This window comes from Salmonella sp. 32010601201800023SM (genome assembly GCF_017572235.1).
GTDB lineage: Bacteria > Pseudomonadota > Gammaproteobacteria > Enterobacterales > Enterobacteriaceae > Salmonella > Salmonella enterica.
Window position 1 is genome coordinate 57,672 of sequence record NZ_JAGEQS010000001.1, and the last position, 922,746, is coordinate 980,417.

Annotated in this window: 895 protein-coding genes, 12 tRNA genes, 3 other RNA genes, 29 pseudogenes, 3 riboswitches and 3 other annotated features (2 of these 945 running past the window's edge); of the genes and pseudogenes, 506 read left to right on the forward strand and 433 right to left on the reverse strand. The window is 51.3% G+C overall.

The window, feature by feature from the left end:
- The 5 genes from sanA to J4617_RS00290 form a co-directional block, all read right to left on the reverse strand.
- Positions 1-168 carry the 5' portion of an outer membrane permeability protein SanA gene (gene sanA, locus J4617_RS00270; protein ID WP_000920081.1) on the reverse strand. It extends 552 nt beyond the left edge of the window, so 168 of the gene's 720 nt are visible here — the first part of the coding sequence; the start codon lies at positions 166-168; its stop codon lies beyond the left edge, outside the window.
- A 176-nt stretch (positions 169-344) separates the two neighbouring features.
- The gene (cdd, locus tag J4617_RS00275; RefSeq protein ID WP_000553526.1) at positions 345-1,229 is read right to left on the reverse strand and encodes a cytidine deaminase; all 885 of its coding nucleotides are present in this window, start codon (positions 1,227-1,229) and stop codon (positions 345-347) included.
- Positions 1,230-1,382: 153 nt separating this feature from the next.
- On the reverse strand, positions 1,383-2,078 hold the full coding sequence (locus J4617_RS00280) for a CidB/LrgB family autolysis modulator (protein ID WP_000989296.1): 696 nt from the start codon (positions 2,076-2,078) through the stop codon (positions 1,383-1,385).
- Positions 2,075-2,473, reverse strand: a complete 399-nt coding sequence (locus J4617_RS00285; protein WP_000045719.1) for a CidA/LrgA family protein — start codon at positions 2,471-2,473, stop codon at positions 2,075-2,077. The genes J4617_RS00280 and J4617_RS00285 overlap by 4 nt, the downstream gene beginning before the upstream one ends.
- A gap of 131 nt (positions 2,474-2,604) precedes the next feature.
- A complete protein-coding gene (locus tag J4617_RS00290) occupies positions 2,605-3,513 on the reverse strand; it encodes a LysR substrate-binding domain-containing protein (protein WP_000024658.1) in 909 nt (302 codons plus the stop codon).
- A gap of 125 nt (positions 3,514-3,638) precedes the next feature.
- Here J4617_RS00290 and J4617_RS00295 point away from each other — a divergent pair, with 125 nt between their 5' ends.
- From J4617_RS00295 to dusC, 6 genes are all read left to right on the forward strand, one after another.
- The gene (locus J4617_RS00295) at positions 3,639-4,997 is read left to right on the forward strand and encodes an aromatic acid/H+ symport family MFS transporter (RefSeq protein ID WP_000194218.1); all 1,359 of its coding nucleotides are present in this window, start codon (positions 3,639-3,641) and stop codon (positions 4,995-4,997) included.
- A gap of 11 nt (positions 4,998-5,008) precedes the next feature.
- A complete protein-coding gene (gtdA, locus tag J4617_RS00300) occupies positions 5,009-6,046 on the forward strand; it encodes a gentisate 1,2-dioxygenase (RefSeq protein ID WP_001289853.1) in 1,038 nt (345 codons plus the stop codon).
- A gap of 15 nt (positions 6,047-6,061) precedes the next feature.
- The gene (locus J4617_RS00305; RefSeq protein ID WP_000170621.1) at positions 6,062-6,763 is read left to right on the forward strand and encodes a fumarylacetoacetate hydrolase family protein; all 702 of its coding nucleotides are present in this window, start codon (positions 6,062-6,064) and stop codon (positions 6,761-6,763) included.
- Between the two features lie 8 nt (positions 6,764-6,771).
- Positions 6,772-7,416: a maleylacetoacetate isomerase gene (maiA, locus tag J4617_RS00310; RefSeq protein ID WP_000781183.1), complete on the forward strand. Its 645-nt coding sequence runs from the start codon at positions 6,772-6,774 to the stop codon at positions 7,414-7,416.
- A gap of 14 nt (positions 7,417-7,430) precedes the next feature.
- Entirely contained in the window at positions 7,431-8,624 is a 1,194-nt protein-coding gene (locus tag J4617_RS00315) for a 3-hydroxybenzoate 6-monooxygenase (protein ID WP_000150103.1), read from the forward strand.
- Between the two features lie 108 nt (positions 8,625-8,732).
- A complete protein-coding gene (gene dusC, locus J4617_RS00320; protein ID WP_017465876.1) occupies positions 8,733-9,671 on the forward strand; it encodes a tRNA dihydrouridine(16) synthase DusC in 939 nt (312 codons plus the stop codon).
- Positions 9,672-9,728: 57 nt separating this feature from the next.
- On the opposite strand, the gene yohP is transcribed toward dusC, so the two are convergent.
- On the reverse strand, positions 9,729-9,812 hold the full coding sequence (gene yohP / locus J4617_RS23155) for a small membrane protein YohP (protein WP_000698460.1): 84 nt from the start codon (positions 9,810-9,812) through the stop codon (positions 9,729-9,731).
- A gap of 317 nt (positions 9,813-10,129) precedes the next feature.
- Here yohP and mdtQ point away from each other — a divergent pair, with 317 nt between their 5' ends.
- Both mdtQ and J4617_RS00335 read left to right on the forward strand, forming a co-directional pair.
- Positions 10,130-11,566: a multidrug resistance outer membrane protein MdtQ gene (gene mdtQ, locus J4617_RS00330; protein WP_001081457.1), complete on the forward strand. Its 1,437-nt coding sequence runs from the start codon at positions 10,130-10,132 to the stop codon at positions 11,564-11,566.
- Between the two features lie 65 nt (positions 11,567-11,631).
- Complete coding sequence (locus tag J4617_RS00335) at positions 11,632-12,393, forward strand: SDR family oxidoreductase (protein ID WP_000169608.1); 762 nt, start codon at positions 11,632-11,634, stop codon at positions 12,391-12,393.
- A gap of 47 nt (positions 12,394-12,440) precedes the next feature.
- Here the strand turns inward: J4617_RS00335 and J4617_RS00340 are convergent, their stop codons facing one another.
- Positions 12,441-13,010 (reverse strand): DedA family protein, encoded by a 570-nt coding sequence (locus J4617_RS00340; RefSeq protein WP_001523476.1) that lies wholly within the window; start codon positions 13,008-13,010, stop codon positions 12,441-12,443.
- Between the two features lie 158 nt (positions 13,011-13,168).
- Between J4617_RS00340 and J4617_RS00345 the strand changes: the two genes are divergently transcribed.
- The gene (locus J4617_RS00345; RefSeq protein WP_001017057.1) at positions 13,169-13,756 is read left to right on the forward strand and encodes a Yip1 family protein; all 588 of its coding nucleotides are present in this window, start codon (positions 13,169-13,171) and stop codon (positions 13,754-13,756) included.
- 165 nt (positions 13,757-13,921) lie between these two features.
- On the forward strand, positions 13,922-14,869 hold the full coding sequence (pbpG, locus tag J4617_RS00350) for a D-alanyl-D-alanine endopeptidase (protein WP_000911555.1): 948 nt from the start codon (positions 13,922-13,924) through the stop codon (positions 14,867-14,869).
- 58 nt (positions 14,870-14,927) lie between these two features.
- Here pbpG and dld read toward each other — a convergent pair whose 3' ends face one another.
- Complete coding sequence (gene dld / locus J4617_RS00355; RefSeq protein WP_000095232.1) at positions 14,928-16,658, reverse strand: D-lactate dehydrogenase; 1,731 nt, start codon at positions 16,656-16,658, stop codon at positions 14,928-14,930.
- A 266-nt stretch (positions 16,659-16,924) separates the two neighbouring features.
- On the opposite strand from dld, the gene bglX reads away from it, so the two are divergent.
- The 5 genes from bglX (at position 16,925) to J4617_RS00380 (ending at position 23,148) form a co-directional block, all read left to right on the forward strand.
- Positions 16,925-19,222 (forward strand): beta-glucosidase BglX, encoded by a 2,298-nt coding sequence (gene bglX / locus J4617_RS00360; RefSeq protein ID WP_000871560.1) that lies wholly within the window; start codon positions 16,925-16,927, stop codon positions 19,220-19,222.
- 180 nt (positions 19,223-19,402) lie between these two features.
- Positions 19,403-20,320: an ABC transporter substrate-binding protein gene (locus J4617_RS00365; protein WP_000155876.1), complete on the forward strand. Its 918-nt coding sequence runs from the start codon at positions 19,403-19,405 to the stop codon at positions 20,318-20,320.
- A gap of 3 nt (positions 20,321-20,323) precedes the next feature.
- A complete protein-coding gene (locus tag J4617_RS00370; protein ID WP_017465875.1) occupies positions 20,324-21,493 on the forward strand; it encodes an ABC transporter permease in 1,170 nt (389 codons plus the stop codon).
- The gene (locus J4617_RS00375) at positions 21,486-22,433 is read left to right on the forward strand and encodes an ABC transporter ATP-binding protein (RefSeq protein ID WP_000569168.1); all 948 of its coding nucleotides are present in this window, start codon (positions 21,486-21,488) and stop codon (positions 22,431-22,433) included. The genes J4617_RS00370 and J4617_RS00375 overlap by 8 nt, the downstream gene beginning before the upstream one ends.
- The gene (locus J4617_RS00380; RefSeq protein WP_000824854.1) at positions 22,417-23,148 is read left to right on the forward strand and encodes an ABC transporter permease; all 732 of its coding nucleotides are present in this window, start codon (positions 22,417-22,419) and stop codon (positions 23,146-23,148) included. Before J4617_RS00375 ends, J4617_RS00380 begins: the two co-directional genes overlap by 17 nt.
- On the opposite strand, the gene J4617_RS00385 is transcribed toward J4617_RS00380, so the two are convergent.
- Positions 23,129-23,236, reverse strand: a complete 108-nt coding sequence (locus J4617_RS00385) for a protein YohO (protein WP_001261696.1) — start codon at positions 23,234-23,236, stop codon at positions 23,129-23,131. The two genes, J4617_RS00380 and J4617_RS00385, sit on opposite strands and share 20 nt — an antisense overlap.
- 59 nt (positions 23,237-23,295) lie before the next feature.
- Positions 23,296-24,027 carry an HTH-type transcriptional regulator MlrA gene (mlrA, locus tag J4617_RS00390; protein ID WP_001240418.1) on the reverse strand — a complete coding sequence of 244 codons (732 nt, stop codon included), beginning with the start codon at positions 24,025-24,027 and terminating at the stop codon, positions 23,296-23,298.
- A 222-nt stretch (positions 24,028-24,249) separates the two neighbouring features.
- Between mlrA and J4617_RS00395 the strand changes: the two genes are divergently transcribed.
- From J4617_RS00395 to J4617_RS00405, 3 genes are read left to right on the forward strand one after another with little or no spacing between them, the layout of a single operon-like run.
- Entirely contained in the window at positions 24,250-25,935 is a 1,686-nt protein-coding gene (locus tag J4617_RS00395) for a sensor histidine kinase (RefSeq protein WP_000272850.1), read from the forward strand.
- The gene (gene btsR, locus J4617_RS00400; protein ID WP_000598637.1) at positions 25,932-26,651 is read left to right on the forward strand and encodes a two-component system response regulator BtsR; all 720 of its coding nucleotides are present in this window, start codon (positions 25,932-25,934) and stop codon (positions 26,649-26,651) included. The genes J4617_RS00395 and btsR overlap by 4 nt, the downstream gene beginning before the upstream one ends.
- Before the next feature lie 46 nt (positions 26,652-26,697).
- Complete coding sequence (locus tag J4617_RS00405; protein ID WP_000950413.1) at positions 26,698-27,165, forward strand: DUF1456 family protein; 468 nt, start codon at positions 26,698-26,700, stop codon at positions 27,163-27,165.
- A gap of 56 nt (positions 27,166-27,221) precedes the next feature.
- Here J4617_RS00405 and J4617_RS00410 read toward each other — a convergent pair whose 3' ends face one another.
- From J4617_RS00410 to metG, 3 genes are all read right to left on the reverse strand, one after another.
- Entirely contained in the window at positions 27,222-27,752 is a 531-nt protein-coding gene (locus J4617_RS00410) for a YehR family lipoprotein (protein WP_017465874.1), read from the reverse strand.
- 171 nt (positions 27,753-27,923) lie between these two features.
- On the reverse strand, positions 27,924-28,382 hold the full coding sequence (locus J4617_RS00415) for a YehR family lipoprotein (RefSeq protein ID WP_000703143.1): 459 nt from the start codon (positions 28,380-28,382) through the stop codon (positions 27,924-27,926).
- Between the two features lie 240 nt (positions 28,383-28,622).
- On the reverse strand, positions 28,623-30,656 hold the full coding sequence (gene metG, locus J4617_RS00420) for a methionine--tRNA ligase (RefSeq protein ID WP_000195330.1): 2,034 nt from the start codon (positions 30,654-30,656) through the stop codon (positions 28,623-28,625).
- 164 nt (positions 30,657-30,820) lie between these two features.
- Here metG and apbC point away from each other — a divergent pair, with 164 nt between their 5' ends.
- The 6 genes and pseudogenes from apbC to J4617_RS00450 all read left to right on the forward strand — a co-directional run bounded on the left by apbC (position 30,821) and on the right by J4617_RS00450 (position 37,596).
- The gene (gene apbC, locus J4617_RS00425) at positions 30,821-31,930 is read left to right on the forward strand and encodes an iron-sulfur cluster carrier protein ApbC (protein ID WP_001005424.1); all 1,110 of its coding nucleotides are present in this window, start codon (positions 30,821-30,823) and stop codon (positions 31,928-31,930) included.
- A 277-nt stretch (positions 31,931-32,207) separates the two neighbouring features.
- A complete protein-coding gene (locus J4617_RS00430; RefSeq protein WP_000760403.1) occupies positions 32,208-32,489 on the forward strand; it encodes a DUF2574 family protein in 282 nt (93 codons plus the stop codon).
- A gap of 278 nt (positions 32,490-32,767) precedes the next feature.
- Positions 32,768-33,301: a fimbrial protein YehD gene (gene yehD, locus J4617_RS00435; RefSeq protein WP_017466141.1), complete on the forward strand. Its 534-nt coding sequence runs from the start codon at positions 32,768-32,770 to the stop codon at positions 33,299-33,301.
- Between the two features lie 61 nt (positions 33,302-33,362).
- A pseudogene (locus tag J4617_RS00440) lies at positions 33,363-34,043 on the forward strand (fimbrial assembly chaperone).
- Between the two features lie 28 nt (positions 34,044-34,071).
- Complete coding sequence (locus J4617_RS00445) at positions 34,072-36,558, forward strand: fimbrial biogenesis outer membrane usher protein (RefSeq protein ID WP_017466143.1); 2,487 nt, start codon at positions 34,072-34,074, stop codon at positions 36,556-36,558.
- 15 nt (positions 36,559-36,573) lie between these two features.
- The gene (locus J4617_RS00450; RefSeq protein WP_017466144.1) at positions 36,574-37,596 is read left to right on the forward strand and encodes a fimbrial protein; all 1,023 of its coding nucleotides are present in this window, start codon (positions 36,574-36,576) and stop codon (positions 37,594-37,596) included.
- 43 nt (positions 37,597-37,639) lie between these two features.
- On the opposite strand, the gene rcnB is transcribed toward J4617_RS00450, so the two are convergent.
- Complete coding sequence (rcnB, locus tag J4617_RS00455) at positions 37,640-37,954, reverse strand: Ni(II)/Co(II) efflux transporter accessory subunit RcnB (protein ID WP_000837534.1); 315 nt, start codon at positions 37,952-37,954, stop codon at positions 37,640-37,642.
- A 281-nt stretch (positions 37,955-38,235) separates the two neighbouring features.
- Positions 38,236-38,332: riboswitch (TPP riboswitch) on the forward strand.
- Positions 38,333-38,363: 31 nt separating this feature from the next.
- On the opposite strand from rcnB, the gene thiM reads away from it, so the two are divergent.
- From thiM to J4617_RS00470, 3 genes are read left to right on the forward strand one after another with little or no spacing between them, the layout of a single operon-like run.
- Complete coding sequence (gene thiM / locus J4617_RS00460) at positions 38,364-39,161, forward strand: hydroxyethylthiazole kinase (RefSeq protein ID WP_017466145.1); 798 nt, start codon at positions 38,364-38,366, stop codon at positions 39,159-39,161.
- The gene (gene thiD / locus J4617_RS00465) at positions 39,148-39,948 is read left to right on the forward strand and encodes a bifunctional hydroxymethylpyrimidine kinase/phosphomethylpyrimidine kinase (RefSeq protein ID WP_001749141.1); all 801 of its coding nucleotides are present in this window, start codon (positions 39,148-39,150) and stop codon (positions 39,946-39,948) included. The genes thiM and thiD overlap by 14 nt, the downstream gene beginning before the upstream one ends.
- A 35-nt stretch (positions 39,949-39,983) precedes the next feature.
- Positions 39,984-40,730: a GntR family transcriptional regulator gene (locus J4617_RS00470; protein ID WP_001728489.1), complete on the forward strand. Its 747-nt coding sequence runs from the start codon at positions 39,984-39,986 to the stop codon at positions 40,728-40,730.
- On the opposite strand, the gene J4617_RS00475 is transcribed toward J4617_RS00470, so the two are convergent.
- The 3 genes from J4617_RS00475 to J4617_RS00485 are packed head-to-tail and all read right to left on the reverse strand — an operon-like array spanning position 40,704 to position 43,938.
- A complete protein-coding gene (locus J4617_RS00475; RefSeq protein ID WP_001012671.1) occupies positions 40,704-41,669 on the reverse strand; it encodes a PfkB family carbohydrate kinase in 966 nt (321 codons plus the stop codon). The two genes, J4617_RS00470 and J4617_RS00475, sit on opposite strands and share 27 nt — an antisense overlap.
- Positions 41,666-42,670 (reverse strand): ADP-ribosylglycohydrolase family protein, encoded by a 1,005-nt coding sequence (locus tag J4617_RS00480; RefSeq protein ID WP_000642793.1) that lies wholly within the window; start codon positions 42,668-42,670, stop codon positions 41,666-41,668. The genes J4617_RS00475 and J4617_RS00480 overlap by 4 nt, the downstream gene beginning before the upstream one ends.
- A complete protein-coding gene (locus J4617_RS00485; protein ID WP_000858692.1) occupies positions 42,667-43,938 on the reverse strand; it encodes a nucleoside permease in 1,272 nt (423 codons plus the stop codon). The genes J4617_RS00480 and J4617_RS00485 overlap by 4 nt, the downstream gene beginning before the upstream one ends.
- A gap of 253 nt (positions 43,939-44,191) precedes the next feature.
- Between J4617_RS00485 and fbaB the strand changes: the two genes are divergently transcribed.
- Positions 44,192-45,244, forward strand: coding sequence for a class I fructose-bisphosphate aldolase (gene fbaB, locus J4617_RS00490; RefSeq protein WP_000129590.1), 1,053 nt, complete (start codon positions 44,192-44,194; stop codon positions 45,242-45,244).
- Between the two features lie 52 nt (positions 45,245-45,296).
- Here the strand turns inward: fbaB and yegS are convergent, their stop codons facing one another.
- On the reverse strand, positions 45,297-46,196 hold the full coding sequence (gene yegS / locus J4617_RS00495; RefSeq protein WP_001273393.1) for a lipid kinase YegS: 900 nt from the start codon (positions 46,194-46,196) through the stop codon (positions 45,297-45,299).
- 561 nt (positions 46,197-46,757) lie between these two features.
- On the opposite strand from yegS, the gene steD reads away from it, so the two are divergent.
- Together steD and J4617_RS00505 are read left to right on the forward strand one after the other, a co-directional pair.
- On the forward strand, positions 46,758-47,093 hold the full coding sequence (steD, locus tag J4617_RS00500; protein ID WP_001533113.1) for a type III secretion system effector SteD: 336 nt from the start codon (positions 46,758-46,760) through the stop codon (positions 47,091-47,093).
- A gap of 121 nt (positions 47,094-47,214) precedes the next feature.
- The gene (locus J4617_RS00505) at positions 47,215-47,631 is read left to right on the forward strand and encodes a CesT family type III secretion system chaperone (RefSeq protein WP_001540404.1); all 417 of its coding nucleotides are present in this window, start codon (positions 47,215-47,217) and stop codon (positions 47,629-47,631) included.
- Here the strand turns inward: J4617_RS00505 and J4617_RS00510 are convergent.
- Positions 47,617-47,819, reverse strand: a pseudogene (locus tag J4617_RS00510) (hypothetical protein); the annotation flags it as partial. The gene J4617_RS00505 and the pseudogene J4617_RS00510 overlap by 15 nt on opposite strands.
- 450 nt (positions 47,820-48,269) lie before the next feature.
- Positions 48,270-49,631, reverse strand: coding sequence for a tRNA 5-hydroxyuridine modification protein YegQ (gene yegQ, locus J4617_RS00515; protein ID WP_001517981.1), 1,362 nt, complete (start codon positions 49,629-49,631; stop codon positions 48,270-48,272).
- Between the two features lie 163 nt (positions 49,632-49,794).
- Here yegQ and J4617_RS00520 point away from each other — a divergent pair, with 163 nt between their 5' ends.
- The 15 genes and pseudogenes from J4617_RS00520 (at position 49,795) to J4617_RS00585 (ending at position 59,306) form a co-directional block, all read left to right on the forward strand.
- A complete protein-coding gene (locus tag J4617_RS00520) occupies positions 49,795-50,412 on the forward strand; it encodes a hypothetical protein (RefSeq protein ID WP_000977164.1) in 618 nt (205 codons plus the stop codon).
- A gap of 654 nt (positions 50,413-51,066) precedes the next feature.
- A complete protein-coding gene (locus J4617_RS00525; RefSeq protein ID WP_001279045.1) occupies positions 51,067-51,486 on the forward strand; it encodes a hypothetical protein in 420 nt (139 codons plus the stop codon).
- Between the two features lie 548 nt (positions 51,487-52,034).
- On the forward strand, positions 52,035-52,478 hold the full coding sequence (locus J4617_RS00530) for a hypothetical protein (RefSeq protein WP_000646716.1): 444 nt from the start codon (positions 52,035-52,037) through the stop codon (positions 52,476-52,478).
- Positions 52,479-52,868: 390 nt separating this feature from the next.
- Positions 52,869-53,139 (forward strand): annotated as a pseudogene (locus J4617_RS00535) (ISAs1 family transposase); the annotation flags it as partial.
- Positions 53,140-53,660: 521 nt separating this feature from the next.
- Positions 53,661-54,305: pseudogene (locus J4617_RS22855) on the forward strand (RHS repeat-associated core domain-containing protein); the annotation flags it as partial.
- Between the two features lie 11 nt (positions 54,306-54,316).
- A complete protein-coding gene (locus tag J4617_RS00545; RefSeq protein ID WP_017466204.1) occupies positions 54,317-54,685 on the forward strand; it encodes a hypothetical protein in 369 nt (122 codons plus the stop codon).
- An 87-nt stretch (positions 54,686-54,772) separates the two neighbouring features.
- Positions 54,773-54,949: pseudogene (locus tag J4617_RS22860) on the forward strand (RHS repeat-associated core domain-containing protein); the annotation flags it as partial.
- Positions 54,950-55,003: 54 nt separating this feature from the next.
- A complete protein-coding gene (locus J4617_RS00550) occupies positions 55,004-55,459 on the forward strand; it encodes a hypothetical protein (protein ID WP_223227885.1) in 456 nt (151 codons plus the stop codon).
- Positions 55,459-55,800 (forward strand): hypothetical protein, encoded by a 342-nt coding sequence (locus tag J4617_RS00555; protein WP_022544660.1) that lies wholly within the window; start codon positions 55,459-55,461, stop codon positions 55,798-55,800. The genes J4617_RS00550 and J4617_RS00555 overlap by 1 nt, the downstream gene beginning before the upstream one ends.
- 117 nt (positions 55,801-55,917) lie before the next feature.
- Positions 55,918-56,140: pseudogene (locus J4617_RS00560) on the forward strand (RHS repeat-associated core domain-containing protein); the annotation flags it as partial.
- A gap of 149 nt (positions 56,141-56,289) precedes the next feature.
- Positions 56,290-56,664 (forward strand): sel1 repeat family protein, encoded by a 375-nt coding sequence (locus tag J4617_RS00565; RefSeq protein WP_045900535.1) that lies wholly within the window; start codon positions 56,290-56,292, stop codon positions 56,662-56,664.
- A gap of 371 nt (positions 56,665-57,035) precedes the next feature.
- The gene (locus tag J4617_RS00570) at positions 57,036-57,413 is read left to right on the forward strand and encodes a hypothetical protein (RefSeq protein WP_017466227.1); all 378 of its coding nucleotides are present in this window, start codon (positions 57,036-57,038) and stop codon (positions 57,411-57,413) included.
- A gap of 199 nt (positions 57,414-57,612) precedes the next feature.
- Positions 57,613-58,110: a hypothetical protein gene (locus J4617_RS00575; RefSeq protein WP_022544658.1), complete on the forward strand. Its 498-nt coding sequence runs from the start codon at positions 57,613-57,615 to the stop codon at positions 58,108-58,110.
- Positions 58,111-58,249: 139 nt separating this feature from the next.
- A pseudogene (locus tag J4617_RS00580) lies at positions 58,250-58,444 on the forward strand (IS1-like element transposase); the annotation flags it as partial.
- A gap of 130 nt (positions 58,445-58,574) precedes the next feature.
- Complete coding sequence (locus J4617_RS00585; protein ID WP_170908845.1) at positions 58,575-59,306, forward strand: hypothetical protein; 732 nt, start codon at positions 58,575-58,577, stop codon at positions 59,304-59,306.
- A gap of 127 nt (positions 59,307-59,433) precedes the next feature.
- Here the strand turns inward: J4617_RS00585 and J4617_RS00590 are convergent, their stop codons facing one another.
- From J4617_RS00590 to mdtA, 10 genes are all read right to left on the reverse strand, one after another.
- The gene (locus J4617_RS00590) at positions 59,434-60,153 is read right to left on the reverse strand and encodes a tetratricopeptide repeat protein (RefSeq protein ID WP_000586678.1); all 720 of its coding nucleotides are present in this window, start codon (positions 60,151-60,153) and stop codon (positions 59,434-59,436) included.
- A gap of 4 nt (positions 60,154-60,157) precedes the next feature.
- Positions 60,158-62,269, reverse strand: coding sequence for a DUF4034 domain-containing protein (locus J4617_RS00595; RefSeq protein ID WP_017466020.1), 2,112 nt, complete (start codon positions 62,267-62,269; stop codon positions 60,158-60,160).
- A gap of 10 nt (positions 62,270-62,279) precedes the next feature.
- Entirely contained in the window at positions 62,280-62,996 is a 717-nt protein-coding gene (locus J4617_RS00600) for a DUF1266 domain-containing protein (protein WP_017466019.1), read from the reverse strand.
- Complete coding sequence (locus J4617_RS00605; RefSeq protein WP_017466018.1) at positions 62,996-64,198, reverse strand: hypothetical protein; 1,203 nt, start codon at positions 64,196-64,198, stop codon at positions 62,996-62,998. Before J4617_RS00605 ends, J4617_RS00600 begins: the two co-directional genes overlap by 1 nt.
- A gap of 268 nt (positions 64,199-64,466) precedes the next feature.
- The gene (baeR, locus tag J4617_RS00610; RefSeq protein WP_000137854.1) at positions 64,467-65,189 is read right to left on the reverse strand and encodes a two-component system response regulator BaeR; all 723 of its coding nucleotides are present in this window, start codon (positions 65,187-65,189) and stop codon (positions 64,467-64,469) included.
- Positions 65,186-66,589 (reverse strand): two-component system sensor histidine kinase BaeS, encoded by a 1,404-nt coding sequence (baeS, locus tag J4617_RS00615; RefSeq protein WP_000870073.1) that lies wholly within the window; start codon positions 66,587-66,589, stop codon positions 65,186-65,188. Before baeS ends, baeR begins: the two co-directional genes overlap by 4 nt.
- Positions 66,589-68,001 (reverse strand): MFS transporter, encoded by a 1,413-nt coding sequence (locus J4617_RS00620; RefSeq protein WP_000137821.1) that lies wholly within the window; start codon positions 67,999-68,001, stop codon positions 66,589-66,591. The genes baeS and J4617_RS00620 overlap by 1 nt, the downstream gene beginning before the upstream one ends.
- Positions 67,998-71,078 carry a multidrug efflux RND transporter permease subunit MdtC gene (gene mdtC, locus J4617_RS00625; RefSeq protein ID WP_017466017.1) on the reverse strand — a complete coding sequence of 1,027 codons (3,081 nt, stop codon included), beginning with the start codon at positions 71,076-71,078 and terminating at the stop codon, positions 67,998-68,000. Before mdtC ends, J4617_RS00620 begins: the two co-directional genes overlap by 4 nt.
- Positions 71,079-74,201, reverse strand: coding sequence for a multidrug efflux RND transporter permease subunit MdtB (mdtB, locus tag J4617_RS00630; RefSeq protein WP_208290666.1), 3,123 nt, complete (start codon positions 74,199-74,201; stop codon positions 71,079-71,081).
- Positions 74,201-75,442: a multidrug efflux RND transporter subunit MdtA gene (mdtA, locus tag J4617_RS00635; protein ID WP_000678816.1), complete on the reverse strand. Its 1,242-nt coding sequence runs from the start codon at positions 75,440-75,442 to the stop codon at positions 74,201-74,203. The genes mdtB and mdtA overlap by 1 nt, the downstream gene beginning before the upstream one ends.
- 282 nt (positions 75,443-75,724) lie before the next feature.
- Here mdtA and ibsA point away from each other — a divergent pair, with 282 nt between their 5' ends.
- Complete coding sequence (gene ibsA / locus J4617_RS00640; RefSeq protein WP_074430376.1) at positions 75,725-75,784, forward strand: type I toxin-antitoxin system Ibs family toxin; 60 nt, start codon at positions 75,725-75,727, stop codon at positions 75,782-75,784.
- Between the two features lie 98 nt (positions 75,785-75,882).
- Here ibsA and yegD read toward each other — a convergent pair whose 3' ends face one another.
- Complete coding sequence (gene yegD, locus J4617_RS00645) at positions 75,883-77,235, reverse strand: molecular chaperone (protein ID WP_000469628.1); 1,353 nt, start codon at positions 77,233-77,235, stop codon at positions 75,883-75,885.
- 133 nt (positions 77,236-77,368) lie between these two features.
- On the opposite strand from yegD, the gene alkA reads away from it, so the two are divergent.
- Positions 77,369-78,238: a DNA-3-methyladenine glycosylase 2 gene (alkA, locus tag J4617_RS00650; RefSeq protein ID WP_000494704.1), complete on the forward strand. Its 870-nt coding sequence runs from the start codon at positions 77,369-77,371 to the stop codon at positions 78,236-78,238.
- On the opposite strand, the gene J4617_RS00655 is transcribed toward alkA, so the two are convergent.
- Entirely contained in the window at positions 78,206-81,196 is a 2,991-nt protein-coding gene (locus J4617_RS00655) for an MASE1 domain-containing protein (RefSeq protein WP_017466015.1), read from the reverse strand. The genes alkA and J4617_RS00655 overlap by 33 nt on opposite strands.
- A 330-nt stretch (positions 81,197-81,526) precedes the next feature.
- Here J4617_RS00655 and udk point away from each other — a divergent pair, with 330 nt between their 5' ends.
- The 3 genes from udk to asmA all read left to right on the forward strand — a co-directional run bounded on the left by udk (position 81,527) and on the right by asmA (position 84,735).
- Positions 81,527-82,168, forward strand: a complete 642-nt coding sequence (gene udk, locus J4617_RS00660; RefSeq protein ID WP_000132082.1) for a uridine kinase — start codon at positions 81,527-81,529, stop codon at positions 82,166-82,168.
- A 90-nt stretch (positions 82,169-82,258) separates the two neighbouring features.
- A complete protein-coding gene (dcd, locus tag J4617_RS00665) occupies positions 82,259-82,840 on the forward strand; it encodes a dCTP deaminase (RefSeq protein WP_001234783.1) in 582 nt (193 codons plus the stop codon).
- Positions 82,841-82,878: 38 nt separating this feature from the next.
- The gene (asmA, locus tag J4617_RS00670) at positions 82,879-84,735 is read left to right on the forward strand and encodes an outer membrane assembly protein AsmA (RefSeq protein ID WP_017466014.1); all 1,857 of its coding nucleotides are present in this window, start codon (positions 82,879-82,881) and stop codon (positions 84,733-84,735) included.
- Between the two features lie 85 nt (positions 84,736-84,820).
- Here asmA and J4617_RS00675 read toward each other — a convergent pair whose 3' ends face one another.
- On the reverse strand, positions 84,821-86,401 hold the full coding sequence (locus tag J4617_RS00675; protein ID WP_000454713.1) for a TerC family protein: 1,581 nt from the start codon (positions 86,399-86,401) through the stop codon (positions 84,821-84,823).
- Between the two features lie 674 nt (positions 86,402-87,075).
- On the opposite strand from J4617_RS00675, the gene J4617_RS00680 reads away from it, so the two are divergent.
- The 31 genes from J4617_RS00680 to wzzB all read left to right on the forward strand — a co-directional run bounded on the left by J4617_RS00680 (position 87,076) and on the right by wzzB (position 124,066).
- Complete coding sequence (locus J4617_RS00680) at positions 87,076-88,215, forward strand: polysaccharide export protein (protein ID WP_000978077.1); 1,140 nt, start codon at positions 87,076-87,078, stop codon at positions 88,213-88,215.
- Between the two features lie 5 nt (positions 88,216-88,220).
- A complete protein-coding gene (gene wzb / locus J4617_RS00685) occupies positions 88,221-88,670 on the forward strand; it encodes a low molecular weight protein-tyrosine-phosphatase Wzb (protein ID WP_000482224.1) in 450 nt (149 codons plus the stop codon).
- Entirely contained in the window at positions 88,667-90,826 is a 2,160-nt protein-coding gene (gene wzc / locus J4617_RS00690) for a tyrosine-protein kinase Wzc (protein ID WP_000136406.1), read from the forward strand. Before wzb ends, wzc begins: the two co-directional genes overlap by 4 nt.
- A gap of 86 nt (positions 90,827-90,912) precedes the next feature.
- The gene (wcaA, locus tag J4617_RS00695; RefSeq protein WP_000205695.1) at positions 90,913-91,755 is read left to right on the forward strand and encodes a colanic acid biosynthesis glycosyltransferase WcaA; all 843 of its coding nucleotides are present in this window, start codon (positions 90,913-90,915) and stop codon (positions 91,753-91,755) included.
- 2 nt (positions 91,756-91,757) lie between these two features.
- Complete coding sequence (wcaB, locus tag J4617_RS00700) at positions 91,758-92,246, forward strand: colanic acid biosynthesis acetyltransferase WcaB (protein ID WP_000888724.1); 489 nt, start codon at positions 91,758-91,760, stop codon at positions 92,244-92,246.
- A complete protein-coding gene (wcaC, locus tag J4617_RS00705) occupies positions 92,243-93,460 on the forward strand; it encodes a colanic acid biosynthesis glycosyltransferase WcaC (RefSeq protein ID WP_017466013.1) in 1,218 nt (405 codons plus the stop codon). The genes wcaB and wcaC overlap by 4 nt, the downstream gene beginning before the upstream one ends.
- Positions 93,435-94,649, forward strand: coding sequence for a colanic acid polymerase WcaD (wcaD, locus tag J4617_RS00710; RefSeq protein ID WP_000091392.1), 1,215 nt, complete (start codon positions 93,435-93,437; stop codon positions 94,647-94,649). Before wcaC ends, wcaD begins: the two co-directional genes overlap by 26 nt.
- Positions 94,650-94,661: 12 nt before the next feature.
- Positions 94,662-95,408, forward strand: a complete 747-nt coding sequence (gene wcaE, locus J4617_RS00715) for a colanic acid biosynthesis glycosyltransferase WcaE (protein ID WP_000480128.1) — start codon at positions 94,662-94,664, stop codon at positions 95,406-95,408.
- A gap of 15 nt (positions 95,409-95,423) precedes the next feature.
- On the forward strand, positions 95,424-95,978 hold the full coding sequence (gene wcaF / locus J4617_RS00720; protein ID WP_001153603.1) for a colanic acid biosynthesis acetyltransferase WcaF: 555 nt from the start codon (positions 95,424-95,426) through the stop codon (positions 95,976-95,978).
- 23 nt (positions 95,979-96,001) lie between these two features.
- A complete protein-coding gene (gene gmd, locus J4617_RS00725) occupies positions 96,002-97,123 on the forward strand; it encodes a GDP-mannose 4,6-dehydratase (RefSeq protein WP_000048159.1) in 1,122 nt (373 codons plus the stop codon).
- Between the two features lie 2 nt (positions 97,124-97,125).
- Positions 97,126-98,091, forward strand: a complete 966-nt coding sequence (locus J4617_RS00730) for a GDP-L-fucose synthase (RefSeq protein ID WP_001041701.1) — start codon at positions 97,126-97,128, stop codon at positions 98,089-98,091.
- Between the two features lie 2 nt (positions 98,092-98,093).
- A complete protein-coding gene (locus tag J4617_RS00735; protein WP_001521534.1) occupies positions 98,094-98,567 on the forward strand; it encodes a GDP-mannose mannosyl hydrolase in 474 nt (157 codons plus the stop codon).
- Positions 98,564-99,787: a colanic acid biosynthesis fucosyltransferase WcaI gene (gene wcaI / locus J4617_RS00740; protein WP_023198570.1), complete on the forward strand. Its 1,224-nt coding sequence runs from the start codon at positions 98,564-98,566 to the stop codon at positions 99,785-99,787. The genes J4617_RS00735 and wcaI overlap by 4 nt, the downstream gene beginning before the upstream one ends.
- On the forward strand, positions 99,784-101,226 hold the full coding sequence (cpsB, locus tag J4617_RS00745; protein ID WP_208290667.1) for a mannose-1-phosphate guanyltransferase: 1,443 nt from the start codon (positions 99,784-99,786) through the stop codon (positions 101,224-101,226). The genes wcaI and cpsB overlap by 4 nt, the downstream gene beginning before the upstream one ends.
- 110 nt (positions 101,227-101,336) lie before the next feature.
- Positions 101,337-102,707 carry a colanic acid biosynthesis phosphomannomutase CpsG gene (gene cpsG / locus J4617_RS00750; RefSeq protein WP_022544655.1) on the forward strand — a complete coding sequence of 457 codons (1,371 nt, stop codon included), beginning with the start codon at positions 101,337-101,339 and terminating at the stop codon, positions 102,705-102,707.
- A gap of 53 nt (positions 102,708-102,760) precedes the next feature.
- On the forward strand, positions 102,761-104,155 hold the full coding sequence (gene wcaJ / locus J4617_RS00755) for an undecaprenyl-phosphate glucose phosphotransferase (protein ID WP_000183163.1): 1,395 nt from the start codon (positions 102,761-102,763) through the stop codon (positions 104,153-104,155).
- Between the two features lie 101 nt (positions 104,156-104,256).
- Entirely contained in the window at positions 104,257-105,735 is a 1,479-nt protein-coding gene (gene wzxC, locus J4617_RS00760) for a colanic acid undecaprenyl disphosphate flippase WzxC (RefSeq protein WP_000058677.1), read from the forward strand.
- 21 nt (positions 105,736-105,756) lie between these two features.
- Positions 105,757-107,037, forward strand: a complete 1,281-nt coding sequence (gene wcaK, locus J4617_RS00765) for a colanic acid biosynthesis pyruvyl transferase WcaK (protein WP_017466183.1) — start codon at positions 105,757-105,759, stop codon at positions 107,035-107,037.
- On the forward strand, positions 107,034-108,254 hold the full coding sequence (gene wcaL / locus J4617_RS00770; protein ID WP_017466182.1) for a colanic acid biosynthesis glycosyltransferase WcaL: 1,221 nt from the start codon (positions 107,034-107,036) through the stop codon (positions 108,252-108,254). Before wcaK ends, wcaL begins: the two co-directional genes overlap by 4 nt.
- Before the next feature lie 10 nt (positions 108,255-108,264).
- On the forward strand, positions 108,265-109,668 hold the full coding sequence (gene wcaM, locus J4617_RS00775) for a colanic acid biosynthesis protein WcaM (protein WP_017466181.1): 1,404 nt from the start codon (positions 108,265-108,267) through the stop codon (positions 109,666-109,668).
- Between the two features lie 177 nt (positions 109,669-109,845).
- On the forward strand, positions 109,846-110,739 hold the full coding sequence (gene galF / locus J4617_RS00780; RefSeq protein ID WP_000981471.1) for a GalU regulator GalF: 894 nt from the start codon (positions 109,846-109,848) through the stop codon (positions 110,737-110,739).
- A 462-nt stretch (positions 110,740-111,201) separates the two neighbouring features.
- Entirely contained in the window at positions 111,202-112,203 is a 1,002-nt protein-coding gene (locus J4617_RS00785) for an EpsG family protein (protein WP_109177088.1), read from the forward strand.
- Positions 112,203-113,204, forward strand: coding sequence for a glycosyltransferase family 1 protein (locus J4617_RS00790; RefSeq protein ID WP_000924685.1), 1,002 nt, complete (start codon positions 112,203-112,205; stop codon positions 113,202-113,204). The genes J4617_RS00785 and J4617_RS00790 overlap by 1 nt, the downstream gene beginning before the upstream one ends.
- Positions 113,188-114,195 (forward strand): glycosyltransferase, encoded by a 1,008-nt coding sequence (locus J4617_RS00795; protein WP_023198580.1) that lies wholly within the window; start codon positions 113,188-113,190, stop codon positions 114,193-114,195. The genes J4617_RS00790 and J4617_RS00795 overlap by 17 nt, the downstream gene beginning before the upstream one ends.
- Positions 114,182-115,381 carry a glycosyltransferase gene (locus J4617_RS00800; protein WP_000415708.1) on the forward strand — a complete coding sequence of 400 codons (1,200 nt, stop codon included), beginning with the start codon at positions 114,182-114,184 and terminating at the stop codon, positions 115,379-115,381. The genes J4617_RS00795 and J4617_RS00800 overlap by 14 nt, the downstream gene beginning before the upstream one ends.
- Entirely contained in the window at positions 115,378-116,796 is a 1,419-nt protein-coding gene (locus J4617_RS00805; protein ID WP_000632420.1) for a mannose-1-phosphate guanylyltransferase/mannose-6-phosphate isomerase, read from the forward strand. Before J4617_RS00800 ends, J4617_RS00805 begins: the two co-directional genes overlap by 4 nt.
- 14 nt (positions 116,797-116,810) lie before the next feature.
- Positions 116,811-118,181, forward strand: coding sequence for a colanic acid biosynthesis phosphomannomutase CpsG (gene cpsG / locus J4617_RS00810; protein WP_022544653.1), 1,371 nt, complete (start codon positions 116,811-116,813; stop codon positions 118,179-118,181).
- A gap of 285 nt (positions 118,182-118,466) precedes the next feature.
- The gene (locus J4617_RS00815) at positions 118,467-119,993 is read left to right on the forward strand and encodes a hypothetical protein (protein ID WP_022544652.1); all 1,527 of its coding nucleotides are present in this window, start codon (positions 118,467-118,469) and stop codon (positions 119,991-119,993) included.
- Between the two features lie 136 nt (positions 119,994-120,129).
- Positions 120,130-121,536, forward strand: a complete 1,407-nt coding sequence (gene gndA / locus J4617_RS00820) for an NADP-dependent phosphogluconate dehydrogenase (RefSeq protein WP_017465511.1) — start codon at positions 120,130-120,132, stop codon at positions 121,534-121,536.
- Positions 121,537-121,773: 237 nt separating this feature from the next.
- Positions 121,774-122,940, forward strand: coding sequence for a UDP-glucose 6-dehydrogenase (ugd, locus tag J4617_RS00825; RefSeq protein WP_000704825.1), 1,167 nt, complete (start codon positions 121,774-121,776; stop codon positions 122,938-122,940).
- 142 nt (positions 122,941-123,082) lie between these two features.
- Positions 123,083-124,066 carry an LPS O-antigen chain length determinant protein WzzB gene (gene wzzB / locus J4617_RS00830; protein WP_017465513.1) on the forward strand — a complete coding sequence of 328 codons (984 nt, stop codon included), beginning with the start codon at positions 123,083-123,085 and terminating at the stop codon, positions 124,064-124,066.
- 80 nt (positions 124,067-124,146) lie between these two features.
- Here wzzB and hisIE read toward each other — a convergent pair whose 3' ends face one another.
- The 9 genes from hisIE to hisL all read right to left on the reverse strand — a co-directional run bounded on the left by hisIE (position 124,147) and on the right by hisL (position 131,479).
- Positions 124,147-124,758, reverse strand: a complete 612-nt coding sequence (gene hisIE, locus J4617_RS00835; RefSeq protein ID WP_000954847.1) for a bifunctional phosphoribosyl-AMP cyclohydrolase/phosphoribosyl-ATP diphosphatase HisIE — start codon at positions 124,756-124,758, stop codon at positions 124,147-124,149.
- On the reverse strand, positions 124,752-125,528 hold the full coding sequence (gene hisF / locus J4617_RS00840) for an imidazole glycerol phosphate synthase subunit HisF (RefSeq protein WP_000880125.1): 777 nt from the start codon (positions 125,526-125,528) through the stop codon (positions 124,752-124,754). Before hisF ends, hisIE begins: the two co-directional genes overlap by 7 nt.
- The gene (hisA, locus tag J4617_RS00845) at positions 125,510-126,247 is read right to left on the reverse strand and encodes a 1-(5-phosphoribosyl)-5-[(5-phosphoribosylamino)methylideneamino]imidazole-4-carboxamide isomerase (protein ID WP_000586406.1); all 738 of its coding nucleotides are present in this window, start codon (positions 126,245-126,247) and stop codon (positions 125,510-125,512) included. Before hisA ends, hisF begins: the two co-directional genes overlap by 19 nt.
- Positions 126,247-126,837 carry an imidazole glycerol phosphate synthase subunit HisH gene (gene hisH / locus J4617_RS00850; RefSeq protein WP_001103591.1) on the reverse strand — a complete coding sequence of 197 codons (591 nt, stop codon included), beginning with the start codon at positions 126,835-126,837 and terminating at the stop codon, positions 126,247-126,249. Before hisH ends, hisA begins: the two co-directional genes overlap by 1 nt.
- Positions 126,837-127,904, reverse strand: a complete 1,068-nt coding sequence (gene hisB, locus J4617_RS00855) for a bifunctional histidinol-phosphatase/imidazoleglycerol-phosphate dehydratase HisB (RefSeq protein ID WP_000080044.1) — start codon at positions 127,902-127,904, stop codon at positions 126,837-126,839. Before hisB ends, hisH begins: the two co-directional genes overlap by 1 nt.
- The gene (hisC, locus tag J4617_RS00860; RefSeq protein WP_000102710.1) at positions 127,901-128,980 is read right to left on the reverse strand and encodes a histidinol-phosphate transaminase; all 1,080 of its coding nucleotides are present in this window, start codon (positions 128,978-128,980) and stop codon (positions 127,901-127,903) included. The genes hisB and hisC overlap by 4 nt, the downstream gene beginning before the upstream one ends.
- Positions 128,977-130,281 carry a histidinol dehydrogenase gene (hisD, locus tag J4617_RS00865; RefSeq protein WP_000009622.1) on the reverse strand — a complete coding sequence of 435 codons (1,305 nt, stop codon included), beginning with the start codon at positions 130,279-130,281 and terminating at the stop codon, positions 128,977-128,979. Before hisD ends, hisC begins: the two co-directional genes overlap by 4 nt.
- A 102-nt stretch (positions 130,282-130,383) precedes the next feature.
- Positions 130,384-131,283, reverse strand: a complete 900-nt coding sequence (hisG, locus tag J4617_RS00870) for an ATP phosphoribosyltransferase (protein ID WP_000886604.1) — start codon at positions 131,281-131,283, stop codon at positions 130,384-130,386.
- Between the two features lie 46 nt (positions 131,284-131,329).
- Positions 131,330-131,453 (reverse strand) — a sequence feature (His leader region).
- Positions 131,429-131,479: a his operon leader peptide gene (hisL, locus tag J4617_RS00875; protein ID WP_001364200.1), complete on the reverse strand. Its 51-nt coding sequence runs from the start codon at positions 131,477-131,479 to the stop codon at positions 131,429-131,431. It overlaps the preceding feature by 25 nt.
- 162 nt (positions 131,480-131,641) lie before the next feature.
- On the opposite strand from hisL, the gene J4617_RS00880 reads away from it, so the two are divergent.
- From J4617_RS00880 to plaP, 4 genes are all read left to right on the forward strand, one after another.
- Complete coding sequence (locus J4617_RS00880) at positions 131,642-132,466, forward strand: SDR family oxidoreductase (protein ID WP_000754712.1); 825 nt, start codon at positions 131,642-131,644, stop codon at positions 132,464-132,466.
- 45 nt (positions 132,467-132,511) lie between these two features.
- Entirely contained in the window at positions 132,512-133,426 is a 915-nt protein-coding gene (locus J4617_RS00885; protein ID WP_017465514.1) for a LysR family transcriptional regulator, read from the forward strand.
- Positions 133,427-133,659: 233 nt separating this feature from the next.
- Entirely contained in the window at positions 133,660-133,722 is a 63-nt protein-coding gene (gene yoeI, locus J4617_RS00890) for a membrane protein YoeI (RefSeq protein ID WP_096335044.1), read from the forward strand.
- A complete protein-coding gene (plaP, locus tag J4617_RS00895; RefSeq protein WP_001519005.1) occupies positions 133,712-135,070 on the forward strand; it encodes a putrescine/proton symporter PlaP in 1,359 nt (452 codons plus the stop codon). The genes yoeI and plaP overlap by 11 nt, the downstream gene beginning before the upstream one ends.
- A 135-nt stretch (positions 135,071-135,205) precedes the next feature.
- Here plaP and sbcB read toward each other — a convergent pair whose 3' ends face one another.
- Entirely contained in the window at positions 135,206-136,636 is a 1,431-nt protein-coding gene (sbcB, locus tag J4617_RS00900; protein ID WP_017465515.1) for an exodeoxyribonuclease I, read from the reverse strand.
- Positions 136,637-136,795: 159 nt separating this feature from the next.
- Here sbcB and J4617_RS22865 point away from each other — a divergent pair.
- Positions 136,796-136,873 (forward strand): annotated as a pseudogene (locus J4617_RS22865) (hypothetical protein); the annotation flags it as partial.
- 129 nt (positions 136,874-137,002) lie between these two features.
- Here J4617_RS22865 and sopA read toward each other — a convergent pair.
- Positions 137,003-139,351 carry an SPI-1 type III secretion system effector HECT-type E3 ubiquitin transferase SopA gene (sopA, locus tag J4617_RS00905; protein ID WP_017465516.1) on the reverse strand — a complete coding sequence of 783 codons (2,349 nt, stop codon included), beginning with the start codon at positions 139,349-139,351 and terminating at the stop codon, positions 137,003-137,005.
- A gap of 266 nt (positions 139,352-139,617) precedes the next feature.
- Here sopA and J4617_RS00910 point away from each other — a divergent pair.
- From J4617_RS00910 to J4617_RS00945, 8 genes and pseudogenes are all read left to right on the forward strand, one after another.
- A pseudogene (locus tag J4617_RS00910) lies at positions 139,618-139,710 on the forward strand (heavy metal-binding domain-containing protein); the annotation flags it as partial.
- A 259-nt stretch (positions 139,711-139,969) separates the two neighbouring features.
- Positions 139,970-142,246: a thiosulfate reductase PhsA gene (gene phsA / locus J4617_RS00915; protein WP_000028228.1), complete on the forward strand. Its 2,277-nt coding sequence runs from the start codon at positions 139,970-139,972 to the stop codon at positions 142,244-142,246.
- Between the two features lie 14 nt (positions 142,247-142,260).
- Positions 142,261-142,839 carry a thiosulfate reductase electron transport protein PhsB gene (gene phsB / locus J4617_RS00920; protein WP_001016236.1) on the forward strand — a complete coding sequence of 193 codons (579 nt, stop codon included), beginning with the start codon at positions 142,261-142,263 and terminating at the stop codon, positions 142,837-142,839.
- Positions 142,836-143,600 (forward strand): thiosulfate reductase cytochrome B subunit, encoded by a 765-nt coding sequence (gene phsC / locus J4617_RS00925; RefSeq protein WP_001092559.1) that lies wholly within the window; start codon positions 142,836-142,838, stop codon positions 143,598-143,600. The genes phsB and phsC overlap by 4 nt, the downstream gene beginning before the upstream one ends.
- Before the next feature lie 123 nt (positions 143,601-143,723).
- Positions 143,724-144,896, forward strand: coding sequence for a serine-type D-Ala-D-Ala carboxypeptidase DacD (dacD, locus tag J4617_RS00930; protein WP_000925042.1), 1,173 nt, complete (start codon positions 143,724-143,726; stop codon positions 144,894-144,896).
- 152 nt (positions 144,897-145,048) lie between these two features.
- Positions 145,049-145,516 (forward strand): DNA gyrase inhibitor SbmC, encoded by a 468-nt coding sequence (gene sbmC, locus J4617_RS00935; protein WP_000384326.1) that lies wholly within the window; start codon positions 145,049-145,051, stop codon positions 145,514-145,516.
- 118 nt (positions 145,517-145,634) lie between these two features.
- The gene (locus J4617_RS00940; protein ID WP_001200858.1) at positions 145,635-146,693 is read left to right on the forward strand and encodes an FUSC family protein; all 1,059 of its coding nucleotides are present in this window, start codon (positions 145,635-145,637) and stop codon (positions 146,691-146,693) included.
- Between the two features lie 244 nt (positions 146,694-146,937).
- A complete protein-coding gene (locus J4617_RS00945; RefSeq protein ID WP_000450405.1) occupies positions 146,938-147,273 on the forward strand; it encodes a DUF496 family protein in 336 nt (111 codons plus the stop codon).
- A gap of 33 nt (positions 147,274-147,306) precedes the next feature.
- On the opposite strand, the gene pduX is transcribed toward J4617_RS00945, so the two are convergent.
- The 21 genes from pduX to pduA all read right to left on the reverse strand — a co-directional run bounded on the left by pduX (position 147,307) and on the right by pduA (position 164,082).
- Entirely contained in the window at positions 147,307-148,173 is an 867-nt protein-coding gene (gene pduX / locus J4617_RS00950; protein ID WP_001808089.1) for an L-threonine kinase PduX, read from the reverse strand.
- A 93-nt stretch (positions 148,174-148,266) separates the two neighbouring features.
- Entirely contained in the window at positions 148,267-149,481 is a 1,215-nt protein-coding gene (pduW, locus tag J4617_RS00955) for a propanediol utilization propionate kinase PduW (protein ID WP_000120657.1), read from the reverse strand.
- Positions 149,466-149,918, reverse strand: coding sequence for a propanediol utilization protein PduV (gene pduV / locus J4617_RS00960; protein WP_000826277.1), 453 nt, complete (start codon positions 149,916-149,918; stop codon positions 149,466-149,468). Before pduV ends, pduW begins: the two co-directional genes overlap by 16 nt.
- Before the next feature lie 4 nt (positions 149,919-149,922).
- Positions 149,923-150,273, reverse strand: coding sequence for a propanediol utilization microcompartment protein PduU (pduU, locus tag J4617_RS00965; protein ID WP_000441103.1), 351 nt, complete (start codon positions 150,271-150,273; stop codon positions 149,923-149,925).
- Positions 150,273-150,827: a propanediol utilization microcompartment protein PduT gene (gene pduT, locus J4617_RS00970; RefSeq protein WP_000075772.1), complete on the reverse strand. Its 555-nt coding sequence runs from the start codon at positions 150,825-150,827 to the stop codon at positions 150,273-150,275. The genes pduU and pduT overlap by 1 nt, the downstream gene beginning before the upstream one ends.
- A 2-nt stretch (positions 150,828-150,829) precedes the next feature.
- Positions 150,830-152,185 carry a cobalamin reductase PduS gene (gene pduS, locus J4617_RS00975; RefSeq protein ID WP_017465517.1) on the reverse strand — a complete coding sequence of 452 codons (1,356 nt, stop codon included), beginning with the start codon at positions 152,183-152,185 and terminating at the stop codon, positions 150,830-150,832.
- A complete protein-coding gene (gene pduQ, locus J4617_RS00980; RefSeq protein ID WP_017465518.1) occupies positions 152,182-153,294 on the reverse strand; it encodes a 1-propanol dehydrogenase PduQ in 1,113 nt (370 codons plus the stop codon). The genes pduS and pduQ overlap by 4 nt, the downstream gene beginning before the upstream one ends.
- An 11-nt stretch (positions 153,295-153,305) precedes the next feature.
- Entirely contained in the window at positions 153,306-154,700 is a 1,395-nt protein-coding gene (gene pduP / locus J4617_RS00985; RefSeq protein ID WP_017465519.1) for a CoA-acylating propionaldehyde dehydrogenase PduP, read from the reverse strand.
- Entirely contained in the window at positions 154,697-155,707 is a 1,011-nt protein-coding gene (gene pduO, locus J4617_RS00990) for a two-domain cob(I)yrinic acid a,c-diamide adenosyltransferase PduO (RefSeq protein ID WP_001029486.1), read from the reverse strand. The genes pduP and pduO overlap by 4 nt, the downstream gene beginning before the upstream one ends.
- Before the next feature lie 9 nt (positions 155,708-155,716).
- Positions 155,717-155,992 (reverse strand): propanediol utilization microcompartment protein PduN, encoded by a 276-nt coding sequence (gene pduN, locus J4617_RS00995; protein ID WP_000549825.1) that lies wholly within the window; start codon positions 155,990-155,992, stop codon positions 155,717-155,719.
- Positions 155,993-155,995: 3 nt separating this feature from the next.
- On the reverse strand, positions 155,996-156,487 hold the full coding sequence (gene pduM, locus J4617_RS01000) for a propanediol utilization microcompartment protein PduM (RefSeq protein ID WP_017465520.1): 492 nt from the start codon (positions 156,485-156,487) through the stop codon (positions 155,996-155,998).
- The gene (gene pduL, locus J4617_RS01005) at positions 156,484-157,116 is read right to left on the reverse strand and encodes a phosphate propanoyltransferase (protein WP_017465521.1); all 633 of its coding nucleotides are present in this window, start codon (positions 157,114-157,116) and stop codon (positions 156,484-156,486) included. The genes pduM and pduL overlap by 4 nt, the downstream gene beginning before the upstream one ends.
- Positions 157,116-157,598: a propanediol utilization microcompartment protein PduK gene (pduK, locus tag J4617_RS01010; RefSeq protein ID WP_001284393.1), complete on the reverse strand. Its 483-nt coding sequence runs from the start codon at positions 157,596-157,598 to the stop codon at positions 157,116-157,118. Before pduK ends, pduL begins: the two co-directional genes overlap by 1 nt.
- A gap of 3 nt (positions 157,599-157,601) precedes the next feature.
- On the reverse strand, positions 157,602-157,877 hold the full coding sequence (gene pduJ, locus J4617_RS01015) for a propanediol utilization microcompartment protein PduJ (RefSeq protein ID WP_001057755.1): 276 nt from the start codon (positions 157,875-157,877) through the stop codon (positions 157,602-157,604).
- Between the two features lie 19 nt (positions 157,878-157,896).
- The gene (gene pduH / locus J4617_RS01020) at positions 157,897-158,247 is read right to left on the reverse strand and encodes a propanediol dehydratase reactivase beta subunit PduH (RefSeq protein WP_017465522.1); all 351 of its coding nucleotides are present in this window, start codon (positions 158,245-158,247) and stop codon (positions 157,897-157,899) included.
- A complete protein-coding gene (gene pduG / locus J4617_RS01025; RefSeq protein WP_017465523.1) occupies positions 158,237-160,069 on the reverse strand; it encodes a propanediol dehydratase reactivase alpha subunit PduG in 1,833 nt (610 codons plus the stop codon). Before pduG ends, pduH begins: the two co-directional genes overlap by 11 nt.
- Before the next feature lie 15 nt (positions 160,070-160,084).
- Positions 160,085-160,606 carry a propanediol dehydratase small subunit PduE gene (gene pduE, locus J4617_RS01030; RefSeq protein ID WP_001090598.1) on the reverse strand — a complete coding sequence of 174 codons (522 nt, stop codon included), beginning with the start codon at positions 160,604-160,606 and terminating at the stop codon, positions 160,085-160,087.
- A 14-nt stretch (positions 160,607-160,620) separates the two neighbouring features.
- Positions 160,621-161,295 carry a propanediol dehydratase medium subunit PduD gene (pduD, locus tag J4617_RS01035; protein WP_017465524.1) on the reverse strand — a complete coding sequence of 225 codons (675 nt, stop codon included), beginning with the start codon at positions 161,293-161,295 and terminating at the stop codon, positions 160,621-160,623.
- A gap of 10 nt (positions 161,296-161,305) precedes the next feature.
- Positions 161,306-162,970, reverse strand: coding sequence for a propanediol dehydratase large subunit PduC (gene pduC, locus J4617_RS01040; RefSeq protein ID WP_001256896.1), 1,665 nt, complete (start codon positions 162,968-162,970; stop codon positions 161,306-161,308).
- Positions 162,971-162,988: 18 nt separating this feature from the next.
- Positions 162,989-163,801, reverse strand: a complete 813-nt coding sequence (gene pduB / locus J4617_RS01045) for a propanediol utilization microcompartment protein PduB (RefSeq protein ID WP_000097500.1) — start codon at positions 163,799-163,801, stop codon at positions 162,989-162,991.
- The gene (gene pduA / locus J4617_RS01050) at positions 163,798-164,082 is read right to left on the reverse strand and encodes a propanediol utilization microcompartment protein PduA (RefSeq protein WP_001183618.1); all 285 of its coding nucleotides are present in this window, start codon (positions 164,080-164,082) and stop codon (positions 163,798-163,800) included. Before pduA ends, pduB begins: the two co-directional genes overlap by 4 nt.
- Before the next feature lie 524 nt (positions 164,083-164,606).
- Here pduA and pduF point away from each other — a divergent pair.
- The 23 genes from pduF to ldtA all read left to right on the forward strand — a co-directional run bounded on the left by pduF (position 164,607) and on the right by ldtA (position 184,632).
- Positions 164,607-165,401, forward strand: coding sequence for a propanediol diffusion facilitator PduF (pduF, locus tag J4617_RS01055; protein WP_001000023.1), 795 nt, complete (start codon positions 164,607-164,609; stop codon positions 165,399-165,401).
- A gap of 216 nt (positions 165,402-165,617) precedes the next feature.
- Positions 165,618-166,529 (forward strand): regulatory protein PocR, encoded by a 912-nt coding sequence (gene pocR / locus J4617_RS01060; protein ID WP_000622326.1) that lies wholly within the window; start codon positions 165,618-165,620, stop codon positions 166,527-166,529.
- Positions 166,530-166,854: 325 nt separating this feature from the next.
- A riboswitch (cobalamin riboswitch) is annotated at positions 166,855-167,030 on the forward strand.
- Between the two features lie 96 nt (positions 167,031-167,126).
- The gene (locus J4617_RS01065; RefSeq protein ID WP_000741253.1) at positions 167,127-168,506 is read left to right on the forward strand and encodes a cobyrinate a,c-diamide synthase; all 1,380 of its coding nucleotides are present in this window, start codon (positions 167,127-167,129) and stop codon (positions 168,504-168,506) included.
- Positions 168,503-169,462: an adenosylcobinamide-phosphate synthase CbiB gene (gene cbiB, locus J4617_RS01070; protein ID WP_000153649.1), complete on the forward strand. Its 960-nt coding sequence runs from the start codon at positions 168,503-168,505 to the stop codon at positions 169,460-169,462. Before J4617_RS01065 ends, cbiB begins: the two co-directional genes overlap by 4 nt.
- 10 nt (positions 169,463-169,472) lie before the next feature.
- Complete coding sequence (locus J4617_RS01075) at positions 169,473-170,105, forward strand: cobalt-precorrin-8 methylmutase (protein WP_000558988.1); 633 nt, start codon at positions 169,473-169,475, stop codon at positions 170,103-170,105.
- Positions 170,105-171,244: a cobalt-precorrin-5B (C(1))-methyltransferase CbiD gene (gene cbiD, locus J4617_RS01080; RefSeq protein WP_001292914.1), complete on the forward strand. Its 1,140-nt coding sequence runs from the start codon at positions 170,105-170,107 to the stop codon at positions 171,242-171,244. Before J4617_RS01075 ends, cbiD begins: the two co-directional genes overlap by 1 nt.
- Positions 171,238-171,843 carry a cobalt-precorrin-7 (C(5))-methyltransferase gene (locus tag J4617_RS01085; RefSeq protein WP_000958841.1) on the forward strand — a complete coding sequence of 202 codons (606 nt, stop codon included), beginning with the start codon at positions 171,238-171,240 and terminating at the stop codon, positions 171,841-171,843. Before cbiD ends, J4617_RS01085 begins: the two co-directional genes overlap by 7 nt.
- The gene (locus J4617_RS01090; protein WP_000650985.1) at positions 171,833-172,411 is read left to right on the forward strand and encodes a decarboxylating cobalt-precorrin-6B (C(15))-methyltransferase; all 579 of its coding nucleotides are present in this window, start codon (positions 171,833-171,835) and stop codon (positions 172,409-172,411) included. The genes J4617_RS01085 and J4617_RS01090 overlap by 11 nt, the downstream gene beginning before the upstream one ends.
- Entirely contained in the window at positions 172,395-173,168 is a 774-nt protein-coding gene (locus J4617_RS01095) for a cobalt-precorrin-4 methyltransferase (protein WP_017465525.1), read from the forward strand. The genes J4617_RS01090 and J4617_RS01095 overlap by 17 nt, the downstream gene beginning before the upstream one ends.
- Positions 173,149-174,204: a cobalt-precorrin 5A hydrolase gene (cbiG, locus tag J4617_RS01100; protein WP_020839248.1), complete on the forward strand. Its 1,056-nt coding sequence runs from the start codon at positions 173,149-173,151 to the stop codon at positions 174,202-174,204. The genes J4617_RS01095 and cbiG overlap by 20 nt, the downstream gene beginning before the upstream one ends.
- On the forward strand, positions 174,204-174,929 hold the full coding sequence (locus tag J4617_RS01105) for a precorrin-3B C(17)-methyltransferase (protein ID WP_000953637.1): 726 nt from the start codon (positions 174,204-174,206) through the stop codon (positions 174,927-174,929). The genes cbiG and J4617_RS01105 overlap by 1 nt, the downstream gene beginning before the upstream one ends.
- Entirely contained in the window at positions 174,926-175,717 is a 792-nt protein-coding gene (locus J4617_RS01110) for a cobalt-precorrin-6A reductase (RefSeq protein ID WP_001001975.1), read from the forward strand. The genes J4617_RS01105 and J4617_RS01110 overlap by 4 nt, the downstream gene beginning before the upstream one ends.
- A gap of 2 nt (positions 175,718-175,719) precedes the next feature.
- The gene (locus J4617_RS01115) at positions 175,720-176,514 is read left to right on the forward strand and encodes a sirohydrochlorin cobaltochelatase (protein ID WP_000709777.1); all 795 of its coding nucleotides are present in this window, start codon (positions 175,720-175,722) and stop codon (positions 176,512-176,514) included.
- Complete coding sequence (locus J4617_RS01120) at positions 176,511-177,224, forward strand: cobalt-factor II C(20)-methyltransferase (RefSeq protein ID WP_017465527.1); 714 nt, start codon at positions 176,511-176,513, stop codon at positions 177,222-177,224. Before J4617_RS01115 ends, J4617_RS01120 begins: the two co-directional genes overlap by 4 nt.
- Positions 177,221-177,958 (forward strand): cobalt ECF transporter S component CbiM, encoded by a 738-nt coding sequence (gene cbiM / locus J4617_RS01125; RefSeq protein ID WP_000764336.1) that lies wholly within the window; start codon positions 177,221-177,223, stop codon positions 177,956-177,958. The genes J4617_RS01120 and cbiM overlap by 4 nt, the downstream gene beginning before the upstream one ends.
- A 1-nt stretch (position 177,959) precedes the next feature.
- The gene (locus J4617_RS01130) at positions 177,960-178,241 is read left to right on the forward strand and encodes an energy-coupling factor ABC transporter substrate-binding protein (RefSeq protein ID WP_000753212.1); all 282 of its coding nucleotides are present in this window, start codon (positions 177,960-177,962) and stop codon (positions 178,239-178,241) included.
- Positions 178,228-178,905, forward strand: coding sequence for an energy-coupling factor ABC transporter transmembrane protein (locus J4617_RS01135; RefSeq protein WP_017465528.1), 678 nt, complete (start codon positions 178,228-178,230; stop codon positions 178,903-178,905). Before J4617_RS01130 ends, J4617_RS01135 begins: the two co-directional genes overlap by 14 nt.
- 8 nt (positions 178,906-178,913) lie before the next feature.
- Positions 178,914-179,729, forward strand: coding sequence for an energy-coupling factor ABC transporter ATP-binding protein (locus J4617_RS01140; RefSeq protein WP_000881542.1), 816 nt, complete (start codon positions 178,914-178,916; stop codon positions 179,727-179,729).
- Entirely contained in the window at positions 179,726-181,246 is a 1,521-nt protein-coding gene (locus tag J4617_RS01145) for a cobyric acid synthase (RefSeq protein ID WP_017465529.1), read from the forward strand. The genes J4617_RS01140 and J4617_RS01145 overlap by 4 nt, the downstream gene beginning before the upstream one ends.
- Entirely contained in the window at positions 181,243-181,788 is a 546-nt protein-coding gene (gene cobU, locus J4617_RS01150) for a bifunctional adenosylcobinamide kinase/adenosylcobinamide-phosphate guanylyltransferase (RefSeq protein WP_000973194.1), read from the forward strand. The genes J4617_RS01145 and cobU overlap by 4 nt, the downstream gene beginning before the upstream one ends.
- Positions 181,785-182,528 (forward strand): adenosylcobinamide-GDP ribazoletransferase, encoded by a 744-nt coding sequence (cobS, locus tag J4617_RS01155; protein WP_017465530.1) that lies wholly within the window; start codon positions 181,785-181,787, stop codon positions 182,526-182,528. The genes cobU and cobS overlap by 4 nt, the downstream gene beginning before the upstream one ends.
- A gap of 26 nt (positions 182,529-182,554) precedes the next feature.
- Positions 182,555-183,625, forward strand: a complete 1,071-nt coding sequence (gene cobT / locus J4617_RS01160) for a nicotinate-nucleotide--dimethylbenzimidazole phosphoribosyltransferase (RefSeq protein WP_001193983.1) — start codon at positions 182,555-182,557, stop codon at positions 183,623-183,625.
- A gap of 77 nt (positions 183,626-183,702) precedes the next feature.
- Positions 183,703-184,632 carry a L,D-transpeptidase gene (ldtA, locus tag J4617_RS01165; protein ID WP_001252816.1) on the forward strand — a complete coding sequence of 310 codons (930 nt, stop codon included), beginning with the start codon at positions 183,703-183,705 and terminating at the stop codon, positions 184,630-184,632.
- Between the two features lie 148 nt (positions 184,633-184,780).
- Here the strand turns inward: ldtA and J4617_RS23160 are convergent, their stop codons facing one another.
- Complete coding sequence (locus J4617_RS23160) at positions 184,781-184,966, reverse strand: Arm DNA-binding domain-containing protein (RefSeq protein WP_001624696.1); 186 nt, start codon at positions 184,964-184,966, stop codon at positions 184,781-184,783.
- Between the two features lie 413 nt (positions 184,967-185,379).
- Between J4617_RS23160 and J4617_RS01170 the strand changes: the two genes are divergently transcribed.
- From J4617_RS01170 to arsB, 5 genes are read left to right on the forward strand one after another with little or no spacing between them, the layout of a single operon-like run.
- Entirely contained in the window at positions 185,380-185,754 is a 375-nt protein-coding gene (locus tag J4617_RS01170; protein ID WP_001041816.1) for a helix-turn-helix domain-containing protein, read from the forward strand.
- Positions 185,751-186,227: an arsenate reductase ArsC gene (locus tag J4617_RS01175; protein WP_017465531.1), complete on the forward strand. Its 477-nt coding sequence runs from the start codon at positions 185,751-185,753 to the stop codon at positions 186,225-186,227. Before J4617_RS01170 ends, J4617_RS01175 begins: the two co-directional genes overlap by 4 nt.
- Before the next feature lie 33 nt (positions 186,228-186,260).
- Positions 186,261-186,623, forward strand: coding sequence for an arsenite efflux transporter metallochaperone ArsD (gene arsD, locus J4617_RS01180; protein WP_000849417.1), 363 nt, complete (start codon positions 186,261-186,263; stop codon positions 186,621-186,623).
- 43 nt (positions 186,624-186,666) lie between these two features.
- Complete coding sequence (gene arsA / locus J4617_RS01185) at positions 186,667-188,427, forward strand: arsenical pump-driving ATPase (RefSeq protein ID WP_017465532.1); 1,761 nt, start codon at positions 186,667-186,669, stop codon at positions 188,425-188,427.
- 17 nt (positions 188,428-188,444) lie between these two features.
- Positions 188,445-189,494 carry an ACR3 family arsenite efflux transporter gene (gene arsB, locus J4617_RS01190; protein ID WP_001276040.1) on the forward strand — a complete coding sequence of 350 codons (1,050 nt, stop codon included), beginning with the start codon at positions 188,445-188,447 and terminating at the stop codon, positions 189,492-189,494.
- An 18-nt stretch (positions 189,495-189,512) separates the two neighbouring features.
- On the opposite strand, the gene J4617_RS01195 is transcribed toward arsB, so the two are convergent.
- Positions 189,513-189,815, reverse strand: a complete 303-nt coding sequence (locus J4617_RS01195; protein WP_001219031.1) for an Arm DNA-binding domain-containing protein — start codon at positions 189,813-189,815, stop codon at positions 189,513-189,515.
- A 164-nt stretch (positions 189,816-189,979) separates the two neighbouring features.
- A tRNA-Asn gene (locus J4617_RS01200) sits at positions 189,980-190,055 on the reverse strand.
- A 159-nt stretch (positions 190,056-190,214) separates the two neighbouring features.
- Between J4617_RS01200 and J4617_RS01205 the strand changes: the two genes are divergently transcribed.
- From J4617_RS01205 to J4617_RS01220, 4 genes and pseudogenes are all read left to right on the forward strand, one after another.
- Positions 190,215-191,672 carry an EmmdR/YeeO family multidrug/toxin efflux MATE transporter gene (locus J4617_RS01205; protein ID WP_001538409.1) on the forward strand — a complete coding sequence of 486 codons (1,458 nt, stop codon included), beginning with the start codon at positions 190,215-190,217 and terminating at the stop codon, positions 191,670-191,672.
- Between the two features lie 140 nt (positions 191,673-191,812).
- Positions 191,813-191,888: transfer RNA gene (locus J4617_RS01210), tRNA-Asn, on the forward strand.
- A gap of 419 nt (positions 191,889-192,307) precedes the next feature.
- Positions 192,308-192,771 (forward strand): annotated as a pseudogene (locus tag J4617_RS01215) (STM2901 family protein).
- A complete protein-coding gene (locus J4617_RS01220) occupies positions 192,765-193,091 on the forward strand; it encodes a DUF1493 family protein (protein ID WP_000228159.1) in 327 nt (108 codons plus the stop codon). Before J4617_RS01215 ends, J4617_RS01220 begins: the two are co-directional and overlap by 7 nt.
- Here the strand turns inward: J4617_RS01220 and J4617_RS01225 are convergent.
- The gene (locus tag J4617_RS01225) at positions 193,080-193,241 is read right to left on the reverse strand and encodes a hypothetical protein (protein WP_031624760.1); all 162 of its coding nucleotides are present in this window, start codon (positions 193,239-193,241) and stop codon (positions 193,080-193,082) included. The genes J4617_RS01220 and J4617_RS01225 overlap by 12 nt on opposite strands.
- 45 nt (positions 193,242-193,286) lie before the next feature.
- Here J4617_RS01225 and J4617_RS01230 point away from each other — a divergent pair, with 45 nt between their 5' ends.
- The gene (locus J4617_RS01230) at positions 193,287-194,741 is read left to right on the forward strand and encodes an AMP nucleosidase (protein WP_000428191.1); all 1,455 of its coding nucleotides are present in this window, start codon (positions 193,287-193,289) and stop codon (positions 194,739-194,741) included.
- A gap of 242 nt (positions 194,742-194,983) precedes the next feature.
- On the opposite strand, the pseudogene J4617_RS22870 reads toward J4617_RS01230, so the two are convergent.
- Together J4617_RS22870 and J4617_RS01235 are read right to left on the reverse strand one after the other, a co-directional pair.
- Positions 194,984-195,082 (reverse strand): annotated as a pseudogene (locus J4617_RS22870) (DUF4102 domain-containing protein); the annotation flags it as partial.
- A 180-nt stretch (positions 195,083-195,262) separates the two neighbouring features.
- Entirely contained in the window at positions 195,263-195,436 is a 174-nt protein-coding gene (locus J4617_RS01235; RefSeq protein ID WP_000957535.1) for a hypothetical protein, read from the reverse strand.
- A gap of 47 nt (positions 195,437-195,483) precedes the next feature.
- Between J4617_RS01235 and J4617_RS01240 the strand changes: the two are divergent.
- Positions 195,484-195,588: pseudogene (locus tag J4617_RS01240) on the forward strand (DUF520 family protein); the annotation flags it as partial.
- 57 nt (positions 195,589-195,645) lie between these two features.
- Here J4617_RS01240 and J4617_RS01245 read toward each other — a convergent pair.
- From J4617_RS01245 to mtfA, 9 genes and pseudogenes are all read right to left on the reverse strand, one after another.
- A complete protein-coding gene (locus J4617_RS01245; RefSeq protein WP_017465535.1) occupies positions 195,646-197,376 on the reverse strand; it encodes a hypothetical protein in 1,731 nt (576 codons plus the stop codon).
- Between the two features lie 56 nt (positions 197,377-197,432).
- Complete coding sequence (locus J4617_RS01250) at positions 197,433-199,127, reverse strand: SEL1-like repeat protein (RefSeq protein WP_077907191.1); 1,695 nt, start codon at positions 199,125-199,127, stop codon at positions 197,433-197,435.
- Positions 199,128-199,810: 683 nt separating this feature from the next.
- Positions 199,811-200,089 (reverse strand): annotated as a pseudogene (locus J4617_RS01255) (transposase); the annotation flags it as partial.
- An 85-nt stretch (positions 200,090-200,174) separates the two neighbouring features.
- Positions 200,175-200,642: pseudogene (locus J4617_RS01260) on the reverse strand (phage integrase N-terminal domain-containing protein); the annotation flags it as partial.
- 473 nt (positions 200,643-201,115) lie between these two features.
- Positions 201,116-201,589: a peptidase gene (locus J4617_RS01265; protein WP_017465538.1), complete on the reverse strand. Its 474-nt coding sequence runs from the start codon at positions 201,587-201,589 to the stop codon at positions 201,116-201,118.
- Between the two features lie 162 nt (positions 201,590-201,751).
- Positions 201,752-201,827: transfer RNA gene (locus J4617_RS01270), tRNA-Asn, on the reverse strand.
- A gap of 421 nt (positions 201,828-202,248) precedes the next feature.
- A pseudogene (locus tag J4617_RS01275) lies at positions 202,249-202,554 on the reverse strand (Arm DNA-binding domain-containing protein); the annotation flags it as partial.
- Positions 202,555-202,721: 167 nt separating this feature from the next.
- Positions 202,722-202,797, reverse strand: a tRNA-Asn gene (locus tag J4617_RS01280).
- A 100-nt stretch (positions 202,798-202,897) separates the two neighbouring features.
- Positions 202,898-203,695 carry a DgsA anti-repressor MtfA gene (gene mtfA / locus J4617_RS01285; RefSeq protein WP_017465540.1) on the reverse strand — a complete coding sequence of 266 codons (798 nt, stop codon included), beginning with the start codon at positions 203,693-203,695 and terminating at the stop codon, positions 202,898-202,900.
- A gap of 88 nt (positions 203,696-203,783) precedes the next feature.
- On the opposite strand from mtfA, the gene J4617_RS01290 reads away from it, so the two are divergent.
- The 5 genes from J4617_RS01290 (at position 203,784) to J4617_RS01315 (ending at position 207,020) form a co-directional block, all read left to right on the forward strand.
- Positions 203,784-203,873: transfer RNA gene (locus tag J4617_RS01290), tRNA-Ser, on the forward strand.
- Positions 203,874-204,463: 590 nt separating this feature from the next.
- Positions 204,464-204,883 carry a translesion error-prone DNA polymerase V autoproteolytic subunit gene (locus tag J4617_RS01300; RefSeq protein WP_000394197.1) on the forward strand — a complete coding sequence of 140 codons (420 nt, stop codon included), beginning with the start codon at positions 204,464-204,466 and terminating at the stop codon, positions 204,881-204,883.
- A gap of 2 nt (positions 204,884-204,885) precedes the next feature.
- Positions 204,886-206,154: a Y-family DNA polymerase gene (locus J4617_RS01305; RefSeq protein ID WP_017465541.1), complete on the forward strand. Its 1,269-nt coding sequence runs from the start codon at positions 204,886-204,888 to the stop codon at positions 206,152-206,154.
- A 454-nt stretch (positions 206,155-206,608) separates the two neighbouring features.
- Positions 206,609-206,821 carry a cold-shock protein gene (locus J4617_RS01310; protein WP_000208509.1) on the forward strand — a complete coding sequence of 71 codons (213 nt, stop codon included), beginning with the start codon at positions 206,609-206,611 and terminating at the stop codon, positions 206,819-206,821.
- A 10-nt stretch (positions 206,822-206,831) separates the two neighbouring features.
- Positions 206,832-207,020, forward strand: a complete 189-nt coding sequence (locus J4617_RS01315; protein WP_024131163.1) for a hypothetical protein — start codon at positions 206,832-206,834, stop codon at positions 207,018-207,020.
- Positions 207,021-207,279: 259 nt separating this feature from the next.
- Here the strand turns inward: J4617_RS01315 and ompC (J4617_RS01320) are convergent, their stop codons facing one another.
- Positions 207,280-208,491: a porin OmpC gene (gene ompC / locus J4617_RS01320; RefSeq protein ID WP_017465542.1), complete on the reverse strand. Its 1,212-nt coding sequence runs from the start codon at positions 208,489-208,491 to the stop codon at positions 207,280-207,282.
- Between the two features lie 649 nt (positions 208,492-209,140).
- On the opposite strand from ompC (J4617_RS01320), the gene drpB reads away from it, so the two are divergent.
- From drpB to J4617_RS01340, 4 genes are all read left to right on the forward strand, one after another.
- A complete protein-coding gene (drpB, locus tag J4617_RS01325; protein ID WP_000107439.1) occupies positions 209,141-209,452 on the forward strand; it encodes a cell division protein DrpB in 312 nt (103 codons plus the stop codon).
- 79 nt (positions 209,453-209,531) lie between these two features.
- Positions 209,532-210,227 carry a phosphohydrolase gene (locus J4617_RS01330; protein WP_000377042.1) on the forward strand — a complete coding sequence of 232 codons (696 nt, stop codon included), beginning with the start codon at positions 209,532-209,534 and terminating at the stop codon, positions 210,225-210,227.
- A gap of 73 nt (positions 210,228-210,300) precedes the next feature.
- On the forward strand, positions 210,301-211,731 hold the full coding sequence (locus tag J4617_RS01335; RefSeq protein ID WP_001157305.1) for a DNA cytosine methyltransferase: 1,431 nt from the start codon (positions 210,301-210,303) through the stop codon (positions 211,729-211,731).
- A complete protein-coding gene (locus J4617_RS01340; RefSeq protein WP_000785978.1) occupies positions 211,712-212,182 on the forward strand; it encodes a very short patch repair endonuclease in 471 nt (156 codons plus the stop codon). The genes J4617_RS01335 and J4617_RS01340 overlap by 20 nt, the downstream gene beginning before the upstream one ends.
- Here the strand turns inward: J4617_RS01340 and yedA are convergent.
- Positions 212,171-213,091, reverse strand: coding sequence for a drug/metabolite exporter YedA (yedA, locus tag J4617_RS01345; protein WP_001212266.1), 921 nt, complete (start codon positions 213,089-213,091; stop codon positions 212,171-212,173). The genes J4617_RS01340 and yedA overlap by 12 nt on opposite strands.
- Before the next feature lie 169 nt (positions 213,092-213,260).
- Between yedA and J4617_RS01350 the strand changes: the two genes are divergently transcribed.
- From J4617_RS01350 to dgcQ, 3 genes are all read left to right on the forward strand, one after another.
- Complete coding sequence (locus J4617_RS01350) at positions 213,261-214,178, forward strand: DUF808 domain-containing protein (protein ID WP_085920526.1); 918 nt, start codon at positions 213,261-213,263, stop codon at positions 214,176-214,178.
- A gap of 76 nt (positions 214,179-214,254) precedes the next feature.
- On the forward strand, positions 214,255-214,440 hold the full coding sequence (locus J4617_RS01355) for a YodC family protein (RefSeq protein ID WP_000232161.1): 186 nt from the start codon (positions 214,255-214,257) through the stop codon (positions 214,438-214,440).
- Between the two features lie 164 nt (positions 214,441-214,604).
- Positions 214,605-216,317 (forward strand): cellulose biosynthesis regulator diguanylate cyclase DgcQ, encoded by a 1,713-nt coding sequence (dgcQ, locus tag J4617_RS01360; RefSeq protein ID WP_001119828.1) that lies wholly within the window; start codon positions 214,605-214,607, stop codon positions 216,315-216,317.
- On the opposite strand, the gene J4617_RS01365 is transcribed toward dgcQ, so the two are convergent.
- Both J4617_RS01365 and yodD read right to left on the reverse strand, forming a co-directional pair.
- A complete protein-coding gene (locus tag J4617_RS01365; protein WP_000948794.1) occupies positions 216,296-217,111 on the reverse strand; it encodes a mannosyl-3-phosphoglycerate phosphatase-related protein in 816 nt (271 codons plus the stop codon). The genes dgcQ and J4617_RS01365 overlap by 22 nt on opposite strands.
- Before the next feature lie 309 nt (positions 217,112-217,420).
- Positions 217,421-217,648 carry a YodD family peroxide/acid resistance protein gene (gene yodD, locus J4617_RS01370; RefSeq protein WP_000844798.1) on the reverse strand — a complete coding sequence of 76 codons (228 nt, stop codon included), beginning with the start codon at positions 217,646-217,648 and terminating at the stop codon, positions 217,421-217,423.
- Between the two features lie 128 nt (positions 217,649-217,776).
- On the opposite strand from yodD, the gene dsrB reads away from it, so the two are divergent.
- On the forward strand, positions 217,777-217,971 hold the full coding sequence (gene dsrB / locus J4617_RS01375; RefSeq protein ID WP_000867218.1) for a protein DsrB: 195 nt from the start codon (positions 217,777-217,779) through the stop codon (positions 217,969-217,971).
- A gap of 38 nt (positions 217,972-218,009) precedes the next feature.
- On the opposite strand, the gene rcsA is transcribed toward dsrB, so the two are convergent.
- The 14 genes from rcsA to fliF all read right to left on the reverse strand — a co-directional run bounded on the left by rcsA (position 218,010) and on the right by fliF (position 229,527).
- Positions 218,010-218,633, reverse strand: coding sequence for a transcriptional regulator RcsA (gene rcsA / locus J4617_RS01380; RefSeq protein WP_000103971.1), 624 nt, complete (start codon positions 218,631-218,633; stop codon positions 218,010-218,012).
- Positions 218,634-218,914: 281 nt separating this feature from the next.
- Entirely contained in the window at positions 218,915-219,709 is a 795-nt protein-coding gene (gene fliR / locus J4617_RS01385) for a flagellar biosynthetic protein FliR (protein WP_000616953.1), read from the reverse strand.
- 8 nt (positions 219,710-219,717) lie between these two features.
- Positions 219,718-219,987 carry a flagellar biosynthesis protein FliQ gene (gene fliQ / locus J4617_RS01390; protein WP_000187354.1) on the reverse strand — a complete coding sequence of 90 codons (270 nt, stop codon included), beginning with the start codon at positions 219,985-219,987 and terminating at the stop codon, positions 219,718-219,720.
- A gap of 9 nt (positions 219,988-219,996) precedes the next feature.
- Positions 219,997-220,734 (reverse strand): flagellar type III secretion system pore protein FliP, encoded by a 738-nt coding sequence (gene fliP, locus J4617_RS01395; protein ID WP_001253407.1) that lies wholly within the window; start codon positions 220,732-220,734, stop codon positions 219,997-219,999.
- Positions 220,734-221,111 carry a flagellar biosynthetic protein FliO gene (gene fliO, locus J4617_RS01400; protein WP_000978276.1) on the reverse strand — a complete coding sequence of 126 codons (378 nt, stop codon included), beginning with the start codon at positions 221,109-221,111 and terminating at the stop codon, positions 220,734-220,736. The genes fliP and fliO overlap by 1 nt, the downstream gene beginning before the upstream one ends.
- Positions 221,111-221,524, reverse strand: coding sequence for a flagellar motor switch protein FliN (fliN, locus tag J4617_RS01405; protein ID WP_001282115.1), 414 nt, complete (start codon positions 221,522-221,524; stop codon positions 221,111-221,113). Before fliN ends, fliO begins: the two co-directional genes overlap by 1 nt.
- Positions 221,521-222,525, reverse strand: a complete 1,005-nt coding sequence (gene fliM / locus J4617_RS01410; RefSeq protein ID WP_000502811.1) for a flagellar motor switch protein FliM — start codon at positions 222,523-222,525, stop codon at positions 221,521-221,523. The genes fliN and fliM overlap by 4 nt, the downstream gene beginning before the upstream one ends.
- Before the next feature lie 4 nt (positions 222,526-222,529).
- Positions 222,530-222,997, reverse strand: a complete 468-nt coding sequence (fliL, locus tag J4617_RS01415; RefSeq protein WP_000132169.1) for a flagellar basal body-associated protein FliL — start codon at positions 222,995-222,997, stop codon at positions 222,530-222,532.
- A 104-nt stretch (positions 222,998-223,101) separates the two neighbouring features.
- The gene (gene fliK, locus J4617_RS01420; protein ID WP_017465544.1) at positions 223,102-224,325 is read right to left on the reverse strand and encodes a flagellar hook length control protein FliK; all 1,224 of its coding nucleotides are present in this window, start codon (positions 224,323-224,325) and stop codon (positions 223,102-223,104) included.
- The gene (fliJ, locus tag J4617_RS01425; RefSeq protein ID WP_000046981.1) at positions 224,322-224,765 is read right to left on the reverse strand and encodes a flagellar export protein FliJ; all 444 of its coding nucleotides are present in this window, start codon (positions 224,763-224,765) and stop codon (positions 224,322-224,324) included. The genes fliK and fliJ overlap by 4 nt, the downstream gene beginning before the upstream one ends.
- Before the next feature lie 21 nt (positions 224,766-224,786).
- A complete protein-coding gene (gene fliI / locus J4617_RS01430) occupies positions 224,787-226,157 on the reverse strand; it encodes a flagellar protein export ATPase FliI (RefSeq protein ID WP_000213257.1) in 1,371 nt (456 codons plus the stop codon).
- Positions 226,157-226,864, reverse strand: coding sequence for a flagellar assembly protein FliH (gene fliH / locus J4617_RS01435; RefSeq protein WP_017465545.1), 708 nt, complete (start codon positions 226,862-226,864; stop codon positions 226,157-226,159). The genes fliI and fliH overlap by 1 nt, the downstream gene beginning before the upstream one ends.
- Entirely contained in the window at positions 226,857-227,852 is a 996-nt protein-coding gene (gene fliG, locus J4617_RS01440; RefSeq protein WP_000067735.1) for a flagellar motor switch protein FliG, read from the reverse strand. Before fliG ends, fliH begins: the two co-directional genes overlap by 8 nt.
- On the reverse strand, positions 227,845-229,527 hold the full coding sequence (fliF, locus tag J4617_RS01445; protein ID WP_001276834.1) for a flagellar basal-body MS-ring/collar protein FliF: 1,683 nt from the start codon (positions 229,525-229,527) through the stop codon (positions 227,845-227,847). Before fliF ends, fliG begins: the two co-directional genes overlap by 8 nt.
- Before the next feature lie 216 nt (positions 229,528-229,743).
- Between fliF and fliE the strand changes: the two genes are divergently transcribed.
- Positions 229,744-230,058: a flagellar hook-basal body complex protein FliE gene (gene fliE / locus J4617_RS01450; protein ID WP_017465546.1), complete on the forward strand. Its 315-nt coding sequence runs from the start codon at positions 229,744-229,746 to the stop codon at positions 230,056-230,058.
- 120 nt (positions 230,059-230,178) lie between these two features.
- On the opposite strand, the gene J4617_RS01455 is transcribed toward fliE, so the two are convergent.
- The 3 genes from J4617_RS01455 to yedE all read right to left on the reverse strand — a co-directional run bounded on the left by J4617_RS01455 (position 230,179) and on the right by yedE (position 232,322).
- Complete coding sequence (locus J4617_RS01455; protein ID WP_000639596.1) at positions 230,179-230,565, reverse strand: hypothetical protein; 387 nt, start codon at positions 230,563-230,565, stop codon at positions 230,179-230,181.
- 264 nt (positions 230,566-230,829) lie between these two features.
- Positions 230,830-231,063: a sulfurtransferase-like selenium metabolism protein YedF gene (gene yedF / locus J4617_RS01460; protein ID WP_000790504.1), complete on the reverse strand. Its 234-nt coding sequence runs from the start codon at positions 231,061-231,063 to the stop codon at positions 230,830-230,832.
- On the reverse strand, positions 231,060-232,322 hold the full coding sequence (gene yedE, locus J4617_RS01465; RefSeq protein WP_322958618.1) for a selenium metabolism membrane protein YedE/FdhT: 1,263 nt from the start codon (positions 232,320-232,322) through the stop codon (positions 231,060-231,062). The genes yedF and yedE overlap by 4 nt, the downstream gene beginning before the upstream one ends.
- Before the next feature lie 128 nt (positions 232,323-232,450).
- Here yedE and yedD point away from each other — a divergent pair, with 128 nt between their 5' ends.
- Positions 232,451-232,864 (forward strand): lipoprotein YedD, encoded by a 414-nt coding sequence (gene yedD / locus J4617_RS01470; protein ID WP_000754694.1) that lies wholly within the window; start codon positions 232,451-232,453, stop codon positions 232,862-232,864.
- A 39-nt stretch (positions 232,865-232,903) separates the two neighbouring features.
- Here the strand turns inward: yedD and amyA are convergent, their stop codons facing one another.
- The 4 genes from amyA to fliD form a co-directional block, all read right to left on the reverse strand.
- The gene (gene amyA / locus J4617_RS01475; RefSeq protein ID WP_017465547.1) at positions 232,904-234,388 is read right to left on the reverse strand and encodes an alpha-amylase; all 1,485 of its coding nucleotides are present in this window, start codon (positions 234,386-234,388) and stop codon (positions 232,904-232,906) included.
- A gap of 71 nt (positions 234,389-234,459) precedes the next feature.
- Entirely contained in the window at positions 234,460-234,828 is a 369-nt protein-coding gene (gene fliT / locus J4617_RS01480; RefSeq protein ID WP_000204899.1) for a flagella biosynthesis regulatory protein FliT, read from the reverse strand.
- Positions 234,828-235,235: a flagellar export chaperone FliS gene (gene fliS / locus J4617_RS01485; protein WP_000287764.1), complete on the reverse strand. Its 408-nt coding sequence runs from the start codon at positions 235,233-235,235 to the stop codon at positions 234,828-234,830. The genes fliT and fliS overlap by 1 nt, the downstream gene beginning before the upstream one ends.
- A 14-nt stretch (positions 235,236-235,249) precedes the next feature.
- The gene (gene fliD, locus J4617_RS01490; RefSeq protein WP_000146802.1) at positions 235,250-236,653 is read right to left on the reverse strand and encodes a flagellar filament capping protein FliD; all 1,404 of its coding nucleotides are present in this window, start codon (positions 236,651-236,653) and stop codon (positions 235,250-235,252) included.
- Positions 236,654-236,909: 256 nt separating this feature from the next.
- Between fliD and J4617_RS01495 the strand changes: the two genes are divergently transcribed.
- The 9 genes from J4617_RS01495 (at position 236,910) to sdiA (ending at position 245,687) form a co-directional block, all read left to right on the forward strand.
- Entirely contained in the window at positions 236,910-238,397 is a 1,488-nt protein-coding gene (locus J4617_RS01495; protein ID WP_017465548.1) for a FliC/FljB family flagellin, read from the forward strand.
- 78 nt (positions 238,398-238,475) lie between these two features.
- Complete coding sequence (fliB, locus tag J4617_RS01500) at positions 238,476-239,681, forward strand: flagellin lysine-N-methylase (RefSeq protein ID WP_017465549.1); 1,206 nt, start codon at positions 238,476-238,478, stop codon at positions 239,679-239,681.
- A 196-nt stretch (positions 239,682-239,877) separates the two neighbouring features.
- Positions 239,878-240,597 (forward strand): RNA polymerase sigma factor FliA, encoded by a 720-nt coding sequence (locus J4617_RS01505; RefSeq protein WP_001087453.1) that lies wholly within the window; start codon positions 239,878-239,880, stop codon positions 240,595-240,597.
- A 58-nt stretch (positions 240,598-240,655) separates the two neighbouring features.
- On the forward strand, positions 240,656-241,207 hold the full coding sequence (fliZ, locus tag J4617_RS01510; RefSeq protein ID WP_000218080.1) for a flagella biosynthesis regulatory protein FliZ: 552 nt from the start codon (positions 240,656-240,658) through the stop codon (positions 241,205-241,207).
- A gap of 146 nt (positions 241,208-241,353) precedes the next feature.
- Entirely contained in the window at positions 241,354-242,154 is an 801-nt protein-coding gene (tcyJ, locus tag J4617_RS01515) for a cystine ABC transporter substrate-binding protein (protein ID WP_000761630.1), read from the forward strand.
- 153 nt (positions 242,155-242,307) lie between these two features.
- The gene (gene dcyD / locus J4617_RS01520) at positions 242,308-243,294 is read left to right on the forward strand and encodes a D-cysteine desulfhydrase (protein WP_001128188.1); all 987 of its coding nucleotides are present in this window, start codon (positions 242,308-242,310) and stop codon (positions 243,292-243,294) included.
- A 20-nt stretch (positions 243,295-243,314) separates the two neighbouring features.
- Positions 243,315-243,983, forward strand: a complete 669-nt coding sequence (gene tcyL, locus J4617_RS01525; protein WP_001158234.1) for a cystine ABC transporter permease — start codon at positions 243,315-243,317, stop codon at positions 243,981-243,983.
- Positions 243,980-244,732, forward strand: a complete 753-nt coding sequence (gene tcyN, locus J4617_RS01530; RefSeq protein ID WP_001273033.1) for an L-cystine ABC transporter ATP-binding protein TcyN — start codon at positions 243,980-243,982, stop codon at positions 244,730-244,732. The genes tcyL and tcyN overlap by 4 nt, the downstream gene beginning before the upstream one ends.
- Before the next feature lie 232 nt (positions 244,733-244,964).
- Complete coding sequence (sdiA, locus tag J4617_RS01535) at positions 244,965-245,687, forward strand: transcriptional regulator SdiA (RefSeq protein WP_017465550.1); 723 nt, start codon at positions 244,965-244,967, stop codon at positions 245,685-245,687.
- A 66-nt stretch (positions 245,688-245,753) separates the two neighbouring features.
- Here the strand turns inward: sdiA and J4617_RS01540 are convergent, their stop codons facing one another.
- Together J4617_RS01540 and J4617_RS01545 are read right to left on the reverse strand one after the other, a co-directional pair.
- Positions 245,754-245,978, reverse strand: coding sequence for a DUF2594 family protein (locus J4617_RS01540; RefSeq protein ID WP_000106483.1), 225 nt, complete (start codon positions 245,976-245,978; stop codon positions 245,754-245,756).
- Complete coding sequence (locus J4617_RS01545; protein WP_000546186.1) at positions 245,975-246,130, reverse strand: hypothetical protein; 156 nt, start codon at positions 246,128-246,130, stop codon at positions 245,975-245,977. The genes J4617_RS01540 and J4617_RS01545 overlap by 4 nt, the downstream gene beginning before the upstream one ends.
- A gap of 311 nt (positions 246,131-246,441) precedes the next feature.
- Here J4617_RS01545 and uvrY point away from each other — a divergent pair, with 311 nt between their 5' ends.
- The 10 genes from uvrY (at position 246,442) to J4617_RS01595 (ending at position 253,661) form a co-directional block, all read left to right on the forward strand.
- On the forward strand, positions 246,442-247,098 hold the full coding sequence (gene uvrY, locus J4617_RS01550) for a UvrY/SirA/GacA family response regulator transcription factor (protein WP_000611323.1): 657 nt from the start codon (positions 246,442-246,444) through the stop codon (positions 247,096-247,098).
- The gene (uvrC, locus tag J4617_RS01555; protein ID WP_017465551.1) at positions 247,095-248,927 is read left to right on the forward strand and encodes an excinuclease ABC subunit UvrC; all 1,833 of its coding nucleotides are present in this window, start codon (positions 247,095-247,097) and stop codon (positions 248,925-248,927) included. The genes uvrY and uvrC overlap by 4 nt, the downstream gene beginning before the upstream one ends.
- Positions 248,928-248,983: 56 nt before the next feature.
- The gene (pgsA, locus tag J4617_RS01560; RefSeq protein WP_001160192.1) at positions 248,984-249,532 is read left to right on the forward strand and encodes a CDP-diacylglycerol--glycerol-3-phosphate 3-phosphatidyltransferase; all 549 of its coding nucleotides are present in this window, start codon (positions 248,984-248,986) and stop codon (positions 249,530-249,532) included.
- A gap of 151 nt (positions 249,533-249,683) precedes the next feature.
- Positions 249,684-249,759 (forward strand) — tRNA-Gly (locus J4617_RS01565).
- Positions 249,760-249,811: 52 nt separating this feature from the next.
- A tRNA-Cys gene (locus tag J4617_RS01570) sits at positions 249,812-249,885 on the forward strand.
- Between the two features lie 11 nt (positions 249,886-249,896).
- Positions 249,897-249,983: transfer RNA gene (locus J4617_RS01575), tRNA-Leu, on the forward strand.
- Positions 249,984-250,232: 249 nt separating this feature from the next.
- The gene (locus J4617_RS01580; RefSeq protein ID WP_001521174.1) at positions 250,233-250,565 is read left to right on the forward strand and encodes a hypothetical protein; all 333 of its coding nucleotides are present in this window, start codon (positions 250,233-250,235) and stop codon (positions 250,563-250,565) included.
- Between the two features lie 213 nt (positions 250,566-250,778).
- On the forward strand, positions 250,779-252,218 hold the full coding sequence (locus tag J4617_RS01585; protein WP_077905360.1) for an SH3 domain-containing C40 family peptidase: 1,440 nt from the start codon (positions 250,779-250,781) through the stop codon (positions 252,216-252,218).
- Between the two features lie 212 nt (positions 252,219-252,430).
- Positions 252,431-252,757: a hypothetical protein gene (locus tag J4617_RS01590; protein ID WP_017465552.1), complete on the forward strand. Its 327-nt coding sequence runs from the start codon at positions 252,431-252,433 to the stop codon at positions 252,755-252,757.
- Between the two features lie 238 nt (positions 252,758-252,995).
- Positions 252,996-253,661 (forward strand): YecA family protein, encoded by a 666-nt coding sequence (locus J4617_RS01595; RefSeq protein ID WP_000781521.1) that lies wholly within the window; start codon positions 252,996-252,998, stop codon positions 253,659-253,661.
- Positions 253,662-253,735: 74 nt separating this feature from the next.
- Here the strand turns inward: J4617_RS01595 and tyrP are convergent, their stop codons facing one another.
- Positions 253,736-254,947 carry a tyrosine transporter TyrP gene (gene tyrP, locus J4617_RS01600; protein ID WP_001562965.1) on the reverse strand — a complete coding sequence of 404 codons (1,212 nt, stop codon included), beginning with the start codon at positions 254,945-254,947 and terminating at the stop codon, positions 253,736-253,738.
- Positions 254,948-255,173: 226 nt separating this feature from the next.
- Between tyrP and J4617_RS01605 the strand changes: the two genes are divergently transcribed.
- The gene (locus tag J4617_RS01605) at positions 255,174-255,413 is read left to right on the forward strand and encodes a YecH family metal-binding protein (protein ID WP_000377238.1); all 240 of its coding nucleotides are present in this window, start codon (positions 255,174-255,176) and stop codon (positions 255,411-255,413) included.
- A gap of 45 nt (positions 255,414-255,458) precedes the next feature.
- On the opposite strand, the gene ftnA is transcribed toward J4617_RS01605, so the two are convergent.
- Together ftnA and J4617_RS01615 are read right to left on the reverse strand one after the other, a co-directional pair.
- Positions 255,459-255,956 (reverse strand): non-heme ferritin, encoded by a 498-nt coding sequence (ftnA, locus tag J4617_RS01610; RefSeq protein ID WP_000920611.1) that lies wholly within the window; start codon positions 255,954-255,956, stop codon positions 255,459-255,461.
- Between the two features lie 239 nt (positions 255,957-256,195).
- Positions 256,196-256,531 (reverse strand): YecR-like lipofamily protein, encoded by a 336-nt coding sequence (locus tag J4617_RS01615; RefSeq protein WP_000803229.1) that lies wholly within the window; start codon positions 256,529-256,531, stop codon positions 256,196-256,198.
- Positions 256,532-256,786: 255 nt separating this feature from the next.
- On the opposite strand from J4617_RS01615, the gene J4617_RS01620 reads away from it, so the two are divergent.
- Positions 256,787-257,425, forward strand: a complete 639-nt coding sequence (locus J4617_RS01620; protein ID WP_017465553.1) for an RpiB/LacA/LacB family sugar-phosphate isomerase — start codon at positions 256,787-256,789, stop codon at positions 257,423-257,425.
- A gap of 178 nt (positions 257,426-257,603) precedes the next feature.
- Here the strand turns inward: J4617_RS01620 and J4617_RS01625 are convergent, their stop codons facing one another.
- Positions 257,604-258,107, reverse strand: coding sequence for a non-heme ferritin-like protein (locus J4617_RS01625; protein ID WP_000741707.1), 504 nt, complete (start codon positions 258,105-258,107; stop codon positions 257,604-257,606).
- Positions 258,108-258,657: 550 nt separating this feature from the next.
- On the opposite strand from J4617_RS01625, the gene J4617_RS01630 reads away from it, so the two are divergent.
- From J4617_RS01630 to otsA, 4 genes and pseudogenes are all read left to right on the forward strand, one after another.
- The gene (locus tag J4617_RS01630; protein WP_000754800.1) at positions 258,658-259,215 is read left to right on the forward strand and encodes a DJ-1/PfpI family protein; all 558 of its coding nucleotides are present in this window, start codon (positions 258,658-258,660) and stop codon (positions 259,213-259,215) included.
- A gap of 111 nt (positions 259,216-259,326) precedes the next feature.
- Positions 259,327-259,508 (forward strand): annotated as a pseudogene (araH, locus tag J4617_RS01635) (L-arabinose ABC transporter permease AraH); the annotation flags it as partial.
- Positions 259,509-259,730: 222 nt separating this feature from the next.
- Entirely contained in the window at positions 259,731-260,534 is an 804-nt protein-coding gene (gene otsB / locus J4617_RS01640; RefSeq protein ID WP_000840114.1) for a trehalose-phosphatase, read from the forward strand.
- Entirely contained in the window at positions 260,509-261,930 is a 1,422-nt protein-coding gene (gene otsA, locus J4617_RS01645; protein ID WP_208290668.1) for an alpha,alpha-trehalose-phosphate synthase, read from the forward strand. The genes otsB and otsA overlap by 26 nt, the downstream gene beginning before the upstream one ends.
- Before the next feature lie 17 nt (positions 261,931-261,947).
- Here the strand turns inward: otsA and uspC are convergent, their stop codons facing one another.
- Together uspC and J4617_RS01655 are read right to left on the reverse strand one after the other, a co-directional pair.
- Positions 261,948-262,376, reverse strand: a complete 429-nt coding sequence (gene uspC, locus J4617_RS01650) for a universal stress protein UspC (protein WP_000122606.1) — start codon at positions 262,374-262,376, stop codon at positions 261,948-261,950.
- A complete protein-coding gene (locus tag J4617_RS01655; RefSeq protein WP_001617301.1) occupies positions 262,373-262,489 on the reverse strand; it encodes a hypothetical protein in 117 nt (38 codons plus the stop codon). Before J4617_RS01655 ends, uspC begins: the two co-directional genes overlap by 4 nt.
- Positions 262,490-263,171: 682 nt before the next feature.
- Here J4617_RS01655 and flhD point away from each other — a divergent pair.
- The 15 genes from flhD (at position 263,172) to J4617_RS01730 (ending at position 278,787) form a co-directional block, all read left to right on the forward strand.
- Positions 263,172-263,513: a flagellar transcriptional regulator FlhD gene (gene flhD / locus J4617_RS01660; RefSeq protein WP_001518146.1), complete on the forward strand. Its 342-nt coding sequence runs from the start codon at positions 263,172-263,174 to the stop codon at positions 263,511-263,513.
- Positions 263,510-264,094, forward strand: a complete 585-nt coding sequence (gene flhC, locus J4617_RS01665; protein ID WP_000605987.1) for a flagellar transcriptional regulator FlhC — start codon at positions 263,510-263,512, stop codon at positions 264,092-264,094. The genes flhD and flhC overlap by 4 nt, the downstream gene beginning before the upstream one ends.
- Before the next feature lie 125 nt (positions 264,095-264,219).
- A complete protein-coding gene (gene motA, locus J4617_RS01670) occupies positions 264,220-265,107 on the forward strand; it encodes a flagellar motor stator protein MotA (protein ID WP_000906312.1) in 888 nt (295 codons plus the stop codon).
- On the forward strand, positions 265,104-266,033 hold the full coding sequence (gene motB, locus J4617_RS01675; protein ID WP_000795653.1) for a flagellar motor protein MotB: 930 nt from the start codon (positions 265,104-265,106) through the stop codon (positions 266,031-266,033). The genes motA and motB overlap by 4 nt, the downstream gene beginning before the upstream one ends.
- Positions 266,034-266,037: 4 nt before the next feature.
- Positions 266,038-268,053 carry a chemotaxis protein CheA gene (gene cheA, locus J4617_RS01680; protein ID WP_000061302.1) on the forward strand — a complete coding sequence of 672 codons (2,016 nt, stop codon included), beginning with the start codon at positions 266,038-266,040 and terminating at the stop codon, positions 268,051-268,053.
- 20 nt (positions 268,054-268,073) lie between these two features.
- Positions 268,074-268,577, forward strand: a complete 504-nt coding sequence (cheW, locus tag J4617_RS01685) for a chemotaxis protein CheW (RefSeq protein ID WP_000147295.1) — start codon at positions 268,074-268,076, stop codon at positions 268,575-268,577.
- Between the two features lie 236 nt (positions 268,578-268,813).
- Positions 268,814-270,475 carry a methyl-accepting chemotaxis protein II gene (gene tar, locus J4617_RS01690; RefSeq protein WP_017466081.1) on the forward strand — a complete coding sequence of 554 codons (1,662 nt, stop codon included), beginning with the start codon at positions 268,814-268,816 and terminating at the stop codon, positions 270,473-270,475.
- A gap of 153 nt (positions 270,476-270,628) precedes the next feature.
- Entirely contained in the window at positions 270,629-271,495 is an 867-nt protein-coding gene (gene cheR / locus J4617_RS01695; RefSeq protein WP_000204362.1) for a protein-glutamate O-methyltransferase CheR, read from the forward strand.
- Positions 271,492-272,541 carry a protein-glutamate methylesterase/protein glutamine deamidase gene (gene cheB / locus J4617_RS01700; protein WP_000036389.1) on the forward strand — a complete coding sequence of 350 codons (1,050 nt, stop codon included), beginning with the start codon at positions 271,492-271,494 and terminating at the stop codon, positions 272,539-272,541. Before cheR ends, cheB begins: the two co-directional genes overlap by 4 nt.
- Before the next feature lie 17 nt (positions 272,542-272,558).
- Entirely contained in the window at positions 272,559-272,948 is a 390-nt protein-coding gene (gene cheY, locus J4617_RS01705) for a chemotaxis response regulator CheY (RefSeq protein ID WP_000763861.1), read from the forward strand.
- A 10-nt stretch (positions 272,949-272,958) separates the two neighbouring features.
- A complete protein-coding gene (gene cheZ / locus J4617_RS01710) occupies positions 272,959-273,603 on the forward strand; it encodes a protein phosphatase CheZ (protein WP_000983586.1) in 645 nt (214 codons plus the stop codon).
- A gap of 193 nt (positions 273,604-273,796) precedes the next feature.
- A complete protein-coding gene (gene flhB, locus J4617_RS01715) occupies positions 273,797-274,948 on the forward strand; it encodes a flagellar biosynthesis protein FlhB (protein ID WP_017466080.1) in 1,152 nt (383 codons plus the stop codon).
- A complete protein-coding gene (gene flhA, locus J4617_RS01720; RefSeq protein WP_000002386.1) occupies positions 274,941-277,019 on the forward strand; it encodes a flagellar biosynthesis protein FlhA in 2,079 nt (692 codons plus the stop codon). Before flhB ends, flhA begins: the two co-directional genes overlap by 8 nt.
- Positions 277,019-277,411, forward strand: a complete 393-nt coding sequence (gene flhe, locus J4617_RS01725; RefSeq protein ID WP_001233619.1) for a flagellar protein FlhE — start codon at positions 277,019-277,021, stop codon at positions 277,409-277,411. Before flhA ends, flhe begins: the two co-directional genes overlap by 1 nt.
- 236 nt (positions 277,412-277,647) lie before the next feature.
- Entirely contained in the window at positions 277,648-278,787 is a 1,140-nt protein-coding gene (locus J4617_RS01730; protein WP_000989909.1) for a glycoside hydrolase family 105 protein, read from the forward strand.
- 53 nt (positions 278,788-278,840) lie between these two features.
- Here J4617_RS01730 and mrdA read toward each other — a convergent pair whose 3' ends face one another.
- Both mrdA and argS read right to left on the reverse strand, forming a co-directional pair.
- Positions 278,841-280,712, reverse strand: coding sequence for a penicillin-binding protein 2 (gene mrdA / locus J4617_RS01735; protein ID WP_000142855.1), 1,872 nt, complete (start codon positions 280,710-280,712; stop codon positions 278,841-278,843).
- Positions 280,713-280,900: 188 nt separating this feature from the next.
- Positions 280,901-282,634: an arginine--tRNA ligase gene (argS, locus tag J4617_RS01740; protein ID WP_001025358.1), complete on the reverse strand. Its 1,734-nt coding sequence runs from the start codon at positions 282,632-282,634 to the stop codon at positions 280,901-280,903.
- A gap of 236 nt (positions 282,635-282,870) precedes the next feature.
- Here argS and J4617_RS01745 point away from each other — a divergent pair, with 236 nt between their 5' ends.
- Together J4617_RS01745 and cutC are read left to right on the forward strand one after the other, a co-directional pair.
- On the forward strand, positions 282,871-283,440 hold the full coding sequence (locus tag J4617_RS01745; RefSeq protein WP_017466079.1) for a VOC family protein: 570 nt from the start codon (positions 282,871-282,873) through the stop codon (positions 283,438-283,440).
- 19 nt (positions 283,441-283,459) lie between these two features.
- The gene (cutC, locus tag J4617_RS01750) at positions 283,460-284,206 is read left to right on the forward strand and encodes a copper homeostasis protein CutC (RefSeq protein WP_001185768.1); all 747 of its coding nucleotides are present in this window, start codon (positions 283,460-283,462) and stop codon (positions 284,204-284,206) included.
- Between the two features lie 235 nt (positions 284,207-284,441).
- Here the strand turns inward: cutC and cmoB are convergent, their stop codons facing one another.
- From cmoB to J4617_RS01775, 5 genes are read right to left on the reverse strand one after another with little or no spacing between them, the layout of a single operon-like run.
- The gene (gene cmoB, locus J4617_RS01755; RefSeq protein WP_000569026.1) at positions 284,442-285,413 is read right to left on the reverse strand and encodes a tRNA 5-methoxyuridine(34)/uridine 5-oxyacetic acid(34) synthase CmoB; all 972 of its coding nucleotides are present in this window, start codon (positions 285,411-285,413) and stop codon (positions 284,442-284,444) included.
- Positions 285,410-286,153 carry a carboxy-S-adenosyl-L-methionine synthase CmoA gene (gene cmoA, locus J4617_RS01760; RefSeq protein ID WP_000019612.1) on the reverse strand — a complete coding sequence of 248 codons (744 nt, stop codon included), beginning with the start codon at positions 286,151-286,153 and terminating at the stop codon, positions 285,410-285,412. Before cmoA ends, cmoB begins: the two co-directional genes overlap by 4 nt.
- A gap of 40 nt (positions 286,154-286,193) precedes the next feature.
- Positions 286,194-286,589: an MAPEG family protein gene (locus J4617_RS01765; RefSeq protein ID WP_000252975.1), complete on the reverse strand. Its 396-nt coding sequence runs from the start codon at positions 286,587-286,589 to the stop codon at positions 286,194-286,196.
- 52 nt (positions 286,590-286,641) lie between these two features.
- Entirely contained in the window at positions 286,642-287,460 is an 819-nt protein-coding gene (locus J4617_RS01770; RefSeq protein WP_000639226.1) for a DUF72 domain-containing protein, read from the reverse strand.
- Positions 287,457-288,023, reverse strand: coding sequence for a hydrolase (locus tag J4617_RS01775; protein ID WP_000916144.1), 567 nt, complete (start codon positions 288,021-288,023; stop codon positions 287,457-287,459). Before J4617_RS01775 ends, J4617_RS01770 begins: the two co-directional genes overlap by 4 nt.
- A 324-nt stretch (positions 288,024-288,347) precedes the next feature.
- Here J4617_RS01775 and aspS point away from each other — a divergent pair, with 324 nt between their 5' ends.
- From aspS to ruvC, 4 genes are all read left to right on the forward strand, one after another.
- A complete protein-coding gene (gene aspS / locus J4617_RS01780; RefSeq protein WP_001258629.1) occupies positions 288,348-290,120 on the forward strand; it encodes an aspartate--tRNA ligase in 1,773 nt (590 codons plus the stop codon).
- Between the two features lie 102 nt (positions 290,121-290,222).
- Positions 290,223-290,675, forward strand: a complete 453-nt coding sequence (gene nudB, locus J4617_RS01785) for a dihydroneopterin triphosphate diphosphatase (protein WP_000653693.1) — start codon at positions 290,223-290,225, stop codon at positions 290,673-290,675.
- Between the two features lie 29 nt (positions 290,676-290,704).
- Positions 290,705-291,445, forward strand: a complete 741-nt coding sequence (locus J4617_RS01790; protein ID WP_000907242.1) for a YebC/PmpR family DNA-binding transcriptional regulator — start codon at positions 290,705-290,707, stop codon at positions 291,443-291,445.
- Between the two features lie 36 nt (positions 291,446-291,481).
- Positions 291,482-292,003 (forward strand): crossover junction endodeoxyribonuclease RuvC, encoded by a 522-nt coding sequence (gene ruvC, locus J4617_RS01795; protein WP_000022509.1) that lies wholly within the window; start codon positions 291,482-291,484, stop codon positions 292,001-292,003.
- 1 nt (position 292,004) lies between these two features.
- Here the strand turns inward: ruvC and J4617_RS01800 are convergent, their stop codons facing one another.
- Positions 292,005-292,604 (reverse strand): YebB family permuted papain-like enzyme, encoded by a 600-nt coding sequence (locus tag J4617_RS01800; protein WP_000716750.1) that lies wholly within the window; start codon positions 292,602-292,604, stop codon positions 292,005-292,007.
- Positions 292,605-293,286: 682 nt separating this feature from the next.
- Complete coding sequence (locus J4617_RS01805) at positions 293,287-294,183, reverse strand: DUF4034 domain-containing protein (RefSeq protein WP_001597478.1); 897 nt, start codon at positions 294,181-294,183, stop codon at positions 293,287-293,289.
- A 419-nt stretch (positions 294,184-294,602) separates the two neighbouring features.
- Between J4617_RS01805 and ruvA the strand changes: the two genes are divergently transcribed.
- Together ruvA and ruvB are read left to right on the forward strand one after the other, a co-directional pair.
- Positions 294,603-295,214, forward strand: coding sequence for a Holliday junction branch migration protein RuvA (gene ruvA / locus J4617_RS01810; RefSeq protein ID WP_000580335.1), 612 nt, complete (start codon positions 294,603-294,605; stop codon positions 295,212-295,214).
- An 8-nt stretch (positions 295,215-295,222) separates the two neighbouring features.
- A complete protein-coding gene (gene ruvB / locus J4617_RS01815; protein ID WP_000568504.1) occupies positions 295,223-296,233 on the forward strand; it encodes a Holliday junction branch migration DNA helicase RuvB in 1,011 nt (336 codons plus the stop codon).
- A gap of 78 nt (positions 296,234-296,311) precedes the next feature.
- Here the strand turns inward: ruvB and znuB are convergent, their stop codons facing one another.
- Complete coding sequence (gene znuB, locus J4617_RS01820) at positions 296,312-297,097, reverse strand: zinc ABC transporter permease subunit ZnuB (protein WP_000571508.1); 786 nt, start codon at positions 297,095-297,097, stop codon at positions 296,312-296,314.
- The gene (gene znuC, locus J4617_RS01825) at positions 297,094-297,849 is read right to left on the reverse strand and encodes a zinc ABC transporter ATP-binding protein ZnuC (protein ID WP_000203023.1); all 756 of its coding nucleotides are present in this window, start codon (positions 297,847-297,849) and stop codon (positions 297,094-297,096) included. Before znuC ends, znuB begins: the two co-directional genes overlap by 4 nt.
- A gap of 78 nt (positions 297,850-297,927) precedes the next feature.
- Between znuC and znuA the strand changes: the two genes are divergently transcribed.
- The 3 genes from znuA to lpxM all read left to right on the forward strand — a co-directional run bounded on the left by znuA (position 297,928) and on the right by lpxM (position 301,303).
- On the forward strand, positions 297,928-298,872 hold the full coding sequence (gene znuA, locus J4617_RS01830; protein ID WP_000939597.1) for a zinc ABC transporter substrate-binding protein ZnuA: 945 nt from the start codon (positions 297,928-297,930) through the stop codon (positions 298,870-298,872).
- A 15-nt stretch (positions 298,873-298,887) separates the two neighbouring features.
- Positions 298,888-300,207: a murein DD-endopeptidase MepM gene (mepM, locus tag J4617_RS01835; protein ID WP_001184028.1), complete on the forward strand. Its 1,320-nt coding sequence runs from the start codon at positions 298,888-298,890 to the stop codon at positions 300,205-300,207.
- Between the two features lie 124 nt (positions 300,208-300,331).
- On the forward strand, positions 300,332-301,303 hold the full coding sequence (lpxM, locus tag J4617_RS01840; protein WP_000448401.1) for a lauroyl-Kdo(2)-lipid IV(A) myristoyltransferase: 972 nt from the start codon (positions 300,332-300,334) through the stop codon (positions 301,301-301,303).
- A 72-nt stretch (positions 301,304-301,375) separates the two neighbouring features.
- Here the strand turns inward: lpxM and pyk are convergent, their stop codons facing one another.
- Positions 301,376-302,818 carry a pyruvate kinase gene (gene pyk, locus J4617_RS01845; RefSeq protein WP_000091156.1) on the reverse strand — a complete coding sequence of 481 codons (1,443 nt, stop codon included), beginning with the start codon at positions 302,816-302,818 and terminating at the stop codon, positions 301,376-301,378.
- Between the two features lie 123 nt (positions 302,819-302,941).
- On the reverse strand, positions 302,942-303,811 hold the full coding sequence (locus tag J4617_RS01850) for a MurR/RpiR family transcriptional regulator (RefSeq protein WP_001056720.1): 870 nt from the start codon (positions 303,809-303,811) through the stop codon (positions 302,942-302,944).
- Between the two features lie 341 nt (positions 303,812-304,152).
- On the opposite strand from J4617_RS01850, the gene zwf reads away from it, so the two are divergent.
- From zwf to kdgA, 3 genes are all read left to right on the forward strand, one after another.
- Positions 304,153-305,628, forward strand: a complete 1,476-nt coding sequence (zwf, locus tag J4617_RS01855; protein WP_000301711.1) for a glucose-6-phosphate dehydrogenase — start codon at positions 304,153-304,155, stop codon at positions 305,626-305,628.
- Positions 305,629-305,862: 234 nt separating this feature from the next.
- The gene (gene edd, locus J4617_RS01860) at positions 305,863-307,674 is read left to right on the forward strand and encodes a phosphogluconate dehydratase (protein ID WP_017466119.1); all 1,812 of its coding nucleotides are present in this window, start codon (positions 305,863-305,865) and stop codon (positions 307,672-307,674) included.
- Between the two features lie 37 nt (positions 307,675-307,711).
- Positions 307,712-308,353 carry a bifunctional 4-hydroxy-2-oxoglutarate aldolase/2-dehydro-3-deoxy-phosphogluconate aldolase gene (kdgA, locus tag J4617_RS01865; RefSeq protein WP_000800494.1) on the forward strand — a complete coding sequence of 214 codons (642 nt, stop codon included), beginning with the start codon at positions 307,712-307,714 and terminating at the stop codon, positions 308,351-308,353.
- A gap of 99 nt (positions 308,354-308,452) precedes the next feature.
- On the opposite strand, the gene purT is transcribed toward kdgA, so the two are convergent.
- Positions 308,453-309,631, reverse strand: a complete 1,179-nt coding sequence (gene purT / locus J4617_RS01870) for a formate-dependent phosphoribosylglycinamide formyltransferase (RefSeq protein WP_000173419.1) — start codon at positions 309,629-309,631, stop codon at positions 308,453-308,455.
- Between the two features lie 130 nt (positions 309,632-309,761).
- Here purT and yebG point away from each other — a divergent pair, with 130 nt between their 5' ends.
- The 4 genes from yebG (at position 309,762) to ptrB (ending at position 313,490) form a co-directional block, all read left to right on the forward strand.
- Positions 309,762-310,052, forward strand: a complete 291-nt coding sequence (gene yebG / locus J4617_RS01875; protein WP_000257723.1) for a DNA damage-inducible protein YebG — start codon at positions 309,762-309,764, stop codon at positions 310,050-310,052.
- A gap of 67 nt (positions 310,053-310,119) precedes the next feature.
- Positions 310,120-310,473 (forward strand): protein YebF, encoded by a 354-nt coding sequence (gene yebF / locus J4617_RS01880; RefSeq protein ID WP_001042123.1) that lies wholly within the window; start codon positions 310,120-310,122, stop codon positions 310,471-310,473.
- Positions 310,474-310,566: 93 nt separating this feature from the next.
- The gene (locus J4617_RS01885; RefSeq protein WP_000024707.1) at positions 310,567-311,226 is read left to right on the forward strand and encodes a tellurite resistance TerB family protein; all 660 of its coding nucleotides are present in this window, start codon (positions 310,567-310,569) and stop codon (positions 311,224-311,226) included.
- Between the two features lie 212 nt (positions 311,227-311,438).
- Positions 311,439-313,490, forward strand: coding sequence for an oligopeptidase B (gene ptrB, locus J4617_RS01890; RefSeq protein ID WP_000936990.1), 2,052 nt, complete (start codon positions 311,439-311,441; stop codon positions 313,488-313,490).
- Between the two features lie 36 nt (positions 313,491-313,526).
- Here the strand turns inward: ptrB and exoX are convergent, their stop codons facing one another.
- The 3 genes from exoX to J4617_RS01905 all read right to left on the reverse strand — a co-directional run bounded on the left by exoX (position 313,527) and on the right by J4617_RS01905 (position 315,243).
- Positions 313,527-314,225 (reverse strand): exodeoxyribonuclease X, encoded by a 699-nt coding sequence (exoX, locus tag J4617_RS01895; protein ID WP_000944282.1) that lies wholly within the window; start codon positions 314,223-314,225, stop codon positions 313,527-313,529.
- Between the two features lie 23 nt (positions 314,226-314,248).
- Positions 314,249-314,905 (reverse strand): carbon-nitrogen hydrolase family protein, encoded by a 657-nt coding sequence (locus tag J4617_RS01900; RefSeq protein ID WP_000100249.1) that lies wholly within the window; start codon positions 314,903-314,905, stop codon positions 314,249-314,251.
- 107 nt (positions 314,906-315,012) lie between these two features.
- Positions 315,013-315,243: a DNA polymerase III subunit theta gene (locus J4617_RS01905; RefSeq protein WP_000856224.1), complete on the reverse strand. Its 231-nt coding sequence runs from the start codon at positions 315,241-315,243 to the stop codon at positions 315,013-315,015.
- 137 nt (positions 315,244-315,380) lie between these two features.
- Here J4617_RS01905 and yobA point away from each other — a divergent pair, with 137 nt between their 5' ends.
- Genes yobA through J4617_RS01920 form a run of 3 tightly spaced genes read left to right on the forward strand, consistent with a single transcriptional unit; the run spans position 315,381 to position 317,001 of the window.
- Complete coding sequence (gene yobA, locus J4617_RS01910; protein ID WP_022544651.1) at positions 315,381-315,755, forward strand: CopC domain-containing protein YobA; 375 nt, start codon at positions 315,381-315,383, stop codon at positions 315,753-315,755.
- Positions 315,756-316,631, forward strand: a complete 876-nt coding sequence (gene copD, locus J4617_RS01915) for a copper homeostasis membrane protein CopD (protein WP_017466156.1) — start codon at positions 315,756-315,758, stop codon at positions 316,629-316,631.
- Positions 316,632-316,647: 16 nt separating this feature from the next.
- Positions 316,648-317,001 (forward strand): YebY family protein, encoded by a 354-nt coding sequence (locus J4617_RS01920; protein WP_017466155.1) that lies wholly within the window; start codon positions 316,648-316,650, stop codon positions 316,999-317,001.
- 392 nt (positions 317,002-317,393) lie between these two features.
- Here J4617_RS01920 and J4617_RS01925 read toward each other — a convergent pair whose 3' ends face one another.
- Together J4617_RS01925 and J4617_RS01930 are read right to left on the reverse strand one after the other, a co-directional pair.
- Entirely contained in the window at positions 317,394-318,473 is a 1,080-nt protein-coding gene (locus J4617_RS01925) for a tyrosine-type recombinase/integrase (protein ID WP_017466154.1), read from the reverse strand.
- A 32-nt stretch (positions 318,474-318,505) separates the two neighbouring features.
- Positions 318,506-319,657 (reverse strand): annotated as a pseudogene (locus J4617_RS01930) (exonuclease VIII); the annotation flags it as partial.
- Here J4617_RS01930 and J4617_RS01935 point away from each other — a divergent pair.
- Both J4617_RS01935 and J4617_RS01940 read left to right on the forward strand, forming a co-directional pair.
- Positions 319,646-319,837: pseudogene (locus J4617_RS01935) on the forward strand (glycoside hydrolase family 19 protein); the annotation flags it as partial. The pseudogenes J4617_RS01930 and J4617_RS01935 sit on opposite strands and share 12 nt — an antisense overlap.
- 53 nt (positions 319,838-319,890) lie before the next feature.
- Positions 319,891-320,424: a DUF2514 domain-containing protein gene (locus J4617_RS01940; RefSeq protein ID WP_001050883.1), complete on the forward strand. Its 534-nt coding sequence runs from the start codon at positions 319,891-319,893 to the stop codon at positions 320,422-320,424.
- Between the two features lie 256 nt (positions 320,425-320,680).
- On the opposite strand, the gene J4617_RS01945 is transcribed toward J4617_RS01940, so the two are convergent.
- On the reverse strand, positions 320,681-320,848 hold the full coding sequence (locus J4617_RS01945) for a lytic enzyme (protein ID WP_000789530.1): 168 nt from the start codon (positions 320,846-320,848) through the stop codon (positions 320,681-320,683).
- A gap of 307 nt (positions 320,849-321,155) precedes the next feature.
- Here J4617_RS01945 and J4617_RS01950 point away from each other — a divergent pair.
- The 4 pseudogenes from J4617_RS01950 to J4617_RS22885 form a co-directional block, all read left to right on the forward strand.
- A pseudogene (locus J4617_RS01950) lies at positions 321,156-321,416 on the forward strand (DUF1441 family protein); the annotation flags it as partial.
- A 1-nt stretch (position 321,417) separates the two neighbouring features.
- Positions 321,418-321,633, forward strand: a pseudogene (locus J4617_RS22875) (tail fiber protein); the annotation flags it as partial.
- Positions 321,631-321,975: pseudogene (locus J4617_RS22880) on the forward strand (macro domain-containing protein); the annotation flags it as partial. The pseudogenes J4617_RS22875 and J4617_RS22880, both read left to right, overlap by 3 nt.
- A gap of 9 nt (positions 321,976-321,984) precedes the next feature.
- Positions 321,985-322,455: pseudogene (locus J4617_RS22885) on the forward strand (tail fiber assembly protein); the annotation flags it as partial.
- 96 nt (positions 322,456-322,551) lie between these two features.
- On the opposite strand, the gene J4617_RS01960 reads toward J4617_RS22885, so the two are convergent.
- Complete coding sequence (locus J4617_RS01960) at positions 322,552-322,752, reverse strand: PagK family vesicle-borne virulence factor (protein ID WP_031608121.1); 201 nt, start codon at positions 322,750-322,752, stop codon at positions 322,552-322,554.
- Positions 322,753-323,154: 402 nt separating this feature from the next.
- Positions 323,155-323,320, reverse strand: a pseudogene (locus J4617_RS22890) (IS3 family transposase); the annotation flags it as partial.
- Between J4617_RS22890 and J4617_RS01970 the strand changes: the two are divergent.
- Both J4617_RS01970 and J4617_RS23165 read left to right on the forward strand, forming a co-directional pair.
- Entirely contained in the window at positions 323,320-323,445 is a 126-nt protein-coding gene (locus tag J4617_RS01970; protein ID WP_000457876.1) for a hypothetical protein, read from the forward strand. The pseudogene J4617_RS22890 and the gene J4617_RS01970 sit on opposite strands and share 1 nt — an antisense overlap.
- A gap of 588 nt (positions 323,446-324,033) precedes the next feature.
- Positions 324,034-324,266, forward strand: a pseudogene (locus J4617_RS23165) (helix-turn-helix domain-containing protein); the annotation flags it as partial.
- A 326-nt stretch (positions 324,267-324,592) separates the two neighbouring features.
- On the opposite strand, the gene J4617_RS01985 reads toward J4617_RS23165, so the two are convergent.
- From J4617_RS01985 to J4617_RS02000, 4 genes and pseudogenes are all read right to left on the reverse strand, one after another.
- Complete coding sequence (locus J4617_RS01985) at positions 324,593-325,207, reverse strand: disulfide bond formation protein B (RefSeq protein WP_017466152.1); 615 nt, start codon at positions 325,205-325,207, stop codon at positions 324,593-324,595.
- Positions 325,208-325,216: 9 nt separating this feature from the next.
- Positions 325,217-325,375 carry a DUF5993 family protein gene (locus tag J4617_RS01990; RefSeq protein WP_000480735.1) on the reverse strand — a complete coding sequence of 53 codons (159 nt, stop codon included), beginning with the start codon at positions 325,373-325,375 and terminating at the stop codon, positions 325,217-325,219.
- A gap of 132 nt (positions 325,376-325,507) precedes the next feature.
- On the reverse strand, positions 325,508-326,422 hold the full coding sequence (locus J4617_RS01995; RefSeq protein ID WP_001233445.1) for a DMT family transporter: 915 nt from the start codon (positions 326,420-326,422) through the stop codon (positions 325,508-325,510).
- Between the two features lie 1,083 nt (positions 326,423-327,505).
- A pseudogene (locus J4617_RS02000) lies at positions 327,506-327,928 on the reverse strand (tyrosine-type recombinase/integrase); the annotation flags it as partial.
- 69 nt (positions 327,929-327,997) lie between these two features.
- Here J4617_RS02000 and J4617_RS02005 point away from each other — a divergent pair.
- Positions 327,998-329,192: pseudogene (locus J4617_RS02005) on the forward strand (IS256 family transposase).
- A gap of 145 nt (positions 329,193-329,337) precedes the next feature.
- Here the strand turns inward: J4617_RS02005 and J4617_RS02010 are convergent.
- A complete protein-coding gene (locus J4617_RS02010; RefSeq protein ID WP_001617922.1) occupies positions 329,338-329,478 on the reverse strand; it encodes a hypothetical protein in 141 nt (46 codons plus the stop codon).
- Between the two features lie 165 nt (positions 329,479-329,643).
- Positions 329,644-329,913 carry a hypothetical protein gene (locus J4617_RS02015; RefSeq protein WP_001752421.1) on the reverse strand — a complete coding sequence of 90 codons (270 nt, stop codon included), beginning with the start codon at positions 329,911-329,913 and terminating at the stop codon, positions 329,644-329,646.
- A 369-nt stretch (positions 329,914-330,282) separates the two neighbouring features.
- Here J4617_RS02015 and J4617_RS02020 point away from each other — a divergent pair, with 369 nt between their 5' ends.
- Positions 330,283-330,702: a GNAT family N-acetyltransferase gene (locus J4617_RS02020; RefSeq protein WP_000354407.1), complete on the forward strand. Its 420-nt coding sequence runs from the start codon at positions 330,283-330,285 to the stop codon at positions 330,700-330,702.
- Positions 330,703-331,074: 372 nt separating this feature from the next.
- Here J4617_RS02020 and J4617_RS02025 read toward each other — a convergent pair whose 3' ends face one another.
- Entirely contained in the window at positions 331,075-331,551 is a 477-nt protein-coding gene (locus J4617_RS02025; protein ID WP_000030934.1) for a hypothetical protein, read from the reverse strand.
- 329 nt (positions 331,552-331,880) lie between these two features.
- Complete coding sequence (locus J4617_RS02030) at positions 331,881-332,276, reverse strand: DUF1398 domain-containing protein (protein ID WP_000422882.1); 396 nt, start codon at positions 332,274-332,276, stop codon at positions 331,881-331,883.
- A gap of 683 nt (positions 332,277-332,959) precedes the next feature.
- Here J4617_RS02030 and sopE2 point away from each other — a divergent pair.
- The 4 genes from sopE2 to pphA all read left to right on the forward strand — a co-directional run bounded on the left by sopE2 (position 332,960) and on the right by pphA (position 335,005).
- Positions 332,960-333,682: an SPI-1 type III secretion system guanine nucleotide exchange factor SopE2 gene (sopE2, locus tag J4617_RS02035; protein ID WP_000182072.1), complete on the forward strand. Its 723-nt coding sequence runs from the start codon at positions 332,960-332,962 to the stop codon at positions 333,680-333,682.
- A 284-nt stretch (positions 333,683-333,966) separates the two neighbouring features.
- The gene (locus J4617_RS02040) at positions 333,967-334,131 is read left to right on the forward strand and encodes a membrane protein (protein ID WP_001134856.1); all 165 of its coding nucleotides are present in this window, start codon (positions 333,967-333,969) and stop codon (positions 334,129-334,131) included.
- Entirely contained in the window at positions 334,122-334,337 is a 216-nt protein-coding gene (locus J4617_RS23170; protein ID WP_001574231.1) for a hypothetical protein, read from the forward strand. Before J4617_RS02040 ends, J4617_RS23170 begins: the two co-directional genes overlap by 10 nt.
- A gap of 17 nt (positions 334,338-334,354) precedes the next feature.
- Positions 334,355-335,005 (forward strand): protein-serine/threonine phosphatase, encoded by a 651-nt coding sequence (gene pphA, locus J4617_RS02045; protein WP_017465643.1) that lies wholly within the window; start codon positions 334,355-334,357, stop codon positions 335,003-335,005.
- An 18-nt stretch (positions 335,006-335,023) separates the two neighbouring features.
- On the opposite strand, the gene J4617_RS02050 is transcribed toward pphA, so the two are convergent.
- The 5 genes from J4617_RS02050 to yebS all read right to left on the reverse strand — a co-directional run bounded on the left by J4617_RS02050 (position 335,024) and on the right by yebS (position 341,082).
- Entirely contained in the window at positions 335,024-335,215 is a 192-nt protein-coding gene (locus J4617_RS02050; RefSeq protein ID WP_000457838.1) for a DUF1482 family protein, read from the reverse strand.
- A 110-nt stretch (positions 335,216-335,325) separates the two neighbouring features.
- Complete coding sequence (locus J4617_RS02055; RefSeq protein WP_024131108.1) at positions 335,326-335,562, reverse strand: YebV family protein; 237 nt, start codon at positions 335,560-335,562, stop codon at positions 335,326-335,328.
- A gap of 117 nt (positions 335,563-335,679) precedes the next feature.
- Complete coding sequence (gene rsmF, locus J4617_RS02060; RefSeq protein ID WP_024137249.1) at positions 335,680-337,119, reverse strand: 16S rRNA (cytosine(1407)-C(5))-methyltransferase RsmF; 1,440 nt, start codon at positions 337,117-337,119, stop codon at positions 335,680-335,682.
- Between the two features lie 77 nt (positions 337,120-337,196).
- Positions 337,197-339,830, reverse strand: a complete 2,634-nt coding sequence (locus tag J4617_RS02065) for a PqiB family protein (protein WP_001535256.1) — start codon at positions 339,828-339,830, stop codon at positions 337,197-337,199.
- Positions 339,799-341,082, reverse strand: coding sequence for a membrane integrity lipid transport subunit YebS (gene yebS / locus J4617_RS02070; protein ID WP_001207293.1), 1,284 nt, complete (start codon positions 341,080-341,082; stop codon positions 339,799-339,801). The genes J4617_RS02065 and yebS overlap by 32 nt, the downstream gene beginning before the upstream one ends.
- Positions 341,083-341,210: 128 nt before the next feature.
- On the opposite strand from yebS, the gene J4617_RS02075 reads away from it, so the two are divergent.
- The 4 genes from J4617_RS02075 to htpX all read left to right on the forward strand — a co-directional run bounded on the left by J4617_RS02075 (position 341,211) and on the right by htpX (position 345,635).
- Positions 341,211-341,708 (forward strand): GAF domain-containing protein, encoded by a 498-nt coding sequence (locus tag J4617_RS02075; protein ID WP_001518229.1) that lies wholly within the window; start codon positions 341,211-341,213, stop codon positions 341,706-341,708.
- A gap of 97 nt (positions 341,709-341,805) precedes the next feature.
- A complete protein-coding gene (proQ, locus tag J4617_RS02080) occupies positions 341,806-342,492 on the forward strand; it encodes an RNA chaperone ProQ (RefSeq protein ID WP_000431401.1) in 687 nt (228 codons plus the stop codon).
- Between the two features lie 19 nt (positions 342,493-342,511).
- Positions 342,512-344,560 (forward strand): carboxy terminal-processing peptidase, encoded by a 2,049-nt coding sequence (gene prc / locus J4617_RS02085; RefSeq protein ID WP_001091237.1) that lies wholly within the window; start codon positions 342,512-342,514, stop codon positions 344,558-344,560.
- Between the two features lie 193 nt (positions 344,561-344,753).
- The gene (gene htpX, locus J4617_RS02090; protein WP_000984498.1) at positions 344,754-345,635 is read left to right on the forward strand and encodes a protease HtpX; all 882 of its coding nucleotides are present in this window, start codon (positions 344,754-344,756) and stop codon (positions 345,633-345,635) included.
- A 47-nt stretch (positions 345,636-345,682) separates the two neighbouring features.
- On the opposite strand, the gene J4617_RS02095 is transcribed toward htpX, so the two are convergent.
- Positions 345,683-347,056, reverse strand: a complete 1,374-nt coding sequence (locus J4617_RS02095) for an MFS transporter (protein WP_000416139.1) — start codon at positions 347,054-347,056, stop codon at positions 345,683-345,685.
- A 175-nt stretch (positions 347,057-347,231) separates the two neighbouring features.
- Here J4617_RS02095 and kdgR point away from each other — a divergent pair, with 175 nt between their 5' ends.
- A complete protein-coding gene (gene kdgR / locus J4617_RS02100) occupies positions 347,232-348,023 on the forward strand; it encodes a DNA-binding transcriptional regulator KdgR (RefSeq protein ID WP_001262195.1) in 792 nt (263 codons plus the stop codon).
- A gap of 211 nt (positions 348,024-348,234) precedes the next feature.
- Here the strand turns inward: kdgR and yobH are convergent, their stop codons facing one another.
- Entirely contained in the window at positions 348,235-348,474 is a 240-nt protein-coding gene (yobH, locus tag J4617_RS02105; protein WP_001236777.1) for an invasion protein YobH, read from the reverse strand.
- A gap of 157 nt (positions 348,475-348,631) precedes the next feature.
- Between yobH and mgrB the strand changes: the two genes are divergently transcribed.
- The 6 genes from mgrB to rlmA all read left to right on the forward strand — a co-directional run bounded on the left by mgrB (position 348,632) and on the right by rlmA (position 352,987).
- Positions 348,632-348,775: a PhoP/PhoQ regulator MgrB gene (gene mgrB / locus J4617_RS02110; RefSeq protein WP_000714547.1), complete on the forward strand. Its 144-nt coding sequence runs from the start codon at positions 348,632-348,634 to the stop codon at positions 348,773-348,775.
- Between the two features lie 70 nt (positions 348,776-348,845).
- The gene (locus J4617_RS02115) at positions 348,846-349,133 is read left to right on the forward strand and encodes a YebO family protein (protein WP_001000660.1); all 288 of its coding nucleotides are present in this window, start codon (positions 348,846-348,848) and stop codon (positions 349,131-349,133) included.
- Positions 349,134-349,781: 648 nt separating this feature from the next.
- The gene (locus tag J4617_RS02120) at positions 349,782-349,925 is read left to right on the forward strand and encodes a DUF2627 domain-containing protein (protein WP_001537930.1); all 144 of its coding nucleotides are present in this window, start codon (positions 349,782-349,784) and stop codon (positions 349,923-349,925) included.
- Positions 349,926-349,937: 12 nt separating this feature from the next.
- Positions 349,938-350,147: a transcription antiterminator/RNA stability regulator CspE gene (gene cspE / locus J4617_RS02125; protein WP_001062678.1), complete on the forward strand. Its 210-nt coding sequence runs from the start codon at positions 349,938-349,940 to the stop codon at positions 350,145-350,147.
- Positions 350,148-350,366: 219 nt separating this feature from the next.
- A complete protein-coding gene (ftsI, locus tag J4617_RS02130; RefSeq protein ID WP_000730322.1) occupies positions 350,367-352,112 on the forward strand; it encodes a peptidoglycan glycosyltransferase FtsI in 1,746 nt (581 codons plus the stop codon).
- Between the two features lie 65 nt (positions 352,113-352,177).
- Positions 352,178-352,987, forward strand: a complete 810-nt coding sequence (gene rlmA / locus J4617_RS02135) for a 23S rRNA (guanine(745)-N(1))-methyltransferase (RefSeq protein ID WP_017465645.1) — start codon at positions 352,178-352,180, stop codon at positions 352,985-352,987.
- On the opposite strand, the gene mntP is transcribed toward rlmA, so the two are convergent.
- From mntP to manX, 5 genes are all read right to left on the reverse strand, one after another.
- The gene (gene mntP, locus J4617_RS02140; protein ID WP_001518359.1) at positions 352,984-353,550 is read right to left on the reverse strand and encodes a manganese efflux pump MntP; all 567 of its coding nucleotides are present in this window, start codon (positions 353,548-353,550) and stop codon (positions 352,984-352,986) included. The two genes, rlmA and mntP, sit on opposite strands and share 4 nt — an antisense overlap.
- Positions 353,551-353,661: 111 nt before the next feature.
- Positions 353,662-353,763, reverse strand: a riboswitch (yybP-ykoY riboswitch).
- A 196-nt stretch (positions 353,764-353,959) separates the two neighbouring features.
- On the reverse strand, positions 353,960-354,418 hold the full coding sequence (locus J4617_RS02145; RefSeq protein ID WP_000156280.1) for a DUF986 family protein: 459 nt from the start codon (positions 354,416-354,418) through the stop codon (positions 353,960-353,962).
- A 57-nt stretch (positions 354,419-354,475) separates the two neighbouring features.
- Complete coding sequence (locus tag J4617_RS02150; protein ID WP_001518647.1) at positions 354,476-355,327, reverse strand: PTS mannose transporter subunit IID; 852 nt, start codon at positions 355,325-355,327, stop codon at positions 354,476-354,478.
- A 12-nt stretch (positions 355,328-355,339) separates the two neighbouring features.
- The gene (gene manY, locus J4617_RS02155; RefSeq protein WP_000406918.1) at positions 355,340-356,140 is read right to left on the reverse strand and encodes a PTS mannose transporter subunit IIC; all 801 of its coding nucleotides are present in this window, start codon (positions 356,138-356,140) and stop codon (positions 355,340-355,342) included.
- 52 nt (positions 356,141-356,192) lie between these two features.
- Complete coding sequence (gene manX / locus J4617_RS02160) at positions 356,193-357,161, reverse strand: PTS mannose transporter subunit IIAB (RefSeq protein ID WP_000150521.1); 969 nt, start codon at positions 357,159-357,161, stop codon at positions 356,193-356,195.
- Positions 357,162-357,633: 472 nt separating this feature from the next.
- Here manX and yoaE point away from each other — a divergent pair, with 472 nt between their 5' ends.
- On the forward strand, positions 357,634-359,193 hold the full coding sequence (yoaE, locus tag J4617_RS02165) for a CNNM family cation transport protein YoaE (RefSeq protein WP_000421820.1): 1,560 nt from the start codon (positions 357,634-357,636) through the stop codon (positions 359,191-359,193).
- A 21-nt stretch (positions 359,194-359,214) separates the two neighbouring features.
- On the opposite strand, the gene J4617_RS02170 is transcribed toward yoaE, so the two are convergent.
- The 4 genes from J4617_RS02170 to pabB all read right to left on the reverse strand — a co-directional run bounded on the left by J4617_RS02170 (position 359,215) and on the right by pabB (position 364,528).
- Positions 359,215-360,816: a cyclic diguanylate phosphodiesterase gene (locus tag J4617_RS02170; RefSeq protein ID WP_017465646.1), complete on the reverse strand. Its 1,602-nt coding sequence runs from the start codon at positions 360,814-360,816 to the stop codon at positions 359,215-359,217.
- A 137-nt stretch (positions 360,817-360,953) separates the two neighbouring features.
- Positions 360,954-362,318, reverse strand: a complete 1,365-nt coding sequence (sdaA, locus tag J4617_RS02175; RefSeq protein ID WP_001529324.1) for an L-serine ammonia-lyase — start codon at positions 362,316-362,318, stop codon at positions 360,954-360,956.
- A gap of 263 nt (positions 362,319-362,581) precedes the next feature.
- Positions 362,582-363,160, reverse strand: coding sequence for a CoA pyrophosphatase (locus tag J4617_RS02180; protein WP_000381544.1), 579 nt, complete (start codon positions 363,158-363,160; stop codon positions 362,582-362,584).
- 3 nt (positions 363,161-363,163) lie between these two features.
- Positions 363,164-364,528 carry an aminodeoxychorismate synthase component 1 gene (gene pabB / locus J4617_RS02185; RefSeq protein ID WP_017465647.1) on the reverse strand — a complete coding sequence of 455 codons (1,365 nt, stop codon included), beginning with the start codon at positions 364,526-364,528 and terminating at the stop codon, positions 363,164-363,166.
- Positions 364,529-364,608: 80 nt separating this feature from the next.
- On the opposite strand from pabB, the gene J4617_RS02190 reads away from it, so the two are divergent.
- Positions 364,609-364,788 (forward strand): YoaH family protein, encoded by a 180-nt coding sequence (locus J4617_RS02190; protein ID WP_000457328.1) that lies wholly within the window; start codon positions 364,609-364,611, stop codon positions 364,786-364,788.
- Positions 364,789-364,793: 5 nt separating this feature from the next.
- Here the strand turns inward: J4617_RS02190 and J4617_RS02195 are convergent, their stop codons facing one another.
- Positions 364,794-365,138: a RidA family protein gene (locus tag J4617_RS02195; RefSeq protein ID WP_000029550.1), complete on the reverse strand. Its 345-nt coding sequence runs from the start codon at positions 365,136-365,138 to the stop codon at positions 364,794-364,796.
- A gap of 131 nt (positions 365,139-365,269) precedes the next feature.
- Here J4617_RS02195 and J4617_RS02200 point away from each other — a divergent pair, with 131 nt between their 5' ends.
- The 5 genes from J4617_RS02200 to rnd all read left to right on the forward strand — a co-directional run bounded on the left by J4617_RS02200 (position 365,270) and on the right by rnd (position 371,676).
- Positions 365,270-367,180 (forward strand): ATP-dependent DNA helicase, encoded by a 1,911-nt coding sequence (locus tag J4617_RS02200; protein ID WP_000128807.1) that lies wholly within the window; start codon positions 365,270-365,272, stop codon positions 367,178-367,180.
- Positions 367,181-367,237: 57 nt separating this feature from the next.
- Positions 367,238-367,933 (forward strand): tRNA (adenosine(37)-N6)-threonylcarbamoyltransferase complex dimerization subunit type 1 TsaB, encoded by a 696-nt coding sequence (gene tsaB / locus J4617_RS02205; RefSeq protein WP_001221017.1) that lies wholly within the window; start codon positions 367,238-367,240, stop codon positions 367,931-367,933.
- A 71-nt stretch (positions 367,934-368,004) separates the two neighbouring features.
- A complete protein-coding gene (locus J4617_RS02210) occupies positions 368,005-368,586 on the forward strand; it encodes a Slp family lipoprotein (protein WP_000290594.1) in 582 nt (193 codons plus the stop codon).
- 204 nt (positions 368,587-368,790) lie between these two features.
- Positions 368,791-370,476: a long-chain-fatty-acid--CoA ligase FadD gene (fadD, locus tag J4617_RS02215; RefSeq protein WP_023198598.1), complete on the forward strand. Its 1,686-nt coding sequence runs from the start codon at positions 368,791-368,793 to the stop codon at positions 370,474-370,476.
- 72 nt (positions 370,477-370,548) lie between these two features.
- Positions 370,549-371,676 carry a ribonuclease D gene (gene rnd, locus J4617_RS02220; RefSeq protein ID WP_001109124.1) on the forward strand — a complete coding sequence of 376 codons (1,128 nt, stop codon included), beginning with the start codon at positions 370,549-370,551 and terminating at the stop codon, positions 371,674-371,676.
- A 121-nt stretch (positions 371,677-371,797) separates the two neighbouring features.
- On the opposite strand, the gene minE is transcribed toward rnd, so the two are convergent.
- The 3 genes from minE to minC are packed head-to-tail and all read right to left on the reverse strand — an operon-like array spanning position 371,798 to position 373,611.
- Entirely contained in the window at positions 371,798-372,064 is a 267-nt protein-coding gene (gene minE / locus J4617_RS02225) for a cell division topological specificity factor MinE (protein WP_001185666.1), read from the reverse strand.
- 3 nt (positions 372,065-372,067) lie between these two features.
- Positions 372,068-372,880 (reverse strand): septum site-determining protein MinD, encoded by an 813-nt coding sequence (minD, locus tag J4617_RS02230; protein WP_000101047.1) that lies wholly within the window; start codon positions 372,878-372,880, stop codon positions 372,068-372,070.
- Positions 372,881-372,903: 23 nt separating this feature from the next.
- Entirely contained in the window at positions 372,904-373,611 is a 708-nt protein-coding gene (minC, locus tag J4617_RS02235; protein WP_000072527.1) for a septum site-determining protein MinC, read from the reverse strand.
- A 125-nt stretch (positions 373,612-373,736) separates the two neighbouring features.
- Here minC and J4617_RS02240 point away from each other — a divergent pair, with 125 nt between their 5' ends.
- The 5 genes from J4617_RS02240 (at position 373,737) to J4617_RS02260 (ending at position 376,132) form a co-directional block, all read left to right on the forward strand.
- The gene (locus tag J4617_RS02240; protein ID WP_001525604.1) at positions 373,737-374,030 is read left to right on the forward strand and encodes a YcgL domain-containing protein; all 294 of its coding nucleotides are present in this window, start codon (positions 373,737-373,739) and stop codon (positions 374,028-374,030) included.
- A 49-nt stretch (positions 374,031-374,079) separates the two neighbouring features.
- Complete coding sequence (locus J4617_RS02245) at positions 374,080-374,739, forward strand: fumarylacetoacetate hydrolase family protein (RefSeq protein WP_001519895.1); 660 nt, start codon at positions 374,080-374,082, stop codon at positions 374,737-374,739.
- A gap of 92 nt (positions 374,740-374,831) precedes the next feature.
- Positions 374,832-375,278 (forward strand): YcgN family cysteine cluster protein, encoded by a 447-nt coding sequence (locus J4617_RS02250; RefSeq protein ID WP_001285703.1) that lies wholly within the window; start codon positions 374,832-374,834, stop codon positions 375,276-375,278.
- A gap of 351 nt (positions 375,279-375,629) precedes the next feature.
- Complete coding sequence (locus J4617_RS02255) at positions 375,630-375,767, forward strand: hypothetical protein (RefSeq protein WP_001519337.1); 138 nt, start codon at positions 375,630-375,632, stop codon at positions 375,765-375,767.
- 191 nt (positions 375,768-375,958) lie between these two features.
- The gene (locus J4617_RS02260; RefSeq protein ID WP_001083582.1) at positions 375,959-376,132 is read left to right on the forward strand and encodes an addiction module toxin, GnsA/GnsB family; all 174 of its coding nucleotides are present in this window, start codon (positions 375,959-375,961) and stop codon (positions 376,130-376,132) included.
- Between the two features lie 71 nt (positions 376,133-376,203).
- Here the strand turns inward: J4617_RS02260 and J4617_RS02265 are convergent, their stop codons facing one another.
- From J4617_RS02265 to nhaB, 3 genes are all read right to left on the reverse strand, one after another.
- Complete coding sequence (locus J4617_RS02265; RefSeq protein ID WP_000018967.1) at positions 376,204-376,545, reverse strand: DUF1971 domain-containing protein; 342 nt, start codon at positions 376,543-376,545, stop codon at positions 376,204-376,206.
- A 108-nt stretch (positions 376,546-376,653) separates the two neighbouring features.
- The gene (gene dsbB, locus J4617_RS02270) at positions 376,654-377,184 is read right to left on the reverse strand and encodes a disulfide bond formation protein DsbB (protein WP_000943475.1); all 531 of its coding nucleotides are present in this window, start codon (positions 377,182-377,184) and stop codon (positions 376,654-376,656) included.
- A gap of 141 nt (positions 377,185-377,325) precedes the next feature.
- Positions 377,326-378,870: a Na(+)/H(+) antiporter NhaB gene (nhaB, locus tag J4617_RS02275; RefSeq protein WP_000406444.1), complete on the reverse strand. Its 1,545-nt coding sequence runs from the start codon at positions 378,868-378,870 to the stop codon at positions 377,326-377,328.
- Between the two features lie 219 nt (positions 378,871-379,089).
- Here nhaB and fadR point away from each other — a divergent pair, with 219 nt between their 5' ends.
- Positions 379,090-379,809 carry a fatty acid metabolism transcriptional regulator FadR gene (fadR, locus tag J4617_RS02280; RefSeq protein WP_000234826.1) on the forward strand — a complete coding sequence of 240 codons (720 nt, stop codon included), beginning with the start codon at positions 379,090-379,092 and terminating at the stop codon, positions 379,807-379,809.
- Between the two features lie 46 nt (positions 379,810-379,855).
- On the opposite strand, the gene J4617_RS02285 is transcribed toward fadR, so the two are convergent.
- On the reverse strand, positions 379,856-381,388 hold the full coding sequence (locus tag J4617_RS02285; RefSeq protein WP_000190833.1) for a SpoVR family protein: 1,533 nt from the start codon (positions 381,386-381,388) through the stop codon (positions 379,856-379,858).
- 322 nt (positions 381,389-381,710) lie between these two features.
- Between J4617_RS02285 and J4617_RS02290 the strand changes: the two genes are divergently transcribed.
- Positions 381,711-383,009 carry a D-amino acid dehydrogenase gene (locus J4617_RS02290; RefSeq protein ID WP_001266937.1) on the forward strand — a complete coding sequence of 433 codons (1,299 nt, stop codon included), beginning with the start codon at positions 381,711-381,713 and terminating at the stop codon, positions 383,007-383,009.
- A gap of 13 nt (positions 383,010-383,022) precedes the next feature.
- Positions 383,023-384,093 carry a catabolic alanine racemase DadX gene (gene dadX, locus J4617_RS02295; RefSeq protein ID WP_017465649.1) on the forward strand — a complete coding sequence of 357 codons (1,071 nt, stop codon included), beginning with the start codon at positions 383,023-383,025 and terminating at the stop codon, positions 384,091-384,093.
- Between the two features lie 62 nt (positions 384,094-384,155).
- Here dadX and J4617_RS02300 read toward each other — a convergent pair whose 3' ends face one another.
- A complete protein-coding gene (locus J4617_RS02300) occupies positions 384,156-385,889 on the reverse strand; it encodes a potassium/proton antiporter (RefSeq protein ID WP_000338376.1) in 1,734 nt (577 codons plus the stop codon).
- 96 nt (positions 385,890-385,985) lie between these two features.
- A complete protein-coding gene (gene ldcA, locus J4617_RS02305) occupies positions 385,986-386,900 on the reverse strand; it encodes a muramoyltetrapeptide carboxypeptidase (RefSeq protein WP_017465650.1) in 915 nt (304 codons plus the stop codon).
- A gap of 170 nt (positions 386,901-387,070) precedes the next feature.
- Here ldcA and emtA point away from each other — a divergent pair, with 170 nt between their 5' ends.
- The gene (gene emtA, locus J4617_RS02310; protein ID WP_000776974.1) at positions 387,071-387,682 is read left to right on the forward strand and encodes a membrane-bound lytic murein transglycosylase EmtA; all 612 of its coding nucleotides are present in this window, start codon (positions 387,071-387,073) and stop codon (positions 387,680-387,682) included.
- A gap of 13 nt (positions 387,683-387,695) precedes the next feature.
- On the opposite strand, the gene ycgR is transcribed toward emtA, so the two are convergent.
- Positions 387,696-388,430 (reverse strand): flagellar brake protein YcgR, encoded by a 735-nt coding sequence (gene ycgR, locus J4617_RS02315; protein ID WP_000017418.1) that lies wholly within the window; start codon positions 388,428-388,430, stop codon positions 387,696-387,698.
- Between the two features lie 168 nt (positions 388,431-388,598).
- Here ycgR and J4617_RS02320 point away from each other — a divergent pair, with 168 nt between their 5' ends.
- Positions 388,599-388,853: a GlsB/YeaQ/YmgE family stress response membrane protein gene (locus J4617_RS02320; protein ID WP_000511320.1), complete on the forward strand. Its 255-nt coding sequence runs from the start codon at positions 388,599-388,601 to the stop codon at positions 388,851-388,853.
- A gap of 62 nt (positions 388,854-388,915) precedes the next feature.
- On the opposite strand, the gene J4617_RS02325 is transcribed toward J4617_RS02320, so the two are convergent.
- The 11 genes from J4617_RS02325 to hyaA form a co-directional block, all read right to left on the reverse strand.
- A complete protein-coding gene (locus tag J4617_RS02325; RefSeq protein ID WP_000612825.1) occupies positions 388,916-390,628 on the reverse strand; it encodes an alpha,alpha-trehalase in 1,713 nt (570 codons plus the stop codon).
- Between the two features lie 213 nt (positions 390,629-390,841).
- On the reverse strand, positions 390,842-392,116 hold the full coding sequence (locus J4617_RS02330; protein WP_001519734.1) for a Glu/Leu/Phe/Val dehydrogenase: 1,275 nt from the start codon (positions 392,114-392,116) through the stop codon (positions 390,842-390,844).
- Between the two features lie 394 nt (positions 392,117-392,510).
- Positions 392,511-392,600: a cytochrome bd-II oxidase subunit CbdX gene (cbdX, locus tag J4617_RS02335; protein WP_000270301.1), complete on the reverse strand. Its 90-nt coding sequence runs from the start codon at positions 392,598-392,600 to the stop codon at positions 392,511-392,513.
- A gap of 12 nt (positions 392,601-392,612) precedes the next feature.
- The gene (appB, locus tag J4617_RS02340; RefSeq protein ID WP_000888118.1) at positions 392,613-393,749 is read right to left on the reverse strand and encodes a cytochrome d ubiquinol oxidase subunit II; all 1,137 of its coding nucleotides are present in this window, start codon (positions 393,747-393,749) and stop codon (positions 392,613-392,615) included.
- Between the two features lie 11 nt (positions 393,750-393,760).
- A complete protein-coding gene (gene appC / locus J4617_RS02345) occupies positions 393,761-395,305 on the reverse strand; it encodes a cytochrome bd-II oxidase subunit 1 (protein WP_000263619.1) in 1,545 nt (514 codons plus the stop codon).
- A gap of 74 nt (positions 395,306-395,379) precedes the next feature.
- On the reverse strand, positions 395,380-396,228 hold the full coding sequence (locus tag J4617_RS02350) for a hydrogenase expression/formation protein (RefSeq protein WP_000063363.1): 849 nt from the start codon (positions 396,226-396,228) through the stop codon (positions 395,380-395,382).
- A complete protein-coding gene (hyaE, locus tag J4617_RS02355) occupies positions 396,225-396,629 on the reverse strand; it encodes a hydrogenase-1 operon protein HyaE (protein ID WP_001262580.1) in 405 nt (134 codons plus the stop codon). The genes J4617_RS02350 and hyaE overlap by 4 nt, the downstream gene beginning before the upstream one ends.
- The gene (gene hyaD, locus J4617_RS02360; protein WP_000993793.1) at positions 396,619-397,215 is read right to left on the reverse strand and encodes a hydrogenase 1 maturation protease; all 597 of its coding nucleotides are present in this window, start codon (positions 397,213-397,215) and stop codon (positions 396,619-396,621) included. Before hyaD ends, hyaE begins: the two co-directional genes overlap by 11 nt.
- Positions 397,212-397,943, reverse strand: a complete 732-nt coding sequence (gene hyaC, locus J4617_RS02365) for a Ni/Fe-hydrogenase b-type cytochrome subunit (RefSeq protein ID WP_000147036.1) — start codon at positions 397,941-397,943, stop codon at positions 397,212-397,214. The genes hyaD and hyaC overlap by 4 nt, the downstream gene beginning before the upstream one ends.
- An 18-nt stretch (positions 397,944-397,961) precedes the next feature.
- Positions 397,962-399,755, reverse strand: coding sequence for a Ni/Fe-hydrogenase large subunit (gene hyaB, locus J4617_RS02370; RefSeq protein ID WP_000070982.1), 1,794 nt, complete (start codon positions 399,753-399,755; stop codon positions 397,962-397,964).
- Positions 399,752-400,870: a hydrogenase 1 small subunit gene (gene hyaA / locus J4617_RS02375; protein WP_001058310.1), complete on the reverse strand. Its 1,119-nt coding sequence runs from the start codon at positions 400,868-400,870 to the stop codon at positions 399,752-399,754. Before hyaA ends, hyaB begins: the two co-directional genes overlap by 4 nt.
- Positions 400,871-401,364: 494 nt before the next feature.
- On the opposite strand from hyaA, the gene J4617_RS02380 reads away from it, so the two are divergent.
- Positions 401,365-402,630 (forward strand): DUF4427 domain-containing protein, encoded by a 1,266-nt coding sequence (locus J4617_RS02380; RefSeq protein WP_017465651.1) that lies wholly within the window; start codon positions 401,365-401,367, stop codon positions 402,628-402,630.
- 158 nt (positions 402,631-402,788) lie between these two features.
- Here the strand turns inward: J4617_RS02380 and ychF are convergent, their stop codons facing one another.
- Positions 402,789-403,880, reverse strand: a complete 1,092-nt coding sequence (gene ychF, locus J4617_RS02385) for a redox-regulated ATPase YchF (protein WP_000505850.1) — start codon at positions 403,878-403,880, stop codon at positions 402,789-402,791.
- 116 nt (positions 403,881-403,996) lie between these two features.
- Positions 403,997-404,581 carry an aminoacyl-tRNA hydrolase gene (gene pth, locus J4617_RS02390; protein WP_000985595.1) on the reverse strand — a complete coding sequence of 195 codons (585 nt, stop codon included), beginning with the start codon at positions 404,579-404,581 and terminating at the stop codon, positions 403,997-403,999.
- 275 nt (positions 404,582-404,856) lie between these two features.
- Between pth and ychH the strand changes: the two genes are divergently transcribed.
- Complete coding sequence (gene ychH, locus J4617_RS02395; protein WP_000823879.1) at positions 404,857-405,135, forward strand: stress-induced protein YchH; 279 nt, start codon at positions 404,857-404,859, stop codon at positions 405,133-405,135.
- A gap of 44 nt (positions 405,136-405,179) precedes the next feature.
- Here ychH and dauA read toward each other — a convergent pair whose 3' ends face one another.
- The 4 genes from dauA to lolB all read right to left on the reverse strand — a co-directional run bounded on the left by dauA (position 405,180) and on the right by lolB (position 409,674).
- Positions 405,180-406,865 carry a C4-dicarboxylic acid transporter DauA gene (gene dauA / locus J4617_RS02400; protein ID WP_001037181.1) on the reverse strand — a complete coding sequence of 562 codons (1,686 nt, stop codon included), beginning with the start codon at positions 406,863-406,865 and terminating at the stop codon, positions 405,180-405,182.
- A 124-nt stretch (positions 406,866-406,989) separates the two neighbouring features.
- Entirely contained in the window at positions 406,990-407,937 is a 948-nt protein-coding gene (prs, locus tag J4617_RS02405; RefSeq protein ID WP_001518537.1) for a ribose-phosphate diphosphokinase, read from the reverse strand.
- Positions 407,938-408,202: 265 nt separating this feature from the next.
- Positions 408,203-409,054 carry a 4-(cytidine 5'-diphospho)-2-C-methyl-D-erythritol kinase gene (ispE, locus tag J4617_RS02410; RefSeq protein ID WP_017465652.1) on the reverse strand — a complete coding sequence of 284 codons (852 nt, stop codon included), beginning with the start codon at positions 409,052-409,054 and terminating at the stop codon, positions 408,203-408,205.
- Positions 409,051-409,674 (reverse strand): lipoprotein insertase outer membrane protein LolB, encoded by a 624-nt coding sequence (lolB, locus tag J4617_RS02415; protein WP_000174486.1) that lies wholly within the window; start codon positions 409,672-409,674, stop codon positions 409,051-409,053. Before lolB ends, ispE begins: the two co-directional genes overlap by 4 nt.
- Before the next feature lie 313 nt (positions 409,675-409,987).
- On the opposite strand from lolB, the gene hemA reads away from it, so the two are divergent.
- The 6 genes from hemA to kdsA are packed head-to-tail and all read left to right on the forward strand — an operon-like array spanning position 409,988 to position 415,291.
- The gene (hemA, locus tag J4617_RS02420; protein WP_000173208.1) at positions 409,988-411,244 is read left to right on the forward strand and encodes a glutamyl-tRNA reductase; all 1,257 of its coding nucleotides are present in this window, start codon (positions 409,988-409,990) and stop codon (positions 411,242-411,244) included.
- A gap of 40 nt (positions 411,245-411,284) precedes the next feature.
- Positions 411,285-412,367 carry a peptide chain release factor 1 gene (gene prfA / locus J4617_RS02425; protein WP_000804703.1) on the forward strand — a complete coding sequence of 361 codons (1,083 nt, stop codon included), beginning with the start codon at positions 411,285-411,287 and terminating at the stop codon, positions 412,365-412,367.
- Complete coding sequence (gene prmC, locus J4617_RS02430; RefSeq protein ID WP_000347310.1) at positions 412,367-413,200, forward strand: peptide chain release factor N(5)-glutamine methyltransferase; 834 nt, start codon at positions 412,367-412,369, stop codon at positions 413,198-413,200. Before prfA ends, prmC begins: the two co-directional genes overlap by 1 nt.
- The gene (gene sirB2, locus J4617_RS02435) at positions 413,197-413,586 is read left to right on the forward strand and encodes an invasion regulator SirB2 (protein ID WP_000150667.1); all 390 of its coding nucleotides are present in this window, start codon (positions 413,197-413,199) and stop codon (positions 413,584-413,586) included. The genes prmC and sirB2 overlap by 4 nt, the downstream gene beginning before the upstream one ends.
- Before the next feature lie 3 nt (positions 413,587-413,589).
- Positions 413,590-414,399: an invasion regulator SirB1 gene (sirB1, locus tag J4617_RS02440; RefSeq protein ID WP_001257065.1), complete on the forward strand. Its 810-nt coding sequence runs from the start codon at positions 413,590-413,592 to the stop codon at positions 414,397-414,399.
- A 37-nt stretch (positions 414,400-414,436) separates the two neighbouring features.
- Positions 414,437-415,291, forward strand: a complete 855-nt coding sequence (gene kdsA, locus J4617_RS02445) for a 3-deoxy-8-phosphooctulonate synthase (protein ID WP_000811046.1) — start codon at positions 414,437-414,439, stop codon at positions 415,289-415,291.
- 53 nt (positions 415,292-415,344) lie between these two features.
- Here kdsA and chaA read toward each other — a convergent pair whose 3' ends face one another.
- Entirely contained in the window at positions 415,345-416,445 is a 1,101-nt protein-coding gene (gene chaA, locus J4617_RS02450; protein ID WP_000148422.1) for a sodium-potassium/proton antiporter ChaA, read from the reverse strand.
- A gap of 266 nt (positions 416,446-416,711) precedes the next feature.
- Between chaA and chaB the strand changes: the two genes are divergently transcribed.
- Positions 416,712-416,942 (forward strand): putative cation transport regulator ChaB, encoded by a 231-nt coding sequence (gene chaB / locus J4617_RS02455; RefSeq protein ID WP_001146392.1) that lies wholly within the window; start codon positions 416,712-416,714, stop codon positions 416,940-416,942.
- A gap of 79 nt (positions 416,943-417,021) precedes the next feature.
- Here chaB and J4617_RS02460 read toward each other — a convergent pair whose 3' ends face one another.
- Positions 417,022-417,375, reverse strand: coding sequence for a DsrE/DsrF/TusD sulfur relay family protein (locus J4617_RS02460; RefSeq protein ID WP_001179794.1), 354 nt, complete (start codon positions 417,373-417,375; stop codon positions 417,022-417,024).
- Between the two features lie 176 nt (positions 417,376-417,551).
- Here J4617_RS02460 and J4617_RS02465 point away from each other — a divergent pair, with 176 nt between their 5' ends.
- The gene (locus J4617_RS02465; protein ID WP_024137251.1) at positions 417,552-418,976 is read left to right on the forward strand and encodes a YchO/YchP family invasin; all 1,425 of its coding nucleotides are present in this window, start codon (positions 417,552-417,554) and stop codon (positions 418,974-418,976) included.
- Here J4617_RS02465 and narL read toward each other — a convergent pair whose 3' ends face one another.
- Both narL and narX read right to left on the reverse strand, forming a co-directional pair.
- Positions 418,977-419,627 (reverse strand): two-component system response regulator NarL, encoded by a 651-nt coding sequence (gene narL, locus J4617_RS02470; protein WP_001064598.1) that lies wholly within the window; start codon positions 419,625-419,627, stop codon positions 418,977-418,979.
- Complete coding sequence (gene narX, locus J4617_RS02475; protein ID WP_000476242.1) at positions 419,620-421,416, reverse strand: nitrate/nitrite two-component system sensor histidine kinase NarX; 1,797 nt, start codon at positions 421,414-421,416, stop codon at positions 419,620-419,622. Before narX ends, narL begins: the two co-directional genes overlap by 8 nt.
- Positions 421,417-421,756: 340 nt before the next feature.
- Here narX and narK point away from each other — a divergent pair, with 340 nt between their 5' ends.
- The 6 genes from narK (at position 421,757) to J4617_RS02505 (ending at position 431,973) form a co-directional block, all read left to right on the forward strand.
- Complete coding sequence (narK, locus tag J4617_RS02480; RefSeq protein ID WP_000019848.1) at positions 421,757-423,154, forward strand: nitrate transporter NarK; 1,398 nt, start codon at positions 421,757-421,759, stop codon at positions 423,152-423,154.
- A gap of 388 nt (positions 423,155-423,542) precedes the next feature.
- A complete protein-coding gene (locus tag J4617_RS02485; RefSeq protein WP_000032881.1) occupies positions 423,543-427,286 on the forward strand; it encodes a nitrate reductase subunit alpha in 3,744 nt (1,247 codons plus the stop codon).
- Entirely contained in the window at positions 427,283-428,818 is a 1,536-nt protein-coding gene (gene narH, locus J4617_RS02490) for a nitrate reductase subunit beta (RefSeq protein WP_000702629.1), read from the forward strand. Before J4617_RS02485 ends, narH (J4617_RS02490) begins: the two co-directional genes overlap by 4 nt.
- On the forward strand, positions 428,815-429,525 hold the full coding sequence (gene narJ / locus J4617_RS02495) for a nitrate reductase molybdenum cofactor assembly chaperone (protein WP_000571667.1): 711 nt from the start codon (positions 428,815-428,817) through the stop codon (positions 429,523-429,525). Before narH (J4617_RS02490) ends, narJ begins: the two co-directional genes overlap by 4 nt.
- Complete coding sequence (gene narI / locus J4617_RS02500; RefSeq protein WP_000545594.1) at positions 429,525-430,202, forward strand: respiratory nitrate reductase subunit gamma; 678 nt, start codon at positions 429,525-429,527, stop codon at positions 430,200-430,202. Before narJ ends, narI (J4617_RS02500) begins: the two co-directional genes overlap by 1 nt.
- 241 nt (positions 430,203-430,443) lie before the next feature.
- Positions 430,444-431,973: a tetratricopeptide repeat protein gene (locus tag J4617_RS02505; RefSeq protein ID WP_208290669.1), complete on the forward strand. Its 1,530-nt coding sequence runs from the start codon at positions 430,444-430,446 to the stop codon at positions 431,971-431,973.
- A 102-nt stretch (positions 431,974-432,075) separates the two neighbouring features.
- Here the strand turns inward: J4617_RS02505 and J4617_RS02510 are convergent.
- The 6 genes from J4617_RS02510 to J4617_RS02535 form a co-directional block, all read right to left on the reverse strand.
- Positions 432,076-432,206, reverse strand: a non-coding RNA gene (locus J4617_RS02510) — RtT sRNA.
- Between the two features lie 43 nt (positions 432,207-432,249).
- Positions 432,250-432,334: transfer RNA gene (locus J4617_RS02515), tRNA-Tyr, on the reverse strand.
- A 34-nt stretch (positions 432,335-432,368) separates the two neighbouring features.
- A non-coding RNA gene (locus J4617_RS02520) (RtT sRNA) lies at positions 432,369-432,494 on the reverse strand.
- A 44-nt stretch (positions 432,495-432,538) separates the two neighbouring features.
- Positions 432,539-432,623: transfer RNA gene (locus J4617_RS02525), tRNA-Tyr, on the reverse strand.
- 158 nt (positions 432,624-432,781) lie between these two features.
- On the reverse strand, positions 432,782-433,624 hold the full coding sequence (purU, locus tag J4617_RS02530) for a formyltetrahydrofolate deformylase (protein ID WP_001191156.1): 843 nt from the start codon (positions 433,622-433,624) through the stop codon (positions 432,782-432,784).
- A 50-nt stretch (positions 433,625-433,674) separates the two neighbouring features.
- Positions 433,675-434,133 carry a YchJ family protein gene (locus J4617_RS02535; RefSeq protein WP_001540172.1) on the reverse strand — a complete coding sequence of 153 codons (459 nt, stop codon included), beginning with the start codon at positions 434,131-434,133 and terminating at the stop codon, positions 433,675-433,677.
- A gap of 110 nt (positions 434,134-434,243) precedes the next feature.
- Between J4617_RS02535 and rssA the strand changes: the two genes are divergently transcribed.
- The 3 genes from rssA (at position 434,244) to galU (ending at position 437,364) form a co-directional block, all read left to right on the forward strand.
- The gene (gene rssA / locus J4617_RS02540; protein WP_023198595.1) at positions 434,244-435,149 is read left to right on the forward strand and encodes a patatin-like phospholipase RssA; all 906 of its coding nucleotides are present in this window, start codon (positions 434,244-434,246) and stop codon (positions 435,147-435,149) included.
- Positions 435,150-435,239: 90 nt separating this feature from the next.
- A complete protein-coding gene (gene rssB / locus J4617_RS02545) occupies positions 435,240-436,253 on the forward strand; it encodes a two-component system response regulator RssB (RefSeq protein WP_000193432.1) in 1,014 nt (337 codons plus the stop codon).
- A 202-nt stretch (positions 436,254-436,455) separates the two neighbouring features.
- Positions 436,456-437,364, forward strand: a complete 909-nt coding sequence (gene galU / locus J4617_RS02550) for a UTP--glucose-1-phosphate uridylyltransferase GalU (RefSeq protein WP_000729450.1) — start codon at positions 436,456-436,458, stop codon at positions 437,362-437,364.
- Positions 437,365-437,495: 131 nt separating this feature from the next.
- Here the strand turns inward: galU and hns are convergent, their stop codons facing one another.
- Complete coding sequence (gene hns, locus J4617_RS02555; RefSeq protein WP_001287383.1) at positions 437,496-437,909, reverse strand: histone-like nucleoid-structuring protein H-NS; 414 nt, start codon at positions 437,907-437,909, stop codon at positions 437,496-437,498.
- A 662-nt stretch (positions 437,910-438,571) separates the two neighbouring features.
- On the opposite strand from hns, the gene tdk reads away from it, so the two are divergent.
- Positions 438,572-439,189: a thymidine kinase gene (gene tdk, locus J4617_RS02560; RefSeq protein ID WP_000068095.1), complete on the forward strand. Its 618-nt coding sequence runs from the start codon at positions 438,572-438,574 to the stop codon at positions 439,187-439,189.
- 196 nt (positions 439,190-439,385) lie between these two features.
- Here the strand turns inward: tdk and adhE are convergent, their stop codons facing one another.
- Positions 439,386-442,064, reverse strand: a complete 2,679-nt coding sequence (gene adhE, locus J4617_RS02565) for a bifunctional acetaldehyde-CoA/alcohol dehydrogenase (protein ID WP_000301678.1) — start codon at positions 442,062-442,064, stop codon at positions 439,386-439,388.
- Positions 442,065-442,540: 476 nt separating this feature from the next.
- Here adhE and J4617_RS02570 point away from each other — a divergent pair, with 476 nt between their 5' ends.
- From J4617_RS02570 to J4617_RS02600, 7 genes are all read left to right on the forward strand, one after another.
- A complete protein-coding gene (locus J4617_RS02570; protein ID WP_000615840.1) occupies positions 442,541-443,188 on the forward strand; it encodes a YchE family NAAT transporter in 648 nt (215 codons plus the stop codon).
- A 763-nt stretch (positions 443,189-443,951) separates the two neighbouring features.
- The gene (oppA, locus tag J4617_RS02575; protein ID WP_001521098.1) at positions 443,952-445,583 is read left to right on the forward strand and encodes an oligopeptide ABC transporter substrate-binding protein OppA; all 1,632 of its coding nucleotides are present in this window, start codon (positions 443,952-443,954) and stop codon (positions 445,581-445,583) included.
- A 121-nt stretch (positions 445,584-445,704) separates the two neighbouring features.
- Entirely contained in the window at positions 445,705-446,625 is a 921-nt protein-coding gene (gene oppB, locus J4617_RS02580) for an oligopeptide ABC transporter permease OppB (protein WP_000911097.1), read from the forward strand.
- A 14-nt stretch (positions 446,626-446,639) separates the two neighbouring features.
- Complete coding sequence (gene oppC / locus J4617_RS02585) at positions 446,640-447,548, forward strand: oligopeptide ABC transporter permease OppC (protein ID WP_000979653.1); 909 nt, start codon at positions 446,640-446,642, stop codon at positions 447,546-447,548.
- 11 nt (positions 447,549-447,559) lie between these two features.
- The gene (locus J4617_RS02590; RefSeq protein WP_000058857.1) at positions 447,560-448,567 is read left to right on the forward strand and encodes an ABC transporter ATP-binding protein; all 1,008 of its coding nucleotides are present in this window, start codon (positions 447,560-447,562) and stop codon (positions 448,565-448,567) included.
- The gene (gene oppF / locus J4617_RS02595) at positions 448,564-449,568 is read left to right on the forward strand and encodes a murein tripeptide/oligopeptide ABC transporter ATP-binding protein OppF (RefSeq protein ID WP_000994698.1); all 1,005 of its coding nucleotides are present in this window, start codon (positions 448,564-448,566) and stop codon (positions 449,566-449,568) included. The genes J4617_RS02590 and oppF overlap by 4 nt, the downstream gene beginning before the upstream one ends.
- 47 nt (positions 449,569-449,615) lie before the next feature.
- On the forward strand, positions 449,616-450,452 hold the full coding sequence (locus tag J4617_RS02600) for an ion transporter (protein ID WP_000059074.1): 837 nt from the start codon (positions 449,616-449,618) through the stop codon (positions 450,450-450,452).
- A gap of 47 nt (positions 450,453-450,499) precedes the next feature.
- Here J4617_RS02600 and J4617_RS02605 read toward each other — a convergent pair whose 3' ends face one another.
- Together J4617_RS02605 and cls are read right to left on the reverse strand one after the other, a co-directional pair.
- Positions 450,500-450,829: an HI1450 family dsDNA-mimic protein gene (locus J4617_RS02605; RefSeq protein ID WP_000425070.1), complete on the reverse strand. Its 330-nt coding sequence runs from the start codon at positions 450,827-450,829 to the stop codon at positions 450,500-450,502.
- Positions 450,830-450,862: 33 nt separating this feature from the next.
- Positions 450,863-452,323: a cardiolipin synthase gene (gene cls, locus J4617_RS02610; RefSeq protein WP_000206886.1), complete on the reverse strand. Its 1,461-nt coding sequence runs from the start codon at positions 452,321-452,323 to the stop codon at positions 450,863-450,865.
- Positions 452,324-452,465: 142 nt separating this feature from the next.
- Between cls and J4617_RS02615 the strand changes: the two genes are divergently transcribed.
- Positions 452,466-452,639, forward strand: coding sequence for a YciY family protein (locus J4617_RS02615; RefSeq protein ID WP_001531561.1), 174 nt, complete (start codon positions 452,466-452,468; stop codon positions 452,637-452,639).
- A gap of 43 nt (positions 452,640-452,682) precedes the next feature.
- Here J4617_RS02615 and J4617_RS02620 read toward each other — a convergent pair whose 3' ends face one another.
- On the reverse strand, positions 452,683-452,979 hold the full coding sequence (locus J4617_RS02620; RefSeq protein WP_000967605.1) for a YciI family protein: 297 nt from the start codon (positions 452,977-452,979) through the stop codon (positions 452,683-452,685).
- 223 nt (positions 452,980-453,202) lie between these two features.
- Here J4617_RS02620 and tonB point away from each other — a divergent pair, with 223 nt between their 5' ends.
- Complete coding sequence (gene tonB, locus J4617_RS02625) at positions 453,203-453,925, forward strand: TonB system transport protein TonB (RefSeq protein WP_001531563.1); 723 nt, start codon at positions 453,203-453,205, stop codon at positions 453,923-453,925.
- Between the two features lie 58 nt (positions 453,926-453,983).
- Here tonB and yciA read toward each other — a convergent pair whose 3' ends face one another.
- The 4 genes from yciA to J4617_RS02645 form a co-directional block, all read right to left on the reverse strand.
- Positions 453,984-454,385, reverse strand: a complete 402-nt coding sequence (gene yciA, locus J4617_RS02630; RefSeq protein WP_000210317.1) for an acyl-CoA thioester hydrolase YciA — start codon at positions 454,383-454,385, stop codon at positions 453,984-453,986.
- A 160-nt stretch (positions 454,386-454,545) separates the two neighbouring features.
- Entirely contained in the window at positions 454,546-455,085 is a 540-nt protein-coding gene (locus J4617_RS02635; protein WP_000808682.1) for a septation protein A, read from the reverse strand.
- A gap of 56 nt (positions 455,086-455,141) precedes the next feature.
- A complete protein-coding gene (locus J4617_RS02640) occupies positions 455,142-455,885 on the reverse strand; it encodes a YciC family protein (RefSeq protein WP_000028507.1) in 744 nt (247 codons plus the stop codon).
- 25 nt (positions 455,886-455,910) lie between these two features.
- A complete protein-coding gene (locus J4617_RS02645; RefSeq protein WP_000114955.1) occupies positions 455,911-456,315 on the reverse strand; it encodes a YkgJ family cysteine cluster protein in 405 nt (134 codons plus the stop codon).
- A 337-nt stretch (positions 456,316-456,652) separates the two neighbouring features.
- On the opposite strand from J4617_RS02645, the gene ompW reads away from it, so the two are divergent.
- A complete protein-coding gene (gene ompW / locus J4617_RS02650) occupies positions 456,653-457,291 on the forward strand; it encodes an outer membrane protein OmpW (protein WP_000714800.1) in 639 nt (212 codons plus the stop codon).
- Between the two features lie 81 nt (positions 457,292-457,372).
- On the opposite strand, the gene J4617_RS02655 is transcribed toward ompW, so the two are convergent.
- The 10 genes from J4617_RS02655 to trpL all read right to left on the reverse strand — a co-directional run bounded on the left by J4617_RS02655 (position 457,373) and on the right by trpL (position 466,773).
- Positions 457,373-458,251 carry a manganese catalase family protein gene (locus J4617_RS02655; protein ID WP_000488354.1) on the reverse strand — a complete coding sequence of 293 codons (879 nt, stop codon included), beginning with the start codon at positions 458,249-458,251 and terminating at the stop codon, positions 457,373-457,375.
- Between the two features lie 19 nt (positions 458,252-458,270).
- Positions 458,271-458,777: a ferritin-like domain-containing protein gene (locus tag J4617_RS02660; RefSeq protein ID WP_001109977.1), complete on the reverse strand. Its 507-nt coding sequence runs from the start codon at positions 458,775-458,777 to the stop codon at positions 458,271-458,273.
- Positions 458,778-458,850: 73 nt separating this feature from the next.
- Positions 458,851-459,354, reverse strand: coding sequence for a ferritin-like domain-containing protein (locus tag J4617_RS02665; RefSeq protein WP_001022822.1), 504 nt, complete (start codon positions 459,352-459,354; stop codon positions 458,851-458,853).
- 89 nt (positions 459,355-459,443) lie between these two features.
- Positions 459,444-459,626 (reverse strand): general stress protein, encoded by a 183-nt coding sequence (locus J4617_RS02670; RefSeq protein WP_000807657.1) that lies wholly within the window; start codon positions 459,624-459,626, stop codon positions 459,444-459,446.
- Positions 459,627-460,105: 479 nt separating this feature from the next.
- A complete protein-coding gene (gene trpA, locus J4617_RS02675) occupies positions 460,106-460,912 on the reverse strand; it encodes a tryptophan synthase subunit alpha (RefSeq protein WP_000443029.1) in 807 nt (268 codons plus the stop codon).
- A complete protein-coding gene (gene trpB, locus J4617_RS02680; RefSeq protein WP_000209485.1) occupies positions 460,912-462,105 on the reverse strand; it encodes a tryptophan synthase subunit beta in 1,194 nt (397 codons plus the stop codon). The genes trpA and trpB overlap by 1 nt, the downstream gene beginning before the upstream one ends.
- Positions 462,106-462,114: 9 nt before the next feature.
- Positions 462,115-463,473: a bifunctional indole-3-glycerol-phosphate synthase TrpC/phosphoribosylanthranilate isomerase TrpF gene (trpCF, locus tag J4617_RS02685; RefSeq protein ID WP_017465598.1), complete on the reverse strand. Its 1,359-nt coding sequence runs from the start codon at positions 463,471-463,473 to the stop codon at positions 462,115-462,117.
- A gap of 3 nt (positions 463,474-463,476) precedes the next feature.
- Positions 463,477-465,072 carry a bifunctional anthranilate synthase glutamate amidotransferase component TrpG/anthranilate phosphoribosyltransferase TrpD gene (gene trpD / locus J4617_RS02690; RefSeq protein WP_017465597.1) on the reverse strand — a complete coding sequence of 532 codons (1,596 nt, stop codon included), beginning with the start codon at positions 465,070-465,072 and terminating at the stop codon, positions 463,477-463,479.
- The gene (locus J4617_RS02695; RefSeq protein WP_001194386.1) at positions 465,072-466,634 is read right to left on the reverse strand and encodes an anthranilate synthase component 1; all 1,563 of its coding nucleotides are present in this window, start codon (positions 466,632-466,634) and stop codon (positions 465,072-465,074) included. Before J4617_RS02695 ends, trpD begins: the two co-directional genes overlap by 1 nt.
- Before the next feature lie 22 nt (positions 466,635-466,656).
- Positions 466,657-466,752: a sequence feature (Trp leader region), on the reverse strand.
- A complete protein-coding gene (gene trpL, locus J4617_RS02700) occupies positions 466,729-466,773 on the reverse strand; it encodes a trp operon leader peptide (protein ID WP_010989026.1) in 45 nt (14 codons plus the stop codon). Its footprint overlaps the feature before it by 24 nt.
- Positions 466,774-466,894: 121 nt before the next feature.
- On the opposite strand from trpL, the gene rnm reads away from it, so the two are divergent.
- The 3 genes from rnm (at position 466,895) to rluB (ending at position 469,380) form a co-directional block, all read left to right on the forward strand.
- Positions 466,895-467,776: an RNase AM gene (gene rnm, locus J4617_RS02705; RefSeq protein ID WP_017465596.1), complete on the forward strand. Its 882-nt coding sequence runs from the start codon at positions 466,895-466,897 to the stop codon at positions 467,774-467,776.
- 7 nt (positions 467,777-467,783) lie between these two features.
- On the forward strand, positions 467,784-468,404 hold the full coding sequence (locus J4617_RS02710; protein ID WP_000077250.1) for an L-threonylcarbamoyladenylate synthase: 621 nt from the start codon (positions 467,784-467,786) through the stop codon (positions 468,402-468,404).
- Positions 468,405-468,504: 100 nt separating this feature from the next.
- On the forward strand, positions 468,505-469,380 hold the full coding sequence (rluB, locus tag J4617_RS02715) for a 23S rRNA pseudouridine(2605) synthase RluB (RefSeq protein ID WP_001291233.1): 876 nt from the start codon (positions 468,505-468,507) through the stop codon (positions 469,378-469,380).
- An 86-nt stretch (positions 469,381-469,466) separates the two neighbouring features.
- Here the strand turns inward: rluB and cobO are convergent, their stop codons facing one another.
- Together cobO and J4617_RS02725 are read right to left on the reverse strand one after the other, a co-directional pair.
- Positions 469,467-470,057 carry a cob(I)yrinic acid a,c-diamide adenosyltransferase gene (gene cobO, locus J4617_RS02720; protein ID WP_001278865.1) on the reverse strand — a complete coding sequence of 197 codons (591 nt, stop codon included), beginning with the start codon at positions 470,055-470,057 and terminating at the stop codon, positions 469,467-469,469.
- Positions 470,054-470,815: a YciK family oxidoreductase gene (locus tag J4617_RS02725; protein ID WP_000559310.1), complete on the reverse strand. Its 762-nt coding sequence runs from the start codon at positions 470,813-470,815 to the stop codon at positions 470,054-470,056. Before J4617_RS02725 ends, cobO begins: the two co-directional genes overlap by 4 nt.
- A gap of 237 nt (positions 470,816-471,052) precedes the next feature.
- Here J4617_RS02725 and sohB point away from each other — a divergent pair, with 237 nt between their 5' ends.
- Complete coding sequence (sohB, locus tag J4617_RS02730) at positions 471,053-472,099, forward strand: protease SohB (RefSeq protein WP_000422082.1); 1,047 nt, start codon at positions 471,053-471,055, stop codon at positions 472,097-472,099.
- Between the two features lie 41 nt (positions 472,100-472,140).
- Here the strand turns inward: sohB and J4617_RS02735 are convergent, their stop codons facing one another.
- Positions 472,141-472,392 carry a YciN family protein gene (locus J4617_RS02735; RefSeq protein WP_000548616.1) on the reverse strand — a complete coding sequence of 84 codons (252 nt, stop codon included), beginning with the start codon at positions 472,390-472,392 and terminating at the stop codon, positions 472,141-472,143.
- A 402-nt stretch (positions 472,393-472,794) separates the two neighbouring features.
- Between J4617_RS02735 and topA the strand changes: the two genes are divergently transcribed.
- The 5 genes from topA to acnA all read left to right on the forward strand — a co-directional run bounded on the left by topA (position 472,795) and on the right by acnA (position 480,430).
- Positions 472,795-475,392, forward strand: coding sequence for a type I DNA topoisomerase (gene topA / locus J4617_RS02740; RefSeq protein WP_000513592.1), 2,598 nt, complete (start codon positions 472,795-472,797; stop codon positions 475,390-475,392).
- Between the two features lie 411 nt (positions 475,393-475,803).
- Positions 475,804-476,778 carry an HTH-type transcriptional regulator CysB gene (gene cysB, locus J4617_RS02745; protein WP_017465594.1) on the forward strand — a complete coding sequence of 325 codons (975 nt, stop codon included), beginning with the start codon at positions 475,804-475,806 and terminating at the stop codon, positions 476,776-476,778.
- 280 nt (positions 476,779-477,058) lie between these two features.
- Positions 477,059-477,199, forward strand: coding sequence for a YmiA family putative membrane protein (locus J4617_RS02750; protein WP_213083640.1), 141 nt, complete (start codon positions 477,059-477,061; stop codon positions 477,197-477,199).
- Between the two features lie 280 nt (positions 477,200-477,479).
- Positions 477,480-477,572, forward strand: a complete 93-nt coding sequence (gene ymiC, locus J4617_RS22900) for a small membrane protein YmiC (RefSeq protein ID WP_223195402.1) — start codon at positions 477,480-477,482, stop codon at positions 477,570-477,572.
- A gap of 182 nt (positions 477,573-477,754) precedes the next feature.
- Positions 477,755-480,430, forward strand: a complete 2,676-nt coding sequence (acnA, locus tag J4617_RS02755; protein WP_017465592.1) for an aconitate hydratase AcnA — start codon at positions 477,755-477,757, stop codon at positions 480,428-480,430.
- A gap of 55 nt (positions 480,431-480,485) precedes the next feature.
- On the opposite strand, the gene ribA is transcribed toward acnA, so the two are convergent.
- Entirely contained in the window at positions 480,486-481,076 is a 591-nt protein-coding gene (gene ribA / locus J4617_RS02760) for a GTP cyclohydrolase II (RefSeq protein ID WP_001176284.1), read from the reverse strand.
- Between the two features lie 195 nt (positions 481,077-481,271).
- On the opposite strand from ribA, the gene pgpB reads away from it, so the two are divergent.
- The 5 genes from pgpB to yciH all read left to right on the forward strand — a co-directional run bounded on the left by pgpB (position 481,272) and on the right by yciH (position 484,924).
- Positions 481,272-482,036 (forward strand): phosphatidylglycerophosphatase B, encoded by a 765-nt coding sequence (pgpB, locus tag J4617_RS02765; protein ID WP_000948636.1) that lies wholly within the window; start codon positions 481,272-481,274, stop codon positions 482,034-482,036.
- A gap of 149 nt (positions 482,037-482,185) precedes the next feature.
- Entirely contained in the window at positions 482,186-482,494 is a 309-nt protein-coding gene (locus J4617_RS02770) for a LapA family protein (protein WP_000876301.1), read from the forward strand.
- Positions 482,495-482,500: 6 nt separating this feature from the next.
- The gene (gene lapB, locus J4617_RS02775; RefSeq protein ID WP_000891378.1) at positions 482,501-483,670 is read left to right on the forward strand and encodes a lipopolysaccharide assembly protein LapB; all 1,170 of its coding nucleotides are present in this window, start codon (positions 482,501-482,503) and stop codon (positions 483,668-483,670) included.
- A gap of 190 nt (positions 483,671-483,860) precedes the next feature.
- Positions 483,861-484,598: an orotidine-5'-phosphate decarboxylase gene (pyrF, locus tag J4617_RS02780; RefSeq protein ID WP_023193180.1), complete on the forward strand. Its 738-nt coding sequence runs from the start codon at positions 483,861-483,863 to the stop codon at positions 484,596-484,598.
- Entirely contained in the window at positions 484,598-484,924 is a 327-nt protein-coding gene (yciH, locus tag J4617_RS02785; protein ID WP_001285199.1) for a stress response translation initiation inhibitor YciH, read from the forward strand. Before pyrF ends, yciH begins: the two co-directional genes overlap by 1 nt.
- A gap of 119 nt (positions 484,925-485,043) precedes the next feature.
- Here yciH and osmB read toward each other — a convergent pair whose 3' ends face one another.
- From osmB to J4617_RS02830, 9 genes and pseudogenes are all read right to left on the reverse strand, one after another.
- Positions 485,044-485,262 (reverse strand): osmotically-inducible lipoprotein OsmB, encoded by a 219-nt coding sequence (osmB, locus tag J4617_RS02790; protein WP_000481166.1) that lies wholly within the window; start codon positions 485,260-485,262, stop codon positions 485,044-485,046.
- Between the two features lie 258 nt (positions 485,263-485,520).
- Positions 485,521-486,273, reverse strand: coding sequence for a DNA-binding transcriptional regulator YciT (locus tag J4617_RS02795; RefSeq protein ID WP_001088594.1), 753 nt, complete (start codon positions 486,271-486,273; stop codon positions 485,521-485,523).
- Between the two features lie 86 nt (positions 486,274-486,359).
- Complete coding sequence (locus J4617_RS02800; RefSeq protein ID WP_001279854.1) at positions 486,360-486,539, reverse strand: hypothetical protein; 180 nt, start codon at positions 486,537-486,539, stop codon at positions 486,360-486,362.
- Between the two features lie 121 nt (positions 486,540-486,660).
- Positions 486,661-488,643, reverse strand: a complete 1,983-nt coding sequence (gene pdeR / locus J4617_RS02805) for a cyclic di-GMP phosphodiesterase (protein ID WP_023245456.1) — start codon at positions 488,641-488,643, stop codon at positions 486,661-486,663.
- 261 nt (positions 488,644-488,904) lie between these two features.
- Positions 488,905-490,839, reverse strand: coding sequence for an exoribonuclease II (locus tag J4617_RS02810; protein ID WP_017465589.1), 1,935 nt, complete (start codon positions 490,837-490,839; stop codon positions 488,905-488,907).
- Between the two features lie 244 nt (positions 490,840-491,083).
- Positions 491,084-492,061 (reverse strand): annotated as a pseudogene (locus tag J4617_RS02815) (CMD domain-containing protein); the annotation flags it as partial.
- A gap of 199 nt (positions 492,062-492,260) precedes the next feature.
- Entirely contained in the window at positions 492,261-493,049 is a 789-nt protein-coding gene (gene fabI / locus J4617_RS02820) for an enoyl-ACP reductase FabI (RefSeq protein ID WP_000506501.1), read from the reverse strand.
- Between the two features lie 117 nt (positions 493,050-493,166).
- Entirely contained in the window at positions 493,167-493,466 is a 300-nt protein-coding gene (locus tag J4617_RS02825) for a hypothetical protein (protein ID WP_031624766.1), read from the reverse strand.
- The gene (locus J4617_RS02830) at positions 493,441-493,620 is read right to left on the reverse strand and encodes a hypothetical protein (RefSeq protein WP_031624765.1); all 180 of its coding nucleotides are present in this window, start codon (positions 493,618-493,620) and stop codon (positions 493,441-493,443) included. Before J4617_RS02830 ends, J4617_RS02825 begins: the two co-directional genes overlap by 26 nt.
- Before the next feature lie 34 nt (positions 493,621-493,654).
- On the opposite strand from J4617_RS02830, the gene steC reads away from it, so the two are divergent.
- Together steC and J4617_RS02840 are read left to right on the forward strand one after the other, a co-directional pair.
- Positions 493,655-495,028 (forward strand): SPI-2 type III secretion system effector kinase SteC, encoded by a 1,374-nt coding sequence (gene steC, locus J4617_RS02835; RefSeq protein WP_208290670.1) that lies wholly within the window; start codon positions 493,655-493,657, stop codon positions 495,026-495,028.
- A gap of 465 nt (positions 495,029-495,493) precedes the next feature.
- Positions 495,494-496,201, forward strand: coding sequence for an EAL domain-containing protein (locus J4617_RS02840; protein WP_001268403.1), 708 nt, complete (start codon positions 495,494-495,496; stop codon positions 496,199-496,201).
- Positions 496,202-496,216: 15 nt separating this feature from the next.
- On the opposite strand, the gene sapF is transcribed toward J4617_RS02840, so the two are convergent.
- From sapF to pspF, 6 genes are all read right to left on the reverse strand, one after another.
- A complete protein-coding gene (sapF, locus tag J4617_RS02845; RefSeq protein ID WP_000230462.1) occupies positions 496,217-497,023 on the reverse strand; it encodes a peptide ABC transporter ATP-binding protein SapF in 807 nt (268 codons plus the stop codon).
- 1 nt (position 497,024) lies between these two features.
- Complete coding sequence (gene sapD, locus J4617_RS02850) at positions 497,025-498,017, reverse strand: peptide ABC transporter ATP-binding protein SapD (protein ID WP_001128869.1); 993 nt, start codon at positions 498,015-498,017, stop codon at positions 497,025-497,027.
- Positions 498,017-498,907, reverse strand: coding sequence for a peptide ABC transporter permease SapC (sapC, locus tag J4617_RS02855; RefSeq protein ID WP_001146150.1), 891 nt, complete (start codon positions 498,905-498,907; stop codon positions 498,017-498,019). The genes sapD and sapC overlap by 1 nt, the downstream gene beginning before the upstream one ends.
- Positions 498,894-499,859, reverse strand: coding sequence for a peptide ABC transporter permease SapB (gene sapB, locus J4617_RS02860; protein ID WP_000583298.1), 966 nt, complete (start codon positions 499,857-499,859; stop codon positions 498,894-498,896). The genes sapC and sapB overlap by 14 nt, the downstream gene beginning before the upstream one ends.
- A complete protein-coding gene (sapA, locus tag J4617_RS02865) occupies positions 499,856-501,505 on the reverse strand; it encodes a peptide ABC transporter substrate-binding protein SapA (RefSeq protein ID WP_001241622.1) in 1,650 nt (549 codons plus the stop codon). Before sapA ends, sapB begins: the two co-directional genes overlap by 4 nt.
- A 111-nt stretch (positions 501,506-501,616) precedes the next feature.
- Entirely contained in the window at positions 501,617-502,597 is a 981-nt protein-coding gene (gene pspF, locus J4617_RS02870; protein WP_023198592.1) for a phage shock protein operon transcriptional activator, read from the reverse strand.
- A gap of 170 nt (positions 502,598-502,767) precedes the next feature.
- Between pspF and pspA the strand changes: the two genes are divergently transcribed.
- The 8 genes from pspA (at position 502,768) to tyrR (ending at position 509,003) form a co-directional block, all read left to right on the forward strand.
- Entirely contained in the window at positions 502,768-503,436 is a 669-nt protein-coding gene (gene pspA / locus J4617_RS02875) for a phage shock protein PspA (RefSeq protein WP_000510996.1), read from the forward strand.
- A gap of 59 nt (positions 503,437-503,495) precedes the next feature.
- A complete protein-coding gene (pspB, locus tag J4617_RS02880) occupies positions 503,496-503,720 on the forward strand; it encodes an envelope stress response membrane protein PspB (RefSeq protein ID WP_001274953.1) in 225 nt (74 codons plus the stop codon).
- Positions 503,720-504,079: an envelope stress response membrane protein PspC gene (gene pspC, locus J4617_RS02885; RefSeq protein WP_000508938.1), complete on the forward strand. Its 360-nt coding sequence runs from the start codon at positions 503,720-503,722 to the stop codon at positions 504,077-504,079. The genes pspB and pspC overlap by 1 nt, the downstream gene beginning before the upstream one ends.
- A gap of 22 nt (positions 504,080-504,101) precedes the next feature.
- A complete protein-coding gene (pspD, locus tag J4617_RS02890; RefSeq protein WP_001097607.1) occupies positions 504,102-504,320 on the forward strand; it encodes a phage shock protein PspD in 219 nt (72 codons plus the stop codon).
- A 75-nt stretch (positions 504,321-504,395) separates the two neighbouring features.
- Positions 504,396-504,710 carry a thiosulfate sulfurtransferase PspE gene (gene pspE / locus J4617_RS02895; protein ID WP_000913430.1) on the forward strand — a complete coding sequence of 105 codons (315 nt, stop codon included), beginning with the start codon at positions 504,396-504,398 and terminating at the stop codon, positions 504,708-504,710.
- Positions 504,711-504,858: 148 nt separating this feature from the next.
- Complete coding sequence (locus J4617_RS02900) at positions 504,859-506,256, forward strand: YcjX family protein (protein ID WP_000825858.1); 1,398 nt, start codon at positions 504,859-504,861, stop codon at positions 506,254-506,256.
- Complete coding sequence (locus tag J4617_RS02905; RefSeq protein WP_001294479.1) at positions 506,253-507,314, forward strand: TIGR01620 family protein; 1,062 nt, start codon at positions 506,253-506,255, stop codon at positions 507,312-507,314. Before J4617_RS02900 ends, J4617_RS02905 begins: the two co-directional genes overlap by 4 nt.
- A 147-nt stretch (positions 507,315-507,461) precedes the next feature.
- Positions 507,462-509,003 (forward strand): transcriptional regulator TyrR, encoded by a 1,542-nt coding sequence (tyrR, locus tag J4617_RS02910; RefSeq protein ID WP_001235493.1) that lies wholly within the window; start codon positions 507,462-507,464, stop codon positions 509,001-509,003.
- Positions 509,004-509,092: 89 nt separating this feature from the next.
- Here the strand turns inward: tyrR and tpx are convergent, their stop codons facing one another.
- A complete protein-coding gene (gene tpx / locus J4617_RS02915) occupies positions 509,093-509,599 on the reverse strand; it encodes a thiol peroxidase (RefSeq protein WP_000084401.1) in 507 nt (168 codons plus the stop codon).
- A gap of 115 nt (positions 509,600-509,714) precedes the next feature.
- Here tpx and ycjG point away from each other — a divergent pair, with 115 nt between their 5' ends.
- Positions 509,715-510,680, forward strand: coding sequence for an L-Ala-D/L-Glu epimerase (gene ycjG, locus J4617_RS02920; RefSeq protein ID WP_001258067.1), 966 nt, complete (start codon positions 509,715-509,717; stop codon positions 510,678-510,680).
- Here the strand turns inward: ycjG and mpaA are convergent.
- A complete protein-coding gene (gene mpaA / locus J4617_RS02925) occupies positions 510,655-511,383 on the reverse strand; it encodes a murein tripeptide amidase MpaA (protein ID WP_000219108.1) in 729 nt (242 codons plus the stop codon). The genes ycjG and mpaA overlap by 26 nt on opposite strands.
- 189 nt (positions 511,384-511,572) lie before the next feature.
- On the opposite strand from mpaA, the gene J4617_RS02930 reads away from it, so the two are divergent.
- On the forward strand, positions 511,573-513,186 hold the full coding sequence (locus J4617_RS02930) for a peptide ABC transporter substrate-binding protein (RefSeq protein WP_017465587.1): 1,614 nt from the start codon (positions 511,573-511,575) through the stop codon (positions 513,184-513,186).
- A gap of 96 nt (positions 513,187-513,282) precedes the next feature.
- Here J4617_RS02930 and J4617_RS02935 read toward each other — a convergent pair whose 3' ends face one another.
- Positions 513,283-514,212 (reverse strand): aromatic alcohol reductase, encoded by a 930-nt coding sequence (locus J4617_RS02935; protein ID WP_000814362.1) that lies wholly within the window; start codon positions 514,210-514,212, stop codon positions 513,283-513,285.
- 118 nt (positions 514,213-514,330) lie between these two features.
- Here J4617_RS02935 and J4617_RS02940 point away from each other — a divergent pair, with 118 nt between their 5' ends.
- Together J4617_RS02940 and J4617_RS02945 are read left to right on the forward strand one after the other, a co-directional pair.
- Positions 514,331-515,236 carry a LysR family transcriptional regulator gene (locus J4617_RS02940; protein WP_000359210.1) on the forward strand — a complete coding sequence of 302 codons (906 nt, stop codon included), beginning with the start codon at positions 514,331-514,333 and terminating at the stop codon, positions 515,234-515,236.
- Positions 515,237-515,512: 276 nt separating this feature from the next.
- Complete coding sequence (locus J4617_RS02945; RefSeq protein ID WP_000456780.1) at positions 515,513-516,382, forward strand: aldo/keto reductase; 870 nt, start codon at positions 515,513-515,515, stop codon at positions 516,380-516,382.
- A gap of 90 nt (positions 516,383-516,472) precedes the next feature.
- On the opposite strand, the gene bdcA is transcribed toward J4617_RS02945, so the two are convergent.
- Positions 516,473-517,186, reverse strand: coding sequence for an SDR family oxidoreductase (bdcA, locus tag J4617_RS02950; protein WP_000171957.1), 714 nt, complete (start codon positions 517,184-517,186; stop codon positions 516,473-516,475).
- Positions 517,187-517,263: 77 nt separating this feature from the next.
- Between bdcA and J4617_RS02955 the strand changes: the two genes are divergently transcribed.
- Entirely contained in the window at positions 517,264-517,854 is a 591-nt protein-coding gene (locus J4617_RS02955; RefSeq protein ID WP_000208474.1) for a TetR/AcrR family transcriptional regulator, read from the forward strand.
- Between the two features lie 128 nt (positions 517,855-517,982).
- Positions 517,983-518,219 (forward strand): YgdI/YgdR family lipoprotein, encoded by a 237-nt coding sequence (locus J4617_RS02960; protein ID WP_017465586.1) that lies wholly within the window; start codon positions 517,983-517,985, stop codon positions 518,217-518,219.
- A gap of 213 nt (positions 518,220-518,432) precedes the next feature.
- Here J4617_RS02960 and J4617_RS02965 read toward each other — a convergent pair whose 3' ends face one another.
- Both J4617_RS02965 and J4617_RS02970 read right to left on the reverse strand, forming a co-directional pair.
- A complete protein-coding gene (locus tag J4617_RS02965; RefSeq protein WP_065680814.1) occupies positions 518,433-519,542 on the reverse strand; it encodes a hypothetical protein in 1,110 nt (369 codons plus the stop codon).
- A 391-nt stretch (positions 519,543-519,933) separates the two neighbouring features.
- Positions 519,934-520,791, reverse strand: a complete 858-nt coding sequence (locus J4617_RS02970; protein WP_012543356.1) for a GyrI-like domain-containing protein — start codon at positions 520,789-520,791, stop codon at positions 519,934-519,936.
- 293 nt (positions 520,792-521,084) lie between these two features.
- Between J4617_RS02970 and zirU the strand changes: the two genes are divergently transcribed.
- From zirU to J4617_RS02990, 4 genes are all read left to right on the forward strand, one after another.
- Positions 521,085-521,930, forward strand: a complete 846-nt coding sequence (gene zirU, locus J4617_RS02975; protein ID WP_017465584.1) for a two-partner-like secretion system exoprotein ZirU — start codon at positions 521,085-521,087, stop codon at positions 521,928-521,930.
- 74 nt (positions 521,931-522,004) lie between these two features.
- Positions 522,005-523,987 carry a two-partner secretion translocator ZirT gene (gene zirT, locus J4617_RS02980; protein ID WP_017465583.1) on the forward strand — a complete coding sequence of 661 codons (1,983 nt, stop codon included), beginning with the start codon at positions 522,005-522,007 and terminating at the stop codon, positions 523,985-523,987.
- Between the two features lie 26 nt (positions 523,988-524,013).
- Positions 524,014-524,838 (forward strand): ZirS family two-partner secretion-like system exoprotein, encoded by an 825-nt coding sequence (locus tag J4617_RS02985; RefSeq protein ID WP_001652734.1) that lies wholly within the window; start codon positions 524,014-524,016, stop codon positions 524,836-524,838.
- A 95-nt stretch (positions 524,839-524,933) separates the two neighbouring features.
- The gene (locus tag J4617_RS02990) at positions 524,934-525,491 is read left to right on the forward strand and encodes a peroxiredoxin (RefSeq protein ID WP_001119109.1); all 558 of its coding nucleotides are present in this window, start codon (positions 524,934-524,936) and stop codon (positions 525,489-525,491) included.
- Between the two features lie 106 nt (positions 525,492-525,597).
- Here J4617_RS02990 and J4617_RS02995 read toward each other — a convergent pair whose 3' ends face one another.
- Both J4617_RS02995 and J4617_RS03000 read right to left on the reverse strand, forming a co-directional pair.
- A complete protein-coding gene (locus J4617_RS02995) occupies positions 525,598-525,936 on the reverse strand; it encodes a hypothetical protein (RefSeq protein WP_017465582.1) in 339 nt (112 codons plus the stop codon).
- A 27-nt stretch (positions 525,937-525,963) separates the two neighbouring features.
- Entirely contained in the window at positions 525,964-526,650 is a 687-nt protein-coding gene (locus tag J4617_RS03000; protein ID WP_017465581.1) for a B3/4 domain-containing protein, read from the reverse strand.
- Positions 526,651-526,693: 43 nt separating this feature from the next.
- On the opposite strand from J4617_RS03000, the gene J4617_RS03005 reads away from it, so the two are divergent.
- Positions 526,694-527,296: a helix-turn-helix domain-containing protein gene (locus J4617_RS03005; RefSeq protein WP_000163366.1), complete on the forward strand. Its 603-nt coding sequence runs from the start codon at positions 526,694-526,696 to the stop codon at positions 527,294-527,296.
- An 85-nt stretch (positions 527,297-527,381) separates the two neighbouring features.
- Here J4617_RS03005 and J4617_RS03010 read toward each other — a convergent pair whose 3' ends face one another.
- Complete coding sequence (locus J4617_RS03010) at positions 527,382-528,413, reverse strand: mechanosensitive ion channel family protein (RefSeq protein ID WP_000493670.1); 1,032 nt, start codon at positions 528,411-528,413, stop codon at positions 527,382-527,384.
- A 238-nt stretch (positions 528,414-528,651) separates the two neighbouring features.
- On the opposite strand from J4617_RS03010, the gene J4617_RS03015 reads away from it, so the two are divergent.
- Positions 528,652-528,906, forward strand: a complete 255-nt coding sequence (locus tag J4617_RS03015; protein WP_000605645.1) for a DUF2534 family protein — start codon at positions 528,652-528,654, stop codon at positions 528,904-528,906.
- 54 nt (positions 528,907-528,960) lie between these two features.
- Here J4617_RS03015 and uspE read toward each other — a convergent pair whose 3' ends face one another.
- The 3 genes from uspE to ogt all read right to left on the reverse strand — a co-directional run bounded on the left by uspE (position 528,961) and on the right by ogt (position 531,522).
- A complete protein-coding gene (uspE, locus tag J4617_RS03020) occupies positions 528,961-529,908 on the reverse strand; it encodes a universal stress protein UspE (RefSeq protein ID WP_001262138.1) in 948 nt (315 codons plus the stop codon).
- A gap of 150 nt (positions 529,909-530,058) precedes the next feature.
- Positions 530,059-530,811, reverse strand: coding sequence for a fumarate/nitrate reduction transcriptional regulator Fnr (gene fnr, locus J4617_RS03025; RefSeq protein ID WP_000611914.1), 753 nt, complete (start codon positions 530,809-530,811; stop codon positions 530,059-530,061).
- Between the two features lie 195 nt (positions 530,812-531,006).
- Positions 531,007-531,522, reverse strand: a complete 516-nt coding sequence (gene ogt / locus J4617_RS03030) for a methylated-DNA--[protein]-cysteine S-methyltransferase (RefSeq protein ID WP_017465580.1) — start codon at positions 531,520-531,522, stop codon at positions 531,007-531,009.
- A 257-nt stretch (positions 531,523-531,779) separates the two neighbouring features.
- Here ogt and smrA point away from each other — a divergent pair, with 257 nt between their 5' ends.
- The 4 genes from smrA to dbpA all read left to right on the forward strand — a co-directional run bounded on the left by smrA (position 531,780) and on the right by dbpA (position 536,879).
- A complete protein-coding gene (gene smrA / locus J4617_RS03035; protein ID WP_001046799.1) occupies positions 531,780-532,343 on the forward strand; it encodes a DNA endonuclease SmrA in 564 nt (187 codons plus the stop codon).
- A gap of 392 nt (positions 532,344-532,735) precedes the next feature.
- The gene (locus tag J4617_RS03040) at positions 532,736-533,890 is read left to right on the forward strand and encodes a methyl-accepting chemotaxis protein (RefSeq protein ID WP_000945621.1); all 1,155 of its coding nucleotides are present in this window, start codon (positions 532,736-532,738) and stop codon (positions 533,888-533,890) included.
- Positions 533,891-534,035: 145 nt separating this feature from the next.
- Complete coding sequence (zntB, locus tag J4617_RS03045) at positions 534,036-535,019, forward strand: zinc transporter ZntB (RefSeq protein WP_000387373.1); 984 nt, start codon at positions 534,036-534,038, stop codon at positions 535,017-535,019.
- A gap of 486 nt (positions 535,020-535,505) precedes the next feature.
- On the forward strand, positions 535,506-536,879 hold the full coding sequence (gene dbpA / locus J4617_RS03050; RefSeq protein ID WP_000123701.1) for an ATP-dependent RNA helicase DbpA: 1,374 nt from the start codon (positions 535,506-535,508) through the stop codon (positions 536,877-536,879).
- Positions 536,880-536,922: 43 nt separating this feature from the next.
- On the opposite strand, the gene ttcA is transcribed toward dbpA, so the two are convergent.
- Positions 536,923-537,858, reverse strand: a complete 936-nt coding sequence (gene ttcA, locus J4617_RS03055; protein WP_001156217.1) for a tRNA 2-thiocytidine(32) synthetase TtcA — start codon at positions 537,856-537,858, stop codon at positions 536,923-536,925.
- Between the two features lie 105 nt (positions 537,859-537,963).
- Positions 537,964-538,112, reverse strand: a pseudogene (locus J4617_RS03060) (tyrosine-type recombinase/integrase); the annotation flags it as partial.
- Here J4617_RS03060 and J4617_RS23175 point away from each other — a divergent pair.
- Both J4617_RS23175 and J4617_RS03065 read left to right on the forward strand, forming a co-directional pair.
- Positions 538,068-538,220, forward strand: a complete 153-nt coding sequence (locus J4617_RS23175) for a hypothetical protein (protein ID WP_000089155.1) — start codon at positions 538,068-538,070, stop codon at positions 538,218-538,220. The pseudogene J4617_RS03060 and the gene J4617_RS23175 overlap by 45 nt on opposite strands.
- The gene (locus J4617_RS03065; protein WP_000159240.1) at positions 538,213-538,551 is read left to right on the forward strand and encodes an SMR family transporter; all 339 of its coding nucleotides are present in this window, start codon (positions 538,213-538,215) and stop codon (positions 538,549-538,551) included. The genes J4617_RS23175 and J4617_RS03065 overlap by 8 nt, the downstream gene beginning before the upstream one ends.
- A gap of 49 nt (positions 538,552-538,600) precedes the next feature.
- Here the strand turns inward: J4617_RS03065 and uspF are convergent, their stop codons facing one another.
- The 3 genes from uspF to J4617_RS03080 all read right to left on the reverse strand — a co-directional run bounded on the left by uspF (position 538,601) and on the right by J4617_RS03080 (position 543,413).
- Positions 538,601-539,035, reverse strand: coding sequence for a universal stress protein UspF (uspF, locus tag J4617_RS03070; RefSeq protein ID WP_001082296.1), 435 nt, complete (start codon positions 539,033-539,035; stop codon positions 538,601-538,603).
- A 481-nt stretch (positions 539,036-539,516) separates the two neighbouring features.
- Positions 539,517-543,041, reverse strand: coding sequence for a pyruvate:ferredoxin (flavodoxin) oxidoreductase (nifJ, locus tag J4617_RS03075; protein ID WP_017465578.1), 3,525 nt, complete (start codon positions 543,039-543,041; stop codon positions 539,517-539,519).
- Between the two features lie 60 nt (positions 543,042-543,101).
- Complete coding sequence (locus J4617_RS03080) at positions 543,102-543,413, reverse strand: hypothetical protein (RefSeq protein WP_031602436.1); 312 nt, start codon at positions 543,411-543,413, stop codon at positions 543,102-543,104.
- On the opposite strand from J4617_RS03080, the gene J4617_RS03085 reads away from it, so the two are divergent.
- Entirely contained in the window at positions 543,317-543,583 is a 267-nt protein-coding gene (locus J4617_RS03085) for a DUF333 domain-containing protein (protein WP_001200680.1), read from the forward strand. The two genes, J4617_RS03080 and J4617_RS03085, sit on opposite strands and share 97 nt — an antisense overlap.
- A 43-nt stretch (positions 543,584-543,626) precedes the next feature.
- Here J4617_RS03085 and hslJ read toward each other — a convergent pair whose 3' ends face one another.
- Together hslJ and ldhA are read right to left on the reverse strand one after the other, a co-directional pair.
- The gene (gene hslJ / locus J4617_RS03090; protein ID WP_000725242.1) at positions 543,627-544,037 is read right to left on the reverse strand and encodes a heat shock protein HslJ; all 411 of its coding nucleotides are present in this window, start codon (positions 544,035-544,037) and stop codon (positions 543,627-543,629) included.
- Between the two features lie 110 nt (positions 544,038-544,147).
- A complete protein-coding gene (ldhA, locus tag J4617_RS03095) occupies positions 544,148-545,137 on the reverse strand; it encodes a D-lactate dehydrogenase (protein ID WP_000762206.1) in 990 nt (329 codons plus the stop codon).
- A gap of 239 nt (positions 545,138-545,376) precedes the next feature.
- Here ldhA and J4617_RS03100 point away from each other — a divergent pair, with 239 nt between their 5' ends.
- From J4617_RS03100 to J4617_RS03115, 4 genes are all read left to right on the forward strand, one after another.
- Entirely contained in the window at positions 545,377-548,013 is a 2,637-nt protein-coding gene (locus J4617_RS03100) for a YdbH family protein (RefSeq protein WP_017465577.1), read from the forward strand.
- A complete protein-coding gene (locus tag J4617_RS03105; RefSeq protein WP_000784063.1) occupies positions 548,013-548,204 on the forward strand; it encodes a YnbE family lipoprotein in 192 nt (63 codons plus the stop codon). Before J4617_RS03100 ends, J4617_RS03105 begins: the two co-directional genes overlap by 1 nt.
- A 7-nt stretch (positions 548,205-548,211) precedes the next feature.
- Positions 548,212-548,535: a YdbL family protein gene (locus J4617_RS03110; RefSeq protein WP_000760414.1), complete on the forward strand. Its 324-nt coding sequence runs from the start codon at positions 548,212-548,214 to the stop codon at positions 548,533-548,535.
- A gap of 142 nt (positions 548,536-548,677) precedes the next feature.
- Positions 548,678-549,127, forward strand: coding sequence for a GFA family protein (locus J4617_RS03115; protein WP_001531579.1), 450 nt, complete (start codon positions 548,678-548,680; stop codon positions 549,125-549,127).
- Here J4617_RS03115 and azoR read toward each other — a convergent pair.
- Positions 549,124-549,729, reverse strand: coding sequence for an FMN-dependent NADH-azoreductase (gene azoR, locus J4617_RS03120; RefSeq protein ID WP_000048924.1), 606 nt, complete (start codon positions 549,727-549,729; stop codon positions 549,124-549,126). The two genes, J4617_RS03115 and azoR, sit on opposite strands and share 4 nt — an antisense overlap.
- Positions 549,730-549,929: 200 nt before the next feature.
- Between azoR and hrpA the strand changes: the two genes are divergently transcribed.
- From hrpA to cybB, 3 genes are all read left to right on the forward strand, one after another.
- On the forward strand, positions 549,930-553,832 hold the full coding sequence (hrpA, locus tag J4617_RS03125; RefSeq protein ID WP_023198619.1) for an ATP-dependent RNA helicase HrpA: 3,903 nt from the start codon (positions 549,930-549,932) through the stop codon (positions 553,830-553,832).
- Positions 553,833-553,895: 63 nt separating this feature from the next.
- Positions 553,896-554,696 (forward strand): YdcF family protein, encoded by an 801-nt coding sequence (locus J4617_RS03130; RefSeq protein ID WP_001098498.1) that lies wholly within the window; start codon positions 553,896-553,898, stop codon positions 554,694-554,696.
- A gap of 116 nt (positions 554,697-554,812) precedes the next feature.
- The gene (gene cybB, locus J4617_RS03135) at positions 554,813-555,343 is read left to right on the forward strand and encodes a cytochrome b561 (RefSeq protein ID WP_000527273.1); all 531 of its coding nucleotides are present in this window, start codon (positions 554,813-554,815) and stop codon (positions 555,341-555,343) included.
- 270 nt (positions 555,344-555,613) lie between these two features.
- Here the strand turns inward: cybB and J4617_RS03140 are convergent, their stop codons facing one another.
- The 6 genes from J4617_RS03140 to J4617_RS03165 all read right to left on the reverse strand — a co-directional run bounded on the left by J4617_RS03140 (position 555,614) and on the right by J4617_RS03165 (position 561,275).
- A complete protein-coding gene (locus tag J4617_RS03140; protein ID WP_001522619.1) occupies positions 555,614-556,276 on the reverse strand; it encodes a class I SAM-dependent methyltransferase in 663 nt (220 codons plus the stop codon).
- Between the two features lie 463 nt (positions 556,277-556,739).
- Positions 556,740-558,290 (reverse strand): glycosyltransferase family 39 protein, encoded by a 1,551-nt coding sequence (locus tag J4617_RS03145; RefSeq protein WP_023198618.1) that lies wholly within the window; start codon positions 558,288-558,290, stop codon positions 556,740-556,742.
- Between the two features lie 136 nt (positions 558,291-558,426).
- A complete protein-coding gene (locus J4617_RS03150) occupies positions 558,427-559,107 on the reverse strand; it encodes an amino acid ABC transporter permease (RefSeq protein ID WP_000560165.1) in 681 nt (226 codons plus the stop codon).
- Positions 559,104-559,835 carry an amino acid ABC transporter ATP-binding protein gene (locus tag J4617_RS03155; RefSeq protein ID WP_001196340.1) on the reverse strand — a complete coding sequence of 244 codons (732 nt, stop codon included), beginning with the start codon at positions 559,833-559,835 and terminating at the stop codon, positions 559,104-559,106. The genes J4617_RS03150 and J4617_RS03155 overlap by 4 nt, the downstream gene beginning before the upstream one ends.
- Before the next feature lie 24 nt (positions 559,836-559,859).
- Positions 559,860-560,507, reverse strand: coding sequence for an amino acid ABC transporter permease (locus tag J4617_RS03160; protein ID WP_000094446.1), 648 nt, complete (start codon positions 560,505-560,507; stop codon positions 559,860-559,862).
- A 6-nt stretch (positions 560,508-560,513) separates the two neighbouring features.
- Positions 560,514-561,275 (reverse strand): transporter substrate-binding domain-containing protein, encoded by a 762-nt coding sequence (locus J4617_RS03165; protein WP_000949370.1) that lies wholly within the window; start codon positions 561,273-561,275, stop codon positions 560,514-560,516.
- A 906-nt stretch (positions 561,276-562,181) separates the two neighbouring features.
- Here J4617_RS03165 and J4617_RS03170 point away from each other — a divergent pair.
- Positions 562,182-562,526, forward strand: a complete 345-nt coding sequence (locus J4617_RS03170; protein ID WP_000281185.1) for a DUF1294 domain-containing protein — start codon at positions 562,182-562,184, stop codon at positions 562,524-562,526.
- Positions 562,527-562,646: 120 nt separating this feature from the next.
- Here the strand turns inward: J4617_RS03170 and sseJ are convergent, their stop codons facing one another.
- The gene (gene sseJ, locus J4617_RS03175; RefSeq protein ID WP_001131430.1) at positions 562,647-563,873 is read right to left on the reverse strand and encodes an SPI-2 type III secretion system effector SseJ; all 1,227 of its coding nucleotides are present in this window, start codon (positions 563,871-563,873) and stop codon (positions 562,647-562,649) included.
- Positions 563,874-564,298: 425 nt separating this feature from the next.
- Between sseJ and J4617_RS03180 the strand changes: the two genes are divergently transcribed.
- The gene (locus J4617_RS03180) at positions 564,299-565,015 is read left to right on the forward strand and encodes a membrane protein (protein WP_000997195.1); all 717 of its coding nucleotides are present in this window, start codon (positions 564,299-564,301) and stop codon (positions 565,013-565,015) included.
- Between the two features lie 128 nt (positions 565,016-565,143).
- Here J4617_RS03180 and steB read toward each other — a convergent pair whose 3' ends face one another.
- The gene (gene steB / locus J4617_RS03185) at positions 565,144-565,545 is read right to left on the reverse strand and encodes a type III secretion system effector SteB (protein ID WP_001540100.1); all 402 of its coding nucleotides are present in this window, start codon (positions 565,543-565,545) and stop codon (positions 565,144-565,146) included.
- 522 nt (positions 565,546-566,067) lie between these two features.
- Here steB and J4617_RS03190 point away from each other — a divergent pair.
- The 3 genes from J4617_RS03190 to J4617_RS03200 all read left to right on the forward strand — a co-directional run bounded on the left by J4617_RS03190 (position 566,068) and on the right by J4617_RS03200 (position 569,287).
- The gene (locus J4617_RS03190; RefSeq protein WP_001120770.1) at positions 566,068-566,343 is read left to right on the forward strand and encodes a metal/formaldehyde-sensitive transcriptional repressor; all 276 of its coding nucleotides are present in this window, start codon (positions 566,068-566,070) and stop codon (positions 566,341-566,343) included.
- Positions 566,344-566,374: 31 nt separating this feature from the next.
- A complete protein-coding gene (locus J4617_RS03195; RefSeq protein WP_000842141.1) occupies positions 566,375-567,493 on the forward strand; it encodes an S-(hydroxymethyl)glutathione dehydrogenase/class III alcohol dehydrogenase in 1,119 nt (372 codons plus the stop codon).
- A gap of 168 nt (positions 567,494-567,661) precedes the next feature.
- Positions 567,662-569,287, forward strand: a complete 1,626-nt coding sequence (locus J4617_RS03200; RefSeq protein ID WP_017465917.1) for a methyl-accepting chemotaxis protein — start codon at positions 567,662-567,664, stop codon at positions 569,285-569,287.
- Between the two features lie 60 nt (positions 569,288-569,347).
- Here J4617_RS03200 and J4617_RS03205 read toward each other — a convergent pair whose 3' ends face one another.
- Positions 569,348-570,271, reverse strand: coding sequence for a LysR substrate-binding domain-containing protein (locus J4617_RS03205; protein ID WP_017465916.1), 924 nt, complete (start codon positions 570,269-570,271; stop codon positions 569,348-569,350).
- A 292-nt stretch (positions 570,272-570,563) separates the two neighbouring features.
- Here J4617_RS03205 and J4617_RS03210 point away from each other — a divergent pair, with 292 nt between their 5' ends.
- From J4617_RS03210 to J4617_RS03230, 5 genes are all read left to right on the forward strand, one after another.
- The gene (locus J4617_RS03210) at positions 570,564-571,907 is read left to right on the forward strand and encodes a VOC family protein (protein WP_000024092.1); all 1,344 of its coding nucleotides are present in this window, start codon (positions 570,564-570,566) and stop codon (positions 571,905-571,907) included.
- Positions 571,908-571,955: 48 nt separating this feature from the next.
- Positions 571,956-573,464 (forward strand): carboxylesterase/lipase family protein, encoded by a 1,509-nt coding sequence (locus tag J4617_RS03215; RefSeq protein WP_017465915.1) that lies wholly within the window; start codon positions 571,956-571,958, stop codon positions 573,462-573,464.
- A 219-nt stretch (positions 573,465-573,683) separates the two neighbouring features.
- Entirely contained in the window at positions 573,684-575,339 is a 1,656-nt protein-coding gene (locus tag J4617_RS03220) for a glucan biosynthesis protein (RefSeq protein ID WP_017465914.1), read from the forward strand.
- Between the two features lie 195 nt (positions 575,340-575,534).
- The gene (locus tag J4617_RS03225) at positions 575,535-576,110 is read left to right on the forward strand and encodes a YceI family protein (RefSeq protein ID WP_017465913.1); all 576 of its coding nucleotides are present in this window, start codon (positions 575,535-575,537) and stop codon (positions 576,108-576,110) included.
- Positions 576,111-576,121: 11 nt separating this feature from the next.
- Positions 576,122-577,324: a lactate oxidase gene (locus J4617_RS03230; RefSeq protein ID WP_017465912.1), complete on the forward strand. Its 1,203-nt coding sequence runs from the start codon at positions 576,122-576,124 to the stop codon at positions 577,322-577,324.
- 54 nt (positions 577,325-577,378) lie between these two features.
- Here J4617_RS03230 and aac(6') read toward each other — a convergent pair whose 3' ends face one another.
- The 8 genes from aac(6') to J4617_RS03270 all read right to left on the reverse strand — a co-directional run bounded on the left by aac(6') (position 577,379) and on the right by J4617_RS03270 (position 583,376).
- Entirely contained in the window at positions 577,379-577,816 is a 438-nt protein-coding gene (gene aac(6'), locus J4617_RS03235; RefSeq protein WP_017465911.1) for a cryptic aminoglycoside N-acetyltransferase AAC(6')-Iy/Iaa, read from the reverse strand.
- Positions 577,816-578,607, reverse strand: coding sequence for a DeoR/GlpR family DNA-binding transcription regulator (locus tag J4617_RS03240; RefSeq protein WP_024137271.1), 792 nt, complete (start codon positions 578,605-578,607; stop codon positions 577,816-577,818). The genes aac(6') and J4617_RS03240 overlap by 1 nt, the downstream gene beginning before the upstream one ends.
- Before the next feature lie 15 nt (positions 578,608-578,622).
- A complete protein-coding gene (locus J4617_RS03245) occupies positions 578,623-579,255 on the reverse strand; it encodes a ribulose-phosphate 3 epimerase family protein (RefSeq protein WP_017465910.1) in 633 nt (210 codons plus the stop codon).
- Between the two features lie 11 nt (positions 579,256-579,266).
- Positions 579,267-579,704: an SgcA family PTS sugar transporter subunit IIA gene (gene sgcA / locus J4617_RS03250; protein WP_017465909.1), complete on the reverse strand. Its 438-nt coding sequence runs from the start codon at positions 579,702-579,704 to the stop codon at positions 579,267-579,269.
- A gap of 131 nt (positions 579,705-579,835) precedes the next feature.
- Positions 579,836-580,642, reverse strand: a complete 807-nt coding sequence (gene sgcQ, locus J4617_RS03255; RefSeq protein WP_000118615.1) for a BtpA family protein SgcQ — start codon at positions 580,640-580,642, stop codon at positions 579,836-579,838.
- Positions 580,643-580,655: 13 nt separating this feature from the next.
- Entirely contained in the window at positions 580,656-581,969 is a 1,314-nt protein-coding gene (gene sgcC, locus J4617_RS03260; protein ID WP_000460835.1) for a PTS sugar transporter subunit IIC SgcC, read from the reverse strand.
- Positions 581,970-581,979: 10 nt separating this feature from the next.
- Positions 581,980-582,261 carry a PTS sugar transporter subunit IIB SgcB gene (gene sgcB, locus J4617_RS03265; protein WP_000976132.1) on the reverse strand — a complete coding sequence of 94 codons (282 nt, stop codon included), beginning with the start codon at positions 582,259-582,261 and terminating at the stop codon, positions 581,980-581,982.
- Positions 582,258-583,376, reverse strand: coding sequence for a M42 family metallopeptidase (locus tag J4617_RS03270; protein WP_000144621.1), 1,119 nt, complete (start codon positions 583,374-583,376; stop codon positions 582,258-582,260). The genes sgcB and J4617_RS03270 overlap by 4 nt, the downstream gene beginning before the upstream one ends.
- Positions 583,377-583,592: 216 nt before the next feature.
- Here J4617_RS03270 and rimL point away from each other — a divergent pair, with 216 nt between their 5' ends.
- Positions 583,593-584,132, forward strand: coding sequence for a 50S ribosomal protein L7/L12-serine acetyltransferase (rimL, locus tag J4617_RS03275; RefSeq protein ID WP_000229306.1), 540 nt, complete (start codon positions 583,593-583,595; stop codon positions 584,130-584,132).
- On the opposite strand, the gene ydcK is transcribed toward rimL, so the two are convergent.
- Entirely contained in the window at positions 584,129-585,109 is a 981-nt protein-coding gene (gene ydcK / locus J4617_RS03280; protein ID WP_000599091.1) for a YdcK family protein, read from the reverse strand. The genes rimL and ydcK overlap by 4 nt on opposite strands.
- A 106-nt stretch (positions 585,110-585,215) precedes the next feature.
- Here ydcK and tehA point away from each other — a divergent pair, with 106 nt between their 5' ends.
- The 3 genes from tehA (at position 585,216) to J4617_RS03295 (ending at position 587,636) form a co-directional block, all read left to right on the forward strand.
- On the forward strand, positions 585,216-586,229 hold the full coding sequence (gene tehA / locus J4617_RS03285) for a dicarboxylate transporter/tellurite-resistance protein TehA (RefSeq protein WP_001243998.1): 1,014 nt from the start codon (positions 585,216-585,218) through the stop codon (positions 586,227-586,229).
- Complete coding sequence (tehB, locus tag J4617_RS03290) at positions 586,216-586,812, forward strand: tellurite resistance methyltransferase TehB (protein ID WP_000218277.1); 597 nt, start codon at positions 586,216-586,218, stop codon at positions 586,810-586,812. The genes tehA and tehB overlap by 14 nt, the downstream gene beginning before the upstream one ends.
- 155 nt (positions 586,813-586,967) lie before the next feature.
- Positions 586,968-587,636 carry a DUF3313 domain-containing protein gene (locus tag J4617_RS03295; protein ID WP_001259025.1) on the forward strand — a complete coding sequence of 223 codons (669 nt, stop codon included), beginning with the start codon at positions 586,968-586,970 and terminating at the stop codon, positions 587,634-587,636.
- Between the two features lie 53 nt (positions 587,637-587,689).
- Here the strand turns inward: J4617_RS03295 and J4617_RS03300 are convergent, their stop codons facing one another.
- The gene (locus J4617_RS03300) at positions 587,690-588,868 is read right to left on the reverse strand and encodes a benzoate/H(+) symporter BenE family transporter (protein WP_001238501.1); all 1,179 of its coding nucleotides are present in this window, start codon (positions 588,866-588,868) and stop codon (positions 587,690-587,692) included.
- 91 nt (positions 588,869-588,959) lie between these two features.
- Between J4617_RS03300 and J4617_RS03305 the strand changes: the two genes are divergently transcribed.
- Together J4617_RS03305 and J4617_RS03310 are read left to right on the forward strand one after the other, a co-directional pair.
- Positions 588,960-589,496, forward strand: a complete 537-nt coding sequence (locus J4617_RS03305) for an XRE family transcriptional regulator (RefSeq protein ID WP_000369553.1) — start codon at positions 588,960-588,962, stop codon at positions 589,494-589,496.
- 78 nt (positions 589,497-589,574) lie between these two features.
- Positions 589,575-591,539 carry a U32 family peptidase gene (locus tag J4617_RS03310; protein ID WP_017465908.1) on the forward strand — a complete coding sequence of 655 codons (1,965 nt, stop codon included), beginning with the start codon at positions 589,575-589,577 and terminating at the stop codon, positions 591,537-591,539.
- Here the strand turns inward: J4617_RS03310 and J4617_RS03315 are convergent, their stop codons facing one another.
- Both J4617_RS03315 and sifB read right to left on the reverse strand, forming a co-directional pair.
- Entirely contained in the window at positions 591,540-591,770 is a 231-nt protein-coding gene (locus J4617_RS03315; RefSeq protein WP_000956438.1) for a DUF2554 family protein, read from the reverse strand. It abuts the gene before it with no gap.
- A 273-nt stretch (positions 591,771-592,043) separates the two neighbouring features.
- A complete protein-coding gene (sifB, locus tag J4617_RS03320; RefSeq protein ID WP_001122931.1) occupies positions 592,044-592,994 on the reverse strand; it encodes an SPI-2 type III secretion system effector SifB in 951 nt (316 codons plus the stop codon).
- A 536-nt stretch (positions 592,995-593,530) separates the two neighbouring features.
- Between sifB and J4617_RS03325 the strand changes: the two genes are divergently transcribed.
- From J4617_RS03325 to patD, 5 genes are all read left to right on the forward strand, one after another.
- Positions 593,531-593,929 (forward strand): hypothetical protein, encoded by a 399-nt coding sequence (locus J4617_RS03325; RefSeq protein ID WP_000747895.1) that lies wholly within the window; start codon positions 593,531-593,533, stop codon positions 593,927-593,929.
- A gap of 32 nt (positions 593,930-593,961) precedes the next feature.
- Positions 593,962-594,192: a hypothetical protein gene (locus J4617_RS03330; RefSeq protein ID WP_001597849.1), complete on the forward strand. Its 231-nt coding sequence runs from the start codon at positions 593,962-593,964 to the stop codon at positions 594,190-594,192.
- A gap of 258 nt (positions 594,193-594,450) precedes the next feature.
- On the forward strand, positions 594,451-595,221 hold the full coding sequence (locus J4617_RS03335) for a M15 family metallopeptidase (protein ID WP_000237715.1): 771 nt from the start codon (positions 594,451-594,453) through the stop codon (positions 595,219-595,221).
- Positions 595,222-595,356: 135 nt separating this feature from the next.
- Positions 595,357-596,781 (forward strand): GntR family transcriptional regulator YdcR, encoded by a 1,425-nt coding sequence (gene ycdR, locus J4617_RS03340; RefSeq protein ID WP_000760692.1) that lies wholly within the window; start codon positions 595,357-595,359, stop codon positions 596,779-596,781.
- Between the two features lie 114 nt (positions 596,782-596,895).
- On the forward strand, positions 596,896-598,341 hold the full coding sequence (patD, locus tag J4617_RS03345; RefSeq protein ID WP_023198616.1) for an aminobutyraldehyde dehydrogenase: 1,446 nt from the start codon (positions 596,896-596,898) through the stop codon (positions 598,339-598,341).
- A 104-nt stretch (positions 598,342-598,445) separates the two neighbouring features.
- Here patD and yncL read toward each other — a convergent pair whose 3' ends face one another.
- Positions 598,446-598,541: a stress response membrane protein YncL gene (yncL, locus tag J4617_RS03350; protein ID WP_001103198.1), complete on the reverse strand. Its 96-nt coding sequence runs from the start codon at positions 598,539-598,541 to the stop codon at positions 598,446-598,448.
- Positions 598,542-598,739: 198 nt separating this feature from the next.
- Between yncL and J4617_RS03355 the strand changes: the two genes are divergently transcribed.
- Positions 598,740-598,913 (forward strand): GhoT/OrtT family toxin, encoded by a 174-nt coding sequence (locus tag J4617_RS03355; protein ID WP_000171943.1) that lies wholly within the window; start codon positions 598,740-598,742, stop codon positions 598,911-598,913.
- 44 nt (positions 598,914-598,957) lie between these two features.
- Here J4617_RS03355 and srfC read toward each other — a convergent pair whose 3' ends face one another.
- From srfC to srfA, 3 genes are read right to left on the reverse strand one after another with little or no spacing between them, the layout of a single operon-like run.
- Positions 598,958-601,102, reverse strand: a complete 2,145-nt coding sequence (gene srfC / locus J4617_RS03360; protein WP_017465906.1) for a virulence-associated effector SrfC — start codon at positions 601,100-601,102, stop codon at positions 598,958-598,960.
- Positions 601,099-604,080: a virulence factor SrfB gene (locus J4617_RS03365; RefSeq protein ID WP_017465905.1), complete on the reverse strand. Its 2,982-nt coding sequence runs from the start codon at positions 604,078-604,080 to the stop codon at positions 601,099-601,101. The genes srfC and J4617_RS03365 overlap by 4 nt, the downstream gene beginning before the upstream one ends.
- Before the next feature lie 4 nt (positions 604,081-604,084).
- The gene (gene srfA / locus J4617_RS03370; protein ID WP_017465904.1) at positions 604,085-605,410 is read right to left on the reverse strand and encodes a virulence-associated effector SrfA; all 1,326 of its coding nucleotides are present in this window, start codon (positions 605,408-605,410) and stop codon (positions 604,085-604,087) included.
- A 223-nt stretch (positions 605,411-605,633) separates the two neighbouring features.
- On the opposite strand from srfA, the gene J4617_RS03375 reads away from it, so the two are divergent.
- Positions 605,634-605,867 (forward strand): YdcY family protein, encoded by a 234-nt coding sequence (locus J4617_RS03375; protein ID WP_000018720.1) that lies wholly within the window; start codon positions 605,634-605,636, stop codon positions 605,865-605,867.
- Positions 605,868-605,871: 4 nt separating this feature from the next.
- Here the strand turns inward: J4617_RS03375 and J4617_RS03380 are convergent, their stop codons facing one another.
- Positions 605,872-606,321, reverse strand: a complete 450-nt coding sequence (locus J4617_RS03380) for a DMT family transporter (protein ID WP_001076571.1) — start codon at positions 606,319-606,321, stop codon at positions 605,872-605,874.
- Positions 606,321-606,836, reverse strand: a complete 516-nt coding sequence (mddA, locus tag J4617_RS03385; protein ID WP_000155373.1) for an L-methionine sulfoximine/L-methionine sulfone acetyltransferase — start codon at positions 606,834-606,836, stop codon at positions 606,321-606,323. Before mddA ends, J4617_RS03380 begins: the two co-directional genes overlap by 1 nt.
- Before the next feature lie 223 nt (positions 606,837-607,059).
- On the opposite strand from mddA, the gene J4617_RS03390 reads away from it, so the two are divergent.
- Positions 607,060-608,097 carry an NADP-dependent oxidoreductase gene (locus J4617_RS03390; RefSeq protein ID WP_017465903.1) on the forward strand — a complete coding sequence of 346 codons (1,038 nt, stop codon included), beginning with the start codon at positions 607,060-607,062 and terminating at the stop codon, positions 608,095-608,097.
- 333 nt (positions 608,098-608,430) lie between these two features.
- Positions 608,431-609,096: a colanic acid/biofilm transcriptional regulator McbR gene (gene mcbR / locus J4617_RS03395; RefSeq protein ID WP_001119592.1), complete on the forward strand. Its 666-nt coding sequence runs from the start codon at positions 608,431-608,433 to the stop codon at positions 609,094-609,096.
- A 55-nt stretch (positions 609,097-609,151) separates the two neighbouring features.
- Here mcbR and pqqU read toward each other — a convergent pair whose 3' ends face one another.
- Positions 609,152-611,272 carry a TonB-dependent receptor PqqU gene (gene pqqU, locus J4617_RS03400; RefSeq protein ID WP_017465902.1) on the reverse strand — a complete coding sequence of 707 codons (2,121 nt, stop codon included), beginning with the start codon at positions 611,270-611,272 and terminating at the stop codon, positions 609,152-609,154.
- A gap of 263 nt (positions 611,273-611,535) precedes the next feature.
- Here pqqU and J4617_RS03405 point away from each other — a divergent pair, with 263 nt between their 5' ends.
- Both J4617_RS03405 and J4617_RS03410 read left to right on the forward strand, forming a co-directional pair.
- A complete protein-coding gene (locus J4617_RS03405; RefSeq protein ID WP_000550636.1) occupies positions 611,536-612,597 on the forward strand; it encodes a YncE family protein in 1,062 nt (353 codons plus the stop codon).
- A 144-nt stretch (positions 612,598-612,741) separates the two neighbouring features.
- Positions 612,742-612,963 carry a YgdI/YgdR family lipoprotein gene (locus J4617_RS03410; RefSeq protein ID WP_000732362.1) on the forward strand — a complete coding sequence of 74 codons (222 nt, stop codon included), beginning with the start codon at positions 612,742-612,744 and terminating at the stop codon, positions 612,961-612,963.
- 76 nt (positions 612,964-613,039) lie between these two features.
- Here the strand turns inward: J4617_RS03410 and ansP are convergent, their stop codons facing one another.
- A complete protein-coding gene (gene ansP / locus J4617_RS03415; protein WP_000857101.1) occupies positions 613,040-614,533 on the reverse strand; it encodes an L-asparagine permease in 1,494 nt (497 codons plus the stop codon).
- 507 nt (positions 614,534-615,040) lie between these two features.
- Here ansP and steA point away from each other — a divergent pair.
- Both steA and nhoA read left to right on the forward strand, forming a co-directional pair.
- Entirely contained in the window at positions 615,041-615,673 is a 633-nt protein-coding gene (gene steA, locus J4617_RS03420) for a type III secretion system effector SteA (protein WP_017465901.1), read from the forward strand.
- A gap of 281 nt (positions 615,674-615,954) precedes the next feature.
- Positions 615,955-616,800: an N-hydroxyarylamine O-acetyltransferase gene (nhoA, locus tag J4617_RS03425; RefSeq protein ID WP_017465900.1), complete on the forward strand. Its 846-nt coding sequence runs from the start codon at positions 615,955-615,957 to the stop codon at positions 616,798-616,800.
- A gap of 35 nt (positions 616,801-616,835) precedes the next feature.
- On the opposite strand, the gene J4617_RS03430 is transcribed toward nhoA, so the two are convergent.
- The 7 genes from J4617_RS03430 to J4617_RS03460 all read right to left on the reverse strand — a co-directional run bounded on the left by J4617_RS03430 (position 616,836) and on the right by J4617_RS03460 (position 626,760).
- Positions 616,836-617,729 carry a PhzF family isomerase gene (locus tag J4617_RS03430; protein WP_000804283.1) on the reverse strand — a complete coding sequence of 298 codons (894 nt, stop codon included), beginning with the start codon at positions 617,727-617,729 and terminating at the stop codon, positions 616,836-616,838.
- A gap of 105 nt (positions 617,730-617,834) precedes the next feature.
- A complete protein-coding gene (gene narI, locus J4617_RS03435; protein ID WP_000617106.1) occupies positions 617,835-618,515 on the reverse strand; it encodes a respiratory nitrate reductase subunit gamma in 681 nt (226 codons plus the stop codon).
- Positions 618,512-619,207, reverse strand: a complete 696-nt coding sequence (gene narW / locus J4617_RS03440; protein ID WP_001166287.1) for a nitrate reductase molybdenum cofactor assembly chaperone — start codon at positions 619,205-619,207, stop codon at positions 618,512-618,514. Before narW ends, narI (J4617_RS03435) begins: the two co-directional genes overlap by 4 nt.
- Entirely contained in the window at positions 619,207-620,751 is a 1,545-nt protein-coding gene (gene narH, locus J4617_RS03445; RefSeq protein WP_000702603.1) for a nitrate reductase subunit beta, read from the reverse strand. Before narH (J4617_RS03445) ends, narW begins: the two co-directional genes overlap by 1 nt.
- The gene (locus tag J4617_RS03450; protein ID WP_001748399.1) at positions 620,748-624,488 is read right to left on the reverse strand and encodes a nitrate reductase subunit alpha; all 3,741 of its coding nucleotides are present in this window, start codon (positions 624,486-624,488) and stop codon (positions 620,748-620,750) included. Before J4617_RS03450 ends, narH (J4617_RS03445) begins: the two co-directional genes overlap by 4 nt.
- Positions 624,489-624,579: 91 nt before the next feature.
- Positions 624,580-625,968: a NarK family nitrate/nitrite MFS transporter gene (locus tag J4617_RS03455; protein ID WP_000198258.1), complete on the reverse strand. Its 1,389-nt coding sequence runs from the start codon at positions 625,966-625,968 to the stop codon at positions 624,580-624,582.
- A gap of 213 nt (positions 625,969-626,181) precedes the next feature.
- Complete coding sequence (locus J4617_RS03460; RefSeq protein ID WP_017466200.1) at positions 626,182-626,760, reverse strand: TetR family transcriptional regulator; 579 nt, start codon at positions 626,758-626,760, stop codon at positions 626,182-626,184.
- A gap of 117 nt (positions 626,761-626,877) precedes the next feature.
- Here J4617_RS03460 and smvA point away from each other — a divergent pair, with 117 nt between their 5' ends.
- Entirely contained in the window at positions 626,878-628,365 is a 1,488-nt protein-coding gene (gene smvA, locus J4617_RS03465; RefSeq protein WP_017466201.1) for a methyl viologen efflux MFS transporter SmvA, read from the forward strand.
- Between the two features lie 24 nt (positions 628,366-628,389).
- Here the strand turns inward: smvA and J4617_RS03470 are convergent, their stop codons facing one another.
- The 3 genes from J4617_RS03470 to yddG form a co-directional block, all read right to left on the reverse strand.
- A complete protein-coding gene (locus tag J4617_RS03470) occupies positions 628,390-628,770 on the reverse strand; it encodes a GFA family protein (protein WP_014343841.1) in 381 nt (126 codons plus the stop codon).
- Between the two features lie 143 nt (positions 628,771-628,913).
- On the reverse strand, positions 628,914-630,002 hold the full coding sequence (ompD, locus tag J4617_RS03475) for a porin OmpD (RefSeq protein ID WP_000769037.1): 1,089 nt from the start codon (positions 630,000-630,002) through the stop codon (positions 628,914-628,916).
- A gap of 524 nt (positions 630,003-630,526) precedes the next feature.
- A complete protein-coding gene (gene yddG, locus J4617_RS03480) occupies positions 630,527-631,408 on the reverse strand; it encodes an aromatic amino acid efflux DMT transporter YddG (protein WP_000203795.1) in 882 nt (293 codons plus the stop codon).
- Positions 631,409-631,685: 277 nt separating this feature from the next.
- Between yddG and fdnG the strand changes: the two genes are divergently transcribed.
- The 3 genes from fdnG to fdnI are packed head-to-tail and all read left to right on the forward strand — an operon-like array spanning position 631,686 to position 636,280.
- Positions 631,686-634,733, forward strand: coding sequence for a formate dehydrogenase-N subunit alpha (gene fdnG, locus J4617_RS03485; protein ID WP_001574320.1), 3,048 nt, complete (start codon positions 631,686-631,688; stop codon positions 634,731-634,733).
- Between the two features lie 13 nt (positions 634,734-634,746).
- Positions 634,747-635,631 (forward strand): formate dehydrogenase subunit beta, encoded by an 885-nt coding sequence (fdxH, locus tag J4617_RS03490; RefSeq protein WP_000061599.1) that lies wholly within the window; start codon positions 634,747-634,749, stop codon positions 635,629-635,631.
- Positions 635,624-636,280 carry a formate dehydrogenase-N subunit gamma gene (gene fdnI / locus J4617_RS03495; protein WP_000045634.1) on the forward strand — a complete coding sequence of 219 codons (657 nt, stop codon included), beginning with the start codon at positions 635,624-635,626 and terminating at the stop codon, positions 636,278-636,280. The genes fdxH and fdnI overlap by 8 nt, the downstream gene beginning before the upstream one ends.
- A 90-nt stretch (positions 636,281-636,370) precedes the next feature.
- On the opposite strand, the gene adhP is transcribed toward fdnI, so the two are convergent.
- From adhP to bdm, 4 genes are all read right to left on the reverse strand, one after another.
- A complete protein-coding gene (gene adhP / locus J4617_RS03500; protein WP_000642447.1) occupies positions 636,371-637,381 on the reverse strand; it encodes an alcohol dehydrogenase AdhP in 1,011 nt (336 codons plus the stop codon).
- Positions 637,382-637,666: 285 nt separating this feature from the next.
- Positions 637,667-639,364, reverse strand: coding sequence for an NAD-dependent malic enzyme (locus J4617_RS03505; protein WP_017465716.1), 1,698 nt, complete (start codon positions 639,362-639,364; stop codon positions 637,667-637,669).
- A gap of 176 nt (positions 639,365-639,540) precedes the next feature.
- Positions 639,541-639,684 carry a stationary-phase-induced ribosome-associated protein gene (gene sra / locus J4617_RS03510; RefSeq protein WP_000841559.1) on the reverse strand — a complete coding sequence of 48 codons (144 nt, stop codon included), beginning with the start codon at positions 639,682-639,684 and terminating at the stop codon, positions 639,541-639,543.
- A gap of 94 nt (positions 639,685-639,778) precedes the next feature.
- Positions 639,779-639,994: a biofilm-dependent modulation protein gene (gene bdm / locus J4617_RS03515; RefSeq protein ID WP_208290671.1), complete on the reverse strand. Its 216-nt coding sequence runs from the start codon at positions 639,992-639,994 to the stop codon at positions 639,779-639,781.
- Positions 639,995-640,505: 511 nt separating this feature from the next.
- Between bdm and J4617_RS03520 the strand changes: the two genes are divergently transcribed.
- The 6 genes from J4617_RS03520 (at position 640,506) to glgX (ending at position 649,114) form a co-directional block, all read left to right on the forward strand.
- The gene (locus J4617_RS03520) at positions 640,506-640,937 is read left to right on the forward strand and encodes an OsmC family protein (protein WP_000152297.1); all 432 of its coding nucleotides are present in this window, start codon (positions 640,506-640,508) and stop codon (positions 640,935-640,937) included.
- A 349-nt stretch (positions 640,938-641,286) separates the two neighbouring features.
- Entirely contained in the window at positions 641,287-641,616 is a 330-nt protein-coding gene (gene hdeB / locus J4617_RS03525; protein ID WP_001032161.1) for an acid-activated periplasmic chaperone HdeB, read from the forward strand.
- A gap of 142 nt (positions 641,617-641,758) precedes the next feature.
- Positions 641,759-642,544 (forward strand): OBAP family protein, encoded by a 786-nt coding sequence (locus tag J4617_RS03530; protein WP_000698599.1) that lies wholly within the window; start codon positions 641,759-641,761, stop codon positions 642,542-642,544.
- Positions 642,545-642,672: 128 nt separating this feature from the next.
- Positions 642,673-644,457, forward strand: coding sequence for a malto-oligosyltrehalose trehalohydrolase (gene treZ / locus J4617_RS03535; RefSeq protein ID WP_017465715.1), 1,785 nt, complete (start codon positions 642,673-642,675; stop codon positions 644,455-644,457).
- Positions 644,454-646,982 (forward strand): malto-oligosyltrehalose synthase, encoded by a 2,529-nt coding sequence (treY, locus tag J4617_RS03540; RefSeq protein WP_000613148.1) that lies wholly within the window; start codon positions 644,454-644,456, stop codon positions 646,980-646,982. Before treZ ends, treY begins: the two co-directional genes overlap by 4 nt.
- A 56-nt stretch (positions 646,983-647,038) precedes the next feature.
- Entirely contained in the window at positions 647,039-649,114 is a 2,076-nt protein-coding gene (gene glgX, locus J4617_RS03545) for a glycogen debranching protein GlgX (protein ID WP_017465714.1), read from the forward strand.
- Positions 649,115-649,226: 112 nt separating this feature from the next.
- Here glgX and J4617_RS03550 read toward each other — a convergent pair whose 3' ends face one another.
- The 3 genes from J4617_RS03550 to J4617_RS03560 form a co-directional block, all read right to left on the reverse strand.
- Entirely contained in the window at positions 649,227-650,429 is a 1,203-nt protein-coding gene (locus tag J4617_RS03550) for a MalY/PatB family protein (protein ID WP_017465713.1), read from the reverse strand.
- Between the two features lie 12 nt (positions 650,430-650,441).
- Positions 650,442-651,893 carry a Na+/H+ antiporter NhaC gene (nhaC, locus tag J4617_RS03555; protein WP_001276631.1) on the reverse strand — a complete coding sequence of 484 codons (1,452 nt, stop codon included), beginning with the start codon at positions 651,891-651,893 and terminating at the stop codon, positions 650,442-650,444.
- Between the two features lie 143 nt (positions 651,894-652,036).
- Positions 652,037-653,044, reverse strand: a complete 1,008-nt coding sequence (locus J4617_RS03560) for a LacI family DNA-binding transcriptional regulator (RefSeq protein ID WP_000201074.1) — start codon at positions 653,042-653,044, stop codon at positions 652,037-652,039.
- A gap of 257 nt (positions 653,045-653,301) precedes the next feature.
- On the opposite strand from J4617_RS03560, the gene J4617_RS03565 reads away from it, so the two are divergent.
- The 6 genes and pseudogenes from J4617_RS03565 to J4617_RS03590 all read left to right on the forward strand — a co-directional run bounded on the left by J4617_RS03565 (position 653,302) and on the right by J4617_RS03590 (position 657,398).
- Positions 653,302-654,768: a hypothetical protein gene (locus J4617_RS03565; RefSeq protein ID WP_000987828.1), complete on the forward strand. Its 1,467-nt coding sequence runs from the start codon at positions 653,302-653,304 to the stop codon at positions 654,766-654,768.
- A 301-nt stretch (positions 654,769-655,069) separates the two neighbouring features.
- Positions 655,070-655,360: a hypothetical protein gene (locus tag J4617_RS03570; protein WP_000742001.1), complete on the forward strand. Its 291-nt coding sequence runs from the start codon at positions 655,070-655,072 to the stop codon at positions 655,358-655,360.
- Positions 655,361-655,712: 352 nt separating this feature from the next.
- Positions 655,713-656,168: pseudogene (locus tag J4617_RS03575) on the forward strand (helix-turn-helix domain-containing protein); the annotation flags it as partial.
- A 147-nt stretch (positions 656,169-656,315) separates the two neighbouring features.
- Positions 656,316-656,564: a type II toxin-antitoxin system Phd/YefM family antitoxin gene (locus tag J4617_RS03580; RefSeq protein WP_000885424.1), complete on the forward strand. Its 249-nt coding sequence runs from the start codon at positions 656,316-656,318 to the stop codon at positions 656,562-656,564.
- Positions 656,554-656,838 (forward strand): type II toxin-antitoxin system RelE/ParE family toxin, encoded by a 285-nt coding sequence (locus tag J4617_RS03585; protein ID WP_000221343.1) that lies wholly within the window; start codon positions 656,554-656,556, stop codon positions 656,836-656,838. The genes J4617_RS03580 and J4617_RS03585 overlap by 11 nt, the downstream gene beginning before the upstream one ends.
- A 170-nt stretch (positions 656,839-657,008) precedes the next feature.
- The gene (locus J4617_RS03590) at positions 657,009-657,398 is read left to right on the forward strand and encodes a RidA family protein (RefSeq protein WP_000194089.1); all 390 of its coding nucleotides are present in this window, start codon (positions 657,009-657,011) and stop codon (positions 657,396-657,398) included.
- A 51-nt stretch (positions 657,399-657,449) separates the two neighbouring features.
- Here the strand turns inward: J4617_RS03590 and J4617_RS03595 are convergent, their stop codons facing one another.
- A complete protein-coding gene (locus J4617_RS03595; protein WP_017465711.1) occupies positions 657,450-658,529 on the reverse strand; it encodes an S-adenosylmethionine:tRNA ribosyltransferase-isomerase in 1,080 nt (359 codons plus the stop codon).
- A 192-nt stretch (positions 658,530-658,721) separates the two neighbouring features.
- Positions 658,722-659,210, reverse strand: coding sequence for a MarR family winged helix-turn-helix transcriptional regulator (locus J4617_RS03600; RefSeq protein ID WP_017465710.1), 489 nt, complete (start codon positions 659,208-659,210; stop codon positions 658,722-658,724).
- Positions 659,211-659,254: 44 nt separating this feature from the next.
- On the opposite strand from J4617_RS03600, the gene J4617_RS03605 reads away from it, so the two are divergent.
- From J4617_RS03605 to J4617_RS03625, 5 genes are all read left to right on the forward strand, one after another.
- On the forward strand, positions 659,255-660,763 hold the full coding sequence (locus J4617_RS03605) for an FAD-dependent oxidoreductase (protein WP_017465709.1): 1,509 nt from the start codon (positions 659,255-659,257) through the stop codon (positions 660,761-660,763).
- Entirely contained in the window at positions 660,753-661,994 is a 1,242-nt protein-coding gene (locus J4617_RS03610; protein ID WP_001095731.1) for an MFS transporter, read from the forward strand. The genes J4617_RS03605 and J4617_RS03610 overlap by 11 nt, the downstream gene beginning before the upstream one ends.
- Before the next feature lie 69 nt (positions 661,995-662,063).
- Positions 662,064-663,620, forward strand: a complete 1,557-nt coding sequence (locus tag J4617_RS03615; RefSeq protein WP_017465708.1) for a PhoPQ-activated pathogenicity-related family protein — start codon at positions 662,064-662,066, stop codon at positions 663,618-663,620.
- A 176-nt stretch (positions 663,621-663,796) separates the two neighbouring features.
- On the forward strand, positions 663,797-665,083 hold the full coding sequence (locus J4617_RS03620; protein WP_000824240.1) for an MFS transporter: 1,287 nt from the start codon (positions 663,797-663,799) through the stop codon (positions 665,081-665,083).
- Positions 665,058-666,083 (forward strand): zinc-binding alcohol dehydrogenase family protein, encoded by a 1,026-nt coding sequence (locus J4617_RS03625; RefSeq protein WP_000864928.1) that lies wholly within the window; start codon positions 665,058-665,060, stop codon positions 666,081-666,083. Before J4617_RS03620 ends, J4617_RS03625 begins: the two co-directional genes overlap by 26 nt.
- A gap of 58 nt (positions 666,084-666,141) precedes the next feature.
- Here the strand turns inward: J4617_RS03625 and J4617_RS03630 are convergent, their stop codons facing one another.
- Together J4617_RS03630 and J4617_RS03635 are read right to left on the reverse strand one after the other, a co-directional pair.
- Positions 666,142-666,933, reverse strand: a complete 792-nt coding sequence (locus tag J4617_RS03630) for a FadR/GntR family transcriptional regulator (protein WP_001518759.1) — start codon at positions 666,931-666,933, stop codon at positions 666,142-666,144.
- Positions 666,934-666,978: 45 nt separating this feature from the next.
- A complete protein-coding gene (locus J4617_RS03635; RefSeq protein WP_017465707.1) occupies positions 666,979-668,070 on the reverse strand; it encodes a linear amide C-N hydrolase in 1,092 nt (363 codons plus the stop codon).
- Positions 668,071-668,497: 427 nt separating this feature from the next.
- On the opposite strand from J4617_RS03635, the gene J4617_RS03640 reads away from it, so the two are divergent.
- The 9 genes from J4617_RS03640 to hypA are packed head-to-tail and all read left to right on the forward strand — an operon-like array spanning position 668,498 to position 675,728.
- Positions 668,498-669,601: a hydrogenase small subunit gene (locus tag J4617_RS03640; RefSeq protein WP_001194448.1), complete on the forward strand. Its 1,104-nt coding sequence runs from the start codon at positions 668,498-668,500 to the stop codon at positions 669,599-669,601.
- Between the two features lie 2 nt (positions 669,602-669,603).
- The gene (locus J4617_RS03645; RefSeq protein ID WP_017465706.1) at positions 669,604-671,406 is read left to right on the forward strand and encodes a nickel-dependent hydrogenase large subunit; all 1,803 of its coding nucleotides are present in this window, start codon (positions 669,604-669,606) and stop codon (positions 671,404-671,406) included.
- Positions 671,357-672,100 carry a Ni/Fe-hydrogenase, b-type cytochrome subunit gene (gene cybH, locus J4617_RS03650; protein WP_000924456.1) on the forward strand — a complete coding sequence of 248 codons (744 nt, stop codon included), beginning with the start codon at positions 671,357-671,359 and terminating at the stop codon, positions 672,098-672,100. The genes J4617_RS03645 and cybH overlap by 50 nt, the downstream gene beginning before the upstream one ends.
- A gap of 5 nt (positions 672,101-672,105) precedes the next feature.
- A complete protein-coding gene (hybD, locus tag J4617_RS03655; protein WP_017465705.1) occupies positions 672,106-672,714 on the forward strand; it encodes a HyaD/HybD family hydrogenase maturation endopeptidase in 609 nt (202 codons plus the stop codon).
- The gene (gene hypC, locus J4617_RS03660; protein WP_000334904.1) at positions 672,714-673,013 is read left to right on the forward strand and encodes a HypC/HybG/HupF family hydrogenase formation chaperone; all 300 of its coding nucleotides are present in this window, start codon (positions 672,714-672,716) and stop codon (positions 673,011-673,013) included. Before hybD ends, hypC begins: the two co-directional genes overlap by 1 nt.
- Positions 673,010-673,420: a hydrogenase gene (locus J4617_RS03665; protein ID WP_000155986.1), complete on the forward strand. Its 411-nt coding sequence runs from the start codon at positions 673,010-673,012 to the stop codon at positions 673,418-673,420. The genes hypC and J4617_RS03665 overlap by 4 nt, the downstream gene beginning before the upstream one ends.
- A 17-nt stretch (positions 673,421-673,437) precedes the next feature.
- Complete coding sequence (locus J4617_RS03670; RefSeq protein ID WP_001016746.1) at positions 673,438-674,499, forward strand: hydrogenase expression/formation C-terminal domain-containing protein; 1,062 nt, start codon at positions 673,438-673,440, stop codon at positions 674,497-674,499.
- Positions 674,487-675,374, forward strand: a complete 888-nt coding sequence (locus tag J4617_RS03675; RefSeq protein ID WP_001189401.1) for an ATP/GTP-binding protein — start codon at positions 674,487-674,489, stop codon at positions 675,372-675,374. The genes J4617_RS03670 and J4617_RS03675 overlap by 13 nt, the downstream gene beginning before the upstream one ends.
- A gap of 12 nt (positions 675,375-675,386) precedes the next feature.
- On the forward strand, positions 675,387-675,728 hold the full coding sequence (hypA, locus tag J4617_RS03680) for a hydrogenase maturation nickel metallochaperone HypA (RefSeq protein ID WP_000544772.1): 342 nt from the start codon (positions 675,387-675,389) through the stop codon (positions 675,726-675,728).
- A 140-nt stretch (positions 675,729-675,868) separates the two neighbouring features.
- On the opposite strand, the gene ompC (J4617_RS03685) is transcribed toward hypA, so the two are convergent.
- Positions 675,869-676,987: a porin OmpC gene (ompC, locus tag J4617_RS03685; protein WP_000758335.1), complete on the reverse strand. Its 1,119-nt coding sequence runs from the start codon at positions 676,985-676,987 to the stop codon at positions 675,869-675,871.
- Positions 676,988-677,703: 716 nt separating this feature from the next.
- Between ompC (J4617_RS03685) and J4617_RS03690 the strand changes: the two genes are divergently transcribed.
- Entirely contained in the window at positions 677,704-678,246 is a 543-nt protein-coding gene (locus J4617_RS03690) for a nuclear transport factor 2 family protein (protein WP_000513126.1), read from the forward strand.
- 55 nt (positions 678,247-678,301) lie between these two features.
- On the opposite strand, the gene J4617_RS03695 is transcribed toward J4617_RS03690, so the two are convergent.
- The 4 genes from J4617_RS03695 to sad form a co-directional block, all read right to left on the reverse strand.
- Positions 678,302-679,216: a bestrophin family protein gene (locus J4617_RS03695; RefSeq protein ID WP_001675544.1), complete on the reverse strand. Its 915-nt coding sequence runs from the start codon at positions 679,214-679,216 to the stop codon at positions 678,302-678,304.
- Between the two features lie 255 nt (positions 679,217-679,471).
- On the reverse strand, positions 679,472-679,831 hold the full coding sequence (locus tag J4617_RS03700; RefSeq protein WP_000992448.1) for a DUF4186 domain-containing protein: 360 nt from the start codon (positions 679,829-679,831) through the stop codon (positions 679,472-679,474).
- A complete protein-coding gene (gene glsB / locus J4617_RS03705) occupies positions 679,831-680,757 on the reverse strand; it encodes a glutaminase B (protein WP_000090081.1) in 927 nt (308 codons plus the stop codon). The genes J4617_RS03700 and glsB overlap by 1 nt, the downstream gene beginning before the upstream one ends.
- A gap of 72 nt (positions 680,758-680,829) precedes the next feature.
- Positions 680,830-682,218: a succinate-semialdehyde dehydrogenase gene (gene sad, locus J4617_RS03710; protein ID WP_017465704.1), complete on the reverse strand. Its 1,389-nt coding sequence runs from the start codon at positions 682,216-682,218 to the stop codon at positions 680,830-680,832.
- 102 nt (positions 682,219-682,320) lie between these two features.
- On the opposite strand from sad, the gene J4617_RS03715 reads away from it, so the two are divergent.
- Positions 682,321-683,193 carry a LysR family transcriptional regulator gene (locus J4617_RS03715; RefSeq protein WP_000366539.1) on the forward strand — a complete coding sequence of 291 codons (873 nt, stop codon included), beginning with the start codon at positions 682,321-682,323 and terminating at the stop codon, positions 683,191-683,193.
- 115 nt (positions 683,194-683,308) lie between these two features.
- Entirely contained in the window at positions 683,309-684,499 is a 1,191-nt protein-coding gene (locus tag J4617_RS03720) for a sugar transporter (RefSeq protein WP_000154617.1), read from the forward strand.
- A gap of 46 nt (positions 684,500-684,545) precedes the next feature.
- On the opposite strand, the gene J4617_RS03725 is transcribed toward J4617_RS03720, so the two are convergent.
- Positions 684,546-685,211: a MarC family NAAT transporter gene (locus tag J4617_RS03725; protein WP_000968968.1), complete on the reverse strand. Its 666-nt coding sequence runs from the start codon at positions 685,209-685,211 to the stop codon at positions 684,546-684,548.
- A gap of 258 nt (positions 685,212-685,469) precedes the next feature.
- Here J4617_RS03725 and marR point away from each other — a divergent pair, with 258 nt between their 5' ends.
- Genes marR through marB form a run of 3 tightly spaced genes read left to right on the forward strand, consistent with a single transcriptional unit; the run spans position 685,470 to position 686,551 of the window.
- Positions 685,470-685,904 carry a multiple antibiotic resistance transcriptional regulator MarR gene (marR, locus tag J4617_RS03730; protein ID WP_000843434.1) on the forward strand — a complete coding sequence of 145 codons (435 nt, stop codon included), beginning with the start codon at positions 685,470-685,472 and terminating at the stop codon, positions 685,902-685,904.
- Between the two features lie 19 nt (positions 685,905-685,923).
- Complete coding sequence (gene marA, locus J4617_RS03735) at positions 685,924-686,307, forward strand: MDR efflux pump AcrAB transcriptional activator MarA (RefSeq protein ID WP_000091194.1); 384 nt, start codon at positions 685,924-685,926, stop codon at positions 686,305-686,307.
- A 28-nt stretch (positions 686,308-686,335) separates the two neighbouring features.
- Positions 686,336-686,551 carry a multiple antibiotic resistance protein MarB gene (gene marB / locus J4617_RS03740; protein ID WP_000783049.1) on the forward strand — a complete coding sequence of 72 codons (216 nt, stop codon included), beginning with the start codon at positions 686,336-686,338 and terminating at the stop codon, positions 686,549-686,551.
- Between the two features lie 118 nt (positions 686,552-686,669).
- Here the strand turns inward: marB and eamA are convergent, their stop codons facing one another.
- On the reverse strand, positions 686,670-687,572 hold the full coding sequence (gene eamA / locus J4617_RS03745; RefSeq protein WP_000987750.1) for an O-acetylserine/cysteine exporter: 903 nt from the start codon (positions 687,570-687,572) through the stop codon (positions 686,670-686,672).
- Between the two features lie 227 nt (positions 687,573-687,799).
- On the opposite strand from eamA, the gene ydeE reads away from it, so the two are divergent.
- Both ydeE and mgtS read left to right on the forward strand, forming a co-directional pair.
- Positions 687,800-688,987 carry an efflux MFS transporter YdeE gene (gene ydeE, locus J4617_RS03750; protein ID WP_001068056.1) on the forward strand — a complete coding sequence of 396 codons (1,188 nt, stop codon included), beginning with the start codon at positions 687,800-687,802 and terminating at the stop codon, positions 688,985-688,987.
- A 247-nt stretch (positions 688,988-689,234) separates the two neighbouring features.
- A complete protein-coding gene (mgtS, locus tag J4617_RS03755; RefSeq protein ID WP_000901531.1) occupies positions 689,235-689,330 on the forward strand; it encodes a protein MgtS in 96 nt (31 codons plus the stop codon).
- Between the two features lie 347 nt (positions 689,331-689,677).
- On the opposite strand, the gene J4617_RS03760 is transcribed toward mgtS, so the two are convergent.
- Positions 689,678-690,070 carry a YdeI family stress tolerance OB fold protein gene (locus J4617_RS03760; protein WP_000776348.1) on the reverse strand — a complete coding sequence of 131 codons (393 nt, stop codon included), beginning with the start codon at positions 690,068-690,070 and terminating at the stop codon, positions 689,678-689,680.
- A gap of 426 nt (positions 690,071-690,496) precedes the next feature.
- Between J4617_RS03760 and J4617_RS03765 the strand changes: the two genes are divergently transcribed.
- Positions 690,497-691,024, forward strand: a complete 528-nt coding sequence (locus J4617_RS03765) for a 2-oxo-tetronate isomerase (protein ID WP_001235357.1) — start codon at positions 690,497-690,499, stop codon at positions 691,022-691,024.
- Between the two features lie 119 nt (positions 691,025-691,143).
- Here the strand turns inward: J4617_RS03765 and J4617_RS03770 are convergent, their stop codons facing one another.
- Both J4617_RS03770 and dcp read right to left on the reverse strand, forming a co-directional pair.
- Positions 691,144-691,326, reverse strand: a complete 183-nt coding sequence (locus J4617_RS03770) for a general stress protein (protein ID WP_000807642.1) — start codon at positions 691,324-691,326, stop codon at positions 691,144-691,146.
- 343 nt (positions 691,327-691,669) lie between these two features.
- Positions 691,670-693,712: a peptidyl-dipeptidase Dcp gene (gene dcp, locus J4617_RS03775; RefSeq protein ID WP_000106263.1), complete on the reverse strand. Its 2,043-nt coding sequence runs from the start codon at positions 693,710-693,712 to the stop codon at positions 691,670-691,672.
- A 138-nt stretch (positions 693,713-693,850) separates the two neighbouring features.
- Between dcp and ydfG the strand changes: the two genes are divergently transcribed.
- The 3 genes from ydfG to ydfZ all read left to right on the forward strand — a co-directional run bounded on the left by ydfG (position 693,851) and on the right by ydfZ (position 695,797).
- Complete coding sequence (ydfG, locus tag J4617_RS03780; RefSeq protein WP_000636564.1) at positions 693,851-694,597, forward strand: bifunctional NADP-dependent 3-hydroxy acid dehydrogenase/3-hydroxypropionate dehydrogenase YdfG; 747 nt, start codon at positions 693,851-693,853, stop codon at positions 694,595-694,597.
- A 129-nt stretch (positions 694,598-694,726) separates the two neighbouring features.
- Positions 694,727-695,413 (forward strand): GntR family transcriptional regulator, encoded by a 687-nt coding sequence (locus J4617_RS03785; protein ID WP_000215563.1) that lies wholly within the window; start codon positions 694,727-694,729, stop codon positions 695,411-695,413.
- Between the two features lie 180 nt (positions 695,414-695,593).
- Complete coding sequence (ydfZ, locus tag J4617_RS03790; protein WP_000989267.1) at positions 695,594-695,797, forward strand: putative selenium delivery protein YdfZ; 204 nt, start codon at positions 695,594-695,596, stop codon at positions 695,795-695,797.
- Positions 695,798-695,863: 66 nt separating this feature from the next.
- Here the strand turns inward: ydfZ and J4617_RS03795 are convergent, their stop codons facing one another.
- From J4617_RS03795 to J4617_RS03815, 5 genes are all read right to left on the reverse strand, one after another.
- Positions 695,864-697,330, reverse strand: a complete 1,467-nt coding sequence (locus J4617_RS03795) for a mannitol dehydrogenase family protein (RefSeq protein ID WP_017465703.1) — start codon at positions 697,328-697,330, stop codon at positions 695,864-695,866.
- A gap of 143 nt (positions 697,331-697,473) precedes the next feature.
- Positions 697,474-698,853, reverse strand: a complete 1,380-nt coding sequence (locus J4617_RS03800) for an MFS transporter (RefSeq protein ID WP_000192118.1) — start codon at positions 698,851-698,853, stop codon at positions 697,474-697,476.
- Between the two features lie 53 nt (positions 698,854-698,906).
- Positions 698,907-699,926: a Zn-dependent oxidoreductase gene (locus J4617_RS03805; RefSeq protein ID WP_000836488.1), complete on the reverse strand. Its 1,020-nt coding sequence runs from the start codon at positions 699,924-699,926 to the stop codon at positions 698,907-698,909.
- A 10-nt stretch (positions 699,927-699,936) separates the two neighbouring features.
- Positions 699,937-701,151, reverse strand: coding sequence for a starvation-sensing protein RspA (gene rspA / locus J4617_RS03810; RefSeq protein ID WP_017465702.1), 1,215 nt, complete (start codon positions 701,149-701,151; stop codon positions 699,937-699,939).
- Positions 701,152-701,272: 121 nt separating this feature from the next.
- The gene (locus J4617_RS03815; protein WP_000921389.1) at positions 701,273-701,599 is read right to left on the reverse strand and encodes a YnfA family protein; all 327 of its coding nucleotides are present in this window, start codon (positions 701,597-701,599) and stop codon (positions 701,273-701,275) included.
- A gap of 151 nt (positions 701,600-701,750) precedes the next feature.
- Between J4617_RS03815 and J4617_RS03820 the strand changes: the two genes are divergently transcribed.
- Together J4617_RS03820 and speG are read left to right on the forward strand one after the other, a co-directional pair.
- Positions 701,751-702,092: a DUF1283 family protein gene (locus J4617_RS03820; protein ID WP_001066440.1), complete on the forward strand. Its 342-nt coding sequence runs from the start codon at positions 701,751-701,753 to the stop codon at positions 702,090-702,092.
- Between the two features lie 35 nt (positions 702,093-702,127).
- On the forward strand, positions 702,128-702,688 hold the full coding sequence (gene speG / locus J4617_RS03825; protein WP_000199997.1) for a spermidine N1-acetyltransferase: 561 nt from the start codon (positions 702,128-702,130) through the stop codon (positions 702,686-702,688).
- Positions 702,689-702,728: 40 nt separating this feature from the next.
- On the opposite strand, the gene J4617_RS03830 is transcribed toward speG, so the two are convergent.
- Complete coding sequence (locus tag J4617_RS03830; RefSeq protein ID WP_017465701.1) at positions 702,729-703,439, reverse strand: YnfC family lipoprotein; 711 nt, start codon at positions 703,437-703,439, stop codon at positions 702,729-702,731.
- A 103-nt stretch (positions 703,440-703,542) separates the two neighbouring features.
- On the opposite strand from J4617_RS03830, the gene J4617_RS03835 reads away from it, so the two are divergent.
- From J4617_RS03835 to clcB, 11 genes are all read left to right on the forward strand, one after another.
- Entirely contained in the window at positions 703,543-703,851 is a 309-nt protein-coding gene (locus tag J4617_RS03835; protein ID WP_000975516.1) for a DUF1161 domain-containing protein, read from the forward strand.
- Between the two features lie 156 nt (positions 703,852-704,007).
- Positions 704,008-706,446 (forward strand): selenate/tellurate reductase subunit YnfE, encoded by a 2,439-nt coding sequence (ynfE, locus tag J4617_RS03840; protein ID WP_017465700.1) that lies wholly within the window; start codon positions 704,008-704,010, stop codon positions 706,444-706,446.
- Positions 706,447-706,544: 98 nt separating this feature from the next.
- The gene (gene ynfF / locus J4617_RS03845) at positions 706,545-708,980 is read left to right on the forward strand and encodes a selenate/tellurate reductase subunit YnfF (RefSeq protein ID WP_000705289.1); all 2,436 of its coding nucleotides are present in this window, start codon (positions 706,545-706,547) and stop codon (positions 708,978-708,980) included.
- A 10-nt stretch (positions 708,981-708,990) separates the two neighbouring features.
- Entirely contained in the window at positions 708,991-709,608 is a 618-nt protein-coding gene (gene dmsB / locus J4617_RS03850) for a dimethylsulfoxide reductase iron-sulfur subunit DmsB (RefSeq protein ID WP_000213055.1), read from the forward strand.
- A gap of 1 nt (position 709,609) precedes the next feature.
- Entirely contained in the window at positions 709,610-710,467 is an 858-nt protein-coding gene (locus J4617_RS03855) for a dimethyl sulfoxide reductase anchor subunit family protein (RefSeq protein ID WP_017465699.1), read from the forward strand.
- A 42-nt stretch (positions 710,468-710,509) separates the two neighbouring features.
- Positions 710,510-711,124 (forward strand): Tat proofreading chaperone DmsD, encoded by a 615-nt coding sequence (gene dmsD, locus J4617_RS03860; RefSeq protein ID WP_022544647.1) that lies wholly within the window; start codon positions 710,510-710,512, stop codon positions 711,122-711,124.
- Positions 711,125-711,428: 304 nt separating this feature from the next.
- Positions 711,429-712,139 carry an osmoprotectant ABC transporter permease OsmY gene (gene osmY, locus J4617_RS03865; RefSeq protein WP_000557304.1) on the forward strand — a complete coding sequence of 237 codons (711 nt, stop codon included), beginning with the start codon at positions 711,429-711,431 and terminating at the stop codon, positions 712,137-712,139.
- A gap of 28 nt (positions 712,140-712,167) precedes the next feature.
- Positions 712,168-713,070 (forward strand): osmoprotectant ABC transporter substrate-binding protein OsmX, encoded by a 903-nt coding sequence (osmX, locus tag J4617_RS03870; RefSeq protein WP_001211193.1) that lies wholly within the window; start codon positions 712,168-712,170, stop codon positions 713,068-713,070.
- Between the two features lie 9 nt (positions 713,071-713,079).
- Complete coding sequence (osmW, locus tag J4617_RS03875; protein WP_000379677.1) at positions 713,080-713,727, forward strand: osmoprotectant ABC transporter permease OsmW; 648 nt, start codon at positions 713,080-713,082, stop codon at positions 713,725-713,727.
- Positions 713,727-714,875 (forward strand): osmoprotectant ABC transporter ATP-binding protein OsmV, encoded by a 1,149-nt coding sequence (gene osmV, locus J4617_RS03880; RefSeq protein WP_000593094.1) that lies wholly within the window; start codon positions 713,727-713,729, stop codon positions 714,873-714,875. Before osmW ends, osmV begins: the two co-directional genes overlap by 1 nt.
- Positions 714,876-715,010: 135 nt before the next feature.
- Positions 715,011-716,300, forward strand: a complete 1,290-nt coding sequence (gene clcB, locus J4617_RS03885; protein ID WP_017465697.1) for a voltage-gated ClC-type chloride channel ClcB — start codon at positions 715,011-715,013, stop codon at positions 716,298-716,300.
- Here the strand turns inward: clcB and bioD are convergent.
- The 3 genes from bioD to J4617_RS03900 form a co-directional block, all read right to left on the reverse strand.
- Positions 716,256-716,951, reverse strand: coding sequence for a dethiobiotin synthase (bioD, locus tag J4617_RS03890; RefSeq protein WP_000919210.1), 696 nt, complete (start codon positions 716,949-716,951; stop codon positions 716,256-716,258). The two genes, clcB and bioD, sit on opposite strands and share 45 nt — an antisense overlap.
- 125 nt (positions 716,952-717,076) lie before the next feature.
- Positions 717,077-718,297 (reverse strand): sugar metabolism global transcriptional regulator Mlc, encoded by a 1,221-nt coding sequence (mlc, locus tag J4617_RS03895; RefSeq protein WP_000225087.1) that lies wholly within the window; start codon positions 718,295-718,297, stop codon positions 717,077-717,079.
- Between the two features lie 127 nt (positions 718,298-718,424).
- Positions 718,425-719,324, reverse strand: a complete 900-nt coding sequence (locus J4617_RS03900; protein ID WP_001019577.1) for a LysR family transcriptional regulator — start codon at positions 719,322-719,324, stop codon at positions 718,425-718,427.
- 119 nt (positions 719,325-719,443) lie between these two features.
- Between J4617_RS03900 and J4617_RS03905 the strand changes: the two genes are divergently transcribed.
- Complete coding sequence (locus tag J4617_RS03905; protein ID WP_000091796.1) at positions 719,444-720,697, forward strand: MFS transporter; 1,254 nt, start codon at positions 719,444-719,446, stop codon at positions 720,695-720,697.
- Between the two features lie 66 nt (positions 720,698-720,763).
- On the opposite strand, the gene J4617_RS22910 is transcribed toward J4617_RS03905, so the two are convergent.
- Positions 720,764-720,856: a hypothetical protein gene (locus J4617_RS22910; RefSeq protein WP_001068154.1), complete on the reverse strand. Its 93-nt coding sequence runs from the start codon at positions 720,854-720,856 to the stop codon at positions 720,764-720,766.
- Between the two features lie 235 nt (positions 720,857-721,091).
- Between J4617_RS22910 and asr the strand changes: the two genes are divergently transcribed.
- Entirely contained in the window at positions 721,092-721,340 is a 249-nt protein-coding gene (gene asr, locus J4617_RS03910; RefSeq protein ID WP_000756314.1) for an acid resistance repetitive basic protein Asr, read from the forward strand.
- 268 nt (positions 721,341-721,608) lie between these two features.
- Entirely contained in the window at positions 721,609-722,430 is an 822-nt protein-coding gene (locus J4617_RS03915; RefSeq protein WP_000549649.1) for a serine protease, read from the forward strand.
- Positions 722,431-722,469: 39 nt separating this feature from the next.
- Here J4617_RS03915 and mdtI read toward each other — a convergent pair whose 3' ends face one another.
- A complete protein-coding gene (gene mdtI, locus J4617_RS03920) occupies positions 722,470-722,799 on the reverse strand; it encodes a multidrug/spermidine efflux SMR transporter subunit MdtI (protein WP_001183821.1) in 330 nt (109 codons plus the stop codon).
- On the reverse strand, positions 722,786-723,148 hold the full coding sequence (mdtJ, locus tag J4617_RS03925) for a multidrug/spermidine efflux SMR transporter subunit MdtJ (RefSeq protein WP_000500278.1): 363 nt from the start codon (positions 723,146-723,148) through the stop codon (positions 722,786-722,788). Before mdtJ ends, mdtI begins: the two co-directional genes overlap by 14 nt.
- Before the next feature lie 417 nt (positions 723,149-723,565).
- Here mdtJ and J4617_RS03930 point away from each other — a divergent pair, with 417 nt between their 5' ends.
- The gene (locus J4617_RS03930) at positions 723,566-724,600 is read left to right on the forward strand and encodes an AI-2E family transporter (RefSeq protein ID WP_001118268.1); all 1,035 of its coding nucleotides are present in this window, start codon (positions 723,566-723,568) and stop codon (positions 724,598-724,600) included.
- 174 nt (positions 724,601-724,774) lie between these two features.
- On the opposite strand, the gene pntB is transcribed toward J4617_RS03930, so the two are convergent.
- Entirely contained in the window at positions 724,775-726,163 is a 1,389-nt protein-coding gene (gene pntB / locus J4617_RS03935; RefSeq protein ID WP_000014056.1) for a Re/Si-specific NAD(P)(+) transhydrogenase subunit beta, read from the reverse strand.
- A 10-nt stretch (positions 726,164-726,173) separates the two neighbouring features.
- Positions 726,174-727,703, reverse strand: coding sequence for a Re/Si-specific NAD(P)(+) transhydrogenase subunit alpha (gene pntA / locus J4617_RS03940; protein ID WP_001219362.1), 1,530 nt, complete (start codon positions 727,701-727,703; stop codon positions 726,174-726,176).
- Positions 727,704-728,229: 526 nt separating this feature from the next.
- Here pntA and ydgH point away from each other — a divergent pair.
- Both ydgH and J4617_RS03950 read left to right on the forward strand, forming a co-directional pair.
- A complete protein-coding gene (gene ydgH, locus J4617_RS03945) occupies positions 728,230-729,174 on the forward strand; it encodes a DUF1471 family protein YdgH (RefSeq protein ID WP_000769294.1) in 945 nt (314 codons plus the stop codon).
- Between the two features lie 298 nt (positions 729,175-729,472).
- On the forward strand, positions 729,473-730,855 hold the full coding sequence (locus J4617_RS03950; protein ID WP_000412353.1) for an amino acid permease: 1,383 nt from the start codon (positions 729,473-729,475) through the stop codon (positions 730,853-730,855).
- A 61-nt stretch (positions 730,856-730,916) separates the two neighbouring features.
- On the opposite strand, the gene J4617_RS03955 is transcribed toward J4617_RS03950, so the two are convergent.
- Positions 730,917-731,252: a GlpM family protein gene (locus J4617_RS03955; RefSeq protein ID WP_000524877.1), complete on the reverse strand. Its 336-nt coding sequence runs from the start codon at positions 731,250-731,252 to the stop codon at positions 730,917-730,919.
- A 126-nt stretch (positions 731,253-731,378) separates the two neighbouring features.
- Here J4617_RS03955 and rstA point away from each other — a divergent pair, with 126 nt between their 5' ends.
- The 5 genes from rstA (at position 731,379) to tus (ending at position 738,018) form a co-directional block, all read left to right on the forward strand.
- Entirely contained in the window at positions 731,379-732,110 is a 732-nt protein-coding gene (gene rstA / locus J4617_RS03960; RefSeq protein ID WP_001080048.1) for a two-component system response regulator RstA, read from the forward strand.
- Positions 732,111-732,589: 479 nt separating this feature from the next.
- Positions 732,590-733,741 (forward strand): porin OmpS2, encoded by a 1,152-nt coding sequence (gene ompS2 / locus J4617_RS03965; protein WP_000824321.1) that lies wholly within the window; start codon positions 732,590-732,592, stop codon positions 733,739-733,741.
- Between the two features lie 152 nt (positions 733,742-733,893).
- Positions 733,894-735,600 (forward strand): amidohydrolase, encoded by a 1,707-nt coding sequence (locus tag J4617_RS03970; protein ID WP_072100723.1) that lies wholly within the window; start codon positions 733,894-733,896, stop codon positions 735,598-735,600.
- Between the two features lie 111 nt (positions 735,601-735,711).
- Positions 735,712-737,013: a two-component system sensor histidine kinase RstB gene (gene rstB / locus J4617_RS03975; protein WP_017465960.1), complete on the forward strand. Its 1,302-nt coding sequence runs from the start codon at positions 735,712-735,714 to the stop codon at positions 737,011-737,013.
- Positions 737,014-737,088: 75 nt separating this feature from the next.
- Positions 737,089-738,018: a DNA replication terminus site-binding protein gene (tus, locus tag J4617_RS03980; protein WP_000092497.1), complete on the forward strand. Its 930-nt coding sequence runs from the start codon at positions 737,089-737,091 to the stop codon at positions 738,016-738,018.
- On the opposite strand, the gene fumC is transcribed toward tus, so the two are convergent.
- The gene (gene fumC / locus J4617_RS03985) at positions 738,015-739,418 is read right to left on the reverse strand and encodes a class II fumarate hydratase (RefSeq protein WP_000259121.1); all 1,404 of its coding nucleotides are present in this window, start codon (positions 739,416-739,418) and stop codon (positions 738,015-738,017) included. The two genes, tus and fumC, sit on opposite strands and share 4 nt — an antisense overlap.
- 167 nt (positions 739,419-739,585) lie before the next feature.
- A complete protein-coding gene (fumB, locus tag J4617_RS03990) occupies positions 739,586-741,232 on the reverse strand; it encodes a class I fumarate hydratase (protein ID WP_000066609.1) in 1,647 nt (548 codons plus the stop codon).
- Between the two features lie 199 nt (positions 741,233-741,431).
- On the opposite strand from fumB, the gene manA reads away from it, so the two are divergent.
- Both manA and J4617_RS04000 read left to right on the forward strand, forming a co-directional pair.
- The gene (gene manA / locus J4617_RS03995; protein ID WP_001170622.1) at positions 741,432-742,607 is read left to right on the forward strand and encodes a mannose-6-phosphate isomerase; all 1,176 of its coding nucleotides are present in this window, start codon (positions 741,432-741,434) and stop codon (positions 742,605-742,607) included.
- Positions 742,608-742,709: 102 nt separating this feature from the next.
- Positions 742,710-744,218 carry a YdgA family protein gene (locus J4617_RS04000; protein WP_017465961.1) on the forward strand — a complete coding sequence of 503 codons (1,509 nt, stop codon included), beginning with the start codon at positions 742,710-742,712 and terminating at the stop codon, positions 744,216-744,218.
- A 57-nt stretch (positions 744,219-744,275) separates the two neighbouring features.
- Here J4617_RS04000 and J4617_RS04005 read toward each other — a convergent pair whose 3' ends face one another.
- Positions 744,276-745,304, reverse strand: a complete 1,029-nt coding sequence (locus J4617_RS04005; protein WP_000951918.1) for a Mal regulon transcriptional regulator MalI — start codon at positions 745,302-745,304, stop codon at positions 744,276-744,278.
- A gap of 172 nt (positions 745,305-745,476) precedes the next feature.
- Between J4617_RS04005 and malX the strand changes: the two genes are divergently transcribed.
- The 3 genes from malX (at position 745,477) to add (ending at position 749,470) form a co-directional block, all read left to right on the forward strand.
- A complete protein-coding gene (gene malX / locus J4617_RS04010; RefSeq protein ID WP_000208903.1) occupies positions 745,477-747,069 on the forward strand; it encodes a maltose/glucose-specific PTS transporter subunit IIBC in 1,593 nt (530 codons plus the stop codon).
- Positions 747,070-747,078: 9 nt separating this feature from the next.
- The gene (locus tag J4617_RS04015; RefSeq protein ID WP_023198609.1) at positions 747,079-748,251 is read left to right on the forward strand and encodes a MalY/PatB family protein; all 1,173 of its coding nucleotides are present in this window, start codon (positions 747,079-747,081) and stop codon (positions 748,249-748,251) included.
- Positions 748,252-748,468: 217 nt separating this feature from the next.
- Complete coding sequence (add, locus tag J4617_RS04020) at positions 748,469-749,470, forward strand: adenosine deaminase (protein WP_000565571.1); 1,002 nt, start codon at positions 748,469-748,471, stop codon at positions 749,468-749,470.
- Between the two features lie 73 nt (positions 749,471-749,543).
- Here add and J4617_RS04025 read toward each other — a convergent pair whose 3' ends face one another.
- Complete coding sequence (locus J4617_RS04025; protein WP_017465963.1) at positions 749,544-750,584, reverse strand: oxidoreductase; 1,041 nt, start codon at positions 750,582-750,584, stop codon at positions 749,544-749,546.
- Positions 750,585-750,791: 207 nt separating this feature from the next.
- On the opposite strand from J4617_RS04025, the gene blr reads away from it, so the two are divergent.
- From blr to gstA, 12 genes are all read left to right on the forward strand, one after another.
- On the forward strand, positions 750,792-750,917 hold the full coding sequence (gene blr, locus J4617_RS04030; RefSeq protein ID WP_001708800.1) for a division septum protein Blr: 126 nt from the start codon (positions 750,792-750,794) through the stop codon (positions 750,915-750,917).
- Positions 750,918-751,213: 296 nt separating this feature from the next.
- Positions 751,214-751,429 (forward strand): transcription modulator YdgT, encoded by a 216-nt coding sequence (ydgT, locus tag J4617_RS04035; protein ID WP_000217946.1) that lies wholly within the window; start codon positions 751,214-751,216, stop codon positions 751,427-751,429.
- Positions 751,430-751,517: 88 nt separating this feature from the next.
- Positions 751,518-751,958 carry a DUF2569 domain-containing protein gene (locus tag J4617_RS04040; RefSeq protein ID WP_000214061.1) on the forward strand — a complete coding sequence of 147 codons (441 nt, stop codon included), beginning with the start codon at positions 751,518-751,520 and terminating at the stop codon, positions 751,956-751,958.
- A gap of 76 nt (positions 751,959-752,034) precedes the next feature.
- Complete coding sequence (gene rsxA, locus J4617_RS04045; protein WP_000133179.1) at positions 752,035-752,616, forward strand: electron transport complex subunit RsxA; 582 nt, start codon at positions 752,035-752,037, stop codon at positions 752,614-752,616.
- Positions 752,616-753,194 carry an electron transport complex subunit RsxB gene (gene rsxB, locus J4617_RS04050; RefSeq protein WP_017465964.1) on the forward strand — a complete coding sequence of 193 codons (579 nt, stop codon included), beginning with the start codon at positions 752,616-752,618 and terminating at the stop codon, positions 753,192-753,194. Before rsxA ends, rsxB begins: the two co-directional genes overlap by 1 nt.
- On the forward strand, positions 753,187-755,394 hold the full coding sequence (rsxC, locus tag J4617_RS04055; protein ID WP_047020805.1) for an electron transport complex subunit RsxC: 2,208 nt from the start codon (positions 753,187-753,189) through the stop codon (positions 755,392-755,394). The genes rsxB and rsxC overlap by 8 nt, the downstream gene beginning before the upstream one ends.
- Positions 755,395-756,453 (forward strand): electron transport complex subunit RsxD, encoded by a 1,059-nt coding sequence (gene rsxD, locus J4617_RS04060; RefSeq protein ID WP_000231891.1) that lies wholly within the window; start codon positions 755,395-755,397, stop codon positions 756,451-756,453.
- 3 nt (positions 756,454-756,456) lie between these two features.
- Positions 756,457-757,077, forward strand: a complete 621-nt coding sequence (gene rsxG / locus J4617_RS04065) for an electron transport complex subunit RsxG (RefSeq protein WP_000920822.1) — start codon at positions 756,457-756,459, stop codon at positions 757,075-757,077.
- A 2-nt stretch (positions 757,078-757,079) separates the two neighbouring features.
- Positions 757,080-757,772 carry an electron transport complex subunit E gene (locus J4617_RS04070; protein WP_001289628.1) on the forward strand — a complete coding sequence of 231 codons (693 nt, stop codon included), beginning with the start codon at positions 757,080-757,082 and terminating at the stop codon, positions 757,770-757,772.
- A complete protein-coding gene (gene nth / locus J4617_RS04075; protein WP_001030318.1) occupies positions 757,772-758,407 on the forward strand; it encodes an endonuclease III in 636 nt (211 codons plus the stop codon). Before J4617_RS04070 ends, nth begins: the two co-directional genes overlap by 1 nt.
- A gap of 601 nt (positions 758,408-759,008) precedes the next feature.
- Entirely contained in the window at positions 759,009-760,514 is a 1,506-nt protein-coding gene (gene dtpA / locus J4617_RS04080) for a dipeptide/tripeptide permease DtpA (protein ID WP_000100911.1), read from the forward strand.
- Positions 760,515-760,618: 104 nt separating this feature from the next.
- Positions 760,619-761,224: a glutathione transferase GstA gene (gene gstA, locus J4617_RS04085; protein ID WP_000765727.1), complete on the forward strand. Its 606-nt coding sequence runs from the start codon at positions 760,619-760,621 to the stop codon at positions 761,222-761,224.
- Between the two features lie 58 nt (positions 761,225-761,282).
- Here gstA and pdxY read toward each other — a convergent pair whose 3' ends face one another.
- From pdxY to anmK, 5 genes are all read right to left on the reverse strand, one after another.
- A complete protein-coding gene (pdxY, locus tag J4617_RS04090) occupies positions 761,283-762,143 on the reverse strand; it encodes a pyridoxal kinase PdxY (RefSeq protein WP_000789736.1) in 861 nt (286 codons plus the stop codon).
- A 59-nt stretch (positions 762,144-762,202) separates the two neighbouring features.
- Positions 762,203-763,477: a tyrosine--tRNA ligase gene (gene tyrS / locus J4617_RS04095; RefSeq protein WP_000168626.1), complete on the reverse strand. Its 1,275-nt coding sequence runs from the start codon at positions 763,475-763,477 to the stop codon at positions 762,203-762,205.
- A 126-nt stretch (positions 763,478-763,603) separates the two neighbouring features.
- Complete coding sequence (gene pdxH / locus J4617_RS04100; protein ID WP_001282334.1) at positions 763,604-764,260, reverse strand: pyridoxamine 5'-phosphate oxidase; 657 nt, start codon at positions 764,258-764,260, stop codon at positions 763,604-763,606.
- A 58-nt stretch (positions 764,261-764,318) separates the two neighbouring features.
- Positions 764,319-764,648, reverse strand: coding sequence for a C-type lysozyme inhibitor (mliC, locus tag J4617_RS04105; RefSeq protein ID WP_001132086.1), 330 nt, complete (start codon positions 764,646-764,648; stop codon positions 764,319-764,321).
- 87 nt (positions 764,649-764,735) lie between these two features.
- A complete protein-coding gene (gene anmK, locus J4617_RS04110; RefSeq protein ID WP_000835028.1) occupies positions 764,736-765,857 on the reverse strand; it encodes an anhydro-N-acetylmuramic acid kinase in 1,122 nt (373 codons plus the stop codon).
- A gap of 271 nt (positions 765,858-766,128) precedes the next feature.
- Between anmK and slyB the strand changes: the two genes are divergently transcribed.
- Complete coding sequence (slyB, locus tag J4617_RS04115; protein ID WP_000597179.1) at positions 766,129-766,596, forward strand: outer membrane lipoprotein SlyB; 468 nt, start codon at positions 766,129-766,131, stop codon at positions 766,594-766,596.
- Positions 766,597-766,643: 47 nt separating this feature from the next.
- Here slyB and slyA read toward each other — a convergent pair whose 3' ends face one another.
- The gene (gene slyA / locus J4617_RS04120; RefSeq protein WP_000764551.1) at positions 766,644-767,084 is read right to left on the reverse strand and encodes a transcriptional regulator SlyA; all 441 of its coding nucleotides are present in this window, start codon (positions 767,082-767,084) and stop codon (positions 766,644-766,646) included.
- Between the two features lie 194 nt (positions 767,085-767,278).
- Here slyA and J4617_RS04125 point away from each other — a divergent pair, with 194 nt between their 5' ends.
- From J4617_RS04125 to J4617_RS04135, 3 genes are read left to right on the forward strand one after another with little or no spacing between them, the layout of a single operon-like run.
- Entirely contained in the window at positions 767,279-767,515 is a 237-nt protein-coding gene (locus J4617_RS04125) for a DUF1656 domain-containing protein (protein ID WP_000649755.1), read from the forward strand.
- A 2-nt stretch (positions 767,516-767,517) separates the two neighbouring features.
- Positions 767,518-768,378 carry an HlyD family secretion protein gene (locus J4617_RS04130; RefSeq protein WP_001520441.1) on the forward strand — a complete coding sequence of 287 codons (861 nt, stop codon included), beginning with the start codon at positions 767,518-767,520 and terminating at the stop codon, positions 768,376-768,378.
- Positions 768,378-770,417 carry an FUSC family protein gene (locus J4617_RS04135; protein ID WP_017465966.1) on the forward strand — a complete coding sequence of 680 codons (2,040 nt, stop codon included), beginning with the start codon at positions 768,378-768,380 and terminating at the stop codon, positions 770,415-770,417. The genes J4617_RS04130 and J4617_RS04135 overlap by 1 nt, the downstream gene beginning before the upstream one ends.
- On the opposite strand, the gene sodC2 is transcribed toward J4617_RS04135, so the two are convergent.
- The 3 genes from sodC2 to J4617_RS04150 all read right to left on the reverse strand — a co-directional run bounded on the left by sodC2 (position 770,393) and on the right by J4617_RS04150 (position 772,180).
- Entirely contained in the window at positions 770,393-770,914 is a 522-nt protein-coding gene (sodC2, locus tag J4617_RS04140; protein ID WP_017465967.1) for a superoxide dismutase [Cu-Zn] SodC2, read from the reverse strand. The genes J4617_RS04135 and sodC2 overlap by 25 nt on opposite strands.
- Before the next feature lie 79 nt (positions 770,915-770,993).
- On the reverse strand, positions 770,994-771,890 hold the full coding sequence (locus J4617_RS04145; protein WP_000250717.1) for an aldo/keto reductase family oxidoreductase: 897 nt from the start codon (positions 771,888-771,890) through the stop codon (positions 770,994-770,996).
- Between the two features lie 50 nt (positions 771,891-771,940).
- Positions 771,941-772,180: a DUF1289 domain-containing protein gene (locus J4617_RS04150; protein WP_001519323.1), complete on the reverse strand. Its 240-nt coding sequence runs from the start codon at positions 772,178-772,180 to the stop codon at positions 771,941-771,943.
- Positions 772,181-772,282: 102 nt separating this feature from the next.
- Here J4617_RS04150 and J4617_RS04155 point away from each other — a divergent pair, with 102 nt between their 5' ends.
- The 4 genes from J4617_RS04155 to rnt all read left to right on the forward strand — a co-directional run bounded on the left by J4617_RS04155 (position 772,283) and on the right by rnt (position 775,262).
- Complete coding sequence (locus J4617_RS04155; protein ID WP_001041832.1) at positions 772,283-772,882, forward strand: TetR/AcrR family transcriptional regulator; 600 nt, start codon at positions 772,283-772,285, stop codon at positions 772,880-772,882.
- Between the two features lie 58 nt (positions 772,883-772,940).
- Positions 772,941-774,038 (forward strand): alkene reductase, encoded by a 1,098-nt coding sequence (locus tag J4617_RS04160; RefSeq protein ID WP_017465968.1) that lies wholly within the window; start codon positions 772,941-772,943, stop codon positions 774,036-774,038.
- Between the two features lie 68 nt (positions 774,039-774,106).
- Positions 774,107-774,514: a lactoylglutathione lyase gene (gloA, locus tag J4617_RS04165; protein WP_017465969.1), complete on the forward strand. Its 408-nt coding sequence runs from the start codon at positions 774,107-774,109 to the stop codon at positions 774,512-774,514.
- A gap of 100 nt (positions 774,515-774,614) precedes the next feature.
- Positions 774,615-775,262 (forward strand): ribonuclease T, encoded by a 648-nt coding sequence (rnt, locus tag J4617_RS04170; protein WP_001282272.1) that lies wholly within the window; start codon positions 774,615-774,617, stop codon positions 775,260-775,262.
- Between the two features lie 77 nt (positions 775,263-775,339).
- Here the strand turns inward: rnt and grxD are convergent, their stop codons facing one another.
- Entirely contained in the window at positions 775,340-775,687 is a 348-nt protein-coding gene (grxD, locus tag J4617_RS04175) for a monothiol glutaredoxin 4 (protein WP_000108176.1), read from the reverse strand.
- Positions 775,688-776,021: 334 nt separating this feature from the next.
- Between grxD and J4617_RS04180 the strand changes: the two genes are divergently transcribed.
- Together J4617_RS04180 and sodB are read left to right on the forward strand one after the other, a co-directional pair.
- Positions 776,022-776,843: a C40 family peptidase gene (locus tag J4617_RS04180; RefSeq protein WP_001520344.1), complete on the forward strand. Its 822-nt coding sequence runs from the start codon at positions 776,022-776,024 to the stop codon at positions 776,841-776,843.
- A 126-nt stretch (positions 776,844-776,969) separates the two neighbouring features.
- On the forward strand, positions 776,970-777,551 hold the full coding sequence (sodB, locus tag J4617_RS04185) for a superoxide dismutase [Fe] (protein ID WP_000007299.1): 582 nt from the start codon (positions 776,970-776,972) through the stop codon (positions 777,549-777,551).
- Positions 777,552-777,633: 82 nt separating this feature from the next.
- On the opposite strand, the gene J4617_RS04190 is transcribed toward sodB, so the two are convergent.
- The gene (locus tag J4617_RS04190; RefSeq protein ID WP_000102277.1) at positions 777,634-777,723 is read right to left on the reverse strand and encodes a YnhF family membrane protein; all 90 of its coding nucleotides are present in this window, start codon (positions 777,721-777,723) and stop codon (positions 777,634-777,636) included.
- 295 nt (positions 777,724-778,018) lie between these two features.
- On the opposite strand from J4617_RS04190, the gene purR reads away from it, so the two are divergent.
- Complete coding sequence (gene purR / locus J4617_RS04195; RefSeq protein ID WP_017465970.1) at positions 778,019-779,044, forward strand: HTH-type transcriptional repressor PurR; 1,026 nt, start codon at positions 778,019-778,021, stop codon at positions 779,042-779,044.
- On the opposite strand, the gene punR is transcribed toward purR, so the two are convergent.
- Positions 779,041-779,973: a DNA-binding transcriptional activator PunR gene (punR, locus tag J4617_RS04200; RefSeq protein ID WP_000269513.1), complete on the reverse strand. Its 933-nt coding sequence runs from the start codon at positions 779,971-779,973 to the stop codon at positions 779,041-779,043. The two genes, purR and punR, sit on opposite strands and share 4 nt — an antisense overlap.
- Before the next feature lie 112 nt (positions 779,974-780,085).
- Here punR and punC point away from each other — a divergent pair, with 112 nt between their 5' ends.
- Together punC and cfa are read left to right on the forward strand one after the other, a co-directional pair.
- Positions 780,086-781,291, forward strand: coding sequence for a purine nucleoside transporter PunC (gene punC / locus J4617_RS04205; RefSeq protein ID WP_001182315.1), 1,206 nt, complete (start codon positions 780,086-780,088; stop codon positions 781,289-781,291).
- A 289-nt stretch (positions 781,292-781,580) separates the two neighbouring features.
- Positions 781,581-782,729 (forward strand): cyclopropane fatty acyl phospholipid synthase, encoded by a 1,149-nt coding sequence (cfa, locus tag J4617_RS04210; protein WP_017466103.1) that lies wholly within the window; start codon positions 781,581-781,583, stop codon positions 782,727-782,729.
- 41 nt (positions 782,730-782,770) lie between these two features.
- Here the strand turns inward: cfa and J4617_RS04215 are convergent, their stop codons facing one another.
- The gene (locus J4617_RS04215) at positions 782,771-783,412 is read right to left on the reverse strand and encodes a riboflavin synthase (RefSeq protein ID WP_017466104.1); all 642 of its coding nucleotides are present in this window, start codon (positions 783,410-783,412) and stop codon (positions 782,771-782,773) included.
- A gap of 216 nt (positions 783,413-783,628) precedes the next feature.
- Between J4617_RS04215 and mdtK the strand changes: the two genes are divergently transcribed.
- The 3 genes from mdtK to J4617_RS04230 all read left to right on the forward strand — a co-directional run bounded on the left by mdtK (position 783,629) and on the right by J4617_RS04230 (position 785,317).
- Entirely contained in the window at positions 783,629-785,002 is a 1,374-nt protein-coding gene (gene mdtK, locus J4617_RS04220) for a multidrug efflux MATE transporter MdtK (protein WP_001175077.1), read from the forward strand.
- A 151-nt stretch (positions 785,003-785,153) separates the two neighbouring features.
- Positions 785,154-785,230: transfer RNA gene (locus J4617_RS04225), tRNA-Val, on the forward strand.
- 10 nt (positions 785,231-785,240) lie between these two features.
- Positions 785,241-785,317, forward strand: a tRNA-Val gene (locus J4617_RS04230).
- A 157-nt stretch (positions 785,318-785,474) separates the two neighbouring features.
- Here J4617_RS04230 and ssaU read toward each other — a convergent pair.
- From ssaU to spiC, 30 genes are all read right to left on the reverse strand, one after another.
- Positions 785,475-786,533 (reverse strand): SPI-2 type III secretion system apparatus protein SsaU, encoded by a 1,059-nt coding sequence (gene ssaU, locus J4617_RS04235; RefSeq protein ID WP_001291716.1) that lies wholly within the window; start codon positions 786,531-786,533, stop codon positions 785,475-785,477.
- Entirely contained in the window at positions 786,530-787,309 is a 780-nt protein-coding gene (gene ssaT, locus J4617_RS04240; RefSeq protein WP_017466105.1) for an SPI-2 type III secretion system apparatus protein SsaT, read from the reverse strand. The genes ssaU and ssaT overlap by 4 nt, the downstream gene beginning before the upstream one ends.
- A complete protein-coding gene (gene ssas / locus J4617_RS04245; RefSeq protein WP_000999982.1) occupies positions 787,310-787,576 on the reverse strand; it encodes an SPI-2 type III secretion system apparatus protein SsaS in 267 nt (88 codons plus the stop codon).
- Complete coding sequence (gene ssaR, locus J4617_RS04250; RefSeq protein WP_000056368.1) at positions 787,573-788,220, reverse strand: SPI-2 type III secretion system export apparatus protein SsaR; 648 nt, start codon at positions 788,218-788,220, stop codon at positions 787,573-787,575. Before ssaR ends, ssas begins: the two co-directional genes overlap by 4 nt.
- Before the next feature lie 67 nt (positions 788,221-788,287).
- Positions 788,288-789,256, reverse strand: coding sequence for an SPI-2 type III secretion system cytoplasmic ring protein SsaQ (gene ssaQ / locus J4617_RS04255; protein ID WP_000944187.1), 969 nt, complete (start codon positions 789,254-789,256; stop codon positions 788,288-788,290).
- Positions 789,237-789,611, reverse strand: coding sequence for an SPI-2 type III secretion system apparatus protein SsaP (gene ssaP, locus J4617_RS04260; protein ID WP_001223304.1), 375 nt, complete (start codon positions 789,609-789,611; stop codon positions 789,237-789,239). The genes ssaQ and ssaP overlap by 20 nt, the downstream gene beginning before the upstream one ends.
- On the reverse strand, positions 789,592-789,969 hold the full coding sequence (gene ssaO, locus J4617_RS04265; RefSeq protein WP_000449089.1) for an SPI-2 type III secretion system apparatus protein SsaO: 378 nt from the start codon (positions 789,967-789,969) through the stop codon (positions 789,592-789,594). The genes ssaP and ssaO overlap by 20 nt, the downstream gene beginning before the upstream one ends.
- A 2-nt stretch (positions 789,970-789,971) precedes the next feature.
- Entirely contained in the window at positions 789,972-791,273 is a 1,302-nt protein-coding gene (gene ssaN / locus J4617_RS04270; RefSeq protein ID WP_000787210.1) for a SctN family type III secretion system ATPase SsaN, read from the reverse strand.
- Positions 791,263-793,308, reverse strand: coding sequence for an SPI-2 type III secretion system apparatus protein SsaV (gene ssaV, locus J4617_RS04275; RefSeq protein WP_001258231.1), 2,046 nt, complete (start codon positions 793,306-793,308; stop codon positions 791,263-791,265). Before ssaV ends, ssaN begins: the two co-directional genes overlap by 11 nt.
- Positions 793,293-793,661, reverse strand: a complete 369-nt coding sequence (gene ssaM / locus J4617_RS04280) for an SPI-2 type III secretion system apparatus protein SsaM (RefSeq protein WP_000383702.1) — start codon at positions 793,659-793,661, stop codon at positions 793,293-793,295. Before ssaM ends, ssaV begins: the two co-directional genes overlap by 16 nt.
- Before the next feature lie 57 nt (positions 793,662-793,718).
- Positions 793,719-794,735 carry an SPI-2 type III secretion system apparatus protein SsaL gene (gene ssaL, locus J4617_RS04285; RefSeq protein WP_000238879.1) on the reverse strand — a complete coding sequence of 339 codons (1,017 nt, stop codon included), beginning with the start codon at positions 794,733-794,735 and terminating at the stop codon, positions 793,719-793,721.
- Positions 794,701-795,375 carry an SPI-2 type III secretion system apparatus protein SsaK gene (gene ssaK, locus J4617_RS04290; protein WP_017466106.1) on the reverse strand — a complete coding sequence of 225 codons (675 nt, stop codon included), beginning with the start codon at positions 795,373-795,375 and terminating at the stop codon, positions 794,701-794,703. Before ssaK ends, ssaL begins: the two co-directional genes overlap by 35 nt.
- Positions 795,372-795,920, reverse strand: coding sequence for a type III secretion system domain-containing protein (locus J4617_RS04295; protein ID WP_001526945.1), 549 nt, complete (start codon positions 795,918-795,920; stop codon positions 795,372-795,374). The genes ssaK and J4617_RS04295 overlap by 4 nt, the downstream gene beginning before the upstream one ends.
- A 17-nt stretch (positions 795,921-795,937) precedes the next feature.
- A complete protein-coding gene (gene ssaJ, locus J4617_RS04300; RefSeq protein ID WP_000862874.1) occupies positions 795,938-796,687 on the reverse strand; it encodes an SPI-2 type III secretion system apparatus lipoprotein SsaJ in 750 nt (249 codons plus the stop codon).
- Positions 796,684-796,932 carry a SctI family type III secretion system inner rod subunit SsaI gene (ssaI, locus tag J4617_RS04305; RefSeq protein ID WP_001574409.1) on the reverse strand — a complete coding sequence of 83 codons (249 nt, stop codon included), beginning with the start codon at positions 796,930-796,932 and terminating at the stop codon, positions 796,684-796,686. The genes ssaJ and ssaI overlap by 4 nt, the downstream gene beginning before the upstream one ends.
- An 11-nt stretch (positions 796,933-796,943) precedes the next feature.
- Complete coding sequence (locus tag J4617_RS04310; RefSeq protein WP_000444713.1) at positions 796,944-797,234, reverse strand: EscG/YscG/SsaH family type III secretion system needle protein co-chaperone; 291 nt, start codon at positions 797,232-797,234, stop codon at positions 796,944-796,946.
- Positions 797,212-797,427, reverse strand: a complete 216-nt coding sequence (ssaG, locus tag J4617_RS04315) for a type III secretion system needle filament protein SsaG (protein WP_000350226.1) — start codon at positions 797,425-797,427, stop codon at positions 797,212-797,214. The genes J4617_RS04310 and ssaG overlap by 23 nt, the downstream gene beginning before the upstream one ends.
- 93 nt (positions 797,428-797,520) lie before the next feature.
- Positions 797,521-798,210, reverse strand: a complete 690-nt coding sequence (gene sseG, locus J4617_RS04320; protein ID WP_000805846.1) for a pathogenicity island 2 effector protein SseG — start codon at positions 798,208-798,210, stop codon at positions 797,521-797,523.
- Positions 798,207-798,989 (reverse strand): type III secretion systems effector SseF, encoded by a 783-nt coding sequence (sseF, locus tag J4617_RS04325; RefSeq protein ID WP_000690720.1) that lies wholly within the window; start codon positions 798,987-798,989, stop codon positions 798,207-798,209. Before sseF ends, sseG begins: the two co-directional genes overlap by 4 nt.
- Positions 798,990-799,004: 15 nt before the next feature.
- Positions 799,005-799,439 carry a SycD/LcrH family type III secretion system chaperone SscB gene (sscB, locus tag J4617_RS04330; RefSeq protein ID WP_000979963.1) on the reverse strand — a complete coding sequence of 145 codons (435 nt, stop codon included), beginning with the start codon at positions 799,437-799,439 and terminating at the stop codon, positions 799,005-799,007.
- A 51-nt stretch (positions 799,440-799,490) separates the two neighbouring features.
- Entirely contained in the window at positions 799,491-799,907 is a 417-nt protein-coding gene (sseE, locus tag J4617_RS04335; RefSeq protein WP_017466107.1) for an LcrR family type III secretion system chaperone SseE, read from the reverse strand.
- A 2-nt stretch (positions 799,908-799,909) separates the two neighbouring features.
- Positions 799,910-800,497, reverse strand: coding sequence for an SPI-2 type III secretion system translocon protein SseD (gene sseD / locus J4617_RS04340; protein WP_000388323.1), 588 nt, complete (start codon positions 800,495-800,497; stop codon positions 799,910-799,912).
- A gap of 15 nt (positions 800,498-800,512) precedes the next feature.
- Positions 800,513-801,967 (reverse strand): SPI-2 type III secretion system translocon protein SseC, encoded by a 1,455-nt coding sequence (gene sseC, locus J4617_RS04345; protein WP_017466108.1) that lies wholly within the window; start codon positions 801,965-801,967, stop codon positions 800,513-800,515.
- Positions 801,968-801,969: 2 nt separating this feature from the next.
- Entirely contained in the window at positions 801,970-802,443 is a 474-nt protein-coding gene (sscA, locus tag J4617_RS04350; RefSeq protein WP_000711024.1) for a SycD/LcrH family type III secretion system chaperone SscA, read from the reverse strand.
- Complete coding sequence (sseB, locus tag J4617_RS04355) at positions 802,440-803,030, reverse strand: SPI-2 type III secretion system translocon protein SseB (protein WP_000094422.1); 591 nt, start codon at positions 803,028-803,030, stop codon at positions 802,440-802,442. Before sseB ends, sscA begins: the two co-directional genes overlap by 4 nt.
- A gap of 6 nt (positions 803,031-803,036) precedes the next feature.
- Complete coding sequence (sseA, locus tag J4617_RS04360) at positions 803,037-803,363, reverse strand: SPI-2 type III secretion system chaperone SseA (protein WP_000972855.1); 327 nt, start codon at positions 803,361-803,363, stop codon at positions 803,037-803,039.
- Between the two features lie 263 nt (positions 803,364-803,626).
- On the reverse strand, positions 803,627-803,869 hold the full coding sequence (gene ssaE / locus J4617_RS04365) for a YscE family type III secretion system co-chaperone SsaE (RefSeq protein WP_000210202.1): 243 nt from the start codon (positions 803,867-803,869) through the stop codon (positions 803,627-803,629).
- Between the two features lie 7 nt (positions 803,870-803,876).
- Positions 803,877-805,088, reverse strand: a complete 1,212-nt coding sequence (ssaD, locus tag J4617_RS04370; protein WP_000323791.1) for a SctD family type III secretion system inner membrane ring subunit SsaD — start codon at positions 805,086-805,088, stop codon at positions 803,877-803,879.
- Positions 805,069-806,562 carry an SPI-2 type III secretion system protein SpiA gene (gene spiA, locus J4617_RS04375; protein WP_000261279.1) on the reverse strand — a complete coding sequence of 498 codons (1,494 nt, stop codon included), beginning with the start codon at positions 806,560-806,562 and terminating at the stop codon, positions 805,069-805,071. Before spiA ends, ssaD begins: the two co-directional genes overlap by 20 nt.
- A gap of 1 nt (position 806,563) precedes the next feature.
- Positions 806,564-806,965: an SPI-2 type III secretion system protein SpiC gene (gene spiC / locus J4617_RS04380; protein ID WP_001738217.1), complete on the reverse strand. Its 402-nt coding sequence runs from the start codon at positions 806,963-806,965 to the stop codon at positions 806,564-806,566.
- 400 nt (positions 806,966-807,365) lie between these two features.
- On the opposite strand from spiC, the gene J4617_RS04385 reads away from it, so the two are divergent.
- The 4 genes from J4617_RS04385 (at position 807,366) to mlrB (ending at position 812,835) form a co-directional block, all read left to right on the forward strand.
- Complete coding sequence (locus tag J4617_RS04385) at positions 807,366-810,128, forward strand: two component system sensor kinase (RefSeq protein WP_022544646.1); 2,763 nt, start codon at positions 807,366-807,368, stop codon at positions 810,126-810,128.
- 30 nt (positions 810,129-810,158) lie between these two features.
- Positions 810,159-810,797, forward strand: coding sequence for a two component system response regulator (locus J4617_RS04390; RefSeq protein WP_000666335.1), 639 nt, complete (start codon positions 810,159-810,161; stop codon positions 810,795-810,797).
- A gap of 178 nt (positions 810,798-810,975) precedes the next feature.
- The gene (locus J4617_RS04395; RefSeq protein WP_000122320.1) at positions 810,976-811,704 is read left to right on the forward strand and encodes a MerR family transcriptional regulator; all 729 of its coding nucleotides are present in this window, start codon (positions 810,976-810,978) and stop codon (positions 811,702-811,704) included.
- A 171-nt stretch (positions 811,705-811,875) separates the two neighbouring features.
- Complete coding sequence (gene mlrB / locus J4617_RS04400; protein ID WP_001060729.1) at positions 811,876-812,835, forward strand: transcriptional regulator MlrB; 960 nt, start codon at positions 811,876-811,878, stop codon at positions 812,833-812,835.
- A gap of 95 nt (positions 812,836-812,930) precedes the next feature.
- On the opposite strand, the gene fumD is transcribed toward mlrB, so the two are convergent.
- The 3 genes from fumD to ttrS all read right to left on the reverse strand — a co-directional run bounded on the left by fumD (position 812,931) and on the right by ttrS (position 815,614).
- A complete protein-coding gene (fumD, locus tag J4617_RS04405) occupies positions 812,931-813,143 on the reverse strand; it encodes a fumarate hydratase FumD (RefSeq protein ID WP_000165779.1) in 213 nt (70 codons plus the stop codon).
- Positions 813,144-813,240: 97 nt separating this feature from the next.
- The gene (gene ttrR, locus J4617_RS04410; RefSeq protein ID WP_000190927.1) at positions 813,241-813,861 is read right to left on the reverse strand and encodes a tetrathionate respiration response regulator TtrR; all 621 of its coding nucleotides are present in this window, start codon (positions 813,859-813,861) and stop codon (positions 813,241-813,243) included.
- Positions 813,836-815,614 (reverse strand): tetrathionate respiration histidine kinase TtrS, encoded by a 1,779-nt coding sequence (gene ttrS, locus J4617_RS04415; RefSeq protein WP_017466120.1) that lies wholly within the window; start codon positions 815,612-815,614, stop codon positions 813,836-813,838. Before ttrS ends, ttrR begins: the two co-directional genes overlap by 26 nt.
- Positions 815,615-815,795: 181 nt before the next feature.
- Here ttrS and ttrB point away from each other — a divergent pair, with 181 nt between their 5' ends.
- The 11 genes from ttrB (at position 815,796) to J4617_RS04470 (ending at position 828,229) form a co-directional block, all read left to right on the forward strand.
- Entirely contained in the window at positions 815,796-816,530 is a 735-nt protein-coding gene (ttrB, locus tag J4617_RS04420) for a tetrathionate reductase subunit TtrB (RefSeq protein WP_001523928.1), read from the forward strand.
- Positions 816,531-817,553: a tetrathionate reductase subunit TtrC gene (gene ttrC, locus J4617_RS04425; protein ID WP_000149760.1), complete on the forward strand. Its 1,023-nt coding sequence runs from the start codon at positions 816,531-816,533 to the stop codon at positions 817,551-817,553.
- Positions 817,546-820,608: a tetrathionate reductase subunit TtrA gene (gene ttrA / locus J4617_RS04430; protein ID WP_017466121.1), complete on the forward strand. Its 3,063-nt coding sequence runs from the start codon at positions 817,546-817,548 to the stop codon at positions 820,606-820,608. Before ttrC ends, ttrA begins: the two co-directional genes overlap by 8 nt.
- A 322-nt stretch (positions 820,609-820,930) precedes the next feature.
- On the forward strand, positions 820,931-822,157 hold the full coding sequence (locus J4617_RS04435) for a PfkB family carbohydrate kinase (protein WP_000471810.1): 1,227 nt from the start codon (positions 820,931-820,933) through the stop codon (positions 822,155-822,157).
- An 11-nt stretch (positions 822,158-822,168) separates the two neighbouring features.
- Positions 822,169-822,906, forward strand: coding sequence for a glutamine amidotransferase (locus J4617_RS04440; protein ID WP_017466122.1), 738 nt, complete (start codon positions 822,169-822,171; stop codon positions 822,904-822,906).
- Positions 822,907-822,964: 58 nt separating this feature from the next.
- Positions 822,965-823,858, forward strand: coding sequence for a proline iminopeptidase-family hydrolase (locus J4617_RS04445; protein ID WP_001000508.1), 894 nt, complete (start codon positions 822,965-822,967; stop codon positions 823,856-823,858).
- Positions 823,859-823,879: 21 nt separating this feature from the next.
- Complete coding sequence (locus J4617_RS04450) at positions 823,880-825,223, forward strand: APC family permease (protein WP_000756089.1); 1,344 nt, start codon at positions 823,880-823,882, stop codon at positions 825,221-825,223.
- 401 nt (positions 825,224-825,624) lie between these two features.
- Entirely contained in the window at positions 825,625-827,037 is a 1,413-nt protein-coding gene (pykF, locus tag J4617_RS04455) for a pyruvate kinase PykF (RefSeq protein WP_000751447.1), read from the forward strand.
- Between the two features lie 310 nt (positions 827,038-827,347).
- Entirely contained in the window at positions 827,348-827,584 is a 237-nt protein-coding gene (gene lpp, locus J4617_RS04460) for a murein lipoprotein Lpp (protein WP_001082307.1), read from the forward strand.
- 82 nt (positions 827,585-827,666) lie between these two features.
- On the forward strand, positions 827,667-827,909 hold the full coding sequence (locus J4617_RS04465) for a major outer membrane lipoprotein (protein WP_024137281.1): 243 nt from the start codon (positions 827,667-827,669) through the stop codon (positions 827,907-827,909).
- 80 nt (positions 827,910-827,989) lie between these two features.
- Positions 827,990-828,229, forward strand: a complete 240-nt coding sequence (locus J4617_RS04470; protein WP_017465453.1) for a major outer membrane lipoprotein — start codon at positions 827,990-827,992, stop codon at positions 828,227-828,229.
- 65 nt (positions 828,230-828,294) lie between these two features.
- Here the strand turns inward: J4617_RS04470 and J4617_RS04475 are convergent, their stop codons facing one another.
- The 7 genes from J4617_RS04475 to sufA all read right to left on the reverse strand — a co-directional run bounded on the left by J4617_RS04475 (position 828,295) and on the right by sufA (position 834,970).
- Positions 828,295-829,296 carry a L,D-transpeptidase family protein gene (locus J4617_RS04475; RefSeq protein ID WP_000817060.1) on the reverse strand — a complete coding sequence of 334 codons (1,002 nt, stop codon included), beginning with the start codon at positions 829,294-829,296 and terminating at the stop codon, positions 828,295-828,297.
- Between the two features lie 154 nt (positions 829,297-829,450).
- Positions 829,451-829,867 carry a cysteine desulfuration protein SufE gene (gene sufE, locus J4617_RS04480; RefSeq protein WP_017465452.1) on the reverse strand — a complete coding sequence of 139 codons (417 nt, stop codon included), beginning with the start codon at positions 829,865-829,867 and terminating at the stop codon, positions 829,451-829,453.
- A gap of 12 nt (positions 829,868-829,879) precedes the next feature.
- Positions 829,880-831,100 carry a cysteine desulfurase SufS gene (sufS, locus tag J4617_RS04485; RefSeq protein ID WP_017465451.1) on the reverse strand — a complete coding sequence of 407 codons (1,221 nt, stop codon included), beginning with the start codon at positions 831,098-831,100 and terminating at the stop codon, positions 829,880-829,882.
- Positions 831,097-832,368, reverse strand: coding sequence for a Fe-S cluster assembly protein SufD (gene sufD, locus J4617_RS04490; RefSeq protein ID WP_000907941.1), 1,272 nt, complete (start codon positions 832,366-832,368; stop codon positions 831,097-831,099). Before sufD ends, sufS begins: the two co-directional genes overlap by 4 nt.
- The gene (gene sufC, locus J4617_RS04495) at positions 832,343-833,089 is read right to left on the reverse strand and encodes a Fe-S cluster assembly ATPase SufC (RefSeq protein ID WP_017465450.1); all 747 of its coding nucleotides are present in this window, start codon (positions 833,087-833,089) and stop codon (positions 832,343-832,345) included. The genes sufD and sufC overlap by 26 nt, the downstream gene beginning before the upstream one ends.
- A gap of 16 nt (positions 833,090-833,105) precedes the next feature.
- On the reverse strand, positions 833,106-834,593 hold the full coding sequence (sufB, locus tag J4617_RS04500) for a Fe-S cluster assembly protein SufB (RefSeq protein WP_000089383.1): 1,488 nt from the start codon (positions 834,591-834,593) through the stop codon (positions 833,106-833,108).
- Between the two features lie 8 nt (positions 834,594-834,601).
- Positions 834,602-834,970, reverse strand: coding sequence for a Fe-S cluster assembly scaffold SufA (gene sufA, locus J4617_RS04505; protein ID WP_000418970.1), 369 nt, complete (start codon positions 834,968-834,970; stop codon positions 834,602-834,604).
- A gap of 426 nt (positions 834,971-835,396) precedes the next feature.
- Between sufA and J4617_RS04510 the strand changes: the two genes are divergently transcribed.
- Positions 835,397-836,743 (forward strand): L-cystine transporter, encoded by a 1,347-nt coding sequence (locus J4617_RS04510; RefSeq protein ID WP_017465449.1) that lies wholly within the window; start codon positions 835,397-835,399, stop codon positions 836,741-836,743.
- A 286-nt stretch (positions 836,744-837,029) separates the two neighbouring features.
- On the opposite strand, the gene J4617_RS04515 is transcribed toward J4617_RS04510, so the two are convergent.
- From J4617_RS04515 to J4617_RS04525, 3 genes are all read right to left on the reverse strand, one after another.
- A complete protein-coding gene (locus J4617_RS04515) occupies positions 837,030-837,218 on the reverse strand; it encodes a YdiH family protein (protein WP_001537749.1) in 189 nt (62 codons plus the stop codon).
- Positions 837,219-837,316: 98 nt separating this feature from the next.
- On the reverse strand, positions 837,317-837,727 hold the full coding sequence (gene menI / locus J4617_RS04520; protein ID WP_000637926.1) for a 1,4-dihydroxy-2-naphthoyl-CoA hydrolase: 411 nt from the start codon (positions 837,725-837,727) through the stop codon (positions 837,317-837,319).
- On the reverse strand, positions 837,724-840,780 hold the full coding sequence (locus tag J4617_RS04525) for an FAD-binding and (Fe-S)-binding domain-containing protein (RefSeq protein WP_017465448.1): 3,057 nt from the start codon (positions 840,778-840,780) through the stop codon (positions 837,724-837,726). Before J4617_RS04525 ends, menI begins: the two co-directional genes overlap by 4 nt.
- A gap of 264 nt (positions 840,781-841,044) precedes the next feature.
- Between J4617_RS04525 and ydiK the strand changes: the two genes are divergently transcribed.
- The 9 genes from ydiK to J4617_RS04570 all read left to right on the forward strand — a co-directional run bounded on the left by ydiK (position 841,045) and on the right by J4617_RS04570 (position 850,580).
- Entirely contained in the window at positions 841,045-842,163 is a 1,119-nt protein-coding gene (ydiK, locus tag J4617_RS04530) for an AI-2E family transporter YdiK (protein ID WP_000248615.1), read from the forward strand.
- 182 nt (positions 842,164-842,345) lie between these two features.
- An RNA gene (gene rprA, locus J4617_RS04535) (antisense sRNA RprA) lies at positions 842,346-842,453 on the forward strand.
- 166 nt (positions 842,454-842,619) lie between these two features.
- A complete protein-coding gene (locus tag J4617_RS04540; RefSeq protein ID WP_000980455.1) occupies positions 842,620-842,979 on the forward strand; it encodes a YdiL family protein in 360 nt (119 codons plus the stop codon).
- A gap of 140 nt (positions 842,980-843,119) precedes the next feature.
- A complete protein-coding gene (locus tag J4617_RS04545) occupies positions 843,120-844,331 on the forward strand; it encodes an MFS transporter (RefSeq protein ID WP_000797669.1) in 1,212 nt (403 codons plus the stop codon).
- 363 nt (positions 844,332-844,694) lie between these two features.
- Complete coding sequence (locus J4617_RS04550; RefSeq protein ID WP_000081211.1) at positions 844,695-845,930, forward strand: MFS transporter; 1,236 nt, start codon at positions 844,695-844,697, stop codon at positions 845,928-845,930.
- Positions 845,931-845,996: 66 nt separating this feature from the next.
- Positions 845,997-846,863 (forward strand): quinate/shikimate dehydrogenase, encoded by an 867-nt coding sequence (gene ydiB, locus J4617_RS04555; RefSeq protein WP_000383488.1) that lies wholly within the window; start codon positions 845,997-845,999, stop codon positions 846,861-846,863.
- A 44-nt stretch (positions 846,864-846,907) separates the two neighbouring features.
- A complete protein-coding gene (gene aroD / locus J4617_RS04560; RefSeq protein ID WP_017465447.1) occupies positions 846,908-847,666 on the forward strand; it encodes a type I 3-dehydroquinate dehydratase in 759 nt (252 codons plus the stop codon).
- A gap of 153 nt (positions 847,667-847,819) precedes the next feature.
- Positions 847,820-849,415 (forward strand): acyl CoA:acetate/3-ketoacid CoA transferase, encoded by a 1,596-nt coding sequence (locus tag J4617_RS04565; RefSeq protein WP_000700599.1) that lies wholly within the window; start codon positions 847,820-847,822, stop codon positions 849,413-849,415.
- Between the two features lie 13 nt (positions 849,416-849,428).
- Positions 849,429-850,580, forward strand: coding sequence for an acyl-CoA dehydrogenase (locus J4617_RS04570; RefSeq protein ID WP_000347819.1), 1,152 nt, complete (start codon positions 849,429-849,431; stop codon positions 850,578-850,580).
- A gap of 75 nt (positions 850,581-850,655) precedes the next feature.
- On the opposite strand, the gene J4617_RS04575 is transcribed toward J4617_RS04570, so the two are convergent.
- A complete protein-coding gene (locus J4617_RS04575; protein ID WP_000284832.1) occupies positions 850,656-851,546 on the reverse strand; it encodes an AraC family transcriptional regulator in 891 nt (296 codons plus the stop codon).
- A 462-nt stretch (positions 851,547-852,008) separates the two neighbouring features.
- On the opposite strand from J4617_RS04575, the gene J4617_RS04580 reads away from it, so the two are divergent.
- The 5 genes from J4617_RS04580 (at position 852,009) to fadK (ending at position 857,241) form a co-directional block, all read left to right on the forward strand.
- Entirely contained in the window at positions 852,009-852,773 is a 765-nt protein-coding gene (locus J4617_RS04580; protein ID WP_000692095.1) for an electron transfer flavoprotein, read from the forward strand.
- 21 nt (positions 852,774-852,794) lie between these two features.
- The gene (locus J4617_RS04585; protein ID WP_001015885.1) at positions 852,795-853,730 is read left to right on the forward strand and encodes an electron transfer flavoprotein subunit alpha; all 936 of its coding nucleotides are present in this window, start codon (positions 852,795-852,797) and stop codon (positions 853,728-853,730) included.
- 56 nt (positions 853,731-853,786) lie between these two features.
- The gene (locus J4617_RS04590; protein ID WP_017465446.1) at positions 853,787-855,073 is read left to right on the forward strand and encodes an FAD-dependent oxidoreductase; all 1,287 of its coding nucleotides are present in this window, start codon (positions 853,787-853,789) and stop codon (positions 855,071-855,073) included.
- Complete coding sequence (locus J4617_RS04595; protein WP_000093362.1) at positions 855,070-855,363, forward strand: ferredoxin family protein; 294 nt, start codon at positions 855,070-855,072, stop codon at positions 855,361-855,363. The genes J4617_RS04590 and J4617_RS04595 overlap by 4 nt, the downstream gene beginning before the upstream one ends.
- A 237-nt stretch (positions 855,364-855,600) precedes the next feature.
- Positions 855,601-857,241: a medium-chain fatty-acid--CoA ligase gene (gene fadK / locus J4617_RS04600; RefSeq protein WP_000117492.1), complete on the forward strand. Its 1,641-nt coding sequence runs from the start codon at positions 855,601-855,603 to the stop codon at positions 857,239-857,241.
- Positions 857,242-857,282: 41 nt separating this feature from the next.
- Here fadK and ppsA read toward each other — a convergent pair whose 3' ends face one another.
- Positions 857,283-859,661, reverse strand: coding sequence for a phosphoenolpyruvate synthase (gene ppsA, locus J4617_RS04605; RefSeq protein ID WP_000069340.1), 2,379 nt, complete (start codon positions 859,659-859,661; stop codon positions 857,283-857,285).
- Positions 859,662-859,997: 336 nt separating this feature from the next.
- On the opposite strand from ppsA, the gene ppsR reads away from it, so the two are divergent.
- The 3 genes from ppsR (at position 859,998) to hemP (ending at position 862,381) form a co-directional block, all read left to right on the forward strand.
- Entirely contained in the window at positions 859,998-860,831 is an 834-nt protein-coding gene (ppsR, locus tag J4617_RS04610) for a posphoenolpyruvate synthetase regulatory kinase/phosphorylase PpsR (RefSeq protein WP_000370992.1), read from the forward strand.
- A gap of 155 nt (positions 860,832-860,986) precedes the next feature.
- Complete coding sequence (gene aroH, locus J4617_RS04615; protein ID WP_001082196.1) at positions 860,987-862,033, forward strand: 3-deoxy-7-phosphoheptulonate synthase AroH; 1,047 nt, start codon at positions 860,987-860,989, stop codon at positions 862,031-862,033.
- 156 nt (positions 862,034-862,189) lie between these two features.
- Positions 862,190-862,381 carry a hemin uptake protein HemP gene (gene hemP, locus J4617_RS04620; protein WP_000089115.1) on the forward strand — a complete coding sequence of 64 codons (192 nt, stop codon included), beginning with the start codon at positions 862,190-862,192 and terminating at the stop codon, positions 862,379-862,381.
- A gap of 35 nt (positions 862,382-862,416) precedes the next feature.
- Here the strand turns inward: hemP and selO are convergent, their stop codons facing one another.
- The 16 genes from selO to J4617_RS04700 all read right to left on the reverse strand — a co-directional run bounded on the left by selO (position 862,417) and on the right by J4617_RS04700 (position 876,652).
- Positions 862,417-863,859 carry a protein adenylyltransferase SelO gene (gene selO, locus J4617_RS04625; protein ID WP_017465445.1) on the reverse strand — a complete coding sequence of 481 codons (1,443 nt, stop codon included), beginning with the start codon at positions 863,857-863,859 and terminating at the stop codon, positions 862,417-862,419.
- 61 nt (positions 863,860-863,920) lie between these two features.
- Positions 863,921-864,631, reverse strand: a complete 711-nt coding sequence (ydiV, locus tag J4617_RS04630; RefSeq protein WP_000561992.1) for an anti-FlhDC factor YdiV — start codon at positions 864,629-864,631, stop codon at positions 863,921-863,923.
- 313 nt (positions 864,632-864,944) lie between these two features.
- Positions 864,945-865,409: an NlpC/P60 family protein gene (locus J4617_RS04635; protein WP_001213256.1), complete on the reverse strand. Its 465-nt coding sequence runs from the start codon at positions 865,407-865,409 to the stop codon at positions 864,945-864,947.
- A 76-nt stretch (positions 865,410-865,485) separates the two neighbouring features.
- Positions 865,486-866,235 carry a vitamin B12 ABC transporter ATP-binding protein BtuD gene (gene btuD, locus J4617_RS04640; protein WP_000080607.1) on the reverse strand — a complete coding sequence of 250 codons (750 nt, stop codon included), beginning with the start codon at positions 866,233-866,235 and terminating at the stop codon, positions 865,486-865,488.
- A complete protein-coding gene (locus J4617_RS04645) occupies positions 866,235-866,786 on the reverse strand; it encodes a glutathione peroxidase (protein WP_050190878.1) in 552 nt (183 codons plus the stop codon). The genes btuD and J4617_RS04645 overlap by 1 nt, the downstream gene beginning before the upstream one ends.
- Before the next feature lie 91 nt (positions 866,787-866,877).
- Positions 866,878-867,858, reverse strand: coding sequence for a vitamin B12 ABC transporter permease BtuC (gene btuC / locus J4617_RS04650; RefSeq protein WP_000954984.1), 981 nt, complete (start codon positions 867,856-867,858; stop codon positions 866,878-866,880).
- Between the two features lie 202 nt (positions 867,859-868,060).
- Positions 868,061-868,360, reverse strand: coding sequence for an integration host factor subunit alpha (gene ihfA / locus J4617_RS04655; RefSeq protein WP_001229266.1), 300 nt, complete (start codon positions 868,358-868,360; stop codon positions 868,061-868,063).
- A 4-nt stretch (positions 868,361-868,364) separates the two neighbouring features.
- Positions 868,365-870,752 (reverse strand): phenylalanine--tRNA ligase subunit beta, encoded by a 2,388-nt coding sequence (gene pheT, locus J4617_RS04660; RefSeq protein ID WP_000672402.1) that lies wholly within the window; start codon positions 870,750-870,752, stop codon positions 868,365-868,367.
- A 15-nt stretch (positions 870,753-870,767) separates the two neighbouring features.
- On the reverse strand, positions 870,768-871,751 hold the full coding sequence (gene pheS, locus J4617_RS04665) for a phenylalanine--tRNA ligase subunit alpha (protein WP_000018570.1): 984 nt from the start codon (positions 871,749-871,751) through the stop codon (positions 870,768-870,770).
- A gap of 62 nt (positions 871,752-871,813) precedes the next feature.
- Positions 871,814-871,937, reverse strand: a sequence feature (Phe leader region).
- Entirely contained in the window at positions 871,888-871,932 is a 45-nt protein-coding gene (gene pheM, locus J4617_RS04670) for a pheST operon leader peptide PheM (protein WP_001386830.1), read from the reverse strand. It overlaps the preceding feature by 45 nt.
- A gap of 115 nt (positions 871,938-872,052) precedes the next feature.
- A complete protein-coding gene (gene rplT, locus J4617_RS04675) occupies positions 872,053-872,409 on the reverse strand; it encodes a 50S ribosomal protein L20 (RefSeq protein ID WP_000124850.1) in 357 nt (118 codons plus the stop codon).
- A 50-nt stretch (positions 872,410-872,459) separates the two neighbouring features.
- Positions 872,460-872,657: a 50S ribosomal protein L35 gene (gene rpmI / locus J4617_RS04680; protein ID WP_001124225.1), complete on the reverse strand. Its 198-nt coding sequence runs from the start codon at positions 872,655-872,657 to the stop codon at positions 872,460-872,462.
- 95 nt (positions 872,658-872,752) lie between these two features.
- Positions 872,753-873,295, reverse strand: coding sequence for a translation initiation factor IF-3 (infC, locus tag J4617_RS04685; protein WP_001574431.1), 543 nt, complete (start codon positions 873,293-873,295; stop codon positions 872,753-872,755).
- Positions 873,296-873,298: 3 nt separating this feature from the next.
- The gene (gene thrS / locus J4617_RS04690; protein ID WP_001144219.1) at positions 873,299-875,227 is read right to left on the reverse strand and encodes a threonine--tRNA ligase; all 1,929 of its coding nucleotides are present in this window, start codon (positions 875,225-875,227) and stop codon (positions 873,299-873,301) included.
- Positions 875,228-875,486: 259 nt separating this feature from the next.
- Positions 875,487-876,341, reverse strand: coding sequence for a DNA/RNA non-specific endonuclease (locus J4617_RS04695; RefSeq protein WP_001044085.1), 855 nt, complete (start codon positions 876,339-876,341; stop codon positions 875,487-875,489).
- Complete coding sequence (locus J4617_RS04700) at positions 876,338-876,652, reverse strand: hypothetical protein (RefSeq protein ID WP_000916617.1); 315 nt, start codon at positions 876,650-876,652, stop codon at positions 876,338-876,340. The genes J4617_RS04695 and J4617_RS04700 overlap by 4 nt, the downstream gene beginning before the upstream one ends.
- 142 nt (positions 876,653-876,794) lie before the next feature.
- On the opposite strand from J4617_RS04700, the gene J4617_RS04705 reads away from it, so the two are divergent.
- Positions 876,795-877,754: a lipid A deacylase LpxR family protein gene (locus J4617_RS04705; protein WP_001046438.1), complete on the forward strand. Its 960-nt coding sequence runs from the start codon at positions 876,795-876,797 to the stop codon at positions 877,752-877,754.
- Positions 877,755-877,802: 48 nt separating this feature from the next.
- Here the strand turns inward: J4617_RS04705 and J4617_RS04710 are convergent, their stop codons facing one another.
- A complete protein-coding gene (locus J4617_RS04710; RefSeq protein ID WP_000770981.1) occupies positions 877,803-878,561 on the reverse strand; it encodes a YdiY family protein in 759 nt (252 codons plus the stop codon).
- Positions 878,562-878,849: 288 nt separating this feature from the next.
- Here J4617_RS04710 and pfkB point away from each other — a divergent pair, with 288 nt between their 5' ends.
- The 3 genes from pfkB (at position 878,850) to J4617_RS04725 (ending at position 881,136) form a co-directional block, all read left to right on the forward strand.
- Positions 878,850-879,782 carry a 6-phosphofructokinase II gene (gene pfkB / locus J4617_RS04715; RefSeq protein WP_000251707.1) on the forward strand — a complete coding sequence of 311 codons (933 nt, stop codon included), beginning with the start codon at positions 878,850-878,852 and terminating at the stop codon, positions 879,780-879,782.
- A gap of 96 nt (positions 879,783-879,878) precedes the next feature.
- Complete coding sequence (ghoS, locus tag J4617_RS04720) at positions 879,879-880,169, forward strand: type V toxin-antitoxin system endoribonuclease antitoxin GhoS (protein ID WP_000146133.1); 291 nt, start codon at positions 879,879-879,881, stop codon at positions 880,167-880,169.
- Between the two features lie 106 nt (positions 880,170-880,275).
- A complete protein-coding gene (locus J4617_RS04725) occupies positions 880,276-881,136 on the forward strand; it encodes a fructosamine kinase family protein (RefSeq protein ID WP_000267686.1) in 861 nt (286 codons plus the stop codon).
- A 42-nt stretch (positions 881,137-881,178) separates the two neighbouring features.
- Here the strand turns inward: J4617_RS04725 and J4617_RS04730 are convergent, their stop codons facing one another.
- Complete coding sequence (locus J4617_RS04730) at positions 881,179-881,715, reverse strand: YniB family protein (protein ID WP_000222158.1); 537 nt, start codon at positions 881,713-881,715, stop codon at positions 881,179-881,181.
- A 148-nt stretch (positions 881,716-881,863) separates the two neighbouring features.
- Here J4617_RS04730 and hxpB point away from each other — a divergent pair, with 148 nt between their 5' ends.
- The 3 genes from hxpB to tcyP all read left to right on the forward strand — a co-directional run bounded on the left by hxpB (position 881,864) and on the right by tcyP (position 884,797).
- The gene (gene hxpB, locus J4617_RS04735) at positions 881,864-882,532 is read left to right on the forward strand and encodes a hexitol phosphatase HxpB (protein ID WP_000106856.1); all 669 of its coding nucleotides are present in this window, start codon (positions 881,864-881,866) and stop codon (positions 882,530-882,532) included.
- Between the two features lie 137 nt (positions 882,533-882,669).
- Positions 882,670-883,269, forward strand: coding sequence for a metal-dependent hydrolase (locus J4617_RS04740; RefSeq protein WP_000505804.1), 600 nt, complete (start codon positions 882,670-882,672; stop codon positions 883,267-883,269).
- A gap of 136 nt (positions 883,270-883,405) precedes the next feature.
- Entirely contained in the window at positions 883,406-884,797 is a 1,392-nt protein-coding gene (gene tcyP, locus J4617_RS04745) for a cystine/sulfocysteine:cation symporter (protein ID WP_001010662.1), read from the forward strand.
- 101 nt (positions 884,798-884,898) lie between these two features.
- Here the strand turns inward: tcyP and cedA are convergent, their stop codons facing one another.
- On the reverse strand, positions 884,899-885,141 hold the full coding sequence (gene cedA / locus J4617_RS04750) for a cell division activator CedA (RefSeq protein ID WP_000977510.1): 243 nt from the start codon (positions 885,139-885,141) through the stop codon (positions 884,899-884,901).
- Between the two features lie 216 nt (positions 885,142-885,357).
- On the opposite strand from cedA, the gene katE reads away from it, so the two are divergent.
- A complete protein-coding gene (gene katE, locus J4617_RS04755; RefSeq protein WP_017465444.1) occupies positions 885,358-887,610 on the forward strand; it encodes a catalase HPII in 2,253 nt (750 codons plus the stop codon).
- A 43-nt stretch (positions 887,611-887,653) separates the two neighbouring features.
- Here katE and chbG read toward each other — a convergent pair whose 3' ends face one another.
- From chbG to osmE, 7 genes are all read right to left on the reverse strand, one after another.
- Positions 887,654-888,412, reverse strand: a complete 759-nt coding sequence (gene chbG, locus J4617_RS04760) for a chitin disaccharide deacetylase (RefSeq protein WP_000442730.1) — start codon at positions 888,410-888,412, stop codon at positions 887,654-887,656.
- A gap of 12 nt (positions 888,413-888,424) precedes the next feature.
- Positions 888,425-889,780, reverse strand: coding sequence for a 6-phospho-beta-glucosidase (locus tag J4617_RS04765; RefSeq protein WP_000078780.1), 1,356 nt, complete (start codon positions 889,778-889,780; stop codon positions 888,425-888,427).
- Between the two features lie 124 nt (positions 889,781-889,904).
- Positions 889,905-890,747 (reverse strand): transcriptional regulator ChbR, encoded by an 843-nt coding sequence (gene chbR / locus J4617_RS04770; RefSeq protein ID WP_000983393.1) that lies wholly within the window; start codon positions 890,745-890,747, stop codon positions 889,905-889,907.
- A gap of 10 nt (positions 890,748-890,757) precedes the next feature.
- Complete coding sequence (gene chbA, locus J4617_RS04775) at positions 890,758-891,105, reverse strand: PTS N,N'-diacetylchitobiose transporter subunit IIA (protein ID WP_000459883.1); 348 nt, start codon at positions 891,103-891,105, stop codon at positions 890,758-890,760.
- A 50-nt stretch (positions 891,106-891,155) separates the two neighbouring features.
- Positions 891,156-892,514 carry a PTS N,N'-diacetylchitobiose transporter subunit IIC gene (chbC, locus tag J4617_RS04780; RefSeq protein ID WP_000073067.1) on the reverse strand — a complete coding sequence of 453 codons (1,359 nt, stop codon included), beginning with the start codon at positions 892,512-892,514 and terminating at the stop codon, positions 891,156-891,158.
- Positions 892,515-892,596: 82 nt separating this feature from the next.
- On the reverse strand, positions 892,597-892,917 hold the full coding sequence (gene chbB, locus J4617_RS04785; RefSeq protein ID WP_000412161.1) for a PTS N,N'-diacetylchitobiose transporter subunit IIB: 321 nt from the start codon (positions 892,915-892,917) through the stop codon (positions 892,597-892,599).
- A 300-nt stretch (positions 892,918-893,217) separates the two neighbouring features.
- Complete coding sequence (gene osmE / locus J4617_RS04790; RefSeq protein WP_208290672.1) at positions 893,218-893,559, reverse strand: osmotically-inducible lipoprotein OsmE; 342 nt, start codon at positions 893,557-893,559, stop codon at positions 893,218-893,220.
- A 217-nt stretch (positions 893,560-893,776) separates the two neighbouring features.
- Here osmE and nadE point away from each other — a divergent pair, with 217 nt between their 5' ends.
- On the forward strand, positions 893,777-894,604 hold the full coding sequence (nadE, locus tag J4617_RS04795) for an ammonia-dependent NAD(+) synthetase (protein ID WP_000174981.1): 828 nt from the start codon (positions 893,777-893,779) through the stop codon (positions 894,602-894,604).
- A gap of 120 nt (positions 894,605-894,724) precedes the next feature.
- Positions 894,725-895,606 carry an excinuclease Cho gene (cho, locus tag J4617_RS04800; RefSeq protein WP_001643892.1) on the forward strand — a complete coding sequence of 294 codons (882 nt, stop codon included), beginning with the start codon at positions 894,725-894,727 and terminating at the stop codon, positions 895,604-895,606.
- Positions 895,607-895,680: 74 nt separating this feature from the next.
- On the opposite strand, the gene spy is transcribed toward cho, so the two are convergent.
- The 6 genes from spy to J4617_RS04830 form a co-directional block, all read right to left on the reverse strand.
- Positions 895,681-896,166, reverse strand: a complete 486-nt coding sequence (gene spy, locus J4617_RS04805) for an ATP-independent periplasmic protein-refolding chaperone Spy (RefSeq protein ID WP_001229001.1) — start codon at positions 896,164-896,166, stop codon at positions 895,681-895,683.
- A gap of 335 nt (positions 896,167-896,501) precedes the next feature.
- A complete protein-coding gene (astE, locus tag J4617_RS04810) occupies positions 896,502-897,470 on the reverse strand; it encodes a succinylglutamate desuccinylase (protein ID WP_017440993.1) in 969 nt (322 codons plus the stop codon).
- Positions 897,463-898,806 carry an N-succinylarginine dihydrolase gene (gene astB / locus J4617_RS04815; protein WP_000123949.1) on the reverse strand — a complete coding sequence of 448 codons (1,344 nt, stop codon included), beginning with the start codon at positions 898,804-898,806 and terminating at the stop codon, positions 897,463-897,465. The genes astE and astB overlap by 8 nt, the downstream gene beginning before the upstream one ends.
- Positions 898,803-900,281 (reverse strand): succinylglutamate-semialdehyde dehydrogenase, encoded by a 1,479-nt coding sequence (gene astD, locus J4617_RS04820; RefSeq protein ID WP_001748365.1) that lies wholly within the window; start codon positions 900,279-900,281, stop codon positions 898,803-898,805. The genes astB and astD overlap by 4 nt, the downstream gene beginning before the upstream one ends.
- The gene (gene astA / locus J4617_RS04825; RefSeq protein WP_001263889.1) at positions 900,278-901,312 is read right to left on the reverse strand and encodes an arginine N-succinyltransferase; all 1,035 of its coding nucleotides are present in this window, start codon (positions 901,310-901,312) and stop codon (positions 900,278-900,280) included. The genes astD and astA overlap by 4 nt, the downstream gene beginning before the upstream one ends.
- Positions 901,303-902,529, reverse strand: coding sequence for an aspartate aminotransferase family protein (locus J4617_RS04830; protein ID WP_017465442.1), 1,227 nt, complete (start codon positions 902,527-902,529; stop codon positions 901,303-901,305). The genes astA and J4617_RS04830 overlap by 10 nt, the downstream gene beginning before the upstream one ends.
- A gap of 445 nt (positions 902,530-902,974) precedes the next feature.
- Here J4617_RS04830 and xthA point away from each other — a divergent pair, with 445 nt between their 5' ends.
- Both xthA and J4617_RS04840 read left to right on the forward strand, forming a co-directional pair.
- Positions 902,975-903,781 carry an exodeoxyribonuclease III gene (gene xthA / locus J4617_RS04835; protein WP_000673954.1) on the forward strand — a complete coding sequence of 269 codons (807 nt, stop codon included), beginning with the start codon at positions 902,975-902,977 and terminating at the stop codon, positions 903,779-903,781.
- Between the two features lie 72 nt (positions 903,782-903,853).
- Positions 903,854-904,270 (forward strand): pyrimidine (deoxy)nucleoside triphosphate diphosphatase, encoded by a 417-nt coding sequence (locus J4617_RS04840; protein ID WP_208290673.1) that lies wholly within the window; start codon positions 903,854-903,856, stop codon positions 904,268-904,270.
- Here J4617_RS04840 and J4617_RS04845 read toward each other — a convergent pair.
- Positions 904,230-904,505: a YnjH family protein gene (locus tag J4617_RS04845; RefSeq protein ID WP_017465441.1), complete on the reverse strand. Its 276-nt coding sequence runs from the start codon at positions 904,503-904,505 to the stop codon at positions 904,230-904,232. The two genes, J4617_RS04840 and J4617_RS04845, sit on opposite strands and share 41 nt — an antisense overlap.
- A 238-nt stretch (positions 904,506-904,743) precedes the next feature.
- On the opposite strand from J4617_RS04845, the gene gdhA reads away from it, so the two are divergent.
- Complete coding sequence (gene gdhA, locus J4617_RS04850) at positions 904,744-906,087, forward strand: NADP-specific glutamate dehydrogenase (protein WP_000372865.1); 1,344 nt, start codon at positions 904,744-904,746, stop codon at positions 906,085-906,087.
- Positions 906,088-906,116: 29 nt separating this feature from the next.
- Here the strand turns inward: gdhA and topB are convergent, their stop codons facing one another.
- From topB to J4617_RS04865, 3 genes are all read right to left on the reverse strand, one after another.
- Entirely contained in the window at positions 906,117-908,066 is a 1,950-nt protein-coding gene (gene topB, locus J4617_RS04855; RefSeq protein ID WP_001235873.1) for a DNA topoisomerase III, read from the reverse strand.
- Between the two features lie 4 nt (positions 908,067-908,070).
- Positions 908,071-909,114 carry a selenide, water dikinase SelD gene (gene selD, locus J4617_RS04860; protein WP_001294900.1) on the reverse strand — a complete coding sequence of 348 codons (1,044 nt, stop codon included), beginning with the start codon at positions 909,112-909,114 and terminating at the stop codon, positions 908,071-908,073.
- Positions 909,115-909,231: 117 nt separating this feature from the next.
- Positions 909,232-909,783 (reverse strand): NAD(P)H nitroreductase, encoded by a 552-nt coding sequence (locus J4617_RS04865; RefSeq protein ID WP_000339311.1) that lies wholly within the window; start codon positions 909,781-909,783, stop codon positions 909,232-909,234.
- Between the two features lie 173 nt (positions 909,784-909,956).
- Between J4617_RS04865 and sppA the strand changes: the two genes are divergently transcribed.
- From sppA to pncA, 3 genes are all read left to right on the forward strand, one after another.
- On the forward strand, positions 909,957-911,813 hold the full coding sequence (gene sppA / locus J4617_RS04870; protein WP_001259874.1) for a signal peptide peptidase SppA: 1,857 nt from the start codon (positions 909,957-909,959) through the stop codon (positions 911,811-911,813).
- A 95-nt stretch (positions 911,814-911,908) separates the two neighbouring features.
- Positions 911,909-912,925 carry an asparaginase gene (ansA, locus tag J4617_RS04875; protein WP_001170134.1) on the forward strand — a complete coding sequence of 339 codons (1,017 nt, stop codon included), beginning with the start codon at positions 911,909-911,911 and terminating at the stop codon, positions 912,923-912,925.
- A gap of 26 nt (positions 912,926-912,951) precedes the next feature.
- Positions 912,952-913,608, forward strand: a complete 657-nt coding sequence (gene pncA / locus J4617_RS04880; protein WP_000184707.1) for a bifunctional nicotinamidase/pyrazinamidase — start codon at positions 912,952-912,954, stop codon at positions 913,606-913,608.
- 351 nt (positions 913,609-913,959) lie between these two features.
- Here the strand turns inward: pncA and J4617_RS04885 are convergent, their stop codons facing one another.
- Both J4617_RS04885 and msrB read right to left on the reverse strand, forming a co-directional pair.
- Positions 913,960-914,238, reverse strand: a complete 279-nt coding sequence (locus J4617_RS04885; RefSeq protein ID WP_001046864.1) for a YeaC family protein — start codon at positions 914,236-914,238, stop codon at positions 913,960-913,962.
- Positions 914,239-914,279: 41 nt separating this feature from the next.
- Positions 914,280-914,693: a peptide-methionine (R)-S-oxide reductase MsrB gene (msrB, locus tag J4617_RS04890; protein WP_001519539.1), complete on the reverse strand. Its 414-nt coding sequence runs from the start codon at positions 914,691-914,693 to the stop codon at positions 914,280-914,282.
- Between the two features lie 341 nt (positions 914,694-915,034).
- Here msrB and gapA point away from each other — a divergent pair, with 341 nt between their 5' ends.
- Entirely contained in the window at positions 915,035-916,030 is a 996-nt protein-coding gene (gapA, locus tag J4617_RS04895; protein WP_000153505.1) for a glyceraldehyde-3-phosphate dehydrogenase, read from the forward strand.
- Positions 916,031-916,364: 334 nt separating this feature from the next.
- Positions 916,365-917,249 carry a D-hexose-6-phosphate mutarotase gene (locus J4617_RS04900; RefSeq protein WP_000608662.1) on the forward strand — a complete coding sequence of 295 codons (885 nt, stop codon included), beginning with the start codon at positions 916,365-916,367 and terminating at the stop codon, positions 917,247-917,249.
- 98 nt (positions 917,250-917,347) lie between these two features.
- Here J4617_RS04900 and J4617_RS04905 read toward each other — a convergent pair whose 3' ends face one another.
- From J4617_RS04905 to J4617_RS04915, 3 genes are all read right to left on the reverse strand, one after another.
- The gene (locus J4617_RS04905) at positions 917,348-918,205 is read right to left on the reverse strand and encodes an aldo/keto reductase (protein WP_000843751.1); all 858 of its coding nucleotides are present in this window, start codon (positions 918,203-918,205) and stop codon (positions 917,348-917,350) included.
- A gap of 96 nt (positions 918,206-918,301) precedes the next feature.
- Positions 918,302-919,498 (reverse strand): anaerobic sulfatase maturase, encoded by a 1,197-nt coding sequence (locus J4617_RS04910; RefSeq protein WP_017465440.1) that lies wholly within the window; start codon positions 919,496-919,498, stop codon positions 918,302-918,304.
- A gap of 289 nt (positions 919,499-919,787) precedes the next feature.
- Positions 919,788-920,534, reverse strand: a complete 747-nt coding sequence (locus tag J4617_RS04915; protein WP_000163762.1) for a MipA/OmpV family protein — start codon at positions 920,532-920,534, stop codon at positions 919,788-919,790.
- A gap of 427 nt (positions 920,535-920,961) precedes the next feature.
- On the opposite strand from J4617_RS04915, the gene yeaG reads away from it, so the two are divergent.
- Positions 920,962-922,746, forward strand: the 5' portion of a protein-coding gene (yeaG, locus tag J4617_RS04920) for a protein kinase YeaG (RefSeq protein WP_001518010.1). The gene runs 150 nt beyond the window's last position; 1,785 of the gene's 1,935 nt are visible here — the first part of the coding sequence; its start codon is at positions 920,962-920,964; its stop codon lies beyond the right edge, outside the window.

Genomic DNA, 922,746 nt, shown 5'->3' on the forward strand with positions numbered 1-922,746 from the left:
GTATTTGGCTGTCCCTAACACGACGCCAACCTGGCGGTAGGGGAGATCCTGTAGCTCGTCATAGATATAGGGCGCTGTTTTCCAGCTCATCCACCGATCGAGGCCAAGCACCGTCAACAGCAGCAAGCCTACCAGGACCAACAGGCTGTAAAACACGCGCTTTAACATGCAGGAAACTCGATACCAGGATGAAAGTACGATCAGGCTACTGTACCCGAAGACGTAGCGCAAGAAACCGCCGTCTGATTGCGGAGATTTTCAGCATGATTTCCCTTGTATCGGGTCGCGGAAGAGGAGAGTCAGGCCGGATAAGACGCCAGTGCGTCGCTATCCGGCACATTTGCTTAGCCGAGAAGCACGCGGTCAATATTATGGCAACCTAACGCTTTCAGCGTTGCGGCGGTGGCATCCCATTGAATTAATGCTGCATCGCCTTTTTCCGCCAGAATCGCGCGCTGAATATCCGCATAGTCATAGCCATTGAGACTCAGCAGGTTTAGCGCGCCTTGCAGCGGGGGAAGCGTAGGGTTAAAGGCGGCGTTTTCCGCATAGCTGCCGGTGAAAATACGGCCATCTTTACATTCCAGCGCCACGCCGCTCGGTGAGTGGCTATAAGGCATATGGCTCTTATTGGCTGCCGTTATCGCCGCTTGCGTTAGCGTATCGCCCGTTAACGTAAAGCCATGATCCTGCTCGTCCATCAGCAGCGTTTTGATCTCCAGATCTTTTGGCCCGAAAGCGTCAGGCAGATAATCGCGTAACGTATGCGGCGCGCGGCCCGGCAGATGAATGCGCAGATCCAGACCGCTGTTCAGCTCGTTCATAAACTGGCGACAGTGGCCGCAAGGCGTGTAGTTAACGGTGACGGCGGCGAGCCCTTTTTCGCCGCGTAGCCAGGCGTGGCTAATCGCGCTTTGTTCAGCATGCACAGTTTGTTGCATGGTGGCGCCCAGGAACTCCATATTCGCGCCGAAATACCAGTTGCCGCTAACGCCGCGCGCAATCGCGCCGACGTTAAAATGGGACAAATCGGTACGGGCGCAGGCCGCCGCCAGAGGTAACAGTGCGAAAGCCAGCGCGTCTTCGTCCAGTCCCGCCGTATTTTTAAGCGTCGAGACCTGCTCTGCGGTCAGCATGGCGGGAAAATGGTGGTCCGCCAGGATAGGGGCCAGCGCTGATTGCAAATTATCCGCAAGCTGGGCAAAAGCAGTTTGAAAACGTGGATGCATGGCGTTGCCTCATAACAATGTAATGGAACCGTAGTTTACGGGCCTGCTATGTCTTAATATGTGATCTAAATCTCATTGCTTATGCAACTTGTGAAACTTAAATAAAAAATGCGCGACGTATCGCAAATTTTAACCCGGTCTTTTGTCCCGTCGTTAGCGCATTACCGCCAGAATGAGCGGAAACAAAAAGGGCGCTACCAGCGAGGTAATAATGCCGCAGATTACCAGCGCCAGGGAGCTAAACGCGCCTTCCTGGTAATCCAGCTCGGCGCAGCGCGCAGTACCGAGCGCATGTGAGGCGGTCCCCATTGCCAGCCCGCGTGCGGCCTTAGTACGGATGTGCATCGCGTTTAACAGCGTGTGGCCAAACACCGCGCCCAGAATACCGACAAAAATTACGCATACCGCGCTGATCGCAGGGATGCCGCCGATGCTGCCGCCCACCGCCATCGCGATAGGCGTAGTCACGGATTTAGGCAGTACCGATGCCGCGATTTCAGGCGTTGCGCCCATCAGCAAGGCAACGGATGTTCCGGTAATCATCGCTACCAGACTGCCGACAAAACAGATGCTAATAATGGATTTCCAACGCGCGCGAATCTGGTGCAATTGTTCATAAAGGGGATAGGCCAACGCCACCACCGCCGGTTGCAGCAGATCGTTAAGTACTTCGCTGCCTTTGAAGTAGTGCTCGTAGGGAATACCGGTCAGCAACAGAAAAGGAATAATGACTACCATTGCCACCAGCAGCGGATTCAGCAACGGCATTTTAAAATGCGCCGCCAGTCTGCGGGCGGCGAAAAATACCGCCAGCGTCAGCGGTAACGACCACCAGATATATGTCATCATTTTTTCGTTCCCTTCTGCCCAACCACTTTACGCTCACCGTGTATCAGATGTGAACTCCAGCTTACGACCACAAAAACGACCAGCGTACTGATAGCGCAAGAGACCACCACCGGGCCGAATTGCGCGCGCAGTAAATCAAAATATTGCATGACCCCAACGCCAATCGGCACAAACAGCAACGCCATATAACGAATCAGCACATAACAGCCGGGGTTAACCCACTTTGCCGGCAGAATTTGCAGCGCCAGCAATACAAACAGAATTAACATCCCGATAATGCTGCCGGGAATAGTGATAGGAAGCAGTGATGCAAGAAAAATGCCTGCGTACAAACAGGCATAAATCAATACAAAAGCGCGTATATATTGCCAGATAATATTCAGTGACTTACTCATGTTTAAAGCCCTTGATGAGATGGATTCATCATACAATTAAACGTTAAAACGTGCTACCGATCACATCATGAATTCTTAGCATAGTGGGTATAGACAGCAGGAACATCGGGCAATGCCCCTGGTCGGCGGTGTTAAACCTGGGCTAAAAAATACAAAAAGCGACTCAGGGCCAAAGACGGCGTCTCATTCTTACGCCAGAACATCCCTACGCTGCCTTTTTGCTCAATTTTTGGCAAGTTTAAAATCGCCAGTTGCCCCTGGCTGGCATAGCGTTGCGCCAGCCGTAAAGAAAGAATAGAGATCATATCGCTGCTTTGCAGCAAATTGGTGCTGACGTTCATTGACGCCGATTCAATGGTGTTTTCCGGGAGCATGACGCCATTATCGACGAGGGCGTTATCAATACTGATGCGAATAGGGGTGCCGGTTGGCCAGACTATCCACCGCCAGTGTGCCAGATCGCTCCAGGCGATCTGCGCTCGCGCGGCCAGCGGATGGTGCGGACGCGCCACAAAGCAGACCGGCTCGGTATAAAGTACCTGATAATTAAGCGGCAGTTGCAGGGCGCGGCCGCCGACACGCCCTACCACCACATCCACCTGACCGGCAAGCAAATCGTGCAGCAGCGGCGTCATTACCTTTTCTTCAATATTCAGATGCAGCGTCGGCATTTCGTTAAGCAGGCTCAGAATCGCCTGTGATACGCAGTCAGTCGCCACGGGCGAACAGCCGATCTTCAGGCTGCCAACCAGGCCGCCCTGCTTGAAACGGGCGATTTCATACTGTGAACGCTCCAGATCGTTAATTAGGCGCTGGGCGTGCTGGAGCAGTAATTTACCGCCTTCCGAGGGCCGTAGTCCTTTACTGTGGCGCTCAAAAAGCGTGATGCCTATCTCATCTTCGAGTTGAGATAACCACTTCGATAGCGCCGGCTGGGAGATATTCATCATCCGGGCGACATGCGTCAGGTTGCCCTGTTCGCCCAGCGCAACCAGCGTTTGCAGGTGATGTAATTTCAATTTCTGCGCCCAGTTCGCCATTCGCTATAACCTCCAGGTTATGTCTCTGCCTGAAAAGCCATTGTACATTTTATCGCTCACTCTACAAACTCGTAACATAGCAAACATAAAAACAACATCTATCTCCCTGCACTGAGGCATTAGCTATGACTCAACGACGTGATCTACAAGCCCTTATTGATGCCGCGCCCGTCGGCAAAATGCAGTGGCGCGTTATCATCTGCTGTTTTCTGGTGGTTATGCTCGACGGTTTCGACACCGCCGCGATTGGCTTCATCGCCCCGGATATTCGTACTCACTGGCAGCTAAGCGCCAGCGAACTTGCGCCGCTGTTTGGCGCAGGGCTGCTGGGGCTTACGGCCGGCGCGCTGCTATGCGGGCCGCTGGCGGATCGCTTTGGCCGCAAGCGGGTCATTGAGCTTTGCGTGGCGCTATTCGGCGCATTGAGCCTGCTTTCCGCTTTCTCGCCGGATATAGAAACCCTGGTGTTGCTGCGCTTCTTAACCGGTCTGGGACTGGGCGGAGCGATGCCGAATACCATCACCATGACGTCGGAATACCTTCCCGCTCGTCGACGCGGAGCGCTGGTCACGCTGATGTTCTGCGGTTTTACCCTGGGGTCGGCGATGGGCGGGATTGTGAGCGCGCAACTGGTGCCGCTGATTGGCTGGCACGGAATTCTGGCGCTAGGCGGCATCTTGCCTTTGATGCTGTTTTTCGGCCTGCTGTTCGCGCTGCCGGAATCTCCCCGCTGGCAGGTACGCCGCCAACTACCGCAAGCCGTTGTCGCCCGGACGGTCAGCGCCATTACCGGCGAGCGCTATCACGATACGCAATTCTTTCTGCATGAGACGGCAGCCATCGCCAAAGGCAGTATTCGCCAGCTTTTTGCCGGGCGACAGCTTGTCATTACCCTGATGTTATGGGTGGTGTTCTTTATGAGCCTGCTCATTATCTATCTGCTTTCCAGCTGGATGCCGACGTTACTTAACCATCGCGGTATTGATCTGCAACAGGCGTCGTGGGTGACTGCCGCATTCCAGGTTGGCGGCACGCTTGGCGCGCTGTTACTCGGCGTGTTGATGGACCGGCTTAACCCGTTCCGGGTACTGGCGGTGAGCTATGCGCTGGGCGCAGTTTGCATTGTCATGATAGGCCTGAGCGAAAACGGCCTTTGGCTGATGGCGCTGGCGATTTTTGGTACCGGCATCGGTATTAGCGGTTCCCAGGTAGGGCTTAATGCTCTGACGGCGACGCTGTACCCCACCCAAAGCCGGGCGACGGGCGTGAGCTGGTCGAACGCCATTGGACGCTGCGGGGCGATTGTCGGTTCGCTCTCCGGCGGCATGATGATGGCCCTCAATTTCTCTTTCGATACGTTGTTTTTTGTCATTGCTATTCCGGCGGCTATCAGCGCGGTAATGCTTACCCTGCTGACGGTGGTTGTCCGCCTTTCGATTTCTGTACCTGACGACCTGCCGCGTGCCAGCGTCGTAAACGAATAAGGAGAATCTCCATGTCTGAAATAAATCAGAACGTAAAAGATAGCCGTCAACAGTATTACCAGCATATTTCCGGGCAGAATCTGACGCCGCTGTGGGAGTCGTTACATCACCTGGTACCGCAGACGCCAAACGCCAACTGCGCGCCGGCCTACTGGAATTATCAGGAAATTCGTCCGCTACTGATGGAAAGCGGCAATGTCATTGGCGCGAAAGAGGCGATCCGCCGGGTGCTGGTGCTGGAAAATCCGGCATTGCGCGGTCAGTCGTCGATTACGGCGACCTTATACGCTGGTTTACAGCTGATCCTGCCCGGCGAAGTCGCGCCGAGTCATCGCCATAACCAGTCGGCGCTGCGTTTTATCGTCGAAGGTAAAGGCGCATTTACCGCGGTGGACGGCGAGCGCACGCCAATGCATACCGGCGATTTTATCCTGACGCCGCAGTGGCGCTGGCACGATCATGGTAATCCGGGATCAGAGCCGGTGGTATGGCTGGATGGTCTGGATCTGCCGTTAGTCAATCTCCTGGGCTGTGGTTTTGCGGAAGACTATCCCGAAGATCAGCAGCCGGTGACGCGAAAAGAGGGCGATTATCTGCCGCGCTATGCAGCGAATATGCTGCCGCTGCGCCACCAGCGCGGGAACTCGTCGCCGATTTTCAACTACCGTTACGACCGCAGTCGCGAGGCGTTGCACGATCTGACCCGTATGGGCGATCCGGATGAGTGGGAAGGTTACAAGCTGCGTTACGTTAATCCCGTCACCGGCGGTTATCCGATGCCGTCGATGGGCGCGTTCCTGCAACTGTTGCCAAAAGGCTTTGCCTCGCGTGTGGCGCGGAGCACCGACAGCACTATCTACCACGTCGTTGAAGGGGCAGGACTGGTCACTATCGGCAACGAAACTTTTCATTTTTCCGCAAAAGACATTTTTGTGGCGCCGACCTGGCATGAGGTGTCGTTTCGCAGCAGCGAAGACACAGTGTTATTCAGTTTTTCGGACAAGCCGGTTCAGGAAGCCCTGGGGCTGTTCCGCGAAGCACGTTATTAATTAGGGAGAGAGAACATGACCAAATATGTATTCCAGCCGCAGGCTCCGGTAACAGTACCCGTGGCGGGCAGTGATGAGCAGTTTCCGGTACGTCGCGTTTACTGCGTGGGTCGCAACTATGCCGCCCATGCCCGTGAAATGGGCTTTGATCCCGACCGCGAACCGCCGTTCTTCTTTTGTAAACCAGCGGACGCTGTCGTCCCGGTAGCGGCGGGGGATACCCTGGAACTGCCGTATCCGGCGCAGACTGATAACTACCATTATGAAATTGAGCTGGTGGTGGCGATTGGTAAAAAAGGGAGCGATATTCCGCTGGAAAAAGCCCATGAATATGTCTGGGGATACGCCACCGGTCTGGACATGACGCGTCGCGATCGTCAGATGGAAATGCGTCAGATGGGACGCCCGTGGGAAATCGGCAAAGCGTTCGATCTCTCCGCGCCCATTGCGCCATTACACAAAGCCGCTGAAACGCATAATGTGGATAACGCCCCTATTTGGCTACAGGTTAACGGCGAAGACCATCAGCGCAGCGATATTCGTCATCTGATTTGGTCGGTGAATGAAACCATCAGCTATTTGTCCGGCTTCTTTGAATTGCAGCCAGGCGATTTGATTTTCACCGGTACGCCAGAGGGGGTGGGCGCAGTGGTGAAAGGGGATGTCATCACCGGGAACGTAGAAGGTCTGACGCCGATTGCTGTGAAAATTGTCTGAGGTGAACGATGAAGCTGTACAGTTTCTTTAATAGTTCGGCGTCTTATCGTGTACGTATTGCGCTGGCGTTAAAGGGGATTGATTACCAGACAGTGGGCGTCAATATTCGTATCGGCCAGCAGAATGCGCTGGCCTACCGACGGATGAATCCGGTAGGCCTGGTGCCGACGCTGGTCACTGATGACGGCGAATCGTTGGGGCAATCACTGGCCATCGTCGACTGGCTGGACCGACATTTTCCGCAAACGCCGCTGCTGCCGACGAGCGACCCGGCGCGCAGCCAGGCGCTGGAAATTGTCTACGCTATCGCCTGCGATATACACCCAATCAATAACATGCGCGTGTTGCGCTACCTGACCGATGAGCTGAAGGTTAGCGAGGAGGATAAAAAACGCTGGTACGCCCACTGGATACAACAAGGGTTAAGCGCGGTAGAGCAGCTATTGCGTAAAAGTCAGTCCGGACGATTCTGCGTGGGCGACGCGCCAGGACTTGCGGACTGCTGCCTGATTCCTCAGTGGGCGAATGCGCTCAGGATGGGCTGCGATTTATCAGGCTATCCGCGCTGTAAAGCCGTTTATGACGCCTGCGTACAGCTACCGGCGTTTATTGCCGCCGCGCCGGAAAATCAACAAGATAAAATCCCGGCCTGAAAAGGAGAATGACCATGACTCACGTGACAAGCGCAATTATTGTAGGTGGCGGAATCGGCGGCGCGGCGACCGCGCTGTCGCTGGCGCGCCAGGGAATAAAAGTCATGCTGTTGGAAAAAGCGCACGAAATTGGCGAGATTGGCGCGGGTATTCAGCTTGGGCCGAACGCTTTTTCGGCGCTGGATAGTCTCGGTGTGGGCGATGTTGCCCGCCAGCGTGCGGTGTTTACCGATCACATTACCATGATGGATGCCGTGAATGCCGAAGAAGTGGTATGCATTGAAACCGGGCAGGCGTTCCGCGACCATTTTGGCGGGCCGTATGCGGTAATTCACCGGGTAGATATTCATGCAACGGTATGGGAAGCGGTGCTGACGCACCCTGGCGTGGAGTATCGTACCTCGACCCATATTGTCGATATCCGCCAGACGCCGGATGACGTTACGGTGTTTGATGAGCAGGGAAATAGCTGGACGGCGGATATTCTCGTGGGCTGCGACGGCGTTAAATCGGTCGTGCGGCAAAGTTTACTCGGCGATGCGCCGCGCGTAACGGGGCATGTAGTTTATCGGGCGGTGATTGATTGCGACGATATGCCGGACGATTTACGTATTAATGCGCCGGTGCTGTGGGCAGGCCCGCATTGTCACCTGGTCCATTATCCGCTGCGCGGAGGCCAACAGTACAATCTGGTGGTGACATTCCACAGCCGCCAGCAAGAAGAGTGGGGCGTGAAAGACGGCAGTAAAGAAGAGGTGCTCTCTTATTTTGCCGGCATTCATCCCCGCCCGCGCCAGATGCTGGATAAGCCGACCTCCTGGCGCCGCTGGTCGACCGCCGATCGCGAGCCGGTCGCGAAATGGGGAACCGAGCGTATCACTCTGGTGGGCGACGCCGCGCATCCGGTGGCGCAATATATGGCCCAGGGCGCCTGTATGGCGCTGGAAGACGCCGTCACGCTGGGCAAAGCGCTGGAACGCTGCGACGGCGACGCGCAGCAGGCATTTGCGCTGTATGAGTCGGTGCGTATTCCCCGCACGGCGCGTATCGTCTGGTCTACCCGCGAGATGGGGCGTCTCTATCACGCCGCCGGGGTGGAGCGTCAGGTGCGTAATCTGCTGTGGAAAGGGAAATCGCAGGAGGCGTTTTATCGCGGTATCGAATGGCTGTACGGCTGGAAAGAAGATAACTGTCTTGAGCCGCGTTGAGCGCCTTACGTGACGTAGCGTAGCGTTTGCGCCGCCACCCGGCAAAAAGTTTTGCTCATCGCAGAGAGGCGTTATGATAGCGCCTCTTTTTTTGCTGTGGATACCGATATGCGTGTTTTACTGGCGCCGATGGAAGGCGTGCTCGACGCGTTAGTGCGCGAGCTGCTGACCGAAGTGAATGATTACGATCTGTGCATCACCGAATTTGTGCGCGTGGTGGATCAGCTGCTGCCGGTAAAAGTGTTTCATCGCATCTGCCCGGAGTTGCATCACGCCAGCCGCACGCCGTCCGGCACGCCGGTGCGTATTCAGCTTCTGGGCCAGCATCCGCAGTGGCTGGCGGAAAACGCCGCGCGGGCGACGGCGTTGGGATCGTATGGCGTGGACCTGAACTGCGGCTGTCCGTCAAAAGTGGTGAACGGCAGCGGCGGCGGCGCGACATTGCTCAAAGATCCCGAACTCATCTATCAGGGCGCGAAAGCGATGCGGGCCGCGGTACCGTCGCATCTGCCGGTGACGGTAAAAGTGCGTCTCGGCTGGGATAGCGGCGATAGAAAATTTGAAATCGCCGATGCGGTGCAGCAGGCCGGCGCCAGTGAACTGGTGGTGCATGGCCGTACCAAAGCGCAGGGCTACCGCGCCGAGCATATCGACTGGCAGGCGATCGGCGAAATACGCCAGCGTCTGACTATTCCGGTTATCGCTAATGGCGAAATCTGGGACTGGCAGAGCGCGCAGGCATGTATGGCGACCAGCGGCTGCGATGCGGTGATGATTGGCCGCGGGGCGTTAAATATTCCTAACCTGAGCCGGGTGGTGAAGTATAACGAACCGCGTATGCCGTGGCCGGAAGTGGTTGCGTTATTACAAAAATATACCCGACTCGAAAAGCAGGGCGATACCGGTTTATATCATGTCGCGCGTATTAAACAGTGGCTGGGATATTTACGTAAGGAATATATTGAGGCGACGGAACTCTTTCAGTCGATTCGGGCGTTAAACCGTTCGTCCGAGATTGCGCGGGCGATTCAGGCTATTAAAATCTAATCTCTACAGCGTCCAGAACGTGTGCCGGACAGATACTATCACTGCCCGGCGCAGGAATCAGAAAATCATCTTAAACACGCCCGTTACCACCAACAGCCCAATCAGAAAAATAATTAAGATTGCCCATAGAAGAATTTTCATTGTTTGTCCCTTTATTGGTAAATACAAACAAAGTATAGGAAAGTATTAAGCCATCTGCTGCCTTGTTGGGCGCGGCGACGTTTAACTCATGAAGGCTGCTGGCGCGTATTGCAGCAAAATCGTTCATTTATGAACGGGTTAGTGGGACTTTTCATTGAAGTATTACATCAAAAAATGTATCAGATGAAATTATTTGCTAATCATATAAATTTCAAAATATGTCTTTTGTTGTCTGATGATGTATTGCCACGCGTAACTAAAAAATAGATCGCCGTAAGACGTACTCTCTGCGCACCTTTTTTTATCAGAACACCTCCATGAATCGTAATTCTTTCCTTGCCGCGACAGCGAGCTTACCGCTTTTTATTTTGCTGGCGGGCTGCGCCCCTATGCACGATACCCGCCAGTCGCTGACCCAGCAGACGCCCTCTTCTCATGTTGATTCCAGCCTGCCGGCGGCATTGAAAAACGGTTGGCCGGATAGCCAGTGGTGGAAGGCGTATCACGATGCGCAGCTTGACGCGCTGATTGATAATGCCATACAGCATTCGCCGGATATGCAGGTGGCTGAACAGCGTATTCAACTGGCGGAAGCGCAGGCGAAAGCGGTTGAGGCGCAGGACGGCCCGCAGCTCGACTTTTCTGCCGACATTGAGCGCCAGCGAATGTCCGCGGAAGGGCTGATGGGGCCATTCGCGATTACCGACCCCGCGGCGGGAACGACCGGGCCGTGGTATACCAACGGTACATTCGGCCTGACGGCGGGCTGGGATCTGGATTTATGGGGGAAAAACCGCGCTGAAGTTACCGCGCGGATCGGGGCGGTCAAAGCGCGCGAAGCGGAGCAGGAGCAGACCCGACAATTGCTGGCAAGCGGCGTGGCGCGACTCTACTGGGAGTGGCAGACGCAGGCGGCGCTGAAAAATGTGCTGATGCAAATCGAGCATGAGCAGCAAAACGTGGTGACGGTAAACCGGGAGCTGTATCAACACGGCATTACTTCTTCTGTTGAAGGGGTCGAGACCGATATCGACGCCAGCAAAACCCAGCAGCAGTTGAATGACGTTAACGGTAAAATGAAGGTTATTGAAGCGCGGCTCAGCGCGTTAACCAATACGCAATCGGCGGCGCTCAAGCTGCGTCAGGTGAGTCTCCCCGCCGTTGAAAGCCAGTTACCGTCGCAACTGGGGTATTCGTTGCTGGCGCGCCGGGCGGATCTACAGGCCGCGCACTGGTACATTGAATCCTCGTTGAGCAGCATTGACGCCGCGAAGGCCGCGTTTTATCCCGATATCAATCTGATGGCTTTTTTACAGCAGGATGCGTTACATCTGAGCGATCTGTTCCGTCATTCCGCACAGCAATATGGCATTACCGGCGGGCTGACGCTGCCGATTTTCGACAGCGGCAGGCTGAATGCCAACCTCGATATCGCCAAAGCGCAAAGCAACCTTTCTATCGCCAACTACAACAAAGCGGTGGTAGATGCGGTTAATGATGTGGCGCGCGCCGCCAGCCAGGTAGAGACGCTGGCGCAGAAAAATCAGCATCAGCAGCAGATTGAGCATGACGCGCAGCGTGTGGTCGGTCTGGCGCAAGCGCGCTTTAATGCCGGCATTATTGCGGGTTCCCGCGTGAGCGAGGCCAAAATCCCGGCACTGCGCGAGCAGTGTAACGGCTTGCTGTTGCAGGGCCAGTGGCTGGATGCTTCTATTCAGCTTACCAGCGCGCTGGGCGGCGGTTATCATTCCTGATTTTTCCGGATGATTCAGACAGGGTTCCTATACTTAGGCTGTGTATGAATCATCCGGAGAGGAATATGACCAAAGTCGCAATTGTAACGGCATCAGATTCGGGAATTGGCAAAGCGTGTGCATTGTTATTAGCACAAAACGGTTTTGATATTGGTATCACCTGGCATTCCGATGAACGCGGCGCGCAGGAGACGGCGAAAAAAGCGGCGCAGTTTGGTGTGCGGGCAGAGACCATTCATCTTGACCTGAGCCAGTTACCCGAGGGCGCGCAGGCCATTGAACATCTTATCCAGCGCCTGGGGCGCGTTGACGTGCTGGTCAATAATGCCGGGGCGATGACCAAATCCGCGTTTATTGATATGCCGTTTACGCAGTGGCGGCAAATTTTTACCGTGGATGTCGATGGCGCGTTTCTCTGCGCGCAGATCGCCGCCCGGCATATGATTAAACAAGGAGAGGGAGGGCGCATTATCAACATCACCTCCGTCCATGAGCATACGCCGCTTCCGCAAGCCAGCGCCTATACCGCGGCGAAACATGCGTTGGGGGGATTGACTAAATCCATGGCGCTGGAACTGATTGAGCATCATATTTTGGTCAACGCCGTCGCGCCAGGCGCTATCGCCACGCCGATGAATGATATGGATGACAGCGACATTGAGCCGGGATCGGAACCCTCGATCCCTATCGCCCGACCGGGTTCTACGCATGAAATAGCCAGCCTCGTCGCCTGGCTGTGTTCGGAAGGCGCAAGCTATACCACCGGTCAGTCGCTGATTGTCGACGGCGGGTTTATGCTGGCGAATCCGCAATTCAACGCAAAATAAACGCCGGGGCCGGATGGCGGCGTTATGCCATCCGGATACCATCGGGTTTAACGGGCCTCCGCTTTGCCGCGTCTTTTCAGCCACCAGCGCACGCCCACCACCAGGACGATGGCCAGAATCAGCCAGACTCCGTGCCTGAGATGCTGATCGAGGTCGTGCAGCCATGGCGCGATCACCTCGCCGCCAAGATATCCCAGCGTGGTAAACAGCAGCGCCCAGATCAGCGCGCCTACAATATTCAGCGGCAGAAAAATTTTAGGCGGCAGGCGGCTGGCGCCAATCAGCAGCGGGCCAACCACCCGGAAGCCGTACATAAAACGCGTGCCGATCACAAACAGATACGGATGGCGTTGGATCATTTTCTGCGCGCGACGAATCTTCGTATGATAACGGGGGAAACGACGCAGGATCTTCCCGCCATAGCATCGTCCTAACAGATAAAGTAGCTGATCGCCCATCATCCCTCCCAGCGCGACAGCCGCCGCCACCAGCGGAAACTTGAGCAATCCCTGATGCGCCGCGACGCCCCCCAACAGGGTGACGGTTTCACCTTCGGCCATACTGCCGATAACCAGCGCCGCATAGCCATAATGCGTAATAAGCGTGTTGATATCCATGCGTAAACCACCTCCGGCATTAAGCATACACCCTGGCAAGAGGCGTGCGCGGCAAAGCCGACGTTTTGCCGGAGACTATTTTGCCATTGCTCATAAAATAACCAGAAACTGAATTATACTTGAACATACTGGCATCTGAGGCAGCAGAAGGGGGCAGTATGAACCATGTATGGGGGCTTTTTTCCCATCCCGATCGGGAAATGCAGGTGATCAAAAGCGAAAACGAAACCGTTTCGCATCACTATACGCACCATGTTTTGCTGATGGCGGCGATTCCCGTCGTCTGCGCCTTTATCGGCACGACGCAAATCGGCTGGAATTTTGGCGACGGCAACGTGTTACAACTCTCGCTGTTTACCGCTTTTGCGCTGGCGGTCTTGTTCTACGGCGTGATGCTGGCGGGCGTCGCGGTGATGGGACGCGTCATCTGGTGGATGGCGCGAAACTATCCGCAACGGCCATCGCTTGCGCGCTGTATGGTTTTTGCCGGCTATGTCGCAACGCCGCTGTTTTTAAGTGGTCTGGTGGCGCTCTATCCCCTGGTATGGCTATGCGCACTGGTCGGCGCTGTCGCGCTTTTTTACACCGGCTATTTGCTGTATTTGGGTATTCCGACTTTCCTTAACATTAATAGAGAGGAGGGATTAAGCTTCTCCAGTTCGACGCTCGCTATCGGCGTACTGGTCCTGGAGGTGCTGCTGGCGATCACCGTGATCCTGTGGGGATATGGCTACCGCCTGTTCTGATGCGAAAAAGGGCTGGCGCAAAAGCCAGCAATGCAGCATTTGCTGACGATTCTTCTGTAGCGGCAACGCTGGCGTGCCGCTATGATGCCACTGCTAGCTTGAGTATAATCTTAGCTCAGGCGGTGTGCGTTACGACGCGCGTGAATCATTATCAGAAATCTCATCATGCTGAAATTCCGAGCTTCATTCCTGAGCCTTGCTCTGATGTTGGCCGTTCCTTTTGCCCCGCAGGCTGTGGCGAAAACGGCAGCGACAACCGCGGCGTCTCAACCTGAGATTGCCTCCGGTAGCGCAATGATTGTTGATCTCAACACCAATAAAGTGATCTATTCGAACCACCCGGATCTGGTGCGTCCGATTGCCTCGATAACCAAATTAATGACAGCGATGGTCGTGCTCGACGCGCGATTGCCGCTGGATGAAATACTGAAGGTCGATATCAGCCAGACGCCGGAAATGAAAGGGGTTTACTCCCGCGTGCGCCTGAACAGCGAAATTAGCCGCAAAAATATGTTGCTGCTGGCGTTGATGTCATCCGAAAACCGTGCGGCGGCAAGCCTGGCGCACTATTATCCCGGCGGTTATAACGCATTTATTAAAGCGATGAATGCGAAGGCGAAAGCGCTGGGCATGACGCATACCCGCTTTGTTGAGCCGACGGGGCTGTCGATTCATAACGTCTCGACCGCGCGGGATTTAACAAAATTGCTGATTGCCACGAAGCAATACCCGCTGATTGGCCAGCTAAGCACCACGCGCGAAGATATGGCGACATTCTCGCATCCGGCGTATACGCTGCCGTTTCGCAATACCAACCATTTGGTCTACCGTGATAACTGGAATATCCAGTTAACGAAAACCGGCTTTACCAATGCGGCGGGGCATTGCCTGGTGATGCGTACCGTGATCAATAACAAACCGGTCGCGCTGGTGGTCATGGACGCGTTCGGCAAATATACCCACTTTGCGGACGCCAGTCGCCTGCGTACATGGATTGAAACCGGTAAAGTCATGCCCGTTCCGGCTGCCGCGCTGAGCTATAAAAAGCAAAAAGCCGCGCAAATGGCGGCAGCCAGCGCCAGCGCCGGAGCGCAAACCGCACAGAACGATTAAGTCGCCGCAGGCCCGGCAGGCATCGCGCCGCCGGGCATTCACGGTAAACCACACCGTGTTAATGCGTTTCGTCGGGCGTATTTTCCTGCCAGAATTTCCGCTTACTCGTTTTGCCGATACCGGGGTTCATACTGTTGGTTGGGTCATTTTGCCGATAAAAACGCGTCAGCGTTTCCGGCGCTTTATACAGATGTCCAACGTTGTGCTCCGCCGGGTATTGTGCCCCGCGCGCCTGCAACAGCTCCAGCATTTGCGCTTTCAGCGCATGGACGTCGACGCCTTTCTTCACGATATAGTCCTGATGAAAAACGTGGCACATAAAGTGACCGTAATAGAGTTTATGTACCAGTTGGCTGTCGATTTCCGGCGGCAGATGCTCGAACCAGTCGGTATCGTTGCGGCGCAGAGCGATATCCAGCGCCAGGATATCTTCCACTTCATCAGCGTGTACGGCCTGGTAACGAATCGCTGCGCCAGCAGCGGCGAAGCGGTGCAGGAAGGCTTTGCTGCCTTCTTCCGGCGTACAGGTAAAGAAACCGCCCTCAGCGGATTTAAAAAATTCATTCAGCCAGCGTTGCGCTTCTGCGACGCCGTCTCCCGCCATTTTTAACAGCAGATGATGCTCATATTTATCGCGCCAGTTTTTCATTCGCGGCGGCAGATGGCTGGGAAACAGGTGGCCGAATTTCTGCATCGCGCGGTCGGTGAAATGCGGTCGGAAAAATTTTACTTTTTCCAGCATCGCATCGGTTCGGCCTTTTAGCGTGAAAAAGAATGGCATCTTGTCGGTGCCGAGTTTATCGATCATCAGAAAGGTATCTTTACCGTACTGCTCCGCAATATCGTAGATATCGCGATGCATATATTCTCCCGCCACTGGCAGATTGTCGAAGTTCGCCAGAATATGCCGACGGATTTCAGTCAGTACCGCGGGCTGATTGGTGCCGATATAAAAAACCTGCTGATTTTTTTCCGCTGCAAAGGTATCAAGGCGAACGGCAAAAACCGCCAGTTTTCCGGCGCAGCCGGAAGATTCAAACAAACGGTCCGGGTCGGCGTTATAGCGGGCGGGCGTATCGGCGTTGATATCTCGTACCCGCGTCACGTAGTCGTGATCGTGCGCATGACGACCATCGTGGCGCACATCCTCATCTTTAATCCGTTCGTCATCCAGCTTGCTCAGGATCTGCTCCGGCGTATGCCCAAGATCGATACCCAGATGATTGACCAGTTGCAGTTTGCCTTGGTCGTCAATACGGGCAAAGAGCGACATCTCGGTATAGGCCGGGCCGCGCTGCACCAGCGAGCCGCCGGAGTTATTACAGATACCGCCGATGACCGACGCGCCGATGCACGACGAACCAATCACCGAGTGCGGTTCACGGCCCAGCGGTTTAAGCGCTTTTTCCAGCGCATAGAGCGTCGTACCGGGCCAGGCCAGAACCTGTTGGCCGTTATCCAGTAAGTGCAGCTTATCCAGCCGCTGGGTGCTGATAATCACAATATCGCGATCGTAGTCGTTGCCGTTCGGCGTGGAGCCTTCCGTCAGACCGGTGTTGGCGGCCTGCATCAGAATAATTTTGTCAGCGTTAACGCAGGCGTTGAGCACACGCCACAGTTCCAGTAATGAACCCGGGAAAACAACGGCCAGCGCGTCGCCCTGACCGGAACGGAAACCCTTGCGATAGCGGGCGGTTTTGGCGGGGTCTGTCAGCAGGTGAGAATGGCCTACCAGGCGGGCCAGCTCATTCAGGAACGTTTTATTATCAGTCATTGTTATGGAAGACATTCTCCACTCCTTGTGGTGGGACAAAATATCAGCGTTAAGCATAGCGCTTTGTATGACAATACGCTTTCTCATTCAAATTGTTTCTGTGTTGGTGGTATTCATTTGCCGCCTTGATACCATTTGCTGGCGGTTGTGTATTCGACTGTGCGGAAAATTAGGAGAATAACCTTCGCTTTCTTCTCCTCTCGCGTTTAGGCTTATGGCAAACTGCGGTTTTTATTCTGTTTTTACCACCTCGTCGGGATAAAGATAAAGAGAGACTCAACATGAAATGGTTATGTTCAGTAGGTGTTGCTGTGAGTCTGGCGATGCAGCCAGCATTGGCGGAAAACCTGTTTGGCAATCACCCGCTGACGCCCGAAGCGCGCGACGCGTTCGTCACGGATTTACTCAAGAAAATGACTGTCGATGAAAAAATTGGTCAGTTACGTCTGATTAGCGTCGGCCCTGATAACCCGAAAGAAGCGATTCGCGAGATGATCAAAGACGGGCAGGTAGGGGCGATTTTCAATACCGTCACCCGCCAGGATATCCGTCAAATGCAGGATCAGGTGATGGCATTGAGCCGCCTGAAAATTCCTCTCTTTTTTGCCTATGACGTGGTACACGGCCAGCGAACCGTCTTCCCAATAAGCCTCGGTCTGGCTTCTTCTTTTAATCTGGATGCGGTAAGAACCGTAGGACGCGTATCGGCGTATGAAGCGGCGGACGACGGTCTGAATATGACCTGGGCGCCGATGGTGGATGTCTCCCGCGATCCGCGTTGGGGACGCGCCTCCGAAGGCTTTGGCGAAGATACATATTTAACCTCCATCATGGGCGAAACCATGGTGAAAGCGATGCAGGGCAAAAGTCCGGCGGATCGCTATTCGGTGATGACCAGCGTGAAACATTTTGCCGCCTATGGCGCCGTTGAAGGCGGTAAAGAATACAACACCGTGGATATGAGTTCCCAGCGTCTGTTTAATGACTACATGCCGCCGTACAAAGCGGGGCTGGATGCGGGGAGCGGCGCGGTGATGGTGGCGCTGAACTCGCTGAACGGCACGCCTGCGACGTCAGATTCCTGGCTATTGAAAGATGTCCTGCGCGATGAGTGGGGCTTTAAGGGAATTACCGTTTCCGACCACGGCGCTATTAAAGAACTGATTAAACACGGTACCGCGGCCGACCCGGAAGATGCGGTGCGCGTGGCGCTAAAGGCAGGGGTGGATATGAGCATGGCGGATGAGTATTACAGCAAATATCTGCCGGGTCTGATTAAGTCGGGCAAAGTGACGATGGCGGAACTGGACGACGCGACACGCCATGTGCTCAACGTAAAATATGACATGGGATTGTTTAACGACCCCTATAGCCATCTGGGGCCGAAAGAGAGCGATCCGGTGGACACCAATGCCGAAAGCCGCCTGCATCGTAAAGAGGCACGGGAAGTGGCGCGGGAAAGTGTGGTACTGCTGAAAAACCGGCTGGAAACGCTGCCGCTGAAAAAATCGGGCACCATTGCCGTTGTTGGGCCGCTGGCCGACAGTCAACGTGATGTAATGGGAAGCTGGTCTGCTGCTGGGGTCGCGAATCAGTCAGTGACGGTGCTGGCGGGTATTCAAAATGCCGTCGGCGACGGGGCGAAGATCCTCTATGCCAAAGGGGCGAATATCACTAATGATAAAGGCATCGTCGATTTCTTAAACCTGTATGAAGAGGCGGTGAAAATCGATCCGCGCTCACCGCAGGCGATGATTGATGAGGCGGTGCAGGCGGCGAAACAGGCCGATGTGGTGGTCGCGGTGGTAGGCGAGTCGCAGGGGATGGCGCATGAAGCCTCCAGCCGTACCAATATCACCATTCCGCAGAGTCAGCGCGACTTAATCACCGCTCTGAAAGCCACCGGTAAGCCGCTGGTACTGGTATTAATGAACGGCAGACCGCTGGCGCTGGTAAAAGAAGATCAACAGGCCGATGCGATTCTGGAGACCTGGTTTGCCGGGACGGAAGGCGGCAACGCCATTGCCGATGTGCTGTTTGGCGATTACAACCCGTCAGGCAAACTGCCGATCTCCTTCCCGCGTTCGGTGGGACAAATTCCGGTCTATTACAGCCATCTCAATACGGGACGCCCGTATAATCCTGAAAAGCCAAACAAATACACCTCACGCTATTTTGACGAAGCGAATGGCCCGCTCTATCCGTTTGGTTACGGTCTGAGCTACACCACATTTACGGTGTCTGACGTCACGCTCTCCTCACCGACAATGCAACGCGACGGCAAAGTCACGGCCAGCGTAGAGGTCACGAACACCGGTAAACGCGAAGGGGCAACGGTCATCCAGATGTATTTACAGGATGTCACGGCATCAATGAGCCGCCCGGTGAAGCAATTAAAAGGCTTTGAAAAAATCACCCTCAAGCCTGGCGAACGTAAAACCGTGAGTTTCCCGATTGACATCGAGGCGTTGAAGTTCTGGAATCAGCAGATGAAATATGACGCGGAACCCGGCAAGTTCAACGTCTTTATCGGCGTGGATTCCGCTCGCGTTAAACAAGGATCGTTCGAGCTACTGTAAGCCTGCCGTCAACAGGGCGCGATAGCTGCGCCCTGTCTGGCAATGGCTTTTCCTGTCCCCCCTTTTATTGCCTGCCACGTCACTTAAACTGCCAGAAAATCCCAGGTTAAACGCAGACTTTTCAACTATGCTTTTTTCTCAAGTCTCTGAAAAAGGCCGTAAAAGGATGAGGAAAGCATCATGACGATCTCAAAGCTATGGGTAAGTTCGCTGGCGTTGCTGGCGACGGTGAGTTTACCTCTACAGGCGGCATCGCCCGTGACGGTCGGGTCAAAGATTGATACCGAAGGCGCGCTGCTCGGCAACATGATTTTGCAGGTACTGGAAAGCCACGGCGTTAAAACGGTCAATAAAATTCAGCTCGGGACGACGCCAGTCGTTCGTGGCGCGATTACCGCCGGAGAGCTGGATATCTATCCGGAATACACCGGTAACGGGGCGTTCTTTTTTAAAGATGAAAACGATCCGGCATGGAAAAATGCAAAGCAAGGCTTTGAGAAAGTCAAAAAACTGGATGCGGAGCAGAATAAGCTGGTCTGGTTGACGCCTGCGCCGGCAAATAACACCTGGACCATCGCGGTACGTCAGGACATCGCGGAAAAAAATAAACTCTCCTCGCTTGCCGATCTCAGCCGTTATCTGAAAGAGGGCGGCACTTTTAAACTGGCGGCGTCTGCGGAATTTATCGAACGGGCGGATGCGCTGCCGGCATTTGAAAAAGCCTATGATTTTACCTTGAATCAGAACCAGCTCTTGTCGCTGGCGGGCGGCGATACGGCGGTCACGATCAAAGCCGCCGCGCAACAAACATCCGGCGTTAACGCCGCGATGGCGTATGGCACCGACGGCCCTGTCGCCGCGCTGGGTCTGCAAACCCTGAGCGACCCGAAAGGCGTCCAGCCTATCTATGCCCCCGCGCCGGTAGTGCGTGAATCGGTGTTACAGGCCTATCCGCAGATAGCCGACTGGCTGCAGCCCGTTTTCGCCAGCCTTGATGAGAAAACGCTGCAACAGTTGAACGCCAGAATCGCCGTAGAAGGGCTGGATGCGAAAAAAGTCGCCGCAGATTACCTCCGACAAAAAGGGTGGGTGAAGTAATCTGTGAGTGATGCTGCCAAAAAAATTACGGTTAATCGTGTGCTGTTGCTGTTGGTTGTTCTGACCCTGCTTGCTGTCGCGCTACCTTTCATTAATTACGCCCCGAATCGTCTGGTGAGCGGCGAGGGGCGCCAGTTATGGGAGATCTGGCCGGCGGCCATCTGGATGCTGACTGGCGCGGGATGCGCGCTGTTTACGCTGTGCTTTGTACCCGGTAAACGCGGTAGCGTACTGACGCTGATGATGGCGCAGACGCTTTTTATTGTCATGCTGTGGGGAGTCGGCAGGGCGGCGACCCAGTTGGCGCAGGAGGGCAGCCCGCTGGCGCGTACCAGTCTGGGAAGTGGATTGTGGCTGGGCCTCGGTCTGATGCTGCTGGCCTGTAGCGATGCGATCCGCCGTATTACCGTTGGGCCGCTGTGGCGCTGGTTGCTGCACGCGCAAATTGTCATTGTCCCGCTGGCGCTGCTGTTTTCAGGCACGTTCGACAACCTCTCGCTTCTGAAAGAGTATACCAACCGCCAGGATGTTTTCGATGCCGCGCTGGTGCAACATTTAATGTTACTGGCGGGCACGGTGCTGCCGGCGCTGGCGATCGGATTACCGTTGGGCGTCTGGTGTTATTTTTCCGCCTCGCGCCAGGGGCCGGTGTTTACCGTACTGAATGTGATCCAGACTATCCCTTCCGTCGCGCTGTTTGGCCTGCTGATCGCGCCGTTGGCCGGGCTGGTGAAACAGTTTCCGTGGCTTGCCGCATTCGGCGTCGCGGGAACCGGCATGACGCCTGCGCTGATAGCTCTGGTGCTCTATGCGTTATTGCCGCTGGTGCGCGGCGTGGTCGCCGGGCTCAATCAGGTGCCGCGCGATGTGCTGGAGAGCGCAAGAGCAATGGGAATGAGTAGCGGCCAGCGCTTCAGGCATGTGCAACTGCCGCTGGCGCTGCCGGTCTTTTTACGTAGCCTGCGGGTAGTAATGGTCCAGACAGTGGGAATGGCCGTCGTCGCCGCGCTGATTGGCGCGGGAGGTTTCGGCGCCCTGGTGTTTCAGGGGCTATTGAGCAGCGCCATTGATTTAGTCCTGTTGGGCGTCATTCCGGTGATTGCGCTGGCGGTAGTGATCGACGCGCTGTTTGATTTATGGATCGCGTTTTTGAAGGGAGCAACCGATGATTGAATTTAACCATGTCAGTAAAACCTTCGGCGATCAACAGGCTGTTAGCGACCTCAATTTGCATTTTAGCGAAGGCAGCTTTTCGGTGTTAATTGGCACCTCCGGCTCGGGAAAATCGACCACTCTGAAGATGATTAACCGGCTGGTAGAGCATGATAGCGGAACGATCCGTTTTGCCGGGGAAGAGATCCGCAGCCTGCCGGTGCTTGAACTGCGCCGTCGCATGGGCTATGCCATTCAGTCTATCGGCCTTTTTCCCCACTGGACGGTGGCGCAAAATATCGCCACCGTACCGCAACTACAAAAGTGGTCGCGTGCGCGGATTAACGATCGTATTGATGAACTGATGGCATTATTGGGTCTGGAAAGCGCGCTGCGCGATCGCTATCCGCATCAGCTTTCCGGCGGGCAACAGCAGCGGGTCGGCGTTGCGCGGGCGCTGGCTGCCGATCCGCAGGTATTGCTGATGGACGAGCCTTTCGGCGCGCTTGATCCGGTAACGCGCGGCGCATTGCAGCAGGAGATGACCCGCATTCATCAGCTACTGGGGCGCACCATCGTACTGGTGACGCACGACATCGACGAGGCGCTACGCCTCGCCGACCATCTGGTGCTGATGGACGGGGGCAATGTTATCCAACAGGGATCGCCACTTTCTATGCTGACCTCGCCGGAAAATGATTTCGTGCAGGCGTTTTTTGGCCGCAGCGAGCTGGGCGTAAGGCTGCTTTCGTTACGTAGCGTAGGCGATTATGTACGTCGGCATGAACAGCTCAGCGGCGATGCGCTGGTGGAAGAGATGACGCTACGCGATGCGCTATCGATGTTTGTCGCCCGTCGGTGCGACGTCCTGCCGGTGGCGAATCAGCAGGGCGAGCCCTGCGGTACGCTCCATTTCCGCGATCTGCTTTCGGAGACGTCCCCCCGTGAAACGACTGTGTGATCCGCTTCTCTGGCTTATTGTTCTGTTCTTGCTTCTGCTGTTTGGATTGCCTTATAGCCAGCCGTTCTTCGCCGCGCTGTTTCCCGATTTACCGCGCCCGGTCTACCAACAGGAGAGTTTTGCCGCCCTCGCGCTCGCCCATTTCTGGTTGGTGGGCATCTCAAGTCTGTTTGCCGTCGTGGTGGGCGTCGGCGCAGGGATTGCGGTCACGCGAGAAAGTGGGAAAGAGTTTCGTCCCCTGGTGGAGACTATCGCCGCCGTCGGGCAGACCTTTCCGCCGGTCGCGGTACTGGCGATCGCGGTACCCGTCATGGGTTTTGGTCAGCAACCGGCCATTATCGCCTTGATCCTGTATGGGGTGCTGCCCATCCTGCAGGCGACCCTGGCCGGGCTGGGCGCGGTGCCTGCCAGCGTGATGAGCGTTGCCAGCGGTATGGGAATGAGCCGTCGCCAACAGTTGTATCAGGTTGAGCTGCCGCTGGCCGCGCCGGTGATTCTGGCGGGCATCCGAACCTCGGTGATTATCAATATTGGTACGGCGACCATCGCTTCAACGGTGGGGGCCAGTACGTTAGGCACGCCGATCATTATCGGGCTTAGCGGCTTTAATACGGCCTATGTTATCCAGGGGGCGCTGCTGGTGGCGCTGGCGGCGATCATTATCGATCGCCTGTTTGAAAGGCTGACGCGCGCGCTTACCCGGCACGCAAAATAAAACTGTAACCTGCCAGCATCACGCCGCCGATACCGCCAATAGCCATCAGCAGGAAAAGGGCGATCACCCCGATTTTCGCTACGCGCATTATGTACTCCTTATGTTAATAAAAGGAGTATACATTAAAGCGAATTTGTTAGCTGCTGTTTAAACGCCAAGGGGATGAATGTCGCGTCCCTGGGCGCGCCAGGCCAAAAGTTGCTGCTGCTGCGCCAGCGTCTGGTTTTCTCCGCACCATACCAGTAACGTCTTGCCGTCAAACAGTTCCGGGCGGAACTGGCTAAGCGAATGCGCCAACACGTCGATTCGCCATCCCTGTTGGCTGGCGACCCAACCTTCCAGCCACAGGCGGGTGGTATCATGGATATTCCAGCCGATCACCAACGCATCTTTTCCCTGTTTCTTACGCGCAGACGCCAGGCAGAGCGCAATATAGTTGATCAGGATACCGTCAAGAATGCCGAGCAGCGCCTGAAGGGCGGGTTGTTGGCACTGTAATCGTCGCCGCAGCGGGACGAACAGGTTAGTGGTCAATGTTTGGGCTGGATAATCCTGACCGCGTTCTTTGACCCATAACCGTAAACTGTGCAGATTACTGCTTTGCAGATAGTGCAGCAGGATCTCCTGCTGTTCGCGCCAGCCGTTAGGTTGTTCGCTACTGTCGCTACTGAGCAGCACTTTGACTTTGCTGACCTGGACGCCGTTATCTATCCAGCGCTTGATTTCGCGGATTCTGTCGATATCGGCATCGTTAAACAGACGATGACCGCCATCCGTTCGCTGTGGTTTTAAAAGTCCATAACGTCTCTGCCACGCGCGCAACGTGACAGGATTGATATCACAAAGCAAAGCCACTTCACCAATTGTGTAAAGCGCCATCGTTTCACCCTTGCTCGCGAGGTCCCGGTTTAACTTTAGACGCTCTTTTAGGAACCAGGAAGTTTTGCCTGTTTTTTATGCATTAAAACGCGAAGTAGCGGGTTGCAGCGCGGCGTTTAAGTGATCGTATTCACGAATTCATATTTTTATGCAACAGTTCAAAGAAAGTTAATCGTACTCAATGTATGTTACGCGCTTTTAATTGAAGTGTGGTTTGCGGGTATGTACGAGTTTAATCTGGTGTTGCTGCTGCTTCAGCAGATGTGCGTGTTTCTGGTCATTGCGTGGCTAATGAGTAAAACGCGCCTGTTCATCCCGCTTATGCAGGTCACGGTTCGTCTGCCGCACAAGCTTCTGTGTTACGTCACGTTTTCTATCTTCTGCATTATGGGCACTTATTTTGGGCTACATATCGAAGATTCGATTGCCAATACCCGCGCGATTGGCGCGGTGATGGGCGGCCTACTCGGCGGGCCGGTCGTCGGCGGGCTGGTCGGCCTGACCGGTGGGTTACATCGGTATTCTATGGGCGGCATGACGGCGCTGAGCTGTATGATTTCCACCATCGTCGAAGGGCTGCTGGGCGGGTTGGTACACAGCGTTCTCATACGTCGCGGACGCCCGGACAAAGTGTTTAGCCCGCTGACGGCGGGAGCAATTACGTGTGTTGCCGAACTGGTGCAGATGCTGATCATTTTACTGATAGCCAGGCCGTTTGACGATGCCCTGCATCTGGTCAGTAATATTGCCGCGCCGATGATGGTGACGAATACCGTTGGCGCCGCGCTGTTTATGCGTATTTTGCTCGATAAGCGCGCCATGTTCGAAAAATATACTTCGGCATTTTCTGCTACCGCGCTGAAGGTCGCCGCGTCAACGGAGGGGATTCTGCGTCAGGGATTTAACGAAGTGAACAGTATGAAGGTGGCGCAGGTGTTATATCAGGAGCTGGATATTGGCGCCGTCGCCATCACCGATCGCGAAAAACTGCTGGCTTTTACTGGTATTGGCGACGATCACCATCTACCGGGCAAACCCATTTCATCAGGTTATACGCTGAAAGCAATTGAAACCGGAGAGGTGGTTTATGCCGATGGCAACGAAGTGCCGTACCGCTGTTCGCTACACCCGCAGTGTAAACTCGGCTCGACGCTGGTGATCCCGCTGCGTGGCGAAAATCAGCGAGTCATGGGCACCATTAAATTGTACGAAGCGAAAAACCGGCTGTTTAGCTCAATTAACCGCACCCTGGGAGAGGGTATTGCGCAGCTTTTATCCGCGCAGATCCTGGCCGGGCAGTATGAACGGCAGAAGGCGTTGCTGACGCAGTCAGAGATCAAGCTGTTGCACGCGCAGGTGAACCCGCATTTTCTGTTTAACGCGCTCAATACCATTAAAGCGGTGATTCGCCGCGACAGCGAACAGGCCAGCCAACTGGTGCAGTACTTGTCGACCTTTTTTCGCAAAAATTTAAAACGCCCGTCGGAAATCGTCACGCTGGCGGATGAAATTGAACACGTAAACGCTTATCTGCAAATTGAAAAAGCGCGTTTTCAGTCGCGTCTGCAGGTGCAGCTTGATGTTCCATCGACGCTTTCACGTCAGAAATTGCCTGCGTTTACATTACAGCCGATTGTTGAGAACGCCATTAAACATGGCACGTCGCAACTGCTTGATACCGGCAACGTCGCTATTCGCGCCCGGCGCGAAGGGCAGCATTTGATGTTAGATATTGAGGATAATGCGGGACTGTATCAGCCTTCCGCCGGCAGTAGCGGGCTGGGGATGAGTCTGGTTGATAAACGTCTGCGCGAACACTTTGGCGATGATTATGGTATTAGCGTGGCCTGCGAGCCGGACTGTTTTACCCGAATTACATTACGACTTCCACTGGAGGAGGACGCATGATTAAAGTGCTGATTGTGGATGATGAGCCGTTAGCGCGGGAAAATCTGCGGATTTTGCTCCAGGGGCAGGATGACATTGAGATTGTGGGAGAGTGCGCGAACGCGGTAGAAGCGATTGGCGCTGTACATAAGTTGCGACCTGATGTGCTGTTTCTGGATATTCAGATGCCGCGTATCAGTGGACTGGAGATGGTAGGAATGCTTGATCCGGAACACCGCCCGTATATCGTTTTTTTAACCGCGTTTGACGAATACGCCATCAAAGCCTTTGAAGAACACGCTTTTGATTATCTGCTCAAGCCGATAGAGGAGAAACGGCTGGAAAAAACATTACATCGTCTGCGTCAGGAGCGCAGTAAACAGGATGTTTCGTTGTTGCCGGAAAACCAGCAGGCGCTTAAATTCATTCCCTGTACCGGACACAGCCGGATCTATTTGTTGCAAATGGATGATGTCGCCTTTGTCAGTAGCCGTATGAGCGGCGTTTATGTGACCAGCAGTGAAGGGAAAGAGGGGTTTACCGAGCTGACGCTGCGCACGCTGGAAAGCCGGACGCCGCTACTGCGTTGTCATCGTCAGTTTCTGGTGAATATGGCCCATTTGCAGGAAATTCGGCTGGAGGATAATGGGCAGGCAGAGCTGATTTTACGCAACGGCCTGACGGTGCCGGTAAGCCGTCGCTATCTGAAAAGTTTAAAAGAGGCGATTGGCCTGTAAAAGACTGTTAGAATATCGTTTTGCCATAGAAACGACCGAAGGCCTCATGCTGAGTAACGATATTCTGCGTAGCGTGCGCTACATTTTAAAAGCTAATAATACCGATCTGGCGCGTATCCTGGCGCTGGGTAACGTTGATGCTACGCCGGAGCAGATTGCAATCTGGTTGCGCAAAGAAGAGGAAGAGGGGTTTCAGCGTTGCCCGGATATCGTGTTGTCCTCATTTCTCAATGGCCTCATTTATGAAAAACGCGGCAAAGATGAGGCGGCGCCTGCATTGACGGCGGAACGTCGTATCAACAACAATATTGTGCTGAAAAAGCTGCGTATCGCCTTTTCGCTAAAAACAGATGATATCCTGGCGATACTTACCGGTCAGTTGTTTCGTGTCTCAATGCCAGAGATCACCGCGATGATGCGCGCGCCGGACCATAAGAACTTCCGCGAATGCGGCGATCAGTTTATGCGTTATTTTCTGCGCGGTCTGGCAGCCCGTGAACACGCGGCGAAGTAATTCTGCGGTATTGTTCCCGGCAGCGTCCTGTCTGACCGGGAAAACGCATTATTATACTAATTGATTCTATGATATCCGCTCTCTTCCAACAGTTTCTGCGAGCGAATCATTGACAGATAGTACGCGGAACAGTTGTCAATTGATGATCCTGGCAATTTACAGAGGTCGCTTATTTTTGCCTGGGTAAAATCAATATCCACATATTCCGTAGCATAGCTATCATAATAGTCGATTCGTTCAGTCAAACCCGGCATACCCTGATAAGCTTCGCCGACTTGACTCAGCATTTTTTGTGCTTCTTCTTTATTATTGGCTTTCAGGGTCTTATAAAGTAGTTTATGTTCAGATATTTGACGTAAAACGATATCCCCTTTGTAGTAATAGGTTAACTTGATTTCAATACCGTTGAGATTACCTACATAGCGTTGTGTTTCCTCTGACTCTTTGCTAGCGGCTATCTTCTTGATAAACGCTGTCATGTTATTTTGCTTTTCCTGGGGAGTATCGTTTTTCTGATCGCAGCCAGTTATGCTAACCGATAGAGAGAGCGCGAATAGTGGCAGTGCCATAAGGCGTAGAACCCGCATAACAATTCCTTGTCGTTAAGTATTGGTGTGGCCAGGAATTCAGGGATTATAGGCTTTGGCGAGGGGACTTACAGCGAGGCTGTCTTTTTTCGGAATTCATAAAGAAAAGACGCTGCCGAAGCAGCGCCCTGAGCGACTTTACCAGTCGATGCAATACATTATGCCTGCCAGTTATTTCGCTTCTTTAAAACCAGCAGCTTCCAGCAGCGTCTGGGTTTGTTTCATGCTGATACCTTTGCTGGTATCGCCGGACACCATCGTCCCTGAGATTTGCTGTAACGCTTTAAAGTCCACTTTTTCCATATCCACAGAGACGTTTTCCTGGGCATAGGTATCTTCATAGGTTAATTTTTCTTCCACTCCGGCGATATTTTTATATTTCGCGCTCAGCGGATCGAGAATTTTGGCGGCATCTTCTTTCGTTTTAGCGCCTACAGTGGCATAGCTGATTTTACTTTCAGACGTCTGCTTAATGATTTTGTCACCTTTATAGGTGTAAGTAATTGAAATTTCTGTCCCCGCCAGGTTTGCGTTAAAGGTCTTTGATTCTTCTTTATCGCCACAGCCAGTAAGAGAGAACACCAGTACGGAAGCCAAAGCCGCGGACAATAACTTGCCAGAAATTTTCATCTAAAACTCCATTTTATATAATGATTGGGTTTTTAAAATAATTTCAATGAATTAATTTAACCCAGTAATAGCAATGTATCAGGGAGAGATAGAATATGACTTTTAGCCGTTATTTAGCAGTCCGGATATGGAGTCTTAACGCTATTGCTTATTAAGGAAAAAGTTAAAACACGCGGATGGGGTGATATGCCAGTCAGGATTAAGCGGTTAAAAAAGCCGGAGCATGCTCCGGCTTGTTGCTTATTTCACCTGTTGGCCAGGCTTCGCGCCGTCATCAGGGCTTAACAGGAAGATATCTTTCCCGCCAGGTCCTGCGGCCATCACCATTCCCTCGGAGACGCCAAAGCGCATTTTGCGCGGCGCGAGGTTGGCGACCATTACCGTCTGGCGGCCAATCAGCGCCTGCGGGTCCGGGTAGGCGGAACGAATGCCGGAGAAGACGTTACGCTTCTCGCCGCCCAGATCCAGCGTCAGGCGCAGCAATTTGTCAGAACCGTCTACGAACTCAGCATTTTCAATCAATGCTACGCGCAGGTCAATTTTGGCGAAATCGTCAAAGGTGATGGTTTCCTGAATCGGGAAGTCGGCTAACGGGCCGGTAACCGGCGCAGCTGCGGCTTTCACCTCTTCTTTAGACGCTTCAACCAGCGCTTCAACTTGCTTCATGTCGATGCGATTGTAGAGCGCCTTAAAGGTGTTGACCTTGTGACCGAGCAGCGGCTGTTCGATGGCATCCCAGTTCAACTCACTGTTCAGGAAGGCTTCAACGCGTTCAGAAAGCGTCGGCAGTACCGGTTTCAGATACGTCATCAGCACGCGGAACAGGTTGATGCCCATTGAGCAAATGGCCTGCAGGTCCGCGTCGCGGCCTTCTTGTTTAGCCACCACCCACGGCGCTTGCTCGTCAACATAACGGTTAGCGATGTCGGCCAGCGCCATAATCTCACGGATAGCTTTACCGAATTCACGGCTTTCCCATGCTTCGCCAATCACCGCAGCGGCGTCAGTAAAGGTTTTATACAATTGCGGATCGGCCAGTTCAGCCGCCAGCACGCCGTCGAAACGCTTATTGATAAAACCGGCGTTACGCGAGGCCAGGTTGACTACTTTATTGACGATATCGGCATTGACGCGCTGGACAAAGTCTTCCAGGTTCAGGTCGATGTCATCAATGCGTGAAGAAAGCTTCGCGGTGTAGTAGTAGCGCAGGCTGTCGGCGTCAAAGTGTTTCAGCCAGGTGCTGGCCTTAATAAAGGTGCCGCGAGACTTAGACATTTTCGCGCCGTTCACCGTCACGTAACCGTGAACGAACAGGTTGGTCGGCTTACGGAAGTGGCTGCCTTCCAGCATGGCAGGCCAGAACAGGCTGTGGAAATAGACGATGTCTTTGCCGATAAAGTGGTACAGCTCGGCATCGGAGTCTTTTTTCCAGTACTCATCAAAACTGGTCGTGTCACCGCGCTTATCGCACAGATTTTTGAAGGAGCCCATATAGCCAATCGGCGCGTCCAGCCAGACGTAGAAATATTTGCCCGGCGCGTTCGGGATTTCGAAACCAAAATACGGCGCATCGCGGGAAATGTCCCACTGCTGGAGGCCGGATTCAAACCACTCCTGCATTTTGTTCGCCACCTGCTCCTGCAGCGCGCCGCTGCGGGTCCACGCCTGCAGCATTTCGCTGAATGACGGCAGATCAAAGAAAAAGTGCTCGGAGTCACGCATTACCGGCGTCGCGCCGGACACCACGGATTTCGGTTCGATAAGTTCGGTCGGGCTGTAGGTCGCGCCGCACACTTCACAGTTATCGCCGTACTGGTCTGCGGATTTACATTTCGGGCAGGTGCCTTTCACAAATCGGTCCGGCAGGAACATGCCTTTTTCCGGATCGTAGAGTTGAGAGATGGTGCGGTTCTTAATAAAACCGTTCTCTTTCAGGCGCGTATAAATCAGCTCGGACAGCTCGCGATTCTCGTCGCTGTGCGTTGAGTGGTAGTTGTCGTAGCTAATATTAAAACCGGCGAAATCGGTCTGGTGCTCCTGGCTCATTTCACCGATCATTTGCTCCGGCGTAATACCAAGCTGCTGCGCTTTCAGCATGATCGGCGTGCCATGAGCGTCATCGGCACAGATGAAGTTAACCTCATGGCCGCGCATTCGCTGGTAACGGACCCAGACATCAGCCTGGATGTGCTCCAGCATATGGCCGAGGTGGATAGAGCCGTTGGCGTACGGCAGCGCGCACGTTACCAGAATTTTCTTCGCGACTTGAGTCATAGTGGGTATTACTTCTTCTGTTGTAAAAAAGGGCTTTGATAGTACCAAAATGGTAATTACTGCGCCAATCGATAAGGGCATTTATCCGTAAATGAATAATTGTTACCGCTGGAGTAAACTACAAAGTTACAATCGTACTTTTCAGAACTACAAAAGGAGTCGGGATGAACGAACAATCCCAGGCCAAATCACCAGATACCCTGCGAGCGATGGTCGCCGGGACGCTGGCGAATTTTCAGCACCCAACCCTGAAGCATAACCTCACCACGCTTAAGGCGTTGCACCACGTCGCCTGGATGGATGATACGCTGCACGTTGAGCTGGTCATGCCGTTCGTCTGGAACAGCGCGTTTGAGGTATTAAAAGAGCAATGCAGCGCCGATCTGTTACGTATTACGGGCGCAAAAGCGATCGACTGGAAACTGTCGTACAACATTGCGACGCTGAAACGCGTCAAAAATCAGCCTGGCATTAATGGCGTGAAAAACATCATTGCCGTGAGCTCCGGTAAAGGCGGGGTGGGGAAATCGTCCACGGCGGTAAACCTGGCGCTGGCGTTAGCGGCTGAAGGCGCAAAGGTCGGGGTTCTCGATGCCGATATTTACGGTCCGTCGATCCCAACCATGCTTGGCGCAGAAGATCAGCGCCCAACATCGCCAGACGGTACGCATATGGCGCCGATTATGTCTCACGGCCTGGCGACCAACTCGATCGGCTATCTGGTGACTGACGATAACGCGATGGTATGGCGCGGCCCAATGGCCAGTAAGGCGCTGATGCAGATGTTACAGGAGACGCTGTGGCCGGATCTGGATTATCTGGTACTGGATATGCCGCCGGGAACCGGGGATATTCAGCTAACGCTGGCGCAGAACATTCCTGTTACCGGCGCGGTGGTGGTGACTACGCCGCAGGATATCGCGCTAATCGACGCCAAAAAAGGTATCGTGATGTTCGAGAAGGTGGAAGTGCCGGTGCTCGGCATTGTGGAAAATATGAGTATGCATATTTGTAGCAACTGCGGCCATCACGAACCGATCTTCGGCACGGGCGGCGCGCAGAAGCTGGCGGAAAAATACCATACTCAGCTTCTGGGTCAGATGCCGTTGCATATTAGTCTGCGCGAAGATCTCGATCGTGGTACGCCGACGGTGGTTAGCCGTCCGGAGAGCGAATTTACCGCGATCTATCGCGAACTGGCCGATCGCGTTGCGGCACAGCTTTACTGGCAGGGTGAAGTGATTCCGGGAGAAATCGCCTTCCGCGCGGTGTAATCCTCCTGACGTATTCCAAAGAGAATATGACATTCACTGCATTAATATATATTGATGCAGTGAATGTATTAATAAAATAATAGCCCCCGCATTGTTAATTCCTGCTTAAACAGACAGGTGTTTATCTGAAATAATCGGCAAAAACATTATTTGAATTGATCATACCTATCCTACTGATTTATTTTTTCAATTGGTTTTAAGGTATCGATACGTTCATACTGCTCATCAGGACGGCCTGCATACTGTTTGACGTTCACCAGAGGAACAATTGCTCACTATGAAAAAATATTTGCTGATGGGAATTATAGTTTCGGCTTATGGGATAAGCGTACCCGTTTTTGCCTCCGACACCGCAACATTAACCATCAGTGGAAAAGTGACCGCGCCAACGTGCAGTACAGAAGTGGTAAACGCGCAGTTGCAGCAGCGTTGCGGCAACACTATCCACGTTTCAACGCTGCAAACACCCGCCGCTACGCCGATGAGAGGTGTGACAACGCAGCTATACACGGTGCCTGGTGATAGCACCCGACAGATTATAGTTAATCATTACGACTAATTCTTATTAATTCCGCAGGCCCATATCATTGATATCAATGATATGGGCTTTTTTATTTGTTGTGTTTATATTTAAGGGCAGTAAATTTCGGAAATTAATAAGTTTACAAAATAATGATAAGCAATGATTATTTGTTGCAATTATATTGCAATCTGTAAATTGTTTTAAATCAACAAAACATCGTGTTTACATTGCGATAACCTCCTGTCTATGAGAATTTTCTTTGCAAGGGTTAATAACTCTTAACAAATAGAAATTACTTCATTAAGGAAGAGATTATGAAACGTTCACTTATTGCTGCTTCTGTATTGTCTGCTGTATTTATGAGCGTAGGGGCTTTTGCTGCTGATGAAGATATGGGGGAATTAAAAATCAACGGAGAAGTGGTAGGAACATCCTGTACGTTCGAAGGCGCAAATAGCGCGACTATTGAATTATCCCAGGTAGGTGTTGATAGATTGACTGACTTAAACCCTGGCGATATATATACAGGATACACTAGTCCAGAAGCGATTTTAAAAGTAAAATGTTCGAATACAGCTAATCCACGAATTAGTTTTAACCGTTCTCAATTTGTGGATAATATGCAAATCACCAAAAATAATGCTACTAATAATGGTGCGGGCTTCGCTGTTTATCTTGATGGTATTCAGGTGAAACCGGATGAGTCGGGGAATTACACTCTGAATTCAAGTAAGTTTGAAAATGGTGTATATACCCTGAACTTTTCTGCCCGCTATGCCGCCGTTGAAAATACTGTAACACCTGGTTCTGTTGAATCTGTACTGACAATGACGGTATTAACTGATTAACAATCGTTTTTTGGCGGCTAAGCTTTTAGCCGCTTGTATCTCTTTTATAAGGTTATCGGCCATGAAACGGATGATTGCACTATGCCTGGCTTGTGCCGCTATGCCTGCGTGGAGCGGCATTTATATATATGGTACACGTATTATTTATCCGGCGCAGAAAAAAGATATTACCGTACAATTAATGAATGACGGTAAGCGAAGCTCACTCATCCAGGCGTGGATTGATAACGGTGATACCAGCCTGCCGCCAGAAAAACTACAGGTTCCATTTATTATGACCCCACCTGTAATTAGAGTCGCGGCAAATTCAGGTCAGCAGTTAAAAATAAAAAAACTCGCTAATAACTTGCCTGGCGATCGTGAAAGTCTTTTCTATCTCAATGTACTGGATATTCCACCAAATTCAGACGAGAACAAAGATAAAAACATCATTAAATTTGCGCTACAAAACCGGATAAAGTTGATCTATCGCCCACCGGGGGTACAGAAAGTCGATAAAGCAACATTTTCCCGCTTGCAGTTGCTTCGTGCGCCAGGGAGTATTAGCGTGAAAAATAATTCCGCAAACTGGATCACTATTCCAGAAATTAAAGCAAAAAGTAAAGTAAATAAATAAACCTTATTACTGGCTCCATGGTCATCGCAGAGTATCACCACAACGGTAGTCGTAAATAGCTATACCGTGACGCTAATTGATGATTCTGGTAATTATTTAAACGAGACTGTCAAAATAGAAAATTAAAAGCGGGGAATCCACCTAAGGATAGATAATGGAAAAGTTAAACGCCATCACGCTGTCACTTTTTGCAGCATTACTTATTTCACCCGCCTGGGCTGAAGAAGAAACATTCGATACTAACTTTATGTTCGGTGGGTTGAAAGGTGAAAAGGTGTCCCGTTATCAGATTGATAGCACCAAACCCATGGCTGGCGTTTATGAAATGGACGTTTATGTCAATAAAGAATGGCGTGGAACTTATGAGGTTAATATTCAGGATGACCCCGATAGCACCTGTATTTCTCCGGACCTGATCGCCAGCCTGGGAATTAAATTTACCCCGCAGAGTACAACAGTAGAAAATGAATGTATTGCGCTGAAAACGGTGGTTCATGGAGGTAGTGTTTCTTATGACACTGCCGCTTTTAACCTTTATCTGAGCGTCCCTCAGGCTTATGTGCTGGAATATGAAGCGGGCTATGCGTCTCCAGAGACATGGGACCGTGGAATTAACGCTTTTTATACATCGTATTATGCCAGCGAATATTACAGCCATTATAAAAGCGGCGGTAGTGAGAAAAATACTTACGCAAATTTTGTCAGCGGATTGAATCTGCTTGGATGGCAATTACATTCTAACGCTAATTTTTCCAAAAGTGAAAATTCAGCTGGCAAATGGCAGAGCAATACTCTGTATCTGGAACGTGATTTCCCGGCGGTACTGGGGACAATGCGTCTGGGGGAACAGTACACCAGCGGGGATATGTTTGATACGGTGCGCTTTCGCGGGGTGCGCTTCTGGCGTGATATGCAAATGCTGCCGCACTCTAAGCAAAATTTCGCTCCGGTTGTGCGTGGCGTGGCGCAAAGTAACGCCCTGGTGACGGTTGAACAGAATGGCTTCATTGTTTATCAAAAAGAAGTTCCGCCTGGCCCCTTTGTATTTGAAGATCTTCAGCTGGCAGGGGGGGGAGCCGATCTGGACGTGAGCGTTAAAGAGGCTGACGGTACTGTTTCACGGTTTATTGTTCCGTATTCTTCCGTTCCCAATATGGTGCAGCCCGGCGTAGCAAAATATGATTTCGCCGCCGGACGAAGCAGAATTGAAGGAGCCTCTCAGCAAACTGATTTTCTCCAGGGAACCTATCAGTACGGGGTCAATAACCTGCTAACGTTGTATGGCGGAACGATGTTAGCCAGCGATTATCGCTCATTTACCCTTGGCACAGGATGGAACACGCTGATTGGCGCGGTATCTGTCGACGGTACGTTGTCTCATAGCAAGCAGGATAATGGCGATGTTTTTGATGGGGAAAGCTACCAGGTTGCCTGGAATAAATATCTCCCGCAATCGGCCACCCATTTTTCTCTGGCAGCGTATCGCTACTCATCACGTGATTATCGCACTTTTAACGATCATGTCTGGGCTAATAACCGGGATAACTATCGTCGCGATGATGACGATATTTATGATATTGCTGATTATTATGAGAATGACTTTGGGCGTAAAAATACTTTCACTCTCAATATTAATCAGACGTTACCCGATGGGTGGGGATATTTTACTGCCAGCGCTCTGTGGCGCGACTATTGGGGGCGTAGCGGCACGGGAAAGGATTATCAGTTAAGCTACAGTAATACCTGGCAGCGGCTCAGTTTTACGCTATCGGCAACTCAGACGTATGACAGCAATAACCGTGAAGATAAGCGCTTTAATATCTATTTATCGATTCCCTTAACATGGGGATTAAAGGAGAATGGGGGAAATCGTGATATCCATTTATCGAATTCCACCACCTTTGACGATCAAGGTTATGAGGCGAATAACACCAGCCTTAGCGGCACGTTCGGTAATCGCGATCAGTTTAATTATACGACTAACCTCAGCCAGCAGCGACAGGAACACCAAACGACATTCGGGGGATCGGTAACCTGGAACGCCCCGCTGGCGACAGTCGGCGGCAGTTACAGCCAGTCCAATAAATACCATCAGGTGGGCGGAAATATTCAGGGAGGGCTGGTTGCATGGGCCGATGGCGTGCATTTAGCCTCTCGCCTTAATGATACTATCGCGATTATTAACGCGCCGTACCTGGAAGGCGCGGCGGTGCAGGGGCGTCCCTATTTACGTACCAATGCAAAAGGTTATGCCGTATTTGAAGCATTGACGCCATACCGGCAAAATTTTATCTCTCTTGATGTCTCTGAGAGTGAAAGCGATGTCGCCCTGTTGGGAAATCGAAAAGTTACAGTGCCTTATCGCGGAGCCGTAGTATTGGTTCATTTTGAAACAGAGACCAGTAAACCTTTTTATTTCCTGGCGCGGCGCGCAGATGGCGAGCCTTTAACGTTTGGTTATGAAGTGGAAGATGACGAGGGAAATAATGTAGGACTGGTAGGTCAGGGGAGCCGGGTATTTATTCGTACTGAAAAGGTTCCCGTTTCGGTAAAAATCGCAACAGATAAACAACAGGGTCTTTTCTGTAAGATCACTTTTGATAAACAGATTGATGAAAATAACGTTTATATTTGTCGGTAATCTTTAGGTGACGCCATGAAAAGACTACTATTTTTATTAATAATGATGCAGTTTACGCAGTTGGGTTACGCGGCGTGTAATGCGACCTTAACCAACACGAAGGATTATACGATTCAATCCGATAGCTTAATGCTGGGGGGGGAGGAGTCAGCCATTATTACAAATGGTTTCACTGATGCCAATTGTTCTAATAGTGATGTTGTGACTAAATTAGAGACATCCGATCATATTATCGGTATGGGGCCGAATGATAGTGTTAAGTTAAAATTAAAAGTTGAATGGCAAAGCAGTAGTGCGATAAATATGCGCAACCAAAACGGTGTAATTGAAGCCCCCTATAAGATAACGATTTCAGAAATAAACTCATTGGAGGCGGTGACTGTGTCTGCCAGGGGGGGGTACTCGGTTACGATAGATAATATAACGGTGATGTCGGGTGCAAAGAATCAATGGAGCGGTAGCGATTGGGTGGTATTTATTTTAAAGTATATTGGCTGTTGGGGGAATAGAGAGTGTGTTGCAAACGTTATCACTGATCTGAATGGGAAAGGCGTTTATAAAGCCAATTTAACGATAAATTACAACCGTAAAGAAACTACCTGCGCCCCCCAGAATCTCACCATCACACTGGACCCGGTGCCTATGACTAAACTCCGTGCTAAAGGAGAGGTTAGTGAGTTTTCTAAGCAGGGTGATATTATTCTGGATTGCAAAAATCAGGTGCGGAATGCGATGCTGACATCACGGCAAATAGCGGTAAATCTACGTAGTGATTTAGTCTGGGATGAGAATGAAGCAGTCCTGAAACCGGATAACGATAATGGCGTTGGGTTTATCTTAAGAGATTCAAATCGGAGCCTGCTTAAAATAAACAAAGGAGCAACAATAAACAGTATTTTCAAAACCTATGCCAAAGGCAGCGCAGTGAATTCGGTGGAAGCTATTCCTGTCTTTGCCACATATTATGTTCTCGATCCTGCAAAAGTTAAAGCGGGGCCATTACAATCGAAAGCATTAATCGTGGTATCTTATAATTAATTTTATGCTGTACGCACTCTTTATACAAAGAGTGCGTACATCATTATCGATGATAAAAAATCTCGCCATCATAGGCTTTGATAATTTTTCCATCGGTATCGTTAATCAGTACATACGCGCCGCCCATATAGGTCCAGTGAGTACCGGCATCTGGCGCGGGCAGATTACGTAATTTCCACTGTTTAATATTGTACTCATCGGTGCGGTACATCTGCGGAACGGTATCGCCGGGCTTGAAGTGGGTGAAGTCGGCGATAAAGCTTTTTAACTCATATTGATCAATGCCCGTTGTCGCGGGGGCGGCCCATGCAAAACTGGTTGCAAGCAACAGCGCGCAAGGCAGCAACTTACTTTTCATACTTTTACCCTCCACATATGCGGGTCAGTTAACATCGTGTGTATCATTTCTGCTGGTGGCGTATCTGACAAGCGCTATTTTGTTATCTCACGCCCCTTTTCGTAAAAAGTGTAAACGAAAGCGTCGTGCAGCAACATATCCGCCAGCAAGTTTGCCAGAACCGAATAGGTTTTGAGAACTATCTGATAACGCTGAAATTATCGTCCGCGGCTGGCTGTAAATTTACATTGTCTGGCGCAGACAGTATGCTTAATAGCGAAACCCCGCTTAACACGGTGGGGCTTGACGACTCGGGGTGCCCTTCTTTGTGAAGGCTGAGAAATACCCGTACCACCTGATCTGGATAATGCCAGCGTAGGGAAGTCTGACACTGCTCGTGTCCCTTCTTCACGCGGGCAGGAGCTGAACCATGCAGCCTGACCTGCACTGCCGCACGCTTGCGGCGCATACGTTAAAACACTTTCGCGCGCTCTCCCCGCTTACGCACTGTATGACGAATGACGTCGTACAAACGTTTACCGCCAATACGTTGCTGGCGCTGGGCGCTTCACCCGCCATGGTGATTGATCCTGTCGAGGCCAGACCGTTTGCCGCCATCGCCAACGCCTTGCTGATTAATGTCGGAACATTAACTGCCTCACGCGCTGACGCGATGCGTGGGGCGGTAGAAAGCGCTTATGATGCCAAAACGCCGTGGACGCTTGATCCTGTCGCGGTGGGCGCGCTGGAATTTCGTCGGCGATTTTGCCTGGATCTCTTGTCCCTGCGCCCGGCGGCAATACGCGGCAACGCCTCGGAAATCCTGGCGTTATCCGGCATGGCGCTGGGCGGACGCGGCGTAGATACCACCGAGGCGGCGTTGGCCGCACTGCCTGCGGCGCAGGCGCTGGCGCGTCAGATAGACTGCATCGTTGTGGTTACCGGAGAGATAGATTACGTCACTAATGGTCAGCGCACGCTGAGCATTCCCGGCGGCGATCCGTTAATGACTCGCATTGTAGGCACCGGCTGCGCGTTGTCGGCGGTCGTCGCCGCCAGTTGCGCGTTACCGGGCGCCGCGCTGGACAATGTCGCGTCGGCCTGCTGCTGGATGAAACTGGCTGGACAGGCCGCGGCAGAGCGTAGCGAAGGACCGGGTAGCTTCATCCCGGCTTTTCTTGATGCGCTCTATCATCTGGATGTGGAGGCGGCCAATGCAACGAATTAACGCGCTGACGATTGCCGGTACCGATCCCAGCGGCGGGGCCGGTATCCAGGCGGATCTCAAGACCTTTTCCGCGCTGGGCGCGTATGGCTGTTCGGTCATCACCGCGCTGGTGGCGCAAAATACCTGTGGCGTACAGTCGGTGTACCGGATAGAGCCGGGCTTTGTCGCCGCTCAACTTGATTCCGTGTTCAGCGATGTGCGCATTGATACCACGAAAATCGGGATGCTGGCGGAAACCGATATTGTCGAGACCGTGGCGGAACGGTTACAGCGTCATCATGTACGTAATGTGGTGCTGGATACGGTGATGCTGGCGAAAAGCGGCGATCCGCTGCTCTCGCCCTCTGCGATAGAAACATTACGCGTCCGGCTGTTGCCGCAGGTATCGCTGATTACGCCTAATTTGCCGGAAGCCGCAGCGTTGCTGGATGCGCCCCATGCGCGTACGGAACAGGAGATGCTGGCGCAGGGGCGGGCGTTACTGGCGATGGGGTGTGAAGCGGTATTGATGAAAGGCGGGCATTTAGAGGATGCGCAAAGCCCGGACTGGCTCTTTACCCGTGAGGGCGAGCAACGTTTTAGCGCGCCGCGTGTGAACACCAAAAATACGCATGGGACGGGCTGTACGCTGTCGGCGGCGCTGGCGGCGTTACGGCCCCGGCATCGCTGTTGGGGAGAGACGGTAAACGAGGCGAAGGCATGGCTTTCGGCGGCGTTGGCGCAGGCGGACACGCTGGAAGTGGGGAAGGGCATTGGTCCGGTACATCATTTCCACGCGTGGTGGTAGTATACTGCCTACAGACCCGTCGTCAGGAAAGATAAATGGAACAAGCGCATACCCGGCTCATCGCGCAACTGAATGAACGAATTTCAGCGGCGGATAATACGCCGCTATACATGAAATTTGCCCAGACGGTAAAGGATGCCGTGCGCAGCGGTATTCTTGAGCACGGTAATATTTTGCCTGGCGAACGCGATCTCAGCCAGCTTACCGGCGTCTCGCGTATCACGGTACGGAAAGCGATGCAGGCGCTGGAAGAAGAGGGTGTCGTCACGCGCGCCCGCGGCTACGGTACGCAAGTCAATAATATCTTTGAATATTCCCTGAAAGAGGCGCGGGGATTTTCTCAGCAGGTTGTCTTGCGCGGCAAAAAACCGGATACGCTATGGGTTAACAAACGCGTGGTAAGTTGTCCGGATGAGGTCGCGCAGCATCTGGCGATCCCCGCAGGCAGCGACGTCTTTTTACTCAAACGCATTCGTTATGTTGATGAGGATGCGGTATCGATTGAAGAGTCCTGGGTGCCCGCGCATCTGATTCATGATGTCGACGCGATTGGCATTTCGTTGTATGACTATTTTCGTCGCCAGCACATTTACCCTCAGCGTACCCGATCCCGCGTCAGCGCCCGGATGCCGGATGATGAGTTTCAGTCGCATATTCAAATGGATGGTAAAGTGCCGGTGCTGGTGATTAAGCAGGTGGCGCTCGATCAGCAGCAGCGGCCTATTGAATACAGCATCAGTTATTGTCGTAGCGACCTATACGTTTTTGTGTGCGAGGAGTAGCGCCTCGCGCGTGGGCGCGCAGTCGCCGCCGCGATGCCCGACCACCCAGCTTGCCACCGCATTTCCCAGCAGTACGGCATCCGCGAGCGGCCAGCCTGACGCCAGTCCTGCCAGCACGCCGCCAGCATGGCTGTCGCCTGCGCCGATGGTATCCACCACGGTTGCCGGAAACGCTGGCACAACGCCGGAAGATTGCGCGCTAAAATACCACGCTCCGTCTTTATCGTGGCGCACCACCAGCGGCGCGGAAAAGCGGTTTACCCATGCTTCGCCGAAAGTGCGCGTATCGGTCGCAAGCCCGGCGCGTTCCGCAGCGATGATGGCTTCCTGGCGATTGAGGGAGACGATGGGTCGGCAGGCCATAATGCGCGCCATTACATCGTCTGTAATATCACCGATTCGTGGGCCAAAATCGATAAAAGGCGTGACATCGTCGACGGTTTCCAGCCACTGGATCAGTGGCTCGCCACAGGACGAGGCCAGTTGATAGCCGGACAGGTAGACAAGACTGCCCCGCGGTGTCCTGAGCTGCGACAGCCAGTCCGCATTCCACTGGTTTTCCACGCCGCTAAAAGACATAAACGTGCGTTCGCCATCCGGTTCGACTAACGCCAGACACCAGCCGTTATCTCCTTCAACCGCGTCAATCACGCTGGATAATCCCTCTTTTGCCAGACGGCGGCGAATTCTCTCCGCCCACACGCCCTGGCCCAGCGGCAGCGCATTGCTGGCGTCAATCCCCAGCCGTTTCAACGCCACGGCAATATTCAGCGCACAGCCGCCGACATTGACGCTTTGTTGTTGCAGTTCAAGATCGCCTCCGCGACGCGGCAACGTCCAGGCGTCGGCAATGATATCGATTACTGCCGCGCCGATAACGGTGAGCGGACGCCGGGTATGCAGGGTCGGTAATAATGTCAGCAACCGTGCGCCGTTCATAGTGCCTCCCGCCGTTGACGATAACTCGCCAGCGCAACGGCATAGCGCGCAAAATCCAGCTGATTAACCTCGTCCAGCGTTTGCTTTAACTGGGGGTTAATGGCGCTTACCCCGTGCAACGCGCCGCAAATGGCGGTAGCCATCGCGCCGATAGTGTCGGTATCGCCGCCGAGGTTAGCGCACAGCACGGCACAGCGGTTAGGATCGGTATTCGCCAGCTCCACCATGGCGATAGCGCAGGGAACCGATTCAATGGTGCTGGTTCCCGCGCCGATGATCTGATAGAGCTGTTCGCTGGCAGATTCGACGCCGTCGGCGTGGCGGACAATGTTTAGCGCCAGTTCCAGACGTGCCGATAGCGAGGCGCTAAACGTGGTAATACGCGCTGTCTGCGCCTGATGGGCGACGGCGGGGAGCGAGTCGGCAATACTTTGCCACGTGTCGCCGTTAACCGCTCGCGAGACGGCCCAGGCGACAACCACGGCGCCAGCCACCGCCAGATCGGATTTATGCGTCGGGCTGGAGGCTAACGCTACTTCTGCTATAAAGGCTGTCAGGTTAGTTGGCGGCAACAGGCAGCCCAACGGCGAAACGCGCATGGCCGCGCCGTTAGTCACGCCGTTGTTTTCCAGCGCCGCGATGGGTTTGCCGTCGCGAATCGCGTTCAGCGCAATTTTTGACGTCGGGCCGAGTACATTTTTATTGAACGCATCAAAGCGTTCCGCCCAGGCGAGGATGTTACGCCCAATAATCTCGGGATCAATGTTGCCTTCGCATTCGAGTAGCGCGTCGGCCAGGCAGAGCGCCATTGCGGTATCATCCGTAAACTCCGCGCGGTTAAAATAGCAGGCGGCATTATTCTCTTTTGGCCCGGGCAGAAAGCGGTCAATCCAGCCGAAATGCGCTTTGACGCGCGTTCTCGGCCACAGCTCAGAGGGCATTCCCATCGCATCCCCTAACGCTTGCCCGTAAAGAGCACCGAGAATACGTTCTGCTTTCATTTTACTTCCCCTTGTGTCAACGCAATATCGCGATCGTCAATAGCAGTGATCTCTTTGTCCGATTCGCGAAAGAAAATCATAAACAGTAGCGCGATGACGGCAATCATCACTGCGCCAAACGTCCACATGCCCGCCCAGTTGAATGTCAGACCGTTAACCGGTTGCGGATAAGCAAACATTTTTTCCATCATCACGCCGCCGAGACGATAGCCCAGCAGGCTGCCGAATCCCTGACAGCAGAGGGTGATAAGCCCTTGCGCAGCGGTACGCATATGAACCGGCGCTTTTTTATCGACATAAATGTAGGCGGTGACGTAGTAGAAATCGTAACTTACGCCGTGCAGCAAAATACCGAGGAACAGCAGGGCGTAAGTGAAGTACGTCTCCGCGCCGCCATAGACAAAAAAGCCGTAGCGGATCGCGGCGGTAATAAGACCAAGTAATAATACCTTTTTAATACCAAAGCGCTTAGTGAAAAAGGGTAGCGCCAGCATAAAGAAGATTTCAGAGAACTGGCCGAGCGTCATCCAGCCGGTGGCGTTTTTCATTCCCACTTCTGTCAGATAGCCGTTAGCGAAGATGTAGTAGAAGGCCAGCGGCATCGCAAACAGGAAGGAACAGAAGAAGAAAACGAGAAAGTTTTTATCGCGCAGCAGAACCAGCGCATCCAGCCCCAGCATCACTTTAATATCCATCTTGCCGGTGCTTTTTGGCGGCGTGTCTGGCAGACAGAACGCAAATACGCCCAGCAACGCTGAACTTGCGGCGGTTATGAGCAGTGGAATGTTGGTGGGGGAAATATCGTTATAGCCTAACATTTGCGGCAAGAATCCACAGGCGAGGCCGGAGGCAATCCACCCAATGGTTCCCATAACGCGAATGCGTGGAAAATCGCGTTCAACGTCCGGTACGTTAGCGAAGGCAATGCTGTTTGTCAGCGCGATGGTCGGCATATAGGTCAATGAATAGGCCAGGAGCAGCGGAAAGAATCCGGCAAAGGTGGTTTGCTGTGCCGCGAAATACATCAGTACGGCACCCGCAAACATCAGTACCGCCAGGACTTTTTGCGCCGAGAAAAAACGGTCGGTAACGGAGCCGACCAGAATCGGCGACAGGATCGCCGCAATGGCGGTACAGGCATAAGACCAGCCTATTTCACCGGCGGAAAACCCGCTTTTATTTAGCCATAGCCACAGGGGGACGAACCAGGCGCCCCAGATAAACCACTCCACGAACATCATGAACGACAGTTTAAAGGTCGTTTTCATTTTTGAATCCTTCATGACAGGTAAGGTACGCCATGACAATACCATTTAATAATACCTTTTAAATACCATTGAGCGTTAATTTTGACCGAACTAACACTTTTTCGGACGTGAATCGAGTCAGCAGATAGCGCCGAAAAAATGCGCTAAAGTTGGCAAAAATGGTCGGTCAGTACCAGGCTTATTGCGACCCGCAATCTGCGGGGCAGGACTATTCACCTTCCGATACCCTATCGGAACTTACGGGAGCATAGCTATGACTGATATTGCGCAGTTGCTTGGCAAAGACGCCGACAGCCTTTTACAGCATCGTTGTATGACCATTCCTTCCGATCAGCTTTATCTACCCGGCAAGGATTACGTTGACCGGGTGATGATTGACAATAATCGTCCACCAGCCGTTCTGCGTAATATGCAGACGCTCTATAATACTGGACGTCTGGCGGGAACAGGATACCTTTCGATACTGCCCGTCGATCAGGGAGTGGAGCACTCCGCCGGCGCCTCTTTTGCGGCCAACCCGCGCTACTTTGACCCAAAAAACATTGTTGAATTGGCGATTGAGGCCGGCTGTAACTGCGTGGCCTCTACCTACGGCGTACTGGCCTCGGTTTCACGGCGCTATGCGCACCGTATTCCGTTTTTGGTCAAACTGAATCACAACGAAACATTGAGCTATCCGACAGAGTACGATCAGACCCTGTACGCCAGCGTTGAGCAGGCGTTCAATATGGGCGCCGTGGCGGTAGGAGCGACGATCTATTTCGGTTCGGAACAGTCCCGTCGCCAGATTGAAGAGATCTCCGCCGCTTTTGAGCGTGCGCATGAGCTGGGTATGGTGACCGTATTGTGGGCTTACCTGCGTAATTCTTCCTTTAAAAAAGACGGCGTCGATTACCATGTATCCGCTGACCTGACGGGGCAAGCCAACCATCTGGCCGCTACGATTGGCGCGGATATCGTGAAACAGAAAATGGCCGAGAATAATGGCGGTTATAAAGCGGTCAACTTCGGCTATACCGACGACCGCGTGTACAGCAAACTGACCAGCGATAACCCGATCGATTTGGTACGTTACCAGTTGGCGAACTGCTATATGGGACGCGCCGGGCTTATCAACTCCGGCGGCGCGGACGGCGGCGACACTGATCTCGGCGACGCGGTTCGTACCGCGGTGATCAACAAACGAGCCGGTGGAATGGGGCTAATTCTGGGACGTAAAGCCTTTAAGAAATCGATGGCTGATGGCGTGAAGTTGATTAACGCCGTACAGGATGTCTATCTGGATAGCAAAGTCACCATCGCCTGAGTTCAACGAAGAAAAGCCGGATGTGAACGCATCCGGCCAGCGGCAGGTGTTATTAACGTAGCAACGGGCAGTCTGGTGGCAGTCGACAGCGTAATGCGCCAGGCAGCACCTCAATATGAAATTCTTGTCCGCTGAGTGGTTCGCCATCCAGATTAAACGTGATTTCATGCGGCGCATGAATATCAAACCACGCCGAGGCGCCGTCAATAATATTCGGATTGTCATCTGACTGCGTGAGTGTGGAAAACAGCGCCGGCAGCAGTTCTTCGCCGGTAAAAATCCGTAGCTGTAACAGTCCGTCGTTAATCAGCGCGGTGGGACATAATTGCTGCCCGCCGCCGGCCTGACGACCGTTGCCGATGCCGATCACCAGCGCATCTCCCTGCCAGTGAAAGTTTTCGCCACGTATTTCGCAGCGGTCAGGGGTCAGCGTATCCATTCTCATCAGACCGTGAATAAGATAGGAGACGCCGCCCAACGCGGCTTTAAGTTTTTCCGGCGTTTCGGTGGTAATGCGGGTGCCAAAACCGCCCGTCGCCATATTGATAAAACAGGTTTTATCATTGACCCTGGCCATATCAATTTCCATCGCGTTTCCGGCAATCGCCAGTTTCAGCGCTTTGTCCAGCGCTTCAGGAATACCGGCGCTGGTGGCAAAATCGTTGGCAGTGCCGAGCGGCAAAAGGCCCAGTGCAGGGGCTACGCCGTCGCGGATCTGGATGAGCGCGGTCGACACTTCATTAATGGTACCGTCTCCGCCGCCGGCAATCACCGTTTCAACGCCCAGTCTACGGGCTTCATCAACGTAACGCTGCGCGTCGCCTTTTTCCCAGGTTACCCGAACGTGAATCTGTATGCCTTCGTCGCGAAGTAGAGTAATGGCCTCACGTAGCGGCTGGTTATCAGCGCTTTTGCCATTGAGGATCAGTAAGCTGGCGGGAAAGTTAGCCATCCGTTATGCCTTAATAGGTTGAACAACAATCTCCAGAAAGTGTATAGCAGAAATGAAAAAGCGAGGTCAGAACAGGATGAAAATTGAAATGTTGCGCACTTATTGCTTTACCGTTTTTCTTCCTACTGTACGCAGCGGTAAGCGAAGCATGGTTTAAGGCAAATGGCGACAAGAGAGATGCCGGTATGCGCATTGAGTATCGCTTGTAAGAGTGCAAGGAAACCACAAGGGGTAGTCAGACGCTTTCCGATATAGCGCCTTTAATAACGAAACGGAGAATTAACAAGACGAACATACGTCAGTTATCAGTATTAATTTCAAACTTCATAATATCAGATAAAAACCTGATATTTATTACCAAACATACTTTTTAATAGCATAAAATCGAAATGTTCTTTAGACTCTTTAGCAGAAACACGGCGCACTATTAGAAGCACGCTACTATATATCAAATAAAACCTATTTAGATGATGGCTTAGCGCGGTGTCCTATAGTCGTACCGTTGCCTGATGTATCGCTTTTCTCATAAACATAAACAGGCATGTGCATGAAGAGGTTTATATGAATGTCACTTCAGGCGTGAATGCGCAAACGCCATTGCTCCCTCCTTCTGAACGGGGTAATGACGAAAAACCGGTAGCTGAAATCGTTGATTTTAACGCTTACGGCAATAAACCCAGATGTTTAATGTGCCTGGGAACCACGGCATTGTTTACAGGTGTTTTCAGTGGGGTATGCTCAGGGGCTGTCGCCAGTGTCAGTAGTGGTACTGCATATACTACCGCCCTGACGGTTTTAGGCGCATCGTTTGGCATGGGGGGAATTGGTATGATGGGAATATGCGCCGGACTATACCTTAGCGCAAATGGCATCAGAACCCGGCCAGCCTGGCCATAAATGAGCAAACACAGCAAGTCATAGGGAAAAGACGAATTCCGACGATGACACGGGGTGTTAAGCGTCCAGACCAGAGGCTTATGACTTATATAGGAACGCTTTAGATAGAGTATGGGGTGTTATGTATTCAAGAGCCGATCGCTTATTAAGACAGTTTTCACTAAAATTAAATACCGATTCAATTGTCTTTGACGAAAACAGATTATGCTCATTTATTATAGATAACCGTTACCGTATCTTACTAACAAGCACTAACAGTGAGTATATAATGATATACGGTTTTTGCGGAAGACCTCCGGATAATAATAATCTTGCTTTTGAATTTCTCAATGCTAATTTATGGTTTGCAGAGAATAATGGACCACATTTGTGTTATGATAATAACTCACAATCATTATTACTGGCTCTCAACTTCTCACTCAATGAAAGTTCTGTAGAGAAACTTGAATGTGAAATTGAGGTAGTTATTAGATCAATGGAGAATCTGTATCACATTTTACAGGATAAAGGAATAACTCTGGATACTGATTATACGTGACGGTGGGAAGGGGATTTGGTGATCTGGTGGCAATAGAGGATAATCAATCCCAGCAAAACTTACATGGCCTGATGAAGGTGGACTGAGCGTAGGTGCGATGGTTTGAGTATTACTTTGACATGAAATCAAACCTCTAATCCGGGAAACATTATTTTAATCCTTGTAAAAGCGGCATTAAAACGTGCCATACCTTTGCACGCTTAAATTATCAGTTTTTAACCTTAATTTAATAATCTGGAAACTTTTTGTGTAAGTTCTCACAAAGCAGTTATTGATTTAATTCACTGATGTTAAACGTAAACGTCAGAATGCTAAGTCCTGAGTCCGACCGGATGCGGGGAGGATTGTGACTTGCTGGCTGGCAATGGATAGGGGAGGTCTCTAAACCTAAGCGCCCATTTGCGCTTTGGTTAGTGTGGTCAATTTTGGATATGGCGGGAAGTACCACTTTTTTATGGATTATACGCAAAAAATAAGCCTGCGTAAGGGAGATTACGCAGGCCAAGGAGGTGGTTCCTGGTACAGCTAGCATTTATGGGTTATGTTTTTCAGCGCGTTGAATAATACCCGCATTGAGCGAAGCGGTATGTGATCAATTTCTAAGAATCTTCCCGCCATGAAAAAATAACCGCAATTAACTACTTAGCATGGGGGTTACGCGTTGATTCGCCTGAGAAATTACGCATCAATAGTGCGTAATCCAGCGTAACGTCCTGCGGGACGGGCATCCAGACGGTATAGCCATCGCCAGGTGCCACCGGCATAGCGTCGCCTTTGGCGTTCTCCATCTGTTCCAGGGTGAAATTGATATTTCCCTGCGGTGTCATCAGCTCCAGACTATCGCCAACGGAGAATTTATTTTTCACCGCCACGGCCGCCAGTTGGCCTTTACGCTCGCCGGTGAACTCGCCGACAAATTGCTGGCGTTCGGAAACGGAGTACCCGTACTCGTAATTCTGGTAATCGTCGTGCGTATGGCGACGCAGGAAACCTTCGGTATAGCCGCGATGAGCCAGACCTTCCAGCGTTTCCAGCAGCGTAGGGTCGAAGGGTTTACCCGCGGCGGCGTCGTCGATGGCCTTACGGTAGACCTGCGCGGTACGGGCGCAGTAATAAAAGGATTTGGTGCGGCCTTCGATTTTCAGCGAGTGGACGCCCATTTTCGTCAGGCGCTCCACGTGGGCGATAGCGCGTAAATCTTTTGAGTTCATGATATAGGTGCCATGCTCGTCTTCGAACGCGGTCATGTATTCGCCCGGTCTTTGGGCCTCTTCTATCATAAACACTTTATCCGTCGGCGCGCCGATACCGAGCGTCGGCTCAACGTTCTGTACCGGAATCGGTTCGTGCTTATGCACGATGTTGCCGACAACGTCTTCTTTTCCTTCCTGCACGTTATATTCCCAACGGCAGGCATTGGTGCAGGTGCCCTGGTTCGGATCGCGTTTATTGATGTAGCCGGAAAGCAGGCAGCGGCCGGAATAGGCCATGCATAGCGCGCCGTGGACGAAAATTTCTATTTCCATATCCGGCACCTGCTGGCGAATTTCCTCAATCTCTTCCAGTGACAGCTCGCGGGAGAGAATCACACGGGTCAGCCCCATCTGCTGCCAGAATTTTACCGTCGCCCAGTTTACGGCATTAGCCTGTACCGACAGGTGAATCGGCATTGCCGGGAAGTGCTCGCGTACCAGCATAATCAACCCTGGATCGGACATGATCAGCGCATCCGGGCCCATCTCGACGACGGGTTTCAGGTCACGGATAAAGGTTTTGAGCTTGGCGTTATGCGGGGCGATGTTCACCACCACGTAGAATTTTTTTCCGAGCGCGTGGGCTTCGTTGATGCCAAGCTGCAAATTTTCGTGATTGAATTCGTTATTACGCACGCGTAAAGAGTAGCGCGGTTGGCCCGCATAGACGGCATCGGCACCGTAAGCGAAAGCGTAACGCATATTTTTCAGCGTTCCCGCCGGCGAAAGAAGTTCTGGTTTAAACATCATTTTCTCGTTCTGATGACAGGTCAGATCCGCCTCACCTGATGAGGCGGCTTGAGGAGAGTCCTCACTTTAAGGGCGGGCATTGTACGCTTACGGACAGGCCGAGTAAATATTGCGAGAGTATATTGGCGCTAATAGAACACCGGATGTTAATGGAGAGCCAATGATGAAAATGAGCCGCACGGCCATCGCGTTGAGTCTGCTGGGAATGGTCGCGCATCCCGTTTGTGCCGCTCCGTCGTTTGAAGAGACGGCAAGACAGGTGATTATCGCTTTTCAGCAGCGAGACAACGCGAAAATTAATGCCCTGATTGATAAAAAAGTCGGGATGTATGTGCTGTACCGAATTGGGGCTGGGTTTGATTATAAGTGGATGAAAAAATTTGATATTAATAAACCGATACCTGACTTTAACTACCTGTTAGGGCAGGTAGGTTGGTTTTCAGAGCATATTCCTGTGGATAACGAATTTGATCACCACACGGAGGCTGAGTACGTTTGTGAAAAGGGATGGGATCACGCCGGTTTTTTTGTCAGCTATACCGGTACTAATAATGCGCTGCTGACGTTTAGCATGGTGAATGGAGCGGATAGTGGGGATCAGGCGTCGGATACCCGTATAGCAAACGCTAGGCGGCTTGAGCTGCAATCAGAGCGAGTGGTGGCAGTGCCGAAAAAATGGGGTGATGGTTTGATTTTTCATCTGAGCGAACTTCATGGCTTGGGCAAAGGGTGGAGTTTAACGCTGCTGGATTTGGTCACGGAAGATTGTAGTGCGTGAGGCATATATGTTTAATCAGGGTAAATAGCTGCTTATTTATATCTTTCTGCTATCAGGATGTTATGGCACCCCCTCAATATTCAGAATTTAAATAAAGCATTTCCTGAATATGAAACTAATTCACTAAAAAATAAAGGTGAAATCACCTCGGCAACATGCATTAAAGAAAATACAAAAGGTCATTTGACTTATTATAGCGTCAGTGATCCCGTCTTTGACTAATTTGGCTCACGTTATGTATCCACTATGGGGAATCTTTATATATTCCGAAAAAAAACACAATGATATTCTTAATGTAGATAAGAGAGTAATCTTAGGGGGTGCAGGTTTGTAAACCAGGGTATGGCGGTAGCGTTATTTTTTTACGAGATATCATCAGAGATGCAATTAATGATCGCAGACATACTCAGTACTAAGAGGAAATTAGGTTGAGGTTGAACAGAAAATGTTAATTACGTATTGATAAGATGGAATCCATTTAATCTACTTATTAGTATATTTTATTATGAAAATATATTTTTCTTGATGTTTTTTACGCATTGCGCAATAGCAAATCATTGCCGCCTTGATGCAACTTGAGTGATTTTGTGTATAGTGTGACAATGCTGAATACTGAATTGATACCTTCTACATATTAAATCAGGGGTTAGTGGTATGAGCGATTTTATAAAATATCTATTTATTTTTCCTTGCTTATGGTGCGCAAATTCTTTTGCAATTACTCAAACTCAATGGGATGGTAACTTTAGAGTCGAGGAACTTGGCGAGCAGTTAAATGATGGGAGTCAGGTTTTTTTACAATATAATTTAAAGATAGATAGTAAAAATAATCGTGCTTCTTTATCCATGACAACCTGGCATGCGGGGATAACATGCATTGGTGACTACTCTTTAAAAATCAATTCTGGTGTTTTGGCATTATACTATAACGGCGACGAGGAAAATGCATGTCCATATCCATCACCGCAATTTGAGATAAGCAATAAAGGAAAAGCATATTATATAAAAGGAAAAATGTTTTCATATTCTCAGCCTGGTAAGTGGTTGCCACTCAAACGTATTACACTAAAATAATTCTATATTTCATAAATTATGATGATGAAATTGATGATGGTATGAAATATTAATTGGATATGTCGTGAACATATTTTTGTTATATGTTTTCAATGTGTATAACAAGAAAATTTGCATGAAAACATTATATGAGACGATTTGAAAGATGAATGAAGTTTACATAAAAGCAAGGTCATTCTGAAACGAATTTGTCAAATTTACTGAATTGTATATGAATAATTCCTGACTATCGACAATAATGTAAAATCGAGTACAAACTCACGGATTTGTAGTAATTAGGCAAAGAACAAGTCAGGTAAAAGTTTCTCATTATTTAATCAAAAAGCAAGTGCAAACTGTTATTTTGAATTTGTACTTCTTCATAGAAGTGTTGAATAATATTGACGTCAAACATGTTCTGCCTTTTTTTACTAAACTGAGTAAGATAACTTTAATATTATAATTGCAATGATACGAAATCACATCAATATATAATGAGGAAAATTATATGCCCGCCGTCGCTCGACTAAACGACAAAGGTATGCGTTCGACCTGGATAGGGTGTTAATATGAAAGCGAATAATGTGATTATTTTTGTGATTCTATTTTTATCCTCTGTGAGTTATTGTTTTGCTGATATGAAGATATTAAAAATAAATCAGTCCCATTATATGAGTCCTTATAATAAAGAGTCTGGGGATAGAAACTTATGCAATAAATGGGTTTTAAATGCAAGTCAGATAGAAAAAATATTTTCGTTAAGTGATAAATATAAGGAAATGAGTGATACCATGACTGGATTTTGGCTCTGGTTTCCTTGTGAAATAACGGGTGAGTTGATTTATAATAAGAAAAATTGGCATTTTTCTATTAATGCTGCTGCCACGGCAGAATGGTCCGATGGTAAGGAAACGATATACTGGGGGTGTTCCAGGGAAAAATGTGATGACATGTTTATACTTCCATATCCAGGCCGGAGTTATATAGGTGGTGGTGGCAAGTTGATTTGGTGACGAGGTAGATCTTCATCCTGGTTTTAGCCTTTTAAAATGAATTAAATTTAACCTTCAGCATCATGACGAGAGTATGAAAGTATATTTTTGTACACACCGGGATAAAGAATAAAATAACCAGGAGTCGTATATTTATCACGTTAAATACAACTTTTTAAATACAAGTCAGTGCTGGATTTTACAGATCAATGTTGCGTTATTACTAAATTCATAAATTAATGTTTGAGTTATGGTTGTTATGATCTTTCCCTGATAGAACAGTGCTTTCAGGCAGAGGTGGCATTACCACCAACAAACATAATGTTCATTTTTATGGGCGTAGGGGATTCACCCTTATTTAAAGATTACAAAGAGATATATTTCTCATTGAATGTTAAATAACATGTGACTCATATTGTCAGTGATGTTCCGGATGAGCTAATTTCTTTTACATTTGAATGGAAGGGTTAAAAAACTATGTGTGACGGTATCTTTTCGTTCAGAGAAACATAGCGGAAAGAAAGAACCGGAAATGTTGGGTGAGATATTATATAAGTTCAGCGGATTTAACAGCAGAAAAATTTGCTAATGCGATGAGAAGTCATTGGGATGTGGAAAATAAATTGCACTGCGTTTGGATGTGGCGATGAATGAAGATGATTGCAGAATAAGAAGGGAAAATGTCAAGAGCTTTTTTGAAATAATAAAATCGGGTGAATATGAAATTTGGGGATGTGAGATAATGAGATGGATAAGAATAAATATACTTAAATGTACGTTAGTATTTTGCCTGGCTTGTGGTTTTTCATTTGCAAAAACACCATGTACTAATATGTCTGATAAATTGAGTGCTACACAAAGAGATTCTTTGCAAAATAATATCAAAAGGCAACTAAAAACAGAACGATTAAATATACTCGAATTTTTTAAAGAGCAAAATAGTTCAATCGTCTATATAGAAACATATGGTGCCGATGAGGCGTTTGTTTTTTATTCTGGAGATGAGTTTAAGGATGATTTTATCACAATATGGAGTGGTGCGGCTGAGATATCAGAGGAAAAAAATATAGAAAAATGGGTAAAAGATCATGTTCCATATATTCCAGATAGGTTGGCTCGATGTTTCGCATGGTACACAATCTATAGGCATGACTGATCTGAGATTTAAGATAACTTTGTCGACGTGCGGAAATATGGTGAATAGGGAACCTGTCGGGTGAGGAAAATCCGGCGTACCTGGAGCAGGTGATACGGCTGCCGGGGCAGCAATACGATGAGGAGTCGGGGCTGTATTATAACCGGCACCGTTATTACAATCCGGAACAGGGAAGGTACATCAAGCAGGATCCGATTGGGCTGATGGGAGGATGGAACCTGTACCAGTATCCACTAAATCCGATTAGCAGAAGTGACCCTTTGGGGCTGGTTAACCTTGGACAAGGTATCCCTGGGGCTAATGGTCCTACTTCGGTACATGCGAACCCTGGCCTGGAGGCCACAGATTTTCGGCCTGACCATGCTCCAGATCATATTCACTTAGCGAAAAATGATGGTCCTCGTGTAAGTACCGATACATGGAAACCTCTTTCTGAAGCAGATTCAACTAAAATGACAAAGGAACAAAGCTCATTTTGTAGAAAACTATCTGATGCAAGTAAGAAAATTCTAACTGCCAGGCAGAAGATGATTTTTAAATTTGGTAAGTTATTGAGTGCTGACCTTTTACTATTACAATATATATCAATGGGGGCTGCTCGAGAAGGGTGTTTGCGTGGGGATGTGTCGATGTGTGAGATATTCGAAAGGTTAGGTGGAGAAATTAAATATACTGGTGCGGATCCTGTTTAATAAGGTGGTTTATGAACAAAATAGAGTTTATAACATTAATGTCTTTTCCAATGGAGTGGTTAGACCTTGATATGTATCCTGATTTATTGTTTTTAAAACAACTTAATGGATATGAGGTTGGTCATGAGGATAGTTCGGATCATGATCGGAATGGCGCGTTTCATTGGTGGTTAAAGAAGAAACCATCTAAAGATGAATTGATGAAATTAGTTAGGTTGGCACTTATTGATCCCGACCAATTTTTATCGGAAGATATCATTCGATATATAAAAAAGTCATCACACTTTGATCGTGATGTCGATGCCCTTATCGAAAAGTTACGTGATGAAAAAACGCAGCAAACGAGGAGAGCCAGTAGAGGCATGCATCGTGACCAGTAGGTAAAAACCACCTATATTATCGTGGTTATTAGAGACTATCGCAGATGTTAATCGGCGTTAATAGAAGTATTGTATAAGTTAGTAGCATTTAATGAATGGGAAAACCTGTCGGGTGAGGAAAACCCTGAGCACCTGGAGCAGGTGATACGGCTGCCGGAGCAGCAATACGATGAGGAGTCGGGGCTGTATTACAACCGGAATCGTTATTACAATCCGGGATAGGGAATATATATCACGCAGGATCCTATCGGATTAGCCGGGGGATGAAACCTTTATAAATATCCGCTGAAGCCGGTCACAGATATAGATCCATTAGGATTGGAAACACTAAAATGTACTAAACCATTGCATTCACTAGGAGGTACGGGTAAAACAAGTGGCCCTGATATATGGGGTAATCCTTTATATCATCAATATCTTTGTGTTCCTGACGGGGAAAATGGATATGTTTGTGGTAGTCAGGATCAACGAGGAGAATGGCCAACTGATGGAATGTTAGGACCAGGAAAAGCGAGCAACGATACGAGAGAAGGTGCTATCCGGTGCGAATCGGTCGAACCAGATAATGATTGTATTGAAAGCTACCTAAAAGAAAAACTTAAAGGAGCAAGGCCTTTTTATACCGTATTACCCGACTGGATGTTCCCGATGAAATTTGGATTGGTCAATAATTGTCAGGATTGGTCTAATGATACTTTAAAAACATGTCAGATGAAATGTTCCGGGAATAATGCAGGACGGCTTATGAGATTTATTTTAACTGGAGTGTTATAATGAAACACTTTATTAGAAGTATAAAAATGATCTGGATAATAATGTCAATCTCTATATTATGTGTTTCTTTACTTAGACTTTCTCAGTTAGATTCAAATTACGATATAAGTGAACTGAATAGTATTATGATGTATGGGATGGTAATAATATCATTTCCGACAGGAATAATATTTGCTATTGTTTTGTTTTTATTTTTATTGTCTTTTGGTTTTATTTTTACAACCATTCACAGTGAATATGTTTTGACAGTGGCAATATGGGGGTGGTTTTTATTTGGTGGATATGTTCAATGGTTTTTTTTGGTGGGGAAAATGATAAAAAACGAGGAGTATCACAAGTGATAAATACGTACATACCTTATTCCTCACATCAAATTAAATAATAAAAGGAATTGAGTGATGAGCGGAAAACTAGCGGCGCGCCAGAACGACATGACTATGAAGGGCGGGAAAATCGTCCAGGGTTTAGCGGGGGCGCTGATTACCCCGGACAATACGGTGGCGTGGCGCGGGGAGTATGATGAATGGGAAAACCAATTGGGCCAGGAAAATCCGGATCACCTGGAACAACTGATACGGCTGCCGAGGCAGCAATATGATGAGGAATCGGGGGCTGTATTATAATCGGCACCGTTACTATAATCCGGGGCAGGGAAGATATATTACGCAGGATCCGATAGGGTTTATGGAGGGATTAAACCCGTATCAACGACCACTGGAACGCTTCAGAAAGCAGGAGATATAAAATAAATTTATATGATGAGGAAATAAATGCGATTTGTTATTATATTTATAATGTTAATAGTATCATTTTACACATTTGGTGGCAAAATGGCTAAGTCTAGAGACGGTAATAAATGGAGGTCGGAATCCACTTCCACCATCTATAATCTAACGGATGGGCAAAAATTCGAGCTTGAAAACAAATCGAAAGATGGAGACTCGGAAGCATCATTTCGATTATATCAATATTATTGCTTCACCATAAATAACATTGACGAACAATTAAGGTATTTGGAGATATCTGCATCTCAAGGAAATATCATAGCTCAATATAATTATGGTATTTATTTATCCAATACAAATCCAGCCTTTTCAAAGTATTATGATTTGGACAAAGCTATTTATTGGATGGGATTGGCTTCAAAAAATGGTGATATAGGTGCTCAAAACAAGCTACAAGAACTGAAAAAATTAAAGAATTAGCGATGATGTAAATATTTTTTATTATCAATGAGTTGTGTAAATTTTAGTCAAGAGGGACGGGCTGACGCCGGAGCAGATGACGGGGCAACTGGAGTCACACCATGAGCCGGAGAGAAAACTCCACCTTTGCCACTGTGACCATATTCTGATGGAAAAGTAGAGCATTGGGGGGGGGGATGTTGGTCCAAACAAGAAATGGATACAACTCAACCAGGGTCAATCTGGCCGGGATCTCAAAAAATGCATTGAACTAAAATGGGACTATTTGCAGAAGCACTGCGGATGCTGTGCTTTATGAATTGTCTACTGGTGAGAAGGTCGGCGGCAGAGAATATATTGAAAGATTTACAGCGAGCTTTAAGGGGAGAGTAATGGATAAAATGATTGCTGACTATGTGGATAAATTTAGTTCTTTTTCGGACTCTATATCAGAAACAATTGGGTCCGTTAATGAGTATTGGATTCCTGATGAGTCACCGTTGATTATGCTATTTTCGCAGATTGGTAAGTCTTTGGTAGCGATATTTTCTGAACTTGATTGTGTTAAAAAAGAGTTATTGTTTAAATATATTGAAGATGGAATAACTTCAGATAATGATGAATTAGCCACTGCCATAGCAACAGGTCTTGTTGAGGCAATAGTTACATCGACAGACGCCAATCAATATTTATGGGGGGAAATAGAGGGGTTGTTGGGAGTAAAATCTAAGGAACATGCTCTGGCTTGGAGGAATTTTGAGACACCATGATGGTATTTATTTAAATATGTAGAATCCGGTGATGACGCAAATTTATTGATAGTGATTGATTGTCAGATACCAGCTAATGATCTTATCGTGCCGTGCATTTTTTCTGACTTTGAAATATTGGTTTTGAAAAGGATGCCTATGCGACAGGGAATAAAATAAAATCTGATATGAAAAAAATAACTGATGCAGGTGATAATTTATGTCAAAAAAATTTTTCTCTATAATTATGGTCATATCATTCGTTGCGGCGATAACAGCTTGCCAGTCTTCCATTCCTGAATATGTCAGGAGTATCCTCAACGGGCACTCTATCCAGGATGTTTTGGTGTATATGAAGGGATTGCCTTTAGATAAAAGGTATGATTTTTATTATTATGGTACACGTGCTAAAAGACCATATCCATTATGGATGGCTGATGGTATTGCCCCTATGGGATCGAAGGCTATTCCTCTATTGAGAGACAAACTTTCAACCACAAATAGTTCTTTTGAAAAAATGACAATTATATATTTGTTATCTGTGATGTCAGTTCATGGTTGCTATGATGTTAAGTCTGACAGCGAATTGTTTTCGTTGGTTATGCAGAAGGAACGTGAATTAAATGATGATAATTATCATGATTATATCACTAATATGAACGATTTTTATGAGTTTGGAAGTTCTTTAAATAGTACAGAAAGAATAAAGTGTGAATAATGTGGTGTTTTGTAAACGACTCCATCCTCTGGGGCAACGTTTTGTGGAGGATGCAGGGGTAATGCCTTCAATCGATAGAGTTTATGGTAATGTACTGTTATTTTAGGTTTTCTATGGTTACTGTTGTCATTCAGATGAAATTTATCGTCATGGTCATAGTTCTTCCCGGCACGAGAGCTTTCGTTGCCGGTCATGTAGACGCGTTTTCCAGTTGTCTTATACCTGTGAAGCCCGTACGCCCGGCGTCAAAGAACACATTGTTGATATGGCCTTTGATGGTGCTGACGTGCGCGATACAGCAAAAACGCTAAAAATTGGTATCAACACCGTCATCTGCACATCTTAATAATTGACGCTTATTTAGCAATCATATCATGAGTTTTTTAATTGAAAAATACAATAATGCATGATGACAATATTTTATTATATAGTTTTCTACATATAACCCAATATTACTGCCGACTATGAATAGTTATAGATTAACTTTTTCTTTATGTTTACTGCGTTCGGCCATATTGTTTGGCATTATTTTAACAAGTGTTGGTTGTAATAATCAAAAGAGTAAGGCGTTGCTTCTACCTGTTGATTCTACGCAGTTTGCACAATTGGCTTGTTATTATAAAGATATTAATTCCGATGATAATATAATGGAGTTAAAATTACCAAGTGAATATAAAGAGAAAACTAACTTATTTAATCAACAGGAAATTAAGGTGCCGGTAAAAGGTGAGAATTTTCTTTCTCCGTATATTGGTGATGGTGTCCATTATTATGAATTAGGGTACTTTGAACATGATGGTAATACTTACAAATTGATAATTTATAATAAAATTGGAGAGTCTGATACGTTATTGCTTAATGTACAAATAAATAGTTATGATGCAAAAGGAAACCTGGTGGATGCTTTATTGCTTAGTAGCTTTTTTGCTTATGAAGATATCGTGCGTTTTTCTGATTTTGTCATCCGCCAGGATTACACAATAAGCATTGATAGTTGTGTTATATATAGGTGGTATGAGGACAGCAAAGATGGTCATCTTGTAACTATAAAGTTTAAAGATCAGGCGCCTCAGATTTATATAAAGGAACAATATCAAATGGAAAATGGTCGGTTCAAATTGATATCCAGAAATGAAGTATCACAGGGTAAAAAAAAGAAGCGAGCGTTAAATATACCATGCTTACGACATGAATAATTGTAATGGAGGTGTTAAGGTAATATGGATAGCAGGAAAGAATGAGGAACGTTATGAGAATTATAAATAGATTGTTAATTTCAATTGAACTCAGGTTAATCATAAAATTTCAGTTTCCGCGCCAGATTTATTCAACGCGCAGATAGTGCCCGTCGGCGCGGACATTTGCGCCAAAACCGCAGTCCACAAACGTATCGGTGCTGGCATCAATGGTTTCAGAAGAAAAAGCCAGCGAAATGTCGCAGTGAATATCATCGCCTTCCCGAAGCGCCACGATGGTTTTATCGTTTTCCAGCGTTACCGTTGCGGAGAACTCGCCGATATTGGGGCCGAAGTAGATCCCCATTAAACCGAACCAGTAACCCTGAAAATTAACCTGATAGCGTGATGGGGTGGGTAATGCCTTCACGCTAAGCACGTTCCAGGAGGCGCGCCCGGCATAGCGCCAGTATTCACCCGCCGCAAAAACCGGTGGCGGCAGGGCCGATTGCTTATCTTTGATCAGTTTCAGGTTGTAGATCGACTTGCTATCATTCGGCCTTAGCATCAGCCAGGCGCGGGCTTTACGCCACTCGCCTTCGCGTATCCAGGTTAGCGCCACGTTGTTGTAGGCCGTCGCGATGGCGCTGTCGTCAAGGGCGCAGCTTTCGCTCCATGCGGCCTGCTGTTCAAAAGCGTCGCGCGCTTTGGCATATTTTTGGGTCTTGTAAAGCTGTTCGCCCTGGCTGGCCAAAACTGGAATTTTTGCGCAGTCGGCCTCGATCTGCTGCTCCGTAATTTCAGCCCTGGCGGTGGCGCAGAGTAGAAGCAGGGCGCAAAGAAATAGAGATTTTCTTTGTATTATCACTCCATTACACCATTGAGTTGACCTGTCCCGGCAGCTCTGAATTCGGGATACGGACGGTATACCAGGCGAAACGAAAGCGTTTCCAGAAAGAATCGAAATGCAGGTGGTCCAGGCAGTCCATAACGATTTCATTATCCGGGTAAAGCGTGAAGGCAAAATGCGCCCAGCGTGCGCTTAGCTTCATATTAAACAGCGTTCGATCGTGTTTATTACCGTGCAGGCGCGATAGGGTCACCATAGCGTGTAGCGTGCCTTTGTTGGCCTCTTGTTGCACCAGTTCCAGATGCTTATGCGCCAGCGTAATATCCTTCACTTCAAAAATATTCAGCAGGAACAAGCCCCAGGCCTCTTTATGCCCGTACTGATGCGCCAGCCAGAGATTATCGAGCAGTTCTTTTTCATAAGCGGAACGTTTTTCGGTATCAGGTTCTTGTTTACTCAGACGCTGGTTGCAGATGCCGATGCTGAAATGAATATTTTGCAGGTCATTTTCATAGTCGGTATAGCCTCCGTTATCTATTAATTTGTACGGGGTGCTCTCGCGCAGCGCTAACTGCCGGTACAAAATCTCCGCCGCGCGCTGAAAATACCCTAACGCGATGGCAGGATCGTAAGGTAGTAGGCCGTTGTTCTCTTTATTATTATGTTCAAGGCCCAGCAGGTTTAGCGCGGCGGGTATATTTCTTTGTGCGCCCAGCTCTGCCAGCGGCACAAAATGTTCCGGGAGCCCGAACCAGTCGAAATTTTTAATCGCCGCCCGCCAGTTATGGTTATATTGAATGTCGGCGACGCTATCGAGCCAGGCGAGGCCTTGCGCCTCATCCTTTTCGAAACCCAATAACCCGGCGTACTGAAAGTAGCCACGACGGATTTTCGGCACTGCGAATTCCGTTTGCTGCGCATTCTGACAGAGAAAATTATACATCCACCAGGTGTCAGGAAAATCGCGCAGGGCGAACTTTATCGTGTCATCAGAGAAGTAATTGTTGAACTTAACTTTTTCCACGATCGAACGCTGAAGGGTTCGCCAGAGCGCGTCATTATCGTCCAGATCGCTATAGCAGACCCGCAGCCACTTCAGCGCGTTGTGGCGAGATTCCTGGATATGCGCTCGCAGGCTAATCTCTTCGGCTTTGGCGATAATGCGTTCCTGTTCTGCCGGGGAGTCAACCTCTTTGATGCGCAGATCGCGGTGATCGTCCCACCAGATCAATAGCTCCAGATGTTCACGTTCTGCGGCAGAAAGGTGATCGCATACGCTTGATTCCAGAAATTCGCGGATTTCCTCGTGAGACCCTCCCCAGCGCGGCATACGAAACGGGATATATTCATCCAGCACGTAAAATGCCGTCGGGAAAATAGCCAGGCAGACGGCGAGCCAGTATTTTTGTCCGGCATCGTCATTGCACTCCGGCAGCACGGACGGGCGCGGCAAATTTGGGCAAACCGCGTCGGCAAACGACAGCCCGGAATGGGCCATCAGCGCGTCCACCTCCTGCGGTGAATGGCGATGATATTCAGCCAGATCTTCCATTAATGGCTGCCCGGCAACATCCGCGCCCTCGAGGAACTCAACCAGCCAGTCGGGCTGGCCGAAGACTTTTGAGTTGGTGCTGGTCAGGGCCGCCGCCATCCACTGGCGCGGTTCACAGTCGATAGCATTGAGCACGGCGATGACCATCCGTTCGTTGCAGGCGGCGGCGCAGATCCACATCGCTCGGGTGGTTTCTCTCGCCCAGCCATAGCTGCGATACAGCCACGCACGGTGATTCCAGTATTGCGCCTCGGCAAGCCAGGCGTGAGTGGAGCGGGGACGAGCGCGCTGCCAGTTTTTGATCAGCGCTAATCCTTGCGGCCCAGCCTCAACCAGCGTGTCCATATCGTAAAAAGGGTTGTCCATTTGATTCCAGGCGAAGAAATAGCGCTTTTCCGCTTCGCGGCTGGTAAAGCTCTCCGTCAGCGCCTGGTTGTAGCGTTCGTCCAGTTCGTCATAGCGTTCTTCGCGCAGCAGGCCGGAAATATCGGCGATATGCCACTCTCGTTGCCCGTCATTGAGGGGATTTTTGTGGTTGCACATCTCAAACATAGCGTTGAGCAGACGATCATCCTGTTCCATAAAGCGTCCTTTAAATCGGCTCGAAAATTTTGAATTCATTCCACGGCAGTTGTCGCCAGCGGCTGACAGGGTCTTGCAGATAATGGGTGGCTTCCTGTAAATCCCGTCCGGCAAGCGCTGTTGGCGTGTCACGTAGCGTGAGCCATACCCGGCGGGCACGAACGTAGGCGGTGGCGTAATCCTCCCAGGAATCAAAACAGTCCTGAGCGCGCTGGGCGTTGAGCAATAGCACCAGCCAGGCCTCGTTTTCGTTACACCAGCCGAGCCCGGCGATACAGCGGGTCAGAAAGGCGGTGCGCATACAGTCGAAGGCCAGCGCGTCGCGGACCTGGCCCTGGGCCGCCAGATGATGATAAAACGTGCGCGGCGAGCTGCCGATGCCCGCAGGCCAGCGGCGTAAGATATCCTCAACCTTGTGGCGTAACGCCGCGCCGTCGAGGTTTTCGCTCAAGCCCAGCTCTTTTTTTACCTGCTGCGCCAGATAGCGGCGTTTGTCATCGTCAAGTTTAAATACCAGCTCAACGCCTTTGATCGGTAGCCCGTTGCGCCGGGCGAGGATATCAGCTAGCGCCAGCGCCCGTTGCCGCCGTCGGGTATCGCGACGCAGGTCTTTCAGGCGATCTTTTTCTTTCTCCTCGGCGATACGGGCCGCAATCAGCGGTTTGTTTTTTTTGTAGTTGCGCCAGCTAAAAAATAGGGCGGCAATAATAAGAACAATCCAGAACATTATTGCACCTCCTTGATGACAGGAAGGTAACGCGTGGTTTGTAGCGTCAGGCTTTCAATTTCGAAAGGTTCGCTACTGGTGTTTTTTCCGGCAAGCGTAGGGTGCCATTCATGCCGTGGAAACAGCATTTCCGCAGCCGTCGCCACGTTAGGGTCAACAACCTGAAGGTAGCGCAGCGCCTCCGGGGCGCTGTGCAGCAGCAGCCACTGTAAAGCCACCGGAGGCGTAGGGAAGTGCTCCATTAAATGAAAATTGTCATGCAGCACATTGAGCAGAAAATTGAGGTCATGAATATGCGTAATAAATTTCCAACCTGAATATTCCGGCGTCGATTCATAAACTATTCCCATCCCTTCGCAATCGGCGTGGCGCTCAGGAAGTGGTTGCAGATGGCGTAACAGAGATAAAACATCGTTAGCATATTTCTTAATAGGATGGCGATTTTGCTTACCTTTAATCTGATCAATGCTCAGGCCGTTATTACCAACCACCAGGCTTATTGTAACGTGGGGAATATTATTGCCGTCGCGCAGGCTGAACAGGCGAAGTTTCTGTTGTTCAATTTGCCGGGCGTAGTAATTGCCGTAGCCGCCGGAAAGCGCGCCTTTATTATCAAAATCTCCGACGCAGTGTTGCATATGCCAGGATTCATACGCCATCTCACTGCGCAGGCCGGGGTTTGTTGCATCAAGCTCAACCAGTACGCCGTTATTCACCGTCATCACCGGTTTTAGCGCCTCGCTGTTGGAGGGATACCAACCTTGTTCACGCAGGCGCTGCATTTTTTGATGCTCCGCTTCGCGCATTGCCAGCACGGTAAAGCAGTTGATGCGCTGTAGTTTAGTTTCCAGCCGCGTTCCTTCCTGACGCAAAAGAAATTCCACTAAATCTCTTTCCATTGCCACGAGTTGCGGGTGCTGAACGTTAAGGTAGTAAAAGCGCTCATCGCCACCCAGCTTTGGCGCCAGCCAGGCGGGGATTTCTGCATCAGCGCTAAAATAAACGGCATAATCGGCGACGGAACGCACAGGATAAACATGAGGAAAGTCACCGATGATCCAACGATAAAAATGGTTGCTTAACCAGCGCTGGATAATTTCGCTGTCGCCGCGTTGTTGGCTCCGGGAAAAAATAGACGATTTTACATTTGGCGCATTTATTATATTGCGTGGTTTATAGCGGTGAGATGACGTTTCTGTCATAAAAATCCATGTATAATTAAGCTGGTATTATGTTTATGTATTTTTAGATTCACTTAATGAATTAATGCGCAATAAGTTTAAAAAACTACTCACAGTATATCGGTAAACTAAAAAGAGCGGCCAAATAATTTATTGTCCCCGATCGCGTTCGTCGTGGTTTTCGGGATACCGCTCGGCCAAAGGAAAGAGGACTGTGTGTTAATTCCGCCAGAATAGCGTTGGCGGAAAATATCGTCTTACGACCTTGTTATTGTTATGCCAATAATCATTATACCAGGCGACACGCATCCGCTTCCCAGCGATATCCCACCCCGTAGACCGCGCGGATAAATGACTGTTCGGCATCCAGCGATTCCAGCTTGCGGCGCAGGTTTTTAATGTGGCTGTCGATAGTACGATCGGTCACCACACGGTAGTCGTCGTAGAGGTGGTTTAGCAACTGCTCGCGGGAAAAAACTTTACCCGGTTCAAGCGATAAGGTTTTTAGCAGGCGGAATTCAGCGGGGGTTAAATCCAGCGCTTTACCACACCAGGAGGCCTGAAAGCGGCTTTCATCAATCATTAACGGGCTTTCGGCATCCTGCTGCTGGAGTTCGCGCTGCGGTTTACAGCGGCGCAAAATGGTTTTCACGCGGGCCACGACTTCGCGCGGGCTGTAAGGCTTACAGATATAATCATCGGCGCCGATTTCCAGCCCAAGCAGCCGGTCGATCTCTTCGATTTTGGCCGTGACCATCACAATGGGGATGTCGGAAAAACGGCGAATCTCCCGGCATAGCGTCAGACCATCGGTACCCGGCAGCATCAGATCCAGCAGGATCAGATCCGGCGGCGTTTGACGCACATACGGCAGTACCTTGTCGCCGTGATTGATGAGCGTGGGGGCGTAACTCGCCGCGCGTAAGTAGTCAATAAGCAGCTGTCCCAGCTTGGGTTCATCTTCAACAATCAAAATGCGCGGCGTGTTTTCATCAATGGGTAATTCAGTCATACTTCTCTCTGTAAATCGCGATCCAGCGGTAACTCTACTGTAATGCTAACCCCGCCAAAAGGCGAATGAGCGGCGTGAAGATGACCGTTATGCGCGTGTACAATATTGACGCATATCGCCAGCCCCAGTCCAGAACCGCCGCTGGCGCGGTTACGGGACACTTCCGTGCGGTAAAAACGGTCAAAAAGCTTTTGCAACTGTTCATCGCTGACGCCCGGTGCAGAATCGGCAAAGGTCAGGAATAATGATTTGTCGCGTTGTTCGGCGGAAATATGCAGGCCGCCGCCGCTGTCGGTGTAGCGCAGACTGTTTTCCAGTAGATTATTAAACAGTTGCATCAGGCGATCCGGGTCGCCGAAGACGGTCATACTATCCGGCAACGCGTAATGTAGCGTTAGCCCCCGGCTGGTAAAGCGCTCTCTGAACGCGCCGCCAGCGACTTCCAACAGGGGAACAAGATCGACGGTCGTTTTTTGATAAGCCAGCGCGCCCTCGTCAGACAACGACAGCTGATGCAGGTCGTCAACCAGTTTGGTAAGCGTACCGACTTCCGCCTGTAGCGAGGTAACCGATTCTGGCGTGAACTGGCGAACGCCATCCTGAATGGCTTCCAGTTCGCCGCGCAATACCGCCAGCGGCGTGCGCAGTTCGTGGGAAATATCCGCCATAAAGTCGCGGCGCATCTGCTGGTTTTTTTCCAGCGTACTGGCAAGCTGGTTAAAGTCCTGCGCCAGTTTTCCCAGCTCATCGGCGCTGGTTGGGGTCACGCGCGTGGTAAAATCCCCCGCCGCCAGTCTGTGCGTACCCTCGACCAACCGTTTGACCGGGGCGAGCAGGCCACGCGCCAGCAAAAACGTCGCCAGCGCGGCCAGCAACGTTGATAACGCCACGATCATCCAACTGGCGCGCCGCTGCTGCATATCAAAATTAATATCCGTATTGCGCGTCAGCCGCTCGACAGGAGAGGCGATAATCGCGCCGACTTCGGCGCCATTGACCAGAATGGGGCGGCGAGTACCGTCATGCGGCACCGGACCGCGTGGGCCGACCAGCACCCGGCCATTTTGATCGACGACCCAGAATTGGGTGCGCCAACCGTGCGGCGGCATACCGGGGCCGGGTTTATCGCGGTCGTTGTCATGCTCAAATGAACGCAAAATCTGGAAAACGAAGCGATCGTTGTTGCGTAAAAAACGCCAGTTGCCGTGTTGCTGGTACTGGTCGCCCAGCGCATCGCCCAGCATTTGTAGCCGCTGCTCGTTGCCGTGTTTGATATAGTCAATAAATCCGCGTTCAAAACTGACGCGCACGGCCCAATGCATACTGATCAGCAGCACGATGCAGGTGGCGAAAATCGCCAGAAACAGCTTGCCGGTGATTCCGGGCCGCCAGACTTTCATTACAGGCTCCTTTTACGCCGTGAAATGACCATGTTTTGCTGTGTATCGTTCGGCACGCGGGCAAAAATTATCGCCGGTAGCGCGATAATAACCGCCATACATAACCAGGTGTACATAAAGACGTGATGTGTGGCGCTACTGTCTATCCCGATATGCTGTTGGCCAAACATACCCAGCAGCATTCCGGCAATAGTGACGCCGATACTCATCGAGAGCTGCATAATCATCGATAATAAGCTATTGCCGCTGCTGGCCAGCGTATCGGGAAGGTCTTTTAGCGTTAAGGTGTTCATGGAAGAAAAGCGCGCCGAGTTCACCATTCCCTGCAAAAGCAGTACCAGCGGCAGGAGATAATACCAGCCGAGCAGCGCGACCGACATAAACAACAGGCTAACCAATGCCAGTCCGAGCGTAGTCGCCACCAGAACCCGACGATAGCCAAAACGGTTAACTATCTGCACTACAATCCGCTTCATTCCCATGCTGCCCAGCACCATGGGGATCATCATCAAACCGGCATGAAACGGTGAAAAACCAAGACCAATTTGCAAAAAGACCGGCGTCATAAACGGCAGCATACCGCTGCCGATACGCCCGGCAAAACTGCCCAGCAACCCCAGTGAAAACGTGGGCGTGCGGAACAATCGCAGGCTGAATAACGCGCCTGAGTTTTTTTTGGCATGGAGGAGATAGAGCAGAATGGCTGCCGCGCCGCCCGCAGCAAGTCCGGCTAATGTCCAGGGCGAGATCCCCATGCTTTTACTACCGTCCAGCGCCAGCGTGAGTACCGCCATGCCGATAGCTAACAGCAGGAACCCCGGCAGATCAAAGCGCCGGGTCTCTATGGTGTAGTTTGGCATCAGCATAAAGGTTGCCATAGCGCCGACGATTCCCACCGGGATATTGATCAGAAAGATCCAGTGCCATGAAGCATATTCCACCAGCACCCCGCCCAGCGCGGGGCCGAGTAATGGCCCGATCTGTCCCGGTAGGGTGACGAAGGTCATTGCCGCCATATATTGCGCGCGCGGCACGATTTTCATGACCGTCAGGCGTCCGACCGGCACCATCATCGCGCCGCCTACGCCTTGTAAAACCCGCGCTAATACCAGTTGATTAAGCGTGCCGGAGAGGGCGCAAAACAGCGAACCCAGCGTGAACAGCACAATGGCGGCAAAGAAAATATTACGCACGCCGATTTTATCTGCCAGCCAGCCGCTGGCGGGGAGCATCACGGCGACGGTAAGAACATATGACACCACTACCATGTGCATATGCAGCGGGCTTTCCCCCAGGCTTTTCGCCATGGAGGGCAGCGCAGTGTTGACGATGGTGGTATCCAGCGACTGCATAAAAAAGCCGAATGCCACAATCCAGAGTTGCCAGCGGGTGTTGTCAGGAAGTTCTGTCATATCTCTACTACCGGTTTGCTATTTTTACGCGAAAAACGCAGCCGCAGACGGTCGAAAAAGAGGTACACCACTGGCGTGGTATAGAGCGTCAGAAGCTGGCTCATGACCAAACCGCCGACAATGGTTATCCCCAACGGCTGCCGTAATTCCGAACCGTCTCCGCCAGATAACACCAATGGCAGTGCGCCGAACAGCGCCGCCAGCGTGGTCATCATTATTGGACGGAAGCGTAACAAGCAGGCCTGGAAAATGGCTTGTTCCGGCGTCAGGCCGCCGCTTCGTTGCGCTTCAAGCGCAAAATCGACCATCATAATGGCGTTTTTCTTCACAATGCCAATTAATAGCATGATCCCTATCAGGGCGATTAGGCTGAAAGGGGCATTGAAGAGCTCCAGCGCCAGAAGCGCCCCAACGCCCGCCGATGGCAGAGTAGAGAGAATGGTCAGCGGATGGACGTAGCTTTCGTACAGTATCCCCAGCACAATGTAGACGGTAGCGATCGCCGCCACTATCAAAATAAGCTGCGAATTCATGGTCTGCTGGAAGACTTGCGCCGTTCCGGAAAAACTGCCGCGTACCGTCGAGGGGACGCCAAGCTGCGTCATGGTGCGATTAATGGCCTCCGTCGCCTGCGATAACGATGTGCCGGTCGGCAGGTTAAAGGCAATCGTGGACGCCGCGGAAAGTCCCTGATGGTTCACCGACAGCGGCGCATTGGCGGGCCGCCATTGGGCGAAATAAGAGAGGGGGATCGCTTTTCCGTCACGGTTGATAACGAACATTTTCTCCAGCGCGCTGATATCCTGGCTATAGCGCGGATCGACTTCCATCACCACTTTATACTGGTTCATCGGCTGATAAATGGTGGAAATTTGCCGCTGGCCGAAAGCATTATTTAACAGACTGTTTGCGGCCTGAACATCAATGCCCAGCCGTGACATGGTGTCGCGGTCGTAGATAAGGTTCATCTCCGCGCCATTATCCTGCTGGTCGGAGTTTACGTCCGCCAGTTGCGGCAGGGCCGAGAGCGCTTTGCGTATTTTCGGCTCCCACTCGCGCAGCTCCGCCAGAGAGTCAGACAGCAATGTGTATTGATAACTGGCGTTAGCCTGCCGCCCACCGACGCGAATATCCTGTACCGCCATCAGAAACAGCCTGGCGCCGGGTTCTTTTGCCAGTTTGACCCGCAGTCGATCAATGACCTGCTGCGCCGTCTCTTTGCGTTCGCCGCGCGGCTTCAGCGTAATAAACATCATGCCGCTATTCACCCGCGATCCGCCGGTAAAACCAGTGACATTATTCACCGCCGGATCGTCGCGAATAATTTTCATAAAATCCTGCAGCTTGCCGCGCATGGCCTGGAAAGAGATGCTCTGGTCAGCCTGAATACCGCCCATCAACACGCCGGTATCCTGCTCCGGAAAGAATGTTTTAGGGATGGCGATATAAAGCCAGATGTTCAGCGCAACGGTGCCAAGAAAAACCACACCGACAAGACGCGTATGGTTAAGCACCCATTTTAACGACGTGCCGTAACCCTGTTGCAAGGCGACCAGCAAACGGCCAACGCCCCGTTTACGCGGTTGGGTGCGCGGTTTGCTTGATTTAAGCATCCAGCCGCACATCATCGGCGTCAGCGTGAGCGAGACCACCAGCGAAATGCCAATCGCCACCGAGAGGGTAACGGCGAATTCCCGTAATAATCGCCCTGGCAGGCCGCCCATTAACAGCAGCGGCAGAAATACCGCCACCAGCGACAGACTCATGGAGATGACCGTAAATCCAACTTCTCGCGTACCCTGTAATGCCGCCTGCAAAGGTTTCATTCCCGCCTCCAGATGGCGGGCGATATTTTCCAGTACCACAATGGCATCATCAACGACAAATCCGGTCGCGATAGTCAGCGCCATCAGCGACAGATTGTTGAGGCTGAAGCCGCACAGATACATGGCGGCGAAGGTGCCGATGAGCGAAACGGGAACGGCGACGGCGGGGATTAGCGTGGCGCGCCCGGAACGCAGGAATAAAAACACCACCAGGATCACCAGCGCGACAGAGATAGCCAGCGTCTCTTCTACTTCTTGCAGCGACGCGCGAATCGTCGGCGAACGATCCTGGGCGATTTGTAAATCGATAGCGGCGGGGATCATTGCCCGCAGTTCCGGCAGTTTTGCCCGGATGCCGTCGACCGTCTGAATAATATTGGCCTCCGGCAGCTTGCGGATCATCAACAAAATAGCGGGTTTAGCGTTCGTCATCCCGGCGTTACGGACATCCTGCACCGAGTCGGTGACGCTGGCGACGTCGCCCAGGCGTACCGCCGCGCCGTTGTTATAGTGAATAATCAGCGGCTGGTATTCGGCAGCGGTTTTCAGTTCGTCGTTGGTCTGGATTTGCCAGCGGTGGACGCTATCTTCAATTGCGCCTTGCGGTCGGCGTACGTTGGCGCTGTCGATCGCTTCGCGGACCTCATCCAGCGAGACGCCCTGGTTAAAGAGCGCCTGCGGGTTTAAGCCTACACGTACTGCGGGCAGGGAGCTGCCGCCGACGTCAACATCGCCGACGCCGTCAATTTGCGCGATGGTTTGCGCCAGTTGGGTAGAGGCGAAATCATACAGTTTGCCCTGTGACCAGCTCTCTGAGGTGAGCGTTAAAATCATAATCGGCGCGTCGGACGGGTTGGCCTTGCGATAAGTCGGGCGGCTGGGCATTCCGCCTGGCAACAAGCTTTGCGCGGCGTTAATGGCGGCCTGCACGTCGCGCGCCGCGCCGTTAATATCGCGATCGAAATTAAATTCGAGAATAATGCGCGTACTGCCGAGCGAGCTGCTGGAAGTCATTTCATTGACGCCTGCAATGCGTCCCAAAGAACGTTCCAACGGCGTCGCCACCGACGAAGCCATGGTTTCCGGCGAGGCGCCCGGCAGCGAGGCACTAACCATAATCACCGGGAAATCGACCTGCGGCAGCGGGGCGACCGGCAGCAGACGAAAGCCCAGAATGCCGCACAGCGTAATGGCGGCGGCAATCAAAATGGTGGCGACCGGGCGGTAGATGAAAAGGGCGAAAAAGCGCATCTACGCCTCCTCTTTATGGCGCGGAAAGCGGCTTTTCACGTACAGCGACAGGCGGTCAAACAGGAGATAAATCACCGGTGTGGTAAACAGAGTTAATACCTGGCTGACCAGTAGGCCGCCCACCATCGCGATCCCCAACGGGCGACGTAATTCCGCGCCAACGCCGGTACTCAACATTAATGGCAATGCCCCGAGCAACGCCGCCAGCGTGGTCATCAGAATCGGTCGAAAACGCAGCAAACAGGCCTGGAAGATAGCGTCGCGCGGACTCATCCCCTGTTCGCGTTCAGCGGCGAGGGCGAAGTCAATCATCATGATGGCGTTTTTCTTCACGATGCCGATCAGCAAAATAATGCCGATAATGGCGATAATATCGAGCTCGCTACCAGCGATGATCAGCGCCAGCAGCGCGCCGACGCCCGCCGTCGGCAGCGTTGAGAGAATCGTGATCGGATGGATAAAACTCTCATACAGCACGCCGAGCACGATATACATCGCCACCACGGCGGCGACAATAAGCCAGACGGTGCTGCCTAGCGCCGCCTGGAAGGCGAGCGTACTACCCTGAAACTGCGTTGTAATATCCGCTGGCAGGGCGAGCGTTTTTTCCGTATCGAGAATCGCCTGCACCGCATCGCCGAGCGAATAGCCCTCCGGCACGTTAAACGAAAATGTCGTAACCGGGAACTGATCTAAATGATTGATGGAGAGCGGGGCGAAGCGCTGCTCAATGCGGGAAATCGCGCTGAGCGGTACGGTGCCGCCGTCGCGGCTCGTCAGGCGAATCGTCTCCAGCGCCGCCAGGCCCGGCGTGCTGGCGGTATTATGTTCCAGCACGACGCGGTACTGGTTCGCCTGGGTATAAATCGTTGAAATCAGGCGTTGTACGAACGCGTTGTAGAGCGCGTTATCCACATCCGCCATGCTGATACCCAGACGGCTGGCGCTGTCGCGGTCGACATTCACCCAGGCCGCTAATCCCCGATCTTGCCAGTCGCTGCTTACCTCAGAGAGCTGTGGCAACGACTGTAGCGCGTTCTGCAGTTTTGGCACCCAGTGGCTGAGCGCATCGAGCGTCGTGGCCTGCAGGGTAAACTGATACTGCGTGCGGCTGACCTGCGTGTCGATGGTTAAATCCTGCGTCGGCTGGAGATACAGCGCCACGCCGGGAATCGTCGCCACGGCGGTTTGCAGCCGGGAGATCACCTGCTGCACGCGGTCATCACGCGCATCCAGCGGCTTGAGGTTAATTTGCAGGCGCGCGCTATTCAGCGTGGGATTAGCGCCGTCTACGCCAACAAAAGTCGTCAGGCTTTGCACCGCCGGGTCCTGTAATATCCGCTCCGCCACCTGGCGCTGACGTTGCGCCATACTGGCATACGATGATGATTGCGGCGCCTGCAGCGTCCCCTGGATAATGCCGTTATCCTGTACCGGAAAGAACCCTTTCGGGATGACTATCCACAGCATAACGCTGAGCAGGAGCGTGGCGAATGCCACGCTCAATGTAAGCCACGGATGGTTGAGCACTTTCGCTAATCCACGTCCGTAGCTGGCGATCACGCGGTCAAACATCCGCTCGCAGGCGCGGGAAAAGCGGTTTTGTTTACGCAGAGACTGCTGGCTGAGCATACGCGCGCACATCATGGGCGTGAGCGTCAAAGAGACGACGGCGGAGATTAAAATCGCTACCGCCAACGTCACCGCAAATTCGCGGAACAGTCGACCAACAATATCGCCCATAAAGAGCAACGGGATCAGCACCGCAATCAGTGAAAAGGTGAGGGAAATAATGGTAAAGCCGATTTCGCCCGCGCCTTTGAGCGCCGCCGCCAGCGGTTTTTCTCCTTTTTCGATGTAGCGCGAGATGTTCTCGATCACCACAATCGCATCGTCCACCACGAAACCCGTGGCGATAGTGAGCGCCATCAGCGTCAGGTTATTAATGGAAAAATCCAAAAATACCATCACCGCAAAGGTGCCGATAAGCGACAGCGGTACGGCGACGCCGGGAATAATTGTGGCGGGAATGTTACGTAAAAACAGATAGATAATCATGACGACCAGCGCGATCGCCAGCATCAGTTCAAACTGGGTATCGCGCACGGAAGCGCGAATATTGGTAGTGCGATCGGACAGGACCGTGACCTTCACCGATTTCGGCAGGCTTTCGGTAAGCTGGGGCAGCATCTGGCGAATGCTGTCCGCTGTCGCAATGATATTGGCGCCAGGCTGGCGTTGAACGTTCATCACGATAGCCGGCGCTTGATTCGCCCATGCGCCGAGCCAGCTATTTTCCGCCCCCTGTTCGACGGTGGCGACATCGCCCAACCGTACCGGCGCGCCGTTTTGATACGCGATGATAAGCCTGCGGTATTCGTCGGCAGACTGCATCTGATCGTTAGCAGAAAGCGTCACTGCCCGTTCGGGGCCATCCAGACTGCCTTTCGCCGAGTTGACGTTGGCGCCGGTAATTGCGGTACGGATCGTTTCGCTGGTCAGACCGAGCGCGGCGACAGCCTGAGCATTCAGTTTTACGCGTACCGCAGGGCGCTGCCCGCCGGCAAGCGTCACCAGCCCGACGCCGGAGACCTGCGAGATCTTCTGCGCCACGCGGGTTTCTACCATGTCCTCTACCTGGGTCATCGGCATCGCGTTTGAGGTGACGGCAAGCGTCATAATCGGCGGGTCCGCCGGATTGACTTTGCTGTAAATCGGCGGATTCGGCAGGTCGGAAGGCAATAAATTGGTGGCTGCGTTAATCGCCGCCTGTACTTCCTGCTCGGCAACGTCCAGCGGCAGCGTCAACTGAAACTGTAGCGTTACCACCGACGCGCCGCCGGAGCTTTGCGACGACATCTGCTTCAGTCCTGACATCTGGCCGAACTGGCGCTCAAGCGGCGCGGTGACGGCGGAGGTCATGACATCCGGGCTGGCGCCAGGGTAGAGCGTAACAACCTGAATAGTGGGGTAGTCGACCTCCGGCAAAGCGGCGACGGGCAGGAAGCGATAGCCGATAATCCCGGCGAGTAAAATCGCCGCCATCAGCAGAGTGGTGGCCACGGGGCGCAGAATAAACAGACGCGAAGGGCCGCCCGTGCTGCCCGGAGGTAATACCTGCATCAGGCGCGCGCTCCTTTTTGACCTTCATGGCGGGAAGGGGATTTTTCATCCGCCACGGTGGTTTGCGGCTCAACGACCTCGACTTTTGCGCCTTCCGTCAGCCGATCAATACCATCGGTAACGACGCGATCGCCTGCCGATAAGCCTGCGCTGATCACCACGTTTCGGTTATCCTGAATACCGATTTTTACCCGCTTCTTGCTGACGTTATTTTCGTCGTTCAGCACCCACACAAAGTGGCCCTCATTGCCCATTTGCACCGCCGCGGCAGGCACCACAACGGCATTTTGTTCGGTATCGACCAGCATCCGGGCGTTCACAAATTGATTGGGGAATAGCGTATCGTCCTGATTGGTAAAGCGCGCTTTAATTTTGATCGTTCCCGTCGTGGGATCAATCTGGTTGTCCAGACTGAGCAACACACCTTCGCTCAATTTGTGCGAGTTAGTCCGATCCCAGGCTTCTACGACCAGCGTTTTCCCCGCTTTCTGCGCCTGAACCACGGTCGCGATATCGCTTTCCGGCAGAGTAAAAATGAGATCAATCGGGTGCGTTTGCGTAATGACGACAATACCTGCGGTATCGCTGCTGGAAATCTGGTTGCCGACATCCACCTGTTTCAGACCCACGCGTCCCGAGACCGGGGCCGTGATACGACTCCAGTCGAGCTGTAACTGCGCGCTGGCGACATTAGCTTCATCCGCTTTAATGGTTCCTTGGGTTTCGTTGACCAGCGCCTGTTGCGCATCCAGTTCCTGACGGGAAACCAGATTGGTTTTTGCCAGTTGCTGATAGCGCGCCAGATCACGACGCGCATTCGCCAGCGTAGCGTTATCTTTCGCCAACTGTCCCTGAGCCTGCGCCAGGGCGACCTTAAACTGGCTGGGATCGATTTGCGCCAGCAGATCGCCTGCGTTGACCTGCTGACCTTCCTGAAAGTGCAGGGCGATGAGTTGACCGTCCACGCGGCTACGCACCGTAACGGTATTCGCGGCGGTTACGGTACCCAGCCCGCTCAGATAGCGCGGTACGGCCTGCGTGGTCGCGGTCGCGGCCTGTACCGGCGCCAGAGGGCCGTCGCGCATACCGCGGCGACCTGCGGCGGCGGTATGCGGCGCTTGCGCGGCGACGCCCGGCGCGGCGGTCGGGCTTTCGCTACGGCTATGCCAGAACCAGAATGCGGCGGCGGCCACTACAACCCCAATCGCGATTGCCCAGCGGAAAGTATTACTGCCTTTCATCGGTATAAGTTTCTCATCCTGAAACGTTTTGCGGAATGTTGCTCCCTCTATTGTAGTCAGCAGGGAAGGGAGAAAAATGGAGGAATTATGGAACACGGTCGGGATTATTCTGAATGGCGACCCGCTTTGCGAGGCGCTACGCAACTCTCATCGGTGAAAATCGTTAACGCGCCGGAGTGCGGTAAAGTGGCGGCACGGCAATGAAGGTAAGCCACCGATTTCAGCAGGACGCTGAAACGGGAAAGCCCCTCCCGAGGAAGGGGCCAAAATAAGGAAAGGGTTATGATGAAGTTAGTCATCATACTGGTGATACTCTTAGTGATTAGCTTCCAGGCTTACTAAGACACCAGGGGGAGGAGGAATCCTCCCTTACCCTCACTCCTGACGTTAAGCCACATCAAAAATAATGTCAATCCATCAGCGCTGGGCTTGCGAGGCGCTTAGCGGAAAACGACCTCTGCCCAGCGCGCCAGTCCTGCGGTGACGGAGCCGAAATCATCGCCGCCAGCGACGGGTATGCCCGGTAACTGTTCGGAAAGCGCTTTTTTAATCAATGGCGAACGGGCGCTGCCGCCGGTCAGATAGATGACATCCGGTTTTTCCTGCGCGCTGTCCAGCGCCAGTTGCACCTGTTCCAGAATACGCGCCAGCGGTTGATCCAGCGCCGCTTCCAGTCCTTGCTGGCTGATAGCGACCGCCAGGTCGTCGCTGATAAATGGCAGCCTCGCCGTAACATCCGCCTGGCCGGAAAGGGCGATTTTGCTCTCTTCCGCGCAGCGTACCAGGCGGTAACTAAGCCGCTGACGCCAGACCTTGAGCAGCAACGCGACCTTGTCTGCTTCACGCGCGTTGCGAACCAAATCGTTCAACAGACGACCATTCGCGCTACTGTAAAAATCGCTTTGCGCCGGGACGTCGTTAATCGCGACGGCGTTCCACCACGGCAGCACCGGCAGGGCGATACCTTTTTCGGTTTCGCCGCCCATGCCCAGCAAAGGCATCAGATTTTTAAAGGCCAGCGCGATATCCAGATCGTTTCCGCCCACGCGGCAACCGCTGTGCCCCAACAGGCTGTTTTCACGATCGGCGCGCTGACGCCACTGCGGCCCCATCAGCAGCATGGAACAATCGGTGGTGCCGCCGCCAATATCCACGACCAGCACACGCTTCTCTTCCCGCAGCGTAGCTTCGTAGTCCAGGCCCGCCGCAACCGGTTCATACTGGAATACCACCTCCTGAAAACCGGCGCGTTTTGCCGCCCGCTCCAGAATACCCTGCGCCTGGCGGTTCGCGTCATCGCCGCCCAGTCCCTGAAAGTTGATCGGGCGACCGATCACCGCCTGGGTAATGGCCTCCGGCAATTGGCTGTGCGCCGTATGACGAATATGTACCATCATGGCGCAGACCAAATCTTCAAACAGCGCGACCTGCTGCGGTTTCAGGCCGCTGGCGCCTAAAAAGGATTTCGGCGATTTGACAAACCAGACCTCCTGGGGATCGTCAATATAGTGCGCCAGAGACGCCAGACCAAACTGTACGCTTTGCGCCCCAACCTCAATATCTTCCTCGCGGTTGTAGCGTATCGCGCGGCGTAGCAGCGCCTGGGTTTCTTCGTCCGTTGCCGGCACATCATGATGGCGATACAGCCACTCGCTCACCGCTTCGCGCGTCGGCGCGCACAGCATAGACGGCAGTAATGCGCTGTTATTCTCCATTGTCAGCAACTGTGGATGCCCGTCGCGCATAATGGCGACCGAGCAGTTTGCCGTACCGTAATCAAATCCGATAAACACCTTAAAATCCCCATGCCAGTGAAGAAGGGGCGTGACTTTAGCGAAATGTCGTCGCGGCGACAACTGGAATATGAAAGCAAGGCGTTACGTGCGATTAGCGTTTATGCTGAAAGGTCAAATAAAGGAGAAAAGTATGTTTACCCTGAGCTGGCAGCCGCCTTACGACTGGTCGTGGATGTTGGGCTTTCTTGCCGCGCGTGCGGTGGACGGCGTGGAAACGGTAGGCGAGGGCTTTTATGCGCGCAGCCTGGTGGTGGGCGAGCATCGCGGACTGATCAGCGTGAGCCCCCATCTGCCCACCCACACTGTGCAGGTCAGCGTGAGCGCCGGATTACTTCCCGTCGCGCCGGCGTGTCTGGCGAAGGTTTCGCGTCTGTTTGATCTTGACTGCCAGCCCGCGCAGGTTGCCGCCGTGCTGGGGCCACTGGGCGAGGACAGACCGGGGCTGCGTTTACCGGGATCGGTTGATACGTTTGAACAAGGCGTGCGGGCGATACTGGGGCAACTGGTGAGTGTCGCGATGGCGGCAAGGTTGACGGCGAAAGTGGCGCGCCGCTATGGCGAGGCGTTGCCGGATGCGCCCGATTATGTCTGTTTTCCCGGTCCGGAAACGCTGGCGTTGGCCGATCCGCTGGCGCTGAAAGCTCTGGGGATGCCGCTGCGGCGCGCCGAAGCGCTGATTCATCTGGCGCAGGCGACGCTGGCGGGAAAACTGGCGCTCGCCGCGCCGCCGGATATTGAGCAGAGCGTTAAAAATTTACAAACGTTTCCGGGAATTGGCCGCTGGACGGCGAACTATTTCGCCCTGCGCGGTTGGCAGGCAAAAGATATCTTTTTACCCGATGATTACTTAATTAAGCAGCGCTTCGCCGGGATGACGCCCGCACAGATCCGTCGCTACGCGGAGCGCTGGAAACCGTGGCGTTCCTACGCGCTACTGCATATCTGGTATACCCACGGCTGGCAACCGTCAATGGATAGCGAAATAGCTGGTATTCAGTAACAAATCCAGCGGTTGCGCTTCGGCGATAGTGTCGCCATAAATTAGATCCACGCCAATACGGGAGAGCGTATCCAGCACCTGTGGGTTTTGTACCGGCCCGGCGAGCGTTTTGATGTCCAGATGCTGGGCGTGTCCCTGGATGATCGAGGTCAGCATTTCATCCATTAAACTTTCATGAACGTTGGCGATAAGGTCGCTATCCAGCAGTAAATAATCGACGATATGCAGGGGCAGTAAATTAAACAGCTGTAAATCGCGCCCGACATGGCTGAGAATCACTTGGCAGCCGCGTTGCCGCAGTTTTCGCAGAGTCGCAGCGGCGGTCTGCGCCTGCTTAACGATAACGTCAGCCGGGATAATCAGGTGTAATAACCGTGGCGGCAGTGGACTATGCTCCAGTTGTTCCAGCAGCTCATCAATAAGGGTCGCGCTGTATAATCCCGCGGCGGACAGCGGCAGCGCAACGCTTAATCCCTTGCTGGCGACGGCGGTCGCCGCATGGTGGAAAAATTCATGGAATACCCGTCGGTCAAGCGCGTGATGCAGCGCGGAGTCGGCTAACCCTGCCCGGAACGCGCGCTCTTCCATCACTTCCCCTTCGCTGGTCCACAGCCTGAGTGAGACCAGCCAAAAGCTGGTGGCCTCCGGCGTACGCGGCGGCGCGACGTTTCTGGCAAGCATCAGCAGGTGGTTATTTTTAATCATATGCCACTGTTCTTCCAGCGGCATCATTCCCTTTGAGGAGGTTAATGCGTGCTGCGGTTCGTACACGGTCAGACGGCCTCGACCGCTATTTTTCGCGGCGTAGCAGGCAATATCGGCCTGAGACACGACCTCTGTGAGCTGGCAGTTATGTTCATTTATCATTGTGATCCCGGCGCTGGCGCCGATCCGATGCAGGCGTCCTTCCCACATAAAGTGATATTCATTAATGGCGTTGATAAGCCGCGTCGCGATAAAGCGCGCGCTGTCACTATTACAATCCGGCAGCAACAGGCCAAACTCATCGCCACCCAGACGGGCCAGGAGATCGCCGGATCGAAGCATACTGAGCATCAGTGACGCGAGCTCGCGCAATAAGGCGTCGCCGGCGGCATGCCCCGCGCTGTCGTTAACCGCTTTAAAACGGTCCAGATCGATAAACACCAGCGCATGATGTTGAGGCGATTCCTGTATTGTTTGCAGGCGCTGTTGCAGCTGTTTTTCAAAACTGGCGCGGTTGGCAAGTTGGGTGAGGGCGTCATGCGTTGCGCTGTAGCTGAGCTGGCGTAACATTTTTCGTGATTCGGTAACGTCCTGGATAACCAGAACCGAACCAATCTTATCGCCGTCAAGCGTACTGAGCGGCGTGATACTGTAATGAATATCGTAGCTGCCGCCGTTATGGCAATGGAGCACTATCTCCTGTTCCATGTCCGATCGCGACCTGTCGGCGCGATAAATATCCTCCAGCAGCGGCCCCTTATCACCTGACGTAATGCGCAGAACCGTTAATAATGGCGCGCCTAAAGCATCCTCTTGCCGCCAGCCGCTCATCTTCTCGGCGATCGGGTTCATAAAGGTGATATTCATCGCGACATCAATACACACCACCGCTTCTCCGATAGAGTCAAGCGTGATGTGCAACCGTTCTTTTTCCTGAAACAGCGCCTCGTTCGCCTGTGTAATACGCTCCATCAACCGCTGGTTTTCCTGCTCGCTTTGCTTGAGATCGTTAATATCTTCGATCTGAGCAATAAAATAGAGAGGTTTATTGTCTTTATGACGAACCAGCGAGACGGCCAGTAGCGCCCAGACGACATCGCCGTTGCGGGTGTAGTAGCGTTTTTCCATGGAATAGCTATTGATGTCGCCGCGCACCAGCATGTTTAGCTGTTCAAGGTCATTATTCAGGTCTTCCGGCCAGGTCAATTGCTGAAATGTCATCGTGCGTAATTCATCCTGGCTATAGCCAAGAAAATGGCTCAGAGATTTATTGACCTGTAGCCACTGACCCTCCGTACCGACCAGCGCCATACCAATGGCGGAATACTCCATCGCGTTGCGAAAGCGGGATTCGCTCTCGGTGATATGTTTACGCTCCGTGCGAAACGCGTACATCACCATCGTCATCATATTGGCAGGCAGCAGGATCATTAAAAAAGGCAGCCACGGCATATTGACCATCACGTCGGTTTTCGGCGTGGCGAGCAGCGTGGGGTCATTGGCCAGCATGAGCGAGACCACGATAACGGTAGCTAAAAAAATTAAAAACGCCTCCATTCGCGGCAGGCGCACCGCACTCCACATCAACAGGACGATAACGCACGTAAACGGCCACGGAATATAGCGCATAGCGAGCCAGCTTAGCGCCAGCGTAATGACCAGCGTCAATAGCGTTTCCAGCAACAGATGCGGGTCGCGATGACGCAACAGATAGTGTGGTTTAAACAGTAAACCTAACGGCACCAGCGTCAGCGCGCCGATGGCTTCCGATAATACCCAAATCAGAAACGCTTTCGAGGCGACCGCTTCCGGCGCTATTAGCCAAAATAACAGGCCGCCGAGTAGCGGCGGAATCACGGCGCTGCCGATAGCCAGACGAAACCAGTCATTCAAATTTTGTAAGGGGTTGTAGCTGGGGAGCAGTTTTCGCAGCAGTATCGCGCCAGTGGCCGCCTCGATAATATTTATTGCCGTCCAGCTAAAGTTAAGCGAGGCGGCAGGAAATAAAGTCAGTGAGGCGCCGATGCTGCCGAGTGAGCAGGCGACCGCGATCCCTGGCCACAGACGGCCCGCATGGCGGTAAAACGCGACCATCATAATGGAGGTGGGGAACCACAGCGGCGCGAGTTGGGTGCCGACACGCGATAATACGAGCGAAAAGAGCGTAAAAACAAACGCGACCAGGCCTAAACTGACCAGACGCAATAGCGGGTGGGGGACGGTAACGAAAACATGTTGGGATGGTTTACTCATTACCACTCTATCCGAATCGCCGGTAACGTCGCGGAATACCGGACGCGTCAGTTTACTCTGTGATTATGCTAGTATAAACGCGTAATGATTTATACGCTGGCTGAATATAAATTGTGGCTCCCGGCGTATTCCTCCTCCAGACGGGTCGATAAATCCGCTGTCCGCGTTAAAACTGAACGCTTTTACGTCGCGACGTCGAATGCGCCGCCAACAAATTCACCGTGGCATAGCGCCGGACTGGTATCGCGCTGCTGAAATCCCTATAATTGCCGCGTTTGGCGTTTCGGCGCCCCCCTTCCTTACATCCAGGTTAATCAGGTCGCTAAATTTATGACTGATCAGTCTCATCAGTGCGTCATTATCGGTATCGCTGGCGCATCGGCTTCCGGCAAGAGTCTTATTGCCAGTACCCTTTACCGCGAATTGCGTGAACAAGTGGGTGACGAACATATTGGCGTTATTCCCGAAGACAGTTATTACAAAGATCAAAGCCATCTGTCGATGGAAGAACGCGTAAAAACCAACTATGACCATCCGAATGCGATGGATCACAGCCTGCTATTTCAGCATCTTCAGGCGCTCAAGCGCGGTTCGGCGATTGAATTACCGGTATACAGTTATGTTGAGCATACCCGTATGCAGGAAACGGTTCGCGTAGAACCGAAGAAGGTGATTATTCTTGAAGGTATTCTGTTACTGACCGACGCGCGTTTGCGTGAAGAGATGAACTTCTCTATTTTTGTCGATACGCCGCTGGATATCTGTTTGATGCGCCGTATCAAACGCGATGTGAACGAGCGTGGTCGCTCAATGGATTCGGTGATGGCGCAATATCAGAAAACGGTGCGTCCGATGTTCCTGCAATTTATTGAGCCTTCCAAACAATATGCGGATATTATCGTGCCGCGCGGCGGTAAAAACCGCATCGCTATTGATATTCTGAAAGCGAAAATCAGCCAGTTCTTTGAATAAATCTGGCGAATTGTGTACCGTTCAGTGATAACCTGGTTAGCCCTTGATGTGCTTGATTTAAGGGCTTGATGCGCGAAAGGAGAAAGTGCCATGCGTTTATGCGACCGAGATATTGAAGCCTGGCTGGATGAAGGCCGTTTGTCTATCACCCCGCGACCTCCCGTAGAGCGCATTAACGGCGCGACGGTCGATGTACGTCTTGGCAATAAATTTCGAACCTTCCGTGGCCATACGGCGGCGTTTATCGATCTGAGCGGGCCGAAAGATGAGGTCAGCGCGGCGCTGGATCGCGTGATGAGCGATGAAATCGTTTTGCCGGACGGCGAGGCATTTTATCTGCATCCGGGCGAGTTGGCGCTGGCCGTCACCTTTGAATCCGTTACCCTGCCGCCGGATTTAGTGGGCTGGCTGGATGGTCGCTCCTCGCTGGCGCGTCTGGGATTGATGGTGCATGTGACGGCCCACCGTATCGATCCCGGCTGGTCGGGCTGCATTGTGCTTGAGTTTTACAACTCCGGGAAGCTGCCGCTGGCGTTGCGTCCGGGTATGCTCATCGGCGCGCTGAGCTTTGAGCCGCTGTCCGGCCCGGCGGCGCGGCCTTATAACCGCCGTCAGGATGCCAAATATCGCGATCAGCAGGGCGCTGTCGCCAGCCGGATTGATAAAGACTGAGCCATTCGGCGCAATACTGCCGGTCCATTGAGGGTAGCATGAGACGATTTCTGACGACGCTGATGATTCTCCTGGTCGTGCTGGTGGCCGGATTCTCTGCGTTGGTATTGTTGGTCAATCCGAATGATTTCCGCGCCTATATGGTGCAGCAGGTTGCCGCGCGTAGTGAATATCAGTTGCAACTGGACGGGCCGCTGCGTTGGCACGTATGGCCGCAACTCAGCATCCTTTCCGGGCGAATGACGCTAACGGCGCGAGGCGCCAGCGAACCGCTGGTGCGGGCTGACAATATGCGCCTGGATGTCGCTTTATGGCCGCTGTTGAGTCATCAGCTTCATGTTAAGCAGGTGATGCTGAAAGGCGGGGTGATTCAATTGACGCCGCAAACGGAAGCGGTACGCAGTGATGATGCGCCGGTCGCGCCGAAAGATAATACCTTGCCGGACGTAGCGGAAGATCGCGGCTGGTCGTTTGATATTCGTAGCCTGCGCGTTGCCGACAGCGTGCTGGTTTTCCAGCATGAAAATGATGATCAGGTCACGGTGCGCGATATTCGTCTGAATATGGAACAAGATGCCGAGCATCGCGGCACGTTTGATTTTTCGGGACGCGTGAACCGCGATCAGCGGGATCTTACTTTATCGTTCAGCGGAACGGTGGATGCTTCCGATTATCCGCATAATTTAACCGCGGGTATTGAGCAACTGCGCTGGCAATTGCAGGGCGCGGATCTACCGGCGCAGGGGATTGAGGGGCAGGGACAATTGCAGGCGCAGTGGCAGGAGGCGCAAAAACGTCTTTCATTTAACCACTTAAATTTAACGGCGAATGACAGTTCGCTGACCGGGCATGTTCAGGTAACGCTGGCGGAGCAGCCGGAATGGCAAATTGACCTCCGGTCCAGCAAGCTTAATCTGGACAACCTGTTGCCGCATCATAGCGCCGTGGCGCAGACGGGCGGCGCGGTGTCGCAGGGGCAAAATACGCTCCCCCTGACCAGGCCAGTTATCGCGTCGCGTGTTGGTGCGCCGCCTTATCAGGGGCTGCAAAGCTTTACGGCGGAGATTGCTTTACAGGCGGATTCAGTTCGCTGGCGGGGAATGGACTTTACCCAGGTTTCGACGAAGATGTCTAATCAGGCCGGATTGCTGGATATTACCGAGTTGCAGGGGAAACTGGCCGACGGAGAGATGTCGCTGCCCGGCACGCTGGACGCCCGCACCGCCAGTCCGCGCATCGAATTCCACCCTCGCCTCAACCATGTTGAGATTGGGACTATCCTGAAAGCCTTCAATTATCCGATTAGCCTGACCGGTAAGATGTCGCTGGTTGGCGATTTCTCCGGGGCGGATATTGACGCGGAGGCATTTCGCCACAGCTGGAAAGGAAAAGCGCATGTTGACATGAGCAATACGCGCCTCGAAGGAATGAATTTCCAGCAACTGGTGCAGCAGGCCGTAGAGCGAAGCGGCGGCGACGCGCAGCAGTCGCAGGAAAATATGGACAACGCGACCCGACTGGATCGCTTCACGACCGATCTGACGCTAAATAAGGGCACGCTGACGCTCGACGACATGGTCGGGCAATCTTCTATGCTGGCGTTAACCGGCAGCGGAACGCTGGATCTGGTTAAGCAGAGCTGTGATACACAATTTAATCTGCGTGTGCTGGGCGGCTGGAACGGCGATAGCAACCTGATCACCTTCCTGAAAGAGACGCCGGTGCCGTTGCGCGTCTATGGCAAGTGGCAGGAGCTGAACTATACCCTGCAAGTGGATCAGTTATTGCGTAAGCATTTACAGGATGAGGCGAAGCGTCGGCTCAATGACTGGGCGGAGCGCAATAAAGATACCCGTAACGGTAAAGATGTGAAGAAGCTGCTGAATAAGCTTTAGTTTTTGGCCAAAGGGCAGAGCCGGATGGCGAGGCTAACGCGCCTCCGGCCTGCCTGGTAAGCAGGCCAGGGCAGGCGAACAGACGTTACATCTCCTGGTCTGGCTCGCCGTTATGCAGCGGAATTAACTGCACTTTCTGCACTCGATGGCTTTCTACCTGCAATGTTTTCAGCAAATAATCGCCCACCTGAACCTCTTCACCGGTTTGCGGTATGCGCTGCAAATATTCCATCAATAATCCGGCAATCGTATGGTATTCCCGTTTTTCATCCAGCGGTAGCGGCACGTACTGCACCAAATCCTCCAGCGGCATATGGCCGTTTGCTGTCCAGGAACCGTCCGGGTTCTTCTGAATATCGTGGCGGGCGTCAATTTCCTCGACTTCATTCGGCAGATTACCGGCGATAGTCTCCATGACATCGCTTAATGTCACAATGCCTTCAACCGAGCCAAACTCATCTACGACAAAGGCAAAATGGGTTCTGGCGTTACGGAACTGCTCCAGCGCAGGCAGCAGCGGCAATGTTTCCGGGAAAACCAGCGGTTGGCGAATCAGCGCCCGCAGGTTGAGCGGTTCGCCGCGCAGCGATTGTTGCAACAGATCGATGACGTGGACGACGCCGAGTAAATCTTCCTGTTCATTTTCACCCGTCACGACCAGACGCGTATGCTGGTTCTTTTCCAGCAGAGCGCGGATTTCCGCTTCCGGCGCGTTGAGATCGATATGCTCGATATCGTGACGCGACGTCATGATGCTACTTACGGTGCGCTGGTTGAGATTCAGCACCCGCTCAATCATCCTGCGCTCCTGCGGATTAAAAATCTGGCTGTCGTCATGGTCTGCCAGCATCGCGGCGGTTTCCGCATCCAGTTCGGCATCCTCTTTTTTACCGCTAATCAGCCGCATCACGGCCTCCGTTGTGCGCTGGCGCAGCGTATGGTTAGCGGAAAGAAAACGGCGGCGGTTAAAAATAGCCAGTTGGTTGAGCGCCTCGATCATCACCGAGAAGCCGATAGCCGCGTACAGATACCCTTTCGGAATGTGGAAACCAAACCCTTCCGCCACCAGGCTAAAGCCGATCATTAGCAGGAAGCTAAGGCACAAAATGACAATGGTGGGATGGTTGTTCACAAATCGGGTCAGGGACTTGCTGGCGAGCAGCATCAGGCTAATGGCGATTATCACTGCCGCCATCATGACCGCCAGGTGATCGACCATCCCCACGGCGGTAATCACGGAGTCGAGAGAAAAGATAGCGTCCAGCACCACGATTTGCGCGACCACCGCCCAGAATTTCGCCCCCTTACGCTGGGTAGGGTTGGCGCTATCTTTCCCTTCCAGCCGTTCGTTGAGCTCCATGGTGGCTTTAAAGAGCAGGAAGAAGCCGCCGAACAGCATAATCAGATCGCGGGCGCTGAAGCTTAACGCCTGTACGCTAAAGAGCGGCTTAGTCAAGGTGACCAGCCACGAGATTGACGCCAGCAGCAGCAGGCGCATGATCATCGCCAGTATCAGGCCGGTAATGCGCGCGCGGTCGCGCTGCCCCGGCGGTAGTTTTTCAGCGAGGATGGCAATAAAGACCAGGTTATCAATGCCGAGAACAAGTTCGATAACGATTAACGTTACCAGTCCGGCCCAGATTGACGGATCGGCAATCCATTCCATAGTAAGAGCAATACCTTCTGTAATATGACAATTGTCACAATTCGATCATGGATAATACGGCGGAAAAATGCAATGCCGCAGAGCAATTTATCTTTGTTACGCGGCTATAAAATAACTTTAAAATAGCCGTAATGTTTCTGTCGGAAACTAAATAATGTCAAGAATATATTTAGGAAATATCGCAGGTGGAGTGGGGTAAATAAATATTGTCAACATCAATAAAATCCTAAAATCATCTGTTAATTCATTTAATATTAATCTTAAAAATATAGAATGGCGGGTTTGTTACCTTGCCTGTCATTAGGTTAGCTGCAACAATTCTTGCAGGATTAAGATAGCGCTCTTAAATATCCTGTCACGACATCGAGAAAACTATTAATACGTAACCTTTATTTCGCTGAAGATTTTTATCTGAACGAGGATGAAATCGGAGGGGAATGCGAAAATTTAGAATAATCAGTGTATTGGTAGCTAAAAAGCCAGGGGCGGTAGCGTGCCTGAAAGCCTGAATATAAGCCTTTATTATTCTGTCAATAGCCTGCGGATGAATTGATTTTTTTTCAGAATGATGCCAGTTAATTTTCTCTGCTATTAACTGCAAGGTAAATGTGCACGGACGAAGCCGCTATTTAAATTGCACAGGATAATGACTCTGCCAAAGTGATAAATAATCAATGATGAAATCCAAAATGAAATTGATGCCATTATTGGCGTCGCTCAGCTTGATAAGTGGTTGCACAGTACTTCCGGGCAGCAATATGTCTACGATGGGGAAAGATGTGATCAAACAGCAAGACGCTGACTTTGATCTCGACCGGATGGTCAATGTGTATCCGCTGACGCCACGGCTGGTTGAGCAATTACGCCCGCGGCCCAATGTCGCGCAACCGAATATGTCGCTGGACCAGGAGATCGCCAGCTATCAGTATCGCGTCGGGCCTGGCGATGTGCTGAATGTCACCGTCTGGGATCACCCGGAATTGACCACGCCAGCAGGCCAGTACCGTAGCTCAAGCGATACCGGCAACTGGGTACAGCCGGACGGCACCATGTTTTATCCCTACATTGGCAAGGTTAGCGTCGTCGGTAAAACTTTGTCAGAGATTCGCAGCGATATTACCGGGCGTTTAGCGAAATACATCGCGGACCCGCAGGTGGATGTCAATATCGCCGCTTTCCGCTCGCAAAAAGCGTATATCTCCGGCCAGGTGAATAAATCCGGTCAGCAGGCCATTACTAACGTCCCGCTAACCGTCCTGGATGCGATTAACGCTGCGGGCGGCCTGACCGATATGGCGGACTGGCGCAACGTCGTGTTGACGCACAACGGCAAAGAACAGCGCATTTCGCTACAGGCGCTGATGCAAAATGGCGATCTTAGTCAGAACCGCTTGCTCTACCCTGGCGACATTCTGTATGTGCCGCGCAATGACGATCTGAAAGTCTTTGTCATGGGCGAAGTGAAAAAACAGAGCACCCTCAAAATGGATTTCAGCGGCATGACGCTCACCGAAGCATTAGGCAATGCGGAAGGCATTGATCTGACCACCTCCAACGCCAGCGGCATTTTTGTGATTCGTCCGCTGAAAGGCGAGGGGGGACGCGGCGGCAAGATCGCCAATATCTACCAGCTTGATATGTCTGACGCCACGTCATTGGTGATGGCGACGGAATTCCGACTTCAGCCTTACGATGTGGTGTACGTCACGACCGCGCCGGTTGCTCGCTGGAACCGTCTGATCAATCAGTTGCTGCCGACCATTAGCGGTGTCCGTTATATGACGGATACGGCCAGCGACATTCATTCCTGGTAATCGTTATGTTTAACAAAATCTTAGTGGTCTGTGTGGGGAATGTTTGCCGTTCCCCGACGGCAGAACGTTTGCTAAAGCGCTTTCATCCTTCGCTGACGGTAGCGTCCGCCGGGTTAGGCGCGCTGGTCGGCAAAGGCGCCGATCCTGCGGCGGCGAGCGTGGCGAGCGCCCACGATCTGTCTTTGGAAAATCACTGCGCAAGGCAAATTTCCGCGCGTCTGTGCCGGGAATATGACCTGATTCTGACGATGGAGAAACGTCACATCGCCGCCCTGTGCGACATTGCGCCGGAAATGCGCGGCAAGGTAATGCTGTTTGGTCACTGGGACAGCGAGCGTGAAATACCGGACCCGTATCGCAAAAGCCGCGATGCGTTTGAGGCGGTGTACACATTACTGGAAAGGTCTGCCCGCCAGTGGGCGCAGGCACTGAATGCAGAGCAGGGAAAACCATGACAGAAAAAGCAAAACAATCTGCGGCGGTTACGGGTAGCGATGAAATCGATATCGGGCGCCTGGTCGGAACGGTGATTGAAGCGCGTTGGTGGGTGTTGGGGACGACGGCCATATTTGCGCTGTGCGCGGTAATTTATACGTTCTTCGCCACGCCCATCTATAGCGCCGATGCGCTGGTGCAGATTGAACAAAACGCCGGTAATTCGCTGGTACAGGATATCAACAGCGCATTAGCGAATAAGCCGCCGGCTTCCGATGCGGAAATTCAGCTCATTCGATCGCGCCTGGTGCTTGGGAAGACCGTTGACGATCTGGATCTGGATATTGCCGTCACCAAAAACACCTTTCCGCTGTTCGGCGCCGGGTGGGAGCGGCTGATGGGGCGTCACAATGAAATGGTGAAAGTCACGACATTCACCCGACCAGAGACGATGAGCGGACAGATCTTCACCCTCAAAGTGCTGGGCGACAAACGTTATCAGTTGGTTAGCGACGGCGGATTTAGCGCGCAGGGCGTTGTGGGCCAGCCACTCAATAAAGACGGCGTGACGATGCGGGTAGAGGCGATTGACGCCCGTCCTGATACAGAATTTACGGTGAGTAAATTCTCAACGCTTGGCATGATTAATAACCTGCAAAATAACCTCACCGTAACGGAAACCGGCAAAGATACCGGCGTTCTGAGCCTGACGTTCACGGGAGAGGATCGCGACCAGATCCGCGAAATTCTCAACAGTATTACCCGTAACTATCTGCAACAGGATATTGCGCGGAAATCTGAAGAGGCGGGGAAGAGCCTGGCGTTTCTGGCAAAACAACTGCCGGAAGTCCGCAGCCGTCTGGATGTGGCGGAAAACAAGCTAAACGCTTTCCGCCAGGATAAAGACTCGGTGGATTTACCGCTGGAGGCGAAGGCGGTGCTCGATTCGATGGTTAATATCGACGCCCAGTTGAATGAGTTGACGTTTAAAGAGGCGGAAATTTCCAAGCTCTTTACCAAAGCGCATCCGGCTTACCGCACCCTGCTGGAAAAACGTAAAGCGCTGGAAGATGAAAAAGCCAAACTGAACGGGCGGGTGACGGCAATGCCGAAAACCCAGCAGGAGATTGTGCGTTTGACCCGCGATGTGGAGTCCGGCCAGCAGGTTTATATGCAACTGCTTAATAAACAGCAGGAGCTGAAAATCACCGAAGCCAGCACCGTTGGCGATGTGCGCATCGTTGACCCGGCGATTACCCAGCCGGGCGTGCTGAAGCCGAAAAAGGCGTTGATTATTCTCGGCAGCATTATTCTGGGATTAATGTTATCGATTGTCGGCGTGCTGCTGCGCTCGCTGTTTAATCGCGGTATCGAAAGCCCGCAGGCGCTGGAGGAGCACGGGATCAGCGTCTATGCCAGTATTCCGCTGTCGGAATGGCAAAAAGCGCGCGATAGCGTCAAAACCATTAAAGGGATTAAGCGTTACAAGCAGAGCCAACTGCTGGCGGTGGGCAATCCGACCGATCTGGCGATTGAGGCGATTCGCAGCCTGCGCACCAGCCTCCATTTCGCCATGATGCAGGCGCAAAATAATGTACTCATGCTCACAGGCGTCAGCCCCTCTATCGGTAAAACCTTTGTTTGCGCCAACCTGGCGGCCGTCATCAGCCAGACGCATAAACGGGTATTACTGATCGACTGCGATATGCGCAAGGGCTACACCCATGAACTGCTCGGCACCAATAACGTGGACGGCCTATCTGACATTCTGGCGGGCAAAGGCGAGATAGCCTCCTGCGCGAAACCTACGGCGATCGCTAATTTTGATCTTATTCCGCGCGGTCAGGTGCCGCCTAATCCATCGGAACTGCTGATGAGCGAGCGCTTCGGCGAGCTGATCGCCTGGGCAAGCAGCCGCTACGACCTGGTATTAATCGACACGCCGCCGATTCTGGCCGTGACGGACGCCGCGATTGTGGGTCGCCACGTCGGGACGACGCTGATGGTGGCGCGTTATGCCGTCAACACCTTAAAAGAGGTGGAAACCAGTCTGAGCCGTTTTGACCAGAATGGCATTCAGGTCAAAGGCGTCATTCTCAACTCCATTTTCCGCCGGGCGACGGGCTACCAGGATTATGGTTATTACGAGTATGAATACCAGTCAGATTCCAAATAAAAAATAAGGCGTGCCGGATGGCGCGGCCTGTGACTGTAGGCCGGACAAGCGTAGCGCCATGCGGCAAAACTATCTGGGGAATAAGCATGACAACAGACAATCCGCTGATCTCAATTTATATGCCAACCTGGAACAGGCAGCAGTTGGCTATCCGGGCGATTAAATCAGTACTACGTCAGGACTACCGCCACTGGGAGATGATCATCGTGGATGATTGCTCCTCGTCTTATCAGCAGCTACAACAATTTGTTGAGGAGCTGAACGACCCGCGCGTCCGTTATACCCATAACGCCAGGAATACCGGCGCCTGCGCGGTTCGCAACCAGGCCATTATGCAGGCGCAAGGACACTACATTACCGGTATTGATGATGACGATGAATGGACGCCAAACCGTCTGAGCGTGTTTCTGGCCCATAAACACCAGTTGACTACGCACGCCTTTTTGTATGCCAACGACTATGTGTGCGAGGGCGAGGTCTACTCTCAGCCTGCCAGCCTGCCGCTGTATCCGAAATCCCCTTATTCGCGCCGCTTGTTCTACAAGCGCAATATTATTGGCAATCAGGTTTTTACCTGGGCCTGGCGTTTTAAAGCGTGTTTGTTCGATACCGAACTCAAGGCGGCGCAGGATTACGACATTTTTCTGCGTATGGTGGTGGAATATGGCGAACCGTGGAAAGTCGAAGAGGCGACGCAAATTTTACATATCAACCACGGCGAGATGCAGATTACCTCTTCGCCGAAAAAGTTCTCCGGCTATTTCCATTTTTATCGTAAGCACAAAGATAAATTCGATCGCGCCAGCAAAAAATACCAGCTTTTTACCCTGTACCAAATTCGCAATAAGCGAATGACCTGGCGCACGTTGCTGACGTTGCTCTCCGTGCGTAACAGCAAACGCCTGGCGGCCGGGCTGCGGGGGCGATAACGATGCTGGAAGACTTACGCGCGAATAGCTGGAGCTTACGCCCCTGTTGCATGGTGCTGGCCTACCGTATCGCTCATTTTTGTTCCGTCTGGCGCAAAAAGAATGTGCTGAATAATCTGTGGGCCGCGCCGGTGCTGGTGCTGTATCGCGTGATCACGGAATGCCTGTTCGGGTATGAAATCCAGGCCGCCGCGACCATTGGTCGGCGGTTCACTATCCATCATGGTTACGCGGTAGTGATTAACAAACATGTCGTCGCCGGCGACGATTTTACCATTCGCCACGGCGTCACCATTGGCAATCGCGGCGCGGACAGCCTGGCTTGTCCGGTGATTGGTCACGGCGTTGAGCTGGGGGCGAATGTCATCCTGCTTGGCGATATTACTATTGGTAATCACGTCACGATTGGCGCGGGTAGCGTGGTGCTTGACAGTATTCCGGACCATGCGCTGGTGGTGGGAGAAAAAGCACGGGTGAAGGTCAGCACATGAATATTCTGCAATTTAATGTACGGCTGGCGGAAGGCGGTGCGGCGGGAGTGGCGTTGGATCTCCATCTGCGGGCATTGCAAAAAGGGCTGACGTCACGTTTTGTCTATGGTTATGGCAAAGGCGGAAAAAAAAGCGTCAGTCACCACCGCTATCCGCAGGTGATAAAACAGACGCCGCGCGGCACGGCAATCGCTAATATCGCGCTGTTTCGTTTCCTGAATCGCGATCTGTTTGGCAATCTCGACAATCTTTACCGCACGGTTATCCAGACATCCGGCCCGCTGGTGCTGCATTTTCATGTTCTCCACAGTTACTGGCTAAACCTGGCGGACATCGTGACGTTTTGCGAAAAAGTCAAAGCGCAAAAACCAGACGTCACGCTGGTCTGGACGCTGCACGATCACTGGAGCGTCACCGGGCGTTGCGCCTTCACCGACGGTTGCGAGGGTTGGAAAAGCGGCTGCCAAAAATGCCCGACCCTAAGCAATTATCCGCCGGTCAGGGTGGATCGGGCGCACCAGCTTATTGACGGCAAACGTCAGCGCTTTCGGGACATGCTGCGGCTGGGCTGCCAGTTTATTTCGCCGAGCCAGCACGTGGCCGAGGCCTTTAACAGCGTTTATGGCGCGGGGCGCTGCCAGATTATTAACAACGGTATCGATCTGGCGACCGAGGCGATTCTCGCGCAGCTATCACCTGTGCCGCTGAATCCGGGCAAACCGCGGATCGCCATTGTGGCGCATGACTTGCGTTATGACGGCAAAACTGACCAGCGTCTGGTACACGACATGATGGCGCTGGGCGAAAAAATTGAACTGCACACCTTCGGTAAATTTTCGCCTTTTACCGGCCAAAACGTTGTTAATCACGGTTTTGAAACCGATAAGCGCAAATTAATGAGCGCACTCAATGAGATGGATGCGCTGGTCTTTAGCTCGCGGGTCGATAACTATCCGCTGATCTTGTGTGAAGCGCTCTCGATCGGCGTACCGGTGATCGCCACCCACAGCGAGGCGGCGCAGGAGGTGCTGGCGAAATCCGGCGGCCAGACCTTTGCCGCTACAGATGTACTGCGCCTGGCGCAGCGGCGTAAGCCAGAGATTGCTCAGGCGGTATTTGGCGCCACGCTGGACGCCTTTCGTATGCGTAGCCGCGTCGCGTACAGCGGTCAACAGATGCTGGAGGAGTATGTCTCGTTCTATCAGAATCTGTAGCTATCTGCTGCTGCCGCTGATCTACCTACTGGTCAATGTCAAGATTGCCCAACTGGGGGAAAGCTTTCCCATTACCATCGTCACTTTTTTACCGCTGTTGCTGCTGTTATTTGTGGAACGCATTAGCGTAAAAAAATTAATGATCGCCTTAGGCATCGGCGCGGGGCTTACGGCATTTAACTTCCTGTTCGGCCAGTCGCTGAATGCCGGTAAATATGTCACGTCCACGATGCTGTTTGTCTATATTGTGGTCATTATCGGGATGGTCTGGAGTATCCGATTCAAAACCATTTCCGCGCATAACCACCGAAAGATTTTGCGTTTTTTTTATCTGGTGGTGGGTATAGTGGTCGCGCTCGCCGCGGTTGAGATGGCGCAAATTATCCTTACTGGCGGCAGCAGTATTATGGAAGGAATTTCGAAATATCTCATTTACAGTAATAGCTACGTACTGAACTTCATAAAATTTGGCGGTAAGCGTACCACTGCGCTTTATTTTGAACCGGCATTTTTCGCTTTGGCACTAATCTCAATTTGGCTGAGCATCAAACAGTTTGGTATCAAAACACCGAAAAGCGATGCTATGATTCTGGCAGGGATAATATTATCAGGATCATTTTCAGGGGTAATGACCTTTATCCTGTTTTACCTTCTGGAGTGGGCGTTCCAATATTTGAATAAGGATGCGATAAAGAAAAAACTTCCACTGGCGCTGGTCTCATTAACCCTGTTTTTGGTTGGGGTAATTATTGCATTTCCTTATATCGCGACACGACTTGGCGATTTGGGGACGGAAGGCTCATCTTCTTATTATCGTATTGTGGGCCCGTTAGTCATGGTCGGATATTCCTTGACCCATATTGATGGTGTAGTCAGATTTGGCTCACTTTATGAATATGTTGCATCATTCGGAATCTTTAACGGTGCGGATGTCGGGAAAACCATAGACAATGGATTGTATCTGCTGATTATTTATTTTTCCTGGTTCGCAGTGCTAATGACGCTGTGGTATATGGGGAAAGTTTTAAAAATGGCGCTAAATGCGTTTGGCGATAATCGTAATTTTCGGGTGCAGCTCTATCTTTTTACGCCGGTGTCGCTGTTTTTTACCGGTTCAATATTTAGCCCGGAATATGCTTTTTTAATCGTCTGTCCGTTCATTTTGCGCAAGGCGTTAAAAATTTCATAACGGGGTGGTGGCATGTTTTTAAGCGTCGTTACCGTCGCCTTTCGCAATTACGAAGGGGTGGTAAAAACCTGGCGCTCGCTGCGCAATCTGGCGCGCGATCCGGGCCTGTCATTTGAATGGATCGTAGTGGATGGCGGTTCGGAGGACGGCACGCGCGAATTTCTGCAAAAACGTCACGGTGAGTTTAACCTGCGTTTTATCAGTGAAAAGGATCACGGTATTTATGATGCCATGAACAAAGGCATTGCCTTGGCGCAGGGGCGCTATACCCTGTTTCTTAATTCCGGTGATGCGTTCCATGATGATGCCGCGCTGTTTGTCCGCCAACTGGCGCGACAAAAGGGCGAGGCGATGTATATTGGCGACGCGCTGCTGGATTTTGGCGGCGGGCATAAAATACGCCGGAAGGCTAAACCCGGGTATTATATCTACCATAGTTTGCCAGCCAGCCATCAGGCGATATTTTTCCCGACGGCAGCGTTAAAAAAGTATCCTTATGATCTGCAATATCATGTCTCTTCAGATTATGCGCTGGCGGCCCGTCTCTATAAAGCAGGCTATCCTTTTCGGCGAATTAACGGACTGGTATCTGAATTTTCAATGGGCGGCGTGTCAACCTCGAATAATCTGGAATTATGTCAGGATGCAAAAAACGTACAGCGAAAAATATTACGTGTGCCAGGATTTTGGGCGCAATTATCCTATTTATTACGTCTGAAAACGACGGGTAAAACAAAAGCGCGGTATAACAAAGTCTAATCACCGGGAGTTATTATGCAGGATCTTAGCGGCTTTACGGTGCCGAAGGGGTTCCGCGGCGCTAATGCGCTAAAAGTACAATTATGGTGGGCGGTACAGGCGACATTATTCGCCGGGTCGCCGCAAATATTGTATCGCTGGCGAGCCTTTTTGCTGCGTCTGTTTGGCGCCAAAATTGGAAAGAATGTGGTTATTCGACCGTCAGTAAAAATTACCTATCCGTGGAAATTAACCGTTGGCGATTATGCCTGGGTAGGCGACGACGCTGTGTTATATACGTTGGGTGAAATTAATATTGGCGCACATGCGGTCATTTCACAAAAAGGGTATTTGTGCACCGGTAGCCATGATTATACCAGCGCCCATTTCGATATTAACGCCGCGCCGATTGTTATTGGCGAAAAATGTTGGCTGGCGACCGATGTTTTTGTCGCGCCCGGCGTGACGATAGGTCATGGCACCGTCGTCGGCGCGCGCAGCAGCGTATTTAAATCATTACCGGCAAATGCGATTTGTCGGGGCAATCCCGCAGTGGTAACGCGCCAGCGCGTTCAGAAAGTTACTCCCTAACGGGACTATTTGAGGAAATGAAAATGTCAAAAGTCGCTCTCATTACTGGCGTAACCGGACAGGATGGGTCTTACCTGGCAGAATTTCTGCTGGAAAAAGGGTATGAGGTGCATGGTATCAAGCGCCGCGCGTCATCGTTTAATACCGAGCGCGTGGACCATATTTATCAGGACCCGCACAGCTGCAACCCGAAATTTCATCTGCATTATGGCGACCTGACCGACGCCTCCAACCTGACCCGCATTTTACAGGAAGTGCAGCCGGATGAGGTCTACAACCTGGGCGCGATGAGCCATGTGGCGGTGTCGTTTGAGTCGCCGGAATATACCGCCGATGTGGATGCGATGGGCACGCTGCGCCTGCTGGAGGCGATCCGCTTCCTCGGTCTTGAAAAGAAAACGCGGTTCTACCAGGCCTCCACCTCTGAACTGTACGGGCTGGTGCAGGAGATCCCGCAGAAAGAGACCACGCCGTTCTACCCGCGTTCCCCCTATGCGGTGGCGAAACTGTACGCCTACTGGATCACCGTCAACTACCGTGAATCCTACGGTATTTACGCCTGTAACGGCATTCTGTTTAACCACGAGTCCCCGCGTCGCGGCGAAACCTTCGTCACCCGTAAGATCACCCGCGCCATCGCCAATATTGCGCAGGGACTGGAGTCCTGCCTGTATCTCGGCAACATGGACTCGCTGCGCGACTGGGGCCATGCGAAAGATTACGTACGGATGCAGTGGATGATGTTACAGCAGGAGCAGCCGGAAGATTTCGTGATTGCCACCGGCGTGCAGTATTCCGTACGCCAGTTTGTGGAGCTGGCGGCGGCGCAACTGGGGATAAAACTGCGCTTTGAAGGCGAAGGCATTAATGAGAAAGGGATCGTGGTATCCGTTACCGGACACGATGCGCCGGGCGTGAAACCGGGGGATGTGATTGTGGCCGTTGATCCGCGTTATTTCCGTCCGGCGGAAGTGGAAACCCTGCTGGGCGACCCGTCCAAAGCGCATGAGATACTGGGCTGGAAACCGGAAATCACCCTGTCGGAGATGGTCTCCGAGATGGTGGCGAACGATCTGGAGGCCGCGAAAAAACACTCACTGCTGAAATCTCACGGTTACGAGGTGGCCATCGCGCTGGAGTCCTGAGAATGAATAAGCAACGAATTTTTGTGGCGGGCCATCGCGGGATGGTGGGCTCCGCCATTGTACGGCAGCTTGCGCAGCGCGGCGACGTGGAGCTGGTGCTGCGCACCCGCGATGAGCTGGATCTGCTCGACGGGCGTGCGGTACAGGCGTTCTTTGCCGGGGCGGGTATCGACCAGGTTTATCTGGCGGCGGCGAAAGTGGGCGGCATTGTCGCCAACAACACGTATCCGGCGGATTTTATTTATGAAAACATGATGATAGAGAGCAACATTATTCACGCCGCGCACCTGCACAACGTGAACAAACTGCTGTTTCTCGGTTCGTCCTGTATCTATCCGAAACTGGCAAGGCAGCCGATGGCGGAAAGCGAGCTGCTGCAGGGGACGCTGGAGCCGACCAACGAGCCGTATGCCATCGCCAAGATCGCCGGGATTAAACTGTGCGAGTCCTACAACCGGCAGTACGGTCGCGACTACCGTTCGGTGATGCCAACCAACCTGTACGGCCCGCATGACAATTTCCATCCGGACAATTCACATGTGATCCCGGCGCTGCTGCGCCGCTTTCATGAGGCCGCGCAGAGCCATGCGCCGGAGGTGGTGGTGTGGGGCAGCGGCACGCCGATGCGCGAATTTCTGCATGTTGACGATATGGCGGCGGCCAGCATTCACGTGATGGAGCTGGCGCGCGAAGTGTGGCAGGAGAACACCGCCCCGATGCTGTCGCACATTAACGTCGGCACTGGCGTGGACTGCACTATCCGCGAACTGGCGCAGACTATCGCAAAGGTGGTGGGTTACCAGGGCCGGGTGGTGTTCGACGCCGCGAAGCCGGACGGCACGCCGCGTAAATTGCTCGACGTCACGCGCCTGCATCAGCTTGGCTGGTATCACGAAATTTCACTGGAGGCAGGGCTTGCCGGTACTTACCAGTGGTTCCTTGAGAATCAGCAACGGTTCCGGGGGTGACAATGTTTTTACGTCAGGAAGATTTCGCCGCCGTGGTGCGGGCCACGCCCCTCATCTCCCTCGATTTCATTGTGGAAAACGGCCAGGGGGAAATTTTACTGGGCCAGCGTCTCAACCGTCCGGCGCAGGGCTACTGGTTTGTGCCTGGGGGGCGGGTGTGCAAAGACGAAACGCTGGAGGTCGCCTTTGCACGCCTGACGCAGGCGGAACTGGGCGTGCGTCTGCCGCTGGCGGCAGGGACGTTTTATGGCGTCTGGCAGCACTTCTATGACGACAACTTTTCCGGTGAGGATTTTTCAACTCACTACATCGTGCTCGGCTTTCGTCTGCGCGTGGCGGAGAGCGATTTACGCCTGCCTGACGCGCAGCATGGCAGTTACCGCTGGCTGACGCCGGAACAGCTTCTGGCAAGCGACAATGTTCATGAGAACAGTCGGGCCTACTTCCTTCCTGACGCGCCGGCGGTGGGCTTATGAAGATCCTGGTCTATGGCATTAACTATTCGCCGGAACTGACCGGTATCGGCAAATATACCGGCGAAATGGTGGCGTGGATGGCGCGGGAAGGCCATGAGGTGCGGGTCATTACTGCGCCGCCGTACTACCCGCAGTGGAAGGTCGGCGAGCGCTATTCCGCCTGGCGCTATCGCCGGGAAGAGGGCGAGGCTACCGTCTGGCGCTGCCCGCTGTATGTGCCGAAACAGCCCTCCACCTTAAAACGACTGCTTCATCTGGGGAGCTTTGCATTGAGCAGTTTTTTCCCACTGATGGCGCAGCGTCGCTGGAAGCCGGATCGGATTATCGGCGTTGTACCGACGCTCTTTTGTACGCCGGGAATGCGCCTGCTGGCGACACTCTCCGGCGCGCGTACCGTACTGCATATTCAGGATTACGAAGTGGACGCCATGCTCGGCTTAGGAATGGCGGGAAAAGGCAAGCGCGGCAGCGTAGCGCGGTTAGCGACGGCCTTTGAACGCAGCGCGCTGCGTAACGTTGATAATGTTTCGACCATCTCTCGCTCCATGATGAATAAAGCGCGGGAAAAGGGCGTCGCGGCGGAAAAAATCCTCTTTTTTCCGAACTGGTCGGAAGTGGCGCGCTTTCAGGACGTTAATGACGCTGACGTGACGGCTTTGCGTCAGCAGCTTGGCTTGCCAGAGGGCAAAAAAATTGTGCTCTATTCCGGCAATATCGGCGAAAAACAAGGGCTGGAAAAGGTAATTGACGCCGCGGAACGATTACGCGATCGACCGTTGATTTTTGCGATTGTCGGCCAGGGGGGCGGCAAGGCGCGGCTGGAGAACATGGCCCGCGAACGCGGCCTGGCAAATATTAAATTCCTCCCGCTGCAGCCTTACGACGCCTTACCCGCGCTGCTGAAAATGGGCGACTGCCATCTGGTGGTGCAAAAGCGCGGCGCAGCGGATGCGGTACTGCCCTCCAAGCTGACCAACATTCTGGCGGTCGGCGGTAATGCGGTGATTACCGCTGAGCCGCACACCGAATTAGGACAACTTTGCGCGCGCTATCCGGGCATCGCCGTTTGCGTGGAGCCGGAGTCGACCGACGCGCTGGTCGACGGGATTAGCCTGGCGCTCGCCATGCCGAAAAACAACACGACGGCACGTGAATACGCCGAACGCACGCTCAATAAAGAGAACGTGCTACGCCAATTTATTGCAGATATTCGGGGATGATAATGCGTCAGACAAAACTTTACCCGGTTGTGATGGCCGGTGGCTCCGGTAGCCGATTGTGGCCGCTTTCTCGCGTGCTTTATCCAAAACAGTTTTTGTGCCTGAAAGGCGATCTCACCATGCTGCAAACCACCATTTGCCGTCTGAACGGCGTGGAGTGCGAAAGCCCGGTGGTGATCTGCAACGAACAGCACCGTTTTATCGTTGCCGAACAGCTCCGCCAGCTCAATAAGCTGACGGAGAACATTATTCTTGAGCCCGCCGGGCGCAATACCGCGCCGGCGATTGCGTTGGCGGCGCTGGCGGCGACGCGCCAGCATACGGACTGCGATCCGCTGATGCTGGTACTGGCGGCGGATCATGCGATCGCCAATGAAGAGGCCTTCCGCGACGCGGTGCGCGGCGCCATGCCCTATGCCGACGCGGGCAAACTGGTGACCTTCGGTATCGTGCCGGATCTGCCGGAAACCGGCTATGGCTATATCCGGCGTGGTGATGTCGTGCCGGGCGCGACGGATGCGATGGCTTTTGAGGTGGCGCAGTTCGTTGAGAAGCCGGGGCTGGAAACCGCCCAGGCCTACGTCGCCAGCGGCGATTACTACTGGAACAGCGGCATGTTTCTGTTCCGCGCCGGACGCTATCTGGAAGAGCTGAAAAAGTTCCGCCCCGATATTCTGGCCGCCTGTGAACAGGCGATGCGCGGCGTCGATCCGGATCTTGACTTCATTCGCGTGGATGAAGAGGCCTTCCTCGCCTGTCCGGAAGAGTCCATTGACTACGCGGTGATGGAGCGGACGGCGGACGCGGTGGTGATGCCAATGGACGCGGGCTGGAGCGATGTCGGCTCGTGGTCCTCGCTGTGGGAAATCAGCGCCCACACCCCGGAGGGAAATGTCCACCACGGCGACGTCATCAGCCATAAAACGGAAAACAGCTACGTTTACGCCGAATCCGGCCTGGTGACCACCGTCGGCGTGAAGGATCTGGTGGTGGTGCAGACCAAAGACGCCGTGCTGATTGCCGATCGCCACGCGGTGCAGGACGTGAAAAAGGTGGTGGAGAAGATCAAGGCCGACGGACGCCATGAGCACCACATGCACCGCGAGGTTTACCGTCCGTGGGGCAAATACGACTCCATCGACGCGGGCGAGCGCTATCAGGTGAAGCGCATTACCGTTAAGCCGGGGGAAGGACTGTCGGTGCAGATGCACCATCACCGTGCCGAGCACTGGGTGGTGGTGGCGGGGACCGCCAGAGTCACCATCAACGGTGAGGCTAAGCTGCTCGGTGAAAACGAGTCCATCTATATTCCGCTGGGGGCGACCCACTGCCTGGAAAATCCGGGAAAAATACCGCTCGATTTAATTGAAGTGCGTTCCGGCTCGTATCTCGAAGAGGACGACGTGGTGCGGTTCGAGGACCGTTACGGGCGGGTCTGACGCCTGCAATTATGCCCGGTAAGCGCAACGCGCCATCCGGCAATGAATAACAATAACGATGCTGGCCATTTACGGTCAGGGCTAACTGTTGCCTGAAGAAGGGTAAGAACATGACAAAATTAACCTGTTTCAAGGCCTACGACATTCGCGGCAGGCTGGGCGAAGAGCTCAATGAAGATATCGCGTGGCGGATTGGCCGCGCCTACGGCGAATATTTAAAACCGAAAACCATCGTGCTGGGCGGCGACGTGCGCCTGACCAGCGAGGCGCTGAAGCTGGCGCTGGCGAAAGGGTTACAGGACGCGGGCGTCGACGTGCTGGATATCGGTATGTCCGGCACCGAAGAGATTTACTTCGCCACCTTCCACCTCGGCGTGGACGGCGGTATTGAAGTGACCGCCAGCCATAATCCGATGGACTACAACGGTATGAAGCTGGTGCGCGAGGGCGCCCGCCCGATAAGCGGCGACACCGGTCTGCGCGACGTTCAGCGTCTGGCAGAAGCGGGCGACTTCCCGCCGGTGAACGAGGCCGCGCGCGGCAGCTACAGACAAATCAGCCTGCGCAACGCCTACATCGGCCACCTGCTCGGCTATATCAGTGTTAACAATCTCACCCCGCTGAAGCTGGTGTTTAACGCCGGCAACGGCGCGGCGGGGCCGGTCATTGACGCCATCGAAGCGCGCCTGAAGGCGCTGGGCGCGTCGGTGGAGTTCATCAAAATCCACAACACCCCGGACGGCACCTTCCCGAACGGCATTCCCAACCCGTTGCTGCCGGAGTGTCGCGACGACACCCGCAAGGCCGTTATTGAACACGGGGCGGACATGGGCATCGCCTTTGACGGCGACTTCGACCGCTGCTTCCTGTTCGATGAGAAAGGGCAGTTTATCGAGGGGTACTACATCGTCGGGCTGCTGGCGGAAGCGTTTCTGGAAAAACACCCGGGGGCGAAGATTATCCACGACCCGCGCCTGACCTGGAACACGGAGGCAGTGGTGACGGCGGCGGGCGGGACGCCGGTGATGTCAAAAACCGGGCACGCCTTTATCAAGGAGCGGATGCGTACGGAGGATGCCATTTATGGCGGGGAAATGAGCGCGCATCACTATTTCCGTGATTTTGCCTACTGCGACAGCGGGATGATCCCGTGGCTGCTGGTGGCGGAGCTGGTGTGCCTGAAGGGGCAGTCGCTGGGTGAACTGGTCCGTGACCGGATGGCGGCGTTCCCGGCGAGCGGGGAAATCAACAGCAGGCTGGCGGAGCCGGCGGCGGCCATCGCGCGGGTGGAAGCGCACTTCGCGGAAGAGGCGCAGGCGGTGGACCGCACGGACGGCCTCAGCATGTCGTTCGCCAACTGGCGTTTCAACCTGCGCTCGTCAAACACCGAACCGGTGGTGCGCCTGAATGTGGAATCACGCGGCGATATACCGCTGATGGAAGCGCGAACACGCACTCTGCTGGCGCTGCTGAATCAGTAACGTCAGATCTCCCCTTACCGCCTGCGGGTAAGGGGCCAATCACAGGAACAACGATGACAAATCTAAAAAAGCGCGAACGAGCCAAAACCAATGCATCGTTAATCTCTATGGTGCAACGCTTTTCAGATATCACCATCATGTTTGGCGGGCTGTGGTTCATCTGTGAAGTCAGTGGACTGCCATTCCTGTACATGCACCTGTTGGTGGCGCTGATTACGCTGGTTGTTTTTCAAATGCTGGGCGGGATGACCGATTTTTATCGCTCCTGGCGCGGCGTCAAAATGTCGACAGAGTTAACGCTGTTACTGCAAAACTGGACGCTGAGCCTGATCTTCAGCGCCGGTCTGGTGGCGTTTAATGATGACTTTGACAACCGCCTCGCCACCTGGCTGGCCTGGTATGCGCTGTCCAGCCTGGGCTTAGTGTTATGCCGTTCATTTATTCGTTTCGGCGCGGGCTGGCTACGCAATCGTGGTTATAACACTCGCCGGGTCGCCGTCGCCGGAGATTTGCCTGCGGGTCAGGCGTTGCTGGATAGCTTCCGTAATGAGCCGTGGCTGGGTTTTGAGGTGGTGGGCGTCTATCACGATCCTAAACCGGGCGGCGTCTCTGCTGACTGGGCCGGGAACTTCGAGCAGTTAATTGACGATGCGAAAGCCTCGCGAATTCACAATGTTTATATCGCCATGTCAATGAGCGACGGCGCCATGGTGAAAAAACTGGTGCGCGAGCTGGCCGACACCACCTGCTCGGTGATCCTTATTCCCGATGTGTTCACCTTTAATATTCTCCACTCGCGCGTGGAGGAGATGAGCGGCGTTCCGGTCGTTCCGCTATATGACACGCCGCTGTCAGGGATTAACCGTCTGCTTAAACGGGCAGAAGATATCGTGCTGGCGTCGCTGATTCTGCTGCTCATCTCACCGGTACTGTGCTGCATTGCGCTGGCGGTCAAATTGAGCTCGCCCGGGCCGGTGATTTTCCGTCAGACGCGCTACGGGATGGACGGCAAGCCGATCAAAGTCTGGAAGTTCCGCTCAATGAAGGTGATGGAGAACGATAAGGTCGTTACCCAGGCGACGCAAAACGATCCGCGCGTCACCCGGGTAGGTAACTTTTTGCGTCGTACCTCGCTGGATGAATTGCCGCAGTTTATCAACGTATTAACCGGCGGGATGTCCATCGTCGGTCCTCGCCCGCACGCGGTGGCGCATAACGAACAGTATCGTCAGTTGATTGAAGGTTACATGCTACGCCACAAGATGAAGCCGGGCATCACCGGCTGGGCGCAAATTAATGGCTGGCGCGGTGAGACCGATACGCTGGAGAAAATGGAAAAACGCGTGGAATTCGACCTGGAATACATCCGCGAATGGAGTATTTGGTTCGATATCAAAATCGTTTTTCTGACGATTTTTAAAGGGTTTGTTAATAAAGCGGCGTATTAAGAACCTGACCCACAAGGCTATTTTACTTGCCATATTGCACCAGGGCAGTGCTCAATCTGGCTGCGCCAATGACGCCTTGTGAACAGGTTCTGGAGAAAAGAATGAGTTTACGACAAAAAACGATCAGCGGCGCTAAATGGTCGGCTATCGCCACGATAGTGATTATCGGTCTGGGGTTAATTCAGATGACGGTGCTGGCGCGGATCATCGACAACCACCAGTTTGGCCTGTTGACCGTCTCGCTGGTGATTATCGCGCTGGCCGACACGATCTCGGACTTTGGCATCGCGAACTCGATTATCCAGCGTAAAACGATTGGGCATCTGGAGCTGACCACGCTTTACTGGCTAAACGTTGGGCTTGGGATTGTGGTATTTGCGGTGGTCTTTTGGCTGAGCGATGCGATTGCCCATGTTTTGCATAATCCGGATCTTGCGCCGTTAATCAAAACGTTGTCGCTGGCGTTTATCGTGATCCCTCACGGGCAGCAGTTCCGCGCGCTGATGCAAAAAGAGCTGGAGTTCAATAAGATCGGCATGATCGAAACGACCTCCGTGCTGGCGGGGTTCACCTTTACGGTGATTAGCGCCCATTACTGGCCGCTGGCGTTAACCGCGATTCTCGGCTATCTGGTGAACAGCGCGGTGCGAACGCTGCTGTTTGGTTACTTTGGCCGCAAGATTTACCGTCCGGGGCTGCATTTTTCGCTGGCATCGGTGTCCACGAACCTGCGTTTTGGCGCGTGGCTGACGGCGGACAGTATCGTCAATTACATCAACACGAATTTATCGACGCTGGTACTGGCGAGAATTCTCGGCGCAAGCGTCGCCGGGGGATATAACCTCGCGTACAACGTGGCGGTTGTGCCGCCGGCGAAGCTTAATCCCATCATTACTCGCGTGCTATTTCCGGCATTCGCCAAAATCCAGGACGATACCGAGAAGCTGCGCGTCAACTTCTATAAGTTGCTTTCCGTGGTGGGAATTATCAATTTTCCCGCGCTGTTGGGCCTGATGGTAGTGGCGAACAATTTTGTGCCGTTAGTGTTTGGCGAGAAGTGGAACAGCATTATCCCGATCCTGCAATTGCTGTGCGTGGTGGGGCTGTTGCGCTCGGTCGGCAACCCGATTGGTTCGCTGCTGATGGCGAAAGCGCGCGTGGATATCAGCTTTAAGTTCAACGTCTTTAAAACGTTTCTGTTTATCCCGGCAATTCTCATTGGCGGCCATCTGGCGGGGGCGATTGGCGTGACGCTGGGGTTCCTGGTGGTGCAAATCATCAACACCATTCTGAGCTATTTCGTGATGATTAAGCCGGTACTCGGCTCCAGCTATCGTCAGTATATTCTCAGCCTGTGGCTACCGTTTTATCTCTCATTGCCAACATTTATTACCAGCTACGGCGCAGGAAAGCTGGCCGACGGCTATTTACCGTTGTCAGGGGTATTCGCACTACAGGTTATGGTCGGTATTTTGAGTTTTATTTTGATGATTATTTTTTCACGCAATGCGCTGGTGATGGAAATTAAAAATCAGCTTGTTGGCAGTGCAAAAATGAAAAAGTTATTACGTGTCGGATGACGGGGATATAAGAGGCTATTTATGAAATTATTAATTTTAGGCAACCACACATGCGGCAACCGTGGTGATAGCGCCATTATGCGCGGTTTGCTTGATGCCATCCGTCAACAGGCGCCGGAGGCGGAGATGGATGTGATGAGCCGTTTCCCGGTGAGTTCCGCCTGGTTGCAGGGGCGCCCGATTATTGCCGACCCGCTGTATCAGTTAAGCCAGAAACAGCAGGCGGCGGCAGGGCTTAACGGTCGGGTGAAAAAAGTATTACGCCGTCGTTTTCAGCATAAAATTTTATTGTCTAAAGTCGCCCAGGAAGGATCGCTGCGTAATTTTGCTATCGCGCCGGAATTTGCCGAATTCGCGCAATTTATTGCGCAGTATGACGCCGTCATTCAGGTGGGCGGTTCAAACTATGTCGACTTATACGGTTTGACTCACTTTGAATATCCGCTGTGCGCGTTTATGGCGAACAAACCAATTTATATGGTGGGACATAGCGTCGGCCCTTTCCAGAACCCTGACTTTAACCAGCTCGCCAATTATGTTTTTGGGCGCACCCGTGCGCTGATCCTGCGTGAAACCGTCAGCCGCGATCTGATGACCGCCGCGCAGATCGATACCCGGAAAGTGGAGCTGGGGGTGGATACTGCCTGGTTAGTCGAACGCCGTCACGACGAGTTTGTCGCCAGTTATGCTGTGCAGCACTGGCTGGACGTCACCGCGCGCCGCAAAACCGTCGCGATTACGTTGCGCGATCTGGAGCCGTTTGATAGACGCCTGGGCACCACTCAGCAGGCCTATGAGCAGGCATTTGCCCAGGTCGTGAATCGCCTGATTGCGGACGGTTATCAGGTACTGGCGCTGTCAACCTGCACCAGTATCGATCGCTATAACCGCGATGACCGGATGGTTGCGTTACGGATGGCGAAGTATGTAAACGACTCAGAGCATTTCCATATCGCGATGGACGAACTCAATGACGTGGAAATCGGAAAGATCCTCGCATCCTGCGTACTGACCATCGGGACGCGCCTGCATTCCGCCATTATCTCCATGAATTTTGGCACGCCCGCTATCGCCATTAATTATGAACATAAATCCGCCGGGATTATGCAGCAGCTAGGCCTGGCGGAATTGGCTATCGATATCCGTCACTTGCTGAACGGTTCATTACAAAGCGTGGTGGCCGATACGCTCAATCAATTGCCTGCGCTAAAGGCAAAAGTGGCTAACGCCGTTACCGAGGAGCGGGCGAAAGGGTTCACGATGATCAAATCCGTTCTCGACAGAATTCGGGAGGAACAATGAAAGTCAGCTTTTTTCTGCTGAAATTTCCACTCTCATCGGAAACCTTTGTGCTGAATCAAATTACTGCGTTTATTGATATGGGCCATGAGGTGGAGATTGTCGCGTTACAAAAAGGCGATACCCAACATACTCACGCCGCCTGGGAGAAGTATGGCCTGGCGGCGAAAACCCGCTGGTTACAGGATGAGCCCCAGGGACGGCTGGCGAAACTGCGCTACCGGGCATGTAAAACGCTGCCGGGGCTGCATCGGGCGGCGACCTGGAAAGCGCTCAATTTTACCCGCTATGGCGATGAATCACGCAATTTGATCCTTTCCGCGATTTGCGCGCAGGTGAGCCAGCCTTTTGGGGCGGATGTGTTCATCGCACACTTTGGTCCGGCGGGCGTGACGGCGGCCAAACTACGCGAACTGGGCGTGCTTCGCGGCAAAATCGCGACTATTTTCCACGGGATTGATATTTCCAGCCGCGAAGTGCTCAGTCATTACACGCCGGAGTATCAGCAGTTGTTTCGTCGTGGCGATCTGATGCTGCCCATCAGCGAACTGTGGGCCGGTCGCCTGAAAAGTATGGGCTGTCCGCCGGAAAAGATTGCCGTTTCGCGCATGGGCGTCGACATGACGCGTTTTTCCCATCGTCCGGTGAAAGCGCCAGGGATGCCGCTGGAGATGATTTCCGTCGCGCGCCTGACAGAAAAAAAAGGCCTGCATGTGGCGATTGAAGCCTGTCGGCAACTGAAAGCACAGGGCGTGGCGTTTCGCTACCGCATTCTGGGGATTGGCCCGTGGGAACGTCGGCTGCGCACGCTCATCGAGCAGTATCAGCTAGAGGATGTCATTGAGATGTCGGGGTTTAAACCGAGCCATGAAGTGAAGGCGATGCTGGATGACGCCGATGTTTTTTTGCTGCCGTCGATTACCGGTACGGATGGCGATATGGAAGGTATTCCGGTGGCGCTGATGGAGGCAATGGCGGTAGGGATTCCCGTGGTATCTACCGTGCATAGCGGTATTCCGGAACTGGTGGAGGCCGGCAAATCCGGCTGGCTGGTGCCGGAAAACGATGCGCAGGCGCTGGCGGCCCGACTCGCTGAGTTCAGCCGGATTGACCACGACACGCTGGAGTCGGTGATCACGCGCGCCCGTGAAAAAGTGGCGCAAGATTTTAATCAGCAGGCGATTAATCGCCAGTTAGCCAGCCTGCTACAAACGATATAAACGAGGTGGTATGCCCGCGACTAAATTCTCCCGACGTACTCTCCTGACGGCAGGTTCCGCGCTTGCTGTTCTTCCTTTTCTGCGCGCCTTGCCGGTACAGGCGCGTGAACCTCGCCAGACCATCGATATTAAGGATTATCCGGCGGATGACGGTATCGCCTCGTTCAAACAGGCCTTCGCCGACGGACAGACCGTGGTCGTACCGCCAGGATGGGTATGTGAAAATATCAATGCGGCGATAACGATTCCGGCGGGAAAAACGCTGCGGGTACAGGGCGCGGTGCGTGGGAATGGCCGGGGACGGTTTATTTTGCAGGACGGGTGTCAGGTGGTGGGGGAGCAGGGCGGCAGTCTGCACAATGTGACGCTGGATGTTCGCGGGTCGGACTGTGTGATTAAAGGCGTGGCGATGAGCGGCTTTGGCCCCGTCGCGCAAATTTTCATCGGTGGTAAGGAACCGCAGGTGATGCGTAATCTCATTATCGATGACATCACCGTTACCCACGCCAACTACGCCATTCTCCGCCAGGGATTTCATAACCAAATGGACGGCGCGAGGATTACGCATAGCCGCTTTAGCGATTTACAGGGGGACGCCATTGAGTGGAATGTCGCGATTCACGACCGCGATATCCTGATTTCCGATCATGTCATCGAACGCATTGATTGTACCAATGGCAAAATCAACTGGGGGATCGGCATCGGGCTGGCGGGTAGCACCTATGACAACAGTTATCCTGAAGACCAGGCAGTAAAAAACTTTGTGGTGGCCAATATTACCGGATCTGATTGCCGACAGCTTGTGCACGTAGAAAATGGCAAACATTTCGTCATTCGCAATGTCAAAGCCAAAAACATCACGCCCGATTTCAGTAAAAATGCGGGTATTGATAACGCAACGATCGCAATTTATGGCTGTGATAATTTCGTCATTGATAATATTGATATGACGAATAGTGCCGGGATGCTCATCGGCTATGGCGTCGTTAAAGGAAAATACCTGTCAATTCCGCAAAACTTTAAATTAAACGCTATTCGGTTGGATAATCGCCAGGTTGCTTATAAATTACGCGGCATTCAAATTTCATCCGGTAACGCCCCCTCATTTGTTGCCATCACCAATGTACGGATGACGCGTGCTACGCTGGAACTGCATAATCAACCGCAGCACCTCTTTTTGCGTAATATCAACGTGATGCAAACTTCAGCGATTGGCCCGGCGTTAAAAATGCATTTCGATTTGCGTAAAGATGTCCGTGGTCAATTTATGGCCCGCCAGGACACGCTGCTTTCCCTCGCTAATGTTCATGCCATCAATGAAAACGGGCAGAGTTCCGTGGATATCGACAGGATTAATCACCAAACCGTGAATGTCGAAGCAGTGAATTTTTCGCTGCCGAAGCGGGGAGGGTAAGTACCGCTATTTTTACGAAAATTCCTGGGAAAAAGTTGTTCATACTTAATGTCATGGTGCCGACTAAGACGTAATGTAGAGCGTGCCATCATTATCCCTGGCAGCAGAGTAATTCATGCTGGCGAAAACAAGCTAAAGAGCTATAATTCAGCAACCATTTTACAGGTGGAAGAAACAATGATGAATTTGAAAGCAGTTATACCGGTAGCGGGTTTGGGTATGCATATGTTGCCTGCCACCAAGGCAATCCCAAAAGAGATGCTACCGATCGTCGACAAGCCAATGATTCAGTACATTGTCGATGAGATTGTGGCTGCAGGGATCAAAGAAATCGTGCTGGTGACTCACGCGTCTAAAAACGCCGTTGAGAACCACTTCGACACCTCTTATGAACTTGAATCACTTCTTGAGCAGCGCGTTAAGCGCCAGCTTTTGGCGGAAGTGCAATCTATCTGCCCACCGGGCGTGACGATTATGAACGTTCGCCAGGCGCAGCCGTTAGGGCTGGGGCACTCTATTCTGTGCGCGCGTCCGGTCGTGGGCGATAACCCTTTCATTGTGGTACTCCCGGATATTATTATTGATGATGCTACCGCCGATCCGCTGCGCTATAACCTTGCGGCGATGGTGGCGCGTTTCAATGAAACGGGTCGCAGCCAGGTGCTGGCGAAGCGCATGAAAGGTGATTTATCGGAGTATTCCGTTATCCAGACGAAAGAACCTCTGGATAATGAAGGCAAAGTCAGCCGGATTGTGGAGTTTATCGAAAAACCGGATCAGCCGCAGACGCTGGATTCCGATTTGATGGCGGTAGGCCGTTATGTGCTTTCAGTCGACATCTGGGCGGAACTGGAAAGAACCGAACCGGGCGCCTGGGGCCGTATCCAGCTCACCGATGCCATTGCAGAACTGGCGAAAAAACAGTCGGTTGACGCGATGCTAATGACGGGTGACAGCTATGACTGCGGTAAAAAAATGGGCTACATGCAGGCATTTGTGAAGTACGGGCTGCGCAACCTGAAAGAAGGAGCCAAGTTCCGTAAGAGCATAGAGCAGCTTTTGCATGAATAAGTATTAACAACCGTGATAAATGGTTGGTGATAAACATAATAACGGCAGTGAACATTCGAAGCGGCAAGTTGGCTGAAACGAATGTTGACTGCCGTTTTAGTTTTGTATAAAGGGCTTAAGTAACAAGGGGTTATCTGGAGCATTTTAATGCTGATTTTATAAGATTAATCCTTGTTTCCGGATGCAATTAATAAGACAATTAGCGTTTAAGTTTTAGTGAGCTTTGCCCTGCCGGGCGAGGTCTGTAACAAGTCGATATGTACGCAGTGCACTGGTAGCTGATGAGCCAGGGGCGGTAGCGTGTCCTGAATAATTATAATATCGTATTTATAAAGATTATTTTTAGAAAACAATAAGAATAATTTTTTATTTGAGAGACTTAGCATGATATATTATATTTTTATTGTAATTTTTCCGTTCTTTTCATTTGTTAAGAATAAAAATATAAAAATTTACGCCTTGATGCTAAGTTTTTTATTTCTTGTCTCGTTTTGTTCTTTACGTTGGCAGACTGGTACTGATTGGCTCCCCTATTACGATGATTTCATGAGTCCAGGGAATCGACATGACTTTGAAATCGGGTATGTATTATACGTCAAATTAATAAGATATTTGACAGATAATTATACATTGTTTCTATTCACTACATCAATTATTCCTATCGCGTTAATATTCTGGGGATGCCTGAAAACACAAAAAAATATATCATTAACTATTCTGTCTGTTTGTGTTTTTTATAGTTATTATTATCTGGGGTCTTTTTTTGGGGCCGAAAGAAGAATTATTGCAATTGGGTTATCTTTTTTCGCTTTAATCCAATATAAAAGTAATAAAAAGGTGCAATCGCTTATTCTTATTCTATGTGCGTCGACATTTCATATCTCGTCTTTAGTTACCTTATCTGTTTTTTTAATCAATAAGTTATCTTTAAACTTATATAAAATATTACTTGTGCTTGGTGCCATTCTATCATTGCCTTTGTCACATTATTTATCAGATATAATTTCTTCCGTTATTAGTCTAATTCCTGTCGAAATTGTTCGCTATAAACTCACTGTTTATACTCAAAATGCACAAGAATATGGTTCCATAAGTATATCTGGAATTTTAAAAAGGGTGGTAATTTCTGCTATTTTTATTTACACATTATCTTTTGATATAAAAAATAATAAGGCAAATTTATTTTTGGTAAAAACATATTTATTTGGAACTATCATATATTTATTTTTATCTCCGATCTCAGCCATGTTCTCAGTAATTAGTATATATTTTACTATAGTCGAAATATTGTTGATTCCTGCAGTATTAGTGCGTGTAGGAATTTTTACACGGATTCCTGCTCTGATTTTTATAGTGATTTTTTATTTTGGCTATCAAGTTTACTCTATACTAGGGTCTTATCCTGAACTTTTCTATCCTTACATATCGGTATTTTCAGAAATTCAGCGTCAAGGTATTTACTAATGTTATTAATATATACGGGTTCGTATCCAGATGATAAATGTGGAGTAGGTGATTATGTTTATAATCTAAACCAAGAAATTAAAAAGAATTATACAGTTAACGTTGTCAAACTATCCTTATTCGAATTAATCTATAAAATAGTTTCTAATAGAAAAATTATCAAACTTATTAATATTCAATATCCATCGATTGGATTTTCGACAAACAAAATTGCGGCTTTTAAACCTCATGTTGCATTTATCTTAGCTAAGTTAGTTGGCTTAAAAACATCGATAACGCTACACGAATTTAGTAGTTTATCAAAGAGAGCTCAATATTTCCTAAAAATTTTTAAGCTTGCTGATTATATAATCTTTACAACTCAGTATGAGAAGAATATAGGTGAAAAAACATTATTTAATTCTGCAAAAACAAGACTAATTCCTATCGCATCTAACATACCTTCTTGCCAAAAGAAAGAAAAAAAATTTGATCTTGTTCATTTTGGTATAATTTCCAAAGGAAAGGGAATAGAAGAATTTATCTGGATTATTAAAGAACTTAATAAGAAAAATATTAAATTCCGCTCTGCCTTGATTGGTTATGTTCCTGGTGCTGACAATAGTTATGCCAATTTAATTATAGAACAGTGTACAGAACAAAAGTGCGAGTTACTTTTAAATAAATCAGCAGCCGAAATATCAAATCTGCTAGCTGAAACTGACATGGCTATATTACCATATCCCGATGGCATCTCAGAACGGAGAGGTACTGCCCTTGCTGCGATGATTAATCGAGTATTAGTATTTTCCCTAAGGGGGCAGTTTTCGTCTGAATTTGAAAATATTGCCGTATTAGGGAACGATAAAAATGATCTTTTGAGTAAGGTTTTATATTATATAAATAATACAGATAGCTTTGCCAAAATTAATGATAGTGCCTATGAGTACTCTGAAAAAAGAAATTGGCAGTCGATCGCTCAACTGTATATAGGACTAATAAACAATGATAGTAATAAATAATTATTTTAGTGGTGTTTTAAAAAGAGGAATACCGATTTATACTGAAGAGTTAGTTCTTCAAATGAAAAAGGACTCTATGCAAGTCTGTGAATTAACTTGTCCAAAAGTCCTATACCCTTTACCTGCTTTTATACATAATTTTTTATTCATATTCTATGAACAAATACTTACTCCGCTTATTGGACTTATATTAAAGTCAAAATTTAATATCTATCCATATAATAGTACATCAATTATAGACGCGTACTTGGGTAAATCAGTGGTTATTATTCATGATCTAATAAGCTTAAGAAAAAAGAACCATTCTTTATCCGCGAAATATGTGTCATATTGTATGCTCAAAGCATCACAATTAAAAGCCGATTATATATATATATCAAAAACAACTAAGCGTGTTATAGATAGCATTGAACTCTTTAAAAATTGTAAAGGCTATTATTTCCCAAACACATTTTTTCGTTTCGAGGAAATTGCGAAAAAAAATACGATTCTTGATCTTGAATATATATTATTGGTAACAGGGGTGGGTGATAATAAAGATCTCGATGGTGCTTTGAAATTATATTCATCTATTAGCAAGGATGAACGATTGCCGCTTAAAATATTAGGCTGTGGAAATGCCATAGAGAGGGTAAAAAAAATAATTGATGACCATAGAGTCCAAAGTGAAATTGAAGTTATTCCTTTCCTGGATCTTGATGATGTTGTAAGTCTTTATTGTAACTCTACCTTTATTTGGGCACATTCGAAATATGAGGGTTATGGAAGAGCTGTAGCAGAGGCTAAGTTGTCCCATAAAAAGATTTTATGTACACAAATATCAGCCTTTATGGAACAAAAAGATGAAAATGTATATCTTTATACTAATCAAAATGACTTTCACATCCAATATAAAGCTGTGTTAGCTAGCAAGTATAAAGATATCCATGGACAATTGATAGAACATGAAATTTTTAAATCCCAACTCGAGTTTTTATATGGAAAAAAGTAAAATACTCATCCTCACCCCACGATTTCCGTATCCAGTGGTAGGAGGGGATAGGTTAAGGATATATCGCATTTGTAAGGAATTGTCTAAATACTACACATTAGATTTGCTAAGTCTATGCGATAGTATCGAAGACTTAAATTTTATAGTAAAAAATGATCACGTCTTTGATAAAATTTTCCGGATCTATCATCCTAAAATAAAAAGTTATTTTAATGTATTAAAAGCATTACCTGGTAGAAAACCACTTCAGATAGCTTATTATAAAAATACTGAATTTGAAAATAAACTTAATGAGATAATTGGGAATTATGATTTGACTCTTTCTCATCTCATTCGTGTTGGTGATTACACTTTAAATAAGCCTGGCTTGCATATTCTTGAAATGACTGATGCAATTTCCTTAAATTATTCGCGTATAAAAAAAGAAGCTCCGAAAAATTCTTTAAAAAGCATCATTTACTCTATCGAACAAGAGCGATTATTAAAATATGAAAAAGAAGTTTATGGCCGCTATTCACTCATATCGTTAATATCAGAGGTTGACAAAAAATTCCTTTTTGGGAATAGGAATGATAACATTTTGGTTTGTAATAATGGAGTTGATCTTGAGGATTATCCTTTTACAAAGAGAGTCATTGAAAATACCAATATAATTAATCTTATTTTTATTGGGAACTTGTGTTCATTCCAAAATTTTGACGGAGTGAAATGGTTCGTAAAAAATATTCTACCATCAATAAATAAAAATAATAACGGTAAGAAATATATTTTCCACATTTTAGGTAAAATAAACAAAAGTGATAAACTATATTTACAAGGTTTTGAAAATGTTGTGGTGAGTGGCAGCGTTACAAATATGGCTGATGCGGCTAAAATAGGACATATCGGAATTTGCCCAGTTCGGTTTGGTGCAGGTGTACAAAATAAAATATTAGAATATATGGCTCTTGGACTTCCAACTATCACATCCCGAATGGGTTATGAGGGTATAGAAGCAAATATTGGTGAAGAGATATTAATTGCTGATAATAGTGATGAGTACTTGAAGTCGTTAGAAACTTTGAGTGAAAATTCTGTATATCAAATGATTGCTAAGAATGCGCGAAATTTTGTTGCGGAGAAATTTAATTGGTCAACGCGTTTATCAGTTTTGGTGAAAAATATTGAGAGGTTAACAGGAAAATGATTACACCAATAATTATGGCTGGGGGAAATGGAAGTCGGTTATGGCCACTTTCTCGAACGTTATATCCTAAACAGTTTTTATGTTTAGATGGCTCTCAAAGTATGCTTCAGACCACAATTACGCGAATTAATAATTTGAATGCTTCAGATCCTATTGTTATTTGTAATGAGCAGCACAGGTTTATTGTTGCAGAACAGCTTAAAGAATTATCTAAATCATCTGGCGATATAATTTTAGAACCTGTTGGACGTAACACGGCCCCTGCAGTAGCCTTGGCAGCTTTAAAATGCCTTAAGAAAAACGCTTTACTGTTAGTATTGGCTGCTGACCATATAATTAAGGACGAAGAAACGTTTTGTAAGACTATACAAGACGCTAGAAAATATGCCGAAGCAGGAAAATTAGTTACGTTTGGTATTGTACCTACCATGCCAGAGACAGGTTATGGTTATATACGGCGTGGGCAAGCTCTTTTCTCTGCAGAAAATGATTGTTCTTTGGCGTTTAGGGTGGCTGAATTTGTCGAAAAACCCAATCTAGAAACGGCTCAGAGTTATCTTGATTCTGGTGAGTATTACTGGAACAGCGGTATGTTTTTATTTAGGGCAGATCGATATATTGAAGAGTTAAAAAAATTTCGCCCTGATATTTATAAAGCTTGCTCATTAGCGATGGAATCTGCTGTTACGGATCTCGATTTCATTCGAGTGGATGAAGATTCATTTTGCGCTTGCCCGGATGAATCAATTGATTATGCAGTGATGGAAAAGACGAATGACGCGGTTGTCGTACCTTTAAATGCGGGTTGGAGTGATGTCGGTTCGTGGTCTTCTCTTTGGGAGATAAGTGATAAAGATAGTAATGGTAATGTGACTAAAGGCGATGTATTAAGCCACAATGCAGATAATTGCTATCTCCATGCAGAAACGGGTTTGGTAACCGCTGTTGGTGTCAAAGATCTTATAGTCGTGCAAACGAAAGATGCCGTTTTAGTTGCAAACACAAACTGTGTTCAAGATGTTAAGAAAATTGTTGAGAAAATTAAATTAGAAAATCGTCATGAGCATATAACTCATCGGGAAGTTTATAGACCATGGGGTAAATACGATTCAATCGATTTCGGTGAGCGTTATCAGGTAAAGAGAATCACTGTAAAACCCGGAGAAGGAATTTCAGAGCAGCAACATTATCATCGCGCGGAACACTGGATTATCGTTGCAGGTACCGCAAAAATAACCATAAAAGGTGAAGTGAAAATTTTAACTGAAAATGAATCCGTATATATTCCTGTCGGTGTTAAGCACTGCCTTGAAAACCCAGGGAAAATTGCACTTGAACTTATTGAAGTAAGATCCGGCGCATATTTAGGGGAGGATGATATTGTTCGTTTTTCAGATAAGTATGGTCGTAATTAAGGAATAACGTAATAATGAATAATTTAACTTGTTTTAAGGCCTACGACATTCGCGGCAGGCTGGGCGAAGAGCTCAATGAAGATATCGCGTGGCGGATTGGCCGCGCTTACGGCGAATATTTAAAACCGAAAACCATCGTGCTGGGCGGCGACGTGCGCCTGACCAGCGAGGCGCTGAAGCTGGCGCTGGCGAAAGGGTTACAGGACGCGGGCGTCGACGTGCTGGATATCGGTATGTCCGGCACCGAAGAGATTTACTTCGCCACCTTCCACCTCGGCGTGGACGGCGGTATTGAAGTGACCGCCAGCCATAATCCGATGGACTACAACGGTATGAAGCTGGTGCGCGAGGGCGCCCGCCCGATAAGCGGCGACACCGGTCTGCGCGACGTTCAGCGTCTGGCGGAAGCGGGCGACTTCCCGCCGGTGAACGAGGCCGCGCGCGGCAGCTACAGACAAATCAGCCTGCGCGACGCCTACATCGGCCACCTGCTCGGCTATATCAGTGTTAACAATCTCACCCCGCTGAAGCTGGTGTTTAACGCCGGCAATGGGGCGGCGGGGCCGGTCATTGACGCCATCGAAGCGCGCCTGAAGGCGCTGGGCGCGCCGGTGGAGTTCATCAAAATCCACAACACCCCGGACGGCACCTTCCCGAACGGCATTCCCAACCCGTTGCTGCCGGAGTGTCGCGACGACACCCGCAAGGCCGTTATTGAACACGGGGCGGACATGGGTATCGCCTTTGACGGCGACTTCGACCGCTGCTTCCTGTTCGATGAGAAAGGGCAGTTTATCGAGGGGTACTACATCGTCGGGCTGCTGGCGGAAGCATTTCTGGAAAAACACCCGGGGGCGAAGATTATCCACGACCCGCGCCTGACCTGGAACACCGAGGCAGTGGTGACGGCGGCGGGCGGGACGCCGGTGATGTCAAAAACCGGGCACGCCTTTATCAAGGAGCGGATGCGTACGGAGGATGCCATTTATGGCGGGGAAATGAGCGCGCATCACTATTTTCGTGATTTTGCCTACTGCGACAGCGGGATGATCCCGTGGCTGCTGGTGGCGGAGCTGGTGTGCCTGAAGGGGCAGTCGCTGGGTGAGCTGGTCCGCGACCGGATGGCGGCGTTCCCGGCGAGCGGGGAAATCAACAGCAGGCTGGCGGAGCCGGCGGCGGCCATGGCGCGGGTGGAAGCGCACTTCGCGGAAGAGGCGCAGGCAGTGGACCGCACGGACGGTCTCAGCATGTCGTTCGCCAACTGGCGTTTCAACCTGCGCTCGTCAAACACCGAACCGGTGGTGCGCCTGAATGTGGAATCACGCGGCGATATACCGCTGATGGAAGCGCGAACGAAAGAAATTCTTCAGCTACTCAATTCATAAAAAGCAGCCCTTCTTTATGGAGGGCTAACTTTTCGGATATTCTCTAACCAATTCGTAGTATAAAGCCAATAAATATTAAGTGTGTTTGATTGTTGTTGGTTTCCATTTCTAATAAATATAAGGTTTTCGCTATGTTCTTTTCGGACAGTATAAATAATCATTGATGTGATTATTTATTTTACCTTCCTAGTAATATTAATTATTATGGGGCTAATAATAATTGATGTAATCCTGTAATTTCCCACGAATATTTATTTACTTTAAGTTTACATCCGGAAAGTAAAAATGCGAACTATAAAAGCGATTAACAACTTTAAAGTTGATTTATTTATTACTTTTTTTCTTATTGCGCTAGGATTTTATCTTCGAACTATATTTGTCTCTAAGATGGGCGCTGATTTAACAGGTGTGATGTTGTTATTTACACAGCTGACTGCTTATTTAAATCTCGCCGAGCTTGGCATAGGGGTGGCTGCAGCAAGCCTTTTATACAAGCCGCTGAGTGAGGGGGATTATGCAAAAATAAAATACTTAACTTTATTGCTGACCGCAATCTATAGATATATTTCGTTTTTAGTTTTATTGATAGGTATAGTAATTGGCTTTGGTATTTACTTTTTCATCGATTCTGTTAATGCAGTAAGTCACGTTTTTATTTATTGGGCATTTTTTGTAATAAATACATCTTTAACTTATTCTTATGCAAAGCATTCAACTCTATTAACTGCAAATCAGCAATATTCAGTCGTCCGTAAAGTACAGGGTGGCGGGAAAATATTAATTATTGCGCTGCAAATATTGCTATTAGTCACCACACATAATTTCTTACTCTATTTGCTTGTTGAAACTATTGGCGTGATAGTACAGTATTTTATATTTAAAAATATTATTAATAACGACATCCATTTTAAGGTAGTTCCACAATCTATTAGCGATGATGAAAAAACAACATTAAAAAATGAATTAAAAATAAAAATAAAAAACATGTTTTTTCATAAGATTGGTGGTGTGTTAGTTTTAAATACTGATTATTTGCTAGTTTCAAAATTTCTTAATTTAAGCTACGTCACGATTTATGGAAGTTATATGATGGTCTTCCAGGTTGTGACTGTGCTTATGTCCAGTTTTGTTAATGCTATTACAGCTAGTGTGGGTAATTTTTTAATCAATCAAAATGATGATGAAGTTACCAGTATTGCAAAGCAATTTAACACAGTATTTATAGCATTGGCTACCTTCATTTCTTTGAATATGTATTTTTTGGTTAATGACTTTATTACCAGCTGGATAGGCGAAAAATTCATACTAGGTAATGGTATTGTTATATTAATGCTTGTTAATGTATTTATAAGTGTCATTAGAATTCCTTGTGATATTTTTAAAAACGCAACTGGTTTTTTTGGGGATGTATATTATCCTTTGCTTGAGGGAGTGGTTAATTTATTTTTTTCCGCGCTCCTGGCTTTTTATATTGGTCTTCCCGGTATTATTATTGGCACGATTATATCTAATGTATTAATTACATTAATTGCAAAGCCATTATATCTATATGGTAAAATGTTTGGTAGATTTAATGCATTAAAAAAGTACTTGTCATTTGTACTGAAACCTTTAATATTCTCATTTGTTATTTTTGCTGTTTTTTATTTTACAAGAGAACAAATAATTTTCTTTAAAGTTTCCAACTGGTTTGACTTTATAAGTAAGCTTACTATTGTATCGCTGGTAAGTATGATTATAGTTTTTGCGGTTTTTTATGCAGATGCTAACTTTAGGTCTTTTGTTAAAAGAATTTTACGCGTGGTATTTTAAGTTAACCAAGCGGGAAAATATCCGCCGAACCACAATGTGCTATTAATGGACAAGTATTTAATATGCTTTACGCTGTAAAATTTGTAGCACATAATGGTGAAATATATGTAACTTCCACACCTGACAGGAGTATGTAATGTCCAAGCAACAGATCGGCGTCGTCGGTATGGCAGTGATGGGGCGCAACCTCGCGCTCAACATCGAAAGCCGTGGTTATACCGTCTCCGTTTTCAACCGCTCCCGTGAAAAGACCGAAGAAGTGATTGCCGAGAATCCCGGCAAAAAGCTGGTGCCTTATTACACGGTGAAAGAGTTTGTTGAATCCCTCGAAACGCCTCGTCGTATCCTGTTAATGGTGAAAGCGGGCGCAGGTACTGATGCAGCTATCGATTCGCTGAAACCGTATCTGGAAAAAGGCGATATCATTATTGATGGCGGTAACACCTTCTTCCAGGACACAATCCGTCGCAATCGCGAGCTGTCTGCGGAAGGTTTTAACTTTATCGGTACCGGTGTTTCCGGTGGTGAAGAGGGCGCGCTGAAAGGGCCATCTATCATGCCTGGCGGTCAGAAAGATGCCTATGAACTGGTGGCGCCGATCCTGACGAAGATTGCTGCTGTGGCAGAAGATGGCGAACCGTGCGTGACCTATATCGGCGCCGATGGTGCTGGTCACTACGTCAAGATGGTCCACAATGGTATTGAATATGGCGATATGCAGCTTATCGCTGAAGCTTACTCCCTGCTGAAAGGCGGCCTGAATCTCAGCAATGAAGAGTTGGCGAACACTTTTACTGAGTGGAATAACGGCGAGCTGAGCAGCTATCTGATCGACATCACTAAAGACATCTTCACTAAAAAAGATGAAGACGGAAACTACCTGGTGGATGTCATTCTTGATGAAGCCGCCAACAAAGGGACCGGTAAATGGACCAGCCAGAGCGCGCTGGATCTGGGTGAACCGCTGTCGCTGATTACCGAATCCGTCTTTGCGCGTTACATCTCTTCGTTGAAAGCGCAACGTGTTGCCGCATCTAAAGTGCTCTCCGGGCCGAAAGCGCAGCCGGCAGGCGACAAAGCTGAATTTATCGAGAAAGTGCGTCGCGCGCTGTATCTTGGCAAGATCGTCTCCTATGCGCAGGGCTTCTCGCAGCTACGCGCCGCGTCTGATGAATATCACTGGGATCTCAACTACGGCGAGATTGCTAAGATTTTCCGTGCGGGCTGTATCATTCGCGCTCAGTTTCTGCAGAAGATCACTGATGCTTACGCAGAAAACGCCGGTATCGCTAACTTGCTGTTAGCGCCTTACTTCAAGAAAATTGCTGATGAGTACCAGCAGGCGCTGCGTGATGTCGTGGCTTACGCGGTGCAGAACGGCATTCCGGTGCCGACATTCTCTGCGGCAGTGGCCTACTATGACAGCTATCGCGCCGCAGTACTGCCAGCTAACTTAATTCAGGCGCAGCGTGACTACTTTGGTGCGCACACCTATAAACGTACTGATAAAGAAGGCATTTACCATACCGAATGGTTGGAATAATTTCTGCAAAAATGTTTAAGCCCGGTTTAATACCGGGCTTTTTTTTTATCTCTATTCTTATTGATTTATCGCTTTTGCTTAATATTAACTTAATAATCTGTGTTTATCGTAATGAAGATAATCTGAATTGTTTTCGTCTGCGTTGCACTTTATATACTCAGGCGTTAAAACTTTAATATCTTATCAGGATGCGAAATACATCATGATTCATAATTAAGTTAATTCTGAGAGCGAATAATGAAAATCACGATATCCGGGACGGGTTATGTTGGCTTGTCTAATGGTTTGCTTATTGCACAACATCATGATGTGGTGGCGTTAGACATTGTTCCTTCCCGTGTTGAACTGTTAAATGATCGGATATCTCCGATTGTTGATAAAGAAATTCAGCAATTTTTAAAGGAAGATAACATCAGATTCAGGGCAACGCTGGATAAGTTTGATGCGTACCAGAATGCAGATTACGTCATCATTGCTACGCCTACGGATTACGATCCCAAAACCAACTATTTTAATACGTCCAGTGTGGAATCGGTCATTCAGGATGTGATCAGCATCAACCCCGCAGCCGTGATGATTATTAAGTCTACGGTGCCGGTTGGCTTCACGGCGGCAATGCGTCAGAAGTTTGCGACAGAAAATATCATTTTCTCTCCGGAGTTTTTACGTGAAGGTAAAGCCCTTTACGATAACCTTTATCCCTCCCGTATCGTGATTGGGGAACAGTCTGAGCGCGCCAGAGAATTTGCCGCATTACTCCAGGAAGGCGCTATTAAACAGGAGATTCCAACGCTGTTTACGGACTCCACTGAGGCGGAAGCTATTAAACTTTTCGCCAATACTTATCTCGCTATGCGAGTCGCTTATTTTAATGAATTAGACAGCTATGCTGAAACGTTAGGATTAAATACCCGACAAATTATTGAAGGGGTGTGCCTCGACCCGCGTATTGGCAATCATTATAATAATCCCTCTTTTGGTTATGGCGGATATTGTTTGCCAAAAGATACCAAACAGTTGCTGGCCAATTATCAGTCGGTGCCTAATAATATTATCTCCGCTATCGTTGAAGCAAACCGTACGCGTAAAGATTTTATTGCCGACGCTATCCTCGCCAGAAAGCCTAAAGTGGTGGGCATTTATCGCCTGATTATGAAGAGTGGCTCCGATAACTTCCGCGCCTCATCGATTCAGGGGATTATGAAGCGCATTAAAGCGAAAGGCGTAGAGGTCATCATCTATGAGCCGGTAATGGAAGAAGATACTTTCTTTAACTCACGTCTTGAACGTGATTTGCACTGCTTTAAACAGCAGGCGGATGTCATTATTTCCAACAGGATGGCGGCAGAGCTTTTGGATGTCGCTGAAAAAGTGTATACCCGCGATCTTTTCGGTAGTGATTAATAAGGCAATCGGGGCTGATGAGTCCCGATGATTTATTGACCAAATGGAAATAATGTCTGATTTTTATCATTAATCCTATGGCATATATTTGCTTTATGGCTACACTGTCTCCAGCTTCATCCTTTTTTTAGTTAGGGTATCTATGACAGTGGATAGTAATACGTCTTCCGGGCGTGGGAACGATCCGGAACAGATTGATTTGATTGAGTTATTGCTACAGTTATGGCGTGGGAAGATGACCATTATTGTAGCCGTTATTATCGCCATTTTGCTGGCTGTAGGCTACCTGATGATAGCCAAAGAAAAATGGACATCCACGGCGATTATTACCCAACCTGATGCCGCGCAGGTTGCCACCTATACCAACGCGCTCAACGTCTTGTATGGTGGGAATGCCCCCAAAATCTCTGAAGTGCAGGCGAATTTTATAAGCCGCTTTAGCTCTGCGTTTTCCGCATTATCGGAAGTGCTGGATAATCAGAAAGAGCGGGAAAAGCTTACCATTGAACAGTCGGTAAAAGGGCAGGCGCTGCCACTCTCGGTTTCTTATGTGAGTACTACCGCTGAAGGGGCGCAGCGTCGGCTGGCGGAATATATCCAACAGGTGGATGAAGAGGTCGCTAAGGAACTGGAAGTTGACCTGAAAGATAACATCACGCTGCAAACCAAAACGTTGCAGGAGTCCCTTGAGACGCAGGAAGTTGTGGCGCAGGAGCAAAAAGATCTGCGTATTAAGCAAATCGAAGAAGCGTTGCGCTATGCGGATGAGGCCAAAATCACGCAGCCGCAGATTCAGCAAACCCAGGATGTTACCCAGGACACGATGTTCCTGCTGGGGAGCGATGCGCTAAAATCGATGATACAGAACGAAGCGACGCGTCCACTGGTCTTTTCTCCGGCCTATTACCAGACGAAGCAGACACTGCTGGACATTAAAAATCTGAAAGTGACTGCCGATACGGTGCACGTCTATCGTTATGTAATGAAGCCGACGCTGCCGGTCCGTCGCGATAGCCCGAAAACAGCCATTACCCTCGTGCTGGCTGTGTTGCTGGGCGGGATGATCGGCGCCGGGGTTGTGCTGGGGCGCAATGCGCTACGTAGCTATAAGCCAAAAGCCTTGTAAGCTTCTTTGCCGGATGGTGGTCGGCTTCGAAAGGTAAAATTTCTCATTAAAAAACCGGGCATTGCCCGGTTTTTTTACGCTTATTGATGACGCTTACGAAGATTGTCGATCACGGTGGTGAGGTTGAGATCCTGATCCTGCAACAGCACCAGCAGGTGGTACATCAAGTCAGACGCTTCATTGGTCAGCTCAACACGATCGTTAACGGTGGCCGCCAGCGCGGTTTCCACACCTTCTTCGCCAACTTTTTGCGCAATACGTTTAGTACCGCTGGCGTACAGTTTCGCCGTGTAAGAGCTGGCCGGATCGGCGGTTTTGCGCTCTGCCAGTAGCTGCTCCAGTTGATACAGGAATAACCACTGATGGCTGGCGTCGCCAAAGCAGCTGCTGGTACCTTTGTGGCAGGTCGGCCCGACAGGATTTGCCAGCACCAGCAGTGTATCGTTGTCGCAATCCGGCGCAATGCTGACGACATTCAGCACATGGCCTGAGGTTTCGCCTTTGGTCCATAAACGCTGTTTCGTGCGTGAGAAGAACGTGACATGGCCGGATTCAATGGTTTTGTCCAGCGCTTGTGGGTTCATATAGCCCAGCATCAATACTTCGCCGGATACCGCATGTTGCACGATGGCTGGCATCAGGCCATCGGTTTTTTCCCAGTCCAGCTCGCGGCGTTGTTGCTCTGTTAACATATCCTGATCTCCACGCCCTGGCCTGCCAGGTACGCTTTTAATTCGCCAATATTGATGATTTGCTTGTGAAAAACGGAGGCGGCAAGCGCGCCGTCGACATCGGCATCACGGAATGCCTCAAGAAAGTGTTCCATCGTGCCCGCGCCGCCGGAGGCGATCAGCGGCACGCGGCAAACGTCACGGACTTTTTTCAACTGCGTCAGATCGTAACCGTTACGCACGCCGTCCTGGTTCATCATATTCAGGACGATTTCCCCCGCGCCGCGCTGTTGTACCTCTTGCACCCAATCCAGCGTCTCCCACTGCGTCACGCGGGTACGGTTTTCATCGCCGGTATACTGGTTAACATGATATTTCCCCGTGGCGTCGTCAAACCAGGTATCAATCCCGACGACAATGCACTGTACGCCAAAACGGTCAGCCAGACGGGTAATCAGCGTTGGGTCAGCCAGCGCCGGGGAGTTGATAGAGATCTTATCCGCCCCGAAAGAAAGAATTTTGGCGGCGTCGTCAATTGACCGGATACCGCCCGCTACACAAAACGGAATGTCGATCACCTCGGCAACGCGCGCCACCCAGCTTTTATCGACTACGCGGCCATCGCTGGAGGCGGTAATGTCATAGAACACCAGTTCGTCCGCGCCTTCGTCGGCATAGCGTTTGGCCAGCGGAACGATATCGCCAATGATCTCATGGTTGCGAAACTGTACGCCTTTCACCACCTGACCATCACGAACATCCAGACACGGAATTATACGTTTTGCCAGCATTGGATGGCCTCCTTAACGGTAAATTTCCCTTCCAACAGCGCGCGTCCGACAATCACGCCGCGCACGCCGGTGCCGCGCAGGGCGGCAATATCATCGATATCGCCAATACCGCCGGAGGATTGAAAGGCGATCTGCGGATATCTGGCGCATACCTCTTCATACAGCGACACGTTAGAGCCCGCCAGCGTGCCGTCGCGAGAAATATCGGTACACAGTACATGTTTCAGACCGACGGGGAGATAGGTCTCCACCAGTTGTTCCAGCGAGACGCCGGAATTTTCCTGCCAGCCGCTAACCGCCACCTGCTTGTTGCCGTGTTCGTCTATGCGAACGTCCAGCGCCAGTACCAGCGCCTGCGCGCCAAAACGTTCAAACCAGCCTTTCACCACGTCAGGGGATTTCACCGCCGTTGAACCGATGACCACACGGGCAACGCCAGCTTTCAGTAATGCCGCAACGTCTTCTTCGGTACGCACGCCGCCGCCGACCTGAACAGGCACGTTCACGCCCGCGACCAGGGTTTTAATCAGCGGTATCTGTCGCTTAGCCGGATCTTTAGCGCCGGTCAGATCTACCAGATGCAGCACCCCGGCGCCCTGGGCGGCGTAATCCTGCAAACGGGGCAGGGGATCGTTACCGTAATCCCGCTGCCGGGCGTAGTCACCCTGGTGGAGACGCACCACGGTGCCGTCAATTAAATCTAATGCCGGAATAATCATTACATCTCCAGGAAGTTTTTCAGCAACTGTGCGCCCGCCGCGCCCGAACGTTCCGGGTGGAACTGTACGCCGAAGAAATTATCTTTCTGTACCGCCGCGGTAAACGGCTCGCCGTAATTGCACTGGGCGATAGTCCACGGGTTGACCGGCATCGCGTAGCTGTGAACAAAGTAAAAATAGGCGCCATCTTCAATGCCCTGAAACAGCCGGTTGCCCGCCTGCGGATACACGCGATTCCAGCCCATGTGCGGCAGCGGCAGACCAAAGTCGGTCATTTTCGGCACGTCTTGTTCGATAATGTTCAGCAGATCCACGCCGCGCGTCTCTTCGCTGCGACGACCCAGCAGTTGCATCCCTAAGCAGATACCCAGTACCGGCTGAGTACACGCTTTAATTAAGTCGATCAGTTCACGTTCGCGCAGTTGATCCATAGCGGCCTGCGCCGTGCCGACGCCGGGCAGAAAGAGTTTGTCAGCGCGTAATACGATTTCCGCTTCGCGGCTGACCACCGGGGTGTAACCGTGGCGCGCCACGGCGGATTTTACCGAGCTTAAATTGGCGCAGCCGGTGTCAAGGATGACGACGTTCATCACAGCACTCCTTTCGAGGACGGTAATGTATCGCCCTCCACGCGAATAGCCTGGCGTAGCGTCCGACCAAAGGCTTTAAACAAACTTTCGACACGGTGGTGATCGTTCTTACCTTTAGTCTTGAGATGCAGAGTGACGCCCATCGTGTAAGAGAGTGAGCGGAAAAAGTGTTCAATCATCTCTGTGCTCAAATCGCCCACACGCTGGTAGGTAAATTCAGCTTTATATTCCAGATGCGGACGACCGGAAATATCCAGCGCGCAGCGCGCCAGACATTCATCCATCGGTAGTACAAAGCCAAAACGGCAGATACCGCGCTTGTCGCCGAGTGCCAGTTTTAATGCCTCACCGAGCGCCAGTCCGGTATCTTCTACCGTGTGGTGATCGTCGATATAGAGATCGCCCTTAACGGTAATCTCCATGCGAAAGCCGCCGTGGGTGGCGATTTGATCGAGCATATGGTCAAAGAAGCCGACGCCGGTATTAATCTTGCTGTTGCCTTCGCGATCCAGCCAGACGCTGACATCAATCTGTGTTTCTTTGGTGTTGCGGACCACATGCGCATAACGATCGCGTTTCGTTAGCTGTTCGCCAATCATCGTCCAGTTCAGCGTTTCACGGTGATAGCGTAAACCAGTAATGCCCATGTTATCAGCGAGCTGGATATCGGTCGCACGATCGCCAATCACATAGCTGTTGGCGCTATCCATCGCTTGTTCCGCAAGATAACGCTCCACCAGCTTCACTTTGGGCTTGCGGCAGTCGCAGTCGTCTGCGGGCAGGTGAGGGCAGATCAGCACCTCATCAAAGCATACGCCCTGAGAGGTGAAAATCTGCATCATCAGGTTGTGCGGTCCGTCGAAGTCCGCCTGCGGGAAGCTTTGCGTGCCAAGTCCATCCTGGTTAGTGATCATCACCAGCTTAAAACCGGCTTTTTGCAGCTTCAGCAATACGGGAATCACCTCTGGCTCAAAGGCCAGTTTATCAAAGCGGTCTACCTGAAAATCGCTCGGCGGTTCGGAAATTAAGGTTCCGTCCCGGTCGATGAAAAGATACTTCTGACTCATACTGGCTCCGCACGTAAGGCGTCAATGACGCGCTGGTTTTCCTGGCGGGTGCCGACCGTAATCCGCAGGCAGCCGCTTAAAGAAGGTTGTTTATTCTGATCGCGTAAGATAATGCCCTGATCCCATAAGGATTTAAACACGCTGCTGGAGGCGGTAAACCGCGCCAGAATATAGTTGGTTTCAGAGTCAAAGACGTGTTCTACGCAGGCGGTCTGTTGCAGGGCATTCACCAGATACTGACGTTCCTGCACTGTCTGCGCCACGCGATCGCGCATTGCGTTTATTCCCTGCGGGCTCAGCGCCTGGGCGGCGATATCCGCCACTGGCGTAGAAAGCGGATAAGGGGCGATCACTTTTAACAGCAGGTTGATCACCTCTTCATTAGCCAGTGTAAAGCCGCAGCGCAGACCCGCCAGCGCAAAAGCTTTCGACAATGTGCGCAGGATAACCAGATGAGGATATTCAACCAGCCAGCCTGTCAGCGTGGCCTGCGGGCAAAACTCAATATAAGCTTCGTCGGCGACGACTATCGCTTTACCGCGTGTCAACTCCAGCAGCGTGCGCAGATCCTGCGGGTTGATAAGTTGCCCGGTGGGGTTATTGGGGCTACAAACGAACACCACTTTTGCGCCGTCAAGGTTGTCGGAAATCCCCTGTAGATCCAGCTGCCAGTTTTCAAGCGCGGGAACCGTCCGGCGCTCTACGCCAATGGTTTCGGCGCTGACGCTGTACATACCATAAGTGGGCGGACAGTAGAGAATGGCGTCTTTCCCCGGTTCGCAGAAGGCGCGGATCACCAGTTCGATCCCTTCATCCGCGCCGCGGCTGACCAGCACCTGCTCCGGCTTTACGCCAGCATATTGCGCGTAGTTTTCAATCACGGCCTTTGGCTGGCATTCCGGGTAGCGGTTAAGCGTTTGTTGGGTGAGCTGAAACTCCACCGCTGTCGGGAATTCATTCGCGTTCAGCCAGACATCGCCGTTACCGCCCAGACGGCGGGCGGACTGATACGGTACCAGGTTGCGGACATTTTCACGGGCTAAGTCAGCGACGCTGAGAGTGTTTTCAGTGCTCATGCTTGCTCCTTGAGGGCGTTTACGCGCAGGGTCACGGCATTTTTATGGGCGGTCAGACGTTCTGCCGCCGCCAATGTTTCAATGGTTGATGCCAGAGCGGAAAAGCCCGCTTTCGACAGTTCCTGAACGGTCATCCGTTTCTGGAAATCCGCTAACCCAAGGCTGGAACAGGTAGCAGTATAGCCATAGGTCGGTAAAACATGGTTGGTTCCGGAAGCGTAATCACCGGCGGATTCCGGCGACCAGTCGCCGAGAAATACCGAGCCTGCGCTGGTAATCGCATCCACCAAATCGCGCGCATTGCGCGTCTGGATGATTAAGTGTTCCGGCCCATACTGATTAGAGATGGCGACGCACTGCGCTAAATCTTTGGTCACAATCAGACGACTGGCGCTCAGGGCCTGCCGGGCGGTGTCCGCGCGCGGCAGTTCCGCCAGTTGACGTTCTACCGCCTCCGCCACCTTGCGGGCAATGTCAGCATCAGGCGTCAGCAGGATCACCTGCGAATCCGGACCGTGCTCAGCCTGGGAGAGCAGGTCAGACGCGACGAAATCCGGTGTTGCGCCGCTGTCGGCGATCACCAGTACTTCAGACGGCCCGGCTGGCATATCGATAGCCGCGCCGTCGAGGCGCTGGCTGACCTGACGCTTGGCTTCGGTTACAAAGGCGTTGCCGGGACCAAAAATTTTATCCACTTTCGGTACGGACTCGCTGCCGAAGGCCAGAGCGGCAATCGCCTGCGCGCCGCCGACGTTAAAGATTTCCTGCACGCCACACAGTTGCGCCGCATAGAGGATTTCATCAGCGATGGGCGGCGGCGAGCACAGAACCACGTTCTGACATCCCGCAATGCGTGCTGGTGTTGCCAGCATCAGCACCGTTGAGAAGAGCGGAGCCGAGCCGCCGGGAATATACAGACCGACAGACGCGACGGGACGCGTAACCTGCTGGCAACGCACGCCTGGCTGGGTTTCCACATCTACAGGCGGTAGCGTCTGCGCGGAATGGAACGTTTCAATATTTTTGACGGCAGCGGCCATCGCCTGTTTTAATTCGTCGCTCAGACGCGCGCCGGCGGCGGCGATCTCTTCAGGGGTGACGCGTAGCGCTGTCACTTCTGTTTTATCAAATTTAGCGCTGTATTCACGCAGGGCATCGTCACCGCGCGTTTTTACATTATCCAGAATATCGCTGACCGTCCGGGTAATACTGTCAGAGGCGGAAATCGCCGGACGCGTCAGCAGCGCACGCTGCTGTTCAGGGCTACAGCTGTTCCAGTCAATCAGGGTATTGAAACTCATGGTCTTTACTCCATCACAGGGTTCCGCCTTATCTGGCCTACAGAACCCAAAATATCAACGCATTACGTAGGCCTGATAAGCGCAGCGCCATCAGGCGTCAGATCACTCCATCATCTTCTCGATCGGCAGTACCAGAATCGAGCTGGCGCCAAGCGCTTTCAGTTTCTCCATGGTTTCCCAGAACAGCGTTTCGCTGCTGACCATGTGCATCGCCACGCGCTGTTGCTCGCCCGCCAGCGGCAGAATTGTCGGCCTTTCAGCGCCTGGCAGCAGGGCGATAACCTCTTCCAGGCGTTCACTTGGCGCGTGCATCATGATGTATTTCGATTCGCGCGCCTGAATCACGCCCTGAATACGGGTCAGCAATTTATCGATCAGCTGCTGCTTGCTCTGTGCCATCTCACCGTCGCGCTGAATCAGACAGGCTTTAGAGCGGTAGATAACTTCGACTTCACGCAGGCCGTTAGCTTCAAGCGTCGCGCCGGTAGAGACCAAATCGCAGATAGCGTCGGCCAGCCCCGCGCGCGGCGCGACTTCGACAGAACCATTTAACAGACACGATTTAAAAGAGACGCCTTTCTGGTCGAGGTAGCGTTTGAGGAGGTGCGGATAAGAGGTAGCGATACGTTTACCGTCCAGCGCCGCCGGGCCGTCCCAGGCTTCGTCAACCGGCGTTGCCAGTGATAAACGGCAGCCGCCGAAGTCAAGACGGCGCAGGGTTAAATAGCGTGGATCTTCGCCCTGCGCGCGGCGGTTGAGTAGCTCTTCTTCCAGCACGTTTTCGCCGATAATGCCGAGATCGACCACGCCATCCATCACCAGACCCGGAATGTCATCATCACGCACGCGCAGGATATCAATCGGCATGTTTTCCGCCATCGCAATCAGGCGCTGAGTGTGTAAATTAATTTTTATGCCGCAGCGGGCCAGCAATTCTCGTGAATCATCGCTTAAACGGCCTGATTTCTGAATAGCTATGCGTAAGCGGGTGTTGTCTAACATTCTGCGTTCCTCTTTATCCTGTCTGAACCGGTCTGTATCGCGCGCCAAAAAAAAGCCCCCGGAAGATGATCTTCCGGGGGCTTTCTCATGCGTTCATGCACCACTGGAAGATCTGAATGTCTTCCAGCACACATCGCCTGAAAGACTAGTCAGGATGATGGTGATGATGGTGGTGTTTAAATTGAACGCGTGTCATAAAAATTCCGATGAATGCTTATTCATTTGATACCTTTTAACCTAAACCACTTTTACGCCTTAAAGCAAGCGCTTTTTTCATTTCGCATTTATAGTATGAATTGTCAGTCACGGCGGGCTGGCGTAGCCTTATGTATAAGGCGTTAAAGTCAGGAGAAAATGGATGAAAAAGGTCGCAATTGTCGGTTTAGGTTGGTTAGGCATGCCGCTGGCAATGTCGCTGGCAGCGAGAGGCTGGCAGGTTACCGGCAGCAAAACCACCCTTGACGGGGTGGAAGCGGCCCGTATGAGTGGAATTGAAAGCTATCCGCTGCGTCTGGAGCCGGAGCTGGTCTGTGAGGCGGACGATCTTGACGCTCTGCTGGATGTCGATGCGCTGGTGATAACACTGCCCGCGCGCCGTAGCGGTCCAGGAGAGGATTTTTATCTGCAGGCGATGCAGGAGCTGGTCGACAGCGCGCTGGCTTATCGTATCCCGCGTATTATTTTTACCAGTTCGACGTCTGTTTACGGCGATGCGCAAGGCGTGGTGAAAGAGAATACGCCGCGTAATCCGGTCACGGCCAGCGGGCGTACCCTGAAGGAACTGGAAGATTGGCTGCATAATCTGCCGGGCACGTCAGTAGATATTCTGCGGCTGGCGGGGTTGGTCGGGCCCGGGCGCCATCCCGGTCGTTTCTTTGCCGGAAAAACCGCGCCGGATGGTCAACACGGGGTCAATCTGGTGCATCTTGAAGACGTGGTTGGCGCAATTACCCTCTTGCTACAGGCGCCAAAAGGGGGGCACATCTATAATATATGTGCGCCGGCGCATCCAGCCCGCAACGTGTTTTATCCGCAAATGACGCGCTTGCTGGGAATGGCGCCGCCGCATTTTCGTGACGCACCGGACAACGGCAAAGGGAAGATTATCGACGGTAGCCGGATTTGTAATGAGCTGGGATTTGAATATCAATATCCCGATCCGCTGGTGATGCCGATGGAGTGAGTCGCTGTCCAGCAGGTGGTCGCCATATAGCGCAAGGGGACGAGTATGAAACCACTGCTGGACGTTCTGATTATTCTTGATGTGTTAGAAAAAGAAGGCAGCTTCGCGGCGGCGTCGGCAAAATTATTTAAAACGCCGTCCGCCCTCAGTTATACCGTTCATAAGCTGGAAAACGATCTTAATATCCAACTGCTCGACCGTAGCGGGCATCGCGCGCGATTTACGCGAACAGGTAAGATGCTACTGGAAAAAGGCCGTGAAGTGCTGCACACCGTCCGCGAGCTGGAAAAGCAGGCGATTAAACTGCATGAAGGCTGGGAGAACGAACTGGTCATCGGTGTGGATGATACCTTTCCCTTTTCTCTTCTGGCCCCGCTTATCGACGCTTTTTATCAACGCCACAGCGTGACGCGCCTTAAATTTGTTAATGGCGTTCTCGGCGGTTCATGGGAGACGCTGACGCAGGGAAGGGCGGATATCATCGTTGGCGCCATGCGCGCGCCGCCGCCTGACACCGGCTTTGGCTTTGCAAGACTGGGCGATCTTGAACTGGTGTTTGCTGTCGCTCCGCATCATCCGCTGGTTCATGAAGAGGAACCGCTTAGCCGCCAGACGATCAAACGTTTTCGCGCGATTGTGGTTGGCGATAGCGTCCATTCCTCGCGATCAATAGGGTCTGAACTGCTCGACGCTCAGGAAGCGATTACCGTGTTTGATTTTAAAACCAAGCTGGAGCTGCAAATTAGTGGCCTGGGATGCGGCTATTTACCGCGTTATCTGGCGCAGCGATTTTTGGAAAGCGGCGCGCTTATAGAGAAGAAAGTTGTGGCGCAAATCGTCTATGAACCGGTGTGGGTTGGCTGGAATGAACAGACCGCCGGGCTGGCCAGCGGCTGGTGGCGGGATGAAATTTTAGCAAATAATGCTATTGCTGGGGTGTATGCAAAATCGCCGGTTTAAAAATCAATCGCTTATGAAAAATAATTTTTTGAACGCGCTCGCATTCTCTTGTCATTTCACTTCAATTTAGGGCAGAATACGCCGCTTGCAAAAAATGACACTAACCGACGTTTTAATACGCGTCGGTTATTTTTTTGCTTCAAACACATCATTCAATACCAAGAGGCCGGGCTTCGTACCGGATAGATACTTACTTAAAAATCGACAGTTGTTGTCGCTGAGGAATCCAGAAAATGGGGCAATTTTTTGCTTACGCGACGGCATTCGCCGTAAAGGAGAATGACCATGTCGCATAACGTTACTCCAAACACCTCTCGCGTGGAATTACGTAAAACGCTTACGTTAGTTCCGGTTGTAATGATGGGTCTTGCCTATATGCAGCCGATGACGCTGTTCGATACATTTGGTATCGTTTCAGGCCTCACTGACGGTCACGTACCGACGGCGTATGCATTCGCGTTAATCGCGATTCTGTTTACGGCGTTAAGCTACGGGAAACTGGTGCGTCGCTACCCTTCCGCGGGTTCGGCGTACACCTATGCCCAGAAATCCATCAGCCCGACCGTTGGCTTTATGGTGGGTTGGTCTTCTCTGCTCGATTATCTGTTCGCGCCGATGATCAACATTCTGTTGGCGAAAATTTATTTTGAAGCGCTGGTGCCCTCCATTCCGTCATGGGTGTTTGTCGTGGCGCTGGTGGCCTTTATGACGGCCTTTAACCTGCGCAGCCTCAAATCGGTCGCTAACTTCAACACCGTGATTGTAGTGCTACAGGTGGTGCTGATTGCGGTCATTCTGGGCATGGTGGTTTATGGCGTATTTGAAGGCGAAGGCGCCGGTACGCTGGCGAGCACCCGTCCGTTCTGGTCCGGCGATGCGCACGTTATCCCGATGATTACGGGAGCGACGATCCTGTGCTTCTCCTTTACCGGCTTTGACGGCATCAGTAACCTGTCGGAAGAGACCAAAGATGCTGAGCGCGTGATCCCGCGTGCGATTTTCCTGACCGCGCTGATTGGCGGCCTGATCTTCATCTTTGCAACCTATTTCCTGCAATTGTACTTCCCGGATATCTCTCGCTTTAAAGATCCGGATGCGTCTCAGCCGGAAATCATGCTGTACGTGGCGGGTAAAACCTTCCAGGTGGGCGCGCTGATCTTCTCTACTATCACCGTGCTGGCTTCCGGTATGGCTGCGCATGCAGGCGTAGCGCGCCTGATGTACGTAATGGGGCGCGACGGCGTATTCCCGAAAAGCTTCTTCGGTTACGTTCATCCGAAATGGCGTACGCCAGCGATGAACATCATCCTGGTCGGGGCGATCGCGCTGCTGGCGATTAATTTTGACCTGGTGATGGCGACGGCGCTGATTAACTTTGGTGCGCTGGTCGCGTTTACCTTTGTTAACCTGTCGGTGATTTCGCAGTTCTGGATCCGTGAGAAGCGTAATAAAACGTTGAAAGATCACTTCCAGTATCTGTTCCTGCCGATGTGCGGCGCGCTCACGGTTGGTGCGTTGTGGGTTAACCTGGAAGAGAGCTCAATGGTACTGGGCCTGATCTGGGCGGGTATCGGGCTGATTTATCTGGCGTGCGTAACTAAAAGCTTCCGCAACCCGGTTCCACAGTACGAAGACGTCGCGTAATCGCGCGTATTATCGGCAATAGTAAAACCGGAGGCAGTGCCTCCGGTTTTTTGTCTGTCATCCAGCACGTTTGCCGGATGGCGATGTCACTATTTATCCGCTCTGGATTAACAATGCCCGTCAGGCATTGGTCAATTACACAATCTCGGTTGCGTACTGCCACAGTGATTTCAGCAACCCCAGCTTCGTTTTATCTTCCGCATACTGCTGAGAAAGCATCTGCAATTCATTGGCATACTGTTGTAAAAACTCCGGCGTCAGCACCTGACGGCGATGCTCCAGCCAGCGCTGCTGCTCTGCGTCATCCAGCGTACCGGGAAAATTGCGTGCGCGGTAATTAAACAGCAGCTTCTCAATGCGCTTATCGACAAAGGTAATATCCAGCGCGGGCAGGTTACGCGGCTCGGTTTCGAGTACGATTTTCATGGCTGCGCGATCGGCATCGCTGAAAAAACCATCATAGAGCTGGGCATCAACGTTATCCGAGGCGGCAAAAGGTTCGGCTTCGGCAAAAATCGCCACCACTTTGTCGCGGACCTGCGGGTTTTCACGCAACACTTTCAGGTTATCCAGGCAGTGCTGGCGGTTAATTCCCAGCCGGTCGGCATCCTCCGGGCGCAAGGTATTCGCCTGCGCCAGTACCGGACATTTATTGATATGCACCAGCTTTACCGGCACTGCGACGTGATCGCCAAGATCGGCTTTGGCCATATAAAGCCGCTCGCGAAGGGTGTCGCTGTCCAGCTCAAGAAGAGGAGAAATATCGCCTGCTAAATCGACCATGATCACCGCGTTACGGTTTTCAGGATGCCACGCCAGCGGCGCGACCCAGCTTGTATTACCGCGCCACGCGCCAAACATGCCGGAGACATGCACCAGCGGCTTCATCTGCGGAACGTCAATCAGCGCCGCCAGTTTATGTTTACTGCGGTGGCTATAAAGATAATCAAACAGTCGCGGCTGGCGTGTTTTCACCAGTTGCGCCATCGCAATAGTGGCGTAGACATCCGCCATCGCATCATGCGCGTTGCTGTGTTCGATCCCGTTCGCCTGGGTTAAATGTTCCAGACGAAAGCTGGGCAGGCCGTCGTCGTTTTCCGGCCAGTTAATTCCCTCCGGGCGCAGCGCATAACAGGCGCGCATGACATCCAATAGATCCCAACGTGAATTATCATGCTGCCAGCTCCAGGCGTAGGGATCGTAAAAGTTGCGATAAAAAATATTGCGAGTGACTTCATCATCAAAGCGCACATTGTTGTAGCCCACAACGCAGGTTTTAGGAACGGTAAACAGCGCATGAATGCGTCTGGCGAAAGCGGCTTCGTTTTCTCCTTTCTCACGCGCTTCCTGCGGCGTGATGCCGGTAATCAGCACTGCGCCGGGCTGCGGTAGATAATCATCGGCGGGTTTGCAATAAAACACCTCCGGCTCGCCAATAACGTTGAAGTCGTTATCCGTACGGAGCGCGGCGAATTGCGCAGGTCTGTCGAGGGCCGGATGCGTACCGAAGGTTTCGTAATCGTGGAAGAGGAATGTGCTCTGTATGCTGTCGTTTTTAACTGTCACTTGATGTACACGCCTGATGTTATATGTATATGAAATATTTTATTCTTTTATTTTGTCGTTGATTGATTGTATTTGTACACCAATTGATATTGTTGCTAATGTTCGTACATGCGATGGTGAGTACATAAACATTAAAATCATTGAGTACAAAATACTAAAATGACCATCAGCGACACTAAGCTACGCTCCCTCTATGGTAAACCATATTCCGGTCCATCTGAAATTACTGATTCTGATTTAGTACTGTATGGAATTTAGGCCAGGGGCAATCTGGCCGGGATCTCAAAAAATGCATGGACTAAAACGGGTCTATGTACAGAGGGACACAACGCTGTGTCCCTTAATTCCATGCGGGTTGAGGCTGGACTACGCCCAGGCCAGTGGCAGGATGGATGACAGAACACTCGGGAAATATTTTCTGGCATGACGTTGCATACTATCCGCCACAACGCTGGTACAGGTAAAGGCGCCATGGAGGCCGTGAAAACGGTCGGACCACTCGGTAAACTGTTCGCTGGATGGGAATATCGCCGGAGACAGCTCCCAGGCTTTCTGCATCAGCGCCTCCGCATAGCCTCTCAGGGCCGGCGGAGAGTCATGCTCAGTGCCGAAAATGGCGCTGGAGGAATAGCGTGCGAATGCGGTACTGAGACAGAACAGGGTTTCCGCCTGCTTCTGTGGGGTGGCGTCCGTCAGGTGATAAGCACTGAGGATGTGCTGGTAGTGTGCCGGGCTGAGTTTGCCTTCAGGAAGCAAGGGGTCAAAAATGGTGGCCAGACGCGACACTGAGGCATCATCAATCAACTTCACGGTGGAATGTTTCTGGTTCGTGGCGGCAATAAACTGCTGGTTCAGCTCCCCGTGCTCTTCAGTGCTGAGGATGATATCAATCAGCTCCCCAAAGCGTCGCTGCGTGGCCTGCTGATTAAATGCGGCGAGAAACACCGGAAAGTCATGACGGAATAACTCTACCGGAGAGATTTGCGCGGTGGAAACGTTCTCTCCGGCTCGCAGCAGGTAAAAGTTGTCCCATGTGGTGTCAGGAGTAGGGTTTAGCATTGTTAACAGCGTGTCAGTGGAGAGCATCATCGCCGTGTCTGAATCTTGGGAGGAAAGCAGCAGGAAATTATCTGCAGCGCGGGTTGTCCAGTCCGGGCTGCCATCATAATTGCCGAAGAGCCCATTATGGATGTGGGGAGACACCGCCGGGTGAGCAAGATACTGTTCATAAAGCGCTGCAGCTTTCTGGCGGGTGCCATCAGTGCAGTCCACGCCTGTCATACAGTGTAAAATCACCTGATTAAAGAGTCCGCTGTGAGTGGTCATGGCGGCGCTGTTCCTGTCAAACGAATCCAGCAACACAGGCAGTATGCGCTGCTGATAATATGTGTCAGGAGCCGGCAGGGGAACGTCATTATAGGTCTGGCACTGGTGGGCAAAAAAACGTTCCTGAACAGGCCCGAGCCACTCGCTGATAAGCGCACTTTGCGTATAGGGGGGGTGGGCCAGTACGCTTACCAGCGAACTTTCAACTGGCCGGATACATGCCTCTGTTAAGCGGCCACCCCGCAATGACTTAACCAGGTCTTCCATTGCCTGGACTTTTTCCTGACTGTATTTATCGGGCAGGCTGTCAATGGTCATCAGAATACTTTTACCATTATTGTGCTCATGATTTAAAAATCCATCCACAGCGTTCTCAGTCCAAAGGAGTGGCATTTGCAGCCAGATATCACCTAGACGAATAAAATTTCCGCCCCCTGACACTGACGGAGGTGATGAATTATCCGGTTCATTTAAAATAACGCCAGAGAGGTTGGCTTTGTGACGTATAAGCGTATTTTTTAATGTTGTATCAATAAACGAGGGCTGTTGTTGTGTAGTAATTGAATACTGTAAAAACACTTCATTCATGTCTGAATTACTAAATTTCGTATTACTGCAGACTACATCACTCAGTGTCGAATAAGTGAATCGGCATTCGTCAAAATGTAAATGAGATATATCAGAATAAGTAAATTTTGAATTTGAAAAGTTGAACCCCTTAATAATATCGCCGTCTCGCTCCATGAAGCTGGGGGGCAATATTTTGCTGAATGTAATATTACGGAAATCTGCGTTTGAAAAATCGCGATCTGCGGCCGTAAGGGTTTCTCCGGCTTTCTGTCGTAAAACTGCATCCGTGAGTTTCTTAGCCCAGTCGGCAGGTGATGACGGGGAAGAGGTAGCCTGAAGTGAGAGGGAGGGGGATACTGGTGGTGTTCTACCTTCAGAAACCGTGGGCCTGTTATTGGCTGATACAGAGACTCCACCGGGGAGCGGGGCCGCACCTGTCATTCTGTAATTATAATCACATGTTTGATTTGCAATATGCTTACGCATGAATGCTGCATTCATTTTTGAGACATCTTCTGCTGAAATATTTTTCTTGCCTGCATTATTTGTATCTTTAATATTTTTAACAGTAATCAATGTTTTGTTTAAGGTGTTTTTATCTTTCGGCTGAAAGAAGTCTTTTATTTTTTGTGGTAACGCGAACTCAATCGGTGAGTCCTTTCCTGTTTTAAATTTTTCATTTAAAGATGTATGCGTGTTTTTAACACTGGTTATTTTTGAGGTGAGCCCGTTTTTCGTATGTTCACGAATAGAGGTAATTAATTTTTTAACCTGGTTAGGAATAGTAGAAAAATTAATTGCGCCTGATGATATCTTCATTAGAATTCCTTATCAACATCATTATGGAAAAACGGTCTGGATTTTTAACGCCTTAAAAGTAAGCTTCATATGTCGGTATGGCGATGGAGATCACAATTCACCATGTTATCTGGCAGGTTTCTTTCAGAAAGTGTCCATCCTGTCATCATGTCACCGTATTGTGGGACGCTGACGTATCTGCGGAAAAATCAAGGCATAAGGGAGCGGGTCGGGTAACGAAGCCCGTGTGCACGCAAAAGTAAACCCGCTTCGATGCTCAACCAGCGTTTTTCGCCGGCATTCGGGATATCGTCGGCGGACGTTCCGGCGCGTATGAGAAAGAACTGCGTAAAGCGCGTGAAATCGCTTTTCAGGAAATAATCGTTTTCTTTTAAATATTATTACGTGTTATTGGAATTGTATCATTTTTATAATTAACAGCGGGTTGTTTGGTAATTCTGCTGATTATTCAATGACAGTCCATGTGCGTGTTCAGGAAATGTAAAATATTTATAAAATAAAAGGTTTTATCGTGTTGACATGCTCATTTTAACAACTATTTCAAATTGTGATTGAAGCCGATATTTCATAATACAAATTAAATATAATCTTCAGCTATATCTAATAACAGGAGGTTATATGAGCATTAGTCGTCGTTCTTTTTTGCAGGGGGTAGGCATCGGCTGCTCTGCCTGCGCGCTGGGCGCTTTTCCGCCCGGGGCGCTGGCGCGCAACCCGATTGCCGGCATTAACGGTAAAACCACGCTAACGCCAAGCTTGTGCGAAATGTGTTCCTTTCGTTGCCCTATTCAGGCGCAGGTAGTCAATAACAAGACCGTTTTTATCCAGGGCAATCCTTCTGCGCCGCAGCAGGGGACGCGCATATGCGCCAGGGGCGGGAGCGGCGTCAGCCTGGTCAATGACCCGCAACGGATTGTAAAACCTATGAAACGCACCGGGCCACGCGGCGACGGTGAATGGCAGGTGATTAGCTGGCAACAGGCTTACCAGGAAATCGCGGCGAAAATGAATGCCATCAAAGCGCAGCATGGCCCCGAGAGCGTGGCTTTCTCTTCCAAATCGGGCTCGCTCTCCAGCCATCTTTTCCATCTGGCTACGGCCTTTGGTTCGCCTAATACCTTTACGCACGCCTCAACATGCCCTGCCGGGAAAGCCATTGCGGCAAAAGTGATGATGGGCGGCGATCTGGCGATGGATATCGCTAACACGCGCTATCTGGTTTCGTTTGGCCACAATTTGTATGAAGGGATTGAAGTTGCCGATACCCATGAGTTAATGACCGCGCAGGAGAAGGGGGCCAAAATGGTGAGCTTCGATCCGCGTTTGTCGATATTTTCCAGCAAGGCGGATGAGTGGCACGCTATTCGTCCCGGGGGGGATTTAGCGGTTCTGCTGGCGATGTGCCACGTCATGATTGATGAACAGCTCTACGATGCGTCTTTTGTTGAGCGTTATACCAGCGGATTTGAACAGTTAGCACAGGCGGTAAAAGAGACGACGCCGGAATGGGCCGCCGCGCAGGCCGATGTCCCAGCCGACGTTATTGTCCGGGTGACACGCGAACTGGCTGCCTGCGCGCCTCACGCTATTGTCAGTCCTGGTCATCGCGCGACGTTCTCGCAGGAAGAGATCGATATGCGGCGTATGATTTTTACGCTTAATGTGCTGCTCGGTAATATTGAGCGCGAAGGCGGGCTATATCAGAAAAAAAACGCGTCTGTTTACAATAAACTGGCCGGAGAAAAGGTCGCGCCAACGCTGGCGAAACTCAACATTAAAAATATGCCGAAACCGACGGCGCAACGCATCGATTTGGTCGCACCGCAGTTTAAATATATCGCCGCTGGCGGCGGCGTGGTGCAAAGCATTATTGACTCGGCGTTAACCCAGAAGCCTTACCCGATAAAGGCGTGGATTATGTCGCGGCATAATCCTTTCCAGACCGTCACCTGTCGTTCGGACCTGGTAAAAACCGTTGAGCAACTGGATCTGGTGGTCAGCTGCGATGTCTATTTGAGCGAGAGCGCGGCATATGCCGACTATCTGCTGCCGGAATGCACCTATCTCGAACGGGACGAAGAGGTATCCGATATGTCGGGACTGCACCCGGCTTACGCTCTGCGCCAACAGGTCGTAGAGCCGATTGGCGAGGCGCGTCCGAGTTGGCAAATCTGGAAAGAACTTGGCGAGCAGTTGGGATTAGGGCAGTACTATCCGTGGCAGGATATGCAGACGCGCCAACTCTATCAGTTGAACGGCGACCATGCCTTAGCGAAGGAACTGCGACAGAAAGGGTATCTCGAATGGGGCGTTCCGCTGCTATTACGCGAACCAGAATCCGTTCGTCAGTTTACGGCGCGTTACCCCGGCGCTATCGCGACGGACAGTGACAACACCTATGGCGAACAGCTTCGCTTCAAATCGCCCTCCGGCAAAATCGAACTTTATTCCGCAACCCTGGAGGAATTGCTCCCTGGCTACGGCGTTCCGCGCGTTCGTGACTTTGCGCTGAAAAAAGAGAATGAGCTTTACTTCATTCAGGGCAAGGTGGCCGTGCATACCAATGGCGCGACGCAGTACGTACCTTTACTCAGCGAGCTAATGTGGGATAACGCGGTCTGGGTTCATCCGCAAACGGCGCAAGAAAAAGGCATTAAGACCGGCGATGAGATCTGGCTGGAAAATGCCACGGGTAAAGAGAAAGGTAAGGCGCTGGTGACGCCCGGTATCCGCCCGGACACGCTTTTTGTCTATATGGGATTTGGCGCTAAAGCTGGGGCCAAAACGGCGGCGACGACACACGGTATCCACTGCGGAAATTTACTGCCGCACGTGACGAGTCCGGTATCCGGTACGGTAGTGCATACCGCAGGCGTGACGCTGAGCCGGGCATGAGGGAGGAGGGAACCATGAATCATTTAACGAATCAGTACGTCATGCTGCATGATGAAAAACGTTGTATCGGCTGCCAGGCGTGTACCGTTGCCTGCAAAGTGCTTAATGACGTACCGGAGGGATTTAGCCGCGTACAGGTACAAATTCGCGCCCCTGAACAGGCATCCAACGCACTAACCCATTTTCAATTTGTCCGCGTCTCCTGTCAGCACTGTGAAAATGCGCCATGTGTCAGCGTTTGTCCTACCGGAGCGTCATATCGTGATGAAAACGGGATCGTGCAGGTGGATAAATCGCGCTGTATTGGCTGCGATTATTGTGTTGCCGCGTGTCCTTTCCATGTGCGCTATTTGAATCCGCAAACCGGTGTCGCCGACAAGTGTAACTTCTGCGCCGACACGCGGTTGGCGGCTGGCCAGTCTCCGGCGTGCGTATCCGTTTGCCCAACGGACGCGCTGAAATTCGGCAGACTGGATGAGAGCGAGATCCAGCGCTGGGTCGGTCAGAAAGAGGTCTATCGCCAGCAGGAGGCGCGTAGCGGCGCGGTCAGTCTGTACCGTCGTAAAGAAGTCCATCAGGAGGGTAAAGCATGAATACTATCTGGGGAGCGGAACTACATTATGCGCCAGATTATTGGCCGCTGTGGTTAATTTACGCAGGCGTCGTGGTGCTGCTCATGCTTGTTGGGCTGGTTATCCATGCGTTATTGCGCCGGATGCTGGCGCCAAAAACGGCGGGCGGTGAAGAACATCGTGACTATCTCTACTCGCTGGCGATTCGCCGCTGGCATTGGGGAAATGCGTTACTGTTTGTTTTATTACTGTTAAGCGGTTTATTTGGTCATTTTTCTCTCGGCCCTGTAGCGCTAATGGTACAAGTGCATACCTGGTGTGGTTTTGCCTTACTGGCTTTCTGGGTCGGGTTTGTGCTGATCAACCTCACCACAGGTAACGGGCGTCACTATCGGGTAAATTTTTCCGGACTGGTAACGCGCTGCATACGCCAGACGCGTTTTTACCTTTTTGGCATTATGAAAGGGGAAGCGCATCCGTTCGTGGCAACAGAGCAGAATAAGTTCAATCCACTGCAACAACTGGCATATCTGGCGATTATGTACGCGCTGGTACCGCTGTTAATCATCACCGGTTTGCTGTGTCTCTATCCGCAGGTTGCGGGTCTGGGCCCTGTGATGCTGGTGCTGCATATGGCGCTTGCTATCATCGGCTTACTGTTTATTTGCGCGCATCTCTATCTGTGTACTCTTGGCGACACGCCGGGACAAATTTTCCGTAGCATGGTTGACGGCTATCATCGTCATCGTACCGCGCCGCGCGGGGATAAGTCCGCCGTCTGAGCGTATCCATAAAATAATGTCAGCAAGAAAATGTGCCTTGTGTCACATTTTCTTGCAATTTATCCATGTTTGTTTAACTGAACTTCCGTAAAAAGAACGGCAAATAGAGACCATCCTGAGGACATGCTGTTGAAACGCCGTTTGTTTATTGCCGCTTCTTTATTCGCGATGCACCTTTCTCCTGCGCTTGCGGCCGATGCCGTAAGTTTTGCTCCCCAACCGCCAGCCATTGATGCAGGCGCCTGGGTGTTGATGGATTACACTACGGGACAGGTTCTTACCGCCGGTAATGAACACCAGCAACGTAATCCCGCCAGCCTTACCAAGCTAATGACGGGCTACGTCGTCGATCGCGCCATCGATAGTCATCGTATCAGCCCTGACGATATCGTCACCGTTGGGCGCGACGCCTGGGCGAAGGATAATCCGGTGTTTGTCGGCTCCTCGTTGATGTTTTTAAAAGAAGGGGATCGCGTGTCGGTACGCGATTTAAGTCGTGGCTTAATTGTGGATTCCGGTAACGATGCCTGTGTGGCGCTGGCGGATTATATCGCGGGCGGGCAACCGCAGTTTGTGGCGATGATGAACAGCTATGTGAAAAAACTCAATTTACAGGATACCCATTTTGAAACCGTCCACGGTCTGGATGCGCCGGGACAACATAGCTCCGCGTATGATCTGGCCGTACTCTCCCGGGCGATTATTCACGGCGAACCTGAATTTTATCACATGTACAGCGAGAAAAGCCTGACCTGGAACGGCATCACGCAGCAGAACCGCAACGGCTTGTTATGGGATAAGACCATGCATATCGATGGGCTTAAAACCGGACACACATCGGGGGCGGGATTTAATCTTATCGCATCGGCGGTGGACGGGCAGCGCCGACTTATCGCCGTCGTGATGGGAGCGAAAAGTTCGAAAGGTCGTGAGGAACAGGCGCGAAAACTGTTGCAGTGGGGCCAGCAAAACTTTGCGACGGTGCAGATTTTGCACAGCGGTAAAAAAGTGGGCAGCGAGCGAATCTGGTATGGAGACAAAGAAAAGATTGCGCTGGGTACGGAACAGGATTTCTGGATGGCGCTGCCCAAAGCGGAAATTCCGCATATCAAAGCAAAATATGTGCTGGATAGAAAAGAGCTGGAGGCGCCAATCGCCGCTCATCAACAGGTAGGTGAAATAGAGCTCTACGATCGGGATAAACTGATCGCTCAGTGGCCGCTGGTCACTCTGGAATCGGTGGGTAAAGGCGGTATGTTCTCTCGTCTGAGCGACTATTTTCAGCATAAAGCGTAAGCCGTTGTCACACACACCGTTCACCGTCATCTGAGGTGTCAAAAGGGCGGGATTGCGAGGTTGCTCACAAAATGATCACGCTGTCCTTGTGACCGTAAAAGGCTGTAATTATACTGTACATTCATACAGTATGGTGAAGTGACGGAGGCAGCATGGATTACGAAATCAGGCAGGAACAAAAACGCAAGATAGCCGGTTTCCACATGGTCGGTCCATGGGAACACACCGTGAAGCAGGGTTTTGAACAACTGATGACGTGGGTGGATCGACAGCGGATCGTGCCAGTTGAATGGATTGCCGTCTATTACGACAATCCAGATGTCGTACCTGCAGAAAAACTCCGCTGCGATACCGTGGTGTCCGTGGCAGAGAATTTCATCCTGCCGGACAATAGCGAAGGCGTAATCGTGACCGCCATTGAAGGCGGCGAATATGCCACTGCTGTCGCGCGAGTGGAAGACCGTGACTTTGCGAAGCCGTGGGAACGGTTTTTTGACGTCCTCGAGCAGGATAGCGCTTATCAGATAGCCTCTGCGCCCTGTTTTGAAACCTATCTGAATAACGGCATGGAAGATGGATACTGGGATATTGAAATGTATATTCCGGTACAGCGGAAGTGATCGACTGGTTTCCTGGCTGAAAAGAGCGGACGGATAATGTGTTCCGTCCGCCAGTGCGCTATTTTTGCTATAAAGCAGGTACAATGCATTTTTTGCCATTCCCGTAAGGAGCGCAAGCGTGCGTGCCGATAAGTCATTAAGCCCTTTTGAAATACGGTTGTACCGTCATTATCGCATCGTGCATGGCATACGTATCGCCCTGGCGTTCATTCTTACCTTTCTGCTGGTTCGTCTGTTTTCTATTCCCGAGGGCACATGGCCGCTAATCACGTTAGTGGTGATTATGGGGCCCATCTCATTCTGGGGAAATGTAGTGCCTCGTGCTTTTGAGCGCATAGGCGGTACGATTCTGGGCGCGGCGTTAGGGCTGGTGGCGCTACGCCTGGAGCTCTTTTCCTTACCGCTGATGCTGGTGTGGTGTGCGATAGCGATGTTTTTGTGCGGCTGGCTGGCCTTAGGGAAAAAACCGTATCAGGCGCTACTGATAGGCATAACGCTCGCCGTTGTTGTCGGCGCTCCCGCTGGTGATATGAATACGGCATTATGGCGTGGCGGGGATGTGATTTTGGGGTCGCTACTGGCAATGTTGTTTACCGGCATCTGGCCCCAGCGCGCCTTTTTGCACTGGCGCATCCAACTGGCGCATTGCGTCACGGCGTATAATCGGGTGTATCAGGCAGCGCTGTCGCCGAATTTGCTGGAGCGCCCCCGGTTGGATAAACATTTGCAACGGTTGCTGAACGATGTCGTCAAAATGCGCGGGCTGATAACGCCAGCCAGTAAAGAAACCCGGATACAAAAATCTATTTTCGAGGCCATTCAGACCATCAACCGCAATCTGGTTTGTATGCTTGAATTACAAATCAATGCCCACTGGGCGACGCGCGCCAGCCATTTTGTGATGCTTAACGCGCACACATTGCGTGAAACCCAGCAGATGACGCAGCAAACCTTGCTAACGATCGCCCACGCGTTGTTTGAAGGCAACCCGCAGCCGGTACTGGCAAACACCGGTAAACTGAATGATATTGCTGCCGAGTTGCGGCAGCTAATGAACGAGCAGCAGGGCGACGCGGTGGCTGAAACCCCCATCCACGGCTATGTTTGGCTAAGTATGGAAACTGCCCGACAGTTGGAACTGCTTTCACATTTGATCTGCCGGGCTTTGCGCAAATAAAAAGCAGATGGGGCGAATGAATTTGTTGCTGCTTCGATTCAGCAAAGATTAAGAGTATGATACTAATATAAGGATAAAATGAGTGCTACTGGCAACGATTTTATCCCCGAACCTTCAGGTTTCCCCAGACGGCGACGTAACGGTGTTTCCTCTGGCGGCTTGAAGTATGACGGGGATAAACGTAATGTTTATCCACTAGCAGTTGCTTAACGAATCCGAATCTCACATTATCAGGGGTGTAAAAATGGAAACAACCAAGCCTTCTTTCCAGGACGTGCTGGAGTTTGTTCGTCTGTTCCGTCGTAAAAATAAACTGCAGCGTGAAATTCAGGACATTGAGAAGAAGATCCGTGACAACCAGAAGCGTGTGCTGCTGCTGGACAACCTGAGCGACTACATCAAGCCAGGTATGAGCGTTGAGGCGATTCAGGGTATCATCGCCAGTATGAAAAGCGACTATGAAGATCGCGTTGATGACTACATCATTAAAAATGCCGAAATCTCCAAAGAGCGTCGCGACATTTCCAAAAAGCTGAAAGCGATGGGCGAAATGAAACACGCCGATGTAAAAGCCGAATAATGCGCTACGGCAGTGGGAGCGTATATCAGGCTCTCACTGCAGTTTGACCCCGCCTGTGACCATCTTGAGTAAATGTTGTTTTGGCCAGTGTCGGGTAAGTTTTTTCTCTGCCAGCTTACCTTTCAGGCGCGCAATATCATGACGTTTTCGGTCCAGCATCAGACCCACCACGCTACCGCTATGTGCCACGTTCAATCCGTATAAATCACACTCTTCGACCAGCGACAGCAGGGCGGTAAATCCTGGCTTAGGTAACAGCGTCTGGCTGGCGATAGCGCTAAGCGTAGCCGCCTCACCCAGTCGGAGCGGATTTTGCGTTATACAGGCTTCCTGCACCAGATTCCAGGCCTGCTGCAAGGTTGGTGAACTTGCTATTAATTTCTGCTGGCGAGGGAGACGGTGGTAATCTTGCGTGCGCAGTGTGACCGGGCTTTCCAGTACCAGCAAATCGATTGGCGGCGGTGGCTCGCAGGCGATTTGCGTGGCCGCATTATTATGATCAAACAGCGTTAACTGATGAAAAACGGTGCTATCGGTGGGTTCGATTGAGACGCAAAGCTGTGCAAGGGTGGTTTCATCCAGCGAATGGCCAAGATGATGTGCCGTTGCCACTGCCGTAGCGGCAATATCTGCGGTGCTGCTGGCCATGCCTTTGGCAACGGGAATTGACGAACGCACATCGACGCGAATCTCGTTACTCCAGTGCGCAGGATACTGCCAGTGCGCCAGAACTCGCTCCACCATCGCCCGCGACAATGGACGCTCGTTTACCAACGGCGGCGCAGCCGTGACTGCTACGGTGCTGTACCAGTCAACGGGGCAGGAGACCAGTTTCTCACTGCCCAGAATCCATCCCTGGATAAGTTCCCCGCATGAGGCGGGGCATTGCGCAACAGCCACGTTATCACCTTTCAGGTACGAATAGTGTGCGCGCATAGTGTCATGGTAAAAGCGTTATTACCATGACTTGCCGCAATGCGTCGTATAACCCTCTCAGGCTGGTACACAAAGCCCTTCCGTGGCCGGTAGCGCAATGCGCATAACGTCTTGTGCGATCATTAACTCTTCGTTGGTGTTGATGACGGCGACTTTCACCAGGGCGTTCTCCGTCTGGATAAATGTTGCATTACGCTGATTTTTCTCTTCATCAACGGCTAAGCCTAAAAATTGCAAATTATGGCAAACCGCCGATCTGGCGCGCGCTGAGTTCTCGCCAATGCCCCCAGTGAATACCAGCGCATCCAGTCCTCCCATTTGCATAATATAGCTGCCAATGGTGGCGCGAATGCGTTCGGCAAACAGAGTGAGAGCGAGTTTAGCCTGCCGGTTACCGGTATTGGCTGCCTGTTCGACATCGCGGTAATCAGACGACACGCCAGAAACGCCCAGCAAGCCTGACTCATTATTTAATAACTGATTCAACTGTTGCGGCGTTTTGCTTTCGCGCTGGGCTATCCACGGCAGAATAGAGGGATCAATATCTCCGCTACGGGTGCCCATCATCACGCCTGACTGCGGCGTAAAGCCCATCGACGTATTGACCGAACGTCCGTTCTTGATGGCGCAGATGCTGCTACCGTTTCCAAGATGACAACAAATCACCCGTAATGCGCTGAGTGGTACACCCAGTTTTTCCGCCAGAACGCCGCTGACATACTTATGGCTGGTGCCATGAAAGCCATAACGGCGAATCCCCAGTTCCGCGTAATAATGCCAGGGAAGCGGGTAAATATAGGCGGGTTCATCCAGCGTCTGGTGAAATGCCGTATCAAACACGGCTACGGAAGGGGCATCAGGCAACAGTTGACGAAAAACGTGAATACCCAACGCGTTTACCGGGTTGTGAAGCGGGGCCAGTTCAGCAAGACGTTCGATTTGCGCTAACGTTTCATCCGTGACCAGCGTCGAGTCTTTAAAAAACTCACCGCCGTGCGCCACACGATGGCCCACCCCATCAATGTCCCGCAGACTGTTAATGATTTGATAACCCTGCAGCTTTTCCAGAAGCAGCGTTACCGCATCGCGATGATCGGCAACGGGGACGGTTTCCTGCCATTTTTGGCTGTGCGTCTTAATTGTCACCTGCGCATCTGCCATACCGATACGCTCAATCAGCCCCTGACAGAGCATGTCGCCCTGCGGCATCTCCAGCAGCTGAAATTTTAACGATGAGCTACCGGCGTTAATGGCCATTATTTTGTAAGACATAAAGGTTCCTTCGAATTCAGAAAATCCAGCACGGCGTCGAGACCCGAGTTATTCAGCGCGCTGGTAATAAAAATCTGCTGTGCGCCAGCCTGCGTAAGCCATTCCGCAACCAGCGAAATACGCTGCGGCTCGGCGAGATCGGCCTTGGTGACCAGGCCAATCGTCGGGCGGTTCATCGGGGCGGTAAACCCCGGAGAAAAGGGCGACCACTGGGCGTCGGCATTTAACACCAGGGCGATAACGTCGGCCTCGCAGGCGCTGGTTAGCAGGGCGCTGTACAGGCAGCGGTTCTCTAGGTATTCGCCCGGCGTGTCGATGGCCATCGGCGACCATTCAATGGCCTGGGTTTTCTTATAATGGAGCGCTTCGCCGCGCAGGCTTTGGGTCAGCGAGGTTTTTCCGCACTGGCTGGGGCCGATAAACATCAAACGCTTCATGACGTTACGTCCGGGTGATCGAGCAAGTGGTGAACTGCATCATTTCGCCCAGCGTGCGCGTTACCTGCTTGAGGGCATACTCGACGGCAGAAACGTCGCCGGTCAGCACCACGGCACCGGTAAAGCGATCGAGAAAACCAATTTCCACCGCGCCGGATTTGGTGGCGATATCGCAGGCGATAATCGATGCTTCGCTCGGCGTGATGGTAAGGATGCCAATGGCGGACACCGCATCCTGCAGGCCCAGCTTCTTAAAGAGATCTTTCCCTGGATTAGCAATCAGGTGCGCGAGAGTGACCTGTTTCCCCGGCACGTATTCCTGAATCATGCGATCCGTTGTCGGTTGTCTTTCCATTACCCCTCCACCATCTGTCGCCACATGGCTTCATGCGGGCGTGGGATCACCGAACGGTAAACCAACAACCCTTTCTCGCCCGCGCTTTCGCTGGCAACCGTCACGGCGTTATTGACGTCAGAAACGTCGCCCGCCACCACCATGTAGCATTTACCGCCGATACCGAAGGCCATATGCACCCGCACCAGGGTGACGTTTGAGCCTTTCACCGCCCGGTCTGCGGCGCTAATGCAGGCCGCCACGCTCCAGGTTTCGACGATACCTACCGCCTGGCGCTTATCGACGCTGTTCAGGCCGCTGATGGCCGGAAGTACGCTGGGATGAATATTCGCCAGCACCAGGCTGTCGACGAGCATCTCGCCGGCCTGCGACGTACCGGTTTCAATGGCCTGCTGGATAGCGCCGATATCGCCGCCCAGCATCAGTAAAAACTTCCCCGGACAGATGGTCTTGCTGACCAGTAGATCGACGTTGGCGCTTTTCAGCATCGCATCGCCGAGTTCCATCCCTTTGGCGATGCTGGTGAGTTCTAAAATTCCTATAGCCTGAGACATGGTTAACCTCTTACAACCGTGATGGCCTGTTCGCTGATGACCGATACAACGCCGTCGATGCTGGCGTGAATGGGTGCGCCGAGCGCGCCAGGCGGGACATCAGCAACGCATTGCCCGCGCGTCACGCGTTCTCCCACCGCAACGTTCGCTACCGCGCTGGCACCAATATGCTGGCGCAGCTGCAAAGTGACTTTTTCTACTGACGGTTCTTCTTCAACCAGCGGCGCTTCCTGGTACCAGGGGCTTAGTCCCAGTTTGGCGATCAGCTGCTTCACCGGCACGAGGCGATATTTCGCCATCTCGTCGGCCGGATTCAGCGGCCCTTCGTAGCGCTGGTTTTGCGCCCGTAGCTCGCGTTTTAACATGCGGTTGATGCGCATCGGCGAGATCCCCACCGGACAGGCCACGCTTTCGCAAACGTTGCATTCCGAACAGGTAAGGGCGCTCAGCAGCAGCTGCGGCGTGGCAGCCTGATGAAAGTTCACCGCCCGCACCAGCAGGTGCGGAGAGAGTTCGTGGCCGATCAGATGCCGTGGGCAGAGATCGGTACACAGTCGGCACTGCTCGCAGACCGTGCGCGCCACGGAAAGCACCGTGCGCTCGTCCTGCATCCTGCGCTGGATAAGCGGATGGCTTTTGGGGAGCACCAGCAGGCCGCCGGTGGTTTTTGTTACCGGGTTATCAAGAGAAGTAATCAGGCCACCCATCATCGGGCCGCCGTTAATAAAACCAGGGTCGTCGACCGTTGCGCCGCCCGCCAGTGCCAGCACTTCATGCAGTGACATGCCGACAGGAACGGTAACGGTCAACGGTCTGGCGACTGCGCCGTTCACGGTCAACGTGCGACGAGTGACCGGAAACTGCTGCTCAACCGCCCGGGCAATATTCAGCACCGTTTGCACGTTATTGACGGCCACGCCGACGCTGGCCGGTAGCGCAGCCGGGGCGACCCGGCGGCCGGTTGCCATCCAGATAGTCAGCACCTCATCGCCCGCGGGATATACATCCGGCAGGATATGCAGGCGGATACCGGCTGGCAGTAGTGGGGTGAGGGCGTCGATGGCCCGGCGGTATTTTTCTTTCAGGGCTATCACCCCTTCGCGCGCGCCGGTTGCCGTCATCGTGTACTGCACGCCGCGAACAAGACGCGCGGCCTGCTGCCACATCAGTTGCTGGTCAACTTTGAGCATCGGTTCACACTCGGCGGCGTTCACCAGAAAAATCTCTACCTGCGCCTGTAGTTTGACGTGAGCGGGAAAACCTGCGCCGCCCGCGCCGACAACGCCCGCTGCGCGAACGCGCTCGCGAATTTCATCAGCGCTATAAGACATTTCAACGACGTTGACGGCGGTACTCATAGCAGTTCCTCCAGCAGTTCGCGAATTTCCTCGGCGTTGGCCGGGCGCGGGTTGGTGCGCAACGTGATGTCCGCCAGTGCAGCCTGCACCATCGCCGGAATGCGTGCGGAAAAGTCGGATCTTCCTTCTTTAAGCGCAACGGCCAGTGAGGGAAGGGCGCAGCGTTGCTTAAGCAGTTCGATTTGCTGAATCAGCGCATTGATTGCCGCGATATCATTGGCTTCTGCCGGGCAAAAGCCGCAGGCTTTGGCCATCCGCGCGTAGCGTTTGGCGGCGCGTGGAACTCCGGCGTTAAAACGGATCACCGCCGTGAGCAGCAGCGCATTGGCCAGCCCGTGCGGCAGATGAAACTGTCCGCCAAGCTGGTGGGCGATAGCGTGGTTAAGCCCCAGCCCCGCCTGGCTGAAGGCCATCCCGGCGAGCGTTGAGGCGTTGTGCATTTTTCCTCGTGTCGCCACGCAGTCGCCTTTTTCCACCGCCGTGGGCAGATACTGGAACACCAGTTTGGCGGCTTTTTCCGCCAGCGCGTCGGTAAAGTCGCTGGCGTGCGGTGACACCCACGCTTCCAGGGCGTGGGTCAGCACGTCCATACCGGTGTTGGCGGTAATCTGCGGCGGCACGCTGACCACCAGCTCCGGGTCGAGGATCGCCATATCCGGATACAGCGCATTGTTGAACAGCGGATACTTGATGCCTTTATCCGGGTCGCTAATTACGCAGGCGCTGGTCACTTCCGAGCCGGTGCCGCTGGTGGTCGGGATCGCCACGCAGGTTTCGATGTTGATCCCGCTCTGCTGGCTAAACCAGACAATCGCTTTCGCCGCGTCCATTGCCGAGCCGCCGCCAAAACCAATCACCACCTGCGGTTGCAGAGCCTGCATTTGCGCAATGCCCTGAACCACTGTGTGGATGGTGGGGTCCGGCGTTATCTCGCTAAAGACGCTGATGCGGTTATCTGCGGGCAGCGCGTTACGCAGGGTATCCAGCAGCGGCGAGCGAGCCAGAAAGCCATCGCAGATTATCCAGATGTGCTTATTGGTAAAGCGCTTGAGCACCGCCAGGCTGCCCTGACCGCTGTACAACCGCGTTTGTAGTGAGAAGGTATTCATCGCGACCTCAGTTAGCGAATAGAAAAGCCGTTGGTCAGTACGCAGCGCCGGGAACGGGCAAAAGTACGCGCTGACGTGGTCCCTTCACCGGTTGGCGTGGCGATAGTGAAGGTGGTAAAGCCTTCGCCGCCGACGCCGATCCCGGCATAAGAGGGGCCGTTTTTGACGAATATCGAGGTTTGCAGGGTGCGGGCCGCGAGGTTCAGGCGCGACACGTTCTGCGAGTGCATAATGGCGGTATGATGCAGTCCCTCTTCAACCTTCAGGGCCAGTGCCAGCGCGCTATCGAAATCGTTAACTTTTACCACCGGCAGCATCGGCATCAGCTGTTCGCTGGTGACCCACGGATCGTCAGTGTTAACCAGCGCAATCAGCAGACGCGGCGCTTTTGCAGGGACAGCGATCCCGGCGGCTTCCAGCATGGCCGATGGGCTCTTGCCGACCAGTTTTTTATTCGCCTGGCCTTCTGGCAGGCAGGCGGCGCGGAGTTTGTCGGTATCGGCAGGGCTTAGCAGCAGCGCACCGAAGGTTTGCATTTGCTGCACCAGACGCTCGGCGACGCTCTCCACTACGATCAGGCTCTTCTCGGCAATGCAGGGCAGGTTGTAATCGAATGACGCGCCGTTAATGATATCTTCCGCCGCTTTCACCAGGTCCGCTGTTTCATCGACGATGCAGGGCGGGTTACCCGCGCCCGCGCCAATCACCTTCTTACCGCTCTTCATGCCCATTGCCACAATGCCCGGACCACCGGTAATCGCCAGTACTGCGATGCGCGGGTGGGCCATCATCTGCTGGGTCGCTTCGAAGGTGGGTTCAGCTACAGTCACCACCAGATTGCGGATGCCGCAGCAGCGGAAGGCAATCTCTTCAATCAGGCTAATCAGCTTCAGAGAGACCTTTTTCGCGCCCGGATGCGGGCTAAAGTAAATACTATTGCCCGCCGCCAACATGCTGATGCTGTTATTGATGATGGTTTCCGTCGGGTTGGTGCTTGGGGCGACCGAACCGATGACGCCAAACGGCGAGTATTCAAAGAGCACCATGCCGCCGTCACCGGTCAGCGCGGTGGTGGTGAGATCTTCTACGCCCGGCGTGTTGTCCAGCGCAGCCTTGTTTTTGAGAAATTTATCTTCTTTGTTGCCCATCCCCGTTTCATTGGCGCTCTCTTCCGCCAGGGGCGCCAGCAGCGGCGTCAGCTCCTGACGCATCGCGCTGATAATGGCGCTGCGGGTTTTTAGCGGGCACTGCTGATAACGTAAGAACGCCTGGTGCGCGGCGTCGATGGCCTCGCTCACGGACTGGAAAATCCCTTTGCCCTGAGGCTGGACCGGCGTTTGCGCCGGCGTGGTTAATTGCTCGCTAAGAATGGTGCGAATCAGGGTTTCGAGTTCAGAAGTATTCATTGATGAGTTCCCACGTTAATAGCCGCGATGGCGGTCTGTGCTATGTCCATGTCCTGCTCAACGCTGCCGCCGCTGATGCCAAGACCCCCAATTAATATGCCGTCGCGCCACAGGGCGTAACCGCCGCCAAAGGTGACCACTTTTCCCTGTAAATGACTTTCCAGACCGTAAAGCGCGGCGCCCGGCTGAACGACATCGCTCAGCTCATGGGTCGCCGTTTTCATCGCCACTGCGGTCCAGGCCTTTTTCGGCGCCAGCTCGCTGCTGACCAGCAGGGCGTCCGGCATCCGCCAGGTCACAGTTTCCGTGCCGTGCGCGTCAACGATGCTGACGACTACCGGAACCTGCAGTTGCTGCGCGCGTTCAACGGCGGCGCGGGTGAGCTGGTGCAGATCGTGGAATGAGAGGGCCACGGGCGTTGTCTCCTTGCTGCGGGTCGGCTGGCTGGCAGCCAGATAGCGCTTGCTAACTTCGCGGATGATGTTGGCCTGGTGCGCATCGCTATCTTCCGCGCGGGCCAGGGCGTACAGGCAGTCCGATAAGCGGTTGATGTAGCGCATCAGCACCTGGCGTACGTTGACTTCAGTTGCCAGTTCAACCAGACGGCGTTCGGCGCGGCGCGCCAGCGTGCGGGCAAAATGTAATCGGCTCGCGGCTTCGCAGCGTCCGGGTAAAATAAAGCTGTGCAGCGGTTCGACGCGGGCCATTGCCCGATCGATAGCGGCTTCCAGGGCCGAAATCTCTTCGCTGCTGATGTAGCGCTGTTTGGGCGACGGCTGCTCGCTGTCGCTGGCCAGCTCTGCGCTAAACCAAAAAAGTTGCTGCTGGATGGCCTCGAGTAAGGTGCGGTGATTTTCATCCGCAGCGGCGCAGGCGCACAGGCTCAGCGCGGCGTTCAGCTCATCCAGCGTGCCGTAGGCTTCAACCCGCGGGTGGGTTTTGCTCACCCGCTGGCCGGTAAACAGTGATGTGGTGCCAGCGTCACCTGTTCGGGTATAAATCGCCATAACCGCCCCTTAACGCGAAAGCGTATCTACAATGCCGACAACGGCGAGGTCGATGGCCTCATTTGGCCCGGAAAAAACGTGCCTGGCGCTGGAGCCGCCGCTGAGCAAAACCAGTTCGCCGACGCCCGCGCCGACGGAGTCCACGGCCACTTCATCGCCGGAGGTGGGCGAGGCGGGGAGTTCGCCATCGGCGCTGACCCGACGCACCAGCAGCAGCTTTTTCCCAATCAAAGAAGGTGATTTTTGCGTGGAGACAACCGCGCCCGTGACTCGTGCCAGATGCATGATTTACTCCTGCTTAATTAATTGAATATTCCGCGCATTGGCCGCGTCACGCGCCATGGCGGTCACGATGCATTTGCGGTGGACAACCAGACGCCCCCGGCTTAGCAGCGCGACATCGTGATAGCTCAGCACCGAACCCGCATGCAGAACCAGCGGCAGTCCGTGCTCGTCGGTGAATACCAGCGGCAGACGAGCCAGTTTTTTTACCGGGATAACCGGCAGCAACTGGCTGTGCAGGCTGAGCTGTACGCGGATGCCAAACGCCAGCGCGTCGTGAATTTTCCGGGCGGCGGCATCGTCGGTTTCTGCATCCGCAAGCTGACCCAGCAGCGGCAGGTCGACGAGCAGGATGCGCAGCGACGCGTGCTGACAGAACAGTGCTGGACAGTCGGCATCGCGAAGTTGCGTAACGCTCAGCGTCGCCGTGCTCTGGGCACGGCGATGCAGCCGGGAGACAATCTCCTCGACAATGCGCTGCAGGGTTTCGCCGTTCATCGCGGGCCTACCAGCCGGGCAAAGGCATGCGGGTTATCGGCACCAGCGGCGTTGGCTTCATCGGTATCAATGTGCATTTCGAGGCGCATGTCCGGTGAAACGCGAATCGCCACGTTGTTGAAAATCAGCCCGCGATCGTCGCCTTCAATCGCCACGGAGACCATATCGCCGTGGGAAACCCGCAGGATCAGCGCATCAAGCGGCGACATATGGATATGCCGCTGCGCGACGATAACCCCGGAAGGCAGCTCCAGTTCGGCAAAGGGGCTGACCAGGCGGATGCCCGGCGTCCCCTTCAGGTTGCCGGACATTCTCAGCGGCGCGGCAATCCCCAGCGTTCTCGCATCGGTACGCGAAATTTCCACCTGGCTTACCGAGCGCAGCGGGCCGAGCAGGCGCACATTTTTGAGCTGTCCTTTCGGCCCTACCAGGGTGACGGTTTGCTCCGCAGCATATTGTCCCGGCTGCAGTAGCGCTTTTTTTTCGCTGATGGGATGGCCAGGAAATAGCTGCTCATAATCCTGCGCGGACAGGTGGATATGACGATTTGAGACGCCCAGCGGAATAGGACGCTGGCGCATCTCGTCAAGAACTTTACTGACCGTTGATTGCAGAAGCTCTTTATCCATTACGCTTCACCTCGCTTGCCAGAATGAATGCAAAGCGTACGAGGTTCGCCCTTCTGGCGCGGACATTTTGGATCCAGACACAGATTGCAGCTGACCAGTTCTGATTCCTGCGGGGCCTCTTCGGCTGGCGCTTCAGAAACGACATCAGCTATCTCTGACGCTTCAGGCTCAGGTTCAATGACGGAGGGAGAGGGTGTCTCTGCGAGCAGGATCCCTTCTCCGGGCCTGGCGATAACCTTGTGGGCCACCAGACCATTCCGCTGTTCGGCAAATTGCGCACCGGTGGTGATGGCCGCCTGCACGGAGGCCACATCACCGGTAATTTTAATCACCATCCAGCCTGAACCATTGGTCTTTTCGAGGGCGAGCAGCGTGATAGAAGCGGATTTCGCCATGATATCGGCGCAGCTGATAGCCAGTGCCAGACCACAAACTTCAAGTAATCCCAGTGATTGCTTCACGCGGTGCTCCTTATTCGCCATCGATTAGGCTGATTTCGGTAAAATGGCCTCAACATCACTGTGCGGACGCGGGATAACGTGGCAGGATTTCACTTCACCCACTACGCTTGCCGCCGCGCTGCCGGCATCTACGGCTGCTTTAACCGCGCCGACGTCGCCGCGAACCATGACGGTAACCAGGCCAGAACCAATTTTTTCGTAGCCCACCAGCTGTACGTTGGCGGATTTCACCATGGCGTCGGCAGCTTCAATGGCGCCTACTAACCCTTTTGTTTCAACCAGTCCCAGTGCGTTATTCATACTGCAGTTCTCCTGTTGCTTAGCTATTCAGATCCCGGAAAGGGATCCCTTTGACCAGCCGTGCCGCGTTATTACCGGTGTTGCGTTGGGCCTGACTGTCCTGATGATGCATCAGCGTAAAAAGCGGCGCCGATGCGGGTAAATTCTTGTAATGCACGACCAGCGAGTGTCGATCGCAGGCAATGCCGACCAGCAGCGGCGAGCTGCGCGCCGCCTGCCAGGCGCTGTCAACGATATCTCCAGCCGGGTGATGCTGAAGCAGGAAAGGGATGCCTTCCTCTTCGATACCCAGCAGCACTTCGTGCCAGAGGCTGGCGCAGTCGTTGATAACGGTAATGACGATGGCCGGGGCGCTGTGATTACTGTCCATGTGCAAACTCCTTGTGCCAGGAGAGAATCAGGCCGGTGGCCACCGCGTTTCTTGGGCCTTCGCTGCCGCGAATATTTCCTCGCCCGGCGACCAGGCGGTAGTGCGCCAGCGCATCGGTGACCAGCTGCGGAACTTCGAAATCCAGCGACGAGCCGCCGACCAGCACCACGAACGGAATATCGCGAATGTTGCCGGTTGGACTGACCTGGCGCAGCGCGCGCAGGGCGTTGGTGACAAAGACGCGTTCTTTAGCGCTGCGGCGAATGGCGCGCACTTTTTCCAGCGCTAAGTCGCCGGGAAGCGGCACCAGTTCGTCCGGTTTCACCACGCAGACGCGGGCGAACACCGTAGGAGGCAGCGGCGTCGGGAAGAACTGGACGCTGCCATCCTCGTGGCGTAAGTGGAACAGGCTTTCGACCTTCGCCAGCGGGTATTTTTTGATCTCTTCCGCCAGATAGCGGTCTTCCAGCCCCAGTTCGCGGGCAATAATCATCGTGACCATGTCGCCTGCCCCGGCGAGATGGGTGGCGATGATTTCGCCTTTAGGGTTGATGATGGAGGCATCGGTGGAGCCCGCGCCGAGGTCGAGGATCGCCAGCGGTCGGGTGGTACCCGGCGTGGTCAGCGCGCCCAGAATGGCGGCTTCAGCCTCAGCGCCGCCGATCTGCACGTCGATATTAAGCTTCTGCTCAATTTCACGGGCAATCATCGCCATCTGCAGACGGTCTGATTTCACCATCGAGGCGATGCCGACGGCCTGCTCCAGCGAGAACTCCCCGGCCAGACCGCCGGTGACGCTCACCGGAACCGAGGTGTCAACGGCCAGAAGATCCTGAATGAAAATCTCGCTGCTGGGCTTATTGGTTAGCTCGGCCATGGTCTGGCGTACGTGCTCCAGCATGCCGCCGATATTGGTCCCGGCCTCGCCGGTGACGTTGTCGAGCTTGCCGCAGCCGTCCACCGCTTTCATGATAGCTTCGGCACCGGCGGCAACATCCACGCGCACGGTACGACCCTGCGCCTGCAGCTCCAGGTTACCGGCGGGTATTGCGCGCGCTTTGACGTCGCCGGATGGCGTTTTAACCACCACGGCGGAACGGTTGCCAATCAGCGCGCGCGCCATCGGGACGATGTTTTTCGTCTCATCGGCGTTGAGGTTGAATACGGTGGCGATGCCGTAAGGGTTGGAGAGGGTCTCGATAACCTTCCCCGGCACGGCGACTTCAATCGCCGCCAGCATCCCCAGAGGAATGCGGTCGATGTACAGAACCTCGTCAACGATCGGCAGCGATTTTTCCAGCCGGTTGCTGACTAGTACGCCATCGTCGCGCTGCAAAATGACGCCGGTAATCTGGTATCCGGCACGCATTGAGGCGTTGATAACATTGGCGATGTCGGCAAAATCGAATGCCGATGACACCACCAGAATATAGGACGAGTCCGCCGGGCGGGTTAACAGCTCCTCCGGCGTAATCGTGATACCCACACCAAGGCCTACTCCGCCCGGCGTTTTTGGGTTATGGCCGATCATTGTCGATTCGGTGATGATGGTTTCGGTAATGGTTTCCATCGCCACATCGCCAATCACCGGCGTGGCTTCGTTAATGCGGATGAGCGAAATATCGCTGACATTGATCCCCGCGCGCTTTGCGACGAGGGCGAGCGCTTCCTGAATGCCGAACACGTTACGCAACGTGCCTTTGATCCCGGTGGTTTCCGCCAGCGCGCTGTGCGTAATCGTCAGTGCGCCAGTCTCATCTTGCCGCGCCAGTGCGACTTCCGTTGATGAGTTACCGATGTCAATGCCAGCTATATATCGCATTGTCTACCCCTAAAGTTAATCGTCGCCTTTGAGTTTTTTACGCTCGACATACAGCGTTGCCGCTTCGCGAACGAAAGCTGCGCAGATCTTCGCCTGATAGCGGTTTTCGAGATCGTCGGCGATAGCGAGCAGCTCTTCTTTCGTTGAACGATACGGACGAAGGGCGTTGTAGATTTCAAGAATGCGATCGTCCGGTACCGCGGTCAGTTCGGCGGCGCGTTCGAAGTTCATCGCCAGCCGGTCGCGGCCCGCATCTTTGGCGATAGACGCCTGTAAGCGCAGGGTTTCCGGGGTAATGCGCATATCCTGAGCGGTGACTTTATTGCTCAGCACGTTTTCCAGCGTAAAGTCGTCCAGCGTTTTATTGGTGGCGGTTTTCACCCATTCCGGGTGTTTGTTCGCCAGCGGGTAGTCGCTGACCTTTGCGCTGCGGGACGTGCCGCCTGCCGCAGGAGCCGCTGCTGGCGCATCGCCCTGCAGGCTGTTCATGCGGCTCAATACGTCCCGAACCATCGATTCAATTGCGTCGGTATTCATGGAGTTATCCTTTATCAAAGCGCCACGCGCAGTTCCTGCGGGTTTTTGCCCGTCACGACGTACTTGGTCTCTTTAATGTGCAAAATGGCCGACTTTGCCTGGTACTTCGGGCGTGCCATCTGGTCATTGAGCGTAGGGACCGGCTGTGGTGATTCGCGTTTCGCATAACGGGCGGCGTTTTTACCAATCTGACGGTAGGTTTCCAGCGTCAGCAGCGGCGCCTGTGGGAACAGTTCCAGGTTGGAGAGCGGCGGTAGCCCCTGCTGGTGGATAACCGTAGTGCCTTTCGACTGGATGCCGATGGAGATGCCGGAGCCGCTCAGGCGGTTACCTTCCACGGCGACGAACGCCACGTCGGAAGATTTAAAGCAGCGAATCACGCGCGCCCTGATACCTTCTTCTTCAATACCGGCAATGACTTCGCGCAAAATGCTCTTATGCGGTAAGCCGACGATATTGACGGTTTGCGCCAGGCCAAATGCCGGGCCGACGGCGATAATGACTTCGTCCTGCTGAGTGCCCTGGCGCGCTTCGCCCACTTCGGTCAGAAAGCCGTCGCCCGCAGGCGCAGCGGTCTGTGGTGCTGTGGATACCGTAGGCGCATTAAACGAGACGGGTTTATCGCTGCCCTTCATATCGCGAAGCACGTCTTCAATTATCTGGCGCAGCAATTTTTCATTAATTTCCATTTCTCACCCCTTAATCAATCTCGTTGGGATCAAGAGCGCCAGGGATGTTTTTAATCTCTTCCCAGCGTTCTCCCTGCAGGCGATAACCTGTTGCCGGACCGGCATAGTCATTGACGTCATTAACCGCAGAGAGCACTTGTCCGTCGCCGACGATAATGGCGGAGGTGTGCAAATAGTCGCCGGTTAGCTTGGCTTTCTGGATGTTGAGCATGTCCTGGGCCACGTCGGTAAACCCGCCCTGCGCCAGCGCTTTAACGACTTCCAGACCGTTGCGGTTTTTATTGATGATTTCCTGGGCGAACTTGATGTCTTCGACGATGTTACGCTCCGGCATATCTTTCGAACCGTGGGCATAGGTCGCGGCTTCAACTTCTTCATCGGTAATCGGCGGTAGTCCCATTCCGGCAAACACGGCCTGCAGCGCGCGGGCGGCTTTGTTACGGATGGCGATAACGTCCTCTTCACGAACCGGGCGCAGACCGCCGTCCACTTTCAGGTCACGCTGGATAACGTTGTAGTCGTCAAAGTCTTCCGCATCTTCGTTGGAACCGGCGAACATGTTGTCGTAGTTCGGCACCGCGGAATAACCGGAGGAGATAAAGTCGGTACCCGGCAGGAACTGCATCAGCAGGCGCGCGGTACGACGCATATCGGAGTGGGTGAAGGTCTGGTCGTTACTGGAGGCGCATTCCAGATCCAGCGAAGAGCAGATCAGGTTTTCCGCCAGCACGGCACGAATGCCTGACGGCACGGCAGACGGTACGCCGATACAGCTTACGGAGCCGTTTTGCAGACCCTGAACGCCAGCCGCTTTGGTGATATAGATGCAGCGCGCTTCCAGATACAGCATGGATTTGCCTTCGGCGTAGCCCATCTGCACTTCGGATCCGGAGCCGGAGGTGAAGCGCATTTTCAGGCCGCGAGAGGCGTAGGAAGAGGCTAAGAAGCCTTTCGACCATGGCGTATCGTCACCGTCGGTGAAGACCGGCTCGGTGCCGTAAACGGAGATGGTTTCGGCGTAGCAGGTGTGGCCCAGCATGCCGAGCTTCAGCTCGGTGGCCTCTTCCAGGGAGCACTGCGTCAGTACGCCCGGACGACCAACCTGAGAGCCGACCAACAGCGCGATGGCGTTGAACGGCGCGTAGCGTGCTACCGCAACAGTGGTTTCTTGTTCGTCAAACCCGCGCCATGCGCCTTCGGCGGCATCGGCGGCAATTTGCACCGGGTTGTCTTTAACGTTGGTGACGTGCGCCTGTTGAGATGGAGTACGGCGGGCGCGCATTTTCTGCATCGCCATCATCATCTCAACCACGTTCATATGCGAAACTACTTCAACAATTTTCGCCGGGGTCATCGCGGTGGTTAGCGGAACGATTTCGCTGCGCTTGACGTTAGGATCGCACAGCATATTGGCCAGCTTGACCGAATCCATCGCCATCACTTCTTCGGCGCGGTTCAGGTTGATGCCGTAGCGGGCGATAAAGTGGTCGATCAGGTCGAATTCGCTAACCGGTTTTCCGTCCAGCTCGGTTACCGCGCCGTTAACGATTTTAATCGACGGTTTCGGATCGTTCGGGCTTTCCATTGCGATAAAGCCTTCTTCGATCCACTCCTTAACAAAGCCGTCCTGATTCACAGGGCGTTTCGCCAGTGCTTCAAATCTTTTCGATCTCATGAATCAGCCTCGTGGGTATCAGATGTAGGACGGGCGATCGTTTTTCGGTTCAGAACCGAGGGTCGCAAGGACGGTTTTGCCGATTTCGCGGGCGGAGGTCACTGCCTGACGGACCGCGCCGGAGTCGCCGGAAATCACCAGAATGGCTTCGTTACTAAAGCTGGTGCCGTGCGCCGGAGAGCTGTACGCCACGACTTCAACGTTGGCTGACTTCAGGGCGGTATCGGCCATCAGTACGCCAACGGAAGCCGGAGCGCCGACGATGACGCCGCAGGCACGGCCAATCGGCGCGCCGAACGCTTTTTCCAGGGCGTAGCTGGCGCGAGCGGTGTACTGCAGCTCGATATGCCCGGCTTCGTTGCCGTAAACATCGCCGAAGGTGCGGTCCAGCTCTTTCAGCGCGACTTCGATACCGCGCTTGACATCGGATACATCGTTACCGCCTAAAATAATCAGCGAACCGTGGCCCGCTCCGCCTTTGGTATCGCGCGGCAGCTCAATGCTGACCACTTCGGTGTTGGTGGCTTTCACCGCTTCGTCCGCCGCCATAATGTGCGGGCCTGCGCCGGTGCGGGCGCCGAGAATGCCGATGGAACGATAGCGCTTCTCAAGCTTCATCGCGTCCAGCAGGGCGGTATCGACGTTGGCGATAACCAGGCCCAGGGTATCGCCAATGGCGGTCCCGACAAATTCCGTTAAACTGCAGCTTTTTTCTGCCATAGCCGTCTCTCGTATAGGTTGGGGTTGACCAGGGATGGCCTGTTGTTCCGGCGTTGCCACACGGGCAATCACCTGCGCCATGATCTGTTCCACCAGCTCATTGCTGCTCATTGGCTAATTCCCTTCGGTAAGATTTTTTCTACATCGGTGTGAGGGCGTGGGATGACGTGTACGGCTTTCACTTCACCCACGTTGCGTGCGGCTGCGGCACCTGCATCGGTGGCCGCTTTGACCGCGCCAACATCGCCGCGCACGATGACGGTTACCAGCCCGGAGCCAATCTTTTCATAGCCCACTAACATCACATTGGCTGACTTAACCATTGCATCAGCGGCCTCTATGGCTGCGGTTAAGCCTTTGGTTTCTACCATTCCTAGTGCTTCTTGTTGCATAAAGACCTCGCATGGAGTGTTCCGATAGTTGGGACTATAAGAAGATGCGAGGAAAAAGAATGGCTGACTTGCTGTTGAGCATCAGAAAATAATGGGAAAGCAATATGACTAAATTGTCTTTTGCTTTTATAACTTATTGATAAATTACATTTAATTTATTATTGTCTATATGATTATTTTGTTTTTATTATTTCATTTTTACATTTTTGTTAGTGACGAGAGTATTTTTATTTGATATGGCGAAAGACGCAAAATGTGATGCTTATTCGAAATTGATAAGTTGGCTTGTGCAATATTTTATTATTTTCACAGGCGTATTTTATAGCTCGAATCTCCCGTATGATGGGCTGCTAAAAATATCGGAAAAGCAAAATTTTGCTATCGCAACACGATTTTTCCGGGAGACAGGTTCGCAGGTTGCCAACAATTTACAGGCGGCACTTTTTATAGTGAGGTTAGCTGTACTCTACCGCCAGCCGAAACTTGCGCTGGCCAGGACACGAACTTTGCTCAGAAGGTGTCACATGAATGATTCTCTAAAGGCGCAATGTGGTGCGGAATTTTTAGGCACCGGACTCTTTTTGTTTTTTGGTATCGGTTGTTTGAGCGCGCTCAAAGTCGCAGGCGCCAGCCTCGGATTATGGGAGATTTGCATTATTTGGGGGCTTGGAATTTCACTGGCCGTTTACCTTACTGCCGGAATCTCCGGCGGACATCTTAACCCTGCGGTGACGATTGCGCTGTGGCTGTTTGCCTGCTTCCCCAAACAGAAAGTATTGCCTTATATTATTGCCCAGTTTGCCGGCGCTTTTGGCGGCGCTCTGCTGGCGTATGTGCTTTATAGTAGCCTTTTTACTGAATTTGAGACTGCGCATCATATGGTGCGCGGTAGCGTCGAAAGTTTGCAATTAGCCAGCATTTTCAGTACCTATCCGGCCGCAGCGCTAAATGTATGGCAGGCTGCGTTGGTGGAAGTGGTCATTACGTCGATTCTGATGGGCATGATCATGGCATTGACGGATGATGGCAATGGCATTCCTAAAGGGCCGCTTGCGCCTTTGCTTATTGGGATACTGGTTGCCGTTATCGGCGCGTCTACTGGACCCCTTACCGGTTTTGCAATGAACCCGGCGCGTGATTTCGGTCCCAAACTGTTCACATGGTTAGCGGGGTGGGGGAACATGGCGATGAGCGGTGGGCGAGAGATCCCTTATTTTATCGTGCCGATTGTCGCGCCTGTTATCGGCGCCTGTGCCGGAGCAGCCATATATCGCTATTTTATTGGTAAGAATTTACCTTGTAACCGCTGTGAACTGTAAGAAAATGCGAACCAGATTCACAGCAATGATGTATCGTAAAAACAGGTGAGATAATTTCGTGATCTGCTTTCACGAACTGATCAAAACGTCTCCCAGCAATGGGAGACTTTTGATATTGTCATTGTACTTTTTATCAGGGCCAGGATAATGCTAATAAAAAGTGAATGTAAATAATGTGTTTTGTTTATAACAATAAATTAACTGAGGGGTTTTATCATGATTTCTGCGAGCGCTCTGAACTCAGAACTCATTAATAAAATCGCACAGGATTTTGCACAAGCCACCGGTCTGGCGGTTGTGGTTGTCAATATTCATGGTGATGAAATATCTGAGCTATTCAATTTCACGCCGTTTTGTCAGTTGATGCGGCAGCATCCCCAGCATAGTACACGTTGTCGTATGAGCGATCGCTGCGGGGGACTGGAGGCATCGAAGTCCGATCAACCCTGTATTTATCGTTGTCATGCCGGTCTAACGGATTTTTCTATTCCGCTGGTAATCGCAGGGCATTTAGTTGGCTTTGTTTTATGCGGGCAGGTTCGTTTAAGTAATGACGTGGAGCTGGTAAACATTCTTAATGTTGACGATCGCTGGCAGGCTGACCCTGAGCTCTTGAATGAATTTCGGAATGTGCCAGAGATGGACTATTCACGCGTTATCGCTTCCGCCGATCTTCTTAAACTGATTGTTGAGAATTGCCTGAAAAAACAGCTCAATTTCGTGGTTATCAAAGACAATCCGCAGCAATCGGAGGCAAATAAAACCACTCGTGGTCCCACTCCGCATGACAGTAAAATGAAAAAAGCGCTTCGCTATATTGATGCGCATTTGTCCGACGATCTTCGTCTTGAGGATGTCGCCTCACATGTCTATCTCAGCCCCTATTACTTCAGTAAGCTATTCAAAAAATATCAGGGAATCGGATTTAATGCGTGGGTAAACCGCCAGAGAATGGTTAGTGCCAGAGAATTGCTTTGCCATAGTGACTGGAGTATTGCCAGTATTGCGCGTAATTTAGGCTTTTCGCAAACCAGCTATTTTTGCAAAGTCTTCCGCCAGACCTATCAGGTTACGCCGCAGGCTTATCGCCAGCAGATAAATGAGAATTCTCATCCTCCATCGTTATGAATAGCAATATTTTGCTATTGCCGATTTTTGATAGTCTTTTGTATCTTAATCATTTCAGAAAGAAAATTTATCTGGTGTAACAATAAATTGTCATAGCGCAACAAAATAATAAAATTTAGGGCATAAACTGCATCAGTTTTTATTTTTGTGATGAAGTACAGTGTCAGGAAAGATAAGTTTTATTACGCTTTGTCGATACGTTTTATCGTCAATATACCGGTAAGGATGAGTAGATTAACGTCAGATGAGCAACCGCTCAGGCTATTGCTCACAGAAATGTAAAACGTAGCACATTATTAATTGCCGTTATGGGTGTGCCGTACAGCCATAACGTAAACCAACAGGTTTGCCACATTTGTGGTAGGGAAGGGGGTGAAAATCCCCCGCAGCCCCCGCTGCTGTGATGCTGACGACCCCGTAAAGACCACTGATCGCAAGATTGGGAAGGACGGGCGAGGAGGACGCTAAGCCAGAAGACCTGCCTGTCGGTGATAACCAACAACTTCGGTGGGAAGTGGGTTGCGAAGACGCGTACAGTCGAAAGACTGAACATGCGCGTACCTGTATACCCCTACCACCCTGAACAGGATCAGGGTAATGGCGGCAAGGCATCACGCATTTATTCTTGCAGGCACAGGAAGCGGTTGCGGCAAAACCACGGTGACGCTTGGTTTGTTGAGGCTGCTGCAAAAACGCGCGCTGCGCGTACAGCCGTTTAAAGTTGGGCCAGATTACCTTGATACCGGCTGGCATACCGCTATCTGTGGCGTGGCGTCCCGTAATCTTGACAGTTTCATGCTTCCTCCTCCTGTTCTCAACGCCTTATTTTGCGAACAAATGCGGCAGGCGGATATCGCTGTCATTGAAGGCGTCATGGGGCTGTATGACGGCTATGGCGTCGACCCCAATTACTGCAGCACAGCCGCGATGGCCAAACAGCTTGGTTGCCCGGTCATCCTACTGGTGGACGGCAAGGCTGTTTCAACGTCGCTTGCGGCTACCGTTATGGGATTTCAGCACTTCGACCCGACCCTCAACCTCGCGGGCGTGATTGTGAATCGCGTCACTAGCGACGCCCACTATCAGCTCCTCAAAAATGCCATTGAACATTATTGCTCACTGCCGGTACTGGGGTATGTCCCTCCTTGCGACGGCGTCGCATTACCTGAACGCCACCTGGGGTTGATTACCGCCAGAGAATCCCTCGTCAATCAGCAATCATGGCATGATTTTGCCGCCTCGCTGGAACAAACAGTGGATGTGGATGCGCTACTCTCGCTGAGCGTGTTATCAGCGCTTCCGACGGGAATGTGGCCTGAGCGCCCCGATAACACAGCGGGGGCAGGGCTGACGCTTGCTCTGGCGGATGATGAGGCCTTTAACTTTTATTATCCCGATAACATCGATTTGCTGGAGCGTGCCGGCGTTAACATTGTGCGTTTTAGCCCACTGCATGACCGCGCATTGCCTGATTGTCAGATGATCTGGCTGGGCGGTGGATATCCTGAATTATACGCCGCGGATCTGGCGGCAAATACGGCGATGTTAAAACATTTGCGGGCGGCGCATCAGCGCGGCGTGGCGATTTACGCGGAGTGTGGCGGTCTGATGTATCTGGGGAGCACTCTGGAGGATAGCGGTGGGGAAATTCATCAGATGGCGAATATTATCCTCGGTCACAGCAAAATGGGTAAGCGACTTACCCGCTTTGGCTACTGTGAGGCGCAGGCTATGCAGCCAACGCTATTGGCGGCGCCTGGCGAGATAGTGCGCGGCCATGAATTTCACTACTCAGATTTTATCCCCGAAACACCCGCCGTTATGGCCTGTCGTAAGGTTCGCGATGGCCGCGTGTTACAGGAATGGACTGGCGGCTGGCAGACAGGCAACACGTTTGCCAGCTATCTGCACGTCCATTTCGCCCAGCGTCCGGAAATGTTGCAGCACTGGCTGGCGGCGGCGAGGCGCGTATTATGACGATTCTTGCCTGGTGTATCGCCTGGGTGCTGGATTTTATCATCGGCGACCCTCAACACTGGCCCCATCCGGTACGCTGGATAGGTCGTTTAATCACGTTTGTGCAGCGTATTGTGCGTCGCTATTGTCCCGGCGATAAAGCGCTGCGGATTGGCGGCGGCGTAATGTGGGTTGTGGTTGTCGGGGCGACCTGGGGCGTGGCATGGGGCGTACTGGCGCTGGCGCAGCGGATTCACCCCTGGTTTGGCTGGAGCGTCGAAGTCTGGATGATCTTTACCACGCTGGCCGGACGCTCTCTGGCCCACGCCGCGCAGGAGGTTGAACGACCGTTACGGAAGAACGACCTTGCGGAAAGCCGAATAAAACTCTCCTGGATCGTCGGGCGCGATACGTCGCAACTTCAGCCAGCGCAGATCAATCGCGCCGTGGTGGAAACGGTTGCAGAAAACACCGTTGACGGCATTATCGCGCCGCTCTTTTTCCTCTTTCTCGGCGGCGCGCCGCTGGCGATGGTCTACAAAGCCGTCAATACCCTGGATTCAATGGTGGGCTACAAACATGAAAAATACCGGGCGATTGGTATGGTCAGCGCCCGTATGGACGACGTAGCGAACTATCTTCCTGCCCGACTGAGCTGGCTGTTGTTGGGCATTGCGGCAGGACTGTGTCGCCTGAGTGGTTGGCGGGCGCTGCGTATTGGCTGGCGTGACCGTTATAACCACAGTAGCCCAAATTGCGCCTGGTCGGAAGCGTGTGTGGCCGGCGCCTTAGGAATCCAGCTCGGTGGCCCAAATAACTACTTTGGCGAGCGTGTGGACAAGCCCTGGATAGGCGACGCGCAGCGCGATATTTCCGTGGACGATATTTCCCGAACGATTCGATTGATGTGGGTCGCTTCAACCCTGGCGCTGGCGCTGTTTATTGCGGCGCGGTGCGGGTTATCTGGCGTGGCCTGAGGACGACAGTATGCATTATATCCAGCAGCCACAAACCATTGAGGCCAACAGTTTCACCATTATTAGCGACATTATTCGCGAAACGCGTCCTGATTACCGTTTCGCCAGTCCGCTCCATGAGGCCATTATCAAGCGGGTTATTCATACCACCGCCGATTTCGACTGGCTGGACATTTTGTGGTTCTCTGCCGATGCGCTGGAGCAGCTTTGTGATGCGTTACGCCATCCGTGCATTATTTATACCGATACCACGATGGCGCTGTCCGGCATTAATAAAAGATTACTGGCGACGTTTGGCGGCGAGTGTCGCTGTTATATCAGCGATCCGCGCGTGGTGCGCGCCGCACAAACGCAGGGGATTACCCGTTCAATGGCCGCCGTCGATATCGCTATCGCCGAGGAGGAGAAAAACAAGCTCTTTGTTTTCGGTAATGCGCCGACGGCCCTGTTCCGTTTACTTGAACATAACGTGACGGTGAGCGGCGTGGTGGGCGTACCGGTAGGCTTTGTCGGCGCGGCGGAGTCCAAAGAGGCACTCACCCATAGCCATTTCCCCGCGGTTGCCGCGTTAGGGCGTAAAGGCGGCAGTAACGTGGCTGCCGCTATCGTCAATGCGTTGCTCTATCACCTCCGGGAGGCCTGATGAGCGAGCTTTCTTTTGACGCGCCGGTCTGGCACCACGGTAAAGCGTTACGTAAAGGATATACCACCGGTTCCTGCGCGACGGCGGCGGCAAAAGTCGCCGCGCTGATGGTATTACGTCAACATCTGATTCATCAGGTCTCCATCGTCACGCCGTCGGGCGTCACGCTATGCCTGAACGTGGAGTCGCCGCACATTGAAGGCCAGCAGGCGATAGCCGCAATTCGTAAAGATGGCGGCGATGATGTGGATGCCACGCACGGAATGCTGATTTTTGCCCGCGTTACGCTCAACGACAGCGGTGAGATTACGCTCACTGGCGGCGAAGGTATTGGTACGGTAACGCGTAAAGGGGTTGGACTGCCGCTCGGGAGCGCCGCCATCAATCGTACGCCGCGCCATACCATTGAGTCAGCGGTGCGCGAAGCGATAGGCCCGGCGCGTGGGGCCGATGTGGAGATTTTTGCCCCGGAAGGCGAAGCGCGGGCGCAAAAAACATATAACTCGCGGCTTGGCATTCTTGGCGGCATTTCCATTATTGGCACTACCGGCATTGTGACGCCGATGTCGGAAGAAAGCTGGAAACGCTCGCTATCGCTGGAGCTGGAGATCAAACGGGCGTCAGGATTAACGCGGGTGATACTCGTGCCGGGCAACCACGGCGAACGGTTTGTTCGCGAGCAAATGGGCGTCGACACACAGGCGGTCGTCACCATGAGCAATTTTGTCGGCTACATGATTGAAGAGGCGGTACGGCTGGGATTTTGCCAGATAGTGCTGGTGGGGCATCCTGGAAAATTGATCAAAATCGCCGCCGGGATTTTTCATACCCATAGCCATATTGCCGATGCGCGCATGGAAACGCTGGTCGCGCATTTAGCTTTACTGGGCGCGCCGCTGGAGTTACTCACCCTGGTCGGCGATTGCGATACCACTGAAGCGGCAATGGAGCACATTGAAGCATATGGCTTCGGGCATATCTATAACCATCTTGCCAGGCGCATTTGTTTGCGAGTCATGCAGATGCTGCGTTTTACCAAAACGCCGCCTGTCTGCGACGCCATCCTGTTTTCTTTTGATAACCATATTCTCGGCAGTAATCGTCCCGTCGACGAGATTGCTAAGGAGCTGCAATGCTAACGGTCGTGGGAATGGGGCCCGCCGGACGGCATTTGATGACCCCTGCGGCGCTGGAAGCGATAGACCACGCCGATGCGCTGGCAGGCGGTAAACGGCATTTGGCGCAGTTTCCGGCGTTTGGCGGCGAACGATTTACGCTGGGCGCGGATATTGGCGCGTTGTTGTCCTGGATTGCCGCCCGCTGGGATAAAGGGATCGTGGTGCTGGCCTCCGGCGATCCGCTGTTTTATGGCATCGGTACACGCCTGGTGGCGCATTTTGGTATCGAACAGGTTCGCATTATCCCTGGCATCAGCGCCGTACAGTATCTGTGCGCACAGGCTGGAATTGATATGAATGACATGTGGTTGACCAGTAGCCACGGTCGTTGCGTCAGCTTCGAGCAGTTGGCGAACCATCGCAAAGTGGCGATGGTCACGGATGCCCGCTGCGGGCCGCGGGAAATCGCCCGGGAACTGGTCGCGCGCGGTAAAGGGCATCGCTTAATGGTGATTGGTGAAAATCTGGCGATGGAAAATGAGCGGATCCACTGGCTACCCGTCAGTGCGGTCAACGCCGACTATGAAATGAATGCAGTGGTGATCCTGGATGAAAGATGAGCTTTTTCTGCGCGGCGAGAACGTGCCAATGACCAAAGAGGCGGTACGGGCGCTGGCGCTGTCGAAACTTGAGCTTCACCGCGCCAGTCACCTGATTGACGTCGGGGCGGGAACGGGAAGCGTCTCAATTGAAGCGGCGCTGCAATTTCCTTCGTTGCAGGTGACGGCTATCGAGCGTAATCCTGCCGCGCTACGGCTGCTTGATGAGAATCGTCAGCGCTTTGCCTGCGGCAATATCGATATTCTCCCCGGCGAAGCGCCAATGACCATAACCGGGAAAGCCGATGCGGTGTTTATGGGCGGCAGCGGCGGGCATCTGACGGCGCTGATTGACTGGGCGATGGGCCATCTGCATCCCGGTGGCCGTCTGGTGATGACCTTTATCTTACAGGAAAACCTCCATAGCGCGCTGGCGCATCTTGCGCACATCGGCGCATGTCGAATGGACTGTGTACAGCTTCAGCTTTCATCGTTAACGCCGCTGGGGGCGGGACACTATTTCAAACCGAACAACCCTGTTTTTGTTATCGCCTGTCAGAAGGAAGAAAACCATGTCAGAGACATTTGATCCACGCTGTGTATGGTTCGTCGGCGCCGGGCCGGGCGATCGCGAGCTGATCACGCTTAAAGGCTACCGCCTGCTGCAACAGGCGCAGATAGTTATCTATGCCGGTTCGCTGATCAATACCGAACTGCTGGATTACTGCCCCGCGCAGGCAGAACGCTACGACAGCGCCGAACTGCATCTTGAGCAGATTATCGAGCTGATGGCCGCGGGCGTGAAAGCGGGAAAAACGGTGGTGCGGTTGCAAACGGGCGATGTCTCGCTGTACGGCTCCGTACGTGAGCAAGGCGAAGAGTTAACTCGCCGTGGTATCGACTGGCAGGTAGTGCCTGGCGTCAGCGCGTTTCTCGGCGCTGCGGCGGAGCTGGGTGTGGAATATACCGTACCGGAAGTATCGCAGAGTCTCATTATTACCCGTCTGGAAGGGCGTACGCCAGTACCGGCGCGGGAACAACTGGAGGCTTTCGCCAGTCACCAGACGTCAATGGCGATTTATCTCTCCGTTCAGCGTATTCACCGGGTGGCGGAACGTCTCATTTCAGGTGGTTATCCGGCAACTACGCCTGTCGCGGTCATCTATAAGGCTACCTGGCCGGAAAGCCAGACCGTTCGCGGCACGTTAGCGGATATTAGCGACAAAGTACGTGATGCTGGCATCCGTAAGACGGCGCTGATTCTGGTCGGGAATTTTCTGGGTAAGGAGTATCACTACTCAAGACTTTATGCAGCGGACTTTAGCCATGAATACCGTAAAGCCTGAATCCATTGCGTTGTTTTGCCTGACTCCCGGCGGCGTGGCGCTGGCAAAGAGACTCGCCGCGATGCTGCCGTTAACCTGCTTTACCAGTGAAAAACTGCGGGAAGAGGGATTTATTCCCTTCGATGGCGGATTCGCTAATACCGCCCGGCAGGCTTTTACCACTTATACCGCGCTTATTTTTATCGGCGCGACCGGCATTGCCGTTCGTGTCCTGGCGCCGTTAGTGAACGACAAGTTCAGCGATCCGGCGGTGGTCGTCATTGATGAACGTGGTCAGCATGTCATTAGCCTGCTTTCCGGTCATGCGGGCGGGGCCAATGCCTTGACGCGCTACCTGGCAGGAATGTTAGGCGCCGATCCGGTGATTACCACGGCAACGGATGTCAATGAGATGTCCGCGTTGGACACCTTAGCTTTCCAGCTTAACGCCCGCATGACCGATTTTCGCACGGCGGTAAAAACCGTTAACCAGATGTTGGTCAGTCATCAACGTGTGGGGTTATGGTGGGATGCCGAACTAACGGAAGAGATCGGCCAGTGTGATATTCGCGGTTTTATCCCTGTTGATGATTTGCAGCGGCTGCCTGAACTGGATGCGCTTATCTGCGTCTCTTTGCGTAATGACCTCCCTGAGCTTCCCGTACCGCACTGGAAACTGGTGCCCCAGCGCGTGGTGGCGGGAATTGGCTGTCGCCGCGATACGCCATTTCCCCTGTTAGCGACATTACTGGCGCGCCAGCTTGAAGCGCAGAAACTCGATCCGCTGGCGTTAAAAGCGATTGGCAGCGTCACGCTCAAAAAAGGGGAGCCGGGGCTTATTCAGCTCGCCTCCTGCTGCCGCGTGCCTTTTAAAACCTTTACCGCCGAAGCGTTGCGCGAATTCGAACACCATTTTCCCGGTTCTGGCTTCGTCAGAAAAACGGTGGGCGTTGGCAGCGTATCCGGCCCGGCTGCGTGGTTATTAAGCCAGGGACAATTGTTAGGCGAGACCCTGCGAGAACAGGGCGTCACTATTACTTTAGGAGTTGCACACTGATGTTGAGCGTAATTGGTATTGGCCCCGGCTCGCAGGCAATGATGACGATGGAAGCGATTGAGGCGTTACAGGCGGCGGAAATCGTCGTGGGCTACAAAACCTATACCCATCTGGTTAAAGCATTCACCGGCGACAAACAGGTGATCAAGACCGGCATGTGTAAGGAAATTGAACGCTGCCAGGCGGCTATTGAACTGGCGCAGGCCGGGCATAACGTCGCGCTGATTAGCAGCGGCGACGCCGGTATTTACGGCATGGCGGGTCTGGTGCTGGAACTGGTCGGCAAGCAGAAACTGGACGTCGAGGTGCGGCTCATTCCTGGCATGACCGCCAGCATCGCCGCCGCCTCTTTACTGGGCGCGCCGCTAATGCATGACTTCTGCCATATCAGCCTCAGCGACCTGCTGACCCCGTGGCCGGTTATTGAAAAACGCATCGTTGCCGCCGGAGAGGCAGACTTTGTTATCTGTTTTTACAACCCGCGCAGCCGCGGGCGCGAAGGGCATCTGGCGCGCGCGTTTGACCTGCTTGCCGCCAGTAAAAGCGCGCAAACGCCGGTTGGCGTGGTGAAATCCGCCGGACGTAAGAAAGAGGAAAAATGGCTGACTACGCTCGGCGATATGGATTTTGAACCGGTAGATATGACCAGTCTGGTCATCGTCGGTAATAAAACGACCTATGTTCAGGATGGGCTGATGATAACGCCGCGAGGTTACACGCTGTGAATGAGGGGGATGTGCTGGTGGTGGGCGGCACCAGCGATGCGCGCGCGTTATGCCGACAACTGGATGCGGCGAACGTCGCGTACACCTTATCCGTGGCGACGCCAGCCGGAAAAGCGCTGGCGGGCGACATTAAAGGGCAGGTGCGCTGTGGTCGTCTGGAGTACGGGCAGATGGTCGCCTGGCTAAAAGAAAACCGTACTCGCTGGGTAATAGATGCATCGCATCCTTATGCAGAAATGGTCAGCCATAACCTCCTTCGCGCCTGTGAAACGGCAGGCGTGTTGTTAAGTCGTTATCAGCGTCCGGAGCAGCTTAGCAATCTGACGCATCCGCTTCTCTATACGGCGCGCAGTATTGCCGATGCCTGCGAGATAGCGAGGCGTTTTGGTCCGCGCGTGTTACTGACGACCGGCAGTAAAGATCTGGCCGTCTGGCGTGCCGGGCTGGCGGAAAAAACGTTGCTGGCGCGCGTACTGCCCGTGGCGGAGGTGATTCAACGCTGCAGCGAACTGGGGTTCGGCGTTGGAGAAATTTTCGCTCTGTGTGGGCCGTTCAGCGCTGATTTTAACGCCGCGTTTTACCACCAGTGCCGGGCCGACGTAGTCATTACCAAAGCGTCCGGCGCGGAGGGGGGATATCAGGAAAAAGTTCAGCCCTGTCTGGATGCGGGCATTCCCTGCATCGTTATTGCGCGCCCGACGCCGCTTGTGACGGGTGATGAGTTACTGGAAAGCCAGGCCGCCTTTGCGCAGCGTTTATCGCGCTGGCTGGCCGCAGCTAAGGAGTAAAAATGAAAAAAGCGCTTCTGGTAGTCAGTTTTGGCACCAGCTATCACGACACCTGTGAAAAAAACATTGTGGCGTGCGAACGTGATCTGGCGGCGTCCTGTCCCGATCGCGACCTGTTTCGCGCCTTCACTTCCGGAATGATCATTCGCAAGCTTCGCCAGCGTGACGGTATCGACATCGATACGCCATTACAGGCTTTGCAAAAGCTTGCCGCACAGGGATATCAGGACGTGGCGATTCAGTCGTTGCACATTATTAACGGCGACGAATATGAAAAAATTGTCCGTGAAGTACAAATCTTGCGTCCGTTATTCACTCGCCTGACGCTGGGTGTGCCGCTACTGAGCAGCCATAACGATTATGTTCAGCTAATGCAGGCGTTGCGACAACAGATGCCATCGCTCAGACAAACGGAGAAAGTCGTTTTTATGGGCCACGGCGCCAGCCATCACGCATTCGCAGCTTATGCCTGTCTCGATCATATGATGACCGCGCAGCGCTTTCCGGCGCGCGTCGGCGCCGTAGAAAGCTACCCGGAGGTCGACATCCTGATCGACAGCCTGCGTGACGAAGGCGTCACCGGCGTACATTTGATGCCATTAATGCTGGTGGCGGGCGATCACGCCATTAATGATATGGCTTCAGACGACGGCGACTCATGGAAAATGCGCTTTAACGCGGCGGGCATTCCGGCGACGCCGTGGCTGAGCGGGCTGGGAGAAAACCCGGCTATCCGGGCGATGTTTGTCGCGCATTTGCACCAGGCGCTGAACATGGCGGTGGAGGAGGCGGCATGAACGGTAAATTATACGCATTAAGTACCGGGCCAGGCGCGCCCGACCTGATAACCGTCCGCGCAGCGCGGATTCTTGGCTCGCTGGACATTCTGTATGCGCCCGCCGGTCGTAAGGGGGGCGATAGTCTGGCGTTGTCGATTGTGCGCGACTATCTCGGCGAGCAGACGGAAGTACGTTGTTGCCATTTCCCTATGAGCGCTGACGGCGCCGAGAAAGAAGCGGTCTGGAACGAGGTTGCCGCCGCGCTTACCGCAGAGGTGAAAGCGGGTAAACAGGTCGGTTTTATTACCCTGGGCGATGCGATGCTATTCAGTACCTGGATTTTTTTACTCCAGAGAATCGGCTGCCCGGAGTGGCTGGAGATTGTCCCCGGCGTCACGTCCTTCGCCGCGATAGCCGCCCGCGCGAAAATGCCGCTCGCCATAGAACGGCAATCGCTGGCGGTTATTTCTTGTACCGCGCCGGAAGCGGAAATAGCCCAGGCGCTACAACAGCATGATAGCCTGGTGTTGATGAAAGTGTATGGCCGATTCGCCCGTATTAAAGCGTTGCTGGCGCAGGCTGGCCTGCTGGAATGCGCCTTAATGATGTCCGAGGCCACGCTGCCCGGCGAGCAGTGCTGGCGCCACCTCCACGAGGTCAACGATGATCGAGCGTTGCCCTATTTTTCGACCATTCTGGTCAATAAACAGTGGGAGTATGCAGAATGAAACTTGAACAGCAGCTTAGACAGTTGTCTTTCAGTGGACTGGCTGCAGCGCTATTGCTGATGGTTGTCCCGCAACAGGCGTTTGCGATGCATATCATGGAGGGCTTTTTACCGCCAGTGTGGGCGCTGGCCTGGTGGTTACTGTTTTTACCCTGCTTGTGGTATGGGCTGGTACGCTTACGGCGTATTGTGCAGGAGGATAATCATCAGAAGGTACTGCTGGCGCTGTGCGGCGCGTTTATTTTTGTCCTGTCCGCGCTCAAAATTCCGTCGGTAACGGGGAGTTGTTCACATCCGACCGGCGTTGGTCTGGCGGTTATCTTGTTCGGGCCTGGGGTGGTGGCGATTCTCGGCGCGGTTGTGCTGTTGTTTCAGGCGCTATTGCTGGCGCACGGCGGCCTGACGACGCTTGGCGCAAACGGAATGTCGATGGCGGTGATTGGCCCGGTTGTCGGTTATCTGGTGTGGAAAATGGCCTGCCGTGCCGGACTGCGCCGCGATGTCGCCGTTTTTCTGTGCGCGATGCTGGCGGATTTGGCAACCTATTTTGTGACTTCAGTCCAGCTTGGCGTTGCGTTTCCCGATCCCCATGCCGGAGCGACAGGGTCTGTTGTGAAGTTTATGGGGATTTTCTGCCTCACACAGATTCCTGTCGCTATTGCTGAAGGTTTATTAACCGTCATGATTTATGACCAGTTAACCAAACGGCAAGTGATTACCGTACAAGGACATTAAAATGAAAAAAACGTTGATGTTGTTAGCGATGGTGGTGGCGCTGGTGATTCTGCCGTTTTTTATTAACCATGGCGGTGAATATGGCGGTTCAGACGGCGAAGCGGAAAGCCAGATTCAGGCTATTGCGCCGCAGTATAAACCCTGGTTTCAGCCGTTATATGAACCTGCCAGCGGTGAAATTGAAAGCCTGCTGTTTACCCTTCAGGGCTCTCTTGGCGCGGCGGTGATTTTTTATATCCTGGGGTATTGCAAAGGTAAACAACGCCGTGATGACCGGGCTTGATCGACTCAGCTATCAAAGCCGCTGGGTACACGTTGCGCCGCAGCGCAAGTTTTTGCTGTGGCTGGCGATGATGATACTGGCGTTTGTTCTGCCGCCTGTAGGGCAGGGCATTGAGCTGCTGATCATTGCCGGATTGAGTTGTTGGCTATTGCGCATATCCCTCTGGCGCTGGTGTCGATGGATGGCGATACCTTTTGGATTTTTGTTGGTCGGCGTGATAACGATTATCTTCAGCATCAGCCGCGAGCCGCAAATGCTGCTGGCTGGCATCTCTGTCGGGCCGTACTGGATCGGGATTACCCGTGCGGGCGTGGTTACGGCGAATGAAACGTTCTGGCGTAGCCTGACGGCGCTGTCCGCGACGTTGTGGCTGGTGATGAACCTACCGTTTCCGCAGTTAATTAGCTTGCTTAAGCGCGCGCATATTCCACGCCTGCTTACCGAGCAAATCCTGTTAACGTGGCGCTTTCTCTTTATTCTTCTGGATGAGGCGGTGGCAATCCGTCGTGCGCAAACGCTGCGTTTTGGTTATTGCAGCCTGCCGAACGGCTATCGATCTCTGGCAATGCTGACTGGACTCCTGTTTACGCGGGTGTTAATGCGTTATCAGCAAATGACCACCACGCTGGATATCAAACTGTATCAGGGTGATTTTCACCTGTAAGGACTATTATGCTTGCCACTTCAGACCTGTGGTTTCGTTATCAGGATGAGCCGGTACTTAAAGGGTTAAATCTGGATTTTTCGCTCTCGCCTGTTACCGGTTTGGTGGGCGCGAACGGTTGTGGGAAGTCTACGCTTTTTATGAACCTGAGCGGCCTGTTGCGTCCGCAAAAAGGGGCCGTATTGTGGCAGGGAAAACCGTTGGATTACAGCAAGCGCGGACTACTGGCGCTGCGCCAGCAAGTTGCGACGGTTTTTCAGGACCCTGAACAGCAGATTTTTTATACTGATATCGATAGCGACATTGCGTTTAGTTTACGTAATTTGGGGGTGCCGGAAGCGGAAATCACGCGTCGCGTCGACGAGGCGCTAACGCTGGTTGACGCCCAACATTTTCGCCATCAGCCCATTCAGTGTTTGAGTCATGGGCAAAAAAAACGTGTGGCTATCGCCGGAGCGCTGGTGCTACAGGCGCGCTATCTATTGCTGGATGAACCCACTGCTGGTCTCGATCCCGCAGGGCGCACTCAGATGCTTGCTATCATCAGGCGGATTGTGGCGCAGGGAAATCATGTCATTATCTCCAGCCATGATATCGATCTTATTTATGAAATTAGCGATGCCGTATACGTATTACGCCAGGGCCAGATCCTGACGCATGGCGCGCCTGGCGAGGTTTTCGCGTGTACGGAAGCGATGGAACAAGCGGGGCTAACCCAGCCCTGGCTGGTCAAACTTCATACTCAACTGGGACTGCCGCTGTGTAAAACAGAAACGGAGTTTTTTCATCGAATGCAAAAGTGCGCATTCAGGGAGGCGTCATGACGCAGGCAGTTATGTTGCAGGGGACGGCATCCGACGTCGGCAAAAGTGTGCTGGTGGCCGGTTTATGCCGCATTTTTTATCAGGATGGTCTGCGTACCGCGCCGTTTAAATCGCAAAATATGGCGCTTAATTCTGGTATTACGCCGGATGGTAAAGAGATGGGGCGGGCGCAAATTTTTCAGGCGGAAGCCGCGGGGATCACGCCAGATGTGCGTATGAACCCGGTGCTGCTCAAACCGACCAGCGATCGCCTGGCGCAGGTCGTGCTGATGGGGAAAGTGGCGACCAATATGGATGCGGTTAGTTACCATGACTATAAACCGCGTTTGCGTGAGCAAATCCTTGCGGTCTATAACAGCCTGGCGCAGGAATATGACGTTATTGTGCTGGAAGGCGCCGGAAGCCCGGCGGAAATCAATCTGCGCGATCGCGATATCGTCAATATGGGAATGGCGGAAATGGCCCAGTGTCCGGTTATTCTGGTGGCGGATATCGACCGGGGCGGCGTATTCGCCGCTATTTATGGCACGCTGGCGCTGCTGCATAAACAGGAGCGTGACAGAGTAAAGGGCGTCATTATCAACAAATTCCGCGGCGACGTGGCGCTACTCTATTCCGGTATCGAACAAATCGAATCGCTTACTGGCGTCCCGGTCCTGGGAGTGATGCCATGGCTGGATGTGGATCTGGAAGATGAAGATGGCGTCGCGCTGCAAAACGATAAATATCGCGGTAACGCCCCCCGTGATATCACTATTGCCATTGTGCAACTGCCACATATTTCTAACTTTACGGATTTTAACGCTCTGGCGGCGCAGCCGGATGTGCGCATACGCTATATTCGCCGCCCGGAAGCGTTGACTGACGCTGATCTGGTGATCCTGCCGGGCAGTAAGAATACGCTGAGCGACCTCGCCTGGCTGCGTGAAAGCGGGATGGCGGATGCGGTATTGCAGACACATCGGCAGGGCGTGCCGGTGATGGGGATTTGCGGCGGCTACCAGATGCTGGGCGACACCATTGTGGATGAGGTGGAGTCGGGGCTGGGTACGCAGCCGGGCCTGGGGCTGCTTAATACGATCACTCGCTTTGCACAGGATAAAACCACGACGCAGGTTAACGCGACAATGTCAGGCGAGCTGCCCGGCTGGCTGGCTGCCGCGGCGGGGCTACCGGTACGCGGTTATGAAATTCACATGGGGGAAACGGTGCTGCAGGAAGGATGCTGTACGGCCATGACGTTACAGAAAAATGGATGCTCTGTGGCGGATGGCGCGGTCACCGCCGACGGACTGGCGTTTGGCACTTACCTTCACGGCCTGTTTGACAGCGATGCGTTTACCCGTGCGGTGGTCAATGGGTTACGGGCGCGAAAAGGACTTGCGCCGTGGGAAACGACTTTTTGTTATGCGGAGCATAAAGCGCGGCAATTTGATCTGCTGGCGGAAGCGATGCGGCAACATATTGATATTGATGAAATTTATAACATCATGCAACAACATCAGGAGCCGGTATGATGATTCTGGTGACGGGCGGGGCGCGTAGTGGTAAAAGCCGTCATGCTGAAACCTTAATTGGCGATGCGCCGCAGGTACTGTATATCGCCACCTCGCAGATTCTTGATGACGAGATGGCGGCGAGAATTCAGCATCATAAAGATGGCAGGCCGGCACACTGGCGGACCGCAGAATGCTGGCGGCATCTTGATACGTTGATTACCGCGGATCTTGCCCCTGACGACGCGATTTTGCTGGAATGTATTACCACCATGGTGACGAATCTGCTGTTTGCGCTGGGAGGCGAAAACGATCCCGAACAATGGGATTATGCAGCGATGGAGCGCGGCATTGACGATGAAATTCAGATTTTAATTGCAGCCTGCCAGCGCTGCCCGGCGAAAGTGGTACTGGTGACAAATGAGGTGGGAATGGGGATCGTCCCGGAAAACCGTCTGGCGCGCCATTTTCGTGATATTGCCGGTCGGGTCAACCAACGACTGTCGGCAGCGGCGGATGAGGTCTGGCTGGTGGTCTCAGGTATTGGAGTCAAAATTAAATGAGTAAGCTGTTTTGGGCCATGCTCGCTTTTATTAGCCGCTTGCCCGTGCCGTCACGCTGGTCGCAGGGACTGGATTTCGAGCAGTATTCGCGTGGGATCGTGATGTTTCCCTTTATCGGGTTGATTCTGGGGGGCGTAAGCGGCCTGATTTTCATCCTCCTGCAACCCTGGTGCGGTATTCCGCTAGCGGCGTTGTTCTGTATTCTGGCGCTGGCGCTGCTGACCGGTGGTTTTCACCTGGATGGGCTGGCCGATACCTGCGATGGCATTTTTTCCGCGCGCCGCCGTGAGCGAATGCTGGAGATTATGCGCGATAGTCGTCTGGGAACCCATGGCGGGCTGGCGCTTATTTTTGTGCTCCTGACAAAAATTCTGGTGGTCAGCGAACTGGCGTTACGTGGAACGCCAATGTTGGCGGCGCTGGCAGCGGCCTGTGCGGCCGGACGCGGCAGCGCCGTTTTATTGATGTACCGTTATCGCTACGCCCGTGAAGAGGGGCTTGGCAATGTATTTATCGGTAAAGTCAGCGGACGGCAAACCTGCATTACTCTGGGATTGGCGATAATCATCGCCACGGTATTACTGCCTGGTATGCAAGGACTGGCCGCAATGGTGGTCACATGCGCGGCGATTTTCATCCTTGGCCAGTTGCTTAAACGTACGCTTGGCGGTCAAACCGGCGATACGCTGGGCGCGGCGATCGAACTTGGCGAATTGATCTTTCTGCTGGCTCTGTTATGAGCCGATTATTACGGACGAGACATCTTATGCAGACACTACACGCTTTACTCCGTGACATTCCTGCGCCGGACGCCGAGGCGATGGCGCGTGCGCAGCAACATATTGACGGCCTGCTCAAACCGCCGGGCAGCCTGGGCAGACTGGAAACCTTAGCCGTTCAGCTCGCGGGTATGCCGGGTCTTAACGGTACGCCGCAGGTAGGTGAAAAGGCGGTGCTGGTGATGTGCGCCGACCATGGCGTCTGGGATGAAGGCGTAGCGGTTTCGCCCAAAATCGTGACGGCGATTCAGGCGGCGAATATGACGCGGGGAACAACCGGCGTATGCGTGCTTGCCGCTCAGGCCGGTGCGAAGGTGCATGTCATTGATGTCGGTATTGATGCCGAACCTATTCCTGGCGTAGTTAATATGCGCGTCGCGCGCGGCTGCGGAAATATTGCCGTTGGCCCGGCGATGAGTCGCTTGCAGGCTGAGGCGCTTTTGCTGGAGGTTTCCCGCTACACCTGCGACCTGGCGCAACGCGGCGTGACCTTATTTGGCGTAGGGGAGCTGGGAATGGCGAACACTACGCCAGCCGCCGCGATGGTCAGCGTTTTTACAGGAAGTGATGCAAAAGAGGTGGTGGGGATTGGCGCGAATCTTCCGCCTTCCCGCATCGATAATAAAGTGGACGTCGTGCGGCGGGCGATTGCGATTAATCAGCCCAATCCGCGCGACGGCATTGATGTGTTGTCGAAGGTGGGTGGTTTTGATCTGGTCGGGATGACCGGCGTGATGCTTGGCGCGGCAAGGTGTGGCTTACCCGTATTGCTGGATGGCTTTCTTTCCTACTCGGCAGCGCTGGCGGCCTGTCAGATTGCGCCTGCGGTGAGACCTTATCTGATCCCGTCGCACTTTTCGGCGGAAAAGGGCGCCCGCATCGCGCTCGCGCATTTGTCTATGGAACCCTATTTGCATATGGCGATGCGGTTAGGTGAAGGAAGCGGCGCGGCGCTGGCGATGCCGATCGTGGAAGCCGCGTGCGCCATGTTCCACAACATGGGGGAGTTGGCGGCCAGTAATATTGTCCTGCCGGAGGGGAACGCAAACGCAACATAACCCGGGCGCACAACACCAGCCATGTGAGAAAAAAGCTATACTTAACGCACACCTGCCGCGACAAAGGAAGGGATATAATGCGTCGTATCACACCTTTTTTTCCGTTTTTCGTCTTGTTGGTAAGCCATTTCTCGCTGGCTATAAGCTATCCGTTGCCGCCCGAAGGCAGTCGTCTGGTAGGACAGCCTGTCACAATCGCCGTACCGCAGAACAATACTCAGCCCTTAGAGTCATTTGCCGCCCGCTATGGTCAGGGGCTGAGTAATATGCTTGAAGCGAATCCCGGCGTGGATGTGTTTTTACCTCAGTCTGGTTCCACACTGGTAGTGCCGCAGCAGTTGATTCTGCCTGACACCGTTCGTGAAGGTATTGTGGTAAACGTCGCCGAGATGCGCCTTTATTATTATCCCGCAGGCACGAATACGGTTGAGGTGCTACCCATTGGTATTGGTCAGGCTGGCCGTGAAACGCCGCGCAACTGGGTAACTGCGGTTGAACGCAAACAAGATGGCCCGGTTTGGGTGCCAACGGCTAATACGCGTCGGGAATATGCTAAAGAGGGAAAAACGCTGCCCGCGATGGTGCCTGCGGGGCCGGATAACCCTATGGGGCTATACGCAATATATATCGGCAGGTTATATGCCATCCATGGCACTAACGCTAACTTTGGCATTGGCCTTCGCGTCAGTCAGGGCTGTATCCGTTTACGCAATGACGATATTAAATATTTATTCGACCATGTTCCTGTAGGAACCCGCGTTCAGATTATCGACAGGCCCGTTAAATTTTCGGTAGAGCCGGATGGCAGTCGTTGGCTGGAGGTACACGAACCGCTTTCTCGCAACCGTGCTGAATTTGAGTCAGACAAAAAAGTTCCATTGCCCGTTACGCCAGTGCTGCGCACGTTTATCAAAGGGGATGACGTTGATACTTCGCGGGTTAATGAGGTGCTGGAGCGCCGTTCCGGAATGCCGGTCAACATTAGCGCGGGCAGGCCTGGCCTTTAAATATCCTGCCACATTGCTGGTTTTCATGGGCTGGAGCATCTGTATTAGTAGTGAGTGTCATGGCAGGGGCTCCATTTCTCAGCGAACCGCGAGCCCTCCGATTAAGCTCAAAGTCATAAATCTTTTCTCCGGCATCGCCGGAGGTTTTTTATATGCGTCTGCAAGGCTCTCTTATCCACCGCGCCGAGTATTCTTTTCGGTCGAAATGATATTTGAGATACCAGAGGCATGAACCGCCCGGACTGACAAGCAGATACAGACCGTGAGAAGCGGTCAGTTTAAAGGGAGTTGGTGAAGGTTTAGTAGCGCGGATTTTACTGTCAGTAAGGGGCATGTGGTGATCACTCCTTTATCTAACTGAAATGACCCCAAATCAGACCACCAATTTGTCCCGATGCGGAGAGATAAATCAATATGCACTGAGACAGTTTTCTACGCTAACTCTCTGAATCAAAATACTATTGAGACATGCTGAGATGCCTGAAAACAGGAATTTGGCTCCTCTGACTGGGTGCGTTTTTTATCTCATTGAATAATAAAATATTTATTTTCTAAATTCAAAATAAGGCCCTTATAAAAGCCCCGATCGTAATGATGCACTAAGAATGTGATTTTTATCACATTTTAAAAGTGGGATTATTTCCCCCCATCTTGCCATTTCCACTAGATATTATTAACGGATACTTGAATTAATTCGATTATTCAATAATGATTGAAATATTGAATCATAGAGGGCCGCCCCACATTATGAACAAACAAACTGCCACAACCATCTTTGAATCCCTCTCCTCCGGTGTACGTCTGGACGTATATCGCCTACTGATAAAAATGGGTACCGAGGGCATGGTTGCCGGGGAGATCGCTTCAACGCTGGATATCCCGCCGACTAACTTATCGTTTCATTTAAAGGCGCTGACGCAAGCCGGGATGCTGACGGTAGAACAGGAAGGTCGTTACCAGCGTTATCGTGCCAACATCCCACTGATGCTGGATTTAATCGGCTGGCTGACCGAGGAGTGCTGCTCAGGCCACCCGGAACAATGCGCGGATTTTCGTTCGGCTTCTTCCTGCTCAGAAGCCGTTTTACCACCACTCAACACCACGAAAAAGAGTAAATCATGAACGTACTTTTTCTCTGTACCGGCAACTCCTGCCGTTCCGTGCTGGCCGAAGCCACGTTTAACCATCTGGCTCCTGCCGGATGGCGCGCCATGAGCGCAGGCAGTCACCCGGCGGGTTACGTACATCCCCGAGCACTGGCGTTGTTGGCGCGGGAAGGCATTTCAACAGAAGGCTATTTCAGCAAATTGTGGGATGGCCTGCCGCAGACGCCGGATATTGTCGTGACAGTCTGTTCAAACGCTGCCGGAGAAACCTGTCCGGCCTGGCTCGGTAACGTGATGCGTACCCATTGGGGCGTTGACGATCCGGCTCGTGCTACCGGTAGCGATGCCGAAATCGATACGGCTTTTGTCACTGCTTACCAGACATTACGTGCGCGTATTGAAGCTTTTCTGGCGCTGCCGCTGAATGAATTGCTGCACGATCGCGCTCGTCTGAAAGTTGAACTGGATCGTATTGGCGAAATTTTTTAACGACCTGTATTTCAATAATTGATGGAGAGTCAAATGAAGACGATTCAGATTTTCGATCCCGCATTATGCTGTTCTTCCGGCGTCTGTGGCCCGGAAACCGATCCGGCGCTGGTCGCATTCGCCGCTGATTTTGAGTGGGCCAGAACGCAGGGCGTCAATATTGAGCGTTTCAATCTGGCGCAGCAACCATTGCTCTTCGCACAGAACGAAATCGTTAAAGGCTTTCTGGCCCGTTCCGGCAAAGAGGCGCTACCGCTGATTCTGGTGGATGGTGAAGTCGCACTGGCTGGTCGCTACCCTCGCAGAGAGGAACTGGCGCGTTGGATGGGGCTTACCGTCTATTCGAGTTTTACGCCAGCGGCTTCCTCCTGTTGCGGCGGCGATAAGTGCTGCTGACGGACTGATTTCCCGCTTTATTTAATTTAAAGGAGTCTTTTTTATGCTGATGCTTCGGCAGGTGCCCCCCTTTTTGTTTTTTACCGGTAAAGGCGGTGTGGGTAAAACATCGCTGGCCTGTGCTACCGCGATTCATCTGACCGCCTCTGGCAAACGTGTACTGTTGGTCAGCACCGATCCGGCTTCCAATGTGGCGCAGGTATTTGAACAGACTATCGGTCATCAGATAACCCCGATTGCAGCGGTTAACGGACTGGCTGCGCTGGAAGTCGATCCGTCCGCTGCCGCAGCGGCATACCGTGAGCGCATTGTTGGACCGGTGCGTGGAATTCTGCCGGACGACATCGTAGCGGGTATTGAGGAGCAGCTTTCCGGTGCCTGTACCACCGAAATAGCCGCCTTTGACGAATTCACCGCGCTGCTGACTAATCAGCAACTGCGCGATGAGTACGATCATATTGTGTTCGACACCGCGCCAACCGGGCATACGCTACGAATGCTGCAACTGCCCGGCGCGTGGAGCGGTTATCTCGACAACAGCCAGCACGGTGCGTCCTGTCTCGGACCGCTGGCCGGGCTGGAAAAACAGCGCAGCCAGTATCGTGCCGCCGTAGACGCACTGGCGAATGCGGAACTGACGCGAATGGTGCTGGTCGCCAGAGCGCAAACCGCAACATTGAAGGAAGTATCGCGCACTTATGACGAACTAGCCGCCATCGGCCTGACGCAGCAGTATCTGGTCATTAACGGCCTGTTGCCTGATCAGGAAGCCGCACACGATAAGCTGGCGCAGGCACTGTATCAACGTGAACAACAGGCGCTGCAACATTTACCTGATAACCTGCGAGCATTGCCTTGCGATCGCCTGCCGCTAAAACCGTTCAATATGGTGGGTCTGGTGGCATTACGTGGCCTGCTGGACGACAGCGCAACAGGCGCGCCGGTGGAAAGCGGAGATATACCGCCCGTTGACCTCCCTTCGCTGTCATCGCTAATCGATGGGTTCGCATCTCAGGGACATGGCCTGATCATGCTGATGGGCAAAGGTGGCGTGGGGAAAACCACGCTGGCGGCGGCTATTGCCGTTGAACTGGCCCGTCGCGGTTATCCGGTTCACCTGTCCACATCCGATCCGGCGGCGCACCTGACCGACACGCTGGATGGCTCATTCGACGGTCTGACCGTCAGTCGTATCGATCCACTGGCCGAAACCGAGCGTTACCGGCAGCAGGTGATGGCTGAGCAGGGTAAAAAACTCGACGAACAGGGTCGTGCCGTTCTTGAAGAAGATCTGCGTTCTCCCTGCACGGAAGAAATTGCCGTGTTTCAGGCTTTCTCCCGCATCATTCAGGAGGCAGGTAAGCAGTTTGTCGTCATGGATACCGCACCAACCGGCCATACGTTGCTGCTGCTTGACGCTACTGGCGCTTACCACCGTGAGATTGCCCGACTGGCCGGGGAACACGGTCAGCCCGTACTGACGCCCATGATGCGCCTACAGGACAGCGAGCAGACGAAAGTTCTCATCGCCACGCTGGCGGAAACCACGCCGGTGCTGGAAGCCGCTCATTTGCAGGACGACCTGCGTCGCGCGGGGATTGAACCGTGGGGCTGGGTCATTAATAACAGCCTGATCAATACGCCGACTACATCGCCGCTGCTGCGCCAGCGTGCCGAACGCGAACGGTCGCAGATTGATGCCGTCTGTACCCACCATGCCCGACGCTGTGCGCTGGTGCCGCTACAGGCGGAAGAGCCTGTCGGTGTGGAACGTTTGCTACAACTGAGCACAACGGGAAAATAAACCTAAAGGAGCCTGCTATGTCCGCACAAACCCAGGCCGCTCCGGCCATGAACCTGTTTGAACGTTACCTGAGCGTCTGGGTTGCGCTCTGCATCGCCATCGGTATTCTGCTCGGGCAGGTAATGCCGGGCGTCTTTCGCGTTATCGGCGGTCTGGAGATTGCCCGCGTCAATTTGCCGGTCGGTTTGCTTATTTGGGTAATGATTATTCCTATGCTGCTGCGCATTGATTTCGGGGCATTGGGGCAGGTCAAAGCGCACTGGCGCGGGATCGGCGTAACGTTGTTTATCAACTGGCTGGTTAAACCATTCTCAATGGCGCTGCTCGGCTGGCTGTTCATCCGTTATTTATTCGCGCCGTGGCTGCCAACCGATCAGCTTGACAGCTACATCGCCGGGCTTATTCTGCTGGCCGCCGCGCCCTGTACGGCAATGGTGTTTGTCTGGAGCCGACTCACCAACGGCGACCCTTATTTCACGCTGTCGCAGGTGGCGCTGAACGATGCCATCATGATTTTCGCCTTTGCGCCGATTGTTGGGCTGCTACTCGGCTTGTCCTCAATCATCGTGCCGTGGGCCACCCTGTTAACCTCCGTGGTACTGTACATCGTTGTGCCGGTTATTCTGGCCCAGCTCTGGCGTAAGGCCCTGCTACGCAAGGGGCAAGCGGCATTCGATAATGCGCTGACGAAAATCGGCCCGTGGTCAATGGCGGCATTACTGGCAACGCTGGTGTTACTGTTTGCGTTTCAGGGCGAAGCCATTCTGCAACAGCCGCTGGTCATTGCCCTGCTGGCGGTGCCAATTCTGATTCAGGTGCTGTTTAACTCGGCACTGGCCTATGGGTTGAATCGACTGGTGGGCGAAAAGCACAATATTGCCTGTCCATCCAGCCTGATCGGCGCATCGAACTTCTTTGAACTGGCTGTCGCAGCGGCAATCAGCCTGTTTGGTTTTCATTCCGGTGCGGCGCTGGCGACCGTGGTTGGGGTGCTCATTGAGGTGCCGGTGATGCTGCTGGTTGTGCGAGTGGTGAATCGTTCGAAAGGGTGGTATGAGAGAGCTTAGCGGAGATATTATCCCTCTCTAATTATCCGTTCGCGGCAAACATTCAGACAGTTTCTCAAGGGGCAGGGCCGGGTAATGCTGTGTTTCAGGCGGCGTGAACTCACCATCCAGATTTTGCGCAGGGTTCGACCTGATTAACTGTTTTTTCACCGCATAGGGGCCAAAAGCCAGCTTCTTCTCTTTCTCGTCAATGCGGTACTTCATGTACCAGAGTTTCGAGCCGTTGGGTTTGATCAGCAGGTAGAGTCCTGAACTGTCGGTAATCTTGAAGGATTTCTCGGTGGGTTTGATCTTGCGGATAGCGGTATCGGTTAATGCCATCGGCGGGGGCTCCATTTCTCAACGAACCGTGAGGCCCCCGATTAAGTCCCCAAAAACTATAGGTGTCAAAAAACCCGGCAAACCTTATCAGGTTAACCGGGTAAAGATAAGTTCTTGTTTTTTAAACATCTCCGGACTCACCAGGATGTCCCGAAACTAAAATCTGGCTCCTCTGACTGGACTCGAACCAGTGACATACGGATTAACAGTCCGCCGTTCTACCGACTGAACTACAGAGGAATCGTGTGGGGTCGTATATTAGCGGCGGAAAAATTTTTGTCAAACCCCATTTAACCTCTTACAGATTCGATTGCGGGTTATCTCATCACTTTGTTGCATTTGCAGACATTTTTTCTGCAAAAAGCTTTGCAGCCTTACGATTTCTCGCTCATTATTGAAATGTGGTTTCAACTCTCTTCTTTAAGGTCCATTTTGAACGTCTCCACTGCCTTACGCCAGGCTGTCGTCCGTACGCCCTGGTATGCCAAACGCAAGAGCTACAAAGTGTTGTTCTGGCGTGAAATCACCCCACTTGCTATCCCCATTTTTCTGGAAAATACCTGTGTTTTGCTAATGGGCGTGCTCAGTACTTTTCTCGTCAGTTGGCTGGGCAAGGAAGCAATGGCGGGCGTGGGGCTTGCCGACAGTTTTAATATGGTAATTATGGCTTTTTTTGCGGCTATCGATCTTGGTACTACGGTGGTGGTCGCCTTTAGCCTCGGCAAGCGCGACAGGCGACGCGCAAGAGCAGCGGCGCGCCAGTCGCTGGTGATTATGACGCTATTTGCCGTTGTGCTGGCAGTGGTCATTCATTATTTCGGCAGTGAAATTATTAATATTGTCGCAGGCGAGGCGACGCCAGAAGTAAAGGGGCTGGCGTTAACGTACCTTGAACTGACGGTGCTGAGTTATCCGGCTGCGGCAATTGCGCTAATCGGTAGCGGCGCGCTGCGTGGGGCAGGGAATACGAAAATCCCGTTGATGATTAACGGCGGGATGAACATTCTCAATATTATCATCAGCAGCATCCTGATTTACGGGGCTTTCTCCTGGCAAGGGCTGGGTTTTGCCGGCGCGGGGCTGGGATTAACCATTTCGCGCTACATCGGCGCGGTAGCGATTATTTGGGTGCTGATGATTGGTTTTAATCCGGCGCTGCGCATTCCGCTGAAAAGCTATCTGAAGCCGCTGAATTTCGGCATTATCTGGGAAGTGATGGGTATCGGTATTCCGGCGAGCATTGAATCAGTGCTGTTCAACGGTGGCAAGCTACTGACGCAAATGTTTGTCGCAGGAATGGGCACTAACGTTATTGCGGGCAACTTTATTGCCTTTTCCGTGGCGGCGCTTATCAACCTGCCGGGTAACGCCCTTGGTTCGGCGTCGACTATTATCACCGGTAAGCGTCTTGGTACCGGGCAAATTGGTCAGGCAGAGCGTCAACTGCGCCATGTATTCTGGATGTCGACTATCGTACTTACGGCAATTGCGTGGGGGACGGCGCCGTTTGCGGGTCTGTTTGCCTCATTTTATACCCAGGAGCAGGACGTAAAAGAGGTAGTTAAAGTTCTGCTCTGGCTTAATGCTGCCTTTATGCCAATTTGGGCGGCCGCGTGGGTGCTGCCGTCGGGTTTTAAAGGCGCGCGCGATGTGCGATTTGCGATGTGGGTATCGATGCTGGGGATGTGGGGCTGTCGCGTTGTGGCAGGGTATACGCTTGGTATTGTGCTGGGTATGGGGGTTGTAGGGGTTTGGCTGGGGATGTTTCTTGACTGGGCCGTGCGCGGCGCGCTGTTTTACTGGCGTCTGGTAAGCGGGCGCTGGCTGTGGAGATACCCGCGCGTAAAGAGGGAGTAAGCGCTTTTTGCTGTGAAAATCATCAGGAAACGGTGAATTTTAACCGAAGTGTGGAATAAAGCAGCAAACGAACTTTTTTTGTGAAAACAGGCTTTGACAAGCCAGGGGCACCTCGTTAATATTCGCCCCGTTCACACGATTCCTCTGTAGTTCAGTCGGTAGAACGGCGGACTGTTAATCCGTATGTCACTGGTTCGAGTCCAGTCAGAGGAGCCAGATTTTAGTTTCGGGATATCCTGGTGAGTCCGGAGACGTTTAAAAAACAATAAATTATCTTTACCCGGTTGACCTGAGAAGGTTTACCGGGTTTTTTGACATCCATAGTTTTTAGGGGCTTAATCGGGGCCTCGCGGTTCGCTGAGAAAATGGAGCCCCCACCTATGGAATTAACCGATACCGCTATCCGCAAGATCAAACCCGTATCAGTATGCTGACATATAGATGTGTTCGGTTCAAACGGAGCGATCACACAAGCTTGCCAGGTGATGCCCCTAGTGGGAATCGCGACTGCCTCTTTCATCTGATTTCAGATATTTCCAGTGATCTTGATCCGTTCTTTCCCAAAAGATTGATTTCTTTCATTCGAAACAAGGATGTACAATAAGTAAACCAAAATAGTAACTATAGAGTTTCTAATGGATACAGTAGAAGAACTAAATGGAACATACTTCTATGCAGGAAAATCCAATCTGACTGCTGCCGAACTTCTGTTATGATTTTCTGTGAGAATACCGCAAGCCAGTTTGGGATTGGTGTTGCAGATTTCGGGGCTGTTGTTGCTTTGGCATCAGGTCGTAATAATCTTTGGACAAGGGCGAAACCCGCTGGAGCGACTAAAGGCACATCATACGCGTCCAGGACTGCACGTGCAGTGTTTAAAAAGTCAAAATTTCCCTTTGGAATATCCCTTCCGACATGGTTAGGCGGTTACACCCCGTGGACAGCCAGACGTGTTATGGTTCGTAACATTGCGCCGTTTGTTGGACGTTTCATTCCTTTGATCGGGGAAATTATCCTTGCCGCAGATGTGTCACAAATAACATATCGCACTATACGCGACTACAATACCATTGTTCGGGGCAATGATAAGTTATGGTAGACAATATTGAACAGCAAGTTTACGAGCTTGTACGGCCTTATGCTGGCACATATCTGTTCAACATTAAGCAAGTGGAATTAACACCAGAGATTGACCTTGATACTGATCTGAGCATTGATGAACTTGAAGCCGAAGATCTCATGAATAAATTCTTCGAGAAACTCAATGTCGAGCGAGGTAACTTCAGAATAGAAACCTATTTTCCTAATCACCCTTTTTCATGGCATCCGTTCAAGAAAACGGAACCTGTACCCGTCCCAGATTTCACTATCAGCATGCTGATCGAGTCAGCAAAAGCCGGGAAATGGTTATATGACTAATTGTAATGAACTTAACAAATGGCTGTACCAGTACCCTTCTTTTTGAGCGATGATGGTGGCGCTAAGATAGTTCTCTTTTCTTTTTAAAGGGTTCATGTTTACTGCCGTCGCCCTTACGCTAACCCCTTTAGTTTCCTCCTTTGCTGTCATACTATCGAATGACGTGCCTCACCTGTGAACGCTAAGGAGAATAATATGGAAAATAAAGGCACAAACCTAACGCCCGAGCAGGCGCTGGATCGCCTGGAGGAGCTATACGAGCAGTCGGTTAACGCGCTCCGTGAAGCCATCGCTGACTATGTTGATAACGGTACGCTGCCCGATCCCCACGCCAGGCTTAACGGACTGTTTGTTTATCCTTCGCTGTCTGTAAGCTGGGATGGCGCGACACCGAACCCGCCTAAAACACGCGCTTTTGGACGCTTTACTCATCCCGGCTGTTATACCACTACCGTTACGCGGCCTGCGCTATTTCGCGCTTATCTTCTGGAACAGCTTAACCTCGTTTACCATGATTATGGCGCGCATATTGCGGTAGAGGCCTCGCACCATGAGATCCCGTATCCTTATGTGATCGATGGCTCGGCTCTGACGCTGGATCGTTCTATGAGCGCCGGGCTAACGCGCCATTTTCCTACCACAGAACTGGCGCAGATTGGTGATGAGACGGCAGACGGTCTGTTCCACCCCGGCGAATTCTATCCGCTATCGCACTTCGACGCGCGTCGTGTTGACTTCTCGTTGGCCCGGTTACGGCACTATACCGGTACGCCGGTTGAACATTTTCAGCCCTTCGTTTTGTTTACCAACTACACCCGCTATGTCGATGAGTTTGTGCGCTGGGGATGCAGCCAAATTCTTGATCCTGACAGTCCCTATATCGCGCTTTCCTGTGCCGGCGGAATTTGGATCACGGCAGAAACGGAAGCGCCGGAAGAGGCTATTTCCGATCTGGCCTGGAAGAAGCATCAGATGCCCGCCTGGCACCTGGTAACGGCAGATGGGCAGGGGATTACGCTGGTAAATATCGGTGTCGGCCCTTCAAATGCTAAAACGATTTGCGACCATTTGGCCGTGTTGCGGCCTGACGTCTGGCTTATGATTGGGCACTGTGGAGGGTTACGAGAAAGTCAGGCGATTGGTGATTATGTGCTGGCCCATGCCTACTTACGCGATGATCATGTGCTGGATGCCGTTCTGCCGCCTGATATTCCTATTCCAAGCATTGCGGAAGTACAGCGTGCGCTGTACGACGCTACCAAAGCGGTTAGCGGAATGCCCGGTGAAGAGGTGAAACAGCGACTGCGCACGGGAACGGTCGTCACCACGGATGATCGTAACTGGGAGCTTCGTTATTCCGCATCGGCGCTGCGATTCAACCTTAGCCGCGCGGTCGCGATTGATATGGAGAGCGCGACGATTGCAGCCCAGGGCTATCGCTTCCGCGTGCCTTACGGCACGCTGCTTTGTGTTTCTGACAAACCTTTACACGGTGAAATTAAACTGCCCGGGCAGGCAAACCGGTTTTATGAGGGGGCTATTTCAGAACATTTGCAAATTGGTATTCGTGCTATTGATTTACTACGCGCAGAAGGTGATCGTTTGCACTCACGTAAATTACGCACGTTTAATGAGCCACCGTTTCGCTAACGAAATGAGCTGTCGCCTGCTGCTGGACAGGAGTGGAAGAGGCGTATTTATGTGATATGGAAAGCGGCTGAATGAAGCCTTAGCGGGAGGCGATTCTGCATCCCGCTAAGGCCTTATTGTGCCGCGAGCTTCATCACCATCGCCGGATACCTGTCGCCGATAACCGCGTCTATGCCAGGAAACGCGCCGGAAGGCGAAAACATTGCGCCACACTTCACGCTCCTTGAGCGCCTGACCCACAAGCCCGGATTAACAAGCAGATACCGACCGTGAGAATCGATCAGCTTAAAGGGGTTATCAGAAGGCTTGATACTGAGGATTTTCGCGTCGGACAGGGATATAGGGTGGTCACGCCATTATCGAACTCATAGCGCCACGAGTGGCGCGGAAAGCCTTCATCATCATAGTGGCGCACGTCGGTAAAGCGCACCAGCCGGTGCTCGCCGTTCCATTCAAATCGGTGCTCCCGGCACTGCGCCTTGCCCCAGCGGTCAGCGATGGGATTGCCGAACTCGTCGTACTCATAGTGGTGGTCTGCCCTGTAGCAGCAGGCGGTCGCCTTTGACTTTCGCCTGATGCTCGCCACCTTCGGGCGGCATGTTCATGCCCAGCAGGTTGTCGTCGTCGTCAAAGCTGAACTCCTCGTGCAGGGCGTTCCAGCGCGGGTCTTCCGGCAGGCGGTGTTGGGTCAACATTAATATCTTGCGGTAATCTCTGTGGGTTTGGATTCGAATTTACGTTAGTGCGTGTGACCGGTAAATCCCGCGACGATCTGCAGGCAGCGATGGTGCTGATGCGCGGCGGCAATCTGGGCCAGCCGTTCCAGTTCAAAAACTTCCGCGATTGATTTTTCCCGCCCGCCGCCTTCCCGCATGTGAGAAAGGTGGCCGGGCGGGTAAATCGATTAAGGCGTGGCTTTTTTAGGCTCTGCGGCCTTGTTATACAACGCCTGAATCAGCGTCTGCTGTTCCGCTCCCGGTATGATACCCAATCTGTGAAAAATATTCCCAATCTGATAAAGCTGCTGATTACCGGTGTCGTCCTGGCGGGTAATCGACGCCTGCGTGGTTAATTTTTTCAGCGTAAAGGTAATATGTTCCTGACACTCGGGCGTGTTTTCAGAACAAATATGGCGTAACAGCATCAGGTTTTTATTATCGACCCTATCTGCGTTAATCATCAATTCCCTTGCCTGACTCCACTGTTTTGCATTCATGTAGTGGTCGATCATCGCCTCCTCTTCGAGAGAGGGAACGTGCTGGTGTAACACCCGTTTGGCATTCACCGTGTCGTTGCCATAGCCGTAAAGCTCTGCAAGTCTTTGAAAGGAAAGCGACATATCTTCATCAGGCCAGGCTTTTGCTTGGCTGAGGTAAATCGCCTCGGCGCTGACGGCTAATTTTTGCGCTGCCTCAGGATGACCAATTGCTTTGAGTACTTCACCCATTTCATTTGTTGCATCTTCCCATTCGGCGAACGTCAGGGTTTGCGCCTCGGCGGAGAGGGTTGCGATATGCTTTTCCGCCACAGCATTCTGCTTATGCTGAAAGAGATTCTTCAGCGCTTTGATTTTGTACTCGTAGCAATACCTGTCGTCGTAGCAGGTATATTCCGGCGCGCTCATCAGCAAATCGATACGCTTATTCATCAGCGCAACATCATCAAGCTTGCTTAATAAATCAATCAGCTCCATTTCAATGCGCGGCGAAGGGGCAAAATTGAATATTTTATCGACCTGCGTCACATAGGTTGAAAGCGTCTCCTGATAATTCTGTGTCAGCTCGTTTTTCTTATAAAAAGAGAGCAATCCCGGTAATGAATACTGGAAATAGCTTCCTTTATTGCCGGTTGCTTTGCGCAATCTCGCAGACAACGCCATCGCTTTCTCTTTATTACCCGTGGCGTAATAGATCTCCATCAGGTCGAGATACTCCTGATAACGGTAGGCTTCAGCACTCGGTTGTTGAGCAATAGCCGTATCAAACATTTTCAGCGCGCTATCTGCGTAAACCAACGCCTTTGCGGTGTCACCCTTGGCATGGTACTGCTTCGCAATAATAAGCAGCATTTTTAGCTGAGTATAAGGAACAACAATTTTATCAGCATAATTTTCATTATAAATAGCGGCGGTTTTATCAGGATCTGAGTGCCAGGATTTTAAAACCGTGGCTAAATAAAAATTCCTCGCGTCGGCATTTTTGCTAAGAAGGGCTAAGGCTTTTTCAGGCTGTTTGCGATTAACCCAGCCATCAACGTAGCTCTCGTAGGCGGTAATGCTCGACGGTTTATCGAGACCAATTTTGGACAGGAAAACCATCGCGGCATCCGGGCTATTATTTTCAGCGATCCACGAGGCCTCATGGTTTAGCGAAAACTTCGCATCATTCGATTGTGTGTCCAGCTTTTTCAGTAATGCATCCGCACGGCTCATCGGGCCGTACATAAACAGTTCCCTGTGTAATTCAAACCAGGCTGCCTGCGATTTAAAAGTGGTGTTTTCATTTAAAGGGACGGCATTTTGCAGTTTCTGTTCGACAACTGACCAGACATCAGGCGATTGCTGACTTTGTGCAACGCTCTGATAAGAGTAAAAAACCGTGGCGGCTGTGAGTAATGTGGCGAATTTAAATTTCATAGCAACGTGTATCCTTTCAGTTCCGTTTGAATAGCCTCTTTACAGCAAAGTCATATTTACTTAGTTTGAGGCGTTAATTCCTTTAAGGCTGCCAGTGCAGGTTTGACGCCGCCTTTTACCGCCGCTGTAAGATGAAGTTTGGCTTTGTTGAGGTCTTTCTCAACGCCATCACCATTCCTGTACATGAGTCCAAGGTTATAGTGCGCCTGAGCATTTCCCTGGTCAGCGGATTTTTTAATCCACTTATAGGCTTCCGGCAGGTTTTTCGGCATTCCTTCGCCGATAAGATTTAAATATCCCACTTCTAACTGCGCATCACTTTCGCCAAGCTCTGCCGCTTTGAATAAATAGGAGAGATATTTTTTGCTGTCTTGCGTTACGCCATCACCGTCGTTGTACGCATAGGCCAAAAAGAGAAGCGCGCCGGGATGATTTTGCTCTGCGGACTGAGTTAACCATTTCATCGCCGCATCGTAGTTTGTGCATTCAAACTCATACTTACCTAAATGATATTGCGCAGTGCTGTCACCCTGCTTTGCCTTATTGGTGACGTCAGTCGGCGCATATAGCTCTGAAAGCTCTTCATCGTTGTGGTAACAACGGATGTATTTTATGCCGTCTTCATCATAGGCTTCTTCTGTACCTTCCTTGTCGCCATCGACATAGGGCAGCGCACTTAAGACCTTACCCGTACGATCGTTAAACTCTCTTTTCAGGCCGTTTCTTTCATCATTAGCAAACATAACCTCTTCAACAAGTTTACCGGTACGTTCGCTCCAGCGGCGATCGGCTCCCTGCTTTTTATCGTCTTTATATTCGGTGGTATAGGTGAGTTTGCCCTGTTCATTCCAGTGCTTAGCATCCCCATTTAGCATACCGTTTTTATAGGGATAGACTGATTCGCGGTGACCATTTTCGTACCACTTTTCGGAATCCCCGTCTAACACATCATGTTTATACATTTTGGATGAGGCAGGCTTTCCGTTGCTGAACCATTCTTTGACCGCACCATGTTTACGGCCTTCACTATCAAAAGAGGATTCTTCTTTGGGATGCCCATTTTCATACCAGCTCTGAGCAGAAAGCTGTTTGCCATTTTTATAGGTCGCTTTAGAAAGGAGTTTGCCCTCTTCACTGTATTGTTCGAACGTTCCGTCGTTTTCACCTTGGTTATTTCTGTGGTAAACACCACGAATTTTACCGGTAGAATAATATTCCGTACTGGTGCCGACAATGGTGCCTTTACTGTATGAATATTTCCCCTTTATTTTCCCATCAGGGAAATATTCAAATGCCGGGCCTTCCAGTTTCTGATTTAAATAGCTGTGTTTTTGTTTTAAAACGCCGTTATCATAAAAATGTGGGCATTCGCCATCTTTAATTTTACCTTGGGCAAAGTAACGTTTACTTTCAACGGCTCCGTTTTCATGGTATACGATGTATTCCCCTTCGGGTTGACCATCTTTAAACGTCAGCGTTTCCGCTATTTTGTCTTTTTCATCAAAGTAAGTTTCAGCTTTTCCGTCACGCTTATTTTGCGCATTATAATGATAAATACTTTTGAGATTGCCGCTTTCATAGAAAGATTTAAATACAGAAACACGTTGTCGGTTAGCGAAGTTTTCTTCGTTGGTATAGCCTTCAAAGGCTATCTGTTTACTCTGCATCACCTCCCCTGTTTCTTCTGAGGATTCCAGATACCAGCCGGTGACTTTCCATAATTTTTTCTCTTTGTCATAGGGGAGGGGCATATGGACTACTGTTGTTGCCTGACGTTTAACCGTCGGTTGCAGTTCATCATCCAGCCACAAGTCAGACGATCTTTTCATGTATTCGGCACCGCACAGCGCTTCGGTACATAGCTCGATTCCAGTCAGCATGGGCGTGCCGCCAGCATCGCACTGATCGACCGTCAGGTAAAAATAACGGTCATCGAGAATAGCCGGTCTTAAACTGCGTATTTTATTAATATATTCTTCTGTCGTCAGTCCCATTGATTCTGCGCGCGCAGAAAGGGTATTAGTATTACAGGGTGTTTTATCTTTAAAATAATAACGGTCGGCGAGTAAAAGTTTCAGGTCACTGCTAATGGCGGTTTTATTAAAATCGATATTTTCAATTTGGGCGATGAAATTAACGGGTTTGGATTCTGTACTGGGGGATTGTTTTGCACATATATTCGCGCAATATAATGAAACTATAATTGTTATGAATATTTTCTTCAAGATGTTCTCCTTGTATGAATAATAACTCCCTGAAACTTATTTCATGCTATAGAAACAAAGAGTTAATGTAAAGGATGCGAGGAGCATATTCTGGCAGGAGAGAGTTTTCTTCAGTTACCAGTAAGAATAATTTAAGTATTACGAGCGCGTTGTTTTTAATTTGATAATAACGCGCTGATGATTATTAACGATTATATATCCAATAAACCTCAAGATGCGGGAGTGAGCACCTGAAAGTGATCTTTAATTCGGGATGTCAGTGAGTCCGCTATATCCGGCAGCGTCTGGTTAAAAAAGACAGATATTGCGTCCCTGAACTCTCGCGTACTGCTGAAGTAGCGATTATTCCGGGCATGTTCGTTCATTAATTTCCACATTCGTTCTATCGGATTCAGGTTTGGACTGTAAGGGGGAAGGTAATGCAGCCTGATATTTACCACCTCCGCCCAGTCTTTCACTAACTGTGAACGGTGGTAACCTGCTCCATCCGCTGCTCGCTCTTAGCCAGCTGTCAAATTTGCCCATACACCTGCGCCACATACCGCCCACGCCCGTCCCCATGCCCCAGATCCATTGCACGCTCTGCACCGCTTCCTGTGAACGTAAGCCCATCAGCCTCGCCAGTTCCAGCGCCGCCGCCAGTCCCGGATCTTTCATGCGGGCCGTCTCCAGCACATGATGATAATGTTCCGGCGTGATCGCCTGTCGCGTACCGTTGCGCGATGCACCAGACAAACCCAGCGATTTATTAGTCAGCCACTCATGCTCTGCCACCTGTTTACGCCCGGCCTGTTGCAGAACAGCGCGCAGCGAGGCCATTTCATTTTGCAGCGTGCGTTTGCCGATCCCCTGCGCCAACCTTTCATGAATATAGCTTTCAATGTGGCGCACCTTAATCTGCGCAACCCGCTGGATATGGACGTTCAAAGCCCGTAAGTGGTGATCGAAACGCTGCACGATATGAATGCGATCGTGCACCGTTTTATGGCTACCGCCACAGTGCTTTGCCAGTGCCTTCATTTCACCACCTAACTTGCCCATACACTTCTCCTGTGATTTTGAGAACACAAACAGTCTCCGGCGTATGCTTTTTGGCTGCGCCAGAACGATACCTTTACGCCGGAGTGGCAGTTTGTTGAGGTACAGGGAGTTTCAGACTGTACGCGGTACAGGCTGCCTGCGTGAGCAGGAATTCTCCGGGGCATCATGCCCCCCTCGGTATCGATCTTTTTCTCTTCTTTCTTGCTGACAGCGGCCCCAAAAAGGCGTGTCAGATTCGGGAATGAACGCCGGAACCCCGAAAACAGGGGCATGGCGCGGTGTAGTGGTTGTGCGTCACTTTGTCGCTTTGCGCGACGAAAGTGACGCACCGGTTGAGTGCCGGGCGCGAAAGATCGCGGATTCTGGCGCAGATTGACGGTCACGCGGCAGCAAAGCCGGACGTCTTTGCAGGCCGCAGCCCGTAAAGTAAAAGGCGCTGATGTGGTAACAGGTGCCGGGTGGAATCGCTTCCGTCACGGTGCAGCATTGACCAGAGATCTGGCGCAGGTACCATCGAGATACTCTTTCAGTTCTTTGGTACCGAACGTGTCGATAGCCCGCTGAGCTGCGCCGAGATTAGACGCCAGCTTGTCACCGCCAATGTCTTTATCGGCTTTAACTGCCGCAGTCCAGTCTTCGGTTTGCTTCTGCCATGACTCCGCTTGCTGTTGTTGCACTCCCGCCAGCACTTTCGGATAGACGTCCACCAGCTTCTGCGCCTGCTCTTGCGTCAGGTTCAGTTCACGCGCCACTGGTTCGAACTGCGCCAGCGCGCTGGTATCGAGTTCCTGACCTTCAGGGGCGGTGAACGCGTATTTCTCCGGCGCGCCGGGCGGCGTTTCTTCTTTCGGTGGAGTGGGCTTATTGGGATCGGCGGGTGGATTTTCTGACGGTTTTCCTGTACCCGGATCGGTCTGCGTGCCGCCAGCGGTATCGGTTAATGCCATAGGAGGGGGCTCCATTTACTCAACGAACCGTGAGGCCCGATTAAGCCCCAAAAACTATGGATGTCAAAAAACCCGGCAAACCTTATCAGATCAACCGGGTAAAGATAAATTCTTGTTTTTTAAACGTCTCCGGACTAGCCAGGATGTCCCGAAACTAAAATCTGGCTCCTCTGACTGGACTCGAACCAGTGACATACGGATTAACAGTCCGCCGTTCTACCGACTGAACTACAGAGGAATCGTGTGAACGGGGCGCATAGTAACGATGTGCGATCGGCTTGTCAAAGGGGGAAATAAGGTTGCGCGTTTGTTTGCTGACAAAAACAACAAAGCGTTGAAGTTTTGATCTAATTCCTACTTTGCTCCGGCATGGCGCAACTTTGTCTGTAATTGCACAAGTCAAATGCTGTGACCTTACCGCAATGGCTATGTACCAGCGTCTGATGAAACGTGAAAAACTGGCAGGCACTTGGCAAATAATTCTGAGACATAACGCCGTAGAGATTAAGGGCAGGGAGTAGAATGAACTTTAGACGTGAAATATTTTGTGAAAATGATTGATACAGGCAGTCTGACGCCGGTAGCGGAAATGGCAGATAAATTTCTGGTGCAGGCGAAAAGATTTCCGTCAATATCATAGGCAGAATTATGGTGCATCAGCTTTTGGCGACGACACGGAACGAGCGGGTTTTATCGCGCTTTTCCTGAAGGATTTTTTCATCAGCCTGTTTTTTGCGTTCGGGTCAATCCCCTGATCCAGCAGCCTTTTGACCTCGTCACGGCGTTGTCTGGCATCAGCAAGAGAAACCGCAGGGTAAACCCCAATAGAAAACACCTTCTGTTTGCCATTAAAGCGATAGCCTGACTGCCAGTATTTTGAATCGATAGAGGCCAAACCCGTCAGCGAGCTTGACGGCCTTTTCCGCTGGTCTGGCATTTTTTACTTTAGTATCAGTCAGTGACATGACGGTTCCCTCCGCGTGCTGGTAAAACGCAAATCGAACCAGCTTTACCAGCAAAAGGGTATAGCTTCGAGTGGTTTTTAGTAAACGAGAGTGAACCTGAAGAAGGGGTTAATCAGTTGATATAAATGCAGAAAGCAGACGTCAGTGAACGTCTGCTTCCCTAAATTTGGCTCCTCTGACTGGACTCGAACCAGTGACATACGGATTAACAGTCCGCCGTTCTACCGACTGAACTACAGAGGAATTGTTTCAACGAGGCGCATAATACTGGGCCGGCTATAACGTGTCAACAGTAAAATTAACGCGCCAATTCAATTGGTTAATTAACCCACAAAGTGAGGAATTAATGTTCGGATTCCTCGCCGTAGTCGCCTTCGGCAGCGCTTACCCGTAAGCGCTGAGAAGGATCCTGGCGATAGAACTGGCAAAAACGCTGCCATAGTGCCGGGAAACGTGGAGCAAACAGTTCTGGCGCGCTGAAAAAATACTCTGACAACACGGCAAAACATTCTGCAGGGTCGGTGGCGGCATAGGCATCTATACTGGCAGCGCTTTCGCCAACAAGGTCGATTTCATCCTGAATATTATTCATTGCCGCGTGGAGATCGTGTTCCCAGCCAGCCACATCGCGCAACGGGATGAAAGGGATGCCGCTGGCGCGATCGCCATTACGCATATCCAGTTTGTGCGCGACTTCATGAATAATGAGGTTGAAACCCGAAGCATCGAACGAGTCCTGGATATCCAGCCAGTTCAGAATGATGGGCCCTTGTTGCCAGCTTTGCCCCGACTGTACGACACGCTGGCTGTGCACCAGACCTATGTCATCTTCCCATTCATCATCTACCACAAAGGGCGCGGGATAAATGAGCACTTCATGAAAACCATCAAGCCACTCAATACCGAGCTCCAGGATCGGTAAGCAAAAAATTAACGCAATACGTGCACTTTTTAACGAGTCGAGCTCAAATCCCTGTAGCGCTACCAGTCTTTTCTGCTGCAAAAAACGTTCGGCTAGCGCAATAAGCCGAGCCTGTTCTTGCGCGGTGAGGTTTACCAGAAGAGGTATAGCCAGCGCATTATCCCACGGCCAGTCTTCGTTCTGGGTTATTTCTTGTGCTTTCCAGGGCCACTTAATCATCGTTTTGCTCGTAAACTCGTCACTTGAACAAAATTACCCGAATAGGGTCTGTTAAAATGCCAAATTACCTGGCATCATTGCAATATACGGAGAGATGCCGGAGCGGCTGAACGGACCGGTCTCGAAAACCGGAGTAGGGGCAACTCTACCGGGGGTTCAAATCCCCCTCTCTCCGCCACAATTCAAACACTTAGCTCATCTTCTTTCAGCGATCAGTCTCACACTTAGAATACACTTAGAATATTCTGTTAGAATATTACGTGAAAAACGTATCGCCATCTTATGCTTTTTCTGCCAGAAGAGGGGGCCAGGGATAGTGTTATTTTTACTTTTCGATCATAAGTCAACTCCTGGTTTTCTGCCCCGCTCTTTCGCCGTACCCCATCTGGATTAATATTGATGTCACTAGCGGCGATTTAACGCCGTCGTCCTCGGTAATCGTCGCACCCGGCCTGTTGCCCGACATGTTCCCCTGTAGACATGGGCGCAGGGCGAAAGATTAATTGCTGTCAGGGAAACGCGCTGGCGCGTGGCGATAACTTACGCTGCGGGGCTGTCGACGCTGTACAGAAAATGTGGCCTCCAGACTGGCTAAAATATGCACACATGACAATACAACCGGAAAATTTACAAAACGCATAATTTGAACTGAGAGAGAAACTTACAAACGAAGCGACGAAGATTTCAACAGCCGCAGCGACTCCAGTATCTTGCGCGCATGTTTAAATAATACTACTGTATATAAAAACAGTATTCGAGGTATGGATTATGGAATTTTTCAGACCTACAGAGTTGCGCGAAATTATTCCTCTCCCATTTTTCAGTTACTTAGTGCCGTGTGGATTCCCCAGCCCTGCAGCGGACTACATTGAGCAGCGTATCGATCTTAATGAGTTGCTCGTTTCTCATCCCAGCTCAACATATTTTGTCAAAGCCACGGGTGATTCAATGATTGAAGCAGGCATCAGCGACGGCGACCTGCTGGTGGTGGATAGCTCACGGAACGCTGACCACGGTGACATTGTAATTGCGGCAATTGAAGGAGAGTTCACCGTAAAACGGTTGCAGTTGCGCCCGACAGTGCAGTTAATCCCCATGAACGGCGCCTATCGACCTATACCTGTCGGCAGTGAAGACACGCTCGACATATTCGGGGTGGTGACCTTTATCATTAAAGCGGTCAGTTGATTATGTTCGCGCTCTGCGATGTTAATAGCTTTTACGCTTCCTGCGAAACGGTCTTTCGTCCTGATTTATGTGGCCGACCGGTGGTGGTGTTATCAAACAATGATGGCTGCGTTATCGCGTGTAGCGCCGAGGCGAAGCAGCTCGGTATCGCACCAGGTGAGCCATACTTCAAACAGAAAGAACGCTTCCGGCGATCCGGTGTTGCTTGCTTCAGCAGTAATTACGAGCTTTACGCTGATATGTCGAACCGGGTAATGACCACACTCGAGGAGATGGTGCCGCGGGTAGAAATTTACAGCATTGATGAGGCTTTTTGTGATCTGACGGGAGTACGAAACTGCCGGGATCTGACAGATTTCGGGCGCGAGATAAGAGCGACGGTCCTGAAGCGCACGCACCTGACTGTCGGTGTAGGCATTGCCCAGACGAAAACCCTTGCCAAGCTGGCTAACCATGCTGCGAAAAAGTGGCAGCGCCAGACCGACGGGGTGGTTGACCTGTCGAACATCGATCGCCAGCGTCGGCTGCTGGCCCTGATACCCGTAGAGGATGTCTGGGGTGTCGGCAGACGCATCAGTAAGAAGCTAAATTCCCTGGGCATCAAGACTGCTCTCGATCTCTCTGAACAAAGTACCTGGATCATCAGGAAACACTTCAATGTCGTGCTGGAGCGTACCGTGAGAGAGCTTCGCGGAGAGCCATGTCTGGAGCTTGAAGAGTTTGCGCCGGCAAAGCAGGAAATCGTTTGTAGCCGCTCTTTCGGCGAGCGGGTCACAGACTATGAGGAAATGCGCCAGGCTGTTTACAGCTACGCTGCGCGCGCGGCAGAAAAACTCCGCGGCGAGCACCAGTACTGCCGTTTCATTTCAACATTCGTCAAAACATCACCCTTTGCCCTGAACGAGCCCTACTACGGTAACAGCGCCGCGGTGACGCTTCTCACCCCCACGCAGGATTCACGTGACATTATCAATGCGGCTGTGAAATGCCTGGATAAAATCTGGCGCGACGGCCATCGCTACCAGAAAGCGGGGGTGATGCTGGGTGACTTCTTCAGTCAGGGCGTAGCGCAACTCAACCTTTTCGACGATAACGCGCCGCGCGCCGGTAGTGCGAAGTTGATGGAAGTACTGGACCATCTTAACGCAAAAAACGGGAAGGGGACGCTGTACTTCGCCGGGCAGGGGATGTCGCAACAGTGGGCTATGAAGCGAGAAATGCTTTCGCCTCGGTACACCACAAGATACTCTGATCTACTGCGTGTTAAGTAACTTGTGCGATCAATGCCTGAGATAGTTGCCAAATCATCCCCGTTCTCTAACCGGTTTTGGTCACACAAGATCACTGGAACCTCTCACGATGAGGCGCATGTATCCTGGTTTACGACATCAGGAAATGTGGCGCGTTTATTGCCAGGTAGGCGTTGTGAGACGTCACTTATTTACGCCAGGTTTCAGCCGTAGCGATGGGCATGGATAAAAAGAGTATGGCAATCAGTGTGATAATGCTAAAAAACAATTAATATTTTTTTAACAAAACTAAAGCTTGCTATGTTCAGTTAACCATGCGTTAATGGTTGTGCGGTTTGATACAAACTTATCTGAAGTAGTGATTGTAATATTTCTCATCATTTGTTCCTCTTGAGATCTCCTTTAGGTTTTTTTCTCTCTGATAATTTTCTTCAGGCCATTTTGCCCAAGGGCTCATTCGAAAGGTAACAATATTATGACGACGAAAATCACTGGTTTAGTAAAATGGTTTAACCCTGAAAAGGGCTTTGGTTTCATTACGCCTAAAGATGGCAGCAAAGATGTGTTTGTGCATTTTTCAGCCATTCAAAGTAATGAATTCCGCACTCTGAATGAAAATCAGGAAGTGGAGTTTTCAGTAGAGCAGGGACCAAAAGGTCCATCAGCGGTTAACGTTGTGGCGCTTTAAGGCAACTGATATTACTAATAAAATTCACTTCCGGTGTCCATGTTGCCATGGTTCACAATACAGAACATCGACATTCGATGTTACTGAGCAAAACCCGTTTGGCGCGAAATGTATTTTTTGTAAGTCAACCATGATCACTTTTGATAATGTTGGATTATACATTCGCTCAGGGCAGGTTCCGCTAGATTTTAGAAAATAATTCATATTAGCTCCGTACAGGAGCTTTTTTATGCCCGGATGATTATCATCTATAGACGCTGACATCCATCATCTATAGTGGCATTTACCTTTCCCCAAAGGTGTTATTTCTCTTGCAGACAGCGCCTGAAAAAAGCGACGTTGTCCTCATCTATCCAATGAAACCAGGTCACCTGTCTTTGCGCCGTTATCCGTTATTTAATTCTTGCCCTATAATAACAAGCCCGCGCTAAGCACGGGCTTGACTAACATAAGGCGTCTTAGAACTGGTAGACCAGACCAACACCTACGATATCATCGGTTGCAATACCGTTGTTTGCGTAGAAGTCATCATCTTCGTCCAGCAGGTTGATTTTATAATCAACGTAGGTGGACATATTTTTGTTGAAGTAGTAAGTCATACCAACGTCAACATATTTAACCAGATCTTTGTCGGTGTAACGATAGTTACCATGGCTATCCATATCCTGGCCGCCTAAATCTTTGCCCTTAGACTGCAAGTAGGCGATGGACGGACGCAGACCGAAATCGAACTGATACTGCGCAACCACTTCAAAGTTCTGGGTTTTGTTAGCGATACCGCCGCCACCCAACTTACCGTCTGCAGAGTGATAGTCGCTGTCTCCATAAGAGGTCATATTGCGGGTTTCAGAGTACATCGCCGCCAGGTATACGTTATAGGCGTCATATTTGACACCTACGGTCCAGGCTTCGGCAGTTTCACCGCCGGCATCATTGTTGCCATAGTAACGATGACCATCACCATATCCATTACCTACTTGGGCATCGGTACGGTCAGAACTTGAATAAGCAGCTCCCAGGCTTAACCCGAAGTCAAAGTCATAAGAGGTAGAGAGGCCGAAACCGTCACCGTTTTCTTTATTTGTACCGCGGTTAGTTCCATTACCGGAGCCTTCCTGGCCAAATCCGTTATTGCCACTTTCGTTATTACCCTGGTATTGCAGCGCGAAGTTCCAGCCTTCCACCAGGCCGAAGAAGTCGGTGTTACGATAGGTGGCCAGGCCGTTAGCACGCTGAAGCATATATACATCGGTCTGGGTATAAGTATCACCGCCGAATTCCGGCAGCACATCGGTCCAGGCTTCAACGTCGTAGATAACACCATAGTTACGGCCATAATCGAAAGAGCCGTACTCGCCGAATTTCAGACCGGCAAAGCCCAGACGAGTCCAGGACGTATCCCTGTTACCTTCAGTGCCACTCGCCTGCATGTTGTATTCCCACTGACCATAGCCGGTCAGCATATCGTTGATCTGCGTTTCGCCTTTAAAGCCAATACGGGCGTAGGACTGGTCGCCGTCGCTGCCTGCATCGTCAGAGAAGTAACGCAGACCATCAACTTTGCCGTACAGGTCGAGTTTGTTGCCATTTTTATTATAAACTTCAGCCGCATTTGCTGCGCCTGCCACTAATAACGCCGGGACAAGCAGTGCCAGAACTTTTCTGTTCATTATGTATTCCCTTATGATAATAATTTATATGAATATGTAGCCACTTCAACAAAACTACAAATTGATACTATTCTATGAAGTTCATGGAATTTAAAAAATAACATGTAACAAAGGTATTTAAAATATTTCAATTTGTTTCTGTTTGGTTTTTTATAATACATGCTATATAAGTAATTAAGAATATATATTCTATAATTATCATTTTTTATCAATGGGTTATGTGTTTTGATTTGATGGTTGTTGGCGTGAATATAATTTGTTTTTTATATGTATTTGATGCTTTGATTATGAAAAAGAATAAAAAAAACCGGCATAAATGCCGGTAATGTGGGTAATGATAAAATAAATGATAAAAGGCTAATAACCGAATCATTCTGACACTTAATGCTAATAAAATAAAACGCTATCGCGGTGCGTAAAAATAAGTTGTTCTGGTTATGGGTTATTCTGCATTAGAGTGCGATTCAATCACCATTCCCTTATTTAACAGCAGGTTCAGCGCCAGACGTAACATTAACTGAGAATAAACTATTTGTGGAATGAATAGCCAGAACAGGTGGATGAGGTATTCCATGGTCGAAATGTGATTAATATCACATTATAATGTAATTAATGTCATATGACTTACATCACAAAAGCGGAGTAAAGTTTGAGTACCAGGGAGGACAACGCCACCCGTAGCATGGGCGGCAAATTAGCGTTATGGGTTTTTTATACCTTTTGCGGCTACTTCATCTGGGCGATGGCGCGTTGCGTGTGGCTGATGTCCGCCATACAAACCGAGCCGGTTCTCGGCCCAATCAGCACTCCTGGCAGCACAACGGAAAAATGGCTTAACGCGCTTTCGCTGGGCGTCGTCTGGCTTATTCTGGGGAGTATTGCCTGGTACACCCGGCCTCGCAAAAACAGGGGGTATCCCGCCGACACTCAGCCAGAAACGCGCAAGCACGCAGGGATGTAAAGTGGTGGCGGATATGTCAGGATAGCGAACCCTGTGCTCAGGCATGTAATAAAAATGGTCTGCTATAAAGAGAGGGCGTATGGACTCAGGATACTGGCAATCGCAGTTTGAAGACTGGCTACGTCACCACCACCAGGAACAGGATGCCGCCCATGACATCTTCCATTTTCGTCGTGTTTGGGCAACCGCGCAAACGCTGGGGGAAAACAGTCCTGTCGACTGGCTGGTGGTGCTATCGGCATGTTATTTCCATGACATCGTCAGCCTGGCGAAAAATCATCCGCAGCGGCATCGTTCTTCCATTCTGGCGGCGGCAGAAACCCGGCGTATTTTTCTGCGGGATTTTCCTGACTTTCCGGCAGAAAAACTGGCGGGCATTTGTCATGCTATCGAAGCGCATAGCTTCAGCGCAAAAATTGCGCCCACCACGCCAGAGGCAAAAATCGTACAGGATGCAGACAGGCTGGAGGCGTTGGGCGCCATTGGTCTGGCGCGGGTCTTCGCGGTTTCCGGCGCGCTGGGCGTCGCGCTGTTTGATGCCGACGATCCCTTTGCCGACAGACGGCCTCTTAACGATAAGCAATTCGCGCTCGACCATTTTCAAACCAAACTGCTGAAACTGCCGCTGACGATGCAGACTGAACGGGGCAAGTACCTGGCGCAGCGTAATGCGGATTTTCTGGTGTCGTACATGGCGAAACTGAGCGCTGAGCTGAAAGGCGACTATGAAACACGGGATGAGGCGGTCATCCAGATGTTTGCTACGCATCAGTAACCCCTGCCGCTGAAACGTAAACCGCGTCATTTTATGTTAGTCTGTCGGCAATTATTTTTGGCCGGTTAAATGTATGCAGGAAAATATTTCAGTAACACACGCCCGGAACCTCATCGCCGACGACGCCGGAAGCGAGATCCAGGCGATGCTGAGTCAATTGCTGGAAATCTACGATGTTAAAACGCTGGTGGCGCACCTTAACGGCCTGGGCGAACAGCACTGGAGCCCGGCCATCTTCAAGCGCGTAATGATGAACGCGGCATGGCATCGCTTGAGCGACAATGAACTCACCTGTCTTAAAACAGGGTTGCCGACGCCGCCAGCGCATCATCCGCATTACGCCTTTCGTTTTATTGATCTCTTCGCGGGCATCGGCGGCATTCGCCGCGGATTTGAAGCGATAGGCGGACAGTGCGTGTTTACCAGCGAATGGAATAAGCACGCGGTACGGACATATAAAGCGAACTATTTTTGCGATCCGCTGCAACATCGCTTTAATGAAGATATCCGCGATATCACATTGAGCCACCGGGAAGGGGTCAGCGATGATGAGGCGGCGGAACACATTCGCCAGCATATTCCGCAACATGATGTCCTGCTGGCGGGCTTTCCCTGTCAGCCATTTTCTCTGGCGGGCGTTTCCAAGAAAAATGCGCTGGGCCGCGCCCACGGCTTTGCCTGCGAGACTCAGGGGACGTTATTTTTTGATGTCGTAAGAATTATCGACGCTCGCCGCCCCGCGCTGTTTGTGCTGGAAAACGTGAAAAACCTTAAAAGTCACGACCAGGGCAACACTTTCCGCATTATTATGCAAACGCTCGATGAACTGGGATATGACGTGGCGGATGCCGCTGACAATGGCCCGGACGATCCGAAAATTATCGACGGGCAGCACTTTCTTCCTCAGCATCGGGAACGTATTGTGTTGGTGGGATTCCGCCGCGATTTAAACCTGAAAACCGATTTTACGTTACGCAATATCGCCCGTTGTTATCCACCGCGCCGTCCGACGCTGGCAGAACTGCTGGAGCCCGTCGTCGAAGCCAAATATATCCTGACGCCGGTGCTGTGGAAATATTTATATCGCTACGCGAAAAAGCACCAGGCGCGGGGAAACGGTTTTGGCTATGGCATGGTTTATCCTGACAATCCGGAAAGTGTGGCGCGCACGTTATCTGCTCGCTACTACAAAGATGGCGCCGAAATTCTGATCGATCGTGGTTGGGATATGGCGAAAGGCGAAGTGAATTTCGACGATGCTGGCAACCAACAACATCGTCCCCGCCGACTCACGCCGAGAGAGTGCGCGCGTTTAATGGGATTTGAGGCGCCGCAAACGTACCAGTTCAGGATACCTGTCTCGGATACGCAGGCCTATCGCCAGTTTGGCAACTCCGTGGTGGTGCCGGTATTTGCCGCGGTAGCAAAGCTGCTGGAACCCAAAATTCACCAGGCGGTGACGCTGCGTCAGAGAGAGACGGTAGATGGCGGACGTTCACGATAAAGCCACGCGCAGTAAAAATATGCGCGCGATAGCGACCCGCGATACGGCTATTGAAAAACGTCTTGCCGGCCTGCTAAGCGCGCAGGGGATTACGTTTCATACTCAGGACGCGACATTACCGGGCAAGCCGGACTTTGTGGTGAATGACTATGATTGTGTGATTTTTACTCACGGCTGCTTTTGGCATCATCACCACTGTTATCTGTTCAAAGTACCGGCCACGCGAACGGCTTTCTGGCTGGAAAAAATCGGTAAGAACGTTGAGCGCGATGAGCGCGATATTCAGCGTTTACAGGCGCTTGGCTGGCGGGTGCTGATCGTCTGGGAGTGCGCCTTGCGCGGGCGAGCGAAATTGAGCGACGCGGCGTTGGCGGAGCGCCTGGAAGAGTGGATCTGCGGCGGCGGCGCCAGCGCGCAGATCGACACCCAGGGGATTCATCTACTGGCGTGAATCTTCCGTTTTACACGGCGTGACCACCGCCCTGGCGGGAAACAGGTACTTACCCAGAGTCACCAGCACTACGGCAAACACAATCACACCCAGCGCGGCCCATTCAACGGGCGATAACCTCTCACCGCCCAGGCCAGTGCCAAGCAACACGGCGACAACCGGATTCACATAGGCGTAGCTGGTCGCCAGCGCCGGACTGACGTTGCGAATCAGGTACATATAGGCATTAATGGCGATAATAGAACCGAACAACGCCAGGTAGCCGACGGCCATAAGCCCCGATAAACCAGGCAGCGTGGCGAGCTTTTCGCCGGAAAGAAACGCCGCGCAAAGCAATACCACGCCCGCCGCCAGCATTTCAATCGCGCCCGCCATCATGCCCACAGGCAGGGCGATGCGCGAGCCGTAAACGGAACCAAATGCCCAGCTCATCGAACCTATCAGGATCAAAATCGCGCCCCACGGATTGCCGCTTAAGTTGCCGCCGCTGTTCAGCAGAATAATCCCGGCAAGTCCAATGGCAATCCCCACCCATTCTAATTTGCGCGTTTTAATACCAAAAAAGTAGCTAAAGCACAGCGTAAATAGCGGGACAGTGGCGACCACGACGGCAGCAATGCCCGATGGCACGTTTTGATGCTCCGCCACCGTCACCAGGCCGTTACCCACCGCCAGCAGCAGTAGACCAATCAGCGCGGCGTTGATGGTCTGGCGCAGCGGCGGAAGTTTTTCGCCGCGCAGCAGCAAAAACGCCATGAGCAACATCCCCGCCGAGAGAAAACGTACGCCTGCCATCATCAGCGGCGGCCAGCTTTCAACGCCTATGCGGATAACAAAATAGGTAGACCCCCAAATGATGTACAAGGCAAAAAGCGCGCCAAAAAGAGGTAATAACTGCCGGAAACGCATAATCACTCACGGTGAAATAAAAAGGGTGAATATAGTAAACGTCAAAATTATTATGCTGGCGAGCATTATAATTGTCCTTTTGGAATAAAAAGGCGTTGACCCGCGCCGCCGGTTTCGGCATTACGCATTTTGCTACATACTTAACGTCTTAGAAGAAAAGACCGAGGAAATCATTTTGGCAGGAAGTAGCTTACTGACATTACTCGACGATATCGCCACGCTGCTGGACGATATTTCGGTAATGGGCAAATTGGCCGCGAAAAAAACCGCGGGCGTACTGGGGGATGACCTGTCGCTCAATGCGCAGCAGGTGACCGGCGTTCGCGCTAATCGCGAGCTGCCAGTGGTATGGAGCGTGGCGAAAGGATCATTAATCAACAAGGTTATTCTGGTGCCGTTGGCGCTGTTGATAAGCGCATTTATCCCGTGGGCCATTACGCCTTTATTAATGTTAGGCGGCGCGTTTCTCTGCTTTGAAGGGGTAGAAAAAGTCCTGCATACCTTTGAGGCGCGAAAACACAAAGAAGACCCGGCGGAGCGGCAAAAACGTCTTGAGGCGCTGGCTGCGCAAGATCCTTTGGCCTTTGAAAAAGATAAAGTAAAAGGGGCGGTCCGTACCGATTTCATTCTGTCCGCTGAAATTGTGGCCATTACCCTGGGGATTGTCGCGCAGGCGCCGCTGCTTAATCAGGTGTTGGTACTGGCGGGGATTGCGTTGGTTGTGACTATTGGCGTGTATGGCCTGGTGGGTATTATTGTCAAACTGGATGATATGGGGTACTGGCTGGCGGAAAAGCGTAGCGTGCTGGCGCAGGGCGTCGGTAAAGGATTACTGATTATCGCGCCCTGGTTAATGAAAGCATTATCCATTGTCGGTACGCTGGCGATGTTTCTGGTTGGCGGCGGAATTGTCGTACACGGTATTGCGCCGCTACACCATGCCATTGAACATTTTGCGCAGCAGCAGGGGGCTTTCATGGCGCATACGATCCCTGCGGGGCTGAATCTGGTGCTCGGCTTTATTATCGGCGCCATTGTGGTGGCGCTGGTGAAAGGTGTGGCGAAAATTCGCGGTGTTTCGCACTGATTTTCTACAATGAATTATGCAAAATTGTCCATCCTCGTCTAAGGTGAAAACGTTTCATCTGATACAGGAGGCAGGTATGGTCTTTTCTGTCAGTGAGGAAGTTACCGTGAAAGAGGGTGGGCCCCGGATGATCGTCACCGGTTATTCCAGCGGAATGGTAGAGTGTCGCTGGTATGATGGTTTTGGCGTAAAGCGGGAGGCATTCCATGAGAATGAGCTCGTGCCAGGCAAGGAAAGGCGCGTGCGGGACGAAGCCCGATGACAAAACGCCCGGTTAATGCCGGGCGTTTTGCTGTGGAGAAAAAGAGTCGTCGCGCTGCGACATGCTGCTACCTGGTTATGCCAGGATTGAGTGGTATCCCTTGATGAGGTCTGGCTACCGTAAGCCATCAGGGGGCGTTGTATCAATAACCAGGAGTTACCAGGGTGCCGCACGAAACACTGTTAGACAATCAAGGCTGGTTTAAAAAGCTGGCGCGGCGTTTTGGTCCCGGTCATGTCGTCAACACCTGTTTTCTGATCGTGATGCTGTTCTCGACGCTACTTACCTGGCGGGAAGTGATGATACTGAAAGACGCGTATGTCGCCAGTCAGCGCAATCATCTGGGGAGCGTCGCGAATGTCCTTGACCGCCAACTGCAATTCAACATGGACAGGTTGATCTTTTTACGCAATGGTATGCATGAAGCGCTGGTGGCGCCGCTGGCTTTTTCCGCATTGCAAAGCGCGGTGACGCAGTTTGAGCAACGACGCGTCAGACATTTCTGGCAACTGGAGTTGGATAAGCGGCGGACATTGCCGTTATATGGCGTTTCCGATCAATTTGTCGCCCGGACGACGCTTCTTTCGCGGGAGAGTCGTGACCTGGCAAATGAATTAACCGCCACTCTGGAGTTAGGGTATCTGGCGCGTCTGGCTCGCTCATCCGCCATGCTGACGCTGGAGACGATGTATGTTTCTCGCTCAGGGTTTTACCTCTCAACTCTCCCTACGGCGTACGGTAGCGATATTGTCTCCCGTTACTATCAGTACGTGACCCAGCCCTGGTTTATCGAGCAAAGCCAACGGCGTAACCCACAGCGCGGCGTGCGGTGGTTTACCTCCGCACAGCCCTATGTTGCTGACGAGCAGAAAAAAGTGACAGCCAGTCTACCGCTGGATCACGATAATTACTGGTATGGCGTACTGGCAATGGATATTCCCGTCGCGTCATTACAGCGGTTCCTGCGCGATGCGGCCGAAAAGGATATTGAAGGGGAATATCAGCTATACGATAACCATCTCCGTTTGTTGACGGACTCCGCGCCGGAACAACAAACCGCGAATACGTTAAATGACCGTGAGCGCGCCTTACTGGCGCGTGAAATAGAAAAAGATACCCTGGGCGGGCTGCGTTTAGGAACGCATTATGTAAGCTGGGAGCGGCTGGATCATTTTGATGGCGTCCTGCTGCGCGTGCATACATTACGTGAAGGCATACAAGGGAATTTTGGCAGTATTAGTATCGCGCTGACGCTGTTATGGGTGCTTTTTACGGCGATGCTGTTGATCTCCTGGGGCGTTATTCGACATATGGTCAAAAACATGTTTGTTCTGCAAAATTCGCTGCAATGGCAGGCATGGCACGATCCGCTGACCCGGCTATATAACCGTGGCGCGCTGTTTGAAAAAGCGTCCAGGCTGGCAAAGCGCTACCGGGAAGCCCGCCAGCCATTTTCTGTGATACAGCTGGATTTAGATTATTTTAAAAGCGTTAATGATCGCTTTGGTCATCAGGCAGGCGATCGCGTGTTGTCCCATGCCGCTGGGCTCATTGGCAGCACCATTCGAGCGCACGACATCGCCGGACGGGTAGGGGGCGAAGAGTTTTGTATCGTGCTGCCCGGCGCGACGAAAGCGCAGGCGCTGCAGATTGCCGAACGCATACGCCAGCGCATTAATGACAAAGAGATTCTGGTGACGAAAAGCACGACGCTTCGTATCAGCGCGTCAATGGGGATCAGTAGCGCGGAGGAATACGGCGACTATGATTTTGAGCAGTTGCAGTCGCTGGCCGACAAACGGCTTTATTACGCCAAACAGTCCGGACGTAACCGTATTTGCGCCAGCGACGCGACTCAGGAGCGGGAAAAGAAATAGTCCATTCCTTCGCGCCAGCCATCCGGCCCTTCGTTCTGGCTACGGTAGACGCGCTGAGGATCGTCGTTACGCAAATGTACGCCCTCCCGGTTTAGCCCTTTAACGACAACCGCATAATCCATTACATCCAGTAAGGGCGCATCATTGGGGCCGTCTCCCAGTCCCAACGTCAGAGGACGCGCGCGCCACTGCCGACGATATGCTTCAATCAGCCAGTTGGCAGCCTGATCTTTACCGGCGGAGGCGTCCAGCACATGCCAGAAACGGGCGCCATGGACAAATTGCAGTCCCAGGTCATTTAAACGGGCGACAAACTGCGCCATGCGTTCATCGCTATCGCGCCAGATCAGCGACACCGACGCTTCATGCAGACGGGTTAGGGCAGACTGTGCCCGGTTTAGGCCCGTCCATTCGCTTATCACCTGATCGTCAACGTCATCAAACGTGGTGAACTTAAACTGTTCCTTTTCACGCAATTTATGCAGGACGAGGCGGATTTCGTTGTGAGAAATACCGGCTATCAGGCGGGGATAGTTGGGATGGTCTTCCCAATGAACGTCCAGTTGGATCACCGCGCCGTTTTCCGCAATCAGCGGCAGTCCCTGTAGATTTAACGTCGTCTGGAGCTGGAGCATTTCAGCCGCGGTTTTACTGCTACAGAGGATCACGGGCACGCCGCTTTCATGCAGGCGTGTAAGCCAGGGGGCCGCGGGCTGCCACTCAAACGTGTGGCTGTTCAGCAATGTGCCGTCCAGATCGGTAAAAATCAGCAAGGGGTCATGGATTGAGAGCATTTTTTCCTCATTTTCCGTTGCAACGGCGGGCTTATTTCCAGGAAAAGTCCTAAAGCACACCCGAAAGAAGTCGAACGCTAACTGGAACCGATCCCGTCGCTTCCAGGCAGCACATGCGTTGTCACACTTTTGCTACCGAACTATTAGCGTGCTTAATCATTCATGTAAAAAATATTTACTTGTCATGCAAAAAAATTGCAGATAAGGTAAATCTCACATCAGATTTCCTGGTGTAACGAATTTTCAAGTGCTTCTTGCATAAGCAAGTTTGATCCCGACCCGTAGGGCCGGGATTTTTTTCGGCCATTTTTAACGGTTTACTTCTGTTACACTAAAATCATGAATATCTAGCTCGAATGCTTCAGCTAATTCATGCCATGTATGATATTCCCGTCCGTCTACGCTCACCCGCTCAGGATCTTCCTGGCTACGGTGAACCTCGCTTTCGCTGATTTCATTGATGGCCGCCAGTAGCGCATCTACATCGACGCTCACTTCGCGCTTGGCCGTATCACTGTACTCTTTTGCCGTTTTCATCTTCACTACCTCACGGGTTCCTGACAGCCTAAGTATAGACCGTTGAGAAAACCAGCAAACACGCCGGCAAGGCGCTGTCAGACGCAGAAAATTGTTCTACACTGGCACAAAGCGACAGGAGGAAAATGATGAAGGTGAATGATCGGGTAACCGTTAAAACGGACGGCGGTCCCCGCCGACCGGGTGTGGTACTGGCAGTGGAAGAATTTAGTGAAGGCACAATGTACCTGGTTTCGCTGGAGGATTACCCGCTCGGCATCTGGTTCTTCAATGAGTCAGGTCACCAGGATGGTATTTTTGTCGAGAAGGCGGAGCAGGACTAATTGAGCCGGACTGGAGGTACATTGCCAGTCCGGATTTCTCAGCGCATGTTAACAAAAATGCCGTTAGTGACGTTATCTGTCAGCCGCACTACGTGATAGATCACTTGTTTATTATGCGTTTTTATCTTTCTTTTTATATTCCCCTTATGGGAGGATACTGTTTTTGCTTTAATATTCATTCTGTCAGAAATCTGAATGGTTCCCTGACCTTCCATCCACATTCGCAACATGCTGGATTCAGTTCGACTTAACGACAATGTTGGTAAATTTATGGTTCCTGAAATACCCGACTCTTTTTTCAGAATATCGCCAAGAATGGTATCCAGCGAGTCAGGTTTAATCGATTTCGAGCTAATCAATAAGTTTTTTCTTACTAATAAATATTCATCAAAATGCACATTAGCAATTGCCATAAAAACAATAAATAACGTGTCAGGATGTTGATTAATGATTTGCTTTATTTGTTGACTGTCTGAAGGCGTATGAATGAAACAGTCCTCATTAATAAACACCACCGAAGGCTGATGCGCGCCACAAGCGATAGCGAGTTCGTCAACGGTTTCGATGTCGTTGATTTCCCTTTTTTTCACCCCTCTGCTGACCAGATACCCGCTTAACCCTAGCCGGGTGTAACTGCATAAATCCATAATAATCGTTGACATGGCATACCCTCACTCAATGCGTAACGATAATTCCCCTTACCTGAATAACTCACCATAATCAGACGGAACACGAATAGTCACCTTAGACAACGCTTACGCGGTTTTTCAGGCGAACTTACTATCCCGTAAAGTTACATATAATTTGCCAGGAATCATCTTAAAGTAAAGTGAATGTTGCGTTATGTGAGTGAAGTAAAAACAAATAAGGGGCAGCGGATATATCCTGGTGAATGTTTTTTAAAATTTATTTTCGGATAAACCTTAGTAAAACAGGATAAAAATTATGGGTTATTATTTATCGGCATCTCGCTAACAATATCAGCAAGCAAATTGAAAATTTCGCTGAATAAATGTTCGCAAAACGGCGCAATTAATGGCATTAGCGCGGCCATCAGCATAATGCCGACGGTGAGGGTAAGCGGGAAACCGATAACAAATATCGAGAGCTGCGGCGCCATGCGGTTTAATAGCCCCAGCGCCAGGTTGAGCGTAAGCAGGAGGGTAATGACCGGCAATGCCAGCATTAGTCCGTTTAAGAAAATGAGCCCTCCGGCCCTGGCGAGCGCCATAAATGCATTACTGTTCACCGGGTTACTACCGATGGGCAGAGTGTGGAAGGTATCGACCAACAGCGAAATAAGCCATAAATGGCCATTAAAGGTGAGAAATAGTAGCATGGCGAGCATATCCATAATACGCGCCAGAACCGGCATATTCAGGTGGCTGCCTGGGTCGACGAAGGTGGCAAAGGAAAGCCCCATTTGCAGACCGATAAACTCACCTGCGGTACGCACCGCCGCAAAGGCGAATTGCATGGTAAATCCCAGCGCAATACCGATCAGAATTTGTTGCATCGCCAGCCATAAGGCGGCAATAGAAAAAAGCGGCGTATCGTTTGCCGGTAGCGACGGCGCGATAACGAGGGTAATCATTATTCCCAACCCCAGTTTTACCCGCTTGGGAATAGCGCGCTCGCTGAGAATGGGTGCCGTTGAAATCAGCGCCAGTACGCGCAGCAAAGGCCAGAAATAGAGATGCAGCCAGTATAGCCATTGCTCGCTTGTAACCTGTATCATCGTTCTGTTTATCCGATGATATAAGGTAAATTGCTGAACAGAGTGCGTACGTAGTCCAGCAGCAGGTTGAGCATCCACGGGCCGGCAATGATAATTGCGATGAATACCGCGACGATTTTAGGGATAAACGACAGCGTCATTTCATTAATCTGAGTCGCGGCCTGCAAAATACTGATAATGAGGCCGGTAATCAGCGCGACGAGTAACAGCGGCGCAGCCAGGGCGAGAGCGACTTTCATCGCCTCGGTCCCCATCATCATGACGGATTCAGGAGTCATTTTGCGCCTCTAACTGTAAAAGCTTTGGGCCAGCGACCCCACAAGCAATTGCCAACCATCGACCAGCACAAACAGCATCAGCTTAAACGGCAGGGCGATTGTCGCTGGCGGCACCATCATCATCCCTAACGCCATCAATACGCTGGCGATCACCAGGTCGATAATCAAAAAAGGGATGAAAATCGTAAAACCGATCTGAAACGCCGTCTTTAATTCGCTGGTGACATAAGCGGGCAGGAGGATACGCATCGGTACTGCTTCCGGTCCCTGTAACGGACCGCTATTGGCCAGACGGGCAAACAGCGCCAGATCGGCTTCGCGGGTTTGGCGCAGCATGAACGCGCGTAACGGTTGCGCGCCTTTATCCAGCGCTTCCTGCATAGAAATTTTCTGCTCGCTAAACGGCTGGTAAGCATCCACGTAAATCTTGTCAATGACGGGCGACATAATAAAAAAGGTCAAAAACAACGCCAGTCCGAGTAACACCTGATTTGGCGGTGCCGAGGGCGTGCCCAGCGCGTTACGCAACAGGCCAAAAACAATGATGATACGCGTGAAGCTCGTCATCATCAGTAAAATCGCTGGCAGAAACGTCAGCGAGGTGATGAAAACCAGCGTCTGGACGGATAATGACCAGCTTTGGCCTCCGCCCGCTAATGGTTGGCTGATAAGCCCCGGCAGTTGCGCAGCGGCGGCGGGGCTAAAAAACCACAGACCCGCCAGAGAAAGGAATAACAAACGGCGCATCAGGATCTCCCGGAACGCTTGAGTAAGCTCTTCATCATGTTCTGGAAATCCGCCGGTGGGGCAACGGGTGCTTCCGTGTCATTCTCCGCGGGCGGCAGGGTGTGCAGCAGGTTGATCTGCGAGGCGGTCACGCCCAGTACCAGGCGCGCATTTTCGACCTCGACAATCACCACGCGTTCGCGCGGGCCAAGCGAGGCGCTGGCTGACACCTTCAGTCCCCGGACGCTATTTCCTTTGGGCGCGAATCCCATACGCTTAATCACCCAGGCCGCCGCCAGAATGAGCGCAATAATGCCAATTAATGCGCCGCTCACCTGCATGAGCGGCGATCCGGCTGGCGCGGTGGGCTGAGAAACCGTGGCTTCTGTCTTCATCATTAACGACTCAAACGACGCATACGCTCGGATGGCGTAATAATATCGGTGATACGTACGCCGTATTTATCCGCCACGACGACCACTTCACCCTGGGCAATCAGGTAGCCATTAATCAGGATATCCAGCGGCTCGCCCGCCAGCCCGTCCAGCGCGACGACCGACCCCTGCGTCAGACGCAACAGTTCTTTAATGGTCATTCGCGTGCGGCCCAGCTCTACGGTCAGTTTGACCGGGATATCCATAATCAGATCGATATCCTGCATAGCACCGCTGACATCGCCGCCGCCAAGCTGTTGGAAAACCGCGTCGGCGGCGCTTTTAGTGGTGGTCGCTTTTTGCTCGTTTAACGCGTCAGCCCACAGATCATCCAATGCGCCAGTATTCTCATCGGACGGATTATTCATGTCACTCATTTGGGCTGTTCCTCATTCAGCGAATTCAAAATTGGGTTGATCAAATGTTCTACGCGTAGCGCATACTGTCCGTTTACGGTGCCATATTGGCTGGTGAGTACCGGAACGCCGTCCACATGAGCAATAATGCGGTCGGGTTTTTCAATCGGCAGTACATCGCCGGGTTTCAGCTTCAAAATCTGGGAAAGACGTAACGGAATATCGGCAAAATTGGCCACCAGCTCCAGTTCAGAGTGCTGAACCTGGCGTACCAGGTTATCACGCCAGTTCTGATCTTCATGGCGCGAGTTTTCCAGCGGCGGATTCACCAACAGCTCACGCAGCGGCTCGATCATGCTAAATGGCAGACAGATGTTAAATTCACCGGTCAGATTGCCGATCTCCACATGAAACGGCGTATTGACGACGATATCGTTCGGCGAGGTGGTGATATTGGTAAATTTCACCTGCATTTCGGAACGCACATACTCCACTTCCAGCGGATTAATGGCTTTCCATGCGTCGCTATAGCCTTCCAGCGCCAGTTTCAGCATACGGTTGATGACACGCTGTTCCGTATGGGTAAACTCGCGGCCCTCGACTTTGGTCGGAAAACGACCGTCGCCGCCGAACAAGTTATCGACGGCAATAAACACCAGACTCGGCGAGAACACCACCAGCCCGGTGCCGCGTAGCGGCTTCAGGTGGATCAGGTTCAGGTTAGTCGGTACCGGCAGGTTACGCGCAAATTCGTGATACGGCTGAATACGTATGGCGCCCACGGTAATATCCGGGCTGCGGCGCAGCAGGTTAAATAATCCCATCCGGAACTGGCGTGCGAAACGCTCGTTAATAATCTCCAGCGCCTGCAAGCGTTCACGCACGACGCGACGCTGGGTATTGGGATCGTAAGGGCGAATATCGCTATCGCTTGCGATACCGGGAGTGGGTTCGTCTTTGGTGTCGCTGTCGCCGTTCAACAGCGCATCGATTTCAGCCTGAGAAAGAATACTATCGCCCATATCGTTACCGCAGAATAAAAGCTGTATAAAGCACGTCAGTGACGACCTGTTTTGGTTGTCCGGCAACGAGCGGCGCGGCCAGCGTCTCTTTAATGGCGGCAATCAGTTTTTGTTTGCCAGCTTCTGTTGAGAGCTCGGCGGCATTCTGACGGGAAAACAACAGCAGCAGACGGCTGCGCACTTCCGGCAGATATTCATTTAATCGTGCGCGCGTCGCTTCGTCTTTCAGACGCAGGGTCACGCCGATATACAACACGCGATCCGCATCGCCCAGATTGACGGTAAACGTATCCAGCGCAAAAAATACCGGCGCGGGCGGCGGAGCCGGTTCCGCTTTAGCGTTCGTGGTCGGTTGCTGCTGCATACGCCAGTAGCTATAACCGGCGGTCGCGCAGGCGGCGAGGGTAATCAACACCAGCAAAGGTATCCAAATCGAGCGTTTGCTCTTTTTGTTAATCGCGGAGTCAGTCATCTGATACGGGCTTCCTGTTTCGGTACTGCTTATTGGCTGATTATCCCGTGTCCTGTCCACGACAAAGCGTGGAAAAGACGCGGATAATCATGCTACCTCTGGCGTTAGGCGAAGATATCCACTGCGCCATTGCCGCGCGCGGCGGCCTGAAGCGAGGCCGGCGCCGCTAACGCTATGTCATCTTCAGCGCCAAACGCGTCCGTGTGTTGGGCGCGGGAAGACTGTTGTTGCGACGAAGACTGCTGCTGTCCGGCAAAGCTTTCGCTACTGATACTGCTTTGTCCCAACTGAATGCCGCTTTCCGCCAACTGGGTGCGCAACATGGGCAGGGCGGCTTCCAGCGCGGCGCGGACATGGCTGTGCGGCGATACCATCTGGAGCTGCGCCTGATTGTCATCCAGCTTGAGCGAAATATGCACCTGACCTAACTCTTCCGGATGCAATCGAAGCTGCGCGCTTTGCTGTCCCTGACGCGTAAATAACATGACCTGCTGACTGAACGTTTGCTGCCATTCATGGCTGCCTAACGGCGCGCTGAGTACCGGGGCTGAGGCGACAGGTAGCGGTTGCGGTTGCGCCGTGGCGCTGCTGAGCGTCGGCATTGCCGCGCCATGCGTTACTGGCGCGGGCGGGCTATCCACCTCCACTTTCGCGCTGGTCGCGGCGGCAGCGACTACCAGCGGCGTCAGTGCTGGCCCCGTGGCGCGATCGTCGCTGGCGCGCGCAAGCGACGCCTCGGTTTTCCCTTTTTCATGCTCGCTAAAAGAGAGCGTATGTGTCTCTTCCTGCGGCGCCGATGGCATGTCGCCGCGTAACAGTGACGGCAAGGCGATGTGATTTTCAGCCGGCGTTTCTCCGGCGACAGGCGTCGCGACAGGTTGTCCGGGCAGCATGGCGAATAAGGCGCTCAGACTGGCAAGATCCTCATCGCTCAGCGCGGGCGTTTTCTCATCATGCTGCGCCGTCTTACTCAGTGCGGCCAGAGCGCTGGTTTTCAACGATGGCGTTAGCGTAGACAGTAGATGCTGCGCTTGTGTCAGATCGGTAAGCGTTTCATCCGTCGCATTCGCTTTTTGCGCCAGCAGGTCGGCAAGCTTCACCGCCTGGACTGGCTCGCCATGTTGGGTCAGTAGCTCTTTCGATAACTTGCCGCCTGCCGCCTGTAAATCGGCCAGCGTGATGCGGGCGTCTTTGCCCTGTGCGCCGTCTGCGCCTAACGCGCCCGCCAGGAGCGCCAGAAAGTCCTCGGCTGAACCGGTGGTTTTTCCTGACGTCAGACCCGCGGTCATGTCGGTATCGGTGGTGATCAGTTGGGGCAGGGTGATCATTCGGGTTTCCTCATTGCTGCACGCTGAGCAAATTCATCCATCTTTTTCTGATCCATGCGGTTTTCAGCTAACAGCGCTGCCGCGGTTTGTCGGTCCTGTAAGGTTTGCCAGGCCTGAAGTCGCTGCTTTTTCTCACGCCAGCTCTTCAGCGCCAGGTCGACTTTTTGCGTCCACTGCGTAAGCTGGAGGCGATGCTGCTCTATCGCCTTTTCCAGTGTCTGAATAAACTGCTGATAGTTGATCCAGCGATTACTGGCGATGCCGTTGCCCATATCGGTGTTCAAATTACTGCGATACTCATTCTGATAATCGATCAGCATTTTGAGCTGTTCTTCCGCCTGTTGGCAGCCGCGACGCATTTCGCCCAGTAAACGCGCCGCGTCATCTACCTCTTTTTCGGCCAGATCTTTGAGTGTTTCCAGAGCGCCATGTTGTGCCATGATCGTCGCCCTCCTGCTTTATCACACCGTCGGGAAAATTAAATCGAGCGCCTGCAGAGAGTCTTCCCAGTCGGCCCGTTCAAAAATGCCTTGCTGTAAAAACGCTTCCAGTTGCGGCCATAAGGTAATGGCTTTATCGAGCATCGGATCGCTGCCTTTGGCATAGGCGCCGACGCTGACCAGATCGCGGTTACGCTGGAAACTGGAAAGCAACTGTTTAAATAGCCGTACCCGCGCATAGTGCTGCTCGGTAATGAGCGCGGTCATCGCCCGGCTGATTGACGCCTCGATATCAATGGCCGGATAGTGCCCGGCCTCCGCCAGACGGCGGGACAAGACAATGTGCCCGTCGAGGATTGCGCGTGCCGAGTCGGCAATGGGATCTTGTTGGTCGTCCCCCTCGGTCAACACGGTATAAAACGCGGTGATAGAGCCGCCGCCATGGATGCCATTACCGGCACGCTCGACCAGCGCCGGCAGCTTTGCGAACACTGAGGGCGGATAACCTTTGGTGGCTGGCGGTTCGCCGATTGCCAGCGCAATTTCACGCTGCGCCATCGCATAGCGCGTCAGCGAATCCATAATCAGCAACACATGCTGTCCGCGATCGCGAAAGTCTTCGGCGATGCGGGTGGCATAGGCGGCGCCCTGCATTCGCAGCAGCGGCGAAACATCAGCCGGGGCGGCAATCACCACCGAACGCGCGCGACCGTCGGGGCCGAGAATATTTTCGATAAAATCTTTAACTTCGCGGCCACGTTCGCCGATAAGTCCCACGACAATCACGTCCGCCCGCGTGTAGCGCGCCATCATGCCAAGCAGAACCGACTTACCGACGCCGGAACCGGCAAAGAGTCCCATACGCTGACCGCGCCCTACGGTTAACAACGCGTTGATAGCGCGTACGCCGGTATCCAGCACATGTTCGATTGGCGTTCGCTGTAGCGGGTTAAACGGCGGCGTGATTAACGCGCCGGTTTCCAGCGTATCCGGCGCAGGCAGTCCGTCGAGCGGTTTACCGCCGCCATCCAGCACCCGACCAAGCAGGGCCGGGCCGAGCGGTAGCTGTTTGCCGCTTTGCAGACCGTCGCCATGCCCGTTACGGGCGTAAACGCGGGCACCGGGCAGAATGCCTTCGACCTCTTCCAGCGGCATTAAAAACAGACGCTGGCCGTTAAAACCGACGACTTCCGATTCCACCTCTTTGGTTTCAGGGCCGTCCTGGCGCTCAATAATGCAGGTGGCGCCCAGCGGAAGCTGGAGACCGGTGGCCTCCAGTACCAGGCCAGTGGCGCGGGTTAAACGTCCATAACGACGCACCGCCGGCAATAACGCCATTTTGGCTTCAAAGTTGTCGAGCGCGGTAAGCCAGCGGGTCAGGCGCGTGGTCATCAGAGCACTCCCGGCGCCGCCAGGCGACACAACTCTTGCCAGCGAGTAGCGACGCTGGCGTCCAGATCGCCCTCATCGGCAGAGACTTTACACCCGCCGTGATGCAACGTTGGGTCCCCGCGCAACCGCCATCCGTGAAGACTGAGCGTGGCGCCCAGCATCTCTTCCACCCGCTGTAAGTCGTCCGGATGCACGCGCAACTGCGGCTTGCCGCTAAAGAGCGGCTCTTGCTGCAACAGTTGTTGGATCTGTTTAATCAGCGCCGAGTTGTCCACCGCCGGCGTTTGGCCGATGACCTGACGCGCAGCCTCCAGGGCCATTTGCATCAGCCGTGAGGCGATAACGCTATCGAGCGCGTCAAGTGTGTTCTGAAACTCGCTCACTAACTGCTGCATACGGGCATGAATCGGCGCCTGCTGCGTCTGCGCCTGGGCTTGTCCTTGCTCCAGCCCCTGCGCTAACCCTTCCTGGTATCCCTGCGCGTGTCCTTTTTGCCGTCCCTCCGCCAGCCCGGCGTTATAACCTTGTTCATGGGCCTGTATTTTTAGCTGCGCCAGCTCCTGCTCCAGCTGCTGTTCGGCAGTGAGTTCGGGCTCCGGCGTATCGTCTGTCAAGGTCACGTTATCAGCCTCAACCGGCACAAACGTCTCCGGCGGCGGGGCGAGATCGTCGGGGGTCCAGACTTGCCACGACAATTCATTAGACATAGGTATCCTCGCCGCTGCCAATCACCATTTCGCCGGTTTCCGCCAGACGACGCACAATAAGCAGAATCGCTTTCTGCTCGTTTTCCACCTGAGACAGACGAACCGGGCCACGGTTGGCAAGGTCGTCGCGCAGGATATCGGCGGCGCGCTGGGACATATTGCGCAGGAACTTCTCGCGTAATGGCGGTTCGGCGCCTTTCAGAGCGATCAGCAGCGATTCGGAATCCACTTCCTGCAACAGACGCTGGATACTGCGATCGTCCACATCCACCAGATTTTCGAACAGGAACATCTCGTCGATGATTTTCTGCGCCAGTTCGCCGTCGAATTCGCGCACAGCGGTAATAACCGCTTCTTCCTGCTGCGTTTTCATCAGGTTGATAATTTCCGCCGCGGTTCTTACGCCGCCCATTTTACTGCGTTTCAGGTTCTGACCGTCGAGCAGGCCATTCAGCACTTCGGTCAATTCCGCCAGCGCCGCCGGCTGTACGCCGCCAAATGTCGCGATACGCAGCATCACATCATGACGCAGACGCTCGTCAAACAGCGCCAGAATATCGGCGGCCTGACTGCGTTTGAGGTGGACCAGAATGGTGGCGATAATCTGCGGGTGTTCGTCGCGAATCAGGTCGGCGGCACTCTGCGGTTCCATAAAGTTGAGCGTTTCGATACCGCTGGTGGTATCGCGCGTTTCCAGAATATCTTCCAGCAGGCTGGAGGCGCGTTCTTCGCCCAGCGCTTTAACCAGTACGGAGCGCAGGTATTCGTTGGCGTTGATATTCAGCGCGGCGAACTGCTCCGCTTCTTGCTCAAACTCTGATAGTACGTCCGTCAGTTGTTTGTTGGAGATCTGACGCACGTTAGCCATCGCCGTACTTAACGCCTGTACTTCGCGGGTGGAGAGGTGTTTAAACACCTCTGCCGCCCGGTCTTCGCCAATGGTCATCAACAAAATGACGCTTTTATCGGTACCGCTAAGATTACTCATGATCGTTACTCATCCACTGGCGAATGACCAGCGCCACCACGCGCGGATCGTTGTCTGACATTTCGCGAATACGCTGGCTCATCACCTCAGCGCCCAGACGCTGGTTAGCCCGGCGTTGCTGGAGCTGCTCGTCTTTGCTAAGGCGTACTTCCACGGCTTCTTCGGTTTCCTGGCGAACCTGCGCCTGTTCCTGCGCCGCTTTCGCTTCTTCAACGCGGCGCGTCAACTGCGGACGTACCGCTTTGCGCCACAGAATCCAGGCCACCACCAGCACCAGCAACCAGCGACCTGCCGCGAGCAACTGATCGATAAAGGACTGCTGTTGCCAGAAGGGCAGTTCGCCGCCGGTGTTATCCACTGCGCTAAACGGTGAATTCACCACATTTAGCGTATCGCCGCGTTTATCAGAAAAACCCATCGCTTCACGGGTTAGATCCTCGATCTGTTTCATTTGATCGGCGGTTAATGGCAGCGGTTTGCCATCCGCCAGCGTTTTGTAATTCACCACGACGGCCACGGAGAGACGCTCAATATCGCCCACATTCATTTTGGTGTGACGAATGGTGCGGTCCACTTCGTAGTTACTGGTTTCATTACGCTGTGTACTGCGCGGGCCAGCACTGTTACTGTTGGTACTGGTGCTGGTTTGTGGCGTATTCTGCGCGTTTTGTTGATTGGTCGGCGGCGTGGCGATCGGCGCCTCGTTAGGCGGCGCTGGTTGGTTCGACAGCGCGCCAGGCACGCCGCCGGGATAGCCCGCGCCTACCTGTTCGCTAATATTCAACTGACGTGAACGCAGGGTGGCCTTCGACGCATCGCCGTTCGGGCTGTAGTGCTCTTCCGTCTGCTCTTTATTGGCAAAATCCAACTGGGCGGTTACCTGAGCGTGAACATTACCGTTCCCGACGATAGGCGACAGAATGGCTTCGATACGGCGTTGGATGCGGCTTTCCACATCATTAGCAAATTTTAATTGCGCGTCATTAAGGTCGCGACCGCTGGTATTGGATTGCGTGAGCAGATGACCGGATTGATCGACCAGAGTGACGTTTCCTGGCGGCAAACCGGCGACAGCGCTGGAAACCAGATGTACCACGGCGCTAATTTGTCCTTCATCCAGCGCCCGACCCGGTTCCAGTGTGACGGTGACGGAGGCGGAAGGGGATTTTTGTTCCCGCACAAATAGCGACGGCTTTGGCATCGCCAGGTGAACGCGGGCGCTTTTTACCGGACCCAGCGTCTCGATCGTCCGGGCCAGTTCACCTTCCAGTGCGCGCTGATAATTCACCTGCTCGCTGAACTGACTGATACCGAATTTTTCCTGATCAAGCAGTTCAAAGCCTACCGCGCCGCCTTTAGGCAGCCCCTGCTGCGCCAGACGCAGACGCAGTTCATGCACTTTGTCGGCGGGCACTTCAATCGCGCCGCTGCCATTGGCAAAGCGATAGGGGATATTCATCTGGGTCAACTGCGCGACGATCGCGCCGCCGTCCTGATCGGAAAGGTTGCTAAATAGCGTGCGGTAATCGGGCGTTTTGGCCCACAGCACCATCGCAACGACGATCGCCACGGCAGCGGAACCCGCCACAATTAACGGAATTCGGGGATTCGCGCGTAGGCGATTAAGCCACTCGAGAGGTTTAGGTTGGGTTGCAGTCGATGCAGTCGCACTCATCTCGCACCTCGTGACTGATCGTGGACGGCGTTTTTTGCAAAGTGGAACAAGACTCACTCCCGGGTCAGCAAACTCGAAAAATTGACGGTCTCATTATTTGTGGTTTCGAATTTTTCTATGCGCTAAAAACCGAGGTTTTTTATCGTTATTTAACGCCTTTATCTTATTGACAAACTGGTAATCTCTGCTGCGTAAAAAATCATCCAGGGGAATAGCATGGCAGCAATACAGGGGATTGAAGGGGTTATTAGCCAGTTACAGGCGACGGCGATGGCCGCAAGCGGGCAAGAAACACACTCGCAGTCGACGGTGAGTTTTGCCGGCCAGCTACATGCTGCGCTGGATCGTATTAGCGACAGACAAGCGGCGGCGCGCGTTCAGGCGGAAAAATTCACTCTGGGTGAGCCGGGCATTGCGCTTAATGACGTGATGGCCGATATGCAAAAAGCGTCCGTCTCCATGCAAATGGGGATTCAGGTGCGCAACAAGCTGGTCGCCGCGTATCAGGAAGTCATGTCCATGCAGGTTTAAGCCAGGGCTGACAACACATCCGCAGCGAACTCCCGGGCGCTTACCTAAGTCAGCGGCGGGGGACGCGACGCCCATGCAACCAGTGCGTGATTATGTGGGCTTGTTTTTTGCGAGGCGCGCTCATTTTATTGATAAGCGGGTTGCACATTGTTGCAGGGACTTATTAAAAATAGGGTACGCCTGTTTACTGACGCCATTCATTCCTACTATTCGTTCTGACGCTATTGTCATTGAGTTTGCAATCCAGAATGTTCCTGCAATATATGCGCCGTTGCGATAATACACGGTAAATTCTTTATTAATGCCTGGAATATCTGTTTCATGGAGATCCAGTATATACCCATACGGGGACAGATTATCAGCGAGACAGCGGGCAATGGCGCTCGGATGTGCATTGACCACTGTGACGGGTGAGTAACGGGCAGCGGCAAGACAGACGACTCCAATAATGGAGATGAAAATAATTTTTATCATTTTTTTGGCTTCTGCTGTGCATAAATAAATCATCACCTGATAATGTCAGTGAGTAAAAATATAAATACCTGATAGTCTTTTATGACGTAGAGGGAAAATAATAATTATTTTATGTTTTGCTTAAAATAGTCATGGGTTTTTCATCGGCTCAAACAAAATTAAAACGGTATACGTTATATAATAGATTTATGCCACGGCGCACAAGACGACCTTGTCTGATTTCTTTTATGCGTTTTAGATTTTTGCCGGTTATGCCGTAAAAGGTCTCCCGCCGTAACGTACAGCGGGAGTATGCGCTTATTTTTGAATCAGATAACGAATTGTCGGGCCATCCTGTTGGATATCCAGCACCGTATAACCGTGATTGCGCGCATCCAGTGGAATATTATTAATGGACTGCGGACAGTCGCTCACCACTTCCAGGATCTCCCCTTTTTTTAGCTGCGGCATCGCTTCCAGAGTGGCGACCGCCGGGTACGGGCAAGGTTCGCCAACCATATCCAGACGGTAATCAGGGACGATATTTTTCATACAGATTCCTTAGCAGGCGTCAGCCCCGCACGGCGGAAAAAACGTTTTTCCCAGCCGATAATTAACATCAGCGCGGTAAATAACAACAGGTAGGTGACCAGCAGACCGCCCAGCGGACCAAAGGTATTCAGCAGGTTAACTTTATCCCAACTGGTCGCCAGCGCGGGCGCGAAATCATCCCAGTAGTAAGCCAGGATGGTCGAACCGATGACATTGCCGAGGCCCACCCACCAGTAATGCACCTGGCCTTCTACGGCGCGGTACATCCAGCCGGTTTCGCAGCCGCCCGCCAGCACGATGCCAAAACCGAACAGCAGTCCGCCAATGACCGCATTCGGGCCAGCCCACATAATTTTAGGTGCAACGCCCAACTGCACGTAGCTGAAAATACCAATGGCGCTGACCGCCATGCCGAAAATAATCGCTTTCGCCATATGGGCGCGTCCGGAGATCCACAGATCGCGAAAGGCCGAAGTAAAGCAGATTTGCGCGCGCTCGATCAGCAGCCCAAACCCGACGCCGAACAGCATCGCCAGCCCCAGTTTCGGCTGATGCATTGCCGTTAATAACGCCCAGCCAATCATGCCGATAAAGACCAGCATACCGAGCCTGAAACGCCGTCTTGCCTGATCCGGTTTCTGCGTCAGTGGCGAAGCCGCGGAGACCTTCTGCATTTTCACCGGTATGCGAAATATCGGCAGCAACGTAAAGCGGGCGCCGAACCAGGAGCCGATAGCGGTCGCCAGCGCAAAGAACCACGCGTGTAGGGAGAACTGCGGGATCCCGGTAAAAAAGGCGGCCAGGTTACACCCCATCGCCAGACGCGCGCCGAAGCCAGCGATAATGCCTCCGGCCACCGCCTGTACGATACGGATTCGGCTGCGCGGCATACGCAGTTTTACGTTGTTGGCCCACAGCGCCGCGGCGAAACAGCCGCCGAACATGCCGAGGATCATCATGCCGTCGATACGCGTCAGCGGCGTACCTTCCAGATGAATCAGCTTGTAGTAGCCCCACTGTTCGGCATGAACGCCAAAAAGCTGCAAAATTTGCCCGCCCCAGCGGGTAAATTCGCCCGTCACGGCCCAAAACGTGCCGGTGATGCCAAAATAGTAGGTAGAGAGAATACCGGCTGCGATCACCGCAGGGGCCGGCGCCCAGAATTTAATTAACCAGGTTTGCTTGAAGTGTTGCCATGACATGTGTTTAGCCTCTGAACTCAGAAGGTGTGAAACAAGAAGTGCGCATACTACACCGATCACAGAATTTGCCTACACCTAATAAGCGGTAATACCGACTGGATCAAATTGCGGCCAGCGCCTGGAAAGGCTGGCGGCGTCAGGGCTTTAATGCCACAATTCCTCTTTCTTCTGATGCAGGATGAATGATGAAAAAAGTAGCGATCGTTGGCGCATTGCTGGTTCTGGCCGGATGCGCCGAGGTGGAAAACTATAATGATGTGGTTAAAACGCCCGCGCCGGCCGGTCTGGAAGGGTACTGGCAGTCAAAAGGCCCGCAACGTAAGCTGGTGAGCCCTGAAGCTATCGCCAGCCTGGTGGTGACTAAAGAAGGCGATACGCTGGACTGCCGCCAGTGGCAGCGCGTTATTGCTCTGCCGGGCAAGCTGACCATGCTCTCCGATGACTTAACCAATGTTACGGTTAAGCGTGAGCTCTATGAGATTGAGCGCGACGGGAATACCCTGGAATATGATGGCATGACGCTGCAACGGGTCGCTCGTCCGACGCCGGAGTGCGCCGCCGCGTTAGAAAAAACGCCGCTGCCGACGCCGCTGCCGTAATTTCGCTTCCCGGCAGCGCTCTGCCGCCGGGAACGCTCATCACACGTCCTCAATGACCCACACGCTGACGCTGCCTGCGTTGCAGAAGAACGTCGCTTCGCCTTGATCATTAGTTACAACATGCTCACTGCGGTTTCCCAGAAAATCACGCCAGGTCTTGTTAGCGTAATTGTCGCCGAGCAGGAGGTTTTTTTCACCGTCGTCGCCATTGGAAAGTACAACCACACAGCCTGGATTCTCTTCAGTACCGCTGCGACTAAAGGCGATACAGTTAGGATGATCGAAAAAGAGTGTTTGTATACCGTGCGCAAAACTCTGACGAGCGAGGATCAGCCGATCCAGTTGGTTAATCACCGGCATGTCGACCCGACAGGTCTCGCCATTTTCGCCGCTATCCTCATAGCTGGCGCCGTATAAATCGGGATAAAACACCGACGGCACGCCGTTTTCACGAAGCAGGATCAGCGCATAGGCCAATGGTTTGAACCAGGGTTCTACCGGCGCTTCCAGCGCCTGTAACGGTTGTGTATCGTGGTTAGCGACCAGCGTCACCGCATGAAAAGGGTCGGCTTCTACCAGCGTGCCGGTGAAAATGTGGCGCATGTCATACTCCGCGCCCTGGCGCGAGGCCTCGTGAAATTTCATCTGCAACGGCGCGTCGAACAGCATGGTTTTCCCGTCGACCTGATCGATGTACGTTTTCAGTTTATCCACTTCATGCGACCAGTATTCTGCGACAATAAACAGCGGTTTTGGTGCAACCGCCTGTACATGCTCAATCCATTCTTTATAAAACCAGGCGGGTATATGTTTTACCGCGTCCAGGCGAAAGCCGTCACAGTGGGTTTGTTCCATGACCCAACGAGCCCAATATTTAATCTCTTCCGTAACCGCGTGATTGCGAAAATCGATATTTTCCCCCATCAGATAGTCGAAATTACCCAGCTCATCATCAACCTGATCGTTCCAGCCATCGCCGGTATAGTCATTGACGATCTTAAAAATGCCGTCTTCGTCGGGATTCTCGATGTGATCAATGCCGCTGAAACAGTGATAGTCCCAAATAAAGTTGGAATACTGGCCCGCGCGGGCAGGGAAGGTGTAGCGCGTCCAGCCTTCGCATTCAATGATGTTGTCATCGATTTGCGTGCGGTCATCCTGATTCACGCGCTGAACGCGAATACGTTCTTTTTCGTCTGCGCCCATTTTGTGGTTCACGACGACGTCGAGCAGCACCGCAATATTATTTTTTTTGAGCGCGTCTATCGCCGTCAGTAACTGGCGTTTATCGCCGTACTTTGTCGCGATAGTTCCTTTTTGGTCAAATTCGCCGAGGTCAAACAGGTCGTAGCTATCATAGCCTACGGAATAGCCGCCGGAGGCGCCTTTACAGGCGGGCGGTAGCCAGACCATATTGATACCGATATCATTCAGCCCATCAGCACGTTCCGCCAGCTCAGACCAGAGTTTACCGCCGTCGGGATAATACCAGTGGAAGTACTGCAATAACGTGGGGTTTTTCATCTTCCGTGCTCCAGAAGTCGTTTAGCCGACCTCTGGAGTATGGAAGAATTTTCATACGAGACGGGAAAATATTATGAGGCGCCAGGCGCATCTGGCACGAGTAACATACCGGAAAGACGCCCATAAGCGTTGTTGAGTGATTTTTGGCGGGTGGATTGTCCGATCAAACTACTCAGTTCATCCAGTCGCTGTTGCAGCAGCCCTTTCAGGAGCTGCTCATTATCCAGCGTTTGTTTGATGTATCCGGCGACCATATCCTGAATACTTCGCGTAATGCCCGGTGGAGTTTGCTTTTCCATCACCGTTTCAATACTTTGCAGATAGGAGACCTCTTGTTGCAGTAAGAGATCCCATTCACCTCGCTGCGCAAGTTCAAGCAGCGATTGACTGAGCAGCGCAATACGCTGCCAACGGTTGATAAACTCCACGGTTGAGGTCATTAACGAGACTCCTGGAAAGATGCTTTCGGTGAAATCTGTTTCCAGGCTTCTGCAATATTGCTGAGTAACCCTTCCACTTCTTCGATGGCCTGAGCGTCGTTACGCAAATTAGCCTGCAGTAAACGGCGAATCATATAGTCGTATAGCTCGGAAAGATTCGTCGCAATCTCACCGCCTTTTTCCTGATCGAGGCCGGCTTTCAGCCCGTTATCGATAATATTGATGGCTTTGCTTAACGCTTCACCTTTCGCGACAACATCGCCTTGTTCTAAAAACAGGCGAGCGCGCACCAGAGCGCTATTCGCGCCATCAAACAACATTTCAATCAACTGATGCGGGCTGGCGCTCATCACGGCGCTTTCCACGCTGACTTGCGCATAAGCTTTGATACCGCTCGCGGTGTACATGGTGACCTCTGTTATCAGGACTTGTTCATAGCTGTAAATTGCTGGGTCAAATAACTACTGGTGTTATTCAGCTTACTCATCATGGTATCCAGTTGGGTAAACTGGGCCTTGTAACGGGCAACGGTTTCATCGATGCTGTTGCTAACGGACAGGTACTGTTTTGTCAGGCTTTTCAGCGTGGCGTTAACGTTGTCCTGCGCATTATCAATAATGCCGTCATCCGCCAGATAACTTTTCACTTCGGTGGCAATTTTGGTGGTGATCCCCGTTTCTTTACCATCGCCTACCAACAGCTCACGCGCTGCGGCTGTGTTATCTTTCAGTACTTTGGTCAGCTTATCATCATCAATCTTCAGTTTGCCGGAAGTCCCATCCTGGGTGATGCCAATTTCCGCCATTGTTTTGAACGCAGAATTACTGCCGCTATTGGCAAATTGTGCCCGAATCCCGGTCTGGATAGTACGAACCACACTATCGCCTAACAGCGCGCCGTTTTTATCGCTGGCTTCTTCGCCCGGCTCAACGGCGGTATATTTGGTTAACGAGCTAAAGGTATCCACTAGCGAGTTATAGGCATCCACCCAGGATTTAATCGCCTCTTTCGCCTTGGTATCATCTTTCGTTACCGTCACGGTCGCGTCGGTCACTTTCTTCGTCAGGGTGAGCGTAATTCCCTGAGGGGCGTCGGTTACGGTATTGCTCTGACGCTCAATGTCGATGCCGTTTACGTTCAGCTTCGCGTTTTCTGCTTTCACCAGCTCTTGCATATTGCCGGTATTGGTGGTGCTGTCATAAGCGAGTAAATCGTTAAGTTTTGTATCGCCTTCCACCGTGATCTTCATCGTATTGTCGGTACCGCTATTGGCGGTAAGCACCAACTGGAATTCGTTCTCTTTGACCTTAACGATACTGGCGGCGATACCGCTGTCGGCGTCATTGATGGCGTCACGGATCGCCTCCATGGAGGTGTCGCCTTTATCCAGCTTAATTTCCAGCGGCTCTTTACGTCCCGGCTGTTCAATTTTAATTGTCCGGGACGTGACCGACGTATCGCCCAACTGCTCTTTGGTAGTTGCGAAGGTGGTTTTTGTCGCCAGCGACTGTGCGGCGGCAAGCTGGGTTACGTTAATCTTATAAGTCCCTGCGGCAGCGCCAGCGGTAGTACTGACTTTGAGGTCCTCTGTCGTGCTGGACGCCACGGTAGACTTAAATAAATCCGCTTTATTTAACGCGGTATTTGCCGTCTGGAATTTTTCTAATGCGCTTTTCAATGTGCCATAGGCGGTTAGCTTTGCCGAATTCGCGCTCTGCTGTTTGGTAATTGGCGTTAAGCGTCCTTTTTCGTTTTTTGTCAGGTCTGTCAACAACTGGTCTAACGGTAAGTTTGATCCCACACCTAATGATGAAATTGAAGCCATGCCTTCTTCCTTTTTGATTGCAAACAGTAGTTAAGCGCGTTATCGGCAATCTGGAGGCAAAGTTTAATGATAATTTTGCAAAAATAATGCGCGGAATAATGATGCATAAAGCGGCTATTTCGCCGCCTAAGAAAAAGATCGGGGGAAGTGAAAAATTTTCTAAAGTTCGAAATTCAGGTGCCGATACAAGGGTTACGGTGAGAAACCGTGGGCAACAGCCCAATAACATCAAGTTGTAATTGATAAGGAAAAGATCATGGCACAAGTCATTAATACAAACAGCCTGTCGCTGTTGACCCAGAATAACCTGAACAAATCCCAGTCCGCTCTGGGTACCGCTATCGAGCGTCTGTCTTCCGGTCTGCGTATCAACAGCGCGAAAGACGATGCGGCAGGTCAGGCGATTGCTAACCGTTTCACCGCGAACATCAAAGGCCTGACTCAGGCTTCCCGTAACGCTAACGACGGTATCTCCATTGCGCAGACCACTGAAGGCGCGCTGAACGAAATCAACAACAACCTGCAGCGTGTGCGTGAACTGGCGGTTCAGTCTGCTAACAGCACCAACTCCCAGTCTGACCTCGACTCCATCCAGGCTGAAATCACCCAGCGCCTGAACGAAATCGACCGTGTATCCGGTCAGACTCAGTTCAACGGCGTGAAAGTTCTGGCGCAGGACAACACCCTGACCATCCAGGTTGGTGCCAACGACGGTGAAACCATCGATATCGATCTGAAGCAGATCAACTCTCAGACCCTGGGTCTGGATACGCTGAATGTGCAGAAAGCGTATGATGTTCAAGCTACAGTTGAAAACAGTGTCAAACTGGATACTAGTGCTCTTACTGCCGATGCAATTAAAGGTGGCGTAACAGGTGCGACAACAGCTGGTGCCCTCAAGGACGGTAAAGTTTACTCTAATGGTACAGATTACTATGTAGAAGTAAGCTTTGCTGATGCGACTGACTCAGGTAAAAATGGTTTCCTTAAAGTTGACGTTAATACAACTACTGGAGCGGTTACAGTTCCTGCAGCAGCAGCAAATACTGTAGCAGCAAAACCAGCAGGTGTGTCTGAAGTTACTGAAGTTCAGGGACTAAATACACCGAGTTCGGCTGTACAAGATCAGTTAACAGCTGCAGGTGTAAGTGCCGCTGATGCTGCTAAATCTGAAGTTGTGAAAATGTCTTACACGGATAAAAACGGTAAGACGATTGATGGCGGCTTCGGTGTTAAAGTTGGAGACGATATTTATGCTGCAACTAAAAATAAAGATGGATCGATCAGCATTAACGCCACTGAATATACCGATAAAGACGGCAACACAAAAACTGCACTGAACCAACTGGGTGGCGTAGACGGTAAAACCGAAGTTGTTACTATCGACGGTAAAACCTACAATGCCAGCAAAGCTGCTGGTCATGATTTCAAAGCACAGCCAGAGCTGGCGGAAGCGGCTGCTACAACCACTGAAAACCCGCTGCAGAAAATTGATGCTGCTTTGGCGCAGGTGGATGCGCTGCGTTCTGACCTGGGTGCGGTTCAGAACCGTTTCAACTCCGCTATCACCAACCTGGGCAATACCGTAAATAACCTGTCTTCTGCCCGTAGCCGTATCGAAGATTCCGACTACGCGACCGAAGTCTCCAACATGTCTCGCGCGCAGATTCTGCAGCAGGCTGGTACTTCCGTTCTGGCGCAGGCGAACCAGGTTCCGCAAAACGTCCTCTCTTTACTGCGTTAATCCGGCGATTGATTCACCGACACGTGGTACACAATCAAGGCAGCGAAAGCTGCCTTTTTTAATTCCGGAGCCTGTGTAATGAAAGAAATCACCGTCACTGAACCTGCCTTTGTCACCCACTTTTCCTGTTCTGGCTCGGCCTGCCGCGATCACTGTTGTAAGGGCTGGAAAATCACGCTGGATAAGACGACGGTCAAAAAGTATCTCGCCAGTAAAGACACGGCGATTCGTACCATCGCGCAAGACCATATTATCCTGCTGAAAAAGAACAACAGCCACTGGGGGGAAATTAAGCTGCCTTCGGCGCTGGGGAATTGCCCTTATCTGGATGAGGACCGTCTGTGCCGGGTGCAAAAAACGTTAGGCGCAAAGGCATTAAGTCATACCTGTTCCTCTTTCCCGCGGGCGCATCATACCTATAAAAATGAGGTGCGTAACTCTCTGAGTCTTGCCTGCCCGGAGGTGACGTCCCGCATTTTAAACGATCCTGACGCAATGGCACTCAGCGAAAAAACAATCATTCAGCAGACATTCAATACTGCGCCGTTATTCCCAGCGCAGCAAAAGTTACTCAATCTGTTTTGCCTGAGTCTGATCAACCATGCCAACAGCAGTACGGAAGCCGCGCTCTATGCGTTGATTAAATTCGTCATGTATGCACAGAAATTTGCCAAAATTGATGATGCCGCGCTGGGCGAACTGGAACAGGTGTATGCCGCGTTACTTGAACAGTTGCAGACCGGCGTGCTGGCGCAGGAGTTAATGAATATCGCGCCGGATAGCAAGGTAAAAACCTCGCTGGTATTGCAGATGCAGGACTATTTCCGCTCGCTCCCGCTTAATCGTGGCAGTGTTATCCTCGATCACTACATCCAGTGTCTTCTGCGGGTGCTGACGGCGGAAGAGGGCGTTTCAATGGAGCAGAAGGTTAGCGATATTGAGTCCTCATTAGCGCGCTGTTTACAGGCGGATGAGCAGCAGAAGAACTGGGCCTTCAGAAATTTAATTCTCTATAAAATTTGGGAAAATAATTTCCCCAACCAGCCGAATGTCGACCCGTTACGCGCGCTGTATATTATCGTGGCGGAATATGCCTTTATTAAGCTATTAACGGCAGCCAGTGTGCATGAGCGCGGGCGGCTTGAGTGGGATGACGTTACCAATATTGTGTATAGCTTTCACTCCCGCAGCCAGCATAACAGCGAGGTGGCGGCGAATTTTCATCGCCATATAGAAACGGTGCGTACTGGCGACGATCTGTCGATGATTCATCTTCTGACATAGTTTTGTTCGGGGTGGGCTTTTGCGCATCCCGTTTATCCTATCTGGCTGATTTTATTCTGCTCTTTGAACCGCTAAAAAGGCGCTACAGGTTACATAAGTGAAATAACCCTTCTTTTATAGCCTTATTCCTTCGATAGAACCCTCTGTAGAAACGGATAATCATGCCGATAACTCATTTAACGCAGGGCTGTTTATCGTGAATTCACTGTATACCGCTGAAGGTGTAATGGATAAACACTCGCTGTGGCAGCGTTATGTACCGCTGGTGCGTCACGAAGCATTGCGCCTGCAGGTGCGATTGCCGGCGAGCGTGGAACTGGACGATCTGCTACAAGCGGGCGGCATCGGGTTATTAAATGCGGTCGACCGATATGACGCTTTGCAAGGAACGGCATTTACCACTTACGCAGTGCAGCGTATTCGTGGGGCGATGCTGGATGAATTACGCAGCCGCGATTGGGTGCCGCGTAGCGTCCGGCGTAATGCCCGCGAAGTGGCGCAGGCGATGGGACAACTGGAGCAGGAACTGGGGCGTAATGCGACGGAAACCGAAGTGGCGGAACGTCTTGGCATTCCTGTTGCGGAGTATCGTCAGATGTTGCTCGATACCAACAACAGCCAACTTTTCTCTTACGATGAGTGGCGGGAAGAGCATGGCGATAGCATCGAACTGGTGACTGAAGAACATCAACAGGAAAACCCGTTACATCAACTGCTGGAGGGCGACCTGCGACAGCGGGTAATGGACGCGATTGAATCGCTGCCGGAACGCGAGCAACTGGTGTTAACGCTGTATTACCAGGAAGAGCTCAACCTCAAAGAGATTGGCGCGGTACTGGAAGTCGGCGAATCGCGGGTCAGCCAGTTGCATAGTCAGGCCATCAAACGATTACGCACCAAACTGGGTAAGTTATAGGTAGCGCATGATCGCACCCGAAAAGTGCCGCACAACGTATAGACTACCAGGAGTTCTCATGACGGTGCAGCAACCTAAAAGGCGGCCCTTGAGCCGCTATCTTAAAGACTTTAAACACAGCCAGACGCATTGCGCGCATTGTCACAAATTGCTCGACCGCATTACGCTGGTTCGCCGTGGCAAGATCGTTAATAAAATCGCTATTTCACAGCTGGATATGCTACTTGACGACGCTGCCTGGCAGCGGGAGCAGAAGGAGTGGGTGGCGCTGTGTCGCTTTTGCGGCGATTTGCACTGCAAAAAGCAGAGTGATTTTTTCGATATTATCGGTTTCAAACAGTATTTGTTTGAACAAACCGAGATGAGCCATGGCACGGTGCGGGAATATGTCGTGCGTTTACGACGTCTTGGCAATTACCTCAGCGAGCAAAACATTTCCCACGATCTGCTGCAGGACGGTTTTCTCGATGAAAGCCTGGCGCCATGGTTGCCGGAAACCAGCACCAATAATTACCGTATCGCACTGCGTAAATACCAGCAATATAAAGCGCATCAGCAGATTGCGCCCAGACAGAAATCCCCCTTTACCGCCAGTTCTGATATATATTAAAAAAGCATAAGATGTAGCAGAGTCGTGTTGGTGAAACGTGGCAAACCTTCTACATTAGGCTGAGTCCCCCAAAGGTTCGCGAGACGTGACGATGCGCCATGGCGGGACACAGTCTATGGTCATTAACGGCAATATTCGGGGTTACTATGAAATTAGCACTGCTGGGACGTCAGGCACTGATGGGAGTAATGGCTGTAGCGCTGGTGGCGGGAATGAGCGCGAAGAGCTTTGCCGATGAGGGTTTGCTGAACAAAGTTAAAGAACGCGGCACGCTGCTGGTAGGGCTGGAAGGTACCTATCCGCCGTTTAGCTTTCAGGGCGAAGACGGCAAATTAACCGGTTTTGAAGTCGATTTCGCCGAGGCGTTGGCAAAACATCTGGGCGTTAAAGCGTTGTTGAAGCCGACCAAATGGGACGGAATACTGGCGTCGCTGGACGCTAAACGCATTGATGTAGTGATAAACCAGGTCACGATTTCAGACGTCCGCAAGAAAAAATATGATTTCTCTACGCCTTATACGGTCTCCGGCGTTCAGGCGTTGGTGAAAAAAGGGAATGAAGGCACGATCAAAACGGCAGCCGATCTGCAGGGCAAAAAAGTCGGCGTTGGGCTGGGGACTAACTATGAAGAGTGGCTACGTCAACATGTTCAGGGCGTGGATATCCGTACTTATGACGATGATCCTACAAAATACCAGGATCTACGCGTAGGCCGTATTGACGCGATTTTAGTCGATCGTCTGGCGGCGCTGGATCTGGTGAAAAAAACCAAAGGTACGCTGGCCGTCACCGGTGATGCGTTTTCGCGTCAGGAGTCCGGCGTTGCGTTACGTAAAGGCAACGAAGACTTGCTGAAGGCGGTAGATAACGCTATTGCGGAAATGCAAAAAGATGGCACCTTAAAAGCGCTCTCTGAAAAATGGTTTGGCGCTGACGTGACCCAATAATGCTCTACGTTGCCCGGCAGGCAGAGCGCCGCCGGGCAATATCAACCTCATACTATGTCAGCAAACGGAGGCGCGTGAATCGGCGCCTTTTTTATTTCCGTTGGATCAACGTGCATAATAAAAAGAACACACCACAACGTTACCGGAGGCTCAATGCCACTACATCACTTAACGCGCTTTCCTCGCCTGGAGCTTATTGGCGCGCCGACCCCGCTCGAATACCTGCCGCGATTGTCTGATTATCTTGGCCGTGAGATTTACATTAAGCGCGATGACGTTACGCCCATTGCAATGGGCGGCAATAAACTGCGCAAGCTGGAGTTTCTGGTGGCCGACGCGCTGCGAGAAGGGGCGGATACGCTGATAACCGCAGGGGCGATTCAGTCGAACCATGTCCGTCAGACGGCGGCGGTCGCGGCCAAATTGGGGCTGCATTGCGTCGCTTTGCTGGAAAATCCAATCGGTACCACCGCGGAAAATTACCTGACGAATGGTAATCGCCTGTTACTGGATTTATTTAATACGCAAATTGAGATGTGCGATGCGCTAACCGATCCGGATGCGCAGCTGCAAACGCTGGCGACGCGTATTGAAGCGCAAGGGTTCAGGCCCTATGTGATTCCGGTCGGCGGCTCCAGCGCGCTGGGGGCAATGGGATACGTAGAGAGCGCCCTGGAAATCGCCCAGCAGTGTGAAGAAGTTGTCGGGCTCTCTTCGGTGGTGGTGGCCTCCGGCAGCGCCGGAACGCACGCCGGGTTAGCTGTCGGGCTGGAACATCTGATGCCTGACGTCGAACTGATTGGCGTGACCGTTTCACGTTCTGTCGCCGAGCAGAAACCCAAAGTGATTGCCTTGCAGCAGGCTATTGCCGGTCAGCTGGCGCTGACGGCGACGGCGGATATTCATTTATGGGATGACTATTTTGCCCCGGGTTACGGCGTGCCAAATGACGCGGGGATGGAGGCGGTGAAACTGCTGGCGAGCCTGGAGGGGGTGTTGCTGGATCCGGTATATACCGGCAAAGCGATGGCGGGTCTGATAGACGGCATCAGCCAGAAACGCTTTAACGATGACGGGCCGATTCTCTTTATTCACACCGGTGGGGCGCCTGCGCTGTTTGCCTACCATCCTCATGTATAACCTCCAGGTAATCAACGCGAATGCAAGAAAGTATCCAACTGGTTATTGAATCGCTGCCGTATTTGCTTAAAGGCGCCGTCTTTACCCTGCAACTGAGTATTGGCGGTATGTTTTTTGGTCTGCTGCTGGGATTTGTGCTGGCGCTGATGCGGATGTCTCCGCTATGGCTGGTTCGCTGGCTGGCGCGCTTTTATATTTCGATTTTTCGCGGTACGCCGCTTATCGCCCAGTTATTTATGATCTATTACGGCCTGCCGCAATTTGGGATTGAGCTGGACCCTATCCCGGCGGCGATGATTGGTTTATCGCTCAATACCGCGGCTTACACGTCCGAGACGCTGCGCGCGGCGATCTCGGCTATCGACAAGGGACAATGGGAAGCGGCGGCGAGCATTGGCATGACGCCGTGGCAAACGCTACGTCGCGCTATTTTGCCGCAGGCGGCTCGCGTCGCGCTTCCTCCGTTGAGCAACAGCTTTATCAGCCTGGTGAAAGATACGTCGCTCGCCGCGACGATTCAGGTGCCGGAGTTGTTCCGCCAGGCGCAGTTAATTACCTCGCGAACGCTGGAGGTGTTTACCATGTATCTGGCCGCGTCGTTAATCTACTGGGTAATGGCGACCGTCTTATCGGCACTGCAAAACTATTTCGAAAACCAGCTTAACCGCCAGGAGAGAGAGCCAAAATGAGTGCTATCGAAGTCACCAACCTGGTCAAAAAATTTCATGGTCAAACGGTGCTGCACGGTATCGACCTTGAGGTAAAGCCCGGAGAAGTCGTCGCCATTATCGGCCCGAGCGGCTCAGGGAAGACAACGTTATTACGCTGCATTAACCTGCTGGAACAACCGGAAGCGGGCACCATTAAAGTGGGCGATATTATCATCGATACCGCCCGCCCATTCAGCCAGCAAAAAGGGTTGATTCGCCAGCTACGTCAGCATGTCGGTTTTGTCTTTCAGAGTTTTAACCTGTTCCCGCATCGTACTGTGCTGGAAAATATCATTGAAGGTCCGGTAATTGTAAAGGGAGAGCCGAAAGCCGAGGCGACGGCGCTGGCGCGGGAACTGTTAGCCAAAGTCGGGTTGGCCGGTAAAGAGACCCGTTATCCGCGCCGCCTGTCGGGCGGGCAACAGCAGCGCGTGGCGATTGCACGCGCGCTGGCGATGCGCCCGGAAGTGATTCTGTTTGATGAGCCGACGTCGGCGCTTGATCCTGAATTAGTCGGCGAGGTGCTTAATACGATTCGCCAGCTGGCGCAGGAAAAGCGCACGATGGTGATCGTCACTCACGAAATGGGCTTTGCGCGTGACGTGGCTGATCGGGCAATATTTATGGATCAGGGGCAAATCGTCGAGCAGGGGCCGGCGAAAACCTTGTTCGCCGATCCTCAGCATCCGCGTACCCGCCAGTTCCTTGAGAAATTTTTAGTGAAATAATACCTTTTCAACGCTCGCCCGAATTAGCCGCGCCTCGGGCGAGCGCAATGAATAATTATGAAGTCATTCTGCCAGATTATTAACCTCGCTCTCTGGCGGAAGCCAAAAAACTGTAATGCCGCTCAAGTATTCTATGATTCGTCCGATATTTCTTATATATAAACACTATTTATGTGTTAATTTAAGCCATTCATAATAATGATTATCAATATCAAAGGCGTGACCATAAAATATGCAGGAAAATGATTTCTTCACCTGGCGACGCGCAATGTTGTTACGCTTTCAGGAGATGGCGGCAGCAGAGGATGTTTATACTGAATTGCAATATCAGACACAGCGGCTGGAATTTGATTATTATGCCCTGTGTGTTCGCCATCCCGTTCCCTTTACCCGGCCTAAAATATCGCTTCGTACCACCTATCCTCAGGCGTGGGTAACGCATTACCAGTCCGAAAACTATTTCGCGATCGATCCGGTATTAAAGCCGGAAAATTTCAGGCAGGGTCATTTACATTGGGATGACATGCTATTTCATGAAGCGCAGGCGATGTGGGATGCCGCCCAGCGTTTCGGATTACGCAGAGGCGTAACCCAGTGTGTGATGTTGCCGAACCGGGCGCTGGGCTTTTTATCTTTCTCCCGTAGCAGTTTACGCTGCTCCTCGTTTACCTACGATGAAGTGGAGCTGAGGTTGCAACTGCTGGCGCGGGAGAGTCTTTCGGCGCTGACAAGATTTGAAGACGACATGGTGATGGCGCCTGAGATGCGTTTCAGTAAACGTGAGAAAGAGATTCTGAAGTGGACGGCGGAAGGGAAGACCTCATCGGAGATCGCCATTATTCTGTCGATTTCTGAAAATACCGTTAACTTCCATCAGAAAAACATGCAGAAGAAATTCAATGCGCCAAATAAAACACAGATTGCCTGCTACGCTGCGGCGACAGGTCTGATATGACGTGCTGACGATGCTTCACGCCAGACGCGAAACCGGCTGAAAGCGATGCTAACAGCCGGTTTTTTACTACTGGCGGTAAGCCTGTTTAATTTGCTTAACCGTACTGGAAAATACCGCCGCTTGTGCTTCATCATCCATCTGCGCGATCTGTTTTTCCATTTTAAGAATCACGCGCCCTGCATCGGCCTGGCCCATCGCCTGCAGCATCAGCGTTAACATGGCTTTCAGGCAGTTGACTTCAGTAGCCAGTTCTTGATTATTCTCAGCGGTGGAAAAATCAGGCGTACTCATTTATTTTCCTCGTTATGTTTCAGTGAAAATGTGCGATAGCAGATGTTAAGGCGGCGGAGTATACCATAAGCTACGCTAAAAATAGCAGTGGTTGTTTTTTGATCAAAAAGCGGAGGGGTTACCCACAAAATAAACGTTGCTGCGTGATGCATATATTTTCTTCATTCTTTGTTTATTACGCGTATTTTACTCGTTAATTATTGTTACAAAGTTGATTCCCTAATTAGTGTTTAGACAGCGGAACGTGAAATTTTTGTCACCATTATGAAATAGCAGCCCGGGACAGCGCCGCCAGAAGGGGCTACAACGTTGGTAGTTGCCACACGACGTACAACATAATTTCCAAAAACGAGAGCAAAATCGAATACCCGGTGTTTTTTTACGTTTCAAAGTTGAGATAAAACCAGCTAATATAAGGGCGATTAACTATCAGTAGCGTTATCCCTATTCTGGAGATATTCCTTTGATCAACGTTCTTCTTGTTGATGACCACGAACTGGTGCGCGCAGGGATACGACGCATTCTTGAAGATATAAAGGGCATTAAAGTTGTCGGTGAAGCGTGCTGCGGAGAGGATGCGGTAAAATGGTGCCGTACTAACGCCGTTGACGTCGTGCTGATGGATATGAACATGCCCGGTATTGGCGGCCTTGAGGCGACGCGTAAAATTGCCCGCTCGACAGCGGATATCAAAGTGATCATGCTGACCGTCCATACGGAGAACCCGTTGCCCGCCAAAGTGATGCAGGCTGGCGCAGCTGGCTATCTCAGCAAAGGCGCTGCGCCTCAGGAGGTGGTGAGCGCTATTCGTTCGGTGTATTCCGGACAACGTTATATCGCCTCCGATATCGCTCAGCAGATGGCGCTCAGTCAGATCGAGCCTGCAAAAACGGAAACGCCGTTCGCCAGTTTGTCTGAACGCGAGTTGCAGATTATGCTGATGATCACCAAGGGTCAGAAGGTCAATGAGATTTCAGAACAGCTGAATCTCAGTCCTAAAACGGTGAACAGCTATCGCTATCGTATGTTCAGTAAATTAAACATTCATGGTGATGTTGAGCTGACTCACCTGGCAATCCGCCATGGCCTGTGTAATGCGGAGACGTTAACAAGCCAGTGAGTGAAATATTTGACGCAAAGGCGTTTTTGAAAACCGTTACCAGCCAACCCGGTGTCTATCGTATGTATGACGCCGGCGGTACGGTTATTTATGTCGGTAAAGCAAAAGACCTGAAAAAGCGTCTTTCCAGCTACTTTCGCAGCAACCTGGCTTCGCGTAAAACCGAAGCGCTAGTTGCGCAAATTCAACACATTGATGTCACGGTAACGCATACTGAAACGGAAGCGCTGCTGCTTGAGCATAATTACATCAAGTTGTATCAACCGCGTTACAACGTGTTGTTGCGTGATGATAAATCCTATCCTTTTATTTTTCTGAGCGGCGATACCCATCCGCGTCTGGCGATGCACCGTGGCGCCAAACATGCGAAAGGCGAGTACTTCGGTCCATTTCCTAATGGCTATGCCGTGCGGGAAACGCTGGCGCTGTTACAGAAAATTTTCCCTATCCGCCAGTGCGAAAACAGCGTGTATCGCAACCGCTCGCGTCCTTGCCTGCAATACCAGATTGGCCGCTGCTTAGGCCCCTGCGTTGCAGGACTGGTCAGCGAGGAGGAGTACACGCAACAGGTGGAGTATGTCCGGTTGTTTTTGTCCGGCAAGGACGACCAGGTCTTAACACAACTGATTGCCCGGATGGAAAAGGCCAGCCAGGATTTGGCATTTGAAGAGGCGGCGCGTATTCGCGATCAGATCCAGGCGGTACGCCGGGTCACGGAGAAACAGTTTGTCTCCAATGCGGGCGACGATCTCGACGTGATCGGCGTGGCTTTTGATGCGGGTATGGCCTGTGTGCATGTGCTGTTTATTCGCCAGGGTAAGGTGCTGGGCAGCCGCAGCTATTTTCCAAAAGTACCTGGCGGTACGGAACTGGGCGAAGTGGTGGAAACCTTTGTCGGGCAGTTTTACCTGCAGGGTAGCCAGATGCGCACGCTACCGGGCGAGATACTGCTCGATTTTAATCTGAGTGATAAAACGCTGCTGGCCGATTCGTTGTCGGAACTTGCCGGACGGCGTATTCATGTCCAGACAAAACCGCGCGGCGATCGCGCCCGCTATCTCAAGCTGGCGCGGACCAACGCGGCAACGGCCTTAATCACTAAACTCTCGCAGCAGTCCACCATCACGCAGCGTTTGACCGCGCTGGCGACGGTATTAAAACTTCCTGCGATCAAGCGGATGGAATGTTTTGACATCAGCCATACCATGGGGGAGCAAACGGTCGCATCCTGTGTGGTATTTGACGCTAATGGGCCGTTACGCGCCGAGTATCGTCGTTATAATATCGCGGGCATCACGCCGGGTGATGACTACGCGGCGATGAATCAGGTGCTACGTCGGCGTTATGGCAAGGCCATAGAAGAAAGTAAGATTCCGGATGTTATTCTGATCGACGGCGGAAAAGGGCAGCTCGCCCAGGCGAAAGCCATTTTCGCTGAGCTGGATGTCCCCTGGGATAAGCATCGTCCTTTGCTGCTCGGCGTCGCCAAAGGCGCGGACAGAAAGGCCGGTCTGGAAACACTCTTTTTTGAACCGGAAGGCGAGGGGTTTAGCCTGCCGCCGGACTCGCCGGCGCTGCATGTTATTCAGCATATTCGCGATGAGTCGCACGATCACGCGATCGGCGGGCACCGTAAAAAACGCGCGAAGGTTAAAAATACCAGTACGCTGGAAACTATTGAAGGCGTTGGGCCTAAACGTCGCCAGATGCTGCTGAAATATATGGGCGGTTTGCAAGGGCTACGTAACGCCAGCGTAGAAGAAATTGCAAAAGTGCCGGGTATTTCGCAAGGTCTGGCAGAAAAGATCTTCTGGTCGTTGAAACATTGAGGCCACTGTAGCAACATAGGGGTAATTTCACTGACAACAGATAGTTACCCGTCACTATGCAATTTAATATCCCTACGTTGCTCACGCTGTTTCGCGTCATCCTGATTCCATTCTTTGTCGTGGTGTTTTATTTGCCGTTCGCCTGGGCGCCGATGGTCAGCGCGCTGATTTTCTGTATTGCCGCTATTACCGACTGGTTTGACGGCTTTCTGGCGCGACGCTGGAACCAGAGTACGCGTTTCGGCGCTTTCCTCGACCCCGTCGCCGACAAGGTGCTGGTGGCGATCGCCATGGTGCTGGTCACCGAGCATTATCATAGCTGGTGGGTGACGTTACCTGCGGCGACGATGATAGCCCGCGAAATTATTATCTCTGCTCTGCGTGAATGGATGGCGGAGCTGGGCAAACGCAGTAGTGTAGCGGTCTCCTGGATCGGTAAAGTCAAAACTACCGCGCAGATGGTGGCGCTGGCGTGGCTCTTGTGGCGTCCGAATATCTGGGTAGAGTATGCCGGGATCGCGCTTTTCTTTGTCGCAGCGGTGCTAACGTTGTGGTCCATGTTGCAATATTTGAGCGCTGCACGCGGAGATTTGCTTGATCAGTGATCGTTTCGCCGCAAATTTCAGCAAACGATCGTGAGTGACGAAAAATATCGTTGACTCAGTGCGTCAGGTAAGTAGAATGCAACGCATCGAACGGCAGCACTGATTGCCAGACGATAACAAAATCAAGTGATTAACAAAGTTGCTTGATACTGCGGGAATAGCTCAGTTGGTAGAGCACGACCTTGCCAAGGTCGGGGTCGCGAGTTCGAGTCTCGTTTCCCGCTCCAGTTTAAAAGCATTGGCGTAAAGCGAATGCTGGCTGAAAAGTAAAAAAAATTTGGCGCGTTAACAAAGCGGTTATGTAGCGGATTGCAAATCCGTCTAGTCCGGTTCGACTCCGGAACGCGCCTCCAATTTTTCCCGAGCCCGGATGGTGGAATCGGTAGACACAAGGGATTTAAAATCCCTCGGCGTTCGCGCTGTGCGGGTTCAAGTCCCGCTCCGGGTACCATGGGAAAGACAAGAATAATCAAAGCAATAAGCAGTGTCGTGAAACCACCTACGGGTGGTTTTTTTGTGCCTTCAATTTGTATGCCGACCGCGAGCGTGAACTCTCCAGTGCGATACACAGTAAAAAACACCGGTAGCGGCATTTCTGCCAGTACAACAGTTATGTGCTACCGACCCGCAAGAACTTATGGCTGGTAAATACTAAACGTCGGGTAAATCAGCCGATAAAATCCATTAATCTCTATAAAAAATGCTGATATGTTTTATGCCTGCTTTATTAAAGAGAGTAGGTCTGCCAGTGAAATATACCGATAATGCAAAATTATTTATTAGCTTCATTAATATTGGGATTGTAGGTTGCGCTTTTTTACTTTTTTTTATTTTGTATGAGCCTGAGAGTGCAATCGTAACCTACTCTCTTCCAGGTGAGCTTTCCTCTTCGACATGTGATGCACATAATTTTATTGGCTACGTCGATGCAAATGACTTTGCAGAGTATATAAAAAAAGTAGAACTGACGCGCTACAATATGTATTGTCTGAAAAAAACAGGGGCAGGCCAGTGGAGTATTTATGCAAATTAAACGAGTATATAACTGTTCAGGGGTATTTTCTGCACAATTTAATTAAAGGTAGATAGCGAACTAATATTCATTACAAGGTAATGTGATCCGCATCATAATTTAATCACGTTTTGCAATATTGTCTTAATAACAGGTCAACTACAGATAATTTCAGGTTTTCGTGAATGGCGGTTTTGGTCAGTCTCTATATTATGCTTTCCCCGCTTTACGGAGATGATGATGCAAAAGAAAACCTGGGCCGTTTTATTGATACCATTGTGCCTCACCGCTTGCCACCAGACGACCTACCGATCAACAGCCAAAGATGAAATTGTCGCAGGGAGCTATATTGACCCGACAAAAACACGCTTTCCGTTAGCGGATTATTCACAGTCGGTTGATAAATGGATACCTCCGGACTCAGCTGATTACACTATTCCGGTTATTGATAGTGCTACCCAACAACGCTACTTTAACGCACTAAAATCTCATTATTTCGGAATGGACAGTGAAGCTCACTCGCCGTGGAATGGTTTTTATATTACCACATTGCTGAAAAAAAACGCAGCACAGGCCCGGGATGCCAGTATTAAGCAGTTTCTTAGCGACGGCAGTGCTTATTGGGGGGAAAACTTCAGACTTTATACCTCTCGCTGGAAAGAGGAGGTTAGAGGGAATACGGATACGCAGATTGACAATATCTATCATGCCTCCCGGCGAGGTATTATGGTCAGAGAAAGTTTAGTCAGAGCGCTGCCAACGGACGACCCGCTCTTTAACGATCCCCGTCAGGCGGGCGAGGGGTATCCGTTTGATAATTTACAAATGTCTTCGCTGCGTCCCGGTACGCCGGTCTATACGCTGACGAAGAGCAAAGACCAACGCTGGCAATATGTCGTTTCACCAGCGGTAACTGGCTGGGTTCATAGTGAAGATATTGCCAGTACGGATCAGAAATTTATAACACAGTGGGTTTTGCTCGCTCACAAGCAACTGGGGGCATTTATCAACGCGCCGGTTTCTGTCCATGCCGCAGGCGTCTATTATTTCACCGGGCGACCGGGCACTATTTTACCGTTCCGACATCAACGGGCGGGCCAGTTCCTGATTGCGGCGCCAGTTCGCGACAGCAATGGTCGTGCGTTTATCCATTGGGTCTGGCTAAGCGGTAACGAGTTTACGGCTATGCCGTGGAAAATGACGCCGGAAAATATCGCCGTGCTAATGAAAGCAATGCACGGCGCCCCCTACGGTTGGGGAAATTTTAACTTTTATAATGATTGTTCAGCCGAAGTCCGCAGCCTGTTAATGCCGTTTGGCATATTCCTGCCCAGACATTCATCCGCGCAGGTAGAGGCTGCTGGACGGGTGGTCGATCTTAGTCATAAAAGTCCCCAAATGCGGATCGATTATCTCACCAGATACGGAAAACCGTTTACTACGCTGGTCTATATTCCAGGGCATATTATGCTGTATATCGGTAACACAACCATGAATGGGCAGGTCGTGCCGATGACTTATCAGAATATCTGGGGATTGCGCCCAAACCATGCTAATAGCCGGAGCATTATCGGTGAGGCGGTTTTTTTGCCGTTACTGCGTTTTTATCCTGAAAATCCTGAGCTGATATCGCTGGCTGGTAAGGTTCTGTTTAAGCTTGGTTATATAGAATAGGTTGACAAACTGTGTTATCGCGGAAGACATGATTAAGGCAACCGTGCGCGTGGATATAAAGAGAGTATCCCTGTAAACTGTGTCTGAAAAAAGTATGCGCTATAGTGCGGGCTGTTTATTTGAAATACTATCTGGAGCTGATTCTGGATGTGATTATGTGCCTCACACATTGAAGTGAGAGTTATTGTTGGCGGTATCTGGCTGGAGGCTGGGTGGTAAAAAGACGTAATTTATTGCATTTTAATAACGGTGCCCGGTCAGAGCGCGATCTTGGAGATCTGGTCACTAAAGTTTTTGAGAAAGCGGCGAAAAAAGAACCGCAACAGCTATACACATTTAGCCTGCCGTTGCTGAGTGTGCAGGATGAGATCCGTGTTTACTGTAAGAAAAAAAATATCAAAATAGGGTACGATACGCTGTTTATGGAAATAACCTTTTCTGCTGACAGAGAAGCGGTAGACGAACTCATTAAACACTTTTTTACTGAAAATAAGCTCTATTTGAGAGGGCGGTTTTATCTGTCCGCGGCGGTGGTATAAGTTAGCATGAGTATAATATAGCGAGAAACCCATCTCTCGCTTTTGTGTGGGGCGAGCGCTTCCTGGCGGAAAATCTGCGCCCTGATCCTCCTTTTGTGCGTTAACTTCCGGAATCCTCCTCATTTCGTGTTAATCTGGCCCCTGATGGTTGCCATCCAAACTGCCTGCAAAAAAATTATTTTTATCCGCTGCAATGTAAGAGGCCTACAGGCGGAAGTCATCACTGAGGAAAAGCGTTATGAAAATGGAACCATTAAACGAGAACGAGCTGGAATGGCTGGATGATGTGCTGACGAAATACAATACCGATCAGGCCATTTTGGATGTCGCGGAGCTGGACGGTCTGATTACTGCGGTACTAAGCTCTCCGCGCCCCATCGAGCCGGAACAGTGGCTGGTCGCGATATGGGGGGGACCCGCGTACGTACCGCGCTGGACATCTGAAAAAGAAATGACGCGATTTATGGATCTGGTGTTCCAGCACATGGCGGACACAGCCGCCCGGCTTGAAGACTATCCAGAACAGTTCGAGCCGCTGTTTGGCCTGCGAGAAGTTGATGGCCATGAATTAACGATTGTTGAAGAATGGTGCTTTGGTTACATGCGCGGAGTGTCGCTGTCCGACTGGTCTGACTTGCCGGATACGCTAAAACCGGCGCTGGAAGCGATTGCCTTACACGGCACTGAAGAAAATTTTGCGCTGTTGGATAAAATGAGCCCGGAAGCGTTCGATAAAAGCGTTGACGCTATCCGTATCGCGGCGCTTGAGCTGCATGCCTGGTGGATGGCGCATCCGCACACGACGCCGCTACAGATGCCGATAAAAGCAGAGGTGAAAGTGGGGCGTAACGATCCTTGTCCATGCGGGAGCGGCAAAAAATTTAAGCAGTGCTGCCTGCATTAATGGCTCGTAAACGGCCATAGCGTGATGATTATCGAGCCTGGACGGCGTCCGGGCCCGGTAATCTTTGCCTGGCATTAACCTGGATCGGGCAGGAACCCCAGTGCGATCGAAAACTGGACGCCAATCACGACAATGCCGCAGATAAACACCAGCGCCAGCGCTGGCGTGCCGCCTGCCACACGATATCCCGCCTGAGGGCTCTGTTTACGGCATTGCCAGACCAGCATGGCAGGGATGAGCAGTGCCAGCACTGCCAGCGCTACGCCGGCATAGCCTAATGCCATCACAAATCCGCGTGGGTAGAAAAGCGCAAACGCCAGCGGCGGCAGAAAGGTAATCAGCCCGGTTTGCAGGCGTCCGGACACCGTACTGCGGCGCTGGAATAGATCGGCCAGGTAATCAAATAATCCTAGCGCTACGCCCAGAAAAGAGGTCGCCAGCGCCAGATCGGCGAACAGGTGGACCGCCAGTTCGACATGTGGCGAAGCGACCACTTCTCTGAGCGCCTGCAGCAGGCCATTTAACCCGGCATGGCTGGCCAGTAGCCCTCTGAATGTCGGCGAGTCGATACTTCCCAGCGTGGCGAGCTGCCAAAAAATATAGGCCACTAGCGGAATGGCGCTACCCGTCATAAAGACCCAACGCAGCCGGCGAATGTTGCCGTTCATATAACTCACAATACTCGGTACGCTTCCGTGAAAACCAAACGAGGTGAAAATGACCGGTATGGCGGATAACGCCAGCCCCTGCTGTAAAGGAAGCGTAAGAAGATTTACTTTATGAATATGTGGCGTGAGCAACGCAAGCATGATGACCAGAAAAATGATCTTTGCGCTAAACAGGAAGCGGTTAAAAAGGTCGACCAGCGAGGTGCCCACACACACCACCCCACCGGCAACAAAGGTGAACAGCAGCACCCCGGCAGCGGGCGAGAGCGTGGCGCCAAGCCAGTTATTAATACTGGATGCCAGTAATTCTCCGGCTCCGGAAATGTAGGCGGCGGTGAGCGCATACATTAAGAACATCATACTGAATCCCGTAAGCCACTGTCCGTAACGTCCAAGATAGCGTTTTGCCAACGAGCCCAGTCCGGTATCCGCCGGAACGTGTTGATATACCTCCAGTAATAGTAGCGCGGTATAACACATCAGCGCCCACAGGCCAATCAACAATCCCAGCGTGACGCTGAAACCAACGCCAGCCGCTGCCAGCGGCATTGCCAGCATCCCGGCGCCGATAGTGGTGCCTGCCACGATAAAAATACTGCCCAGAGTTCTGTTTTTCACGCTTTCTACTACCCCGGTAACAAAGAACGGTGATATCCGCGGCGCAGGGTAAGGCATTACGCTATTTTCGTCAAATGGTCGTTACAATGGGTGTACTGTAAAATTTACAGTTCCGGGCATAAAAGCGAATATGGAAGGAGACGCGGGCAACCGCCGTAAACCTGCGCTAGCGCAAAGTCGCTCGTACAAGGACACATTAGGCTACGAGTTTTATTCAGGAGGGGTTATGGATTCCATTCACGGTCACGAAGTACTCAACATGATGATTGAGTCTGGCGAGCAGTACACGCATACCTCGCTGGAGGCGGCAATAAAAGCGCGCTTTGGCGAGCGGGCACGATTTCACACTTGTTCAGCATCAGATATGACGGCGGCGGAACTGGTCGCGTTTCTGGCGGCGAAAGGAAAGTTTATTGCCGTGGAGGACGGTTTTTCAACGCATGAGAGTAAAATCTGCCGCCATTAATACGCCACGGTGAGAGCGCGTCTCACCGTGTAAGGACGTGTTGGATTAATTTTGCGTATCCAGGGTGGAGAGTTCTTTATCAATGAAATAAAGCCCTTCGCCGCTTTTTCCCGCCAGCGTTAATTTATCAATAATAGATTTGAATAATTTTTCTTCTTCATGCTGTTCTGCCACATACCACTGCAAGAAATTAAATGTCGGATAATCCTGGCTGGTCATTGCGGCATGAGCCAGTTCATTAATTTTTTGCGTAATAAGCTGCTCATGCTCATAGGTCGCGCGGAACAGCTCATCCAGCGAGGCGTACTCAGCGAAGGGCGAAGAAACGGTATGAATGCGCGGCAGGCTTCCGGTATCGGTAAGGTAGTCAAACAGGCGCTGCATATGCGTCATCTCTTCTTGCGCATGGCGACGAAGAAATGCGGCCGCGCCTTCAAAACTGTGATAGCTACACCACGCGCTCATTTGTTGATAGAGCAGGGAGGAGTACAACTCCAGATTCATTTGCTCATTCAGTTTATCGATCATTTCTGTTTTCAGCATGGTTCCGCTCCACAAATAGCAAAAGATATACGGTAATGTGGCGCCACTATAATTTGTTATTTTATTATTTGCAAAAGGTAAAATATTAAATTTAATTATTAAAAATACGAATGGGAATAAAACGCATTAACGCCAGTGTATAGGGTATAAAAATAAAGAAAAGCCAGCACCTTCATGCTGGCAATAGCGACCCTGCGCTCTCCTCCATTGTACATGGTGTCGGCGTTAAGCCAGCCGCCTTAATAATAAAGCGGCATAATTTGCGGGACTGCAACGCCCCGGCACTGCCAGGAGAGGGTAAATCGGGTGTTCAGACACAACGAGCCCGCATAAATGCTACAGGTTCCTACCGGCTGACCAAACGAAACGGCATCGGCATAGCCCATCTGCTGGCATTCGCGTGTTGCGGTCCCGTGAGATACATAATCATCTGTCCGTGAAGTAAAAAATAGCGGCTGGTTATACGTCAGGCGCACGATGCCGCTTATCGGGCTGGCTTCGCTGACCTGCGCTTGTCGAGTAATGGTGCATCCCGTCAGGGCTAGCAGTGAAAGAGTAAAAATAAGAGGCTTCATAAAATCGCTCCGACAATTCGGTATCAGACCATGCTACCTCGTGTCTTGCACCGTCAATGGCTGGAATAACTTACGGATTCGCCTTGATTAAAGGTAACGGCAGGAGGTTTACAGCGGGAACAGAAAATGTGTGAGCGTCTCTTCATTTAATGAAACTTGGTTTCATTAAATTTGAATGCGTGTTCTTAAGTGTGTAGTGTGGGCAAAACGTCATGATTTACGCAGACGCGACCGTCTGCATTCAGGAGGAACACGATGAAAATTGCACTGATGATGGAAAATAGCCAAGCCAGCAAAAATGCCATCATTTATAACGAACTTAGCGCCGTCGCCAATGAAAAGGGATTTCCCGTTTTTAACGTTGGCATGTGCGACGAAAATGACCATCACCTGACGTACATTCATTTAGGCATCATGGCGAGTATTCTGCTTAATGCAAACGCGGTTGATTTTGTGGTTACTGGCTGTGGCACCGGTCAGGGCGCGCTGATGTCGTTAAATATTCATCCAGGTGTCATTTGTGGCTATTGCATCGATCCGGCAGATGCTTTTCTGTTTGCGCAGATCAACAACGGCAATGCGTTGTCCCTGCCATTTGCGAAAGGCTTTGGCTGGGGCGCTGAGCTGAACGTGCGTTTCATCTTTGAAAAAGCGTTTACCGGGCGTAAAGGCGAGGGGTATCCGCCTGAGCGCAAAACGCCGCAGGTACGCAATGCGGGCATTTTGAATCAGGTTAAGGCCGCGGTCGTCAAAGAGAATTATCTGGATACACTACGGGCTATCGATCCTGAACTGGTTAAAACGGCGGTTTCAGGGCCGCGTTTCCAGCAATGTTTGTTTGAAAACGGCCAGAATAAAGAAATAGAAGCGTTTGTACGTGAGATGCTGGGGTAATGCCTGGACAAGACAGAGGCGTTTCGCGCCTGTCGGCTGGCATGATGTGCCGATAATACGCCAGTAGCGACAGGCACCACCTCTGGCAAACAGATCAGAAACGGTGTAGGCCGGATAAGCTGCTTCGCGTTGCTATCCGGCTAATAACGTCTCAATATTGTCGCTCGGGGTGCCGCTATCAGTGATGCTGATAGGTCACGACGTTAAGGAGATGCTGATCGGTTTGCGCCAGGCATAGCCCTGCTCGTTTAGCGCTGCGAACTTCTTCGAGAATAGTTTGTAAAAGTACGCCATCCTGCTGCTGCTCTTTTTCCAGGGTATGGAGAAAATCGAGCGTTGAGGCATCATTCAGCGCTTTCGCTTCATCTGCCAGACGCGACAGCGTGCTGGCGCGTTGCTGATAATCCTCCAGGGTTTTCTGGAACAATTCTTCCAGAGAGCAGAGCTCTTCACCCGGAACGTCAATGGCTTTAACGATAGGGGTGGCGCCGGCGTTTTTCATAAAATTAAACATGCGCATCATTTGCGTCACGTTGCCTTGCGCCTGGGTACGAAGAAAGGTGGCGGTGCCTGTTAAACTGTGTTCAGAACACCATTCGCTTAGATGGAGGTAAAGATTTGATGCGTAAAACTCAAGGTTCATTGGCGTGTTGAGCTTTTGAACCATTCCTACAGCTGCCATAACAATATCCTTATTTCCAGAAAGTGTTGATGTGCATGACAGACGAGAATGCAACGGGCCGTTGTCACATTCTTACCTCTATGCACAATAAATACTCTTAGCAGAAGAACTCCGTTCCGCCAGTCCCTTATGCGATCTCATTTCCTGTTTATCGATCGGTAATGAGAATAGCGCGTCAATAAAAATAAGAAAATCCTTAAATGCAATTGTTTATCTTTTTTTACATTTTCAGCGGTGTGATTTTTTCAGGTGTAATGATTTTGGATGAGGGGCAGTTGCAACCATTTGAAAGTTAAATGATATTATATATATTTGTAATTTATGAAACATTGTTTCAGATCATGGGTTAAGCCTTTCAAGTATGTTAATTTCAATAAAATAAACATTAGTCAGTCTGGATATCACACGCATAAACGGTTGAGAGCAAATATGCCTGTTTTTATAAACTAGCCGATTTTGCGGTAGATCATTTTTAATGTCATTAATCATACGAGCACGTTATTCGGTTAAGCGCAGTTTTGATGGGTGACTCGTTAACAAGGAGCAGTCAATGAAAAAGGTCGCGGTGCTGTTGGCGCCAGGATTTGAAGAAGCAGAGGCCATTGTTACTCTTGATATTCTGCGACGTTTGCATATCGACGTCGAAACGCTGGCGTGTGCTGAATCACGGGCGGTGGTGAGTTACCATGATATTCCTATGGTTGCGGACAGCACGCTGAGTGAACGCCAGCAGGCGCTTTTTGATGCGGTAGTGCTGCCGGGCGGTCCGCAGGGGAGCGCTAATCTGGCGGCTAATCCGGCGGTGATCGCTTTCGTTGCGCGTCATGATGCGGCAGGCAAATTAATTTGTCCTATCTGTTCCGCGGCGGCAAGGGTGCTGGGTGCTCACGGATTGCTGAAGGGGCGTCGTTATGTCTGTTCCGGCGACCTGTGGAAAGCGGTTCCAGAAGGTGTCTATGTGGATGCGCCCGTTGTTGAAGATGGTAATTTAATTAGCGGCAAAGGCTTGGGTCATGTCTTTGATTTCGCGCTAACCCTTTCCGCCAGACTGCTGGGAGACGATGCGCCGGTTCGCGAACAGGCTGAACATATCTATTATCCCTGGTAATCGTTATTCACCCAGGGCCGTAAGGATTAGCTGGCTGATGTTATGGATTAATGTGCTGGCTTTCCTGCCTTTTGGCTGATGAATTCGCTCTGGGTTATGTCATGGTGGCTAATGACTTCCCTGGGTTATGAGTTAATCGTTATTTCTGCGTGTGTCTTAGGGGGGGATTCCTGAGAGGCGGCCTCGGAAAAGTCTCATATGTGGTGGCGAGCGTACTGATATCAGGAACGGTGGAGAACGCGATGAACCTGCTCAACATTTCACCTTTTGCACAGTACGTGGTTCGCGGCTGAATCCTTCTGGCAGCAGTTATCTTCGACCATTATAAGCAAAAAGCGAAGCGTACGATTTGATGAATTAACACTCAACTAAACAGTATAGCTTCACGTCATCGCCAGCCGCTACCCCGGCTGGCGATGGTCTTTCTAAATGGCGAGCAGCGTCACACTGTCTATACTTACATGACTAATGAGACCGTTTGTGAGTCTCAATATGATGATAAGGAGGAGACCAGGGTGGCAGAACCGTTAACCGTATCCCCCGAACTCACTGCGAACTATGCGTATTTTTTTGACCTTGATGGCACATTGGCAGAGATAAAGCCTCATCCCGATCAGGTAGTGGTACCGCATAAAATCCTTCAGTTGTTAGACCGTCTCGCGGCGCACAACGCAGGGGCACTGGCATTGATTTCAGGGCGTTCAATGACTGAGCTGGATGCTTTGGCGAAGCCTTTTCGCTTTCCGCTCGCTGGCGTTCACGGAGCAGAGCGTCGTGACATCAATGGTAAAACCCATATCGTGCGCCTTCCTGAAGCGGTAGTCCGTGAGGTGGAGGCGTTATTACGTTCGACGCTTGTAGCGCTGCCCGGAACGGAGCTGGAGACGAAGGGGATGGCGTTTGCGCTGCACTACCGTCAGGCTCCGGAACATGAAGCGGCGCTGTTGGCACTTGCGCAACACGTTACGCAGCACTGGCCGCAACTGGCGTTGCAGCCTGGTAAATGTGTTGTGGAAATCAAACCTAAGGGAACCAATAAAGGCGAAGCGATTGCCGCCTTTATGCAGGAGGCGCCCTTTGCGGGACGGATTCCCGTTTTTGTGGGCGACGATTTGACCGATGAGGCTGGCTTTGGCGTGGTGAATCACGCTGGCGGAATTTCCGTAAAAGTGGGCGTCGGGGCAACCCAGGCGGCATGGCGGCTGGAAAGCGTACCCGATGTCTGGCGCTGGCTGGAACAAATCAATTATCCACAACAAGAACAACAAGTAATGAATAACAGGAGAGATGGCTATGAGTCGTTTAGTCGTAGTATCTAATCGAATTGCCCCCCCGGATAATAAAGGCGGCGCCGGCGGCCTCGCCGTTGGCGTGCTTGGCGCGCTAAAAGCGGCTGGCGGGTTGTGGTTCGGCTGGAGTGGCGAGACAGGTAACGAGGATGAGCCATTAAAAAAGGTGACAAAAGGTAATATTACCTGGGCATCGTTTAACCTGAGTGAACAAGATTACGAAGATTATTACTGTCAATTTTCCAATGCGGTTCTCTGGCCTGCGTTCCACTATCGTCTGGACCTGGTACAGTTTCAGCGTCCTGCATGGGAAGGCTATATGCGGGTGAATGCGTTATTAGCGGATAAGTTATTGCCCCTCATTAAAGAGAACGACATCATTTGGGTGCATGACTACCACCTGTTACCGTTTGCCAGCGAGCTGCGTAAACGCGGCGTGAACAACCGAATTGGTTTTTTCCTGCATATTCCATTCCCGACCCCGGAGATTTTTAACGCTTTACCGCCGCATGATGAACTGCTGGAGCAGTTGTGTGACTTTGATCTGCTAGGGTTCCAGACCGAAAATGATCGCCTGGCTTTTCTGGATAGCCTTTCGAGTCAAACGCGAGTCACGACTCGCAGTGGCAAGCAGCATATCGCGTGGGGTAAAGACTTCCAGACAGAAGTGTATCCTATCGGTATTGAGCCCGATGAGATTGCTCTGCAGGCTGCCGGGCCGTTGCCGCCAAAACTGGCGCAGCTCAAGGCGGAACTGAAAAATGTGAAGAATATTTTTTCCGTTGAGCGGCTGGATTATTCGAAAGGGCTGCCGGAACGTTTTCTGGCGTATGAAGCGCTACTGGAAAACTACCCGCAGCATCGGGGAAAAATTCGTTATACCCAAATTGCGCCTACGTCACGCGGCGAAGTACAGGCATATCAGGATATTCGCCACCAGCTTGAGACGGAAGCAGGCCGGATTAATGGGAAATATGGACAATTGGGCTGGACGCCGCTCTATTATCTGAATCAGCATTTCGACCGTAAACTGTTAATGAAGATATTCCGTTATTCAGACGTCGGGCTCGTCACCCCGTTGCGTGACGGGATGAACCTGGTGGCGAAAGAGTTTGTCGCCGCGCAGGACCCCGCTAATCCTGGCGTACTGGTACTGTCACAGTTTGCCGGCGCGGCGAATGAACTGACGTCGGCGTTAATCGTCAATCCTTACGATCGGGATGACGTGGCGGCGGCGCTCAATCGCGCGTTAACGATGCCCCTTGCCGAGCGTATTTCGCGCCATGCGGAAATGCTGGACGTGATCGTTAAAAATGACATTAACCGCTGGCAGGAACGTTTTATTCATGACCTAAAGGAGGTCACGCCGCGTAGCCCTAAGCGTCAGCAGCAGAACAACGTGGCGACGTTCCCTAAGCTGGCCTGAAATATCGCGAGCGGCGACTAGTCGCCCGCTAACGGTACCAGCAACACATCTACCTGGCTGGCGCTGACGACACTTTTTGCCGAGCAGGACGCGCGCGAAAAGAAACTGTGGTTATGGTTGCCGCAAATGACCAGATCAACATGGTGTTTGCGGCACACAGCCAAAATATGCTGGCTTAACTCACCTGATGCGATGAAAGTTTGTTCAATCGGATAATCCGCCTTTTCCCCCAGCATCTTAAGAAAATTCTCGGTTTCCTCATGCATAACCGCGCGTAAATCCTCCATCATGGGCGCGGCGAACTGGTTATACAGTTCAGGATCGGAAGCGAGAGTAATCAGGCTTACTTTCGCCTGGACAGGGCGGGCGATAGAGACCGCTTTAGCCAGTAGCTGGTGACTTTCCGGGGTGACGGCAACGGCGACAAGAATATGGGTGTAGCTCATAACTCGCTCCTTGATTGCAAGAATATGAGATTGTGCTTTAGCTTTACTCTGTTTATCGCATTTCTGCAATGCGCTAATGCCACATTAATGTGAAGGACATCATAATTAATCATTAATTATTCTTATGTAAAGAGTCGTGGCATAAGACACTTTTTACACACCACCAGGATGCTTCATTTAAATGGGTGAACAATGAAAGCTAAAAGTTAAATCAAATGAGCTTATTTTTAACAGCGGAGGGCGTATGCTGTGACGAGATTAATTAATAACGTTTAATATTTAAGCTACTGTTTACTAAAGGTAAAATAAAAGCGTTTCTAAAATAGAAATAATAGCCTGTTATCTATTATCCTGGCGTTATTTTAACAGAGAGAAACAAAAAAGAATTTGGTGTTGACGTAACCCTATTCAGCAGTGTGGAATAGAAAAAGTGAACATTAGGTTATTAATTAAACAAAGTAAAAGCCATGCTGATGGTTTTATCGTAAGTATTCCGTTAAAATATGTGATCTACATCACATATTTTCTAAAATCGCCGTCCCGCTCCGTTGTATGTCACGAAGCTGACGAGTAGAGTTGCGTCGAATTAGGAAAAATCTTAGGCATTTGTAAAAATTGATGTAAACGTGTAAGGCGAATCTCAGTGGGAGGCTGCGTTATACGTCACAATGTCCATAATGTCTGAGCGCTGCTATGCATTTGACCTTTTTGCTTCTTTTACCGGGCCTTCCCGGCGACATCACGGGGTGCGGCTACGTCGCACAAAAATAAAGTTGGTTATTCTGGATGGGAACAATGCATACATCCGAGTTGCTAAAACACATTTATGACATCAATTTGTCATATTTACTCCTTGCACAGCGTTTGATCGTCCAGGACAAAGCATCTGCGATGTTCCGCCTCGGTATCAACGAAGAGATGGCAAACACACTGGGCGCGTTGACCCTGCCGCAGATGGTCAAACTGGCGGAGACGAACCAGTTAGTTTGTCATTTCCGGTTTGACGATCATCAGACGATCACCCGTTTGACTCAGGATTCGCGCGTCGATGATTTACAGCAGATTCACACAGGTATCATGCTTTCAACGCGTCTGCTCAATGAAGTGGACGATACGGCGCGTAAGAAAAGGGCATGATAATGAGTGAAAAAAGCATTGTTCAGGAAGCTCGCGATATCCAGTTGGCGATGGAGTTGATTAATCTTGGCGCTCGTCTACAAATGCTGGAAAGCGAAACACAGCTCAGCCGTGGTCGCCTCATCAGGCTGTACAAAGAATTACGCGGTAGCCCGCCGCCTAAAGGGATGCTGCCATTTTCGACAGACTGGTTTATGACCTGGGAGCAAAATATTCATGCCTCCATGTTCTGCAACGCCTGGCAATTTTTACTGAAGACCGGTTTATGCAGCGGTGTGGATGCGGTGATTAAAGCTTATCGGCTTTACCTTGAGCAGTGTCCGCAACCGCCTGAAGGGCCGTTGTTGGCGCTGACTCGCGCATGGACGCTGGTGCGTTTTGTTGAAAGTGGGTTGCTTGAATTGTCGAGCTGTAACTGCTGCGGTGGGAACTTTATTACCCATGCGCATCAGCCCGTAGGCAGCTTTGCGTGTAGTTTATGCCAGCCGCCATCCCGCGCAGTAAAAAGACGTAAACTTTCCCGAGATGCTGCCGATATTATTCCACAACTGCTGGATGAACAGATCGAACAGGCTGTTTAACCGAAACGGTGTGGACAAACACTCCAGCAGCGGTAAGTTATTACCGCTGCTTTTTTTTTGCCTTGCCTTCGCGTTAATCGCCCGACTGCGCATCCTGTCATAGTCAACAGCGGAAGGATGATGTCGTGCTTATCTTATTAGGTTACCTGGTGGTTATCGGTACAGTTTTCGGCGGTTATGTCATGACCGGCGGACACCTTGGGGCACTCTATCAACCTGCTGAACTGGTCATCATTGGCGGCGCGGGGATAGGGGCGTTCATTGTCGGCAACAACGGGAAGGCCATCAAAGGCACGATGAAAGCGATCCCGTTGTTATTTCGTCGTTCGAAATACACAAAATCTATGTACATGGATTTGCTGGCGTTGCTCTATCGCCTGATGGCCAAATCACGCCAGCAGGGGATGTTCTCCCTTGAACGCGATATTGAAAATCCGAAAGAGAGTGAAATCTTCGCCAGTTATCCGCGTATTCTGGCCGATGCGGTAATGCTTGATTTTATTGTCGATTATCTGCGCCTGATCATCAGCGGCAACATGAATACGTTCGAAATTGAAGCGTTGATGGATGAAGAGATTGAAACCCATGAAAGCGAGGCGGAAGTCCCGGCCAACAGCCTGGCGATGGTGGGGGATTCGCTGCCTGCCTTTGGTATTGTCGCGGCGGTAATGGGGGTGGTTCACGCTCTGGCTTCAGCCGATCGTCCGGCAGCGGAGTTGGGGGCGCTGATTGCCCATGCCATGGTAGGTACGTTCCTCGGTATTTTACTGGCTTATGGATTCATTTCACCGTTAGCGACCGTTTTGCGCCAGAAGAGCGCCGAAACCACCAAGATGATGCAGTGCGTAAAAATTACACTGCTGTCTAATCTGAACGGCTATGCGCCGCCGATTGCCGTGGAATTTGGTCGTAAAACGCTTTATTCCAGTGAGCGTCCATCGTTTATTGAGTTGGAAGAACACGTTCGTGCAGTAAGAAACCCAAACCAGCAGCAGACGACTGAGGAAGCATGAAAAATCAGGCTCATCCCATTGTCGTCGTAAAACGCCGCAGGCACAAACCGCACGGCGGCGGGGCGCACGGTTCCTGGAAAATTGCCTACGCCGATTTTATGACGGCGATGATGGCTTTTTTTCTGGTGATGTGGCTGATTTCCATATCCAGCCCTAAAGAATTAATTCAGATTGCCGAATATTTTCGTACGCCGTTGGCCACCGCGGTAACGGGGGGAAATCGGATTGCCAATAGCGAGAGCCCGATACCAGGCGGCGGCGATGATTACACCCAACAGCAGGGTGAAGTGGAAAAGCAGCCGAATATCGACGAGCTGAAAAAACGGATGGAGCAGAGTCGCTTAAACAAACTGCGCGGCGATCTGGATCAACTGATCGAATCCGATCCCAAACTGCGCGCGTTACGTCCGCATCTGAAAATTGATTTAGTTCAGGAGGGGTTGCGCATCCAGATTATCGACAGCCAGAACCGCCCGATGTTTAAAACCGGCAGCGCCGAAGTTGAGCCGTATATGCGCGATATCCTGCGTGCGATTGCGCCAGTGTTAAACGGTATACCTAATCGCATTAGCCTGGCCGGCCATACCGATGACTTTCCCTACGCGAACGGCGAAAAAGGCTATAGCAACTGGGAGTTATCCGCCGATCGCGCCAATGCCTCGCGTCGCGAACTGGTCGCTGGCGGGCTGGATAACGGAAAAGTATTACGGGTGGTTGGCATGGCCGCCACGATGCGGCTGAGCGATCGCGGTCCTGATGACGCCATCAACCGCCGTATAAGCCTGCTGGTGTTAAACAAACAGGCGGAACAGGCCATTTTGCATGAAAACGCTGAAAGCCAGAATGAGCCGGTAAGTGTATTACAACAGCCTGCGGCAGCCCCGCCGGCAAGCGTACCCACATCGCCAAAAGCGGAACCGAGGTGATAGCGTGAGCATGGATATTAGCGATTTTTATCAGACATTTTTTGATGAAGCTGACGAGCTGTTGGCTGATATGGAGCAGCATCTGCTGGATTTGGTGCCGGAATCCCCGGACGCTGAACAACTGAACGCCATTTTTCGCGCGGCGCACTCCATTAAAGGCGGCGCGGGCACATTCGGCTTCACTATTCTGCAGGAAACCACACATTTAATGGAAAACCTGCTGGATGAAGCCCGACGCGGTGAAATGCAGCTCAATACCGACATTATCAACCTGTTTTTGGAAACGAAAGATATTATGCAGGAACAGCTCGACGCCTATAAAAACTCCGAAGAGCCGGATGCCGCAAGCTTCGAATATATCTGCAATGCGCTACGCCAGTTGGCGCTGGAGGCGAAAGGCGAAACCACGCCGGCGGTCGTAGAAACCGCGGCACTAAGCGCGGCGATCCAGGAAGAGAGCGTAGCCGAAACCGAATCGCCTCGTGACGAGAGTAAACTGCGCATTGTACTTTCACGGTTGAAAGCCAATGAGGTCGATCTGCTTGAAGAAGAGTTGGGCAATCTGGCTACTCTGACGGATGTCGTTAAGGGAGCGGATTCACTGTCGGCAACTCTGGATGGCAGCGTCGCGGAAGATGACATTGTCGCGGTGCTCTGTTTTGTCATCGAGGCCGATCAGATCGCTTTTGAAAAAGTGGTCGCCGCGCCCGTGGAAAAAGCGCAAGAGAAAACCGAGGTAGCGCCGGTAGCGCCTCCGGCAGTCGTTGCGCCAGCCGCCAAAAGCGCGGCCCATGAACATCATGCGGGGCGTGAAAAACCTGCGCGTGAACGCGAGTCCACCAGCATTCGCGTGGCGGTAGAGAAAGTGGATCAGCTCATAAACCTGGTCGGCGAGTTAGTGATTACCCAGTCAATGTTGGCCCAGCGTTCTAACGAGCTGGACCCGGTAAACCACGGCGATCTCATTACCAGTATGGGTCAGTTACAACGTAACGCCCGCGACTTACAAGAGTCGGTGATGTCGATTCGTATGATGCCTATGGAGTACGTCTTCAGCCGTTTCCCGCGTCTGGTACGCGATTTAGCGGGCAAACTGGGCAAGCAGGTAGAGCTGACGCTGGTGGGGAGCTCCACTGAACTTGATAAAAGCCTGATCGAACGCATTATCGACCCGCTGACGCACCTGGTGCGCAACAGTCTCGACCACGGGATTGAAATGCCGGAAAAACGCCTTGAGGCGGGGAAAAATGTTGTCGGCAATCTGATTCTTTCCGCAGAACATCAGGGCGGGAATATTTGTATTGAAGTGACCGATGACGGCGCGGGGCTTAACCGTGAGCGTATCCTGGCGAAGGCCATGTCGCAGGGGATGGCGGTGAATGAAAACATGACCGACGATGAAGTAGGCATGTTGATCTTCGCGCCGGGATTCTCAACTGCGGAACAGGTCACGGATGTCTCCGGTCGCGGCGTTGGCATGGATGTGGTGAAACGTAACATTCAGGAGATGGGCGGTCACGTTGAGATCCAGTCAAAACAAGGCTCCGGCACCACGATTCGTATTCTGCTGCCGCTGACGCTGGCCATCCTCGATGGGATGTCGGTTCGCGTGGCGGGGGAAGTTTTTATCCTGCCGTTAAATGCGGTGATGGAGTCGCTGCAACCGCGTGAAGAGGATCTTCATCCGCTGGCGGGCGGCGAACGGGTTCTGGAAGTTCGCGGCGAGTATTTGCCGCTGGTCGAATTGTGGAAAGTGTTTGACGTGGACGGGGCGAAAACCGAAGCCACGCAGGGCATTGTTGTGATCCTGCAAAGCGCGGGACGCCGTTACGCGCTGCTGGTCGATCAGCTCATCGGTCAGCACCAGGTGGTGGTCAAAAATCTGGAAAGCAATTATCGCAAGGTACCGGGGATTTCCGCCGCGACGATCCTGGGCGACGGCAGCGTCGCGCTGATTGTTGATGTTTCCGCATTGCAGGGTTTAAACCGCGAACAACGTATGGCGATCACAGCCGCCTGATTGAGTGAGAAGGGAATAATATGACCGGTATGAGTAATGTAAGCAAACTGGCCGGCGAGCCGTCAGGTCAGGAATTCCTGGTGTTTACACTGGGAAATGAAGAGTACGGCATCGATATCCTGAAAGTGCAGGAGATCCGTGGCTATGACCAGGTGACGCGCATCGCCAATACACCGGCCTTTATAAAAGGGGTGACTAACCTGCGCGGCGTGATTGTCCCCATTGTCGATCTGCGCGTGAAATTCTGCGAAGGCGACGTTGAGTACGATGACAATACGGTAGTGATCGTACTGAATCTGGGGCAACGTGTCGTCGGGATAGTGGTAGACGGCGTGTCTGACGTACTGTCGTTAACGGCGGAACAGATCCGTCCGGCGCCAGAATTTGCCGTGACCTTGTCAACAGAATATTTGACGGGATTGGGCGCGCTCGGCGAGCGTATGCTGATTCTGGTGAATATCGAAAAACTGCTTAACAGCGAAGAGATGGCGCTGCTGGATATCGCAGCATCACACGTCGCGTAATAACGTTGCCGGATGGCGTCGCGCCATTCGGCAATATTCACCGTTATGCTTCCGCCAGCGGTGAGAGTGCCTCTTCATCGCCCGCGCCCAGCCCCTGCATTTTGCGCCGGCATCGCCGCTGCGACACTGTCATTGGCAATGTCGTCTTCCGGAACAGCGTATTTCCTTTTTGCAAAAGTAAAGTTATCACCGCAGGTGCCGATAACGTTGATAACTCGTTATCAGGAAGGTGCCTTATGTTTAACCGTATCCGCGTTGTCACAATGCTGATGATGGTGCTGGGGGTTTTCGCACTGCTACAGCTTGTTTCCGGTGGTTTGCTGTTTTCTTCATTACAGCATAACCAGCAAGGTTTTGTTATTTCTAACGAATTACGCCAGCAACAAAGCGAACTCACGTCGACATGGGACTTAATGCTGCAAACGCGCATTAACCTGAGCCGTTCCGCCGCACGCATGATGATGGACGCTTCTAACCAGCAGAGCAGCGCCAAAACGGATTTACTCCAGAATGCAAAAACGACCCTCGCACAGGCGGCGGCGCATTACGCCAATTTCAAAAACATGACGCCATTGCCAGCGATGGCGGAGGCCAGCGCGAACGTCGATGAAAAATATCAGCGCTATCAGGCCGCATTAGCCGAACTTATTCAGTTTCTGGACAATGGCAATATGGATGCCTACTTCGCCCAGCCAACCCAGGGAATGCAAAACGCGTTGGGCGAGGCGCTGGGCAATTACGCCCGGGTGAGCGAAAACCTGTACCGCCAGACATTTGATCAAAGCGCTCATGACTACCGTTTTGCGCAATGGCAACTGGGGGGGCTTGCGGTCGTGCTGGTGCTGATTTTGATGGTGGTTTGGTTCGGCATTCGTCATGCCCTGCTTAACCCATTAGCGCGAGTGATTACTCATATCCGTGAAATTGCCAGCGGCGATCTGACGAAAACGCTCACCGTCTCAGGACGTAATGAAATTGGCGAACTGGCGGGAACGGTTGAACATATGCAACGCTCGCTGATTGACACCGTGACGCAGGTTCGTGAAGGTTCGGATGCGATTTATTCCGGCACCAGTGAAATTGCCGCCGGTAATACCGACCTCTCTTCCCGTACCGAACAACAAGCCTCCGCTCTGGAGGAGACGGCGGCCAGCATGGAACAACTGACGGCCACCGTGAAGCAAAACGCCGATAACGCCCGTCAGGCTTCGCAACTGGCGCAAAGCGCCTCCGAGACCGCACGCCATGGCGGCAAAGTGGTCGACGGCGTAGTAAACACCATGCACGAAATTGCCGACAGTTCGAAAAAAATCGCTGACATTATCAGCGTTATCGACGGTATTGCCTTCCAGACTAACATTCTGGCGCTGAACGCGGCGGTAGAAGCGGCGCGCGCGGGAGAGCAGGGGCGCGGTTTTGCGGTCGTGGCAGGCGAGGTGCGTAATCTGGCCAGCCGCAGCGCCCAGGCGGCGAAAGAAATAAAAGCGTTGATTGAAGATTCCGTCTCGCGTGTCGATACCGGTTCTGTGCTGGTGGAAAGCGCCGGGGAAACCATGACTGACATCGTCAATGCCGTTACGCGCGTCACGGATATCATGGGCGAAATCGCCTCCGCCTCGGATGAGCAAAGCCGGGGTATCGATCAGGTCGCTTTGGCCGTTTCCGAAATGGATCGCGTAACGCAACAGAACGCCTCGCTGGTTCAGGAATCCGCAGCGGCCGCCGCCGCGCTGGAAGAGCAGGCCAGCCGTCTGACCCAGGCGGTATCGGCTTTCCGCCTGGCATCGCGACCGCTGGCGGTAAATAAACCTGAGATGCGTTTGTCAGTGAACGCTCAGTCCGGCAATACGCCGCAGTCATTAGCCGCCAGGGATGATGCGAACTGGGAAACCTTCTGATCGACGTGCGCTGTCGGTTATCGATTAATTTGCGAACCCGCCGATACCTTTCGTCTGGTTCGCATAGATAAAAGCAAAAAATGTGTAATACGGGAAGCATGGCGCTGCCGCAGGGCGCGCCCGTTGTACTTTGAATGTGATTAAGAAGGCGCTATGACATCATCTCTGCCCTCCGGGCAAACGTCAGTATTGTTACAGATGACACAGCGCCTCGCGCTGTCCGACGCGCATTTTCGTCGGATATGTCAATTAATCTACCAGCGCGCAGGGATCGTGCTAGCCGACCATAAGCGGGATATGGTTTATAACCGCCTGGTCCGTCGGCTGCGTGCCCTGGGACTGGATGATTTTGGCCGTTATCTCAGTATGCTGGAGGCTAATCAAAACAGCGCTGAGTGGCAGGCTTTTATCAACGCTCTGACTACCAACCTGACCGCTTTTTTTCGCGAGGCGCACCATTTTCCCATCCTTGCGGAACATGCGCGTCGCCGCCACGGCGAGTACCGCGTCTGGAGTGCGGCGGCATCGACAGGAGAAGAACCTTACAGTATCGCCATTACGCTGGCGGATGCGTTGGGGATGGCCCCCGGTCGCTGGAAAGTATTCGCCAGCGATATTGATACTGAAGTGCTGGAAAAAGCGAGAAGCGGTATTTATCGCCTCAGCGAACTGAAAACGTTATCGCCGCAGCAGCTACAACGTTACTTCATGCGCGGTACGGGGCCGCATGAAGGACTGGTGCGCGTGCGTCAGGAACTGGCCAATTATGTTGAATTTTCCTCCGTTAATTTGTTGGAAAAGCAGTACAACGTACCCGGTCCCTTTGACGCGATTTTTTGCCGTAACGTCATGATCTATTTTGATAAAACGACTCAGGAGGACATTCTGCGCCGTTTTGTTCCACTCCTTAAACCTGACGGACTGTTGTTTGCCGGTCACTCAGAAAACTTTAGCAACCTCGTGCGCGAGTTTAGCCTGCGCGGACAGACGGTGTATGCGCTAAGTAAGGATAAAGCATGAGTAAAATCAGGGTATTGTCAGTTGATGATTCCGCGCTAATGCGCCAAATCATGACTGAAATTATTAATAGCCATAGCGATATGGAGATGGTGGCGACTGCGCCGGACCCGTTGGTCGCCAGGGATCTCATCAAAAAATTTAATCCGGACGTATTGACCCTGGACGTTGAGATGCCGCGTATGGACGGCCTCGATTTTCTGGAAAAACTGATGCGCCTGCGACCGATGCCGGTGGTGATGGTCTCTTCGCTGACCGGGAAAGGTTCTGAAGTGACGCTACGGGCGCTGGAGTTGGGGGCCATCGATTTTGTCACCAAACCGCAGCTTGGCATTCGTGAAGGTATGCTGGCGTATAGCGAGATGATCGCCGAAAAAGTGCGTACCGCCGCGCGGGCCCGCATCGCCGCACATAAACCGATGGCGGCCCCGGCAACCTTAAAAGCCGGTCCGCTGCTCAGTTCCGAAAAACTGATTGCTATCGGCGCTTCAACGGGCGGTACTGAAGCTATCCGACATGTGCTGCAACCGCTGCCGCTTTCCAGTCCGGCAGTGATTATTACGCAGCATATGCCGCCTGGCTTTACCCGCTCGTTTGCCGAGCGTCTGAATAAACTCTGTCAAATCAGCGTGAAGGAGGCGGAGGACGGCGAACGCGTATTGCCAGGTCATGCCTACATTGCGCCCGGCGACAAGCATATGGAGCTGGCGCGTAGCGGGGCGAATTATCAAATCAAAATTCATGATGGCCCGCCGGTAAACCGACATCGGCCTTCCGTGGATGTGCTGTTTCATTCGGTGGCGAAACACGCGGGGCGCAACGCCGTAGGCGTCATTCTTACGGGGATGGGCAACGATGGCGCCGCTGGAATGTTAGCGATGTACCAGGCTGGCGCCTGGACCATTGCGCAAAACGAAGCAAGTTGTGTGGTGTTCGGCATGCCGCGCGAGGCCATCAATATGGGTGGCGTAAGCGAAGTGGTCGATCTTAGCCAGGTAAGCCAGCAGATGCTGGCGAAAATCAGTGCCGGACAGGCGATACGTATTTGAACCAGGAGTAGTATTTTATGGCGGATAAAGAGCTTAAATTTTTGGTTGTGGATGACTTTTCGACCATGCGTCGTATCGTGCGCAACCTCTTAAAAGAGCTTGGATTTAACAATGTGGAAGAGGCCGAAGACGGCGTCGATGCGCTGAACAAGCTCCAGGCTGGCGGCTTTGGTTTTATTATCTCTGACTGGAATATGCCGAACATGGATGGCCTGGAGCTGCTGAAAACCATTCGCGCCGATAGCGCCATGTCGGCGTTACCCGTGTTGATGGTCACGGCGGAAGCCAAAAAAGAGAATATTATCGCCGCCGCACAGGCTGGCGCCAGCGGTTATGTCGTAAAACCGTTCACCGCAGCGACTCTGGAAGAGAAGCTCAACAAAATCTTTGAGAAACTGGGCATGTGAGGATGCGATGATGATGCAACCATCTATCAAGCCTGCTGATGAAGGTTCAGCAGGAGACATCATTGCGCGCATCGGTAGTCTGACCCGAATGCTGCGCGACAGCCTGCGTGAGCTGGGGCTGGACCAGGCGATTGCCGAAGCGGCGGAGGCGATCCCTGATGCGCGCGACCGTCTGGATTACGTCGTCCAGATGACGGCGCAGGCGGCGGAACGCGCGCTAAACAGTGTCGAAGCCTCGCAGCCGCATCAGGATGCGATGGAAAAAGAGGCGAAAGCGCTAACCCAACGTTGGGACGAGTGGTTTGACAATCCGATCGAGCTTTCCGACGCCCGTGAACTGGTGACGGATACGCGCCAGTTTCTCAGGGATGTCCCGGGCCATACCAGCTTTACTAACGCGCAACTGCTGGACATCATGATGGCGCAGGATTTCCAGGATCTGACGGGTCAGGTGATCAAACGCATGATGGACGTGATTCAGGAGATTGAGCGCCAGTTGTTAATGGTGCTGCTGGAAAACATCCCGGAACAGAGCGCGCGACCAAAACGCGAGAACGAAAGCTTACTCAACGGCCCGCAGGTGGATACCTCGAAAGCTGGCGTCGTCGCTAGTCAGGATCAGGTGGACGACCTGCTGGACAGTCTTGGGTTTTAAGCTTTTTTGACCTGATGGCGCTGCGCTTATCGGGTTCGAATCCGTCAACCAGGCCGGATACGAGACTTCCTTATCGTATCCGGCTATCTCTATTAACGCCATAAACCCCGCCTTTTTTACCGCTTACTCTGCCCATTGGCGTAAAGCGGTTCTGGCATCATTCTCGCTTATCAATCTATCCAGGGTTTGCTGCGTGGCAGAAGAGAGCGACGACGACAAAACAGAAGCCCCCACACCCCACCGACTTGAAAAAGCGCGGGAAGAAGGGCAGATCCCCCGTTCCAGAGAACTGACCTCACTGCTGATATTGCTGGTGGGCGTTTGTATTATTTGGTTCGGCGGCGAGTCGTTAGCGCGGCAACTGGCGGGAATGCTTTCAGCAGGCCTGCACTTCGATCACCGTATGGTGAACGATCCTAACCTGATCCTGGGACAGATAATTTTGCTGATTAAAGCGGCTATGATGGCGTTGCTACCACTCATCGCGGGCGTGGTGCTGGTGGCGCTTATCTCGCCGGTTATGCTTGGCGGCCTGATTTTTAGCGGTAAGTCGCTACAGCCAAAATTTTCTAAATTAAACCCGCTGCCGGGAATTAAGCGCATGTTTTCGGCGCAGACCGGCGCGGAACTGCTAAAAGCGGTGTTGAAATCCACGCTGGTCGGCTGCGTTACCGGCTTTTATCTCTGGTATCACTGGCCACAAATGATGCGCCTGATGGCGGAGTCGCCGATCGTCGCAATGGGGAATGCGCTGGATCTGGTTGGACTCTGCGCGTTACTGGTGGTACTGGGCGTGATTCCGATGGTGGGATTTGACGTGTTTTTCCAGATCTTTAGCCACCTGAAAAAATTACGCATGTCGCGGCAGGACATTCGCGACGAATTTAAAGAGAGCGAAGGCGATCCGCATGTTAAGGGCAAAATTCGCCAGATGCAACGCGCCGCCGCGCAGCGCCGCATGATGGAAGATGTGCCGAAAGCGGACGTCATTGTCACTAACCCGACGCACTATTCCGTGGCGCTGCAGTATGACGAAAACAAAATGAGCGCGCCGAAAGTGGTCGCGAAGGGGGCTGGATTAATAGCGCTGCGCATTCGCGAGATCGGCGCTGAACATCGGGTTCCCACTTTAGAAGCGCCGCCGCTGGCGCGGGCATTATATCGCCACGCCGAAATCGATCAGCAAATTCCCGGGCAGTTATATGCTGCCGTTGCGGAAGTGCTGGCCTGGGTCTGGCAGCTTAAACGCTGGCGGCTTGCGGGCGGGCAACGTCCTCCACAACCTGAGAACCTTCCGGTGCCAGAAGCGCTGGATTTTATGAACGAGAAGAATACTGATGGCTAATCTGGTCGCGATGCTGCGCCTGCCCAGCAACCTGAAATCGACGCAATGGCAAATTCTTGCCGGGCCGATCCTCATTCTGCTGATTTTGTCGATGATGGTGCTGCCGCTACCTGCTTTTATCCTCGACTTATTGTTTACCTTTAATATTGCGCTATCGATCATGGTGCTGCTGGTGGCGATGTTTACCCAGCGTACTCTGGATTTTGCCGCGTTTCCGACCATCCTGCTGTTTACCACGCTACTGCGTCTGGCGCTTAACGTCGCCTCAACGCGCATTATTTTGATGGAAGGGCATACCGGCGCGGCGGCGGCGGGAAAGGTGGTGGAGGCGTTCGGTCATTTCCTGGTCGGCGGTAACTTCGCGATCGGGATTGTGGTTTTTATTATCCTCGTCATTATCAACTTCATGGTCATCACCAAAGGCGCCGGACGTATTGCCGAAGTCGGCGCGCGCTTTGTGCTGGATGGTATGCCCGGTAAGCAAATGGCGATTGACGCCGATCTTAATGCCGGTCTGATTGGTGAAGACGAGGCCAAAAAACGGCGTTCGGAAGTCACTCAGGAAGCCGACTTCTACGGTTCGATGGACGGGGCAAGTAAATTTGTACGCGGCGACGCCATCGCCGGTATTCTCATCATGGTCATTAACGTGGTCGGCGGGCTGCTGGTCGGCGTATTGCAGCACGGAATGAGCATAGGCAGCGCGGCGGAAAGCTACACTCTGCTGACCATTGGCGACGGCCTGGTCGCCCAGATCCCGGCGCTGGTTATCTCCACGGCGGCGGGCGTCATTGTGACCCGCGTCAGTACCGATCAGGATGTAGGCGAGCAGATGGTTGGCCAACTGTTCAGTAATCCAAGGGTGATGCTGCTGGCGGCGGCGGTGCTGGGGCTGCTTGGCATGGTGCCAGGAATGCCTAACCTGGTATTTTTACTTTTTACCGCCGCTTTGCTCGGCCTGGCATGGTGGCTGCGCGGGCGTGAAGAAAAAGCGCCGGAGGAGCCGCAGCCGGTAAAAATGCCGGAAAATAACTCGGTGGTCGAAGCCACCTGGAATGACGTACAGCTTGAGGATTCACTGGGAATGGAAGTGGGCTACCGCCTGATCCCGATGGTGGATTTTCAACAGGATGGCGAATTGCTCGGACGTATTCGCAGTATTCGTAAAAAATTCGCGCAGGATATGGGGTTCCTGCCGCCGGTGGTCCACATTCGCGACAATATGGATTTACAGCCTGCGCGCTACCGTATTTTGATGAAAGGGGTAGAGATCGGCAGCGGGGACGCCTATCCGGGACGCTGGCTGGCTATTAACCCCGGCACGGCGGCGGGAACGCTACCGGGCGAGAAAACCGTCGATCCAGCTTTTGGCCTTGATGCCATCTGGATTGAAAGCGCCCTGAAAGAGCAGGCGCAAATTCAGGGCTTTACCGTCGTTGAAGCCAGTACCGTTGTGGCGACGCACCTTAACCACTTGATTGGCCAATTCTCCGCCGAACTGTTTGGCCGCCAGGAAGCGCAGCAACTGTTGGATCGTGTCTCTCAGGAGATGCCTAAACTCACGGAAGATCTGGTCCCCGGCGTCGTGACCCTCACGACTTTACACAAAGTCCTGCAAAACTTACTGGCGGAAAAAGTCCCTATTCGCGATATGCGCACCATTCTGGAAACGCTGGCGGAACATGCGCCGTTACAAAGCGATCCGCATGAATTAACCGCCGTGGTACGCGTGGCATTAGGACGAGCGATTACGCAACAGTGGTTCCCCGGTAATGAAGAAGTGCAGGTGATTGGCCTGGATACCGCGCTGGAGCGTTTGCTGCTTCAGGCATTGCAGGGCGGCGGCGGTCTTGAGCCTGGGTTGGCGGATCGCCTGCTGGCGCAGACGCAAGAGGCGCTTTCTCGCCAGGAGATGCTTGGCGCGCCGCCGGTATTACTGGTTAACCATGCGCTACGTCCATTATTGTCCCGCTTTTTGCGGCGCAGTTTACCGCAGCTGGTGGTGTTGTCGAACCTTGAGCTTTCCGATAACCGTCATATCCGCATGACGGCGACCATTGGAGGAAAATAATGCGTAAATGGCTGGCGTTGTTGCTCTTTCCCCTGACGGTTCAGGCCGCAGGCGAAGGCGCGTGGCAGGATAGCGGTATGGGTGTAACCTTAAATTACCGGGGTGTTTCCGCATCGTCTTCGCCATTGTCGGCGCGCCAGCCGGTTTCCGGTGTGATGACGCTGGTCGCCTGGCGTTATGAACTGAATGGCCCGACTCCCGCGGGCTTACGGGTACGTTTATGTTCCCAGTCCCGTTGCGTAGAACTTGATGGTCAGAGTGGCACGACCCACGGTTTTGCTCATGTTCCCGCAGTCGAGCCGCTCCGCTTTGTCTGGGAAGTCCCCGGCGGCGGCCGACTTATCCCGGCGTTAAAAGTGCGGAGCAATCAGGTGATTGTGAACTACCGCTAACCGCCCCTTTCTTTGCCAGGTAGCAGACCTGACTCTCTTTTTGAATAAATAGAAACGCCGTTTTATAAAATGGTGAGGTAGGTTGCCGAACTCTTTGTGTTTTTGCCATTTACGCTCTGGCAATGGCAGAAACAAAAAGGTTTCCGCCCAGCTTAGCTTTTACTGTAGCGAATCGACTGCGTCGGCGGTAAAACTGCACGCAGCACTGAATTCGACATTACACAGAGGTTAAGCAAATGATGGTTTATCCAGTCAAACACAGTCCGCTATTGCGTCAGCCTGAGCATTTTATCGCCAGAGATGAACTAAAAGCCCTGGTGCAAAAGGTGACGCATAACCTGGTCAATATTAAAGATGAGACAGGCGAATTTTTATTGCGACTGGACGACGGACGCGTGATCGATACTAAAGGCTGGGCCGGATGGGAGTGGACGCACGGTGTGGGCCTGTACGGAATGTATCACTATTACCAACAGACCGGCGACCAGACGATGCGTAAGATCATTGATGACTGGTTTGCCGATCGTTTTGCGGAAGGCGCGACGACGAAAAACGTTAATACGATGGCGCCATTTTTAACGCTGGCGTATCGCTATGAAGAGACGCGTAATCCAGCGTATTTACCGTGGCTGGAAACGTGGGCCGAATGGGCGATGAATGAAATGCCCCGTACCGATCACGGCGGAATGCAGCACATCACGCTGGCGGAGGAAAATCATCAGCAGATGTGGGACGACACGCTAATGATGACGGTGCTGCCGCTGGCGAAAATCGGTAAACTGTTGAACCGGCCGGAATATGTGGAAGAGGCAACCTATCAGTTCCTGCTGCACGTGCAGAATTTGATGGATAAAGAGACGGGGCTGTGGTTCCACGGCTGGAGCTATGACGGTCATCATAACTTCGCTAACGCTCGCTGGGCGCGCGGCAACAGTTGGCTGACCATTGTGATCCCGGATTTTCTTGAACTGCTGGACTTGCCGGAAAATAATGCCGTGCGCCGTTACCTGGTCCAGGTACTGAATGCGCAGATCGCCGCGCTGGCGAAATGTCAGGATGAAAGTGGTTTGTGGCATACGCTGCTTGACGATCCGCACTCTTATCTTGAGGCGTCGGCGACGGCGGGTTTTGCCTACGGTATTCTTAAAGCGGTGCGCAAACGCTATGTCGGGCGGCACTATGCGCAGGTGGCGGAAAAAGCCATTCGGGGGATAGTGAAACATATCTCGCCGGAAGGCGAACTGCTGCAAACGTCATTTGGCACTGGCATGGGCCACGATCTCGATTTTTACCGTCATATTCCGTTGACCTCTATGCCTTACGGGCAGGCGATGGCAATGCTGTGTTTGACGGAATATCTGCGTAACTATTTCTGATGTATGCAGATATTCCGGCCGTATCCTTGTCTGATGGCGCTTTGCTTATTTGACTATGGCGCCTGACCCGGCTGCGTGGTATCAGCCTGTGGATCAAACAGGTGGTCAAGGATTTTTCGCATGATGGGCGCGGCGGTAACGCCGTCGCTTCCGCCGTTTTCCAGAATCAAGGCAATAGCGACCTTAGGGTTTTTATACGGTGCAAAAGCGGTATAAAACACATGATCGCGCAGGCGAATGGGGATCATTTTCGCGTTGTAGGTCTGATTTTCTTTCAGGCTAAATACCTGCGACGTGCCGCTTTTGGCCGCAATGCCGTAGGGCGCGGTGTGAAAGAACTTATAGCCCGTTCCGTTGGGTGCATTCGCCATGCCATACATCGCCTGACGCACCAGTCCCCAGTATGGCGACGCCGGATCGGCTATCTGTGCCGGTGTTCCTGAAGGACGATACGGAACCACCGTTTTGCCGCTCTCTTCATTGAGTAACAGGTGAGGGGCAATCACCTTACCGTTGTTGATGAGCGCCACCATCGCTTTTACCATCTGGATGGGGGTGGCAATCCAGTAGCCCTGGCCGATGCCGACAGAGATGGTATCGCCCTGATACCAGGCTTTTTTATGGACCCGCTGTTTCCATGCGCGGCTGGGAAGCAGCCCGTCATACTCTTCATTAAGGTCGATACCCGTCGGTTTGCCATAGCCGAACTGAGACAACATCGTGTCGATACGGTCAATACCCATCATATAAGCGACCTGATAGAAAAAGGTATCCGCAGATTCCTCAATCGCTTTAGTGACATCCAGCATACCGTGTCCGGTTTTTTTCCAGTCCCGGTAATGACGCTGCGTGCCGGGAAGCGTCCAGGTTGGCGCGCCAAAGAAGGTGGTTTGCGGCGTAATAATCCCGCATAACAGCGCGGACATCGCCATATAGGGTTTAACCGTTGACGCCGGGGGATAAAGCCCTTGCGTCACGCGGTTGATGAGCGGCAGATTTTTATCGTGCAGCAGTTTGCCGTAATCCTGATAGCTAATGCCTTTTACAAAGGGGTTCGGGTCGTAGCTGGGCATAGATACCATCGCCAGCACTGAACCATCGTGCGGATCTTCAACCAGTACGGCAGCACGCTGCCCGGCCAGCAAACTTTCAATGTACTCTTGTAAATGGAGATCCAGCGTCAGGTGAATGTTCTTACCCGCGATGGGAGGAACGTCTTTCAGCAGGCGGACAATACGCCCGTGATTATCCACCTCGACCTCCTGATAACCGGTTTTGCCATGAAGATCGTTTTCGTAGTAACGCTCAATCCCCTGTTTACCGATGTTATGGTCCGCCGCGTAATTCTCTGCCAGCCCTTTTTTATCCAGCGCTTTAAGGTCGTTATCGTTTATCTTTGACACGTAACCGAGAACATGCGCCAGCTCCGCGCCGTAAGGATACTGCCGATCCTGATAGCTATTGATCGTGACGCCGTTGAAATGAAACTGATTGACCGCAAAGCGTGCGATTTCAACATCCGTTAGCGCGTTTTTGAGCACCACCGGACGATAGCGGCTACTGGATTTTAGCGCATGGCGAAAGTCGGCGATATCATCGGGGGAGAGATCAACAATAGGGGTGAGCTGTTTTAGCAGCGCATCCATATCGGCAATTTTATAGGGCGTAACCGCGATATCATACCAGGTTACGTTACGCACCAGCGGAATGCCGTTGCGATCGTAAATGATGCCGCGCGTGGGCGCGACGGGTAGCATCTTGATATCGTTCTCATTCGAACGGGTGGTGTAGTAGTGGTGCTGGCGGATTTGCAAGTTATAGAGGTTGAAGATCAGGATACCAAAGCAGACAACCACTACACCAAACGCCACAATCACACGTCTCAGGAAGAGTTTCTCTTCCGCATCAAAGTCTTTAAAAGTCATTACCTGTACCTGAACAATCCGCCGCCTAATGATACGGGGCGGTCAGCGCCAGCACAGGTAAAAGATGTTCCATCTCTCTATAGAAATGTGTCATTCCTTGTGATTTGTTACAGATATACCGCTGTGGCAATAAAAAGGCCTGAGTCCGTTACCCGGAGTCAGGCCTGATGATGTTAACGACGGCGCGTTTACATGCGTTCTACGGTTTCGATACCCAACGTATCCAGACCCAGTTTCAGCGTCTTCGCCGTCAGTTGCGCCAGTTTTAAGCGGCTATTGCGAACCGCGTCATTCTCGGCGCTGAGAATAGGGCAGTGCTCGTAGAAGCCGGAGAACAGCCCGGCGACGTCATACAGATACGCGCACATGACGTGCGGCGTACCTTCACGCGCGACCACCGTCAGGGTTTCTTCAAACTGCAGCAGACGGGCGGCGAGCTGCGCTTCGCGATCTTCGCTAATGATAACCGGCGCGCTCGCCAGCGCCTGCTCGTCGATATCCGCTTTACGGAAAACAGACAGCACACGCGTATAGGCATACTGCATATAAGGAGCGGTATTGCCTTCGAAAGCCAACATATTATCCCAGTCGAAGATATAGTCAGTGGTGCGGTTTTTTGACAGATCGGCGTATTTCACCGCGCCAATACCGACGGCGTTAGCCAGTTTTTCCAGCTCGTCAGCCGGCATATCCGGGTTCTTCTCCGCCACCAGACGACGCGCGCGCTCCAGCGCCTCATCCAGCAGGTCCGCCAGTTTCACCGTACCGCCCGCGCGAGTTTTAAACGGTTTACCGTCTTTACCCAACATCATGCCGAACATGTGATGTTCCAGCGGAACGGAATCCGGCACATAACCGGCTTTGCGCACAATGGTCCAGGCTTGCATCAGGTGCTGGTGCTGACGGGAGTCAATGTAGTAGAGCACGCGGTCGGCGTGCAGCGTTTCGTAACGGTATTTGGCGCAGGCGATATCGGTAGTGGTATACAGATAACCGCCATCTTTCTTCTGAATAATGACGCCCATCGGATCGCCTTCCTTGTTTTTAAACTCATCAAGGAAAACCACCGTTGCGCCTTCGCTTTCAACCGCCAGTCCTTTGGCTTTCAGATCGGCGACGATGCCCGGCAGCATCGGATTATACAGACTTTCGCCCATCACATCGTCACGCGTCAGAGTGACGTTCAGACGATCATAGGTGATCTGGTTTTGCGTCATCGTGATATCAACCAGCTTACGCCACATCTCACGGAAATAGGCATCACCGCTCTGCAATTTGACGACGTAGTTACGCGCGCGCTCGGCAAACGCTTCATCTTCGTCATAATGCTTTTTCGCATCGCGGTAGAATCCTTCGAGATCCGCCAGCGCCATGTCGCCCGCGTTTTCCTGCTGCTGTTTTTCCAGCCAGGCGATAAGCATACCGAACTGGGTGCCCCAGTCGCCGACGTGGTTAGCGCGAATAACATGATGGCCCAGAAACTCCAGCGTGCGTACTGCCGCATCGCCGATAATCGTGGAGCGTAGATGACCGACGTGCATCTCTTTCGCGACGTTGGGCGCGGAGTAGTCGACGACAATTGTCTGACGAGTCGGCTGAGAAACGCCCAGACGATCGGAGGCCAGCGCCTGTTGCACCTGTTCAGCGAGAAAAGCCGGTTCGAGGAAAATATTGATAAAGCCAGGGCCGGCGATTTCAACCTTGCTGGCGATGCCGCTGAGATCCAGATGAGTCAGCACCTGCTCTGCAAGTTGTCGGGGGGCCATACCCAGTTTTTTCGCAACTGCCATCATGCCGTTGGCCTGATAGTCGCCGAACTGAACTTTGGCTGACTGACGAACCTGGGGCTCGCAATCTGCAGGCGCGCCTGCAGCAATCATGGCCTGACTAACTTTTTCTGAGAGAAGAGCCTGAATATTCACCGGAATACCTTACGTTTATGAAGCGGGCTGTATTGCCCGCGCCAGTTTAAGAATTAGGGCGGGAGTATACTGCAAATGCCCGTTGGCGTCAGCATTGCGCGCGCGGCGCGTCGCCTGAAATATACGCAACAATAATCTGCATAAGCATTCAATAAACGCCCAATCAAATCAAAGGTTGGTTGCCGGGGCGCAACAGCGTAAATTAGCGGTTTTCACAGCAAGAAGAGCGTCCTGATATGGCGAACTGGCAACACATTGATGAACTGCATGATATTTCCGCAGATTTACCGCGATTCACTCTGGCGTTCAGAGAACTTTCCACTCGCCTTGGTCTGCAGATTAGCGCCCTTGAGGCCGATCACATTTCATTGCGCTGTCACCAGAATACGACGGCGGAGCGTTGGCGTCGCGGTTTTGAACAATGCGGCGAGCTACTGTCGGAAAATATCATCAACGGCAGGCCGATTTGTCTGTTTAAACTGCATGAACCGGTATGTGTGGAACACTGGCGGTTTTCTGTTATTGAATTACCGTGGCCGGGAGAAAAACGCTATCCACACGAAGGGTTGGAGCATATTGAAATCGTGCTGCCCGGCGAGCCGGAGACCTTGAACGCGAGGGCGCTGGCGTTGTTGTCGGATGAGGGGCTTAGTCAGCCGGGGATCGTGGTTAAAACCAGTTCGCCACAGGGCGAGCATGAACGTTTGCCAAACCCTACGCTGGCTGTGACCGATGGCCGCGTCACGGTAAAATTTCATCCATGGTCGATTGAAGCGATTGTCGCCAGCGAACAGGCGGCCCATTAACCTGCCGAGCGGAGTGAATATGGCGTTACTTGAGATCTGTTGTTACAGCATGGAATGCGCGCTCACCGCGCAGCGAAACGGCGCGGATCGTATCGAACTGTGCGCCGCGCCGAAAGAAGGGGGGCTTACGCCTTCTTTCGGCGTCTTACGCAGCGTACGCGAGCATATTACGATTCCCGTACATCCGATTATTCGTCCTCGCGGCGGGGATTTTTATTACACTGACGGCGAATTTGCCGCCATGCTGGAAGATATTCGCCTCGTCAGAGAGTTGGGTTTTCCCGGGCTGGTTACTGGCGTGTTGACCGTTGATGGGGATGTCGATATGTCGCGAATGGAAAAAATAATGGCGGCGGCCGGGCCGCTGGCGGTGACATTCCACCGCGCCTTCGATATGTGCGCTAATCCCTTCAATGCGCTAAAGAATCTGGCTGACGCAGGCGTAGCAAGAGTACTGACTTCCGGACAAAAAGCCGATGCGGCGCAAGGTTTATCAATAATTATGGAACTTATTGCCCAGGGGGATGCTCCAATCATTATGGCTGGTGCGGGGGTTCGTGCAAATAACCTGCAGAATTTCCTCGATGCCGGAGTACGGGAAGTACACAGTTCCGCCGGAGTCTTACTGCCTTCGCCGATGCGCTATCGCAATCAGGGGTTATCGATGTCTGCCGATATACAGGCGGACGAGTATTCTCGCTATAGGGTAGAGGGTGCGGCGGTCGCTGAAATGAAAGGAATCATTGTTCGCCATCAGGCCAAATGATTTTTACCGTTGCATCATGTCGCCCAATATGATGCTTGCTCGTACCAGGCCCCTGCCAATTCAACAGGGGCCTTTTTTTCTCCTTCATATTTCAAGCCGCAGCAGCGTTGGCCGCCTCGCGCACCCCGGGAACGTAGCTACCTACGTTCCCGGGGATTTGCTGCGTTGCCGCCTTGCTGCAACTTGAACTATTTTGGAGAAACGGTGCTATACGTAACGATCATTCGACAATCCATCACGGTTTACGCGCAATCAGCACCGCGCGCTGCGGGGCGGGATAGCCTTCCACCGTCTTGCTGCGATCGTTCGGGTCGAGGAAATCGGCCAGCGACTCGGTAACCATCCATTCGGTACGGCGTTGCTCTTCGGTGGTAGTGACGCAGACATCGGCGATACGCACATCAATAAAGCCGCATTTTTCCAGCCATTTTTTTAATGCCGGCGCGGAAGGAATAAAATAGACGTTACGCATCTGCGCGTAGCGGTCACCCGGCACCAGTACGGTATTTTCGTCGCCGTCGACGACCAGCGTTTCCAGTACCAGTTCACCCTCGTTGACCAACTGATCTTTTAACTGCCACAGATGCTCCAGCGGCGAGCGACGGTGATAAAGCACCCCCATCGAGAAGACGGTATCAAATGCTTTCAGCGCCGGGAGTTGTTCAATGCCCAACGGCAGCAGATGCGCGCGCTGATCGTTACCCAACAGTTTACGCACCGCCTCAAACTGGCAGAGGAAAAGCTGTGTAGGATCGATGCCGACCGCCAGATGTGCGCCCGCGCCAATCATCCGCCACAGGTGATAGCCGCTGCCGCAGCCGACATCAAGGATCGTCCGGCCGGTTAAATCTGACAGATGCGGCAGTACGCGATCCCACTTCCAGTCGGAGCGCCATTCGGTATCAATATCTACGCCATAAAGCGAGAACGGGCCTTTACGCCACGGCATCAGATTACGCAGCAACGTATCAATACGCTTTAGCTGACCTTCGCTGAGCGGCGTTTCGCTTTCCGCCGTGACGCTGTGCAGTAAATCCAGCCGCCAGGGCGTAATTTCCGGTAAAAATTCTACCGCGTTCGACCACTGTTTAAACAAGCCATGCTGCTGCTCGCGTTGCCAGGCGGCAATCTGCGCGGGCAATGTTTCCAGCCAGTGGGAGAGATGATTTTTAGCAATGAGCTGATAAAAGTTACCAAACTCGATCATGCGGCAACTCCGGCTTTTAACGCGACAAGCGACCCGAAATTAAAGCACTGGAACCACAGTTCACTGTGTTCGAAACCCGCCTTACGCAGGCGCGCTTTATGTGTTTCCACCGAGTCGGTGAGCATCACGTTTTCCAGCATACTGCGCTTCTGGCTGATCTCCAGTTCGCTGTACCCATTCGCGCGTTTAAAATCGTGGTGCATGTTGAATAACAGCTCGCCCACTTTCGCGTCTTCAAAGCTAAATTTTTCCGACAGTACCAGCGCGCCGCCGGGATTCAACCCCTGGTAAATCTTATCCAGCAATGCCTGGCGTTCGGCAGGTTCAAGGAATTGCAGGGTAAAATTCAGCACCACCATCGAGGCGTTTTCAATAGTGATATCGCGGATATCGCCTTCAACGACTTCAACCGGCGTTGGCGCTTTATATGCATCAATATGGCGGCGGCAGCGTTCTATCATGGCCGGGGAGTTATCGACGGCGATAATGCGACAATGCTCATGGCGGATATTACGCCGAACAGACAGCGTCGCGGCGCCCAGCGAGCAGCCCAGATCGTAGACCTGCGTGTTCGGCTGCACAAAGCGTTCAGCCAACATGCCGATCATGGAGATGATGTTGGAGTAGCCTGGTACCGAACGCTGAATCATGTCGGGGAAAACTTCGGCTACTCGTTCATCAAAAGTCCAGTCGCCGAGACGGGCGATAGGCGCAGAAAAAAGCGTGTCGCGGTGAGACATAACGTATACATCCGGGAAAAATAAAGGCGCATATTGTGCGCTAATACAGGGAGAAAACCAACTCCCAGGGCATATACCACAGGTTTGCCAGCACCATCAGCAACAATGCGCACCAGGTAGCGCTCATCCCCGCCCGCCGCCAGCGGAACAGGCGGTGGTGAAAACCGTAATAATGCATCAGCCGACCGGCGATTAAAATGATGCCGCAGATATGCACCATCCACGTTTCGGCGCCGTTCATTTCCATAAACAGCAGCAGCACCAGCGCGACAGGAATATATTCCACCGCGTTGCCATGAATACGGATGGCGCTTTGTAATTCGCTAAAACCGCCGTCGCCATAGGCGACACGGTACTGCATTCGCAAGCGAACGACATTAAAAGAGAACTTCATTAATAATAACGCACCCAAAACGGCATACAGCGCGCTTACCATACAAACTCCCTTTTAAAATGGCTGATGGCACTGTCTATGATAGGGGGCATTTTCAGAAAAGAGAAGATTGCTGTGGAATGGACGGAGCAGTGCCGATTTCCGGTAAGACGCTGCGTAAATCATGCCAAAGTGTATTCACCAGTTCCGGCGCCTGCGCGATATCCGGAGTATGTAAAAACAGAAAAGGCGTGGTGGTCTGCCGCCACTGCGGGAGTTTCTGCAACCAGGCGGCGAAAAACTCACGGTTTTGCGCCATATTATCGCTACCGATAAAACGCACCATCGGATGGCTAGCCGTCACGACAGCATGTACCGGAACTTTGGGTTTTTTTCGCTGCGCGTCGCGGACGGCCTCGCTGTGGGGATGGGCGGCATGTACCGGACGACTATCCAGGATCACGCGGTTTACGCCGCGCGCGTGTAACCCGCGATTGAGCCGCTGTTCATCCTCACCTTTGTCAAAAAAACACGGATGACGAACTTCTACGCCATAGGTAAACGTGGCGGGGAGCGCATCAAGAAACTGCCATAAGGCGGGGAGATCGCGCGGTCCAAAGGCGGCGGGCAACTGCAGCCAGTATTGGCCAATACGCGTTTCCAGCGGCGCCAGGCGGGTAAAAAACGCCTGTACCAGATCGTCGCAATGGCGCAGCGCGGCCTGGTGAGAAATGGTCGCGGGAAATTTAAAGCAAAAACGGAAATCGTCCGTAGTTTGCGCATACCAGCGATCGACAATTTCCGCTTTCGGCAGCGCGTAAAGCGTGGTGTTGCCCTCCACGCAGTTAAAGTGGCGGGCATACTCTTCCAGACTGGTGATGCCGAGCCGCGCCCATTTCGGGTGCGACCATTGCGGCAAGCCAATGTAGATCATAAGGCGTTTAAAATATCCTCTACGCTGCGTACCCGGCCAATGCGCGGGAAAATATGCGTCATACTGCTCTGATGCTGCTCACTGCTGGCGGCGCTACAGGCATCTTCGGCAATAATAAGGTTAAATCCCAACTCCCAGGCGTTACGCGCTGTGGATTCGACGCCGATATTGGTTGAGATCCCGCACAATATGATGGTGTCGATACCCCGGCGGCGAAGCTGTAATTCCAGATCGGTGCCGTAAAACGCGCCCCACTGGCGTTTAGTCACTTCCAGATCGCTGTCCTTTTTACCCAATGCCGTAGGCCAGGTCCACCAGTTTTCCGGCAACGCGTGCGCAGGCGTTGCGGCATCCACGGGTTGTTTTAACGCTTCGGCATAATCATCAGACCATCCGACGCGTACCATAACCACGGGCGAGCCGTTGGCACGACACTTTTCCGCCAGCCGCGCGGCGCGGGCGACCACCTCATTTGCCGTATACGGGCCGCCGGCAAACGGAAGAATTCCTTCCTGTAAATCAATAACCACCAGGGCGGTTGTGGTCGCGTTGAGTTTCAGCATGATAATCACTCTCCTAAAAATAGCGTATTTCACTACACCTTAAGCGCGATTAAAGAGGAAAGCGGTGACAAATATTGTTAATTTTTGTGAGCATACGCAATACCCGCGTGAAAAACCCGGGTACAGTCAGTATGAACCAAGTGTCGATACCGCATGAAACGGGCAAGTTATCGCTCCCATGCTGGATTGACTCTTATCGTGCGGCAGAATTTCCAGTATAATAGCCGCCTTTTTTCATCCAGTTGTGACATACAGCTAAAGCTGCGACTTCGTCGCCTGCATGGCAGGCAACAATCCGCCTGCGGCTAAGTTAAGGGATATCTCATGCGTACAGAATATTGCGGACAGCTACGTCTGTCCCACGTGGGGCAGCAGGTGACTCTGTGTGGTTGGGTCAACCGTCGTCGTGATCTTGGCAGCCTGATCTTTATCGATATGCGCGACCGCGAAGGTATTGTGCAGGTGTTCTTCGATCCGGATCGTGCGGACGCGTTAAAGCTGGCCTCTGAACTGCGTAATGAGTTCTGCATTCAGGTTACGGGCACCGTGCGTGCGCGTGACGCGAAAAACGTCAATGCGGATATGGCGACCGGCGAAATTGAAGTGCTGGCGTCCTCTCTCACTATCATCAACCGCGCAGACTCACTGCCGCTTGACGCTAACCACGTTAATACCGAAGAGGCGCGTCTCAAGTACCGCTATCTGGATTTGCGTCGTCCGGAAATGGCGCAGCGCCTGAAAACTCGCGCCAAAATTACCAGCCTGGTGCGTCGTTTTATGGACGATCACGGTTTCCTTGATATTGAAACGCCGATGCTGACCAAAGCCACGCCGGAAGGCGCGCGCGACTATCTGGTGCCTTCGCGCGTGCACAAAGGTAAATTCTACGCACTGCCGCAGTCGCCGCAGCTGTTCAAACAGCTCCTGATGATGTCCGGTTTCGACCGTTACTATCAGATAGTCAAATGCTTCCGTGATGAAGACTTACGTGCTGACCGTCAGCCGGAGTTTACTCAGATCGACGTCGAGACCTCCTTCATGACCGCGCCACAGGTGCGCGAAGTGATGGAAGCGCTGGTGCGCCATTTATGGCTGGAAGTGAAAGGCGTGGATCTGGGGGATTTCCCGGTCATGACGTTTGCCGAAGCGGAACGTCGTTACGGTTCCGACAAACCAGACCTGCGTAACCCGATGGAACTGGTAGATGTCGCTGACCTGCTGAAATCGGTAGAGTTCGCGGTCTTCGCGGGCCCGGCTAACGATCCGAAAGGCCGCGTGGCAGCGCTGCGTGTGCCTGGCGGGGCGCAGCTTAGCCGTAAGCAGATCGACGATTACGGTAACTTTGTTAAGATCTACGGCGCGAAAGGCCTGGCGTATATCAAAGTTAACGAGCGCGCGAAAGGTCTGGATGGGATTAACAGTCCGGTGGCCAAGTTCCTGACCGCCGACATCGTCGACGCTATCCTTGAACGTACCGGCGCGCAGGACGGCGACATGATCTTCTTCGGCGCAGATAACAAAAAAGTGGTTGCCGATGCGCTGGGCGCGCTGCGTCTGAAACTGGGCAAAGACCTGAGCCTGACCGACGAAGACAAATGGGCGCCGCTGTGGGTGATTGACTTCCCGATGTTTGAAGACGACGGCGAAGGCGGTCTGACCGCGATGCACCATCCGTTCACCGCCCCGCGTGACATGACGGCGTCTGAACTGAAAACTGCGCCGGAAGAAGCCGTCGCTAACGCTTACGATATGGTGATTAACGGCTATGAAGTGGGCGGCGGTTCGGTGCGTATTCACAACGGTGAAATGCAGCAAACCGTATTTGGTATTCTCGGTATCAATGAGCAGGAGCAGCGCGAGAAGTTCGGCTTCCTGTTGGATGCGTTGAAATACGGTACGCCGCCGCACGCGGGCCTGGCGTTTGGTCTGGACCGTCTGACCATGCTGTTGACCGGCACCGATAATATTCGTGATGTTATCGCCTTCCCGAAAACGACCGCCGCCGCGTGTCTGATGACCGAAGCGCCGAGTTTCGCCAACCAGGCAGCGTTGACGGAGTTGGGTATTCAGGTTGTGAAGAAAGCCGAGAATAACTGATATGAACAATGTACACGACATCATTCGCGTGATATCGCGGCGGCCCGCAAGGGGGAGCCTCATCAATGCGCGGCGTCACCCAACAGCCAACAACGAGGTCGCGTGAAGGATAAAGTGTACAAGCGCCCCGTTTCGGTCCTGGTGGTTATTTTCGCGCAGGATACGAAACGGGTGCTAATGTTGCAGCGACGCGACGACCCGGATTTTTGGCAGTCAGTGACTGGCAGCATAGAAGAAGGGGAGACCGCGTTGCAGGCCGCCGTGCGTGAAGTCAAAGAGGAGGTCACGATTGATGTTGCGGCAGAGCAACTGACCTTAATCGACTGCCAACGTACGGTGGAGTTTGAAATTTTTTCACATTTACGTCATCGCTATGCGCCGGGCGTTATGCACAATACAGAATTCTGGTTCTGCCTTGCGTTACCGCATGAGCGGCAGGTGATATTCACTGAACATCTGACGTACCAGTGGCTTGATGCGCCTGACGCGGCGGCGCTTACCAAGTCCTGGAGTAACCGGCAAGCGATTGAAGAGTTTGTCATTAACGTCGCCTGAAAAGGCGCGCTTTTTTTGAGGAAATATTTATGGCAGGTCATAGTAAATGGGCCAACACCAGACATCGTAAAGCTGCGCAGGATGCCAAGCGCGGTAAAATCTTCACTAAAATTATTCGTGAACTGGTAACGGCAGCTAAATTGGGCGGCGGCGATCCGGATGCCAACCCGCGTCTGCGCGCGGCTGTAGATAAAGCGCTGGCCAACAACATGACCCGCGACACTCTGAACCGTGCCATCGCTCGCGGTGTGGGTGGTGATGAAGACTCGAACATGGAAACCATCATCTATGAAGGTTATGGTCCTGGCGGCACGGCCATTATGATTGAGTGTCTGAGTGACAACCGTAACCGTACCGTAGCGGAAGTGCGTCATGCTTTCAGCAAGTGCGGTGGTAATCTGGGTACCGATGGCTCAGTGGCGTACCTGTTCAGTAAGAAAGGGGTCATCTCCTTTGAGAAAGGCGATGAAGATACCATCATGGAAGCTGCTCTGGAAGCCGGTGCGGAAGATGTTGTGACCTATGATGATGGCGCGATTGATGTTTACACTGCCTGGGAAGAGATGGGCAAAGTGCGTGACGCGCTGGAAGCGGCGGGTCTGAAAGCGGACAGCGCCGAAGTGTCCATGATCCCGTCAACCAAAGCGGATATGGATGCGGAAACCGCGCCGAAACTGCTACGTCTGATCGATATGCTGGAAGACTGTGACGATGTTCAGGAAGTCTACCATAACGGTGAGATCTCTGATGAGGTGGCGGCGACCCTGTAATGGTGCTGTTAAACGCCGGCGGGCAGGGGGTATAGCGTGTCGATTATTCTCGGTATTGACCCCGGCTCGCGCATTACCGGTTATGGCGTTATCCGTCAGGTAGGCAGACAACTGACCTATCTGGGCAGCGGATGTATTCGCACCAAAGTCGATGATTTGCCGTCTCGTTTGAAGCTCATATACGCAGGCGTGACGGAAATCATCACGCAGTTCCAGCCGGACTATTTTGCTATCGAACAAGTGTTTATGGCGAAAAATGCCGATTCAGCCCTCAAGCTGGGACAGGCGCGCGGCGTCGCGATTGTCGCCGCGGTCAATCAGGAACTGCCCGTGTTTGAATACGCGGCGCGTCAGGTGAAGCAAACTGTCGTCGGTATTGGTAGCGCGGAAAAAAGCCAGGTACAGCATATGGTTCGTACGTTGCTGAAGCTCCCCGCTAACCCGCAGGCAGACGCCGCAGATGCGCTGGCTATCGCCATTACGCATTGCCATGTTAGCCAGAACGCGATGCAAATGAGCGAGAGCCGACTCAATCTGGCGCGGGGAAGGTTGCGCTAAATCATTCTCCCTCAGCCTCGCGTTGAGGGGTTTCAATTCCACAGGCACTAATTAATTCTAAATTGGGATGTTGCCACAGGCTGGCTGGCGTCACCGTCTTACGATCCCACGGGATTGAACCTAAAAACCAGAACTTCCAGAAGGCGAGTTTCGCATCAGGATTGCTGTGAAGTAATTCTTCGAATGTCTCAATATCGCCTACCGGAATACATAATGCTTCTTTATAGATATCAAACACAAATTTCGAGCAGAACTGGCGCGATGACTCGTATTTAAACCCCGTGTGATAAAACTTATTCAGCCGGGCGGGAACCTGTTCCATGATGGCGAGTTTCTGTTCGACCGTCAGACCGCCGCACAGGCGACGAACCGCGTAACGTTGTCCAGCTGAACGTTGTATAAACAGTGACAGCGTGGTGACGGTTGAGAGGGGGACGCGACTTTCCGCCACCAGATAGTCATCACCATTATGACCAATAATAATCCCAACATGGTTGCTCCAGCACTGTGAAGCGGTGGATATCTGGCCGAAAAGCGCGGCACCTATACAGGTAAAGACGATATCCCCGGTTTCATATTGGACAGAATAATGTTTTTTCATGTTCATGTTCCATTATTACCTAAAATAATATCCTTTATTTTACGCTATTGGATAATTAGCATTATACTCACATAATGACAAGATATTATTATCAATAAATATCCATCATGAATATTATAATTTACGGTGATAATGTTTTTACCTCTTTCCAGAGGTGAAAGTGAAAGGGAGGATAGACGAACGCAGGGAATAAGTGGGCTGTCCTTTCCATATTATATAATTGTTTGTATCGCCATATATTTTTTTGAGTCTATGTTATTGTCTGGTTGTGTTTCTCTTCATGCTTATTGCTTATTGCTTATTGCTTATTGCTTATTGCTTATTGCTTATTGCTTATTGCTTATTGCTTTTGTTTTTAATAGGCATGTGAGGTGTGATCTGGCAAGAGTGGTTGGCGCAAATATTTGGCTGACTCTGCGTTATATTAAGCGCCAGGGGGAACAGGAGGCGAAAGTGCAAAAGGTTAGGTTGCAATGCAAAAAAATATCGAGTCTGTACTGTTCATCAATCGCTGATTATTATTCTTGTAAAGGGTAAGGAAGTGATTAACAACGGTACCGTTTATCTCGTTCATGGTCCAGAGGTTGAAGGACATTTCCCATTAAACCACCTCTGCATATAACGGCTGAGGCGGCTTAATTCAATTAATGCTATGCATTAAACTGTGATGGTAATCTGGCAATTATTGGAAGGACTGCTGGCATTCCCGATAATTTAACCCTTGTGGCCAGGTATCCCGCTCCGTTTCCCCTTGAATCATTTTATCTGCTTTCACAAAGGAGTCTTTATCGCGGGCAATGCAGGAAGTTATCAGAATATTATTAAGCGTGCGGGTTGATGGGAACTGTTTGTAGCGATCTCTCCAACCTTGCAGCATATCGTCCCAGGAGACAATCTGACGTTTATTCAGTAAAGCCATTAATTCAGGTTGGTAATGGATTGCATTACTCCAGATATAAGCGTAGTAAGAAAGTCCCGATTGATCTTTGTTTTTTTCTGCGGCCATTCTGGCGATTTTTTCGACTTCTTCCGGAGAACCACCCCATTTAGGCAAACGAGCAACCATGGCCTCGATATAAATATTTTGATAGGCGGGATATTTTTTGCTGGCTTCTTCCAAAGTGCTATAGAGCAGCTCTTTATCCTCAAGATTGCGTGCGACCATTTCCATTTCCTGATACCAGGTCACATCTTTGTCGGCAATATCTTTGTTCTTTAACAGATACTCTTTTTCCTGAATCATCAGCTTCTTATATTTCGGCCATATATCAGAGTCCACCGTGCTGGCCGCACCTTCACCGCGTAAATTCACGGCTTTAGCATCAAAAACCATTGCTTGCAGCAGCCTTGCACCCGTGGATTTGGGGTTTGCTTTAAGCCACTCTTTTGCCACGCCAGAAATACCATTGTCGGAAACATCTACTGAAAAAAGATTATAGATCCCTCCCCATGCGATAACCAGTTTATGAGTTCCGCCGCTGGTTGTCGGGAATCCGGTATTGTATTCCTGAAACATAGCGTCCAGCTTGTCCCACTTTTGGCTGACAGTATAGGCGATAGCTTGTTGCTCAATGGCCATTCTTTCCCGTGTTTCCGTGAGGCTATTAGCTGACGCCAGCGCAGGAATAGCCATTAATGCACCTATGACAATATTTTTCAATAACATTGAATTTCTGTCCTGAATGATTAAATAACAAGATGATTAAAAATGTTTATAAAGGATGTGCTTTCACCGGAGGAAATTCAAGCTATAGTGATAATGCGTATCTGGACTTTTTATTTATTATTCTTACAGAAAATGTTATTGAATTATATTTATTATAGACACTTATTATATCTCCACATCATGGGGCGCGGCGGCACCCGGTGGTGTTGCGCGACCGATTCGAAGGGAAGGCCATTGAGATAGGCGAATAACGTGTTTTTCATCTGGATAAACATCCAGTCTTTTTTTATGATAGTGCATTATCTTTTCAGCCCTTTACGCAGGAGCTTCATGTGATAGGCAGACTCAGAGGCATTATTCTCGAAAAACAACCCCCGATCGTGCTGCTGGAGACAGGGGGCGTAGGCTATGAAGTACATATGCCTATGACCTGCTTTTACGAGCTGCCGGAGGCCGGGCAGGAGGCAATCGTCTTCACCCACTTTGTGGTGCGTGAAGATGCGCAGTTGCTGTACGGATTCAACAATAAGCAAGAGCGCACGCTGTTTAAAGAGCTAATTAAAACGAATGGCGTCGGGCCTAAGCTGGCGCTGGCGATTCTCTCCGGCATGTCGGCGCAGCAGTTCGTCAATGCGGTTGAGCGCGAAGAGCTTGGCGCACTGGTGAAGCTGCCGGGTATCGGCAAGAAAACCGCCGAAAGGCTGATTGTCGAAATGAAAGACCGCTTTAAAGGGCTACATGGCGATCTCTTTACGCCAGCGGTCGATCTGGTATTGACGTCGCCGGCCAGCCCAACCTCGGAAGATGCAGAACAAGAAGCAGTTGCTGCGCTGGTGGCGCTGGGTTATAAACCGCAAGAAGCCAGTCGGATGGTAAGCAAGATCGCCCGTCCGGATGCAAGCAGTGAAACACTGATTCGCGACGCGTTACGCGCCGCGTTATGAGGTAAAGGATGATAGAAGCAGATCGCCTGATTTCAGCAGGCGCCACGATCGCAGAAGACGTCGCCGATCGCGCCATTCGCCCGAAGCTATTGGCGGAATATGTCGGCCAACCGCAGGTGCGCTCCCAGATGGAGATCTTTATTCAGGCGGCAAAACTGCGTGGCGACGCACTAGATCACTTGCTGATTTTCGGCCCGCCAGGGTTAGGTAAGACGACTCTGGCGAATATCGTTGCCAATGAAATGGGCGTCAATCTCCGAACCACGTCCGGCCCGGTGCTGGAAAAAGCAGGCGATCTGGCGGCTATGCTCACCAATCTTGAACCGCATGATGTGCTGTTTATTGATGAGATTCACCGGCTTTCACCGGTGGTGGAAGAGGTACTCTATCCGGCGATGGAAGATTACCAGTTGGATATTATGATTGGCGAAGGGCCTGCCGCACGTTCAATTAAGATCGATCTGCCGCCGTTTACGCTCATTGGCGCGACGACGCGCGCCGGGTCGTTAACGTCCCCGCTACGTGACCGTTTTGGTATTGTGCAGCGCCTGGAGTTCTACCAGGTGCCCGATCTGCAGCACATCGTCGGGCGCAGCGCAAGGCACATGGGGCTTGAGATGAGCGATGACGGCGCGCTGGAAGTGGCGCGTCGGGCGCGCGGTACGCCGCGTATAGCCAACCGTCTGCTCAGACGTGTGCGTGATTTTGCTGAGGTGAAGCATGACGGGGCTATTTCAGCGGAAATTGCCGCGCAGGCGCTGGATATGCTGAACGTCGATGCGGAAGGATTTGATTATATGGATCGCAAGCTACTGCTGGCGGTTATTGATAAATTCTTCGGTGGTCCGGTGGGACTGGATAACCTGGCGGCGGCGATTGGCGAAGAGCGTGAAACCATTGAGGACGTGCTGGAGCCGTATCTGATTCAGCAAGGCTTTTTGCAGCGCACGCCGCGTGGGCGTATGGCAACGGTGCGCGCCTGGAACCACTTTGGTATTACGCCGCCAGAGATGCCTTAACGCCTGAAGTCGCTGCGCTCATCAGACCTGGGCGATTTTGTAGGCCCGGTAAGCGCAGCGTCACCGGGCAACACACGCTTAGCTTGCCTGCTTTTTCATCATACTGAAGATAAACAGCAGCGCGGCACATAGCACTACGGATGGCCCTGCCGGGGTATCATAAAAGGCTGAGAAGGTCAGTCCACCTGTAACCGCTATCATACCTACACCAACGGCGACGCCCGCCATCTGCTCCGGCGTACGGGCAAAGCGACGCGCGGTTGCGGCGGGGATAATCAGCAGCGACGTAATGATCAGCGCTCCGACAAACTTCATCGCTACGCCAATGGTTAACGCCGTTACCAGCATCAATAGCAGCTTCACGCGCTGTAACTTCACGCCATCGACAAAGGCAAGATCCGGACTGATAGTCATTGACAGCAAGTTGCGCCACTGCCAGAAGAGAATGGCCAGCACAATAACTACCCCAATAGCGATCGAGATAAGATCTTCCGGCGTGACGGCCAGTAAATCGCCAAACAGATAAGCCATTAAATCAACACGGACATTGGACATCAGGCTGACCACGACCAGTCCTAAAGATAAGGCGCTGTGCGCCATAATGCCCAGTAAGGTATCAATCGCGAGGTGAGGGCGTTTCTCCAGCCATACCAGACCGGCGGCCAGCAGCAGCGTAACGGCGATTACCGCATAAAAGGGGTTAACGTCCAGCAACAGGCCAAACGCCACGCCCAGAAGCGACGCGTGAGCCAGCGTATCGCCAAAATAGGACATCCGACGCCAGACCACAAATGAGCCCAAAGGACCAGCGGCGCACGCCAGCATCATCCCGGCCAGCCAGCCGGGCAGTAATAATTCAATCATGAGTGACCATTTCCCCGGCGCAGTACAATACGACCCTGTAAATCGTGGCGATGATTATGATGATGGCGATAAATCCCTAATTGCTCCGCGCCTCGCGGGCCAAACATAGAGATAAATTCCGGATGCATAGACACCACTTCCGGCGCGCCGGAACAGCAAATATGATGGTTCAGGCATAACACTTCATCCGTCTTTGCCATGACCAGATGTAGATCATGCGACACCATCAGCACGGCGCAATCGAGTTCACGGCGCAGCTGATCGATAAGGTCGTATAACGCGACCTGGCCGTTGACATCCACGCCTTGCGTCGGCTCATCAAGTACCAGCAACTGAGGCCTGTTAAGCAGAGCACGCGCCAGCAGTACGCGCTGTGTCTCACCGCCAGAGAGTTTTTGCATGGGCGCGTCAATCAAATGTCCGGCCTGAACGCGTTTAAGCGCCGGGAGAATATCCGTTTTTTGTGTGCCGGGACGTAAACGTAAAAATCGGTTTACCGTCAGCGGAAGCGTGGTATCGAGATAGAGCTTTTGCGGGACATAGCCGATACGGAGTTGCCCGTTGCGCTTGATCACCCCTTCATCAGGGGCTACCAGTCCTAAAACCACGCGTACAAGCGTTGACTTCCCCGCGCCGTTAGGGCCGAGAAGCGTTAAAATTTTTCCGGGGCTCAATTCAAGCGACACGTCAGAGAGGACGCGGCGTTGACCAAATGAGACCGAGACGTTTTCCAGTGAAACTAAACTTGTCATGTTAATTTTAGGCTTGCAGAAGTGATAGAATGTTATAATATCACATTTCACACATTCATTACGATGATTAGTCGCATTATGTTACAGAAAAATACGCTTCTTTTCGCAGCATTATCCGCCGCGCTTTGGGGGAGTGCAACCCAGGCTGCCGACGCCGCCGTTGTCGCTTCGCTTAAACCGCTTGGGTTTATCGCTTCCGCCATTGCTGATGGCGTTACGGATACACAAGTATTACTTCCGGATGGGGCTTCCGAGCATGATTATTCATTGCGTCCATCAGACGTAAAACGCTTACAGGGCGCGGACTTAGTCGTCTGGGTTGGCCCGGAAATGGAAGCCTTTATGGAGAAGTCGGTCAGGAATATCCCTGATAATAAGCAGGTTACCATTGCGCAACTTGCCGATGTAAAACCGTTACTCATGAAGGGCGCGGATGATGATGAGGATGAACATGCGCATACGGGCGCCGATGAGGAAAAAGGTGACGTACATCACCATCACGGCGAATATAACATGCATCTTTGGCTCTCCCCAGAGATAGCGCGGGCTACAGCGGTTGCAATCCATGAAAAATTAGTGGAACTTATGCCGCAAAGTCGAGCCAAACTCGACGCCAACCTGAAGGATTTTGAGGCACAATTAGCCGCAACCGATAAACAGGTCGGTAACGAGCTCGCGCCGCTCAAGGGGAAAGGGTATTTCGTTTTTCATGACGCCTACGGTTACTACGAAAAACACTACGGACTCACCCCGCTCGGTCACTTTACCGTGAACCCTGAGATACAACCTGGCGCGCAGCGTTTACATGAAATAAGAACACAGTTGGTTGAGCAAAAAGCAACCTGCGTTTTTGCTGAGCCACAATTCAGGCCAGCGGTCGTGGAAGCCGTGGCGAGAGGGACATCCGTTCGAATGGGAACACTGGACCCCCTCGGGACGAACATTAAACTGGGTAAAACAAGCTATTCAGCGTTTTTAAGCCAATTAGCCAACCAGTATGCGAGCTGCCTGAAAGGAGATTAACGAGGAAGTGAATACGTGCAACAGATAGCCCGCTCTGTCGCCCTGGCATTTAATAATCTGCCCCGACCCCACCGCGTTATGCTGGGGTCACTTACCGTTCTGACACTGGCCGTCGCCGTATGGCGGCCCTATGTTTACCACCCAGAATCCGCGCCAATCGTTAAAACTATTGAACTGGAGAAAAGCGAGATTCGTTCCCTCTTACCGGAGGCCAGCGAACCCATCGATCAGGCCGCGCAGGAAGATGAAGCTATTCCTCAGGATGAGCTGGACGATAAAACCGCAGGCGAAGTCGGCGTCCATGAATACGTCGTCTCCACAGGCGATACGTTAAGCAGCATTTTGAATCAGTACGGCATCGATATGAGCGATATTAGCCGACTTGCCGCTTCTGATAAGGAGCTGCGCAATCTGAAAATTGGCCAACAGCTTTCCTGGACACTGACCGCCGATGGCGATTTACAGCGTCTGACATGGGAAGTCTCCCGCCGTGAAACGCGTACCTACGATCGCACTGCCAACGGTTTTAAAATGAGCAGTGAAATGCAGCAGGGGGACTGGGTTAACAGTCTGCTGAAAGGTACGGTAGGGGGTAGCTTTGTCGCCAGCGCGAAAGAGGCCGGTTTAACCAGCAGCGAAATCAGCGCAGTGATAAAAGCCATGCAGTGGCAGATGGATTTTCGCAAGCTGAAAAAGGGCGATGAATTTTCGGTTCTGATGTCGCGCGAGATGCTGGATGGCAAGCGTGAACAGAGTCAGTTGTTGGGCGTGCGGATGCGTTCCGATGGTAAAGATTACTACGCCATTCGCGCCGCTGACGGTAAATTCTATGACCGTAACGGTGTTGGCCTGGCGAAAGGCTTTTTACGCTTCCCGACCGCCAAACAGTTCCGCATCTCCTCCAATTTCAATCCGCGCCGTCTGAACCCGGTTACTGGACGCGTTGCGCCGCATCGTGGCGTTGACTTTGCGATGCCGCAGGGTACGCCGGTGCTGTCGGTGGGGGATGGCGAGGTCGTGGTCGCTAAACGTAGCGGCGCTGCCGGTTACTACATTGCGATTCGTCATGGACGCACCTACACCACACGTTATATGCACTTGCGTAAGCTGCTGGTGAAACCGGGGCAAAAAGTGAAACGTGGCGATCGTATTGCGCTTTCTGGTAACACCGGGCGCTCCACAGGGCCGCATCTGCATTATGAGGTATGGATCAACCAGCAAGCCGTTAACCCTCTAACAGCAAAATTGCCGCGCACGGAAGGTCTGACGGGGTCAGATCGTCGTGAATACCTGGCACAGGTGAAAGAGGTTCTGCCGCAACTGCGCTTCGATTAACAAATGCGCTGACAGAGCCGGTACGCGATGTGTGCCGGCTTTTTTGTTTTGTGTGAGACGCAGACGTCGCTACACTATTCACAATTCCTTAATTCCTTTTCGCGTCAGCAGACCCTGGAAAAGCATGGAAACCAAAAAAAATAATAGTGAGTATATCCCTGAATTCGAAAAATCCTTTCGCTATCCGCAGTATTGGGGCGCCTGGTTGGGCGCGGCGGCAATGGCGGGGATCGCATTAACACCGGCATCATTCCGCGACCCTTTGCTGGCGACGCTGGGGCGTTTTGCCGGACGGCTGGGGAAGAGTTCTCGTCGCCGGGCGCTAATTAATCTGTCATTGTGCTTTCCGCAGCGTAGCGAAGCTGAACGCGAAGCGATTGTCGATGAGATGTTCGCCACCGCGCCGCAGGCAATGGCGATGATGGCTGAGTTGGCGATGCGCGGTCCGAAAAAAATTCAACAGCGTGTTGACTGGGAAGGTCTGGAGATTATCGAGGAGATGCGTCGTAACGACGAAAAAGTCATTTTTCTCGTACCGCATGGCTGGGGCGTCGACATTCCAGCCATGCTGATGGCCTCTCAGGGGCAAAAAATGGCGGCGATGTTTCATAATCAGGGTAATCCGGTTTTTGACTATATCTGGAACACCGTGCGTCGGCGTTTTGGCGGACGTTTGCATGCGCGCAATGACGGGATTAAACCCTTTATTCAGTCTGTTCGTCAGGGCTACTGGGGTTACTACCTGCCGGACCAGGATCACGGCCCGGAGCATAGTGAATTCGTTGATTTCTTTGCGACATACAAAGCAACGCTGCCTGCGATTGGTCGGCTGATGAAAGTGTGCCGCGCACGCGTGATACCGCTTTTCCCGGTGTATAATGGTAAAACGCATCGCCTGACTATCCAGATTCGCCCGCCAATGGACGATCTGCTCACGGCTGACGACCACACTATCGCCAGACGGATGAACGAAGAGGTCGAAATTTTTGTCGGCCCGCATCCGGAACAGTACACCTGGATCCTGAAGCTGCTCAAAACCCGCAAGCCAGGCGAGATTCAGCCGTATAAGCGTAAAGATCTTTATCCTATCAAATAAATAAAGCCTCTCGTAAGAGAGGCTTTATGCTGACAAACCCTGTACTACCTGATGAACAGGCGTGGAGGAGTTTTACTCAACGGTCAAAATACGCGTGGTATTGGTTGAACCGACGGTGCTCATGACATCGCCCTGAGTCACGATAACCAGGTCGCCGGAAACCAGATACCCTTTATCGCGCAGCAGATTAACAGCTTCATGCGCCGCGACAACGCCATCAGCCGCGCTATCAAAATGCACTGGCGTTACTCCGCGGTAGAGCGCGGTCAGGTTCAGCGTGCGTTCATGGCGCGACATGGCGAAAATCGGCAGGCCGGAGCTGATACGGGAAGTCATTAGCGCGGTACGACCGGATTCCGTCATGGTGATGATCGCGGTAACACCTTTCAGATGGTTTGCCGCATACATCGCAGACATGGCAATGGCTTCTTCAACGTTGTCGAACTGCACGTCGAGACGGTGTTTAGACACATTGATGCTGGGGATTTTTTCTGCGCCCAGGCAGACGCGCGCCATTGCGGCAACGGTTTCAGAAGGATACTGACCGGCTGCGGTTTCGGCAGACAGCATAACCGCATCCGTGCCATCCAGGACGGCGTTCGCCACGTCCATCACTTCCGCACGGGTCGGCATCGGGTTGGTGATCATCGACTCCATCATCTGCGTTGCGGTGATGACTGCGCGGTTTAGCTGACGCGCACGGCGAATCAGCGCTTTCTGGATACCAACCAGCTCCGGATCGCCGATTTCAACGCCCAGATCGCCACGTGCGACCATCACAACGTCAGAGGCCAGAATGATATCGTCCATGGCGTTTTGGTCGCATACCGCTTCGGCGCGTTCGACCTTAGCCACAATTTTCGCGTCGCAGCCGGCGTCGCGCGCCAGGCGGCGTGCATAGTTCAGATCTTCGCCGCAGCGCGGGAAGGAGACGGCCAGATAGTCAACACCTATCAGCGCAGCGGTTTGAATATCGGCTTTGTCTTTTTCGGTCAGCGCTTCAGCAGAAAGCCCGCCGCCGAGCTTGTTAATGCCTTTATTGTTAGACAGCGGGCCGCCGACGGTGACCTCGGTAAAGACTTTCATGCCCTGGACTTCAAGCACTTTCAACTGCACTCGACCATCGTCAAGCAGCAGGATATCGCCAGGAACGACGTCTGCCGGCAACCCTTTGTAATCAATGCCGACTTTTTCTTTGTCGCCTTCGCCTTTACCCAGGTTAGCGTCTAACAGAAATTTGTCCCCGATGTTGAGGAACACTTTGCCTTCTTTAAAAGTGGAAACGCGAATTTTTGGCCCTTGCAGGTCGCCTAAAATAGCCACATGACGCCCCAGTTTGGCGGCAATCTCACGGACTTTATCAGCACGCATTTTATGATCTTCCGGCGAGCCGTGAGAGAAGTTCATACGTACTACGTTTGCGCCCGCGGCGATAACCTTCTCAAGGTTGTTATCGCGGTCAGTTGCCGGGCCTAACGTGGTAACGATTTTGGTTCTGCGAAGCCTTCTGGACATGTAATACTCCGTTGACTAAAACAACTTGGTGTTGCGTGAACATTGATCCGGTCGTTCTGAAACCTTAACGGTATAAAATGAACGTCCCCGGATGACGAAAAGGGTAGAACATTGTTATTGCTTTTAGCGGTCATCACTCTTGATGAGTAATTCTTTATCAAAACGCGATTCCTTGAGCGCTTCCTTGACACGCTTCAAGTTATCTCTGAATTTTGCCCCGCGACGCAAAGTAAATCCCGTTGCCAGCACATCTATCACGGTCAGCTGAGCAAGTCGAGAGACCATGGGCATATAAATGTCTGTATCTTCCGGTACGTCGAGGGTAATGGCCAGCGTGGCTTCGCGCGCCAGCGGCGTTCCAGCGGAGGTCAGGGCGATCACCATCGCATCGTTTTCCCGCGCCAACTGCGCCAGTTCCACCAGGCTCTTGGTTCTGCCAGTATGCGAAATGAGCACGACGACGTCATCATCGCTACAATTCATACAGCTCATCCGTTGCAGCACGATATCGTCGGAGTAAATCACCGGCACATTGAAGCGAAAAAACTTATTCATGGCGTCATGCGCGACCGCGGCGGAGGAACCAAGACCAAAAAAGGCGATTTTTTTTGCCTGGGTCAGTAAATCGACCGCGCGGTTGACGGCCGATTTATCCAGCGACTGGCGAACATGGTCGAGACTGGCCATAGCGGACTCGAAGATTTTTCCTGTATAGGCCTCGACGCTGTCATCTTCATCCACATTGCGATTAACATAGGGGGTGCCATTTGCCAGACTTTGCGCCAGATGCAGTTTAAAATCAGGAAAGCCGCGGGTATTCATGCTGCGACAGAAACGGTTCACCGTTGGCTCGCTAACGTTAGCTTCCTGGGCCAGCATGGCAATGCTTAAGTGAATCGATCTGCCTGGGGCGGCCAGAATAACATCGGCGACTTTTCGTTCAGATTTGCTTAAATGTTCCAGTTGAGACTGGACTTTTTCCAGCATATTCATGATTAGCAAGGCTCATGGGTATTAGCGATTTCAATGATGCGCGAAACCGAGCGCGTTTTGTTAGATATTACTCCTGGCGACTGCCGAAGGGGGCAAAATGGCTAAAAAAGGTGTCGTTTTTTTTCATTACATGACCGATGTCGGATTTTGAGTTCCAGCTTGTGTGGAAAAGCGACAATTTTATTAGGCGTTTTGCCGATTATATTGCCAATCAAACGCCGGTTCACCCATGAAAAGGCGTTTACGGTTTCCGTAATCTCGTAAAAGCAGTACAGTGCTGTGTAATAAAATTACAACGATATCCTGGCTAAAGTACCAGGAGATTAACTGAGGAGAATGACATGGCGGTAACGCAAACAGCCCAGGCATGTGACCTGGTCATTTTCGGCGCGAAAGGCGACCTGGCGCGCCGGAAACTGCTGCCTTCCCTGTATCAGCTTGAGAAAGCCGGCCAGATCCATCCGGATACCCGGATCATTGGGGTGGGGCGCGCGGACTGGGATAAAGAAGCTTATACCCACGTCGTGCGTGAAGCGCTGGAAACCTTCATGAAGGAAAAAATTGATGAAGGCTTGTGGGATACGCTGAGCGGCCGTCTGGATTTTTGTAATCTTGACGTTAACGATACGCCTGCGTTTAGTCGCCTGGGCGATATGCTGGATCAAAAAAACCGCACCACCATTAACTATTTTGCGATGCCGCCCAGCACCTTTGGCGCTATTTGCAAAGGGTTAGGAGAGGCTAAACTCAACGCCAAACCGGCGCGCGTCGTGATGGAAAAACCGTTGGGTACTTCGCTGGCGACCTCGCGTGAGATTAACGATCGGGTCGGCGAATACTTTGAAGAGTGCCAGGTATATCGTATCGACCACTATCTGGGTAAAGAAACGGTTCTCAACCTGCTGGCGCTGCGTTTTGCCAACTCGTTATTCGTTAATAACTGGGATAACCGCACTATCGATCACGTTGAGATTACCGTAGCGGAAGAGGTGGGGATTGAAGGGCGCTGGGGATACTTTGACCAGGCCGGTCAGATGCGCGATATGATCCAGAACCACTTGCTGCAAATTCTCTGCATGATTGCCATGTCACCGCCGTCTGACCTGAGCGCCGACAGTATTCGCGATGAAAAAGTCAAAGTGTTGAAATCGCTGCGCCGTATTGATCGCTCCAACGTGCGTGAAAAAACGGTTCGTGGTCAATACACCGCTGGCTTTGCGCAGGGTCAAAAGGTGCCGGGCTATCTGGAAGAAGAGGGCGCGAATAAAAGCAGCAACACCGAAACGTTCGTCGCGATCCGCGTCGACATCGATAACTGGCGTTGGGCGGGCGTGCCATTCTATCTGCGTACCGGCAAGCGTCTGCCAACCAAGTGCTCTGAAGTCGTGGTTTATTTCAAGACGCCTGAACTGAATCTCTTTAAAGAGTCCTGGCAAGACCTGCCGCAGAACAAATTGACGATTCGCCTGCAGCCGGATGAAGGCGTAGATATTCAGGTGCTTAACAAAGTACCGGGGCTGGATCATAAGCATAATCTGCAGATCACGAAGCTTGATCTGAGCTACTCCGAGACCTTTAATCAGACGCACCTGGCGGATGCCTATGAACGCCTGCTGCTGGAAACGATGCGTGGCATTCAGGCGCTGTTTGTCCGCCGTGACGAAGTGGAAGAAGCCTGGAAGTGGGTGGACTCCATTACCGAAGCATGGGCGATGGACAACGACGCGCCGAAGCCGTATCAGGCGGGCACCTGGGGACCGGTAGCGTCCGTGGCGATGATTACCCGTGACGGTCGTTCGTGGAATGAGTTTGAGTAAATTTGCCACTCACTCTTAGGTGGTATTTTACCGGTAACATGATCTAACACAGATTGTAGAATCATTTTTGCACTTTTAAGCCTCGTGTGGATTCACCTGCGAGGCTTTTTTTATTACACTGCCTGAAACGATTTTGCCCCATTATCACCGGACATCATGTATTTCACTGTCTTTCCACATTGATGAAACGCATGGTAAACCCGGTAGCCGGACAGATAAATTTCAGGAGCCTCTATGAATCCTAATTTGTTACGCGTAACACAGCGTATTGTCGAACGCTCGCAGCAGACCCGAGAAGCCTATCTTGCCCGCATTGAGCAGGTGAAAACCGCCACGGTCCACCGATCTCAACTGGCCTGCGGCAACCTGGCGCATGGCTTCGCCGCCTGTCAGCCAGAGGACAAAGCCTCGCTGAAAAGTATGTTGCGCAATAATATCGCCATTATTACCTCCTACAATGACATGCTCTCTGCGCATCAACCGTATGAACATTATCCGCAGATTATTCGTCAGGCCCTGCATTCCGTGAATGCGGTAGGTCAGGTCGCAGGCGGCGTACCGGCAATGTGCGATGGCGTTACGCAAGGGCAGGATGGCATGGAGTTGTCATTACTCAGCCGCGAAGTGATAGCGATGTCGGCAGCAGTAGGCCTCTCTCACAATATGTTTGACGGCGCGTTATTCCTCGGCGTATGCGACAAAATAGTTCCGGGGCTGGCGATGGCCGCGCTCTCTTTTGGTCATTTACCCGCGATTTTTGTTCCGTCAGGCCCGATGGCGAGCGGCCTGCCGAATAAAGAAAAAGTCCGTATTCGTCAGCTATATGCGGAAGGAAAAGTAGACAGAATGGCGCTGCTGGAGTCGGAAGCCGCCTCTTACCATGCGCCGGGCACCTGTACATTTTACGGCACCGCCAACACCAACCAGATGGTGGTGGAGTTTATGGGAATGCAGTTGCCGGGTTCCTCGTTTGTGCATCCGGATGCGCCGCTGCGCGAGGCATTGACTGCCGCTGCCGCACGTCAGGTAACACGTCTTACCGGCAACGGCAATACGTGGATGCCGCTCGGTAAAATGATCGACGAAAAAGTCGTGGTGAACGGCATTGTCGCGCTGCTGGCTACCGGCGGTTCCACCAACCACACCATGCATCTGGTTGCAATGGCGCGCGCGGCGGGCATTCTGATCAACTGGGATGACTTCTCGGATTTGTCGGAAGTGGTTCCGTTGATGGCGCGTCTGTACCCGAACGGTCCGGCGGACATTAACCACTTCCAGGCGGCGGGCGGCGTACCGGTATTGATGCGTGAGCTGCTCAATGCCGGATTGCTGCACGAAGACGTTAATACTGTCGCAGGCTTCGGCCTGAAACGCTATACGCTGGAGCCCTGGCTCAACAACGGCGAGCTGGACTGGCGTGAAGGCGCGGAAAGGTCACTGGATAACGATGTCATTGCCTCTTTTGATAAGCCGTTCTCTCCTCACGGCGGTACTAAGGTGCTAAGCGGTAATCTGGGGCGCGCAGTAATGAAGACGTCTGCGGTACCGGTTGAAAACCAGATCATTGAAGCGCCTGCCATGGTATTTGAAAGTCAGCATGATGTGCTGCCTGCGTTTGACGCGGGCCTGCTTGACCGGGATTGTGTCGTTGTCGTGCGTCATCAGGGACCAAAAGCGAATGGAATGCCAGAATTACATAAACTCATGCCGCCACTTGGTGTATTATTGGACCGCCGTTTCAAAATCGCGTTAGTTACTGATGGACGACTTTCAGGCGCTTCGGGTAAAGTGCCTTCAGCTATCCACGTAACGCCGGAAGCCTACGATGGCGGCTTACTGGCAAAAGTGCGCGATGGCGACATCATTCGCGTGAATGGGCAGACAGGTGAGTTAACTCTGCTGGTCGACGAGGCGGAACTTGCCGCTCGTCAGCCTCATATTCCGGACCTGAGCGCGTCGCGCGTCGGAACGGGGCGTGAGTTGTTTGGCGCGCTGCGCGAAAAGCTGTCGGGTGCGGAGCAGGGCGCAACCTGTATCACTTTTTAAGATGACACACTAGTAATCAGGCGAGAGAAGAATTCCGATGAAAAACTGGAAAACAAGTGCAGAAGCAATCCTGACCACCGGCCCGGTTGTCCCGGTCATTGTAGTCAATAAACTGGAGCACGCGGTGCCGATGGCTAAAGCGCTGGTGGCCGGGGGCGTTCGCGTTCTGGAAGTGACTTTACGTACGGCCTGCGCGATGGATGCAATTCGCGCTATCGCTAAAGACGTGCCGGAAGCGATTGTCGGCGCCGGAACCGTTCTCAATCCGCAGCAGTTGGCGGAGGTGACGGAAGCGGGCGCGCAATTTGCGATTAGCCCGGGACTGACTGAGCCACTGCTGAAAGCCGCGACGGCAGGCACTATCCCATTGATTCCCGGTATTAGCACCGTTTCTGAACTGATGTTGGGCATGGACTATGGTCTGAAAGAGTTCAAATTCTTCCCGGCGGAAGCGAATGGCGGCACTAAAGCGTTGCAGGCGATTGCCGGCCCGTTCTCTCAGGTACGTTTCTGCCCAACCGGCGGCATCTCTCCGGCAAACTATCGTGACTATCTGGCGCTGAAAAGCGTGTTGTGCATCGGCGGTTCCTGGCTGGTGCCGGCCGACGCGCTGGAAGCGGGTGATTACGATCGCATCACCAAACTGGCGCGCGAAGCGGTAGAAGGCGCGAAGCAGTAAGCCGTTAAATGCCCGATGGCGCTTGCTTATCGGGCTTACGAGTGGCGATCAGGCAGGTCTGATAAAAATGCGCTAACGTCGCCATCAGGCGATGGCGCATTAGCCTTTTACCGTCACGCGGCTGGCGGCCTTTTTCGCTCTTATCACCGCTTCTTCAACGTTTTCACCTGTCGCTAACGCTACACCAAGACGACGAGTGCCGTCGATCTCAGGCTTACCAAACAGCCGTACCTGTACTCCGGCTCCTACCGCCGCGTGTACATTATCAAACGTCACATTTTGACTGGTAAGCTGCGGCAGAATCACGGCCGAGGCAGCGGGACCATACTGGCGAATAGCGCCTACGGGCATTCCCAGAAAGGCGCGCACATGCAGCGCAAACTCAGAGAGATCCTGAGAAATCAACGTGACCATTCCGGTATCGTGCGGGCGAGGGGAGACTTCGCTGAAAATGACTTCATCGCCACAGACGAAGAGTTCAACGCCGAACAGGCCATGACCGCCTAACGCCAGTACCACATGACGAGCAATCTCTTGCGCCCGCTTCAGCGCCAGTTCGCTCATCTGCTGTGGCTGCCAGGATTCGCGATAGTCACCATCTTGCTGACGATGACCGACCGGCGCGCAGAAATGCACGCCATCGACGGCGCTAACGGTGAGCAGCGTAATTTCAAAATCAAATTTAACCACGCCTTCCACAATCACGCGACCCGCGCCAGCGCGTCCGCCCTGTTGAGCATACTCCCATGCCTGCGCGAGCTGTTCGGCCGAGCGGATAAAGCTCTGGCCTTTGCCGGAAGAGCTCATGACCGGTTTGACGATGCAAGGAAAACCCACTGCGGCTACCGCATCATGAAAACTGGCCTCACTGTCGGCAAAGCGATACGTCGATGTCGGCAGACCTAATTCTTCTGCGGCCAGGCGACGAATCCCTTCGCGGTTCATTGTGAGCTGCGTTGCACGGGCGCAAGGCACAACATTCAGCCCTTCGTCCTCCAGCTCACGCAGCGTATCGGTGGCGATCGCTTCTATTTCCGGCACGATATAATGCGGTTTTTCCTCTGTAATCACATGACGTAGCGCCTCGCCGTCCAGCATATTAATGACGTGTGAACGGTGAGCCACATGCATGGCGGGCGCATCAGGATAGCGATCGACGGCGATAACCTCGATCCCCAGGCGTTGGCATTCAATCGCCACCTCTTTTCCCAATTCACCTGCCCCTAATAACATCACCCGCGTTGCTGCCGGACGCAGCGCAGTGCCTAATAGCGTCATATTTCTGTCCCCTTATTTACCTGCGCGCAGTATATACGAAAACGTTTGCGTATGTCTTTTCGAATAGATTGCTTTTCTTGCTGCCTTGCAATATACTGTATATAAACACAGGTAAATAAGGGGCTGCAAAATGGCGGTTGAAGTTAAATACGTAGTCATTCGCGAGGGTGAGGAAAAGATGTCATTTACCAGTAAAAAGGAAGCCGACGCCTGGGACAAAATGCTCGATACTGCCGATCTTCTTGATACCTGGCTTGAGCAGTCGCCAGTCGTGCTGGAAGATGGGCAGCGCGAGGCGTTGTCGCTGTGGCTGGCGGAACATAAAGAGGTATTAAGCACTATCCTCAAAACCGGTAAGTTGCCTTCTCCGCAGGCGGTTGAAAAGGACGCCGCGAGTAAAACGAAAAAGCAAGCCGCCTGAACCCACACTTGCGCTCCCGGCGTTTTGTACCATGCTTTTCCTGAATCATTGTGCTAAGGAGAAAAGTATGAATAAAAGAGGAGCGTTGTTGAGCCTGCTGTTGTTATCCGCCAGCGTATCGGCATTTGCGGCATCCACCGAGAGTAAATCGGTTAAGTTTCCGCAGTGCGAAGGGCTGGATGCCGCCGGGATTGCGGCAAGCGTGAAGCGCGACTACCAGCAAAATCGTATCGTGCGGTGGGCAGACGACCAAAAAAAGGTCGGGCAGGCTGACCCGGTCGCGTGGGTTAATGTGCAGGACGTTGTAGGTCAAAATGATAAATGGACAGTTCCGCTAACCGTTCGCGGTAAAAGCGCCGATATTCATTATCAGGTTATCGTTGATTGCAAAGCCGGCAAGGCGGAATATAAGCCCCGCTAGCAGCGTAATTTGCGCTTCTTTTGCCGGAACAGACAATTCCTGACATCCCCTCAGGTACGCTTGACCATTATTGGTCTGTATTTGAGGGGTACTATGGCTAACTGGTTGAACCAATTACAATCACTTCTTGGGCAAAAAGGCGCTTCCGCATCGCCTTCCGGTGAACAGGGGTTAAATAAACTGCTGGTTCCCGGCGCGCTGGGCGGTCTGGCTGGACTGTTGGTCGCCAATAAGTCTTCGCGCAAATTATTAACCAAATACGGTACTGGCGCTTTGCTGGTGGGCGGCGGCGCGGTAGCGGGTTCCGTATTGTGGAATAAGTACAAAGATAAAGTACGCGCCGCGCATCAGGGGGAGCCGCAATTCGGCAGCCAAAGTACGCCGCTGGATGTTCGCACTGAGCGACTGATCCTGGCGCTGGTTTTTGCTGCAAAAAGCGATGGGCATATTGATGCCAAAGAACGCGCGGCGATTGAGCACCAACTGCGAGAATCAGGTGTGGAAGAGCAAGGGCGTGTGTTTATCGAAAAAGCTATTGAGCAGCCGCTTGATCCACAACGTCTGGCACAGGGCGTTCGTAATGAAGAAGAAGCCCTGGAAATCTACTTCCTGAGCTGCGCCGCCATTGATATTGACCACTTTATGGAACGTAGCTATCTGAATGCGTTAGGAGACGCACTAAAAATTCCTCAGGAGGTTCGGGACGGTATCGAGCAGGACTTGCAGCAGCAAAAACAGGCGCTACCAGGCTGATAACCTGCCATTAAGTAACATGTTTCGCTTGCATCATGCGTGTCTTTTGCCACCCTTATAGGATGGATAGTTTACGTCATTCATGTTGCAGGATAGCGGCGAAGCAGTGACATCTCAGGCGCTTACCGAGGTGAGCTACCGGGACTACCATGCTAAGCCGCTGTGTTTGCCGCGTGATATATAACAAATATTAACGCAAAAGAAAAAACGACATGTTGCCAAAAGCCAATCGAATTCCCTATGCCATGACCGTACATGGCGATACGCGCATTGATAATTATTACTGGCTGCGAGATGACACTCGCTCGCAGCCGGAAGTCCTTGATTACCTGCATCAGGAAAATGAGTATGGCCGGAAGGTCATGTCCTCTCAGCAGGCGTTACAGGACCGCATTCTAAAAGAAATTATCGATCGCATCCCGCCCAGAGAAGTTTCCGCTCCGTATGTGAAAAACGGCTATCGCTACCGTTATATCTATGAACCCGGCTGCGAATATGCCATCTATCAACGACAATCGGCGTTAAGCGAAGAGTGGGATGTGTGGGAAACCTTGCTCGATGCGAACCAGCGGGCCGCGCACAGCGAATTTTATACGCTCGGCGGACTTGCCATTACGCCGGATAATACCATCATGGCGCTGGCGGAAGATTATTTATCCCGTCGTCAGTATGGGTTGCGTTTTCGTAACCTCGAAAGCGGTAACTGGTATCCGGAACTGCTGGATAACGTTGCGCCTGAATTTGTCTGGGCCAATGATTCCTTGACCCTTTACTATGTGCGTAAGCATAAGAAGACGCTGCTGCCCTATCAGGTTTGGCGGCACACGATTGGCACTCCGTCATCGCAAGATGAACTGGTATATGAGGAGAAAGACGATACCTTTTATGTCAGCCTGCATAAAACCACTTCGCAGCATTATGTGGTGATTCATCTTGCCAGCGCCACCACTAGCGAAGTGCTATTACTTGACGCGGAACTGGCCGATGCCGAGCCGTTTTCATTCTTACCGCGCCGCAAAGACCACGAATATAGTCTCGATCACTATCAACATAAGTTTTACCTGCGTTCTAACCGGAACGGTAAAAACTTTGGGTTGTACCGTACCCGCGTGCGCAATGAAAACGCCTGGGAAGAGCTGATCCCTCCGCGCGAGCATATTATGCTGGAAGGGTTTACCCTGTTTACCGACTGGTTAGTGGTCGAAGAGCGTCAACGGGGGCTTACCAGCCTGCGGCAAATTAACCGTAAAACCCGTGAAGTGATAGGCATCGCCTTTGACGATCCGGCTTACGTGACGTGGCTTGCCTATAATCCCGAACCTGAGACCTCCCGGCTGCGTTACGGCTATTCTTCAATGACGACGCCAGATACCTTGTTTGAACTGGATATGGATACCGGAGAACGACGGGTGCTTAAACAGACGGAAGTGCCTGGGTTTGATTCTGGCTGTTATCAGAGCGAACACCTGTGGATCACCGCACGCGACGGCGTCGAAGTGCCGGTATCGCTGGTTTATCATCAGAAGTATTTTCGTAAAGGGCAAAATCCGCTTCTGGTTTACGGTTACGGATCTTACGGTTCCAGTATTGACGCCGACTTCAGCAGCAGCCGACTGAGCTTGCTGGATCGTGGCTTTGTTTACGCAATCGTACACGTTCGCGGCGGCGGTGAGCTGGGGCAGCAGTGGTATGAAGATGGCAAATTCCTCAAAAAGCGGAATACTTTTAATGACTATCTTGATGCCTGCGATGCCTTATTAAAACTGGGTTACGGTTCGCCGTCGCTGTGTTACGGGATGGGCGGGAGCGCGGGCGGAATGTTAATGGGCGTCGCTATCAACGAACGTCCCGAGCTTTTCCACGGCGTTATTGCCCAGGTACCCTTTGTTGATGTATTAACCACGATGCTGGATGAGTCGATCCCACTAACGACAGGAGAGTTTGAAGAGTGGGGGAACCCGCAGGATATTGAGTATTATGACTATATGAAAAGCTATAGTCCTTATGACAATGTCAAAGCGCAGGACTATCCGCACCTGCTGGTGACGACAGGATTGCACGATTCCCAGGTGCAATACTGGGAACCGGCGAAGTGGGTGGCAAAATTACGCGAGCTAAAAACGGACCAACGTCTGCTGCTGTTATGTACGGATATGGACTCCGGGCACGGTGGTAAGTCGGGGCGGTTTAAATCCTACGAAGGCGTCGCGCTGGAGTTCGCCTTTTTAATCGGCCTGGCGCAGGGAACCTTACATAGCGCATAGACGCGCGCGCCCGCAACGGCTTGTGAGCGTCGCGGGTTATTGTGGTGTTCCATTGCTGCGTTGCTCGCCAGCCTGAACATCTTCCAGGTAGTGTTTAAGCGTCAGGCGAAGTTCCGGGCTCATATTATCAAGGTTATTAAAAAGCCAGCGTAAATAGCCCGGATCGCGTTTTGCGACTTCAGATACCGCCTTACCGCGGTATTTACCGAACGGGAAAGTGGTTAACAGCGCAGGACGGCCCGTGATATTGACCATTTCTTCCGCGGTCCAGCCGGTGGTTCGCATAATATCAATCAGCAAGGCGGCGGTGATATAGCAATCATAAAGCGCCCGGTGATGATGCAGCCCCGGCGGCGTTTGTACGCTTAGTTTACGCGATTTATAGAGCGCCATATTGCTGTATTTTATTCCCGGCCACAGGCGTCGCGACAACTTCATGGTACAGATCCACTCACCCGGCAATTCAGGTAATACGCGTCTGTCGAAACTGGCATTGTGAGCGACATACCACTCACTACCGTAATAAAGCGGTATGACATCTTCAATCCACGGCTTATCGGCGACCATGGCTTCGGTAATACGGTGTATCGCCATCGCCTGCGGCGTAATAGGGCGATCGGGGCGTATCAGGTGACTCATGGGATTGACAATGTTGCCATCAATGACATCTACAGAGGCTATCTCTACGATCCCGCCCTGCAGCCCGCAGGTTTCCGTGTCTATAATCCGCAACATGATTCATTCCTCACCCAAAGACCTTAGCGTAATGGAATGATATCGCCTTGCCAACCCTCCGTTGTGCGCAGGCCCGTCAGTAATAGCGAACCGCAATCGGCACGAACAATAAGTTGCCCGCTTTCATCCCACAGCGCGCTACTGCCACAGGCATTGGCCATCAGTACGGCCAGCGCATATTTATGCGAAAAACGTTGTAAGCGTGAGGTAGAAGCATGGAGTTCAGGTTCGTTAAGACATTGACTGGTTGTGAATAACGTAAATGAGGGATCTATATCACCACCTTCTGGCTGCTCATCCACCACGTTGATAGCGCTTCGCTGCCTGGCAATACAGGCGCCATGACTTTTGTGAAACATGAGCGGCGACGTTAGCCATGGGGCAAAAATAGCGATGCCTTTTACGAAGCGGCAGTTATGCTCAACAGGCATACCCACAATGATAGTCATATGGTGGGTATCGGCCGCATGAGTGAGCGGCTGTAAAAGCGCCTCGTCAGGCGGGGCGGGCAACGGTTTATTTCTTTCGTCGCAGCCTAATAGCGACAGCGACGGAAAGACCAGCAGTTCGCACTGTTGACGAGCCGCAAGCTCAATATATTCCAGATGATGGGCGACATGCTCCGCCGGCGAGGCGTTCAGGGGCGCATACTGCGCAGCAGCAATTTTCCAGGAGGACATAATGACTTCCTTTTCATAGTCTCTACAGCCATTCTAAAAAGCATAGGTTAAGAATCGCCTTATAATGTAGTCGTCTGCATGTAAGGAAGTGTAACGTTATATAATTTTTATTTAACTTTGGGTTCGTAAGGGAGTCGGGATAGTGATACGGAAGCCAGACGATGGGCAATCAGCCGCTCACGAAACCAGGCGCGTAGATGCTCTGGCTGCTCACGTTCGACCGCCTCCGCGACAACTGGCATATTGTAGCGCTCTTTAAATGCCACCCCGGCTGCCGCCAGGTCCACATTGACTTTATCCATTTCCGCTTGTTCAAGCTGAGCCAGATTTGTTTTCATACGTGTCTCCTTTTTTGTTGCCGCCAGAAGGTACTAAGAGTCCGCGGTAATGGCAAGATGGAAATGATGATCCTCGACTCATTGATTGTTGAAGGTTATTCTTTGTAACGTAGGTATAACAAAAAGGAATAGTGAATATGGCTTCTTCTGCACGATCGCGACGTTTAGCTTTACTGCTGCTGGCATCGACATTTGCGACGCCAGCGGCCTGGGCACATGCGCACCTGACGCATCAGTATCCAGCGGCGAATGCTGCCGTTACGGCCTCGCCACAGGCGCTGACCCTGAACTTTTCTGAAGGGATTGAGCCAGGGTTCAGCGGCGCAACCATTACTGGCCCTCAGCAAGAGCTCATCAAAACGCGCCCGGCAAAGCGAAATGAACAGGATAAAACGCAGTTGATTATCCCGCTTGAGCAGCCGTTAAAATCTGGCGCTTACACGGTAGACTGGCACGTTGTGTCGGTGGATGGACATAAAACAAAAGGGAAATACACCTTCAGCGTGAAATAAATGATGCTGACATTCGTCTGGATAACTCTCCGATTTATTCATTTTGCTAGTTTGATGCTGGTCTACGGCTGCGCGCTTTACGGCGCCTGGCTGGCACCCGCATCAATTCGTCGTTTAATGACGCGTCGATTTTTACATCTGCAACGACATGCCGCCGCCTGGAGCGTTATCAGCGCGGCTTTTATGCTGGCGATTCAGGGCGGACTGATGGGCGGCGGCTGGCCCGATGTTTTTTCCGTCTCGGTGTGGGGCGCGGTACTGCAAACCCGCTTTGGCGCGGTCTGGATATGGCAAATTATCCTCGCGCTGGTCACGCTGGCGGTGGTAGTCATTGCGCCGGTAAAAATGCAACGACGGCTTCTTATTCTAACCGTTGCTCAGTTTATCCTGCTGGCAGGCGTTGGACATGCGACGATGCGCGACGGTGTAGCGGGAACATTACAGCAGATTAACCATGCTCTGCATTTACTCTGTGCCGCAGCCTGGTTTGGTGGGCTGTTGCCAGTGGTTTATTGTATGTGCATGGCTCAGGGACGCTGGCGTCAACATGCTATTAGCGCCATGATGCGTTTTTCTCGTTATGGTCACTTTTTTGTGGCGGGCGTATTGCTCACAGGCATTGGCAACACGCTATTTATCACGGGATTTACCGCTATCTGGCAGACCACCTATGGACAGTTGCTTTTGTTAAAATGTGCGCTGGTCGTGCTTATGGTAGCAATTGCGCTGACGAATCGGTATGTTCTCGTACCACGTATGCGACAGGAAAATCCCCGGACTGACCTATGGTTTGTCAGGATGACGCAAATTGAATGGGGAGTTGGAGGCATAGTTCTGGCGATCGTCAGCCTGTTTGCAACCCTCGAACCTTTTTGATGGACTGGCATAACGAATGAAAAAAATACTCCTTCCGGCGCTTCTGCTGGCCACTTCGGGCGTAGCGTTGGCGGCGCCGCAGGTGATTACCGTAAGTCGTTTTGAAGTAGGAAAAGACAAGTGGGCGTTTAATCGGGAAGAGGTCATGTTGACCTGTCGGCCTGGCCAGGCGCTCTATGTGATCAACCCCAGTACGCTGGTGCAGTATCCCTTGAATGCCATTGCCGAACAGCAAGTAGCGGAGGGTAAAACGCGCGCTCAGCCTATTGCCGTCATTCAAATCGATAACCCGGCGAAGCCCGGTGAGAAAATGAGTCTGGCGCCGTTTATCGAACGTGCGCAAAAGCTTTGTGATCCATACAATAGCTGACTGATTTTTAATAAAAAACCGTAAACCTTCACGAAAAGGCTTACGGTTTTTTTATCTCTGATAACAGACAAAACGCCAGGTTTTTTCAATCACCTTCGTCGCAAACTGGAAAACCTGGCGTCGTCATCTATTCTTAAAGGGCAAGGCGATTTAGCCTGCATTAATGCCAACTTTTAGCGCACGGCTCTCTCCCAAGAGCCATTTCCCTGGACCGAATACAGGAATCGTATTCGGTCTCTTTTTATTTTTCTTATAAAACAGTCGCTTACGATCCGTTTTCCGAAATTTTCCGAAATTTTCCGAAATTTTTCCGAATTTCTGTATTCCGGTCTTTTTGGTTATATCACAATCAAATTAAATTTAACATTTATTTCACAACGAAAATTGGAGTATTAGAGCATCATATAAGCTTTATCATCACGCTCATCGAGATAGAGTTTCGTGGTGTTCGCTGATGTGTGGCCCAGGAGTTTTTGGGCGAACACCTCGCCGTGCTCGTTTTTGTACAGCCGTCCGGCCAGACTTCGGATCTCGTGAAATGTCGGTGGATTATTGCTGAAGTTAACACCGGAGGCTTTTCTTGCTTTTACAAATGTCTTTGTCAATCCATCCGGATGAATATTCCCGGTTGGGCTATTTTTCCTGATTCCGGCACTGATCATGAAATCAGTGCGGCTTACCAGTCGGCAGCGATCGATTACCGTTCCCAGACGTAACCCCGTCGCCCGAAGTGTCAGGGAGAGGGGAATGGCTATTTTCATTCCGGTTTTAATCTGAGTTACGTATAAGCGGTTGTCAACAACATCACTAAATTTCATATTTACGATATCCTCCCTACGTTGACCAGTAACCAGCGCGAGATCCATCGCAAGAGGAAACCACACAGGCAGATGTTCTGCCGCCGTCCGCGTGGCGTTATATGTTTCCAGTTGCAGGCGTTCCCTGGCAACCTTAATCTCTGGTATCCGGGTTGCTTCCACCGGGTTTTTCACAATATGCCCTTCGACAATAGCCTCTCTGAACATGTCAGATAGAACTGATCTCATTGCTCCCGCCATAGTCTTTTTTCCCTCGGTTATCCACGACTCAAGAAACTTGGCAATGTGCCGGGTTGTTACTTCTGCCAGTATTATTTCTCCCATTTTTTCGCGTACGGTCGCTAATTGATTACTGCGAATCTTGTAGGTATTAACCGACAGACTCCGGCGCTGTAATAAAACCTCATAGCGATCAATCCATGCGGACACAGTGAATGAGTCCGTTCCTTTTAGTTTTTCAATAAGCGCCACTGGCGTGTGGTTTTGCGCTATGAAGTTGTTTGCCTCTATGGCCTGTGTGATTGCGTCCCTGCGGGCGATCTGACCGAGCGGAAATTCCTTGTCAGTTACCGGGTTACGCCAGAAAAAAGATTTACTGGCCTTACGGTAGGTGAGGTACCTCGGAAGGTTAGCATCGTACTTTTTTCGACTCACTGATCAACTTCTCCAGCAATGCACTCGGTTAACGCCATCACACTCTGGTACATAAATTCGATTTTCCGGCCTTCTTCTGCCGTAAGCACGGTTATTCCTGTCCGGGCGCACTCTTCCAGAAAGGTTTTCTCTTCTTCTTTTCCTGCACTGGTACGGCGGTTAAACTCCGGTGCGATGATGAAGCGTTTACTGAATTCCTCTGGTTCCAGTACCCGGCAGTGAAAAGCCGTTCCTGTATCAAGAGACTTTGTTTTCTCCGTGTCCACGGGGGCATTTTTGCGCCAAAGATAAATTGCTGGTGTATCTACGATATCATCAAGCTGTGATTTACTGACCCCCTGGCCAGCGTGATACGCCTCGTTAGGGATGTCATAGTAAATGCCTGGCTGTATATCATCAGGGACAGTGAAATTTCCGTTTTCTACGGGATCTGCCGCTTCGCCAGCTTCATCACCGCCAGTACCTGATCCACCGTCCGTTGTAATTTCCTGTCCTGTATCGCCAGCCGTTTCCTGCTGGTTGCTCTCTTTCGGCGTTTCTCCATCTCTTTCTGTTCTGGCTTCCGTTTTTTCGGTCTGGTTTGAGGGGGGCGGGAATAGCGCTGATACATCGAAAGTCCCGTCCGCGTTTCTGGTGACAACCTCCGGCTCTGCTGCTGGTTGTTTTTCCTCCGGCACCACTTCTTCTTTTTCACCCTGATTTGAGGCGCTGTAATTGTTATGAACCCACCTCGGATCGTTCGGGTCGCTGATGTCTTCGACATATTCACCGCGCGCGGCTGCCAGTTGTTTACCAACATCAACCGGGTTTTTGGGTGGAATGTTTTTACGTGCTTCGTGCAGTTCTGCCCGTATTTTCTGGTAGCCTGCTTCTGTCTGGCTTACAGGTGGTTCATTCTCCAGCGGCTGTGGGTCCGGATGATGTTCAGTTGTGTCCTGTTCCACTGCTTCAGGCGTTGCTGGTTCATCTGCCAGTTCGCCTGTCGGTTGCTGTTTTTCTTCATCACACTGAAATCTCCCTGCCTCAATATCCCGCAGACATTTGCCCGCCTGACTAAGCCTTGCTGCATTTTCTTCATGGGTTGTTGGGGGGTTATCAGGCACATATTCGTACCAGTCCGGATCGCGAACGCCATGAACGGCAAGAAAGCTTTCGCACCACGTTCGGCGAAGATCAGGATTACCGGGCTGGAGAATTACACCAGATGTGGCGTTGCACTGAAACTGGATCTAGTGGCGAATCCAGGACAGCTTGAGCTAGAACGTCATGCCGCCCGATCCGCAGCGTGGCTTTTTGTGACTAAAGGGTGTCTGAAATATTCCGGCGACCTGGTACGTGTTACGCAGATCATCAACGGAGGGTAGAACGGCATCGGTGATCGGCGGGAGCGCTTTGAGAAAGCAAAATCGGTGCTGGTATGAATCTGTTATCTGCTCTTCTGAAAAGATACTGGTTGCAGCTGGTGTTTATTTTGCTGATGGCTGGTGCGTTTATCGCCGGTAATGTCTGGAGTGACAGGGGCTGGCAAAAAAAATGGGCAGATCGCGACAGCGCTGAATCCTCTCAGGAAGTCAACGCCCAGACCGCCGCCCGTATTATTGAACAGGGCCGCGTTATTGCCCGTGATGAGGCTGTGAAAGATGCACAAGCGCAAGCCGCTAAATCTGCTGCCACTGCTGCTGGCCTGTCTGCCACTGTTAGCCAGCTGCGTACCGAAGCAAAAAAACTTGCCACCCGCCTGGACGCCGCAAAGCACACCGCAAATCTTGCCGCTGCCGTCAGAAGCAAAACAACCAACGCCGACGCCAGAATGCTTGCCAACATGCTCGGAGATATTGCAGAAGAAGCTAAACATTATGCTGGAATCGCTGACGAGCGCTACCGGGCAGGAATGACGTGTGAACGAGTATATGATTCGGTGAGAGAGTCAAATAATTACAGGAGGCATTGAAACTCCCCCTGTAATATTGCTGTAAAAAAGTGACTACATATCATCAGATGGAACCAGATGAATAAGAACAGGTTTTTCACCAGATGAAACTGATAAGTACTCACTCAGTTTTGATATAGCTGAAATCTGTCTGAATAACCTGTCGGGGTGCTGGAATAACAACTTTCCGGAAATTCTTCTGCAATGGATTTTACTTTTAGTGACCATTCGCCTCCTTATCTGTAGAGGTGGGTAACGAATTTAAAAAGCATTCTGCTTACTTAGGGGGAACATCCTGATGACTGCCTGCAATATTGCAAATTCCATTTTCATTGTATGAACCACCTGAATCAAGGCACTCATCTTCCATCAGGAATTTCTGCGACCACATACCTGCATAAAAAACGATAATAATGGCTACGATAATAGTGATGATGTTTTTCATTTATGTTCTCTGTGTGTTGTTATTGAAAATGATAATCAATATCGCAAAATGAAATAAATAATCATTAAGTGGTAGTTGTTGATAATTGTTCGTATTTTAAAAAGGTACTCCCGGCGGGGCGGTCTGCCACGGGGCGGCAGCGGCGCGGGATTTGGCGCATTTTTGATTTTTCATGCATCATCATCATGTTGTAACTCTCTGTTTTAATGTCATTTATTTTTAAAAGATGATGGTTTGTATGTTTTTTGTTCGTTATATTTTGTTTTTCCGGGCGAGGGCGCGCTAAGAAACAGCCCCAGAGGTAAAAATGGACGGCGAACTGAAGAACCTCAAATGCAATATCTGTCAGCTTGCCGCTATTACAGGGTTACATCGACAGACGGTTGTCAGTCGCCTCTCGGGCGTTCCCCTGGCACTGGGAAGCAATGAAAAAAACAAGCTGTATCTCCTGACGGATGTGATCCGCGTACTGATGGAAACGCCCGTTTCCCAGGCTGCTGAACATCAGGACCCGAATAAAATGACTCCAAAAGAGCGTAAGAACTGGTTTGACTCCGAAAAGGGGCGTTAATACCACGGGCAATCATACTAACCAGTTCGGCGGTTATATCAATTCATACTGGGGAGATTCCAATCACACTTCATTTCAGCTAGGAGGTGGTGCGTGGACACAGGCCGCTGGCGACCATGCGCATACAGTTTATATCGGAGGACACGAGCACACCATGTATATCGGTCCACACGGACACGTCGTTATTGTGGACGCAGACGGTAATGCGGAAACCTTTGGTCTTATGGACGGCGGTGTGGATGCTGCTATTACGGCATATTTCGGGTCGCAATTACAGGAACGGGTACAGCAAAATATCATCCGTGAATACTTGGGGGAACAGCCCGTCGGCACCGCCTTTGTTATTGAAACGGGTAACAGTAAACATCCGTGGCTGGTTCACGCCCCGACGATGCGCGTTCCGCTGATTATTGACGGCACCGACGCGGTTTATAATGCAACACGGGCTGCGTTACTGGCAATTTTTCAGCACAATAAAAGCGCCGGAGAAGACCGGAAAATTACATCTGTTGCATTACCTGCAATGGGGGCCGGATGTGGTCAGGTCCCCCCCGGACAGCGTCGCCCGGCAAATTGTACTGATATAGCCCCTCCTGATATTCCCTCCAGTCATATTGCTGTTTTTGACGCTGAAACCCAAACGTGGAGTCTGCAGGAGGATCACCGCGGCGAGACGGTTTACGACACAACAACCGGCAATCAGGTTTATATCTCCGATCTTGGTCCGCTACCTGAAAACGTCACATCAGTTTCACCAGGTGGTGGATACAAAAAATGGGATAGTAAGGCTCAGGTCTGGATGAATGATGAAGCTGCGGAGGCCGCAGCCAGACTTCGTGAAGCTGAAGGAACGAAAAACAGACTCCTGCAAATAGCGTCTGAAAAAATCGCGCCGTTACAGGATGGAGTGGATCTGGACGAAGCAACCAATAAAGAAAAAGCTTCTCTTCTGGCATGGAGAAAGTACCGGGTACAGGTAAACCGTGTTGATACTTTAAAGCCTGTCTGGCCGGAGAAACCAGCCAGTAGTTTATAATTTGTCAGGAAAACTCAGGCCTTATTTATAGCAAATATGAAGAAGGCCTGTCTGTCATAACTGATATGGTTACTGGTTAGTATATTAAATTTATACTCAATAACCTCTACACATTTTAAACCAATCTTCAGGGAAGGGTATGTCAGCAGGCCAAAGATTACACCACTTTTGAGGCATTGGCTTAATTGTTTCTTCTTTTTTATGATCTTGAGAGTCTGCCGCTATTGTAAGAGCAGGATATAGTGAAGATGGTAATATTAAAACCATTGCTAAAAATACGCTCTTAACGTGTTTCATAATATGTTACCTGTTAAATTGTGGCACACTATCCTTACGGTTACAGCATCCTTTACTATAGATATTAAACGTTATTCATTACCATCAGGTGAGTAAATAAAAACCATTTATAAAATATTTAACTTAAATAAAAATGATAAGCACTATTATATTTTATTTCCAATGTAAATTAATTCATGTGAAAGTGATTTCATGTGCTTTTCAAATCATGGCTGGCTCGCTCCCCTGGAGGAACAGGCCAGTTAACATTATCAGGAGTGTTTGTTATATCAATCAACTTCACTTCATTATTGTAAGCCAGCCACACTAACAGTTTTGATCCTGTCCGCGTATTGTGGACACAGCCTTAAGCGAGGTTCTGGTTTTCAAATTGTTCCGGACTGAGATCGCCGCAGACCCTGACCGCAGGCTGGACGCTATCGTTTTTACATTGTACCTCAGGCCCCAGGTTCACTTCCTCAGCAAGCCGGGGCGCACCGTAGCGCTGTTTTGCCTGGCTGAAGGCCTCTCTTACGACATTGTCGCAGTCCTGCCGGAACTGCTGGTGGGTATTAACGACTGTGCGCCTTGTTTGCCAATGCCGATTCCGAACTCATTCTGACGCCGATCATCATTGCCGTGTTGCTCGCGCCTGGTTTCAGCAAAAGCACCACGCTGGCTATACTGCATTTCTTTTTCCGCAGGGAGAAGTGAGTAAATGAGTATGGAAATGGAGCTTTCCCTATAATGGCGGCTGAAGCTAATCATGTGTCATGTATTGCAAATGTCAAAGTGATAAATAAAGTTTCAACAGTCTGTGTTTTTTGTGAAAACGACTCGCTATGGTGCTAACCCTATATGAGGGACTGATTGAACATCAGATATATCCCGGCTTATTTAATACTGCTTACTATGAGGGTAATAATATGTTTTCTCTTATTAAATCACGTAAAGTTTTATTCATAACAACTCTTCTGCTGTTGTCGTCTGCTGCCCAGCCAGCGTTCGCCCTGGGGTGCATAGGGGACGGTGGTAGCACTGCAGACTGTGCAAAGGTTTGTTCCCTGGCGGCAGGTTTAGGCCCCCTTGGTTTTCTCATTTGCTTTTAATGTCTGAGAAGTGGTTATCCTGAGCCTTTCCTGTTCATGTAGTGAAGGCCCATTCAGAACATCATATTTAAACTATCGTAATGGAACAAAGAGTTACTTTAAAGAGCTCTTTGTTCCTTTAACCTTGATGAAGATGGTCAACGTCTGGTTTTACAATTCCGATACAGACAGGATAGCTGCTATGTTTGTTATCCATCTGGAAGGTTATCTGGCTGATAGCATCAAGCGCCAGTTGTGGCCATTGCTTCAGTACCCAGTGTGCCACTACAGTGCCACTACATTGGTGGCCGTAGGCCAAAACTGACGCCGGAGCAATGGGCGCAGGCAGGGTACCTTATTAGGGCAGGAGTACCGCGACAGCAGGTAGCGATTATTTATGATGCGGGGCTGTCGACGCTGTACAGAAAATTCCCTGTGTTAGGGTAATGCAGTATTTCCACGGTGCGTGCCACCCAAATATGTGCTGTGGATGCTTTATAGGGTGTGCCATTTTTGTGTCAAACATGGTGAAGCATCATTCTATTTCTAACATCATGTGCCATTGAGTTGAGCAATGTGAATGCGGAAATGTGTATTTGAAACAGTTAGTTAAATGTGATTCTACTAATTCGTAATGCGAAGGTTGTAAGTTTGATTCCTGTTATTGCACCATTTCAATGTTACTGTAACTTCCGTGTTAGCCCATAACCATTCCAATTTCTACAAGACAGGTGCTTGCTATATATTTACCAATCAGTCATTTTAAAAGTGCGTCATAACCGGAGAACTGTCCTCGTCAGGAGGCCTGTTTTCAGAAAGGCAATATCCTGTTTCGACAGTAGCTTATATGTGACCGGGTTAGCAGCACATTCCCCTCCGCCACATTCCAGTACAGTTGAAATAAGGTTGGCAGTAATCAGTAACAGAAATACCCAACCGACAATACTGAACAGGTCCGGATTAATATTCAATGAACGAAATGCAACATTCATGCTACTGATTGCCAGAATTACCGCAACAGCAATAATAATCAGAATTGACGTAATCAGAGTCCAGGTATAAAAGTGTAATCCAAAAAATGCAGAACCATATCCTGTGTCACCGGGCATGATATGCAAACATATTTGCCGGGATGCCATAACTCCGGTCAGGATACTGCCAATAATTACCATCCCGTAATGTATACCTCGTAGACCAAAGCAGAGGTTAAATAAAAAGCCAAAACCGGCGATGATGAGGCCAGCCCGCTGTAATAAGCAAATTGGACAAGGCAGCTCATGCCTGACGAGTTGATAATAAAAGGCTACAACCAGAGCAACGCATATCCCAAGGAGTCCCACCTGATTAATCAGATGAACAAGTGTTGTTGGATGATGATGCGTTTTCATACACACTCCTTAAAATGACAAAGTCAGCGAATTGGTCATATGATGAATGAATGATAAAATAGTGACGATGAGTAAAACGGCCCACAGAATGTAGCTGACTTTATCCTTTCTGTTTATGGCCCCCATTGCCACGCTCAGTGCAAGCAAGAATGGCAGAAACATGAACATAAAAAACTCCTTTATTACATTGCTTGTTAATATAATCGCTGTGTATTACCGGGTCTGTATTCCAGCTTATCCACCCCGCATTAGCCGGAGCTCAGTAAGGCATCAGGAATTATTTGCGTTATTATAAATCGATTATTTCTGTGATGAGTTATCCCGGCATCTGCTGGTTACAGGGATATTTCTGGCGACAAGAGTAAGAAATATCCCGATAACTAATGGTATAATAAGCAGCATTGAGTGTGTTGAAATAGCATATCCATAAATATAGTCTTCCAGACTTACCGCAATCAGCGGAAAGATAAGAAATACAAGCGAAGCCTGGAAGGCATTAGCCTTTTGCTGAAGCGCAAAGTAGCACAGGATACCAAAAACTCCGGCAAAAGCCCCGAGATACAGGGTAGCTAATATTGAGTGTACTGAGAAGGTTGATACTTGTGGTCTTTCAAAAAACCATCCTGTCGCAGAAAGTATCAACCCAGCTAAAAGGCACGGGAGCGCATTAAATGTGATAACAGAGACAGTACAACTTCTTTTCTTACATTGTGTATATATTATGGCATGGATTAACACAGCAGAAATAAGCGCAGTGATACCCTGCCAGTGACTCTCTGTACTTGTATTCGTTTCTTCAAGAAGTATCCCCGTCAATGCAGTGATTGCGATAGTTAAGCCCGCGATCTGCATTAGTTTCGCTTTTTCATTTAGAAACAAAACCGATGCTATCAAAACGGCCACAGGCATATTCGCAAAGATAATGGCGGCAAGCCCAGAGTTGACATAGGTTTCACCATAAATCATTAGTGAGAAAGGAATGCAAAAATAAAAGATGCATATCACAAACTGGAATAATCGTTGTCCGGGAGGAAACAACAGTGTTTTTTTTCTTAACCATGCAATGATGATTAAAAAAGGTGCTGCAAACATAAACCTCATTCCGGTTGCAAACACTGGAGGGATAGTTTCAACGGCAATTCGCATGGCCAACCATGTAGTCCCCCAAGTCAGTGAAACTAGCATGAATAATATAGATATCGACACCTTGCGCATAAGATCCTCTCCGTAAAAAAATTAATTTAGCTTTTTAGCTAGAAAAAAGTAGCGTTTTCTTCACTGTGTTTTTTATATGTTTAGATAAAAATTTCTCTATCAGAAGACGCAGTTATGCTGAATGAGAAAAATAATAAATGACTCAGGCTGTTACCACACGATTGTCCACTGCGCCTGTAAGACCTGGCAGCAGTTGTCGATTTAATGTCTATTCTTGCTGGAAGGCATAAAACGCCTTGAAGATGAAGAGCTCATCATTAGTCGGGTCCCTTGTTGAGCCAGGACAAGTTTAACTTATCGCTTTCAACCCTTACGATGATAAATGATCTTATCCACCCATAATGGACATACGGCTAAATGAGTAAATTCTCAAGTAAGAGGCAGGATCTGTATCAACCAGTAAGAAGCCCCAGAAATAGCACCGGCTGAATTCCGTCAGGAAGCTCTGAAACTCGCTGAATGTACGTTGCCCGCGAACGATTGTTAATCAGCACCATAGCAAGAATAATTGTTTGTTTCACAAGGAGATAGAAAAAACTATAGCTTTGCGCCGGGGCGGAGGCAGGAGGAGATAACTCGTTGTAATAGAATGTTTTTATATGGCGACCTTAAGAGAAATGCTTTCGCCTCGGTATACCACCCGCTATGAAGACCTGCTTCAGGTTAAGTGGCAGGTTTATCCCGATTTTCACATTCCTGATGTGATGGAACCGCAGCCACATCGTATGCAAGAACGGGCTGCGGCAAGCTGGCGATCGTTCGATAGTGCGAGTATTGAATGGTTGCCAGTTGCGGCGGATTTTACTTGTTCAGGATGACTAACCAATGTGTTTAATCTGAAACTAGCCACCTGTTCAACTTTTCGCGATCGCTTTTGTTGGCATCACTATTAAGCCTTCGTCTACATGGGCATTTGGCATCGAGAGTCCCCCAATGGAAGAGGGGAGTGATGTATTGGGCAGTGAGTTTGTTTGGTCGGGGGATTTATACGCAAAATGGCCCGAAATATGTCCGAATTTCTGTATTCGGTCTTTTTTCTTTATACCACGATAAAACCTGATTTAACATTTTTAAAACAGAAAATCAGAGCATCATGTATGCCTTTTCGTCACGTCCATCAAGGTATATTTTTGTTGTGTTCTCTGAAGTATGTCCCAGGAGTTTCTGAGCAAACCCTTCGCCGTAAGCGTCTTTATACAGTCGTCCGGATAAGCTGCGGATCTCGTGAAACGGCGGTGGGTTTTCACTGAAATTTATTCCGGTCAATTTTCGTGCCGCAACAAATTTTTTAGTCAGGCTATCAGGATGAATACTCCCGTTCGGGCTGTTTTTGCGTATGCCAGCGCTGATAAGGTATTCGCTACGGCTTACCAGGCGGCAACGCTCAATCACCGTACTGAGGCGTAAATCCATGGAAGGAAGGTTGAGCGAAAGTGGCAGAGCGATTTTCATCCCGGTCTTGATTTGCTTAACGTACAGTCGCTCATCAATAATGTGACTGAACTGAGACTGTAAGTAAAATTGTGTAATTGCCTGTTTTTGATATGTTCACTCCAGTAACGGAGACAGGCAATTATGGACGAAAAGAAACTCAAAGCCCTTGTGGTTGAACTGGCTAAAGGCCTTAAAACCGAAGCCGACCTCAATTCGTTTTCCCGTATGCTGACGAAATTAACTGTCGAAACGGCGCTCAATGCGGAGCTGGCTGACCACCCCGGGTATGAGAAAAATGCGCCCAAAACAGGCTCAAACACCCGTAATGGCTACTCGTCCAAAACAGTGTTGTGCGATGACGGCGAGATAGAACTCAACACACCGCGTGACCGTGAAAACACCTTCGAACCACAGCTGCTTAAGAAGCACCAGACGCGCATTACGCAGATGGACAGCCAAATTTTATCCCTCTACGCCAAAGGCATGACTACCCGCGAAATCGTCGCCACCTTCAAAGAGATGTACGACGCCAATGTGTCACCCTCGCTGATATCTAAAGTCACCGACGCCGTAAAAGAGCAGGTCACTGAGAGGCAAAACCGGCAACCGGATGCGCTGTACCCCATTGTTTATATGGACTGCATTGTCGTCAAAGTCCGTCAGAATGGCAGCGTAATCAACAAAGCCGTCTTCCTGGCACTGGGTATCAACACCGAAGGCCAGAAAGAGTTACTGGGTATGTGGCTGGCCGAAAATGAAGGCGAAAAGTTCTGGCTAAGCGTGCTGACGGAGCTGAAAACCCGGGGCGTTCAGGACATCCTGATTGCCTGTGTGGATGGTCTGAAGGGCTTCCCGGATGCGATAAACAGCGTCTTCCCGCAGCCCCATATCCAGCTGTGCAGTATCCACATGGTGCGTAACAGTCTGAAATACGTAGCCTGGAAAGGCTACAAAGTCGCCACCAGCGGCCTCAGGCCCCGACCGAAGAGGCGGCACTGATGGCGATGGATGCGTTCGCGAAAGCCCGGGACGATAAATATCCGCAAATCAGCAAAAGCTGGCGTGCGCACTGGGAAAACCTCAATACGCTCTTCAGTTATCCGCCGGATATCCGCAAGGCCATCTACACCACAAACGCAATCTAATCCCTGAACTGCGTGATCCGTGCCGCGATTAAGAAACGCAAGGTGTTCCCGACGGATGACTCAGTACGAAAAGTTATTTATCTGGCGATCAAGGATGCGTCAAAAAATGGAGTATGCCGATCCAGAACTGGCGGCTGGCGATGAGCCGTTTTATTATCGAGTTCGGTGACCGCCTGAGCGATCACCTTTAATAACTGGGCAGTTACACAGAATTACTGACAGGCTCATTCTTTTGTGTTGCGCATCTCTGTTTCTATTGTTTTAGATAGCCATGAGAGCTCTGTTGCTGAGAGTTTTAGTCGTGGGGTTCTTTCTTCTGCACCGGGTGGGCGCATTTCATAACTGCAGGACCATCTGCTGAATACTGTATAGCTCTGTATATCGCATGTTGTTGAGGTCAGTGTGCAATTCCTCGGTACTGGCTTGTCCTGTATAGGGCTGGAGATTTCTGGGCAATGTCCTTTTGGACCTGAACATATGTTTTTGATTGAAAATGGCATCGTGTTTTATCCTTTACACTGTGAAATGTTGTTTTGTGCTCTTCTGTTGTGATTGGTGATGTGACGGGATCGTCCATGCACCCTTCCTTTTATTGACGGCGTATCAGTCCATTGATGCCATGCTTGCTTAATTTGTCCAGCATCAGCAAGCCGTCGTTTTCTTTCTGCTGCAATTCAAGCAACTTAAACCGTATTTCGTTAAGTAAAGGTTTAATAACTCCGCGCTTGCGAACCACCTTTTTGATAACGTCTTTTTCGAAGTATAAACGGCAGAAATGATTTTCATAATTCGCCTATACTCTTCACCCAGCGCTGGCAAATCTTCAACGCTGAAAGGCTGGGGAGAAGGGCGTCCAGTTGCTGAACGGAGAGCGAACCATACGCCCTGATTCCACGTGTTATCAAACTTCATACCGTGGTTATCATCCAGACAAGGCGCTTGAGGTTGCTCATGTCTTTTGGGGAAAGAGGTTCGGTGGTGGGTACTGGATATCCTGGATCGGGAAGTGGGTTCCACTGGTGCCAAATACAGGGGGCTGGTAAACCGGGTGGATACCTCAAATCCTGACAGGCCAGAGCACCAGCCTGATAAAATCGTATTACTGATTTCTAACCAGTGGCACATTAATTGTACCAGCTCAGACTCCAACTGACAGTTTGCTTTAAGCGAGTAGCGGACGTGACCTGCCCCCAAGAGTAAAAACAAACTTTCTATTGATACATTTAATTAACTTATTTATAACGTTATATTCCAAATACAAACTTGTTCAATTGGGCATGTATGGACATTCAAATCACACATCAAGTTACTGAATTTGATAAAGAAGAACTATTAACCGGATTAAGAAGCTACAATGCTCAGTTCGTCGATTTTAGTAAAAATGGGCAGCTTGGGGTCTACTGCAGAAACGAAAGCGGCGAAATGGTAGGCGGATTAATTGCTGACAGAAAAGGTCCGTGGCTCTGCATCGACTATCTTTGGGTAAGTGAATCTGCAAGGAACTGCGGTCTGGGGAGCAAACTTATGGCGATGGCCGAAAAAGAAGGTTTGCGGAAAGGCTGTGTTCATGGACTTGTAGATACCTTTAGCTTCCAGGCTCTCCCTTTTTATGAAAAACAGGGTTATATACTTCAAATGTCGCTACCGGACTTTCCTAAAGTAGGTTCGCAAAGGCATTATTTAATTAAGCTCGGTTTATAGCTTTGCTGCATTTGAATACCCATAGCTTTATGAAAGCTGTAATCAGGTAGCTTTAAAATATATCGTACCGTTGGCCTGTACACACCATGATCAGCGTCCGCTTCTGGCACAGGGCGGACAGTCAGATTAGGTTTGGCTGTCAGCTCACATTTGAGCTAATACCCCCTGGCACGGCTAGAGATACTCAGACAGCCGCTTGTAGGCGGCATGGTACGGATACAAAAACATATTGCGCTGTTATATAAACTGTAAACTGGGCTGTGCGTATAATACGAATCTTTCACTCAGAGAAACCTGCTGACAGCGTTAGTACTCCATTAATTAATTTTGTACTAAATCTCTGTGGTATGGCACAGGCGTTTAGAAGACAGGTCAATTGCGATCTGCTAGCTGGGATTTCGTCGCGCCGCTCAAAAATGCACAGAGTTTTTCACCCGCCGTCAATGGCTCAATGGGCGTTTTTCCGAGGGCGGTCTCAGTCATGACGATGGCAGGACCAATAAGCATGGACCATACTTCACTCGCGTCTTGCTCAAGCGATGTGAAGGCAAGGAACAGTGTTTTATCTGAAGGAAAGCGGTGCTGAGTATTAAAAAGTTTCAGCCAGGCGCGGGACTGCCGGTCGGCCTGTGCTGATCGCGTGCCGAAGCGGAGTACTCTTTTTAGTATGGCGATACCCACAATGCCTGGCCCCAGAATAAAGGGACTCCCGACGTTTATGGTGACGCCGACCCCGAGAAAAACGAGGGCGAATGACAGCACGTTATCTACTCTTCTGGCAAGAGTACTGTATAGCTTTTCCAGAGAGTACCGGTAAAGAATTTGATAACTGATTTCATCCTTGCTCATACATCTCCAGATGTTTTTTCGATTACGCTCCGGTATGCTCCCGGAATCCTGACAGATTCTGCAATTATGCCACACTTCCTGGAGGGTATTAATTAGATAGAATATAAATAGAAGGCAAATATTTTGAGCTTTTAGTCGATATCGCTTTGAATATCATTTCTCCTGCACCAGGAGATGCTGTTGTCGAGAATCGTGTCAAACGTTGCTGCGTCGGTCGGACTGCACAGGGTAACTCTCGCAGTCAGACTCTCATTATGGTCTCTAAATTGGATAACCCGCAGTCGTAACACGCCGGATGTCACGACTGACGCTATTATTACCCTGGCTTGTTAAAGCGGCATGACCACATTTTCTATATATAATAATTGGTTGTCTTTCGACCAGTATTGTCGAGTTTTTTGGTTTAATTCAACAATCCATTTAAAAACGCCTGCCGTTGCCAGATCAGTACAGTATTTTTCATAGGAATGCTCCCCCGAAAAGTGTTTAGCTGAAATCAATTTTATTAATTGCGTATTCGGTGTTGAATTGACTTTAATCAGCTTTCTATTGCTTTTAATAGAAATGAAGTGGCCTGCATGAGTGATAATTTTCACATTGCCGGTAGCAACAAAATAGATGTAATAAGCGATATTATTATATTCCAGATCGATTAGAAATGCGTTGAAATTTGCATCCTTTCTGACGCGCTCGAAAAAGTGGTTAAGCATAAGCTGTAATTCCATTTGTTAACCTATTGTAAGTTATAATGTTATATGTTGTGTTAGAGTATTGTTGCTTAAAAGCAGCCATACAGATATGTTACCTAAAAGCAATAATAATCACCTGGTATCATATAGTTTACGTTATGATTGGAATAGTGTTGCAATTGTTACTGATTATTTCTCGTAGCGCGTTTTTTTGACCACTAATAGATGCGTCAATCCATTTCATTTGTAGTTTTTCTGAACGTCATGAAAAGTCATAATATATAAAAATCAGTTAATTAATTGATGTTTAGATAAGGATTACAGTGACGGAGAGGTTTGGCGTGGCGACTTTATAGGTTTTGAAAAAGCGGCTAACTCGCTGGCAGGATAATTGGTAGCCAGCCTGCGAATGGGGGCAAAATCGTAACAACATCAGCATAAATAATAATATTCATGAATGTTTTATGTGACGCAGTAGTTGAATTGAAGTGATGTTTTACCTGTTCAGGATTGTCCCGATAAAAATGTTCCTCGATAAAAGTCGATCACCTTGCGCCGAAAAAAAACAGGCTAAGTGACAGAAGAACAAAATCCATCAGGAAAATAAAATTTATAAATATCAATGAGTAAAAATGGTTGTGGAGAAGGTGGCTATTTTTTGAAAGCAAGAAATATAAACAAAGTGTAGCTATGCATAGTTATCTAAAAGGAGAACTACCGTGACTAACATAACACTATCCACCCAGCACTACAGAATCCATAGAAGTGACGTTGAACCAGTAAAAGAAAAAACAACGGAGAAGGACATTTTTGCAAAAAGTATTACTGCCGTTAGAAATAGCTTTATCAGCCTGTCGACGAGTCTGTCAGATCGTTTTAGCCTGCATCAACAAACAGACATACCGACTACCCATTTTCATCGTGGGAACGCTTCTGAGGGTAGGGCGGTATTAACCAGTAAAACTGTTAAAGATTTTATGCTGCAAAAGCTCAATAGTCTGGATATCAAAGGTAATGCGAGTAAAGATCCGGCCTATGCTCGTCAGACATGCGAAGCCATATTATCAGCCGTGTACAGTAATAATAAAGATCAATGTTGTAAATTACTCATCAGTAAAGGGGTCAGTATTACCCCCTTTTTGAAAGAGATAGGAGAGGCTGCGCAGAATGCGGGGCTACCTGGGGAGATAAAAAATGGCGTATTTACTCCAGGTGGGGCAGGGGCGAATCCTTTTGTCGTCCCCCTCATTGCTTCCGCGAGTATTAAATATCCGCATATGTTTATAAATCATAATCAGCAGGTATCTTTTAAAGCGTATGCTGAGAAAATCGTTATGAAAGAGGTTACGCCGCTGTTTAATAAGGGGACGATGCCAACGCCACAACAATTTCAGTTAACTATAGAAAATATTGCGAATAAGTATCTTCAGAATGCCTCCTGATGGTAGTAAATACAATACTGCTATTAACCATATGAATTAATAGCAGATTTTCTGAAACTATATATTCGTTTTTATGGCGACGCTTTTAACAAAACGTCGTCATCTTTATTTTAATATAAAAATCAAATGGATAACCTTAAAACTTAAAATAATTGTTATTACTCTAAATACCTGCACAACCAGACAGCTTTTTTTGTAACGCTGCGTGTTGTTAAGTCTATGATACCCGCGCACGGATGATGTCTCGATAAGGATTAATGGTCTGTTAACTGTCAGGAGAGGTTATGCCGCCTTTAAAAAAAATTGTGCTGCGCCTGTTTGTGGGGGCGATGGTCGCCACGGTAACGACACCTGCATTGGCGCTGGTTTGCCTTGAGGATCACTCCGCTAAAGAGTGTGCTATATCGTGTGCTGAGGCGATGTGGTTTATGTTTCCGATATGTTTTTAAGGAGGAAGAGTATTGAAGGTGAACAGGCGATAGTGAGTAGCTCGCTGCGCCAGGGGATAACCCTCCCCTGGCGCAGCCAGTTATATTTTATTGCGATGATAACAAAGCATTTACTCGCTAATGGTGAAATTCGCTATTTACAACAGCGCACGCTTACTAAGCAAAAAAATCTGCACACGCTATCTTTTTATATCTGTCCTGGATAATGAACGACAGGAAAAACATGATGCGGCCTGAAGAGATTTATCAGCGAATAGAGGCAAAGAATTGGCGGCATGTCTGGGTGGTTGGCGATATTCACGGCTGTTTTTCAATGTTAATGAAAAGGTTACGTGAGTGTCGATTTGATCCGCAACAAGACTTGTTAGTTTCTGTGGGCGATCTCATTGATAGAGGCCCGGACAGCTTGGGTTGCCTGGCTTTACTGCGTGAGTCCTGGATGATGGCGGTTCGCGGCAATCATGAACAAATGGCGCTGGATGCGCGGGCCTCATTGCAGTCGACGCTGTGGTTGATGAATGGTGGCGACTGGTTTACCCGCCTGACCGCTGAACACGCTGCGCAAGCTGAAGCGCTTTTTATCCTTTGTCAGCGGCTGCCCTGGATACTGGAAGTTCGCTGCCGCCATAGCACGCATGTGATCGCTCATGCTGATTACCCCGCGTCAACCTATCAATGGCAAAGAAAAGTCGATTTACATCAGGTTCTCTGGAGCCGCGAACGGCTCATAAATAAGCGCGGCGGGATTAGCGGAGCCGATCATTTTTGGTTTGGCCATACGCCGTTGCGCCGGCGCATGGATTTTGCCAACGTACACTATATTGATACGGGCGCGGTATTTGGCGGGCAATTGGCGTTAGCGCGGATACAATAGCGGTATCAGCGCCCAGGGTTAAAAATCGCTATATTGCTGCGCAGGCCGCCAGAAGCCATCGATAAAATCCTCTACCGGAAAACAGCCGCCATGGCGAATCCGTTGATCGTCCATCGAATAAAGACATTGCTGCTCGGTATCGTAGATGTCCACGACAATATCCTCGCATCCTCCATCCAGGTAACATACAAAAAGTACCAGCGCGAACATTACATCCTCAATGTTAACTACTTTACACGATAGTGTAGGAGAGGTTAGCGCAGGGGGGAAATGAGAAAAGGAAGAATAAATAACCCGCCTGGCGACGGGTTCTTTTTGAGTCAGGCAAGACGCATGACCCAGGCATCAGATTTAGGATCGTAATGAGTACGGAACAAAACGGAATGTTCCCCGTTGAGAATGGCGGGAACGCTGGTTTCGGCATCCCAGGCGTCCAGTTGCATACATAAATCCGGATCGGATTTACAGGGGATTGTTAACGTTCGCTCCCCCGGCGATTCGCCATGTAATTCGGCATCGTCGATTTCAAAAGCGCCAATGCGCACACTGGTTTTCATCATCGTGCTCTCCGTTAATACGCTAATTGTGGTACGACCAGTTTAGCCGTCCATTTTTCAGCGTAGTCAACGTACGCAAAAGCGCCAGTCAAAAAGTGCGGTTTTTTTGTGCGCCTTTTAACTATTACCAGTAAAGAGTTTGCCATCACGTACCAGTTCACGCGGGTAACTGTTCTTTATTCTGGCGCCGATACGTTTTGCCAGACCAAGTGGCTGATGCTGGAACGTCACCAGGACATCATCAGCGGCAGGGGGTGTTTGCGGATAAATATCCCGACCGCGATACCACTCCTCCGCCTCTTGCACAGAAAGTTCGAACGCGTGAGCATGAGTCGGGCAGGCAAGGGCTATCGTCGCCTCATGTTGCCAGCGATAGCCTTTATTATGACTTTCGGCCAGCTTAATGCCGAGCCGGGAAAAACGGACTTTTCCGATCAGTGATTCAATTTCTGCCGGGAACAGCCAGACCTCTTTTTCACGCTGCCAAAGATGGAGATTTTCATCCCATAACAGTCCGACGGCGTTGGCCGCCTGGGTAACATGTAATGCTTCGCGGCCTTTGAGGGGGGTAAAAGGAAACGCCCCCACTTTATACCCCGGCGCGGGCATGGCTGGAAGGGATGACATTTTACGCAGACGTGCGACGAAGAATCCTTCGCAGTCGTAAATTTGCGGGAAGACGTGCAGGAAGCCTTCCGGGGTGAGGGCACGGTCAGCGTCAGGAAACAGATCACCCAGCGGCAAAAATTCAACGGCGTCGGCGTAGGTCTCTTTCAGCCAGAGGCAGACCTCTTCGTTTTCCTGGCGATTTAACGTGCAGGTGGAGTAGACCAGCGTGCCGCCGGGTCGTAAAGCATGAAAAGCGCTGTTGAGCAGTTCCCGCTGTGTCGCCGCGATATCCAGATTGCTTTCTGGCGACCAGTTTTTTAGCGCATCAGGATCTTTACGTACTACGCCTTCGCCAGAGCAGGGCGCATCCAGCAGGATAGCGTCAAACATCTCCGGTAACGCAGCGCCAAATACGCGGCCATCGAAATGCGTCAGTGCGGTATTGGCGATTCCACATCGGCTGATATTAGCGTGCAGAACTTTGACGCGGCTGGCCGAAAATTCGTTGGCCAGAATGGCGCCGCGGTTCCCCATGCGGGCAGCGATCTGCGTGGTTTTGGAGCCAGGCGCCGCTGCCATATCCATGACCCGCTGCAGATGATTATCATCGGCGAACAGGGCCGCGACCGGCAGCATCGAACTGGCCTCCTGAATGTAAAACAGGCCGCTTAAATGCTCAGCGGTACTGCCAAGCGGCAATGCCTCTTCATCATCGCGCTCGATCCAGAATCCTTCATGACACCACGGAATTGGCGTGAGCGACCAGCCGTAGGGCGCGATTAGGGCAAGGAAATCAGCCACGGATATTTTAAGCGTATTGATGCGTATACTGCGGCGCAACGGGCGTTGGCAGGCCGAAATAAATTCATCAAAAGAGAGCGTGGAAGGCATTGCTTCACGCATTTGCGTCAGAAAAGCGTCAGGAAAATAGACAGCGTGTTGAGCCACAGGTGTATCGCCGGCAAAAAAACAGGCGCGCAGTGTAGCATAAAACGCTCCGGCGCGAGTACGCCGGAGCCGGGTGTTTAACGTGGCAGAGCGGTACCCCATTCACGCCACTCTTTCGGTTCGCTCTCTTGTAACAGGAAATGCTTACCGGCTTGCGCTTTTGGCGCCAGCGGCGTACCTGGTGGAGTAGCGAAGGCGATACCGCCACGGATGAACTGATTAAATGTCCCCGTTTTCACCACGCCGCCTGTCAGACCAAAGTCGAGACTATAGCCGGAGGCAAGCCAGAATACGGAGTTATTACGCACCAGATATTGGTAACGCTTACTGATACGCAAGGTGATCATCACGCGATCGGAGAGCGACCCCAGGGACATTCCGGTGACGGTTCCCACTTCGATACCGCGGAACAGGACGGGTGTACCAATATTAAGCGAGCCTGCTTCTGGCGCCTCCACGACGATGCTTAACCCATCCAGATAGCGTGAGTCGGTAATCGTGGCTTCCTGCAGTTCAAAGTCGCGCCGTGCCGCGCCGCGTCCTGGCTCAACGTTAATATAGGGCTGGAGAATCGTATCCAGATGCTCGACGCCCGCCGCGGAAATTTGTGGCGTAATAACGGAAAAACGTGTCCCGGCGCGGGCAAATGTCTGTACGTACTCCGGATAAAGGACGGCTTTTGCCTGCACTTCATTACGTGCGGTGATCAATTCCAGCGTCTGGATCTGGCCGATATCAATACCGAGGTAACGAATGGGCATCCCTTCCGCCAATTTTCCGGCGTCGAACGCGTGCAGCGTAATTTGTCCGCCTACCGCGCGGGCGGAGGTTTCTGAAGCATAAAGAATGCGTTTATCGCCTTTGCGCCGGCTGGCGCTGGCGCCGCTCAGGTTATCAAAACTAATGGCCCCTTTCAGCGCGCGGGAGAGTGGCGAGGCCTGTACCGTTAGGCCGCTGCCGTTAAGTTGCACTTTCGCGCCGCCTTCCGCCCAGAACACGCTATTGCTGGTTAACAGGTGGCGATACTCCGGCTTAATATGCAGGTCGATGTCAAAGGTATTGGCGCGTGGGCGAACGGTGATGACTTCGCCTACTTCAAATTTTCGATACAGCACGACGGAACCTGCCTGGACATCCGGCAACGTTTCGGCTGTCAGCGTCAGGGTGGTAGTCGGTAAGTCACTGAGACTATTTTCCAGCGCTTTTTCCAGGTTAGCATAGAGCGGGTAGGTGGATTTCATCTTCCCGCTCGTACCGGGTAAAATACGAATTCCGCCGTCAATCCACTCGCTGGCGCTGGCGCCGAGGAACTCTACGCCGTCAAGGCCGACTTTGACATCCACCCGGCTGTTGACCACGAATTTACTGTCGCCCTGTACCAAATCCCGGTGCTGCGGTTCAATCGCGACGATGAATGACACGCCTTTACTGGATAAGTTGCGCTCAATGACCTGGCCAATTTTTACGCCATGTAAAATTAACGGCTGGCCCGGTTCGATACCGTAACTTTCCGGGGCCGTCAGCGTCAGGGTTAAGGCATTCGCCTCATGCAGCAGGGCCTTTTCACCCGGCACCACCACAAATTCACTGCGCGGTTCGCCGTCGCCCGGCACCAGCTCGAAGGTTTTTCCGGTTAACAACGAACTGATATTCGCGTCGCTCAGCGACAGTTTGGGATTGCGTAACTCAATACGCGTATTTTCCCGCATCAGCGGAACAACGCTGGGATCGACGGTCATCTCTCCGGTGACTTTACCGCCAGGGTTGAGCGTCAGTTTAGAAAGCTCACCCACCTCCAGTCCCTGGTACATGAGCGGCGTAGATTCCGCCTTCAGACCGTCTCCGCTGGGCAGCTCAAGTTTAACGATTACCCCTCGTTGGCTGTGGGCTAAATCTTTATATAAGCCGAACGTGTCATCCTGGGCGGCGGGTTTGGAATTGTCCGGCGAATCAAACGCAATCGCGCCATTGACCAGGGCTGCGAGGCTCTCCAGTTTCACCTTCGCGCCGCTCAGGCTTAGATCGGCGTCAATGCCGGAGACATTCCAGAAACGGCTGCCTTTTTTCACCAGATCGGTAAACCGTCGCTCAATCAGAACGTCAATCGTCACGCCCTGTTTGTTAGGGTTAATCGAATAGTCATACACCCGTCCGACAGGGATTTTACGGAAATAGACCAGTGAACCGCTATTAAGCGAACCGAGATCCGGCGCATGGAGATGAATCATCAGATCGCCGTTGCTAAGCCGGTATTTAGGCTGTGTATCCAGGGCGACGAAATGATCTCTGGGCTTGCCTTTACCTGGCATCATACCGATGTAATTCCCGCCGACCAACGCATCCAGGCCGGAAACGCCCGCCAGCGAGGCTTTGGGCGTCACCAGCCAGAATTGCGTCTCTTCGCGCAACGCATCTTCCATATCTGATTTGATACTGACGCGAACTTCAATTTTGCGCAGATCTTTGCTCAGACTGACATCTTCCACGGTGCCGACTTCTACTCCCTGATAACGCACGGGAGTACGGCCCGGTACGATACCGTCCGCCGACATAAAATCGATAGTCACGCTATTGCCGCGATCCTGGTAGCTATCCCATACCAGCCACCCCGCGATCATTAGCGCGATAAGCGGTAGCAGCCAGAAAGGTGAAATACGGCGTTTGGTTTTAATTTGCGCTTCAGTCTTCGAAGCGGGCGTTTCCTGACTCATGTGCATCCCAAAGTAAGCGGCTATCCAGCCATTCCACTGCAAGAATAGTCAAAATTACCGCTGCGCCGAAATAAAACGCAGCCGGTCCCATAGTAAAAGCCAGAATCTGATCGCGATTAATCAGAGACATGGTTAACGAGATAACGAAAAGATCCAGCATCGACCAACGGCCTATCCATGTCACCAGACGCAGCAACAGAATTCGCGTCCGCAGTCCCTGTTCGCATTTAAAATGGATACTCAACAGTAGCGTAAACATCACGATGACTTTGGTAAACGGCACCAAAATACTGGCGATAAAAACGACGGCGGCGACGGCGATATTGCTGCTGGCAAGCGACATAATGCCCGACAGGATAGTATCTTCCTGACGCCCGCCATTAATGTAGATTACCGAAATAGGCAGCAGGTTTGCCGGCAGCAAAAAGACAATAGACGCCAGCAAGGCCGCCCAACACTTCTGTATGCTCTGTTTTCTGCGTAACCGTAGCGGAATATGACAACGCGGGCAGCGTCCTTTCGCATCCGGATAGCCGCTAAAGTGGCAGCCAAGACAGACGCGCAATCTTTCGTCCGCACGTTGAGCAGGGCGCTGCGGATAAAATCGTTCCCATAGTTGCTCCACATTCAGATGAATCATAGTCAGAATGCTAAGAACCACCAACGAGACGAACGCTAAAAGCCCGATGCCCGGCTGCAGAAAGGCATAGTCCTGCACTTTGATAGAGGCAACGCCAATACCGACCAGATAGATGTCCAGCATCACCCACTCTTTCAGTTTTTCCAGCATCAGCAGGACTGGACGCAGATTCATGCCGAGAAGGCTGCCAAACCACAGGTAAGCAATTGAAAAAACCAGAATAAGCGGCGCGCCCACCACGCAAAAGAGCACCATTGCGGCGGTTAACGGATCGCCCTGCTGCGTCATTTGCCAGATGCCGTGCATCACATTGGCATCAATGCGTACGCCCAACAGGTAGATATGGAGTAGCGGTTCACTCCAGGCAAACGGCATCAATAGCAGCATGGTTACTGCCATCGCGGTCAGCCGCGTCAGCGACCAGTCGCGCCCATCGCGAATTTTGGCCTGGCAACGAGGACAATAAGCGCTTTGATGAGCGCTCATCTCCGGCAAGCTGAACAGCATGTCGCATTCAGGGCAGCGCTGGTAGTGGCTGCGCGGCAGCGCTTCGCTAATTGACCTGATCGTTAGCTTTTTTGTTGGCGTGACGTGTGAGGTGTTCAGAGCCATGTATCGTGAATCAAAGTGTTAGAATAATGTAATCTTAACTCATGACAGGAATAATCTTGAGCAAGAACGCATTTAATGCTTATTTTAATAGCCTGTGTTTAGGAGTAAGACCACGAAGTGATTATATAATGAGCAAAACAGAACTATACGCGGCGTTAAACCGCGATTTTCAGTCGTTAATGGCAGGTGAAACCAGCTTTCTGGCCACGCTGGCGAATACCAGCGCGCTACTGTTCGAACGCCTTACCGAGGTGAACTGGGCGGGATTTTATCTCCTCGAAGGCGATACGCTGGTGTTGGGGCCGTTTCAGGGGCGAATCGCCTGTGTGCGGATTCCGGTTGGTCGCGGCGTGTGTGGCGCAGCGGTAGCGCAGAATAAGGTTCAACGTATTGATGATGTTCATGCGTTTGACGGCCATATTGCCTGTGATGCCGCCAGCAACGCCGAAATTGTGCTGCCTGTCACGGTTGGCGAACGGATTATCGGCGTGCTGGATATAGATAGCACGGCGTTTGGCCGTTTTACCGAAGAAGATGAACACGGCCTGCGTACGCTGGTCGCACAGCTTGAAACCGTGCTTGCAACGACGGATTACAAAAAATTCTTTGCGAGCGTCGCAGGATAATCAACGGATAACGTAGCAATTACTGATGGCGTCATTATAATGACGCCTGTTCATGCCTGCTGCTTGTTGGCTACGTCCGTTGTAATCAGGAAATTTCATGGAAAATCAACCTAAGTTGAATAGCAGTAAAGAAGTTATCGCGTTTCTGGCCGAGCGTTTTCCTCACTGTTTTAGTGCGGAAGGCGAAGCTCGCCCGCTGAAAATTGGTATTTTTCAGGATCTGGTAGAGCGAGTTGGGGGCGAAATGAACCTCAGCAAAACGCAACTTCGTTCCGCTTTACGTCTTTATACTTCAAGCTGGCGTTACCTGTACGGCGTTAAGCCGGGCGCAACGCGTGTCGACCTTGATGGCAATCCGTGCGGCGAGCTGGAAGAACAGCATGTCGAACATGCGCGTAAGCAGCTTGAAGAAGCCAAAGCCCGTGTTCAGGCGCAGCGCGCAGAGCAGCAAGCGAAAAAACGCGAAGCTGCCGCGGCGGCTGGCGAAAAAGAAGACGCGCCGCGACGCGAGCGTAAACCTCGCCCGGTAGCGCGTCGTAAAGAAGGCGCTGAACGTAAACCTCGCGCTGATAAACCGACGACGAAAGCGCCGCGTGCGCCTCGCGAAGAGAAGCACACGCCGGTTTCTGATATTTCAGTATTGACCGTAGGGCAGTCCCTCAAGGTGAAAGCGGGTAATAATGCGATGGATGCCACCGTATTAGAAATCACCAAAGATGGTGTCCGTGTACAGCTGAATTCGGGTATGTCTTTGATTGTACGCGCAGAACACCTGGTGTTCTGAAACGGAGGCCAGGCCTGGCATGAACACTTTTTTTAGGCTTACCGCGTTAGCTGGCCTGCTTGCATTAGCAGGCCAGTCCTTCGCCGTGGAAGATATTACGCGTGCCGATCAAATTCCCGTACTAAAGGAAGAGACGCAACATGCGACGGTGAGCGAGCGCGTAACGTCGCGTTTTACCCGCTCCCACTATCGCCAGTTCGATCTGGATGAGGCATTTTCGGCAAAGATTTTTGATCGCTATCTGAATCTTCTCGACTATAGCCACAACGTTTTGTTGGCGAGCGATGTCGAGCAGTTTGCGAAAAAGAAAACCGTGTTGGGCGATGAGCTGCGCACGGGTAAGCTGGATGTTTTTTACGATCTTTATAACCTGGCGCAAAAGCGCCGGTTTGAACGTTACCAGTACGCGCTAAAAGTGCTGGAACGGCCAATGGATTTCACCGGAAACGATACGTTTAACCTGGACCGCAGTAAAGCGCCCTGGCCGAAAGATGAGGCTGAGCTAAATGCGCTGTGGGATGGTAAAGTGAAATTCGATGAGCTCAGTCTGAAACTCACCGGCAAGAGCGACAAAGAAATTCGCGAAACGCTGACGCGTCGCTACAAATTCGCTATTCGCCGCCTGGCGCAGACCAACAGTGAAGATGTGTTCTCGCTGGCGATGACCGCTTTTGCGCGTGAAATCGACCCGCATACGAATTATCTTTCTCCCCGCAATACCGAGCAGTTTAATACCGAAATGAGCCTGTCTCTGGAAGGTATCGGCGCGGTGCTGCAAATGGATGACGATTATACTGTCATTAACTCATTGGTTGCCGGCGGCCCGGCAGCGAAGAGCAAGTCGATTAGCGTCGGCGATCGTATCGTCGGCGTAGGGCAGGCCGGAAAACCGATGGTCGACGTTATTGGCTGGCGTCTTGACGATGTGGTGGCGCTGATCAAAGGGCCGAAAGGCAGCAAGGTTCGACTGGAAATACTGCCGGCTGGCAAAGGGACGAAAACGCGTATTATCACGCTGACGCGTGAACGGATTCGTCTTGAAGATCGCGCGGTTAAAATGTCGGTGAAAACCGTCGGCAAGGAAAAAGTTGGTGTACTGGATATTCCAGGCTTCTATGTTGGCTTGACCGATGATGTCAAAGTTCAGCTTCAGAAGCTGGAAAAACAGAACGTTAACAGCATCGTTATCGATCTGCGTTCAAACGGCGGTGGGGCGCTGACGGAAGCCGTTTCGCTTTCCGGTCTGTTTATCCCTTCTGGTCCGATAGTTCAGGTGCGCGACAATAACGGCAAAGTGCGTGAGGATAGCGACACCGACGGCGTGGTCTACTACAAAGGCCCGCTGGTGGTGCTGGTCGATCGTTTCAGTGCCTCGGCATCGGAAATCTTCGCTGCCGCGATGCAGGATTATGGTCGCGCGCTGATTGTCGGTGAGCCGACCTTCGGTAAAGGGACGGTACAGCAATATCGTTCGCTAAACCGAATTTACGATCAGATGCTTCGCCCGGAATGGCCTGCGTTGGGTTCGGTGCAGTACACCATTCAGAAGTTTTACCGTGTCAACGGCGGTAGTACGCAGCGTAAAGGGGTCACGCCGGATATCATCATGCCGACTGGCAATGAAGAGACGGAAACCGGAGAAAAATTTGAAGATAACGCCTTGCCGTGGGATAGCATTGATGCGGCGAAATACGTGAAATCGGACGATTTGGCCCCGTTTGGCCCGGAATTATTGAAAGAACACAACGCGCGTATCGCCAAAGATCCTGAGTTTCAATACATCATGAAGGATATCGCACGTTTCAATGCCATGAAGGATAAGCGCAACATCGTCTCTCTGAATTATGCGCAGCGTGAGAAAGAGAACAATGAAGAAGACGCTCTGCGTCTGGCGCGTATTAACGATCGGTTTAAACGTGAGGGTAAACCGTTGCTGAAGAAACTGGACGATCTGCCAAAGGATTACCAGGAGCCGGACCCGTACCTTGATGAAACGGTGAAGATTGCTCTGGACCTGGCGCATCTTGAAAAAGAAAAACCAGCGGAGCAGGCGGCAGCCAATAAGTAACGCTAAACAGGCACAAAAAATTGTGCCTGTTTTTTTTTAACAAGCGCAGAAGTCGTCAGGATAATGCTACAAAATGTAAAGTTGTGTTTTTCTCGTGACTTACCGCCTGGTGATGCTTGAAAATAGCCATAAGACCCATACGATGTGGGTAATCGCATAGTGCGCTTTGTTAAATTGAGGTTAAAAGAAAATTATGATGCGAATCGCGCTCTTCCTGCTGACGAACCTGGCCGTGATGGTCGTTTTCGGGCTGGTTCTGAGCCTGACAGGGATACAGTCGAGCAGCGTGCAAGGCTTGCTGATCATGGCGCTGCTGTTTGGTTTTGGCGGTTCTTTTATTTCATTGCTGATGTCCAAATGGATGGCGTTAAAATCCGTAGGAGGGGAAGTTATTGAACAGCCTCGCAATGAAAGAGAACGCTGGTTGATGAACACCGTAGCAACGCAAGCGCGCCAGGCCGGTATCGCCATGCCGCAGGTTGCTATCTACCATGCGCCGGACATTAACGCGTTTGCGACGGGCGCACGCCGTGACGCCTCATTGGTCGCTGTGAGCACCGGTTTGTTGCAAAACATGAGCCCTGACGAAGCGGAAGCCGTCATTGCGCATGAAATCAGCCATATTGCCAATGGCGATATGGTGACGATGACGTTGATTCAAGGGGTGGTTAACACCTTCGTTATCTTTATTTCGCGCATTATCGCGCAAATTGCTGCTGGTTTTCTGGGCGGCAACCGCGATGAAGGCGAAGGAAGTAACGGTAATCCGCTAATCTATTTCGCCGTTGCGACAGTGCTGGAACTGGTCTTCGGTATTCTGGCGAGCATCATCACCATGTGGTTCTCCCGTTACCGTGAGTTTCATGCCGATGCGGGATCGGCGAAGCTGGTTGGCCGTGAAAAAATGATTGCCGCGTTGCAGCGCCTGAAAACCAGCTACGAGCCGCAAGAAGCGACCAGCATGATGGCGTTTTGTATTAACGGTAAATCGAAATCGTTAAGCGAGCTGTTTATGACGCACCCACCGCTGGATAAACGCATTGAAGCGCTGCGTAGCGGTGAGTACCTGAAATAATAAGCCCACTGGCAAGTATGAAAAGCGCGTCGAATGACGCGCTTTTTTTACGCCTGAACGCGTGGTTGCGTAATACGTAAACCGCTCACCACCGCCGCGAGAGTCGCCAGGATCGCCGCTGCGAGCAGAGAAAGATGCGTACCGCTATCGCCAAACTGGTTCAACATCAGCGCTACCAGCGCGGCGCCAGTACTTTGGCCTAACAGTCGCGCCGTGCCCAGCATCCCGCTGGCGCCACCGCTGCGCTCACGCGGCGCGGAAGTGATAATGGTGTGATTATTCGGCGACTGGAACAGGCCAAACCCTGCGCCACAAAGGATCATCGGCCAGATAATATTCAGATCGGAGGGGGAGGCTGGCAACATGACCAGCGCAAACAACCCGGCTGCCATTATCACCATTCCCAGCGCCCCCAGCAAACCGGCATGAAGACGTTCTATCAGGTATCCCGCCAGCGGCGCCATTACCATCGTTGCCAGCGGCCAGGGCGTCAATAACAGGCCGGTTTCTACTTCGCTACGGCCCAGCACGGTTTGCAGATAAAAAGGTAGCGAGACCATGGCTAACATTTGCGCGCAGAACGAGCAAATTGACGTGCCGATCGAGAGTGAAAAAAGCGGAATGCGTAACAAGTCGATGGGTAACAAAGGGACGGGCAAAGAAAGCTGGCGGCGCACGAAGAAAAACCCGACCACGACCAGAACGAGCAGCTCTGCGCCAATCAACGTTAGCGACTGTCCCTGGGCAAATCCGCTCAATGCGGTAATCAGCAGGCCAAATGTGAGCGCATTCATTACCGCGCTCGGTAAGTCAAAGCGCGGCTTAGTGTCATGGGCGATGTTTGCTGGTAAAAAGCGTATGGCCAGAATTAACGCGATGATACCTAACGGGACATTAATCAGAAACAGCCATTTCCATGATGAGATGGACAAAATCGCTGCGGCGATCGTCGGACCCGCGGCGGAAGAGACTGCGACGATAAAAGAGTTAATTCCCATGCCTCGTCCCAGATGACGCTGGGGGTAGATAAGACGAATCAGCGCCGTGTTTACGCTCATTAGCGCCGCGCCGCCAAATCCCTGCGCGATGCGCGCCAGCGTCAGCATCTGCAGCGAGTCTGAAAGCGCGCAAAACAATGATGAAAGCAGAAATACCACTAAACCACATTTGTAGATCCGGCGATAACCAAACATGTCGCCTAAAAAAGACAGGGAAAGCAGTGAGACGACAATGGCGATTTGGTATGCATTGACAATCCAGATAGAGCTGGCAGGGGAGGCATGTAAATCAGTCGCAATGGTTGGCAGCGCGACATTAGCGATTGCGCCATCCAGAACCGCCATCGAAATACCGATAATAATCGTCAGGATAGCGCCGTATCTCTGCGGGAGGGGCAGGCCATCGGCCCGTGTTTTTTCCATAAGTATTTTGTAATAAGGGGAATTATGAGCTGAATAATAATGTTAGCATTAATACTGAGTTGTTATGTCGCAGATTTGTAACGAAGTAAGCAAAGATGGATTGCGGGCGACCTGGCGTGAAATTATAATAAAAACTCGTTCTGAATTTTATAAAACGCTCGTAATGAGGTGATAAATGGCAAACGCAGATCTGGATAAGCAGCCTGATTCTGTATCTTCTGTGCTGAAAGTTTTCGGCATTCTGCAGGCGCTGGGTGAAGAGCGTGAAATAGGGATTACCGAGCTATCGCAGCGCGTCATGATGTCGAAAAGCACCGTTTATCGCTTTTTGCAAACCATGAAAACGCTGGGCTACGTGGCTCAGGAGGGGGAGTCTGAAAAATACTCTCTGACGCTAAAGCTGTTTGAGCTGGGCGCGCGAGCTTTGCAAAATGTTGATCTCATCCGCAGTGCGGACATTCAGATGCGCGAACTGTCTCGTCTGACAAAAGAAACTATCCATCTTGGCGCGCTGGATGAAGACAGCATTGTCTATATCCATAAAATTGACTCTATGTACAATCTGCGGATGTACTCACGTATTGGGCGTCGTAATCCGCTGTACAGTACGGCCATCGGTAAAGTGCTTCTGGCCTGGCGCGACCGTGATGAGGTTAAGCAGATTCTCGACGGCGTAGAGTATAAGCAAAGCACGGGACGCACGATTACCAGCACTGAAGCGTTGCTGCCGCTGTTGGATGAAGTGCGTGCGCAAGGATACGGTGAAGATAACGAAGAACAGGAAGAAGGATTACGTTGTATCGGCGTACCGGTATTTGACCGTTTTGGCGTAGTCATCGCAGGGTTAAGCATTTCGTTCCCGACGCTGCGTTTTTCAGAAGAACGCCTACAGGAATATGTGGCTATGTTACACGCCGCCGCGCGTAAAATTTCTGAACAAATGGGTTACAACGATTATCCCTTCTAAGCAACGTTATTAGCATGACGTTAAAAAAAAGCAGCTACGAAAAATGTAGCTGCTTTTTTTATAACATCGGGTGGGATGAAATCGTAAAAGTAGATAATATCTGTCGGCTTATTTAACGGTTATTAAAATATTATTTAACAGTACTTATGAACAACAGCCAATATAGGGGAATTATTGGTGATAGTTTCACTGTGAAATTATTTATTGCCGCTTAGCCATTATCCACCACGGTGGCGATTTTTCTGAAAATGGGACAGTCGGAAAAGCCAATAATGCCGCTGTTGGTATGGAGATATTGCGCCGTGCTGGTGCCGCGTGCGGTCAGGTAATGGCACTGTAAACCCAGCCCCGCAGCGTTCACTTTACTTCCCACCAGGATGCCATAGCCGCTCATCAGCAGGCCTATCCACACCAGGGCAAACAATACAATTGCGCGAATGATCAAACGCATTACTACCTCTTTTCTTTTTTAGTTAGAATAAGAGTAGCGTGTACATTGATTGAAACAAGTGAATCATTCCTAAAAACATATAATGCCGCTACAGTTACTCCTGGTTTAAGTAACTCATGATAATTTAGCGACATAAGATGTAAGATCGGAGAGTGGAGTGAAAAAATTTCGATGGGTCGTTCTCGGCATCGTGGTGGTAGTATGCCTGTTGCTGTGGGCGCAGGTGTTTAATATCATGTGCGATCAGGATGTACAATTTTTCAGCGGTATTTGCGCCATCAATAAATTTATTCCCTGGTAAACGTTTTACACCAGAGATTTCCTTCCCGTGTAGCAGTGGTAGAATGACGTCTCTACATTGAGGTGGTGAAATGAACGACGTTTTAAACTCTGGTGCGTTTTCTCTTGCATCTTTAATAGTATCAATGGTGGTTCTGGTGGTGGGGCTGGCGCTCTGGTTCTTTGTCAACCGGGCAAGTTCCCGTGCCAACGAGCAGATAGAATTGCTCGAAGCGTTATTGGATCAACAGAAGCGGCAAAACGCGTTGTTACGCCGCCTTTGCGAAGCAAACGAACCAGAAAAAGAAGCGGAACCCGCAACAGCGGCAAGCGAACCAAAAGAGGATGAGGACATCATTCGTCTGGTTGCAGAACGATAATGCTTACCGGGGCGCAAATGGCGCCAGTGCCATACGCCCCATTTCCCCGTCGGATCTCTCCGCGTTGCCGTTTGCAACTGATACTACAGCATCAACACCTTACATAATATATGGCTTTATATGCAACATAGTTTTATATGTATAACAAATGGACATATGGCATTTTTGTGATACCGCTCATTCTCTATTAAAAGCGAAACGTTTCTCTCTCTTTATGGATTGTCATTGTTTGTTCATTATTTTAAGGCATTCTGTAAAGACGCAGAACATCACAAAAAGCGGTGTCGAAAATCGCTTTTCTTTTCTATTATTTTGATTAAAAGGTGTTTTTTATCATTGTGACAATTTATGCATAACTCAGCATAAAAAGTGATATGAAAAATACAGCTTTTAAATGTGATTTGATGCACTGGAAGAAGCGAAGTTATTGAGCTATGGTAGAAAAATGGCTTTTCAGCAGTGACGTTGTCAGGAGTCCGTCAGCGCGTGAGGATATATCTTTCGCAATTTTGTTGCATAAACGTGCTGTCAATTTGTGAAGGTTCTCGTAATTTGTGCGACGGATCGAGACACGTTTAAAAATGGCTTGCCATAATTAACGTTGTATGTGATAACAGGCTTTGGGTTAAACGAGGTACAGTTCTGTTTATGTGTGGCATTTTCAGTAAAGAAGTCCTGAGTAAACACGTTGACGTTGAATACCGCTTCTCTGCCGAACCTTATATTAGTGCCTCAAGCAGTAATGTCTCAGTTTTATCTATGTTATGCCTACGGGCAAAGAAAACACTCTAAGGAATTTTGCAAATGGCAAAGATTAAAGGTCAAGTTAAGTGGTTCAACGAATCCAAAGGTTTTGGCTTCATTACTCCGGCTGACGGCAGCAAAGATGTGTTCGTACACTTCTCCGCTATCCAGGGCAATGGTTTCAAAACTCTGGCTGAAGGCCAGAACGTTGAGTTCGAAATTCAGGACGGCCAGAAAGGTCCGGCTGCTGTTAACGTAACAGCTATCTGATCGACACCACTGATTTGATGCGTTTGTCGCGTCAGCCTCAGATATAAAGCCTCGCTAAAAGCGGGGCTTTTTAATTCAATATCCTTCAAAATGTGTCTGGATGCGCTCTCGTTAGCGATTTGTTGCAAAGGCGCGAGGTTATTAGCATTGTTTTTTCTGGTTTTTCCGGCCGTTTCCCGTTAAATCAATCACCTGAAAAATGATTCGGCTGGAGATCAGGTGAAAAAGAAAAGCGACGGCGATACCCGTAATTTTACGCCCATACGTTTTGCACTACTTTGCACTGCCATTCTGCTCAGTATGGCATTGTTGTTAGGGCGGGTGGCATGGCTGCAAATTGTTACGCCGTCGAAACTGGTGAAACAAGAAGATATGCGCTCGCTTCGTGAAGTGACCACGGCCTCTCCACGCGGCATGATCACCGACAGAGAAGGGCGACCCTTAGCGGTGAGCGTTCCGGTTAATGCTGTCTGGGCCGATCCGAAGACTATCATAAGCAAAGGCGGCGTTGGCTACAATGAGCGCTGGCAGGCGCTGGCCAGCGCCTTACATCTGTCGCTCAGTACGCTTGCGGAACGGGTAAACAGTAACCCGGCAGGCCGTTTTATCTACCTTGCGCGCCAGGTTTCACCCCAGCAAGCCGAATGGATAGATAAATTAAATCTACCGGGTATTAACCTGCGGGAAGAGTCGCGCCGTTTTTACCCTGCCGGACACGTAGCGGCCAATTTGATCGGCTTTACCAATATCGACGGGCAGGGAATAGAAGGTATTGAAAAGAGCTTTAACGCGCAACTGACGGGAAAACCGGGCTCCCGACTGGTGCGTAAAGATAAATTTGGTCACGTTATTGAGAACATTACGGAAGTGAATCCGGTTCCTGCTCATGAACTTCAGCTTAGCATTGATGAACGTCTGCAAACGGTTACCGAAGATGCGCTGGATAACGCCGTCATCTGGAACAAAGCGGAATCCGGCGCTGCCGTATTGATTAACATCCCAACGGGTGAAATTCTCTCGATGGCGAGCTACCCGGATTTCAACCCGAACAACCGTGAAGGCGCGCAGTTGGACGATTTTCGTAACCGCGCGATTAGCGACACTTTCGAACCCGGTTCTACTGTGAAGCCATTGGTCATTATGACTGCGTTACAGCAGGGTATCGTGCAACCGGACAGCGTTATCGATACCCATCCTTTTACTCTCGATGGACACCGTATCCGCGACGTCGGTTACTATCCGGAACTGACATTAACCGGCATTTTGCAAAAATCCAGCGATACCGGCGTTTCTCACCTTTCTCTGGCGATGCCGGTGCAGAAATTAATGGATACTTATAAAAGCTTTGGTTTCGGCGTGCCTACCGGACTGGGTCTCACCGGAGAGAGCAGCGGGTTATTACCGAAACGCCGTTACTGGAGTGATTTAGATCGCGCTACCTTCGCTTTTGGCTATGGATTAATGGTGACGCCGCTGCAACTGGCGCATGTTTATGCCACGATTGGCAGCTTTGGTATCTACCGTCCGTTATCGATCACCAAAGTTGATCCGCCCGTGATCGGCACGCGGGTAATGCCGGAAGAACTGGTGCACGAGGTGGAACATATGATGGAGAGCGTCGCGTTGCCTGGCGGCGGCGGAACAAAAGCCGCAGTAAGAGACTACCGTATTGCGGTCAAAACCGGGACGGCGAAAAAAATTGGCGATGATGGTAAATACGTCGATAAGTATGTGGCATATACCGCAGGCGTCGCGCCGGCAAGTAACCCCAGATTTGCGCTGGTGGTGGTGATTAATAATCCGCAAAATGGGGCTTATTATGGCGGCGCGGTATCTGCGCCCGTATTCAGCCAGATCATGGGCGATGTGCTGCGGCTGGAAAATGTTGAGCCAGACGGTATGCCTGCCGATTCAGATCACCTTCTGGTGATGCATGGCAGCCACGTTGCGGTTCCGGGCTCGTAAAGGATTTTCCCGGGGCGCAATTCGCGTTACACTTGCGCCCTTTAGCGCCCCAGTCCGGAGTTGTCATGTCGTTTACCTGTCCGCTTTGCCATCAGCCGCTTACGCAGATTAATAACAGCGTTATATGTCCACAGCGCCATCAGTTTGATGTGGCGAAAGAGGGCTACATCAATCTGCTGCCGGTACAGCATAAACGTTCGCGCGATCCGGGCGACAGCGCCGAAATGATGCAGGCGAGGAGAGCGTTTCTTGATGCAGGCCATTATCAGCCGCTGCGCGATGCCGTGATTAACCTGTTGCGCGAGCGGCTGGATCAGTCGGCCACGGCGATTCTGGATATCGGCTGCGGCGAGGGGTATTACACTCATGCTTTTGCCGAGGCGTTGCCGGGAGTCACCACGTTTGGACTGGACGTTGCTAAAACGGCGATCAAAGCGGCGGCGAAGCGCTATTCGCAGGTGAAGTTTTGTGTGGCGTCAAGCCATCGACTGCCCTTTGCCGATGCGTCAATGGATGCGGTGATCAGAATCTACGCCCCGTGTAAGGCGCAGGAATTAGCGCGCGTGGTGAAACCTGGTAGTTGGGTCGTTACCGCGACGCCGGGGCCGCATCATCTGATGGAACTAAAAGGGCTTATTTATGATGAGGTGCGTTTACATGCGCCGTATACCGAGCAGCTCGACGGATTCACATTGCAGCAGAGTACCCGCCTTGCTTATCACATGCAGCTCACCGCCGAAGCGGCTGTAGCACTGTTGCAAATGACGCCATTTGCCTGGCGCGCCAGACCAGAAGTGTGGGAACAACTGGCTGCCAGCGCCGGACTTAGCTGCCAGACGGATTTCAACCTTCATCTCTGGCAGCGTAACCGTTAACCGTGAAAATGCGTCCAGAGGATCTGGACGCCAATTCCTATCAGTACGACCCCGCCGAGAATTTCAGCACGCTTACCCAGCATTGGGCCGATAAAGCGACCGATCATCATTCCGAGGGTGGACATGATAAGCGTGGCGCAACCGATAGCTAATGCGGTAGCGATGATGTTTACCTGCAAAAACGCCAGACCGACGCCAACCGCCATCGCATCGAGGCTGGTCGCGATAGCCGTCGTGACTAATAGCCAAAAGCTGTGGCGACGTAACGGTGTTTCATCTTCATCACTACCGCCGCGGATACCTTCGATGATCATGCGTCCGCCCAGAAAGATCAGCAGAACAAAGGCTATCCAGTGGTTCCATTCCAGAACGAATTTACTCGCCAATATCCCCAGCCCCCAGCCGATTAACGGGGTCAGCGTTTCAACCGCGCCAAAGATAAGGCCGGTACGCAACGCTTCTGAGAATTTGGGTTTATGTAGGGTGGCGCCTTTGCCAATTGATGCCGCGAAAGCATCCATCGACATGCCGAAAGCGAGAAGAACAGTAGCAGTAAAGTGCATGACAACGTCCTGACCGGGGTATCCATTAAACACATCACTGCCCCCAGCAAACATGCATGTCGCCATTCTGTGACGAAATACACAGCAGTTGATGCGCCTATGGTCTCGCCTGACCAGCGGCGGCTGGTCCGTACGCGCCACGTTTTGCAACGAGTATGTTGACGCGTACATTTCCGGAGTCTGGAAATCGGCTACTCCCCAATTGACGGCGCAACATTAACATATTTTTAGAATATAAAACAACAGCGATAAAATATTATTTGCTTTCTAATTGAAAACGATTTTCATTTAGATTTATTCATCAATAAAACGTTAAATTAAATAACAATTGGTCAATAGAAAATATAGCCTTAGCTATATTATGATTCGAAATAAAATTCGAAAAACATAGTTGAGGCTATATCTTAGATTATTGATTTTCAATAAGAAGTTTATATATTTTTTCCAGATCGTCGATATTGCGTACACGGATAAGCAAGCGTCGTTGTTCTAATTGCATCACCAGTACGCCGTCTTCCGATAAATTCATCTCTTTAATACGGTTATATTCTATCCAGACATTGGCGAAGAAAAAGCCACGTTGTTTAAAGATGATCCGTGGCGTGCGGATCCAGAATATATAAAACCCCATTAACGCCAGCGCGCTTAATAACCATGTGGTCATCTGCGCTCCGTGACTGGTTACGTTGTTATAAATAAGGATGGCGACCAGCCCAACGAAGATAACGCTGTCTACGCGACCGCGGCGGAGCAGGGCTATAGAAAGCAGAGTGGGGCCATTGCGACGGGGCATGATGAACTGATCGTAGAGAGCGTAAGCCAATAATGCGGCAATAAAGAGAATCAGCACCAGGTCCGTGATAGTCATTTATCCTCCAGAGAAATAAAAAACGGGGCCGTTTGGCCCCGGTAGTGTACAACAGCCTTACTGGCCCAGTAGTCCTACGGAGTAGCCGGCGATACCAATGACGAAGAAGCCCACGATAATCCACAGCGGGTTAACTTTCTTACGCAGCAGCCACATACAGGCAAAGGTCAACAGTAGCGGAACCAGACCCGGCATCAGCTGGTCGAGAATGGTTTGCACGGTGGTAACGCGGGTCTGACCATCCTGACCGGTGATGGTGGAGACCACCAGCGGGATATTCACGTGCGTCCACTTGTTAACCAATGCCCCCATGACAAACAGGCCGAGGATTGACGCCCCCTCAGTCAGTTTTTGCAGGAAGCCGCCGCCCATATCTTTAACGATATCGACGCCTTTGCGGTAGCCATAAGCCACGCCATAATAACGGGTCGCCAGACGCACCAGGTTAAACAGGATGAAAAACAGCAGCGGACCAAGCAGGCTGCCGCTCATTGCAATACCTGCGCCCAGCGCCGCGAATACTGGACGGACGGTACCCCAGAAGATAGGGTCGCCGACGCCTGCCAGCGGTCCCATCAGACCGACTTTGATACCGTTGATAGCGCCATCGTCAATCTCTGCGCCATTCGCACGCTTTTCTTCCATTGCCAGCGTTACGCCCAGTACCGGCGCCGCAACGTAAGGATGGGTGTTAAAGAACTCCAGGTGACGTTTAATCGCCTGTTTACGCGCGTCATTATTCTCCGGATACAGGCGACGAATCGCCGGCACCATAGAGAAGCAGAAGCCCAGCGCTTGCATACGTTCGAAGTTCCATGACCCCTGGAACAGGTTAGAACGAAGAAATACGCCGCGAATATCGCTCGGAGTGAGTTTTTTCTCGGTGGTAGTTTTAGTCATATCAACCATTTCGCTCACCTGTTAGTCCAGTTCGTTGTCGAGATCGTTATTGCCAGCAGCCGCTGCAGGCGCGCCCGCTACACGGTTGTATTTCGGGCTCAGCTGGATGTAAAGAATAGCCATCACTGCGCCGATGACACCCAGTGCGACCAGGTTGAAGTTTGTGAAAGCCGCGGTGACGAAACCGAGGTAGAAGAACGGCATCAGGTAGCCTGCGCGCATCATATTGATAACCATCGCATAACCAACCACGACGATCATGCCGCCGGCGATGTTCAGACCGCCTGTGACGACTTCAGGAATCGCATTCAGCATTCCCTGTACTTCGCTGGTGCCTACGGAGATGGCAACGATAACCGCCGGGATAGCGATACGCATTGCCTGCAGGAACAGAGAAGAAACGTGCAGCCAGGAGAGCGCCGTCAGGTTGCCGTTTTCAGCCGCCTTGTCCGCCGCGTGCTGGAATGCCACGGTGATGGTACGAACGATAATGGTCAGTACCTGGCCTGCCGCCGCCAGCGGAATCGCCAGCGCGATACCGGCGCCAATGCTTTGATGCCCGGCGATGACCAGAACGGTAGAGATGATGGACGCCAGTGCGGCATCAGGCGCAACGGCAGCACCGATGTTCATCCAGCCCAGAGCGATCATTTCCAGAGTACCGCCGATGATAATACCGGTTTTCATGTCCCCCAAAACGGCGCCGATTAAGGTACAGGCGATCAGCGGACGGTGGAACTGAAATTCATCAAGTACCGACTCCATACCCGCGATACATGCGACGATGAACACCAGCACAATCTGAAGAGTGGTAATCTCCATTGTACTTCTCCTATTGCTATCTTAAGTGTGAAAGCTAATTAAATGCCGGCGGTTATTTCGCCACTTTGGCAATTAAATCCATCATTTTCAGTTTCGGATCGGTGGAAACTTTACGCACCTCAAGCTCGATGCCGCGCTCGTTGAGCTTTTTAAAGGCTTCGATATCCTTTTCATCGACGGAAACGGCGTTGTTCACCTGCGTTTTACCTTGACGATAGGCCATACCGCCAATGTTCACGGAAGTGACTTTCACGCCGCCCTCAACGATGCGCTCGACGTCGGTAGGATTGGTAAACAGAAGCATCACGCGTTCACCGGCGTATTTCGGGTTATTGTAGACGCGAATCATCTTCGCGACGTCAACCACATGCGCCGTAACGCCCGGCGGCGCAACTTGTGTCAGCAGCGTTTTACGAACGGTATCCGCCGCCACTTCATCGCTCACAACAATAATACGGCTGACATTGGTCTCTTTGGTCCAGCGGGTAGCGACCTGACCGTGAATGAGGCGGTCATCAATACGGGCAAGCCCGATAACCATATAATCATTCGGGCCCATCGGTTTTGCCGGTGCGGCCGCTTTTGGCGCGGCGGCGACTGGCGCTGGCGCGGCTTTTTCTACCGGTTTCGCTTTCAGCGCTTTTACGCCTTCACGACCGGTTTCTACCGCCAGTGCGACCAGCTCGTCAAAGCTCGGATCGTCGTCACGAGCCATAAACGTTTCGACCAGCATCGGGATGTTGACGCCGGCAATAACTTCATAGCGCTCTTTATCGACGACAATGCGGCTGGCAGCATTAAACGGACTGCCTCCCCATGTATCAACGAGAAATAGCACGCCTTTACTGGTATCGAGTTTAGCCAACTGAGCGTTGTACTTTTCGATCAGCGTTTCGGCATTTTCGCCTGGAACGAAATCGATCCAGCCGACGTTTTCCTGCTCGCCTAACAGCATTTCGGCTGTTTTAAGTAACTGCTCTGCAGCCCAACCATGTGTGCCTATAACAATAGCAATGGTCACTTGCTACCTCCTTTATTATTGTCAACACATCAACTTGACAGATGTATTTTTTGAATCGCCGTCCGCAAGCGAATCGATTCAGATGAGGGTTACAACGAAAAACGCATGATTTTCGTGAATTATTTTAGATATCGAAAAAAATATTTTGTGTGATGGAGATCCGTAATTTTGTTTTCGATAATGAGAAATTTCGAAGTGTAAAATATCCCGGTTACATCTCTTTGCAAAGGAAGGTAAATCTTTGCCAAAAACCAGTTGTCTCTGTTATGTTTAGCTTCCGTTTAATTAGAATGGGGTATAGGGCAGCAGCCCGTTGTATGGATCGTCACCGACGTCATTTCACTCTTTGGCCGTTTTGCGCCTGTCAATCTGGCATATCTTGCCATAGCCTTACTTTGTTTATTGCGTTACCGCCTGCATCCTTTGAGATGTTGTGGGCGCCGTTTAGTCATTCCTTAAGCAGGAGCTTGTCATGGAATTATTAATGGATCCCTCAATTTGGGTGGGTTTACTCACGCTCGTCGTCCTGGAAATTGTCCTGGGTATCGATAACCTGGTCTTTATCGCGATCCTCGCCGATAAATTGCCGCCAAAGCAGCGTGACAAAGCGCGTCTTATCGGGCTCTCGCTGGCGCTGATTATGCGTCTGGCGCTGCTGTCCATTATTTCGTGGCTGGTGACCTTAACAAAGCCGCTCTTTACCGTCTGGGATTTTACCTTCTCCGGCCGCGATTTAATTATGCTGCTGGGCGGTATATTCCTGCTGTTTAAAGCGACCACCGAGCTGCATGAACGTCTGGAAAACCGCGAGCATGACACCGGACACGGTAAAGGCTATGCGAGCTTCTGGGTGGTAGTCACGCAGATTGTCATCCTGGATGCGGTCTTCTCGCTGGACGCCGTGATTACGGCGGTAGGTATGGTAAACCATCTGCCGGTTATGATGGCGGCGGTGGTGATTGCGATGGCGGTGATGCTACTGGCGTCAAAACCGCTGACCCGTTTTGTCAACCAGCATCCGACGGTGGTGGTGCTCTGTCTGAGTTTCCTGCTGATGATCGGCTTGAGCCTGGTGGCGGAAGGGTTTGGTTTCCATATTCCGAAAGGCTACCTGTACGCGGCAATTGGTTTCTCGATCGTTATCGAGGTGTTTAACCAGATTGCGCGCCGCAACTTTATTCGTCATCAGTCCACGTTGCCGCTGCGCGCGCGTACTGCGGACGCTATCCTGCGTCTGATGGGCGGTAAACGCCAGACGAGTACGCAACATGAGACGGATAGCCCGGCCGCGATATCGGTGTCGGAAGGCGCCTTCGCCGAAGAAGAACGCTACATGATTAACGGCGTACTGACTCTGGCGTCGCGCTCCCTGCGCGGCATTATGACGCCGCGAGGCGAAATTAGTTGGGTGGATGCGAATCTCAGCGTAGCTGAAATCCGTCAGCAGTTACTCTCTTCTCCGCATAGCCTGTTCCCGGTATGTCGGGGCGAGCTGGATGAAATTATCGGTATCGTGCGGGCGAAAGAGTTGCTGGTGGCGCTGGAAGAGGGCGCGGATGTTGCGGCTATCGCCGCGTCTTCCCCGGCGATAGTGGTGCCGGAAACGCTTGATCCTATCAATCTGTTAGGCGTTTTGCGCCGCGCGCGCGGCAGTTTCGTTATCGTCACTAACGAGTTCGGCGTGGTGCAGGGGCTGGTTACGCCGCTGGATGTGCTGGAAGCGATTGCCGGTGAGTTCCCGGATGCCGATGAAACGCCGGAAATCGTTGCCGATGCCGAGGGCTGGATAGTGAAGGGCGGCACCGATCTCCATGCGCTACAGCAGGCGCTGGAAGTTGATCATCTGGTGAACGAAGAGGGCGATATTGCGACGGTCGCGGGGTTAGTGATCGCCGCTAATGGCCATATTCCTCGTGTAGGCGATGTCATTGATGTTCCGCCCCTGCGGATCACCATTGTCGAGGCCAACGACTATCGTGTCGATCTGGTTCGAATTGTTAAAGAACAGCCTGCCCACGACGAAGAGGAATAACGTCACACGCAGGAATCAAGTCTATAGATGCGGCATCGCGGACATAATCTGTCCGTTATGCCGGGCGGGCGGCGGCGCGCTGCCCGCCAGCCACTGTGGAAATTCGCTAATGGGCATCGGCTTCGCATAGAGATAGCCCTGTAACATTTGCACGCCATGCTGGCGCAAATGCTGTGCCTGCGTCTGGTTTTCGACCCCTTCCGCAACCAGTTCAATATTCAGTCTTTGCCCCAGCGCGATAATAATATCGGTCACCGTTGAATTGACCGCATCGGTACCGATGGCGGCGGTGAAGGATTTATCGATTTTCAAAATATCCGGCCGCAGTTTTTCCAGCCAGGAGAGCGAGCTGTTTCCTGTGCCAAAATCATCGATGGCTAACTTGACGCCTTTACGATGCAGCTCGCGCATCAGGCGGTAATCAACGTCAAGCAACGCGTCGCGTTCCGTGAGTTCCAGCACCAGTTGCTGAACAGGTTCCGCACTAAACCAGTACTGATTAAGATCTTTGAGAAGCACGCCGTGTCGGAAATGGCTTGCCGCCACATTGATGCCGATATGAAACTGATGGTTGATGGGGAAATAGTGCCGTTGCCGAATGGTTTCCGCAATCACATAGCGGGTCAGCGGCGCTATCAGGTTATGTTCCTCGGCGATAGGAATAAAAACATCCGGTGAGATCCAGCCCTGGCGCGGGTTGTTCCAGCGTAACAGGATCTCAACGCCGGTACATTGCTGCGTGCGGGCATTAAGCAACGGCTGACAAAATAGCTCAAACTCCCGTTCGGCAAGGGCCAGATTAATTTCCCAGGAAAAGCTCATTCTGCTGGCCGTTGCCAGCCAGGCGATATAGCCGATCAACAGGCTAAGCAATACGGCCAGCGGTAACTGCGTCGGGAGATGTTTGAACGCCAGTACGCCTGCCGACGGCCCGCTGACGCTGATAGTAAAAGGGAAATGTCGCGATGAAAGCTGGTAACGCTCTTCATCTTTTTTTAATTCCGGAAGAGTATCGACCACGCCCCGACCATATAACAGGTGCCGTTTGCCGACCGTCAGGCTGGCGCTGGTAATTTGCGGCTGCTGCGGCTCAAGTAGCATAGTCGTCAGCAAGTCAATATTCACAATTTCCATCACGCCATCCTGGCCATCGGCAGAGGCGGGATACCACTGAATGAGGATCGGGCTTCCCTTGAGTAACGATTGGTCTGTGGAAAGTAGCAGCAGATCGCCGACTGCGGGAAGATCGGGCTGAAGCTGGCGTATGGGAGTATTACGGGCGCCAAAAATGCTTGAGCAATAGAGAATTCCCTCTTTCACCAGCCCGATAGAACGAACGGTTTGCAGACGGGCGGCTTGCTTACGCAACGGCAGATGCGCGGTCGCGCACGGAAGCTCAAGCAAGGGGAGCAGTATGTTTCGTCCGACCAGGAGAGGATGCAGCACATTATCCAGCGCATCAACGGCATGATTCGCGAATGCAACCGTGCGATGGTGATTTAAGTTCCGCTCCGAAATAAATCGGATGCTCAGCGTAAGAATGAGCGTGACCAGTGCACAAATCGTGCAAACAATGAAACGATTACGGCGATAATGATTGATGATCCGTTGTGCTGTTTGCATGCGGGCCGCCCAATAAGCGTTGGCGACAAAAGCCAACCGCGACACAGCAAGTGTAGTGGGGAAACGTGGAGTCGACGAGGAAGAGATAAAAATTTCGCCCATCCGTAGCAGATGGGCGAAGGGAGGGGAAATGGCGTTTAATCACACTGGACTTTAATAGCCAACCCGCCGCGCGACGTTTCGCGGTATTTGGCGTTCATGTCTTTTCCGGTCTCGTACATCGTTTCGATGACTTTATCCAACGAGACGCGCGGCGCGCTGGTTCGACGCATGGCCATACGCGCAGCGTTAATCGCTTTAACCGAAGCAATGGCGTTACGCTCGATACACGGCACCTGCACCTGACCGGCAACCGGGTCGCAGGTCAGCCCCAGGTTATGCTCCATGCCGATTTCAGCGGCAACGCAAACCTGTTCCGGGCTGGCGCCCAACAGTTCAGCAAGGCCTGCCGCCGCCATCGAACAGGCGACCCCGACTTCGCCCTGACAGCCGACTTCCGCGCCGGAAATAGACGCGTTCATCTTATACAGCGCGCCAATAGCGCCTGCCGCCAGGAAGTAGCGGGTGTAAATATCCGGGCTGACAGACTCAATAAAATGGTCGTAGTAAGCCAGTACCGCAGGAACGATACCGCACGCGCCGTTGGTTGGCGCCGTCACGACGCGGCCGCCTGCGGCGTTCTCTTCGTTCACCGCCAGAGCAAACATGTTCACCCAGTCAATGACGTTCATCGGATCGTTGGAAAGCTTATCGCTGGAAACCAGCATACGACGCAGCGCAGAGGCGCGACGCGGTACGCGCAGCGGCCCCGGCAGCACGCCTTCGGTATTCATACCACGATCAATACAGGCCTGCATGGTCTGCCAGACGTGACCGAAATACTCTTCAATCTCTTTCTTGCTATGCAGCGCCAGTTCGTTTTGCATCACCATGCCGGACAGTGAAAGGCCGGTGCTGTTGCAATATTCCAGCATTTCTTTCGCCGATTTAAACGGATAAGGTACAGTAACCTCATTCGTCGCTTCCTGGCCGAAATGCGCTTCATCAACGATAAAGCCGCCGCCGATGGAATAGTACGTCTTGCTATAAATGACCGTGTCGTCATGCCAGGCGTGGATCTGCATCCCGTTTTCATGCAGCGGCAAATTGCCGTTGTGAAAACGCATTCCGTCATCTTTCGGGAAGTCGACTTCGTGACGTCCCTGGGCCAGTAACAGACGCCCGCGCGTTTCGACGTCGCGAATAAAACCGGGGATACTATCAATATCCACGGTAGCGGGTTCATTACCCGCCAGACCCATAATAATGGCGATATCGGTATGGTGACCTTTCCCCGTCAGCGACAGCGAGCCGTAGACATCGACAGCGACGCGGGTAACGTTATCCAGTAATCCTTTTTCGACCAGGTCATCGACGAACTGTTTACCGGCCTTCATCGGGCCAACAGTGTGGGAAGAGGAGGGACCAATCCCTACCTTAAACATGTCGAATAGGCTAATCACGATAATACTCCTGACAGGGCAACCGGGGCTTCCGGTTACGATGTTATAACTGCGCATAGTGTAAGAGGGAACGCTGGCATCAGCTTAACTATTCACATGAATTAAACTAATGAATAACCGCGTTTTTACTAATATTGCGACAGTAATCTCAAGTCGTGTCTTGCGCGCGTAAAGTTAAGTATATACACGTTGCCCTTCAGGCTGCCTCTTTGGGGGAGGCGATTGTTACCGCCTTGAGGCAATGTGAATGGCGTTGTGTACAGTCAGGGCTTTACGCCAATTTGCAGCGCCAGCTCACGAAGAATGTTTGCGGTCATGCCCCAGACGAAATAATGCTCATACCAGGAGAGCCATACGCGGTGCGAATTGCCGCGACGGTAAACATCAAGCGGGTGATATCGACCCAGTTGCAACGCTTGCGCCAGCGGCATTTCAAACACCGCAGACACTTCATCTTCACTGGCGCGCCAGGGGAGATTTGGCGGAATAATGCCGACCACCGGGGTGACCTGAAAACCGGTCACGCTGTCTACCGGCGGTAAAACGCCAATCACTTCCACGGCTTGCGGCGGGATGGCGACTTCCTCCTGCGCTTCGCGAAGCGCTGCGGCGATAAGCGAAGCATCGGTACTGTCCACGGCCCCGCCGGGAAAGGCGACCTGTCCGGCGTGTTTGCGCAAATGAATAGCCCGCTGGGTCAACAGCAGCCCCGGCTGGGGGCGGCGAACCACAGGGATCAGTACGGCGGCCTGACGTTGATTTAACGTTTCATGAGTCATCTGCGGGCGCAAAAGCTGAAAGCGCGATAAGAAATGATCGAGCGTCAGACGGCTGGTATCCACGTATTAGTTCTCCAGTGGGTGCAGGATACGATTAACTTTATCAAAAGTTTCCTGATATTCCGCTTCTTCGTTGCTATCGGCCACGATACCGCCGCCGGCTGAGCAATAGAGTTGGCCCTGCGTTGCCGTGACGGTGCGGATAGTAATACTGGTATCCATCTTGCCGCAGAAACTCAGATAACCGATGCTACCGCACCAGGCGTTGCGTCGCTGCGGCTCCAGTTCGTCGATAATTTCCATCGCCCGCACTTTAGGCGCGCCGGTAATGGAGCCGCCGGGGAAAGCCGCGCGCAGCAGATCGGTGGCATGAAGCGAGTCCGGTAAACGGGCGGTAATGGTGCTAACCAGATGGTGAACGGCAGGAAATGGTTCGACGACGAACAGTTCCGGCACTTTCACCGAACCTGGTACGGCGACCCGGCCAATGTCGTTACGCATCAAATCGACAATCATCAAATTTTCAGCGCGATCTTTCATTGAATTAGCCAGTTTCTGCGCCTGCTGACGATCCGCCTGCGGATCGTTAAGCCGTGGAAGCGTACCTTTGATCGGGCGCGTCTGAATATGACCGTTCTCCAGTTGGATAAAACGCTCGGGAGAAAGGCTCAATATGGCGCCGTCATGTAAACGAAGAAAGGCGCTGAACGGGGCGCGATTTGCGCGGTTAAGGCGTTCGAAAGCCTGCCATTCATCACCCTCGTAGCTCGCCTGAAAACGCTGGGAAAGATTGACCTGATAGCAGTCCCCGCTGTGCAGCCAGGCCTGCACCTGACGAAACTTCTCGCCATACTCGCAACGCGTCATATTGGATTGCCAGGCCGAGGTAAGCCTGAAGGGCGTTCGGGTCGGCGCGCGCTGGCCGGTGAGCCAGCGATATCGGGCGTCTGCATCGTGATAGCTTATCAGCGACACTACCTGTTTATGGTGATCGACAATCAGCGCCCAGTCGTAAAGGCCAATCGCCATATCGGGTAAAGCGATATCGCGCGCGGCAGTATCGGGCAGAATTTCGAAACGCCGCCCTAAATCATAACCAAACAGACCCAGCGCGCCGCCCTGAAAGGGTAAGTCAGGGTCAGGCTGAGGATGAAAAGGCAGCGCCTCCAGTTGAGTCTGCAAAACGTGTAACGGATCGTCGAAAGTGACGGTAGTCGTGCGCGCAGTACATACCGTGGTTTCCTGCGCGCGCGTGGTCAGCGTGGTGACAGGATCGGCGACCAGAATATCAAAACGGTTATAGGGATGAATAGCATCACCTGAATGCAGCAGCATCGCCCATGGCAAATGGTTTACGGGCGCAAAATAGTGTTCAGCGGCGTCCGGACGCCAGGGTAAGGTGATAACAGTGGGAGATAACGTCTTCATCATTCCTGACTCGTTACAACACTACTGGCTTACCGCCGGGTAGCGTGAAATAATTAGCGCTAACAATTTAGCAGGAGTTAATCATGTTTGCAGGTTTACCTTCACTCAGTCATGAACAACAGCAAAAAGCCGTAGAACGTATCCAGGAATTGATGTCGCAAGGTATGAGCAGCGGAGAAGCGATTGCCCAGGTGGCGGGCGAACTTCGCGCCAACCATACCGGCGAACGGATAGTGGCGCGTTTTGAGGATGAAGACGAATAACCGGCTTATACCGCCGCGACAATCTTAATCTCAACTTTATATTTCGGATTCATTAACCCGGCCTGTACGGTACAGCGTACCGGCGCATGGCCTGCGACGACCCACGCATCCCACGCCTTATTCATGGCGGCAAAATCCGCTTTATCGCTCAGGAAAATAGTGGCATCCAGAATACGTGACTTACTGGAGCCCTGTTTTTCCAGCACCGCATCAATTTGCGCCAGAGTATTTGCCGTTTGCTCAAAAGCGTCGGCGTCGAGGTTTTCCGGCACGCCGGTATACCACAGCGTATTATTGTAGATCACCACGTCCGACCAACGATCTTCGGCATCAATACGCACGATAGACATTACTTATTCCTCATTTGCTTTCCATTTGAATGGCTCAAGACTGCCACAATGTGGCGCCGCCGTCACCTCTGTAACTGGCGTAAGCCTTTCTACCCTGACATAATCCCCTGTGCAAATTAACAGGGGGCAGTGTGACGGACGATTTTGCAGCAGATGGCCAACTGGCCAAAGCGATAACCGGTTTTAAACCGCGCGAACCACAGCGACAAATGGCGGTTGCCGTAACACAAGCGATTGAAAATGCGCAGCCTCTGGTTGTTGAAGCCGGCACCGGAACCGGGAAGACCTATGCTTACCTCGCTCCGGCGTTGCGCGCCGGGAAAAAAGTCATTATTTCGACCGGGTCGAAAGCGTTGCAGGATCAACTCTACAGCCGTGATCTGCCGACGGTAGCAAAAGCGTTGGCGTTTACCGGTAAGACGGCCCTGTTGAAAGGACGTTCAAACTACCTCTGCCTGGAGCGTCTGGAACAACAAGCGCTGGCGGGCGGCGATTTACCGGTACAAACGTTAAGCGACGTGATATTGCTGCGCTCCTGGTCAAATCAAACGCGGGATGGCGATATCAGCACCTGCGTCAGCGTGGCGGAGGATTCCCAGGCCTGGCCGCTGGTCACCAGTACCAACGACAACTGCCTTGGCAGCGATTGCCCGCTCTACAAAGAGTGCTTTGTGGTGAAAGCGCGTAAAAAGGCGATGGACGCGGATGTGGTGATTGTAAACCACCACCTATTTCTTGCGGATATGGTGGTTAAAGAGAGCGGGTTTGGCGAACTTATCCCTCAGGCTGAAGTAATGATCTTCGATGAAGCCCACCAACTGCCTGACATTGCCAGCCAGTATTTCGGACAATCGCTCTCCAGCCGTCAGTTGCTGGATTTAGCAAAAGACATCACCATCGCCTACCGGACGGAACTGAAAGACACTCAACAGTTGCAAAAATGCGCCGATCGCCTTGCCCAGAGCGCCCAGGATTTTCGTCTGCAACTGGGGGAGCCCGGCTACCGGGGAAATTTGCGTGAACTGTTAGCCGACTCGCGTATCCAACGGGCATTTTTACTGCTGGATGATACGCTGGAGCTTTGTTACGACGTGGCAAAGCTGTCGCTGGGCCGTTCGGCGCTGCTGGATGCGGCTTTTGAACGCGCCACGCTATACCGTTCACGGCTGAAACGCTTAAAAGAGATCAATCAGCCGGGATACAGCTACTGGTATGAGTGCACCTCGCGCCATTTCACCCTGGCGCTGACGCCGCTCACCGTGGCGGATAAATTCAAAGAGGTGATGGAACAGAAGCCCGGTAGCTGGATTTTTACCTCGGCCACGTTGTCGGTAAATGATGATCTCCACCACTTTACCGCCCGTCTGGGAATTGAGCAGGCAGAATCCATGCTACTGCCCAGCCCATTCGACTATACGCGCCAGGCGTTACTCTGCGTACCGCGTAACCTACCGCAAACCAACCAGCCCGGCGCGGCGCGACAGTTGGCGGCTATGCTCAGGCCGATTATCGAAGCCAATAACGGGCGATGTTTTATGCTGTGCACCTCACACGCCATGATGCGCGATTTGGCGGAGCAGTTTCGCGCCACCATGACGCTGCCGGTATTGTTGCAAGGGGAAACCAGTAAAGGCCAACTGTTACAGCAATTTGTTAGCGCCGGCAACGCGCTGCTCGTCGCCACCAGCAGCTTCTGGGAAGGGGTGGACGTGCGCGGCGATACGTTATCGTTGGTGATTATCGACAAATTGCCGTTTACCTCCCCGGACGACCCGCTGTTAAAAGCGCGAATGGAAGACTGTCGTTTGCGCGGCGGCGATCCGTTTGATGAGGTTCAACTGCCCGACGCGGTGATTACACTGAAGCAGGGGGTGGGGCGGCTGATTCGCGATGCGGACGATCGCGGGGTGTTAGTGATTTGTGATAACCGGCTGGTGATGCGGCCCTATGGCGCCACGTTTCTCGCCAGCCTGCCTCCTGCGCCGCGCACGCGTGATATCGCCCGTGCCGTTCGCTTTCTTGCGATTCCATCCGCCGAGTAATTTGTTACGGAGTATGGTAAGATGCGCGCTATTTTATTGATCTAAGCACGAAACCTCATGCGAATTCTGGCTATCGATACCGCCACAGAGGCCTGTTCTGTCGCCCTGTGGAACAACGGTACTATCAATGCTCACTTTGAGCTTTGTCCACGAGAACACACTCAACGTATCCTGCCCATGGTGCAGGAGATTCTGGCCGCCAGCGGCGTCTCGCTCAATGAGATAGATGCGCTGGCGTTTGGGCGCGGCCCGGGCAGCTTTACCGGCGTGCGTATCGGCATTGGTATTGCGCAAGGGCTGGCGTTAGGGGCAAATCTGCCGATGATCGGTGTTTCGACGCTTGCCACGATGGCGCAGGGCGCGTGGCGTAAAACCGGCGCGACCCGCGTACTCGCCGCGATTGATGCGCGGATGGGCGAAGTGTACTGGGCGGAATACCAGCGTGATGCGCAGGGCGTCTGGCAGGGCGAAGAGACGGAAGCGGTGCTGAAACCGGAACGAGTCGGCGAGCGGTTGAAACAGCTTTCCGGCGAGTGGGCGACGGTAGGAACGGGTTGGTCCGCGTGGCCCGATCTGGCGAAGGAGTGCGGCCTGACGCTTCATGATGGGGAGGTGTCGCTCCCGGCAGCGGAAGATATGTTGCCCATCGCCAGTCAAAAGCTGGCGGCAGGAGAGACCGTTGCCGTGGAACATGCCGAGCCGGTTTATTTGCGTAACGAAGTGGCGTGGAAGAAACTTCCCGGCAAAGAATGACTCTCACTACTATTACCCCCCATACTTTATGCTGTGGGGTGGAATAGAGGTCGAGAAAAAGGAGTCGCATCATGGCGGTTCAAAAACGGTTAATAAAAGGGGCGCTGGCGTGCGCTTTTGCGCTTATGCTGAGCGGTTGCGTGACTATCCCGGATGCCATTAAAGGTTCGAGTCCGACGCCGCAGCAGGATTTGGTGCGGGTGATGAATGCGCCACAGCTCTATATCGGGCAAGAGGCGCGTTTTGGCGGCAAAGTTGTGGCGGTACAAAATCAGCAGGGAAAAACCCGGCTTGAAATCGCGACCGTACCGCTCGACAGCGGCGCGCGCCCTGTTCTGGGCGAAGCCTCGCGCGGCAGAATTTTTGCCGATGTGAACGGTTTTCTGGACCCGGTGGACTTCCGTGGCCAGTTAGTTACCGTTGTCGGCCCGATAACCGGCACGGTTGACGGTAAAATCGGCAATACGCCGTATAAATTTATGCTGATGCAGGCTACCGGCTATAAACGCTGGCATCTTGTTCAGCAGGTCGTCATGCCTCCACAGCCGATCGATCCGTGGTTTTACGGCGGACGCGCCTGGCCTTATGGCTATGGCGGTTGGGGATGGTATAACCCTGGACCCGCAGAGGTTCAGACGATAGTAACAGAGTAACCCTTTGTTTTATCAATAAAAGAAACAGCGGCTGGTCCGCTGTTTCTGCATTCATAGAGACATAATAAAAATAAATAGTGACGCGCTTCGCAACCTTTCAGTTGCGTAATTAATAAACTGGTACGCTGAGTTAATATAATGTTAACGACTTGTTTATTAACTGGGGTTGTGATGACGACGAACACTCATTTTAGAGGTGATGCATTGAAGAAGGTTTGGCTTAACCGTTATCCTGCTGATGTTCCGGCGGAGATCAACCCTGACCGTTATCAATCCCTGGTTGAACTGTTTGAACATGCGGCGACGCGCTATGCCGATCAGCCTGCGTTCGTCAATATGGGGGAGGTAATGACCTTCCGTAAATTAGAAGAACGTAGTCGGGCATTTGCGGCTTATTTACAACAAGGGCTGGGACTCAAAAAAGGCGACCGTGTGGCGCTGATGATGCCAAACCTGTTGCAGTATCCTGTCGCGCTATTTGGTATTTTACGCGCTGGCATGATTGTGGTGAACGTTAACCCGCTGTACACGCCGCGCGAACTTGAGCATCAGCTTAACGATAGCGGCGCGGCGGCAATCATTATTGTTTCTAACTTTGCCCATACGCTGGAAAAAGTGGTCGAGAAAACGTCGGTACAGCACGTTATTCTGACGCGGATGGGCGACCAGCTTTCTACCGCCAAAGGTACGGTTGTTAACTTTGTCGTGAAATACATCAAGCGTCTGGTGCCAAAATACCACTTGCCAGATGCGATCTCGTTTCGCAGCGCGCTACAGCATGGCTACCGTATGCAGTATGTCAAACCCGAGGTTGTCGCTGAAGATCTGGCTTTCCTGCAATATACTGGCGGTACGACGGGCGTGGCGAAAGGCGCGATGTTGACCCACCGCAATATGCTGGCGAATCTGGAGCAGGTGAAAGCGACCTATGGGCCGCTGCTGCACCCGGGGAAAGAGCTGGTAGTGACCGCGCTGCCGCTGTATCACATTTTTGCCTTAACCATGAACTGTCTGCTTTTTATCGAGCTGGGTGGGCAAAACCTGCTGATTACCAATCCGCGTGATATCCCCGGTCTGGTCAAGGAGCTGGCGAAATATCCATTTACGGCGATGACTGGCGTTAATACGCTATTCAACGCCCTGCTCAATAATAAAGAGTTTCAACAGCTGGATTTTTCTTCGCTGCATCTGTCAGCCGGCGGCGGGATGCCGGTGCAAAACGTCGTTGCGGAACGTTGGGTAAAGCTGACCGGGCAATACCTGCTGGAAGGCTACGGGCTGACCGAGTGCTCCCCGCTGGTGAGCGTCAACCCGCATGATATTGATTATCACAGCGGCAGTATCGGCCTGCCAGTACCGTCAACAGAAGCCAAACTGGTGGATGACGATGACAACGAAGTCGCGCCGGGTGAGGCCGGAGAGCTTTGCGTGAAAGGCCCGCAGGTTATGCTGGGATACTGGCAGCGTCCTGACGCGACGGATGAAATCATTAAAGATGGCTGGCTGCATACGGGCGATATTGCGGTTATGGATGAAGACGGCTTTCTGCGGATTGTCGATCGTAAGAAAGATATGATTCTGGTTTCTGGTTTCAACGTTTATCCAAACGAAATTGAAGATGTGGTGATGCAGCATTCTGGCGTGCAGGAAGTCGCGGCGGTTGGCGTGCCTTCCGGTAGTAGCGGCGAAGCGGTGAAGCTTTTTGTGGTTAAGAAAGATCCGGCATTGACTGACGATGCGTTGATCACCTTCTGCCGTCGCCATCTGACCGGATATAAGGTGCCCAAACAGGTCGAGTTTCGCGAGGAATTACCAAAATCTAACGTTGGGAAAATTTTACGACGAGAACTGCGTGACGAAGCCCGTGGCAAAGTAGACAATAAAGCCTGAGCGTTAAGTCAGCTAACGAGAGACGCCGGTTAAGCCGGCGTTTTTTTTGGCGCGAACCAAAGAGAACACGATTTGAATTACCAAATGATTGAAACGGACGATGCGCTGGCGAGCCTGTGTGAGGCTGTCCGCGCATGTCCGGCTATTGCTTTAGATACGGAATTTGTCCGTACCCGCACCTATTACCCGCAGTTAGGATTGATCCAGTTATTTGACGGGGCAAATGTCGCCCTGATCGATCCGCTCGGCATCAGCGACTGGTCGCCGTTAAAAGCGGTGTTGCGCGATACGGGAATCACCAAATTTCTGCACGCGGGTAGCGAAGATCTGGAAGTATTTCTGAATGCGTTTGGCGAACTGCCGGAACCCCTGATTGATACGCAAATCCTGGCGGCGTTTTGCGGGCGTCCGCTGTCGTGGGGATTTGCGGCGATGGTAGAAGAGTATACGGGCGTGGCGCTGGATAAAAGCGAGTCTCGTACCGACTGGTTAGCCCGGCCTTTAAGCGAGCGTCAGTGTGAATACGCGGCGGCGGATGTCTGGTATCTGTTACCGATCGCCAAAAAGCTGATGATTGAAACTGAAGCCGCAGGATGGCTGCCTGCCGCGCTTGATGAATGTCGGTTGATGCAGCAGCGTCGTCAGGAGATTCAGGCGCCGGAAGAAGCATGGCGGGATATCACCAATGCCTGGCAACTGCGTACTCGCCAGTTAGCCTGTCTGCAACTTTTAGCTGACTGGCGGCTACGTAAGGCGCGTGAGCGCGATATGGCGGTGAACTTTGTTGTGCGTGAAGAAAACCTGTGGGCGGTCGCGCGTTATATGCCGGGCAGTCTCGGTGAGCTGGATAGCCTGGGGCTTTCCGGCAGCGAGATTCGTTTTCACGGCAAGACGTTGATATCGCTGGTGGCGAAAGCACAGGCGCTACCGGAAGAGGCATTGCCGGAACCCCTGTTGAATCTGATGGACATGCCGGGCTATCGCAAAGCGTTTAAGGCCATCAAAGCGCTGGTGGCGGAGGTGAGCGCGTCGCATCACGTCAGCGGCGAGCTACTGGCATCGCGTCGGCAGATTAATCAGTTGCTTAACTGGCACTGGAAATTAAAACCGCAAAATGGGCAACCGGAATTGATTTCCGGCTGGCGCGCCGAACTGATGGCGGAGAAGTTAACTCTTCTGTTGCAGGAGTATCCGCGTTAACGACGGTAATTGCCGGGAAAACGGCCAGTGAAATAAATGTCCGTATTCGGAATAATGTAAAAAAATAAAAAAGGCAGATTCTTCTGCCTTTTTTAATCCAGGAATTTTCCCATAAAAGAGCTTATTTTGACTCTTCGGCTTCCGGCAGCGTTACGTTAAGTTCAAGGATGGAGATATCACCATCTTTTTGCTCAAGCTGGACGGTAACCATTTCCGGATCGATTTGTACGTATTTACAAATGACCTCAAGAATATCTTTACGTAACTGCGGTAAATAATGCGGTTCGGCATCGCTACGGCGACGTTCCGCGACAATGATTTGCAACCGCTCTTTTGCAATATTAGCGGTACTCTTTTTCCGCGAGAGAAAAAAATCCAGTAATGCCATAATTTATCCTCCGAACAGGCGTTTGAGGAAACCTTTCTTCTCTTCTTCAATGAAGCGGAAAGGACGTTCTTCTCCCAACAGACGATCTACGGTATCTGCATAGGCTTTACCCGCATCCGCAGTGGCGTCAAGAATCACCGGTTCGCCCTGGTTCGATGCGCGCAGTACGGATTGATCTTCCGGGATCACACCGACGAGTTTAATACGCAGAATCTCCAGTACATCTTCCATGCTGAGCATGTCGCCTTTATTGACGCGGCCTGGATTGTAGCGCGTCAACAGGAGATGTTCTTTAATCGGTTCTTCGCCATTTTCTGCGCGACGAGATTTCGATGCCAGAATACCCAGAATACGGTCCGAGTCACGGACAGAAGAGACTTCCGGGTTAGTCGTGATGATCGCTTCATCGGCAAAATAGAGCGCCATCAGCGCCCCGGTTTCGATACCCGCCGGCGAGTCGCAAACAATGAACTCAAAGTCCATCGCTTTCAGTGAGTCCAGTACCTTAGCGACGCCTTCACGCGTCAGCGCGTCTTTATCCCGGGTCTGCGACGCCGGAAGAATGAAGAGATTTTCAGTACGCTTATCTTTGATCAGCGCCTGATTCAGTGTCGCATCGCCCTGAATGACGTTTACAAAATCGTAAACGACACGACGTTCGCACCCCATAATCAGATCGAGGTTACGCAGTCCGATATCAAAATCAATGACGACAGTTTTCTTTCCCTTCTGGGCCAAACCTGTAGCGATGGCCGCGCTGGAGGTGGTCTTGCCAACGCCCCCTTTACCCGAAGTAACAACAATAATGCGTGCCATAAAAATTCCTTGTTAAAAAGGGATCAATTCAACGGTTGAACTGTCAAAGCGTTGTCTGCTAAACGCAGGCGCGCCGCTTTGCCATAAAATTCTGCCGGGATTTTATCACTCAGCCAGTAAACACCTGCGATAGAGACCAGTTCTGCCGTCAGATGGGTACAAAAAATTTGCGCTTCCCGATCGCCGCTCGCCCCTGCCAGCGCGCGACCTCTCATCATGCCATAGACATGGATATTGCCGTCAGCGATAAGCTCTGCGCCAGCGCTGACGTGACTTGTAACAATCAGATCACATTGTGGAGCATAAATGCGCTGACCGGAACGAACCGGAACATCAATTAATCGCGTTTTTGTGATGGGATTAGCGTTTTGCGGCGGCTCGCTGGGCGTTGCCGGCTCAACGGGCGCAGGCCGAACCGCTTTCTCTTTACCTTCAGTCAGTAAAGGAAGACCCATCCGATCGATTTCTACTTTCAGGCTGGCGTCTTTACAGCCGCTCACGCCGATAATGCGTAAGCCGGTTGAGGTCACGATCTTATGCAGTTCCGGCCAGTTTACCGGGCTTTCAAGACCGCTAACGTTAATAACGACAGGGGCGTGTTTTAAAAACGCAGGAGCCTGCGCTATTTTGTCTTCTAACGCCTGACGAATAACCTCTGGTTCCGCTTCATGCAAATGAACCACTGATAAGGTGAAGCTACTGCCTTTAAGCTCGATTGGCGTGTTTGACATCCTGGCCTTACTCAATTTGCTATTTATCATCTCCGATACGGAGTGATATTCCGAAGTCCAGAAGGCATGTTATAGTCAGTATTATATTGAGGCAAGTCACCATCCCGTTAATTCAGAGTAAAAGTATGTTTTGTGTGATCTATAGAAGTAGCAAGCGCGATCAAACCTATTTGTATGTCGAAAAAAAAGACGATTTTTCGCGGGTGCCTGAAGCGTTGATGAAAGGATTCGGTCAGCCGCAGTTAGCGATGATGCTGCCGCTTGATGGACGTAAAAAATTAGTCAATGCCGAGCTCGAAAAAGTAAAACAGGCGTTAAGCGAGCAGGGCTATTATTTACAATTGCCGCCGCCGCCGGAAGATTTGCTGAAACAACATCTTTCTTCGGTGGGACAAAATACGTCGCCCGCTGACCGTTAAACGGTATTCGGCGCCGCGCCTGAATTCCATCATGATCTTAGGGGAAAATATGTATCAACATCGTAACTGGCAAGGCGCCTTGCTTGATTACCCGGTAAGTAAAGTGGTCTGCGTGGGCAGTAATTACGCAAATCACATCAAGGAGATGGGCAGCGCGACGCCGGAAGAACCCGTGCTTTTTATCAAGCCGGAAACCGCATTGTGTGATATTCGCCAGCCGCTGGCGATTCCGGCGGATATGGGCGCTGTTCATCATGAAGTTGAGCTTGCCGTGCTGATTGGCGCAACGCTCCGCCAGGCGACCGAAGATCATGTACGTAAAGCGATAGCCGGTTATGGCGTGGCGCTTGATTTAACCCTGCGCGATATTCAAGGGAAAATGAAAAAGGCCGGACAGCCCTGGGAAAAAGCCAAAGGTTTTGATAACGCATGTCCGATTTCAGGCTTCATCCCTGTCGCGGCCTTCTGCGGCGATCCGCAAAATACGGTTATCGGACTTAACGTTAATGGCGAGGTTCGCCAGCAAGGGTCGACCGCGGATATGATTCATCCTATTGTGCCTCTTATCGCCTATATGAGCCGCTATTTTACGCTCAAAGCCGGGGACGTGGTGCTAACCGGCACGCCGGCAGGCGTGGGGCCATTATTAAGCGGCGATGAGCTGGACATTCGTTTTAATGGCGAAACGTTGTCTACCCGCGTTCTGTAAAATCTGCTTGCCGCCTTCAGCGGCGGTAAAACTTGCATCTGCAGGCCAGACTGGTTATAAGGTGCAGCTTTAGTGCAATGGCGGATACTTTAATGAGCGATACACCTTTCTGGCAACGTAAAACCCTGGATGAAATGACCGATGCCGAGTGGGAGTCGCTGTGCGATGGCTGCGGTCAATGCTGCCTGCATAAGCTGATGGATGAAGATACAGATGAAATCTACTTCACCAACGTGGCGTGCAGGCAATTAAATATTAAAACGTGCCAGTGCCGTCATTATGAGCGCCGTTTTGAATTTGAACCCGACTGTATCAAACTCACTCGCGAAAACTTGCCAGACTTTGAATGGTTGCCGATGACCTGCGCCTACCGTTTGTTGGCGGAAGGTAAGCCCTTGCCGACGTGGCATCCGCTGCTGACTGGATCGAAAGCTGCTATGCATGGCGAGCGAATTTCTGTCCGTCATATCGCGGTTAAAGAATCTGAAGTACGGGACTGGCAGGATCATATTTTAAATAAACCGTCGTGGGCAGAATAAGTCTTCGGCAAAACGGCTGATTGTTTACAATTCTTTAATTTACGCCGGGCGGCCCCTGAAACCAGGAATTGCGTGCAAATTCCGTCACCTGGCGTTATCACTGCCTTCTATTCTTCCCTGACGCGCCTTGTCGCTGCGCTCGCGCACGTATGGCGGCGACTCTATACTTTCAAAGCAGTATATCGCTGCCTATCCTGAGGAGTTACCCCATGAATAACCAACCGTTGCGCGTTTCAAAGGATCAGCCCAGGAAGCCTGATAAGACACCCGAAGACGAAGGAAAAAATCCAAAGAAAAACCAAAAGTAGTGCTGTAGGGTATCTTTAATAACTATGGTTCGTTGGAGGCTTTATGTCTGAACGTCCTGATTTAGTCGATCCATTACCAGAGGATGAGCCGCTTCCTGGTGAAAATATTCCGGATACACCAGAGGGAGATGATCCTCTCGACCCGGATACCCAGAATGAGGTTGAAGATCCTCGTAGATAGCGTCTTGTGCTATTAACCAACCGCCTGATGCACCGTCTGTGCCAGGCGGTTTTTTACATCTTCTAAAGCGAAACATCCTGATAATCCTCAGAAAGATAGCCTATAATTTTTTGTACGTTAAAATAGTAGCGCGTCCATGACGACACTGTCTTATTGCGCTTAGCCGTTTGCGAGTTCAAAGGAGGAAATCAATGAACAGCGAAGAGTTGACACATAAAGCAGAAGAGGAAATCGCGGCACTCATTAGCAAAAAGGTTGCCGAACTACGGAAGAAAACCGGGCAAGAGGTTTCCGAAATAGAGTTCGCGCCGCGAGAAACGATGAAAGGGCTTGAGGGATACCACGTTAAAATTAAACTACTCTAGCGTTTAATTAGCGCCATTAATCACCTGGCTACTGGGCGGGACGCCGCCCAGTGGTGACTGGTTTACCGATGTCAGGCTTTTTTCTGTTGATACATTTCCTCGCCCTGATGGTCTTCCTCTACCCAAAAATGAATGTTGAACCGCGCATCATCGCTCAGCTCTACCCGATGCCAGTATTGCGGCGGACTGGTGGCGAATTGCCCGGCATTAATCACCACTTTCACTTCTGGTTCTGTCGCGGTTTCATTCGCAAAACCATAGTAGGTCACGGTGCCTTCCATCACGCAGAGTTGTCCGAAAACGCCTGCCGCTGTGTTGTGATGAGAGAGCAGTGCCGCCGGAACATTCTCTTTGGTGAAAAAGGGGGTAGAGCGTTTAACTTTCCAGTTTGCCGGGATGCGTAAGTGGGACATAAGACATCTCCCTGATGTGGTGATTAAAAGATGTATTTAATATACACTTTTTAATCACTGGCAAACAACGCTTCGGGCAAAAAAAACGCTCCCGAAGGAGCGTGTGTATCAACGACCGAACAGGTCGCGTTTTTTAGGCTTAAATGCCTGGGCTATGACGACGGCTATCGCCACCACAAGGTAAGCGGCAAAGATCCCCAACAGCCATTGCGGCATCTCCAGCGTTAAAAACGACCACTGGCGTTCGGCGCAATCACCGGATGCCACAAACACCTGTGGCAGCCATTTACCCAACGGCAACCAGTCTGGAAAGCGCGCCATAAAGTCACAGGTCATGAACGGCGAGGGATGCAACTGAATCATCGTATGTTCATACGCCAGTTGTAGACCCCGCCAGGCGCTGTAAATCCAGATAACCATTGCCACGTATCGCAGCGGCGTTTTCGGCGCTATTGCGCCGACCAGACCCGCGCCCATCACGCCAAACAGGGCGCAACGTTCATAAATACATAGCACGCAAGGTTTAAGTAACATGACGTGCTGGAACCACAGCGCCACCATTTCCAGCGCCAGGGCGGTAAACGCCATCAGTAACCATGCGCCCCGACCCCGTGAGCACTGGTTTAAAAATCGCAACATAATAATTTCCCTGCAACATGCGTAGAGACCGCAGTGTAAACCAATTCAATTCGTGCGCCACTAGCGGGAAATGAAATAATGTGTAATTGGATAATTATCAGGCAAAAATCGGAGCCGGGCGGTGTATTGCCCGGCCAAACGTTACGAAAGCGTTGCTAACCATCCTGCCTGAGTCATCCATTCGGTGGCCGGCGCAAGAGTGAATTCGACGCACAGTAGCCCTATCAGGGTCAGTACGATAGTGTACGGTAACGCCATCCAGACCATACGGCCATAGGAGAGACGGATTAACGGCGCCAGCGCGGAGGTCAGCAGGAATAAGAATGCCGCCTGACCATTTGGCGTCGCTACCGATGGCAGGTTAGTACCGGTATTGATGGCCACGGCTAAAAGCTCAAACTGTTTTAAGCTGATAGCGCCGTTTTCCATTGCCGCCTTCGCTTCGTTGATATAAATGGTGCCGACAAAGACGTTATCTGAGATGGAAGACAACAGGCCGTTAAAGAGATAGAACAGCGTTAGCTGCGCGTGTTCAGAGGCTTGCAAGACGAACTGAATAATCGGCGCGAAAAGATGTTGATCGATAATAACCGCCACAATGGAGAAGAAAACGGTTAACAGCGCAGTAAACGGCAGCGACTCGGTAAACGCTTTGCCGATGGCGTGTTCATCGGTTACACCCGTTAACGCGGTGGCCAGAATAATGACCGACAGACCAATCAGTCCCACCTCCGCGAGATGGAGGGCGAGGGCGGTAACCAGCCAGACGCCAATAATCGCCTGGACTATTAGTTTAATTTTATCCTGGCGGGTGCGCTTCTTACGGCTTTGATCGTCGAATTGCTGTAAAACGTCGCGGACTTTTTCGGGCAACGTTTCGCCATAGCCAAACCAGCGCATTTTCTCGACCAGCATACAGGTTAACAGTCCACATACCAGTACCGGGACGGTGACAGGCGACATCCGCAAAAAGAAGTCGCCGAAATGCCAGCCAGCCGCTTTAGCGATGATCAGGTTTTGCGGCTCCCCGACCATGGTCATGACGCCGCCCAGCGCCGTCCCCACGCCCGCATGCATCATCAGGCTACGTAAGAATCCGCGGAATTGCTCCAGCACCGTTTTGTAATGCGGATCGATATGGCTGTCGTCCAGCATATCGTTCTCTTCGCCGCGCGATGAGGCCACACGATGGTAAATCCCGTAAAAACCGACGGCGACGCTGATCACCACCGCAACGACGGTAAGCGCGTCAAGGAAAGCCGACAAGAATGCGGCGGCGACGCAAAAGGCCAGCGACAGAACCATCTTCGAGCGGATACTGAGTAACAGACGGGTAAAAATAAACAGCAATAACTGCTTCATAAAGTAGATGCCTGCCACCATAAACATCAGCAGCAGCAAGACTTCCAGGTTGGCGGCAACCTCTTCACGTACATGGGCGGCGCTGGTCATGCCGATGATGACGGCTTCAATGGCCAGTAACCCGCCGGGCAGCAGGGGGTAACACTTTAACGCCATCGCCAGGGTGAAGATAAACTCTGCCACCAGCAGCCAACCGGCAACAAAGGGATTAGCTAAGAAAATGAATGGGTTAACAATTAAAAAGACAAGTAGTGCCAGTTTGTACCAGTCGGGCGACTGGCCTAAAAAGTTGCGCCACATGGCGCGACCCCATGAGATCTCCATGAAATTTTTCCTTACCTAGAAAAATGAAATAGCGTTTTTATGTTTAAACACAGAGAGTAGCGAGCGCGACGAATGCAAGCAAGTCCTTAACGATATTGGCAGGCGATATCAGAAATGGTGCCTTGATCCCCTTTTTCTTCATTGCGTCCGCTATCAGGTGTTACGCCCGTCTGGTATGATGAGTACAACTATGTTTTGCTGTGTAATGGAAATCTCACTATGGTCATTAAGGCGCAGAGCCCGGCGGGTTTCGCGGAAGAGTATATTATTGAAAGTATCTGGAATAACCGCTTTCCTCCTGGCACGATCTTACCGGCAGAACGAGAACTCTCCGAACTGATCGGCGTGACGCGCACGACATTACGCGAGGTGTTACAGCGGCTGGCGCGAGATGGCTGGCTGACCATTCAGCATGGCAAACCGACAAAGGTTAATAATTTTTGGGAAACGTCAGGGCTGAACATCCTTGAAACGCTGGCCCGCCTTGATCATGAAAGCGTTCCACAACTGATCGACAATTTGTTGTCGGTGCGTACCAATATTTCTACTATCTTTATTCGTACCGCGTTGCGTCAACACCCGGATAAGGCGCAGGAAGTGCTGGCCACTGCCCACGAAGTGGCCGACCATGCTGATGCATTCGCCGATCTGGACTATAACATCTTTCGTGGTCTGGCATTCGCCTCCGGCAATCCTATTTATGGCTTGATCCTGAACGGCATGAAAGGGTTATACACCCGCATTGGTCGCCACTATTTCGCCAATCCGGAAGCACGCAGTCTGGCACTGGGTTTCTATCATAAATTATCGTCGTTATGCGAGCAGGGCGCGCACGACCAGGTGTATGAAACGGTGCGACGTTACGGGCATGACAGCGGCGAGATTTGGCATCGGATGCAGAAAAATCTGCCCGGCGATTTAGCGATTCAGGGACGATAATCCCGCGATGCCCGGTAAGCGTAAACACTACCGGGCAGCATCTCGATTACAGCATGTTCATGCGCGGCGGACAACGCTCCAGCAGTTCTACGCTGCCATCCTCATTTTGTTGCTCCAGCATCACATCAAAGCCCCATAACCGATGCACATGTTTCAGCACCTCTTTGCGGCCTTTATCCAGCGGTGCGCGGTTATGCGGGATATAACGCAACGTCAGCGATCTGTCGCCGCGTAAATCCACATTCCAGACCTGAATATTCGGCTCCAGGTTGCTCAGGTTATACTGTGACGACAGTTTTGATCGAATCTCCCGATAACCTTCTTCGTTATGAATGGCGGAGATCTCCAGATAATTATGCCTGTCATCATCAAGTACCGTGAAGAAACGGAAATCACGCATCACTTTTGGCGACAGGAACTGACTGATAAAGCTTTCATCTTTAAAATCGCGCATGGCGAAGTGCAGCGTTTCCAGCCAGTCGGAACCGGCAATATCCGGAAACCAGTATTTATCTTCATCCGTGGGCGACTGACAAATACGTTTGATATCCTGGAACATGGCAAAGCCGAGCGCATAGGGGTTAATTCCGCTATACCAGGGGCTATTATAGGGCGGCTGAAATACGACATTGGTATGGCTGTGTAAAAACTCCAGCATAAAGCGTTCCGTCACTTTGCCTTCATCATACAGATGGTTCAGGATGGTGTAGTGCCAGAAGGTCGCCCAGCCCTCGTTCATGACCTGCGTCTGTTTCTGCGGATAAAAATACTGGCTGACTTTACGCACGATGCGCAGAATTTCGCGCTGCCACGGCTCGAGCAACGGGGCGTTTTTCTCCATAAAATAGAGCAGGTTTTCCTGCGGTTCAGCGGGAAAGCGGCGTGCTTCGGTGACAGTTTTTTCTTCCTCGCGTTTTGGCAGCGTGCGCCACAGCATATTCACCTGGCTTTGTAGATACTCTTCCCGGCTTTTTTGTCGCGCTTTCTCTTCCTGCAACGAGATTTTCTGCGGGCGCTTATAGCGATCGACGCCGTAATTCATCAGCGCGTGGCAGGAGTCGAGCAGTTTTTCTACTTCATCCACTCCGTAGCGTTCTTCACAGCGGGTAATGTAATTTCGGGCGAAAATCAGGTAGTCGACGATAGAGCTGGCATCCGTCCAGCTCCGGAAGAGATAATTATTTTTAAAAAAGGAGTTGTGGCCGTAACAGGCGTGCGCCATGACCAGCGCTTGCATGGTGATGGTGTTCTCTTCCATCAGGTAGGCAATGCAGGGATTAGAGTTGATCACAATTTCATAAGCCAGTCCTTGTTGACCATGCTTATACAGACGTTCCGTCTCAATGAACTTTTTGCCAAACGACCAGTGCGGATAGTTGATCGGCATCCCGACGCTGGAGTAGGCGTCCATCATCTGTTCGGAAGTGATGACTTCAATTTGGTGCGGGTAAGTATCCAGTTGGTAGAGCTTCGCCACGCGGTCTATCTCTGCCAGATAGACATCCAGCAGATCAAATGTCCAGTCGGGTCCATCGCTCAAACGTGTGGTGTCCTTGTTCATGGAATCAATCGTTGCCATTCGCGCACCCTCATTGTTGGCGACGCTCTCTGTATGGAGCGCCTCCTTTCAAGCATAGAACACCATGTTAAAAAACGACTTGATCGTGAAAACTTTTCTTTGCGATTTCCTCCACATTGAACGGCAAAAAAACGGGTATTGGCATCATTTTATGCTGTATAGCCATGCCGCGTAGCAGGAGATCCCAAACCAGTGGGATCGCTTGTCTTTAGGGTATATGTGAAGCACGTCACCATAAAAAAGTCATATGTTGAATAATATTTTCATCTGGGTTATCAAGATGTAATCAGAAGATTGTTCTTTTACTATTAACGGAGTGGCTATGCGAGTTGTCATCCTGGGGAGTGGCGTAGTTGGCGTGACCAGCGCCTGGTACTTAAGTCAGGCGGGGCATGATGTCACCGTCATCGATCGCGAATCCGGCCCGGCGCAAGAAACCAGCGCGGCGAATGCCGGACAAATTTCACCGGGATATGCGGCGCCCTGGGCGGCCCCTGGCGTACCGCTGAAGGCGATAAAATGGATGTTCCAGCGCCATGCGCCGCTGGCGGTGCGTCTGGATGGCACCCCGTTTCAACTGAAGTGGATGTGGCAAATGCTGCGTAACTGCGATACCCGGCATTATATGGAAAATAAAGGCCGCATGGTGCGCCTGGCGGAATATAGCCGAGACTGTCTGAAAACGCTACGCGCCGCGACCGGTATCGAATATGAAGGCCGCCAGGGGGGAACGCTACAACTCTTCCGCACCGCGCAACAGTATGAGAACGCCACCCGTGATATCGCCGTGCTGGAAGATGCCGGGGTGCCGTATCAGCTCCTGGAATCCAGCCGACTGGCGGAAGTTGAACCCGCTCTGGCTGAGGTTGCGCATAAATTAACCGGCGGACTGCGCTTACCGAATGATGAAACCGGGGACTGTCAGCTCTTTACCCAGCGTCTTGCGCGCATGGCGGAGCAGGCGGGCGTAACCTTTCGCTTTAATACTCCCGTGGAAAAATTACTGTACGAAAATGATCAGATTTACGGCGTGAAATGCGCCGATGAGATCATTAAAGCAGATGCGTATGTTATGGCGTTTGGATCGTATTCGACGGCGATGCTTAAAGGCATTGTTGATATCCCGGTGTATCCGCTGAAAGGCTATTCATTAACCATCCCAATCGTCGAGCCAGACGGCGCGCCGGTATCGACGATTCTTGATGAAACCTACAAAATCGCTATTACGCGTTTTGATAAGCGTATTCGCGTGGGGGGAATGGCGGAAATCGTGGGCTTTAATACCGACTTACTGCAACCGCGCCGCGAGACGCTGGAGATGGTTGTGCGCGATCTCTTTCCGCGCGGCGGTCATATTGAGCAGGCCACATTCTGGACCGGCCTGCGCCCCATGACGCCGGACGGCACGCCGGTAGTAGGACGCACCCGTTATAAAAATCTGTGGCTTAATACTGGACACGGCACCTTAGGCTGGACGATGGCCTGCGGTTCAGGCCAGTTGTTAAGCGATATCTTGTCGGGTCGCACGCCAGCGATACCCTACGACGATCTGAGCGTGGCGCGATACCGTTCCGATTTTACGCCCACCCCCCCGCAACGTTTGCATAGCGCGCATAACTGATAAAGGAAGTGAAATGACCCGCCCTATACAGGCCAGCCTTGATTTACAGGTAATGAAACAAAATTTGGCTATTGTGCGCCGGGCGGCCCCAGAGGCGCGCGTCTGGTCGGTAGTGAAAGCCAACGCCTACGGCCACGGTATTGAACGCGTCTGGAGCGCGCTGGGCGCCACAGATGGTTTCGCTATGCTCAACCTTGAAGAGGCGATTACCCTGCGTGAGCGCGGGTGGAAAGGGCCGATATTGATGCTGGAGGGGTTTTTCCATGCGCAAGACCTGGAGGCGTATGACACTTATCGGCTGACCACCTGCATCCACAGTAACTGGCAGTTGAAAGCGCTGCAAAATGCGCGGCTTAACGCGCCGCTGGATATCTATGTCAAAGTCAACAGCGGCATGAACCGACTCGGTTTTCAGCATGAGCGGGCGCAGACCGTCTGGCAGCAATTGCGGGCAATGCGCAATGTCGGTGAAATGACCCTGATGTCACATTTTGCTCAGGCCGATCATCCGGAAGGTATCGGGGAGGCGATGAGGCGTATTGCGCTGGCGACAGAAGGCCTGCAGTGTTCATACTCGTTATCAAATTCGGCAGCGACGCTGTGGCATCCCCAGGCGCATTATGACTGGGTCAGGCCGGGCATTATTTTGTACGGCGCGTCGCCGTCAGGACAGTGGCGGGATATTGCCGATACCGGACTAAAACCCGTGATGACGCTGAGTAGCGAAATTATTGGCGTGCAGACGTTGAGCGTGGGTGAAAGGGTAGGCTATGGCGGAAGGTATTCTGTGACTCAGGAACAACGCATTGGCATCGTCGCGGCGGGTTATGCCGATGGCTATCCACGCCATGCGCCGACCGGGACGCCTGTGCTGGTGGACGGTATCCGTACCAGAACAGTAGGCACCGTTTCAATGGATATGCTGGCGGTGGATTTGACGCCGTGTCCGCAGGCGGGAATCGGCACGCCGGTTGAATTATGGGGCAAAGAAATTAAGGTCGATGATGTCGCCTCTGCGGCAGGTACGCTGGGCTATGAGCTACTGTGCGCCGTAGCGCCGCGCGTGCCGTTTGTGACAACGTAACCTGACTCAGGCTAAGGCGTCGACCGGTCCACCTGGGGGCGGGTCGACGTTGTCCGGCGACCTTATTCTGCTTCATCTTCGGCGACGCGTACCCCAATCTTGCGTACCACGTTATCTTCTTTTTCAGCTACCGTCCAAATCATGCCGCCAAACTCCACCTGATCGCCGACGACCGGCGCAGCGCCCAGCAGTTGCTGTATGATTTCACCCAGGGTTTGTTGTTTATCCCGGTATTCCGTTCCTTCTTCCAGCCCGTAGATAAGCGCCACGTCGGCGAATTTCGCATTCGCTTCGAGGATAAAATCGCCAAAGAAACGCTGATCTAACGAAACCGGCGGCGACTGGCTAAACAATTTGCCCAGCGCTGGCAGATCGCGCTCCCGGCCAATCACGCAGAGTACGTCGCCTTCCTGCAGGCGAGTGCTACCCGTGGGGTGAAACAGTTCATTATTGCGAAATAGCGCGGCAATGCGAGTTTCGTTCGGCATATGCAGGTCGCGCAACGCCGCGCCGACGCACCATTTGTCGGCGCTCAACTGATAGATGAATTGCTCCCACGGATTATCAGGATGGATGTCAAGCCCCACGCGCGATACTGGCCAGCCAACCGGAGGCACGACCACTTTGGCTCTTTTCGCCGCCCATGACAGCGATGTTCCCTGCAGAAGCAGCGACACCAGTACCACAAAGAAAGCGACATTAAAGAACAGGCGAGCGTTTTCAAGCCCGGCCATCATCGGGAAAACGGCGAGAATAATCGGCACCGCGCCGCGCAGTCCGACCCAACTGATGAAAATGCGCTCCCGAAGATTGAAGCCGCGAAATGGCAGCAGGCCGGTAAACACCGACAGTGGGCGGGCGAAGAAAATCATCCAGATGGAGAGAATAAGCGCAGGGACGGCAATCGGCCACAGATCGGAAGGCGTCACCAGCAGCCCCAGAACCAGGAACATCGCGATCTGCGCCAGCCAGGCTAGTCCGTCAAAGTTTTGCAGGATGCCGTAACGGTTGCGAATCGGGCGGTTTCCTAACAGGAATCCGCACAGATAGACCGCGAGAATGCCGCTGCCTTCAAGCGCGGTCGTCAAAGCAAAAATCAGAATACCGCCGCTGAGCGCCAGCATCGGATACAGGCCGCTGGGCAGAGAAATACGGTTGATCATCTGCTGTAGCAGGTAACCGCCGCCCAGGCCAAAAACAATACCGAGACCGAACTGTTGGATAATATGGACGGCAAACATCCAGTCCAGGCCGGTTTCATGCTTCTGGATCATCTCAATTAATGTAATGGTCAGAAAAACGGCCATCGGATCGTTACTTCCCGATTCGATCTCCAGCGTGGAGCCTACACGTTCGTTTAGCCCTTTGCCGCCAAGCAGAGAAAAGACCGCTGCGGCGTCAGTGGAACCGACTATCGCGCCAATGAGCAGACCTTCGATAAGATCCAGATGAAACAGCCAGGCGGCCATCATACCTGTTAACCCCGACGTGATTAGTACGCCGAGCGTCGCCAGCGACAGCGCGGGGCCCAGCGCTACCCGGAAAGAGCTGGCCTGGGTGCGCATGCCGCCATCGAGTAAAATAATCGCCAGCGCCAGGTTACTGACCATATAAGCGAAAGGATAATTATCGAAAGGAATACCGCCAATGCCATCCACACCCGCTAACATCCCAATGGCGAGAAAAATGACCAGAATCGGGATACCCAGTCGCGATGAGAATGAACTTAACAGGATACTGCTGGTTACAAGGATGGAACCTAAAATAAATAGACTAATAATTGTTGCAGCATCCAACGTTTTATATCTCCTGACTCACACGACTTCGTATTATTTAACATTAACATAATAACGGCCAGGGCAGCGTTTTACTTAGCCTGTCGGGGACTTTTTTTACAATTGCAGCGTAGGATGACCAGATAAAGTGAGTTGAGTCCCCTGGCGCGTATTTTTAAGCGTCGCGTTTGCCCCGATAGGGAGCGTTACCGTACGCTGTTCATGCCCGAAGTCGAGACCGGTAATCAGCGGAACGGACAGACGGGAACGTAAAAACGCGTAGACGCTCTCCAGAGAATAGCCGGCGTCATACTCGTTGGGCGCCGCACCGCTAAAGCTGCCGAGAACGATGGCGCTCTGGCGGTTTAAAATTCCGGCGTACTCCAGTTGCAAAAGCATACGCTCCACCCGGAAAGGATGCTCATTGACATCTTCCAGCACTAAAATTCCTTTATCGATAGTCGGCATCCAGGGCGTACCGATAAGGGAAATCAACATCGCCAGATTTCCGCCCCATAAGGTGCCCTGTGCGTCGCACTGAGGGCCGTCACCTTGCCACTCTACGGTAAATTGCGCCTTGCGTAGCGCCAGCCAGAAATGTTGCTCGGTGAACGTATTCAGCGTTTCGGCGCCAAAATTTGCCGCCAGCATAGGACCGCTAAAGGTGATGACATTGGCCTGCGCCAGGAGTCCAGCCTGAATCGCCGTAAAATCGCTATGACCGCAAATCAGTAAGGGATCGCGCTGTTGCCGGGTGGCGAGCGCCTGCCAGTCGATACGATCCAACAAGCGGCTGGCACCATAGCCGCCGCGAACCGGCATGACGATCGTATCCGGCGAAGTTAGCGAGGCCAGCGAATTAACATCGGCCAGCCGTTCCGCGTCCGTACCGGCAAAACGCTGATAGCGGCGACGAATCACCTCGTCATTCTCCACCTGATGACCCGCGTCAGTCAGGCGCTGAACGCCGCGTAACGCGGCCTGTTGGTTAATACAGTAGCCCGAGGGGGCGATTAAATGAAACAGAGACATGGTAATTCCTTGCTGACAATAGAATGCAAATGTATATCATGCCGCATATATTAGGCGATGTCCCTCGTTGTGCGACGTTTCTGGATGCGCACCAGGGAGGCAACCTAAGTGCCTGGCCGGGGCGGTATGACCTCTTCGGCAGATAAGTTACGGCTATAAGGATAGATGACGTGAAATTAAGATGGTTTGCTTTTTTGGTAGTAATACTGGCTGGCTGTAGCTCAAAACAGGATTACAGGAATCCGCCGTGGAATGCCGAAGTGCCTGTAAAGCGTGCGATGCAGTGGATGCCCATCAGTGAAAAAGCCGGGGCGGCATGGGGGGTTGATCCGCATTTAATCACCGCGATTATCGCCATTGAATCCGGCGGCAACCCTAACGCGGTCAGTAAATCCAATGCGATTGGCCTGATGCAGCTAAAGGCGTCGACCTCCGGGCGCGACGTTTACCGTCGGATGGGCTGGCGTGGCGAACCGACCACCAGCGAGCTGAAAAACCCTGAGCGTAACATCTCAATGGGCGCGGCGTATCTGAGCATTCTGGAAAATGGGCCGCTGGCCGGCATCAAAGATCCGCAGGTGATGCAATATGCGCTGGTCGTCTCTTATGCTAACGGCGCAGGCGCGTTATTGCGTACTTTTTCATCCGACAGGAAGAAGGCGATAGAAAAAATTAACGATCTGGATGCGGACGAGTTTTTTGAGCATGTTGTTGATAATCATCCCGCGCCGCAGGCGCCGCGCTATATCTGGAAGCTTCAGCAGGCGCTGGACGCCATGTAGTTTAGCGTGAAGATTATTCTCGCACTTTATTCGCTCTTTCTCGGGCCTCGCGCTCAAGCGAAAAAATAATCCGCTGCAACTCCCGCTCCACCGCCGGGCTAACGTTAAGGAAACGAAAGCTCAGGCGGGGAGTGGTGATCGTTTCATTTTTCCCATCAATCACTTTACGCTCGCTGATGGCGATAAGCTGGGCGTCAACGTGAAGAATCCCCCATGGCCCCATGTTCAGTTCAACCTGCGAAAAGCGTGCGCCTTCGATTAGTCCGTCGGGGATGGCGGATTCCAGTAGCGCGCCCATGCCGCCCAGGGAAAGATCAAACAGGCGAAAACGTAACGTACGGGTGTCCGGTAGCGTGGTGACGCCGTAATAAGGCGGATACAGCGGCGCGCCAATGCGAAAATACTCCCGGCGCTGGACAAACCACAGTGACGACGGCAGGGGCGTGATAAAGGCTGGCAGCCGCTGATATTCGCCTGTAACGAGTTGCGGCAACGTGAACTCGACTTTTGCGCCCTGCGTTTCTGCGATAATGGCTACCTGTCCGGCACGTAATACGGCGCTATTTTCATATTCCTGGCTGCCGTAATCCACGATGAGTTTTTCCGGGTCTACCGCCAAAATTTTACTGATGAATTGACCATGCGCCCATGAAATACGCAGTGGAACCTGATTTTTATTTAAATCCCGTAGCACGCCTAATATCGCTAATGGATTTTTTTTCAGGAACTGCTCATTGTAACCACTCACACGAAATAACCCCTGATACGCAGACTATCGTTGGGTTATCGGCATCAGTAGAAAGAACTTAATAGCGATAAATAAATTTTTATGTCCGCGAGATAAATCAGTGTTCAGAAATGCGACGCTCGACTTTGCCTATACTTAAAACGTTTTTACTGGAAAGAGGGTTTGCAAATGGGAATTATCGCCTGGATTATTTTTGGTTTGATTGCCGGCGTTATCGCCAAATTGCTTATGCCGGGGCGCGATGGCGGGGGATTTATCCTGACCTGTATTCTCGGTATCGTCGGGGCGGTCGTTGGCGGATGGCTGGCGACGATGTTTGGTATTGGCGGCAGTATCAGCGGCTTTAATCTGCACAGTTTCCTGGTCGCCGTGGTGGGCGCGATCGTGGTGCTGGTGATTTTCCGCCTTCTGCGACGCGGCTAACCGCTGCAGAACGTGTAAGCGTTGACCCGGTCAGCACCGGGTCAACCTACTATAAACACGCGTTACTGCGTCGCTGCAGACGGCGTTTTTGTCGGCGTTGCGCTTAACGATGCCGGACGAGTAGACGGTACGCTATCGCACGGTTTTTCCTGCGGACAAATCAGATCGAGCATTTTCAGCGTCACGCCGTTGGTCCAGCCAAAGCCGTCCTGAAGGGGATATTCGCCGCCGCCACCGCCGGTTCCGGTACTGCTGACATCATATTTTTCGACCAGTTTTTTCTCGCGATCGTAGGTGTGCTGCACATTGGTTAAAAAGCGCCAGGTGACTTCCATTGCCACGTCATCCTGCCCATAATTTTGCAATCCTTCGGCAGCGACCCATTGTAACGGCGCCCAGCCGTTTGGCGCATCCCACTGCTGTCCGCTTTTAACCGAGGTGGTAGCCAGCCCGCCAGGCTGTAGCAGATGCGCCTGGGCCGCCGCCGCCACTTTCACGGCGCGATCTTTCGCGGCGGCGTTTACATAGAGCGGGAACAGCGCGGCAGCGGTGAGTTGGTCACGGATTTTATTGTTCTGCAGATCGTAGTCGGCATACCAACCCTCTTTGTTATTCCACAGATGCATTTCAATGGCTTTTTGCCGCGCGTTGGCCAGCGCGTCATAGTGCGAGGCTTTGGCCCGATCGCCCGCCGCAGCGCTGGCGCGCGCGAGGGTTTTCTCCAGCTGATACAGCAGAGCGTTAAGATCGACAGGGACAATCGTGGTGGTACGGATGGTACTGAGCTGCTGCGGATTATCCATCCAGCGGGAGCTGAAATCCCAGCCGGAGGCGGCGGCAGAGCGGAGGTCTCGATAGATCTCCGTTGCCGGGCGGTTGGGGTTGCTTTTGGCGGTAGCGATATCTTCAACCCAGGATTCAGGGCGGGGCGTATCCCGATCGTCCCAGTAGCGGTTGAGAACGCTGCCGTCCTCCAGTTTGACGACGCGTTGGTTTTGTTGCCCTGGCTGCAATGTCTCAACGCCCTCCATCCAGTAGGCGTACTCTTTTTGCAGTTGCGGCAGGTATTCTTTCAGCGCATCGTCACCTTCATGTTGCGCCAGTAACTCAACCATAAACGCAAAGAAAGGCGGCTGCGAACGACTCAGGTAGTAGGTACGGTTGCCGTTAGGAATATGCCCCCAGGCATCAATTTCGTAACCAAAGTTCGCCACCATATCCGCCACCTTATCCCAGTGCCCGCTTTCCGCCAGCCCCAGCATCGTAAAGTAGCTGTCCCAGTAGTAAATCTCTCTGAATCGCCCACCCGGTACGACATAGGATTCAGGCAACGGCAAGAGCGAGTCCCACTTTTCGACGTTTTTAGTTGAACGTGTCAGCACCGGCCACAGGCCATCAATATGTTCACGCAATGACTGCCCGGCAGGCGGGACATATTTTTCACCCGCTTTCGGCAGGGTGAAGTTAACATCAACAAAATGACGTAAATCGAAGCCGGACTGGTTCCGCTGCATACGATAATCCGCAAGAATCATGAGCGGATCGCTATTAGGTATGGCGTCAGCAAAGGTTTTCTGATCGGGGAAGAGTTTTGCATTCTGGACATCATTAAAGAGCGGGCCAAGCAAAATATCCGGCGGCTGCGGAGTTTCAGTGTCGGAAGACGGGTCTGCGGCAGTCGCCGAAAACGATGCAAACGTCAGCAGCGTCCCTGCCAGCGCCAGTTTTATGGCTTTCTGCAGTAGAACAGAACGGCGAATCTCTGGGGGTATCATCAAGTTATCTCCTTAGCGGTGAGCCAAAGCCAACGGCATTTACCATGACAAAACCTTAGTCTACGATGACCAGATACGCGTGATTGAACCGCTATTTTGCGAACAAACAGACATTTTATTGAGACAGAATTTATCGGCGCGCGCGTGGAAAACGGGGTATACAGACAAAAAATCCACGCCGGGACGTGGATTTTAGCGCAATGATTTGTCGCCTTAACCTGGATAGATACCGCGATCTTTACGGGCCAACAGAATGCGCTCACAGGCGACAATATAGGCTGCGGTGCGCAGAGAACAGGATTTCTCAGTCGCTTTCTCCCAGACATGGACGATAGCGTCGGTCATGATTTTGTCCATGCGCGCGTTGATCTCTTCTTCGCTCCAGAAGAAGCTGGCCATATCTTGTACCCATTCGAAGTAGCTGACGGTTACGCCGCCTGCGTTACAGACCACGTCAGGCACCACAAGGATACCACGGCTGGCCAGAACATCATCAGCATCCGGATAGGTCGGGCCGTTAGCCCCTTCCAGCACCAGCTTACACGTCAGGGCTTCCGCGCGCTGACGAGTTATCTGGCCTTCAAGCGCCGCCGGGATCAGAATATCCATCTCCAGACGCCAGAACGCATCGCTGGCGATAGTTTCCGCGCCCGGGAAACCGGCTATCTGTTTGTGTTCTGTCTGCCATGCCGTGAGCGCCTTCATGTCAATACCGGTGGCGTTAAACAGCGTCGCGGTATGATCCTGAATCGCCACGACACGGGCGCCAGCGCCTGCAAACAGACGCGCGGCTTCGCTGCCGACGTTACCAAAACCCTGAACCGCAACGCGAGCGCCTTCAACGGCGATATTCGCCCGACGCGCGGCTTCCAGCCCGCTGACGAAAACGCCGCGCCCCGTCGCTTTTTCACGACCCAGCGAACCGCCAAGATGGATAGGCTTACCGGTGACGACGCCAGTGACCGTCGTGCCATGATTCATGGAATACGTATCCATCATCCAGGCCATCACTTTACCGTTGGTGCCGACATCCGGCGCAGGAATATCTTTCTGCGGCCCGATGATAATGCCGATCTCGCTGGTATAGCGGCGGGTCAAACGCTCCAGTTCACCTTCCGACAGCGAGAACGGATCGACGCGGATGCCGCCTTTGGCGCCGCCGTATGGCAGATTCAGCGCGGCACATTTGATGGTCATCCATGCTGACAGGGCCATCACTTCATTGAGATCAACGTCAGGATGGTAGCGAACACCGCCTTTACCCGGACCTCGGGAGAGGTTGTGCTGCACGCGATATCCTTCGAAATGACGAATAGTGCCATCATCCATTTGTACCGGAATATCGACGATCAGAGCGCGTTTTGGGTGGCGCAGAGTATCCACCCAGGGGGATAACTCGCCCAGATAAGGGGCCACACGCTCGATTTGTTGCAGGTAGGTATTCCAGGCAGATGTGCTGCTATCTGAAGCGTAAGATAACTTATCCATGATAAACCTTAGTGATAAAAGTAATATGTTCTTTAATTGACCGTGGTACATAGTAGATCACACCATGTAGCGATAAATTTAACACTTTTTTAAACAATTAACTCAGATCAAAAACGGCAGGCAGTTGGATTTTCGTTATGATTTTGGATGAGAAGTGGTTAACTATCCGATACAAGAGGTGATATATCGCTAATTATGCAATTAATTGCTTAAATATGCGTGATATGTGCAAGACGGCTATTTGTCATAATTATGACGCACCTCTAAAAGTAAACATTATGATAACGACATGTATCAATGTTATGTCGTCCTGTCGGCGGGGAAACGTCTTCGCCAGGCGCGTAAAAAGATAAAAATAACCGGAGTCAGATGGCGCTGGCCCCGGTTTACCTCTTTATTGTTGACGCGACTCAAGCCATACCAGCGCCAGTGTCGACAGTGAGCACATCAGCAGAATGCCGACAAACCACAGTAAATACCACATCGCTCCCGCTCCCTAATAAAGTTCATGATCGTTGCGGCGGAGGGTCTCCAGGTTGATACGCCCCAACATTTTGTAATAGCTCCATAGCGTATAGAGCAGTACGATCGGCAGAAAAATCAGCACAATCACCAGCATGATTTCGAGCGTCATCTGGCTGGAGGTGCTGTCCCACACCGTCAGGCTGGAGAGAGGACTAACACTCGACGGCATCACAAAAGGAAATAGCGTTATGCCGGCGGTAAAGATGACGCAGGCCTGGGTCAGGGAAGCGAACAGAAATCCACGAATAGTCTGACCGCGAAGGCAGGCATAGAAAGCCAGAATCGGCAGGATCATACCGAGCAACGGGATGATGAGCAGTAGCGGCGAGCGTATAAAGTGGTTCATCCATGCGCCAGGGAGTATCGCCACGCCTTTTAAGAGCGGATTGGAAGGACCGTTGGCATCCTGCGTGAGTAAGACAAAGCCATCAACGCCGGCCCACAGCCAGTAACCGGCCAGCAGGAAGCAGATCACGATCAGCAGCGCGCTGTGGCGGGTGGCCGACAGAGCCCGTTGACGAATAACGCCCTCCGTTTTCAACTGTAACCAGACGCCTCCTTGCATAATCACCAACGACAGACTCAATAATCCACACAGTAGGGCAAAGGGCGAGAGTAACTGCCAGAAGGTGCCAAAATAGTTAACATGAAGCTGCGGCGTGAAGGCAAACGGCACGCCTAAAAACAGGTTGCCGAACGCGATGCCGAATACGACTGGGGGAACCAGGCTGCCGATAACCAGACCGGTATCCCACAGCGCGCGCCAGCGGGCATTGGCGATTTTTCCCCGATAATCAAAGGCCAGCGGGCGAAAGAAGAGGGCACACAGCACCAGGATCATCGCCACATAAAAACCGGAAAACGCGGCGGCATAGACCCGTGGCCAGGCGGCGAATAATGCCCCGCCCGCGAGGATCAACCATACCTGGTTTCCTTCCCAGTGGGCGCCGACGCTATTGATCAACACCCGGCGTTCGTCATCGTTACGCGCTATCAGCGGGAGCAGGCAACCGACCCCCATATCAAACCCGTCAGTTACCATAAATGCCACCAGGATGACGCCGATCAGCAGCCACCAAATGAACCGCAACGTTTCATAATCCAACATGATTGTCTCCTTTATCCCTGTTGTTGCGCTTGTTGTTGATGTTGCATGGCGCTTGGCCCAAGACGCGCGTACTTCTGCATCAGATAGACTTCCGCGATTAAAAACAGGGTGTAAAGTCCGAGGATAAGCCCCATTGAGAAGGCCAACTGGCCCGGCGTCAGCGCGGAGTGAGCGTACCAGGTCGGCAGAATGTCCTGAATCGCCCAGGGCTGACGGCCAAACTCCGTCATAAACCAACCGGCTTCAATGGCAATCCACGGTAACGGCAGGCTCCACAGCGTCATACGCAATACCCAGCGATGCTGGTCGATACGCATTCGCAGCGTCTGTATCAACGCAATCAACATCACCACTAACAGCAGCGAACCGCAGCCGACCATAATACGGAAACTCCAGAACACCGGCGCCACCTGAGGAATAGCGCCACGCTGGGCCGCACGATACTGCTCCGGCGTCACATGGTTCATATCCGGGGCATATTTCGCCAGCAGAATGCCGTACCCCAGATCGCCCTCAACGGCGTGAAACGCATTCAGTACCTGCGGCGAGCGATTGCCTTGCGCTATCTCCTGCATGAGTAGCCAGGCCTCCCGGCCACGCTTCAGGCGCGGCAGAGCGTCGTCCATCAGGTTTTTTAACCCCGGAACTGGCGTATCCAGCGAATGGGTGGCCAGAATACCCAGCAGAGCAGGGATCTTCACGGCAAATGCATTACGCTCCTGTTCCTGCTGCGGCCAGGCAATCAGATGAAACGGCGCGGGCGCGGGTTCGGTTTGCCATTCGCCTTCCATCGCCGCCAGTTTCACCGGCTGAATTTGGGCGACTTCGTAGGCCGAACTGTCCCCCAGTTGCAGGGTTCCCAGAATGGACAGGGTGCCGAATACTGAGCCGATAGCAAACGAGCGCAAGGCCACCTCACGCTCGCGGCCACGTAGCAGATACCAGGCGCTGATGGACATAATAAACATGGCGCCGGTGACATAACCGGACATGACGGTATGGACGAATTTCACCTGGCTCACCGGGTTAAAGACCAGATCGCTGAAGCTGCTCATTTCCATCCGTAACGTATCGATGTTGAAATGAGCGCCGGTAGGATACTGCATCCAGCCATTGGCATTCAGAATCCATAATGCTGAAATATTGGAGCCGAAGGCCACCAGCCAAGTGACCAGCAGGTGTTGGTATTTATTCAGCCGCTGCCAGCCGAAAAAGAACAGGCCGACAAAAGTGGATTCGAGAAAGAAGGCCAGTAACGCTTCCATCGCCAGCGGCGCGCCGAAAATATCGCCCACATAGTTGGAATAGAGCGACCAGTTAGTCCCGAACTGAAACTCCATGGTCAGGCCGGTAGCCACACCGAGAGCAAAATTGATCCCGAAGAGCTTGCCCCAGAAACGCGTCATATCGCGGTAGACTGTTTTCCCCGTCACCACATAGATCGTCTCCATGACGGCCAGCAAAAAAATCAGCCCAAGCGTAAGAGGAACAAATAAAAAGTGATACAGCGCGGTCAGCGCAAACTGCCAGCGCGATAAGTCAATGACATCCCACATGCTAACTCCTGTAGGCAGAAAGAGAGTAAAAAGCTAATCAGTACCGGACACCGGTGACGTTCCTGTTGAGAGCGCTAGCGCGTCTCCAGCCATCGGCAGACTTCATCCAGGCGCTGGCGCGAATCGGCCAGATCTTCCGGGGCCGCCAGTACCAGCTCCGGCAAAGGACAAATCTCATAGCTATCGAGCAACGGCCCTTTAAGGGCGTCCAGACAGCGCACATGCCAGAGATGGCGCAATGCTGTGGCGTTGATTTGGCTTTCGCCATACCCGGAGATGCGAATCTGGATGTTCCCGTGTCCGCATAAACGTGCCAGAAAAAGACGATCGGCCTCGCTGAGCGGCAGTTGGGTCAAATTGATGCTGTGAGGTTGCAACGCCGGATCGCGTACGTGCGCCAATAATTCATGGGCCAGCGGCAGTCCATTCATCAGGCCAGCGACAGGCGGAGGCAGTAGAGAGTCGTCAGGCAGCGTATCGGCGGTAGCCGCTTGCCATAATGTCAGGGGCGCGCTACCTGCTTCCAGACGATCCGTCAGCAGACGTCGGTTATGCAGATGGCGTACCCGCCACAGGCCGCAGAAGATGGTCTCCTGGATCTCGCTTTCACTCCCGTCCGGATGCTGAATGCGTACCGAGACCTCGCCTTCGCCCAATAGCGTATTGAGGAATGAGAGATCATCGGCATTCAGGGGAGATAACTCCCATCCCAGCACGTCGCCGACTTCCGGGATGCGCCGGGCAAGCTGACCTCGCAGATCGGTCAACAATGCCATCACCGCCGGGCTGTGAGCGCAGCGCTCCAGCGCCGCCATACTTGGGTCGCCATTGACCTGACAGGCGAGCGGTAAGGGATTCATCGAGAAACTGGCGTCATCAGGCTGCGTACCTGGCCCCAGCAGATGAAAAAAGGCGTTGCTCATTGTACTGTCTCCTGCGCTGCGGGAGTGTCAACCATCGAACGCATCAGCGTGAGCAGTTCAGCCCAGGGATGAATGCCGCTGAGCGCGCCGCGTAGCTCGCCGTCTGTAAAAACCAACGTCGCCGGAAACCGACGTACATTAAAGCGATCGCCGATAGCTTCGCTTTGTTCAAGGTCGGCCACCGCCACCTGCCAGTCAAACTGCGGGAACTCACGCAGGAGTTCGGCAATCATCACCGGGTTATCGCTGACTTCCGGCGTACGCCGCGGATCGCTACTTAACAGGATGACGCCATCTCCAACCCGTTTGATCCAGTCGTCTACCGTGGAAGCCTCTACCGGTTGCCATCCACGGGTTAACAGGCGTTGCCATAGCGCAGAGAACGGGGTGTCATTCGCCACTTCTTTTGCCCTCCAGACGTGTCTGATACTGACGTATGCGCACTCCCTCATAATTTTCCATCGACAGGCATTTATAGTTCAGGCAGCGTGCGACCTCGTTTGCCTGCGGTACGATCCCCCAGGCGGCCAGTTGCGCCAGGGCGGCCTGTTCCGCCGCCGGTAGCTGGCTGCGAGCTATTTCGCTCAGGCTACCGCCATAGTCGTCCAGTTGCGCCGGTTGCAGACCGACCAGCGCTATGTGACAGGGCAGATGCCCGCGGATGTCGGCCAGCGCCAGAACTTCGGAAAAACTGTTTTGATGCAGACTCATTTTTTTGGCGCTGAGATACGCGGGGATTTTCTCGCCGGCATAGGTTCGCAGGCTGCCCGGCGCCAGGCCGTAATCGATCGCGTCAAGGAGCAGGAGATGGCTGGCTTGCTCTACATAACCTAACAGGTTTAGCCCTTGCGTACCGCCGTCCACAATTTCCACCTCTTCAGGCCAGTGATATCGGGCATACAAACGCTCCGCGACCCGGATACCGAATCCTTCATCGGCCCACAGCAGGTTTCCTAACCCCATCACCACTATGCGTTGCGCATTCATGAGGGCTCCTTGTCGTGCGGTTTGGGGAATTTATGGCTGCGATAGCCATTGATCATGGTGGAGATCACCGTATCGTCGGACATAATGTCTTCCCGGATAGCGAGGTAAACGTGCCCGACGATGAAGGCGGCGATCAGCCACATGCCCAGTCGGTGCCAACTGTGAATATCGATGGAGTTGCCGCCGGTCCAGTAGAAAAATTCAACCACATAGCGGAACGGCGCAAAGATGGCGTACTGGCTATGCTCGCCAAACAGAGCGAAACCGGTGAGGATCATAAATACCGACAACAGGAAATAGCCGAACATCGCGGCCTGCGCGACAGGGTTATGTCCGATGTCGCTCCCCGGTTTTTTCTCCAGAAACAGATACCAGCGGACCACGGTGAAAGCGCCTTGCCACCAACTACGACGCCAGACCGGGACGATAAACAGCTCTCGTGAATAGCGGTTGCCGACACAGGCCCAATAAATTCGCCCCAGCAGTAACACGGTAAAGATCATCGCGGCGGCAAAGTGGATCAGCCGGATATAGCCCATATAAAACAGATAGGTCGCCTCGCCACTCACCGACGGCAGCGGTCGGCCAATGAAGTAGCCTGTTACCATCAGTACCAACATGCAGGCCACCGTTAGCCAGTGCCACAGGCGTACCGGCGCTTCAAACACATAGTGGCTGACGGCAGTATCACGCGCCTCCCCGACGCGTGGAGATAGCTTTCCAGTCATCGTTCTTTTCCTTAACGCTTAGCGTACCTGGACGGCAATCAGTTCGCTGCCGTCGTCGCCGAGCACGTGGGTTGAACAGGCGAGGCAGGGGTCGAAGCTGTGCAGCGTCCTCAGGATTTCTAACGGTTGGTCGGGAATCGCCATTTGCGTTCCCATCAATGCCGCTTCATAGGCGCCGATCTGTTTTTTAGGATCGCGCGGGCTGGCGTTCCAGGTGGTGGGGACCACGCACTGATAGAGTTCAATCTTCTGATCGCGTATTGACGCCCAGTGTCCCAACGCTCCGCGAGGCGCTTCGGTAAAACCGATGCCGCGGCAGTGCTGCGGCCAACTGGCCGGTTCCCATTTCTCGGTATTGGCGGTGGCGAGGTCGCCGTTTTTCAGGTTGGTCATGAGCCTGTCGAAAAAATACTGCAGCTTACCGACGGCCCATTGCGCTTCGTGCGCGCGGCATAAAATACGGCCAAGCGTAGACTGGATACCGGAGAGCGGCAGTTTAAGGGCGGACATCATGCGATCTACCGACTCTATGGTGGCGGCATCCCCTTTGTGGTACGCGATAAGCGTTCGGGCAAGCGGGCCGACTTCCATGGCATGACCCCGCCAGCGCGGCGCTTTAATCCAGGAGTAACGTTCCTGCTCGTTGAGCTGCTGGATATGCGTATCGCTGCCTTTGACATCACCCGGGTTGTACCAGGGATCGGTAATGCCGTCAAAAGGATGACGACCCAGCCGATCGTCCGGATAGCGGTACCAGGCGTGATCCACAAACTCCTGTATCTGCTGCGGATCGGCCAAATCTACCGGCATGACATTTTTAAAATCGCCATTGACCACCGCGCCGCCCGGCATTAACAGGCTTTGCTGGCTGAAGTCGTTGGCAATGTCCGGAAATGCGCCGTAGCTCAGCACGCATTTATCCGACAGACCGGTGCCAATTTGACTCCATGCTTTATTGAACTGGCCGATAGCCAGCGCGTCCGGAACCATCACGTTGTTAATGAAGTCGGCGGTGCGGGTGATGATCGACTGCACCAGGTTGAGGCGCTCCATATTGATAGCCCCGACCGCGCCGCTTTGATCGAGATTGATCGCGCACGGCATCCCGCCAACGATCCAGTTAGGATGGGGGTTCTTACCGCCAAATATGGTATGGATTTTGACGATCTCGCGCTGGAAGTCGAGGGCTTCAAGATAGTGGGCAAAGCCCATCAGATTAGCCTCTGGCGACAGTTTGTACTGTGGATGTCCCCAATAGCCGTTACGGAATATCCCAAGCTGGCCGCCATCGACAAATTTCTTCAATCGATTTTGTACGTCAAAGAAGTAGCCCGGCGATGACATCGGCCAGGCGGAAAGGCTTTGCGCCAACTGCGAGGTGGCGCGCGGATCGGCTTTCAGCGCATTCAGAACATCAATCCAGTCCATACCGGCTAACTGATAAAAATGGACCAGATGATCGTGACACCACAACGTAGCCAGCATGATGTTACGTATAATATTGGCGTTATCCGGCACCTGGATACCAATCGCATCTTCGATAGCGTACACCGATGCCAGAGCATGTACCCCGGTACATACACCACAAATACGTTCAACAAACGCCCAGGCGTCACGCGGGTCACGGCCTTGCAGAATGATCTCCAGCCCGCGGAACATTGTGCCGCAGGAAACGGCATTGGTAATGACGTTTTGCTCATCAATGTTCACTTCGCAGCGCATATGCCCTTCGATGCGGGTAATCGGGTCCACGATCAGACGACGGCCGGCGTCGTTAACGGTATAACCCTGGGTTTGATACTGGTTACTCATGCCTGTTTATCCTCATTGTCCGGCTGTGGTTCGGCTTGCGCTAACTGTTGTTTGTGGCGTTTACGTTGGTTGAGCGCGCTGGCGATAGCGTGACCGCCAACGCCCGCCGCGACCACGCCCAGCGCGGTCAGCCCCACCGTATCGGCGGTTGAATGGGTACCCATCTGGGGAATATCCACCACGCGGCTATAAAACGAGCCGCGATCCCAGAAACCATTTTCTGAACATCCCAGACATCCGTGACCGGACTGGATAGGAAAGGAGACGCCGTCATTCCAGCGAGTGGAGGAGCAGGCGTTATAGGTGGTTGGCCCTTTACAGCCCATCTTGTACAGACAGTATCCCTTGCGGGCGGCATCATCATCCCAGCTCTCGACAAATTCACCGGCGTCAAAATGGGCGCGGCGGTAGCATTTATCGTGGATACGCTGACCATAGAACATCAGTGGACGGCCCATGCGATCGAGTTCCGGCAGACGATCAAACGTCACCATATAGGTGATAATGGCGCTCATGACATCCGGGATTGGCGGACATCCAGGGACTTTCACGATCGGCTTGTCGGTGATCACTTTATCGATAGGCGTTGCCTGGGTTGGATTGGGGCGGGCGGCCTGGACGCAACCCCAGGAGGCGCAGTTTCCCCAGGCGATAATAGCGCTGGCGCCTGCGGCGGCTTTCTTCAGTTTTTCAATAAACGGGCGGCCGCCGCTGATACAGAACATTCCTTGCTCTCCTAACGGCGGATTGCCTTCCACCGCCAGAATGTATTTCCCGGCGTAGCGAGTGGTAATATCGTCAAAGACTTCTTCGGCCTGTGCGCCGGCGGCGGCCATCAGGGTGTCGTCATAATCAAGGGAAATCAGCGAGAGGATCACATCTTTGGCTAGCGGGTGCGAGGAACGGATAAAGGATTCGGTACAGCAGGTGCATTCCAGTCCATGAATCCAGACCACCGGAATTCGCGGTTTATTCTCCAGCGCCCAGGCGATCTTTGGCGTCATTCCGGCGCCCAGTCCCAGCGATGTGGCGGCAAGGCTACAGAATTTGAGAAAGCTGCGTCGGGTCACTCCCTTACGACGCATGGCTTGATAAAAGGTCTCCTCGTTATTCATAACGCGTATTTTTTCTCCTTTTTGCACCACGCTCCGCCAGGGGCATAAGGCGCTTTTGCGGGTCCGTTGACGTTCCGCCAGCAAGGTAAATCATTGTGTTACGCGCGAGCGCGGAAACGAGCCCGATTCACTTTGCACCGGCGTATATCGCCAGAAATAATGTGAAAAAAGCGTATCGGATTAACGATAAGAAACAATGTGAAGTGTGTGGGTATGGCTTATAGCGGTATATTTATACCCATTATCGGTTTTTCGGCGAAAGGGCCGTGGCGGGGAAGGGCGGTTGAGCTTGTTCCAGGATGAGGTTTTTAGCGAGTGACCTCGGGTAGATTTAGCCTGTTCTCGCCATTTCAGGGATGCGTAAGTTGATGCAAAAGGGGGGAGGATTTGATGTCATCGTTAAAAGAAGCATACTTCGCGATGATTTTTATATAAAATAGTGGTGCTGGTTTTAAAGGAATGCAAAAAAGAGACTGTTTGAAAGAGGGCGTCCCATGAAAAATAACATCAGATTTGACTTATCCGATTATTTGATTCATTTTTTTCGGGACGTTAATTTAGAGACCGGTAGCCATATTTATTTGCCTGAGCACTGTGGTTTTAATAATCAGCACCACGCATGTTTCATTGATGCTAAATATTTACTTCGATTATCTTTACGCAGTCATAAAATTTTCTCGTCCTGGTCATACCGAAATGGGCAACGAACCGTATATGGTGACTCCCCGGTGGTATGCTTTACAGATATGCCGATTGCAGCTTATTTAGAGACTGGTGTTCGCCGATTAGAACGAAATGAAAAAATCGGTTTATATGCAATCGTTTTACCTAAAGAGCAAATGTTTAATTATGGGGCAAGGCCAGTCATATATGGGTTGGATGAGCATAACAATGCTCGATGCTCGCAAGGCAGAAACGGGGAACGTATTCTTGATGAAACGGCTCTTCCTTTGATTGAACAATATAGATATGTTACTTATGTTCCAGGTAAGATTGACTGGACACATGAACGTGAATGGCGATGGCCATATCGTGGCGATATTAATAATTTCCTTAATCATATTAAAGAGTATGGTATTCCGGAAAACATTGAAAGTACCCCAGGATTTGATTTTAGATCAAGCGAAATAAGTGGTGCGGGGATAATCGTCCCGTTTGCAGAAGATATCCCTACCGTAGCTCACGATATTTTAACTTTAATTGACCGGGGTGTCATTGGAAGAAATACTTTCAAATTCATTATAGCTGTAGAGAGTTTACAATCATGGACCCAGCTCTCGGAACCGGGTGCGTTACTGTCCTGTATTAATGACAATACTTTCGAATTTGAATCTTTTTTTGATTTATCTGCATCTAAAGTAAAAAATTATGCTGACTCTATCAATGATTATGTAAGTGAATTATATTCAAAAAAAGATTTTTTAAATGATAGTTATGCAATGGAATTTGGAAATGCCTGGGTCTGGATTCATGATAACCAATCCCAGGTGGTACGGGCGTTACTGCAGGCTGGAATGATCAAGGTTAATAAAGAAGGGCGGTACTTATTAGATGTTAATTTGGCTTCTGTCGATTGGCCATTAAGAAGAAAAGAGGCTTTCGCAAGTCATGTTGCGGGATGGCTCAAACATCGTTTTGATATCGAAGCGGGAAGGTATTCCGTTCGGGGAAAAGATGATTATGATGCGATCCCAAGTTATGAGACGCCGCTAAAGGATCAGCATCCTTTTTATAATCATACAGTGAATATCGACTGGTAATTAGGAAAAGAACTTACCCTGTTAGCTCTGCGTTAATTGAGCCTGTCAGTATGAGTTGAGATATTATGAAATAAAAAATCCACGCGGCTGCGTGGATTTTATGACTTTCTTTGCCTCTTATGAGATTCAGCAAAACCTCATGAGACAACAAATGTTATTTAGACGTTGAACAGGAAGTTCATTATATCGCCATCTTTAACGATATAATCTTTGCCTTCTGCTCGCATCTTACCGGCTTCTTTCGCGCCTTGTTCACCTTTATAGGTAATAAAGTCGTCAAAGGCGATAGTTTGAGCGCGGATAAAGCCTTTTTCGAAGTCGGTATGGATTTTACCTGCTGCCTGCGGCGCGGTTGCGCCAACCGGAATGGTCCATGCGCGGACTTCTTTCACCCCGGCGGTGAAGTAGGTCTGGAGGTTCAGCAGGCGATAACCTGCGCGAATAACGCGGTTCAGCCCCGGTTCTTCCAGACCCAGTTCAGCCATAAATTCGTCGCGCTCGTCATCATCCAGCTCAGCAATATCAGCTTCGACGGCGGCACACACCGGAACCACGACCGAACCTTCTTTCGCGGCGATTTCGCGAACCTGGTCCAGATACGGGTTATTTTCAAAACCGTCTTCATTGACGTTAGCGATATACATTGTCGGCTTCAGCGTCAGGAAGCTTAAATAACGGATAGCCGCTTTATCTTCGTCCGTCAGGTCCAGCGAACGCAGCATCCCCGCTTCGGCCAGGTGCGGCAGGCATTTTTCCAGCGCGGCCAGTTCCGCTTTGGCGTCTTTATCGCCGCCTTTGGCTTTCTTCTGTACGCGATGGATCGCGCGCTCGCAGGTATCGAGGTCAGCCAGCGCCAGCTCTGTATTGATAACATCAATATCTTCTGCCGGATTTACTTTACCCGCCACGTGGATGATATTGTCGTTCTCAAAGCAGCGAACCACGTGACCGATAGCTTCGGTTTCACGGATATTGGTCAGGAACTGGTTACCCAACCCTTCGCCTTTGGATGCGCCTTTTACCAGACCGGCGATATCCACGAACTCCATCGTGGTTGGTAGAATGCGTTGCGGTTTAACAATCTCAGCCAACTGGTCCAGACGCGGATCGGGCATCGGCACGACACCGGTATTCGGTTCGATAGTGCAGAACGGAAAGTTTGCCGCTTCAATACCGGCTTTTGTCAGCGCGTTGAACAGGGTGGATTTCCCGACGTTGGGCAGACCGACGATACCGCATTTGAATCCCATGATTTAACTCACCTTAATATCTTAATAATCAACCTGTTATAGAAAACAGATTGCAGAAATGGAAATAACTTCGCCTATTATACACGGCGTGCGGCAAAAATGCCGCACATCACTGGTTATTGCGCCTTAAAGGTATGCAAACGGCTTGTTGCTTTGGCCAGACCCTCTTTGAACCACAATTCCGTACAACGTGCCGCTTCGTCAATGGCCTCATCAATTAATTTTTGTTCAGAAACAGGGGGTTTACCCAGCACGAAACCAACAACTTTATTTTTATCGCCTGGATGACCAATTCCAACGCGTAAGCGGTGAAAGTTGGGATTATTGCCCAGCTTGCTGATGATGTCTTTCAGACCATTGTGGCCGCCGTGGCCGCCGCCAAGTTTAAATTTCGCGACGCCCGGCGGGAGATCCAACTCGTCGTGAGCGACCAGAATTTCGTCCGGCTGAATACGGTAAAAACTGGCCATTGCGCCAACTGCTTTACCACTGAGGTTCATGAACGTGGTGGGTACCAGCAGGCGAACATCTTCCCCTTCCAGCGTGATGCGTGAGGTATAGCCAAAGAATTTAGGCTCTTCACGCAACGGCGCGCGCAGGCGCTCCGCCAGTAAATCGACGTACCATGCGCCTGCATTGTGTCGCGTCGCGGCATATTCCGCGCCGGGATTCGCCAGACCAACAATCAATTTAATTGCCACGTTTTTTGTCCTGAGTAGATCCATAACTGGCGCGTAGTTTACTGTCTGTCTGCCCGCTTGACAAAACACAGCGACACTCTGAAGTAAATTAAATAATTGCCAGCATTGATTATTAAAAATGTAAACTGTTCAGAGTGTTATTTGTAAAGTTTTGTTAAATGAAACTTTACATTTGTGATCACAGCCGCACTTACAAATGGAAGTGTTGTCTATACTTTACACATAAAGTTTAGGGGGATTTCCTAAAAACAACCCAAAAGTTCCGGAGGTGACATATGAAACGCAAAAACGCTTCGTTATTCGGTAACGTGCTGATGGGGTTGGGGCTGGTCGTGATGGTTGTCGGCGTGGGTTACTCTATTTTAAACCAACTGCCGCAGTTTAATTTGCCGCAATTTTTTGCGCATGGCGCAATACTGAGCATTTTTGTCGGTGCAGTTCTTTGGCTGGCGGGGGCTCGTGTAGGGGGGCATGAGCAGGTGAGCGACAAATATTGGTGGGTACGTCACTATGACAAACGTTGCCGCCGTAGCGACAATCGTCGTCATAGCTAACCGGTTCAGGCCCGGTAAGCGTTATCGCCACCGGGCATTGTCCATTAACTGAGTAAATCCGCTAACGCCTCCGTCCTGTTCGGGAAGAAGGTCAGACGCCCAGGAATAGGTTTGATACCGGCACGCGCCATTGTGCGCAGCGGTTGGAATTCCAGGTTACTGATACGCAATTCGCAACCCTCCGGCAGACGCTTCACAAAACGCTGAAAAGCATCAAGCCCGCCTGCATCCAGTACAGGCACTGCGTCCCATTTCAGAACGACGATACGTTTGCCCTTAATACGTGACTCAAGGTCGGTAAACAGCCCTTCCGCCGCGGCGAAAAAGAGCGGCCCGATAACACGCAGCACCAGCACATCATCAGGCACATCGACATTGACCGGCGCAAGTCGAGTCATTCGCGCAATACGGCGCATAAACAGCAGGGAAGCAAGGACAATCCCCACGCTGATGGCGATGACCATATCAAACAGAACCGTTAATGACATGCACAGCAGCATAACGATGATGTCGTCTTTCGGCGCATGGCGTAACAGATCCACCACTTTATGGGCTTCACTCATATTCCATGCCACCATCAGCAGTAGCGCCGCCATCGCGGAAAGCGGCAGCCAGGAGAGTAGCGGGGCCAAGACCAGTAGCGCCAGAATGACCAGGATAGCGTGAATTACCGCCGAGATGGGAGAGGTCGCGCCAGCGCGGACGTTGGCGGCAGAGCGGGCAATCGCGGCGGTGGCGGTGATGCCGCCAAAGAACGGCGCGACCATATTCCCCAGTCCCTGGCCGATAAGTTCGCTGTTAGCTTTATGTTTGGTGCCGGTCATGCCGTCCAGCACGACGGCGCAGAGCAATGATTCGATTGCCCCCAGCATTGCCATCGAGAAGGCCGCTGGCAGCAGCGCGCGCAGTGAATCCCAGCTTAGCGTGAAATCGGAGCCAGGAAGACTCCACGGCAGCATCAGTTGCGGCAGGAGCTGCGGGATGCCGTTGCCCTGAGTGCCGTCAGCCAGAACGTAATGGAACTGTGAGCCGATAGTCGCCACATTGCCGCCCAGCAGATTAACGATCCCCATCACGGCGCAACCGGCCAGCAGCGCGGGAAGATGTCCTGGCAGACGAATACCGAGACGCGGCCAGAAAATCAACGTTCCCAGCGTTACCACGCCAATGGCGGCATCGCCAATATTGACGGTGGGCAACGCCATAAACAGCGCGCCGACTTTCTGCAAATAGTGCTCTGGCACATGGGCCATCTGCAGACCAAGAAAATCTTTAATCTGCATGGTACCGATGGTAATACCAATCCCTGAGGTAAAACCCAACGTGACCGACACCGGGATATATTCAATCAATCGCCCCAGTCTCGCCAGGCCGAAAAGGATCAGGAAGAAGCCCGACATCAGCGTGGCGACCAGTAGGCCCGCCAGACCAAACTGTTGCGATACCGGATACAAAATCACCACAAACGCGGCGGTAGGGCCGGAAACGCTAAAGCGCGAGCCGCCGGTTAGCGCGATCACGATCCCGGCGACAGCGGAGGTATAGAGGCCATACTGCGGCGCAACGCCACTGCCAATTGCCAGCGCCATCGCCAGCGGGATAGCAATAATCCCGACGGTGATCCCGGCTATCACATCACGGGTGAACCGGGAGGCGGTATATTTTTCTTTCCAGCAAGCATCGATGAGAGCGCGGAAAGGCATCACATGTGAGGAAAATAATTTGTTCACAATAATGTTTCATCCATGAGCGCATCATCTGTCAACTAAATGGCAGGTGAAGGAGGCATAAGTCATACAAAAGGGTGTTACAGACAAAAAAACCCGCCGCAGCGGGTTTCAGATCCGGGTTCGATCAATGCTCGAACATGGCGGAAATCGATTCTTCGTTGCTGATACGGCGAATCGCTTCGGCCAGCATACCTGACAGGGTCAAAGTACGCACGTTCGGCAGCGCTTTGATTTCGTCGGTCAGCGGAATGGTGTCGCAGACAACGACTTCATCAATGACGGAGTTGCGCAGGTTGTTTGCCGCATTGCCTGAGAAGATCGGGTGCGTCGCGTAGGCAAACACGCGTTTAGCGCCACGTTCTTTCAATGCTTCTGCTGCTTTGCACAGAGTACCGCCGGTATCGATCATATCATCAACCAGCACGCAGTCACGGCCAGCGACGTCGCCGATGATGTGCATCACCTGAGAAACGTTCGCGCGCGGACGACGTTTATCAATGATAGCCATATCGGTATCGTTCAGCAGCTTAGCGATAGCGCGGGCACGAACCACGCCGCCAATATCCGGAGAAACCACGATCGGGTTATCCAGATTCAGTTGCAGCATATCTTCGAGCAGGATTGGGCTACCAAACACGTTATCAACCGGAACGTCAAAGAAGCCCTGGATCTGTTCAGCATGCAGATCTACGGTGAGAACGCGGTCAACGCCGACGCTGGACAGGAAGTCAGCGACAACTTTTGCGGTAATCGGCACACGGGCGGAACGTACGCGACGGTCCTGACGTGCATAGCCAAAGTAGGGGATAACGGCGGTGATACGACCTGCGGAAGCACGACGCAGGGCATCAACCATAACGACCAATTCCATCAGGTTGTCGTTGGTTGGGGCACAAGTGGACTGGATGATGAAAATATCACCACCGCGTACATTTTCGTTGATTTGTACGCTGACTTCGCCGTCGCTAAAGCGACCTACGGCGGCGTCGCCGAGAGAAGTGTACAGGCGGTTGGCAATACGTTGTGCTAGTTCCGGGGTGGCGTTACCAGCAAAAAGCTTCATATCAGGCACGAGAAGAACCTCAGGCATGCGTCCATTGGTGGAAAGAATCTGCCGAAAACTGTGCGGGCCAGGCAAAATCCTATCCAGGCGGTGTATTAAAGAGCGCGATGCAACGTCTGGAACAAGGTGACGTTGTCACCGAAGCTCAGCTTGCCCGGCTTACTCGTCTTCATTCACGTTTCATGTGCGCTGGTATCGATGCCTCACACCGGTCAAATACGGCATATATGACCGGCGATTCGTCATTTCGCCATCTTCCTGAAACCCGAATGCGTTAGAGTAACTCTCGATGCAATGGGGAGAGGTTGACACCCTTCGCCACAAAAGCATTGAGCCATTCCGGGGCTTGCTCAAGCACCTGGCGAGCACAAGACTCTGTATCGAATTCAGCAAAGACACAGGCCCCTGTCCCAGTCAGGCGCGACGGCGCGTATTCTAACAGCCAGGAAAGCGCCGCATCAACCTCGCGAAAACGTTTTCTTGCGATAACCTCGCAATCATTGCTGAATTCACATTTTAGTAACGTATCTATTGACCTTTTTGGCGAATTACGCGGCAATTGAGGATCTTTAAAGATAACCGGCGTCGGAATGCTTACGCCAGGGTGCGCGACCAGATACCATTTTTCCGGCGGATTCACCGGCGTTAATATTTCGCCTACGCCTTCGGCAAACGCGGCATGGCCACGAACAAAGACCGGAACGTCGGCGCCGAGCGTCAGGCCGAGCGTCGCCAGTTCATCAATGGAAAGCCCGCATTGCCAAAGATGATTGAGCGCCACCAGAACGGTTGCGGCGTTAGACGAGCCGCCGCCCAGACCGCCGCCCATGGGAAGGCGCTTCTCAATGCTGATATCCGCGCCGCTTCCGGCGGGCAGGCGTCCACTCTCCGAGGCGGCTTTCATCAACAGCCGCGCGGCGCGGACGATCAGGTTGTCTTCATTTTCAACGCCGGTTACCGGCGTTAATAAATGGATTTCGCCATCGTGACGCGGTTCGATGTGGAGTGTGTCGCCATAATCCAGAAACTGAAACAGCGTCTGCAGCGTGTGGTAGCCGTCTGCACGCTGTCCGGTGATATATAAAAACAGATTTAATTTTGCCGGAGAAGGCCAATGGGTCATCATTTCACAATCCAGTTATCCATTTTCAGCTTAATGCGCTGACTGCCGTCTGAAAGCTCCATATTGGCAGGCATGGCAGGCTGCGTTTTGCTGTCATAGCCACCGTAAACCACTTTCCAGTTTTTACCATCCTGGCGGTAGTTCACTTCGCTCAGGCGGTACTGGTCGTCCAGTTTGTAGTCGGTGGCATCGCCAGGCAGACCGAGGATCCACTGCCGCAGGCTGTTTAACGGAATCGGCATCCCGGTGAGTTTGCCGATCATCTCTTCGGCGTTATCGGCGGTATAACGCTGGCCTTTGTTATCCACCAACTGGACGTTGCCCGGCTGGGCGTTAAGCTCCAGCTCGGTGCTGCCCAGCGGGTTGGTAAGCAGCAGGCGGTAGCGATCCTGTCCGGTCTGTTGCCAGAAGAAGCGCGCATAGACTTTCTGATCATCTGAGATGTAAGCAAAGGCGCCGCGCGTCTGGTATTGATTCAGATGACGCACCTCTTGCTGATGCTGGCGCCACTGAGGGGAATCCGGGCTCTTGCCCGGGCCTTTATGCCCAGGAAGCGTACAGGCGGTGAGAACCAGGCTTGCTAACGGCAGTAGACGAATCAGGCGAAAATCGGGCAGGGTCATAGTGATGACGAATCCTTGTGATACGGTGCAATAATTGCCTGATGGCGTTACGCTTATCAGGCCTGAAAACTGAACCTGCAGGCTGTAAAAACGTTCGCGCCGCGATTCGGCAAATTTTTGCTATCGGTTACAGTTATAGCCTTTAATGCTAGCGCCGCCTGGTGACATCGTCTACTTTCAAGTTGTCTTAAATCATCAAATTAGCGAGCGCTGCCAATTACTCCAAAAGGGGGCTCTCTCTTTTATTGACCACGCGCATCCTGTATGATGCAAGCAGACTAACCATATCAACGCTGGTACTACTCCCGCAGACATGACCCTTTTAGCGCTCGGTATTAACCATAAAACGGCACCTGTATCGCTGCGAGAACGCGTAACGTTTTCGCCGGACACGCTTGATCAGGCGCTGGACAGCCTGCTTGCGCAGCCAATGGTGCAGGGCGGGGTCGTGCTGTCAACCTGTAACCGTACAGAGCTGTATCTGAGCGTGGAAGAGCAGGATAACCTGCAAGAAGCGCTGATCCGCTGGTTATGCGATTACCATAACCTGAACGAGGACGATCTGCGCAACAGTCTGTACTGGCATCAGGATAATGACGCCGTCAGCCACCTGATGCGCGTCGCCAGCGGTCTGGATTCACTGGTGCTGGGCGAACCGCAAATCCTCGGTCAGGTGAAAAAAGCGTTTGCGGATTCGCAAAAAGGCCACCTTAACGCCAGCGCGCTGGAGCGAATGTTTCAGAAGTCTTTTTCCGTCGCTAAGCGAGTGCGGACTGAAACCGATATCGGCGCCAGCGCCGTCTCCGTCGCGTTTGCCGCCTGTACGCTCGCCCGCCAAATCTTTGAATCGCTGTCGACGGTCACCGTACTGTTAGTTGGCGCGGGCGAAACCATTGAACTGGTGGCGCGTCACCTGCGCGAGCATAAAGTACAAAAGATGATTATCGCCAACCGAACCCGCGAGCGCGCGCAAGCCCTGGCGGATGAGGTAGGTGCTGAGGTTATCTCGCTCAGCGATATCGACGCCCGTTTGCAGGATGCCGATATTATTATCAGTTCGACCGCCAGCCCGCTGCCGATTATCGGTAAAGGCATGGTGGAGCGCGCATTAAAAAGCCGTCGCAACCAGCCGATGCTGCTGGTGGATATTGCCGTACCGCGCGACGTTGAACCGGAAGTCGGCAAACTGGCGAACGCTTATCTTTATAGCGTCGATGATTTACAGAGCATCATTTCGCATAATCTGGCGCAGCGTCAGGCTGCGGCAGTAGAAGCGGAAACGATTGTTGAGCAGGAAGCCAGCGAGTTTATGGCCTGGCTACGCGCCCAGGGGGCCAGCGAGACCATTCGGGAATACCGTAGTCAGTCGGAGCAGATTCGTGACGAACTGACTACCAAAGCGCTGTCGGCCCTTCAACAGGGCGGTGATGCGCAAGCCATCTTGCAGGATCTGGCATGGAAACTGACCAACCGCCTGATTCATGCGCCAACGAAATCACTTCAACAGGCTGCCCGTGACGGGGATGACGAACGCCTGAATATTCTGCGCGACAGCCTCGGGCTGGAGTAGCAGCACACACCACACTTTTTTACAGGGTGAATTTACGCCTATGAAGCCTTCTATCGTTGCCAAACTGGAAGCCCTGCACGAACGCCATGAGGAAGTTCAGGCGTTGCTGGGCGATGCGGGAATTATCGCCGACCAGGACCGCTTTCGCGCATTGTCGCGCGAATATGCGCAATTAAGCGACGTTTCTCGCTGTTTTACGGACTGGCAACAGGTTCAGGACGATATCGAGACGGCTCAGATGATGCTCGACGATCCTGAAATGCGAGAAATGGCGCAGGAAGAACTGCGCGAAGCGAAAGAAAAAAGCGAACAACTGGAGCAACAGTTACAGGTACTGCTGCTGCCGAAAGATCCGGACGATGAACGAAACGCGTTCCTTGAGGTTCGCGCCGGCACCGGCGGCGACGAAGCCGCGCTGTTTGCCGGCGATCTGTTCCGCATGTACAGCCGTTATGCCGAAGCGCGCCGCTGGCGCGTGGAGATCATGAGCATGAGCGAAGGCGAGCATGGCGGTTATAAAGAGATCATCGCCAAAATCAGCGGCGACGGCGTGTATGGCCGACTGAAATTTGAGTCCGGCGGACACCGCGTACAGCGTGTTCCGGCGACCGAGTCGCAGGGGCGTATCCATACCTCCGCCTGTACCGTCGCCGTGATGCCGGAGCTGCCGGAAGCCGAGCTGCCGGATATTAACCCGGCGGATCTGCGCATTGATACGTTTCGTTCTTCCGGCGCGGGCGGTCAGCACGTTAACACCACCGACTCCGCTATCCGAATTACCCACTTGCCGACCGGCATCGTGGTGGAATGCCAGGACGAGCGTTCGCAGCATAAAAACAAAGCGAAAGCGCTCTCGGTGCTCGGGGCGCGCATTCACGCCGCCGAAACGGCAAAACGCCAGCAGGCCGAGGCGTCAACGCGACGCAATCTGCTTGGCAGCGGCGATCGCAGCGATCGTAACCGGACCTATAATTTCCCGCAGGGGCGCGTGACCGATCATCGTATTAATCTGACGTTATATCGCCTTGATGAAACGATGGAAGGTAAGCTGGATATGCTGATTGAGCCGATTGTTCAGGAACACCAGGCTGACCTGTTAGCCGCCTTATCCGAGCAGGAATAATGGATTTTCAGCACTGGCTGCATGAGGCGGTAAACCAGCTCCGGGACAGCGACAGCCCCCGGCGCGACGCCGAGATCCTGCTAGAGTACGTTACGGGCAAGGGGCGGACGTATATCATGGCCTTTGGCGAAACGCCGCTTACCGACGTCCAGCAACAACAGCTCGCGGACCTGCTGCAGCGGCGTAAACAGGGCGAACCTATTGCGTACCTGACGGGCTTACGCGAATTCTGGTCGCTGCCGCTCTTCGTTTCTCCCGCCACGCTAATCCCGCGCCCGGATACCGAATGTCTGGTGGAACAGGCGTTGGCGCGATTGCCGGTAAAAACCTGTCGTATTCTGGATTTAGGCACCGGAACCGGCGCGATTGCGCTGGCGCTGGCCTGCGAGCGACCGGATTGCGAGGTGACTGCGGTCGATCGTATGCCTGATGCGGTTGCGCTGGCGATACGCAACGCGGAACATTTGGCTATCCGGAATGTGCGTATACTGCAAAGTTGTTGGTTCAGCGCGCTATCGGGGCAGCAGTTCGACATGATTGTCAGCAATCCGCCCTACATTGACGCGCAGGACCCGCACCTTAGCGAAGGCGATGTACGCTTTGAACCGCGCTCGGCGTTGGTGGCGGACGAAAACGGTATGGCGGATCTTACGCATATTATCGATAACGCCCGCCAGATGTTAACGCCCGGCGGCTTCCTGCTGCTGGAACACGGTTGGCAGCAGGGCGAAGCGGTAAGAGCGGTTTTCAGGCGGTCTGGTTACTCGGATGTAGAAACGTGTCGTGATTATGGTGGTAATGAACGCGTGACCTGCGGACGTTTTACGCCATGACAATTGCAATGTTGCTCACGCTTCATCTTATCTGTGTTGCGCTCTCCGTCAGTTTGTTTGTCGCTCGTTACTGGTGGCGCTATTGCGGCCATGCGTTGGCCGCCGCGCGCTGGACACGAATCGTGCCTCCCGTCATAGATACCCTGTTACTGCTTAGCGGTATTGGGTTAATCGTTAAAACGCACATCCTGCCATTCACGGAGTCGGGCTCATGGCTGACTGAAAAACTGTTTGGCGTTATCATCTACATCGTTTTGGGTTTTATTGCGCTTGATTATCGTCAGGCGCGCAGCCAGCAGGCGCGTTTTATCGCTTTCCCGCTGGCGCTGGTGGTGCTGTACATCATCATTAAACTCGCCACCACAAAAATACCGTTACTGGGGTAAGTCATGAGGTCGTTAGCTGATTTCGAATTTAACAATGCGCCGCTGTGTGATGGCATGATCCTGGCATCAGAGATGATTCGCCTGGATTTTCCCACGCAGTTTGTCTACGACGAACTGGAACGTCTGGTCAGTCTGGCGCAGGAAGAAATTAGCCAGCTCCTGTCTCAGGATGAGCAACTGGAAAAATTGCTGGCACTTTTTTACGGCGAGTGGGGGTTCACGGACTCCCGCGGCGTCTACCGTCTTTCTGATGCTTTATGGCTCGATAAAGTCCTGAAAAAACGCCAGGGTAGCGCGGTATCGTTGGGCGCTATTTTATTATGGATAGCAAACCGTCTTGATTTGCCGTTGGTGCCCGTTATCTTCCCAACGCAGTTGATTTTGCGTATTGAATCGCTGGAAGGGGAAATGTGGCTGATTAACCCGTTCAACGGTGAAACGCTTGATGAACATACTCTGGAAGTCTGGTTAAAAGGCAATATTAGTCCGGTCGCCGAGTTGTTTAACGAAGATTTGGACGAAGCGGATAACGCCGAAGTGATTCGTAAGCTACTGGATACGCTGAAATCCTCGCTGATGGAGGAACGGCAAATGGAGCTGGCGCTACGCGTTAGCGAAGCATTGTTGCAATTTAACCCGGAAGATCCTTACGAAATCCGTGACCGCGGGTTGATCTACGCGCAGCTTGAGTGTGAACACGTTGCGCTGACTGATTTAAGCTACTTCGTTGAACAGTGTCCGGAAGACCCGATCAGCGAAATGATTCGTGCGCAGATCAACACCATTGCGCACAAGCAAATTGTTCTACATTAATTAACCGACATTTTACCTATAAGTGTAAGGCGATCCTATGAAACAAAAAGTGGTTAACATTGGCGACATTAAGGTGGCAAATGACCTGCCGTTTGTGCTGTTTGGCGGTATGAACGTGCTGGAGTCACGCGATCTGGCAATGCGCATTTGTGAGCACTACGTAACCGTTACCCAGAAGCTGGGTATTCCTTACGTGTTCAAGGCCTCTTTTGATAAAGCCAACCGTTCCTCTATTCACTCTTACCGTGGGCCGGGTCTGGAAGAAGGGATGAAAATCTTCCAGGAACTCAAGCAGACATTTGGCGTAAAAGTGATCACTGACGTCCATGAAGCCAGCCAGGCGCAGCCTGTGGCTGATGTGGTTGACGTGATTCAGCTCCCGGCGTTTCTGGCGCGCCAGACCGACCTGGTGGAAGCGATGGCGAAAACCGGCGCTGTGATTAACGTGAAAAAGCCGCAGTTCGTAAGCCCGGGTCAGATGGGCAATATCGTGGATAAGTTCCATGAGGGCGGTAACGATAAGGTGATTTTGTGCGACCGCGGCGCGAACTTCGGCTATGACAACCTGGTGGTGGATATGCTGGGCTTTAGCGTGATGAAAAAGGTCTCCGGCAACTCGCCGGTGATTTTCGACGTTACCCATGCGCTGCAATGCCGCGACCCATTTGGCGCCGCCTCGGGCGGTCGTCGTGGTCAGGTGACCGAGCTGGCGCGCGCCGGTATGGCTGTCGGTCTGGCGGGCCTGTTCCTGGAGTCGCATCCGGACCCGGCTAACGCGAAGTGCGACGGTCCTTCCGCGCTGCCGCTGGCGAAACTGGAGCAGTTCCTGACCCAGATAAAAGCGATTGATGATTTGGTGAAAAGCTTCGACGAGCTGGATACCGAGAACTGATTGCGGTTTTTAGCTTGTGTAGGCCGGATAAGATACTATCCGGCTTTTTTATATCAGGCAAAAATCGTCATCAGATAGGCGGCAAATAAAGCCAGATGCGCCGCGCCGTTTAGCACATTGGTGCGTCCGGTAGAGAACGAAATATGGCACAGCACTAACGAGGCCACCATCACTACCATTTCCGGCGCGCCTAAACCAAACACCAGATCATTACCTGTTGCCCAGGCGATGAGCGTGACGACCGGCACGGTTAATGAAATCGTCGCCAACACCGATCCGAAGAACAGATTCATTGCCCGCTGAACCTGATTATTCAGTACCGCCTTCAGCGCGCCCAGTCCTTCCGGCGAGAGAATTAACAGCGCGACCAGGAAACCGGTAAAGGCGACCGGGGCGTTCATGCTGGTCAGCAACGCCTCCAGCGGGCTGGCATTCATTTTGGTAACGGCAATGACCGCAATTAAATGAATGAGTAACCAGACCGTATGCCAGCCGCTACTGTGCGCGGAGGGTTTACCGTGGTGTGGATTGTCATCATCGCCTTCATCTTCATGTTCATAGATAAATAAGCTCTGGTGCGTTTTGGTTTGAATCAACAAAAATACGCCGTACATCGCGGCGGAAATTAACGCGACCAATAATGCCTGACTGGTAGAGAAATTGGCTTGCGGCAATGCCATTGGAAAAACCAGCACAATAATCGCCAGCGGAAACAGTGCGATAAGATACTGCTTAATCCCAAATAAATTCATATATTGCGTTGCGAATTTACGCCCGCCCAACAACAACGAGAAACCGACCAGTCCCCCGGTGACAATCATAATAATAGAGTAGAGCGTATCGCGCATAAGCGTTGGCGCAGCATCGCCGGTAGCCATCAGCGCGGAAATTAAACTCACCTCAAGAATAACGACGGACAGGCTTAAAATAAGCGATCCGTAGGGTTCGCCGAGTCGGTGCGCTAATACATCCGCATGACGGACCACGCTAAATGCGCTGCTTAAAATACCAATAAGTGCAAGGATATTGATGCCAATAACCACTGGTAGTGACTGGCTGCTTCCCCAAAGGAACAGCACTACCAGCGCAAGAACCGGGAAAATAAGCGAAGTCTCCTTATGGCGGGTTTTCACCGCCTCACAGGCATGTGTCATGTGGGTCTCCCTTGTGCAGGTGTTAATATTTTGGAAAGAGTAAAGAAGGTAAAAATAGCAGAAATTTGTATTTTTTTAGTGGTTTTTTACGTAGTTTTACGGCGTAGACGATTTTTTTCTTTCAAGGTCAGTAAAACAAGTATCTTGTTTTAACAGTGTTTAAATAACAAAAAGTTAATTTCCGTAAAAAGCAAAAATCCTCCTCGACTGGCGTAATAACGCATTGTTTACCACACTTAATGTTTTCCCTGAAGACGGAGGCGCTGATGCCGTATAAAGCCAAAAGTGATTTACCCGATAATGTGCGGAATGTTCTTCCAGCCCATGCCCAGGACATTTACAAAGAAGCGTTTAATAGCGCCTGGGAGCAATATAAAGATAAAGCCGATCGTCGTGATGACGCCAGTCGCGAGGAAACCGCACACAAAGTCGCCTGGGCGGCGGTTAAAAACGATTATGAAAAAGGCGAGGATGATAAATGGCATAAGAAAAAATAAACGCGGTATTACTCACGTGTTGGCCTGATTTTCTTGCCGGTAGTCTATCCTGACGCGGGAGCTTTTCCCGCGTACAGATTCAAAATGTCAGCACTTTGTCCGCTGCCAGCGTCCATTGCGCCAGCTCGACCAGCGTTCCGATTTCCACACCGTCAATCAGCGGCAGGGGAGTGATACCACGTCCGTCCGCACAGGTTTTGCATAATTTTACCGGTACGTTTTGCGCGGTCAGAATTTCCAGCATTTGCTGAATATTGTAGCCTTCGGCTGGTTTTTGACCGCGTAACCCTGCGGTTACGGCATCTGACATCAAAAACAGGCGTAAATCGAGATGGCTTTCCTGCTCGCGCAGCGCAATGGCCAGACGCAGGCTATTAAATAATGATTCGCTGCCGTAGGCGGCGCCGTTAGCGATAATGACGATATTTTGCATGGATAACCCTTCTCCTTGAGAAATTTTGTCGGCAATGGCGTTATGTTACCTCGGGAACCGGGTACCGCCAAATGCGTGGAGAAAATCCTGGGACGCTCTGCGGAAAAAATAAGGATATTCCTGGAAGCACGAGAAAAGGCTGCAAAACCTGTCCGGACACGTTATGGTTTACTCTGATGCCATTCCTCTTATCTTTTGTTGTAGAAGTTGCCGACACGTTGAGCCGTATTGTTTTTCGTTCATTCTCACTCTCGCTTCTCTTGCTGACTGCCAGCGGTACGATCCGTGCGCAGGCGCAAGACCCTTTCACGCAAAACCGTCTGCCGGATTTAGGCATGATGCCGGAATCCCACGAAGGGGAAAAGCATTTTGCCGAGATGGCCAAAGCGTTTGGCGAAGCCAGCATGAAAAATAACGATCTGGATACCGGTGAACAGGCGCGGCAATTTGCTTTCGGACAGGTACGCGATGTGGTCAGCGAGCAGGTTAACCAGCAGCTTGAAAGCTGGCTATCAGCCTGGGGCAGCGCCAGCGTGGATATTAACGTCGATAACGAAGGTCATTTTAACGGCAGTCGCGGAAGCTGGTTTATCCCTTTACAGGATAAACAGCGCTATCTGACCTGGAGCCAGCTTGGTCTTACGCAACAGACTGATGGACTGGTAAGCAACATTGGCGTAGGACAGCGCTGGGCGCAGGATGGCTGGCTTCTTGGCTATAATACCTTTTACGATAATCTGCTGGATGAAAATCTGCAGCGCGCCGGCTTTGGCGCGGAGGCGTGGGGAGAATATTTGCGTTTATCCGCCAACTATTACCAGCCTTTTGCCGACTGGCAGACGCATACGGCGACCTTAGAACAGCGAATGGCGCGCGGATATGATATCAACGCGCAAATGCGGCTGCCGTTTTACCAGCATATCAATACCAGCGTTAGTCTGGAGCAGTACTTTGGCGATAGCGTGGATCTGTTTGACTCCGGAACGGGGTATCACAATCCTGTCGCGTTAAAACTGGGTCTCAACTATACGCCAGTACCTTTGCTTACCATGACCGCCCAGCACAAACAGGGCGAGAGCGGGGTCAGTCAGAATAACCTGGGGCTGACGCTTAACTACCGCTTCGGCGTGCCGCTCAAAAAGCAGCTTGCCGCCAGTGAAGTGGCGCAAAGCCAGTCATTACGCGGTAGCCGCTATGATACGCCGCAACGTAACTCGCTGCCGACAATGGAGTATCGGCAGCGTAAAACGTTAACGGTTTTTCTGGCGACGCCGCCCTGGGATCTTACGCCTGGTGAGACGGTTGCGTTAAAATTGCAGGTGCGCAGCGTGCACGGTATTCGTCATTTGAGCTGGCAGGGCGATACACAGGCATTAAGTTTGACGGCAGGAACGGACACCCGCAGTACCGAGGGCTGGACAATCATTATGCCGGCCTGGGATCACCGCGAAGGCGCGGCAAATCGCTGGCGTTTATCGGTGGTGGTTGAGGATGAAAAAGGTCAGCGTGTCTCTTCCAATGAGATCACGCTCGCGCTGACTGAACCGTTTATCACGATGCCGGACGATAATCCGCATTGGCAACCGTTCCAGGAGCAATAATTAAAAGATGCGTTCCTGATGCACCCAGACGGCGGCCTCCACGCGCGATTTCAGCTTCATTTTCTTGAGCATATGTTTCACGTGCACTTTGACCGTACTTTCGGTGATATCCAGACGCCGGGCAATCATCTTATTTGGCAATCCCTGCGCGATGAGCTTCAGAATATCGCGCTCACGCGGGGTGAGTTGCGTTACATCGCGATCGGTGGTAGCGCGGTTAGCCCGCAGGCTGGCCGCCAGTACCGGCGTTAACGCTTCACTTAATACCATTTCTCCGGCGGCGGCCTGTTGTAACGCTTTGAGCAAGTCCTCCGGCTCCATGTCTTTCAACAGATAACCGTCCGCGCCGCGCTTTAGCGCCGTGACGACATCTTCTTCATGGTTGGATACGCTGAAAACGACAATACGTCCTGACAGCGCTTTTTCGCGTAATTTATCCAGCGTTTCGAGACCATTCATTCCCGGCATATTCAAATCAAGGAGGATCAGATCGGGATCGAGCGATTCCGCCAGGTCAATACCCTGCTCACCGTTGCTGGCTTCTCCGACCACGCTGATATCGGGCGCCATACTCACAAGCTGCTTTACACCCGTGCGTAGCATCGGATGGTCGTCGATTAACAGGATGGTTGCCGGTTCCTGATTATTCATGGGTATCTCCCTGGGTTTCTGTGAAGTTTGTTTCTGGAATAAAAGTAACAGTGACCTCTGTTCCGCCAGTCTCGCGTCGGCGTACCTGGCAATCGCCGCGCAAACTTTGCGCCCGATCGCGCATGATAATCATGCCGTAGTGATTACTGCGTTCGGCGTTTTCCGGGACGCCGCAGCCATTATCCTGCACTTTTAGTTTGACCTGTTTGCCACATTGCGTCACTGTCACCACCACATCGTCGGCATGAGAGTGTTTAAGGGCGTTGCTGAGGGCTTCCCTGGCAATTTGCAACAGGTGTATCGCCTGGTGTGAAGGCACCAGGCGGGGGGGAAGCTGATAATCCAGTTTTACCGTAAAGCCAAACCGGGCGCTGAACTCCTGGCAGCTTGCCTCCAGCGCCGGACGTAGCCCGGGCTCCGTCAACTGTAACCGGAAAGTGGTTAACAGTTCGCGCAGTTGCGCCCAGGAGCAGTTCAGCTCATTGCGAATTTGGCTGAGTAACTCACGGCTGCTTTCCGGTAACACGTCGCCCTGCATTTGCAGGCAGCTCACCTGCATCTTCATACAAGAGAGCGACTGGGCAATAGAATCATGCAGTTCGCGGGCAATGGTGGCACGCTCTTCCATGACAATCAACTGCTGCTGGCGCTCCTGATGCCTGTCGAGCGCCAGAGTCGCGGTAAGCTGTTCAACCAGCGTGTCCACCAACTGTTGCTGATCGTGGCTGAGATGGTGTCCATAGGGCAGCGTCGCCAGCAAAATACCGTATTGGGTGTGAGAGTCGGTGAGCCGCCATTTTAAGGTGGTGCCGCCGTTAATCATCGGCAGGGCGCTACGTGGGCAAAGGTGGCAGCCTTTATCATCGCAACTGATGTCCGACTGACAGGTAAATTCCTGGTGATTATCTTCATCTTCCAGGTCATAGACCCGCAGCTCAATATCATGCAACTGGGTTAAATTTTGCAGGCCATTCAGTACCGGTGAAAGACGTTCACATAGCGGAGCCTGTGAATGCAGTCGGCGGTTGGCTTGCCACAAAAACGAGAGAATCTGGTTTTTATGTTCCAGACCGGCTGTTTTTTCCTGTACGCGCTGTTCCAGTACCGCATAACTTTCGGCCAGTTCTTCAGACATATTATTGAGCGCAGAACCCAACGCGGCCATCTCATTGCGTCCACTGATATTGGCACGTTGGGTAAAGTCGCGCTGACTGACGGCGCGCGCCATTGATAATAACTGTTTCCAGGGCTGCAAAAGGCGAACACGTAGCCAGATAATCGTAAATACCAGCAATAGCGCCATAAAGATCGCCATTACCCGGTGAACTAATACCACGCGTTCGATACGCAATTCAGTCGTATGGTCGAACGACGTCACCAGGCGATCCAGGCCCGCCACAAAGCGCGTGACATCTTCTGCGACCGCGTGCGCGTTTTGCGCGTGCTGTAGCCCTGGCGAGAGTTCGTTATGCCAGTAATCCTGTAACGCTTTAAGCTGCTTTTGCTGCCCGTCTCGCTCAGCGGCGCGGGTCAGTTCCGGGCTGAATGCCGTTTGCTCCATCTCATCCAGCAGCTTTTGATCTTTAGCATCCAGCGGGACAGCTGCCAGTAGTCGATAGCTTTGCATACGCAATGAGCCCGCTTTATTAATCGCATGAGCGCTACCCTGTACGCCCTGAACCAGCCAGCCGGAAACCGCCATCCCCGCCACGCCGATAGCGGTAGAGAGCATGACAATCAGCGCCAGTTGGTTAACCAGCGTAAGAGGAGAGAAACACCGTTTAAACATGTTACCTTCTTTCTTCGGGGTAATGTCGCCGAAAAAACGTAGCAAAAAAGAGGGGCGTCAATCGGCTGTGCCGCTATTCTCAACGATACAGCGGAGTATACCCATACCTATAACGAGTTACTCCTTAATTGCCGCCGTAAAGAGGTATCTGCGACGGGAAGGAGTAGACAGACACAGCATGGTGAAAAACCACAGCTTTTTTACCAAAATAGCCTACTCATTAAGGGTAATAACGCTTTTTAGTCGCCGGTGATGACGACTTTTCCTTTGATTTATATCAACTTACCTTCGGCAGTAAACCCTAATGTGGCAGACATCAAATCAAGAATCAGAGGTGTCTATGAGTCACTCATCCGCCCCGGAAAGGGCAACTGGCGCTGTTATCACGGAATGGCGTCCGGAAGATCCGGCATTCTGGCAGCAGCGCGGCCATCGTGTCGCCAGCCGTAATTTGTGGATTTCTGTCCCGTGTTTACTGCTGGCGTTTTGCGTCTGGATGTTATTCAGCGCAGTGGCGGTGAACCTGCCGAAAGTGGGATTTAATTTTACGACCGATCAGCTCTTTATGTTGACTGCGCTGCCATCTGTTTCCGGCGCGCTGCTACGGGTGCCTTACTCCTTTATGGTGCCGCTATTTGGCGGACGTCGCTGGACAGCGTTCAGTACCGGTATCCTCATCGTGCCTTGCGTATGGTTAGGCTTTGCGGTTCAGGATACCAGTACGCCATTTAGCACTTTCATTATTATTTCCTTGCTGTGTGGTTTTGCCGGCGCGAACTTTGCCTCCAGTATGGCGAACATCAGCTTTTTCTTTCCTAAACAAAAGCAGGGCGGCGCGCTGGGTCTGAACGGCGGTCTGGGCAATATGGGCGTGAGCGTGATGCAGCTGGTTGCGCCGCTGGTGGTTTCGCTCTCTATCTTTGCCGCCTTTGGCAGCCACGGTGTAGAGCAGCCGGACGGTTCTCAGCTCTATCTGGCGAACGCAGCCTGGATTTGGGTGCCTTTCCTGGCCATTTTTACGCTGGCAGCGTGGTTCGGCATGAACGAACTGGCGACGTCTAAGGCCTCGCTAAAAGAGCAACTGCCGGTGCTCAAACGTGGTCATCTGTGGATCATGAGTCTGCTGTATCTGGCGACCTTCGGATCGTTTATCGGTTTCTCCGCGGGGTTCGCTATGCTGTCTAAAACGCAATTCCCGGATGTGCAGATCCTGCATTATGCGTTTTTCGGTCCGTTTATCGGCGCGCTGGCGCGTTCGGCAGGCGGCGCAATTTCTGACCGTCTGGGGGGGACTCGCGTCACGCTTATCAACTTTGTCCTGATGGCGATTTTCAGCGGTCTGCTGTTCCTGACATTACCTACTGGCGGCGTTGGCGGTAGCTTTATCGCGTTCTACGGGGTATTTCTGGCGCTGTTCCTGACGGCTGGGTTGGGGAGTGGTTCTACCTTCCAGATGATCTCCGTTATCTTCCGTAAACTGACAATGGACCGGGTTAAAGCGGAAGGCGGGTCGGACGAAAGAGCCATGCGTGAAGCGGCGACCGATACGGCGGCGGCGCTGGGCTTTATTTCCGCGATTGGCGCGATTGGCGGCTTTTTTATTCCGAAAGCGTTTGGTTCATCTTTAGCCTTAACCGGTTCGCCAGTCGGCGCGATGAAGGTCTTTCTTATTTTCTATATCGCCTGCGTCGTTATTACCTGGGCGGTATATGGACGTCATTCTAAAAATAAAAAGTAACTTTTGATTATCCTTTGCGCGGCGTTAGACCGCGCTTTTTTTTTACCTGCATTTAGTTACAACATACTTATAGTCAAGAAGTGAGGCGCGACAGGGCTGACCACGCACATCTTTATCGGTCATCCAGGGGGATACCCCTTAATACCCACTTGTTGAAAATTTAACATTCATGTCGTGCGTAAATTTAATTTTATGTAATTAAATCAGTAATATATATAAATAAAACTCCTCCTCCAAAAGGAGTATGCAGGAGGTTTGCGCGCCATTTGCATCCCTGTCCGCCTTGATCGTTATCAATTCTCACGCCCATTCAGCGCGTTACCTTCGCCCTTAGTTAAGCAATGTCGATTTATCAGAGAACCGTAAGGTTCCACACAGGAGAAACCCGATGAGTAAATTCCTGGACCGGTTTCGCTACTTCAAGCAGAAGGGCGAAACCTTTGCCGATGGGCACGGCCAGCTTCTCGAAACAAACCGGGACTGGGAGGACGGATACCGCCAACGTTGGCAGCATGACAAAATTGTGCGCTCAACCCATGGGGTGAACTGCACCGGTTCTTGTAGCTGGAAAATTTATGTCAAAAATGGTCTGGTGACCTGGGAAACACAGCAAACCGATTACCCGCGCACCCGTCCTGACATGCCAAACCATGAACCTCGCGGCTGCCCGCGCGGGGCAAGCTACTCCTGGTATCTCTACAGCGCTAACCGACTGAAATATCCGCTGATGCGCAAACGTCTGATGAAGATGTGGCGCGAGGCGAAAAAACTGCATCGCGATCCGGTAGAGGCATGGGCCTCCATCATTGAAGATGCCGATAAAGCCAAAAGCTTCAAACAGGCGCGTGGTCGTGGCGGCTTTGTTCGCTCCTCATGGCAGGAAGTGAACGAGCTGATCGCCGCCTCCAACGTGTACACCGTGAAAACCTATGGCCCTGACCGCGTCGCGGGCTTCTCACCCATTCCGGCGATGTCGATGGTTTCCTACGCTTCCGGCGCACGTTATCTTTCGCTGATTGGCGGTACCTGCCTGAGCTTCTACGACTGGTACTGCGACCTGCCGCCAGCCTCCCCGCAAACCTGGGGCGAGCAGACCGACGTGCCGGAATCCGCTGACTGGTACAACTCCAGCTATATTATCGCCTGGGGCTCTAACGTGCCGCAAACCCGTACGCCGGATGCCCACTTCTTTACCGAAGTACGTTACAAAGGCACCAAAACCGTCGCGGTGACGCCGGACTATGCCGAAATCGCCAAACTGTGCGATCTATGGCTGGCACCGAAGCAGGGGACCGATGCGGCGATGGCGCTGGCGATGGGCCACGTCATGCTGCGCGAATTCCACCTCGACAACCCGCGCCAGTACTTCACCGATTATGTCCGCCGCTATACCGACATGCCAATGCTGGTGATGCTTGAAGAGCGTGATGGTTATTATGCCGCAGGTCGTATGCTGCGCGCTGCCGATCTCGTTGATTCGCTGGGGCAGGAAAATAACCCGGAATGGAAAACCGTCGCTATCAACAGCAACGGTGAAATGGTGGCGCCAAACGGTTCAATTGGTTTCCGTTGGGGTGAAAAAGGCAAATGGAACCTCGAACAGCGCGACGGGACTACCGGTGCAGAAACTGAATTGCAGCTCAGCTTGCTGGGCAGCCAGGATGAGATTGCTGACGTGGGCTTCCCGTATTTCGGCGGCGAAGGTTCAGAGTACTTTAATCATGTGGCGCTGGATAACGTCCTGCTGCATAAACTGCCGGCAAAACGTCTGCAACTGGCCGATGGTTCTTCAGCGTTAGTCACTACCGTTTACGATCTGACCATGGCTAACTATGGTCTGGAACGCGGCCTGAACGATGAAAATTGTGCCGCCAGTTATGACGATACCAAAGCATATACGCCAGCATGGGCCGAGCAGATCACCGGCGTGCCGCGGGCGCAGATCATCCGTATCGCACGGGAATTCGCCGATAACGCGGACAAAACGCACGGGCGTTCAATGATTATCGTTGGCGCCGGTCTGAACCACTGGTATCACCTCGATATGAACTATCGCGGGCTGATCAATATGTTGGTGTTCTGTGGTTGCGTTGGTCAGAGCGGCGGCGGCTGGGCGCACTACGTCGGCCAGGAAAAACTGCGTCCGCAGACCGGCTGGCAGCCGCTGGCGTTTGCCCTTGACTGGCAGCGTCCGGCGCGTCACATGAATAGCACCTCTTACTTCTATAACCACTCCAGCCAGTGGCGCTACGAGACGGTGACCGCCGAGGAGTTACTGTCGCCGATGGCGGACAAATCCCGCTATAGCGGTCATCTGATTGACTTCAATGTGCGCGCCGAGCGTATGGGCTGGTTGCCGTCGGCGCCGCAGTTAGGCACTAACCCGCTGTATATTGCGCGTGAAGCGGAAAAAGCCGGTATGACGCCGGTAGATTATACCGTCAAATCCCTGAAAGAGGGTTCGATTCGCTTTGCCGCCGAGCAGCCGGAAAACGGTAAAAACCACCCGCGTAACCTGTTCATCTGGCGTTCTAACCTGCTTGGCTCTTCCGGTAAGGGCCATGAGTACATGCTGAAATATCTGCTGGGTACTGAGCATGGTATTCAGGGGCTGGATCTGGGTAAACAGGGCGGTGTGAAGCCGGAAGAAGTGGAGTGGCGTGACAATGGCCTGGACGGCAAACTGGATCTGGTGGTGACGCTGGACTTCCGCCTGTCGAGCACCTGCCTGTACTCCGATATCGTACTGCCGACCGCCACCTGGTATGAAAAAGACGATATGAATACCTCGGATATGCATCCGTTTATTCATCCGCTGTCTGCCGCCGTAGATCCGGCCTGGGAATCGAAAAGCGACTGGGAAATCTACAAAGGCATTGCGAAGAAATTCTCCGAAGTCTGTGTAGGCCACCTGGGTAAAGAGACTGACGTCGTGACGCTGCCGATCCAGCACGACTCTGCCGCTGAACTGGCACAGCCGCTGGACGTGAAAGACTGGAAAAAAGGCGAATGCGATCTGATCCCAGGGAAAACCGCGCCGCACATCATGACCGTTGAGCGCGATTATCCGGCCACCTATGAGCGCTTTACCTCTATTGGCCCGCTGATGGAGAAAATCGGCAACGGCGGGAAAGGGATTGCCTGGAACACGCAGAGCGAAATGGACTTGCTGCGTAAGCTCAATTACACCAAAGCGGACGGTCCGGCGAAAGGCCAGCCGATGCTCAACACGGCGATTGACGCGGCAGAGATGATCCTGACGTTAGCGCCGGAAACCAACGGTCAGGTGGCGGTGAAAGCCTGGGCGGCGCTGAGCGAGTTTACCGGTCGCGACCATACGCATCTGGCGACCAATAAAGAAGAAGAGAAAATCCGCTTCCGCGATATTCAGGCCCAGCCGCGCAAAATTATCTCCAGCCCGACCTGGTCTGGTCTGGAAGATGAGCACGTTTCTTATAACGCCGGTTATACCAACGTTCACGAGCTGATCCCGTGGCGTACACTGTCTGGTCGCCAACAGTTGTATCAGGATCACCAGTGGATGCGCGACTTCGGCGAAAGTCTGCTGGTGTATCGCCCACCGATCGACACCCGCTCGGTGAAAGCGGTGATGGGGCGTAAATCCAACGGTAATCCGGAGAAGGCGCTCAACTTCCTGACGCCGCACCAGAAATGGGGTATCCACTCGACCTACAGCGATAACCTGTTGATGCTGACTTTGTCGCGTGGCGGCCCGATTGTGTGGATGAGCGAAACCGACGCCAAAGATCTGGGCATTGAAGATAACGACTGGATCGAAGTCTTCAACAGCAACGGCGCATTGACCGCACGCGCAGTGGTCAGCCAGCGTGTACCGGCGGGCATGACCATGATGTACCACGCGCAGGAACGTATCGTAAACCTGCCGGGGTCGGAAATTACCCAGCAGCGCGGCGGTATTCATAACTCGGTGACCCGTATTACGCCGAAACCGACCCATATGATCGGCGGCTATGCGCAGTTAGCCTACGGCTTTAACTACTACGGCACCGTCGGCTCCAACCGCGATGAGTTTGTGGTGGTACGTAAGATGAAGAACATTAACTGGTTGGATGGCGAAGGCAATGACCAGGTACAGGAGAGCGTAAAATGAAAATTCGTTCACAAGTCGGCATGGTGCTGAATCTCGATAAGTGCATCGGCTGTCATACCTGTTCAGTCACCTGTAAAAACGTCTGGACCAGTCGCGAAGGTATGGAATACGCGTGGTTCAACAACGTAGAAAGTAAGCCTGGCGTTGGTTTTCCGAATGACTGGGAAAATCAGGAAAAATGGAAAGGCGGCTGGATCCGCAAAATCAACGGCAAACTACAGCCGCGCATGGGCAACCGGGCGCTGCTGCTGGGTAAAATCTTCGCTAACCCGCATCTGCCGGGCATCGACGACTACTACGAGCCGTTTGATTACGACTACCAGAACCTGCATACCGCGCCGGAAAGCAAACATCAGCCGATCGCGCGTCCGCGCTCGCTGATTACCGGCCAGCGGATGGACAAAATTACCAGCGGGCCAAACTGGGAAGAGATTCTAGGCGGCGAGTTCGAAAAACGCGCTAAAGACCAGAACTTTGAAAACATGCAGAAGGCGATGTACGGCCAGTTCGAAAACACCTTCATGATGTACCTGCCGCGCCTGTGCGAGCACTGTCTCAACCCGGCGTGCGTGGCGACCTGCCCGAGCGGTGCTATCTACAAGCGTGAAGAAGATGGCATCGTGCTGATCGACCAGGACAAGTGCCGCGGCTGGCGGATGTGCATCACCGGCTGCCCGTACAAGAAGATTTACTTCAACTGGAAGAGCGGCAAGTCCGAGAAGTGCATCTTCTGCTACCCGCGTATCGAAGCTGGTCAGCCGACTGTTTGCTCGGAAACCTGCGTGGGCCGTATCCGTTATCTTGGCGTACTGCTGTATGACGCAGATGCCATTGAAAGCGCCGCCAGTACGGAAAACGAAAAAGATCTGTACCAGCGTCAACTGGACGTGTTCCTCGATCCAAACGATCCGGCTGTCATTGAGCAGGCGCTGAAGGACGGCGTGCCGCAGAGCGTGATCGATGCGGCGCAGCAATCGCCAGTGTACAAAATGGCGATGGACTGGAAGCTGGCGCTGCCGCTGCATCCGGAATACCGCACGCTGCCGATGGTCTGGTACGTGCCGCCTTTGTCACCGATTCAGTCTGCCGCCGACGCGGGTGAACTGGGCAGCAACGGTATTCTGCCGGATGTAGACAGTCTGCGTATCCCGGTGCAGTACCTGGCGAACCTGTTGACCGCTGGCGACACCCAGCCGGTACTGTTGGCGTTGAAACGGATGCTGGCGATGCGTCACTACAAACGTGCGGAAACCGTAGACGGTAAAGTGGATACCCGCGCGCTGGAAGAGGTGGGTTTAAGCGAAGCCCAGGCGCAGGAAATGTATCGTTACCTGGCAATTGCCAACTATGAAGATCGCTTCGTGGTACCAAGCAGCCATCGTGAACTGGCGCGTGACGCATTCCCGGAGAAAAGCGGTTGTGGTTTTACCTTCGGCGATGGTTGCCACGGGTCTGATACCAAATTCAATCTGTTCAACAGCCGCCGCATCGACGCTGTTGATGTGACCAGCAAAACGGAGCCGCACGCATGATTGAACTCGTCATTGTTTCGCGTCTGCTCGAGTACCCGGATGCTGCCCTGTGGCAGCATCAACAGGAGTTGTTCGATGCGCTCGCGTCATCTGAGAACCTGGATAAAGAGGATGCCCAGACTCTGGGCGTTTTCCTGCGCGATTTAACCGCGCAGGACCTGCTGGATGTACAGGCCGCCTACAGTGAACTGTTTGACCGTGGTCGCGCCACATCGCTGCTGCTGTTTGAACATGTTCACGGGGAGTCCCGCGATCGCGGTCAGGCGATGGTTGACCTGATGGCACAGTATGAACAGCACGGTTTGCAGCTCGACAGCCGCGAACTTCCCGATCATCTGCCGCTGTATCTGGAATACCTTGCGCAATTGCCGAAAAGCGAAGCGTTAGGGGGGTTACAGGATATCGCGCCGATTCTGGCGCTGCTCAGCGCACGTTTGCAACAGCGTGACAGCCGTTATGCGGTGCTGTTCGATCTGCTGTTAAAACTGGCGAATACCGTTATCGACAGCGACAAAGTGGCTGAAAAAATTGCGAATGAAGCACGTGATGATACCCCGCAGGCGTTGGATGCGGTCTGGGAAGAAGAGCAGGTGAAATTCTTCGCCGATCAAGGGTGTGGCGAGTCGGAAATCTCCGCTCACCAGCGTCGTTTTGCCGGGGCCGTGGCGCCGCAATATCTGAATATCACCACCGGAGGACAGCACTAATGCACTTCCTGAATATGTTCTTCTTTGATATCTACCCGTACATTGCCGGATCGGTATTTCTGATCGGTAGCTGGTTACGTTACGACTACGGCCAGTACACCTGGCGGGCGGCTTCCAGTCAGATGCTGGATCGCAAAGGAATGAACCTGGCGTCAAACCTGTTCCACATTGGGATTCTGGGTATTTTCGCCGGTCACTTCCTGGGCATGTTAACGCCGCACTGGATGTATGAAGCTTTTCTGCCGGTCGACGTGAAGCAGAAGATGGCGATGATTGCCGGCGGCGCCTGCGGCGTGCTGACACTGGTTGGCGGTATTTTACTGCTCAAGCGTCGTCTGTTTAGCCCACGTGTCCGCGCCACCACTACCGGCGCAGATATTTTGATTCTCTCGCTGCTGGTGATTCAGTGCGCGCTGGGTCTGCTGACCATTCCGTTCTCCGCCCAGCATATGGACGGGAGTGAAATGATGAAGCTGGTCGGGTGGGCGCAGTCAGTTGTGACCTTCCACGGTGGCGCATCCGCACATCTGGACGGTGTGGCCTTTATCTTCCGTATGCACCTGGTACTGGGGATGACGCTGTTCCTGTTGTTCCCATTCTCGCGCCTGGTGCATATCTGGAGCGTGCCGGTCGAGTACCTGACCCGCAAATACCAGATTGTTCGTGCACGTCACTGATTTTCTCTCGATGCCCTAAACTCCGCTTCGGCGGAGTTTTTTTATGGCTGTTTGCCGGAGTGCGGCATAAATGCCTTATCGACCGCCGCCTTGTTTCGTTTACAGCGGGTCTGCCATGTCTGGCATCTGAATCCGTACTCTTTGTTTTTGGGTTTATTCAGCATCTGTGCGAGTTTTTTGTAAGCAGAAAAATGATGATGCAGCATATAATCACGCCATAAACGACAATAAGGATAGTTGTATGCGTTTTTCATCAATTTTCAAAATAATAATATTAAATATATTTATTTCAAAAATGGCTCACGCTGCTGTCTGCGAGGAGCGCTATCCCGCCGACTCAGAAGAATGCCAGTACGTTCAGGAATTAGAGCAAAAAGCGGAACAAGGAGATGAAAGCGCGCAGTTCTCGCTTGGAAGCTGGTATGCGGAGGGGCGATACGTTAAGCCTGATTATAAACTAGCCATAAAATGGCTGGAGAAAGCGGGTAAACAAGGTTCTGATTTTTCCTATTTCATCCTTGGCTATCATTACAACTATGGTGAAAATTTTCCACTTAGTCGACAAAAAGCGCTGGAGTGGTATCGCAAGGCGGCAGAGCTAGGGGATAGTAGTACGCAAGAAATCCTCGGTGACGCCTATATGTATGGCGATGGGTTTCCCCAAAATACCCAGCTAGCGCTGGAGTGGTATCGAAAAGCCGCCTCTCCAACCAATGATGCGGGCGTTGTCCGCGGACAGGGTTCAGCTTCGTCAGCACAATTTAAGCTTGGAGTAATGTACGCCCACGGTCAGGGCGTTCCTCAGGATTATCAGCAAACGGCGATCTTGATGCGTAAAGCGGCGGAAAATATGTACTACCCCGCGCAACTTTATCTCGGCGTTGCCTATTTTTATGGTGAAGGCGTGCCTCAGGATTATCGTCAGGCAGTTTACTGGCTTAATGAAGGTATACCAGGCAGCTATACGCCAGGCCACATTCCGCTGAATGCGCTCTATGATAAAGCGCATCCCGCTGACCGGGTTCACTCTCAGACGTGGTATCGAAAAACAGCGCAACGCGTGATGGCAAAGGTACAGTACAATTTTGGCGTATGGTATTACAACGGTTATCACTTATCGAAAGATCACAACCTGGCGCTGGAGTGGTATCGCAGAGCCGCAGCGCAAGGATTGGCCGAGGCGCAGGATGCGATCGGCGTGATGTTTATGCAGGGTGAGGGCGTTTCTCAGGACTACCAACAGGCGCTGGCGTGGTATCGCAAAGCCGCTCGCCAGGGGCTGCCTGCTGCGCAAACGCATCTGGGCATCATGTCTGCATTTGGTCGCGGCGTCGCGCAAAGCGACAGACAGGCTATCGCATGGTATCGAAAAGCAGCAAAACAGGATTTTGCGAAAGCGCAATATCAGCTTGGCGTGGCATATAGCACGGGAAGAGGCGTGCCTGAAAATAGCCGGAATGCGCTGAAGTGGTACCTTAAAGCGGCAGAGCAGGGGTTTACTCCGGCACAATTAGCGCTTGGGGAAATTTATGCTCATGGGCGCCAGGGTGTGCCTAAAGATAATAAGCAGGCCTATATTTGGTATTACATGGCAAGTATATATACGGAAAAATCTAAGGATGATTGTTCAGCGCTCATTGCCGAAAGAAACCGACTCAAGGGAACGCTCACCCCAGATCAACTTAGCGAGACATATGCCGCCTTTGAACTCATCAGGCGAAAAATCAACCAGTCAAAGGAGGCGAAAAAGATTGCCAGGAAGAAGTATTGATAAGATAACCAATAAGCCATGGCGCCATGGTGTGAAGTCTGCCTGTGGGGTAAGGATACGGGGCAGTGCTGATTGATTTGAAATTGGTACTTTATGGAGTGATGGTGGTGGGGGAGAGATTACTCAGCGCTGCGCGCTTCGCCCTTCGGGCCGTTGCCTGCGGCAACGCTTTCTCGCTGCGCTCGAATCGAACCCTGGTAGAAGCTTCTCATCCTTCCCGTACAGAGAGATATGAGACACTATGCTTAACGGGGATAAGATACGCGACGGAAGTGATGGTGGTGGGGGAAGGATTCGAACCTTCGAAGTCGATGACGGCAGATTTACAGTCTGCTCCCTTTGGCCGCTCGGGAACCCCACCAGGGGTAATTCAAATTGTAGGTAAAGCTTGAAGATGGTGGTGGGGGAAGGATTATTCGTCGCTTCACTCCTCACCCTACGGGCCGTTACCGTTGGCAACGTTCTTTCGCTCGAGTCGAACCTTAATCGAAGGTTCTCACCCTTCCCCGACAAGTGCAAACTTCTGCATTGCTCATCGAGTTAACTACATCGCTGTAGTGAATAATGGTGGTGGGGGAAGGATTCGAACCTTCGAAGTCGATGACGGCAGATTTACAGTCTGCTCCCTTTGGCCGCTCGGGAACCCCACCACGGGGTAATGCTTAATACTGGCCCGCTTCCTTTTGGGAAGCGGGGCGCATCATATCAAATGACACGCCGCTGTAAAGCATTCCTTTGCCTGAAATGAACTGTTTGCGTACTTTTCATCCGTAACGGATTAAAGCTAATCAATTCATATTACTGACGATTAAAGAATAATCGTCCGATTGCCGTAAACAAAGACTCGCTGTGCCAGAACCTGATACAGCGCGCGGCTTAATACGTTTTTCTCAACGTCGCGCCCGGCACGCATCATATCTTCTGCGGTGTAAGTGTGATCGACATGAATCACGTCCTGCATAATGATTGGGCCTTCATCCAGATTATCATTCACATAGTGCGCGGTAGCGCCGATGATTTTCACGCCGCGCTCATAGGCCTGATGATAAGGACGCGCGCCGATAAACGCCGGCAGGAATGAGTGGTGGATATTGATAATTTTGTTCGGGAAGCGCGCCACAAAACCTGGCGTCAAAACACGCATATACTTGGCCAGCACCACATAGTCCGGTTGATGGGCATCAATGGCGTCCGCCATCTTCGTGTCATGCTCTTCACGCGTTAATCCCTCATGGCTGACCAGTTCGAAAGGGATCTCAAAACGTTCAACCAGCGAGCGTAACGTTTCATGGTTGCCAATGACCGCGGCGATTTCAACATCCAGCCCGCCATAGTTGGCTTTCATCAGCAGGTCGCCCAGACAATGCGCCTCTTTGGTAACCAGAATCACTACCCGACGGCGTCCGGCGGGATTGAGTTCACGAACAGAGCCTTCCGGTAAGGCGCTGTCCAGATCGGCCAGAAGAGTGGAATCATTGAAGATGCCTTCCAGCTCGGTCCGCATAAAAAAGCGTCCGGTGCGATGGTCCACAAATTCATTGTTTTGCACAATATTAAGCTCATGCTTATAGCAAATGTTGGTAATCCGCGCGATAAGGCCTTTTTGATCGGGACAAATAGTACGCAGAACTTTACGTTGTAGTGATTGCATTGCCGGAAAAATCCTGTTGAGAGTGTTTGCTGTATTGATACTGTCAGGCGTCACTGGCCGCAGCACTTTTTAAATTTTTTGCCTGAACCGCACGGGCAGGGATCGTTTCGACCCAACTGCGGGCGGGTACCGTCAATATAATACCACTGACCGTTTTCTTTGATAAAACGAGAACGTTCGATAATCGCCCCGGTTTTCCCTTGTTCGGAAAAACGCGCGATAAAACTAACATACCCTGTATTTTCTGCTTCTGACCAGGTATGTTCAAAAATAGTCAGGCCGAGCCACCTGGTATTGGCAAATCCGGCGATGATATCATCACGAAACGCGGCCGCATTGCAGGTTGGATGCCAGCTCTTAATTAAGTAATCTGCGTCTTTCATCACAAAAGCGCAGTAACGAGAGCGCATGAGATGTGACGGATCGGGTGCTACTCGTTCTCCGGACACAATACGACCACAACATAGGCTATACTCGTCAGCGCTACCACAGGGACAAGGCTGAGACACAATAATCTCCCTGAATATAAAAAACGGCGTTGAACGCCAGGGTGGCATTATGTTAACTGAGCAGTGGCGATGTTGCTACGTCTTGAAGCCAGGGGAAGTCGTTAAGTACGATGAGAAAAATGAAAATAGGGCTGGCGCTGGGATCTGGCGCAGCGAGAGGATGGTCTCATATTGGGGTCATCAAAGCCCTCAAGCAAACAGGCATTGATATTGATATCGTTGCAGGATGCTCAATAGGTTCGCTGGTCGGCGCCGCGTATGCCTGTAATAAATTATCGGCGCTTGAACAGTGGGTATGTTCATTCCGCTACTGGGATGTTTTACGCCTGATGGATGTATCCTGGGGCAGAGGAGGGTTGCTTCGCGGCGAACGCGTATTTAATCACTATCGGGATATTATGCCCGTCACGGATTTTGACCACTGTTCAAGACGTTTTGGCGCGGTCGCGACGAATCTTAGCACGGGACGAGAGCTATGGTTTACTGAAGGCGATCTACACCTTGCCGTACGCGCGTCGTGCAGTATGCCAGGGCTGATGTCTCCGGTTGAACATAACGGTTACTGGCTGGTAGATGGCGCAGTCGTTAATCCGGTACCTGTTTCGTTAACCAGGGCGCTGGGGGCTGATATCGTTATTGCGGTAGACCTGCAACATGATGCCCACCTCATGCAGCAAGATTTGCTCTCTGTAAATGTCGGGAATATCAATGAAGAGAGCGATGATGCGCTGCCCTGGCATAAGCGTTTAAAAGAACGTTTCAGTAGCCTGACTTCACGCCGTGGCGTGAGTTCGCCTAGGGCAATGGAAATCATGACAACCTCCATCCAGGTGTTGGAAAATCGTCTTAAACGTAACCGTATGGCTGGCGATCCGCCTGATATTCTCATTCAACCATTCTGTCCGCAAATCTCAACGCTGGATTTTCATCGCGCCCATGCCGCTATTGCGGCGGGTCAGTTAGCCGTAGAGAAAAAGATGGACGAACTTATACCCTTGGTGCGTACCGACGTTTAATGTACCTTTTACGATCACTTAAGCAAATTCTGACAGGCGCAAGCGGCAATACCATGCCACTATTGATTAAAGCCAGTCAGGGGAGAGAACATGACGCAGCCATTGGTCGGAAAACAGATTCTTATTGTTGAAGACGAGCCTGTATTTCGCTCGCTTCTGGATTCGTGGTTTTCCTCTTTGGGAGCGACAACGGCATTGGCAGGCGACGGGGTAGATGCCCTGGAGTTGATGGGGCGTTTTACCCCTGATCTCATGATATGTGATATCGCTATGCCGAGAATGAACGGTCTCAAACTGGTAGAAAACTTACGTAATCGCGGAGACCAGACGCCTATTCTGGTTATTTCCGCAACAGAAAATATGGCGGATATCGCCAAAGCGTTACGCCTTGGGGTTGAAGATGTCTTGCTGAAGCCGGTAAAAGATCTCAACCGCTTGCGGGAAACCGTATTCGCTTGCTTATACCCTAATATGTTTAACTCGCGGGTTGAAGAAGAAGAACGCCTGTTTCGTGACTGGGATGCAATGGTGAGTAATCCAACCGCCGCAGCGCAATTGTTGCAGGAATTGCAGCCCCCGGTACAGCAGGTGATTTCTCATTGCCGCATTAATTACCGGCAGCTCGTCTCCGCCGATCAGCCTGGACTGGTGCTGGATATTGCGCCGCTATCTGATAACGAACTGGCATTTTATTGCCTGGATGTCACCCGGGCGGGCGATAACGGCGTGTTAGCCGCATTGTTGCTGCGGGCGCTATTTAACGGCTTATTGCAGGATCAGCTCGGCCAACAAAAGCACCGTTTACCGGAGTTAGGCGCGCTATTAAAACAGGTAAATCATCTGCTCAGACAAGCCAATTTACCTGGGCAATTCCCGCTATTTGTCGGCTACTATCACAGTGAGCTCAAAAATTTGATTCTCGTCTCCGCCGGATTGAACGCCACCTTAAATACGGGCGCTCATCAGGTTCAAATTAGCAGCGGCGTGCCGCTAGGAACATTGGGTAACGCCTACCTTAACCAATTAAGCCAGCGTTGCGACTCGTGGCAGTGTCAAATATGGGGCGCAGGAGGGCGTCTGCGATTGATGTTGTCTGCGGAATGACCAAACGGAAGAGTGAGCGGAAATTGCTTTACCGGCCTTTCCCGACGAGTGTTACTATCTGCGGCAGATTTATAAGTATTTGTCTTAATTATACCAATATAAGTCCTTTTTGGACCTGAGGCTTGTTCTGGTACTGATATACTGGAACACGATACAGATTAATGAACACGTTCAATACATGAACAGTCCAGGAGAATTTTAAATGGCTGCCCTTAATTCGAAAGTCAAAAAAGCCGTTATCCCGGTCGCGGGATTGGGAACCAGGATGCTGCCAGCGACCAAAGCTATCCCGAAAGAGATGCTGCCGCTGGTTGATAAGCCATTAATTCAGTACGTCGTGAACGAATGTATCGCTGCTGGCATTACTGAAATCGTGCTTGTTACGCACTCGTCTAAAAACTCTATTGAAAACCACTTTGATACCAGTTTTGAGCTGGAAGCGATGCTGGAAAAACGCGTTAAGCGTCAGCTTCTGGAGGAGGTTCAGTCTATTTGCCCTCCGCATGTCACTATTATGCAGGTACGTCAAGGGCTGGCAAAAGGCCTGGGCCATGCCGTATTGTGCGCGCATCCCGTTGTCGGAAACGAACCTGTCGCTGTTATTCTGCCAGACGTTATTCTTGACGAATATGAGTCCGACCTGTCTCAGGATAACCTGGCTGAAATGATCCGCCGTTTCGATGAAACCGGCAATAGCCAGATTATGGTTGAGCCAGTAGAAGATGTGACTGCATACGGCGTGGTCGATTGTAAAGGCGTTGAGCTGGCGCCGGGCGAAAGTGTGCCGATGGTTGGCGTGGTTGAAAAACCAAAAGCGGATGTCGCGCCGTCTAACCTTGCGATTGTCGGGCGTTATGTGTTGAGCGCGGATATCTGGGCGTTGCTGGCGAAAACCCCTCCGGGCGCCGGGGATGAAATTCAGTTGACCGATGCTATCGATATGCTGATCGAAAAAGAAACGGTTGAAGCCTACCACATGAAGGGTAAAAGCCATGACTGTGGTAATAAGTTAGGATATATGCAGGCATTCGTTGAATATGGCATCCGTCATAATTCGCTGGGTGCTGAATTTAAAGCCTGGCTTGAAGAAGAAATGGGTATTAAGAAGTAACGATACGTTATAAATTTTTTAACAGAAGCGCTGGTAAATCCGGCGCTTTTTTTATGCCTGGGGTCGTCAGCGGAGAACTCAGGCAAAAAAAATCCCGCCAGCGGCGGGATTTTAAGCATCCAGGAAGTAAATTATTCCTTGATCAGGAAATCTTCCAGTTGCTTACCTTGTTCTTCCATTGCTTTTTTGATTACAGCCGGTGTACGACCCTGGCCAGTCCAGGTTTTAGTTTCACCGTTTTCGTCAACATAGCTATATTTAGCCGGACGAGCTGCGCGTTTAGCTTTGGTACCGGATTTAGCGGCAGCCATGCTATTCAGCAGTTCATTCGGGTCAATGCCGTCGGCAATTAACATTTCACGATACTGTTGCAGTTTACGAGTGCGTTCTTCCACTTCAGCAGCAGCAGCGCTTTCTTCTTCACGACGCTCATTAACGACAACTTCTAATTTTTCCAGCATTTCTTCAAGCGTTTCCAGAGTACATTCTCTTGCCTGCGCACGAAGAGTACGGATGTTGTTCAGAATTTTAAGTGCTTCGCTCATTGTAGTAATCTCAAACTTATATTGGGGTGGTTTGTTGAGCTAATAATAGAGCGATAAATTCAGTTGTGCAATAGCCAGGAATGTAAGGAATTCAAAATTACGCTTTATTAAGCACACGTTTTAATTATCTCAACTTAAATTTTCCTTGAGGCGCCGCACAAAAAAGAGCTTATTGGCAGGGGGGATACTCACCGTCTGTCGCTAAAAATTTAGGAGTCAGGTCACATTTTATCATGATGAAATACGATCTCATTGCTGAGATATCAATCTCTTGTATTAGATTTCCTTACAAGAAAACCCTATTACTTTGCACCGGGTATGAGTAACGGTAACAATAAGTACAAGGTTTTCATATTGGCGGGTGATGATAAGCATTGTTGATGAATTTTAACGGCATAATTTGTGAAGGAATGTGTATATACCCTTCATACTTCAAGTTGCTTATGCGTTGGCTACGCTCGCTCACTCCAGTCACATAGTTATCTATGCTCCTGGGGACTCACTCCCTTGCCGCCTTTAAGCAACGCGAATTATTTTGGGTATAGTGAGCGATGTTTGTACAATTCTTAATACTCACCGGAGCGCGAGCCGCGCCGTCGCGTCGGTAAATTATGGTACAATCCCGCCAATCTTTATTTCACTCAGGTGAGGTCCTGCGACCAATGGCACAGCTATATTTCTACTATTCGGCAATGAATGCGGGTAAGTCGACTGCACTGCTGCAATCTTCATACAATTATCAGGAACGCGGGATGCGTACCGTCGTATATACGGCGGAAATCGACGATCGTTTCGGCGCAGGCAAAGTCAGCTCTCGTATCGGTTTGTCGTCGCCGGCAAAATTGTTTAACCAAAATACATCCTTGTTTGAAGAGATTCGTGCCGAGAGCGCGCGGCAGACAATACATTGCGTGTTAGTCGACGAAAGCCAGTTTTTGACTCGCCAGCAGGTTTATCAATTATCCGAGGTTGTCGACAAATTAGATATTCCAGTACTTTGCTATGGGCTACGAACAGACTTTCGTGGGGAGCTCTTTGTCGGCAGCCAATACTTGCTGGCATGGTCAGATAAGCTGGTGGAATTAAAAACTATCTGTTTCTGCGGTCGTAAAGCCAGTATGGTTCTGCGCCTTGATCAGGACGGCAGGCCTTATAACGAAGGCGAACAGGTGGTTATTGGCGGGAATGAACGCTACGTTTCAGTTTGCCGTAAGCATTATAAGGACGCGCTGGAGGAGGACTCACTGACGGCGATTCAGGAGCGTCATCGGCACATATGATACCTGAGGTAAAGATCGGCTTATAAAACGCCCTGTAGCGCTTTGGAGGTCATTACTCAGGCCTCCTGACGAAGGGCGTGCCGTGAGCACGTAGGCCAGATGATCAGCATAGCGCCTTCAGGCATCAGATAAACAGGTAAAACAAAAAAACGGCCTCAATTGAGGCCGTTATTGTCATGCTAAAACAGATAACGAATTAAGCGGATTTTTTCGCTTTTTTCTCTGCTTTCGGTGCGGCAACGACGTCTTTCTTCGCTGCAACTTCACCTTCGGTGAAATCACGACCGTAGTAGGTATCCAGCAGAATCTGTTTCAGTTCGGAGATCAGTGGATAACGCGGGTTAGCGCCGGTGCACTGGTCATCGAAGGCATCTTCAGACAGTTTGTCAACGTGTGCCAGGAAGTCAGCTTCCTGTACGCCTGCTTCACGGATAGACTTAGGAATACCCAGCTCAGCTTTAATGCTTTCCAGCCATGCCAGCAGTTTTTCAATCTTAGCGGCGGTACGGTCGCCCGGCGCGCTCAGGCCCAGGTGGTCAGCAATTTCAGCGTAACGACGGCGTGCCTGCGGACGATCGTACTGGCTGAAAGCGGTCTGCTTGGTCGGGTTGTCATTCGCGTTGTAGCGGATAACGTTACAAATCAGCAGGGCGTTCGCCAGACCGTGCGGAATGTGGAACTGAGAGCCCAGTTTGTGCGCCATGGAGTGACATACACCGAGGAAGGCGTTGGCAAACGCGATACCGGCGATAGTCGCTGCACTGTGAACACGTTCACGCGCAACCGGGTTTTTAGACCCTTCGTGGTAAGACGCCGGCAGGTTTTCTTTCAGCAGTTTCAGAGCCTGCAGAGCCTGACCGTCAGAGAACTCAGAAGCCAGTACGGAAACGTAAGCTTCCAGGGCGTGAGTTACCGCATCCAGACCACCGAACGCACACAGGGACTTCGGCATATCCATCACCAGGTTGGCGTCGACAATCGCCATATCCGGGGTCAGGGCATAGTCAGCCAGCGGATATTTCTGACCGGTTGCATCGTCGGTCACAACCGCAAACGGTGTGACTTCAGAACCGGTACCGGAAGTGGTGGTGACGGCGATCATTTTCGCTTTCACGCCCATTTTCGGGAACTTGTAGATACGTTTACGGATGTCCATAAAGCGCAGCGCCAGCTCTTCGAAGTGAGTTTCCGGATGTTCGTACATGACCCACATGATTTTCGCGGCGTCCATCGGGGAACCACCGCCCAGCGCGATGATCACGTCCGGTTTGAAGGAGTTAGCCAGCTCAGCGCCTTTGCGCACAACGGAAAGCGTCGGGTCGGCTTCAACTTCGAAGAAGACTTCGGTTTCAACGCCAGCCGCTTTCAGCACAGAGGTGATCTGGTCTGCATAGCCGTTGTTGAACAGGAAGCGGTCAGTCACGATGAGCGCACGTTTGTGGCCATCAGTAATCACTTCATCCAGCGCGATGGGCAGAGAGCCACGGCGGAAGTAGATAGATTTCGGAAGTTTGTGCCACAACATGTTTTCAGCTCGCTTAGCAACGGTTTTCTTGTTGATCAGGTGTTTCGGACCAACGTTTTCAGAGATGGAGTTACCACCCCAGGAACCACAACCCAACGTCAGGGAAGGTGCGAGTTTGAAGTTGTACAGGTCACCGATACCACCCTGAGAGGCCGGGGTGTTGATCAGGATACGCGCGGTTTTCATCATCTGACCGAAGTAAGCAACGCGTTCTGGCTGGTTATCCTGGTCAGTGTACAGGCAGGAGGTGTGACCGATACCGCCCATAGCGACCAGTTTTTCTGCTTTTTCTACCGCTTCTTCGAAATCTTTCGCACGGTACATCGCCAGAGTCGGAGACAGTTTTTCGTGTGCGAACGGTTCGCTTTCGTCAACGACCGTAACTTCACCGATCAGAATCTTGGTGGTTTCTGGTACGGAGAAGCCTGCCAGTTCAGCAATTTTGTAGGCTGGCTGGCCGACGATAGCGGCGTTCAGAGCGCCATTTTTCAGGATAACGTTTTGAACCGCTTTCAGCTCCTGGCCCTGCAGCATGTAGCCGCCGTGGCTGGCGAAACGTTCGCGAACGGCATCATAGACGGAATCAACAACGACAACAGACTGTTCAGAAGCACAGATTACGCCGTTATCGAAGGTTTTAGACATCAGAACAGACGCCACAGCGCGTTTGATATCCGCGGTTTCATCAATGACAACCGGGGTGTTGCCTGCGCCTACGCCGATAGCAGGTTTACCGGAGCTGTATGCTGCTTTAACCATGCCTGGACCGCCAGTGGCGAGGATCAGGTTGATATCCGGGTGGTGCATCAGTGCATTAGACAGTTCTACGGAAGGTTGATCGATCCAGCCAATCAGATCTTTCGGCGCGCCGGCAGCGATAGCCGCTTGCAGAACGATATCTGCCGCTTTGTTGGTTGCCTCTTTAGCGCGCGGATGCGGAGAAAAGATGATGGCGTTACGGGTCTTCAGGCTAATCAGCGATTTGAAGATCGCGGTAGAGGTCGGGTTAGTGGTTGGAACGATACCGCAAATAATGCCGATAGGTTCAGCAATGGTGATGGTCCCGAAGGTGTCGTCTTCAGACAGCACGCCGCAGGTTTTTTCATCTTTATAGGCATTGTAAATATATTCAGAAGCGAAGTGGTTTTTAATCACTTTGTCTTCCACGATACCCATACCGGATTCGGCGACGGCCATTTTGGCCAGCGGAATGCGGGCATCAGCGGCTGCCAGAGCGGCGGCGCGGAAGATTTTGTCGACCTGTTCTTGAGTGAAACTGGCATATTCACGCTGGGCTTTTTTTACACGCTCTACGAGTGCGTTAAGTTCAGCGACATTAGTAACAGCCATAATGCTCTCCTGATAATGTTAAACTTTTTTAGTAAATCATCTGCGCGATACGTGAGTATAGACAGATCGACGATACTTTGTATAAATGCCTGAAATTCAGGTGGTTACTTAACGTCCGTTTTGCTCTGATTTACTAAAAGAGCTTCTGCGTTAGTATCATTTAACTCTAACGCGTTACGTCCAGGTGGCGTAAGCAAGATTACTCACTTCTGAGTAGCGATTGTGTGATCTAAATCAAGATTACGCAAAGCTGACACCTTTCAGCAGGCCATTTTAGCCTTTTATGTAAATTGTTAAGAAATCGTTGTCATGAAGAGTGAGTGGTTTAGCATAACGAGTACATATAAATAACAGCGATGAATGGATGAAATTAGGTGTAGATAAGAGGTGAACTATGCGAATAAAAGGCGTATCTTCTGCGCGTTTTGATCATTAACGAAAATTGACTTCATCCGGCTAACGCTTCGGAGCTAACCGTGATTCAACCGCTTTTTGATTTTCCTGTTTACTTTAAGTTCTTTATCGGGCTCTTTGCGCTGGTTAACCCGGTGGGGATTATTCCCGTTTTCATCAGCATGACCAGCTACCAGACGGCCACGGCGCGTAATAAAACTAACCTCACCGCGAATCTGTCGGTCGCGATTATCTTGTGGAGTTCCTTATTCCTCGGCGATGGCATCCTGCAGCTGTTTGGTATTTCTATTGATTCGTTCAGAATTGCGGGCGGTATCCTGGTTGTCACCATTGCAATGTCGATGATCAGCGGGAAGCTGGGGGAAGATAAACAAAACAAGCAAGAAAAGTCAGAGACGGCCATACGCGAGAGCATTGGCGTTGTGCCGTTAGCGCTGCCGTTAATGGCGGGGCCAGGGGCGATCAGCTCCACTATCGTCTGGGGGACGCGTTATCACAGCATCGCGCATTTGCTTGGCTTTTCAGTTGCCATTGCGCTTTTTGCGCTTTGCTGCTGGGGCGTGTTCCGTATGGCGCCGTGGCTGGTTCGTTTGCTGGGGCAAACTGGTATCAACGTTATTACCCGAATCATGGGGTTGTTGTTAATGGCGCTCGGCATCGAATTTATTGTCACAGGAATAAAAGGCATTTTCCCCGGCTTGCTCAACTAAACTCCCACCTGCTGATTTACAGGCGGCGCCCTAAGGGGCCGCCTTGTGACATTCCCACGTAACACTTCTTACTTTGATAAGCATTCAGCGTTTAAATGATAAAAAATACTAATATAATCTAACGCTATTTATTTTTATTAATCAAACTATTATCAACATTACTGAGACCGTGAGAGGCGGTAGGTCTGTTATTTTATTCACACCATACTCTGGGGCTTGATGAAGGATTATTGAAATGTTATTAGTTGTTTCAGCTCCATCGTAGATGAATGTGCTAAATAATGAGCATTTGTTAAATTTGTGTGTGTTTTCTGGCGCAGGCATAACCTACGATGCGACAGAGAGATATTTTTCTTTCAACTTATTGATTATAAAGAATAAATCAAAGATTTTTAACATTGTTTAACTGTTTTTTTGGGCAGGGATTTTTCCATAAAAGAGAATTGGTTAACAAAATTGTAAAATGAATTGGCGGTTCAGAAACGCATTTGATACTTTTCGGCCAAACATTTTGCAGAAGATTTCACATTGTTGATAACTATTTTCATTTACATGGTTGTCAGAAATAACGTGCGACGTGGGCAGGTACGTCGTATACCGAATCGACGAAAGGCGATCGAACGAATCGTCAGAATAAATAAAGTCGGTGATAGCAAAAGCAGTGACAGACCTGGCAGTACACCACCAGTGCTGTACAGGAACCCTGACGGGATTAAACAGGCTGGTAAAAACCAGTAATTATAATGAGTGGAGTACAAACACAATGTCTAACATCACGAAAAAAAGTTTGATTGCAGCGGGAATACTCACTGCGCTCATCGCCGCCAGCGCCGCGACTGCGGCAGACGTGCCCGCCGGCGTTCAGTTAGCCGACAAGCAAACGTTGGTACGTAATAATGGATCAGAAGTGCAGTCTCTCGACCCGCATAAAATTGAAGGCGTGCCGGAATCGAACGTCAGCCGTGACCTCTTCGAAGGCTTATTAATTAGTGATGTCGAGGGGCATCCTTCACCGGGCGTCGCGGAAAAATGGGAAAATAAAGATTTTAAAGTCTGGACATTCCATCTACGTGAAAATGCGAAATGGTCAGATGGTACGCCCGTCACCGCCCATGATTTCGTTTATAGCTGGCAACGCCTGGCCGATCCTAATACGGCATCGCCGTACGCCAGCTATCTGCAATACGGTCATATCGCTAATATCGATGACATTATCGCCGGTAAAAAACCCGCCACCGATCTGGGGGTAAAAGCGCTTGATGATCACACCTTTGAAGTGACCTTAAGTGAGCCGGTGCCTTATTTCTACAAATTGTTGGTCCACCCTTCAGTGTCTCCTGTACCGAAATCAGCGGTCGAAAAATTTGGCGATAAATGGACGCAACCGGCCAATATTGTCACTAACGGCGCTTATAAGTTAAAAAACTGGGTGGTGAACGAACGTATCGTGCTGGAGCGTAACCCGCAATACTGGGATAACGCCAAAACCGTCATCAATCAGGTAACTTATTTGCCTATCTCTTCGGAGGTGACGGATGTCAACCGCTACCGCAGCGGCGAGATCGATATGACTTATAACAATATGCCGATCGAATTATTCCAGAAACTGAAGAAAGAGATTCCGAATGAAGTCCGCGTAGACCCTTATTTGTGTACCTATTATTACGAAATTAATAATCAAAAAGCGCCGTTTAACGATGTCCGCGTGCGTACCGCGCTGAAACTGGCGTTAGATCGCGACATTATTGTTAATAAGGTTAAAAATCAGGGCGATTTACCCGCTTATAGCTACACGCCGCCGTATACCGATGGCGCAAAACTGGTAGAGCCTGAGTGGTTCAAATGGTCCCAGCAAAAGCGTAATGAAGAAGCGAAGAAATTGTTGGCTGAAGCCGGCTTTACGGCGGATAAGCCCTTAACATTCGACCTGCTGTATAACACCTCCGATCTGCATAAAAAACTGGCCATTGCCGTGGCGTCTATCTGGAAGAAAAATCTGGGCGTCAATGTGAATCTGGAGAATCAGGAATGGAAAACCTTCCTGGATACCCGTCATCAGGGCACCTTTGATGTTGCCAGAGCCGGGTGGTGCGCAGATTATAATGAACCGACCTCGTTCCTGAATACCATGTTGTCCGACAGTTCAAATAACACCGCGCATTATAAGAGCCCGGCGTTTGATAAGCTGATTGCCGACACGCTGAAAGTGGCGGACGATACGCAGCGCAGCGAACTCTACGCTAAAGCGGAGCAGCAGTTAGATAAAGACTCGGCTATTGTGCCGGTGTATTACTACGTTAACGCGCGCCTGGTGAAACCCTGGGTGGGCGGGTATACCGGTAAAGACCCGCTGGATAATATTTATGTGAAAAACTTATATATTATCAAACATTAATGGCAAGACATGGGACAACTGCGGTTGTCCCATGGTGTCTTTTTTCATCGCACTATAACTTTCCCTGGCGGATCTTTTGTCACGTCCGGGAAGTAAAGGCACAGGCCAGAAGGTACGGGCAATGTTGAAATTTATTTTACGCCGCTGTCTGGAAGCGATTCCGACGCTGTTTATTCTTATTACCATCTCTTTCTTTATGATGCGCCTCGCGCCGGGTAGCCCTTTTACTGGCGAGCGCGCATTGCCGCCGGAAGTGCTGGCCAATATTGAAGCAAAATATCATCTGAACGATCCCATCATGACGCAGTACTTCAGCTACCTGAAGCAGCTGGCGCATGGCGATTTTGGACCATCGTTTAAATACAAAGATTACACGGTCAACGATCTGGTTGCCGCCAGCTTCCCCGTTTCGGCGAAACTTGGCGCTGCCGCTTTTTTGCTGGCGGTCATTATTGGTGTCAGCGCTGGCGTGATTGCCGCGCTAAAGCAAAATACGCGATGGGATTATACGGTGATGGGATTTGCCATGACCGGCGTCGTTATCCCCAGTTTTGTGGTAGCGCCGCTACTGGTGATGGTCTTTGCAATAACCTTGCAATGGCTGCCTGGCGGCGGCTGGAACGGCGGGGCGTTAAAATTTATGATCCTGCCGATGGTCGCGCTTTCACTGGCCTATATTGCCAGCATCGCTCGTATTACGCGCGGCTCAATGATTGAAGTTCTGCATTCGAACTTTATTCGTACCGCGCGGGCAAAAGGATTACCGATGCGCAGAATCATCTTCCGCCATGCGTTAAAACCTGCGCTGCTGCCGGTTTTATCCTATATGGGGCCAGCCTTTGTCGGCATTATTACCGGCTCAATGGTGATTGAAACTATTTATGGCTTACCGGGCATTGGGCAGCTTTTCGTTAATGGCGCGCTCAACCGCGATTACTCGCTGGTGTTAAGTTTGACCATTCTGGTCGGGGCGCTGACCATATTATTTAACGCCATTGTCGATGTGCTCTATGCCGTTATCGACCCGAAAATTCGCTATTGATACTGGAGCTCGCGATGATGTTAAGTAAGAAAAACAGCGAGACGCTGGAAAATTTCAGTGAAAAGCTGGAGGTGGAAGGTCGCAGCCTTTGGCAAGATGCCCGTCGGCGCTTTATGCATAACCGTGCGGCGGTGGCCAGTCTTATTGTCCTGTTTCTGATAGCCCTGTTCGTGACAGTGGCGCCTATGCTGTCGCAATTTACCTATTTCGATACCGACTGGGGCATGATGTCCAGTGCGCCGGATATGGCGTCTGGCCACTATTTCGGCACTGACTCTTCCGGGCGCGATCTGTTGGTGCGCGTTGCCATCGGCGGGCGTATCTCATTAATGGTCGGGATTGCCGCCGCACTGGTGGCGGTCATTGTCGGAACGCTGTATGGCTCGCTGTCCGGCTATCTGGGCGGCAAAATTGATTCTGTGATGATGCGGTTGTTGGAGATCCTCAACTCGTTCCCGTTTATGTTCTTTGTGATTTTGCTGGTGACGTTTTTTGGGCAGAACATTCTGTTGATTTTCGTCGCCATCGGCATGGTCTCCTGGCTTGATATGGCGCGTATCGTGCGTGGTCAAACCCTAAGTCTTAAACGTAAAGAGTTCATCGAAGCCGCGCAGGTGGGTGGTGTGTCGACCGCCAGCATTGTGATCCGCCATATTGTGCCTAACGTCCTGGGCGTAGTGGTAGTGTATGCATCGTTGCTGGTGCCCAGCATGATTCTGTTTGAGTCTTTCCTCAGTTTCCTGGGGCTTGGGACGCAGGAACCGTTAAGCAGTTGGGGAGCGTTGTTGAGCGATGGCGCAAATTCAATGGAAGTCTCACCGTGGCTGCTGCTGTTTCCGGCTGGCTTTCTCGTGGTGACGTTATTCTGTTTTAACTTTATTGGCGATGGCCTGCGTGATGCCCTCGACCCGAAAGATCGTTAAGGAGTACAGCCATGAGCTTATCAGAAACCGCAACTCAGGCGCCGCAACCGGCGAATGTACTGCTGGAGGTAAACGATCTTCGTGTTACGTTCGCTACGCCTGATGGCGATGTGACGGCGGTCAACGATCTGAACTTTACGCTTCGCGCTGGAGAAACGTTAGGTATTGTTGGTGAGTCTGGATCGGGGAAATCGCAAACGGCGTTCGCATTAATGGGACTGCTGGCGACGAATGGTCGAATCGGCGGTTCTGCGACCTTCAACGGACGTGAAATTCTTAATCTACCTGAGCGCGAACTGAATACGCTGCGCGCAGAACAGATTTCGATGATTTTTCAGGATCCGATGACCTCGCTAAATCCTTATATGCGCGTTGGGGAGCAGTTAATGGAAGTCCTGATGCTGCATAAAGGGATGAGCAAAGCGGAAGCTTTTGAAGAGTCCGTCAGAATGCTGGATGCCGTAAAAATGCCGGAAGCGCGCAAACGGATGAAAATGTATCCGCACGAATTTTCCGGCGGAATGCGTCAACGTGTGATGATTGCGATGGCGCTGTTGTGCAGGCCGAAACTGCTTATTGCCGATGAGCCTACCACCGCGCTTGATGTTACCGTGCAGGCGCAGATTATGACCTTGCTTAATGAGCTAAAGCGCGAATTTAATACCGCCATTATCATGATTACCCACGATCTGGGCGTGGTCGCGGGTATTTGCGATAAGGTCCTGGTAATGTATGCCGGGCGTACCATGGAATACGGTAAGGCGCGCGATGTCTTTTATCAGCCCGTTCATCCGTATTCGATAGGCCTGCTTAATGCGGTGCCGCGTCTGGATAGCGAGGGGGCGGAAATGCTGACGATTCCGGGCAATCCTCCCAATTTATTGCGTTTGCCTAAAGGGTGTCCGTTCCAGCCGCGTTGTCCTCATGCGATGGAGATCTGCAATAATGCGCCGCCACTTGAAGCGTTCAGTCCTGGTCGCTTGCGCGCCTGTTTTAAACCGGTGGAGGAACTGCTATGAATGCTGTGATTGAACAACGTAAAGTTCTCCTCGAAATCGCCGATCTGAAAGTACATTTTGATATCAAAGAAGGGAAGCAGTGGTTCTGGCAACCGCCGAAAACCCTGAAAGCGGTGGACGGCGTTACGCTACGCCTGTATGAAGGCGAAACGCTGGGCGTGGTGGGCGAATCCGGCTGCGGCAAGTCGACGTTTGCGCGCGCCATTATTGGTCTGGTGAAGGCGACAGACGGTAAAGTCGCCTGGCTGGGAAAAGATCTGTTGGGCATGAAAGCGGATGAGTGGCGCGAGGTGCGCAGCGATATCCAGATGATTTTCCAGGACCCGCTGGCGTCACTCAATCCGCGAATGACGATTGGCGAAATTATCGCTGAACCGCTGCGCACTTATCATCCTAAACTTTCGCGCCAGGACGTGCGTGACCGCGTGAAAGCCATGATGCTGAAAGTGGGGCTGCTGCCGAATCTCATCAACCGTTATCCCCATGAATTTTCCGGGGGGCAGTGCCAGCGCATCGGTATCGCCCGGGCGTTGATCCTGGAACCTAAGCTTATTATTTGCGATGAGCCGGTGTCGGCGCTGGACGTTTCTATTCAGGCGCAGGTGGTGAATTTGCTCCAGCAGTTACAGCGAGAGATGGGGCTGTCGTTGATTTTTATTGCGCACGATCTGGCGGTCGTAAAGCACATATCTGATCGTGTCCTGGTGATGTATCTCGGTCATGCGGTAGAATTGGGCACCTATGATGAGGTGTACCATAATCCACTGCATCCTTATACCAAAGCGCTGATGTCGGCGGTACCGATTCCCGATCCCGATCTGGAGCGAAATAAGAAGATACAATTGCTGGAGGGCGAATTACCTTCGCCCATTAACCCGCCTTCCGGCTGCGTGTTCCGTACACGCTGTCCGCTAGCCGGGCCAGAATGCGCGCAAACGCGACCGGTGCTGGAAGGGAGTTTTCGCCATGCCGTTTCCTGCCTTAAAGTAGACCCGTTATAATCGCAAGGGCTGACAATTCGTCAGCCCTTCTTTTAGGTGAGGTTACCGTGTCACTTTCTTTGTCGTCGGTTCGCCGTCGTCTTTATCATAATCTGTTCGATTTGACTACGCGCTCAGGTCGCCGTTTTGAAGGGTTATGCGCGCTGTTTGCGCTGCTCAGCGTACTGGTTATTTTTGTTGAATCAGGCGTAGGAACGGAATATCACCTGACATTTGATGAATGGCATATTTTTGTCTGGCTGGAGCTCTGCGTTACCCTGATATTTACCGGTGAATACTTGCTCAGACTGTTTAGCTGGCCCGAACCGGCAAAATACGTTTTTAGTTTCTGGGGATTTATTGATCTGGTGACGATTTTGCCGCTGTACGTCATGTGGCTGTGGCCGGAAATTAGCCTGAACTATATGTTTGCCTGGCGTGCTATGCGAGCGATTCGCGTGCTGCGTATTCTTAAACTGCTACGCTTTATGCCATCCCTGCGCGTATTCTGGAGCGCCATTATTAGCGCGCGTCATCAGCTTATTCTGTTCTATTCATTTATTGCGATCGTGATGATTATTTTCGGTGCCCTGATGTATCTTATTGAAGGACCGAAATATGGCTTTACGACGCTTAATGCCTCGGTGTATTGGGCGATAGTGACAGTCACAACCGTGGGGTACGGTGATATTACGCCGCATACGCCGCTGGGACGTATTGTCGCGTCGGTGCTTATTTTGATTGGCTATTCGGTGATTGCGATTCCTACAGGACTGATTACCACGCACATGAGCAGCGCGTTTCAAAAACGTCACTGGCAGCGAAAATGTCCGCAGTGCCAGCAAAGCCAGCATGAACATAGCGCGCAATATTGTAACCGATGCGGCAGTAAGCTACCGGATTAAACAGGCTTGCCGGAGGGCGCAATCAGACGCCATCCGGCCTGAACCGCTTATTCGCGCCAGAGAATATGGCACAGCTTGTGGTCCTTTTCCCGGCACAGCAGAACGCGGGCGAAAATGTCGTTAATTTCGCCGTCTTCGGTATCCGCCAGGCCAATTACCACCTCGGCAAAAAAGTCTGGATTCAGGTCAAAATCGACGTGCTCTTGCCAGTCTTCAGCGGGATCAAACAACTCCGCGCCGCCGCGCTCCTCGAATTGCAAATTGAACAGAATGATATCAGCCGGATCAAGATTATCCGCCGCCAGCTCAAGAAAAATATCGTAAGCCTGCTCAAGCGTTTCGTCTTCAGTCAGGCGATTGTTCAGATCCATTTCCATAGTGACTACCTGTTTACTCATGTTGGTCACGTTTTACAGCAATGGACTAAAGAAGTAAAACAATCGCTCGGTAATACGCTGCCATAACGGACGTTTTACCCACAAACGCGCATCTAACAGGCGGGAGCGCGAAATATAATCGTCCTGTACCGCAGCCAGATCGGCGCCGAAACCCGTATCATCAATGACCAGCGTAATCTCGAAATTAAGCCACAGGCTACGCATGTCGAGATTCACGGTACCGACCAGGCTCAGTTCGCCATCGACCAGCACGCTTTTGGTATGTAACAGCCCGCCTTCGAACTGATAGATTTTCACGCCCGCCGCCAGTAACTCGCTAAAAAAGGCGCGACTGGCCCAGCCGACGAGCAGTGAATCATTTTTACGGGGCAGGATAATACTGACATCCACGCCGCGCTGCGCAGCGGTACAAATAGCGTGCAGCAGATCGTCGCTGGGGACGAAATATGGCGTGGTCATAATTAAATATTCGCGCGCAGCATAGGTGGCGGTTAATAGTGCCTGGTGAATGAGATCTTCCGGAAAACCAGGGCCGGAAGCAATGGTATGAATGGTATGCCCGCTGGCCTGCTCAAACGGCATAATATTCACATCCGGCGGGGGAGGCAGAATGCGTTTACCCGTCTCGATTTCCCAATCGCAGGAGTAAACAATCCCCATTGCTGTCGCCACGGGGCCCTCCATCCGCGCCATCAAATCGACCCATTGCCCAACGCCGGCATCCTGTTTGAAAAAACGCGGGTCCACCATATTCATACTGCCGGTATAGGCGATGTAATTGTCAATCATCACCATTTTACGGTGCTGGCGAAGATCCATACGGCGTAAAAAGACGCGCATCAGATTCACCTTCAGCGCCTCTACGACTTCAATGCCAGCGTTACGCATCATGGCCGCCCAGGGGCTGCGGAAGAAAGCGACGCTACCCGCGGAGTCCAGCATAAGCCGGCAGTGGATGCCACGGCGGGCAGCGGCCATTAACGATTCAGCGACCTGATCCGCCATGCCGCCTGGCTGCCAGATGTAAAACACCATTTCGATATTGTGCCGCGCCAGTTGGATATCGCGAATAAGCGCCTGCATGACATCATCGGAGTCGGTAAGCAATTGCAACTGGTTGCCTTTGACGCCCGCAATCCCCTGACGTCGTTCGCACAGCTTAAACAAGGACGATGCGACGCTACTGTTTTCTTGCGCGAAAATGTGTTTGCAGGCTTTGAGGTCATTCAACCATTTGGCGGTAGACGGCCACATGGCGCGGGCACGCTCGGCGCGACGTTTGCCTAAATGCAATTCGCCCACGGACAAATAGGCGATGATCCCGACCAGCGGAAGGATATAGATGATTAACAACCAGGCCATTGCGGAGGGAACTGCGCGCCGTTTCATTAGAATACGTAATGTGACGCCGGCAATGAGAACCCAATATCCCAAAATGACCAGCCAACTCACCACGGTGTAGAAGGTTGTCATAACTTTAAAAATCCTTTAGAAAGCGTGTTGTTAAGAGTTTACGCGTCAGGATTCACATGGCAAATAAAAACACGGGAAAAGCGCTGGTCTGCATCCGGCGAGGGGGTATAATGGCGCTTCTGTTACAGTGAGAGTCGTAAACATGAAGCGTAGTAGAACGGAAGTGGGGCGCTGGCGAATGCTACGTCAGGCGAGCCGCCGTAAAGCGCGTTGGCTTGAAGGGCAATCACGCCGTAATATGCGTATCCATACCATCAGGAAATGCATCTTTAATCGTCAGCGTAATTCATTACTCTTTGCGATTCACGGTGTGTGAGCCAGAAAGGGCACCGTATGCGGTGCCCAACAGGCCATCCTTTTCAAAAGATCTTCTTATATGGTTTGACCGAAACCTGCGCATAGACGCCCGCTGCGACGTAGGGATCCGCATCAGCCCAGGATTGCGCCGCTTCTAAAGATTCAAATTCAGCAATCACCGTTGACCCGGTAAATCCGGCTACCCCAGGATCGTTACTGTCCACTGCGGGCATCGGCCCGGCAGTTAATAATCGCCCTTCATCATGCAGAAGTTGCAGGCGCGCCAGATGCGCGGGCCGTACCGAGAGGCGTTTTTCAAGCGAGTTAGCATTATCCTGAGCGTAAATAACATACAGCACGGGTAGAGCTCCTTAATCGGTAAAAGTTGCTGATTACGTTATTGGAAAGGGCATTTAACTGCAATGTAAAGATACCGACTTTGTTAAACATGCACATTTTGTGTGGTGTTTTTGCGCGATATCATCTTTTAAATGCCGCTATCGGCAATGCCTTATTGAATATGATTGCTATTTGCATTTAAAATTCAGCTCTGGTTTTTCAACTGAAACGATTATGACTTCAATGACCCTTGATTTACCTCGTCGCTTTCCCTGGCCGACACTCCTTTCCGTAGGCATTCATGGTGCTGTAGTGGCAGGTTTGCTCTATACCTCGGTACATCAGGTTATTGAATTGCCTGCGCCAGCGCAGCCTATCACGGTGACAATGGTTTCACCCGCCGACCTGGAGCCGCCCCAGGCGGTTCAGCCGCCGCCGGAGCCGGTGGTTGAACCCGAACCGGAGCCAGAGCCGATCCCTGAACCGCCTAAAGAAGCGCCCGTGGTGATTGAGAAACCCAAACCTAAGCCAAAACCCAAGCCAAAACCGAAACCGGTGAAAAAGGTTGAAGAGCAGCCGAAGCGCGAAGTCAAACCAGCCGCGCCGCGTCCTGCCTCACCGTTTGAAAATAGCGCCCCGGTGCGGCCAACAAGCAGCACCGCATCGGCGACTAGCAAGCCCGCGGTGAGCGTGCCCACTGGACCTCGCGCTCTGAGCCGTAACCAGCCGCAGTATCCGGCGCGAGCACAGGCGTTACGTATTGAAGGCCGCGTAAAGGTGAAGTTTGACGTGACCTCTGCTGGGCGAGTGGAAAATGTACAGATTCTATCCGCGCAGCCAGCCAATATGTTTGAGCGTGAAGTTAAGAATGCGATGCGCAAATGGCGCTATGAAGCAGGCAAGCCGGGTTCCGGGCTGGTGGTCAATATTATCTTCCGTCTGAACGGTACGGCGCAGATTGAGTAATCTCTGGCGCCGCCAGTAGGAATATACCATCACCTGCTGGCGGCGTAAGCGGGTATACTTAACCCTGAACCGGGAGCGGGCGAGGTTTACCGTCCGGATCGACGGCAACATAAATAAACAGCGCCTCGGTGGCCTTGTAGCGCTGTCCAATCGGTTCTGACGCGACTTTTTTCACCCAGACTTCAATATTGATGCTAATAGACGTCGTACCGCGTTTAACGCAGCGTGCGTAGCAGCATACGACATCGCCAACCGCGACGGGGCGCAGAAATGTCATTCCTTCCACGCGTACGGTTACAACCCGACCGTGCGCGATCTCTTTGGCCAGTATCGCGCCGCCAATATCCATTTGCGACATCAGCCAGCCGCCAAAAATATCGCCGTTCGCATTGGTATCGGCAGGCATGGCCAATGTACGTAAAACCAGCTCGCCCTGAGGAGTATTATCCATTGTTGTCATTGTAAAACCGACTATCAGAAAAAATTACAGCCGCGATGCTACTATGAATTTTGTGTGGAGAATAGTGGGAATAAAGGTACTGACGGGAAAGCGCAGGGCGTAAAGGCGAAGAAAATATCGCCAGGCGTTCGCAGTCTGGCGATGATAAGTCACGGGAGGGTTATGATTTATCTTCCTGTGGCAGATGCCGGTAGATATAGACGCCGCTCAGCAGGGTAAAAATGAGCGTCAGCGCCGTGAGTCCAAAGACCTTAAAGTTGACCCAGATATTTTGCGGCAACCAGAAGGCGATATAAATGTTAGCCAGACCGCACGCAATAAAAAACAGCGCCCACGCCAGGTTCAGCTTTGACCAGACCTGCTGCGGCAACGCCAGTTCTTTACCTAACATACGTTGGATTAACGGTTTTTTCATCACCCACTGGCTTATTAACAGCGCGCCGGCGAACAGCGCATAAATAACCGTCACCTTCCATTTAATAAATTCATCGTTATGGAAGAAGAGCGTCAGACCGCCGAAGACGGCAACCAGAACAAAGGTAATCAGCGCCATCTTCTCTATTTTCCGATAGCGCACCCAGCTATAAATCAGCACGATTGCCGTCGCGACAATCAGTGCGGAGGTCGCCGCATAGATGTCATAAAGTTTATAAAACGCAAAAAAGACAACCAGCGGTAAAAAATCCAGAAACTGCTTCATTCTTCGATTCCATCATCAACGAGCGTCGAATGCGCCGCGTAACGGCGCATTGCGGATTATTGGCGAATCAACATATACAGGCGGAATAAGTAGATAAGCAATACTGCGGAAATCAGATTGCTCAACGTATTCGCCAGTACAGCGCCTACATTTGGGGTCAGTACAGCGAAGCTGGGCGCGAACAGCAATAGCAATGTTTTAGCCAGTAACCAGCCTATCACCGCAGGCGCGACCAGTCTCATGTTAGCCCAGGCTAAACGCATACTGCTGCGCATTGCGGCAAACACGCCCATTTTCTCTTCAACCAACATCACTGGCGCAAGCGCCAGCACAATGGCCATAATAATCCCCGGAACGACAATCAGCATTATACCGATTTGCACTAACAGGGTAGTCAGAAAAATAAGAATAAACAGTTTAGGCAATGCAGGGGCGCTGGCGCCGATAGCGCGCAGCGCGCTAACCCGATGTCCCGCTGAAACTAACTGAATCATCAGGATGATACCGCCGGCCAGAATAGCGTTGCCGATAAGCCCGGAAAACGTCGAGGCGGCAGAGGCGCGCAACAGGATCTGTTGCTGCTCCGGCGTCATATTTTGTACCAGCTCAAACAGGCCAGCGCTGCCTGCCAGATGTTCTCCTTCACTGAGTTGCGCGATTTGCGCATCGCTGGGTGAAAAGGCATGACCTAAGACCACCGTGATAAATGCGCACAGCAACGAAACCAGCAAGATAGTAATAAATTGATTTCGGAAAAAATTTCCGGCGTCACGGTAAACGGACTTCGCCGTGATAGACATGCACTCTCCTTGAGTTTTGCAGGTGTTAATTTGCGGGCAATTGTACCCTGGATAACTCTACAGTGGCAGCATCAGCAGTTGTATGGAAAAGCATATCTTTGTAAAGCGGCGGTAATCCGTATCGCGCGCGGGCGCGATTACACGCCTCATTCACTTCGCCTCCTTCGCCCGATATCGAAAATTCGCGACAGGTTGAAGGGCGGTTTTCATAAATAGCGCAACTGACGTTTTCACCCGGCGTGCCAATTAGCGCTTTACAGTGCGGCTGTTTTTGGTTGGTGCCGGCCATACAACGTAAAAAAGGGGTAACAGGCTCGGTTAATGACGCCGGAACGCGTCCGCTGGCGTCGTCGCCTTCCGCCCAATAAAAGGAGACACGAAAATAGGCACAACAGGCACCGCATGTCATGCATGGGTTAAGAACGCTCATGATTCACCTGCAAAAAACTCACGTATCAATAGATTACAACGGAAATTAATCTGTCCCGCAGTGTTCGCGAATCTTAACGCCACGCGCCATTGCGGGACATTGATTACCTTAGCCAGCCTTTATCGCCAGGGCAACAGGAGCAGACAAATATTTGCATAGCGTGAATATGTCAAAATTGATCTGAATTCCTATAACCAGGATTTTCAATACAAGTTCTAAATTAATCTGGATCAATAAATGTTAAATTATAAGAACAAATGTGATCTGTGTTAGATCACTTATTACTTCATTGTGGGTATATTCATCACGCTTTTATAACCATAACGATGGAGCGGGTATGAAAAAATTTACAGTGGCGGCACTGGCGTTAACAACTCTTCTCTCAGGCAGCGCGTTCGCGCACGAAGCCGGAGAATTCTTTATGCGTGCAGGTCCGGCAACCGTCAGACCTACAGAAGGGGCGGGTGGTACGCTGGGGCATTTAAACGGGTTTGATGTGAGTAATAACACGCAACTCGGCCTGACATTCACTTACATGGCGACGGACAATATCGGGGTTGAATTGCTGGCGGCTACGCCGTTCCGCCATAAGGTGGGTACGGGCGCGACGGGCGATATCGCCACGGTCCACCTGTTACCGCCAACGTTAATGGCGCAGTGGTACTTCGGCGATTCCAGCAGCAAAGTGCGTCCTTATGTCGGCGTGGGGGTGAACTACACCACCTTCTTCGATAACGACTTTAACGATAATGGTAAAAATGCCGGGCTGTCCGATCTGAGCTTTAAGGATTCCTGGGGCGCGGCAGGGCAAGTTGGGGTAGATTACCTGATTAACCGCGACTGGTTAATTGGCGCCTCTGTCTGGTACATGGATATTGATACTACCGCCAATTATAAAATGGGCGGCGTGCAGCAGCATGACAGCGTGCGTCTGGACCCATGGGTATTTATGTTCTCGGCAGGCTATCGTTTCTAATCGCGTGATGTTGTGACGAAAAAAGACCCCGCCAGGCGGGGTCAAAAAAGGACATGACACACGGATTTTACTTGTCGGAACTCACTTGTCTTCTTTCGGTTCGCCGCAGCCTAGTTCTGCGCCAGTGAGAGGATCAACGGTGGGGTCCGATTTCGTTCTTTCTGCCATCGCTTTGAGCAGCGCCATCTGCTCGCGCGGCAATTTCACTGTCGCCAGGCCATCGCCGCCATCAACAGCAGGCATCGGTTCTGCGACATAGTTGAAGTTCTCATCGCTATTCCAGCTACCTCGCGGATCGTCGCCTTGCGACATGTTGTAGTACACGTCGGTATACTGTTCTACCGGCGGTAATTTACCCGGCGGGAAGTTGTTACGAATCGAATACAGCGCCTTTTCAAAAGAGAGCTGGTGCGCGACTTCACGGGTCATTAAGAAACTGAGCGTGTCTTTTACGCCAGGATCGTCGGTCAGATTAATCAGGCGTTCATAAATAATCTTCGCTCGCGCCTCTGCCGCGATATTTGAGCGTAGATCGGCTGTGACTTCGCCGATAGTATCAATATAAGCCGCGGTCCACGGTACGCCGCCGGAGTTTGTCAACGCAGGGCCGCCGCCATACAGCAGAGAGGTGATATGGCTGTCATTACCATTCTGCGTCAGCGAGCGATAAAGTTCCGCTTCGCTTTCGGTGCCTTCCGCCAGCTCGCCTTTAGCGCCTTTATTAAGCATTCCTACAAGTGAGCCGATAATTTCCAGATGACTCAGCTCCTCGGTGGCGATGTCCATTAACATCTCTCTACGACCGGCATCATCATCGCTTAAACCTTGCGTGAAGTAGCGGCAGGCGGCCGCCAGTTCGCCCTGCGGGCCGCCAAACTGTTCCAGCAGCAGGTTCGCTAATCCAGGATTAGGTTCGCTCACTCGCACAGTATATTGAAGTTGTTTTACGTGTCGAAACATATTGCCTCCTGCTTATTATTTATTTTTTGGCTTCAACGCCATCTGCTTCAGATCGCAGTAAAAATTGTTCCGTTGTCTGCGGAATATGTTTGATCAGCCAGTCAGCCATTTGCATTTCTTCTTTCAGAATGGCTTCAATCGTCGGAATTGAGGCTGTGTCGCCAGCTTTTTTTGCCGCCGCCAGCAGGGAGGTATAACAAGCAATTTCGAACTGCTCGAAAACATAACCGCTAATTGAACCTTTGACAATTTCATCGGAAGGGAACATGCCACCGATAGATTGCCCCATTGCTGCCATTTTACTCATGGAGTCTTTCAACACCGAACGGGAAATGCCATTACGGTCCAACACTTCTTCGAGCATGGTAATTTGATGTTTGGTTTCACTAATATGTTGTTCAATTCTGGCTTTTATATCAGGATAATTTTCAATACGGCTGGCCATAGATTCAAGCATCGATTCTGCCTGTTTTTCCATGGCATGGGCGTCACGAAGCCAGTCATGATAATGTTCAGTATAATTCATTTTACATTCCTCAATGCGTGATAATCTGCTCCGATAATAAAATCGGAATCATGCAAGCTGATAATTAAAAATATTATTTCGATTTGCGTTCAGCACTTTTATTAACATTGCTGACTGCTAAATCGGTAAGTTTTAAATCAGTTTGTTTTTCCTCGTCGAGGGTTTCTTTGAGCAGTTTTAATGCTTTGCTATAGCCGAGCTGCTCGGCCAGGGTGGCTAGCGTGCCGTAGCTGGCGATTTCGTAATGCTCGACTTTTTGCGCCGCGGCGATAAGCGCTGCATCGCGTACTTCGTTTTTCTCCGTACTTTCGATGACTTCATTGGCTTCTTCAATCAGCCCTTCCATAGCGACGCATTTCATTCTTTTCAGTTTAATGCCAGATTCAGATTCGACGATCTGATCAATACGTTCAATCTGACCCTGGGTTTCTTCAAGATGAGATTGAAAGGCCTGGCTTAATTTTTCATTGGACGTGGCTCTGGCAAGTTTAGGAAGAGCCTTGGTTAATTGTTTTTCTGCACTATAGGTATCTGAAAGTAGATGGATAAAAAGGTCTTCAACGGTTTTGATATTCATAAATCTAATTCTCCTGGGCAAAATACTGCGAGCCAGAAGACTCGCAGATTGCTTGATAAAAGCATGTGTTATATTTACATTACAGTAAATCAGGAATTATCGGATTTACGTCCGCCGTGACTATTCTGACCACCTTTTTTACCGGCTTCAGAAGCTCGTTGCGGATCGTTTTTGAAATTCCCGCCGCTATGCTGACCGCCTTTGCGGCCCGCTTCAGATGCTTTTTCACGATTCTCGGCGAAATTTCCTGAACCACCACGATGTTCGGCCATATTATTTCTCCTGTCTCGTTGCTTGCTGAAAAAATCGGTTTTAACCGTGTCGACACCCTATTAAAATTAGTTGGTTAAACCGATTAGTCAAATTGACGGAAATAGTTGTGATTTACCGCGTAAATAACGCACAAAAAATGGTTTAGAGATAATATATTCTATATTTTCTTTTAGAATAAGCGATTTAACAGAAAATGCTTTGCATTGTTATTAATAACAAGCGTCACTATCTGCAGCCATAGAAACGTTAATGCATTGTTTGTTGACATTTCTTTACATAAAGGCGGGGGAAATTGACGTGAAAACGCTAAATTTTTCGGCGTGATTAGGAGTTTTCTTAGCAAAAATTGACTTCAGACTTTTTGAAAGCTGGACGGGGAATAACACCAAAAAGATTGATGATGTACGCCTGAATCGTGATTCTGGTTTGGCGCCAACCTCTCATTAAGCCGCCAGCGTTATGCTGACGGCTTAACCCGTTATGCGCGGCTGGCGGCTTTCATCGCTGAGACAAAGGACCTGAGCTCCGCCAACATCTGTTCGGGAGACGCGAGGTTTTTCTCGATAATCTTGACAATGGCTGAGCCGGAGATAGCGCCAGCCGCCCCGGCACGCACGGCCGCAGACACCTGTTCCGGCGAGGAGATACCGAAGCCCTGTAACGCAGGCGCGGCATGGTACTCTTTAAGCTTCTCAATGAGATGATGCAACGGCAATGCGCCACGGTTTTCCGCGCCGGTGACGCCCGAACGCGAAAGCAGGTAGGTGTAACCGCGGCCGTAAGATGCGACCTGGCGCAGAAGATCGTCATCCGCATTTGGCGGGCAGATGAAGATCGGCGCGATATTATGCCGTAACGCCGCCTGGCGGAAGGGGGCCGATTCTTCAACCGGGACATCTGCGACCAGCACGGAATCTACGCCAACCTGTTCACAACGGGCATAGAACGCATCTATGCCGTTATTGAACACCAGATTCGCGTACATTAGCAGGCCAATCGGAATGGTTGGGTGTTTTTCACGAATCAGGGCCAGCATTTCAAAACACTGAGCCGGCGTGACGCCAGCGGCGAAGGCGCGTAAGTTCGCATTCTGGATGGTAGGGCCATCGGCCAGCGGATCGGAGAAGGGAACCCCCAGTTCCAGAGCGTCGGCGCCAGCGTCAATCAGTGTGTCGATAATTTTCAGTGACTGTTCAATGCCAGGGTCGCCCAGGGTCACGAAGGGGACAAAAGCGCCTTCCCGGCGATCGTTGAGTTGGGCAAATAAATTTTCGTAGCGTTCCATCAGATTTCCCCTCGCGCTTTCAGGATATCGTGTACGGTAAAGATGTCTTTATCTCCGCGGCCAGAGAGATTGACCACCAGCAGTTGCTCTTTTTCCGGCTGCTCGCGCATCATTTTCAGAGCGTGCGCCAACGCGTGGGAGGACTCCAGCGCCGGGATAATTCCCTCATGGCGGCACAACGTTTTGAAGGCTTCCAGCGCCTCATCATCGGTAATGGAGACATAATCCGCGCGTCCGATGCTGTTCAGGTACGCATGTTGCGGCCCAACGGACGGGAAATCGAGCCCGGCGGAAATGGAATAGGACTCTTCAATTTGCCCGTCTGCTGTTTGCATCATCGGCGCTTTCATCCCGAAATAGATGCCAACGCGACCATGTTTAAGCGGCGCGCCATGCTCGCCGGTTTCAATACCATGACCACCAGGTTCAACGCCTATTAGCCCGACGCTGGTATCATTAATAAAATCCGCAAACATCCCGATAGCGTTTGATCCGCCACCGACGCAAGCGATAACGGCATCTGGCAGACGACCCTCTTTGTCGAGGATTTGCGCTTTCGTCTCTTCGCCAATCATGCGTTGGAACTCGCGAACGATGGTGGGATAGGGATGCGGTCCTGCCGCCGTGCCGAGCATATAGTGCGCCGTTTCGTAACTACCGGACCAGTCGCGCAGCGCCTCGTTACAGGCATCTTTTAGCGTAGCGGAGCCGCTATGAACCGGGATAACCTCAGCGCCCATCAGACGCATACGGAAGACGTTCGGCGACTGGCGCTCAACGTCTTTGGCACCCATATAGATACGGCATTTCAGACCCAGCAGGGCGCTGGCGAGCGCAGAGGCGACGCCGTGCTGACCGGCGCCGGTTTCAGCGATAATCTCGCTTTTACCCATCCGTTTGGCCAGCAGCGCCTGACCCAGTACCTGATTGGTTTTGTGTGCGCCGCCGTGCAGTAAATCTTCGCGCTTTAAATACAACGTGGTACGCGTACCGGCGGTAATGTTCTGGCATTTCGTCAGCGCGGTGGGGCGTCCCGCGTAGTTTTTTAGCAGATCGGCGAATTGCGCCTGAAATTCAGGATCTTTTTGCGCGCTGACGAAGGCCTCTTCAAGCTGGTTCAGCGCAGGCATCAGGATCTGCGGCACATACATGCCGCCGAATTCACCAAAGTAGGGGTTGAGAAGTGTTGTCATGTTTTTTCCTTAATATGCGCGCAGTGTCTGAAAAACCGAGGCCAGAAGACGAGCATCTTTGATGCCCGGCTGTGACTCCACACCTGAATTAAAATCGAGACCGGCACAGCCGACTTGCGCCGCCTGGACGCAGTTATCGGCCGCCAGCCCGCCCGCCAGTAACACATCATCCAGCGGTTGCCCCTGTAGCAGTGACCAGTCGAAGCGCTGCCCGCTGCCGCCTTGCCCATTGTCGAAAATGTATTTATCGACATGGTGATAATCGCGTGCGGGAAGGGCATCGCTAACGCTCAGCGCCTTCCAGATTTGCACCTGTTTCGGCAACGCCTCGCGCAGCGCGTTGACATACGCCTGGTCTTCGCTGCCATGTAGCTGTACGGCAGAAAGCGACAGGACGGCGGCTTTCTGGCAAACATCGGCGATATCAGCGTTCTGGAAAACGCCGACATACTGCAATGGCGCGGCGCTTATCACTTCTCGCGCCTGCTCAACGCTCACCGCGCGTGGAGATGAGGGCACAAAAATCAACCCGCCATATATTGCGCCAGCGTCACAGGCCGCTTTAGCGTCCTGGGCGCGGGTCAGGCCGCAGACTTTATTTTCGCCAAGCAGCACGCGACGGACGGCGGCGTTAAGATCGTCATGCGCCATTAACGCCGAGCCAATTAAAAAACCGTTGGCGAAGTGGCTCAGTTCGCGTACCTGACCATAGGTGTTAATCCCGGACTCGCTGATGACAGTCACGCCGTGGCCCAGTTTTGGCGCCAGCTGGCGGGTGCGATTCAAATCAATCGACAGATCGCGCAGATCGCGATTGTTGATACCTACCACTTTTGCGCCTAACGCTATCGCGCGCTCCCGTTCTTCGTCATTACTGACCTCCGTGAGCACGCCCATTTTCAGACTGTGCGCGACGGCGGAGAGCTGGCGATACTGTTCGTCATCCAGAACCGAGAGCATCAGTAAACAGGCATCGGCCTGATAGTAACGGGCAAGGTAGATCTGATAGGGATCGATAATAAAATCCTTACACAGAATCGGCTGCGGCGCGCTTTGGCTAACGACCGGCAGAAAATCGAAGCTCCCCTGAAAATATTTTTCGTCGGTGAGCACCGAGATTGCCGAGGCGTAATGTTGATAAATACTGGCAATACGCGCCGGATCGAAATCATCGCGAATCACGCCTTTTGATGGCGATGCTTTCTTACACTCCAGAATAAAGGCGGTACGCGCGCCCTGGAGCGCATCATAAAAATGGCGTGTACTTGGCTGGATCTCATTTTGAAAACTGGCCAGCGGCTGTTGCTGTTTGCGGGCTTCTACCCAAATCGCCTTGTCTGCGACGATTTTCGCTAAAACGGTTTGCATTATTTACCCTCTTGCCGCCAGTGCGGTGACTCTGTCATATGCGGTGCCGTTGCGCAGAACATCAAGCACGGTTTGCGCGTTGGCCTTGAGATCTTCCTGACCATGCAGACGCATCAGCATCGCCACGTTGGCGGCGACGGCGGCCTCATGCGCGGCATCGCCTTTACCTTGTAATAACCGCGTCAGAATGTCACGGTTTTCTTCCGGCGTGCCGCCAGCCAACTGATCCTGATGGTAAGGCGTCAGGCCAAAATCCTCCGCCGTCAGTTGATAGCTTTTAATTTCGCCGTTATGCAGCTCCGCGACAATCGTCGGCGCATGGAGCGAAACCTCATCCATGCCGCCGCTATGTACCACCGCCGCGCGCTGATAGCCCAGTACCCTTAAGGTTTCCGCAATCGGCAGCACCAGTTCCGGGCTATAGACGCCAATCAACGCCAGCGGCGGATGCGCCGGATTGATCAGCGGGCCGAGTACGTTGAACAGGGTTCGCGTTTTTAACTGTTGGCGAACCGGCATCGCGTGACGGAATCCGGTGTGATATTTCGGCGCGAACAGGAAACAGACGCCCAGTTCATCTAACGCCTGACGTGATTTATCGGCGTTCATATCCAGATTAATACCGAACGCCGCCAACAGATCGGATGACCCCGATTTGCTGGATACGCTGCGGTTGCCGTGTTTCGCCACTTTCAGTCCACAGGCCGCCGCGACAAAGGCGCTGGCGGTAGAGATATTGATACTGTTACTGCCATCGCCGCCGGTACCAACGATATCCGCAAACAGGTAGTCCGGGCGCGGGAACGGGGCGGCATTTTCCAGCAACGCAGTGGCGGCGCCGGCAATTTCATTGGGATGCTCGCCGCGAATTTTCATGCTCACCAGCGCGGCGGCGAGCTGTTCAGGTTTAAGTTCGCCGCGGACGACCGCCGAAAACAACTGATGGCTCTCTTGTTGCGTCAGAGTTTGCGCCTGATAGAGTTTCTCCAGAATTGGCTGTAGGGTGTTGGTCGGTTCCAGCTTTTGCTGCGCCCAGGCTAATGTTTGCTCCAGTAGACGCGCGCCCTGTGTCGTCAGGATGGACTCAGGATGAAATTGAAAACCGCAAACGCGATCCGCATCATGACGTACCGCCATCACCATGCCGTTGAAATGGGCGTTAATGGTTAGCCCGGCAGGAACATTACTGCCGACCAGCGAATGATAACGCGCGACCGGTAGCGGATTCGCCAGCCCGGCGAACATCGCCTGACCGTCATGCTCAATGCTGGAGGCTTTGCCATGCAGGATTTCTCCCGCCTGACCGACATAACCGCCGTAAGCTTCGACAATCGCCTGATGCCCCAGACAAATGCCGATGATCGGTAACTTGCCGCGTAGTCGGGTCAGCAGCTCCGGCATACAGCCTGCCTCGCTGGGAACGCCCGGACCGGGGGAGAGCATTAGCACCGGATTTTTCATTGTCGCCAGGCGATCGATAAGCGTCTGCGCCGGAATATGGTTACGGTAAATCACCACGTTATGACCGTTGGTCCGTAGCTGATCTGCCAGGTTCCAGGTAAACGAGTCGATGTTATCGAGCAGCAGAATATCAGCCATCAGAAGGTCTCCTGTGCATGATGCGCGGTGGCGATAGCACGCAATACGGCGCGCGCTTTATTACGGGTTTCATCGGCTTCAGACTGCGGAACCGAGTCCAGCACAATTCCGGCTCCCGCCTGTACGGTGGCGATACCGTTCTCCACCAGCGCGGAGCGGATAACAATACAGGTGTCCAGATCGCCGTGGGCGGTGAAGTAACCGACCGCGCCGCCATAGCTGCCGCGGCGCTGTCCTTCCGCATCGGCAATCAACTGCATGGCGCGTACTTTCGGCGCGCCGCTCAGGGTGCCCATGTTCATGCAGGCGCGATAGGCGTGCAGCGCGTCGAGATCGTGACGCAGTTCGCCCACTACCCGGGAAACCAGATGCATCACGTACGAATAGCGGTCAACTTTGGTCAGATCGGCAACGTAGCGACTGCCCGGCGTACAGATGCGCGCCAGGTCATTGCGCGCCAGATCGACCAGCATCAGATGTTCGGAAAGCTCTTTATGGTCGGTACGCATGTCCAGCTCAATACGGCTGTCGAGATCTCTGTCCAGCGTACCATCGGCGCGGCGACCGCGTGGACGGGTACCCGCGATGGGGTAAATCTCAATCTGACGGCTGGCGGCGTCATATTTCAGCGAGCTTTCCGGCGACGCGCCGAAAAGCGTGAAATCATTATCCTGCATAAAGAACATATATGGGCTGGGGTTGCTCTTTTTCAGCACGTAGTAGGCAGCCAACGGCGACGGGCAGGGCAGTGAAAAGCGGCGCGACGGCACCACCTGAAATATCTCGCCCGCGCGGATGGCTTTTTGCAACTGGCGTACCACCGCGCCGAACGCGTCATCGCTCTGATTGCATTCACAGCGCATGTCCGGCACCGGCGTCACCGGCAACGGCGGCGCAGGCTGGGTTAACTGTTGGCTAAGGTACGCCAGGCGGGCGTTCAGGCGCTGTTTTTCCCGGTCGCTGGCGGTGAACAGACTGGCCTGAATACGGGTGCTTTTTTTCTGATGATCTATCACCATCAGCGTTTCCGCTAAATAAAAGCAGTAGTCCGGGCAGTTATTGCCAGCCTCAAGGTGTGGCAGCGCTTCAAAGCCAGCGACCAGGTCGTAGGCAAACAGACCGCCGAAAAACATAGCCTCCCGCTCTTGCGTCGGTATGTTCACCACTCCCTGTAACAGACGGAACGCATCAAATACCGACAGAGAGCATAAACGGGCGTCTTCATCTAATAATGGGCTGACGGGCGGGAAGCGTAGAACGCGACCGGCAGGCAGGACTTCGTTCTCCACGCCAGCGGGCAGGGCGGTATCCAGTAGCGGCAATAACGAGGCGCCATTATCAGATAACGCCTGAATGGTGACAGTGTCACCTAAAGCGGTAATGCGCAGCGCGCTATCTACCAGCAGCAGGCTTTTTAAATCATCTTTACTGTCGATATCCGCGGATTCCAGCAGCAGCGTTGCCGGGCGATCGCCGCAGACCTGATGAAAAAGCGCCGTTGGGTTTTCCCGGTAGGCGGCATCGCAGGTCAATAGTTCGAGCGTGGGTTTTGGTGTTTGCATGGTTATTCTCATTATTTTGTTCAAAAAAAAGCCCGCTTAACAGGCGGGCCGGGTATCGTTTGGCTGATTACAGCTGTTCATACACCGCCCGCTATCAGGAAGTGCGCCACCAACCGTGTAATGCAAATGTCGCTGCCATTTTAGATACCCTCTTCATGTGAACTTTCGTACTAGTTAACTAGTTCGATGGAATAATGTCAACACCTATTTCAGTATATTTGCCGGAACCGTTATGATGTACATGACATAACTTTATCTCTATGGGAGCCGCCTTGAGCGACACGAATTACGCAGTGATTTACGATCTGCACAGTCATACCACGGCGTCCGATGGACTGTTGACGCCAGAAACATTAGTACACCGTGCGGTAGAGATGCGAGTCGGCACGCTGGCGATTACCGATCATGACACCACAGCCGCGATTCCTGCGGCAAGAGAAGAAATTTCACGTTCCGGGCTGGCCCTGAATCTTATTCCCGGCGTGGAGATTTCAACGGTCTGGGAGAATCATGAGATTCACATTGTGGGTCTGAATATTGATATTGCGCATCCGGCAATGCGCGATTTTCTGGCGCAGCAGACACAGCGGCGTCAGGCGCGTGGTCGGCTCATTGCGGAGCGTCTGGAAAAAGCCCATATTCCCGGCGCGTGGGAAGGGGCATTGAGACTGGCCAATGGCGGCGCGGTGACGCGCGGCCACTTCGCCCGCTTTCTGGTGGAGTGCGGCAAAGCCGCGACCATGGCGGATGTTTTTAAAAAATATCTCGCGCGTGGGAAAACCGGTTACGTTCCGCCGCAGTGGTGTACAATAGAACAAGCTATTGATGTCATTCATCATTCTGGCGGTAAGGCGGTGTTGGCCCATCCGGGACGCTACGACCTTAGCGCTAAGTGGCTGAAAAGATTAGTGGCGCAATTTGCCGACCATCACGGCGACGCGATGGAAGTGGCGCAGTGCCAACAATCGCCCAATGAACGCACCCAACTGGCGACGCTTGCGCGCCAGCATCATTTATGGGCATCGCTTGGATCTGATTTCCATCAGCCCTGCCCGTGGATTGAATTGGGGCGTAAACTCTGGCTGCCCGCTGGCGTTGAAGGCGTATGGCAGACATGGGAACAGCCGCAAATATCACAGTGAGGGAAGTATGAGCCAGTTTTTTTATATCCATCCGGATAACCCACAGCAACGGCTGATTAATCAGGCCGTCGACATTGTGCGTAAAGGCGGTGTTATTGTTTATCCAACCGATTCCGGCTATGCCCTTGGTTGTAAAATTGAAGACAAAGGCGCAATGGAGCGCATTTGCCGCATCCGTCATCTGCCGGACGGCCACAACTTCACGCTGATGTGCCGCGATTTGTCCGAGTTGTCGACTTACTCCTACGTCGACAACGTGGCATTTCGTCTGATGAAAAACAATACGCCGGGTAACTACACCTTTATCCTGAAGGGGACAAAAGAGGTGCCGCGCCGTCTGTTGCAGGAAAAGCGTAAAACTATCGGCCTGCGCGTACCGTCAAACCCGATTGCGCTGGCGTTATTGGATACGCTGGGCGAACCGATGCTCTCGACGTCGTTGATGCTGCCTGGCAGCGATTTTACCGAGTCGGACCCGGAGGAGATTAAAGATCGGCTGGAGAAGCAGGTGGATCTGATCATCCACGGCGGTTACCTCGGCCAACAGCCTACCACGGTAATCGATTTGACCAATGACTCCCCGGTGGTGCTGCGCGAAGGCGTCGGCGACGTTACACCTTTCTTATAAGGGCGTAAGCCTGTATACTACGCGGCCTTAAAATGGCGCGGCAACGCGCCGTTCATTCTCCTGTTCGACGCCTGTGAAGGCGACACCTGAAGGAAGCTCTATGAGCGAAAAGTTACAAAAAGTGCTGGCGCGCGCTGGCCACGGCTCTCGCCGTGAAATCGAATCCATTATTGAAGCGGGACGTGTCAGCGTTGACGGTAAAATCGCCACGCTTGGCGATCGTGTTGAAGTCACTCCCGGTTTGAAAATCCGTATCGACGGTCACCTGATTTCGGTGAAAGAGTCGGCGGAACAAATTTGCCGCGTTCTGGCCTATTACAAACCAGAAGGTGAACTGTGTACCCGCAATGACCCTGAAGGGCGGCCAACCGTTTTTGATCGCTTACCGAAATTGCGCGGCGCGCGGTGGATTGCGGTAGGACGTCTGGATGTCAACACCTGCGGGCTATTGTTGTTTACCACCGACGGTGAACTGGCGAACCGCCTGATGCACCCTAGTCGTGAAGTTGAACGTGAATATGCCGTGCGCGTGTTCGGTCAGGTGGATGAATCGAAACTGCGTGATTTAAGCCGTGGCGTACAGTTGGAAGATGGCCCGGCGGCATTTAAGACCATTAAATTCAGCGGCGGCGAAGGCATTAACCAGTGGTATAACGTGACGCTGACGGAAGGGCGGAACCGCGAAGTTCGCCGACTGTGGGAAGCGGTAGGCGTTCAGGTCAGCCGTCTGATCCGCGTTCGTTACGGCGATATCCCGCTGCCGAAAGGCCTGCCGCGCGGCGGCTGGACTGAGCTCGACCTCGCGCAAACGAACTATCTGCGTGGTCTGGTAGAGCTCCCGCCGGAAACCTCGTCGAAGGTTGCCGTCGAAAAAGACCGTCGTCGTATGAAAGCGAACCAGATCCGTCGGGCGGTAAAACGCCACAGCCAGATAGCTGGCGGACGCCGCTCCGGTGGGCGTAATAACAACGGGTAATCTCTACCGCGGTCTATAGGCCGAGGATCATCAGACAAGAGGGTTTGTGCCGGATGGCGGCGCAAACGCCTTAATCCGGCCTACGGTTAATAATCAATTCCCATCTGGGCTTTTACGCCCGCGTCAAAAGCATGTTTAACCGGACGCAGTTCGCTGACGGTATCCGCAAGATCAAGAATATCCCGGTGACAGCCGCGACCTGTAATAATCACCGTCTGGTGACCAGGGCGCGCGTTTAGCGCGCTTATGACCTCTTCCAGCGGTAAATAGTCATACGCCACCATATAGGTCAGCTCATCCAGTACTACCATATCAAGCAGCGGATCGGCCAGCATCCGTTTCCCATGCTGCCAAACGGCCATACATGCTGCGGTGTCTGCCTCGCGATTTTGCGTCTCCCAGGTAAATCCCGTTGCCATCACCTGAAATTCGACGCCATGCGGTTCCAGCAGATTACGCTCGCCGTTGGGCCAGGTGCCTTTAATAAATTGCACCACGCCTACGCTTTTACCGTGTCCTACGGCGCGGGCGGCAGTCCCGAAAGCCGCCGTGGTTTTGCCCTTACCATTGCCAGTAAACACGATAATAATACCGCGCTCTTCCTGTGCCTGGGCGACACGGGCGTCAACCCGATCTTTTACCTTCTGCTGGCGCTGCTGATAACGTTCATCACTCATTGGGCGATTCCTGGTTTACGGCCCGGTTGGGCGTCAAAGGTCATACCGGTTTTACGGCGACTGTCGTCGCCCATAAGCCACAGGTAAAGCGGCATAATATCGGCAGGCGTTTTTAATTTCTGTGGATCTTCCGTCGGAAAGGCGCTGGCGCGCATACTGGTGCGCGTGCCGCCCGGGTTAATGCAGTTAACACGCAGAGAACGGTTCTGGTATTCGTCCGCCAGCACCTGCATCATTCCTTCAGTAGCAAACTTCGAGGTGGCATAGGCGCCCCAGTTGGCGCGTCCCTGACGGCCAACGCTTGATGACGTAAAGACCAGCGAGCCGGCATCGGACTTCAGCAATAACGGTAACAGCGCCTGGGTGAGCATAAAGGTGGCGTTAACGTTTACCTGCATGACATCCTGCCAGATCTGCGGATCTTGTTCGCTCATTGGGCCGATTTCCCCCAGTAACCCGGCATTGTGCAGGACGCCATCCAGGCGGGGATAGTGCGCGGCGATGCGGTCGGCCACTTGCCGGCACTCTTCAGCGGTGCAGGTCAGCAGATCGAGCGTAAACCACTGTGGTTGAACATGTTGTTCGTCAGCAATGTGCTGCGCGACCCGACGCAGTTTCTCTTCGTTGCGTCCCAGCAGAATCACCGTTGCGCCATAACGCGCATACGTGAGCGCGGCTTCCCGCCCAATGCCATCGCTGGCGCCAGTGACCAGAATAATGCGGTTTTGCAATAGATCTTGTTTCGGTTGGTAATGCATGGCTACTCCTCAACGGCGTGGTGCACCGTCCTGCCAGGTTGTCTTATCTTCGCGTTAACTTTTCGGGTTTATGCCTGAAAGCGCCTTTTTTTTCAATCAGACAGGGGCGATAACGCCGTAAAATGAACGTCTTGTCATACTTTTTCTTCCTCAACAGGCATACGGATGAAGAGAGACTGACTTCGATGCCTGTTGTACACTGAGCGCAAGTCGCGTTATTTAATCAAGGTGGGAGTCGTGGAATTGTTGTCTGAATATGGCTTATTTTTGGCAAAAATCGTCACCGTTGTGGTGGCCATTGCCGTCATTGTGCTGCTGATCGTGAATGCTACGCAACGCAAACGTCAGCGCGGCGAGCTGCGCGTGACCAATTTGAGCGAGCAGTATCAGGAGATGAAGGATGACCTTGCTGCGGCGTTGATGGATGGCCATCAGCAAAAACTGTGGCATAAAGCGCAGAAAAAAAAGCATAAGCAGGAGGCGAAAGCCGCCAAAGCGAAAGCGAAGCTGGGGGACATTGCGACATCGGACAAACCGCGTGTATGGGTGATAGATTTCAAAGGCAGTATGGATGCTCACGAAGTTAATGCGTTACGCGAAGAGGTCACGGCGGTGCTGGCAGTGGCGAAACCCGGCGATCGGGCGGTTGTGCGTCTGGAAAGCCCAGGTGGCGTTGTGCATGGCTATGGCCTGGCGGCATCGCAATTGCAGCGCCTGCGCGATAAAAATATTCCGCTGACCGTGACAGTGGATAAAGTCGCGGCAAGCGGAGGCTACATGATGGCCTGCGTGGCGGAAAAAATTATCGCGGCGCCGTTCGCTATTGTGGGGTCAATTGGTGTTGTCGCGCAAATCCCGAACTTTAACCGCTTTCTCAAAAGTAAAGACATTGATATTGAACTGCATACCGCAGGGCAGTACAAACGTACCCTGACCTTGTTAGGCGAGAATACGGAAGAAGGGCGGCAGAAGTTTCGTGAAGATCTCAACGAAACGCACCATCTGTTCAAAGAGTTTGTGCAGCGGATGCGTCCGGCTCTGGACATTGAACAGGTCGCCACGGGCGAACACTGGTACGGTCAGCAGGCGCTGGAGAAGGGACTGGTTGATGAGATTAACACCAGCGATGAGGTTATCCTCGGCCTGATGGAAGGGCGCGAGGTGCTGAATGTGCGCTATATGCAGCGTAAAAAACTGATCGATCGTGTTACCGGCAGCGCGGCGGAAAGCGCGGATCGGCTGCTGCTGCGCTGGTGGCAGCGTGGACAAAAGCCGTTGATGTAAACCGCTATTGCCGGATGGCATTCAGCGCCATCCGGCATGGATTAATCAACCAGGTGATACTTCTCAGACAGCACATGCGCCAGGTGTTTAAACATGTTAAACACCGCGGTGCTTTTAGGGGTCGGTAACCCTTGCTCGTCTAAAAAGTAATCGCCGCTGAAAACCAGCACGCCATTTCTCTGCGTTACGCCGGTGGCGACAATACCTGCCATCGTGTCTTCATGTTCCCGAATAATTTTGTTGGCTTCAAGCAACAGTGTTTCGCGATCGATAGGTTGCGTCTCTTTATGCATTTTTTACTCCTTAAACAAGGAGATTAGTCTACGCTGAGCACTTCTGATGGGCAAATATTCTCACAGGAAATTGATGGATTTGTCATGTTGCGTTCACTGGCAAGATTTGTTTTTGCATGCTAATAAAGTTGCGTATCGAATTTTATCAGGTACAGTGTGACGCTTTCGTCAATCTGGCAACAGAATTGCTTGACATTCGACCAAAATTCCGTCGTGCTATAGCGCGTGTGTGCAAAAAAGCCTGTTAACTCAGTCACCTGAGGGTTACATTTCGTACACAAAGCCAGTACAAGGGGTTGATATCCGCAGACGCAGAGACCATATATCGTTGTCTCGTCGCCAGTGGAAGGTGAATCAACGTGCGACGCATTCCTGGAAGAATCAACTTAGGTAAAGGTGAATATGGGTAAAGCTCTTGTCATCGTTGAGTCCCCGGCAAAAGCCAAAACGATCAACAAGTATCTGGGTAATGACTACGTGGTGAAATCCAGCGTGGGTCATATCCGTGATTTGCCGACCAGTGGCTCAGCAGCTAAAAAGAGCGCCGACTCTACCTCCACCAAAACGGCTAAAAAGCCCAAAAAGGATGAACGTGGCGCTCTCGTCAACCGTATGGGGGTTGACCCGTGGCACAACTGGGATGCGCACTATGAAGTGCTGCCCGGTAAAGAGAAGGTCGTCTCTGAACTGAAACAGTTGGCGGAAAAAGCCGACCACATCTATCTCGCAACCGACCTTGACCGCGAAGGGGAAGCCATTGCATGGCACCTGCGGGAAGTGATCGGCGGCGATGACGCGCGCTACAGTCGCGTAGTCTTTAACGAAATAACCAAAAATGCCATTCGCCAGGCGTTTGAACAGCCGGGCGAGCTGAACATTAACAGGGTTAACGCCCAGCAAGCGCGCCGCTTTATGGACCGCGTGGTAGGCTATATGGTCTCGCCGCTGCTGTGGAAAAAGATCGCCCGTGGTTTGTCGGCAGGTCGCGTTCAGTCTGTCGCGGTCCGTCTGGTCGTTGAACGCGAGCGCGAGATTAAAGCGTTTGTTCCGGAAGAGTTCTGGGAAATTGACGCTAATACGACGACGCCGTCTGGCGAGGCGCTACCGCTACAGGTCACGCATCAGAACGACAAGCCATTCCGGCCGGTTAATCGCGAGCAGACGCTTGCCGCCGTCAGCTTGTTGGAAAAAGCGCGCTATAGCGTACTGGAGCGTGAAGACAAACCGACCAGCAGCAAACCTGGCGCGCCGTTTATCACCTCCACGCTACAACAGGCGGCCAGCACCCGGCTGGGCTTTGGCGTGAAGAAAACCATGATGATGGCGCAGCGTCTGTATGAGGCGGGCTACATCACCTATATGCGTACAGACTCCACCAACCTGAGTCAGGATGCGGTCAACATGGTGCGCGGCTATATTGGCGATAATTTCGGCAAGAAATACCTGCCGGATAACCCGAACCAGTACGCCAGCAAAGAAAACTCTCAGGAAGCGCACGAAGCGATCCGTCCTTCCGACGTTGCTGTCATGGCGGAGTCGCTGAAAGACATGGAGGCTGACGCGCAGAAGTTGTATCAGCTAATTTGGCGTCAGTTTGTCGCCTGTCAGATGACGCCAGCACAATATGACTCCACTACGCTTACCGTTGGCGCAGGCGAATTCCGTCTGAAAGCGCGTGGGCGTATTTTGCGCTTTGACGGCTGGACAAAAGTGATGCCGGCGCTGCGTAAAGGCGATGAAGATCGCACATTGCCTGCCGTGAATAAGGGCGATGCGCTGACGCTACTTGAATTGACGCCTGCTCAGCACTTTACTAAACCGCCAGCCCGTTTCAGCGAGGCTTCTCTGGTTAAAGAGCTTGAGAAGCGCGGTATTGGTCGTCCGTCTACCTATGCGTCGATTATCTCGACCATTCAGGATCGCGGCTATGTTCGCGTTGAAAACCGTCGCTTCTATGCGGAAAAAATGGGTGAAATCGTCACCGACCGGCTGGAAGAAAACTTCCGCGAATTGATGAACTACGATTTTACCGCGCAGATGGAAGATAGTCTGGATCAGGTTGCAAATCACCAGGCCGAGTGGAAAGCGGTACTGGATAACTTCTTCAGCGATTTTACTCAGCAGCTCGATAAAGCCGAGAAAGATCCGGAAGAAGGGGGGATGCGTCCTAACCAGATGGTGCTGACCAGCATCGACTGTCCAACCTGTGGCCGTAAAATGGGAATTCGTACTGCCAGTACGGGGGTTTTCCTTGGTTGTTCAGGTTATGCGCTTTCGCCGAAAGAGCGTTGTAAAACGACCATTAACCTGGTGCCGGAAAATGAAGTTCTGAACGTGCTGGAAGGCGACGACGCCGAAACCAACGCCCTGCGCGCCAAGCGGCGCTGTCAGAAGTGCGGTACGGCGATGGACAGCTATCTGATCGATCCGAAGCGTAAATTGCATGTGTGTGGTAATAACCCGACCTGTGACGGCTACGAGATTGAAGAAGGCGAGTTTCGCATCAAAGGGTATGACGGCCCGATCGTTGAGTGTGAGAAATGTGGTTCCGAAATGCACCTGAAAATGGGGCGTTTTGGTAAGTACATGGCCTGTACTAACGACGAATGTAAAAATACCCGTAAGATCTTGCGTAACGGCGAAGTTGCGCCGCCGAAGGAAGATCCTGTTCCATTACCGGAACTGCCGTGTGAAAAATCGGACGCGTACTTTGTGCTGCGCGATGGCGCCGCAGGGATATTCCTGGCGGCCAATACGTTCCCGAAATCACGTGAAACGCGCGCGCCATTAGTCGAGGAGCTTTACCGGTTCCGCGATCGCCTGCCGGAAAAACTGCGTTATCTGGCGGATGCGCCGCAGCAGGACCCGGAAGGCAATAAAACCGTTGTTCGCTTTAGCCGCAAAACAAAACAGCAGTACGTTGCGGCGGAAAAAGACGGGAAGGCGACGGGATGGTCAGCGTTCTTCGTCGACGGCAAGTGGGCTGAAGGCAAGAAATAACCCCTGCCTGTCGTCACTATAGTCAAGCGGGCCGCGTAAGCGGCCCTTTTTTATATCCCCTTCATATTTCAAGTGGCTTATGTGTTGGCTACGGATTACTCGGCCCATCCATGGGCTTCGTCCTGACGGGCCGTCGCACGCGACGTTCAAATCTGCTCCCGGCAGATTTGTCGCTCACCCCAGTCACATCGTTATCTATGCGCCTGGGAACTCACTCCCTTGCCGCCTTTAAGCAACTCGAATTATTTTGGGTATAGCGGGCTTATTATTTTATCGCGCTGGCTATACAGTTCAGATATAAATGATATAGTGGTTATAGTTAACACCTTTTTTATTATTAAATCGTATTAGCAGCCCGATTAAGTCTGCAGATAAACGATGGCCTGATGGCGCTAATCTGGATGATGTATTATGAAATTGCAGCAGCTTCGTTACATTGTTGAAGTGGTTAATCATAACCTTAACGTCTCCTCTACCGCTGAGGGGTTGTATACTTCCCAGCCGGGGATCAGCAAGCAGGTTAGGATGCTGGAAGATGAGCTTGGCATCCAGATTTTCGCCCGCAGTGGTAAGCATCTGACTCAGGTGACGCCCGCAGGTCAGGAGATTATTCGTATTGCGCGTGAGGTGCTTTCCAAAGTCGATGCCATTAAGTCGGTCGCCGGCGAGCATACCTGGCCGGATAAAGGCTCGCTCTATATTGCCACTACCCATACTCAGGCGCGTTACGCATTGCCAGGCGTGATTAAAGGCTTCATCGAGCGTTACCCGCGCGTTTCGCTGCATATGCATCAGGGGTCGCCAACGCAGATTGCGGAAGCGGTATCGAAAGGGAACGCCGATTTCGCGATTGCCACGGAAGCGCTGCATTTATATGACGATCTGGTGATGTTGCCATGCTATCACTGGAACCGTTCGATAGTGGTGACGCCGGATCATCCATTGGCGGCAATGTCTTCCATAACGATTGAAGCGCTGGCGCAGTATCCGCTGGTGACGTATACCTTCGGCTTTACCGGCCGTTCCGAACTGGATACCGCTTTTAATCGCGCAGGATTAACGCCGCGGATCGTCTTTACTGCAACCGATGCGGATGTGATTAAAACGTATGTCAGGTTGGGGCTGGGCGTTGGCGTCATTGCCAGCATGGCGGTCGATCCGCTTGCCGATCCTGATTTAGTGCGGGTTGACGCGCACGATATTTTTAGCCACAGCACCACAAAAATTGGTTTTCGCCGTAGTACTTTTTTACGCAGCTATATGTATGATTTTATCCAGCGTTTTGCGCCGCATCTGACGCGTGATGTGGTGGATACGGCGGTGGCGTTGCGTTCTAATGAAGAAATTGAAGCGATGTTTCAGGATATAAAGCTGCCTGAAAAGTAATAGCACCGTCGGTTTGCCTCGTAGTGGCATGGCAGACAAAGCCGCCTTTTGCAATACCCCTCGAAGTATTACGGGTAATGATCAGCGAAATAGTGTTGAATTACCCGTCCCGCCAGTTTCTTTTTCCAAATAGTTATCTTGAGTCAAAAGATTGATTTATTCACTGGCAACGATTCGTAAATTGACTGGATTTTTGACTAAAGTTTATTTAGGATTTGTCTCATCTGATGATTAATTGTACCGATTGTTTGGTGCTGAAATGATAAGTGATACCGATAGCATGAGGTTAGTAATGCCTTCTGAAAACCAGGAACCGCGCCGCGACCCTGAGCTCAAACGTAAAGCATGGCTGGCGGTTTTTGTGGGTTCTGCGTTGTTCTGGGTAGTGGTAGCGTTTGTTATCTGGCATTGGTGGGGCTAAGTGAGCATTACGTCGGAACGCGAGCGCGTGGTTGCGCCCCCGATTCAATCTTGTGACGATGATAACACCCCGGATACGACCGTTTTTCGGTCTGTTCCGCAACACTGGACGCTCACACCGCAGCAGCGGGCATTTATTGATGCTTTTGCTGATGAGGTGTCACAAAAATAATATCCGTCTTTTTATTGGCGTTATTGTTTTATTAACGCTGTCTTATTACACCGCAGCAACCGTGTGCTGAGCGCCTCTCAGTATTGATTAAACACAGTTGGTGTCGCCTATGTTAACGTTAAATATAAAGTATTGGTCATGGACTGGCGCGTTTATATTATCGCTACTGTTCTGGGCCGAGTTAATCTGGATTGCCGTCTAATCTCGTCAAAGCCCGATAATGCGTTATTTATCGGGCTTTTTCATCTTCGCTCCTCGCCTGTTAGGTTTCTCCTCTTTTAGCAATTTGGGTTGTTATCAAAACGTTACATTTTGTTTGTGTTATCTTTAATACAACCCTGTGGAGAATCAGGGTAACGCAACCCTGTCATTTAAGGAGGAGCTATGTCGTCAACCCTACGAGAAGCCAGTAAGGATACATTGCAGGCCAAAGATAAAACGTATCATTACTACAGTCTGCCGCTGGCTGCCAAATCCCTGGGCGATATCGCCCGTTTGCCCAAATCACTTAAAGTGTTACTGGAAAACCTGTTGCGCTGGCAGGACGGCGAGTCTGTGACTGATGAAGATATTCAGGCGCTGGCCGGTTGGCTTAAAAATGCCCATGCCGATCGTGAAATTGCCTGGCGGCCCGCCCGTGTCCTGATGCAGGACTTTACCGGCGTGCCTGCCGTTGTCGACCTGGCGGCGATGCGTGAAGCCGTTAAACGCCTCGGCGGCGATACGTCGAAAGTGAACCCGTTATCGCCGGTTGATCTGGTTATTGACCACTCTGTGACGGTCGATCATTTCGGCGATGATGATGCGTTTGAAGAAAACGTGCGGCTGGAAATGGAACGTAACCATGAGCGTTATATGTTCCTGAAATGGGGAAAGCAGGCATTCAGCCGTTTCAGCGTGGTGCCGCCCGGCACCGGCATTTGCCATCAGGTTAACCTGGAATACCTGGGTAAAGCCGTCTGGAGCGAATTACAGGACGGGGAGTGGATTGCTTACCCGGACTCGCTGGTGGGGACTGACTCCCATACGACCATGATTAATGGTCTGGGCGTATTGGGGTGGGGCGTGGGTGGTATTGAAGCGGAAGCGGCGATGCTTGGTCAGCCCGTGTCGATGCTTATCCCGGATGTCGTCGGCTTTAAGTTAACCGGTAAACTTCGGGAGGGGATCACCGCCACTGACCTGGTGCTCACCGTCACGCAAATGCTGCGTAAGCATGGCGTCGTGGGTAAATTTGTTGAATTTTATGGTGATGGTCTGGATTCGCTGCCGTTGGCGGATCGCGCGACCATCGCTAATATGTCGCCGGAATATGGCGCCACCTGTGGTTTTTTCCCCATTGACGCCATCACCCTGGAATATATGCGATTAAGCGGGCGTAGCGACGATCTGGTCGAGCTGGTTGAAGCCTACGCGAAGGCGCAGGGAATGTGGCGCAATCCCGGAGACGAACCGGTATTTACCAGTACGCTGGAACTGGATATGGGCGATGTCGAAGCCAGTCTGGCCGGGCCGAAACGCCCGCAGGATCGCGTGGCGTTAGGCGATGTGCCGAAAGCCTTTGCCGCCAGCGCCGAGCTGGAGCTGAATACCGCGCAAAGAGATCGCCAGCCGGTTGACTATACGATGAACGGACAGCCATATCAGCTTCCTGATGGCGCTGTCGTCATTGCCGCCATCACCTCCTGTACGAATACCTCGAACCCCAGCGTGCTGATGGCGGCGGGATTACTGGCGAAAAAAGCAGTAACTCTGGGGTTGAAGCGTCAACCGTGGGTCAAGGCTTCTCTGGCGCCGGGGTCAAAAGTGGTATCTGACTATCTGGCGCAGGCCAAACTTACGCCTTATCTGGATGAACTCGGTTTTAACCTGGTCGGTTATGGCTGTACGACCTGTATCGGGAACTCCGGTCCGTTGCCGGAGCCTATTGAGACCGCGATTAAAAAAGGCGATCTGACGGTAGGGGCCGTGCTTTCCGGTAACCGAAATTTTGAAGGGCGTATCCATCCGCTGGTGAAAACGAACTGGCTGGCGTCGCCGCCGCTGGTGGTCGCGTATGCGCTGGCCGGAAACATGAATATTAACCTCGCGATAGACCCGCTGGGGTACGATCGTAAAGGCGATCCGGTATACCTGAAGGATATCTGGCCTTCGGCGCAGGAAATTGCCCGCGCCGTTGAACTGGTATCATCGGATATGTTCCGTAAAGAGTATGCGGAAGTGTTTGAGGGCACGGAAGAATGGAAATCGATTCAGGTTGAATCGTCCGATACCTACGGCTGGCAGTCGGATTCAACCTATATTCGCCTGTCGCCTTTCTTTGATGAAATGCAGGCCCAGCCTGCACCCGTCAAAGATATCCACGGCGCGCGTATCCTGGCGATGCTGGGGGATTCGGTAACGACCGACCATATTTCTCCGGCCGGCAGTATCAAGCCGGACAGTCCCGCCGGACGCTATCTGCAAAACCACGGCGTTGAGCGGAAGGATTTTAACTCCTATGGATCACGGCGCGGCAACCATGAAGTGATGATGCGCGGTACGTTCGCCAATATTCGTATTCGCAACGAAATGCTGCCCGGCGTCGAAGGTGGGATGACGCGGCATTTGCCGGGTACGGAAGCGATGTCGATTTATGATGCCGCGATGCTTTACCAGCAGGAAAAAACGCCGCTGGCGGTAATTGCCGGGAAAGAGTATGGGTCGGGATCGAGCCGTGACTGGGCGGCAAAAGGTCCGCGGCTGTTAGGTATTCGCGTGGTGATCGCCGAGTCGTTCGAACGTATCCACCGCTCAAACCTGATTGGGATGGGGATCCTGCCGCTGGAGTTTCCACAGGGCGTAACGCGTAAAACGCTGGGACTGACCGGGGAAGAGGTGATTGATATCGCGGATCTGCAAAACCTGCGCCCTGGCGCGACCATTCCGGTGACGTTAACGAGATCGGACGGCAGCAAAGAAACGGTGCCTTGCCGCTGTCGCATTGATACCGCCACCGAGCTGACTTACTACCAGAATGACGGCATTTTGCACTATGTCATTAGAAATATGCTGAACTAAAGCCGTTTATCGGGCCTGCCGTAAACAGGCAGGCCCGCGCTTTAATACCGGTGGCTTACTTGCTTAGCAGGTGGCCCATTTTGGCCGCTTTAGTATCGAGATAATGCTCATTATTTGGATTACGACCCACAATGAGCGGAACGCGTTCCACGATATTAATTCCCGCCTCGGTCAGTATTTCGACTTTCTTCGGATTATTGGTCAGCAGGCGAACTTCATCCACGCCGAGTAATTTGAACATATCCGCGCACAGGGTGAAATCACGCTCATCGGCGGCAAAGCCGAGCTGATGATTGGCCTCCACCGTGTCATAGCCTTGATCCTGTAACGCATAAGCGCGAATTTTATTAAGCAGGCCGATATTGCGGCCTTCCTGACGGTGGTAAATCAGAATACCGCGTCCTTCTTCCGCAATATGCGTCAGCGCGGCTTCCAGTTGAAAACCACAGTCACAGCGCAGACTAAAAAGCGCGTCCCCGGTAAGACATTCGGAATGAACGCGAGCCAGTACTGGCGTTTTACCTGAAATATCGCCAAAAACCAGCGCGGCATGGTCGTGTCCGGTTGCCAGTTCTTCAAATCCCACCATCAGAAAGTCACCCAATGGGGTTGGCAGTTTGGCTTCTGCCACACGTTTAAGCTGCATGTATTTCTCCAGATTATGCTGACGCCTGCGGTGTCGTCGCCTGTTGGCCTGTATCCCGCTATTTTGCCATAAGGCAGCGGTCATCACCTAATCACTACCACGTAATTGCTCAGGAATGGCACAAATTTGTCAATTTTCCAGTCCGGCGAGAATTTTCAGTTATGATTGTGATACTTACTTATAAAAGGAGCATCCATGCTTTCAATTGCGAAGCGCACCGCGGCAGGAGCCGCCCTGTTGCTTATCATGCCGCTTGCCGTATGGGTATCAGGCTGGCAGTGGCAGCCAGGACATCAGGTCTGGTGGCTAAAAACGCTATTCTGGATAACGGAAACCGTGACCAAACCCTGGGGCGTTATCACGCATGTGATTCTTTGTGGATGGTTCTTATGGTGCCTGCGATTTCGCCTGCGCGCCGCCATTATGCTGTTTGCGATTCTCGGCGGGGCGATTATCGTCGGGCAGGGCGTGAAGTCATGGGTAAAGGAGCGCGTACAGGAGCCGCGGCCATTTGTGGTCTGGCTTGAAAAAACGCACCATATTCCCGTCGATGAGTTCTACACTTTAAAGCGTACAGAACGCGGACATTTAGTGAAAGAGCAGTTGGCCGGGCAACAGAACATCCCCGTTTTCCTGCGTCAGCACTGGCAAAAAGAGACGGGCTTTGCGTTTCCCTCCGGACACACCATGTTTGCAGCGAGCTGGGCGCTTTTGGCCGTGGGTCTGTTATGGCCGCGCAGACGGACTTTCACCATCGCGTTTTTGTTAGTCTGGGCGACCGGCGTAATGGGCAGCCGTTTGCTTCTGGGAATGCACTGGCCGCGAGATTTAGTGGTCGCCACGCTCATCTCCTGGCTATTAGTTACCCTGGCGACCTGGCTGGCGCAGCGAATTTGCGGGCCGCTTATGCCGCCTCGTGAAGAAGCGCAAGAAATTGCTGAACGCGAGCAGGAAAGCTGACAACGGTTGATTTTCTGACTATTGCCCTTAAATCATCTGATGGCGGGCGCATTTCCATTTCGCGCGAGGCGGGAAAATGGTAATTTAGAAGGCTGGATGCGGTAAGTTGGACACGATTTATTCGCGCAAACCACATAACGGGAAGTAATGTGAAATATTTACTCATTTTCTTACTGGTATTGGCGATTTTTGTTATTTCGGTGACGCTGGGCGCGCAGAATGATCAACAGGTGACGTTTAACTACCTGCTGGCGCAAGGGGAGTATCGTATCTCCACGTTGCTTGCTGTGCTGTTCGCCGTCGGTTTTGCGATTGGCTGGCTGATTTGCGGCCTGTTCTGGCTGCGGGTCCGCGTTTCCCTTGCCCGCGCTGAACGTAAAATTAAACGACTGGAAAACAAGCTTTCGCCAGCAACCGACGTTGCGGTCCCTGCCGATTCGTCGGTTGTAAAGGAATAATCATTTATGTTGGAGTTGTTATTTCTGCTGTTGCCTGTAGCCGCTGCCTATGGGTGGTATATGGGTCGCAGAAGTGCGCAACAAACAAAACAGGATGAAGCTAACCGCCTGTCGCGCGATTATGTCGCAGGGGTTAACTTCCTGCTGAGTAACCAACAAGATAAAGCGGTGGATCTGTTCCTCGATATGCTTAAAGAGGATACCGGCACCGTTGAGGCTCATCTCACTCTCGGTAATTTGTTTCGCTCTCGCGGCGAAGTCGATCGCGCCATTCGTATTCATCAAACGCTCATGGAAAGCGCTTCATTGACCTATGAACAGCGTTTACTGGCTGTTCAGCAACTGGGGCGCGACTATATGGCCGCCGGTTTATATGACCGCGCGGAAGATATGTTTAACCAACTTACCGACGAAACGGAATTTCGCGTAGGCGCGTTACAGCAGCTCTTGCAAATCTATCAGCTAACCAGCGACTGGCAAAAGGCGATCGAAGTAGCAGAACGGCTGGTGAAACTGGGCAAAGATAAACAGCGTATCGAAATCGCCCATTTTTACTGTGAGTTAGCTTTACAGCAGATGGGCAACGACGACATGGATCGCGCGATGGCGTTGCTGAAAAAAGGTGCCGCCGCAGATAAAAATAGCGCCCGGGTGTCTATCATGATGGGGCGCGTTTATATGGCGAGAGGGGATTACGCCAAAGCGGTCGAAAGCCTGCAACGTGTGATCGTTCAGGATAAAGAGCTGGTCAGCGAAACGCTGGAGATGCTGCAAACCTGTTATCAACAGCTCGGTAAAAATGCCGAGTGGGCGGAGTTTTTACGTCGCGCCGTTGAGGAGAATACCGGTGCTGGCGCTGAGTTAATGCTTGCCGATATTCTGGAAGCACGTGAAGGTAGTGACGCAGCTCAAGTCTATATCACGCGTCAGCTACAGCGACATCCTACCATGCGGGTGTTCCATAAGCTGATGGATTACCATCTCAACGAGGCGGAAGAAGGGCGAGCGAAAGAAAGCTTGATGGTACTGCGTGATATGGTTGGCGAGCAGGTGCGCAGTAAACCGCGGTATCGTTGTCAGAAATGCGGTTTTACCGCCTATACCTTGTACTGGCACTGTCCGTCCTGCCGGGCATGGTCGACCATTAAACCTATTCGCGGACTTGATGGGCAGTAGTATATAAAAAAAGCTTCACTTTAGTTACAACATACTTAATGATGTAAAGCTAGAAACGACGCTGACATCGGCGACCAAGGCTTATCAGGTTGTCAATCGAACCTGTTAATTTCCCTGCGCCGCAGGTAGAATGCACGCCGTTTATCCAATTTGCGCCACTTCCGGTGCCCATCATCAAGAAGGTCTGGTCATGACGTTTACTGCTTCATCTTCTTCCTGCGCTGTTACTGAATCGCCTGTCGTTGTGGCGTTGGATTACCATGAACGCGATAAAGCCCTGGCGTTTGTCGATAAAATCGATCCTCGCGATTGTCGCTTAAAAGTGGGCAAAGAGATGTTCACGCTGTTTGGTCCACAACTCGTTCGGGATCTCCAGCAGCGTGGGTTTGATGTCTTTCTTGATCTAAAATTTCATGATATTCCCAACACCACGGCCCGGGCAGTCGCCGCAGCGGCAGACCTGGGCGTCTGGATGGTAAACGTTCACGCGTCTGGCGGGGCGAGAATGATGGCCGCAGCGCGCGACGCGCTGGCGCCATTCGGTAAAGATGCGCCGTTGCTCATTGCCGTGACCGTGTTGACCAGTATGGAAACCAGCGATCTACACGATCTGGGCGTGACGTTGTCACCGGCGGAACATGCGGAGCGGCTGGCGCGCCTGACGCAGCAATGCGGGCTGGATGGCGTGGTCTGTTCCGCTCAGGAAGCGGTCAGATTTAAACAGGCCTTTGGCGCTGCATTTAAGCTGGTGACGCCGGGCATTCGGCCCGTAGGCAGCGAGGCAGGCGATCAGCGACGCATTATGACGCCCGAACAGGCATTATCCGCCGGCGTCGACTATATGGTGATTGGCCGCCCGGTTACGCAATCGGTAGATCCGGCGCAAACGCTGAAGGATATTAACGCGTCACTGAAACGGGAGGCATAATGAGCGATTCCAATAGTCGTCTGGTTTATTCAACACAGACGGGGCGCATTGAAGAACCTAAAACGGCGCCGGTTCGTCCCAAAGGGGATGGTATCGTTCGCATTCAGCGTCAAACCAGTGGCCGTAAGGGTAAAGGCGTATGTTTGATTACCGGTATCGAGATGAATGATGCGGAATTAACCAAACTGGCGGCTGAACTGAAGAAAAAATGCGGCTGTGGCGGGGCAGTAAAAGAAGGGATTATTGAAATTCAGGGTGATAAACGCGACTTGATAAAATCATTGCTGGAAGCTAAAGGAATGAAAGTAAAATTAGCTGGCGGCTAATGAAAACGCCACGGTTGTAAATTGCCGTGGCGTAAAAGTCAACTTTGTCTATTTTTGTAATCCAGACCTGAAAAGAATAAACGTATTATTTTGAGCCGTTCAATATTTAAACGTCTGGATTATTTTCCAACCTGGTGACCAATCACGCCGCCGACCGCCGCGCCGCCCAGGGTGCCTAATGTACTGCCGTCCGTTAACACTGCGCCGCCTAACGCCCCCGCACCTGCGCCAATAGCCGTGTTGCGATCGCGCTTGGACCAGTTTGAGCAGGCGCTCAGAGACATTGCTACGGTGATTGCCAGCACAGCAGCGGCCATTTTTTTGCTCGTCATAAACATAATACTCTCTCCTGAATTAACGATTCACGGAATTAAACTCACTATAACTATAGTTAAAATAAAACCTGTTAAGAGATTTTCCGTAAAACCTGATTGCGCAGGGGTATATCACGCAGGTGATAGTCACTTCCTGTTATTTCGCTAATATTAATTTTACGACGTTACGCTCGTTACAACAGGTAAATAGTCTTAATTGGGATGTCAGAAAAGTCTTAGAGAGAGGATGATTTGCCATAGGGCAAACCATCGGGAAATATTTTAAACGGATGAGCCAATAACATTGACTAGCAGCCCTGCATGCTCTAACTGCATTTGATCGCTGGCGGAAATTCTGGAATCCGTAATGACACGATGGAAGCGAGAGAGCGGGCCCAGGGGATAGGGATGCACACAGCCAAATTTGGAGCTGTCGGTGAGGACAATCGCTTCTGAGCCTTTTTCCAGAACAGCGTTAACCACATCCGATCGCATCATATCGCGTCCGGTAAAGCCGGTATCAGCCTGCCAGCCATCAATACCGATAAATGCTTTGCTGAAATGCACTTGATGGATAAACTGTCGCGTCAACGGCCCTACCATGCTTTCACTTTTTTTCTGATAGATTCCACCGAGGAGAATGACTTCGCAAGGGGTCTCTTTGAGCAGGTGCGCGATATAACTGCTCACGGTGATGATCGTGACATCTTTTTGTTCCGCCAGCGTCCGGGCCAATAGCGCATTGCTGCTGCCATTTTCAATAAAAACGGATTCCCCTGGACTGACCAGCGAGGCGGCGAACTCCGCCAGTCGGCGTTTTAGCGTGTAGTTCGTCATCATGCGAGTCTCTACGTCATCGCTCTCAAGCGAAACGGCGAAACCGTGCGCACGGCGTAAATAGCTCTGCTTTTCCAGGGTATTCAGATCCTGACGAATCGTGACTTCAGATACGCCGGTAATTTTCGCCAGTTCAGCAACGCTCATCTGGCCTTTATCAACCACCATTTGCAAAATTGATTGTTGTCGGGAGTTCATAGTATTAATTTTATTCGTTAAGAGGAGTCAACAGACAGTCAGAGAGCCGGGAAGGGCTAACGGCCATCCCGGACAAATAATCGCTATCAGATTTCCCAGGGCGACCCGGGAGCCTGGGATGGCGAGATACCGTCTTTAACCTGATCTAACAGCTCTGCTCTCAATATTTCAAGGTTATTGATGGCCGAGTGGTAATCGCCAGCAACAAGGATATCCAGCACGGTATCAATGCGTGCGGCAATTCGTTGTGCTTCGATATCAGACATGTTTGTCATCCTTAATGTCAGAAAAGGTTTCAATTCATGATGCAGAAATTAATCTGAAAAGAGAAGGGAAAAATAGGGCTATGCCTGTCTGCACAGGCAGCTCTCCCTATTATCGCCGCCATTAACGCATTTTTTTCGTCTGATAACGTTTGTACCAGCGTTCAAAAGAAACGGCGGGCATAGGTTTGGCGAATAAAAAGCCCTGTCGTTCATTGACGCCGTTTTTTGTCAGGAAGGCATCTTCTTTAGCATTTTCTACGCCTTCGGCAATCACTTGTAAATTTAGCGCCTGAGCCACCGCGACAATCGCCCGAACCAGAGATTGCGACAGCGGTTGCTTATGGATATCTCTGACGAAAGCCTGATCCAGTTTAACGGCATCAATAGGGAACCGGGCGAGTTGAGAAAGCGAAGAATACCCGGTGCCAAAATCATCCAGATGAATCTGAGCGCCGAGCTGGCTAAATTGCTGGATAACCGATAGCGCCAGCGTGTCGTTTTCAATCAGGCAGCTTTCCGTTAGCTCGACATCGATCGGGCAATACTCAAAATTCAGATCGTACAAAGCCTGTTTAAGCGCAGTAAAAAGCGTCTGGTCGGCCAGTTGTCGCGCCGAAAAGTTAACGGCTACGCGCAAGTTAATCCCCTTATCGCGCCATTTCGCAATCTGGCGAACCACATCCAGAATCACCCAGCGGCCCAGCGGGACGATGAGTCCTGACTCTTCGGCGTATGAGATGAACTCCAGCGGCGGAATTAATCCGCGTTCCGGCGATTGCCAGCGTACCAGCGCTTCCAGGCTACGTACTTCGCCGCGCCAGGTAATTTTGGGCTGATAGTGAATAAGTAACTGGTCGTTTTCCAGCGCTTTTCGCAGGTTTGTATCCAGCCAGTGATAGTCAAATACGCGCTGATTCATTTCCGGCGAAAAAACGCAGAACTGACCGCGGCCGCCTTCTTTGGCGTTATACATTGCGGTGTCGGCAGTGCGAATGAGACTTTCGCTGTCCTGTCCGTGCCGGGGGGCCAACGAAATGCCAATGGCGCATCCCGTGTAAACTTCAATAAGTCCAATACGAAACGGTTGCCGCAGACGGGTAAGGATTCGTGAGGCTACTGCTTCCAGCGCGGCCTGAGACGTATGGGCAGCGAGGACAATGAATTCATCTCCCCCCAGTCTGGCCAGCAATTGATCTTCCTCCAGACAACTCAACAGCGCCAGCGAAACGGCCTGTAAGAGCTGATCGCCAAACATATGCCCATAGGCGTCATTAATTTTCTTGAAGTTATCCAGATCGAGATAAACGATACCCACCTGCGACTCGCCAGCCGAGGCAATAGCATGATTAATAAATTCATGAATAGCATTGCGATTGGGCAGGCCGGTGACGGTGTCTGTATTCGCCAGTATGCGTAAACGCTCCTGAGTCCGCCTTTCTTCGGTGATATCCGTGCCTGCGCAGATCAGGAAAATTTCGTTTTTTCCGCTACCGTTATGGACAAATTTATTACGAAATAAGAACAGGCGTTGGCCTTTACGAGTCTTTATCCAGCGTTCGATTTCATAGGCATTGCCATTGCGAAAAAAATTCTCAATGTAGTGTCGGGAGGCAACCGCCTCCCGGCGACTCATAAATAATTTAAAGACGCTTTGACCAATTACATCTCGCTCTTTTAAGCCCGTGTACTCTTCGCATAACCGATTAAATCGACAGATTTTTCCCCGACTATCCAGTATCGCAATGACTGAGTTGGCTTCTGATACGATTTGCTCGGCAAAAGAGAGCTCCTGCGCCTGCGTTGGCGCGACGGCAGGCGTATCAGGCCAGGTTGCCAGGCTGCCAGCCCATTCACGGTTATTAATCTTACGGCCTACCAGGTGCACAGCGGTAACCTGTTTTTCTATCAACAACGTTATCAGCAGACTGGACGTAATCGCCGTTATTTCCCGGATACGCCCGGCTTGCTCCGGCGATAGCTCAACCGTTTTTTCTGCATCCGTTTCACCTGTCGGGGAGAGATACAGCACGTTGCGGTCATCAGCCAGACGCCAGTGAGAGTGAAGGGGATTTAGCGCCGTTTGTTCCTGAATCTGTTTCATCATGCGTACCATCCCATTTAAGCGCCAGGTGCCCGAAAAGAAAGGTTAGCCATGTTATAAATAAGGGTAATTATGGCTGAACGTATTGTTTTATCTATGTATTCATATGTAATCCAGATTCTGGAAAAAGCATAGTCGCCAGCTAAAAATAACAAGAAATGGGGCGCTTGAATAAGATTAAACTTAGAGCATGACGGAAGGGAGAAGAAGAAAAGAAACGGCCTTTGCCTTCTCAGCAAAGGCCGTTAAGCGAGCTCAACGTGGTTACGCTGCCGGTCGGGCAATAATGCTGCGGGTTTCCATGCGAACTTCCGCAATAGTGACATCAATGACATCCGTCACTTTATAAACCGTCTCACCTTTAATCTGTACCGTACCGTTTTCCTGGCTGCATACCAGTTCATCGCGAACGGCGTGCAGGAACGGGGCAGGGATAAAGGCGATAGCGCCGTTATCGACCAGTCGCACGCGCATACCACCGCGGCTGACGTCAATAATTTCTGCCGCGAAACGGGTATTTGTCCCCGCCTTATCGTTAAGGAAGCGTGCATATAACCAGTCGCCGACATCGCGCTCCGCCATGCGGTTCAGGCGACGGCGTTCCGCCATTTGTTGGGTGATATCTTCCTGCGGACGCGCAATAGCTTCCCCCTTGATGACCGCTTTCAGCAGGCGATGGTTAATCATATCGCCATACTTACGGATGGGAGAGGTCCAGGTGGCGTAAGCCTCAAGACCAAGACCGAAATGCGGCCCCGGCTCGGTGCTGATTTCCGCAAAAGACTGGAAGCGACGAATGCGGCTGTCAAGGAAACCGGAGGGCTGCGCATCCAGTTCGCGACGCAGTTTACAGAAGCCTTCCAGCGTCAGCACCTCTTCGGCATCGACATGCAGACCATGCGTTTTCAGCAGCGCGGCCAGCGCGTCGGCATTCGCGGGATCGAAGCCCGTATGTACGTTGTAAATACCGAAACCGAGCTTATCGCGCAGTACGCGCGCGGCGCAAAGGTTAGCGGCGATCATCGACTCTTCTACGATACGGTTAGCGATACGGCGCGGTTCCGCCACAATATCCAGTACTTCGCCTTTTTCGCCAAGCACAAAGCGGTAATCCGGGCGGTCTTTAAAGACTAACGCATGATGATGACGCCACTCACTGCGGCTTAGACAAATACGGTGCAACAGACGAATCTGCTGGGCAATGCCTTCGTTCTCCGGCTGCCAGGTGCCGTTATTTTCCAGCCAGTCGGAGACATTGTCGTACGCCAGCTTGGCCTTCGATTCGATGGTGGCCGCAAAAAAGGCGATATCATCGTCAATGGTGCCGTCCGCGGCGATGATCATGCGACAGGCGAGCGCCGGACGCACTTCGTTGGCGCGCAGCGAACACAGATCGTCAGACAGCTCACGCGGCAGCATAGGAATATTGAAGCCCGGCAGGTAGTTGGTGAAGGCGCGAATTTTCGCGGCGTTATCCAGCTTACTGCCTTCGGCAATCCAGGCGGTAGGGTCGGCGATAGCCACCGTAAGCTGGAGTCTGCCGTCCGCTAATTCCTCAGCATATAGCGCGTCATCCATATCTTCAGTGCTGGCGCTATCGATAGTGACGAAATTCAGCGCGGTCAGATCCTGACGCTCCAGCCCTTCGTCAAGCATCTCCGTCGCTACGCCGTTCGGCGCTTCTTTTTCCAGGTTGTGGCGGGCAAGCGTAACCCACCAGGGAACAAAGTGATCGTCGGCAAAGGTGATGTACTGCGTTAAATCGGCGTAAAACGAACGGTCGCCTTTAAGCGGATGGCGGCGCATTTCGGCAACCGCCCAGTCACCTTCTTTGAACTCATGCTGAACGCCGCGCGCGGCGCGGCAGGGAATCGCGTCTTTCAGCAACGGATGATCCGGCACGATGGACAGGCGGTCATTTTTACCCTGAACTTTTCCCACAAAGCGCGTCAGGAACGGTTCGATCAGTTCTTCCGGCTCGGCAGACTCTCGTTCTTTTTCCGTGTGGATGACCGCGACGATACGATCGCCATGCATCACTTTTTTCATCTGCGGCGGAGGAATAAAATAGCTTTTTTGCGCGTCAACCTCAAGGAAGCCAAAGCCTTTTTCCGTGGCTTTTACGACCCCTTCAGCGCGCGGCGTCTGGGAATGCAGTTGCTGTTTAAGCTGCGCTAGCAGCGGGTTGTCCTGAAACATATTCGTCTATTTTCGTAGCCAAAAGAGCGGCTGACAGTTTTACGCGATTCTGCCTGGCGCAGCAAGCGCTCTTTCAGTAATGGATGAGTTAATAGGTTTCGCCCAACGCGATTTTTAAACGATTTAACCATCCGCACACGCCACACCAGCCTAACATATTAATGGCCTGCTCCGATGAAACTCCCCTGGTGAGTAGCGGGAAAAAATGCGCGGCGCTAAAGCGATCGGGCGCTCTGGTGAGCCATTGTATCGCCTGTGTCAGCGCAGGCTCAAGTTCCCAACGAGCGATGTCATCGTCTTCCTGGCGTAACGTGATAACAGCGCGGCGCCACGCGCCAGGTTGGGTTGCCTGTTCGTTAAAGCAGGCGGCGCTGCCGTTGATACGTGATGTGAGGAGCGTGATAAGTGGAAGTAAAGAAGGGAGCGACGCAGTGTGTAATGTGCTGGTCAGTATGCGTTCGAGTAACGCGAATGAAGACGGATCGCGCATGAGTACCGGCGCCATTATTTGGCATTGTGAAGACGAATATTGCCGCCGAACTTTGGTATGGGCGGGAGAATATTCTACCAGACTGGCGGCGGGCCGCCATGTTGTCTGGGGGTTTTGAAACCGCGCGGCCCTGGCAAAGCGCTGCATCTCCTGGCCGGGCAGCTCGCGCACGGGCAGACGGCAAAACGCCTGAAATATCGCCGCTACTCGCGCCTGAAAACCGATAAACCCAATGATCTGATTGATGAGTACGGTATCCCGGGCGGTTAATCCCACCTCTGCAAGCTGTTCGCGGGCTCGCGTATTGATAACGGAGGGGGAGCCGGCAAGCTGACGAGCGTATTGCGTAATTTGCGCCAGCCGTTGATTGCTCTCTCTTGAGGCATCAGGGCCAGGTAGCGGCGCCAGACGCGCGGCATAATAGCGGCACAAACGCTGAACCCCAAATACCTGAGCGGCGGTCAGCGCGGTGCTCATACGTTCATAGGTGCTAAACGTATGAAGCCGGTCGTTGAGAACCGTGCGGGGAAATAAGACATCCGCCAACTGGCGAGCGGGCTTTAACCATGACTCAAAAGGCGTCAACGCGGTTTCTGCTACCGTTAAATCCAGTAAAAAACGATCGTTAACATACGCGGCTTCCGGCATCAGCGAAAGCGGGGTTTGTGACGACATAGTGGATTGTGTTTCATGATACCAGTGGCTTTTACCCGCTTTTCGGCATTGTTCCATAGGGTTTCCCGAGGATGAAATGGCGATCGATAATGATTCGGCGTCGGATCGTTTATGCTGGATTATCCTGGCGTATGCGGGAAAGGGATGAAAGATTGTTAGGTGATAACAAATATCAGAACGCTATATAACGAGATGAGCGGTGAGTGAGGGGAATGGGGCAGCACAGCCGTGCTGCCCGCTAATAAACTTAATGCGCTTACTTCAGTTCCAGTTCATTCATTGCCGCAATGCTGAACCCGCCGTCAACATGGACGACTTCGCCAGAAATGCCTGCCGAGAGATCGGAACACAGAAACGCCGCTGAGTTACCCACATCTTCAATGGTCACGGTGCGACGAATTGGCGTAACGGCTTCACAATGCGCCAGCATTTTACGGAAGTCTTTAATACCGGACGCCGCCAGCGTGCGGATTGGACCCGCAGAGATGGCGTTGACGCGAACGCCTTCCGGCCCCATTGCATTTGCCATATAACGCACGTTGGCTTCCAGAGAGGCTTTCGCCAGACCCATGACATTGTAGTTCGGGATGGCGCGCTCCGCTCCCAGATAAGACAAGGTCAACAGCGCAGAACCCGGATTCAGCATGGTGCGGCAGGCTTTCGCCATGGCAACAAAGCTGTAAGAGCTAATATCGTGAGCGATTTTAAAGCCTTCGCGGGTAACCGCATTAACATAATCGCCGTCCAGCTGATCGCCAGGCGCGAAACCGATCGAGTGTACAAAACCGTCAAATTTCGGCCAAACGTTACCCAGCTCTGCAAACATAGCGTCAATGCTGGCATCTTCAGCGACATCACACGGTAAAACGATGCTGGAACCCAGCTGGGCAGCAAATTCTTCTACACGGCCTTTCAGTTTGTCGTTCTGGTAGGTGAACGCCAGTTCAGCTCCTTCGCGGTGCATCGCCTGTGCGATACCGTAGGCGATGGACAGTTTACTGGCCACGCCAGTGACCAGAATGCGCTTACCGGAAAGAAAACCCATAGCTTTAATCCTTATAGTCATTGCTTATTTTTTGCTTTTACGAACAATGGTTAACAGCAACTTTTCAACATTATTCGAAATTAGTCTGAAATTATATCCCACTCCTGGCCCCGTGTGTCACGCTATTTTTCCGCCGCTATCTCCGGCAGGTGACGTTCTAAAACCACACGGTAACGAAGCCCCTGAGGATTTTGAGCACTCCCCAGGGCCAAACTGGCAAATCAAAGAGTCTAATGGGACAGGCCCTACGGTGCAGTATACCAGCTGGTGTAAGGTTCGCCTCATCCAACCAGAGACACCGGGACGGATAGCAAGTACGATAGCGATGCGCTTTCCACCAGACAAATAAAGGTTCTGTAGGAAGCCTGAATATTCATCCAAATGGTTTACCTCACCTATTAGCGATGTTATGGACATGTAATTTTAACCAGCAAATGCTTAACAAAAATAATTTCTTTTTTAGGTGCTGAAGGTTTTCTCTATTTATTGATGCAGAGTAATACTGAATATGAAAAATTTTGGAAATCAGGTGATTACAGTAGTTACAACTCAGGTTTTTATATGTTTGCATGTATATTATAATAAATTTTCAGAGGATGAGACATATGCCGTTTACATTTCAGATCGGAAATCATAGTTGCCAGATATCAGAAAGACATTTAAGAGATATCATTGATCATAAAAGAGAGCATGTTTTTTCAACGTATGAGAAATTCATAGATTTTTTCAGGAATATATTTACCAGTCGAAGTTTAATTTCTGATTATAGAGAAATCTATAATCTACTGTGCCAAAAAAAAGAGCATCCCGATATTAAAGGGCCTTTCTCTCCAGGACCATTTTCGAAGCGAGATGAAGACTGTACACGATGGCGCCCCCTTCTTGGATATATTAAACTTATTGATGCCTCCAGGCCTGAAACAATAGATAAATACACTGTAGAGGTATTAGTACATCAAGAAAATATGTTACTACTACAGATGTTTTACGATGGAGTATTAGTGACCGAGACGGAGTGTTCTGAACGTTGCGTCGATTTTTTAAAAGAAACGATGTTTAATTATAATAACGGGGAAATTACGCTTGCCGCTTTGGGTAATGATAATCTACCGCCGAGCGAGGCAGGTAGTAATGGAATCTATGAGGCTTTTGAGCAACGTTTGATAGACTTCCTGACCACGCCCGCCACGGCGTCTGGTTATGAGAGCGGCGCTATTGATCAGACGGATGCATCACAACCAGCGGCAATAGAGGCGTTTATTAACTCGCCGGAGTTTCAGAAAAATATTCGCATGCGTGATATTGAAAAAAATAAAATAGGTAGCGGAAGTTATGGGACAGTCTATCGGTTACATGATGACTTTGTTGTTAAGATTCCAGTTAATGAGCGGGGAATAAAAGTGGATGTTAACTCTCAGGAACATCGTAATTGTCATCCTGAGCGTGTCAGTAAGTATTTGAATATGGCCAATGGCGACAAGAATTTTTCTCGTTCGGCCATCATGAATATTAATGGTAAAGACGTTACGGTTTTAGTTTCAAAATATATTCAAGGTCAGGAGTTCGATGTTGAAGATGAAGATAACTATCGAATGGCGGAGGAGCTTCTTAAATCCCGGGGGGTTTTTATGCATGATATAAATATCTTAGGTAATATTCTGATTAAAGAAGGGGTTCTTTTCTTTGTGGATGGCGATCAAATGGTGCTGTCACAAGAATCCCGGCAACAGCGAAGCGTTTCTCTTGCAACAAGGCAACTGGAAGAGCAAATTAAGGCCCATCACATGATAAAATTAAAGCGGGCCGAGACCGAAGGAGATACTGAAGATATTGAATATTATAAGTCACTTATTGCGGATCTTGATGCGTTAATCGGAGAGGAAGAACAGACACCTGCGCCAGGAAGACGTTTTAAACTAGCCGCGCCTGAGGAAGGGACTCTTGTGGCTAAGGTATTAAAGAATGAATTAAAAAAATAGCATTTAGTTCCGTTCTTTTCTGCGAATCGCCGGGGCTCATTCGCTACAGATTTGCCGATCAATTATTGAGAGTTGCTATTCGCTTAAAGGTCGTTCGGGGGATCTGGACAGCCTGTAGCGGAGATGCAACTCGCCATTAGGGTTGGCGATGCCGCGCTGCCATAGTGGGTGAAATGCCACGCGATGGTGCAACACCATTAACTCGCCTTGATTTTTCCCCTCTGCCTGACAAGAAAAACCTGGCTTTACGGATGGTCTAATGCCGTCATATTAGCGTTGTTCGGCATAGTATGTAAATTTTCTTATAGCAATAGAAGAACATTCTCAAAACATAAAATTAGCAAGTTATCATGAAGTTAACATATATTGTTTTTTTCGATCATTTTTTATATATTGATCGTTTTTATTGATTGATTTGCGTTAAAAGCGCATTATCAGGGAGTTAAGATCAAGTGGAGTGGTCACATGCGCTATTTTTTTATGGCAGAGCCGATAAGGGCAATGGAGGGGGATTTACTGGGTGTCGAAATCACTACCCATTTTGCATCGTCGCCCGCTCGTCCGCTACACCCTGAGTTTGTTATCTCGTCATGGGACAATTCGCAGAAGCGCCGTTTTCTGCTTGATCTGTTGCGGACAATCGCGGCTAAACATGGCTGGTTTCTACGCCACGGCCTATTCTGTATCGTAAATATTGATCGGGGTATGGCGCAGCTTGTCCTTCAGGATAAAGATATTCGCGCATTACTACACGCCATGCTATTTGTGGAGCTGCAGGTCGCTGAACATTTTTCATGTCAAGATAACGCCTTAATCGATCCTTTAATACACGCGCTTCATAAGCAACCTAATCCATTATGGCTGGGCGACCTGGGCGTAGGGAATGCAACTGCTGCGCCATTAGTTTGCGGGTGTTTTAGCGGCGTAAAACTTGATCGCAGCTTTTTTGTCTCACAAATTGAAAAAATGACGTTTCCGCTGCTTGTCAAACATATCCGGCGTTATTGTGACAAGATCGTGGTGGGGGGCCAGGAAAACACACGCTATTTGCCGGTGTTAAAAACGGCAGGCATTTGGGCAACCCAGGGCACGTTATTTCCTTCCGTTGCGTTAGAAGAGGTTGAAACATTGCTGTTGGGCAGTCGCATGAACACCCTCAGAGAATCGAACTGAGGGTATTTGTTTCGCTTAGCGATCCTTTCGCCATGCGTCAGCGGTCAGCGCCTCGCCAAAATGGCCTGCGATTAAACGGCGGGTAAGCTCATGTAGCGGAGAGGCGAGCACATCGGCGGTGCTGCCGCGTTCAACCACTTCCCCCTGATGCATCACTAATACCTGATCGCTAATATGCTTCATCATGCCGATATGCTGCGTGACATAGATATAGGAGATGCCTTGCTTTTCCTGCAATTCAAGCATCAGATTGATGAGCTGCGAGCGCATGGACATATCAAGCGAAGCCAGCGCTTCGTCCGCGATAATGACTTTAGGGCGTAAAATCAGCGCGCGGGCCAGGCCCAGACGCTGTTTCTGCCCCGGCGCCAGCATATGCGGGTAGTAGCTTACGTGATCGGGCAATAGCCCCACCATACGCATCGTCTCGACAATCTGTTTGCGCCGCTGTTCCGGCTCCAGATCGGTATTAAGGCGCAGGGGGAAGTCAAGGATCTGCGAAATACGTTGACGTGGATTCAGTGACGTTGAGGGGTCCTGAAAAATCATTCGAATACGTTGGCTTCGAAACGAATAGTCGCCGTAATGCAGGGGATGATCGTCAATAAGAAGCTCGCCGCTGGTGGGTTCAATCATGCCGGCCAGCATCTTCGCCAGCGTGGATTTGCCGGAACCGTTTTCGCCGATAATGGCCAGGGTCTGACGCTCACGAAGCGTAAAGCTTAATGGTTTCACGGCGTCGACGGTCTGGCGACGAAACCATCCTGTCCGGTAGCGAAAGGTTTTACTCAGGTTGCGCACTTCAAGCAGAGTTTCCACCATATCACTCTCTCTCCATATTCAGCGGAAAATGACAGGCATAGAGATGATTTTTCGCGCCGGTTAAGCGTGGCGTGATAATGCATTCTCGTTGCGCGTAAGGGCAGCGTGGCCCCAGACGACAACCTATCGGTAACTGCTCCAGTAGCGGGATCGCGCCTGGCAGCGTATTCAGACGGCTTTTATGCGGCATCGCGCTGCCAAAATCCGGAATCGCGCGGATAAGCGCCTGCGTATAAGGATGATGTGGCGTCGTCACCAGATCTTTACTTGGCGCGGTTTCTACCGTCTGGCCGCAGTATAAAACGTTGATTTTATCAGCCCACTGACTCAGCATTTGCAGGTCGTGGCTAATCAACAGAATGGTGGTATTACTGTTTTGATTCAGTCGCGTCAACAGGCGAAAAATTTGCGCCTGCGTCGTCGGTTCCATTGAGTTGGTGGGTTCATCAGCGATCAGGAGTCGCGGTTGATTCGCCAGCGCGATAGCGATCATAACTTTCTGACACTCGCCATCGGTCAGTTCATAGGGAAAACTGCGCATCGCGTCTTTATGATCTTTAATTCCCACCCGGTGCAGTAATTCAATTGCACGCCGTTTACGCCAGCCTAAACGCTGCCACCAGCGGCCTTTATAGGTCCAGGCGGGAATATTTTGCATTAACTGGCGGCCGACGCGTTCGGAAGGATCAAGGCACGACTGCGGCTCCTGGAAGATCATCGACACATTATGTCCGACCAGCTTACGCCGTTCACGTGAGGAGAGGCGCAGCAGATCGATATCATCAAAACGCATACGGTCGGCAGTGACTCGCCAGTTGTCTTTCGCGACGCCGCAAATAGCTTTAGCAATCAAGCTCTTTCCGGAACCCGATTCACCTACCAGGCCGCGAATTTCACCTTCGCTTAATGTCATACTGACGCGATCGACCGCTTTTACCCAACCTTCGCTGGTTTTAAATTCAATGGTGAGATTGCGGATATCCAGTAACGGCATTATTCCACCCCCGCAATAATCGCACGACGAATCCCATCTCCGAGCAGGTTTACCAGTAAAACACTGAGCGTTATCGCCGCGCCGGGTAGCATAACGGTCCACGGCGCGACATAGATTAGCTCCAGCGCATCCCCCAACATGGCGCCCCATTCAGGAGAGGGAAGCTGCGCGCCGAGATCTAAAAATCCCAGCGCGGCGATGTCCAGAATCGCCATCGACAGCGCCCGGGTAATTTCGGTGACCAGACCGGCGGTAATATTCGGTAAAATGGCGAACCACAGAATATTCAGCGTTGTCGCGCCATCCAGACGGGCGGCAATGACGTACTCTTTTTCCAGTTCATCATGCACCATGCTATAGACGGAACGTACCATTCGCGGCAACAGGGCCAGCCAGACGGCAAACATCGCGTGTGACAGATGTGGGCCGGCAAATGCCACAACGATAATCGCCAGCAAGAGCGAAGGGATGGAAAGCAGCGTGTCCAGAATATGGTTCAGTACGGCAGAGCGTAAACCGTGGGTCGCGCCTGCCACTACGCCGAGGACTAATCCACATAGCGTAGCCGCCAGCGTTACGATAAACGCGCCGCCGACCGTGGGCGCCGCGCCGCTTAACAGGCGGCTCAGCACATCGCGCCCCAGATCGTCAGTCCCCAGAAAAAAGGAGACTTCGCCATAGCGTGACCAGGAGGGTGGCAGTAGCTGATAGCCCAGAAATTGCTGATCGATACCATAGGGCGCGATCCAGCCGCCAAAAATACACAGCAACGCCAGACCGGCGCATCCATACAGACCCACCATCGCAGGCGCGTCGCTATAAAATTTACGCCAGGCAGTGCGCAGGGTGCCTGGCGGGCGCTTTTCGCTGTATACGCTATCGTAAGGCATACCATTCCTTATGTTTCAGAGGGTTAGCCATAGCACCCAAAATATCGGAAATCACATTGACCACAATAACCAGCGACCCAATGACCATCACGCCAGCGGAAATAGCGGCATAGTCCTGCTGACGAATGGCGTGAATTAACCATCGTCCCAGCCCTGGCCAGCTGAAAACCATTTCGGTAATCATCGCCAGCGTTAACATGGTTGAAAACTGCAGACCAAGACGGGGAATGACCGGCGGCAGCGCATTATGCAACACGTGACGGCGTAAAATCGTAAAGCGCGACAAGCCGCGCGTGGCCGCCGCTTTAACGTAGTTCTGATCGTAGACCTCAATAGTGCTGATTCGCATCAGGCGGATCACTTCTGTGGTCGGCGCGACGGAAAGCGTGAGCACCGGTAAAACCATATGCCGTATGGCGCTCATCACCATTTCATCACGCCACGGCGAATCTGAAATCCAGGCGTCAATGATGGCGAAACCGGTAACCGGTTTAACTTCATAAAGCAGGTCAAATCGCCCGGATACCGGCAGCCACCCCAGCGTGAGCGAAAAGAACAGTGTGAGCAGAAGCGCCAGCCAGAAAACCGGAATTGAGAAACCTAATAGTGCCAGCGCGCTGATAAAACGATCCGGCCATTTGCTACGCGTCACGCCCGCCAGCATCCCGACCGGGATGCCGACCATCAGCGCAAAACCAAAGGCGAGAATGCACAGCTCCATCGTGGCGGGAAACACCTCTTTAAGCTGTTCGGAGATCAGCTGGCCGTTAATGCTGGACACGCCAAAGTCCCAGTGCAGCAGACCGTTGAACCAGAAAACCCAGGCATTCCATAATGATGCGCCTTGTAGCGGCGCGTGCGGCGTAAAATAGCTCAGGCTAAAGCCGATAAAGGTCAGGAAGAAGAGCGTCACCAGCAACAGCAATAACCGACGCAGGGTGAAGATAATCATGGTTTTTTCACCTCTTCGTGTTTTTCGCGGGAGACGCCGGCAAAAGACGCATTGCCGAACGGGCTTAACACCAGCCCTTTAATATCGTAGCGGTAAGCCTGCAGGCGTAGTGATGATGCCAGCGGCAGTATCGGCAGCTCTTTCTCCAGGATATTCTGCGCTTCCTCATACGCTTCTATGCGCGAAGCCAACTGCTGCGACGACAGTGCCTTACGCAGCACGCTGTCAAATTCAGGGTTACACCAGTGGGCGAAATTGGTTTGCGAATTGATGGCCGCACAGCTTAACAGCGGTCTGAAAAAGCTATCCGGATCGTTGCTGTCCGTGGCCCAGCCGGATAAGGTCAGATCGTGATTCATATCCATCAGGCGCGCCTCCTGAAAACGACCTTCAACCGGCACAATGACCACTTTTACGCCAACCTGCGCCATATCCGCCTGAATAAGCTCCGCCGTTTTTAGCGGACTTGGGTTCCAGGCCTGAGAACTGGTCGGCACCCAGAGATGCAGCGTAAGATTCTCAATGCCCAGCGCTTTTAGCTGTTCGCGCGATTTTTGCGGATTGTACTCCGTAATTTTGGCATCGTTATCGTAAGCCCATGAGGCTCTCGGTAAAATGGAGGCTGCGGTTTCCGCCGTGCCGTAATAAATCGACTGCATCAGGCGCTGGTTGTTGATCGATAAGGCCAGCGCATGGCGCACTGCGGGATTATTCAACGGCGGCTTATCGGTGTTAAAGGCCAGATAGGCGATATTCATCCCCGGGCGCAACGTCAGGCGCAAACGCGGATCGTCGCGTAAAATAGTTAGCTGGCTGGCGGCGGGCCAGGCCAGAACATCGCATTCACCGGTCAGTAATTTCGATAAACGCCCGGTACCGCCGGAGCCTAAATCTACCACCACTTGCGGCATCAGCGGTTTGCCGCGCCAAAACCCATCGTGGCGCTGGAGACGAATAAACTGCCCGGCACGGTACTCCGAAAGCTGGAAAGGCCCGGTGCCGACCGGTTGGCGGTCTAGCAGTTCCTGACGATCTTTTCGGCTAAGCTGCGCGGCGTACTCAGCGGACATGACGGAAGCGTAGTGTGTAGCCAGATGCCATAAAAAGGAGGCGTCTGGCTGCGTCAGGCGAAACTCAACGGTGTTATTGTCCAGCTTACGCACGCTTTTTACATTGTCGGCGAACTGTAGGCTATCAAAGTAGGGGAAGCTACTGCCGTTGATGTTATGCCACGGATGTCGACGATCGAAAATCCGCTGAAAGGTAAAGACGACATCATCAGCATTGAGTTTTCGGGTCGGCGTAAACCAGGCGGTTTTTTGAAAGGAAACGTCGCGGCGCAGGTGAAAACGGTACGTTGCCCCGTTATCCAGCACTTCCCAGCTTTCTGCCAGCTCTGGGACTAAACGATAAGTATAGGGATCGACATCCAACAGGCGGTCATATAACTGGGCGGCCAGGGTATCGACGATGAGGCCGCTGCTCGCTTTTTGCGGATTAAAGGTGTTGACCTGCCCGCTGACACAATACACAAAGCCGCTATCGCGAATATCTGCACTCGCAGTTTGTTCGGGCGCAGCCGCAGCCGTAGCCTGACTACTCAGTAGACCCGCTATCACGATCAGAGACGATAAAACCAGGCGCATAATAGTTAAGTTTTTGAAGTTCAATTTGCAAAGTGTATCGCACTTCGGCCCGCCACGTAAAAATGTCGGTGGATAACTGGCGTAAATGTCGTCAATTAGCCGGAGAAATAGCTAAAGCTGATGCTTTTTAAGCAAGGCGCGAAACTGGTGGTAGGTGAGCGCCAGCAAATCGGCGGCTCGTTTCTGGTTAAATTTCGCCTGCTGTAAGCTACGTTGCAGCAGCGCTTTTTCCTGTTGCAGTTGAAACTCCCGCAAGTTGAGCGGCAGGTCAGGCGTGGCGGATGCCGCTGGCAGGGCGGGCGTGGGCGGTTCGGCGGGATGGCGTTGAAAAGGATCGATAACAATTTCATCCAAAGGATGTTCACTGCTGCCGTGGCGATACACTGAACGTTCGACTACGTTTTTCAGCTCGCGGACATTACCCGGCCAGGCGTAATGCAACAACGTTTCTTTTGCCCGATCGGTAAAACCGGGAAATAAGGGCAGACGTAGCTCACGACACATCTGAATAGCAAAATGCTCGGCCATCAGCATGATATCGCTCTGGCGTTCGCGCAGCGGCGGCAGTTGTACAACATCAAAAGCCAGCCTGTCGAGCAGATCGGCACGAAATGTCCCTTCCTTCACCATGGCGGGTAAATCGGCATTAGTGGCGCATACTAATCGCACATTAACCTGTAACGGCTGGCTGCCGCCGACGCGCTCTAGCTCGCCATATTCAATCACCCGCAGCAGCTTTTCCTGTACCAGCATCGGCGCTGTCGCCAGTTCATCCAAAAACAGCGTGCCGCCATCGGCGCGTTCAAAGCGACCGGGATGGCGTTTTTGCGCCCCGGTAAAAGCACCCGCTTCATGACCAAACAGTTCGGAGTCCAGCAGATTTTCGTTAAGCGCCGCGCAGTTAAGCGAGATAAGCGGCCCCTGCCAGCGTGAAGAGAGATAATGCAGTCGATTGGCGATAAGTTCTTTACCCGTCCCGCGTTCGCCAATAATCAGCACTGGCTTATCCAGCGGCGCGAGCCGGGAGACTTGTTCCAGTACTTCAAGAAAACGGTTTGCCTCGCCGAGCAGGTTATCTTTAAATTCAGCCATGATGAAAATCGCCACTTGTTAGTGTTTTTCACCACTTTATCCTTTTTTGCTGGCGAGGTAAAACGAAACAATTTCTTTATTATCAGTGGTATGAAAAGTTGGCACGCAAATTGTATTAATCATGTAGCAGGGCATCGCCCGTTATCAGAACATTATGTGAGGATTGAATTATGGGTATTTTTTCTCGTTTTGCCGACATCGTGAACGCCAATATCAATGCGTTGTTGGAAAAAGCGGAGGATCCGCAGAAGCTGGTGCGCCTGATGATTCAGGAGATGGAAGATACGCTGGTGGAGGTTCGCTCGAACTCCGCGCGTGCTTTAGCGGAAAAGAAACAGTTATCCCGTCGTATTGAACAGGCTACGGCTCAGCAGATCGAGTGGCAGGAAAAAGCGGAACTGGCTCTGCGCAAAGATAAAGACGATCTGGCGCGCGCCGCATTGATTGAAAAACAAAAGCTGACCGATTTAATTGCTACGCTTGAACAGGAAGTCACGCTGGTGGATGACACGCTGGCGCGCATGAAGAAAGAGATTGGCGAGCTGGAAAACAAACTCAGCGAAACACGCGCTCGCCAGCAGGCGCTGATGCTGCGTCATCAGGCGGCGAGTTCTTCCCGCGATGTCCGTCGTCAGCTTGACAGCGGCAAACTGGATGAAGCCATGGCGCGGTTTGAATCCTTTGAACGTCGTATCGATCAAATGGAAGCGGAAGCGGAAAGCCATCGTTTTGGTAAGCAGCAATCGCTGGACCAACAGTTTGCCAACCTGAAAGCCGATGATGAAATCAGCGAGCAGCTGGCGCAGTTGAAAGCCAAAATGAAGCAAGATAATCAATAATGACAATGGCGGCGCCGATACGCGCCGTCGCTCATCAGCTTTAGGTGTAAGGAGAACGCATGAGCGCGCTATTTCTGGCCATCCCGTTAACCATTTTTGTGTTGTTTGTGTTACCGATTTGGCTGTGGCTGCATTACAGCAACCGCGCCGGTCGGGGAGAACTGTCGCAAAGCGAGCAGCAACGCTTACTGCAACTCACAGACGATGCGCAACGTATGCGCGAGCGCATTCAGGCGCTGGAAGACATTCTTGATGCAGAGCATCCGAACTGGAGAGAGCGCTAATGGGTGGAATCAATCTGAATAAAAAACTATGGCGTATGCCGCAAAAGGGCATGGTGCGTGGCGTTTGCGCCGGGATCGCCGACTACCTTGATGTACCGGTAAAACTGGTGCGTATTCTGGTCGTGCTGTCGATTTTCTTTGGGCTGGCGTTTTTTACCGTAGTGGCCTATATCGTCCTGTCTTTTGTACTGGACCCTATGCCGGATAATCTGGCCGCAGGGAAACCGCAGCCGACCAGCGGCGAACTGCTGGATACCGTAGACAGAGAGCTTGCCGCAGGCGAAAAGCGTTTGCGAGAAATGGAACGCTACGTCACGTCAGATACGTTCACACTGCGTAGTCGTTTCCGTCAACTTTAAGTGATATATCGGGAAGGTGAAGATGAATACTCGCTGGCAACGCGCCGGGCAGAAGGTGAAGCCCGGCTTCAAAATAGCAGGTAAGCTGGTTCTGTTGACCGCGTTACGCTACGGGCCTGCCGGCGTGGCGGGATGGGCGGTAAAATCCGTCGCCCGTCGTCCGCTAAAAATGTTGCTGGCGTTTGCGCTGGAGCCAGTACTTCGTAAGGCGGCGAATAAAATTTCGCAGCGTTACAAATAGCGAGTCTGGTCATAATATTTCGTTAAGCTCTGGCGTATAGTGTGTGCGAAATACATTACGTGTCAGGACGGAAGTATGTTGAAAAAAGGAATATTTGCGTTAGCGTTATTCATAGCCATGCCGCTTTATGCCGCAGAATACTGGATAGATGTCCGCATTCCGGAACAATATCAGCGAGAGCATATTCAGGGCGCGATTAATATCCCATTGCAGGAGATTAAATCTCATATCGAAACGGTAGTTCCAGACAGGAACGATACGGTAAAGTTATATTGCAACTCCGGACGACAGTCGGGCATGGCAAAACAAATGTTGCTTGATATGGGGTATACGCACGCGATGAATATGGGCGGCATCAGTCGTCTTGATATGCCGAAAGTAAAAAAATAGATAATCTATTGCTCAATACTCATACTAACCGCGGCGCTTAATGCGCCGTTGTTGATCTCTCCGGGTAGTTGATAATAACGTTTTTGCACATATCTATAACGCAGGCTCGTTATTATTTTTTCTTCTCTTCAGGCTCAACAGGATGTCAATGAAGCGACTTAAAACTGAACTCAACGCGCTGGTCAATCGTGGGGTAGACAGGCATTTGCGTCTTGCCGTAACCGGGTTGAGCCGCAGCGGTAAAACAGCGTTTATCACGGCGATGGTTAACCAGTTGCTTAATGTCCACGCGGGCGCGCGCTTACCGTTGCTCAGCGCGGTACGCGAAGAACGCCTGCTTGGCGTAAAGCGCGTGCCTCAACGTGATTTTGGTATTCCCCGTTTTACCTACGATGAGGGGATACTTCAGCTTTATGGCAATCCTCCCGCATGGCCCACACCGACGCGCGGTGTCAGTGAGATTCGGCTGGCGTTGCGCTATCGCTCAAACGACTCGCTGCTGCGCCATTTTAAAGATACCTCGACATTGTATCTGGAGATTGTGGACTATCCAGGGGAATGGTTACTCGATCTGCCCATGCTGGCTCAGGATTATTTAAGCTGGTCCCGTCAGATGAACGGCTTGTTACAAGGACAACGCGCTGAGTGGGCCGCAAAATGGCGGCAACTTTGCGATGGACTCGATCCGCTGGCGCCCGCCGATGAAAATCGGCTGGCGGAGATTGCCGCCGCCTGGACGGATTATTTGCATCAGTGTAAATCGCAGGGATTGCATTTTATTCAACCTGGACGGTTTGTTTTGCCGGGCGATATGGCGGGTGCGCCAGCGTTGCAGTTTTTCCCGTGGCCGGATGTGGACGCCTTCGGCGAGTCAAAACTGGCGCAGGCGGATAAGCAGACCAACGCTGGAATGCTGCGCGAACGCTTTAACTACTATTGCGAAAAAGTGGTCAAAGGGTTCTACAAAAATCATTTTCTACGCTTTGATCGCCAGATTGTGCTGGTCGACTGTCTGCAACCGCTTAATAGCGGGCCGCAGGCGTTTAATGATATGCGTCTCGCCTTAACGCAGTTGATGCAAAGTTTTCACTATGGCCAGCGAACTCTGTTTCGTCGTTTGTTTTCGCCGGTGATTGATAAATTGCTGTTCGCTGCGACGAAAGCCGACCATGTCACCCTCGACCAACATGCCAATATGGTGGCCTTGCTCCAGCAGCTTATTCAGGATGCCTGGCAAAATGCCGCGTTTGAAGGCATTAGTATGGATTGCCTGGGGCTGGCGTCGGTACAGGCGACCACCAGCGGTGTGATTGAGGTCAACGGCGAAAAAATCCCGGCTTTACGTGGAAACCGTTTGAGTGACGGCGCGCCGTTAACCGTGTACCCCGGCGAAGTGCCTTCGCGTTTGCCGGGGCAAGCGTTTTGGGATAAGCAGGGTTTTCAGTTCGAAGCCTTTCGTCCGCAGGTGATGGATGTTGATAAACCGTTACCGCATATTCGTCTGGACGCTGCGCTGGAGTTTTTAATAGGAGATAAGCTGCGATGAGCGAACCGTTAAAACCGCGTATTGATTTTGCAGAACCGCTAAAGGAGGAGTCTACGTCGGCCTTCAAAGCGCAGCAAACTTTCAGCGAAGCGGAGTCGCGTACATTTGCGCCTGCGGCTATCGATGAGCCCCCGGAAGACGAAGGCGCGGCAGAAGCGGCGGTCGATGCCGCGCTGCGCCCCAAACGCAGCCTGTGGCGTAAAATGGTGATGGGAGGGCTGGCGCTGTTTGGCGTGAGCGTGGTCGGGCAAGGCGTACAGTGGACAATGAATGCCTGGCAAACTCAGGACTGGGTCGCTTTAGGCGGCTGTGCCGCAGGCGCGCTGATCGTTGGCGCTGGCGTGGGATCGGTGGTCACGGAGTGGCGGCGATTATGGCGCTTGCGCCAGCGGGCGCATGAGCGCGATGAGGCGCGTGAACTGTTACATAGCCATAGCGTCGGGAAAGGTCGCGCATTTTGCGAAAAACTGGCGCAGCAGGCGGGGATTGATCAATCACATCCGGCATTACAACGTTGGTATGCCGCTATTCACGAAACGCAAAACGACAGGGAAATCGTCGGCTTGTATGCGCATCTGGTACAGCCGGTACTTGACGCGCAGGCGCGACGTGAGATTAGCCGTTTCGCCGCGGAATCGACTCTGATGATCGCCGTCAGTCCGTTAGCGTTGGTGGATATGGCGTTTATTGCCTGGCGTAATTTACGCCTGATTAACCGTATCGCAACGCTGTATGGCATTGAACTTGGTTATTACAGCCGCCTTCGTCTGTTCCGTCTGGTGTTGCTGAATATCGCGTTTGCGGGAGCCAGTGAGCTGGTGCGTGAAGTCGGTATGGACTGGATGTCTCAGGATCTGGCCGCACGCTTGTCCACGCGTGCGGCGCAGGGGATTGGCGCAGGTCTCCTTACCGCTCGACTGGGAATAAAAGCGATGGAGCTATGTCGACCATTGCCGTGGATCGATAACGATAAACCACGTCTCGGTGATTTTCGTCGTCAGCTTATCGGTCAGCTAAAAGAGACGCTGCAAAAGAGTAAGTCGTCGCCTGAGAAATGACCTTCCACAGGGCGCTGATTGCCTGGCTTTACGCCGCAGCGCCCGTTTTTCCGTCATGCTGTCAATATTTGTTGACAGAATCCTTCCTGCCAGCCGAATAGTGTCTTATCATCTATTTAATGGTTCATTATTCAGGTGAAGGTTCCCATGCGTCTGGAAGTCTTTTGTGAAGACCGACTTGGTCTGACCCGCGAATTACTTGATTTACTGGTGTTACGTAGCATTGATTTACGCGGAATCGAGATTGATCCCATTGGGCGAATTTATCTTAATTTTGCTGAGCTGGAATTCACCGACTTCAGCAGCCTGATGGCCGAAATCCGCCGTATTTCCGGCGTAACGGATGTCCGTACCGTTCCCTGGATGCCGTCCGAACGTGAACATCTGGCCCTGAGCGCGCTGCTTGAGGCGTTGCCGGAGCCGGTGCTCTCATTGGATATGAAGAGTAAAGTGGAGATGGCGAACCCGGCGAGTTGTCAGCTTTTTGCCCAGAGCCAGGAGCGAATGCGGCACCATACCGCCGCACAATTAATCAACGGCTTCAATTTTCAGCGCTGGCTGGACGGTAACCCGCAAAGCTCCCATAACGAACATGTCGTAATCAACGGGCAAAACTTCCTGATGGAGATTACGCCGGTACATTTACAAAACGAAAATGACGAATACGTGTTGACCGGGGCGGTCGTGATGTTGCGTTCCACGATTCGTATGGGGCAGCAGCTACAGAATTTGTCCACGCAGGATCTGAGCGCGTTTAGTCAGATTATTGCCGTGAGCGCAAAGATGAAGCACGTCGTTGAGCAGGCGCGCAAACTGGCGATGCTCAGCGCGCCGCTGCTGATTACCGGCGATACGGGAACCGGCAAAGATCTTTTCGCCTATGCCTGTCACCAGGCAAGCCCTCGTTCAGCGAAGCCGTATCTGGCGCTCAACTGCGCTTCAATCCCGGAAGATGCGGTAGAAAGCGAACTATTTGGCCATGCGCCGGAAGGTAAAAAAGGCTTTTTTGAACAGGCGAATGGCGGTTCGGTGCTGCTGGATGAAATTGGCGAAATGTCGCCGCGTATGCAGGCGAAGCTGCTACGTTTTCTCAATGATGGTACGTTCCGTCGCGTCGGCGAAGATCACGAAATTCATGTTGATGTCCGCGTTATCTGCGCCACGCAGAAAAATCTGGTGGAGCTGGTGCAAAAAGGACTGTTCCGCGAAGATCTCTATTATCGACTTAACGTTCTGACGCTTAATTTGCCGCCGTTGCGCGATTGTCCGCAGGATATTATGCCGTTGACCGAACTGTTCGTGGCGCGTTTTGCCGACGAACAGGGCGTTCCGCGACCGAAACTGTCTGCCGATCTGAGTACGGTCCTCACTCGTTACGGCTGGCCGGGTAACGTTCGCCAGCTTAAAAATGCGATTTACCGGGCGCTGACGCAACTGGAAGGGTATGAGCTGCGTCCGCAGGATATCCTGCTGCCTGACTACGATGCCGCGACGGTGGCAGTCGGCGAGGATGCGATGGAAGGTTCGCTGGATGACATTACCAGTCGTTTCGAACGTTCTGTCCTTACTCAGCTTTATCGTAGCTATCCGAGTACGCGTAAACTGGCGAAACGGTTGGGGGTATCGCATACAGCGATTGCCAATAAGCTGCGTGAATATGGTCTGAGCCAGAAGAAGGGTGAAGAGTAGAAAAAAAGAAGGCCTCCGGATAGAGGCCTTCTTGTGACAAAAGAGCACCGCCTGTAGTACTGACAAACGTAGCGCCAGCAGGCGCTGGCTTATGCCTTCAGGACATTAAGCGCGGCGTCGTAATCCGGCTCGTGGGTGATTTCATCCACCAACTGGCTGAAAATAACGTTGTCGTTTTCGTCAAGCACGATGACTGCGCGCGCCGCCAAACCTTTCAGCGGGCCGTCAACGATTTCGACGCCGTAGTTTTTCAGAAACTCGTTATTACGCAGAGTGGAAAGCGTAATAACGTTGCTCAGGCCTTCCGCGCCGCAAAAACGCGACTGTGCAAAAGGCAGGTCAGCAGAAACGCACAATACGACGGTATTCTCCACTTCTGTGGCCAGTTGATTAAACTTACGAACTGATGCGGCGCATACGCCAGTATCAATGCTTGGGAAAATATTCAGCACTTTGCGTTTGCCTGCATATTGGCTGAGGGAAACGTCAGACAAATCTTTTGCGACAAGAGTAAAAGCCTGTGCTTTGCTACCAGCCTGCGGAATAACGTTGGCAACGGTGACCGGGTTACCCTGGAAATGTACAGTCTGTGACATAATTATGTTCCTATTTACTTATAGTTAACGTCGAAATCCAGTTTAAGTCATTATTCATTAACACGGCAAATACTATTTGTAGCAAGCCGCGTCCGGCGCTATCAGAGGGGAAGAGATGAGATCTGTTAAGGTATATGAGGAAACCTGGCCGTTACATACGCCTTTTGTTATTGCGCGTGGTAGCCGAAGCGAAGCGCATGTTGTCGTTGTCGAACTGGAAGAAGAGGGCGTAAAAGGCATCGGGGAATGTACGCCATATCCACGTTATGGTGAAAGTGATGCCTCGGTCATGGCGCAAATCATGAGTATTGTGCCTCAGTTGGAAAACGGGCTGACTCGCGAAGCATTGCAGAAACTGTTGCCGGCAGGCGCGGCGCGCAACGCGGTGGATAGCGCCTTATGGGATTTGCAGGCCCGCCAGCAGCAGCAAAGCCTTGCCGGGCTGCTCGGCGTGACGCTGGCCCCGGTTTTTACTACCGCGCAAACGGTAGTGATAGGCACGCCGGAACAGATGGCAGCCAGTGCGGCGGCACTATGGGAAAAAGGGGCGACGTTGCTGAAAATTAAACTCGATGCTCGTCTGATTAGCGAACGTATGGTGGCGATCCGCTCGGCGGTGCCGGAGGCGACGCTCATTGTGGACGCCAATGAATCGTGGCGTCCGGAGGGGCTGGCGGCGCGTTGCCAGTTACTGGCGGATCTGAATGTCGCGATGCTGGAGCAACCGCTGCCCGCGCAGGATGACGCCGCCCTGGAAAATTTTATTCATCCGTTGCCCATCTGTGCAGATGAGAGCTGCCATACTCGCAGTAGTCTGAAAGCCCTGACGGGGCGCTACGATATGATCAACATTAAGCTGGATAAAACCGGCGGTCTGACTGAGGCGCTGGCGCTGGCAACGGAGGCGCGGGAGCAAGGATTCGGCCTGATGCTGGGCTGTATGCTCTGTACATCAAGAGCGATTAGCGCCGCGCTGCCGCTTATGCCGCAGGTGAGCTTCGCCGATCTTGATGGCCCAACATGGCTGGCGGTTGATGTTGAGCCCGCGCTACGCTTTACGACGGGTCAACTCCATCTTTAGGATGCCAGCGAAGCAGATTCGACATCGCCAGCAAGTATTTTTCGCTGGCTTCATCGGCGGAAACAGGGGGAAACTCGGCGGTAATGCAGTGCAGGTTGAGGTCGGCGCACCAGCTGCCAAACGAACCGGGCGTTTCGTAACCTACGCTGGTCACCAGCGGCAACGCAAAAGCATCGGCCAGCCACTCGCCTAGCTCGCTGCGACGTGGATCTTCAATGCAGGCTAGCGGATCGTGAAAAGAGACGACCCAGGCGGGTTGGAGTCGATGAATTAACTGGCAAAGCGCCTGGGTTTCCGGTTCTGAGCCGGGATGGTCGCCGGTTAGCAGCACGACATCACGCTCTTGCGCGCGGCTATTCCAGCGATAAACTGTCTCACCCGCTTTCCAGTTGGCGGCGGGAAAGTTACGGTTTAGATCAATGCCATTCGCATTTGCCCTTAACCCCAGTTGACAGCCATCAGGATTAACGGCAAGTACGACATGATGACGGCGAAGGGTTGGATTTAAGGTGCGTAACGCACAGGAGAGCGTCACCACGGATGAGGTTTCATCCCCGTGGGTGCCAGCCAGTATCAGACCGCTTTCGCGATTGGCGGCAGGCGCCGGAAACCAGATTAGCGGCGCGCCTAGTAGCGAACGTCCATAATGTTCAGTGCCTGGCGGAAATGCGCCGCGCTCGGCACGGGGGCGGGTGACAGTCATACGCGTTTCCCGAAGCTGAGACCAGTAGGGTAATCATCGTAGTGTTGTGTAAAACCCGCCGATTATCAAATGGTTTCTATTTACCCTCTTGTATGGCGCGATATCAACTTTCTGGCGGAAGATAATTGCATTTCTTTCTGCTGAAACAAATAATTACGTTGTCATTTAACTCATCTTTGAGGAACTTCTATGAGGCATTCTGTTTCAGTAACCTGTTGTGCGCTGTTGGTTAGCAGCTTTTCCCTGGCATATGCTGCGGATGTTCCCGGCGGAACGGTACTGGCAGAGAAACAAGAACTGGTGCGTCATATCAAAGATGAGCCCGCTTCGTTAGATCCAGCGAAAGCCGTTGGGCTGCCTGAAATTCAGGTGATCCGCGATCTGTTTGAAGGGCTGGTTAACCAGAACGAAAAGGGTGAAATTATCCCTGGCGTCGCCAGCCAGTGGAAGAGCAATGATAATCGTATCTGGACGTTTACGTTGCGGGATGATGCGCAATGGGCCGATGGAACGCCGGTGACCGCCCAGGATTTTGTCTATAGCTGGCAACGCCTCGTTGATCCCAAAACGCTTTCCCCCTTCGCCTGGTTTGCCGCTCTGGCTGGCATCACTAATGCGCAAGCCATTATCGACGGTAAAGTCACGCCGGATCAGCTTGGCGTCAGTGCCGTGGACGCGCACACTTTGCGTGTTCAGCTTGACAAGCCGTTGCCCTGGTTTGCCAGTCTGACCGCCAGTTTTGCCTTTTATCCGGTCCAAAAAGCGAATGTTGAAAGCGGCAAAGACTGGATGAAGCCGGGAAAACTGATTGGCAATGGCGCGTATGTTCTTAAAGAGCGCGTGGTAAATGAAAAACTGGTGGTCGTGCCTAATACGCATTACTGGGATAACGCGAAAACGGTACTGCAAAAAGTGACATTTTTACCCATTAACCAGGAGTCGGCTGCGACGAAACGTTATCTTGCCGGTGATATTGATATCACCGAATCTTTCCCTAAAAATCTGTACCAGAAATTATTGAAGGATATTCCAGGGCAAGTTTATACGCCGCCGCAATTAGGGACTTATTATTATGCGTTTAATACGCAGAAAGGGCCGACGGCGGATTCCCGCGTTCGTCTGGCGCTAAGTATGACCATTGATCGCCGTTTGATGGCGGAAAAAGTCTTAGGTACCGGTGAAAAACCGGCCTGGCATTTTACACCGGATGTCACGGCAGGATTTAAGCCCGATCCTTCACCGTTTGAACAAATGAGCCAGGAAGAACTTAACGCCCAGGCGAAAACATTGCTGCGTGCAGCAGGCTACGGATCGCAGAAGCCGCTTAAATTAACTCTGCTTTACAATACCTCAGAAAACCATCAGAAAATCGCGATTGCGGTGGCGTCAATGTGGAAGAAAAATCTGGGGGTGGATGTGAAATTGCAAAACCAGGAGTGGAAAACGTATATCGACAGCCGGAATACCGGTAATTTTGATGTTATTCGCGCCTCCTGGGTGGGTGATTACAACGAACCGTCGACTTTCTTATCCTTATTAACGTCCACGCATACGGGGAATATTTCACGCTTTACTAATCCGACTTATGACAAAATCCTGACGCAAGCGACGATGGAAAATACCGCCGAAGCGCGTAACGCGGATTACAATGCAGCGGAGAAAATTTTAACGGAACAAGCGCCTATAGCGCCTATTTATCAGTATACCAATGGCCGGTTAATTAAACCGTGGGTAAAGGGATACCCCATTACTAACCCGGAAGATGTGGCCTATAGTCGTACAATGTATATCGTGAAGCACTGATGCGTACTGGTTTCTTGTTAACGCAAGGTAGCCACGCCCGCCGCCTGATGCTGGCAGAAGGCATGGGGATTAAGCGAGCGCCTGATGCCGCCGTTCTCATTGCTGTGTTTTCAGCCAGGCGGCAATATCCTGTGTCGGCAGATGATGTTGTGCATTCCAGGTGTCACTCATCGGCCACCACATACCGTCACCACGCGCGAAGGCGACGCGATAGCGCAGCATTGGGTCATGCGGATGTAAACGGAGTTGCTCCTGTAAGTCAGGTAGCGTCAATACGCCTCGGGTAAAAGTTTGCTGCGTCACGCGTTCGACCGTTTCCGCCAGTTTTGCATAAGAGGTCGTTTCCCCCGCGACAAAGACGACTTCGTTAGTGATACGCGGCTGATGCAGATAAATTTCAGTGGTCAGGCGACCAATATCCGCAGGCGACGTGACGGTGACCTGCATTTCCCATCCGCCGAGGGCATTGATGGTTTTTTTGGCTAAGTTGACCACACCAAAGGCTGGTTCGAAGAGAAAAGAGGTAAATATACCAGTTGAAACAATCACCCACTCTGTGACGTTTTGCTCGCGCAAAAGCGTCCTGACGTCATACTGTTCGTCCCACACCGGCTGGCCACTGCCTTTGCCGACCACATCGTAATTCACGCCAAACTGCCAGGGGAAATAGCGCTTAACGCCCGCCTCCAGTACCGCGCGGGTGATTTTTATCTGGGTACCCGCACCGGCGACAAACCCCATACAATTGATGATCGTATCAAAACCGTGGAATTGATCTTTTAACGCTGCAACCGAACTGCCTGCGATGTCGACCGGGATAAACCGCGCACCGGCATCTGCCAGTTGTTGATGAATGCTGGAACGTCGTTTGCTCTGTTTATCCCTGGATCGCCCTGACACAATAACGCTAACGGAACCATTACGCTGTGTGACCGCCGGAACCAACGACGCCAGCACTGACGCCCCCAGTTGTCCCGCGCCCAGCACCAATACTTTTTCACCCACCTGATTATTGGATTGTTTCATTTGCACCTCTCTGTGTTGATTCACCTGTAGATAGAGATTACGTCAGGGATCTGCGTTCGATAAGACGCCGAAGACGGGTTAGACTGTTCTGATAAATGGGATAATTGGCGGGGGGAAAATGGACAAGCTGGAAGCGATGCAGGTCTATGTTTGCGTAGTGGATACCCATAGTTTTATCAGAGCCGCCGAAGTGCTGGGCGTGCCGCGCTCAACGGTATCGCGAGTGGTTAAAGAACTGGAATCCTGGCTTAAGATTCAACTTTTGCAACGTACAACTCGCAAACTTAGTGTGACCGCAGAGGGGCGGCGTTACTACGAAGAGTGCAAAAGAGTGCTGGCAGATATCGCGGCCATGGAGTCGTCATTTCCCGGCCGGGCGGCACAACCCAAAGGGCGTTTTAAAGTGGGGATGCCGCAATCTCTCGCCCGACATTGCATTATTCCCACGCTCCCGGCCTTTTTGCGCCAGTATCCGGAGCTGGAGCTGATACTTTGTTCCAGCGATAGCGTGGAGGATATTATCCTTCAAGGGTATGACTGCGTGATTCGGGCCGGCAGGATCGATGATTCCACCACGCTGGTTTCCCGTCCACTTGCCAGCTTTAACTGGGTGATAGCAGCATCGCCCACTTACATTGAGCGTTACGGTAGCCCTGAAAATTTAGATGATCTGCAAAAGCACCATGCGGTCGGCTACCTGAACCACCGCACCGGGCGTACCACCGACTGGTTTTTTACGCGTGAAGGGAAGGATTACGCGATACGGGTGCAGGAGACGCTGGTTGTCGATGATACGGACGCTTATATTCAGGCCGGAATACAGGGACTGGGGTTAATTCGCGTCGCCAGCTATCTGGTTGCGCCGTATCTGCACAGCGGGGCGCTGGTGACCTGCATGGACAACCATTCTTACGATTTGCCGCTTGCGCTGGTCTATCCGCAAAACAGGTTTCTGCCGCCTGCGGTACGCGCTTTTTATGACTGGTGCAAAACGGCGCTGAGCCAGCCGGAGCCTCTTCGCTAAAAAATATTATTCCGGATATCGCATTGCCTGTTCAGAAAACTTTTTCACAGACGGTCAAAATGACGGTACTGGTTTTTGACGCATAAGTAAAAGGCATTATCAAACAGGTGCTACACGGCGAGGATATAGCAAGCACTGAACGTTTGGATGCAATAAAAAATCTGTACAAGTGTTATTAATGAACTTTTTGTATAAATATAATCGGATTTAACAATACTCATTGTACCTGTATTTTGCTCTTATCATGGCGTCTTTACGACGAAAGGGTGCTTTAGCGTGGAATATTCAATATTAAGTAACAACCTTAAAATGCCTATGGTGGGTTTTGGCGTTTTTAAGGTAACCGACAAAGAAGAATGTCAGCAGTCAGTGTTAAGCGCTATTCGCAGCGGTTATCGTCTTATCGATACCGCTGCGGTATACGGCAATGAAGATGCCGTTGGTGACGCTGTTCGTAAAGCCATCGCGACAGGTCTGTGTACCCGTGAGGAGTTATTTATTACTTCTAAACTGTGGGTGCAAGATATGGCTAACTACGATCTGGCCAAAGCAGGTATTGAAGCGTCGCTGAAAAAATCCGGGTTAGATTATTTTGATCTCTATTTATTGCATCAGGCAATGGGCGATTATTTTAGTGCGTGGCGCGCGCTGGAAGACGCTTATGAAGCCGGTAAACTAAAAGCCATTGGCGTGTCCAACTTCTATGCGCATGTGTTAGCCAACTTCTGTGAAACCGTCAGAATTACGCCAATGGTAAACCAGGTCGAATTGCATCCATACTTTGCACAACCCGCCGCGCTGGAAACCATGAAGCATTATAACGTTCAGCCTGAAGCGTGGGCGCCGTTAGGCGGCGGGAGACATAAACCGTATGAAAATGTCATGCTTCAAAGGATTGCCGATGCCCATCAAAAAACCATCGCGCAGGTTGTCCTGCGTTGGAACGTGCAGCGTGGCGTCACGGTTATTCCTAAATCCACTCGACAGGAACGCATTGAAGAGAACTTTGCCATCTGGGATTTCTCACTAACGGATAATGAAATGGCTCAAATCAACGCCCTTGATTTAGGCTACGTTGGCGAAGCGGTGAAGCATTTTAATCCTGAATTTGTTCGCGGTTGTCTTGGCGTTAAAATCCACGATTGATCCCGGCGCTTGCGGATGTTTTCTCGCATGAACAGCTTCTAACACGGTTGCCGGAGCGTAGACGGCAACCGTGTGATATTCGCCTGGCCGTCAGGCTCCGAAGGCACCATCGATGGTGTGCATCGCGCCGGTGACGAAAGAAGCTTCCGGACCGGCAAGCCATGCCACCATTCCAGCCACTTCTTCAGGTCTTCCGTGTCGTTTGATCGCCATGAAACTGTGCATCAGCTCTTTCATTGGGCCATCTTCCGGATTGATGTCGGTATCAATGGGGCCTGGCTGCACTACATTTATTGTAATCCCGCGGGGGCCAAAATCACGGGCTAAACCGCGCGCCAGCCCTTGTAGGGCTGATTTACTGGCGGCGTACGCGGCCATTCCCGGTACGGGCATCCGATCGCCATTCACGGAACCGATAATAATAATGCGTCCACCTTCCGGCATGTTGCGGGCTGCTTCGACTGACGCATGGTAAGGCGCATGGATATTAATGCGGAACAAACGATCTATCGCATCGCTATCTTGTTCCAGCGCATCGCCGAAGAGAGCGACGCCCGCATTGACGACCAGAATATCCAGCGGTCCGTACTCACGCACGAGGCTGATGACGGCATCCCGATCGGCGCTATCCGTCTGGATGGCGATGCTTCCGGTTTCCGCTGCCAGTTTTTCGGCGGCTTCGCGCGATCCGGCGTAGCTGAAAACGACCGATGCGCCGTCAGCGCTAAAGCGTCGTACAATAGCCGCGCCGATACCACGACTTCCCCCTAAAACCAGTACAGATTTGTTGCGAAATAGCGTCATCAGGATGTCCTTTATGATATTGTAGTAGCCACTACAATATGCGTAATGAAATCATGCCGTCAAGGAGTTATGTAGTGATGACTACAAAACATAGCCGAACGCCGGGTCGCCCTCGCCAGTTCGATCCGGAGCAAGCCATTGAAACCGCTCAACACTTATTTCATTCGCGCGGATACGACGCGGTGAGCGTAGCGGATCTGACAAAAGCGTTCGGGATCAATCCTCCCAGTTTCTATGCGGCGTTTGGCAGCAAGCTAGGGCTGTATACGCGCGTATTAAAGCGTTACAGGATGACCGACGCGATTCCGCTCGGGGCGCTTCTGCGTCACGATCGCCCGACCGCGAAGTGCCTTATCGATGTGCTGATGGAAGCGGCAAGACGTTACGCTGCCGATCCTGATGCTACCGGATGTCTGGTTCTGGAGGGCGCTCATTGTAACGATAAACCGGCACGAGAGGCCGCCTGCGAGTTTTACATCGCTGCTGAAAACCTGATTCGCACTTATGTCGCCATGCGGTATCCGCAAGAGGCTGACCGGACGACGGACTTTATGGGGACGCTAATGGCGGGACTTTCCGCCAAGGCGCGAGCGGGGTATAGCCTGGAGCGTCTTCAGGAGAGCGTGCTTCTGGCTGGGGATGTGCTGGAGCGATTACTGCCGGATTAACGCAGTGCATCAAAAAACCTGAGCCAATCAGATACGGGCAAACAGGGAGCAATAGCCCTAATCATCCATCTTGCCGTTGCGGTATTCGGTAAAGTACATCAAAAATAGAGGTGTCAGGGAAACGAGAAATGCAAAAATGTAGACTTATTACGGTACTTAGCTTATCAGTGTTGATGCTAGCCGGATGTACAACGACCTATACCATGACGACCCGGACGGGAGAGATTATTGAAACGCAGGGTAAGCCGGAGGTTGACACCGCAACCGGAATGACGAAATACGCTGATGTTTATGGTTATCATCGCGTTATTAAAACCAGTGAAATAGTGCAGACGACAGAAGGCGCATCGAAGCTGGACTGGTAATGCGCTAAAGCAGTTGGAAGGCCGTGTCCTGTATGGGGACCGGATTGTTTCTGGGCCTGAATTGAATAGAGCGCCTGTATAGCCGAATTCCGGGTATCGGCTTGATTTGTGTCGTCAGTAATTTGGTTGTTCCCTGTATAGTGAAGATAAACAGTACTCATGGCTAACGGTCTGTTTTGGATTGCTAACTATCCCGGATTCTGCGCGTTTTATTTAGTCACAACCATGGTTAAGAATATTTTGGGTCAGACTTACACGCCGGGTATTAAGATAATCCGTCGCATAGAGAGCTTGATCGGCATCATTCGGTTCAAGAAGAAACGGCGTGACTTTAGGTATGAGATCAGCAAACAGGTTATATTGATCCACAGAGGCAAAATGCCGGGTAGCGCTGGCCCAGGGCATTCGCATCAGCTCTGCGTAAGAAGGGGATAGTTGAACTGGCAAATCAAATTCTTTCAGATTAGCAAGCATCTTCTTACTCATATAAAATGTGACCCTGTTTCGCGAAAAGGTGTTAAGCACTGCCTTCAGTCGTTTAACTTTTGCTTCTTTACTCATGCTATTATCAAAAAAACGTGGTGAAAGCATAATAGCAATCGATGCATTTGATGAAATAACATTATGTAGTGGTTTCAGGGCTACAACAATCTGATCGTTTGTGAAGATACGCTGCGTACCAGAGGAGGTAGTATAGTTTCCACCCAGCCAGATCACATAATCTGTTGTTTTGAGGGGAAGCGTTTTTTCCGGTATATTACCCCTGTCAGGTGCCACTGTTTCAATTGCTAGTGAGTCTTGTCCCCAGACATTATTTGCTTTAGAACTCAAAAAATTATATTCTGAAATGTTCCTTAGTTTTAGTAGAGTTATCTGTGAGCGGGTAAAAAAGAGATTGAATCTCACTTTGTTCTGCAATTGCCGAAGTAATCTGAGCGTGTTCTGATCGATCAGATGAGTGTAAAGACCAACAGTTTTTCCGGAAAGTATTGCTGAGGCATTGTTCGCAAGAAGCATCTCTTTTATAGCTCCTTGCCCAATAATCAGTACGCAACGGTATTTTTCTGGTCTGATTTTATCTATGGGGATATCGGTAAGATTGACCAGGTCAGGAGTGCCATGCCGCCAATTATCATGAATGACTGTGGCTCCGGAGGCGTCTCCTCCGGCTCCCCTGGTGATAATAAGAGGAGGGTGGGTACTGGCATGTGCGATATACGAAAAACACGCTACCATTGCTAGCGTTGTGTTTCTGATGGTTGTATACATATCGTCTGCCCTGATTTCGAAAATATGAATAATGTCTCCTCTTATAATGTACATCAAAAAGAGAGCATTTTAATTAAACGTTATCTCAACGAGATAAAAGGTTAGCACAGTAAAGTATAGAGAGAATGTAATCATACCAACATTATAGATGTGGGAGCATGAAGGCCCCGCAAGCCGCCCGGCCAGCATACTCCCATTAATAGTTAAAGTATGGACTTTGCTTTTACCGTAAACTGTAGCCAATATTACCTGATCACTACACCGTACAGTACTGTCAGAAATCTGTCCCCGGTGTCGCGTGCACGCAAGTTATTTTTTTTCAATTCTTTCAAAACGTTAACTATATTAATAGTCACTTATTTTATCAGAATCAATACTGAGGGTTTTATTACCGCTCTGAAAAGAGAAGGCTTTTCAGATGAAATGCGTGGATGGTACGAAGTCATTACAGTACAGGGATGTAATAATAAAGATCGACAATGGATTCATTACTCTGTTGCTTTTGGACGGATGCCAAATGGAAGTATTCAATATCTTCTCCTTCTCTCCTGATAAGATTCAGTTTTGGCAATATACACATATATATTGTATTGGAAAATTGTTGATATTGTTCTTTATGACCAACGAAATGGAATTTTGCATATTTACCACATTTTATTACCCTCGACATGGGTATTTTGCCTCCATCGACGGAATTATGTTCCATACCAAAAAAACTGCTTACGGCGATGACCTGGTCTTTGGTATTATCCGGCTTAAAAGACGAGAGACAATACACATTTTCGCCCCACGTTCTGAGCGTCTCATGAATGATTTTCCATTTTATAGGCGACGCTTTTTTAGGAAGGTCATTTGTTGCGATCTGATGAGATGTTTGAAATCCGAAAATTTCTTTTGACGTAAGCTGACAAATTTCGAACTGATAATGCTCATCACAGTCAAGCCAGTAGGGAGGCCGTAGGTTTCTGAGATCCCAGAAATCAGCCTTGCGATAGTTATTGGGATTGACGCCAAATGTTTTTTTGAACTCTCGACTATAGGACTGCACTGAATCAAACCCCATTCTGAACGCGATATCTGTGACCGACTGAGAGGTCAGCTTTAGCAGAGTGGCGCTTCTGCTCAACTTGCGTTGTCTGATATATTTTCCGATAGAGACGCCACACTTTTCTTTAAAAAAATCCTGCAAACTCCTTCGCGAATAACCTGTTATAACAACCAGCTTTTCAATATCAATCCTCTCTTCAAGATTTTTTTCTATTTGCTCTAATACTGAGATTATTATGGCTTTTTTCATCATCATTCCTCTTTATTGAAGCCGAAAATATAAACATTTAAGGTGTTTGACATACTGTGTTATTAAACTGGTGGGGGGTTGTTAGCTTTTCTGGCAAAACAAGAAAGATTTAAATTGCTTGACGTTTCTGAATAAACTTTACACTTGGAGATCGGATTTTGCCAGTAAAGCTAAGTAATTAGCATGGCGAAGGGCATAATTTCACAGGCGGTTAAAATGATTGAATAACCCTGAATTTTTAGCCCGTGAGATTATAAATCTCGTAATTATTTCTAATGATTTAATAAAAGGGAATTGTTTTGTACTTCAAAAGATCTTTATTAACGTTAGCAATTTGTGCATCCGTGGTCTCAGTAGAGGCGGTGGCGAATACCAGAGCCAATGATATGGCTTCTTCTGCTACACCTGCTTCTGTTGGTCACCGTCCTGTGGCAACTACTAATGCAAAAAAAATAGAAGTGTCTGGGGAACTGACGACCGGTTCAACCCTCCAGATAGCGGATGTTTTTATTAGGGATGAGGATGGGGATCCCTTATCGCTGGATAAAATGAATAATGCCGACGATATTAAATGGTATCTGGTGGATAATGAGGCCGCCGATCCTTCTGGAACCCCGGCGGCAACCGGGACGGCTTTTACCATTCCTGCTGATGCAGGTGGTAAAAAAATTAAAATCGTTTACCGAATTAAGACGGCAACGGGGACGCCGGATAGTGCATTCTTGCCTGCCACTGTCTTATTAACTTCTGCATCTTCTGGGGTGGGCGGCGACTCCGCCGCAGACGGTACAATTTCTAATAAGCTACGTTCTGTCACTATCAATGTGGTGAATGAAAGTGGTAAACCAACTGATGAACTCAACGGTACCAATGACGCCAACACCCCAGTGGTGGGCGGCACCCTTGAAGCGGTACTGGAGTGTGCCACCACAGCGGCGGCTGAGTGCGATGTCAGTAATTATAACTTTACCTGGCAGATGGCGGATGCCGGGACACCAGATAAGTTCACCGATCTGAATAATACCAACGCTGAAAAACATAAATATATTATTAAGGGAACCGAGCAGAATAAACTGTTCCGTGTCCACGTTACGCCTAAAACGACGAAAGCCACGCCGGAGAATAAACGCGCTATCCGTCGCTGATGGTTATCGCTAAATAAACATCTTATTTAAATGCTCCCCCTGCCAGGCAGGGGGATATAGCAGGAGACAATACAGTGGTTTTTTCTAAAAAACCCATTACTAAATATATAACCTGGGCCATTGTTACCAGTCAGATTCCACTCCCGGTCATTGCTGATAGCGATAGTGAAATTCAGTCGTGGATTGCGGGGACGGCATCGTCTATTTCTCCGCACCTGCAGGAGGGGACGCTGGAGGATTATGCCAAAGGAAAAATCAAGGCGTTACCAGGGCAAGCCGCTAATCATCTGGTGAACGAGGGGATAAAGAACGCTTTTCCGGAGATTATTTTCCGTGGTGGCGTCAATCTTGAAGATGGCGCGAAATATCGCTCATCAGAGTTCGATATGTTTATTCCTGTCCAGGAAACAACATCGTCTTTACTCTTTGGCCAGCTTGGCTTTCGCGACCACGACAACAGCAGTTTCGATGGACGCACTTATGTTAACGTTGGTGTCGGTTACCGCCAGGAGGTCAATGGATGGCTGCTCGGCGTCAATACGTTTCTGGATGCCGACATCCGTTATTCCCACTTACGTGGCGGCATTGGCGGGGAAGTCTATAAAGACAGTATGGCCTTTTCCGGCAACTATTATTTCCCTCTCACCGGCTGGAAAACGTCAGCAGCGCATGAGTTACATGATGAGCGTCCGGCATATGGCTTTGATCTGCGAACAAAAGGCACGCTCCCCGATTTTCCCTGGTTCAGTGGCGAGCTGACATATGAACAGTATTACGGGGATAAAGTTGATCTATTGGGTAACGGTACGTTAAGCCGGAATCCCCGCGCCGCAGGTGCGGCTCTGGTCTGGAATCCTGTCCCCTTGCTTGAGGTCAGAGCAGGATATCGGGACGCCGGTAATGGCGGATCGCAGGCAGAGGGCGGTCTGAGAGTCAATTATTCCTTCGGTACGCCGTTACATGAACAGCTTGATTACCGCAACGTTGGGGCGCCGTCGAATACGACTAACCGGCGTGCCTTTGTTGATCGTAATTACGATATCGTCATGGCGTATCGGGAGCAGGCCAGCAAAATCCGCATTACGGCAATGCCGGTGTCAGGCCTGTCCGGGACGCTGGTGACATTAATGGCGACGGTAGATAGCCGTTACCCGGTTGAGAAGGTTGAGTGGTCGGGTGATGCGGAGCTTCTCGCCGGGCTCCAGCTTCAGGGGAGTCTGGGCAGCGGCCTTATCCTTCCACAACTTCCGCTGACGGTGACCGACGGTCAGGAGTATAGCCTTTATTTAACGGTGACTGACAGCCGGGGTACTCGCGTGACCTCCGAGCGTATCCCGGTAAGGGTGACACAGGATGAGACCAGTTTCCGTTCCTGGATAAATGTTATCAATGACGATGTTCAGGTTGAGGACGGCAACTTTGTTGTCAGTACGCCGCTTCCTGCCGGAGAAGAGGGGAAGGTTATTGAGTGGCACTACGTGCGCGAGCGTTCTGAAGAGGAGTGGGCGTCGCTCAAACCACGTAATATTAAGTATCAATCAGATACGCCGGGTCTGGCATTTAAAGCGCTCGGTGGTACAGAGCGTGATGGTCATTGGGTTGAACGGGTTCTGGTGACCCATATCGGCGATGATACCCGCCCGCTCAAATTACATATTGAAGCAAGCGGACCAGACGATAAACATCCGGTGAAGGGGACCGTACTGCTGCAAGCGCAGTCAGACAGCATTGCGCAGAAGGTCACTTCTGTGGAGGTGCTTTTTACGCCGGGTACTGAAGAGGACAACGGAAGTGTTACCGCGCCAGTCGTCGGAACGGAAATGCGAGCCAGAACACTTTGTGTAAATAACACGGACTGTACTGATGCGTTTAATTATCAGTGGGAAATCTCGGATGAAATGAAATCCTGGAAATCCGTACCGGGGGCGACAAAGGCCACCTGGCTTATCCCTTATAGCCTTAACGGGGAACCGCTTCAGAATAAATATATCCGCGTCAGAATTATTTCTGATAAAGAAAATGCCAAGAGTTCTACCGCAGCATCTGATGCGAATTAATGTTTTAAAAAGGATCAACAGTGCGTATGTCGAAACATAATCTTATTATCTATAGCCTGCTTCTGGCGGCTGCGCCGATAAGCGTCTTGGCGGATTCGTCGACAACGTCCGCGACAACCGTCGGGATGTTTTCTCCTCCTACGGCGCCGAGCGTTGGGCACAGGCCTGGTTCGCCGTTGAGTGATTATGGGTTGGAATTGAATGGGGATTCTGGATATGCTGAATCATATATACCTATACCAGGCATGCTTTTAAAATCAAGAATGGTTGGGAGAGTCAGTGATCCTGATACTGAAAAATATCAAGCTAATGAAACGGCTACCACAGTATGTACGTATTATCGCGTTGAGAAAGATGACTCACAGCATGAGCTTCTACGTGAAAAGCCGTGTAAATATGAAATTGTTATCAGCGAGGATAATGTAGGTTCGAAGATAAGAATTGAGCATTATAACGAAACAGATATGGTCTCAGCACCAGGATATACGCCTGTGCCGATGGTTTCTGAAATCCATTCTATTGAAACAAAACGTATAGTTAAATTGAGTAAAGATTTATCTGTCATTAGTGCAGATAAATCTTTACTGATGCCAGGAGAGAGTGCTGTTGTGAAAATTATTGTTAAAGATATAAATAATAACCCCATATCTAATCTCAATCTCCAGTGTGGGCATTTTCCAACAGGAAGTTGGAATAGTCGATGCGATATCAAAGCCGGGGGTAATCCCGGAGAGTATCTTCAGACGGTAACTTATAATGGAGGTTCAAATGGAGAGTTGAAATTGACATATAAATATTTTGGGGAATTGATTAAAGATAAATTTACTATCTCCGGGACAATAAAAAAGTAGAGTAAAAACAGCAATGAATAATGGGTTGGCTTTTATCTCACTGCTCTTATTATGGATGTTCACTTGGTTCTTTAGTAGATTGCTAAATAATTATTATGGCTAAAAGAATACAAACGTTAAAAGGAGAAGTTTTTATGACACCAGCAACAACACAAGATTATATTTCATTGGGTCAGGAACACGCTGTCACCTTTGGCAAAACGCAACTGACCCTCAAACCCGGTATACTGGCTGAAGGCGAACCATTACCCTGCACAAAGGGGCTGGTGAGCCATAATTTATTACCGGGTTACTGTATCCCGGGGATAAAAAAGCGGATTATTGTCGTCCCGTCACTGGATACGCCGGTTTGTGAATGGCAGGTAAAAGACTATAGTAACCGCCTTAAATCAGCGGGTAGCCACTCAAACCGGGCGGTATATGTGCTGAGTATGGATACGCCATTTGCTCAGGCCCGTTTTATTCGGGAACATGATATTCATCCCGGCATAACCTTTGTTTCTGACTACGCTTGCCGCCAGTTTTTGGATAATTCCGGGCTGAAAATTAATGAGCTCAGTATTTTTGCCAGAGCGTTGATAGAGTGCGATGAAAATAATGTGGTTACGCGTGTTATTGTACCACGAGATATCACTCATCTTCCTGTTTACTAATCACTTATATCAGCACCGTCCCTGCACAGAGAACCGAATAACCGGCAATGCAGGGGCGCAGGCATCCTCCTGTAGTGCCCCCACATTTAACACATATACTATTGCATCACGCATAAAGAACTGAAAATGATGCCAGCGGATGGGGCAGGTTAACGTTATGGCACCCCTGAATTTCTGCAATAATCGTCTGGTAACCGGAAAGCCACTTATGACTTTGTGATTTGGCCTGCTGGTGCTGTAAATTATTTATCAATAGCTCCATTGATTCGCGGGTCTGCCAGTAATAATTATTAACCATTCTTCCGCTGGCGGCATCGGTATAGCTTTCCATCCCAATATAGCCATCAATAGTCTGTGTATAGCGCTCAATCCAGCCATCCAGTTGATAAAACTCTTCGTCGTACTCTTTTTTTTCGAAAATAAAACTTGTCAGAAACAGCGACATGGTATTTCTCCTGTTACGCAATATCAATCAAACACCCATCAACGTGGATTCAAAACGTAAACCTGGCATCATTTTTTCAAGGCCGTCAGTCAGCATGTTTCCTGCCGCGTACAATTCATCAACCGGCATTTCCGGCAAGCTTTCAAGGATAAACCACATCGCTTTATCTGAAGCGCTTAGTCGGGTACGTACTCCCTGACGCCAGTTCCAGCGCCGACAGGTGACGCCTCTGTCATCGCGCCAGATAACTTCGCCCGGTTCTGGTGACTCGGTGACGGGGTGTCCTTCTTTCAGGGTATCAAATGTTTCACTTCCGTCTGCGAAAACCAGCCGCGGCGATCCACAATAAGCCGCGCTATTTTCGCCGCCTACCGGTACGGCATAGCGTAGGCTCACCGCGTTATAAAGATCAACGACCGGGTCCAGCGCCGCCATTGTTCCATCCTTCAACACGCGTTTTCGTAGCGCTTCAGCCGAGCAGGGGGTGCGCTTTGGTTTTGCGCCGAATGCTTTAAACACCGCATTCCAGGCGTCTATATGCGCCTGTGCCCACGCCGGTTGGCCGTTAATTACGGCCTGACAGGCCTCTTTTAGCGCGATTTCTCCGACCTGCGCATCGCGAACCGGAGCGGCAATAACATTAATACTTAATGCACGAAAGCCGGGAGCGATACGGGCCAGTTCCGGGCTGATTGACGGTAACATAGAAGACATCGCATAATCCTGTAATGACTATTTTCTTCTATGATATCGACCAATGACCAAAAAAGTCAACTTATCGACCACGGCGGGCGCCGACGTCAGCACGATAAATGAAGCTGTTTCCCAACGTATCAAACAATTTCGTAGCCAAAAAAAGATGTCGCTGGATGAGCTTGCGCGGCGTTCCGGCGTCAGTAAAGGAATGCTGGTGGAAATTGAAGGCTGTAAAGCCAATCCAAGCATTGCGCTGTTATGTAAGATCGCGGCGGCAATGGGAGTGTCCGTGGCGGATTTTGTCAACGTCGCCAGCGAGCCGATGGTCCATCTTATCGACCGGGATGCTATTCCGGTGTTGTGGCGCGGCGAGAAAGGCGGCAGCGCAAAACTGATGGCGGGAACCAGCGGGCCGGATATGCTGGAACTCTGGCAATGGATAATGCATCCTGGTGAACAGTTTGAATCGGCAGGGCATCCGGCAGACACCTGTGAATTACTGTTTGTTAATCAGGGAACACTGACATTAACAGTCGACGGTAGACGCTTTATTATTCGGGAGGGCTGCTCCGCTGTAGCCAGAACCGACATGCCTCATGCCTACGTTAACGACACTAATGAGGTGCTTGAATTTACCATGACGGTGAATGAAAAGAGCCGTTGATCACCGTGAGGAAGGCGCTAACAACCCGTCATTCGGACAGGGAAGCCTCGGTGCCCGATAAGCGTTATCGGGCACCGGCTATCTTTTATTTTATCGCAGGCGCGGCCTCCGGGTCATCGATATAGAGCGTCTGGCTTGGGAAGGCGAAGTCAGCGCCGTTTTCCTGGACAATCGCAATAATTTTCAGGTAAACATCCTGCTGTACGGCAAGCCATTCCTGCCATACTGTTGTTTTGGTAAAGCAATACACCATAATATTCAGCGAAGAGTCGGCGAATTCATTAAAATAGACCAACAGCGTCTGTTTCTGATCGATATCGCTGTGCGCCTGCAGCATGTTTCTGATAGCGTCAACAATGAGGCCAATTTTGTCGGCATCTTCGTAACGTAATCCAATAACCGTTTTTATTCGACGGTTGGTCATCCGTCCCGGATTCTCAACGCTAATGGATGAAAAGACGGAATTAGGCACGTACAACGGGCGGTGGTCGAATGTGTTAATTCGTGTAATTCGCCAGCCGATTTCGGCGACCGTACCTTCGATATTTCTGTCAGGAGAACGAATCCAGTCTCCGATACTGAAGGGGCGATCGAAATAGAGCATAATACCAGAGAAAAAATTGCTCAGGACATCTTTGCCCGCCATACCAACAGCGATACCGCCGATACCGCCAAAGGTCAGCAGACCGGACAGACTCATGCCAAAATGTTCGCCATACAGTAAGACAATCGCGACAATAATGGTTATTTTTATGACCCGTGCCAGAATACGTGTACTGGTGACATCTCTACCTTTATTGACCTGTGCTTTTTCAAATTGGTTAATAATCAGGAAAAGTTTTATCGTCAGAATAAGCGCAATGAGCGAGGTGCAGATAAAATCAATGACCCCGGAAGAGATAAAACGCAAATTATAATCTTCAATAGCATTATTCAGTATGCTCCCGATGGTCCCAATAATAATCGCGTAAATAAAAAACTGTGCCGCATGGAACGTGAATCCTTTCTTCCACTGTACGTTACGGCTGAGCCAAAATCTCACGACCAGCAACGCCATACCGCAACTGAAAAGTATCGCCAGATTAAATGCGTTTTTGAGAAAAAATTCAGTGAACATTATTGTTTTCCGCTCCTTCCTACGATAACAGCTCAGAATGACCTGATTAACAGGTATTTTACCCAGGATAAACGCGTAGATCATCGATAAGTAAAAAGAAGAAATAGTGCTATCAGCTTTAATCTCAGCGGTTTACTTTTTATGTAAATACAATGTCACGTTTTATAGAGCAGACATCGCGCGATTGTCATGGTATTGTTGCTATCAGGTAAAAAAGTCATCTGTAAAGGACAATACTATGATCATGATGAAGCTGAAATCGGCGAAGGGGAAAAAATTTCTGTTATGCCTGCTGGCAGTGTTTATCGTTGCGGCATCGGTGGTAACGCGCGCGACTATCGGCGGTGTGATTGAGCAGTATCATATTCCACTGTCCGAGTGGACAAGCTCTATGTATGCCATTCAGTCGGCAATGATTTTCGTTTACAGTCTGGTGTTCACTATTCTGCTGGCGATTCCTTTGGGGATCTATTTCCTCGGCGGAGATGAGTAACAGAAATGTGGTATTGGCCGGATGGCAGCGCCATCCGGCAGGACGCAAGAGGGATTAATCGTCCTCGTCGTCCAGTTCAACCGGTGTTTGATATTCATCAGGCTTAATGACTAACAGGTCGCAGCGCAGATGGTCAATGACCTGTTCGGCCGTGTTCCCCAAAAACGCGGCCGAGAGTCCGGTACGTCCAACGGTGCCAAGCACAACGATCCCCGCCTGGAGATGTTCGGCAAGATCCGGGATAACTTCTTCCGGCAAACCTTTTTCTACATGCGTAACTTTTTCATCGATGCTGAATTTCTGGCGCAGCGCTTTCATCGCCAGTAAATGCTGGCCTCTGATGGCGTCGTTATACACGCTGGGATCAAATTCCGGCAGCTCAATGGCGATATTGATTGGCGTAACGGGGTAGGCGCCGACCAGGTGTACTTCGGTATGATTAACCTGCTCCGCCAATTGTAAGGTCTCTTTTACCAGCTTTTCGTTGAGAGCATTGTGATAGGGCTCTTCGCTTGCCAGGTTCACGGCGACCAGGGCTTTGCCGCCTTCTGGCCACGGCTGATCTTTGACCATCCACACGGGGCTTGGGCATTTACGCAGCAAATGCCAGTCGGTAGGGGTAAAAATGACCGCTTCCAGTCGATCGTGCTGATGCGCCATTTTCAACACCAGATCGTGACTGCCGGCGATAACCTCCTGGATGATGGCCTCAAAGGGACGATTGTGCCAGACCACTTTAATTTCAATGGGGACACCGGCTTCAAGATAATATTTCGCCTGCTCACGTATCCAGGCTGTGCGTTGACTTATTACGCCCTGACGCATTGCGGTGCGTTCGTCAGGAGAAAGCAGGGTGGTCATCTCATACGAGAAATCGTAAATAGGCAGGAAAGCTTTAATTTTGCCGCCAATCCGTTGATGCAAATAAACTGCTCGCCGTAATGCGGGTTGGTCGTCCTGATTGGGATCGATGACCACCAGCATATTTTGATACATAGCCATACAGGGTCTCCTTACAACTGTCATCGCAGTTTGTAACTAAAGAGTAACTCAAATATGGTGAATGAAACAGAGGAAGCGCTTCTGCCAGATCAATAAATGAGAAAAATTTAACGATATGGCAGAAGATAACATCAATGGTTTAGCTGACGTTTAAGCGACGTTGCGGGTATGACCGGCGAGGGCCGCCAGCGCATCGCTGTTTTCAATAGTAATATACTTACCTTTCACCGCCAGCATACCGCTTTTCTGGAAACGCCCCAGCAGACGGCTAATGGTTTCGACCGTTAAGCCCAGATAGTTGCCGATATCGCCACGGGTCATTGTCAGGCGGAATTCACGCGGTGAGAAACCACGCTGCGCAAAGCGGCGGGACAGGTTGTAAATAAACGCGGCCAGACGTTCTTCGGCGTTTTTCTTCGACAATAACAGGATCATATCCTGATCGCCTTTAATTTCACCGCTCATCAGACGCATCATTTGCTGACGCAGGTTAGGCATTTTGCCGGACAGGTCATCCAGCGTCTCAAAGGGAATTTCACATACCATTGAGGTTTCCAGCGCCTGTGCAAAGCTCGGATGATGACCGCTGCCAATGGCGTCAAAACCCACCAGGTCGCCTGCTAAATGGAATCCAGTAATCTGCTCATCGCCTTGCTCGGTAATGGTGTAGCTCTTAATCGTTCCGGAGCGGATAGCATAGAGCGATTTCAGTTCATCACCCGCTTTAAACAGAGTTTGCCCTTTCTGAATGGGCTTTTTGCGCTCGATGATATTATCAAGCTGATCAAGCTCATGCTCGTTAAGTGTGAACGGGATGCAAAGCTGGCTGATACTGCAATCCTGGCAATGGATAGCACAACCGCCAGACTGAATGCGCCGTATAATTCGCTTTTCCGGGATCATAGGTCTGCTCAAGCCGTAATTGATATTTGTCAATTTTAACATCTTTTTGGTGAGCGCGTAAGTCTGAGCTATCCCGGAGAAGGAATAATTCAAGTATAAGTTTGATGAATACTTTTATCTATTTGAAAACACGTAATTTATTTGTTGTTGCTTTACATAAAAGTGTGACCGATAAGGCACTTTTTGCCTGTATATTCATAATAAAAGATAGCCTTCATGGCGTAATAGCCACTCTTTTCGCTGCACGCCGCCAGCGTATCCGGTCAGAGTGCCGTTACGCCCGATGACGCGATGGCAGGGAACAACAATACTGATGGGGTTAGCGCCATTCGCAGCACCGACTGCGCGTGCGGCGCCCGGTCGTCCCAGTTGCGCCGCCAGTTGACCATAGTGCATCACCTGCCCGCAGGGGATAGCGCGCAATGCCTGCCATACTTCCCGTTGAAAAGGTGTGCCCCCCGTGGCGGTTTCCAGGGTATCAATTACGGCGAGATTGCCTGCAAAATAATCTGCAAGCTTATCGCTGAGTCCACCGGGGTTAGTCGCAGAAACGCGTTCATAGCCTTCGTGACGGTAGTGGATATTTAGCAGTTGCTCCATACGATCGCGGTACTGTTCCCACTCAATGGCCCGCAGTCGAAACAGCTCATCGCAAACCACCCATAACGGTCCTAATGGCGTGGCTATCTTCTCTTCAAGTAATCTCAGCATCCGTTCTCTCACATCGTCTTAGCCTAACGTAAGAGACAAGATATCATGCCAGGAATACCCGCAACCATACTCCTTAAAAGATAGTCAGGGATAACACATTTAGCGCCAGTAATATCGTTGGCGGAGAAAAAGGGAGCCTGGCGAGACGGTTAATTGCCTGACATTGTCGCTGTTATTGGAAATAACTGTAAACCGTTGTCGGTATAACAGGGCACGGTTATGATAACGGCAGTCGCAAAAACGCTGGAGGATGAACCATGAACCTTGACGATAAAGCGCTGTTTCTTGACGCCATGGAGGATGTCCAGCCGCTGAAACGCCATACTGATGTACACTGGCAGCCAACGCGTAATCTTAAAACGCCCCAGCGTATCGACACGCTTCAGCTTGATAATTTCCTGACGACGGGCTTTCTGGATATTCTGCCGCTGAATGAACCGCTGGAATTTCGTCGGGAAGGATTGCAGCAGGGTGTCATCGACAAGTTACGCAGTGGGAAATACCCTCAGCAGGCCAGCCTCAATTTGTTACGCCAGCCGGTCGAAACGTGCCGAAAAATGCTGTTTCGTTTTATCCTGGAGGCGCAGAAAGAGGGGTTGCGTAATGTCCTGATCATTCATGGTAAAGGGCGAGAGGCGAAGTCACATGCCAATATCGTCCGAAGCTATGTGGCCCGCTGGTTGACAGAGTTTGAAGATGTACAGGCTTATTGTTCGGCGCTGCCGCACCATGGCGGCGGCGGGGCATGTTATGTCGCGTTACGTAAAACGGTGCAGGCTAAACAGGATAACTGGGAGCGCCATGCGAAGCGTAGTCGGTAAATCGTTGCCGCTGGCGGACAGGACCGCCAGCGCAAGCTCGCGCGAACCCGATTTTATGCCTGATGCTCAAGATTCTGCAAGAGAACGGGCGATAACGCTGTCCGCGGTAATAACACGGAGAAACAGTCATTCGCTTATTTAAGCGTCTATTAAAATATACTGGCTTTCGACTTAACTATTAAGCAGAAAATGGTGATAAGTACATCACTTGTCAATATGGATGGATGAATATCCTGGCATAGCGAATATAGGTGATTTTATCTGTTGCACTAAGGGAAATGGCGATGGTCTGGTATTGAATATGGAGAATGTCAAAGAAACGAATGGCAATAGGTATCTGAAATGCTATAAAAATAAAACCTGTCTCCTATCCTGGTTGTAGGCCGTCAAAAATGTTGAGAAATATCAGCGTCAGGACATGCATTATTCTATTCATGGTATGTACGTTTCTTTTGGTGGATACTTTACAAATAGCTTTTCTGCACGATCTCCCTATTTTAATTACGTGTAATATCATTTATCTGATCTCGTCATTACTGCTTTGGTGGTATATGACCTGCTATCTGGTAGTGCCGATTAATACCGTGAAGAAAAGTATTGAAGAGGTCGCAGCAGGAAACTTGTCTATTCATATCTCCGAATTTGGCAATAATTGCGCCGGGCGACTCATCCCCGGAATTAATAGCCTGTCGGAGAATATTTCCGCGCTGGTACGCGAAATCAGATCCTCTTCGCAAACGGCAATGACCCTTTCCGAACAACTGGCGGCGCGCAGTATGTCGCTATCCGTAAAGACGGAACAGCAGTCGGCCTCGTTAATTCAAACTGCCGCCAGTATGGATGAAATGGCGGCGAGTACCAAAAACAATGCGGATAATACCCGAATGGCGAGCATACAGGCGGATTGTGCAACCCAATGCGCCCGTAAAGGCGGTGAATTAATGGTGCGGGTTACAGAAAATATGCGTTCTATTACCGACTGTGCCTCGCAGATGACGGAGATTATTTCATTGATTGACGGTATCGCATTCCAGACTAATATTCTGGCGCTTAACGCGGCGGTAGAGGCTGCGCGGGCGGGCGATCATGGAAAAGGTTTCTCCGTGGTGGCCGGGGAAGTGCGTAATCTGGCGCATCGTAGCGCTGAGGCGGCAAAAAATATCAAGGCGCTGATCGACGTTACGCATGACAATGTGCGGCAGGGGGCCGCCATAGTGCAGGAGGCTGAAAAAAATATGCAGGAGATTGTTGGCGGTTCCGGGCAATTAAACGTGCTGATGAGTGAAATTTCCACCACCACGCGGGAGCAGGAAAAAGGCATTAACCAGATAACACTGGCGTTGAGCGATCTGGAAAGCGCAACCCATAGCAATGTCTTAATGGTTGAAGCGCTATCTGCTTCTTCGGATGTTTTAAAGGCGCAGGTGATCGAGTTACAGACTAAAACCGACAAATTTCGTTTAAGCCAGCCGGGTTACAGTGAACATGCGCTGTCGCGCTCTCATGTATCACCTCTTTCGACCATCACCAGGCGCGGCCAGGCCTGATAATACATGTTTGGTAAGCTCCTGTTGCTAAGGCGCTTTTTTCGCACGTTCCCGTCATTCTTTTTGCGCAATGAGAAAATGAGAGATTGCTTAACCTTTCCCGAAAGCTAGACTAACGGCATCAGAGTTGTAACGTGGAGGCGCTGTGGAAGCCATTAAGGGATCGGATGTGAACGTGCCGGATGCCGTTTTCGCATGGCTACTGGATGGTCGTGGTGGAGTAAAACCGCTCGAAGATAATGATGTGATCGATAGTCAGCATCCCTGTTGGCTACATCTTAATTATACCCACCCGGACAGCGCCCGCTGGTTAGCTTCAACGCCTTTACTCCCCAATAACGTGCGTGATGCGCTGGCTGGTGAAAGCTCGCGCCCGCGCGTAAGTCGTATGGGGGAAGGGACGCTCATTACGCTGCGCTGTATTAATGGCAGTACTGACGAACGCCCGGATCAATTAGTAGCAATGCGTTTATATATGGACGAGCGATTCATTGTGTCTACCCGTCAGCGAAAGGTTCTGGCGCTGGACGATGTGGTCAGTGATTTGCAGGAGGGCACCGGGCCCGTAGATTGCGGCGGCTGGTTAGTGGATGTGTGCGATGCGTTAACCGATCACGCCAGTGAATTTATTGAAGAGCTACACGATAAAATTATCGATCTGGAAGATAATCTTCTCGACCAGCAAATCCCACCGCGCGGTTTCCTCGCATTGCTACGTAAACAGCTAATTGTTATGCGCCGCTATATGGCGCCGCAGCGCGACGTCTATGCCCGGCTTGCGAGTGAACGGCTGCCGTGGATGAGCGACGATCACCGGCGCAGAATGCAGGATATCGCCGACAGGCTGGGAAGGGGGTTGGATGAAATTGACGCTTGTATCGCGCGTACTGGCATCATGGCGGATGAAATTGCCCAGGTGATGCAGGAGTCTCTGGCGCGCAGAACTTATACCATGTCGCTTATGGCGATGGTTTTTCTGCCCAGCACCTTCTTAACGGGGTTATTTGGCGTTAACCTGGGCGGTATTCCCGGCGGCGGATGGCGGTTCGGCTTTTCTCTGTTTTGTATTCTGTTAGTTGTCTTGATCGGTGGTGTTACTTTATGGTTGCATCGCAGTAAATGGTTGTAACAAAAGCGCTTTTCAGACCATTTCGGGTGAAAAAACGCCGAGAAATTTGAGCGAAGTCAATAAACCATCTACCTATTCGGGGCAATATCTCTCTCGCAGGTGAATGCAACGTCAAGCGATGGGCGTTGCGCTCCATATTGTCTTACTTCCTTTTTTGAATTACTGCATAGCACAATTGATTCGTACGACGCCGACTTAGATTAGTCGGCTTTTTTTTGCCTGTAGACTATCTGCGTCTACCCTTTAAGAGTCTGAATGACATTCTGGAGGGTAATATGAGCTGTCTTTTGACCTTATTATATCTACACTCGTCCTTGTCGGACCCGATTCCCACTGACCCTGTTCCCATTCCTGAGCCGCTTCCCCGTCCTCAGCCGATGCCCGACCCGCCGCCGGACGAAGAACCGATTAAAATGTCGCATCAAACGTCCGGATCTGCGAGGATACGCGCCTGCTGACTATGAGTCGTTACCGCGAGAGTAAATTGTGACCGCTTTTTCAACCCTGAATGTTTTGCCCGCCGCCCAGCTCAATAACCTTACTGAGCTGGGCTATCTTGAGATGACGCCTGTTCAGGCCGCAGCATTACCCGTCATTCTGGCGGGAAATGATGTGCGTGTGCAGGCCAGGACCGGTAGCGGTAAAACGGCGGCGTTTGGTCTTGGGCTCTTGCATCGAATTGATGTCACTCTGTTCCAGACACAGGCATTAGTGCTGTGCCCGACGCGGGAGCTGGCGGATCAGGTAGCCGGGGAGTTACGTCGCCTGGCCCGTTTTCTGCCAAATACCAAAATTCTGACCTTGTGTGGCGGGCAGCCCTTTGGCGTACAGCGCGACTCGCTTCAGCACGCTCCGCATATCATTGTCGCGACGCCGGGGCGCCTGCTGGATCATTTACAAAAAGAAACCGTATCGCTGGATGCGCTGCACATTCTGGTAATGGATGAAGCAGACCGAATGCTGGACATGGGATTCAGTGACGCCATTGATGAGGTGATCCGCTTTGCGCCTGCGACGCGCCAGACGTTGTTGTTTTCAGCAACCTGGCCTGAGGCCATTGCGGCGATTAGCGGTCGTGTACAGCAGCAGCCAATACGTATTGAAATCGATACGGTAGATGCGCTACCGGCTATCGAACAACAGTTCTTCGAAACATCTGCGCATGAAAAAATTTCGCTGCTACAAACGTTGCTTAGCCAGCATCAGCCAGCGTCCTGCGTGGTGTTTTGCAATACCAAAAAAGATTGTCAGGCCGTTTGTGATGCGCTTAATGCGGTAGGACAAAGCGCGTTGGCGCTCCACGGCGATCTGGAACAACGCGACCGCGACCAGACGTTGGTGCGTTTTGCAAATGGCAGCGCGCGCATTCTGGTTGCTACCGACGTTGCCGCGCGAGGGTTAGACATTAAATCGCTCGAACTGGTGGTTAACTATGAACTGGCCTGGGACCCGGAGGTGCATGTCCACCGTATTGGCCGTACGGCGCGCGCGGGAAGTAGCGGTCTGGCGATCAGTTTCTGCGCGCCGGAAGAGGCGCAGCGGGCAAATATTCTTTCAGAAATGCTGCAACTCAAACTGAACTGGCTGAATGCGCCCGCCCGGCAGTCGTTGCTTCCTCTGGCCGCAGAGATGGCTACCCTATGTATTGACGGCGGCAAAAAAGCGAAAATGCGTCCGGGAGATATTTTAGGCGCGCTGACCGGCGATATTGGATTAGACGGGGCGGATATCGGCAAAATTAATGTGCATCCAATGCACGTTTACGTCGCCGTACGTCAAGCAGTAGCGCAAAAAACCTGGAAGCAGTTGCAAAACGGGAAGATCAAAGGCAAGTCATGCCGGGTACGGCTATTAAAATGATCGATAGTATGGCGTCTCAGCGGAGTGCTGAGACGCCTGCAGATTATTTCACTTCGATAACATCAAGCCGCAACGCCTCTAAGGCGGTGTCATCTTCTTCAGGCTGCCAGCCAGCGGGCTGCAAGGGAATCTCTTCACGATCGAACGCTAAATCGCCGCCGTCGACGACCTCGGAACCGTGAGTGATCCCTTTGAAATCGAACAGGTTAGTGTCACAAAGGTGAGACGGCACGACATTCTGCATGGCGCTAAACATCGTCTCGATCCGTCCAGGATAGCGCTTATCCCAGTCGCGTAACATGTCGGCAATCACCTGGCGTTGCAGGTTGGGTTGCGAACCGCACAGATTACAAGGAATGATAGGAAAGGCTTTGGCCTCAGCAAAACGGACAATATCTTTCTCGCGGCAGTAAGCCAGCGGGCGGATCACAATATGTTTGCCGTCATCGCTCATCAGCTTCGGCGGCATCCCTTTCATTTTTCCGCCATAGAACATATTCAGAAACAGGGTTTGCAGAATATCGTCGCGGTGGTGGCCCAGGGCGATTTTGGTCGCGCCCAGTTCAGTCGCCGTACGATACAGGATACCCCGACGCAAACGCGAGCACAGCGAGCAGGTGGTTTTTCCTTCCGGAATCTTCTCTTTCACAATGCCGTAGGTGTTTTCTTCGACGATTTTATATTCTACGCCCAGCTGCTCAAGGTAGGCTGGCAGGATATGCTCCGGGAAACCTGGCTGCTTTTGATCGAGGTTGACGGCGACCAGTGAAAAATTGATCGGGGCGCTTTGCTGCAAATTACGTAAAATTTCCAGCATCGTATAGCTATCTTTGCCGCCAGAAAGGCAAACCATAATGCGATCGCCTTCTTCAATCATATTAAAATCGGCAATCGCTTCGCCAACGTTACGGCGCAGGCGCTTTTGCAACTTGTTGAGGTTGTATTGCTCTTTCTTTGTATTCTTTTGAATTTCTTGCATTATTTCAGTTCTCTGGTACTAAATGGGGCAAATTGGGGGCAAACTTTGCAACTACGATAACCGCGCATTCAACATCGCTATCTGTTCGTCGTTCATGTCATCAATCTACATACCGTAAATTTCATACACCATCTGCGCAGTTTCATGCCCCATTTGGCTGGCGATAAATGCCGGTTCGCTCCTGCCGTCAACAGCCAGCAGGCAAAAGTATGTCGCGTATGGTACGGATTACGGCGACGAATGCCAGCACGTTTTTATGGCAAGATACGCAATGGTTCAAAAGCGTCTTTATTCTGTCATCCGTATTACTTAAGATATCATCACGACCCGAAAAATATTGGAACGAAGAGATGTATGACTAAAGAAGCTGTAATCTTTCTATTTATCGCCATCGTGGTAGAAGTTATCGCCACGATCTCATTAAAATTATCAGATAGTTTTACGCGTCTGGTACCGAGCCTCGTTACTATCATCGGATATTGTATTGCGTTCTGGTGTCTTACCATCCCAATGCGAACCATCCCTGCTGGTATCATTTATGCCATTTGGTCTGGGGTAGGGATTGTTCTTATTGGATTGATAGGATGGTTATTTCTTGGCCAAAAACTGGATATGCCGGCTATTATTGGCATGTTGCTTATTATCTGCGGCGTAATCGTAATCAATCTGTTTTCAAAAAGTGTCAGTCACTAGGCGATGATGATTGATTTGAGCCCGCACTCTCTTATGCGGGCTCGGGTATTTAGCGTACCACCAGTACGGAGCATTCCGCATGACGCACAACGGCTGCGGCGTTGGAACCCAACAGATAGGTAGTAATATCCGGGCGATGCGAGGCGATAATCACCATATCGGCCGGTAATTTTTTTGCCATTTCCAGAATCTTATCTTTAGGAGAGCCTTCTGCAACGTGAGCCTGCACGCGGTCCGCGGGAAGGTTGAATTTCTTGATAATCGCTTCCAGTTGAGATTTGGCTTCGGCTTTCAAATCGTCCATTGCGGGGAGCTCTGCTGAATAAGCCAGTCCCAGTGAAGCGTAATAGGGCAAAGACGGGATTACAGTCAAAAAGTGCACTTTAGCGTCGTCAATCTTTGCTTCGGCTTCAACATGTGAAATCACGCGTTGAGTTAATTCTGAATCTGAAATATCGATGGGTACAAGAATCGTTCTGTTCATAAAACCTCCTGTTTAAGTATCCACTGAAATTCTACTCCCTAAAGGCACTTTATGTACAATGACATACGTCACATTTTAGGTGCTGCTCCACGATACTCTGCGGGGACTGCCTACAGGGGAGGGCGACGTAATATTACGCGTATTCCACGTAAATAATCAGCGAGTTGACGTTAAAACGTTATTTCTGCCTTGTCAGGAAAGACCTAAAAAGAGATGTTACCGTTTAATTCAATAATTAATGAAATAATTCGCAGTGAAATAGATATAATTTATACGAATGCTTTTGGGAGTATTATACGAAATAAAAATTATACAATATCATTCGGTTACGATATTCTACGCCTGTTATATGCCTTTATTGTCACATATTCATTTTGTCGCTGGGCCATTGCGTTAACCTTTGCTTTCCAGCGTATAAATTGACAAGCCCGAACGGATGTTCGGGCTTTTTTTGTTTCCAGGTTAATCCTTAGAATATTTTTTAATCTGCGCCGGGTTTTTCCGCTTTTCCTGCCAGCAAGGCAAGAAAGTCATAGCGTTTTTGCAAATCCAATGCGGCATCTCGCCATAATTGTTCAGCTACTTCAGGCTGTTGCGCATTCAGGCGACGGAAACGCTGTTCATTAAGCAACGTTTCCGCCAGGGCATCAGACGGTGGCCGAGAGTCCAGCGCCAGCGGCGGCTTGCCTTCATCCGCACGGCGGGGATCAAAGCGGTATAACGGCCAGAAACCGGTCGCCGTTAACTGGCGCATCTGGTCATGGCTTAGCGCCAGATCGTAACCATGTTCCTCACAGGGGCTATAGGCAATGATCAGCGACGGTCCTGGCCAGGCTTCGGCCTCCTGGATGGCTTTCACCGTCTGGTTTAACTGCGCGCCCAGCGAAATTTGCGCGACATAAACATGACCATACATCATCATGCTGACGCCAAGATCTTTACGGGCTTTACGCTTGCCATGTTCGCCAAACTTAGTGACGGCGCCAAGCGGCGTCGCCTTCGACGCCTGGCCGCCAGTATTGGAATAACACTGCGTATCCAGAACCAGAATATTGACATTCTCCGTCAGGCTTAACACATGGTCTAAACCGCCAAAGCCGATGTCGTATGCCCAACCATCGCCGCCAATCAGCCAGATTGATTTTTCTACCAGCGCATCAGCATCCTTTAACAGTTCCTCTGCGCCCGCAACCAATTTCAGATGTTGGCGTAATGCGGCGACCTGCTCACGCCGAACGTCAGGCGTTGCTTCGGCATGCAGCGCATTGTTTAATTCCGCCGGAATGCGATCGGCGAATTGCGCCAGTAAACGCATGACGCGCGCCCGGTGCTGATCCACGCTCAGACGGAAACCGAGACCAAATTCCGCGTTATCTTCAAATAACGAATTCGCCCATGCCGGGCCGCGTCCGTTGGCATCGGTGGTATAAGGCGTTGAGGGTAAGTTACCGCCGTAAATAGAGGAACACCCCGTGGCGTTAGCGATTAACATTCTGTCGCCATATAACTGAGTCAGCAGTTTAATATACGGCGTTTCACCGCAGCCGGAACAGGCGCCGGAATATTCAAACAGCGGCGTAATAAGCTGCGATGTGCGGATATCAATTCGTTCCAGTTTGCTGCGATCGATTTCCGGTAAGTCGAGGAAAAAGTCATAATTCACTTTCTCTTCTTCCACATGCTCAAGGCGCGACATCATGTTAATCGCCTTGATCTGTGGATTTTGCCGATCTTTAGCCGGGCAGACCTCTACGCATAAATTACAGCCAGTACAGTCTTCCGGCGCGACCTGCAGCACATATTTCTGGCCGCGCATATCGCGGGACTTCACGTCCAGCGAATGCAGACTGGCTGGCGCGTTCTCCATCGCCTGCGGGGAAACGACTTTCGCACGAATTGCCGAGTGAGGGCAGGCAGCGACGCAGTGATTACATTGTGTACACAGTTCCTCTTTCCAGACAGGAATCTCTTCGGCGATATTGCGTTTTTCCCAGCGGGTGGTGCCCATTGGCCATGTTCCGTCCGGCGGCAGGGCGGAAACAGGCAGTGCGTCGCCGAGGCCCGCCAACATGGCGGCGGTAACGGTTTTCACGAAATCCGGCGCGGCGTCGGAGACGACCGGCGGGCGATGCGCGCTGTGCGGATTAACCGCCTGCAACGGTACTTCCGCCAGCGATTCCTGCGCCAGAGCCAATGCCTGCCAGTTACGCTCAACCAGATCCTGACCTTTGCTGCTATAGCTTTTGGCAATCGCGCCCTGCAACTCAACCAGGGCGCTATCGCCCGGAAGAATATGCGTCAGGTGGAAGAAAGCCATTTGCATGACGGTATTGATGCGGGCGCCAAGTCCACATTCGCGGGCGATTTTCGCCGCGTTAACCACGTAAAAACGCGCCTTTTTCTGTTTCAACACCGCCTGAACTTCTTGCGGCAGACGCGACCAGACCTCGTCGGCGCTGTACGGCGTATTAAGCAGAAAGATACCGCCGGGCTTCAGACGCTCCGCCATCTGATATTTATCGATAAACTGTAATTGATGGCAGCCGACAAAATCCGCCTGAGCAATTAAGTAAGCGGAACGAATGGGTTTTTCGCTGACGCGCAGGTGCGATACCGTGAGCCCGCCAGCTTTTTTAGAGTCATAAACGAAATAACCTTGCGCATACCACGGCGTAGAATTACCGATAATTTTAATATTATTTTTCGTGGCGGATACGCTGCCGTCGCTTCCCAGGCCGTAAAATAACGCTTCAAGTTTAGCGCTGCCGGGCAGGGTATTTTCCGGTAATGGCAGCGAGAGGTTAGTAACGTCATCATAAATGCCCACCGTAAACCGTGGTTTGGGTTTCGCGCGGCTGAGTTCATTAAAGACCGCCAGTACGCACGCCGGGCCGAACTCTTTGGATGATAGCCCATAACGGCCGCCAATGGTGCGCGGCAACGTTTCGCGCTCGCCATTATTAAAGGCTTCCGCCAGTGCGGTCATCACGTCCAGATAAAGCGGCTCGGCCTGCGCGCCAGGCTCTTTGGTGCGATCCAGCACGGCGATAGCGCGAACGGTTTCCGGTAATGCCTGTAACAAATGTTTGGCGGAGAAGGGGCGGAACAGACGGACTTTCAGAACGCCGACCTTTTCTCCGCGTATCAGTAGCTCGTCCACGACCTCTTCGCAGGTGCCGAGGGCGGAGCCCATCATAATAATGACCCGTTCAGCCTGGGGATGGCCATAATATTCAAATGGCTGGTACTGACGGCCTGTAGCATCGCCAAATGCCTTCATCGCCTCTTCAACATGATCATAAACGGCGTTGTACCACGGGTTGGTCGCTTCGCGAGACTGGAAGTAGGTGTCCGGATTCGCAGAAGTTCCACGAATCACCGGATGTTCCGGATTCAGCGCGCGGGCGCGGTGAGCGTCGATCTCCGCCTGCGGCATCAGGTTCAGAATGGTTTCATCCGTTAGCGGTATAATTTTGTTGATTTCATGCGATGTACGGAAGCCATCAAAAAAATGAATAAACGGAACGCGGCTTTTCAGCGTAGCCCTGTGCGCGATCAGCGCAAAATCCTGCGCTTCCTGAACGCTGGCGGCGCATAACATCGCGCAGCCTGTCTGGCGGACCGCCATCACATCGGAATGGTCGCCAAAAATAGAAAGCGCGTGTGTGGCGACGGTGCGTGCGGCAACGTGCAGTACAAACGGCGTGAGCTGCCCCGCCAGTTTATACAGTGTTGGAATCATCAGCAGCAGCCCCTGCGATGATGTAAATGACGTAGAAAGCGAACCGGTTTGTAACGCACCGTGAACGGCGGCGATCGCGCCGCCTTCCGACTGCATCTCTACCACACGCGGCGTATCGCCCCAGACATTTTTAAGCCCATTGCCGGCCCAGGCATCCGCTTGTTCAGCCATTGTTGAACTGGGCGTAATCGGGTAAATGGCGATAACCTCGCTGGTACGGAACGCCACCGACGCTACTGCGCCATTACCGTCAATTGTTTGCATATGACACCCTTACATTGCGCAAAAAAGAGGGACACGCATAATCGTGAGCGCATCCTGTAGTTATCCTTTTATTTTAGCAAAGCCCTTCAAGCCCCATTTTCGCTTTTGTGTCCCTGGCGGGAGGAGAATGACGATTTCTTGCCGAAAAGACGTAAAAAATTGCCAATAAATGTTAATGAAGCGCATAAATGCGCGCTTTGCCTCTCGACGCGTCAGTTTCTGCTGCCTATTATTTAGGGCGGTGTCGTTTGGATGAATAAACAGAGGGGAGAGAAATGCGCGCAGCGTTTTGGGTGGGATGTGCCGCGTTATTATTGTCGGCTTGCAGTAGCGAACCTGTTCAGCAGGCAACCGCGGCGCATGTTTCGCCAGGGATGAAAGCGGCGATGTCCAGCGCCGGCGAAGCGAATTGCGCTATGATTGGCGGTTCGCTTTCAGCGGCCCGGCAGCTTGATGGTTCAGTAATTGGTATGTGCGCGCTACCCAACGGCAAACGTTGTAGCGAACAGTCGCTTGCCGCCGGAAGCTGCGGGAGTTATTAAGCGCGGCGTTTCGCCTGACGCGTATAACTTTTCACTTAATGGCTTAGTGCGCTAAATCCGCCAGTTTATACATTAGCGTTGTTTCTGCCGTCGCCAGCGTTAATTGGTTCGCGGTTAAATCGACTTGCGCGCCTTTGCTGAAGAGTTCGCTGAGGGTGCCGTCCAGCGCATTAAGCTGCGGATCGGCGCACATCATTCGGGTCATCGCTAAATTTTTCACTTTTAATTCGCCGTCCGATAGTTTTCCTTCGCCGGTGAATTGATTGCACATTTTGCCGGATACCGTCATGTCCTCGCCAAAGCTGAGCTCCGGGCCGGTGACCGTTTTACCGTTTACGCTTTCCAGAACAAAGCGGTGGTGCTCCAGTTGCTCGCGTTTGACGGACACTTTTCCACTGCTCACACACCCTGTCATTATGATGCTCAGGGCGACCAGCGTGACGATTTTCTTCATTGATATTCTCTGTAATCTGATAGTTAACACTGACTATAGTAATGATATGACCGGATAGATCTTCAGGGGTTATCCGAAAATGCTCCCCTGAGCGCAGGGGAGCGACAGGATTAGAACAGCGCGTTCGGGCAGGCTTCGCCCTTCTCAAGCTGGCTTAAGTTTTGTAACGTGGTTTCAGAGATGCTGATCAGCGCTTCTGCGGTCAGGAATGCCTGGTGCCCCGTAAACAGTACGTTATGGCAGGCCGACAGACGGCGGAAAACATCATCCTGGATAACATCGTTTGACTTATCTTCAAAGAACAGGTCGCGTTCGTTTTCATACACATCCATCCCCAGCGAGCCGATTTTCTGATTCTTCAGAGCTTCGATAGCCGCCTGGGAATCAATCAGCGCGCCACGACTGGTATTAATGACCATAACGCCATTTTTCATTTGGTCGAATGCCGCATGGTTCAGTAAATGGTAGTTTTCCGGCGTGAGCGGGCAGTGCAGGGAAATGACATCCGATTCGGCAAACAACGTTTGCAGATCCACATACTCGACGCCGAGATCAAGCGCGGCGGTGCTGGGATAGGGATCAAACGCCAGTAAACGCATTCCAAAGCCTTTCAGGATACGCAGCGCGGCGACGCCGATTTTACCGGTACCAATGACGCCAGCGGTTTTTCCGTGCATGGTAAAGCCGGTCAGTCCCTCAAGGGAAAAGTTAGCGTCGCGGGTGCGTTGATAAGCGCGGTGAATACGGCGGTTCAATGTCATCATCATGCCAATCGCATGTTCAGCGACGGCTTCCGGAGAATAAGCCGGTACGCGCACCACCTGCAAACCGAGCTCTTTTGCGGCATCCAGGTCGACATTATTAAATCCGGCGCAACGCAGCGCGATGTATTTCACGCCGTGTTTTTTCAGCTCTTCCAGTACCGGTCGGCTCCCGTCGTCATTCACGAAAATACAAACTGCTTCACATCCATTGGCGGTTTTCGCCGTTTTCTCGGTTAGCAGAAAATCAAAAAATTCCAGTTCAAAACCGAACGCTTCGTTCACTTGCTGTAGATATTTCTTGTCATACTGTTTGGTACTATAGACGGCGAGTTTCATATGACCTTCTCCAGTGATGTTTGAATCACACAAATATGCTTAAAATTATCTTACAAAAAATCAAAAATAATTGATAGTCATACATATAATGAATAATTTTAGGTTATCATTCTCCACAACGCCTCAAATAGCCGGAGGGCGCCCCTGCAACATGAACTATTAGGCTATGTACGGGCAATCATGCCAAAATAAAGAGATAGCCGACTGAATTTTTCGTTAAATCAGGAAATTAATGGCCCATGAAGGGTAAATATAAAGCCGCCCTTGCGCTACTGTTACTGCTGATTCTTATCCCTCTGACGCTACTGATGACCCTCGGGCTGTGGGTTCCCACTCTGGCGGGAATTTGGCTACCCGTCGGTACCCGTATCGCTCTGGAACAAAGTCCACGCCTGACACGTCATGGGTTAGTGATTCCCGATCTTCGCTATCTGGTCAATGATTGTTCGTTAGCGCATATTACCCAGGCGGAACTGACGCATCCCAGCCGTTGGTTGCTGAATATTAAAAGCCTCAAACTGGATGCCGCGTGCCTGGCGAAACTGCCCGCTACGGAAGCTTCTCCCGCCGCGCCGCGTACGCTGGCGCAGTGGCAGTCAATGCTGCCCAATACCTGGATTAACATCGATAATGTCATTCTCGCGCCCTGGCCGGAATGGCAGGGCAAGCTGGCGATCTCCATGACGCCGGTCATTCAGCAGATACGTTATCAGGGCGAAAAAGTAAAATTTCAAGGGCAGCTACGCGGTCAGGCATTGACGGTGAGCCAACTGGAGATCGCCGCGCTGGCGAACCAGCCTCCCGTTAGCCTGGCGGGGGAATTTGTGTTGCCGCTGGTACCGGATGGCCTGCCGGTCAGCGGTCATGCGGCAGCGACCTTGCGTCTGCCGCAGGAACCGTCGCTGGTGGATGCGGAACTGGAGTGGCGTGATAACGCCGGACAGCTCATCGTGATGGCGCGAGGTAATCCTGACCCGATTCTCGATCTCCCCTGGGCGGTAACGCGTCAGCGGCTTACCATCAGCGATGGCCGCTGGAACTGGCCATATCAGGGATTCCCCTTGAGCGGACGTCTGGCTTTTAATATCGATAACTGGCAAGCCGGGCCAGATAATGCGCGAGTCAGCGGACGCCTGAATATTCTGACCCAGGGCGATGCCGGTAAAGCGAACGCGGTACTGACTATCGGCCCGGGAAAACTCAGCATGGATAGCAGTGAGATGCCTCTACAGCTTACCGGCGAGGCTAAACAGAAGGATTTAATCTTTTATGCCGTCTTGCCCGCTATGTTCCGCGGCAGTCTGGTCGATCCGCAGCTCACCTTTGCACCTGGCGCATTGCTACGCTCACGTGGGCGAGTGATTGATGCGTTAGATATTGATGAAATTCGTTGGCCGCTGGCGGGCGTCAAGGTGACACCGCGCGGCGTTGATGGTCGATTACAGGCTATTTTACGGGCGCACGAAAATGAGATGGGCGATTTCGTTCTTCATCTTGATGGCCTGGCCAATGATTTTCTCCCTGATGCTGGTCGCTGGCGGTGGCGCTATTGGGGGCAAGGAAGCTTTACGCCAATGCGCGCCCGCTGGGATATTGCCGGACAGGGCGAATGGCATGATAACACCATCAGGTTGACCAGTTTGTCCACCGGTTTTGATCAGTTGCACTATGGCGCAATGACTGTCACATCGCCAAGACTGGCGCTGAATAAACCTATTGTCTGGGTTCGCGACGCCACAACGCCGTCGCTACAGGGCGCGCTGTCTCTGGTGGCGGGGAAAACCGTATTTACCAGTGGGAGCGTGCTGCCGCCTTCTACCCTTAATTTTAGCGTTGAAGGGCGAGAGCCAACCCTGTTCCAGTTTAAAGGCGACCTTCGGGCGGGGGCGATAGGGCCGGTACGGCTGAATGGGCGCTGGGATGGCGAACGCCTTCGTGGACAGGCCTGGTGGCCGAAGCAGTCGCTTATCGTTTTCCAGCCGTTGCTTCCACCGGACTGGAAAATGACGCTGCGCGAAGGCTCACTGTATGCGCAGGTGGCTTTTTCCGCCGCACAGGGGCAGGGATTTGAAGCAGGTGGACACGGCGTGTTAAAGGGTGGTAGCGCCTGGATGCCGGATAACAAAATCAACGGCGTCGATTTCATTCTGCCATTTCGCTTCCACAACGGCGCGTGGCAATTGGGGACGCGCGGGCCCGTCTCGCTGCGTATCGCCGGGATAGTTAACCAGGTCACGGCGAAAAATATCACCGCTGATTTACAGGGCGGTTATCCCTGGAGCGAGTCGAATCCATTACTGCTAAGCGATGTCAGCGTAGACGTGCTGGGCGGTCAAATCATTATGAAACAGTTGCGAATGCCGCAGCACGACCCGGCGCTTTTGCGGGTGCAAAATATTTCATCCAGCGAATTGATTAGCGCCATAAATCCAAAGCAATTCGCCATGTCTGGTCCGGTTAGCGGCGCGCTGCCGCTGTGGCTGAACAATGAAAAATGGATAATCAAAGATGGCTGGCTTACGAATCCTGGGCCAATGACGTTGCGTATCGATAAAGATACTGCGGATGCGGTGGTGAAGGATAATGTCACGGCAGGCTCGGCGATCAACTGGCTACGTTATATGGAGATTACGCATTCGTGGACGAAAATTAACGTTGATAACCTGGGCGTACTAACGATGCAGGCGGCCATTACCGGCAAAAGCCGGGTAGATGGTAAAACCGCGATCGTTAACTTGAACTATACCCATGAAGAAAATGTGTTTACGCTGTGGCGCAGTTTGCGTTTTGGCGACAATTTACAGGCATGGCTTGAACAAAATACAGCGTTGCCGCAACCTCCTTGCCGGAAAGACAAGGACTGTGAGGATAAATAATGAAAATGAGTATTGCCATGCTGTCAGCGCTTGCGTCATTTATCGTGGTGGGCTGCACGCCACGTATTGAAGTCGCCGCGCCGGAACAGCCGATTACCATCAACATGAATGTAAAGATCGAGCATGAAATACATATCAAAGTCGATAAAGACGTTGAAGAACTCCTGAAATCACGCAGCGATCTATTCTGAGGCCATAATGAAAAAGTATTTAATGCTATGGGTGCTGACGCTGAGCTTGCTCACACCTTCTGTGTGGGCCTTAACCCTGGACGAAGCGCGCACGCAGGGCCGGGTCGGGGAAACGCTGAATGGCTATCTGGTGGCCTTAAAGAATGATGCCGAAACCCAGAAACTGGTGCTTGATATTAATCATGCCCGCCGCGCCAGTTATCAGCAGTTAGCGGATAGCAATCATCTTCCCGTGGACGAGGTGGCGAAGATGGCAGGGCAAAAACTGGTTGAGCGCGCCAGGCCGGGAGAATATGTCCAGGGAATTAATGGCAAATGGATGCGTAAATAACCGCTTCCCGACAATTTTTTTACCGCAAAATGCATTTTTATATGGGTAATTTTTGAATACGGAGGTCGTATTTACATTAGGCGAACCGGAAGGCTATTTCTATACTGTCGACTGGTATCACTATTCGCGAGAGTAACCAGGTATGACGTCTGAAAAATTATCTGCTGCTTGCCATTGTGGCAGCGTCGTGTTTACCGTTCAACTTAGCGATGGCTTTCATACCGCCAGGCGCTGCAACTGTTCGTTTTGCCGGATGCGCGGAGCGGTGGCAGTGTCTGCGCCGCTATCGGGTATTAAAGTGCTAAAAGGGCAGGATAAGCTTACCGAATATCGCTTCAATACGGGCAAGGCGGTGCATTTTTTCTGTTCGGTATGCGGGATATATACTTTTCATCAGCGCCGATCCAATCCCGATCAATATGGGGTCAATGTGGCGTGCATCGAAAATGTGTCGCCTTTTGATTTCGCCTGCGTTGAAGTCAATGATGGGGTAACGCATCCCAGCGATGGCGGCAGTAGCGGCGTGGTAGGATATTTGCGCTACGAACCGGAGACGTTGCCTCCCGTCGAAACGGGAGGCAAAAATATTTAAGCGGCCACGACGCTGTCAATCGCGGCTTTTGCATCGGCCTGAGCTTTAGCCGCCACTTCCGGCCCGTAGGCGATGCCTTCGGCAAAGACAAAATTCACGTCGGTGATACCGATAAAACCAAGGAACACTTTCAGGTAAGGCGCAATCAAATCCGTCGGGGTGTCTTTATGGATACCGCCGCGGCTGGAGAGAACCACCGCGCGTTTACCGGTTACCAGACCTTCCGGGCCTTTTTCGGTATAGCGGAAAGTGATACCGGCGCGGGCAATCAGATCAAAGTAGTTTTTCAGCTGCGTCGGAATATTGAAATTGTACATCGGTGCCGCAATAACGATGACGTCGTGGGCTTTCAGTTCAGCAATGAGTTCATCAGACAGCGCCAGAGCGTCCTGCTGACGTGGCGTTAAAGGCGCATCGCCCGGACGCATCGCGCCCACCAGCTCGCCATCCAGCACCGGAACAGGGTTGGCCGCCAGATCGCGGACAGTAATTTCATCTGCGACGTGTTTTTCGCGCCATTGTTCAATAAAATAGTCAGTCAACTGACCAGACTGAGAGTACCCTGCCAGAATACTGGATTTAAGAACTAATACCTTGCTCATGGGTGTTTCCTTTTATGTGTTTGAAGGGGCGTGCCCCGTTGCTTGTTGACACTTTATTCACAAATATGTCGCAGGGATAGCGCAATATATCGAACCCTTTGTTCGAAATTATTGAACAACACAAAAAAAGCCCCAATGTGGTACTCTATACCTATCATTTAAAACGATTTTAAACAGGCAGAATGCTGCCCAAGAGCTTTATGACTGAACAATCTATGTTGACGCTTCAGGTGTTACAGCAGCGGCTGGATGCACTGATGCTGCGTGACAAACAGCGCTTTGCGCGCCGCCTGCATGGCGTAAAGAAAGTAAAAAATCCTGATGCGCAACAGGCCATTTTCCAAACGATGGCGAAAGAAATTGAACAGGCTGCGGCGCAGGTCGCCCTCCGCGAAGCGGCGCGCCCCTCAATCACTTATCCGCAAAATCTGCCTGTTAGCCAGAAGAAACAGGACATTCTGGAAGCGGTCCGCGATCATCAGGTAGTGATCGTGGCAGGGGAAACCGGTTCCGGTAAAACCACCCAGTTGCCGAAAATTTGTATGGAACTGGGACGTGGAATTAAAGGACTTATTGGTCATACTCAGCCGCGTCGCCTGGCGGCGCGCACCGTCGCTAACCGCATTGCCGAAGAGTTGCAAACGGAGCCAGGCGGCTGCATCGGCTATAAAGTTCGTTTCAGCGATCATGTCAGTAGCAACACCATGGTCAAACTGATGACGGACGGTATCCTGCTGGCGGAAATCCAGCAGGACAGACTATTGATGCAGTATGACACCATCATTATTGATGAAGCGCATGAACGCAGCCTGAATATTGACTTCTTGCTCGGCTATCTGAAAGAGCTTCTGCCGCGTCGCCCCGATCTGAAAGTGATTATTACCTCTGCGACCATCGACCCGGAACGCTTCTCGCGCCACTTTAATAACGCGCCGATTATCGAAGTCTCTGGCCGAACGTATCCCGTAGAAGTTCGTTATCGCCCCATTGTGGAAGAGGCTGACGACACTGAACGCGATCAGCTACAGGCAATTTTCGACGCTGTTGATGAACTGGGGCGTGAAAGTCCCGGCGATATCCTGATTTTTATGAGCGGAGAGCGGGAAATCCGCGATACCGCCGACGCCCTGAACAAGCTGAACTTACGGCATACCGAAGTGTTGCCGCTGTATGCACGCTTGTCGAACAGCGAACAGAACCGCGTTTTCCAGTCGCACAGCGGACGCCGTATCGTGCTGGCGACTAACGTGGCGGAAACCTCGCTGACGGTGCCGGGTATCAAGTATGTGATCGATCCTGGCACTGCGCGCATCAGCCGCTACAGCTACCGCACTAAAGTGCAGCGCCTGCCGATTGAACCGATCTCACAGGCTTCCGCCAACCAGCGTAAAGGGCGTTGCGGGCGCGTATCGGAAGGGATTTGCATTCGTCTGTATTCGGAAGATGACTTTTTGTCACGTCCGGAATTTACCGACCCGGAAATTCTACGTACCAACCTGGCGTCGGTTATTTTGCAGATGACCGCCCTGGGGCTGGGGGACATCGCCGCCTTCCCGTTTGTTGAAGCGCCGGATAAGCGCAATATTCAGGATGGCGTGCGTTTGTTGGAAGAGCTGGGGGCGATTACCGCCGACGAACAGCAAACGGCATATAAGCTGACGCCGCTGGGCCGACAATTATCCCAGTTGCCGGTCGACCCGCGCCTGGCGCGTATGGTTCTGGAAGCGCAAAAGCATGGCTGTGTGCGCGAAGCGATGATCATTACTTCCGCACTCTCTATTCAGGATCCGCGCGAGCGCCCAGTGGATAAGCAGCAGGCTTCCGATGAGAAACACCGGCGTTTCCATGATAAGGAGTCTGATTTTCTGGCGTTTGTTAACCTGTGGAATTACCTCGGCGAGCAACAAAAGGCCCTGTCGTCGAATCAATTCCGCCGTCTGTGTCGCACCGACTATCTGAACTATTTACGCGTGCGTGAGTGGCAGGATATCTATACCCAACTGCGTCAGGTGGTAAAAGAACTGGGGATTCCGGTAAACAGCGAACCCGCAGAGTACCGAGAAATTCACGTTGCGTTGTTAACGGGGCTGTTGTCGCATATCGGGATGAAAGATGCCGATAAACAAGAGTACACCGGCGCGCGTAACGCCCGATTCTCTATTTTCCCCGGTTCCGGTTTATTCAAAAAACCGCCGAAATGGACAATGGTCGCAGAACTGGTGGAGACCAGCCGCCTGTGGGGGCGCATCGCTGCCCGCATTGAGCCAGAATGGGTGGAACCGGTAGCCCAGCACCTGATTAAACGTTCATATAGCGAACCGCACTGGGAGCGGGCGCAAGGCGCGGTGATGGCGACGGAAAAGGTTACTGTCTACGGTCTGCCGATTGTCGCCGCGCGCAAGGTGAATTATAGCCAGATTGACCCGGCGTTGTGTCGCGAGTTGTTTATCCGCCATGCGCTGGTGGAGGGGGACTGGCAAACCCGTCACGCCTTCTTCCGTGAGAATCTAAAATTGCGTGCGGAAGTCGAGGAACTTGAGCACAAATCTCGCCGCCGCGATATCCTGGTGGATGACGATACCCTGTTTGAGTTTTATGACCAGCGTATTAGCCATGACGTTATTTCCGCCCGCCACTTTGATAGTTGGTGGAAAAAAATCAGCCGCGAGACGCCGGATCTGCTCAACTTTGAAAAAAGTATGCTGATTAAAGAAGGCGCGGAAAAAATCAGCAAACTGGATTACCCGAATTTCTGGCACCAGGGCAATCTCAAGCTGCGTTTGAGCTATCAGTTTGAACCGGGCGCGGATGCTGACGGCGTGACCGTCCATATTCCGTTGCCGCTACTTAACCAGGTTGACGAGAGCGGTTTTGAATGGCAGATCCCGGGGCTGCGCCGTGAATTAGTTATTGCGCTGATTAAATCGTTGCCAAAACCGGTACGTCGCAACTTTGTTCCGGCGCCAAACTATGCTGAAGCGTTTTTAGGTCGCGTAACGCCGCTGGAGCTGCCGCTGCTGGACGCTCTGGAGCGTGAACTGCGCCGGATGACCGGCGTCACGGTCGATCGGGAAGACTGGCATTGGGATCAGGTGCCCGAGCATCTGAAAATCACGTTTCGCGTGGTGAATGACAAAAACAAGAAACTGCAGGAAGGGCGTTCGCTCGCCGAGCTTAAAAATGCGCTGAAAGGCAAAGTGCAGGAGACGCTCTCGGCGGTGGCGGATGACGGCATCGAGCAGAGCGGGCTGCATATCTGGAGTTTCGGCGAGCTGCCGGAAAGCTACGAACAGAAACGCGGTAATTATAAAGTGAAGGCGTGGCCGGCGTTAGTGGATGAGCGTGACAGCGTCGCTATCAAATTGTTTGATAATCCGCTGGAACAACAACAGGCGATGTGGTGCGGTTTACGCCGTCTGCTGTTGCTCAATATTCCTTCACCGATTAAGTATCTGCATGAGAAATTGCCGAATAAAGCCAAGCTGGGGCTGTACTTTAACCCGTACGGCAAAGTACTGGAGTTGATTGATGACTGTATCGCCTGCGGGGTAGATAAGCTGATAGATGCCAACGGCGGACCGGTGTGGAACGAAGCAGGTTTCACCGCGCTGCACGAAAAGGTACGCGCCGAGCTGAATGATACTGTGGTGGATATCGCGAAGCAGGTTGAGCGGATCCTGACGACCGTATTCAATATCAATAAGCGTCTGAAAGGGCGGGTGGATATGAGCATGGCGTTGGGGCTTTCCGATATCAAGGCGCAGATGAGCGGTCTGGTATACCGTGGTTTTGTGACTGGCAACGGCTTTAAACGTCTCGGCGATACGCTGCGTTATCTGCAGGCAATTGAAAAGCGGCTGGAGAAACTGGCTGTCGATCCGCACCGCGATCGGGCGCAAATGCTGAAAGTCGAAAGCGTCCAGCAGGCGTGGCAACAATGGATAAATAAATTGCCTCCAGCGCGTCGCGAAGATGATGATGTTAAAGAGATCCGTTGGATGATTGAAGAACTGCGTGTCAGTTATTTCGCCCAACAGCTCGGTACGCCTTATCCTATTTCCGATAAGCGTATTTTACAGGCCATGGATCAGATTACGGCCTAAAAAGCCAGGCGACGACGTCTTTCAAAGCGATCCGGTACAAGTTCGGAACAAAAAGGAGGAATTATGAATACAACGCCATTTCCGGCGCTCTCTGCGGAAACATTGCTGGCGGTGAATACCGTCGGACAGTGGCTGGCGCAAAATGATTTTTCCGGCGAACAACCTTATTCGTCGGATTGCGTCGTCCTGGCGGGCAATGCGGTGATCCCCACTATCGACGCGGCCTGTCGCATCGCCAAAGCGCAAGGCGTTCCTTTACTGATTAGCGGCGGTATAGGTCATTCGACGCCGTTTTTGTACGCCGTGATTGCCCGGCATCCGCGCTACCACACTATTCGCACAAGCGGACGCGCTGAAGCCGCGATCCTTGCGGATATCGCGAACCAGTTCTGGCATATTCCGGCTGAGAAAATTTGGCTGGAAGATCGGTCAACTAATTGCGGCGAAAATGCCCGTTTCTCCTGCGCACTGATCCGTCAGGCGAAAGAAAACATTAACACGGCTATAGTTGTGCAAGACCCCACCATGCAGCGGCGCACTATCGCGGCATTCCGGCGCGTGACAAACGACGACACCGATGCGCCGCGCTGGCTGAGTTTTCCTGGTTTTGTTCCGGTACTGCGCCACCTTAATGACGGTACACGTTTTGCCAATGTTGAAGAGGGCATCTGGACGGTGGAGCGTTATCTGTCTCTGATTGCCGGCGAGCTGCCCCGTTTGCGTGACGATGAAACAGGGTATGGACCGCGTGGTAAAGATTTTATCATTCACGTTGATATCCCACGCGATATTGAAAACGCATGGCAGGTATTGCAGGCAGATACTACGCTGCGCAGTGCGTTAGGACAGAGAGCTTTACGCTAAAAATCGCCCGTTTGCGAGGGTGAACGGGCAAGTGCGACCACCATTTCATAAATTTGATGAATTATTTATAAAAGCTGGTTATGTTGTCGCTTTACGGTTTTCATTCAGGACGCGCTATGGGCAATAAGTATTCCGGCCTGCAAATTGGTATTCACTGGTTAGTCTTTTTTCTGGTTATTGTGGCTTACGCCGCGATGGAGCTGCGCGGTTTTGCGCCGCGTAGTTATCGGCCCTGGTTTAATATGACGCACGTTTCATGTGGTATCACTATTTTGCTTTTAATGGTGGCACGCTTGTTTATTCGGCTGAAATATCCCACGCCGCCCATTGTTCCTCGTCCAAAACCGATGATGACCGGAATGGCGCATTTAGGACATCTGGTGATTTACCTGTTATTTATCGCGCTGCCTGTTATTGGTCTGGTCATGATGTATAACCGCGGCAATCCCTGGGTCGCATTTGGCATTACTATGCCGCATGCCGCCGAAGCTAACTTTGAACGCGTAGATATGCTGAAATCCTGGCACGTCACGCTGGCGAATCTGGGCTATTTTGTTATTGGACTTCATGCCATCGCTGCTTTGATGCATCACTATTTCTGGAAAGACAATACGCTGTTACGGATGATGCCGCGTAAGCGTGACTGACCGTCCTGCATGACGTTTGTCGCAGGTGGGGTTAACTGCTTCAGGTAAACAAGGCATCTATCAGAGGGGATTGCGTATTCCATACAGAAAACGCCTGCGTCTAACCAGGACCCGTGACGCAGGCGAAGGAGGACGGGTCTACATCGGAAGCGGGTATTATACTTATTTGTATGACAAATAAAATAAGCAATTGCTATTCCGTAATCCAATGTTTAATCAACGGGTTAAACCCACATGATCGCGCTGCCGACCGCTCGGAAGTGCCTGTACTTACGATGAGCGTGGCGTAGTGGCGGAAAATAGCGCAACGGCGCCATGTTGCTCCAAAGTCACCTTAGCGAAATGTTCGTCCAACACGCTGCGTAACGTATCGGCTGAATCATTGGTATTACTGAATATTCCTTTCTTGTTATAAACAGCCATTAATTTCTTACCAAAAGCATTGTGAGGAACCTCTTTGCCCAGAATCGTGGCGCCAAAAAGTGTGCCGCCGAGTTTAAGCGCCATACCGGCATTTTTAATTGCCTTCGCTTTTGTTGTCATCTCACCAGGTAAGCAGTGCAGAAGATAGTACATCGAAACGGAATCGAAGCGCCCGTGCCAGTCCGCCGGGAACGTGTCGAAAACATCGTGTTGTAGTGTGGCGCGGATTTTCGTATTACCCACTCGGCTGGCGGCTATTTTCAGGCTATCCGGATTTAAATCCATCAGCGAAATGGCATGAGTCGCAGGTGCATGTTTCAGGTAATAACCTGTACCTACGCCAATATCCAGGTGAGTCTCGCCCATGTGATGCAGGAAGAAAGGAAGTAGTCGCGTATCAGTAGGACACTTCCAGGCATATTTGTTTGAGATATTGAGTACCCACCAGTCATATAAGCTAAGCGTGAATGGGTTATAGACTTTTGCGCCTGATTGTTGTGTATGCTTCATTGTTCTCTCACTAAATAATTTCGCGCTGGAATTAAAACAACGAAGCAATCGTTAGGCAAGCATTAATCAGGTGAGTGAGTAATTTAATGCGACGAATAAAGGCGATATTATGAATTAAGCGGTTATCTTAAAGAATATAGAGGATAATAATAGCTGATAAATGAATTGAACAGTCATATTATTATAAGCTGATAATTAATAATCGTTGATGTACGCGTATTAAGCCCTTTGATAATAACAATGCAATTAAATGCAGGAAGAACAATATTTATTCAAACACATAAAGCGATTATTGCACATTAATTGATATTTTAAATGTTACGCTGAGATAGCCATCTTTATTTAATATCACCTACCTGGAGGCGATATGATTGAGGTTTTTGAAGCGTTTGGCTGGACCTTACTTTTAGGCGGTCTGGCCGTGGCAGTACTGTTTATCACTGCACTGGATAGAAAACGGTAATCATTGCATTTGACGCGCCTGTTGAGTTGGTATTACAAATAATTGTACCTGAAATCTACCACTTCTGAATTTTGCGATATTTTGCCATTCTGACGGCAAGGGGTAATCCTGACTAAAGTTACCGCCGCTTACCAACCAGACACGATGGTAACTTTTTGAAAGCGTTGTCAGAGTATCAATATATGTCTGATCGGCTTGCGCATAAAACAGTGAACCAAAGCCATAGGCATTCGGTCTGCCTGATGTTCCGTGTGCGTTAGGCGGTGTATAAAGAAACGTACGATAATCTCGCTTATTATAATACACATAACTTAAATAATCGAACATTTTACTGACTACCACGGCATCATTAGGCTGGTGACGGGTATTAATATAGTTTACCAGTGGTTTAAACTCGTCTATGTGCTCAGGGTTATTATGATATGAACCATAGCCGAATAATAAGGTGAATAAGATAAACCAGAAGCCACAAACCGCTTTTTTTGCGCGGGTAAGTAATACCGCGAGCAGGGGAGGAATGCTCAGCGATGAGAAGAAGAAATAACGATCGATAAATAACGGCATCCACCAGGAAATGATGAAGACCAGCATTACAGGGATGACCAGATTACAAAATAATATCAGCTGATATCTTTCATATTCTCCGTTGCATAAAGATATTCGCCCCACAGTACCGATAAAACCTCCCACAGCCAGCCACAGAATGAACGACGGAAAACCCTGTCCGTTGTTTCCGGTAAAAAAATGCCAGTACATCGCAGGCAGGTCACGCCATGTTACGGGGGGAATCCAACCGATATCATTACCGGCTCTCAACTGCGCCAGATGAGTCAGTAAATTAAACAATACGGGCAACCAGGGGAGATAAGCGACAGCAATCGCCAGGTTAGCAAACCACCAGCCAGGAAGTTTAAGGTAGCAGGCCGTTTTATGGCTTTGGCAGGATAATATTGTTACTGCGATCCAGTGGGCAATAAGTGCAAATAGGGTGAAATAATGGGTGTAAAAGCTGAACGTCATAAGTAAAGCATACGCGACAAGGTAGCGATTATGGGTGGGTGTTTTTATCCACATCATCAATGCTAACGCGGCAGCGAGCGTTAGCATTCCCATTAACGCGTACATGCGCGTTTCTTGACTGTAATGAACTGCCATCGGCATCAAGGCGGCGAACCATCCCGCCAATAAGGCTGTACGTTCATTTGCCAACCATCGCGTAAGCGCGATAACCAGCACAACTGTCAGGATCCCAAAGAGTAGACTGAGAGAGCGTACCGCTGCAATGCTATCACCCCATAATATCATCCAGTCATGCAGTAACAGATAATAAAGCGGGGGATGCACGTCAAAAGCGGCATGGAATAGCAGATTATCTACGCTATGGCGACTAATCAGCACGCTGGATGCTTCGTCACACCAAAGGTAGCGGTCAGTTAAAAACAGCAACCGTATAAGGACGGAGAATATGACAATGAGACAAACATGATATTTATACTTTATTTTTCTTAACCCATCGCCGGGCTGCCATATGGATAGTTGTGGTAGCGCCATAATATCCTCAATGGAGTAAGACTTAGACCAGAATGGACACCTAACGCAATAATGAAGGTTAAAATCTTAACCAACACTAAATAAAAATAACTTTGATAATGTCAGCGGTGAATTAATCAGAATAGTGCAGTGCAACTCAGTAATCCTGACCGTAATGGCGAAGCAGTCTATGCTCTAAAAACCGGGTCAAACCGACGATAAAGGTAACGCCAATAAGATACACTATGGCGGCAAAAAGGTAAGCATGGAAGAATTTAAAGCTAGTTGCAGCAACCTCCTGAATTCGCGCGAAAAACTCAGTATATTGGATAAGAAAAACGATGGTGCTGTCTTTAAGGTTATTAATCACCTGATTCGTTAAGGCTGGAATGGAAGACAGCAATACCTGAGGCAGTATAATCCACAAAAAGACCTGCCGTTTGTTCAACCCCTGAACGACTGCTGCCTCCGTTTCATACTTATTCAATGCGTTATAGGCCGTTGTCATGTACGCGGCATTATATGCGCCGACATTCAAGGTAAAACCTGTAACCGCCACGGTAAAAGAGGACAGGTGAATGCCAGATTGAGGTAAACCATAATAGATAACAAATAGAATAAGAATGAGTGGCGTACCGATAAAGAAATCCATGTACAGTCGAGTTATGGCTTTTACCACGGGGCGATGGCTCAGGCTCAGAAAGAAAATAATAATTCCCCACAAAAAACCGGTGATGGAAACAATCAGCGCAAGTTTACAGGTTTCTTTAATACCGTCCACAACAAGTGGCAGTTGTTCAGTCAGGTCATTAAAGAAGAGAGACCAGCCAGCGATCATCGTTGTGCCTCGCTAAAAAAACAGTGGATATCTGGATCCGTTTCTCGTAAGGCAAGATCGGTAAAAGCGCCTTCTGCACGAATCTTGCCATGATTAAGAAACGTTACGTTATCGCTTAGTAATCTGGCGAGGCGAATATCATGAGTGACGCATAATATAGTGACGCCATTGTCGTGAAGTTGCTTGATCAACATTCCGACTTCACGAGTCATGAGCGGATCAAGCGCAGACGTCGGCTCATCAAAAATAATGAGTTCTGGGTCGGTGACCATTGTACGGGCCAGGGCGACGCGCTGTTGCTGGCCGCCCGATAATTGCGAAGGGTATTTCGCGCTATGCGAGGCCATATCAAGTTTTTGTAGCTCATGTAAGGCTTTCTCCCGGGCTAGTTGTCCCGGCATGCCAAACACTTTACATAGGGCAAGGGTAATATTATCCATGACGTTAAGATGGCGATACAAAGCGTAATTCTGGAAGACACAACCAACTTTTTTTCTGAACTCAAGAATAGTAAATTCTTTGTCGTAAATATTTTTCCCGTGAAAATAAATATTGCCATAATCAGGTTCTTCTAATCGAAGCAGACAGCGTAAAAGCGTCGTTTTTCCACAACCTGATGGCCCCATGACTACTTTCATGTCTCCCGATTGAATTTTCAGACTAACCGTATCAAGAACCTTTTTTCCTGAATATTCCTTACTTATCTCTTTTAGTTTCAGTAAAGCCATGAGTATCACCTCTATTTTTATGGTTCAACTGATGCGATATTTTTTCTCAAACACTCCGGCCAGAAGAGTAAAAACTTTATAAATAATGAAATATAATACCCCGGCAAGAGTATAGATCTGTAACCCGTTCAGCGTGATGGCTGTCAGTGACATTGCCTGCTTCGTTATTTCAGCGATACCTACAGTATAAGCAAAGGGCGTCGCTTTTAATACAGAAGAAAACTCATTGATAATACCGGGCACAGAAAATCGCAACATCTGTGGCAGTTCAATATTTATTATAACCTGTAATTGACGCATTCCTGCTACTTTCGCTACCGTAATTTCGTATGGCTCAACTAATTTAAGCGCCCCTCTGAACACCTCGGCAAGATAGCTCCCACTGATTAAGCCGACGCTGAGGTTCATGGCCACCAGAGGTGAAACATATATGCCAATCGATGGCAATCCAAAATAAACAAGAAAAACAGCAATAAGTATTGGAATTCCCCGAAGAATAAAGACCAGTACGTCGAGTATCTTCTGTAGTGGAAGGGGGGATAGTCGCCGTAATACGGCGACTGTAAGCCCAAACAAAAACGCTGAGAGAAAACAGGTAAATGTTACAAGCAGCGTATTACCAATCCCTTCCAATAGGAAATAAAAGATAGCCAGCATATTACCTGATGACATAGCTTACTATTTCATCCAGCTATCGACAATGCCAGATATTTTTTGTGGCCCTTGCTCTTTAAGCCATAAGTTGAAATCATCGCGCACGGGAGAGCCTTTCTTAAAGGCAATGCCAAGCTGATCAACATTCTTGAAAACATAACGGCTTTCTATCGGCATCTTTTTCTTATTTTTGAAGGTAAAATAAACCGGCTCTTCTATAAAAGCCAGATCAAGATTGCCATTTTTTAGATCAGCCATCGTCTCATTATAGGTTGGATACAATTTTACTTTACTTAACGAGTAGTATCCTTTGGGCTCCAGATCGTTTTTGATAAGGTCGGAGTAAGCCATTCCTCGAGGGTATCCAATAGAATATTTATTTAATTCATTGAGGTTATTGAGCGTTATTTTATGATTGGCCATACTGACCAGATAAAAAGAGTTGATGTAATAAGGTTCAGAGAAATCAATAACTTTCTTACGTTTATCTGTAATTGAAATTCCCGAAAATGCGACATCTGCCTGACCACTCGCCACTGCGCCAAGCATTCCATCCCAGGCATATTCGGTGATGTTTAGCTTACAATGCCGTGACTGACAGTAAGACGAAAAAAGCTCCAGATCTATCCCCTGCAATTTGCCATCAGCACTTTTAAATAACATAGGGGGAGAGGCTGGTGATACTGCGACATTGAGCGTTCTCCCTTCAACGATGCTATCAGCAAACGCTGAAGACGACATTATTCCCAACACTATCATCGATAAGCCAAATTTTTTGGATAACATGCTATCTATTTCCTGTAGTAAGGTAATGCGTATTATAAATTAAGCATTAGGGCGTGAGCCTGACATTTGCAGGCGTAAAGTACTTAACGTTATGTATTCCATCGCTGTTAACTAATTTAATCAGGAGGTTTGACAGGAATCATCAAAGGGAATGGATTGAATATACCATAAGATATCAACTGGATATGAGTGCAGCGACACCATGAAAGGTGAAAATGTAAAGATATCATAGACATTAGTATACTGGACATAGTTTATGCTCCATTTACGCATACATATTTACATGATAAGCAGATAAATGCTTCAGTGACGGTGCCTTTCATGTCTCTAATTATCATCTTACCACTCTATCCAGGGCCAATATAAAGACTTATCTTTTCTTGTCAAATACATTTTTTGAGCTAAGTTGATTTGCGTGCTATCTATATTTGCAAGCATATAAATTATTTGTCTCATGAACAAACGACAACAAATCAGGATTTTTGACGATGTTGTTATGTTTATCAAAACGTTAACTTGTTTTAATCGATGATAATCTTAATTCAGAAATATCTGAATATATACGGTTGTTGAGATAAAATTCTCAAATTAACATCGTACATCTTATGTAATAAATATAAATACGATTAATAAATCCAAAACTGAGACTGCCAACCGGATAACAAACAGCAATAAAGAGGGTTCTTCATTAAGTTATCCTGGCAACGATTAAGGTGATAACATTTTCGGTGGCTTTACCCATTTTAATCGTGTTCACAGCCGTTAATTACCTTATGATTACCATGGTAATTAAAAATGAATCCTTAATGACTCGTTGGCTGAGTGAAAAAAATTCTACATCACATAGGCGCATGTATCGCGTATAATGGGCTCCGATGCCCCTAATTATTGCTATGACATAATGATATGTATCTTAACCGCTTTTGTTATTTACTCCTGATCTTCGCTGCGGTCGGAAGCATTTTTACATCGCATCCCGTCGCGATGTGGTTCCTGCTCGCCAATGTGCTAACGCTGGCGATCTACGGTATAGACAAAACGGCGGCACGTAAAACCTGGCGCAGAGTGCCGGAATCCACTTTGTTGGTGTTTGGGGTTGTCGGTGGGTGGCCTGGGGCGATTGTTGGTCAACAACTCTTCCGTCATAAAACGCAAAAGCAGCCATTCAAAACATACTTTATTGTCAGTGTGATAGTGAGTATTTTAGTTACGGTGGCGATTTATCGACTCTATCCATTTTTGTCTTACTGAACATAGACTATGTATCACTTATTGACCAATCGGCAGCAAAGATAGCATCATATTTTCATGCCACCGGCACTATGATATTGAGTTGTGTTTTGCTCAAGGCGTACCGCAGCCGATGGAACTTTATTCAGTGGAATAATGATGAGCTATAAAACTTTCTAACATTATGGCAAAACAATGATGGACTTCCTGGGTTGGATGGACAAGGTCGTTGAAGACGTATTGCGGACATATATCTAGCTGAGGGTCTTTAGCCCCGGGAACATGTACATAGCCGTGGTGAGTATAAGGGTTTTCCGTATCATAACCAATATTACTGGCCGCCTCCATTATCACCTTAAATGCATCGGCAGTCTCGTAATAGCATATTTTATGCTGGGGGTATTTTTCTTTTAATTCTTCAACATTAGTTTTTAACAGGGCATTGTGAGCGATGCTTTCATCCTTAAGCTTTCTTTTTTCATCAGAATGTTTGCCATAAGGTGTTAAAGACAAATCGGGAATCCCCATGACCAGAACATTATTAACTCCACCGGAAATTATTTTTTCAATATCATCAATTTGTTGCTCAACGACCATTATTACATTATCTTTGTGTAGTGTCATATAGTCATTAGCCCCCAATAAAAATATCGCCAGGTCCTGGTGAGAAGGGGTGTAAGATGCGACTTGTCTGTCCGTATTTGATACAAAGTCACCGATGCAATTAAAGCAGGAATAGCTTGCCGATGTACTTCCCCCTTCAGCAAAATTAAGCATCTCTTTACCTAAGAAGTGTGGAGATGATAAAAACTCAGTCCAGGTAAATCCATTAGTAAACCTTCCGCCAAAGTATTGACCATAGGAGGGTAAGATATGATGTGTTTTTTCAAACATACGCCCTAAGGAGTCAGACAAGCTGTCGCCAAAAAATACCAGTCTGGTAATATCACCCAAAGAAATATTTTTGGGCTTGGGATGTGATTTATTGATTTCTTTGGCAAGACCAAAAGCTTCCGGATGACATTCAACCTCAATAGATAAAATATTTTCACCATTATCATCTTTAATAATCAACTTATCGGCGTGTTCCTGTGATTCTATAATAAACTGTTCTTTACATCCCTGAGACGCTAAGGCTCGAAGTTTGATGTAGGCTCCGCGAACCTGTACCGGTGTTAGATTCAGTTCCTGATGGTGGTAAAGATTAAAGATACATTCGAGCGCCTCTGCATGGTGGGTGGTAAAGAAATATGCTTTGATTTTCTCCCATAAACTTAATTCCGGAAGGCGTGCGCTTTCTTTTATCGCATTAAATTTTTCAGAACTGATAGATGATGTGAAATAACCCTGTCCAACACTCAATGGCATAGTGTCCTCCTTACTTTATTAAACACGCTTTAGCAAATAATTAATTAGCAAATATTAGCAAGAAAAGTAATCAGGTAAATGGTGTATATGGAATTACGCTTCTTTAACAGTTTTTCGTCGCCAATAAAATACATACAATGTTTATTGTTTTTCAACGAAGTAAATATATCATCAACAACGTGAGGTTAATGCCTGGTACATATTATCTGACTGCTATCATTATTGAGTGTGCGCCTGGCTAAGGCAAAGATCTAAAAAAGAAGCCACTCCTGATTTTAGTGTGCTGGCGTGAGTATGAGCTGGCTTGATACTCAGGAAAAACAGACAAACTTATCATCCGACTATTATTGCTAAAGTGCTAGTGTTTTATGTGACATTTTGATTTCTATTTTCATATTAAATATTTCTTAAGTGAGTTAACTATAATGAATGATGATTCAATTATTAAAAACTCTTCGATGCTTTTGGCCTATTTAGGTGGTTTGGGATGGGGAAGCGCCTATTTTTATGGCTGGGGCGTCTCCGCGTACTATGGTTTCCCGTGGTGGTATGTAGGCGTCGGCCCTGACAACATTGCCCGAAGTCTATTCCATGCGATTAGCCTGATGGCTATATTCATAATAGCGTGGGGAGTGGGTATTCTATTATTTTTTCTAGTAAAGCAAAAAGCACGTATCCACGACATTAGCTTTTTACGTCTTTTTTTGGCAGCGGTTTTGTTCTTTATTCCAATTGTTATCGAGTTTTCTCTCTTAACAGAATCGTTTTTGTGGGAGCTTTTTTTTATCATTTTACTGGTAGCTTTATGCTTATCGGTGGGGATGCGTTTTTATAGTAAATTGATGCCAGTGATTTGTTTTACGCAACTCAGTTGGGTGCGAAGGCATTGTTTCACTATAGTTATGCTTGGTTTTATTATATATTTTTTTATATTTTCTTTTTTTGTTGGGATCTATAAACCACAATTAAAGAAAGAATACGAAATGATATTGTATGATGGAGGCTGGTACTACGTCCTGGCCAGATATCATGATAGTTTTATTTTGTCGAAATCCTTTACTAAAAATAACAATAGATTTATTATTTTTAGACCAGAAGATGGGCACTCTTATGAAATTACTCTGGTAAAAGTCAGGCTTTAATAAAATGCTGGTTGGCAAGAGCGTGAAATGACGGCAGAACTTCCCATAGCAACGATTGAGGAAAGAACTGAGCGCCCATATCTGTAGGCTGTGGAATAGCAATGCCGGGAAGGACATGGCATGACACTTTATCTGACATTACCATTTGAGTGACAGGTTAGCAGATGTTTCAGGCCAAACCCAAGTTGAACTGGAGCGCTCAGAAGCCGATTACCTACATAACAAATATTGGCCGCAAGCTTATGCTGTGGGCGGAATATACGACCGCTATTATCCAGACTGGCTGTTAACTTATTTATTTTCCCATAGTAACCTATAACAGGCCTCCCTGAGGCATTGGCTAGCATCTGTGCATTGGAAAAACAGGCTCCATTTGCACTATAGCAACTTATAAATTTTATTTCCTCATGAGAGTTGCTAATATGGCGGATTGATTTTGAAAGTGATGATGACTGACTTGCACCGGAACCGTACCGATTTTCATGTTGAACAACAAAAGGAGCACCATGTTTACAAATCGAAATAGGCATGGATTATTACCTGAGATTGATTTCAAATTAACAATAATGATGACGCTTTTGGGTATTAAAAATCTTTCAAATAACGCTCATTTGATTTTTTGTCCACATTGACTAAGCCTGGAAAGACACAGGGTTGAGATATTTTCGCTACCCGTCGGCGGTGTATCGCAGTTGTGATGTTACGTTCTTACAAGACTGACATCTGCATATCATAACCTTTATTCATTACCACCTGGTGAGTAAATAAAAACTATTAAGCAAATATTTACTTCTGGGTAATGGGACTGGATTTACCGGCATTACCTCTGTGCCCCAGTCGGGCAGAACATTGCAGCTTAGAAAGAAAGCTTTGGTGTTTATTGTCTGTGGCCTGAAAAAGTTCCCATGAGCTGAATATGCTGAATGTGAACTGATTCTTGATGGTCTATGCCGGAAATCTATAAGCTATTGATTTTTATATTATGCGTAATTTTACAATTACATAAACATAAAATTCTGATAGTATACCCCCCTATAGTATATGGAGGTCGAATGCCGCATTCACCTGAAGATAAAAAACGTATCCTTACCCGTGTTCGTCGCATACGCGGGCAGGTCGAAGCGCTGGAGCGGGCGCTTGAGTCTGGCGAACCTTGTCTGGCGATTCTGCAACAGATTGCCGCCGTGCGCGGCGCGTCTAATGGCCTGATGAGTGAAATGGTTGAAATCCATCTGAAAGATGAGCTGGTCAGCGGGGAGACTACGCCAGATCAGCGCGCGGTTCGGATGGCGGAAATCGGCCATCTTCTTCGCGCTTATCTAAAATAACAATTTCCCTCACCGTAACAGGAAGAGATATATGAAATCACGTGCAGCAGTTGCTTTTGGTCCCGGTCAGCCGTTAAAAATTGTCGAGATTGACGTTGCGCCGCCGAAAAAAGGCGAAGTTCTGGTCAAAATCACTCATACCGGCGTTTGCCATACCGATGCTTTTACCCTTTCCGGCGATGATCCGGAAGGCGTATTCCCGGCAGTCCTGGGTCACGAAGGCGGCGGCGTGGTAGTCGAGGTCGGCGAGGGGGTCACCAGCCTGAAACCCGGCGATCATGTTATTCCACTGTATACGGCGGAATGCGGCGAGTGTAAGTTCTGTAAGTCCGGTAAAACTAACCTTTGTCAGGCCGTACGCGCCACTCAGGGAAAAGGGCTGATGCCGGATGGCACTACCCGCTTTTCTTATAACGGCGAACCCGTTTATCACTATATGGGAACCAGCACGTTCAGCGAATATACCGTTTGCGCGGAAATTTCTCTGGCGAAAGTGAACCCGCAGGCGCCGCTGGATAAAGTGTGTCTGTTGGGCTGTGGCGTGACGACTGGTATTGGCGCCGTCCATAACACCGCTAAAGTGAAAGCGGGCGACACCGTTGCCGTTTTTGGTTTAGGCGGTATTGGGCTGGCGGTTATTCAGGGCGCGGTTCAGGCTAAAGCCGGGCGTATTTTAGCTGTCGACACGAATCCGGAAAAATTTACGCTGGCGGGCGAAATGGGGGCCACGGACTTTATTAATCCGAATGATTACGACAAACCGATCCAGGACGTTATTGTTGAGCTTACTGATGGCGGCGTAGATTTCAGTTTTGAATGTATCGGCAACGTTAACGTGATGCGAGCAGCGCTGGAATGTTGTCATAAAGGCTGGGGCGAAAGCATTATTATTGGCGTAGCGGGGGCAGGGCAGGAAATCAAAACCCGTCCCTTCCAGCTAGTGACCGGTCGCGTCTGGCGTGGCTCCGCCTTTGGCGGCGTGAAAGGGCGCACGCAGCTGCCAGGGATGGTCGAAGATGCGATGAACGGTAAAATCCGTTTAGATCCTTTTATTACTCACCGCCTGCCGCTGGAGCAGATTAACGATGCCTTTGAACTGATGCATCAGGGTAAATCCATCCGTACTGTTATCCACTTTGGCGATAACTGATTCATCCGCCAGCGGATTTTCCGCTGGCGCTTTTCTGAATTTTCTGGAATGAATGTTGTGAAAATGTGACGAAGGCGATGCTTTTCGCGATAAGCAAACGTCACGAAGTGCCGATGACTATCTAACGGGCGTGTTTTACGCATAAAACCTACAAGAGAGTCGACGGTCATGGGCAACACATTCTCGATGCAAGCCTCGCATAAACTGAGCTTCCTGCATCATATTCGGCTGGTTCCGCTGTTTTCCTCCATTCTCGGTGGCATCCTTCTTCTTTTTGCTTTGAGCGCCGGGCTGGCAGGCTATTTTCTGTTACAGGCCGATCGCGATCAGCGTGATGTCACGGACGAGATTCAGGTACGGATGGGATTATCCAACAGCGCTAACCACTTACGTACCGCACGTATCAATATGATCCACGCTGGCGCGGCGAGCCGGATTGCTGAAATGGATGAAATGAAAGCCAATATTGCCGCTGCGGAAACGCGGATCAAGCAGTCTCAGGACGGCTTTAACGCTTATATGTCCAGAGCGGTGAAAACACCCGCCGATGACGCGTTAGATAACGAGTTAAACGCCCGCTACACCGCCTATATCAACGGCCTGCAACCGATGCTGAAATTTGCCAAAAATGGCATGTTCGAAGCGATCATTAATCATGAAAACGAGCAGGCAAAACAACTGGATGCAGCATATAACCATGTCCTGTTGAAAGCGATTGAACTGCGCACCGAGCGGGCAAGACTACTTAGCGAGCAGGCTTACCAACGTACCCGGCTCGGTATGATGTTTATGATTGGCGCATTTACGTTGGCGCTGGTATTGACGTTAATGACCTTCATGGTACTGCGTCGCACGGTGATACAACCCTTGCAGCAGTCTGCGTCACGTATCGAACGCATTGCGGCGGGCGATCTGACCATGGCTGACGAGCCCACAGGACGCAGTGAAATTGGTCGCCTGAGCCATCATCTTCAGCAGATGCAGCATGCGTTGCAACAAACGGTAGGGGCGGTGCGTCAGGGGGCGGAGGAAATTTATCGAGGCACCAGCGAAATTACCGCTGGTAATACGGATTTATCTTCTCGTACTGAACAGCAGGCTGCCGCCATTGAACAAACCGCGGCCAGTATGGAACAGTTGACGGCAACCGTTAAGCAGAATGCGGATAATGCGCATCACGCCAGCAAACTGGCGGAAGATGCTTCCGGTAAAGCCAGTCGCGGAGGCCAGATGGTTTCCGGGGTCGTACAAACGATGGGGAATATTTCCACCAGCTCGAAAAAAATCTCGGAAATTACCGCCGTCATTAACAGTATCGCTTTCCAGACCAACATTCTGGCGCTGAACGCGGCGGTCGAGGCGGCACGCGCCGGGGAACAAGGACGCGGTTTTGCGGTGGTCGCCAGTGAGGTTCGTACCCTCGCCAGTCGCAGCGCGCAGGCGGCAAAAGAGATTGAAGGCTTGATCGGCGCATCGGTCAGCCTGATTGAACAAGGATCTGAAGAGGTTATCGCTGCGGGGAGCACCATGAATGAGATTGTGGATGCCGTCAAACGCGTCACCGATATTATGCTCGACATCGCGGCAGCCTCTGATGAGCAAAGTCGCGGTATTGTTCAGGTCAGTCAGGCTATTTCTGAGATGGACAGGGTTACGCAACAAAACGCGTCGCTGGTCGAAGAGGCGTCCGCGGCGGCCGCTTCGCTTGAAGAACAGGCCGCCCGCTTGACGCAAGCCGTTGATGCGTTTCATTTACAGGATACTGGCGCGACGATGCGATCATCCTTCCTTTAGTAAGCGTCGCGCCAGCGGGCTATTTTAGCCGCGGGCGCGTTTATTCTCCGACAGCCGCTATCACAGCGGCATCGATTTACGGATCGCCGCAATCAGCATTTGCGCCCCGGTTGAGAGCGGGATATCAACTCGCGTAAGAATACCTATCGGCTCGCCCGCGCTCTGGGTCGGCACGGGTAATGAGACCAGCGTCGCCTGGCGAAGATCTTCTTTAACCGCGCCAGAGGGGACGAACCAGACGTAATCGTAATCTACGGTCAGTTGTCGTGATAACGATGCGGATAGCGTTTCGATACATCCGGCAGGCATTTTACACCCCTGGCTTTGCAACAGGACTTCCGCATTCTGGCGCGGTACCGTGCCTTTTGGCGAGACGACTACCGGCCATTCCATAACCCGGCTGAGCGTGATCGTCTCCTGTAACAGGGGATGACCGGGGCGTACCACTAATTTAAGCGATTCTAAAAACAGCAGTTCGTAATTTAAACCGCCCATTAATTCCGGGTCTGACATGCGGCCAATACCCAGATCGATCTCGCCTGATTTCAGACCCGCAAGCAACATCGTATTGTTCATGGTCGCGACCTGTAACGAGGTCGATTTTTGCTGTTGATGGAACCGCCCAATAGCCGCCGGGAGTATACCCAGCGCAGCGGTGGGGAGCGCGCCAACACGCACCACATCGGCGCTGGCGTCCTCTTTGCGATTCAGCGCCTGCCCGGCGGTATTCAATGCATCTAATACTTTTACCGCATGAGTCAAAAATTGTTCGCCAGGAACCGTTAATTGCGCGCCCAGTCGCCCGCGTTCGAACAGACGGGTTCCGGTGAGTTGTTCCAGTTCGTTCAGCGTTTTAGAAAGCGCTGGCTGGCTCAGGTTAAGAGTTTCAGCCGCGCGCCCCAGAGTTCCCTGTTGCGCAACGGCGACAAATGTATGAAGGTGGCGCAACCGAATGCGCTGACTAAACAGACCATTTTTTTCCATAAGCGATGTTAAAAACAGAGCCGTGCGGGTGACAAGTAAAGTTGTTTGTTTTTGATAACCTGATAGCAAAATATTATTAACATTTTACCATTTCAAGTTACAACTGTTTTATTTTACTGATGATTCAACTGCCGTTAAGCGTGTTAAGCCGCGATCTGGTCGGGGATATGCCAGCTCATGTCAATCCGTTCTGCATAATGAATTCAGGTCGGATCACACTTTATAAATTCTTCTCCCCGGAATGGATGAGGTTTTCTACACTCCAGGTAACATTCACTGGAGGCATGACATTATGGCGAACACCATCACGGCAGATGAGATTCGGGAACACTTTTCGCAGGCAATGTCGGCAATGTACCAGCAGGAAGTTCCGCAGTACGGTACGTTACTGGAACTTGTGGCTGACGTGAATCTGGCGGTGCTGGAAAATAATCCCAAACTGCATGAGCAGTTGGCTAATGCCGATGAACTGGCGCGATTGAACGTGGAACGGCATGGCGCCATTCGTGTTGGCACCGCAGAAGAACTTTCTACCTTGCGTCGGATATTCGCCATCATGGGGATGTACCCAGTAAGTTATTACGATCTCTCTCAGGCGGGCGTGCCTGTGCACTCCACGGCATTTCGTCCCATTGACGAGGCTTCGCTCTCGCGTAATCCCTTTCGCATGTTCACTTCGCTATTACGCCTGGAGCTCATTGAAAACGCGGCATTACGCCAGCGGGCGGCGGAAATCTTATCGCAGCGTGATATTTTTACATCGCGCTGCCGACAATTGCTGGATGAGTACGACGAGCAGGGCGGTTTTAGTGCTGCTCAGGCCGAAGAGTTCGTCCGTGAAACGCTGGAGACTTTTCGCTGGCATCGTCAGGCTACCGTTGATGAAGAAACGTACCGCAGCCTGCATCGTGAGCATCGTTTAATTGCCGACGTGGTCTGTTTTCCGGGATGCCACATTAACCATCTGACGCCGCGTACTCTGGATATCGACCGGGTACAGGCCATGATGCCGGAGTGCGGCATTACGCCTAAAATTCTTATCGAAGGTCCGCCTCGCCGCGAAGTGCCTATTCTGTTGCGGCAAACCAGTTTCAAAGCCCTGGAAGAGCAGGTGCTCTTCGTTGATGAAAAGCAGGGTACGCACACGGCGCGCTTCGGCGAAATTGAGCAACGTGGCGTCGCGCTGACGCCAAAAGGTCGTCGATTATATGACGAACTGTTGCACAAGGCGGGAACGGGTAAGGATAACTTCACGCATCAACTCCATTTGCGGGAGGTCTTTAACGCCTTTCCGGATAGCGAATTTCTGCTTCGCCAGCAGGGGCTTGCCTGGTTCCGTTATCGCTTAACGCCTTCCGGCGAGGCGCATCGTCAGGCGATCCATCCTGGCGACGATCCGCAGCCGCTTATTGAGCGCGGTTGGGTGATCGCGCAGCCGATTACCTATGAAGATTTTCTTCCGGTCAGCGCAGCCGGCATTTTTCAGTCGAATTTGGGAAATGAAACGCTGGCCAGAAGCCACGGCAATGCCAGCCGCGACGCCTTTGAACAGGCGCTGGGATGTGCTGTACGGGATGAATTTTCGTTATATCAGGAAGCGGAAGAACGCAGTAAACGCCGTTGCGGTCTGCTTTAAAAGCGGTAAGCTTCACAGGCTGTGAGGATACTGTAAAAGGAAGGCGTTATGTTGAATCCCTCCATCCCGCTGGTGGCGACGCGTCACGGTAAAATCGTGGGCGTCGTACAGGAAGAAATCCATATCTGGCGCGGTATACCTTATGCCGCGCCGCCAACAGGGGAGCTACGCTGGCGTGCGCCGCAGCCTGTTACGCCCTGGCAGGATGTGCGCCAGGCGGATTGTTTCTCCTGCGCCAGTTGGCAGGATATTACCTGGTGTCGCGAACTCGGCGGCGGCGATCCGGGAAATTTTTCCGAAGACTGTCTCTATCTGAACGTCTGGGCTCCCGCCGTGCGTCATGAACCGTTGCCGGTCATGGTCTGGCTACACGGCGGCGGTTACACCATTGGCGCGGGGAGTTTGCCGCCCTATGACGGTCAAGCGCTGGCGAAGCGCGGCGCGATCGTGGTGACGGTCAATTATCGGCTTGGCCATCTGGGCTTTTTCGCGCATCCGGCGCTGGAAGGCGAAGGGGCGGAGTGTATTCATAATTTCGCTTTACTCGATCAAATCGCTGCGCTGCGTTGGGTGCAGGACAATATTGCCGCATTTGGCGGCGATACGCAGAATGTGACGTTATTTGGCGAATCCGCCGGCGCCCGCAGCGTGCTGTCGTTGATGGCTTCGCCGTTGGCGAAGGGGCTTTTTCATAAAGCGATTATTCAGAGTGGTTATACGCTGCCGGATACGCCCCGCGAGGTGGCGCTAAAAAAAGGCGTTGCGCTGGCGGAACATCTTGGTTTAGCCCATGCCACTGCCGAACAGCTACGCGCTTTACCGGCAGAGACGTTTTGGCCGCTGGACGCGCCTTTTAAAATTGCGCCGACGCCGATTTCCGGCGACGTCGTGCTGCCGCATCCGATGCTGGAAACCTTCTTTGCGGCGAAACAGCATCCAATACCGGTGATGATCGGCTCGAATAGCGATGAAGCCAGCGTATTGGCCGTTTTTGGCGTCGATATTGCCGGTCAAATTCAAAAAATGCGCCGTGAGCGGCGTGTTGGCTTGGGGTTAATCCGGCTGCTTTATCCTGGAGTGAAAGGCGACGAAGCGCTAGGGCGGCAGGTCTGTCGGGATATGGTATTTACCACGTTGGGTTATGTCGTCATGCAAGCGCAGCAGCGGATCGGCGAACCGTGCTGGCGTTACTGGTTTGATTATGTCGCCGAGGTGGAGCATAACACCTACGCGAATGGCGCCTGTCATGGCAATGAAATACCGTATGTATTCGATACGTTAACGCGGGCTGAGCCCACATGCCATTATGTGAATGAGAATGACCTGGCCTTTGCCTCGCAGGTGGCGGATTACTGGGTGAATTTCGCTCGTCATGCCAGCCGCACGCGCGACGTGCTGCACGGCCCGGTTCGCTGGCCCGCCAGCATTCGGGGGCGAGATCGTCTGTTGCGGATTGGGCTGAACAAACTTGCCGGTTTTAAAGTGGAAAACCGCTTTATGCGTGCGCGTCTGGCGCTGTTTAAACGAGTCATGAAACATCACGTTAGTCTGGAATAAACTTTTCATAACCTGAAGAATGCTGCGTGAGGTTTACATCCGATTCGGTCGGTTCTTATCGACATAAAATATTTACGCTTTTGCACAGTTTCCAGGCGACCAACAATTGGATTATTAATGAATTTTGTCTAGAGTGAGCGGTCAGAAACGGGCACATTCTTGCTGCTGAAAAAACCAGCGCGGGACCATTCACAAGACCAGAAGGACTCATTTTCAGGTATGAATCGTAGACGATTTATTAAAGGTTCAATGGCAATGGCCGCCGTGTGCGGTTCCAGCGGTATTGCTTCACTCTTTTCTCAGGCGGCGTTTGCCGCGGAATCCGATATTGCGGATGGTAAAATTGTCCGTTTTGATTTTGCTGGTCTGCAATCAATGGCCCAGGCGTTAGCGAAAAAGCCCTGGGGTGGCGCGCCGGGACCCTTGCCGGATACGCTCGCCAATCTGACGCCGCAGGCCTATAACAGCATTCAGTATGACACGGCGCATTCACTCTGGAACGGTGTTGCCAACCGGCAGCTCGATATTCAGTTTTTCCACGTAGGGATGGGCTTCCGTCGTCGCGTACGCATGTTTTCCGTTGATACGACGACGCATCTTGCTCGCGAGATTCATTTTCGCCCGGAACTGTTTAAATACAACGATGCCGGCGTTGATACGACGCAACTGGAAGGGCAGAGCGATCTCGGTTTCGCCGGTTTCCGTGTCTTTAAAGCGCCGGAACTGGCGCGGCGCGATGTCGTCTCCTTCCTGGGCGCCAGTTATTTCCGGGCGGTAGATGATACTTATCAGTATGGCCTGTCGGCTCGCGGGCTGGCGATAGATACCTATACTGACGGTCAGGAAGAGTTCCCTGACTTCACCGCATTCTGGTTTGACACCGCGAAGCCGGGCGATACTACGTTTACCGTTTACGCTCTGCTGGACAGCGCTAGCGTGACGGGCGCGTATAAGTTTGTGATCCATTGCGAAAAATCGCAGGTGATCATGGATGTAGAAAACCATCTCTACGCCCGTAAAGATATAAAGCAACTTGGCATTGCGCCGATGACCAGTATGTTTAGCTGTGGGAATAATGAACGCCGGGTATGCGACACCATTCATCCACAAATTCACGATTCCGATCGGCTGGCGATGTGGCGGGGTAACGGCGAGTGGATTTGCCGCCCGCTGAATAATCCGCAGAAATTGCAGTTCAATGCATATATGGACGATAACCCGAAAGGGTTCGGCCTGCTGCAACTCGATCGCGATTTCTCGCATTATCAGGATGTGATGGGCTGGTACAACAAACGTCCGAGCCTGTGGGTGGAGCCGCGCAGTAAGTGGGGGAAAGGCGCGGTTAGCCTGATGGAGATCCCAACCACTGGTGAAACTCTGGATAATGTGGTCTGTTTCTGGCAGCCGGAAAAAGCGATCAAAGCCGGGGATACGCTGGCGTTCAATTATCGTTTGTACTGGAGCGCGCAGCCGCCGGTACAATCGCCGCTTGCGCGGGTCATGGCGACCCGTACAGGGATGGGCGGCTTTCCCGAAGGTTGGGCGCCGGGCGAACATTACCCGGATAAATGGGCGCGCCGTTTTGCTATTGATTTTGTCGGCGGCGATCTGAAAGCGGCCGCGCCAAAAGGCATTGAGCCGGTGATTACGCTTTCCAGCGGTGAGGCGAAGCAGATTGAGATCCTCTACGTTGAGCCTTTCGACGGTTATCGTATCCAGTTTGACTGGTATCCGACCTCGGATTCTACGGCACCGGTGGATATGCGTATGTTCCTGCGCTGCCAGGGGGAGGCTATCAGCGAAACCTGGCTGTATCAGTATTTCCCGCCCGCGCCGGATAAGCGCCGTTATGTCGACGATCGTATCATGCGTTAGTCAGTTTGCCTTCTGTACCGCCACAAAGGCGGTACAGGTTGCGGAAATTGCCCTGGCATAAACCCATTCGTGAGCCGCTGTTTTTGTAACACGGCCTTTTCATCGTTCTATTTTTGCAACAGTCCTTCCTGTTTATCCCTCTCGATCCTGCGGACAGGGAACATTAAGATAGCTTCACCTTATTTAAGATATAAAGTGAATATAATGAAAAAGAGTTTTCTTGGTGCTGTCCTGTCTCTGGGTTTATTAAGTGCTGCTCATGCAGATATATATAAATTTGATAATACGCATACCAATGCGGTATTTAATATCGATCATTTCCAGACCTCAACCAATCATGGCGGGTTTTATGCTATTAGCGGCGAACTGAAATATCAGCCGGAAAAGCAAGATGCAGAGATGCGCGTGACGATTCCCGTGAGCGCCTTAAATACCGGGGTGGATGCGTTTGATAACCATATTCGCAGTAGCGATATTCTGGATGCGGAAAAATATCCAGAAATAGTATTTAAATCGACAAAATGGCATTTTGAAGATAATAAACCAGTTTCTATTGACGGTTTGTTAACAATGAAGGGAGTAACTAAGCCCGTCACCTTAACCACCACCAAGTTTGGCTGTTATATGAGCCCGATATTCAAGGCACAGGTTTGCGGCGGTGATTTTGTCACGCAAATAGATCGCACCCAGTGGGGTGTAGATTATCTGGTCGATATGGGGATGACGAAAGTTGTCGATATAAAAATCCAGGCAGAAGCGGTTAAGCAATAAAGGGAATGATGATGAAAACTAATCACCTCATTCGGGTAGTGGCCTCGCTGGCGATGTTGGCAACGTCAGGCCTGGCTTATGCTGAAGAGTACAAAGCCAGCACGGACGAAAAAGCAATAAAAATGACGAACGTAGCCTCTCTGGAAGCGCGCGTTCAGGCCAGAATGGAGAAAGGGGCATTTGGTTATATTCGCGGCGGAGCCGAAGATGAGAATAACCTTCGCAGCAATACCGAAAGCTTTGACAAAAAATATATTATGCCGCGCGTATTACAGGGCATTGAGTTAAAAGAGATCGATTTATCAACGCAGCTACTGGGTATTCCGCTTAAAACGCCTATAATCCAGGCACCGATGGCAGCGCAGGGCCTGGCCCACGCCTCCGGAGAGTTGGCGACGGCGAAAGGCATGGCGCAGGTCGGTTCGATTTTCTCGTTGAGCACTTATGGCAACAAGACCATCGAAGAGGTGGCTAACGTTTCCGGGAAAAATCCGTTCTTCTTCCAGCTTTATATGAGTAAGAATAATCAATTTAACGAATTTATTCTTGCACAAGCGGTAAAACATGGCGCTAAAGCGATTATTCTGACCGTAGATTCACCTGTCGGCGGTTATCGGGAAGAAGATATTAAAAATAACTTCCAGTTCCCGCTGGGTTTTGCAAACCTGGAAATGTTCGCCAGGAAAAATGACGATGGTTCAAAAACCGGCAAAGGGGCAGGGATAAGTGAAATTTACGCGCAGGCTAAACAAGCCTTTACGCCGGAGGATATTGCCTATGTACATCGTATTTCCGGTCTGCCGGTTATCGTAAAAGGCATTCAGTCGCCGGAGGATGCTGAAATTGCTATCCAGGCTGGGGCCGCAGGAATATGGGTTTCTAATCATGGTGGCCGTCAATTAGACAGCGGGCCGTCCTCATTCGACATGCTTCCTGCGATTGCAAAAGTTGTCAACAAGCGAGTGCCTGTTATTTTTGACAGTGGAGTACGCCGTGGTTCGCACGTATTCAAAGCGTTAGCCAGCGGAGCGGATATTGTGGCGGTAGGCCGACCTGTATTATACGGTCTTAATCTTGGCGGCGCTCAGGGTGTGGCATCAGTGATTGAACAGCTAAACAAGGAGCTGACAATTAACATGATGTTAGGTGGCGCCAGGAATATTGAACAAGTGAAAACGACACGCTTGTTAACTGAAAAAGATCTGCCACAGTAATACTGTAATATAGAGGTCGGGTATTATACCCGACCTTTTCCTGTGTGATTTCCCTCAACAACGCTTTCGGTAGAAAATGACGCGCTCTGTTTCCTCAAATCCTAACGCCAGGTGAACTTTCTGTGAAATTGTATTTTCCGGCGAGGTATCGGAAGCCATTTCCCGACACCCTTTATTCGTTCCCCATCGTTGCACCGCTGCAATCAATTGTTTCGCTACGCCGCGTTGACGGAATGAGGGGAGAACAAAAATACCTTCAAGGAAAACCACGGGCGAACTGTCACAGCCATTGACATAATCGTGGCGGATTGAGGCATCCGCAAAGCCAATCGCCACCCCGTCTGCCATCGCAATAAATGATGCCAGATGATCGGCTTGCAGGATTTCTTCGCCGTCTGCCAGATGGGCGTCATCCGGGTGACCGGGCCAGAGCTGTTTTCGCAATCCGCGCCAGAGCTCCAGATGGGTTTTGTTCATTTGCCTGATGTCCATTAACGCGCTCCTGATGATAGGGCTGGCATGATGAGACGGCAGCCCGCCTGCTGATAACGTCGGGCGATAGCAGACGGGAGCGCGCTGTCGCTAAGGATGGTAGTAATACAGGACAGCGTCGCCACCGCATGGGGTTCTACAGTATCAAACTTTGAATGATCGGCCATCAATATGACCTCGCGTGAGCGCTGAATAATGCGCGTTTTGACGCCTACTTCAAACATGGTAGCGTTGGTGATGCCCGTTTCAATCGACAGCGCATCGCAGGAGATAAAGGCGCGTTCAACGGCAAAAGCGTTAATCATCTCCAGCGCCAGACTCTCGCCCACCGAAAAGTAACCGGGGCGAATCAGTCCGCCGATAATGTAGCTCTCTACGTGTGGGAAGCCACCCAGTTCGTTAGCGATTTTGATGTCATTGCAAATGACTTTTACTTTGGCGTCGACCAGACATTTTGCCAGTTCCAGACAGGTGGAGCCGGAGTCGAGAAAAAAGCAGTCTCCATCCTTGATGAACGTGCGGGCGAGGGCGGCAATTTCGCGTTTCGCCTCGCTTTGTAACGTCCGCTTAACGTCGAAAACATATTCTTTATCTTCCGTACTGTCGTCGAAGTCAATACAACCATGGCCGCGAACCATACCGGGATAACGGCTGGCGATATAGTGAAAATCCCGGCGCACGGTTGCCTCTGCATAGCCAAAAAGCTCGATAGCTTGTTGTGTGGAGAGGTGCCTGTGTTGCCAAAGGTAATGCAACATCTGTTTGATACGGTCGGGGCGCTGTTGGCTCATCAGCATATGACTCCTTTATAGCGCGGTGAATTGTGACAACGTCACATCATAGTTCGCCGTCGTGAACAACGCCCGGCCTATCACCAGATGCTGTGCGCCTGCGGCGGCAAGCAGCCGTGCGGCGCGAAGTGTAATACCGCCGTCCGCCCAGCATTCCGCAGCAGGGAAATGCTCTCTGCTCTGGCTCACTTTTTCACACATCGCGGCAATAAATTGTTGCCCGCGCCCGTCGGGTTCGCTGGTCATCATCATCAGCGCATCCAGTTGCAATGCCAGATAACGATAAGGCAATAGCGGTGTTGCCGGGTTAAGCGCCAGTCCTGCTTTCGCCCCGATAGCGCGAATATCCGCCAGAATCTCCGAGGGGTTTTGCACGCTTTCGGCATGAATGAAAATCCAGCCGGGGCGGATAGCTGCAAGCCAGGGTAGCCAGCGTTGCGGTGATGAGACCATCAGGTGAAATGAGAGCGGATGGCGAGTGTATTGCGCGACTGCCTGAATGGTTTTCATACCGAAGGTAATATTGTTGATGAAACTGGTATCTTCGATATCCAGATGCAGCGAGCCGAGAGGCGCATCGTGTAAAGCAGTCAACGCCTCGGCATAGCGCAGCGGATCGGCGGAGGCCAGTGAAGGGTGCAGGATCATCGAAACCTCCATCAGCGCAATGCGGTTAATTGCGCGAAAAGCGCGGCATCATTTGGCGCATCTTGCAGCATCGCGACGCTTTCTGTCGAGTCGAGCCACTGGCTGATGCGTTGAATGGTGCGAATATGTGCTTCGGCATCCGTGGCGCTGGCGCAAAGCAACAGCCAGATGGGATCGCAATCCGCATTGCCGAAAGCGACCGGCGTTGATAACGTAGTGACGCTGATTTGATTATGGTTGGCGCCTTGCTCCGGTCTGGCATGGGGCAGCGCAATCCCCGGCGCGATAAGATAATATGGCCCCCATTTAAGGGTGTTCTCAATAATACCGTCCAGGTAGCAGGGGGCCGCCGCGCCGAAGGTAATCAGCGGACGGACGGCGATATCTAGCGCGTGTCGCCAGTCGCTGGCATGGCGTTGCGCCTGAACCCACTTAACATCATTAATCATCGATCGTTGACTCCTTGCCGGTTCGGGTTACTCTGAAACCGATCCCCGGCGTGTCTTTTGGCGAAGGCGACGGAGATCGGCAGAAGAGTTATCGCTCTCTGCAGGGGATAAGCGTTTTGCTTATCCCCATTTTATTGTCGGATATGGCGTACTTTCTCCATAAACTTCGCCACGCGCGCCTGGTCGACAAAGTTGGCGAAGACGCCGTCTTTTTTAAACGTGGTTGCCGTTACGCATCCGTCGGCAATGCAGAGCTGCTCCTCGACGTTTTCCAGACACACCCCGGTATTCGCCAGCACGACCGTGTCGGGGACGGTCTCTTTTACTCGCTTCAGTATGGCGCTATCCGTGCGAGCGCCCGCCGTCAGCCCCGAGACGCACAGGGCATCGGGGTTATTGTTAAATACGGTCGATTTCGCAATTGAACAGACATCGCGGTTTCCCAGATACACCGCCGCTTCCGGAACGATGTTAAACAACGTTTTCACGTGGCCTGCGCCGATGCGATGCTGATGGCGAATGGTTTCGCCGACATTCGTATCCCAGACGCCAAAATCGCTGGCGTAAGCGCCGGTGAAAATTTCGCGGATAAATTTTGCGTCGGTCGCCATCGCCAAATCAAACGAGGCCACAGGGTCCCACAACACGTTTACCCCAAACGGTACGCGGATTTCACTCATTAACTGACCGATGATTCTTGCCATCGCGGCGGTCGTTTCCGGTCTGACTTTCGTTAAATAAGGCAGACTAAATTCGTTGGAGAACATCACCGCATCCACGCCGCCATTTTGTAGCGCCATTAAATCGTCATGGGCGCGGTCAATTACCCAGTTCATGCCTTTCCTGGTATCGAACCCGGGATCGCCCGGCAACGCCCGTAAATGGCACATGGCGATAACGGCTTTTTCTGTTCCTATTACCTCTTTTAGCCAACTCATTCTGGGTTGCTCCTTATTCCGGTAGTTCACGTTTACGTAAGACAAGTATGATGCTGGCGACAATGCCGACCACAATAACCACGCCAATCATGCCCAGCGACATCAATTCAGATATTGACCAGCCAAACATATTTCCCACCGACAGCGCGGTAATTTGCGCGTTTTCAGCGGCGAAGCTAAAGCCGCCTTTGAGCGCCATATCGGTAAAGTACGGCGCGAACTGGGTGGCGATCAGCAAAACGGTAATCATGACAATGATGCCGCTGAGCAGAGTACGAATCAGATCGCCGCGATGAATAACCGTGGCCATGCAGATAAAAAACGGCGCAACCGGTAAATCAGCCAGCGGCAGGACTTTATTGCCCGGCAGTATGCTCGCCAGAATTAACATGATGGGAATTAACAGCAGTCCAACCGCGATGGTGGTCGGGTGGCCTAACGTCACTGCGGTATCCAGACCGATAAAGACTTCGCGCCCTTTAAAGTGTTTCTGGAAGAACTTACGCGCGCCGTCGGAAATGGGCATTAATCCCTCAACGATAAGGCGAATCATGCGCGGAAACAGCACCATAATCGCCGCCACGGTAATCATTAAGGTTGCGCACCCTTTAAAGCCTTCGCCTGCGGCAAGCCCGAAGATCAGCCCGAGAACAACGCCAATGATCACCGGGTCGCCGACCATCCCATACCGTTTTTGGATCTCCTGAGCGTCAATATTGCGTCCTTTCATAAACGGTATTTTTTCGTATATCGCATCCAGCAATACGAACAACGGCACGGAGCTGGAGCCATACCCTTGCGGAATAGAAATCCCTTCCAGACCCACAATGTTCTGTACCCGTTTCGCCGTCCAGTCGGCCATTTTCAACGACAAGGCGGCGTGGCAAATCGCGCCCAGTACGCCATAAATCAGACTGCCGGTCATCAACTGGACGACCGTTCCGGTAATGGCGTAGTGCCAGTAGTTATAAATATCAACGTTCATGGTTTTGGTCAGACGAGTCACCAGCATACCGACGTTGAGCAGAAAGATAACGGGAATGATCATCGCGCCGATGGCCGTCGCATAGCCGACGCCGGATGCGGGCCCGGCGCCGACGTCAAACACATGCAGCGTCAGGCCAAAACGCTCAATCATCACTTTAATCGGCGGACTGAGACTGTCGATCGCCATGACGATCACCAACCCCATGCCGACAAAACCGATGCCGACCGTCACCCCGGCTTTCACTGCCTGCAGCCAGGGAATACGAAAGATTAAGCCGATGATAATCATAATGATGGGCACAAAAACGGTGCCGCCGAGAGACAGGATGTAATCAAACATAATGCCCCCTTTATTGTGTTAACAGCGCCTTGATTTCTTGTTTTAATGCGTCGTCGTTGATGCCTGTCAGCAGGGCGGCGCCGTTGAGCGTCGGGATGCCATAGTCACTGTGCGTACGCATGGACGTTACGATGAGATCCATACCGTTACAGTTCAACGGGATCTCATTCAGACAACATTGCGCCGTGGTTGCCGCAATGCCTTGCTCCGCAAGAAAGTCCTGCAGTTTTTGTGCAATCATGGTTGATGTCGACATGCCGGTACCACATGCCACAAGGATCTTTTTCATCATGGTCGTGCCTCTTGTGTAGCGCCTGTTTCAGGCTCAATGGGAAACTGTTCTGGCGACATGTTGGCCAGCGCAGTCAGTAAACGGATACAATCAGCCAGGTCGCGCAGGCTGGCGACTTCGGCTGGCGAGTGGGTATAGCGGCAGGGAATAGAAAGACTGGCGCAGGGAATACCGTCCAGTTCAACCTGAATGTAGCCGGTTTCGGTGATGACGCCTGGCGCGACTTCACGCTGTACGGGAATATTATTTTCGTGCGCGGTGGTCTCCAGCATCCGCAGCAAACGCGGCGGCGTAATCAGTCCCGCCAACGTACCGCGTCCGTGATAGTTCAGACAGGTGATGCCGACGCCGTGGTTGACCCGCACATCCGAGTAATCCTGCAGGTCAGGCGTGTCGCAGGAGGGGGTGATATCAATACCAATCGCCAGGTCGGGGCGCACGCGTCGTAAAACGGGAACAATCCCGCGAATATTGAACTCTTCCTGTACCGACGCGACCAGGAACACCGCGATATCGAGCGGTGTGGAGGCGAGAGCCTCGGCGACGCCCAGTAGCGCCGTACACCCCAGTCTGTCATCCAGCGCCTTACTGCATACCAGATCGTTGCCCAGACAGTGCGGCGGGTTGTAAAGGGTTACTGGCGTCCCCACCTGAATACCCATTCGTTCGGCATCCGCTTTATCTTTTGCGCCGATATCAATCCAGAGTTTATCGAGCGCGGGAGGCTGGGTGCGCTCGTCACCCTTCGCGAAGTGATATGCTTTAATACCGATACAGCCCATGATATCGCCTGAACGTCCGGCAAGCGTCACAATCGAACCGGGCATAGTAATTTGCGCCGGGCCGCCCACGCGTTCAAAACGTAAAAAACCGGAGGGTTCGATCTTGCGTACCATAAAACCCACTTCATCCATATGCGCAAAAATCATCAGGCGAAGCGCGTCGGGTTTATCGCTGCCATAACGGGCGACGACATTGCCTAAGCGATCCCGCCAGACGTCTTTGGCCTGCTGTTCAAACGCGTGCTGCATAACGTTTGCAATACTGCTTTCATGTCCTGAAATCCCGTTTAGCCGCAGTAAAGAAAAAAGCGTTTCCTGCACAGAAAAGGTCATTGGCGTCTCCGTGGTGATAAAACAATCAGTCGTTGAGCGTTTTATAGGCGGAGAATGGTTGGATAAGTGTGAAATGTGTCACGCGGAAATACGCTAAATATGGCCAATAAAAAATAATGTGATGGCGATACAATAAAAACGCTCATATCACCTGCGGGTTATCGGTAAACCAGGCTATTTATGTGATTACGACCAACAACGAAGAAGGGCAACGCGATGGTGGAAATTATTCCTGTTAGCACGACGCTGGAACTGAGAGCGGCAGATGAAAGTCATGTTCCGGCGCTGCACCAACTGGTACTCAAAAACAAAGCGTGGCTACAACAGTCGCTCGACTGGCCGCAATATGTCACGTCGCAGGAGGAAACGCGTAAGCATGTGCAGGGTAATATACTGTTGCACCAGCGTGGTTACGCCAAAATGTACCTGATTTTCTGCCAGAATGAGATGGCGGGCGTACTCTCATTTAATGCCATCGAACCGGTAAACAAAGCCGCCTATATCGGTTACTGGCTGGATGAGTCCCTCCAGGGACAAGGGATAATGTCGCAATCATTACAGGCGCTGATGACACATTATGCCCGGCGCGGCGATATTCGGCGCTTCGTCATTAAATGCCGCGTTGATAATCAGGCCAGTAACGCAGTCGCACGGCGCAACCATTTTACGCTGGAAGGCTGTATGAAGCAGGCGGAGTATCTTAACGGCGACTATCACGACGTTAATATGTATGCCCGCATTATTGATGCGGATTAAAGGGAACCGACTAAGGGGGTACGCGTAATACGATCCTCGCCATTGATCACTTTTGGGCCGCGCAGGTGAATAGTATTGCCGTCAAAGGCTATCACCGTCGCCCGTCCGCTAATCTCGACCTGGTGCTCAATCAGAATTTCGCCCTGTATACAGGCCTGGCCTTCAATCAGCACGCGGTCGTCCAGTAAAATCGGGCCTCCGCGTACCTCAGCATGTCCGCCTACCAGCACATGATGTTTTAACACACAGTTGCCTTCGATTAACGCATGTTCCGCTACCTGCGAGCTGTAGCGAAGGGTAGGGATCGCATCTTCCTCTGTGCCGGCGATAACCCGCGCATGGCCATAGACTTTGGCGCAGTCACAGATCCAGACATTATTGTCTTTGTTGCCTTCGATGAGCGCGAAATCAAAGACCTCCGCCCGGTGCTCAATAAAAGCGTGAGTGATAGTGGCGTTGCCATAAAGCTGTACCTGATGGACAATCCGCGAATGGTTCACGGTGGCGCGATCGTAAATTTGTAAAATCTGCGCATGTTCATGCGTTAGTCCCTGAACGGCGAGAATTTCTGACTGGTTTAACACGCGGGCATCGCCATAAATCGCACACCCTCCGCGCACGGAAGAGGACTGAATGGTGACGTTGTCACTTATCCGTGCGCCATCGCTGATATCAGAGCGATCAATCCAGACGTTATCGCCTATTCGCACGTTATTGTAGAGCGTGCACGGCTGCGTGATACGCGCGTTACCCGTAATTTCCGTGCCCGCAAAGGCCATCGCGTTTTCATCATAAATCCAGCAATCCCCCTGTTGTGACAGCACATTATCGGCATCAACCCAGCCGCCGGAGGTTCCGGCTTTAACATCGTTAAAATCCGTTACGGCAATAACTTGTCGTAATAAGACGCTTTTCTTCTCACCGTCTACCTGATAAGTAAAAGCACGAGGTTCTTCACTCAGTCGATATTTGATCATAGGGAAATTCCGTGTGAACGATTAAGATAACCGTAGCAAAGGTACTGGCGAAACAACCAGAAATTCCATAAAATGCATTTCAAATATACTTTATAAATTAAACAAAATGCGTAATCACAAGCAGAGCGATCGCGTGCTCAATCTGCCTGCGGGCTATTTTGGCATCGTCCTTGGCACTATCGGTATGGGATTCGCCTGGCGTTATGCCAGCCAGATATGGGCAATAAGCCACTGGCCCGGCGACATCATGGTGATCCTGGCGATGATTATTTGGGCACTCTTGACCCTGGCGTTCCTTAGCCGTCTGGTGCGCTTTCCCCATAGCGTGATGGCTGAAGTGCGACATCCGGTAATGAGCAGTTTTGTCAGCCTGTTTCCCGCCACCACGATGCTGGTCGCGATCGGTTTCGTTCCCTGGTATCGCCCGTTGGCCGTTGCGCTATTCAGCGTGGGGGTCGTCATACAACTGGCGTATGCCGCCTGGCAGACGGCGGGACTTTGGCGCGGAGCGCATCCGGAAGAAGCGACAACCCCAGGACTTTATCTGCCCACGGTAGCGAATAATTTTATCAGCACTATGGCCTGTGGAGCGCTCGGTTACAATGATGCCGGACTGGTGTTTTTAGGCGCAGGCGTCTTTTCGTGGTTAAGTCTGGAGCCGGTTATTTTGCAGCGACTGCGTAGCTGCGGCGAATTACCGGCGGTGCTGCGTACGTCGCTGGGTATCCAACTGGCGCCCGCGCTGGTCGCCTGTAGCGCCTGGCTGAGCGTCAATGGCGGGGAGGGCGACACGCTGGCGAAAATGTTATTCGGCTACGGTCTGTTACAGCTTTTATTTATGCTGCGATTAATGCCCTGGTATTTATCACAACCGTTTAATGCTTCCTTCTGGAGTTTTTCGTTCGGCGTTTCCGCGCTGGCGACCACGGGGTTACATCTTGGTCACGGTAGTGAATCAGGGCTTTTCCATATTCTGGCCGTCCCGCTGTTTATTTTCACTAACGCTATTATCGCCTTATTGCTGGTTCGTACATTTCTATTGCTGGTGCAGGGGACGTTGCTTATTCGCACTGAGCGCGCTGCACTGTTGAAAACGGAGGAAAAAAATGACCGTTCGTGACGAAAATTATTTTACTGAGAAATACGGATTAACCCGCACGCATTCGGATGTGCTGGCGGCGGCAAAGGTTGTCGCGCCAGGCCGAACGCTGGATTTGGGATGTGGCAATGGCCGTAATAGTCTGTATCTGGCCGCGAACGGTTATGACGTTACCGCGTGGGATAAAAATCCGGCCAGTATGGCTAACCTTGAGCGTATTAAAGCGGCAGAGGGGCTGGATAATCTGCAAACCGACATTGTCGATCTGAATACACTGACCTTTGACGGCGAGTACGATTTTATTCTCTCGACAGTGGTTATGATGTTTCTTGAGGCGCAAACCATTCCCGGTTTAATTGCCAATATGCAACGCTGCACAAAAACCGGCGGGTATAATTTGATTGTTGCGGCAATGGATACGCCGGACTTTCCCTGTACGGTGGGATTCCCGTTCGCTTTTAAAGAAGGCGAATTACGCCGCTATTACGAAGGATGGGACATGCTGAAATACAACGAAGATGTCGGCGAGCTTCACCGCACGGACGAAAACGGCAACCGTATCAAACTGCGCTTTGCTACGATGCTGGCGAGAAAAACGGCCTGAGCGATGCAAGTTCTGTAAGTCTCGCAGCGTTCGGCATTTTTTTGTCGGGCGCCGCGTTCAAATTGTGCTGTCGTTACCATTTTTAGTGCATCCAGAATGATTTCGTTTTGCTATTATTTCCTTTGCATCATTGCGAAGACTAAAGGGATCGTTTCATGCGTACTCATACTTTATTTAAAGTTGCAGTGCTTACTGGCTTGCTGGCGTTATCCGGCTGTGCGTCCAAAGTCACACAGCCGGATAAGTATTCTGGATTCTTAAAAAATTATTCGGACCTGCAGGAAACTACCTCCGCCACGGGAAAACCGGTGTTGCGCTGGGTAGATCCACATTTCAATGACTCTAACTATGATAGTATTGTTTACAATCCGATAACATATTATCCCGTCCCCAAACCAACGACCCAGGTCGGGCAGCAAGTTCTTGATAAACTGCTGGCTTATACGAACACTAAAGTAAAATCAGCAATTGAACAGCGCAAACCGCTGGTCACGACGCCAGGGCCGCGCAGTTTGATTTTCCGCGGGGCGATTACGGGCGTGGATACCAGCAAAGAAGGGCTGCAATTCTATGAGGTGATCCCTGTAGCGCTGATTGTGGCGGGCACGCAAATGGCGACGGGCCACCGGACCATGGATACCCACCTCTATTTTGAAGGTGAGCTGATAGATGCCGCGACCAACAAGCCGGTCGTCAAGGTAGTACGCCAGGGTGAAGGTAAAGACCTGAGCAATTCCAGTACGCCAATGGCGTTTGAGACGTTGAAACAGGTCGTGGATGATATGGCGACGGATACCTCTATGTTTGACGTTAACAAAAAATAATTCTGCGGCGCCATCGCAAGATGGCGCAAACCCCGGCAGATTAGCGGTCACCATCAGCCAGACAACGATGGGCGGCGCGTTCTCGTTAATACTGCGTAGCCTATCCCGCCAGCGATCAACCCCCAGAATGCCGATCCGATGCCCATCAACGTTAGCCCACTGGCGGTGACGAGAAATGCGATAACTGCCGCGTCACGCTCACTTTCGTGAGTAAGCGCCTGATACAGACTACCGCTAATCGTACTTAACAGTGCCAGACCAGCCAGCATTTGCACCCAGCTAACCGGCAGGGCGACCATCAGCGCGGTTATCGAACCGCCAAACCACCCGGCAAGTAAATAAAAAACGCCTGCGGCGGCGGCCGCTAACCAGCGACGCGTTGGATCGGGGTGCGCGTCCGGGCTTTGACAAATGGCGGCTGTAATGGCGGCAATGCAGATAGAATAAACGCCAAATGGCGAAAGCAGCAGCGCCAGCAACCCGGTAAAAATCATTAACGGAGAGACAGGAAGCTGATAGCCAGACGCCTTCATTGTGGCGACGCCGGGGGCGTTTTGCGATGCCATCGTCACCAGGAAGAGCGGTACCGCGACGCTCAGGCTTTGAGCGAATGAAAAGTGGGGGGGAACGAAGGTGGGCCACACCGGCGCGAAATGAATACCGCTCATCGCCACCTTACCCTGGATGAGCGCCACCGTTATTCCCATTACCATGGCAGCAATAACGGCATAGCGGGGCGCGAATACTTTAAAGAGTAGCCACGCCAATAGCATACCGCCGCACATGACAAACTCTCCGTTGAGCGTCCCGAACGCCTGCAGGCCGAAGCGTAGCAGTATTCCCGCCAGCATTGCGGCGGCAAGAGAATGGGGGATTATCCGCATCAAACGCGCAAACAATCCCGTGACGCCGCACAGCACAATCAGGGCATTGGCGACAATGAATATGCCCACGGCGTCTGGCAACGATAATCCCTGAAGCCCTGTTACCAACAGAGCGGCGCCAGGCGTTGACCAGGCGGTTAAAACCGGCGCACGATACCACAAGGTTAACGTTAGTGTGCTTATGCCCATGGCTATACCGAGGGCGGTCATCCAGCCGGCGATCTCTGCGGGTGTTGCGCCAGCGGCAAGCGCCGCCTGCCAGATAATGGCGGCGGAACTTGCATAGCCGACCAGAACGGCGACCAGACCAGATAATACAGTAGGTAACGGCAGTGATAACAGACGCATGATCGCCTCTTGTGCGTTATAACGGTCAGTCAATGTAGCATTGTGCGTTATAGCGTACAAGTGATACGCTATGGTCTTACAGGGGGGGAAAATGGATAACCTGACACACTATCTGGCGACCACGTTAAGAACGTTACGCCATCAGCGAGGCTGGAGTTTATCGCGTCTGGCGGAGATCTCCGGCGTCTCAAAAGCCATGTTGGGGCAGATAGAGCGTAATGAATCCAGTCCGACAGTCGCAACGCTGTGGAAAATTGCGACGGGCCTGAACGTTCCATTCTCAGTGTTTATTTCTCCTCCGCAGGCCGAATTTCCTCCGACCTTCGATCCCCAGCAGCAAGCGATGGTAATCACACCGTTGTTTCCATGGGATCCTGAACTCTGTTTTGACTATTTTTCCCTATTGCTGGCGCCTGGCGCGGTCAGCGAATCAACGCCGCATAAAGCCGGCGTTGTCGAACATGTGGTGGTGATTCAGGGTCGGCTGGACATGTGTACTGGTGGGGTATGGCAAACCATAGACGCCGGTAAAGGATTGCGTTTTGCCGGTGATATGGCGCATACCTATCGCAATAGCAGTGACCAGACGGTTCATTTTCACTCGCTGATCCATTACCCGCGTGGTTAAGCGGGAAAACTATTTCGTTAGTTTGCGCTTCTGACTACAATAGCCGCCATTTCGCTGCTATTGGATAAGAAAGACTATATGCGCCAGCAACCTCACTATCTCGAATTGTTAAGTCCGGCCCGTGACGCCGCAATTGCTCGCGAAGCGATTTTGCATGGCGCAGATGCCGTCTACATCGGCGGACCCGGTTTTGGCGCACGTCATAACGCCAGTAACAGTCTGCGCGATATCGCCGATCTGGTTCCGTTTGCTCACCGTTACGGCGCCAGGATTTTTGTCACGCTGAATACTATCCTGCATGATGATGAGCTGGAGCCCGCGCAGCGGTTAATCACCGATTTGTACAACACCGGGGTGGATGCGCTGATTGTGCAGGATATGGGCATTCTGGAACTGGATATCCCGCCGATTGAGCTTCACGCCAGTACACAGTGTGATATTCGCAGCGTGGAAAAAGCGAAGTTTCTTGCCGATGTCGGTTTTTCACAGATTGTACTGGCGCGCGAGCTTAATTTGAGTCAGATAGCGGCTATTCATCAGGCTACTGACGCCACGATTGAGTTCTTCATTCATGGCGCGCTGTGTGTCGCTTATTCTGGGCAGTGTTATATCTCTCATGCGCAAACCGGGCGCAGCGCCAATCGGGGCGACTGTTCGCAAGCCTGTCGCTTACCGTATACGTTAAAAGACGATCAGGGGCGGGTGGTCTCTTACGAAAAACATTTGCTATCGATGAAAGATAACGACCAAACGGCTAACCTCGGCGCGTTGATCGATGCAGGCGTACGTTCCTTCAAGATTGAAGGGCGCTATAAAGACATGAGCTATGTCAAAAACATCACCGCGCATTATCGTCAGATGCTGGACGCGATTATCGAGCAACGTGGCGATCTGGCGCGTGCGTCGGTTGGTCGGACCGAACACTTTTTTGTTCCCTCCACGGAGAAAACTTTCCATCGCGGCAGCACCGACTATTTTGTTAACGCGCGTAAAGGTGATATTGGCGCATTTGATTCACCAAAATTTATTGGCTTGCCGGTAGGCGAGGTGCTGAATGTGGCGAAGGATTATCTCGATGTAGAAGCGACGGAGCCGTTGGCGAATGGCGATGGTCTGAACGTGTTGATTAAGCGTGAAGTGGTGGGTTTTCGCGCCAATACGGTGGAGAAAACCGGTCATAACCGCTACCGCGTTTGGCCAAATGATATGCCTGCCGACCTGCATAAAGTCCCTCCGCATCATCCGTTGAATCGTAATCTGGACCATAACTGGCAGCAAGCGCTGACAAAAACCTCCAGTGAGCGCCGTGTGGCGGTTGATATCATGCTGGGCGGCTGGCAGGAACAGCTTATTCTGACGCTGACCAGTGAAGACGGTGTCTGCATCACGCATACGCTTGACGGGGTATTTGAGGAAGCCAACAACTCTGAAAAAGCGTTGAATAACCTAAAAGCCGGACTGGCGAAGCTGGGACAGACGCCTTACTACGCGCGTGATATGCAGGTGACATTACCGGCGGCGTTGTTCGTGCCAAATAGCCTGCTCAATCAGTTCCGTCGGGAGGCGATTGATATGCTTGACGCGGCGCGGCTGGCCCATTATCAACGAGGTCGTCGTAAACCCGTGGCGCAGCCTGCGCCGGTCTATCCGCAAACGCATCTCAGCTTTCTCGCTAATGTCTACAACCACAAAGCACGGGAATTTTATCACCGTTACGGCGTACAATTGATTGATGCGGCCTATGAGGCGCATCAGGAGAAGGGCGAGGTACCGGTCATGATCACCAAACACTGCCTGCGTTTTGCGTTCAACCTTTGTCCAAAGCAGGCGAAAGGAAATATTAAGAGCTGGAAAGCCACGCCGATGCAGTTGGTGCATGGCGATGAGGTACTGACGCTAAAATTCGACTGCCGCCCTTGCGAAATGCATGTCATTGGCAAAATTAAAAACCACATCTTAAAAATGCCCCAGCCCGGCAGCGTTGTCGCTTCAGTGAGCCCTGAAGCGCTGATGAAAACGCTGCCGAAGCGCAGGGGCGTTTAATTAACGAAAATAGCTTTCTGGTTTGCGCGATTTCTGCCAGTTGTGGTGCTCGCGCAAGCCTTCCGCGGATTCTTCCGCTGCCGCCCGTAATTCATCGCTGTCGGCTTCGTGTCTAAGCTGATGCCCTCCCGTCGCAAACCATACGAACGCGTGGTCTTGCTGTTTCGCCAGTAACTGGCCTGAAAACAGCGCACAGGTCAGTAAAACTACTGATAACGTTTTTGTAAGCATCATGCCACCTTCCAGTTACGTCGTGAGGCTATGATGCCAATAATTTCTTTGAGTTATTATTCCACACTTCAAATTAGCGAAAACGGTTTGTCAATAAGTGCGATAAGTTGTATGAGAAAATATACTTATACTCAGTATGTCAATTATAAAAATAACGAGCCAATTCGTTCCATAGTAAATCCATTATTCCCTGGGAGTATATATTTAAAGTTATTGTATTAGATGGTTTTGGTATTGCCAGGGGATTGTAAATCCATACTATTTATGGTGTGATCAACTCTGGTGATGAGCCTCATTTTTTGTTGTTTCAACGAGTGAAGATAAATCTTCAGAAAAAAGGCTGTTATGAACTTGTAGCGCTACATATTCAGTAAGCTCGTTTAAACATAGCAGGCCATGAGAGGAACTTTCTTCCAGCATATTCATTAGTATCTCATTCTTAAACAAACATGAATAAACAATTTGAGTAACTGAGCTTTGTGCATAATTTGGTTCAAACGCTGCATTCTTTAAGTTAGTATTCTCAATAACCTTTGCGGCTATTTTGTTTTTGATAGCGTCGTCAATAGCTGTTACACCTGCCTGGGCGATGCCCAGATTAATCCTGGAGGAGATGGCGGCTTTTCTTTCCTGTTCCTTCCAGTCACATAAATTACCCTTTTCTGCCATGGCGATAAGCGTCTCTTCTATATTTTTTAGGTCAACGGGAAATGTTATACCGCCGGATAGCGAGAGTTGTAACCGCTCAGGGAACAAGCAACATAGCGGTTCACAAACATAAGTGCTAGCTTTTATATTAATATCAGAATATCTTTTCAGGTGGGCAGACTGAGTATCAACACAGAGCACTGTTCTATTCATTATCTCATAATAGTAGTGATCCTGACGTATCATAATGCATAACGGAATATCTTCGCCATCTTTAATACAGAGATTTGTATACTGACACTCAGCATCTTTATAGTGCTGAAAATGGAAATTTCCTCTGCATGACGGTGATGATAATTCATATAACGCACAAAATAAATCAAATAAACGTTGCGCGTCAGGCGGAGAGGCAACATCACATAATTCCTTTATATATTGATCGGCAGCGGATCTTCGCGTGCTACAGAAAAAATCTTTAATCTTTTCCCATAGTAACGTAAAGAAGGAGCGTTGAGAGATGGCACTTTGAGAAAACATCTCACTCTTTAAAAATCCTCTCCCGATAGTAATTGGCATAATGTAGACCACAAGTGATTATATGATACTTCATTACTGGAATAGGTGGTATTCGAAATATTATCCCATGTTGCCCATCGGTTTGCCTATCGGTGAAACACCTGATTTTTGCTTTGTCCTGAACCGTCAACATTATTGTTCAATTGTTCAAATCGACCCGTAGCTTTAGTCATGCCCACGCCTCCTGGCCATGAAATATGTCAGATAAAACGAATGAAAGTAAAACGGTTTTCTTAATTCTCACATCATCATGTACTATGAGTAATGATTAATTACGCACTATATTATTTTTAGAGAAAGTAAATAGTTGCTCAACCGTGTAGAAATTGTCTTATAAGAAGTTAAACTAAAAGTATTATTAGGCTAACAACAATGAGATGTTTAGCGGTAGGGCAGAAGGCCAATACTGATAGTGCTTATGATATAAATACCTTACTCTTTAGTTTTTGTCTTAATTATATTTGTTGTAACGATTAGCTGACGGCTTTATTTCCAGTTGGGCGATAAAATTATAAAAACCTGCGAGGAGGCTCAAAATGAAGAAATCAGATGGTGAAATTCACGAAAAGACAGCATCCTGGGGCATTTTGCAGTCAGAATGGCTAAGGAAATGTGGACGGCTATTATTGCTGTTACTTTACCGTTTCGTTATCGGATGGGCTTTTTTTCAGTTACTTGCCATGATCGTGGCAGGGATATTTTTGTTAGGCATCTTATTATTTCATCCCATAATATTTGTACAGACTATCGCAATTACTGAGAAGTTAAATCATGCTTCGCTTGATTTATGGCATATCCTTAAGTTATGCCTATGGCATTACGGTATCATCGCAGGGTTTATTTTTATGGCGGAGTGTACGTTAAGTAAAAGTATACGGCAGGTTCAGCGCTTGTCCAAAAAATTTGGGGCACAGGATTTTTCTTCACGCCCGTGATCCGCCGCTGTAACCTGCGGTCTTACTGAATAATGGCTATGACCAGCAGACCGAATTATCTCGGTTCGAGGGGGATTCTATGTGTTTGCACAACTGCAGTGAATCGTAATTTCAGTGCATTATCGCCGACAATCGACGTGTTCCTCACTAATTGCCTTCCTGACTATATAGTGGTCTTATCTTTGGCGAAACAATGTTATTTAGTTATGGAAGGCGACAACAACTGTACTACTGATTATCAAATGACCTTTCTGGTCAGGTAGACTCGCCTTTGTGAAAACACATCGTTATCTGTGCTCCTGAGACTCACTCCCTTGCCGCCTTTACGCAACTCGAATTATTTTGGGTATAGAACAGGAGGCGCAGTGGTCGTATAAGCAAAATATAAACTCTCCGTTTGTGATAAGGCACAGATTACAGGGGGAATGATGTTTATTTTAACCATCTGTTTAAGCGGTGTCCGCTAATCTTTACCTGCTCAAATACATAATCACCCCTGTGACTCTCGCGAGGTGTAACATATGGTAAAATGCGTATCTTCTTTCCTCCTGTTCAGCCTGTTGTCCGTTCAGGCAATGTCAGCTGAAAACCATATTGATCTCCACCAGCCAAAAGACTTTGTCGATATTACTACGGTCGCCCCCGACGTACAGGTAGACATGCGATACTTCAGTTCCCATAACTTTATTGGTCGCCCCATTAAAGGCTATAACGCGCCTGTTTGCCTGTTAACACGACCAGCCGCGAACGCAGTGAAGCAGGTCGCCGATCGTTTACGCCCCTTCGGACTTACCTTAAAAATATATGATTGCTACCGTCCGCAAAGCGCAGTGAACGACTTTATCGCGTGGGCCAAAGATCCTTCTCAAAACCAAATGAAAAACGAATTTTATCCGCAGGTAGAGAAAAATCGTCTGTTTGAGGAAGGTTATCTTGCCGCCAGATCCGGCCACAGTCGGGGAAGTACGCTTGATCTAACGATTGTTCCACTTGACAGTAAAATACCAATATACGATCCCGGACGACCACTGGTGAATTGTACTGCGTCCGCGGCGCAACGCTCGCCAGATAATAGTCTGGATTTTGGTACCGGCTTTGACTGTTTTAGTCCGTTATCCCATCCCGATAATGTCATACTTACCGCTCAGCAACGCGCAAATAGGTTGTTATTACAAACATTGATGCGTGATGCGGGTTTTACGCCACTGGATACTGAATGGTGGCACTTCTCTCTTACTCATGAACCATACCCGAACACCTGGTTTGACTTTCCCGTTAAGCAGAGACCCTGAAACGGCGTTTTGTTGCGAAATCTAATCATTACGCCTGTTGGAAAGCACCATAACAGTTAGCAAATCATTGTTAATTTTAACAACTGATATACACTGCGGTTGCCACCTGCAAGCAGCGCTCAATGAGATCGAATAATGAAAAAATATCAACGTCTGGCGGAGCAAATTAGAGAACAAATCGCCTCTGGCGTTTGGCAACCCGGCGATCGATTACCCTCGCTGAGGGAGCAGGTCGCCAGTAGCGGCATGAGTTTTATGACTGTCGGTCATGCGTACCAGTTGCTGGAAAGTCAGGGACGGATTATCGCCCGTCCGCAATCTGGTTATTATGTCGCGCCGCATCCGGTTTGTCGGTCAGTCGCGACGGCAGCGCACGTTATTCGGGATGAAGCCGTAGATATCAATACCTATATTTTTGAGATGCTGCAGGCGAGCCGTGATACCTCTGTGGTGCCCTTTGCCTCAGCGTTTCCCGATCCGCGTCTGTTTCCCTTGCCGCAATTGAACCGCTCTCTGGCGCAGGTCAGTAAAACCGCGACGGCAATGAGCGTCATCGAAAATTTGCCGCCAGGTAATGCAGAATTGCGCTATGCGATAGCACGCCGTTACGCGCAGCAGGGGATTACCGTTTCTCCTGACGAGATTGTCATTACCGCCGGCGCGCTGGAAGCGTTGAATCTTAGTTTACAGGCGGTGACGGCGCCGGGAGACTGGGTGGTGGTGGAGAACCCCTGTTTCTACGGTGCGCTACAGGCCCTGGAGCGATTGCGCCTGAAAGCGTTGTCGATACCCACCGATGTTAAAGAAGGTATCGATCTTATGGCGCTGGAACAGGCGTTACAGGAATATCCGGTGAAAGCGTGCTGGTTAATGACCAACAGCCAGAATCCGTTAGGGTTCACGCTGAGCGCTGAGAAAAAAGCGCGGCTGGTTGCGTTACTCACGCACCATAACGTGACGCTAATTGAAGACGATGTTTATAGCGAACTCTACTTTGGCCGCGAGAAACCTCTGCCTGCCAAAGCATGGGATCGCGACGATACCGTGTTGCATTGTTCGTCTTTTTCCAAATGTCTGGTTCCCGGTTTTCGCATTGGCTGGGTTGCGGGAGGAAGCCATGCCAGACAAATTCAGCGTTTGCAGTTAATGAGCACATTATCCACCAGTTCCCCCATGCAATTGGCGTTAGTGGATTATCTCTCGACACGTCGATATGACGCGCATCTGCGACGATTGCGAAGGCAGCTTGCCGAACGTAAACAGCAAGCCTGGCAAACCCTTTTGCGCCATCTCCCGGCGGAAGTAAAAATTCACCACAACGATAGCGGTTATTTTCTTTGGCTGGAGCTACCTGAGCAGCTTGATGCCGGTGAACTAAGCGCCAAAGCGCTTGAACACCTTATCAGTATCGCGCCGGGGAAAATGTTTTCAACGTCCGGCGCCTGGACGCGTTTCTTTCGTTTTAACACCGCATGGCATTGGGGAGAACGGGAAGAACAGGCCGTAAAACAGCTTGGCAGCCTGATTCGCGAGATGCTGAGCGCTAAAAGCCTTGTGTGAGGTGGAATGCGTGTCAGCTCACAACCTGACTAAATTTCCCGAGTGTGCCGAGTGAGCATCTGGCGCGCCGTCTATTTTTAGGAAAGCGGCGGCTCGTTCGCCGGAAATCGATTAATGACGATATGGGAAAATGCTATGCAATATCAATTACTGATTAATGGCGTGCTGGTGGACGGCGAGGGAGAAAGGCAGTCTGTTTATAACCCGGCGACAGGCGAGGTCATACTTGAGATTGCGGAAGCGTCGCCCGCGCAGGTTGACGCCGCAGTGCTGGCCGCCGATAGCGCGTTTGCCGAATGGGGGCAGACCACACCCAAAGCACGGGCGGAATGTCTGTTAAAACTGGCGGACAGCATCGAGCAAAACGCCCTTGAGTTCGCCCGGCTTGAATCGCAAAACTGCGGTAAGCCTTTGCACTGCGTAATTAATGATGAAATTCCGGCAATCGTGGATGTCTTTCGCTTTTTTGCCGGTGCGGCCCGTTGTTTGAGTGGGCTGGCGGCGGGCGAATATCTGGAAGGACATACGTCGATGATCCGCCGGGATCCGATTGGCGTGGTTGCCTCTATCGCGCCGTGGAATTATCCGCTCATGATGGCGGCCTGGAAGCTGGCGCCAGCGCTGGCGGCAGGTAACTGCGTGGTGATTAAGCCTTCTGAAATCACGCCGCTGACGGCGCTTAAACTTGCCGCGCTGGCGAAGGATATCTTTCCGCCGGGGGTGCTCAATGTCCTGTTCGGACGAGGGCAGACTGTTGGCGATGTATTGACCGGTCATGAAAAAGTACGCATGGTCTCTTTAACCGGTTCTATCGCGACCGGGGAACATATTCTGCGCCATACTGCGCCAGCGATAAAACGTACGCATATGGAACTCGGTGGTAAAGCCCCGGTGGTTGTTTTTGATGACGCCGATCTGGATGCGGTGGCGCAGGGCGTCCGGACTTTTGGTTTCTATAATGCCGGACAGGATTGTACTGCTGCGTGCCGTATATACGCGCAGCGCGGTATCTATGATGCGCTGGTCGAAAAGCTAGGGAACGCGGTGAGCAGCCTGAAAATGGGCGCGCCGGAGGATGAGTCGACAGAGCTGGGGCCGTTAAGTTCGCTGGCGCACCTGAAGCGCGTCACAGCGGCTGTAGAGGAGGCGAAGGCCCTCAGCCATATCCGTGTGATTACTGGTGGAAGTCAAACGGAAGGTAAAGGTTACTATTTCGCTCCGACGTTGCTGGCAGACGCCAGACAGGGAGATGCCATCGTGCAACGCGAGGTCTTCGGCCCGGTGGTCAGTATAACCGTCTTTGATGATGAAGATCAGGTTCTGAGGTGGGCCAACGATTCTCGCTATGGTCTGGCATCCTCCGTCTGGACTCAGGACGTTGGGCGGGCGCACCGGCTTAGCGCCAGATTGCAGTATGGCTGTACCTGGATTAATACCCATTTCATGTTGGTTAGCGAGATGCCGCATGGAGGGCAAAAACAGTCCGGATACGGCAAAGATATGTCATTGTATGGTCTGGAAGACTACACCCTTGTCCGTCACATCATGGTTAAGCATTAAGGATCATTTACTGTTCAGAAAAATCATGAAAAAATAGGCGGGTGTCGGCGGAGAGGGGGACCTCCCCGCCAACATGCGCAGCAAGTACTCAAAGGTTGAACACCTCAAGCAAACCAGCCGAATCTCAACGAGATCAGACCCAAAAGTCCTGCAGCAGCAAAGACATTAATCAGCACGACGGTTTTACTGGAAACATTCATTTTCGCCACCTTTCATCATAACCCCTATGGGTATAGTACGGGTTGGCGAGATCCGCAATAATACGTAAACAGGATATTCTGTGAGCGGAGCCGTGCATTGAGAACGTTTTGCTGTTAAGGCTGATAAACCTTGATGTGCGTCAAATAAAAAGAGCATATTGCGCGCGTTTTTTCCTCTGGTTGGCGCGGATGCCTGATATGACCCTCTTTCAAAAGATATTAATTTTTTACGCCGTCATGGCGGTGATATCATCCCTGATCACCTGGTTTTTGACTCATGACAAAAAACGAATTCGTTTCCTGAGCGCCTTTTTGGTTGGCGCGACATGGCCGATAAGTTTCCCCGTCGCATTGCTGTTTTCGCTTTTCTGACCTCAAGCCCGATACAGGTTACCGGGCATGGTTTTTCCGCCAGGTCAGGCTATCAGGGCAATTAATTGCGCTCTGTCTACGTCGGTAACGTCCTGCGGATGCCGATATCCTGCGTTCTCATTGGCCAGGGTATACAGCGCAACAAGCCAGTCATAGACATAGCGGCTGGCGGCGTGAACGGGCTGTTCGTCAAGCTTTGTTAGACGCAACATTGTCGAACGCGGCGTTGCGGCGAAAATGGCTGCGCCTTTCTGAACGCGGCTGGCCGGGCGTTGGGCCTCCTCGATATTGGCGTAGCCGAGCCAGGCGATGAAGTTACCAATGATGGCATGAAGCTGCGCGCCGCTCACCTCCTCGCGCTGCATGGTTTTCTGTAACTGCTGAGGTAAACCGAGGCGATAGCTGGCGGTAATTAAAATCTCCGCCACTGCGTTGAGCATCTGCGGTTCCAGTCCCAGACGCTGCGCATTATCCCGGCAGTGGGCCCACTGGCGCAGATGATTGATCCACATTTTGTGCGCCTGGTAGCCTGTTTCGTGACCTTCTGACGCTGAAGCGCGCGTTGGTTCGTCGGCAAAGAGATCGATCGCGTCATTAAATAAACCGCTGACCTGTTCTTCTCGCGACTGTCGGGTGCGCAGCAACGCTTCGAAGTTCTGTACCGGCGGTAACAGCCCGGCCAGCAGGTCGCCATGTCTGGCGGCCTGGGCCTGAAGACGCCGGATCACGGTTTCAACCGGTAGCCGCGCGTCATCAAACATCGGTAACAGATCGCGCACGCGGCCCCGCAGTTGTTCGCGTAACGCCTGTAAGCGCGCCTGTCGCTGTGGTGCCGATGTCGCCTGCGATAACCACTCCACCAAACGCTGCATACTGTGTTTATCCAGCGCCTGCAACGTTCCCCAATGCACGCCAGGTTTACCCATCAACTGCTGGACGGCTTCATCCAGATTTTGCTGGGTGGCAAAACGGGCATCCTGTGGAGTAATAGCCCAGACGACGCCGGGTAACGCTGATTCATGCTGCGGCTGCGTGGCGTTAACCCACTCCAGTAAGTGACGGGCGGCAGTGGACGTTTGCGAGCGAGATGCCAGAGCATTGCAAATCACCAGAACATCGGGCTGGACCTGCTGACGGTAATGGGCCAGCATCCAGCCTAATTTCGCCCGCCATAACGGATGAGGATGACTGTCTGGCGCGACCGGAATATCCAGTAAATCAACGTTATCCAGTACGCTATTTTCAACGGTTAGCACCAGTTCGCGGGTAAGCAGCGCCAGAGAATCAAGCGAAAGGCTGACCGCATTGAGCAGTCGGCCTTCCTTAACCGGATGCACCACCACATCGCTTTGCGTATCGCTGGCGGTTAGCGCCATTTGCGTCAGGAAGTTTTCCGCCGGTAAGCCAAAATGATCGACCAGCAGGCTGAGCGGCGCCGCCAGTTCCCCGGCATGGCCGGTTTGTTGCAACATATGCGCCAGCGCCAGCCATTGCTGGGTGATCTCCGGCTGCTCTCCCCACAGTAATGCCCAGGCGTGCGCCCGTGTCGTGAGATCCAGCGCAGGCAAGAGCGAGGCAAAGTGTTGCCATGTCGCATCATCAATATGTTGTCTGGCGGACGGCAGGCAAGAGCGCCAGAAACTCGCGATGGTCGCTACCTCTTCAGCGGTAACGCCGGGGACGGACTGCGGTTGGCGAAGCGATTGCCATTTCTCCAGGCGTGATGTGATAATGGATTTTTCGACCTGGCGACAAACGGGGGACGAGCTGGTCCAGGCGATAAAGATCTGCACCAGTTCGGCTTCACTGATCAAGCGCAGGCGCAACGGCCAGCCGCTCTCGTTTGAAAAAATGTCGCGCGTAAAGCGAATAGCCATATTCGCTGGCGCATGACCCGGATTGATGTGGCTGAAATAATCATAGTCACGGTCCGGCGTGATAATTTCCAGCTTGCCATTCTCGTTACCGCATAGCGTCGTTAACAGATGCGCTTTTGCGGATTGCGCATACCCGTACAGACCGACGCAGCCATGTGATGCGCAGGCGGCGTTGAGCGCTGACTCATCCGCTGCGGCAAGCGTAAGTTGCGCCAGCAGAGCATCGGCTTCATCATCCAGCCGCGTTGCGTAACGGCGCGTGTTGTTAACCCACTCGATAACAGCCTGGGTGGCGTTTAACGGTTTTGTCATTTCAGGTATACACTCCCGCTATCTATCCAGTAGTGGCTGCCGCTGTGGCGACGGTCAGCCAGCGTATTCAATTTTAATGTCAGCGCATCGGCGGCGACCGGCGTCCCGTCCTGGAGCCAGGCATCACTTAATATGAACGATTCCGGGGCGCTATCTTTGCTACTGCCGCGTAATTTCAGTCGCACATTCAGTACGCCGTCGCCAGCGATGGTTTTCGCCAGTTCGGCGGAATTAATGTTCAGGCAATAGAGTGGGGTTGCCGGCCAGCGACTGTTCGCCAGTTGACGAAAGCCCAACGTCACGTTGCCGCGTAGCGGAAAATGCAGGCGTGCGTCCAGCGTTGCGCCGGGTTTATCCAAATCGATCTCGTGATACCAGATGTTTTCATCGCGAAGCGTATTAACGGTATTATCCAGTACGCCGAGATAACGCACAGTCGAATACGCGCCGATATCAGCCGCTTTAAAATTGAAACGCGGCAGACGTAAGTCCAGCGCCAGGCTGCATAACATCGCACCCACCGCAGCAGTGGATTTTGGATTACCGATACGCCCTTGTTGACTGAAGGGATACCATTCATGTACCTGATACTTATCCATCCACACAATGCGATTAACCGGCACCGGTTGTAAGTGCCGGATGAGCGCCTGTACGCCGGGTAAACAGGTCGGTCTCCCCGTCACCAGCAAGATATCGCAGTGATAGTGGGAGATCGCTTCGCAGACCGCATGAAGCGGCGTTGTCAGCGTAAACTGACCGGCCAGCAGAGCCTCCTGAAGCTGGCTAAACTGGATTTGCAACGGCACATTGAATATATCAAATGTCGGCGAACCAGACGGTAAGGCATGATCGATCGCCTGCTGGATATAGTTCATCACGTTGCTCGTTGGGCGGCGGATCAGCAGATCGCCAAATGTCGCATGTAAACCGGCAAACGGATCGTTAATGTCGCTTTGCTCCCAGGCGGAAAGTACCGCGTGGCCCAGCGGCATAAATAATTGCAGCGCCGTTTGCTGGCGCAAAATGGCCTGAGTATCAATTCGTCCCGAATCGCCAAATAAGGTCGCCAGCAGGGCGGCGGCATCCGTAACGCCTGCCCGTTGCAACGCCGTTTGCAGGGAAGGGAGTACACAGCGCTGAATGATATCCAATAGCAGATCGTCCCCGGCGACTTTAAAACCTTCGCGAAACAGGAGATGAGGCGTAATTTTTACATTGGCCCCCACGCCGTCATCTAACTGATAGTGAACGATCGCCATATCCGTCGTGCCGCCGCCGATATCAATCGATGCCACGCGCAACGCGCGCCCGGGGACGACGCCGGGTTCAGGTTGGCGATCCGGTCTGGCGAGCGCATTAAAAAAGGATTCGGTACGCCCGGCGTAATGCGAAATGGCTTCGTTATAAAGCCATACCAGTTGGCCGCAACTTGCTTCGTCCCATTCCATCTGTATTTCTGGTACCGGCACCACGCTTTTTTCACGCTGCTTAGGCGTGGTGAAATCCTCATCCTGCGGATGCCAGCCCATGGCTTTCCAGACCAACGCCAGTGCTTCAAACATTCGCTGGCGGAAAATTTCTCGCTCCTGTTTCGGCATGGCGGAAGGCAGCGTTAAAATCAGGGTGCGTAGCTGGCGCGGCGAGGCGGGAAAGCCGAGCCGCAGCCGGGTGGCGACGCTGTTAATTTGCCCCAGCGCCTGAGCCAGAATTTCGCACAACATATGCGTCATCAAGGTGCTACGGCTGTATTGCGGCGAAAAAACCGGTAGCCTTTCTTCATGCGGCAGGCGGAATAACGGCTGTCCGTCATCGTTCATCAGATTCATCAGCGGAAACGCGGTGGCAAGCGGTTCGCGCTGCGTTTTACCGTGGATCTGGCTAAAACGCCAGTCCTGCAAGGCGGGGGTTTCATCCCACAGGTAGCGGCGCGGGCTGGAGATGCCGCTGCTGCCTTCGGTGCCCACACGCTGCATAGCAAGGGCGCGAGCCTCGTCGCCCACACGCACAATGGAAGGCCAGACAAAGGCGTCGTCTCGTCCGCTTTCGACAGAAAAGTGTTGCTTGCCAAAGCGCGCTTCCGAGAATTCTACCCGGCTGGTAAATAAAGGATCGTTCAGATACTGCGGCTCGCTTAAAGAACGCACCTGAAGCTCTGCCGTCTGGCGTAACCCGTCATTCGCATCGCCATGATCCTCGATCAAGACGCCGCAGGTATGCGTATTGCCGACATCCAGAATCAGATCGACCGGGATTGCGGGCGTGCTTAACGTATGTGTCACAAACTTCACTTCCGGCACCGTAAGCTGTTCGCCTAACAGCGTCAGTAAATTCAACCAGTGCGCCTGATACTCAAAGCTACGCAGCGCTTGTTGTATGGCCTGTTCCGGACGGTTTTCCACCTGTGAGGCATACTGAAGAAACGACTCGCGCAGCCAGCCGTCAATCCATGTCTGGTCAAGAAAATCGGCAACTTCTTCATCGCGCCAGGCGAGCGCAAAACGTGTGCCATTGAGCAGATCGTTTTCGCAAGGCGCCAACGCCGCAGGCATATTTTTTGCCAGCTGACTGTCGAAGGCGAGGGTGATGCGGTGTGTGTTTCCGGCGCTATCTGGCTCGCTGAGTTTACGTACCTGAATGCGCGCCCAGTTATCCGGCCCGTCAATAAAGGTGCGCGGCGGATTAAAACGCAGGAACGGCAGGGGAAGCCAGATTCCGTCGAGTACATCCAGAGAATAGTGCAGCGTCTGAGTGCTTTCCGGTTTCACGACTTCGGGTTGGCCGCCAGCACGTCCTGGCAACGTGTAGCGCCCGCTGGTCAGATCAAAATCGAGGCGCAGTAGCGGGCCGTTTGCCGTTTTGCGCACAAAACGTCCGTAGTGGGCCGACTCTTGCGGCGTTAAGCCAAAATCAAGAAACTGGACGCCGCTGTTTGCAATGAGCGTGACGCTCTGTTTGTAATCACACAGATTGACCAACATAAAATCAGGCACCTATCTTTTTAAACGTCAACGGAATTGCCGCGTGGTCGCCATAACGGGCGGTACAGGTTGCGACGTCATTGACGCCTGCTTTACAGGTAATTTCCGGCATCGGATAACGTGAGCCGTCGGTGCAGCGCGCATTGCCGCGACTTTTAATCATCAGCTCGCCCGTTTGATGCAGACCAGAGAAAATTTCCGCCCGACAAACCACGTTATCGCCATGTACTACGCGCGCGATGCCTTTGTTATTTTGGATCTGATAACGCAGAGAGGGCGGCTTGCCGGTAATCGGATCTTTGACATCCACGCTGACCCGCCAGCTACCGTTTAAAAAGCGCGTGGTTCCAAGCTTCATCTGCGTACTGTCCATCACCAGCGCGTCTTTGGGAATAGCGGCAATGATAACAGGCGCTTCCGGCAGCGGCGCCGCTTTGGGGGCGGGCGTCACCTCAGCGCGATGCAGCGGCAAATGCGCGGTGAGTTCAGGCAATGGGGTAACGTCAGTTTTCGCGGTAGCGACAGGCGCGGCGCGAACAGGAGAGGACCCGTCAACGGATGAAGATGGCCAGAAAAAAGGCGTGGCGACGGCGGCGATAACCACGGCAGCGACAGGTAAGCTCCACAGCGGTAGACGGCGAGCTCTTTTCGCCTCAGCAACCGGGATGGGTGTGGCCGGCTTCGGCTCGCTAACGATAACGGGCGGCGCAACAGGTTCCTCCGGCATTTTCGGCGGCTCAATGACAGACGTTAACAAAGGTTCATCCGCCTGACTAAATGCCGCCTCTACCAGCGGCTTTTCTTCGGGCTCCGGCTCCGGCTCGACCAGAGGGATGTTGGGAATCGCCTCGGTTACCCGAAGGCAGTCCAGCACATCATCGCGTGTATTTTCGTTGAGATTAACGAATCCCCAGAAGGTGATAACCGGTTTGCCGTTAACCAGGAAAACATGATTTTCGCCGGGAAATTGCGTCGCTTTCTCAAGTAGCGACCCAAATAGCTGGAGCGCTGTTTTACCGGATTGCAGACTTTTGCGACTGAGTGCAGCCGCGCTTTCAAAAGTGCTGGCTAAATAACGTAAAGCCCGAGAACGTGTCTCTTCGTCAGCCGCTTTCCACGCTATCGCCTGACCTTCAATCGGCGAATACCAGTCAACCCGATCGCCATTATCGTTAAGTTGCGGAATCGCCAGACAGTCAACCATCGCCTGCTGTTTACGCAGACGAAGCGTTTCGCGAATTTGCAATGCTGATTCAAATACGGCCTGACCGCCGCCGCCCACGGCCTGATAATCATCCAGATTGCCGCTGCGCAAGAGAGATTTTGCCACGTTGTTATCCCTTAGACTTCTTCACGCGTCTACTTTACGGGGTCTATACGCAAGCAAACGGCGGAAGAAAGGCAAAAAGGCGCGAATTCTCGGTCTATTAAGCCCCGTGTTTTCACTTGACGTAAGTTAAATCAGGATGGCGGCGGCGAATGACCGCATCGGGCGACAATAACGCGTATAATAGGCGAATCATGCTATTACAGAATAAAGAGTAGGAGAGCTTATGTCGCACCTGGAGGAAGTGAGCGCCCGCGTGGATGCCGCCATCGCGGAGAGCGTAATTGCCCATATGAATGAATTGCTGATTGCCTTGAGCGATGACGCTGAATTACGTCGCGAAGATCGTTATGTGCAGCAGCAGCGTTTACGCACGGCTATCGCGCATCACGGCAGGCAATATCAAGAAGATCGGGACGCGCGCCGCGAGCAGCTCACCAAAGGCGGCACGATCCTGTAACCCATTAAAACTGGCGCTTCGCAATCAGCCATGCGCCAATGACCAGCAACAGCGCGCCAAACGCCGGCCCGACCATTGCGCGTAACGTGACGCCGTGGCTACGCGCGATATCCAGCGCCAGTCCGCCGATTAACTGGCTGGCGACCAGTACCGCGATAGTCGTCGCGGCGCCAACGTTCTGATACCCGCTAATGCTGGCAAATACAAAAAATGACCCCAGCAAACCGGGGATCAATGTCCACCAGCGAACGCTGGCGACCAGCTCGCCGAAGCCCGTAGCGCCTTGCTTAAACCACAATATCGTCACAAATAAAACGATCCCTACCAGCGAGTTCAACAGCATAGCGATCAGAATCGTCGATGATGTCTGCGTAATACGCACCATAATACTGTTTTGTACCACCAGCCCGACGCCGGCGGCGATCAAAAAGATAAGCGTCAGCGACTGGTTCATCAGCAGGCGTCCGGCGCGGCGTGTTCATCAAGCTGGAGCTGCATAAACGTAAGATCTAACCAACGGCCAAATTTTACGCCGACCTGCGGCATTTGCGCGGTGACGGTAAACCCCAGCGAATGATGCAGGCGTATCGAGGCGGCATTCTGTGACTCAATACCGGCCACCATCACATGCTTGCCGCAGCGTCGGGCTTCGTCGATCAGTCTGCTGAGCAGCTTTCGCCCCAGTCCTTTCCCCTGGTGCGCCGGATGAACATAAACCGAGTGCTCGACGGTATAGCGAAAACCGTCGAAACTGCGCCAGTCGCCAAATGATGCATAGCCAGTCACCACGCCATTTTCTTCGCTTACCAGCACCGGATAGCCCAGTAATTGACGGGCCTCATACCAGGCAAGGCGATTATCCGTATCGACCGTCCGATCATTCCAGATGGCCGCAGTATGTAATACCGCATGGTTATAGATTTCGGTAATCGCGGCGCAGTCTGCTTTATCGGCAAAGCGAATCGTCATAGGGAACCCCAGGGAATGTTTACGATAGTGTTAGAAATACTATTGAAGGCGGCATAAATCAACGAATTAGCGCAAGAATTCATATTTAGCGAGAGGGGGAAGAAAGTCGTTCATAAAAGCGTCCCGCGGTGAAAGCAGCCTGATATCTGAGAGTGTTTAACTCCCTCAGATAGCGAATGTTCGACTATTATTGATGGATTATGCCAGGCATGAGGAGAATAGAATGAAGCAACAGACCAACCGAAATCGTCGTTGGGTTTTGGCCTCGCGTCCCCACGGCGCGCCGCAGATGGATAACTTCCGCCTCGAAGAAGATGACGTCGCGACGCCCGGTGAAGGGCAGGTGCTATTGCGTACCGTTTTTTTATCACTCGACCCTTATATGCGTGGCCGCATGAGCGATGAACCCTCTTATGCGCCGCCTGTTGAACCTGGCTGCGTTATGGTTGGCGGTACGGTTAGTCGCGTTGTCGCGTCAAACCATCCTGATTACCGACCAGACGAATGGGTGTTGAGTTACAATGGTTGGCAGGATTATGACATTTCAGATGGCGAAGGGTTGGTAAAGCTGGGTGATAATCCGCAACATCCTTCCTGGTCGCTGGGTATTTTAGGAATGCCGGGGTTTACCGCCTATATGGGGTTACTGGATATCGGCCAGCCGAAAGAGGGCGAAACGCTGGTTGTCGCCGCCGCCACCGGCCCCGTAGGCGCAACGGTTGGGCAAATTGGCAAGCTGAAGGGCTGCCGGGTCGTGGGTATTGCTGGCGGCGCGGAAAAATGCCGCCATGCGACAGACGTTTTGGGATTTGATCTGTGCCTTGATCATCACGCTGATAATTTCCCACAACAGCTTGCGCAGGCCTGCCCGCAGGGTATCGATATCTATTATGAGAATGTCGGCGGTAAAGTCTTTGACGCCGTCTTACCGCTACTGAATACGTCGGCGCGGATTCCGCTCTGCGGTCTGGTCAGCGGCTACAATGCGACAACGTTGCCGGACGGTCCAGACAGACTGCCTCTGCTGATGGCGACATTACTTAAAAAGCGTATTCGTCTGCAAGGTTTTATCATCAACCAGGACTATGGTCACCGGATACATGAGTTTCAGCAAGAAATGGGGCGTTGGATCAAAGAAGGGAAAATACATTATCGGGAACAGATTACTGATGGGCTGGAAAATGCGCCAGAAGCGTTTATGGGGCTGCTGGCGGGGAAGAACTTTGGCAAAGTCGTGATACGTTTAGCGGACGATGCGTAAAGAAAAAATGGCGGCATTATGTCGCCATAAAAATGTGCAAATTTTAAAATTCCGGCTTTACTTATATTCATCATTCAGATCGCGGTGGGGCAGCTTATCTCGCTCAGCGGCCTGAACCGGTCAAAAATCTCGATACATGAAGGAATGACGGAGATAAAACGGTTGCCATAAAGAAACCTGTATTGTTGTAAAAGATGAGAATATCACGCAAGTAAATTATCACTTTTATTTATTTGGCCGTTCAGGCCTGGATTATCTTTTTTACAATTAAGTTCCGAAACTTCTTCGGGACTCGATTGCGATGTTGTTCTGCCAAGAGGTGAAGGAAGGAAAATGCCGGGTACGGAAAAAACACAACATATAAGCCTGACCACACAGGTTGAAAATCGGTTAAAGCATCAATTGTCTATTGGCGCATTAAAACCAGGCGCAAGGCTTATCACTAAAAATATCGCTCAAGAGTTAGGCGTCAGTATTACGCCAGTGCGTGAGGCCCTGTTAAGGCTGGTCTCTTCCAGTGCTTTGGCGGTGGCGCCAGCACAGGCGTTTATGGTGCCGGAGATCTCGCTGGAAAGTTTGCTGGAAATTAATACGATTCGTACTGCCCTGGAGGAGATGGCGGTGGTCGCCGCTGCGGGTAAGATTACCCCGGATCGTGAGCAGACGCTGAATGCGCTATTAGATGAATTTCAACAGGCGCTGGAAAGTGGCGTTATGGAGAAAATTCTTTTGGCCAACCGCGCATTCCGCTTTGAGATCTACCACTACGCGGATATGCCAACCCTGTATGCCATGATCGAGCAATTATGGGTACGCCTGGGGCCAAGCCTGCATTTTTTATATGATAATTTTAAACTTGATGATTATCAAAACGGCGTTAATCTGTACAGAAAATTGCTTAATGCGTTAGTGACTGGTGATAAAGAAGCCAGTCGCCACTGCCTACAGAACGTTTTGCAACAAAACGTAGCGACGATTAAAAATCAGTACTTCATGTAACTTTCATGAAACTATGACTAATCAATAGCGGGGATGCCCCGCTATTGCCGGATATTTATTCAAATTGCCATGCCAGATTAATCCCCACGCCATAGTTACGTCCTGGCGCTGGCTCATAATATCGGCCATTAGATTCATTAACGATCACCGAACCGATATATTCTTTATCAAATAGATTATCTACCCGCCCAAAAATATCGACGGTAAGCTGACTGTAATTAAATTTATACCCTGTATTTAGTCCAACAACGGTATACGAAGGCGCTTTGGCGGTATTTTCATCATCGGCCATGATATCGCCCATATACCGAATGTCTGTTCCGGCGTACCACCCCTCATCCGGGATAAAACCTAATGAGGCGAATCCCATATTACGGGCGATGCCGGGCATTCGGTTTCCATCACAGTTTTGCCCCTGACAAACGTTACTGCGATAGGTCGCATCCAGCCAGGTCCATGATGCTTTCACCCGCCAGTCGCCGGCGAAGCGCTGGTCCAACGCGAGTTCTGCGCCCTGGCGGCGCGTTTTGCCCGCGTTTTTGTAGGTAGTGCGTCCTCCCATACTACTGGCGACGACAATTTCATCATCGGTATCGGTTTGAAATAACGCGGCGGTCAACAAGCCATTGCCAATCCGCGTTTTACTGCCGACTTCCACCGTATCATTGGTCGACGGTTTGAGGTCAAAGTTGAACCCGCTTTGGCCGTCAGCGCGATAAGAAAGTTCATTGATAGTGGGAGTTTCAAATCCACGACCGGCAGCAAGATAGAGATTCCAGGCGTCAGTTAACGCATATTTTAGCGATCCGGCGGGTAGCCAGTGGTGATAGCTGGCGTCGCCGCTGTCATCGCCATTGCCGGGCGCGATATAGTGATCGTTAGAATCGAACCACACGGAACTGTAGCGCACGCCAGCATCCAGCGAGAGTTTTTGCGTAAGCTGCCACTGGGTTTGCAGATAAGGATCGACATTCCACATCAGGTTACGCTCATCCCGCCGTAAATCGCCTTTATGCCCGAACTCAGGGGTGCCGTTGTTGAGACGGAAATTATTGTAACCCTTGCGGTTTTCGCTCATGTTTTCATAGTTTAACCCGCCAGTGAAGGTGACCGGCACACCTAATTCTCCCCGGTGAGTCCAGCGGGAATCAATTCCCTGATAGTGGCGTTGCAGTGTAATTACGCCGCCAGCCTGGGCTGGTTTTAGCTGTGCCACCAGGGGAATAGACTGGTATTGCGTGGTTTCCCGCTCTCCGGCGTAGGCCATCACGCTGATATCATCCTGCGCGCTGAGCTGACGTTCATAACGCAATCCTGCCTGAGTTTGTTTGATGGTTTTACGCGTATTGTACTGTTCAGCGCGCGGCGCCTGTTGCGGATCGGCTTTCCATTCAGATTCGGTAAGTCCGCCGGGATCGTCCGCCTTAATGTCCACACTATTAAAAATCAGCGAGAGTTTACTGACATCGTCAAGGCGCACGCCCAGTTTGGCATTAGCCAGATTTTTTCGCGCGCCGCTGTGATCGCGGTAGCCGTGGGTGGTGAAACGGGTAGTCGATACCGTGTAATCCACGTCGCCTGGCTGTGTGCCGTCACCCATCGCGCCCGTGGCTTTTAGCCCATAGCGCCAGCTTCCATAACTGCCGTAGTAGCTGCTGGCCTCAAGGGTGGGCGGCTGTCTCCCGGTTTCGGTGGTGACATTTATTACGCCGCCGGAAGCATTGCCGTATAGCGCTGAGAAGGGGCCGCGTAACACTTCAACGTCTTGTATGCTGTTAATATCAATATTCGAAATCTGGCCTTGTCCATCCGGCATGGTGGCGGGAATGCCATCAACATACAGACGAATGCCGCGCACGCCAAAGGCGGAACGCGAGCCAAATCCACGGATAGAGATTTGCAGATCCTGCGCGTAGTTCTGCCGGTTCTGCACCTGCAATCCCGGGACGCTGGTTAAAGTCTCAGATAAATTAACGCGCGGCGTCGCCAGACGCATGTCTTCTCCCTCAATGACGCTAACGGCGGCAGGTGTATCCAGTTCGGATACGGTTTGCGGCGTTGCGGTGACTATCATGGTTTGTTCATTGGGCGCGCTGGCGGCCTGAAGGACCGGGGAGAAGGTCAGAGGCAATAAGAGGGCGGGATAAAGTCGCTGTCTAACGGAAATAATTTTCATGAAAATGCCGGATAAATGTAAGCGTATCAACGGAAAACGTGACATTAAGGGTAGTCAATATGTAAAGTTTTGAAATTTTAATCGCACATTAAGTTAAGAAAATGTGCGTTATTTAAGAGCCATGACATTCGCAGGCGAGGAAAAGCTCCACTTTCTGATAAATAATGATTATTATTCTCAACTTATAATAAGTGCGGAACGAAGATCCCGCGCAGTGAAGTAGTGTGAAGCAGCTATACACGTTTTTATCAAAGGGAGTCGTCATGCACTTACGTCATCTTTTTTCGCCGCGCCTGCGTGGTTCTTTATTGTTAGGTTCGCTCCTCGTCGCATCCTCATTTAGCACGCTGGCGGCGGAAGACATGCTGCGTAAAGCGGTAGGCAAAGGCGCTTATGAGATGGCCTGGAGTCAGCAAGAAAACGCGCTCTGGCTGGCTACATCGCAAAGCCGTAAACTGGATAAAGGCGGCGTAGTTTATCGTCTCGACCCGGTGACGCTGGAAATCACGCAAGCGATTCATAACGATCTCAAGCCGTTCGGCGCCACCATCAATGCCGCGACCCAAACGCTGTGGTTTGGCAATACCATTAACAGCGCTGTTACCGCGATTGATGCCAAAACGGGTGATGTAAAAGGTCGTCTGGTACTTGATGCGCGCAAACGTACTGAAGAGGTTCGTCCGTTACAGCCCCGTGAGCTGGTTGCCGATGCGGCGACCAACACGATCTACATTAGCGGTGTTGGTAAAGAGAGTGCTATTTGGGTAGTGGATGGCGAAACCATCAAACTGAAAACGACGATCGAAAATACCGGCAAAATGAGTACGGGTCTGGCGCTCGACAGTAAAGCGCAACGCCTGTACACCACCAATGCGGATGGCGAATTTATCACCATCGATACCGCCAGCAATAAAATTCTCAGTCGTAAGAAGTTGCTGGATGACGGTAAAGAACACTTCTTTATTAACCTTAGTCTCGATACCGCAGGTCATCGCGCGTTTATCACCGACTCGAAGGCGACTGAGGTTCTGGTTGTCGATACCCGTAATGGCAATATTCTTGCCAAAATCGCGGCGCCTGCTTCTTTGGCCGTCCTGTTTAACCCGACACGTAACGAGGCGTATGTGACACATCGTCAGGCAGGTCAGGTCAGCGTGATCGATGCGAAGACCTATAACGTTGTTAAAACGTTCGATACGCCGACGTACCCGAATAGCCTGGCGCTATCGGCAGACGGTAAAACGCTCTACGTCAGCGTGAAGCAGAAATCGACACGTGAACAGGAAGCGACGCAGCCGGATGATGTTATTCGCATTGCTCTGTAAATAGGGTATGGAGGGGGAAACCCCTCCAGTCATCTCTTTAAACGCACCGATACGCCTCGTTACACCCCGCCGATAGCCTGATGATTCTGTGAGAATTACACTGCCTTTTTGCTGTAGTTAACTCATTATATTCACGAGGAAAATATGAAAAAGTTATTTATATGCTCAGGTTTGGGCATGATGTTTTTTATGCTTGCGGGTTGTACAACCAACTATGTGATGACGACGAAGAATGGGCAAACGATCGTAACTCAGGGTAAGCCGCAGTTAGATAAAGAGACGGGGATGACCAGTTATACCGATCAGGAAGGCAACCAGCGGGAAATTAACAGCAATGATGTGGCGCAGTTGATTAAGGCTGACTAAGCATTGGGCGCGATGCGGTGTTGGCGGCAACGCGCATTAAACCCGGCAGGCCTGGGGCTGCCGGGGAAGGGGAATGTTATGTCGCTGCTTCTTCTTTCAATACGACACTCTCTGTCGAATCCGCCGTCACTGGCGCAGTGCGATGGATCTCCGCCACGCGACGTCGCACGCCAAACCAGCCGGCGACCAGCAGAATAGCGATCAGCGGCAACGAGGCGATAGTATAAGTTCCATTCGGGTAGTCAAACGCCATGAGTACCAGCACGCTTAGTAAAAACAGCAGTGTTAGCCAGGAGGTAAAAGGCGCGCCGGGCAGTTTAAAACTGACGTCTGCGGCTTTGCCTTCTTTTATCGCCTGGCGTAAACGCATCTGGCACACCATGATAAACGCCCATGACGCGATAATGCCGAGCGAGGCAAAATTAAGAACGATCTCGAACACGCGGGAGGGGACCAGGTAATTCAGGAACACGCCGACCACGTAAACCACCAGAGTCGCCAGAATACCCGCATAGGGCACATGCTGACGGCTCATTTTCGCCATGAATTTCGGCGCGGAACCCCCCATCGACATTGAACGTAAAATTCTCCCCGTACAGTAAAGCCCGGAGTTCAGGCTGGAAAGCGCGGCGGTTAACACCACGATATTCATAATACTGCCGATATAAGGCACGCCAAGTTTAGAAAAGAAGGTGACAAACGGACTTTGCCCCGCCTGGTAGGCGTTCCACGGCAGCAGCAAAACCAGCAATACGACCGATCCTACATAGAAAAGACCAATACGCCAGATCACGCTATTGATGGCTTTTGGCACCATCTTCTGTGGATCTTTGCACTCCCCAGCGGCGGTACCGACCAGTTCAATCGAAGCAAAAGCGAACACCACGCCCTGAATCAGTACCAGCGCGGGCAACAGGCCGTGCGGGAAAAAGCCGCCATTATCTGTAATCAGGTGAAAACCGGTGGCATTACCCTCAAGCGGTTGACCGGTACCGAGAAAAATCGTGCCTACCACCAGGAAGATAACAATGGCGAGTACTTTTATCAGCGCGAACCAGAACTCCATTTCGGCAAACCATTTTACGCCGATCATGTTCATGGTACCGACAATGGTTAACGCGCCGAGCGCGAACACCCATTGCGGAACGTCGCCAAATGCGCCCCAGTAGTGCATGTATAACGCCACTGCGGTGATATCGACGATCCCGGTCATCGCCCAGTTAATAAAGTACATCCAGCCTGCGACGTAGGCCGCTTTTTCACCCAAAAATTCACGGGCGTAGGAGACGAAGCTCCCGCTGGAAGGGCGATGCAATACCAGTTCGCCCAGCGCGCGTAAAATGAAAAAAGAAAAAATGCCGCATATCAGATAGACCAGCGCCAGTGCCGGTCCGGCCATTTGCAATCGGGCGCCTGCACCTAAAAATAAACCGGTGCCAATCGCGCCGCCGATAGCAATCATCTGAACCTGACGATTCCCCATCGCTTTGTGATACCCCTCTTCATGGGCGTTCAGCCAGCGTCGTTTCGCCGCATGTTGTTCTGCGGCGTGCGTAGTCTGTGTTTTCATTACGTTACCTGTTATAGCCTGTCCTGACAGAAAAATTCCTTATGCCGCGACGGGCGCTCACCAATCGATTGCCTGCAATGGCGAATGCCGCTTTTCCCTGATTCTGTGACAGGGATAAAACCGCCGGCGGAGCATCCTACCTGCAATTGTTAAATGACGCAAAACATACGGAAAGAAGAAAATGAGAATGTCGAGTTTATTTGTGTGGTCAGATGTGGTGCGGTGTGGTCACGATTCAGCCAGATAAGACGCCAGCACAAATCGGCAGTGATTGCTTTGCGCAATAATTAATCAGGATTAATCCCTACGGGGATTTAATAGATATGACCTCGAACGGTAAATCACCTGACGATATTGAAGCAGCATAAGATAAGGCCGTTGCGCCTGTTATTCTCATTTTCTCCTGAAAATGTATGCCTTTGAGCAATTTTGTTGATTGACATATCGTCATAATGAGAGAGGAGTAGGACATATAAAGCTATTGAGCAAAATTTGAAGAAGTAGGATATGCCACATACATCAGTTTCTACCTATGCCAGAGCTTTATCAGGAAATAAGCTACCTCATGTTGCTGCAGGAGATTATGAAAATAAATTATCAACAAAAATCCTGAAAGGCATCTTGTATGTGCTTACAGCAGGATTAGCCTACGGATTTACAAGAGTAATTGAACATTATTGTAATGTTACGCCTAAAGTTGCGGAGTTCTGTGCCAATGCAGGGAATATCCATAATCACCTTGCTGATGCTGTACGTGATGGACTGTTTACTATAGATGTCGAGCTTTCTGATGGTCGGATGTTAACATTCGAACAACTCTCGCTGATAGCTGAAGGTAAGCCAATCGTCAGGATATCGGATGGCAAGCATACCGTTGAGGTTGAGGGGACCTTTGAAGAGATTTGTATGAGACTGGAAGAGGGCTTTTTTGAAACGCCAGCGTACTATGATTATGATATTGATGAAAAATATAAAACCGTCAGAGAGCGAATGGCAGCATATAATGCCTTACCTCAGGCATTAGGCGCCATTCCGTGTTTAGAATATTATATCGCTCGGGCCAGCAACATGCAGGAGGCGAAAGCGCAATGGGCGGCCGACATAAAAGCTCGCTACCATAACTATTTGGACAATTATTAAAAAGCGTTTATGTTTAGCCAGTTTTGTTAGAAATCAGACTCGCTGAGCCGGCGTTAAAAATTTTAACACGCCGCTATTTTGGCGGCGTGTCGCAAAGAGATTCTCAGAACCGATTTCCGTTGTACGCCAAAATCCCACGTACCTCCGGCGGCTGTAGCCGGCCTGTCTTATTTTTTCAAAAGTATCCAACGCTATTCCACGGATAGGGTATCCTGTTGCGCAGCGATATCCGCCTCAGCCTGTGTGCCGAACGCAAGCATTAATGTTAATGGAAGCCTCAGATGACCTCTTTTTTACATGCTTATTTTACGCGATTACATTGTCAGCCGTTGGAGGTTCCTACGGTTGAAGCGCTCAGAACGCTTCACTTAGCGCACAACTGCGCGATTCCTTTTGAAAATCTGGATGTGCTACTGCCTCGTGAAATACAGCTCGATGAGACGGCATTAGAGGAGAAACTGCTTTATGCCCGACGCGGTGGATACTGTTTTGAACTGAATGGCCTGTTTGAACGTGCGTTACGCGACATCGGTTTTAACGTCCGAAGCTTATTGGGGCGGGTCATTCTGTCTCATCCCGCCAGTTTACCGCCACGCACGCACCGTTTGCTGCTGGTTGATGTTGAGGATGAGCAGTGGATCGCGGACGTGGGGTTTGGCGGCCAAACGCTAACCGCGCCGCTTCGTCTGCAGGCTGAAATTGCTCAGCAAACGCCGCATGGCGAATACCGCCTGATGCAGGAGGGGAGCACATGGATTTTACAATTCCGCCACCATGAGCACTGGCAGTCGATGTACTGTTTTGATCTGGGGGTGCAGCAGCAGAGCGATCATGTGATGGGCAATTTCTGGTCGGCTCACTGGCCGCAATCCCATTTTCGTCATCATTTGTTGATGTGCCGCCATTTGCCTGATGGCGGCAAGCTGACATTAACGAATTTCCACTTCACGCGTTACCACCAGGGACATGCCGTTGACCAGGTCAATGTACCGGATGTACCGTCGTTGTATCAGTTACTTCAGCAGCAGTTTGGTCTCGGCGTAAATGATGTAAAGCACGGTTTTACCGAGGCGGAGCTGGCCGCGGTAATGGCTGCATTTGATACCCATCCGGAGGCGGGAAAATAATTTTTTGCCGCGAGGATTAGCGGGCCTGACAAAGATTAAAAAGTAATGGCCCATTCGGCATGAAACAGAATGACCGCCTGGCCGGAGATGGTGACGTTTTCCGGCTGGTTATCGCGAATGGTGACGGTAACATCAACAGTACCCTCTTTGCCTAAAGCGCGCCCCTGATGGCCTTGAATCTGCAGCGTTTTACCGTCATGCGCCATCAGACCATGATGGACGAGCCATGCACCCATCGGGCCATTGGCGTTTCCCGTTACCGGATCTTCCACAATCCCTATCGCCGGGGAAAACATTCGCCCATCGGTTTCGTTTTTTCCCGGACGAATCTGGAAAGGAAAAAAGCCGTTACAGCCAATTTGCTGGCTGATTGCCGTCAGGGCTGCCAGATTCGGAGAAAGGGCATCAATATCAACGTCTGGTTTGAGCAGGATCATCACTTTTGCATGTCCTGTTGAAGCCACCTGAATTGGCGCTCCCGGCACGATATCATCTTCAGTCAGGTTCAGTGCGGTGATGATGGCAGCCCGAATCTCTCCGACTAGCGGTGGTTCAAAAGAGGGCTGACCTTGTTCCAGCGTGATGCGATAGTCGTTGTGTTCGGCATGAATTTCAACGCGATGACGGCCCGCTAACGAGGTTTGCCAGACGGTGGTGTTTCCCAACCCCAGTACCGTTGCCCGAACATAATGCGCGGCCACGGTGGCATGACCACAGATGGGGACTTCTACTGTCGGTGTAAAGTAGCGTATGCGCACATCACTCTCTTCGCTTTTTAGCAAAAAGGCGGTTTCCGAGTGACGAAGTTCACGGGCAATCAGCTGCATCTGCGCGTCGCTTAGCGTATCCGCATGTAAGACAACGCCAGCAGAGTTGCCGCGAAAGGGTTCGCCGGTGAAGGCGTCAACATGGTAAATCTGCGGTTTCATTGATGTTCTCCTTTGACTGAAGAATCATCATAGCCTGTGCGTTGCCGAATGACGACGCCCAGGCGTTTTTCTTTGCCCGGTAAGCGTATCCCCGGGCAAAGAGAATTAGCGGCGGGTACGAACAATCTGGTAGCGACGGGTGAAATACTCAAACGGCGCGCTCCAGACATGAACCAGACGGGTGAACGGGAAGAGCAGGAAAATAGTCATTCCCAGCACCAGATGAACGCGGAAAACAAACGCCACACCGCTCAGCATTTCCGAAGACCCGCCGCGGAAGGTGACAATACTTTGCGCCCAGCCCACCAACTTCATCATTTCGCTGCCATCTGGATATTGCGCCGAAAACGGAATGGTGCTCAGGCCAAGCAGGCACTGAATCAGCAAAATGCTCATGATGATAATATCTGGTGTAGTGGATGTCGCCCGCACACGCTGATTGGTCAGACGACGCCACAGTAATCCCGCGCCGCCGATCAACGTTAATACGCCGCACACGCCGCCGAGGATCATCGCCATCTGCTGTTTTACCGCAATCGGCAGGAACCAGGCATACATCCAGTGTGGCGTCAGCATCCCAAACAGATGGCCAAAAAAGATCCCCAGAATGCCAATATGGAACAGATTCGACCATATCACCATCCCACGCTTATCCAACATCTGGCTGGACGACGCGCGCCAGGTATATTGTCCGTAGTCATAGCGCAGCCAACTGCCGAGGAAGAAGACCGTGGCGCAAATATAGGGGTAGATATCGTAAAAAAAGACGTTCAGGTACTGTATCATTTCGGGCCTCCCGCGCTGACGTCGACGTACTGCGGCGCCGCGTCCTGGCTAAAGCGTCGTTGATAATGGTGTAACGGTGAACTGTCACAGGTCGTGGCGTTATCTTCGATAAACTTCACCTGTTCTTCTTCCCAGACGGCATCCAGTGCCTGACGGGTATCATCCCGCGATTCCTGAACAATCTGTTTGGTGACACTGTCACTTGTAAGCGTACTGCCCGCCAGCGTCAGCAGGGCGTCAAACAGTTGATACCACGGCGCTCCTCGCTGTTTCAGACGACCGCCCAGTAGCGCCAGAATAGGGGCAATATTCTGTAATCCCTCGCGCGCTTCCGCTTCCGGCAACACGCTTAAGTATTCCAGATAGAGCGGCAGGTGATCCGGCAGTTCGCGGCAGTTGAGCTGCAGGCCCACGGTTTCATACTGGCTTAACAAATCGACCATCGCCTGGCCGCGATCGCGGGACTCCGCATGAACATGCTCGAATAACAGCAATGAAGTGGCGCGCCCGCGGTCAAACACTTCACACCATTCTGCTTGTTTATCCAGTAACGGCGCATAAAGCAGCTCGCGAGTGAAGTCGGCCAGCATTGGCGCATCGTGTTGGATAAGGGCAAGCGCTTCATCCCGACATTCCCACAACTCGTCGTCCGGATACTCCATCAACAGGCCAATCGCTTTGAGGATTTGCATTATTCCCCCTCCGCTTTATCACGTACTTCGGTGATATTGATGGCATCAATACGGCTACTGTTGAACAGGTTGAATTTGGTATCCGAGCCGTGACAACCGTCGCCAAAAGTAAAGCCGCAGCCGTTGCGCTCCGGAAAGGCATCGCGCGCCATTTCCCGGTGGCTGGTGGGAATGACAAAACGATCTTCATAATTGGCAATCGCCAGGTAGCGATACATCTCTTCAACCTGTTGTACGCTCAGACCGACTTCGTCAATGGCGCGGGTATCCGTCACGCCTTCAACCGTCTGCGAGCGCATGTAGTGGCGCATCGCCATCATCCGCTTTAGCGCCCGAATGACCGGGCCGGTATCGCCCGCGCTGAGCATATTGGCCAGGTACTGGACCGGAATACGCAGCGTCTCCACCGCCGGCAGAATATTGCCATTGTGCGGCAACCCGCCCGCGTCGGCGTATGACTGGATGGGCGATAGCGGCGGTACGTACCAGACCATCGGCAGGGTACGGTATTCCGGGTGCAGCGGAAGCGCCAGCTTCCAGTCCATCGCCATTTTGTACACCGGCGACCGTTGGGCGGCGTCGATGACGTTTTGCGGGATGCCCTGTTTAAGCGCCTCTTCGATGACCGCCGGATCGTGCGGATTGAGAAACACATCGCACTGACGTTCATACAAATCTGTCTCGTGTTCGGTACTGGCCGCTTCTTCAATCCTGTCGGCGTCGTAGAGCAGAACGCCAAGATAACGGATGCGCCCGACGCAGGTTTCCGAGCAAACGGTCGGCTGGCCGGATTCAATACGCGGATAGCAAAATATGCATTTCTCAGACTTGCCGCTCTTCCAGTTAAAGTAGATTTTTTTGTATGGGCAGCCGCTGATACACAAACGCCAGCCCCGGCATTTATCCTGGTCGATTAGCACGATGCCGTCTTCTTCACGCTTATAAATAGCGCCACTTGGGCAGGTGGCAACACAACTGGGGTTCAGGCAGTGTTCGCACAGGCGCGGCAGGTACATCATGAAGGTGTTTTCGAACTGACCGTACATCTCCTTTTGTATGTTGTCGAAGTTGCGGTCGCGGGCGCGTTTTTCAAACTCGCCGCCGAGCAGCTCTTCCCAGTTTGGCCCCCAGATCACCTTGTCCATCCGTTTTCCGTCAATCAGTGAACGAGGACGGGCAGTGGGCTGATGCTTACTCTCCGGCGCTGTATGTAAATGCTGATAATCGAAGGTAAAGGGTTCATAGTAATCATCGATTTGCGGAATCACCGGGTTGGCGAAAATTTTGCTAATTACCCCCATTTTGCCGCCCAGACGGGGCCTTATCTTGCCATTAACATCACGAACCCAACCGCCTTGCCACTCCTGCTGGTCTTCCCAGTTTTTGGGATAGCCGATGCCCGGTTTAGTTTCGACGTTATTGAACCATGCGTATTCCATCCCTTCACGTCCGGTCCAGACGTTTTTACAGGTGACGGAGCAGGTGTGACAGCCAATACATTTATCGAGATTCAGTACCATCCCAACCTGTGAGCGTATTTTCATTTTTTCGCCTCCTGTACCTGATCCCGGCCCTCATCATCCAGCCAGTTAATGTTTTTCATTTTCCTGATCATGATGAATTCATCGCGATTCGAACCCACGGTTCCGTAATAGTTGAAGCCGTAAGCCAGTTGCGCATAGCCGCCGATCATATGCGTCGGTTTTGGACAGACCCTGGTCACGGAGTTATGGATCCCGCCGCGCATCCCGGTGACTTCCGAACCCGGAATGTTCATAATCCGCTCCTGGGCGTGGTACATCATGGTCATACCCGGCGGGACGCGCTGGCTGACCACCGCACGAGCGGTAAGGGCGCCATTAGCGTTGAAGGCTTCAATCCAGTCGTTATCTTCAATACCCAATTCACGGGCATCGGCTTCGCTGATCCAGACAATCGGCCCGCCGCGCGACAAGGTCAGCATCAGCAGGTTTTCGCTGTAGGTGGAGTGAATTCCCCATTTCTGGTGCGGCGTCAGGAAGTTAAGCGCTTTTTCCGGGAAACCGTTGGGCGGAATTTCTCGCATTTTGCTGACGCTGCGGGTATCAATCGGCGGACGATATGCCACCAGGCTTTCGCCAAAAGCGCGCATCCACGCATGATCCTGATAGAGTTGTTGCCGCCCCGACAACGTGCGCCACGGGATCAGTTCATGTACGTTGGTATAGCCGGCGTTATAAGAGACATGTTCGCTTTCCAGTCCTGACCAGGTCGGGCTGGAGATAATTTTGCGCGGTTGCGCCTGGATATCACGAAAGCGAATTTTCTCATCTTCTTTATTGATGGCCAGATGGGTGTGCTCGCGCCCGGTCATCTCGCCCAACGCCTGCCAGGCTTTCACCGCCACCTGACCGTTAGTTTCGGGCGCTAAGGCAAGAATCACTTCCGAAGCATCCAGCGCGGTGTCTATTCGCGGACGTCCTTTCGCCGGGCCATCGTGTTTGGTGTAATTGAGCTTACCGAGGAAATCGACTTCATCTTGCGTATTCCAGGCAATCCCCTTACCGCCGTTGCCTAATTTATCCAGCAGGGGACCCAGCGAGGTAAAACGTTCATAGGTGGCCGGATAATCGCGTTCAACCACGACGATATTGGGGGCGGTTTTGCCCGGAATAAGTTCGCACTCGCCTTTACGCCAGTCGAGAATATCAAATGGCTGCGCCAGTTCCGCCGGGGAATCATGCTGGAGCGGGTGTAGCACCACATCGGTTTCCTGTCCGAGGTGTCCGACACACACTTCAGAAAAGACGCTGGCGATACCTTTGTAGATCTCCCAGTCGCTTTTGGATTCCCAGGCAGGATCGACCGCGGCGGAAAGGGGGTGGATAAACGGATGCATATCCGAGGTATTCATATCGTCTTTTTCATACCAGGTGGCGGTCGGCAAAACGATATCGGAAAACAGACAGGTACTGGACATACGGAAATCAAGCGTGACCAACAGATCGAGCTTGCCCTCAATCGCGGCGGACTGCCATTCCACCTCTTCAGGCTTAATTCCTTCGCTGGAACCCAGCGCTTCGCCCTGAATACCGCTGTCGGTGCCCAGCAGATATTTGAGCATGTACTCATGACCTTTCCCGGAGGAGCCGAGCAGGTTAGAGCGCCAGACAAATAAATTTCGCGGGTGATTATGACCACTGTCAGGCTGTTCGCAGGCAAAACGGATAGCGCCTGATTTCAACGCCTGCACGGTATAATCCGCCGCAGACAGCCCGGCTTTATCGGCGCTCGCTTTCACGCTGAGCGGGTTAAGATTAAGCTGCGGCGCCGAGGGTAGCCAGCCCATACGTTCCGCGCGCACGTTGAAATCGATCAGGTGTCCGGAAAATTTAGCCGGATCGGCCAGCGGCGACAGCAACTCTTGCGCAGTCAGTTTTTCATAGCGCCACTGGCTGGCATGGTTGTAGAAAAACGAGGTACTGTTCATCTGACGCGGCGGGCGATTCCAGTCCAGCGCGAAGGCCAGCGGCAGCCAGCCGGTTTGCGGCCGCAGCTTTTCCTGGCCGACATAGTGCGCCCAGCCGCCGCCGGTTTGTCCAACACAGCCGCAGAACACCAGCATGTTAATCATCCCACGGTAATTCATATCCATGTGATACCAGTGATTCACTCCCGCGCCGAGGATGATCATTGAGCGACCGTGAGTTTTATGGGCGGTCTCGGCAAATTCACGCGCAATAGTTTCGATATGTCGACGCGGCACGCCGGTAATCTGTTCGCCCCAAGCCGGCGTGTAGGCTTTTACGTCGTTATAATTATTGGCGCTATGGCCGTCATCCAGACCACGATCCAGCCCATAATTAGCCAGCACCAGATCGTAAACGCTGACGACCATCCGCTCGCTACCGTCCGCCAGAGCCAGGCGTTTCACCGGTAACTGACGTACCAGCACCGGTTCCTGCCGCACGCTGCGGAAATGTGGGTTTTCGTTGCCGCCAAAATAGGGGAAAGCGACACCCGCCACGTCATCATGCTGACCAAGTAAAGAGAGCGACAGTTCAGTTTCGACGCCTGCCGCCACCGGTTCCAGGTTCCATTTTCCCTTTTCTCCCCAGCGAAAACCGATAGAACCATTGGGCGCGACCAGTTCGCCCGTACTGTTGAGCGCGACGGTTTTCCATTCCGGATTATTGGCTTCTCCCAGTCCATCCACCAGATCCGACGCGCGCATCATACGCCCCGGTACATAACTGCCGTCTGCGCGCTCATCCAACAGGACCAGCATTGGCATATCGGTATAACGGCGGCAATAGTTAAGAAAATAGTCGCTGGGATTATCGAGATGAAACTCTTTTAAAATAACGTGACCCATGGCCATCGCCAGCGCGCTGTCGGTACCTTGCTTTGGCGCCAGCCACTGATCGCACAGTTTAGCGACTTCGGAATAGTCCGGGGTGATGGCGATCGTCTTAGTGCCTTTGTAGCGCACTTCGGTAAAGAAGTGGGCGTCCGGGGTACGCGTCTGCGGCACGTTAGAGCCCCAGGCAATAATGTAGGCTGAGTTATACCAGTCGGCGGACTCCGGCACGTCAGTCTGCTCGCCCCAGGTCATTGGCGACGCGGGTGGAAGATCGCAATACCAGTCATAGAAGCTCAGACAAGTACCGCCAAGCAATGACAGATAACGTGTTCCGGCGGCGTAAGAAACCATCGACATTGCCGGAATAGGTGAAAACCCCGCCACACGATCCGGACCATAGGTTTTGATTGTCCAGACGTTAGCAGCGGCAATGAGCTGATTCAGCTCTTTCCAGTTCGAACGAATAAAGCCGCCATGTCCGCGCACCTGTTTGTAACTTTGGCATTTTTGCGGGTCGTTCATTATAGATTCCCATGCCAGTACCGGATCGCTGTGCCGGGAAAGGGCCTCGCGCCACAGTTCTATCAGCCGCTTACGCACCAGAGGGTATTTCAAACGATTGGCGCTATAGAGATACCAGGAGTAGCTGGCGCCGCGCGGGCAGCCGCGCGGTTCATGGTTCGGTAAATCGGGACGCGTGCGCGGGTAGTCGGTTTGCTGGGTTTCCCACGTCACCAGACCATTTTTGACATAAATTTTCCAACTACAGGAGCCCGTGCAGTTGACGCCGTGGGTTGAGCGCACGATCTTATCAAACTGCCAGCGCTGGCGATAACTGTCTTCCCAGTCGCGGTTGGTATGCATCACCTGACCATGGCCGTCGGCAAAGGTATCGCCTTTTTGTTTAAAGTAACGAAAGCGATCCAACAGTTTACTCATGACATTTCTCCTGCTTCGATAAATTTTCCGCCATCCTGTCGATTTGGCGTTAAACCATTACCGGATGGCCGTCCTACAGGTGCGTATGTTGTTATTGTTGTTTAGGCTTACGACGCCCGTAGACCAGCCAGGTCAGCAGGACGCAAGCGATGTAAAACAGCAAAAAGATTTTCATGGCGCCCACCGGCGAGCCGGTCAAGGCCAAAGAGGTGCCAAACGCTTTTGGAATAAAGAAGCCGCCCACAGCGCCAATAGCGGAGATAAAACCGAGCGCGGCGGCGGTATCCGTCACCGCTTCGCGCTGCGCCTGCTCATCGCTCCCGCCGCGCAGTTTGACGTTGTAGAGCGTGATCTGACGGAAGATCACCGCAATCATCTGGAAGGTAGAACCGCTGCCGAGACCCGCTGTCAAAAACAGGCCCATAAAAACAAGATAGAACGCGCTAAAGCTGCCTGCGCCGGAGCCTGGCAGCGTGAGGAATAGCAAGGCGGTAAACAGCGCCATAAAGATAAAATTAATGAGCGTGACGCGAACGCCGCCGAATTTATCGGAGATCACGCCGCCTGCCGATCGCGCCAGCGCGCCGATAAAGGGGCCAAAGAACGCCAGTTGCAGAATGTTTACGTCGGGAAATTGCGTTTTGGCGAGCATGGCGAAACCTGCGGAAAAGCCGATGAATGACCCGAATGTCGCCAGGTACAACAGGCTAAGCAGCCACAGGTGCAGACGTTTTAGCACCGGCAATTGCGAGACGACAGACGCTTTTGAACTGCCGATATCGTTCATACCAAACCAGGCGGCAAGCGTCGCGACAGCCAGTAACGGCACCCAGATCCAGGCGGCGTTAGTGAGAGCGAGCAGGGAGCCATCAGGTTGCGGCACGCCCCGGACGCCTAAAAAAGTAAATATCGGCAGAAAAATAACCAGCGGCGCAATCAACTGCATCACACTGACGCCAAGATTTCCCAGTCCGCCGTTAATACCCAACGCGCTACCTTGTCTGGCTTTTGGAAAGAAAAAACTGATGTTGCCCATACTGGACGCGAAGTTTGCCCCCGCAAAACCGCACAACAGAGCGATGAGCATAAATACCCCGAAAGGGGTGGCAGGATTTTGCACGGCGAATCCCAGCCAGGCGCAGGGAATAATCAATATTACGGTACTTAATACGGTCCATTTACGGCCACCAAACAGTGGTACCATAAAGGAGTAGGGAACGCGTAATATTGCGCCGGAAAGAGAAGGTAATGCGGTTAATAAAAAGAGTTGGTCGGTGGTAAAATTAAATCCAATTTTATTGAGGTTGACGGCAACAGCGCTAAACAACATCCAGACGCAAAATGCCAGGAGCAAACAACTTACTGAAATCCATAAGTTTCTTCTGGCGATGCCTTTCCCTTTATTCTCCCAGAAGGCTGGATTTTCGGGTCGCCAGTCACTCAAGAGATAACGGTTATAATTCTCGTTTTGTCGTGTCATTTTACCCCTCACATGCGCATATCATTTGAAAAAAACACAAAAAAGAGACAGAGCGTCACGCGCTCTTTTGAGAACTTATTGAAGTTTTTTTAGAATATTGAGTGAAAGAATAGATAAAAAACCAGGCCAGCGCGGCGCGAAGAGGAGATATGATGTTTCTTAATTGTTACTATTTGTAAATTAAAAGTGATTTTTATTAAATTATTTGTAACTTTACGCAAAGAGTTCAAGCGTAATCATACGATCCAGATGGAATTTAAACGCGGGATCGGCCATTTCCGGAATACCCAGCACATACATACCGTCCAGCCCGCACACCAGTGCGATAAGCCGCCAGGCGATATCTGTGGCGTTAGCAGCAAACGTAAATTCTCCTGCCTGTTTGCCCTGCTCGATAATTGTGACCGTTTCCTCATGCCACATCTGCATCGTGAGGAGATAAGCATCTCTGATGTGCGGATCCCGATCGGCCAGAATTTGCGCCTCTCGCCACAATTTTATGTAAGGCTCAAAGCCGCCGTCTTCGCTACCCAACATAGCGTGAAGCCGTGCACGCCAGGTGGCGGGCGGCGGAACTTGCCCGGCATCAAGTAGGGTGCGGATCAAATGGACAAAGGCCTGCGCTTTGAGCTCGCCCGCCGAGCTGAAGTGGTGATGCACCTGGCCGGCGGCGACATCGGCTTCTGATGCGATTCGTCGCACCGTCATGGCGGCAAACCCCTCTGCCAGCGCCACGCGCATCGCCGCTTGCAGGATCACTTCGCGGCGTTCATCCCGGTTAAGGTAACTCATATTTTCCCCACATTAGCCAATACGCGCAGTGTAACAAAAAGCTGGACATTCGTTCAACTTACCGTAGGATCCTGAAACTGGACAGGCGTCCAAATTTGAGTTTTTGAAGGGAGAGTTATGTTTCGTCAGTGGTTAACGTTAGTCATTATTGTGCTGGTCTATATTCCTGTCGCCATTGATGCCACGGTCTTGCATGTCGCCGCGCCGACACTGAGTATGACACTGGGGGCCAGCGGTAACGAGCTGCTGTGGATCATTGATATTTATTCTTTGGTCATGGCTGGCATGGTGTTGCCGATGGGCGCGCTTGGCGATCGTATCGGTTTTAAACGCCTGCTGATGCTGGGCGGGACGCTCTTTGGCCTGGCATCATTGGCGGCGGCGTTTTCGCATACCGCCAGTTGGCTTATCGCCACCAGGGTATTACTGGCTATTGGCGCGGCGATGATTGTACCGGCGACGCTGGCCGGGATACGCGCCACCTTTTGCGAAGAGAAGCATCGCAACATGGCGCTGGGCGTCTGGGCAGCGGTAGGTTCGGGCGGAGCGGCGTTTGGGCCGCTCATCGGCGGCATATTATTAGAGCATTTTTACTGGGGATCGGTTTTCCTGATCAACGTGCCGATTGTGCTGGTCGTCATGGGCTTAACCGCCCGCTATGTTCCTCGCCAGGCGGGCCGTCGCGATCAACCGCTCAATCTTGGCCATGCGGTGATGCTGATTATTGCCATTTTGCTGTTGGTCTATAGCGCTAAAACCGCGCTGAAAGGGCATCTGTCGCTGTGGGTCATCTCGCTTACCCTGCTTACCGGCGCGCTGCTCCTGGGACTCTTTATCCGCACACAGCTTGCGACATCGCGTCCGATGATTGATATGCGACTATTTACCCATCGCATTATCCTGAGCGGCGTCGTGATGGCGATGACCGCGATGATCACTCTGGTGGGCTTTGAGCTGCTGATGGCGCAAGAGCTACAGTTTGTTCACGGGCTATCGCCTTATGAGGCCGGGGTATTTATGCTGCCGGTGATGGTCGCCAGTGGATTCAGCGGGCCAATTGCGGGCGTGCTGGTCTCGCGTCTGGGACTACGGCTGGTCGCGACGGGCGGCATGGCGTTAAGCGCGCTGAGTTTTTATGGCCTGGCGATGACGGATTTCAGCACCCAACAATGGCAGGCCTGGGGGCTGATGGCGCTGCTGGGATTTAGCGCCGCCAGCGCATTGCTGGCTTCCACGTCGGCAATTATGGCCGCTGCGCCGGCAGAAAAAGCGGCGGCGGCCGGCGCGATAGAAACGATGGCTTATGAACTGGGCGCGGGACTGGGCATCGCCATTTTCGGTCTGTTGTTAAGCCGTAGCTTCTCCGCTTCTATCCGTCTGCCTGCCGGGCTTGAGGCGCAAGAGATTGCCAGAGCGTCATCTTCAATGGGAGAAGCCGTGCAGTTGGCGAATAGCCTGCCGCCCACGCTGGGGCAGGCAATACTGGACGCCGCCAGACACGCCTTTATCTGGTCGCATAGCGTGGCGTTAAGCAGCGCCGGGAGTATGCTTCTTTTGCTGGCGGTAGGGATGTGGTTCAGCCTGGCAAAAGCCCAACGCCGATAACATAACGCCTGATGAGATAAGCGCTTAATGCGCTAGCTGGCAGGGGGAGTCCATTTCCTCAACCTCTTTACCGCTGAGGCGTGCGTATTGCCCCGTCAGTCGCCAGAAGGCAGGTTGGGTCTCGGTATAAATTTCCGCAGCCAGAATCAGCCGACGGCGATCAACTTCGTTCAGTTCCAGTAAGGTCCAGGGAATAAAATAGCGATCGGTATCGGTAAGCCGGAACCACAGCGGACACCCGCAGCCGGAACAGAAGTAGCGTTCGCCGCGCGAAGAGGATGAAAAGTATGGCGGTTCCGGGGAAAGGGGGGCTAGCTGTGGTTGCCCGCAGGCTTCCAGATACATGGCTATTCCACCCGACCATTTTTGACACAGCGTACAATGGCAGGCATAGACATCCAGCATTTCGACGTCAACGGTAAAATGGCTCTGTCCGCAAAGACAACGACCAGTGAACGTCTGCACGGCATACTCCTTATGACCGAGTCTACATCAAGAGAAAAAGCCAGCCCTGAAAGGACTGGCTTTGTATTCAGACTACAACAAAATTAGAACTGGTAGTTCAGACCAACAGCAACGATGTTGTCGGTAGACACTTTAGCCGCTTTGGTGAAGTCGCTGTCGTCCAGCAGGTTGATTTTGTAATCAACGAAGGTGGACATGTTTTTGTTGAAGTAGTAGGTTGCGCCAACATCGATGTACTCAACCAGATCCTGGTCGCCGTAAGTACCCAGGTTTTTACCTTTGGATTTCAGGTAAGCGATGGACGGACGCAGACCGAAGTCGAACTGATACTGAGCAACTGCTTCAAAGTTCTGGGTTTTATTCGCGATAAACGCATCACCCGCTGAATCTTCACCAAAGGTGGTCATGTTCAGCGTTTCGGAGTAGGTGGTCGCCAGGTAGATGTTGTTCGCATCATATTTCAGACCAGCAGCCCAGACTTCAGCGTTTTTACCCGCAGCATTCAGGTTGCTCGCTGCTTTCACCTGGTTGTTAGTACGGTCAGACTTCGCATAGGCCGCACCTACGCCAAAACCTTCGTACTCATACGTTGCGGACAGACCGAAACCGTCGCCGTTAGACTCGTACGCGCCGTCACGGTCGTTTTTGCCCTGGTACTGCGCGGCAAAGTTCAGACCTTCAACCAGGCCAAAGAAGTCAGTGTTACGGTAGGTGGCAACACCAGTAGTACGGCCAGTCATGAAGACGTCAGTCTGAGTCCAGGTATCGCCACCAAACTCTGGCAGAACGTCGGTCCATGCGCCGATGTCGTAAGCAACGCCGTAGTTACGACCGTAGTCGAAAGAACCGTAGTCAGCGAATTTCAGACCAGCAAACGCCAGACGGGTTTTGTCTTTGTCAGCGCCCTGGCTTTCAGTACGGTTGCCTTTGAATTCATATTCCCACTGGCCAAAACCGGTTAACTGATCGTTGATCTGCGTTTCGCCTTTAAAGCCCAGACGCGCGTAAGTTTTGTCACCATCACTTCCGTTATCATCAGAGAAATAATGCTGAGCGTGAACTTTACCGTACAGATCCAGTTTATTGCCGTCTTTGTTATATACCTCGGCTGCATTTACAACGCCTGCTGCCAACAGGGAAGTCACTGCCACTGCCACTAACTTAAGTTTCATTTTAATAATCCTTATAATTTTCTTAGCGTGTTTCCTCAACCATTGTTAAACGAGGCGTTTGTCAATGGCAGACTATTTTTAAATGACGGAGTGGCATAAGTTCAATAATAAGTTTCATAAGATTACAAATTATTTTAATTTGTGTGATCGAGATCTCCTTAATACATTTGAGAGTATTAATTCAAATAGGGACTGTCTAATAAGATATATTTTCGGAGGGGACTATTGGGCTGTTTATGGTTTTATTTTTGGTAGTAACCACTGATTATTATATGCACTAATAACAGTTGCGAGCTAACGTTAATTATATATTTGTTAATATAATTATATCATTACATTAACATATTTAACGATTTTATAAAATTCATTTTTACCAGCGCAATCCTGGTATGGCGCAGGAGGAGCACGTGAAAATGGAAAATCGTTAAATACGCACAGGCAATAGATAAAAGCGTAGTTGTGTTATGAAGAGTGTCAAGGCACAGCGGGTCGATTTAATATCAATATCGGCCCGCCCGTCGCTATTAGCGCCGCCGCGTTGCCAGCCAACAAAGTAGCGAACCTACGCAAACCATGACTGCGCCTTGCCAGAAGGAGAATGACAGTGGTGAGCTGAGTAACAGCGCTGCCAGAGCAGAGGACATGACGGGGGTAAAATAAGACCCTACGGCCATGATAGTCACATTGCCATGAAGTATGCCCACATTCCATGCTGCGTAGGCAAACCCCAACGTTAATGCCGCGGTAAAAAGTTTAGCAATCACCGGTAGGCTAAATATCATGGCAGGTTGCGGCGTAAGAAAATAGTGGAACCACAGCGCCACGGCGGTGAGTAACACAAAGACGGTGATACCGTTAAAACCACGCGCATATTTATTTGTGACGGTGCAGTATGTCGCCCATATAAACGCCCCAAGAAATGCCAGTAAATAACTTAGCGGACTGGTGGCGACATTGCTGATAATTTCTCCTGGATTAAGACCATTCTCGCCCCCCAGAACCCAGCAAACGCCAGTAAGTGCAATAAGCAATCCAGGAACAATAAGCCAGTTAGTTTTTTGCCCATTAAAAAGAATGGCAAACAGAATGGTCAGGCTGGGCCATAAATAGTTAACCATGCCGACTTCGATAGCCTGATGGCGAGTGGCGGCATAACCGAGAGAAAGCGCCAGGCATATTTCATAACTGACAAACAGTACGCTGCCTGCGATGAGGTATCGCCCCGGGAAACGGCGGATATCAGGTAATCCGACGGTAAAAATCAGCAGCAGACCGCTTAATGAATAGATCATGGCTGCGCCGCCTACCGGTCCGAGACCTTCGCTGACGCCGCGAATTAACCCAACCATCGTGCTCCACAGAACGATGGCAACAAGCCCTATTAGCGTTGCTTTTTGTGATGTCATGCTTTGTGACTGTCCTGAATACCGCGCAAAATAAACTGCCACTTATAGCACTTTTTCCGAGGGCGATGCCATGCAGTGTCATTTTTTAGTACCTCCCTGGAGTTATTGCAGTTTAAAAATAGGGCTATTTAATAGCGGAACCGTTTCAATATTGATTTGACGCAAAAAAGTTATCGATTTTGCTGTTAGTTTCCTCGCGAAGTTATACACGCATCCTGGGCTGAGGTTTTGCTGCAGTTCGAAGGAGGCGTGCATCCGTGGAAAAAAGAGGAAAGCAATGGACGTCAGCCGCAGACAATTTTTTAAAATCTGCGCGGGCGGTATGGCGGGAACAACGGTGGCCGCACTGGGTTTTACCCCTAAAATGGCCCTGGCTCAGGCGCGAAACTATAAGCTGTTGCGCGCAAAAGAGATCCGTAACTCCTGCACATACTGTTCCGTAGGTTGCGGGCTATTAATGTATAGCCTGGGAGATGGGGCAAAAAACGCGAAAGAAGCGATTTACCATATTGAAGGCGACCCGGATCATCCGGTAAGCCGTGGCGCGCTGTGCCCGAAAGGGGCCGGTTTGCTGGACTATGTTCACAGTGAAGATCGCCTACGCTATCCGGAATACCGCGCGCCGGGTTCCGACAAGTGGCAGCGCATTAGCTGGGATGACGCTTTCACTCGTATTGCTAAATTAATGAAAGCCGACCGCGACGCCAACTTTATTGAAAAGAATGAGCAGGGCGTCACGGTTAACCGCTGGCTCTCTACCGGAATGCTGTGCGCCTCGGCGGCCAGCAATGAAACGGGTATGCTGACGCAGAAGTTTGCGCGTTCTCTCGGTATGCTGGCGGTAGATAACCAGGCGCGCGTCTGACACGGACCAACGGTAGCAAGTCTTGCTCCAACATTTGGTCGCGGTGCGATGACCAACCACTGGGTGGATATTAAAAACGCCAACGTCGTGATGGTGATGGGCGGCAATGCCGCAGAAGCGCATCCGGTGGGTTTCCGCTGGGCGATGGAAGCGAAAAACAATAACGATGCGACGCTGATTGTCGTTGATCCACGCTTTACGCGTACGGCGTCGGTGGCGGATATCTATGCGCCAATACGTTCCGGTACAGACATTACCTTTCTGTCCGGCGTTTTGCTGTACCTGATCGAAAATAACAAAATCAACGCTGAATACGTTAAGCATTACACCAACGCCAGCCTGCTGGTGCGGGATGATTTTGCCTTTGATGACGGTCTTTTCAGCGGCTATGACGCCCAAAAGCGTCAGTACGATAAATCCTCCTGGAACTACCAGTTCGATGAAAACGGCTATGCCAAACGTGATGAAACGTTGACGCACCCACGCTGTGTGTGGAATCTGCTGAAGCAGCACGTTTCGCGCTACACGCCGGACGTCGTGGAAAACATCTGCGGTACGCCGAAAGCGGATTTCCTGAAGGTGTGTGAGGTGTTGGCCTCTACCAGCGCGCCGGATCGCACTACCACCTTCCTGTATGCGCTGGGCTGGACGCAACATACCGTCGGGGCGCAGAACATCCGTACTATGGCGATGATCCAGTTGCTGCTCGGCAATATGGGGATGGCTGGCGGCGGTGTGAACGCCTTGCGCGGCCACTCTAATATTCAGGGTTTAACGGATTTAGGACTGCTCTCCACCAGCCTGCCGGGCTACCTGACGCTGCCATCGGAAAAACAGGCCGATCTGCAAACTTATCTGGCAGCGAATACCCCCAAAGCGACGCTGGCCGATCAGGTCAACTACTGGGGTAATTATCCTAAGTTCTTCGTCAGCCTGATGAAATCTTTCTATGGCGATGCAGCGCAGAAAGAGAATGACTGGGGCTTTGCCTGGCTGCCTAAGTGGGATCAGTCCTATGACGTGATCAAATATTTCAACATGATGGATAGCGGGAAAGTCACCGGCTATTTCTGTCAGGGCTTTAACCCGGTGGCGTCCTTCCCGGACAAAAACAAAGTGGTGCAAAGCTTAAGCAAACTGAAGTATCTGGTCGTTATCGATCCGCTGGTGACTGAAACGTCAACGTTCTGGCAGAACCACGGCGAATCTAATGATGTCGATCCGACAACGATTCAGACCGAAGTCTTCCGTCTGCCGTCTACCTGTTTTGCGGAAGAGGATGGCTCTATCGCTAACTCCGGTCGCTGGTTACAGTGGCACTGGAAAGGTCAGGACGCGCCGGGCGAAGCGCGTAACGACGGCGAGATTCTGGCCGGTATTTACCATCGTCTGCGTGAAATGTATCGCGCAGAAGGCGGTAAAGGCGCCGAACCACTATTGAAGATGAGCTGGAACTACAAGCAGCCGGATGAACCGCATTCGGAAGAAGTGGCGAAAGAGAACAACGGCTATGCACTGGAAGATCTCTATGACGCCAACGGTACACTGCTTGCCAGGAAAGGCCAGTTGTTGAGCAGTTTTGCATTACTGCGCGATGACGGTACGACATCCTCCTCCTGCTGGATTTATACCGGTAGCTGGACGGAGCAGGGCAACCAGATGTCCAGACGTGATAACGCCGACCCGTCAGGGCTTGGCAATACACTGGGTTGGGCGTGGGCGTGGCCGCTAAACCGTCGCGTATTGTATAACCGCGCTTCGGCGGACCCGCAGGGTAAACCGTGGGATCCAAAACGGATGCTGATCCAGTGGAACGGCGCGAAGTGGACAGGGAACGATATTCCGGACTTTAACAACGCGGCGCCGGGGAGCGGGACCAATCCGTTTATCATGCAGCCGGAAGGGCTGGGACGTCTGTTTGCTATTGATAAGATGGCGGAAGGGCCGTTCCCTGAACACTACGAGCCGATGGAAACGCCGCTGGGCACTAACCCGCTGCACCCGAATGTGGTCTCGAACCCGGCGGCGCGTCTGTATGAAGAAGATGCGCTGCGCATGGGTAAGAAGGAGCAGTTTCCGTACGTGGGCACGACTTACCGCCTCACAGAGCATTTCCATACCTGGACCAAACATGCGCTACTTAACGCTATCGCTCAGCCGGAACAGTTTGTGGAGATCAGTGAGACGCTGGCGGCAGCGAAAGGTATTGCTAACGGCGACTATGTGAAGGTGAGCAGTAAACGCGGGTTTATTCGCGCGGTCGCGGTGGTAACTCGTCGTCTTCGCACCCTGCATGTCAACGGTCAGCAGGTTGAAACGGTGGGGATCCCGATTCACTGGGGCTTTGAGGGTGTCGCGCGCAAAGGCTATATCGCCAATACTCTGACGCCAAATGTCGGTGATGCCAACTCGCAAACGCCGGAATACAAAGCGTTTTTAGTTAACATCGAGAAGGCGTAAGGGAGGCGAACATATGTCTATGGAAACGCAGGACATTATTAAACGGTCCGCAACAAACGCCATCACGCCGCCTCCGCAGGCGCGTGATTACAAAGCCGAAGTCGCGAAACTGATCGACGTCTCCTCCTGTGTCGGCTGTAAAGCCTGCCAGGTAGCCTGTTCTGAATGGAACGATATTCGCGATAACGTTGGTCATTGTGTCGGGGTGTACGATAACCCTGCCGATCTCAGCGCCAAGTCCTGGACGGTGATGCGCTTTACCGAAACCGAGCAGAACGGCAAGCTGGAGTGGCTGATTCGTAAAGATGGTTGTATGCACTGTGAAGATCCAGGCTGTCTTAAAGCCTGTCCATCTGCCGGGGCTATCATCCAGTACGCGAACGGGATTGTTGATTTTCAATCTGAACACTGTATCGGCTGTGGTTACTGTATCGCCGGGTGTCCGTTTAATATTCCGCGCCTCAACAAAGAGGACAACCGCGTTTATAAATGTACGCTCTGCGTCGATCGCGTCAGCGTGGGCCAGGAACCGGCCTGCGTCAAAACTTGTCCGACCGGGGCTATTCACTTCGGCACCAAAAAAGAGATGCTGGAACTGGGCGAGCAACGCGTGGAGAAGTTAAAGGCGCGCGGCTTTGAACATGCCGGTATCTACAACCCGCAGGGCGTCGGCGGTACGCACGTCATGTATGTGCTGCACCATGCCAATCAGCCGGAGTTGTACCACGGCTTGCCAAAAGATCCGCAGATCGATACCTCAATCAATCTGTGGAAAGGGGCGCTAAAACCGCTGGCCGCAGCGGGCTTTATCGCCACTTTCGCCGGTCTGATTTACCACTACATCGGTATTGGCCCGAATAAAGAAACGGACGACGATGAGGAGGATCATCATGAGTAAGTCGAAAATGATTGTGCGCACGAAATTTATCGATCGCGCCTGTCACTGGACGGTGGTGATCTGCTTCTTCCTGGTAGCGCTGTCGGGGATTTCGTTTTTCTTCCCGACGCTACAATGGCTGACGCAAACCTTCGGCACGCCGCAGATGGGACGTATTTTGCACCCGTTCTTCGGTATTGCCATCTTCATCGCGCTGATGTTTATGTTCGTGCGTTTCGTCCACCACAACATCCCGGATAAAAAAGACATTCCGTGGCTGAAAAATATTGTCGAAGTATTGAAAGGCAATGAGCATAAGGTGGCGGATGTCGGTAAATACAATGCCGGACAGAAGATGATGTTCTGGTCCATTATGAGCATGATTTTTGTGCTGCTGGTGACTGGCGTGATTATCTGGCGTCCGTATTTCGCGCAGTATTTTCCCATGCAGGTGGTGCGTTATAGCCTGTTAATTCATGCGGCGGCGGGCATTATTTTAATGCACGCGATCCTCATCCATATGTATATGGCGTTTTGGGTGAAAGGCTCGATTAAAGGCATGATCGAAGGGAAGGTCAGCCGTCGCTGGGCGAAGAAACATCATCCACGCTGGTATCGTGAAATCGAGAAGGCAGAAGCAAAAAAAGAGAGCGAAAAAGGTATTCAGTAATTCTTTCGCGATCTGATAAACAAGGCGCTATCCTCGTAGCGCCTTGTTTTCATCTGCTGTCTGTATACTCAGACGACCACAGCAAATCGTTTAACGGCGGAAATCGATGACCATACGGCCACGAATTTGTCCCTGTTCCATCTCTTTAAAAATAACGTTGATATCTTCAAGCGGACGTAAAGCGACTTTTGGCACGACTTTTCCTTCCGCCGCAAACTGGAAGGCTTCGGTCAGATCCTGGCGTGTCCCCACCAACGAACCGACAACCTGAATGCCATCCAGCACCAGGCGAGGGATATCAAGGTTCATGGCTTCTGGCGGCAGCCCGACTGCCACCACGCGGCCTCCGGCGCGAACGGCATCTACTGCGGAATTAAACGCCGCCTTAGCGACCGCGGTAACCACCGCTGCGTGCGCGCCACCGGTTTTTTCCTGCACAATTTTAGCCGCATCTTCCGTACGTGAATTAATGGTCAGATCTGCGCCCATTTCCTCGGCCAGTTTCAGTTGTCCATCATTGACATCAATGGCGATCACTTTCGCATTGAAAACGTTTTTCGCGTACTGCAAGGCCAGATTACCCAGACCGCCCAGACCGTAGATGGCAATCCACTGGCCAGGTTTAATATGAGAAATCTTCACCGCTTTATAGGTGGTAACGCCCGCGCAGGTAATACTACTTGCCGCCGCAGAGTCCAGACCTTCCGGTACTTTCACCGCATAATCCGCGACGACAATACACTCTTCGGCCATGCCGCCATCTACCGTGTAACCGGCATTTTTCACGTTGCGGCATAAGGTTTCATTGCCCGTATTGCAATACTCACAGTGTCCGCATCCTTCATAAAACCACGCGACACTCGCGCGATCGCCGGGTTTCAGCGAGGTGACACCAGGACCGACTTCCGCCACGACGCCAATGCCTTCGTGTCCCAGAATAACGCCGGTTTTGTCACCGAAATCGCCGTTTTTCACGTGTAGATCGGTATGGCATACGCCGCAGCACTCCATTTTTAGCAAAGCTTCACCGTGGCGAAGGGGACGCAGCGTTTTCTCAGTAACATCAACCTGATGATCTTGTGTGACAACAGCAGCTTTCATAACCTTCTCCTTTTATCAATAGTGAACTGCATAGCAGGTAAGTAATAGCAGGTAAGGCGCTATTACCTCTTTAGGATTAATATTTCTGATGAGTTATGCAAGGCGGCAGAAATACAATGTAATAGTTTAGCCAGGATTATCCTGATAAATCCCCGTTCAATACATAAAGGTGGCTAATATTAGTAGCTTGACAAATAAGCAGGGAAAGGAATTCAGGTGTGTCGACAGACTCACCAAAACTAAAGAAGAAAGTGATATCCGGCGGCATTCACCGCCGGGTACGTATTAAATGGAAGTCCGACGGTAGTCGCGGTATTCCGGTTTCCAGAAGTTATCGTCAATCGCCTGTTGCAGCGCTTCCGCAGAGGTTTTCACCGCTACGCCTTGTTGCTGCGCCATTTTACCTACGGCAAAAGCGATAGCGCGCGACACGACCTGGATGTCTTTAAGCGCTGGCAACACTAATCCTTCGCCGTTATTCACCAGCGGAGAATGTTTCGCCAGCGTCTCACTGGCTGACATCAGCATTTCATCAGTAATGCGCGATGCGCCGGAAGCGATAACCCCAAGTCCGATGCCGGGGAAAATATAGGCGTTATTACATTGTGCGATCGGATAAACCTTATCTTTCCAGATGACCGGCGAGAATGGGCTGCCGGTTGCCACCAGCGCGTTGCCTTCCGTCCAGGCGATAATGTCCTGTGGCGTGGCCTCCACGCGAGAGGTGGGATTAGAGAGCGGCATGACGATCGGGCGAGGGCAATGCTTATGCATCTCGCGGATGATCTCTTCAGTAAAGAGCCCGGTCTGGCCGGAAACCCCGATCAGAATATCCGGCTTCACGTTACGCACCACATCCAGCAGCGACAACACGTCATTTTCGGTATCCCAGTGCTGGAGATTGTCGCATTTCTGCACCAGTTTTGCCTGGAACGGCAATAAATTAGGCATCCGGTCCGTCAACAGGCCGAAGCGATCAACCATAAAAACGTTCTGTCGAGCGGCATCTTCGCTTAAACCTTCACGCTGAGTCTGCGCGATGATTTGTTCAGCAATCCCACATCCGGCGGAACCCGCGCCGAGGAAAACGATTTTCTGCTCGCTAAGCTGACTGCCGGCAGCGCGGCTGGCGGCGATCAACGTACCGACGGTCACGGCTGCGGTGCCCTGAATATCATCGTTAAAGGAGCAAATCTCATCACGATAGCACGTCAACAGCGGCATTGCGTTTTTCTGCGCGAAATCTTCGAACTGTAGCAGGATATCTGGCCAGCGCTGCTTAACGGCCTGAATAAACTCATCGACAAACGCATAATACTCATCGTCGGTAATGCGCGGATGACGCCAGCCCATGTAAAGCGGATCGTTGAGTAACTGTTGATTGTTGGTGCCGACATCCAGCACAACGGGAAGGGTATAGGCCGGACTAATGCCGCCGCAGGCGGTGTATAATGACAGCTTACCGATAGGGATCCCCATCCCGCCGATGCCCTGATCGCCAAGCCCCAGAATCCGCTCGCCATCCGTCACCACAATAACTTTAATGTTGTGGTTAGGCACATTCTGCAAAATGTCGTCCATATTGTGACGGTTCGGATAAGAGATAAATACGCCGCGCGCCCGGCGATAAATCTCAGAGAAGCGCTCACAGGCCGCGCCCACGGTCGGGGTATAGATAACCGGCATCATCTCTTCAAGATGGTTTTGCACCAGTCGATAAAAGAGCGTTTCGTTGGTATCCTGGATGTTACGCAGGTAAATATGCTTATCGATTTCTGTTTTAAACCCCTGATACTGGAGCCAGGCGCGTTCGGCCTGTTCTTCAATCGACTCGACGACCTCTGGCAGCAGCCCTGACAAATTGAAGTTGCGGCGCTCTTCTACGCTAAAAGCGCTGCCTTTGTTTAACAGGGGGAATTCCAGCAATACAGGGCCAGCGTAAGGGATATAAAGGGAACGTGCTTTCTTGGTTGTAGTTTCCATGTTACTCACTCTTTTTCGAATAACTGTCCCTGGCACCGTCGTTTATCATCATATATTGCCTTCCACCAAGGAACCGACCCTGAGTATAAAGCATTGTGAGACGTTAAGGTCATTCCTATAAACAAAAACACCATTGCAGATGCAATGGTGTTTAACGTCATTTCAGGACTGTACGATTACTTTTGGCTATCGGCGCGGCGCTTTCTGCCGGTTGGGTTATTCACCACGCTGCTGGTGTCGCCTTCAGTAACAACCTTACGCTGGTTGGAAATTCTGTAATCCAGTCCAAGTATATGACGAGCCTGACGGTTCGATTTCATGTTAACTCCTCAATCCTGTTGCTAGTTTTAAGGACAAATTCGCTTACGCGAAAGAAACGTAACCCCTAAGGTTGCCGATACAGCATAGCAGGTTTTACAGAGTCGGGTTCTGCCCGCTTACCACATAGTTGATGGTCTGCTGGTAGATGTCACTGAGGATGTCATTGTCGGAAGCCTCAACCCATTTGGTCAGCTCCATTAAAATATCATCTTCGGTGACAACGCCTAACTCCGCGCGTAATCCTTGCTCAATTGCGTTGACCAGGGCCGGTTGTGCTGCTGAAGTATTTGCTGAGTGATAAGTAAACATATAATGCCTCCGTGAACATGTATTTATTTAGTACGGCTCGCAGAAAATTAATTCGTATTCAGCATGGCAAATATTTTTGCGGCTGTGGTTAAGATTAGTCCTGGAGTTATTTTAACGCAAGGCGGAACTCTAATTGTTTACCCCTGAAGAAAATATATTACGTTTGCCAATTACATATCCTCATACAAATAGCGGTCAATTAATATACATTTAAAAGGCTACTTATTGAGATTTTTATCCTTTATTACAACGAGATAAGACAAATCTTAATTTGAATTAAAATATACATGATGGAATACGCTTCCGGAAGAAAAAGTAAGGATAAAAGGAGGGATATATTCTTTAAAGAAAGGGAGGCCTGTTGGTTTAATATTCATCACTGAAAAAGCATACAACTATTTTCTATATCTGAAGTGCGGGTAATCGACAACATGCTACCTCCATCGGCATGGACAACGCAGATTAGCAGCATGGTCTATACTTTATTTTTTGAGCCAACAGGAGAGCAAAAATGACAATCCATAAGAAAGGTCAGGCACACTGGGAAGGCGACATCAAACGGGGTAAAGGCACTGTATCAACAGAAAGCGGCGTGCTTAATCAACAACCGTATGGATTCAATACCCGGTTCGAAGGCGCGCAGGGAACCAACCCGGAAGAGTTAATCGGCGCCGCACATGCGGCCTGTTTCTCCATGGCGCTATCACTCATGCTGGGAGAGGCTGGATTTACGCCGACATCCATTGACACCACCGCTGATGTATCGCTTGATAAGGTGGAGGCGGGCTTCGCCATTACCAAAATTGCGCTACAAAGCAAAGTCGCGGTAGCAGATATTGATGCTTCAACTTTCGATCAAATCATCCAGAAAGCAAAAGCCGGGTGTCCGGTTTCGCAGGTTCTGAATGCGGAAATCACCCTCGACTACCAGCTTAACGCCTGATAACCTCTCCAGCCCGGTAACGATGGGTTGATCGGGCTGATGAATATACATTCAGACGGAGGGCTCGCTCCCGGTCTATCTGAATGCCTGCCGCATTTCTATCACCTCAACGCGCCGTAGACCACGTCAGTGGCTATTGTCGTGGCCTACTTTTTCGCCCTAAAATCTGCTCGCCATGTTGCTTTATTCATCAAACATCAAAATCAGTCAACGTAAATATCAATAATAGCCATATCACAGAGGGTGATCTTTATTCCTGAGAGAGGAGGGGTATTATTTTCTGTGTTCTACATTAACGGGTTAACGCGCAGATGTAGAGGTTATTTATATAATTATTGGAGCAACAACAATGAATAAATTCTCCCTTGCTACAGCAGGTATTATCGTGGCAGCGCTGGTAACCAGTGTTAGCGTGAATGCGGCAACAGATACTACTAAAACAAACGTTACGCCTAAAGGTATGAGCTGCCAGGAGTTTGTTGACCTCAATCCGCAGACGATGGCGCCAGTCGCTTTCTGGGTGCTGAATGAAGATGAAGATTTTAAAGGCGGGGACTACGTAGATTTCCAGGAAACTGAGACGACAGCAGTGCCGCTAGCCGTTGAGCTTTGTAAGAAAAACCCGCAGAGTGAATTAAGCAAAATAAAAGACGAAATCAAGAAAGAACTCTCAAAATAAGAGTAAACTGATATCAAAACCCGGCCTGTGTGTCGGGTTTTACTATTTGTGACACCGTCACAAATAACATCTTCCATTTCTTCTACCAATCACGTGGTATTGCACTATTTTCATTAGAGCCCTTTCACTATATGGAGACCTAATGAAAATTTTACCGCTGGCACTCTTTATCATTCCTTTTCTGGCCGGATGCGGCGCCAATAATACGCCGCCGCAAACACCTATTCCCGGGGAAAAAACCTCTGCCAAATTACGTACCCTGGAAACAGGCGCGGCGGCTATTCAATCCAGACCACCTGTCGATGCCATCAGTACCTACCTTGACGGGTTCCATTTTTATAGCGGTGATAAAAACGGACAGATGGAAGCGCACCATTACGTTACCGTCCTGAACGAAGATGTCATGCAGGCGGTGATTTACGACGGCAATACGAAAAACGCGCGCCTGATGGGGGTGGAGTACATTATCAGCGAACGTTTATTTAAAACGCTTCCTCCCGAGGAGAAAAAACTGTGGCACAGCCACCAGTACGAGGTGAAATCCGGTAGCCTGGTGGCGCCTGGCTTACCGCAGGTCGCTGATAAGGCGTTGATGAGTAAGATTGTTAATACTTATGGCAAGACCTGGCACACCTGGCATACCGACCGGGATAAAACCCTGCCAATGGGTATCCCTGCGCTGATGATGGGCTTTACTGGCGACGGGCAGCTTGACCCCGCGCTGCTGGCCGATCGGGATCGCCGTCTGGGAATTGATACCCGGGCCATTAAACGCGAGCGGCAGGATCTGCCTGAACATCCCGTTGTTAAGGGGGCTAACGCCTGGGAGCAGGGGGAGGTTATCCAGCTACAGCGTGTTCAGGGCTCTGGCGAACACGGGCGAGGCGATACCGCGCACTTCGGTACATCTGAGCAATCCCGACAATAATTCCACGGTTTTACACGCAGATACGAAAAAGAATGCCTGTTAAGTGACAGTGTCACGTAAAGATTAGCCCCATAGTCTATGCTTGTTCTTCGGATGTTGTAGAGGTTATGGGTTAAACGGAGCGACAAATGAGTTCAAAAATTTTTTGCAAAAGCTGGGGGGCTGAATATATCGCCGCTGATGTCGTCCGCTTTCGTCTTTGGGCCACCGGTCAGCAAAAGGTTATGCTCAGGCTTGCGGGTAAAGACCAGGAAATGCAGGTGAGCGGTGACGGCTGGTTTACGCTGGACGTCTCCGGGGTGACGCCAGGTACGGAGTATAACTTTGTACTCAGCGATGGCATGGTGGTTCCCGATCCGGCTTCCCGCGCTCAAAAAACTGACGTCAACGGTCCGTCATATGTGGTTGATCCAGGCAGCTACACGTGGCGCAACACCGGGTGGAAAGGTAGCCGTTGGGAGCAGGCCGTGGTGTATGAGATGCATACAGGCACGTTCACTCCGGAAGGCACCTTCCGCGCCGCAATAGCGAAGCTGCCTTATCTCGCTGAACTCGGCGTTACCGTTATTGAAGTGATGCCCGTTGCGCAATTTGGCGGCGAACGCGGCTGGGGCTATGATGGCGTACTGCTTTACGCGCCGCATTCTGCCTATGGGACGCCGGATGATTTCAAAGCGTTTATTGACGCCGCGCATGGGTATGGTCTTTCCGTCGTCCTGGATATTGTGCTGAACCATTTCGGCCCGGAGGGAAATTATTTACCGCTATTGGCGCCGGCGTTTTTCCACAAAGAGCGCATGACGCCGTGGGGAAATGGTATCGCCTATGATGTCGACGCCGTGCGGCGCTATATCATCGAGGCGCCGTTATACTGGCTGACAGAATACCATCTCGACGGCTTACGCTTTGACGCTATCGATCAGATTGAAGACAGTAGCGCAAAGCATGTGCTGGTTGAAATCGCACAACGTATTCGGGAAGACATTACCGACAGACCCATTCATCTGACCACCGAAGATAGCCGCAATATTATTTCTCTGCATCCCCGTGATCAGGATGGCAATGCGCCGCTGTTTACCGCCGAATGGAATGACGATTTTCATAATGCCATCCACGTTTTTGCGACCGGAGAGACCCAGGCCTACTACAACGATTTTGCTGATGCCCCGGAAAAACACCTCGCAAGAGCGCTGGCCGAAGGATTCGCTTATCAGGGAGAAATTTCACCGCAAACCGGCGAACCTCGCGGCGTAAAAAGTACCGGACAACCCCCGGTCGCTTTTGTGGATTTTATTCAGAATCACGATCAGGTCGGTAACCGCGCCCAGGGCGACAGACTGATAACCCTGGCGGGTGCTGAACGAACAAAAGTATTGCTCGCCACGTTGCTGCTTTCACCGCATATTCCGCTGCTTTTTATGGGCGAAGAGTATGGCGAAAGCCGTCCTTTTCTTTTTTTTACCGATTTCCATGGGGATTTAGCCCGCGCCGTTCGTGAAGGTCGCGCAAAAGAGTTTGCCGATCATGCAGGGGAAAATGTTCCGGACCCGAATGCGCCAGAGACCTTTCAACGCTCAAAACTTAACTGGAAGCAACAGCACAGTGAAGAGGGTAAAGCGTGGCTGGCGTTTACCCGCGAACTACTGCTTTTGCGCCAGAAGCATATCGTGCCGCTGTTGTCCGCTGCCCGTGAGAGCTCAGGAACGGTATTGCAAACCGCGCCCGGGTTTATTGCCGTTAGCTGGCGTTTTCCGGGAGGAACACTGTCACTGGCGCTGAATATTAGCGCCACGACGGTATTGCTGCCCGATTTACCGGGTAAGACCCTCTTCGCCTGGCCGAATGAATCCACCGGGTCGCTTTCCCAACATTCTCTTATTGTCCGCTTAGCCCAGGGAGAGTCTGCATCATGATCCCAACTGCAACGTATCGTCTTCAGTTTCGCAATGGCATGACCTTCGACCGCGCTGCGGCGCTGGTGCCTTACCTTAAAAATCTGGGTATCAGCCATCTTTATGCCTCACCCATCTTTACCGCCACCAAAGCGTCAACGCATGGTTATGATGTCACCGATGCGAATGAGATTGAGCCTTCTATTGGCGGGCGCGAAGGATTTGAAAGACTGGTGGCCGAACTTAAAGCGCAAGGGCTGGGATTGATCATCGATATTGTGCCTAATCACATGGCCAGCTCGCTGGAAAACGCCTGGTGGCGCGACGTGCTTGAATATGGCAAGGAGAGCCGTTACGCGCGCCATTTCGATATTGACTGGTCGCGCCGACTGACGCTGCCTTTTTTAGGCGACACGTTTGACGCCGTGCTGGAAAACGGAGAAATTGCGATCAAGCCCGATCCCGCTACGGGTAAACCCGCGTTCGCCTATTATGATAACTATTATCCGCTTGCGCCGGCGACATGGCAGGGGCGCGAGGCCGAAATACTGGCGCTTACCGATAAAGCCGCTATTGCTGATTTGCATGAGCGCCAGCCGTGGAAATTAATGTCCTGGCGCGAGGCCGCTCGCTCGCTTTCATATCGGCGTTTCTTTGAGGTCACAGGGCTGGTAGGAATGCGGGTGGAAGATAAAACCGTCTTCGACGATACACATCGGCTGATTCTGGAGCTGGTCAGAACGGGGGCGGTTGACGGTTTACGTATCGATCATATCGACGGCCTTGCCGATCCGAAAGCCTATCTTGCGCGTTTACGTCAGGAAGTGGGGCCGGCGTGCTATATCACCGTGGAAAAAATTCTCGCTAAAGGCGAGCAACTTCCTGATGACTGGCCGGTTTCCGGCACCACAGGCTATGAATTCATCGCCTCGCTGGCGGAGGTGCTGGTTGACGATGAGCAGATAGACAATTTGCGCCAGGCTTACGAGACCGTTAAAGGCGCGCCAGTGGATATGCGGGCGGAATTACGGGCGGCTAAATTGCTGATGGTCGATCGCAATTTCGAGGGGGAATTTACCCGGCTGCTCGCGCTTGCGCTGTCGATTGCCAGCGAGCTACAGATCGCACAGGAAGAGAGCATCGTTCGGCAGGCGTTACGCGAGTTATTAATTGCCTTTCCCGTATATCGCACTTACGGCACGGCAGAAGGGCTACCGCCGACCGATATTTGCCTGTTACACCGTATTGTGGAACGGGTAAAGACGCTTGAAAACCCTCCGCAGCCAGAAGCGCTTACATTTCTGAGCCGCCTTCTTACCGGCGATGTTCCCGCCTACAGCCAGGAGGAGGCGACACAGTTTCGCGTTCGGTTCCAACAACTCACCGGTCCGCTGATGGCGAAATCGGTAGAGGATACGCTTTTCTTTCGTCAAAACATGGGACTGGCGTTAAATGAAGTCGGCGCCGAGCCCGTCACGCATCACTTCTCCATCGAACGCTTTCACCATGAGATGAAAACCCGACAGGCGCGACAGCCTGACGCGTTATCCGGTACGTCGACCCACGATACCAAGCGAGGCGAGGATGCGCGAGCACGCCTGTATACGCTTACCGAAGCGCCGGAACAGTGGAGCGAATGCCTTGCCCGCTGGCGGCAGATGAACCAGACCCATGTCAAATTTTTGAATGATGGCACTGCGCCAAAATCGGCGGATACGTGGATGTTATATCAGGCGCTGACCGGCGTCTGGCCCCCGATGCTACAACCGCAGGACGAAACAGGTTTAAACGCACTGAAAACACGCTTTGAAGCCTTTGTGGAGAAAGCGCTACGCGAAGCGAAGCTACGTACCGATTGGGTGGACAGTAATGAGGCTTACGAAACGGCAATGCTTGATTACGCCCGTTATTTACTGGCACCGGATAACCAGACATTTTTGCAGGATTTTTATCGTTCCTTGCAACCCTTCATCCGCGCAGGGCTGGTTAACAGCCTGACGCAGACCGTTATCAAATTAACCGCGCCGGGAGTACCTGATATCTATCAGGGGAGCGAGGCGCTGAATTTTAGCCTTGTCGATCCCGACAACCGCCGCGAACCAGATTTCGCCACGCTGGCGCAGCAGTTAGACCAACTGACGCCGGGAGTTTTCTCGCGCGAAGAGAGTTGGCTGAACGGGCAGGTGAATCAGTATGTCACCGCTGCATTACTGCGTCTGCGTCAGCAGAATCATGAGCTCTTCCGTTTTGGCGACTATATACCGCTGCGGGCTGTTGGTCAGCGTGCCGACAAGGTCATCGCTTACGCCAGAGTCAATCATGATGATGCGCTGATTGTTGTTGCGCCCCGACTGGTGTTCGCCGAATGTGACGGCTTATTGTCACAATCGCATAGCGGTTTCTGGTCAGGAACCGACATTATTATACCCGGACAGCTTAATCAGCATCGTTATCGCAATGTGCTTACCCAGGAGAGGTTAATGCCTGGTGAACGCCTGTCGTTGGCCTCACACCAGGGCGGCGTACTGGTTTTAATGAGCGACTGAGTTTATGTGTTGATGTGCCGTGACAGGACAACGTTTACCGTGGGTGGAGAAAGAGAATGACAACAAACAGGGCTTTTGAAATCAGAGCAGGATACAGCCATACGCTTGGCGCGAATTATGACGGCGAAGGTGTGAATTTCGCTATTTTTTCCGCCCATGCGGAACGCGTCGAGCTTTGCCTTTACGATCCGAGCGGGGAGCATGAAATCGCTCGTCTGGAGTTACCGGAATATACCGACGAAATATGGCACGGCTATGTCCCGAAGTTGCAGCCCGGCGCGCTGTATGGGTACCGCGTTTACGGTCCTTATGACCCGGAAAATGGTCATCGTTTTAACCCCAACAAGCTGCTTATTGACCCTTATGCCCGTGAGCTGGTGGGCGATATTCAGTGGAACGATGCGCATTTCGCGTATCAATTACTTCATGACGATAAAGATTTGACCTTTGATGACCAGGATAGCGCGCCATTTACGCCTAAATGCCGGGTGATTGATCCGGCTGAGGCTAACTGGGAGGATAGACAACGGCCTTCCATACCGTGGTCGAACGCCATTATTTATGAAACGCATGTAAAAGGCTTTACCCAGCTTAATTCCGCGATCCCTGAGCCTCTACGCGGTACGTTTGAAGGCATGGGGCATAAAGCCAGCGTGGATTACATTAAAAGTCTGGGGATTACCTCCGTCGAGCTTTTACCCGTTCACTGGTTCCCGGACGATCAGCATCTGCTCGATAAAGGACTGAAAAATTTCTGGGGATACAACTCGCTGGGCTTTTTTGCGCCGGCGACGCGCTACTATGGTCCAAAAGGTATTCAGGGATTCCGCGATATGGTGCGCGCTTTCCATGATGCCGGCATCGAAGTGATACTGGATGTGGTCTATAACCATACGGCAGAAGGGAATGAACTTGGCCCCACGCTGTCATTTAAAGGTATCGATAACTTCTCTTACTATCGCACCATGCCCGATCAGCATCGCTATTATATTAACGATACAGGGACAGGTAATACCGTCAATACCTCTCATCCACGGGTACTGCAAATGGTGATGGATTCCCTTCGCTATTGGGCGGAGTCAATGCATGTCGATGGCTTTCGTTTTGATTTGGGCACCATTCTTGGTCGTGAGCCGGAAGGCTTTGATCAGAGAGGCGGTTTTTTTGATGCGGTAACGCAAGACCCGGTGCTGGCAAAACTGAAACTGATTGGCGAACCCTGGGATATCGGACCGGGCGGCTATCAGGTTGGCGGCTTTCCACCAGGGTGGGGCGAATGGAATGATAAATACCGCGATACGGTGCGCGAATACTGGAAAGGTGACAACGTCACAAATGATTTCGCCGCACGCCTGCTGGGTTCCGGCGATCTCTATGATTTGCGCGGCCGTCGCCCCTGGTCAAGCGTTAACTTTATTACTGCCCATGACGGCTTCACGCTGAACGATCTGGTGTCTTATAACGACAAACATAATGAAGCCAATGGCGAAGATAATAATGACGGGCATAATGATAACCGCTCCTGTAACTATGGCGCAGAAGGGCCAACCGACGACGAGGGTATCAATGCGATACGCGAGCGACAGAAACGTAATTTCCTGACCACCTTGCTTTTCTCGCACGGCACGCCGATGTTATTAGCGGGCGATGAGTTTGGCCGCAGTCAGATGGGCAATAACAATGGCTACTGTCAGGACAGTGAAATATCGTGGGTCCACTGGGATAATTTGCCGGAAACCGCCAATGCGCTACGGGAGTTTACCCGCCATCTGATTCAACTGCGCGCCACGCAACCGTTGCTGCGCCGGGAGAGCTGGCGTGACGGTCTGGAGATCCGCTGGTTTAACGCCGGCGGAGGGGCGCAGCAATCCGAACAATGGGATGAGGGATCGACCATAGGCGTATGCATTAGTCGACCCGATCTACAGCCGGAAGCGGGGATCTGGCATGACGCCTTACTGCTTTTCAATCCGTTTGAAGGCAGCGTACCGTTCCGTATTCCGATGTGGGGAGAAGGCGGCTGGGTACTTGAACTGACGACTGCCGATAACGCGCAGCAGGGAATGCGGATTACCGAAGAAATGGATTTCGATCTGGCCGGGCGCAGTATCGTGTTATTCAGACGCCCCTGATAGTAAAACCGCGCTCCGGACCCAACCGGCCTTGATGGCCGGTTTTTTACTGGCGCTCAGGCGATATCATGCCGCAGAAATAACACCGGTGTCAGTTTACCGCCCGAAAAATTCATCCGCCTGTTGGTATTCCTTTGATTGTCTTCACCGATATTCGCTTCAGGCCGTCTATTGCCATTTCAAGGTAGGTACGTGGACATCCCAGATTTAAACGGATAAATCCGCTGCCCGCCGGGCCAAAGCCGCTGCCCATTGAAGGAGCAATACCCGCGACATCCGCCATTACCCATTTTAGCTGTTCGTCATCCAGTCCCAGTTTTTTACAATCCATCCATAATAAATAGGTTCCCTGCGCCGGGACAATTCTTGCCCAGGGAAGGTGCTCTGTCGCCTGTTCAACAAACCAGCGGCGGTTTTCCGCCAGGTAATCCAGTAGCGAATCCAGCCACTGTCTGCTTTCATTCCATGCGGTAGTCGCCGCCTGAACGGAGAGGGCGTTAAAGACGTCCAGCCCATGAGCGTCCAGACGAGACAGGAATCGCTGGCGAAGCGTAGGATCGGGAATGAGAAAATTAGAAATTCGCAACGACGATAAGCCAAACGTTTTGCTGGCCGCAGTGGCGGAGATGACCCGTTTATGCCAGCGCTCCCCTAAATGCAGTACCGAGGTAAAGGTTTCGCCGGGCAGCAATAGGTCGGCCCATATTTCATCCGAGATGAGAGTGACATCATAAGCTTCACATAATAAAAGCAGTTGCTCCAGCTCGTTGGCCGACCAGCAACGCCCGGTTGGATTATGTGGATTACACAAAATCATCAGCGGAGGGCGGTCATGGCGAAACAGCCTTTCCAGTTGGCAAAAATCCATCTGGTAGCCGTCGTCCGGCGACTCGCTAAGGGGATTCTCCAGCAGTTTTCTACCATTAAGCGTGATTATTTTGGCGAAGGAGCCATAGTATGGTCCCTGTACCACTACGCCGTCGCCTGGATGCGTCAACATTTGCACTAAGAGCGCCAACCCTGGTACGACGCCTTCCACGCTGCATACCCATTCCTGTTTTAACGTGAGCTGGTGGCGTGACGAAAACCAGTGAAGCAGGGCGTTAAAATAGGCCTCATCACGTTCACTATAGCCAAATACGCCGTGCTCGATTCGCTGATGCAATGCCGCCTGAACCTCAGGCGGGCAGGCAAAATCGAAATCAGAAACCCACATCGGCAGCAGTTTCCCTGCGCCATCGCCAAAGTGACGCTCAATAAAATCCCACTTTACCGAACCAGTATTGTTGCGATTGATAATCTGGTTAAAATCCATCTTGTTTCCTTATTATTCCGTCACTGACGATTGCGGCGACTTTTCTGAGGCGGAGGCAGTTCTGGCAATACCAATTCCGCTAAAACCATAAATTAATGCGAAGAAGATTGCCGCATAGCATTGGATAGCCCAGGGCAGAAGATCAAGCGTGCTAACGCCCAGCGTGGTTGCCATGTAGACGCCAGCCGAGGTCCACGGCAGGAGAGGTTCGATAACGGTACCGGCATCTTCTATCGTCCGTGAAAGGTTTTTAGTATCCAGCCCCATACGACGATAGGCATCTTTAAACAGTTCGGCGGGAACTAACAATGCCAGTTTACCGTCGCTGGTCGCTCCTGTGACCAAAATTGTGGTGCCGATAGTGGCGGCAATGAGTTGACCAACGCTATGAATAATGGTCAGCAGTCGGTTAATGATGATCGTTAACGCGCCGGTTAACGTTAGCGCTCCGGCAAATGAAAAAGCGCAGAAAACTAACAGTATTGTTCCCATCATCGAGAACATTCCGCCCCGGTTTAGCAGGCGCGGAACATCGGCCACGACACCTTCTGCGCCTTGTGGGAACATGGCGATATCAAATCCATCAATGAAAGCGTCCAGTCCCTGTTTGATGCTCAGTCCCTGCATGATGACGCCGAGGAACAAGGCAAGTACGCAGGCGCTTAACATTAATGGGATGACAGGCTTCTTGCGAATTGCGCCCCACAGTACGATCACCGGCGGCAAAATAAGAACAATATTAAAATGATATAGCGACTCCAGCGAGTGGATGATGTCCGTAACGCGCTGCGGCGTAGCCACCTCGCCCAGCATATTACTGTGTCCGGCGATAAGATAAACCACGGCGGCAAGCAGGAAACTTGGCAGGGTCGTCCAAAGTAAATGCTGAATATGCTCAAACAGAGTAGTGTCTGCGACAATCGCGGCAAAGTTAGTCGAGTCGGACAACGGTGAGATTTTGTCACCGAAATAAGCGCCAGAAACAACGGCGCCAGCTGCTGCTGCAAGAGACACGTCCAGCCCGGCGGCAACCCCCATTAACGCAACGCCAACCGTCCCGGCGGACCCCCACGATGTGCCGGTACAGACGGAGACCACGCTGGTTAAAAAGAAGGCTGCAATCAAAATATATTCCGGGCTTATGAGTTTTAGCCCCCAGTACACCATGTAGGGAATGGTGCCGCTAAACATCCAGGTGCCAATCAAACCGCCCACGCAGATCAGGATCATGATAACCGGCATTGCCTTAGCCAGCTTATCCACCACTGAGTTGATAATGTCTTCCCAACAGTATCCTTGCCACCATGCAATGCCTGCCGCTACCGCCGCAGAGCACAGAAGGAGCGGTTCGATACGTAGCCCCATGATGCCGTAACCGATAATCAACAATAACAACATGGAGATGACTGGGATTAGCGCTAAACCCAATGACAGCGTTTTCTTCTTGTTTTGTGATGCACTCATAATGGAGCTCCGGTCAGTAAGGTAGCTCAAGGGTAGGGGGATACGCTTCTCACTACTGTGATCCATTACTTTCGTCCATGTAACCGATTACATGAGAAGGGTTAATTTGATAGTCATCACAGTTTTTACTGTTGACGACGCATTCATCGTGAAAAATAGGGCGCGACAGAATCGCGGATTACCAGTTCGGCATTGAAATGATTGCTGCTGGGCGGCGGCGTAATGCCCTGGTATAACTGTATCGCCAGTTGCGCGGCACAACGCGCCATTTGTTCGACCGGATAATGCATTGTTGTTAACGCCGGATAAAGATACCGGGCCAGCACCACATCATCAAAGCCGACAATAGAGAGCTGTTGCGGAAGCTGAACGCCGCGTTGATGAAGAATACGCATAATGCCAGCGGCCATCACATCGTTAAACGTGACCGCTGCCGTAAGGGGAAGCCCGCTATTAATAAGTTGATGCGCGGCCCGCTCGCCGCCTTCTTCGTTAAACGGAACGCTAATCACCCAGCGAGGGTCTGGAGAAATACCATATTCTTCCAGCGCTTCACGGTAACCATCAAGGCGTTCCTGACGATCGATAATTGGCAAGTCAGATGTCACACAGGCAATGCGCCGATGCCCGTTCGCCAGGAGATATCGGGTCGCTTCCCTGGCGGCGCTGCGATTTTCCAGCCAGATACACCGGTTGGCCATACCGGCGATATAACGATTCACAACAACCAGCGCTGGAAAGTGGGCTGCGTAGCGCAGCAGCTCTTTATCCGGTAATCGGCTGGCGTGTACAACAATAGCCTCACAACCTTGATTAACCAGAAAATCCAGTCCCGCTTTTTCCATTTCTTCGTCGTGGCCGCCGCTACATACCATCAAGCGATACTGCTGCTTACGAGAAACATCTTCTACGCCGCGAGCAAGGCGGGCAAAAAAAGGATCTGCCAGATTGCCGGTTAACAATCCGAGCATATCGCCGCTACGTTTCGCCAGCGCGATAGCGGCGGCATTCCGGCGATAATTGAGATCGCGCATGGCTTTCTCTACACGTTCGCGCGTGACGGGTTCAACCCACGCGGTCTGGTTAATGACGCGTGATACAGTCGCGGTTGATACACCGGCCAAAGATGCAACATCCTTTATTGTCGCCATATTAAGCTCATATTTGTTCGTTTAAAGGGTATCAAAGCCATTGATTATCATGTTACGTGGAAATCAGTGCAATCACTGCGGCGCAGCCTGAATTTATAAACATTTTTAAAATCATCCTAAATCCTGGTAACTGCAAATTTTAGTAGCTACCTCAATGAGTTATTGACCACTGAATTTTCTACGATAACATGACTAACAATATACACATGATAAGAACCACTACACTGGGAAATCGTTGCGTGGTGGTTCGGAGATAGATGATGAGTAGTATTACAAAAAGCATACAGAATGAATATGTTTTATTGATGGAAAACGCTTTTTCTGAAAAATATAAATATGCATTCAGAAATTTAGAACTGAAAGAATTACGTAGATTCATCCTGAAAGAGCTAATTAGCTCTCCCGAGTTAGATAATCAACTTACAAACCTAATCGTGTTGCTAAATAAATTTTGGGATACTCACGCCGCGGCGCTTATAACAGAAGTGCGGGCGTCTAAAAGTTATCGATTATTACTTCCAATTCAACGCTTTGGTTATAACATATCTAATCACCTTAGATCTCTGGGGATTTATTTTGATAGCATCATAATGGTTGATCCATTACATTTTCCTTCTCTTAGCTCTCTGCATTCATTTTTGTCATTGCCACCAGATAATAGTTATGTCCGCATGCGCAGGTTGGTATTACTTGAACATGTTTCTAATCTATTTCGCGCCATCCCGTTTATGACTATTGATGATGATTATCCAATTTTTCTAATCGTTCCTGAATTACTGGATTTTGATAAAGAACGCAATCATGAACAATCTGCCGCTTTTCTAAGCCAGCTCTTTTTTAAAGATAGAAAAATGGATTACGCTACTTATTTAGCGTTTCTTGAGCACTTTGGGAGAAATGAAGAAACATTCCAGAAGATCCTAACAAATAAAGAATTATTAAAAACATTGCTTAATAATTTCAATAACATCGAAAAAGAAGTCTGGGTTTACGATACAGATTTAAAGAGTTTTACAACAAGAGAGGTAGATCTTCTGGATTACGATCTGCCGTCAGCTATAGCAACCTTACTGGGTAAGGTTGAAGGTGCAATTTATGCACAACGATCAACTCAATTATCGGCAACACTATTAGGCATTGATCCGGTTATTTATAGTAACCATATGTTTTTACATGAATGGACTACGGAGCAGTTGGTCAAGGATTATGGTAAATTAAATCCTCTTTCTTCTGAAGAGCAAGCGATTACAATGGGTCTTTCAGCCGCGGAAGTAAAATTCCTTACTGCGCTTTCCGATCTGGAATTAAAAAAGATTAGAGAAAGAGGTCAACTGGAATCCTTAAGGCATGAACTAAGAATCTCAAGGCATGACTTGCAAGGAAAAACACCAGATCAAATGCAAGATGCGGCAAATAATTTTTCAAAACATTTAATCAATGTGGTCGAAGAGTATGGAAAGTCGCATGAATCAGCCATTAAGAATTCAAAGAAAAAAAAGATCTCATCCGGATTAATTTTTGCAGGAACAGCCACGTTAGGTATAGCTTCTCTTGCCATGCCGCAACTGACATTACTTTCAGCAGCAGCAACGGGAATTGGCCTGGCCTTTGGAGGTAAAAGTCTGGCAGATATTTTTAGTGAACATAAAGCACATAAAAATGAAATCCAGATATTAGAAAAAACACCCGTATCGCTTTTGTATGGGGCATATAAAAAGAAATAGTAATACTGTGTATACCGTCTGGTAGCGGAAGTCTGGCATTTGATAGTTTTTGAAGCAATTGTCGTAAAGTTACTCAAACAATCACATTGTTCAGAAAAGCCTGTGAGGAGATGGTTGAGAATAGGGGGTCTTCCGCTGATTCCCCGAACTATCCACCAGTTCATGCAAACGCTGTGCTAACTGGCCACTGTTTTTCCCCGGTTGCTGCTTTGACCGTCAGATTTTCCAGTGTATTGTCAGTATCATAACGACCTGGGTGCCGTCGAAAAATATCGTGCTGATTATCTGAAGAGTAAAAAACATGGCCGCGTATGACATCGAAAAGGACATCGGGCCGCGGGTTCAGATTATCCAGGAGATACACGAATTAATTCTGGCGGGTGAAATGGAAGTCGCCAAAGGGATGCTGCGCACGCTGATTAAAGTCACTTCGGTTATCCTGCGATTTTTGACGAGGTTCGGCAGGAATGCCAAATCAACAATGCGCATGTTGTCGCCGGATGTGGATCCGGGTATCAAAGCGTTTATCGCCGTTGTCAGAGCTGCAGAACATCAGTCAGAAAAAGCAGCGGACCAGGGTAAAACCCACTGAGCCAAAAACCTACGCGACGAACCGGTCACAATGGCCGGTTTTTTTATGCCTGCGCGGCGTGTGCTGCGTGTAATCGTGTGCAGGATAGCGGGTGCAAATAAACAGAATTCGCTCAGCGTCATGGCAGGGAAGGGATCAAACTTATGGGCCAGAAGTTTTTTGGCATGCACGAATCCAGCCGCCTTAACATGTCTTTTAAATGTTCTGGTTCATTTAACATAATATACATTATGCGCATCAACATTGTAGAGGCTCAATGCTAATGTCTATTTGTGGCTCATATGTCCAGACTATAGTTCTCAGATCTGCATGTCTAGACAACGACTCGCATTTTCCTGATGAGGCGTTTTCTATGGCTATACATGACGCCGGGATGTTCACCGTGAAAAAAATCAACCGCCTCAAAATCCTGCAGGATGTCATCGACAGCAATTTACGTCCCGGTCAGGCTGCTGAGATGCTCAGCATTACGCCACGCCATTGCAGCCGGCTGCTGAAACGTTATCGCCAACTCGGACCACTTGGCATGAACAACCATAGTCGTGGCCGCGCTGGTAACCGTCTGTTGCCAACTTCACTGACAGATCAGGCACTCCGTATAATCCGGGAGCACTACCGTGATTTTGGCCCCACGCTGGCGCGGGAAAAGCTGGAGGAAGTTCACGGTCTGGTTCTTGGCAAGGAAACTATCCGACGCCTCATGATAAAAGCCGGAATCTGGATCCCTCGCAGATAACGCGCGCCGAAAATTCATCAGCCTAGTTACAGGCGGCCTTGTACTGGCGAGCTGATACAAATTGATGGCTGTTAGGTTCTGGACATCTGAACTTAGCCTTGAAAAAACCGTCAGCTGCCCGCATCACTGACCGGGCTGGAGCTGAATCCCCTTCGTGAAGGATGCTTTTATTAGTACTATTAAAGGTGCTATATTTAGTCATCAACCAGGAGGTAAATTATGGCATTTCAAATTTTAACGACTACTGCAGCAAGCATTACAGAACTGAAACGTGATCCAATGGGAACTTTCAATGCCGGAGATGGCGCTCCAGTTGCCATTCTTAACCGCAATGAACCGGCTTTCTACTGTGTGCCTCCGGCACTTTATGCTCATCTTATGGATATTCTTGAGGATGAAGAACTCGGTCGTATTATCGATGAGCGTGCGAATGAACGCGTCATTGAGGTCAACATTGATGACTTATAAGCTGGCATTTAACGAATCAGCACTAAAAGAGTGGAAAAAACTGGGTCATACCATACAGGAACAGTTTAAAAAAAAGCTAAGGGAACGGCTTGAAAACCCTCGGGTTCCGGCTTCTCAATTACATGGAAGAAAGGATCAGTACAAAATTAAGCTGCGTGGTGCAGGATACAGACTGGTGTACAGCGTCGAAGATGAAATTATCACGGTAACTGTCATTGGTGTTGGAAAGCGTGAAAATGATGCCGTCTACAAAATGACACGACACAGAAGCTAATCACTCAGAAAATGCTCTCTTTCCCGTCAAACGATACGACAAACAGGCTCAGTTCTTTTATGTGACGGCACCTTGACATATGCCACGTATATGAAACTATGGCCTACGTTGTGTATGTGACATTCATTTTATTCCCGCCCGAAGTGTTTACGCTATCTGAGGATAACATTATGACGCAACGTATCGCGGTTTTTCCTGCTGACCGCCATTCTCTGTATGAGGAACATGGGTATTCCGCAGCCATCCGTTCTGGTGATTTACTGTTTGTTTCAGGCCAGGTAGGCAGTCACACAGACGGAACGCCGGAGCCTGATTTTCAAAAACAAGTGAGGCTTGCTTTTGAAAACCTGAAAGCAACACTGACTGCAGCAGGATGCACATTCGATGACATAGTGGATGTCACCACCTTCCATACCGATCCAGAGCAACAACTTAACGACGTGATGGCGGTGAAACAGGAGATATTTGCCCATCCCCCTTATCCTAACTGGACCGCTGTTGGCGTTACCTGGCTGGCCGGCTTTGATTTCGAAATAAAGGTTATTGCCCGAATCCCCTGATGCTTATTCTCGGTAAAACCGGTAGCATTATATGTACCGGTTTTATTTTATTCATCCCTGCCCTTCATCCTGTATGATTAACATGCAATCACCAAACATATCGAACTGACATGACTGGATATGTTCTGAGGTATAGGCCTTAATGAGTAGATCAACCCCAGCAAACTGACCAGTTAACACCATATGCGTCGTTTTTGGCTGATGTAAGTTCGTTAGCAGGCAGTCAACCACTTTCAGTTGATAGCCTGGATGTATATAAAGCGCAGTCCAGCCAGAACTTGCTTTGAGGCAATTGTGCTCCCTCGAATACGCGGACTCCAGGCATCGCGTAACGGTAGTTCCTACGGCAAAAATACGTCCGCCATTTTGCTTCGCAGTATTAATGATATCCGCTGTTGCTTGCGGAACCTCGTAGTATTCTTCGTTGATAGTCACTTCCTCTACACATTTTGTTTGTATTTTTCTGTTGGACAACATTTCTGTTGATGCAACATGTAAAGTGATGAAGGATATTAACCCACCTTTATCTTTGATTTTTTGGATAAGATCCCAGGTAAAATGAATGCCGGCAGAAGGTATTTCCAAAGAACCATACTTTTTAGAAAAAACGGAACGGTAAGCATCTGGATATTTATAAAATAGGCTGGAATCCACATACTCATCAAGACGCTCACCATGACTGGCTAAATAGCAAATTAAGGCCTCATGATTTTCTACAACGGCCCGGTACTGGCTCTCCTCGCTAAACCTTTGCTCTATCTTAATGGAAATTTCAGGGTTATCAACCAAATAGAAAACATCATTCGCGTTAAGCCTTTCTTTTAAAAGTCCGGAAATAATTACTCTATTATTTGGTAAAAATCCCTCTAAAACAATTTTAATTAACCTATTCCGTCTTGTTTTACAGATAAACATATGGTTTATTATAGTACTGTCGTTAAAACAGATTACATCACCTTCTTTGATATAATCTGTTACTTTACTAAAGTCTACCTTATGAATTTCCCCTTTACTCCGGTTGAGGACAAGCATTTTACACTTTTCCCTGTATGAATCATTGGCTATCCAATGAGGTCTGAGTGGGATAGTCATCTGATCGGTAATGCGAAAATCATATTTTTCGGTAAGCATATATTTACCCTTTGAAAAACCATTGATACGGCGATTGTTATATAGCCGTATTCTGCAGTATACGTTGGCCTTTCAAAGGGTGAAAATTAACTCGATAAATGTTGTTGTTATATTTACTTTGCTGGCTATTTAATCAATGTCAGATACCGATATTAACCTGGACGATCGGATTTGACCGCCCTTTTCTTTTGCTTATTCCGGTATTGAAGCATCGCTATCCATTGCATCGGCAAACTTTTGCATTAACCGAACAAAGATATCAATTTCATCCTGAGGCCAGTCTTTAAAAACAACGTTGCCCATTTGCTCTCGCGCAGCGTCTATACGCTCCGTCATCGCCTTTCCTGTCCGGGAGATAACGGCCTCGCGTATACGACGATCGATGGCATTATGTTGCCGTATTATCAATCCCAACTTCTCCAGTTTGGCGACCTGTCGGCTTACCGTCGTATAATCACGACCGGCACGTTCGGCTAACTCAACAACGCCAATCGGCCCTAAACGTTCGATACTAATAAGGCTCGAAAATAGCGCGCGATCGAGTTGAATGCCCGCCTCTGCAATTAATTTCTCATCATTACGAGGCCGGTTGAGCGCGCTCACCACGCGAATCAACGCACCGTGAAGCGCCTTCATTTGCTCGGAAATATGTGTATCTTGCACATTTTTATTTTCTGACATAGCATGTCTCCTCTTATGTGCATAATACACATATCGGAGAGACGATGACAAGATACACCACTACAGATGTACTGATCTGCGGCGCTGGCGTTACCGGGCTTACTTTAGCCATCGAACTGGCGCGTCACGGGGTCTCATTTCGCCTGATTGAGAAAAGAACGACGCCTTTTATCGGCTCCCGCGGTAAAGGTATTCAGCCGCGAACGCAAGAAATCTTCGAGGATCTTGGAATACTCAATAAAGTGGTCGCCGCCGGCGGGCTCTATCCCCGACTACGAACCTACCGTCACGACGGAAGCTATGTAGATTCAGATATTGCGCATCATACAAAACCGACCCACGCCGAACCCTACCATCTGCCATTGATGGTTCCACAGAACGTGACAGAAACGATTATGCGAGAGCAATTAAAAGCATGGGGACATCGGGTGGAGTTCGGCTGCGAGTTACGACATTTTGCGCAAACCCCACGCACAGTCACCGCGTATGTTGCCGGGCCGGCTGGAGAAGAGGTCATCATCGCGCATTATTTGATAGGTGCGGATGGCGGCGGAAGCTTTGTCAGAAAAAAATTAGGCGTCAGCTTCCCCGGTCGTACGTTGGGAATCCATGCGCTTGTGGCTGACGCTTCACTTTCCGGTCTGAACCGGGATGTATGGCACCATTTTAACGATGGCGATATGACGCGGATGATAACGATTTGCCCTCTCGCCGGCACGCAGCTCTTTCAAATCCAGGCGTTGTTGGCCCCGGACGACTCGCAGAATTTCTCAGCCGACGTGCTCACGGCTTTTCTTACTGAACGAATCGGGCGGACGGATGTTCGCATCCATTCGATTCCCTGGGTATCGAAGTACCAGATGAATGCGCGCATAGCGGAACATTACCGTGTGGGTAAGGTATTTTTAGCCGGTGATGCCGCTCATGTGCATCCGCCGACGGGTGGGCAAGGATTAAATACCAGCATCCAGGATGCCTATAACCTGGGGTGGAAAATGGCAGCCTCGCTGCGGGGCGCAGGAGAAGAGCTTCTCGATAGCTATGAACAGGAACGCCGCCCGGTAGCCGAATCACTGCTCCACCTTTCGACCCGATTACTTGACTCTCAAAAACAGGGTGGCATCAAACGAGAACGCGACGTTCAACAACTTGACATCCAGTATACCGACTCCCCCTTAGCCCACACGTTGCCCGAACGTCAGCATGGGTTACAAGCGGGAGAAAGAGCTCCGGATGCTCCTCTTTTGGGCGCCGGCGGCCAATCATTACGATTATTTCAGTTACTACAAGGTCCGGACTGGAATCTGTTGGCCTACGAAACCCACGGTAAGGTCATCGATGCGCGGCGAGGACTGCGTATTCATCACATTGGCGAGCAGGACGAGCTCATCGATACCCTGGGGCACTTCCGGGAGTCCTATCAACTGGCGCCGGGTCAATGCGTGCTGATCCGACCCGATGGCTATGTCGGCGCGTTCTTTCACAGCAAACAGTGCAACGATATTGAAAATTATCTCTCTCGTTTTGCCATAGGGATTAAAGATGAATACTAATGTCTATGAGAACACCGACAGCGAAACTATCACCCCGCTCAACAAGCGGCGTATTTTGCCTGTTTTCCTGCTTGTCGGCCTTTACGCCGCCAGTACAGCGGCTGTGATGTCGGTACTGCCTTTTTATATCCGCGAGATGGGCGGTTCGCCGCTTATCATTGGAATCATCATCGCCACTGAGGCTTTTAGCCAATTTTGTGCAGCGCCCCTGATTGGCCACCTTTCCGATCGCGTTGGCCGCAAGCGAATACTGATTGTCACGCTGGCTATTGCGGCGATAAGTTTACTATTACTCGCCAACGCGCAATGTATCCTGTTTATCCTGCTCGCCCGCACGCTTTTTGGCATTAGCGCCGGGAATTTGTCAGCCGCCGCAGCCTATATTGCCGATTGTACGCACGTCAGAAATCGGCGTCAGGCAATCGGTATCCTCACAGGCTGCATTGGTTTAGGCGGTATTGTCGGGGCAGGCGTTTCCGGGTGGCTATCGCGTATCAGTCTGGGCGCGCCGATCTACGCCGCCTTTATACTTGTCCTTGGGTCTGCCCTGGTCGCGATTTGGGGGTTAAAAGACCCTTCCACAACATCACGTACCACAGATAAAATAGCGTCGTTCTCTGCCCGCGCTATTTTAAAGATGCCAGTCCTTCGCGTCTTAATCATCGTAATGCTTTGTCATTTCTTCGCCTATGGCATGTACTCTTCACAATTACCTGTTTTTCTTTCTGACACCTTCATCTGGAATGGGCTTCCCTTTGGGCCAAAAGCGTTAAGCTATCTGTTAATGGCGGACGGGGTTATTAATATTTTCGTTCAGCTATTTCTGTTAGGTTGGGTGAGCCAATATTTTTCGGAGCGAAAGCTAATTATCCTCATCTTCGCCCTTCTTTGTACTGGATTTCTCACTGCGGGTATCGCCACGACCATACCTGTGCTTGTTTTTGCTATCGTTTGTATTAGCATCGCTGATGCGCTAGCCAAACCCACTTATCTTGCCGCCTTGTCCGTCCATGTATCGCCTGCCCGACAAGGTATCGTCATCGGAACGGCGCAGGCATTAATCGCAATCGCTGATTTTATATCCCCCGTATTGGGCGGATTTGTCCTGGGTTATGCTCTGTATGGCGTCTGGATCGGTATAGCTATCTCTGTCGCCATTATTGGTCTGGTGACGGCAATGATTTACCTTTCAAAAAGTTCAGTGCTAATAGTGAAACCAGAAACAGAATAATGTGACAACGTCACAAACATTATTGTTCCCTTCTTCCCTTATTTATCAAAAGTATTGTACTTATATTGAATGTTTAAGAGGTATTTATGGAAATTATGCTGGCTGGCATTTGCCCTTGTAAAGCGCGGGGAAAGCATGAAAAAAATATATCTCGTTGTTATCGTACTTTTTTTCATTTCTACAAAAGTTTATACACTACTTCATAACAACATCTTCTTTTGTCGAAACAGCCCGGAGTGTGATTTGTCTCATGTTCTCCCCGACTACCGGGAGCAGATTTCAGGCACACCGCTAAAATATACCTTGATTAATACAGCTCCATTAGCACAGGTGGTAGTCAGACACTATGAATTATTATCGCAACACTGGTCGCCAGATGACATGGTAACCCCTGCGCAATGGCGACATAACGTTGATATTTATATCCCTGAAACGGCAAAAGAGCACCATGCTTTGGTGGTTGTAAACAACGGAATTAATTATGATAAAGGCGTACAAATCACTGGTAAACCTGGTGATTTCCCCCAGGAAACACTGGCAAGTATCGCCCGTGATACGAATACCATCGTAATATCAGTGAGTGATATACCTAACCAATATTTAACCTTTCAGGATGATAAAAAACCATTGAAAGAGGACGAAAGCGTTTCCCGAAGCTGGGCATTATTTATGGAAGCGCCGGAGAAACGTGAGTTAATGCCTTTAAATATTCCTATGGTCACTGCCATATCGCAAGCGATGAGATTAGCAAAAAAGGAGTTAACGCAATGGAATATAAATTCCTTTATCATTACAGGTATTTCAAAGCGTGGGTGGACCACCTGGTTGTCAGCTATTGCCGATCCTGATGTTGAAGCAATTGTTCCCTTCGCCATTGATCTACTTGATATTGATGCTTCACTTGAGCATATTTATCAATCATACGGTGGAAATTGGCCCATTACATTCTACCCCTACTACCAGCAAGGCATAGATGAGAAAATAAAATCCCCCGCATTTACCCAGCTAAGGCAAATAATAGATCCGTTAAGATATCTCAACACTATTTACCAACCCCGCCTTGCAATACCGAAATATATTATTAATGCAAGTGGCGATGATTTCTTCGTACCAGACAATACTCGCTTTTATTATAGCAAACTTCCTGGCGTAAAATCATTACGTATAGTGCCTAATATGAACCACTACTCAATTAACCAGTTCGCTGAAGGAAGCCTCGTTCCATTTATTAACCGGTTTCAAAGTAAAAAAACATTACCACAGTTGATCGGCCTTATTCACCACCATCTTCTTACGGTCTATTTCTCAGAAGCGCCGGTAAAAGTCGTTCGCTGGACAGCCAACAATCCAAATGCGCGTGATTTCCGTTATGCCTGTGGCATCCGCTATCAGCCGCTTACAATAGATATTCCCGCCAACAATAAGATCAGTATTACGTTAAATGAACCGAAGACAGGTTGGGAAGCTACCTATATCGAAGCCACTTTTAATGATGGCTATGTCGCCACGAGTCAGGTTTATATTACGCCCGATGAAAAATACCCACAGACAGCACCACCTTCCGTTAACGCCGCATGTCAAACGTTACCGGGGCGTGGATTAGGGGAAAACGATAGTCCCGATTGAATTTTCAAGTAATTATATGATTTTAAAGAATTTTATCTATCACGCTTGCGATGGATAAAAATCCTCTGCGATAAATTTTTGTTATATTGATCACGTTCTAACCACAAGAGAGGTGATTTGAAAATAACCTTAAAATATTGTGGTCAGGCCGCTAGACCACAATAAGAGGATTAATCATGAAAAGAAAAACAATGGGATGGCTTATCGTTTTTCTTCTATTTATAGTTTACATGCTCAACTATATGGATCGTTCAGCATTGTCGATAACTGCCCCCTTGATCGAAAAGGAGTTAGGATTTAACGCCGCGGAGATGGGGATGATCTTCAGCGCATTTTTTATCGGATACGCCCTGTTTAATTTTATTGGTGGCTGGGCCAGCGATAAAGTTGGGCCAAAAACGGTTTTTCTCATCGCAGCGTTACTATGGTCTGTATTTTGTGGCTTAACTGGTTTGGTCACCGGATTGTGGACAATGCTTATCGTGCGCGTTCTTTTCGGTATGGCTGAAGGACCGGTCAGCGCTGCCGGAAATAAAATTATCAATAACTGGATTTCCCGAAAGGAGTCTGCCACGGCGATCGGAATTTTTAGCGCCGGTTCCCCGCTCGGCGGCGCGGTGTCCGGGCCGATTGTGGGCCTGTTGGCGTTATCCTTAGGCTGGCGCCCCGCATTTGGCATTATTTTCTTATTTGGCCTGGTCTGGGTATTGCTGTGGTACTTTATCGTTAGCGATAAGCCAACAATGAGTAAACGCCTGGCGCCGGAAGAACGCATTGATTTTGAAAATCATGAGGACGTTATTTTATCTGATGATGGCCGGGCTACGCCTTCACTCGGCTATTACATGAAACAACCAATGGTATGGGCGACAACTCTGGCTTTTTTCAGCTACAACTATATTCTTTTTTTCTTCCTGACCTGGTTCCCAAGTTACCTGAACCATTCGTTACATCTCGATATTAAAGAAATTAGTATCGCTACGGTAATTCCCTGGGTCATCGGCGCCATTGGTATGGTGCTCGGCGGCGTCTGTTCTGATGTAATTTATCGGATTACCGGTAATGCTCTGCTCTCACGTCGACTTATTCTGGGCGTATGTCTGGCAGGCGCGGCGGTATGTGTTGCCGTTTCCGGTACCGTTAGCACTATTGGTAGCGCAATTACGCTCATGTCAGTTTCACTCTTCCTGCTCTATTTAACGGGCCCAATTTATTGGGCGGTTATTCAGGATGTTGTTCATAAAGATAAGGTAGGGAGCGTCGGCGGAGCCATGCATGGCCTGGCTAATATATCCGGCATTATCGGTCCGCTTGTCACCGGTTTTATCGTTCAATTTAGCGGTAAATATGACTATGCGTTCTATCTGGCTGGTGCTATCGCTATCGTTTCAAGCCTGTTGGTCTTCGTGTTTGTAAAAAGTAAAGGATTCAAAGCCAATGAAAGTCAAAGCTGTGTTCATTAATAAGCCTGGTGAAGTTGAAACCCGCTGGGTGGATTATCCCCATAAGAAAGAAAATGAAGTATTAATTAAGGTTGATGCTGCAGGCATTTGCGGATCGGATATCGGGGCTTTTCGTGGAACGAACCCACTGGTTACTTACCCAAGAATTATTGGGCATGAAGTGACCGGAATTGTTCTTCAGGAAGGCGCCGGAATGCCAGACAATATTAAAAAAGGCGACCGCGTGATTGTTGACCCTTATATTTATTGTGGTCACTGCTACCCTTGCTCTGTCGGCAGAACTAACTGTTGTGAAAATTTAAACGTCATTGGCGTGCATGTCGATGGCGCAATGCAGGAGGTGGTTACTCATCCCGCACATTTAATTCATAAAATACCAGATAATGTACCTTCTGAAATGGCGCCGCTGGCAGAACCGCTGACCATCGCACTGCACGCGCTGCACCGGGCAAACGTTAAGGCCGGGGAATATGTTGCCATCATCGGCGCGGGGGCCATTGGTCTTATGGCGGCATTAAGCGCGCGTCATTACAAGGCAACGCCTATTCTGATCGATATTGTGGAAGAAAGGCTACGCTATGCGCAAAAGCTTGGCGTTCCTTATGTGCTGAACGCCGCTGACGATCAGGTTATCGACGCTATTAAAAATATCACCCACGGCACCATGGCGCAGGTCGTGATAGAAGCTTCCGGCGCAAATAGCGCTATTCGAAATACGCTTGATTTAGCATCGTTTGCTGGTCGTATTTCGTTTACCGGATGGCCAAAACAGGAAACGTCGCTGCCGACGAACCTGATCACCTATAAAGAACTGGATTTACGCGGTTCCCGCACCAGTGCCGGTGAATTTGATGAGGCATTACGTATGCTGTCTACGCTGGAGATTAATCCGCAAGATGTCGTCAGTAAGGTCGTCAATCTTGATGAGATCCCTGATGCAGTTAAAGAACTTGATCGCTATCCGGAGCGCTACTTAAAGATTAATGCTGTTTTCCATTGATTTACGGCAAGCTCCACCGCATGGCATGACCGCCATGCGGTGTTATTCATCGACAAAATTAGCCGCCGACAATCTTTCTCACATAGCGTAAATGTTCCAGCGATCCCTCATAGGCGCTGTCAGCATCAGACTGTCGCATCGCATCCACTATCGCTTTATGTTGTTTGTTGAGATTAAGTAAAACATTTCTGTCTCCAGACTGCTCGTCGAGCCCAGCATAAGGGATATTAATCCGTTGTTCCCATAACATACGGGACATATCGAACAACACCCGGTTACGGCTGGCCTCAGAGATCGCAAGGTGAAACTCTTTATCCAGCGAGTAAAAGCCGTGGACGTTATTATCGTTAATGGCTTGATCCATACGATGATAAATCGCCTCTATTTGATTGATGACGTCAACGTTATCGTTTTGTGCGGCTAAGCGCGCACAATGGCTATCGACCAGCTCGCGAGTAGAGAGAATTTCTTCGATGGTATAGTCGCTGGCAAGGTGTTTTTTATCTGAAACGATAACCCCATTACCGGACTGAATCACGATCCATCCGGAGATCTCCAGTACAATAAGGGCTTCTCGCAAGGAGGCGCGGCTCACGCCAAGCTGTTTTGCCAGTTCGCGTTCTGGCGGTAAAAAAGTTCCCGGGGGAAAAATATTATCATTGATCAGCTTAATGATGAGGTTGGCTATCTTCTGATAGAGCCTCTCCTGCCTGACCTCAGGTATAACCATGCGCCCTCCAATCCATATCCAGGGGATTTTGAATGGATTTAGCATACCATCCTGGCGCTGGTGATCGTGATAATTAATTACCGTGCATGATAAAGAGAAGCAACCGCCGGTAGTCTCCATTACCTTCGCCGAGACTACCGGGGAAACTAAACCGAGACGAGCGATTTATCCTTTGACGTTGATTTTCTCGAACACGGGCGCTGTCGCGTTCTTAAACTGAGAAAGAGACCAGGTTTTATAGTTGATATCATTGTAGCCGCGCACCATCATCTCACCGTGCGTTAAGTCAGACAGCGTTGTCCAGACCGTATATTCTGAGACCGGTTTGCGGGTGGCGTTGCCTTCCCCTTCACTCCCCATATAGTCAACCGTAATATTTTTCGGACGATCGAAACGGCTCATAATATGTGCAAGCGTATTCATTGCATCGTGGGCGGATGTCGCTTGCGGCGCATATGTGGTGTAATAAACGCCGCGTATAAAACGGGAAACCGACGTATCGGACGATGGCAAGTCTGCAATAGCAATCCCGCTATCAGGCTGCATCACTTTTATCCCGCCCAATGTGCCTGAAGAGCGGTCCACATTGGTTAATTGCGTATAATTATTCAGATTTGTCAGATGCCAGGGGAATGCGGGACCATTTGTCATCACGCGAGTGGGATTGTCATAGACATGGAATTTGCCATTTTCCACTTCAACGACAATGCTCCCTCCTTTCTTGTCGTAAAACGCGTAATGAAATGGCGATTTCAGATCGCCAAACCGATGCAGTTCCGGTGACCAGAATTTGCCCTCTTTTATTGCCTGTTTTACCTCGCCGACAGTAGCAAAACGGGCCAGCGCCCATTCTCCCAACGAGGTGACAGGAATTGCCTGTTTATATTCACTCGTGGGCAATGGCGGCAACTGCGCATTCATGATCATGTTTTCACTAAATGACAATCCCGCGCTATTCATGCCTTCAAGTATGTCTCTGCTATCGCCATCAGTAATGGTGGAAGTAATGGCCAGTATCGGATATTTCGCCTGATAGCTTACTCCCTGACTGCCATCCGGCGTTTTTTTATCAAACTGTGTTCCCGCCGGGTAATACGTTAACCATGAGGGTAAATCCTGCATATATTCCAGCGTACGCCCATGAAAAATATCGCCTTGTTTATCCTGAATAGCAAGGGTTGTGCAGGCCTGTGCCGCCAGGGCGTATGAAAACAGCGCCGGAGCGATAAATAACATTGCTTTACTTTTTTTCATCATGCTCTCCTTGTTTGTAAAATGGATTGGATGAATATATTAAATTAAACCTATCAATGGTTATGCAGCACGTAATTAATTGTGATCTTATTTTACAAGCTAATAAATTTAACTGACGGGTTTAAAGGAGAGTTAAACACAGCGAACTAATATGAAACGCGTTATCCGTGTGACCATTTAAAAAAACCCCATCATGTTATAAATAAAAAACACGGTTACTTATCAACATTAAGAGATACCATCACAACGCTATATTTACTCTACAACACCAATAACATTAAATTAATTTATGTTTTTGAGTAATGTGAGTAGCACACATGTAATCGGTTGTTACGAATTAGAAACATAATTGCTACTAAAACACGTTGAGAAAGACAAGAAATGCAACATATGATGCCCACACTAACTATAGTGGTTTGGGATAAACGTTATGCAAACACAAGATACATTTTATCAAGTTATGCGTAGACACGGCGTGACAAGGCGTAGCTTCCTCAAGTTTTGCAGCCTTACCGCAACGTCTTTAGGCCTGAGCAGTTCGATGATTCCTCAGATAGCTTATGCCCTGGAGAATAAACCGCGTACGCCAGTGATATGGCTGCATGGTCTTGAATGTACCTGTTGTACCGAATCTTTCATTCGCTCTGCGCACCCGTTGGCAAAAGATGCCATTTTGTCGCTCATTTCCCTGGATTATGACGACACCATTATGGCCGCCGCAGGGCAACAAGCCGAACAGGCGTTGGCGGATGTGATGCGTGAGTACAAAGGAAATTATATCGTTGCTGTGGAAGGTAACGCGCCGCTGAATGAAGATGGGATGTTTTGCATACTGGCTGGCGAGCCGTTTCTGGAGAAGTTAAAACGCGTCAGCGCGGATGCTAAAGCGATTATCGCCTGGGGGTCCTGCGCATCATGGGGCTGCGTGCAGGCAGCCCGTCCCAACCCAACTAAAGCCACGCCAGTTCACAAATTAATTACCGATAAACCCATTATTAAAGTGCCAGGCTGCCCGCCTATACCTGAAGTGATGTCCGCCGTTATCACCTATATGCTGGCATTTGATCGCATCCCTCCCCTTGATCGTCTTGGACGACCAAAAATGTTTTATGGCCAGCGAATTCATGACAAATGTTACCGACGCGCGCATTTCGATGCCGGTCAGTTTGTGGAAGCGTGGGATGACGAAGGCGCCAGAAAAGGGTATTGCCTGTACAAGATGGGCTGTAAAGGCCCGACCACCTATAACGCCTGTTCAACCGTTCGCTGGAATGATGGTGTTTCTTTTCCTATCCAGTCGGGTCATGGATGCCTCGGATGTTCGGAAGATGGATTCTGGGATTACGGTTCTTTTTACAGCCGGGCAACGGGCATTCCGCAAACCGGCATTGAGGCTACCGCCGATAAAATCGGACTGGGCGTTGCTGGCGTCGCGGGCGCTGCCGCCATCGCTCACGCCACGGTTAGCGCCATAAAGCACGCCCGTAATAAAAATAACACGTCATCAGAAAACGCTCCGGAAGAGAAAAAATAATTATGGCATATCCTTATCAGACTCAGGGTTTTACGCTGGACAATAGCGGACGGCGAATTGTGGTCGATCCGGTTACTCGCATCGAAGGGCATATGCGCTGCGAAGTGAATATCGACAGTAGTAATGTCATTACTAACGCCGTGTCGACCGGCACCATGTGGCGCGGCCTGGAGGTTATCCTGAAAGGTCGCGATCCGCGAGACGCCTGGGCATTCGTTGAACGCATTTGCGGCGTCTGCACCGGTACACACGCTCTGACCTCAATCCGTGCCGTAGAAAATGCGCTGGGAATCGCGATTCCGGACAACGCAAACTGTATCCGTAATATGATGCAGGCTACGCTACACGTTCACGATCACCTGGTGCATTTTTATCATCTGCACGCGCTGGACTGGGTTGATGTGGTTGCGGCCCTGAAAGCCGACCCGCATCAGACCTCCGCCATCGCGCAAAGCCTTTCCGCATGGCCGCTATCCTCGCCGGGATATTTCCGCGATTTGCAAAATCGACTGAAGCGGTTTATCGAGTCCGGTCAACTTGGCCCTTTCCGTAATGGCTACTGGGGACATCCGGCGATGAAACTTCCGCCGGAAGCCAATTTGCTGGCGGTCGCCCACTATCTTGAAGCGCTCGATTTTCAAAAAGAGATCGTAAAAATTCACACCGTTTTCGGTGGTAAAAACCCGCATCCTAACTGGCTGGTGGGCGGCGTTCCTTGCGCCATCAACCTTGACGAAACGGGCGCGGTCGGCGCAGTGAATATGGAACGCCTGAACCTTGTCAGTTCCATCATCCAAAAAGCTCGCCAGTTCTGCGAACAGGTTTATCTTCCGGACGTCTTGCTGATTGCCAGTTATTACAAAGACTGGGCAAAAATCGGCGGCGGGTTATCGAGCATGAACCTGCTGGCTTATGGCGAGTTTCCGGATAACCCTAACGATTATTCCGCCAGTAATCTTCTGCTTCCGCGTGGGGCTATCATTAACGGTCGTTTCGACGAAATTCATCCTGTCGATTTAACCGCCCCCGATGAAATTCAGGAGTTTGTCACTCACTCCTGGTATACCTATGGTAACGGCAATAACGATAAAGGCCTGCATCCGTGGGATGGTCTGACCGAACCGCAACTGGTCATGGGCGAACACTATAAAGGCACAAAAACCTTTATCGAACAGGTGGATGAGTCCGCTAAATATTCATGGATTAAATCGCCGCGCTGGAAGGGACATGCGATGGAGGTAGGTCCGCTGGCGCGTTATCTGATTGGATATCATCAAAATAAACCGGAATTTAAAGAACCTGTGGATCAACTGCTTAGTGTATTAAAGCTGCCTAAAGAAGCGCTCTTTTCTACATTAGGACGTACTGCCGCGCGTGCGCTGGAATCCGTATGGGCAGGCAATACGCTGCAATATTTCTTCGATCGTCTGATGCGTAACCTCAAGTCCGGCGATACGGCGACGGCAAACGTCACGCTCTGGGAACCCGATACCTGGCCTACATCGGCAAAAGGCGTTGGTTTCAGCGAGGCGCCGCGCGGCGCGCTGGGGCACTGGATAAAAATTGAAAATCAGAAAATCGACAGCTATCAGTGTGTGGTACCGACAACCTGGAATGCCGGGCCACGTGACGATAAAGGTCAAATTGGCGCGTACGAAGCGGCGTTAATGGGGACTAAACTCGCCGTTCCCGATCAACCATTGGAGATTTTACGTACTCTGCACAGCTTCGATCCCTGCCTGGCCTGCTCCACCCATGTTATTGATAATCATGGAGGGGAGCTGGTCAGGGTTCAGGTACGATGACGACGATTCGGAGGTCTCAATGCATCTCAAAGAAATAACCAGCCAGGGGTACTATATCTATGAAGCGCCGGTCCGTTTATGGCACTGGATCACGGCGTTATCCATTGTCGTCCTGGCTGTTACAGGATATTTCATTGGCCGCCCCCTGCCATCGATTCAAGGTGAAGCGACCTTTATGTTTTGGATGGGCTGGATACGACTTATCCATTTTACCACGGCGTATATTTTTACTGTCGCGCTGCTGTTTCGTATTTACTGGGCATGTGTCGGCAATGAGTACGCCAGGGAGATGTTTCTGGTTCCGTTCTGGCGCCGCGCCTGGCGCAAAGGCGTTATCAGCGAAATCCGCTGGTATTTTTTCCTCGAAAAAGAGGCCCATCGTTACTATGGACATAATCCGGTAGCGGGACTGGCGGTAATGTTCTATTTCTGGATGTCCGTACTGATGGTGTGTAGCGGCTTTGCGCTCTATGGCGAAGGACTTGGAACAGACAGTTGGGCGTATCAATGGTTTGGCTGGATGATTCGCCTGACTGGCAACGATAGCCTCGCGCTGCATTTCTGGCACCGGCTGGGCATGTGGTTCATTATCGCCTTCGTCATTGCGCATGTTTATACCGCTATCCGTGAAGACATTATGAGCCGACAAAGCGTGATTTCCGTCATGATAAGCGGCTGGCGCTGGTTCAGGTGATAACAATGGCAGAAGTAACAATCTTAGGGCTTGGCAACCTGCTTTGGGCAGATGAAGGGTTCGGCGTCAGAGCGGCGGAAAAGCTGTTTGAACAGTATGCCGATAACGAGAAAGTTGACGTTGTTGATGGCGGTACGCAGGGGCTGGCGCTGCTGCCCTGGCTGCAACAGACCGAAAAATTGTTAATCATGGATGCTATCGATTTTGGTATGGCGCCAGGTTCGCTGGCGATGTTTCGTGATGAACAGGTTCCCGCCTATCTGACGGCGAAAAAACTCAGTTTACATCAGACCAGTTTTTCTGAAGTGCTGGCATTGCTGCAATTAACCGGCGGCCAGTTATCGGAGATTGTGCTGATTGGCGTGCAGCCGGAATGTCTGGATGACTATGGCGGGAGTCTTACGCCGCAGGTAAAGGCGCAACTGATGCCTGCGGTCTGTCTTGCGCAGGAAGTGCTGGCGCAATGGGGTATTACCGCCTCTTCAGCGGCCTTGCCCACTGAAAGGCTTAATCATTACAGCCTGTGTATAGAACGCTACGAAGATGAACGGCCAGATGCGCAAAGCGCTTGCCGGGTCGGCGATATTCGGGTGCTACAGAGAGAGAAATCATAATGTGTATCGGCGTTCCTGTGCAGGTTATTTCACCCGGTCAGTGGTTCGCCAAATGCCGCGACCGACACGGCGAGCTTATCGACGTTGATATTCGGCTTGTGGCTCCCCCCTTAGCAGGCGCATGGCTGCTGACATTTGGCGGCGCAGCACGACGAGAAATGGACGAAGCGGAAGCCGCTGAGGTACTGGCGGCGCTGGACTCGCTGGAACAGGCCATGCTCACGCAAAGCGATCCGCTGACCGGTTTTGCCGATTTATTATCTCGCACGCCTGAATTACCGGAGCATTTAAAAAAATGACTATCTCACCCCAAAATCCTGTTTGTCCACTGGCGGATAAAGGCTTTCTGGTTACCGATGCGCAAACGCTCCCGTCGTTGATTAATGCGCATCCGACTGTGCTGGTTTTGCTGCAAAGCGACCCCAACAAACATCCGGAAGTCGCCGACAGTTGGGTCATTATCCCGGAGATCCTCAAGCAATTTCCGGCGACCTCTTATACCGCGGCATTTGCGGATAGCGAACAGAGTGAACTGATCGCCCGGGAGTATCGCATTCTGAAATATCCGGCGCTGCTTATCTTTCGCCAGCACCGTTTTGTCGGCAGTCTGGCGGGATTATATAGCTGGCAAGAATACTCTCAGCGGGTGGCCGCATTGCTGACCACACCGGGCTATCGTCAGGATATTCCCGTTATCACGCAATAGAATGAAAGGTAACACACGTGAATCATTCCAGAACTATTCCAGTCGTTAATATTGCCGGACCAGGCTCGCAGCCAGAAGAGGAAGACTTTAACTTTCTTCCTATCCCCGCCGGCATTAATCTCCCACTGACGCCGGTTTTACCGGAACAGGCGCTGCCCGCTGAGCTTCGTGTTGCCAGACACATCCTGACTACGCTTATTCGCGATATGGATAACCCGGTGGCAACGCTCCCCTTTCCCCTGAGCTATAAGCTGAATGCCACTGAGCAACAGAATAGCGGTTTGTTGGATCAACTGCTCGGCGAAGGTGAAATCTCCGCCCGGGTACTATTATCCGATGGAAAAGAACAGCGTATTCAGGAGACGGTTTTTACGGGCGTCTGGCGTGTACGTGAATATAACGCTGACCAGCAACGGGTTGCCGATGAAATTATCATTGGCCCGATCCCGGAGAGCATCTGGCAGACGCATCCGCAGCCGCCGATTACGCCAGAATTGCCGCCGCAACCGGCGGGATTGATGAATGGCGCCTTTATCGCGCATGAAATAGCCGAGCGCGTAAAACAGCCGGTAAAAGAGCCGCATATCATTAACTTAACGCTATTGCCAGTAAACGATGCCGATCGCGAGTATCTGGATCATTTTTTAGGCGAAGGGTGTAGCGCTATTTTTTCACGCGGATATGGTAAATGCCGGATTGTAAGCACGCATTTTCCCGGCGTATGGCGGGTCAATTATTTCAATGATATGAACACATTACTGCAAGATATGATTGAGATAGCGGACATTCCTGATATCGCCGTTGCAGGCATCGACGATATCGAAGATGCCTACGCGGGGCTAAAAAATACGTTGGAATGGTTGAAAGAATACCCAGTCACAGAAAATGAGCCAGTGGTGCGCATGGAGTGCAAAGTATGTTGGTGGGTTTACGACCCTGCGCTGGGCGATGATGTATGGCAAATTCCACCCGGCGTGCCCTTCAGCCAGTTACCTGATTACTGGTGCTGTCCGGTTTGCGAAACCAGTAAGTCCGGGTTTATGGTGATCGATGAAGGTAATAGTTCGTGCAAAGATTGACCGTCTATTCTCACCCGCTACGGATTATCTGGCAGGAGGCGCCGATCGGTCGTTTGTTACAGGGCGCAACGCCGGTATACGCAAAAACGCTTATTTCACGTTTGTTTACGTTGTGCGCTCAGGCGCACAGCGCGGCGGCGGCTTTACTGTTGTTTCCTGAAAAGAAGCCAGATATGCAGGCCGCACAACAAGAGCTGGCGCGAGAAACGCTCCGTCGCGCGTTGACAGACTGGCTCCCCCTGTTTAGCCACCGACAGGCAACCGCTGAAGAATGGGCGTTGTTACGTCGCGGAGAGTTATCCCCGCTGGCAAGCACAATCTTTTTTGACGATGATCCTCAGACCTGGCTTGCCGCTGGCGTAAAGGGCTGGGAAGCCTGGTTTTTGCAAGAGCGTTCTGAAACCGCCCGCTGGCTGGCGGCAGTACAGAATATCATTACACCTACACTACCGATGGCATCGTCCCCGGACCATACGTTAATAACCCATGGTCCCCTGGATGTCTCGCCTCTGGCTATCGAATATCCGCTGCTGTCAGCCTGTTGTCTTAGCGGTAAAACGACTGCGCTACGTCTGCTGGCCCGCTGCATTACGCTCGCCCGAAGTTTGAGCGCCCTTCCCACCCTGCGCTGGAATCGTTTTGATGATGGCGAATGGAAAATAGCGGTAGTGGAAACCGCGCGAGGATGGTTAGTTCATCAGGCCAGACTGACGACGTCAGGCAATATTCTTGATTACCGTATTATCTCGCCTACCACACGTCACGCCCAACCTGACGGCGTCATTGCTCGCGAACTGGCCACTATTCCACTCTCATTGTGGTCGCAACAGTTACAGGTAATTGATCCTTGTGTCGCCGTAAATATTGTTGAATGAAGGAGCTGGCCCATGCATGAATTAGCCCTGGCGCAAAATATTATCGAATTGCTGGAGGAACAGGCAGTAAATCACCAGTTCAGCAAGGTAAAGCAAGTCTGGCTGGAGATTGGCGTTATGGCCTGTGTTGAGGTGCCGGCGCTGCATTTTGGCCTGGACGTCGCCGCTCGTCATACCCTTGCTGACAATGCGCGTTTCCACATTACTATCGCACCGGCGCAAGGTTGGTGTCTGTCCTGTAATCAACCCTTCACCTCTCAAACATCCACACTCTGTTGTCCCTTTTGTCATTCAGGCAAAGTGCAGATAGATGACAGTAGCAGAATGCGCATTCGCGAGATCGAAGTCGAATAGTCAACGAATAGGCAATAAAAAAGGACGCCAGAAGCGTCCTGAAATAATAAAAGAATAAATTAACAATAATAAAGGTTAAGCAGTGACCCAGTTTTGGGAAAAGGAGGGTATCCCTAAACTGTCTTAATCAGCAAGTTTTATCAAAACTCGTAGACTAAGCCGAGCGCCACGGTGTTGTCTGTATTAGGATTCGATGGGTTGCCATCTTTTAGCAGATTGATTTTGTAGTCAACATACGCGGACATATTTTTATTGAAGTAGTAATAGGAACCCACATCAATATATTTCACAAGGTCGAACGAACCCAGTCCATCAACATCATTGGCTCTGGATTGCAGGAATGCCAGTGACGGGCGTAAGCCATTATCAAATTGATATTGCCCTACCATTTCCCAGTTATCGGTTTTATGTGCAAAGCCGCCCAATGTATCGCCCATATAGGTCATATCATAAGTACGGGTATAGTTTGCCGCCAGGTAAATATTATTGGCATCATACTTCACGCCGCCAGTCCAGGCTTCAGCGCGGTCGCCATTGTCGTATTTATCTTGCGTCATCTGATCAAGCGTGCGTTTGGAACTGGTATAGGCTGCCCCCAGGCTCACCCCCATGCCCAAATCATATGTCGCTGATGCCCCGAAACCATCGCCATTCTGGTACGCGATACTTTTTCTGGCATTATTACTTAAAGGATCGCCTTCTTTCGACAGGCCGTCATTTTTACCCTGATACTGCAACGCAATATTCAGACCATCAACCAGACCAAAGAAATCATTATTGCGATAAGTCAGAACGCCATTCGCGCGCCCGGTCATAAAATTATCGGAAGCTTCATACGAATCATTACCAAATTCAGGCAGTACGTCAGTCCATGAACCAATGTCGTATAACACGCCATAGTTACGACCATAGTCAACAGACCCCATATCGGCAAATGCCAAACCAGCAAAACCGAGACGCGTCCAGCTTTGCGGGGAACCGCTGGAGTCACCATCTTCAGGACGATTGGCGTTGACCTGATACTCCCACTGTCCAAAACCGGTTAGTTGATCGGTAATTTGAGTCTCGCCTTTAATACCCATACGGATATAAGATTGATCGCCATCCGTACTATGATTACTGGAAAAATAATGCAGGCCGTCGACCTTGCCATACAAATCCAGTTTATTGCCATCCTTGTTATAGATTTCTGCTGCGTTGGCGGCTCCAGCCATCATCACGGCTGCGGCTACCGCAGATAACACCACTACTTTTTTCATTTTATATGCCTTATTTGTCTTATTTTTGGACTTTCCGCAAAACCTGCTCGCGGAACTGTCCAGGACAATATCACTAACAATTACCGTGCGTTAAGTTTCAAAGTGTAATATTAGCTTGCTATGTATTAGTGATGTTAAAATGCAAGTTAAGCATGACTACATCAATGATATGCCCTGTTTTCTGCTGTAATAACAAGGGGGTTACCAGTAGAGAACTGGCTTACGGTCGGGGATGCCAGGGCGAGAATGGCACTTAACACTCGGCTGGCATTCGTTAAGACGGAATCATAATCAAGTCAGTTGAGGCCACAGCCCTTCTTATTTTTGTGTATAATTTGTTACGTTTACATTTATTTTTAAATTAGCGTTATGAAAATATCAGTACTACTGAAATAGCACTTCTTCGCTTCGTGTATTTTTACTATGGTTAATTATCACATAGCGCAAACGGTCATTTGTGTATCACTATTCATAAGATTAACTATTTACCAGTGGTAATAAATACAAAAACAAATCAAGGGACAACAACAATACTGAAACTCTAAATGTTGATATTTTGAGTCATGTCGTTACAAACAAATACGATATTCTTAATTGCACTATTCCCTTTTCGGGGTAATTTTATAGAAGGATGTTTTTTATTGTTCGTGAGCCATGCTCCTTTAGTATAAAAGTGAACGTAACAGGAAAGATAAAGCGTCTCAAAAACAGACCATATGGGTATAACTATTATGCAAAAAACGTCACTATTGTTTTCGGCCGCCGCGATAACGTTAACTCTGATGGTGTCATCGGCATCAGCGGCAACGCCAACCGCCGCACAAAATGAAGCTACGTCGACCGTTAAACAAGAAATTACAGAAGGCATTAACCGTTACCTTTATTCAATAGATAAGGCAGACCCAACGTTAGGCAAGCAGCTCTTTTATGTTTCACCGGAAACCAGTTTTATTCATCCACGCGGTCACGAACGCGGATGGTCGCAGATCGCTGAAAATTTTTATGGCACCACTATGGGTAAAACGTTCAGCAAACGCACGTTAAAACTGGACGCTCCCCCGGCTATTCATGTGTATGGCAATGCCGCCGTTGCAGAGTTCGACTGGCATTTTACCGCGGTACGCCGTGATAATGGGCAGACTCAACACACGACAGGCCGCGAAAGCCAGGTGTGGGCGAAGATACCAAACACAGGATGGCGAATCGTTCATGTCCACTACTCCGGTCCAGCCAAAACCGGCGTTGGAGAAGGCTATTAAGCTTTGCTCTTCAGGTTATGGCGCAGATGAACATTCTGCGCCTGTTAAGACAAACTCAGGTCAGTTGATAGCGCTTATCCGGTATCCGTTTTTCCGGAATATCCCTTTCATCATTCATTTGCAGTAAATCGATTTCTATCGCATTGCATATCGCATCCAGCGGTAAATCATTATTTTCAGTACCGAACGGATCCTCCAACTCTTCTGCTAACGCATCCAGCGCGATAAACGTATAAGAAATAAGCACCGAAATAAACGGTGTCATATAGTGCAGATCAACCACCAGTGCAAATGGCAACATAATGCAGAAAAGATAAACCGTACGATGCAAAATTAACGTATAGGCAAAAGGCACCGGCGTGTTGGCGATGCGCTCACAGCCGGCCAATACTGACGACATATCATTTAAGCGGTTGTTGAGGCTATGAAATAAAATATCGGAAAGCTTTCCGCTGCGGCGGCGAATCGCCAGCCACTCTCCCATCAGCAATAAGATACGGTTAGCGGGGGAATGGGAAGCGACAACTTTCTGTAACGCCTCTTGGTCAAGATAGTTGCCCAGAACTTGCGTTTGAGGCTGTCGACGCAATGTCATACGCAAACAGTGGGCAAAAGCGATTTGTAACCGAACAAAATCCTCGATACCGCGTTCATCAGGTAAGGTTGTTTTCACCTCACGCAGTATTGAGCGTGAAGCGATCATCAACTGCCCCCACAAATGTCGGGCTTCGACGTAACGCGCATAACAGGCATTATTGCGAAACCCCAGAAAAATGGCGATAGCGACGCCCAGTATGCTAAACGGCGCAAGGGTAAACTTAATACCCAGCATTGTGTACCAGGGCAGCATGATAATAACGGCGATAGAAAGAAGAAAGTTAAGGAGCAGTCGTGAAAAGATTTTAGATAACACGGAACCATGCCAGACAAATATCAGGCGAATCCAGTGCTGTTGTGGTCTAACGATCATGATTATCTTCAGCAGGTAAAAAAGCACTGTCATTAAACGTGATCCAGATCAAGGTTGCAAGCTTCTGGTGATACACGGCTCCCCTGCCCTGTAGAACATTTTTTTGCACAGTGCTGACAGGCGTTGAAAAAAAACAACCAAATGTATGTTGTAACTAAAAAGACACTTCAGCACATGAGATATATGACGGTCAACGGCTGCTATCAGTGGTATAGGGTGATTTATCGGGGAAAGCGTCAGCAACGACACACTGCCCTACTGCTGATTCATTTGTATGACCAGCCAGTAATGGATAACGCTGACAATATACTGTTGCTGCGCTTCGCTCAGCGGTTCTCCCTGAGGTATCTGGTGCCACTTCGCCAGGCACCCGCGACAGCAGGTTGCCGTCGCATGTTGCGCGATAAATACCGGATGGCCCCGCATCGGCGTTTGCTTACCATCATTCGCCGGGTGAGCTGGCGCCAGTCGCTGGGCGATAAAATCGGCGGCGTGTTTATCAATCACCTCCGCGCCTTTATCCCAGCAATATTGTCTTTCTTTTATCCCGAGACGAAAACGCGAACGAAATGTCGATCGCGCCAGGCGGGCAAAGAGCGGTTCAAGCGCATTCATCAGTATACCGAACGTCCTAACGTTTGTGTTAATTGCTCAAGCGCGGCGATACCTGCCAGAGAGTTTCCCGCAGGATCCAGCTCCGGACTCCAGACGGCAATCGCCATTTCATGCGGCACTATGGCGACAATACCGCCGCCCACGCCGGATTTAGCGGGCAATCCCACCCGCCAGGCAAACTCTCCGGCATTCTGATACATCCCGCTGGTCGCCATTAGCGCATTAATCTGCCGGGCCTGCATGGGGGTCACTACCGGCTCGTCGAGATGAAACGCCTCGCCCTGATTCGCCAGAAAGACAAACGTCCTCGCCAGTTCCATGCAGCTCATTTTCAACGCACAGTAGTGGAAGTAATTTTGCAACACGGTAGGCACATCATGATGAAAATTACCGAATGATTTCATCAGCCAGGCAATAGCGGCGTTACGGGCGGAATGCTCAAATTCAGAGCGCGCGACCGTAGCGTCATACGTAATATCCGATACGCCGCAAAGCGCGCGCACAACTTCCAGCATCCGCTGACGCGGCGCGCTAAGCCGGCCTTGCAACATGTCGCATACCACCAGCGCGCCCGCATTAATAAATGGATTACGCGGGATGCCTTGTTCCATCTCTAACTGAACCAACGAATTGAACGGCGAGCCGGAAGGATCTTTTCCGACGCGCTGCCAGATCTCCTCTTCCGGATAATGACGCATCGCCACCACCAGACTGAGCACTTTCGAAATAGACTGAATAGAGAAGCGTTCGTGCGCATCGCCCGCCTGATAATGCTGCCCGTCCACGGTACAAATCGCTATCCCCAGCTTTGAACCCTCGACGGACGCTAATGCCGGAATATAGTCAGCGACTTTGCCCTGGCCAATGAGGGGGCGAACGCGCTGTAAAATCGTCTCTAAAATTGCATTATCCATGGCCCTGGCCACAACATGCTCCTTGCTCGCAGGTCTGAAAAGGCCTGCGAGTATAGCAGAGGGCGCCACGCGACGTCAGGGCGATTAGACGCGGTTCTTCCAGACGGTCTGCACATTACAAAATTCGTGTAAACCAAAGTGCGAAAGCTCGCGACCGAAGCCGCTTTTCTTCACCCCGCCGAATGCCACACGCGCATCGCTGGCGCTGTACCCATTAATGAATACCCCACCGCACTCAAGACGCGCCGCCATCTCCGCGGCCAGCGTATCGTCGGCGGTAAAGATCGTCGCCGACAGGCCAAACTCACTGTCATTCGCCAGCGCGAGGGCGTGCGCCGCATCTTTTGCGACGGTAATGGCGGCAACAGGCCCAAAAAGCTCCTGACGAAATGCCGTCATGTCAGGTGTGACATCCGCCAGAACGGTCGCGGCATAATAGTTGCCCTCCCCGGCGATTTTCTCGCCGCCCAACAGTAGCCGTGCGCCTTCGGCGACGGAAGCCTGCACCTGTTGATGGAGTTCATCACGCAGATCAAAGCGCGCCATCGGCCCCAGGTCATTCTCTTCAACCAGAGGATCACCCATCTTTAATGCTGCGGCAGCCGCCACAAAACGGTCGGTAAACGCCTGCGCAATGCCCTCTTCGACAATAAAACGTTTGGCGGCGGCGCAAACTTGTCCGGTGTTTTGATAGCGTCCGGCAACCGCGGCTTTTACCGCCAGTTCGAGATCGGCATCATTGAGTACAATAAACGGATCCGAGCCACCCAGTTCCAGTACGCACTTTTTCAGCGCCGCCCCAGCCTGAGCGCCAATCGCCGCGCCGGCGCGCACGCTACCGGTCACCGTCACCGCCGCGATTCGCGGATCGTTAATCATCTGACTCACGCCCTCATTATTAGCGTTCACCCATCCATAGACGCCAGCGGGAGTACCGGCTTCCGCCAAGATTCGGGCTATCATCTGCGCGCAACCCGTGACATTGGGCGCATGTTTTAACAAGTAGCTATTCCCCGCCAGCAGTATCGGCACTGCCCCGCGTAACACCTGCCATAAAGGAAAATTCCACGGCATTATCGCCAGGATGACGCCCAGCGGACGGTATTCAATCACCGCCTGCTGATTTTCTACCAGCGTAGGCTCAGGATTCAGCATTGCCGGGCCATGTTCCGCATACCAGTCGCATAACACAGCGGATTTCGTCACTTCCGCACGCGCCTGCTTTATAGGCTTACCCATTTCACGCGTAATACATTGCGCCATCTCTTCTGCATGAGCGCGAAGCGCCTGACCAATATCGCGTAATGTTTGCGCCCGTTGCGCTACCGATGTCATTTTCCACTTTTTGAAACCGCTCGCCGCCAGACTCAGCGCATGTTCAATCTCTTGCGCGTTAGCCCAGGGCATTGCCGCCAGCGTCTGGCCGGTCGCAGGATTCACGGATAACGCCTGTGTTGCAGTCATCATGGTCATGTTCTTTCTCTCGTTATCAGGGGAGTTGTACCATCATGACGCCCTTTACCCTTTCTGAAAAATGAATAATATTAACCAGACTATTCACGAATTGAGAAAACCATGGACCTGACGCAACTGGAAATGTTTAACGCTGTCGCTCTGACGGGCAGCATTACGCAGGCGGCGGCAAAAGTACACCGCGTTCCGTCCAACCTGACCACGCGTATCCGTCAGCTTGAAGCCGACCTGGGCGTCTCTCTGTTTATTCGCGAAAACCAGCGACTCAGGCTGTCACCAGCCGGGCATAACTTTTTACGTTACAGCCAGCAGATCCTGGCGCTGGTTGATGAAGCCCGTATGGTGGTTGCCGGAGAGGAACCGCAAGGACTGTTTTCACTCGGCGCGTTAGAAAGTACTGCCGCCGTACGTATCCCCGCGCTGCTGGCGGGTTATAACCAGCGTTACCCTAAAATTCAGTTCGCGTTAACGACCGGTCCTTCCGGCGCCATGCTGGATGGCGTGCTCGAAGGAAAGCTGAACGCCGCCTTTATTGATGGCCCGCTAATGCATCCGGGGCTGGAAGGTATACCGGCTTACCAGGAAGAGATGATGATCGTCGCGCCACACGGCCATTCCGTCGTTTCGCGGGCCAGCGAGGTGAATGGTTATAACATCTATGCTTTTCGCGCCAACTGTTCTTACCGACGGCATTTCGAAAGCTGGTTTCATGCCGATGGCGCGACCCCCGGTACGATTCACGAAATGGAGTCATATCATGGAATGTTGGCGTGCGTAATTGCCGGCGCAGGTATTGCGCTGATGCCAGCAAGTATGCTCAACAGTATGCCAGGACATCATCAGGTGGAAGCCTGGCCGTTGGCGGAGAAGTGGCGCTGGCTTAACACATGGCTAATGTGGCGGCGCGGGGCGATGACGCGTCAGCTTGAGGCCTTTATCGAGTTACTTAACGCCCAACTGGCGAGCGTCGACTGAAGACGAAACGGCCTGCGAAGTAAATGAGAAGCAGGTCACAAAATGATTGTCTTTTCGCCAGTAAACGTTTTAAGATCGCGGCCTCACCTTCTCGCAACTAACCCGAAATATTTTTATGACAATCAATCCAGTTTCCCGCAAGGTCGCGTGGCTACGGGTAGTTACGCTTGCTATTGCCGCTTTTATTTTCAATACCACAGAATTTGTGCCAGTTGGTTTGCTGTCAGACATTGCTGAAAGCTTTCATATGCAAACCGCGCAGGTCGGCATCATGCTAACCATTTACGCCTGGGTAGTTGCCGTCATGTCGCTGCCTTTTATGCTTCTTACCAGTCAAATGGAGCGCCGTAAGCTACTCATTTGTCTGTTTGTTTTGTTTATTGCCAGCCACGTGCTCTCCTTCCTGGCATGGAACTTTACCGTGCTGGTCATTAGCCGTATTGGCATCGCTTTCGCCCACGCTATTTTCTGGTCGATAACCGCCTCTCTGGCGATCCGCCTGGCCCCTGCCGGGAAACGCGCGCAAGCATTAAGTCTGATAGCGACCGGCACCGCGTTGGCCATGGTGCTTGGGCTGCCGATAGGCCGCGTTGTTGGTCAGTATTTTGGCTGGCGCACCACCTTTTTTGCCATCGGCATGGGCGCATTAATTACGCTGCTATGTCTGATTAAGCTTCTACCGAAATTGCCGAGCGAGCATTCCGGCTCACTAAAAAGTTTACCTTTGCTATTCCGGCGCCCGGCGCTAATGAGCCTCTATGTACTAACCGTCGTTGTGGTGACTGCGCATTACACAGCTTATAGCTATATTGAACCGTTCGTTCAGAATGTCGCCGGGCTCAGTGCGAATTTTGCTACCGTCCTGTTACTGATCCTCGGCGGTGCCGGGATCATCGGCAGCCTTGTGTTTGGTAAACTGGGTAATCGTCATGCCTCGTCGCTCGTCAGTATCGCTATTGCCCTGCTGGTTGTCTGTCTGCTTCTGCTGCTGCCTGCGGCGGATAGCGAAGCGCATCTGGCCATACTGAGCATTTTCTGGGGCATCGCGATTATGGTGATAGGGCTCGGTATGCAGGTAAAAGTACTGGCGCTGGCCCCGGACGCGACCGATGTCGCAATGGCGCTATTTTCAGGCATCTTTAATATTGGTATTGGCGCTGGCGCGCTGGTAGGCAATCAGGTGAGTTTGCACTGGTCAATGTCGGCCATCGGCTATATTGGCGCCATACCCGCCTGTGCCGCGCTGGTATGGGCTGTGCTCATATTCCGCAAATGGCCAGTGACGCTGGAAGAACAACCGCATTAAGACATTCGTCTGCCGGGAACAGGTTTCCGGCAGACGACAATGCGCCTTAGTGGTACGTTTTAATAATTTCCAACACGCCGTTGATAATAAATTGCACGCCCATACACACCAGCAGGAATCCCATTAAGCGGGAGATCGCTTCAATCCCCCCTTTACCCACCAGCCGCATAATAGCGCCAGAACTGCGTAAGCATCCCCACAGGATCACCGCCACGGCAAGAAAAATAATCGGCGGCGCGACCATAATGACCCAGTCGGGAAACTCGCCGCCATGACGCACCGTGGAAGCGGAACTGATGATCATTGCGATGGTCCCCGGTCCTGCGGTGCTTGGCATAGCCAGTGGAACAAACGCAATATTCGCCGTCGGTTCGTCTGCCAGCTCCTCCGATTTGCTTTTCGCTTCCGGCGACTCATGCGCCTTCTGCTGCGGGAAAAGCATTCTGAAGCCGATAAACGCCACGATTAACCCCCCGGCGATCCGTAGCCCTGGAATCGAAATACCGAAGGTGTTCATGACTAACTGCCCGGCGTAGTACGCCACCATCATAATAGCGAAGACATAAACCGAAGCCATATAGGACTGCCGGTTGCGTTCCGCACTATTCATATTGCCCGCAAGGCCAAGAAACAGCGCCACGGTGGTTAGCGGATTGGCTAACGGGAGCAGTACGACCAGCCCCAATCCAATCGCTTTAAACAAATCCATCATAATACTATCTCTTACCCATCAGCGTTTCATGAACCGGAAGTATAAAGTGAAATTGCCCAGGCGCGCCATTTCGCCAGTGTGCAAGTTAATATCCTCTACAACCTATAACCTGTAATTATCAATTAGTTACAAGTTATCACAGCACAATACCCCGGACGCCTTTTAGCAAATCGTGGCATCGGCCAATTCATTTAGTTGACTTATACTTGCCTGGGCAATAGTATCTGACGAAATTAATTACTTGCCGGGGCAACCATTTTGAAAAGCACCAGTGATCTGTTCAATGAAATCATTCCGCTGGGTCGCTTGATCTACATGGTAAATCAGAAAAAAGATCGCCTGTTAAATAACTATTTATCCCCGCTGGATATCACCGCAACACAGTTTAAAGTGCTTTGCTCGATACGCTGCGCGGGATGTATTACCCCGGTTGAACTTAAAAAAGTGCTGTCTGTCGATCTCGGCGCATTGACGCGGATGCTCGACCGCCTGCTGTGCAAAGGCTGGATCGAAAGACTGCCGAATCCTAATGACAAACGCGGCGTACTGGTGAAGCTAACGCCGGACGGCGCGGCAATTTGTGAGCAATGTCATCAACGACCAGGGCAAGACCTGCATCAGGAATTAACAAAAAACTTAACGGCGGACGAAGTGGCAACGCTTGAGTATTTGCTCAAGAAAATTCTGCCGTAGACAAAAAAGAGGTATGACGATGTCCAGACGCAACACTGACGCTATTACTATTCATAGCATTTTGGACTGGATCGAGGATAACCTGGAGTCGCCGCTCTCACTGGAAAAAGTGTCTGAGCGTTCAGGATATTCCAAATGGCACCTGCAACGGATGTTTAAAAAAGAGACCGGTCATTCATTAGGTCAATACATCCGCAGCCGTAAGATGACGGAAATCGCGCAAAAATTAAAAGAGAGCAACGAGCCCATTCTCTATCTGGCGGAACGCTATGGCTTTGAGTCACAGCAAACATTGACCCGGACGTTCAAAAACTATTTTGATGTGCCGCCACACAAATACCGGATCACCAATATGCATGGCGAATCACGGTATATGCTGCCGCTGAACCATGGCAACTACTAGTTTGTTTATGCGCCACGCGAAGAGCACCATGAAAATGCTGTTTCCCGCCCTGCCGGGTCTGTTACTTATCGCCTCCGGATATGGCATTGCAGAACAAACTTTGTTACCTGTGGCGCAAAATAGCCGCGATGTGATGCTTCTGCCCTGTGTAGGCGATCCGCCAAATGACCTTCACCCCGTGAGCGTGAACAGCGATAAGTCAGATGAATTAGGCGTGCCCTATTATAACGACCAACACCTTTAACCTCTTTGCCCCGTTTTGCGGGGCATTTTTTTAGTACCGTCTGGCTATGACAAGTCCGCCGCTATTACCCCGCGGCATGGTCTGAAACTAGCGTTTGTCTTCTTAGTAACATAATGCCTCATCCCCTGACACGCGCAGTACGGCGCACACGAAATCCAAACACATTGATATAGAGTCCAGCCATAATCAGTACTGCGCCCGCAAGTTGCATCCCGGTCAACGTTTCCCCGAGTAACACCGCGGCGCTCGCCAGCCCGACTACCGGCACCAGCAATGATAACGGCGCTACGCGCCAGGTCTCATAACGTCCCAGTAACGCGCCCCAGATGCCGTAGCCAAGTATAGTGGCGACAAAAGCCAGATACAGCAGCGACAATATCGTCGTCATATCAATGGTAATAAGGCTTTGCGTAATGTGATCCGCCCCCTCCAGTAGCAGCGATGACAGCAGGAACGGCAGGATCGGGATCAGCGCGCTCCAGACCACCAGCGACATCACCGCCGGGCGCGGGCTATGTTGCATAATTTTTTTATTAAAGATATTGCCGCAGGCCCAGCTAAATGCCGCCGCCAGAGTCAGCATAAATCCCGACATCGCTATATGCTGTCCGTTGAGACTGGCTTCAATCAATACCAGTACACCTATAATCGCCAGGGCGATCCCCGCCAACTGCTTACGTTGTAACCGCTCGCTAAAAACAAACGCCCCCAAAGCCATGGTAAAAAAGGCCTGCGCCTGTAATACCAACGACGCCAGTCCTGCGGGCATACCAAACTTTATCGCGCAAAAGAGAAAGGCGAACTGCCCAAAGCTTATCGTCAGGCCATAGCCCAGCAACAGCGTAAGCGGGACTTTAGGCCGGGCGACAAAGAAAATTGCCGGAAACGCCACCAGTAAAAACCGTAATCCTGCCAGCAATAATGGCGGCATATGGTGCAGGCCTACTTTGATGACAACAAAATTGAGCCCCCATACGACAACCACCAGTAACGCCAAAAAACCGTCTTTACGCGACATCATCGGCCCCTGTCATTATTAAAATTTTGTAAAAAGGTAAGTTATCGGAAATCAGTGCGCCATAACAGGACTTTTCTTTTTACCGTGAGCATGGCATTGAACAACACACGATGGGCAAAATCCTGCGTTATGGTATGTTAAGACTACGCTATAGCGTATAGACATCATGCTTTTGCGGGCACGGTAGATTAAAACGTCCCGATACGTAACCTCCATTTCAGGCAGGAAAAATGAATCCAGGATTGAGACGTTCGACGTTGGCTCTACTCGCCTCATCGCTGTTATTGACAATTGGACGCGGCGCCACGCTCCCCTTTATGACCATCTATCTTAACCGTCAGTACGGTTTAGGCGTGGATCTGATTGGCTACGCGCTGACCAGCGCGTTAACAATCGGCGTCGTCTTTAGTCTTGGCTTTGGAATTCTGGCGGACAAGTTTGATAAAAAGCGCTACATGTTACTCGCAATTATCGCCTTCGCCTGCGGATTTATCGCCATCCCAATGGTGCATAATGTCGTACTGGTTGTCCTGCTTTTTGCGCTTATTAACTGCGCCTATTCGGTTTTTTCTACCGTACTGAAGGCCTGGTTTGCCGATAACCTCACCGCGACAACAAAAACACGGATTTTTTCGCTCAATTATACCGTACTCAATATCGGCTGGACGGTTGGCCCGCCGCTCGGCACGCTGCTGGTGATGCAAAGCATCAATTTACCCTTCTGGCTTGCCGCTATCTGTTCCGCATTTCCGCTGGTCTTTATTCAGGTATGGGTGACACGTTCGGTTGCCGCCAGCGAGGGGAAAAATGCCGCTATCTGGTCTCCCTCCGTTCTGCTGCGCGACAAAGCATTATTGTGGTTTACGCTTTCGGCATTTCTGGCCTCCTTTGTGGGGGGCGCCTTTGCGTCCTGTATTTCACAGTACGTTATGGTCGTTGCCGATAGCGGCTTCGCGGAAAAAGTGGTAGCCGTCGTCCTGCCGGTTAATGCGGTTATTGTGGTCAGTTTGCAATACGCCGTGGGCCGTCGACTTACCGCCGTCAATATTCGACCAATGATGACGACCGGCACCGTCTTTTTTATCGCCGGGCTCATCGGATTTATTTTTTCAGGCGACAATCTGTTTTTTTGGGGGCTTTCAGCGGCAGTATTCACGATTGGCGAAATTATTTATGCCCCCGGCGAATATATGTTAATTGACAACATTGCGCCTGCCGGGATGAAAGCCAGCTATTTTTCAGCGCAATCGCTGGGCTGGCTGGGTGCGGCGGTAAACCCGCTGGCCAGCGGCGTCATCCTGACGACGCTTCCCGCCTGGTCGCTTTTCGTTGTCCTGATAATCGCCATTGTGTTCGCCTGGGCACTGATGTTAAAAGGAATGCGGATTACCCCTACGCAACAGGCTATTACCTGTTAATTATCTGCAGCCAGTGATGTGCGCAGTTTCTGGCGCACCGGGTTAACCCTATATATTGCAGGCTAATTATCTGCTGTCACTGCGGTAATTCAGGAATATTCCTGGGCGCTGACGAAAATATTCTAATGCTTTACCCTTCCAGTAAAATAAATACGCAATTCAGACTTTGCTTAAGTATAAATTAGTACTATAGTCTGTACGAGGTTTTTTAAAAAAGAGGATGCACACTAAAATAAGGAGAAACGAGATGTTAGGCAGTATTAACCTTTTTATCGTTGTATTAGGAATTATTTTATTTTCCGGATTTCTGGCCGCCTGGTTCAGTCACAAATGGGATGATTAATGAACGGAGATAATCCCTCGCAGAGCCGGCCCCTTGCTGCATCGTTGCGCAAGGGGCCGCTTTTGTCTGGATGGCAGGCAAAAAAAAACCGCCGGTTCACCAGCGGTAAATGCTTGCATGGATAGATTTGTGTTTTGCTTATACGCTACCGGGCAAATTCTTGCGAGGATAACGGATCGCTAACGACTGTAGCACCGTCAATATCAATGAAGCTTAAACGATACGCAACCAGACCTGAATAAGACATTATGGGACCTTTTGTCCCCCAGGCGCTTTTACAAGACCCATGGTATCAGGCCAGCCGCATGCCCCGTATGGCTGACCTGGAGATTGCCGGTTAGCGCGCGTTATTTTTGCAGTCGGTTCACGCGAACAAGCGGTTCCTTCGCTTTCTTGTCCAGACTACCGTTAATGTTGATCATTTGATCCGGCTGAACTTCCCGCCCATCAAATACGGCGGAAGGAATTATCACGTTAATCTCGCCGGATTTATCACGAAATACATAGCGATCGTCGCCTTTATGATCAATAAGGTTGCCGCGCAGCGAAACGGTCGCGCCATCATGCAGGGTTTTTGCCTGTTCGATGGTCATTTTTTCTGCATCATCCGTACCGCGATAACCATCCTCAATAGCATGAGGCGGCGGCGGTGCCACGTCTTTTTTTAATCCCCCTTGATCATCCGCTAGCGCGTAAGGCATTATCAGAAAACTTAAAAATGCAGCCACCTGTAGTTTCATGCTCTCTCCTTAATAACGTCTATTTGACGTATTAAGTCTGGCCGCTATTTTTAGTTTTTACAAACATGAATTTACCCGCAGAATATTAAGCAATAAAATCAACCCATCCGGATTAATATGCAACCGATATCAGCGCCGGTGAGCGCGAAAGCGTAACGGCGTAATAGAGAACTTGCCACATAGCTGAAGTCATATGCATCAACGTTTTGATAGCAATTCAGAATAATCGGCTTTATTTTTTGAGGATAATGGCCTTACGCATAATCAATGACAGTCATCGCCGCAGAAAAGTAAGCAAGTTATGCAACAGCGGGTTTGTTGGTAACTGGATAAAATAATCATTCACTGACAATGTCATAAAATAAATATGCCATACTTGAGAAGAACGAACAGATTTCATTTGTCTCTGTAACGGAAAAATAAACGATGAGATTAGAACAGCACGATATTGTCACCCTTGATGAAGCCGAATCCGTCGATAGCCTGACAAAAAAACTTGGTGATTTACTGGTTAACCAGAAACTCCGTCTGACCACTGCAGAATCCTGCACTGGCGGGAAACTGGCTTCAGCATTGTGCGCAGCAGAAGATACGCCCTCATTTTACGGTGTGGGGTATGTCACCTTTACTGATGAAGCCAAAGCAAAAATCTTACGCGTACAACGCCACAGCCTTGCCGAACATACCGCCGTCAGCGAAGCGGTCGTTACTGAAATGGCACAGGGCGCTAAGGATCAGGCTGAGGTCAATATTAGCATAGCGATCAGCGGCTATGGCGGTCCGGAAGGCGGCGAAGATGGCACGCCGGCGGGCACCGTTTGGTTTGCCTGGAATATTAACAATACAACTTTTACAAGCCGACAACATTTCAACGGAGATTGTCAGGAAGTATTAGAAAAATGCGTACGCTTCGCCCTCGCTGAATTGCTTTTTCTGTTAACGAAGAAAGCATAAACAATAATTTTATCTGGCCGGCCAGAATAACTCCCGGTCAGAATAAAAAAATGCGAGCCTATGGCTCGCATCGTATGTACAATATTTCAGAATATATTTACGAAATATCAGGAGTAAAATTAATTGCCGGATTTCCGTCCGCCACTGTGGCTATTCTGGCCACCTTTTTTACCCGCTTCAGATGCACGTTGTGGGTCGTTTTTAAAGTTCCCACCACTATGCTGGCCGCCTTTACGACCTGCTTCTGAGGCTTTCTCTTTATCTTCTGCAAAATTACCGGAACCGCCGCGATGTTCTGCCATAATATAATCCTCATGATGATGTTGCGTTTTAAATATGATATGTCTTCTCATATCATGTGATACAGTTCTAAATCTAGTCGCCCTGTGCGCAGTGTCAAATTCATTTCTGCATTATTTACATAATACCGCCACATAGCGAAAAATATATTTTCGAAAACGTCAACAGCGAAGCGGTAATAAATCATTGGCAATCAAGCCACCACGGGAAAATAAGTAGAAAAATCCGAATGCACGCCCTCGTTATATTCAGACAACTTAACCCCATAAATTTAACTGGCTGTCATCAGAAGTGCAGGATTCATTTTCAGGCGGTTGTTCGACAATGCCGAACAACCGTATCAGCTTAGCGATCGAGCCCACGATATTGCAACATGGGGTCAATATGCGGTTCATGTCCACGCCAGGCTGAATAAAGCGTTTCTAAATCAGTACTATTCCCCCGGGAAAGGATAACATCACGAAAACGCTGCCCGTTTTCACGCGTCAGGCCGCCCTGCTCTACAAACCATTGATAACCGTCATCCGCTAACATTTGCGTCCACAGGTAGGCGTAGTATCCCGCTGCGTAGCCGCCGCCGAAGATATGGGCAAAATAACTGCTGCGATAGCGGGGCGGCACTGCCGGTAAATCAAGATGCTCGGCGGCCAGCGCCTGCTGCTCGAACTCAGCGACAGACTGCTCTGCTACGCTCTCCTCCAGCATATGCCAGCGCATATCCAGCAATGCGGCGCCGAGCAATTCAGTCATATCGTAACCTTTATTAAATAAACTCGCCTTGCGCATTTTTTCCTGTAAATCAGCGGGCATTTTTTCACCGCTGTCGACATGACGCGCGTAGCGTTCGAACACGCGTGGATGGCTCGCCCAATGCTCATTAATCTGGGAGGGAAACTCGACAAAGTCGCGGGGCGTATTGGTACCTGAAAGCGTGGCATAGCGCTGAACGGCAAACAAACCATGTAACGTATGACCAAACTCATGGAAGAGCGTAATAACGTCGTCCCAAAGCAGTAATGCAGGCTGCCCATCAACCGGTTTCTGATAGTTACATACATTGTATATAACGGGCCGGGTTTCATTGAGTGTGGATTGCTCGACAAAATTCCCCATCCACGCGCCGCCGCTTTTCGAGTCCCGCGCGAAGAAGTCGCCATAAAATAACGCCATGCCGACACCATCGGAGTCGAAAATCTCCCACACCCGAACATCAGGGTGATACACCGGAATGTCAAAACGCTCGACGAAGGTGATGCCGAATAGCTGGTTGGCGGTCCAGAAAACCCCCTCTTGCAACACCGTATTTAAGGCAAAATAGGGCTTCAGTTGCGCTTCATCTAACGCATATTTTTCCCGCCGTACCTGTTCGGCATAGAACATCCAGTCCCAGGCCTGAACGGTGTAGCCGCCCTGCTCACCATCAATGACGTTCTGAATTTCCGCCTGTTCATTGAGTACACGCTGACGCGCTGGCGGCACAATGCCACGCATAAAGCTCAGTGCGGCTTGCGGCGTTTTCGCCATCTGATCGGCCATTTTCCATGCGGCATAATTGGGGAAACCCAGCAGTTTTGCCTGACAGCGACGAATCTCTACCAGACGCTGAACGATAGCGCGGGTATCGTGGGCATCTCCTTTTTCCGCCCGAGTCCATGACGCTGCGAATAAATTTTCGCGGGTCTGGCGATCGCGCAGCGTAGCAAGCGCAGGCTGTTGCGTCGTATTAAGGAGCGGAATGAACCAACGCTCCTCCAGGCCTTTTTCACGCGCCGCTTCAGCAGCGACGGTCATTTCTTCCGGGCTTAATCCTGCCAGGCAATGCGCGTCATCTACCGCCAGCCCGCCCGCTTTACTTGCCGCCAGCAGACGCTGATTAAACTGACTCATTAAGGTCGCTGATTCGGTATTCAATACTTTCAGTCGCGCTTTATCCTCTTCGGCAAGCTGCGCGCCTGCCAACACAAAACGCTGATGGATAACATCGACCAACCGTAGCGACTCATCATCCAGCCCCAGTGAGTGACGCTGTTGCCAGACGGCATCCACGCGAGCGAATAACGCGCTATTCAGATAAATATCGTTGGAGAGCGCCGCCAGCTCGGCAGAAAAGGCCTCATCCAACCGCTGGAGTTCATCGTTAGTGTGTGCGGCCGTCATCGCGAAAAAAACGCTGGTGACGCGTGACAGAAGCGCCCCGCTTTGCTCCAGCGCCAGAAGCGTATTCGTAAAGTCAGGGGCCGCCGGATGATTGACGATGGCCTCGATTTCCACGCGTTTTTGCCGCACGCCCTCATCAAAAGCAGGACGATAATGGCAATCTTTGATCCGATCAAAACGCGGTGCCTGATAGGGCAACATACTCTGGTCTAACAAAGGATTCGTCGACATTTTTCACTCCTGAAAATAGGTTGATCATAAGAGTAAGCTTCCCCCTATGCTGACCGCAACCGTGTTAACCAGGATTACCCTTTCATAAACGCCGCGTGCTATGGTAATACAACACAAAAAGCGTTGAGGAACTGTGTGATGATCGTTTTAGTAACTGGAGCAACCGCAGGGTTTGGCGAGTGCATTGCACGCCGTTTTGTTGAGAATGGACATAAAGTCATTGCCACGGGACGTCGTCATGAACGCCTGCAAGCGTTAAAAGATGAGCTTGGCGAGAACGTATTGACCGCCCAACTGGACGTGCGCAACCGCGCGGCCATCGAAGAGATGATGGCCTCTCTGCCTGCGCAGTGGCGCGATATTGATGTGCTGGTCAATAACGCCGGTCTGGCGCTGGGTCTTGAACCGGCGCATAAAGCCAGCGTAGAAGACTGGGAAACTATGATCGATACTAATAATAAAGGCTTAATTTATATGACCCGCGCCGTGCTGCCAGGAATGGTCGAACGTAATCGCGGTCATATCATTAACATCGGTTCAACCGCCGGCAGTTGGCCTTATGCTGGTGGCAACGTCTATGGCGCGACGAAAGCCTTTGTGCGCCAGTTTAGCCTGAATTTGCGCACGGATTTACACGGCACGGCGGTTCGCGTGACCGACATTGAACCGGGTCTGGTTGGCGGTACCGAGTTTTCCAGCGTCCGTTTCAAAGGCGACGATGAGAAAGCGGGTAAAACCTACGAAAATACCACCGCGCTCACGCCAGAAGACATTACCGAAGCGGTATGGTGGGTGGCCACACTCCCCGCGCATGTGAATATTAATACCGTTGAAATGATGCCTGTTACCCAATCTTTCGCAGGGCTCAGCGTCCACCGTAGCTAAGAGGTTATACCCGGTCTGCGGGCCGGGTAACCCCTGGCAAACGTATCTGCAACCAAGAACATGATCGGTATAGACCGCCACGGAAAAGTGGTAGAGTATCCGGGTCAACCGCCTAAAAAGTAAGAATGAATGACCGTCGAAACGCAGCTTAACCCTACACAGCCTGTCAACCAGCAAATTTACCGTATTCTTCGGCGTGATATCGTGCATTGTCTTATCCCGCCTGGCACACCGCTATCAGAAAAAGAGGTCTCAACCCGTTTTAACGTTTCGCGTCAACCGGTGCGCGAGGCTTTTATAAAGCTGGCGGAAAATGGGTTGATTCAGATCCGCCCTCAGCGCGGTAGTTATGTGAATAAGATTTCGCTTTCTCAGGTACAGAATGGCTGTTTTGTACGGCAGGCGATCGAATGCGCGGTGGTCCGCCGTGCGGCGGCGATGATCACCGACAACCAGTGCTATCAACTGGCGCAAAACCTGCACCTGCAACATATTGCCATCGAGCGCAAACAGATTGATGATTTTTTCCAGCTTGATGACGATTTCCACCAAAAACTGGCGCAGATCGCCGATTGCCAGTTAGCGTGGGATACCATTGAAAATATCAAAGCGACAATTGACCGGGTTCGCTATATGAGTCTGGATCATGTTTCTCCACCGGAGATGTTGCTGCGCCAGCACCATGATATTTTCTCCGCGCTGGAAAATCGTGATGGCAATGCGGTTGAGAGCGCAATGACCCAGCATTTGCAGGAAATTAGCGAATCCGTCCAGCTTATCCGTCAGGAAAACAGCGGCTGGTTTAGCGAAGAGTAACCCCCTTTAACGTCGGGGTGAGACGCCTTCTCCGCTTTCTCACCCTGCACATTCCCGCCTAAAAAGCCGTGAGCTTGATCAAAAACAAAAAAAATCCGCAACGATAAGCGTATTTATATGTCGCCCGTCATGCGGGGAAACCTGCGGGCTTTGGCAGTAAGTTTGAAAGGAGAAAACACGATGATGACATACGATCGTAACCGTAACGCAATCACTACCGGTAGCCGGGTCATGATAAGCGGCACGGGTCATACCGGGATTATCAAAGCCATTGAGAGCGAAGGTCTGGATGCAGGTCAAATTCGCCGCGGCAAAACGGTGATTGTCGAAGGTTGTGAAGGTAAATTCGCGCCGGTCGAACTGATTCGTCTTGGCATGAACTGATACCACTGGCCGCTAAGAACCGCTCCGGCCTTCCCGGTAGCATAATGCTACCGGGTCTCTGTTGCGCTACTTCAACCGCTCGGCATATTTCGCCACGCTCGCTTTCGCGCCATATGTCAGTAAACTGTCATAGGCTTCTTGCACTTTTTGCGTAAACCGCGCCGCCTGCGGCAAATCGTTGCCGAAAATTTCTGCCATTCCCAGCAGCGCCTTAACACGACTGGCGCCTTCTTCACTGTTTGCCACGGCGCGCTGAATAACCGGCAATAGCGGATCGCTAATGTCGATCGCCTTGCCCTGTTCATCCACGCCACCAACGTAACGCATCCACCCCGCCACGCCCAGCGCCAGCAAATCAAAATCGCTATGATTAGCAAGATGCCAGCGAACGGAGTCCAGCATACGCTGCGGAAGTTTCTGGCTGCCATCCATCGCAATCTGCCAGGTACGATGACGCAGCGCCGGATTACGGTAACGCGCAATCAACTGATCGGCATAACGCTGTAAATCTACCCCCTGGACTTTCAGCGTGGGCGCCTGCTCGCGTAACATTAACGCCTGTGCGGTCAGACGATAGTTGTCGTCAGCCATGCAGTCATTAATATGCTGATAGCCGGCAAGATACCCCAGATAAGCCAGGAATGAATGACTGCCGTTAAGCATTCGCAGTTTCATCTCTTCAAACGGAACCACGTCGGCGACCAACGTCGCGCCCGCGTTTTCCCACTGCGGACGACCCACCACAAACGTATCTTCTATCACCCACTGGCGAAACGGTTCACAGGCAACGCCCGCCGGATCGCGCACGCCGGTCAGTTGTTCGATTTTATCCAGCGTCTCCGGCGTGACCGCAGGGACAATCCGATCAACCATGGTTGACGGAAATGTCACGTTTTGCTCGATCCATATCGCCAGTTCCGCATCCACCTCCCGGGCGTAAGCCGTCACAACCTGACGCGTCACATGCCCATTTTCCGGCATGTTGTCGCAGGACATCACGGTAAATGCCGGTAAGCCTGCGGCTTTACGACGCGCTAACGCTTCGACAATAATACCCGGTGCCGTTAGCGGTTGATGCGGATTTTGTAGGTCGGCGGCAATCATGGGATGTTCCAGCAGAAGTTGGCCCGTAGCTGGCGAATGACAATACCCTTTCTCGGTAATGGTCAGAGACACAATCGCTATTTGCGGTTCGCACATCGCCGCCAGCACACGTTCCAGACCATCAACCTGAACATGCAACGCCGCTTTAACGACGCCCACCACACGCGCCGTCCAGGCTTCCGCCGACATCTCCGCCACGGTATAGAGGTTATCCTGCTGCTTTAGATCGGCAATCTGTTGTTCGCCGCCAATAAGATTAACCTCATAATAGCCCCAGTCGCTATGCTGCTCCGCAGCCAGAATATCTGTATAAACCCCCTGATGCGCGCGATGAAACGCGCCAAAACCGAGATGGACCATCCGCGCCGCCAGCGCCGCGCGATCGTAATCAGGAAGCGTCGCCTTTGCCGATAAAAGCCTGTTTTGCATTTTATAACCTCTATATTCTGAAAGCGGAACAGTCGCAGAGTAACGCCTGCCCTGGTGCATTTGGATTTACGCTAATTAAACAAAAGTGACCGGGCAGCATGGCCGAAACCGCATTAGCGTTCCGGCCATACCGCCAACACGATTTAACTCGTCTGAGTTGCGGAGTGGCGTAACTTCTCTGCCGCTGTCGCTTCCGCCGCATCCTCAGGCAAACTCAGATCGCGATCTCTGACCTCCGGCATCAACAGCGCAGAAATCAGACCAATACACGAGTAGAGCACCAGCATAATTAAGATGGGCAGCCAGGAATCGGTCATGTTACAAAAGATCCCTGCGAGGACGGGGCCAAAACCGACCGCCACCAGCCCCCCTGCCTCTTTTGAAATCGCCATCCGGGTGAAGCGATTACGCGATCCGAAAATTTCCGCCATGGTGATGTTTTCCAGCGCAAATAATCCCAGCACGGCAAAGTTATGAATAACAATGAGCGCTGCCATAATAACGCCAGGGCTATACGTTTTATCTACCACAATAGACAGCATCGGCCAGGCGAGAATAATCGCGGAGATATTCAATATTATATACGGCAGCCGACGGCCGTATTTATCGGACAACCACCCTAATAGTGGGATAGTGATAAAACCAATTACGGAACTTATCATTAACGCATCGGTTGGGATAGATTTGTTAAATAATAACGTCTGAACTAAATATCCGGCAAGGAAAGTTTGAATAAGTCCGGAATTCCCCGCTTGTCCAAAACGTAAACCTGTGGCCAGCCAGAAAGATTTGCTGGTAAACATCGCGCCCAATGTATTTTCTGACGCAGGCGTTAACGCTGGCGATTTTTCACCTTCGCTTACTTTTTCGAATACCGGACTTTCTTTCAGATTCATTCGCAGCCAGATCGCGAATATCATAACAACGACGCTCGCCAGGAAAGGAATACGCCATCCCCAGGCGATCAGTTGTTCGCGTTCAAGCGCAAAGAACATCACCGCCCAGATCGCCGTCGCGCTCAACGTACCGCAATTGGTGCCCATCGCGACCAGCGAGGAAATGATGCCACGCTTTCCTTTCGGCGCATACTCGGCCAGCATAGTACCCGCGCCGGAAATTTCCGCCCCGGCGCCCAGCCCCTGTATAATTCGCAATGTCACCAGTAATACTGGCGCAAAAATGCCGATTTGCGCATACGTCGGCAGTACGCCAATCAGCGTGGTGCAGATCCCCATCATGGTGATGGTAATAAACAACACTTTTTTTCGTCCGATGCGGTCGCCCATTTTACCAAAAACAAAGGCGCCGATGATTCTGGCTATATAACCTGCACCATAGGTGCCCATTGCCAGGATAAGCGCCATCGCGGCAGACTGTTCCGGGAAAAATATTTCATGGAAGACCAGAGCCGCGCCTAGTGAATATAACTGAAAATCCATAAATTCAAGCGCGGTGCCTAACCAGCCAGATACGGCAGCGCGCACTAAATCCTGAGTCGATCGTTCATGCTTTATTTGTGTCATATAGGCAATCTCTAAGAGGTAAGATGCGTACCACTTACTCGCAATTATTTATATTATTTCGCAAAAGTGAGTAAAACTTTGCAGCATTGACGCTGGTCTTTTTCAAATAATTCAATCGCGTCAGTGACATGTTGATAATCAAATGTATGCGTTATCAGCTTATCCGGATCAATAAGCCCTTTACTCAGCCAGTCAATCACGACCGGGAATTTATTGGCATTAAGACGCGATGAATAAATAGCCAGCTCTTTTCCGGTAATACCCTGCTGTACAATCTCACACGGGTCGCTGGAAAATCCCATCAGGACAATGCGTGCCGCAGGCGATGCAAGGGTAATCGCCTCTTGCAGGATAGCGGGATGACAGGCGGCATCGACAATCAAGGTCGGTTTTAGTGCCTTCTGCTGTAGAAATTCCGCCAGTGAATGTTGACCATTATTGAGGGTCCAGTCAGCGCCGCTCTGCTTCGCCATCGCTAAACGCTCTTCAATGCGATCAACGACTATGACCGTTTTAACCTGATAAACCCCCTTCAGCGCCTGTACGGTCGTCAGTCCCATCGGGCCTGCGCCATAGATAAGCGCCACGTCCTGCTCGGTCGGATTCACTTGTCCCGTCACATTTGCCGCAATGGTAAACGGCTCAACCATGACGGCATGATGATCTGCGATGTTGTCCGGTATGCGATGAGCATTACGGGCCGGCGCCACCGCATACTCGCTGAAACCGCCGTCACGATGCACGCCCAGCACCACCAGCGAGGTACACACATTGGGTTTACCGACTGAACAAGGGTAACAATGCCCGCAACTGATCACCGGATCGACGGATACCCGTTCTCCTATCCGGTCGTGATTGACGTTGTCGCCTACCGCGTCGATGACACCGAAAAATTCATGGCCTATGACACGGGGATATTTTGCAAAGGGATTATGTCCCCGATAAATATGACTGTCGGAACCGCAGATACCCGCCAGTTTCACTTTAATGCGAACTTCGCCCGGCGCAGGCTGTGGAAGCGCGCGCGTTTCGATAGTTAATGTATTCGGTTTTTCGATTACGATGCTTTTCATTTTTCGCTCCTTACCAGTTCCACAGTGTGCCGTCTTCCAGGCGGGCCACCGGCAAATAGGCTGGATCGTACGGATATTTCGCCGCCAGTTTTTCATCGAACTCAATGCCCAGTCCTGGCTTGTCGCCCGGATGCATATAGCCACCCTCGAACGTCCAGTTATGCGGGAAAACCTCCAGCATCTGTTCGGAGTAGCCCATAAACTCCTGCACGCCAAAGTTAGGCACCCACAGGTCGAAATGTAATGCAGCGGCCATACAAACCGGCGACAGATCGGACGGCCCATGCGAACCGGTACGCACCTGGTAGAGCGAGGCAAAATCGGCAATGCGGCGCATCCCGGTAATACCACCGGCATGGGTAATCGTGGTGCGGATGTAGTCAATCAATTGCTCTTCAATGAGCTGTTTGCAATCCCAGATACTGTTAAAGACTTCGCCTACGGCAATCGGCGTAACCGTATGCTGGCGGATCAGGCGGAAGCACTCCTGATTTTCAGCCGGCGTCGGGTCTTCCATCCAGAACAAACGATAGTCTTCAATACTTTTGCCAAAGCGGGCAGCCTCAATAGGCGTCAGTCGGTGATGCATATCGTGCAGAAGATGTTCATTAAACCCGAACGTATTACGCACGGCGTCAAACAGCTTTGGCGTAAAATCGAGATACTTTTCCGTTGACCACAATTGTTCTTCCGGCCACTGACCTTTTGTCGCAGGCTCATAGGCCAGTCCCTTGCCTTTCGCCATGCCGTAGGTGGTTTTCATCCCCGGAACGCCGCACTGCACGCGGATTGCTTTGAACCCTTGCTCTTTATGACGCGCGTAGTCTTCCAGCACATCGTCGATGGTGTGGCCTGTGGTATGGCAATACACCATGACGCCTTCACGCGAAGCGCCGCCGAGTAACTGATACAACGGCATATTGGCGGCTTTGGCTTTAATATCCCATAGCGCCATATCAACCGCGGAAATGGCGGACATGGTGACAGGGCCACGGCGCCAGTACGCGCCTTTGTAGAAGAACTGCCAAATATCTTCGATGCGGCGAGCATCCCGCCCGATGAGCTGTGGGCACAGGTGATCGGTAAGGTACGAGGCCACCGGGAGCTCGCGTCCGTTCAGGGTGGCATCCCCCAGACCGGTGATCCCGTCTTCCGTGGTTATCTTTAAGGTGACGAAGTTACGCCCTGGACACGTAACAAAAACTTCAGCCCCTACAATCTTCATTTTTATTCCTTACATCGCATTATTGGATGCAGGAAATTTACCCAACTGAGCTACTACCATACAAGTATATTGATGTAAAAAGCGCTGCCAGATCACAAAATGTTCTGGTCGCGCGGCAATGTTACGTACGTCCCCATCCGACGACGATAATCAGCATTCCACACAGCGCGATCAGCGCGCCGCACCAGTCATAAACCGTGAGCCGGACGCCATCGACAACACGTAACCACAGGAGCGCAGTACAGACATATACCCCACCGTAAGCCGCATAAACCCGCCCACTCGCCGCCGGATGCAAGGTCAAAAGCCAGACGAATAACGCAAGTGACGCAGCGGCGGGCAGAAGCCACCACACGCTGGCGCCGCGCTTAAGCCATAGCCAGGGAAGAAAACATCCAATGATTTCACAGAGGGCGGTGACAAAGAAAAGCAGAGTCGTCTTTAGCATGAGATTCATTTGGTTACGAAATGATAAGTGATAATACAACAGAATATCGTTACGGTTATCCGGCCATTCTTGTGTATATGCCAGGCATAAGGATTGGTGTAGAATTTACAGGTGGTTTACCGCTTTTCCCCTCTAATGAAAGGATGTTGTGATGAACAATACGCTGAGCAAACGCCTGTGCCTGACGGCAATGCTTACGTTGGCGGCCGTTGTATATACTACTTCCGCATTCGCTGAAACCAGTAAACTGGTGATTGAATCGGGAGATAGCGCACAAAGTCGTCAGGAAGCGGCGATGGAAAAGGAACAATGGAACGACACTCGCAGTCTGCGCCAGAAAGTGAATACCCGCGCAGAAAAAGAGTGGGACAAAGCCGATGCCGCCTTTGATAACCGCGATAAATGCGAGCAAAGCGCCAACATCAACGCCTATTGGGAGCCCAATACGCTGCGGTGTCTGGATCGTCGTACAGGTCGCGTTATTACGCCCTAATGCAGGATAACTAAAAGGAAGTGTAAGGATACAGTATGACAAGTGACTACAAGGTCAGACTGCGCCCGCTTGAGCGTGAAGATTTACGATTTGTCCACCAGCTTGATAATAATGCCAGCGTTATGCGTTACTGGTTTGAAGAGCCGTATGAGGCTTTTGTCGAACTGTCGGATCTCTACGACAAACACATCCACGACCAAAGCGAACGGCGCTTTGTCGTCGAATGCGACGGTGAAAACGCCGGGCTGGTAGAACTGGTGGAAATTAACCATGTGCATCGGCGGGCGGAATTTCAGATTATTATCTCGCCGGAGTACCAGGGAAAAGGCCTGGCGTCACGCGCGGCCAAACTGGCGATGGATTACGGATTTACCGTACTCAATCTCTATAAATTGTATTTGATCGTCGATAAAGAGAATGAAAAAGCGATTCACATCTACCGTAAACTCGGGTTTAGAGTAGAAGGCGAGCTGATTCATGAGTTCTTCATTAACGGCGAATACCGTAACACCATCCGCATGTGTATCTTCCAGCAGCAGTATCTGGATGAACATAAAACGTCCGGTTCTACGCTCCTGAAACCCACCGCGCAGTAAACGTGGCGCGGCAGTCACGGAGAGTCGCACCGCGCCCGGTTTAGTAGTAATCGATACGATTTTTAATGGTGTAATGGTGGGACACTGCCGGCTTAACGCTCTCATCGACGATAACAAGCCGGCAGTCAACAGGGTTCGCGTACGCATCATATTCGCAGCTCTGTGTGACGTTGCCGACCTGTCGATCATCCACCCGGCTGACTGCCGTGTAATCCAGCTTTTTACGCGGGTCTGCGGAGGGTTTTGCCGTCACAGAGAGCGTATTCTGCGAGTTTATGGTTGTCTTACCTAGCGGATAGCCTTCGCTATCATAGCGATACTCGACTTTCATCTCTTTGCCCGTCGCCGATACCACAAAACCGTTGTCGTCCGTTTCCCAGGTCACGCCCGCCGAAGGCAACTCCGCCAGCTGGCACTTCCCCTGTAACTGCACCTTTTTTTCCAGCGTCTGAGCATCCCGGTAATAATTGGCATCCAGCACGAGCGCCAGCTCCGTATTATTCTCCAGATCGTGTAACTCAAGCGTATCAAAACAGCCTTCTTGTGAAAGCGTACCGGTGACCTGCTTCGCCACTTCGCCATTCTCACTCATCAATGTCTGGCTGAAATCCTTTACCGGACCACGTAATGGATCAAAATCAAATTCGTTCGAAAAACTGGCCATTTCCGGCGTAAAAGACTCAAGGGATTTCGGGTTATCACAACCTGCCAGTATCATGCACAATAACGTCAGTAAAAGAGGTTTCTTCACACGTGTCACCAGGATGAAAAGATATTTATCATCATATTAGCAAATACAGTTATTTACACGAAAAATGCTAAGCTTAGAACATCGTCATTAATCACAGGAGTTCATGATGAAAATCGCAACTGCAATAGCCGCTCTGGCGTTAGTTAGCGCCCCCTCGCTGGTGATGGCGGCACCGGGATCGTGCGAGAGAGTAAAAAGCGATATTGAACAACGTATCATCAATAACGGCGTGCCGGCGGATAATTTTACGCTCACTATCGTTCCTAACGACCAGGCCGATCAGCCGGACTCACAGGTGGTGGGCCATTGCGCGAACGACACGCATAAAATTCTTTATACCCGCACCAGCAGCGGCAATGCGCCAGCCAATACCTCTCCCGCTCAGGACGGTTCATCCGCCGAACCGCAATAACCTCCTCCTGCCCTCCGGGTCCGGAGGGTAACGCTCTTTGACATGGATTAATAATCCTTACTCCCAAAGGGGTAAACTCATTACATCATTAGCATGTTAATAATTTCGTTATAGTTATCAATATATAGCGAAATAATAACGACAATGGAGTGAGTGATGCCCGGAGAAAAGCAACAAACAGGCGTTAGGCGCAGGACGTTAGTGAAATCAGCGGCGCTTGGCTCACTGGCGCTGGCTGCCGGAGGCGTATCTTTACCGTTTGGGATGCGTACCGCGGCCGCGGCGGTGCAGCAGGCCATGCGCAACGAAGAAGATAAAATCGTCTGGGGCGCCTGTTCGGTCAACTGCGGCAGTCGCTGCGCCCTGCGTCTGCATGTAAAAGATAATGAAGTCTGGTGGGTTGAAACTGATAACACTGGCGACGATGTCTACGGCAATCATCAGGTTCGCGCCTGTCTGCGGGGCCGTTCAATCCGTCGGCGCATTAACCATCCGGATCGCCTTAACTATCCCATGAAACGCGTTGGCCGCCGCGGCGAAGGCAAATTTGAACGCATTAGCTGGCAGGAAGCGCTGGACACCATTAGCGCCAGCCTGAAAAAGACCGTAGAGACCTACGGCAATGAAGCCGTTTATATCCACTATTCATCCGGCATCGTAGGCGGCAACATAACCCGCTCGTCGCCTGCCGCCTCGCCGGTGAAGCGTTTGATGAACTGCTACGGCGGTTCGTTGAATCAATACGGCTCATACAGTACCGCGCAAATTTCTTGCGCCATGCCCTACACCTATGGTTCCAACGACGGCAACAGCACATCTGATATCGAAAACAGTAAACTGGTGGTCATGTTCGGCAATAATCCGGCTGAAACACGCATGAGCGGCGGCGGCATTACCTGGTTTCTGGAGCAAGCGCGTGAACGCTCAAATGCGCGCATGATCGTAATAGATCCGCGCTATACCGATACCGCTGCCGGACGTGAAGACGAGTGGATACCGATTCGCCCCGGCACCGATGCCGCGCTGGTGGCGGGAATTGCCTGGGTATTGATTAACGAAAATCTCGTTGACCAGCCTTTTCTCGATAACTATTGCATCGGCTACGATGAAAAGACCCTTCCGGCTGACGCGCCCCCCAATGGCCATTATAAGGCTTATATTTTGGGCCAGGGCGAGGACGGTATCGCCAAAACGCCGCAGTGGGCATCGCATATTACCGGCATCCCCGCCGATCGGATTATCAAACTGGCGCGCGAGATAGGCAGCGTCAAGCCGGCCTACATCTGTCAGGGTTGGGGCCCGCAGCGTCAGGCGAACGGCGAACAAACCGCTCGCGCCATCGCCATGTTACCGATTCTGACCGGCAACGTCGGCATTCATGGCGGTAATAGCGGCGCACGCGAATCCACTTACACCATTACCATTGAACGTCTGCCGGTCCTGGAGAATCCCGTTAAAACCGCCATCTCCTGCTTTAGCTGGACGGACGCCATTGCGCGCGGCCCGGAAATGACCGCCCTGCGCGACGGCGTACGCGGCAAAGATAAGCTGGATGTCCCGATCAAATTTCTATGGAACTACGCTGGCAACACCCTGATTAATCAGCATTCGGATATTAATAAAACCCATGAAATTCTTCAGGATGAAGCGAAATGCGAAATGATTGTGGTCATCGACAACTTTATGACCTCTTCCGCGAAGTACGCTGATATTTTACTGCCGGATCTCATGACCGTCGAACAGGAGGATATCATCCCCAATGATTACGCCGGCAATATGGGATATCTGATTTTTATCCAACCGGCGACGACGCCTAAGTTCGAGCGCAAGCCCATCTACTGGGTACTCAGCGAAATCGCCAGACGCCTCGGTGACGATGTGTATCAGCGGTTTACCGAAGGCCGTACACAGGCGCAATGGCTGCAATATCTGTACGCCAAAATGCAGGCAAGAGATCCGGCATTGCCCGCGTATGACGAGCTAAAAAAAATGGGCATCTATAAACGTAAAGATCCCAACGGCCATTTTGTCGCCTATAAAAAATTTCGTGAAGATCCGCAGGCCAATCCGTTAAAAACGCCGTCCGGTAAAATCGAAATCTACTCGAGCAAACTCGCTCACATCGCCAGTACCTGGGAGCTGGCGGAAGGCGACGTGATAAGCCCACTGCCGATTTATACCCCTACTTTTGAAGGATGGGACGATCCGAAGCGGAGCACCTTCCCGCTACAGCTGTTTGGCTTTCACTATAAATCCCGTACCCATTCAAGCTACGGCAATATTGATGTTCTGCAGGCCGCCTGTCGCCAGGAGGTGTGGATAAATCCGCTCGATGCGCAAAAACGCGGTATCGCGAATGGCGATAAGGTTCGCGTCTTTAACGATCGTGGAGAGGTGCGTCTACCCGCCAAAGTCACGCCGCGTATTCTGCCGGGCGTCAGCGCGATGGGTCAGGGCGCATGGCATAATGCGGATATGGCTGGCGATAAAATTGACCACGGCGCCTGCATCAATACGCTCACGACGCTGCGTCCTTCCCCCCTGGCAAAAGGGAATCCTCAACATACAAATCTGGTGGAAATCGAAAAAATCTAAGCCGCCTGCTCCGGGACGTTTTTACGCGCCCGGAGCTCCCCGTTTTGCGAACACAACGACATTTAAAACTCTTTTTTGGATGAGCATAGTGAGCTGTTATGAAAATCACCAACCCTGAGGCATTAATGGCGGCCAGTATCAGCCGACGAAGCCTGGTGAAAACCTCCGCTATCGGTAGCCTTGCGCTTGCCAGTAGCGCTTTCACCCTTCCGTTCTCCCGCATCGCACACGCCGCAGCAGACCTCGCATCCGGCAATGTGGCAGAAAAAGCGGTCTGGAGTTCATGTACCGTTAACTGCGGCAGCCGCTGCCTGCTGCGCCTACACGTAAAAGATGACACCGTATATTGGGTTGAATCAGATACCACGGGCAACGATGAATATGGCAACCATCAGGTACGCGCCTGCCTGCGCGGCCGTTCTATTCGTCGCCGGATGAATCATCCCGATCGCCTGAAATATCCGATGAAACGCGTTGGTAAACGAGGAGAAGGCAAATTCGAACGTATCAGTTGGGATGAAGCGTTGGATACCATCGGCGATAACCTGAAACGTATCCTCAAGGACTACGGCAACGAAGCGGTACATGTCCTTTACGGTACCGGCGTGGACGGCGGCAATATTACCAATTCTAACGTACCGTATCGCCTGATGAACGCCTGCGGCGGCTATCTCAGCCGTTACGGTAGCTACAGCACCGCCCAAATCAGCGCGGCCATGAGCTATATGTTCGGCGGCAACGACGGCAACAGTCCGGATGATATCGCCAATACAAAACTGGTGGTGATGTTTGGCAATAACCCCGCGGAAACACGTATGAGCGGCGGCGGCGTGACATACTATGTCGAACAGGCGCGCGAGCGCTCCAACGCCAGGATGATCGTGATTGACCCGCGTTATAACGACACTGCCGCCGGCCGCGAAGACGAGTGGCTGCCGATTCGCCCAGGTACCGATGGCGCGCTGGCGGCGGCAATCGGCTGGGTGCTGATTACCGAAGATCTTATTGATAAACCGTTTTTGGATAAATACTGCATCGGCTACGACGAAACCACTCTGCCCGCCTCGGCCCCGCGTAACTCGCACTATAAAGCCTATATTTTGGGTCAGGGCGACGACGGTATTGCTAAAACGCCGCAATGGGCCGCGCAGATTACCAGTATTCCGGCGGAAAAAATCATTCAACTGGCGCGGGAAATCGGCTCGGCGAAACCGGCTTACATTTGCCAGGGCTGGGGACCGCAACGCCACTCTAACGGGGAGCAGACCGCACGCGCAATCGCCATGCTGTCTGTACTCACCGGTAACGTCGGCATAAATGGCGGAAATTCCGGCGTGCGCGAAGGCACCTGGGATCTGGGCGTCGAATGGTTTTCTATGCTGGAGAACCCGGTAAAAACCCAGATTTCGGTCTTTACCTGGACCGACGCTATCGATCATGGCGCGGAAATGACCGCCACACGCGACGGCGTGCGGGGAAAAGACAAGCTCGACGTGCCGATCAAATTTTTGTGGTGCTACGCCAGTAATACGCTGATCAATCAGCATGGCGATATCGCCCACACCCACGAGGTGCTTCAGGACGACAGTAAATGTGAAATGATCGTCGGTATCGAGCACTTTATGACCGCGTCGGCAAAATATTGCGACATTCTGCTGCCTGATTTAATGCCGACCGAGCAGGAAGATCTGATTTCCCACGAATCCGCAGGCAATATGGGCTATGTCATTCTTGGACAGCCCGCCACCTCGCCGAAATTTGAAAGAAAGCCCATTTACTGGATGCTCAGTGAAGTGGCTAAACGGCTTGGTCCGGACGTATACCAGACCTTCACAGAAGGCCGCACGCAGCATGAGTGGGTCAAATACCTGCACGCAAAAACCAAAGCGCGTAACCCGGAAATGCCGGATTACGAAGAGATGAAACAGACAGGAATTTTCAAGAAAAAATGCCCGGAGGAGCACTACGTCGCTTTCCGCGCCTTCCGCGAAGACCCTGCCGCCAACCCACTGAAAACGCCGTCCGGTAAAATCGAAATCTATTCCGAGCGTCTGGCAACCCTCGCCAACACGTGGGAACTGAAGAAAGATGAGATTATCCATCCTTTACCCGCCTATACGCCAGGCTTTGACGGTTGGGACGATCCGCTTCGTCAGCGCTACCCGCTACAGCTAACCGGCTTCCACTATAAAGCGCGTACCCACTCCAGCTACGGCAATATCGACGTCCTGCAACAGGCGTGTCCGCAGGAGATCTGGATCAACCCGATTGATGCGCAAGCGCGCGGCATTCAGCACGGCGACACCGTGCGGGTCTTTAACCAGAATGGAGAGATGCTCATTCCGGCAAAAGTCACGCCGCGCATATTGCCTGGCGTCACCGCTATCGGCCAGGGCGCCTGGTTAAATGCCGACATGTTTGGCGACAAAGTCGATCGCGGCGGCTCCATTAACATTCTGACGTCGCACCGGCCTTCCCCACTGGCGAAAGGTAATCCGTCACACAGTAATCTTGTTCAGGTTGAAAAGGCGTAAGGAGTAACCGATGACAACCCAGTATGGATTTTTTATTGATTCCAGTCGTTGCACCGGTTGCAAAACCTGCGAACTGGCCTGCAAGGACTACAAAGATCTCACTCCCGACGTCAGTTTCCGGCGGATATATGAATACGCAGGTGGCGACTGGCAGGAAGATAACGGCGTCTGGCACCAGAACGTCTTTGCCTACTATCTCTCCATCTCCTGTAACCACTGCGAAGACCCGGCCTGTACCAAAGTCTGCCCGAGCGGCGCGATGCACAAGCGCGATGACGGTTTTGTGGTGGTGGATGAAGACGTCTGTATCGGCTGTCGCTACTGCCACATGGCCTGCCCGTACGGCGCGCCGCAGTACAACGCCGCCAAAGGTCATATGACTAAGTGCGATGGCTGTCATGATCGCGTCGCCGACGGCAAAAAGCCTATCTGCGTGGAATCCTGCCCGTTACGGGCGCTGGATTTCGGCCCGATAGACGAGCTGCGTAAAAAACACGGTGAGCTGGCTGCCGTCGCGCCGCTGCCGCGCGCGCATTTCACGAAGCCGAATATTGTGATTAAACCCAACGCCAACAGCCGCCCGACCGGGGACACTACCGGTTATCTGGCCAATCCGAAGGAGGTATAAGATGGGAAGTGGATGGCATGAATGGCCGTTGATGATCTTCACGGTCTTTGGTCAGTGCGTGGTCGGCGCGTTAATCGTTAGCGGACTGGGCTGGCTGACGGCAAAAGACGATACCATCGCCCGTCAGCGCATCGTGCGTAGCATGTTTTTTCTGTGGCTGGTGATGGGACTGGGATTCCTCGCGTCGATTATGCATCTCGGCTCGCCGATGCGCGCGTTTAACTCGCTTAACCGCGTAGGCGCTTCCGCACTGAGTAATGAAATCGCCGCAGGATCGGTGTTCTTTGCCGTAGGCGGCATCTGGTGGCTGGTGGCGGTACTCGGTAAAATGCCCCCGGTGCTGGGTAAAGTGTGGCTGCTGATCAGTATGGCGCTCGGCGTTGCATTCATCTGGGCAATGACGCTCGTTTATCAGATAGATACCGTGCCAACCTGGTATAATGGCTACACCACGCTGGCCTTTTTCCTCACGGCATTCCTGTGCGGCCCGGTGTTTGCGGCGTTACTGCTACGCATCGCGCGCGTCCCATTTTGCAGCGTGACGTTTGCCAGTATTAGCGGCCTGGCATTGGTGGTGTGCGTGACGGTCATCGTACTACAAGGACTGTCTCTCTCAACCATTCACAGTTCCGTGCAACAGGCCAGCCATCTCGCACCGGATTACGGTATGCTACAGGTCTGGCGCATTGTCTTGCTTGCTGCCGGATTAGGCTGCTGGCTATGTCCGCTAATCCGTCGCCGCGAACCGCATACCGTTGGTTTGCTGCTCGGTGTCGTGCTGGTGCTGGCAGGCGAAATTATTGGCCGCGGACTTTTTTATGGCCTGCATATGACCGTAGGTATGGCCGTCGCAGGTTAATTTATGCGTGCGGGGCGACCCGCACCTTTCGGGATTGTTTGAATGACCACTTTTTTACAACGTGATGATTTTGCAGTAACGGCGCGTGTTCTCGGCGCGTTGTTTTATTATTCGCCGGAAAGCCACGAAACCGCTCTTCTGGTCCAGGCGCTATTAAACGACGACTGGCAGGCGCAGTGGCCGCTTGATGCCGAGGCGCTTGCGCCTGTGGCGGCTATGTTTAAGACCCACAGCGAAGAGTCGTTGCCACAGGCCTGGCAGCGTCTGTTTATCGGCCCTTACGCTCTGCCGTCTCCGCCGTGGGGTTCCGTCTGGCTGGATCGTGAGAGCGTATTATTTGGCGATTCTACGCTGGCGCTACGTCAGTGGATGCGCGAAAACGGAATTCAGTTTGAAATGCAGCAAAACGAGCCAGAAGATCATTTTGGGTCGCTGTTGCTGCTGGCGGCCTGGCTTGCCGAGAATGATCGTCATCATGAATGCGAACAACTCCTGGCCTGGCATCTGTTTCCGTGGTCGTCCCGCTTTCTGGACGTATTTATCGATCATGCCGGGCATCCGTTTTATCAGGCGTTGGGGCAACTGGCGCGTCTGACGCTGGCGCAATGGCAAGCTCAACTCATTATTCCCGTCGCTGTAAAACCGTTATTCCGTTAATCCCCACAAAAGGCAGGATTTTACCTGCCTTTTCTCCCATTGCGGCCTATTTTTATCTACCAAAAGTGACAACGTCACACAACGCTTCTATTTTTAAGATAATTCTTTATCGTGAATGTTCACCCTAAGCCGCATAAGGGCAAAACATAATTGTTAATAGATGTTTAACAGTGTTAAACATCACGCTCCGCTGGAATCCTTCCCAACCTGTTGCTATAGCTCAAAGCACCCTGCCGGAACATGGCATAACAACACGCGACTCTTAACGTCGCCATAACACATGCAAACAGGGAGACACACCGCAATGCACACCCTCACCCTAAAACGTGTACTTGGGTTCACTATCGTCATTTTGCTGTTACTGGCGCTGTTTATCTGGGGAATCGGTCTGGAGACGCTGAAAGCGCGTCAGGTCGATCTGCTGTATCTCGGACAACGGCATTTGATGCTGGTCTTTACGTCCATGTTTTTTGCTTTACTGGTCGGTATCCCGAGCGGGATTTTACTCAGCCGACCTGCGGCAAAAGGATTTGCTGAATATGTCATGCAAATCTTTAATGTTGGTAATACCTTGCCGCCACTGGCCGTCCTGGCCTTAGCGATGGTGATTATCGGGATCGGCGATACGCCCGCCATTGTCGCGCTATTTCTGGCTTCTCTTCTGCCTATCGTCCGCAATACCTATGCGGGCCTCTGTTCCGTTCCCGCCTCACTGATTGAAGCGGCGAACGGGATTGGGATGACAAAATGGCAGCGGCTTCGCCAGGTAGAGCTACCTAATGCGTGGCCAGTGATGCTGTCCGGTATTCGCATCGCGACCGCCATCAATGTCGGCACCGCGCCGCTGGCCTTTCTGATTGGCGCCAGCAGCTACGGCGAGCTGATTTTCCCGGGAATTTATCTCAACGATTTTCCGACGTTGATCCTCGGCGCAACGGCCACGGCGTTATTCGCGCTGATTCTTGACACTCTGCTTGCCTGGTTTGGGCGACGCCTTAGCCCTCATACCGTCTGAACGCATAAATAACAATAAGGAGCGTTAAATGAGATTCAAAAAACACCTGTTGGGATGGCTTGCCGCAACGCTGTTGTTCAGTAGCCAGACGCAGGCCGCGCCGCTGGTTCTCGCCACCAAAAGCTTTACCGAGCAGCATATTCTTTCCGCTATGACCGTTCAGTATTTGCAGAAAAAAGGCTTTCAGGTTCAGCCGCAAACCAATATCGCCGCGGTGATTTCACGTAATGCGATGGTGAATAAACAAATTGATATTACCTGGGAATACACCGGTACATCGCTGATTATTTTCAACCGTATCGATAAGCGCATGAGTCCACAGGAAACCTACGACACGGTAAAACGCCTGGATGCGAAGCTGGGCCTGGTATGGCTCAAACCGGCTGACATGAACAATACTTACGCGTTCGCGATGCAGCGCAAACGCGCCGAGTCGGAAAATATCACCACCATCTCGCAAATGGTGGCAAAAATCGAACAAGTCCGGCAGAACGATCCTGACCACAACTGGATGCTCGGTCTCGATCTGGAATTTGCCGGGCGCAGCGACGGGATGAAGCCCCTTCAGCAAGCCTACCAGATGCAGCTTGATCGCCCGCAAATACGACAGATGGACCCAGGTCTGGTCTATAACGCCGTTCGGGATGGGCTGGTTGACGCCGGGCTGGTCTATACCACCGACGGACGGGTGAAAGGGTTTGATCTGAAAGTGCTGGAAGACGATAAAGGCTTCTTCCCAAGTTACGCTGTCACGCCAGTGGTGCGTAAAGAGGTGCTGGAAGCCAATCCTGGCCTTGATGACGCCTTAAACACCCTTTCCGGCCTGCTCAATAACGATGTGATATCGACCCTAAACGCCCAGGTCGATATCGAACATCGCACGCCGCAACAGGTAGCCCATCAATTTTTGCAGGACAAAGGTCTGCTGTAAGGAGCGCCTATGGATACGATACATTATATGCTGGATAACGCAGGCTATCTCGCCAGCCTTACCTTTCAGCATCTCTGGCTGGTCGCGCTGGCCGTCGGTCTGGCGATTATCATCGGCGTACCGTTAGGCGTTTTGATTGTACGCCACAAATGGCTGGCAACGCCGGTACTGGGCGCCGCCACGCTACTTCTTACCATTCCGTCTATCGCGCTGTTTGGATTAATGATCCCGCTCTTTTCGCTGATCGGACATGGTATTGGCGTTCTGCCCGCCGTGACGGCCGTTTTTCTCTACTCTTTACTGCCGATTGTCCGTAATACCCATACTGCGCTTGATAGTTTGCCGCCCGGTCTGCGTGAAGCGGGACGCGGCATCGGTATGACTTTCTGGCAACGGCTGCGCTGGGTCGAAATCCCAATGGCCCTACCGGTTATTTTCGGGGGTATCCGCACCGCGGTAGTGATGAATATCGGCGTAATGGCGATTGCCGCGGTGATCGGCGCCGGCGGTCTGGGACTGCTACTGTTAAACGGCATTAGCGGCAGCGATATTCGCATGTTAATTGCCGGCGCGCTGATGATCTGTCTACTGGCAATTGTACTTGACTGGCTGTTGCATCGTCTGCAGGTCGTACTGACACCTAAGGGGATACGATAATGATAAAACTGGAAAATCTCACCAAACAATTTGTACAGAAAAAGGGTCAGCCGCTAAAAGCCGTCGACAACGTCAACCTGAACGTGCCGGAAGGCGAAATGTGCGTCTTGCTCGGTCCCTCCGGCTGCGGCAAAACCACCACGTTAAAGATGATCAACCGGCTGATCGCGCCCAGCAGCGGTAATATTCTTATCAACGGCGAGAATACCAACGATATGGATACGGTAACGCTACGCCGCAATATTGGGTATGTTATCCAGCAGATCGGCCTGTTTCCTAATATGACGATTGAAGAAAATATTACCGTTGTGCCGCGCATGTTGGGTTGGGACAAAGCGCGCTGCAAGCAACGCGCCGAAGAGTTGATGGACATGGTGGCGCTGGATGCCAGAAAATTTCTGCATCGCTATCCAAAGGAGATGTCCGGGGGACAGCAACAGCGTATTGGCGTGATCCGCGCTCTGGCCGCCGATCCGCCGGTACTGCTGATGGATGAGCCCTTCGGCGCGGTGGACCCCATTAACCGCGAAGTGATCCAGAACCAGTTTCTGGATATGCAGCGTAAGCTAAAAAAGACCGTGATGCTGGTCAGCCATGATATCGACGAAGCGCTAAAACTCGGCGACCGTATCGCCGTGTTCCGTCAGGGGCGAATTGTACAGTGCGCCAGTCCTGATGAACTGCTGGCCAAACCGGCTAACGAGTTTGTCGGGTCGTTTGTCGGTCAGGACAGAACGTTAAAGCGTTTGCTACTGGTCTCCGCAGGCGATGTGACCGACCAACAGCCAACCATTACCGCGCGGCCTTCCACGCCGCTAAGCGAGGCGTTCGGCATTATGGATGATCACGATATTCGCGCCATTACCGTCATTGACAACGACGGTAAGCCACTGGGATTTGTGAAGCGCCGGGAAGCGCGGAACGCCAGCGGAACCTGCGCCGATATCACCCATCCTTTCCGTATTACGGGCAAAGCGGAAGATAACCTGCGTATTGTGCTGTCCAGATTGTACGAAAGTAATACTAGCTGGATGCCGATCGTTGATGAAGACGGACGCTATAACGGTGAAATCTCTCAGGATTACATCGCCGATTATCTCAGCTCAGGCCGCACGCGTCGGGCGTTAAATATTCACGAAAACAGCTAACGCTGCCGCCGGATGGCCTCTCGCTATCCGGCAATATCATTATTGTACGCAATATTATATCGCACATAGTGCTTTTGCGTCTGACGCCATTTCCCCGCAGAATAGGCTATCCTGAAACTCCCTGTTTACCCGCTCATGCATCGTTTACACGCTTACCCGGATCTGCGCGCGATGTTTCGTCGCCTGCTGATCGCTACGCTCATCGGTATTCTCGCGGCGCTGGCTGTCGCCGCCTTCCGTCATGCGATGCAATTGCTGGAGTGGATTTTCCTGAGTAATGACACCGGCAGTCTGGTGAATGCGGCTGAGGGGCTTTCGCCCTGGCGACGGCTGATTACGCCGGCGCTTGGCGGCCTGGCCGCTGGTCTGTTGCTGTGGGGGTGGCAAAAAATGAACCAACAGCGCCCCCATGCGCCCACTGACTATATGGAAGCATTGCAAACCGACGGGCAATTTGACGTTGGCGCCAGTCTGGTGAAATCGCTGGCCTCGCTGCTGGTCGTGGTCAGCGGCAGCGCAATTGGTCGCGAAGGCGCAATGATCCTCCTCGCCGCGCTGGCGGCATCCAGCTTTGCCCGACGCTTCACGCCGCGTGAGGAATGGAAATTATGGATCGCCAGCGGCGCCGCTGCGGGCATGGCGGGCGCTTACCATGCGCCGCTGGCGGGCAGCCTGTTTATCGCGGAAATCCTGTTCGGTACCTTAATGCTGGCTTCCCTCGGCCCGGTTGTCGTTTCCGCCGTCGTCGCCCTGCTAACCACCCATCTATTAAACGGTAGCGATTCACTACTCTATACCGTACATCTGACCGTTGATCTCCACGCGCGGGAGTACGTCATGATAGTCAGTACCGGCCTGGTCGCCGGTCTGTGCAGCCCATTGCTGATGTGGCTGATGACGGCCAGCCATAATAGTTTCTTACGTTTAAAACTGTCCCCGCCCTGGCAACTGGCGTTGGGCGGGCTTATTGTCGGATTACTGTCGTTACTCACGCCCACGGTATGGGGAAACGGCTATAGCGTCGTACAATCATTTTTGCTTTCCCCGCCGCTATTCTCGCTGATTGGCGGAATTTTTGCGTGCAAAATCCTGGCGGTGCTCGCCAGCAGCGGGTCTGGCGCGCCGGGCGGCGTCTTTACGCCAACATTATTTGTCGGATTATCCATTGGAATGTTTCTGGGTCGGATATGGGGATTCTGGCTGCCAGGCTCGGATGAAATAGCGATTTTATTGGGGCTGGCGGGTATGGCGACGCTACTGGCGGCGACAACCCATGCGCCGATAATGTCCACCCTGATGATTTGTGAAATGACCGGCGAGTATCAGTTACTCCCCGGTCTGCTGATTGCCTGTGTAGTCGCGTCAGTGCTCTCGCGAACGTTACGCCATGATTCTATCTACCGCCAGCACGCTGCCGAGCATTGACAAACGAATATACTGCCCCAGCTCACGCTGCTCGGCGCGCGGCAGGTACGGTAACTCGCCAATCAGCGGCGCTGGCAGTTTTTTCCCAAGCACATCAATAATTTCAGCATAATGCGCCAGGCCAGGATTGATACGATTCGCCACCCAGCCAATTAAGGGCAGTCCATCATTAGCGACAGCTTGCGCAGTCAGTAGCGCATGATTAATGCACCCCTCCTGAATCCCTACCACCATCAATACCGGTAACTGTTCCTGTACCACCCATTCAGACAATGGACGTAAATCATTCATCAAACTACGCCAGCCGCCAGTACCCTCCACAACCACGTGGTCCACTTTATCGCTCAGGCTCGCCAGACCGTTGGACAGCAAGGTGTAATTTATAGGACAGCTATGCGCGACGCTGCTTTCTTCTTCGCTTAACGCGATCGGATTAATCGCCTCATACGGCAACTCCAGCGAAGAGACGCTTTGCAATACCAGCGCGTCTTTGTTGCGCATCCCTTCTGGAGTCTCTTTGCTCCCTTTAGCGACAGGTTTATACCCTGCAACGCTCTTACCACCCGACGCTAACGCTTGTAGTAATGCGCGGGAAACCACCGTCTTCCCAACAGAAGTGTCTGTACCTGTAATAAAGAAACGCTTCAGCATCACTAACTCCACCGTTATGCTTCGAAAATATAAGCCAGGAAAATAATACAGTGGAGAAAGTCTAAGATATGGCAAGGGCAATCAGCTTGAGTTAGCGCAAATTTTTGTACAACAGTTAAAAAATGTTAACCCTGTAATAGACGAATCAACAAAGAGCCGTTATACATCGCGTCTTTTACCAACGCCGCCCCGGCCATCGTGCCCTGGTTGGTAAACTGCGTGCTTTCCACTACCGTATTCCTACTGTAGGCGGGCAGCGCCTGCTGACGGATACTGTCAGCAATGGCCGGAAAAAGGATATCAGCCGCTTTACTTAGCGGCGAACCAATAAGAATTTTTTGCGGATTAAATAAATTCACCATGATAGCCAGAATGCGTCCGACATGCGCGCCAACGCCGCTAATAATATCTTTTGCTAATAGATCTCCCTGCATCGCCGCCTGACACAGTGAATCTACCGTTAACGGCTGGCCGTGCAACATTGAACTCATTGACTGATTAAGCCGAAGCTGCGTAAGTTCCAGCACGCTATCGACGCTGGCGATGGTCTCCAGACAGCCATGATTACCGCAATAACAGCGCTTACCATAAGGATCGACCTGGGTATGCCCAATCTCTACCAGACTGCTACTACCCGCATGAAGCAAATGACCGTCGGTGATAACGCCCGCCCCCACATTATGATCAATCACCACCTGGATAACGTCGCGCGCGCCGCGTGAGGCGCCAAAAAGCGCCTCTGCCATCGTCCAGGCGCTAATATCATGCTGAATGTAAACCGGTACGCCGGTGTGCCGCTCCAGCGCATCTCCCAAAGGCATCTCTTTGACATCTTCGTAATACGGCATCCGGTGCACAACGCCGTTTTCGGTATCGATAATGCCCGGTAACGTAATGGCAATGGAGGTCAGACGCTCCAGTTTCTGCTGATGGCGGGTAAAAAACCGATCAACGTGCGTAATAATTCGCTCAAGCAACGGCGTAGCTTCGTTTAACGGCAGCGCCAGACACTCTTCTACCACCAGTTTGCTGCTAAGATCGCGCAGTGCAAGGAAAATTTCGCCACGGCTAATACGAATAGATAAATAGTGCCAGGCTTCCGTTTCCACCATCAGCCCGACGGCGGGACGTCCACGACTGCCCGCCTCTTTAATTTCAAGCTCCTGAACCAAATGCGCTTCCAGCATTTCGCGAACAATTTTCGTAATACTGGCAGGCGCCAACTGCGCCAGACGAGACAGGTCAATTCGCGATACCGGTCCGAGCTGATCAATCAGGCGATACACTGCGCCAGCATTGGTCTGCTTAATTTGATCGATATGCCCAGGCTGACTATCAGCAACCACCGCTCACTCCCTTTATTTTCGCGCTCCGAAATAATCTGTGTGCTATGGTGAAACACTTCAATACTCGCCGTCAACTTTTTGCTTAGCCGTGTGATTAACTGCACATTTTCACCCTTTTTAAGCGTAATTAATCCCGTCGGGCAGCCAGTAATAGCAGTTGGCAAAACCGCTGTACGGCATGACTCTGTTCATGATGCTTCGGCCATACCAGCCACATTTCAGATACGGCGTCCTCTTCCGCCAGGGGAACCCAGCGCATCTCGCTCATCTGTACACGCTTAAAGGATGCCGGCAGAATCGAGACACCCAGTCCCGCCGCCACCAGACCGATAATGGTCATTGCCTCGCCAACCTCCTGCGTGATGGTCGGCGACAGGTTATAGCGCCGCATCAAGCCGAGAATATCGTCGTAGAGGCCCGTCCCGACATGTGGATCGAAAAAGACGAAAGGTTCTTCCGCCAGTTCTGTCAGACTGACGACCGGCTTTTGCGCCAGCCGATGTTCGCGCGGGATCATGGCCATAAGCGGCTCATGCAAAATCACCTCGCGATTAAGTGTGTCGGGCAACGGCGTATTCCGCAGTAAGCCAATATCCAGTACGCCTTCGTTGAGCGGCGCGATTTGCTCACGCGTATTCATTTCACGCGTTTGCATATGCACCCCCGGATAGGACTGGCGGAACAGCGAAAAGGTATGCGATACCGCCCGAATAAAAGGCGCTGAAGACGTAAAGCCAATACGGATTTCACCCGCTTCGCCCTGATGCAACCGCTCGGCGCGAGCGGCGGCGTCGTTTACCAGACTCAGGATGTGTCGGCTATCCACCAGAAACTGTCGCCCGGCGGCGGTTAACGCTACGCTGCGGTTAGTCCGCGCCAGTAATCGCGCGCCGACCTGCTGCTCCAGAATTTGTATCTGCTGACTCAGCGGCGGCTGCGAGATATTGAGGCGCGCGGCGGCGCGACCAAAATGCAGCTCTTCTGCTACCGCCACAAAGTAACGTAAATGACGTAATTCGATATTCATATTTTTAACGTCTTATTTGAGACAATTAATATATTAGACAGAATATTTTGCTTTTTCTATGCTTTACATGTCGGTTATACCCGTCTCCTGTTGACGGAGATGTAAAGCAAGGATTTAACGTGAGTCGTACAACTATTCTCGATGACGCCACGGCGAGCGATATCGATGAACAACGCCATTCTCAGCCGGTTCAATTTATTAAACGCGGTACAGCGCCTTTCATGCGCGTCACGCTGGCCCTTTTTTCCGCGGGCCTGGCGACTTTCGCGCTCCTTTATTGCGTTCAGCCTATACTACCGGTACTTTCCCAGGAGTTTGGCGTCTCCCCCGCCAGCAGCAGCGTTTCACTTTCTATTTCTACCGCCATGCTGGCTATCGGCTTACTTTTTACCGGCCCGCTTTCTGATGCGATAGGCCGTAAACCGGTGATGGTCACCGCCTTGTTATTAGCCTCCTGCTGCACATTGTTATCAACCATGATGACCAGCTGGCATGGTATTCTGATTATGCGCGCGCTGATCGGTCTGTCGTTAAGCGGCGTCGCCGCGGTGGGAATGACCTACCTGAGCGAAGAAATCCATCCCAGCTTTGTCGCTTTCTCTATGGGGCTTTATATTAGCGGTAATTCCATCGGCGGGATGAGCGGGCGTTTATTAAGCGGCGTCATGACCGACTTTTTTAACTGGCGCATCGCGCTGGCGGCCATCGGATGCTTTGCGCTGGCGTCCGCGCTGATGTTCTGGAAGATTTTACCCGCCTCGCAACATTTCCGTCCCACGTCGCTACGGCCTAAAACGCTATTTATTAATTTTCGTCTCCACTGGCGCGATCGAGGGTTACCTCTGCTGTTTGCGGAAGGCTTTTTACTGATGGGCGCGTTCGTCACCCTGTTTAACTACATTGGCTATCGCCTGATGCTCTCCCCCTGGGAATTAAGCCAGGCCGTGGTCGGACTGTTATCCGTAGCCTATCTCACCGGCACATGGAGTTCGCCGAAAGCTGGCGCAATGACCTCACGCTATGGCCGGGGGCCAGTGATGCTGTTCTCTACCGCAGTAATGCTGGGTGGGCTTTTACTGACGCTTTTTACCTCGCTTTGGCTGATTTTTGCCGGGATGCTGCTTTTTTCCGCCGGCTTTTTCGCCGCGCACTCCGTGGCCAGTAGTTGGATTGGCCCGCGTGCGCGCCGGGCGAAGGGACAGGCCTCGTCACTTTATCTTTTCAGCTATTATCTGGGGTCCAGTATCGCCGGGACGCTAGGCGGCGTATTCTGGCATAGTTACGGCTGGAACGGCGTAGGTGGTTTTATCGCGCTAATGCTGGTGCTGGCCATCCTGGTCGGGACGCGGTTACATCATCGTCTTCACGCCTGAAAAGAAATAATCCGGCGATAGCAACGTGCGCTATCGCCGGGCTGGTTTCACGCCACGACTCACTGTTCACCATAGACCTGTCAGGCTTGATACGCCCATAACTTCTCTAATTGCATCCAGCGCCAGAAGCGTAAATACCACCCAGATTATCGGATTCATATACGGTGTGCTTGTTATTCTGGAGGGCGGATATTACCGACTCTGCGGCCAAAAATAACGGCCGGTAACGTAAAGCTACCTATTATGGTGGGAGCTTACATCGCGTTACCGGGGGATTGTACATAACGTTACATGCCGAAACCAATCACTCACGGAAGCCTTTTGATAACAGCGATATAGTCATTTCACCGGCCCCGCAGTGGGGTTGAATGAAAACCAAATCGAGGGTATCAAAATGAAAAAAGTATTAGCTCTGGTTGTTGCCGCTGCAATGGGTCTCTCTTCCGCAGCATTCGCGGCTGAGACTGCAACGCCTGCGAAAACCGCAGCGCCTGCCAAAACAACCCAGACCACCCAGCACCACAAAAAACAGCATAAAAAAACCGTTGAGCAAAAAGCGCAGGCGGCTAAAAAGCACCAGAAAAAAGGTGGTAAAGCGCCAGCCAAAACCACGTCAAAACCAACTACTCAACCGGCTGCGTAAGTCGTAACATGCTGCGGCGCGCCCCCGCGCCCGTTTTTACGGCGCTAAATTGTTCTGGTTTAGCGCCGCCTTCCGGGAGGGCAAAAAAGTGTCTCGCTACCGCTTTGAGCTCATTCTTATCGTGCTTATTTTATGCGCCGTTATTGCCACGCATTTCTATCTTTCCTGAGTGTAGTTATCTGATTTTACTCCCACTTTCTTACCGTCACGTCTATAGTAGTACTGAGGGTTTGTTGTTAATAATCATAATTACCCACCAGAGTGTGATATGCATAAAACCATTGCTGTATTACTGGGCATAGTGTGTTTTTTACCGGTTATGGCGAAAGCCAGGGGGGCTGAAACAGACGCCACGGATGCCAGCGACGTCAAAACGCTTTTTTTTAACCATGATGATCGGGTGCCCGTCGCCGATCCTACCCAATCGCCGTGGGATGCCATCGGGCAACTAGAGACCGCCAGCGGTAATTTGTGTACGGCAACGCTTATCTCCCCGCATATCGCCCTGACAGCAGGTCACTGCCTGCTAACGCCACCGAAAGGAAAACCAGACAAGGCGGTTGCGCTGCGTTTTGTGGCGCGAAAAGGAGTATGGCGCTATGAAATCCACGGCATTGAAGGCCGCGTTGAACCGTCGCTGGGCCGACGCCTGAAAGCGGATGGCGATGGCTGGATTGTGCCGCCTGCCGCGGCAAGCTGGGATTTTGGTCTGGTAATATTGCGCTACCCACCTTCCGGTATCACGCCAGTGCCTTTATTTACCGGCGATAAAGCGGCGCTCACTGCGGCGTTGAAAGCCGCAGACCGAAAAGTCACGCAGTCCGGTTATCCGGAAGATCATCTGAATGCGCTCTATTCCCATCAGGATTGCGTCGTGACCGGCTGGGCGCAGAATGCCGTACTCTCACACCAGTGCGACACGTTACCTGGCGACAGCGGCTCGCCGCTCTTATTGCACACGGATAGCGGATGGCAGCTTATTGGCGTACAAAGCTCCGCCCCTGCGGCTAAAGATCGCTGGCGCGCCGATAACCGCGCTATATCCGTCACCGGCTTTCGCGATAAGCTGAAAGCTCTGGCGCAGGATTAATGCGGGAATCGCTGCCTGAACCGACAGGCAGCGATCGTCTCAGGCAAATTTGATCATGACCATTCCGGCGAGCAGCAATATCACGCCAACCCAGCCTTTGGGGTTTAAGCGCTGGCCGAAGAGCACCCAGCCCGCCGCCAGCGTGGCGGCAATACCAAAACCGCCCCATAACGCATACGCCACCGACAGGTCTATCCCTTTTACCGCCTGGGAAAGCGCGCTGAAGGCGGCCAGAACAGCGGCAAGCGATAAGATGCCATAGCATTTACGGCGAAAGCCGTCCGAAAATTTCAACAGTACGTTAGCCGCGATTTCCAGCATTATTGCCAGCCCAAGCCAGGCGCCGTGTATCCATTCAAATTGTTGCACGAGTCGCCTCCTTCACCGGTTTGCCGGGTTTACGCGTCCCTGATTTGATCAATACTATGCCGGCGACCAGCGTCAGCAAGCCGGCAATCTTCATGGTTGATAATGCTTCATCAAATAGCAGCACGCTAAAAATGGTAATAAATAAAATGCCGATCCCTTCCCATAAGGCATACGCTACACCCAGGGCAATCTTTTTTACCGCAAAAGAAAGAAATATATATGACAGCGTGATCATCACCAGCATTAAAATAAAACCCGCATTGCCATTACCCACGCTAGCCCATTTCATTGAGAGCGTGCCGGTAATTTCAGTCGCGATAGCCAGAGCTAATAAAATCCAGTAAAACATGACACTTCTCCTGCATGAGAATATACTCTTTCGAGTCTGCTGCACGCAGCAAACTAAAAAATAAAATCAGTTAGCACAGCGCATTGCGCCAGCTCAGGCAGAAGTGAGAGACTAAAGTGCGTTACGCCAGTGCTGCTCGCCGATAAGCAGGAAAAAGGAGGTAGAGTGAAGATGCGTTTGCGTGGAGAAAAAAGCGCTGAACATATTGTCCATAATATTACAATTATCCGCAGTGTTGCTTCTCGTCATCGCGGATGATAATTGTCCTCGGTAGTTGAACACGCCTGATTTGTATCATAAGCCAGGAATTAACTCAAAATATTTTCACTTCTTTACCTGAAGTGTTTGATTTTAACCAGAACAGGTCGACCGACATCACATTATTATTCGTGTCGGCATCAGAAAACAGGGACTGATATGGCAAAACCGATCATCACGCTCAATGGTCTAAAAATCGTCATTATGCTGGGAATGCTGGTAGTTATTCTGAGCGGTATCCGCTTCGCCGCAGATATCATTGTTCCCTTTATTTTGGCGTTATTTATTGCAGTCGTTCTCAATCCCGTTGTGCAACGGATGACCCGATGCCGAATTCCGCGCGTTATCGCCGTATCATTGCTCATTGTGATTATTGTTATGTTAATGGTACTACTACTGGCCTATTTGGGGACATCATTAAATGAACTGGCTCGTACCCTACCGCAATATCGCTCCTCATTGGTGATACCGTTGCAACGTATTGAACCGTGGTTACAGCGAGCAGGCATTGGCGTGTCGGTTGATGAGCTGGCGAAATATATCGATCCAAACGCCGCCATGACTCTGGTAACGAACCTGCTCACCCAGTTGTCCAATGCCATGTCGTCCATCTTTTTATTGTTATTGACCGTGGTATTTATGCTGCTGGAGGTTCCACAATTGCCTGAAAAACTGCAGCAGATGATGAGCCGTCCGGTGGAAGGCATGGCGGCAATTCAACGCGCGCTTGATAGCGTTTCCCATTATCTGGTGTTAAAAACAGCGATCAGTATCGTGACGGGGCTGGTCGCATGGGGAATGCTGGCCGCGCTGGATGTCCGCTTCGCCTTTGTCTGGGGTCTACTGGCCTTCGCGCTGAACTATATTCCTAATATTGGATCGGTGCTCGCTGCCCTGCCACCCATTATTCAGGTGCTGGTATTTAACGGGTTTTATGATGCGCTGCTGGTGCTGGCAGGCTATCTGCTGATTAATCTGGTCTTCGGCAATATCCTTGAGCCACGAATCATGGGACGTGGTTTAGGCCTTTCAACCTTAGTGGTATTTTTGTCGTTAATTTTCTGGGGCTGGTTATTAGGTCCGGTGGGCATGTTGCTCTCCGTTCCGTTAACCATCATTGTCAAAATCGCCCTCGAACAGACCACCGGCGGGCAGAGTATCGCCGTTCTGCTTAGCGATTTAAACAAAAGATAAAATGCAATACATACACAAAATCATTCAAGATGCCTCGCGGCGGCAAGGGAAGAAATCCCCGGGAGCATAGATAACGATGTGACCGGGTTTTCTGAGCGCAGCCAACAAAGAGGCAGCGTAAAGGATGAAGTGTATAAAAACGGCCTCAGAAGAGGCCGCCGCACGTTTAAAAGATTAAAGCGCTTTCAGAATCGCATCCACGCTGGCTTTGGCATCGCCGAACAGCATTTGCGTATTCTCTTTAAAGAACAGCGGGTTCTGCACGCCAGCATAACCGGTATTCATTGAGCGCTTAAAGACCACGACATTCTGTGCTTTCCACACTTCGAGAACCGGCATACCGGCGATCGGGCTGCGGGGATCGTCTTGCGCCGCCGGGTTCACCGTATCGTTCGCGCCAATCACCAGCACGGTATCGGTATCGGCGAAATCATCATTGATTTCGTCCATTTCCAGCACGATGTCATAAGGCACTTTCGCCTCCGCCAACAGCACGTTCATATGCCCCGGCAGGCGACCCGCCACCGGATGAATGCCGAAACGCACGTTGATCCCGCGCGCGCGCAGTTTTTCGGTGATTTCCGCCACCGGATACTGCGCCTGCGCTACCGCCATCCCATACCCCGGCGTAATAATGACGGAGTGGGAGTTTTTCAGCATCTCAGCGGTCTCTTCCGCCGTGATTTCGCGATGTTCGCCAGCTTCCTGATCGTCGCCCGTTGAGGAGCCGTCAGTACCGAACCCACCAGCAATAACGCTGATGAAAGAGCGGTTCATCGCTTTACACATAATGTAAGACAGGATCGCGCCTGACGAACCGACCAGCGCGCCGGTCACAATCAGCAAATCGTTGCTCAACATGAAGCCAGCCGCCGCGGCAGCCCAACCGGAATAGGAGTTCAGCATTGAAACAACCACCGGCATGTCCGCCCCGCCGATAGAAGCGACCAGATGCCAACCAAACGCCAGCGCGATAATGGTCATCAGCAGTAGCGCCAGAACCTGTAGACCCACGCTTTCGGTACGAACAAAAACCAGCAGCAACAGGAAAGAAACAACCAGCGCCGCCAGGTTCATTTTGTGACGGTTAGGCAACATCAACGGCTTAGAAGAGATTTTGCCGCGCAGTTTACCAAACGCTACGATCGATCCAGTGAAAGTGACTGCGCCAATAAAGATACCGAGGAAGACTTCGGTCAGATGAATATTCACCAGCACCGGCGCCAGACTGGCGTCATGGTACAGATAGCTGTTAAAACCAACCAGTACCGCCGCCAGGCCCACGAAACTGTGCAGAATCGCGACCAGCTCCGGCATCTCGGTCATCTCAACTTTTTTCGCCATGCGGATGCCAATCGCGCCGCCAATAATCATGGCGACCAGAATCCATGCTACGTTGCCGGTATCCGGCCCGAAAATGGTCGCCAGCAACGCGATCGCCATCCCGGCAATACCGAAGTTATTCCCCTGGCGGGACGTTTCATGCTTTGAAAGCCCGGCAAGACTGAAAATAAACAGGATCGCGGCAACAATGTATGCAGCTGTAACTAATCCTCCAGACATGTGTTACCCCTTAGTTTTTCCGGAACATTTTCAGCATACGCTGAGTCACGGTGAAGCCACCGAAAATATTAATGCTGGCGATAAGCACCGCGATAAAGCTCAGGAAGCTGACCCAGCCGCCCTGACCAATTTGCAATAATGCCCCGACAACAATAATCCCTGAAATTGCGTTGGTCACCGACATTAATGGCGTATGAAGCGCATGAGACACGTTCCACACCACGTAATAACCAACCACGCAGGCGAGCGCAAACACGGTAAAATGGCCGAGGAACTCTTTTGGCGCGACATCGGCCAGCCAGCCAAAAAGAATGATCGCCAGCGCCATTAACGCATACTTCCGCCAGGGTGAAGTGGGCTTTTCCGGTTCTTTTGGCGCAGGTGCTGCTTTAGGCGCGGCCTGTGGCTGCGCGGAAACCTGGATTGGCGGCGCAGGCCAGGTAATGTCGCCGTCGCGAATCACCGTCACGCCACGGATCACGACATCGTCAAAATCCACGTCAATATTGCCGTCTTTCTCTTTGCACAGCAGCTTCAGCAGATTAACCAGGTTGGTGCCATAAAGTTGGGATGACTGCGTCGGCAAACGCCCCGGTAGATCGGTGTAGCCAATTACTTTCACGCCATTGTCCGTCGTCACAACCTGATTGGCGACGGTATATTCGCAGTTACCGCCATTCTGCGCGGCCAGGTCGACAATCACGCTGCCGGCCTTCATAGAATCGACCATATCGCGGGTAATCAGCTTCGGCGCTGGTTTGCCCGGAATCAACGCGGTGGTAACGATGATATCGACCTCTTTGGCCTGGGCGGCAAAGAGCGCCATTTCCGCTTTGATAAACGCCTCGGACATCACTTTGGCGTAACCATCGCCGCTACCGGCTTCCTCTTTAAAATCCAGTTCGAGGAACTCAGCCCCCATACTCTGGACCTGCTCTTTGACTTCAGGACGAGTGTCAAACGCGCGGACAATCGCCCCCAGGCTGTTTGCCGCGCCGATAGCCGCAAGACCGGCTACGCCCGCGCCAATCACCATCACCTTCGCCGGCGGCACTTTCCCGGCGGCGGTGATTTGCCCGGTAAAGAAGCGCCCAAATTCATGCGCGGCCTCTACAATGGCGCGATAACCCGCGATATTCGCCATTGAGCTTAACGCGTCGAGCGACTGCGCGCGGGAAATACGCGGCACGGAGTCCATCGCCATCACCGTAACCTTACGTTCGGCAAGTTTCTCCATTAACCCAGGATTTTGCGCAGGCCAGATAAAACTGACCAGCGTAGTCCCGGGGTTCAGTAAAGCGATTTCCTCTTCTTCAGGCGCATTAACCTTGAGAATAATTTCCGACTGCCAGATAGCATTGCCGTCTACAATATCCGCGCCAGCCTGCGCAAACGCTTTGTCGTCAAAACTTGCCAGTTGACCCGCCCCGCTTTCGATAGCGACGCTAAACCCCAGCTTCAGTAGCTGCTCTACCGTTTTCGGCGTCGCAGCGACACGGGTTTCATTGGGTAACCGCTCTTTTGGTATGCCAATTCGCATAAATGTTCCCTTCCATCGATATTTTTGATGATGGTTTGTCAGTAAGCGCGAGAAGCGTACGCCTGCCCGCGTTTGAGGTAAATGTTACCCCAGCAGAATAAAACCGTTACAAACTCTCTATAACCTACTGAAAATAACGCCTGTGATCTAGCGCCAAAAAACAGAATTTTTTATCAAATTTGCAAAACATGAACGATTCAGCCGCTAAGCAGCCATAATGCCTTGAAAATGGCCTGCGAGGGCTGATAATTCGCTCAAATTTGACAGCAAAACATCATTAAACCTCTGCCGGGATCAAGAAATTAACATTAAATTAACTTATTAAATTTATGCGCTTCATTAGCTTAGCCGCCCGGACGCCGTTTTTTTCGACATATCGGCAAATGTTATCATCAAAGATAGGATACATGACACGATGCGTGAAAAATCCCGCAGACATCCATATGGTTTAAATGCAATAATCAGCCACGTTTCTAGTCAATAACAATACCAGTACCTGGTTTGCGCAAGGCGAAGGATTATTTTTATGAAGCTTAAGAACACTCTCCTGGCGTCGGCTCTGCTTTCTGCGGCTGCTTTTTCTGTCCATGCAGCAACAGAACTGACGCCGGAGCAAGCGGCTGCACTAAAACCTTATGACCGCATCGTTATTACCGGTCGTTTTAATGCTATTGGCGATGCGGTCTCCGCCGTGTCCCGCCGCGCAGATAAAGAAGGCGCAGCCTCCTTCTATGTTGTCGACACCTCGGAGTTCGGCAACAGTGGTAACTGGCGTGTTGTGGCGGACGTGTATAAAGCCGACGCGCCGAAAGCCGACGCGCCCAAAAATCGTGTCATTAATGGCATCGTGGAATTACCGAAAGACCAGGCCGTACAATTAGAACCGTATGACACCGTCACCGTTCAGGGCTTCTACCGTAGCCAGCCGGAAGTTAACGATGCCATTACGAAAGCGGCGAAACAAAAAGGCGCATACGCTTTCTATATTGTTCGTCAGATAGATGCGAATCAGGGCGGAAACCAGCGCATCACTGCATTTATCTATAAACAAGATGCGAAAAAACGCATCGTCCAGAGCCCGGACGCTATTCCGGCAGACTCTGAAGCTGGCCGCGCCGCGCTGGCTCAGGGCGGCGAAGCTGCGAAGAAAGTCGAAATTCCAGGCGTCGCCACGTCAGCCTCGCCGAGCGCCGAAGTAGGCCGTTTCTTCGAAACGCAATCCTCCAAAGGCGGGCGTTACACTGTCACACTACCGGATGGCACAAAAGTTGAGGAGCTGAATAAAGCGACGGCTGCGATGATGGTGCCTTTCGACAGCGTTAAGTTCACCGGCAACTACGGCAATATGACAGAAATCTCCTATCAGGTCGCCAAACGCGCGGCGAAGAAAGGCGCTAAGTATTATCATATTACGCGTCAGTGGCAGGAGCGCGGCAATAACATCACCATCAGCGCCGACCTCTATAAATAAGGCGCGCGTCGCCATCAGGCTTTCTCGCCGGATGGCGGCATACCTGCCTTATCAGGCCTACACGATCGTTCAACGGCAGGCCTGATAAGCCGCCATCCGGCACTTTCTCGCGGGATGCCAGTTCCGTCAAATATCGCGATGAATCTCACTTTTCGCTTTTTTGGCGATAAATCTTATCCAGGCCGTTGCATGCGGTCCCTTCTCTCCGTAAAATCCCGCGCCTTAGTGGCTTTCACCATTTTTATGCGTTTTGCCATAATAATTATTCTTCCAATTTCATTTTTATAGCTGGATACCAATGGAAAAAAAACTGGGACTGAGCGCGCTGACCGCGCTGGTTTTAAGCTCAATGCTTGGCGCAGGTGTTTTCAGCCTGCCCCAGAATATGGCCGCCGTTGCCAGTCCGGCTGCGTTGTTAATTGGCTGGGCCATTACCGGCGTGGGGATACTCTTACTGGCATTCGCCATGTTAATCCTTACGCGCATTCGCTCCGAGCTTGACGGCGGTATCTTTACTTACGCCCGCGAAGGCTTCGGCGAACTGATTGGCTTTTGTTCTGCCTGGGGCTATTGGCTGTGCGCGGTCATCGCCAACGTATCCTATTTGGTTATCGTTTTTTCAGCGCTGAGTTTCTTTACCGATACGCCTGCCCTGCGTCTGTTTGGCGACGGTAATACCTGGCAGGCTATTGTCGGCGCTTCAGTCCTGCTCTGGATTGTCCATTTCCTCATCCTGCGCGGCGTACAAACGGCAGCCAGCATCAATCTGGTTGCGACTCTGGCGAAACTGTTGCCGCTCGGCGCGTTTATTGTGCTGGCTATCATGATGTTCAAACTGGATACCTTCACACTGGACTTCACCGGTGTTGAACTCGGTATTCCCGTATGGGAACAGGTCAAGAACACCATGCTTATTACGCTGTGGGTGTTTATTGGCGTTGAAGGCGCCGTCGTCGTCTCGGCCCGAGCGAAAAATAAACGCGATGTAGGCCGCGCCACGCTACTGGCGGTCCTCGCAGCGCTGGGAATATATCTCCTGGTCACGCTGCTTTCTCTTGGCGTTCTTGCGCGTCCGGAACTGGCGGAGATGCGCAACCCGTCGATGGCCGGACTGATGGTAAAAATGATGGGGCCGTGGGGAGAAATTATTATTGCAGCGGGACTGATTGTGTCTGTCTGCGGGGCTTATCTAAGCTGGACTATTATGGCGGCGGAGGTGCCATTTCTGGCGGCAGCCTATAAATCCTTCCCGGGCATCTTCGCGCGACAAAATGCGCAAGGCGCGCCTTCTGCATCGTTATGGCTCACCAATATCTGTGTGCAAATCTGTCTGGTGCTGATCTGGCTGACCGGTTCGGACTACAACACGCTATTGACGATTGCGTCAGAAATGATTCTGGTGCCCTACTTTCTGGTCGGCGCATTTCTGCTGAAGATTGCAACACGTCCCCTCCATCGGGCGGTCGGTATCGGAGCCTGTATTTATGGCTTATGGTTGTTATACGCATCGGGTCCCATGCACCTGCTGCTGTCCGTCGTGCTGTACGCGCCTGGATTACTGGTTTTCCTGTATGCGCGTCGGACGCACAAGCATGACAACGTGTTAAATCGTCAGGAAGTCGTGCTGATTGGTTTATTGCTGGTCGCGGCGGTTCCGGCTACGTGGATGCTGGTGGGTTAACAACCTCCCCATCGTAATATCCGTCTGTATTACGATGGGGAAACCACGGTCTTTGCCAATATTAATGCCATTTAATCCAGCAAAAAATCAGCAGCCACGCGCTTAGCCCCCAGCAGACCACCGCACCGCCAAGCGCGACGGGCAGGCGCATCACACCGCTGAAATACCATAGCGTTGCAAGATAAATGAAATAAGGAATGATCGACCACATGCTAAAGACGATGGTGGTACGCATCGCGTCGATGCCCCGCTCGCTGGCCACGATATAGTGCGCGATAAGCGCAAACGTTGGAAACAGAGGAATTAATCCGGCGATATAATAATTTTTCGTTTTTGACAGCAGACCAATCAATACGACGACCAGCGCCCCCAGGGCAGCTTTAATCACGAGTCCCATTACCTTGCCTTAACACGCTAATAACAACAGCGTGTAGCATAACGGAACCGCTCTCGTTTAGAAAAGATTTATGGAAGGGAAAACAGAGGCGGTGTATGTTGGCGTTTTCTATTCTCCATTTATAATATGAACCGCATTGTATTTGTTGAAGACGACGCTGAAGTGGGTTCTCTCATTGCCGCTTATCTGGCGAAACATGATATTGATGTCATTGTTGAGCCGCGTGGTGACCGGGCGGAGGATCTTATCCTCACCACTCAGCCCGATCTGGTTTTACTGGATATTATGCTTCCAGGTAAAGATGGCATGACGATATGCCGCGATCTGCGCCACCGCTGGCAAGGCCCGATTGTCCTGCTCACCTCGCTGGACAGTGATATGAATCATATTCTGGCGCTGGAGATGGGCGCCTGCGACTACATCCTCAAAACCACGCCTCCGGCCGTTTTGCTGGCGCGTCTGCGCTTACACCTGCGGCAAAGCGAACAAACGCAACAGGCAAAAAGTCTTCAGGAGAGCGCGCTTACGCCGCATAAAGCGCTGCGTTTTGGCGCGTTAACCATCGATCCCCTTAACCGGGCGGTCCAGCTCAACGGCGATTTCATATCGCTCTCCACCGCCGATTTTGAATTGCTCTGGGAACTGGCGACACACGCCGGACAAATTATGGATCGCGACGCGTTGCTAAAAACGCTGCGCGGCGTCAATTATGATGGTCTGGATCGCAGCGTGGATGTGGCGATTTCCCGCCTGCGTAAGAAACTGCTGGATAGCGCTGCTGAGCCCTATCGTATAAAGACCATTCGCAATAAAGGCTATCTTTTTGCCCCTCATGCCTGGGACGAAACGACGGGATAAGTTAGCCGACAGATTTTACCTGCCTTTATCAAGTCATAGTGGCGATGCTCATCACCGCCACTGTTCAAAAAACAGACATTGTATACATGGATGCTATTTTTATTAGTCGAAACGGCCCCTTTATTACCGTTTTCTCTGCGTTGCGGTTCTTCATTACGTCTTCTTCGCCAAAAAAAATTAAATTAAAAAAACTCGAAGCCAGTTCACAAAATTGATAACAGAATGTCTGCCCGCCGCTATATTGCCATCTTTTTTCGCAAATTGTGAAATAAAACAAATCACAACCATGAATATATAATAACAAATATATTCACCATAAATATATGCGTTTCCGATAGTAACTTTTGTATTAATTAATAACATATAAGAAAAGTTAGCATTTGCTGAAATAATATTATTCAGATTAGGATGCCTTTGATTCAACGAATCTGTAGAAGTTCAATCTTTTGCAAATAAGTTAAGTTTTTAAGGATAAAAAAATGAAAAGAAAAGTATTGGCACTTGTCATCCCGGCTCTGCTGGCTGCTGGCGCAGCACACGCCGCTGAAATTTATAACAAAGACGGCAACAAACTGGACCTTTACGGGAAAGTAGACGGCCTGCACTATTTCTCTGATGACTCTTCTAAAGATGGCGATCAGACCTATATGCGTGTCGGCTTTAAAGGCGAAACGCAGATTAACGACCAACTGACCGGTTACGGCCAGTGGGAATATAACGTTCAGGCTAACACTACCGAAGGCGAAGGTGCTAATTCCTGGACTCGTCTGGCATTCGCCGGCCTGAAATTCGGCGACTACGGCTCATTCGACTATGGTCGTAACTACGGCGTCCTGTACGACGTGGAAGGCTGGACCGATATGCTGCCTGAGTTCGGCGGCGACTCCTATACTTACGCTGACAACTACATGACCGGTCGTGCTAACGGCGTGGCCACCTACCGTAACACTGATTTCTTCGGTCTGGTAGACGGTCTGAACTTCGCGTTGCAATATCAGGGTAAAAATGAAAGCCAAAGCGCTGACGATGTAAATATCGGTACCAATAACCGTAATAATGGCGACGATATTCGTTACGATAACGGTGATGGCTTCGGTATTTCTACTACCTATGATATTGGCATGGGCTTCAGCGCAGGCGCTGCGTATACCACTTCCGATCGTACTAATGAGCAAGTCAATGCTGGCGGCACGATTGCTGGCGGCGACAAAGCGGATGCATGGACAGCTGGCTTGAAATATGATGCCAACAACATCTATTTAGCGACTATGTATTCTGAAACCCGTAATATGACGCCTTATGGTAAAACGGACAAGGGTTATGATGGCGGCGTAGCAAACAAAACGCAAAACTTCGAAGTTACAGCCCAATATCAATTTGATTTCGGTCTGCGCCCGGCGGTTTCTTTCCTGATGTCTAAAGGTAAAGATCTGACCTATAACAACGTTAATGGCGATGATAAAGACCTGGTTAAATATGCTGATGTAGGTGCTACCTACTATTTCAACAAAAACTTCTCCACCTATGTTGATTATAAAATCAACCTGCTGGATGACGACGACCCGTTCTATAAAGATGCCGGTATCAGCACTGATGATATCGTCGCGCTGGGTATGGTTTACCAGTTCTAATTATTCATTAATTCTTCTCAAGCCCGCCGTTTCGGCGGGCTTTTCTTTTTTCATTACCACCGTTCTAAAAACAGAACGCACTGTTCCCTGGGCACAGATTGAACAATTCTTGTTCGCTCTCTATGGTTTGCTTATCGCCCGACAAAAGGAACATGCTAATGATCAGTCTCGTCCCACCTCTGCTTTCCAGAACCGCGCTTCTCTTTCTGCTCACGGCCACAGGCGCAGCCACCGCCGCCCGCCCGGCAGCGGATATTATTTTGCATAACGGTAATATCATCACTCTGAATGATGCCCAGCCGCAGGCCAGCGCGCTGGCGATTTCCGGCTCGCGGATTATGGCGATTGGCGATGATACGGCGACAAATGAATGGCGCGGCGACCATACCCGTACCATCGATTTACAGGGTAAAACCGTGATACCCGGCCTGACCGATACCCACATCCACGCCATTCGCGGCGGACAAACCTGGACATTCGAAACCTACTGGTACGACAGCCCTTCGCTTAAAGACGCGCTGGATAAATTACGCGCCGACGCTAACCGTCGTCCCCACGATCAATGGGTAGCCGTAGTGGGATCGTGGATACCGGCGCAATTTGCAGAAAACCGGGCGCCGACGGTAGCCGAATTGAGCCACGCCCTTCCCGATCATCCGGCTTATATTCAGTATCTTTACGACTATGCGTTAGTGAATCAGCGCGGTATAGACGTACTTGGCCTTAACGACACCCCTCCTCCTGATTTAGCGGGAATCCGCGTAGAGCGCGACGCAAAAGGTAGCGCCACGGGGAAATTATTTGGTGACATCGCCGCGTTCAATCAGCTTTTTGCCAGCATAAGTAGTAACGCCGATCGCGAGGGCGGTCTGCGGCAATTTTTCGCTGATATGAACGCTCGCGGCGTGACCGGCATCATTGACCCCTCTGCCGGGCCTGCCGCCGCTTATGAGCCTTTATTTGCAATGCGAAACCAGGGGGATTTACCGCTGCGCGTGGGGTATCGCATTCCGGTACAGCCGGAAGCGAAAGGTCATGAAGCGCAGTGGTTCAGCAACCTGATGGCCTTTCGCCCGGCGCGTGCCGATGACGGGCAACTGGCTTTTCTTGGACTGGGGGAAAGCCTGGTGGCCGGAATGAATGACGGCGTGCGGATGGCCCCAGGTTTTTCTTCCTCAGAGCAGGACAAAACCGCGCTTCGCCAGGTCGCGACGTTTGCGGCAAAACGGGGAATACCGCTTGAGATCCACGCCTATACCGATGACAGCGCCGACGCGATATTGACGATTTTTGAGCAGGTAGCGCAGCAGTACGATCTGCGCCCTCTCCGCTGGTCTATTGCGCACCTGAATACCGGTTCGCCACAGACGCTTGAGCGAATGCGTAAGCTGGGTCTGGCATACACTGTGCAAATGGGGCCTTACTTTGAGGGGCTTGCCATCCGTGACGCCAATCCACCCGGCGCGACGGACAATTCGCCGCCGGTTCGACTGGCGCTGGATAAAGGGCTTGTCGTAGCTGGCGGTACCGATTCGACGCGTATTGGCATTGCCGGTGTCTGGCACGCTATCGAATATCATATCACCGGTATAGCGTCAGGCGGTTCCGTGCGTAAACCCGCCAGCGAGCGGCTCACGCGTCTGGAAGCGCTAGCGTTATATACACGTCATGCCGCCTGGCTCGCCTTTGCCGAACAACACCGGGGCCAGCTTCGCGTCGGAAAACAGGCCGATCTGGCGGTACTCAATCAGCCATTTATGACGATGCCGGAAGACAGAATTGATACCATTCGCGCTGTTTTGACACTTGTCGATGGGCGCATTGTTCACGAAAGTCCGGACCTTAACGCCGGACAATGAGGTTGTCAGTTGACGCAAAGCCTGCTTTTATAACCCACCAGCGGCGCTGACGGGAAATCTTTTCCCCCAGCGCCGCGATAGAGTTAATGTATTGATATCCGGTGGGCGTTGATGAAAAAGCTGTTTGTGCAGTTTTACCTGTTGCTGTTCGTCTGTTTTCTGGTCATGACCTTATTGGTCGGACTGGTGTACAAATTCACCGCCGAACGCGCGGGCAGGCAATCGCTCGACGATCTGATGAAAAGTTCGCTCTATCTGATGCGCAGCGAACTGCGGGAAATCCCGCCGCGTGAATGGGGGAAAACGTTAAAAGAGATGGACCTGAACCTCTCTTTCGATTTACGCGTTGAACCGTTAAATCACTATAAGCTTGATGCCACCACCACGCAGCGACTGCGTGAAGGCGATATTGTCGCGCTTGACGATCAATACACCTTTATTCAGCGTATCCCGCGCAGCCATTACGTCCTGGCGGTTGGCCCGGTTCCCTATCTCTATTTCCTGCATCAAATGCGACTGCTGGATATCGCCTTAATGGCGCTCATTGCCTTTTCTCTCGCCTTTCCTGTGTTTATCTGGATGCGCCCGCACTGGCAAGAAATGCTCAGGCTCGAATCCGCCGCGCAGCGCTTTGGCGAGGGTCATTTGACTGAACGCCTGCACTTCGATAATGGCTCCAGTTTCGAACGTCTGGGCGTCGCGTTCAACCAGATGGCGGATAACATTAATGCCCTGATCGCCAGTAAAAAACAGCTGATTGACGGTATCGCCCATGAGCTTCGCACGCCGCTGGTACGTTTACGCTATCGGCTTGAAATGAGTGAAAATCTGACACCGCCGGAATCACAGGCGCTCAATCGCGATATTGGTCAACTGGAAGCGCTGATTGAAGAACTGCTCACCTATGCGCGCCTTGACCGACCGCAAAATGAACTGATGTTGACCGAACCCGACCTCCCCGCCTGGTTGCTCACGCATTTGCAGGATGTGCAAAGCGTGACCCCGGAACGCGCCGTAAACCTTGTCACATGTGTAATCGGCGATTATGGCGCGCTTGATATGCGGTTAATGTCGCGAGTGCTGGATAACCTGCTGAATAATGCGTTGCGCTACAGTCGTACCACCGTTCAAGTCAGCCTGTTACTCGACGGCAGTCAGGCAACGCTGATAGTTGAAGATGACGGCCCCGGCATTGAAGCGGATGCGCGTGAGCGCGTATTTGAACCTTTTGTCAGACTCGACCCCAGTAGAGACCGGGCGACAGGCGGCTGCGGGCTTGGACTCGCCATCGTACACTCTATCGCCCTGGCGATGGGCGGTAGCGTCGTCTGTGACGAGAGCGAACTGGGCGGCGCAAAATTTAGCTTTCACTGGCCGGTCTGGCACGCGATGCCCAACGTGACCGCTGCCTGACGTATTTTGCACGCTGGTTGAGCGGCGGGAACTGTGCTATACAGATAGTATGTTGTAACTAAAGTGAGTGATACCATGTCCCGCTACGATCTCGTTGAACGCCTGAATGGCACTTTTCGCCAGATAGAACAACACCTGGCGGCGCTGACGGATAATCTACAGCAGCATTCGCTACTTATCGCCCGTGTCTTTTCACTGCCGCAGGTGACCAAAGAGGCGGAACATGCGCCGCTGGATACTATCGAGGTAACGCAACATCTGGGGAAAGAGGCCGAAACGCTGGCGCTACGTCACTATCGCCATTTGTTTATTCAACAGCAGTCCGAAAATCGCAGCAGTAAAGCCGCCGTCCGCCTGCCTGGCGTTTTATGCTATCAAGTGGATAATGCGACACAGCTAGATCTGGAAAATCAGGTACAGCGCATTAACCAGTTGAAAACCACCTTCGAGCAGATGGTTACGGTAGAGTCCGGTCTTCCCTCAGCGGCACGTTTTGAGTGGGTGCATCGGCATCTACCCGGCTTAATTACTCTGAACGCTTACCGCACGCTGACGCTTATCAATAACCCCGCCACCATACGTTTCGGCTGGGCAAATAAACATATTATTAAAAATTTAAGCCGGGATGAGGTTCTGAGCCAGTTGAAAAAAAGCCTCGCGTCGCCGCGCAGCGTCCCGCCGTGGACGCGCGAACAATGGCAATTCAAGCTGGAACGGGAATATCAGGATATCGCTGCCTTACCGCAGCAGGCCCGACTCAAGATTAAGCGTCCGGTTAAAGTACAGCCGATCGCCCGCATCTGGTATAAAGGCCAGCAAAAACAGGTGCAACACGCCTGCCCCACGCCGATTATCGCATTAATCAACACGGACAACGGCGCTGGCGTGCCGGATATTGGCGGGCTGGAAAACTATGACGCCGACAATATTCAGCACCGTTTTAAACCACAGGCGCAGCCGCTGCGACTGATTATTCCGCGACTGCACCTGTATGTGGCGGATTAACGTCCCGGCGTCATACTGCCAACCATCAACTCCGGACGTACCCAGGCGTCGAACTCCTCGTCGCTAAGGTATCCTAATGCCACGGCTGAGGCTTTGAGCGTCAGCCCTTCTTTATGCGCCTTCTTCGCAATCTCCGCCGCTTTATCGTAACCGATGTGCGTATTCAGCGCAGTGACCAGCATCAGCGACTCATTCAGCAACTGCGTAATACGCTCGCGGTTTGGCTCGATTCCTGACGCACAGTGTTTATTAAAACTCTCCATGCCATCGGCCAGCAGGCGCACCGTTTGCAGAAAATTATGAATAACCATCGGACGATAGACGTTGAGCTCAAAGTTGCCCGATGCGCCCCCCATATTGATGGCCACATCGTTACCCATTACCTGGCAACATAGCATCGTTACCGCTTCACACTGGGTCGGGTTCACTTTACCAGGCATAATGGAACTGCCTGGCTCATTCTCCGGGATAGCAATCTCGCCAATGCCGCAGCGCGGGCCGGACGCCAGCCAGCGAACATCGTTGGCGATTTTCATCAGCGAGGCCGCCAGTCCTTTTAATGCGCCATGCGCCTGTACCAACGCGTCACAGGTCGCCAGCGCTTCGAATTTATTCGGGGCGGTAACAAACGGCGCCGCGGTAATCGTCGCCAGTTCCTCGGCCACGCGCCGGGCATATTCCGGGTGGGTATTAAGCCCTGTCCCTACTGCGGTTCCGCCGAGCGCCAGTTCCGCGACGTGCGGTAAACTGTGCTCAATGTGTCTGAGGTTATGTTCCAGCATGGCTACCCAACCGGAAATCTCCTGGCCTAAGGTGAGCGGCGTCGCGTCCTGCAGGTGAGTACGGCCAATTTTGACAATATCGGCGAAAGCGTGGGATTTATCGCGAAGCGTATCCGTTAATGCGGATAATTGCGGGATGAGGTGTTCGCGTAACGCCAGTAACGCCGCCACGTGCATGGCGGTTGGGAACACATCGTTTGAGCTTTGACTCTTATTGACGTCATCATTGGGATGCACCTTGCGTTCCATACCGCGAACGCCGCCCAAAATTTCACTGGCGCGGTTCGCTAACACCTCATTCATATTCATGTTGCTTTGCGTACCGGACCCGGTCTGCCAAATCGCCAGCGGAAACTCATCAGCATGTTTTCCCGCCAGCACTTCATCAGCCGCCTGGATAATCGCGCTGGCTTTTTCCGCCGCCAACAACCCTAAGTCCTGGTTGACCTTCGCAGCGGCGCGCTTGGTCAACGCCAGAGCGTGAATGAGCGAGACGGGCATTTTCTCCGTGGAAATCCGAAAATGCTCCAGCGAACGTTGAGTCTGCGCCCCCCACAGTTTATCTGCCGGGACTTCAATCGCGCCCATTGAATCTTTCTCGCGGCGTACCGTTACCATTACCTGCTCCTTACTCAAGTTGATGAGATCATGTGTCGACATTGCTCACATGTTTGCGGTCTTATGAGTATTAACGATAACAACACAACGGTGTAGACCGGATAAGGCGCTTGCGCCGTTCTCCGGCAAAATAGCGAATCATGTTACCGCCCCGCAGGGCGGCGACATTACTTAACGCAGCGCGCGCACTGCGATGACTGAATCTGCTGGAAGAAATCGTTGCCTTTATCATCCACCAGAATAAAGGCCGGAAAATCCTCCACTTCAATTTTCCAGATAGCCTCCATACCCAGTTCAGGATATTCCACGCACTCCAGGCGCTTGATACTGCCCTGCGCCAGAACGGCTGCCGGGCCGCCAATACTGCCCAGGTAGAAGCCGCCATGTTTCTTACAGGCATCGGTCACCTGCTGGCTGCGGTTGCCTTTCGCCAGCATGATCATACTGCCGCCCTGCGACTGGAGCTGATCAACATAAGAGTCCATCCGTCCTGCAGTAGTCGGCCCAAGCGACCCGGAGGCGTACCCTTCCGGCGTTTTTGCCGGCCCCGCATAATAGATAGGATGATCTTTGATGTACTGCGGCAAACCTTCGCCTCTGTCCATCCGTTCTTTCAGTTTAGCGTGCGCGATGTCGCGGCCCACAATAATCGTGCCGTTCAGCGACAGGCGCGTTGATACCGGATACTGCGACAGTTGTTGCAGTATCTCGCTCATGGGACGGTTAAGATCAACGCGCACCGCCTCGCCCTCTCCCGCCTGGCGCAGCGCCTCAGGAATATATTTACCGGGATTGCGCTCCAGCTTCTCGATCCAGATCCCTTCCCGGTTGATCTTCGCTTTAATGTTTCGATCCGCGGAGCAGGATACGCCCATACCTACCGGACACGATGCCCCGTGACGCGGCAATCGGATGACACGAATATCGTGAGCGAAATATTTGCCGCCGAACTGCGCGCCTAAGCCAAGATTTTGCGCCTCAAGCAACAATTCTTTTTCCAGTTCAATATCGCGGAAGGCCTGCCCGTGTTCATTGCCTTCGGTCGGTAGCGCATCATAGTATTTTGCCGAGGCCAGCTTAACGGTCTTCAGGTTCGCTTCCGCCGAGGTGCCGCCAATGACAAACGCAATGTGATACGGCGGACAGGCGGCGGTGCCCAGCGTACGCATCTTATCGACGAGATAATTTTTGAGCTTACCCGGCGTCAGAAGCGCTTTTGTCTCCTGATAGAGGTAGGTTTTATTCGCCGATCCGCCGCCTTTAGCGATACAGAGGAATTTATATTCATCGCCATCGACGCTGTAGAGATCGATCTGCGCCGGCAGGTTAGTACCGGTATTGACCTCTTTGTACATATCCAGCGCCGCGTTTTGCGAATAGCGCAGGTTATCTTCGATATAGGTGTTATATACGCCGCGAGCCAGCGCCGCTTCATCACCTCCGCCAGTCCAGACGCGTTGGCCTTTTTTGCCGACAATAATGGCCGTACCGGTATCCTGGCAGGTGGGCAACACGCCCTTGGCCGCGATATCGGAGTTTCGCAGGAATTGCAGCGCGACATATTTGTCGTTTTCACTGGCCTGCGGATCGCGCAGAATATCCGCCACCTGCTGCTGATGCGCGGGACGTAACATAAAAGACGCATCGTGGAAGGCCTGACGCGCCAACAGCGTTAGCGCTTCCGGCGCGACTTTCAGGATCTCTTGTCCTTCGAATTCGGCGACGGAAACATGTTCGCTGGTCAACAAGTAGTACTCGGTATCGTCCTTTTTGAGGGGAAAAGGGTCTTGATAAAAGAAGGGTTTGTTTGACATTGTGCTCTCACTTACCGCTCGGTATGGTTATTCTCTGGGCAGGTGTTCCATTGCCCGACTCAAAGCGAGTAACACTATCCTACACAATTTTTTAACAAAAACTGAGACAAGTACGACTTTTTACGCCCGGAGGTTACTTCATGCGGGTTTCTTGGTTTAATACCTCCCATTGATCTCCACATTGAAACAGGGCTTGATAATGCAAAAACTCATTAACTCAGTGCAAAACTATGCCTGGGGAAGTAAAACTGCGTTAACGGAACTTTATGGCATCGCCAATCCGCAGCAGCAGCCAATGGCTGAACTCTGGATGGGCGCGCATCCCAAAAGCAGCTCGCGAATCACCACCGCCAACGGCGAAACCGTCTCCCTGCGTGACGCCATCGAAAAGAATAAAACCGCCATGCTGGGCGAAGCGGTAGCCAACCGTTTCGGCGAACTGCCGTTTCTGTTTAAAGTACTGTGCGCCGCACAACCGCTCTCTATTCAGGTGCACCCGAATAAACGCAACTCCGAAATCGGTTTCGCGAAAGAAAATGCGGCGGGTATCCCCATGGATGCCGCAGAGCGGAACTATAAAGATCCTAACCATAAACCAGAGCTGGTTTTTGCCCTGACGCCTTTCCTGGCGATGAACGCGTTCCGCGAATTTTCTGACATTGTCTCTTTACTGCAACCTGTCGCCGGCGCGCATTCCGCTATCGCCCACTTTTTGCAGGCGCCGAACGCTGAACGTCTGAGCCAGCTTTTCGCCAGCCTGTTGAATATGCAAGGCGAAGAAAAATCCCGCGCGTTAGCCGTACTCAAAGCGGCGCTTAACAGCCAGCAAGGCGAACCGTGGCAAACGATCCGCGTGATTTCAGAGTATTATCCTGACGACAGCGGGCTTTTCTCTCCTTTGTTGCTGAATGTGGTCAAACTGAATCCCGGCGAGGCGATGTTCCTGTTTGCCGAAACGCCTCATGCTTATCTGCAGGGCGTTGCGCTGGAAGTCATGGCAAACTCCGATAACGTTCTGCGCGCTGGCCTTACGCCAAAATATATCGACATCCCTGAGCTGGTCGCGAACGTGAAGTTCGAACCTAAGCCTGCCGGCGAGTTGCTGACTGCCCCGGTAAAAAGCGGCGCGGAGCTGGACTTCCCCATTCCGGTTGACGATTTTGCTTTTTCACTGCACGACCTGGCGCTTCAGGAGACGAGCATCGGCCAACACAGCGCCGCGATTCTGTTCTGCGTTGAGGGTGAGGCGGTGTTACGTAAAGATGAACAGCGTCTGGTACTGAAGCCGGGTGAATCGGCCTTTATCGGCGCGGATGAGTCTCCGGTTAACGCCAGCGGCACGGGCCGTTTAGCGCGTGTTTATAACAAGCTGTAGCAACGTACTGAATTTTTTAACAACTCTTGCTAAGCTTATAACAGACGTAAAACTCCTCCAGGCGGTTTAATCCGCCTGGTTTCATTTTTATGGACAATTGATATGAAAAAAACACTGGTAGCTGCAGGTGTAGTGATTGCACTTGGCATCGTCTGGACAGGCGGTGCCTGGTATACGGGGAAAAAGCTGGAGAACCATCTTGCAGACATGGTGACTCAGGCCAATGAACAGCTCAAGCGTACTGCGCCGGAGGCCGGTGTCGAATTAAGTTATCAAAACTACCAGCGTGGCGTGTTCAGTAGCCATCTGCAACTGGTTGTCAAACCGGTTGCCGGCGCAGACAATACCTGGTTGAAGCCCGGGCAAAGCATTGTGCTGGACGAGTCCGTTTCACATGGCCCCTTCCCGCTCGCCCAGCTCAAAACGCTCAATCTGATCCCTTCTATGGCGTCGGTAAAAACCACCCTGGTGAATAACGATGCGGCAAAACCCCTCTTTGATATCGCGAAAGGCGACACGCCCTTTGTTATCAATACCCGCATTGGTTATGGCGGCGATACCCGCTCCGATATCTCTCTCAAGCCGTTAAACTACGAGAATGCCGGTGAAAAGGTCGCCTTTAGCGGTGGCGAGTTCCAGCTTAACGCCGATAAAGACGGTAATGTGGTTTCGCTGTCGGGCGAAGCGCAGAGCGGCCTGGTCGATGCCGTTAACGAATATAACCAGAAGGTCCAACTCACCTTTAATAATTTGAAAACCGACGGTACCAGTAAACTGGCAAGCTTTGGCGAACGTGTGGGCGACCAAAAGTTAACGCTGGATAAACTGTCCATCGCCATTGAGGGTAAAGAGATGGCGGTGCTGGAAGGGATGGAAATTGCCGGCAAGTCCGATCTCGTCAACGACGGAAAAACCATTAACAGCCAGTTGGATTACTCGCTTAACAGCCTGAAAGTGCAGAATCAGGATTTGGGCAGCGGTAAATTAACGTTGAAAGTCGGTCAAATCGACGGCGAAGCCTGGCACCAGTTTAGTCAGCAATATCATGCACAAACGCAGGCGCTGCTGAATCAGCCGGACGTGGCGCAGAATCCTGAGCTTTATCAGCAAAAAGTCACTGAAGCGTTCTTTAGCGCTCTCCCCGTGCTGTTAAAAGGCGATCCGGTACTGACCCTGGCGCCGCTTAGCTGGAAAAACGCCAAAGGGGAAACCACGCTGAATCTGTCGCTGTTCCTCAAAGATCCGGCAACCACAACGGCACAACCGCAAACGCTGGCGCAGGAAGTCGACCGCTCCGTGAAATCGCTGGATGCGAAACTGGCAATTCCAATGGACATGGCGGTCGAGTTTATGACGCAGATAGCAAAACTGGAAGGCTATCAGCAGGATGATGCGGAAAAACTGGCAAAACAGCAGGTGCAGGGGCTGTCCGCAATGGGTCAGATGTTCCGACTGACAACGCTGAAGGATAATACTATCGCCTCCAGTTTGCAGTACGCCAATGGCCAGATCACGCTCAACGGACAAAAAATGCCGTTGGAAGACTTTGTCGGCCTGTTTGGGATGCCGGCGCTTTCCGTTCCGGACGTTCCGGCGCTGCCTCAACAATAATCGCCTTGCCGGGTGTCGCGATGCTGCACCCGGCCTGCGCCGAACGACGCGCAGCCTCTACTTTTGCGTTACCAGGCGAGCGGCTATCGTTTGACTCCGCACATGGTGCTCGTCGTGAGCAATACGCTGCAATATTCGTTCGGCCAGGGTATAGCCTATTTCTCGCGCCGGCGTACTGGCCCAGATAATCGGCAGGTCGTCGAGGGCGTTCTCCGCCACATCAGCAAACGCCGCCAGCGACACCTGCTGCTCGAAATAACGATCGACACCGCTCTCGCCACTCTGTCGTCCGGCTCTCAGTAGGCCAAACCACGCCCCCATCGCAATGGTTTCGTTGTAACAAACGACAGCGCTAATGGTCGGATTGTATCGCAACAGCGCGGTAATGCTTTCTGCTGCCTGTTTCTGACTGGAAGCGCATTCCACGACCCACTCGCTGTGAAACGGTAGACCGTATTTTAACAACGTCGCGCAATAGCCGCCCACGCGCTCCGCGCGGGTTAAAGATGCGCTTTGTCCTCCCAGCCAGGCGATGCGCTGATGGCCCTGACGAATAAGGTACTCCGTCAGGAGCTGCGCCGCCTGCATGTTGTCAGGCCGAACGGTATCCGCATCATCAAGATAGCTGGCGCGTGACGCAAACACCACCGGAATTCCTTGTGCGTCGGCCTGCGCTCTCAGCGCTTCGCTACTACCCGCCGCACCGGCGATCACCATGCCATCCACGCCCTGATTAAGCAGCATGGTAAAACGCTGATTTAGCTGTTCGCCATCTTTCCCCCCGTGCAGGAGAAAAACCATACGGCCTTGCGCTTCCAGCGCTTCCGTTAACCCGGCGGTCAATTCGGCATAAAAGGGTGCCGATAAATCACGCACGATCAAACCGATAACGCCGCTTTGCCCGCCACGCAGCGCGGACGCCTGGCGGTTACGCACAAAGCCCAGTTGCTCAATTGCCGCGTTCACGCGCTCGCCGGTCGCGGCCGATATTCGCCCCTTGCCGCTCAGCACTAAGGAAACGGTGCTCACCGACACGCCAGCCGCCAGCGCAACATCGTGGATAGTGATTTTTTTGGCGATAGCCATGTCAACAAATCGCTCCAGAATCTGACAGATAAAACGTTTTACCTATCTGTTATCTTTATACGCGTTATTATCGGTCAGTAATGTGATTAATGCCGCACTAAAATTTGATAAAACGTTTTATCTTTTCGCCATCATAACCTGACACCGGCCTTTATTAACAAGGAGTCGTTAGATGACGACGAAAACCACGCCAAAAATAACGCTATGGGAATTTTTCCAGCAACTGGGCAAAACGTTTATGTTGCCCGTCGCCTTGCTCTCGTTCTGCGGCATTATGCTCGGTATCGGCAGCTCACTCAGTAGCCACGACGTTATCACCCTGCTCCCCGTGCTGGGTAATCCCTTGCTACAGGCTATCTTCACCTGGATGAGTAAAGTAGGTTCTTTTGCCTTTAGCTTTCTGCCGGTGATGTTTTGTATCGCGATTCCGCTTGGTCTGGCGCGGGAAAACAAAGGCGTCGCCGCGTTTGCCGGGTTCGTCGGTTATGCGGTCATGAACCTTGCAGTCAACTTCTGGCTCACGGCAAAAGGCATTCTGCCGACCACCGATGCGGCGGTGCTGAAAGCCAATAACGTACAAAATATTCTGGGCATCCCCTCTATCGATACCGGCATCCTCGGCGCCGTTATCGCTGGTATTATTGTCTGGATGCTGCATGAACGGTTTCATACCATTCGTTTGCCGGATGCGCTGGCTTTTTTCGGCGGTACGCGTTTTGTGCCTATCGTTTCCGCCGTTGTGATGGGGCTTGTCGGCCTGGTTATCCCGCTCGTCTGGCCGGTTTTTGCGATGGGAATTAGTGGACTGGGTCATATCATCAATAGCGCCGGCGACTTTGGACCGATGATTTTCGGCACCGGCGAGCGCCTGCTGTTGCCTTTTGGTCTGCACCATATTCTGGTAGCGCTGATTCGTTTCACCGAGGCGGGCGGTACGCAAGAGGTATGCGGGCATACCGTGAGCGGCGCATTGACTATTTTCCAGGCCCAACTCAGTTGCCCAACGACGCACGGCTTCTCTGAAAGCGCCACTCGCTTCTTATCGCAAGGCAAAATGCCGGCGTTTCTCGGTGGGTTGCCGGGCGCCGCGCTGGCAATGTACCACTGTGCCCGTCCAGAAAACCGCCCTAAAATTAAAGGATTATTGATTTCCGGTTTAATCGCCTGCGTTGTCGGCGGTACAACGGAGCCGCTGGAATTCCTGTTCCTGTTCGTAGCGCCGGTGCTGTACGTTATTCATGCTCTGCTGACCGGGCTGGGCTTCACCATCATGGCTATTCTCGGCGTCACTATCGGCAATACGGATGGCAATATTATTGACTTTGTGGTGTTTGGCATCCTGCATGGTCTGTCAACAAAATGGTATCTGGTACCGGTAGTGGCGGCGATTTGGTTTGCGGTTTACTACCTCATTTTTCGCTTCGCCATTACACGCTTTAACCTCAAAACACCGGGGCGCGAAGCGGAGATCGCCACCAGCATTGAAAAAGCGATCGCTGGCGCGCCAGGAAAATCCGGCTACAACGTGCCTGCTATCCTGGCGGCATTAGGCGGCACGGAAAACATTGTGAGTCTGGACAACTGCATCACCCGCCTACGTCTGTCCGTGAAAGATATGTCGCTTGTCGATGTCCAGGCATTGAAGGACAATCGTGCGATAGGCGTCGTACAGCTCAATCAGCATAATTTGCAGGTGGTTATCGGCCCACAGGTTCAGTCAGTAAAAGATGAAATGGTTGGTCTGATGAATACCGTTCAGGCATAAGGAAGAGATATGTTCGATTTTTCACAGGAAGTTGACCGTCGCGGGACATGGTGTACGCAGTGGGATTATGTCGCCGATCGTTTTGGCGAAGCCGATCTGCTCCCCTTTACGATCTCGGATATGGATTTTGCCACCGCGCCGTGTATCCTGGTGGCGCTAAACCAGCGCCTTTCCCACGGTGTGCTGGGCTATAGCCGTTGGAAAAATGAGGCGTTTTTAGGGGCGATTACCCACTGGTTTGCGACACGCCATCAGACCACGATAGATGCCCACTCCCTCGTATACGGCCCCTCCGTTATCTATATGGCGTCCGAGCTTATCCGCCAGTGGTCCGACGAAGGCGATGGCGTGGTAGTTCATACCCCCGCTTACGATGCTTTTTATAAGGCGATTGAAGGCAACCATCGCATCGTCACTCCCGTCCCACTGGAGAAAGAAGGCAACGCCTGGTATTGCGATATGGCCAAACTGGAGGCGGCGCTGGCGCGTCCGGAAAGCAAAATCCTGCTGCTGTGCAGTCCGCAAAATCCCACCGGTAAAGTGTGGACGCGTGACGAGCTGGAAACGATGTCAACGCTGTGCGAGCGCCATGGCGTACGGGTGATTTCCGATGAAATTCACATGGATATGGTATGGGGAAACCAGCCGCATATTCCCTGGAGCAATGTCGCGCGCGGAGACTGGGCGCTGCTCTCCTCCGGCTCGAAAAGCTTCAATATTCCGGCATTAACCGGCGCTTATGGAATCATTGAAAATAGTGAAAGCCGTGAACGCTACCTGGCCGCCTTAAAAGGGCGCGACGGCCTCTCTTCGCCAGCGGTGCTCTCGCTCACGGCGCATATTGCCGCGTATCAGCACGGCGCGCCGTGGCTGGATGCGTTACGCGCCTCGCTGGCGGCTAATATGCGCTATATTGAGCAGGCGCTGAATGGCGCCTTTCCGACGTTGAACTGGCAAGCGCCGCCATCGACCTATCTGGCCTGGATTGATCTCCGTCCACTCGGCATTGACGATCAAAAATTACAGCACACGCTCATTCATCAGGAGAAAGTCGCCATTATGCCCGGCAATACCTATGGCGCAGAAGGCCGGGGATTTGTGCGTCTGAATGCCGGATGCCCTCGCCTGAAACTTGAAAAAGGCGTCAACGGATTGATTAACGCTATCCGCACCGTTCGCTGATACTGTCTACAAGCAGGGGGCTGACCCTTTATCCTAAGAGGCGATAACAGAGACGCCCCCCGTGAGCTGACCGGGGGCGCGTTAAAGAGAATGATACAAAATTTCTTCCGCGCTCTCGCGAAGTTGCAACGTAATGACTCCGTTTTTGCAAAATTTCCAGAGCATTATCAATCTGTAGTATAATGGTGCGCACTTTTATTAAAAATTGAGTGCGCCCATGATTGATATTACGCTTCCTTTGACTGACATCCACCGCCACCTTGATGGCAACATTCGCGCCCAAACAATTCTGGATCTTGGTCGGCAGTTCAACATCGCCCTTCCCGCCCAAACGCTGGAAACGCTGATTCCGCATGTCCAGGTCACCTCAACCGAACCCGATTTAGTAAGCTTTCTCACTAAGCTCGATTGGGGGGTAAAAGTCCTGGCATCGCTTGACGCCTGCCGCCGTGTGGCCTTTGAAAATATTGAAGATGCCGCACGTAACGGCCTGCATTACGTCGAGCTTCGCTTTTCGCCCGGCTATATGGCGATGGCGCATCAGTTACCGATCGCAGGCGTGGTTGAAGCCGTTATCGACGGTGTACGCGACGGCTGTAACACGTTTGGCGTCGAGGCGCGACTCATTGGCATTATGAGCCGTACCTTCGGCGAGGCGGCATGTTTACAGGAGCTTGATGCGCTGCTGGCGCACAGAGAGAACATCACCGCGCTGGATTTAGCCGGTGATGAGCTGGGCTTTCCCGGCAGTCTGTTTTTGTCGCACTTTAATCGGGCGCGCGATGCGGGCTGGCATATTACCGTTCACGCTGGCGAAGCCGCAGGGCCGGAAAGTATCTGGCAGGCGATTCGCGAACTGGGGGCCGAGCGTATCGGACATGGCGTAAAAGCTGTCGAAGATCGCGCGTTAATGGATTTTCTTGTACAACAGCGTATCGGTATTGAATCCTGTCTGACTTCGAATATTCAGACCAGTACCGTCGCATCGCTGGCAGACCATCCGCTCAAAACCTTCCTTGAGCATGGCGTTCTCGCCAGTCTTAATACGGACGATCCGGCTGTTCAGGGCGTAGATATTATCCATGAATATCACGTCGCCGCGCCAGCGGCAGGATTGAGCCGCGAACAGATTCGCCAGGCACAGATTAACGGTCTGGAAATCGCCTTTTTGAGCGATGGCGAAAAACGTGCGCTGCGCGAAAAAGTGGCCGCGGCGTAAAATTGCTTTATTGACACTAACGCCCTTCTCCGCCTGCGGTTTAATGCTATCCCAGGCGGAGAAATGCGACATCTCAGGCAAGACACAGCGTCGCGCGATGTTTTGCCGATTCTATGCCCAGTTCAATCAACTCCATAATTTGAATCGCCTGGCTTGCCGGCACGGGATTTTCACCGTTACCGTTTAACGCATCGCGGATGGCGGCATAATATGCCGGATAGTTACCCGGCAACGTAAGCCAGTTCTCTTCTTTGCGCGTCTCTCCCTCAACCAGAGTCAATACGCCGTCACGCATGTCGTATCCCCAGTCTTCCTGCGGTAAACGCTCGCCGTTTTTTAACCGTTCTTCCTGAGGATCGAGGCCATATTTTACATAGCTACCGCGCGAACCATGAATGATGTATCGCGCGGATTCCGCCGCGGCCAGCATCGTACCGTGCAAAATCACGCGGCGCTGGGGGTAGGATAAAATCGCGTGGAAATAATCTGTAGATTGCGCGCCCGGACGCAGTTGCGCTAAATCCACCGTCATGCTGACCGGCAGGCCAAAAAGTTGAATGGCCTGATCCAACAAGTGCGGCGCCAGATCGTACCAGATACCACTTCCCGGCCCGCCTTGCTCGCGCCAGCGGTCGCGCACCTGGGGACGAAAGCGATCAAAGTGGGATTCAAACAAGGACACCTCGCCGAGCACGCCATCCGCCAGCAAGGCTTTCAGCGTCAAAAAATCGCTATCCCAGCGTCGGTTGTGGAAGACGGAAAGTACCCGGCCAGTGCTCCGCGCAAGCGCATCCAATTCTCGCGCCTGTGACAGTGTCACGGTAAAGGGTTTATCAACCACCACATGCTTACCGGCTTCCAGCGCAGCTTTCGCCAGCGGGAAATGGGTATCGTTGGGCGTCGGGATCACGATCAGGTCGATATGCGGATCGTTAAATAAATGTCGGGGCTCAGAGACCACGGAGACCGCCGGCCAGTCTGCTTTCACTTTTGTTTCATCGCTGCTGGATACCGCCGCAAGCTCTAACCCTGGCGTTCCCATAATTAAGGGCGCATGAAAGGTTTTACTGGCGTAGCCATAACCGATTAACCCAACGCGGATTTTGTCATTCATCTCACTGCCTCCGGTTTTAGATATCGCTATTCCACACCATCGTGCGATTAGCCGCAATAGCGTCCTGACCATCAACGTAGCATCAAATGATTAACTTGTTACAGAACAGAGGCTGAAAACGTTTCCCTCCCTCTTGCCGACCGTTCGCCAGGAAAGTAACATTTACCCCCTGTGTTTATGGATAAATCAAAGCAAATGTCGTCAATAATGAATCGTCTTATTGAATTAACTGGGTGGATAGTTCTCGTTATCTCAGTCATTCTTTTAGGTATTGCCAACCATATTGACAATTACCAACCACCAGAGCCCACGGCTTCCGTTCAGAAGAAGTAAGCGTCAGATAATGTAAAGGCATTTTCGCGTGGTACGGTAAGCGGCGCCCCGGGGGTGCAAAGAAAAGTCAAAAACCGGCAAAAAAAACGAAATATGTCCTATCTGGTCTGACGTTTATTGCCTGTTGTAGGAAAGCGCGTTAACCTTTCGCCCCAGGCGCCATGTGGCGCCTGACTCTTTACCGGTAAGAATATTCCCTTTTTACCTGCACCCCTGACCTCTCACTGGTGCGGTTTTGTTTATTTTTTATCAGTGACTACTCCGTTGGCATTATATTTAATATGGATCAACTTTATATGACTGTTCAGGATTATCTATTAAAATTCCGCAAAATTAGTTCGCTCGAAAGTCTGGAAAAACTGTTCGACCACCTTAACTATACCCTTACTGATGACATGGACATTGTTAATATGTATCGCGCTGCAGATCACCGCCGTGCCGAACTGGTTTCCGGAGGACGCCTGTTTGATGTAGGTCAGGTCCCGCAATCCGTCTGGCGCTATGTGCAATAAAGAAAGTAGCGTTTAACATCAAAAACCTTATAATATTTGCCCCAAAATGAGCGGCATGACCGTTAACGCGCGTAACCCCGGAGAAGATATGACTACAACACCGCCACAACGAATTGGAGGCTGGCTTCTTGGCCCGTTAGCCTGGCTGTTAGTCGCGTTGTTGAGCGCCTCGCTGGCGTTATTACTCTACGTTATGGCGCTTGCCACACCGCAAACGTTCAAGACGCTTAGCGGACAGGAAACCGGTAATTTACTGCTATGGGGCATTTCATTTATTACCGCTATCGCCATGTGGTACTATACCCTGTGGTTGACAATCGCATTCTTCAAACGCAGACGCTGCGTGCCGAAGCATTACATTATCTGGCTGCTGGTGTCGGTGTTACTGGCGGTTAAAGCATTTGCCTTTTCGCCCGTCTCAGATGCCTTTGCCGTGCGTCAGTTACTCTTCCCACTGTTGGCGACGGCGCTCATTGTGCCTTATCTCAAACGTTCAGCGCGCGTTAAAACAACGTTTGTTAATCCGTAATAACCCTACAGTTAACCTGTTGTCGCCTGTGGTAGTTTGACAGATAATAGGCGGCTTTTTTATTTCAGGCCGAAACATGACTGATTACCTGCTGCTCTTTGTCGGAACTGTACTGGTCAATAACTTTGTACTGGTCAAATTCCTGGGCCTTTGTCCCTTTATGGGCGTATCCAAAAAACTGGAAACCGCCATGGGGATGGGCCTCGCGACGACCTTTGTCATGACGCTGGCGTCGATATGCGCCTGGCTTATCGACACCTGGATACTTATTCCGCTGGATCTGATTTATCTGCGGACGCTGGCCTTTATCCTCGTCATTGCTGTGGTCGTGCAATTTACCGAAATGGTTGTGCGGAAAACCAGCCCGGCGTTATACCGCTTGTTAGGCATCTTCTTACCACTGATTACCACTAACTGTGCGGTTCTGGGCGTAGCGTTACTGAATATTAATCTCGGTCATCACTTTCTTCAGTCGGCGCTGTACGGATTTTCCGCCGCCGTCGGTTTTTCATTAGTGATGGTTCTGTTTGCCGCTATCCGCGAACGCCTTGCCGTGGCGGATGTGCCCGCCCCTTTTCGTGGTAACGCGATAGCATTGATTACCGCAGGATTAATGTCTTTGGCCTTTATGGGCTTTAGTGGTTTGGTGAAGTTGTAATGAATACTATCTGGATTGCCGTTGGCGCCCTGACCCTTCTGGGCCTGGTGTTCGGCGCCATTCTGGGTTATGCCTCCCGCCGATTCGCGGTTGAAGATGATCCGGTTGTTGAAAAAATCGATGCGCTTTTGCCGCAGAGTCAGTGTGGTCAGTGCGGCTATCCCGGCTGTCGCCCCTACGCCGAAGCCGTGGGTCTCCAGGGCGAGAAAATCAATCGTTGCGCGCCCGGCGGCGAAGCCGTCATGCTGAAAATGGCAGAGTTGCTAAACGTAGAGCCGCAACCATGCGATGGTGAAGAACAGCGGGCTGCGCCAGTACGTATGCTGGCAATTATTGATGAAAATAACTGCATTGGCTGCACAAAATGCATTCAGGCCTGCCCGGTTGACGCCATCGTTGGCGCAACGCGCGCCATGCACACGGTCATGAGCGATCTCTGTACTGGCTGTAATCTGTGCGTCGATCCGTGTCCGACGCACTGCATCGAATTACGTCCGGTGAATGAGACGCCCGACAGTTGGAAATGGGATTTGAACACCATTCCCGTTCGCATCATTCCCGTGGAACAACATGCTTAAACTATTTTCCGCTTTCAGAAAAGATAAAATCTGGGATTTCGACGGTGGTATTCATCCGCCCGAAATGAAGACCCAGTCAAACGGCACGCCGCTGCGCCAGGTGCCTTTAGCGCCGCGCTTCGTTATCCCCTTAAAACAGCACATTGGCGCTGAGGGAGAGCTGTGCGTTAGCGTCGGCGATCGCGTGCTGCGCGGCCAGGCGCTGACCCGTGGACGTGGGAGAATGCTGCCGGTACACGCGCCCACCTCCGGGACGGTTATCGCTATTGCGCCCCACTCGACGGCGCATCCTTCGGCGCTGGCGGAGTTAAGCGTCATCATTGATGCCGACGGCGAGGACCGCTGGATTGAACGCGAGGGCTGGTCTGATTACCGCGCCCACAGCCGTGAAGCGCTCATTGAACGCATTCATCAGTATGGCGTTGCCGGGCTTGGCGGCGCAGGGTTTCCCACCGGCGTTAAATTGCAGGGCGGCGGCGATAAAATCACCACGCTTATTATCAATGCCGCAGAGTGCGAACCTTACATTACGGCGGACGATCGTTTGATGCAGGACTGCGCCGCGCAGATTGTGGAAGGTATTCGCATCCTGGCGCATATTCTGCAACCGCGTGAGGTATTAATCGGCATTGAAGATAACAAACCGCAGGCTATTTCCATGCTGCGCGCCGTACTGGCTGACGCCCACGATATTTCGTTACGTGTGATCCCAACCAAATACCCTTCCGGCGGCGCAAAACAGCTCACCCAAATACTGACGGGAAAACAGGTTCCCCACGGCGGGCGATCCTCTGATATTGGCGTGCTGATGCAAAACGTCGGTACGGCTTATGCCGTGAAACGCGCCGTGGTTGACGGCGAGCCGATCACAGAACGCGTTGTCACCTTAACGGGTGAAGCGGTAAGCCGACCGGGTAACGTCTGGGCACGGCTCGGCACTCCCGTTCGTCATTTGCTTAACGATGCCGGGTTCTGCCCTTCTGCTGACCAGATGGTCATCATGGGCGGCCCGTTGATGGGATTCACCCTTCCCTGGCTTGACGTACCGGTCGTAAAAATCACCAACTGCCTGCTGGCGCCATCCGTGGCTGAAATGGGGGCGCCTCAGGAAGAGAAAAGCTGTATTCGTTGCAGCGCTTGCGCTGACGCCTGCCCTGCCGACCTTTTACCGCAGCAGCTTTATTGGTTCAGCAAAGGGCAGCAGCATGACAAGGCTACCGCTCACCATATTGCTGATTGTATAGAATGCGGCGCCTGCGCCTGGGTCTGCCCCAGTAATATTCCGCTCGTCCAATATTTCCGTCAGGAAAAAGCGGAGATTAATGCGATCAGGCTTGAAGAAAAACGCGCCGCCGAAGCCAAAGCGCGTTTTGAGGCTCGTCAGGCAAGACTGGAGCGCGAAAAAGCCGCCCGCCTTGCACGTCATAAGAGCGCAGCGGTACAACCAGCGGCAAAAGATCAGGATGCCATTGCCGCTGCGCTGGCGCGGGTAAAAGAGAAACAGGCGCAGGCCACGCAACCGGTGGTTATTCAGGCGGGTAGTCTGCCAGACAATAGCGCCGTCATCGCGGCCCGTGAAGCGCGTAAAGCGCAAGCGCGCGCTAAACAAGCCGCTCATCCGGTGGCTGACAGCGCGATATCCGGCGGCGACCCGCGTAAAGCCGCAGTGGAGGCGGCTATCGCCCGCGCCAAAGCCCGCAAACAGGAGCAGCAGGCCGGAAGCGAACCTGCCGAACCGGTCGATCCGCGCAAAGCCGCGGTGGAGGCGGCTATCGCCCGCGCCAAAGCCCGCAAACAGGAGCAGCAGGCCGGAAGCGAACCTGCCGAACCGGTCGATCCGCGTAAAGCCGCGGTGGAAGCGGCCATCGCCCGCGCCAAAGCCCGTAAGCAGGAGCAGCAGGCCGGAAGCGAACCTGCCGAAGCGGTCGACCCGCGCAAAGCCGCGGTGGAAGCGGCTATCGCCCGCGCCAAAGCCCGTAAGCAGGAGCAGCAGGCCGGAAGCGAACCTGCCGAACCGGTCGATCCGCGTAAAGCCGCGGTGGAAGCGGCCATCGCCCGCGCCAAAGCCCGTAAGCAGGAGCAGCAGGCCGGAAGCGAACCTGCCGAACCGGCCGCCCCGCGTAAAGCCGCGGTTGCTGCGGCTATCGCCCGCGTTCAGGCAAAAAAAGCAGCACAGCAGCAGGTTGTCAACGAGGATTAAATGGTATTCAGAATCGCAAGCTCGCCTTATACCCATAACCAGCGCCAGACATCGCGAATCATGTTGCTGGTATTAATCGCCGCTCTGCCGGGGATTGCCGCGCAGACGTGGTTTTTTGGTTGGGGAACGCTTTTCCAGATCGTTCTGGCTGCTATCACGGCGCTCGTCGCAGAAGCCATTGTCCTCAGGCTGCGCAAACAATCGGTCGCCAGTCACCTGCAGGATTATTCCGCGTTATTGACGGGGCTTTTGCTGGCGGTCAGCATCCCTCCGCTTGCGCCCTGGTGGATGGTCGTGCTGGGAACCGGATTCGCCATTATTATCGCTAAACAGTTATATGGCGGGCTGGGACAAAACCCCTTTAATCCGGCCATGATCGGCTACGTGGTGCTATTAATTTCCTTTCCGGTGCAAATGACAAGCTGGTTGCCGCCTTATGAAATAGCCGCAACAACGCCCGATATGCTGGACACGTTGCGGATGATTTTTACCGGGCATACCGCCAGCGGCGGCGATATGACGCTGCTACGTATCGGTATTGACGGTATCAGCCAGGCGACGCCGCTGGATACGTTTAAAACGTCCTTGCGCGCCGGACATTCCGTTGAGCAAATTATGCAGTACCCGATATACAGCGGCGCGCTGGCCGGCGTGGGCTGGCAGTGGGTTAACCTCGCCTGGCTTGTCGGCGGCGTATTCCTGCTGTGGCAAAAAGCTATCCGCTGGCATATCCCGGTCAGTTTTCTGCTGACGCTGGCGCTATGCGCCGCGTTAGGTTGGCTTTTCTCGCCCGCTACGCTGGCCTCGCCGCAGCTTCATCTGCTGTCAGGCGCCACCATGCTGGGTGCATTTTTTATCTTAACGGATCCGGTTACCGCCTCCACGACCAACCGTGGACGTTTAATTTTCGGCGCGCTGGCTGGGGTATTAGTGTGGCTGATTCGTAGCTTCGGCGGCTATCCGGACGGCGTTGCTTTTGCTGTCCTGTTGGCGAATATCACGGTTCCTCTGATCGACTACTACACGCGCCCCCGCGTCTATGGACATCGCAAAGGATAAACCATGCTGAAAACGATTCGTAAACACGGTATTACGCTGGCGCTTTTTGCCGCAGGCTCTACGGGATTGACCGCGGTGATTAATCAGATGACAAAATCAACCATCCACGAACAAGCGCTGCAACAACAACATGCCCTGTTCGATCAGGTATTGCCGCCAGATCGTTACAATAATAATCTGCAAGAGAGCTGTTATCTGGTCGATGCGCCCGCCCTCGGCAAAGGCACACACCGTGTTTTTATCGCTCGCAAGGATGATAAACCCGTAGCGGCCATCATTGAGGCCACCGCCCCAGATGGCTATTCCGGCGCTATCCAGCTTATTGTTGGCGCAGATTTCAACGGTACCGTCCTGGGGACGCGTGTGACGGAACATCATGAGACGCCAGGGTTAGGTGATAAAATTGAGCGCCGTTTGTCTGACTGGATTACCCACTTTAGCGGTAAAACCATCAGCGGTGAAAATGATACGCACTGGGCGGTGAAAAAGGATGGCGGTGATTTTGATCAATTTACCGGGGCGACAATAACGCCGCGCGCCGTGGTGAATGCGGTTAAACGCGCCGGGCTGTACGCCGAATCACTGCCCGCTCAGCTCCCCCATTTAACCGCCTGTGGAGAATAACCATGAGCGAAATAAAAGACATTGTTGTTCAGGGGTTATGGAAAAATAACTCTGCTCTGGTGCAGCTACTTGGCCTGTGCCCTTTACTGGCGGTGACGTCTACGGCAACCAACGCTCTGGGGCTGGGTCTGGCCACAACGCTGGTATTAACGCTGACCAACCTTACGGTGTCCGCACTACGTCGCTGGACGCCGGCAGAAATCCGTATCCCGATTTACGTCATGATCATTGCCTCGGTGGTAAGCGCAGTACAGATGCTGATCAATGCGTATGCGTTCGGTTTGTATCAGTCTTTAGGGATTTTTATTCCTCTGATTGTAACGAACTGCATTGTTGTTGGTCGCGCCGAAGCGTTTGCCGCGAAAAAAGGACCGTGGCTTTCCGCGTTGGACGGTTTTTCCATCGGCATGGGCGCGACAGGCGCGATGTTCGTGCTGGGTTCGCTGCGCGAGATCCTCGGGAATGGTACGCTTTTCGATGGCGCGGATAGCCTGCTGGGAGGCTGGGCAAAAGTATTACGGGTCGAGATATTTCACACCGACTCGCCTTTCCTGCTGGCGATGCTGCCGCCAGGCGCGTTTATCGGCCTGGGGCTCATGCTGGCGGTAAAATATCTTATTGATGAAAAAATGAAGAAACGCCGCGCCGAAACCGCGCCTTCCGCTGTTCCGGCAGGTGAAACAGGGAAAGTCTGATGAACAAAGCAAAAAGGCTGGAAATTCTGACGCGCCTGCGCGACAACAATCCGCACCCCACAACGGAACTCAATTTCACGTCGCCGTTTGAGTTGCTGATTGCCGTGTTGCTTTCCGCGCAGGCAACCGACGTCAGCGTGAACAAGGCTACCGCCAAACTTTACCCGGTCGCCAATACGCCAGCCGCGATGCTGGAACTGGGCGTAGAAGGCGTGAAATCCTATATCAAAACCATCGGTTTATTTAACAGTAAAGCGGAAAACGTGATTAAGACCTGCCGTATTTTACTGGACAAGCATAATGGCGAAGTGCCGGAGGATCGGGCGGCGCTGGAAGCGCTTCCCGGCGTGGGGCGTAAAACCGCTAACGTAGTACTAAATACCGCCTTCGGCTGGCCGACCATCGCCGTTGATACGCATATATTTCGTGTATGCAACCGAACACAGTTCGCGCCGGGTAAAAATGTCGAGCAGGTAGAAGAGAAGTTGCTGAAAGTGGTGCCGAATGAGTTCAAAGTGGACTGCCATCACTGGTTAATTTTGCATGGCCGCTATACCTGTATCGCCCGAAAACCCCGCTGCGGCTCCTGCCTCATTGAAGATCTTTGCGAATACAAAGAAAAAGTCGATATTTGATATGGTCGGAGTGCGTCCGTCACGCCAGCGCGCTCCCACCTTCGGCCTGGATCTATTTTAGCCATCAATCATTCCAGTCTCTGTCCTTTTTCTGATGTAATGTGCTTTCGTTTTTACTCCACGTCAGGTTAATCATTTTTTTAATCGCAAAAAATTCTATCTATCCGTGATCAGGATCACTTTGATAACTTCATGTGAAATTTAATGACATCTAAGGTTACATTTACAACCGGATAGACTGACGCCCCGTTTTCACTACAAAACATTACTCTGCCATTTTTTCAGATAATGGCCTATATCACTGCTTTTCACCTTAAATAGCAGAAGATATCGCCTTTCACCCAAACTAATGGCCTTTTTGCAGTGTAAAAATCTGCCATTCTTCAAATGAAGAAATTTAACGCTGGATAACATTTCTGACATCGGACGATTCAACCAGAAGAGTTATATGTAACAGATTATTACAAAGCTCTTGTCTGGAGAGGAAAGATAGTGAACATTACCTGCCGTTTCCCCTCCAATATAACAATCGGACGGATGAGTCTGACTCATCACGCGCCAGACAATCCCTGTTAATACGGGGCGTAAAAAAGAGGTAAAAGTGTCTACTGCAAACAAAAAACCAACTGAAAGCGTCAGTTTGAACGCTTTCAAACAACCGAAGGCGTTCTATCTCATCTTCTCGATAGAGTTATGGGAGCGTTTTGGTTATTACGGCCTGCAAGGCATTATGGCCGTCTACCTGGTAAAACAACTGGGTATGTCAGAAGCGGATTCCATCACCCTTTTCTCTTCCTTCAGTGCGCTGGTGTACGGCCTGGTCGCCATTGGCGGTTGGTTAGGTGATAAAATTCTGGGCACCAAACGCGTTATTATGCTGGGTGCCGTGGTGCTGGCTATCGGTTATGCGCTGGTCGCATGGTCTGGTCATGACGCTGGCATCGTCTATATGGGCATGGCGGCTATCGCTGTGGGTAACGGTCTGTTTAAAGCTAACCCGTCTTCCCTGCTGTCTACCTGTTACGCGAAGGACGATCCGCGTCTCGACGGCGCATTTACGATGTATTATATGTCCGTCAACATCGGCTCCTTCTTCTCTATGCTGGCGACGCCGTGGCTGGCGGCGCGTTATGGCTGGAGCACCGCGTTTGCGCTTAGCGTCGTCGGTATGCTGATAACCGTCGTTAACTTTGCTTTCTGCCAGCGCTGGGTGAAAAGCTACGGTTCCAAACCCGACTTTGAACCGATCAACTTCCGTAATCTGCTGCTGACAATCGTGGGTATTGTCGTTCTGATTGCGGTCGCCACCTGGCTGCTGCACAACCAGGATATCGCGCGTATGGTGCTGGGCGTAATCGCTCTTGGCATCGTCATTATCTTCGGTAAAGAAGCGTTTTCCATGCACGGCGCGGCTCGCCGTAAAATGATCGTCGCCTTTATTTTGATGCTGCAGGCGATTATCTTCTTCGTACTGTACAGCCAGATGCCAACGTCGCTGAACTTCTTTGCCATTCGTAACGTCGAGCACTCTATTCTCGGTATCGCGTTTGAACCGGAACAGTATCAGGCGCTGAACCCATTCTGGATCATTATCGGCAGCCCGATTCTGGCCGCTATTTATAACAGGATGGGCGATACGCTGCCGATGCCGATGAAATTCGCCATTGGTATGGTGCTGTGTTCCGGCGCGTTCCTGATTCTGCCGCTGGGCGCCAAATTTGCGAACGATGCCGGCATCGTATCCGTAAACTGGCTGATCGCAAGCTACGGCCTGCAAAGTATCGGTGAGCTGATGATCTCCGGTCTGGGACTGGCAATGGTCGCACAGCTGGTTCCGCAGCGTCTGATGGGCTTCATCATGGGTAGCTGGTTCCTGACAACGGCAGGCGCTAACATCATCGGCGGTTATGTCGCCAACCTGATGGCTGTGCCGAGCGACGTGACTGACCCGCTGATGTCCCTGGAAGTCTATGGTCGCGTATTTATGCAGATTGGCATAGCAACCGCCGTTATCGCCGTCCTGATGCTGCTGACAGCGCCTAAGCTGAACCGTATGACCCAGGACGATGATACCGCTGAAAAAGGCTCTAAAGCCGCTACAGTTTAATTTTCCGGGAAACAACATTCAGGCCGCTAACTGTGCGTTAGCGGCTTTTTTTTTGCTCGTCCCCGCACTACCATACTTTAAACCTCAGCAAAAAGGAGTTACCGATGAAACTGTTCTACAAACCGGGTGCCTGCTCTCTTGCTTCCCATATTACCCTGCGCGAAATTGGCAAAGACTTTACGCTTGATGGCGTCGATCTCGCAAAAAAACGCCTGGAAAACGGTGATGATTACCTGGCAGTCAACCCTAAAGGACAGGTTCCGGCTCTGCTGCTGGATGACGGCACACTGTTGACTGAAGGCGTCGCCATTATGCAGTACCTCGCCGACAGCGTTCCCGACCGCCAGCTTCTGGCGCCGGTAAGTAGTCTTGCTCGCTATCATACGCTGGAATGGCTCAACTATATTGCAACGGAACTGCATAAAGGCTTTACCCCGCTGTTCCGCCCTGACACGCCGGAAACACTCAAACCCGCCGTTCGCGCCGGTCTGGAAAAGAAATTGCAGTATGTGGATGAGTCGCTTTCAGACGACCAGTGGATTTGCGGCCAGCGTTTTACCATTGCAGACGCTTATCTGTTTACCGTATTGCGTTGGGCCTATGGCGTAAAACTGAATATGGACGGGTTAACGCATATTGAAAGTTATATGCAGCGTGTCGCAAAAAGACCGACCGTTGCGGCAGCGCTTAAAGCGGAAGGACTGAATTAATGTCATGTTGCCGGATAGCTCGCTGTACCGCCATCCGGCCTCTTTTTAGCAGCAATAATTACAGCCGCGTTGCGCTGAAGTAATGTTCAGGGTTAGCGATCCTGTCCTGGGCCGCCACGACCTGCAGTTCGTACTCCTGCATCGTTTTGGTGGCGATCATAATCTCATAGACTGCCGCCGTAACGTGCTCCAGCGCCTGCTGCAACGTCGCGCCCTGCAAAAGTTTGACCAGCAATAAACCACTGGTGACATCGCCAACGCCAACCGGCTGACGTGAACCGAAATCCACCAGCGGACGGCTAATATGCCAGGCTTCCTGCGCTGTCACCAGCAGCATTTCAAAGCGTTCTGAACTGTAACCGGCGCGGGCGAGATGTTTTACCAGTACAATTTCTGGCCCCTGAGCAATCAGTTCTCGCGCCGCCTGCACGGCGTCATTCACATTATTCACGCTATGTTTGCTGAGAATTTCCAGTTCAATCAGGTTAGGCGCGATAATATCGCTGGCGGGTAGCGCATAACGCACATGGAACTCTGCGACGCCAGGCGCCACGATACAACCCTTTTCCGGATGCCCCATCACGGGATCGCAGAAATATTTTGCCTGCGGATTTGCTGCTTTAACCTGGCGCACAATACCGAGAATGTGTTCTCCCTGCTCGGCAGATCCCAGGTAACCGCTAAGTACGGCGTCGCAGTGCGCTAACTGGCCAATGTCCGCAATCCCCTGGACAATCTCAGTCAGATGGCTGGGCGGCATGACACAGCCGGTCCATTTACCATATTGCGTGTGGTTAGAAAACTGAACGGTATTCAGCGGCCAAACATTCGCGCCAAGACGGCGCATGGGAAATTCGGCGGCGCTGTTGCCCGCATGTCCGAAAACAACATGGGACTGGATAGCGAGGATATTCTTCATTTTTTTACCTGAACATCAAAAATAAGGGAGTGATTTCTCACTCCCTGTTACTTAATGCCTTATTTCCAGCAAATCAGACAATAGTTCTTTTTGCCGCGACGTAATAAGGTATAGCGGCCAAACAGACGGTCCTCATCGTTAAAGATGTATTCAGGATCGGATTGTTTTTCACCATTGATAGTGACAGCGTTGGAGGCGATAGTCTTACGCGCCTGACCACGTGACGGCTGGAGTTCGGCGTCTACCAGCGCCTGCATCAGGTCGGCGCCTTTTTCCATTTCAACCATCGGTACGCCGTCCTGCGCCAACTGCTCAAAGTCAGCTTCGCTCAGCGCGCTCAGTGAACCGCTGAACAGGCATTCAGTGATCCGTTTCGCCGCGACCAGCCCCTCTTCACCATGAACCAGGCGCGTCACCTGCTCGGCCAGTACATACTGCGCGCGCGGCGCTTTACCGCTGTTTTTATCTTCTTCTTCCAGGGCATTGATCTCCTCAATGTCCATAAAAGTGAAGAATTTCAGGAAGCGATAAACATCGGCATCTGCGGTGTTAATCCAGAACTGGTAGAATTTGTACGGACTGGTTTTCTTCGGATCCAGCCAGACAGCGCCGCCTTCGGTTTTACCGAATTTCGTGCCGTCAGCTTTGGTGATCAGCGGAACGGTCAAACCAAATACCTGATTCTGGTGCAGGCGACGGGTCAGGTCGATACCGGAAGTGATGTTCCCCCACTGGTCAGAACCGCCAATCTGTAAGGCAACGCCGTGCAGTTTATTCAGACAAGCGAAGTCGTACCCCTGTAGCAGGTTATAAGAGAACTCCGTGAAAGAGATACCCTGATCGTCACGGTTCAGACGCTGCTTCACCGCTTCTTTGTTGATCATCTGATTAACGGAAAAATGTTTACCGATATCGCGCAGGAAAGTCAGCACATTCATGCTGCCGAACCAGTCATAGTTATTGGCCGCGATGGCGGAGTTTTCGCCGCAATCAAAGTCCAGGAATGGGGCAACCTGTTTACGAATTTTCGCCACCCACTCCTGAACGGTCTCTTCAGTGTTCAGTTTACGCTCGGCGGCTTTAAAGCTCGGGTCGCCAATCAGACCGGTCGCGCCGCCTACCAGCGCAACAGGTTTGTGCCCTGCCTGCTGGAAGCGTTTCAGGCATAACAATGGAACCAGATGCCCCAAATGCAAGCTGTCAGCGGTAGGATCGAAGCCGCAATAGAGCGCGATCGGGCCTTGCGCCAGTCGCTCTGCCAACGCGTCTTCGTCCGTCACCTGGGCTACCAGTCCCCGCTCTTGCAATTGTTTAATCAAGTTACTGCTTGCCATCAAAATCTCCATGTATAAAACGACTGCACCTTTGCCGGTACACGACTTTTCGCCAGACGCGAAAGAGACATAGCATAAAACGGCGGATTCATCCGCACCAGTGCTTAAAACAAGATTTTTGCATCTTTAGGGCGCAAGACGGTCGATTTTCCATGCGCCGTCGTCGCGTTGGTATAAAAAGCGATCGTGCAGACGATGTTCGCCGCCCTGCCAGAACTCCATCTGTTCGATACTCACGCGAAAACCACCCCAAAAGCTGGGTAACGGCACTTCGCCCTGTTGAAACTTCTGCTTGAGCTCCAGGAATTTGCTTTCGAGGATACCGCGCGCGGAAATGCGGCTGGATTGTTTAGAAACCCATGCGCCGATCTGGCTGTCGCGCGGACGGCTGTGGAAATACCTCACCACCTCAAGTGTGGAGAGACGCTCGGCTTTGCCTGTCACCATCACCTGGCGTTCAAGCATATGCCAGGGAAATAACAGGCTGATACGCGGATTGTGCTCAATTTGATGCGCCTTGCGGCTTCCCAGGTTGGTATAAAAGACCAGGCCTTTTTCATCATAATGCTTGAGCAATACAATACGCTGGTACGGTTGCCCCTTGTCATCTACGGTCGCCACGACCATTGCCGTCGGATCGGCCAGTCTGGCGTCGCACGCTTGCCCAAGCCAGCGCTCAAATAAGGTTAACGGTTCAGCGGGTAAATCGCGGCGACGCAAGCCGCCTTTCGTGTATTCACGGCGCAGATGCGCGATCTGCTGCAATTGGTCGTTATCAGACATGGCGTTGATCAGAAATAATCAGTGGGTGGCGCTATTGTGCGCCCCCATACTGAAAATCTCAACGCTTCGGATTTTGTAACTGACAGTTATTAAGCACAATTCTGTCTCGTTTATAGACCGTGGCGCTCTCGCCTTGCGACCAGAAAACATAAATCCCGTCGGTATAACGCGCGCCCGAGGCCGAGATTCCTTGCTTCAGGGTCAGCAGCTTATTGTCATAAACAAAACTGACCTCTTCACGCGGGTTATTGACTTTAACGGTAAGCGGCTTCTCATCACACTGGTATTCCAGCGTATCCGTTTGCATACGTTCAACAAATTGTTGATAAACGCTACAGCCGGTCAGCAGCACAGGTAAACACATTATTGCGATCTTTTTCATAGGCATATCCCGAAAGCTCTCCTGCTTCTGGAAGGGCAAACGCCCCTTCCTGACCTTGCTAGTTTACCGATATAGGGTCCGGGAAAAATTCAGTTAACTCTGAGTTATTGGGTTAGCCGGGTAAATAGCGCCTAAAACACTGGCTTCTGTAGCCCCCGTCACGGAAGGTAAATTTCCCGGCAGGCCCGCGAGCGTTCGCCAGGCAAGCCATGCAAAGGCCAGCGCTTCCATATCATCGCCGCTGATCCCCGCCTTATCGGTGGTCGAAACCTCGATACCGGGCAACAGCGCCGCCAGACGGGCCATCACTAACGGATTCCGGCTTCCGCCGCCACAGACCATCAGCCGCTCGCAGCCGCCATTGAGCAGCACCTGTTGGGCGATGGAGACCGCCGTCAGCTCCGCCAGCGTGGCCTGTACATCGCGCGCGTCTGCGCCAGGGAAAGCCGTAAGATGACGCTCTAACCAGCCATAGTTGAAATATTCGCGTCCTGTACTTTTGGGCGCCGACGCAGCAAAGTACGGATCGCGCAACATCTTTTGCAGCAATGGAAGAATAACCTGACCTTCTTTCGCCCATGCCGCGTCTTTGTCGTAGGGCTGCGCGCATTGTCGCCAAATCCACGCATCCATCAACATATTACCCGGCCCCGTGTCGTACCCGCGCACCGCCTGTCCGGGGAAAAGCAGAGATAAATTGGCGATGCCGCCGATATTCAGGACCATACGTTTTTCCGTCGGATGTCCCAACAGCGCGTGATGGAAAGCAGGCACCAACGGCGCGCCTTGTCCGCCCAGCGCAATATCCCGCCGCCGAAAATCGCCGACCACTGTAATCCCCGTATGGGCGACGATGTGATTATTATCGCCAATTTGCAGCGTATGCGGGGCCTCGCCGGTCGGTTCATGCCAGACCGTTTGCCCATGACAACCAATGGCGACGATATCCCGCGGCTGCAAACGTTGTCGCGCTAACAGCGCATTAACCGCCTGTGCAAAAAGCCGGCCTAACTGGGTATCCAGCTGGCCGAGTTGCGAGAGCGTAAGCGGCTGTCCCTGGCAAATATCGAGAATGCCTTTTTTCAGATGAACGGGAATAGGCCAGGTGAGACTTGCCTGTTGCGCAACCATAGTTTCATCAATTGCCGCCAGTACAACATCCACGCCATCAAGGCTGGTTCCGGACATAACGCCAATAAAACGGCCCGATTTCATACCTCTTCCTTTTAAGCTGGGTTAAGCCTTAACACTCGGCATAACGTATTTTGTAATGCTATGCCCACGTCACGTTTTTTGCCGTGTCGTCCACGGATATCAATGACCTATCTTTTCTTGCTTCCGACTTCGTTTAAGATTGGTTAATTAACTTCTGATTATGATTTTTACATTCTTTCAGCAGAAGATATGACCTTAACTGCATAAATGCCATATAATTTAGCTATAGGGATGCTGACATAGCGTTTCGTGAAGAACAGGAGATGGGTAAATGATTAAACGTGTACTGGCCGTTTCACTGATGGGGTTATCCTTAGCTGGGTGTGTTAACAATGATAGCCTTTCGGGTGATGTTTATACCGCATCCGAGGCTAAACAAGTTCAGAATGTAACGTACGGTACTATCGTTAACGTTCGTCCGGTTCAAATTCAGGGCGGTGATGATTCTAACGTGATTGGCGCTATCGGCGGCGCGGTGTTGGGCGGATTCCTCGGCAACACTATCGGCGGCGGTACGGGTCGTTCACTGGCGACCGCGGCAGGCGCGGTGGCTGGCGGCGTAGCGGGCCAGGGCGTCCAGAGCGCAATGAATAAAACCCAGGGTGTGGAACTGGAAATTCGTAAAGACGATGGCAACACCATTATGGTTGTGCAGAAACAAGGAAATACGCGTTTCTCGGCAGGTCAGCGTGTCGTGCTGGCCAGCAACGGCAGCCAGGTTACCGTCTCTCCACGCTAAACCAGGCTTTACGTGTGGTCACATGGCCACACGTATGCCCCTGCACCTCAATCGTGAGAGTGCAATTCCATAATATTGTGTTCAAGTTTGGCGATAAGTTTAATCAGAAGCTCAATCTCCTCTGAAGAAATCCCAGCCAAAATTTCACCGCGCGTTTTATGAATGACCGCTTCCATCTCAGCGATCAGCGGCTCCGCTTTTTCGGTCAGTTTAATCCGCTTAGCGCGACGATCGCTGGCGCAGGTTTGCCGCGAAATTAGCCCCTTATCTTCAAGTTGATCCAACGTGCGTACCAGCGATGGCTGCTCAATGCCTATCGCTTTAGCCAATTGAATCTGCGACTGGTCAGGCGGCAATTGATGAATATTGTGCAACGTGACCCAATGTGTCTGCGTCAATTCCAGAGGCTTGAGGCGATGGTCAATCAGAGCACGCCAAATGCGCACCAACCGTGCCAGATCAGAACCTAGTGGCGATTCCAATTTCATCTCCTTATAATTAGCTTGCTAAGTTATTATGCTGATTTTAGAATAGTGTGCAGTATTTGTATTCTCAAAACAAATGTATTGCTAAATTTGCTTACCAATAGACATTTTTTCAGACATAGTGCGCACCTGGCACCTGTAGCTTCAGTTTTGGCTAAAACTAAAGCATCGATGTCTGACGCAAAGGAACATTGCTTGTGAAGTGTATACTCAACGCCACAGGATTGCCCTTACAAGATCTCATGTTGGGAGCATCTGTTTACTTTCCGCCATTCTTTAAAGCCTTTGCGCTTGGGTTCGTTATCTGGTTGTTTATTCACCGACTCCTGCGTGACCGGATATACTCTGATGAAATCTGGCATCCCCTGTTAATGGATCTCTCCCTCTTTACGCTGTGCGTATGTCTGGGCCTCGTTTTACTGATCGCGTGGTAAATATGTCGTTAAAAACAATAAAATATTTTTCTACTCTCATTGTCGCCGTCGTCGCCGTTCTGGCCGCGTGGTGGTTATGGAATTACTATATGCAGTCACCGTGGACGCGCGATGGTAAAATCCGCGCGGAACAGGTCAGCGTAACGCCACAGGTTTCTGGCAGCATTACCCAACTCAATATCAAAGATAATCAGTTCGTCAACGCCGGGGACGTTCTCTTTGTCATTGATAAAACGCCCTTCCATATTGCAGAACTTAACGCGCAGGCGCAGTTGGCCAAAGCGCAGTCCGATCTGGCAAAAGCGAATAATGAAGCCGATCGACGTCGACATTTATCGCGTAACTACATCTCTGCTGAAGATCTGGATAGCGCCAATCTGAATGTTAAAGCGATGCAGGCCAACGTAGATGTCGCACTGGCAACGTTAAAACAGGCGCAGTGGCAGCTTAGCCAGACGGAAGTAAAAGCGCCGGTATCCGGCTGGGTGACCAACCTTTCCACGCGTACCGGTGATTATGCCAGCACCGGTAAGCCACTTTTCGCCCTGGTAGATAGCCACTCATTTTATGTAATGGGATATTTCGAAGAAACCAAACTACGCCACATCCGCGAAGGTGAGCCTGCATTAATAACACTGTATAGTGGCAATGTTAAGTTACAGGGTCACGTTGGCAGTATCGGGCGCGCTATTTACGACCAAAGCGTGGAAAGTGACTCCGGTTTAGTGCCCGATATCAAACCCAACGTACCGTGGGTACGTCTGGCGCAACGCGTACCGGTACGTATCGAATTTGACGCTTTACCGCAGGATATCACGCTCGTCTCCGGCACTACCTGCAGCGTAGCCATTGGACAGCGGTAATGAAACTCTCCCTGCCGGCCCTGCGAAATACGCCCTGGTTTAAAGCGACCTCCGGCCAGTGGCGTTACGCGTTGCGCAATACCATTGCCATGTGTCTCGCGCTGACATTCGCTTATTATCTCAATCTGGATGAGCCCTACTGGGCGATGACTTCGGCCGCAGTGGTGAGCTTTCCGACCGTAGGCGGCGTAATCAGTAAAAGTCTGGGGCGTATTGCCGGGAGTTTACTCGGCGCGACCGCCGCGTTGATTATTGCCGGCCATACGCTGAATGAACCCTGGTTGTTCTTGTTTAGCATGGCCGCCTGGATCGGTTTTTGTACCTGGGCCTGTGCGCATTTTACCAATAATGTCGCTTATGCTTTCCAGTTGTCCGGCTACACGGCGGCGATCATCGCGTTCCCGATGGTTAATATTGTAGAAATCACGCAGTTGTGGGATATCGCCCAGGCACGTGTATGTGAAGTTATCGTCGGCATCCTCTGTGGCGGCATGATGATGATGATCCTACCCAGCACATCGGATGGCACTGCCCTGCTCACCGCGTTGAAAAACATGCATGCGCGCTTGCTGGAACATGCCAGTCTACTGTGGCAGCCGGAGACTACCGACGCCATCCGCTCCGCGCATGAGGGGGTCATTGGGCAAATCCTGACCATGAACCTGCTGCGTATTCAGGCCTTCTGGAGTCACTACCGTTTTCGCCGCCAGAATGCATTGCTAAATGCATTGTTACACCAGCAATTACGGCTAACCAGCGTGATCTCCAGTCTGCGTAGAATGCTTTTAAATTGGCCGACGCCGCCGGAAAACAGCCGCGAAGTCATTGAACAACTCTTAGCTGAGTTGGCAAAACCGCGCGCGGACAGCTACACCGTGGCGCGGATTATTGCGCCGCTACGCCCGCAGGATGAACAGGATTATCGTCACCTCGCGTTCTGGCAGCGATTACGCTATTTTTGCCAGCTATATCTGCGCAGCAGCCGTCAGTTATATCTGATCGAAAGCGGCGCGCCGGTGGATCAAATCCATATCCGCCGCACTCCCGGCCTTGCGCGGCATACGGATAACGCAGAGGCCATCTGGAGCGGCGTGCGTACCTTTTGCACGCTCACGGTGATTGGCGCCTGGAGTATTGGCGCGCAATGGGAATCCGGGCCCGGCGCGTTAACCCTGGCGGCGATCAGTTGCGTCCTCTACTCCATCGTCGCCACGCCGTTTAAGTCGCTTTCCTTATTGATGCGTACTTTAGTGCTGCTGTCCTTATTCAGCTTCGTGGTGAAATTTGGCCTGATGGTGCAAATCACCGATCTGTGGCAATTCTTGCTTTTCCTTTTTCCGCTGTTCGTCACGATGCAACTGCTTAAACTGCAGATGCCTAAGCTGGCGGGACTGTGGGGGCAGCTTATCGTTTTTATGGGCTCATTCATCGCCGTGACCAATCCACCGGTGTACGACTTCGCCGACTTCCTTAACGATAATACCGCCAAGATCGTCGGCGTCGCGATTTCCTGGCTGGCGTTTGCGATTTTGCGCCCCGGTTCCGATGCCGTAAAAAGCCGCCGCCATATCCGCGCGCTACGCCGGGATTTCGTCGATCAGCTTAGCCGTCACCCTTCCCATAACGAAAGCGAGTTTGAATCGCTGACCTATCATCACGTCAGTCAGCTCAGCAATAGTCAGGATGCGCTGGCGCGCCGGTGGTTATTACGTTGGGGAGTGGTGCTGCTGAACTGCTCGCATGTGGTGTGGCAGCTGCGCGCCTGGGAGTCGCGTTCCGATCCGCTTTCCCGGGTGCGGGATATTTGTATATCCCTGCTGCGCGATGTGATGAGCGAGCGCGGCGTGCAGCAACGCCCGCTTGCCGTCACGCTACAGGAATTACAGCGTATCTGCGACACGCTCGCACATCATCATCAACCCGCCGCGCATGAGCTGGCGGCGATTATCTGGCGTTTACACTGTTCGCTGTCGCAGCTGGAACAGGCTCCAGCGCAGGGAACACTGTCTCCGGGTTATTTAATGACGCCGCAGGCGTAACGCATTCCGCCGCCGCCGAGCGGTTTCGGCTGATCGGACATGTTATCGCCGCCCACATGGATCATGAGCGCTTTATCTTTCACTTCATCAAGAGACTTCAGACGTGGCGCAGTAACCGGTTCGGTGGCGATACCATCATTATTAACGACTAACACCGGGAGGTCGCCCAGATGCCCCTGGCCTTCCGGCCCTTCATGCTTGCCGGTATTTTGTGGGTCCAGATGACCACCAGCGGCTTCTGCGGCAACCGCTTTGCCGTCTTTAATCGCGGGCTGGCAGTTACCGTTGGCATGAATGTGAAAACCATGCTCGCCCGGCGGCAACGCTTTAAGGTGTGGGGTAAATTTTAAGCCGCCTTCGGTTTCATCGATGACGACGGTGCCGATAGACTGTCCTACGCCTTGCGCCGTCACCAGATTCATCTCTACTTTCTCGCTGGCGGCCTGCGCACCCGCACAGGCCAGCAGCGTCACCATCGCTAAACTTAATCGCTTCATAAAACCTCCGTTACATGTGGTCGCCTGTTAAGTGTAAACCACTGGCGAAAACATGTACGGAAAGTCAACGAGTTGGCGATTACGGCACGTCATAACCCAGTGCCGCCTTGCGGATTCGGAACCACTGTTGACGCGTCAATGACAGCGTTTCCGCTTCTAATGCGGCGCGTACGCGTTCGATTTTACCCGAGCCAATAATCGGCAGCGGTTGCGACGGCAAACGTAAAATCCAGGCATAGACCACCTGTTCAATAGAACTGGCGTTGAGTTCTTGCGCGATAACGGAAAGTTCCTGGCGCAACGGCTGATAAGCCTCATCATTAAACAGCCGACCGCCGCCAAGACATGACCAGGCCATCGGACGAATACGCAGTTGCTGTAATTGATCTAATGTGCCGTCCAGCAACAAAGGCTGATGAACCGGCGAGATCTCTACCTGGTTGGTCGCCAGGGTGAAAGGCAGGCGCGATTGCAGCAACGTAAATTGTGCTGGCGTAAAATTAGAAACGCCAAAATGGCGCACTTTGCCGCTTTGGTGCAGATGTTGAAACGCCTCGGCGACGTCATCCGCATCCATTAACGGATCGGGACGGTGAATTAACAACATATCCAGATAATCTGTCGCCAGATTTTTTAATGACTGTTCGGCGCTCAGAATAATATGGCGGCGATCGGTAATATAATGACCGAGCTTATTTTCCGCTCTGGCAGTGGTCGCAATACCGCATTTGGTAACGATTTGCAGTTTTTCCCGCAAATGCGGCGCCAGCGTTAGCGCCTCGCCAAACGCCGCTTCGCACTGATAACCGCCATAAATGTCCGCATGGTCAACGGTAGTGACGCCCAAATCCAGATGTTCTTCGATAAAACTCACTAACTGACGCGCGGACATATTCCAGTCCATCAAACGCCAGTAACCCATGACAAAACGCGAAAACTCCGGGCCTTGTGGAGCGATGGTGACACGCTGAACCATAACAGATTCCTCATAGAGAATAATGAGGTTGAGTATACGCAATTCCGCGTTTAAAAGAGTGAAGGTTGTTGAGGATCTTCCGATGGGAGAGGCTTATTTGCGCGTATTTTACGCAAGAAACGCTGGCGACAAAGCCGCAGTACATTTTGTTTCTCGACATCGCTCATTTTTTGCCAGTTAAACCGTTCGTCGCGGCTGCGCATACAGCCCCGACAAAAGCCACGCTCATCAGACTGGCAGATACCGCGACATGGGCTTGCTACAGGAAAAAACTCCAACTGCTCGGCCACATCCCCTCCTCAACGTTTGACGCTTATGACTATTGAAGACGCTAACTGACATTATGGCAACTCTGCTTGTAGTAGACCGACTGGTCTACTATACTGCCTGTCATGAATAAGCAAACCGAACACGATACCCGCAAACATCTGCTGGCCACCGGCGAGCAGCTTTGTATGCAACGGGGTTTTACCGGCATGGGGCTTAGCGAATTGCTCAAAACCGCCCAGGTGCCTAAAGGGTCGTTTTATCACTACTTTCGCTCGAAAGAAGCCTTCGGCGTCGCCATGCTTGAGCGACATTACGCCTGCTATCATCAGCGTCTTATGGCGCACTTCACCTCCGGTCCCGGTAATCATCGCGATCGTCTTCTCGCCTGGTATCAGGAAACGTTAAAGCAGTTTTGCCAGCAAGGCGCCATTAGCGGTTGCCTGACGGTGAAACTGTCAGCGGAGGTCTGCGATCTGTCGGAGGATATGCGCTCTACGATGGATAAAGGAGCGCAGGAGATCATGGCACTGCTTGCACGCGCGCTGGAAGATGGCCGTAATAGCCACTGTTTACATTTCACCGGCCAGCCGTTGCCACAAGCGCAGGTACTTTATGCCCTGTGGCTGGGCGCCAATTTGCAGGCCAAAATATCCCGTAGCGCCGCGCCGCTGGAAAATGCGTTGGCGCATGTTAAGACCATCATTGCAACGCCTGAGCAGTAACAGGCGTTTTTATTTCCTTTATTACAAGACGACCGGTCTACTTATATCAGGAGCCACTATGTCATCAGCAAAACTGTTTACCCCCCTCAAGGTGGGTGCCATCACGGCGACAAATCGCGTATTTATGGCGCCTTTGACGCGTTTGCGGAGTATTGAACCGGGCGACATTCCTACGCCGTTAATGGCGGAATATTACCGTCAACGCGCCAGCGCCGGATTGATCATCAGCGAAGCCACACAAATCTCTGCACAGGCGAAAGGCTATGCCGGCGCACCGGGATTACACAGCGATGAGCAGATCGCCGCCTGGAAAAAAATCACTCAGGGAGTTCATGCTCAGGGCGGCCATATGGCGGTGCAACTGTGGCATACGGGCCGTATTTCACACGCCAGCCTGCAACCAGGCGGACAAGCGCCCGTCGCGCCATCCGCTATCAATGCGGGAACCCGCACCTCTTTGCGTGACGAAAACGGTCAGGCCATCCGCGTAGAAACTTCCACGCCGCGCGCGCTGGAGACTCATGAGATCCCCGGGATCGTCAACGATTTCCGCCAGGCTATCGCCAATGCCCGAGAGGCAGGCTTCGACCTGGTGGAGCTGCATTCCGCGCACGGTTATCTGCTGCACCAGTTCCTCTCACCGTCTTCTAATCACCGTACCGATCGGTACGGCGGCAGCGTAGAGAATCGCGCCCGTCTGGTGCTGGAAGTGGTTGATGCCGGCATTAAGGAATGGGGCGCGGACCGTATCGGCATCCGCCTTTCTCCTGTCGGCACTTTCCAGAATGTCGATAACGGCCCGAATGAAGAAGCTGACGCCCTTTATCTGATTGAAGCGTTAGGCAAACGCGGCATTGCTTATCTGCATATGTCTGAACCAGACTGGGCGGGCGGCGAACCGTACAGCGACGCGTTCCGTGAAAAAGTGCGCGCGTGTTTCCACGGCCCCATCATCGGCGCTGGCGCCTATACGCCAGAAAAAGCGGAAGATCTGATCGAAAAAGGGCTGATTGACGCCGTGGCGTTTGGTCGCGATTACATCGCTAACCCGGATCTGGTGGCGCGTCTGCAACGTAAAGCGGAACTTAATCCACAGCATCCCGAAAGTTTTTATGGCGGCGGCGCGGAAGGCTACACTGACTACCCTACTCTGTAATTTCATTGATAGCGGCCGCACATCGCCGCTATACTTTGAATATCTTGACTATTTTAAGGACAACGAAAATGCGTTTATTGCATACTATGCTGCGCGTCGGCGATTTGCAGCGTTCCATCGCTTTTTACACTAACGTTCTGGGCATGAAATTGCTGCGTACCAGTGAGAATCCGGAATACAAATACTCGCTGGCCTTTGTGGGATATGGTCCGGAAACGGAAGAAGCGGTCATCGAACTAACCTATAACTGGGGCGTTGAGAGCTACGACATGGGCAATGCGTATGGGCACATCGCGCTGAGCGTTGACAATGCTGCTGAAGCCTGTGAACGCATTCGTCAGAACGGCGGCAACGTGACCCGTGAAGCGGGGCCGGTAAAAGGCGGTTCGACCATCATCGCCTTCGTTGAAGATCCGGATGGCTATAAAATCGAATTGATTGAAGCTAAAGACGCAGGCCACGGTCTGGGTAACTGATCCCCCGCCGGGCGCAGGTCACTGCGCCCGTTGTTTTACTGCATCCCGGCGTAAAATTTGCCATAATACGCGCTGCATTTTTTCGTATTAAGAGACTCAGATGTCCGATAACGCTCAACTTTCCGGTCTGTGCGACCGTTTTCGTGGTTTTTATCCTGTCGTCATCGACGTTGAAACTGCAGGATTTAACGCTAAAACCGATGCGCTGCTCGAAATCGCCGCCATCACGCTGAAAATGGATGAACAAGGCTGGCTGATGCCGGACACGACGCTGCATTTCCATGTGGAGCCGTTCGCTGGAGCCAACTTACAGCCGGAAGCGCTTGCGTTTAACGGTATCGATCCCTCTAACCCGCTACGCGGCGCGGTGAGTGAATATGAGGCGCTACACGCTATTTTCAAAATGGTGCGTAAAGGTATCAAAGACAGCGGTTGTAGTCGCGCCATTATGGTCGCGCATAACGCCACTTTTGATCACAGTTTTATGATGGCCGCCGCAGAGCGCGCCTCGCTGAAACGTAACCCGTTTCATCCGTTCGTCACCTTTGATACTGCGGCATTGAGCGGACTGGCGCTGGGACAAACGGTGTTATCAAAAGCGTGCCTGGCGGCAGGTATGGAGTTTGACGGCGAAAAGGCCCATTCCGCTTTGTATGATACCGAGCGGACAGCGGTGCTGTTTTGTGAAATCGTCAATCGCTGGAAGCGCCTGGGCGGCTGGCCGTTACCTTTGCCGACGGACAAATAACGAGGCTAACAACGCCGTTCTTGCTCACGATGGCAGTAAAAAAGCGACCTTTACAGGTCGCTTTCTCCTTGCACAGATTACTCTGCGTCCGGCTCCTGAGTTTTATATTTTGCCGCAGTTTCTTTAATAAGCTGCTGCAACTCACCACGCTGATACATTTCAATCACAATATCACACCCGCCGACCAGCTCGCCGTCCACCCACAGTTGTGGGAATGTCGGCCAGTTGGCGTATTTCGGTAATTCAGCGCGAATATCCGGGTTTTGCAGGATATCAACATAGGCAAAACGTTCCCCGCAGGCTGAAAGCGCCTGAACGGCCTGCGCAGAGAAACCACAGCTTGGCAGTTTCGGTGAACCTTTCATATACAGGAGAATCGGGTTTTCAGCGATCTGGCGCTGAATTTTTTCGATAGTGGTGCTCATTGTCTCGCTTCCTTAAACTACTTTTACGACTGAAGCCTGTCATTGTAACGGGTCAGGCTGGCAACGGAAAATAACATTTTCATCATGCCTTATTATTTTACCGTCTGCGGGAATAAGTTGTATACAAAATATCTTTTAAGCGGGTTGCCGCTCAGTGATTTGTAGATAACGCGTTCGTGTTTAGCATTAATTGCTATTTTTTTTACATCTGTTAACGAAACACAGCTTCAGAAACCAAAAGCAATTACCAATCTGTGCTTTTGTGGATTAGAATTATCGGGTTTTGTAAATCATACGCAGGCATGATCGCCTGCCTTTAACAGAGGATTGCTCAGTGGCGCGGATAAACAAAATCTCGATCACGCTCTGTGCTTTACTTTTTACTACTCTCCCTTTTACGCCAATGGCCCATGCTTCCAGGCAAGCCAAAGCGACGCCTGCTGTTTCTCATGTCACGAAAACGGCAGATAAAAAGAAAAGCACAACGAAAAAGATCAGTAAGACCAGCAAAAAAAACGTAAAAAAAACCTCAAAAACCAGCCGTTCTTCTTCCGCTTCTACGCCAAAACGTACCACCGCCTCCACGAAATCTCGTCATACGACACATCGTCGTAACAGAACCGCGCCCACGTCAATCGCCGCCCTCGACGTAACGGAAAAATGCACGACGCGTAAAGGCCGTAAGCCGCACTGCGTGAAGGGGAAAGGAACATTGCCGGTCTCTATTGCCGATGCGCATCGTGCAAAAGTACAAAAAGCGACGAAAACCGCGATGTCCAAACTCATGAACCAGATTGGTAAACCGTATCATTGGGGAGGCGCGTCGCCGCGTACCGGTTTTGATTGCAGCGGTCTGGTTTATTATGCCTATAAAGATTTAGTGAAGATCCGTATCCCCCGAACGGCGAATGAGATGTATCACCTGCGTGACGCGGCGCCCATTGAGCGTAGCGAGTTGAAAAACGGCGATCTGGTGTTCTTCCGTACGCAGGGGCGCGGCACCGCCGATCACGTTGGCGTCTATGTCGGCAACGGTAAGTTTATCCAGTCTCCGCGCAGCGGTCAGGAAATTAAGATCACCTCACTGAACGAAGAATACTGGCAACGTCATTATGTCGGCGCCCGCCGGGTGATGACGCCTAAAACAATTCGCTAATATTTTATCCTGTCGTTTAACGACAGGATAACTTCTTCTTTTGCGCCACCGCTCAATTTGCTACCCTATCCTTACGCGCACCAGGGGTATTGTGCGTGCGCAATATTAATAATAAGGAGAGAAGCAATGTCGTTCGAATTACCTGCATTACCGTATGCCAAAGATGCTCTGGCGCCGCATATTTCTGCTGAGACGCTGGAATATCACTATGGCAAACATCATCAGACTTACGTGACCAATCTTAACAATTTGATCAAAGGCACGGCGTTTGAAGGCAAATCGCTGGAAGAGATCGTGCGCACTTCCGAAGGCGGCATCTTTAATAACGCCGCTCAGGTGTGGAACCACACCTTCTACTGGAACTGCCTGGCGCCAAACGCTGGCGGCGAACCGACCGGGAAACTGGCTGATGCTATCGCGGCATCTTTTGGCAGCTTCGCGGAATTTAAAGCGCAGTTCACCGATGCCGCTATCAAAAACTTTGGTTCCGGATGGACATGGCTGGTAAAAAGCGCTGATGGCAAACTGGCTATCGTTTCTACCTCAAATGCCGGTACGCCGCTGACTACGGATGCAACGCCGTTGCTGACGGTTGATGTGTGGGAACACGCGTATTACATCGACTACCGCAACGCCCGTCCAAACTATCTGGAGCATTTCTGGGCGCTGGTTAACTGGGAATTTGTTGCGAAAAATCTCGCCGCATAAGTCTGAGTACGCAGAAGGTACGCCTTCTGCGTTTTAGAGAGGGATAGAATAGAGGAGACGCCCACCCTCAGAAGAGAGGAAATCAGTGCAGAGCGGCCGTTAATCCACCTGCGACAATCACGCCCAGAACAATCAGCGTAGTAATCAACGAAAATTTCAGGTCGGTACTCATCAAGTTTTCTCCTTTTTATTCCCACACAAAAAGTGATATAGCGCATTTTTGCACATTCCCGCACAAAAATCTCTCATGTTTTATATTGATAACTGTTTTTAACGCTTCCCCTTTTCCTCAAGATCAGACAAAATTCCAGGCTTACTGAATTAGCGTAACGGCCATTGACCCCTTCCTGACGTTCCGTGTCGTTTTTCCGGCGTGCCGCAACCCTGATGTTGCGATTAGGGTGTGTGTAGGCAAACGTTTACCTGGCGTTTCTCAGGAGCTTAGCGAGGGTCTGGAGTGAAATGTAATGGCAACAATTAAAGATGTAGCGAAACGGGCAAACGTTTCCACTACAACTGTATCACACGTAATCAACAAAACGCGTTTTGTCGCTGAAGAAACGCGTAACGCGGTCTGGGCGGCAATTAAAGAGCTGCACTACTCTCCCAGCGCCGTCGCGCGTAGCCTGAAGGTTAACCATACCAAGTCGATAGGCTTACTGGCGACCAGCAGCGAAGCGGCCTATTTTGCCGAAATTATCGAGGCGGTTGAAAAAAACTGTTTCCAGAAAGGCTATACGCTGATTTTAGGCAACGCCTGGAATAACCTGGAAAAACAGCGCGCCTACCTGTCCATGATGGCGCAAAAGCGCGTGGATGGCCTGCTGGTGATGTGTTCTGAGTATCCAGAACCTCTGCTTTCCATGCTGGAAGAGTATCGCCATATTCCGATGGTGGTGATGGACTGGGGTGAAGCGAAGGCCGATTTTACCGACACGGTGATTGATAACGCCTTTGCAGGCGGCTATATGGCGGGTCGTTATCTGGTTGAGCGCGGCCACCGGGATATCGGCGTTATTCCCGGCCCGCTGGAGCGCAACACCGGCGCGGGGCGGCTGGCAGGCTTTATGAAAGCCATGGAGGAGGCGCTGATCAACGTGCCGGACAACTGGGTTGTTCAGGGCGACTTCGAGCCGGAGTCCGGTTACCACGCGATGCAGCAAATCTTATCGCAGTCACATCGCCCTACCGCCGTTTTCTGCGGCGGCGATATTATGGCGATGGGCGCGCTTTGCGCGGCTGACGAAATGGGGCTTCGCGTACCGCAGGACGTTTCGGTGATCGGTTATGACAATGTGCGTAACGCCCGTTTCTTCACCCCGGCGCTGACGACGATTCACCAGCCCAAAGACTCTTTAGGCGAAACCGCATTTAATATGCTATTGGATCGCATCGTCAATAAGCGTGAAGAGTCACAGTCTATTGAAGTTCATCCACGCCTGGTTGAGCGTCGCTCGGTCGCTGACGGCCCGTTCCGCGACTATCGGCGTTAATCCCCGCTGTCGGGAGCCTCTTCTGGCTCCCGCAGCCACTCCCGATTCAACGTTTCGCTATCGCCCAAATAGTCCAGCAGCCATGCCAGCGCGGGCGAGGCCTCGTTTTGCTGCCACGTCACGCAACAGGCCGCATCGGGAAACGGATTCTCTAACGTCAGCGCCACCCATTTTCCGCTGTCTATCCACTGTCGGGCAAAATGCGTCGGCACCATTCCCACGCATAGTCCTGCCGACAGGCAGGTTGCCGATGACTCCCAGTCCGGTACGACGACCCTTTTTTGGTTATCCAGCAGCCAGGTAATCCGTTTCGGTAAGGTTCGCGAAGTGTCTTCCCTGACCAGCGACGGCCAGTTGCGCAGGGTATCGTCGCTTAACGGCCCAGGCATCGACGCCAGCGGGTGATCGCTTGCCACTACGCAGCTCCAGCTCAGGGTCCCCATATCCCGAAAAGCGTAACGCCCCCCTACCGGAATCGCCTGCGTCGCCCCAATCGCCAGTTCGACACGCCCATCGGAGAGCGCGTCCCAGACGCCGTTAAACACCTCCTGAAAAACCAGCAGTTCCACATCGTCAAAATGACGATAAAAATCGACGATCATCTGCCGGGTACGTTCTGGTCTGACGATATTGTCCACCGCAATAGCTAACTGCCCGCGCCAACCATTAGCAATTTGCTGACACTGCTGGCGAGTGATCTGCATTTTTTTGATAACAGAACGCCCTTCTTTTAAAAACCAGATGCCAGCAGGCGTCAGTTCAACATCACGGTGACGTCGTACAAAAAGCGGTACGGCCAGCCACTCCTCTAGCTGACGAACGGTGTAACTGACTGCTGAAGGCACACGGTGCAGTTCCTGCGCCGCCGCGCTAAAACTGCCATTGCGCGCCACGGCGTCAACCACTTCAAGCGAGTATTCCGACCACATAATTTGCCTACAAAAATTTTGAATTCACTGGACAAATATTAACGTTTCACAACCGTAATTTCACTCCCTACACTCTGCGACAATGTCTGTCTGATAAGAAAGAGAAACAAATATGCAACCTGGAAAAGGTTTTTTAGTCTGGTTAGCCGGCCTTAGCGTGCTGGGATTTCTGGCTACGGACATGTACCTGCCCGCGTTTGCCGCCATACAGGCGGATTTACAAACGCCTGCCGCCGCGGTCAGCGCCAGCCTCAGCCTGTTTTTAGCTGGCTTTGCCGTCGCGCAACTACTTTGGGGACCGCTATCGGATCGTTATGGCCGTAAACCGATTTTACTGCTGGGGTTATCTATCTTTGCACTCGGAAGTCTGGGGATGCTGTGGGTAGAAAGCGCGGCAGCACTGCTGACGCTGCGCTTTGTGCAGGCCGTCGGCGTTTGTGCGGCAACGGTAATCTGGCAAGCGCTGGTGACCGATTATTATCCTTCGCAAAAAATTAATCGTATCTTCGCCACTATCATGCCACTGGTGGGATTATCCCCGGCGCTTGCGCCCTTACTGGGAAGCTGGATACTGACGCATTTCTCATGGCAGGCGATTTTCGCCACCCTGTTCGTGATTACGTTGTTGCTGATGTTGCCGGCGCTGCGCTTAAAACCATCGGTAAAAGCGCGTACCGAGGGACAGGATAAACTCACTTTCGCGACACTGTTACGCTCTAAAACCTATCGCGGTAATGTGCTGATTTATGCCGCCTGTTCCGCCAGCTTTTTTGCGTGGCTAACAGGGTCGCCGTTTATTCTCAGCGCGATGGGTTACAGCCCGGCAGTGATTGGCCTGAGCTATGTTCCGCAAACCATCGCTTTTCTGATTGGCGGATATGGTTGCCGCGCGGCGCTACAAAAATGGCAGGGCTACCAATTGCTTCCGTGGCTGTTAGGGCTGTATGCGCTGAGCGTTATCGCCACCTGGGGTGCGGGCCTTCTGAATAATGCCTCACTGGTGGAGATCCTGATTCCTTTCTGCGTAATGGCGATTGCTAATGGCGCCATCTACCCTATCGTCGTCGCGCAAGCGTTACGCCCTTTCCCTCAAGCCACGGGACGCGCTGCGGCGCTACAAAATACGCTGCAACTGGGGTTATGTTTCCTGGCAAGCCTGGTGGTTTCATGGCTCATCAGCACGCCGCTGTTGACCACCACCAGCGTAATGCTCTCTACCGTTGTTCTGGCGGCGTTAGGTTACAAAATGCAGTCTCATGCAGATTGCGCTGAGGCCGAATTTCCCCATGCCAATGTCGCCCACGACAAGTCTCACTAAAGACTTGTTAACCGCTGGTAATTAGCACGCTAACAATTTTCGGTTGAATCATCAAAAATTGCGGCCTATACTGATTCCCGGTTGTTTATATTACGATAATTATTAGGCATTAACGGGAACCGGAGCGTTCCCGATTCACCATGGATGGCCTTTTCGGCAAGGGTTCCTCCCTTCCTCTGTTCTACGTCGGATAACTGGCTCACGGAATTGTCCGTGGGATTTCTCACAAAGCCAAAAAAGCGTCTACGCTGTTTTAAGGTTCTGATCACCGTCCAGTGATGGAGAAACTATGAGTTCATCGTGTATAGAAGAAGTCAGCGTGCCGGATGATAACTGGTACCGAATCGCCAACGAATTGTTAAGCCGCGCGGATATTACAATTAATGGTTCCGCCCCGTCTGACATTCGTGTTAAGAATCCCGATTTTTTTAAACGCGTCCTTCAGGAAGGATCGTTGGGGTTAGGTGAGAGTTACATGGATGGCTGGTGGGAATGCGAGCGTCTGGATATTTTCTTCAGCAAAGTCTTACGTGCCGGTCTTGAAAATCAACTCCCCCACCATGTTAAAGATACGCTCCGTATCCTCGGCGCGCGTCTGATTAATCTACAAAGTAAAAAACGCGCCTGGATTGTCGGCAAGGAACATTACGATCTTGGTAATGACCTTTTTTCCCGTATGCTCGATCCCTATATGCAATATTCTTGCGCCTACTGGAAAGATGCCGATACGCTGGAGGCGGCACAGCAAGCCAAGCTGAAATTAATTTGCGAAAAGCTACAGCTACAACCGGGGATGCGTGTGCTGGATATCGGCTGCGGCTGGGGCGGCCTGTCGCAATATATGGCGACCCATTATGGCGTTAGCGTGGTGGGCGTAACGATCTCCGCTGAACAACAAAAAATGGCGCAGACGCGTTGCGAAGGTCTGGATGTCTCCATTCTCCTGGAAGATTATCGCGACCTTAACGATCAGTTTGACCGAATCGTCTCCGTCGGCATGTTCGAACATGTCGGGCCAAAAAACTACAACACCTATTTTGAAGTTGTTGACAAGAATTTAAAACCGGATGGTCTTTTCCTGCTCCATACTATTGGTTCTAAAAAAACCGATCATAATGTCGATCCGTGGATCAATAAGTATATTTTCCCCAACGGTTGTTTGCCGTCTGTTCGTCAAATCGCCGAGGCCAGCGAATCACACTTTGTAATGGAAGACTGGCATAACTTTGGCGCCGACTATGACACGACTCTGATGGCGTGGCACGAGCGCTTTATCAATGCCTGGCCAGAGATTGCGGGCAATTATAACGAGCGCTTTAAACGTATGTTCAGCTATTATCTCAACGCCTGCGCGGGTGCGTTTCGCGCGCGTGATATCCAGCTTTGGCAGGTGGTATTTACGCGCGGCGTTGAAAACGGTCTGCGCGTTCCTCGCTAATCATCTCCCCCGCATTTCATGCGGGGGAATCTTATTTTCCGTTAGCCAATGTTGGCCTGATTTCTGACCGCATTTTCTCGCGCAGCCAGTACGCGTTCTACGGTATCGACAACCGCCTGCGTTTGCGGATCGATCTCAATATTCACACGCTCACCCAGTTTTTTTCTGCCAAGCGTAGTACGTTCCAGCGTTTCCGGAATGAGATGCACGCAGAAGCGCGTTGGCGTTACCTCGCCGACGGTCAAACTGATGCCGTCGACGCCGATAAAGCCTTTGTACAGGATATACTTCATCAGGGACGCATCCTGCACTTTAAACCACACCTGATGGTTATTTTCGGAGGTCAGGATTTTCGCGATCTCCGCCGTCGTAATAATATGCCCCGACATCAGATGACCACCGATTTCATCGCTGAATTTAGCGGCGCGCTCTACGTTGACCTCATCACCTACCCTCAACGTGCCCAGATTGGTGATGCGCAACGTTTCTTTCATCAGATCAAAACTTATCTGGTTGCCGTTTATTTCAGTCACCGTCAAACAGCATCCGTTATGCGCTACCGACGCCCCCGTCTCCAGCCCCTCCAGCATGTAGTCCGGTAACGTCACCACATGGGTGCGAAAGTTGGGTTTTTCATCAATCGATACCAGTTTCGCGGTACCCTGTACGATCCCCGTAAACATATCTTCAACTCCTGAAATAAATAAAAGCAGAACTGTTCAGCACAATAGCAGGTGGAAAAACAGCTTGCCAGCAATGCGCCGTTAACAACTGTTTTTTCACTGGAGAAATAGTAATACCCCGCTACAATAGACTGAAATTTCCCCTGCTATTTCTTTTGGCTGCCACTACGGCGGCTTTTTAGTCTTTCATATAACAACAAAATAAAAGGTGAATACGTGCAGAAGTATACCAGTGAAGCGCGTCAGTTATTAGCGTTAGCGATACCGGTGATCCTTGCGCAAGTGGCACAGACCGCAATGGGATTCGTCGATACCGTCATGGCGGGAGGCTATAGCGCTACGGACATGGCTGCCGTCGCTATCGGCACCTCTATCTGGCTTCCCGCCATTTTGTTTGGTCACGGCTTACTGCTGGCCTTGACGCCTGTGATTGCGCAACTCAATGGCTCCGGCCGTCGTGAGCGTATCGCGCATCAGGTTCGACAAGGGTTCTGGCTGGCGGGCTTTGTCTCCGTGCTGGTGATGATCGTCCTGTGGAATGCCGGATACATTATCCGCTCTATGCATAATATTGATCCGGCGCTGGCCGATAAAGCCGTGGGTTATCTTCGCGCGCTGCTGTGGGGCGCGCCAGGATACCTTTTCTTTCAGGTAGCGCGAAACCAGTGCGAAGGTCTGGCCAAAACCAAACCGGGTATGGTGATGGGATTTTTGGGCCTGCTGGTGAATATTCCGGTGAACTATATTTTTATCTATGGCCATTTTGGTATGCCGGAACTCGGCGGTATCGGCTGCGGCGTTGCGACTGCGGCGGTCTATTGGGTGATGTTTATCGCCATGCTTTCTTACATTAAACACGCGCGTTCAATGCGTGATATTCGTAATGAAAAAGGCTTTGGCAAACCTGATAGCGTCGTCATGAAGCGCCTGATTCAACTGGGGTTGCCGATTGCGCTGGCGCTGTTCTTTGAAGTGACGTTATTTGCGGTCGTTGCGCTGCTGGTTTCGCCATTAGGTATTGTGGATGTCGCCGGTCATCAGATTGCGCTTAACTTTAGCTCGCTGATGTTCGTACTGCCGATGTCGCTGGCTGCGGCGGTAACGATTCGAGTGGGTTATCGTCTGGGCCAGGGCTCAACGCTGGATGCGCAAACCGCAGCGCGTACCGGTTTAGGCGTCGGCATTTGTATGGCTGTGGTTACCGCTATTTTTACCGTTACTCTGCGTAAGCATATTGCTTTGCTCTACAATGACAACCCTGAGGTCGTGGCGCTTGCCGCGCAATTAATGCTGCTCGCTGCGGTTTACCAGATTTCCGACTCTATACAGGTTATCGGCAGCGGTATTCTGCGCGGTTATAAAGATACGCGTTCCATCTTTTTTATCACCTTTACCGCCTACTGGGTGTTAGGTTTACCCAGCGGTTATATCCTGGCGTTAACGGATTTGGTGGTGGATCGTATGGGACCGGCAGGCTTCTGGATGGGGTTCATCATCGGCCTGACCTCGGCGGCGGTGTTAATGATGCTACGGATGCGCTATCTACAACGTCAGCCGTCCGCCATCATTTTGCAGCGCGCTGCGCGATAATACGACGATAGCCGTCGCATGGCGGCTATTTTCTCGACATGTTGCATATTTCCACCGCAATCAGGTGATTTCAGGAAGAAAATTGCGATTTCCCTCTTGCCTCATTGCGGTTGTGACGCTAATATTCGTCCCCGTTGTCACCTACAACGTTGCGTTCATAGCTCAGTTGGTTAGAGCACCACCTTGACATGGTGGGGGTCGTTGGTTCGAGTCCAATTGAACGCACCATCATTTTAATGCGTCTGTAGCTCAGTTGGTTAGAGCACCACCTTGACATGGTGGGGGTCGATGGTTCGAGTCCATTCAGACGCACCAATCCATTATCTTGTTTAATTTTATAATACGCTATCTGGTGCTTGTGCCAGGCTAAAAGCGATTATTTTCAGTCTCTCACCTTTATCGTCAAGCACTGCTCTATACGCTATTACCCTCTTAACCTTCGCAGTGGCCTGAAGAAGCATACCAAAAGCATTTATGGTGTTTCGGTAGAATGCGCATAATCTATCTTCATCACCATACGTAACAAGGCTGCAACGGGTTCAAATAACGTTTCAGGAATTTTATCTCCGCGTTCCACTTCAAAAAATAATGAGCGGGCCAGCTCAACATTTTCAACAACGGGGATGCAGTTGCGTTCAGCGATGTTAACAATATAGTTAGCTTGAGCATCACTGCCTTTTTCCAGGACGCGTGGTATTGGCATATCGGTGGGATGATAGCCAAGACAAACCGCAATATGCGTTGGATTACGCACTACCGCAACAGATTGTTTAACAGATTGAGCTAAACTCCCACTTTGTATTTCACTCTGCATTTCCCGACGCCGCGTCTTCATTTGAGGGTCGCCCTCCAGATCTTTATGCTCCTGTTTTACGTCATCTTTACTCATTTTTAGATCTTTTCTAATCTTATAATATTGAAAAGAATAGTCCAGTATGCCAACGACGATATAAAAAACCATCACCCCTACCCATAACCATTTTATTAAAGAAGAAACCACAAGCACGCCACAGGCTAACCCACAGTACGGTAGCGCCCGAAAAGTACTGGCATAATAATAAAAGAAAAAGGCAAAGATAAGAGATAGCATGATAACTTTTAGGCTGGATTTACATAATTCTACTACGCTATGTAAAGAGAATATCTGCTTAAAATTACTTACCGGATTTATATGCTCGCTTTTAAAACCAATGGCCTTGCTGGCAATAACCACCCCCACCTGAAGAAACACGCTACCCACAGTAGCAACTATTACCCCAGCGCCCAGAAACAGCAGTGCAGAAGTCAGTGACTCTATTAAAGCATGACTCAATTGCGTTAATGCATAAGAAAATGGTTTATTTACTAATTGTAATGTGAAAGTTATTGACTCAATCAGTATCAAAATCATCTTTTCAGTAAAGAAATGAAAATACAAATAAAGCGCAATCAGCTGAAATAATGATGTTATTTCAATACTTTTGACAACCTGCCCTTCCTTACGGCCATCACGTAATTTCTTTTCTGTAGGCTGTTCTGTTTTCTCGCTCATACAGATAGAAACCAGTCTTTTAGATAAATATAAAATTTATCGCTTTCAACCAAATAGTGATGAAGAGCATAAGGGAATGAGATCAGGAGCGTCAGTAGAACCAATATACTTTTGAGCGGCATTGAGAAGAAAAACACATTCAATTGTTGTGCCGACCGATTTAAAAGACCTAAAGCCAGATCGGCTAATACCATACATATTATGGCAGGAAGAGAGAAGCTGATACATAATTGATAAAGCGTTCTCCACTCTGCCTGGATATATTTTAAAAATTGCTGGTCAAATAATAAAGTACGCCCTGGTGGTAAATATTGATATGACTCATACAGAATGTTTAATATAAACTCCATGCCGCCGCTTATAAAGAAAATAACACACAAGAACTGGCTGAAAAGCAAGCCAAAAAGTGAGGTTTCAGCTTCTATTGTAGAATTGAATATCGTACCCATTGTCGCGCCACGTAAAGTATCAAGCAGAAACCCCGCCATATCAACGGCCCAAAAGGGAACCGCCGCACAAAACCCAATTAAAAAACCAATAATCACCTCTCCGGTGACTAACCCTAACCAGCTGTAATCTTTACCAATATGCATCATAATCTTCTGCTGGTAAATGATTGGTAATATGGGAAAGGTAAGTGACATAAGCACGCCATTACGTAAAATCGCGGACCCTAAACTGCCACTTTTTAATAGGGGAAGTAATAAAGAGAGGCTCAATGGTCGAATAAAAGCCACAGCCAATGCAATAAGCCACTCATTTACCTGTTGTGCCATTCAACCATGCTCTCCAATTCGTAACATTATCTGCCGGGTATAATTCAACAGGATACCGCTAAGCCATGGGTAGCTGACCATTAAGGTTATTGCAATTGCCAATAATTTAATCATGAACTGTAGCGTTTGGTCCTGTATTTGAGTCAAGGCCTGAACAAGGCTTACGATGACACCAACTACCGATGCCACCAACACCACCGGCATAGACGTAAAAAGGACGATCCATAAAAGTTGCGTTACAAATTGCGTCAATTCAGAATCATTCATGAAAAGCTCTGTACCAATTGCGCCAGTGTCAGATCCCAACCGCCTGCCAGTAAAAATATTAGCAGCTTAAACGGTAATGAAATGGTCATTGGCGATACCATCATCATCCCCATAGCCAGCAGTATATTTGAAATAAGCAGGTCAATAGCCAGAAAGGGAAGATAAATAAGTAATCCAATCCGAAATGCCTGCGTCAACTGACTCACCGTAAATGCCGGAATTAATATGAGCAAAGAATCAGGTTTTATCTTTCTTTTTATGTCTTCAGGCCAGGTTCGTTTTATCAAACTCCGAAAATAATTGGCTTCCTTCTCTTCAGAGTTTTTTTGCAAAAACTGTCGATAAGGCGCTAATGCTTTACTGTCCCACTCAGACGTCCAGAAAGGAGCGCCAGCGACCTGAACCGGATGCCAGCGCTCTTTTACAGCTAATAGCGTCGGCCCCATAATGAATAAGGAAAGTACAAGCGCGAGGCCATACAGTGCGATATTTGGGGGAACTTGTTGAATACCCAGAGCATTTCGTAAAATCGAAAATACCACCGCCAGTTTAAGGAAAGAGGTTCCCATGACGATAATGAGAGGCAGTATTGAAAGCAGAAACAATATACCAATCAGTTGCAAAGGCGAATCGGGTAAAGACATACTGTATCTCTCATGACACGACCTGGAACGCTATTATATTGTTCGCATATTATTTTTCTTATCAGGTTTACGCTGTATTTTTGCAAAGATACCAACGTGTAATACGCACCATAAATTCATTGCCACAGGCAATCAACTCACCTTGCCCAATAATACGGTCATTTACTCTTATCGTCACCTCTGGCGCAAAACATCCACCTACAGGCAAAACGTCCCCCGTTTTAAGTTGTCGTAATTGTCCAATTTCCAGACTCGCACGTCCGATCTCAAAGAGCACCTGTTGTGGTATCTGCTCAAGTTCTACTGAAGATGTTCCGTCACTCTTTGACATTGGACTCCCTGACGCAAGTAGCGTTTCGATATCCTGGACTAATTCATCAAATTTCATCGTGTTATCCTCTGTCAGCAACACCCTCGCGTAGATCCCCCCAGGTAGTTGAATAGCAAAAAAACCGAGTCTGATGTCGCCAAAGCAATGAATCCGAACGCCCATGCCGATTTCGATAGACTCAAGTTCAATTAACGTAAGCTGGCACCAGCCTAAATATACAGGGACTACTACAGGAGGGGCAGGATAAATCTGTTGTCGCTCAGCAGAAAGCTCTCCGACTATATTGCGCAAAAAACCCGTTGGCCATGTAAAAATAATGCTATGGAACTCATGTTCTTCAACTGTCCATTTAATATGCAACGCTAGCTGATGTGGTAGATTACTGCAGGATGTTGGCGGCTCGTTCTGACAGAGGGTTGCATCACTGGCTTGCAATAACGGCGCCAGCCCCCATTCAGCTATTCCATATAGCAATTCAGGATCGATAGCCGATCGATTAGCGGTGCCAATTAGCCCTTCACACCAGCGCTGCCAGCATTGTTCTGCAATCCACACCCTACCCAGCTCATTATGATAATGTATGGTAAATAATGTCCCTTGCTGTACTGGATATTGTTGCATACTCAATGTCAGCTCACCAATGGTAGCGCCTTGCGTTGGAAGTATCTCCACCCACGGACGCTCTTCATTCGCTATTCTTAACATAGAATATCTCCAGGGAAATTATATACCCCATATGCAGCAACTGAGACTCCAGCCACTGCTTTAGCGCTTTCATCGAACGGTAAATTTCATGATGAGGGACATTGATTCTTAACTGGATTAGCCCCCCTGATTCACAGACTTCACACTCTACACCGTCAAGATAACCGCCACTAACACGATAACGTTGCGTGAAAACCACGTTCTTATTCAATGCTGCAGGAGGATTATTCTCACCAATGGGTAATGCCTGGTGCATGAGTTGTTCAAAGTCCATACGTTCCGCCTCCGCCTCGTTATCATCCTGATAAGACTGGCATGGCAACCCAAGACTTCCCTCAACTTTGGTAATACGCATCGCTTAATACCATAGTAATTTTTTCTTTCTTTTTCATAAGCGCATTAAAATTCTTCTGTAATTCGCTTCGCCGGGAGACAAGCTGCTGATACTGATTCTCTAACTGCTGCCGTTGCGTCAAAAAGCTCTGCGCCTGAGTGAATAACCCGGCCATTTGTTGTTTCTTATCCAACAATAAATGACAAGATAACGTACCTTGCCAGCCCATTAATTCTTTCAGTCTGGTAGACACTGCTAAAGCGCGCGTCTGGCAAATCTGCTGTTCAGTAATAATCGCCTGTTGCTGCTGATCAAGTACGGTAAGTTTGCCGCGTAATTGCTTTTCACGCCGCGCGATTATCTCCAGCAAAGTTTCCATGATCACTCGGTGAGTATTTGGTGTAATTTTTCTATGAGTAGCTCGGGTCCGCATACTTCATCCTTACTTTGTCGCAAAAATGTGCAAATATCCGGATAGGTATCAATGGCTTTGTCAGTATCTGTATCAACTCCTCGCTGGTATTCCCCAATGCGTATTAATAGTTCAACCTCCTGGTAAAGCGCCAGGCACCGTCGCAATATCGCCGCCAGTTGACGATGCTCATGGCTGGTAACGACTGGAAAAACGCGGCTGAGCGTTGCCAACACGTCAATGGCAGGATAATGCCCCCTCTCTGCAAGCCGTCGGGATAGCACAATATGTCCGTCAAGCAGTGAACGGACTTCATCCGCCAACGGCTCATTCATATCATCGCCTTCCACCAGTACCGTATAAAATGCGGTAATACTGCCTTTTTCCCCCATTCCTGTACGTTCTAAAAGTCGTGGCAATGCACTAAATACGCCTGGCGGATATTCTCCAGAAACCGCGGTCTCTCCGGCGGCCAGAGCGATTTCCCGTGCGGCCCTGGCATAACGCGTCAGAGAGTCGGCAAGCAAGACGACTCGCTTTCCATTATCGCGAAAAAATTCTGCTATCGTGGTGGCCACAAACAGCGCCCTCACGCGCTCTAAGGCGGGTCTGTCAGAGGTTGCGACAACAATGACACAACGTTTTCGGGTCTCTTCAGACAGTGTAAAATCGATGAACTCGCGGACTTCTCGTCCACGTTCACCAATTAACACCAGAACATTGCAGTCTGCGTCTGGAGCATTACACAGCATCGCCAGAAGCGTGCTTTTCCCCACGCCAGGAGCAGAAAAAATACCCACTCGTTGCCCTTCGCCACAGGTCGCAACGCTATCAATAGCGCGAATCCCCGTCATTAATGGTTGAGTGATAGGCTGTCGAACCATTGCGGGAGGAGGCATTGCATCATAGTCTTTCCAGCAGACGTCTGGCAGTTCGCGGCCATCAAGGGGACGACCAAAACCATCAATGACTCGCCCTAATAACGCTTCGCCCACGGGAACCTGATGGCGTCGCCTTAAGGCCATCACTTGCTGCCCGCAGTGAAGTCCGATTGTACTCGTAAAAGGAGATAGCAAAGCTTTGCTGCCATTAATCCCCACGACTTCAGCAAGTTCTTCTCCAGGCTTTATACAGCACAACTCACCCATAAATACCCCAGGCAACCACGCATTTAACAACGTTGCGCTGACATCCTGAATTCGGCCCCATCGACAATAACCATCGGGGGGCGGATATTTCAGCCTCAGACGTTGCATCAATTCATTCTTCATTGTCCGCCAACTCCTCTTCGCTAAGGTCAATACTTTCTACCACTTGTATAAGGCTCTCCTCTCCTAATTCCTGCCATGACAAAATCGGTACGTCGAACAAGGTGGCTTCTGTAATTTTTCGCAAGAAACGTCGGGTGTCGACAGAAGTGACAATGAATAATTTGGCTGACTGCTTCAGCGCCTGCTCGATAAGTTGCAGGATCTGCGTCTTATGACGAGACGACAGCGCAGTATAGGTCCCCATTGCCGTCTGGCGAATGGATTCACGCACGAGGTTCTCAATACCTTCGCCGATCCGCAAAATCGGCAGCGGTTTTCCTTCCGGATTAAGACGACGCAGAATATGACGGCGAAGCGCGATACGGACATATTCTGTCAACATCAGGACATCTTTTTCACGTGGCGCCCAGTCAATTAAGGTGCCGAAAATAAGACGTAAATCTCTAATAGAAACCCGCTCTGATACAAGCCGTTGCAAAGTTTCAGCGATTTTATTAATGGGTAACTGGCGCTGAAGCTCTTTCACCAGCTCAGAGTAGTTTTTTTCCATCGCATTCATTAGATAACGCGTTTCCTGAACACCAATAAACTCTCCCATATGCCGAAGCAGGACACATTTTAATAAGGCAGAGATACGTTGGCTGCCCGCGAAAACGTCCAGTCCAAAACCTTGCGCCTTATGGGCCATGTCTTTTGTAAGCCAACAGATCTGCCCCATCCCGTTCGGTAACGTCTGGCTGTCACCCACCACACTAGCGTCCGCGCCTATCAATAAATAATCCGCCTGAGCGGGAATAGATAAACTAAATACGGGTTCCTGATATAGCAGTACCGTCAATTTTTCGGTGGGTTCAGGCAAAACCTCAATATTCACCTCAGGGAGAGGGACGCCGGTATCCTCAAATAAAAACCATCTCATGGCGTCAATATCACGAATCAGGTCGGCAGAATGTAACGTCGGGCTAAGACGTAAGATTAGAGGACATGCGCCGGGAACCATACTATCTTTTTCCGGTGCTTCGACGCCATTTGCGGAAACCACAGACTTTTTGCGGCGAATGAGGATAATTGGCAATGCTAACAACGCTGAAAAGAAAGCGAGAGTGATAAAAGGAAAGCCAGGAATTAAAGCGAGGAGCATTAAAACCACAGCGGTTAATATGAGCGACTGAGGTTGTCTGGCAATTTGAGAACTCAACTCTGTCGCCAGGTTCTGGCGTTTCTCACCCGGGACACGGGTGACAATAATTCCCGCGCTAAGGGAAATCAGCAGCGATGGAATTTGCCCACATAAACCATCTCCGATTGACAGTACGCTATAAGTGTGAACAGCCTCACTCATCGACATATCATATTGTACGATAGCGATAATGATACCGCCGATAATGTTCACCAGAACAACAATAATACCGGCAATCGTATCGCCTTTAACAAATTTCATCGCACCGTCCATCGCACCGAGAAAGCGGCTTTCCTGCTGGACATGCTGTCTTAATGTACGGGCATGGTCTGCATCGATAACTCCGGCACGCAAATCGCCATCGATACTCATTTGTTTGCCTGGCATCCCATCAAGCGAGAAACGTGCGCTAACTTCCGCCACCCTCTCGATACCTTTTGTAATGACAATAAATTGCACGATAGTAATGATGGTAAATACGACCAACCCAACGGTGAGATTTCCTCCTACGACAAACTTACCGAAAGCATCCACAATATTACCGGCATTATGTTGTAACAGTACCAGCCGTGATGTGCTGATTGTGAGTGACAAACGATATAATGTAGTAATAAGTAATAAAGACGGAAATACCGATAAATCGAGAGGGTCACTAAGATAAATAGCAATTAAGAGCAGGATCACTGAAAACATAAGGTTGATAGTAATCAGGATATCAACCATCCAGGTCGGCAAAGGTAACAGCATCATCACAATAGCGATTAATAACACCGTCGCCAGAACCATATCCTGCCGACCCGCGCATACACTGAGCCACTGTTGCGCCCTGACTCCCTCACCTAACCATGAACGCATTGCGACTCCAGAAATTTTATTTGTCGATGATGTAATCGTAACCAGAGCTCGGCGGAGCTGGAAAGAGGTGGAGAACAACTCATTGCAAGCCCATCGCGCAACAAAAATAATCGTTGAGGAATACCCTGGAACGCTGCGGGTTTCCAGTTAGCCAACGCTTTAAAAAGCAGTTCTTCGTCTAAGAAGGTTTGCTTGAGTATCTGACATAAGTGAATACGACCGTTATGATAGTTTAGATAGGTTTCATATTGTCCTTGCCGCCAGAACATATTGGTTGCTAAAGGCCGTTCAGCTAATCCTGCTAATTGAATAAAAAGCTGAATATTACGTTCAGTAATGAGATCCCAATCCATCCTGACGCCTCATGATGAGCCAGAAAGCCAATTTACCTAAATATTGAAAGCCAGGTATCAGAATAAAACCTGATTTATCTTTACTTCACGAAGCGTTTCGAGAATTTGTTCACGTTGATCTTCGTCGTTAAAACAGTTATCGGGTATCAGCATAAACTGCGCATCAAGTTGTTGGAGTAACCGATTGAACATCTTCGATGAAGAAACTATAGCGGTAAGTCTATCAAGCAACCAATCACTGAAAAGCCAGCGCTCACAAATGATATCGAGTAGTAGCGGCAGTAATGTATTAGGCGGCAACTGGCAAATCCACTCCTCACGCTGGCACTCTTTTTCAAGGCCAAGGAATAACAGCAAACGACGCAAACGTACTAATGCTGCGGCCAAACGACTTTGCTCCGAAGGTTCGATGCATATGCTAAGTTCAAAGGCTATGGCTCTTAGCAAAATACGGACCCGTTCACAGCGATCCGGCCAGTCTGCCACGCGTCTGAACCACTGCGATAAGGGCATTTCATCGTTGTCTATCGCCTGTTGCATAAAACGTTTCAGAGAGGACAGCGTAGCGGTATCCACTTCGCCAAGTTCCAGTAAACTAAAAACGGCAAGTTCCCATCCCTCCTCCGCTGTAAGCGTATCCAGTTGCGATTGCAAATCGCGTTTTTTCTTTTTTGACAACCCGCCGGCAGTAAGCGCCATTGCAAGAGCGATAATTTGATACGCATTCTGTAAATCAGGATCACTATTCTCTTCGGTAAGCGGACGCAACGTTGCCCCATTATCCTCCTGTATTTGTTTTATCAAACGCAGCAAAGCCTGCTGTCTGCGCTCCAGTTTCTCAGCATCAATGAATTTATTACTTTCGCGCAGTTTACCACTCAGCGCCATTCCTATTTCTTCCATCGTCTCATAGAGCGCTGCCCCCGTCGTTTCCTGTAACTCCTGGAGAGCTAACATTGAAGGCGAAATAACCTCTTGTTCCTCTATAACTTGGCCAGGGGTAAATGCTGTAGGGGGCGTCATTTTTATCTCATTAATTTTAATATTCATCGCGACCTCTTTTATCTTCACCATTACGTAACCATTTCAGTAACGCGTTGAAATGACGAGAAAGTGAAAACTCAACGGCATATCGTGTTGAGGAAAGTTCAGCCTGATCGGGAGAGAAACCAGGCTCGATAATCAACGTAAACCGCTTGCCAAAAGTTTCACGCATCAATGCCTCTTTTTCAGGATGAATACGCAAATAAAGCGCTCCCTCTTCCGCCATAGCCGTGGCCTGGCGTGCCAGACGATGGCACATAACACTGTCTACCGACTGTTGGTCGAACCAGGCCAACAGAACCTGTTCTATACTATTTTTAATATGATGCGCTGCGTGATCGACCAATGAACGAAATTGATTTTCATCGTCTTGTAAATGTTTTACATGCTGTTCCAGCCATTCCACTTCCATTTTTTCCAGCGTATTTTTACGCAAGCACGCTAGTTCTTGTTGCTGCTCAACTTTCTGTTCACGCTGATAACGATAGGCGTCTCGGATGATTTTTTCAGCCTTACGGTAAGCGGAGCTCACAATAGCATGTGAAACTCTCTTAGCTTGTTGCTCTTGCGCAAATAAAGTTAATTGTAATGTTATCCACTGTGACTCAATAATATTTCGAGCGGGTAGCTTATGGTTAATTTCCGTCAGAGGAAGTGAAGTAAAACTCATAGCAAATGCTCCATGAAGATAATCTCGGTAAGAGAAGTCTTCGGCCAAAGTATACGCTGCGGAGGGGGTAATAATACTAATAGCGCATGTAAAACCGCATCGTCATGCGCTTCCCGATTAAGAATGGCGGTACCGATCTGCAATGCAGTTTGTTGCATCACTTGCGGAGGAAGTAATTTGCCATCTCTTTGCCCCAACCAACCATATAGCTGCCAGATCTCATCCTCGCTAAACCACTGTAGAAGCAATTGCCGATACTCTGGTAGCATAAAATAGTCACTACACCTGAGTTTGAATAATCCCAGCCCAAAGGCAAATGCCGATATACGCGGCGCAAGACGAACCTGCCGTTTTTGCCTGTCATTTAAACAGGCTGGAATAACAGAGCTTCCTCTTAGTCTATTTAACGCTCTGTCAAGAAGACGATCCAACTCGGGCCGATCGCCATAACGCCAGCAGTTTGAAAGATGAAAGCCCAGCTTATCCAGCCATTCCGGTACAGCGTAACGAGCAGGTTGCCAGAAATAACGATAAAGTTGCAACACCTCGGGATCAGGTCGGCTCAAAAACGGCGTCTCAGGCAAAAATAGCCGATCAGGATGCCCACTCCTAATAACAGTCCTGTCAACGATAACATCAACGGATAAGGGTATTTCATCAACCACTTCACCACCTTCCCTTTATTGGCGTTGATAACGTCCATAATCCAGAATGTTTGTCTCGCGGGTACGTCAGCTACCATTCTGAATTCAGCAGGCTGCATCAAGATACTAATCTTACTGTATTGCAACCCAGGGATTGACATCTCTATTAAATCTTTAATTTTTACCCGAAAGGCCTCCATATTGACCTGAGGTGAATATTTTATAAATACGGCAACTGAGCTCGGAGAAGCGTTACTTCCCTCATCATAAGTCGGTAGCGCAATGGTCACTTTTGCATTAATCACGCCCTCCATCTGACTCAGCATTCCTTCAATTCTTTGTTCTTTTAAAAAATTAATCTTCTGCTGTTCTTCCTGGGGTGATACCACTAACTGATTAGCCGGAAACATCTTATCCGCCGTTGTAAACTGCCTATGCGGATAACCGTTAAGTCTAAGTAGCTCAACCGCATTAATAAACTGCGACTGCTCGACACGTAAGGTTACACCATCCTCTTCCTGTTTTTTTTCCGCATCAATATGATGCTGCATAAGTAATGCCAGCATTTGATTCGCTTCATCTTCTGGCAATGAGCGATAAAGATCCACATCACATGCCGTAAGAAAGAACGTAAGGACAGTAAGAAATACTATACGATGAACCTTCATGCCATGTTATCCAGCTTATTAAGCGCTTGCGATGCTGCGCCTGATATTCTGGCAAGATAATCGACGCCTACCGTTAACTGCATATAATCCATTTGTCTGGTCAACATAACCTGCGGTAATAAAGCACTGGCGTTACTGGTGGATGCTTCATCTTTCAGCAATTGTTCAAAAAAATTAATTTGCTCCTGGCTCGGTTCTGCAGAGGACTTTACATAAGATTGAGTGCTTACAGGCACTACGCTCATATCAGAAATATTCAATTTTCAAACCCCTCATTTGGTGCAGGAAATAACAGACGCAGCGCCATAGCCTCTGGCAAATCTATATCCGATAAAATTTTCGCGGCTTTTAGCGGCTCATTTAAACCCGCCAACAATAATGCCAGACATACCAACTGTAATTTTTTATCCGGAACAATAACCGTTAGCGCTGGTAACATCGCATGTACCTGGGAAATCAGGCTATGGTTAACGCCCGCAAACATGATTTCCAGCAGTAACCGTCGAACATCGTCGCTAATAACTTCAGATTTTAGCAATGATTCCACTAAGCATATCCTTGATCATTTTGATCAGTGAACTTTCGTAATTAATAAATGTAGAATACTGCTGTAAGGCAAATTGCGCTTTAATCATCGATTCTGGGTTGAGCAAATCATTACCATTCATTTTGTCATTAATGGCCTGGCCTGCCTGGTGCGCCATGTGGGAGAGCATATCCACTAATTGTGCAATATCCATAATGCTTTTCCTTAAAATAAATACATCGTAAGGATACTGGCAACATAGCAAAATTTAGAAAGCAATGAACATCCGGTATATACCTGAAAACGATTACTCCGGCGCACGTTGTTCTGGCGTTACCTGAGCCAGCAAACGATATAATGGGCTGCTGACCTGCATACCGGTCATTGCCATCCCATCCATACCGAAGCGAGTAAAACTCATTAGTCCATAGGTAATATCATTAAGACGCTCTAATAAATGAGGCTGTAGTCCCAAACTACCACTCCAGTATGAATGCGTCATTACCGTCGCGGTTAAGGCTAATCTACCGCCCAGGGAGACGGCTTTAGCAATCGCCATACTTTTGCGTTGATTGGCGAAACAATTAGCAATATAAAAAACGGCATTGCCTATACTGTCGTGAGCCATAGGCAAATGATGTTTATGATGGTAGATAAGACAGGCGACATCCGCGATGGCAATAGCAAGGCCAATCCCTGCCAGGGCTACGAGCGGCGCGCCTCCACCACTTAGCACAGTTAATGCTATTCCAGCGGAACAGCATAAAATCTGTCCGCCCAAAATGACCGTTTGCCAACTAAAAATTTCTTTTGGAAAACACTCTATCACTCGTTTCGCAAGTCCGGCCAATAACCGCTCTTTTCCTTGTTGAGGACCTATTCTACCACTCTCCATATTGGTTTCCGGATGTGGCAATGAGGGACATGGAGGTGATTCCTCAGGCGCGTTAACAGGACGTTGCCCTCCTACCTGAGCATTTGGGCTAACAGGTTTCATGGTTCTCCCCGAGATGTATGACCAGAACTGTCCATTAATGCAGGTGTAGTAGCAGATTGGCAGAGCGATGCCATTTGTTCCGCCAATAACGCACTGGGATCGGCATAAAGTTCATCAACAGAATTTTCCTGATCGTCGCCAGAGGGGCGGGCAAGGCAATAATCCAGTACCGCACCTATCGCCGTCAGGCTAACGGAGGTAATTACACTCCCCATGTCCAAAGAGGCCGCAATATTTTCAGCCGCGGGCAGTGGAAACTGTAGGGGTAAAACCAACATAGAAATAGCGATTCCTGAACGTATTAATAAAGAAAGACAATTAGCAAGGGTGTTAGCGCAGTTAAGACTTGCCCCACATTTTAAGGCCAGCGCACTGACCACAAGAGCAACGCTATCACTGGCGGTTTGTAATGGCTCCTTTTGCTGACATATCGATTGATAATTATGATACGCACAGCAAGCATCCCCAATAGCAATCACGAGCGCCGCCCCCGCAAGAATAGCAATGGGTAATCCTGCCCCGCCAGAAATTACCGCTGCAGCAACCGATAACCCAAACACGACTGTCGCACCCAGCGCACGAATAGTGTATTGCATAAAATGTATCGCATAATCCCTCTGCTGCCTTATTTGTTCAGGCGTAAGCAGCACAGGGGCTGCGGGGGTGCCAGGCGCTGGAATTTCAGGGGGAGGAAACGATACCTCCTTCGCTTGTATATCGGAAGGAGGACTATTACCATCGACTATATTACTTGCCGCTGACGGAATATGAATTTTCATATTTCGTTCTGTTATTTAAGCAATAAGAGTATCAACCATTATTTGCGCATTCTGGCGAATCTCACTCCATGAGGCATCCGCATAACTCATCTTGATTGCGGTTTGAAAAGCCTCTCTCGCCAACCCGGGTTCCCCCATCATTTTGAGACAGACGCCCGTTTGGTAAACCGGTTCTGGATGGCTGGCATCCAGCATCAAGGCATGTCCATAGAAATTAATGGCCGTCGTGTATTCTTTAAGCATCATCCAGGTGCCAGCCAATGCAATATGGGCACGCCAACTCCATGGCTGGGCCATCACCAGCCAACTAAAATCGATTACGGCGCGCGAATAATCCCCCTCCTGCCATGAGGCGTAACCACTGGCATAAACGGTTTCCGGATCAACGGATAATAGCTGTTTCAGAATGTCTTCGGGTATTTTATTTTTCTGATCTTCTTTCATCATCATACCTATTGATTGTTATTTTCACGTGATAATGATTTACGTCAGGAAGGTCATTTAAAAACGTCGCTGGATAAGATGCTCGGCGGATAAAACTGTCCAGTTATCGCCATCAAGCGGTGTAAAGGTCGCTCCCATTACTGTCAGGATGCGCAATAATTTCCTGCGTAGCATGGCTTTTTTTTCATCCAGAACGTCGGTGATTATCAACATCTTTAAACATGTTAACTGCGGGTGATGCACAAATATCCCGCGTAAAAGTCCCAGTAAGTGAAACAATTGCTGTGGTCGAGGTTGCCCGGGCGTCAGGCGCCTGAACTCACAAATAATCATTTCTTTTGCCTCAATACGATAGATCACCAGGTAAGGCGATAATATAAACTGCTGCCCAAGTAATATGGCGGTCTCCCCTAAATATGCAGGCTCAGTAAACACCTGATGCCGACGTAACCATTGCTCTATTTCTTGCACCATGTTTACCTCGTTAATGCCCGGAGTATTTCAGCAAGAACCGTGACCAGTGACGACCCCACGCCGATGATTTGCTGCATAATTTCAGTTGCTTTCTCCATAATTTCCGTCAGGGATTTATTATAAGATTGGGCCCCATTTTGTTGCAGGTCGGCAATCGCTTTATCTTGATCACTTTGACGTTGCGCTACACCAGCCCCCAGGCCCATGACGCCCCCAGCTGTGTGGCCTACGGCTTGACCCGCTATAAGACCGGTTTCCCCGCCTACGGCCCCTAATCCTATCGTCAGTACACCCGACAACATTGCGCCACCCGCAGTAATCATTGATGCTCTAAACGCTTCATCAATTGTTTTCATTTGCGTCTGTAAAACATTGACTTGCAGTTCCCAGGCCAGCCGTTGTTTTTCTACGTTATAGCTGCGCATGATATCGCGCAGCTTTTTGGCAAGCTCCATTAGCTTCATCCAGATATCATCAAATAACAGAAGCATTGATTCAGTACCCATTCCCTCCCCGGAGGGAGATGGAGTGGAAGAAGGTGTTAACAAGGAAGGCGCTGGTAATACCAGTGCTACGTTACTCGCTTCCATATTTTTATCCTCAGATTAAGCGCGATAGCCAGCTATTCTCGCCTGAACGCTACTATAGTGATCAATGGTATCTAATACATCTCTAAGCGCGGCACCGCTCCCCTTATAAAGCTCCTCTAAGCGTTTTTGTTCTATCTTTTTCTGGTTTTCTGTTTGTTGCATTATGAAATCCAGAAACCGTTGCTGAGTTATTAATTGCTCTATTTTCTTTTCGATCTTCGCTTTTTCTGTGTTAACCATGCCAGTATTCATCTGACTGGCGCCCTCGGTTGCACATCTGATAGCCTGTAAGCCTTTAAATGAACAATCCCTCAGTAAGGCATACAGGATTTTTTTGAACATATTGAAGAGAACTTTATTACGGAATTTTTTTAACAGGAACTTTCCACCTTCTTGCACACATTTTTCCAAGGCTTCTTTTGCCGCTTCTTTTGCCATGGCTTTCACCCCCTCTTTCGTAAAGCTTTTTCCCGCGCTTCGCGTCATATTATTTTCTACGTTACGAGAAAACTCGGCAGCCTCCTCTGCCATCTCATTCGCCATAGCCATTTCACGTTCAAGCGGCTCAAATTGTTTGGAAAAACTTTCGCTCACTTCTTCGCCAAACTTTTCAGCCAACTCCTCTATTTCTGCTTCCCCTGCACCTACCATACGCTCAACCACTTCCTCGCCAAAACCGGAGTCAAGCACTTTTGCAGCTGCGCCAGATAAACCTCTCGTCGCCATAAAAGCACGGCCAATCTGGAAAACATCCAGTGCCAGCGCGACGGCTTCACAACCAAATTGAATCTTACTTGTCACGTCAATAATTGCCTGACAGGTATCGTGGTCAGCACCGCACATCATTGCCGTTTCGGCTCCGGCTTTAACCATTCCTGCACAACCTGCGGCTATATAAGCTACGCCGCTAGCCATTTCTGCGGAATTACCGGACAGAAAACCCTCCACAACTTTTAAGGCGCCAATCACAGTTTCAAATATGCCGGTAATCCAGTCAAAAATAGCGCCAAAAATGCCCGCTTTACGCGCTTTATCCTCCTGCTCTATCGCTTTCTGGATCTGCTCCTGATACTCCTTTACCTGCTTATCACGTAATGCATTTTGCACCTCAGTTGCCCGCTCAAGCTGTTGGCATAACGATTGAGCGTTATTACCAAAAACGCTGAGTATTAATGTCGTCATCAACATTGATAAAACCGCGGGATTGGTCTGCAAAAAGTCAGGCAATGATGGACGCTTATGATTTCCGGGTACGGCATCAAGCAGTTGCTTCAACGCATTGCTTGCCTCCTGAAGACTAATTTTCCCTGATAACAGGCACGCGGCGTTGCCATCGCCAAAAGTAGAATTCACACGATGCTGGCGCTTTCCCAGCGAACCCGAGGAAACGCAACTTACATTGCTTAAGTGATGATGTGTTAAGGCGGTTACTCCTGCGGCGCTGTCGCTATTACTGTGAATTCGATTCATTTTTAGCTCCTGTCAGAAAGTTGCTGTAATATCTTTTCTGCACGCTGTCGGAGAATTTGATGTTCACTGACCTCGCCGCAAATACGCACCACGGCCTTTAACGCTTTGATTGCATAACAGACGTTATCACACGCGAGATAGCATTCCGCTGCGGCCCATGGCGCCTGCGGCGCATCAATCTTAATTTGTGCCGCGCGTCCATAAGCGTATATCGCTTCCCCCCAATGTTTTTGAGCCTGGCAGCATTCCCCTAACCTAAACCAGTAGTCAAATGACCAGGCATCATATATCGTCAACAATTGAAAAAGTCGCGCTGCGCCGGCGAACTCTTTTACCTCCATAAGCTGCATGGCATAGCGATACAGAGTATTAAGCGGCTGTGTAACATCGTCATCCAACAACATACGCAGCGAGCCGCCACGCCGGAAAAACCGCATCGTGTCATGTGCCTGTTGTAGGGTCGGGTCTTTTTTCATGAGTACGTTTTCTGCGCTATCATACTGGAAATTTCCCCCCACTTACTGATAAGCCCTGTCAGTTGGGTAAGGACAGCGTTAAGCTCCTGAGACATTTTTTGAATTGTTATCTGCCCCTGACTCATAAGATCGGTATTCCGGTTGGCGTCATTATCCAAAGCCGCTTTGATCGCCTGTAGGCCACCTTTATCCAGCTTCCCATGATCGCCATATTTAGCCATATAATCATCAATGGTCATACCATCGATGAGAATACCATTATCACGCATGTATTTAATTACATCCTCAGGCACCTCCTCTTTGGTTTTAGCATCCCCTTTGGCTGCTTTAGCAATCACCTCATCCATCTCATTTGACTTTTCCTGGGTATTTCTGGCACGTTCAGCGTTCTTCTGGACTTCAATAAATTTATTATTTGCGATAGCCTGAATAACCATAAGGAGAATAAGCAAAACACCATACCCTTCGGCAAACGGATTTTGCTGGGATAAGTCATCCTGGCTCCCGGTATCAGCGTTGCTGACGCCGAAGCTATTTTTAAACACAATAGGGTTTTGACTTCCCCATAAGATGTTTCCTGAAGACATTATGCTTTACCTTTTTGTTTTTCCTGACGGTATCTCCACCGGGGCTTGAGCATTAAGTTGTTTCAGTCGTACTTCAAGTTGTTTAAACAAACTTACTATTTTCTTTAAATCCTTCTCGGCCTCCTGGTTAACCCCGGCAACGCCTTGTGGAAATAGGTTATGAAGAATACTCTCTGTCTCTCTGCTCTTTTTGGGGCTCTCTGCCCTTTCAGCAAGCTGTTGACTCACCTTAGCCCGGATTTGGTGAAATTTTTTAAGACAGTGATTTAGCTGCATGTAACTTTGCTCTAAATCACGATATTCACTAAACGCAGCCTTTTTCTTTATCATCATTCCCCTCCATATACACGATAGATAATTAACGTGCTAACTAAGAGCCTATCCCATTAGGGCTATTTTACTTGCCATTTTGAACCTGGGCAGTGCTCGCCAAAACGCGTTAGCGTTTTGAACGCCGCTAGCGGCGGCCCGAAGGGCGAGCGTAGCGAGTCAAACCTCACGTACTACGTGTACGCTCCGGTTTTTGCGCGCTATCCGTGTCCAAACTGGCTGCGCCAATTAACGCCTGGTGGGATAGGCTCTAAGATATTTTTACTTTACTCTTGCTCACTCACTACAAGTGCGCTGTTATGGTAACGATAATAAATAATGTTGATGATATTTTCGGCCTGCTCGATCGCTTCAAGCAATAAGGTGTTTTGCTGATATTGCTGCGGATCCTGTAACTTGCCGTTGTTCTCTTCTAACTGTTTCCGGGCAGCCCTTAATTGTAAAATTATGCCTTTGGCCTCTTCACGCGAATGAAGCAGCAAATCTTCTAACCGGGTCAAAGTTGTCATTTTCCACTCACTTAAAATCTAATGGATAGTTAATCAAAGTATCATAATGTTTAATCGTTACCACATCGGCACTCAGATGGACAATTTCTCCCCCATTGGGTAACAATGCCCCTACACGTAAACGCTCTTTATTCGTCAGTAATAAGTAATTACCATGGCGACTCTGTACAAAGCCAGCCACTGGCGCAGGCAGATACTTGCTTTCATCATGGGAAGGCGCAATATCCTGATAAATTAAAGAAAGAGCGGGATCCTTTTTCTTTAATGCTGCTAACGTTTCTTGCAAAATGCGTTGATGAGATTCATCCAGTACACCACTGATAACAAAAGAGCGCCGCATTGGCGTAACATTGACAAGCCCCACTAAACCGTTCTCTATTATCGCAGAAATAATATCATCCCCCTGAGACTGATGAGAGTGACTAATCTGCCAGTGCAATAACCCGGGAATATCTGCAAGTAATGGTTGAACCTTACGCCATTGCTGATCCATTTGTATATCATCATGAATTAACACGCTCCCCGGCCCTTCGCTGGATACTTCAGCATGCGGGTAACCCATTTTTATCAAAACATCCTGCACTTCTCGTACCAATAAGTCATCACAGATTACACCATCCCGATACATGACCCCCCATGATTCGAGAGTCGCTCTCACCTTTTGCATCTGTTCGCTTGACGAGCAATAACCGGACAACTGCAGGCTGCCATCTTCTTTCCATTGCGCCCGCACATAATGAATATTGCTTTTGTCTAATAAAAACTTAACCCGCAAAGGTAAGTCATTTACCGTTTCAGGCTGACCACTAATACTTAACAGGACCCCCATTCCACCGATAAAAATCAAGAATACGCCAGCCAACCACCAGTAGCCTGATCTGGAAACGGGTATTTGATAATCAGCAAGTTCACAATCCTGTTTACCAAACGCGATAGCCACTCCCGCAACCTGCAAAACCCCACTGGATGGTAGCGGCTTATTTGGATTAAATCTGCGGCCATTAACTCTAACTCTGGCTTTCCCGGCATCAACAAATAAATTATCTGCCTGTTCTCTCAGAATAATTTTTTCATTTATAGTAAGCGGAATACAAATATCGCATCCTTTCTCCCCCAGTGACAGGTTACCTTCATTCAGCCATACTTCCCGGCCTTGTAAAACGTGACCTAAAAAACGTATTTTCCAGGAGCTCTTTGGATTAACCATGAGATATGCCATTATTTACTACTGAGGCTTTAATCAAAAAAAGCCTGATTACACTATGTACTTGAGTCGTATCATTGCGAAACAAATGACCTACGACAGGAATATCGCCCAATAAAGGAATTTTATTTTGCGAGTGGATTTGTTTACCTTGTTTAAATCCTCCCAGCAATAGACTTTGCCCGGCCAATAATGTGGCCTGCGAAGCAATTTCAGAATTTTGCACTTCGGGCAGCGGGTCTGTTTCGCTTTGCGTATCACTTTGTTGTCCATCCTGAATATTAAGATTAAGCATTATTTTTTGCGTGCCATTATCATTTAACAAGCGAGGTGTAACGCGCAACAAAGAACCCGTAGTGATGGATTCAAGTTTAGCCACTTTTTCTCCCTGCAGTTTGGTATAGAAAGTAATATTTTTATCCAGCACAGCCTGGATATTATTTAAAGTCACCACAGATGGCTGGGAAAGTACATAAGCCTGAGAGCTTTTTTCCAGGGCATTCAAACGCACCATAAAGTTTGAGGTATCGCTGATTACCGTTGAAAAACCGCTAGCACCACCGTCATTCAAACCTGTATTGAACGCAATTTTCTTGCCACCCAGCGACACTGCCGTTCCCCAGTCGATGCCTAACTGGTTAATATCTCCAGCATTAACATCGATAATTTTCACCGAAATCTCTATCATCTGCTGGCGTTGATCTAATTCTGTGATAAGTTTCCGATACCCGGCCATATTGGCCGCATAATCACGAACGATCACTGCATTCTGACGTGGGTCGGCAGCAAACATGGGCAATGCCTGTGTAGCGGGTGAACCATTGTTCGTCGATGACGCCGGTACGCTGGTTTTACTCATCTCACGCAATACACTCACGACCCCTGGAACCACGACGGACTGATCGCGATATTGGTATTGGGTATCCATCGCAGTGGCATACTTAAGCGTGTATATACTTACACTCACCGCACTGTCTTTTCGTTTGATTAACGCATTATCCAGCACTGAAGCTAATTGACTAATACGAGTCAGGCAGCTGGGAACACCGCTCACCTCCACAGCTTTGGTACCGGTAATTTCTTTAACCTCGCATCCCGGTGATGAAAGGATATTCTGGCTGCGTAAGTAATGAATGAACCGTCCAGTAGATAAAATATTGAAAGTGATAACCTGATGTTTTAATAACGATGCAGGATATACATATAACATGCTGCCATCAAACCAGGTAAGCAAATCATATTGTGCTGCCAGGTTATTCAAAATATCGACCGGTGGTCCAGGCGGAATTTTTCCACTAAATGTAGCTGTTATCAATGGGCTAATAGTAATAGCCGTATCATAGTTCTCTGAGAGCAGATGTAAAACCTCTGCTAATGGCATTTGTCTGGCATAAAGGGTGAAGTCATTACCTTTCCATGATAACTCATCACTCTTTGCTGTATTGAGTATAAATAGTAAAATTAAGATTAAACGTTTATTTACTACCATTTTATACCCCACCCGAATAAAGTTTATGGTGATTGCGTATTACATTTTTTAAAATGCAAGTTAAAGCCAGGTGTTTTTCTATCTCAATAGCAATAAGCTCAGAGCTACTACTTGTGGTATAATAACCGTTTAACCATCCCCCATCCGCTGTGAGCTGTATAGCATAATCATGGACGTCCGGGTGTGCTGCAAGCAGTAGTGTCACATAGGCAAGACAAGGCTTAGGTAAGCTTTCCAGGTCATTTAAGAACAAAGAAATAGAAAATGCTTCTGAGAAAATTTCTCCTCTGGCAGGATGCCCATCAATAGTCATTATCCAGGATCGGCTATTACCTTCGGCCCTGATATCCTGAATTAATGGAATGCCTTTTAAAACTGCCAGCATGAATCCCTCCTCAGACATAAATGGGAGTTTCTATCAAATTCGCTCACAACCACATCCGTAAAAAGCCTGATTCACATTTATTTCGACTATACTCTTCTTGTACAATATCAGGATGCTGTCTACATATACCTTGTCACAGGCGATTCTATCATTCGGATTTTCCGATAAATTCACAATTACACTTTCAGCATTGACATAAAAAATTACAATTTGAAAAATTATTTATTAAATAAACTGTTACGATGTTTTTACATCGCCATCTTATTAAAAAGTAATTGTAGTCATCGACTGGGTTATATATGAAGAAATTTATCTTCCTAATGATAACACCATCGATTAATCTTCTGATGAAACTATATGTACTGCGATAGTGATCAAGTGCCAAAGATTTTGCAACAGGCAACTGGAGGGAAGCATTATGAATTTGCTCAATCTCAAGAATACGCTGCAAACATCTTTAGTAATCAGGCTAACTTTTTTATTTTTATTAACAACAATAATTATTTGGCTGCTATCTGTGCTTACCGCAGCTTATATATCAATGGTTCAGAAACGGCAGCATATAATAGAGGATTTATCCGTTCTATCCGAGATGAATATTGTACTAAGCAATCAACGGTTTGAAGAGGCTGAACGTGACGCTAAAAATTTAATGTATCAATGCTCATTAGCGACTGAGATTCATCATAACGATATTTTCCATGAGGTGAGCCGGCATCTATCTGTCGGTCCTTCAAATTGCACGCCGACGCTAAACGGAGAGAAGCACCGTCTCTTTCTGCAGTCCTCTGATATCGATGAAAAAAGCTTTCGTCGCGATAGTTTTATTCTTAATCATAAAAATGAGATTTCGTTATTATCTACTGATAACCCTTCAGATTATTCAACTCTACAGCCTTTAACGCGAAAAAGCTTTCCTTTATACCCAACCCATGCCGGGTTTTACTGGAGTGAACCAGAATACATAAACGGCAAAGGATGGCACGCTTCCGTTGCGGTTGCCGATCAGCAAGGCGTATTTTTTGGGGTGACGGTTAAACTTCCCGATCTCATTACTAAGAGCCACCTACCATTAGATGATAGTATTCGAGTATGGCTGGATCAAAACAACCACTTATTGCCGTTTTCATACATCCCGCAAAAAATACGTACACAGTTAGAAAATGTAACGCTGCATGATGGATGGCAGCAAATTCCCGGATTTCTGATATTACGCACAACCTTGCATGGCCCCGGATGGAGTCTGGTTACGCTGTACCCATACGGTAATCTACATAATCGCATCTTAAAAATTATCCTTCAACAAATCCCCTTTACATTAACAGCATTGGTGTTGATGACGTCGGCTTTTTGCTGGTTACTACATCGCTCACTGGCCAAACCGTTATGGCGTTTTGTCGATGTCATTAATAAAACCGCAACTGCACCGCTGAGCACACGTTTACCAGCACAACGACTGGATGAATTAGATAGTATTGCCGGTGCTTTTAACCAACTGCTTGATACTCTACAAGTCCAATACGACAATCTGGAAAACAAAGTCGCAGAGCGCACCCAGGCGCTAAATGAAGCAAAAAAACGCGCTGAGCAAGCTAACAAACGTAAAAGCATTCATCTTACGGTAATAAGTCATGAGTTACGTACTCCGATGAATGGCGTACTCGGTGCAATTGAATTATTACAAACCACCCCTTTAAACATAGAGCAACAAGGATTAGCTGATACCGCCAGAAATTGTACACTGTCTTTGTTAGCTATTATTAATAATCTGCTGGATTTTTCACGCATCGAGTCTGGTCATTTCACATTACATATGGAAGAAACAGCGTTACTGCCGTTACTGGACCAGGCAATGCAAACCATCCAGGGGCCAGCGCAAAGCAAAAAACTGTCATTACGTACTTTTGTCGGTCAACATGTCCCTCTCTATTTTCATACCGACAGTATCCGTTTACGGCAAATTTTGGTTAATTTACTCGGGAACGCGGTAAAATTTACCGAAACCGGAGGGATACGTCTGACGGTCAAGCGTCATGAGGAACAATTAATATTTCTGGTTAGCGATAGCGGTAAAGGGATTGAAATACAGCAGCAGTCTCAAATCTTTACTGCTTTTTATCAAGCAGACACAAATTCGCAAGGTACAGGAATTGGACTGACTATTGCGTCAAGCCTGGCTAAAATGATGGGCGGTAATCTGACACTAAAAAGTGTCCCCGGGGTTGGAACCTGTGTCTCGCTAGTATTACCCTTACAAGAATTCCAGCCGCCTCAACCAATTAAAGGGACACTATCAGCGCCGTTCTGCCTGCATCGGCAACTGGCTTGCTGGGGAATACGCGGCGAACCACCCCACCAGCAAAATGCGCTTCTCAACGCAGAGCTTTTGTATTTCCCCGGAAAACTCTACGACCTGGCGCAACAGTTAATATTGTGTACACCAAATATACCAGTAATAAATAATTTGTTACCTCCCTGGCAGTTGCAGATTCTTTTGGTTGATGATGCCGATATTAATCGGGATATCATCGGCAAAATGCTTGTCAGCCTGGGACAACACGTCACTGTTGCCGCCAGTAGTAACGAGGCTCTGACTTTATCACAACAGCAACGATTCGATTTAGTACTGATTGACATTAGAATGCCAGAAATAGATGGTATTGAATGTGTACAATTATGGCACGATGAGCCGAATAATTTAGATCCTGACTGCATGTTTGTGGCGCTATCCGCTAGCGTAGCGACAGAAGATATTCATCGTTGTAAAAAAAATGGGATTCATCATTACATTACCAAACCAGTGACGTTGGCTACCTTAGCTCGCTATATCAGTATTGCCGCAGAATACCAACTTTTACGAAATATAGAGCTACAGGAGCAGGATCCAAGTCGCTGCTCAGCGCTACTGGCGACAGATGATATGGTCATTAATAGCAAGATTTTCCAATCACTGGACCTCTTGCTGGCTGATATTGAAAATGCCGTATCGGCTGGACAAAAAATCGATCAGTTAATTCACACATTAAAAGGCTGTTTAGGTCAAATAGGGCAGACTGAATTGGTATGCTATGTCATAGACATTGAGAATCGCGTAAAAATGGGGAAAATCATCGCGCTGGAGGAACTAACCGACTTACGCCAGAAAATACGTATGATCTTCAAAAACTACACCATTACTTAATATTATCTTAATTTTCGCGAGGGCAGCAAAATGAAAGAATATAAGATCTTATTAGTAGACGATCATGAAATCATCATTAACGGCATTATGAATGCCTTATTACCCTGGCCTCATTTTAAAATTGTAGAGCATGTTAAAAATGGTCTTGAGGTTTATAATGCCTGTTGTGCATACGAGCCTGACATACTTATCCTTGATCTTAGTCTACCTGGCATCAATGGCCTGGATATCATTCCTCAATTACATCAGCGTTGGCCAGCAATGAATATTCTGGTTTACACAGCATACCAACAAGAGTATATGACCATTAAAACTTTAGCCGCAGGTGCTAATGGCTATGTTTTAAAAAGCAGTAGTCAGCAAGTTCTGTTAGCGGCATTGCAAACAGTAGCAGTAAACAAGCGTTACATTGACCCAACGTTGAATCGGGAAGCTATCCTGGCTGAATTAAACGCTGACACGACCAATCATCAACTGCTTACTTTGCGCGAGCGTCAGGTTCTTAAACTTATTGACGAGGGGTATACCAATCATGGGATCAGCGAAAAGCTACATATCAGTATAAAAACCGTCGAAACACACCGGATGAATATGATGAGAAAGCTACAGGTTCATAAAGTGACAGAGTTACTTAACTGTGCCCGAAGAATGAGGTTAATAGAGTATTAACCAGGGGCGTCCGATGATATTAAGCATTGGTCATATTTTGATGAGCCTTACGCCACGCAGTATTGCTCATCATCGACAAAATCCATACGGATGCCCTGGTATGCCGCACCATTTATCACTACCTTAGTCTTCATTTGATCATGATATAGTAGAATCCCCTTATTTAACGGGCTTTACCATGTCGTATTCTATAGGCGAATTTGCCAGACTATGCGGTATCAATGCCGCCACGCTAAGGGCATGGCAGCGACGCTATGGTTTATTGAAACCGCAGCGTACTGATGGCGGGCATCGCTTATACAGCGATGACGATATTCGACAAGCGCTTAGCATCCTCGACTGGGTGAGAAAAGGCGTACCGATAAGCCAGGTCAAACCCTTACTGTCGCGTCCGGTCATTCGCCTGGGCGATAACTGGATAACGATCCAGGAGACGATGCTCCAACATCTCCACGAAGGGCGAATTGACGCGCTGCGGCAGTTGATTTATGACTGTGGCCGGGAATATCCTCGCGCAGAACTGGTGACCCATTTATTGCGTCCGTTGCGCAGCAAAGTGTCCGCGCACCTTCCCGCCGTGATGACGCTGCGCGAAATACTGGATGGCATCATTATTGCCTACACCTCTTTTTGCCTTGAAGGCGACAGAAAAGCGCCTGGCAACAATGCCTTTATTAGCGGATGGCATCTCTCGGATCACTGTGAAATCTGGCTGGAAGCGTTGACTCGTACCGGACAAGAGCTGCGGCTCAATGTGCTTCCCTCTCCACCAGCCGTGCTGGCGCCCGAGCTGTTCGCCCAGAGAAAATGGTTCCTGGTGACCACCGGAAAGCTCACTGCCGGACAGAAAAAACAGCTTGCCCAGTGGCGCAACGTGGTCGCTTCGCTGGAGGTTATCACACTATAAGCGCTGAAATAGATTTCTTCCCCTAATTCTATCTTATTGATATTTAAGTACATCAAAAAAATCTCCGCGAAAACTTAGACAAAAAAACAAAGTTGTGTAAGTTTTAAATCAGCGTGAGATAACATTTTGCGCCATTGGCGTCAGTCGTCGTACTTTCAATAAGGGGGAATCATGAATAACAAACCCGTAGTCGGCATTAGCGGATGTCTGACTGGCGCCACGGTACGCTTTGATGGCGGACATAAGCGTATGGATTTTGTCATGAACTCTCTGGCGCCGTGGGTGGCCTACAAACCGATCTGCCCGGAGGTGGCGATCGGCCTGCCCGTGCCCCGCCCTGCGCTGCGTCTTATCCAGACGACCTGTGGCGACATTCGGATGCGCTATAGCCATGCCCCGCACGATGACGTCACCGAGCGAATGAATGCCTTTGCCGATCGGTTTCTGCCAACAATAGGCGAACTGGCGGGGTTTATTGTGTGTGCAAAATCGCCCAGTTGCGGAATGGAGCGCGTTCGCCTGTATGATGAAAAGGGTAACAGGGGCCGCAAAGCTGGCACGGGGCTGTTTACCGCCGCGATGATGGACAAATATCCCTGGCTGCCGATAGAGGAAGATGGTCGCCTGCACGATCCGGTACTACGCGAGAATTTCATCGCACGTATCTTCGCGCTACATGAATTAAATGCGCTACGCGCGCAGGGCTTGAGTCGTCACAGTTTGCTCGCGTTTCATAGCCGATACAAACTTCAGCTTCTCGCCCACCACCAGGCCGGCTACCGCGAAATTGGCCCTTTCGTCGCGCGTCTGCATGAGTGGGACGATCTGGATGCCTTCTTTGTCCGATACAGAGAAAAACTGATGGCTATCCTGCGCCACCCCGCTTCACGTAAAAATCACACCAATGTGCTGATGCATATCCAGGGCTATTTTCACCGCGCGTTGAACAGCAGGCAACGCGCGGAATTACGCGAGGTGATTCTCGGCTACCGGGCGGGCCGACTACCTATCCTGGCACCGTTAACGCTGCTGAAGCACTATCTGGCGGAACATCCGGATGACTATCTACGCAGCCAGAATTATTTTGAGCCGTACCCTGATACATTAGGGCTGCGCTTAGCCATCACCTGATAACCCTGCGCATCGCTAACGGCGGGCAACCCGCCCGCCATGGTGACAATCGCGACGATTCAAAGGCGATTTCGTTATTGCCACCCTGATAGCGGCTATGACCGCGCCAGAGCGTTAATCACGGTTTCCATAGCCTGTTTTTCTAACGCGCTACGTTGGATGCGTTGATTCGCCAGCGCGGTTCTTAACACGCCCGCAATAACAATATATTTAGGCTCCTGCCCCAGATCGCGCATTTCCAGCACGACCTTGCCCACCACCCGGCACATCTCGCGGTACAGTTCGTCATCTTTTGTCGGTTTTGTCATACGTTTTACTCGTCGCCAGCTCAAACCAACAGAATATAACAGTCTTCTCAATTAAACAAAATTTGATGCAAATCAAAGAAATAACGCAGTTTATTATTCATGGCTCATACGTTGTTCGTATTCTGGTCTCTGGCGAGGCCATTTTTTCGAAACGCCTAATCAGTTCCGCCAGGCTACCGGCCTGCATTTTTTCCATGACTCTGGCGCGGTGCACCTCTACGGTACGCACCGCGATATTCATCGCTTCCGCAATTTCACGGTTCATAAATCCTTTTGCCACCAGGCTGGCCAGCTCACGCTCTTTCGGCGTCAACTGCTGGTAACACAGTATAATCTCACGACGCGCCACCGCTGCCGATGAAACCGTCAGCGCACGCTCCAGCGCCGCCTGTAGCGGTTTTACCGATACCGGTTTTTGCAGAAAATCGACGGCGCCGCGTTTCATCTGCTCCACGGCCATCGGTACATCGCCATGCCCGGTAAGAAAAACAACCGCCAGGGTACTTCCGCACTGGCGCAACGCATCATGAACGCCCTGCCCATCCAGTACCGGCATTCGCATATCCAGTAATACGACCCCGGCCTGATACAGACTGGCCTGCGCCAAAAAATCCGCCCCCTGCGTCCAGCATTTTACGTCATATCCCAGACTTTCCAGTAAAAACGCGCACGCGTTAGTGACCGCCGTATCATCATCCAGTAGATGAATTGTCGCCATCCCTGCCCCCATTTTCATGTAAGAAATGTATCGTGACCACCGTTCCCGACAGACCGTCCGGCGCGGTCTGGTTCCTGATACTGATATCGCCCCGCCCATACCGCACCAGCCGCTGGCAAATCGCCAACCCTAAGCCCATCCCCTCTTTGCGGGTGGTCATAAACGGCTGAAACGCCTGACGTAATAGCGCCTCATCGATTCCCCCGGCGTTATCCTGTAAAGCGATACTGATGCCGTTTTCAGTGCGTTCAGCAACGACCCATAAATGGGTGGCGCCCGCCTGAGCCGCATTAAGAATGATATTCGCCAGCACCTGTTCCAGCAGCACTGACGGCAGCGTTACGCGCAGCGCAGCGCTAACCTCGGTATGCAGAGTCACTGTCGGAAACTGTTGCGCCATACGCAACAATTGCCAGACATGATCAATCGCCTCGCGAATGGCTATGGCCTTCCACGCTTCGGTTAGCACCGGGTTGCCCTGCGCCTGGCTGACCCAGTGACGCAGGTTACGCAGAGTATCCGCACCGCGTTGCGCCTGCTGGTCAATCTGCTCCAGCGCCGGCAGCAAGGGATGCTGTTCATCTGCAGCGCGCAGTCGAATCAGGCACCCCTGGGCATAATGTCGAATCGCGGAAAGCGGCTGATTAAGCTCATGGGCAAACCCGGAGGTCATTTCACCCAACACGCTCATTTGCCGGGCGGTTTCCAGCGCCCGCTCATGCTGATGAAGGACTACATTATTACGTTCCAGTTGTTTTCCGCGTCGACGCACCAGCAGCATGACCCAAATATAATTGAGCGTGAGCAACAGGAACGCCAGAATCACGCCACCGACCATTAGCTGGTGCTGGATTAACCAACTTTTGACATCCAGCCACAGTCGACGCTGCTGAGGGTGCTGACGAACATCACGCAGCAAGGCTTCCACCTGACTGGTGGACGCAGGCGCGCCCCAGTGAAATGACGCGGCGGCGGGCGCGTTGAATAGCGCTCGCGTTACGCGATCCGCCAGCGCATCGCTTACCGCAGGTAGCGCCGCGAACGACCAGTCAGGATATAACGGCGTACTGGTTAAGCAAGGCAGGGGCGTCGGTCGGGAAAGCAGCGCGATAAAGTCCTTTTTATTAATCAATCCTTCCTGATCCATATTTTCTAACAGGCACACTGGCACAATTGCCGCCTGCACCGCTTTTTCGCGCAGCATATAGACTAAGGCATCGCCAGGAAATCCGGTAAAACGAAGATGAAAATCGCGCTCCGGGCGTAAGCCCGCGTCGCTGAGCGCTTTATAGCCTAATAAATAGCCGCCAAACGCCTGAGCATCAATCGCGCCGACTGTCTTACCGATGAGATCATGCGCCGTGGTGATGCCGCTATCGCGCCGGGTCAAAATCACGCTGCCAATAACATTACTCACCGCTTTCCCATCGCGCGTGGAACGCAGGGAAGCTAACCAGCGCAGCGGCGCATGGCTGTTCAGTTGGACAAATTGCGCCGGGTTGGTTATCACAAACTGCACGGTTCCCTGGTTAACGGCTTCCTGCATTTGATGCAGATCCAGCGGCTGGATATGAAAGGTTTCGCCTGGAAGCTGTTGGCTTAATGTCTTTGCCAACGGTTGCCAGTGGCTACGCGTAGACGCCTCGCCGCGCATGGCCAAAATACCGATATTCCACGTCCCTGCCCACGCGCCATGACAAAGTAGCCCTACTGCCGCCAACACCGCCAGGCGCCTTACGGTTTTACCTCTCACCCCAATATCCCTGTCAATTATGTTGTTTTAGATCAACAACAAGCCGGGTATGTGGTTAACCACAATAGAGCGCACCCCGTCTCGATTTTTACACTGTAAATCATCAACATTTTTTATTCATTACACATGAACCAACATCGTGACAAATGTTTCATTGTTGGCAATGTGGACGGGAGTCAATATGGACAGCAGTAAACGGCAATTTCTCCAGCAGCTTGGCGTCCTGACCGCTGGCGCCTCGCTGGTTCCGCTGGCTGAAGCGAAATTTCCTTTTTCGCCGGAGCGGCATGAAGGCTCTCCCCGACACCGTTACGCCATGCTTATCGACCTGCGGCGTTGTATCGGCTGTCAGTCCTGTACCGTAAGTTGCACTATTGAAAACCAAACGCCGCAAGGCGCGTTTCGTACGACGGTGAACCAATACCAGGTCCAGCGTGAAGGTAGTCAGGAAGTCACGAATGTGCTGTTGCCGCGTCTGTGCAACCATTGCGATAACCCCCCCTGTGTGCCGGTCTGCCCGGTACAAGCCACCTTTCAGCGGGAAGATGGCATTGTGGTGGTGGATAACAAACGCTGCGTCGGCTGCGCCTATTGTGTTCAGGCGTGTCCTTACGACGCCCGATTTATCAATCATGAAACGCAAACTGCCGATAAATGCACGTTTTGCGTCCATCGTCTGGAAGCCGGACTGTTACCCGCTTGCGTAGAGTCCTGCGTCGGCGGCGCGCGTATTATTGGCGATATCAAAGATCCCCATAGCCGCATCGCCACCATGCTTCATCAGCATCGCGACGCTATCAAGGTATTAAAGCCGGAAAACGGCACGTCGCCCCATGTTTTCTACCTGGGTCTGGACGACGCCTTTGTCACCCCATTAATGGGCCGTGCGCAGCCCGCGCTTTGGCAGGAGGTCTGAATGACGCATTCACTCATCATTGAAGAAGTGCTGGCTCACCCGCAGGACATTAGCTGGCTGCCGTGGGCGGTACAATATTTCTTTTTTATTGGCATTGCCGCCTGCGCCGCACTGTTTGCCTGTTATCTTCACTGGCGGAAAAAAGACGCCGCAACAGAAGAAAATCGGGCATTACTGATTGCCATTACCTGTGCGATTACCGCACCGCTGGCGCTGACGGCGGATCTGCACCAGACCGCCCGCGTCTGGCATTTCTATGCCTGGCCGACGCCCTGGTCGTGGATGCCCTGGGGAGCGTTATTCCTGCCGCTGTTTACCGGATTTCTCGCTCTGTGGTTCCTGGCGCAGCAGATTAAACGATTATTCAATAAAAGTTACAACGTCACTAAATGGTTGGCGTTAGCCAGCGCGCTTTGCGCGGTGGGCCTGTTGATTTATACCGGCCGCGAAGTCTCCGTTGTGCTGGCGCGCCCAATCTGGTTTAGCTACGCCTTCCCCGTGGCGATGTTTCTTAGCGCCTTACAGGCGTTCTTCGCGCTGATGATTGTCGCCGCCCGACGCGACTCGGTAAGGCTGCCAAAAATATTGTGGGGACAAATCTGGACGCTGGCGGCGCTGGGGCTGGTTGTGGCCATGTGGGTTAGCGGCGATACGCTTTCTGGCACGGCAATCCGTCAGTGGATTACCGTCGCCCTGTCAGCCAAATATTACGCTGTCGGCTGGGTAGCGCTGTGGGTATGCACACTGCTGTTCTGTAGCCTGGCGCTACGCCATCCGTTATCACAGCTAAGACGCGTCCTGCTGGTTCTCAGCGCGCTGGCGCTATGTTGGCTGATGCGCTGGACATTGTTGATTCAGGTACAAACCGTCCCCAAGTTCAACGCGCAATTTAACCCTTACTCGTTACCAGGCGGAACGGATGGCTGGCTGGCTATTCTCGGCACCTTCGGCCTGTGGATAGCGCTACTGATTATTATTCGTGAAACGCTGAACGGACTCACCAGGAGATTACAACATGGCTAATTTAACCCGTCGTCAGTGGCTAAAAGTCGGTCTCGCCGTCGGTGGGATGGTCACTTTTGGTCTGAGCTACCGTGATGTGGCGAAACGCGCAATTGATGGCCTGTTAAACGGGACATCCGGCAAGGTAACGCGCGACCGCATCTTTGGCAATGCGTTAATTCCGGAGGCGCAGGCGCAAACGCACTGGCAGCAAAATCCACAACAAACCATCGCCATGACGCAATGCTTCGGCTGTTGGACACAGTGCGGTATCCGCGCCCGGGTTAATGCCGATGGCAAAGTGATACGCATCGCCGGCAATCCCTATCACCCCTTGTCGCAGGAACACCCGATTGACTCGTCCGTCCCTTTTAGCGAAGCCATGGAGCAACTGGCGGGAGAAAGCGGTCTTGACGCCCGCTCAACCGCCTGCGCGCGCGGCGCCACGCTGCTGGAAAGCCTGTACAGTCCGCTACGACTGCTTGAACCGATGAAACGCGTGGGTAAACGCGGCGAAGGGAAATGGCAGCGCATCAGCTTTGAGCAACTTATTGAAGAAGTCGTGGAAGGCGGCGATCTGTTTGGCGAAGGTCATGTGGACGGACTGCGCGCTATTCATGCGCCGGATACGCCAATTGACGCAAAGCACCCCAGTTTCGGGCCCAAAACCAATCAGTTACTGGTCACGAATACCAGCGACGAAGGCCGCGATGCGTTTCTGCGTCGTTTTGCGCTAAATAGCTTCGGCAGCAAGAATTTCGGCGCGCATGGCGCCTACTGTGGACTGGCTTACCGGGCCGGCTCCGGGGCATTGATGGGCGATCTGGATAAAAACCCGCATGTCAAACCCGACTGGGAAAACGTGCAGTTTGCGCTCTTTATGGGCACCTCCCCGGCACAGTCCGGCAATCCGTTTAAACGCCAGGCGCGTCAGTTGGCGAGCGCCCGGCTGCGTGAGAATTTTCAATACGTCGTGGTCGCCCCCGCCCTCCCCTTATCAACGGTGCTCGCCGATCCTCGCGGTCGCTGGCAACCGGTCATGCCCGGCAGCGATTCGGCGCTGGCAATGGGGATGATCCGCTGGATCATGGATAATGAACGTTATAATGCTGATTATCTGGCGATTCCCGGCGTACAGGCTATGCAGCAGGCCGGCGAGCAAAGTTGGACCAACGCCACGCACCTGGTCATTGCGGATGAACTGCCGACGCTTGCCGGACAACACCTGACGCTGCGCCATCTTACGCCCGATGGCGAAGAGACCCCTGTCGTGCTGAATACCGACGGCGAGTTGGTCGATGCGTCCACTTGCCGACAGGCACGGCTTTTCGTGACGCAGTACGTTACGCTCGCCGACGGCCAACGGGTCACGGTGAAGAGCGGGTTGCAACGCCTGAAAGAGGCGGCAGAAAAGCTCTCGTTGGCGCAATACAGCGAACAGTGCGGCGTACCGGAAGCGCAAATTATCGCGCTGGCGGAAACCTTTACCAGTCACGGACGTAAAGCCGCGGTCATCAGTCACGGCGGCATGATGGCCGGCAATGGGTTTTATAACGCCTGGTCGGTCATGATGCTTAACGCGCTGATCGGCAACCTCAGCTTGTCCGGCGGCGTCTTTGTCGGCGGCGGCAAATTCAACGGCGTTAGCGACGGCCCCCGCTACAACATGAATAGTTTTGCCGGAAAAGTGAAACCGTCCGGGTTAAGTATTGCCCGTAGCAAAACCGCTTATGAAGCATCGGAAGAATACCGCGACAAAATTGCCGGTGGGCAATCCCCTTATCCAGCCAAAGCGCCGTGGTATCCCTTTGTGGCAGGCCAGCTTACCGAACTGTTGACCTCCGCGCTCGAAGGCTATCCTTATCCGCTTAAAGCCTGGATTTCCAATATGAGCAACCCGTTTTACGGTGTTCCCGGTCTACGCGCCGTGGCGGAAGAAAAGCTAAAAGACCCTCGCCGACTGCCGCTCTTTATCGCGATTGACGCCTTTATGAATGAAACGACGGCTCTGGCGGATTACATTGTGCCGGATACGCACAATTTTGAGAGCTGGGGCTTTACGGCGCCCTGGGGCGGCGTAGCCAGTAAAGCCACTACCGCCCGCTGGCCGGTTGTCGCCCCCGCCACTCACCGCACGGCGGACGGGCAACCTGTCTCAATGGAAGCATTTTGTATTGCGGTAGCAAAACGGCTCCATCTGCCCGGCTTCGGCGACCGGGCGATAACCGATCCGCAGGGCAATACTTTTCCACTGAACCGGGCGGAAGACTTCTATCTGCGCGTAGCCGCTAATATCGCCTTTATGGGCAAGACGCCGGTCGCGCTGGCAAATCAGGAAGATATTTCGCTTACCGGCGTCAGCCGCATTCTGCCAGCAATTCAGCACACGCTTAAAGCTGATGAGGTCGGTCGCGTGGCGTTTATCTACTCGCGTGGCGGCCGGTTTGCGCCCGAGGATAGCGGCTATACGGAGCAACGGTTAGGTAACGCGTGGAAAAAACCCTTACAGATCTGGAATGCAGATGTCGCCGCCCACCGTCACGCCATCACCGGGGAGCGCTTCAGCGGTTGCCCGGTCTGGTATCCGGCGCGTTTGTCAGATGGTCGTGCGATTGACGACCAGTTTCCCATTGGGCAATGGCCGCTGAAACTGATTTCATTTAAATCAAATACCATGTCCAGCTCAACAGCCGTCATCCCGCGCTTACACCATGTGAAGCCAGCAAACCTGGTGGCGCTGAATCCGCAAGACGGCGAGCGTTATGGACTGCAACATGGCGATCGGGTACGGATCATTACGCCGGGCGGTCAGGTCGTGGCGCAAATCAGTTTGTTAAATGGCGTGATGCCAGGCGTCATCGCCATCGAACACGGATATGGCCACCGCGAGATGGGCGCAACGCAGCACTCTCTGGATGGCGTGCCTATGCCGTATGATCCACAAATCAGGGCAGGCATAAATCTTAACGATCTGGGCTTTGCCGATCCGACAAGAACCATTACCAACACCTGGCTCGACTGGGTTTCCGGTGCGGCGGTACGTCAGGGGCTGCCGGCAAAAATCGAGCGTATATAACCCCAGGGCCGGAGAGCGATATCGTCTTATTTCGTCGAGGGTAGCGACTGATAAGCGAACGCTGTCCGGCTGCATATACTCACTGAATCGTGCAAGCCCAACTATTTTACGTTCACCCTGTCATATTACATAGAAAATATATGACAACACTCACAAAACTATTTTCCCCTTCTGTAAGCAATTAATATTTAACACATTGGCTGCGCTTCTGATTATTGACATTCATTTGGGGTTACTTCCGGTTGACCGCATAATCTGTGATTGAATTCACCGCATGACAACATTGCCATAAATACAATTCAACTCACTACCCGGAGGCAATATGTTTAAAGAAGAAAGACGTCATGCCATCATTAATTTACTGATAAAGGATAATAGTGTTAGCGTCAGTAAACTTTCAGACCTTTATAAGGTTAGCCAGGAGACTATTCGTTCCGATCTACGCTATTTCCAGAAATCAGGTATGCTTCAGCGTTGCTATGGCGGAGGGATTTTAAACCGTGACGCGCTGAGTAAGCTTATCACTGAAAATAAGATTGATATCTCCAGCACTATCGCCACGCCAATCCATCAGGATGCAAAACTGCGCCGGGAAAACCCAAAAAAAGCAGGCAAGGTGTGTGTTTTAGGCTCATTCAATATTGATGTTTCAGCAACCGTGCCGTGGTTTCCACAAAGCGGAGAATCCATTCTGGCCAGTCAATTTGGATTCTATCCTGGAGGTAAAGGAGCCAACCAGGCTTTAGCGGCAAACAATGCCGGCGCTGCGGCACATTTTATTTTTAAAGTGGGCAAAGATCAGTTCAGCGCATTTGCTATGAATCATATTATTCAATCAGGCATCACCTCATACAGCGCGTATCAAACAGATAAAGCGCCCACCGGTAGCGCATTGATCTATGTCTCCGCCGTGGATGGCGATAATATTATCGCCATCTACCCTGGCGCCAATATGATGCTCACCACGCAAGAGATTAACGAGCAACACCGTTATATCGCCGAGTCTGACGTTATGTTAATGCAGCTCGAAACGAACATTGAAGCGTTGACTGAATTTATTCGTCTGGGCAAACAAGAAAATAAAATGATCATGCTGAATCCTGCCCCCTATACGAAACAGGTGACGCATTTATTATCTGATATTGACATCATCACGCCGAATGAAACTGAAGCCTCTTTTTTATCCGGCGTAACCATTACTGATATTAATGATGCGAAAAAAGCCGGAAATATTATTCTGCAATCCGGGGTGAAAAAAGTCATCATTACCCTTGGCGCCCGTGGTTCTCTGCTCTGTGAGCTCGCCCGCACATTGTATATTCCTGCGTGGAGCGCCGTGGTAAAAGATGCCGCCGGGGCCGGTGACGCTTTTAATGGCGCCTTAGCCGCCGCGCTGGCGCGACAAGCAGATATGGTCGCAGCCATTCAATATGCCTCCGCTTTCGCTTCTCTGGCGGTGGAACAAGTCGGTGCGTCGAGTATGCCTCAGCACTTGCAGGTTTTACATCGAATGCGTACCCAATCTAATAAAGTCATTAACATTAATTAACAGGTGACATAATGAAAATTTTATTTATTGGCGAATCATGGCACATTCATATGATTCACTCTAAAGGTTTTGATAGCTTTACATCGAGCAAATATGAAGAAGGCGCAGACTATTTATTATCCTGCTTGCGCCAGGGTAATATCGATGTAGACTACATGCCTGCCCATATTGTGCAAACTCGTTTTCCACAAACTGCCGAAGCATTAGCCTGCTATGATGCGATCGTCATCAGTGATATCGGTAGCAATACGTTCCTGTTACAAAACAGAACGTTTTATAATATGGACATTATTCCTGATGCATTACAACTTATCGCCGATTATGTTGCTGAGGGCGGCGGTCTGTTGATGATCGGCGGGTATTTATCCTTTATGGGAATAGAAGCAAAAGCCAATTATAAAAATACGGTTCTGGCAGAGGTATTGCCGGTTGATATGCTGGATGTAGATGACCGCGTAGAACTACCGCAAGGATGTAAAGCAGTAAATACTGCGGTAGAGCATGTTATTACCCAGCCATTTAGCGAATGGCCGCCGCTGTTGGGCTATAACAAGCTTATCGCCAAAGAAAATAGTCAAGTCCTTGCTGAAATTAATGGCGATCCACTGTTAGTTATGGGTACTTACCATAAAGGGAAAGTATGTTGCTTTGCCAGTGATTGTTCGCCGCACTGGGGAAGCCCGCAGTTTCTGCAATGGGAACATTACGCCACCTTCTGGTGTAATGTTTTACACGCAATAAAAAAATAATATTACCCAGGCGAATATAAATTTCGCCTGCCCTGCCACACACTGAGTCATTAAGAATATGAATGATACTTATCTCTATGGCGAAATGTTTTCTGAAAACATATTGACAAGCTATCGGATTTATGGAGACAGAAAATCATTACTCACGCCGCTCATTATCCTTCATGGCGGCCCTTCTGGCGGCTTTGATTATTTATTAAATTATCGCCGTCTGGCTGATGACGGGCGCATGGTAATATTTTACGATCAATATGGCTGCGGTCGTTCAACGCATTTTCCTCATGCTGACGCGTCTTTCTGGACTATTGCGCGTTATCTCCGTCAATTAACCCAATTAATTCATCACCTGGGTATTGGACACGGGTATTCGATACTGGGACATTCCTGGGGCGGAATGCTTGCCGCAGAGCACGCCTGCTTACAGCCTGCCGGGCTTCGCGGGACGATACTGGCCAGTTCGCCGGCCAGTATCGCCCTGTGGCAACAGGAAGCCATACGGCTCTTTAACGCTCTGACGCCAATGTCCGATGACGATATCAAAAACGTCATTATGCCCGCCGTCATTTATCAAAACCCACCGGAACAGCTGGTCGCTTATTATGCCAGACACGTTTATACCCTCGCGGAAGAAGCCGTTCATGTTCAGCGATCTAATGCGCAGTTCGCCGCCGACCCTACGGGTTATCACATTTTATGGGGAACCAATGAACTGGCGGCAAATGGCAAACTTGCCGACTGGGATATTACGCCCCATTTGTGCCAGATACGCTGTCCTGTTCTGGTACTACGCGGCGAAAACGATCAGGCAACCGAGCGCGTCGTCTCTCCGCTTCTCTCTCACATTTCAGACTGCCGCGCGGTCACTATTCCCGGCAGCAGCCATAACCCGCATGAAGAAAATATCGCGCCCTGCCTCGCAGCGGTAAGCGCGTTTTTACGCGATCTGGCATAAAAAGCCATTAAGGTATTTATCATGAAAAAAGTCAAAAAATTGTCTCTTACCGATTTAGTGCTTTATGGTCTGGTGTTTATGGTGCCTATCGCGCCAGTCTCTCTTTATGGCGTCGTTTATAATCTTTCGCACGGTATGGTTGCGCTGGTTTATATTATTGGCGCGATCGCGATGTTTTTTACCGCGTACAGCTACTCTACCTTATCGCAGCATATCTCCTCGTCGGGTTCGGCCTATGCGTATGCTGGCGTATGCATTAATCCCGCCGTAGGGTTTCTGACCGGATGGATATTACTGCTGGATTATCTTTTGTTCCCTACGCTCGTGGCAGTGCTGGGCGGCGTCGCGGTCCACGCTATTTTACCGCAAATCCCGGTCTGGGTCTGGCCGTTGATTTATGTGGCTATCGGCACCGGAGTCAACTATCTCGGGATACAGCAAACGGCGAAATTCGATAAGTTACTGGTCTTTATTCAACTCGGTATTCTGGCGATTTTCGTGCTACTCATTGTCCGTCTGATGCTGCTGGACAGTAGTCAGATAACGCTTTCCTTCCGGCCTTTTTTCGATTCACAGTGGTTCACCCCAGGGCTCATCGCGACGGCGATTTCGGTGGCTGCGCTGAACTTTCTCGGCTTTGACGCTATCAGTACATTAAGTGAAGAAAGCGAAGGCGGGGGACGCGCCGTCAGTAAAGCAACGCTGTTGGCGTTAGTTTTGGCGACGGTACTGTTTATTATCGTTGTGGCGTTTGCGGCGTTCGCCACCGGTAATGTCGACCGCTTCGCGGAAGGTAATGCGACGAATGAAGCATTTTTCACCATTGCCGGCAACGTTGGCGGTATCTGGCTCAAAGTGGCATTTTCCATCATTGTGGCGTTTGTGTGCGCCGTCGGCAACATTATTACCGCGCAAACGGCGGTGTCCAGAGTGCTATTTTCAATGGGGCGCGACCGAATGTTGCCCGCCTTCCTCGCTCACGTCCATACCACGCGTAAAACGCCGGATTATGCCATTCTGTTTACCGGCGGCGTCACCCTGCTGCTCAGCTACCTGTTTTCCGGCAAGATTGAGTCTATCTCCACGCTGGTGAACTTTGGCGCGCTTTTCGCTTTTTTTGTCGTGAACCTGTGTGTGTTTATCCTGTTCAATTTCCGGATGAAAGCCCAGCGGCGCATTTTCGCCCATGTCATTTCGCCGATCATGGGGATGATCGTCATCGGCTACGTCTGTTTAAACATGAACATTCACGCTCTGATACTCGGAATTAGCTGGGCGGCGATCGGGATAGCGATTCTGTGCTATCGAAAAGCACATAACCAAAACATCGCCATCGACCTGGAAGGCAAAAAGTTGCTCGATTGACATTATGCGCAACAACACCCACTGTTGCGCAACGCCGCCCCTGTTCGGGCGGCGTTATCGCCAGCGACATCGTAAACAGCGTAATAACAAACCGTTGTGGATCTGCACAGATGTCTTTTGAAACAGGGTTTTCATTTTCCTTTTTTGTAAATTTCAGCGTATAATGCGCGCCAATTGTCTCTTGAATGGTTTCAGCGCATTGGACTGTAAAACTCAACGACTAAAATTATCCCCTTCCCGTTGGGCTGAAACGCGAGCACACATTCCTCTGCACGCTCTTTCGATGTCACCTATCCTTAGAGCGAGGCATCATCACTTTAGCAACACAGGCTTAGCTTCCGGGCCGTGCGCGCCCGAAGCCAGATTTCCATATCCTCCTCAACTTAAAGACTAAGACTGTCATGAAAAAGACGAAAATTGTTTGTACTATCGGTCCGAAAACCGAATCCGAAGAGATGTTAAGCAAAATGCTGGACGCGGGCATGAACGTGATGCGTCTGAACTTCTCTCATGGCGATTATGCAGAACACGGTCAGCGTATCCAGAACTTGCGCAACGTGATGAGCAAAACTGGTAAAAAAGCCGCTATTCTGCTTGATACTAAAGGACCAGAAATCCGCACCATTAAACTGGAAGGCGGTAACGACGTTTCGCTGAAAGCGGGTCAAACCTTCACTTTTACCACCGACAAATCCGTGGTCGGTAATAATGAAATCGTTGCCGTCACCTATGAAGGCTTCACCAGCGACCTGAGCGTTGGCAACACCGTCCTGGTTGACGATGGTCTGATCGGTATGGAAGTGACCGCCATCGAAGGCAATAAAGTCATTTGTAAGGTGCTGAACAACGGCGATCTGGGCGAGAACAAAGGCGTTAACCTGCCGGGCGTTTCTATTGCTCTGCCGGCGCTGGCTGAAAAAGACAAACAGGACCTGATCTTCGGTTGCGAACAGGGCGTTGACTTTGTTGCGGCGTCCTTTATCCGTAAACGTTCTGACGTTGTCGAAATTCGCGAGCATCTGAAAGCCCACGGCGGCGAAAACATCCAGATTATCTCTAAGATCGAAAACCAGGAAGGCCTGAACAACTTCGATGAAATTCTCGAAGCTTCCGACGGCATCATGGTTGCGCGTGGCGACCTGGGCGTAGAAATCCCGGTTGAAGAAGTGATTTTTGCGCAGAAAATGATGATCGAAAAATGTATCCGCGCACGTAAAGTCGTGATCACCGCGACTCAGATGCTGGATTCTATGATCAAAAACCCGCGTCCGACCCGCGCAGAAGCAGGCGACGTTGCGAACGCCATCCTCGACGGTACGGATGCGGTTATGCTGTCCGGCGAATCCGCAAAAGGGAAATACCCGCTGGAAGCCGTTTCTATCATGGCGACCATCTGCGAACGTACCGACCGCGTCATGAACAGCCGTCTGGACTACAACAACGACAGCCGTAAACTGCGCATTACGGAAGCAGTATGCCGCGGCGCGGTAGAAACCGCCGAAAAACTGGAAGCGCCGCTGATCGTGGTAGCGACCCAGGGCGGTAAATCCGCTCGCGCCGTGCGCAAATACTTCCCGGACGCCACCATCCTGGCATTGACCACCAATGAAGTGACCGCCCGTCAGTTAGTACTGAGCAAAGGCGTGGTATCGCAGCTGGTGAAAGAAATCAATTCTACTGATGATTTCTACCGTCTGGGCAAAGATGTCGCCCTGCAAAGCGGCCTCGCCCAGAAAGGCGACGTCGTAGTGATGGTCTCCGGCGCGCTGGTTCCAAGCGGCACCACTAACACCGCCTCTGTTCACGTACTGTAATAATTGTTGTGTGAATTAATTTGTTTAAAAAAGCGCCCTTCCGGCGCTTTTTTTATTTAATCGATAGCCACTATTAATAAAAAAATCAAATCGGATTTTACTATCTAATTGCGGATTATCTAAGAAGAATCCGATGGAAGCCCCCTGTTTTCTTTCGGTTTTTTAGGGACTTTCATGCATTTCGATGCTTCTTTGAGCGAACGATCAAAAATAAGTGCATTCCCATCAAAAAAATATTCTCAACATAAAAAAGTTTGTGTAATACTTGTAACGCTACATGGAGATTAACTCAATCTAGAGGGTATTAATAATGAATCGTACTAAACTGGTACTGGGCGCGGTAATCCTGGGTTCTACTCTGCTGGCTGGTTGCTCCAGCAACGCTAAAATCGATCAGCTGTCTTCTGACGTTCAGACTCTGAACGCTAAAGTTGACCAGCTGAGCAACGACGTGAACGCAATGCGTTCCGACGTTCAGGCTGCTAAAGACGACGCAGCTCGCGCTAACCAGCGTCTGGACAACCAGGCTACTAAATACCGTAAGTAATAGTACCTGCGTAATAAAAATGGCGCACATCGTGCGCCATTTTTTTTACCCACATAACCACACAAAGTATAATGTTATTGTTATGAACCGTACTAACCAGCTGATCTTAGGTGCAGTAGTTCTGGGTTCCACGTTACTGGCAGGTTGTTCAAGCAACGCTAAAATCGATCAGTTGTCTTCCGATGTACAGACGCTGAGCGCTAAAGTTGATCAACTGAGTAATGACGTAAATGCAATGCGTTCCGACGTTCAGGCTGCTAAAGACGATGCTGCTCGCGCGAACCAGCGTCTGGACAACAAAGTAGCATCCCACGTCCGTAAGTAATTTGACGCACGATATAAAATGGCGCACATCGTGCGCCATTTCTTTACCCACATAACCACTCATAATATAAGGATATTATTATGACCCGTACTAACAAGCTGATCTTAGGTGCAGCAGTTCTGGGTTCCACGTTACTGGCAGGTTGTTCCAGCAACGCTAAAATCGATCAGTTGTCTTCCGATGTACAGACGCTGAGCGCTAAAGTTGAGCAACTGAGTAATGACGTAAATGCAATGCGTTCCGACGTTCAGGCTGCTAAAGACGATGCTGCTCGCGCGAACCAACGTCTGGACAACAAAGTATTCCGCATCTGTAAATAATTTGACGCACGATATAAAATGGCGCACATCGTGCGCCATTTTTTTGTCCGTCGTTTGCGCGAAGGCTACTGCGTGACGCGCGTTTGCCCCTCTTCCCCGACAAAACCGTTCTGAGCGGATTCGACTGCGGTCGTATTTACCGCTGGCGTCTGCCCGGCGCTCACGCTGACAGGATACCCGGCTCGCCGGTATAGCGCCTTATCGACCAGGCGACTATCCACCCCTTGCGCGTTTCTGAACGCGGTAAATTCCGCAGGCAACACGTAGGGCATCGTCTGCACGTTTTGCTCTTCTTCCGGCGATAGCGGCCTGTGTACCTCTACATAACGAATGCCATTCGGCTCGACAGAGAATTTCACCGGCTGGTTAATCACTTTTACCGGCGTCCCCGTTCTGACCTGCGCAAATAACGCTTTGATGTCCGGCGCGTTCATGCGAATGCAACCGGAACTCACGCGCAGACCTACGCTATCCGGCGCGCTGGTGCCATGAATGAGATATTCCCCATTACCGTGCGCCAGACGCAGCGCATAGCGTCCCAGCGGGTTATTTGGCCCGGCAGGGATCACCGGCGGCAGCGTGATCCCTCGCTCAAGCGAACGTTGGCGTATGCCCGCCGTCGGCGTCCACGTCGGGTTGGGGATCTTTTGCCCTATCCGGGTGTCCATGACGGGAGTTTCCAGTCCCTGCAAACCGATGCCGATGGGATACACCTGAACGCGGTTTTCTCCCGGCGGGTAATAATACAGCCGTAGCTCCGCGAGGTTGACGATAACGCCTTCCCTGGGCGCATCCGGCAATAGCATCTGCGAGGGAATGGTAATTAGCGTACCGGGCTTAGGCACCGGCGCAATCGTATTGTTCGCTTCAAGAATGAGCATCGCCGCTGTATCAAAACGCCGGGCGATAGCCTGCAGGTTTTTATCACCTTCCTGTACGGTATAGGTTTGATTCTGACCAATAAGACGGCTGCCTTCGGGCGGTAATGGATAATCAACCGCCCAGGCTGCCTGTAACGCGCTATACGCGCCGATAATAGTTAGCGTAATGAAAGACGCACGTTTCATACCAAACCTCCTGTATTCCTGGTGATGCCCTCTGCGACGACTGGTAGCGTTTCGCTTATCAGAATAACAAAATACACGCTCTGTCCACTCTGGATAAAGCGACGTCGCCGTCCGACAAAGGATTTGACATCAGGTAGAACGCTGTCTGTACAGTTTAGCTAAGAGTGGCGGCCTTAGCGCGAATTGCGCGAATCATTGCTTCCAGCCCCTGAGAACGAGAAGGTGTGAGGTGCTGCGCAAGCGCCATTTTTTCGAACCATGGCCGGACATCAAAATGCACAATATCCTGCGCCGTCATTTGGTGGTACAAAATAAATACCACCGCCATAAGGCCCTTAACGATCGCCGCGTCGCTGTCGCCCTGCAATTCGATAATGCCGCTGGCGTTTCGCCGCATCACGATCCACACCTGGCTCTGACAGCCATGAATCGTATTTTGCGGATTACGATCCTGCGGATTTAACTCCGCCAGGCGCTGCCCCAACTCAATAATATATAAATATTTCTCTTCCCAATTAGCGCAACGCGTAAAGTTACGCAGCAGTTTTTCTTTATCCGGTAGCGCAGCCATAAAACCTCACTGTTATCCCAATAAGCGGTGGATACGCGTTAATCCTGCCACCAGTCGGTCCACTTCTTCATGGGTGTTATACATCGCCAGCGAAGCCCGGCACATTGCCGGCACGCCATACCAGGCCATGAGCGGCATTGCGCAGTGATGTCCCGTTCGTACCGCGATACCGTAATTATCAAGAAAGCTGCCGACGTCGTAAGCATGGTGTTTACCCAGATTAAACGCGATGACGCCCAATCGCTGCGCCGGACCATACAGCGTGATATCAGGCACCTGCGCCAGTTGCTCCAGCGCATAGCGCATCAGCATCTGCTCATAATCGCCAATCTTATCCAGTCCCAGCGACGTCACATAGTCAATCGCCGCGCCGAGACCGATGATGCCGCCAGTATTCGGCGTTCCCGCCTCAAAACGCCAGGGCGCTTTCGCCCATGTCGTTCCCTGCGTCAGACTGACGGTCGAGATCATCGACCCGCCCCCTTCCCACGGCGGCATTTCTTGCAGCAACGCCTCTTTAACATACAGAATGCCGATGCCGGTCGGCCCGTAAAGTTTATGGCCGGAGAAAACGTAAAAATCGCAGTCCAGCGCCTGGACGTCAACAACATGGTGCATCACGGCCTGGGCGCCATCCACCAGCACTTTCGCCCCATGCTGGCGCGCCAGCGCAATCATGTCCAGCAGTGGGTTTTCCGTCCCCAGCACATTGGAAACATGGGTAATGGCCAGCAGTCGGGTCCGGTCATCGAACAGCGCAGCTAAGGTCTCCAGCCGCAGCGTACCGTCAGGATGCAACGGGATCACGCGCAGTTCAGCGCCTTTGCGCTCGCACAGCATCTGCCAGGGAACGATGTTGGCGTGATGCTCCATCTCGCTGATGATAATGTTATCCCCGGCGCGAATATTTTCCGTTCCCCAACTGTTGGCGACAAGGTTAATGCCCTCCGTCGTACCGCGCACGAACACCAGTTCTTCTGCGGAGCGGGCGTTAATAAACCTCGACGCCTGCTTACGCACATTCTCCATGCTTTCGGTCGCCTGCGCGCTTAACGTATGGATACCTCGATGTACCGCAGCATAGCCGTGACGGTAGAAGGCAGATTCAGCATCAATCACCTGATTAGGTTTTTGAGCGCTGGCTGCGCTGTCCAGGTAAGCCAGCGGCAGGCCGTTAACTTCACGCTGCAGTATGGGAAAATCCGCCCGTACTTTTTCTACAGGAAATGTCATACCAGGCCTCCGGGCAGTCGCTGGCCGATTCGCGCCAGCACCTGCTGTTTAAGGGCGCTATCATGGATAGCTTCCGTTAACTCTGCGGCAAACGCGTAAAGAATCATGTGCCGCGCCTCCTGCTGTCTGATGCCGCGTGATTGCAGATAAAACATCTGCTCATCGTCAATACGCCCGATCGTCGCGCCGTGGCTGCACTTCACGTCATCGGCATAGATCTCTAATTGCGGTTTGGTATCGACTTCAGCCAGTTTCCCCAACAACAGGTTATTATTGGTCATCTGGCCGTCGGTTTTAATGGCGTGTTGCGCCACGTTAATCAGGCCATTAAAGACCGCGCGTCCTTTGTCGCTGACGATGGTCTTGTGCAACTGGCGGCTGTTACAGTAGCCTTTGTTATGTTCCAGCCATGTCCGCGTATCGCAGACTTCATTTTTCACCGGCATCGCCAGACTATTCAGTCGAAGCGTCGCGTTTTCACCATTCAGTTGTGAGCTGCTGTGGTGACGTAGTACTGCGGCGCCCAGCAGAAAACTGTGGCTAAACGCCGAGGCGTCTGTCGCCAGCAGAAGATCGTTATGCGCAAAGTGATAGCTGGACGCATTTTCAAACGCCAGTTTGATATGACGCAGTTGCGCATTGTCTGCAACGTTCATCGTCAGACGCGCGCCGGTAAAATGTTTTGCCGCTGTAAGGCTGACATAATGCTCAATAACCGTCGCTTCCGCGCCTTCCGCCAGCGCCAGATGGTGGCGATAATGCGCGGTGTTCAGCTCGTCGCCATCCACGCCCTGCGTGATATGCATTAACAGTAGCGGCCTGGTCGGACGCTGATTTCGCCGTACCTGTATATACGTGACACATTGTGCCAGGCTTTCCGTCAGATGCAGAAAAACCTCGGGATGTACCGGCGCGGCAAGCGTCTGGCGCTCATCCCTGACGCTAACGTCAAATCCGCTGTTTTGCGTGCTATCACTGAGCTCTGGCATAAACCGACCATCGACAAACACCAGCCGCACGGCATCGATTTGCAGCGCCAGCGCATCACGCTGTGCGGCGCTGATAGTCGCACACTGCTGGATAAACTGGCTATGGGTTAAGCCCTCCAGCGGCGTGTATTTCCAGTCTTCATGTTTACGCGTCGGCAATCCCAGACGTAACATCTGTTGTAAATGTTGTCTTGCCTGCTCAGTTCGACTTTCTCTTTTTTCCTCAAAGAGATGCTGCCATTGCTGTAGCGCTTTACTGCTGTTCGGTAAGCCAGCCATAACCCTGCTCCTCCAGTTGTTTGACCAGAGTAAAATCGCCGGATCGGACAATTCGCCCCTGATAGAGGACATGGACGTAATCAGGCTTGATGTAGTCCAGTATGCGCTGATAGTGGGTCACGATAATAAAAGCGCGTTTATCGTCGCGTAACGCGTTGACGCCTTCCGCCACAATTTTCAACGCATCGATATCCAGTCCGGAGTCAGACTCATCAAGGATGCACAGTTCCGGCTCCAGCACCGCCATTTGCAAAATATCATTGCGCTTTTTCTCCCCGCCGGAAAAACCGACGTTTACCGAACGGGTCAGTAAATCTTCCGGCATTTTCAGCAATGCGATCTTTTCTTCCATCAGATCCTGAAAATCAAAGCGATCCAACGACGCCTGCCCGCGGTAGGCGCGCACGGCATTCAGCGCGGTTTGCAGGAAAAACTGGTTACTGACGCCGGGGATTTCTACCGGGTACTGGAAGGCCATAAAAATCCCTTCGCCCGCCCGTTCCTCCGGCGACAGTTCAAGCAGATCTTTACCCTTGAACGTAACCGAGCCGCTGGTGACCTCATAATCTTCACGTCCCGCCAGGGTGGCGGAGAGCGTGCTTTTCCCGGAACCGTTCGGCCCCATAATGGCGTGAACTTCGCCGGGGCGAATCTCCAGATTCAGGCCACGCAAAATCGCTTTTTCTTCCACACTGACCTGTAAATCTTTAATGCTTAACATGGGTTTTCCTTCATCATTAACCGACGCTGTGCTCAAGGCTAATCGCCAGCAGTTTTTGCGCTTCAACGGCAAACTCCAGCGGCAGTTCCGAGAAAACGTCTTTGCAGAAACCGTTGACGATCATCGAAATAGCGTCTTCTTCGCTGATGCCGCGTTGCAGACAATAGAAAAGCTGATCTTCACCGATGCGTGATGTTGTCGCCTCGTGCTCCAGCTGCGCGCTGTTATTGCGGCATTCAACATACGGGAACGTATGCGCGCCGCAGTCCGCGCCAATCAACATGGAGTCGCATTGGGTGAAATTTCGGGCGTTGGTTGCCGTCGGCATAATTTTTACCAGCCCACGGTAGCTGTTCTGGCTGTGGCCGGCGGAAATGCCTTTTGAGATAATGGTTGAGCGCGTGTTTTTACCGATATGGATCATTTTGGTGCCGGTGTCAGCCTGCTGATGTCCACTGGTCAGCGCAACGGAATAGAACTCGCCGATAGAATTATCACCGCGCAGGATACAGCTCGGGTATTTCCAGGTAATCGCCGAACCGGTTTCCGACTGGGTCCACGACATCTTGCTGTTTTCCCCTTCGCACAACGCCCGCTTGGTCACAAAGTTCAGAATGCCGCCCGTGTTGTTGTCGCCCGGGAACCAGTTTTGTACGGTGGAATATTTTACTTCAGCATCTTTATGGATGATGACTTCCACTACCGCGGCGTGGAGCTGATAACTGTCGCGTACGGGCGCGGAGCAGCCTTCGATATAACTCACATAGCTGCCTTCATCCGCCACCAGAATCGTGCGCTCAAACTGACCGGTTTTCTCGGCGTTAATGCGAAAATAGGTGGATAACTCCATTGGGCAACGCACGCCTTTGGGAACATAGATAAATGTCCCATCGGAAGCGACTGCCGCATTCAGCGCGGCAAAAAAGTTATCGTTCCCCGGCACGACGGTGCCAAGATATTTCCTGACCAGGTCAGGGTGATCGTGTATCGCTTCGCCAAAAGAACAGAAAATAATGCCCTGTTCCGCCAGTTTTTCACGGTATGTGGTCGCTACGGAGACCGAGTCAAAAATCGCATCGACGGCGACCTCTTTCCCTTCGCGAACCGGAACGCCAAGTTGCTCGAAGGCGTCTTCAACCTCTTTACTCAAAAAGGTATTCGCGCCCGTTTGCTGTACGGCTCCCGGCTGGGAAACGCAGCTATCGTCGCAGTTTCCGCATGATGGCGCAGAGTAATAGCTGTAGTCCTGATAGTTCAGTTTATCGTAGTGCGCCTTCAGCCAGTGCGGTTCATCCATGTCCAGCCAGGCTCTATAGGCATTGAGACGAAATTCCAGCATCCACTCAGGTTCGTTACGCTTTGCGGAAATCGCGCGCACCACCTCTTCGCTAATGCCTTTTGCCAGTTCATCAGTGGGTAGTTGCGTGAAAAATCCTTCTTTGTAATTAAGGCGTCCGCCTGTCCAGATGCCGACCTCTTCCGTTGCTTCAGTGTTACGAGACATAGTACCGCCTATACCCCAAAACTTTCGCCGCAGCCGCATTCATTCTGGGCTTTGGGGTTATGAAATTTAAATAACTGGTTCAGCCCTTCCTGTACGTAATCCACTTCTGTTCCGTCAATAAAAGGCATCGCCTGTAACGGTGCGAAAAGCTTTGCGCCTTCGGCTTCAAAAACCAGATCGTCTTTATCCGGCTCCCGAACGGTATCCAGAACATAGCCAAATCCGGCACATCCCGTCTGTTTTACGCTTAACCGCACGCCCAACATGCCCGGCTGCTTTTCTGCCAGCTCACGTATGTGCGCTGCCGCCGCTGGCGTTAGCGTCAGCCCTTGCCAGGGGAAGTCCTCCGGGTTAAACGTGTCTGAATGCAATTCCATAGAGTTACCTCGCGTTCTAAATCACCAGGATATAACAGCATGTTAGTGATAATGATTATCACTTCAACCCCTTAACCGCAGGGGCTTTCCAACAAATGGTCATATTGAGCGCCTTTTATTAAGCATAGACCCTGTCCGCCAGGTCATACGACAGACAAAAAACAACTTAACTTTTTGATAAGTAATGGTTTATAAGATATTAACCGTTCTGACAGGTCAAAAACGAAAAGATGTATAGAAAATGACTATTTAATTAATAGGCTGTCGACATTGCCGGGCGGCGAGGTCAGAACCCCATTTTTTGTATGGATACCTGGCGTTGCGCTCTTTATAATCCGCTGCGGTTCTATAACTCAGTTTGAGCTATAGGTTTATGTAAACTCTTTCCGGCATTTCAGGTGCTGAATGAGGCAAGAGGCTTAAAATATGGTTGTTACGCTCGCGTATATCGCACTTTTTTTGGTTTTCTCGTGGGTCATCTTGAGAATTAATCAAAAAAGCGATTCCCTGTCGAAAAGCGTTTTTATCGCTATCTTTTTAGGGGCTGTTATTGGTTTATCCCTGCATTTTATTTCAGCAAATCACACTAAAACTATTATCGAATGGTACAGCATCGTCGGCAATGGTTACGTCCACCTGCTAAAACTGGTCGCTATACCGCTAATTTTTATTTCTATTCTTTCCGCCATCAATAAACTGGAAAATAGCGCCGGCATCGGAAAAATGTCGCTGACGATCGTCGGATGCATGTTATGCCTGGTGATGGTTGCCGGTTTTATCGGATTACTGACCGCTCATGTGCTGGGGCTTGACGCCAGCCCTTTTGTGCACATGCCGTCAATGTTAACTACGGAAGAAGTCAATAAGACTGCCGCGGTGTCGATTCCCCAGTTAGTGACATCGCTGATTCCGACTAATATTTTTCTTGATCTTACGGGAGCCAGAAGTGTTTCCGTTATCGGCATCGTTATCTTCACGCTAATAGCGGGGATCGCTCTGTTAAAGGTCAAAAAAGAGGCGCCGGAAGAAGGTCAGAAATTAAGCGCAGGCATTAACGCTATTCAGATCTGGGTCATGAAGATGGTACGTATCGTTATTGCATTAACGCCCTATGGCGTCATGGCATTAATGACTACCGTATTTTCATCATACCGCCTTGAACAATTCGCCAGCTTACTTGGTTTTATCGGCGCCTGTTACATCGCGATTTTTATGATGTTTATCGTGCATGCCATCTTGCTGATCCTCAGCGGTAATAATCCAGCGCGTTATTTCAGAATGGTCTGGCCCGTCTTAACCTTTGCGTTTGTCTCCCGTAGCAGCGCAGCCTCTATCCCGCTGGCCATTTCCGCCCAGGAAAAATTTGGCGTACAAAGCACTATTGCCAATATTTCCGCCTCGTTTGGCTCCAGTATGGGGCAAAATGGCTGCGCCGGGATTTATCCGGCTATTATGGTAGCGATGATTGCGCCCACCATCGGCATTGATCCGCTCTCGCTGCATTTTCTGGCCGCGATGTTGCCTGCCATTGCGCTAGGGTCTATTGGCGTAGCCGGCGTCGGCGGCGGCGGTACGTTCGCGGCGCTGATTGTCCTGTCGACGTTGAATTTTCCCGTTGCGCTGGTCGGTATTTTTATTGCCATCGAACCTATCGTTGATATGGCCCGCACGGCTCTGAACGTTAACGGATCGATGATGTCAGGTGTGCTGGCTAACCGTATTTTGAATAATCATACGGCTGACGACATGCCAGCGGTTATTGACAGACCTTAGTTTTTACGCGCCCGGAAAAGAAAAACCCTTAAGTCTGTTCAATACAGGCTTAAGGGTTCCGGCCCCATCCGGCGCTTATCTCCGGCACTCTTAATGGCTTAGCTCTTGAAGGGGCATAAGAATAATCTCATAAAGAGAGCGCGCCTTTTTAGCACAAATGGCGATCTGTATTTTTTTTAAACAAAATCAAGAGGATTATCTATTATCTGGGGACAGGGTCTGGTGAGATTGCCTGGTAACATAGCCGGATGGCGGCTAACGCCTTATCCGGCCTACACAGACTTTATTAATGCACGCCCAACCGCCAGGCGAAATAGATCTCTTCTTTCAGTTCGGTTGCTGAGAGGGTGAGGAGATCGGCAAACTCTAACTCCAGCTGTTTTAAACGCTTCAAATACTGCGCGGGAGAAAGTTCGGTTTTATCACGGCGTAAAAATTCAATCGCCAGTTGGGTTGGGTCTAAATCAGTAGACATATCATCCTCGCTTATGTGTAAACGTGCACAGTATATCACCTTTTTCTGCGCACATTTTGACCAAAAGCAATATGCATCACACTTTTATGGTGACAACGTCACACAATCGCCGTAGTAAGGCGCGAAGAACAGCACAGACGTCCCTGTTCATCAAAGATCTCTATCTGCCAGACCTGATGGCGAGCCCCGGTATGCAACGCTTTACAGACGCCTCGTACGCGCCCCTGACGCGCCGACCGTACATGGTTGGCATTCACCTCCAGCCCCACCACCTTTTGCTCCCCCTGCGTACACAGATAGCCTGCGACCGAGCCGATACTTTCCGCCAGCACCACAGACGCTCCGCCATGCAGCAAGCCGAACGGCTGTTTGGTGCGATGATCGACGGGCATTGTCGCTTCCAGCGTATCGTCCCCAATATGCTCAAAGCGGATATCAAGCAGGCCAACCATATTCCCTTCCCCCATCGCATTAAGCGCATCGAGGGTCACTTCACGTTTCCAGATCAACCTATAATCTCCAGTAATGCCTGCAACGGGTGACGCACGCCCGTACCTTCAATGCGTTTAACCTGGCTTCGGCAGGAATAGCCGGTTGCCAGGCAACGGTTTCGCGGTAGACGTTGCATCGCCTGATGCCAGGATAGCTCATAAATTCCCAGCGAATTTTTATGATTGGTGAGTTCATGTCCATAAGTGCCCGCCATACCGCAGCAGCCTACGCTGACATTTTCCAGCTTCGCGCCAAAATGGGCAAAGATGGCGGCCCACTGCGCAGGCGCGCCGGGTAAAGCCGTGACTTCCGTACAATGACCAAAAAAGTACCACGGTTCGCCGCTCACCTCGACGGACAGTCTTGCATTTATTTCCTGCACCAGCCATTCATTCACCAGCAACACATGAAAATCGCCGCGCTGTTCGCCCAGCGCCAGTTTGTATTCGTCGCGATAACACAGAACCAGCGCCGGATCGACGCCCACCATCGGCATCCCCAACGCAGCGATCCGATTAAGGAACTCAGAGGTTTTTTTCGCCGTTTTCGCAAAGCGATTAAGAAAACCTTTAATATGCTGCGCCTTACCATTCGGCGAGAACGGTAACAATACCGGCCTCCTGCCCAGTTTTTCCGCCAGGCGGATAAAGTCCGCTACGACCCGAGCGTCGTAGTAGCTGGTAAACGGGTCCTGAACCACCAGTACCGTTTTCGCTTTTTGCTCGGCGCTCATGCGCTCCAGTTGCTCAAGCGTCATATTGGCAGACGGATGGCCCACCAGTTGCTGTTGCAATGAAGGGGCAGAAAGCAGAGGTAAATCCACCATACCGATATGTTTTTTCGCCAGATTGCGAACCATCGGTTGGTTAATAAAAAAGTTAAAGGTCTTTGGCGCACGCGCCATCAGCGGCGCGTAGGTCTCGACCGTCGCCACCAGATGATCGCGTACCGGACGCAGATAACGCGTATGGTAAAGCTGTAAGAAACGTGAACGAAACTCCGGAACATCGATTTTAATCGGACACTGGGTCGTACAGGCTTTACACGCCAGACAGCCGGACATGGCCTCTTTAACTTCATGGGAAAAGTCATACTCGCCTTTGCGTTTGTGCCAACTATTCCGGGTGCGGGCAATCAGCGTGCGTAAGCTGGCGCGTTTTTCCGGCAACTCCTTTTCCAGCTTCAGCGGATCGACGCCGCGATCGGCCAATAGACGGAGCCATTCCCGTACCAGCGTCGCCCGCCCTTTCGGCGAGTGGATCCGGTTAAGGCTAATTTTCATCGACGGGCACATCGGGCTTTTCGCATCGAAATTAAAGCACAGGCCGTTACCATTACACTCCATAGCGCCGCGCCAGGTCTGCCGTACCGCCAGCGGGATTTGCCGATCCCAGGTGCCGCGTTTTACCGCATCCACCTTCATCATCGGCGCCTCTATCCCTTGCGGCGGACAGATTTTACCCGGGTTAAGTCGATTATGCGGATCAAAAGCCGCTTTTATTTTGCGCAGCTCGCCATACAGGACTTCGCCGAAAAAGGCCGGGCTGTATTCCGCACGGAAACCTTTTCCATGCTCGCCCCACAACAGCCCACCGTATCTGGCGGTCAGCGCGACGACCTCATCGGAGATCTGTTTCATCAACAGTTCCTGCTGCGGATCGCACATATCCAGCGCCGGACGCACATGCAGCACCCCGGCATCCACGTGGCCGAACATGCCGTAACTTAAGCCATGACCATCCAGCAGAGCGCGAAATTCGGCGATGTAATCGGCCAGATGTTCAGGCGGCACGCAGGTATCTTCCGCGAAAGGAATCGGTTTGGCAGCGCCTTTCGCATTACCCAGCAGCCCTACCGCTTTTTTACGCATCGCGTAAATACGCTCAATACCCGTCAAATCGGTACAAAGTTGCCAGCCGATCACGCCCGCTTCCGCACGTGCCATCAGGCCATCCAGCCGGTGGCACAGCGCCTCGACCTGTCCGTCAATAAGCGCTTCATCGTCACCCGCGAATTCCACGATATTCAGGCCAAGCATTTCTTTATCCGGCACATCGGTAATCAATTCGCTAACGGAGTGCCAGACAATATCTTCCCGCGCGAGGTTAAGGACTTTGGAATCGACCGTCTCGACGGATAAGGCGCGCGCATCAACCATAAAAGGGGCGTTACGCAGCGCGGAATCAAAGGAGTCGTATTTTACATTTACCAGACGGCGGACTTTGGGTATCGGGGTAATATCCAGCCGGGCTTCAGTAATAAACGCCAGCGTCCCTTCCGACCCCGTTAAGATGCGGGTAAGATCGAAGCGGGTCATGTCATCGTTAAAGACGTGGCGTAAATCGTAGCCTGTCAGGAAACGATTGAGCTTTGGAAAGCTATCGAGGATAAGTTGACGGTTTTCCAGGCAGGACTGATAGACGGTCTGATAGATGCGGCCTGGCATCGTCGTGTTTTCACCCAGCGTCCGGGCAAGCTCTACGGGCATCGATTGCGTGTCAAGGATATCGCCCCCCAACAATACGGCCCGTATGCCTAAGACGTGATCTGACGTTTTTCCATAGACCAGCGAACCCTGACCGGAGGCATCGGTATTAATCATACCGCCAAGCGTGGCGCGATTACTGGTGGAAAGTTCCGGCGCAAAAAAATAGCCATACGGCTTTAACGCTTGATTAAGCTGATCTTTTATCACTCCCGCCTCTACCCGCACCCATCCCTCTTCAGGATTAATTTCAATAATGCGGTTCATATAGCGGGACATATCAACAATAATGCCCTGGTTTAGCGCCTGGCCATTCGTGCCAGTACCGCCGCCTCGAGGGGTAAATATCAGCGACGTAAAGCGCGGCTCCGCCGCCAGACGGGCAAGAAGCGCGACATCCGCCGTAGAACGGGGAAACACAACAGCATCGGGAAGAAGCTGGTAGATACTGTTATCGGTCGACATTGTCAGACGGTCGGCATAGCTGGTTGCCGTATCGCCCGTAAACCCTTGCTGCTCCAGCGCCTGCAAAAAATTGAGCACCAGCTGAACGACGCCGGGTGCCTGAGAAATTTGTGGAATCATTATACTGACCTTTTCCTGCGGTCTATGTTGTGAACGGTGGCACCCAACCCGGCGAGCGCGAGCGGTCTACGCACAGGAAGGGATGCTTAATCGTTTGCGTGTTGCGTTATTTGTTGTATCACATTTTTTTCCGGTGCGCCCAACAGAATTACATGCAGAATCGGCCTGTTAAAAACCGCTGAAATTGCTCATCATTATAGGGTGTGGTTTGCATGTTCACGTCGCGCCAACGTTCTGGCGCAAAGACAAAGGTGAAAAGTATTTATGGTAAATGTTCGTCAGCCCAGGGATATTGCGCAAGTGCTGCTATCGGTGCTGTTTTTAGCCATCATGATTGTGGCCTGTTTGTGGATAGTACAGCCTTTTATTTTGGGGTTTGCATGGGCAGGTACGATTGTTATCGCGACCTGGCCCGTTTTGCTGAAATTACAAAAAATATTGTGGGGCCGCCGCTCGCTTGCCGTACTGGTCATGACGCTGCTGTTAGTGCTGCTCTTCGTTATTCCCGTCGCCTTGCTGGTGAACAGCATTGTCGATGGTAGCGGCCCGCTCATCCATGCAGTGACCGGCGGCGATATGACACTACCCGATCTGGCATGGTTAAATAATATTCCGTTGGTTGGCGCCAAACTGTATGCCGGATGGCATAGCCTGCTGGATATGGGCGGTAGCGCTATTATGGCGAAAGTGCGGCCTTATATCGGCACAACCACGACCTGGTTTGTCGGTCAGGCGGCGCATATCGGACGCTTTATGATGCACTGCGCCCTGATGCTGTTGTTTAGCGCCCTGCTTTACTGGCGCGGCGAACAAGTGGCGATGGGAATACGTCATTTTGCCTGTCGTCTCGCGGCTAAACGCGGCGATGCGGCGGTTCTGCTGGCTGCCCAGGCGATCCGCGCCGTGGCGCTTGGCGTGGTGGTCACCGCGCTGGTACAGGCGGTACTTGGCGGCGTCGGGCTGGCGATTTCCGGCGTGCCTTACGCTACCCTGTTGACGGTAGTGATGATCCTTTCGTGTCTGGTTCAGTTGGGGCCGTTGCCGGTATTGATTCCAGCCATTATCTGGCTTTACTGGACAGGCGACACCACCTGGGGCACCGTGCTGCTGGTTTGGAGCGCCGTCGTCGGCACTCTGGATAACGTGATTCGCCCGGTACTCATCCGCATGGGCGCCGATTTACCGCTGCTTCTGATCCTTTCCGGGGTAATCGGCGGCCTGATTGCATTCGGTATGATTGGTCTGTTTATTGGACCGGTGCTTCTGGCCGTGACCTGGCGTTTGTTCTCCGCATGGGTACATGAAGTTCCGGCGCCGACGAATGAACCAGAGGAGATCCTTGAAGAGCTGGATGATATCGAGGAAGCCAACAAGCAGTCATAATCCCGTCGGGCGGCATTGCCGCCCGATGCTTTAGCGACGTTTATCAATTCAACGCACACTCCATTTTGATTCGCCCGTCTGTTCCCCGCCGCATCTCATTTCTGTCGCAAATCCGTTACAGTTTTTAAACTATTGAGACGAATCTGATCGACGCAAAAAGTGCTCATGCCTACTATTAGCACACGGTTATAAATCAACACATTGATTTATAAGCATGGAAATCCCCTGAGTGAAACAACGAATTGCTGTGTGTAGTCTTTGCCCGTCTCCTACGATGGGCTTTTTTTTAACTTTTTTCGCCGCATTGTTACATAAGCCAGCTCCCGTTTCCCTTCAACACCGCGATATCTGCAACGAACAAATAATATTGCACAAAATAGTGTGATTCTGTTCAAGTCGAAACGGTGTCGGTGGTGCTATTTATAGCATCACTTTTTTCATATAAAAGCCTAAAAAATGATGAACGCGTTAGAACTACAAGCACTACGGCGTATTTTTGATATGACGATTGAAGAATGCACAATCTATATCACCCAGGATAATAATTCGGCAACCTGGCAACGATGGGAAGCTGGCGACACTCCCATCTCTCCAGAAATCATTGCCAGGCTGAAGGAAATGAAAGCCAGGAGACAGCGACGAATTAACGCCATTGTTGACAAAATAAATAACCGCATCGGCAATAATACAATGCGTTACTTCCCTGATTTATCTTCTTTTCAGTCCATTTATACAGAGGGTGATTTTATCGAGTGGAAAATTTATCAATCTGTTGCTGCCGAACTTTTCGCACATGATCTGGAGCGGCTGTGTTAGACGTAAACTTTATCGCCGCATCGTATTGATACCGGATAGAAAACCACACAATCACGACATTGACTTGTCACCCTATCCAATATGCTTCCTGCCTGTGTATACCACTGTAATGTTCAGGCGGCATCTCTGAGTCAGATAATATGAAAAATCGTTATTTCCCTACCGCTGTAGGGTTGTATTTTAATTACTTTGTACATGGCATGGGGGTTATCCTGATGAGCCTGAACATGTCATCGCTTGAACAGCAATGGCATACCAGTGCCGCAGGCGTATCTATTGTGATCTCTTCGCTTGGTATTGGCCGGCTAAGCGTTTTGTTAATCGCCGGTATGCTTTCCGATCGCTTTGGTCGCCGTCCTTTTATCATTCTGGGGACCGCCTGTTACCTGATTTTTTTCATTGGCATTCTTTATGCTCAGACGATTTTTGTCGCTTATGCCTGTGGCTTTTTAGCGGGTATGGCCAACAGTTTTTTGGATGCAGGTACCTATCCCAGTTTGATGGAAGCCTTCCCTCGCTCCCCCAGTACGGCAAATATTCTGATCAAAGCATTTGTCTCTGGCGGGCAATTCTTGTTGCCCATTATTATCAGTTTATTAGTCTGGGCTAATATGTGGTTTGGCTGGTCCTTCCTGCTTGCCGGGGCGATCATGCTTATTAATGCTCTGTTTTTATTACGCTGTCCTTTTCCACCCTATCCTGGTCGGATATTGAAGCCCAAAATCTCGCAAGCGCCTGTCACAGGCGTACATCATTGCTCCCTCATCGATCTTATCAGCTACACCCTTTATGGTTATATCTCGATGGCAACCTTTTATCTTATCAGCCAGTGGCTGGCGCAGTATGGACAGTTCGTCGCAGGAATGTCGTATACCCAATCCATCAAACTGTTAAGTATTTATACCTGCGGCTCGCTACTGTGCGTTTTTATAACCGCCCCGCTGGTCAGAAAAACAATTCGCTCTACCACATTATTGATGTTTTATACCTTTATCTCTTTTATTGCGCTTCTGACGGTCTGCCTGCATCCTCAGGCCTATGTTGTTATGATCTTCGCATTCGTCATTGGATTCTCTTCCGCCGGTGGCGTAGTACAAATCGGCCTGACGCTGATGGCGGCCCGTTTTCCACAGGAGAAAGGTAAAGCGACCGGCATTTATTACAGCGCCGGCAGTATCGCGACGTTCACTATTCCGTTGATCACAGCGCGGATTTCAGAAATGAGCATTGCACATATTATGTGGTTTGATACCGGTATCGCCGCAGCGGGATTTCTTCTCGCGCTGTTCATCGGTTACCGAAGTCGGGCTGAATCACAACATCACGCTGAAGCAGCGTCAACTGCACAATAAATGTTAGCGTGCCAGTTGCAATATTATTGCCTTGCTATGCAAAATAAAACGTTAGCCATTATCACCGGGAAACAAAAAATGTAATTTTCGTGTTAATTATTATTCATTATCTTCACACTTATCAGAAAAATTGCGATGAGCATCACGAGTTATATGTATTAAACAACAAATACGCAGCAATTTTTATATTTCCTGGCTAACAAATGAAATGCTATCAATGCAATAAACCTGGCATTTTAAACGCCATGTTATGTACATATAACGACAGTACCGACTTATAGTGTTACTGAACAATCGCTGCATGTAGTAAAGCAGTAATAAGCAGGACATTGAATCAAACCATCAGCAAGGAGCTGTGAACAAATGTCTCAGAACAAGGCTCGCAACATGCCATATTTGCTGGCTGTTATCTGCATTTATTTTAGTTACTTTCTCCACGGCATGAGTGTTATTACACTAGCCCAGAACATGACCTCCCTTGCACAGAAATTCTCCACGGATAGTGCCGGTATCGCCTATTTAATCTCTGGCATTGGTCTTGGCCGTCTGGTCAGTATTTTATTCTTTGGCGTACTGTCCGATAAATTTGGCCGTCGGGCAATAATACTGCTTGGCGCCGTACTATATATGCTGTTTTTCTTCGGTATTCCCGCCAGTCCTAATCTGATGATCGCTTTCATATTAGCGGTGTGTGTCGGCGTGGCGAACTCCGCGCTGGATACCGGCGGATACCCTGCATTAATGGAGTGTTTTCCCAAAGCATCGGGCTCGGCAGTTATTCTGGTTAAAGCGATGGTCTCTTTTGGGCAAATGATTTATCCCCTTATTGTCAGCGCCTTGTTAGTCAACCATATCTGGTACGGCTACGCGGTGGTAATCCCCGGTATCCTTTTCGTCCTCATCACGTTGATGCTGTTGAAAAGCCGTTTTCCCAGCCAACTTGTCGATGCCAGTATTGCGAAAGAATTACCCCAGATGAACAGTACTCCCCTCGTCTGGCTGGAAGGCGTAGCTTCCGTTTTATTTGGCGTCGCCGCGTTCTCAACCTTCTATGTGATTGTGGTCTGGATGCCTAAATATGCGATGGCCTTCGCCGGAATGGCGGAATCCGACGCGCTGAAAACCATCTCTTATTACAGTATGGGATCGTTGGTTTGCGTGTTTATTTTTGCCGCATTGCTGAAAAAAATGGTTCGCCCCATCTGGGCCAATGTTTTCAATGCCGGGCTGGCGACACTCACCGCTGCGGCAATTTACCTGTATCCCTCTCCACTGATCTGTAATGCTGGCGCCTTCGTGATTGGTTTTTCCGCTGCTGGAGGTATTTTACAATTAGGTGTATCGGTAATGTCGGAATTTTTCCCTAAGAGTAAAGCTAAAGTCACCAGTATATATATGATGATGGGGGGCGTAGCTAACTTTCTTATCCCACTGATTACCGGTTATCTCTCTACTATTGGCCTGCAATATATCATTTTGTTAGATTTTGCCTTTGCACTACTGACATTTATCACCGCCATTATTGTATTTATTCGCTATTATCGCGTATTTAAGATCCCGCAAAACGATGTCCGATTTGGCGAGCGTTATTTCCAGTAAAAATGTTAACGATGCGCAACAGGCATGCGCCCTGCTCTGCACTGTCCACTTATTAAGGAGTATAAAATGGATGTTACCGCAAAATATGAATTAATTGGTCTTATGGCGTATCCTATCCGTCATAGCTTATCGCCCGAAATGCAAAACAAAGCGTTAGAAAAAGCGGGGCTACCGTATACCTATATGGCTTTCGAAGTGGATAACACGACGTTTGCCAGCGCCATTGAAGGACTGAAAGCATTAAAAATGCGCGGTACGGGCGTTTCCATGCCAAACAAACAGCTCGCGTGTGAGTATGTCGATGAATTAACGCCAGCAGCAAAACTGGTTGGCGCTATCAACACCATTGTTAACGATGACGGCTATCTACGCGGCTACAATACGGATGGTACGGGCCATATTCGGGCAATTAAAGAAAGCGGTTTCGATATTCGAGGAAAAACCATGGTGCTGCTCGGCGCGGGAGGCGCGGCTACCGCCATTGGCGCCCAGGCAGCCATTGAAGGCATTAAGGAAATTAAACTGTTTAACCGTAAAGATGACTTTTTCGAAAAAGCGGTTGCCTTTGCGAAGCGGGTGAATGAAAACACCGATTGCGTCGTTACCGTCACCGATCTTGCCGATCAGCACGCTTTTACTGAAGCGCTTGCCAGCGCAGATATTCTGACGAACGGCACCAAAGTTGGCATGAAACCATTGGAGAACGAATCCCTGATCGGCGATGTTTCCCTGCTCCGCCCTGAATTGCTGGTCACCGAATGTGTTTATAATCCGCATATGACAAAGTTATTGCAGCAGGCGCAACAAGCTGGTTGCAAAACAATTGATGGTTACGGCATGTTGTTATGGCAAGGAGCCGAACAGTTTGAACTGTGGACAGGAAAAGCATTTCCATTGGACTATGTGAAGCAGGTGATGGGATTCACAGCCTGACCGGTAAAATTATAATTGCGACGAATGACAATGAAGGGTACCAAATGAAAACCGTAACTGTAAGAGATCTCGTGGTTGGCGAAGGCGCGCCAAAGATCATTGTGTCGCTAATGGGAAAAACCATTACCGATGTGAAATCGGAAGCACTCGCCTACCGTGAAGCGGATTTCGATATTCTGGAGTGGCGCGTTGACCATTTTGCCAACGTGACGACGGGAGAAAGCGTACTTGAGGCCGCCGGCGCCATCCGGGAGATTATTACCGATAAACCCTTGCTATTTACCTTCCGCAGCGCGAAAGAAGGCGGCGAACAGGCGCTAACCACCGGACAGTATATCGCTCTGAATCGTGCAGCGGTTGACAGCGGTCTGGTCGATATGATCGATCTTGAGCTTTTTACCGGCGACGATGAGGTGAAAGCCACCGTCGGCTATGCTCATCAACACAATGTTGCGGTGATCATGTCTAACCATGATTTTCATAAAACGCCCGCAGCGGAAGAGATTGTTCAGCGTCTGCGTAAAATGCAGGAACTGGGCGCCGATATTCCGAAGATCGCCGTCATGCCGCAGACTAAAGCCGATGTCCTGACCTTACTTACCGCCACTGTAGAAATGCAGGAGCGCTATGCGGATCGTCCGATTATTACCATGTCGATGTCGAAAACCGGGGTAATATCTCGTCTTGCCGGCGAAGTGTTCGGTTCTGCAGCAACGTTTGGCGCGGTGAAAAAAGCATCTGCGCCGGGACAAATATCGGTAGCCGATCTGCGTACCGTATTAACTATATTGCACCAGGCGTAATACTTTATCGTGTGGCGGAATATTCTCTTTCTGCCACAATAAAATAAATAGTTATCTGATATGAATATGTTCCATATTCATTGAAAGCCGCTGTCTTTATTACCTTAACACGGTTATATCGATATTGCTTTCAGGGATAATAGTGGAGTAAATATGAAAATCAATAAGCCATCACGCATTAATGGCCGCGTTCCCGTGCTCTCTGCACAAGAAGCAGTAAATTATATTCCAGATGAGGCCACTTTATGTATTCTGGGCGCAGGCGGCGGTATTCTCGAAGCGACAACATTAATTACCGCACTGGCAGATAAATATCAAACAACCCAGTCACCACGAGATTTATCTATTATTAGCCCTACCGGATTAGGTGACCGCGCCGATCGCGGCATCAGCCCGCTGGCGCAGGAGGGATTGGTAAAATGGGCGCTATGCGGACATTGGGGGCAATCTCCCCGTATTTCTGAACTGGCTGAACAAAATAAAATCGCCGCCTATAACTACCCACAAGGCGTATTAACCCAGACGCTGCGCGCCAGCGCCGCACACCAGCCGGGTATTCTGAGCGATATCGGTATTGGTACCTTTGTCGACCCTCGCCAACAGGGCGGAAAATTAAACGACGTGACTAAAGAAGATCTCATTAAGCTGGTAGAGATCGATAATAAAGAATATCTCTATTATAAAGCGATAGCGCCTAATGTGGCTTTTATCCGCGCCACCACCTGCGACAGCGAAGGCTATGCATCATTTGAAGATGAGGTGATGTATCTTGATGCGCTGGTGATCGCCCAGGCCGTTCACAATAATGGCGGTATTGTAATGATGCAGGTGCAGAAAATGGTAAAAAAAGCCACGCTGCATCCAAAATCCGTGCGTATTCCCGGCTATCTGGTGGATATTGTGGTTGTCGACGCCGACCAGACGCAACTCTATGGCGGCGCGCCGGTGAACCGATTTATCTCCGGGGATTTTACTCTTGATGATAGTACCCAGCTTACCCTGCCCCTTAATCAGCGCAAGCTGGTAGCCCGACGCGCGCTGTTTGAAATGCGTAAAGGCGCGGTAGGCAATGTGGGCGTAGGCATTGCCGACGGTATTGGTCTGGTCGCTCGCGAGGAAGGCTGCGCCGATGACTTCGTGCTGACCGTAGAAACTGGCCCGGTGGGCGGTATTACCTCTCAGGGCGTGGCCTTCGGCGCTAATGTCAACACCCGCGCGATCCTTGATATGACCTCACAATTTGATTTTTATCACGGCGGTGGGCTCGATGTCTGCTATTTAAGTTTTGCCGAAGTGGATCAACACGGTAATGTCGGTGTACATAAATTCAACGGCAAAATTATGGGCACCGGCGGGTTTATCGATATTAGCGCAACGTCGCAAAAAATTATTTTCTGCGGAACTCTGACGGCCGGAAGTTTAAAAACTGAAATTACCGATGGCAAATTAAATATTCTGCAGGAAGGTCGCGTGAAAAAATTCGTCAGCGAACTGCCGGAAATTACGTTCAGTGGAAAAATTGCGCTTGAGCGCGGGTTAGACGTGCGTTACATCACTGAACGTGCGGTTTTCACTCTCAAGCAAGATGGCCTGCATTTAATTGAAATTGCGCCTGGCGTCGATCTGCAACGGGATATTCTTGACAAGATGGATTTTTCACCGGTTATCTCACCAGATTTAAAACTGATGGACACAAGATTATTTACCGATAGCACTATGGGATTCACGCTTCCTGACGCAACACATTAAAAGGAGTACAAATATGGATTTTTCATTAACTGAAGAACAAGAACTATTACTGGCCAGTATTCGCGAGTTAATCACCAGCAATTTTCCGGAAGAGTATTTCCGTACCTGCGATCAAACGGGCACCTATCCCAAAGAATTTATGCAGGCGCTGGCGGAAAACGGTATTTCGATGCTGGGCGTCCCGGAAGAATTCGGCGGCATTCCGGCTGACTATGTAACGCAAATGCTGGCGCTGATGGAAATCTCAAAATGCGGCGCTCCGGCCTTTTTGATTACCAACGGCCAATGCATTCACAGTATGCGCCGTTTTGGTTCCGCAGAACAACTGCGTAAAACAGCAGAAAGTACTCTGGCCACCGGCGATCCAGCATATGCGCTAGCCTTAACAGAACCTGGCGCGGGCTCTGATAATAATAGCGCCACAACAACCTGGACGCGTAAAAACGGCAAGGTTTATCTTAACGGCCAAAAAACATTTATCACCGGTGCAAAAGAATATCCTTACATGCTGGTTCTGGCGCGCGATACGGAGCCAAAAGATCCTAAAAAAGCGTTCACGCTTTGGTGGGTGGACTCAAATAAACCGGGCATAAAGATTAATCCGCTGCACAAAATTGGCTGGCACATGTTGAGTACATGCGAAGTTTATCTCGATAATGTCGAGGTGGACGAAAGCGACCGGGTCGGTGAAGAAGGCATGGGTTTCCTCAATGTCATGTACAATTTTGAGATGGAGCGTTTGATTAATGCGGCGCGCAGTACAGGTTTCGCCGAATGCGCGTTTGAAGATGCCGCCCGTTACGCCAACCAGCGTATCGCCTTTGGTAAACCCATCGGCCATAACCAGATGATCCAGGAAAAGCTGGCGTTAATGGCCATCAAAATCGAAAACATGCGCAATATGGTGTTGAAAGTCGCCTGGCAGGCCGATCGGGAAGAGTCACTGCGTACCAGCGCCGCGCTGGCTAAGCTGTACTGCGCACGCACAGCGATGGAAGTGATTGACGATGCGATTCAGATTATGGGTGGGCTTGGTTATACTGACGAAGCCCGTGTCTCCCGCTTCTGGCGCGATGTTCGCTGCGAACGTATCGGTGGCGGCACGGATGAAATTATGATCTATGTGGCAGGACGCCAGATTCTTAAAGACTATCAGAACAAGTAAGGATCGTACCGGAACGTCTTATTCGGCCTGACTGCTTTACGGCATCAGGCCGAATAAATCAGATAAATTTCGCCGTCAGGTATTTGGCAGCAAATACGCCTGCTCAACCAAGCTATTTTTAAATTGCTTACGATAATCGTTGGGAGAACATCCTACATGCCGCATAAACAATTTGGCAAAATGGTCCACATTTTCATATCCTACCCGCCATGAAATTTCTGCCAGTGGCGACTCTGTGTTTGTCAGCGCAAACTTGGCCTCGGTCATACGTCGTTGAATAACATAGTTGATAGGGGATATATGATATTCTTTGGCAAATTCATGGCATATATAACTGACGCTGGCGCGAAATTTTTTCGATAGCTGGTCAAGCGTGATTTTTTCACGATAATTATTATTGAGATAAACAAGCACATCCTTAATTAATACATCTTTTTTAATGTAGCCTTGTTCAGAACGATAGGCATTTTTAAAATTTTCATAGTAAAGTGCGGTCAGAGTGTAAGCAAATGCATCGTATACAGAGGAAGCCAATACGTTTTTCCCCTGCGGAAGTAACACGCTTAATTCATTAAAGATACTTTTAATGACCTCTTTCCCCTGAACCACGGAAACCACCGGACAGGAATGACTCTGCAATAGTTGGTTTTCTTCCCAACCTGGAAAACAAAACCCATACAGCGCACAGGTATAGGTGGTAGCCGGCGAATTGCTGTCGGATGCTACAGCGTGTAGCCGCCCCCGCTCAACGACGACAATATCGTCCGCATGCGCGACGTAGAGTGAAGAGTCAATAATTAACCTGGCTATCCCTTTTTTGACGTAAATAAGCTCTGTTTCATTATCATGCATATGATGGCCAGACTCCCAGTTTGGATCATCGCTAATGACAAAACGTGAAAATCGAGGGGTCTTGTCCTGTTCAAAAATCGTCTCCGCGGCGGAGTCAAAACAGCGCTGATACATAATAACCTCTGTCAGGTTTAAAAAGATAACCAGGATAAAATAAAGCGAGCGTCAGTGTTGTACAACCGTGGAGATTACCAGCAAAACAAGATTATTCGTTCCGAATGCAAGATATTATGTTCTTTTGCAGACAGCTCAGATTACCTGTCGATAGCGTATTATCAGACAAAAATACATAGCCGACATATCTTTGATGTTTTCTTTTAACCTCACAGAAACAACATCGCACGTTTCATGTTAAAAAATGATGATATGCTTCGCACTTATTATTCTCACTACCGTATTTATATTTTTATGACGCCCTTTTCAGATGGTTGCTAACGATTCTCTGTTCGCAGATTTTTCGTGCAAGATTGTTGGCAAGGAAAACAGATTGACCCATCGAAAACCTCTTCAGACTGCCGCAGACTATTTTCAGTCAGATTTACGTTACTTATCCGCACGCGACTCACTGGAGATGCAATGAAAATAATAACCTGCTTTAAGTTGGTGCCTGAAGAACAGGACATTACCGTGACCCCGGAGCATTCGCTCAATTTTGATCGTGCCGAGGCCAAAATCAGCCAGTTTGATTTAAATGCAATTGAGGCCGCCGCGCAGTTAGCTGGCGATGGCGACGAGATCGCCGCGCTCACCGTCGGCGGCTCTCTGTTACAAAATTCAAAAGTCCGCAAAGATGTGTTATCCCGCGGGCCAGATGCGCTTTTTATGGTTCAGGATGCGCAGCTGGAGCACGCCCTGCCCAAAGAAACCGCGCTGGCGCTAGCATCCGCGGCGGAGAAAATCGGCTTTGACCTGCTGCTCTTTGGAGAGGGCTCCGGCGATATTTATGCCCAACAGGTGGGCCTGCTGACTGGCGAACTCCTGAAACTCCCCGTCATCAACGCAGTAAGCCATATTCAACGCGACGGCGACAAAATCATCGTTGAACGCACACTGGAAGAAGACGTTGAAATTATCGAGCTCACGCTGCCCGCGGTGCTTTGCGTGACCTCAGATATTAACGTTCCACGCATCCCGTCAATGAAAGCCATTCTCGGCGCCGGGAAAAAAGCCGTTACGTCGTGGCTGGCGAGCGATATCCACTGGACCCCAACCACGCCACTGGCGGAACTGGTCGCCATCTCGGTACCGCCGCAGACAGAACGCAAGCATATCATTCTCGATAACGATTCGCCGGAAGCCATTACCGCACTGGCCGACCATTTGAAAAAATCCCTGAACTAAACCCAACGGAGAAAAATTATCATGAATCATTTAGCTAACGTATGGGTATTTAGCGATAACGTAGAGCGTTATGCCGAATTAATGACCGGCGCGCGGCAGTGGGGAGAAAAAGTTTACGCCATCGTGCAAGGAAACACGGAGATCGACTACGTGAAAGCGCTTGGCGCTGATGAGATAGTCGTTCTTGAATCGCATACGGATTTGCAGCGCGTGGAAAACTATGCCGAAACGCTGGCCTCATTATTAGGCGACCAAAATGGGCTGCTGCTCATGGCGGCGACCAAGCGCTGTAAAGCGCTTGGCGCCCGGCTGAGCATCCAGCTTGACGCCATGATGGTGAACGACGCGACGTCTATTGACCTCCTCGACGGGACGCTACACGCAGAGCATCGCATGTACGGCGGACTTGCTTTCGGCAAAGAGAAATTAAACAGTCCGCAGGCGATTATTACGCTGGCACCCGGCGTGCTGGAACCCGCCGCCCCTCTCCCCGGTCATACTTGCCCGCAGACCACGCTGGCATATATTGCCCCACGCCACGAGGTATTGTGCCAGCAGCGGCGCGCGAAATCGCTAAGCAGCGTCGATTTGAGCAAAGCCAAACGGGTCATCGGCGTAGGACGAGGCCTGGCGGCGCAAAGCGATCTGGATATGGTGCATAAACTGGCGACCGTCCTCGGCGCAGAAGTGGGCTGTTCCCGCCCCATTGCGGAAGGTGAAAACTGGATGGAACGCGAGCGTTATATTGGCGTATCCGGAGTTCTGTTGAAATCCGATCTCTATCTGACGCTGGGCATTTCCGGCCAAATTCAACATATGGTGGGTGGAAACGGCGCAAAAATTATTGTCGCAATTAACAAAGATAAAAACGCGCCCATTTTCAATTATGCCGATTATGGTCTGGTGGGCGATATCTATAAGGTTGTTCCTGCCCTCATCGACCAGTTAAGCCGCTAATTCCTTTTTCAACGCACATCTCCCGTCGTCGATACGGCGGGAAAGGAGCATAAAGCATGTCGGATGATAAATTTGACGCTATTGTGGTGGGCGCAGGCGTAGCAGGAGCGGTCGCCGCGTATGTGATGGCAAAAGCGGGACTGGATGTACTGGTTATTGAACGCGGAAACAGCGCGGGCAGCAAAAATATGACCGGTGGCCGGCTCTACGCTCACAGTATCGAAAGTATTATGCCGGGATTCGCAACGTCCGCCCCCATCGAACGCGTCGTTACCCGTGAAAAAATCTCCTTTTTAACCGAAGAAAGCGCCGTCACACTTGATTTTCACCGCGCGCCCCCTACTCCGCCCCTTACGTCATATACCGTACTGCGCAACAAACTGGACCCGTGGTTAATGGCGCAGGCGGAGCAGGCTGGCGCGCAGTTTATCCCAGGTGTACGGGTCGACGCTCTGGTACGTGAAGGCAATCGCGTCACTGGCGTTCAGGCCGGGGATGATATTCTTGATGCGAATATTGTGATTCTCGCGGACGGCGTGAATTCCATGCTGGGCCGTTCACTGGACATGGTGCCTGCCTCGTCTGCGCATCACTATGCCGTCGGCGTAAAAGAGTTGATTGGGCTCTCTCCGGCACTTATTGAAGAGCGCTTTAATCTGGCGTCCCATGAAGGCGCCGCCTGGTTATTCGCTGGCGCGCCCTCCAACGGGCTCATGGGCGGCGGGTTTCTTTATACCAACCGCGATTCGGTTTCTCTGGGGCTGGTATGTGGCCTGGGCGACATTGCTCACGCGACCAAAAGCGTACCGCAAATGCTGGAAGATTTTAAACAGCATCCGGCGATACGCCCTTTGATTCAGGGGGGAACGCTGCTTGAATACTCCGCTCATATGGTGCCCGAAGGCGGCATAGCAATGATGCCGGAGCTGGCAAATGACGGTGTGATGATTGTCGGCGACGCCGCCGGTCTTTGTCTGAATCTCGGCTATACCGTCCGCGGCATGGATTTAGCCATCGCGTCCGCGCAAGCGGCCGCTCAAACCGCCATTGACGCTAAAGCGCGGCAAGATTTTTCCGCCGCGAGTCTTGCCGGTTACAAACGCGCGCTGGAGAAAAACGGCGTGTTACGCGATATGCGGCATTTCCGCAAACTCCCCGGATTAATGGAAAACCCACGGCTTTTTACCGAGTACCCGCGTATGGCGGCAAACATTGTGGGCGATCTGTTCACCGTTGATGGCGGTCCAGTCCCACCGTTGCGTAAAACTATCCTGTCACATGCGAAAAAAATTGGACTGGTGAATCTATTAAAAGACGGCATAAAAGGGGCTACGGCATTATGAGTTCGGACAATAAGGTGAATGTTGACGTCAAATTGGGCGTAAATAAATTTTACGTAGATGAAGGACACCCACATATCATTTTGCGCTCCTCGCCTGACATGCAGGAGTTTAATAAATTAATAAAAGCCTGCCCTGCCGGACTCTATAAGCTGGACGATGCGGGAAATATTCATTTTGACTCCGCGGGCTGCCTGGAATGCGGGACCTGCAGGGTTCTCTGCGGCAATACTCTTCTCGAAAAATGGGAATACCCGGCGGGAACGTTCGGCGTTGAGTTTCGCTACGGCTGACGCTCTGAAACACCGGATAACGACGCTACGGCGTCTTAGAGCCTATCCCAGTAGGCGTTATTGGCGCAGCCAGTTTGGACACGGACAGCGCGCAAAAACCGGAGCGTACACGTAGTACGTGAGGATTTTGAGCACTGCCCAGGTCTAAAATGGCAAGTAAAATAGCCCTAATGGGATAGGCTCTTATTCGGCTTGCCCCCGGAGATTACGTCATTTGTATTAATAGAGAACAAGTCAATGAGTGTTACATTAACGTTTGACGCCGCAAGGCGGAAAACCTATCGCGAGTCCGGCTACTGGGGCGATGCTTCACTGGGCGACTACTGGCGGCAAACCGCACGCGCCGTACCCGATAAAATCGCCGTGGTCGATAATCATGGCGCGTCCTGGACCTACGCCGCACTCGACTGCGCGGCAAGCCGCCTGGCAAACTGGTTACTGTCTCAGGGGATTCAACCGGGCGATCGCGTGGCCTTTCAGCTTCCGGGCTGGTGTGAGTTTACCCTCATTTATCTGGCCTGCCTGAAAACGGGCGCGGTATCTGTCCCGCTACTTCCCGCCTGGCGAGAAGCAGAGCTGGTTTGGGTGCTGAACAAATGTCAGGCTAAAATATTCTTCGCCCCCACCGTATTCAAACAGAATCGTCCGGTCGATCTTATCCTTCCGCTACAAAATCAACTGCGCCATCTGACGCATATTGTCGGCGTGGATAAACTGGCGCCTGCCACCACAGCGCTTGCGCTTAGTCAAATCATCGACCGCAGCGAACCGTTGCAGTCAGACATTAACATTCACGGTGATGAGCTGGCGGCAGTGCTGTTTACCTCCGGCACAGAAGGAATGCCGAAAGGGGTGATGTTGACCCACAATAATATTCTTGCCAGCGAACGGGCGTATTGCGCGCGGTTGAATTTAACCTGGCAAGATGTGTTCCTGATGCCTGCGCCACTGGGCCACGCCACCGGATTTTTACACGGCGTCACCGCGCCCTTTTTAATCGGGGCGCGTAGCGTATTGCTGGACATCTTTACCCCAGAAGCCTGCCTTACCTTATTAGCGCAGCAACGCTGTACCTGTATGTCAGGCGCGACGCCGTTTATTTACGATCTGCTTTGTGCCGTTGAGCAACAGCCTGCCGACCTCTCCTCACTGCGATTCTTCTTATGCGGCGGCACGACTATTCCCAAAAAGGTTGCCCGCGACTGCCAGCAGCGCGGTATCAAATTATTGAGTATTTACGGTTCTACAGAAAGTTCTCCACACTCTATGGTTAATCTGGGTGATTCGACTTCACGCATGATGAACACCGATGGTTATGCCGCCACCGGTGTAGAAATTAAAATCGTGGATGAAGATCGCAATACGCTTCCAGCAGGCCACGAAGGCGAAGAAGCCTCGCGCGGGCCGAACGTTTTTATGGGATACCTGGACGAGCCGGAACTTACCGCCCGCGCACTGGATAATGAGGGCTGGTATTACAGCGGCGACCTCTGCCGCATGGATGAAGACGGTTATATCAAAATTACCGGGCGCAAAAAGGATATTATTATACGTGGAGGTGAAAATATCAGCAGTCGCGAGGTGGAGGATATTTTATTGCAACACCCCCGCATACACGATGCTTGCGTCGTTGCTATGCCTGATGAACGCTTAGGCGAACGTTCATGCGCGTATGTAGTCTTAAAACCGCCGCACCTTTCGCTGACGCTGGAAGAGGTGATCGCTTTTTTCAGTCGAAAACGGGTAGCGAAGTATAAATATCCGGAACGGATCGTCATCGTAGAAAAACTGCCCAGAACCGCCTCTGGCAAAGTGCAGAAGTTTCTGTTGCGGCAGGATATTATTGAGCGGCTGCGCCAGGAGCACACTGCGGTATAAATTGCCGGATGGCGACGTTAACGCCGCCATCCGGTATTACACTACTTCTTCAGTTCCGCCAGACTCAGCCAGGTCTGAACCACGGTGTCCGGGTTCAGCGACAGGCTGTCGATCCCCTCTTCCATCAGCCAGGCGGCAAAGTCTTCATGGTCGGACGGACCCTGACCACAAATTCCAACATATTTGCCCTGTTTTTTCGCCGCGCGGATCGCCATCGACAGCAGCGCTTTCACCGCGTCGTTACGCTCGTCAAACAGTTCAGACACCACGCCGGAATCGCGATCCAGCCCCAGCGCCAGCTGCGTCATGTCGTTAGAACCAATCGAGAAGCCATCAAAATACTCGAGGAACTGTTCAGCCAGCAAGGCATTGGACGGGATCTCGCACATCATGATGATCTTCAGCCCGTTCTCGCCGCGTTTAAGCCCCTGGCGCGCCAGCTCTTCGATGACCGCTTTCGCCTGGTCGACCGTCCGCACGAACGGGATCATGATTTCGACGTTGGTAAGGCCCATATCGTTGCGCACGCGTTTCACCGCTTCGCATTCCAGCGCAAAACAATCGCGGAAACTTTCTGCGACGTAACGGCCCGCGCCGCGGAAGCCCAGCATCGGGTTTTCTTCATGCGGCTCATAGCGTTCGCCGCCGACCAGGTTGGCGTATTCGTTGGACTTAAAGTCAGACAGGCGAACGATGACGCGTTTCGGGTAGAAGGCGGCGCCTAACGTCGCGATCCCTTCCGTCAGTCGACCAACGTAAAATTCACGCGGCGAGTCAAACCCTTTCATCATCTCACGAATGTCGTTTTGCAGCGCGGCATCCTGGTCGTCAAACTCCAGCAGCGCGCGTGGGTGAACGCCAATCATACGGTTAATGATGAATTCCAGTCGCGCCAGACCTACGCCTTCATTCGGCAGGCAGGCAAAGTCAAATGCCCTGTCCGGGTTGCCGACATTCATCATGACCTTCAGCGGTAGCTCTGGCATGGTGTCTACGCTGGAGCTTTTTACGCTGAAATCCAGCATGTCGGCATAAACATAACCGGTATCACCTTCTGCGCAGGAGACGGTTACTTTTTCGCCATCTTTCATGCGTTCGGTGGCGTCGCCGCAGCCGACTACCGCCGGAATGCCCAATTCGCGGGCGATAATCGCCGCGTGACAGGTGCGCCCGCCACGGTTAGTGACAATCGCCGCCGCTTTTTTCATGATCGGTTCCCAGTCCGGGTCGGTCATATCGGTGACAAGCACATCGCCAGGCTCAATACGGTTCATTTCGCCGATATCGTGAATAACTTTCACCGTACCCGCGCCGATACGATGACCAATGGCGCGACCTTCGGCAATGATTTTCCCCTGCGCATGTAGCGTATAACGCTCCATCACCTGGCCACGGGAGCGCACGGTTTCCGGACGTGCCTGCACAATAAAGAGCTTACCGGTATGACCGTCTTTCGCCCATTCGATATCCATCGGACGACCATAGTGCTGCTCAATCTGCACCGCTTGTTTCGCCAGTTCCTGCACTTCTTCGTTGGTGAGCGAGAAAATGTCGCGCTGTTCCTGCGGCACATCTTCAATCTTCACTTGCTTGCCGTGCTCCTGGGTGGCGGCGTAAACCATGCGGATTTTTTTCGACCCCATGGTGCGGCGTACGATGGCCGGACGGCCTGCCGCCAGGGTTGGCTTATGGACATAAAATTCATCCGGGTTAACCGCGCCCTGCACCACCATTTCACCCAGTCCCCATGCCGAGGTGATAAAGACCACCTGGTCAAAGCCGGATTCGGTATCGATAGAGAACATCACCCCTGACGAGGCGAGATCGGAGCGAACCATCCGCTGCACGCCAGCGGAAAGCGCTACGCCGCGATGATCATATCCCTGGTGAACGCGATAAGAGATGGCGCGATCGTTAAACAGAGAAGCAAATACGTGTTTCACTGCCACCAGCACCGCGTCGAAGCCCTGAACGTTAAGAAACGTTTCCTGTTGGCCCGCAAACGAAGCATCTGGCATATCTTCCGCCGTGGCGGAGGAACGCACGGCAAAAGAGGCATTTTCATCATCCGACGAAAGCTGCGCATAGGCATCGCGGATGGCGTTTTCCAGCTCCGGCTGGAAAGGAGTGTCGATAATCCACTGGCGGATCTGCGCGCCCGCTTTCGCCAGCTGGGAGACATCATCAATATCTGTCTTATCCAGCAGCTCATAAATGCGCTGGTTTACGCCGCTTTGATCCAAAAACTGGTTAAACGCATCGGCAGTGGTTGCAAAACCATTCGGAACGGATACGCCCATGCCGGAAAGGTTAGTAATCATTTCACCCAGGGAGGCATTTTTGCCCCCAACTCTGTCTACATCATTCATGCCGAGTTGGTTATACCAAAGCACCAGCGGTGACGAGCCATTGTTGGACATCGAACAATCCTTTTGTGATAAATGAACGAGTTTAAGAAACACATAGTTGCGTATTTATCCTGGCATACTTAAACCCGCGAAAAAAACGGTGAATCGTTCAAGCAAATTTATTTTTTCATTTTTTCAGATTGTTTACGTAGTTGCGCAAACCCGCGCATAGCACGGCATTCCCTTAATCACCCACGGTATAAACTGCGTTTCCAGGAAATGAAACACACTTTTCATTAATTATAAAAAGTGCCTGTCATTTTATAAAATAAGCGACAAGTTATACGTTTCCCGTTACTTTTAATTTATGCTTTCAGATAATTATGTTTACTCTTCAGGATGAACAGAATGGATAATGTTGTTGATCGCCATGTTTTCTATATTTCTGATGGTACCGCCATCACCGCCGAGGTCCTGGGTCACGCGGTTATGTCACAGTTTCCGGTGACGATCAGCAGCATCACGCTGCCATTCGTGGAAAACGAAAGTCGCGCCCGCGCCGTCAAAGACCAAATTGACGCCATTTATCAGCAAACCGGCGTTCGCCCGCTGGTGTTTTACTCGATTGTTTTACCTGAAATTCGCGCCATCATCTTACAGAGCGAAGGTTTCTGCCAGGATATCGTCCAGGCGCTGGTGGCGCCGCTTCAGCAGGAGATGAAACTGGATCCGACGCCGATCGCTCATCGTACTCATGGGCTTAATCCGGGTAACCTGAACAAGTATGACGCCCGTATTGCCGCTATCGATTATACCCTGGCGCATGATGATGGCATTTCATTGCGCAACCTCGATCAGGCTCAGGTCATTTTACTTGGCGTTTCGCGCTGTGGAAAAACGCCCACCAGCCTCTATCTGGCGATGCAATTCGGTATTCGTGCGGCTAACTACCCTTTCATCGCCGATGATATGGATAATTTGACGCTGCCCACATCGTTAAAACCGCTACAACATAAACTGTTCGGCCTGACAATTGACCCTGAACGCCTGGCGGCAATTCGCGAAGAACGCCGTGAAAACAGTCGCTATGCCTCGTTGCGTCAGTGCCGCATGGAAGTGGCGGAGGTCGAAGCGCTGTATCGTAAGAATCAGATCCCCTGCCTGAACAGCACTAATTATTCCGTTGAAGAGATAGCCACCAAGATTCTCGATATTATGGGGCTTAACCGCAGGATGTACTAGCAAACTAGTTTAATGGATTGGTTTTTGTTATCATGCCGTTCTGCCTGCGAGGTGTGACACGCCTCGCACTTGAAATCAGCAGGGATTGGTTTATCGTGATGCCCATCACTTCCCGGTAGTCCTGCCGTTGAAGCAACAAATTTCTGAGACTTGTAATGAACAGAACCGACGAACTCCGTACTGCGCGTATCGACAGCCTGGTAACACCGACCGAACTCGCGCAGCGGTATCCTGTATCGTCCTCCGTCGCCAGTCACGTTACCGACTCCCGACGCCGGATAGAAAAGATTTTAAATGGTGAAGATCCACGGCTACTGGTCGTCATTGGCCCCTGTTCGATTCACGATCTGAATGCTGCCATGGAATACGCGACGCAGCTCCAGGCACAACGCCAAAAGCATCAGGCGCGTCTGGAGATCGTCATGCGCACCTATTTTGAAAAACCGCGCACCGTCGTGGGATGGAAAGGCCTGATTTCCGATCCCGACTTGAATGGCAGTTACCGCGTCAATTATGGGCTTGAACTGGCGCGTCGCTTGCTATTGCAGGTGAACGAACTGGGAGTACCGACCGCCACAGAATTTCTTGATATGGTCACCGGCCAGTTTATTGCCGATCTGATCAGTTGGGGAGCGATTGGCGCGCGTACCACCGAAAGCCAAATCCATCGGGAAATGGCTTCTGCGCTCTCTTGTCCGGTCGGCTTTAAAAATGGTACGGATGGCAATACCCGCATTGCCGTTGATGCTATTCGCGCCTCCCGCGCCAGTCATATGTTTCTCTCGCCGGATAAAGACGGACAGATGACTATCTACCAGACGAGTGGCAACCCGTATGGGCACATCATCATGCGCGGCGGTAAAAAACCGAACTACCACGCTGAAGATATTGCCGCCGCCTGCGACACGTTGCATGAATTTGATCTGCCGGAACATCTGGTCGTCGACTTCAGCCACGGCAACTGTCAAAAACAGCATCGCCGCCAGTTAGAGGTATGTGATGATATTTGCCAGCAGATTCGTAATGGCTCCACGGCAATTGCCGGGATTATGGCAGAGAGTTTTTTACGGGAAGGCACGCAAAAAATTATCAGCGGTCAACCATTAATCTATGGTCAGTCCATTACCGATCCTTGCCTGAACTGGGAAGATACGGAAGTTTTGTTGGAAAAACTTGCCGCGGCGGTAGACAGCCGCTTTTAATAGCTCGCCCATCCTGCCGGGATGGGCGTTTCTTCGATGCGTTACCCACCCTTTTCTCTACGCGCGCGTATATCACTCCACAGAATTAGCACTTGCTGTTATCGCATTAATTATTGATAATAATAATCATTGTGAGTTTGATTATTAATAAATAACATGTCGCGTATGGATAACACCGAGCTGCCTCACCCTAAGGAAATAGACAATGAAACGCTTCTCCCTGCCGCTGAACGGCGCGTCAACAGTCAGGCGCTATTAGGTCCGGACGGCAAAGTCATTATCGATCACAACGGTCAGGAGTATCTGTTGCGTAAAACTCAGGCCGGTAAGCTACTGTTAACCAAATAGCGCTCCCGCCAGCAGACGATTCTGCTGGCATCTGGCTAACTTGAACAACTGACCTCCAGCCGCTTTCCCCACTCCGGCGGTCGGCTGGCATAGTCATCATCTCGATCGGTAAAAGGTTGACGTAAAACTTCATGCAACCGATGCAGTTCCGCCATGTCTCCTTGTTCAGCCGCATCTATCGCGCGTTGCGCCAGCCAGTTGCGCAACACAACCGCAGGATTCACGCGTTGCATCTGCTGTTGGCGCAGCGCGTCATCCACCGCCTCTGTGCGCAATCGCGCCCGGTAGCGGTCGAACCAGGCATCGAACGCCGCGCGATCGATAAACGTATCCCGCAACGGCGAGGAGGCGCTCTGTTGCTCCGTATGGCTTAACATCCGAAATGTACGGGTATAATCACTCCCTTCGCGCGCCATCAGACTAAACAATTCATTCAGTAAAACGTTATCGTCTTTTTGCTCGGTAAAGAAGCCCAGCTTCTGGCGCATTCGCTGCCCATAGTGCGTTAACAACGCGTCCTGGTAACGATCCAGCGCTCTGTTTAACGCGTCGATCTCAATAAAAGGGGTTAACGTCTGCGCCAGACGTTGTAAATTCCACAGCGCCACCGACGGTTGATTATCGAAGCGGTAACGTCCCTGATGATCGGAATGGTTACCAATGAAGCCGGGATCGTAGTCGTCGAGAAAACCAAAGGGACCATAGTCGATGGTCAGCCCCAGAATCGACATGTTATCCGTATTCATAACGCCGTGCGCAAAACCGACGGTTTGCCACTCAGCGATGAGTCTTCCGGTACGCGCCGCCACCTCTTCAAACCACAAAGCATATTTTTCCGGAACATCCTGCCATTGCGGCCAATAATGACGAATAGCGAAATCAGCCAGTTGCTGAACTTTTTCCGGTTCACGGCGGTAGTAGAAATGTTCGAAATGACCAAAACGCATATGACTTTGCGCCAGACGCATTAACATCGCGCCCGTTTCCTGCGTCTCTCGCTGAACCGGCGTATCGCTGGTTACGATAGATAACGCGCGCGTAGTGGGAATACCCAGATAATGCATGGCTTCGCTGGCAAGGCTTTCTCGTATGGTTGAACGCAGGACGGCGCGTCCATCCCCCATTCGCGAATAGGGTGTTAATCCGGCGCCTTTCAGATGCCAGTCGAGGGTCGAGCCATCCGCCAGGAGCTGTTCGCCCAGCAAAATACCGCGTCCGTCGCCGAGTTGTCCCGCCCAGACGCCGAACTGATGCCCGCTATATACCTGCGCGACAGGCGACATACCGGGTAATAAGGTTTCGCCGCCCCAAACGCCAGCGCCATTGGTAGCGTCAAATAACGACGCGGGAATGGCTAACTGCTGCGCCAGTTTGTCGTTATACCAAATCAGTCGCGCATTTTTTAACGGTGTGGGTAAAAGCGCGGTATACGTTGCTGGCAGTTCATCGCGCCAACGGGCAGTAAAAGACAGGGTCATAGGGCCTCCTGTCTTCAGTGTAGACGGTTAATCACCGGTTAAACACCGGCAAACAGAAAGGTTATCGCTGAACGAGTTTAATGAGCTGGCTTACCGGCACCGGAGGCCATAGTCCGCCCTGGAATGCGCTAAATCCCAATGGCGCTGCGCGCGAAAACATCGCCTCATTATCAATACCGGCAATCATCAGCGACTCGCAGCTGGAGGAGATCTGGGCAACAATAGCGTGCATGAATGGTTCGAATGAGATCATTTCAGCTCGCTGCTGAATAAAATTTTTATCCAACATGACTCGTTTGAAAAGCCCATCGAAAATAGCTTTAGTCGACGCCTCGCCTGCCCCAAAATTTGCCAGCATTAATGGGAAATGCATTGCCAGATTAGCTAACGTTTCATTGTTTTTGCCCTGGTTTAACCCAGGATAATTCTCATTTATAGCTAATTCAAGAAACGGAAAGCGCGCTGCCCGGGAAAAAAGTTCGCTATCTAATAATAAGTCACTAATTGCGGGCGGTAAATTAAGCCATGCAATAAGTTTATGCTGAATAAAAAAGTGCTGACAGGTTTCTAACAACGCCAGTTTTTCAACAAACAGACAGTATTGTTCCTCCACCGAAAGGCGAGGCGCTACCAACTCAGTCGGCATCCGCACGGCGCCGTCTTCAGCGGCAAACGTTGCAATAATCTCTAAACCAACAAGCCGAGCATTTTCATCCATGACGGGAAGGAAAAAGAGTTCGGAATGGTAAAGCTCATCAAGTGAAGCAATCATTACGCCAGTCCCATGGTTAGGGCGCTATTCGCCATCCAGTCACTACGGACGGAAACAGACGTAACTTCAGATACTAATTGAAGCGTCATCATTTTTCTTGTTTACCGGTGAACCGGTTCCTTTTTTTAACTTACTCTGATTATAAACCAATATCCAATGTTGTACTTTTCACAGGGCGTGAACACGCCCGTTTTTAATAAAAGTACGTTTGTAAATGCTACGGTTATATCATTATATATGATGACAACAGATGTCATAAGTTCAACCGGCGATATGTTAAAAATAGACTATAAAATTTATATCGTCTGCGAGGTTAAATTCGCCGTGCCTGCCAGAAGTTTTTTCGCCAGTACACATTATCCAGCGATGAACGCATCACGCCACGACTGGTAGAGGCATGAATAAACTCATTATTTGTATCGTAAATACCAACATGTAAACCACTTTCGCCCGAACCGGTTTTAAAGAAAACCAAATCTCCGGGCAGCAATTCATCTTTATCGATTCTGGTGCCGATTTTTGATTGTTCACGCGTATCACGAGGCAACTGCAAATCAAACTTGTCGCGCATAGTGACTACCACAAAGCCGGAACAGTCCACGCCTCTGCGACTCATGCCGCCGTAACGGTATGGCGTACCGCGCCAGGACTGCAACTGATCGTTCAGACCCGCAATGACGGTAATGGAGTCTGATAATCTGGCATTTGGCGCCGGTGCCCGATGAGTACTGCATCCTGCCAGGAACAATGCTGTGATAACAAGAAGCCAAAAACGCATGCCGCAACAATCCTCTGTTTTTATTTTGGTATTAATTTAGCGTCGAAATTACCTGCTTTTCAAGAAACGATTTTACTTAAGTGGCCGAAATGAGCATTGGATGCCCCTCGACGTCGAGTCGTCGAAAGCGCAAACCGTAGGCTTGCGCCAGATAAGAGGGGGTGAGCACCTCTTCCCGGCGGCCGCAGGCAATGAGTTTACCGCGCTTTAGTAACCAGGCTTTATGCGCATGCCGCAGCGTGTGGTTCAGATCGTGGCTACTCATCACAATCGCAATTCCTGCCTGACATAAATGATGTAATACCCGATCCAGAGCGTTTTGTTGCGCAACATCGAGACTGTTCATCGGCTCATCAAGCAGCAATAATTGACCGACCGGATTAGCGTCGGGATGAATTTGTAGTACAACGGCAGCAAGGCGAACACGCTGCCACTCGCCACCGGAAAGCTGATTCACGCTTCGCCCCAGTTTGTCGCCCAATCCAAGCATATCGGCCACCTCGTTAAGCTGCCCGGTTCGCGTTTTATCAGGTTGATGCAATGTCAGGTAATGCCAGACCGGCATGGCGAACGGCGGATTTTGCTGTTGCGCAAGATAAGCGCGGTGTTGGGCAAGCGTTGCCGTCGCCCATGCCTCCAGCGGCGCTCCGCCAAACCTGATGCTCCCCTCGCCGGAGGTTAACCCCGCCATACGCGCCAGTAGCGTGCTTTTCCCGGCACCGTTCGGCCCGACAAGATGAAGGATCTCTCCTGCGCTTACTTCGCCGGAAAGCGGCCCCAGGCGGGTGCTCTCGGCGACATCCTTTAATTGCATCAATTGAGACATTATTTTGCCAACGCGATTTTTATGCTTTCCATCACAATAGGATCTTCAGGCGTCATATCCGGCGAAAAACGCTGTACCACCTGACCATCCCGGCCTACCAAAAATTTTTCAAAATTCCACAGAATATCATCCGGATAGAGTGGCGTACGCCCTTTGCTTACCATCCGTTCGTAAAAGCCGCTCTTCTCCGGCGCGACTGCCGTTGGCGCAGCGGCTATCAGTTTTTGATACAGCGGATGGCGCGCGTCGCCATTCACATCAATTTTACTGAACATCGGGAACGTGACGCCCCAGGTGCTGGCACAATAGGTTTTAATCTCCTCTTCGCTGCCTGGCTCCTGCCCCATAAACTGGTTGCAGGGAAAACCCAACACGACAACCCCCTGATCTGCCCACGCCTTCTGGATATTTTCCAACTGTTCATATTGCGGCGTCAGGCCACATCTGGAGGCGACGTTTACAATGAGCAGCACTTTTCCGGCGTATTTTTCAAGTGTAGTGACCTCTCCATCAATCGTCGTAACGTGAGTATTAAGAAGCGAGTTTTGCATGGTGTCTCCCTGATGTCGGTAGAATAGCGGGTTTCATCGTTAGCCTTTAATCATAGACTGCGAATGATGAAAGCAGTTGTTTACCGATGCGCTAACGCGCGGATTTGAGCAGCAGCCAGATAAACACTGGCGCCCCCAATGTGGCGGTGACCACCCCGATAGGCAGTTCAGCCGACGCCAGCGCCAGTCGGGCGACCACATCAGCCAATAGCAGGGCGATAGCCCCGGCCAGCGCGCAGCCGGGAAGTAAAACCCGGTGATCGGTTAAACCACATAAGCGCAGGATGTGCGGAATAACCAGACCGATAAAACCAATCGCCCCCGCCATCGCCACGCTGACGCCCACCATCCAGCCAGTGGCGACGACCAACAAATTGCGCCAGAACCACAGCGGCAGGCCAAGCTGCCGCGCCGAGGTTTCCCCTAGCGCCAGCATATTCAGCGGTTGCGACTGGCAACATATCCAGATCAGTACTGGGATGAGCGCAATCATTAGCCAGCTCTGCTGCCAGTCAACGCCGCCAAATCCTCCCATCATCCAGTACATTAATTGCCGCAGATCGAAAGAGGTGGAAAAATAGATAGCCCACGTCATCAGCGCGCTACAGATAATGCCCAGCGCGACGCCCGCCAACAACAAGCGGCTGGTAGAGAGGTGGCGGCGCGCAAAACGCAGCAGGATTAACGTAATAATGAGCGCGCCGGCTATAGCGCACAGTCCCAGCGCCCATCCTGGCAGTTGCCCCTGCCCCAGTAAGACGGCGGCAATAAGCCCAACACCGGCCCCATTCGAAACGCCGAGCAGACCCGGTTCAGCAAGTGGGTTTTCAAACAGCGCCTGCATCACGGCGCCAGATAGCGCCAGAGCAGCGCCAACCAGCAATACCGCAAGCGTGCGGGGAAGGCGAATTTGCCAGACAAACAGTTCCCCTCGGGCGCTTAACCAGTCACCGGGGGCAATCCACTGTTCGCCTGCGCATAAGCTCAGAAGTGTAGCCAGTAGCACCAGCAGTGACAGGCTCAGAAGCCAGCGAACGTTTCGTCGCTGTTGTTGGCGGGCAAAAGTCAGCATGTTATCCATTCAGCTGAAAAGAGGTAGCGTGATTTTACGGTGGGTATCCTTTACTTGAAAGAAAAAAGGCCGCAATGCGGCCTTTTTAGTTATACGGGTCATCTTTCAGGCTGACAGATACGCTGTCATCCCGCCGATCTACTTTCGGGATGGCAGCGTATCTGCCGCAATACACCCTGATGGATGTTATGCCTGGATCTGATTACTCTTCTTTGGGCGAAGCGTTTTCGACCCGGCTCTTTAACTTCTGCCCGGGTCTGAAGGTCACCACGCGCCGTGCTGTAATAGGAATATCTTCACCCGTTTTCGGGTTACGCCCCGGACGTTGATTTTTATCACGCAGATCGAAGTTACCAAAACCAGAGAGTTTCACCTGCTCACCGTTTTCCAGAGCACGACGGATCTCTTCGAAAAACAGTTCAACCAGTTCTTTGGCATCCCGCTTGCTAAGCCCAAGCTTATCAAACAGATATTCTGACATTTCAGCTTTTGTAAGCGCCATAGGTTCAATCCCTCAATGATGCCTGGAATCGCTCTTTTAATGCCTCTACACATTTGGCGACGGTAGCGGCAATCTCCTCTTCTTCGAGTGTACGGTTGGTATCCTGAAGGATCAGGCTGATAGCGAGGCTCTTATAACCCTCCGCAACACCCTTACCGCGGTACACGTCAAATAAGTTTACGCCAACTACCTGATTTACGCCAACTTTCTTACATTCGGATAAAATATCCGCTGCGGGAACGTTTTCTGCAACAACAACCGCAATATCGCGACGGTTGGCCGGGAAGCGTGAAATCTCCCGCGCCTGCGGCACGATACGGTCTGCGAGCTTATTCCATTCCAGTTCAAACACCAGCGTACGACCATTCAGATCCAGTTTACGTTCCAATTCAGGGTGAACAACCCCAATAAAACCAATACGTTCATCTTTCAGATAAATCGCCGCAGACTGTCCCGGATGCAGTGCCGGATTCATCTCCGCCTTAAACTGGATATCACCCAGTTTGCCGGTTAAATCCAATACTGCTTCCAGATCGCCTTTCAAATCATAGAAATCAACGGTCTCTTTTGCCAGGTTCCAGTGCTCATCATAGCGGTTACCGCAAATCACGCCAGCCAGCATCAGATCCTGTCGAATACCCAGATTGGCTTGTGTATCCGGAACGAAACGTAAACCGGTTTCAAAAATACGCACGCGATTCTGCTGACGGTTTTGGTTATAGACCACCGTCGCCAACAATCCGCTCCACAGAGACAGACGCATCGCCGACATCTCAACGGAGATAGGGTTTGGCAGCAGCAGCGCTTCTGCGCCTGGATGGATGAGCTGTTGTACTTTAGGATCGACAAAGCTATAGGTAATCACTTCCTGATAGCCTTTGTCGTTCAGCATGGTTTTAACCCGCTTCAACGACAGATCGGCTTCACGGTGCGTTCCCATGATTAAACCGGCCTGGATTGGCTCGTCCGGAATATTGTTATAGCCGTAAACGCGGGCCACCTCTTCCACCAGATCTTCTTCAATCTCCATATCGAAACGCCAGGTCGGCGCCACGGCTTTCCACTCGTCCTGCCCTTCGGTCACTTCACAGCCCAGACGACGCAGAATATCACTGACCTGCTCATCCGCAATATGATGCCCGATCAGGCGATCCAGTTTACTGCGACGCAGAGTAATGGTGGCGCGTTTCGGCAACGTTGCTTCGTTGCTCACATCAATTATCGGACCCGCATCACCGCCACAGATATCAAGAAGCAGACGAGTAGCGCGCTCTATCGCTTTATATTGCAGCGCCGGGTCCACCCCGCGCTCGTAGCGGTGAGACGCATCGGTATGCAGACCGTGGCGACGAGCGCGACCGGTGATAGACAGCGGATTAAAGTACGCACACTCCAGCAGCACATTTTGCGTTTCGCCATTCACTCCGGAATGTTCGCCGCCAAAAATACCGGCTATCCCCAGCGCCTTATGGTGATCGGCGATCACCAGCGTGTCCGCATTTAACGTCGCTTCGCTACCGTCCAGCAGGACGACGGTTTCACCCTCTTTTGCCATCCGCACGACAATACCGCCATCAATGCGATCTTTATCGAAAGCATGCATTGGCTGACCCAGTTCGAGCAGCACATAGTTCGTGACGTCAACCACCGCATCGATGGAGCGAATACCACAGCGACGCAGTTTCTCTTTCATCCACAGCGGCGTCGGCGCGTTAACATTGATGCCTTTTACCACCCGGCCCAGATAGCGTGGACACGCATCAGCGGCCTCTACTGTAATCGGCAGCGTATCGCTGATAGTTGCCGTAACCGGCGCCATTTCAGGCTCCTGGAGCGGCGCTTTGTTCAGTACCGCCACATCACGCGCAACGCCGATGATACCTAAGCAATCCGCACGGTTCGGCGTGACGCTAATTTCGATGGTATTGTCGTCAAGCTTCAGGTATTCACGGATATCGGTACCCAGCGGCGCATCCGCCGGCAGTTCGATAATGCCGCTGTGATCGTCGGAAATCCCCAGTTCGGAGAAGGAGCACAGCATCCCTTCAGACGGTTCGCCGCGCAGTTTCGCCGCTTTAATTTTGAAATCGCCCGGCAGAATAGCGCCAATGGTGGCCACCGCTACTTTCAGCCCCTGACGACAGTTTGGCGCGCCGCAGACGATATCCAACAGGCGTTCTCCGCCAACGTTGACTTTCGTTACACGCAATTTGTCAGCGTTCGGATGCTGGGCGCACTCAACCACTTCCCCAACCACAACGCCATTGAAGCTTCCCGCGACCGGCTCAACGCCGTCTACTTCCAGGCCAGCCATCGTAATCTGGTTAGCCAACGCATCGCTATCAATTGCCGGGTTAACCCACTCGCGTAACCACAGTTCGCTGAATTTCATTGTTTTATCCTGCCTTTATTTAAACTGTTTGAGGAAACGCAGATCGTTTTCGAAGAATGAACGCAGGTCGGTGACGCCATAACGCAACATGGTCAGACGTTCCATCCCCATACCAAAAGCGAAGCCAGAATAGATTTCCGGATCGATACCGACATTACGCAGCACATTCGGATGCACCATCCCGCAGCCCAGCACTTCCAGCCATTTGCCGTTTTTCCCCATCACATCCACTTCTGCAGAAGGTTCGGTAAACGGAAAATAAGAAGGACGGAAGCGAATCTGCAGATCCTCCTCAAAGAAATTACGCAGGAAGTCGTGCAGCGTACCTTTGAGGTTGGTGAAGCTGATGTTGGTATCAACAATCAGACCTTCCATCTGATGGAACATCGGAGTATGCGTCTGGTCGTAGTCATTACGGTATACACGGCCCGGCGCAATAATACGGATCGGCGGTTGCTGCGCTTTCATCGTCCGGATCTGGACACCAGACGTCTGGGTCCGCAGCAGACGGGTCGCGTCAAACCAGAAGGTATCATGATCGGCGCGGGCCGGGTGATGACCCGGAATGTTTAACGCATCGAAGTTATGGTAGTCATCTTCGATTTCCGGGCCAGTCGCTACGGTAAAACCAAGCTCGCCGAAGAAACTTTCAATACGGTCAATGGTACGCGTGACCGGATGCAGACCACCGTTCTCAATACGGCGCCCCGGCAGGGAGATATCGATGGTTTCAGCGGCCAGACGGGCGTTAAGCGCTGCGCTTTCCAGCTCGGCTTTACGCGCGTTAAGCGCCTGTTGTACCTGCTCTTTCGCGGCGTTAATGACTGCCCCGGCTGCCGGACGCTCTTCCGGCGGCAGATCGCGTAGGGTCGTCATCTGAAGGGTTAAATGCCCTTTCTTGCCCAAATATTCGACGCGTACATTGTCTAACGCGGCAACATCTGACGCCTGGTTAATGGCGGCCGCTGCATTGGCAACCAGCTCTGCGAGATGTGACATGGTTTTCCTCATTGTGTCGGTGAAGACACCGGTTCATTGGACGTAATCTCTCGATTTCAGATACAAAAAAAGCCTCCATCAGGAGGCTTTTTTGCGCTGTTTTTCGTTTCGTTTTTCACGCGCTAGCCTCCTGGGATCAGGTGCTAAAGTAAAAAAAGAAACGGAAAATAGCAGCGTTCATGCTTGCGTTACCTTATGTGGTAAAACCGAATATCCTTTATTGAAAAGGGTTACAGGTCAATTGTCAACTCACTGAACAGTAAATAAAAGAGAGGGAGCCAGGCTCCCTCTTTTCACTGGCTTATGCCAGAGCTGCTTTCGCTTTTTCAACCAGCGCGGTGAACGCGACTTTGTCGAATACGGCGATATCAGCCAGGATCTTACGGTCGATTTCAACAGAGGCTTTTTTCAGGCCGTTGATGAATTTGCTGTAAGAAATACCGTTCTGACGTGCTGCTGCGTTGATACGCGCAATCCACAGTTGACGGAACTGACGCTTACGTTGACGACGGTCACGGTAAGCATACTGACCAGCTTTGATAACTGCCTGGAAGGCAACGCGGTATACGCGAGAACGCGCACCGTAGTAGCCTTTGGCTTGTTTCAAAATTTTCTTGTGACGTGCGCGTGCAATTACACCACGTTTTACGCGAGCCATATGTGCTCTCCTGTATCTATTCTAATTAAAAAGTTAAAAACGTTAACGGCTTATGCGTACGGCAGGCACGCGATAACCAGGCCCAGATCGCCTTTAGAAACCATGGCTTTCGGACGCAGGTGACGTTTACGTTTAGTCGCTTTTTTGGTCAGAATGTGACGCAGGTTAGCGTGCTTGTGCTTAAAACCACCTTTCCCGGTTTTTTTGAAGCGCTTAGCAGCACCGCGTACGGTCTTAATTTTTGGCATTTTAATAACTTCCACTTCGCATTGTTAATAAACGAAACATAGGCGAACAAAACCTGTGAAGCCCGAAGGCTTCACAGAATTGTTACTTGAAGGCCTTACTGTTTCTTCTTAGGAGCAAGCACCATGATCATCTGACGGCCTTCGATCTTCGTTGGGAAGGATTCGACCACTGCCAGTTCTTGCAAATCGTCTTTCACGCGATTAAGCACTTCCATACCGATTTGCTGGTGGGCCATTTCACGACCGCGGAAACGCAGCGTGATTTTGGCCTTATCGCCCTCTTCGAGAAAGCGAATCAGGCTGCGGAGTTTTACCTGATAGTCGCCTTCATCTGTCCCAGGACGGAATTTAATTTCCTTCACCTGGATAACTTTTTGCTTTTTCTTCTGTTCCTTAGAAGACTTACTCTTTTCATAGAGGAATTTGCCGTAATCCATTATACGACAAACCGGCGGCTCGGCGTTAGGGCTGATTTCGACTAAGTCTACTCCGGCTTCTTCAGCTTTTTCCAGAGCTTCTCTCAGACTCACAATACCAAGCTGCTCGCCTTCCAGACCTGTTAAGCGAACTTCTTGCGCGCGAATTTCGCTATTAATACGATTCGGACGCGCCGTTTGAACTCGTTTTCCGCCTTTAATACTTTATTCCTCCAGTTGTTGAAGACTGCGGCTGCGAATCTCTTGTTGCAGCTTCTCAATCACGTCATTTACGTCCAGACTGCCCAGGTCTTTACCGCGGCGGGTGCGAACGGCAACTTTGCCTGCTTCCACCTCTTTATCACCACAGACCAACATATAAGGGACACGACGTAAAGTGTGCTCGCGGATTTTAAAGCCAATCTTCTCATTTCTCAAGTCTGCTTTTACACGAATGCCCGCATTTTGTAGTTTCTGCGTCAATTCGTTAACGTATTCAGACTGCGAATCGGTAATATTCATCACGACTACCTGAACAGGCGCGAGCCATGTCGGGAAGAAACCAGCGAACTCTTCGGTCAGGATACCGATGAAGCGTTCCATCGACCCAAGAATCGCACGGTGAATCATTACCGGCACCTTACGCTCGTTGTCTTCGCCTACATAGGAGGCGCTCAGACGAGACGGTAAGGAGAAGTCCAGCTGTACTGTACCGCACTGCCATGCACGATCGAGGCAGTCATATAAGGTAAATTCAATTTTCGGACCGTAGAATGCGCCTTCACCCAGTTGATACTCAAACGGGATATTATTTTCTTCCAGCGCAACCGCCAGATCCGCCTCAGCACGATCCCACATCTCATCGCTGCCGATACGCTTATCAGGACGAGTGGAAAGCTTGACGACGATCTTCTCGAAGCCAAAGGTGCTGTACATATCGTAGACCATACGAATACAAGCGTTAACTTCATCGCGGATCTGCTCTTCGGTGCAGAAGATATGCGCATCATCCTGCGTAAAGCCGCGTACGCGCATCAGACCATGCAGCGCGCCTGATGGCTCGTTACGGTGGCAGCTACCGAATTCCGCCATACGCAGCGGCAAATCACGATAGGATTTCAGACCCTGGTTAAAGATCTGAACGTGGCCCGGGCAGTTCATCGGCTTGATGCAATATTCGCGGTTTTCTGAGGACGTGGTGAACATCGCATCTTTATAGTTGTCCCAGTGCCCGGTTTTTTCCCACAGCACACGGTCCATCATGAACGGGCCTTTAACTTCTTGATACTGGTACTCTTTGAGTTTAGAACGAACAAAGACCTCCAGCTCGCGGAAGATAGTCCAGCCGTCGTTATGCCAGAACACCATGCCCGGCGCTTCTTCCTGCATATGATACAGGTCGAGCTGCTTACCAATTTTACGATGGTCGCGTTTTGCGGCCTCTTCCAGACGCTGCAGATAAGCGTTCAGGGATTTTTTATCTGCCCATGCCGTACCGTAAATACGCTGCAGCATCTTATTATTGCTGTCACCGCGCCAGTATGCGCCGGCAGTTTTCATCAGTTTAAAGTGATGGCAGAAACGCATATTCGGCACGTGCGGACCACGACACATGTCGACATATTCTTCATGATGGTACAAGCCTGGCTTATCATCATGGGCAATGTTTTCATCAAGAATGGAAACTTTGTAGCTTTCACCACGCTTCACGAAGGTTTCACGCGCTTCGTGCCAGCTGACTTTCTTCTTGATAACGTCGTAATTTTTCTCGGCGAGCTCATGCATCCGCTTTTCGAGCGCTTCGACATCTTCCTGAGTTAGCGTGCGGTCAAGATCAACGTCATAGTAAAAACCGTTGTCGACAACCGGGCCGATCGCCATTTTCGTGTGCGGCCAAAGTTGCTTGATTGCGTGACCTAACAGATGCGCGCAAGAGTGACGAATGATCTCCAGACCCTCTTCATCTTTTGCGGTGATGATGGCAAGCGTCGCATCATTTTCAATCAGATCGGAAGCATCAACCAGCTCGCCATTCACACGGCCCGCAATAGTGGCTTTCGCCAGGCCTGGACCAATGTCCAGAGCAACATCCATCGGGCTTACAGGGTGGTCATAATGGCGTTGGCTGCCATCAGGAAGAGTAATAACAGGCATGTTATATCCTTATTTGCAGTGGTGACCCATACGCAAGATCACATACAAAGAGAAAATGAATTTATTGACAGTGAGTTGTGTATCCATCTAGCCAACCATTGCTAAATTGGCGCACAACCTTCGACACAAACGAAAATTGCTATTTTCGTCCGGCATGACGATGGTAACACTAAAAAAAGGGAGATTGCATCACTCTGTAGCAAATCAAGGCTCTTGACAGAGTTTCTCCGTTATCTTTCTACGCGCCGTATAGCGCTTCTCATCGACAACCTAACTTCTGCGCCAGACTCCCCTTTGTCGTTTTCACCTCGCTGGCTACCGCTTCAGGCAAGGCAGACCACAGCGTCAGCACTGGCTTCGTTTTATGTTCGATAGCCTCCACGGTAACCTGATAGTCGCAAAAATTCGCCGAACGGGGTGTATTCTGATCCATAATAAACGCAGCGTAATTTCCTTCACTTTTTGACGGCGCCGTTCCGGTGAATAAAACCTTCCAGTACCCGCTGGGAATTTCTACCGTCGCATCTTCTGGCAATGTGGCGATATGCCGCTCAAAAAGGGGGCCGGTCACTACGTGCACTACAGATACATCAGCCTGTTTGGCAAGTTCGCGCACCCGGTTTTCCAGTGCAGCCCATGCTCCCTGGTTCAGGGCGGATTTCTGCGGCGTAATATTCGATAAATAATTTAACGACGGCCAGTCCGAAACGCCGCCCAATCCTGCCAACGGCGCCTGGTGTCCCCTGTCGACTTTTAATAGCGTATGGGCATTTTTATAGGCCGAAGGGGCCAACGTATCCGAGGGCGGTAAATCGGGGTCCTGCGCCCAGTTCCGCGGACGACCGCTTGCCTGGCTGGTTTTTGTCACACTATAGGCAACCCAGTTGGCAAATTTCGTGGCGCTATTATTATTGAGCGTATAGACATGGCGATAGATTGTTTGTTGACTTCCTCCTTGAGGACAGCCAACGCTACAGTTATCAGGTTGCTGAACGAGTACGTTACGATGGGGTAACTCGGGTGCCGATATTATATCCTGGGGAGGATACGATGTAGTACATGCGCTTAATAATACTACGGGCAGTAATTTTAGCAGATTAATGGTTTTATTCATTTTTTCTTTCTTAATAATAACTGCCCTAATAATTCAGGTAGCAATAATTTGGTTATATTACCCTGCCAGCCGTTAGATGCGCTCATCATTAAAGACAACACTATCACGGTAAAAATTAATAACAGATAAACATCGAAGCCATCATAGAAAATGAGCTCAAAAGAATACAACGTGATATTCATATTGATACCAAAAAACATCGTATTATATGCATAATCGTGAAGCCAATAATTTCTCGCACTCAGATAGCGAATGAAAAATGGATATTCAATAATATCTGGCGCATGTTTTTTAACACCATTTTTCAACATTAAGGCAACGTATCCTCTCAATGACTCGCTGCTGGCAGGAGTTTAGTTATATTTAAAGGTTTAATAGGCACTGCGCATCATGCTGCTGTGCTTATTACTTTGTAAAAATAAGAGTATTCACTTTCATATTCAGGGGTAAAAAGTGAACAAATACAGCTATTGCGCAACGATGATTGCCGCCATACTCAGTACGACCACAATGGCCAATGCCAGTAGCCTTGCTATTTCAGTGGCGAATGATGATGCAGGTATATTTCAACCATCCTTAAATGCCCTTTATGGGCACCCGGCTGCAGACCGGGGTGATTATACTGCCGGGCTCTTTTTAGGCTACAGCCACGATCTCACTGACGCCAGTCAACTCTCTTTTCATATCGCGCAAGATATTTATTCTCCATCAGGCGCCAATAAGAGAAAGCCTGAAGCCGTCAAAGGCGACCGCGCGTTCAGCGCCTTTCTTCATACCGGACTGGAGTGGAATTCATTAGCCACCAATTGGTTACGTTATCGTTTAGGTACCGATATCGGCGTTATTGGTCCTGACGCAGGCGGTCAGGAGGTTCAGAATCGGGCGCATCGAATAATAGGCGCAGAAAAATACCCTGCCTGGCAGGATCAAATTGAAAACCGTTATGGTTATACGGCAAAAGGAATGGTCTCCCTTACGCCAGCTATTGATATTCTGGGTGTCAATGTGGGCTTCTATCCAGAAGTCTCTGCTGTCGGCGGCAATCTCTTCCAGTATTTAGGGTACGGCGCAACCGTTGCGCTGGGAAATGATAAGACCTTTAACTCTGATAATGGGTTTGGGTTACTGTCCCGCCGAGGATTAATACACACTCAAAAAGAGGGATTGATCTATAAAGTATTTGCTGGCGTTGAGCGCAGGGAAGTTGATAAAAACTACACGTTACAGGGGAAAACGCTGCAAACAAAAATGGAAACGGTGGATATTAATAAAACCGTGGATGAATATCGCGTCGGTGCCACCATCGGCTATTCTCCCGTCGCATTTTCTCTTTCTTTAAACAAAGTCACGTCGGAATTTCGCACCGGAGACGACTATTCTTATATCAACGGAGACATCACCTTCTTCTTCTGAGGCGTCACCACGGAATAACCGGGTTACGTAACGTAACCCGGTACAATATTACATCTTATAGCCCAGCGTTACCGTAGTGCGACGATCGGTATGTTCAGGCGCAGATTCAGGCGGCTGCGAGTTCCACGTTAAATTATACCCCACCTTTAGACCAAAATGTTCGTTAATGGCGACATTGAGGGCTGTTTCCGAATTTAGTGTGGTGTCTTCTGCGCCAAATACTGACACCCCCTGTGTAAACTTAGCATTGTCAGTTAACTGCCAGGCATAGCTGCCGGAAGCATAACCCAACGGCTGCGTTTCAGTGGTATCGTCCGTATGTTCGTCATAGCGAACCCCAGGACCGAATTCAAAACGGAAGCTGTGCACTGGACCATTAAGGAACTGCCGCCCGTAACCGGCGGTCAGTACGTCGCGCTGACGATAACCGTTGAAACGGTCTGTCAGCCAACTGGCCTGGCCAAAGGTATAATCATAATCCGTCATATTAAAACGGTTACGCGCGCCTACCGCATATTTTTCTGAAGAGCGTTCATCATTAGAGGAGGTATTGCTGGCATTGCCCCATAATGACCAGGCGGTACGTTGTCCATACCAGGTCATCGCCGTGTCAGCCGTTAAGGAAGAACTTTTAGTATTGCCTGACTGAGCAAGGTAGCCCGCATTCAGATTACCTTCAAAAGGTTTTTTCGCGGTGGAGGGATCATCCATGACAGTAAAAACGGAATCATCGGCGGCGGCATACAGAGACGCGAACACGCCACCCGCCAGCATAACTACAGCGGGTACTGCCTTCAAAAGCTTCATTTATATAGAGTCCGTACAACTAAAAAAGAGACCACGACGGTCCCGGAAACTTTCATAGGGATCAATGACAAACGCCCCTGGAAAGGTAGCGAATTATAAGAAGCCCCGAATAACATAGCAATCAATTACTATTTCATTTTTTGAATAAGAACCCTCCCGAAGCATTCATTTATTTATATAACTTTACATCGTACTTCTTTAAATAAAGATCCGGAAAATCATATTGTTAATTCCTTCACTTTCCGGGGATTAAGTGCCAGACTGAAATCAGCCTAACAGGAGGTAACGATGGTACGTATCTATACGTTGACGCTTGCGCCCTCTCTCGATAGCGCAACAATCACGCCGCAAATTTATCCCGAAGGTAAACTGCGGTGCTCCGCGCCGGTATTCGAACCCGGCGGCGGGGGTATTAATGTCGCTCGCGCCATTGCGCATCTTGGCGGCACCGCGACCGCAATTTTCCCGGCTGGCGGCGCTACCGGCGAACATCTGGTCGCACTACTGGCTGACGAAAATGTCCCCGTGTCTACCGTCGATGCGAAAGACTGGACGCGTCAGAACCTGCACGTCCACGTCGAGTCCAGCGGCGAACAGTATCGTTTTGTTATGCCCGGCGCCACGCTGGACGATGACGAATTTCGCCAGCTTGAAGAACAGGTACTGGAAATTGAATCCGGGGCAATTCTGGTTATCAGCGGCAGCCTTCCGCCCGGCGTTAAGGTCGAGAAACTCACGCAACTGATTTCCGCCGCGCAGAAGCAAGGCATTCGCTGCATTATTGATAGCTCTGGCGACGCGCTCACCGCCGCGCTGGCGCTTGGCGATATCGAACTGGTGAAACCTAACCTGAAAGAATTGAGCGCGTTGGTCAATCGCGATCTGACGCAGCCTGATGATGTGCGTAAAGCGGCCCAGGAATTAGTGCAAAGCGGCAAGGCTCGCCGGGTAGTGGTCTCTCTGGGGCCGCAAGGGGCGCTGGGCATAGACAGTGAGAATTGCATCCAGGTTGTTCCTCCCCCGGTGAAAAGTCAAAGTACTGTCGGCGCAGGCGACAGTATGGTAGGCGCGATGACGTTAAAACTGGCGCAAGACGCGTCGCTGGAAGAGATGGTGCGCTTCGGTGTGGCGGCAGGCAGCGCTGCTACGCTCAATCAAGGTACGCGTCTGTGTTCTCGTGACGATACCCAAAAAATATACGCCTATCTTTCCGCGCAATAATCGTTTCCCCCTCGCCGAGGGGGATACCGGAAAATCGGTTAACGGGCGGCGCATCCGCCGCTGTTAAAAACACAGTTGCTCCCAACGAGGTGAACGATGGCCAGTGGCGATATTACCCGTTATGTTATTACCGTAACCTTCCATGAAGATTCCCTGACCGAGATTAACGAACTCAATAATCATCTGACGCGCAGCGGTTTTTTGCTGACATTAACGGACGATGAAGGGAATGTGCATGAGCTCGGCACCAATACGTTTGGCTTTGTTAGCGCTCAGAGCGCTGATGAAATCAAAGCGCTTGTCGCCGGACTTGCGAAAAGCGCGTTAGATAAGGATGTCGACATTACCGTGGCGACCTGGGAGGCGTGGAGTAAAAACGCACAATAAGTGCCATTCCCGCCGCGGCGCGTCCGCGATGTGCGTTAGTTCGTATTTTTTAACCGCATTTTTGCGCTAACCTTATGATCTGGCAGACAACGTGGGGAGAGACATTATGTGGCAAGCTATCAGTCGTCTTTTAAGCGAGCAAGTCGGTGAAGGCGAAATCGAACTGCGTAATGAACTGCCAGGCGGAGAAGTTCATGCCGCATGGCATTTACGTTATGCAGGCCATGATTTTTTCGTAAAGTGCGATGAACGAGAAATGCTTCGCGGTTTTACCGCTGAAGCCGATCAGCTGGAGCTGCTCTCCCGCAGTAAAACCGTTGTTGTGCCTAAGGTATGGGCGGTAGGTTCGGATCGGGATTACAGCTTTTTAGTCATGGACTACCTCTCGCCCCGCCCGCTGGATGCCCATAATGCGTTTATTCTTGGGCAACAGCTGGCGCGCCTGCACCAATGGAGCGACCAACCTCAATTCGGCCTCGATTTTGACAACGCGCTCTCTACCACGCCGCAGCCGAATACCTGGCAACGCCGTTGGTCGACTTTTTTCGCCGAACAGCGCATTGGCTGGCAACTTGAACTCGCCGCGGAAAAAGGCATTACTTTTGGTAATATTGACGCCATTGTTGAACATGTTCAGCAACGTCTGGCGTCGCATCAACCGCAGCCTTCTCTTTTGCATGGCGATCTATGGTCGGCGAACTGCGCGCTTGGCCCTGACGGCCCCTATATCTTCGATCCAGCCTGCTATTGGGGCGACAGAGAATGCGATCTGGCGATGCTGCCGCTGCATACCGATCAGCCACCGCAGATTTATGACGGCTATCAGTCCGTTTCGCCGCTACCGCTGGATTTTCTCGACAGGCAGCCGATTTACCAGCTCTACACCCTGCTTAATCGGGCAAGGCTGTTTGGCGGTCAGCACCTGGCCACTGCGCAAAAAGCGATGGATCGGCTGCTTGCGGTATAGGTACAGCCCATGCCGGATACGGGCTATCCGGCATTTTTCAGTTTACATGAAGCCTAACAAGGAAAAGAAAAAGTAGCCGAGCACGATAATAATGACCGGCAAAATATAGAGCGGGAAAAACTGTAAAAAGATGGTATGGTGCGGCACCACGATACGTGACTCTATCTGCTCACGCGTTAGCCCTTCCGCGCCTTTTGCTTTTTCCAGGATCAACTGATCTTCCACGCCTTCACGCAAAAAACGTGACTGGCGGCTCATTCTGGCGCCGGAATCCTGCATCGCCAGCCCGACAAAAATCAGAATAAAAATGAGCCAGAAACCGATATTCAGGCTTCCCTGAAAATTTGGCGTCGGCGAGTTGTACCAAAAAACATTCAGAAACGGCGTATTCACGCGCATCATGTCTATCATTACGTGGGTAAAATCCAGCATTACCGCATTTATCCCCTCCTGCTTTTCACTGTGCGCATACATAAATTTAAGGACTGAGATGAGCGTGGAAAGCAGTGCCGGAATAAAAATAACCCACCCTACAACTCTTTTTAGGATTGCAATGCGTCCAGCTTGTTGATACGTCATGAGTTCCCCTTGATAAAGACGCGTCGTTTTGGCCTAAGTCTACCTGTTGATTCCCGTTTTCGCCTGATCTTTAAGGGCGATATACTAAGAACATGGTCATAATGAACGCTTAATTCGTTATTTTTTAATCTCAACAGGAGAGGTTGTGATGTCAACCCCACGCCAAATTCTTGCTGCAATTTTCGATATGGATGGACTACTGATCGATTCCGAACCGCTCTGGGATCGCGCTGAACTGGACGTAATGGCAAGTTTAGGCGTAGATATTACTCGACGCCATGAACTGCCAGACACGCTTGGGCTACGCATTGATATGGTTGTCGATCTCTGGTTTGCGCAGCAACCGTGGAGCGGCCCCGATCGCCAGGAAGTGACAAACCGTGTTATTGCCCGCGCGATTACGCTTATCGAAGAGACGCGCCCTCTTTTGCCGGGTGTGCGCGAGGCCGTGGCGCTGTGTAAAGCGCAGGGGCTATTAGTGGGGCTTGCCTCGGCATCGCCGCTACATATGCTGGAAAAAGTGCTCACCATGTTCGAACTGCGCGACAGTTTTGACGCGCTGGCCTCTGCGGAAAAATTGCCCTACAGCAAACCGCACCCGCAGGTCTATCTGGATTGTGCGGCCAAACTAGGCGTTGATCCATTAACCTGCGTGGCGCTGGAAGATTCGGTGAATGGTTTAATCGCGGCAAAGGCGGCGCGAATGCGCGCCATTGTGGTGCCAGCAGAAGAAAACCAGCCTGATCCGCGCTTTGCGCTGGCGAATGTCAAACTTAACTCACTGACAGAGCTGACGGCGGCGCATCTACTCGGTTAAGATGTTTCCGAAACAAAGTCAACGGGCAATTAGCCGCTGAGCCAGACGGCAAGCGGCTTTGACAGAGACAAAGAGTTACAACGTCACCACTTCCGCCTACTGTATAAAAACCCTATACTGTATGAATTGACAGTTTAATGGGTTTTATCATGACGGCGGAAGGACATCTTCTTTTTTCTATAGCCAGCGCGGTTTTCGCCAAGAATGCCGAGTTAACGCCCGTCCTTGCGCACGGCGACTGGTGGCATATTATTCCTTCGGCTATTTTGACCTGTCTGCTGCCGGATATCGACCACCCCAAATCTTTTCTTGGCCAGCGCCTGAAATGGGTATCGAAACCGATCGCCCGCGCGTTTGGTCACCGGGGGTTTACCCATAGTCTGCTGGCGGTCTTTGCCCTACTGGCGACCTTTTATCTCAAGGTTCCGGATACGTGGATTATCCCGGCGGATGCGCTGCAAGGCATGGTACTCGGCTATTTAAGCCATATCGTCGCGGATATGCTCACCCCCGCAGGCGTTCCCTTACTGTGGCCGTGCCGCTGGCGTTTCCGCCTGCCTATTCTGGCGCCGCGCAAAGGCAATCAGCTGGAGCGATTTTTATGTATGGCGTTGTTTGCCTGGGCGGTGTGGATGCCGCAGTCCATGCCGGAAAACAACGTCATACGCTGGTCTTCGCAGATGATCACTATCCTGCAAATGCAGTTCAATCGTTTTATAAATCACCAGATTGATTAGTAAATCAACGCCAAAGTCATTTTTGGTATAAACCATTCCATTTGAATATAAGAGCCAGCTCACAGTTCTGCTAATCTTGCGCGAACAGAATCGCTAAAACACAGCGCTTCATAATAAAAAAATCAGGAGAACGGGGATGAATTTTCCATTAATTGCGAACATTGCGGTGTTCGTCATTCTGCTGTTTGTACTGGCGCAGGCCCGTCATAAACAGTGGAGTCTGGCTAAAAAAGTGCTTGTCGGCCTTGTGATGGGCGTGGTCTTTGGTCTGGCCCTGCACACCATTTATGGCGCTGACAGTCAGGTGTTAAAAGACTCCATTCAGTGGTTCAATATTGTCGGCAACGGCTATGTGCAATTGCTACAAATGATTGTGATGCCGCTGGTATTCGCCTCTATTTTAAGCGCCGTGGCACGACTGCATAACGCCTCTCAATTGGGGAAAATCAGTTTTCTGACTATCGGCACGCTGCTGTTTACTACCCTTATCGCAGCGCTGGTGGGCGTGCTGGTCACCAATCTGTTCGGACTGACGGCGGAAGGTCTGGTTCAGGGCGGCGCGGAAACCGCGCGTCTGAATGCCATTGAGACGAGCTATGTCGGCAAAGTGGCCGATCTCAGCGTGCCGCAACTGGTGCTGTCTTTTGTACCGAAAAATCCGTTTGCGGATCTGACTGGCGCAAATCCTACGTCTATTATCAGCGTGGTGATTTTCGCCGCATTCCTGGGCGTGGCCGCGCTTAAACTGCTGAAAGATGATGCGCCAAAAGGCGAGCGTGTGCTTGTTGCTATCGATACCCTGCAAAGCTGGGTGATGAAGCTGGTGCGTCTGGTGATGCAACTTACGCCTTACGGCGTACTGGCGCTGATGACGAAAGTGGTTGCCGGCTCTAATCTGCAGGACATCATTAAGCTTGGAAGCTTCGTGGTAGCGTCATATCTTGGTCTGGCGATAATGTTTGTGGTTCACGGCATACTATTGGGCGTGAACGGGATTAGCCCGCTGAAATATTTCCGCAAGGTGTGGCCGGTGCTGACATTTGCCTTTACCAGCCGCTCCAGCGCCGCTTCCATTCCACTCAATGTCGAAGCGCAAACCCGCCGCCTGGGCGTGCCGGAGTCCATCGCCAGCTTTGCTGCCTCTTTTGGCGCGACCATCGGCCAAAACGGTTGTGCCGGTCTTTATCCTGCGATGTTGGCGGTAATGGTTGCGCCGACGGTCGGCATCAACCCCTTAGACCCCGTATGGATAGCCACGCTGGTGGGTATCGTTACTGTAAGTTCGGCGGGTGTTGCCGGCGTTGGCGGCGGCGCGACCTTCGCCGCGCTGATTGTGCTGCCTGCCATGGGCTTACCGGTCACGCTGGTCGCGCTGTTAATCTCCGTCGAACCGTTGATTGATATGGGCCGTACCGCGCTGAACGTGAGTGGCTCAATGACCGCTGGTACGCTGACCAGCCAGTGGCTGAAGCAGACCGATAAAACCATTCTCGATAGCGAAGAAGACGCTGAACTGGCGCATCGATAATACATTATCGGGCGTTCACATCGTCTGAGACATGACGATCAGCAACTCAAAATGTCTGTCACTAAAAACGCCGGTCTCCAGTACCGGCGTTTTGTTTTTTCTTAGTCAGCGATTTCGTTTTCCTGGCGAACCTGATTCGCCCAACGTTGCGCCGATTCTGGCACGCTAAAGGCGGGCGACCGTTGAAATGACTCCCCCGTCAGAACAAAGGCAACATATTTACCGCGCAGTATCCAGACATCGCGAAACGTATCCATTTTTATCGCATGTTCCGGCGGCGCGGGTTCAACACGCGGAATATAGCTAATAATCTGGCGATTTTGCTGGCGAAGAGGTTTCATCATTAATGCTTCACTAAAAGAGGCTAAGGCTAAAAATCAGAAAAACACTATTTTAGCCGATCTTCGCCCCCGACGTCCTGTTCCGCGCGTGCGATTTCCCTATTGAGCCTTGTCTGCCGTTCCGCTCTCCCCCAGCATAATTGCTGAAATGTTCTATAGTTAGAGTGATTTTGACTACTACCACGCCCATTTCAGTGATGAAAGCAGGAGACGAGTTCAATGTCGCATAATGAGAAATCCCCCCATCAGTCCCCCGTGCATGATACCCGTGAATCACAGCCCGGCCTGGACTCCCTGGCGCCGTCAGACGATTCACATCGCCCCACGCCAGAACCGACGCCGCCGGGCGCGCAACCGACGGCCCCCGGCAGCTTAAAAGCGCCCGAGACCGCGAATGATAAGCTCACTGCCCTCGACGCCTTTCGTAAAGGCAGCGAAAATTATGCGCTGACCACCAATCAGGGCGTGCGCATCGCCGACGATCAAAATTCTCTTCGCGCCGGCAGCCGCGGCCCTACGCTGTTGGAAGATTTTATCCTGCGCGAGAAAATTACCCACTTTGACCATGAGCGCATCCCGGAGAGGATCGTTCACGCCCGCGGATCTGCAGCGCACGGCTATTTCCAGCCATATAAAGACCTGAGCGACATCACGAAAGCCGCGTTTCTGTGCGATCCACAGAAAATTACCCCGGTCTTTGTTCGCTTTTCGACAGTACAGGGCGGCGCGGGGTCTGCTGATACCGTACGTGATATCCGCGGTTTTGCGACCAAATTTTATACCGAAGAGGGAATTTTCGATCTCGTCGGTAATAACACGCCGATCTTTTTTATCCAGGATGCGCATAAGTTTCCGGATTTTGTGCACGCCGTTAAGCCCGAACCTCATTGGGCTATTCCGCAAGGACAGAGCGCGCACGACACCTTCTGGGACTATGTTTCCTTACAGCCTGAGACGCTGCACAACGTCATGTGGGCAATGTCGGATCGCGGCATTCCACGCAGTTATCGGACGATGGAAGGGTTCGGCATTCACACCTTCCGTCTGATCAATGCACAAGGGAAAGCGACCTTTGTCCGTTTCCACTGGAAACCGTTGGCGGGTAAAGCCTCGCTGGTATGGGATGAGTCACAAAAACTGACCGGTCGCGATCCGGATTTTCACCGCCGGGATCTGTGGGAGGCCATCGAAGCGGGCGATTTTCCGGAATACGAGCTGGGCCTACAACTCATTGCCGAAGAGGATGAATTTAAATTCGATTTTGATCTGCTCGATCCGACCAAACTGATTCCGGAAGAGTTGGTGCCAGTACAACGCGTCGGCAAAATGGTGTTAAACCGTAATCCGGATAACTTTTTCGCTGAAAACGAACAGGCGGCATTTCATCCAGGACATATCGTTCCCGGCATTGATTTTACCAACGATCCGCTGTTACAGGGGCGTCTGTTCTCTTATACCGACACGCAAATCAGTCGTCTGGGCGGGCCAAACTTCCACGAAATTCCGATTAACCGCCCTACCTGCCCCTACCATAACTTCCAGCGTGACGGTATGCACCGGATGGATATCGACACCAATCCGGCGAACTATGAACCGAACTCCATTAATGACAACTGGCCGCGCGAAACGCCGCCAGCGCCAAAACGCGGCGGCTTCGAATCATACCAGGAACGCGTGGATGGCAATAAAATCCGCGAACGCAGCCCCTCTTTCGGTGAATATTACTCGCATCCTCGCCTGTTCTGGCTCAGTCAGACGCCGATAGAACAGCAGCATATTATTGACGCGTTCAGCTTTGAACTGGGTAAAGTCGCCCGCGCGTATATTCGGGAGCGGGTGGTCGATCAGTTAGCGCATATTGATGTTACGCTGGCTGAGGGCGTCGCGCATAATCTCGGTTTTGCACTCACCCATGAGCAAACGCAAATTGCCCCGCCTCCTGATGTCAACGGTCTGAAAAAAGATCCGGCGCTCAGCCTGTATGCGGTGCCGGACGGCGATGTTAAAGGCCGCGTGGTCGCTATCCTGCTGAACGACAAGGTTAACGCCGCCGATCTACTGACCATTTTGCAGGCTTTAAAAGCTAAAGGCGTCCACGCAAAACTACTCTATTCACGGATGGGTGAAGTAACGGCTGATGACGGTTCAACATTAACGATTGCGGCAACCTTTGCCGGCGCGCCGTCGCTAACGGTCGATGCGGTAATAGTACCGTGCGGCAATATTGCCGATATCGAGAGTTGCGGCGATGCCCGTTACTACCTTCTGGAAGCCTACAAACATCTGAAGCCCATCGCACTGGCAGGCGACGCCCGACGGTTTAAGGCGCTTTTAAACATTGATAGCCAGGGGGAAGAAGGACTTGCTGAGGCCGATAACGTTGACCACCACTTTATGGACACTCTGCTGACGCTGATGGCGGCACACCGTGTCTGGTCGCGTGCGGGGAAAATTAACGCGATTCCTGCATAAACGGCAAAAAATGCGGCGCATTCTTGCGCCGCAAACTCAGGAGCTAAATATCAAGAAAACTGCCAGGACGATATCCACGTTCCGCAATCGCTGCCTTGAGTGACGCAGACGTCAATACCTCCAGTTCAGTTAAGCGGGGGTAACAATAGGCGCTCTGGCGAATAATGTTGTCCACAAACGCCGGATGACACATCACCTCCAGAGAGGCCTCTCCTCGATGCGCCGAGGCATCCAGAATGCGTAAAAAGCACGCTTCGGTGATCTCCTCGCCGTAAAATTCACTACTAAATCCTTGAGTGCTGCGCAAATCCGACGGCAGATCGTCGGCGTTCAACACCGTCTGGCGGTCAATACGTAACGCAATCCCGCGCTGCGCCGCAAAGCGGGCGACGATGGGGAAAATTTGCGGGAACATATGCACATGATGGTGACTGTCGAGATGCGTTGGCTCGCGGCCAAATACGTCGATGAAACGCTGATACTGACACGCCAGTTCATGCGCAATTTCATCCAGCGGAAGCGTATCCTCCTCCGCCATTTGCCAGATCCATTTCCCCAACAGGCCGTCTCGCGTCAGGCCCGGCATCTCTGACACCGGTTTGCCTAACGTCAAAACAAAATGCATTCCCACCCCAAGCGCAGGCAGCTCGCGGCTAAGCTGCGCCGCATGGTCAATAGCCTCGCCATTGACCAGCGCCGTCGTGGAGGTCACAACGCCGTTGCGATATGCTTCAACAATGCCGTAATTTTGCCCTTTACTCAGGCCAAAATCATCGGCATTCACAATCAACACGCGTTCCATAGCCTACCTCTGTCAGTGGTGCTTACCTTTCAGCGCTTCGATGCAAGCGGCAAAATTAGGCAGCCATTTTTCATGCGCCAGAATGAGCTCACGCGCCAGGACTTCTGCGTCGCGGTCGGAATGCACCAGCGGACTCAGGTTAAGCGCCAGCAGCACATCATTAAAGTTTCCGCTCAGCGCCGCATTGCTGGCCGCGACCTCAAATCCTTTAATAGTGTGGATAAGCCCCAGCACTTTTTCGTCAAAACGGGTGATACGCGGGTGCGGCGTCGCGCCATTGCGTCCCAGAATGCAGGTCATTTCCACCGCCCAGTCCGCCGGGATATTCTCGACATGCCCATGATGTGGAATATTAACGTAATGCTCAGTCTGCTTGTCATTATAAATAGCGTTAATGACTTCACAAGCGGCATCGGAATAATAAGCGCCGCCGCGTTGCTCAAGCTCTTTCGGCTTCACGTTTAGCTCAGGATTTTTGTACAAGTCGAAGAGTTGTTTCTCCACTTTTTGTACGACCTGAGCGCGCGCGCCGCCTTTGTAATATTCGCCCATTTCAATCGCCAACATCTCTTTTTGCTTGAAGTAATACAACAAATAAGAGCACGGCAGCATGTTCAGCGAGCGAATCAATCCTTCACTAAACGGCAGATCAAAGATATTTTTTACGGTTGACGCTTTCAACTGACCGGACGCCACGCCATCCAGTAATTCTGCGAACCGTGAGGTGCCATTCACCAGCACATCTTTAATAAAGACCATATGGTTTAGACCAAACAGGTCAATGGAAAGATCGTCAGTCTCATTCAGCGCCAGCACGTCATGAATAAACATTTTCATGCCGACAGGAATATTACATACGCCAATGAACTTTTTAAAGTTGGTATGACGATAAACCGCTTCCGTCACCATCCCTGCCGGATTAGTAAAGTTAATGACCCACGCATTCGGACATAATTCTTCAACATCCTTAATGATGTCAAAAATAACCGGAATGGTACGCAACCCTTTAAATAAACCGCCAGCGCCGTTGGTTTCTTGCCCCAGATAGCCGTGACTAAGCGGGATACGCTCGTCCAGTTCACGGGCTTTGAGTTGACCAACGCGTAGCTGGGTAGTAACAAAATTAGCGTCTTTCAGCGCTTCCCGGCGATCCAGCGTTTTATACAATTTTAGCGGAACGCCTGCTTTATCAATCATTCGCTGGCAGAGATCATAAATAATGCCCAGCTTCTCTTTCCCGTCTTCAACGTCAACCAGCCATAATTCAGTGACAGGTAATTCATGGTAGCGTTTAATAAAGCCTTCAAGTAATTCAGGGGTGTAGCTGCTCCCGCCACCAATAGTGACGACTTTTAATTTCTGGCTCATAATATCTCCCTTCAGTGTATAACACTGATATGTATTACGCTATGCCCGCTCGTAAGAAATAGCGTGACGTTCCCCGCGCTATTGGGGCAAGCGTGAAATGTAATTAATCGAGCAATGCAAACCGTTACTCATTAATTTCCGTCAATCGCTTCCGATAACTATTCGGCGTAAATGAGGTCATCTTCTTAAACGTTTTAATAAACAGACTTGGACTGCTATACCCGGCTTCATAAGCAATATCCGTAACCGAATAGTTGGTCATTTCCAACTGTTTCTTGGCAAAATTAATGCGAATCTCATTAATGATTTGCATCGGCGTTTTGCTGTAATAACGTCGGGTGGCGCGCGTCAGATACTCCTGGGATTTTGCCGACAGGCGCACCATATTTTCCAGCGCATGTTCGCCAAACTGCGTTTTATCATGCATTATCTCCACGGTTGCTTTCAGCCATTGTGGAATATCATCATAAACCTGCTCTTCGCGGTAATGACGTAAGCGGTTTATAATATAAAATGTCACCACTTCGATAAATTCGTCGAGCCCATTGCCGCGAAAATTCAACGACGCAATCACCGTTTCAATATAGGTAAGGAAGGTGCTATTCGCCCTGTATACCTGCGATGCCACAAAACAAAACGGCAGTAACGGAAGATAATGCTGTTCAAAAAAACGTTTACTAATTCCTACGTTCAGAATACGCGTTGCGCCAAACTCATAGAAACTTTGGTGATTCGACCCCACCGGGATAAAAACAAAATCTCCACGTTCCAGCAGCACACGCTTCCCGTTGATCTCCTGGTAATAACGTCCGGTTAATACCAGGGTAAATTCATAGTAGTCGTGCTGATGCAGCCCGGTGACGCTTTCCGTCTTGTTATAGATAAACACATGGAAATTTTTGCCATTGAAGAGCTGCTGCTCATAAACCGTTTTGATTTCCGTTGCGTTAACCTGTAGCTGCATCATCCGCCCCCTGTTATTTCAGTTTCTCATGGAGCTCAATCAACTCGGCGATCAGTTCACGAGCCAGCATTGATGTCATCAAATGATCCTGAGCGTGAACCAGGACCAGACTGACTTTCATTTTACCTTCGCCCTGATCGCCTTCGATGAGTTTTGTCTGCACAAGATGCGCTTCATTGAGCGCTATGCGCGACTGGTCCATCATCGCTTTCGCCGCCTCAAAATCGCCTTCTTTCGCTTTTCTGAGCGCGCCATATGCCAGGCTGCGCGCCTGACCAGAATTGATGATAAGCCCCATAACGACTTCTTCGAGTTCCTCAGCCGCTGTCTGGTTATCTACAACATTTTCAAGATCAAACATAGTCTTTCCTCTGATTCAGCCCGGCATGGCATCCCATGCCGACGCGGAGTTTAGAATTTCAGTGCGTTAGCGATATCTTCTTCGCTTTCTTCCTGCTCAATGGCGTTCTGCGCTTTGTTAGCCACCACCACGAAGGGGAGATAAATCAGGGTAGCGACCGCCAGGTTAAATAGCGCAACCAGTAATGCGGCGACGCTGCCGTTGGTGTTAAAGAACGCCCCCAGCCCGGTTGGCATGGTCCACGGCGCAATATTGGTAATCGGCGGAATAATACCCAAATAGTAAGCCACCAGCGTAATCGCCGCCAGAATCGGCTGTACCAGAATGAAGGGGATAAACATCACCGGGTTCATAATAATCGGCAGGCCAAACAGGATGGGTTCGTTAATCTGGAAGATACCTGACGGCAGCGCCAGTTTTGCCACCTGGCGATAGTCCGCGCGACGGGATGCCAGAAAGATAGCGATGATCAGACCCAGCGTTGCGCCGCTACCACCGAGGAAGATATAAGAATCCAGCATCGGTTTCGCCCAGATATGGAACGTTTTACCGGCTTCCAGTGCCGCATCGACGGAGCCATACTGCTGGTAAATAGAGATGTTTTCCAGCGCCCAGGGCGTCATGATGCCGCTGTCCAGCGCGGTCAGCGCCAGCGAACCATGAATACCAAAGAACCACAGCAGCGGTACAAAAATGACATATGCCCACCCTACCACGCTACCCAGCGATGCCAGCGGCGTAGAGATAGTGTCCATAATAATCTGATGAAAGTTAGAACCGTAATTAGACAGCGCCCAGGCAATAATCCCCATAATAGAGAGAATAATAAAGCCGGGAATTAATGCTGAGAATGAACGAGACACCGAAGCCGGTACGCTGTCCGGTAGCTTAATCACCCAGTTACGCCGGACAACAAATGTAAACATCTCCGCGACCACCAGGCCAATAATAATACCGGAGATAATATTCGCGCCGCCCAGCCAGTTAGCGCCTACGGCATAGGCCTCGCCGACACTATACGGCGTTACGGTCATAAATGCCGCCACGGAAAGCAATCCTGCGGCCAGCGCATCAACCTTGCGCTCTTCCGCCAGCGCCATGCCGATAAAAAATGGCGCCATGAGCGACATAATGCCCAATGTGCCGTTATAGACGTTCCCGCCGATGCCTTTCAATCCATTAAGTGTTTCAATGGTTGAGGCATCAAGCCGAATGCCCATGGAATAAAAAAACGACCCCTCCCCAAAGCTCAGGAAAACGTTATTAATTAATACAAACATCGCCCCCGCAAGGGTTAATGGCATTAAACGAATAAAGCCGTTCTTGATTGCATTAACGTGTGGCTGCTTTCCTATTTTTACAGCAAAAGGAAGGAGTACCTTTTCAAGTGAAGCAATAACGTTACTCATAGAAAAATACCCTTAAATACCGCAATAAAATATTGCGGTTAGTGTATGAAATAACTCTTTGACGGGAAAAATTAAAAAATAATTAATTCGCGGCGGCTTTTTTAATTGCCGCTACCGCAGCTTTAAGCACGCCTAAGCCATCTACCTTGCCGTACAACATTGAATCAATGACTTCTACCGGTTTACCGGGTAATAAACGCTGAATTTCGGGGAGCATATAAGCAATTTGCGGGCCTAATAACACGACGTCCGCTGCCGGGCCTTTTTCACCGGCCAGGGTTTCAGGGAATGCTTCAATAATCACCGGCACTTCATATTTTTCAGCCTGAGCGCGCATTTTTGATACCAGTAACGATGTTGACATGCCCGCAGAACAAAACAGATAAATGTGTTTCTTTTCCATAAAAACCTTCCTCATGTGCGATTATCTGTCAACCAGATACGCCGCAAGCCTCAACCTGCATCCATACTCTGGGCGACTTGCGTAACCGGATTTACTTTTTTAGGTGGCTGAAATGAGTATACGGGATCGGACCGCCGGATGGTATTTCCTTGACCCACTAAATTGTCTCTCATTGACCTGGCGTTATGACCCCCCTCACATTTCGGGCAAATAATTCGCGATAATAAATAAGGTTATGGCAGGCTCAAAAAAACCGGCTCGCAGGCCGGTTTCCTTGAATGTTCAGGCAATGTACAGTTGTTACTGCTTCGGCGCCTGTGGGTCAGTGTCGTACTCCGCACAGGTCTGGTAGCCGGAGTTAATCACGTGCCCGGTATCATCCAGCGCAATAAAGTAGGTTTCCGCTTTACCATCACGTTGACCCAGGATGTAGGTCTGACAGGTACCGCGCGCATGAATCATACTCACTTCAGATGACGGTTTGCCCGCAATCTGCGCAACTTGCGCCCTGCTCATTCCTTTTTTAACATCTTTAACGACAGGCTCAACAAATTGGTCTTTTGTACGATCATACGCCGTACAGCCTGCCAACATAGTCATTACCGCCGCTGCGCTTAAAATTCCTGCTACGTTCTTGTTCATTTTCCGTCCTCTTGTTTATCAGCGTGTTATGTAAGCCTGGAATACATCAGAATATTTTTCAAGCCGCGACCCGCCACAAAAAGTCTTTCGGAAAATTCTCTAACGCAGCGACATGTTGTTTTAAACACCGCTTAGCCCGCCAAACCTTGTTGTTTCAGCGGCGAAGGGTTAGCTTTAACAGGGTAAAGATTCATTTTTTAATGTCGAAGGGGGTTAAATGACTCTGCAGCAAGAGATAATCCAGGCGCTTGGCGCGAAACCGCATATCAACCCTGAAGAAGAAATTCGCCGCAGCGTGGATTTTCTTAAAGCGTACCTGAAAACCTATCCCTTTTTGAAATCGCTGGTGTTAGGCATCAGCGGCGGGCAGGATTCGACGCTGGCCGGGAAACTCAGCCAGATGGCTATCGCCGAATTGCGGGAAGAGACCGGTGACAATGCGCTGCAGTTTATCGCCGTTCGTCTGCCTTATGGCGTGCAGGCCGATGAACAGGATTGCCAGGACGCCATTGCTTTTATTCAGCCGGACAGAGTACTCACCGTCAATATTAAAGGCGCCGTCCTCGCCAGCGAACAGGCGCTGCGCGAAGCGGGAATTGAGCTGAGCGATTTTGTTCGCGGCAATGAAAAAGCGCGTGAGCGAATGAAAGCGCAATATAGCATCGCCGGTATGACTCACGGCGTCGTGGTGGGCACCGACCATGCGGCGGAAGCGATAACCGGGTTCTTCACCAAATATGGCGATGGCGGTACCGATATTAACCCGCTTCATCGCCTTAACAAACGCCAGGGCAAACAGCTTCTCGCAGCGCTGGGCTGTCCTGAGCATCTGTATAAAAAAGTCCCCACTGCCGATTTGGAAGACGACCGCCCTTCACTGCCTGATGAAGCCGCGCTGGGCGTAACGTATGACAATATTGACGATTACCTGGAAGGCAAAACGCTGGACCCCGCCATCGCTAAAACTATCGAAGGCTGGTATGTAAAAACTGAACATAAGCGCCGTTTACCGATTACGGTATTCGACGACTTTTGGAAAAGGTAAGCGTACTTCTACTGTTGTGCCGGATATCGCTCGTCTATCCGGCCTCCTCTCTTCCCAGCCTCTTTTTTAATCACCCATCCGCTGTTATACTGGATGAATAACCAGTTAACGGAGATCACTGTGGTACGGCGTCAATCAGCCCCCCGCCTTGAGTTTGAAGCGGCGGCCATTTACGAATATCCAGAACATTTACGTCCTTTCCTCAGCGAATTGCCAGCCTTACCGGGCGTCTATGTATTTCATAGCGAAAGCGATACGCTGCCGCTTTATATCGGTAAAAGCGTGAATATTCGCAGCCGGGTGCTTTCACATCTGCGAACGCCTGACGAGGCCGCTATGCTGCGACAGGCGCGGCGGATAAGCTGGATCTGCACCGCTGGGGAAATGGGCGCGTTGCTGCTGGAGGCACGGCTGATCAAAGAACAACAGCCGCTGTTTAACAAGCGGTTACGTCGTAATCGCCAGCTTTGCTCGCTACAGTTGAGCGAACAAAAGATTGAGGTCGTTTCCGCCCGCAGCGTCGATTTTTCCCATGAGCCAAACCTGTTTGGGCTCTTCGCCAACCGTCGGGCGGCGCTGCAAAGCTTACAGAACCTCGCCGATGAACAAAAATTGTGTTATGGCCTGCTGGGGCTTGAACCGGTAAGCCGTGGGCGCGCCTGTTTTCGTTTCGCTCTGAAGCGCTGCGCTGGCGCGTGTTGTGGGCAAGAAACCCCGCAGGCGCATTTTCTTCGTCTGCAGGCCTCGCTGGAACGGTTACGTGTGGTTTGCTGGCCCTGGAAAGGCGCTATCGCGTTAAAAGAGAGCCGCCCACAAATGACCCAGTTCCACATTATCAACAATTGGTTATGGCTGGGGGCGGTACCCTCGCTGGATGAGGCCGCCACCCTGGTGCGCACACCTGCGGGTTTTGATCAGGACGGCTATAAGATTCTCTGTAAACCGTTAATGTCAGGTCAATATGAGATCATTGAACTGCACACCGACTGTCGCCAGTCATAAAGAAAACCGCCGATCCTGTCCACCTCAACGATTGTGTTGTCGACAAGACCGGCGGTCTTAAATTATGCGGAAAGTTATTCTGCCGCAGCAGGCATTTTACCTTCTTGCGCCGGGCGTTCTGTCAGACGCTTCTCAAAATTAGCGTTATATTGCTTTTTCTGCTCCGGCGTCAGAACGTTATAAATTTTATTCTGGGTTTCCATATGCGCCAGCATATTGGCCTTGCGCTGCGCTTCCATTTTCGTAATTTGCGCTTCGGCTTTGGCTTTATCGAAGGTATCGCTGGCAATAATATCATGCATGGCGCGACGCTCTTCCAGCGGCGGACGTTTCATTTGCTCGCGCTGCGCTTTCATAATGTCGCGAATTTGTTGCTTCTGTGCGTCCGTCAGGTTCAGGTTTTTAAACATCATATCGTGATGTGGGCCAAATTTACCTTTATGCTGCATCATTGGCTTCGCATCCGCTGGCGCGGCGGTGGTAGTCTCAGCGGCATGAGCGAGATTCGCAGCACCCATCGCCAGGGTAGAGGCAACAAATAGAGCAGTCAGTTTACGCATATTTCCATCCTTCCTTTCAGTTATTTTTACGGCATATTTAAAACAGCGCCGTGTTGTCGTGATTAACTTTAACCGTCTTAGCGTCAATTAGTCATAACAACGGTAAAACAATGAAAGTATAAAAAACACTTTTTCGCCAATTGTGAAGAAAAAAAGAATAAATTGCGCAGAGTTGAAAGAGAAATATACAACAGCATGATATAGCAGAAATTATGCAGAACTATAACGCAGCAACGCTTATTAATAAAGCAATTCTCCAGGAATAATCCGTAATAGCATGAAAATGTGTCCCAAATCATCCCTGTAATCCTAACGTGAGCTTACAGGGACGTTTATCAGGGCAGTCTTTCCAGCATTAATCCAGCCCGCAATCCGCAGGCGACAGAGGGATTAGGAAAGAGAACATATTCAACGTCATGCGTCACCGTCACACGCTTATCCCCCTCCTCGGCCAGCAACGTTCCCTTCGCAAAGGCAGTAAAATTCAGCGTTTGCGCATCCATATAAAGCGCGAACTTGTCGCTGTGACGCGTGATTTGCGACACCACCCGATAGCGTAGCGGCGGCGAAGACGAGGTTGACGTTTCGATACCGCTCAGCAGCGCCGACAACGCCTGCGAGGTTACGCTGAACTGCGTCAGATCGTTTTGCCCAAACGGCAACGCCTTTCCCAACTCCAGCGTACAGGAAAGCGCGCCGAAATGTTCAGAGCTAAAGTGCGTAAACGTACCGCCTGGCGCCTGATGAAATACCAACGCCTCCAGTCCTGCCGCGCCCAGCCACGCCAGAAAATCCGCCTCCCACGGGCGGTCGCGCTGCGGCAATACGCCAAAACGCAAATGATGCGAGCCACGAATGGCGGTATGCAGATCCAGATGCCAGCGTACCCGCGCCTGGCCAGATGAAAAGAAGGTATCCAGACTTAGCTCCAGCTCACGCGCCCGCCGCGTTTCATCGCTTTCGGCAAAGGACTGCCAACGCCCGCCAAACATACGGTTCATATCGCTGTGACAATAGCGTATTCCCGCCGCCAGCGCCTGCGGATTGCCGAGTACCACCAGCACTCGCCACGTTAACGTCAAGCTGCCTGAATACAGCGCCGACAGCAGCTTATCCAGCATCTCGACCGGCGCGGTTTCATTGCCGTGTATCCCCGCAGAAAGAATTAACGCGCGGTCGACCGGCGCATCGGGCGTGAGTTCAAGCAGACCATGGCCTAACCAGCGCCAGCGAAAACCCGCGCCCTTCCCCTGCCTCACCCGTGGTGTCGTGCCGCTTAGCGTCAACGCCAGAAAGTTATCCATCAGCCGCCCCCGTTTGCTGGAAAGGATAAACCGACCCCAAATCCAGCAGACGCGTTAACACATCCAGCGCCTCCCGGCCTTCTCGCAATAATAACGGATCGGCCAGATCGGCAGCGGTCAGGCGATCGCGATAATAACGATCCGCCCACGCGTTAAGGGCCGTAAACAGAGCGTCATTCATCATTACCGCTGGATTCACCGCCCGTCGTTCTTCTTCTGTTAACACCACGCGTAATCGCAGACAGGCCGGCCCGCCGCCGTTAGCCATACTTTCTCGCAAATCAAACACCTGCATCGCGCTGATGGGGTTATCCTCCGCCACCAGCTTATTCAGATAGCGCCAGACGCCGACATGATCCTGACATTCCCGCGGCAACACTAACAGCATTGAGCCGTCGTCACGGCTTAACAACTGACTATTAAACAGGTAGGTCGCCACAGCATCTGATACAGAAACCTCTCCGGCGGGCACCTCTATCGCCATAAAACCGTCAACGCGCGTACGCAACTGATTAATGAGCACTTTCTGCCGGGCAAACGCCGCTTCGTGACAAAACAATACCTGTCGATTCGAAACGGCGATGACATCATTATGGAATACGCCTTGATCGATGACCTCCGGGTTCTGCTGAGCGAAGATAACCTGTTGCGGATTCACCTGATTAAGACGCGCCACGGCCTCGCTGGCTTCGCGGCTCTGGCGCGCCGGATAACGAGCGGGTCGTATTTCATTCTCCTCTTCGCGCCCATAGACAAAAAGCTGCACGCCTGCCGAACCATACTCGCCGCCAAGACGGTTATGATTCGCCGCGCCTTCATCTCCCAATAATGCGACCTGCGGTAACGCGCTATGCACTGAAAACTGACTTTCATCGCGAAATATGGCGCGTAGCAGCGCTTCGGTAACAGGCGCCTCAAGAGCGCGATGAAATTTATTGTTTAAATTCGCCACCGTCAGGTGAACTTTCCCGTCCAGCGCGTCTGCCGATGGGCAAACCGTCGCCGCATTCGCAACCCACATTGGCGACGCGGAACTCACGCTGGAAAGCCAGCGTGGCGCCTGACGCGCAACCTTATCCAGAATCTGCTCATCGCTACCCGTGAAGCCGAGCTGACGCAACGCCGGAATAAAAGGTCGCTCATGCGGCGGGATCACCGCTTGGGGAAAGCCGGCATCCGCCAGAGCTTTCATCTTTAGCAGCCCCTGTTTTACCGCCAGACGAGGATTCGACACCTGAAAACGGTGGCGGGTCGATGCCTCATTGCCGAAGGATAGCCCGGCATAATGGTGCGTAAGCCCCACCAGACCGTCAAAATTAACTTCATGCGCCGTCATACCGCCTCCCTGCGAGAAAAGTCGAGGCCGGGGCTTAATGTCGCAGGCAACGTCAGTTCGGGAGATTCCAGACTGGCCATCGGCCAGGCGCAATAATCGGCGGCATACCAGGCGCTGGGCCGATGGTTGCCAGACGCGCCGACACCACCAAACGGCGCAGTACTCGCTGCCCCGGTGAGCGGTTTATTCCAGTTAACGATCCCTGCCCGCGCCTCCAGCAAGAGCTGTTCGAACTGCGCGCGATCCGTCGACACCAGCCCACACGACAGACCAAAACGGGTATTATTCGCCAGACGAATCGCCTCATCGAAATGCGCATAACGCCAGACGTTCAGCAGCGGACCAAACACCTCTTCATCCGGCACATCCGCGACGCCCGTCAGCTCAATGATGCCAGGCGTCAGCAGAGAGGTTCCCTCTTTGACCTTCCGCGGCGCCAGTAACGTGCGCCCGCCTAATGCCTCTCGTTGACGCCAGGCCTCCATCACATGCTGTGCCGCCTGCGCTGAAATCAGTCCGCCGATAAACGGCTGCGGATCGTCGTCCCATCTGCCGGGCTGCAGACGTCCGGCAACGTCAACCAGCCGCGCCAGAAATGCATCTCCCTGCGCACCCTGTTTTACCAGAAGGCGTCGCGCGCAGGTACAGCGCTGTCCGGCGGTAATAAACGCCGATTGCAGCGTCAGATGTACCGCCGCATCTATATTTGCCACATCCTCAATAATGAGCGGGTTGTTTCCGCCCATTTCAAGAGCCAGGATTTTTTCCGGCTGGCCGGATAGCTGGCGATGAAGCTGATATCCGGTACTGGCGCTGCCGGTAAAGAGCAATCCGTCGAGATCGTCGAGCGAACTCAGCGCTTGTCCGGTCTCCCGGCCGCCCTGCACCAGATTAAGAACGCCTGCCGGTAGCCCCGCCCGCTCCCAGAGTTTTATTACCGTTTCCCCGGTCCATGGCGTTAGCTCGCTAGGTTTGAAGATCAGCGTATTGCCTGCCAGCAACGCGGGCACAATATGGCCATTCGGTAAATGGCCGGGAAAGTTATAAGGGCCGAATACCGCCAGCACACCGTGAGGACGATGGCGCAACGTCGCGGCGCCATCGACAAGTTCGCTTTTTTGTGCGCCTGTTCTGGCGTGGTAAGCCTTAATCGAGATGGCAATCTTATTGATCATCGCCGTCACTTCCGTCGCCGCCTCCCAGCGCGGTTTACCGGTTTCACGTGCGATGACCTCCGTGAGCTCGGCTTTATGTGCCTCCAGCAGGGCGGCAAATTTCTCTACGATAGCCTGTCGTGCGGCAAAAGGCTGTCTGGCCCAGCGAGGAAACGCCGCGCGCGCCGCCTGACAGGCCTCGGCGACCTGTGCCGCATTAGCGTCATTCCCCTGCCAAAGTATCTCCGCGCTCACCGGGTTCGTTTTGCGGCGGCGTTCGCCCTGACCGGTTATCCAGTCGCCGTTTATCCATAGCGTCATACGGTTTTCTCCTCAGCACAAAGGCGTACCAGCCGAACGTGGTCGCCCGCGCGACATTTCAGTGCATCCAACTGCGCTGCGGTAAGTACAAGTCGTGAAGTCTGCGGATCGGCACGCACCAGCGCGGCCCGAAAGTGGTGATAGTTTTCATTGGCGACCAGACATGCCGGATAGTCGCCAGGCGCGGGTTGCCCTTCCGCGACTTCAACCAGTCGGCTTTTACGAATAGCCCGCACCCGGTCAATATCACACTCCAGCGTCGGCCCACCGTCGAAGATGTCGATATAGTGGCGATAGCGAAAGCCTTCCTTTTCCAGCACCGCGCGGGCTGGCGCCGTTTGCGGGTGGACTTCGCCAATCACGGCCTGTGCCTCTTCAGATAAGAAGTGGGTATAAATAGGATGTTTGGGCATCAGCTCGGCGATAAACGCTTTTTGCCCGGTACCGCATAAAAAATCCGCCCGGCTGAAATCCATAGAAAAAAAGCGTTTGCCGAGACTTTGCCAGAAGGGAGAATAACCGTGCTCGTCAATGACGCCGCGCATTTCCGCCACCACTTTCTCATTGAATTTATCGCGAAACGCGGCCATAAACATAAAGCGCGATTTTGACAACAGGTAGCCGTTACCCTCTTTACGCCATTCGGGATCGAGAAACAGCGTGCAAAGCTCACTGCTGCCAGTGTGATCATTACTCAGGAATAATGTTGGCAACGCGTTATATACATTCAGCTCTTTGGAGGCATGAACCAGCGTACCGACACGATAGTTATACCAGGGGTCATTAAGGCCGACCGCGACCTCAATGGCGCAGATCCCGCCGACCTCACCCGTTTCACTGTCCTCGAGAACGAATACATACCCTTGTTCGCCTTTTGGCAGCTCGCCGGACCAGGTTTTTAGCGCGCGTTCAATGCGGGCCGCCAGCGTCGCTTCATTTGCCGGTAGCGAGGTTAAGCCGCCGCCCGTTTTGCCTGCAAGCTGCATCAGCGCGGCGATATCCGCATGTTCGACAGGACGAATCACCCGCATGGTGCGCCTCCCGTCTGAAGGCGTTCGCACGCCAGGGCAAAACGATCAAGCCCGGTGGCTATCTCCTCGTCGCTCACATTTAACGCTGGCGCAAAACGCACCACGTCGCCACCGGCAATGAGCACCATCACGCCTGCTTTTGCCGCTTCCTGGGCGATGAGTTTGGCTTTTCCGGCAAACTCCGTCTGTAGCACACAGCCAAGCAGTAGCCCCAGCCCGCGAATTTCACTGAACATGCCAAAACGCACATTAAGGGTATTTAGACGTTCAATAAACGCATCGTGGCGCTGTCTGACGCCGTTTTGCATCTCCGGCGTATTGATGATATCCAGTACTTTTCCGGCAACTGCCGTCGCCAGCGGATTACCGCCGTAGGTGGTGCCATGCGTGCCTGGCGTCATGACGCTGGCATAGTCTTGCGTGGTCAGCATCGCGCCGATCGGGAAGCCGCCGCCCAACGCTTTAGCGGTCGTCAGGATATCGGGCGTAACGCCATAATGCATATATGCATACAGTTCGCCGGTACGTCCGACGCCCGTCTGCACCTCATCAAAAATCAGTAACGCCTGATGCCGGTCGCACAATTCACGCAGCCCCTGCAAAAAAGCTTTCGTGGCGGGGATCACGCCGCCCTCGCCCTGCACCGGTTCTACGATCACGGCGCAGGTATTGTCATCAATGAGCGCGCTGGCGGAGTTCAGATCGTTATAGGCTGCATGACGAATATCCGGCGGCAGCGGCGCAAAGTCCTGTGAATAGGTGGGTTGACCGCCAGCGCTGACGGTAAAGAGCGTGCGGCCATGGAACGCGTTTTTAAAGGCCACAATGCCGCTTTTATGGTTGCCGACACGATCGTGGGCATATTTGCGCGCCAGTTTTAATGCAGCTTCATTTGCTTCAGCGCCTGAATTACAAAAGAAAACGCGTTCGGCGAAGGTCGCGTCGATCAGTTTTTTCGCCAGTCGCAGCGCCGGTTCATTGGTGTAACCGTTCCCGATATGCCAGAAGCGATTCGCCTGTTCATTTAACGCCTCGCGCAGCGCCGGATGCGCATGTCCCAAGGCGTTGACCGCGATCCCACCAGCAAAATCAATATACTCTTTCCCCTGCTGATCCCACAGGCGTGAGCCTTCTCCGCGTACAGGAATAAAAGGCGCGGGAACGTATACCGGCACCATCCATTCATCAAAGTTTTCGCGCGTAACTGACAGAGACATAGCGACCTCTTTTGGTAAAAATAAAGTTATTTATATGTTAATTAATATGAGTGTTTGCGCTGTAAATGTAGATTGCAGCATTCGTGCCAGCCAGCGTTAACATTGCATAAACAGAAGTGATAAACGGTAAATCAATGGGTTACAGCGTAGCGATATTCACTTTTACTGCATGAAAAGTGAATATTTCCGCATAATCGGTGGCTAAAAAGAGGAAAAAGCGAAATATTATTCAGTTGCCAAATATAATTCTGGAATTGTGATCTTATACGAAATTTACTGGAAATTACCGCCCCGTTCTGGCGCATCTGCACGCAAACCGTGCCATTTTCGCGCTATAGAAAACACCATACGCTTCCATTGGCCGAATCTGACGATGAGTGGCAGTCACCCGGTAAAATTTCTGTTACCATCCCAACACGATTCACCTTGCAAAGTGGCAGTGACTATGAAATTTGTCTCTTTTAATATCAACGGCCTGCGCGCCCGTCCCCATCAGCTTGAAGCGATTGTCGAAAAACACCAGCCCGATGTGATCGGTCTACAGGAGACAAAAGTCCACGACGAAATGTTCCCGCTCGAAGAGGTCGCGAAGCTGGGCTATAACGTTTTCTATCATGGACAAAAGGGCCATTACGGCGTCGCGCTGCTAACAAAAGCCACGCCCATTTCCGTCAGACGCGGTTTCCCGGATGATGGCGAAGAGGCGCAACGCCGCATTATCATGGCGGAAATCCCCTCGCCGCTGGGTAATATCACCGTCATTAACGGCTATTTCCCGCAGGGGGAAAGCCGGGATCATCCGTTGAAGTTCCCCGCGAAAGCGCAGTTTTATCAGAACTTGCAAAACTATCTTGAAACGGAACTCAAGTGCGATAATCCGGTATTAATTATGGGCGACATGAATATCAGCCCGACCGATCTGGATATTGGCATCGGCGAAGAGAACCGCAAACGCTGGCTGCGTACCGGTAAATGCTCCTTCCTGCCGGAGGAGCGTGAATGGATGTCACGGTTACTGAAGTGGGGATTAGTGGACACGTTCCGTCAGGCGAATCCGCAAACGATGGATAAATTTTCGTGGTTTGATTACCGCTCAAAAGGTTTCGTGGATAATCGCGGACTGCGCATTGACCTCTTGCTGGCAAGCGCTCCGCTGGCGGAACGTTGCGCAGAAACCGGTATAGACTACGACATTCGCAGTATGGAAAAACCCTCCGACCATGCGCCGGTCTGGGCGACGTTTCGTGTTTGATTCCGCTTTCTGATTAACCGTAAGGCCGGGATAGCGCGACGCTTCCCGGCAGGAATAACGACCTTAACGACAATGATAAAAAAACTCGATGTTGTTGCCGCCATCATTGAACGCGACGGCAAAATACTGCTGGCCCAGCGCCCAGCTCATGCGGATCAAGCTGGTTTTTGGGAGTTTGCCGGCGGTAAAGTCGAACCCAGCGAAACCCAGCCGCAGGCGCTTATCCGCGAGCTACGCGAAGAGTTAGGGATTGACGCCACGCCCGGCGTCTATATCGCCAGCCATCAACGCGACGTGTCTGGCCGACGGATTCATTTGCACGCCTGGCATGTGCCTGCGTTTAACGGTCTGATACGTGCGTTGGAACATCAGGCCTTAGCCTGGTGTACGCCGGAAGAGGCGCTGGAATACCCCCTCGCCCCGGCGGATATTCCGCTATTGCAGGCGTTTATGGCTTTACGCGACGCCAGACTAACGGATTCGTGCTGATGGTTTTTTCGTCACGCTGGCACTGGAGCAAGACGCCTTCCACTTTTATTACCGCGCCTTCGGAGTAATTCTGATCCTGGTAAACGCAGCACTGAATGCATGGCTGGGATGACTGACCGCGCGTGCTGAAAACTTCCGGCGGGACATTCACCTGAATATCAGGACGACTGTTCTGGTTTGCCAGCCCGACCATTGGCATTATCACCATCACGGCGACCACGAGGCTTCGGCGCATAGGATTTCCTTATTTTTCTAAGTATATTCTCAGTATAACGGTAAGCCGCCGTGAAAACTTTAATCCTCTTTTGTCATCGCTTTTAGTTATGACCCTCGCCCCGTTATGAATTTACTTAGCAGCGTCATTTTTTTCTTGCTTACCGTCACATTGCTGATGGTATAGTCGAAAACTGCAAATACATATTCTGATAAAACGCAAATACAACCACATTAATATATAAGAGGTTTTTATATCTATGGATCAGACATGTTCTCTGGAATCGTTCCTCAACCATGTTCAAAAGCGCGACCCGCATCAAACCGAGTTCGCGCAAGCCGTCCGTGAAGTCATGACCACCCTGTGGCCGTTTCTTGAACAAAACCCCCGTTACCGCCACATGTCTTTACTGGAACGTTTGGTTGAACCAGAGCGCGTAATTCAGTTTCGCGTAGTGTGGCTGGACGACAAAAACCAGGTGCAGGTAAATCGCGCCTGGCGCGTGCAGTTCAACTCTGCTATCGGCCCCTATAAAGGCGGTATGCGCTTCCATCCTTCGGTAAACCTTTCCATCCTTAAGTTCCTCGGCTTTGAGCAAACCTTTAAAAATGCCCTCACCACGTTGCCGATGGGCGGCGGTAAAGGCGGCAGCGATTTCGATCCGAAAGGGAAAAGCGAAGGCGAAGTGATGCGTTTCTGCCAGGCGCTGATGACTGAACTGTATCGCCATTTAGGGCCGGATACCGACGTGCCTGCCGGGGATATCGGCGTGGGCGGGCGCGAAGTGGGCTTTATGGCGGGAATGATGCGCAAGCTTTCCAATAACAGCGCCTGCGTCTTCACCGGCAAAGGGCTTTCCTTCGGCGGCAGCCTGATTCGTCCGGAGGCGACGGGCTATGGCCTGGTCTACTTCACCGAAGCGATGCTTAAACGTCATGGTCTCGGTTTTGAAGGGATGCGCGTCGCCGTGTCCGGCTCCGGCAACGTAGCGCAATACGCCATTGAGAAAGCGATGGCCTTTGGCGCGCGCGTGGTTACCGCGTCGGATTCGAGCGGGACGGTGGTCGATGAAAGTGGCTTCACGCCAGAGAAGCTGGCGCGTCTGTGTGAAATTAAAGCCAGCCGTGACGGTCGCGTCGCTGACTACGCCCGTGAGTTTGGCTTAACCTATCTGGAAGGCCAGCAGCCCTGGAGCGTACCGGTGGATATCGCCCTGCCATGCGCGACGCAGAACGAACTGGACGTTGACGCCGCGCGCGTACTGATTGCCAATGGCGTGAAAGCCGTGGCGGAAGGGGCAAATATGCCAACCACGATTGAAGCGACCGATCTCTTCCTTGAAGCGGGCGTACTGTTTGCGCCGGGTAAAGCCGCCAACGCGGGCGGCGTGGCGACATCAGGGCTGGAAATGGCGCAGAACGCCGCGCGGTTGAGCTGGAAAGCCGAGAAAGTGGACGCCCGTCTGCATCACATTATGCTGGATATCCACCACGCCTGTGTCGAGTACGGCGGCGATAATAAGCATACCAACTACGTTCAGGGCGCCAACATCGCCGGTTTCGTGAAAGTCGCCGACGCCATGCTGGCGCAGGGCGTCATTTAATCCCGTCGTCAGGCCAGATAGCTTTGCGCTTATTCGGTCTGACGGCCTGTCTCCTCAGCAGGCGGGCTTTTTTTGCCCGCTCGCTTACGCGGCGCACTCTTTTTCTTTTCTCCACCGCCTGGCGCGACTATCCCTCTGAAACGCTTCACCGGCGTGCGCTTAGCCTGATCGATCAGCTGATATAACGTGCCGACCAGCGGTTGCATAAAATCCTGGTAACGGCACTGCTTTTCGCTGATTTGCGTCAAAACAGATTCCCAGTGCGCGGTCATATCTGGACGGGCCGCCATTTCCGGCAGCGAATGTATTAACGCTTTGCCAGCATCGGTAGAATGAATGTAGCGCCCTTTTTTGGTCAGAAAGCTACGTTTGAACAGCAGCTCGATAATCCCGGCGCGCGTGGCTTCCGTCCCCAGCCCATCGGTCGCGCGCAGGATCTTTTTCAGATCTTTATCCTGCACGAAGCGGGCAATTCCGGTCATCGCGGAAAGCAATGTCGCATCGGTGAAATGACGCGGCGGCTGGGTTTGGCGCTCGACCACTTCCCCCTTTTCACACAGCAACTCATCACCTTTGGCGACAACCGGCAGCGGCGTACCGTCGTTTTCCTCGTCGCGCTCTTTACTGCCCAGTAACGTCCGCCAACCGGCTTCCGCCAGAAAACGCGCTTTGGCGACAAATTTCCCTTTGGCGATTTCCAGTTCAATAACGCATTTACGAAACACCGCGTCCGGGCAGAACTGCATCAGATACTGACGCGCAATCAGGGTGTACACTTTCGCTTCGTTTTCCGTCAGATGGACAGAAGAACTGCGCGCCGTCGGGATAATCGCGTGGTGCGCATCCACTTTTTTGTCATCCCAGCAGCGATTGCGCGTATCAGGATTAACCACAGACTGCGGCAATAAATCCGGGGCGTGGACGCTAATCGCGTTCATGACCGCCTGCCGTCCGGCAAAGTGTTCTTCCGGCAGATAACGGCAGTCGGAACGCGGATAGGTAATCAGTTTGTGGGTTTCATATAGCTTCTGACAAATATCAAGCACGTTTTGCGCGCTCAGGCCAAAGCGTTTAGCGGCTTCAATCTGTAGCGTCGAGAGCGAAAACGGCAGCGGCGCGGATTCTGATTCCCGTTTATCATTATAACTGGTTACCAGCGCGGGCTGACCGTTGATTCGGTTCACTACATGCTCCGCCAGCGGACGATGAAGCAAGCGCCCCTCTTCATCCTGATAAGGTTCGCACGCCTCGCTCGGCTGCCAGATAGCGGTAAAACGCTCGTCGGCAGGCGTAACGATGTGCGCCTTCACTTCAAAGAAGTCTTTGGCGACGAAGTTCTCAATCTCTTCGTCTCGCCGCACCACCAGCCCCAGTACCGGCGTCTGCACGCGTCCCACGGATAACACGCCCTGATAGCCGGCATTACGGCCCAGGATCGTGTAAGCGCGGGTCATATTAATGCCATACAGCCAGTCCGCTCGCGCTCGCGCCAGCGCGGAGACGCACAGCGGCACGAAGTCGCTGTTCGCCCGCAGCCTGTCGATAGCACGCTCGACCGCCTGCGGGTTAAGGTCGTTTATCAGACAACGCCGCACCTGCTGGCGCTTTTCGGCAGGAAGCTGGAGATAATCCAGCACTTCATCAACCAGAAGCTGTCCTTCGCGATCCGGGTCGCCGGCGTGAATAATTTCACCGGCTTGATGCAAAAAGCGCTTAATCACATTGAGCTGTTTGGTGACGGAAGGACGAGGCTGAAGCTGCCATTTTTCCGGCACGATAGGCAGGTCAGCCAGATTCCAGCGCGCATAACGGCTGTCATACGCATCCGGCTGCGCCTGTTCCAGCAAATGACCAATACACCAGGTGACGACCTGCCCGTTTCCGCACTCAATAAAACCATCGCCTTTACGGTGCGGTTTTGGCAGCACATCCGCAATGGCGCGCCCCAGACTCGGTTTTTCGGCAATAAACAACCGCATCAGGTTAACGAATCTCAACCATAGCGCGACCGCCGCGGGCCTCGACCAGTTCGCCAATCGCGGTCAGATCGATACCAAATTCCGCCGCGGTGGCTTTAACATCGTCTTCGGCGTCCGGCGTTACCGCCAACAACAGACCGCCTGACGTTTGCGGATCGCACAGCAGGCTACGAACTTCACGCGACATGTCGCCCATCAGATGACCATAGCTGGCGAAGTTGCGCTCTGTGCCGCCCGGTACGGCGCCCAGAGCAATATACTCTTCCACGCCCGGCAGTTTAGGGATGTCCTGATAGCAAAGCAGCGCCTGCACGCCTGCGCCCTGGCACATCTCGCTCAGGTGCCCCAGCAGGCCAAAACCGGTAACGTCAGTCATAGCTTTTACGCCGTCGATATTGGCAAACGCCGCGCCAGCAACGTTCATCCGACACATGACTTCCGTCGCCAGCCCCTGATGTTCAGGTTTAAGCAGCGATTTTTTCTCGGCGGTGGTCAACACGCCAATCCCCAACGGTTTGGTCAGAAAGAGTTTGCATCCCGCCTGCGCGGTACTGTTTTTCTTCACCCGTTCGGTCGGCACTACGCCTGTGACCGCGAGACCAAAGATCGGCTCCGGGGCGTCAATAGAGTGTCCGCCCGCCAGCGCGATACCGGCCTGACGGCAGGCAAAGCGCCCCCCCTCGGTCACTTCACGCGCAATATCGGGCGACAGGGTATTAATCGGCCAGCCAAGGATCGCGATCGCCATGATCGGTTTGCCGCCCATCGCAAAAATATCGCTGATGGCGTTTGTTGCCGCAATGCGGCCAAAATCAAACGGGTTATCGACTATCGGCATAAAGAAGTCGGTGGTGCTGATAATACTGGTGCCATTACCCAGATCGTAAACCGCCGCATCATCGCGGGTTTCATTACCCACCAGCAGATTCGGGTCGACGAACTTCGCCTGCTCGCTATGCAGGATAGTCTCCAGCACTTTAGGGGAAATTTTACAACCGCAACCAGCGCCGTGGCTGTATTGCGTTAAACGAATGGCTTGCTCGCTCATGGACATCTCCTGTCATTGCATTCGCGCTATGGTAGCGCTCATTCCCTGATGTGGTAAGTATCACTGTCTGAATTACCGCGCCTTTGCTCAGAATCCAGACAGTTTTATCCCTCAGCGTCAGAAATAACGCACAAACGGCGTGGGGTCGGGGGTACTGATCGTCGTTGACGCTTTGAGCTGCGGCGTGCCGAGATAGAGAAAACCAACAATTTTATCCTGCGGGCGGCACTCAAAGGCTTCCCGCACAATAGCGCTCTCCGTTAATGCGCCGCTACGCCAGATACCATTAAACCCTTGCGCAATCGCCGCCATTTGCATCGCCATCACCGCGCATCCGGCAGACATCTCCTGTTCCCACATCGGAACCTTATGGTTTTCTTCGCATTTCGCCACCACGGTAATGATCAGCGGCGCGCGAAACGGCGCATTACGCGCTTTTTCGATCGCTTTCTCATCGCCCCCGGCAGCGACAGCGCCTTGTTCAAGCACGGCGCTGAAGCGGTCGCGCCCCTCTCCTTCAATCACAAAAAAACGCCACGGCTGTAGAGATTTATGATCGGGAACACGCATTCCCGCCCGCAGAATGTTCTGTAATTGCTCTCCGACAGGCGCCGGTTCTGCGAGACGAGAGGCGCTACGACGGTTGACCAGCAGTTCTAGTGCATCCATTTGATTAACTCCAGCAATGATATTTATTCACAAAATTAACACGGGAGCGGATTTTGTTACAGCGCAGGCAGTGATTCCTGCTGACAACTGCCTGATGGGTCATTACGATAGCCACATCTTAATGCTTTATCCTCACCAAGGTACAAGCGTTGTTACTCAGATAGGGAGAATACATGCGAACCCTGTGGCGATTTATTGCCGGATTTTTTAAATGGACGTGGCGAGTGTTGAACTTCGTCCGTGAAATGGTACTCAACCTGTTCTTTATTTTTCTGGTCCTGGTGGGCGTTGGGATCTGGATGCAGATCGGTAACGGCAGCAACAGTGAGCAAACCGCGCGCGGCGCTCTGCTGCTGGATATTTCCGGCGTCATTGTGGATAAACCCTCCACCAATCACCGTCTGGGCGCGCTGGGTCGCCAGTTATTTGGCGCCAGCTCCGACCGTCTGCAGGAAAACTCCCTGTTTGACATCGTCAACGCTATTCGTCAGGCGAAAGATGACCGTAACATCACGGGTATCGTTCTGGATCTGAAAAACTTCACCGGTGCCGATCAGCCGTCAATGCGCTATATCGGTAAAGCGCTGCGCGAATTCCGCGATAGCGGCAAACCGGTTTTCGCCGTGGGTGAAAACTACAGCCAGGGTCAGTATTACCTCGCCAGTTTCGCCAATAAAATTTGGCTTTCCCCACAGGGTCAGGTAGATCTTCACGGCTTCGCTACGAATGGCCTGTACTACAAAACGCTGCTGGATAAACTGAAAGTCTCTACCCACGTTTTCCGGGTCGGCACCTATAAATCCGCCGTCGAGCCGTTTATCCGCGACGATATGTCGCCCGCCGCCCGCGAGGCCGACAGCCGCTGGATAGGCGAACTGTGGCAGAACTACCTGCATACCGTTTCTGCCAATCGCCAGATTTCGCCGCAACAACTGTTCCCCGGCGCGCAGGCTATTATCGACGGGTTAACCAGCGTGGGCGGCGACACCGCCAAATATGCGCTCGACCATAAACTGGTGGACGCCCTCGCCTCCAGCGCAGATGTTGAAAAAGCGCTGACGAAGCAGTTTGGCTGGAGCAAAACCGAAAATAACTATCGCGCGATCAGCTATTACGATTATTCGCTGAAAACGCCTGCGGATACCGGCGGTACTATTGCGGTTATTTTCGCCAATGGCGCGATTATGGATGGCGAAGAAACGCCAGGGAATGTCGGCGGCGACACTACGGCATCGCAGATCCGCGACGCACGCCTTGATCCTAAAGTGAAAGCGATTGTGCTGCGCGTCAATAGCCCAGGCGGGAGCGTCAACGCCTCCGAAGTTATCCGCGCCGAACTGGCGGCAGCAAGAGCGGCTGGCAAACCGGTGGTGGTCTCAATGGGCGGCATGGCGGCCTCCGGCGGTTACTGGATCTCTACGCCGGCAAACTATATCGTGGCCAGCCCCAGCACGCTGACGGGTTCAATTGGCATCTTCGGCGTCATCAATACGGTAGAAAACAGCCTGTCGTCGATTGGCGTACACAGCGACGGCGTTTCCACCTCGCCGCTGGCGGATATTTCGATGACCAAAGCACTGTCACCGGAAGTGCAGCAGATGATGCAACTCAGTATTGAGTACGGCTACAAACGCTTTATCACGCTGGTGGCAGACGCGCGTAAGCGTACGCCGGAGCAAATTGATAAAATCGCACAAGGCCATGTCTGGACCGGAGAAGACGCGAAAGCCAATGGTCTGGTGGACAGTCTCGGCGACTTTGACGACGCCGTCGCCAAAGCGGCGGAGCTGGCGAAACTGAAACAGTGGCATCTTGATTACTATCAGGACGAACCGACGGTCCTTGATATGGTCATGGACAGTATGACCGGATCAGTACGCGCCATGCTGCCGGAGGCCATTCAGGCTATGCTCCCGGCGCCGCTCGTTTCCGCCGCCAACACGGTGAAGGCCGAGGGGGATAAACTGGCGGCATTTAACGATCCCCAAAACCGTTATGCGTTCTGTTTGACTTGCGCGAACGTTCGCTAATGCTTCATCAATAGCCATACCGGATGGCGGCGTCTGCTCATAGCCGCCATCCGATAATCATTAATACGTCCTTCGCGACACGACTGAACATTATCATGCAAAAGAAATCAATTTACGTTGCCTATACCGGCGGTACTATCGGTATGCAGCGCTCAGATAAAGGGTATATCCCGGTGTCCGGGCACCTTCAGCGCCAGCTGGCGCTGATGCCGGAATTCCACCGCCCGGAGATGCCGGATTTTACCATCCATGAATATGCCCCGCTGATGGATTCATCAGATATGACGCCGGAAGACTGGCAGCATATCGCTGCAGATATCAAAGCGCACTACGATGAGTATGACGGTTTTGTTATTCTGCACGGCACCGACACGATGGCGTTTACCGCATCGGCGCTCTCTTTCATGCTGGAAAATCTGGGTAAACCGGTTATTGTGACAGGGTCACAAATTCCGCTGGCTGAGCTGCGCTCCGACGGGCAAATTAATTTGCTGAATGCGCTTTATGTCGCCGCCAACTACCCTATTAATGAAGTAACGCTGTTTTTTAATAATCGTCTGTTCCGCGGCAATCGCACGACCAAAGCCCATGCGGATGGTTTTGACGCTTTTGCCTCTCCTAATCTGCCGCCCTTGCTGGAAGCAGGAATTCACATTCGCCGTTTAAATACGCCTCCCGCGCCCTACGGTTCTGGTGAATTAATCGTTCACCCTATTACGCCGCAGCCGATAGGCGTAGTGACGATTTATCCGGGGATTTCCGCCGAGGTAGTACGTAACTTTCTGCGTCAGCCGGTAAAAGCGCTGATTCTGCGCTCTTATGGCGTAGGCAACGCGCCGCAAAATAAAGCGTTTTTACAGGAGCTGAAAGAGGCCAGTTCGCGCGGCATCGTGGTGGTTAACCTGACGCAATGCATGTCAGGGAGAGTCAATATGGGCGGGTACGCTACCGGTAATGCGCTGGCGCACGCTGGCGTGATTGGCGGTGCCGATATGACCGTCGAAGCTACCTTAACCAAACTGCATTATTTGTTAAGCCAGGGTCTGGACACTCAGGCGATTCGTAGCGCGATGGCGCAAAACTTGCGTGGTGAATTGACGCCGGATGATTAAAAAATCCCGACGACAAGGAGAAGATAATGACAAACCGGGCCTTATTACTGGTCGACTTGCAAAATGACTTTTGCGCCGGCGGCGCGCTGGCTGTAGCGGAAGGCGACAGTACCATCGACATCGCCAACGCTCTTATTGACTGGTGCCAGCCCCGGCAGATTCCGGTGCTGGCCAGCCAGGACTGGCATCCCGCGCAGCATGGCAGCTTCGCCAGCCAGCATCAGGCGGAACCCTATAGTCAGGGAAAGCTGGACGGGCTGCCGCAAACGCTCTGGCCGGATCACTGCGTTCAACATACCGACGGCGCGGCGTTACATCCCCTGCTTAACCAACATGCGATTGACGCCTGTATCTATAAGGGTGAAAACCCGCTGATTGATAGCTACAGCGCGTTTTTTGACAACGAACATCGGCAGAAAACTACCCTTGATACCTGGCTTCGCGAGCATGACGTTACCGAGCTTATCGTGATGGGGTTGGCGACCGATTACTGCGTAAAATTTACGGTGCTGGATGCGCTAGAGTTGGGCTATGCCGTTAACGTTATCACCGATGGCTGTCGCGGCGTGAATATTCACCCGCAGGATAGCGCACACGCGTTTATGGAGATGGCGGCGGCAGGCGCGACGCTGTATACGCTGGCAGACTGGGAAGAGACGCAGGGCCAGGCTGTCGCCAGGTAGCGGAGCAGGTATCGTATCCGGTCAATACATCACGCAACGGTGAGACCATTGCATAGATCTTTGGGCCGGATACGTCACGTCAGCGCCGCTACCAGGCAAAGCTCAACGCAGGCTGGAGAGCGCTTCTAACAAAACAGATTAAAAAGCGCGGGCTGGCTGTCGCAATGTTCTGGGAATAAGGCACCGATGACAATAATCAGTTAGCGACACAGTTGGCGGACTCGCTGGACATTAAGCGTTATTCGTAAAAATATGGCGGGCCTGTGTCTGGCAGCAATGAGCAGGCCCGGTAAGCACAACGCATTGGCAATTAAACCACCGGATGGCGACTACCTCTTATCCGGCTCCCCGTTACTGCATTTTCAATGTCGCAATCGGCTTTGACGTAATACCGAAATCCGCTTTGAGCTGCTGCTTGCTTTTCATCACCATCTGACCGTGAGTATCGATCGTCATATGTTGCGCTTCGGTATTGTGCCGCGCCTGCCATAGCATCACCAGTTGCAGGCTGTTTTCTTTCTGTTCCGGCGTCAACGCCACGCCATCCGGCCACTTACCCAGCTCAACGGCGGTGGATAAACGTTGATACACTTCCGGCGTCATGCTGTTAATGATCTCATCAAGATTCATGATGTGTCCGCTCCTGTGGAATAATTTGCTGAATCGTTTTTTCAGCCTTTCAGTTGATCGCCGTTTTTCTCGTCAGAAAAGGCCAGCGAGGCCGAGTTAACGCAATAGCGCTCACCGGTTGGCTGCGGCCCGTCCGGGAAAACGTGTCCGAGATGCGCATCGCAGTTACCGCAACGAATTTCGACACGCTGCATTCCATGAGAAAAATCGTCTATGTAACGAATCGCCTCTTCGCTGACAGGCTGGTAAAAGCTAGGCCAGCCGCAGCCTGAATCGTATTTGGTGTGGGAGTGAAAAAGCGGCGTATCACAGACCAGGCAGTGATAAACCCCATCGCGTTTATTATGTAGCAGGCGTCCGGTAAATGGCGGTTCTGTGCCACGATCCTGCGTCACGTAGAATTGCATTTCGGACAATTTTTTCTTGAGTTCTTCTGCTGAAGGTTGGTTAGCCATTTGCTCACATCTCACTTTAAACGTGCTCACATTGCCTGACCGATTCTAACAAAACATTAACACCTCAGTACCAACTTTTGTTCTAAACTTGATCATTGCGAAATGGCGGCTCACGAATCGTGACTGATGTCACATTATTATCTCGGTTGCCCTTTAAAATTCGGGGCGGCGCCCCCATGTGGTTTCAAGCCGAAAGGAAGAGTGAGGCGAATCAGCCGCGCAAAGGTTGTGCAGAGGATTGATTTGTCGCAATGATTGACACGATTCCGCTTGACGCTGCGTAAGGTTTTTGTAATTTTACAGGCAACCTTTTATTCACTAACAAATAGCTGGTGGAATATATGACTATCAAAGTAGGTATCAACGGTTTTGGCCGTATCGGTCGCATTGTTTTCCGTGCTGCTCAGAAACGTTCTGACATCGAGATCGTTGCAATCAACGACCTGTTAGACGCAGAGTACATGGCATACATGCTGAAATATGACTCCACTCACGGCCGTTTCGACGGTACTGTTGAAGTGAAAGACGGTCATCTGATCGTTAACGGTAAAAAAATCCGTGTTACCGCTGAACGCGATCCGGCTAACCTGAAATGGGACGAAGTTGGTGTTGACGTAGTGGCTGAAGCTACCGGTATCTTCCTGACTGACGAAACCGCGCGTAAACACATCACCGCTGGCGCGAAAAAAGTGGTTCTGACGGGTCCGTCTAAAGACAACACCCCAATGTTTGTTAAAGGCGCTAACTTTGACAAATACGAAGGCCAGGACATCGTTTCCAACGCTTCCTGCACCACCAACTGCCTGGCGCCGCTGGCTAAAGTTATCAACGACAACTTCGGCATCATCGAAGGTCTGATGACTACTGTTCACGCGACTACCGCAACCCAGAAAACCGTTGACGGCCCGTCTCACAAAGACTGGCGCGGCGGCCGCGGCGCATCTCAGAACATCATCCCGTCCTCTACTGGCGCTGCTAAAGCGGTAGGTAAAGTACTGCCGGAACTGAATGGCAAACTGACTGGTATGGCGTTCCGCGTTCCGACTCCGAACGTATCCGTTGTTGACCTGACCGTTCGTCTGGAAAAAGCGGCTACCTACGAGCAGATCAAAGCTGCTGTTAAAGCTGCTGCCGAAGGCGAAATGAAAGGCGTTCTGGGTTACACCGAAGACGACGTTGTATCTACCGATTTCAACGGCGAAGTATGCACTTCCGTGTTCGATGCTAAAGCAGGCATCGCGCTGAACGACAACTTCGTGAAACTGGTCTCCTGGTACGATAACGAAACCGGTTACTCCAACAAAGTACTGGACCTGATTGCTCACATCTCCAAATAAGTTGAGATGACACAGTCATTGGTAAGAGCGACTCAGGTCGCTCTTTTTTTTGCTTAAAGATATACCCGTCATACTTCAAGTTGCAGGTGTGTTGGCTATGCTTTCTCACCCGAATCACTGACGGAAGTCGAACTTATCGGGATGAATCAGGGATGTCCATGTCCCTGGCCGGAGATGACCTACGGTTGTTCAAATTCGTTCCCGATGAATTTGTCGTTCACTTGCCGCGTTACTCGGCCTGCGGCCTCGCCTCTACGGGCCAGCGCAAGCACTGGTCAAGGCACAAGCGCCTTGTCATGCAACTCGAATTATTTAGGGTTAAGAGGATTGCGTAATGATTAATAAAATTTTTGCCCTCCCGGTTATCGAACAGCTTACCCCTGTCCTTTCCCGTCGTCAGCTTGATGACCTGGATCTGATCGTCGTTGACCATCCGCAGGTGAAAGCCTCTTTTGCATTACAGGGCGCGCACCTTCTCTCCTGGAAACCCGTTGGCGAGGAAGAGGTATTGTGGCTCAGTAATAATACGCCTTTCAAAACCGGCGTGGCGCTACGCGGCGGCGTACCGATCTGCTGGCCCTGGTTTGGACCTGCGGCTCAACAGGGTCTGCCGTCACACGGCTTTGCGCGTAATCTTCCGTGGGCGCTAAAAGCGCATAATGAAGATGATAATGGCGTAATGCTGACATTTGAGCTGCAAAGCAGTGAGGCCACCCGGAAATACTGGCCGCACGATTTCACGCTGCTGGCTCGTTTTAAAGTGGGTAAAACCTGTGAAATTGAACTGGAAGCGCATGGCGAATTTGCAACCACATCCGCGCTCCACAGCTATTTTAACGTTGGCGACATCGCCAACGTTAAGGTCAGCGGACTCGGCGATCGGTTTATTGATAAAGTTAACGACGCTAAAGAAGGTGTCCTGACCGACGGTATACAAACCTTTCCGGACCGTACCGATCGCGTTTACCTCAATCCTGAAGCATGTAGCGTGATCCACGATGCGACATTAAACCGCACGATTGATGTGGTCCACCACCATCACCTTAACGTCGTAGGCTGGAACCCTGGCCCGGCGTTGTCCGTCAGCATGGGCGACATGCCGGATGACGGCTATAAAACGTTTGTCTGCGTTGAAACGGTTTACGCTACTGCGCCGCAACAAGCCACAGAAGAAAAACCCTCTCGTCTGGCGCAGACTATCTGCGTCGCTAAACGCTAAAAGTGAATGGATAACGGCGTTACTATAGGATCTGAAAGGCGTCAGCCGCCATCAGGCATGACCTGCCGGATGGCGGCGCTTACACATTTTATCCGGCGTCACACCATATCCAACGCGGTTTTCCCTTTTGGCGCAGGCCAGGCGTTGTCCAGTAAGGCAAGTTCGTTTGCTGACAAGGCGATCTCAAGCGCCGCCGCATTTTGCTTCACGTGTTCTGTACTTCCGGCTTTCGGGATCGCCATCACGCCCGGATGCGCAATCACCCACGTCAGTAAGATTTGCGCCGCCGTAGCGTTATGCGCTTGCGCAATTTCATTCACCACCGGATGATTCAGTAAACCGCTACGTAACCGGCCAGCCTGCGCCAGCGGGCTATAGGCCATCACTGGCATTCGCTGTTGTTGACACCACGGCAATAAATCATACTCAATACCACGTGACGCCAGATGATAGAGCACCTGATTTGTCGCGCATTGCTGTCCCCCAGGGATGCGCCACAGCGCCTGCATATCGTCATAATCAAGATTAGAGACTCCCCAACGGCGAATTTTCCCCTGCGCGATTAGCCGCTCCATACCTTCAACGGTCTCTTCGAATGAAAAGCTTCCGGCCCAGTGCAATAGATAGAGATCGAGATAATCTGTTTTCAGGCGACGCAGGCTTTCTTCACAGGCGGCAACTATCTTCTGGCCGCCAGCGTTCCACGGGTACACTTTTGACACCAGAAATGCCTCATCGCGTCGCCCTGCTAACGCCTCGCCCACGACCTTTTCCGCCCCGCCGTCGGCATACATTTCCGCTGTATCAATAAGGCGTAACCCCAAATCCAGCCCCGCGCGCAACGCCGAAACCTCGCGCTGACGTTGATCCGCGCGCTCGCCCATATACCATGTTCCCTGTCCGATGGCAGGAAGCGTCACCTGCCCGCAAAACGTTACGTTTTTCACTGATTTCATTTCCTTTTCAATGTCACTCGACGGTAAAACAATACAGGACTCTTAGACCCTACGGTAATGTCCGGCATCATACCGCGCAAGGGGGCGATTTTCTTGTCACTGACGAACGTCATCCGCAATCATGTCGACGATGCGGGTAATATGCGCGGCGGGTCGCTGATTCAGTAATAATTGACGCATCACATTCATATAGGGCGTCACATGTTGAAAGAACTCCAGATATCCTTTACAGAGATAATTTTGCCGTTCGCCGCCGTCCATACAAATTCGATGTTTCGGACAACCGCCGTGACAGGCAAAGCGCCACGTACAGTTCTGGCAGCGTGAGGAAAGGTTTGCTTTAGCCGCGCCAAACTGCTGCTGAAAAGGAGAGGCCGCCATTTCTTCTAAAGAGTGTTGCTGCAGATTGCCCAGTTTATAGGCGGGAAAAACAAAATGGTCGCAGCTAAACACGTCGCCATTCTGCTCCACCAGCAAACTTTGCCCGCAGGTCGACTGCATCGTACAAAGCGTGGCGGGCTCCCCCATCCAGACGCCAAGTAAGTTATCAAAAAGCTGTACGAATATGCGTCCGACATCGTGACGTATCCATTGATCAAAAACATCGCACATAAAGGCCCCCCACCCTTCAGGCGTGACGGAAAAGGGCATCAGCGAAGGCGAATCTTCATTATCAGATAACGTCAAAGAACGCTGCGCTTTTTGCGCGAGCGGCTCAACAATGGGAATAAATTGCAGGTGTTTACTTTCCAGTTCCTGCGTCAAAAAATGATAAATAGCGTTGCCATGACGGCATGACGCATCATTCACGACAGTGAGCGTGTTGAACTCGACATCATTTGCCTGCAGAAGGCGGATAGCATTAACGACTCGGGAAAAAGACGCCCGCCCTGACGGCGTTTTCCGGTAATTATCATGAACGACTTGCGGCCCATCAATCGATATACCAATCAGGAACTGATGCTGCGCAAAGAATGCCGCCCACTCTTCATTGATTAATACGCCATTGGTTTGCAGACTGTTGTAGATAGTTTTGCCGTTGGCATAGCGTTGCTGCAAGCGCACCACTTTGTGGTAAAAAGAAAGACCGCATAGCGTCGGCTCTCCCCCCTGCCAACAAAACGAGACCTCTGAGGATGGCGTATCATCAATTACCCGGCGGATATACGTCTCCAGCACATCGTCAGACATGACGCGCTGGCCCCGGGGTTTATCAAGATAGAAACAGTACTTGCAGGATAAGTTACACAGACTGCCGCTGGGCTTGGCTACGGTATTGAATACTATGCTCATTCGTCTTACTCGCTGTGAAGAATGGGTATAGCATAAGCGGGACGTGACAGGGCGATATCAGCCAGCATTGCAACAATTATTACGCTAATTGTTAGCGCAGTTGTAATCACCTGGATTTTTCATATAAAAGGCTAGTTTTTTAAATTGATGTAACAAAGTATAAATCACGTAAGGCTGCGCCATCCCCGGTCAACAGCGCATTTATGCAAGCCGCCATGTTCGCGTTTCAGTTAGCACAAAGCCTGCATAACGCAGGCTTTGTCATGGTTTTTCCGGCAAATTCAATCAATCAGAATCTATAGGTCACGCCAGTAGAAAGGATACCGGTCCAGGATTTATCCACCATCGGGCTGTCGGTAATTTCATCCGACAGGCGGGTGTAGCGCGCAGTACCATATACGCTCCAGTTACCGGCGAAATTATAGTTAGCGCTAAGTTCAAGATACGGGTTCCAGCTATCGTTCGGGTTATAGCCGCGCAGGCCGCTACGCGAAGATTCTTTACGTGATACGCCGTAATAGTAATCGTTCTGGTTCTCGCTATTCCATTCAACCCCGATACCTGGCGTTAAGGTCAGCCCGCCATTGGTATACCGATACAGCCAGGCCAGATCCCAGACAATACCGTTACTGTTATCCAACGTATCCCCTGCCAGTGAGGTACGCAGGAATCCATACTGGGTGTGATGCGCGTAAGAAACGCCCGCCATCATAGTACTTTTACGCCTGTCCAGACGACGCAACTGATGGTCATCGCTGTCGCCCGGTTTGAAGTACATCGGGGACCAGTATGCCATGATTGATAACTTATCGGCATTGTCATTCCACAAGTAGTACCCGCCGCCCAGACCACGGAACCAGAAGTTTTCGCTTTCATAAGCGATGACCGGTATCGGATAAACATCGCTATCGTAATCTTTATAAGGGTGTTCAACCACACCAACGCCTGCGCCCAACGTCAGGTTGCTTTCAGCGTGCGCGACGCTGGCGGATGTTGCAATAAACACGCCAAGAGCCAGAAGTTTAAGTTTGGTCACAATCCATAATTCCTTATTCAAATGTTCTGCGGCAAAAGTGTAACCGCCAATACCTGTAAGCCCAACTATTTTACACAATGTAACCGTTTAATATCACCACCACCGATTATTTTCAGATGATCGGCTGATGATCGTTATGTGACCGGGAACGCTTTTTCTGATATCCACCAGCCTTTTCTACCTGATGAGTTATTGATATGTCATCGAAATCCACTGACGCGTACAGGCAAGTTTTGCAAATGCCATCTACGCTTAATGTTAAGAAGGTGTATCACCGGACACGTTGATCTTCTGACCAATAAAATGGCATGAGAGTTGCTTTTTTTTTCCTTAGCAGAGACGGCGTTCAGTCTACCTCTTCCGGGAGCCTCTACTATTCATATGAACGGCTCTTAACATGTGCGAAAAAACGAAAGGATGGCATATCATGAATATATTCGATCACTATCGCCAGCGTTACGAAGCTGCCAAGGACGAAGAGTTCACACTGCAGGATTTTCTTACCATTTGTCGGCAAGATCGCAGTGCTTATGCCAACGCGGCAGAGCGGCTATTAATGGCTATCGGCGAGCCTAATATGGTCGACACTGCCCAGGAACCCCGACTTTCCCGACTCTTCTCCAACCGGGTTATTGCTCGCTATCCTGCGTTTGAAGAGTTTTACGGCATGGAAGACGCGATTGAACAGATTGTCTCTTATCTAAAACATGCGGCGCAAGGGCTGGAAGAGAAGAAGCAAATTCTCTATTTGCTGGGACCTGTGGGGGGTGGCAAATCATCGCTCGCTGAACGGCTGAAATCGCTAATGCAGCGCGTGCCAATTTATGTTTTAAGCGCCAACGGCGAGCGTAGTCCGGTCAACGATCATCCGTTATGCCTGTTTAATCCGCAGGAAGACGCGCAGATTCTGGAAAAAGAGTACGGTATTCCGCGCCGCTATCTCGGTACGATTATGTCCCCGTGGGCGGCCAAACGCCTGCATGAGTTTGGCGGCGATATTACTAAATTCCGCGTGGTGAAAGTCTGGCCCTCCATTCTGGAGCAGATTGCCATCGCCAAAACGGAACCCGGCGATGAAAACAACCAGGATATTTCGGCGCTGGTCGGCAAGGTGGATATTCGTAAACTCGAACATCACGCCCAGAACGATCCGGATGCGTATGGTTACTCTGGCGCGCTATGCCGCGCTAACCAGGGGATCATGGAGTTCGTCGAGATGTTTAAAGCGCCTATTAAGGTGCTGCACCCCTTGCTGACCGCAACTCAGGAAGGTAACTACAATGGTACGGAAGGTATTTCCGCCCTGCCCTTTAATGGCATCATACTTGCCCACTCAAACGAATCTGAATGGGTGACTTTCCGTAACAATAAAAATAACGAAGCGTTCCTCGACCGTGTCTATATTGTGAAGGTGCCTTATTGCCTGCGAATCTCCGAAGAGATCAAAATCTACGAGAAACTACTTAATCATAGCGAGCTGGCTCATGCGCCCTGCGCGCCGGGCACATTGGAAACGCTTTCGCGCTTCTCGATTCTTTCCCGCCTGAAAGAGCCGGAAAATTCCAGTATTTACTCGAAAATGCGCGTTTATGACGGTGAAAGCCTGAAAGATACCGACCCTAAAGCCAAATCGTACCAGGAGTATCGCGACTATGCGGGCGTGGACGAAGGGATGAACGGTCTCTCCACCCGATTCGCCTTTAAGATCCTCTCCCGCGTATTCAACTTCGACCATGCGGAAGTGGCGGCAAACCCGGTACATCTGTTCTACGTTCTGGAACAACAAATCGAGCGTGAACAGTTCCCGCAGGAGCAGGCTGAGCGTTATCTGGAGTTCCTGAAAGGCTACCTGATCCCGAAATACGCCGAATTTATCGGCAAGGAGATCCAGACGGCCTATCTCGAATCTTATTCTGAGTACGGGCAGAACATTTTTGATCGTTACGTGACTTATGCGGATTTCTGGATTCAGGATCAGGAGTATCGCGACCCGGATACCGGTCAACTGTTCGATCGCGAGTCGCTGAACGCCGAACTGGAAAAAATTGAAAAACCAGCGGGTATCAGTAACCCGAAAGATTTCCGTAATGAGATAGTAAACTTTGTCCTGCGCGCCAGAGCCAACAATAGCGGCCGTAATCCAAACTGGACCAGTTACGAGAAGCTGCGCACGGTGATTGAGAAAAAAATGTTCTCCAATACTGAAGAGCTG

What these genes read in the sequence shown, in the direction of transcription:
- cdd (WP_000553526.1), bottom strand. Translation starts at nt 1,229, where the DNA reads ATGCATCCACGTTTTCAAACTGCTTTTGCCCAGCTTGCGGATAATTTG.
- J4617_RS00280 (WP_000989296.1), bottom strand. Translation starts at nt 2,078, where the DNA reads ATGATGACATATATCTGGTGGTCGTTACCGCTGACGCTGGCGGTATTT.
- J4617_RS00285 (WP_000045719.1), bottom strand. Translation starts at nt 2,473, where the DNA reads ATGAGTAAGTCACTGAATATTATCTGGCAATATATACGCGCTTTTGTA.
- J4617_RS00290 (WP_000024658.1), bottom strand. Translation starts at nt 3,513, where the DNA reads ATGGCGAACTGGGCGCAGAAATTGAAATTACATCACCTGCAAACGCTG.
- J4617_RS00295 (WP_000194218.1), top strand. Translation starts at nt 3,639, where the DNA reads ATGACTCAACGACGTGATCTACAAGCCCTTATTGATGCCGCGCCCGTC.
- gtdA (WP_001289853.1), top strand. Translation starts at nt 5,009, where the DNA reads ATGTCTGAAATAAATCAGAACGTAAAAGATAGCCGTCAACAGTATTAC.
- J4617_RS00305 (WP_000170621.1), top strand. Translation starts at nt 6,062, where the DNA reads ATGACCAAATATGTATTCCAGCCGCAGGCTCCGGTAACAGTACCCGTG.
- maiA (WP_000781183.1), top strand. Translation starts at nt 6,772, where the DNA reads ATGAAGCTGTACAGTTTCTTTAATAGTTCGGCGTCTTATCGTGTACGT.
- J4617_RS00315 (WP_000150103.1), top strand. Translation starts at nt 7,431, where the DNA reads ATGACTCACGTGACAAGCGCAATTATTGTAGGTGGCGGAATCGGCGGC.
- dusC (WP_017465876.1), top strand. Translation starts at nt 8,733, where the DNA reads ATGCGTGTTTTACTGGCGCCGATGGAAGGCGTGCTCGACGCGTTAGTG.
- yohP (WP_000698460.1), bottom strand. Translation starts at nt 9,812, where the DNA reads ATGAAAATTCTTCTATGGGCAATCTTAATTATTTTTCTGATTGGGCTG.
- mdtQ (WP_001081457.1), top strand. Translation starts at nt 10,130, where the DNA reads ATGAATCGTAATTCTTTCCTTGCCGCGACAGCGAGCTTACCGCTTTTT.
- J4617_RS00335 (WP_000169608.1), top strand. Translation starts at nt 11,632, where the DNA reads ATGACCAAAGTCGCAATTGTAACGGCATCAGATTCGGGAATTGGCAAA.
- J4617_RS00340 (WP_001523476.1), bottom strand. Translation starts at nt 13,010, where the DNA reads ATGGATATCAACACGCTTATTACGCATTATGGCTATGCGGCGCTGGTT.
- J4617_RS00345 (WP_001017057.1), top strand. Translation starts at nt 13,169, where the DNA reads ATGAACCATGTATGGGGGCTTTTTTCCCATCCCGATCGGGAAATGCAG.
- pbpG (WP_000911555.1), top strand. Translation starts at nt 13,922, where the DNA reads ATGCTGAAATTCCGAGCTTCATTCCTGAGCCTTGCTCTGATGTTGGCC.
- dld (WP_000095232.1), bottom strand. Translation starts at nt 16,658, where the DNA reads ATGTCTTCCATAACAATGACTGATAATAAAACGTTCCTGAATGAGCTG.
- bglX (WP_000871560.1), top strand. Translation starts at nt 16,925, where the DNA reads ATGAAATGGTTATGTTCAGTAGGTGTTGCTGTGAGTCTGGCGATGCAG.
- J4617_RS00365 (WP_000155876.1), top strand. Translation starts at nt 19,403, where the DNA reads ATGACGATCTCAAAGCTATGGGTAAGTTCGCTGGCGTTGCTGGCGACG.
- J4617_RS00375 (WP_000569168.1), top strand. Translation starts at nt 21,486, where the DNA reads ATGATTGAATTTAACCATGTCAGTAAAACCTTCGGCGATCAACAGGCT.
- J4617_RS00385 (WP_001261696.1), bottom strand. Translation starts at nt 23,236, where the DNA reads ATGCGCGTAGCGAAAATCGGGGTGATCGCCCTTTTCCTGCTGATGGCT.
- mlrA (WP_001240418.1), bottom strand. Translation starts at nt 24,027, where the DNA reads ATGGCGCTTTACACAATTGGTGAAGTGGCTTTGCTTTGTGATATCAAT.
- J4617_RS00395 (WP_000272850.1), top strand. Translation starts at nt 24,250, where the DNA reads ATGTACGAGTTTAATCTGGTGTTGCTGCTGCTTCAGCAGATGTGCGTG.
- btsR (WP_000598637.1), top strand. Translation starts at nt 25,932, where the DNA reads ATGATTAAAGTGCTGATTGTGGATGATGAGCCGTTAGCGCGGGAAAAT.
- J4617_RS00405 (WP_000950413.1), top strand. Translation starts at nt 26,698, where the DNA reads ATGCTGAGTAACGATATTCTGCGTAGCGTGCGCTACATTTTAAAAGCT.
- J4617_RS00410 (WP_017465874.1), bottom strand. Translation starts at nt 27,752, where the DNA reads ATGCGGGTTCTACGCCTTATGGCACTGCCACTATTCGCGCTCTCTCTA.
- J4617_RS00415 (WP_000703143.1), bottom strand. Translation starts at nt 28,382, where the DNA reads ATGAAAATTTCTGGCAAGTTATTGTCCGCGGCTTTGGCTTCCGTACTG.
- metG (WP_000195330.1), bottom strand. Translation starts at nt 30,656, where the DNA reads ATGACTCAAGTCGCGAAGAAAATTCTGGTAACGTGCGCGCTGCCGTAC.
- apbC (WP_001005424.1), top strand. Translation starts at nt 30,821, where the DNA reads ATGAACGAACAATCCCAGGCCAAATCACCAGATACCCTGCGAGCGATG.
- J4617_RS00430 (WP_000760403.1), top strand. Translation starts at nt 32,208, where the DNA reads ATGAAAAAATATTTGCTGATGGGAATTATAGTTTCGGCTTATGGGATA.
- yehD (WP_017466141.1), top strand. Translation starts at nt 32,768, where the DNA reads ATGAAACGTTCACTTATTGCTGCTTCTGTATTGTCTGCTGTATTTATG.
- J4617_RS00445 (WP_017466143.1), top strand. Translation starts at nt 34,072, where the DNA reads ATGGAAAAGTTAAACGCCATCACGCTGTCACTTTTTGCAGCATTACTT.
- J4617_RS00450 (WP_017466144.1), top strand. Translation starts at nt 36,574, where the DNA reads ATGAAAAGACTACTATTTTTATTAATAATGATGCAGTTTACGCAGTTG.
- rcnB (WP_000837534.1), bottom strand. Translation starts at nt 37,954, where the DNA reads ATGAAAAGTAAGTTGCTGCCTTGCGCGCTGTTGCTTGCAACCAGTTTT.
- thiM (WP_017466145.1), top strand. Translation starts at nt 38,364, where the DNA reads ATGCAGCCTGACCTGCACTGCCGCACGCTTGCGGCGCATACGTTAAAA.
- thiD (WP_001749141.1), top strand. Translation starts at nt 39,148, where the DNA reads ATGCAACGAATTAACGCGCTGACGATTGCCGGTACCGATCCCAGCGGC.
- J4617_RS00470 (WP_001728489.1), top strand. Translation starts at nt 39,984, where the DNA reads ATGGAACAAGCGCATACCCGGCTCATCGCGCAACTGAATGAACGAATT.
- J4617_RS00475 (WP_001012671.1), bottom strand. Translation starts at nt 41,669, where the DNA reads ATGAACGGCGCACGGTTGCTGACATTATTACCGACCCTGCATACCCGG.
- J4617_RS00480 (WP_000642793.1), bottom strand. Translation starts at nt 42,670, where the DNA reads ATGAAAGCAGAACGTATTCTCGGTGCTCTTTACGGGCAAGCGTTAGGG.
- J4617_RS00485 (WP_000858692.1), bottom strand. Translation starts at nt 43,938, where the DNA reads ATGAAAACGACCTTTAAACTGTCGTTCATGATGTTCGTGGAGTGGTTT.
- fbaB (WP_000129590.1), top strand. Translation starts at nt 44,192, where the DNA reads ATGACTGATATTGCGCAGTTGCTTGGCAAAGACGCCGACAGCCTTTTA.
- yegS (WP_001273393.1), bottom strand. Translation starts at nt 46,196, where the DNA reads ATGGCTAACTTTCCCGCCAGCTTACTGATCCTCAATGGCAAAAGCGCT.
- steD (WP_001533113.1), top strand. Translation starts at nt 46,758, where the DNA reads ATGAATGTCACTTCAGGCGTGAATGCGCAAACGCCATTGCTCCCTCCT.
- J4617_RS00505 (WP_001540404.1), top strand. Translation starts at nt 47,215, where the DNA reads ATGTATTCAAGAGCCGATCGCTTATTAAGACAGTTTTCACTAAAATTA.
- yegQ (WP_001517981.1), bottom strand. Translation starts at nt 49,631, where the DNA reads ATGTTTAAACCAGAACTTCTTTCGCCGGCGGGAACGCTGAAAAATATG.
- J4617_RS00520 (WP_000977164.1), top strand. Translation starts at nt 49,795, where the DNA reads ATGATGAAAATGAGCCGCACGGCCATCGCGTTGAGTCTGCTGGGAATG.
- J4617_RS00525 (WP_001279045.1), top strand. Translation starts at nt 51,067, where the DNA reads ATGAGCGATTTTATAAAATATCTATTTATTTTTCCTTGCTTATGGTGC.
- J4617_RS00530 (WP_000646716.1), top strand. Translation starts at nt 52,035, where the DNA reads ATGAAAGCGAATAATGTGATTATTTTTGTGATTCTATTTTTATCCTCT.
- J4617_RS00545 (WP_017466204.1), top strand. Translation starts at nt 54,317, where the DNA reads ATGAACAAAATAGAGTTTATAACATTAATGTCTTTTCCAATGGAGTGG.
- J4617_RS00555 (WP_022544660.1), top strand. Translation starts at nt 55,459, where the DNA reads ATGAAACACTTTATTAGAAGTATAAAAATGATCTGGATAATAATGTCA.
- J4617_RS00565 (WP_045900535.1), top strand. Translation starts at nt 56,290, where the DNA reads ATGGCTAAGTCTAGAGACGGTAATAAATGGAGGTCGGAATCCACTTCC.
- J4617_RS00570 (WP_017466227.1), top strand. Translation starts at nt 57,036, where the DNA reads ATGGATAAAATGATTGCTGACTATGTGGATAAATTTAGTTCTTTTTCG.
- J4617_RS00575 (WP_022544658.1), top strand. Translation starts at nt 57,613, where the DNA reads ATGTCAAAAAAATTTTTCTCTATAATTATGGTCATATCATTCGTTGCG.
- J4617_RS00585 (WP_170908845.1), top strand. Translation starts at nt 58,575, where the DNA reads ATGAATAGTTATAGATTAACTTTTTCTTTATGTTTACTGCGTTCGGCC.
- J4617_RS00595 (WP_017466020.1), bottom strand. Translation starts at nt 62,269, where the DNA reads ATGGAACAGGATGATCGTCTGCTCAACGCTATGTTTGAGATGTGCAAC.
- J4617_RS00600 (WP_017466019.1), bottom strand. Translation starts at nt 62,996, where the DNA reads ATGTTCTGGATTGTTCTTATTATTGCCGCCCTATTTTTTAGCTGGCGC.
- J4617_RS00605 (WP_017466018.1), bottom strand. Translation starts at nt 64,198, where the DNA reads ATGACAGAAACGTCATCTCACCGCTATAAACCACGCAATATAATAAAT.
- baeR (WP_000137854.1), bottom strand. Translation starts at nt 65,189, where the DNA reads ATGACTGAATTACCCATTGATGAAAACACGCCGCGCATTTTGATTGTT.
- baeS (WP_000870073.1), bottom strand. Translation starts at nt 66,589, where the DNA reads ATGAAAGTCTGGCGGCCCGGAATCACCGGCAAGCTGTTTCTGGCGATT.
- J4617_RS00620 (WP_000137821.1), bottom strand. Translation starts at nt 68,001, where the DNA reads ATGACAGAACTTCCTGACAACACCCGCTGGCAACTCTGGATTGTGGCA.
- mdtC (WP_017466017.1), bottom strand. Translation starts at nt 71,078, where the DNA reads ATGCGCTTTTTCGCCCTTTTCATCTACCGCCCGGTCGCCACCATTTTG.
- mdtB (WP_208290666.1), bottom strand. Translation starts at nt 74,201, where the DNA reads ATGCAGGTATTACCTCCGGGCAGCACGGGCGGCCCTTCGCGTCTGTTT.
- mdtA (WP_000678816.1), bottom strand. Translation starts at nt 75,442, where the DNA reads ATGAAAGGCAGTAATACTTTCCGCTGGGCAATCGCGATTGGGGTTGTA.
- alkA (WP_000494704.1), top strand. Translation starts at nt 77,369, where the DNA reads ATGTTTACCCTGAGCTGGCAGCCGCCTTACGACTGGTCGTGGATGTTG.
- J4617_RS00655 (WP_017466015.1), bottom strand. Translation starts at nt 81,196, where the DNA reads ATGAGTAAACCATCCCAACATGTTTTCGTTACCGTCCCCCACCCGCTA.
- udk (WP_000132082.1), top strand. Translation starts at nt 81,527, where the DNA reads ATGACTGATCAGTCTCATCAGTGCGTCATTATCGGTATCGCTGGCGCA.
- dcd (WP_001234783.1), top strand. Translation starts at nt 82,259, where the DNA reads ATGCGTTTATGCGACCGAGATATTGAAGCCTGGCTGGATGAAGGCCGT.
- asmA (WP_017466014.1), top strand. Translation starts at nt 82,879, where the DNA reads ATGAGACGATTTCTGACGACGCTGATGATTCTCCTGGTCGTGCTGGTG.
- J4617_RS00675 (WP_000454713.1), bottom strand. Translation starts at nt 86,401, where the DNA reads ATGGAATGGATTGCCGATCCGTCAATCTGGGCCGGACTGGTAACGTTA.
- J4617_RS00680 (WP_000978077.1), top strand. Translation starts at nt 87,076, where the DNA reads ATGATGAAATCCAAAATGAAATTGATGCCATTATTGGCGTCGCTCAGC.
- wzb (WP_000482224.1), top strand. Translation starts at nt 88,221, where the DNA reads ATGTTTAACAAAATCTTAGTGGTCTGTGTGGGGAATGTTTGCCGTTCC.
- wzc (WP_000136406.1), top strand. Translation starts at nt 88,667, where the DNA reads ATGACAGAAAAAGCAAAACAATCTGCGGCGGTTACGGGTAGCGATGAA.
- wcaA (WP_000205695.1), top strand. Translation starts at nt 90,913, where the DNA reads ATGACAACAGACAATCCGCTGATCTCAATTTATATGCCAACCTGGAAC.
- wcaB (WP_000888724.1), top strand. Translation starts at nt 91,758, where the DNA reads ATGCTGGAAGACTTACGCGCGAATAGCTGGAGCTTACGCCCCTGTTGC.
- wcaC (WP_017466013.1), top strand. Translation starts at nt 92,243, where the DNA reads ATGAATATTCTGCAATTTAATGTACGGCTGGCGGAAGGCGGTGCGGCG.
- wcaD (WP_000091392.1), top strand. Translation starts at nt 93,435, where the DNA reads ATGTCTCGTTCTATCAGAATCTGTAGCTATCTGCTGCTGCCGCTGATC.
- wcaE (WP_000480128.1), top strand. Translation starts at nt 94,662, where the DNA reads ATGTTTTTAAGCGTCGTTACCGTCGCCTTTCGCAATTACGAAGGGGTG.
- wcaF (WP_001153603.1), top strand. Translation starts at nt 95,424, where the DNA reads ATGCAGGATCTTAGCGGCTTTACGGTGCCGAAGGGGTTCCGCGGCGCT.
- gmd (WP_000048159.1), top strand. Translation starts at nt 96,002, where the DNA reads ATGTCAAAAGTCGCTCTCATTACTGGCGTAACCGGACAGGATGGGTCT.
- J4617_RS00730 (WP_001041701.1), top strand. Translation starts at nt 97,126, where the DNA reads ATGAATAAGCAACGAATTTTTGTGGCGGGCCATCGCGGGATGGTGGGC.
- J4617_RS00735 (WP_001521534.1), top strand. Translation starts at nt 98,094, where the DNA reads ATGTTTTTACGTCAGGAAGATTTCGCCGCCGTGGTGCGGGCCACGCCC.
- wcaI (WP_023198570.1), top strand. Translation starts at nt 98,564, where the DNA reads ATGAAGATCCTGGTCTATGGCATTAACTATTCGCCGGAACTGACCGGT.
- cpsB (WP_208290667.1), top strand. Translation starts at nt 99,784, where the DNA reads ATGATAATGCGTCAGACAAAACTTTACCCGGTTGTGATGGCCGGTGGC.
- cpsG (WP_022544655.1), top strand. Translation starts at nt 101,337, where the DNA reads ATGACAAAATTAACCTGTTTCAAGGCCTACGACATTCGCGGCAGGCTG.
- wcaJ (WP_000183163.1), top strand. Translation starts at nt 102,761, where the DNA reads ATGACAAATCTAAAAAAGCGCGAACGAGCCAAAACCAATGCATCGTTA.
- wzxC (WP_000058677.1), top strand. Translation starts at nt 104,257, where the DNA reads ATGAGTTTACGACAAAAAACGATCAGCGGCGCTAAATGGTCGGCTATC.
- wcaK (WP_017466183.1), top strand. Translation starts at nt 105,757, where the DNA reads ATGAAATTATTAATTTTAGGCAACCACACATGCGGCAACCGTGGTGAT.
- wcaL (WP_017466182.1), top strand. Translation starts at nt 107,034, where the DNA reads ATGAAAGTCAGCTTTTTTCTGCTGAAATTTCCACTCTCATCGGAAACC.
- wcaM (WP_017466181.1), top strand. Translation starts at nt 108,265, where the DNA reads ATGCCCGCGACTAAATTCTCCCGACGTACTCTCCTGACGGCAGGTTCC.
- galF (WP_000981471.1), top strand. Translation starts at nt 109,846, where the DNA reads ATGATGAATTTGAAAGCAGTTATACCGGTAGCGGGTTTGGGTATGCAT.
- J4617_RS00785 (WP_109177088.1), top strand. Translation starts at nt 111,202, where the DNA reads ATGCTAAGTTTTTTATTTCTTGTCTCGTTTTGTTCTTTACGTTGGCAG.
- J4617_RS00790 (WP_000924685.1), top strand. Translation starts at nt 112,203, where the DNA reads ATGTTATTAATATATACGGGTTCGTATCCAGATGATAAATGTGGAGTA.
- J4617_RS00795 (WP_023198580.1), top strand. Translation starts at nt 113,188, where the DNA reads ATGATAGTAATAAATAATTATTTTAGTGGTGTTTTAAAAAGAGGAATA.
- J4617_RS00800 (WP_000415708.1), top strand. Translation starts at nt 114,182, where the DNA reads ATGGAAAAAAGTAAAATACTCATCCTCACCCCACGATTTCCGTATCCA.
- J4617_RS00805 (WP_000632420.1), top strand. Translation starts at nt 115,378, where the DNA reads ATGATTACACCAATAATTATGGCTGGGGGAAATGGAAGTCGGTTATGG.
- cpsG (WP_022544653.1), top strand. Translation starts at nt 116,811, where the DNA reads ATGAATAATTTAACTTGTTTTAAGGCCTACGACATTCGCGGCAGGCTG.
- J4617_RS00815 (WP_022544652.1), top strand. Translation starts at nt 118,467, where the DNA reads ATGCGAACTATAAAAGCGATTAACAACTTTAAAGTTGATTTATTTATT.
- gndA (WP_017465511.1), top strand. Translation starts at nt 120,130, where the DNA reads ATGTCCAAGCAACAGATCGGCGTCGTCGGTATGGCAGTGATGGGGCGC.
- ugd (WP_000704825.1), top strand. Translation starts at nt 121,774, where the DNA reads ATGAAAATCACGATATCCGGGACGGGTTATGTTGGCTTGTCTAATGGT.
- wzzB (WP_017465513.1), top strand. Translation starts at nt 123,083, where the DNA reads ATGACAGTGGATAGTAATACGTCTTCCGGGCGTGGGAACGATCCGGAA.
- hisIE (WP_000954847.1), bottom strand. Translation starts at nt 124,758, where the DNA reads ATGTTAACAGAGCAACAACGCCGCGAGCTGGACTGGGAAAAAACCGAT.
- hisF (WP_000880125.1), bottom strand. Translation starts at nt 125,528, where the DNA reads ATGCTGGCAAAACGTATAATTCCGTGTCTGGATGTTCGTGATGGTCAG.
- hisA (WP_000586406.1), bottom strand. Translation starts at nt 126,247, where the DNA reads ATGATTATTCCGGCATTAGATTTAATTGACGGCACCGTGGTGCGTCTC.
- hisH (WP_001103591.1), bottom strand. Translation starts at nt 126,837, where the DNA reads ATGAACGTCGTCATCCTTGACACCGGCTGCGCCAATTTAAGCTCGGTA.
- hisB (WP_000080044.1), bottom strand. Translation starts at nt 127,904, where the DNA reads ATGAGTCAGAAGTATCTTTTCATCGACCGGGACGGAACCTTAATTTCC.
- hisC (WP_000102710.1), bottom strand. Translation starts at nt 128,980, where the DNA reads ATGAGCACTGAAAACACTCTCAGCGTCGCTGACTTAGCCCGTGAAAAT.
- hisD (WP_000009622.1), bottom strand. Translation starts at nt 130,281, where the DNA reads ATGAGTTTCAATACCCTGATTGACTGGAACAGCTGTAGCCCTGAACAG.
- hisG (WP_000886604.1), bottom strand. Translation starts at nt 131,283, where the DNA reads ATGTTAGACAACACCCGCTTACGCATAGCTATTCAGAAATCAGGCCGT.
- J4617_RS00880 (WP_000754712.1), top strand. Translation starts at nt 131,642, where the DNA reads ATGAAAAAGGTCGCAATTGTCGGTTTAGGTTGGTTAGGCATGCCGCTG.
- J4617_RS00885 (WP_017465514.1), top strand. Translation starts at nt 132,512, where the DNA reads ATGAAACCACTGCTGGACGTTCTGATTATTCTTGATGTGTTAGAAAAA.
- plaP (WP_001519005.1), top strand. Translation starts at nt 133,712, where the DNA reads ATGTCGCATAACGTTACTCCAAACACCTCTCGCGTGGAATTACGTAAA.
- sopA (WP_017465516.1), bottom strand. Translation starts at nt 139,351, where the DNA reads ATGAAGATATCATCAGGCGCAATTAATTTTTCTACTATTCCTAACCAG.
- phsA (WP_000028228.1), top strand. Translation starts at nt 139,970, where the DNA reads ATGAGCATTAGTCGTCGTTCTTTTTTGCAGGGGGTAGGCATCGGCTGC.
- phsB (WP_001016236.1), top strand. Translation starts at nt 142,261, where the DNA reads ATGAATCATTTAACGAATCAGTACGTCATGCTGCATGATGAAAAACGT.
- phsC (WP_001092559.1), top strand. Translation starts at nt 142,836, where the DNA reads ATGAATACTATCTGGGGAGCGGAACTACATTATGCGCCAGATTATTGG.
- dacD (WP_000925042.1), top strand. Translation starts at nt 143,724, where the DNA reads ATGCTGTTGAAACGCCGTTTGTTTATTGCCGCTTCTTTATTCGCGATG.
- sbmC (WP_000384326.1), top strand. Translation starts at nt 145,049, where the DNA reads ATGGATTACGAAATCAGGCAGGAACAAAAACGCAAGATAGCCGGTTTC.
- J4617_RS00945 (WP_000450405.1), top strand. Translation starts at nt 146,938, where the DNA reads ATGGAAACAACCAAGCCTTCTTTCCAGGACGTGCTGGAGTTTGTTCGT.
- pduW (WP_000120657.1), bottom strand. Translation starts at nt 149,481, where the DNA reads ATGTCTTACAAAATAATGGCCATTAACGCCGGTAGCTCATCGTTAAAA.
- pduV (WP_000826277.1), bottom strand. Translation starts at nt 149,918, where the DNA reads ATGAAGCGTTTGATGTTTATCGGCCCCAGCCAGTGCGGAAAAACCTCG.
- pduU (WP_000441103.1), bottom strand. Translation starts at nt 150,273, where the DNA reads ATGGAAAGACAACCGACAACGGATCGCATGATTCAGGAATACGTGCCG.
- pduT (WP_000075772.1), bottom strand. Translation starts at nt 150,827, where the DNA reads ATGTCTCAGGCTATAGGAATTTTAGAACTCACCAGCATCGCCAAAGGG.
- pduS (WP_017465517.1), bottom strand. Translation starts at nt 152,185, where the DNA reads ATGAGTACCGCCGTCAACGTCGTTGAAATGTCTTATAGCGCTGATGAA.
- pduQ (WP_017465518.1), bottom strand. Translation starts at nt 153,294, where the DNA reads ATGAATACCTTCTCACTACAAACGCGGTTGTACAGCGGTCAGGGCAGC.
- pduP (WP_017465519.1), bottom strand. Translation starts at nt 154,700, where the DNA reads ATGAATACTTCTGAACTCGAAACCCTGATTCGCACCATTCTTAGCGAG.
- pduO (WP_001029486.1), bottom strand. Translation starts at nt 155,707, where the DNA reads ATGGCGATTTATACCCGAACAGGTGACGCTGGCACCACATCACTGTTT.
- pduN (WP_000549825.1), bottom strand. Translation starts at nt 155,992, where the DNA reads ATGCATCTGGCACGAGTCACGGGCGCGGTTGTCTCCACGCAAAAATCA.
- pduM (WP_017465520.1), bottom strand. Translation starts at nt 156,487, where the DNA reads ATGAACGGCGAAACCCTGCAGCGCATTGTCGAGGAGATTGTCTCCCGG.
- pduL (WP_017465521.1), bottom strand. Translation starts at nt 157,116, where the DNA reads ATGGATAAAGAGCTTCTGCAATCAACGGTCAGTAAAGTTCTTGACGAG.
- pduK (WP_001284393.1), bottom strand. Translation starts at nt 157,598, where the DNA reads ATGGCGAATAAGGAGCACCGCGTGAAGCAATCACTGGGATTACTTGAA.
- pduJ (WP_001057755.1), bottom strand. Translation starts at nt 157,877, where the DNA reads ATGAATAACGCACTGGGACTGGTTGAAACAAAAGGGTTAGTAGGCGCC.
- pduH (WP_017465522.1), bottom strand. Translation starts at nt 158,247, where the DNA reads ATGGACAGTAATCACAGCGCCCCGGCCATCGTCATTACCGTTATCAAC.
- pduG (WP_017465523.1), bottom strand. Translation starts at nt 160,069, where the DNA reads ATGCGATATATAGCTGGCATTGACATCGGTAACTCATCAACGGAAGTC.
- pduE (WP_001090598.1), bottom strand. Translation starts at nt 160,606, where the DNA reads ATGAATACCGACGCAATTGAATCGATGGTTCGGGACGTATTGAGCCGC.
- pduD (WP_017465524.1), bottom strand. Translation starts at nt 161,295, where the DNA reads ATGGAAATTAATGAAAAATTGCTGCGCCAGATAATTGAAGACGTGCTT.
- pduC (WP_001256896.1), bottom strand. Translation starts at nt 162,970, where the DNA reads ATGAGATCGAAAAGATTTGAAGCACTGGCGAAACGCCCTGTGAATCAG.
- pduB (WP_000097500.1), bottom strand. Translation starts at nt 163,801, where the DNA reads ATGAGCAGCAATGAGCTGGTGGAACAGATCATGGCGCAGGTGATTGCC.
- pduA (WP_001183618.1), bottom strand. Translation starts at nt 164,082, where the DNA reads ATGCAACAAGAAGCACTAGGAATGGTAGAAACCAAAGGCTTAACCGCA.
- pduF (WP_001000023.1), top strand. Translation starts at nt 164,607, where the DNA reads ATGAATGATTCTCTAAAGGCGCAATGTGGTGCGGAATTTTTAGGCACC.
- pocR (WP_000622326.1), top strand. Translation starts at nt 165,618, where the DNA reads ATGATTTCTGCGAGCGCTCTGAACTCAGAACTCATTAATAAAATCGCA.
- J4617_RS01065 (WP_000741253.1), top strand. Translation starts at nt 167,127, where the DNA reads ATGGCGGCAAGGCATCACGCATTTATTCTTGCAGGCACAGGAAGCGGT.
- cbiB (WP_000153649.1), top strand. Translation starts at nt 168,503, where the DNA reads ATGACGATTCTTGCCTGGTGTATCGCCTGGGTGCTGGATTTTATCATC.
- J4617_RS01075 (WP_000558988.1), top strand. Translation starts at nt 169,473, where the DNA reads ATGCATTATATCCAGCAGCCACAAACCATTGAGGCCAACAGTTTCACC.
- cbiD (WP_001292914.1), top strand. Translation starts at nt 170,105, where the DNA reads ATGAGCGAGCTTTCTTTTGACGCGCCGGTCTGGCACCACGGTAAAGCG.
- J4617_RS01085 (WP_000958841.1), top strand. Translation starts at nt 171,238, where the DNA reads ATGCTAACGGTCGTGGGAATGGGGCCCGCCGGACGGCATTTGATGACC.
- J4617_RS01090 (WP_000650985.1), top strand. Translation starts at nt 171,833, where the DNA reads ATGAAAGATGAGCTTTTTCTGCGCGGCGAGAACGTGCCAATGACCAAA.
- J4617_RS01095 (WP_017465525.1), top strand. Translation starts at nt 172,395, where the DNA reads ATGTCAGAGACATTTGATCCACGCTGTGTATGGTTCGTCGGCGCCGGG.
- cbiG (WP_020839248.1), top strand. Translation starts at nt 173,149, where the DNA reads ATGAATACCGTAAAGCCTGAATCCATTGCGTTGTTTTGCCTGACTCCC.
- J4617_RS01105 (WP_000953637.1), top strand. Translation starts at nt 174,204, where the DNA reads ATGTTGAGCGTAATTGGTATTGGCCCCGGCTCGCAGGCAATGATGACG.
- J4617_RS01115 (WP_000709777.1), top strand. Translation starts at nt 175,720, where the DNA reads ATGAAAAAAGCGCTTCTGGTAGTCAGTTTTGGCACCAGCTATCACGAC.
- J4617_RS01120 (WP_017465527.1), top strand. Translation starts at nt 176,511, where the DNA reads ATGAACGGTAAATTATACGCATTAAGTACCGGGCCAGGCGCGCCCGAC.
- cbiM (WP_000764336.1), top strand. Translation starts at nt 177,221, where the DNA reads ATGAAACTTGAACAGCAGCTTAGACAGTTGTCTTTCAGTGGACTGGCT.
- J4617_RS01130 (WP_000753212.1), top strand. Translation starts at nt 177,960, where the DNA reads ATGAAAAAAACGTTGATGTTGTTAGCGATGGTGGTGGCGCTGGTGATT.
- J4617_RS01135 (WP_017465528.1), top strand. Translation starts at nt 178,228, where the DNA reads ATGACCGGGCTTGATCGACTCAGCTATCAAAGCCGCTGGGTACACGTT.
- J4617_RS01140 (WP_000881542.1), top strand. Translation starts at nt 178,914, where the DNA reads ATGCTTGCCACTTCAGACCTGTGGTTTCGTTATCAGGATGAGCCGGTA.
- J4617_RS01145 (WP_017465529.1), top strand. Translation starts at nt 179,726, where the DNA reads ATGACGCAGGCAGTTATGTTGCAGGGGACGGCATCCGACGTCGGCAAA.
- cobU (WP_000973194.1), top strand. Translation starts at nt 181,243, where the DNA reads ATGATGATTCTGGTGACGGGCGGGGCGCGTAGTGGTAAAAGCCGTCAT.
- cobS (WP_017465530.1), top strand. Translation starts at nt 181,785, where the DNA reads ATGAGTAAGCTGTTTTGGGCCATGCTCGCTTTTATTAGCCGCTTGCCC.
- cobT (WP_001193983.1), top strand. Translation starts at nt 182,555, where the DNA reads ATGCAGACACTACACGCTTTACTCCGTGACATTCCTGCGCCGGACGCC.
- ldtA (WP_001252816.1), top strand. Translation starts at nt 183,703, where the DNA reads ATGCGTCGTATCACACCTTTTTTTCCGTTTTTCGTCTTGTTGGTAAGC.
- J4617_RS23160 (WP_001624696.1), bottom strand. Translation starts at nt 184,966, where the DNA reads ATGCCCCTTACTGACAGTAAAATCCGCGCTACTAAACCTTCACCAACT.
- J4617_RS01170 (WP_001041816.1), top strand. Translation starts at nt 185,380, where the DNA reads ATGAACAAACAAACTGCCACAACCATCTTTGAATCCCTCTCCTCCGGT.
- J4617_RS01175 (WP_017465531.1), top strand. Translation starts at nt 185,751, where the DNA reads ATGAACGTACTTTTTCTCTGTACCGGCAACTCCTGCCGTTCCGTGCTG.
- arsD (WP_000849417.1), top strand. Translation starts at nt 186,261, where the DNA reads ATGAAGACGATTCAGATTTTCGATCCCGCATTATGCTGTTCTTCCGGC.
- arsA (WP_017465532.1), top strand. Translation starts at nt 186,667, where the DNA reads ATGCTGATGCTTCGGCAGGTGCCCCCCTTTTTGTTTTTTACCGGTAAA.
- arsB (WP_001276040.1), top strand. Translation starts at nt 188,445, where the DNA reads ATGTCCGCACAAACCCAGGCCGCTCCGGCCATGAACCTGTTTGAACGT.
- J4617_RS01195 (WP_001219031.1), bottom strand. Translation starts at nt 189,815, where the DNA reads ATGGCATTAACCGATACCGCTATCCGCAAGATCAAACCCACCGAGAAA.
- J4617_RS01205 (WP_001538409.1), top strand. Translation starts at nt 190,215, where the DNA reads ATGTGGTTTCAACTCTCTTCTTTAAGGTCCATTTTGAACGTCTCCACT.
- J4617_RS01220 (WP_000228159.1), top strand. Translation starts at nt 192,765, where the DNA reads ATGGTAGACAATATTGAACAGCAAGTTTACGAGCTTGTACGGCCTTAT.
- J4617_RS01225 (WP_031624760.1), bottom strand. Translation starts at nt 193,241, where the DNA reads ATGACAGCAAAGGAGGAAACTAAAGGGGTTAGCGTAAGGGCGACGGCA.
- J4617_RS01230 (WP_000428191.1), top strand. Translation starts at nt 193,287, where the DNA reads ATGGAAAATAAAGGCACAAACCTAACGCCCGAGCAGGCGCTGGATCGC.
- J4617_RS01235 (WP_000957535.1), bottom strand. Translation starts at nt 195,436, where the DNA reads ATGTTGACCCAACACCGCCTGCCGGAAGACCCGCGCTGGAACGCCCTG.
- J4617_RS01245 (WP_017465535.1), bottom strand. Translation starts at nt 197,376, where the DNA reads ATGAAATTTAAATTCGCCACATTACTCACAGCCGCCACGGTTTTTTAC.
- J4617_RS01250 (WP_077907191.1), bottom strand. Translation starts at nt 199,127, where the DNA reads ATGCCCCTCCCCTATGACAAAGAGAAAAAATTATGGAAAGTCACCGGC.
- J4617_RS01265 (WP_017465538.1), bottom strand. Translation starts at nt 201,589, where the DNA reads ATGGCATTAACCGATACCGCTGGCGGCACGCAGACCGATCCGGGTACA.
- mtfA (WP_017465540.1), bottom strand. Translation starts at nt 203,695, where the DNA reads ATGATTAAGTGGCCCTGGAAAGCACAAGAAATAACCCAGAACGAAGAC.
- J4617_RS01300 (WP_000394197.1), top strand. Translation starts at nt 204,464, where the DNA reads ATGGAATTTTTCAGACCTACAGAGTTGCGCGAAATTATTCCTCTCCCA.
- J4617_RS01305 (WP_017465541.1), top strand. Translation starts at nt 204,886, where the DNA reads ATGTTCGCGCTCTGCGATGTTAATAGCTTTTACGCTTCCTGCGAAACG.
- J4617_RS01310 (WP_000208509.1), top strand. Translation starts at nt 206,609, where the DNA reads ATGACGACGAAAATCACTGGTTTAGTAAAATGGTTTAACCCTGAAAAG.
- ompC (WP_017465542.1), bottom strand. Translation starts at nt 208,491, where the DNA reads ATGAACAGAAAAGTTCTGGCACTGCTTGTCCCGGCGTTATTAGTGGCA.
- J4617_RS01330 (WP_000377042.1), top strand. Translation starts at nt 209,532, where the DNA reads ATGGACTCAGGATACTGGCAATCGCAGTTTGAAGACTGGCTACGTCAC.
- J4617_RS01335 (WP_001157305.1), top strand. Translation starts at nt 210,301, where the DNA reads ATGCAGGAAAATATTTCAGTAACACACGCCCGGAACCTCATCGCCGAC.
- J4617_RS01340 (WP_000785978.1), top strand. Translation starts at nt 211,712, where the DNA reads ATGGCGGACGTTCACGATAAAGCCACGCGCAGTAAAAATATGCGCGCG.
- yedA (WP_001212266.1), bottom strand. Translation starts at nt 213,091, where the DNA reads ATGCGTTTCCGGCAGTTATTACCTCTTTTTGGCGCGCTTTTTGCCTTG.
- J4617_RS01355 (WP_000232161.1), top strand. Translation starts at nt 214,255, where the DNA reads ATGGTCTTTTCTGTCAGTGAGGAAGTTACCGTGAAAGAGGGTGGGCCC.
- J4617_RS01365 (WP_000948794.1), bottom strand. Translation starts at nt 217,111, where the DNA reads ATGCTCTCAATCCATGACCCCTTGCTGATTTTTACCGATCTGGACGGC.
- yodD (WP_000844798.1), bottom strand. Translation starts at nt 217,648, where the DNA reads ATGAAAACGGCAAAAGAGTACAGTGATACGGCCAAGCGCGAAGTGAGC.
- dsrB (WP_000867218.1), top strand. Translation starts at nt 217,777, where the DNA reads ATGAAGGTGAATGATCGGGTAACCGTTAAAACGGACGGCGGTCCCCGC.
- rcsA (WP_000103971.1), bottom strand. Translation starts at nt 218,633, where the DNA reads ATGTCAACGATTATTATGGATTTATGCAGTTACACCCGGCTAGGGTTA.
- fliR (WP_000616953.1), bottom strand. Translation starts at nt 219,709, where the DNA reads ATGATACAGGTTACAAGCGAGCAATGGCTATACTGGCTGCATCTCTAT.
- fliQ (WP_000187354.1), bottom strand. Translation starts at nt 219,987, where the DNA reads ATGACTCCTGAATCCGTCATGATGATGGGGACCGAGGCGATGAAAGTC.
- fliP (WP_001253407.1), bottom strand. Translation starts at nt 220,734, where the DNA reads ATGCGCCGTTTGTTATTCCTTTCTCTGGCGGGTCTGTGGTTTTTTAGC.
- fliO (WP_000978276.1), bottom strand. Translation starts at nt 221,111, where the DNA reads ATGATGAAGACAGAAGCCACGGTTTCTCAGCCCACCGCGCCAGCCGGA.
- fliN (WP_001282115.1), bottom strand. Translation starts at nt 221,524, where the DNA reads ATGAGTGACATGAATAATCCGTCCGATGAGAATACTGGCGCATTGGAT.
- fliM (WP_000502811.1), bottom strand. Translation starts at nt 222,525, where the DNA reads ATGGGCGATAGTATTCTTTCTCAGGCTGAAATCGATGCGCTGTTGAAC.
- fliL (WP_000132169.1), bottom strand. Translation starts at nt 222,997, where the DNA reads ATGACTGACTCCGCGATTAACAAAAAGAGCAAACGCTCGATTTGGATA.
- fliK (WP_017465544.1), bottom strand. Translation starts at nt 224,325, where the DNA reads ATGATCACCCTGCCCCAACTGATCACCACCGATACCGACATGACCGCG.
- fliJ (WP_000046981.1), bottom strand. Translation starts at nt 224,765, where the DNA reads ATGGCACAACATGGCGCTCTGGAAACACTCAAAGATCTGGCCGAAAAA.
- fliI (WP_000213257.1), bottom strand. Translation starts at nt 226,157, where the DNA reads ATGACCACGCGCCTGACCCGCTGGCTTACCGCGCTCGACAACTTTGAA.
- fliH (WP_017465545.1), bottom strand. Translation starts at nt 226,864, where the DNA reads ATGTCTAATGAATTGTCGTGGCAAGTCTGGACCCCCGACGATCTCGCC.
- fliG (WP_000067735.1), bottom strand. Translation starts at nt 227,852, where the DNA reads ATGAGTAATCTTAGCGGTACCGATAAAAGCGTCATTTTGTTGATGACC.
- fliF (WP_001276834.1), bottom strand. Translation starts at nt 229,527, where the DNA reads ATGAGTGCGACTGCATCGACTGCAACCCAACCTAAACCTCTCGAGTGG.
- fliE (WP_017465546.1), top strand. Translation starts at nt 229,744, where the DNA reads ATGGCAGCAATACAGGGGATTGAAGGGGTTATTAGCCAGTTACAGGCG.
- J4617_RS01455 (WP_000639596.1), bottom strand. Translation starts at nt 230,565, where the DNA reads ATGATTTATTTATGCACAGCAGAAGCCAAAAAAATGATAAAAATTATT.
- yedF (WP_000790504.1), bottom strand. Translation starts at nt 231,063, where the DNA reads ATGAAAAATATCGTCCCTGATTACCGTCTGGATATGGTTGGCGAACCT.
- yedD (WP_000754694.1), top strand. Translation starts at nt 232,451, where the DNA reads ATGAAAAAAGTAGCGATCGTTGGCGCATTGCTGGTTCTGGCCGGATGC.
- amyA (WP_017465547.1), bottom strand. Translation starts at nt 234,388, where the DNA reads ATGAAAAACCCCACGTTATTGCAGTACTTCCACTGGTATTATCCCGAC.
- fliT (WP_000204899.1), bottom strand. Translation starts at nt 234,828, where the DNA reads ATGACCTCAACCGTGGAGTTTATCAACCGTTGGCAGCGTATTGCGCTG.
- fliS (WP_000287764.1), bottom strand. Translation starts at nt 235,235, where the DNA reads ATGTACACCGCGAGCGGTATCAAAGCTTATGCGCAAGTCAGCGTGGAA.
- fliD (WP_000146802.1), bottom strand. Translation starts at nt 236,653, where the DNA reads ATGGCTTCAATTTCATCATTAGGTGTGGGATCAAACTTACCGTTAGAC.
- J4617_RS01495 (WP_017465548.1), top strand. Translation starts at nt 236,910, where the DNA reads ATGGCACAAGTCATTAATACAAACAGCCTGTCGCTGTTGACCCAGAAT.
- fliB (WP_017465549.1), top strand. Translation starts at nt 238,476, where the DNA reads ATGAAAGAAATCACCGTCACTGAACCTGCCTTTGTCACCCACTTTTCC.
- fliZ (WP_000218080.1), top strand. Translation starts at nt 240,656, where the DNA reads ATGACGGTGCAGCAACCTAAAAGGCGGCCCTTGAGCCGCTATCTTAAA.
- tcyJ (WP_000761630.1), top strand. Translation starts at nt 241,354, where the DNA reads ATGAAATTAGCACTGCTGGGACGTCAGGCACTGATGGGAGTAATGGCT.
- dcyD (WP_001128188.1), top strand. Translation starts at nt 242,308, where the DNA reads ATGCCACTACATCACTTAACGCGCTTTCCTCGCCTGGAGCTTATTGGC.
- tcyL (WP_001158234.1), top strand. Translation starts at nt 243,315, where the DNA reads ATGCAAGAAAGTATCCAACTGGTTATTGAATCGCTGCCGTATTTGCTT.
- tcyN (WP_001273033.1), top strand. Translation starts at nt 243,980, where the DNA reads ATGAGTGCTATCGAAGTCACCAACCTGGTCAAAAAATTTCATGGTCAA.
- sdiA (WP_017465550.1), top strand. Translation starts at nt 244,965, where the DNA reads ATGCAGGAAAATGATTTCTTCACCTGGCGACGCGCAATGTTGTTACGC.
- J4617_RS01540 (WP_000106483.1), bottom strand. Translation starts at nt 245,978, where the DNA reads ATGAGTACGCCTGATTTTTCCACCGCTGAGAATAATCAAGAACTGGCT.
- J4617_RS01545 (WP_000546186.1), bottom strand. Translation starts at nt 246,130, where the DNA reads ATGCATCACGCAGCAACGTTTATTTTGTGGGTAACCCCTCCGCTTTTT.
- pgsA (WP_001160192.1), top strand. Translation starts at nt 248,984, where the DNA reads ATGCAATTTAATATCCCTACGTTGCTCACGCTGTTTCGCGTCATCCTG.
- J4617_RS01580 (WP_001521174.1), top strand. Translation starts at nt 250,233, where the DNA reads ATGCTGATATGTTTTATGCCTGCTTTATTAAAGAGAGTAGGTCTGCCA.
- J4617_RS01585 (WP_077905360.1), top strand. Translation starts at nt 250,779, where the DNA reads ATGATGATGCAAAAGAAAACCTGGGCCGTTTTATTGATACCATTGTGC.
- J4617_RS01595 (WP_000781521.1), top strand. Translation starts at nt 252,996, where the DNA reads ATGAAAATGGAACCATTAAACGAGAACGAGCTGGAATGGCTGGATGAT.
- J4617_RS01605 (WP_000377238.1), top strand. Translation starts at nt 255,174, where the DNA reads ATGGATTCCATTCACGGTCACGAAGTACTCAACATGATGATTGAGTCT.
- ftnA (WP_000920611.1), bottom strand. Translation starts at nt 255,956, where the DNA reads ATGCTGAAAACAGAAATGATCGATAAACTGAATGAGCAAATGAATCTG.
- J4617_RS01615 (WP_000803229.1), bottom strand. Translation starts at nt 256,531, where the DNA reads ATGAAGCCTCTTATTTTTACTCTTTCACTGCTAGCCCTGACGGGATGC.
- J4617_RS01620 (WP_017465553.1), top strand. Translation starts at nt 256,787, where the DNA reads ATGAAAATTGCACTGATGATGGAAAATAGCCAAGCCAGCAAAAATGCC.
- J4617_RS01625 (WP_000741707.1), bottom strand. Translation starts at nt 258,107, where the DNA reads ATGGCAGCTGTAGGAATGGTTCAAAAGCTCAACACGCCAATGAACCTT.
- J4617_RS01630 (WP_000754800.1), top strand. Translation starts at nt 258,658, where the DNA reads ATGAAAAAGGTCGCGGTGCTGTTGGCGCCAGGATTTGAAGAAGCAGAG.
- otsA (WP_208290668.1), top strand. Translation starts at nt 260,509, where the DNA reads ATGAGTCGTTTAGTCGTAGTATCTAATCGAATTGCCCCCCCGGATAAT.
- uspC (WP_000122606.1), bottom strand. Translation starts at nt 262,376, where the DNA reads ATGAGCTACACCCATATTCTTGTCGCCGTTGCCGTCACCCCGGAAAGT.
- J4617_RS01655 (WP_001617301.1), bottom strand. Translation starts at nt 262,489, where the DNA reads ATGATTAATTATGATGTCCTTCACATTAATGTGGCATTAGCGCATTGC.
- flhD (WP_001518146.1), top strand. Translation starts at nt 263,172, where the DNA reads ATGCATACATCCGAGTTGCTAAAACACATTTATGACATCAATTTGTCA.
- flhC (WP_000605987.1), top strand. Translation starts at nt 263,510, where the DNA reads ATGATAATGAGTGAAAAAAGCATTGTTCAGGAAGCTCGCGATATCCAG.
- motB (WP_000795653.1), top strand. Translation starts at nt 265,104, where the DNA reads ATGAAAAATCAGGCTCATCCCATTGTCGTCGTAAAACGCCGCAGGCAC.
- cheW (WP_000147295.1), top strand. Translation starts at nt 268,074, where the DNA reads ATGACCGGTATGAGTAATGTAAGCAAACTGGCCGGCGAGCCGTCAGGT.
- tar (WP_017466081.1), top strand. Translation starts at nt 268,814, where the DNA reads ATGTTTAACCGTATCCGCGTTGTCACAATGCTGATGATGGTGCTGGGG.
- cheR (WP_000204362.1), top strand. Translation starts at nt 270,629, where the DNA reads ATGACATCATCTCTGCCCTCCGGGCAAACGTCAGTATTGTTACAGATG.
- cheB (WP_000036389.1), top strand. Translation starts at nt 271,492, where the DNA reads ATGAGTAAAATCAGGGTATTGTCAGTTGATGATTCCGCGCTAATGCGC.
- cheY (WP_000763861.1), top strand. Translation starts at nt 272,559, where the DNA reads ATGGCGGATAAAGAGCTTAAATTTTTGGTTGTGGATGACTTTTCGACC.
- cheZ (WP_000983586.1), top strand. Translation starts at nt 272,959, where the DNA reads ATGATGCAACCATCTATCAAGCCTGCTGATGAAGGTTCAGCAGGAGAC.
- flhA (WP_000002386.1), top strand. Translation starts at nt 274,941, where the DNA reads ATGGCTAATCTGGTCGCGATGCTGCGCCTGCCCAGCAACCTGAAATCG.
- flhe (WP_001233619.1), top strand. Translation starts at nt 277,019, where the DNA reads ATGCGTAAATGGCTGGCGTTGTTGCTCTTTCCCCTGACGGTTCAGGCC.
- J4617_RS01730 (WP_000989909.1), top strand. Translation starts at nt 277,648, where the DNA reads ATGATGGTTTATCCAGTCAAACACAGTCCGCTATTGCGTCAGCCTGAG.
- mrdA (WP_000142855.1), bottom strand. Translation starts at nt 280,712, where the DNA reads ATGACTTTTAAAGACTTTGATGCGGAAGAGAAACTCTTCCTGAGACGT.
- J4617_RS01745 (WP_017466079.1), top strand. Translation starts at nt 282,871, where the DNA reads ATGGCGAACTGGCAACACATTGATGAACTGCATGATATTTCCGCAGAT.
- cutC (WP_001185768.1), top strand. Translation starts at nt 283,460, where the DNA reads ATGGCGTTACTTGAGATCTGTTGTTACAGCATGGAATGCGCGCTCACC.
- cmoB (WP_000569026.1), bottom strand. Translation starts at nt 285,413, where the DNA reads ATGATCGAGTTTGGTAACTTTTATCAGCTCATTGCTAAAAATCATCTC.
- cmoA (WP_000019612.1), bottom strand. Translation starts at nt 286,153, where the DNA reads ATGTCTCACCGCGACACGCTTTTTTCTGCGCCTATCGCCCGTCTCGGC.
- J4617_RS01765 (WP_000252975.1), bottom strand. Translation starts at nt 286,589, where the DNA reads ATGGTAAGCGCGCTGTATGCCGTTTTGGGTGCGTTATTATTAATGAAG.
- J4617_RS01770 (WP_000639226.1), bottom strand. Translation starts at nt 287,460, where the DNA reads ATGATCTACATTGGCTTGCCGCAATGGTCGCACCCGAAATGGGCGCGG.
- J4617_RS01775 (WP_000916144.1), bottom strand. Translation starts at nt 288,023, where the DNA reads ATGCTGAAACTCAACGCGACCACAACCGCCCTGGTGGTTATTGATTTA.
- aspS (WP_001258629.1), top strand. Translation starts at nt 288,348, where the DNA reads ATGCGTACAGAATATTGCGGACAGCTACGTCTGTCCCACGTGGGGCAG.
- J4617_RS01790 (WP_000907242.1), top strand. Translation starts at nt 290,705, where the DNA reads ATGGCAGGTCATAGTAAATGGGCCAACACCAGACATCGTAAAGCTGCG.
- J4617_RS01800 (WP_000716750.1), bottom strand. Translation starts at nt 292,604, where the DNA reads ATGAAAAAACATTATTCTGTCCAATATGAAACCGGGGATATCGTCTTT.
- J4617_RS01805 (WP_001597478.1), bottom strand. Translation starts at nt 294,183, where the DNA reads ATGGCCATTGAGCAACAAGCTATCGCCTATACTGTCAGCCAAAAGTGG.
- ruvB (WP_000568504.1), top strand. Translation starts at nt 295,223, where the DNA reads ATGATAGAAGCAGATCGCCTGATTTCAGCAGGCGCCACGATCGCAGAA.
- znuB (WP_000571508.1), bottom strand. Translation starts at nt 297,097, where the DNA reads ATGATTGAATTATTACTGCCCGGCTGGCTGGCCGGGATGATGCTGGCG.
- znuC (WP_000203023.1), bottom strand. Translation starts at nt 297,849, where the DNA reads ATGACAAGTTTAGTTTCACTGGAAAACGTCTCGGTCTCATTTGGTCAA.
- znuA (WP_000939597.1), top strand. Translation starts at nt 297,928, where the DNA reads ATGTTACAGAAAAATACGCTTCTTTTCGCAGCATTATCCGCCGCGCTT.
- lpxM (WP_000448401.1), top strand. Translation starts at nt 300,332, where the DNA reads ATGGAAACCAAAAAAAATAATAGTGAGTATATCCCTGAATTCGAAAAA.
- pyk (WP_000091156.1), bottom strand. Translation starts at nt 302,818, where the DNA reads ATGTCCAGAAGGCTTCGCAGAACCAAAATCGTTACCACGTTAGGCCCG.
- J4617_RS01850 (WP_001056720.1), bottom strand. Translation starts at nt 303,811, where the DNA reads ATGAATATGCTGGAAAAAGTCCAGTCTCAACTGGAACATTTAAGCAAA.
- zwf (WP_000301711.1), top strand. Translation starts at nt 304,153, where the DNA reads ATGGCGGTAACGCAAACAGCCCAGGCATGTGACCTGGTCATTTTCGGC.
- edd (WP_017466119.1), top strand. Translation starts at nt 305,863, where the DNA reads ATGAATCCTAATTTGTTACGCGTAACACAGCGTATTGTCGAACGCTCG.
- kdgA (WP_000800494.1), top strand. Translation starts at nt 307,712, where the DNA reads ATGAAAAACTGGAAAACAAGTGCAGAAGCAATCCTGACCACCGGCCCG.
- purT (WP_000173419.1), bottom strand. Translation starts at nt 309,631, where the DNA reads ATGACGCTATTAGGCACTGCGCTGCGTCCGGCAGCAACGCGGGTGATG.
- yebG (WP_000257723.1), top strand. Translation starts at nt 309,762, where the DNA reads ATGGCGGTTGAAGTTAAATACGTAGTCATTCGCGAGGGTGAGGAAAAG.
- yebF (WP_001042123.1), top strand. Translation starts at nt 310,120, where the DNA reads ATGAATAAAAGAGGAGCGTTGTTGAGCCTGCTGTTGTTATCCGCCAGC.
- J4617_RS01885 (WP_000024707.1), top strand. Translation starts at nt 310,567, where the DNA reads ATGGCTAACTGGTTGAACCAATTACAATCACTTCTTGGGCAAAAAGGC.
- ptrB (WP_000936990.1), top strand. Translation starts at nt 311,439, where the DNA reads ATGTTGCCAAAAGCCAATCGAATTCCCTATGCCATGACCGTACATGGC.
- exoX (WP_000944282.1), bottom strand. Translation starts at nt 314,225, where the DNA reads ATGTTGCGGATTATAGACACGGAAACCTGCGGGCTGCAGGGCGGGATC.
- J4617_RS01900 (WP_000100249.1), bottom strand. Translation starts at nt 314,905, where the DNA reads ATGTCCTCCTGGAAAATTGCTGCTGCGCAGTATGCGCCCCTGAACGCC.
- J4617_RS01905 (WP_000856224.1), bottom strand. Translation starts at nt 315,243, where the DNA reads ATGAAAACAAATCTGGCTCAGCTTGAACAAGCGGAAATGGATAAAGTC.
- yobA (WP_022544651.1), top strand. Translation starts at nt 315,381, where the DNA reads ATGGCTTCTTCTGCACGATCGCGACGTTTAGCTTTACTGCTGCTGGCA.
- copD (WP_017466156.1), top strand. Translation starts at nt 315,756, where the DNA reads ATGATGCTGACATTCGTCTGGATAACTCTCCGATTTATTCATTTTGCT.
- J4617_RS01920 (WP_017466155.1), top strand. Translation starts at nt 316,648, where the DNA reads ATGAAAAAAATACTCCTTCCGGCGCTTCTGCTGGCCACTTCGGGCGTA.
- J4617_RS01940 (WP_001050883.1), top strand. Translation starts at nt 319,891, where the DNA reads ATGAATCTGTTATCTGCTCTTCTGAAAAGATACTGGTTGCAGCTGGTG.
- J4617_RS01945 (WP_000789530.1), bottom strand. Translation starts at nt 320,848, where the DNA reads ATGAAAAACATCATCACTATTATCGTAGCCATTATTATCGTTTTTTAT.
- J4617_RS01960 (WP_031608121.1), bottom strand. Translation starts at nt 322,752, where the DNA reads ATGAAACACGTTAAGAGCGTATTTTTAGCAATGGTTTTAATATTACCA.
- J4617_RS01985 (WP_017466152.1), bottom strand. Translation starts at nt 325,207, where the DNA reads ATGAAAACGCATCATCATCCAACAACACTTGTTCATCTGATTAATCAG.
- J4617_RS01990 (WP_000480735.1), bottom strand. Translation starts at nt 325,375, where the DNA reads ATGTTCATGTTTCTGCCATTCTTGCTTGCACTGAGCGTGGCAATGGGG.
- J4617_RS01995 (WP_001233445.1), bottom strand. Translation starts at nt 326,422, where the DNA reads ATGCGCAAGGTGTCGATATCTATATTATTCATGCTAGTTTCACTGACT.
- J4617_RS02010 (WP_001617922.1), bottom strand. Translation starts at nt 329,478, where the DNA reads ATGTTCAGGTCCAAAAGGACATTGCCCAGAAATCTCCAGCCCTATACA.
- J4617_RS02015 (WP_001752421.1), bottom strand. Translation starts at nt 329,913, where the DNA reads ATGAAGTTTGATAACACGTGGAATCAGGGCGTATGGTTCGCTCTCCGT.
- J4617_RS02020 (WP_000354407.1), top strand. Translation starts at nt 330,283, where the DNA reads ATGGACATTCAAATCACACATCAAGTTACTGAATTTGATAAAGAAGAA.
- J4617_RS02025 (WP_000030934.1), bottom strand. Translation starts at nt 331,551, where the DNA reads ATGAGCAAGGATGAAATCAGTTATCAAATTCTTTACCGGTACTCTCTG.
- J4617_RS02030 (WP_000422882.1), bottom strand. Translation starts at nt 332,276, where the DNA reads ATGGAATTACAGCTTATGCTTAACCACTTTTTCGAGCGCGTCAGAAAG.
- J4617_RS02040 (WP_001134856.1), top strand. Translation starts at nt 333,967, where the DNA reads ATGCCGCCTTTAAAAAAAATTGTGCTGCGCCTGTTTGTGGGGGCGATG.
- J4617_RS23170 (WP_001574231.1), top strand. Translation starts at nt 334,122, where the DNA reads ATGTTTTTAAGGAGGAAGAGTATTGAAGGTGAACAGGCGATAGTGAGT.
- pphA (WP_017465643.1), top strand. Translation starts at nt 334,355, where the DNA reads ATGATGCGGCCTGAAGAGATTTATCAGCGAATAGAGGCAAAGAATTGG.
- J4617_RS02050 (WP_000457838.1), bottom strand. Translation starts at nt 335,215, where the DNA reads ATGTTCGCGCTGGTACTTTTTGTATGTTACCTGGATGGAGGATGCGAG.
- J4617_RS02055 (WP_024131108.1), bottom strand. Translation starts at nt 335,562, where the DNA reads ATGAAAACCAGTGTGCGCATTGGCGCTTTTGAAATCGACGATGCCGAA.
- J4617_RS02065 (WP_001535256.1), bottom strand. Translation starts at nt 339,830, where the DNA reads ATGAGTCAGGAAACGCCCGCTTCGAAGACTGAAGCGCAAATTAAAACC.
- yebS (WP_001207293.1), bottom strand. Translation starts at nt 341,082, where the DNA reads ATGGCTCTGAACACCTCACACGTCACGCCAACAAAAAAGCTAACGATC.
- J4617_RS02075 (WP_001518229.1), top strand. Translation starts at nt 341,211, where the DNA reads ATGAGCAAAACAGAACTATACGCGGCGTTAAACCGCGATTTTCAGTCG.
- proQ (WP_000431401.1), top strand. Translation starts at nt 341,806, where the DNA reads ATGGAAAATCAACCTAAGTTGAATAGCAGTAAAGAAGTTATCGCGTTT.
- prc (WP_001091237.1), top strand. Translation starts at nt 342,512, where the DNA reads ATGAACACTTTTTTTAGGCTTACCGCGTTAGCTGGCCTGCTTGCATTA.
- htpX (WP_000984498.1), top strand. Translation starts at nt 344,754, where the DNA reads ATGATGCGAATCGCGCTCTTCCTGCTGACGAACCTGGCCGTGATGGTC.
- J4617_RS02095 (WP_000416139.1), bottom strand. Translation starts at nt 347,056, where the DNA reads ATGGAAAAAACACGGGCCGATGGCCTGCCCCTCCCGCAGAGATACGGC.
- kdgR (WP_001262195.1), top strand. Translation starts at nt 347,232, where the DNA reads ATGGCAAACGCAGATCTGGATAAGCAGCCTGATTCTGTATCTTCTGTG.
- yobH (WP_001236777.1), bottom strand. Translation starts at nt 348,474, where the DNA reads ATGCGTTTGATCATTCGCGCAATTGTATTGTTTGCCCTGGTGTGGATA.
- J4617_RS02115 (WP_001000660.1), top strand. Translation starts at nt 348,846, where the DNA reads ATGAACGACGTTTTAAACTCTGGTGCGTTTTCTCTTGCATCTTTAATA.
- J4617_RS02120 (WP_001537930.1), top strand. Translation starts at nt 349,782, where the DNA reads ATGTGTGGCATTTTCAGTAAAGAAGTCCTGAGTAAACACGTTGACGTT.
- cspE (WP_001062678.1), top strand. Translation starts at nt 349,938, where the DNA reads ATGGCAAAGATTAAAGGTCAAGTTAAGTGGTTCAACGAATCCAAAGGT.
- rlmA (WP_017465645.1), top strand. Translation starts at nt 352,178, where the DNA reads ATGTCGTTTACCTGTCCGCTTTGCCATCAGCCGCTTACGCAGATTAAT.
- mntP (WP_001518359.1), bottom strand. Translation starts at nt 353,550, where the DNA reads ATGCACTTTACTGCTACTGTTCTTCTCGCTTTCGGCATGTCGATGGAT.
- J4617_RS02145 (WP_000156280.1), bottom strand. Translation starts at nt 354,418, where the DNA reads ATGACTATCACGGACCTGGTGCTGATTCTCTTTATTGCCGCATTATTG.
- J4617_RS02150 (WP_001518647.1), bottom strand. Translation starts at nt 355,327, where the DNA reads ATGGTTGATATGACTAAAACTACCACCGAGAAAAAACTCACTCCGAGC.
- manY (WP_000406918.1), bottom strand. Translation starts at nt 356,140, where the DNA reads ATGGAGATTACCACTCTTCAGATTGTGCTGGTGTTCATCGTCGCATGT.
- yoaE (WP_000421820.1), top strand. Translation starts at nt 357,634, where the DNA reads ATGGAATTATTAATGGATCCCTCAATTTGGGTGGGTTTACTCACGCTC.
- J4617_RS02170 (WP_017465646.1), bottom strand. Translation starts at nt 360,816, where the DNA reads ATGCAAACAGCACAACGGATCATCAATCATTATCGCCGTAATCGTTTC.
- pabB (WP_017465647.1), bottom strand. Translation starts at nt 364,528, where the DNA reads ATGATGAAGACGTTATCTCCCACTGTTATCACCTTACCCTGGCGTCCG.
- J4617_RS02190 (WP_000457328.1), top strand. Translation starts at nt 364,609, where the DNA reads ATGTTTGCAGGTTTACCTTCACTCAGTCATGAACAACAGCAAAAAGCC.
- J4617_RS02195 (WP_000029550.1), bottom strand. Translation starts at nt 365,138, where the DNA reads ATGTCTATCGTGCGTATTGATGCCGAAGATCGTTGGTCGGACGTGGTG.
- tsaB (WP_001221017.1), top strand. Translation starts at nt 367,238, where the DNA reads ATGCGAATTCTGGCTATCGATACCGCCACAGAGGCCTGTTCTGTCGCC.
- J4617_RS02210 (WP_000290594.1), top strand. Translation starts at nt 368,005, where the DNA reads ATGGCGGTTCAAAAACGGTTAATAAAAGGGGCGCTGGCGTGCGCTTTT.
- minE (WP_001185666.1), bottom strand. Translation starts at nt 372,064, where the DNA reads ATGGCATTACTGGATTTTTTTCTCTCGCGGAAAAAGAGTACCGCTAAT.
- minD (WP_000101047.1), bottom strand. Translation starts at nt 372,880, where the DNA reads ATGGCACGCATTATTGTTGTTACTTCGGGTAAAGGGGGCGTTGGCAAG.
- minC (WP_000072527.1), bottom strand. Translation starts at nt 373,611, where the DNA reads ATGTCAAACACGCCAATCGAGCTTAAAGGCAGTAGCTTCACCTTATCA.
- J4617_RS02240 (WP_001525604.1), top strand. Translation starts at nt 373,737, where the DNA reads ATGTTTTGTGTGATCTATAGAAGTAGCAAGCGCGATCAAACCTATTTG.
- J4617_RS02245 (WP_001519895.1), top strand. Translation starts at nt 374,080, where the DNA reads ATGTATCAACATCGTAACTGGCAAGGCGCCTTGCTTGATTACCCGGTA.
- J4617_RS02250 (WP_001285703.1), top strand. Translation starts at nt 374,832, where the DNA reads ATGAGCGATACACCTTTCTGGCAACGTAAAACCCTGGATGAAATGACC.
- J4617_RS02255 (WP_001519337.1), top strand. Translation starts at nt 375,630, where the DNA reads ATGTCTGAACGTCCTGATTTAGTCGATCCATTACCAGAGGATGAGCCG.
- J4617_RS02260 (WP_001083582.1), top strand. Translation starts at nt 375,959, where the DNA reads ATGAACAGCGAAGAGTTGACACATAAAGCAGAAGAGGAAATCGCGGCA.
- J4617_RS02265 (WP_000018967.1), bottom strand. Translation starts at nt 376,545, where the DNA reads ATGTCCCACTTACGCATCCCGGCAAACTGGAAAGTTAAACGCTCTACC.
- dsbB (WP_000943475.1), bottom strand. Translation starts at nt 377,184, where the DNA reads ATGTTGCGATTTTTAAACCAGTGCTCACGGGGTCGGGGCGCATGGTTA.
- nhaB (WP_000406444.1), bottom strand. Translation starts at nt 378,870, where the DNA reads ATGGAGATCTCATGGGGTCGCGCCATGTGGCGCAACTTTTTAGGCCAG.
- fadR (WP_000234826.1), top strand. Translation starts at nt 379,090, where the DNA reads ATGGTCATTAAGGCGCAGAGCCCGGCGGGTTTCGCGGAAGAGTATATT.
- J4617_RS02285 (WP_000190833.1), bottom strand. Translation starts at nt 381,388, where the DNA reads ATGGCAACGATTGATTCCATGAACAAGGACACCACACGTTTGAGCGAT.
- J4617_RS02290 (WP_001266937.1), top strand. Translation starts at nt 381,711, where the DNA reads ATGCGAGTTGTCATCCTGGGGAGTGGCGTAGTTGGCGTGACCAGCGCC.
- dadX (WP_017465649.1), top strand. Translation starts at nt 383,023, where the DNA reads ATGACCCGCCCTATACAGGCCAGCCTTGATTTACAGGTAATGAAACAA.
- ldcA (WP_017465650.1), bottom strand. Translation starts at nt 386,900, where the DNA reads ATGTCTCTGTTTCATTTAATCGCCCCCTCGGGCTACTGTATTAACCAA.
- J4617_RS02320 (WP_000511320.1), top strand. Translation starts at nt 388,599, where the DNA reads ATGGGAATTATCGCCTGGATTATTTTTGGTTTGATTGCCGGCGTTATC.
- J4617_RS02325 (WP_000612825.1), bottom strand. Translation starts at nt 390,628, where the DNA reads ATGATACCCCCAGAGATTCGCCGTTCTGTTCTACTGCAGAAAGCCATA.
- J4617_RS02330 (WP_001519734.1), bottom strand. Translation starts at nt 392,116, where the DNA reads ATGGATAAGTTATCTTACGCTTCAGATAGCAGCACATCTGCCTGGAAT.
- cbdX (WP_000270301.1), bottom strand. Translation starts at nt 392,600, where the DNA reads ATGTGGTATTTACTGTGGTTTGTCGGCATTCTGCTGATGTGCTCACTG.
- appB (WP_000888118.1), bottom strand. Translation starts at nt 393,749, where the DNA reads ATGTTGGATTATGAAACGTTGCGGTTCATTTGGTGGCTGCTGATCGGC.
- appC (WP_000263619.1), bottom strand. Translation starts at nt 395,305, where the DNA reads ATGTGGGATGTCATTGACTTATCGCGCTGGCAGTTTGCGCTGACCGCG.
- J4617_RS02350 (WP_000063363.1), bottom strand. Translation starts at nt 396,228, where the DNA reads ATGAGCAACGCCTTTTTTCATCTGCTGGGGCCAGGTACGCAGCCTGAT.
- hyaD (WP_000993793.1), bottom strand. Translation starts at nt 397,215, where the DNA reads ATGAATGCGCAACGCATAGTGGTGATGGGGTTAGGAAACCTGCTGTGG.
- hyaC (WP_000147036.1), bottom strand. Translation starts at nt 397,943, where the DNA reads ATGACTGGAAAGCTATCTCCACGCGTCGGGGAGGCGCGTGATACTGCC.
- hyaB (WP_000070982.1), bottom strand. Translation starts at nt 399,755, where the DNA reads ATGAGTAACCAGTATCAAACCCAGGGTTATACCGTTAACGACGCCGGC.
- hyaA (WP_001058310.1), bottom strand. Translation starts at nt 400,870, where the DNA reads ATGAATAACGAGGAGACCTTTTATCAAGCCATGCGTCGTAAGGGAGTG.
- J4617_RS02380 (WP_017465651.1), top strand. Translation starts at nt 401,365, where the DNA reads ATGAAAAATAACATCAGATTTGACTTATCCGATTATTTGATTCATTTT.
- ychF (WP_000505850.1), bottom strand. Translation starts at nt 403,880, where the DNA reads ATGGGATTCAAATGCGGTATCGTCGGTCTGCCCAACGTCGGGAAATCC.
- ychH (WP_000823879.1), top strand. Translation starts at nt 404,857, where the DNA reads ATGAAACGCAAAAACGCTTCGTTATTCGGTAACGTGCTGATGGGGTTG.
- ispE (WP_017465652.1), bottom strand. Translation starts at nt 409,054, where the DNA reads ATGATGACCCATTGGCCTTCTCCGGCAAAATTAAATCTGTTTTTATAT.
- lolB (WP_000174486.1), bottom strand. Translation starts at nt 409,674, where the DNA reads ATGACCCTGCCCGATTTTCGCCTGATTCGTCTACTGCCGTTAGCAAGC.
- hemA (WP_000173208.1), top strand. Translation starts at nt 409,988, where the DNA reads ATGACCCTTTTAGCGCTCGGTATTAACCATAAAACGGCACCTGTATCG.
- prfA (WP_000804703.1), top strand. Translation starts at nt 411,285, where the DNA reads ATGAAGCCTTCTATCGTTGCCAAACTGGAAGCCCTGCACGAACGCCAT.
- prmC (WP_000347310.1), top strand. Translation starts at nt 412,367, where the DNA reads ATGGATTTTCAGCACTGGCTGCATGAGGCGGTAAACCAGCTCCGGGAC.
- sirB2 (WP_000150667.1), top strand. Translation starts at nt 413,197, where the DNA reads ATGACAATTGCAATGTTGCTCACGCTTCATCTTATCTGTGTTGCGCTC.
- sirB1 (WP_001257065.1), top strand. Translation starts at nt 413,590, where the DNA reads ATGAGGTCGTTAGCTGATTTCGAATTTAACAATGCGCCGCTGTGTGAT.
- kdsA (WP_000811046.1), top strand. Translation starts at nt 414,437, where the DNA reads ATGAAACAAAAAGTGGTTAACATTGGCGACATTAAGGTGGCAAATGAC.
- chaA (WP_000148422.1), bottom strand. Translation starts at nt 416,445, where the DNA reads ATGACACATGCCTGTGAGGCGGTGAAAACCCGCCATAAGGAGACTTCG.
- chaB (WP_001146392.1), top strand. Translation starts at nt 416,712, where the DNA reads ATGCCGTATAAAGCCAAAAGTGATTTACCCGATAATGTGCGGAATGTT.
- J4617_RS02460 (WP_001179794.1), bottom strand. Translation starts at nt 417,375, where the DNA reads ATGCAAAATATCGTCATTATCGCTAACGGCGCCGCCTACGGCAGCGAA.
- J4617_RS02465 (WP_024137251.1), top strand. Translation starts at nt 417,552, where the DNA reads ATGCCATTCCTCTTATCTTTTGTTGTAGAAGTTGCCGACACGTTGAGC.
- narL (WP_001064598.1), bottom strand. Translation starts at nt 419,627, where the DNA reads ATGAATAATCAGGAACCGGCAACCATCCTGTTAATCGACGACCATCCG.
- narX (WP_000476242.1), bottom strand. Translation starts at nt 421,416, where the DNA reads ATGTTTAAACGGTGTTTCTCTCCTCTTACGCTGGTTAACCAACTGGCG.
- narK (WP_000019848.1), top strand. Translation starts at nt 421,757, where the DNA reads ATGAGTCACTCATCCGCCCCGGAAAGGGCAACTGGCGCTGTTATCACG.
- J4617_RS02485 (WP_000032881.1), top strand. Translation starts at nt 423,543, where the DNA reads ATGAGTAAATTCCTGGACCGGTTTCGCTACTTCAAGCAGAAGGGCGAA.
- narH (WP_000702629.1), top strand. Translation starts at nt 427,283, where the DNA reads ATGAAAATTCGTTCACAAGTCGGCATGGTGCTGAATCTCGATAAGTGC.
- narJ (WP_000571667.1), top strand. Translation starts at nt 428,815, where the DNA reads ATGATTGAACTCGTCATTGTTTCGCGTCTGCTCGAGTACCCGGATGCT.
- narI (WP_000545594.1), top strand. Translation starts at nt 429,525, where the DNA reads ATGCACTTCCTGAATATGTTCTTCTTTGATATCTACCCGTACATTGCC.
- J4617_RS02505 (WP_208290669.1), top strand. Translation starts at nt 430,444, where the DNA reads ATGCGTTTTTCATCAATTTTCAAAATAATAATATTAAATATATTTATT.
- purU (WP_001191156.1), bottom strand. Translation starts at nt 433,624, where the DNA reads ATGCAATCACTACAACGTAAAGTTCTGCGTACTATTTGTCCCGATCAA.
- rssA (WP_023198595.1), top strand. Translation starts at nt 434,244, where the DNA reads ATGAGAAAAATGAAAATAGGGCTGGCGCTGGGATCTGGCGCAGCGAGA.
- rssB (WP_000193432.1), top strand. Translation starts at nt 435,240, where the DNA reads ATGACGCAGCCATTGGTCGGAAAACAGATTCTTATTGTTGAAGACGAG.
- galU (WP_000729450.1), top strand. Translation starts at nt 436,456, where the DNA reads ATGGCTGCCCTTAATTCGAAAGTCAAAAAAGCCGTTATCCCGGTCGCG.
- hns (WP_001287383.1), bottom strand. Translation starts at nt 437,909, where the DNA reads ATGAGCGAAGCACTTAAAATTCTGAACAACATCCGTACTCTTCGTGCG.
- tdk (WP_000068095.1), top strand. Translation starts at nt 438,572, where the DNA reads ATGGCACAGCTATATTTCTACTATTCGGCAATGAATGCGGGTAAGTCG.
- adhE (WP_000301678.1), bottom strand. Translation starts at nt 442,064, where the DNA reads ATGGCTGTTACTAATGTCGCTGAACTTAACGCACTCGTAGAGCGTGTA.
- oppA (WP_001521098.1), top strand. Translation starts at nt 443,952, where the DNA reads ATGTCTAACATCACGAAAAAAAGTTTGATTGCAGCGGGAATACTCACT.
- oppB (WP_000911097.1), top strand. Translation starts at nt 445,705, where the DNA reads ATGTTGAAATTTATTTTACGCCGCTGTCTGGAAGCGATTCCGACGCTG.
- oppC (WP_000979653.1), top strand. Translation starts at nt 446,640, where the DNA reads ATGATGTTAAGTAAGAAAAACAGCGAGACGCTGGAAAATTTCAGTGAA.
- J4617_RS02590 (WP_000058857.1), top strand. Translation starts at nt 447,560, where the DNA reads ATGAGCTTATCAGAAACCGCAACTCAGGCGCCGCAACCGGCGAATGTA.
- oppF (WP_000994698.1), top strand. Translation starts at nt 448,564, where the DNA reads ATGAATGCTGTGATTGAACAACGTAAAGTTCTCCTCGAAATCGCCGAT.
- J4617_RS02605 (WP_000425070.1), bottom strand. Translation starts at nt 450,829, where the DNA reads ATGGAAATGGATCTGAACAATCGCCTGACTGAAGACGAAACGCTTGAG.
- cls (WP_000206886.1), bottom strand. Translation starts at nt 452,323, where the DNA reads ATGACAACCTTCTACACCGTGGTGAGTTGGCTGGTCATTTTGGGATAT.
- J4617_RS02615 (WP_001531561.1), top strand. Translation starts at nt 452,466, where the DNA reads ATGAAGCGTAGTAGAACGGAAGTGGGGCGCTGGCGAATGCTACGTCAG.
- tonB (WP_001531563.1), top strand. Translation starts at nt 453,203, where the DNA reads ATGACCCTTGATTTACCTCGTCGCTTTCCCTGGCCGACACTCCTTTCC.
- yciA (WP_000210317.1), bottom strand. Translation starts at nt 454,385, where the DNA reads ATGACAACAATGGATAATACTCCTCAGGGCGAGCTGGTTTTACGTACA.
- J4617_RS02635 (WP_000808682.1), bottom strand. Translation starts at nt 455,085, where the DNA reads ATGAAGCAGTTTCTGGATTTTTTACCGCTGGTTGTCTTTTTTGCGTTT.
- J4617_RS02640 (WP_000028507.1), bottom strand. Translation starts at nt 455,885, where the DNA reads ATGTCTATCACGGCGAAGTCCGTTTACCGTGACGCCGGAAATTTTTTC.
- J4617_RS02645 (WP_000114955.1), bottom strand. Translation starts at nt 456,315, where the DNA reads ATGAGCGTTCTTAACCCATGCATGACATGCGGTGCCTGTTGTGCCTAT.
- ompW (WP_000714800.1), top strand. Translation starts at nt 456,653, where the DNA reads ATGAAAAAATTTACAGTGGCGGCACTGGCGTTAACAACTCTTCTCTCA.
- J4617_RS02655 (WP_000488354.1), bottom strand. Translation starts at nt 458,251, where the DNA reads ATGTTTCGACACGTAAAACAACTTCAATATACTGTGCGAGTGAGCGAA.
- J4617_RS02660 (WP_001109977.1), bottom strand. Translation starts at nt 458,777, where the DNA reads ATGAATTATACTGAACATTATCATGACTGGCTTCGTGACGCCCATGCC.
- J4617_RS02665 (WP_001022822.1), bottom strand. Translation starts at nt 459,354, where the DNA reads ATGAATATCAAAACCGTTGAAGACCTTTTTATCCATCTACTTTCAGAT.
- J4617_RS02670 (WP_000807657.1), bottom strand. Translation starts at nt 459,626, where the DNA reads ATGGCCGAACATCGTGGTGGTTCAGGAAATTTCGCCGAGAATCGTGAA.
- trpA (WP_000443029.1), bottom strand. Translation starts at nt 460,912, where the DNA reads ATGGAACGCTACGAAAATTTATTTGCCCAACTCAACGATCGCCGGGAA.
- trpB (WP_000209485.1), bottom strand. Translation starts at nt 462,105, where the DNA reads ATGACAACACTTCTCAACCCCTACTTTGGTGAATTCGGCGGCATGTAT.
- trpCF (WP_017465598.1), bottom strand. Translation starts at nt 463,473, where the DNA reads ATGCAAACCGTTTTAGCGAAAATCGTCGCAGACAAGGCGATTTGGGTA.
- trpD (WP_017465597.1), bottom strand. Translation starts at nt 465,072, where the DNA reads ATGGCTGATATTCTGCTGCTCGATAACATCGACTCGTTTACCTGGAAC.
- J4617_RS02695 (WP_001194386.1), bottom strand. Translation starts at nt 466,634, where the DNA reads ATGCAAACACCAAAACCCACGCTCGAACTATTGACCTGCGATGCCGCC.
- rnm (WP_017465596.1), top strand. Translation starts at nt 466,895, where the DNA reads ATGGGAGCCGCCTTGAGCGACACGAATTACGCAGTGATTTACGATCTG.
- J4617_RS02710 (WP_000077250.1), top strand. Translation starts at nt 467,784, where the DNA reads ATGAGCCAGTTTTTTTATATCCATCCGGATAACCCACAGCAACGGCTG.
- rluB (WP_001291233.1), top strand. Translation starts at nt 468,505, where the DNA reads ATGAGCGAAAAGTTACAAAAAGTGCTGGCGCGCGCTGGCCACGGCTCT.
- cobO (WP_001278865.1), bottom strand. Translation starts at nt 470,057, where the DNA reads ATGAGTGATGAACGTTATCAGCAGCGCCAGCAGAAGGTAAAAGATCGG.
- J4617_RS02725 (WP_000559310.1), bottom strand. Translation starts at nt 470,815, where the DNA reads ATGCATTACCAACCGAAACAAGATCTATTGCAAAACCGCATTATTCTG.
- J4617_RS02735 (WP_000548616.1), bottom strand. Translation starts at nt 472,392, where the DNA reads ATGCATAAAGAGACGCAACCTATCGATCGCGAAACACTGTTGCTTGAA.
- topA (WP_000513592.1), top strand. Translation starts at nt 472,795, where the DNA reads ATGGGTAAAGCTCTTGTCATCGTTGAGTCCCCGGCAAAAGCCAAAACG.
- cysB (WP_017465594.1), top strand. Translation starts at nt 475,804, where the DNA reads ATGAAATTGCAGCAGCTTCGTTACATTGTTGAAGTGGTTAATCATAAC.
- J4617_RS02750 (WP_213083640.1), top strand. Translation starts at nt 477,059, where the DNA reads ATGAGGTTAGTAATGCCTTCTGAAAACCAGGAACCGCGCCGCGACCCT.
- ymiC (WP_223195402.1), top strand. Translation starts at nt 477,480, where the DNA reads ATGTTAACGTTAAATATAAAGTATTGGTCATGGACTGGCGCGTTTATA.
- acnA (WP_017465592.1), top strand. Translation starts at nt 477,755, where the DNA reads ATGTCGTCAACCCTACGAGAAGCCAGTAAGGATACATTGCAGGCCAAA.
- ribA (WP_001176284.1), bottom strand. Translation starts at nt 481,076, where the DNA reads ATGCAGCTTAAACGTGTGGCAGAAGCCAAACTGCCAACCCCATTGGGT.
- pgpB (WP_000948636.1), top strand. Translation starts at nt 481,272, where the DNA reads ATGCTTTCAATTGCGAAGCGCACCGCGGCAGGAGCCGCCCTGTTGCTT.
- lapB (WP_000891378.1), top strand. Translation starts at nt 482,501, where the DNA reads ATGTTGGAGTTGTTATTTCTGCTGTTGCCTGTAGCCGCTGCCTATGGG.
- pyrF (WP_023193180.1), top strand. Translation starts at nt 483,861, where the DNA reads ATGACGTTTACTGCTTCATCTTCTTCCTGCGCTGTTACTGAATCGCCT.
- yciH (WP_001285199.1), top strand. Translation starts at nt 484,598, where the DNA reads ATGAGCGATTCCAATAGTCGTCTGGTTTATTCAACACAGACGGGGCGC.
- osmB (WP_000481166.1), bottom strand. Translation starts at nt 485,262, where the DNA reads ATGTTTATGACGAGCAAAAAAATGGCCGCTGCTGTGCTGGCAATCACC.
- J4617_RS02795 (WP_001088594.1), bottom strand. Translation starts at nt 486,273, where the DNA reads ATGAACTCCCGACAACAATCAATTTTGCAAATGGTGGTTGATAAAGGC.
- J4617_RS02800 (WP_001279854.1), bottom strand. Translation starts at nt 486,539, where the DNA reads ATGTCTGATATCGAAGCACAACGAATTGCCGCACGCATTGATACCGTG.
- pdeR (WP_023245456.1), bottom strand. Translation starts at nt 488,643, where the DNA reads ATGATGAAACAGATTCAGGAACAAACGGCGCTAAATCCCCTTCACTCT.
- J4617_RS02810 (WP_017465589.1), bottom strand. Translation starts at nt 490,839, where the DNA reads ATGTTTCAGGACAACCCGCTGCTAGCGCAGCTTAAACAGCAACTGCAT.
- fabI (WP_000506501.1), bottom strand. Translation starts at nt 493,049, where the DNA reads ATGGGTTTTCTTTCCGGTAAGCGCATTCTGGTCACTGGCGTGGCCAGT.
- J4617_RS02825 (WP_031624766.1), bottom strand. Translation starts at nt 493,466, where the DNA reads ATGTCCATAACATCGCTAATAGGTGAGGTAAACCATTTGGATGAATAT.
- J4617_RS02830 (WP_031624765.1), bottom strand. Translation starts at nt 493,620, where the DNA reads ATGCAAACATATAAAAACCTGAGTTGTAACTACTGTAATCACCTGATT.
- steC (WP_208290670.1), top strand. Translation starts at nt 493,655, where the DNA reads ATGCCGTTTACATTTCAGATCGGAAATCATAGTTGCCAGATATCAGAA.
- J4617_RS02840 (WP_001268403.1), top strand. Translation starts at nt 495,494, where the DNA reads ATGCGCTATTTTTTTATGGCAGAGCCGATAAGGGCAATGGAGGGGGAT.
- sapF (WP_000230462.1), bottom strand. Translation starts at nt 497,023, where the DNA reads ATGGTGGAAACTCTGCTTGAAGTGCGCAACCTGAGTAAAACCTTTCGC.
- sapD (WP_001128869.1), bottom strand. Translation starts at nt 498,017, where the DNA reads ATGCCGTTACTGGATATCCGCAATCTCACCATTGAATTTAAAACCAGC.
- sapC (WP_001146150.1), bottom strand. Translation starts at nt 498,907, where the DNA reads ATGCCTTACGATAGCGTATACAGCGAAAAGCGCCCGCCAGGCACCCTG.
- sapB (WP_000583298.1), bottom strand. Translation starts at nt 499,859, where the DNA reads ATGATTATCTTCACCCTGCGTCGGTTATTGCTGTTGCTGGTGACGCTC.
- sapA (WP_001241622.1), bottom strand. Translation starts at nt 501,505, where the DNA reads ATGCGCCTGGTTTTATCGTCTCTGATCGTGATAGCGGGTCTACTGAGT.
- pspF (WP_023198592.1), bottom strand. Translation starts at nt 502,597, where the DNA reads ATGGCTGAATTTAAAGATAACCTGCTCGGCGAGGCAAACCGTTTTCTT.
- pspA (WP_000510996.1), top strand. Translation starts at nt 502,768, where the DNA reads ATGGGTATTTTTTCTCGTTTTGCCGACATCGTGAACGCCAATATCAAT.
- pspB (WP_001274953.1), top strand. Translation starts at nt 503,496, where the DNA reads ATGAGCGCGCTATTTCTGGCCATCCCGTTAACCATTTTTGTGTTGTTT.
- pspC (WP_000508938.1), top strand. Translation starts at nt 503,720, where the DNA reads ATGGGTGGAATCAATCTGAATAAAAAACTATGGCGTATGCCGCAAAAG.
- pspD (WP_001097607.1), top strand. Translation starts at nt 504,102, where the DNA reads ATGAATACTCGCTGGCAACGCGCCGGGCAGAAGGTGAAGCCCGGCTTC.
- pspE (WP_000913430.1), top strand. Translation starts at nt 504,396, where the DNA reads ATGTTGAAAAAAGGAATATTTGCGTTAGCGTTATTCATAGCCATGCCG.
- J4617_RS02900 (WP_000825858.1), top strand. Translation starts at nt 504,859, where the DNA reads ATGAAGCGACTTAAAACTGAACTCAACGCGCTGGTCAATCGTGGGGTA.
- J4617_RS02905 (WP_001294479.1), top strand. Translation starts at nt 506,253, where the DNA reads ATGAGCGAACCGTTAAAACCGCGTATTGATTTTGCAGAACCGCTAAAG.
- tyrR (WP_001235493.1), top strand. Translation starts at nt 507,462, where the DNA reads ATGCGTCTGGAAGTCTTTTGTGAAGACCGACTTGGTCTGACCCGCGAA.
- tpx (WP_000084401.1), bottom strand. Translation starts at nt 509,599, where the DNA reads ATGTCACAGACTGTACATTTCCAGGGTAACCCGGTCACCGTTGCCAAC.
- ycjG (WP_001258067.1), top strand. Translation starts at nt 509,715, where the DNA reads ATGAGATCTGTTAAGGTATATGAGGAAACCTGGCCGTTACATACGCCT.
- mpaA (WP_000219108.1), bottom strand. Translation starts at nt 511,383, where the DNA reads ATGACTGTCACCCGCCCCCGTGCCGAGCGCGGCGCATTTCCGCCAGGC.
- J4617_RS02930 (WP_017465587.1), top strand. Translation starts at nt 511,573, where the DNA reads ATGAGGCATTCTGTTTCAGTAACCTGTTGTGCGCTGTTGGTTAGCAGC.
- J4617_RS02935 (WP_000814362.1), bottom strand. Translation starts at nt 514,212, where the DNA reads ATGAAACAATCCAATAATCAGGTGGGTGAAAAAGTATTGGTGCTGGGC.
- J4617_RS02940 (WP_000359210.1), top strand. Translation starts at nt 514,331, where the DNA reads ATGGACAAGCTGGAAGCGATGCAGGTCTATGTTTGCGTAGTGGATACC.
- bdcA (WP_000171957.1), bottom strand. Translation starts at nt 517,186, where the DNA reads ATGACGCTATTTCGCAACAAATCTGTACTGGTTTTAGGGGGAAGTCGT.
- J4617_RS02955 (WP_000208474.1), top strand. Translation starts at nt 517,264, where the DNA reads ATGACTACAAAACATAGCCGAACGCCGGGTCGCCCTCGCCAGTTCGAT.
- J4617_RS02960 (WP_017465586.1), top strand. Translation starts at nt 517,983, where the DNA reads ATGCAAAAATGTAGACTTATTACGGTACTTAGCTTATCAGTGTTGATG.
- J4617_RS02965 (WP_065680814.1), bottom strand. Translation starts at nt 519,542, where the DNA reads ATGTACATTATAAGAGGAGACATTATTCATATTTTCGAAATCAGGGCA.
- J4617_RS02970 (WP_012543356.1), bottom strand. Translation starts at nt 520,791, where the DNA reads ATGATGATGAAAAAAGCCATAATAATCTCAGTATTAGAGCAAATAGAA.
- J4617_RS02985 (WP_001652734.1), top strand. Translation starts at nt 524,014, where the DNA reads ATGTCGAAACATAATCTTATTATCTATAGCCTGCTTCTGGCGGCTGCG.
- J4617_RS02990 (WP_001119109.1), top strand. Translation starts at nt 524,934, where the DNA reads ATGGCTAAAAGAATACAAACGTTAAAAGGAGAAGTTTTTATGACACCA.
- J4617_RS02995 (WP_017465582.1), bottom strand. Translation starts at nt 525,936, where the DNA reads ATGTCGCTGTTTCTGACAAGTTTTATTTTCGAAAAAAAAGAGTACGAC.
- J4617_RS03000 (WP_017465581.1), bottom strand. Translation starts at nt 526,650, where the DNA reads ATGTCTTCTATGTTACCGTCAATCAGCCCGGAACTGGCCCGTATCGCT.
- J4617_RS03005 (WP_000163366.1), top strand. Translation starts at nt 526,694, where the DNA reads ATGACCAAAAAAGTCAACTTATCGACCACGGCGGGCGCCGACGTCAGC.
- J4617_RS03010 (WP_000493670.1), bottom strand. Translation starts at nt 528,413, where the DNA reads ATGTTCACTGAATTTTTTCTCAAAAACGCATTTAATCTGGCGATACTT.
- J4617_RS03015 (WP_000605645.1), top strand. Translation starts at nt 528,652, where the DNA reads ATGATCATGATGAAGCTGAAATCGGCGAAGGGGAAAAAATTTCTGTTA.
- uspE (WP_001262138.1), bottom strand. Translation starts at nt 529,908, where the DNA reads ATGGCTATGTATCAAAATATGCTGGTGGTCATCGATCCCAATCAGGAC.
- fnr (WP_000611914.1), bottom strand. Translation starts at nt 530,811, where the DNA reads ATGATCCCGGAAAAGCGAATTATACGGCGCATTCAGTCTGGCGGTTGT.
- ogt (WP_017465580.1), bottom strand. Translation starts at nt 531,522, where the DNA reads ATGCTGAGATTACTTGAAGAGAAGATAGCCACGCCATTAGGACCGTTA.
- smrA (WP_001046799.1), top strand. Translation starts at nt 531,780, where the DNA reads ATGAACCTTGACGATAAAGCGCTGTTTCTTGACGCCATGGAGGATGTC.
- J4617_RS03040 (WP_000945621.1), top strand. Translation starts at nt 532,736, where the DNA reads ATGTTGAGAAATATCAGCGTCAGGACATGCATTATTCTATTCATGGTA.
- ttcA (WP_001156217.1), bottom strand. Translation starts at nt 537,858, where the DNA reads ATGCAAGAAATTCAAAAGAATACAAAGAAAGAGCAATACAACCTCAAC.
- J4617_RS23175 (WP_000089155.1), top strand. Translation starts at nt 538,068, where the DNA reads ATGTCGCGTATGGTACGGATTACGGCGACGAATGCCAGCACGTTTTTA.
- J4617_RS03065 (WP_000159240.1), top strand. Translation starts at nt 538,213, where the DNA reads ATGACTAAAGAAGCTGTAATCTTTCTATTTATCGCCATCGTGGTAGAA.
- uspF (WP_001082296.1), bottom strand. Translation starts at nt 539,035, where the DNA reads ATGAACAGAACGATTCTTGTACCCATCGATATTTCAGATTCAGAATTA.
- nifJ (WP_017465578.1), bottom strand. Translation starts at nt 543,041, where the DNA reads ATGCAAACAATTGACGGTAATGGCGCAGTAGCGTCGGTGGCGTTCCGT.
- J4617_RS03085 (WP_001200680.1), top strand. Translation starts at nt 543,317, where the DNA reads ATGCGCGCAGCGTTTTGGGTGGGATGTGCCGCGTTATTATTGTCGGCT.
- hslJ (WP_000725242.1), bottom strand. Translation starts at nt 544,037, where the DNA reads ATGAAGAAAATCGTCACGCTGGTCGCCCTGAGCATCATAATGACAGGG.
- ldhA (WP_000762206.1), bottom strand. Translation starts at nt 545,137, where the DNA reads ATGAAACTCGCCGTCTATAGTACCAAACAGTATGACAAGAAATATCTA.
- J4617_RS03100 (WP_017465577.1), top strand. Translation starts at nt 545,377, where the DNA reads ATGAAGGGTAAATATAAAGCCGCCCTTGCGCTACTGTTACTGCTGATT.
- J4617_RS03105 (WP_000784063.1), top strand. Translation starts at nt 548,013, where the DNA reads ATGAAAATGAGTATTGCCATGCTGTCAGCGCTTGCGTCATTTATCGTG.
- J4617_RS03110 (WP_000760414.1), top strand. Translation starts at nt 548,212, where the DNA reads ATGAAAAAGTATTTAATGCTATGGGTGCTGACGCTGAGCTTGCTCACA.
- J4617_RS03115 (WP_001531579.1), top strand. Translation starts at nt 548,678, where the DNA reads ATGACGTCTGAAAAATTATCTGCTGCTTGCCATTGTGGCAGCGTCGTG.
- azoR (WP_000048924.1), bottom strand. Translation starts at nt 549,729, where the DNA reads ATGAGCAAGGTATTAGTTCTTAAATCCAGTATTCTGGCAGGGTACTCT.
- hrpA (WP_023198619.1), top strand. Translation starts at nt 549,930, where the DNA reads ATGACTGAACAATCTATGTTGACGCTTCAGGTGTTACAGCAGCGGCTG.
- J4617_RS03130 (WP_001098498.1), top strand. Translation starts at nt 553,896, where the DNA reads ATGAATACAACGCCATTTCCGGCGCTCTCTGCGGAAACATTGCTGGCG.
- cybB (WP_000527273.1), top strand. Translation starts at nt 554,813, where the DNA reads ATGGGCAATAAGTATTCCGGCCTGCAAATTGGTATTCACTGGTTAGTC.
- J4617_RS03140 (WP_001522619.1), bottom strand. Translation starts at nt 556,276, where the DNA reads ATGAAGCATACACAACAATCAGGCGCAAAAGTCTATAACCCATTCACG.
- J4617_RS03145 (WP_023198618.1), bottom strand. Translation starts at nt 558,290, where the DNA reads ATGGCGCTACCACAACTATCCATATGGCAGCCCGGCGATGGGTTAAGA.
- J4617_RS03150 (WP_000560165.1), bottom strand. Translation starts at nt 559,107, where the DNA reads ATGATCGCTGGCTGGTCTCTCTTCTTTAATGACCTGACTGAACAACTG.
- J4617_RS03155 (WP_001196340.1), bottom strand. Translation starts at nt 559,835, where the DNA reads ATGGCTTTACTGAAACTAAAAGAGATAAGTAAGGAATATTCAGGAAAA.
- J4617_RS03160 (WP_000094446.1), bottom strand. Translation starts at nt 560,507, where the DNA reads ATGTCATCAGGTAATATGCTGGCTATCTTTTATTTCCTATTGGAAGGG.
- J4617_RS03165 (WP_000949370.1), bottom strand. Translation starts at nt 561,275, where the DNA reads ATGTTATCCAAAAAATTTGGCTTATCGATGATAGTGTTGGGAATAATG.
- J4617_RS03170 (WP_000281185.1), top strand. Translation starts at nt 562,182, where the DNA reads ATGTATCTTAACCGCTTTTGTTATTTACTCCTGATCTTCGCTGCGGTC.
- sseJ (WP_001131430.1), bottom strand. Translation starts at nt 563,873, where the DNA reads ATGCCATTGAGTGTTGGACAGGGTTATTTCACATCATCTATCAGTTCT.
- J4617_RS03180 (WP_000997195.1), top strand. Translation starts at nt 564,299, where the DNA reads ATGAATGATGATTCAATTATTAAAAACTCTTCGATGCTTTTGGCCTAT.
- steB (WP_001540100.1), bottom strand. Translation starts at nt 565,545, where the DNA reads ATGCCTATTTCGATTTGTAAACATGGTGCTCCTTTTGTTGTTCAACAT.
- J4617_RS03190 (WP_001120770.1), top strand. Translation starts at nt 566,068, where the DNA reads ATGCCGCATTCACCTGAAGATAAAAAACGTATCCTTACCCGTGTTCGT.
- J4617_RS03195 (WP_000842141.1), top strand. Translation starts at nt 566,375, where the DNA reads ATGAAATCACGTGCAGCAGTTGCTTTTGGTCCCGGTCAGCCGTTAAAA.
- J4617_RS03200 (WP_017465917.1), top strand. Translation starts at nt 567,662, where the DNA reads ATGGGCAACACATTCTCGATGCAAGCCTCGCATAAACTGAGCTTCCTG.
- J4617_RS03205 (WP_017465916.1), bottom strand. Translation starts at nt 570,271, where the DNA reads ATGGAAAAAAATGGTCTGTTTAGTCAGCGCATTCGGTTGCGCCACCTT.
- J4617_RS03210 (WP_000024092.1), top strand. Translation starts at nt 570,564, where the DNA reads ATGGCGAACACCATCACGGCAGATGAGATTCGGGAACACTTTTCGCAG.
- J4617_RS03215 (WP_017465915.1), top strand. Translation starts at nt 571,956, where the DNA reads ATGTTGAATCCCTCCATCCCGCTGGTGGCGACGCGTCACGGTAAAATC.
- J4617_RS03220 (WP_017465914.1), top strand. Translation starts at nt 573,684, where the DNA reads ATGAATCGTAGACGATTTATTAAAGGTTCAATGGCAATGGCCGCCGTG.
- J4617_RS03230 (WP_017465912.1), top strand. Translation starts at nt 576,122, where the DNA reads ATGAAAACTAATCACCTCATTCGGGTAGTGGCCTCGCTGGCGATGTTG.
- J4617_RS03240 (WP_024137271.1), bottom strand. Translation starts at nt 578,607, where the DNA reads ATGAGCCAACAGCGCCCCGACCGTATCAAACAGATGTTGCATTACCTT.
- J4617_RS03245 (WP_017465910.1), bottom strand. Translation starts at nt 579,255, where the DNA reads ATGATCCTGCACCCTTCACTGGCCTCCGCCGATCCGCTGCGCTATGCC.
- sgcA (WP_017465909.1), bottom strand. Translation starts at nt 579,704, where the DNA reads ATGATTAATGATGTTAAGTGGGTTCAGGCGCAACGCCATGCCAGCGAC.
- sgcQ (WP_000118615.1), bottom strand. Translation starts at nt 580,642, where the DNA reads ATGAGTTGGCTAAAAGAGGTAATAGGAACAGAAAAAGCCGTTATCGCC.
- sgcC (WP_000460835.1), bottom strand. Translation starts at nt 581,969, where the DNA reads ATGTTTGATTACATCCTGTCTCTCGGCGGCACCGTTTTTGTGCCCATC.
- sgcB (WP_000976132.1), bottom strand. Translation starts at nt 582,261, where the DNA reads ATGATGAAAAAGATCCTTGTGGCATGTGGTACCGGCATGTCGACATCA.
- J4617_RS03270 (WP_000144621.1), bottom strand. Translation starts at nt 583,376, where the DNA reads ATGACCTTTTCTGTGCAGGAAACGCTTTTTTCTTTACTGCGGCTAAAC.
- rimL (WP_000229306.1), top strand. Translation starts at nt 583,593, where the DNA reads ATGGTGGAAATTATTCCTGTTAGCACGACGCTGGAACTGAGAGCGGCA.
- ydcK (WP_000599091.1), bottom strand. Translation starts at nt 585,109, where the DNA reads ATGATCAAATATCGACTGAGTGAAGAACCTCGTGCTTTTACTTATCAG.
- tehA (WP_001243998.1), top strand. Translation starts at nt 585,216, where the DNA reads ATGCGTAATCACAAGCAGAGCGATCGCGTGCTCAATCTGCCTGCGGGC.
- tehB (WP_000218277.1), top strand. Translation starts at nt 586,216, where the DNA reads ATGACCGTTCGTGACGAAAATTATTTTACTGAGAAATACGGATTAACC.
- J4617_RS03295 (WP_001259025.1), top strand. Translation starts at nt 586,968, where the DNA reads ATGCGTACTCATACTTTATTTAAAGTTGCAGTGCTTACTGGCTTGCTG.
- J4617_RS03300 (WP_001238501.1), bottom strand. Translation starts at nt 588,868, where the DNA reads ATGCGTCTGTTATCACTGCCGTTACCTACTGTATTATCTGGTCTGGTC.
- J4617_RS03305 (WP_000369553.1), top strand. Translation starts at nt 588,960, where the DNA reads ATGGATAACCTGACACACTATCTGGCGACCACGTTAAGAACGTTACGC.
- J4617_RS03310 (WP_017465908.1), top strand. Translation starts at nt 589,575, where the DNA reads ATGCGCCAGCAACCTCACTATCTCGAATTGTTAAGTCCGGCCCGTGAC.
- J4617_RS03315 (WP_000956438.1), bottom strand. Translation starts at nt 591,770, where the DNA reads ATGCTTACAAAAACGTTATCAGTAGTTTTACTGACCTGTGCGCTGTTT.
- sifB (WP_001122931.1), bottom strand. Translation starts at nt 592,994, where the DNA reads ATGCCAATTACTATCGGGAGAGGATTTTTAAAGAGTGAGATGTTTTCT.
- J4617_RS03325 (WP_000747895.1), top strand. Translation starts at nt 593,531, where the DNA reads ATGAAGAAATCAGATGGTGAAATTCACGAAAAGACAGCATCCTGGGGC.
- J4617_RS03330 (WP_001597849.1), top strand. Translation starts at nt 593,962, where the DNA reads ATGGCTATGACCAGCAGACCGAATTATCTCGGTTCGAGGGGGATTCTA.
- J4617_RS03335 (WP_000237715.1), top strand. Translation starts at nt 594,451, where the DNA reads ATGGTAAAATGCGTATCTTCTTTCCTCCTGTTCAGCCTGTTGTCCGTT.
- ycdR (WP_000760692.1), top strand. Translation starts at nt 595,357, where the DNA reads ATGAAAAAATATCAACGTCTGGCGGAGCAAATTAGAGAACAAATCGCC.
- patD (WP_023198616.1), top strand. Translation starts at nt 596,896, where the DNA reads ATGACGATATGGGAAAATGCTATGCAATATCAATTACTGATTAATGGC.
- yncL (WP_001103198.1), bottom strand. Translation starts at nt 598,541, where the DNA reads ATGAATGTTTCCAGTAAAACCGTCGTGCTGATTAATGTCTTTGCTGCT.
- J4617_RS03355 (WP_000171943.1), top strand. Translation starts at nt 598,740, where the DNA reads ATGACCCTCTTTCAAAAGATATTAATTTTTTACGCCGTCATGGCGGTG.
- srfC (WP_017465906.1), bottom strand. Translation starts at nt 601,102, where the DNA reads ATGACAAAACCGTTAAACGCCACCCAGGCTGTTATCGAGTGGGTTAAC.
- J4617_RS03365 (WP_017465905.1), bottom strand. Translation starts at nt 604,080, where the DNA reads ATGTTGGTCAATCTGTGTGATTACAAACAGAGCGTCACGCTCATTGCA.
- J4617_RS03375 (WP_000018720.1), top strand. Translation starts at nt 605,634, where the DNA reads ATGTCGCACCTGGAGGAAGTGAGCGCCCGCGTGGATGCCGCCATCGCG.
- J4617_RS03380 (WP_001076571.1), bottom strand. Translation starts at nt 606,321, where the DNA reads ATGAACCAGTCGCTGACGCTTATCTTTTTGATCGCCGCCGGCGTCGGG.
- mddA (WP_000155373.1), bottom strand. Translation starts at nt 606,836, where the DNA reads ATGACGATTCGCTTTGCCGATAAAGCAGACTGCGCCGCGATTACCGAA.
- J4617_RS03390 (WP_017465903.1), top strand. Translation starts at nt 607,060, where the DNA reads ATGAAGCAACAGACCAACCGAAATCGTCGTTGGGTTTTGGCCTCGCGT.
- mcbR (WP_001119592.1), top strand. Translation starts at nt 608,431, where the DNA reads ATGCCGGGTACGGAAAAAACACAACATATAAGCCTGACCACACAGGTT.
- pqqU (WP_017465902.1), bottom strand. Translation starts at nt 611,272, where the DNA reads ATGAAAATTATTTCCGTTAGACAGCGACTTTATCCCGCCCTCTTATTG.
- J4617_RS03405 (WP_000550636.1), top strand. Translation starts at nt 611,536, where the DNA reads ATGCACTTACGTCATCTTTTTTCGCCGCGCCTGCGTGGTTCTTTATTG.
- J4617_RS03410 (WP_000732362.1), top strand. Translation starts at nt 612,742, where the DNA reads ATGAAAAAGTTATTTATATGCTCAGGTTTGGGCATGATGTTTTTTATG.
- ansP (WP_000857101.1), bottom strand. Translation starts at nt 614,533, where the DNA reads ATGAAAACACAGACTACGCACGCCGCAGAACAACATGCGGCGAAACGA.
- steA (WP_017465901.1), top strand. Translation starts at nt 615,041, where the DNA reads ATGCCACATACATCAGTTTCTACCTATGCCAGAGCTTTATCAGGAAAT.
- nhoA (WP_017465900.1), top strand. Translation starts at nt 615,955, where the DNA reads ATGACCTCTTTTTTACATGCTTATTTTACGCGATTACATTGTCAGCCG.
- J4617_RS03430 (WP_000804283.1), bottom strand. Translation starts at nt 617,729, where the DNA reads ATGAAACCGCAGATTTACCATGTTGACGCCTTCACCGGCGAACCCTTT.
- narI (WP_000617106.1), bottom strand. Translation starts at nt 618,515, where the DNA reads ATGATACAGTACCTGAACGTCTTTTTTTACGATATCTACCCCTATATT.
- narW (WP_001166287.1), bottom strand. Translation starts at nt 619,207, where the DNA reads ATGCAAATCCTCAAAGCGATTGGCCTGTTGATGGAGTATCCGGACGAC.
- narH (WP_000702603.1), bottom strand. Translation starts at nt 620,751, where the DNA reads ATGAAAATACGCTCACAGGTTGGGATGGTACTGAATCTCGATAAATGT.
- J4617_RS03450 (WP_001748399.1), bottom strand. Translation starts at nt 624,488, where the DNA reads ATGAGTAAACTGTTGGATCGCTTTCGTTACTTTAAACAAAAAGGCGAT.
- J4617_RS03455 (WP_000198258.1), bottom strand. Translation starts at nt 625,968, where the DNA reads ATGACACGACAAAACGAGAATTATAACCGTTATCTCTTGAGTGACTGG.
- J4617_RS03460 (WP_017466200.1), bottom strand. Translation starts at nt 626,760, where the DNA reads ATGAGTTACCTTAACCGGGATGAACGCCGCGAAGTGATCCTGCAAGCG.
- smvA (WP_017466201.1), top strand. Translation starts at nt 626,878, where the DNA reads ATGTTTCGTCAGTGGTTAACGTTAGTCATTATTGTGCTGGTCTATATT.
- J4617_RS03470 (WP_014343841.1), bottom strand. Translation starts at nt 628,770, where the DNA reads ATGCTGGATGTCTATGCCTGCCATTGTACGCTGTGTCAAAAATGGTCG.
- ompD (WP_000769037.1), bottom strand. Translation starts at nt 630,002, where the DNA reads ATGAAACTTAAGTTAGTGGCAGTGGCAGTGACTTCCCTGTTGGCAGCA.
- yddG (WP_000203795.1), bottom strand. Translation starts at nt 631,408, where the DNA reads ATGACATCACAAAAAGCAACGCTAATAGGGCTTGTTGCCATCGTTCTG.
- fdxH (WP_000061599.1), top strand. Translation starts at nt 634,747, where the DNA reads ATGTCTATGGAAACGCAGGACATTATTAAACGGTCCGCAACAAACGCC.
- fdnI (WP_000045634.1), top strand. Translation starts at nt 635,624, where the DNA reads ATGAGTAAGTCGAAAATGATTGTGCGCACGAAATTTATCGATCGCGCC.
- adhP (WP_000642447.1), bottom strand. Translation starts at nt 637,381, where the DNA reads ATGAAAGCTGCTGTTGTCACACAAGATCATCAGGTTGATGTTACTGAG.
- J4617_RS03505 (WP_017465716.1), bottom strand. Translation starts at nt 639,364, where the DNA reads ATGGAAACTACAACCAAGAAAGCACGTTCCCTTTATATCCCTTACGCT.
- sra (WP_000841559.1), bottom strand. Translation starts at nt 639,684, where the DNA reads ATGAAATCGAACCGTCAGGCTCGTCATATACTTGGACTGGATTACAGA.
- bdm (WP_208290671.1), bottom strand. Translation starts at nt 639,994, where the DNA reads ATGTTTACTTATCACTCAGCAAATACTTCAGCAGCACAACCGGCCCTG.
- J4617_RS03520 (WP_000152297.1), top strand. Translation starts at nt 640,506, where the DNA reads ATGACAATCCATAAGAAAGGTCAGGCACACTGGGAAGGCGACATCAAA.
- hdeB (WP_001032161.1), top strand. Translation starts at nt 641,287, where the DNA reads ATGAATAAATTCTCCCTTGCTACAGCAGGTATTATCGTGGCAGCGCTG.
- J4617_RS03530 (WP_000698599.1), top strand. Translation starts at nt 641,759, where the DNA reads ATGAAAATTTTACCGCTGGCACTCTTTATCATTCCTTTTCTGGCCGGA.
- treZ (WP_017465715.1), top strand. Translation starts at nt 642,673, where the DNA reads ATGAGTTCAAAAATTTTTTGCAAAAGCTGGGGGGCTGAATATATCGCC.
- treY (WP_000613148.1), top strand. Translation starts at nt 644,454, where the DNA reads ATGATCCCAACTGCAACGTATCGTCTTCAGTTTCGCAATGGCATGACC.
- glgX (WP_017465714.1), top strand. Translation starts at nt 647,039, where the DNA reads ATGACAACAAACAGGGCTTTTGAAATCAGAGCAGGATACAGCCATACG.
- J4617_RS03550 (WP_017465713.1), bottom strand. Translation starts at nt 650,429, where the DNA reads ATGGATTTTAACCAGATTATCAATCGCAACAATACTGGTTCGGTAAAG.
- nhaC (WP_001276631.1), bottom strand. Translation starts at nt 651,893, where the DNA reads ATGAGTGCATCACAAAACAAGAAGAAAACGCTGTCATTGGGTTTAGCG.
- J4617_RS03560 (WP_000201074.1), bottom strand. Translation starts at nt 653,044, where the DNA reads ATGGCGACAATAAAGGATGTTGCATCTTTGGCCGGTGTATCAACCGCG.
- J4617_RS03565 (WP_000987828.1), top strand. Translation starts at nt 653,302, where the DNA reads ATGATGAGTAGTATTACAAAAAGCATACAGAATGAATATGTTTTATTG.
- J4617_RS03570 (WP_000742001.1), top strand. Translation starts at nt 655,070, where the DNA reads ATGGCCGCGTATGACATCGAAAAGGACATCGGGCCGCGGGTTCAGATT.
- J4617_RS03580 (WP_000885424.1), top strand. Translation starts at nt 656,316, where the DNA reads ATGGCATTTCAAATTTTAACGACTACTGCAGCAAGCATTACAGAACTG.
- J4617_RS03585 (WP_000221343.1), top strand. Translation starts at nt 656,554, where the DNA reads ATGACTTATAAGCTGGCATTTAACGAATCAGCACTAAAAGAGTGGAAA.
- J4617_RS03590 (WP_000194089.1), top strand. Translation starts at nt 657,009, where the DNA reads ATGACGCAACGTATCGCGGTTTTTCCTGCTGACCGCCATTCTCTGTAT.
- J4617_RS03595 (WP_017465711.1), bottom strand. Translation starts at nt 658,529, where the DNA reads ATGCTTACCGAAAAATATGATTTTCGCATTACCGATCAGATGACTATC.
- J4617_RS03600 (WP_017465710.1), bottom strand. Translation starts at nt 659,210, where the DNA reads ATGTCAGAAAATAAAAATGTGCAAGATACACATATTTCCGAGCAAATG.
- J4617_RS03605 (WP_017465709.1), top strand. Translation starts at nt 659,255, where the DNA reads ATGACAAGATACACCACTACAGATGTACTGATCTGCGGCGCTGGCGTT.
- J4617_RS03610 (WP_001095731.1), top strand. Translation starts at nt 660,753, where the DNA reads ATGAATACTAATGTCTATGAGAACACCGACAGCGAAACTATCACCCCG.
- J4617_RS03615 (WP_017465708.1), top strand. Translation starts at nt 662,064, where the DNA reads ATGTTTAAGAGGTATTTATGGAAATTATGCTGGCTGGCATTTGCCCTT.
- J4617_RS03620 (WP_000824240.1), top strand. Translation starts at nt 663,797, where the DNA reads ATGAAAAGAAAAACAATGGGATGGCTTATCGTTTTTCTTCTATTTATA.
- J4617_RS03625 (WP_000864928.1), top strand. Translation starts at nt 665,058, where the DNA reads ATGAAAGTCAAAGCTGTGTTCATTAATAAGCCTGGTGAAGTTGAAACC.
- J4617_RS03630 (WP_001518759.1), bottom strand. Translation starts at nt 666,933, where the DNA reads ATGGAGACTACCGGCGGTTGCTTCTCTTTATCATGCACGGTAATTAAT.
- J4617_RS03635 (WP_017465707.1), bottom strand. Translation starts at nt 668,070, where the DNA reads ATGATGAAAAAAAGTAAAGCAATGTTATTTATCGCTCCGGCGCTGTTT.
- J4617_RS03640 (WP_001194448.1), top strand. Translation starts at nt 668,498, where the DNA reads ATGCAAACACAAGATACATTTTATCAAGTTATGCGTAGACACGGCGTG.
- J4617_RS03645 (WP_017465706.1), top strand. Translation starts at nt 669,604, where the DNA reads ATGGCATATCCTTATCAGACTCAGGGTTTTACGCTGGACAATAGCGGA.
- cybH (WP_000924456.1), top strand. Translation starts at nt 671,357, where the DNA reads ATGTTATTGATAATCATGGAGGGGAGCTGGTCAGGGTTCAGGTACGAT.
- hybD (WP_017465705.1), top strand. Translation starts at nt 672,106, where the DNA reads ATGGCAGAAGTAACAATCTTAGGGCTTGGCAACCTGCTTTGGGCAGAT.
- hypC (WP_000334904.1), top strand. Translation starts at nt 672,714, where the DNA reads ATGTGTATCGGCGTTCCTGTGCAGGTTATTTCACCCGGTCAGTGGTTC.
- J4617_RS03665 (WP_000155986.1), top strand. Translation starts at nt 673,010, where the DNA reads ATGACTATCTCACCCCAAAATCCTGTTTGTCCACTGGCGGATAAAGGC.
- hypA (WP_000544772.1), top strand. Translation starts at nt 675,387, where the DNA reads ATGCATGAATTAGCCCTGGCGCAAAATATTATCGAATTGCTGGAGGAA.
- ompC (WP_000758335.1), bottom strand. Translation starts at nt 676,987, where the DNA reads ATGAAAAAAGTAGTGGTGTTATCTGCGGTAGCCGCAGCCGTGATGATG.
- J4617_RS03690 (WP_000513126.1), top strand. Translation starts at nt 677,704, where the DNA reads ATGGGTATAACTATTATGCAAAAAACGTCACTATTGTTTTCGGCCGCC.
- J4617_RS03695 (WP_001675544.1), bottom strand. Translation starts at nt 679,216, where the DNA reads ATGATCGTTAGACCACAACAGCACTGGATTCGCCTGATATTTGTCTGG.
- J4617_RS03700 (WP_000992448.1), bottom strand. Translation starts at nt 679,831, where the DNA reads ATGAATGCGCTTGAACCGCTCTTTGCCCGCCTGGCGCGATCGACATTT.
- sad (WP_017465704.1), bottom strand. Translation starts at nt 682,218, where the DNA reads ATGACCATGATGACTGCAACACAGGCGTTATCCGTGAATCCTGCGACC.
- J4617_RS03715 (WP_000366539.1), top strand. Translation starts at nt 682,321, where the DNA reads ATGGACCTGACGCAACTGGAAATGTTTAACGCTGTCGCTCTGACGGGC.
- J4617_RS03720 (WP_000154617.1), top strand. Translation starts at nt 683,309, where the DNA reads ATGACAATCAATCCAGTTTCCCGCAAGGTCGCGTGGCTACGGGTAGTT.
- J4617_RS03725 (WP_000968968.1), bottom strand. Translation starts at nt 685,211, where the DNA reads ATGATGGATTTGTTTAAAGCGATTGGATTGGGGCTGGTCGTACTGCTC.
- marA (WP_000091194.1), top strand. Translation starts at nt 685,924, where the DNA reads ATGTCCAGACGCAACACTGACGCTATTACTATTCATAGCATTTTGGAC.
- marB (WP_000783049.1), top strand. Translation starts at nt 686,336, where the DNA reads ATGAAAATGCTGTTTCCCGCCCTGCCGGGTCTGTTACTTATCGCCTCC.
- eamA (WP_000987750.1), bottom strand. Translation starts at nt 687,572, where the DNA reads ATGATGTCGCGTAAAGACGGTTTTTTGGCGTTACTGGTGGTTGTCGTA.
- ydeE (WP_001068056.1), top strand. Translation starts at nt 687,800, where the DNA reads ATGAATCCAGGATTGAGACGTTCGACGTTGGCTCTACTCGCCTCATCG.
- mgtS (WP_000901531.1), top strand. Translation starts at nt 689,235, where the DNA reads ATGTTAGGCAGTATTAACCTTTTTATCGTTGTATTAGGAATTATTTTA.
- J4617_RS03760 (WP_000776348.1), bottom strand. Translation starts at nt 690,070, where the DNA reads ATGAAACTACAGGTGGCTGCATTTTTAAGTTTTCTGATAATGCCTTAC.
- J4617_RS03765 (WP_001235357.1), top strand. Translation starts at nt 690,497, where the DNA reads ATGAGATTAGAACAGCACGATATTGTCACCCTTGATGAAGCCGAATCC.
- J4617_RS03770 (WP_000807642.1), bottom strand. Translation starts at nt 691,326, where the DNA reads ATGGCAGAACATCGCGGCGGTTCCGGTAATTTTGCAGAAGATAAAGAG.
- dcp (WP_000106263.1), bottom strand. Translation starts at nt 693,712, where the DNA reads ATGTCGACGAATCCTTTGTTAGACCAGAGTATGTTGCCCTATCAGGCA.
- ydfG (WP_000636564.1), top strand. Translation starts at nt 693,851, where the DNA reads ATGATCGTTTTAGTAACTGGAGCAACCGCAGGGTTTGGCGAGTGCATT.
- J4617_RS03785 (WP_000215563.1), top strand. Translation starts at nt 694,727, where the DNA reads ATGACCGTCGAAACGCAGCTTAACCCTACACAGCCTGTCAACCAGCAA.
- ydfZ (WP_000989267.1), top strand. Translation starts at nt 695,594, where the DNA reads ATGATGACATACGATCGTAACCGTAACGCAATCACTACCGGTAGCCGG.
- J4617_RS03795 (WP_017465703.1), bottom strand. Translation starts at nt 697,330, where the DNA reads ATGCAAAACAGGCTTTTATCGGCAAAGGCGACGCTTCCTGATTACGAT.
- J4617_RS03800 (WP_000192118.1), bottom strand. Translation starts at nt 698,853, where the DNA reads ATGACACAAATAAAGCATGAACGATCGACTCAGGATTTAGTGCGCGCT.
- J4617_RS03805 (WP_000836488.1), bottom strand. Translation starts at nt 699,926, where the DNA reads ATGAAAAGCATCGTAATCGAAAAACCGAATACATTAACTATCGAAACG.
- rspA (WP_017465702.1), bottom strand. Translation starts at nt 701,151, where the DNA reads ATGAAGATTGTAGGGGCTGAAGTTTTTGTTACGTGTCCAGGGCGTAAC.
- J4617_RS03815 (WP_000921389.1), bottom strand. Translation starts at nt 701,599, where the DNA reads ATGCTAAAGACGACTCTGCTTTTCTTTGTCACCGCCCTCTGTGAAATC.
- J4617_RS03820 (WP_001066440.1), top strand. Translation starts at nt 701,751, where the DNA reads ATGAACAATACGCTGAGCAAACGCCTGTGCCTGACGGCAATGCTTACG.
- speG (WP_000199997.1), top strand. Translation starts at nt 702,128, where the DNA reads ATGACAAGTGACTACAAGGTCAGACTGCGCCCGCTTGAGCGTGAAGAT.
- J4617_RS03835 (WP_000975516.1), top strand. Translation starts at nt 703,543, where the DNA reads ATGATGAAAATCGCAACTGCAATAGCCGCTCTGGCGTTAGTTAGCGCC.
- ynfE (WP_017465700.1), top strand. Translation starts at nt 704,008, where the DNA reads ATGCCCGGAGAAAAGCAACAAACAGGCGTTAGGCGCAGGACGTTAGTG.
- ynfF (WP_000705289.1), top strand. Translation starts at nt 706,545, where the DNA reads ATGAAAATCACCAACCCTGAGGCATTAATGGCGGCCAGTATCAGCCGA.
- dmsB (WP_000213055.1), top strand. Translation starts at nt 708,991, where the DNA reads ATGACAACCCAGTATGGATTTTTTATTGATTCCAGTCGTTGCACCGGT.
- J4617_RS03855 (WP_017465699.1), top strand. Translation starts at nt 709,610, where the DNA reads ATGGGAAGTGGATGGCATGAATGGCCGTTGATGATCTTCACGGTCTTT.
- dmsD (WP_022544647.1), top strand. Translation starts at nt 710,510, where the DNA reads ATGACCACTTTTTTACAACGTGATGATTTTGCAGTAACGGCGCGTGTT.
- osmY (WP_000557304.1), top strand. Translation starts at nt 711,429, where the DNA reads ATGCACACCCTCACCCTAAAACGTGTACTTGGGTTCACTATCGTCATT.
- osmX (WP_001211193.1), top strand. Translation starts at nt 712,168, where the DNA reads ATGAGATTCAAAAAACACCTGTTGGGATGGCTTGCCGCAACGCTGTTG.
- osmW (WP_000379677.1), top strand. Translation starts at nt 713,080, where the DNA reads ATGGATACGATACATTATATGCTGGATAACGCAGGCTATCTCGCCAGC.
- osmV (WP_000593094.1), top strand. Translation starts at nt 713,727, where the DNA reads ATGATAAAACTGGAAAATCTCACCAAACAATTTGTACAGAAAAAGGGT.
- clcB (WP_017465697.1), top strand. Translation starts at nt 715,011, where the DNA reads ATGCATCGTTTACACGCTTACCCGGATCTGCGCGCGATGTTTCGTCGC.
- bioD (WP_000919210.1), bottom strand. Translation starts at nt 716,951, where the DNA reads ATGCTGAAGCGTTTCTTTATTACAGGTACAGACACTTCTGTTGGGAAG.
- J4617_RS03900 (WP_001019577.1), bottom strand. Translation starts at nt 719,324, where the DNA reads ATGAATATCGAATTACGTCATTTACGTTACTTTGTGGCGGTAGCAGAA.
- J4617_RS22910 (WP_001068154.1), bottom strand. Translation starts at nt 720,856, where the DNA reads ATGAATCCGATAATCTGGGTGGTATTTACGCTTCTGGCGCTGGATGCA.
- asr (WP_000756314.1), top strand. Translation starts at nt 721,092, where the DNA reads ATGAAAAAAGTATTAGCTCTGGTTGTTGCCGCTGCAATGGGTCTCTCT.
- J4617_RS03915 (WP_000549649.1), top strand. Translation starts at nt 721,609, where the DNA reads ATGCATAAAACCATTGCTGTATTACTGGGCATAGTGTGTTTTTTACCG.
- mdtJ (WP_000500278.1), bottom strand. Translation starts at nt 723,148, where the DNA reads ATGTTTTACTGGATTTTATTAGCTCTGGCTATCGCGACTGAAATTACC.
- J4617_RS03930 (WP_001118268.1), top strand. Translation starts at nt 723,566, where the DNA reads ATGGCAAAACCGATCATCACGCTCAATGGTCTAAAAATCGTCATTATG.
- pntB (WP_000014056.1), bottom strand. Translation starts at nt 726,163, where the DNA reads ATGTCTGGAGGATTAGTTACAGCTGCATACATTGTTGCCGCGATCCTG.
- pntA (WP_001219362.1), bottom strand. Translation starts at nt 727,703, where the DNA reads ATGCGAATTGGCATACCAAAAGAGCGGTTACCCAATGAAACCCGTGTC.
- ydgH (WP_000769294.1), top strand. Translation starts at nt 728,230, where the DNA reads ATGAAGCTTAAGAACACTCTCCTGGCGTCGGCTCTGCTTTCTGCGGCT.
- J4617_RS03950 (WP_000412353.1), top strand. Translation starts at nt 729,473, where the DNA reads ATGGAAAAAAAACTGGGACTGAGCGCGCTGACCGCGCTGGTTTTAAGC.
- J4617_RS03955 (WP_000524877.1), bottom strand. Translation starts at nt 731,252, where the DNA reads ATGGGACTCGTGATTAAAGCTGCCCTGGGGGCGCTGGTCGTCGTATTG.
- rstA (WP_001080048.1), top strand. Translation starts at nt 731,379, where the DNA reads ATGAACCGCATTGTATTTGTTGAAGACGACGCTGAAGTGGGTTCTCTC.
- ompS2 (WP_000824321.1), top strand. Translation starts at nt 732,590, where the DNA reads ATGAAAAGAAAAGTATTGGCACTTGTCATCCCGGCTCTGCTGGCTGCT.
- J4617_RS03970 (WP_072100723.1), top strand. Translation starts at nt 733,894, where the DNA reads ATGCTAATGATCAGTCTCGTCCCACCTCTGCTTTCCAGAACCGCGCTT.
- rstB (WP_017465960.1), top strand. Translation starts at nt 735,712, where the DNA reads ATGAAAAAGCTGTTTGTGCAGTTTTACCTGTTGCTGTTCGTCTGTTTT.
- tus (WP_000092497.1), top strand. Translation starts at nt 737,089, where the DNA reads ATGTCCCGCTACGATCTCGTTGAACGCCTGAATGGCACTTTTCGCCAG.
- fumC (WP_000259121.1), bottom strand. Translation starts at nt 739,418, where the DNA reads ATGGTAACGGTACGCCGCGAGAAAGATTCAATGGGCGCGATTGAAGTC.
- fumB (WP_000066609.1), bottom strand. Translation starts at nt 741,232, where the DNA reads ATGTCAAACAAACCCTTCTTTTATCAAGACCCTTTTCCCCTCAAAAAG.
- manA (WP_001170622.1), top strand. Translation starts at nt 741,432, where the DNA reads ATGCAAAAACTCATTAACTCAGTGCAAAACTATGCCTGGGGAAGTAAA.
- J4617_RS04000 (WP_017465961.1), top strand. Translation starts at nt 742,710, where the DNA reads ATGAAAAAAACACTGGTAGCTGCAGGTGTAGTGATTGCACTTGGCATC.
- J4617_RS04005 (WP_000951918.1), bottom strand. Translation starts at nt 745,304, where the DNA reads ATGGCTATCGCCAAAAAAATCACTATCCACGATGTTGCGCTGGCGGCT.
- malX (WP_000208903.1), top strand. Translation starts at nt 745,477, where the DNA reads ATGACGACGAAAACCACGCCAAAAATAACGCTATGGGAATTTTTCCAG.
- J4617_RS04015 (WP_023198609.1), top strand. Translation starts at nt 747,079, where the DNA reads ATGTTCGATTTTTCACAGGAAGTTGACCGTCGCGGGACATGGTGTACG.
- add (WP_000565571.1), top strand. Translation starts at nt 748,469, where the DNA reads ATGATTGATATTACGCTTCCTTTGACTGACATCCACCGCCACCTTGAT.
- J4617_RS04025 (WP_017465963.1), bottom strand. Translation starts at nt 750,584, where the DNA reads ATGAATGACAAAATCCGCGTTGGGTTAATCGGTTATGGCTACGCCAGT.
- blr (WP_001708800.1), top strand. Translation starts at nt 750,792, where the DNA reads ATGAATCGTCTTATTGAATTAACTGGGTGGATAGTTCTCGTTATCTCA.
- ydgT (WP_000217946.1), top strand. Translation starts at nt 751,214, where the DNA reads ATGACTGTTCAGGATTATCTATTAAAATTCCGCAAAATTAGTTCGCTC.
- J4617_RS04040 (WP_000214061.1), top strand. Translation starts at nt 751,518, where the DNA reads ATGACTACAACACCGCCACAACGAATTGGAGGCTGGCTTCTTGGCCCG.
- rsxA (WP_000133179.1), top strand. Translation starts at nt 752,035, where the DNA reads ATGACTGATTACCTGCTGCTCTTTGTCGGAACTGTACTGGTCAATAAC.
- rsxB (WP_017465964.1), top strand. Translation starts at nt 752,616, where the DNA reads ATGAATACTATCTGGATTGCCGTTGGCGCCCTGACCCTTCTGGGCCTG.
- rsxC (WP_047020805.1), top strand. Translation starts at nt 753,187, where the DNA reads ATGCTTAAACTATTTTCCGCTTTCAGAAAAGATAAAATCTGGGATTTC.
- rsxD (WP_000231891.1), top strand. Translation starts at nt 755,395, where the DNA reads ATGGTATTCAGAATCGCAAGCTCGCCTTATACCCATAACCAGCGCCAG.
- rsxG (WP_000920822.1), top strand. Translation starts at nt 756,457, where the DNA reads ATGCTGAAAACGATTCGTAAACACGGTATTACGCTGGCGCTTTTTGCC.
- J4617_RS04070 (WP_001289628.1), top strand. Translation starts at nt 757,080, where the DNA reads ATGAGCGAAATAAAAGACATTGTTGTTCAGGGGTTATGGAAAAATAAC.
- nth (WP_001030318.1), top strand. Translation starts at nt 757,772, where the DNA reads ATGAACAAAGCAAAAAGGCTGGAAATTCTGACGCGCCTGCGCGACAAC.
- gstA (WP_000765727.1), top strand. Translation starts at nt 760,619, where the DNA reads ATGAAACTGTTCTACAAACCGGGTGCCTGCTCTCTTGCTTCCCATATT.
- pdxY (WP_000789736.1), bottom strand. Translation starts at nt 762,143, where the DNA reads ATGAAGAATATCCTCGCTATCCAGTCCCATGTTGTTTTCGGACATGCG.
- tyrS (WP_000168626.1), bottom strand. Translation starts at nt 763,477, where the DNA reads ATGGCAAGCAGTAACTTGATTAAACAATTGCAAGAGCGGGGACTGGTA.
- pdxH (WP_001282334.1), bottom strand. Translation starts at nt 764,260, where the DNA reads ATGTCTGATAACGACCAATTGCAGCAGATCGCGCATCTGCGCCGTGAA.
- mliC (WP_001132086.1), bottom strand. Translation starts at nt 764,648, where the DNA reads ATGCCTATGAAAAAGATCGCAATAATGTGTTTACCTGTGCTGCTGACC.
- anmK (WP_000835028.1), bottom strand. Translation starts at nt 765,857, where the DNA reads ATGAAATCGGGCCGTTTTATTGGCGTTATGTCCGGAACCAGCCTTGAT.
- slyB (WP_000597179.1), top strand. Translation starts at nt 766,129, where the DNA reads ATGATTAAACGTGTACTGGCCGTTTCACTGATGGGGTTATCCTTAGCT.
- slyA (WP_000764551.1), bottom strand. Translation starts at nt 767,084, where the DNA reads ATGAAATTGGAATCGCCACTAGGTTCTGATCTGGCACGGTTGGTGCGC.
- J4617_RS04130 (WP_001520441.1), top strand. Translation starts at nt 767,518, where the DNA reads ATGTCGTTAAAAACAATAAAATATTTTTCTACTCTCATTGTCGCCGTC.
- J4617_RS04135 (WP_017465966.1), top strand. Translation starts at nt 768,378, where the DNA reads ATGAAACTCTCCCTGCCGGCCCTGCGAAATACGCCCTGGTTTAAAGCG.
- sodC2 (WP_017465967.1), bottom strand. Translation starts at nt 770,914, where the DNA reads ATGAAGCGATTAAGTTTAGCGATGGTGACGCTGCTGGCCTGTGCGGGT.
- J4617_RS04145 (WP_000250717.1), bottom strand. Translation starts at nt 771,890, where the DNA reads ATGGTTCAGCGTGTCACCATCGCTCCACAAGGCCCGGAGTTTTCGCGT.
- J4617_RS04155 (WP_001041832.1), top strand. Translation starts at nt 772,283, where the DNA reads ATGAATAAGCAAACCGAACACGATACCCGCAAACATCTGCTGGCCACC.
- J4617_RS04160 (WP_017465968.1), top strand. Translation starts at nt 772,941, where the DNA reads ATGTCATCAGCAAAACTGTTTACCCCCCTCAAGGTGGGTGCCATCACG.
- gloA (WP_017465969.1), top strand. Translation starts at nt 774,107, where the DNA reads ATGCGTTTATTGCATACTATGCTGCGCGTCGGCGATTTGCAGCGTTCC.
- rnt (WP_001282272.1), top strand. Translation starts at nt 774,615, where the DNA reads ATGTCCGATAACGCTCAACTTTCCGGTCTGTGCGACCGTTTTCGTGGT.
- grxD (WP_000108176.1), bottom strand. Translation starts at nt 775,687, where the DNA reads ATGAGCACCACTATCGAAAAAATTCAGCGCCAGATCGCTGAAAACCCG.
- sodB (WP_000007299.1), top strand. Translation starts at nt 776,970, where the DNA reads ATGTCGTTCGAATTACCTGCATTACCGTATGCCAAAGATGCTCTGGCG.
- J4617_RS04190 (WP_000102277.1), bottom strand. Translation starts at nt 777,723, where the DNA reads ATGAGTACCGACCTGAAATTTTCGTTGATTACTACGCTGATTGTTCTG.
- purR (WP_017465970.1), top strand. Translation starts at nt 778,019, where the DNA reads ATGGCAACAATTAAAGATGTAGCGAAACGGGCAAACGTTTCCACTACA.
- punR (WP_000269513.1), bottom strand. Translation starts at nt 779,973, where the DNA reads ATGTGGTCGGAATACTCGCTTGAAGTGGTTGACGCCGTGGCGCGCAAT.
- punC (WP_001182315.1), top strand. Translation starts at nt 780,086, where the DNA reads ATGCAACCTGGAAAAGGTTTTTTAGTCTGGTTAGCCGGCCTTAGCGTG.
- cfa (WP_017466103.1), top strand. Translation starts at nt 781,581, where the DNA reads ATGAGTTCATCGTGTATAGAAGAAGTCAGCGTGCCGGATGATAACTGG.
- J4617_RS04215 (WP_017466104.1), bottom strand. Translation starts at nt 783,412, where the DNA reads ATGTTTACGGGGATCGTACAGGGTACCGCGAAACTGGTATCGATTGAT.
- ssaU (WP_001291716.1), bottom strand. Translation starts at nt 786,533, where the DNA reads ATGAGCGAGAAAACAGAACAGCCTACAGAAAAGAAATTACGTGATGGC.
- ssaT (WP_017466105.1), bottom strand. Translation starts at nt 787,309, where the DNA reads ATGGCACAACAGGTAAATGAGTGGCTTATTGCATTGGCTGTGGCTTTT.
- ssas (WP_000999982.1), bottom strand. Translation starts at nt 787,576, where the DNA reads ATGAATGATTCTGAATTGACGCAATTTGTAACGCAACTTTTATGGATC.
- ssaR (WP_000056368.1), bottom strand. Translation starts at nt 788,220, where the DNA reads ATGTCTTTACCCGATTCGCCTTTGCAACTGATTGGTATATTGTTTCTG.
- ssaQ (WP_000944187.1), bottom strand. Translation starts at nt 789,256, where the DNA reads ATGTTAAGAATAGCGAATGAAGAGCGTCCGTGGGTGGAGATACTTCCA.
- ssaP (WP_001223304.1), bottom strand. Translation starts at nt 789,611, where the DNA reads ATGCGTATTACCAAAGTTGAGGGAAGTCTTGGGTTGCCATGCCAGTCT.
- ssaO (WP_000449089.1), bottom strand. Translation starts at nt 789,969, where the DNA reads ATGGAAACTTTGCTGGAGATAATCGCGCGGCGTGAAAAGCAATTACGC.
- ssaN (WP_000787210.1), bottom strand. Translation starts at nt 791,273, where the DNA reads ATGAAGAATGAATTGATGCAACGTCTGAGGCTGAAATATCCGCCCCCC.
- ssaV (WP_001258231.1), bottom strand. Translation starts at nt 793,308, where the DNA reads ATGCGTTCATGGTTAGGTGAGGGAGTCAGGGCGCAACAGTGGCTCAGT.
- ssaM (WP_000383702.1), bottom strand. Translation starts at nt 793,661, where the DNA reads ATGGATTGGGATCTCATTACTGAACGTAATATTCAGCTTTTTATTCAA.
- ssaL (WP_000238879.1), bottom strand. Translation starts at nt 794,735, where the DNA reads ATGGTGAAGATAAAAGAGGTCGCGATGAATATTAAAATTAATGAGATA.
- ssaK (WP_017466106.1), bottom strand. Translation starts at nt 795,375, where the DNA reads ATGAGTTTTACTTCACTTCCTCTGACGGAAATTAACCATAAGCTACCC.
- ssaJ (WP_000862874.1), bottom strand. Translation starts at nt 796,687, where the DNA reads ATGAAGGTTCATCGTATAGTATTTCTTACTGTCCTTACGTTCTTTCTT.
- ssaI (WP_001574409.1), bottom strand. Translation starts at nt 796,932, where the DNA reads ATGAGCGTAGTGCCTGTAAGCACTCAATCTTATGTAAAGTCCTCTGCA.
- ssaG (WP_000350226.1), bottom strand. Translation starts at nt 797,427, where the DNA reads ATGGATATTGCACAATTAGTGGATATGCTCTCCCACATGGCGCACCAG.
- sseG (WP_000805846.1), bottom strand. Translation starts at nt 798,210, where the DNA reads ATGAAACCTGTTAGCCCAAATGCTCAGGTAGGAGGGCAACGTCCTGTT.
- sseF (WP_000690720.1), bottom strand. Translation starts at nt 798,989, where the DNA reads ATGAAAATTCATATTCCGTCAGCGGCAAGTAATATAGTCGATGGTAAT.
- sscB (WP_000979963.1), bottom strand. Translation starts at nt 799,439, where the DNA reads ATGATGATGAAAGAAGATCAGAAAAATAAAATACCCGAAGACATTCTG.
- sseE (WP_017466107.1), bottom strand. Translation starts at nt 799,907, where the DNA reads ATGGTGCAAGAAATAGAGCAATGGTTACGTCGGCATCAGGTGTTTACT.
- sseD (WP_000388323.1), bottom strand. Translation starts at nt 800,497, where the DNA reads ATGGAAGCGAGTAACGTAGCACTGGTATTACCAGCGCCTTCCTTGTTA.
- sseC (WP_017466108.1), bottom strand. Translation starts at nt 801,967, where the DNA reads ATGAATCGAATTCACAGTAATAGCGACAGCGCCGCAGGAGTAACCGCC.
- sscA (WP_000711024.1), bottom strand. Translation starts at nt 802,443, where the DNA reads ATGAAAAAAGACCCGACCCTACAACAGGCACATGACACGATGCGGTTT.
- sseB (WP_000094422.1), bottom strand. Translation starts at nt 803,030, where the DNA reads ATGTCTTCAGGAAACATCTTATGGGGAAGTCAAAACCCTATTGTGTTT.
- sseA (WP_000972855.1), bottom strand. Translation starts at nt 803,363, where the DNA reads ATGATGATAAAGAAAAAGGCTGCGTTTAGTGAATATCGTGATTTAGAG.
- ssaE (WP_000210202.1), bottom strand. Translation starts at nt 803,869, where the DNA reads ATGACAACTTTGACCCGGTTAGAAGATTTGCTGCTTCATTCGCGTGAA.
- ssaD (WP_000323791.1), bottom strand. Translation starts at nt 805,088, where the DNA reads ATGGCATATCTCATGGTTAATCCAAAGAGCTCCTGGAAAATACGTTTT.
- spiA (WP_000261279.1), bottom strand. Translation starts at nt 806,562, where the DNA reads ATGGTAGTAAATAAACGTTTAATCTTAATTTTACTATTTATACTCAAT.
- spiC (WP_001738217.1), bottom strand. Translation starts at nt 806,965, where the DNA reads ATGTCTGAGGAGGGATTCATGCTGGCAGTTTTAAAAGGCATTCCATTA.
- J4617_RS04385 (WP_022544646.1), top strand. Translation starts at nt 807,366, where the DNA reads ATGAATTTGCTCAATCTCAAGAATACGCTGCAAACATCTTTAGTAATC.
- J4617_RS04390 (WP_000666335.1), top strand. Translation starts at nt 810,159, where the DNA reads ATGAAAGAATATAAGATCTTATTAGTAGACGATCATGAAATCATCATT.
- J4617_RS04395 (WP_000122320.1), top strand. Translation starts at nt 810,976, where the DNA reads ATGTCGTATTCTATAGGCGAATTTGCCAGACTATGCGGTATCAATGCC.
- mlrB (WP_001060729.1), top strand. Translation starts at nt 811,876, where the DNA reads ATGAATAACAAACCCGTAGTCGGCATTAGCGGATGTCTGACTGGCGCC.
- fumD (WP_000165779.1), bottom strand. Translation starts at nt 813,143, where the DNA reads ATGACAAAACCGACAAAAGATGACGAACTGTACCGCGAGATGTGCCGG.
- ttrR (WP_000190927.1), bottom strand. Translation starts at nt 813,861, where the DNA reads ATGGCGACAATTCATCTACTGGATGATGATACGGCGGTCACTAACGCG.
- ttrB (WP_001523928.1), top strand. Translation starts at nt 815,796, where the DNA reads ATGGACAGCAGTAAACGGCAATTTCTCCAGCAGCTTGGCGTCCTGACC.
- ttrC (WP_000149760.1), top strand. Translation starts at nt 816,531, where the DNA reads ATGACGCATTCACTCATCATTGAAGAAGTGCTGGCTCACCCGCAGGAC.
- ttrA (WP_017466121.1), top strand. Translation starts at nt 817,546, where the DNA reads ATGGCTAATTTAACCCGTCGTCAGTGGCTAAAAGTCGGTCTCGCCGTC.
- J4617_RS04435 (WP_000471810.1), top strand. Translation starts at nt 820,931, where the DNA reads ATGTTTAAAGAAGAAAGACGTCATGCCATCATTAATTTACTGATAAAG.
- J4617_RS04440 (WP_017466122.1), top strand. Translation starts at nt 822,169, where the DNA reads ATGAAAATTTTATTTATTGGCGAATCATGGCACATTCATATGATTCAC.
- J4617_RS04445 (WP_001000508.1), top strand. Translation starts at nt 822,965, where the DNA reads ATGAATGATACTTATCTCTATGGCGAAATGTTTTCTGAAAACATATTG.
- J4617_RS04450 (WP_000756089.1), top strand. Translation starts at nt 823,880, where the DNA reads ATGAAAAAAGTCAAAAAATTGTCTCTTACCGATTTAGTGCTTTATGGT.
- pykF (WP_000751447.1), top strand. Translation starts at nt 825,625, where the DNA reads ATGAAAAAGACGAAAATTGTTTGTACTATCGGTCCGAAAACCGAATCC.
- lpp (WP_001082307.1), top strand. Translation starts at nt 827,348, where the DNA reads ATGAATCGTACTAAACTGGTACTGGGCGCGGTAATCCTGGGTTCTACT.
- J4617_RS04465 (WP_024137281.1), top strand. Translation starts at nt 827,667, where the DNA reads ATGAACCGTACTAACCAGCTGATCTTAGGTGCAGTAGTTCTGGGTTCC.
- J4617_RS04470 (WP_017465453.1), top strand. Translation starts at nt 827,990, where the DNA reads ATGACCCGTACTAACAAGCTGATCTTAGGTGCAGCAGTTCTGGGTTCC.
- J4617_RS04475 (WP_000817060.1), bottom strand. Translation starts at nt 829,296, where the DNA reads ATGAAACGTGCGTCTTTCATTACGCTAACTATTATCGGCGCGTATAGC.
- sufE (WP_017465452.1), bottom strand. Translation starts at nt 829,867, where the DNA reads ATGGCTGCGCTACCGGATAAAGAAAAACTGCTGCGTAACTTTACGCGT.
- sufS (WP_017465451.1), bottom strand. Translation starts at nt 831,100, where the DNA reads ATGACATTTCCTGTAGAAAAAGTACGGGCGGATTTTCCCATACTGCAG.
- sufD (WP_000907941.1), bottom strand. Translation starts at nt 832,368, where the DNA reads ATGGCTGGCTTACCGAACAGCAGTAAAGCGCTACAGCAATGGCAGCAT.
- sufC (WP_017465450.1), bottom strand. Translation starts at nt 833,089, where the DNA reads ATGTTAAGCATTAAAGATTTACAGGTCAGTGTGGAAGAAAAAGCGATT.
- sufB (WP_000089383.1), bottom strand. Translation starts at nt 834,593, where the DNA reads ATGTCTCGTAACACTGAAGCAACGGAAGAGGTCGGCATCTGGACAGGC.
- sufA (WP_000418970.1), bottom strand. Translation starts at nt 834,970, where the DNA reads ATGGAATTGCATTCAGACACGTTTAACCCGGAGGACTTCCCCTGGCAA.
- J4617_RS04510 (WP_017465449.1), top strand. Translation starts at nt 835,397, where the DNA reads ATGGTTGTTACGCTCGCGTATATCGCACTTTTTTTGGTTTTCTCGTGG.
- J4617_RS04515 (WP_001537749.1), bottom strand. Translation starts at nt 837,218, where the DNA reads ATGTCTACTGATTTAGACCCAACCCAACTGGCGATTGAATTTTTACGC.
- J4617_RS04525 (WP_017465448.1), bottom strand. Translation starts at nt 840,780, where the DNA reads ATGATTCCACAAATTTCTCAGGCACCCGGCGTCGTTCAGCTGGTGCTC.
- ydiK (WP_000248615.1), top strand. Translation starts at nt 841,045, where the DNA reads ATGGTAAATGTTCGTCAGCCCAGGGATATTGCGCAAGTGCTGCTATCG.
- J4617_RS04540 (WP_000980455.1), top strand. Translation starts at nt 842,620, where the DNA reads ATGATGAACGCGTTAGAACTACAAGCACTACGGCGTATTTTTGATATG.
- J4617_RS04545 (WP_000797669.1), top strand. Translation starts at nt 843,120, where the DNA reads ATGAAAAATCGTTATTTCCCTACCGCTGTAGGGTTGTATTTTAATTAC.
- J4617_RS04550 (WP_000081211.1), top strand. Translation starts at nt 844,695, where the DNA reads ATGTCTCAGAACAAGGCTCGCAACATGCCATATTTGCTGGCTGTTATC.
- ydiB (WP_000383488.1), top strand. Translation starts at nt 845,997, where the DNA reads ATGGATGTTACCGCAAAATATGAATTAATTGGTCTTATGGCGTATCCT.
- aroD (WP_017465447.1), top strand. Translation starts at nt 846,908, where the DNA reads ATGAAAACCGTAACTGTAAGAGATCTCGTGGTTGGCGAAGGCGCGCCA.
- J4617_RS04565 (WP_000700599.1), top strand. Translation starts at nt 847,820, where the DNA reads ATGAAAATCAATAAGCCATCACGCATTAATGGCCGCGTTCCCGTGCTC.
- J4617_RS04570 (WP_000347819.1), top strand. Translation starts at nt 849,429, where the DNA reads ATGGATTTTTCATTAACTGAAGAACAAGAACTATTACTGGCCAGTATT.
- J4617_RS04575 (WP_000284832.1), bottom strand. Translation starts at nt 851,546, where the DNA reads ATGTATCAGCGCTGTTTTGACTCCGCCGCGGAGACGATTTTTGAACAG.
- J4617_RS04580 (WP_000692095.1), top strand. Translation starts at nt 852,009, where the DNA reads ATGAAAATAATAACCTGCTTTAAGTTGGTGCCTGAAGAACAGGACATT.
- J4617_RS04585 (WP_001015885.1), top strand. Translation starts at nt 852,795, where the DNA reads ATGAATCATTTAGCTAACGTATGGGTATTTAGCGATAACGTAGAGCGT.
- J4617_RS04590 (WP_017465446.1), top strand. Translation starts at nt 853,787, where the DNA reads ATGTCGGATGATAAATTTGACGCTATTGTGGTGGGCGCAGGCGTAGCA.
- J4617_RS04595 (WP_000093362.1), top strand. Translation starts at nt 855,070, where the DNA reads ATGAGTTCGGACAATAAGGTGAATGTTGACGTCAAATTGGGCGTAAAT.
- fadK (WP_000117492.1), top strand. Translation starts at nt 855,601, where the DNA reads ATGAGTGTTACATTAACGTTTGACGCCGCAAGGCGGAAAACCTATCGC.
- ppsA (WP_000069340.1), bottom strand. Translation starts at nt 859,661, where the DNA reads ATGTCCAACAATGGCTCGTCACCGCTGGTGCTTTGGTATAACCAACTC.
- ppsR (WP_000370992.1), top strand. Translation starts at nt 859,998, where the DNA reads ATGGATAATGTTGTTGATCGCCATGTTTTCTATATTTCTGATGGTACC.
- aroH (WP_001082196.1), top strand. Translation starts at nt 860,987, where the DNA reads ATGAACAGAACCGACGAACTCCGTACTGCGCGTATCGACAGCCTGGTA.
- hemP (WP_000089115.1), top strand. Translation starts at nt 862,190, where the DNA reads ATGTCGCGTATGGATAACACCGAGCTGCCTCACCCTAAGGAAATAGAC.
- selO (WP_017465445.1), bottom strand. Translation starts at nt 863,859, where the DNA reads ATGACCCTGTCTTTTACTGCCCGTTGGCGCGATGAACTGCCAGCAACG.
- ydiV (WP_000561992.1), bottom strand. Translation starts at nt 864,631, where the DNA reads ATGATTGCTTCACTTGATGAGCTTTACCATTCCGAACTCTTTTTCCTT.
- J4617_RS04635 (WP_001213256.1), bottom strand. Translation starts at nt 865,409, where the DNA reads ATGCGTTTTTGGCTTCTTGTTATCACAGCATTGTTCCTGGCAGGATGC.
- btuD (WP_000080607.1), bottom strand. Translation starts at nt 866,235, where the DNA reads ATGTCTCAATTGATGCAATTAAAGGATGTCGCCGAGAGCACCCGCCTG.
- J4617_RS04645 (WP_050190878.1), bottom strand. Translation starts at nt 866,786, where the DNA reads ATGCAAAACTCGCTTCTTAATACTCACGTTACGACGATTGATGGAGAG.
- btuC (WP_000954984.1), bottom strand. Translation starts at nt 867,858, where the DNA reads ATGCTGACTTTTGCCCGCCAACAACAGCGACGAAACGTTCGCTGGCTT.
- ihfA (WP_001229266.1), bottom strand. Translation starts at nt 868,360, where the DNA reads ATGGCGCTTACAAAAGCTGAAATGTCAGAATATCTGTTTGATAAGCTT.
- pheT (WP_000672402.1), bottom strand. Translation starts at nt 870,752, where the DNA reads ATGAAATTCAGCGAACTGTGGTTACGCGAGTGGGTTAACCCGGCAATT.
- pheS (WP_000018570.1), bottom strand. Translation starts at nt 871,751, where the DNA reads ATGTCACATCTCGCAGAGCTGGTTGCCAATGCAGCGGCCGCCATTAAC.
- rplT (WP_000124850.1), bottom strand. Translation starts at nt 872,409, where the DNA reads ATGGCTCGCGTAAAACGTGGTGTAATTGCACGCGCACGTCACAAGAAA.
- rpmI (WP_001124225.1), bottom strand. Translation starts at nt 872,657, where the DNA reads ATGCCAAAAATTAAGACCGTACGCGGTGCTGCTAAGCGCTTCAAAAAA.
- thrS (WP_001144219.1), bottom strand. Translation starts at nt 875,227, where the DNA reads ATGCCTGTTATTACTCTTCCTGATGGCAGCCAACGCCATTATGACCAC.
- J4617_RS04695 (WP_001044085.1), bottom strand. Translation starts at nt 876,341, where the DNA reads ATGAATAAAACCATTAATCTGCTAAAATTACTGCCCGTAGTATTATTA.
- J4617_RS04700 (WP_000916617.1), bottom strand. Translation starts at nt 876,652, where the DNA reads ATGTTGAAAAATGGTGTTAAAAAACATGCGCCAGATATTATTGAATAT.
- J4617_RS04710 (WP_000770981.1), bottom strand. Translation starts at nt 878,561, where the DNA reads ATGAAGCTTTTGAAGGCAGTACCCGCTGTAGTTATGCTGGCGGGTGGC.
- pfkB (WP_000251707.1), top strand. Translation starts at nt 878,850, where the DNA reads ATGGTACGTATCTATACGTTGACGCTTGCGCCCTCTCTCGATAGCGCA.
- ghoS (WP_000146133.1), top strand. Translation starts at nt 879,879, where the DNA reads ATGGCCAGTGGCGATATTACCCGTTATGTTATTACCGTAACCTTCCAT.
- J4617_RS04725 (WP_000267686.1), top strand. Translation starts at nt 880,276, where the DNA reads ATGTGGCAAGCTATCAGTCGTCTTTTAAGCGAGCAAGTCGGTGAAGGC.
- J4617_RS04730 (WP_000222158.1), bottom strand. Translation starts at nt 881,715, where the DNA reads ATGACGTATCAACAAGCTGGACGCATTGCAATCCTAAAAAGAGTTGTA.
- hxpB (WP_000106856.1), top strand. Translation starts at nt 881,864, where the DNA reads ATGTCAACCCCACGCCAAATTCTTGCTGCAATTTTCGATATGGATGGA.
- J4617_RS04740 (WP_000505804.1), top strand. Translation starts at nt 882,670, where the DNA reads ATGGGTTTTATCATGACGGCGGAAGGACATCTTCTTTTTTCTATAGCC.
- tcyP (WP_001010662.1), top strand. Translation starts at nt 883,406, where the DNA reads ATGAATTTTCCATTAATTGCGAACATTGCGGTGTTCGTCATTCTGCTG.
- cedA (WP_000977510.1), bottom strand. Translation starts at nt 885,141, where the DNA reads ATGATGAAACCTCTTCGCCAGCAAAATCGCCAGATTATTAGCTATATT.
- katE (WP_017465444.1), top strand. Translation starts at nt 885,358, where the DNA reads ATGTCGCATAATGAGAAATCCCCCCATCAGTCCCCCGTGCATGATACC.
- chbG (WP_000442730.1), bottom strand. Translation starts at nt 888,412, where the DNA reads ATGGAACGCGTGTTGATTGTGAATGCCGATGATTTTGGCCTGAGTAAA.
- J4617_RS04765 (WP_000078780.1), bottom strand. Translation starts at nt 889,780, where the DNA reads ATGAGCCAGAAATTAAAAGTCGTCACTATTGGTGGCGGGAGCAGCTAC.
- chbR (WP_000983393.1), bottom strand. Translation starts at nt 890,747, where the DNA reads ATGATGCAGCTACAGGTTAACGCAACGGAAATCAAAACGGTTTATGAG.
- chbA (WP_000459883.1), bottom strand. Translation starts at nt 891,105, where the DNA reads ATGTTTGATCTTGAAAATGTTGTAGATAACCAGACAGCGGCTGAGGAA.
- chbC (WP_000073067.1), bottom strand. Translation starts at nt 892,514, where the DNA reads ATGAGTAACGTTATTGCTTCACTTGAAAAGGTACTCCTTCCTTTTGCT.
- chbB (WP_000412161.1), bottom strand. Translation starts at nt 892,917, where the DNA reads ATGGAAAAGAAACACATTTATCTGTTTTGTTCTGCGGGCATGTCAACA.
- osmE (WP_208290672.1), bottom strand. Translation starts at nt 893,559, where the DNA reads ATGAACAAGAACGTAGCAGGAATTTTAAGCGCAGCGGCGGTAATGACT.
- nadE (WP_000174981.1), top strand. Translation starts at nt 893,777, where the DNA reads ATGACTCTGCAGCAAGAGATAATCCAGGCGCTTGGCGCGAAACCGCAT.
- spy (WP_001229001.1), bottom strand. Translation starts at nt 896,166, where the DNA reads ATGCGTAAACTGACTGCTCTATTTGTTGCCTCTACCCTGGCGATGGGT.
- astE (WP_017440993.1), bottom strand. Translation starts at nt 897,470, where the DNA reads ATGGATAACTTTCTGGCGTTGACGCTAAGCGGCACGACACCACGGGTG.
- astB (WP_000123949.1), bottom strand. Translation starts at nt 898,806, where the DNA reads ATGACGGCGCATGAAGTTAATTTTGACGGTCTGGTGGGGCTTACGCAC.
- astD (WP_001748365.1), bottom strand. Translation starts at nt 900,281, where the DNA reads ATGACGCTATGGATAAACGGCGACTGGATAACCGGTCAGGGCGAACGC.
- astA (WP_001263889.1), bottom strand. Translation starts at nt 901,312, where the DNA reads ATGCGGGTGATTCGTCCTGTCGAACATGCGGATATCGCCGCGCTGATG.
- J4617_RS04830 (WP_017465442.1), bottom strand. Translation starts at nt 902,529, where the DNA reads ATGTCTCTGTCAGTTACGCGCGAAAACTTTGATGAATGGATGGTGCCG.
- xthA (WP_000673954.1), top strand. Translation starts at nt 902,975, where the DNA reads ATGAAATTTGTCTCTTTTAATATCAACGGCCTGCGCGCCCGTCCCCAT.
- J4617_RS04840 (WP_208290673.1), top strand. Translation starts at nt 903,854, where the DNA reads ATGATAAAAAAACTCGATGTTGTTGCCGCCATCATTGAACGCGACGGC.
- J4617_RS04845 (WP_017465441.1), bottom strand. Translation starts at nt 904,505, where the DNA reads ATGCGCCGAAGCCTCGTGGTCGCCGTGATGGTGATAATGCCAATGGTC.
- gdhA (WP_000372865.1), top strand. Translation starts at nt 904,744, where the DNA reads ATGGATCAGACATGTTCTCTGGAATCGTTCCTCAACCATGTTCAAAAG.
- topB (WP_001235873.1), bottom strand. Translation starts at nt 908,066, where the DNA reads ATGCGGTTGTTTATTGCCGAAAAACCGAGTCTGGGGCGCGCCATTGCG.
- selD (WP_001294900.1), bottom strand. Translation starts at nt 909,114, where the DNA reads ATGAGCGAGCAAGCCATTCGTTTAACGCAATACAGCCACGGCGCTGGT.
- J4617_RS04865 (WP_000339311.1), bottom strand. Translation starts at nt 909,783, where the DNA reads ATGGATGCACTAGAACTGCTGGTCAACCGTCGTAGCGCCTCTCGTCTC.
- sppA (WP_001259874.1), top strand. Translation starts at nt 909,957, where the DNA reads ATGCGAACCCTGTGGCGATTTATTGCCGGATTTTTTAAATGGACGTGG.
- ansA (WP_001170134.1), top strand. Translation starts at nt 911,909, where the DNA reads ATGCAAAAGAAATCAATTTACGTTGCCTATACCGGCGGTACTATCGGT.
- pncA (WP_000184707.1), top strand. Translation starts at nt 912,952, where the DNA reads ATGACAAACCGGGCCTTATTACTGGTCGACTTGCAAAATGACTTTTGC.
- J4617_RS04885 (WP_001046864.1), bottom strand. Translation starts at nt 914,238, where the DNA reads ATGAATCTTGATGAGATCATTAACAGCATGACGCCGGAAGTGTATCAA.
- msrB (WP_001519539.1), bottom strand. Translation starts at nt 914,693, where the DNA reads ATGGCTAACCAACCTTCAGCAGAAGAACTCAAGAAAAAATTGTCCGAA.
- gapA (WP_000153505.1), top strand. Translation starts at nt 915,035, where the DNA reads ATGACTATCAAAGTAGGTATCAACGGTTTTGGCCGTATCGGTCGCATT.
- J4617_RS04900 (WP_000608662.1), top strand. Translation starts at nt 916,365, where the DNA reads ATGATTAATAAAATTTTTGCCCTCCCGGTTATCGAACAGCTTACCCCT.
- J4617_RS04905 (WP_000843751.1), bottom strand. Translation starts at nt 918,205, where the DNA reads ATGAAATCAGTGAAAAACGTAACGTTTTGCGGGCAGGTGACGCTTCCT.
- J4617_RS04910 (WP_017465440.1), bottom strand. Translation starts at nt 919,498, where the DNA reads ATGAGCATAGTATTCAATACCGTAGCCAAGCCCAGCGGCAGTCTGTGT.